Here is a 917,376-nt window from a genome sequence, read left to right as displayed (position 1 = left end):
ATACCTCCTGCACCGCTGCCGAGCAGCAGGCCCAGTGCAATCAACCCCTGTGCGCCCTGGCACAGCGCCGCCACCTTGCGCCGATCAAAGCGGTCGGCGACATGGCCGGTAATCAGGATAAACAGAATCTTCGGCATAAATTCGATCAGCCCGACCAAGCCGAGGTCGAGCACGTTGCCGGTCAGCGCATACATCTGCCAGCCGATGGCCACGGTAATCATCTGAAAGCCGCTGGCAGTGAAAACCCGGGCGAACCAGAACGCGAGAAAAGGGCGATGGTGGCGCAGCAGAAGACTGGACATGGTTGGTGTGCTGAGGCGGTTATCGGCTGCGCAGCCTAGCACGTACCTGCGCTTGTAAACGCTGAGAGCAGAAGGCTTGCGCAGCAAGTGCGGAGCTTAAAGCTGACTTGCATGGCAGTTTTTTATTCTGTTGTGAGAATGACTTGGGTAGAATCTGACTTTTAGGTCAAAAATACCTCAGCTACGCTTACTCCCAATGCCTGCGCGATCTGCGCACGGCGCATGCATTTCATCAATTTGTTCACACTGACGCCAGGCTGCTCTGGCCTTGAGGAACGGACATGTCCACTCCTGAGTTATCCCGTCGCGCCTTTCTGCAAGGCAGCGTTATCGCCGGTATCGGCATCAGCTTCGCGCCACTGGGCAGCAAGGCGTTTGCCGCCCTGTTCGAAGACAAGGTAACCGCCATGCCGCAGCCCTGGTACGACGCCAGCGGCAAGGCGGTGGCGCGTATCGATGGGGTGTCCAAAGCCTGTGGGGCCAAGGTGTTTGCCCGCGACATTCGCGCCAAGGACATGCCCGGCTGGCCGCAACAGCAAGGCCATGCCTTGTTGCTCAAGGCCACGCGCACCGAACAGCTCTATCAGGGCTTCGACCTGTCGCTGTTATCGGCCGAGTTGCAGCCGGATCGCGTGGTCACCGCCAGTGATCTGGTCAAGGATGGCATCGCCTTCCCGGATGGCCATCACCTCGATCCGCTGTTGCCAGAAGGGCAGGTGCCGATGTTTATCGGCCACCCGGTGGCGCTGCTGATCTGGAAGGATTTCGAGCGTTATCGTCAGGCCAAGAACATCCTCAAGTTCAATGACAAGGTGATCCGCTACGGTGCAACAGCGCCGGCGTTCCAGAGCGACCCTTACGGCAGCTTTCGCTTCGTGCGAGTCGGCGGCACTACGCCGTTCGACCGCGACACCTTCTCCAGCCTAAAAGACAGCATGCTGTTTCCGTTGATTCACAACCGCAAACCAGCTTGGGGTGAAGGTAAAGTCAGCGGCGATCTCACCGAGCAAGGGCTGTACCACGCCGAGCAGATGCAGCAGCAGTTGCAGAGCCCGCCGGATGACTGGCTGGTGTTCGACGAGCGTTTCAAAACCCAGTCCATCGAGCCGTGCGCGTTGGAGGCTGACAACGGCAATGGCTGGTTCGACGCCGCCACCGGCACCCTGCATTTCGTGGTCGCCACTCAGTGCCCGTTTGAAGTGGCCGAGCAGACCGCGCACATGCTCGCGCCGTCGCGTTTCGGCTTGCAGAAGCTGAACATGCACCCTGGCTACACCGTGGGTTACGGCTCCAAAGACAACAACATCTTCGTGTTCTACGCCGCCCTGGCTGCGATCTATGGCGGCGGCATGCCGGTGCGCTTGGCCAATGACCGTTATGAGCAGTTCCAGAGCGGCATCAAGCGTCACCCCTTCGACATGCACTATCAACTGGCGGTGAATAAGCAGGATCACAGCTTCCAGATATTCCGTGCGCACATGGATGTCGATGGCGGCGGGCGCGCCAACTACAGCTCCTCGGTGGCGGCGGTTGGCGCTACGGCCGCGCAGTCGATTTATTACCTGCCGCGCAGCGACCTGGCCGCCACCGCCTATTACTCGCGCGGCGTCGAGGCCGGCTCAATGCGCGGCTACGGCACGCTGCAAACCATGGCCGCCACCGAGATGATGGTGGATGAAGTGGCCGAGCGGCTGAGCATCGATGCCATCGAGTTGCGTAAGAAAAACGTGTTTCAGTCCGGCATGAAAAACACCCAGGGCGCGATCCCGGCTGGTGCGTTGCGCCTCGATGAAATTCTCGACAAGGCCGCCCAGCACGAAATCTGGAAGAACCGCGTGGCGCGTAAACAGCGCTTCGACGCCGAAGACCCAGATAACCTGTATGGCGTCGGTTTCGCCATCTGCCAGAAGGATTTCGGCACCGGTTCCGAAGCGCCGATGGCCAGCCTGGAATTCACAGCCGATGGCCGCGTCAGCCTGCGCCATATTGCCATCGACATGGGCACCGGCATGGCCACCTCGCAAGCCTTGCTGGTCGCCGATTACCTAGGCCAGCCCGCCGATGAAATCAAGACCGGTGAAACCGAATGGCCTGAGTTGGCGCTGACCACCAGCGGCAACCCTTACATCATCAGTCAGGCCGAACAGGATGCCGCACTACGCAACCCGCGCTGGGTCGGCAAGCTGGCCTCACCCTCGTCGGCAACCAACTCGTCCTACTACTCGGGGCATGCCACCCGCGAGGCGGCACGTGTGCTGTTTATCCATGGTTTGTGGCCGGCGGCCATGGCCATCTGGAGCCGTGGTGAGCATGGCGGCCTGGCTAATCCTTATGTGGTGCGGCGGGAAAATGCCCATTGGGTAGACGGCAAATTGACCGCCGATGGCATGCCGCCAATTCCGTTCAAGTTGCTGGCGCACAAGGCCCACGAGCTGGGCTTGGTAACCGGCGTCAGCGTGCACGGTTTCAACCGCTGGAGCTGGGCCGAGGGCGAGTTCGAGATCAATGGTCAGCGTGAGCGCGTGCCGCTGGATGCCCTAGCGGTGAAATACGGTGACGGTGCCGAGGCGGCGAAGAAAGCGCAGATGAGCCGTAACGGCTTCCACCTGCTCGACCGCGTCAGCATCAACTACCCGGTCACCCAACTGAACAACGCCATGGTCACCTACTACAGCCCGGTGGCCACCCTGGTCGAGATCAAGGTCAACAAGGGCAGCGGCGAGGCACGGGTGATCAACCATCACTCCTGGCTCGAATGCGGTCGGGTGATTGTCGAGGAACTGGTGTTGGGTCAGCTCGAAGGCGGCATCGCCATGGGCATTGGCCACGCATTGCTGGAGGACATGCCGCTGTACGAAGGCGGCCCTGGCGATGGCACCTGGAACTTCAACCGCTATCAATTGCCGCGTGCCAAAGACTGCGCGGTGTGGACGCAAACCGCAGAGATTCTGCCGCCGTTATCGCCCAGCGATCCGGCCAAGGGCATTGCTGAAGTGGTGATGATTCCGGTGGTCGGCGCCATCGTCAACGCCGTGGCTCACGCTACTGGCAAGCGCTTGCGCGACCTTCCTCTGACTCCGGCCCGCATCAAGGAGGCCCTCCATGGCTAAGCGCATTTTGAGCATGATCATCAACAGCCAGGCCGTCGGCCCTGTTGAGGTGCCGGACGATCTGATGATGATCGACTTCCTGCATGAACACCTGAACCTCACCGGCTCGCGTTTAGGTTGCGGCCAGGGCGTGTGTCACGCCTGCGTGGCGATCCTCGACAAAGCGGATGGCACTAGCGAGGAGGTTCGCACCTGCATCACCGGCGTGCATTTCTTCGACGGCAAGCGTGTGCGCACCATCGAGGGCCACGCCAAGCGTGATGCCCAGGGCGAGGTCAGCGAGCTCAACCCGATCCAGCAGAAATTCGTCGACAAGTTTGCCTTCCAGTGCAGCTACTGCACCCCCGGCTATGTCAACGCCGCCACCGTATTGGTGGAAAAGCTGCAACGTCAGCCGGTTAAACGCAGCGAGCTGGAGGGCGAGATCGAAGACGCCCTGGGCAAGCACATCTGCCGCTGTACCGGCTACGTGCGCTACTACAGCGCCGCGCGCGATGTGGTGGAGTCACTCGGCCTGGTCAAGGAGGGATGAACATGCGCGCATTTGTGTTGGCAGCCTTGCTGCCGCTCACGGCCTTTGCGGCGGATGAGCAACTGATCGAACGCGGCAAGTACCTGGCGCGCGCCGCCGATTGCGTGGCGTGCCACAGCATCGAAGGCGGCGCCGAGTACGCCGGCGGCCTGCCGTTGGAGTCGCCGTTCGGCACCATCTACGGCACCAATATCACCCCGGACAAAGAGCATGGCATCGGCAATTACAGCGCCGATGATTTCTACCGCGCAGTAGCCGAAGGTGAGCGTCGCGATGGCAGCAATCTCTATCCGGCGATGCCCTACACCTCCTATCACCTGCTCAAGCGTGAAGACTCCGACGCCATCTATGCCTACCTGATGAGCCTGGAGCCGATCGCCAAGCCCAGTCCGCAAACTGACCTGAGTTTCCCGTTCAATCTGCGCTTCGGCCTGAGCTTCTGGAACATGTTGTACAAGGACAGCGTGCAGCTGCAGCCGGCTGAAGGCAAAAGTGAACCCTGGCAGCGCGGTCAGTATCTGGTCGAAGTGCTGGGCCACTGTGGCGAGTGCCACACCCCGCGCAATGTCCTTGGCGCGTTGCAGCAGGACGAGCGTCTGCAGGGCGCTGTGATACTCGGTTACGAGGCCCCCAGCCTGTTGGCAGACGACCTGGCCGCGCGCGGCTGGAACCCTGAGGACCTGGCCACTTTCCTCAAATACGGCATCAGTGCCCAGGGTTCGATGTTCAACGAGATGTACCCGGTGTTTCACCACAGTACCCAGTACCTGCCGCTGGACGATCACCAGGCCATGTCCACCTACCTGCTTGGTGACCAGCCGCCAGAGCCGCGCAAGGTCGCCAGCGTGGCGCTGGACCAGCTCGGCGCGAGTGCTCAGCAGGGCCGTCAGCACTACCTGAATACCTGCGCCGGTTGCCACGGTGCGGCGGGAGAGGGCATTCCCCACGTGGCCGTGGCCATGGAGGGCAACACCACCCTGCGCCTGAACGATGCGCGCAACCTGTTACGGGTGATTGATGACGGCATCAAGGAGCAGCAGTTCACCGGCTTTGAGCGTATGCAGCCGATGCCCGGCTTCAGCGACAAGCTGGATGACGGGCAGATGCGCGACCTGCTGCATTACCTGCGGCAGACCTGGGGTGGCCAGGCAGCCGAACTGAGCCCGCAACAGGTCAGCCAGCTACGCAGCGAGAAAGGCCATTAAGAACCGTAGGGTGGGTTAGTGGCGCATGTGCACGCTGCTGAGTTCAGCAGGATGCCCGAGCGCCGCGTAACCCACCGCGACGGAGCCGAGGCAAACACCGCCGGTGGGTTACGGCGCGGCAAAATTCTGCGGTGACAACTCTACCGTGACTGCGCGCCTAACCCACCCTACGAGAAGCAAAGCCATGCAACACCTTGATCTGCAAGTCATCCGCCGCGCGCTGGAGTGGTCCCGGGCAGGGCAGCGCGTGTGGCTGTGCACGGTGCTGGGCACTTATGGCTCGGCCCCGCGCGCGCCGGGCTCGCTGTTGGCGGCCACGGCGAGTGGCGAGTGGATAGGTTCTCTGTCCGGCGGCTGCGTCGAGGATGAGTTGCTTGAGCAGTTGGTTGCCGGCACCTTTCCCGAACCTTTGTATCTGCTGCGTTATGGCGATGGTAGCGACCCGCGCTCGCAGATCAGTCTGCCCTGTGGCGGCGTGCTGGAAGTGCTGGTGGAAAATCTGCCGGCTGACTGTGAGGTACAAGCACATCTGCGTGAGCTGGAAGGCGCGCTGGCTGGTCAGCGTCGGCTGATCCGTGAAGTCGCGCTGCCGACTGGTGAGCGCCGTTTGCTGACCGATAGCGCGCAGGGGCCAAAAGTTGAACGCCAACCGCATCTGCTGCGCCTGCGCGTCGGCGCGGCCCAGCGCCTGCTGCTGGCGGGGTATTCCTCGGTGGCCCATGTCTGTGCCGAGTTTGCCCAGAGCCTGGGTTTTGAAGTGGTGCTCTGTGACCCGCGTGACGAGGTGCTGCAAGGCGTCGAGTTACCGGGGGTGGAAATCCGTCGTGAGCTACCCTCGGAAGTCATCCGTCTGGGTGGCTGCCATGCCGACACCGCCGTGGTGGCGCTGACCCATGATCCGCGTATCGACGACCTGGCGATGATTGAGGCCGTGCGCACCGAAGCCTTCTATATCGGCGTGATGGGCTCCATGGTCACCAGCGCCAAACGTTTCGAACGCCTGCGTCGGGTCGGCGGGCTGGATGATGCGGCGCTGGCGCGGATCATCGCGCCGATTGGCCTGAATCTGGGTAGCAAAACCCCTGCGGAAATCGCCCTGGCGGTATTGGCTGACATCCTGCGGGTACGTAACGGCCTGCCGCGAGACGCGCTCTAACATGCCCAAGGTGATCGCGCTGATGCTTGCCGCTGGGCGTGGCAGTCGCTTTGGCAGTGACAAGCGCGTCGCACTCATGGTGGATGGGCGCAGCCTGCTGGCAGCCAGCGTCGAACGGGCGCAGCAGGTGTTTAGCCAGGTGCATGTGCTGTTGCGCGCTGAGGATGACCCGCAAACGTTGGGCTTAGCAGCCGATTGCCAGGTCATTCGTTGCGCCGAGGCCGATCAAGGCATGGGCCACAGCCTGGCGGCCGGCATCCGCGGGCTGGCTGGGCAGGATGCCGAGGCCATTGCGGTAATGCTTGGCGATATGCCGTGGGTCAGCGCTCACAGCCTGCAGCAACTGTGCGACCAAGCGACGCCTGAGCGCATTGTTTATCCGCTGTGCGAAGGCCGGCGCGGGCACCCAGTGCTATTCGGTCGCGCCTTCTGGCCGCAGTTGCTGAACCTGACCGGCGATCAAGGCGCTCGCGAGCTGCTGCAAGCCCATGCAGCTGTCTGTCACCCTATCGTTCTGGACGATGCCGGTGTGCTGCGCGATGTTGATCGGCCTGAGGCACTGTTGGCGCGTTGAAACGCCTTGTGGCAGCCCGCCGCGCGACAATCAACCACAGCAAAACTTGCCCCGCGAGGCGCTACTCTTTAAACATGCCTTGATCCGCGTCAATGTGTTGCGCGCGGGTTTGTAGGGTCGCATTGGTCCTGTCATGGCCGCACTGAACCCCAGAACAATAATCGTACTCAAAGCTTTCCGTACCCTTAGCGGCGTGCGCGCTCGTGCGCCATGCCCCGTATTACCTGACTGAGGAAACGCCATGTTTGGATTGGAGGCACTCGATCTCGCCAGAATCCAGTTCGCATTCACCATCTCGTTCCACATTGTCTTCCCGGCCATCACCATCGGCCTGGCCAGTTACCTGGCCGTATTGGAAGGTATGTGGCTGAAAACGGGGCAAGAGGTGTACCGCGACCTGTACCACTTCTGGGCGAAGATTTTTGCGGTCAATTTCGGCATGGGCGTGGTCTCCGGGCTGGTCATGGCCTACCAATTCGGCACCAATTGGAGTGCGTTCTCCGACTTTGCCGGGGCGGTCACCGGGCCGCTGCTGACCTATGAAGTGCTCACCGCATTCTTCCTCGAAGCGGGCTTCCTCGGGGTCATGCTGTTTGGCTGGAACCGCGTCGGCCCTGGCTTGCACTTTTTTTCCACGGTGATGGTGGCGGTCGGTACGCTGATCTCAACCTTCTGGATTCTCGCCTCCAACAGCTGGATGCACACCCCGCAGGGCTTCGAAATTATCGACGGTCGGGTGATCCCGGTGGACTGGTTCGCCGTGGTGTTCAACCCCTCGTTCCCTTACCGGTTGGCGCATATGGCCACGGCGGCGTTCCTCTCCACCGCCTTCTTCGTGGGCGCCTCGGCGGCCTGGCACTTGCTACGCGGCCGTGATAACCCGGCGATTCGCAAAATGCTGTCGATGGCGATGTGGATGGCGCTGATCGTAGCGCCAATCCAGGCAGTGATCGGCGACTTCCACGGCCTGAATACGCTCAAGTATCAGCCGGCAAAAATCGCTGCGATCGAAGGCCATTGGGAAAATCATGGCGACGAACCGACGCCGCTGATCCTGTTCGGTTGGCCGGATATGGAGCGCGAAGAAACCCGCTTCAAGGTTGAAATCCCCGCGCTCGGTAGCTTGATCCTGACCCATAGCCTGGATAAGCAGGTGCCGGCGCTCAAGGAGTTTGCCAAAGAAGACCGGCCAAATTCGACCATCGTGTTCTGGACCTTCCGCATCATGGTCGGCCTCGGCATGCTGATGATCCTCACCGGGCTCTGGGGGCTATGGGCGCGCGCACGTGGCACCCTTTTCCAGTCCCGCCCGCTGCTGCATCTGGCGGTGTGGATGGGCCCATCGGGGATCATCGCGCTGCTTGCCGGTTGGTACACCACCGAAATCGGCCGCCAGCCGTGGGTGGTGTATGGCTTGATGCGTACGGCCGATGCCTCGTCCGGGCACAGCTTTGCGCAGATGAGCCTGACTCTGGTGCTATTTGTGGTGGTGTATTTCGCCCTGTTTGGTGCCGGCATCGGTTACATGCTGCGCCTGGTGCGCAAAGGTCCGGTTACCGATGAGGGCAAGGAAGTTGCCGAAGGCGGTCCTGGACAGAAGCGCACACCGTCGCGGCCACTGTCCGCGGCCGAAGAAGGCCTGGAAGACGGCCACACCGACTCGTTGGATGAGAGGAATTGAGCATGGGTATTGATCTCTCGCTGATCTGGGCTGTGATCATCGGCTTCGGGGTGATGATGTATGTGGTCATGGACGGCTTCGATCTGGGCATCGGCATCCTCTTTCCCTTCGTCAAAAGCGAAGGCGAACGCAATGTGATGATGAACACCGTGGCGCCCGTTTGGGACGGTAACGAAACCTGGCTGGTGCTGGGCGGCGCCGCGCTGTTCGGTGCCTTTCCGCTGGCTTACGCGGTGGTGCTCAGTGCGCTGTACCTACCGCTGATCTTTATGCTGTTGGGGCTGATCTTTCGCGGTGTGGCCTTTGAGTTTCGTTTCAAGGCCAAGGCCGCTAAACGGCATATCTGGGACAAAGCGTTTATCGGCGGCTCACTGACCGCGACCTTCTTCCAGGGGGTGGCGCTGGGAGCCTATATCGACGGTTTCGAGGTGGTCGATCGGGTGTACGTCGGCGGCTCGCTCGGCTGGCTCACCCCGTTCTCGCTGTTCTGCGGCCTGGCGCTGATTGCCGCTTATGCGTTGCTCGGCTGCACCTGGCTGATTATGAAAACCAACGGTCGTTTGCAGCAGCAGATGCACGATATGGCGCGGCCGCTGGTGTTCGTCCTGCTCGGCGTCACCGGCATCGTCAGCATTTGGACGCCACTGGCGCATGCCGACATCGCCGAGCGCTGGTTTAGCCTGCCGAATATCTTCTGGTTTATGCCGGTGCCCGTGCTGGTGCTGCTGTGCACCTGGGCTCTGCTGCGGGCAGTGGCGCGCAATGCCAATTACATGCCGTTCCTGCTGACATTAACGTTGATCTTCCTCGGCTATAGCGGTCTTGGCATCAGCCTGTGGCCGAATATCATCCCGCCGTCGATCAGCATCTGGGAAGCCGCCGCGCCGCCGCAGAGCCAGGGCTTTATCCTGGTCGGGGCGCTGTTCATCATTCCGTTCATTCTGATGTACACCGCCTGGAGCTATTACGTGTTTCGCGGCAAGGTGACCGAAGAAGATGGCTACCACTGAGGCTCTGTTATCGGTCAGCTGCGCGTCGGCCCTGCGGCGTTAAAAGCCGGCTCGGAAAGCCGCTTGCGGCTAACGCGCTTTAGCGCGGCCCGAAGGGCGAGTGAAGCGAGTAATGCTCATGTGCAAAGCTCTCGCCTGCTTTGACCAGCCGGAGGCTGTTACTAGCGTAGCGCCTTGCAGGACTCTAGCTCGCGAGACCTCAGGTCAGTTATGAGGGCGAAGATGAACGATGTTGAAGAGAAAAAGCCGCTGTGGCAGCGCCTCGGCTGGCTGGTAGCGATCTGGGCCGGCAGCGTGCTGGCCCTGGGCGCGGTGTCCTATCTGCTGCGCCTGTTTATGCAGGCGGCGGGCATGGGGACGCCTTAAACGCGATTTTGCGGCCTGCTGTGGGAGGCGCTTTAGCGGCGAGCCTATGAGGGCGTTTAATCGCGGCTGAAGCCCCTCCCACATGGCCGTTAAGGCGATGCTTATTTGATCGCTTTGAGCACCACAAACTTGGGTGTGGCGGCCACTTGCTCGACGCCGCGGAACAGTCGTTTCAGTTTGGCGTGGTAGCCCAGGTGGCGGTTGCCGACTATCCACAGCTCACCGCCGGTCACCAAGGCTGCGCGGGCTTGCTGGAACATGCGCCAGGCGAGGAAGTCGCCGACCACCTGCTGCTGATGGAATGGCGGGTTGCACAGCACCAAGTCCAGCGAGTCCTCTGCCTGCTCGGCCAGGCCATCTCCGGCGCGAATCTCTACCGGGCGCTCATTCAGCGCCGCACGCCAGTTTTCCTCGGCTGATTGCACGGCCATATACGACTCATCCACCAAGGTCAGTTCGGCCAGTGGGCTGCCTAAGGCGTAGGCGATGCCGAGCACGCCGTTGCCGCAGCCAAGGTCGGCTACGCGCACGCGGCTGAGGTGCTTAGGCAGGTGCGGGAGAAAGGCGCGGGTGCCGATGTCTAGGTCTTCGCGGCAGAACACATTGGCGTGGTTGAGCAGCTCGATGGCTGGTTTTTCCAAGCGGTAGCGCGTGGGGTAGGGCGATACGGGGGCGGGTTTGGCTTCAGGCGTGGCAATCAGCAGGCGGGCTTTTTTCACCGCCAATGAGGCCTGTACTGGGCCGATATATTTTTCCAACAGGTCGCCGGCTGCACGCGGCAAGTGCTTGACCATGGCAGCGGCAATTACCTGAGCACCAGGCGCGAGCTGGCCGTGCAGGCGAATCAGTTGCTCTTCCAGCAGCGCTAGAGTTTTCGGTACGCGAATCAGCACCACATCGAACGGCCCCTGGGCAACTGCGCTGGCCGGTACAAACTTCACGGCATCTGCCGACAACTGATTGCGTAACAAATTGACCTGTAGCGCCAAGTGGCCGAGGTGCGAGTCACCGCTGCTGCTGACCTGAGCATGCCCGGCCAGGCTGGCCGCCAATGCACCGAAGCTGTCATTGAGGATCAGTACGCGGCTGTCTGGCGTCAGCCCTTGTTCGTGCATCTGGTTGAGCAGGTACTCATCGGCGGCATCAAAGGCCTGCAACGGCTCGTGCGGCTGATCGGGTTGGCGAATCAGGTCGAGTTGGGCGAACGGGGTGCTGAGCAAAGGCATGAATAACTCGGGGGCGGTAGGCCGGGTGGAAGTGCGGTTGGTCGCTATTGTCGGTGCAAGCGGCGGAAAAGTCTCGGAACTGAGAGCTGGTTCAGTAAATCGCGGTTGTGCCGCGCGCCGCTTTACCGAAGAATGCCGCCCCCTTGCGGATCTGCTCAGTCGTGACTGATACCGCTGAGTCAGCAAGGTCGGCATTCAAATAATAACCAGGCCCCGAGCTTCATGCCCGGCTGCGATCTGGTAGCCATGATGGCCAGGAACACGCAGCTGCTTGGCCGTGTTCCGCCGAGCCATCCATAGCCCACACCCCTACTCAATGAGGCCTGCCCATGCAGGCTTCACGACGTTCTATTTGCAAAAGGTATGTTCATGTTCAAGTCCCTGTTGTCTTTAACCTTCATGGCGTTGTTGGTCGCGACAAGCCCGGTTCAGGCGGAAGGCAAGGCTCCAATCGTTATCAAGTTTTCCCATGTGGTGGCTGAGGACACGCCCAAGGGCAAGGGCGCGTTGCTGTTTAAAAAACTGGTGGAAGAGCGCTTGGCCGGTCAGGTCGTAGTCGAGGTCTACCCCAACTCGACGTTGTTCGGCGATGGCGATGAGATCAACGCGCTGCGCGAGGGCAAGGTGCAGATGCTGGCGCCCTCGCTGTCCAAGTTCGAGGCCTATACCAAGCAACTGCAGGTATTCGACCTGCCGTTCCTGTTCGATGATCTGGAGGCCGTCAAACGCTTCCAGAAACGTGACAAGAGCCGTGAGCTGCTGCACGCCATGTCCAGTCACGGCATCTACGGCTTGGCGTACTGGAACAACGGTATGAAGCAATTGACCGCTAACCGCGAACTGCGCAAACCCGAGGATGCCAAGGGGCTGGTGTTCCGTATTCAGCCTTCGTCGGTGCTGGAAGCGCAGTTCAGCCAGCTTGGCGCCAAGACCGTGAAAATGCCGTTCGCTGAGGCGTTCAAGGCGCTGCAAGCCGGCACCATCCAGGGCACCGAAGGCCCCTGGTCGAACATCGCCAGCCAAAAGGTCGACACGGTTCAGCCGTTTATCAACGAACTCAACCACGGTTCGTTGAGCTATATGCTGATTAGCAGCAAGACGTTCTGGGCCAGCATCCCCTACAAAACGCGCACGGATTTGGAAGCGATCATCGAAGAGGTCTCCTTCTCGGTAAACAAGGACGCCGAGGCGCTGAACAACAATGATCGTCAGCGCATCATTGCCGCCGGCAATGCCAAAGTGGTCACCCTTACGGCCGAGGAGCGTGCAGTCTGGCGCACTGCGCTGAGCCCGATGTGGAAGACCTTTGAAGCGGAGATCGGTGCCGATGTGCTGCGTGCCGCGCAGGCGGTCAATCGCCGTTAGAACCGCGATCTGCTGCGCGTCGGCCCTACAGCGTTAAAAACAGGCTCGGAATGCTCATTTACAGTCAGTAAACTCCGCTTCCTCGCCTGTTTTCGCCTTGTATGGCTCTAGCTCGCGAGATCGTGAACAGGTTATAGGGTAAAGGCCAAGAGCCCCCAGGTTTTGCCGGTGTTTGTTCGGCCGGTGTTGCGCCACACTGGGCTTGTGCAATCCGCATAGGTCCGGTGTTCGCATGACCAGTGACGACAAGTACACCCAGCAAACCCTTACCTCTATCCGGGTCTGGTCGCCCAGCCTGTTCAGCCTGCGCTGTACGCGAGATGCGAGCTTTCGCTTTCAGGCTGGGCAGTTCGCCCGGCTGGGTGTGCAGAAGGCCGATGGCTCGGTGGTCTGGCGCGCCTATTCGATGGCCTCGGCGGCCCACGATGAGTTTCTTGAATTCTTCTCCATCGTCGTGCCAGGCGGTGAGTTCACCTCCGAGCTGAGCCGGTTGCAGGTTGGCGACAGCCTGCTGGTGGAAAAGCAGGCGCTGGGCTTTCTTACCCTTGATCGCTTTGCCGATGGCCGCGACCTCTGGTTACTGGCCAGCGGCACCGGTTTGGCACCGTTTCTGTCGATCTTGCAGGGGTTAGAGGTGTGGCAGCGCTTCGCGCGCGTGGTGCTGGTGTACAGCGCACGTACAGCCAGTGAGTTGGCCTATCAGCCGTTGATTCGGGGGCTGATGCAGCAGGCGCATCTGCAGGAATACGCCGAGCGCTTTGTCTACCTGCCCCTGGTAACCCGCGAGCAGGTGCCCGGCTGTCTGCATGGGCGCATCACTACTTTGCTGGAAAGTGGCGAGCTGGAACGGGCAGCGGGTTTGAGTCTGGATCCGGCCTTTTCGCGGCTGATGATCTGCGGCAATCCGCAGATGATCGACGACACCCGCGCGCTGCTGAAGCAGTGTGGCTTACAGCTCAGTCTGACTCGTCGGCCGGGGCAGGTGGCGGTAGAGAACTACTGGTAGGGACTTATCTCAGGTAAACACTGCAAAGGCACCCGAGGGTGCCTTTGCAGTGTTTAGCGATGCTACTCCTTGGCCTGCTGAGCCTTGAGCAGGTCGCGAATTTCGCTGAGCAGCTCCTGCTCCTTAGTCGGTGCTGCGGGCGCCGCTGGGGCCGCCTCTTCTTCGCGCTTGAGTCTGTTGATCACCTTAACGCCCATAAAGATGGCGAAGGCCACAATCACAAAATCGATAATCGTCTGGATAAATTTGCCGTAGCCCACGGTTACAGCCGCGACATCGCCTTCGGCAGCTTTGAGCACAATGGCCAGGTCGGAGAAGTCCACGCCGCCAATCAGCATGCCCAGGGGTGGCATCACCACGTCACCGACGAAGGAGGAGACGATCTTGCCGAAGGCCGCGCCGATGATGATGCCCACGGCCATGTCGACCACATTGCCCTTAACTGCAAAGGCTTTGAATTCACTGATTATGCTCATGCTGCTTTCCCGGTTAGGTGAGGTTGCGCTGAGTGTAATCGAGCATGTGCGGCTTGCCAGCTACTTCTCAGGCTGGGTAATGGACCTCGGGTAGCGACTCAAAGCCCGGTTTGGCCAGCAAGTAGCCTTGAAATAGCTCCACGCCCATATCGCGCAGCGCATGCAGTTCACCGAGGCTTTCGATGCCTTCGGCAATCACTCGAATATTCAGCTTACGGCACATCTGTAAGGTCGCTTCGACCAGAATCTGGCGTACGTTGTCTTGGTCGATGTCACGAATCAGCTGCATATCCAGCTTGATCAAGTCGGGCTGGAAGTCGGCCAGTAAATTGAGGCCGGCATAGCCTGCACCGAAATCATCAATCGCCGTCATAAAGCCCTGCTTGCGGTAGGCGCGCAGGATGCCCGTGAGATGGTCGATATCCAGCACCTGCTCTTGTTCGGTGACCTCGAAGATAATCCGCTCCAGCGGGAAGTTGAAGCGAGTTGCCGCCTCCAGCGTGGCGCGGATGCAGGTTTCCGGCTTGTACACCGCGTTGGGCATAAAGTTGATCGAGACCATGGCCGGTATTTGCAGTTTGGCAGCCCACTGCAGGGCAGTAATCCGGCAGGCCTGGTCGAATGGGTAGAGATTGTCCGCGTTGAGCTTGCTCAGCAGGCTGCCGGCGGACTCACCAGCAGTACCGCGCACCAGCGCTTCGTGGGCAAATATGGTCCCGGTGTTCAGGTTGATAATGGGCTGAAAGGCCATGCTGATGGGGAACCCCAGCCCTTGGCCGTCCCGGCAAGCCGAACATCCTGATGCTGTACTCATAACCTGTTCTCGTTAGTGGTTCCGGACGCTTGGGCAAAGATAGCAGAAGCTGTCTGAGGTAGGGTTTTAAGGCTTCGCGGCAGAGCTGGCGCGACTGGGCTAGGCTCAGTGCAGGCCTGTCATGAGGATGCCGTTATGCCATTGCAACATCACCCACTGCACCGCGAGTTTCCTGAACTCAAGACGCAATTGCATGACTTGTTATCCCGTGACGGGCATTTCGCTCGCCTGGCCGAGGAGTACGAAGAGCTCGATAAGCGTATTTATGAAGCCGAAAGCGGTCGGGTGGCCATTGATGAGATGTTGCTGCTGGGCCTGAAAATGCAGCGCGTCAGCCTCAAGGACGAGCTGGCAGGCTTGCTGGGCGCCACGCCATAGCGCGATGGGCTTGATCCGGGTCAAGTATCGGCCCCGGATCAGGGGATAGTCTGCAAGCAGTGACTAGCCCAGAGGAATGCCCGCATGTATGTTGAACACCATCCGCTGATCAAGGACTTCCCCGAGTTGCGCGGCGCGCTGCATGAGCTGCGCCTCGGCGATGCCGACTTCGCCCGCCTGGCCGACACCTACGAAACCCTGGATAAGCGCATCTGCCGGATTGAGGCGGGCAGCGAATTGCTGGCTGACGATGCACTGCTTGCCCTTAAGCAGGAACGCGTTGACCTCAAGGATGACCTCGCGCGCCGGCTTAAACGTTCTGCTGGGCAGTGTTGTGGTTGCGGCAATGGCTGCAAATCGTAGGTGCGCAGGACTGTAAATATATCCAGCTATTTCGTATGATCCGGGCTCAGCGTTTATAGGAGTCCGGCATGGCCAAGGCCAAGCGCATGTATGGCTGCACCGAGTGCGGCGCTACCTTTCCCAAATGGGCCGGCCAGTGCGGCGAGTGCGGGGCCTGGAACACCCTGGTCGAAACCCTGCTCGAAGCCAACGCGGCGACCCCTAGCGGGCGTGCGGGTTGGGCGGGTGAGCAGGTGCAGATCAAGACCCTCGCCGAGGTCAGCGTCGAGGAAATGCCGCGTTTCTCCACTGCATCCAGTGAGCTGGATCGGGTGCTCGGCGGCGGCTTGGTGGATGGCTCGGTGGTGCTGATTGGCGGTGACCCCGGTATCGGCAAGTCAACCATCCTGCTGCAGACCTTGTGCAATATCGCCACGCGCTTTCCCGCGTTGTATGTCACCGGTGAAGAATCCCAGCAGCAGGTGGCCATGCGCGCGCGCCGCCTGGGCTTGCCGGAAGACAAACTCAAGGTGATGACCGAAACCTGCATCGAAAGCATCATCGCCACGGCGCGCATCGAAAAGCCCAAGGTGATGGTGATCGACTCGATCCAGACCATCTTTACCGAACAACTGCAATCAGCGCCTGGCGGCGTCGCCCAGGTGCGTGAGAGTGCGGCGCTGCTGGTGCGCTTTGCCAAACAAAGCGGCACGGCGATCTTCCTGGTTGGCCATGTGACCAAGGAAGGCGCGCTGGCTGGGCCGCGCGTGCTGGAGCATATGGTCGATACCGTACTGTATTTCGAGGGCGAGTCTGATGGTCGCCTGCGTCTGCTGCGCGCGGTAAAGAACCGTTTCGGTGCGATCAACGAACTGGGCGTGTTCGGCATGACCGACAAGGGGCTGAAAGAAGTCACTAACCCCTCGGCGATCTTCCTCACCCGCGCCCAGGAAGAGGTGCCCGGCAGTGTGGTGATGGCCACCTGGGAAGGCACCCGGCCGATGTTGGTTGAAGTGCAGGCACTGGTTGATACCAGCCATATGGGCAACCCGCGCCGAGTGACCCTAGGGCTGGATCAGAATCGTCTCGCCATGCTGCTGGCCGTGCTGCACCGGCATGGCGGCATTCCCACCTACGACCAGGACGTATTCCTCAACGTGGTCGGCGGGGTCAAGGTGCTGGAAACTGCTTCCGATCTGGCGCTGATGGCTGCCGTTATCTCTAGCTTGCGCAACAAGCCGCTGCCGCATGATCTGCTGGTGTTTGGTGAAGTGGGTTTGTCGGGTGAGATTCGCCCGGTACCAAGCGGTCAGGAGCGCTTGAGAGAGGCGGCCAAGCATGGCTTTAAACGCGCCATCGTGCCCAAGGGCAATGCGCCGAAAGATCCGCCGCCCGGTTTGCAGGTGATTGCCGTGACGCGCCTGGAGCAGGCGCTGGATGCATTGTTCGAGTAATGCTGCCACGCGCGATGAAACACGGGCGATAAAAAAGGAGGCATCGGCCTCCTTTTTCGTTACTCGTCTTCGCCGAGTGCCGCGAGTTCGCGCTCAAGCAGGCTTTCATCACCTAAATTGAGCTCCACCAGGCGGCGCAGGTGGCTGATTGAATCGAGATCGATATGCCGGCAAACAAAACCGAGCAGATCGTCCTGGGTGCGGGTCAGCACCACTTCCATCAGCACGCGAGTGTCATCGGCCAGCTGCACGCTGGCTTCAAACGGTTGATTAGGGTCACCGTTCCAGCCGCTAGGCCGCTTGATCAGCAGGCCTTTCAGCGAGACGTCATGCAGTTCGACCGTCCAGCGCCGTTCGCCTTGCACAATCTCGGTCGGTGCGTCGAAAGCGATGCGGTGAAAGCGCCGGCGCTCATTGGCTGTGTCGCTCATGCAAAGAAACTCCTACGAGGTTTTATCCACTATAGCCAAGGCTGCTGCCGAGGGTGGGCTTTTATCTGACGGGGTTGTCGATGTGCCGGGCACAAAAAACCCGCGCAGTGGCGGGTTTTTCTGTTGCAGGCGGGTGTCGCTTAGTTGCCGTATACCGGGAACGTGGCGCAAACCGCTTTCACTTGCTCGCGGATGCGCGCTTCAACCGCTTCGTCGCCCAGATTGGCGAGGATTTCGCAGATCCAGCCAGCCAGTGCGCGGCACTCGTCTTCCTTGAAGCCGCGGGTGGTCACCGCTGGGGTGCCGATGCGCAGGCCGGAGGTGACGAACGGCGAACGTGGATCGTTCGGCACACTGTTCTTGTTCACGGTGATAAAGGCGCGACCCAGGGCGGCGTCGGCGTCTTTACCGGTGATGTCTTGCTTGATCAGGCTGAGCAGGAACAGGTGGTTCTCGGTGCCGCCGGAGACCACGTCGTAACCGTTTTCAATAAACACGCTGGCCATGGCCTGGGCGTTCTTGATCACTTGCTGCTGGTAGGTCTTGAACTCAGGCTGCAGTGCCTCTTTGAAGCACACGGCTTTACCGGCAATCACGTGCTCCAGTGGGCCGCCCTGGCCGCCTGGGAAGACCGCGGAGTTGAATTTCTTCTCCAGCGCTTCGTTGGCACGGGCCAGAATCAGGCCGCCACGCGGGCCGCGCAGGGTTTTGTGGGTGGTGGTGGTCACCACGTCAGCGAACGGCACTGGGTTCGGGTAAACGCCAGCGGCAACCAGGCCAGCGACGTGGGCCATGTCGACGAACAGGTAGGCGCCAACTTTGTCAGCAATGGCGCGGAAACGCGGGAAGTCGAGGATCTGCGAGTAGGCGCTGAAACCGGCGATGATCATCTTCGGCTTGTGCTCAACGGCCAGGCGCTCAACTTCGTCATAATCGATCAGGCCGGTGACGTTGTCGATGCCGTACTGCACGGCGTTGTACATCTTGCCGGAGAAGCTGACGCTGGCGCCGTGGGTCAGGTGGCCGCCGTGGGCCAGGCTCATGCCCAGTACGGTGTCACCGGCTTCCAGCAGAGCCATGTACACGGCGCTGTTGGCTTGGCTGCCGGAGTGCGGCTGGACGTTGGCGTAGTCGGCGCCGAACAGTTCTTTGGCGCGGTCGATGGCCAGCTGTTCAACGATGTCGACGTATTCGCAACCGCCGTAGTAACGCTTGCCTGGGTAGCCTTCAGCGTACTTGTTGGTCAGTACCGAGCCTTGGGCTTCCATCACCGCTGGGCTGGTGTAGTTCTCCGAGGCGATCAGCTCGATGTGATGTTCCTGGCGCTGGGCTTCTTGCTCCATCGCGGCAAACAATTCGGCGTCATAACGGGCGATAGTCAAATCACGGCTGAACATAGCATTCCCCTGAGAAAATCAGCTGGGCGGTAGAAAGAGGGGGCGAATTCTACCTCATCCGTAATAAACAGGCATATGAAGCGTGGTCATCTGGCGGACAAGTGGGGCTCATGTGCGCAGGCGGCTTAGCTCAGCATAAACAACGCGGTGCCAGTGAACAGCGCGGTGAATTGCTGTGGCGGCATCGGCCGGCCGAGCAGGAAACCCTGCACTTCGTCGCAATCGTGGCCGCGCAGGAAGTCCAGCTGGGCCAAGGTTTCCACGCCTTCGGCGATTACCTTGAGGTTCAGGCTGTGGGCCATGGCGATGATGGCGCGGGCAATCTGGCCGTCCTGCTCGCCGTGGGGCAGGCCGTCGACAAAGCTGCGATCGATTTTCAGCACATCGATGGGGAACTGCTTGAGGTAGTTCAGCGAGCTGTAACCGGTGCCGAAGTCGTCGATGGCGATGTACACGCCAAGCTTCTTCAGGCTGCCGAGGGTTTGCATGGCGTTGGCCACGTCTTCCATCAGGATGCTTTCGGTCAGCTCCAGTTCCAGGCAGCCTGCGGGAATGCCGCTGTGCTGAAGAATCTGTGCAATCCGTTGGTGCAGGTCGCCTTCGGCAAACTGGCGGGCTGACAGATTGACGGAAATCTTTGGCACGCGAATCTTCGCCTCGTGCCATTCGGCCAGTTGCCGGCAGGCTTCACGCAGCACCCAATCACCAACCTGCACAACCAGGCCCAGCTCTTCGAGCACCGGAATAAAGTCGCTCGGTGGCACCAGGCCGCGCTGCGGGTGCTGCCAGCGCAACAGCGCCTCGGCGCCGGTTAGACGTTTGCCGTCGCCGGAGAATTGCGGCTGGTAATAGAGCTTGAACTCGCCCTGTTCAAGGGCATGGCGCAGGTCACTTTCCAGTTCCAGTCGCTGCAGGGCGCTGGCGTTCATGTCGGCCTGGTAGAACTGGAAATTATTCTTGCCGCGCTCTTTGGCGTGGTACATCGCCGTATCGGCGTTTTTCATCAGCTGGCTCAGCTCGTTGCCGTCTTGCGGGCTGAGGGCAATACCGATGCTGGCGGTGACAAAGAACTCACGGCCTTCGAGGATAAAGGGTTGTTCCAGACTGGCGAGAATCTGCTCGCCGACATGAATGGCCCGCGTCAGTGCCCCTTCGCGCTGTGGCTGGGAGTTGAGCAGCAGGGTGAACTCGTCGCCGCCCATGCGCGCCACGGTGTCGTCGCCGTCAACACAGGCGCTCAGGCGCACGGCCACTTCTTTGAGCATGCGATCGCCGGCGGCATGGCCGAGCGAGTCGTTAATCGGTTTGAAGCGGTCGAGGTCGAGGAACATCAACACCACCCACTCCTGATGCCTTTCACCGTGCTGCAAGGCGCTGTGCAAACGGTCCTGGAACAGCGTGCGGTTGGGCAGTTGGGTCAGGGCGTCGTAGTAGGCCAGGCGGTGGATGCGCTGCTCACTGGCTTTGCGTTCGCTGATGTCACTGAAGAAGCACACGTAGCTGACCAGGTCACCTTCATCATCTTTGACCGCGGTGATGCCAACCCAGGCGGGGAAGTTTTCGCCGCTTTTGCGCTTGAGCCACACTTCACCCTCCCAGCTGCCCTGCTGGTTGAGTTGCTTGATCACATAGCCCAGGTGGCTGGCCTGTTGGGTGTCGGCGGTGAGCATGCTGGGTAGCTGGTCGAGGATCTGCTTGGAGCTGTAGCCGCTGACACGGCTGAAGGCATGGTTAACCTGAACGATATAGCCGGCCGGGTCGGTGACCAGAATCGCTGCTGTGGAATGCTCGAATACCGTGGCGGCCATGCGCAGGTCTTTTTCGGCGCGGCGCTGCAAGCTGATGTCGCGGCCGACGCCGAGCAGACCTTCAAAGCGCCCGCTGTCATCCCACATGGGCACCAGGCGCAGTTCCACCGGGATTTTCTGGCCATCGGCGCGCAGGGCGTCGAACACGAACAGCTGCGGCAGGAACTGCGTGCGCAACTCTGCCAGGCGCTGTGGGTCGCCGAGGGCATTGCGCACGCGGTCGAGCAGGGCGTAGAAGCCAATCAGCTGCCGTGGGTTCGTGGCGAGGCTATGGAAGCCGTTGCGCAGTGCCCACTCACTGTCATAGCCGAGTACCTGCACCACCGAGGGGCTGACGTAGTTGAGTTGCAGGTCGCTGCCAGTCGAGAAGATCACGTCGCTGATGCTTTCTGCCAGCAGGCGATAGCGCTGCTCGCTGGTGCGCAGGGATTCGCTGTGGGTGATTTGCTCGGTGATGTCTTTGGCCACGCCGATCAAGCGGCTGACCCGGCCCTTGTCATCACGCGCCAAGGCTTGCTCGCGAATGTCGAACCAATGCCAGCTGCCGTCGCGGTGCCGCCAGCGCAGCTCGAACTGCATCAGCAAGCCATTGCCGACCACCTGCTGAATATTACGCATGCGCTGATACAGCTCGACATCATCGGGATGCAGCAGCTTTTCCCACAGGCGGTCACCGATCTGGAGCAGTTCCGCTTTGCTATAACCGAGCTGCGGGCCCAGGTGGTTGTTGCTGTACATCACCCGCTTGGCCGCGATGTCGTGCACATAGATGGTGTCGGGCACGGCCTTGACCACATCGGACCAGAACCGCTCGCGTTCGATCAGCGAGGTTTCGATACGTTTGCGATTGGTTATATCGCTGATGCTTAGCGTGACCGCTTGCAAGTCGTCGATGCTGTCCGGCATGCGCAGCAACAGCCACAAATGCCGTTCATGGCCTTGCGGCGTGCTGATCTGCCGCTCCATTTCCAATTGCCGACTGCCGGTGAGCAGGGCGTTCAGCAACTGCATGCGAAAGCCTTGAGGGCTTAGCGGACCGTTATTGAGCAGGTACTGCCAGGCTTGTGCGTTTGAGTCGACCCCGAGCAGTTGCAGGGCCACCTGGTTGGTTTCCGTCAGGCGCAAGCGCTGGCAAATCTCGGCATGGTGTTGCGGGTCGGCGTCCAGCCAACGCTGCAAGCTGTGCATCGTGCTCAGCTGTTGCTGTTGCAAATAGCGCTGCAGTTCACTCAGGTCGAGCACGCACAGGGCGGTGCCGGTGCCGTCAAAGATGTCCTGGTAACGCCGCCGGGTTTCCTGCAGTACCTGCGAGGCCTGCTGTTCTTCGGTGACGTCGCGCAGCACCCAGACAAAACCGGCGCGCTTGTTATCTTCACTGAGGTCGCTGCGGCTGATGTCATACAGGTGAGTGACGCCGTTCTGCTGGATTTCCACCAGGTCGGGGCCGAGGTCATTATGCAGGGCGGTGTCATGCAGCAGCAGCGGGTCGAGGCGCGGCAGCAGCTTGAGCAGGTGCCAGTTACGCGCCTCGCTATTGCTCAGGCCAAACATCGCCTCAGCTTGCGGGTTGAGGTATTGCAGCTGGCCATTGCTGTCGGTGACCAGCACGCGCTCTTCGATGGCGCCCAATACGCTGGCGGCTTGCTCCAGCGAGCGCCGTGAGGCGGTATTGAGTGCATGCAGGCTGCGTTGTTCGTGCAGCAGGCGAAACAGGGCGAGCAGTGTCAGCGTGGCACAGAGGATAAACAGCAGCAGCTTGCTGGCTTGTTGGGGCAGTTGCTGGGCGCGCACCTTGCGCTCGTTGAACAATGCGCGTAGCTGCCAGTCACTGCCCTTGAGTGGGGTTTGTAACATGCTCTGGTCGAGGTTTTCCGCCGTGACCGGGGGTGCAATTGAGGTGTTGGTGGCGGCGGATAGATTGCTGGCAATCACCCGCTGCACATTGCGATCTTCCAGCAACCACTGGTGCGGGCTTTGATGATGTTCATGCAGCCAGCTGCTTAGCGCCTGATTGGTCAAGCGCAGGGCCCAGAAGCCGCTGGCGGCGCTGTCAGGGTTCTGTCGCAACAACAGGTAGATGCGCCCTTTATCGTTAGCGCTGAAGGTATAGAAGAAACTTTCGCGGCCACCTCGTTGCAGCAGTTCAGCCAGGTACAGCACATCGTTAGTCGGCGTCTGGCTGTCGGCAATGATGTCACCCTGGGCATTCAGCCAGGCCACGCTGCGCAAGGTTGGAAAGACGCTGCGCAAGGTGTTTAGCAGCTCATCGCGCTCGTCTGCGCTGCGTGGGGGTAGAACATGGGGTTGCAGCAGGGCTTGGCCGGCGCTGGCCTTGAGGTCCATGTTCAGGCTCAAGTGGTTGGCCAGCTGCGAGCTGTAGGCCAGGCCCAATTGACGTTGGTTATCCAGCAGTTGCTGGGATTCTTGGCGCAGTTGCCAGATCAGCAACACCAGCATGCTCAGCACCAAGACCACCAGCGCGCCACGGGTCGGCCCGCGCATCACCTTTGCCGGAGCTGTGCCCGGGGTGTGCGCTGTGGTGGGGGGCGTAACTCTTGGCAAAGACGTGCATCCTGAGACTGGGCAGCTATGGGCGGGTGCCCGCTAGGTGCGCGATGTGGCTGGCTGGCAAAGGGCCGCTAGCATGCCATAACCGTGGCAAAGTGCCAGCGCGGCCGACGAGCGTCGTTTGCCCTGTACCGCGCATTCCGGTAGCTTTGCCGCACGCGCGCGTGCCTGTTTACGTTCAGTGCGCTGGCAGCGCCTGGCGGCTCCGTCCCCGCCGTGTGGCCTTGGGCTGCACGTATCAGTTGGCGGCTTCTTTTTCGTTCCAATCCAGAACCAAGGTTATCCATGGCTCAATACGTATACACCATGCATCGGCTCGGCAAAGTAGTGCCGCCGAAGCGGGAAATCCTCAAGAACATCTCCCTGTCGTTCTTCCCTGGCGCCAAAATCGGCGTGCTTGGCCTTAACGGTTCGGGTAAATCCACCCTGCTGAAAATCATGGCCGGTGTCGACACCGAGTTTAACGGTGAAGCGCGGCCCATGCCGGAGCTGAACATCGGCTACCTGCCGCAGGAGCCGCAGCTGGATCCGAGCAAGACCGTGCGCGAAGTGGTGGAAGAGGCGGTTAGCCATATTAAAGATGCCCAGGCGCGCCTGGATCAGGTCTACGCCGCCTACGCCGAGCCGGATGCCGACTTCGATAAGCTGGCCGCCGAGCAGGCCAAGCTCGAAGCCATCCTGCAAACCAGCGACGGTCACAACCTGGAGCGTCAACTGGAAGTCGCTGCTGATGCCCTGCGCTTGCCAGCTTGGGACGCCAAAGTTGCTGTGCTCTCCGGCGGTGAGAAGCGCCGTGTAGCGCTGTGCCGCCTGCTGCTGTCGGCCCCCGACATGCTGCTGCTGGACGAGCCGACCAACCACCTAGACGCCGATTCGGTGGCCTGGCTGGAGCACTTCCTCCATGACTTCCAGGGTACCGTGGTGGCGATTACCCACGACCGTTACTTCCTGGATAACGTTGCGGGCTGGATTCTCGAACTCGACCGCGGCGCCGGTATTCCCTACGAGGGCAACTACTCGGGTTGGCTGGAGGCTAAATCGAACCGTCTGGCGCAGGAGTCCAAGCAGCAGTCGGCTCACGAAAAGGCCATGAAGGAAGAGCTGGAGTGGGTGCGCAAAGGCGCCAAGGCTCGCCAGTCGAAATCCAAGGCACGTTTGCAGCGCTTCGAAGAAATGCAGTCGCAGGAATTCCAGAAACGCAGCGAAACCAACGAGATTTACATCCCGGTTGGCCCGCGTCTGGGCGACAAGGTCATCGACTTTGTGGGCGTCAGCAAAGGCTACGGCGACCGCGCGCTGATCGATAACCTGTCGTTCAGCATGCCTAAAGGCGCCATCGTCGGTGTGATCGGTGGTAACGGTGCCGGTAAGTCGACCCTGTTCCGCATGCTGATGGGCAAGGAGCAGCCGGATTCGGGCAGCATCGAAATCGGTGAAACCGTGCAGCTGGCTTGCGTCGATCAGAGCCGCGACGACCTCGACGGCAGCAAGAGCGTGTGGGAAGCCGTGTCCGGCGGTTCCGACATGATCAAGATTGGTAACTATGAAGTCCCGTCGCGTACCTATGTGGGGCGCTTCAACTTCAAAGGCGGCGACCAGCAGAAGTTCGTCAAGGACCTCTCCGGTGGTGAGCGCGGTCGTTTGCACCTGGCGTTGACCCTGAAAGAGGGCGCCAACGTGTTGCTGCTCGATGAGCCGTCTAACGACCTCGACGTGGAAACCCTGCGCTCGCTGGAAGAAGCCCTGCTCGACTTCCCAGGCGCTGCCATTGTGATCTCTCACGATCGTTGGTTCCTCGATCGCGTGGCAACCCACATCCTGGCGTACGAAGACGACTCGCACATCGAGTTCTTCGAAGGCAACTACACCGAGTACGAAGCGGACCGTAAAAAGCGCTTGGGCGATGCGGCTGCGCAACCGCACCGCGTGCGTTACAAGAAGCTGGCGCAGTAAGCCAGGCTGTACAACAAAACGGAGCCTTCGGGCTCCGTTTTGTTTTTCGGCATTTGCGCCGGCATTGCGGGCCTAGTAGTGATACCAGCGCAGTGTCAGCAGCAGCTCGTTTTCCGGCGTTTGCAGCTGGCTGAATTGGCGTGTGGCACTCAAGCGTAAACCGAGGTTGTCCGTGACCTCCCATTGCTGGTTCAGCGCCAAGCTACGGCGTACTTCACCTTGCAGAAAGTAGTCGCCTTTGGCCTCCACACTCAGGTTGCCCAGCGCGTTGTTCCAGATCAAACCGCTGTTGAAACCAGCGGCCGGTGCGATAAAGGCGGCGAAGTCACTGTTGTGCTCCAGGCGGGCTGTGGCCATGGCGTATGCCAACGTATCGTCGCCGAGTTGCCAAGTGCCGCCAGCACCACCGTTTATATGGCTAACCAGCTCACGCTGCTCATGTGTGCCCGGAACGCGCTCCAGGCCGCCGGCCACCTGCCAGGAAAGGGGTTGGAGTAGCCGATTGCGCGGGGTTAGTGAGCGGATGGTGGCCAGATCAAGGCGCTCTAACTGCCAGTGATTGCCTTCGTACTGACGTAGCTTGAATTGAAGGATTTCGATTTGCGCGCCCAGCGGAAAGCCCGCCAGGTTGTCATTCAGGTCGTGGTACGCCATGCGCAGGCCATATTCGGCAAAGCTGCGGTCCCCACGGCTGCCCGCACCGAGTTGCCAGGTGCGTGATTGATGGCCATTTTCAGGCAGCTCCGGGCGCGCCACTGACAGTTCACCAGGCGGGTTACGGTTGATTGCTTGCAACAGTTCGAAGCTGCGCTGGGCCTGCACGCTGTCACGTTCAGCGCCGGTGGCGTGGTAGCGCACCAAACGGTAAGCGGCATCTTGGATCAGGGCGCGGCGCTCAAGCGCTAAGCCACGGAATGCATTGTCTTGCAGCAGGTTACTGTCGTCTGCCAATGCCAGAACCCAATCTTGTTCCGTTTCGTCCAGCTGGCTGGCGCGAGCGAGCAACTCTTTTTCCCGCGAAGGGCGATAATCGATACGCTCGACCATGCCCGCTTGCTTGACGGCGCGTACGGTGTCGGTGGGAATGGCCGTTAGCGGGAACTGCGCCGTTAACGCCACGCCAGGTCGGGCTATTTCGAGCAGTTCAAGCAGGCGGAATGAGCAGTTTTCGTCAAAGAAAAAATAGTCGAAACGGACCTGCTTAAGCTCCCAGACATGCTCGATCATGCGGGCGGTTTCAGCGGGTGTCAGGTTGAGTTGGTACTCCCACAGATCGCGATTTTCCAAGCGGCTGTATTCGGCCAGCTTGGCGCGGTAGGACACCAGGGAGAACAGTCCAGGGTAGCCGCCCATCAAGCCTTTCCAGGCGTACAGCATGCTGTTGTCCATGCCCTCGATATAGGCACCAAAGTTCAAGGCATAGCTGAGCAGAGCGGTTCCGTTTGCATCGACGTCGGCCTGGTCGATCCGCAGCAAGGTATGGCCGAACATTGACGACGGGCTATTGAGGTAGGCCGCCGGAAAAATAAGTACTGCGCGATGAGGCTGAATGTCATCGAACCAGCGCTGGTATTCAGTGCAGCTCGGCTGAGGGAGGTCATCCAGTTGCAGTTGTTCACGCAGCCAGCGGGTGCGGGCCGGGAATACGCATTGGGGGTGGCTGTCACCTGCTTCGGCAGGCTGATAAAGCGCGTGTAAGGTGGCGCTGAGTTCGGCCGATGGATCGCTATCACCGTGCTCGGCCAGAAAGAATCCGCTGTCATCAACGTAGCTGCGCCAGCCACCCAGCTTGCCGGTTTCGTAATGGCCGAGAGCAATCCAGTAAGGGTCGTTGGCGAGTGCATCAAGGGCTTGCAGTGATGGCGCAGGCGCTGCGTGCAAGGGCGCGCAGGCAGCAAGTAATACACACAGTAACAAGCGTTTGGGCATAGTCATCTACTAATGGCGAGGGCAAGCGCCCAGAGCGCTCGAGGTGACGGAAGGCGGTTAAACGGTGTTGCCGGCTGCATGCAGCCGGCAGGGTGCGCGGATTAAACCGGCTGAGCGTACTTCGCCAGGCGGCTGTCACGTTTGATGACGGCCAGAGTTGCTGCGTGCATCTGCTCGCCGGTGATGTCGGCCGAGCTAAAGATTTCACTGAAATGGCTGTGGGTTACGGCCGCGAAATGCGCACGGTCTTGCTCGGCAACGCCCAGCAAGACGGCATAGGTAGTCAAGGCTTCGCCTTCACCTTTAGCCATGTCTTCGGACAGCTCGTCGAGCATGCCGTTGATCGCGAGCAGTGATTTGCCGCCGTACGTCAGGGCGCCATCGGTCGAGCAACCATTGGTGCCGGAGGTCATGCCGAATGTGGCGTTGCCCGATGTGCCGTTGGTGGTCGACGCGATGAAGTGCGAAGGCAGGCCGCGTTCGCCCTCAAACAACATATTGCCCCAACCGCAGTTTGGGCCGCCTGGTGCTTCTGCCAAGGCAGACAGGGAGGTTATGGCGAGTAGGGAACCGATCAGAATCCGTTTCATAAAGTGTGCTCTTCAAGTGAGAATGGATTTCGACCGACGGCAAACTGGCCTCACCTTGAGCATTTTGCAATGTCCGTGCGGTGTCAAGCCTGCTGTGAAAAACCACCGCTACTTGTGACGCCGTGCCGTTTGTTTTTCGTGCTGCACATGCCGCGTGTCCACTGCGCAGCTGTTTGGGGGATGCGCCGAGTAAAACCGGCGTGATGCCTTGCCAGTGCGCGACGTGCAGCGCCAGAATGGGCCATATTTTCCGCGGCAGGTGCCGCCCGTTAAGGATTTCCAATGCCAGACTCTGTCGCAGCCCATTTGCGCTTGGCTCCCGAAGCACTTACCCGTCCTTTCTCACCTGAGCAATTCAACTTCACCAATACCGAGGATCTTGAGCCCTTTCGTGGCGTATTGGGACAGGAGCGTGCCGTCGAGGCGCTGCAGTTTGGCGTGGCCATGCCGCGCCCCGGCTATAACGTATTTGTCATGGGCGAGCCCGGCACTGGGCGTTTTTCCTTTGTTAAGCGCTACCTCAAGGCTGAAGCTAAACGCCTCGAAACCCCGGCTGATCGGGTGTACGTCAATCATTTCGACGAGCCGCGCGAGCCCCGTGCGCTGGAGCTGCCCGCCGGCACCGCCGCGGAATTTCTCGCCGATATCAATGGCCTGATCGATAACCTGCTGGCGACCTTCCCGGCGGTGTTTGAACACCCCTCGTTCCAGCAGAAGAAGAACGCCATCGACCGCGACTTCAATAAACGTTACGACCAGGCGCTGGACGTGGTCGAGCGCCTGTCGCTGGAAAAAAGCGTCGCGCTCTATCGCGACAGCAGCAATATCGCCTTCACCCCGATGCTCGATGGCAAGGCGCTGGATGAGGCTGAGTTTGCCCAGTTGCCAGAAGCCGATCGTGAGCGTTTCCATGCCGATATCGCCACGCTGGAAGAGCGCCTCAACGAGGAACTGTCCAGCCTGCCGCAGTGGAAGCGCGAGTCGAGCAACCTGCTGCGTCAGCTCAATGAAGAAACCATCACCGTCGCCTTGCAGCCACTGCTAACCCCGCTGTCGCACAAATATGCGGAAAACGCCGAGGTCTGCGCCTATTTACAGGCGATGCAGGTTTACCTGTTGAAAACGGTGGTCGAGCAGTTGGTCGAGGTGGACAAGATCGATGCCCAGACCCGTAAGTTGCTCGAAGAGCAGTACTGCCCGAGCCTGGTGGTCGGCCATCACGCTCAGGGCGGCGCTCCAGTGGTGTTCGAACCGCATCCGACCTATGACAACCTGTTCGGGCGTATCGAATACAACACTGACCAGGGCGCGCTCTACACCAGTTATCGCCAGCTGCGCCCTGGTGCGCTGCACCGTGCTAATGGCGGCTTTCTAATTCTCGAAGCCGAGAAGATGCTCGGTGAGCCATTTGTTTGGGATGCGCTTAAGCGAGCCCTGCAATCGCGGCAGCTAAAGATGGAATCACCGTTAGGGGATCTTGGTCGTATCGCCACGGTGACCCTGACCCCGCAGATGATTCCGTTGCACCTGAAAGTGGTGATCATTGGCTCGCGCCAGCTGTATTACACGTTGCAGGACCTCGATCCCGACTTCCAGGAAATGTTTCGCGTACTGGCTGACTTTGATGAAGACATTCCGCTGGCCGACGACAGCCTCGAACAATTCGCCCAATTGATAAAAACCCGCACCTCGGAAGAGGGCATGGCCCCGCTGACGGCTGCCGCGGTGGCACGGGTCGCGACTTACAGTGCGCGCCTGGCCGAACATCAGGGCCGCTTGTCTGCGCGTATTGGTGATCTGTTCCAGCTGGTCAGCGAGGCCGACTTTATTCGCAGCCTGGCCGGGGATGAAGTGACCGACGCCGGGCATATCGAGCGCGCCCTGAAAGCCAAGGCCACCCGCACCGGCCGAGTGTCGGCGCGGATCATCGATGACATGTTGGCCGGGATTATCCTGATCGACACCGCCGGCGCGGCCGTGGGCAAATGCAACGGTCTGACTGTGCTGGAGGTCGGTGATTCAGCCTTTGGCGTGCCAGCGCGGATTTCCGCCACGGTCTATCCAGGCGGGAGCGGCATCGTCGATATCGAGCGTGAGGTCAACCTCGGCCAGCCGATTCACTCCAAGGGCGTGATGATCCTTACGGGTTACCTGGGTAGCCGTTATGCCCAGGAGTTCCCGCTGGAAATCTCGGCGAGTATCGCGCTGGAGCAGTCCTACGGCTATGTCGACGGTGACAGCGCCTCGCTGGGCGAGGTGTGCACGCTGATCTCGGCGCTTTCGCGTACGCCGCTCAAGCAGTGTTTCGCCATTACCGGCTCGATCAACCAGTTCGGCGAGGTGCAGGCGGTCGGTGGGGTCAACGAGAAGATTGAAGGTTTCTTCCGTTTGTGTGAAGCGCGCGGCCTGACCGGCGAGCAAGGCGCGATCATCCCGCACTCCAACGTCACCACTCTGATGTTGGATGAACGGGTGCTGCAGGCGGTGCGCGCCGGGCAGTTCCATATCTATGCGGTGCGCCAGGTCGACGAGGCACTGAGTCTGTTGGTCGGCGCGGACGCCGGCTCGCCCAATGAAAAGGGCCAGTTCCCTGCAGGCAGCGTCAATGCGCGGGTGGTTGAGCGTCTGCGCGATATCGCCGCCATGGGTATGGAGGACGACGACAAGGAGGAGCCGAAGAAGGAAGAACCGGCTGCTGCGGTCAAGGAGAAGAAGCCACGGGCGAAAAAGCCGGCGGCTGAATGACCGCGGTGCGCAGGCAATTCGCCCGGTGGTTGATCAGTCACTGAGCGAAGTGTCTGGCCGGCCGGGCCGCCTGGCTATGGCCGGCTTATCCTGGTTTCATCCACACAGTTATCCACAGCATTCGGGGATAACTGTTGGCTTCCCTCTGGCGCGTGCCCGGGTGTAGGCTGAAGGCCTGCTTCTGAGAGGGTCGTCGCCATGCCGCGCAGCCTTAATCTCACCCGTCATTGCTTGGGCCTGGATACCCGCATTGAATGCGTGGTGCTGCCGTTGGCTGGCAGCGCTGGCCTCTGGACGCTGATCTGCGCCGCGGGTATGTCTGGGGCGCAACCCTCTACGATCAAGGCGCAAGGCCCATTCCGCGGGCCGTGCGCGGCGCAAAGCATTCTTGCGGATATCGCCGAAAGCCTGCACGGCATGGGCTACGAGCTGTCCACGGATGTACCGATCTGGCGGCTGCATATTCAGGCCGAACTGCGCCGTTTGAACGCCGAGCGTGGCCACCACGTGGGTGATTTTCAGTTTCAACCAGAAACCTGAGCGGGTGTTGTTGAGCCGCCTCGCGCGTGCCTTACACCCTGAGCTAGACGGCTATGGGCTGCCGGTCTAGAGCCTGCGCAAAAAGGTTATCCACAGTTGTAGTGGTCGCGCAGCGGCTGTCATCTATTGCCACACAACGGGGTTGTCTGGGCGGGGGCGCTGGTTATACTCGCCGGCAATCTTGAACCCTGAGTGAGCCCCTATGGAACGCTTTATTGAAAATGCCATGTATGCCTCGCGCTGGCTGCTGGCACCTATCTATTTTGGTCTTTCGCTTGGCCTGCTGGCCTTGGCGCTGAAGTTCTTTCAGGAAGTTTTCCACATTCTTCCCAGTGTGTTCTCCATGGCTGAGGCCGACCTGATTTTGGTGATCCTGTCGTTGATCGACATGGCCCTTGTCGGCGGTTTGCTGGTGATGGTTATGATTTCCGGTTACGAGAATTTCGTCTCCCAGCTGGATATTGCCGAGGGCACCGAAAAACTCAGCTGGCTGGGCAAGATGGACTCCAGTTCGCTAAAAATGAAAGTAGCGGCCTCCATCGTGGCGATCTCCTCAATCCATCTGCTCAAAGTATTTATGAATGCGCAGAACATCGATGACAGCAAGCTGATGTGGTACGTGATCATTCATATGGCGTTTGTGGTTTCAGCTTTTGCCATGGGTTACCTGGATAAGCTGACCAAGCACTGATCACGCTGTTAGCGTGACCCACCGCCCGGCCGTGCATAACGGACGGGCGGTTTGCTTTCTGCCTTGCGCTCTCGATTTATTGTACAAGAATTGTATTTGTATGATTTTTTGTATAGCTTCGCTAGCCGAGGACATCGCCATGAACCTGCAAGACTTGTCGCTGTACGCCCATGCCGGGCATATCGACGCGCTCAACCTGATCTCCATTGAAGGGGGGATCTACCTGCTTGAAGCGCACATGGATGGCCGCGCCCATCCGCTCAGCGATGGCAAGGGTAAAACCCTGCACCTGCGCTCGGTCGAACATGCGCGCGATATGCTCACTGATATGCCGCCCATCCCCTTTCACCTGGTGCATGCCGTGGTGCATGACGAGATGTGCGGCATGCATGACGGCGCCCAGGACGTCCTGCGGGTGCCCATTTCCTTTAATTCTTCCTGGTAGCGATGTGACTGCTGCGGTCTCACTGTTTGCCCGTGCGCTTGCCATTATCGACGTGCAGGTCACCGGGCTTCACCCGGATAAGGACAGCATCTGGGAAGTGGCGGTGCTGCATGTGGAGGGTGGCTTAGTCGTGGCGCGGCATGTGTGGTTGCTGAAACCAGCGTGTGCCCTGCCGGCCAGGGTGTCGCACGTTTGCGGTGTATTGCCGGCAGAGCTGGCGGATCAGCCATGCTTTGCCGAGGTTGCAGTTGAGCTCGCGCGCTGCCTGGAAGGCCGTGTTGTGGTCGGACATAACCTGCGTGTTGCCCATGCATTTCTGCGTCACGGTTTCGCACGGGCGGGGCTGCGTGTGCGCTACCGGCAGTTGTGCACCTTGCAGCTCGCGCGTGCGGTCTGGCCGGATTTGCCGTGTCACAGCCTCGATGCCTTGTGCGAGGGGCAGGGCATTAGCCGGTTTTTTAAGCACCGTGCATTGCCTGACGCCGAAGCAGTTTGGCAGTTGTTGTCCACATTGCTGACGCAGGTGCAGGCAGAACGCTTGCAGCGTCAGCTGCGCAAAGCCGCCGTGCCGCGGTTTTTGACGGCCGAGCGGCTACAGGCCGTGCCTTCGCGGCCGGGGGTTTATTACTTTTACGGTGAGAATCAGGCGCTGTTGTATGTCGGCAAAAGCCGCAACCTGCACCAGCGCGTGCAGTCGCATTTTCAAAATGATCATCACAGCCGACGTAGCCTGCAGATGGCTCAGCAGGTGCGTGATATTCGCGTGCAGCCGACGGCAGGAGAGTTGGGTGCGTTGCTGCTGGAGTCCGCTGAGGTGAAGCGACTGTTGCCGTTGTACAACCGTCAGTTGCGTCGTCAGCGCGACCTGTTGACCTGGGTGCTTATACCTGGCATTGAGGGTCTGCAACCTGAGCTGCAAGCGGTGGGCTGCTCGGTTATAGGGGGCAATAGTGTTGGCTTGTTCCGCTCGCGGCGTCAGGCGCAAGCCTGGTTGCGCAGCGAGGCAAGCCGCAGCCAGCTGTGCTTGCGCGTGCTTGGTTTGGAACGGGGAAACGGCGCCTGTTTTGCTACCCAGCTCGGTGTCTGCCGGGGCGCCTGCTGCGGGCTCGAATCGCGCGAGGCCCATGATCTACGGTTGCTTGCCGCCTGTGAGCAGCTGCGCGTGGCCACTTGGCCGTGGTCGGGGCCGGTTGCTTGGGTCGAGCGAGATCTGGTGCAGGGGCTCAGCCACTGGCATGTGCTGGATCAATGGCGGCACGTGACCACGGTTGATGATCCGGCGCTGATTGGTGCCGCTCTCCAACAACCGGGCCAGGCATTCAGCCTGGATGCCTATCACATCCTGCTTAGCCATTTACGGCGCTTTCCGCAAACCGAGGTCGTTGTTTTATGAGTGCTCCCCGGCTAGCCCTGGTATTGGGTGATCAGCTGTCTTTTGACCTGCCCAGTTTGCTGGCGCTCGATCCGCAGTGCGATGCGGTATTGCTCGCTGAGGTGGCGGCGGAAACCGATTACGTGCCGCACCACCCGCAGAAGATCGCACTGATCTTCAGTGCCATGCGCCACTTTGCTGAGGCTCTGCGCAAGCGCGGCTGGCAGGTGCATTACGTCAAACTGGATGATGCGCAGAACAGCGGCTCGCTGCCAGGCGAGCTGCAGCGTTGGGCGGCGCAATTGCAGGCCGTCGAGGTGCACATCACAGAGTGCGGCGAGTGGCGCCTGGAAGATGAGTTGAAGCGCTGCGGCGTGCCGATTACCTGGCATGCCGATAGCCGGTTTATCTGCGCTCGCGGCGAGTTCGCGCGCTGGGCCGAGGGGCGCAAGCAGCTGCGCATGGAGTTCTTCTACCGCGAGATGCGCCGTAAGACCGGTCTGTTGATGAATGGCGACGGCACGCCGGTGGGGGGCGCCTGGAACTTTGATGCAGAAAACCGCAAGGCGCTGCCCAAGCAGATCAAGGCGCCGATGACGGCGCGCTTCCCGGCGGATGGCATTACCCAGGAAGTGCTGGCGCTGGTGGCCGAGCGCTTCAGTCATCACTACGGCAGCCTGGCTTCATTCGACTATCCGGTAACCCACGCTGAGGCTGAGGCGTTATGGCAGCATTTTCTCGACTTTGCCTTACCGGCTTTTGGCGACTATCAGGACGCCATGGCGGTTGGTGAGCCGTTTCTGTTTCATGCGCGGATTAGCGCGGCGCTGAACATTGGCCTGCTCGATGTGCGCCGCCTGTGTGCGGACGTCGAAGCGGCTTACTGGCGTGGGCATGTCCCTTTGAATGCTGCCGAGGGCTTTATCCGCCAGTTGCTTGGCTGGCGTGAATACGTGCGGGGCATCTACTGGATGCACATGCCCGAGTACGCCGAGCGCAATGCCTTCGGCAATACCCGGCCGCTGCCCGAGTTCTACTGGACCGGCAAAACCCGTATGAAGTGCATGAGCCAAGCCATCGGTCAGACCCTGGAGCATGCCTATGCGCACCATATCCAGCGGTTGATGGTCACCGGAAACTTTGCCCTGCTGGCGGGTATTGAGCCCAGCCAAGTCTGCGACTGGTACTTGGCGGTTTATATGGATGCGTTTGACTGGGTTGAGCTGCCCAACACCTTGGGCATGGTCATGCATGCCGATGGCGGCTACCTGGGTTCCAAGCCGTATTGCGCCAGTGGTCAGTACATCAAGCGCATGTCCAATTACTGCGGTGACTGTGCGTATAAAGTGACCGAGAGCGTTGGCGAGCAGGCCTGCCCCTTCAACGCGCTGTATTGGCACTTTCTTATGCGTCATCGCGAGCAGCTGACCGGCAACCATCGGCTAGGAATGATTTACCGCGGCCTGGATAAAATGACAGAGGCCAAACAGCAAGGGCTGTGGCAGCGCGGTGAGCAGCTGCTGGCACGGCTGGACGCCGGTGAGGCGCTGTGAAAAAGGCCGAGCTGCCGGTCAAACCTTGCCAGGTGTGTGGTTTGCCATTCGCCTGGCGTAAGAAGTGGGCGCGCTGCTGGGATGAGGTGAAGTACTGCTCTGAGCGCTGCCGGCGCAATCGCCAAGGCGCGGCAGGCGGGTAGGGCGGGCAGGCGGTTTGTGCTAGGCTGGCCGACCTTTTTTAGCCCCTAGCGGAGCCGTGCTATGTCCGAAACCAATCTCTCGACTGACGAAACCCGCGTCAGCTACGGCATCGGCCGTCAACTCGGTGGTCAGCTGCGCGACAACCCGCCGCCGGGTGTGAGCCTGGATGCCATCCTGGCCGGCTTGACCGATGCGTTCAATGGCCAGCAGAGCCGTGTGAGCGAAGACGAGATGTCGGCCAGCTTCAAGGTAATCCGCGAGATCATGCAAGCCGAAGCTGCTGCCAAGGCTGAAGCGGCCGCTGGCGCGGGCCTGGCTTTCCTCGCCGAAAACGGCAAGCGTGACGGTATCACCGTGCTGGCTTCCGGCCTGCAGTACGAGGTGTTGAGCGCGGGTACTGGCGCTATGCCGACCCGTGAAGACACCATTCGCGCTCACTACCATGGCACCCTGATTGATGGCAGCGTTTTTGACAGCTCCTATGATCGTGGTGAGCCTGCTGAATTTCCGGTCGGTGGCGTAATCGCCGGCTGGACCGAAGCTCTGCAGTTGATGAATGCCGGTAGCAAGTGGCGTTTGTACGTACCCAGCGAGCTGGCTTATGGCGAGCAAGGCGTGGGCAGCATCCCGCCGCACAGCGTGCTGGTGTTTGATGTGGAGCTGCTGGACGTTCTCTAACGTCTCAGGTGCTTTCCTTCGCGGGCATGGCCCGCTCCTACGAGGTTCCAGCAAGTCTGGTGTAGGAGCGGGCCATGCCCGCGATGCGTTTATATTCAGAGCGTCAGGGGCGCAATGCGCGGGCGTAGCAATAGAGAAATAAGTTACGCACCAGCTCCTTGAGCACCAGCGGTTCGCTGGAGTTTAGTTCGTGCAAATCCAAATCCCCCTGGTCACGCAGCTCATCCAGTGCCTCTTCTTTAATCAGCGCGCAGACTTCGCCGGTGTTGCGATTGAGAATACGTAGATACGGCTGCGGGCGGTCCAGCCAGGCATCGATCAAATAGGTCATGACTCATCTCCCTTTCAAGTGGTTAGATGAGAATAATTCTTATTATATTTATAGCAAGTGTTAATCGCGGCCTTTCGTCGCACAGAAAACGCACGGGCATAAAAAAGCCCGCCATAGGGGCGGGCTTAGTTTGTAGTTGTGCGCGTCAGTGCGTGCGGGCTACGGCAAAGCGGCTGAGCTCAATTAGCGCGTCGCGATATTCGCTAGCAGGTAGGGCGTCTAGGCAAGCAATCGCACGCTCAGCGTAATCGCGGGCTTGCTGGGCGGTGTAGTCCAGCGCGCCGGCGGCTTCCACAGCGTTACGAATGCTTTCCAGGTTCTCGATGCCGCCTTTCTGGATTGCCTGGCGCACCAGGGCAGCCTGTTCGGCAGTGCCTTCGCGCATGGTGTAGATCAGCGGCAAGGTCGGTTTGCCTTCGGCCAGGTCATCACCGACGTTCTTGCCCAAGGTGCTGGCGTCGCCGCGATAATCGAGCAGGTCATCGACCAGTTGAAAGGCCACGCCGAGGTGGTCGCCAAAAGTGCGTAAGGCTTCTGTTTGTTCGGCGGTTGCGCCGGCCAATGCCGCTGCGCTGTGGGTCGACGCCTCGAAGAGCATGGCAGTCTTGCCGCGGATGACTTCCATATAGGTTTCTTCGGTGGTGCTGGCGTCGCGGATCTTCGACAGTTGCAGCACTTCGCCTTCGGCAATTACGCGGGTGGCCTTGGAAAGGATTTTCATCACCGGCATGGAGCCCAGCTCGACCATCATTTCGAAGGAGCGCGAATAGAGGAAGTCGCCCACCAGTACGCTCGGGGCATTGCCCCACTGGGCATTGGCGGTGCTGCGGCCGCGGCGCATGTCGGACATATCGACCACGTCGTCATGCAGCAAGGTGGCGGTGTGTAAAAACTCGATGGTGGCGGCCAGTAGGCGCAGGTTGTCGCCCTCAAGGCCCAGGGCCTTGCCGCTTAACAGTACGAGTAGCGGACGCAGGCGTTTGCCGCCCGCGGAGATAATATAGTCGCCGATCTTCTCTACCAACGGTACGCGCGATACCAGTTGGGCGCGGATAATGCCGTCGACAGCGGTAAAGTCATCCGCCACCACGCTGTAGAAAGCCTGGGGTTGCATCGCTAGCACCTGCTACTCATGGGTTGCGCGGCATGCTAGGGGGCGGGGTAGGGGCTGTCAAGGCAGGTGGCTTGGCTGTTGGTGTCAGGGCCTTGCGTCATGCGGGGTGCTTGCGTACAATCGCGCACCCTGAACTTCCCCCTGGGTATTTCCCTGCCTTACGCAATTGCAAGGGTGTCCTACCGGCCCCAAGCAGCCATGCCAGCCGACACTTATTCCTATAAAGCGCTGGGTGAGCAGGATTAACGGAGATTTACCATGTACGCAGTAATTGTTACTGGTGGCAAGCAATACAAAGTCACCGAAGGCGAATTCCTCAAGATCGAAAAGCTCGAGCTGGCCACTGGCGAAGCCGTGACTTTTGATCGTGTTCTGCTGATCGGCAATGGCGATGACGTTCAAATCGGCGCTCCGGTTGTTGAAGGTGCCAAGGTTGTAGCTGAAGTGATCGCCCAAGGCCGTCACGACAAGGTCACCATCATTAAGTTCCGTCGTCGCAAGCATCACATGAAGCGTCAGGGCCACCGTCAGTGGTACACCGAGATCAAAATCACCGGTATTCAGGCTTAATTCATTAAGCGCTGATCCCTTTATAGGAGTATTGAACTCATGGCACACAAAAAAGCTGGCGGTAGTACCCGCAACGGTCGCGACTCAGAAGCTAAACGCCTTGGCGTGAAGATGTATGGCGGCCAGAAAATCATTCCTGGCAACATCATCGTGCGTCAGCGCGGTACCCAGTTCCACGCCGGTTACGGCGTAGGCATGGGTAAAGATCACACCCTCTTCGCGAAAATCGAAGGCGTGATCAAGTTTGAAGTAAAAGGCGCGTTCAACCGCCGTTACGTGAGCGTCGTTGCGGCTTAATTGCGCGACTGCTGGGAAAGCCCCGTCCTTGCGACGGGGCTTTTTTATTGGCCAGCCATCCGTGGCGGTCATTCTGCGGGCCGTTGCAAGCGGCGTGAGAAAACGCTCCAGGCGTTTTTTTGGTTTCTGTATTATTGGGGTTCTTGCCAAACTGTCCTGGGTGTTAGCGTTCGATGTGAATGCAGGCCAATTTTGCAAGAACCTAGTGTTTCTCGTTTTAGATAACCCGCCTTGTTGCGGGAGGCGTACCTATGAAATTCGTCGATGAAGTATCGATTTCTGTAAAGGCCGGTGACGGTGGCAACGGCATGATGAGCTTCCGCCGTGAGAAGTTCATCGAAAATGGTGGTCCTAACGGCGGTGATGGTGGTGACGGCGGCTCGATTTATATCGAAGCCTTTGCCAACCTCAATACCCTGGTGGATTACCGTTATACCCGCCGCTTCCAGGCGCCGAATGGCGACAAAGGCGGCAGCACCGATTGCACGGGTGCCAAGGGTGAGGATCTGATCCTGCCGGTGCCCGTCGGGACCACGATTATCGACTCGAACACCCAGGAAGTAATGGGTGATCTGGTCAAGGCGGGCCAGCGTTTGCTGGTGGCGCAAGGTGGTTGGCACGGTCTGGGTAATACCCGTTTCAAGTCCAGCACCAACCGTGCGCCGCGCCAGACGACCCCGGGTAAGCCGGGCGATGCGCGCGACCTTAAAATGGAGCTGAAGGTGCTGGCGGATGTTGGTCTGCTCGGTTTGCCGAATGCGGGCAAAAGTACCTTTATTCGTTCGGTCTCTGCGGCCAAGCCGAAGGTGGCGGACTATCCGTTTACGACCCTGATTCCGAACTTGGGTGTGGTCAGTGTCGATCGCTACAAGAGCTTTGTGGTCGCCGATATTCCGGGGCTGATCGAGGGCGCTTCCGATGGTGCCGGTCTGGGCATTCGTTTCCTCAAGCATTTGGCGCGTACCCGTTTGTTGCTGCACCTTGTTGATATGGCGCCACTGGACTTGACTGATCCTGCCGAGTCGGCAGCCACCATCGTCGATGAGCTGACCAAGTTCAGCCCGTCGCTGGCTGAGCGTGAGCGCTGGCTGGTGTTGAACAAGTCGGACCAGATACTCGAAGAAGAGCAGGAAGCGCGGATTGCCGAGATCGTTGCGCGAATTGAGTGGAAGGGCCCGGTTTATGTGGTTTCTGCCTTGGCGCGCCAGGGCACTGAACAGCTTTGTTATGACATCATGGATTTCCTTGAGGCGCGTGCTGAGCGCATCCAAGAGAACCCTGAGTTCGCGGCTGAGTTGGCTGAGTTGGATACGCGTATTGAAGATGAGGCGCGTGCTCAGTTGCAGGCGCTGGACGACAAGCGTACGTTGCGTCGTACTGGGGTCAAGGCGGTCAGTGACGTCGATGAAGACGACAGCTTCTGGGATGAAGAAGACGAAGATGATGGCCCGGAAATCATTTACGTCCGGGATTAAGCAACTACTAAACGCCGCTTAATTGCGGCGTTTTTGTAATTACAGGTCGCTGCTGGGGTTGGAAGATCATGCGTGACAAGGTAACCAGCGCGCAGCGCTGGGTCGTAAAGATTGGCAGTGCGTTGCTGACGGCTGATGGTCGCGGCCTGGATCGTACGGCTATGGCGGTGTGGGTCAAGCAAATGGTCGCGCTGCGTGAGCAGGGCGTTGAGCTGGTGCTGGTGTCTTCCGGGGCTGTGGCGGCGGGCATGAGTAAGCTGGGCTGGACGGCGCGTCCAAGTGCGATGCATGAGCTGCAGGCGGCGGCGGCCGTTGGTCAGATGGTGTTGATTCAGGCGTGGGAGTCGAGTTTTGCTGAGCATGCTCGGGGTACTGCGCAGATTCTCCTGACCCATGATGATTTGTCTGACCGCAAGCGCTACCTGAATGCGCGTAGCACGCTGCGAACGCTGGTGGATCTGGATGTGGTCCCGGTGATCAATGAGAACGACACCGTGGTCACTGATGAGATTCGTTTTGGTGACAACGACACCTTGGCGGCTCTGGTTGCGAACCTGGTAGAGGCGGATCTGTTGGTCATCCTCACCGACCGTGACGGCATGTATAACGCCGACCCGCGGCATAACCCCGATGCTGAGTTAATTTACGAGGCGCGCGCCGATGATCCTGCGTTGGATGCTGTAGCAGGTGGTGTTGGTGGCGCGCTAGGGCGCGGTGGTATGCAGACCAAGTTGCGTGCGGCGCGTTTGGCGGCGCGTTCTGGTGCGCATACCGTGATCGTCGGCGGTGCTATCGAGCAGGTCTTGGCGCGGCTTAAAGCGGGCGAGCGTCTCGGAACCTTGCTTGCGCCTGAGCGGGGCATGCTGGCTGCGCGCAAGCAGTGGTTGGCGGGGCACTTGCAAACTCGCGGCACGCTGGTGCTGGATGAGGGGGCGGTCAAGGCTCTGGCGACCGGTACAAAAAGTCTTTTGCCAGTTGGCGTTAAGTCGCTGCAGGGTAATTTTAGGCGTGGCGAGATGGTGGTGTGTGTGGCGCCGAATGGTCGCGAGGTGGCTCGCGGCTTGGCCAACTACAGTGCTCTTGAGGCGCATAAGATTATCGGTCGGTCGTCAGACGCCATCGAGAGTCTATTGGGCTATGTTGATGAGCCTGAGTTGGTGCATCGGGATAATTTGATTCTGGTCTGAGGGAATTCTGATGCGGATAGTAAAAATATTGCTTGGGGCGCTGATGGTGGTGCCCGTCTTTGCGATGGCGGAATCGATTGGTGAGGTGTCGACGGTCTTCAAGCTCATGGGGCCGAACGACAAGATTGTGGTTGAGGCGTTTGATGACCCGAAGGTGGCTGGGGTGACCTGTTATCTGTCGCGGGCTAAGACCGGTGGCGTAAAAGGTGGCTTGGGCTTGGCAGAGGACCGCGCTGAGGCGTCGATTGCTTGCCGGCAGGTCGGGCCGATCAGCTTCTTGGAAAAGCTCAAGGAGGGCGAAGAGGTCTTTCGTGAGCGCACCTCGCTGGTGTTTAAAACCATGCAGGTGGTGCGTTTCTTCGATCAAAAGCGCAACACATTGGTTTATCTGGTGTACAGCGATCGGGTGATAGAAGGCAGTCCGCAGAATGCGGTGACAGCCATCCCCATTTTGCCTTGGCCGGAAAAGCCATAAGAAAAAAGCCCGGCATTGAGTCCGGGCTTTTTATGGCTTGTCATTCGGCGCTAGCCTTTGTGTGGCTGTTTGTATGGGTTAGCTAAGTGGCGAATAGTGACTTTCAAGGCAATAAAAAACCGGCCATCAGGCCGGTTTTTCAAGAGCTGACAGCGTATTAGGCTGCTGCAGCTTCGCCGAGGGCCTTGATGTGGCCATTCAGGCGGCTCTTATGGCGCGCTGCTTTGTTCTTGTGGATGATGCCTTTATCGGCCATGCGGTCGATTACCGGCACAGCCAGGGTGTAAGCGGTTGTGGCAAGAGCGACATCTTTGGCTTCGATAGCCTTGACTACGTTCTTGATGTAAGTACGGACCATCGAGCGCTGGCTGGCGTTATGGCTACGACGCTTCTCAGCCTGTTTTGCGCGTTTTTTGGCAGAAGGTGTATTGGCCACCGTCAAGCTCCTCGAAAAAATTCTGGGGGTTACAAACAAATAAGGCCGCGAATCATGCCGATATAGGGGCGTGCTGTCAAGCCTGTTGGCTTTTCCCCGTACTGGCCTGACCAGTGGCAGACCGCTACACTCGTCGCCTTTGCGCGCCAGTGCTTGTTTGCGGAGCCGGGATATTACATGAATTTGCTCAAGTCGTTGGCCGCTGTCAGTTCCATGACCATGCTTTCGCGTGTATTGGGCTTTGTGCGCGACACCATTATTGCTCGCACCTTCGGTGCTGGCGTGGCCTCGGACGCCTTTGTGGTGGCGTTCAAGCTGCCTAATCTATTGCGCCGTATTTTTGCCGAGGGGGCTTTTTCACAGGCCTTCGTGCCTATTTTGGCGGAATACAAAACCCAGCAAGGTGAGGAGGCTGCGCGAACCTTTCTCGCTTATGTAGCGGGGTTGCTGACGCTGGTGCTGGCACTGGTCACTTGCCTCGGTATTTTGGCGGCGCCTTGGATTGTGTGGGCCTCAGCGCCAGGTTTTGCTGATGAGGTTGAGCGCTTTGAGTTGACCACTGACCTGCTGCGCGTGACGTTCCCCTACATCTTGCTGATCTCGCTATCGTCATTGGCCGGGGCGGTGCTCAATACCTGGAACCGCTTCTCGGTGCCTGCGTTTGTGCCGACCTTGCTGAATGTCAGCATGATCGTCTTCGCTTTATTTCTGACGCCGTATTTTGACCCGCCGATCATGGCGCTGGGATGGGCAGTATTGGTGGGCGGGCTGCTGCAGCTGCTATTTCAGCTGCCTCATCTACATAAGATCGGCATGTTGGTGTTGCCGCGCCTGAACCTGAAAGACACAGGCGTGTGGCGGGTGGTCAAGCAGATGGGGCCGGCGATTTTCGGGGTGTCGGTCAGCCAGATCTCGCTGATCATCAATACTGTTTTCGCGTCTTTTCTGGTCGCAGGCTCAGTGTCCTGGATGTATTACGCCGACCGCCTGATGGAGCTGCCAGCGGGTGTGCTCGGCGTTGCGCTGGGGACAATCTTGCTACCGGCTTTATCGAAAACCCACTCGGGAGCCAGTCATGAGGATTATTCCAAGCTGCTCGACTGGGGCTTGCGCCTATGTTTGGTGCTGGCGCTGCCTAGCGCGGTGGCATTAGCAATTATTTCCGAGCCACTGATCGCCTCGTTGTTTCAGTACGGCAAGTTCAGCGCGGGCGATACGCTGATGACCCAGCGTGCGCTGGTAGCGTATTCATTCGGCCTGGTTGGCATCATCCTGGTGAAAATCCTCGCTCCAGCGTTTTATGCTCAGCAGAACATCAAAACGCCCGTGCGCATTGGTCTGGTGACGTTGCTGGCAACGCAGCTCATGAATCTGTTGTTTGTCTTCGTGATTCCGCTGGCGCATGCCGGTTTGGCTTTGGCGATTGGCCTGGCTGCCTGCCTGAATGCGGCGTTGCTGTATTGGCAGTTGCGCAAGCGCGGCATGTTTACGCCGCAGCCAGGCTGGGCGTTGTTTAGCGGTAAGTTGCTGCTGGCCTTGCTGGCGATGGCGGCGGCGTTGCTGCTGACCATGCAGCAGCTGCCTACCTGGGCGGACGGCAGCATGCTCTGGCGCTTGTTGCGTTTGGGCGGCTTGGTCGGGGCGGGGTTGCTGGCTTATTTCGCCGTACTGGCACTGCTGGGTTTTCGAGTGCGTGATTTTGCCCGGCGCAGCGCGCTCTGACTGCGGCTGATTTGACGCCTGTTGTCTGCTGTCCGGTGTGCGTATAATCGCCCACTTTATGAGCAAGAAGCGCGTTATGCAGCTGGTTCGAGGCCTACACAACTTGCGGCCCCAGCATCGGGGCTGTGTCGCCACCATCGGTAATTTCGACGGCGTCCATCGTGGTCATCAGGCCATTCTGGCGCGTTTACGTGAGCGCTCCGCCGAGCTTGGGGTGCCCAGCTGCGTATTGATTTTCGAGCCGCAGCCGCGCGAGTTCTTTGCTCCCGATACGGCCCCTGCGCGACTAACACGATTGCGTGACAAGCTGGCGCTGCTGGCAGCCGAAGGTGTTGATCGAGTGCTGTGTCTGAGTTTCAACCGCCGCCTGCGCGAGCTGAGCGCCGCTGAGTTTGTGCATCGTGTGCTGGTGGAAGGCTTGGGTGTACAGCATTTAGAAGTGGGTGATGACTTTCGTTTTGGCTGTGATCGCGCTGGCGATTTCGCTTTCCTTGCTGATGCAGGTGAGCGTGAAGGCTTCAGCGTTGAGGCGGCCAGTACGGTTGAGCTGGACGGTATTCGCGTCAGCAGTACGCGTGTGCGTCAAGCCTTGGATGCGGCTGATTTCGCCCTGGCGCAACACCTGCTAGGCCGCCCCTTCCAGATCGCCGGGCGGGTGTTGCATGGGCAGAAACTGGGCCGTCAGCTGAATGCGCCGACCGCCAACGTGCAGCTCAAGCGCAAGCGAGTGCCGCTGCGCGGGGTTTATCTGGTCAGTACTGAGATCGATGGTCAGACCTGGCCAGGGGTCGCCAACATTGGTGTGCGTCCCAGTGTTGCAGGTGATGGCAGTGCCCACCTGGAAGTGCATGTGTTGGATTTTGCCGGTGATTTATATGGCCGGCGTTTGACGGTGGCTTTCCACCACAAGCTGCGCGATGAGCAGCGTTTCGCCTCGCTTGAGGCACTGAAGACGGCCATTGCTGCCGATATTGCCGCCGCCCGTGCCCATTGGCGCACTTAAATCAATTAGCGCCACCGCATACGAAGAGCCTGATATGACCGATTACAAAGCCACGTTGAACCTGCCTGATACCCAATTTCCGATGAAGGCGGGGCTGCCGCAGCGCGAGCCGCAAATTTTGCAGCGTTGGAACGAAATTGGCCTGTATCAGAAGCTGCGTGCGCAGGGCGAAGGCCGGCCGAAGTTCGTCCTGCACGACGGCCCGCCTTACGCCAACGGCAGCATTCACATCGGTCATGCGGTCAACAAGATCCTCAAAGACATCATCACCCGCTCCAAGACCCTGTCCGGTTTTGACGCGCCCTATGTGCCGGGCTGGGACTGCCATGGTCTCCCGATTGAGCACAAGGTCGAAACCACCTTTGGCAAAAACCAGCCGTCTGACCTGACTCGTGAGCGCTGCCGCACCTATGCCGGCGAGCAGATCGAAGGGCAGAAGGCTGACTTCGTGCGCCTTGGCGTGTTGGGCGATTGGGACAATCCCTACAAGACCATGGCGTTTGCCAACGAGGCGGGCGAAATCCGTGCGCTGGCCGAGATGGTCAAGCAAGGTTTTGTGTTCAAGGGGCTGAAGCCGGTCAACTGGTGTTTCGATTGCGGCTCAGCCCTGGCAGAGGCTGAGGTCGAATATCAAGACAAGAAGTCCGAAGCCATCGACGTGGCTTTTGTGGTTGAAGATGCTGACAAGCTAGCCGCCGCATTTGGTCTGGCTAGTTTGCCTAAAGCGGCCTCTATCGTGATCTGGACCACCACGCCCTGGACCATTCCGGCCAACCAGGCGCTTAACGTTCATCCTGAGTTCACGTACGCCCTTGTCGATATCGGCGATCGTTTGCTGCTGCTGGCTGAAGAATTAGTGGAAGGTTGCCTGGCCCGTTACGGCCTGCAGGGCGAAGTTATCGCGACGGCTCAAGGCGCAGCACTTGAGCTGATCCGCTTCCGCCATCCGTTTTACGAACGTTTCGCACCGGTATACCTGGCCGAGTACGTCGAATTGGGCGCTGGTACCGGCGTCGTGCATTCGGCGCCTGCGTACGGTGAGGACGACTTCCGTTCCTGCAAAGGCTACGGCATGAGCAATGACGACATTCTCAGCCCGGTGCAGAGCAATGGTGTGTATGTCAGCGATCTGCCGTTTTTTGGCGGCCAGTTTATCTGGAAGGCCAACCCGGCCATCGTTGCCAAGCTCGAAGAAGTCGGCGCGCTGCTCAAACACGAAACCATCCAGCACAGCTATATGCACTGCTGGCGGCACAAAACGCCGCTGATCTACCGCGCCACCGCGCAGTGGTTCGTTGGCATGGATAAGCAGCCCAACGAAGGCAGCACCCTGCGCGAGCGTGCGCTGGCTGCCATCGAGCAGACCGAGTTTGTTCCCGCGTGGGGCCAGGCGCGCCTGCACAGCATGATCGCCGGACGCCCCGATTGGTGCATCTCGCGTCAGCGTAACTGGGGTGTGCCGATTCCGTTCTTCCTGCACAAGGAGAGCGGTGAACTGCACCCGCGTACCACCGAACTGATGGAAGAAGTCGCTCTGCGCGTTGAGCAGCAAGGCATCGAAGCCTGGTTCAAGCTGGACGCCGCCGAGTTGCTGGGTGACGAGGCGGTGCAGTACGACAAGATCAGCGACACCTTGGATGTTTGGTTTGATTCAGGCACCACCCACTGGCACGTCATGCGCGGTTCGCATCCGATGGGGCACGACAACGGTCCACGTGCAGATTTGTACCTGGAAGGTTCTGACCAGCATCGCGGTTGGTTCCACTCCTCGCTGCTTACGGGAGCGGCGATCGACGGTCATGCGCCCTACAAAGAGCTGCTGACCCACGGTTTTGTGGTCGATGAGAACGGCCGCAAGATGTCCAAGTCGATGGGCAACGTGGTTGCGCCGCAGGAAGTAAATGACAGCCTGGGCGCCGACATTTTACGTCTATGGGTATCGTCTACCGATTACTCCGGCGAGATGGCTGTGTCCAAAGTCATCCTGCAGCGCAGCGCTGACTCTTACCGGCGTATCCGCAATACCGCACGCTTCTTGCTCTCCAATCTCAGCGGTTTCGACCCGGCGCAGCACCTGCTGCCGGTTGAAGACATGTTGGCGTTGGACCGTTGGGCCGTCGACCGCGCGCTGTTGCTACAGCGCGAAGTAGAAGAGGCCTACGGCAGCTACCGCTTCTGGAACGTTTACCAGAAAGTGCACAACTTCTGCGTGCAAGAGCTGGGCGGTTTCTACCTCGACATCATCAAAGATCGTCAGTACACCACTGCGGCGGACAGCGTGGCGCGTCGCTCCTGCCAAACGGCGCTGTTCCATATCGCCGAAGCGCTGGTGCGCTGGATTGCGCCGGTGCTGTCGTTTACCGCCGACGAGCTATGGCAGTACTTGCCGGGCGAGCGCAATGAATCGGTGATGCTCAATGGCTGGTATCAGGGCCTGAGCGAGCTACCACAGGACTTCGAACTGAGCCGCGAGTTCTGGGAGCGGGTCATGGCGGTCAAGGTCGCGGTGAACAAGGAAATGGAGAATCTGCGTGCGGCCAAAGCTATCGGCGGCAACTTGCAAGCCGAAGTGACGCTCTACGCGGAAGACAGCCTGGTCAATGATCTGAACAAGCTCGGTAACGAGTTGCGCTTTGTGCTGATCACCTCCACGGCGAGCCTAGCGCCGCTGAGCAGTGCGCCGAGTGATGCTGTAGAAACAGAGGTGTCGGGGCTCAAGTTGAAGGTGCTCAAATCCGCTCACGCCAAGTGTGCGCGCTGCTGGCATCACCGTGAGGATGTCGGCGTGAAGCCGGCGCACCCGGAAATTTGCGGCCGCTGTGTAGACAACATCGAAGGCGCGGGCGAGGTTCGTCACTATGCTTAATAACGGCACGCCTAACGCCAGCCGTTTCGGTCGCCTGGCTTGGTTGTGGCTGAGTTTGATGGTGTTTGTGCTTGATCAAGCCAGCAAGTTTTACTTCGACAATAGCCTGAGCATGTACCAGCAGATCGTGATCATCCCCGATTACTTCAGCTGGACCCTGGCCTATAACACCGGAGCTGCATTCAGCTTCTTAGCCGATGCCGCCGGCTGGCAGCGCTGGTTCTTCGCCGCGATTGCCATCGCCGTCAGCGCGGTGTTGGTGGTTTGGCTCAAGCGTCTTAAACCCAGCGAGACTTGGCTAGCAGTCGCCTTGGCGTTAGTGCTGGGCGGGGCACTGGGCAATTTGGTAGACCGCGTAGTATTTGGTCATGTGGTTGACTTCATCCTGCTGCATTGGCATCAGCAGTGGTATTTCCCCGCCTTCAACGTGGCGGACATGGCGATTACTGGCGGTGCGATCCTGCTGGCGCTGGATATGTTTAAAGGCGATAAATCCGGAGATAAAGGCCATGAGTGAACCTCTCATTCAAGAACTGCGAATTGGCCCGGACAAGCAAGTGACCCTGCATTTCGCCCTTAAGCTGGATAACGGCGATGTGGTCGACAGCACCTTCGATAAAAAGCCGGCCACTTTTAAGGTGGGTGATGGCAACTTGCTGCCAGGTTTTGAACAGGCCATTTACGGATTAAAGGCGGGTGACAAACGCAGCCTGTCGATCAGTCCGGAGCAGGGGTTTGGCCAGGGCAACCCGCAGAATATCCAGGTCATGCCGCGCAGCCAGTTTCAGGAGATGGAGCTGTCTGAAGGCCTGCTGGTGATTTTCAATGATGCTGCCAATGCTGAGCTACCCGGTGTGGTCAAAGCCTTTGACGACAGCCAGGTGACCATTGACTTCAATCACCCGCTAGCCGGCAAGGCGCTGAGCTTCGATGTGGAAATTATTGAGGTTAAAGCGCTCTGATCTGTAGTTCGCTTCGGTGGGTGCGGCTTTGGCCGCGAGGTTTTACCGTTTAGGCCTGACGGCCGGAGCCGCTAACATATTGCTCACCCGTGAATATGGCCGCGCCGTACGCTGGCCAGAACGATTCACCGCCGAGGTTTCCGCCATGCATATCAAACTCGCCAACCCTCGCGGCTTCTGCGCCGGCGTAGATCGCGCCATTGAAATCGTCAATCGCGCGTTGGAAGTCTTCGGTCCGCCGATCTATGTGCGCCACGAAGTCGTCCATAACAAATTCGTGGTCGAAGACTTGCGCTCCCGTGGTGCGGTCTTCGTTGAAGAGCTGGATCAGATTCCGGACGACGTTATCGTCATCTTCAGCGCTCACGGCGTATCCCAGGCTGTGCGTAACGAAGCAGAGCGACGCGGCTTGAAAATATTCGACGCCACCTGCCCTTTGGTGACCAAGGTGCACATGGAAGTAGTGCGTTATAGCCGGGAAGGGCGCGAATGCATCCTGATCGGCCACGAGGGCCACCCAGAAGTCGAAGGCACCATGGGCCAATACGACGCCAGTAACGGTGGCAGTATCTACTTGGTTGAGGACGAGGCGGACGTTGCTGAGTTGCAGGTGCGCAACCCCGAAGCGCTGGCTTTTGTCACCCAAACTACCCTATCGATGGATGACACCAGCAAGGTCATCGACGCCTTGCGCAATAAGTTCCCTGCTATTGGCGGGCCGCGCAAAGACGACATTTGCTACGCCACCCAGAATCGTCAGGACGCGGTCAAACAACTTGCTGCTGAGTGCGATGTGCTGCTTGTCGTCGGTAGCCCCAACAGCTCCAACTCCAACCGCCTGCGTGAGCTGGCTGAACGCATGGGTACCCCGTCCTACCTGATTGATGGGGCAGAGGATCTCAAGCGGGAGTGGTTTGCAGGCATGACCGGTATCGGCATCACCGCCGGCGCATCTGCGCCGGAAGTGTTGGTACAAGGCGTTATTCAGCAGCTCAGCGAGTGGGGCGCAACAGGCGCGCAAGAACTGCTGGGGCGGCCGGAGAACGTGACGTTTTCGATGCCCAAGGAGTTGCGGATGCTACCTGTTTCATAAGCATCCAGCGTGTTGCCTGAGTATTCGCGCGCGTCCAGCTTTATTGATAATTATTTTGTAGCTGACGTCGTGGTTAGCTGAGCAGACCGTAAAGGTTCCGGCGGCGAACGCTCGGTTAGGTTGGACCGCCTCGCCACTGGGGAGGAAGGTTGCGCCGGCTCGCCACGGTTGGTTGCTGGTGACCCTGAGTCGGCTATCAAGAGCGGCTCGCTTGATTAATACCTGTGTATTGGTTAACTCAGACGTTGTCGAACTGCCTATGCTCTCAACATATCCCACCTGCCATCCACAAGCCCAACAGTTAGCCGATGCGGGCTGTATAAGGACTTCGCGTTGCTGTGTGACCGCTTGGGCGCGGGCAAACCCGATGTCCTGACGTATTTGATGTGTTACTGATTCTAGCCGGCTTCGCTCAAGCCAAGAACTAGCAGCCGGCATAGCGGTTGAGGCCAGAATTGAAAGCACAACAAGAATGATAAGACTTTCAAGCAAACTGGTTCCATTTTCCATTTGTCACATCCATGTGCATTGCTCCAGTTATGAAGCTAGACCACTCAGCAGAAAGCGACCAGTGACCTGTCGTCAGCACCATTGGTGCGGCTGTCGCGCGTCAGGTGACAGACGTGTGCGCTGTCAATAACCTAAATGTGGGATGAATAGGAGGTACAAAGTGAAGCTTTTTCGAGGTTTTACTCTGGTGGAGCTGATGATCACCATTGCGGTTGCTGGCGTGCTTTTGGCGATCGCAGTTCCAAGCTTTACTGACTTAATAAGAAATAACCGCTCACAGGCTGCGGCTAACGAGCTGGTTTCAGCGTTTAACGCAGCGCGAGCAGAGGCAGTTAAGCGTGGTAGGCGGGTGAGTCTTTGCCCAAGTGTTAATGGGACATCTTGCTCGGGCACTGCATGGCAGTCAGGCTGGATTGTGTTTGTAGATACTGCAGCCAGTGACACGACCAGTACGGCAACTGTCGGGACTGTACTCAACCGCCGCAGCGCAATGCCGACGGGTGCCACAGCAACGGGAGGTGCAACATTTATTCGCTACTCCGGCTTGGGTTTTGCGCCTGTTCGTCAAAATATTACCGTGCAGACCTCGTCTTGCACTGGACAGAACGCCAGGCTTATTTCCTTTTCGTCGTCGGGACGTATCAATGTGCAAAAAGTTGCGTGCACCTAAGGGGGAGCTAGATGAAACATGCACAAGGTTTTTCGCTAATTGAGGTGCTGGTAACGTTGCTGATAACGTCTGTCGGCCTCTTAGGTCTTGCTGGGTTGCAGGTAAAATCACTGCAGTTTAACCATGGGGCTTATTTGCGCTCCCAGGCCAATATTCTGGCATATGACATGGCAGATCGTATGCGCCTCAATAAAGATGATGCGCGTGCAGGGCAGTACAACATCCTCATCACCGCCAACAAGCCTACAGCCTCAAATCTCGAAACCACTGATCAAAATCAATGGTTGACTTTAATTGAGAATACGCTGCCCTCCGGGGATGGATCGGTCAGCTGTGTATCTAATATCTGCACCTTGACTATTACGTGGCGGGAAGCGGGTCGGGATACGGACGACAGCTTCACCTATAAAACGCAAATCTAGGGTAAAGCTATGCGTAATTTAGAGAAAGGCTTGTCGCTGGTTGAGTTGATGGTGGCAATGGTAATCGGGCTCTTCCTAATATCCGGGGTCACTAAAGTTTTCTTGGACAGTAAGCGAACATACAGTTTCCAGCAGGCATTGGCGCGAGTTCAAGAAAACGGCCGTATGGCCATGGAGTTTATAGGGCGGGATGTCCGCATGGCGGGTTACTCAGGCTGTGCTAGTGGTGATTACTCATCGCTCACCAATACGTTAAATAACGCTACAAGCTTAAATTATGATTTTTCTCGCGGAGTTAACGGCTATGACGTGGGTGCCAGTGTGCCAGCTGCGTTGTCAGCGTTGAGTCCAGCGCCGCTGGCTAATACTGATGTGTTGATTTTAAAAGGGCCACTTGGCGATGGGGTTAAGGTTGTAAGTAATAATAATTCGGCTCAACTTTTTGCGCAGGTTACGAGCACCGATAGTGGGGCTTGTGCAGGCAATACGGATCGAATTAGTGGGATCTGTAAGGCTGATATATTGATGGTTGCTGATTGTAGTAAGGCCAGGATATTCCAGGCTGGTAATATTCAGGCTACCGGTGGAACTCCCCCTGCGTTCAATATAACCCATCCGGCTTCAGGTACTCCTGGCAATGCAATAAGCTCTTGGGGTGGCGCTAGTGCTTCCAGCTCAGAGAGCTTCGGCACAGACGCCGAAATAATCAAAATGAATACCGTGTACTACTATATTGCAACCGGTGCAGGGGGGCGGCCTTCCTTATATCAATCTATAGCGCCTAACCCAGGTGTAGAGATTCTTGAGGGTGTTGAGAATATGCAACTACTCTATGGGCGAGATACAGGTGCTGATTTAGTGCCGGATCAATATGATACAGCCACAGCTGTAAGTACAGCATCGGCCTGGGACAAAGTTGGTGCTGTTCGAGTGCAACTATTGATGCAGAGTGTGGATGATGGCGTTACTGACATTGCCCAGCCTTATAGTTTCAACGGAGCGAATGTAACTCCAGCCGATAGAAGGTTGCGTCATGTATTTGTCTCTACCATCGGAGTGAGGGCAAAAATGCCATGAATGTGTATTATAAAAAACACCACTTCGGGCAGCGTGGGGCAACCCTAATTGTCGCGTTAATTCTTTTGTTGATTTTGACTGTAATTGGTGTTGCCGGAATGCAGGACACAACGTTGCAGGAAAAAATGGTAGGCAATATGCGTGACCGCAACCTTGCCTTCCAAGCTTCGGAATCAGCCTTGCTCGGTGGCGAGAAATACCTCCAGTCAGCGGTATTGCCAGTGTTTGCAAATTCTGGGGGGCTAATCAATGAGACCTATACAAATCTACAGCCCGGCAATCCGGCTTTCTGGGATAGTTACCCGTGGTCTACCAATGCTAGGACCTACGCTACTCAGTTCAGTGAGCTGAGTGCGGCGCCACTCTATGTCATCGAAGAAATCAAAACTATGGTTGCTCCAGTCGGTGAAAGTATGAAGTTTGGCGCATTGAAAGAGATAAAAAGTTACCGTGTTACGGCCCGTGCTCAAGGTGGCACCACGGACGCGGTGGTAATTCTGCAGTCGACCTATCGTCGGCAGGGAGGTATCTAATGCTTAAATTAAATTCCGTCGCATTGGGCGCAAGCTTAGCCTTGTATGCGTCATCCCCTGCGTGGGCGTTAAATATTGCAGACGTGCCGCTGTTTCAGTCGACTACGGTAGCGCCTAATATTATGCTGCTCGTTGATAACTCCGGGAGTATGAATAATATTATTCAAGCAGATGCGGCGATGTCAGGTAGTTGGCCTAATATTACTTACAGGGTTGGTCAGGCTGATACTCTTGTAGTTGATATGACGCTTTCTAATATCCAGATTGGTACTATTAAGCAAAAAGAATGTTCTGCTGGCTTTAAGGCTATATATGATGCGGCTGGTAATAATCGAAGGTGCTATGTGTTTCCAGATCCAGTAGGGGGTGGGTCGACGCGATATACGGCAAAGTACCTTTCTTATATTTATGCAACTTACACTGGTGCTAGTAATGATCTAACTACACTGTCTGATGCGGTGTTCCCGAAGCAAGTCAGGATGGCAGTTGCTAAGGCGTCGGCAGTGTCTGTGGTCAATGCGAATCGCTCTATGCGTATTGGTCTTTCGTCATTCAATCCGCCGGTTAATGCTGATAGTGGCCCCGGTGGAAGTATTAATAGTAGTGTTGCCAGTTTATCACCTTCGTCTAGCGTCACTCAGGCTCAGGCTGACGCTAACTACTCTAGTTTGATTTCGAGTATTGATGCGCTGAGCCCAAATTCGAATACACCCTTGGCGGAATCTTATTATGAGGTTACCCGTTATTTTCGAGGGATGAGCCGCTATCAAGGAGTAGGGGCGGGAAATTATACAAGCCCTATCCAATATCGCTGCCAAAAGAATTTCGGGGTTGTTATTACGGATGGTCTGCCGACGTTTGACCGGACTTTTACGGCGGCGGATAACGATGCAGATTCCAGGCTGCCGGACTGGGACGGTGTCGGAAGTAATCAGGCTGAAGGCATTAAATATTCAGATGGTTTGGGTGTGGGTGATGGTGAGGGCAGTAGTCTTTATCTTGATGATATTTCGAAATTTGCATTCGATATTGATATGAGAAGTTCTGGTGTTGATCTCGCGGGTGTCTCTTTTAATGACTCTGCGTTTGCTAAGCAAAATATTGAAACCTTTACTGTGGGCTTCTCGACATCCAATCAGATGCTTGAAGATGCTGCCGAGCTTGGCAAGGGTAGTTATTATACTGCGAATAACGCCGCCCAGCTCAATAGCGTTCTCTCTAGCGCGCTGCAGTCCATTAAAGAGCGCACAAGTTCCGCTGCTGCTATTGCGACAAACTCTACACGCCTGGATACAGACACACTTATCTATCAGGCGAAATTCAACAGTGCCGACTGGAGCGGCGAGTTGCTAGCGTTTGGCATCAATGCTGATGGCTCGGTAGGTCCGGTAAGCTGGAGAACTGGTACCGCGGGGCTTATTCCAGCAGCGGCTTCGCGGAATATATTTACTCGTAACGCTCTGGGGGGGGCTGCTTTCCAGTGGGTTAACCTCACTTTGGCTCAGCAGGCAGAGTTGAGTGTTTCGAATGCAGCTGATGGCGTGACCGTTGTAAATTGGCTGCGCGGAGGTAGTTCGGGCGCAACACTCACAAGCGGTGAGGTGTTGCGTAGCCGGACAACAGTGCTTGGCGATATTGTGAATTCGGATCCGGTATATGTTGGTGCCCAAAATTATGGCTATACCATACCTAACGATCCCTTGGTGACGACCGAGCCTGCAGATACGTATCAGAGTTTTTTAGAAACAAAAAATAGTGCAACCAAGTTGTTGTTAGTAGGCGCTAATGACGGGATGGTACATGGTTTCAATGCTGAAACAGGTGCTGAGCTGTTTGCCTATGTGCCAACATCTTTGTTCAAGCAACGTACCACTACCCCTGGTGCCACACCAGGTTTACGCTACCTGACCAAGAATAGTTATGCTCACAAATATTATGTTGATGGTTCTATAGGTGTAGGTGACGTCTTTGACTCCAATGTTGTTAGTGGGGGATGGAAGACTTACGCCGTTGGCGGTTTAGGCGCGGGTGGGCGCGGTATATATGCGTTAAATATCACCAATCCGGCAGGTTTCTCCGCGAGTGATGTGTTGTGGGAAATTACGGCGCCCGATACGTCTACGGCTTCGAATGATTGGAATGACCTGGGTTATACCTATGGCGTGCCGGTTATTGCGCGCACCAATGACAATACGTGGGTGGCTATTTTTGGTAACGGCTACGAGAGTAATACTGGTCGGGCAGCTCTCTATGTGGTTAATGCGCTGACCGGTGCTCTTATAAAGAAAATAGTAGTGGATACAGATACCACCGCTGATGTTGATAATGGTCTTTCCACGCCTTCAGTAGTGGTTGATGCAAATCGTCAAATTACTTATGTGTATGCCGGGGATCTGAAAGGTAATCTGTGGAAGTTTGACCTGACCGGTGCTGTCGCGGCTTGGGATTCTTACAAGACTTCCGGCAATAATACTAACAAAGTAAGCGTCCCGTTATTCATCGCCAAGAATGCCTCGAATCAAGCCCAGCCTATTACATCGGGGTTGGAAATTGGCTCGCATCCTACTGACGGTGGCTTAATACTCTACTTTGGCACGGGTAAGTATTTTGAGACTACCGACAACGTAGTTGGCTCTAGCCCACAAATGCAGAGTTTCTATGGTATTTGGGATAAGCCAGTGACGGGCGCTAGTCTCAATGGTTGGGAAATCACAGCAAGGAGTGAGTTGCAGCGACAACAGATTACCTTTGAATCTGCAGATTATCGGTCGTTCAGTAATAACGCCATTAATTGGTCAACTCAGCGTGGTTGGTATATGGATCTGGCACCCCCTCCTTATAGCGCTGCTGGTGAGCGATCTGTAAGTTTGCCACTGTTGAGGGCTGGTCGAATTATTTTCACCACTCTCATTCCTTCTGCCGATCCTTGTCTTGCCGGGGGTACTAGCTGGCTGATGGAAATGGATGCGTTCACCGGAGGTAGTTTGAATTATTCTGTGCTGGACGTGAATAATGATGGTGAGTTTAATAATGCTGATAAGATTGCTTGTGGCTCAGGCCTTCTTTGTTACGCAGGAGGTAAGCGTTCACCGGAGGGGATTATCAAAACTCCGGGTATCGTTTCCGCAGGTAAGACCGAGTACAAATACTCCGGTGGCTCATCAGGTAATATTTTGGTGGTCAAGGAGAAGGGTTCACTGAAAGAGGGCAGAATGTCATGGCGACAATTACGCTGAGGCCAGCGGTGCGTGGTTTTACCTTGATTGAGTTGCTGATAGTGGTAGCTATAGTCGGAATTTTGGCTGCTATCGCTTATCCCAGTTATCAAGAGTACGTACGCAAAGGCAATCGCACTGATGCAACAACTGCGCTCTTGCAAGTGTCGCAGACGCTTGAGCGCTGCTTTACTCAGTTCAGTGCTTACAATAATGCCAACTGTTCTGTGCAAAATGCCGGGACTGTAAACTCTGCTGAACGGTTGTATACGATCGGCATCGCCAGTGCGGCTACGACTTATACTTTAACGGCTACGCCTGTTGCCGGGAGGGCGCAGGCCAGTGACGGTAAATGTGCGACATTGACACTTACTCACCTAGGGCTTAAAGGCGCTACAGGAACAGCTTCCACTGAATGCTGGAAGTAACAATATTCAGGGCCTGCTTGTCAGGTCCTGTTTCTTTGTAAGGGTGGTAGCGTGAAGGTGGTCTGCGTAGGTGGTGGCGTTATTGGCCTGCTGAGTGCTCTAAAGTTGGCAAATTCCGGAGCTAAACTCCGCATAATAGAGTGTGCTGAGGTTGGCCAGGAGTCTTCCTGGGCCGGCGGGGGCATCGTTTCCCCTCTATATCCCTGGCGCTACGATTGCGCAGTGACCGCTTTAGCGCATTGGTCGCAAGAGTTCTATCCGCGTATAGGTCAGCAACTGTTGGTGCAGACGGGAGTCGACCCTGAGGTTTGTGTCACAGGGTTGTACTGGCTTGACTTGGATGATGAGGCGCAGGCGCTGTCTTGGGCTGACCGCGAAAAGCGGCCGCTGCAGCGGATTGATAGGCGCTCTGTCCAGCGCGCAATTCCAGCACTGTCCAGGGTTTTCAAGCATGCGGTGCATCAAGCAGATGTGGCGAATGTGCGTAATCCGCGCTTGGTCAAAGCGCTGCGTGCTGCTCTGCAGCGAATGCCGAATGTCACGCTGCATGAGCAGTGTGCGGTCAGTGGTTTTATCCGCGAAGGCGGCCGTATCACGGGCGTGCGCACGGCGCAGGGTGATATGTATGCCGATCAGGTTGTGCTTGCAGCCGGAGCCTGGAGTGGCGAGCTGATGAAAACCCTCGGCGTCGAGTTGCCGGTGGTACCGGTTAAGGGGCAGATGATTCTGTACAAGTGTGCCGAAGAGTTTTTGCCTGCCATCGTCCTGGCCAAGGGGCGCTATGCGATTCCGCGGCGTGATGGCCATATCCTGATTGGCAGCACGCTTGAGCATGCTGGTTTCGACAAAACACCAACTGACGAGGCGCTGGCCAGCTTAAAAGCTTCCGCTATCGAATTGTTGCCGGCGCTGGCGGATGCCGAGGTTGTGGGGCATTGGGCGGGGCTGCGGCCTGGTTCGCCGGAGGGCATTCCGTTTATTGGGCCGGTGCCGGGGCATGAGGGTTTGTGGTTGAACTGCGGGCATTATCGCAATGGACTGGTGCTGGCGCCGGCGTCCTGCCAATTGCTGGCGGATCTGATGCTCGGGCGTGAGCCGATTGTGGACCCGACGCCTTATGCGCCGGCTGGGCGGTTGGGTTTTACTGTTTGAGTCGATGGTTTAAGGAAGGGCTTTGCGGCTAAAGCCCCGTCTTCAACTGATGCTATGTGACGCATGGCGTTAGTCTATGCCGAGCTTCTTTAGTCGATAGCGCATTGAGCGAAAGCTTAGGCCTAAACGCTGAGCGGCTGCGGTGCGGTTCCAGCGAGTTTCTTCCAGGGCCTGCATGATAAGCTTGCGCTCGATGGCTTCTAGGTAGTCTTCCAGATTATCAATCTGGGCGAGGTTGGCTTCGCCGTTCTCACTGATAGGGCTGCTGTCGGCCAGGCGCAGGTCGCTGGCGGAGATGCGATCGTCTTCGCACAGGGTGTAGGCGCGCTCAAGCATGTTCTCCAGTTCGCGTACGTTGCCCGGGAAGCGGTAGCTTTTGAGCTTCTCCAGTGCATCGTCGTCCAACTTGGCCGGGCTGAGGCCGGTGCCCTCGGCCAGGCGCTTGAGCATGATGTCGGCCAGCAGCGTAATGTCTTCGCGTCGTTCGCGTAGGGCTGGTACGCGTAACTCGATGACGTTGAGGCGGTAATAAAGATCTTGGCGGAAGCGTTCGGCGGCGACTTCTCCGGCAAGGTCTTTGTGGGTGGCGCAAAGAATGCGCACATCAACCACCAGCTCCTGCTGACCGCCGACGGCGCGCACGGCTTTTTCTTGAATTGCGCGTAGCAGTTTGACTTGCATCGGCAGCGGCAGGTCGGCTACCTCGTCGAGAAATAGAGTGCCGCCATTGGCGGCTTGGAATAACCCCTGCTTGTCCTCAATGGCGCCGGTGAAGCTGCCTTTCTTGTGGCCGAAGAACTCACTCTCCATCAGCTCGCTAGGAATGGCGCCGCAGTTGACCGGCACGAAAGGTTGTTCGCTGCGCGAGCCCTGCTCGTGGATCAAGCGGGCTACCAGTTCTTTGCCGCTACCGGATTCACCGCTGATATACACGGGGGCCTGACTGCGCGCCAGTTTGAGGATTTGTTTGCGCAGGGTCTTCATTGGCGGCGACTCGCCGAGCAGGCGGCTGTCCACCGGCAGTTCTTCGCCGTCGGCACTGCGCAGGCGCAAGGCGGCGGCGACCAGTTCGCGCAAGCGCCCGAGGTCGACGGGCTTGGTCAAAAAGTCGAATGCCCCGGCCTTCAGTGCATTGATTGCGGTGTCCAGGCTGCCGTAGGCGGTGATCATCGCAACCGGTACTTGCGGATGACGCTGCAGAATGTGCTGTACCAGCTCTAGGCCCGTGCCGTCGGGCAGGCGCATATCGGTCAGGCACAGGTCAAAGGGCTCTTTGGCCAGCCATTCTCGGGCCTCTTTGACGTTCCGTGCGCTACGAGTGTCGAGCTTCATCCGCCCCAGGGTGATCTCCAGAAGTTCACGAATATCGGGTTCGTCGTCGACGATCAAGGCTCTCTGGCGGGTCATGGTCAGCTCAGTTTTCGCGGGTGGGCGAAGGTGATGCGCAGACAACTGCCGCCACCTTCACGAAGTTTATAGTCAAGACGCGCCTGATTGCTTTCGCACAGCTCGCGGGAAATATACAAGCCTAAGCCGGTACCTTTGTTTTCTGTGGTGTAGAAGGGTTCAAACAAGTGGTGCAGTTGTTCCTCGGCGACGCCAGGGCCATCGTCCAACACCTCAAGCACGGGCAGCTCGCTGTCAGGGTCGCGGAATAGATTCAGCCAAACTTGCCCTTGTTTGTTCTTCTGCGCGCTATAGCGCAGGCCGTTTTCCACCAAGTTGCTTAATACCTGGGTGAGCTGATGGGGGTCCATTCGCGTCTGAATGCTACCGCTGCTGGTTTGTAGATGCAGGGTCTGGCCCGGTGCTGCACTGCCACGAAACTCGCTAGCAAAACGGTGCAGCCAGTATTTCAGGTCAAGCAGTTGCGGCTCGGCTTGACGGCGCCGCGAGAGCTGCAAAACGTTCTCGATGACCAGGTTCATGCGCCGTGAGTGATCCTGGATGATCTGTGCCAGGCGCAGATCTGGCCCCTCCAGATCTTCTGACTCTTGCAGCAGTTGTGCGGCGTGACTGATGGCTCCCAGTGGGTTCCGAATTTCGTGGGCGATACCTGCCGTCAGGCGGCCGAGAGAGGCGAGCTTGAGTTGCTGCGCTTGTTGGGCGATTTGTGAGATGTCGTCGAGAAAGATCAGTGTGTGTTTGTACTCGCCGCGTAGCAGGGCAATAAAGCTCGGTTGTAATACACGGCCATCGGGTGCCGCTTGCAGGCTGCTAGGGCGCAAACTTGGGTTGTGCGACCACTGCTGCATGCGCTTGATCAATTCGGGGCAGTGCGGGTCGAGGATTTTGCCCGTTAGGTCGGCATGCCCTAGCAGGTGATTGGCACCTTGGTTGGCCAGCAGTACGCGATGCAGTTCATCCAAAACCAGAATGCCTGTACGCATGCGCTGCAGGATCAGGCCGTTTAATGCCTCTAGATTGGCCACATCAGCGGCACGCTGCTCTGCAAGGCTTTCGCTGGCTTGCAGGCGTCGGGTTAGGCCTTGCACGAACAAGGCGGCAGCGAAGCACAGTGCGCCAAATGCGCCGACCTGAACGTACTGGGCTGTAGCTGCAGGGCGGCTGAGGCTAAGGAAGAAGGTGAGGTAAATCATGCCGATTGCGGCGACAGCGGCAATCAGTAGGCCGATACGCCCACGCAGCAGAATATTGCTGATAGCCACTGCGACAATCAGTAAGTTGCCTATGCCGCTTGGCGTACCGCCACCGGCATAGAACAGGCCGGCGAGTAGAATGACGTCGACCAGTGCCAGGCTGAAAATCTGCGCCAGGCGTTTGGGTCTACGTACTGTGGCGATGATCAGGACATTAAGGGCTAGATACAGCCAGCTGCCGTTGCGAAATAGCTCCGGGTTAGCCATCTCAAGTAGATCAGTGTGCAGGTTGCTGGATACCAGCAGTGCCAAGGCGAGGCCAATAATCAAACGGTACAGGTGGTAGAGGCGCAGGATTCGCCAGCTTTGCTCCCCGCTTAGGTTGAGTTCAGTGCTCACTGGGCTGCGAGCCTTGCTCTAGATGTGCCTGGCTGCAGAACCAGTGCTCGTTTCTCGCCAGAGCATGGTCGCGCGGCACATGAACGCCACATTGTTCGCAGCGCACCATCGGCGCCGCGTTGCTGATGGTGTCGTCAGTGCGGGTGGCTGTTGACCGGGTAACGCGCCGCCACAGCCAGAACGCGCCAGCAATGATGGCCAGCCAGAACAACAAGCGGAACAGACCCATAATGCCCTCTTCTTTTTGATTGGCTGGCAGTTTAGCTAAACGGCCTGTATGCGCCCAGCGTTGAGGCCGTGCGCCGGGTGCTGTTCTGCGCAGTGGTTATCAGTAGGTCGGCGCTGTATGGGTGGTGAGTGCTTTGTAGTGCTGAGTCAATAAAAAACGGGAGACCGATGGCCTCCCGCTTTATGCGCACGTCTTGCTCAATCAAACAGGCCGAAGGTCATGTAGCTGAACCACGAGCGACTGGATTGCTCTTCAGTCTCGACGCTTTTGAGCTCGTCCGGAATTTGTTCTTCGGCATCTTCGTACTGGCGAATCACGTCCTGGCTGGCGCGGGTTTCGCCCGGTGGCAGCGGGGTATCGGTTTCGATCAGGCCCAGTGTTGCCTTGGCCAGCCAGGAGCGAGTATCGGCTTCTTCTTCGCGCGGCACGAATTGGCCGTCGACCAGGCTTGGGTGGTCCGGGTAGTTGAGCTTGAGGGTTTCAAGGCTGGTGGCAGCTAGATCATCAAGGGTTAGGCGCTGGTAGGCCTCAGTCATTACCGCCAGGCCGTCGCCAACGGCTGGGGTTTCCTGGAAGTTTTCCACGACATACCGCCCGCGGTTGGCGGCTGCCACGTAGGCGTTACGGGTCAGGTAGTAGTGCGCCACATGAATTTCATAGGCGGCCAGCAGGTTACGCAGGTAAATCATGCGTTGCTTGGCGTCTGGCGCGTAGCGGCTGGTTGGATAGCGACTGGTGAGCTGAGCGAACTCGTTGTAGGAGTCGCGCGCAGCGCCCGGGTCGCGCTTGGTCATGTCCAGTGGGACGAAACGGGCGATCAGGCCACGATCCTGATCGAATGAAGTCAGGCCCTTCAGGTAATAGGCGTAGTCGACGTTAGCGTGCTGCGGGTGCAGACGGATAAAGCGGTCCGCCGCAGACTTTGCCGCTTCTGGCTCAACGCTCTTGTAGTAGGCGTAGATCAGCTCCAGCTGGGCCTGTTCGGCATAGCGTCCGAACGGGTAGCGCGACTCCAGCGCCTTGAGCTTGGCCACCGCAGCGGAGTAGCTACTATTGTCCAGGTCGGCCTGTGCCTGCTGGTAAAGTTCGGTCTCGCTCAGGTTTTCGTCGACGACCTCTTTCGATGAGCAGGCGGCGGTGAGGGCGAGGATTGCGATCAGCAGCAGGTGTTTCACTTGCATGGCGGCTTGCGTCCCTGTGACGGCGGCTGTCTTGAGCAAAGCCGTCCTGTTATGATGAGCGCCCCTGGTACCCCTGGGGCAAAGACGCCGTATTTAACCACAAGCGTGTAGCCGAAACCAAAAGCTATGCCCCCGCCGTTGCCGAGCATGCCCTCTATTAATAAGCAGATCATTGAACTGAACGCCGAGGTGCCCTATGAAATGGGCGGTCAACGCCTCGATCAAGTCGCCGCACTCCTGTTCGCTGAGCACTCGCGTTCGCGTCTGTCTGCCTGGATCAAAGAGGGTCTATTGACCGTCGATGGTGCGGTGTTGCGTCCGCGCGATATCGTCCATGGTGGATCGCTGCTGGCTCTTAAGGCCGAGCAGGAAGCCCAGGGCGAATGGATTGCCCAGGACATTGCACTCAACATCGTCTATGAAGACGAACAAATCTTGGTCATCGATAAGCCCGCGGGCCTGGTGGTGCACCCGGCTGCTGGGCATGCCGATGGCACCCTGCTTAACGCCTTGCTGCATCACGTGCCGGACATTATCAATGTGCCGCGCGCGGGTATCGTGCACCGTTTGGACAAGGACACCACCGGGTTGATGGTGGTCGCCAAGACCATTGAAGCGCAGACCCGCTTGGTCGATCAGCTGCAAAAACGCTCGGTCAGTCGCATCTACGAATGCATCGTGATCGGCGTGATCACCTCCGGCGGCAAGATTAACGCCCCGATCGGTCGCAGTTCCTCGCAGCGCCAGCGTATGGCTGTGAGCGATGGTGGTAAGCCCGCGGTGAGCCATTACCGGGTGTTGGAGCGCTACCGTTCGCATACCCATGCGCGGGTCAAGCTGGAGACCGGGCGCACTCACCAGATCCGCGTGCACATGAGCCATATTGGCTACCCGCTGGTCGGCGACCCGGTTTACGGTGGGCGCTTCCGCATTCCACCAGCGGCCAACCCGAGCATGGTGCAAAGCCTCAAGGAGTTTCCGCGTCAGGCCTTGCATGCGCGCTTCCTTGAGCTGGATCACCCGATGACCGGTGAGCGGATGAAGTGGCAGTCGCCGTTGCCGGATGACTTTGTCTGGTTGCTGACGCTGCTGCGCCAGGATCGTGAGGCTTTTATTGGGTAACAGGAATTGGGTGACAGGATGCACGACTGGCTAACGCCGCAATGGCCTGCTCCAGCAAGGGTAAGAACCTGCGTTACCACCCGCTCCGGTGGCGTGAGTCTGGCACCGTTCGATAATTGCAATCTGGGCGAGCATGTCAGTGATGACCCGCAGGCGGTTGCCAAAAACCGTCAACGGTTGGTCAGCCTGCTGGGCTGCAAGCCTGCTTGGTTGCAGCAGGTGCATGGCGTTACGGTGGTAGAGGCGAATCCGGCGTTGGTGCCTGAGGCTGACGCCAGTTGGACGAGCACACCAGGGATGGCCTGCACGGTCATGACCGCAGACTGCTTGCCTGTGCTGTTCTGTGATCGCGCCGGCACTCGTGTGGCGGCAGCGCATGCCGGTTGGCGCGGGCTGGCTGGCGGGGTGCTGGAGGCCACGCTGGATAAGTTGGCCGTGCCGGCGGATCAGGTGCTGGTCTGGCTGGGGCCGGCCATTGGTCCGCAGGCCTTCGAGGTGGGGGCAGAAGTGCGTGAGGCTTTTGTCGGCCAGCATGCGCACGCGGCGGCGGCATTTCAGCCTGGCGCTAACCCAGGCAAATTTATGGCGGATATCTACCAGCTGGCGCGGATTCGCCTGGCCGCCCGTGGTGTCGAGGCGGTCTGCGGTGGCGATTTTTGCACCGTCAATGACTCGCGCTTTTTCTCTTACCGCCGCTCGGCACAAACCGGACGCTTTGCCAGCCTGATTTGGTTGAGCAACTGATTGTCTCTATCGCGGCCAGCGGTGATGAGCCTGTGGCATCGCTTTACTGATCTCCATCAACGCCGCCTGGCTTGAAACCCGCACAATCGTCCTCATCTACTCTTTATCCGCAGGCTCTCTGTTTGGGTGCGACTCAGTGCGCCGGCCTGCCATCACCATGAGGGTTGATTGTTTATGCGTATTGATCGTTTAACCAGCAAGCTGCAGCTCGCGCTGTCCGATGCGCAATCGTTGGCCGTGGGCCTGGATCATGCGGCCATTGAGCCGCTGCACCTGATGCAGGCTTTGCTCGAGCAGCAGGGCGGCTCAATTAAGCCGCTGCTGATGCAGGTCGGATTTGATGTAAGCAACCTGCGTTTGGCCCTGGGTCAAGAGCTCGACCAGCTGGGGAAAATCCAGAACCCGTCCGGCGACGTCAATCTGTCGCAGGACTTGGCACGTCTGCTCAATCAAGCCGACCGCCTGTCGCAGCAGAAGGGTGATCAATTTATTTCCAGCGAACTGGTGCTGCTGGCCGCCATGGATGAGAGCACCAAACTGGGCAAGTTGCTGCTCGGACAGGGGGTTAGTCGCAAGGCGCTGGAGAATGCGGTCACCAACCTGCGCGGTGGTGATGCCGTCAATGACCCTAACGTTGAAGAAAATCGCCAAGCACTGGACAAGTACACCGTCGATCTGACCAAGCGCGCTGAGGAAGGCAAGCTGGACCCGGTGATTGGCCGAGATGATGAAATTCGCCGCACCATTCAGGTGTTGCAGCGTCGCACCAAGAACAACCCGGTGCTAATCGGCGAGCCGGGCGTAGGCAAGACGGCGATTGCCGAAGGCCTGGCTCAGCGCATTGTCAATGGTGAGGTACCGGATGGCCTCAAGGACAAACGCTTGCTGTCCCTGGATATGGGGTCACTGATTGCCGGAGCCAAATTTCGCGGTGAGTTCGAGGAGCGCCTGAAATCGGTACTCAATGAGCTGGGCAAGCAGGAAGGGCGGATCATCCTGTTTATTGATGAGCTGCACACCATGGTCGGCGCCGGTAAGGGTGAGGGCTCGATGGATGCCGGCAACATGCTCAAGCCATCGTTGGCGCGCGGTGAGTTGCATTGTGTCGGCGCGACCACGCTCAATGAATATCGTCAGTACATCGAAAAGGATGCGGCGCTGGAGCGGCGCTTCCAGAAGGTGCTGGTTGATGAGCCGAGCGAAGAAGACACCATTGCCATCCTGCGCGGCCTCAAGGAGCGCTATGAGGTGCACCACAAGGTGGCCATCACCGATGGTGCGATCATCGCGGCGGCCAAGTTGTCGCATCGCTACATCACGGATCGTCAGTTGCCGGACAAAGCCATCGACTTGATCGATGAGGCGGCCAGCCGCATCCGCATGGAGATCGACTCCAAGCCTGAGGTACTTGATCGTCTCGAGCGGCGCCTGATTCAGCTCAAGGTTGAGGCCCAGGCGCTGAAGAAAGAAGACGACGAGGCGGCGATCAAACGTCTGGCCAAACTCAACGAGGATATTGCGCGCTTAGAGCGCGAATACGCGGACCTGGAAGAGATCTGGAAGTCGGAAAAGGCCGAGGTGCAAGGCTCCGCACAGATTCAGCAGAAGATCGAACAGTCGCGTCAGGAGCTTGAGGCGGCGCGGCGTAAAGGCGACCTCAATCGTATGGCTGAGCTGCAGTATGGCGTTATTCCGGACTTGGAGCGCAGCCTGCAAATGGTGGATCAGCACGGCAAAAAAGAGAATCAGCTGCTGCGCAGTAAGGTCACCGAGGAAGAAATCGCCGAAGTGGTGTCGAAGTGGACCGGTATTCCGGTCAGTAAAATGCTTGAAGGTGAGCGCGACAAACTGCTGAAAATGGAAGGCTTGCTGCATCAGCGCGTCATCGGTCAGGACGAGGCCGTGGTGGCCGTAGCCAATGCCGTGCGGCGTTCGCGTGCCGGGTTGTCTGACCCGAATCGGCCCAGTGGCTCGTTCCTCTTCCTCGGCCCTACCGGGGTTGGTAAGACCGAGCTGTGCAAGGCGCTGGCCGAATTCCTCTTTGATACCGAGGAGGCGCTGGTGCGTATCGATATGTCCGAGTTTATGGAGAAACATTCCGTGGCGCGCTTGATTGGTGCGCCGCCGGGTTACGTCGGCTATGAAGAGGGCGGTTATCTGACCGAGGCCGTAAGGCGCAAGCCCTATTCCGTGATCTTGCTGGATGAGGTGGAGAAGGCGCATCCCGATGTGTTCAATGTGCTGCTGCAGGTGTTGGAAGATGGCCGTCTGACCGACAGTCATGGTCGCACCGTGGATTTCAAGAACACCGTGATCGTGATGACGTCCAACCTCGGTTCTACGCAGATTCAGGAGCTGGTGGGGGATCGTGAGGCGCAGCGTGCTGCGGTGATGGATGCGGTGGGTACGCACTTCCGCCCTGAGTTCATCAACCGTATCGACGAGGTGGTGATTTTCGAGCCGCTGGCCCGCGACCAGATTGCCGGCATTGCACAAATTCAGCTCAGTCGCCTGCGTCAGCGTCTGGCGGAGCGGGAGCTGAGTTTGGTGCTGACGGATGAGGCTTTGGATAAGTTGATTGCCGTGGGCTACGACCCGGTTTATGGCGCGCGCCCGCTCAAGCGTGCTGTGCAGCGTTGGATCGAGAACCCTTTGGCGCAGCTGATTTTAGCGGGCAAATTTGCTCCGGGCAGCAGCGTGACAGGTAGGGTTGAGGGCGATGAGATTGTTTTTGGCTAGGTGCTGGCTGCCACATTAGGGCCGCACTATAAAAACACCCCGGTTCAGCTCGCACTGACCGGGGTGTTTTTATTGCGGCGCGTTACAGGTGCTTGAGTAAGACTTCCAGCGATACCGCCTGGTCCTCGGCCAGATCAATGATATGGAAACCTGCCCAGCAGTGCTGGCCGTCTGCGCCTGGGCGACTCCATAAGCAGTCTGCGCCAAGCGTTACTTCGTACACGCCATCAATGGCCTGTTCACTGACCAGGCGACACTCCACCAGCTCGTCGGCTGCCAAGGGGGTGTCACTAAAAAGCATGAAGCCATCGGCGGAAAGGTCAACAACGCGGCCCAGGCGTTGCCCGGAGTGCACATCGAAGACTTCCAGCTGCACTTCGGCGTTGTGCCGGCTGTGCAGGCGACGTTCGTCGTCCATACGAGTTCCTTATTCTGGGGTCTCAGCCGTGCGCCCGGTAAAGCGCTGCAGCACACGGTAAATGGCGGTAAGGGCGCGGTCCACCAGCGGGGCACCCCGTTCAGGGGTGACGATGCGCGCCAGCCCTTGTTCCATCTCAGTGGCCAGCTGGGTGATTGGCTTGATTGCCACGCGTTGGCCGCTCTGATCAACAAACATGTAGTTGCGGGTGGTCGGGCTAAACCAAGACAGCTTGAGCGTGCGGACTTGGTCGCCACTGACGAACTCGAACCAGGTGCCGAACTCGATATGACCCAGCTCCTTAGCCAGTGCCAGTGCCCGCGCCGAGAGTGTTGACTCGCGCGGAGCGAGGGTCGTCAGTGCGGCGTCTTCACCGAGCATGGCAGCCAGCGGGCTTTCGGGTAGGGTCGGCTTGAGGCGGGCGGCTACCTGTGGCTGTTTGGCTTGCACGGCGTGCTGGCAGGCCACCAGATCTTGGAGCAAGCGGCGGATACCATCCTCGTGGTAGCCGCCGAGCAGCTCCAGCCCTTTGCGTAGGTCCTCAAGTAGCGGCACGCGCAGCTTTTGCAAGCGCTCGCAGTCTGCTTCATCGAGCAGGGTGCCACTCCAGGCCAGTTGTTCAGCCGCTTCGCTGGCGCGTTGCCATTCAGGGCTTTGATCGCCATTACGCAACAGTACGAACACCAGAACATCGGCCCAGGTCAGTTCGAGAAAGTTGCGAATGATGCTCGGCGGCTGGCGATTGGTGAGGCTGTTGGCGATGACGTCGACCGCGTGCTGGCGGGCGCCTAGCAGCTTATCGCGGCCTTTGGCTGCCTCCACGGCGCGGCGCTCGCGCAGTTCGACCTTGTGCCTGAGGGTGGCGACGAATTCGTTGAATTCGTCCAGCAGGCCGTCAAAGAGTTGCAGGTCACCGAAGAAGTCATGGATGACGCGCTCGACCACCCACTGCATTTTGGCCAGTAAACCGCGCTCATCGCCCTCACCGCCATACAGCACCCCGGCCTGGGCCATGGCGTTGAGCAGGCGGCGGGCAGGGTGGTGATGCTGGGTGAACAGTGCTTTGTCCTGCAGTGCCACTTTAAGGTAGGGCGTATGCAGGTGTGACAAGGTGGTCTTGCAGGTGTCAGGTAAGTTGTCGTCGTCGAGAATAAAGTCGAACAGCATGCCGACTAGGTCAATCACGTCGGCTTCCTGGTCGGAAACCTTTTGTTGGCCTGGCAGCTCGCTATGGGCCTCCAGCTGCTGCTGCAGATCCGCTTTGAGGCCTTCTACCTGCTGTGGGCGATGCAGGCGCTGCGACAGGTCATTGGCTGATTGCTGCTGCATGCGGTTGAGTGCATCCAGCAGGGCGGAGGCGCTGTAAGTGCTGGTGGCCTCGCGCGGGGTGAAGCTGGCAATGCTGCGGGTGCCGCCGAGCAGGGGAGCGTCAATGTCGCGCTGGCGGTGCTCGCCCAATAAGGTTGCCAGGTTGCCTAGCAATTCCTGCGGGTCGCTGGGAGGCGGGCCACTCAAGTCGCTGCTGCCCGGGCTGTGTCGTTGTGTCTCAACTTGCCCAGCGACGGGTGAATTTCGGTCGCTGGTGCTGCCCGCGGTCGGTGGTTCAGTCTGTGGGGTGGTAGGCGTTGACTTCGCTTGTGCCGGTGGATTGTTACGCTGCGCGGTGTATTTGAGATTAGGCAGCACGCCCGCATCAATTAGGCGCTGGTTGAGTGCTGCATAGATGTTGTCCAGGCTTTGCATCACGTGAGTATCGAACAACGTATAAAGGATGACTTTTATACGCAGCGGAAACGGGCAGGGGGTTAGGGCATCGCGAAAGGCCTGAGCAATCATTTGCGGGCCGAAGGGGTTGATGTCCTCGCCGAGCTTCTGGCCGTTATTCAGCAGCGCCAGGCGTTGCTCTAGGGCAAATAGCGGTTGTGCGCAGCGCGCCTTGACCCGGCTGACCATATTGGTGACTTGCAGGCTCTCTTCATAATCCTCGTTCTGCACCAGAGCCATGTGTTCGGCATCCAGTTCGCTGGTGCTGGGCGGCGGCATGAGTTTGCCGTCGAGGAAGTCAGAGAAGTTTTGCGCAATCTGCTGGTGGTAGCTGCGCTCTATCTGCGGGCGTTGCCTGCGGATTTCTCGCATGTTGTCGAAAAACAGGGTTTGCACCTGATTGTTTTCGGCTTTTTCGGCGCACTCAAAGAGTGTGTCGTCGACTTGAGCGAAGACACCCGTCAGGTGTTCAGCCAGTCGATTCATCACCAGTTTTCGACAACTTTGCACCAGATCGCCGAAGCGCGGCTGAATACCACGGCTGGCAAGGGTCTGCGCTGAGTTGGGTGGGTTTGGCGGTATGCCCTGGTTACTCATGGACTTTCCTGACTTAAGCCTTACGGCTGGTGCGTCCTGCAATGAATACAGACATAGGGAAGATATAGCAGCCTGTCACGCAGCTGCAAATCATTGTAGTAAAAGCAATTTAGGGGGTTGACAGGTGTGCGCGAAACCGTAAAATGGCGCGCCTCAGACACGGGAAACGAATTAAAAATCGGATCCAGTTGCTGAGAACGAGAGCAAGTAGTTCCGCGATAGCTCAGTCGGTAGAGCAAATGACTGTTAATCATTGGGTCCCAGGTTCGAGTCCTGGTCGCGGAGCCAATCTTTCATCGGGGTATAGCGCAGTCCGGTAGCGCGCCTGCTTTGGGAGCAGGATGTCGGGAGTTCGAATCCCCCTACCCCGACCATTTTTGGGTCGTTAGCTCAGTTGGTAGAGCAGTTGGCTTTTAACCAATTGGTCGTAGGTTCGAATCCCACACGACCCACCATTTCAAGCAAGCTTGAAAGTAAAAAACCCGCCTAGTGCGGGTTTTTTACTGCCTGCGATTTAATGCAAGTGCGAGATGTCTTCTCTGCGTACTGCCGGCGGGCAAGGCGTTGGCCTTGCCCGCGCGTGGCTCAATGCAGCTTCAGGCGTGGCTCGGTGCTGCGACCAATGCGGTCTCCCAGCATCATCAGCAGCGTGCGGGTCATGCCGTACAGCGCCACCTGATGCATGCGGTAGAGCGATACGTAAAACAGTCTAGCCAGCCAGCCCTCAAGCATGACACTGCCAGTCAGATTGCCCATCAGGTTGCCAACAGCCGAGAAGCTCGATAGCGAGATCAGCGAGCCGTAATCGCGGTAGCGGTATTCGGCGAGTGGCTTGCCGTCGATGCGTTGCTTCAGCGATTTGGCCAGTAGGGATGCTTGCTGATGCGCAGCTTGCGCACGCGGCGGAACGTTGCGTCCTTCGCTGCCGGGTTGCGGGCAAGCTGCGCAATCGCCGAATGCAAAAATGTTGTCATCTCGGGTGGTTTGCAGGGTTAGGCGCACCTGCAGCTGGTTGATGCGATTGCTTTCCAGTCCGTCCAGCTCCTTGAGGAAGTCGGGTGCACGAATACCTGCAGCCCAGACTTTTAGGGTTGCTGGGATAATCTGACCTTGTGCCGTATGCAGTGCCTCGCGGGTGACTTGGCTGACTGCGGCGCCGGTCAGTACGGTAACGCCGAGTTTCTCCAGCGTCTTGTGCACGGGCTGGCTGATGCGCTCCGGCAGGGCTGGCAGTACGCGCGGGCCGGCCTCGATCAGGGTAATGCGCATATTCTCCGGGCTAATTCGGTTCAGGCCGTAGGCGGCCAGTTCGTGTGCGGCATGATGCAGTTCGGCGGCCAGTTCGACGCCCGTGGCACCGGCGCCGACGATGGCCACATCAATCAGCTCGGTGGCTTCGCTTTGGCTGGCATGCGCGCGCAAGTAGTGGCTGAGCAACTGGCGATGGAAGCGCTCGGCCTGCTCGCGGGTGTCGAGAAACAGGCAGTGTTCGGCGGCGCCGGCGGTGCCGAAATCGTTCGTGGTGCTACCTACGGCAATGACCAGGCTGTCATAGCTCAGTGTGCGTGCAGGCATTAGCAACTGGCCGTCGTCATCGAAGGTGGCGCCGAGGCTGATGCATTTTTCCGCGCGATTTAGGTCGCACATCCGACCCAGCTGGAACTCGAAATGATTCCACTTAGCCTGGGCTACGTAGTTCAGTTCGTCACCGGAGGAGTTTAGCGAGCCGGCCGCCACTTCGTGCAGCAGTGGTTTCCAGATGTGGGTCAGGTTGGCATCGACCAAGGTGATCTTGGCCTGGCCGCGCTTGCCTAGAGTTCTACCCAGGCGGGTAGCAAGCTCCAGTCCGCCGGCGCCGCCGCCGACAATTATGATGGTGTGAGACATTAGATACGCTCATAAGGCTTTTAAGAAAGGGTGGCGAGTCGCAGTGGGCGAGCGCAAGGCAGCTCATAGCACCAATCGACTCAGAAGACGGCTCAGCAGGCCGAGGCCAATAACGGCAATGAATATCACCAACAGCAGTCGCCACAGCTTGAACGGCTGGCGCTCGATCTGATGTTGTGGAGCGCTTAGGTATTGCTCGACACGTTTTTGATCATCAGGGTTCAGGCGACTGGACATGCGTGCCTCGATTAAGGGCCGGTTAACAATCGACGAGACGATTGCAGGCTGAAGTGGTGGGCATTCTAGCTGCGCGGCTTACAAAGGCTCAACGCGCAGGTCATCATTCAGACGAATAATTCCCCCTTGTAGCACGCGCGCGGTAATTCCGCCGTGGCCGCGCATGGCTTGGAAGGTGCCGAGGCCAAGGCGCTCTTCGAGCCTCGCGCAGGGCTGGCACCAGCCGGTGGTTTCCAGAATTGCTTGGCCAAGACGAAAGCGCCTGCCCTTAAGGCTGAACAGGTTGATGCCGCTGATGGCGATATTGCGCCGTAGCTCAGGTGCGGTGATTGGTTGCTCAGCAGGTCGACCCATAAGGGCGCTGACCACGGCCAAATGTTCCCATTGAATCAGGGTGACTTGTCTGGCATTACGCGGGCCGGGGCGGCAGTGGTCGCCGGTAAGGCCGGCTTCGCGGCGCGCTTCGACAGCCTCTAGCTCAATCATTGCGGCCCGTGACGCCGGGCGTACGCCAATCCAGCGCACACAGCCTTGCTGCGGTACGGCCGCGAGCAGCTCATTTAGCGGGCTCACAGACTGATGCCTACATCGAACAGCACCGTGCGGCCAAGGTTGGTGCGCAGAACATCTGGCGCACCAGGATGAGCGAATAGCACGCGAGCAAACGTCGACCCGACCAGTGACAGAGAGCGCCAACCTTGCCGAAGAAACTCGGTCGGTGGGGGAAAGTGACTATTAAAGTCGGGCACGGCCCTTTTCAAGTTGACGTAAGCGAGTAAGTCCAGCTCGCCGAGGTCAAGGCCTCGCTCTTTATAGTTGTGGGCTTTCTTGCGCAGGGTTGGCGTTAGCCGCTGCTGCAGTTCGGCTGCGCCGATGCGCCGAGGTTTGGCTTCGCGTCGTACTAGCTGGCTGAGGGAGAACGCACTACGGCGTCGCTCCAGCTCGGCGCGCCATTCATCGTTCAGGCGGCGGCCCTCATCAAGGACAAAGAACACTTCAAAGCTGGCGTCGCGGAACAACACATCAGGCGGCTCATGATCTGCGGCGCTAAATTCATCTAGGCGATGACTGACATTCAAGGCTTGCAGCAGTCGCTGGCACACCCAGCGCTCGCGCTCCCACTTACGCGCGTTGGAGAGGAAGGCGTTGGCTTGTTCGGCCTGATGCGTTAGCAGGCGCAGGTAATCTGAATCATCCATGAGCTCAGCTTAGCGTGCCAGGCTGCCTGGTTGGTACTCCTTTGCGGCAGTTGCTCTCGGCTTTTTTCTGCCGAAGGGCGTGGCTGGTTGCAGCGGTTGTAGACTGCTCAGGTACGTCACAACTGCATTAGGAGTGGTTCTGGATGATTGCCGCACACTTGTTGTCGTCTACTAGCGTGCTGCTGGGTTGGCTTATCTATCTGCCGCTGCTGTGCTGGGCGATCTGGCGTGCACCCTGGGTCGAACTGTGCAGTGACCTGCGTCGCCAGCACCTGTTAGGCGGCACGGCGCTGGCGCTGTTTGTGCTGTGGTTGGTGCGCCGGGATTTCGACTCGGGGTTGTCCTATCACTTTATCGGGATGACGGCGGTCACTTTACTGCTGGATTGGCCGCTGGCCATGTTAGTGGGGCTGATTGCCCAGCTGGGTTTGCTGGCGTTGGGCCGGCAGGATCTTGCTGCTCTGGGCGTCAATGGTGTGTTGCTGGTGGTTATTCCGGTGTGGGTGACCGAGGCCTGTGCGCGTCGGGTCGAGAGAAAACAGCCGAGTAATCTGTTCGTCTACATATTCTGCAGTGGTTTTTTCGCGGCGGCGCTGGGAGCCTTGCTCTGTATCGCGGCAGCCTTCGCCCTGCTTTGGCTTGATGGTCTGTTTCCGATGCCGCCCTGGCTGGAAGATTTTATCGGCTATCTCTGGTTGGTGATTTTTCCCGAGGCGTTTATCAACGGCATGCTGGTGACAGCGTTAGTCGTGTTCTATCCCGATTGGTTGGAAACCTTTAACCGCACGCGCTATCTAGCTGCGCCCTGGAAGGATGATGATCTACCGCGCTGATGGTGCGGTCTTTCGTGCATCGATGACACTGCGTGGCTTGATTCAGATCAAAACGGGCAGATCGTTAGGTGCCATCGTTCATACTTCAATAGGGAGGGTGGGCTATGGGCGTGCATCAATGGGCAAGGCAGGTCATCGAGCAGAGTTTGCAGGGCTTTGAGGGGCCGAGCTTTGATCAGGCAGTGGCGTTGCGAGCACTGCTAAGTGCTGTGGTTGAACGCAGTCGGCGTGAGCGCAGTGCAGCTGATCTGGCCACAGAACTGCAGTTTATCGCCGACAATCTGGATGATGAGCGCGACTACAGCTTTATGCGGCCCTAGCTATCAGCAGGTCGCTGAAAGTGTAAGCAACTCCTTGCGGGCTGTTAGTGTTCGCGCGGCGGCAGCTCGCCAGAGAACAGGTCGTCTTCCAAGGGGTTGCCTGCTATCGCGTGCTCTTCCGACGCCCATGCGCCGAGGTCAATTAGTTTGCAGCGTTCACAGCAGAAGGGCCGGGTTGGGCTTTGCGGGCCCCACTCGACAGGTGCGCCACAGGTGGGGCAGGCAACTAAGGTTGGTGTGCTCATGCTTGGCCTCCGCGTAGGGTCAGGTAAAAAGCGTGGAGTCGTTCCACTTCGGTTTGCAACCAATGCAAGTCCCGGTCGTTGAGCAGTATATCGTTGGCGTGGCTAAGACGTTGTTCGCGGCTGGCTTGTGCCTTGAGGATGGCGTGGACTTGCTCGTCGCTGCTGTGATCGCGTGCCATGGTGCGCTGTATCTGCAACTGCTCAGGCGCATCGACCACCAATACTCTATGGGTCAGTTTGTGCTGACCAGACTCAATCAGCAGCGGTGACACCAGGATCGCATAGGGCGATTGCGCGCGTGCCAGGTACTGGATGATTTCCTCGCCGATCAGTGGGTGCAGTAAGGCTTCGAGCCAGCGCCGCTCTTCAGCGTCCGTAAAAATTTTGCTGCGTAGTGCGGCGCGATCAAGCTGGCCGTCCGCTTGCAACACATCGGGGCCAAAGTGCTCGACGATCTTACCCAGTGCCGGTTTGCCCGGCTCCACTACCCAGCGGGCCGCATGATCAGCATCAACCAAGTGCACGCCGAGGTCGACAAAGTGCTGAGCAACAGCGCTTTTGCCGCTGCCAATACCGCCGGTAAGGCCAAGAATCCAGGGTTTCGTCGTCAAGGTGCGCGCTCGTGTCAGTCATCTAGGAGCGCGATTGTAGTGCAGCCGCTGGGCTGCTGGCGAACGGAGGGGGTGGCGAAAAAGCTGCGTGGTGGCCCTGATACGCCAAACCCGACTTGCAGTATCTGCATGTCGGGCAGTTTTTAGATGTAGGTGTGGTGTCAGCGGAAGCCGGCAATCTGCAGATAGCTGGCGGTAATTTGCTCACCCCAGAGCAAGGCAATCCAGCCGGCAATCGCCAGGTAAGGGCCGAAAGGAATGGGCGTGCTGGGTTCAGCGTTACGCAGGCGCAGCATGAGTAGACCGAGTACAGCGCCTACCAGTGATGACAGTAATATCGTCAGCGGCAATACCTGCCAACCACCCCACGCGCCTAGCATGGCTAGCAGCTTGAAGTCGCCATAGCCCATGCCTTCCTTGCCGGTTACCAGCTTGAACAGCCAGTACACCGACCACAGGCTCAAGTAGCCGGCGATTGCGCCCCAGAGTGCATCTTCTAGGCTGGTAAACAGGCCGAAGCTATTGGCGATTAAGCCGATCCACAGTAACGGCAGCACCAGTGAGTCCGGCAGCAGCTGGTGATCAGCATCGATTAGGCTCATCGCCAGCAAACCCCAGGTCAACAGCAGCATGCCGCCGGCTTGCCAGGTAAAACCAAAGTGCCAGGCAATGTAAGCGGACAATAGTCCGCAGGTCAGCTCAACCAGTGGGTAGCGCAGGCTAATCGGTGCTTTACAGCTTGAGCATTTACCGCGCAGAAACAGATAGCTAACAACCGGGATGTTCTCCCAGGGCTTTATCTCGTGGGCGCAGTGCGGGCAGCTTGAGTTGGGCAGTACCAGGTTGAATGTTGCTGCCTGGGCTTCGACTGGTAACTCCAATATTTCACGAGCCTGTTCACGCCAGTCGCGCTGCATCATTTTCGGTAGACGATAAATCAGTACGTTGAGAAAGCTGCCAACCAATAAACCGATAAGCAGTGCGCATAAAACAAAGGCCAGCACATGGCTGGCCAGAAAATCTATTAAGGGCATGGTTTAAACAACTGCGCCAAGTTGGAAGATTGGCAGGTACATAGCAATGATCAAGCCGCCGACCAGTACGCCGAGTACCGACATGATCATTGGCTCCATCAGTGCAGTCAAGCCATCGACGGCATTGTCAACCTCGGCTTCGTAATAGCTGGCCACTTTATCCAACATCATATCCAGTGCGCCTGACTCTTCACCGATGGCCGTCATTTGGACAGCCATTGATGGGAATACAGCCGTACTGCGCATGGAGAAGTTCAACTGCATGCCGGCGCTGACATCTTGTTTTATTTTATTCACCGCGTTTTTGAATACAATGTTACCGGTTGCGCCAGCTACAGAATCTAATGCCTCTACAAGTGGAACACCAGCAGCAAAGGTAGTTGCAAGCGTCCGGGCATAGCGCGCTACGGACGATTTGTAAATTATGTCGCCGACAATTGGGGCTTTGAGAGCGGTTCGATCAATCCAGTTCCTGAATTTCTCAGAGCGTTTTTTGGCTTCACCTAACGCATAAATAGTTACGAAAATACCGACCAAAATGATAAGCCACCATTTCTGCAAGGCCTGCGAGATGCCAATTACGAACTGGGTAAATGCTGGAAGCTCTGCCCCAAAATTGGAAAATACTGTTTCGAATTGAGGCACAACTTTAATGAGCAAGATGGCAGAAACAATAACGGCGACCACAACTACTGCTATTGGATAATTCATTGCTTTCTTGATTTTTGCCTTAAGGGCTTCTGTCTTTTCTTTGTAAGTTGCAACTCGGTCTAGTAGGTTTTCAAGTGCACCAGCTTGTTCACCTGCATCTACCAAGTTACAGAACAGGTCATCAAAGTGCTCGGGCCGGGTTCTGAGGGAGGCGGCAAAACTGTTGCCTGCAGCAACATGTTGCTTTATGTCATCAACCAGTTTGCGCATGTTAGGGTTGTCAAGACCCTCGCTAATAATTTCAAAAGACTGTAGTAGCGGTACACCAGCCTTCATCATAGTGGCCATTTGTCGCGCAAACAGCGCGATGTCCATTGGTTTGATTTTTTTGCCCGCACTAAACAATGATGCGGATTTTTTGCGAACCTTGGTCGGGTTGATGCCCTGCTTGCGCAGCTGCGCCTTCACCAGGGCTGGGTTCTGGCCGCTGACTTCACCTTTTATTTTGGCGCCCTGCTTGTTGGTACCTTCCCAAGCGAAAGTGCTGGTTTTTAGTGCTTTAACGGCCATCGGTTAGTCCTTAGTCACACGGTTCACTTCAGCGAGGCTGGTCACGCCCTGCATGGCCTTCAGCAGGGCTGAGGTTCGCAGGTCATTGAAGCCGTCTTTGCGCATCTGGATGGAGATATCAATCGAGTTACCTTCTTCCATGATAATCCGTTGTAGGGCTGGCGTGTTTTTAACCACTTCATAAATTCCGACACGACCCTTGTAGCCGCCATTACAGTTTTCGCAGCCGGCCGGTTCGTAAATCTTGAAGGTGCCGATTTTGCTTTCCGGAAATCCTTCCTCAAGAAGAGTTTCTCGGGGGACTTGTATTTCTTTCTTGCAGCTGTTGCAGAGCTTGCGCGCCAAGCGCTGAGCGATGATCAGGTTGACAGAGGTTGCGATGTTAAATGAAGGTACTCCCATGTTGCGTAAGCGTGTCAGCGTCTCGGCGGCGCTGTTTGTGTGCAGGGTCGACATCACCATGTGTCCCGTTTGTGCCGCCTTTATGGCGATGGAGGCTGTGTCCAAGTCGCGAATCTCGCCAACCATGATGATGTCCGGGTCCTGGCGCAGGAATGATTTGAGGGCCGCAGTAAAGTCCATGCCCTGCTTGGGGTTGACGTTGACCTGATTGATGCCTTCCAGGTTTATTTCCACTGGGTCTTCTGCAGTGGAAATGTTCACGTCAACGGTGTTGAGGATGTTCAGTCCAGTGTAGAGCGATACGGTCTTGCCGGAACCTGTTGGGCCGGTCACGAGAATCATGCCTTGGGGTTGCTTGAGGGCGGCCATGTACAGGTCTTTTTGTGACTCTTCATAGCCCAGGGCGTCGATACCCATCTGCGCGCTGGCGGAGTCTAGAATCCGCATCACGATCTTCTCGCCCCACAGGGTTGGGCATGTGCTGACACGGAAATCGATAGATTTGCTTTTGGAGATGCGCATCTTGATACGCCCATCCTGAGGTTTGCGGCGCTCGGAAATATCCAGGCCGGCCATTACTTTCAAGCGGGCAGAGATTCGTGGCGATAGCTGTATGGGGGGGCGGGCGATTTCTTGCAGAATGCCATCGGTACGAAAGCGCACACGATAGGTTTTCTCGTAAGGCTCAAAGTGCAGGTCCGAAGAGCCTTTTTTAATCGCATCCAGCAGCATCTTATTGACGAATCGTACCACTGGCGCATCGTCAGCCGTATTGCCTTCACCGCCATCCGGGCCGTCGTCATTCACGGCCTCTACGTCAAGGCCGTCGAGGTCAATATCCCCCAAGTCATCCATGCCGCTGGAGGCTGAGTCGAAGAATTTCTCGATGGCGTCACCAAGCTTGTCATCTTCAACCAGAATGGCTTCGGTGTTCATCCCAGTGCTGAATTGAATATCAGTAACGGCTTGGTGATTGGTGGGGTCGGACACGGCAATAAAGAGTTTGTTGCCGCGACGCCACAGAGGAAGTACGCGATGCTGGCGCACAAGTTTTTCAGTCACCAGATCCTTGGGTTGGCTTTCCTTGTCGATTGAATTCAGATCAACGAACGAGACGCCAAATTGCTCAGATGCAAGCTCCGCCAGTACGCGGCTTTTGACAAGCTTGTTCTGAACCAAATAAGTGACCAGCGAGAGCTTGTTGCGTTGGGCTTGGCTTTGCGCCTGTTGGGCTGCTTTTTCATCCAGTAGCTCTGCCAGAACCATCTGGCGGGCAAGGCCGGTAAGGGATACGCTATCGTTCATTGCAGGCTCCATAACATTCATTGCCTTATAGCCTAGTTGATTGGCACGTGCCAAACGCAAAACAGGTGGGTGACAAAAAATGGCAGTTAGTGCCCGGTAGCTTTGTTGTCGCGTGTTTAGGCTGGCCTGGATCTTCCGGGATCTGGTGTTGCGGAGTTGGCATGAAGGATGCATTCGTAGAATTAGGTCGTTGACCTAATCACAACTAGGAGATGCTTTATGAAAGCTCAAATGCAAAAAGGTTTTACCCTGATCGAATTGATGATCGTTGTTGCGATTATCGGTATTTTGGCTGCGGTGGCATTGCCTGCTTATCAGGATTATACAACCCGTGCCAAGGTTTCTGAGGTGATGCTGGCTGCATCGTCGGCCAGAACAAACGTATCAGAAGCTGCTGCTACTCTGGGCCAGCTGCCACCGACTGCTAGCTTGGTGCTTGCTTCGCAGGTTTCCAAATATGTGACCGGTGTTTCATACGCTTCTACCGCCAGCCAATCCGCTGTGGTTACAGCTACTGGTGATGCCGCTACGTTAGGTGTGGCTACTAACCAAAACACAATCACATTGACTGCCACGTACGTAGCAGCTACAGGCCAGGTGACTTGGGTTTGTGGCGGCACAGTTCTGGAAAAGTATCGTCCAGCTAGCTGCAAGTAAATAAATTTGATTCCGCTGTAGGAATTCAGAATTTTAAAGCGCCTATTGTTAGGCGCTTTTTTTTGGGGGTGTTTTGTGCATGTTTCTGTGCTTGGGCGTTATTGTGTTTTGATTGCAGGCGCCATTTTTTTGTTGAGCTGGGTACTTCCCAATCACTATTATCCATGGTCTTCTGCGTATCAAGAGTTTGCAAGTTTTCTTGCGGTCGCGATTCTTGTTCTGGGCGCAATTTCTAATTGCTATATGAAGGTGCCGGCATCCTTTTTGTTTTTTGTTTTTGTCGCTTTCGTGCCTCTCGTGCAATTTGCATTTGGGCGCATTTATTTTTTTAGTAGTGCTCTGTTGTCTTTTTTATATTTGATCGGCTTTTTCTTTGCGTTAGTTGTTGGGTGTGTGTTTTTCCGCTCATCTCGGAATGGGGGGTATTTGCTGGATGTAATGGTGTGGGCCTTTATGTTGGGGGCTGTTATATCTATATGGATTGCTCTAAAGCAGTGGCTTTTGCTGTCTGGAAGTATTTGGATTGTGGATATGCCGCCCGGTGGTAGGCCGTTTGCCAACTTGGCGCAGCCGAATAACCTGGCTACATTGCTTGGTATTGGTGTGCTAGCTGTTCTTTATGCGTATGAAAAAAGTTGGTTTGGGCGTTATTCTGCGGGTATCTTGGTTTTGTTTTTACTATTCGGTGTTGCGTTGACGCAGTCCCGAACTCCATGGCTTGCGTTTATGTGTGTAGCTTTTTTTTGGTTTGTTAAAAGGAGATCTTATAAGTTTAGAGTTGGCAGTAAGGTTGTGTTTTTTTGGCTTGTTTATTACTGCGCGTGTGTCGTCGCTTTACCTTTTATCTCTAGTTTTTTGATGCTTGATAGCACCAGCTTGGCTGCGCGCGCGCAATCGTTTGAGCGGTTGGCGCTATGGTGGCAGTTTATACTTGCCATCTGGCATGGGCCTTTTTGGGGTTACGGTTGGGGTCAGGTCGGGCTCGCTCAAGTCGAAATGTCGTCTCTTTATCCTGTGCAAATGCTGACTGCTCACAGTCATAATGTCGTGCTTGATTTGATGTTGTGGAACGGGCCTGTTCTCGGTTTGATAATAGTCGTGTTCTTGTTTTTTTGGTTTTTGCGTATGGCGTTAAATGCCAGATCTCTTGAGAGTACTTTTGCTTTGTCTGTGGCGTGCTTGCTGTTAACTCATGGGATGCTTGAGTTGCCTTTGGAATATGCATATTTTCTTTTGCCTTTAGGCGTCCTGCTAGGTGGTGTTGCTGCCGAGCATCACAATAGCTATGAGATTATTTTTTCCAAAAAGATGATAAGTGTAATTTTGGTTTTATCGATGAGTTTGCTTGTTGTGATTTGGCGCGAATATCGTCTTCTTGAGGAGGATTATCGTTTGATGCGTTTTGAGTCTGCTCGCATAGGCTTTTTGAAAGCGGATCAACCTGCTCCGGATGTTTTACTTCTAACAGAGGTGCGCGAATTCTTAAGGTTTGCTAGGACTGATCCCGCAGAGAATATGTCTAAAGAACAGTTGCAGTGGATGCGGGAAGTTGCGCACAGGCCGGCCTATGCGCCAAGTTTGTTGCGTTACGCGTTATCTTTAGGCTTGAATGGTGAGCCCGAGTTGGCATCGAAACAATTACAGTTGCTGAGGGAATTGCATGGCCCTGTAGCATATGAGAATAGTTTGAGTTACTTGCGGGCCTTGGAGCCAGAGCATCCGCAGTTAGGTGCGTTGCTTAAATGATTCTTCTCAAAATATTAGTGGGCGGTTGATTGTTGGTGAGGTTTATGTGTTGACACGCATCGATAAGTCCACCGCCTTCACATCCTTGGTTAACGCGCCAATCGACACGTAGTCCACGCCAGTCTCGGCAATTGCCCGCAAGGTGGTCTCATTTATCCCGCCTGAGGCCTCAAGCTTGGCTTGACCTCGGGTGAGGGCGACGGCTTCACGCATTTCATCCAGGCTCAGCTCATCCAGCATGATGATGTCAGCACCTGCATCTAATGCCTGGCGCAGTTCTTCCAAGCTTTCCACTTCAACTTCTACCGACTTGCCGGGGGCGATCTTGTGCGCGGCGGTTACTGCTTGGGCAATGCCACCGCAGGCGGCGATGTGGTTTTCCTTTATAAGGAAGGCATCGTAGAGGCCAATGCGGTGGTTGTGGCAGCCGCCTTGGGTTACGGCGTATTTCTGCGCCAGGCGCAGACCAGGCAGGGTTTTGCGGGTGTCGAGTAGCTTGACGGCGGTGCCTTGTACAAGGTCGGCATAGTGCTGGCAGCGGGTGGCTACGGCAGAGAGCGTCTGCAGGAAATTCAGGGCGCTGCGCTCGCCGCTGAGTAGGGCGCGGGCGGGGCCTTCCAGTTCAAACAGCACCTGATTGGGTTCGGCGCGTTGGCCGTCTTGGATGTGCCAGTGCACGGCGACACGTGGGTCGAGTTGGCGAAATACCGCATCGACCCAAGCGGTGCCGCAAATTACTGCGGGTTCGCGAGTGATGACTTTGGCGTGCGCCAAACGCTCGGCCGGGATCAGCTGTGCGGTGATGTCGCCGCTGCCTATATCCTCGGCCAGTGCGCGGCGCACATTGGCCTCGATTTCGTTGGCGAGGTCGGCGAGGATGAGGTTAGGCATGGCGATGCTCCAGTCAGCAGAATGTGCCGATTATAGGGATTGATGGCTGTTTGCGCAGTGTTTGCGGCTGTTCTCTGCTGGCGGTGGGGCTATGCTGATGGAGGTTCTCCGTTAGCTGCGGGCTGCCTTAACGCATAGGGTGTTGCGTTGGTCGCGTGCAGGTAACCGTTGGGAAGCTGTAGTGCTGCATCTGTGACGCGGGTCATGTCTGGAGGAAAAGTCAGCTTGGTATGCGTGCGCGCATCCCTATAATGGCTTTACTTTTTTAAACAATTGTTGACGCCAGGCCTTTGACGTTACGGATAACGCTCAGTTGATCCCTGTGCAGATCGGTCCGCCCAAGAGGGGCAGTCTGCAGGAGACTCGCAATGAAGACTGATGCGAATGTGGTGCACCTGAGTAAGGTGAGCCCTGAGCAATCGCCCACTTCCCCGGTAGGAAGACTGCCTGTGGCGCTAACAAACGTGCGGGACAAAGCGGCGCAACAGCTGAAAAAAGCGTTGCAGGCGCTGTTTGATAATGCGGACGATACGCTGTTCGAGATGGCCGACCGTGCCACCAGCAATGCTGAGCAGAATGCTTTCTTTGAGGCGATGCGTGATCTGCGTTTGAAGCGCAAGAATATCGAACGTGGTTTTCTGCAGAAAGTTTTTGAAGCCTTCGCGACACTTAACCAATACGAAATCGGTAAACCTGCGCCTTTGGATGCGGTGTCCTTCGACACCTTGTCGTTGGTGCAGAACGATGCGCTGGAAGAGTCAGTTGCGCTGGACTCGATGGTGGCCAAGGTCGTCAGTCGTGACGGTACGGCCCTGGGCCATCTGACCACCCGTTTCAACGCCATGGTCAGCAAGAAGCTGGACGACAAAACTAACCCGATTGGCCCGACCAGCCTCTGCGAGTTTTTCTTGGATGCTTGCAGCAGCCTGGGTGTTGAGATCAAGGTCAAGCTGATCATCCTCAAGCTGTTTGAAAAGTATGTGCTCAGCGATCTCGATCAGCTGTATGCCGAGGCCAACCAAGCGTTGATCGCAGCTGGAGTGTTGCCGGAGCTCAAATCTGCCCCGGCACGGCGCAATCCTTCGCGCAGCAGCGCTCAAGCCAGTGGCGCGCGTCAAGATGCCGCGTCTGAGCTGTCGACTGAGTTTGCTGATGAAGGTGTGCAAGAAGTCTTCGGTGCCCTTCAGGAGTTACTGTCACAGGCTCGCGGTACCGCGGCTCCGCGGCGTAACCGGCCGGCGGATGCCATGCCGATCTCCAGTAATGATTTGATGCGCCTGCTTTCGCATATGCAGCAACGTGCACCCGCGCAGGTTAGCGATGACTTTGATCTGCGCGAGCAGCTTGAAGGTTTGTTGACCCGGGCCAGTGCGAAAGCGGGCAAGGCGAGGGTAGTTGGCGAGGTTGATGAGGACGTTATCAATCTCGTGTCGATGCTGTTTGAGTTCATTCTTGATGACCGCACGTTGCCGGACTCGCTCAAGGCGTTGATTGGTCGTTTGCAGATCCCGATGCTGAAAGTGGCGGTGATCGATAAAACCTTCTTCAGCCGTGGCAGCCACCCGGCTCGCCGTCTGCTCAACGAAATTGCCTCGGCAGCTCTGGGCTGGGGTGATCAGGACGACACACAGCGCGATAGCCTGTATCAGAAGATCGAGCAGGTTGTGCAGCGTCTGCTCAATGACTTTGTCGATGACCCTGCCATTTTCTCTGAGCTGCTGGCTGACTTTCTGGCCTTTACCGGTGATGAGCGGCGGCGCAGCGAGCTGCTTGAACAGCGCACCCGCGATGCTGAAGAAGGCAGCGCTAAAGCGGCCTCGGCTCGGCGTGAGGTCGAGCAGGCACTGAATCAGCGGCTGCTTGGCAAGACTTTGCCAGAGGTTGTGGTGCGCTTGCTGCAGGAAGCCTGGAGCAAGGTGCTGATGCTGACTTGCCTGAAACACGGGGTTGAGTCGAGCGAATGGCAAGCTGCGCTGGCGACCATGGATGACCTGGTCTGGAGTGTTGAACTTCACGAAGACCCAGAAGCGCGCATGCGCCTGTTGGAGATGGTGCCGGGACTGCTCAAGGCGTTACGTGAAGGCATGGCCAGTGCGGCGTTTGATCCATTCTCCACGGGAGAGTTTTTCAGCCAGCTGGAGGCTTTGCATGTGCAGGCCTTTCAGCGTTTCAAGCGCAGCCTGCCGGACGAAAATCCGCAGAGCGATACCCCTGCTCTTGTTGAAATAGACGAAGAGCAGCGCGCTGCGTTGGCCGAGGCCGGTATTGAGTTGCCATTACTGGAGCTGCCGGCTGCGGAAACGGTTGAAGAGCCCGCGATGGTCGAGGTGGTGGAGGAGATTATTCTGCTGGCTCCCGGTGAGTTGCGAGCCGCCGAACCTGAAGCCACCCTGCCAGATGATGATGAATCGCTGCTGCAGGTCGATAACCTGCGAGTCGGCAGCTGGGTTGAATTTCAGGAAGATGAAGAGCATAAGCTGCGCTGCAAGCTGGCAGCGGTAATCAAGCCGACTGGCAAGTACATCTTCGTTAACCGTACCGGTATGAAGGTGCTGGAAAAAACTCGCATGGGTCTGGCTGTGGAGTTCCGCCGCAGTGCGATTCGCCTGCTCGATGATGCGTTGCTGTTTGATCGCGCGTTGGAGTCGGTGATTGGCAACCTGCGCAAGCTCAAAGGTGCTTGATCGTTATTGATTGAGGGTCAACAAAAACGCCGCTGACGCATTGCCTCAGCGGCGTTTTTGCATCTGCTGACCTGTTGCGCCATGGCACCGTCCTTGGCCTGGGCGCGGCGCTGCACTAGAGTGACCGCTTGATCAAGGAGCCTGTATGTATCTGGACCCCATCACTGGCTGGTGCGATGGTGTTTGCCACTGCCCATCGCCAAACGTCAATCAGCGACCGTTGGGCGAAGTGTCTTTGTTGGTGATCCATAACATCAGTCTGCCGCCCGGGCAGTTTGGTACCGGCAAGGTGCAGGCCTTCTTCCAAAACCGGCTCGACGCGAATGAACATCCCTATTTCGCAAGCATCGCCAACCTGCAGGTGTCTGCACATTTTTTTATTGAGCGTGATGGCGTCATTACGCAGTTCGTCTCCTGTAATGAGCGCGCCTGGCATGCCGGGCAATCACGGTTTGATGAGCGGGAAAACTGTAATGATTTTTCCTTAGGGATTGAGCTTGAAGGAACCGATGATCTGCCGTTCACTGCACAGCAGTATGCCGCGCTGATTGAGCTGACCCAGCTACTGCAAGCGGCTTATCCAGCCATCACTCTGGAGCGCATTTGTGGGCACAGCGATATCGCGCCAGGCCGCAAGACTGACCCAGGGCCAGCCTTCAACTGGCAGGCCGTGCGCATGGCATTGCAACAAGATAGGGAGTTGACATGAGTTTTCTGGTGCTACTGCTGGCGCTATGGGTCGAGAAGTTTTCGTCCTGGCGTAAGCGCATTCAACACGACGGTCCTTGGCTGCGGTTATTGACGACACTTGAGGGCAGGCCGCAGTGGGCAGAGCGACCCTGGTTGGCGTTGGGCGTGCTCGTATTGGTGCCGCTGTTGTTGCTGGGTTTGCTTCTGCTGTTACTTAAGCCAGTGGCTTACGGCTGGCTGGCGCTGCCCGTGCACCTTTTTGTGGTGATATACAGCCTGGGGCGTGGTGATTTGCTGGCAGCACTAGGGCCGTTTCGTGACAGCTGGCGCCGTGGTGATGCGGAGGCGGCGTACCTGGTAGCCCGGCGCGATCTGGGTCTAGAGGCCGACGATGAGGCTGCATTGCTGCAGAGCGTGCAGGGGCATCTGGTGTGGCAAGCCTATCAAAGCTTTTTCGCGGTGATTTTTTGGTATGCATTGTTGGGCCCGTTGGCCGCGCTGGCCTACAGGTTGATCGCCTTGGCCAGCGAGCATGCTAGTCAGCCGGCTTTACGCGAGGCTGCAGTGCAAGTGCGTCATGGCTTCGACTGGTTGCCGGTGCGTGTGCTGGCCGCCAGCTTTGCTTTGGTGGGTAACTTTGCCGGGGTCAGCCGAGCATTGCTGCACGAGCTGCTCAGCTGGGACATCAGCGCTGCACAATTGGTGATCATCACCGCGCGGGCCGCTGGTGAAACGCCAGAACCGGTGATTGGTGAGGCCGGGGTCAGTAGCCTGGATGGGTTGTGGCAATTGCTGGTGCGAGCGGCGGTGTTTTGGTACGCGGTGTTTGCCGTATGGACCCTGCTTATCTGAGATCGTCATTCCACAACCAGGCGGCGCCACGTACGCCGCTGGAATCACCATGGCGGGCCTGCAGCAGGCGCGTGTTGACCTTGTCGGAAAACACATAGCGCGGCAGCAGTGGCATGACTTGGGAGTAGAGTGCGGTGCAGTTGGACAGGCCACCGCCCAGCACGATCACATGCGGGTCAATCAGGTTGATCACCGACGCCAGGCCGCGAGCCAGTTGGTCGCAATAGCGGTCAACGGCCTTTTGCGCGTCGGCATCGTCAGCCTCAGCGGCGCTCACCAGAGCGCTCGCATCTAGTCCAAGATTGCTACGCGCCGCCCAGCCAGGGCCGCTGAGAAAGGTCTCGATGCAGTCATCTAAACCGCAATAACAACGCCTGCTTGGGCCGTCCTCACTGCGTCGCCAAGGTAACGGGTTATGACCCCATTCCCCGGCAATAGCGTTGGGGCCGCTGAGTAGCTGCCGGTGCACGACCAGGCCGCCACCGACGCCGGTGCCGAGAATTACGCCGAAGACACTTATGGCCCCTTCACCGGCGCCATCGCAAGCCTCCGACAAGGCAAAGCAATCGGCATCATTGGCCAGGCGCACTGGGCGCTGCAGGCGCTGCTCAAGGTCGGCCTGCAGGTCCTCGCCGATCAGGCATTGGGAGTTGGCATTCTTGATCCGGCCGTGATCAGGTGAACGCGTGCCGGGTATGCCGACGCCGACGCTGCCTTGGCGGCCCAGTTCGCGCTCGCAATCTTCAACTAAGCTGGCAATCAAGGTGACGGTTTTCTGGTAATCACCCTGCGGAGTAGGGGCGCGGCGGCGCAAAATTTGTCGGCCATTATCCAGTGCAATTATTTCTACTTTGCTGCCGCCCAGATCAATGCCCAGCTTCAGTGGTGTTCGCATCATTAACCTTAAGTTACAGAGGGAGGGGTCGATAAGGGGTATATATGACGGCATGCTCGGCTGTAATTTTGTGATGCCTGTCACGTTGATCAGCCTGTATTCACCGCGTCGATGCAAAGGCCGCAGGTCGAGCAGCAAGGTACATAGCTGCCTGCGTTTGAGATTCTGCCCCGCCGTTTTGTAACCTTACACACAATAATTAGAACTGGAGACGTCTTGTGAAGACCGTGCTGTATCCGGCCATCGCGCTAATGAATCGCCTCAGCTTCGGCATGAAGTTCAGTTTGATCAGTGTGCTGTTCTTTCTGCCCATGCTGGTGACCAATTACTACTTGGTGCGTGATTCCTATCGCCAGTTAGTTAGCACGCAGGCCGCTCTTGAAAGCATTGATCTGCTTGGCGAAAGCCTGACGTTGCGACGCAATCTTGAAGATTACGTCGATCTTACCAAGGTCAACGCGATGATCGGCCAGTCCGGTCAGGCGGGGGATCTTGAGGCGCGGCTGATCAAGCTTCAAGGGGTTATAAGCGAGGCGCTGCAGGGCTTGGCCGCTGTGGTGCGTGAGCCTGAGCAGATCGAAGAATTCAACAATAAGCGTGATCAGCTGATTGCCGAGTTAGCGGCGGTACAGGCTGAGACGTCGCTGCAAGGCAAGATTGTTCTAACCGAGAAATTGCAGGGCAGTTCCCAAGTCTTTATCAAATTGGTCGCTGCTCAAGCGGGCTTGAGCAGCGACCGCCAAGGTTCTGTGCGGCAGCTGATTGAACTGGTAACGGTGGAAACGAGCAAGGTCACCGCAGCACTTAGCGAAGGCCGCTCCGTGGGTGCCTACTCGCTGGCTCAGGGCTTTCTCAATTCATCTGCCAGTACGGCATTTGATGAACTGTTGCTGGAGCTGGAAAAGCTGCATGGCGAATATGGCTTGAACTTGCAGGCGTCGCTCAACAGCAGTGCACAGGCTCGCACAGAGTTGGCCAGCCAAGCCGAGAGCAGTCTCGATACCCTGAAAACCACAGCCGTGCTGTTTGAAGACAAGGTGGTCATCGCCGACTCGCTGGATACGCCTTGGGCGCAGTTCTATGCGGACATCAGTCGCGCCATGGAGCAAACCTACCAACTCAATGATGTGGTGCTGGTCTTTCTTGAGAAGCAGCTGCAGGCGCGCTTGGAAGAGAATCGTACGCAAATGGGCTTGCTAGGTGCGGCCTTGCTGGTGGTGTTCCTGCTGATCCTATATCTCTACGGTGGCTTCTATGTGTCGATCCGCGCGACCCTGAAAAAACTTGGCCAGGTGATGAATCAGGTGGCTGCGGGCGATATGACCGTGAGTTTCAAAGCGCAGAGCCAGGATGAATTAGGCGAGCTGGGGCAGGTGTTCAATGAGACGGTGAGTAAGATTCACCAGTTGATCGAGCGTGTGGGCCAGACGGTGGTTGAGGTTGAGCGTCAGGCGGATCGCGTGCAGCAGGTTTCTGGCGAAAGTAATCAAGCGGTGGCTGGCCAGCGTGGGCAGATTGACCTGATTGCCACCGCGATGAATCAGATGTCGGCCACTGCGCAGGAGGTGGCCCACAGTGCGGCCGCTGCGGTGGGCAGTGCGCAGAGCGTGAATGATGAAACGGTCAGTGGCCGTGCGTTGGTTGAGTCCCAGGTGGGCAGCATTCAGCGTCTGGCCGGGGAAATTGATCAGTCGGTGGCGGTGATCAACAAGTTGGCCAGCGACAGCGCTTCGATCAGTCAGGTGCTGGACGTAATCAAGGGCATTGCCGAACAGACCAACTTGCTGGCGCTCAACGCGGCGATTGAGGCGGCGCGTGCCGGCGAACAAGGGCGCGGTTTTGCCGTGGTGGCCGATGAGGTGCGTAATCTGGCCAAGCGTACTCAGCAGTCCACCGAGCAAATTGAGTCGATGATCGCCACGCTGCAGAGCGGCGTCGGTGCCGCAGTCAAGGCGATGAGTTCTAGCCATAAGATGGCCGATAACACGGTCAGCGAGTCAGGCAAGGTGCAGCAGGCGCTGGAGAATATTCTCGGTGCGGTGGGCATGATCGTCGATCAGAACCAGCAGATTGCCACAGCCGCTGAAGAGCAGACTGCTGTGGCCCATGACATCGATCAGAACATCGTCGAAATCAGCCAGGCCGGTGAACGCACCGCCGAAGGTGCCAGCCAGACCGAGCAGGCCAGCCGCGAGCTGTCCGGACTGGTGGCGCGCTTGAAACAGTTGATTGGTGCGTTCCGCGTCTGATCAGTCGTTGCTCTGACTAAGCCCGCCACCATGGCGGGTTTTTTATCTGATGAAGGTCGATTGAGTTAAGCCCGCTCGGCCGCATGCGGACGCTCGGTCAGCGCGCGGCCGTGAATGATCAGCTATTGATGTTGCTGCTCAGGCAGGCCTCCAGCCAAACAGCTCGGTTGCGTTGCGGCTGCTGGCGCTGGCCAGTTGCTCGGCGCTTATACCGCGCAGTTCAGCCAGTGCGGTGCAAATGGCGGGTAGATGATCCGGGCTGTTGCGCTGGTTGGGGTGCATGGCGGGTGCCATGTCCGGTGAGTCGGTTTCCAGCACGATTGCCTCCAGTGGCAGCTGTGTCACCACCTTGCGCAGGCGCAGCGCTTGCGGCCACGTGGGTGCGCCGCCGAGGCCGAGTTTGAAACCGAGCTTGAGGTATTCGCGGGCTTCTTCATAACTGCCGGCAAAGGCGTGGATAATGCCGCCCCGTGCAGGCTTGAGGCGCTTGAGGGTGGCAATAGTGGCGGCATGGGCGCGGCGTACATGCAGCAAGGCAGGCAACTCGAACTCGATGGCCAGCTTGAGCTGTGCTTCGAACAGCTGTTGCTGCCGTTCGCGATCCAGTTGTTCCAGGAAGTAGTCCAGACCGAACTCGCCCACGGCGCATAGCTTAGGATGCCCGGCGTGGCGGGTGAGCCAGTCGCGTAGCGCCTCCACATGCGCGGGTAAGTGCTCATCGAGGTACACCGGGTGCAGGCCGAAGGCGGCGTACAGGCCGTCTTCAGCCAGTGCCAGATCCCACACGCGCTGCCAGTTAGCCTGATGCACGCCAAGCACCACCATGCGTTCGACGCCAAGATCGCGACAGCGGCCTAGCAGCGCGCCGCGATCCGCGTCGAAATCGGGGAAGTCCAAGTGGGTGTGGGTGTCGATCAGGCGCATACGCAGAGCATCGACGATTTGTCGGGGCAGCGCCAGTGAGTCAAACCCGCAGCGTTGCAGGCAGTCATACGACTACAGCAACGCTGCGGTTGGGCTTGGGCTTAGTGATGCTCGCGCGTCGCGCGGAATTTCACATCCGGCCAGCGCTCTTCCATCAACGCCAAGTTAACCCGGGTTGGCGCCAAGTAGGTGAGGTGGCCGCCGCCATCGAGGGCGAGGTTTTCCACGGCCTTGTTGGAAAATTCCTCGAGCTTCTTCTTGTCGCTGCAATCGATCCAACGCGCCGACCACACGGTAATAGGCTCGTACGCGCACTCGACCTTGTATTCCTCTTTCAGGCGACTGGCGACCACATCGAACTGCAGCACGCCGACTGCGCCGAGGATGATGTCGTTGCTGCGCTCGGGGAAGAACACCTGAGTGGCGCCTTCTTCGGCCAGCTGTTGCAAGCCCTGACGCAGCTGCTTGGATTTCAGCGGGTCTTTTAGGCGCACGCGGCGGAACAGTTCCGGAGCGAAGTGCGGGATGCCGGTAAAGCCAAGGTTTTCACCTTCGCTAAAGGTGTCGCCGATCTGGATGGTGCCGTGGTTGTGCAGACCGATGATGTCGCCAGCATAGGCTTCGACCAGCATTTCGCGCTCGCTGGAGAAGAAGGTCAGGGCGTCGCCGATACGTACGTCTTTACCGGTGCGCACGTGGCGCATCTTCATGCCCTGGCTGTATTTGCCTGAGCAGATGCGCATAAAGGCGATGCGGTCGCGGTGCTTAGGGTCCATGTTCGCCTGGATCTTGAACACGAAGCCGGTGAATTTTTCTTCTACCGGTTCCACGGTGCGCTCGTTGGCTATGCGCGCCAGCGGCTTGGGTGCCCAGTCGACCACGGCATCGAGCACATGGTCGACGCCAAAGTTGCCTAACGCGGTGCCGAAGAACACCGGGGTCAGCTGGCCGTCCAAGAACTCTTGTTGATTGAACTCATGGCAGGCGCCCTGCACCAATTCCAACTGCTCGGTGAAGCGGTCGTACTCGTCGCCCAGGTGGGCGCGGGCTTCGTCAGAGTCGAGGTGTTGGATGATCTTGGTTTCAGTGCGCTCGTGGCCGTGGCCGGCGGTGTAAACGATGATGTAATCGTCGGCCAGGTGGTACACGCCCTTGAAGTCGCGGTAGCAGCCAATCGGCCAGGTGATCGGCGCGGCCTTGATTTTCAGTACAGCTTCAATTTCATCGAGCAGTTCAATCGGGTCGCGGATGTCGCGGTCGAGCTTGTTGATAAAGCTGACAATCGGCGTATCGCGCAAGCGGCATACATCCATCAGGGCGATGGTGCGCGGCTCAACGCCTTTACCGCCGTCGAGCACCATCAGCGCACTGTCTACCGCCGTCAGAGTGCGATAGGTGTCTTCCGAGAAGTCTTCGTGGCCGGGGGTGTCGAGCAGGTTGATCATGTGATCGCGGTAAGGGAACTGCATCACCGAGGTGGTGATGGAGATACCGCGCTGCTTTTCCATTTCCATCCAGTCGGAGGTCGCATGGCGGTCAGACTTACGCGACTTCACCGTGCCGGCGATAGAAATCGCCTTGCCCATCAGCAGCAGCTTTTCGGTAATGGTGGTTTTACCGGCGTCGGGGTGAGAAATGATGGCGAACGTGCGGCGCTTGCCAACTTCGGTGGCCTGGATGGTCATTGTGCGGGAACCCATCGACTCAATAGTCGGTCTGTCAAAAATGGCGGCGATTATAACGGTAAACGCCGCTCAGCGCGGCGACCTGTAATCAGGCAGCCAAACCTCACGTTTTTCGCGTGTTGTGCAGCATTCCTGACGTTTTGTTTTGAATATAAAACGATCAATCAATAACACGACAATGAGGGTTAAAAGCACGGCATTTTTGATTGATCTCAGCTCCCCATGGCCCTAAAGTTCGCGCCCGAACGTCCATGCTGGCAACGATCCATCCGGCTCAAGTACTGACGACGAGAGACCTTCTGGTACTCGGCGACATGCCTTGGGAAGTAGGCGAACCAAAGTGGGGAAACTGATCAGACGTTCTGCTTGTGTGGGCCGCCCACCAAGCCATCCCTAAATGATGGGCAGCTGTCTGCGTGTGCAGCGTGTGCTTATCTAAACTGTTTAACTGGTTCAGCCAACTGGAGTCCGAGTATGTCGATCAAGGTCGAAGACTATTACGCCCCTGCTACGTTTCAGCGCATGAAGGCGTTCGCCGATACCCAGGAAACCCCGTTCGTGGTGATCGATACCGCGATCATCAGCAAGGCCTATGATGACCTGCGCGCCGGTTTCGATTTTGCCAGCATCTATTACGCGGTCAAAGCCAACCCGGCTGTTGAAATCATTGACCTGCTCAAAGATAAAGGCTCCAGCTTCGACATCGCTTCGATCTATGAGCTGGATAAAGTCATGGGCCGTGGCGTCACGGCTGATCGCATCAGCTATGGCAACACCATCAAAAAATCCAAGGACATTCGCTACTTCTACGAGAAGGGCGTGCGTCTGTTCTCTACCGATTCGGAAGCCGACCTGCGCAACATCGCCAAGGCGGCGCCGGGATCGAAAATCTATGTGCGTATCCTCACCGAAGGCTCGACCACCGCCGATTGGCCGTTGTCGCGCAAGTTTGGTTGCCAGACCGACATGGCTATGGATCTGCTGATTCTTGCTCGCGATTTAGGCCTGGTGCCTTATGGCATCTCCTTCCATGTGGGCTCGCAGCAGCGTGACATTTCCGTGTGGGATGCCGCCATCGCCAAGGTCAAAGTGATCTTCGAGCGTTTGAAAGAAGAAGACGGCATCACCCTCAAGCTGATCAATATGGGCGGCGGCTTCCCGGCCAACTACATCACCCGTACCAACAGCCTGGAAACCTACGCCGAGGAAATCATCCGCTTCCTCAAGGAAGACTTCGGTGATGACCTGCCGGAAATCATTCTGGAGCCGGGCCGTTCGCTGATCGCCAACGCCGGCATCTTGGTCAGTGAAGTGGTATTGGTCGCGCGCAAGTCGCGTACTGCGGTGGAGCGTTGGGTGTATGTCGATGTCGGCATGTTCAGCGGCCTGATCGAAACCATGGGTGAGGCGATTAAATTCCCCCTCTACACCGAGAAGAAGGGCGAGATGGAAGAAGTGGTGATCGCCGGTCCAACCTGCGACAGCGCCGACATCATGTACGAGAACTACAAGTACGGCCTGCCGCTCAACCTGGCCATTGGCGACCGTGTGTATTGGCTTTCTACCGGTGCCTACACCACCAGTTACAGCGCGGTGGAATTCAACGGCTTCCCGCCGCTGAAGTCGTTCTACCTGTAAGCGTTTATGCCCTACAAAAAAACCGCCAGTTGGCGGTTTTTTTGTCATTGCGTGTGCAGTCTCGGGTTCAGCGCTGGGCCAGTGCAGAGGCGCGAAGATCAGAAGCGATAGTTAGCGCTCAGTTCTAAGCTTCGCGGTGCCCCGGGGGTGATCAGGTCCACCGAGCCGTGGGCCGAAGCGTAGTACTCCTTGTTGAATACATTACGCAGGCGCAGGGCTGCGTCCCATTGTGGCTGGTTGTACAGCAACGCGGCATCGTAGGTGGTGTAGCTGGGCATGACGGTGACGTTGTCCAGAGCGGTGTAGCGCTCGTCGACGTAGTTGGCACCCATGCCTACACGCCATTGCTGGTTTAACGAGCGCACCAGCCATAGGTTGGCGCTATTTCGTGGGGTCAGGGTCGGGGTCTGGCCTTGATTGGCGACGCCATTAGTGAAGCTGGTGGACTTGCTGATTTGCGCGTCCAGGTAGGCATAGCCGGCATACACCTGCCACTTGTCGCTGAGCTGGCCGGTCAAGGTGGTCTCGAAACCATCGGTACGCTGCTCGCCGGCGAGGATCAACTGGCCGGGATTGGCCGGGTCACTGGTCTTCATGTCGGTGCGCTCGAGGCGGAACACCGATGCGGTCAGAGACAAGCGCTGATCGAGCAGGTCCCACTTGGCACCGAGCTCGTAGTTGGTGGTCTGTTCCGGCTCTAGATCCTTGTTTGAGTTGCTCAGCGGGAAGGTTTCGGCGGACGGCTGGAAGGAACGGCTCACCGACACGTAGTAGGACTGGATCTGGTCTGGCTGATAAACCAAGCCAACGCGCGGGCTCCAGGTTCTGTCGGTGCGCGCGATGTCACTATCGCTCAGAGCGTCTTGGTACTCCTGGTCGAAGACGTCGTAGCGTACGCCGAGCAGGGCTTTCCATTGTGGGGCCAATTCGATTAGGTCCTGCACGTAGAAACCGGCAGTGTCTTGAATGTTGCGGCCCTTACCGGTCTGCTGCGCTGCCTGGAATGGCACGCGTACCAGGCCGTCGCGGAACACCGGAACGCGTGCCGCATCACTCTGGCTGAAGAACGCTTGGTCCTTGTTCTGTCGGCCCAGCTCCACGCCGTACAGCAGGTTGTGCTGCATGCCGGCGATCTGCGCCTGCTGCTTCAGTTCGGTCTGGTTGAACCAGCCGTCTTCTTTGCGCTGCACGTTGCCGCGGCGCAGCTTGACCAGCAATTCGCCGTTGGCGGCGGTAACGAACCGGTTGGCATCGGTGTGTGCCAGGGTGTTATTGCGATCCAGGTCGTAATGGTAATAGCGACTGGTGTTGGACAGGCTGAAATCATCGTTGATCTGGTAATCGAGGCCCGCAGTGAAGGAAAACATTTCGCTGCGGGTGTAGTCCTGATCCGGATCGCTTGAACCGAAGCGCGTGCCTGGGTCAACGTCCACCGGGCGACCGTTCAGCGCGGGAATGCCGAAGTCGATCAGGCGCTTGTCGTACAGGTAGCTGGCACCCAGGTTGAGTTCCAGATCATCGGATAGCTTGAAGTAGGCCGAAGACGCCAATGCTTCACGCTTGAGAAAGGCGTCGTCGCGAAAGCCGTCACTGTCTTCCACTGCACCGGTGAAGCGAAAGGCCTTATCGCCCTGCTGTTGGTCGGCCCAGCCGGCGTCGAATTGGGTGCGCTTCTTGCCTTCGCTGTCTACGCTGACGCCGACTTCCTGCACCGGGGCGAAGGTTGGGCGCTTGCTCACACTGTTGATCAGGCCGCCAGAGGAGCCACGGCCGTAGAGCACGGCCGCGGGGCCCTTGATCACTTCCACGCGCTCGATATTTGACAGGTCGCGGTAATACAGCGCGTCGTCACGAATGCCGTCGATGTACTGGTCACCGATGGCGCTGAAGCCACGGATCGTGACCTGGTCACGCTGGCCGTCACCGTTGGACAGGCCGATGCCGGGCACGTTCTTCAGCACGTCTTCCAATGACTGGGCGCCCTGATCCTTGATCACGCTCTGCGGAATCACGTTGACTGTTTGCGGGATGTCGCGCAGCGGGGCGTCAATTTTCAATGCGCTTGTGCTGTGGCTGGGCTTGTAGCTGCTCTGTTGCTGTTGTCCGGTGACTACGGCTGCTGGAATCTCCAGCGCGCTGTTCGGCTCTGCATGTGCGGCTTGAGCGGCGAAGGCGGCCAGCAGCGATAGGTGGATTGGATTAAGACGTAAGACGCTCACCGGGTGACTCCAAACAGTAGGGTATTGCTAATGATAAGACTTACCATTAGCAAATGTAAATTTATTGTAAGTACCCGTTTATGTAGTTCCGGTGAGAGTGAGAACACTGTGTATTGAGTTTGCAGGTGATTAGCGCTATCAAATAGAATTGATTCTCAAAACAGGGCGGCGCATTGGGCGTTTGGCTCGTGGTTGCGCTGAGCCTCGCCATGTTCAAAAAAATCGTATTTCAACTGCACTGGCTGTTCGGTGTTACAGCCGGCCTGGTGTTGGCATTAATGGGGGTAACTGGGGCGGCCTATTCGTTCCAGGACGAATTGATGCGTGCCCTCAACCCCGATGTACTGCGGGTAGAGGTACGTGACAGCGGTGTGCTGTCGCCGGCCGTGCTGGTGCCAAAACTGGAGGCCGCCAGCCAGCAGCGGGTCATCGGCCTGTGGCTTGAGGTAGAGGGTGATCGAGCCGCGCGAGTGTTCTTCGCGCCGCCGCCGGGTGAGCGCCGTGGCCCGTCGCGCTATTTCAATGCATACAGCGGTGAGTTACTCGGTGAGCCGCGTGGGCAGGGTTTCTTCGATCTGATGCTGAAGCTGCACCGCTTTCTCGCCATGGGTGACTACGGTAAGCAGGTCACGGCTGCCAGCACCTTAATTCTGCTGTTCTTCTGCCTGTCCGGTCTGTACCTGCGCTGGCCGCGTCAGGCCAGCAGCTGGCGCGCCTGGCTGACCCTGGATTGGGCGCGCAAAGGCCGCAGTTTCAATTGGGACTTGCATGCGGTAGCCGGTACCTGGTGCCTGGCGCTCTACCTATTGGCTGCGCTGACGGGGTTGTATTGGTCGTATGACTGGTACCGCGAAGGCGCAACCACATTGCTTAGCGCTGAGCCCGGCGGCCAGCAGCGCGGTGGCAAACGCGCTCCGCCGCCGGCAGGGGAGTTGCCGTCGGTTAATTACCAGGCGGTGTGGGACGGCCTGCAGCGTGCCGCCGGTAGCCAGTTGAGCAGCTACAACCTGCGTTTCCCGACGGTGGCTGGGCAGCCGGCGACGGTGTTCTATCTGCGTGATGACGCTGCGCATGAGCGCGCGTTCAACCAGCTGGAGCTCGATCCTTTGAGCGGCGCGCCGGGCCGGCATAAACGCTACGAACAACAGGCGTTTGGCGACCAGCTGCTAACCAGCGTGTATGCCCTGCATGTGGGTAGCTACTTCGGCCTGATCGGACGCATCCTGATGATGCTGGCCAGCCTGGCAATGCCGCTGTTCGCCATCACCGGCTGGTTGCTCTACCTCGATCGCCGGCGCAAGAAGCGCGCAATGCTCAAGGCGCGTGGCGCGTTGCAGCCGAACGCGTCGCAGGACGCTGGCTGGTTGATCGGCTTTGCCAGCCAGAGCGGTTTCGCCGAGCAACTGGCCTGGCAGACTGCCGGGCAGCTGCAGGCCGCCGGCCTGGCCGTCAGTGTGCAGCCGCTGGGCAAAGTTACCGAGCCGATGTTGCGCCAGACGCACAACGCGCTGTTCGTGGTCAGCACCTTTGGCGATGGCGAGGCGCCAGACAGTGCGCGTGGCTTCGAGCGCCAGCTGCTTGGCCAGGCGCTAGGGCTGGAGCATTTGCGCTACGCCATGCTGGCCCTGGGTGACCGTCAGTATCAGCACTTCTGCGGTTTTGCTCAGCGTGTGCAGGGCTGGTTAGCCCAGCAGGGCGCACAGAGCCTGTTCGAGCCAGTGCAGGTGGACGCCGCCAATGCCGCGGCGCTGGCCAGCTGGCAGCGCCAGCTCGGCGAGCTGACCGGTGCCCAGCCGCTGCAGCAGAGTGAAAAAGCGCACGGCCTGTGGACGTTGACGCGCCGCGAGCTGCTTAACCCAGGCAGCCAGGGCGCACCGACCTATTTGCTGGGGCTGCGTGCCGAGCGCGTCTGCGAGTGGGCGGCCGGCGATATTCTTGAAGTGCCGCCACGGCATGCCGACGCCAGGGTACAGGCCTGGTTGCAGGCGCACGGGCTGGACGGCAGCCAAATAGTCAGCCTCAACGGCCTGACGCAGCCATTGCATCAGGCGCTGTGCGGCAAGCAATTGCCCGAACAGTTCAGCCATCTGGTCGGCTTGCACGCCCAGGCCGTGCTGGACGCGCTGGTGCCGTTGGCGGCGCGCGAATATTCAATCGCCTCCTTGCCCAGCGACGATGAGCTGGAGCTGATCGTGCGCCAGGAGCGGCATGCCGACGGCTCGCTGGGGCTCGGCTCCGGCTGGTTGACGGAGGGCGTGACATTGCCTGGCCAGTTGCTGGCGCGGGTGCGGCGTAACAGCAGCTTCCATGCGCCGGACGATGCACGGCCGGTGATTTTGATCGGCAATGGTACCGGCCTGGCCGGGCTGCGCAGCTTGCTCAAGGCGCGCATCGTGGCTGGGCATACGGACAACTGGCTGCTGTTCGGTGAGCGCAACGCGGCGCATGATTTCTATTGCCGAGCCGAGCTACAAAACTGGCTGGTCAACGGCGAGCTGGCCCGACTGGATCTGGCGTTTTCCCGGGATCAGGCGGCCAAGGTCTACGTACAAGATCGCTTGCGCGAGTCTGCCGAAACGCTGCGTGAGTGGCTGGCGCGTGGCGCGTCGATTTATGTCTGCGGCAGCCTCGAGGGCATGGCCGGTGGGGTCGATCAGGTGCTGCGTGAGGTGCTGGGAGCGGAAAGGGTCGAGTCGTTGATAGACGAGGGCCGCTACCGTCGCGATGTGTATTGAATCGGGCCAGGCTTCACGCCACGGCAATGCGCCACTAAGCTGGTAGGCATGAAAACGATCCTGCTCAATTGCGACATGGGTGAAAGCTTCGGCGTGTGGAGCATGGGTGATGATGCCCATGCCATGCCGCTGGTTGATCAAGCCAATCTGGCCTGCGGCTTTCACGCCTCCGACCCCTTGACCATGCAGCGCACCGTCGCCCTGGCGGTGCAGCACGGGGTGAGTATCGGCGCGCATCCAGCCTATCCTGATTTGCTCGGTTTTGGCCGCCGGCACCTGGCCTGCTCACCTGAAGAGGTGACGGCGCTGGTGCTGTATCAGCTCGGCGCGCTGGATGCTTTTTGCCGTGCGGCGGGCACTCAACTGGCTTACGTCAAACCGCATGGCGCGCTGTACAACGATTTGGTGCGTGACGATGCGCTGTTCAGCGCGGTGCTTGAGGCCTGCGCCCGTTATCGCCAGGGTTTGCCGCTGATGGTGCTGGCGCTGGCGGATAACAGCCGAGAGTTGCGCCTGGCCGACGAGGCTGATGTACCGCTGATGTTCGAAGCTTTTGCCGACCGTGCCTACCTGGCCGATGGTCAGTTGGCGCCCCGGCGCTTGAGCGGCGCAGTGCACCACGATCCGCAGCGGATTTTTCAACAAGCGTTGGCCATTGCCCAAGGCGAACCGTTTGCCGACATCGACGGCAAGCCGTTGCAGCTGCGCGCCGATAGCCTCTGTGTGCACGGCGACAACGCCGATGCTCTGGCCGTGTTGCGGCGTTTGCGAGCCGCCCTGGATACCCTGTGATTCGCTTTGAGCCGGCCGGTGCTGAAGCCCTATTGTTGGTGCTGGCCGAGCAGCCGGATGTGCATCTGCCGCAACGTATCGCCCTGCTCGCGCAACGCATCCGCGCTGAATTGGGCGATCTGTTGACTGATCTGGTCCCGGGCTGGACCAGCGTGTTGCTGCACTATGACCTGATGCGCACCGACCACCTGCAATTGGCTGAGCGGCTACAGCCGCTGCTGGAGCGTTGGCTGGCCGAGCCCTTTGTGGCGCAGCTGGGGCGTCTGCATGAAATCCCGATCTGGTATGGCGGTGAAGACCTCGCCGAAGTGGCCCAACAGTGCCGGCTCAGTGTCGCGCAGGTGATCGAGTTACATGCCGGTGCGGAGTACCGTGTTGGCGCGATTGGTTTTGCCCCAGGGTTTGCCTACCTCGGTGAGCTGGACGCGCGCCTGGCCTTGCCGCGCCGCGCGACCCCGCGCATTGCTGTGCCAGTCGGTAGCCTGGCGATTGCCGAGCGGCAGACGGCGATCTACCCCCACAGCTCCCCAGGCGGCTGGCACCTGCTCGGCCGCTGCCCATGGCTGTTATTCGACGCCGCGCAAACGCCGCCATGTCCCCTGGCGTTGGGTGATCGGGTGCGTTTTCGCCGCCTCGATGAGCGCGACTTTATCCGCGAAGGCGGTCAGTTATGAGCGGCCTGCGGGTGCTTAAGCCGGGGCCGCTGAGTCTGCTGCAGGATGCCGGGCGGCTCGGCTGGCAGCACCTCGGGGTATCGCCGGCCGGGCCGCTGGATTGGCATGGCGCGGCCTGGGCCAACCACCTGCTGAGCAATCCATGGGGTACGCCGCTGCTGGAAATCGCCCTGGGCGGTGTCGAGTTGCAGGCCGAAGTCGACACCTGGGTGGCGGTTTGCGGCGCGCAGGTGCCGCTGAGCCGGGATGATCAGCCGCAGCCGCTGTGGACGCGTCTGCCGTTGCGCAAGGGCCAGCAGCTACGCCTGGGCTTTGCCCGCAGCGGTCAGCGCGCGTATTTGGCAGTGGCCGGTGGCTTTATGGCTACGCCGGTGCTGGGCAGCGTTAGCGTGCAGGTGCGCGAAGGGTTGGGGCTGGCATTGCAAGCAGGGGATTTGCTGGCCTGCCGGGCTGCACATTTTACCCGCGCCGCCAGCGTGCCCTGGCCTTATCTGCCGGATTACGGCTGCAAACCTTTGTTGCGAGTGATCACCGGTGGCGACGCGGCGAGCTTTGGCGAAGATCAGTTGCAGGGCTTCTTCGCCCAGAGCTGGCAGCTAAGCCCGCTCTCCGACCGCATGGGCGCACGTCTGATGGGTGAGGGCCTGCAGGCGCCGGGGCGGCAGTGGTCATCAGGCGTTGGTCGCGGAGCAATTCAGGTGCCGCCGGATGGCCAGCCGATTATTCTCCAGGCGGATCATCAGACCATGGGAGGTTACCCACTGTTGGGGTGGCTGCACCCGCTCGATCAAGGGCGTTTGGCGCAGTGCCCCGCGCACCATCCGCTGCGCTTCACCCCGGTGAGCATTGGTGACGCGCAGGCTGAGCTGCGTGAGTTCTACCGCTTCTTTCGTCGTTAGAGCGACGTAGCCATGCGGATGTAGGGTGGATCGGGGCGCGTAGCTGACGTTGTTTTCATCCGCCACAAGATCGCCAGGGTGGATGGGTAAAGCGTCATCCACCCTACGAGTTAGCGGGTGCTCATGTATCTAAAGCGTTTTGGCCATACGGCTGGCCAGCAACGCCCAGCCAAACAGCAGCAGGCAGATAATCAGCATCGGCCAGCCGCGCCAGTACAGATAAGGCGTGAGCCCCTGCATCGGTTGCACCTGGCCATATAGCACGCCTTGCTCGAATTGCGGTAGCTGTTCGGTGAGCTGGCCCTGCGGGTCAATCAGTGCAGTGACGCCATTGTTGGTCGCGCGGATCATCCAGCGACCGGCCTCCAGGGCGCGCATCTGCGCCATTTGCAGGTGCTGCAGCGGGCCGATGGAGCGGCCGAACCAGGTGTCGTTGCTGATGGTCAGCAGTAAGGCGCTCTGTGCCGAAAGGCTCGCGGCGAACTCCGGGTAAACCACCTCGTAGCAGATAAACGCGGCAATCGCATGGCCCTTGGCCTGCAGCAAACTCTGCTCGGCCGAGCCGCGGGCGAAGTCCGACATTGGCAGATCGAAGAAGGCGATCAGTCCGCGCAGCACTTCTTGCAAAGGCACGTACTCACCGAAGGGCACCAGCTTCTGTTTGAGGTAGTCGCCGCTGCCCTGGCCGACCACGCTGATGCCATTGTAGTAGCGCTGCTCGCCGCGCTCGTTGCTCTGGCGAATCGGCACGCCGGTAATCAGCGCGGCATTGCGCTCGTTGGCGAAGCGATTGATCACGCCGAGGTAGCCCTGGGCGCGGTCTTTGAGTACCGGGATGGCGGTTTCCGGCCAGATGATCAGGTCGGTTGGTTTGGCGCTGAAGGTCATGTCGCGGTACAGCGCGAGCTGCGCGTTGAGCTGCTCGGGGTCCCACTTCATGTTCTGTTCGATATTGCCCTGCATGGCCGACACGCTGAGTGGTTCGCCTTGCGGCTGAGTCCAGGCGTGGCCCTTGAGGGCCAGGCCGGCGATCCATGGGGCTACTAGCAGGGCCACGCCGATGGCGAGAAACGCTTTGCGCGCACGCAGTTGCGCCAGGTTAACCAGCAGGGCTGCGCTTAGCGCCAGGACAAAGGAAATCAGCCATACCCCGCCGATTGGCGCCAGGCCCGACAGCGGCCCGTCCAACTGGCTGTAACCTGCATACAGCCAGGGGAAACCGGTCAGAAACCAGCTGCGGAAGGCTTCCTGCGCGAGCCACAGCGCGGCGAAGGCCAGGGCATCGGCGAGCGGCGCTTCAACCCGGCGCAGCCAGCGCGCCCACACCCACGCAGCCAGGGCAAACAGCAGACCGAGCCCGCCGACAAAGGCCAGGGTCAGGAAAACGGCCAGCGGTGGTGAGGCGGCGCCGTAATCGTGGATGCTCACATACACCCAGCTGGTGCCCGCGACAAACAAACCAAAGCCATAGCTCCAGCCGCGTAGCGCTGCCTGACGCGGCGTGAGGTCGCGCAGGCCGAGGTAGAACAGGGCAATCGACAGCAGCGCCAATGGCCACAGGTCGTACGGTGCCAGCGCCAATGGGGTGATGGCGCCGGCGAGTAGGGCGATCAAGTTGCCGGGCCAGCCAGGTCGGGTTATCCAGTGCATTGCATGCAGGTCCTTGGATTGGGGGTGAGCAAGGGTAAAGCGGCAGAGCGGGCGGGGGAAGTGCGGCAAGGCCGGCCACTGTTGAGGGTGGCCGGCCTGTTGATCAGTTGTTGATCGGGGTCAGGCGCAGCAAGTGGATGCGGCGGCTGTCGGCGTTGAGTACGCGAAAGCGAAACTCGCCGATTTCTGTCACCTCGTTTCGCTTGGGCAGATGGCCGAAAGCGCTCATCACCAGGCCGCCGACGGTATCGAATTCGTCATCGGAGAAGGAGGTGTCGAAGGTTTCATTGAAGCTGTCGATCGGTGTCAGTGCTTTGACCAGAAAGTCGCCACTGGGCAGCGGTTTGACGTAGCTGTCTTCTTCCACGTCGTGTTCGTCTTCGATATCGCCGACGATCTGTTCCAGCACGTCCTCGATGGTCACCAGGCCGGCGACGCCGCCGTACTCATCGATAACCACCGCCATGTGGTTATGGTTGGCGCGGAACTCGCGCAGCAGCACATTGAGGCGCTTGGACTCGGGCACGAAGGTGGCCGGGCGCAGCAGGTCCTTGATATTGAAATTGGCGTTTTCGCCCTGCAGGATCAGAGGCAATAGATCCTTGGCCAGGAGGATGCCGACTACGTCGTCGAGGCTCTCGCCAACCACCGGGTAGCGCGAGTGCGCGGCTTCAATGATCGAGGGTAGGAACTCCTTGGGCGTCTGGTTGGCCTTGATGCTCATCATCTGCGAGCGGGGCACCATAATGTCGCGAACCTGCAGGTCGGCGACTTGAATAGCGCCTTCAACGATGGCCAGTGCTTCGCTGTCGAGCAGCTTGTTCTGATGCGCTTCGCGCAGCACTTCCAACAGTTCCTTGCGGTTTTTCGGCTCATGAGCAAAAGCCTGGGTCAGTCTGTTAAACCAGGACTTTTGCTCGTTGCTCGATCGGTCTTCGCTCATGGTGGTTACTCAGGAACCTTTTGTGTGGTGTGGGGGAGTTCAGTCTTCATCGGCGTATGGGTCGGGGTGGCCCAACTCAGCCAGTAATTCTCGCTCCAGGGCTTCCATCTCTTCGGCTTCCGCGTCGAGGATGTGGTCGTAGCCGAGCAGGTGCAAGCAGCCGTGGATCACCAGATGGGCCCAGTGGGCTTCGCTGGTTTTTGCTTGTTCCTGGGCTTCACGCTCGACCACCGGTACGCAAATCACCAGGTCGCCGAGCAGCGGGATATCCAAAAACTCATCAGGCACATCCGCCGGGAAAGACAACACGTTGGTCGCGTAATCTTTCTGTCGCCAGGTGTGGTTGAGTTCGCGGCCTTCGGCTTCATCGACCAGGCGGATGGTCAGCTCGGAGTCGGCAGTGCGTTGGCGCAGGGCGATGGCACACCAGGTGCGAAATTGCGCCTCGCTCGGCAGAGTCGAGGCGTCGCTGGCAATCTGCAGGTCAAGCTCAAGCATCGCCGTTGCCCTGTGCGTCATCCAGCTTGCCGTGGATGCGGTTTTCGTAGCGCTCATAGGCTTCGACGATGCGTTGCACCAAGGGGTGGCGCACCACGTCTTTGGGTTTGAAGTGGGTAAAGCTGATACCCGGCACATCGTGCAATACGTCAATCACGTGGGTCAGGCCGCTTTTGGTGCCGCGCGGCAGGTCAACCTGGGTGATGTCACCGGTGATCACTGCCGTTGAGCCGAAGCCGATGCGGGTGAGGAACATCTTCATCTGTTCCAGGGTGGTGTTCTGGCTTTCGTCGAGAATGATAAAGCTGTTGCTCAATGTGCGACCGCGCATATAGGCCAGCGGCGCGACTTCGATCACCTGTTTCTCGATCAGCTTGGCCACCTGCTCGACGCCGAGCATCTCGTAGAGTGCGTCGTACAGCGGGCGCAGGTAGGGATCGATCTTCTGCGACAGGTCGCCGGGCAGGAAGCCGAGTTTTTCGCCGGCCTCAACCGCTGGTCGTACCAACAGGATGCGACGAATCTGTTCGCGCTCCAGGGCATCCACTGCGCAGGCCACCGCCAGGTAGGTTTTACCGGTACCGGCCGGGCCGATGCCGAAGTTGATGTCGTGATCGAGAATGGCTTTGACATAGCGCTGTTGGTTGGCGCCGCGTGGCCTGATCATGCCTTTACGCGTACGCAGGGCGATGCTGGGCTCGTTGACCGGCTGACTCAGCTCTTCAACACCGGACTCCTGTAAAAACAGGTGGACCAAGTCGGGCGACAGCTCGGTGTTTTCGGCTTCACGGTAGAGGCGGCTGAGCAGTTGCTCGGCGGCGCGAGTCTGGCCTGCGCTGCCGACCAGTTCGAACTGGTTGCCGCGGTTGCGCAGCTCAATGCCTAGACGAGCCTCGATCAGGCGCAGGTGCTCATCAAATTGGCCGCACAGGTTAGCGAAGCGGCGAGCCTCAAAGGGTTCAAGGATAAAACGAAGGGGTTCTATGGGTGTGTTCAAGGTCGTTTGATGGCCGCCAGTCGGCTGGGGTAATGGAACGAAGAATAGCGCTAGCGGCCGCGAGGGGGAAGCTCGGGCCGCGAGCAACCTGTAGGAGGCCAGCTCGCGCAGGGTGGATGACGCCTTAGCCATCCACCAACTACGCAGCCATGGTGGATGTAAAAAACGACATTCACCCTACAGCAGCGTGCCGCGCAGCGAGTTGGGCATGGCCTGGTCAATGCGCACATCAACGAACTGGCCGATCAAACGTGGATTATCGCTGCGGAAGTTGACCACGCGATTACTCTCGGTGCGGCCCTGGAGCATGCCGGGGTCCTTCTTCGAGTAGTCGTTGACCAAGATGCGCTGCACGGTGCCAGCCATGCGTCGGCTGTTTTCGGCGCCTTGCTGGGTGACACGGTGCTGGAGCAGGGCCAAGCGCTGCTTCTTCAGCTCCATCGGGGTGTCATCGGTCAGATCGGCTGCCGGGGTGCCGGGGCGTGCGCTGTAGATGAAGGAGTAGCAAAAGTCGAAACCGACATCCTCGACCAGCTTCATGGTCTGTTCGAAGTCTTTCTCGGTTTCACCGGGGAAGCCGATGATGAAGTCCGAGCTGATCAGGATGTCCGGCACCGCCGCGCGCAGTTTGCGGATGCGCGATTTATATTCCAGGGCGGTGTGGTTGCGCTTCATCGCCGCGAGAATACGGTCAGAGCCGGACTGCACCGGTAAGTGCAGGTATTTCACCAGCTCGGGAATCTCGGCATGGGCCTGAATCAACGCATCGGAGAACTCCAGCGGGTGGCTGGTGGTATAGCGAATGCGATCGACGCCTTCGATGGCCGCGACGGCGTACAGCAGCTCGGCGAAGTCGGCGAGCTGGCCGTTAGCTGTCGCGCCACGGTAACCATTGACGTTCTGCCCGAGCAGGGTGATTTCACGCACGCCGTGTTCGGCCAGGTGAATGATCTCGCTGAGGACATCGGCCATTGGCCGGCTGACTTCTTCACCGCGGGTGTAAGGCACCACGCAGAACGTGCAGTACTTGCTGCAGCCTTCCATTACTGAGACGTAGGCACTTGGGCCGTCGACGCGCGGTTCGGGCAGGCGGTCGAATTTCTCGATCTCGGGGAAGCTGATGTCGACCTGGGCGATTTTGGTGGTGCGCGCGGCGTCGATCATTTCCGGCAGGCGGTGCAGGGTTTGCGGGCCGAACACCACGTCGACATAGGGCGCGCGATCACGAATGGCCGCGCCTTCTTGGCTGGCCACACAACCACCGACACCGATCACCAGGTCCGGGTTGGCAAGCTTCAGCTCACGCCAGCGGCCGAGTTGCGAGAACACCTTGTCTTGGGCTCTTTCACGGATTGAGCAGGTGTTGAGCAGGATGATGTCGGCACCGTCCGCTTTGTCGATGACTTCCAGGGCTTGATGTTCGGCCAGCAGATCGACCATGCGCGAGCTGTCGTACTCGTTCATCTGGCAACCGTGGGTTTCGATATAAAGCTTCTTGGTCATGCGCGCTCAAAAGGGTGGTTCGAAGAACCGCGCATTATAGAGGGCGAAGGCTTGGGTTCCTAGCATTGGCTGCTGGGTGGCTATGCTATGATCCGCGCCCTTTCAATTAACCCCTCGGTACGAACTGCATAACCATGAGCAAGCGCGAACCCATCTACAAGGTGATTTTCCTCAACCAGGGTCAGGTGTACGAGATGTACGCCAAACAGATCTTTCAAAGCGATCTGTGGGGCTTTCTGGAAGTGGAGGAATTCGTCTTCGGCGAACGCACCCAGGTGGTGGTTGACCCTAGCGAAGAAAAGCTCAAGGCGCAGTTTGATGGTGTGGTGCGCAGCTTTATCCCGATGAACGCGATCGTGCGCATCGACGAAGTCGAGCGTCTCGGCACGCCGAAGATCAGTGAGGCCAAGGGAGGCGGTAATGTGATGCCGTTCCCCATGCCGATGCCGGACAAATAAGGACCTGCATACGATCTGCTACGCGTCGGCCCTGCTGCGTTAAAAACAGGCTCGGCAAGCCGCTTGCGGCAACGCGCTTTAGCGCGACCCGAAGGGCGAGTGAAACGAGTAATGCTCATGTACAACAGTACACTCTGCTTCCTCGCCTGTTTTTGCCTTGCATGGCTCTAGCTCGCGAGATCTTAAACAGCGTCTACGCGTGTTAGATGGGTTGAATCAGGGCAGCGGTGCGAACGGCGAGGTAAGGGTGTCGGCGTTCTGCAGCTCCAGCAGGTAGTTGCGGAAGATCTGCCCGAGCACCTGGCTGGCGATCTCCAGCTCATCACGCGGCATCTGTGCGGCGATCAGGTCGGCGCTGTCCATGGCTTCGTCCGAGCCGTTTACGGCCGCCATTTTCAACACGATATAGGCCTGCACCGCATTTGCCTGCACGCCTTCACCGCGAAAAAACATCATGCCCAGGCGGTACTGCGATTGTGCATGGCCTTGTAATGAGGCCTGCTCAAACCATTTCAGCGCCAGGCTGAGGTCGCGCTCGACACGTTTGCCATCGTAATAAAACTCACCCAGCTCGAACTCTGCTTGCAGGTCGCCGTTAACGGCGGCTTGCTCGCAGGCTTCAACGGCTGCGGGCAGTTCTTCGGCGGTGGTATTGAGTGAGCAGCTGCCAAGCGCGGGGATCAGCAAGGAGTTGCCGCTCGCCGAGGCGAGCAGTGGCAGCAGGAGCAACAGGCAGCCCAGGGACAGGGTGCGGCCGGTGCGTTTCATGAAAATCCATTTACCTCGGGATGCAAAGCAGGCGATGCGCCTGGCCGCCGGAACGCGGCAGCCATCACATTATGAAATAAGCCGTGGTGTTCTTACAAAGTCTTTACCGGGTTTTCTTCGGTGTAAGCAAATTTTGCGCTGCCGGGCAGGCTCAGGAGCAGCCAAGCCAGCAGTGGATAAGCCGGTGTTAGCAGAGCGTGGAACAGGTCGACCCGGCGCACTGGGCCGATAAAGCCCTGGGTGCCCACAGCCAGCCCAGCCAACAAAAACAGCCCGACCACGCCAATAGCAACCAGTAACGGTGCGCGTCTTGGCCATTGCACGGCACCGGCATAAAGAATCAGCAGCAGGGTCACCAGGTTGAGTAGCAGGCGGTAATCCTCCAGATGATTCATCTGCCGGAACAGTTCAAAGAAGGCGCACAGTCCGAGCAGGATGCGCCCCCAGTTGGCACGGCTCCACTGCCAGCCCCGGCTCAGTGCCAGCGCGGCGGCGCCTAGCAGCGGTAGGCCGAGAAAGCTGCTGGCCTGGCTCAGCCACAGGTGTGAGGTCTGCGCGCTGGGGTCGATACCAAAACGGATGACTCCTACGGCTGCGGCGGCGGCCGGTAGAAGAAAACCCAGCAGCGCGCAAAACAACGCCGGCTGATCCGCTTCGCCATAGTGCTTGCGGGCTTTGCCAATGGCGATCACGCACGCGAAGCAGGCCAGAGCCAGTACGCCGTCGGACAGCGCGGTGCTGTATTGCATCAGGCTTTCTTCAGCTCGGCGAAAGCGCGCTCGGCGGCGTCCAGGGTGATTTTCAGCTCAGCATCACCGTGGGCGATGGAGGTGAAGCCGGCTTCAAAGGCGCTCGGCGCCAGGTACACGCCGCCGTCCAGCATCAGGTGGAAGAAGCGCTTGAAGCGCTCGGCGTCGCTGGTCATCACGTCATCAAAGGTGACGATGCTGTCGGCGGCGCTGAAGTACAGGCCGAACATGCCGCCTGCCTGCGTGGTCACAAACGGGATGCCGGCGGCATCAGCGCGTTCTTGCAGGCCTTGGAGCAGGCGAGTGGTGTAGTCAGTCAGCTCGGCGTGGAAGCCCGGACGTTGGATCAAACGCAATGTGGCCAAGCCTGCGGCCATGGCCAGCGGGTTGCCCGACAGCGTGCCAGCTTGGTAAACCGGGCCGAGCGGGGCGATGCAATGCATGATTTCGCGCTTGCCGCCAAAGCAGCCAACCGGCATGCCGCCGCCGATGATTTTGCCGAAGGTGGTCAGGTCCGGGGTGACGCCGTAATAGGCTTGGGCACCGCCAAGGGCGACGCGGAAACCGGTCATCACTTCGTCGAAAATCAGCACCACGCCGTGTTTGTCGCACTGCTCGCGCAGGCCTTGCAGGTAGCCCGGTGCAGGCGGCACGCAGTTCATATTGCCGGCCACGGGCTCGACGATGATGCAGGCCACGCTGTCGCCGACTTCGCTGAGCATCTGCTCGACGGCGGCCAGGTCGTTGAATGGCAGGGTCAGGGTGTGTTTGGCGAAGTCCGCCGGAACGCCCGCCGAGCTGGGGACGCCCTGGGTCAGCAGGCCGGAGCCGGCTTTTACCAGCAGGCTGTCGGAGTGGCCGTGGTAGCAGCCTTCGAATTTGATGATGTTGTCGCGACCGGTATAGCCGCGCGCCAGGCGGATGGCGCTCATGGTCGCTTCGGTGCCGGAACTGACCATGCGCACCATGTCCATCGATGGCACCAGGCTGCACACCAGATCGGCCATCTCGGTTTCCATGGCGGTCGGCGCGCCGTAGGACAGGCCGTGCTGCAACTGGTTGCGCACCGCATCCAGCACCTCGGGGTGGCTGTGGCCAAGGATCATCGGCCCCCATGAACCGACGTAATCGACATAGCGTTTGTCGTCTTCGTCGGTAACGTAGGCGCCTTCGGCGTGCTTGAAGAACAGCGGCGTACCGCCGACGCTTTTGAAGGCACGCACCGGCGAGTTGACGCCGCCAGGGATGTGTTTTTGCGCGTCATTGAACAGGGTTTCGGAGCGGGACATGGCGGGCCTCTCAAGATTGAGTGCGGGGCGAGCCGGGTCGCCCTCAGCGCATTTAAATAGGGTTGAACAGGGCGCTAAACGCGCGGGCGCGGCGCTCGACTTCAACGGCCGAGTCGGCGCCGAACAGACCATGAACCACTGCGACCATGCTGGCGCCGTGGGCAATCAGCGCCGGTGCGTTTTCCAGGGTCACGCCGCCGATGGCGACGATGGGCAGGTTGATCCGGGCTTTTGCCGCATCGAGCAGTTCGGCATTGGCGGCAGGTGCACCTGGCTTGGTGGTGGAATTGAAGAAGCGGCCGAAGGCGACGTAGCTAACACCTTCTTTCGCCGCTGCTTCGGCCAGTTCTAGCTGGGCGTGGCAGGTGCCGCCGATGATCGCTTTGCGGCCGAGTAGCGCACGGGCGACCGACAGCGAGCCGTCTGTCTGGCCTAGGTGCAGGCCAACGCCGAGGCGCGCCGCCAGTTCGGCGTCGTCATTGATAATCAGCGCAGCGCCGTAGCGGTTGCACAGCTCACGCAGGGCTTCGGCTTCACGCAGGCGGCGGGCATCATCAGTGGATTTGTCGCGGTATTGCAGCAGTTTCGCGCCACCCTTGAGTGCGGCTTCTACATAGGGCAATAACTTGCCAGCCAGCAGTTGGCTGTCGGTGATGGCATACAGGCCATGCAGTTTCATTGGGCGCTCCAGCAGCAGACGCTCATTGGCAAAAGTCCAAGGGCAGGCGGCGCGGAATGTACTGGCCGTGGCCGGGTTGTTCGGCGTCGCGCAGGGTGCGCCAGGTGTAGTCGAGGGCGAACTGCACGGCGCTGACCAGTTCCTGGCCTAATGCCAAGCGACCGGCCAAGGTACTGGCCAAGGTGCAGCCGGAACCGTGGTAACTGCCGGGTAAGCGTTGGCAGGTAAAGGTGTGACGGCTGCCGTCGCGGCTGTACAGGCGATTGTGCACTTGGTGCTCATCACCATGGCCGCCGGTGATCAGCAGGTGGCGAATATAGGGCAAGAGTTTTTCAGCACATTCGTCGGCGCTGCCCTCGGGCAGTTCGGCCAAGATGCGCGCTTCCGGCAGATTCGGCGTGGCAATGGTCGACACGGCGAATAGGCGCTCGCGCATGGCGAAACCGACTTCGTCCTTGCCCAGTGCGCCGCCGCCACCGGCACGCAGCACGGGGTCGCAGACCAGCGGGATGCCCGGCAGGCGTTGCATGATCTCCAGCACGGTTTCGACCATTTCAACCGAGCCAAGCATGCCCAGTTTGACCGCCTCAACCGGCAGGTCGTTGATCACCGCATTGGCCTGGGCCAAGACCCAGTCGCGGTCGAGTACGCGGAAGTCGGCAACATTGACAGTGTCCTGCACGGTCAGCGCTGTCACGGTGGGAGCGGCGTGACAGCCTTGGGCGAGCAGGGCTTCGATATCGGCTTGCAGGCCGGCACCACCACTGGGGTCGTGGCCAGACAGGCACAGCACTACGGGGCGAGAAGTAGGCATTTTCATGGTGCGCGAGCTTACCACTAAACCGCCGTTTGCAGACCCTGTACTCGGCTGAAAGCCATGTAGGGGACGATCTGTCGCAGGCGTGCATGGTCTCGCATTCGAGCGCTTTTACAGGGCTCGGGGCATGCGGCCTATGCTAGAGTGCCAGCCATCCAAATACACCCTCCAGTGGCGCGCCTTAGGCGCTGCTGGCCTACTCTGGCTGAGTTACATGCACTACATTCTTCTGTGTTTCTTCATGCTGGTGCCAGGCTTGGCCGGGGCATTGGTTTTTGACGAAAATACCCGCAGCTTGCCGCTCGGAAAAGCCATGTCGGTATTCGAAGATGTGCGCGGCGATGCCAGCATTGAGGACATCACCTCACCGGCCTTGCAGGCCAGCTTCCGTCAGCACGACAAAGGGGTGTTGAACGCCGGTTACTCGCGCTCGGTGTTCTGGTTGCGCCTGGACTTGGAATACCGCCCGCATCAATCGGTGGGCGCGCAACCTTGGTTGCTGGAACTGGCGTATCCACCGCTTGATCATGTGCAGCTGTACCTGCCGGATGCGCAGGGGCGCTATCGGCTCAGTCAGCACACCGGCGACACCTTGCCGTTCTCCAGTCGCGAGATCAAACAGCACAATTACGTGTTTGAACTGAGGTTGCCACCGGCGCAGCCGCAAAGTGTTTACCTGCGCTTGGAAAGCCAGGGCTCGATTCAGGCACCACTGACCCTGTGGGCACCCAATGCCTACCTGGAAGAACAGCCAGCGCGCATTTATGTGCTGGGGATCATTTACGGCGTGCTGCTGGTGATGCTGATCTACAACCTGTTTATCTTCCTCAGCGTGCGCGACACCAGTTACCTCTACTACATCCTCTATATCGCCTCGTTCGGCTTCTATCAGTTGTCGGTTAACGGCGCGGCTATTGAATACTTCTGGCCCAACAGTCCCTGGTGGGCGAACGCGGCCACGCCTTTTCTGATTGGTGCAGCGGCGTTGTTCGGCTGTCAGTTCGCCCGCAGTTTCTTGCATACCGCCGAGCACAGCCCTTGGGTTGATCGTGCCCTATTACTGATGATGGCTTCTGGCGTGCTGGTGATGACCTTGGCGCTGACTGCCAGCTACGCGCTGTCGCTGCGTCTGGCCACTTACCTGGCGCTGGGCTTTACCGTGGTGATCTTCAGCGCCGGCATCCTGGCCTGGATGCGTGGCATGCGTGTGGCGCGCTATTTCATCATCGCCTGGACCGCCTTTCTCGCCGGCGGCATGGTTAATACCTTAATGGTGCTGGGCTACCTGCCCAATATGTTCCTGACCATGTATGCCAGTCAGATCGGCTCGGCGCTGGAAGTCGGCTTGCTGTCGCTGGCGTTGGCTGATCGCATCAATGCGATGAAGGAAGAGCGCACCCGGATTTTGCGTGAGGCCGGGCTCAAGCTCGAAGCCTTCAACCAGGAGCTGGCCAACAGTAACCGCTTGAAGGATGAGTTCCTCGCCACCGTCACCCATGAACTGCGCACGCCGATGAATGGGGTGATTGGTTCGCTGGAGCTGATGCAGATGCTCGACATCGACGGTGAGCTGGCGCATTACCAGAGGACTGCCGCCAGCTCGGCTCGCGACATGATGCGCATGGTTAATGACATCCTCGCCCTCACCGAATTGCAGGCCGGGCGCCTCTATCCGCGTCGCGAGCCTTTCAGCTTGCGCGGCTTGTTTGATGGTTTGTGCGCGCAGTTCGCGCCCCGTGCCGAGGAGAAGGGCCTGCGCTTTATCCTGGAGCTGGACGATAGCCTGCCGGATACCCTGGAAGGCGATGCCAGCAAGCTGCTGCAGAGCCTCAGTTGCCTGCTGGATAACGCCATCAAGTTCACGGTGCAGGGAGAGGTGCGGGTGCGCGTCAGCCGTGGCGGCATGGCGCGCGATATTTTGCCGTTGCGCGTCGAGGTGATCGACACCGGCGTAGGTTTCGCCGTGCCGGCCGACAGCAAACTGTACCAGCGCTTTCAGCAGCTGGATGGCTCGATGACCCGCGAATACGGTGGCCTGGGTATTGGCCTGGCGATCTGCCGGCAACTGGTTGATCTACTGGGGGGGGATCTCAGCCATGAATCCTGCCCCGGCCAGGGCAGCTGTTTTCGTCTAGAGCTGCCGTTGGCGTTGCCGGTGCAGACCAGCGCTGCTGCCGCAGCCGTCAAGCCTGTCAGTGGCCCGGCTGTGCGCCAACCAGGGCAGTGCCGGGTGTTGATCGTTGAGGACAATGCGATCAACCAGCTGGTGACGCGCGGCATGCTGCTCAAACTGGGCTATCAGGTGCGTACCGCCGACAACGGTGCTGAAGCCTTAGAGGTGCTGCGCACTGAGGCCATTGATGCGGTGCTGCTGGACTGCCAGATGCCAGTGATGGATGGTTTTGCCACCTGCCGTGCACTGCGTAACCTACCTGGTTGCCAGGGGTTGCCGGTGCTGGCGATTACCGCCCACAGCCACAGCGGTGACCGCGAGCGCTGTCTGGCGGCGGGTATGAGTGACTACCTGGCTAAGCCGGTAAAGTTTGAGCAGCTGCGCAGCCTATTGCACGACTGGGTGCTCAGTCGCGAGGCATAGCGGGCTGTTGAGGGTGGCTGTCTCACCTAGGCCTAACCGCATCCTGCGAGTGCTATTTCTTTCTGCGCGATAGGCGCCAATGAGTGGCCGATATGCCTGCCGTTGTGCCCGGAATCACTCTTTAGCCATGATCTGAATCCTGATTCACTAAGGAAGTTATGAATCAGGATTCAGGTCATGGCCTATCGCACCACCGCGCTGCGCATCGACCTCGACCACGCACTGCGTGAGCGCATCATCAACGCCGCCCTGGCGCGCGTCGCCGAAGGCGGTTTTGCATGTTTGACCATGCAAGCCTTGGCGGACGATGTGGGCATCGCGACGGGGAGCCTTTACCGCCATGTGCGCAACAAGGGCGACCTGGCCTCTGAGGTGTTTGCGCTCGCCAGTCAGCGCGAGGTTGATGCTTTAGCAGTCACCATGAAGGCTGAAGGCAGCCCGGTGCGGCGCCTGGCTGCTGGGGTTGAGCGTTTTGCGGCGCGGGCGTGGGACAGCCGCCAGTTGGCCTTCGCGTTGATTGCCGAGCCGGTTGACCCGCAAGTCGATGAACAGCGCCTGTTCTACCGTGAAGCCTATGCCGAGCTGTTCGTTGAGCTGCTGCACGAAGGTGTAGCACTTGGCGTGTTCCGCGTGCAGCAGATCAATCTGGTGGCCGCTTGCCTGGTCGGTGCCATTGCCGAAGCCCTGGTCGGTCCGTTGTCGCCGCCCGCACGTGCGGCCCGCGAAGCCGGTTATCCCGCCCCCAGCCTGATAGATGTCAGTCAGGCCCTCGTTACTTTCTGTCTACGCGCCGTGGGCGCTCAACTGCCTGAAGAGGAACCTCAGTCATGAACGCCAGTCAGCACGCTGAAACCCATGAAGTGTTTAATCAGGTGCCGTCACTGGACGGCGCCAACCAGTACCGCATCGACCTGCCGCTGCAGGAGTGGAGCAAACGTTTTGGCGCGGGTTGGGCCGAGCAGCGCTTGGATGTATATGGCGGTTTGGCCGGCGGCGAATTGATGGCGGCGGGCTTTCTCGCTAACGAAAATAAGCCGGTGTTCAAGAGCCATGATCGTTATGGCCATCGGGCTGATTTGGTGGAGTTTCACCCCGCCTATCACCAGCTGATGAGCGCCGCCATTGAACACGGCCTGCCGTCCATGCCCTGGACCGACCCGCGGGCTGGTGCGCAAGTGGCCCGCGCCGCCATGAGTTACCTGCACAGCCAGGCCGAGGCGGGCAGTGGTTGCCCGCTGACCATGACCTTCGCCAGTGTGCCGGCGCTCAAGCTGCAAGGCGATGTGGCCGAGAAGTGGTTGCCGAAAATTCTCTCCAGCCAGTACGACCCGCGCAACCTGCCGATCGAGCAGAAAACCGGCGCAACCATCGGCATGGCCATGACCGAGAAGCAGGGCGGCACCGATGTGCGCGCCAACACCACGCGCGCCTACCCGGTCGGTATGGGCGGCCCCGGTCAGACCTATGAGCTGGTCGGCCACAAGTGGTTCTGCTCGGCGCCGATGTGCGACGCCTTTCTCACCCTGGCTCATACCGAGAAAGGTCTGACCTGCTTCCTGCTGCCGCGCCACCGCCCGGACGGCACGCGCAACGAGTTCTATATCCAGCGCCTGAAAAACAAACTGGGTAACTGGTCGAATGCTTCCAGTGAGGTGGAGTTTCGCGGCGCACTGGCCTGGATGGTGGGTGAAGAAGGGCGCGGCGTGCCGACCATCATCGAGATGGTGTCGCTGACCCGCTTCGACTGCATGATCGGCTCCAGTGCGTTGATGCGTCAGGCCTTGACTCAGGCCGCGCACCATTGCGCCCATCGCCAGGTGGGCGGCCGTGTGCTCAGCGAACAACCGCTGATGCAGAACGTGCTGGCTGATTTGGCCCTGGAAAGTGAAGCGGCCCTGGCCCTGACCCTGCGCATGGGCAAGGCGCTGGATAACGCCCATGACGAGCAGGAGGACAAGTTCGCGCGGCTGGTCACTGCTGTGGGTAAATATTGGATCTGCAAGCGTGCGCCAGCGATGATCAACGAGGCCGCCGAGTGCATGGGCGGCGCCGGTTATGTCGAGGACACCATCCTGCCGCGGCTGTACCGCGAAGCGCCGGTCAACTCCACCTGGGAAGGCTCCGGCAATGTGCAGTGCCTGGATGTATTGCGTGCCCTGTCCAAAGAACCCGGCGTGCTCGATGCGCTGTTTACCGAACTGGGTGATGGCCATGGTGATGTACGCTTGAAGGCGCATATTGCCCAGCTGCAAGCGGACTTCCGCGACACCACCGATATCCAGTATCGCGCCCGTCAACTTACCGAAGACGTGGCTCTGGCGCTGCAGGCCAAGCTGTTGCTGGAAGCCGGCAATGCGGCGGTGTCCGATGCCTTTATCGCCAGCCGTCTGGGCGGTCAGGGTGGCCGGGTTTACGGCACCTTGCCGCGTGGCTTGGATGTTGAGGCGTTGCTGGCGCGCAGCACACCGCATCTGGTCTGAGGTGTACGCTCTCTAGCAAGGGCATTTAGGCGAATTGTGGTGTTCTGCTTGAACCTGAGCCCGGCCCTCTGCGCCGGGCTCTGTCATTTCTGCGTGCGGCCGGGTAAGGTGGCCGCCGATGGTTCCGCAGCGTGTTACGCGAGTGGATGAAAAGGGAACATGGTGGGTACTGCAACACGTACCGAAGCCATGGCTGCCCCCGCAACTGTAAACGGTGAGCGACGCCCCTATACCACTGGCCGCAAGGTCGGGAAGGTGGGCGAAGTGTTAAGCCGTGAGCCAGGAGACCTGCCATCGAAGCCGGGCACTGATGCCCAATCCCTCAATCCAGATCATCGCGCGGTGGGCGCGGTACAGGAATCTCTATGCACATCGAACCAGAAGTCGTTACTGGCGCCAAACTCTTCCTCAGTTATGCAACCGCCGCAGGTGCCTTAGGCCTCACGGCCAAGCTTGCCCTCGACAGCGTGCGCGATAACGGTGGCTCCGCTGCCCTAGCGCTACGCAGCCTAATCACCACCGCCTTGGTGTTCTGCTTCTTCGAAGTCTTTCCGCATCAAGCGGTTGGCGTTTCTGAGGTGCACCTGATCCTCGGTTCAACCTTGCTGCTGCTGTTTGGTGCCGGTGCCACGGCTATCGGTTTGGCGCTCGGTTTGCTGCTGCAAGGGCTGCTATTCGCTCAGTTCGACTTGCCGCAGTACGGCATGAACGTCACCACCTTGCTGGTGCCGTTGTGGGGTATCAGTCTGCTGGCCAAACGCCTTATCGCGCCCGGCACTGCTTATGTGGATCTCTCCTACAAGCAGGCGCTGGCACTGTCGACGGCTTATCAGGGCGGTATCGTCGCCTGGGTCGGCTTCTGGGCGGTCTACGGCAACGGCTTCTCCGGCGAGAACCTGGCGGCCGTGGGCAGCTTCGGCCTGGCCTATATGAGCGTGATTCTGCTTGAGCCGCTGGTCGACCTCGGCGTACTGGCTGCGGCCAAGGCGCTGTCGAGTTATAGCCGTGGGCCGTTGTTTAACGCGCGCCTGCATCAGCCGGCCTGATTGATCAGCGGCGCCGCTGCCAGATTAGCTTGCCGGTATTGCTCTCAGTGACCAGGTACTGGTCACTGAAGCGATAGTAGGCGGCAGGCTGATAATCACTGCTGCCCTGCATCTGCACTTCCAGCAGGCCGTTGTTGCTCTGCCAGCGACCGCTGTATTGCAGCTCGCCAGGGCTGTCGTAGTTCCAGTCTGCGCCGCCCGCTACGCTGCGCGTCCACTGCGAAACGCTGCCGTCATCACTCAGTTGCAAAATCATCTGGGTGGTCATGGAGGCGAAGCTGGCGCCGTCGCTGTTGATGATCTTCTCGTGCACCCAGGTGCCGATCAGCGCTGGGTCGCGTGTTGCACTGCTGCTTGGGCGGCTACTTTGCGTGGCTGCTGCAGCGCTAAGGTTTTGCCGATGGAACAGCGCCTTGCGCTCCAGGGTTGCCCCGGTAGTCGGATTGCGCGCAGCGATATGGGTGTTGAGCACGCCGTTGGCGTAGGTGGCATTCATATTGGCGATCAACTGCCCGGACTGCGGCTCGCTGATCTGTGCGCTGAGTAACTGGCCGTCAAAGCTGCCGCTGATTTGCAGGCGCAACCTCGCCCCTTCTACGTACTCCCCCGTGACCTGCTGGCCTTGGCTGCGCAGGTACATTTCGGCCGGCTGACCGTCGAGCGTTGTCAGGTAATGGCCGTCCAGGGCGTCGGCCAATAAGCATGGGGGGAGCAGGCACAACACAAGTGTGAGCAAGGCGCGGTGCATGGATCTTCCTCTAAAGGGGGGCTGACTGAAGATTAGCTGCTGTTGCTTGACCTGGGTGCCGCCCCGCGCATGCAGACTGCTGGCGAACCTACTTAGGAGTGTGTCGCCATGACCCGTGAACAGGCTTTTTGGCAAGAGTACCAACTGTCCCGCGCTCAGCGCGGCCTTGATCCAGCCGCTGAACTGCGCCATTTGGAGCGGGCGCACATCCTCGGTCAGCGCTATTTCAGCGAGCACCTGCGCAGTCACCTGTGGATGCTCGCCTGGGCCTGGCGTCAGCGCGACGTGGCCGAGGGCCTGGCGCAGCTGTTGCGCATTCCCGGTAGTATCGGTTCGCTATTGGGGGTGTTTCCTCTGGGGAATCCGGGCTCGCGGCGGGTTGGCGCGTTGACTCCGCAGCCGTTGCCTGAGGACCTGAAAGCTCTGCTCAAGTAGCCCGCAGCGGCAACGCCGCGCTATCGCATGCGCGGCGGATCAGGGCAAGATAGAGCCATTGAGATCAGCCTGGAAGGTGCCTTGTGAACCCTTGTTCCGATGACTTTATTGTCGCCAATACCGCTGAAGAAGCCGTGGACCGTCTGGCCGCCTTGCACCTGCAAGCGACTACGGCCCTTAGTCAGGCGCTCAAGCGTTACCTGAAGGAGCGCGCCAAGCCGGACGTCGCCCAGCAATGTCAGTTTCGCTACCCCGAGCTGCGCCTGATCTACCAGGGCCAGGGCGAGGTACCAGCCAGCGTGCGTGCCTATGCCAAGGTGCAAGTGCCGGGCACTTACAGCATCACCGTCACCCACCCGGCGGCGTTTCGTAAGTATCTGCTGGAGCAGTTACGTCCGTTGATGGGCGACTTCACCGTGCAGGTGGAAGTGGGCATCAGCCAGCAGAATATTCCCTACCCCTATGTGGTTGAGCAGGGCGACGAGCTGGCCGGTTCCGGGGTGACTGCTGCCGAGCTGGCGCGGGTGTTCCCCAGCACCGACCTGTCGGCCGCCACCGATGGTATTGCCGATGGCCTGTACGACTGGGAAAACACCGACCCGCTGCCGCTGGCGCTGTTTGACGCGGCGCGGGTGGACTTCTCCTTGCGTCGTCTGGTGCATTACACCGGCAGCGATTGGCGCCATGTGCAGCCGTGGATTCTGTTGACCAACTACCACCGTTACGTCGACCAGTTTATTCGCCACGGTCTGGACATGCTGGTGGGTGACTCGCGCTTCACCCGCATGGTGTTGCCCGGCAACGTAGTTATCAGTCGCGGCATGGCCGAAGGTGAGATGCAGGCGATCATCGAAACCGTGGTCTGGCACCGTTACCAGATGCCGGCTTATCACCTACAAGGTGAAAGCGAGGGCGATGGCATTACCTTGGTCAATATCGGTGTCGGCCCTTCCAACGCCAAAAACATCACCGACCACCTCGCGGTGCTGCGCCCGCATTGCTGGCTGATGATCGGCCACTGCGGCGGCCTGCGCCAATCGCAGACCATCGGCGACTACGTGCTGGCCCACGCCTATATGCGTCGTGACGGCATTCTCGACCGTGTACTGCCGCCGAATATCCCGCTGCCGGCCCTGGCCGAAGTGCAGCAGGCGCTGCAGGAAGCCGCCAGGCAGGTCACCGGCGAGCAGGGCGACGAGCTGAAAAAACGCCTGCGCACCGGCACTGTGCTGACCTACGACGACCGTAACTGGGAACTGCGCTGGGCCCAGGAACGCCCGCTGATCAACCTGTCGCGCGCCGTAGCGGTGGATATGGAAAGCGGCACCATCGCAGCCCAAGGCTATCGCCTGCGGGTGCCCTACGGCACCTTGCTCTGTGTCTCCGACAAACCGCTGCACAGCGAGATCAAGCTGCCGGGTGCGGCGGGGGCGTTCTACGAGCGCGCGGTGACCCAGCACCTACACATTGGCATCACCGCGCTCGACCTGCTGCGCAGCCAGCTCAACTCGCTGCACTCACGCAAGCTGCGCAGCTTCGACGAGCCGCCGTTCCGTTAGTCGAGGTGATTTTGTGGCCCGCCGCACAGGGTTAGGCGACTGGGCTGCGAATGGTCGCGCAGAGGGTTAGGCTGCGCGACCTGTAAATATGACAAGGAGTGTTGCATTCATGGATCGAGCCCAGGTTCTACTCGAAGGCTTGTGGGCGCCGTTCAATTTTCTTCCCCTATTCGGCTATAGCTGCCTTGGCCTGTTGCTCGGTGTGGTCGTCGGGCTGCTGTTGACCTTGCAATTGCAACGCCGAGGCTGGCTGGCGCGGAACAAGCGTTGGCATCACTGGCTGCTCAAACTGTACTTTTTGCTGTTGCCCGTTAGTGGCGCCATTCTCGGCGTGCAGGCGGGGCTGCTCTATGGTGGCCAGCAACAGGTTCAGCGCCATCTGGACAGTTATGCACCGCTGGTACAAGGCGTGGCGGATGGTGTCTGGCAGGACTTCTCCACTTACTTGCAGGCTCAAGATCAACAGATCATGACGCGCGAACTGCAGAGCACCAGTGTGCAAGCCGTACTTAATCATATGGCTGCCCAGTACCTGCAAGCGCAGCTTCTGGCCCGTGCGCCGCAGTTGGAGGAAGCCTCGTTGAGCGAGCGTATCGGCCTCAAGCTATTCGACTACTTGCAGGCGAGTTTGTTGAGCGAGGCAGTACGCGAGACGGCAGTGGAGCAGGCCAATAAATACACCAGGGTGGACCGCCAGGTGGTATTCGATGTACTCGATGCGCGGGTTGAGCAACTGTTCCAGGCAGACTTCCTGTTGGGCCTGCTCAAGCGCCAGTTGGCTCAGGTGCTCAAGCCGTTCTACCTAACGCTGCTCGTGTTGCTGGGGCTGTTGCTTGCCATGGTCGGCGCCGAATTGTGGCTGTCGCGCAGGCTGCGGCAATGGCCTCAAGGGTTCGTTGAGGCTCCAGCAGTGTCGGGGACATTGCCAGCGCAGTAGTGCTGTTCATCGCTGATTAGGCGCGCCGTATGTGTTGTGGCGCAGCGCGCTTTCCAGCCACTGGCAGAAGCTGCGGGTCAGTGGCTCGTGTTCGCTGTCGCGGTGGATCAGCCAGGCCCAGTTGGCGCCGCGAATGGTCTGTTCCACCAGCGGTTGTAATGTTCCGCTGTTACGCGCCTGCTCGGCCAGCAACTGGCTGACCAGGGCAACCCCAAGCCCCTGGCAGGCGGCATCCAGCAGCAGGCCCAGATCCGAGAAGTTCAGACCTTGGCTCTGTTGGCCGACATCCGCGCCGCCCTGGACCTGCCAGTGACTCCAGTCCATCTCCCTTTCACCGTGCAATGTCGTGCGCTCGTCTGCTGTTTGGTTCAACAAACTGGGGTGGCACGCAGGGTAGAGGCGATCTTCCAGTAATACGCGAAAGCTGCACTCGGCCTGAGCACTGAGGTCGTCGCGCACGGCGATATCGATGGTCTGGGTGGCCATGTCCGGCGTCTCATCGGTGGTCAGCAGCCACAGGTCGACCTCAGGGTGCAGGCGATGAAACTCGCCCAGGCGCGGCACCAGCCAGTGGCGGGCGAAGGCCGGCGTGGTGTTGACCACCAGTTGGTTGGGCTTGCGGTATTGCTCCAGGCGGCGGATGCCGACCGCGAGTTGCTGTAGCAGTGACTGGGTGGTGCTGAGCAGGTCATGTCCGGCGTCGGTGAGCGCCACACTGCGCCCGCTCCTGAAGAACAGCGGCTGCTCGAGAAAGCTTTCCAGGCTGCGGATCTGCTGGCTGATGGCCGACTGGGTGAGGTGCAGCTCTTCGGCGGCTTTGTGGAAACTGCCCAGACGGGCGGCGACTTCGAAGCCGCGAAGGGCGTTCAGGGGAGGCCAGTGCTTGAGCATGATTGATAAGCCCTGCTAATCAGAAGTGTGCAAAATCTATCGTTAGTCGCATGATTTTTACAGGCCTAGCATACAAGTCATCACCGCTTTTGCGGTTTTCAGTGATAACAAATTCTTAACTGAAAGGTACTTGTATGCAGCATGAAGCAGTCGTGCAGAACGCTTGGATGATGCCCGCCGAATGGGCGCCGCACGCCGCCACTTGGATGGTTTGGCCGCACAATCAGTCGCTGTGGGAGTCGACCTGGGGCGTGACCTTGGCCGAGGTGCAGGTGGATTTCGCCCGAGTGGTCAATGCCATCGCCCGCTTCGAGCCGGTGAAGCTGGTGGTCGACCCGTCGGCCATCGAACGGGCACGAGAGCTGTGCGGGGGCAATGTCGAGCTGATCGAGCTGGCCGTCAACGACAGCTGGTGCCGCGACTCCGGGCCGAGCTTTATCTGCCACCCGCAACTGGGTCTGGCTGGGGTCAGCTGGCGCTTCAACGCCTGGGGCGGCAAGTCCGATTACGACCTCGACGAAGGGCTTGCCCGACGTGTCCTCAATGGTCTCGGTCTGGAGTGCTTTGGCACCTCGTTGAGCAATGAGGGCGGCGCGATCCATGTCGATGGCGACGGCACACTGATCACCACTGAGTCGGTACTGCTAAACCCCAATCGCAATCCAGGCATGAGCAAAGCCGAGATGGAAGGTGTTTTCGCGCGCTTGCTCGGAGTGAAGAAAACCATCTGGCTGCCAGGCGACCCGGACTATGTCACCGGCGACATGACCGATGGCCACGTCGATGGCGTGTGCGCCTTCGCCAAGCCAGGTGCGCTGTTGGTCGACGCGACCCGTGAGCAGTCTTCGCTGTATGCCGAAGTGGTGCGTGAGAATCGGCGGGCGCTGGAGCTGGCCACCGACGCCCGGGGGCGCAGGTTCGAGATGCTCGAACTGTTCGAGGCCAGCGCTGCGGTGGACAGCGAGGCTGAGGTGTTCTGCGCCTCGTACACCAACTTCTACATCTGCAATGGCGCGATCATCATGCCGGCCTATGGCATCGCCGCCGACGATGAAGCGGCCGCGACCCTGCGCATGGCATTCCTGGGTCGCGAAGTGGTGCCGGTGCAGATCAATCAGCTGGCCCATGGCGGCGGCGGCGTGCATTGCATCACCCAGCAGCAGCCGGCCTGGCCGCTGCCAGGAGCGAAGTGATGAGCACGCTGACGGTTGCCACCACCCAGTTCGCCTGTAGCTGGGACCTTGAGCACAACCTCGATCAAGCCGAGCAGCTGGTACGCGAAGCGGCGGCCAAAGGAGCTCAGTTGATCCTGCTGCAGGAGCTGTTTGCCACCCCGTACTTCTGCATCGAGCAAGATCACAAACATTTGGCGCTGGCTGAGGCGTATGGCCAGAGTCGCGTGCTCAAGCGCTTTGCGGCCCTGGCCAAGGAGCTGGGCGTGGTATTGCCGCTGAGCTGGTTCGAGAAGGCCGGCAACGCCTACTTCAACTCGCTGAGCGTGGCCGATGCCGATGGCCGCCTGCTTGGCGTGTACCGCAAGACCCACATCCCCAACGCTATCGGCTATCAGGAGAAGGAGTACTTCAGCCCTGGCGACACCGGTTTCCGGGTTTGGGACACCGCCTATGGGCGCATCGGCGTAGCCATTTGCTGGGATCAGTGGTTTCCAGAAACTGCACGCTGTCTGGCGTTGCAGGGTGCCGAGGTGCTGTTGTTTCCCACTGCTATCGGCTCTGAGCCGGGCGCCGCAGCGCTGGATTCGCGTGACCACTGGCAGCTCACGCAGCGCGGCCATGCCGCCGCCAACATCCTGCCGGTGGTAGCCGCCAACCGTGTCGGCCAAGAAGTGGCCAGCACGGACCCGGCGCTGCAGATGAGCTTCTACGGTTCGTCCTTTATCACCGATCACAAGGGCCAGTTGTTGGCTGAGGCCGACCGCGACAGTAGCGGCGTATTGGTGCGCGAGCTGGATCTGGCAGTCATGCGTGAGGAGCGCCTGAGCTGGGGCATCTACCGGGATCGCCGCCCAGAAATGTATGGGCCGCTGCTGGGGCTGGATGGCAGCAACACCCATGTGCATTGGAATGATCGAGGCGTTCGGCTATGAACCTTAGCAAACCGCTGTTGCTCGCTTCTCTGGGACTTGCGTTTGGCTGCGCCCAGGCGCACGCCAAGGATGAGGCCAAGATTCTGCGTCTGTATAACTGGGCGGATTATTTCGCCGAAGACACGCTGGCCAATTTCACCGAGGAAACCGGGATCCGGGTGATCTATGACGTCATGGAGGGCAGCGAGACGCTAGAGGCCAAGATGTTGTCGGGCAATAGCGGCTACGACCTGATCTTCCCGGGTGACACCGTGGCCGAGCGTCTCATGCGCGCAGGCGCGCTACAAAAGCTGGAGTCCGAGAAGCTTGAGCACCTGGCGGATATCGAGCCAGGGCTGCGCAACCTGCAGACCCAGTATCCCTATTCGCGGCACACCACAGTGCCGTACACCTGGGGCAGCATTGGCATCACCTACAACGCAGCAGCGATCAACAAGCGTCTGGCCAATGCCCCGGTAAGCAGTCTCGACCTGCTGTTCAAACCGGAGAACGCGGCCAAGTTCGCCGATTGCGGTATTTCCATGATCGACTCACCGGACGAAGTGCTGGCCGTGGTGCTCAACTACTTAGGCCGTTCGCCTCGTAGCGCTGAGCCTGCTGACCTCAAGGCTGCCAGCGAGCTACTGGCGTCGATCAAACCCTATATTCGCAAGTTCCAGTCGCAGCCAGTTACTGATCTGGTCAATGGTGATCTGTGTCTGTCACTTGGCTACAGCGGTGATGTCACCCAGGCCCAGCGCACGGCCAGCGCTGCTGGAAAATCGATGGACTTCCAGTACCGCATCCCGCGTGAAGGCACCACGGTGTGGATGGACACCATGGCCATCCCGGCCGATGCCCGTCACCCAGAGTACGCCTACGCCTTTATCAACTTCGTGATGCGTCCGGCGAACATGGCAGCAATCAGCAACTTCACCGGTTACCCGACGTCCAGTGCCAAGGCCAGGCCGCTGGTCGATGCGGACATGCGCAACAACCCGGATATCTACGTTGATGAAGCCGCTTATGCGCGGCTAATCCCCGGCAAGGACATCCCGCAGCGCGACATGCGTGCGCGCATGCGGGCGTGGACCACTTTTAAAACCACCTCCAGTAACTGAACCACCCATTTCCGAGGGGCACGCATATGTCGACACGTCGTGATTTCATCAAACACCTGAGCCTGGGCGCGGTTGCATCTCTAGGCCTGGGTGTGAACGCCCCCCGGGTTCGTGCTGCGCTGGGCAACAGTTGGTACATGCCAGATGAGCATGGCCCGCAAGAACGGGTATTTCTGGCCTTCGCTGCTTCGGCGTCGATCTGGGATGACTGGGCCACAGCAGTGAACAACACCGTGGCCCTACTGGCCAAAACCATCGCCAAGTACCAGCCGGTAACCGTGTTGTGCCGTGCTAATCAGCTGGGGCTGGCCAAGCAGAAATGCGGTACCCGCAACGTCACGTTCCTGACCATGCCGTTGGATGACATCTGGATGCGCGACTACGGCGGTTGCTTTGTGGTCGATGGCCAGGGCGGACGCGGCCTGGTCGACTTCAACTTCAATGGTTGGGGCGGCAAGCAAGCAGCGAGCAGCGATACCCAGGTCGCCGATAGTCTCAGCTACGAAACCTATGCGACTTACATCAGCAGCATGCTCACGGGCGAGGGTGGCGGTATTGAGGTGGATGGTCACGGCACGGCAATCATGACGGAGAGCTGCTGGGTCAACAGCAACCGCAACCCGGGCATGAGCCGCGCGCAGATCGAAACCGAGCTGAAAGCCAGCCTCGGCTTAAGCAAGATCATCTGGCTGCCAGGCATCAAGGGCAAGGACATCACCGACGCTCACGTCGACTTCTATGCCCGCTTCGTCGAGCCCGGTGTGGTCATCGCCAACCTGGACAATGATCCCGCGTCCTATGATTACGCCGTGACGCGCACCCACCTAGAAATCCTCAAGGCGGCCACCGATGCCGATGGGCGCACGCTGACCGTACACACCCTGCCGCCACCCCTGAAACCGCGTAGCAACGTATACAGCAGCAACAACCCGGACTTTGCCTCCGGCTACATCAACTATCTGCCGATCAATGGTGCGGTGATCGCCCCGCAGTTCGGCGACACGGCTGCGGATAAGTACTGCAAAAATCTGCTGGCCCGGCTTTATCCGGGGCGCGCCATTGTGCAGGTCAATATCGATCCAATTGCCGGCGGCGGTGGTGGTATTCACTGTGTGACCAAGCACATGCCGCGCCTGTGATGTATTAGCTCAGGTCGGGCATTGCACGGCTGGGTAGAGGCGCAGGTGCAGAATCGGAAAGGGCCGCCCGCCGCCATCCAGTGGTGAGCGGCCTTCTACCACGAAGCCCTGGCTCAGGTAGAAGCCCAGCGCCTTGGGGTTCTGTTCATTGACGTCGACCTGGGTTGCACCGAGGCGCGTCACCGCGTTACTGAGCAGGGCGCGACCAACACCCGTGCTGTGGTCCTGTGGGTCAACGAAGAGCATCTCAACCTTGCCCTCGGCGTGGCCGAGAAAGCCGCTGATCTTGCCAGCTTCGCCACGGATGCAGCTGAGCTGAACCTGAGGGAAATACTGCTCGATCAGTAAGGGTTTGAGCAGCTGAATATCGTGCTCTTCGAGAAAATCATGGGTCGCGCGTACTGCCGCCTCCCACACTTCAAGCAGGCGCGGGAAGTCGATGGTGCTGGGTGTTTCGATCTGGTGTGGCATGTGTGGCTCATGAAGCAGTGAAAAAAGGGGCAAATCATGCGACTGATTTGCCCCTGCTGTCACTTGCTGGCGTCGAGCACCACGCGGTAGCGCGCTTTACCGGCGCGCAGGTGGTCGATGGCGTCGTTAACCTTGCTCATCGGGAAGTGCTCAACCTGCGGCAGAATCTGATGGCGGGCGCAAAATTCGAGCATGGTTGCCATGCTCGCTGGCGAGCCGACGGGCGAGCCGGACAGGGTTTTCTGCTGTGGGATCAAGCTGAACACGTGCACGGGAATGGCGCTCGGCACGATACCAACAAAATGCAGGCGGCCTTTACCTTTCAGGGTGCCGAGCAGGGCATTCCAGTCCAGGTCAGCGCTGGCGGTGACCAGCAGGAAATCCAGGCTGCCGGCAATCGCCTTCATTGCTGCGCTGTCGGTGGAGGCGACTACCTTGTGCGCGCCCAGGCTTTTGGCTTCGTCCTGCTTGCTCAGCGATGAGGTGAAGGCGGTGACATCGCAGCCCCAGGCATTGAGGAAGCGCAGCGCCAGATGGCCGAGGCCGCCAATGCCAACCACGCCGACTTTGTCGGTCGGTTTGACGTTGAATTCCAGCAGCGGGCTGAACACGGTGGAGCCGGCACAGAACAGCGGGCCAACCAATGCCGGGTCAAGGCCGTCAGGCAGCGCCACGGCCCAGGCCCAGTGGCTGCGCAGGCGGTCAGCGAAGCCACCGTTGCTACCAACAATGGTTGGTTTCACTGTGCGGCAGAGGTTGTGCGAGCCTTCCATGCAGGAGCCGCAATGCATGCAGCTGCCCTTGTACCAGCCGATACCGACGCGCTGACCGAGCTTGAGGCCGCGCGCCTGCTCACCGAGACGCACGATGGTGCCCACCACTTCATGGCCGGGAATAAAGGGGTAGCGCGCATTGCCCCATTCGTTGTCGATCATCGACTGGTCGGAGTGACAGATGCCGCAGTACTCCACGGCCACCTCAACCTCCTCGGCACCCAGCGGACCCGGGTCATAGCTGTGCGGTTCGAGGGGCGCGCCAGGGGCCTTGGCGGCCCAGCCGGTAAAGGTGTCAACGATGGATTCGGACAAACTCATGACAATAAGCCTCGGTGCGGTGAACAGGACCTGGCCAGCATAGCCCTGTCGGCCGTGAAAATGCGCCTGCATAAGCCTGGCTGATGGTTGCACGGCGGCCTCGGTTACACTGGCCACCTTGTACGGTTCACCTGGATTACCTATGCCGCGTCCGCCTCGCCCCGATTCTCCGCGCCGTCCCGCCGGCAAGCCTGCTGTGCGTCGGGTGGCTAAGGCGCCACCTGCCGAGCCGCGCTTGCTTCTGCTGAACAAGCCCTTCGACGTGCTGACCCAGTTCAACGACGAGCAGGGTCGTGCCACCCTCAAGGACTTTATCGATGTGCCCGGTGTTTATCCGGCTGGCCGCCTGGATCGTGACAGCGAAGGCCTGCTGCTGCTGACCAACGACGGCGGCCTGCAGGCGCGCATCGCCGACCCCAAGCACAAGCTGGCGAAAACCTATTGGGTGCAGGTCGAGGGCGAGCCGAGCGAAGCGCAGCTGCAGCAGCTGCGTGAGGGTGTGCAATTGAATGACGGCCCGACCTTGCCGGCTGAAGCGCGTCTGTTAGATGAGCCGCAGTTGTGGGATCGCAACCCGCCGGTACGCTTTCGCAAAAGCATCCCGACGGCCTGGCTGGAGTTGGTGATTCGTGAGGGGCGCAACCGTCAGGTGCGGCGCATGACTGCGGCGGTTGGCCTGCCGACGCTGCGCCTGGTGCGGGTGCGTATCGGCCCGTTCAGTCTGGATGATTTGCAGCCGGGGCAGTGGCGTGAATTACCGCCGCGGCTGGATTGATCAGTAGCCGGCTTTGATAACCGCGATGCCTTTATCCAACACTTCATTCCAGGCGTTGCGGGTTTCGTTGCAGTACTGCTGATCATGCTCGCCGATGGTCTGCAGCAGCGCTTGTTGCCACAGGACGTAAAGCTCAGGACGAATATCCATAGCGGCGCGGGAATGGCTGCAGCCTAGGGCGCGCAACTTGGTGTCGGGCATGCCGCGCGCATGCATCACCAAGTTGAGGATGCCCTGGCGCAAGAGCAGCTTTTGTCCGTTCATCTCGGTATTGGCGAACTTCTCGCGCACCTCAGGTGAGCTGGCGAGGAAGTGCCGGTAAAAACTGTCGAAAAAGTCTGGGCTGGCGCAGCAGCGGCCATAGCTCTGCATCACCCGGTCGGCGGTGGACATGAATACTCCTGAGAAACGGCGGAAAGCCGCATTCTAGCGCGGTTGGATGCGACTAGACGTACAGTATTCGGAGCAGGGCCGCTTTCTAGCCGTGGATGCCGCGACTCGCTTCGATAATGTAGGTGATGATCGGCTTAGCCAGGAAGGCGAACAGGCACAGGCCCAGACCGAGGAACAGGATCGCGGTGCCCATGCGGCCGGCCTTGGAGGTTTTCGCCAGGTCCCAGATGATGAAGAACATAAACACCATGAGCCCGCCGACCAGCGCGTACATCATCAGGGATTCGAACTGTTCGGTTTCCATTCGGGCCTCGTGAACCTGCAGGTGCTCGGCTGGGTGCCGACAATCGCTGTGCGGCGGCGTGTGGAATCGCGGTCGCCGTCACAGAGGGCGCGATTATACGCACCATCGGCCGCGCTGCCAGCCGACCAGGGCCAAGGTGCGGCGATCAGCCGCGCAGATGCTGCAGCGGCAACTGGGTGCTGGAGAGGATCTGCTGCAACACAAAGCTGGAGCGCACGCTGGAAACCCCTTCGATACGGGTCAGGGTGCCCAACAGCAGTTTTTGATAGTGATCCATATCTGGCACCACCACTTTGAGTTGATAGTCCGCGTCCATCCCGGTGACCAGGCAGCATTCGAGCACTTGCGGGCATTTGCGGATCTCTTCCTGAAAATGCTCGAAGCGTTCCGGGGTGTGCTTGTCCATACCGATCAGTACGTAGGCTGTCAGCGTCAATCCAAGCTGCTTGCGGTCGAGCAGGGCGACCTGGCCGAGGATATAGCCGTCGTCCTCCAGCTGTTTGACTCGGCGCGAGCAGGGCGAGGGCGACAGGCCGATGCGTTCGGCCAGGTCCTGGTTGGACAGGGTGGCGTCGCGCTGCAATTCGGCGAGGATATTCAGGTCGTACCGATCAAGTCTGTTCATCTTTGTCATGCTTTCGTTGTTTTATTGTTCTGGATGATGCGCTTATGGTGATTAATTGCGCAAGTGCTAGGTATGTCAGCAATGTTCGCAATCTTTCACTGCGCCGGCGGGCGTAAGCTTTACCTCAGTTTCAAGGCCCGGACGACACGTCCAGCTGCTTCGCCCAATCAGGCGAACGGTCGCCGCCGATCCCACCGGATCGTCACGGCCCCCGGGTCCGCACTGCCCAACCAGGCGGGCGAAGAAAAGGCGCTACCATCGCCAGAATGAAGGACACGCAAAAAAGGGAAGCCTGCAGGCTTCCCTTTTTTGTTGCCGGCTAATGGCCCTTTTGAGTGGCTGCAGTGTGGTCGGCCACGCTGCAGGGGTCGGCATGCACCAACACTTCGGCGCGCGGAAATTCACTGCGAATTGCGGCCTCTACCTGTTCACACAACCCGTGCGCCTCCAGCAGGCGCAGCTCTCCCGGCAGCTCCACATGCAGTTGTACGAACCAGTGGGTGCCGGACAGCCGCGTGCGTAAGTCATGCACACCCAACACGCCGGGCACGGCGCAGGCCAGGCTGTGCATCTGTGTGCTGATCTGTGGGTCGAGTTCTTGATCCATCAACACGGTCGCGGCTTCACGGACGATGTTGATGGCGCTCCAGAAGATATAAAACGCAATGCCGATGCCAAAGATGGCGTCCAGTTGCGGCCAGCCGTAACTGGCCAGCAGCAGCGCGAGGAGGATGCTGCTGTTGAGCAGCAGGTCCGAACGGTAGTGCAGCGAGTCGGCGCGAATCGCCGTGGAGCCGGTTAGCTTCACCACATGACCCTGAAACCGCAGCAGGGCAATGGTCACGGCCAGTGACAGCAGCATCACCGCAATACCCAACGCGGGTGCGCCAATCGGCTCGGGGTGCAGTAGACGATCGATGGCGTGGCTACCCACTAACAGGGCGCTGGCACCAATAAACAGTGCCTGGCCTAGGCCTGCAAGGGCTTCGGCTTTGCCATGGCCGTAACGGTGATCCTCGTCAGCCGGGCGCAAAGCGTAGTGCACCGCGAGCAGGTTGAGCAGCGACGCGGCGCTGTCGAGCAGTGAGTCGGTGAGCCCCGCCAGCAGGCTGACCGAGCCGCTCAGCCACCAGGCGATGGCTTTTGCTAGCACCAAACACAAGGCCACCGCGAGTGCGGCGACCGTGGCTAGTCGCATCAGTCGTGCGTGCTGAGGCAGCACATCCATGCTCTGTTACGCCGCCGGGCGCAGGCCGAAAGCGGCTAGTTGCTCGGCGCTACCGCTGTGCTGGATCAGGCGCGGGTCATCGAGCGGCAAGCTGTGGCCGGTCTGCACTTCGATCAGGGCTTTCAACTTGGCCGGATCGACATTGCCGTCGGCATCCACTACTTGCTTGAGGTCTTGCGGGTCGATCTGGGCGGTCTGGCCATCGGGCAGGTAGATTGCGCCGGTGGCGAAGTCGATGCCGAAGGCGATCAGGCCAGGGATCACGTAAAAGAGAATGCCGATGGCATTCAACCCGGCCACGAGCGGATCGATACGGCCTTCGATCTGGCCACGGCGATCCGGGAAAAATAGCGTACCGCAGGCGGTCAGCTGGGTGAGCAGGGCGGCGGCGAGAATAGCGCCGATAACGCGGTGAGGTGTACGCATTGGGCATCTCCTAAAAAGTGGCGCAACTATACCAATCCAATGATTGCAATACCGCTTCTAAACTGCGCTTACGGGGTCGGTTTACTCGCTGACGATTAGCCTGTGGGTCAACCTTTAGCGGTTATTCCCGTTGCTCATCGCGCCACCTTTTTTCTTCAGCGCGCTCGATCGTCAGCAGACTCTCAGACAGCGCGAATGCCGGGTGGGTTCGCCGCTATAATCGGCCACCCGATTGGAGCGCTCATGACTTCCCTGCCTATTGATGGTCTTTTGCCGGCGTTGTGCCAGGCCTTGGTCAGCCGTGACGAGGCGGTGCTCGAAGCGCCGCCCGGCGCAGGTAAAACCACCCGCGTACCGTTGGCCTTGCTCACGCAGCCGTGGCTGGCGGGGCAGAGCATCATCATGCTGGAGCCGCGCCGTCTGGCGGCACGCGCGGCCGCCGAGCGCTTGGCCTTTGAGTTGGGCGAAACGGTGGGGGAAACCGTCGGCTATCGCATCCGCCTGGACAGCAAGGTCGGCCCGCGCACTCGGATAGAGGTCGTGACCGAAGGCATCCTTGCCCGCCGCCTGCAGGACGATCCGGCGCTGGAAGGCGTTGGTCTGGTCATCTTCGATGAGTTTCATGAGCGCAGTTTAGACGCTGATCTGGCCCTGGCCCTGTGCCTGAATGGGCGGGCGATGTTCCGGGCGGCCGACAGTGGCGAGCTGCCGCTCAAGGTACTGCTGATGTCTGCGACCCTGCAGGGTGAACGCTTGGCCGCCTTGCTGGGCGATGCGCCGGTGCTGCGCAGTGAGGGCCGCATGTTCGCGGTGGAACAGCGTTGGGGTGCGCCGTTTCAAGTGGGTGAGTGGTTGGAGCCACGCGTGGTGCAAACGGTGCTGCAGGCGCTGGACGACGAACCGGGCAGCCTGTTGGTGTTTCTGCCGGGGCAGGCGGAAATTCGGCGGGTTAATGAGCAACTCAGTGATGCCCTGAACGGACGTCGCGACATTCTGCTGTGCCCGCTGCATGGCGAGCTGGATCTCAATGCCCAGCGTGCGGCCATCGATCCGGCGCCGGCGGGGCTGCGCAAGGTGGTACTGGCGACCAATATCGCTGAGACCAGCCTGACCATTGACGGTGTGCGTGTGGTGGTTGATGCCGGCCTGGCGCGGGTGCCGCGTTTCGACCCGAACAGCGGCATGACCCGCCTCGATACGCAGCGCATTTCACGCGCCTCGGCTACTCAGCGCGCGGGTCGCGCCGGGCGTTTGCAGCCCGGCGCCTGCTACCGGCTGTGGTCGCAGGCGCAACACGAACAGCTGGCGGCTTATGGTACGGCCGAGATGCTCCAGGCTGATCTGGCCGGGCTGGCCCTGCAGCTGGTGCGTTGGGGGGTAACTCCGGATGAGCTGGTTTGGCTTGATCCGCCACCCGCCGCGGCCTATGCCCAGGCGCTGGAGCTGCTGGCGCGGTTGGGTGCGCTGGATGTCCAGGGCACGCTGACGGCACATGGACAGGCGATGGCCGAACTACCGACTCATCCGCGCATCGCTCATCTGCTCTTGCGCGGCCACGAGTTGGGATTGGGCGAGCTGGCTTGTGATCTGGCAGCGCTGCTTGGGGAGCGCGATATTGTGCGCGGCGGCGGGGCTGATCTGCACAGTCGCTTGGCCTTACTCAACGGCGAAGTGCGTGGCGCTCGTGGCGCTCAGGGTGGAGTGCAGCGCGCGCGGCAACTGGCGCGGCAGTTTCAGGGCTACCTCAAGCGGCGCGCGGTGCTGGCGCCGGTTGCCGACCCACAACATGGCCGCTGGCTGGGCGCGCTGCTGGCCTTTGCTTACCCGGACCGGATCGCCCAGCAACGCCGTGAAGGTGGTGCGGAGTACCGTTTAGCCAATGGTCGTGCGGCGTTGTTCGCCGAGGCCGATGCCCTGATGAAACATAGCTGGTTGGTGGTGGCCGATCTCGGCAGCCGTCAAGGCCAGCGCGAGGAGCGTATCTACCTGGCCGCCGACCTTGATCCGGCGCTGTTCGATGGCGTCTTGGCCGAGCAGGTGAGCAGCTTGGAGGTGCTGGATTGGGACGAGCGTGAGGGCGCGCTGCGTGCCGAACGCCAGCGCAAGGTCGGCGAGCTGGTGCTGGCGCGTGAAGCCCTCAGCGGCTTGAGTGAGCAACAACGCAGCTGCGCCTTACTCGGCCTGGTGCGGCGCAAGGGTTTGGCGCTGCTGCCCTGGACCCCGGAGTCGCGCCAGTGGCAGGCGCGAGTGGGCCTGCTGCGCGAGCTGGATCTGGCCGCCAAGGGGGCGAGCGAGTGGCCAGATGTCAGCGACGCGGCCTTGCTGGCCAGCCTCGAACAATGGCTACAGCCTTACCTGAGCAACGTCACCCGGCTCAGTCACTTCGCCAATCTGGAGCTGAACGGTCTGTTGCAGAATTTGCTGCCCTGGCCGTTACCGCCGCGCCTGGACGAGCTGGCTCCGCGCAGCCTGCAGGTGCCGTCCGGTTCGCGCATCGGCCTGGATTACAGTGAGCAGCCGCCGGTGCTGGCGGTGCGCTTGCAGGAGTTGTTCGGTTTGGCTGATACACCGCGCATTGCCGGCGGCCGCCAAGTGCTCAAACTGCATCTACTGTCACCGGGCAGGCGTCCCGTGCAGGTGACCCAGGACCTGGCCAGCTTTTGGGCCAACACCTACCTGGATGTGAAGAAGGATCTTAAGGGTCGCTATCCCAAGCACTATTGGCCAGATGACCCATTGATCGCCGAGCCCACTGCGCGGATCAAACCGCGCAAATGAGAGGGCTTAGTGCGGTTTTTTCGGTTTTCGACAGAGGGATATGCGTAGGATTAAAATTATCAATAAAGAATATATTGAGGCATGTTTACTTCGCCACGAAGTTCAGCCAACCCTCTTGGAGAAGTGCTTTGATGTCTATGTCGAACGTTTTATTCGGCACCTCATGAGCTATGGCATAGGTTTTGTTATCTTCATCTACGTCGCCCAGACTTAAATCGATAGTGCGTTTTTCCTGCCATTCCTTATCGCTATCCTTGAGTAAAACAACTTTAGGACGCAACTTGCTGTTCTTATTCGACTCAATCACTACGCCTACCTCGCCATTTGTTAACACAACGATGGACCCCGGCGGATACACACCTATGCAGCGGATGAACTCTATCGTCAGGTCGGTGTCAAAGTGGCTATTACGACTGTTGTAAATAATTTCAAGCGCCTCCATTGAGGCGCGGCCAGTGTCATACACACGGCTACTGGTGATGGCATCGTAGGTGTCAACAATGGCTACTAGCTTGGCGTAATAAGGAATCTGGTGGGCTTGTAGCGCACGCGGGTAACCGGTGCCATCCACTCGTTCGTGATGGCTGTAGGCGACGTCAATCGTGTAATGTTCAGATGATGCGGAGGTCATCAATAAGTTGCGCCCGAAATTAGGGTGTTGCCTGACTAGGGCGCGTTCATCAGCGTCCAGCGGGCCTGGCTTATTGAGGATTTCGACAGGTATTTTTGCTTTACCAATGTCATGTAGTAGTCCAGCAAGACCAATTTTACGTATCTCGGCCTCATCATGCCCCAAATGCCGGGCGAAGGCCGCTGATAAAATACAGACGTTTAGCGAGTGTTCAGCGGTGTACTCATCTTGGTTTTTCAGCTTGGTTAGCCACACTAGCGCGTCATCATTACGCAGTAAGCTGTCGACTACGTCATCGACCGTATTACGCGCCTGATTCATATCGAGCATACGACCAATACGTAGGTCTTCCATGATGTTCTTGGCCACAGTCTTAGCTGAGCTGTAGCTGTCTCGAGCCACCTGCATTTCCTGGCCGGAGCTGATCTTGTTGATGTAGATCGTGCGCGTCTGTTCTGTGGGCTTACCAGATTGTTTCGTAGGCTTGTCTTGTATGGCGCTGGATTTGTTAACTTGAGCGCCCATTGTTCGGCTTAGCAGACCCGACTTCTCCGTCCTTGATTCGAGCGAAACATCTACTGTGTGCTCAATCCCTTCCACATACACGAATGTGCACTGTCGCTGCAGTGACTCTATTTCATCCTGACGTTGGATGATGAACCCTTGGATCAGGAAGTCAGTTTCTAACCAAGGTCTATCTAGTTCTATTACGTGCATGCCTAAGACCAGCTCATTGACCGGCACGGGTTTGCGTGTGAGGACTTTCCTTGTCCCTGTGGGGTGGCTGCTCATTTGTATTCGCGCCTATTAAATAGCAGGCCTATTTAGTGTGTGGGCCGAATGAGGCCCCTACAAGCCATTGATCAATCAGTCTAATGCAAACTGGCATTTCAGGATGATCCATGAAAGGTAGGTCTACGCGATTGTTAGAAACTAAGGTCAGCTAGAAAACGGCTATACCAACGGTCTGGTATCGTTAAATTGGATGATACGTTGGAACGGCTATGATGACTTCCTCTCTTGCGCAGTTTACGGACATGACGTTTCTACTGGCGTGACGAAGCCCGAGCCTATCTCAAGGCAGGCGCAAGTCCTCACCGGCTGCCTGCAACTCGGCATAGGCTCTATCCAGCGCATCACGCAGCGCTTCGGCGCCGGGCGCTTTACTGGAAACGATCAGTTTGAGCGGTATGCGTTGCAGCTGAATAAACGGTAACTCAGGCATGCCCAGGCGTTTGCGCGCCAGCTCCACCGGGGTTTGGTAATCGAGCAGGAAGTCGGCGCGGTGGCGTTGAAGCATTTCCAGAGCCGCGGTGTGGGTGCCCGTGCGGTGTTGTTGCACTGCCAATAACGGGTCGTCGAGCATCTGATTGATCGAGTGCCAGTAGGTGTAACCGTTGATCATGATCACCCCGCGGCCTTTGAGGTCCTCAGGTAGGCGCGGCATCAGGGTGTCACGCCGGAAATACAGGTTGAGCACGATTTCGCCCAGCTGCGTGCGGGTTTCTAAGGTGTGTTCGCGCAGTTCGGTTTTGCCTGGCGCCCCCGGCCAGATTTGTACGCTGCCATCTTGCAGTGCGTTGTACAGCCGCGCGCTGGGGTAAGAGCGTAATTCGGCGCGGTAACCGGCGTGTTCCAGCAGGCGCTTACTCAGCTGCAGGATGGCGCCTTGCGGCTGGCCTCGGCTGTCCGTGTAGGAGTAGGGCGGAAATTCGTAATAGCCGACATGCACCGAGGGACGTAGATCATCGGCGGAGGCGGCGAGGCTGTTGCTGCAGTACAGAACTGCAGCCAGTGCTAGGTACAGGAGTCTTGGCATCAAATGGGTTCGTACTGCGGCTATCTGCCGTCTTTTCGTTATAAAAATGTCACATTCGTGAGCATGGCTAATTGCCAGCAGCTTTGTCTAGAGGATTACTGAAAAAGCCTAGTCGAGGCCGACAGATGCAGGCGGTTCAGCGCTGGTAAATGGTCAGCAGATGCTAAGGGCATTGGGCCGTTACCTGGCCATCGAGGCGTGTCGCTGCTGCGCAAATGGGGTTGTTTGTGGAGGGGGCTGGTTGCTTGCGTAATAGCGGAGTGGGGCATGTGGGCAATACGAGATTTCTACGTAGGCCGGGTTACTAAGGGCTGAACTATGCTGAAGCAACAGCCCGCAATGTGCTGTGGTGCCGAGGCGCGTAACGCCTTTCGGGTAACTCAGGAGGTCGCATGAATACGGTAATAATTGCGCAACGTAGCCCCTATGCCGTTACGGTTACCGCCGGTAAGGACTACTTCTGGTGCCGTTGTGGTCGCAGCGCCTCGCAACCGTTCTGTGATGGTCAGCATAAAGGCAGTGTTTTCACCCCACTGAAATACCACGCAGAGGAGGATGCCACCCTGTACTTCTGTGGCTGCAAGCACACGCAAACACCACCTTGTTGCGATGGCAGCCATAACAGGTTGTAGTAACGGCTTTTGCAGTAACGGGGTCGAGGGCAGTTTATGTACCGCAAGGTGTTCGCCAACAAGGTATTCGACCGCAAGGTTGTGGTGATTACGGGTGGCTGTGCCGGCATCGGCCGAGCATTGGCCATACGTCTGGCGCAGGCGGGCGCGCGCCTGGTGATTTTCGACCTTGAGCAACAGGCCCTCGACAGTCTAGTGCAACACTTGGCGGATCATCACAACGCCGAAGCCTTGGGCGTTTTGTGTGATGTGGCCGATGCGGGTGCAGTTGAACGGGCGATGGCGCTGACCGTTGAACGGTTCGGCGGTATCGATGTGCTGGTTAATAACGCAGGTATTACCCATCGCAGCAGCTTTGCCGATACCGAGTTGACGGTGTTTCAGCGGATCATGGCGGTTAACTATTTTGGCGCGCTGCATTGCACCAAGGCCGCGCTACCCAGCCTGATCGCCCGCAGTGGGCAGATCATCGTACTCAGCTCGCTGTCAGGTTTTGCCCCGTTGCTCTACCGCAGCGCCTATAACGCGAGCAAGCATGCCCTGCATGGGCTGTTTGAAACCCTGCGTTATGAACTGAAGGGCTCTGGGGTCAACGTGATGCTGGTGTGCCCCGGCTTTACCGCTACGGACTTGCGTAAGAATGCTCTGGTTGGCGATGGTGCTGTGGCTGCTCAGCCGCCGTTGGCAATGGGCACGGTCGCGTCACCGCAGGATGTTGCGGAGGCTATCTACAATGGCGCGCTAAAACGCCGGCGCCTGCTGGTGTTGTCGAATGTTGACTGGCGTGCTCGCGTGTTGGCGCGGTTTTTCCCGCGGGTGTTTGAGCGTGTGCTGTTACCGCGACTGTCCGGTTTGAAGCCGCAGCGTGCAGGGCGTTCTTGATGCGCGGTGCATGGCTCGGCTTACGGCTGTAGCTGTGTGGTCCGCTGAAGGCTGCAGAGCCGGCTGTGCTAAAGGTCATGACTCAGGCCCTGGCGCAGATACAGGCCGAGGGTTGGATAGCCAAGGCCGCGCAGCGTTATCAGTCCGCCACGACTTGAGTGTCAGCGTCTTCAGGCCTTAATGCTCTTGCGGCTCGATATACACCTCGTAGACCATTTCCAGGTCCCAGAACGCCGCCTCGATCTTGTGTCCGTCCAGGTCGCGGACAAAGCAGCCGTAATAGGGTTCGCCATATTCCGCACGCGGGCCGGGTGCGCCTTCACCCTTAGCTCCGGCCTCTAATGCTGCCTGGTAGAAGTCATGCACAGCGGCTTTGTTGGGCGCGACGAAGCCAAAATGGCTGCCGTTACCAATGCTCGCGGGTTGCCCGTTGATTGGCGTTTGCACCCAGAATTCTGGGTATTCGCGGCCGTAAGCGACTGCGCCGGGATGCGCCAGTATGCGCTTGCAACCCAGGGTGGTGAGCACCTGATCGTAGAAGGCCGTGGCCTTGTCGAACTGATTGGTGCCGATGGAAATATGCGAAAGGATGCTGGGGTTGGCGTCAGCCATGGGCCTGTCCTCCTTGGATTGTTGCTGGCGTTCATTCGACGTCGGGCTGGGTGCTGCGCAGGATAAAAAGACGGAATAGCACGACACTGGAGAATAGTTGTAAAAAGCGACTGGCGCAGTCCAGCAACAGACTGGCCAGGGCGTTGTCGGCGAAGGCCGCGCTGGACTGGCTCCAGCCATCGAGCAGCCACAGCGGTAGCATGACAATCAGGATGCAACCGAGCATGGGCCAGAAATAACCGCTGCTGATCTCGAAGCTTTCATGCAGCGCCTTCAGTGGGCTGAGGCCGCGCAGTACCAGCAGGTATTCGGCAAATGCCAGCTTGACCATCAGCCATAGCCCCGGCAGCACAAATAGTGAGGCGCCGAGCAAAATCGCCAGGGTATTGAGGCTTGCCAGCAGGGCAAAACTTGGCCAGAGGCGCAGGCTGGCAGCGAGCAGATCGCGGGCGCGCGGCTGCAGGCCCTGGCTGCGTGCATCGAGAAACAGGATCAGCGCAGCGCTGTACAGCGGGTAGAACAGCAGGCCGGCGAGCAAGCGCCAGAGCGTGGCGGATTCGGCGGCTACCAGGCTGGTGACCTGCTGCAGCAACAGGCCTTCGAGCACGATCAGCGGCAAGCACAGGCGTGCAATCGCCACCAGGTTGTGGCTGAAGAAGTACCAGGAGTCACGCAGGGCGGAAAACATATTCATGGGGTAAGTCGGACTCGAACTCAGGCTCGCACTCTAGCAGGCCGTTCCCAATAACGCGCCAAACAGATCCGCACTGCTAAGCACCTCGGCATATTCATCACGCAAGTTAGCCATGGCCATGGCATGCACCTCATCGGCACTGCGCAGTTGCCCGTGATAGTCAGTTTTATCGAAGGTGTAGCAAGCATCCGCCACCACTTGGGTGATAAAGCCCAGGCAGCTGGCGCTGCGGGCGGTGGCTTCGACCGAATTCTCACTGGCCACCCCGGCTATGACCACGCGACGAATAGTACGGGCATGTAGCCAGCGCTCAAGGCCACTGTGGGTAAAGGCGTCGGTCACGTTCTTTTCGAATACCTGTTCGGTAGGCCATGGCGCCAGTGCTGGTTGGAATAGCGCGCCACGTTGCCCTGGGGCAAACACCGAGTCGGCCTGGCGTGAAATATGACGGATATGTACCACTGGCCAGCCCGCACTGCGCCAGTATTCCAGCAGCTGAGCGATGCAAACTTCGGCGCCTGGGTTGTTGCGCGGCGTGCTAACGCGCTGGATGCCTTGCTGCATATCGATGATCAGCAGTGCGGGCGTCTCGTTCGGGTGTGGATGCATTTCGACCGTCCTTGGCTGTGGGCTGGCATACTGCGCGCTGACTTTAACCTGAGGGCTTTCTGCCCGTCAGCCGCATGATGAGGATTACCGGTGAAGAAGATCGCCGTATTCGCCGATGTACAGAACCTCTATTACACCGTGCGTCAGGCCTATGGTTGTCATTTCAACTACGCCGCGCTGTGGGCCGATATCAGCCAGCATGGGCAGATTGTCGAAGCGTACGCGTATGCCATCGACCGCGGCGATCAGAAGCAGCAACAGTTTCAGCAGATCCTGCGCAACCTCGGTTTTACCGTGAAGCTCAAACCCTTTATCCAGCGCAGCGATGGCTCGGCGAAGGGCGATTGGGACGTGGGTATTACCATCGATATCATGGATGTCGCCTCGCGGGTCGATGAGGTGGTGCTGGCCTCGGGCGATGGTGACTTTGACCTGCTGCTGGAGAAAATTCGCAGCAGCCATGGGGTTGAGGCTGTCGCCTATGGTGTGCCGGGGCTGACCGCGCAATCGTTGGTGCGCGCCGCCAGCCGTTATGTACCGATTGAAGGCAGCTTGTTGCTGAGAAACTAATCAATGCTTGCAGATTCCATCGCCGTACTCGACTTTGAAACCACTGGCATGTCGCCGGCCCAGCAAGCACGCGCCACTGAAATTGGTGTGGTGATCGTCGAGGATGGTCGAATCGTCGCGCGCTACCAAAGCTTAATGAACAGCGGAGCCTGGGTGCCGCCGTTTATTGAACAGCTCACCGGTATCAGCAATGCCATGTTGCGTACGGCTCCGCCCGCTGCGCAGGTGATGCAGGAGGTGGCAGAGTTCGTCGGCGAGCGTCCGCTGCTGGCGCATAACGCCAGTTTCGACCAGAAGTTCTGGGACGCCGAATTGGCGCTGATCAGCCGTCAGCGCGTGCAGCCATTTGCTTGCTCCTTATTGTTATCGCGCCGTCTGCTGCCGCTGGCGCCTAGCCATAAACTGGGCAACCTCAACCGTTGGGCTGGTTTGCCGGACACCGGCAAGGCGCACCGGGCTTTGGCCGATGCGGAAATGGCGGCCAACTTGACCTGCTTTATGGCGACGCTGCTGCGCGAGCGCCATGGCATTGCTGAGATTTCCCACGAGTTGCTCTGCACCCTGCAGCGGGTGCCTGCAGCCAAGATGGCGCAGGCATTACAGAACCTTCGCGAGCACAACTTCAGCAGGGCTTAGAGCCTAGGTCTTTGTTCCTTAGCACCTTGTTACACCTGCGCGCCAAGCTGCGCGCACGGTTCGATTAAGCTGGCTCGGCGCTTATCCCAGCGTCTTTTCTCGGCAGAGGCAGCAAGCATGTTCGGTTTGTTTAAAAACGATCCCGCGAAGAAGTTACGCAAGCAATACAGCGCCAAGTTGGAAGAAGCCATGCAGGCTCAGCGCAGTGGCGATATCCGCAGTTACGCCACGCTGAGCGAGGAAGCGCAGGCGTTGTGGGTGCAACTGGAGCCGCTGGAACGCGACAAGGTCTGATGAGGGCGGCGGTAAAATAAAAAGGCTGCCTATGGGCAGCCTTTTGCGTTCTGGCATGACTCAGTTGTGCGCTAATTTTTGCTCAAACTGAGCAAGCATCTTCTGCGCATGAGCCACTTCCAAGGCCTCCATGGCGTTGATTGGTTTGATCGCCACAGCGCGCTTGAGGTGTTGCAGGGCTTTGGCCTGTTCATCGTCGCCGTACACATAGGTCAGGGCGTTGGCGTATTCGTAATGACCGATCGGCAGGTTGTCCTGGGCTTTGAAGCTGCGGCTGAAATACGTCTCCATATTGTCCGCACTGACGCCGTAGGTCATGCGCCCGACCATTTTGCCGACCTTGCGGATAACGCCGGCTTCATAACCGCCATATAAGGCCAGGGCGAATGGCTGCTGTGGATGTTTGGCGAGCAGCGTCTTGAGTTCATCAGGGATTTGCGAGGTATAACCGCGCTTGAGCACGACCGGCACCGACAGTTCTTCGCCCAGGCGCGCCTTGGCGTATACCCGACCGAATTGCGCCACGGTATCGGCTTGCACCAGTTCGCCGGCCTGGTCGGTGTAGCTGATCACCTCTTCCAGCAGCTTGTGCTTCTCAGCCTGGTCGGGCACCAGAAACATGGCGTAGACCACTTGGGCGAACATCGCCGGAACTTGCCCACCCACGCCCAAGGCCAGGCCTTGTTGTTTGGCCTCAGCGAAATCCCCACGAAACATCAAGCGCCACACGTCTTGCAGTTTGGCCGCGTAGACCTCGGCTTCTTCCGGTTTGCCGGTAAAGCCGGTATTGGCCATTACGGTTTTTTCCAGCGCCTGAGGGTGGCTGGTGGCCATGGTCACCACCCAGTCGGTGTCGGGGAAGGGGTAGTCGGTGCCAAATCCTCGGGTCAGTTGAGGCCAAGCCTGTCGCAGTTTATCGCCCGAATAGTCGTAGGTGCTTTGGTCGTAGGGGAAAGGTTGCCAGTTGTCGGCGGCGATTGCGCTGAAGCTGCAGGCGGCAAGTAAGGCAATAAATGTGCGGCGCATGGCGATGACCTGATTGTTGTAAGTATGCGTCGATCATAGAGGGCTGCCGCCCGCGTCCCACCCATCCAAGGATGAGTTGCGCGGCTTTTCAGTTCTGCGGCTGCGATCCCGCGCCGACCTTAAGCATGGCTGTCCTTGTGTTGGAACTGGCGGCGGTACTGGTTGGGGGACAGTTCCGTGTGCTGACGAAACAGGCGGGCGAAGAAGCTGGCATCGTCGTAACCCACCTCATAGCTGATGGTTTTGATGCTTTTGCGGGTGGCGCTGAGCAGGCCTTTGGCGGTTTCGATGCGCAGTCGCTGCAGGTAGTGCAGCGGCTTATCACCGGTGGCCGTCTGGAAGCGGCGCATAAAGTTGCGGATGCTCATGCCGTGTTCGCGGGCGACATCCTCGAAACGGAATTTGTCCGCGAAGTGGTCTTCCAGCCACTGCTGGATCTGTAGGACCGTCATGTCGTGGTGCAGCTTCTGTCCGCCAAACCCGATGCGTCCGGGGGCGTAATTGCGCTGCACTTCATAAAGGATATCGCGGGCTACGCCTTGGGCCACGTTGGCCCCGCAGAAGCGTTCGATCAAATAGATGTACAGGTCGCAGGCTGAGGTGGTGCCGCCGGCGCAATACAGGTTGTCGGCATCGGACAGGTGCTTCTCTTGGTTAAGCAACACCTTGGGGAAGCGCTCGGTGAATTCGTTGAAGAAGCGCCAGTAAGTAGTCGCTTCCTTGCCGTCGAGTAGGCCGGCCTGGGCCATCCAGAAAACCCCGGTGGCTTCACCGCAGATCGCGCTGCCGGCGGCGTGACGCTGTTTCAGCCAACTGAGCACCTGTGGATGGCGCTGGCAGAGAGCGTCGAAGTCATCCCAAAACGCCGGCAGGATGATGACGTCGGCATCCCCCAGCGCGCCATCAACCGGGATCAACACATCGCTGAAACTGCGTACGGGTTGTCCGTCCGGGCTGACCAGGAGAATCTCGAATGTCGGGGTCAGGCCCAAGCCCTGCTGCTTGCCGAAGCGCAGGCTGGCCATGTGGAAGAAGTCCTTGGCTTGCATCAGGGTGGAGGCGAACACGCCTTCGGTGGCAAGAATACTGACGCGGCGCAGCGGCGCGGATGACTGAATAGACATAGATACTGTTCTTGTTAAGGCTAAGTGGTCATGAGTTGGCTGGATCGTCTTATTTATTGGCGCTTGTGTCCAGTGTAACCAAGCGTTTGCTTGGCTAAAGTCGAGGCCACTTTTAAATCGCCCTATTCAGCAGGTGTTGCCATGATCCCCAGAACGATTTTCAGCTCCGAGCACGAGCAGTTTCGCGACAGCGTACGCAAGTTTCTTGAGCAGGAAGCCGTGCCTTTTCATGCGCAATGGGAGAAGGACGGCCACATCGATCGTGCGTTGTGGAGCAAGGCGGGAGAGGCCGGCATGCTCTGCTCGCATATCCCGGAAGAGTACGGCGGCATGGCGGCGGACTTTCTTTACAGCACCGTGGTGATTGAGGAAGTAGGTCGTCTTGGTCTCACCGGCATCGGCTTCTCCCTGCACTCCGACATCGTTGCGCCTTACATCCTGCATTACGGTTCTGAGGCGCTGAAGCTCAAGTATTTGCCCAAGCTGGTCTCCGGAGAAATGGTCACCGCCATCGCGATGACCGAGCCGGGTGCAGGCTCCGATCTGCAGGGCGTTAAAACCACTGCGGTGCTAGACGGCGACGAGTATGTGATCAACGGCTCGAAGACCTTTATCACCAACGGCTTTCTCGCTGATCTGGTAATTGTGGTGGCCAAGACTGACCCGAAAGCCGGCGCCAAGGGCACCAGCCTGTTTCTCGTCGAAGCCAATACACCAGGCTTCTCCAAAGGCAAGCGCCTGGAGAAAGTCGGCATGAAGGCGCAAGACACCTCCGAGCTGTTCTTTCAAGACGTACGCGTACCCAAGGAAAACCTGCTGGGGCAGGCTGGCATGGGCTTCGCCTACCTGATGCAGGAGCTGCCACAGGAGCGTCTGACCGTCGGTATCGGTGCCTTGTCCTCGGCCGAGGCGGCGCTGCAGTGGACGCTGGAGTACACCCGTGAGCGCAAAGCGTTCGGCAAGCCGATTGGCGATTTCCAGAACACCCGCTTCAAGCTGGCGGAAATGGCCACCGAAATTCAGATCGGCCGGGTATTTGTCGATCGCTGCCTGGAGCTGCACCTTGAGGGTAAGCTGGATGTGCCGACGGCCGCGATGCTCAAGTACTGGGGCACCGACCTGCAGTGCAAGGTGCTCGATGAGTGCGTGCAGCTGCACGGCGGCTACGGCTATATGTGGGAGTACCCGGTGGCGCGGGCCTGGGCGGATGCACGGGTGCAGCGCATTTATGCCGGTACCAACGAGATCATGAAAGAGATCATCGCGCGCTCGTTGTGATTCGCGGCTGATCAAAAAGCCCGGCTATTGCCGGGCTTTTTGTTGGGCTCTATCTGTTAGGGGGCGGGGTTGGGTTGGGTTTTATGGATGGCCTCGATTGCGCTCAATACCTCTGCGCTCAGCGTGAGTTCGCTGCTGGCCAGGTTGCTATCGAGTTGCTCCATGGTCGTCGCGCCAATGATATTGCTGGTGACAAAAGGTTGCGCAGTTACAAACGCCAAGGCCATTTGCACCGGGTCCAGGCCATGTTCGCGCGCCAGGGCGACGTAGCGTGCACAGGCGCTTTCTGTCTCCGGGTTGGTGTAGCGGGTAAAACGGCTGAACAGGCTGATGCGCGCATTAGCCGGGCGGGCGCCGTTTGCGTACTTGCCGGAAAGCATGCCGAAAGCCAGTGGTGAGTAAGCCAGCAGCCCGCATTGCTCGCGAATGGCGATTTCTGCCAGGCCCACTTCGAAACTGCGGTTAAGTAGGTTGTAGGGGTTCTGGATCGATACGCTGCGTGGCCAGCCGCGTTGCTCGGCCAGTTGCAGGAATTTCATGGTACCCCAGGGGGTTTCATTGGACAGGCCGATGTGGCGAATTTTGCCGGCTTTGACCTGCTCATCGAGCGCTTCAAGGGTTTCTTCTAACGGCGTGAAGTCGCTGTCTTGATGGTGGTAGCCGAGCTGACCGAAATAATTGGTGGGGCGCTCCGGCCAATGCAGCTGATAGAGGTCGATCCAATCGGTTTGCAGGCGTTTGAGGCTGGCATCCAGGGCTGCAGCTATGTGTTCGCGGTTGTGCTTGAGCTGGCCGCCGCGGATATAGCCGATGCCATTGCCGGGTCCGGCAATTTTGCTGGCTAGCACCCAATCGGCGCGATCACCACGCTGCTTGAAATAGTCACCAATGATCTGTTCGGTCTTGCTGTAGGTTTCGGCGCGTGGTGGTACCGGGTACATCTCGGCCGTATCGAGGAAATTTACCCCATAAGATTTGGCGCGCTCAATCTGTGCCATGCCTTCTTGAGCGTTGTTTTGCTCGCCCCAGGTCATGCTGCCAAGGCAGATGCTGCTGACCTTAATGTCTGTGCGACCAAGTCGGCGGTAATCCATTAAATGCTCCTTTTATGGTGGGGTTGCACAATCGTGTTGATATTTTTCACATAATCTGGATAATTGCGCACCTCTTTCTGCAGTGGAAGTGATGCGCCGCTTGCCGAAGAATCTTGCCGTATTACGGACGCGCTGACCCGAGCCCCCGATAGCGCCTGTTTTCGGCTGCCTTTGACTTGTCAAAGTACGCACTATTCAGTAAGATCCGCCGTCTTAATTATCAGGGCGGCCCCTGAGGCTATAAAGAATGAAAACTTTTACTGCTAAACCGGAAACAGTTCAGCGCGACTGGTTCGTCGTCGACGCTGCAGGTCAGACCCTGGGTCGTCTGGCCACCGAAATCGCGAGTCGTCTGCGTGGCAAGCACAAGCCTGAGTACACTCCGCACGTTGATACCGGTGATTACATCGTTGTCATCAATGCTGAGCAGATTCGCGTTACTGGTGCTAAGACCACTGACAAGATGTACTACTCCCACTCCGGTTTCCCGGGCGGCATCAAGTCGATCAACTTCGAAAAGCTGATCGCTAAAGCCCCTGAGCGCGTGATCGAGACCGCGGTTAAAGGCATGCTGCCTAAGAACCCGCTGGGTCGCGACATGTACCGTAAGCTGAAAGTCTATGCGGGCGCTGCACACCCACATACTGCTCAGCAGCCCCAAGAACTGAAGTTTTAACGGAATAGTTCATTATGTCGGCGACTCAAAATTACGGCACTGGCCGTCGCAAGACTTCAACCGCTCGCGTTTTCCTGCGTGCGGGTACTGGCAAAATCTCCATCAACAACCGCACTCTTGACGGTTTCTTCGGTCGCGAAACTGCCCGCATGGTAGTTCGTCAGCCGCTGGAATTGGTTGAGATGACCGAGAAGTTCGATATCTTCGTTACCGTCATCGGTGGCGGCGTAAGTGGTCAAGCTGGCGCAATCCGCCACGGTATCACCCGCGCCCTGATGGACTATGACGAGGCTCTGCGTCCTGCTCTGCGTAAAGCTGGCTTCGTGACTCGCGATGCCCGTGAAGTTGAACGTAAGAAGGTTGGTCTGCGTAAAGCGCGTAAGCGTCCGCAGTACTCCAAGCGTTAATTCGCGACCTGCGTTCAAAAAAAGCCCAGCTTCCTTTCGGAGCTGGGTTTTTTTATGGGTGCTTATTGCTGCTGCGGCATCATGCCGCATCCTTGGATGCCCTGATTTGTAAGGGGTTACGTCCGCTCTGCACGGGTAATTACCTTGTCAGTAGAGGGGGTTTTCTTTACCATTTGGCAAACTTTTTGCGCGACTCGATTTTTACCAAGTATAGGCCTGACCAACAGGCCATAAAGCTGATGGGAGACGACTGAATGAGCAATGACGGCGTGAATGCAGGCCGGCGTCGCTTTCTGGTAGCGGCCACCTCTGTGGTGGGCGCTGCAGGAGCGGTGGGTGCCGCGGTCCCGTTCGTGGGGTCCTGGTTCCCTAGTGCCAAGGCTAAAGCTGCCGGAGCACCCGTTAAGGTGAACGTCAGCAAAATTGAGCCTGGTCAGCAGATGGTTGCTGAGTGGCGGGGGCAGCCGGTGTTTATCGTGCGCCGTACCGAGGAAATTCTCAGCAACTTGGTGAAAATCGAGGGTCAGCTGGCTGACTTCGACTCCAAGGCGTCCGAGCAGCCGAGCTATGTCGATCCGAAAACCCGTTCGATCAAGCCGGAAGTGCTGCTGCTGGTAGGGCTGTGCACGCACTTGGGTTGCGCGCCGTCCTTCCGTCCAGAAGTCGCGCCTGCTGATTTGGGTGCCGAGTGGGTCGGGGGTTATTTCTGCCCGTGCCACGGTTCGCGCTATGACCTCGCTGGTCGCGTGTACAAGGCCCAGCCTGCGCCCTTGAACCTGCCGGTGCCGCCGCACACGTACGAGTCGGATGATGTGATCATCATCGGTGTGGATCAGGAGCAAGCATGATGAGTAAATTCATGGAATGGGTCGATGCACGCTTTCCCGCGACCAAGATGTGGGAAGACCATCTATCCAAGTACTACGCCCCAAAGAACTTCAACTTCTTCTACTTCTTCGGCTCGCTGGCACTGCTGGTGCTGGTTAATCAGATCGTCACTGGCGTCTGGCTGACCATGAGCTATACGCCGTCGGCGGAAGAGGCCTTTGCTTCAGTCGAATACATCATGCGTGATGTGGAGTACGGCTGGATCTTGCGCTACATGCATTCCACTGGTGCTTCGGCGTTCTTTGTTGTGGTCTATCTGCATATGTTCCGCGGTCTGCTCTACGGCTCTTACCAGAAGCCACGTGAGCTGGTGTGGATCTTCGGCATGCTGATCTACCTGATGCTGATGGCTGAGGCCTTTATGGGTTACCTGCTGCCGTGGGGGCAGATGTCGTACTGGGGTGCCCAGGTGATCATCTCGCTGTTCGGTGCCATCCCGGTGATCGGTGCGGACCTGACGCAGTGGATTCGTGGTGACTACCTGATTTCGGGTATTACCCTGAACCGTTTCTTCGCCTTGCACGTTGTCGCGCTGCCGATCGTTATTCTCGGTCTGGTGGTGCTGCACATCCTGGCGCTGCATGAAGTCGGCTCGAATAACCCTGACGGCGTTGATATCAAGAAAAAGAAAGACGAGAACGGCATCCCGCTCGACGGCATCGCTTTCCATCCGTACTACACGGTGAAAGACATCGTCGGTGTCGTGGTGTTCCTGTTTATCTTCTGCTTCGTGATCTTCTTCTTCCCGGAAATGGGTGGTTATTTCCTCGAGAAGCCTAACTTCGAAGTCGCTAACTCCTTTAAGACCCCAGAGCACATTGCCCCGGTGTGGTACTTCACGCCGTTCTACGCAATTTTGCGTGCGGTGCCGGACAAGCTGCTCGGCGTAATTGCCATGGGCGCTGCAATTGCTGTGTTGTTCGTCTTGCCTTGGCTCGATCGTAGCCCGGTTAAATCCATGCGCTACAAAGGTTGGATGAGCAAGATCTGGTTGCTGGTGTTCTGCGTATCCTTCGTGATTCTTGGTGTGTTGGGGGTTCTGGCTCCTACCCCGGGTCGTACGCTGCTGTCGCAGGTGTGTACCTTCCTGTACTTCGCGTACTTCATCCTGATGCCGTTCTACACCAGGATGGAAAAAACCAAACCGGTTCCGGAAAGGGTGACGGGCTGATGAAAAAGCTATTTGCTGCGTTTGTTATGGCTGCGTTGCCAGCCTTCGCGTTTGCCAGCGGTGCCGGTGTTCACTTGGATAAAGTGGACATCGACCTGACCGATAAAGCAGCCATGCAGGATGGTGCGCGTACGTTCGCCAACTACTGCATGGGCTGCCATAGCGCCAAGTTTCAGCGCTATGAGCGGGTGGCGGATGACTTGGGTATCCCCCATGACGTCATGCTGGACAATCTGGTGTTCAACGACGCCAAGATTGGCGAGCACATGAAAATCGGCATGCAGCCGGCCGACGCTAAAAACTGGTTCGGTGCAGCTCCGCCTGACCTAACGTTGGTGGCCCGTGTGCGAGGTAATGACTGGCTGTACACCTACTTGCGTACCTTCTATGAAGATACCGCGCGTCCATTGGGGGCCAATAACAAGGTCTTCCCGAATGTGGGTATGCCGAACGTGTTGGTCGGCCTGCAGGGGCGTCAGTACATCGGTTGTAAGCAGGTGCAGGTGGTTGAAGACGGCAAGAAGCTGTTTGATCCGCTGACCGGTACGCCGATCACGCATGAAGCGTGTGATCAGCTGGTGGTTGAGCCTAAGACGGGTCAATTGAGTGCTGAAGAGTTCGACGAGAAGATCCAGAACTTGGTGACCTTCCTGGCGTACTCGGCCAATCCGGTTAAATTGAAAAGTCAGCGCATCGGCACCTACGTTCTGCTGTATCTTGCCTTCTTCTTTGTATTCGCCTATCTGCTCAAGCGTGAATACTGGAAGGACGTGCATTAATTCTTTGCATCTCCGCTGTTGACCTGCGCGCCCCTCTGGGCGCGCAGGTCTTTCTGCTTCACATAACTTTATAAGCGAGGAGGACCGCCATGGGCGTGACCAATCGGTTGGCCTGTTACTCCGACCCCGCCGACCACTATTCCCACCGCGTACGTATTGTGCTCGCCGAGAAGGGTGTCAGCGCCGAGATCATCAGTGTCGAAAAAGGCCGTTATCCGGCCAAGCTGCTGGAGGTTAACCCCTACGCCAGCCTGCCGACATTGGTGGATCGCGATTTGGCTCTGTATGAGTCAACTGTGGTGATGGAATACCTGGATGAGCGTTACCCGCATCCGCCGCTGTTGCCGGTCTATCCGGTGGCGCGTGCCAATAGTCGTCTGCTGATTCACCGCATCCAGCGTGACTGGTGCGCGCAGGTAGATCTGATTCTAGATCCGCGTAGCAAAGAGCCAGCCCGTGTGGTGGCGCGCAAAGAGCTGCGCGAGAGCCTTACGGGCGTTTCGCCGCTATTTGCCGATAAGCCGTATTTCCTCAGTGAGGAATTGAGTCTGGTGGACTGCTGCCTGCTGCCGATTCTTTGGCGTTTACCGATTCTGGGGATAGAGTTGCCAAAGCCGGCTAAGCCGTTGCTGGACTACATGGATCGTCAGTTTGCACGTGAAGCGTTCCAGGCCAGTTTGTCGCCTGTTGAACGTGATATGCGTTAATCCGAGGAGGTCGTGATGAAGTCGAGTCGTCCTTATCTGGTTCGAGCCCTCTATGAGTGGATCGTGGACAACGACTGCACCCCGCACTTGCTGGTTAATGCCGAGTTCGCCGGTGTGCAGGTACCTACCGGGTTTGCCAGTGATGGGCAAATTGTTCTGAACGTTTCGCCGACGGCGGTGCGGCATCTGCATATGGACAACGAGGCGGTCAGCTTTGAGGGGCGCTTTGCCGGGGTTCCACAAAGCTTGTATATCCCCGCAGCTGCCGTGTTGGCGATCTATGCGCGGGAGAATGGACAAGGCATGGTATTTGAGGCGGAATCGTCGATGCTCGATGGTGACGAGATCGAAGATCCGGATGAGCAGAGCCCGCCTGATGACGAGCCTCCACGCCCGAGTGGTAGGCCCAGTTTGAAAGTGGTCAAATAAACAAAAAGGCGATCCGAGGATCGCCTTTTTGTTGTCTGTCATTCGGGTAGCTAGCTGCTTTTGAGCTTTTCCGGGTTAGTTGCTGTACTGGAACAGCTTTACCACTTTCTGCACGCCCGAGACGCTTTGCACCAGGTTGGTGGCGTGGGTGGCTTCAGCTTGCGAAACCAGGCCGAGCATAAACACTACGCCGTTCTCGGTGATCACTTTGATGCGTGAGCCCGGCACGCTGCTGTCTGCAAGCATCTGCGTCTTGATGCGGCTGGTTAGCAGTGAATCGTTGCTACGCACCAATAGCGAGGTCGGCGGCAGCACTTGCAGTTCGTTGTGCACCTTGCGGACATTATTGACCTTGCGTGCCGCCTGTTCGGCCATGCCTTTCAAGTCATTGCGCGGGGTTTGCCCGGCAAGTAGAACCACGCCGTTGTAGCTGGTGACCACGATATGCGAAGTCGGGCTGGTCAGGTCGATATGGGCGCGGGCTACGTTGGAGCTGACTTCCGGAGCAATAAACTGGTCGTCGATCTTGTTGCCGACGCTGCGGTTGCCGCAGCCGGCCAGTGCAAGGGTCAGTGCCAGGCCGGCAAGTAGCAGTGGTGAGCGGGTCATTCTTCACTCCCAAACAGTTGGTTGTCGATCAAGTCGCATAGGCAGTGGATGGCCAGCAGGTGGACCTCCTGAACGCGTGCAGTGACTTTGGAGGGCACGCGGATTTCTACGTCTTCCGGTAGCAGCAGTGACGCCATGCCGCCGCCATCGCGACCAGTAAGGGCAACTACGGTCATCTCGCGGTCGTGAGCGGCCTGGATAGCCTGGATCACGTTGGCGGAGTTACCGCTGGTAGAAATCGCCAGAAGCACGTCGCCCGGTTGGCCAAGTGCGCGAATCTGCTTGGAGAATATCTCGTTGTAGCTGTAGTCGTTGGCGATCGAGGTGATGGTCGAGCTGTCGGTGGTCAGGGCGATAGCCGGCAGGCTAGGGCGCTCGCGCTCGAAGCGATTGAGCAGCTCGGAAGAAAAGTGCTGGGCATCGCCAGCTGAGCCGCCATTGCCGCAGGTAAGGATTTTGCCCTCGTTGAGCAGGGCATTAACCATGGCCAGGCTGCCTTGCTCGATAAAGGGAATGAGCACTTCCATGGCCTGCTGTTTGGTTTCAATGCTGGCTTGGAACAAGTGGCGAATACGGGCTTGCATATCCATTGGAGATATAACCTTCAGTGTGGCGTCTGTTCAGGTATCAAAGGCGTTTTGAATCCAGTCCAGTTGCGCGGGGGCTTGGCTGTCGGCGGTTATGGCAATCACATCAAAGCGGCATGGGTACTTGGCCCAGCGTGATTCTTGTTGCAGGAAGTGCTGAGCGGCGCGGCTGAGTTTCTCACGTTTACGTGCATCTACACTTTCCGCTGCACCGCCCCAGGCGCTATGGCGCCTATAGCGAACTTCTACGAATACTACTGTATCGGCATCGAGCATGACCAGATCGAGCTCGCCGAGGCGGCAGCGCCAGTTCTGTGCCAGCAGGTGCAGGCCTTGCTGTTCGAGATGCTGCCGCGCCAACGCTTCGGCAGCATCGCCGCGTTGTTGGGTGCTGATGCGCTCGGTCAATTGATACTGTCGGGTAGTGGTTGGACCTGGCCGTCACGGAATTCAGCCCAGGGCAATTGCCGCTCGATACGCTGCATGGGGTTCATGCTGAGCGTGCCTGACAGGCCTTGCAGGCGAGTGTCGGGCAGCGCTTTCAGTTGGTTCAGGCGCGGGGCCAGTTGGTAGGCATCTGCGCCCATCGCGTAAAGGCGCCCGAGGCTGCCGGCGGCTTGCGGCCATTGCGTGGTGGCCTGCTGGCGCAGTGGGTCGTTGACGTTTAACAACCAAGGTGTTTCGCAGAACATGATGCCGTTGAGGTCGATGTACTGCGCCTGGTTGTACGTACCGGTAAACAGGTGCGAAGTGGCGTACACCGGGACATCACCAGCGTACTGAAAGGCCAGGGTCGGCTTGATCTGCTGGGCTTGTTGCGGTGTAGCGGCCAAGAAGATGAAGTCAACGTCACGACGGCGCGACGGCGCGGCAGCCACTGAGCTGCCCAGGGTGTTTTGCAGGCGCTTGCTGCGCGCTTCGCTTTGGCGCAGCTGGAATAGGTCGGCGATTTGTTGCGCGAGCTCAACGGGTTGGTCGACATGTTCGGCGGCGATCAGTGTGCCGCCCTGGGCTTGCCAGTCCTGGCGGAAGGCGGCGAGCACGCGATCGCCCCACTCGCCGGCGGGTACCAGTGCAACGGCACGACGCATGCCGTCAGCCCAGGCACGGCGAGCAACTTCACGTGCTTCATCTTCGGCGGCTAGGCCGAATTGGAACAGTTGTGCTGGGCCTTCTTGGCTGTTTTCGCTGTAGTTGAGTGCGAGCGTCGTGATGGGGAGCTGTTCACGGCTGCTCAGTTGGCTGACCAGGTTCTTCTCCAGGGGGCCAATCACCAATTGCACGCCGGCCGCCTGTGCTTGAGCGTAGAAAGCGTCCATGGAGCCGATGCGTGAGCTGTCAAAGACCTGAATGTTGGGCGGATTTTGCCCCGCTTGCTGCGCTTGATAGTGGGCCGCCAGGAATCCATCACGCAGAGCACGAGCCACGCTGGCTAACTGGCCGTCCAATGGCAATAGCAGGGCAATCTCGTTCAGCGGTTGAGTGGATAATTTCTGCAGTTCGGCCAGCGCTTGCGGTAATTGCTGGGCGGCGGGGTGTTGTGGGTTGGCGGCGAGCCAGGTGTCGATCGCTGTTTGCTGTTGTTCCAATGTGCCGGCGCTCTTGGATACGCGAGCCAGCTCCAGCCAGCCATCAAGGTCAGCGTCACCGCTTGCGTGTAGCTCGCCCATAGGTAGGCTCGAAACCAAGTCCCAGATGGCTTCTTGGTTATGGGTGGCGCTGGCGCCGTTGAGCAGTGGCGCAATAAAGACGCGTTCGCGGGCGGCGGCCAGGGTCTGCCCGGTGGCTTGCAGGGCATTGGCCCGCACCAGCTGGCTGCGTACCTGCTGTTCAACCGGCAACTCGCCGAGGCGCTCCATGCTCGGGTGATTCAGGGCTTGCAGGGCCGCTTTGGGCTTGTTGCGGCCCATATCTAGCTCTGCGCGCAGGGTGCTTGCGTAGATTTGCTGGGCCGGTTTCAGGCTTTCCAGCTGGACCTGCTCAAGAATGCTGCTGGCGCGAGCGAAGTCTTTTTGGGTATAGGCCAGGTTGGCGGCCGACAAGCGCAGTGGCGCGGCCTGCTCGGCTGGGCTTTGCGCTGCTTGCTGCAGCAGCTGTTCGATGCTGGCTTGCGGCGTGCGCGGCAACTCGCCCAGAGTTGAGGAGGGCTGGCTGGCGCAGGCTGCGATCAGGCCGGCAAGGCAGAGGATAGAAAGGGGGCGCAGTTGGGCGATCAGGCGGGTGGGCATGTGGGGCGTTCCTGATACTTGATCAAATTGAGCGTCGAATTGTACCCAAGCCCGCCGGGTGACGCGATGTCGAAGGTTGGAAACGGGCTACAATGCCCGCTTTGCTGATTTAAAGAGGCTGTGCTGTGACCACTTCCGCTGCTGCAAATGCGCCTTTGGGCAGTCTTTATGTGGTTGCTACACCTATTGGCAATCTGGATGACATCAGTGCGCGAGCGCTAACCATCCTGCGCAATGTGGCCCTGATTGCCGCAGAAGACACCCGCCATTCGGCTCGGCTGATGCAGCACTTCGGTATTGGTACGCCCTTAACTGCTTGTCACGAGCACAATGAGCGCGATCAGGGTGGGCGTTTTTTAGCGCGTATGTTGGCGGGTGACGATGTGGCGCTGATATCCGATGCCGGTACGCCGCTGATTTCGGATCCCGGCTATCACCTGGTGCGTCAGGCGCGTGCAGCCGGCATTGCGGTGGTGCCAGTGCCGGGCGCTTGTGCACTGATTGCTGCGCTCTCTGCTGCGGGCTTACCGTCGGATCGTTTTATTTTTGAAGGTTTCCTGCCAGCCAAGTCAGCTGGGCGTCGCGCGCGACTTGAGCAGGTAAAGGAAGAGCCGCGCACGCTGATCTTCTATGAGGCGCCGCACCGCATTCTCGAGTGTCTGCAGGATATGCAGGCGGTGTTTGGTGATGAGCGTCCTGCGCTGCTGGCGCGCGAGCTGACCAAAACCTTCGAGACGCTCAAAGGCATGCCGCTGGCCGAGCTGGCGGCTTGGGTAGCTTCGGACAGTAACCAGCAGCGCGGCGAATGTGTGGTGCTGGTGGCGGGGTGGCAGGCGCCGGAGGGTGAGGATGCTGTCAGTGCCGAGGCCGTGCGCGTGCTCAATCTGTTACTGGCGGAAATGCCGCTCAAACGCGCGGCAGCACTGGCGGCGGAGATAACTGGGGTGCGCAAAAACTTGCTCTATCAGGTGGCCCTGGAGCAGCAGAAAGACGTTTAAACCTTGTCCTATGGGGCGCGTGCCGTTAACCTTGCCCGCGGAGAGTCGATCGGACAGTCGCTGCCGTGTTTCGTTCTGCGAAATGCGGGGGAGGAAAGTCCGGGCTCCATAGGGCGGAGTGCCAGGTAACGCCTGGGAGGCGTGAGCCTACGGAAAGTGCCACAGAAAATAACCGCCTAAGCACTTCGGTGCCGGTAAGGGTGAAAAGGTGCGGTAAGAGCGCACCGCGCGACTGGTAACAGTTCGTGGCTAGGCAAACCCCACTCGGAGCAAGACCAAATAGGGTTCCATTGGCGTGGCCCGCGCTGGAACCGGGTAGGTTGCTAAAGGCGTGCAGTGATGTACGTCGTAGAGGAATGACTGTCCTCGACAGAACCCGGCTTACAGATCGACTCTCCACCTTCCTCATTTATCCGCTTCACTGTTTCGCCTCCTTTCTAAGACCGAAAAAATCTTACTCTTAACAAACTACTTTAACTTCGTGGTTCAACGCGCTGCATAAGCTCATTTTTGTGCCTGCTTCTTCGTGTTGTTTCTCCGTTTTGCCTCTCTCAAAGTTCGCTAAATCGCCGTTCTATAAGGGTTTTTCCCGCCAAGCGCGCCTTGACGGTGGGGGCGTGCGTTCCTATAGTGTGCGCAAGTGGTAAGAAGTGGCACGAAGTGGGTTTTTTAGGCACGGATAGCTAATAAAAAAGGGGAAGCGCAATCGTGTTTCGCGGAGCAAACGCCATCAGTCTCGACGCCAAAGGGCGACTCGCGATGCCAAGTCGGTATCGGGATGAGCTTGTGTCGCGTGCCGCTGGCCAGCTGATCGTCACGATTGATGCTATTGACCCTTGCCTCTGTGTCTATCCCCTGTCCGAGTGGGAGCTGATTGAAGCCAAACTCCGCGAGCTCGCCTCCTTTCGTGAAGAAAACCGTCGTTTGCAGCGCTTGCTGATTGGCAATGCTGTTGACCTTGAGCTGGATGCCAGTGGTCGTTTCCTGGTTCCGCCGCGTCTGCGCGAATACGCCAAGTTAGACAAGCGCGCGATGTTGGTTGGTCAGCTCAATAAATTTCAATTGTGGGATGAAGATGCCTGGAATGCTGTGGCCGATGCCGATTTGGCCGCGATCAAGCAACCGGGCGCTCTATCCGACGACCTACGTGATCTGATCCTGTGACCATAACCAGCAACTTCCGCCATATTACTGTGCTACTCGACGAGGCTGTCGAAGGGCTGGCTGTGCGCGCCGATGGTTGTTATTTGGATGGCACCTTCGGGCGCGGGGGGCATAGTCGGTTGATCCTGGAAAAGCTTGGGCCAGACGGCCGCTTGCTAGGGTTCGATAAAGATCCCCTGGCAATTGCGACGGGAAATGCGCTAGCGGCCGAAGACGGCCGCTTTGTCGTTGTACAACGCAGCTTTGCTGAGCTGGGTGATGAGCTGGCGCAGCGTGATCTGGGCGGCAAAGTCAGCGGCATTCTGCTCGATCTCGGCGTGTCTTCGCCGCAGCTGGATGATGCTGAGCGCGGCTTCAGCTTTATGCACGATGGCCCGCTGGATATGCGCATGAACCCGGATGCGGGTGTCAGCGCCGCTGAATTTATCGCCCATGCAGCGGAAGAAGAAATTGCCCGCGTGCTCAAAGAGTACGGTGAAGAGCGTTTCGCTAAGCGTATGGCGCGGGCTGTCGTGCTGCGTCGTGCTGAGCAGCCGTTTACCCGCACCGCCGACCTGGCTCAGGTGCTGACCGTGGCCAATCCGGCCTGGGAAAAAGGTAAGAATCCGGCAACGCGCGCCTTTCAAGGGCTGCGCATTTATATCAATAACGAATTAGGTGATCTGGAGAGCGGGCTCGACGCCGCCTTGGAAAGCCTAGAGGTGGGTGGTCGTCTGGTGGTAATCAGCTTCCATTCGCTGGAAGACCGTATCGTCAAACTCTTTATGCGCAAGCATGCCAAGGGTGAAAGGGACACGCTGCCGCGTGATCTGCCGATTATTCCGCAGGCCTTTGAGCCGCGCTTGAAGTTGATGGGTAAGCCCGTGTTCGCCTCTGAGGCTGAGCTTGCGGCCAATCCGCGGTCGCGCAGTGCGGTGATGCGCATTGCCGAGAAGCTTCGATGAGCGCGCTCTTCGCCAAGCCATTGCCGGGTGGCAGCATGCTGATGCTGCTGCTGTTTGTGGCTGTGTTGGCGTCTGCAATCGGTGTTTCCTACAGCGCGCATTGGAATCGTCAGCTGCTCAATGAGCTGTATGCCGAACTGAGCGTGCGCGACAAGGCGCAAGCTGAGTGGGGGCGGCTGATTCTTGAGCAGAGCACTTGGACGGCGCATAACCGCATCGAGACGCTGGCTACCGAGCGGCTGGGTATGCGCATCCCCGATGCCGCCGAAGTCCGCATGGTGGCGCCATGATCGGGCTCGAGGGCGCACTCTACCCCTGGCGCTTTCGTCTGGTGCTGTTGGTATTGGTGCTGATGGTCGGCGCGATTGCCTGGCGTATCGTTGACCTGCAAGTGTTTGATCAGCGCTTTCTGCAGGCCCATGGCGACGCTCGTAGCGTGCGGCACATCCCGATTCCGGCGCATCGCGGCTTGATCACCGACCGCAACGGCGAGCCGTTGGCTGTCAGCACGCCGGTGACCACTTTGTGGGCCAACGGCAAAGAGCTGCAGAGTGGCAAAGCCCAGTGGGCTGAGTTGGCCGCGGCGCTGGGGCAGGAACCAAAAGCCTTCAACGTGCGCTTGCAGGCCAATGCCGAGCGCGAGTTTATGTATTTGGTGCGTGGGCTGACGCCTGAGCAGGGTCAGCGCATTCTCGATTTGAAAGTGCCAGGTGTGTATGGCATCGAAGAATTTCGTCGTTTCTATCCGGCCGGTGAGGTGGCAGCCCACGTAGTGGGTTTCACCGATATCGATGATCGCGGTCGCGAGGGGATGGAGCTTGCTTTTGAAGACTGGCTGGCTGGGGTGCCCGGCAAGCGTCAGGTGCTCAAGGACCGGCGCGGGCGGCTGATCAAGGATGTGCAGGTTGCACAGAATGCCAAGGCCGGTAAGACCTTGGCCTTGTCGATTGATCTGCGCCTGCAATACCTGGCGCATCGCGAGTTGCGTAATGCGCTGATTGAGTTCGGAGCCAAGGCCGGCAGTCTGGTCATGGTTGATGTGCGCACGGGTGAAGTGCTGGCGATGGTCAATCAGCCGACCTACAACCCGAATAATCGTCGTAGCTTGCAGCCCGCGGCGATGCGTAACCGGGCAATGATCGATGTGTTCGAGCCTGGCTCGACTATGAAGCCGTTTTCCATGAGCGCTGCGCTGGAAAGTGGGCGGTGGAAGGCTACGGATACGGTTGATGTCTACCCAGGTACCCTGAAAATCGGCAAATACACCATCCGCGACGTATCGCGCAGCACTGGTCCGCTCACGCTCACCGATATTTTGATCAAGTCGAGCAACGTCGGCATGAGCAAGATCGCTTTTGATATCGGTGGGCAGTCAATTTTTGAGGTTATGCAGCAGGTCGGTCTGGGTCAGGACACTGGGCTGGGCTTCCCGGGTGAGCGCGTCGGTAACCTGCCGAACTACCGTGAGTGGCGCAAAGCCGAGACGGCCACCTTGTCTTATGGCTATGGCTTGTCAGTCACCGCTGTACAGCTTGCCCATGCCTACTCAGTACTGGCTAACAATGGCCGCAGTACGCACCTGTCACTGGCGCGCGTTGACCGTAAGCCGGATTCCGTTCAGGTCATTCCCGAGGCGATCGCAACGGTCATTCAAGGGATGTTGCAGCAGGTCATTGAAGCCCCGGGTGGGGTGTATCGCGCCAAGGTTCCGGGTTATCACGTAGCAGGCAAGAGCGGTACGGCGCGTAAGGCCTCTGTAAGCAGCCGTGGCTACAAAGACAATGCCTATCGCTCGCTGTTTGCGGGTTTTGGTCCGGTCAGTGATCCGCGTATCGCCGTTGCCATTGTTATTGATGAACCCAGCCAAGGCGGCTATTACGGCGGCCTGGTATCTGCCCCGGTGTTTGGCAAGGTCATGGCCGGTGCGCTGCGTTTGATGAACGTTGCCCCGGATAATTTGCCGCCACCTGAGCCGGTCAAGGTTGAAACCGCAGCCGTTGATCCCCTTAAAGGAGGGCGTATCTGATGCCTATGCCCCTCAGTCAATTGTTGCCTGAAGCCGCCAGCTCAACGTTGATTCGTGAATTGACCCTGGACAGTCGCAAGGTGCGTCCGGGCGACCTGTTTCTCGCCGTACCCGGTACTCAGCAAGATGGCCGTGTACATATCGCGGATGCCGTTGCGCGGGGCGCGGCGGCCGTCGCGTTTGAAGCCGAAGGCGCGGCCGAGATGACCGCCAGTAGTAGCGAACTGGTGGCGATCAAAGGGTTGGCGAGCCAGCTTTCGGCGATTGCCGGGCGCTTCTATGGCGAACCTAGCCGCGGCATGCATCTGGTCGGGATTACCGGCACCAACGGCAAAACCAGTGTCAGTCAGCTGTTAGCTCAAGCCCTTGATCTGCTGGGCGAGCGCTGCGGCATCGTCGGCACCTTAGGTAATGGTTTCTACGGCGCGCTGGAGCAAGGTCGTCACACCACGCCCGATCCGATTGGCGTACAGGCCACCCTGGCCGACATGAAGAATGCCGGTGCTCGCGCAGTCGCCATGGAAGTGTCGTCCCATGGTCTGCACCAGGGGCGCGTTTCAGCGCTTGCGTTTGACGTGGCGGTGCTGACGAACCTGTCGCGCGATCATCTGGATTACCACGGCTCGATGCAGGCCTACGCTGAGGCGAAAGCGGCACTGTTCGCTTGGTCAGGCCTGCGTTGCCGCGTGCTCAATCTGGATGATGCCTTTGGTCGTGAGCTGGCGAGTGCTGAGCACGAATCGCGCCTGATCAGCTACAGCCTCGAAGATGATCGCGCCTATCTGTATTGCCGCGATGCGCAGTTTGATGAGCAGGGCGTACGCGGCACACTGGTCACGCCGCGTGGTGAGGGCAACCTGCGCAGCGCGCTGCTCGGGCGCTTTAATCTGAGCAACCTGTTGGCTGTGGTCGGCGCGCTGCTTGGTCTGGATTACCCGCTGGACGAAATTCTTAAAGTGCTGCCACAGCTGCAAGGCCCAATTGGTCGTATGCAGCGCTTGGGTGGTGCCGCTCCTGGGCGAGCCGTGCAGCCGCTGGTGGTGGTCGACTACGCACATACTCCCGATGCGTTGGAAAAAGTCCTTGAGGCTTTGCGTCCGCACGTCAAAGGTCGCCTGCTGTGCTTGTTCGGCTGTGGCGGTGACCGGGACAGCGGTAAGCGTCCGTTGATGGCGTCCGTGGTTGAGCGTCTGGCCGATGGCGTACTGGTGACCGATGACAATCCGCGTACGGAAACCCCTGAGCAGATTTTCAGCGACATCCGTGCCGGCTTTGCTGCCCCCGCGACCGTGCAGTTCGTGCATGGCCGTGGCCAGGCTATTGCCCAGCTGATTGCCGCTGCCAATGCCGATGATGTGTTGGTGCTGGCCGGTAAGGGCCATGAGGACTATCAGGAAATCAACGGCGTGCGTCAGCCGTTTTCTGACTTGGTAGAAGCCGGCAAAGCCCTGGCTGCATGGGAGGTGGCGCATGCTTAAGGCGCTGCATTTAAGCGACGTGGCAGCCGCGCTGGGTGCGCGGGTGATCGGTGCGGATGTGGCGTTTAATGCCGTCAGCAGCGACAGTCGGGCGATTGTTGCGGGTCAGCTGTTTGTCGCCCTGACCGGTCCACGTTTCGATGGCCATGACTACCTGGTTGAAGTCGCCGACAAAGGTGCCGTGGCTGCGCTGGTCCAGCGTGAAGTGCTGAATGTTCCGCTGCCACAGTTGTTGGTGGCCGATACCCGCCTGGCCCTTGGCCAGTTGGGTGCGCTCAACCGTCAAGCGTTCAATGCGCCCGTGGTGGCCATTACCGGCTCCAGCGGCAAGACCACGGTGAAGGAAATGCTTGCCAGCATCCTGCGTGAAGGCCTGCAAGGCCCAGTGCTGGCGACGCGTGGCAACCTGAATAACGACCTCGGCGCGCCACTGACCTTATTAGCGCTGGCGCCTGAGCATGTCGCTGGCGTGATCGAACTCGGCGCCAACCATGTCGGCGAGATTGCCTACACCGTCGGCCTGACTCAGCCGCAGGTGGCCATCATCAACAATGCCGGTAACGCCCATGTTGGCGAGTTCGGCGGGCCGGAAAAAATTGTCGAAGCCAAGGGTGAAATTCTCGAAGGGCTGAGTGCTGGCGGCGTCGCCGTCCTCAACCTAGACGACAGCGCCTTTGCTATCTGGCAGCAACGTGCTCAGGGGCGCGCCATTTGCTCGTTCGCCCTGCGCAATCCGGCGGCTGACGTTTACGCCAGTGAGCTGGCGCGCGATGCCCGTGGCTGCTCGGCCTTTACTTTGCAATGTGCCAGCGGTCAGGCGCGCATTCAGCTCAACCTGCTGGGTGAGCACAATGTCGCCAATGCCCTGGCCGCCGCAGCTGCTGCCCTGGCGCTGGGGATTAAACCTGCGGCGATCAAGTCTGGGCTGGAAAGCCTGCAACCAGTTAAAGGCCGCGCCGTTGCGCAGATTGCGCCGAGCGGTCTGCGGGTGATCGACGACAGCTACAACGCCAATCCAGCTTCTGTCTGCGCCGCCATCGATATTCTCACCGGTTTCCAGGGACGACGGGTGCTGGTGCTGGGTGATATCGGTGAGCTGGGCGAGTGGGCCGAGCAGGGCCATCGCCAGGTCGGCAGCTACGCGCTCGGTAAAGTCGATGCGGTTTATGCCGTCGGCCGGCTAATGGCCCATGCGATTGAAGAATTCGGCGCAAATGGCCGGCACTTCGCCGACCAAGCCAACCTGATTGACGCGCTTCGCGCCGAGCAGGGCGACACCACCCTTCTAATTAAAGGTTCACGCAGCGCCGCGATGGAAAACGTCGTGGCCGCACTGTGTGGCACATCCGGGGAGATGCACTAATGCTGCTGCTGCTGGCGGAGTACCTGCAACAGTTCCACAAGGGTTTCGCAGTGTTTCAGTACCTGACACTGCGCGGCATCTTGGGTGTTTTGACCGCCCTGGCGCTGTCGCTGTGGCTGGGCCCGTGGATGATCCGCACCCTACAGATTCGTCAGATTGGCCAGTCGGTGCGCAATGATGGCCCGCAGTCACATCTGTCGAAGAAGGGCACGCCGACCATGGGTGGCGCGTTGATTCTCTCGGCCATTGCCATCAGCACGCTGCTTTGGGCTGACCTGTCCAATCGCTACGTGTGGACTGTGCTCACCGTGACCTTGTTGTTCGGTGCCATTGGTTGGGTCGATGACTACCGCAAGGTGATCGAGAAGAATTCTAAGGGGCTGCCGAGCCGCTGGAAGTATTTTTGGCAGTCGGTGTTCGGCCTGGGTGCCGCGCTCTTCCTCTTTATGACTGCGCAGAGCCCGGTGGAGACCACCCTGATTCTGCCGATGCTCAAGGACTTCAGCCTGGAGCTGGGCCTGGGCTTCGTGGTGTTGACCTACTTCGTGATCGTCGGTTCTAGCAACGCAGTCAACCTCACCGACGGCCTGGATGGCCTGGCGATTCTGCCTACCGTGATGGTCGGCGGCGCGCTGGGGATCTTCTGCTATCTGTCGGGCAACGTGAAGTTTGCCGAATACCTGTTTATTCCCTATGTACCGGGCGCGGGCGAGCTGATCGTGTTCTGCGCCGCCCTGGTTGGCGCAGGCCTGGGGTTCCTCTGGTTCAACACCTACCCGGCACAAGTATTTATGGGTGACGTCGGCGCACTGGCCCTCGGCGCGGCCCTGGGCACCATCGCGGTCATCGTTCGCCAGGAAGTGGTGCTGTTCATCATGGGCGGCATCTTCGTGGTGGAAACCCTGTCGGTGATCATTCAAGTCGCGTCCTTCAAGTTGACCGGTAAGCGCGTGTTCCGCATGGCGCCGATCCACCACCACTTTGAATTGAAAGGCTGGCCCGAGCCGCGCGTGATCGTGCGCTTCTGGATCATCACCGTGATTTTGGTGCTGATCGGCCTTGCCACCCTGAAACTGCGTTGAGGAACCCATGACCCTGATCGCTTCTGACCACTTCCGCATCGTTGTCGGCCTCGGCAAGAGCGGCATGTCCCTGGTGCGTTTTCTCGCACGCCAGGGCTTGTCGTTTGCCGTGGTCGATACGCGTGCCAACCCGCCGGAGCTCGCCACCTTGCGTGAGCAGTTCCCGCAGGTGGAAGTGCGTTGCGGCGAGCTGGACGTGGACTTCCTCTGCCGCGCCAGCGAACTGCTGATCAGCCCCGGCCTGGCCATCGCCACCCCGGCGTTGCAAGCGGCGGCTGCGCGCGGCGTGAAGCTGTCCGGTGATATCGACCTGTTCGCCCGCTATGCCAAGGCGCCGATCGTGGCGATCACTGGCTCCAACGCCAAGAGCACCGTGACCACCCTGGTCGGTGAGATGGCCGCAGCAGCCGGCAAGAAGGTCGCCGTCGGTGGCAACCTCGGTACCCCGGCGCTGGACTTGCTTAGTGACGAAGTCGAGTTGTATGTCATGGAACTGTCGAGCTTCCAGCTGGAAACCACCGACCAGCTCAACGCTGAAGTGGCGACCTGCCTGAATATCAGTGAAGACCATATGGATCGCTACGCCGATCTGCCGGCTTATCACCTGGCTAAGCACCGCATCTTCCGTGGCGCGCGGCAGGTGGTGGTGAACCGCGACGACGCGCTGTCGCGTCCGCTGGTGGCCGATCAACTGCCGTGCTGGTACTTCGGCCTGGGCAAGCCGGACTTCAAGCGCTTTGGTTTGATTGAGGAAAACGGCGAGAAGTGCCTGGGCTATCAGTTCGCGGCGCTGCTGCCAGTGCGCGAGTTGAAGATTCGCGGTGCGCACAACCAATCCAATGCCTTGGCCGCGCTGGCGCTGGGCCATGCTGTGGGGCTGCCGTTCGAACCCATGTTGGCAACCCTCAAGCAGTTCGCTGGTCTGCCGCACCGCTGCCAGTGGGTGGGCGAGCGCAGCGCCGTGAGTTACTACGACGACTCAAAAGCCACCAACGTCGGTGCCGCGCTGGCCGCCATCGAAGGCCTGGGTGCGGATATCAGCGGCAAGCTGGTGCTGATCGCTGGTGGCGATGGCAAGGGCGCGGACTTCTCTGCACTGCGCGCGCCGGTCGCAAAATTCTGTCGCGCCGTGGTGTTGCTGGGTCGTGATGCTGAACTGCTGGCTGACGCACTGGTCGACGCCGCGCCGTTGATCCGGGTCAAGACCCTGGAGGAGGCAGTCCAGCGTGCTGCCGAGCTGGCCGAGGCGGGCGATGCAGTGCTGCTGTCGCCGGCCTGCGCCAGCCTGGATATGTTCAAGAACTTTGAAGAGCGCGGCCGTCTGTTCGCTCAGGCTGTGGAGGGTTTGCAATGATGCTTGCCCGTCTGCTCGCCGTGCCTTCGCCGCTGCATACGCGTCGTGGTATCGACATTGATTTCCCGTTACTCGCCGGTTGCCTGGCCTTGCTGGGCTTGGGCCTAGTGATGATCACCTCGGCGTCCTCGGAAGTGGCGGCAGTGCAGACGGGCAATCCGCTGTACCACATGATTCGTCATTTGATTTATCTGGCCATCGGTATTAGTGCAGCGCTGGTCACGCTTCTGGTGCCGATGGCGCTGTGGCAGCGTTACAGCGGCATGTTGCTCTTAGCCGCAGTGGTGCTGTTGATTCTGGTGTTGTTGCCGGGTATTGGTCGTGAAGTAAACGGTGCCAAGCGCTGGATCGGCCTGGGCATTTTCAACTTGCAACCGTCCGAACTGGCCAAGCTGTTTAGCGTGATGTTTATCGCCGCCTACCTAGTGCGCCGTCAGACGGAAGTACGCGAGAAGCTCACCGGCTTTATCAAACCAATGCTGGTGCTGGGTCCAATTGCAGCCTTGCTGCTGGCCGAGCCGGACTTCGGCGCGACCGTGGTGCTGGTTGGTGCGGCCATCGCCATGTTGTTTCTGGGCGGGGTTAACCTGCTGCGTTTTATTCCGCTGGCGGCCTGCGTACTCGGTTTGGGTGTGCTGGTGATGACCAGCCAGGCCTATCGCCTGGAGCGCTTGACCAACTTTGTTGACCCCTGGGCGGATCAGTACGGCGCCGGCTACCAGCTGAGCCAGGCCTTGATCGCCTTCGGTCGTGGTGAGTGGTTCGGCGTTGGCCTGGGTAACAGCGTGCAGAAGCAGTTCTACCTGCCGGAAGCGCATACCGACTTCGTGTTTGCCGTGCTGGCCGAAGAGCTGGGCATGGTCGGCGCCCTGATCACCGTCGCCCTGTTCGTGTTCGTCAGTGTGCGTGCGCTGTATATCGGCCTGTGGGCGGAGAAGGCCAAGCAGTTTTTTTCGGCCTATGTCGCTTACGGCCTGGCGTTCCTGTGGATCGGTCAGGTGCTGATCAATATCGGCGTGAATGTCGGCCTGCTGCCGACCAAGGGCTTGACCTTGCCATTCCTCAGCTACGGTGGCAGCTCGTTGGTGATCTGCTGCGTCAGCCTGGCGTTGCTGCTGCGTATCGAGTGGGAGCGCCGCACCCAGTTAGGCAATGAAGATGTCGACTTCAAGGAATCGGACTTCTTCGAAGGCCAGCCCGCCGAGGAGGTTCAGCATGCGCGGTAATGTGTTGATCATGGCTGGCGGCACCGGCGGGCACGTATTCCCGGCGCTGGCCTGCGCCCGCGAGTTTAAAGCGCGTGGCTACAGCGTGCATTGGCTGGGTACGCCGCGCGGTATCGAGAATGAACTGGTACCGGCAGCGGGTCTGCCGCTGCACCTGATCGACGTCAGCGGATTGCGCGGCAAGGGCAAACTGTCCCTGCTGAAAGCGCCGTTCCAACTGATCAAAGCGCTGTTTCAGGCACGCAAGGTGATGCGTGAGCTGCAGCCAGTGTGCGTGCTGGGCATGGGCGGTTATGTCACCGGTCCCGGCGGCCTGGCGGCGCGGATGAATGGCGCACCGCTGATCATCCACGAGCAGAATGCCGTGGCCGGCACCGCCAACCGCAGCCTGGTGCCATTTGCCAGCCGCGTGTGCGAGGCCTTCCCGAATACCTTCGGCAACAGCGACAAGCGCCGCACCACCGGCAACCCGGTGCGTGAAGAGCTGTTCCTGGAAACCCCGCGTGATTCGCTGCGCAATCGCCAGCCGCGTTTGCTGGTACTGGGCGGCAGCCTGGGCGCCGAGCCGCTGAACAAATTGCTGCCCGAAGCCCTGGCGCTGGTGGCGGCCGAGCTGCGCCCGCAAGTCTTCCATCAGGCCGGCAAGCAACACGATGTAATTACCACTGAACGCTATAGCGCGGTTGGCGTCGAAGCGCAGGTCGCGCCGTTTATCAAGGACATGGCGCGCGCTTATGCCTGGGCCGATCTGGTGGTGTGCCGCGCAGGCGCCTTGACCGTCAGCGAGCTGGCCGCCGCCGGTCTGCCTGCGTTCCTGCTGCCGCTGCCGCACGCGATCGATGATCACCAGACCCGCAATGCCGATTATCTGGCCAGTGCCGGCGCTGCCGTCCTGCTGCCACAACGTTCCACTGACGCCGCCAAGCTGGCCGCGCAGCTGACCGAGGTTTTGATGCACCCCGAACAACTCACTCATATGGCGCAGACGGCTCGTCGTCTGGCCAAGCCCGATGCAACCTGCACCGTTGTCGATATCTGCCTGGAGGTGGCCCGTGGCTAAGTCTCCCGCCGCTGCACGTTCGGAAATTCGCCGTATGCGCCGCATTCGCCGTATCCACTTTGTTGGCATCGGTGGCGCCGGTATGTGCGGTATCGCCGAAGTGCTGCTCAACCTCGGCTACGAAGTCTCCGGCTCCGATCTCAAGGCTTCGGCCGTGACCGAGCGCCTGGAAACCTTCGGTGCGCAGATTTTCATTGGCCACCGCGCCGAAAACGCTGAGCAGGCCGATGTACTGGTGGTGTCCAGCGCGGTAAATACCAGCAACCCGGAAGTCGCCACGGCCCTGGAGCGTCGTATTCCCGTAGTACCGCGCGCCGAAATGCTCGCCGAGCTGATGCGCTATCGCCACGGCATCGCCGTTGCTGGCACCCATGGCAAGACCACCACCACCAGCCTGCTGGCCTCGGTGTTCGCCGCTGGCGGCCTGGACCCGACGTTTGTCATCGGTGGCCGCCTGAATGCGGCCGGCACCAACGCGCAGCTGGGTAGCAGCCGTTACCTGATCGCTGAAGCCGATGAGAGTGACGCCAGCTTCCTGCACCTGCAGCCGATGGTCTCTGTGGTCACCAATATCGACATGGACCACATGAGCACCTATGGCGGTGACTTCAACAAGTTGAAGAAAACCTTCATCGAGTTCCTGCACAACCTGCCGTTCTATGGCTTGGCAGTGATGTGTGTGGATGACCCGATCGTGCGCGAGATTCTGCCGCAGGTGGCGCGTCCGACTGTGACTTACGGCTTCGATGACGGCGCCGACGTGCGTGCGATCAACGTGCGTCAGCAGGGCATGCAGACCTTCTTTACGGTGCTGCGCCGTGACCGCGAGCCGCTGGAGGTGTCGGTGAACATGCCGGGCAACCACAACGTATTGAACGCCCTGGCCACCATCGCCATTGCTAGCGACGAAGGCATCAGCGATGAAGCCATCGTCCAGGGGCTGTCAGGCTTTCAGGGTGTTGGTCGACGCTTCCAGGTCTACGGCGAGCTGCCGGTGGATGGCGGTAGCGTGATGCTGGTCGACGATTACGGCCACCACCCGCGCGAAGTCGCCGCAGTGATCAAGGCCGTACGCGGCGGTTGGCCGGAGCGCCGCCTGGTGATGGTCTATCAGCCGCACCGCTTCAGCCGCACCCGCGACCTGTATGACGACTTCGTGCAAGTGCTCGGTGACGCCAATGTGTTGCTGCTGATGGAGGTCTACCCCGCCGGTGAAGAGCCGATTCCGGGTGCCGATAGCCGTCACCTGTGCCACAGCATTCGTCAGCGTGGCCAGCTCGACCCGATCTATATCGAGCGCGGCATAGAGCTGGCCCCCATCGTCAAACCGCTGCTGCGCGCGGGCGACATTCTTCTTTGCCAAGGCGCCGGTGATATCGGTGGTTTGGCTCCGCAACTGTTGCAAAGCCCTTTGTTTGCAACAGCTGGCGGCAAGTCGTCAGGGGAGTCGAAATGAGCGCCGCTAGTTTGATCTGCCAAGTCCCGGTCGGCGCGTTCGGTCGTGTGGCCGTGCTGTTCGGCGGCAAGAGCGCCGAGCGTGAAGTTTCGCTGAACTCCGGCAATGCCGTGCTGCAGGCGTTGCTGGCTGCGGGTGTGGATGCGTTCGGTATCGATGCTGGCGATGACCTGCTGCAACGCCTGACGGCCGAAAAGATCGACCGTGCGTTTATCGTGCTGCACGGCCGTGGCGGCGAAGATGGCTCGATGCAGGGCCTGCTCGAATGCGCCGGGATTCCCTACACCGGCAGCGGCATCCTGGCTTCGGCCCTGGCCATGGACAAGCTGCGCACCAAGCGTGTGTGGTTGAGCCTCGGTTTGCCGACCCCGGCCCATGCCGCGCTGGTGAGTGAAGCCGATTGCCATGCAGCAGCTGCTGAGCTGGGCTTCCCTCTATTCGTCAAACCGGCCCATGAGGGTTCGAGCATCGGCATGGCCAAGGTCACCGATGTCGAGGCTTTGATTGCTGCCTGGAAGGATGCCAGTCGCTACGACTCGCAGGTGCTGGTTGAGCAGATGATCGCCGGTCCCGAATTCACCATCGCCATGTTGCGTGGCCAGGTGCTACCGCCAATTGCCTTGGGTACGCCGCACAGCTTCTACGACTACGACGCCAAGTACCTGGCCAATGACACCCAGTACCGCATTCCGTGCGGCCTTTCGGCAGAGAAGGAAGCCGAGCTGAAAGACCTCACTGCGCGTGCCTGCGAAGCCGTCGGTACCCAGGGTTGGGCCCGGGCCGACGTGATGCAGGATGGCGATGGCAAGTTCTGGCTGCTGGAAGTCAACACCGTGCCGGGTATGACTGACCATAGCCTGGTGCCGATGGCGGCCCGTGCTGCGGGGCTGGATTTTCAACAACTGGTGTTGGCGATTCTTGCTGACAGCCTTGAGGCGCGGGGTTAAGTCATGACGGCCACTGTGCGTCACCAGCCAGGCTCTTCCCGCGCCCCCGCGCGCGGCAAGCCTGCGCAGCGCGGCGCCAGCCGTTTGGTGGCCAAGGAGCCGCTCAGCTTGCGAGTGAGTTTGCCCAAAGCCCGCCTGAATGGACTGGGTGGCTGGATCAAGCATTTGGCTTGGCCGCTGTTATTGCTCGGTTTGGGCTACGGCACCTATGAGTTGTCCTTGCGTGCGTTGCCCTATGCCGATCAGCCGATTGCCACTATCAGCGTCGAAGGTGACCTCAGTTACGTCAATCAGCAGGCCGTGCAGCAGCGTATAGCGCCTTATGCCGATGCCAGCTTCTTCAGTGTTGACCTGCTGAGCATGCGCCGTGAGCTGGAGTCGATGCCTTGGATCGCCAGCGCCCAGGTGCGCCGCGTATGGCCGGATCAATTGGTGGTGCGGCTGGAAGAACAATTGCCGATTGCTCGCTGGGGCGATGAGGCATTGCTGAACAACCAAGGCGAAGCGTTCGCGCCGCTGGAACTGGCCAATTACCCGCACCTGCCGCAGCTGTATGGCCCCAAGCGTGCGCAGCAGCAGGTGATGCAGCAATACCAGGTGATCAGTCAAATGCTGCGCCCGCTGGGGTTTTCCGTGGCGCGTCTGGAGTTGCGTGAGCGTGGTAGCTGGTTCCTCTCCACCGGGCAGGGCATCGAACTGCTACTGGGGCGTGACCATTTGGTGGAAAAAATGCGCCGCTTCACGGCCATCTATGACAAGGCCTTGAAAGCGCAACAAACGAATATCGCGCGGATCGATCTGCGTTACGCCAACGGCCTGGCCGTGGCGTGGCGTGAGCCGGTTGCGCCCACGGCGGCACCAACCGCTGCTGTGCAGTGAATCAGGAGATGACAAGGACCATGGCAAACGTGCAGAGCGGCAAGATGATCGTCGGCCTCGATATTGGCACCTCCAAGGTAGTGGCGTTGGTCGGCGAAGTGAATGCGGACGGCCAGATAGAAATTGTCGGCATCGGCACTCACCCTTCGCGTGGCCTGAAGAAGGGCGTGGTGGTGAATATCGAATCGACCGTGCAGTCAATCCAGCGCGCCGTGGAAGAGGCTCAGCTGATGGCTGGTTGCCGCATCCATTCCGCGTTTGTGGGCGTGGCCGGTAATCACATCCGCAGCCTCAATAGCCACGGCATCGTCGCCATTCGTGATCGCGAAGTCAGCCCGGCTGACCTTGAGCGCGTACTCGACGCCGCTCAGGCTGTGGCCATTCCAGCCGATCAGCGTGTGCTGCATACCCTGCCGCAGGATTACGTGATCGATAACCAAGAAGGCGTGCGCGAGCCGTTGGGTATGTCCGGCGTGCGTCTGGAAGCCAAGGTGCATGTGGTGACCTGCGCCGTGAATGCTGCGCAGAACATCGAGAAGTGTGTGCGCCGCTGCGGCCTGGAAGTTGACGACATCATTCTTGAGCAATTGGCCTCGGCGTATGCCGTATTGACCGACGATGAGAAAGAACTGGGCGTGTGTCTGGTTGATATCGGTGGCGGCACCACCGATATCTGCATCTTCACCGAAGGTGCAATTCGTCACACCGCGGTGATTCCAATTGCCGGCGACCAAGTCACCAATGACATCGCCATGGCCCTGCGTACACCAACCCAGTATGCCGAAGAGATCAAGATTCGCTATGCTTGCGCGTTGGCCAAACTGGCCGGTGCTGGCGAAACCATCAAGGTGCCGAGCGTCGGCGATCGTCCGCCACGCGATTTGTCGCGGCAGTCCTTGGCCGAAGTGGTTGAACCACGTTATGACGAGCTGTTCACCCTGATTCAGGCTGAGCTGCGGCGCAGTGGTTACGAGGATTTGATTCCGGCCGGAATCGTCCTCACTGGCGGTACAGCGAAGATGGAAGGAGCCGTCGAGCTGGCCGAAGAAATTTTTCATATGCCGGTACGCCTGGGAATGCCCCAGGGTGTCAAAGGATTGGCCGACGTCGTGCGTAACCCTATCTATTCCACAGGTGTAGGCCTGTTGCTGTACGGGCTGCAAAAGCAGGCCGACGGCATCTCCATGTCTGCACTTGGCAGCTACAACGAAGAACCCAAACAACCTGTGTTGGAACGGCTGAAACGCTGGGTCCAGGGCAATTTCTAATTTTGCAGTAGGCGTTATAACTAGAAAGTAAAGGAGAGGGAAAATGTTTGAACTCGTAGACAGCGCTCCAGCTAGTGCAGTTATCAAGGTCATCGGCGTGGGCGGCGGCGGCGGTAATGCTGTCAATCACATGGCGAAAAACAACATTGAGGGCGTTGAGTTCATCTGCGCCAACACGGATGCTCAAGCACTGAAAAATATTGGTGCACGTACCGTTCTGCAGCTAGGCACTGCAGTGACTAAAGGTCTCGGTGCGGGTGCTAACCCAGAAGTTGGCCGTCAGGCGGCTATGGAAGACCGTGAGCGTATCGCTGAAGTGCTGCAAGGCACCGATATGGTCTTTATCACCACCGGCATGGGCGGCGGTACCGGTACCGGTGCAGCTCCAGTCATCGCCCAAGTGGCCAAGGAAATGGGCATCCTCACTGTTGCGGTGGTGACCCGTCCGTTCCCGTTCGAAGGCAAGAAGCGCATGCTGATCGCCGAAGAAGGTATCCGCGCCCTGTCGGAAAGCGTCGACTCGCTGATCACCATCCCCAACGAAAAACTGCTGACCATCCTTGGTAAGGACGCCAGCCTGCTGTCGGCTTTTGCCAAGGCTGACGATGTACTGGCCGGTGCCGTGCGCGGTATCTCCGACATCATCAAGCGTCCAGGCATGATCAACGTCGACTTCGCTGACGTGAAAACAGTGATGAGCGAAATGGGCATGGCGATGATGGGCACTGGCTGCGCCAGCGGTCCGAACCGCGCCCGTGAAGCGACTGAGGCGGCGATTCGTAACCCGTTGCTGGAAGACGTCAACCTGCAAGGTGCACGCGGCATTCTGGTGAACATCACTGCCGGTCCTGACCTGTCCCTGGGTGAGTACTCCGACGTGGGTAACATCATCGAGCAGTTCGCATCCGAGCACGCCACCGTCAAGGTCGGCACCGTGATCGATCCGGACATGCGCGACGAGCTGCATGTGACCGTGGTTGCTACGGGTCTGGGTGCGCGTATCGAGAAGCCGGTCAAGGTTATCGACAATACTGTGCAAGTTTCTGCCGGCACTGGCAGCAACGCCGCTGCCCCGGCGCGCGCCGAACACAGCGTCAACTACAAGGACTACGAGCGCCCAACCGTTCAGCGTCAAAGCCACGGCGGCGCGGCTACTGCAGCGAAGCTGAATCCGCAGGATGATCTGGATTACCTGGACATCCCGGCGTTCCTGCGTCGTCAGGCCGATTGATGGAATGTATCAGGAGCATTGGGGTGATTGGTGTTCAGCAAAGGCCGGTTCTGCTATTATCGCCGGCCATTGTTGAAAACAATTCGCAACTAGCGCTATAGCGGCCAAAGCCATGATCAGACAACGCACCCTGAAGAACATTATCCGCGCCACTGGCGTAGGCCTGCATTCCGGGGAAAAGGTATACCTGACCCTGAAGCCGGCACCGGTGGACACCGGTATTGTGTTCCGTCGTACCGACTTGGACCCTGTCGTGGAAATTCCCGCGCGTGCAGGTAATGTTGGTGAAACCACCATGTCGACCACATTGGTCAATGGTGATGTCAAGGTGGACACGGTAGAGCACCTGCTTTCGGCCATGGCTGGCCTGGGCATCGATAACGCCTACGTCGAGCTCTCCGCGTCCGAAGTGCCGATCATGGATGGCAGCGCCGGACCTTTTGTATTCCTGATTCAATCCGCTGGCCTGCAAGAGCAGGAAGCCCACAAGCAGTTCATCCGTATTCTTCGCGAAGTCACTGTTGAAGAGGGCGACAAACGCGCCACCTTCGTGCCTTTCGAAGGGTTTAAGGTGACCTTCGAGATCGATTTCGATCACCCGGTCTTCCGCAATCGCACCCAGTCGGCCAGCGTGGATTTCTCCAGCACGTCTTTCGTGAAGGAAGTGAGTCGCGCACGTACGTTCGGTTTTATGCGTGATATCGAGTTCCTGCGTTCGCAGAACCTGGCGCTCGGCGGCAGCGTAGATAACGCCATCGTAGTAGATGAATTTCGGGTATTGAACGAAGACGGCCTGCGTTACGAGGACGAGTTCGTCAAACACAAGATTCTCGATGCGATCGGTGATCTTTACCTGCTGGGTAACAGCCTGATTGGCGAGTTCAAGGGCTTCAAGTCGGGGCATTCGCTGAATAATCGCCTGCTGCGCGCCCTGATCGAACAGACTGATGCGTGGGAAGTCGTAACCTTCGACGACCCTAATACTGCGCCAATCTCTTATATGCGTCCGGTTGCGGCCGTGTAACGTAATACCCTCCTTCTTTATTTTTCAAGGCCACCTTTGGGTGGCCTTTTTTTATCTACGTTATAGCGGCTGATGTGCTCAGTCGTTGGGTTTGCCATGTTTGGCCAGGCGCTCCAGGGCGGCGCGTAATTTGGGGTCGCTGATGCCATCAGCGGTCGCTTGGATGTTTTCTGCGGCGCTGCTGGAGAGGCTGATTGTGCGACCCGAAGCACGCCTTTCGGCGGTCGGAGGTTGCACCTTGAATAGGATCTTCGTTAAGGTCGCGAACTCTTCGAGTGCCTGCAGCTGTTTCAACAAGCGTTTTTGTTGATAGCGCAGGCGCGTGGCCCAATGGCCGTCGGTGATTATCAGCAGCAGGCAACCCTCGCGCCATGACGCCACATGGCAATGTTCGCGAGCAGCCGGTTGCAGCTGGCTTTCCAAGAGGTGCTGTAGGCGATCAATGCGTTGCGCTTGATTGAACAGCGCCTTCAGGGGCTTCGCTTCGCGTAACAGCGCGGCGGGAGCACGGGCCGGCAAAGGACGAAATGTCATGGCAGGACGCCTGAAAAAGTGAAGTCGCCATGGTAGCAGAATCGCTGCTGCCGGCCGTGGCTTCACCACTAGGGGAAGGCCGTGCACATTATTCTACTCAGTCGGCATCATGGTGCCGCACGCTCGCTCAGTTTAGATTTACGTTGGTTATTGCTGGCGTTACTGGTGGCGCTCGGCGCAGCGCTGGCCAGTGGTGTGGTCGTGGGTGCCTGGTGGGCGCCGGCGACGGTGAAAGTTCAGGACGATACACAGCTCAATCAGGTGATGGATCAGCAGCGTGCCGAAGTTGGCGAGGTGCGCCGTGACGCACAGCGTCAGCTGGATGCTTTCGCCGTGCATGTGGCCGAGTTGCAGGCGCGCCTGACGCGCCTGGATGCTCTGGGCGCACGCCTGACCGAGTTAGCGGAGCTGGATGCCAATGAATTCGATTTCTCGCTTAACGTGGGGCAGGGCGGTGCTGAAGATGCTCTGGGCGACGCCGCCTATGCGCCGCCGCCTTTTATGGATGAGCTCGATCGCCTGAGCTTGCGGCTGGATAGTCGCGAACAGCTGCTGGAGGTGCTGGAGCAACTGATCGGTGAACGCCAGTTGAGTGAGGGTGAATACCTGTCTGGAATGCCCGTGCGTCAAGGCTATATGTCTTCGCCGTTCGGTCGGCGGGTTCATCCGCTAACCGGGCGCAATACCCAGCATAAGGGTGTCGATTTTGCTGCTAAGCCAGGCAGTGATGTCGTGGCTGTAGCGGCTGGCGTGGTGAGCTTCTCTGGGGTCAAGTCGGGTTATGGGCATACGGTGGAGATCAGTCATGCTGACGGCTACACCACTCTTTACGCACACAATAAGAGCAATAACGTGCAGATTGGCGACCTGGTCCAGCGCGGCCAAACCATTGCCGCGGTTGGTCGCAGCGGCCGCGCCAGTGGGTACCATGTGCACTTCGAAGTTACCAAGAGTGGTCGGTTGGTCAATCCAGCCAGCTACATAGCTCGAGTGAGCGACGTCGAATAACGCCGCTTTCCTCATTAGCGTTTCCGAGTAGAATGCCCGCTTCGCACGCAGCCATAAAGGCTGCATGGATGGCTGTTCAGCCACCCTCAATCCATACGCCTGGAAGATCCTGTCGATATGTTTGCGCCTTTGTTGAAAAAACTCTTTGGAAGCAAGAACGAGCGTGAAGTCAAACGCATGCTCAAGGCGGTTCAGTCCGTCAATGCCTTCGAGGAGCAGATGCTTGCCCTCTCCGATGAGCAACTGCGTGCCAAGACGGAGGCATTCAAAGCCCGTCTGGCCAAAGGTGAAACCCTTGATGAGTTGTTGCCTGAAGCCTTTGCCGTAGCCCGCGAGGCCGGTAAGCGTGTAATGGGTATGCGCCACTTCGACGTGCAGTTGATTGGTGGTATGACCCTGCACGAAGGCAAGATCGCCGAGATGCGCACCGGTGAGGGTAAAACCCTGGTGGCAACGCTGGCGGTCTACCTCAATGCACTGTCCGGCAAGGGCGTGCATGTGGTCACGGTCAACGATTACTTGGCCCGCCGCGACGCTAACTGGATGCGTCCGCTGTATGAATTTCTCGGCCTAACGGTGGGTATCGTCACCCCGTTTATGCCGCCGGAAGAGAAGCGTGAGGCCTACGCGGCCGACATCACCTACGGCACCAACAACGAATTCGGTTTCGATTACCTGCGCGACAACATGGCGTTCAGCCTGGAAGACAAATTCCAGCGCGAGCTGAATTTCGCCGTAATCGACGAAGTTGACTCCATCCTGATCGACGAAGCGCGCACCCCGCTGATCATCTCCGGCCAGGCCGAAGACAGCTCGCGTCTCTACACCGAGATCAATAAGTTGATTCCGCGCCTCAAACTGCATGTTGAGGAAGAGGAAGGCATCGTTACTCAGGAAGGCCATTACAAGCTGGATGAGAAGGCGCGTCAGGTTGAGTTGAACGAAGCCGGCCACCAGTTTGTTGAGGAAATGCTCACCGAAGTGGGCCTGCTGGCCGAAGGCGAAAGCCTCTATTCGGCGCACAACCTGGGCCTGCTGACCCACGTTTATTCGGGTTTGCGCGCGCACAAGTTGTTCAACCGCAACGTTGAATACATCGTGCAGAAGGATCAGGTACTGCTGATTGACGAACACACGGGCCGTACCATGCCCGGCCGTCGTCTGTCTGAAGGCCTGCACCAGGCGATCGAAGCAAAAGAAGGCCTGTCTATCCAGGCTGAGAGCCAGACCCTGGCGTCGACCACGTTCCAGAACTACTTCCGCCTCTACAACAAGCTGTCCGGCATGACCGGTACAGCGGATACCGAAGCGTTTGAGTTCCATCAGATCTACGGCTTGGCGGTGATCGTGATCCCGACCAACCGTGCGCTGGCGCGTAAGGATTTCAATGACCTGGTCTACCTGACCCAGGAAGAGAAATACGCCGCCATCGTTACCGACATCAAGGAATGCATGGCCCTGGGCCGTCCGATTCTGGTGGGTACCGCCTCGATTGACAGCTCCGAGTACGTCTCACGCCTGCTCGACCAGGAAAACATTGCGCACAAGGTGCTCAATGCCAAATTCCACGAAAAAGAAGCCGAAATTATTGCTCAGGCCGGCCGCCCTGGTGCGCTGACCATCGCCACCAACATGGCCGGTCGCGGTACCGACATCGTGCTGGGGGGTAACTGGGAAGTTGAAGTGGCCAATCTGGAGCTCTCTAGCCAGGAGCAGCCTACGCCCGAGCAGATCGCGCAGATCAAGGCTGATTGGCAAAAGCGCCACCAGCAGGTGATCGAGTCAGGTGGCTTGCACGTGATTGCCTCCGAGCGCCATGAGTCGCGCCGTATCGACAACCAGCTGCGTGGTCGTTCTGGTCGCCAGGGCGATCCGGGCTCCAGCCGCTTTTACTTGTCGCTGGAAGACAACCTGATGCGCATCTTTGCCTCCGACCGGGTGAAGAACTTTATGAAGGCCCTGGGCATGCAGGCCGGTGAGGCCATTGAGCACCGCATGGTCAGTAACGCTATCGAGAAAGCCCAGCGCAAGGTTGAAGGGCGCAACTTCGATATGCGTAAGCAGCTGTTGGAATTTGACGACGTCGCCAACGAACAGCGCAAAGTGATCTATCACATGCGTAACACCCTGCTGGCGGCCGACAACATTGGCGAGACCATCGGCGAGTTCCGTCAGGAAGTACTGGATCAGACGATCAACGAACATATCGCGCCGCAGTCGCTGCCTGAGCAGTGGGATATCGCCGGTCTGGAGGAAGCGCTCTACAGCAGCTTTAATCTGCGTCTGCCGATTCAGCAGTGGCTCGATGATGACCACAAACTCTACGAAGAAACCTTGCGTGCACGGATTCTTGAAGAGCTGATCACGGCGTACAACGAGAAGGAAATCGAGGCCAGTGCCGAAGCGCTGCGCACCTTCGAGAAGCAAATTCTGCTGCGTGTACTCGACGATCTGTGGAAAGACCACCTGTCGACCATGGATCACCTGCGTCACGGTATTCACCTGCGTGGCTATGCGCAGAAAAACCCGAAGCAGGAATACAAGCGCGAGTCGTTCACCCTGTTCCAAGAACTGCTGGATTCGATCAAGCGCGACACCATCCGCGTGCTGTCGCATGTGCAAGTGCGTCGTGAAGACCCGGCTGAAGAAGAAGCCCGTCTGCGTCGTGACGCAGAAGCCATGGCTGAGCGCATGCAGTTCCAGCATGCCGATGCCTCGGCACTGCCACAGCAAACGGGCGAAGAAGACGGTGATGTGGCGGTTGCCGCTGCACCGGTGCGCACCGAACCGAAGATCGGTCGTAATGAAAGCTGCCCGTGTGGCTCCGGCAAGAAGTACAAGCACTGCCACGGTCAAGTGAACTAAGCCGACCGCTGACGACTTAAAGCGGGTTGAGCCGACAGTGAAGTTGGCTATGCTTGACCCAGCTTGAATAACGCCGCGAACGGTTTGACCGTTCGCGGCGTTTTACCATCGCAATTTGTCCCATCACCTCAAGGAGCGTTTCTATGGCTGTTGGTCTTGGCCCGTTATCTACTCTGCACCCAGTTCCAGGTTTCGAGTTGGGCATCGCTTCTGCGGGCATCAAGCGCCCTGGGCGAAAGGATGTGGTGGTGATGCGCTGTGCCGAAGGCTCCAGCATAGCGGGGGTGTTTACCCTGAATGCGTTCTGCGCTGCGCCGGTAATTTTGGCCAAAAAACGCGTGCAGGGCAGCGTGCGTTACCTGCTGACCAATACGGGCAATGCCAATGCCGGCACCGGTGAGCCGGGCCTGCAGAACGCCCAGCGCACCTGTGCGGCGCTGGCTCAATTGACCGGTGTTGATGAGAGCGCGGTGCTGCCGTTCTCCACGGGGGTGATTGGTGAGCCCTTGCCAGTCGAGAAAATTGAAGGCGCATTGCAGGCCGCCCTCGACGATTTATCCGCAGACCATTGGGCCGAAGCCGCCACCGGCATCATGACCACTGACACCTTGCCCAAGGGTGCCAGCCGCCAGTTTCAGCACGATGGTGTGACTGTCACTGTCACCGGCATCAGCAAAGGCGCCGGGATGATCCGGCCGAATATGGCGACCATGCTTGGTTATGTTGCTACCGACGCCAAAGTAACCCGTAGCGTGTTGCAGGATTTGGTGCGTGATGCGGCCAATAAGTCGTTCAATCGCATCACCATCGATGGTGATACCTCGACAAACGATTGCTGCATGCTGATCGCCACCGGCCAGGCCGCGCTGCCAGAAATCAGCGAAGCCAGTGGTGAGCTGTTCGCCAAGCTCAAGCAGGCGGTATTTGACGTGTTTATGGAGGTGGCCCAAGCCATCGTGCGGGACGGCGAGGGCGCGACCAAGTTCGTCACCGTGCAGGTCAATGGCGGAGGCACCCATCAAGAGTGCTTGGACGTCGCCTATGCTGTGGCCCACTCACCCTTGATCAAAACGGCGCTGTTTGCCTCCGACCCGAACTGGGGGCGCATCCTTGCCGCCGTCGGCTACGCCGGTGTGGCGCAATTGGACGTGAGCAAGATTGACGTGTTCCTGGGCGATGTGTGCATCGCCAGCCGCGGTTGCCGCGCTGCGAGCTACACCGAGGAGCAGGGCGCGGCGGTAATGGCCAAGGAGGAAATTGGCATTCGCATTGAACTGGGTCGCGGCAGCTGCAGCGAAACCATCTGGACCACCGACCTGTCCCACGAATACGTGAGAATCAACGCCGAATACCGCAGCTGATTCTTCTCGTGATCGTTTGACTGCTCTGCATTCCCGGTATTCATGGGCCCATGAATATCGGGAATTTGCTATTCAGAGAGTCGCCTTTTAAGGTCGTTCGACCTTCCCGCATCGAGCGCTACCCATGTCCCTCACTCTGGTTATCGGCGACAAAACCTATTCGACTTGGTCTCTGCGCGCCGCGTTGGCACTTGAGCTGACGGGCGAGCCTTATCGCGAAGTGCTGATTGCGCTCAATCGCAGTGATACCCGTGCGCGGATTCTTGAGCATTCGCCGACCGGCAAAGTACCGTTGCTAATCAGCGCAGACGGGCCCGTGTGGGATAGCCTGGCAATTGCCGAATACTTGGCCGAGTGTTTTGCTGAGGCCCATCTGTGGCCGCAAGCGCGTGCCGCCCGCGCCATGGCGCGCAGCGTGTGCGCAGAGATGCACAGCGGGTTTGTCGCTTTGCGCACGCACCTGCCCATGGACCTCAAGCGCGATCAGGCCCTGGCTGAGGTTCCTAGCGATGCTCAACTCGATATTCAGCGCATTTGCGCGCTCTGGGCCGAGTGCCGCGCAGGCTTCGGGCAAAACGGTGCCTTCTTGTTTGGTCAGCCCTGCCTGGCGGATGCCTTCTTTGCACCGGTCGCAGCGCGCCTGCGCAGTTATCAGGTGGAGTTGCCGGCAGAGGCCGCCGCTTATGTCGAGACTATCTATCAGTGGCCGGCGTTTCAGCGTTGGTATCAGGCCGCCCAGGAGGAGCATCTGGCGTGAAGCGTATTCATGTGGCAGCCGCGGTTATTCGTGGCAAAGACGGGCAAATATTGATCGCCAAACGTTGCGACGATAAACATCAGGGTGGCCTTTGGGAGTTTCCCGGAGGCAAGGTTGAGGCCGGTGAAACGGCGCAGGCCGCCTTAGCCCGCGAGCTGGAGGAGGAGTTGGGCATCCTTGTCACCACTGCGCGACCATTGATTCAGGTGCGCCACGATTACCCGGATAAACACGTGCTGTTGGATGTGTGGGACGTCTCGGCCTTTACCGGCGAGCCGCATGGCGCTGAAGGTCAGCCGTTGGCCTGGGTGAGCGCGAAGCAGATAAGTGAATATGAATTTCCGGCGGCCAATCGGCCGATTGTTGCGGCCGCGCGCTTGCCCGAGCATTACCTGATTACCCCTGAGGGCTTGAGTGGGCCGCAGCTGTTGCGCGGTATTCAGGCGGCGCTGAAAAGCGGTATTCGTTTGCTGCAACTACGCGCCCCGACGATGTTCGATGCGCAATACCGTGACATCGCGGTAGACGCCCTCGGGCTCTGTGCAGGCAAGGCGCAATTGATGCTCAAAGGTCCGCTGGAGTGGTTGGGCGACTTTCCCGCCGCGGGCTGGCACCTGACCGCCCAACAGCTGCGTGAGTTGAGCGCGGGTGGTCGACCGTTCCCAAGCGAGCGCTGGTTGGCCGCCTCGTGCCATTCGGCAGATGAATTGGCGCTGGCCGCGCAGATGGGGGTGGATTTCATCACCCTGTCGCCGGTGCAGGCCACGCAGACGCACCCTGAAGCACAGCCGCTGGGTTGGGCGCAGGTTGCCGAGTTATTGCAGGGCTTTAATCAGCCGGCCTACCTGCTGGGCGGGGTGACCCCGGCTAACGCTGAACAGGCTTGGCAGGTCGGTGCGCAAGGCGTTGCCGGTATTCGCGCGTTTTGGCCCGAGTGAGTGCTGGCGTTGGCAGGCCCTGGGCAAAGGGCGTTATAGTCGCGCCCTCAAATGGTGCGTGATAGTCGAGCGTTTAACGGTGCAAGGCATCAAAGGGTGGTTCAAAGGCTTTTGGCCGGCTCCCATGGCGGTCAGCCTGAGCGAGCGGGTGCTGAGCTGCGTGGGCGCGGTGTTAGGGCTGTTGTTCAGCGGTTGGCTATGCAGTGAGGTGCTGGGCAGTGCCAGCCCTTGGCTAATTGCCCCAATGGGCGCGTCGGCGGTGCTGCTGTTTGCCGTGCCGGCCAGCCCCCTGGCGCAGCCGTGGTCAATTCTGGGCGGCAATCTGATCTCCGCGCTGGTGGGTGTCAGCTGCGCCACCTGGCTTGGCCATGATGCCGTAGTGGGCGCTCTGGCCGGCGGCCTGGCGATTGCGGCGATGTTTGCCCTACGTTGTTTACACCCGCCGGGTGGTGCTGTGGCGCTGACGGCGGTGCTGGCAGGGCCTGAGGTGGCTGAGCTGGGTTATCACTTTGCCCTCTACCCCGTTGGGTTGAACTCGCTGGGTCTGTTATTGATTGCCCTGTTGTTCAATAACGCCTTACGCCGACAGTACCCGCACCGGCCGCTTGAGCATGGCAACGTACACAACACCCGCGATCCTATCCCGCGTGATCGCTTGGGCTTTACTCCCGCTGACCTGGATGCCGTACTGCAAGCCCGTGGTGAGCTGCTCGATATTTCCCGCGAGGACCTGGAAGAGATTCTTCTGCAGACTGAGGCGCGCGCTTATCAGCGCCGTTTTGGCGAGGTGCGCTGCGCCGATATCATGTCCCGCGATGTACAAACCCTTGCCCCGGATACAGCGCTTGTTGAAGCTCGCGCCAGCCTGCATGAGCATCGGTTAACCGCCATGCCGGTGGTCAACCCCCAGGGACAATTGCTCGGCATGCTTGGGCTGCTTGACGTGTTGCAAGCATCCACTGATGCTCGCGATGTTGAGGCTTGCATGCGCCGTCAGGTGCCAACCTGTCGCGCTGATTGGCCCGTCACCTACTTGCTGCAGATGCTCACCGATAGTGATGTGCACCGAGTGCCCGTGATTGACGAAGCGCGGCGGGTGGTAGGGCTGGTCAGCCAGTCTGATCTGCTGGCGGCGCTGTTTAGGATGTCCCTGCAGGGCTCTTCAGTGGCAACCGCAAATATGGCGGACAGCTGACGGCAAGGTCTGCGTTATTCTCTGTACTTCCCGTTGTTTGGCTGTTGAGTGTGCCCATGTCGGTAGATGCCCGTTCCCCCTCGAATATGCGCCCCAGTACGCTGCATTTGCCGCGCGGGAACTGGGCGACGGTGCTCGAATGCTTGTGCGCGCATTTTCCGGCGATTGCCCCGGCGGTGTGGCAAGCACGTATGGCCCGTGGCCGGGTTTTGGACGCCCACGGTCAGCCGATCACGCTGCAAACGGCTTATCGCGAAGGGTTAAAAGTACATTACTTTCGTGAAGTGCCAGCAGAAACGCCAATTCCCTTCGAAGAGCGCGTGCTGCATGTCGATGAGCATCTGCTGGTGGCCGATAAGCCGCATTTTCTGCCGGTGATGCCGGCTGGCGAATACGTCGAGCAGACCTTGCAGGCACGCCTGGCCAAGCGCCTGGGTAATGCCGACTTGGTGCCGCTGCACCGGATTGATCGACACACCGCGGGCCTGGTGCTGTTTTCCACCAACCGCCAGAGCCGCGGTCAGTACCAGGCGTTGTTTCGCCTGCGGCAAATGGAAAAGTGTTATGAGGCGCTGGCGCCAGCCTTGCCGCACCTGACCTTTCCACTGTTACGCACGACGCGTCTGGACGCAGCTGAGCCGTTTTTCCGCATGCAAGAGGTGACCGGTGAGGCCAACACCGAAACGCGCATCGACGTTGCCCAGCGCCTCGGTGAGCATTGGCTGTACCGGCTTTATCCTGTGACGGGCAAGAAGCACCAGTTGCGCGTGCACCTGGCCGCGCTGGGCGCGCCGATTCTCAATGACCCGTTCTACCCCCAGGTTACGGATGCCCCGGGCGTTCCGGACGATTACAGCAAGCCGCTTAAGCTGCTGGCCAAGGGGCTGAGCTTTATCGATCCGCTAACGGGTGAGCGACGCAGTTTCGAAAGCCAGCTCAGCCTGCTTTGAGGCGGTAGGGTTGTCCGCGCACGGGCTCTCGAATCACATCCGGGCGAGGGATTAATCCGCTTGCTTGGGCGCCGCCTGCCAGAGTATTTCCGCGACCTGCTGGCGCTTGGCAATCACACGTGCAGCCACGAATAGCAGGTCAGACAGGCGATTGATGTAAGCCAAGCCAACGCCGCGAATCGGCTCCACCGCATTCAGATGTTGGCAGCGGCGCTCGGCGCTGCGCGCCAGGCTGCGGCAGACGTGAGCCTGGGCGATCAAGCGTGAGCCGCCGGGGAGGATGAAATTCTCCAGCGGGCCGACTTCTTCGTTCCAGCGGTCAATAGCGCCTTCCAGGCGCTCGATTTCCGGAGCCTGCAGGGCCTGGTAATCGGGCATCGCCAGCTCACCGCCAAGATCGAACAGACGGTGCTGGCAGGGCGCAAGCACCTCAATAATCTCGGCAAGTCCTGGGTGTTGGGCTTGCTGCTCGGCCAGGTCGGCGAGCAACAGGCCAATGTGGCTGTTCAGCGTATCCACCTCGCCCATGGCATCCACGCGCGGGTGGTCCTTGGTCACGCGACGGCCATCGGCCAGGCCAGTTTCACCGGCATCGCCGGTGCGTGTGTAAATTTTCGAAAGGCGGTAGCCCATGGCTCAAAGACCTGTGTCGGGAAGGGTGGTGGCCAGCGGCAAACGCAAGGTAAAACAGGTGCCTTGACCTGCTTTTGACTGCACTTCCATCTGCCCTTTGTGGTTGTTGGTAATGATGAAGTAGGACACGGACAGGCCGAGCCCAGTGCCCTGGCCCACCTCCTTGGTGGTGAAGAACGGCTCGAAAATACGCTTGCGCACCGACTCGGGCATGCCGACGCCGTTGTCCTCGACCTGGATCTCCGCCCAGGGCGCAGCCAGGCGCACGCGCAGGGTGATCTGCCCTGGCGGCGCTGTATCGTCGCGCTGGTGGATGGCTTGGGCAGCGTTTTTCAGTAGATTGAGTAGTACCTGCTCCAGTTCGTTGGCGGTGCCGGGCACGGCAGGCAGTGCGGCTTCAAAATCGCGCAGGATGTGCAGGCTCTTAAAGTCGAAGCTTTCGGTCAGGTCGAAGTCGTTACTGGCGATCTCCACGGCCTGGTCGATGAGTGCTGGCAAGTGGCAGGGCGCCAGTTGTCGATCGCTGCGGCGACTGAAATTGAGCATGTGGCTGACGATTTTCGCCGCGCGGCTGCCAGCCTGCTGGATGCCGTCGAGCAGGCGCGGAATTTCCCGGGCATGCAGGTAGCGATCAATGGCTTCCAGGCAGATGCCAGTCTGCTCGGCCTGTTCGCGGTTTTTTTCCAGCTCCGGAGACAGGCGTCTGCGGATGTTTTGCACGTTGTGCAGGATGGCCCCCAGCGGGTTGTTGATCTCGTGTGCCATGCCGGCAGCTAGGCCGCCGACCGAGAGCATTTTTTCCGACTGCACCATCATCTCTTCCATGTTCAGGCGCTGGGTGATGTCGTCGATACGGATCACCACGCCACGCCCGCTGCCGCCCGTTAACGGGTAAAAGGTCAGGGCGAAGTGGCACGGCTGTTCATTGTTGCTTCCCCAGGTAAAGCGCTCGATCTTTTCCACCTGATGCTGCTCAACGGTGCGCTGCATTTGTGGCAGAAATTGTTTTAGCGGCGGGAAAGCGAGAAAGATCGGCTGGTTCAGCGCCTCATCCAGGCCGGTGCCGGAGAGGCTGCTGGCTTCCTGGTTCCATTGGGTGACGTAGAGCTGCTCGTCGAGGGCGATCAGTGCCGAGGGCATGGAGTCGATGATGCTGTTGAGGTACTTCTGAAAGCCGGTGAGTTTTTTCTCGATTTTGCTGCGCACCTGAACTTCGAGCTCCAACTTGCGGTTGAAGTGGCGGGTTTCTTCGGCCAGACGCTGGGCCTGGTCGAAGGCTTGCTGAGCGTCGTCGCGGGCCCGTTTGAGTTGCTGCTCGCGGGCTTCGATGCGCACCAGCATGGTGTTGAAGGCATCGGCCAGGCTGCCTATTTCATCCGCGTTACCCCGCCGCGCGCGCAGGGCGTAGTTTTCCTCGCGGGTAACCTGGCGTGAGAGCTCCTCGAGGCGGCGGATCGGGCGGGTGATCAGGCGGCGTACTTGGCGCGAGACAATCAGCCAGAGCAGTACGCTTAACGCGAGGATGACCAGGCTGGCGGTCAGGGTGCCGGTGTAGAACACCCCAGGAAGCTCACTGGAGGCCACCAGCAGCAGATGACCGGCGCTACCTGTGGCTTGCGGTAGTTCGACCAATTGGTTGATGCGGAACTCGCTGTGGCGCCAGGATTCGACGTCCTCGATACGCTGTGGCAGCTGCAGCTTGGTGCCGCGCTGCAACTGCGCCAAGTTCAGACCTTTAGCGTCATAGATCACCGCTGCACGCAGGGGCGCGTAATCATCTAGGCGTCTGAGCAGCTCTTCGGCGGCGCCGGGTGAGCTCAGCGCTTGCCTGCTCAGCGGCGGGCTGGCAATCAACCGGCCGAGGGTGTGCAGGGCTTGCGGTGCCACGCTCTCCTGAGAGATCCAGTAGGCCGCGCTGATAAATGCCAGGTTGGCCACCAGCAATACTGTGGCCAGCAATACCAGCAGGGCAGCCAGCAGCTTGCGGCCGACGGGTAGATTTTCAAGGCGCTGGCGCAGAGGCATGGAGAAGGAAGTCGGTGGTGAGCGTGCGGGCAGGTTAGGGGCTGTTGATGTTTGCGCGCAAGTGAGTAACGCCAACAGGCGCCGGGATGCGGTTCAGTGGCTGGGCAATCCGTGTGCTTGCAGGTGAGCCAGCAGTTGGCCGTGCAGAGCCTGTAAATGCGGCAGCACCAATTGGTGACGTTGTGCGGCATTGCAGGCGTAACCCAGCAGGTAGGTGATTTCTGTACGCCGGCCCTGGCTGACATCCTGATGCATGGAAGAATAGTTCGCAGCGGTGGCTAGGATCACCCGTTGCACTTCATCGTGCAGGTTCTCTGCGGCCGCACTGTGGCCACAGCAGTGCAGCAGTTCGATTAGCTCGTTGCACAGGCAGGTGATGTGAGCCGGGTGTTCAGTCAGCCCGCCATTGCGGCAGTCATGCAGCACGGTCAACGGATTGATGGCGCAATTTAATGCCAGCTTGCGCCACAGCCTGCTGGTGATATTGAGGCTCCAGTCATGGCCAATGCCGGCCTGGCGCAAGTCTTCCAGCCAGATTGGCGGCTGCAGATCAAGCGGGTCGCCGAGCCAGGTATGGCCGTGGCCGGCAAACACCACCTGGAAATCCGCCTGACGAAACGCGCCCTCAGTGCTAGAGGCAAAGATGCAGCGCGCCTGGGGCGCTGCGCGGGCGACTTCATCCTGGCTGCCCAAACCATTTTGCAGCAGGAGGATTTCGGCGCCAGGAACCAGGCGTGGCGCCAGTTGGCTCACGGCAGCGGCGGCGTCATAGGCCTTGCAGGCCAGCAGCAGGCGCTGGATTGGCTGCGGATGATCCGGAATGTGCGCGGTGATGGCGTAGTGCTGGGCCTCGCCTTGTTCAATCAGGGTCAGGCCGCCGGCGTGTTGATAGCTGCGCAAGCGGGCCTGATCGCGCAGGATCAGTTGCACTGGTAGGCCGGCCCGCGCCAGGCGCGTGGCCCACAGACTGCCAAGGCTGCCGGCACCGAGGATATGCCACATGTTGAACGTCGTTTACTACGGCAACGGCAGGCGTAGGGCTGTTACCCGGCCGCTGTTGTAGGACTCGGGCAATAGTGTTTCGGCGTGTTCAATGATCTGGTCCGGGGTACATGGCAGGCCTTTAGCGTCGAGGCCAACCAGGCTGATCGCGGCTTTAAGGCTGATAAAACCTTCGCTGGTTTTGAAGGCCTTGAGGTTTATACCTTCGTGCAGGCGTTTGAAGCTGCTTGGCGAGCATTCGTGCAAGTCGCTTAGCAGGGTGATCAGGCCGAAGTGGTTTTCGTCCAGGCGTACCAGCACATCCAGCGGCCTCACAAGCTGTTGCAGGCGGCGGGCCACGCCGCTGAGCAGCTCGTTGTAGAAGGCATCACCATGCTGCTGATGCAGCTCGTGTACGTCCTGTAGGCCGATCAACAGGTAACACAGGGCGCCGCCGCGCGATTCAACCTGGCGCAGGCTGTCGAGCATCTTCTGCTGCAGGTAACGGTTGTTGCCCAGCCCGGTGAGCGGGTCGATCAGGTTGCGCTGCTCCAGGCTGGCGATATTTTCGGTGAGTAGGCGATTTTCCTGCAGCAGGCGCTGCAGGGTGTTGCACAAGCGGTCTGCGGCGTAAACCCGCGGCACCAGTTGCTCGTTCATGGCCGCTTTGCTGATGAAGTCATCAACGCCGCTGTCGAACGCCTCCCCCAGTACATTCTCGCCTTCCTTGCCGGTGAGCAAGATGACGTAGGTGTAATGGTGGGCCATTTCATCGAACTGGCGTACCTGTACTGTCAGCTCCAGGCCATTCATCTCGGGCATCAGCCAGTCGGCCAGCAATACGCTGGCTGGGCGCTGTTCGAGCAGTTTGATGGCTTCGGCGGCGCTGCTGGCGAATCGCAGGTCCAGATAACCCGCCTGACTCAGGGCGCGCCCGATCATGGCGCTGGAGAACTTGGCGTCATCGACGACCAAAATGCTCAGGTGGGGGTTCGGCATGGGCAGGCTCGCTAGGGGGAAATCACATGGGCCCGATACTTCGCCGGGCAGTGTGTGTTGCTACCGCTATATAATGGCTGGGTTTTTTCACCGTCAAGCCAGGCGTGTCCCGTTCGTGATGCAGGGCGCGCCGTCTATCTGGAGTAAGACCATGCCCTCATTCGACGTGGTGTCCGAGTTGGACAAACATGAAGTCAGCAACGCTATCGATAATGCCGTCAAAGAGCTGGAGCGTCGTTATGACCTGCGCGGTAAAGGTAGCTTTGAGCTGAAAGAGCTGACTGTCAACCTGACAGCCGATGCGGATTTTCAGTTGGAACAGATGCTTGAGATTCTCAAGCTCAGTCTGGTCAAGCGCAAGATCGATGCGCAGTGCCTCGAATTCAAGGATGCCTATGCGTCGGGCAAAAGCGTCAAGCAGGAAGTTATTCTGCGCGAAGGCATCGAAAAAGAGCTGGCCAAGAAAATTGTTGCGCATATTAAGGACAGCAAGCTGAAAGTCCAGGCCGCTATTCAGGGCGAGCAGGTACGCGTTACCGGCAAGAAACGTGATGACCTGCAGGAGGCAATGGCCGCCCTGCGTTCCAAGGATTTCGGTATGCCGTTGCAGTACAACAACTTCCGCGATTGAGGCGTGGGGGAACCTTGCGGTTGAGCTGACGTCGCAACGGTTCACGTGCAGTAAAGCCGCCACGGTTTACCGTGGCGGTTTGTTTTTAAGCTTTAAAAGGATTAACAGATGGAATTTAACGTCGAACAAATAGTGAAAATGTCTGAAGCCTGGCTGCCTGTCGTGCTGGAGTACAGCGGCAAACTGACCCTGGCCTTGATCACGATGCTGATCGGCTGGTGGCTGATCGGCAAGCTCACCAGCAGCATTGGCCGTTTGCTCAACCTGCGTCAGGTTGATAGAGCGCTGAGCAGCTTTATCTGCAGCCTGGTCGGCATCGTGCTGAAAATTTTGCTGTTGGTCAGCGTGGCGTCGATGATCGGTGTGGAAACCACCTCCTTTATCGCGGTGATCGGTGCGGCCGGCCTGGCCATCGGCTTGGCCCTGCAAGGCAGCCTGGCGAATTTCGCGGGCGGGGTGTTGATCATGCTGTTTCGCCCATTTCGCGCCGGCGACTGGATTGAGGCGCAAGGCGTGTCGGGCAGCGTCGACAGCATTCAAATTTTCCATACCACGCTGAAAACTGCCGATAACAAAGTAGTGATCGTGCCCAACGGCAGCCTGTCGAATGGCCATATCACCAACTATTCGCGCGAGCCCAAGCGGCGTGTCGATATCAATGTGGGTATCGATTATTCGAGTGATATTAAGCAGGCGCGAGACGTGCTCTTGGCGATAGCCAAGGATCCACGCGTGCATGCTGATCCGGCTCCGGTGGTGTTTGTCACTGGGCTGGGTGACAGCGCGGTGAACCTGTCATTGCGCGTGTGGGTCGCCACATCTGATTTCTGGCCGGTAACCTTTGCCTTTACCGAGCAGACCAAGGAACGCATGGATGAAGCCGGTATTGGTATTCCATTCCCGCAGCGCGTGGTGCACCTGGTGCAGCAAAACAGTTGAGAGCGACCTAAAGCGTTCGCCGCGTTAGCGGCGAGTCGCTTCATAGAGTGTTTTGAACGTGCGGCCCATCGCCTGTTGATAATGACCTACGAGGGTTTGCCAGTCGGTCTGGTCCCAAGGTGAATGGCGCCGCAGTTGCAGCATGTCGTGCATGGCAGCTTGCTTGCTGGTAAAGCGCCGGCGGCATTTTTCCAGGTCAAGCAGTGCCACTTCGGCGGTTAGCGCCTGACCTTCGCCAGTAATGCGCACGAAGATATGTTTGATGTAGATGCAGCCGTGTTGCCAGCGGGCGGTGTGCAGGCTCGCCAGTGTTTGGGCTACTTTTTGCAGCAATTGCTGGTGCAGCGCTTCACCATATTGCTGGCGATCGTTCTCTGCATACCACTCATCAATCGGTTGAAAACCGTCGAGCGCGCGGGTCACTAACAAAGCACGCCAGCCCTGAGTGTTGTGTTCGGCGGCGCAGAAGATGATTTCCGGCACCTTGACCCCCGCTTTGCGAGCGCCCAGCAGCGCGTCTCGTTCGCGCAGCACGGTGGGGCGGCCAAAGGGGTGGAGCAGGCTGCGGTGAATATGCCCCGTCTGACGCTTGGCATAGAACAGCGTCTCGTCTTTCCAGATGCGCTGTACACCACTGTGGCCGCCACGGCGGTTGTTGGGCTCTTCGACCCACTCGCCCTGAATTTGCCACCAGCTATCGAGGCTTGCGGGGCTAAACAAGGTCTTGGCGTTACTGATTGCTACGGTCATGGTCTGCCCTTTTACTAATGTGTAAGTAGAGCAAGACTCTTGCCACTTTGTTCAATCAGGGTTGTTCAGCGGCGTTAATCGAGCCTGTTTCAGTAGCCTGTGGTCGCTCGCGTCGCCATTGCAGAATGATCAGCACAAGTGTCGGAATACCCAGTAACGCGGTAATCAGGAAGAACTGGGCGTAGCCGAATTTCTCTACCATCACGCCAGAGTACCCCCCAATCAGGCGCGGCAGCAGCAGCATGATTGAGCTGAGCAGGGCGTACTGGGTGGCGGAAAACTTCAGGTTAGTCAGGCTTGATAGGTAGGCGACGAAAGCTGCAGTCGCCAACCCGGCGCTGAAGTTGTCAGCGGAGATGGTCACGATCAGCATCTGCAGGTCTGCGCCCATGCCGGTCAACATCAGGAACAGTAGATTGGTCGCCGCCGAAGCCGCGCCACCGATAAACATGATGGGCAAAATACCGAAGCGCACGATCAGCAAGCCGCCGAAGCCGGCACCGATTAAGGTCATCACCAGGCCGAACAGCTTACTGACGCTGGCAATCTGGTCCTTGGTAAAACCCTGGTCGATATAGAACACGTTGGCCATCACGCCCATCACCGTGTCCGACATGCGGTAGGTGGCGATCAGGCCCAGCAGTAAGAAGGCCTGCCAGCGGTAACGCACGATAAAGTCATTGACCGGTGTCAGCACCGGAGCCAGGCCACGGCGACCCATAGTCGAGAGGCACAGGGCGCTGAGGATGGTGTAGAGCAGGGCGCGCAGGAATGCGCGGTCTTCCAACAGCAGGTCAAGCAGGTTGGCCTCGCCGTTGATCAGGCTGGCGAAATCGGTGTGATAAAACTGCGTGAACATGGCCGGCACTGATACCAGCAGCACAATCAGCACCAGCACCGAAGCAATCTGATGGCTAAAGCCATAGCGGGCGGCCGCCAGTTGCGTGCGCAGCGGCACATCTGGTTCGCGCATCCACAGGCTGGTCAGCAGGCCAGGTAGCATCAGCAGGGCAAACAGCAGGTAGGTGCCAGCCCAAGCGCCGTGTTGATAAAGCAAGGCGGTGGAGCCAAAGCCTTCGGCGAAATACAGTGCACCCGCAGTCGCTAGCAGGGCGGCGACGCGGTAGCCGGCCATATAGCTCGCCGCGAGTGCCGCCTGGCGAGTGTCGTCGACGATTTCTAAGCGATAGGCATCGACGGCAATGTCCTGGGTGGCCGAGGCGAAGGCCACCAGCACGGCCAGGGAGATCAGCCAGGTTAGGTGGGTTTGCGGGTCACACAGGGCCATGCCCGCCAAACCGATGGCAATCAGTATCTGCGACAGCACCAGCCAGGAGCGGCGGCGGCCCAGCTTGCCCAGCAGCGGTAAGCGCCATTGATCGAGCAGTGGCGACCATACCCATTTAAAGGCATAGGCCAGGCCGATTAAGCTGGCAAAGCCAATGGTGTCGCGCGCCACGCCGGCCTCGCGTAACCAGACCGAAAGGGTGGAGAACACCAGCATGTAGGGCAGGCCAGCGGCGAAGCCTAGAAGTAGCAGCACCAATGTTGAGGGGCTGGAGTAGGCAGCAATGGCATCACGCCAGCTTTTACGGGGCATTGAAGGGGTATCAGCCTGAGATTGACCTAATAAAGGGCGCACTCTAACCGCTGTGCTCTATAGGGCGCCAGCCATAGCGCGGCATATCCACCCGATCGTTATGGATTTGCACGCCTTCTTCGCGTAGACGGTTGCGCTGTTCTGCGCCGGACAGGCTGCCAGCGGGCAGGCTGAGGCGCCCGCTGGCGGTAATGACTCGGTGCCAGGGCAGTGTACTGCCGTCCGGCAGTTGGCTAAGGGTGCGCCCGACCCAGCGTGCGGCGCGGCCCAGGCCGGCATAAGCGGCCAGTTGCCCATAGCTCACCACGCAACCGGCCGGCACCTGTGCCAGCACCGTATAAAGCGCCGCACGCCGTTCGGCGTGGCTTGCTGTCGGCTGGCCTGGCGCGGCATGCTTGCCCCCCTGTTCTGGCTCGCTATCCGGCTCTCCCATCATGTTGCTACGTACTCTGTTGTGTTCACTGATTCTTAGCCTGTCTACACCTGTGTGGGCGGACACAGTGTGGTTGAACAATGGTGACCGCCTAAGTGGCGAGATCGTTCTACTCGATGGCGGCAAGCTGGCCCTGAAAACCCGATATGCCGGGCAGGTACTGATTGCCTGGAAGGATATCGACACCCTGCGCTCGCAGAAACCCTTGCTGATACGCCGTCAGGGCCTCGATAGCGAGCACAGCAACCAACTTGAAGCTGCGGGCAAGGGCATGGTGCGAGTCATCAATGGCAGTGTCCAGACAGTGCCCCTGGCTAGTATCACCCGCCTGGTGCCGGCACGACCGGTGCTTGAAGATCGCATCTGGGAGGGTAACTTGGATGCCAAGCTCGATATGGAGCGCAATGAAGACGAAGTCGATGAGTGGAAGCTCAAAGGCAATACGCGCATCGAGCATGGGCGTTGGCGGCATGTGCTGACCGGCGAGCTGGAGCGTGAGACCAAGAATGACAAAAAAATCGATGATAATTGGCAGCTGGAATACGATCTCGACCGCTTTCTTACCGATCATTGGTTCTGGCGCGTGGGTGTAGAGCAGCAAGAGGACGAATTCGAGCGAATCAATCGTCAGCGCATCGTAGGCACCGGACCGGGATACCGCTTCTGGGACAATGAGTTGGGTCGTTTCGACCTGGTCAGTCAGTTCAATCGCGTACGCTTCGAAACAGCCGAGGCGGACCTGGAGTTTGACACCTACTCCCTGGAGTGGGACTACAAGCGCCTGTTGTGGGGGACGCGGTTGGAGTTTTACAGCAACGCCGAACTGCAACTGCCCACGATTAAGCAAATCGACTACGCAATCGACAGTGAAATGGGTTTGCGCTACCGGCTCAATGATTGGGCGCGGCTGTCACTGTTGTATGAGTTGGATCAGGTGCGCGGGCTGGGTCAAACCACCAGCGAACGGCGTTATTTGCTGGGTATTGGTGTGGGTTGGTAGGTGCTATTGGTCAGCGCCGGCTGAACTCGTGGTGATTCTGTCGGTCAGTGCTTGCTCTGGCGTCGTGCTTACGGATAATGCCCGACCTTCCGCGAACCTGAGATAGATAAGCCCTCCTTATGTTTTCCAGAACCCTGCTGTGCCTGGCCCTCTGTGTGGCTACTACCTCCGCGCTGGCGGATACCGTTTGGTTAAAAAACGGTGACCGCTTAAGTGGCAAAATCAAGTTCTATGACGGTGGCAAGCTGCTGCTGGAAACCGACTACGGCGGTGCCATTGCCCTGGATTGGAACAAGATCGCGACTCTGGAAAGCGATCAGGAATTGCTGGTCAAGGAAAATGCAATCGTTGGGGAGCGTGCTAAATCCTTGCAGCCGGCTGAGTCAGGCAAGGTGACGTTGGCCAATGGCGAGGCACCCAAGACTATCGAGCTGGCCAGCATCCAGCAGATACTCAAGCCCAAGCCGCTGGTTGAAGACCTGGTTTGGAAGGGCAATATCGACGCGGCGCTGGATTACAAACGTGCCGAGCGAGACACCGACGATTATGACGTTGGCCTGAAAACCCAGGCGCGTCACGGGCTGTGGCGGCATCACGCCGAGGCCGAATACAACCGTGAGTTTCAGGACGATGTGGTCACGACCGACAACTGGAGCGCCGAGTACGCCCTCGATCGCTTCCTGACCGAGAAGTGGTTCTGGCAGGGGCGCTTTGAGTACAAGCGCGACATGGTCGAAGAGCTTGCGCGTCAGCGCACCGTGGGTACGGGACCTGGTTACCAGTTCTGGGACAATGAGCTGGGAGCCTTCTCTGTCACCGGTCTGCTCAACCGTACAGATTATGAATACAGCAATGGCGAGAGCGACAACTTCTATGCGGCGAGCATGAAGTGGGACTACAACCGCTACCTGATTGGCAAGCGGGTTGAACTGTTCAGCGATGGCGAAATAGGTAAGCCGCTGGCCAATGTTGCTGATTACACCCTGGATGCCGCCGTAGGGCTGCGTTACAAGGTAACCGACTGGGCCTCGTTGAATATGAAAGCCGAGAAGGACCTGGTCAGCGGTGCGGAAGGCGAGCTGGACGAAACCCGTTACAGCCTGGGTTTTGGTATCGGCTGGTAAGTTGTTTGTCACATAAAAAAGCCCCGCAAATGCGGGGCTTTTTTATGTCAGATTTCGACTCTGCGAGCTAGCGCCAGGCAAGGCGCAACGAGCAACGGGAGTAACAGCCGCAGGCTGGCCCGAAGGGTAAGCGCCAGCGAATCAATTGGGCGAGGGCGCGGAGTTTACGGGCTGTAAATGAGCAGCCCGAGCCCAATTTCAACGCAGTCTGGCCGACGCGCAGCAAGTCGATGCCGATCAGAGGCGTAGGCCGCCATCCAGTTCCAGGATCCGACCGGTGTAGTAGTCGTTTTCCAGGATATAGGCCACCGAGTGAGCGATCTCGGCTGGTTTGCCCATGCGCCGCAGCGGGATGACCGAGGTCATGCGCTCCAGTGCTTCGGGCTTCATGCTGGCGACCATCTCGGTTTCGATAAAGCCCGGTGCAACGCCGGCCACGCGAATGCCGTAACGCGCCAGTTCTTTGGCCCAAACCACGGTGTCAGCCGCTACACCGGCCTTGGCGGCGGAGTAGTTGGCTTGGCCCATATTGCCGGCACGGGAGATGGATGAGATGTTGATGATCGCGCCTTCGTTCTTCAGCTCGATCATCTTCGCCGCGACTTCACGGGTGCAGAGGAATACGCCGGTCAGGTTGACGTCGATCACCGACTGCCACTGAGCCAGGCTCAGTTTGGTGATTTCGCCGTCCTTAACCTTGATGGTCAAGCCGTCACGCAGGATGCCAGCGTTGTTAACCAGGCCATTGATCGCGCCGAAATCTTCGGCAATCTGTGCCACGGTCTGGGTCACTTGCTCTTCATTGGCCACGTTGCACAGGTAAGCGCGTGCTTCCACGCCCTGGGCTTTGCAGGCGGCAACGGCTTCGTCGAGCTTTTCCTGGTTCAGGTCGACCAGCGCCAGCTTGACGCCTTTATCCGCCAGGTATTCGGCCATGGCACGGCCCAGTCCTTGGCAGCCGCCGGTAATGATGATGACTTTGTCTTTGAGTTGCATGTGCTATCCCCTGAAGGTGTTGGGTGTAACCTTGCCGCCGCTGTAAGCAGTATTCTGCAGCGCCTGTCCGTTTGTGACGGATTCTAAGCAAGGAGTCATAAGGTGAGCGTGAAAGCCGGCAAGCATGCCCGAGAATTGCTGCTCAAGGAATACCGGGGCGTGCTCAGCACCCATTCCAAAGCCATGCCGGGCTTCCCTTTCGGATCAGTGGTGCCTTATTGCCTGGACGAGCAAGGCCACCCGCTGATCCTGATCAGCCGCATTGCTCAGCACACTCATAACCTCAAGCAAGACGCCAAGTGTTCGCTACTGGTAGGCGAGCGTGGGGCTGACGATGTGCAGGCGGTTGGCCGCCTGACGTTGCTGGCCGAAGCCCAGCTTTTGCATGACGCTGCAAAGATTGAGGCGGCGTCGCAGCGCTACTACCGCTACTTTCCCGATTCGCAAGGTCACCATCGCGTGCATGATTTTGATTTTTGGCGGCTGCAGCCGGTGCGCGGGCGCTATATCGGTGGTTTTGGTGCGATTCATTGGCTGGATCAAGTAACGCTGGGCAACCCTTTTGCCGGCGACAGTGAAATCAGCATGGTCGAGCACATGAACAGTGACCATTGCCGTGCCATCGCCCATTATGTCGCGCTGGCCGGCTTGCCTAACCACGTGCCGGCTGAGTTGGCCGGTATCGACAGCGAAGGGTTTCACCTGCGCATCGGTCAGGCGCTGTATTGGTTGGCGTTTCCAGCACCCTGTAAAACTGCGGTTGAGGTGCGCCAAGCCCTGGTGGCGTTGGCGCATGCCGAAGTTTGGCCGACCGACGGTCTGCCTTCAGCTTGAATTCAGCTCAACACCCCATACTTCTCACTTACTGGAAGCTGTTCTTCCGTTAAGGAATTTTCGATGCGTGCTTTTCTCTTTTTGTTTTTGCTGTTTCCGTTCATTGAGTTAGCCCTGTTGATTCAGGTGGGTGGTGCTATCGGTGTGCTGCCGACGCTGTTGCTGGTCATCGGCAGTGCCGTTCTTGGCAGTATTCTGCTGCGCGTAGCGGGCGTGGCCACTGCTTGGCGCGCGCGCGAAAAGCTTTCGCGCGGTGAGTTGCCTGAACAGGAAATGCTTGAGGGGCTGTTGATCGCCGTTGGTGGCGGTCTGTTGCTGTTGCCGGGTTTTATCAGCGACATCTTTGGCGTGCTCTGCCTGATTCCCTTCACCCGTCGTTTGTTGGTCAATAAGGTGCGTCTGCGCGCCGCTGAGCAAGCTATGCGTCAGCGAGCCTTCTTTGATGACCAGGCTGCCCGCTCCGGACAGACGCGCGCACAGGTGCTGGAAGGTGAGTATGAGCGCCGTGAGTAAGTGTATCGGCGCGTAATTTTCCATAAAGATTTCGCCCTCAGCCCTTGAAATCCCTCCGTGCGCCCTTATGTAGCGGTCACCGCAAGGTTTTTGTCGTTTAGACAAATCAGACTTCAGCGTTGCGCCTGGCGCAGCGCTCCCGGCCTCGCCGGATTTTGCTAACCCGCCGGTGAACACACCGGTCGAAAATAAACTATTGGGAGAGATCGACCATGAAGCTTCGTCCTCTGCATGACCGCGTCGTAATCCGTCGCAGCGAAGAAGAAAAGAAAACCGCCGGTGGCATTGTGCTGCCAGGTTCCGCTGCTGAAAAAGCCAACAGCGGTGAGATCCTCGCTGTCGGCACCGGCCGCGTGCTGGACAACGGTGAAGTTCGTGCGCTGGCCGTCAAGGTTGGTGACAAAGTGGTATTTGGCCCGTACTCGGGCAGCAACACCGTCAAAGTTGACGGCGAAGACCTGCTGGTAATGGCTGAGAACGAAATTCTCGCCGTTATCGAAGGCTGATTGCAGCGCCTCGTCGCTACGAATTCCGCTCTATTTGAACGCATTAAGGAATAACCATCATGGCTGCTAAAGAAGTTAAATTCGGCGATTCCGCCCGTAAAAAAATGCTCGTTGGCGTTAACGTTCTGGCTGACGCAGTAAAAGCGACCCTGGGCCCGAAAGGCCGCAACGTTGTGATCGAGAAGAGCTACGGCGCTCCGACCATCACCAAAGACGGCGTTTCCGTTGCCAAAGAAATCGAGCTGAAAGATCGTTTCGAGAACATGGGCGCTCAGCTGGTTAAAGACGTTGCTTCGCGCGCTAACGATGACGCAGGCGACGGCACCACCACCGCCACCGTTCTGGCTCAAGCCATCGTCAACGAAGGCCTGAAAGCCGTCGCTGCCGGCATGAACCCAATGGACCTCAAGCGCGGCATCGACAAGGCGACCATCGCCATCGTGGCCGAGCTGAAGAACCTGTCCAAGCCGTGCGCTGACACCAAGGCCATCGCTCAGGTTGGTTCGATCTCCGCCAACTCCGACACCTCCATCGGCGAAATCATTGCCGAAGCCATGGAAAAAGTCGGTAAAGAAGGCGTGATCACCGTTGAAGAAGGCTCGGGCCTGGAAAACGAACTGTCGGTTGTTGAAGGCATGCAGTTCGACCGTGGTTACCTGTCCCCGTACTTCATCAACAAGCCAGACACCATGGTTGCCGAGCTCGACGGCCCGCTGATTCTGCTGGTCGACAAGAAGATCTCCAACATCCGTGAGCTGCTGCCAGTTCTGGAAGCGGTGGCCAAATCCGGTCGTCCGCTGCTGATCGTGGCCGAAGACGTTGAAGGCGAGGCCTTGGCGACTCTGGTTGTGAACAACATGCGCGGTATCGTTAAAGTCGCTGCCGTTAAGGCGCCAGGCTTTGGTGATCGTCGCAAGGCCATGCTGCAGGACATCGCTGTTCTGACTGGCGGTACCGTTATCTCCGAAGAGATCGGCCTGAGCCTGGAAAGCGCCACCCTGGAGCACCTGGGTAACGCCAAGCGCGTGATCCTCAGCAAAGAAAACACCACCATCATCGACGGTGCTGGCGTTCAGGCTGATATCGAGTCGCGCGTACTGCAGATCCGTAAGCAGATCGAAGACACTTCGTCCGACTACGACAAAGAGAAGCTGCAAGAGCGTTTGGCCAAACTGGCTGGCGGTGTTGCCGTGATCAAAGTCGGTGCCGGTACCGAAGTTGAAATGAAAGAGAAGAAAGCCCGCGTTGACGACGCCCTGCACGCAACCCGCGCAGCCGTTGAAGAAGGCGTGGTACCTGGCGGCGGCGTGGCATTGGTGCGCGCTCTGCAGGCCATCAGCGAACTGAAAGGCGAGAACGCTGATCAAGACGTTGGTATCGCACTGCTGCGCCGTGCGGTTGAAGCACCGCTGCGTCAGATCGTTGCCAACGCTGGCGGCGAGCCAAGCGTAGTAGTCGACAAGGTCAAGCAGGGTTCGGGTAACTACGGCTTCAACGCCGCCACCGACACCTACGGCGACATGATCGAGATGGGTATTCTCGATCCGGCTAAGGTCACTCGTTCGGCGCTGCAGGCTGCTGCTTCGATCGCCAGCCTGATGATCACCACCGAAGCGATGATCGCCGAAGTGGTTGAAGACAAGCCGGCCGGTGGCGGTATGCCAGACATGGGCGGTATGGGTGGCATGGGCGGCATGATGTAAGCCAGCCCGGCCCCTAGCAGGCCGCCGCCAGGCGGCTTGTAAGCAGTAAAGAAAACCCCGTGCCTGTCACGGGGTTTTCATTTTTATCGGCTATAACAGTCCAGCGCGGCAAAGCGGTACGCCAATTGCTTTGGGTAATGCCTGCTCCCGGACTGGAGCCTGTCAATCAGCCTTGTGCGGATGATCTGCATAAGCGCTTCTTGTTATGACCTCACTTGGATGTGCTCTACCGCGCGACTTTGCCGTGCGGTTAGAAAAGTTTTGTCGGTATTGGTCGGCCACCGCTGTTTTAGATGCATGGGTCATAGGGCGCACCGCTCTGATGCGAATGGGCAATTAAGTGACCCACAAGCTGTTACCTGCGCGCGTATTAATGCGGCCCAGCCTTTGGTTTGACCAACGGTTGAACCATTGGCCAAACGGCGGTTCGAAGGCTTGCCTGCTAAATGGCTTGTTTGTGGATCAGGATGATCAGGTGTAGTGCCGACAGGCTCGGCAGTAACGACCGTTGGTCGCAAAGCGCGGCGCTACGGTTATCAATGATCTAGGTTTAGAAACAGCGTTTGGCAGCGCTATCAAGAGGTTGCAGTGATGAAGCTAGAAATCGCACGAGGTTTATTCTTAGTGACCGCGCTCAGCGTGGCCTCGCTCGCGGCGGCGGCCTGGCAGGAAGCCAGCCCCCAAGTCATCACCCTGAACGAGCAGCTGGGTTATTGCCCTTTGCCACCCCAGGCTCGAACGACCGAGGCGTTGCGTCCGGATCAAGACCTGCTATTGCTGATGTTCAGCCTGTCTCAGGGGACGGGTGCGCAAGGTTAACCCTGTTATCTGGCACTAAATATCTGAAAAAAAGCCCTGCTATGCAGGGCTTTTTTGTGGCTGACCATCCGTGGTCATTACTCTTGGGCTCAGCCGTGCGTTGACGTAGGTTTAGGTGGCGCATCGGGTTGGGCCAGCACGCTGTACACGCAGGGCAGCACGAACAGGGTAAACAGCGTACCAATCGACATACCGGTGGCGATTACCAGGCCGATGTCGAAGCGGCTCACCGCGCCCGCGCCGGTTGCCAGGATCAGTGGCACCATGCCAAACACCATCGCCGCGGTGGTCATCAATACCGGGCGCAAGCGAATTGCCGCCGCCTCTTCGACCGCCTCACGTCGCGACAAACCTTTCTCGCGGCGCAGCTGGTTGGCGAACTCGACGATCAGGATGCCGTGCTTGGTGATCAGGCCAATCAGCGTCACCAGGCCCACCTGGGTGTAGATGTTCATGCTCGACAGGCCTAAGAACAGTGGGATCAGCGCACCGCAGATTGATAGCGGCACCGTGACCATGATCACCAGCGGGTCGCGGAAGCTTTCGAACTGCGCCGCCAGCACCAGGAAGATCAGCGCCAACGCCAGGCCGAAGGTCACGTAGAGCGCGCTGCCTTCTTGCACCAGCTGGCGCGAGGCTCCGGCGAAGTCGTAGGCGTAACCCGCCGGGGCCTCCTCCTGCATGATCTGCGTAACGGTGTCGATGGCCTCACCCATGCTGACGATCGGTACGCCCTGAATGATCGCCGAGTTGAGCTGCTGGAACTGGTTGAGCTGGGTCGGGCGCGCGCGATCGCTGACCTTGACCAAGGTCGAAAGGGCCAGCATCGCGCCGCTGTCGCTCTTCACGTAGTAGCTGCTGAGCCATTGCGGGTTGTCGCGGTAAGCGCGCTCGACCTGGGCAATCACCTTGTAGCTGCGCCCTTCGATGGTGAAGCGGTTGATCTCACCTTCACCGAGCAGGCTGGCGAGGGTCAGGCCGAGATCTTCCATAGACACGCCCATCTGTGCGGCTTTCTCGCGGTCGATTTCCACCACCACTTCCGGTTTGTCGAAAGCCAAATCAACGTCGAGGAAGGCGAATTTGCCGGACTCCACCGCGCGCTTTTTGACCTTCTCGGCCACCTGCAACAGTGACTGATAGTCGTTGGGTGTGTTGATCACGAACTGAAACGGCAGGCCATCACCGGTACCTGGCAGGGACGGCAGGTTGAAGCCGAAGATTTGCAGGCCGGCGATCTGCGACAGGCGGCCTTGCACCTCCGGCAGAATTTCCATCTGGGTGCGCTCGCGCTCGTTCCACGGCGTCATTAGAAAACCGCCGATACCCGACTGCACGCCGTTGAAACCGTTGATCTGGAACGAGGAGTAGTACTCGGGGAACTCCTTGAATATCTCCACGAATTCATCGGTGTACTTGTTCAGGTATTCAAGGTTGGTGGGCTGCGGCGCATTGGCAATCATGAAGATGATGCCCTGATCTTCTTCCGGTGCCAGTTCGCTTTTGGTGAAGTTGAGCAGCACCGGAATCAAGCACATGACGATCACTGCGAACACCAGCACCACCGGACGGGTCTCCAGGGTTCCGTGCAGGGCGCGTTGATAGCGCTGTTTAAGACCGTCGAAGATCTGGTCGAGCTTGTGTGCCAAGCCCGACGGATTTTCTTCGTGGCGCAGCAGCTTGGCGCACATCATCGGCGACAGCGTCAGGGCGACGATGCCGGAGATGATCACGGCGCCGGCCAGGGTCAGGGCAAACTCTTTGAACAGAGCCCCCGTAAGGCCTTCGAGGAAGCCGATAGGCGCGTACACCGCGGCCAGGGTGATGGTCATCGAGACCACCGGCACGGCGATTTCGCGGGCGCCCTCGATGGCCGCGTCGAACGGCGTTTTGCCTTCCTCGATATGCCGGTGGATGTTCTCCACCACTACGATGGCGTCGTCCACCACCAGGCCGATGGCCAACACCATGGCCAGTAGGGTCAGCAGGTTGATCGAGTACCCCATCAGCTGCATAAAGAACAGCACGCCGATCATCGACAGCGGGATGGTGATCACCGGGATCAGCACTGAGCGGAAAGCACCGAGGAACAGGAACACCACCACGATGACGATCAACACGGCTTCGAACAGGGTTTTCACCACCTCATCAATCGAGGCCTGAATAAACAGCGTGGCGTCGTAGGCGATCGAGACCTTCAGGTTAGGCGGCAGCTGAGCATCCAGGTCGGGCATGACCTTGCGCACTTCCTTGATCACATCCAGTGGGTTAGCCCCTGGCGTGCCCTTAATGGCGATGTACACCGACGGGGTGCCATCGAAGGAGCTGATCGAGTCATAGCTTTCTGCGCCCATTTCCACCCGCGCCACATCGCGGATCAGCACACGGCTGTCGCCCACGGTCTTCAGTGGAATGGCGGCAAAGGCCTCGGCCGACTTCAGGTCGGTTTCGGCATTGATGCTGGTAACTACATACTGACCTTTCACCTCGCCGGCGGCGGATAGGAAGTTGTATTTACGCACCGCTGTATTGACGTCGTTAGCCGTAACGCCATAAGCGGCCATTTTCACCGGGTCGAGCCACAGGCGCATGGCGAACACCTGGTTACCAAGGATTTCGGCCTCGGCCATGCCGGGCAAGGTAGCCAGCTTGGGCTGGATCACCCGTGACAGGTAGTCGGTGATCTGCGGGTTGGACAGCTCGTCGCTGTAGAAGCTGATGTACATCAGCGCCGTGGAGTCAGCCGCTTCCTTGCTCAGTACCGGGTCTTCGGCGTCCTGCGGTAGTTGGTTTTTCACCTCGTTGGCTTTGGCCAGCAGTTCGGTGAATAAGCGGTCGCTATTGGCGCCGATGCGCGCATAGATCGAGATGATTGACACATTCTGTCGGCTCACCGACGTCATGTAATCGATGCCATCGGCACTGGCCAGGCTCTGCTGCAGCGGCTGGGTGATGTAACCCTGGATGGTCTCGGCATTGGCCCCGGGGTAAGCGGTGGTCACCGTGATCAGGGCATTTTCCATCTGTGGGTACTGGCGGATGGTCAGTTTGCTGAATGCCTGGAAGCCAAGCAGGATGATCAACAGACTGACCACCGTCGCCAATACCGGGCGACGGATAAACGGATCAGTAAAAGCCATAAATAAGTTCCTTACGCCAAGGGCCGATTAGTCGGTGCTTGGCTTGACCTGCGCGTTGGCGATGCTGACGTGGGCGTCGTCATCGAGCTTCAGTTGGCCGGCGCTGACCACCTGTTCGCCGGCTTGCAGCCCTTTGCTAATCACCACCTGGCCTGCACGGCGTTCGCCGGTTTCGACGAAGCGACGCTTGACCATCAGTTCGGCCTGGCCCTTGTCGTCTTTGATCACCTGGCCGTCTTCGTTTTTCTTCTCGCTGATGACGTACACCGAGTTGCCATACAGGGTGTAGGTAATGGCCGCTTCGGGTAGGACAATCACCTGCTGCTCACCGGGCAATAGTACTTCCAGATTGGCGAACATGCCGGGCAACAGCTTGTGTTCGGGGTTGACCAGCATGGCGCGCACTTGCACGTTACGCGTAGTGTCTTCGACCTTGGGATTGATCGCGACGATCTGGCCTTCGAACACTTCGTTTGGGTACGCCGCCACGCTGAAACGCACACGCTCATCGATGGCCAGCTTGGGCACCGCTTGTTCCGGCAGGAAGAAATCGACGAAGAGCTTGCTCAGGTCCTGCAGGGTGGCAATGGTGGTGCCGGAAGCAAGGTAGTCACCGACATCCACCTGGCGAATACCGATGGTGCCGGCAAAGGGCGCCACAATGCGCTTCTTCGCCAGCTGCGCTTGCAACTGCGCCACGCTGGCGTTGGCTTTTTGCAGGTTAGCGGCCAGGCGATCAAACTCGCTTTTCGAGATGCTTTGGCGTTTGACCAGGCTGCTGCCGCGCTCATATTCAACACGGGCTAAGCCCAACTCTGCCTGTGCTGTGGCGAGGATGGCCTGCTCGACATCGCTGTCCATCTGGATCAGCGGTTGCTGCACGGTCACCTGCTCACCTGAGCTGAACAGTACTCGCTGCACGGTGCCGCCGACCTCAACGGTCAGGTCCACACCCTGAAAAGCTTTCAGGGTGCCGATAGCCGGCAGACGACTCTGCCAGGGCTGCTCTGTTGCCGTTGCTGCGTCCACACTGATGGCCGGCTGCGGTGCCGAGAACATCTGAACTTGTTGGTAAATGGTGAAGCCTTTATAGGCGGCGAGGGCGAGTACTACGACGAGCACAACGCCCAGCATGATTAGCATGCGGCGGAGCAACATATTCCGGTTCCTTGGCAGTGCGAATAGAGGGCCTGGGAATAGGCAAGAGGGGCACCTTAGACCTCGCGCAGACGCCTGTCAAAGATTCGCATTTACACGAAAATGTTGTGCAAAACTTGCCGGATTGATCAAGTGCGTTTTAATGAAAATGCCAGCATTTGCTGGCATTTTTTATTGCTGATTGTTCGTTTAGGCACTCAGGCGCTGAGTCACCTCGCTGAGTTGCCCGGACAGGTTATGCAAATTCTGTCCGGCGGTTTCGGTGCGCTGCACGTTCTCTTGGTTGGCCGTGGCAATTGCGGTGATCTCGGTGAGGTTGCGCGAAATGTCTTCGGCGACCGAGGTCTGCTCTTCGGCGGCAGTGGCGATCTGCCGATTCATGTCGCGGATGGCCTCGACTGCACTGGTAATCAGTTGCAGCGTGGCCCCAGCCTCGGTGACCTGGGTCACGCCTTCTTCGCTGCGCTGCTGGCCGCTTTCGATGGCGCGCACCGCATTCACCGCACCGGTCTGCACGGTGTCGATGATTTGGTGGATTTCTGCGGTGGATTCGGCCGTACGCTGGGCCAGCGTGCGCACCTCGTCAGCCACTACAGCAAAACCGCGGCCCTGCTCGCCAGCCCTTGCAGCCTCAATGGCGGCGTTAAGTGCCAGCAGGTTGGTTTGCTCGGCAATGCCGCGAATCACTTCCAGTACTTTGCCGATGCGGCCAGTGTCGTTTTCCAGGCGGCGGATGACGTCAGAGGTGTTGCTGATCTCGCCGCGAATATCGGTGATGGTTTTGATCGTCGCCTGCATCACCGTTTCACCTTGGCGCGCTGCGCTGTCGGCATCATCGGCGGCATTGGCAGCTTCAGCGGCGTGGCGCGCCACTTCCTGGGCGGTGGCGGACATTTCATGCATCGCCGTGGCCACCTGGTCGGTGCGCGAAAACTGCTCACGAGTGCCTTGAGCCATGAGCGTGGCGATGGAGTTGAGTTCGCCACTGGCGGTGTCGAGGTCGGCGGTGCTGCGCTTCAGACGGGTAAAGGTGTCGGCCAGAAAGTCGCGCAGAATATTGGCCGCGGCGGCCAGCTTGCCGAGTTCATCCTGGCGTGTTGATTCAACGTGTTGGCCGAAATTGCCCTGGCTGAGCAAGGCGATATGTTCGATCAGCTCGCGAATAGGGTTGATAAGACTGCGGTTGACTAGCCACAGGCTGAACAAGCCAATGATTAGGGTGGCGCCGAGCATGCCCAGGGTGCCGAGCAGTATGGTGCGATCGGCTGCCGCATTGATCAGGCTCGCTTGATCAATGCTTTTTTATGTAGCTCTTCGGCCAGCTCATCCATTTGCTGGGTCGCGTTGCGGTCGATGCCTGATACGGCTTTGTCGCCGACTTTAGCGTCTGCACCGGCGGCGATAAAGGCATCACGGCCTGCGCGGTATTTGCCGCCTAGGTTCTGGTGCTCGCTGCGTAAAGCATCAATTTTGCGTTTGAGTACGGGGTCATTGCTGGCCAGTAAGCCGAGCTTGCTCAGGGTGTCCTGAACCTCGCGTTCTTGTTGCTCAAACTGGCCCCAGTATTTATCTAATTGAGCTTTGTCGCTGCCGCGCAGCAGTACGTTCTTCCATTCCTGGACCTGGGTTTTGAAGTTCAGGTTGGCGACGTCGATCAAGGTCGACTCCTCCAATGGACCTTCGAGTAACCCGCGGTAGTCCTGCATGCCTTTAGACAGGAAGCTAAAGCAGATCAGGGCTGTAACCAATATCAGCGCCAGGCTGCCGCCGAGTAAGGCGAGGATTTGCGCGCGCAAGGATTTTTGCAGAAACATGGGTGATACCCCTGGGTATGGAAGGCGGGATGCCAGTGACGCCAAACGCGCCCTAACTGCGAAGTTCCCTATCGACTGGTATCGGTTGTGCCGGGTTGCCTGGAAGCAACGGCTAGCTAAGAGTATAGATCGGCTCTGCGGCAGCGTTCTTTAGCGTGCCGCAGGCGTATTACATATTCAGAGGCGGGCGTTTAGGCCAGGCGCAGGTGGTTGTCCCACAGGCCCGCAGGCAATTGCAGGGGTTGGCTGCTGATCTGAGCGCTGCGGCAGTCGTATAGACGGCAACGGCCGACGCCGCTGCTGACGACAAAGCCGTCGGCCACCGCGCCCACCCCGGCGCAGTCAGTCAGGGGCGCATCCAGACGCAGTTCGGCGCTGTCCAGGTCCCAGATAAACACCCTGTTGCCGCGCGGTGCGGTCAGGGCCAGCAGGCGCAGGTCGCTGTGAATGGCCACGCTGGCGGTGTACTGGCTCATCAACTGGCGCTGTGCATCGGCCACCGGGAAGTGTTGAAAAGATTGACCGGGGCGCTTGATGGCCAGTAACGGCACTGCGTCGCTGGTATCGCCCATGTATTGCTGGCCGGTGACGACGCTGCCATCGCTGGCTACGGCCATATGGCGCACGCTGTTCATGCGCTCCGGCAGCTGCTCCTTGCTGATCAGGCTGCCATCACGGCGCATCAGCACCAGGCTGGACGCCATCGCGTCGAGGTTCATTTCCACCCGGCTGTCGGCTTCGGTACGAATACCGCCATTGGCCACGACCAGGGTTTCACCGTCGGGCAGCCAGAGCAGCTGGTGCGGGCCGATGCCGTGGGTCGACAGTTCGCTGCTGCGCATTAACTGCTCACCTTGCAGGCGATAGACGCCGAGTACGCCGCGGCCGGGGTCGGAGGTGTCGTTTTCTGTGGCGTACAACCATTCGCCACTCTTGTGGAACACCGCGTGGCCATAGAAGTGCCGCTGCGTCGGCGAGTTCAGGGTCTGCAGCAAGCGACCGTCGCGGGTGTCGATCAGGTAGCTTTGGGTGCTGGGGCGGCGTCCGACAAACAGCGCCATCGGTAGAAACGGATGGGCGATGACATCGTGGCAGCGCTCGCTGACGGGGGTGGCAAATACCTGGCTGCCATCGAGCCGATAGCCCACCGCAAAATGCCGGCCCGCTGCATCATTGCGCGCCGATAAGAGCAGCGGCCGGGGGCCGTTGTGCGTGAGTGTCCAGCCTCCGAAGGCGCTGGCGGCGAGGGCGGCGGTGCCCAGGCCGAGGAAGGCGCGGCGGTTCATTAATCAGTCACCATCATGGGCGTTGAAGCCCAGCTGAATACCCAGAGCTCTCGCCAGCTCGACCTCATGCAGGCGGTGCAGGGCACCCAGGCTGTCGTACAAGGCGTTTAGCTCGCTACGGCCTGCTTCGTCAGTCAGCAGTTCACCGAGTGGACGCTGAGCGGCTGCCAAGCGCTGACGGGTATCGCTGTAGGCGGCATTGATGCGTTGCTTCAGTTCGTCTTGATCGCTGCTGAGTAAGGCTTGGATGCCATCGTGTTCGGCTCCCAGCCAGATACGCTCGGCGCTGGCCAAGCTGGCCGCGAGGTTGGCCAGGCTGGCCTTGCTGCGCCAGGCCTCTGCTTGGAATGGCTGGGGCTGGCCCTTCGTCTGGCGACCCAATGGAGTGCCCAGTTTCTTTTTCAGCCCATCGAGGGCGCTGACGTGAGTGCGTAGAAGTTCTGCTACCGCCTCCGCCGCTTCGGCGTAGCGCGTGTTGGGGAAATGCTTCAGCTGTGCGGCCATGCCGTCCTCGCCCTGCCAGCTGTTCATTACATCAGCGGCAAGCACCTGTTGGTGGTCGCCGATGGCGACGATCATTGGGCAGTAGCGGGCTTTCTGTTCGGCGTTGTTGAGGTCAATCGCCGGGTCGAATAGCAGGTATTCATAGGCAGTCAGGCCTTGCACCACCACGCTAGATTTATCCAGGTCGGCCGGAGTCAGTTCGGGCTTGCTGTTGATCAGCGCCTCAACCTGGCGCGCGACCAGGTTCTTTTTGTCTGGCCAGAACTGGATCTGCCAGGCGCGGTTGCCTTCCGCCAGTGGGCCGAGCAAGGCGGGCTGCACGGCGGCCCAGGTGCTTTGTGCGCTGGCAAAAGCCAGGCGTGCGTCGGCAATGCTCTGCGTGCCAGCACAGAAGGCTTTGCTGCTCTCTGCCAGTTGCCGGTCGGCCTCATTCCAGGCGCTGTAGAGGGGGAGCAGCACGCCATCGGTGATGGCGCGGCTGACCTGCTGCTGCGGGTCTGCCGGGCTACAGGCGGCGAGCGTCAAGCTGAGCAAGGCGAGCGTGAGGGGTGAGCGGATCATTGGCGGCTCCTTTACAGCGAGTTCAGAAAAGCCAACAGCGCAGCGCGCTCATCGGCGTTGAATGTCAGTACAACCTGTTTGCTCGCTTGAGCTTCACCGCCGTGCCAGGCAATGGCCTCCAGCAGGTTGCGCGCGCGACCGTCATGCAGAAACTGGGTGTGTCCATTGACCGTCGCCGTCAAACCGATGCCCCACAGTGGCGGTGTGCGCCACTCTTGGCCGTTGGCGAGAAATTCCGGACGATTGTCGGCCAGGCCTGTGCCCATGTCATGCAGCAACAGGTCGCTATAGGGGCGAATCGCCTGATTCGCCAGCTCTGGCTCGGCGGCGTTGGTTGCGGTGGTGAACTGCGGGGTGTGACAACCCTGGCAACCCGCCCGATAGAACAGATTTTTGCCGGCGAGCACATGCGGTGTATCGGCGTCGCGGCGTGCCGGTACGCCCAGGTTACGGGTATAGAACAGTACGCTGGCAAGAATGCTGTCGCTGACTTCGAACTCACCGCCGTTGGGGGCGTTATGGCAGTCGCGCTGGAGCTCGCTGCAGTTGTCCTGGGCGACCAGCGTGCTTGTTAGGCCCATATCATTGGCGAAGGCTTCGGCATTCTGTTGGTTGAGCGTGGGCTGCCCGGCTTTCCAGCCGAAACGACCCAGCGTTGTGCGCTGCTGGGCGCGGTCCCAGACCTGATTAGCGCGCCCGGAAATGCCATCACCATTGCGGTCATCTGGGTCGGCATTGGCCAGGATGTCCGCATCGGCAATGGCTTCCAGCAGGCCAAGGCCGATCATCGGCGGGGCGATACGGGCTGAGAACAGCGTGTCGGGGTGCAGCGCGCCGTAGCCGAGTTGGCTGATGTTCAGGCTGGGTTGGCGCAGCTCGATCTCATGGCCATCGGCGAACCGTACGAGCTGTGTGCTGTAGCTGACGCGTACCTTGCCCTCAGGGCTGACGCCTGGGTTGCTCATGTCCTGCAACTGGCTGCCGTAGTGAGGTTCGGCCAGTACGCCCAGGCGCTGAATAATTGCCGCATGCTCGCTACCAGCCGGAATCGACAAACGTACCAACATCGAGGTCGCACTCTGCGCATCAGGGCCAGGTGGATGGCCGCGGCCGTCTTTGATATGGCAGTTCTGGCACGCATTGGTATTGAGCAGCGGGCCGAGGCCGTCGCGGGCCGTGGTTGTGGCCGGCGAGGTGACCCAAGGGTTGCGAAAGAAACTATTGCCGACGCTGAAATCCAGCCGGCGTGTGGGCGACAGGTTGGCCGACGGCAAGGAAAAGGCGTTCTGATCCGCCTTGCGTACGGTGGCACTGCCCGCAGACAGGGCTTCACCGGGTTCGGCCTGGGTGAAGAGAGGGGGGTTATCGCAAGCGACCAAGCTCAGGCTCAACGCCAACAGCAGCGCAATGCGATGCGGAGCAAACATGAAAGAACATCCGCAACAAGAAAACAGGCGGCTGATCTTAACAGTCTGCTCGGGTTTAAATAAGACGGATTTGCATTATCGATGGCGGTCAAAGGTCGCAGGGAGCAAAAACGCCGGCAGTGCTTTCTGACGCTGCGCAGCGTCGGTCTCGAAGGAGTGGTGGTCCGGGAGTACAGGCCACATAAATCACCGGGAGCGATTTTTGACGTTGCGTAGTAACGGTCGCGAAGGGGTGATGGGCCGGGAGAGCAGGCCACGTCAAAAATCGCCGGGAGCGATTTTTGACGTGGCGTAGTAGCGGTCTCGAAGGTGTGGCGGTTCGGGAATACAGGCCACAAAAAATCGCCGGGAGCGATTTTTGACGTTGCGTAGTAGCGGTCTCGAAGGTGTGGTGGTCCGGGAGAGCAGGCCACAAAAAATCGCCGGGAGTGATTTTTGACGTTGCGTAGTAACGGTCTCGAAGGAGTGGTGGTCCGGGATTGCAGGCCACAAAAAATCGCCGGGAGCGATTTTTGACGTTGCGTAGTAACGGTCTGAAGGTGTGGTGGTCCGGGAGTGCAGGCCACAAAAAATCGCCGGGAGCGATTTTTGACGTTGCGTAGCGACGGCCCCGAAGGGGTGGTCGCCAGGGATGGCAGGCCACAAAAAAGCCGCAGCCCTTCCAGGCATGCGGCTTTTCAGGCTGTATCGCTAGGCGCGACAGGCCGGGTGTTGCTTAGAAGCTGTGATCAGCGGTATCCGGATTCAGATCGCTGATACCCAGCTTGCCGGCAGCCTGTTCGATGGCACCGGTCTGCTTGACCAAGGCGGCGATGGCGTCACGGACGATCTGCTGACCAGCCGTATTGTCGGCGGCAATCAGTTGATCGAAGTGCTGACCCTTGTCGGCGCTGTCAACCAGGGCCTGCAGTTTGCCTTCGGTCGCTTCCAGGTCGGCTTTCAGTGTGCTGTCGGCGGCGGCGTCAACCTTGGCTACCAGGGAGGACAGGCTTGGGCCGGTCAGGGTGGTGCCGTCGACTTTCTTGTATTCGCCCAGGTAAACGTTGCGAATGCCTTTGCCGTTATAGAAGTGCGAGTTGTGCGTGTTGTCACTGAAGCAATCGTGCTCGTCTTCGGTGGAGTTGGCTTCCAGCGCGACCTTCATACGCTCGCCAGCCAATTCGCCGAGGGACAGGCTACCCATGCCGAAGAGCATCTTACGCAGGCCGTTCTCGACCGACTCGGCCTCAAGCGTGGCGCGGTAGTTGTCTGGCTTGCCAGCTTGCCACTGCACAACCATAGATTCGAGGTCGCTGACCAGCAGATCAGTGGCGGCCTTGATGAATGCACGGCGGCGTTCGTTGTTGCCACCGGTAGCGCCTTCGCCGACCACGAAATCAGTAGCAGGACGCTCGCCAGCACCTGGGTTGGTGCCGTTCAGGTCTTGGCCCCAGAGGAGAAATTCAATGGCGTGATAACCGGTAGCAACGTTGGCCTCTGAGCCGCCCAGTTCATTGAGGCTGGCCAGCAGCTCTGGGGTGATGGTGCTGACATCGAGTTTATCTTCGCCCACTTGAAGCTCGGTATTGGCGATGATGTTGGCGCTGGAACCTGGGTTGCCCAGCGCGTGCTGGTAATCCTTGGCGACATAATCGATCAGGCCTTCATCCAGCGGCCAGGCGTTCAGTTGGCCTTCCCAGTCATCCACCACGGCATTGCCGAAGCGGAATACTTCACTTTGCATGTAAGGCGCACGCGCTACTAACCAGGCTTCGCGTGCGGCTTTCAGGGTTTCATCATTGGGCGTGGCGAGCAGAGCGTCGATCGCAGCCTGCAGTTTTTTGCCAGTGCTGGCGGCGTCGCTGAAGACGGCCAGGGCCAGGTCCGCATAGTGGCTGACCACTGCCTTACCTGCCGCTTGGTCAATCTGGCCAGTGGCGACAGCCGCAGCGCTGGTGCTGCTGGCCGCGGGTGCGGCGGCTTGAGTAGCTGGCGCTTTATCTTCGCCGCAGCCGGCGAGTGAAATGGCGATGGCAAGCAGGCTGGCAGAAGCCAGGGGCATACGGAGCATGGCGAAATCCTTTACAAGTGAGGTGAAACACTCATGCGTCTGAGTGCAAAAGCCGAAACATAATGCGAAAGATTTGCATTTTGCGCAAAGGGTCTGTGCAGTTTATTTGCCCTGAGCTGTGGGCAAGATCTGCGTTGGGGCGCGCTGAGGGCGCTAAAATCCACGGCTGAAGCGCCCCAAGAACTTTTCAGGAATTGCATATGAGTCTTACCGGTATTGTCATTATTGTGGTGTTGAGCCTGCTCGCGGCCTACGCGGTGATGCTCTATAACGCGCTGGTGCGCTTGAAGCACGGCGTCAGCAAGGCCTGGTCAAATATCGACGTGATGCTTAAGCAGCGTCACGAGGAGCTGCCAAAGCTGGTGGAAACCTGCAAGCAGTACATGCAGCACGAACGCGGCACCCTAGAGGCAGTTATCGCTGCACGCCAGGCGGTGTCCACTGCCCAGACCAATGGTGATATGCGCGCGCTGGGCAAGGCCGAGACCGGCTTGCGCACCGGGCTTGGCCAGTTATTCGCATTGGCGGAAAACTACCCGCAGCTCAAAGCCAATGAGAGCTTCCAGCACCTGCAGCAGCGCATCAGCGGCCTGGAAAACGGCATTGCCGATCGCCGTGAGCTTTACAACGAAGCGGTCAACCTGAACAACGTGCGCATCGAGCAGTTCCCCGATGTGCTGATCGCCCGCGCGTTTGCCTTCAAGGAAGCGGTGCTGCTGGAGTTCAGCGAATCGGAAAAGGCCGATGTCGACCTCAAGTCGTTGTTTGGCTAGGTCATGGATATCCAAGGTCAGGTGTTTGCGCTGGCATGCAGCGTAGCGGTCAGCGCCGGCGGCGCGTGGTGGTTTTCCAGGCGTTTCTCGCAAGCACGGCATCTGCTTGATACGCCCACTTCGAAAATTCGTTCTGCCGCTCAAGGTTATGTCGAGTTCTATGGGGTGCTGCACGACAGTGCTGAGGGCGCTTTGCTCGGGCCGCTGACTAATGCCTCCTGCCTGTGGTGGCGTTACAAGATTGAGGAGTACACCTCAAGCGGCAATAAACGCAGCTGGCGCACATTGGAAAGCGGTAGCAGTGAGGCTCTGCTGCAACTTAACGACAGCACCGGAAGTTGTCTGATCGACCCGCGTGGTGCCGAGGTGCGGCCGTTAACGCGCGAGGTCTGGAAAGGCAGTTTGCGTCATCCCTTGGGTGCGGCGAAAACCGGCTGGCGTGCGCTGTTTAGCAATGACGAGCGCTACCGCTATACCGAGGAACGCTTGCATGCCGGTCAGCCACTGTATGCCATCGGTGATTTTCGCAGCAGCGGTGGCGGCCGCCAGGGCCTGGATATAGCGTCAGCCCAAGGCGCGGTGATTCGAGAGTGGAAGGGCGATTTTGGCGGCCTGCTGCAACGCTTCGACAGTGAGGGCAATGGTCAGCTTGACGAGCGGGAGTGGCAGCGCGTGCAGTTGGCCGCCAGTCTTGAGGCCGAGGACCGGCATCGCCGGCAAAGTACTCAGCCCGCACAGCATCATTTGGGCAAACCCCGCGAAGCCCAGCCTTTTATTCTTTCCTGCGCCGGCGAGGATGAGCTGGTGCGTCAGTTTTATTGGCAAGCGGCGGGTGGTGCACTGTTGTGCTTGGCTGGTGCACTGGCCACGGCCTGGCTGTTGGGTATTAATAGTTTTTAGTCAGGCAAAACGATCACCTAAAAAAGCCCGCATTTTTTGCGGGCTTTTTTATCGGCGTTAGCTGGCTAAAGCGTTGCGGGATTAGCCGCGTTATTCAGCCGTCTGGCTTGCTTGAGGTAGGTGGTCAATTCACGTGCGGGCAGTGGCTTGCTGTACAGGTAGCCCTGACCTTCGTTGCAACCTTGAGCGATGATATAGGCTTCTTGTTCGACGGTTTCTACGCCTTCGGCAATCACCTGCATGCCCAGGCTCTTACCCAGCTGAATGATGGCGCGCACGATGGTGGCATCGTCCTCGTCTTCCAGCAGGTCTTGGACGAAGCTCTTGTCGATCTTGATCTTGTCCAGCGGCAGGCTCTTCAGGTAGCTCAGCGAGGAGTAGCCAGTCCCGAAATCATCAATCGCGATCAGCGCGCCAGAACGGCGCAGGCTAAGCAAGTGTTGGGCGGCGGTGTTGATGTCTTCCATCAGGCCGGTTTCGGTGACTTCCAGCTCCAGGCTGCGCAGCGGCAGACGGTAGACCTGCATCAGGTTGTTAACCACCCGTGGCAGCTCGGCGTGGTGCAGCTGAACAGTGGAAAGGTTGACCGCCATGCGCAGGTCGCTGAAACCCTGATCATGCCATTCACGTAGTTGGCGGCAAGTCTGGTCGAGAATCCACTCGCCAATCGGGATGATGGTGCCGTTCTGTTCCGCCAGCGGAATAAATAGATCCGGCGGTACCAGGCCATGCTGTGGATGTTGCCAGCGCAGCAGCGCTTCGACGCCCACCACACTGTGGTCGCGGTAATCCACTTGCGGTTGATAGACCAGGAACAGCTGATTTAAGGCCAAGGCGTCGCGCAGGTCTTTTTCTAGTTCGCGGCGTCGGCGCATTTCGCTGTCAACGCTGGCGATATAGAACTGGTAGCGGTTGCGTGAGCGGCTCTTGGCCAGGGTCATGGTCTGTTCGGCTTTCTGCAGCAATTTCTCGGTGCTGTCACCGTCTTCCGGGAACAGGGTGATGCCGATGGTGGCGCGTAAGCGCACTTGCTGCTGATCGAGCATAAACGGATTGTCGAGGTCGTCGAGTACGCTTTGTGCCAGCTCGGCGGCTTCGTAAGGCTGCTCGATATCGGCTTGGACCAGTACGAATTGGTCACCGCCCAGGCGTGCCAGCGCGCCGAGACGACCGCTATGGCTGCGCAGGCGGTCGGACAGTGCCAGCAGCAGCTGGTCACCGGTTTGATAGCTGAACTGCTCGTTGACGCCTTTGAAATCATCCAGGCCGACGCAGAGAACCGCCACGCGGCGCTGTAGGCGGCCGGCGTCACCGAGAATTTGATCGAGTTGTTGTTGCAGTTGCTGGCGGTTAGGCAGGCCTGTGAGGAAGTCGTACTGAGCCATGCGCAGCAGACTGTTTTCGGCTTCGCGGCGCAAACTGGTATTGCGTTCGATGGAGGAGAGCAATTGGTTGGCTGTATTGATCCACAGGCCCAGTTCGTTCTTCTCATTGCCCTTGAGCATGGGCAGCTTGTGCTCGCTTGGGCGGTCCGGGTTGATGTTGGTCAGGTGCTCGATGATTTTTGACAGGGGCTTGGTCAGCAGCAAGTGGTAAACCAAATACAGCACCAGACCCATGGCCATGGCGCGCAGCACGCCGGAGATAAAGATGATCACCGAGTTGGTAACAAAGCTCTCGCCGTAGGGGGCGGTGTCGAGGGTGATGCTGAGGTCACCGTAGTATTCGCTGTAGGGCCCGCGGCCGACCAATTGGGTGGTGAAGTTTTGCTCTTTACCCAGGATAGGGTCCGTCAACCAGCGGGTTGGAATATCAACCTGCTCGCGGCTCTTCTCCGCCAGCATCGGCTCATTAGGATGACCGATGGCGGCCATGCGCACCGATTCGTGCTGGAACAGCCCCTCTATCACCTGCATGCCCATTTCCCGATCCAGGCTGTAGACCGCCTGGGTAGAGGGATCACGGAACATGCCAAGAATTCGGTGGGCGTCGTTAGCGACTGCTTGGCGTGTTTTGTACGCGTCGAAAACAATCTGCGCAAAACTCAAGACCACACCCACGATGAGGGCTGAAAGCAGCACTACGCGGAGCAACTTAAGTGACAAGCTGTTTTTGAGTTCCAGCTTCAAGTGACGGTTCCTTGTTCGAGGCCTTTGGCGTCAGACGCTACTGAGTATTGGCAAAGTCGTGCTTGCAGTCAAAGGGCCATTACTAAAGTTTGTCGAACAAAATTGTGGCGAGGCGATATGGGTAGGTGTAGCTGTTATCCCTACTGTGTCGGTACGGTGGTTGTACGGCTTGAGTACCGTTCAGCGGTTTTTGCCGGCGATGTGGGATTTCTAAGCCGAGTTTCGTCGGGTTGGCTCAGCGCGTAGCTGCATGGGGACCCACCTGCAGGGGGTGTAGCAGGTGAAGCTGAGCATGTGTGCTGCGGTATCTGTCTGTGCCGGATTTAGGTGCAAAGCCTGGACCCCTGAAACAAGAAACCCGGCGTTAGCCGGGTTTCTGTTGGGTAACGCAGGTGCTTAGGCGGCGAAGTTTTTCGCGACGAAGTCCCAGTTAACCAGGTTCCAGAACGCTTCTACGTACTTCGGGCGCACGTTGCGGTAGTCGATGTAGTAAGCATGTTCCCACACGTCGCAAGTCAGCAGCGGGGTGTCGCCGCTGGTCAGCGGGCAGCCGGCACCGATGGTGCTGGCCAGGGCCAGGGAACCGTCAGCTTTCTTCACCAGCCAACCCCAGCCGGAGCCGAAGGTGCCGATGGAAGTTTTGCTGAACTCTTCCTTGAACTTGTCGAAAGAGCCGAAGGCCGCGTTGATTGCGTCAGCCAGAGCGCCAGTCGGTTGACCGCCGGCGTTTGGCGCCAGGCAGTTCCAGTAGAAGGTGTGGTTCCAGACTTGAGCGGCGTTGTTGAAGATGCCACCCGAAGAGGTCTTGACGATCTCTTCCAGGGTTTTGCCTTCGAACTCAGTGCCAGGCACCAAGTTGTTCAGGTTCACGACATAGGTGTTGTGGTGCTTGTCGTGGTGGAATTCCAAGGTTTCCTTGGAAATATGCGGCTGCAGAGCGTCATGAGCGTAAGGCAGCGGCGGCAATTCGAAAGCCATGGTTTATCTCCTAATCAGGTCAGGTGCGGTGTGCGCGAGGCCGATCACGGGCGGCCACTTGAGCGGCGTGAGTTATCTCTCTTGCGCCGCAAGCCTTGGATCATAGCACTGGCCCTGCGCCTTAAACACGCGCCAACTGTGTGGAAAAAACACCTCAGTGCCGTGCAGGTGGGCGCATGGCATGGCCGTTTTAGAGCATGTTGGGGCTGCTCAGCAATTGCCACGCAATGCTGAACATCATCAGTGCAACACCCAGGTCGATAAACCGCCAGGTATTTGGGCGCGCCAACCAGGGTGCCAGCCAGGCGGCGCCAAGGGCCAGGCTGAGAAACCACATCAATGAAGCGCTGGCCGCACCTAACGCATAGGCGCCGGGCACCGGCTGCTGTGCGCCGAGCGAGCCAATCAGCAATACGGTATCCAAATACACATGCGGGTTGAGCAGCGTGACGGCCAGTGCTGCCAGCAAAACGGCTTTGCGCGAGCGTGGGTTGTTGTCAGTGGTTTGGGCCAACGCTTGCGGTCGGCAGGCGCGCAGCGATGCTTGAGCGCCATACCAAAGCAGAAACGCTGCGCCGCCCCAGCGCGCCACCCCCAGCAAAATTGGGTTCTGCGCCAATACGGCGGCTAGGCCGAACACACCCGCCGTCACCAGTAATGCATCACAGATCACGCAGAGCATGGCCACCGGCAGGTGATGTTCGCGGCGCAAGCTTTGCGCCAGTACGAAGGCGTTCTGCGCGCCTAGGGCGATGATCAGTCCGGCGGCGATGAGTAAACCGTTGCTATAGCTTTGCCACATCTCGATTACTCCGCACCATCGGCCAGTTGCTGCAGTACCGCCAGGGCGCGCGGGCCATCGGTGTGCGCGACAAACAGGTGGTCGTGGTAATAGCCGGCGATCACATTGCAGCTGATCCCCGCATTCGCCAGCGCTCCGGCCACCGCAGCTGTCAGGCCCACGGCCGCCAGGGCCGAATGCACTTCCAAGGTCAGCCAGGCGGCCACATAGTCGATTTTGAGTTGCAGGTGCTCGGCCTGTTGGCGCTGCAGGATCACGGTCAAACCTTCGCGCTCTTGAAAGCTGCCCAGCGGTTGCGCGCCTTGCAGCTGGGCCGCGTCGGTCAGGCTACAAAACACATAAGCACCCTCGTTTAGAACCGGGGTCATGCTGCGTATTAAGGTCGTCAGTGAGGTTTCGCCGGTCATGTGAGGGGTCCTGATTGCGGAGGAGAATGTGGCGAGTTTGTGGCGTCAGGGTATATAAGAGAAACCAATAATGGTGATCATTCATTAGGAAAACTGATTTGCTCGATTACAAATTATTGGCGGCCCTGGCGGCTGTCGTGGAGCAGGCCGGCTTCGAGCGCGCCGCTCAGGCGCTGGGATTGTCTCAGTCGGCGGTGTCGCAACGAATTAAGCTGCTGGAAGCGCGGGTAGGGCAGCCGGTGTTGGTGCGCGCGCTGCCGCCCGTGCCGACGGAAATCGGCCGGCGTTTGCTCAATCATGTGCAGCAGGTACGCCTGCTTGAGCGCGACATTCAAGCGCAGGTGCCGGGGCTGGACGAGGGCGGTCCGCCTGAGCGCCTGCGTATCGCCCTGAATGCCGACAGCCTAGCCACCTGGTGGGCGCAAGCCGTAGGCAGCTTCTGTACCGAGCAGGGTTTGCTGCTCGAGCTGGTGGTGGAAGATCAGGATGTTGGCCTTAAACGCATGCGCGCCGGTGAGGTGGCCGCCTGCGTCTGTGCCAGTGAGCGCCCAGTGGCGGGTGCGCGGGCATTGCTATTGGGCAGCATGCGTTACCGCGCCTTGGCCAGTCCGGGGTTTATTGCGCGGCACTTCCCCAGTGGAGTGACGGCGGCTGGGCTGGCTCAAGCACCGGCCATTGTCTTTGGTCCGGATGATCTCTTGCAGCATCGCTACTTGTCGGGATTGGCAGTGGAGGGCGGGTTTGCCTATCACCTGTGTCCGTCGTCCGAAGGCTTTGTGCGTTTGGCCGAGGCGGGTTTGGGGTGGGGCTTGATGCCTGAGTTACAGGTGCAGGCGGAGTTGGCGGCTGGGCGGTTGTGCGAGCTGCTGCCTGAGCGGCCGTTGGATGTTCCGCTGTATTGGCACCACTGGCGTAGCGGTGGCGAACTGCTGGGCGCGCTGACCCAGCATTTGCAGCGGTATGCGGCCACCCAGCTGGTGGCCACAACAACTTGAGCCTGTCGTAGGTGGTTTAGCTGATGTGAATAGTCGTCGAACCCGGCAATTGTTCCACGCAGCGTTCGCCCAGCAGTTTTGATGGGGTGAAATAACCGCCGGGGCCCTGGTAATTCATTAGGTGACGCACTGCCAGCAGTGCGCCATGCACGGTCACGTCATAGCCGTTGGCGGTTTCCAATTGTGCGGTTTTTACCACGCCGGCGGCATTGCGTACTTCCCCCCACAACCAGGTGCGCTGGCGGGCGCGTGTGGTTTCATTGGGACCCGTGACACGCTTTTCGACCAGGCGTTTTAACCAGTTCTGCACCACCTCCAGGCCAAACAGGGCGCGCAGCGGATCCAGCAAGCGCATGACAATCGCGGCGGCGGGCGGCATAGGCAGGTACACCTCAATGTTGTCGATGCCGGTGGAGTGATAGGCGGTGGACACATCGCCCCAGGGAATCGTCGCGGCGGGTTTTTCACCGCGGCCAAAGTTGATGGCACGGCGCTTATAGCCCATCGGCACATCAGTGATGACGCCTGCTCGACGGACTTTCCCGCCATATTTGAGACCCTCAACCGATGTTTTCGCGGTACCGGGCGACAAGCCGCTGCCTGAGTCGAAGCCCAACGCCAGGTGTGTAGCGTCGGGCAGAGCCTGATGCAGGCAGGCCGCCAGGCAGTCGCTGGGGATTACATCGAAGCCCACTCCCGGGCAGACCACGACGCCTAGGTCACGCGCGTGTTGATCACGCCGGTGCGCGGCTTCGAACACGTTGATCTCACCGGTGATGTCGACATAGTGGGTATTGCTCGCCAGGCAGGCATCGATCATCGGGGCGCTGGTGGCCGAGAACGGGCCGGCGCAGTGGGCGACCACGGCGATATCGGACAGGGCTTCTTTGGCGCGTTCTGGCTGCTGGATATCAAACACCCGGCATTCCAGCCCAAGCAGGCTACCCAGCGCGTGCACGGTGGCTGGGTTGCGCCCGGCGAGTATCGGCGTCAGGCCTTGACGTTTGGCTTCGACGGCCAGCAGGTGGCCGGTGTAACCGTTGGCTCCGTAGATCATCCAGTGGGTGGCCATCCGCAGTTCCTTTATTGTGTGGTGTGGGGGCAGCTTAGCTGTTGTGTACGTTGCTGTTGGCCAATTGCTGTGTACGTGCAGTCGTTGTTCTGGCCTGCAACGCCACAGCCAGCGGCGCTGGGCGCTGCTAGAGTGGCGTATCGATCATGCTAAACGAGAGCGGCCATGAAAATTCTGGTAACGGGGGCCAGTGGCTTTATCGGTGGACGGTTTGCCCGCTTTGCCCTGGAACAAGGTTTGAGTGTAAGGGTCAACGGCCGCCGCGCCGAAGGCGTCGAACACCTCTGCGCACGGGGGGCGGAGTTCGTTCAGGGCGATTTATCCGACCCCGAACTGGTGCAGCAGCTATGCCGGGATGTCGAGGCGGTGGTGCACTGCGCTGGCGCAGTTGGGGTATGGGGGCGTTACGAACACTTTTATCAGGCCAACGTCACGGTCACTGAGAATTTGGTCGAGGCTTGCCTCAAGCAGAACGTACGGCGGCTGGTGCACCTGTCGTCACCCTCGGTGTATTTCGATGGCCAGGCGCATATTGGCCTGCGTGAAGAGCAGCTGCCCAAGCGGTTTTCCGATCACTACGGCAAGACCAAGTTTCTCGCTGAGCAACAGGTGTTTGCGGCTCAGGAGTTTGGCCTTGAGGTGCTGGCGCTGCGTCCGCGTTTCGTCACTGGCGCCGGCGACACCAGCATCTTCCCGCGCCTGATCAATATGCAGCGCAAGGGGCGGTTGTCGATTATCGGTAACGGCCTAAATAAGGTCGACTTCACCAGCGTGCACAACCTTAATGAGGCGCTGATGAGTTGTCTGCTGGCGGCCGGCCCGGCGTTGGGGCAAGTTTACAACATCAGCAATGGCGCACCGGTGCCGCTGTGGGATGTGGTCAATTATGTATTGCGCAAACTCGACCTGCCGCCCGTGACTCGGCACCTGCCGTATGGCCTGGCCTATGGCGCGGCCGCCTTGAATGAAGGGGTGTGCAAGCTGTTACCCGGTCGCCCAGAACCCACCCTGTTTCGCTTGGGTGTGGCGGTGATGGCCAAAGATTTCTCCCTGGATATCAGCCGCGCGAAGCAGTACTTGGACTACGAGCCCAAGGCCAGCTTATGGAGCGCACTGGATGAGTTCTGCGTCTGGTGGCAGGCGCATCACCCGCGCTGATTGTTTGGCAGCGGCTTACCCCGTCATTCGTCAGCAGGTACTCAGGCGTAAACACGTTGCCCACGGTACATGCGTACCGAGGTGCTGGCGGGGCCTTGGGTGAGTTCCTCCACCAGCAACGGATGCCCGGCTTGCATGCGCGGCGCCGCGCTCGGCTGGGCGAAGGGGCGGTCGCTGTACTGGGCCAGTCGTTGTCCCAGTTGGCGGGTTTCTTCATTGCTGGAGATCAGGCAGGCGCTGAGCATGCTGTTGATCGCGTCCGGCTGGCTCATGCGAATGTCCACCATCATCTCTTCGCGCAGCCTGCGGCGCAGGCTCATCATGCAATCCAATACTTCTCTGTTCAGCTCCATGGACCTACCCCCGTTAGCTCAAATGGACTGGGCGTCATTCATTGGCAATGGGCCCATTTGTCTCGCCGCGTTTTCCGCGTGCGGATCGTGCCTGCCGCACCTGGCATCCCTGGCATGGCGCACACCTCGCCACTTGGCGATTGCAAAGCGCGTACCAGTTCACACTCTTCGGAACCGCGCGGGCTGTGGCGGGTCGATGGCCTAGGCCGTGCCCTTCGTCGGTGCGTATCGCCCCGGCTTGGCGCGACACTGAAGCGCTGCGCGCGAACCGTTATACTGCGCGGAAATTTGCTTGGAGCCTGTCGGGCTTTTCCGCAGCAGAACAGCGTTTAGTCCGACAGGCTCCTTCCCCCGCGCTCTCTTGAAGGTTGACCCATGCGTAACGATGCCCATGACGAACTCGATCACGTGCCCAGCCTGCGGGCTGAACAGCGTGATCACGATGACTATGCGACCGATCACCCGGAGCCGGCACGCGGCACCACCTATGGCCGTGCCGCCGCTACTGCGCCGGCGAAGTCAGGCGGCACCGGCCCGCTATGGGCGTTGGTTGGGGCTTTGATGATTGCCCTGGGCGGCCTCGGCTGGTGGAGTTTTCAGCAGGTCAGCCTGATGGAGCAGCAACTGGTGGCCACTCAGGAAAGCTTTGCGCGGATCAGTGAGGAAGCCGCGGGGCGGATTCAGGACATTTCCGGCAAGGTGGTGGCGACTGAATCGTCAGTAACCAGCGGCAGCGAAGCGCTGAAACTTCAGGTTAAGCAGTTAGAGAGCAAATTGGCTGAGTTGAGCAAGCTGCAGCAGGGGGCTACCGGCCAACAGGGCGAGCAGAGCAAACGTCTTGAGCAATTGGCCGCTCAGTTGAAGAGCCAGGAAGGCGGTGACGAGAAGCTTGAAGCCGTCCTCAAGAAGCTCGGCGCCGAGCAGGCGGCACTCAAGGCTGAACAGGCTACCTTGAAAAGCGCTTTGGCTGGGCAGAGTAAGGTGGATGAGAAAATCACCAACCTGAGCGGTGAAGTCGCTGCGTTGAAGAAACTGGGCAACCCCAACCAGGCCATCGCCCGCTTGGAGCAGGACCTGCTGGTGATCAAAGGTGATATGGAAAGCCGTTCTGCCGGCAGTAGCACCGCCGAATTTGATGCTTTCCGTGCACAGATGACTCGTAACATCAGCACCCTGCAGGCGCAGGTGCAGAATCTGCAACAGCAGATTGACGCCCGCTGAGTTTGTCGCGTGTCCAATAAAAAGCCCGCCAATTGGCGGGCTTTTTATTGGACGGTGACAGCTGCTGGAAGACGCTGGCGAACCATTGTAGGAGGCGCTTTCGCGGCGAGCTTTAATCGCTGTCTCGCGGCTAAAGCCCCTCCTACGACAAAGGAATGCCCAGGTTTACAGCGTTGGGTAATCGATATAGCCGACTGGGCCTGAGCCGTAGAAGGTTTCCGGGTGCGGCGTGTTCAGCTCAGCATCTTGCTGCAGGCGCGCCGGCAGGTCCGGGTTGGCGATAAATGGGATGCCGAAAGCTACCGCATCGGCTTTGCCGCTTTGCAGCCATTCGTTGGCTTGCGCCTTGGTGAAGCGCTCGTTGGCGATAAATACACCGCCAAAGGCTTCCTTCAGGCTCGGTGACAGGCTGTCGTCGGCTTCCTTTTCACGCGCGCAGATAAAGGCGATACCACGCTTGCCCAGTTCGCGGGCGACGTAGGTAAAGGTTTCGCTACGGTCTGCGTCACCCATGTCGTGGGCGTCGGCGCGGGGTGCCAGGTGCATGCCTACGCGGCCAGCGCCCCACACTTCAATCGCGGCATCGGTCACTTCCAGCATCAAACGCGCACGGTTTTCCAGGCTGCCGCCGTAGCGGTCGCTGCGCTGGTTGGTGCTGCTCTGCAAGAACTGGTCGAGCAGGTAACCGTTGGCACCGTGAATTTCCACGCCATCAAAGCCGGCGGCTTTGGCATTTTCTGCGCCCAAGCGATAGGCATCGACGATATCGGCGATTTCTTCAGTTTCCAAGGCGCGTGGAGTCACGTAGTTCTTCATCGGGCGCACCAGGCTGACATGCCCGGCCGGCTGGATAGCGCTTGGTGCAACGGGTAGCTGGCCATTTAGATAAACCGGATCGGAAATGCGCCCGACGTGCCAGAGTTGCAGAACGATCTTACTGCCAGCGGCATGCACGGCCTTGGTGATATTGCTCCAGCCGCGTACCTGCTCATCGGACCAGATGCCGGGAGTGTCCGGGTAGCCGACGCCCATCGGGGTCACGGCGGTGGCCTCGCTGATGATCAGGCCGGCGCTGGCACGTTGCACGTAATACTCGGCCATCAAGGCGTTGGGCACACGGCCTTCATCAGCGCGGGTACGGGTCAGCGGCGCCATGATGATGCGGTTGTTCAGTTCCAGGTCGCCGATCGTGATGGGATCAAAAAGCGTGGTCATAAATAAGCTTCCTATGTTGGGCTAATACGTAATGGTTTAGAGCGCTTGGCTGATGTGCTTGAGGAAGGCCTGAATGGTGTCTTCATTACGTTTGAAGAAGTGCCATTGGCCGACCTTCTGGCTGCTGATCAGTCCGGCGCGTTGCAAGGTGGCCAAGTGCGCGGAGACTGTGGATTGCGACAGCCCGGTGCGTTGGTCGATCTTGCCGGCGCAGACACCGATTTCCAGCGGGTGATCCTGGTCGGCGAAATAGACGTGTGGCTCTTTCAGCCAGTGCAGGATTTCACGTCGTACCGGATGGGCCAGTGCCTTGATCACGTCATCGATGTCGAGTTGCATGTGGGTCGTTCCGTGTTTGCTGTAACGCCATATCGCGATGGGGCGAACCTTATATCGGGTGCGGGCGATATACAGATCGTTCGTTGCGATAGTCATCATCATCTGTGCTGATGTGTAAGCTGTGGGGTATGAATTACCTCGCGCATTTACACCTTGGCGGTGACACCCGGGCTCAATTGTTGGGCAGCCTGTATGGCGACTTCGTCAAAGGGCCGCTGGCGGGGCAGTGGCCGGCGGATATCGAAGCGGCGATTCGTTTGCATCGGCGCATTGATGTCTTTACTGATAACCACCCGCTGCAATTTCAGGCGCGAGCGCGCTTTGCCGCTGAGCGGCGGCGTTGTTCCGGGATATTGCTGGATGTATTTTTTGATCACTGCCTGGCGCTGCACTGGACTGACTATGCCGCTGAACCCTTACCGGTTTTTACCGGGCGGGTTTATCAGGTGCTGAATGCTGAGCCGCGTTTGCCCGAACGTCTGGCGCTGATTGCACCACGCATGGCCGCGCAGGACTGGTTAGGCAGTTACCGTGAATTTGCCGTGCTGGAGCAGGTGCTGGCGGGCATCGACCGACGGCTGTCGCGGCCGGGGTTGTTGGCGGGCGGTATGGCTGAGCTGGAGCGGCTGTATCAACCGCTGCTGGAGGATTTCCAGCAGTTCTACCCGGAACTACAGGCGTTTGTTGCACAGGAGCAGCAAACCGCAGGTTAGGCGGCTTGACCTTGAGTTTCGGCTGTTGGCTCAGTGTTTGTTGCGCCGAAGAGCGCCTCACGGATTGACTGCTGCGCCGCACGCGCCAGTGCATTGCGATTTAAGTCAGTGCTGGCAATCGGTGTGAGCAGCTGAATCTGCACTTCACCCAGGTCGCTGCCAAGCAGGCGCAGCAGGTGTGAGAGCATGTCGTCATCGCCGATAAATGGCGCCACGCTGCAGGGCTGACCGTTACGCAGGTAACGGATCGCCACCGGTTGCAGCGCTACCCCGCAGTCGATGGCACTGCTCAGCAGGCGGCCATGGAAGGTGCGCAGGCCTAAGCCGTCGGTGGTAGTGCCTTCCGGGAAGATCAGTAGGTTGCGGCCCTGCTGCAAGTGCTTGCCGAGCTGTTGATTGAGCAGGCTGCTATCACCCGAGCCACGACGGATAAACAGGGTGCCGGCCTTGAGCGCCAGCCAGCCGGCCACCGGCCAGGTGCGTACTTCGGCCTTGGACAAAAAAGACAGCGGGGTGAGCATGCCCAGCAGTGGAATGTCGGTCCAGGACACGTGATTACTGACCCACAGCATCGGCTCGCGTGGCAGTTCGCCTTGTACCTGCAGGCGAAACGGTAGCGCCGCTGCCAGGCGCGCGAGAAACCAGCGGGTGAGGCGCTGGCGAGTGGGCATCAGGTCATGCCGGGCCAGCCGCTCGAGCAGGGTGATGCCCGCCGCCAGGAGGGCGCCGAGGCTGATCACCGCCAGCAGGCGCGCCAGGCGCAGGTACACACGCAATGTCTTCATCAAAGTCTCCTGCTGGCAAACACAAACGCCGGCACTGTCTACAGGCTGTCGGCGAGTTGTGCAACTGTGCTCAGAACCTGTTCACGATCTGCTGCGCGCCAGCCCTGCGGTGTTAGTAGCAGGCCTTCGCTCGCGAGATCGTGAGCCGGCTCTCAGACGGCGGCCTTGAAGTGCCGTGCATAGCGCGGACATAGCTCATCACGCTTAAGCAGGATAAACACGTCGGCGACCTGGAAGTCCTGATCCCAACACGGCTCACCGCAGATCTTCGCGCCCAGGCGCATATAGGCTTTGAGCAACGGTGGCATCTCAGCGATCACGTTGTTGGGTACTTCCAGGGTTGGTAGCGGCGTTTTGGGTTCGGCGCGTAGGTGTTCGGTACACAGGTAACGTTCGCGCAGGCGCTGCATGATCGCCTGGGCTTGAATACCACCGTCCTGCATGGAGATGCTGGCGCAGCCCATGAGGTAGCGATACCCACCCTGATTGAGCACCTCAGCCAGTTCGCCCCAGAGCACGGCGATGGTCGCGCCGTTGCGGTAGGCCGCATCGACGCAGGTGCGGCCGATTTCCAACACGGGCCCTTCAAGGTTCACCAGGCCGTGCAGGCTGAATTCTTCTTCGCTGTAGAAACGCCCCAGGCTGGCTGCGGCCTGGTGGTCGAGCAGGCGGGTGGTGGCGACCAATGCACCGCTGTTCATATCGCGCACGCCAATGTGCTGGCAATGAATGTCATAGTCGTCCATGTCCAGACCCAGCTCGGCACCTTTAAGTTTGGCATCGAACTCGGCGCTGAATACGCGGTAGCGCAGCGCCTGGGCTTCGCGCAGTGCGCTAGCGCCCTGTAAACGCTCGGCTTGCAGGCGACGTGCGGGGGTAGTGCGGTCGCGGATGATTGCCATCTGAGTCATGCCTGAGTCTCCGTTAGCCGGCTTTTTGCCTTGCAGCCGGTCGATCTTGTTGGGCAAGCTCAGGCTAGGTAGTGGTGGTGTCACCTCCATGAAACTTTGGTGATGCTTGTGTGACAGTGATTTTGATAACCCGATAAGGAGCCATGCATGCCCTGGCAAGAGTTGTTGAGCCCGCAAACACGTTTGCCGGTTACGGACCTTGAGGCGTGGTACGCCAGCCTGCTTGAGCGCATTGGCAATCCGACCCCGTTGCAGTTGGCGATGCTCGGTGGGCGGTTGGCCGCGACGCCGGGGCTGGCTTTTCTGGCCGGCTATCAAGGCGCGTTGCGGGCACTTTGGCCGGCTGCCCCCTGGACGTTAGGGGCGCTGTGCGTGACGGAAAACCGCAGCACGCGCCCCGCGGATATGGCTACACGAATGCATGCGCTGAGCCTTGATGGGCGCAAAGATTTCGTCACAGCCGCCGAGGCTGCCGATTGGCTGCTGGTGGCCGCCCGTGCAGAGGAACCTGACCAGCCGATACAGCTCGCCCTGGGGGTGGTGCGTAACGGTGCACCGGGCGTGCGCATCGAAACGTTGCCGGCGTTGCCACTGATGCCGGATGTTAGCCATGGCCGTCTGCACTTGCAGGGCGCGCACTGTGAGCGGTTGCCTGGCGATGGTTGGACGGCTTACGTCAAACCGTTTCGCACGCTGGAAGATACCCACGTGCTCATGGCGTTGACCGCCTGGTTGTTCGGCGTGGCGCAGGAGTCGGCCTGGCCGCAGGCGCTGCAGTTACGCCTGCTCGGTTTGCTGGCGGGTTGTGCGGAGGTGACGCGCTATAGCCCGAGCGGCGCTGAAACGCATGTGCTGTTAGCGGGTTTGTTTAGCCAGTTTGATAGCCTGCGCGATGATGTGGAGGCTGCGTTTGCGGCGGGTAAGGCGCACTGGGCGCAGCTTTGGTTGCGCGACAAAGGCCTGTTGTCGATGGCCAGTAGCGCCCGCAAGACACGTTTGCAGAAGGCTCAGGCGGTTCTTGGCATAACCCTTTGATCTATGCCTGGTGGGCCGCTTGATCCAGATCAGTAAGCGAGCCGCGGCAGGTCGTTAAGCTCGCTGGCTTTCGGATGAGAGCCTGCCATGCGACGCGAACCCATAATGCTGTTCGATAACGGCGAGCATCAATGCATGATGTTCGATGATCTGGTCAGCGGGGAGGGCGTGCAGTCCAACCAGTTTCTGATCACCGACAGCGGGCAGTCCCTGCTGCTCGATCCCGGTGGTGATTTGACCTACACACCGCTGTCGTTGGAGCTGTCCAAACACATCTCGGTGCAGGACCTGACCTATATCTTCGCTTCGCACCAAGACCCGGACATCATTGCCTCTCTGGATAAATGGTTGCTGCACACCCGCGCACGGGTTATTTGCTCGAAGCTGTGGGCGCGTTTTTTGCCGCACCTGACAGCCAACTACCTGGCCCTCAGCCATGGCATTAATACCTTCGACCGAATCATCGCGTTGCCCGATCGAGGTCAGGCCTTTCGCTTGGGTCAATGCACGCTGAAAGCGGTGCCCGCGCACTTTTTACACTCGGTGGGTAACTTCCAGCTGTATGACCCTGTGAGCAAAATCCTGTTCTCTGGCGACATGGGCGCATCCTTGGTCGACGATGCGCATCCGGTCAGCGATTTCGCCAACCATGTGCCGAATATGCTCGGGTTTCATCGGCGTTATATGGCCAGTAATAAAGTCTGTCGTTTGTGGGCCGCGATGGTTCGCGGGATGGACGTGGCGATGATCGTGCCGCAACACGGCCGGCCGTTTATGGGAGCAGAAATGATCAATGCCTTCCTTTATTGGATCGAGAACCTTGAGTGCGGCATGGATCTGATGGGGTCAGATGACTACAGCGTGCCGCGTTAAGCACGGCTGACTTATCGCGCCGGATTGTCCGTTAATGCGGCGTGTTCGGCGCTTTTTACCGTCATCTTGACCGTGCTAGGGTGCCGCCTTCGATTTCAGCAAAGGCGCTGCCATGCTCTCCTCTCTATTCCCTTCGTCGCGTCGGGTGCTGGCCTGTTTAATCGCCCTTAGCAGTGCCTGCGCGCAGGCCGAAAACTGGCCCGGTGAAGACTGGTCAAGCCAACTTGTCGCGCCGAGCACAGCGATCAGCGCGCTGGACAGTTATGCCTTCCCTGCGCGCGATGAGACTACCCGCAAAGGCGTGCGCACTGATGCCCTGTTGGTGATTCGCGACGGTCAGGTGGTGTATGAGCGCTATGCCGAGCCCACTTCAGCGGCGACGCCGCACCTAGGCTGGTCGATGGCCAAGAGCATACTCGCGACCACAATGGGCGTGGCATACGGCCAGGGGCTGTTCAAGCTGGATGCGCCGGTGGCGGATTATTACCCACCCTTCAGCGCACACCCGCAGATCAAAGTCGGTCATCTGCTCAACTGGGCCTCGGGTCTGGACTGGCAGGAAGACTATGAATACGCCCCGCTGAAGTCTTCGGTGGTGGCCATGCTTTACACCCGTGGCCGCAGCGATATGGCAGCCTTCACCGCCGCGCATACGGCTGATGCCGAACCGGGTGCGCGCTTTCGTTATTCCAGCGGCGACACCAACGTGCTGTCAGCGGCGCTCAAGGGCATGGTCGGCGAGGCGGCGTATGCCGACTACCCCTGGACGGCGCTGTTCAATCCGCTGGGCATCAAGTCTGCCGTTTGGGAAGCCGATGCCGCGGGCACCTTTGTTGGCTCTTCTTACCTGTATATGACCGCACGTGATCTGGCGCGCGTAGGCCTGCTGATGCAACGCGAGGGCCGTTGGGGTGAGCAGCAAGTGCTGCCTAAAGCCTGGGTTGAGTTCAATCGCACGCCGTTTGCCAATTACCAGCCGCAGGCGGATAAGCCCAATGAGTCTGTTCCGGGCGGGCAGTGGTGGCTCAATGTGTCTGTGGCCGGGGCGCGCAAACCGTGGCCGGATGCACCCAGCAACACCCTGGTGGCCTCAGGGCATTGGGGGCAGGGCCTGTATGTGCTGCCTGATGAAAAACTGGTGATCGTGCGTTATGCCGATGACCGTGACGGCAGTTTTGATCGCAACCATTTCCTCAAATTAGTACTCGCGGCCACAGCCACTGAGGTGCAGCCATGATTCGCCGTCGACCGTTCAGTGCGCTGCTATTGCTGATTCTGTTGTTGCTGGCTGCCTTGGGTTGGCAGAACCGGGCTCATCTGCAAGCCTTCCCCGACATCATTGGTGCTTACTCAGCCAAGGAATATTGTTCGTGCCGTTATGTGGCGAATAACCCTGCGCAGTATTGCGAGGCTTACGTGGCGCAATATGTGCCGCTATCAGGCTTTTTTGATGATGTTGCACACAGGCGCGTCACGGCGCGCGGGTTGGGCCGTACACAGAGTGCGCAGTGGTTGAACCCACGCCAAGGCTGTCAGCTGCTAGCAGAGCCGACGGTGTTGCCGCCGTCCTGAGATGGCTGTCATGGCAAGGGTTTGCAATGCATGGCAGGGCGGCTATGGTGGCGTCTTCGTATCTGACCGTGAAGTGTCATGCCTGAAGTTCTGTCTCGTGTGAGCCACCATGGCCTATAGCGTATTCCCTTGGCGACGCGGCAATGCGGTGAGCCTGCTGGTCGATGGCCCGTGTTTTTTTGCGCAGATGCTCAAGCGTATTAATGCCGCGCAACGCCATGTAGAGCTGGAACTCTATCTGTTGGAAAGCGGCGCGTGCTCTACGGTGTTGGTGGATGCCTTATGTGCTGCCGCTGAGCGTGGTGTCGCGGTGCGCTGCCTGTTTGACGGGTATGGCGGGCAGGGCTTACTGCTGCCGGATCGCCAGCGGTTAGACGCCGCAGGTATTCAGGTGAAGTGGTACAACCCGGTACGTTGGCGGCATGGCGTGCGTAACTTTCACCGTGATCATCGTAAGGTGTTGGTGGTGGACGCGCAGTTCGCCTTCGTCGGCGGTACTGGCGCTACAGATGCCTTCTGGCAGCCTGAAGAGGCCGAAAGCCGCTGGCATGAAGTCATGGTGGAAATCAGTGGCCCCTTGGTCGCGGATTGGCTGCAGTTGTTTGAGCGCCAGTGGCAGATGGACCAAGGCTGGATTGTCTGGCGGCCGCGTTTACCCCTGCGCATCAAAACTCTGTTGGCGTTGCCGGCTGTTGGGGATGGTTTGGGCCGTGTTGCCTTTGCTGATGCGGTGCAACACCGCGATATTCTCTACTCGCTGGTGCGCATGTTGCGCAGCTCCAAGCGCCGCATATGGCTGGCCACCCCTTATTTTTTACCGACGTGGCGGGTGCGCCGGGTGCTGCGCCAAGCGGCGGCACGTGGCGTAGATGTGCGCCTGCTGCTAGCCGGTAACAATACCGACCATCCGCCCATACGTTTTGCTGGGCAGCGTTATTACGCCAGCCTGCTGAAAGCCGGTGTGCAGATATTCGAATACCAGCCGCGTTTTCTGCACCTGAAGATGGTCTTGGTGGACGACTGGGTCAGCATAGGGTCGTGTAATTTCGATCACTGGAACCTGCGATTCAACCTGGACGCCAACCTGGAAGCGCTCGACCCTTCGTTTACTGCCAGCGTCGCGGCCTGCTTTGAGCGTGACTTTGCCGACAGCCAGTTGATTGATGGTAAAGCCTGGTTGGCCAGGCCTTGGTACATCCGCGTGCAGCAAAAAGTGTGGGGCGTTCTGGATCAGCTGATGTTCAAACTGCTGAATCGCCGTCGCTGAGCCACACTTTTGTCGGGTGTGGCTCGCGCAGGGCGGCGCTATGCTCGTTTGATAACATCGTTAAGGATGCTGTCGATGCGTAGTTTGCCCTGGCTCATTGTGTTGTTGTCTGTGGTGCTGAGTGGCTGCTCGAGCCCAGGGGCGTTCTTTGGTGCAACGCAGGGCGAAGCGTTTCGCCCGCACCCGCTCACTGATGGCAATCATGCGCGGGTCTACCTGTATCGTCCGCAGAGTGCATGGGCCGACCAGGAACTGGAGGCGCCCGCGCTGTTTCTCAATAACGCCCGCATTGGCAGCTTGCCGAGCAAGGCCTATATGGTCTTTGAGTTCGACACTGCGCGTTACCAGTTGGAAATGCGGCGCCCCCTCTTAGGTACGTACTGGACGCTCTTCGCCGATGGTCCGCTGGATTTCACCTTGATCAGCAGTTTCACCCTGGATGCTGAGGCCGGTGGCACCTATTACCTGCGTTATGACGAGCTGAATCCGCCTCCAGTCAATGAGCAGGCGCCTGCGCAGGGCGATGGACCGCTGCAGTTGGTTTCGCAGGAAGTCGCTCATCAAGAAATCGCCACAACCCGTGAAATTCAACCCGTCGAGCGAATTGCCGCTAGCGGCGAAACCGAGCGTATGCAACGTAGCTTCTGGCGCAAGATCGGCCAGTCGTTGGACAAGATCGGCATCTAAACGCAACGGACCAGCGCAAGGCTGGTCCGTCAGGGTGTTGAGTGCGGGGAACCCCGCGTGTTTCGTTCTTCGGGCTTAGATTAACTCCACCGCAACGGCTGTCGCTTCACCGCCGCCGATGCACAGCGAAGCTATGCCGCGCTTACCGCCGGTGTTCTTCAGTGCGTTGATCAGGGTCAGAATGATCCGCGAGCCAGTGGAACCGACTGGGTGGCCCTGGGCGCAGGCGCCGCCATAGATGTTGACCTTGGCGTGATCCAGGCCGTGCTCGCGTATGGCCAGCATGGTTACCATGGCGAAGGCTTCGTTGATTTCGAACAGGTCGACCTCGGCCTTGTTCCAGCCGGTTTTCTTCAGCAGGTTGGTGATCGAGCCAATCGGCGCGATGGTGAACTCGCTTGGGTCCTGGCTCTGGGTCGCGTGGCCGACGATTTTCGCCAGTGGCTTGAGGCCGCGTTTGGCGGCTTCTTCGGCGGTCATCAGCAGCAAGGCCGAGGCGCCGTCGGAAATCGAGCTGGCGTTGGCGGCGGTAATGCTGCCGTCCTTGCGGAAGGCTGGTTTCAGGCTGGGGATTTTCTCCAGGTTGGCGTTCAGCGGCTGTTCGTCATCCTTGACCACGACATCGCCCTTGCGGCCGCTGACGGTGATCGGGACGATTTCCGCATCCAGCGCACCGCTGGCGATGGCTGCCTGAGCGCGCTTGAGCGACTCGATGGCGTAGGCGTCCATTTCTTCGCGGGTGATGCCGTACTGGTCGGCGGTTTCCTGGGCGAAGGAGCCCATCAGGCGGCCGGTACGCGCATCTTCCAAACCGTCGAGGAACATATGGTCTTTGATCTCGCCATGGCCCATGCGCAGGCCCGTGCGGGCTTTGCTCAAGATGTAGGGCGCGTTGGACATGCTTTCCATGCCACCGGCGATCATCACGTTATTAGTGCCGGCCTTGAGCAGGTCATGGGCCAGCATCACGGCCTTCATGCCCGAGCCGCACAGCTTGTTGATGGTGGTGCAGCCAGTGGCGGCGGGCAGGCCGGCATTTAGTGAGGCTTGACGCGCCGGACCTTGCTTGAGGCCTGCTGGCAGCACGCAGCCCATGATCACTTCTTCTACATCGGCGGCGGCAATACCGGCACGCTCAACGGCCGCGCGAATCGCTGCTGCGCCTAGATCGACGGCAGCCACGCTCGACAGCTTGCCTTGGAAACCACCCATTGGCGTACGTGCGCCGCTGACGATGACGATATCGGACATTGGAAACTCCTTAATAGTGAGCCAAACAAACCCAGTGGCTAGCCGCTGATTCTACTGCGTGACTAAAAAAGCCCAAAGAGTCACGCGGAAAATCATTCTTTGGGTTGATTTGGTTGAGTGGATGGCGCTCTAGATTGGGCGCACTGAAAAATTTGTGAACTAAGGTACCGCCATGCTGAAGACTCGCCTGATTAAACCCGCCGATAACGCCCACCAAGCGCCGTTGCTGATCAAGCGTCTGCTGCTGTCTGGCATCCGCTATGAGAAAACGCGGGAAATCGTTTACCGCGATCAGCTGCGTTACAGCTATGCGACGCTTAATGAGCGTATTGCTCGGCTCGCCAACGTGTTGACTGAAGCGGGGGTCAAAGCGGGGGATACCGTGGCGGTGATGGACTGGGACAGCCACCGTTACCTTGAATGCATGTTCGCCATCCCGATGATCGGCGCGGTACTGCACACCATCAACATCCGCCTGTCGGCCGATCAGATTCTTTACACCATGAATCATGCCGACGATAAGTTCGTGCTGGTCAACAGTGAGTTTGTGCCGCTTTACAAGGGTATTGAGGGCCAACTGACCACCGTCGAGAAGACCATTCTGCTGACGGACGCCGCGGAAAAAACCGCTGACCTAGGTGGGTTGGTCGGCGAGTATGAGACCTTGCTGGCCGCTGCCAGCCCGCGTTACGACTTCCCCGATTTTGACGAGAACTCGGTCGCCACCACCTTCTACACCACCGGCACCACTGGTAATCCCAAGGGGGTGTATTTCAGTCACCGCCAGCTGGTGCTGCACACCATGGCCGAGGCCAGCGTGCTGGGCAGCCTGGACAGCATCCGCCTGTTAGGCACCAATGATGTGTATATGCCAATCACCCCGATGTTCCACGTGCACGCCTGGGGCATTCCGTATGTGGCGACCATGTTGGGGATCAAGCAGGTCTATCCGGGGCGTTATGAGCCGGATCTGCTGTGCAAGCTGATCAAGGACGAGAAGGTCACGTTCTCCCATTGTGTGCCGACCATTCTGCAGATGGTGATGAATGCACCCGGCGCCCAGGGGCAAGATTTTGCTGGGTTGAAAATGATCATCGGTGGTAGCGCGCTGACCCGTTCGCTGTATGACGCCGCCAAAGCGCGCGGGATTCAATTGACCGCCGCCTATGGCATGTCGGAAACCTGCCCATTGATCTCCTGTGCGCACATCAATGATGAAATGCTTGCGGGCAGCGAGGACGAACGCACCACCTACCGAATCAAAGCTGGCGTACCTGTACCGCTGGTGGAGGCCGCCATCATGTCCGCCGACGGCACCCTATTGCCCGCCGATGGCGAAAGTCAGGGTGAGTTAGTGTTGCGTGCGCCGTGGCTGACTCAAGGCTATTTCCGCGAGCCGGAGAAAGGTGCGGAGCTGTGGCAGCACGGTTGGTTGCACACAGGTGACGTGGCCACGATCGATGACTTCGGCTTTATCGACATTCGCGACCGCATCAAGGATGTGATCAAAACGGGCGGTGAGTGGATTTCCTCCCTAGAGCTGGAGGATTTGATCAGTCGCCACCCGGCTGTGCGCGAAGTGGCTGTGGTGGGTGTGGTCGATCCGCAATGGGGCGAGCGGCCTTTTGCTCTGCTGGTGGTGCATGAAGGACAAAGTCTGGACGCCAAAGCTCTGAAGGAACACCTCAAGCCTTTTGTCGATCAAGGCAGCATTAATAAGTGGGCGATACCGTCGCAGATTGCGCTTGTTACCGAAGTTCCCAAAACCAGTGTCGGCAAGCTGGATAAGAAACGTATTCGCCTGGATATCGTCCAGTGGCAGGCAGCCGGCAGTCCATTTTTATCCACTCTTTAAGCTTTTTTGTAACGGGTGAGGCGCAGGCCTCGCCCGATGCTGTATTGGCAGGTGAATATGCTCAGAGCCTTTTGGGTAAGGGCTTTCAGCCGATCAGATAATGTTTTTTGACTGTGTTCTGCGCGCCTGTGATGGCTGTTCTATTAGCGGCGAACAGAGTCGTTTTCAGTGACTGCTCAGTCAAACAAGCGTTTGGCTTGCTAATTGCTCGTTCCAAGCCATTCTTGGCTTTGCCGGCTGTGCTACATACGCCGAAACCTGCGAGCCAGAGTGCCTGGGGACTGCAAATCACACTTTCGAGGGATCAAGCAGACGTACCCGCTGGCTATAGTTCGCACCATCCATAACAAAAAACACATGGAGTAGCGTCGATGACAAAAATCCAAAACACCTGGCGCCTGGCAAAACTGCCACTGGCCGTCAGCCTCGCATCCACCCTCGCCGCTCCAGCTTTTGGCGTGACTTTTGATATCGGCGAGATCGAAGGGCAGTTTGACTCCTCGCTGTCGGTTGGCGCGAGCTGGTCCGTGCGTGGGGCCGACCCAGATCTGATCGGTGCCAACAATGGCGGGAAAGGTCTGTCGCAGACCACCGATGATGGCCGTTTGAATTTCAAGAAAGGCGAGACCTTCTCAAAGATTTTCAAGGGTATTCACGATCTTGAGCTGAAGTACGGTGATACCGGTGTATTTGTGCGTGGTAAGTACTGGTACGACTTTGAACTGAAGGACGAAAGCCGTCTGTTTAAAGACATCAGCGACAGTAACCGCAAAGAAGGCGCTCAAGCCTCTGGCGCACAAATTCTCGACGCCTTCGTCTATCACAACTATGCAATTGCTGACCAACCGGGTTCGGTTCGTCTGGGCAAGCAGGTTGTAAGCTGGGGCGAAAGTACCTTCATCCAGAATGGCATCAATGCGGTCAACCCAATTGATGTGTCTGCATTCCGTCGTCCAGGCGCGGAAATCAAGGAAGGCCTAATTCCGGTCAACATGTTCTATGTGGCGCAAAGCCTCACTGAAAACCTGTCGATGGAAACCTTCTATCAACTGGAATGGGACCAGACGGTCGTCGATAACTGCGGAACATTCTTCTCGCAAGTCGATGTGGCAGCAGATGGTTGTGACGATAATCTTCGTTTGCTGACTAACAATCCCACGTCTATTCGTACACTTAACAGCCTATTTCTGGGTCCAGCAGGCCTGAGCCTTGATGCTAACTCTGAGGGTAGCCTGGTTGTGCGTGGTGACGATGTAGACGCACGCGATAGCGGTCAATGGGGGCTGGCGTTCCGTTATCTCTTCGAGCCGCTGGATACCGAGTTCGGCTTGTATGCGATGAATTACCATAGCCGGGCTCCATTCTTAAGTGCGAAGGCTCCTAACCAACGCACTTATGACATTGCGAATCGCATTTTGCCGCTTAGCAGCTCAGGCGCAGCCCTTGCAATTGCCGGCAGCTCGGAATACTTCATTGAATACCCAGAAGATATTCGTCTTTATGGTTTGAGCTTCTCTACTACCTTGCCTACTGGTACGGCTTGGAGTGGTGAGATCAGCTACCGGCCTAATGCTCCTGTAGCGTTGAATACGACCGATATTCTCTTCTCTGGTGTTCGTCCGCTTGGTCCTAATAACCCTTATGCGGATGCATCTGTTTTAGAAGGCGCGCCGGGTACAACTCAGCATGGGTATAAGCGTAAAGAAGTCACTCAGTTGCAAACCACATTCGTACACTTTGTTGATCAGGTAATGGGCGCCAGCCGCCTTACCTTGATTGGTGAAGTAGGCATGACTTTTGTGGGTGGGTTGGAAAATAACAGCGAGGCACGTTACGGTCGCGATCCGGTCTTCGGCCCGGGTGAGCTGCCTAATGGTACTTGTCAAAATCTGAACCAGGTAACGCTTGCAGGTGCCGTTGGTAATACTGATTTCTCTAATGTCAGCAAGCACTGTAATGACGACGGTTTCACCACCCATAGTTCTTGGGGCTACCGTACCCGTGCTATCTGGGATTATCCGGATGTATTTGCCGGCGTGAACCTGCGCCCGAGCGTGGCATGGCAGCATGACGTAGATGGCTATTCGCCTGGTCCAGGTGCCAACTTCGAAGAAGGTCGTAAGGCTGTCAGCCTAGGGTTGGATGCCGAGTACCAGAACACCTACACCGCTAGCCTGGCTTACACCGACTTCTTTGGTGGTAAATACAGCACTTCAATTGATCGCGACTTTGTTGCGCTCAGCTTCGGCGTGAACTTCTAAGCGGACGAGATTTTTGAGGACCAATATGACTATGAAAACAACAAAAAGTCTGCTGCAAACCGGTGCGCTGACACTCTCGCTGCTGGCCAGCGGTGTGATGGCGGCCGTATCGTCGGATGAAGCTGCCAAGCTGGGTACCACGCTGACGCCAGTCGGTGCTGAAATGGCAGGTAATGCGGATGGTTCGATTCCGGCCTGGACTGGCGGTCTGCCAGCAAGCGCCGGTGCTGCTGATGCGGCCGGTTTCCTTTCGGATCCGTTCCCGAGTGAGCAGCCACTGTTTACTATCACCGCGCAGAACGTAGATCAGTACAAAGCCAACCTGACCCCAGGTCAGCTGGCGATGTTCAAGCGTTATCCGGACAGCTACAAAATGCCGGTATTCGCCACTCATCGTACGGCCACTATGCCGGACTTTGTTCTGAATGCTGCGAAGAGCAACGCCGTCAATACTAAGATGGTTGAAGGCGGTAACGGTCTGGAGAACTTTGATCAGGCCATTCCTTTCCCAATTCCGAAAGATGGTCTGGAAGCGATCTGGAACCACATCACCCGTTACCGTGGTGGTAGCGTGAAGCGTCTGGTAACCCAGGCGACTCCGCAGCCGAACGGTTCTTACAGCCTGGTTTACTTCCAGGATGAGTTCACCTTCCGGGGTGCGCTGAAGGATGCTGACACCAGCAAGCCAAGTAACGTGCTGTTCTACTTCAAGCAGCGGGTAACCGCTCCGTCGCGCCTGGCTGGTAACGTGCTGCTGGTACACGAAACCCTTAACCAGGTGAAGGAGCCGCGTTTGGCGTGGCTGTACAACGCCGGTCAGCGTCGTGTACGTCGTGCGCCGCAGGTATCGTATGACGGTCCAGGTACTGCAGCCGATGGCCTGCGTACTTCTGACAACTTCGACATGTACAACGGTGCTCCTGACCGCTACGAGTGGAAACTCAATGGCAAGAAGGACGTATACATCGCTTACAACAGCTACCGTTTGGACTCTCCAAAGCTGAAGTATGACCAGATCATCAAGGCTGGCCACATCAACCAGGATCTGACCCGTTATGAGCTGCACCGTGTATGGAATGTGACTGCAACCCTGAAGTCGGGCGAGCGTCACATCTATGCCAAGCGTGACTTCTACCTCGACGAAGATACCTGGCAAGCAGCTGTGATTGACCACTACGACGGTCGCGGTACTTTGTGGCGTGTGGCTGAAGCCCATGCTCAGTACTACTACGACAAGAAAGTGCCGTGGTACAGCGTAGAGACCCTGTATGACCTGCTGTCCGGTCGTTACCTGGCTCTGGGTATGAAGAACGAAGAGAAAAGTGCTTACGAGTTCGACTACCCCGCTAAGGAAAGCGATTACACCCCAGCGGCCCTGCGCCAGTCGGGCGTACGCTAAACCTGATTGATGCTGCATAAAGAACCGGCCCGCGAGGGCCGGTTTTTTTATGGCTGGGTATCCAATATGGTCATTTGCTTTACCGTCGCGGCGTAACGATAAAGCGTTATGCCGCGAGTTTTATGCCGACGCTAAGCAAAAAAAACGGCTGCTGGAGGATAAGCAATCATTGCTGTTTTCTACCTGAGAACCGTAAGGGCTTCAAATGCGTGCATCAAGACGCTAGGCTGCTGAGCATTGGTAGTGCCTCTGCCTGACTACTACAAGAAACCGCTTGATGAATGATTTGTCTCCAATTGCTGGCTTGGTTGCAGCGCCCAACACACTGGGCGGGCATTTCTATCGGCCGCCTTTACCCGCCAGTTATGTGCCGCGCCCCGCACTGTGTGAGCGTTTGCTGGGCGGCTTGGCGGGGCGACTGCTATTGGTCAGCGCGCCTGCCGGGTTTGGTAAAAGCTCATTGGCCATCGAGTTTTGTGAGCACTTGCCTGAGCAGTGGCAAAGTTTGTGGCTGGGTTTGAGTGCCCGCGACAGCGATCCTGGGCGCTTTCTTGAACGCTTGCTGAATGGCTTGCAGCAGTTTTTCCCAGGGGTTGGTCAAGAAGCACTGGGGTTGCTGCGGCTGCGCCAACGGCATCAACCTTTTGCATTCGAGGAGTGGCTCGATGGTCTACTCGATGAGCTGGCCCTATGCCTTAACCCGCAGCATCCGCTGTTGCTGGTGTTGGATGATTACCACTTAGCTCAAGGCGCAGTGCTTGACCGGTGTCTGCAGTTTTTTCTGAGCCACCTGCCGCCGGGTTTGGTGATGCTGGTGACCAGTCGTCAACGGCCAGACTGGCATTTGGCGCGGCTGCGGTTGTCGCGTCAGTTGCTCGAGCTACACGAGCAAGACCTACGTTTGAGCGACCGCGAGAGTACCGAGTTGCTTGCCTTGCAGGGCTCAGTGTTAACCGCTGAGGCGTTGACGGCTTTGCTGCAGCGCAGCGAAGGCTGGGTGGCAGGTTTGCGTTTGTGGTCGCTCGCTGCCAGTGAAGCGCAGGATTCAAGCGCGTTACCGGCGCAGGCCCAGCGCGGTAACGGGTTGATTCATGACTACCTGTTAGAAGAAGTGATCGAGCGGCAGCCCGTCGAGGTGCAGGCTTTTCTCTATGAGACGGCCAGTCAGGAGCGCTTCTGCGCTGAGCTGTGTGATGCCGTGCGCGATGCCCATGATAGCGGCGCGATTTTGCGCCACCTGCAGGCCCATCAGGTGTTTTTGGTGCCGCTGGATGAGCAGGGTAAATGGTTTCGCTACCATCACCTGTTTTCTGATCTGCTGCGCAGTCGCCCGCAGCCTTTAGCCATTTTGCACTTGCGCGCTTGCCGCTGGTTCAGCGGCGCGGGGCTGCTAGATGAGGCGATTGAGCAGGCGCTGCGTGCTGGACAGCCCGACGTGGCGGCGAATCTGGTGCAGAACCTTTCAGAGGAGCAGCTGCTCGCTGAGCAGAACGTCGCGACTTTGCTGCGCTGGAAAATGGATTTGCCGGACAGCTTGCTGACCAGTACCCCGCGCTTGATTCTGCTGTATGGCTGGGCATTGGCGTTGGCTTGTCAGCTGGATGCGGCCGAAGAATTGCTGCACCAGCTCGAGCGTTTTTTGCCTGCGCGTGAGCGCGCCGAGCAGGAAGGTTTACTGTCCCAATGGTTGGCCCTGAGTGGCGTGATTGCCCGCGGTCGTGGCGACAGCGCCAAGGCGCAGGCCTATTGCAGTGAAGCGTTGAGCTGCCTGCCGCTTGATCGTTATGGTCAGCGCCTGATGTGTTTATCCAGTCTGTCCAATCTGGCGATTGTGCATGGTGATCTATGGCGCGCCCGAGGGCTGAATCGTGAGGCGTTAGAGTTAGCGCAGCGCGTCGGCAATCCGTTGTTTGAAGCCTTGGCCCACTACGACCGAGCGCGGGTTCTGCAAGCCCGCGGTGAGGTGTTACGTGCGCTAGATGAAGTGCGCCAAGGGCTGCAGCGTTTGGCGAGTTTGCCCGCGCAGCGCCAATATGCGGTGCGTGGGCGGCTGACTTTATATGAAGGATATCTACTGAGTCTGCGCCTGCAACCGCAGCTGGCGCGGCAGCGGCTGCACGCCGGGATTGCGGAGGCACGTGGTTGTCGCGACATCAGTGTGCTGATCGGTTATTGCGTGCTAGCCAGCCTTGAGGGGCGCACGGGCCACTTGCCCGAAGCCTTTGCTCAGCTGGCCGAGGCCGAGCGATTGATGCATATCTGGGATATTCCGCCGATCTACTACCTGGCGATGATCACGTTAGCCAAATGTGAGTTGTGGTTGCGTCAGGATCAGCGTGAGCTGGCGAGTGTCTGGCTGAGCCGCTTGTTGGATGCCTATGGCGGCGAACAGGCCGCTGCCGCTCCGGAGTTTCACCCGCAACTGCCGTTGCATATTCAGCTACACCTGGCTACCTCCGAGCGATTACAGGGGGAGGATGAGCATGCCGAGCGGCGCCTGCGTGGGCTGATCCAGCTGGCGCAAAACGCCGGTGGGCAGCTGTTGGGTGCTATTGCGCAGATGCAACTCACTGGCTTGCTGCGTGACAGCGGGCGTGAGCGTGAAGCCCAGCTGCAGTTACGCAGTGCTTTGCAGGCGGCTGCAGGTGGTGGGTTGCTGCCGTTCCATAGCATGTTGAATCAGCAGCCGGACTGGTTGCGTGAACAATTAATGACGCAGGAATCGAGCCCTTTGACTGAGGCATTGCTGGGGTTGCTGCCACAGGCTGTGCAGGTGGTCAGTCAGGATGACTATGCCAGTGTGGTCGATGCCTTGAGCTCGCGTGAGTTGGCGGTGCTGGAGCTGATCGCTCAGGGTTGTTCCAATCAGGAAATCAGTGAGTGTTTATTTATCTCGCTGCACACGGTGAAGACCCACGCCCGGCATATCAACAGCAAGCTGGGCGTCGAGCGCCGCACACAGGCTGTCGCGCGGGCCAAGCACCTTGGCTTACTGCGCTGATTCGGTAGGCACGGAAAGATCGAGGCTGCGCGTGGGAGCCTGGCGCGGCTGCGCCTCTGCGGCCGCCAGCTTGCTCTGCACATCGCGCTGGATGCTCAGTAACACAGGCTGCAACTCGCGCATCGAGGCCTGCACTTCGCTGTAGGTGTGTTGCTGAGCCAGTTGTTCGATGCGTTGCAGCAGTGCTGCACGCACATCCGTACTGAGATGGATAAACAGCCCGGGCAGTTGCTTGCTCAGTTCGGCGCTGTAGAGCACCAGTTCCTCACGGCCGAACTGCTTGGTCAAACCAAGATAATCGAGGGCGCTGGACGTCAGCATAGCGGCTGCCGCCTTGGTTTCATGCAGGCCCTGCAAGCGTACCGGGTTGCTTTGCTCGCTTGCAGACAGCGTCATCCAAAACTCCGTGGTGAGGGTGAACAGTACAGCCTGTTGGCGCAATGAATAGCTCATCAACCCGAGTGCCTCGGCAGCATAGGGCTGTTGCACAGCGCGAAAATCAAAGTACAGGCGCATCAGCTCCTTGAGGCGAAACAAGGCTTCACGAGCTTCGTTTTGCCGTAACTCCAAGGGCGCGTAGATGTTCAGCTGCGGGCGGAAATTTTCCTCGCTGACCATGCGCTGGTAGATCGGCCCGGTGAATTCGCCGCTGCGGCGGGGCAGGGCATTGAGCTGCGTACTGTCGACCTTGTTGAGTGCGTCCAGCAGTTGCTGATAATCGGCGCTGTTCCACGGCTTGTGGATGTCAGGGATTTTCTGGCCGAGGTAGAACAGCTCGGCGGCCTGCACGGGCGACAACAGAACCAGTAAAAGGATGGCCAGCGGTAACGTGCGGCGTAGTGGTAGCGTGTGTGGCACAAGAATAGTCCCGCGAATATGACGTGGCCCAGCGTAACCAGCTCAGCGGCCGGCGTCACCCGCGCCTTGGTTGGGACGATGGCGATACAGCAGACTTTCCCATAACAACACCTAGAGGTGCTCATATGCCTGCGTCCAGTCTTCCGTTGACGCCGCCACTGGTGGCCGGCTTTGCCCGCTTGGGTTTCGGGGCTTTGCCTCTGGAACATCTCAAAGCGCGTTATGGCAACGCGGCCAGCGGTTCACGCTATATCGAACTGGATGGTTTTAACCTGCATTACCGCGATGAGGGCCGGCGCGACAAACCTGTGTTGGTATTGATCCACGGTGTGGTGGCGTCCCTGCACACCTGGGATGACTGGCTACCGGCCTTTATTGCCGATTACCGCGTCATCCGTTTCGATGTACCAGGTTTTGGTTTGACTGGCCCCGCGCGTGACGGGGTGTATTCCGCCGAGCGGATGATCAAGGTGTTTGGCTTATTGCTTGATCATCTGGGCGTGAGTAAAGCCTCTATTATCGGCAACTCCCTGGGCGGTTATATCGCCTGGAATTTTGCCTTGGCGCAGCCGCAGCGGGTGGAGAAACTGGTGCTGATCGACCCTGCGGGCTATCACATGCACAAGGTGCCCTGGATGATTGCATCTGCTGCTTTGCCAGGCGCCACAATGGCCATGCCGTTGTGGATGCCGCGTGCGTTGATCGCTCAAGGTATTAAGGAGGTCTACGGTGAACCGGCGCGGATCAAACCGGGCGTGGTGGATCGCTACAACGACCTGAGTCGGCGGCCGGGTAATCGGCGGGCAATGATGGAGATCTTCCGGGTGCTGCTCAAAGTCAATCAACAAGAGCTGCACGGAACGCCGGAACGGGTCGCGCAGATTCAGGCTCCGACCCTTTTGTTGTGGGGGGAACGTGATCGCTGGATTTCGCCTAAGCATGTGCCGCTATGGCAGCGTGATCTGCCGGGGATTCAGGTAAAAACTTACCCCGGAGTCGGGCATATCCCTATGGAGGAAATCCCGCAACAAAGCGCCGCGGATACGCTGCGCTTTTTGCAGGCTTGAAGGGCGGTGGTTTATCAATCATTGCTCTGTTGCGCTAGAACGGTAGGTAAAACCAAGGGAGCCTTAAGGCTCCCTTGGTTTTTGCGGCAATGCGGGTGTCGGGTTTAGGCGGCCTGAGTGTGCGCCGGTAGATCGAACTCATCGCGTACCTGATAAAGCAGCTCCAGGTTGTTGTGCTGCCAGGGATGGAAGCCCGCTTTGAAGAAATCGCGGTAGGTGCTGAGCAGCGGACGGAATACGCCTTGCTTGCCCCACATCCACTGAAGGCCGTCGCGCCAAACTCGCCAGTTCCACAGCAGGCCATCTTGTTTGAGCATATGGGTGAGACCGCGAGTGGTGTCGAGAATAAAGAAGAAGGTACCCATCAACATGGCTCGGCGTAGCAATGCGCGGCTGCCGCATACCTGGTTGTAGACGTCAAAGGCCACGGCCTTATGCTCCGTTTCCTCCAGCGCATGCCAACGCCACAAGCGTGCCATCGTGGGATGCGCGCCGGCCATATGCCGTGGGTCTTTGAGCAGGCCGTCGGCCATGATCGCGGTGATATGTTCCAGCGCTGCGGTGGCGGCCAATTGCCGTTGGGGTGAGAATTTTTTCTGGGTGTAACGGATCCGCGTTTGGGCGCGTTTCTCGATGCGGGTGATGTCGTAACCCAGGTCACGCAGGCGGTTGCTGTACTCCAGATGCTCGCGACTGTGGTGACCTTCTTGGCCGATAAAACCACGGATCTGCTCTTTCAGCACGGGGTCATCGATCTGGTCACGGAAGTGCCGCACCGAATCGATAAAGAAGCGTTCGCCATCGGGGAACAGCACCGACATGGCGTCGAACAGGTGGCTTTTGAAGGCATCGCCGCTGTGCCAATGACGCGGCAAAGGGTTGGGAAAATCGAAATCCATATGCCGTGGACGAATCTGCAAACCGTGCGGGGTAGTGCTGATCATGCTGACTCCTTGAGTCCGTGACTGAAGCGTGGCTTCACTATGGATTCGCCAAGCGCTTCGGCACAGGTTCACAACAGCCAATATAACGGTCATTTGTGGCCATAGTGGTGCTGTATGCCGATTATTCCGCTCTTCGAGGAACGGCGAGCGTTGTCCTTCACTGCGTTAAAGCGTTTCGCTTAGACGCTGATGTGCAACGTGACGGGCTTATGTTCGCCCAACCTTAGGCGGTGGTTGTCAGCTGCCCACGTCCCTGAATATGAGTAACGCCTGTTAAGACACCTGTGCGGACTGCTTGTGCAAGACATTTGGCACCATGGTGCACTGATGCCCTTGTCGGTGTTTGCCGAACACGGTTATCGTCACTGTCAGCAGCCATGCCTGGCCCAATAATAAGAACCCTATGAAGCCATCGTTGAACTTCTCTGCTGAACTGGTTCCTGTTGCCTATGCAGCGGCCTTGCTGGACTTGGTCGAGGAACTTGGCGTGTCGCGAACGCAGTTGTTTGCCGAGGCGCGGGTGCGGCCCGAGGTGTTGGGCAATCCCCAGGGGCGTTTGTCCTTTATCGATTTCACCCAACTGTCCAGCAGCGCCTTACGCCTGTGTGATGAACCGGCGCTGGGCCTGCTGCTGGGGCAGCGTTTGAACGTGTCAACGCACGGTATCCTCGGTTATGCGGTGCTTTCCAGCGCCAACCTGGGCAAGGCCATGCAGTTCGCCCTGAAGTATTACCGGGTGCTGGGACTGACCTACGAGCTGCAGATGGTCGAGCAGGATGAACGTGTCGAACTGCGTGCCAGTGAAACGATGCCACTGGGGCCGCTCAGTCGTTTCGCGGCTGAAGGCCTGCTTACGAGCCTCTACACCATTGCGCGTTTTCTGGTTGGGGAGCGCTTGCAGGAGGTGGACGTGGGGTTCGCTCATGCCGCGCCGCATTATGCCGAGCGCTACGAACGGATCTTTGCTGCGCCGGTGGCGTTTGACCAGCCTTACCATCGCTTGAGCATGCCGATTGCTTACCTGGAGCGGCCGATGGCGTTGGCCAACCCGGCCACGGTGCACATGTGCGAACAGCAATGCGAGGCGTTGCTGGCCAGCCTGGATGTGCAGGATGGATTGCTGACGCGTGTGCGCCGCTTGTTACTGGCTCGCCCCGGTGATTTTCCCGATCTGGCCAGCGCCGCCGATGCCTTGCACACCAGCGGCCGTAGTTTGCGCCGGCACCTATCCAGCATGGGCACCAGTTACCAGCACGTGCTTGATGAAGTGCGCAAGAGTCTGGCCCTGCAATACCTCACAACCACCCATTTACCGCTGTATGAAATTGCCTACTTGCTGGGCTTTAGTGACCCTTCCAATTTTCGCCGTGCGTTTAAGAAATGGACTGGCAAGTTACCCAGCGATTACCGCAGTGAGGAACGCCCTTGAGCGCGGTCGCGACCAGGTTGTTACCCGCGATTTAACGCCAATCAGTAGCGAGTGATTACAGGTGGGCTATATTTTGCTTCGGTTGGCGTGTTTGCCGCCAACCCACGCAAGACGACTCCTTTAATACCGTATGAAATAGGCCAACTTTATCAGCGTGCCGAGTCGTTCTGTTTGGCCGGATTTCTAGACCTTAAGCGCTCATACAGGCGCATCGACTTTAGTGACATGTACCCCGGCGCAAAATACTGACATAAACGCCCGTTAGGCTTTGTCGGATTGGCAATGTACCGATTGATCAACCCAACCCCATGTTGGTAGCGCGCACTTCAAGGCTGTTCAGCGATGCCTGGGTTCAAGATATCACGACAATATGCACTGGCGTTTCTAATAACGATAACGACGTATCAATCCTAGAGTGGAGAGTCACATGAAGCTATCCCGTAAATTGTTTATCAGTGCCGCCATGAGTGGCTTGCTCCTTGGCGGCTGTACTTCAACTATCACCAGTAAAGAACAGTTCTCAGGGTTTCTTCCCAACTACAACAATTTGCAAGAAACCACCTCGCCGAGCGGGCATAAAGTATTGCGTTGGGTCGCTCCAGGCTTTAGCCCTGATGCTTACGATACGGTCATGATCAAGGGGCTTGAACTTTATCCCGAGCCTAAGCCTAACGAACGCGTTAGCCAGCAAACCTTGCAAGAGCTGCAGGCGTTTGCCAGCAGCCGCGCTCAAAGCGTGCTCGCGCAGAAGTATCAAGTGGTTTCCAGTCTTGAGGCCGTACCCGCCGGCTCGCGGACGCTGATCATGCGTGCTGCTATCACAGGCGTTTCTGCCTCCAATGAAGGCATGCGTTGGTATGAGGTAGTGCCAGTAGCGGCTGTGTTGGGCGCCACTCAGGCAGCTACCGGCCATCGCAGTCAGGACACTGAGTTGTTTATTGAGGCTGACTTTGTTGATGCGGCCACAGGCTTACCGGTTGTGAAGGTCGTGCGTAAAGTCCTCGGCGAGACCCTTAAAAATTCCAGCCAGCCGGTGACCGCAAATAACTTCAAGGCGGCGATTACTGGCTTGACCAACGATCTGCAGGCTTTTATCAAGTAAGTAGTTCTAATTGACTCATCGTCGATTCGGGCTCTACGGCATTGGCGATGAGTGCCTTCGGCGTGGATTAAAAATCTGCTTCTTTATGGTTAGTAAGCTAAGAGCGCTTTGATAATTTAGTCGCTGCGTCTACCCATGCCGCAGTGCCTTGGCGGCAAAGGCGTTTTGCGTGTTGTCCTGCGTTTCCCCTGTGGCAACAACGTGTCGGTTAAATGCACGTGCCTAACGCCCTCCACCCATGTGCGTACGTACCTCGGCACGTACGGCTGTTCAGCCCAGCGCAACCAAAGGGGGCGTGCGGTCGATGAGACCAGCAGCCTCTTTTACCGTATTGGAGCTGCCGGGCTATTGATTGCACGTAGCCATTGGCGTCACCCTTGGCAGCCTGTTTTGGCATGTCGTCGCTGTTAGCCTTCTGGCTCAGCGTTTTAGGTTGTACATGCCGCCCGCGAGCTAACTGCCGGAGTCTGTATGCACGCTGTTCAAACCGCCTTGATCCGTGAAACCTTCCCTGTCGGGCCTTTGCAGTGCAACTGCACCATTATTGGTGATCCGCTGACCAAGAAGGCCATCGTGGTTGACCCAGGCGGCAACCCGGATTTGATCATGGCGCGTCTTGAGGCCCATGGCCTGAAGGTGGTGAGCATCATTCACACCCACGCTCACCTCGATCATTTTCTGGCATCCGGGCAGATGAAAGAGCAGACCGGCGCCACCTTGCACCTGCACAAAGAGGATCAATTTCTTTGGGATAATCTAGAAATGCAGTGCCGCATGTTCGGTGTGCCCTACACCCCGGTGCCCGCGCCTGATCAGTGGTTGGCCGATGATGAAGAACTCGCCTGCGGCTGCGGCGTGGCCATTCACACGCCGGGGCATACCCCGGGCTCCATGAGTTTCTGGTTTCCTCAGGACAAACTGCTGATTGCCGGCGACACGTTGTTTAAACGGGGTATTGGACGCACTGACTTGTGGGGGGGCGATTACGCCACTATTGAGCGTTCGATCAAGCAGCGCTTGTATCGCCTCGACGAGGACGCCACAGTGGTGACCGGCCATGGTGCCGATACTCGGTTAGGCGATGAGATGCGCGATAATCCGTTTGTCCGCGCTTAGACACTGTCGGATTTGTCATGCAAACGTGCAGCAAATGAACTTTGGCCGTGCATTTGGCTCGAAAACTTAGGTGAAAACCCGTTCCGATAAGAATTGAAAGGAAGTACGCATGAAACTGTGGCGAAATCTGGCTGTTGTTACCCTCGGTATTGGCGTGCTCGCCGGCTGTACCACCAACCCTTACACCGGTGAGCGTGAGGCGGGCAAAGCCGGCATCTACGGTGGTGTCGGTGCAGTGACCGGCGCGGTGATTGGCGCCGCCACGTCCAGCAAGAAGGACCGCGGTAAAGGTGCCTTGATTGGTGCTGCAGTTGGTGGTGCGGCAGGCGGTGGTTACGGTTATTACGTTGATACCCAGGAAGCGAAGTTGCGCCAGACCCTGCAGGGCACTGGGGTGCAGGTGCAGCGCAATGGCGATGAGCTGAAGCTGATCATGCCGGGCAATATCACCTTTGCCAGCAACTCAGCGGATATCTCCAGCGGCTTCTACCCAACACTCAACTCGCTGGTCACAGTATTCAAAGAGTTCAACAAGAACGGCGTGGATATTGTTGGCCATACCGACAGCACCGGCTCACTTGAGCTGAACCAGAATCTGTCTAATCGCCGGGCTCAGAGCGTAGCGTCTTACCTGAGTGCCAATGGTGTTCCGGCTTCGCGACTGTCTTCCTATGGCGCGGGCCCGAACCAGCCAATTGCCAGCAATAGCACTGAAGCAGGTCGCTCGCAGAACCGCCGGGTAGAAATTAACCTGCGCCCGCTGTAACCGCAGGGCTTCAAAAAAGCCGCGCATTTAATCGAATGCGCGGCTTTTTTATGCTCGTTTTTTGACTCGTACGCCTGTGCGAATCGTGACTAGACTGCTGGCATAGGTTGCAAAACCGCTGGCGCAACGGCCTGTTGGCAGCGCCAGGCATGGATGAAAACTGGAGAGCTCATGGACGACCGGCATGCAGATACCCCACGTAAACCTTGGCTGCCATTGTGGGTCACCCTGGCCTTATTCTTGGGCTTGGGGGCACTCGTTGTCTGGCAGTGGCAGGTTCTTGAGCAGCGTGAGCGTGAGCAGAGTCAGCAGCGCTTTGAGCTGGAGGCGCAGGACATTGGCCAGCGGGTGATCAGTCGCATGCAAGCCTATGAAATGGTGTTGCGTGGCGTCTCGGGGCTGATGAGCGGTAGCGATCATGTCTCCCTAGCCGAATGGGAGCGTGCTCTCGACCAGTTGCAGTTACAGGATCGCTATCCAGGCATTCTGGCTTTGGCGTGGTCCCGTTTCCTAAGCGCCGATCAGCTTGATGCTTACCTTGCGGGCCAGCAGACCCAAGGGCGAGCCGATTTCAGGCCTTTTCCAGCGGGCGCGCGTGAGCACTACCTGTTAATTGATTACATCAGCCCATTGGATTGGCGAAACCGCCGCGTGTTGGGGTTTGACATGCTCAGCGAGTCGGTGCGCCGCGCCGCTATCGAGCAAGCCATTGACGGGGGGCAGGCGATCCTCAGTGCGCCAGTTACCCTACGTCAGGAGACCGAGGCCAATGTCCAGGGAGGGGTGTTGTTATACCTGCCGGTGTACCTGCCCAGCATGCCTCAGAGTACTGCCGAAGAGCGTCGGGCTGCCCTGCTCGGCGTGGTGCATGGTGCGTTTCGCAGCAGTGATCTGATGGAGGGTATTCTCGGCGCCCAGGGCCAGCGTTTTGATGTGGCAATCAAGGATCAGCAGGCCGCGCAAAGCCTGCTGCAGAGCGCTGCAGCGCAGGGTGCTGGCTCAGCGCCCCGCTTTCAGCATGAGCTGGAGTTACCGCTGTATGGGCGTAACTGGGTACTGCAAGTGACCAGCACGGCGGTCTATGAGGCGGCGTTGCCCAGCCAGGGCAGCATCAGTTTATGGATCGGTTTGGTGGCAGCCGTGTTGCTGTCCTTATTGGTCGGTGGCTACCTGTATTTGCGAGAGCGCGAGCTGCGCGCCAATCACCAGGCTACCGATAAATTACGTGAACGTGAGGAGCGTTTTCGCCTGCTGGTCGAGCGTTTGCCCGTGGCAACCTTGCTGTGTAACGCCCAGGGGCGCATCGAGATGGCCAACCGCAGTGCGGCTGATTTGTTCGATTCAACAACGGAAGGGTTGGTGGGGGAGCGGGTCAAGCGCTTCCTACCGACCGTTGAGCAGCTGAGTGTGCTGGCCAGCGACCACGACAGCGCTGAACTGGTCAATGAATACCAGGCGCGTCGTGACCTTGGCGAAGAGATACCCGTAGCGCTGAGTTTGAGCGTGTTGGACTATTCCGCTGGGGCCAAGTACCTGATCAACCTGATTGACCTGCGCGCTCGCAGGGGGGCTGAAGAGCGTTTCCGTCTAGTGGTTGAGGCCTCGCCTAACGCCATCGTACTGGTTGATAAGCAAGGCTGTATCGCCATGGTTAACCGTCAAGCCGAACAGTTATTTGGCTATGGCCGTGAGGCCTTGTTGTCACAATCGATAAAAACTCTCTTGCCCACCGCCCTGTGGGGTAGCCATGTGCCGATGCTCCAGGGGGACCAGAGCCACCCGGAGCCGCGGCGTATGGGTAATAACCGTGAACTCTTTGGCCAGCACCGCGATGGCCAGCTTATTCCGCTGGAAGTTGGGTTTTCGCCCATTAGCAGTGGTGAAGATGCGTTGGTGCAGGCGGTGATTATCGATATCAGCGAGCGCAAGGCCGCCGAGCAACGCCTGCGCGACCAATCTGAGCAATTGATTCTGGCGAACCGGTACAAGTCGGAGTTTCTCGCCAACATGTCCCATGAGCTGCGCACACCGCTCAATAGCATCCTTATTCTCAGTGATCAGTTACGTCTGAACAGCGCCGGCAATCTGACTGAGAAACAGGCCAAACATGCCGATATCGTCCACCGTGCTGGCAGCGATCTGCTACAGCTGATCAACGATGTGCTGGATCTGGCCAAGGTCGAGTCCGGACGTATGCAACTCAAGCTCGAACCGCTGGCCATGCAAGATATTCTCGTCGAGTTGGATGCGAGTTTGCGGCCAATGGCCGAAATCAAGGGCCTGCGCCTGCACACTCAGTTGGAAGCCGGCGTGCCACGGGTGATTCACACCGACCGCATCCGCTTGCAGCAAATCCTGCGCAACTTGCTGTCCAATGCCCTCAAGTTCACCGAGCACGGTGAGGTCTGCCTGACTGTTTCTTGCGCCAGCGGTGAGCCGGAAGAGGGGCATGAATTGCTTAGCTTCAGCGTGCGTGACAGCGGTATTGGCATTGCTGCAGAGCAGCATGAGCAAATCTTTCAAGCCTTCCAGCAGATCGACGGCTCCACCAGCCGGCGCTTTGGCGGCACCGGGCTGGGGCTGGCGATTACCCGCCAATTGGTGCTGGCGATGGACGGCGAGATCAGCCTGCAGAGTGCACCCGGTGAAGGTTCCTGCTTTACCGTGCAGCTGCCCGTGCGGGTGGTGGCGCAGCCCCCGGCGGAGCCAGCAACTGAGGCGCCGCAACGCAGCGGTGAAGGCCCGGCTGTACTGATTGTCGAAGACGATGTGAATTTTGCTGCGGTGCTGGCCGACGCAGCCCATGCCCATGGCTTCGCCAGTGTGCATTGCCGCACGGGAGGGCAGGCACTCAACCTGTTGCAAAATGAGCGGTTCAGCGCGGTGATCCTGGATATTTTGTTACCGGACATCAGCGGCTGGCAGCTGTTCCGTCGTCTGCGTGGGCACGCCAACCACCGCAGCACCCCCGTGCATATCATCTCCTGCGTGCCGCAACCGGCAGACTGGAATGATGACGGCACGCGCTACCTGGTTAAACCGATTCAACGAGCGGATCTGGAACAAGTGTTTGTCGACCTGCAGCATGTCGACACACATCGGATGCAGCGCCTGTTGCTGGTCGAGGACGTTGAGGTCGAGCGCGAGCATTACCGTGAGCATCTGCATCAACTGGGTTTCGATGTGCAGGCCTGCGCGCGCGCCGATGAAGCGCAGCAGGCGTATGCCAGTGGTGAATTCAGTGCTTTGGTGATCGACCTGGATTTACCGGATCAGGACGGTTTTGAGCTGTTGGAAACGCTCAATCGCCAGCGCCCGCTGAATGGTACGCGCGTGGTGATCAATACCGGTGTTGATGTGACCCGTCAGGAGTTACAACGCTTACGCCGCTACAGCGCGGTGGTGGTGCACAAGCATGGTGAGGACATGCAGGCGTTGAGTGAGGCAGTGCAGGGCTTCCTCGGTAGCGTGCGCGCACCCTCACAGGCGGAGAACAATCGAGGCAGGAATCCGTTGGAGGGGCGGCGTGTACTGTTGGTGGATGATGATGTGCGTAATGTCTATGCCCTGACCGCGCTGCTTGACGAGGCCGGGCTAATCATCAGCTCGGCCAAAGACGGTAAGGAAGCCATCAACTGCTACGAGCGTGAGCCCTTCGACCTGATCTTGATGGACATGGCCATGCCGGTCATGGACGGCTACACCGCTACGCGGCTGCTCAAAACCGAGCACGGCTGCAGCATTCCGATCATTGCCCTGACTGCGCATGCGATGAAAGGTGATCGGGAAAAATGCATCACCGCTGGCGCCGATGACTACCTGGCCAAACCAGTCAGCCGCGAAGCCTTGCTGGAGTTACTGGTGCGCTGGCTGACGGCTGCCGACCCACATGCGAGGTCAATCGAGGAGCCAGCAGCGCCTGCGCAATAGTTTTGCCACAGCCTGCTAACCTGAACCGCAATAGGAGCCGCAAGGCGCTCGCCAGGGATAAGGGAGATGATATGGCACATGTGCAGCTGAAAATTGCACCCCGGACGCAGACGTTGTTGGTAGTGGACGACCGCCCGGAAAATTTGGAAGCCATGCAAGCGCTGTTGGAAGAAGGCGCCTGGCAACTGCGCTGTGTTAGCTCGGGCGAAGCGGCCCTGCAGTGCTTGCTGGAAGAGGATGTCGGCCTGGTGCTGCTGGATGTGCAAATGCCGCTTATGGATGGCTTCGAAGTAGCCCGACTCATGCGCGGCAATCCGCGTACCCGCTTTACCCCGATCATCTTCGTGTCCGCCATCGCGCAAACCCAGGATTCAGTACTCAAGGGCTACGCCACGGGTGCAGTGGACTTTATGCTCAAGCCGTTTGATCCCAGCGTCTTGCGCCACAAGATTCATGCCCTGCTTGAACACGAACGCCATCGCGGCGAGTTGCTACAACTGACTCAGCAACTGGATTCAGCGCGCGCCTTCAATGCATCGGTTTTGGACAACGCCGCCGAAGGTATCATGGTGGTGGGAGATGACGGCCGCATCAACTTTGCTAACCCGGCCATGGCGCGCATGCTTGAGGGCACGATCAGCGATCTGGAAGGCAGCGAAATGCTCTCCTACCTGATCACCCCCCACGTGACGTGCGAATGGCGCATGTCCGAGTTCTACCAACAGTGGCTGCGCGGGGAAGCCTATCGCTTGCATGATGCCAACCTGCGCACGTTGAGTGGCGGGCAGGTGCCGGTGGCGTTGTCCTGCTCGCCCTTGCCGCGCGTGCAGCACGCCATGGTGGTGATGGCGCTGGATATGTCAGTGGTGCGCCACCTGCATCAGCAGCTGGAGTCGCAGGCGATTACCGATGCCCTGACCGGCCTGCTCAATCGTCGTGGTTTTTACCAGGCGCTGGACGCCTCACTGTCACGCATTGAGCGCAGCGGCCAGCGCATGGCGGTGCTTTACCTCGATCTGGATGGCTTCAAGCGCATTAATGATTCACTCGGTCACGATGTTGGCGACCGCTTGCTTAAGCTGGTCGGTGAGCAGCTCAAGGCCAGCCTGCGCCCCTATGACAGCTTGGCGCGTATTGGTGGTGATGAGTTCACCGCGTTGCTCGACAGCCTGGAGCATCCCGAAGACGCCGCGCGTATCGCCGAAAAACTGATCGAGCAGGTGTCGGTGCGGCACATTCTCGACGGTGTTGAAGTAACCCTGGGTGCGAGTGTCGGCATTGCCTGCTTCCCTGAGTGCGGGCAAACCGTCGAAGGCTTGCTGCGTGCAGCGGATATGGCCATGTATGAGGCTAAACGTGCGGGTCGCCAGCAATACCGCTTCTTTTCTCCGGAAATGAATGGCCGCGCACGTTCACGGCTGATGCTCGAGGAAAGCCTGCGCAACGCCATCGAAAATGACGATTTTGTGCTGGTCTATCAACCGCAGATTTACCTCGAAAGTGGACGCTTGCGCGGCTTCGAGGCTTTGTTGCGCTGGCAGCATCGGGTCGCGGGCACTATCGCCCCCGGAGTGTTTATTCCCCTACTGGAAGAAACGCGCCTGATCAACCGCCTGGGCAGTTGGATTTTCCGTGCGGGTGTCGAGCAGTGCCGGCAGATGAGCCAACAATATGGCACCGAGCTGGTGCTCAGCTTGAATGTCAGCCCTGTGCAGTTTGGTATGCCGCAACTGGTTGAGGACTTGCGCCGGGTACTCGAAGAGCACCAGTTGAACCCGCAGCAATTGGAGGTGGAAGTCACCGAAAGTGCGCTGATGCAGGACCTGGAAGCCAGCCAGGAACAACTGCGTCAGCTGCGCAAACTGGGGGTGAAAATCGCCATCGATGACTTCGGTACCGGTTACTCGTCGTTGGCCTACCTGCGCCATTTCGAGCTGGATACGCTGAAAATCGACCGCCTGTTTATTGCCAATATGCTCGAGTCACCGCGTGATGCTGCGGTGGTCAACACTATCATCGACCTGGGCCGTAACCTGGGGCTTGAGGTGATTGCCGAAGGGGTGGAAACCATGGCCCAGCGTGATTGGTTGGCGGCGCACAACTGCGCGATCATGCAGGGCTTTTTGGTCGCGCCGGGGTTGAGCGTCGAGCAGGTCACGAGCTTCCCCGCACACCTGGATTGGCACAACCTGCCGCACATTAAAAAGCCCGCTGAGTAGGCGGGCTTGGGTTGCTAGTCTGTGCGGCGTTTCAGCGCGTAGGGAACTGTTGCTTCAACTCATCAAGCTCGGCATCTTTGTCTAACCACAGCTGATTGACCCACTGCTGAAACTGCAGGCGATAGGCGTCGTCCTGGTCGTAGTTACCGCCAATAAACTCCTCAGGAATCTGCACCTGATCGACGCGCACCACCACCTGCTCAATTCGCCCACAGAGTAAGTCCCAGAATCCGGGGGTGCCCTGCGGGTAGTAAATGGTGACATTGACCAGGCTGTGTAGCTGCTCCCCCATGGCATCCAGCACAAAAGCAATGCCGCCGGCCTTGGGTTTGAGCAGGTGTTTGAAGGGTGATTGCTGCTGCGCATGCTTAGCCGGTGACAGGCGCGTACCTTCGAGAAAGTTGAACACCGACACCGGGTTGGTCTTGTAGCGTTCGCAGGCTTTACGCGTGGTGGCCAGGTCCTGGCCGCGTTTCTCAGGGTGTTTAGCCAGGTACTCCTTGCTGAAGCGCTTCATAAAAGGAAACTCCAGCGCCCACCAGCACAAGCCAATCACCGGCACCCAGATCAACTCCTGCTTGAGGAAGAACTTGAGAAATGGGATGCGGTGATTGAACTGGTATTGCAGCACCAGAATATCGACCCAGCTCTGGTGGTTGCTGGTGACAAGGTAGGAGTGCTGTTTGTCGAGACCGTTCAGCCCGGCCACATCCCAGTGCGTGCGGCCCACCTGGTTCATCCAGAACTTGTTGGTGGAAATCCAAAACTCGGCAGTGGCATGCATGCCAAAGCGCAGCGCGCGATGCACTTTGGGGATTGGAAGCAAAAATTTGAGCAGGGCCCCGATAAACAATGGCCAGCAGCAGATCAATGTATTGAGGGCGAGCAGCAGGCCAGCAATCAGGCCGCGCAGCGGAGCAGGCAGAAAATGCAGCATGGGGGACGGGTGCCTCCAAGAAGTGGGCCTAGGCCAGGCTTATCTATGTCTGTGGTTTTCCACCACAGATCGGTCGGCGCACAGGTTAACGTGTGTGTATTGAACTGCAAACCTTTCGAAACGTTGGTTATTGCTGCATATCGCCGCTGTTAGCGTTAAATCTTCGGCGGGCCGGTATTCCCGGCCCGGATGGTATGGCTATTGCGGCAAGTTAGCGGCCTGGATTGCGGTCAGGGCGATGGTGTAGACAATATCGTCGACCAGCGCACCGCGAGACAGGTCGTTCACCGGCTTACGCAAGCCTTGCAGCATGGGCCCGACGCTGACGCAATTAGCGCTGCGTTGCACGGCCTTGTAAGTGGTGTTGCCGGTGTTGAGGTCAGGGAAGATAAACACGGTGGCGCGGCCGGCGACCGGGCTGTTGGGGGCTTTCTGCCTGCCGACGCTTTCAATCGCCGCCGCGTCGTACTGCAGCGGGCCGTCGAGCAGCAACTGTGGGGCACTGGCTTGCGCTAAGCGCGTGGCCTCACGGACTTTCTCGACTTCTTCTCCGCTGCCCGAGTCACCCGTGGAGTAGCTGAGCATGGCCACGCGCGGGACGATACCGAAGGCGCTCGCTGAAGCGGCGCTTTGCAGGGCAATTTCCGCCAACTCCACCGCTGTTGGGTCGGGGTTTACCGCGCAGTCGCCATACACCAGGACCTGGTCGGGCAGCAGCATAAAGAACACCGACGACACCAGCTTGTAGCCGGGCGCGGTTTTGATCAGCTGCAGCGCCGGGCGGATGGTGTTGGCGGTGGTGTTGATCGCCCCGGAAACCAGGCCGTCGACTTCATCCAGAGCGAGCATCATGGTGCCCAGCACCACGGTGTCTTCGAGTTGTGCGGCGGCCATCGGCGCGTTCAGGCCTTTGCCTTTGCGCAGCTCGACCATGGGCTCGACATAGCGCTCGCGGACCAGATCAGGGTCGAGAATTTCCAGGCCTTCAGGCAGTTCGATACCGTGCACGCGAGCGACCGCGTGCACGTCTTCCGGTTTAGCCAGCAGCACGCAGCGGGCAATGCCGCGTGCCTGGCAGATAGCAGCCGCTTGCACGGTGCGCGGCTCGCTGCCTTCGGGTAGAACGATGCGTTTGTTCGCCGCTTTGGCGCGTTGCACCAGCTGATAACGAAACGCCGGTGGCGACATGCGTAGCTCGCGCGGCGTACCGCAGCGGGCGAACAACCATTCGTGGTCAATATGGCTGGCGACAAAGTCGGCGACTGTTTCCGCACGTTCTTTGTCGTCGACCGGAATTTCCTTGTTCAGGCGGTTGAGATTGGTTGCGGTGTCGTAAGAGCCGGTGCTCACCGTCATCACGGGCAAACCACCCTGCAGCGCGCCACGGCACAGCTCCATGATGCGTGGGTCTGGGGCGAAGTCGCTGCACAGCAGCAGGCCGGCCAGCGGCATGCCGTTCATCGCGGCCAGGCTGGCGGCGAGGATGATGTCGTCGCGGTCGCCCGGCGTTACCACCAGAGTGCCGGGCTTGAGCAGTTGTACGGTGTTGGCCACGGCGCGGGCGCAGAGCACGATCTTGAGCATGCGCCGTTGTTCGTAATCACCGGCATTCAACACTCGCGCGCCGAGCAGGTCAGCAATGTCACGGGTGCGTGGGGCATTTAGCTCGTCTTGCCAAGGGATGCAGCCGAGTAGGCGAAAGTCATCGCTCTTGAACAGTGGCGAAAGCTCTTTTAGGCGCTCGGTGAATGCCTCGATGCCGTCTTCGCTGCGCACCTTGTTGAGTATTACCCCGAGCACCTTTTCGTCTTTGGGCCCACCGAACAGCTGGGCCTGGATTTCCACCCGGTCACACAACTCGCTAAGGTTTTCCTGCTCCGGTGCCGAGACCAGAATCACCTCGGCATCCACGCTCTTGGCCAGGTGAAAGTTGACCCGTGCGGCGTAGCTGGCCTGGCGCGTGGGCACCATGCCCTCGACAATTACCACGTCCTTACCTTCAGCCGCTTGTTGGTAGAGGCTGATGATTTCTTCCAACAGCTCATCCAGCTGGCCGTCGCCGAGCATGCGCTCGACATGCGCCAGGGCCAGCGGTTTGGGTGAGTGCAGGCCATGGGTGCGGGCGATCAGCTCACTCGAACGTTCCGGGCCCATATCGCCCTGATGCGGCTGGGCAATGGGCTTGAAGAAGCCAACCTTGAGCCCGGCACGCTCCAGGGCGCCGACCAGGCCGAGGCTGATCGACGTCAGGCCGACACCAAAACCGGTGGGGGCAATAAAAAAGGTGTGCATAGGAGCTCCGTTAGGTGTCGAGTAACGCCAAGGTTTCGAGGGCGATTTGTCGTTCTTCGTTGGTCGGCACCACCAGTACGCGCGGATGGCCGTGGGCCTGGATAGGTCCAGCCAAACCGCGCACGGTATTGGCGTTGGCCTGGCTGTCGAGCGCCAGGTTAAGCAACTTGAGATGGGCGATGGTCTTGCTGCGGATTAGTGCGGAGTTCTCGCCGATGCCGCCGGTGAAGATCAACCCGTCGAGCTGGGTCAGGGCGCAGCTCATGGCGGCCAGCGACTTGGCGAGGCGATAGCAAAACACCTCAATGGCCAGGGTCGCACCGGCGTGACCCTGCTCACGGGCCTGCTCCAGGGTGCGCATGTCGTTCGACAGTCCGGACAGGCCTAGCAAGCCGCTGTCTCTATTGAGCACAGCCTCGATCTGCTCCAGGCTCCAGCCCAGCGTCCGCGCCAGATGGCTGTGCAGATTAGGGTCGACATCGCCGCTGCGCGTGCCCATCACCACACCTTCCAACGGTGTCAGGCCCATGCTGGTGTCGCGGCTCTGGCCATCGACGATGGCGCAGGTTGAGCAACCGTTGCCCAGATGCGCGACCAGCCAGCTGCTGGCATCAAAGGCCAGCCCCGTGAGTTCGGCGGCGCGTTGGCTGACAAAGCGGTAGCTGGTGCCATGAAAACCATAACGGCGCACAGCGTGTTCGCGGTACAGCTGTTCAGGCAGAGCGTAGCGATAAGCGTGCTCGGGCAGGGTCTGGTGGAAGGCCGTGTCAAACACGGCCACCTGGGGCAGGCTTGGGAACAGCTTGATGGCGGCGTCTATACCCAGAAGGTTGGCCGGATTATGCAGTGGGGCCAAGGTGGCGGTGGCGTGGATTGCGGCGATGGACGAGTGCTCCAGCCTGCAGGCGGCGGTGAAGTGCTCGCCGCCATGCACCACGCGATGACCTATACCCTGTAGCGTGTTACCAGCGGCGGCCTGAACCAGAGGTAATACCTGGGCGAGGGCGGCGCTGTGATCGGCGTGAGGCAGCGTCAGGCTCTGTTTGTTGCCATCTTGCTGCCAATGCACCAGCGCGTCGGCGCTGCCAAGGCGCTCGGCAATACCGCTCAGGGCGAATGACGTATGGTCTTGGTTGACCAGGGCAAACTTGATCGACGAGCTGCCGCAGTTGATGACTAGAATGTTGCGTGCCGGCATTTACCGCTCCTTGTTTAACTCTTATTTCGGGCGCTGAGCGGCAGCTTCGTTTGCCGCGTGTTCAGCCGTACACCAGCCGCACGGGAAAGGTTTGCCCAGCTGCGCGCGACGTTGTTGAGCATCCAGCACCCATGCGCGGTTTTGCCAGGGTGGCTGGTGACGCAGGTGCTGGGTATGGCCGCAGGACAATACTGCCACCCAGTCGCCATGCTCATCCTGACGAAAATCAAGCAAGCGCACTAAGGCCATACAGGCCGTCCGTCTGTGTGCGGTTCGCTTTCGCGCGTGCCCTTGGGTAAACTTGCCCGCTCTTTATTTCCAAGCAAAAGGTCTCGCCCCATGCTGATCGCCGCCAATAAGGCCGTCTCCATCGACTATACCCTGACTAACGATGCCGGTGAGGTGATCGATAGTTCCGAAGGCGGCGCGCCGCTGGTTTATCTGCACGGTGCTGGCAACATCATCGGTGGTCTGGAAAAAGCCCTGCTGGGTAAGCAAGTTGGCGATGAGCTGGATGTCGCCGTTGAGCCGGAAGACGCTTACGGCGAATACAGCGCCGAACTGGTCGCCACCCTCAACCGCTCGATGTTTGAAGGTGTGGATGAGCTGGAAGTGGGCATGCAGTTCCACGCCTCCGGTCCCGACGGCGGCATGCAGATCGTGACCGTGCGTGAGCTGGACGGCGACGACGTGATCGTTGACGGCAACCACCCATTGGCCGGTCAGCGCCTGCACTTCAAAGTTAAGGTTGTTGACGTGCGTGATGCCAGCGAAGAAGAAGTTGCCCATGGCCATGTTCACGGTGAAGGTGGTCATCACCACTAAGTCTTAGTCTTATGTCATCGCCGCGAGTCGACTTATGGTCGTATCAACCGCTGGCTTGACTGCTAAGCTGCTACAGAAGAAAGGCGCCTTCATAGAGGCGCCTTTTTTGTCCGCTATGCGTAGTCCATGTGTTCTCAAGGAGTTAAACATGAGTGCCTTTCACGACCTCAACCTACGTGCCCTGGATGGCCAAGAGCTGCCACTGGCACCCTTTAAGGGGCAGGTGGTGCTGGTGGTCAATGTGGCCTCCAAGTGTGGCCTGACGCCGCAGTACGCCGCCCTGGAAAAACTCTATCAGCAATACAAAGACCAGGGGTTCAACGTGCTGGGCCTGCCGTGCAACCAGTTTGCCGAGCAAGAGCCCGACAGCGAGGAAGCGATCCGTGAGTTTTGCAGCCTCAACTACGGCGTGACCTTCCCGTTGGGCAGCAAGCTTGAGGTGAACGGCCCTGAGCGTCACCCGTTGTACCGTTTGCTTGCGGGTGAAGGCGCCGAGTTTCCCGGTGATATCACCTGGAACTTCGAGAAGTTCCTGGTTGGCCATGACGGTCGCGTGCTGGCGCGCTTCTCGCCGCGCACCACACCGGATGATCCGAGCATCATTCAGGCCATCGAAAAGGCTTTAGGTTAATAGTCTTTCACGATCTTGCGAGCTAGAGATGAACGGTGGCGAAAGCGGCCGAGGGCGCGGAGTTTACAGCTGTAAATGAGCATGACTCGTTTCACTCGCCCTTCGGGTCGCGCTGAAGCGCGTTAGCCGCAAGCGGCTTGCCGAGGCCGTTCAGCCGACGCGCAGCAGATCGTGAACAGGCCATTTGTGCCAAGGCTGCGGACTAAGCCGGTACATGGCTTGTTCGCGGCCAGGCATCGCGGCTTAATCGGCTGATCTGCCGAGGATGTCCCCGATGAGTCTGTTTCCTGCCGACACTGCCATTTCCCCCGCCAACCCCGCTGCGCTGCGCGAGCTGATCGAGAGTCGCCGTGCAGTGCGTCGTTTTACCGCCGAAACAGTGCCCGATGAGGTGGTGCGAGATTGCTTAGAACTGGCGGTTCTCGCGCCCAACTCTTGCAACCTGCAGCCCTGGAGCTTTCAGGTGATTCGCGATCCCGCGCTGCTGGCACGCTTACACCCCATCTGCATGAGCCAAAACGCCGCCAAGGCACCCCTGATCATCGCCGTGTTGGCGCGGCCTGATACCTGGAAGCAGGCCTGCCAGAACGTAATCGACTACTGGCCAGAGCCCGAAGTGCCGGCGCGGATTCGCAGCTTCTATAACAAGACCGCACCCTTTCAATACAATCAGGGGCCATTTGGCTTGCTTGGATTGTTCAAGCGTCAGTTGCTGCGCGTTGCCGCCTGGCGCAAACCACTGATGCGCGCGCCCAACAGCCGCGCGCAGATGCGCATCTGGGCGGTGAAGTCCACGGCACTGGCGGCGCAGAATCTGATGCTGGCCTTCCAGAGCCATGGCTATGCCACCTGCCCGATGGAAGGCTTCGATGAGGTGCGCCTGCGCAAGACCCTGAGCATCCCGCGCCAGGCGTTGCCGATCATGCTGCTGGCGGTGGGTAAGCAGGATGAGAAGGGCGTGTACAACCCGCGCCTGCGCTTTCCGTTGGAGCAGCACGTCACCTGGCTATAGGCTCTAGCTCGCGAGATGGTTTCGGATCTCGCGAGCTAGAGTCCTGCAAGGCGCTACGTAGTAACAGCCTCCGGCTGGTCAAAACGGCGAGGAAGCGGAGTGTACTTTTGTACATGAGCATTACTCGTTTCACTCGCCCTTCGGGTCGCGCTAAAGCGCGTTAGCCGCCAGCGGCTTGCTGAGTCTGCTTTTAACGCAGCAGGGCCGACGCGCAGCAGATCCCAGTCAGACCCTTAAAGTACGCCGGCTTTTTTCCAGGCTAAATAACTGCTCACCAGCTGTGGACCCAGTTCGCTCGGACGGGCGTCCAGCACCGGCACCTTGTTGGCAATCAGGCGTTCGTGCAGGCCGGCGCGAGCATTCAGGTAATCTAGGGTGCCGCAGTAATCCAGGGCGCTGGAAAGATCCTGCACCGGGGTGTGACGCAGGGTGTCCAGCACTTCTTCGCGCAGGCTGGCGACCAGCACGCGGTGTTGGCGGCCCAGGCGTTTAACCGCGCCGAGCAACGCCTGATCATCCTCATCACGCAGGTTGGTTACCAGCACCACCAGGGCGCGGCGACGCTGGCGACTGAGCAGGTTTTCCACGGCAGCGGTGAAATCCGCCGGTTGCTGGGTGCTGTGCAGGTCGTACAGGGCATTGAGCAGCACATTCAGCTGCGCCTGGCCTTTCACCGGGGCGAGGAAGCGGTTCTGCTCACTGGCAAAGGTCGACAGGCCCACCGCATCGCCCTGGCGCAGCGCCACATAGCTGAGCAGCAGGCAGGCGTTGAGGGCGTGATCAAAATGCGACAGCTCGCCGTCCTGGCTGCGCATGCGCCGGCCGCAGTCGAGTAGGAAGATAATCTGCTGGTCGCGCTCGTCCTGATATTCGCGGGCAATCGGTACACGTTTGCGCGCGGTGGCCTTCCAGTCGATTTGCCGCAGAGTGTCGCCGTCGCGGAATTCGCGTAACTGGTGGAATTCTTGGCCCAGGCCGCGACGTTGCTGCTGGCGCACGCCAAGCTGGCTGAGCCAGTCATCCACCGCCATTAGCTGTGCGCCGTACAGGCGGGCGAAGTCCGGATAGACGCGGGTTTCGCCGGCCAACGGCAGATAACGACGGGCGCGCCATAGGCCCATGGGGCTGGGCAGGCTGACTTCGCACTGAGGGAAATGAAAATGTCCACGCAGTAACGGGCGCACCCGGTAGCTGACCTGGGTCTGTTCACCTGGGTGCAGGTCAACCTTGAGTGGCAGGTGTTCGAAGGCCATATCGCCGGGCAGGTGGTCGAACACCTCTACCTGTAGCGCACGGTTGTAAGTGTGGTGCAGGTTCAGTCGCACGTCACTCCAGCGCCCCAGCGGCAGGTTGCCGGGCAGCTGGCGCTCGAGGCGCGGCGAGGGCACTTGGCGCAGCAGCAGGGCGTCGACCAGGGCTAAGCCAAGCAGCACCAACAGCAGGCCCCAGTAGATTGGGGTAAAGCTGCGCGGCACGGCGATGGCCAGAGCACTGCAGATGCCCAGCACAATACCGAGGGCGAATAGGCCGGCGAGCAGCGCCAGCAACGCGCGCGAGGGTTTCATGCCGTAGCGCCTTTCAATGCGTGCTTCATAGGCGCGGTGCCGGAACCTGGCTGAGCAGTTGTTGCAGCACCTGATCCACCGACAGGCCTTCGATATCCAGCTCCGGTGACAGGCGAACGCGATGGCGTAGCACGGCCAGAGCGCAGCCTTTGATGTCATCCGGCAGCACGAAATCGCCGCCGCGCAGTAGGGCGCGGGCGCGGCCGCAACGTACCAGGGCAATCGAGGCGCGCGGCCCGGCGCCGATGGCCAGGCCCGGCCAGGTGCGGGTGGCGCGGGCAATGCGCACGGCGTAGTCGAGCACCTGCTCATCAATCGGTAAGTCGCTGGCTATTTTCTGCAGCGCCAGTACGTCGCGGGCCTGCAGCAGGGTGCGCAGTGGGGTTACTTCGAGCATGTCGGCTTTGCTGGAGCGCGCCACCTGGCGGACCATGTTCAGCTCTTCGCTCTGCTCGGGGTAGTCCATGCGCAGCTTGAGCATAAAGCGGTCGAGCTCGGCTTCCGGCAGCGGGTAGGTGCCTTCCTGTTCGATCGGGTTCTGCGTGGCCAGCACCATAAAGGGCAGTGGCACGTTCAGGGCGCGGCCTTCAAGCGTCACCTGGCGCTCCTGCATGACTTCCAGCAGTGCGGCCTGAGTCTTGGCCGGGGCGCGGTTGATTTCGTCCGCCAGCAGCAGGTTGGTAAAAACCGGACCTTTGCGCAGCTTGAACTGTTCGCTCTGCAGGTCGTATACGGCGTGACCGGTGACGTCGCTGGGCATCAGGTCCGGGGTGAACTGGATGCGTGAGAACTCGCCGCCAAAACAGCGCGCCAGAGCGCGAACCAGTAGGGTCTTGCCGAGGCCGGGAACGCCTTCGACCAGTACGTGGCCGCCGGCGATCAGCGCGCTAAGCACGTCGTCAATCACCGCCGTCTGGCCGATCAGGGCTTTCTGCAACTCAGCGCGTAGCGCCTGAGCCAGCTGGCTGGCGCGTTGACGCTGAGCATTTGGATTGGCCGCAGCGGCTGCCGGGGCAGCTGGCGCTGGTGCCGCAACGGGTGCCGCGGCCGGTGTTTCGGTGGCGGTCTCGGGGGTTACGGCAGCCGGTTCGATTTCGCTTTCCGGCTGTTCGGGCGTGTTTTCGCTCATAGGGCATTCCTGAGGGTTTGCAGGTTGGCGACCTGGCGGGTGAAGTCGGCGGCGGCCAGTCGCTGCTTGGGCAACGGTCGCATGGCTTGGCTGATAACGCTGGAAGGCTGGCGGGTCAGACGGCTAAGGATCTGCCACTGCTCGGCGACCGCGAGGCTTTCGAAACCGGGGTGACGGTGGCGGGCACGGCGCTGAATGTCCTGCTGCAAGCCTTGCAGCAGGCTGTGTTGGCCGTTGTGGCGCAACAGGAAATCGGCGCTGCCACGCAGGTGTTCCTGCAGTTGTCGGCGATTGCGGCTGGCAGGCAATAGCAGCGGCCCCTGGCGCATGCCCAGGTGCCATAGGCCAAATGCCAGCAACAGCGCCAAGGCGATCAGTGCCTGCGGGAAGTGTTCGAGCAACAGGCTGAACAGGTCATCGCGGTCGGCGCGATAGAGCAGGGTGACCTGGCTGTCCTGGGTCATGTACCAGAGCAGCCAGGCGTTGTCGTACTCGCCGATGCCCTGGTTCTGCCAGATCCAGCTGTCGCTGACCACGCTGATCAAACCATCGCCATGGTAGAGCTGTAGCAGGTGGGTGGCCGCATCGCTGTTGGCCCAGGCGTGGGCACGGTTCTCGGCGTCGTAGAGGTGGAAGTCGGTATCGAAGCTGAAGTAGGCCGGCGCCTCTTCGTTTTCCAGATAGAGCTGGGTCAGCTCTGGGTAGGCGTTGTCTTCGTCTGCAGTTGCCGAAGTTTCTTCAGGCATGGACTCGGCTGATTGCTCGGCGTCGGGCTCGTTCTCGGTTGAGGCCTCTTCATCCGTTGCTTCGCTGGCGTCCTCATCGAGCTCTTCGCTCTCGTATTGCTGGATACCCAGGCTGTCGAGCAGCAGGTCGCCGCTTTTACCGTCCTCTTCATCCCACAGCCGTTCAGCGACAAACAGCAGGTGACCGCCTTTGCCGGCCCAGGCCAGCAGGCGTTCGGCCTGCTTGGGTGTCATGCGGTTGCGATCACCAAGCAGCAGCAACGTTTGCCCGACACTCGGCAGGTCTTTCATGACCTCCAGGCCGTCGGCGCGTTGCACTTTTAAGCCCTGCTTACGCAGGAAGTGTTCGGCGGCCAGGTAGGGGTTGGCCCGGGCCTCGGGGTCGGGACCGTGTTCGAGGGTTTCTTGATAGGGCGTGAGTTTACCCAGCAGGTAAATGCCGAGCAGGCCGATTACCAGCAACAGACCTGCACCGAGAAAAAACTGGATACGCCGGCTCATGCCTGCGCCCCTTGTTCGAATAACCGTCGCCAGGCATTGCATAAGCCTTGCTTGAGCGCCGCCGGCGGTAGGCGGTGGCCATAGGCAAGGTTCTGCCAGTGGCGGGTCAGGGCTTGGCTGAAGTGGCTAAGGTCTTTCTGCTGCAGTGCCTGCACCAGTTGCAGCACTTCGGCCTCGGTGTGCGCACTTTTCAGCGGCAGGCGCTGTTCATGCAGCATGCGGCTGAGCAGGGCGCGGTAGAGCAGGCCGAGGGCGGCGCGTGGTTGCTCATCCCAGAGCCGTTCAACTTCGCCAGGAATATCGGCAGGCAGGCTTTGCGGCGCCACTTCCAGGCCGAACAGCTGTTCTGGCGGTTGGTATTTACGTGCTTGTGGCAAGCGCAGACGCCCGGCAAAGGCGCTCAGCCAGTCGCGGTAGCGCCACAGCAGCCAGGCGATCAGGCTGAACAGCGCGGCCCACAGCAACACCTCGAAGAACAGCGCTACGGCATCGACACTTTTCCACAGTTCGGTGAGCTTGAAGAACTTCTCCAGCAGCTCGATCAGGGCTTTGACGTCTTCTTCGCTGGGCTCCTTGGGTTCTTCGCCGAAGCGCCAGCGGGTAACGGTTTCGCGGTGTTCAAAGGGAGGCTGATCGAGCAGTTGGCTGATGCTGTCCTGCGCTTCCAGGCTGGTCAGCGGTTGTTTGAGCAGGCGCTCGGCCTCTGGCCCCGTGAGGTCTTCAATCGGCAGCGGGCAGCTGCTGGTAGCAGCCATAGCGCTGTTTGGCATGTGCATGAGCAACAGGCCGCAGCCCAGCAGCAGGGCATAGGCCACGCCAGTCAGGCGTTGGCGCAAGCGGCGGAACACCAGCTCAATGTCCCAGGCTTCCAGGGCGGTGCGCCGGTTCAAATAGAGGGTGAAGCCGCAGGCCACATAGATCGGCTCCCAGAGGATCAGCAGCAGGACATAGATCAGGTTGGACAGGTGTTCCAGCCACAGCCACTCGCCCGTGGCAGCGTTGACCAGGCTTTCCCAAGTCCAGTTCAGCTCCATTTGCGCCGGCAGGAGCATGTAGAACAGGCTGATGCTGCCGAACCACAGCGCCATTTCCAGGTGCATGCCGACTACGGTCAGCCAGCTGGCACCGCCAGCATCACGCTGACCGAGCACCACCAGGCGCTGGTTGCGGGCCTTGCCGGCCAGGCCTTCGAGCTGCATGACGGGCAGGTCGAAGCTGCGTGTGGGGCTCAGTCGGCGCCAGGTCAGGCTGGCCAGCAGTTGCGGCTTGAGCAGGCCCGGCAGGGCTTTCAGTGCCTGCTTAAGGCTGGGTGTGGCGCCGAATAAGGCGTGCGAAAGGATATACAGCGGCAGGCGTTCATAAGCGGGTTTCAGCCACCAGAAAATCAGCAGGGCGATGCTTGGGTAATCCCACAGCAGCAGGCACAGCAGGGCAAAAATAGGCACGGTCACCAGCGCCCAGCTGGCCATCAGCAGCCCGGCGTGCTGCTTGGCCAATAACACGCCAAGGTCGACGGCCTCCCAGGCGCTACGCGGGCGGATGACTACGCTGGCATCAGTCAGGCGCATGCACACCTCGGCCGGCCAACAACAGATAGGCCAGCACCAGCAGCCAAAGCGCGCCGCCGACTGCATATTTGATCGCGGGGCTGGCCAGGCTCATGGATGACCAGTAGGCCTCGATAAACGCCGCCAGCAGCAGAAACACGATCACTCCGCCGACCAACCGCACGCTGCTACCGGCGGCGATGCGTAGCGCGTCACCGCGTGGCAGGCGGCCGGGCACCAGCAGTGCCCAGCCGAGTTTCAGGCCGGCCGCACCGGCCAGAGCAATGGCGGTCAGCTCGAACGCGCCGTGGCCAACGACGAACGACCAAAAAGTTTCGCCATAGCCGATCTGCGTCAGGTGACCGGCCACTGCGCCAATCATTAGACCGTTGAACAGCAGGAAGAACAGGCTGCCCAGACCAAACAGCAGCCCGCTGGCAAAGGTCTGAAAGGCGATGCCGATGTTGTTCATGATGTAGTAGCCGAACATCATCCAGTCATCACCGGAGTCGCGTTCGCTGAAGCGGCCGATACGCCTGGCATCGGGGTCATACATCTTTTCCATCTCGGCGACCTGGTCAGGGGCCATTACCCCGTAGACCAGATCGGGGAAGTAATACACCAAGGTGCCCATGACGAGCAGGCTGCCGAAGAACAGCAGGCAGGCGGCGACGACAAAACGCCACTCGGCGCGGACCAAGCGCGGAAAACCGGCCAGGATAAACCCCAGCAGTTGCGCCCCCAGTGGACTGCGGTGGCGATAGAACTGCTGATGGCCGCGCATGGCCAGCAGCTGCAACTGCTCGATCAGGTGGCTGCTGTAGCCCCGGCTCTGCGCCAGGGCAAGCTGCTGGCACAGGCTGCGGTAGTTGGCGGCAAAGGCTTTGCACTGCTGGCTATCGGCTTTACCACGTTCAAGGGCTTCGAGCTGGGTGCTGAAGGCTTGCCAGTCGCTCTGGTGCTGATTTTCAAACAGGCTCTGTTTCATGTCGGCCCCAACAAACCACGGGCAATACCGTGGATATGCTGTTCAGCCTGCTCGGCGGGCACCTGCAAGGGTTCGGCCAGAATACTCGCCAGTTCCTGGCGGCGTGCGCTGGACAGGCTCTGGCTGCGCTCGGCAAAGCTGAGCAGGGCGCGCTGCTCACTCAAGCTCATAGTGAACGGCGCACGCAGGGCTTCAGCTTGCGGCAGCTCGGGGGCTGTGGAGGCGTTGTCGCGATAGACTACCAGGGTGCCGGCGGCGATGTCGCCCAAGCGCTTGAACGCCGGGTGATTAAGGCAGCTGAGAATGCCCAAGGTGTAACCAAACGGCAGGATATCGACGAAACGCAGCAGGTTACGAGTTAATGAGGCGGCCCAGCCAATTGGCGTACCGTCGTCATGAATAACTCGCAGGCCCATCATCTGTTTGCCGGGTGAGCGGCCCTGGTTGAGCACTTCAAACAGCACCATGTACCACCAAGTCACGAGAAACAGCAGGATGGTGCCCAGGCCCATGCCGAACTGGCCGAGCAGCGCCAGCACGGCAAACAATGCACCGAGCAGCGCACCGCGAATCAGCAGGTCAATGCTGAATGCCAGCGCGCGCGGCACTAAACCCGCCGGGCGCAGGATTAGGTCGATGCCTTCGGGTGTTTCCACCTTATAGCGGGTATCCAGCAGCGGGCGAGAGGCGACTGAAACAGAAGTTGGCGTGGGCGACATCGGCAAACTGCGTCGGGGAAAGCCCGATGCTAGCCAGCAGCAGGCAGGGAAGCAACCGGCGCTGTCACAGAGTGAGCCGTTAACCGTATTTATTCGCAGTGAGTCCGCCTACGGGGGGGCATCAGCTCGCGAGCTGCAGGGGTTGTGCGCGTTCTGCGCAGCGCAAGCCAGGTGCTAGACTGCCTGCGCCTCAACATCAGGAGTTACTGTGACTTCCAGCCTCTTTTGGTATGACTACGAAACCACCGGGATTAACCCGCGGTGCGACCGACCGCTGCAGGTCGCCGGAATTCGCACCGATGAGCAGCTCAATGAAATCGCTGAGCCGCTGAACATCTACTGCCAGCCCAGTGACGATATTTTGCCGCATCCCGCCGCTTGCCTGGTGACCGGGATTACCCCGGGCAAGCTGGCGCAGCATGGCCTGGGTGAGGCCGAGTTTATAAGCCGTGTGCATGCTGAGCTCTCGCAGCCCGGCACATGCGGAGTCGGCTACAACAGCCTGCGTTTCGATGATGAAGTGACGCGCTATAGCCTGTACCGCAACTTCTTCGACCCCTATGCCCGTGAATGGCAGGGCGGCAATAGCCGCTGGGACCTGATCGATCTGGTACGTACGGCCTATGCATTGCGCCCGGAAGGCATCGTCTGGCCTGAAGAAGAGGGGCGGGTGACGCTCAAGCTGGAGCGCCTGACCGCTGCCAATGGCATCGAGCATGGTCAGGCGCACGATGCGTTGTCCGATGTGCGGGCCACCATCGCGTTGGCACGCTTGCTGCGCAACAAACAACGCAAACTCTATGACTACCTCTATCAGCTGCGCAGCAAACAGCGCGTGCAGGAGCAAATACGCCTGTTGCAACCCTTGGTGCATATCTCCGGGCGTTATGCCGGGGCGCGGCATTACCTGGCTGTGGTGTTGCCGCTGGCCTGGCATCCGCGTAACCGCAATGCGTTGATTGTTTGTGATCTGCAGGCCGATATCTCGCCGCTGCTCAATGAGTCTGCTGAAACATTGCGCACGCGCCTGTATACGCGCCGCGATCAATTGGCCGCGGGTGAATTGCCGGTGTCGTTGAAGTTGCTGCATATCAACCGCTGCCCGGTTGTTGCGCCGATGAATGTATTGCGTGCGGAAGATATTCAGCGTCTGCAGCTCAATGTGCCGGCTTATCAGGCGCAGGCTGAGCAATTGCGGGGTAGTCCAGGGTTGTGGCAGGACAAACTTGCGCAGGTGTATGCCGAGGAGCCGTTCGCCGCTAACCAAGACCCGGAACAGCAACTATACGATGGCTTTATGGGTGATCGTGATCGCCGGCTGTGTGAACAGGTACGACGTGCCGAGCCGCAGCGTTTGGCCGAAGCGGCCTGGCCATTTGATGATGGTCGGTTACCGGAGCTATTGTTTCGTTACCGCGCACGCAACTTTGCTGCGACATTGAGCGCTGAAGAGCAACAACGTTGGTGGGTATTTTGCCAACAGCGCTTGAGTAAGCCCGAATATGGTGCGCCGAATACGCTTGAGCAGTTCAGTCAGGCACTGGCCGCGGTACTTCCAGATGTTAGCGCGGAGCAACAAGCTATTTTGCTGGAGTGGCGTGATTATGCAGAGCAGTTACGCCAGCGTTATGCCCTATAGCTTGTATGGGTAAATACTGATGGCGCTACTGAAATCGCGCTCATAAAAAACGCCAGCATCGCTGGCGTTTTTAGTTAAAGCGGGTATTGCGTACGGCAGGTTTAACCCAGCAGGGTGGCCCAGCTTTCAACGACGTCACCGCCCCACTTGGCTTTCCACTCTTTCAGCGTTTTGTGGTTGCCACCTTTGGTTTCGATCACTTCACCGGTGTTCGGGTTCTTGTACTGCTTAACTTTACGGGCGCGCTTAGTGCCAGTAGTTTTGTTGGCGCGGATAGCTTTGCTGCCTTTGGCGTCCGGGTCGAGCATGGCAATGATGTCACGCAGCGACTTCTGGTATTCACCCATCAGCGCACGCAGTTTGCCTTCGAATTCCAGTTCTTTTTTCAGCTTGTCGTCTTGTGACATGTTTTTCAGGCGATCTTGCAGTTCTTTGATGGCTTCTTCGGTGGCGCGGTATTCGTTGATCAACGACATGTTGGGTTACCTGTATTCGGGATTGGCTATTAAGTGATAGCAATAGTAGTCAGGCACTTTTCACAAGTAAACCGCTTTATCGGTATTTTTTATGAATTGTATTGTTAAGTAACTTATTGAATGTGCGCAGTGTTGTGCATGCCTAGTTATTAGCCGTTTATGCCCGCGCGGTTTGTGCTGTTGGCGTGGTGGCACTGTTCGCTCTTGCACGCTTGCCGCGCTGGCCCGCGCTGTTTGAGTACTGCAGTTTTTCCCTGCTGTGACTAGAATGGCCGACTTTATCTGAGTGCTGGAGCCGTTGATGCGTACTTTTCGTTTGGTCATTGCCTGCCCGGATCGGGTGGGAATTGTGGCCAAGGTCAGTAACTTTCTAGCCACCTATAACGGCTGGATTACCGAGGCGAGTCATCATTCGGATAACCAAAGTGGTTGGTTCTTTATGCGCCACGAGATTCGTGCCGACTCACTGCCTTTTGATCTAGATGGCTTTCGACAGGCTTTTTCGCCTATTGCCCGTGAATTTTCCATGGAATGGCGGGTTACGGACTCAGCGCAGAAAAAACGCGTGGTATTAATGGCCAGTCGCGAATCGCATTGTCTGGCTGATTTATTACACCGTTGGCACAGCGATGAACTGGATTGCGATATTCCCTGCGTGATTTCCAATCACGATGACCTGCGCAGCATGGTTGAGTGGCACGCCATTCCGTACTTTCACGTACCGGTCAACTCGCAAGATAAGCAGCCCGCATTTGATGAAGTCGCGCGCCTGGTTAAATCCCATGCGGCGGACGTGATTGTGTTGGCGCGTTATATGCAGATTCTACCTGCGCCACTTTGCGCTGAGTTTTCGCAGCGGGTGATCAACATCCACCACAGTTTTCTGCCGTCGTTTGTTGGAGCAAAACCGTATCACCAGGCGTCGTTGCGTGGGGTCAAGTTGATTGGTGCGACCTCGCACTACGTGACCGAGGAGCTGGATGCCGGTCCAATCATCGAGCAGGACGTGGTCCGCGTCAGTCACCGCGACAGCATCGAAGAGATGGTGCGCCTGGGTAAGGATGTAGAGAAGATGGTGCTGTCGCGTGGTCTACGCTATCACTTAGAAGACCGAGTGCTGGTGCACGATAACAAGACTGTAGTGTTCGATTGAGGTGCATGCGTCGGCTCGGTTCGGCGCACGCAAAGGAGTTTACTGATGCTCAAGTCAATCAAAGTACGTGATTACATGACCCGCAATCTGGTGACTTTCCGTCCCGAAATGAACCTGTTTACGGCTATCAATCGACTGCTTGAGCACCGTATATCCGGCGCTCCAGTTGTCGATGGGCAAGGCCATTTGGTGGGCTTGTTATCGGAGGGCGATTGTTTACGTGGCATTCTTTCCGGCGCCTATTACGAGTCGGCGGGCGGTGATGTCAGTGCGTATATGACCACCGACGTTGAAGTGATCTCGCCTGAGGCGGACATCATCGAAATATCCGAGCGCTTCTTGCGCGGCCGGCGTCGGCGTTTGCCGGTGGTCGAAGACGGCCGTCTGATCGGCCAGGTCAGCCGCAGTGATGTGCTGCGTGCGGTCAAGGAATTCGCCCAGCATGATGAAGGTCGACTGGCGGTCAACTGAGCGTGAGTGCAGCTGCCGGAGGTGTTATGAACAACCCGCTTGATCGTGGTGCATCTAGTGCGCCGCCGGTACTGGGGGAGGGCTGCACGCAGCGCTATGACCCGCAGGCGCTGACTGCCGAGGACGGTACTGAGTTTGCCGGTGCCGCTGAGCTGTGGCGGCAATTGCAGCAGGATGAACAGCCGCCAACGAACAGCGAAAAGCAGAAATAAAAACGGGGCGCTCAGTGAGCGCCCCGTTTTTTCTAGCAGCTACAGCCAGGTTACGATCTTGCGAGCCAGAGTCCTGCAAGGCGCTACGTTAGTAACAGCCTCCGGCTGGTCAAAACAGGCGAGGAAGCGGAGTTTACTGTTGTAAATGAGTATTCCGAGCCTGTTTTTAACGCAGCAGGGCCGACGCGCAGCTGATCGTCTCAATTCTAAATGCGGAAGCTGTCGACCAGTTGCTTGAGGCGGCTGGCCTGTTGCTCCAGGTCACCGCAAGCACGCAGAGTGGCATTGAGGTTTTCCACGCCTTCCTGGTTGAGGGTGTTGATTTCAGTGATGTCGACGTTAAGCGATTCGATCACCGAGGTCTGCTCCTCGGTCGCAGTTGCCACCGACTGGTTCATGCCATCAATCTCGCCGATACGCTCGGTCACACTGCTCAGGCGCGAGCCGGCCTGGTTGGCGATCTCCACGCTCTCTTCGCTGTAACGCTGACTTTCAGTCATGGTGGTGACCGATTCGCGCGAGCCCACTTGCAGCTCTTCGATCATCTTTTCGATTTCTTGCGCGGATTCCTGAGTGCGGTGCGCCAGGTTGCGTACTTCGTCGGCGACCACAGCGAAACCGCGGCCGGCCTCACCGGCGCGTGCTGCTTCGATGGCGGCGTTGAGCGCGAGCAGGTTGGTCTGCTGGGAGATGCTTTTGATTACCTCAAGAATCTGGCCGATGTTCACCGTTTTGCTGTTCAGGGTTTCGATGTTGCTGCAGGAGGCGCTGATCTTGCCGGACAGCTCGTTCATCGCTTGAATGGTTTTTTCCACTACCTGGCGGCCATCTTCAGCCAGCTGGCGGGCATCAGAGGCCTGATTGGAGGCGTCGGCGGCGTTGCGCGCGATCTCCTGAGCGGCAGCGCCCAGCTCGTTGATCGCGGCGGCCACACTGTTGGTACGGCTGGCTTGTTCGTCGGAGTTGATCATCGACGAGTTGGAGGCGCCTACCACCAGTTTGGCCACTTCATTGACCTGGCTGGTGGCTGACGATACTTCGCGGATCGAGCTGTGGATGCGCTCGACGAACTGGTTGAACGCGCTGGCCAGGCGGCCGAACTCGTCGTTGGACTGAATGCTCAGGCGTTTGGTCAGGTCACCCTCGCCCTGGGCGATGTCTTCCATGGCTTTGCCCATCACGTTCAGTGGCTGCATCAACACGCCGATCAGCATGCTCAGCAGCAGCATGATCAACACCACCGCAATAATGGTGGCAATGATTGCGGAAGCGCGGAACTCGCTGAGCATGGCGTAGGCTTTGTCTTTATCGATGGACAAACCGATGTGCCAGTTAACCGAAGGCAGGCCTTTAACCGGGGTAAACGTCAGGATGCGCTGGCTACCATCGAGTTCTGTTTCGCTGAACTCGCTGCTGATACGCGGGGTGTTCTTCGGATAGACCTCACTGAGGTTCTTCATCACCAGGTCTTTTTTCGGGTGCACCAGAATCTTGCCATCCGAGCTGACTAGGAAGGCGTAACCGATGCCGTCGAAGTCCAGTGAGTTGATGATGTCGATCAGGGTTTGCAGGCTCAGGTCACCACCGACTACGCCGGTCGATTTGGCCGGGGTGGCGATGGTGATAATCAGCGCGCCGGTAGCAGCGTCAACATAAGGTTCGGTCAGTGTGGTACCGCCGGCAGCCACAGCATCGGTGTACCAAGGGCGTGTACGCGGGTCGTAGTCATCCGGCATTTTTTCATTCGGACGCATGGTGAAGCTGCCGTCGGCGCTGCCCAGGTAGGTGAAGGCAAAGCTTGAAGTCAGGGCTTTTTGTTCCAGCAGGCCGGTAAGGCCTTCTGTAGAAGGATCGCGGGCAATCGATTGCGCCGCGCTCTCTACCAGCAAAATCCGCCCGGATAGCCAGTTGGAAATATTGCTGGCTGTGACGTTGCCCATTTCGTGCAGGTAGCCTTCCAAGTCACTGCGGATAGCGTTGCGTTGCAAGTAGTCGTTATAAAGCGTGAACAGGGAGAAAGCTGCGATCACCACTAACGAGGCGGCGAGCAGAATCTTGTGACTGAACTTCAAGTTGTTGGTCATGGCTTCTTGCGTCCGGTAAGTTCTGGCATCAGTCTGGTGCTGATGTAGGGCAGTGTCTGCGCCGGCTATGCGACGATGCTGAGTATGTCGGCCTAACTGCAGTAAAGCTTTAACCAAGGAGAAGGCAAGATGGCAGAAGCTGATCAGTTTGTTGTGGGGGCCGATCTTGACGGGCTGCCGGTGGGCCAGGCGCTGAAGCTGGCCAATCGTCACGGGCTGATAGCCGGTGCGACGGGGACTGGGAAAACGGTGACCTTGCAGCGTTTGATCGAGACGTTCAGCGATGCAGGTGTGGCGGTGTTTGCCGCTGACGTCAAAGGCGACCTGTGCGGCCTTGGCGCTGCCAGTACGCCGCAAGGCAAAGTGGCTGAGCGCATCGCCAGTATGCCTTGGCTCAAACATCAGCCGACGGCTTACCCGGTGACCCTGTGGGATATTCATGGCCAGAGTGGTCACCCACTGCGCACGACACTGAGCGAAATGGGCCCGTTGCTGTTGGGCGCACTGCTTGAGTTGACCGACAGCCAGCAGGCCGCGCTGTATGCCGCATTCAAGGTGGCGGATCGCGAAGGTTTGCTGCTGCTTGATCTGAAAGACCTCAAAGCGCTGCTCGCGCACCTGAAGAGCCAGCCTGAGGTGTTGGGCGAAGACAGTGCGTTGTTCACGTCCACCTCGTCGCAGGCGCTGCTGCGCAAGCTGGCAGGCCTTGAGCAGCAGGGCGCTGATGCCTTGTTTGGTGAGCCGGCGTTGCAACTGGAAGACATCCTGCATCCCGACCGTGATGGTCGCGGACGTATTCATTTGCTCGACGCCAGCCGCTTGGTGCATGAGGCACCAAAGGTTTACGCGACTTTTCTGCTTTGGCTGTTGGCCGAGTTATTTGAGCAGTTGCCGGAGCGCGGCGATGCCGACAAGCCGCTGTTAGCGCTGTTTTTTGATGAGGCGCACCTGTTATTTGCCGGGACGCCTAAGGCCTTGCAAGAGCGCCTGGAGCAAGTGGTGCGGCTGATTCGCTCAAAGGGTGTCGGGGTGTACTTCGTTACTCAATCGCCTGGCGATTTGCCGGACGATGTATTGGCTCAGTTGGGGCTGCGTATCCAGCACGGCCTGCGCGCCTTTACCGCTAAAGAGCAGAAATCATTACGTGCAGTGGCTGATGGCTTTCGCCCGAACCCTGCAATCGACACGTTGGCGGTGTTGACTGAGCTGGGTATCGGCGAAGCACTCGTCGGTACGATGGAAGCTAAAGGCACGCCGGCCATGGTACGACGTGTCGCGATTGCGCCACCGCAGTCGCGGATCGGGCCGTTGACAGAAGCTGAGCGTGCGGCGTTGATCGCCCAGTCGCCGCTGCGCGGCCGCTACGACAAGCCAATTGATCGCGAGTCTGCTTATGAGTTGTTGACCGCTCGGGCTGAGCAAGCCGCGCAACAGGCAGAGCAAGACAAGTCGAGCACTGTCGGCAATAAGGCAGAAACACGCGGGGGTATGGCTGGCGGAGCCGGTGAGTTGTTTGGCGGCTTTGCGAGCCAGGTGATGAAAACGGCAATGCGTCAGGCGGCTAACCAGATCGGTCGGCAGCTGGTACGAGGGTTGTTGGGGTCGTTGCTCGGCGGTAAAAAGCGTTAATCGGCAGCAGCCGAGCCAGTTTTCTAAGACTGGCTCGGCTCTCGGCTTCAAACGGGTAGCCCGCATGTCGCATTGCAATGGTGCGTTCCGGGTTTAGCCAGAAGCTGCTTCCATTTTGGTTCTCAGATCTTTTTCTATTCTTTCGAGTTCTTTTTCAAACGCTTGATCAAGAAGGTTGGCCTTCTTGCGCCACGGCTTGCGCTCGGGGTCCGGTTGAGCGGCGTAGGTGAGAACTTCTCCGCCGTATACATCCTTGTAACGCTGCGCCTGGCGCTCGAGTTCGGCGCGCAGTTCGTCTTTCGTCACGTAGTTACCCATGGTCCTGAAAAGAATGTTGGCCTGAATGCAAGGCATGCTGCCTAAACACCTGATACAGCCAAACAGATTTAGCCTGCGCATTTATAAACGCTGCGAATAGTTTCAGAGACTATTGCTGTAGCGGGTTGCCCTTTACTTTGGAATTACCTGAACAATTTGTCAGGTTTGTTACAGGGCTAATTAGAGTGCGCCGGGCAATTATGGCGAAGCTGAAATAAATGTCCAGTCTGCCTAATTCACAGGCAGTAGACCGTAAGGCCGTAAAAGAGTTGCATATCACCTGCTGCAAGCATGGCTCAGCAGGCCAGCGCCGCTGCGACGCTGGGCTTGTACGTCGTAAGATCGAGCAGAGCGCTATGCGGTGCCTGATGTAAATAACGCGCTCATATCTCAGGGCGGTCTTATTGATGTGCCTATATCGGATTAATCAATGCATGTTTTCCAGTGCGCTACAGCTGGCGGTGTAGTTCTGTCTGCAGGCACTTTCAAATAAACGTTTGGCTTGATTAGGATCCAGCGCTACGCCTTGTGTACCGCGCAGGTAGAGGTTGCCGAGAATGTGTTGGGCCATTGGGTTACCGCCGGCAGCGGATTGGTTGAGGTACTTGAGCATTTGCTCAGGGTTGTTGAAGTCAGGGTTGTCGCGGCCGGTATACAGGTAAGCGAGGCTGACAGCAGCCATGGCGTGGCCTTTGTCGGCGGCGAGCTTCCACCAGTGCTCGGCTTGTTTGAGGTCTTTGGCCGGCTGGCCGACGAAGTACAGGCTGCCGAGTTGGAATTGGCTGTCGAGATCCCCGCGATTGGCTTTACTGCGCAAGTCGGCCTCTGCAGCATTTGACACGATGGGTTGGGCGGGTTGCTGAGTCGGGTTGCCGGCTTGTTGCTCGGTGGGTTTCCCGGCACAGCCGCCGAGCAACAAGGTGGCGCAGAGCAGGGCAGGCAATAAGCGGTGGGCGGGTAATGGCATGGGGTGTCCCTGAAAGAAAGCAAGTGAAGGTGCCACGCGCAGCGGCTAAACAACGGACTACCAGCGCGTAGAGGAGTTGCATTGGCTAGCGTTCATAAGCCAGGTCGTGGGTACGCAGTGCAGAATACATATCAGTTTGTCGCCTGGGGCGTTTCGCGCGCGCAGTAGAGCTGCGATTCTTGGCTGTATCGCGTACCCAAGCTTGCGAGGCACTCATGCAGATCAACTCCAACTTTGACAGTGGCAATATTGAAGTCATCGACGCCAGCAACCCGCAGCAGGTGCGACTGGCGATTCGGGCGGACCTCAATAGCGCGCATTTTCAGTGGTTCCACTTTCAGGTCAGTGGTCTGCAGCCGGGGCAGCGTTATGGCTTCAGCCTGGGCAATGCCGGCCAGTCGTCCTATAAGAACGCTTGGAGCGGCTATAACGCGGTGGCGTCCTACGACCAGGTCAATTGGTTCCGCGTGCCCAGCCGCTTTGAAAACGGTGCGCTGAACTTCGATATCGAACCGCTGCACGCGCAGATCTGGTTTGCCTACTTCGAACCCTACAGCCGTGAGCGCCATGCCCTGTTGATCGAGGATGCACAACGTTTGGCCGGTGCTGAGCTGTTTGCCTGCGGTAAGAGTATCGAAGGACGCCCGATCGAATTACTGCGCATCAGCCGTAACCCGCAGGCGCAGCGCAAGATCTGGCTGATCGCTCAGCAGCATCCTGGCGAGCATATGGCCGAATGGTTTATGCAGGGGGTGATCGAGCGCTTGCAGCAGCGCGATGACGCCGAGCTGAATGCCCTGTTGGAACAGGCTGATCTGTACTTGGTGCCGAACATGAATCCGGACGGCGCGTTCCGTGGCCATTTGCGCACCAACGTCGCCGGCCGCGACCTCAATCGCGCCTGGCAGTCGGCCAGTGAGGCAGACAGCCCTGAGGTGTATTTCGTCCAGCAGCAGATGCGTGCGGTGGGCGTTGACCTGTTTCTGGATATTCACGGCGATGAGGAAATCCCCCATGTCTTTGCCGCTGGTTGTGAAGGTAACCCAGGATTCAGCTCGCGGCTCGCCGCGCTGGATAAAGAGTTTCGCGATCAGCTAATGGCGATAGGTGCCGAGTTTCAGACCACCTTTGGTTATACCCCCGACCAGTTTGGTCAGGCCAATACCACCCTGGCCTGCAATGCCGTGGGGCTGGAGTTCGACTGCCTGGCGTTCACCATCGAAATGCCATTCAAGGACCACGACGATCGGCCCAATCCACACACGGGTTGGAATGGCGCGCGCTCAATGCAGCTGGGTAAGGATGTGCTGAGCGTGGCGGCGGCGATGGTTGGAAAACTGCGCTAATCACTTTGCATGTCGTAGGAGAAAACCCGATGCAGCTGGCCGCTCCAATCCCGATTCTGCGCAGCTTCGATGAAGCTAAAGCGCGGGCGTTCTACTGCGAGTTTTTGGGCTTCAGTGAAGACTGGTCACACCGCTTCGAGGCGGGCTTGCCGCTCTATCTGCAACTGTCCAGAGATGGCTGCGTGCTGCATCTGTCCGAACACCATGGCGATTGCTGCCCCGGTGCGGCGCTGCGCATCAGTGTCGATGATCTGGATGGGTTGCATGCCGAGTTGACGGCGCGGGCTTATGCCAATGCGCGGCCTAGCATCATCAATCAGCCCTGGGGCCGTGATATGACGGTGACCGATCCGTTTGGCAATCGACTGATTTTTACCGACATCCGCACGCCGTAGGTGCGGATAGCCTGCGCCGACCTGGCGGCCGGCGCAGTGCAGTGGGCGATTAGCCGTGATTAACCTCGATAGTAGCGTTGTGGCACGAACGGGGTCTTGGCGACTTTCATAGCGACGCGCTTGCCGCGCACCATGGCCCAGACTTCTGTATCCAGAGCGATGTGGCTGCTCTGCACATAACCCATGGCCACCGGGGCGGCGAGAGTTGGGCCGAAGCCACCGCTGCTGACAGTGCCGATTACGTTGCCGTCGGCATCGACGATTTCCGCGCCTTCACGCACCGGTACGCGCTCTTGCGGCAGCAGGCCAACCCGCTTGCTGGCAACGCCGGCTTGTTGCTGGGCGAAGATCCGTTCGGCACCTGGGAAGCCGCCAGCGCGTGCACCATCGGCGCGGCGCGGCTTGGACATGGCCCAGAGCAGGCTTGCTTCGATCGGCGTGACGCTGGTGCTCATGTCGTGGCCATACAGGCACAGACCGGCTTCCAGACGCAGTGAGTCGCGCGCGCCGAGGCCAATGGCCTCGACTTCTGTTTCGGCCAGCAGGCTGCGCGCCAGGGTCTCACAGTGTTCTGCAGGCACGGAGATCTCGTAGCCATCTTCGCCGGTGTAGCCAGAACGGCTGACGTAGCAGTCCACGCCGAGCAAGCGCACCGGAGCGAATTGCATAAAGGTCATCTGCGCGACTTCTGGGGCCAGGCGCGCCAGTACGTCAACGGCTTTCGGACCTTGCAAGGCCAAGAGTGCGCGGGCTTCGAACAGCACCTCAATCTCACACTGGCTGCCGATGTGCTTCTGCAGGTGGGCCAGGTCCTGGTCTTTGCAGCCGGCGTTGACCACCAGGAACAGGGTGTCATCGCCCAGATTGGCCACCATCAGGTCGTCGAGGATGCCGCCATTTTCGTCGGTGAACATGGCGTAACGCTGCATGCCCACAGGCAGGTCGATGATGTCCACCGGCACCAAGGTTTCCAGAGCTTTGGCGGCATTGGCGCCACGCAGGATGATCTGGCCCATGTGCGATACGTCAAACAGGCCCGCCTGCTCGCGGGTGTGCAGGTGTTCTTTCATCACGCCGAGTGGGTATTGCACCGGCATGTCATAACCGGCGAAAGGCACCATGCGGGCGCCGAGTTCGATGTGCAGGGCATGTAGCGGGGTTTTCGCCAGGGTTTCGCTGGTCATGCAATTTCTCCGTCAGGGTGCGTGCGGGGCACCGGTAATGATGTAAGGGTGTTGCGGGCTGCGCCCGACTTAGCACTCGATAATATTGACGGCCAGGCCGCCGCGGGCGGTTTCCTTGTACTTGTTGTTCATGTCTGCACCGGTCTGACGCATGGTGCGGATCACCTTATCCAGGGATACGAAATGCTGGCCGTCGCCGCGCAGGGCCATGCGTGCGGCGTTGATCGCCTTGACCGAGCCCATGGCGTTGCGTTCGATACAGGGTACCTGCACCAGCCCGCCTATGGGGTCGCAGGTCAGGCCGAGGTTGTGTTCCATGCCAATTTCGGCGGCGTTTTCTACCTGGTTGACGCTGCCACCGAGCACTTCGCACAAGGCGCCAGCGGCCATCGAGCAGGCTACGCCGACTTCACCTTGGCAGCCGACTTCGGCGCCGGAGATCGAGGCGTTTTCTTTGTAGAGAATGCCAATGGCGGCGGCGGTGAGCAGAAAGCGCACGATGCCGTCGTCGTTGGAGCTGGGGATAAAACGGCTGTAGTAATGCAACACCGCCGGCACGATACCGGCCGCGCCATTGGTGGGTGCAGTCACCACACGGCCGCCGCTGGCGTTTTCTTCGTTAACCGCCAGGGCATAGAGGTTGACCCAATCGAGCACGCTCAGGGCATCACGCAGGGCTGCTTCTGGGTGCTTGCACAGTTGCCGGTGTAGGTCTGCCGCGCGGCGTTTAACCTTGAGCCCGCCGGGCATGATGCCCTCGTTGCGGCAGCCGGCTTCGACGCAATCCTGCATCACTTGCCAGATATGCAGCAGGCGCGTGCGGGTTTCCGCTTCTGGTCGCCAGGCGGCTTCGTTAGCGAGCATCACCTGGCTGATCGACAGATTGTGCTCGGCGCAATGCGCCAGCAGTTGTTTACCGGTGGTGAAGGGGTACTGCAACGGCGTGGTGTCTTCGACGATACGATCGGCCCCTGCGGCCTGCTCATCCACCACAAAGCCGCCGCCCACCGAGTAATACTCACGCGAGCGAATCTGCAAACCGGCGGCGTCGAAGGCGCGAAAGATCATGCCGTTGGGGTGAAAGGCCAGCGGCTTGCGGATCATCGCCAGGTGTTGTTTTTCGACAAAACGGATTGGTTTTTCGCCGAGCAGATTGAGCTCGGCGTTGCTGCGGATTGCCGCTAGGCGGGCGTCGACGCTAGTGGTGTCTACCGTGTCTGGCTGCTCGCCCTCAAGCCCGAGCAGCACCGCCTTATCGCTGCCATGGCCTTTGCCGGTGGCGCCGAGGGAGCCGTACAGCTCGACCTTGATGCTCTCGGTGTTGGTGAGTAAATCGTCGCGGCGCAGGCCTTCGGCAAAGCGCAAGGCGGCGAGCATCGGGCCCACGGTGTGCGAGCTGGATGGGCCGATGCCAATCTTGAAGAGGTCAAAAACGCTAAGTGACATGCTTGCTCCGACTGCGTGTTTTGCTGCCGCCCTTGTGGGGCGGCGATGATGCGGCGCGCTGGGTAACCGCCCCGCTAGTGGCAAAAACTGCGTAGCTATCTAGTCAGCGTAGACCGGGAAGCTGGCACAGAGTGCCGCTACCTGACCACGAACGCGTTCGATCACAGCTGGGTTGTCCAGGTCGTCGAGGATGTCGCAGATCCAGCCAGCCAGTTCACGGCACTGACCTTGTTTGAAGCCACGGCTGGTGACTGCTGGGGTGCCGATGCGGATACCGGAAGTGACGAAAGGCGACTGTGGGTCGTTCGGCACGGCGTTCTTGTTCACGGTGATGTGTGCCGCGCCCAACGCGGCATCAGCAGCTTTACCCGTGAGGCCTTGCTTGATCAGGCTGACCAACATCAAGTGGTTGTCGGTGCCGCCGGAGACAACGTCATAGCCACGGGTCACGAACACCTCGGCCATGGTCTGCGCGTTGTCGATGACCTGCTGCTGATAGGCTTTGAAGCCGGGCTCCAGCGCTTCCTTGAAGCACACCGCTTTGGCGGCGATCACATGCATCAACGGGCCGCCCTGGCTGCCGGGGAATACCGCCGAGTTGAGTTTTTTCTCGATTGCTTCGTTGGCCTTGGCCAGGATCAGGCCGCCGCGTGGGCCACGCAGGGTTTTGTGGGTGGTGGTGGTGACCACATCGGCAAACGGAATTGGGTTGGGGTACAGGCCGGCGGCGACCAAGCCGGCGACGTGGGCCATGTCGACAAACAGCAGGGCGTCGATCTTGTCGGCGATTTCGCGGAAACGGGCGAAATCCAGAGTGCGCGAATAGGCGGAGAAACCGGCGACGATCATCTTCGGCTTGTGCTCAAGCGCCAGGCGCTCGACTTCGGCGTAATCGATCAGGCCTTGCTCGTCGATGCCGTATTGCACCGCGTTGTACAGCTTGCCCGAGGACGACACTTTGGCGCCGTGGGTCAGGTGGCCGCCGTGGGCCAGGCTCATGCCGAGGATGGTATCGCCAGCATTGATCAGCGCCAGGTACACCGCGCTGTTGGCGGATGAGCCGGAGTGCGGCTGCACGTTGGCATAGTCGGCACCGAACAGCTGCTTGGCGCGCTCGATGGCGAGGGCTTCGACCTTGTCCACATGCTCACAACCGCCGTAGTAACGCTTGCCTGGATAGCCTTCGGCGTACTTGTTGGTCAGGCCGCTGCCTTGCGCCTGCATGACGCGCTGGCTGCAATAGTTTTCCGAGGCGATCAGCTCGATGTGATCTTCCTGGCGCTGCTCTTCGGCGTTGATCGCGGCGAGCAGGGCGTCGTCATAACCTTGCAGTTGGTCGTGTTTGCTGAACATGCTGAGATCCCTCGATTGTTGTTTTTGGGGTGCAGCTGACCCGCCCCGGGTAGGGGTGAATCAAAATTCTGGGGTAAACAAAACCGTAGGATGGGTTGAGCGCAGCGATACCCATCATCCCGTGTGCTGCGTCCATCGCTGATGGGTTACGCGGCGCTGAAGGATGGTGTTAACGGTGCTATTGCGCTATTGCGCTATTGCGCTATTGCGCTGCTGCGCCGCTAACCCATCCTACGGTTTTTATCGCCTTAAGCGTCCTGATACGCCTCGATGGACGGGCAGGCGCAGATCAGGTTGCGGTCACCGAATACGTTGTCGACGCGGCCGACCGGAGGCCAGTACTTGCCTTCGATCAACGTGGCGGTTGGGTACACAGCCTGTTCGCGGCTGTAGCCGTGCGTCCATTCACCGACCAGTTCCAGTGCGGTGTGTGGCGCGTTTTTCAACGGGTTGTCGGTGGCGTCCAGATGACCGGCTTCCACCGCACGAATCTCTTCGCGGATGGCGATCATGGCGTCGCAGAAGCGGTCCAGTTCTTCCTTGGATTCGCTTTCGGTCGGCTCGATCATCAGCGTTCCGGCGACGGGGAAGGACATGGTCGGGGCGTGGAAGCCGAAGTCGATCAGGCGCTTGGCCACGTCGTCAACGCTGATGCCGCTGCTGTCCTTGATCGGGCGGATGTCCAGAATGCACTCGTGCGCCACCAGGCCGTTGCTGCCCGAATACAGCACAGGGTAGTGCTCTTCGAGGCGGCGGGCGATGTAGTTGGCGTTGAGAATGGCCATTTGCGAGGCGAGCTTGAGGCCTTCGCCGCCCATCATGCTGATGTACATCCAGGTGATCGGCAGGATGCTGGCGCTGCCGAACGGCGCAGCACTGACGGCACCTTCTTTGCGGGCCATGTGACCGTGGCCGGGCAGGAACGGAATCAGGTGCGCCTTGACACCAATCGGGCCAACGCCAGGACCGCCACCGCCGTGGGGGATGCAGAAGGTTTTGTGCAGGTTCAGGTGCGACACGTCGCCGCCGAACTGACCTGGGGCGCAAAGGCCGACCATGGCATTCATGTTGGCACCGTCGATGTAAACCTGGCCGCCGTTGTCATGAATGATCTGGCAGATTTCGCGGATGCCTTCCTCGAACACGCCGTGGGTCGACGGGTAGGTGATCATCAGCGCAGCCAGGCGCTCTTTGTGCTCTTCGGCCTTGGCCTTGAGGTCGGCAATATCGACGTTACCGTTGCTGTCGCAGGCGGTAACCACTACACGCATGCCGGCCATGCTGGCGGTGGCTGGGTTGGTGCCGTGGGCCGATTGCGGGATCAGGCAGATGTCGCGCTGATCGTCGCCGCGGCTCTGGTGATACGCGCGAATCGCCAGCAGGCCAGCGTATTCGCCCTGGGAACCGGCGTTCGGCTGCAAGGATATACCGTCGTAACCGGTGGCGGCGCAGAGCATGGCTTCCAGCTCTGTGGTCAGCTGGGTGTAACCCTGGCTTTGCTCGACTGGGGCGAAGGGGTGCAGGCTGCCGAATTCGGCCCAGGTCACCGGGATCATCTCGCTGGCGGCGTTGAGCTTCATGGTGCAGGAACCCAGCGGAATCATGCTGCGGTCCAGCGCCAGGTCCTTGTCGGCCAGCTTGCGCAGGTAGCGCATCAGCTCGGTTTCCGAGTGATAACGGTTGAACACCGGGTGCGCCAGGATTGCCGACTCACGCAGCAAGCCTTGTGGCAGCTGCGCGGTTACGCCAGCAGCCAGCTCAGCGAATGCGGGAACCGCCTTGCCGTCGGCGAATACCGCCAGCAGTGCTTCAACGGCGGCTTGGTCGCTGGTTTCATCCAGGGACAGGCCCAGACGCTCGCCATCGATTTCGCGCAGGTTGAGGCCGGCAGCGCGGGCCTTGCTGTGCAGCTCAGCAGTTTTGCTGCCAGTGGCCAAGCTCAGGGTGTCGAAGAAGAATTCCTGTTCAACGCTGTAGCCCAAAGCGCGTAGGCCCTTGGCCAGGATCGCGGTGAACTGGTGAGTGCGCCGGGCGATCTGGGTCAGGCCAGCCGGGCCGTGGTACACGGCGTACATGCTGGCGATGTTGGCCAGCAGTACCTGGGCGGTACAGATGTTACTGGTGGCCTTCTCGCGGCGGATATGTTGCTCGCGGGTCTGCATGGCCAGGCGCAGGGCCGGCTTGCCGAAACGGTCGATCGACATGCCGACCAAGCGGCCTGGCATATCGCGCTTGAATGCATCGCGGGTGGCGAAGTAGGCGGCGTGTGGGCCACCGAAGCCCAGCGGCACACCAAAACGCTGCGCGCTGCCCAAGGCCACATCGGCACCGAATTCGCCCGGCGGGGTGAGCAGGGTCAGGGCCAGCAGGTCAGCGGCTACGGCGACCAGCGCATTGGCGGCGTGGAAGCGCTCAACCAGTTCGCGGTAATCGAAGATGTCGCCATTGCTGGCCGGGTACTGCAGCAGTGCGCCGAAGTAAGCGCTGACATCGGTCAGGCTGGCTTCGTCGCCAATTACTACTTCAATGCCCAGCGGCTCGGCGCGGGTGCGCAGCACGTCGAGGGTCTGCGGGTGGCAATGCTGGGAAGCGAAGAAGGCGTTGCTGGCCTTGTTCTTCGACAGGCGCTTGCAGAAGGTCATGGCTTCGGCGGCGGCGGTGGCCTCGTCGAGCAAAGACGCGTTGGCGATCTGCATGCCGGTGAGGTCGGTAACCAGGGTCTGGAAGTTCAGCAAGGACTCTAGGCGACCTTGGGAGATTTCCGGCTGGTACGGGGTGTAGGCGGTGTACCAGGCTGGGTTTTCCAGCAGGTTGCGCAGGATTGGGCTCGGCGTGTGAGTGCCGTAGTAACCCTGACCAATAAAAGTGCGCAGCTGCTGGTTCTTGCCAGCGATGGTCTTGATCTTGGCCAGGGCGTCGGCTTCCGACAGGCCCGGCAGGGAGCCAAGGATGCTGGTGCCCTTGATGCTCTCGGGAATGACATTGTCGGTCAGCGCGTCGATGCTGGCGTAGCCGAGCAGTTCGAGCATGGCCGCAGTATCAGCCTCACGCGGGCCGATGTGGCGCGCGATAAATTCGTTCTGGGTGGTCAGCTTGGTCATTGCAATCTCTCAGGCGTCAGCATTGGCGTTGAGCAGGCGCTCGTAGGCGGCTTGATCGAGCAGGTCGGCTACCGCGCTGGCATTGGTCGGGCGGAAACGGAAGAACCAACCTTTACCCAGGGGGTCTTCGTTAACCAGCTCAGGGCTGGATTCTAGCTCGCCATTGACCTCGACAACCTCACCGTCTAGCGGCATGGAGATATTGCTTGCTGCTTTTACCGACTCCAGCACCGCCACTTCGGCGCCCTCGGCATAGCTCTGAGCGTCTGGCAGTTGCACGAATACCACGTCACCCAAGGCTTCCTGGGCATAGGCAGTGATGCCCACGGTGACCAGACCATCGGCATCCTGACGCAGCCATTCGTGCTCGACGGTAAAACGCAATTCGCTCATGTGAACTCCTCAAGGGTGGTGACTCGCCCTTTCTGTTGGGGGCGATGTGCTGAACGCTCGTGCTGGGCAGCGAGCAGAAGATGCAAAGACCATAGCAAGGGTGGTGCCATTGTATTTTTTATCAATAAAATCAATGGCTTATGGTTGTTGCACAATAATTGAATTGCCGGACATGTATTGATTTAGATACAGAGGTGGCGGATTAAGGGTTTCATGCACTGCGCAGCGCTCTGGTGGCGCGCTTTGGGCGCTTTCGTATCGGTATGAATACGGTGTATTTAATTCGATACGATTATCGAGGGCATTCGCTGCTCAATTCACTGGCCTTGAGGGAGGCAGGCACTGCGCGCTATTCATCGGCGCTATGCAGGCTTATTGAATTGGTGCATGTGCGGCGGCCTATGGCCCGTGGCAGAGAGGTATTCACTCTTTAGGAGGACAGAGTGAATACCTCTTTCGGGCGCTTAACCCGGAGTGGGTGGCTGGGTAGTTTGGCGGCTCAACACGAAACCCGCTTTCCAGGAGAGCCGCATGAGAACAACAACAAGACATGCCATCTTCCAGCCCAGCATCTTGGCTGTTGCCATCGCTTTAGGCTGTGTAGGGCCTGCCCAGGCTATTTCATTCAATATTGGTGAGGTCGAAGCGCAGTTCGATTCTTCTCTTTCCGTGGGTGCAAGCTGGAGCGTGCGTGGGGCCGATCCTGACTTTATCGGGACGCGCAACGGCGGCAAGGCGTCCTCGCAGACCAACGACGATGGCCGTCTGAATTTCAAGAAGGGTGAAACCTTCTCGAAGATCTTCAAAGGCGTGCATGACCTTGAGTTGAAGTACGGCGACACGGGCGTGTTTATCCGTGGCAAGTACTGGTACGACTTTGAGACCAAAGACGAAAGCCGCCTGCTGTATGACATTGATGACCACAACCGCAAAACCGCAGCGCAGGCCTCGGGCGCGGAAATTCTCGATGCCTTCGTTTATCACAACTACAACCTGGGCGGCATGCCGGGCAGTGTGCGGGCCGGTAAGCAAGTGGTCAGCTGGGGCGAGAGCACGTTTATTGGCAATTCGATCAACTCGATCAACCCTGTGGATGCCGCCGCCTTCCGCCGGCCTGGTGCGGAAATCAAAGAGGGCTTGATCCCGGTCAACATGCTCTATGTATCGCAGAGCCTGACTGACACGGTCAGCATGGAAGCGTTCTACCAGCTGGAGTGGGACCAGACGGTTATCGATAACTGCGGCACGTTCTTCGCCCCTAGCGACACGGCTGCAGATGGCTGTGAAGACCGTTTGGCCGTCGCGGGAGCTGATGTGGCGCCAGGCGTGTCGAACAATACCGGCGCTCCAGGTAACCCTATTTATATCCCGCGTGCCGGTGACCGTGACGCCCGTGATAGTGGTCAGTTTGGGGTTGCCCTGCGCTGGTTTGCCGAGTCGCTGAACGACACCGAATTCGGCCTGTATGCGATGAACTATCACAGCCGCACGCCGAGTGGCAGTTTCTTGCGCACCACGTCGCCGTCTGCGGCGGTTATTCCGGGCGCGCCGGGGGCTCGGTACTTCCTTGAGTACCCAGAAGATATCCGTCTCTATGGCGTCAGCTTCCAGACCAACGTTAATGGCACTGCGTTGTCCGGTGAGTTGAGTTATCGGCCAAATATGCCGATCTCGATCAACTCCACTGACCTGACCTTTGCTTCACTTGCATTCCCCGGTTCACCGGTATTTACCAGTGGCCATGCGCAGAATGTCGCCGGTGAAGAAATTGCCGGTTACGTACGCAAACCTGTCACCCAGGCTCAGGTCACGGCGGTGCAGTTCTTCGATCGGGTGCTCGGTGCTAGCCGCCTGACCTTGCTCGGCGAGGTCGGTTACAACCATGTCAGCGGCATCAGCGATGACCTCGGTGAGCTGCGTTTCGGTCGTGACCCGGTTTATGGCCTGGGTGAGTTGGCCAGTAATGGGACGTGTACGGCTGCGTTCAACGCCGCTAACCCGGATCAGTGCAGCGGCGATGGTTTCTTTACCAGCAGCTCTTGGGGCTACCGCCTGCGCGCCAGTGCCGATTACAGCAACGTGTTTGCTGGGGTCAACCTGACGCCGAGCATTGCCTGGTCGCATGACGTCGATGGTTATGGCCCCAACTTCAGCGAAGGAACCAAGGCTGTGAGTCTTGGCCTGAACGCTGACTACCAGAACACCTACACCGCCAGCCTCAGTTACACCGACTTCTTTGGTGGGGATTACAACACCAACGTCGACCGTGACTTTGTCGCCCTGAGCTTTGGTGTGAACTTCTGATCAACGCAGTGCAAAAGGATCCGTTCATGATGAAAAATACAAGAATCCTGCAAGCTGGCGCGCTGGTGCTGACGCTGTTAGCCAGCAGCGTGATGGCCGCAGTCTCTGAGCAAGAAGCCGCCCAGCTGGGCAGCAGCCTGACCCCGCTGGGCGCGGAAATGGCCGGCAATGCCGATGGCAGTATCCCTGCTTGGGATGGCGGCCTTTCTACCAGCGCCGGCGCAGTTGATGACAAAGGGTTTCTGGCTGACCCGTTTGCCAGCGAGCAACCCCTGTTCACCATCACCGCAGCCAATGCCGAGCAGTACCAAGACAAGCTTTCAGCCGGTCAGCTGGCCATGCTCAAACGTTACCCTGACAGTTACAAAATCCCGGTTTACCCCACGCATCGCAGCACCGCTGTACCCACAGCGATCGGGGAGGCGGCCAAGGTCAGTGCTCTGAATACCTCGCCGGTAGATGGCGGCAATGGTCTGCAGAACTTCAACGCTAGTCGTTACTACGCCTTCCCGATTCCCAAGACCGGTGTCGAGGTGATCTGGAACCACGTCACCCGCTACCGTGGCGGTAACACTCGGCGCGTGGTCACACAGGCGACGCCGCAGACCAATGGTTCTTACAGCCTGGTGAAGTTCGAGGATGAGGTGGCATTTCCGGCGGATATGCCCGACCTGGATCCGGCCAAGGGCAGCAACGTACTGCTCTACTTCAAACAGCGGGTGACGGCGCCGTCGCGTCTGGCTGGCAACGTGTTGCTGGTTCACGAGACCATTGATCAGGTCAAGGAGCCGCGTCTGGCGTGGATCTATAACGCCGGTCAGCGTCGCGTACGCCGTGCACCGCAGGTGGCTTATGACGGTCCGGGCACCGCCGCAGATGGCATGCGCACCTCAGACAACTTCGACCTGTTCTCCGGTGCGCCAGATCGTTATGACTGGCAATTGGTCGGCAAGAAGGAAATGTACATTCCCTACAACAGCTACAAGCTCGACTCGCCGTCGCTGAAATACGACGACGTGATCAAGGCTGGGCACATTAACCAGGACCTGACCCGTTACGAGCTGCACCGCGTGTGGGAAGTGGTCGCTACCTTGAAAAGTGGCGAGCGACATATCTATGCCAAGCGCCATATGTATGTCGACGAAGACAGCTGGCAGATCGCCCTCGTCGATCACTACGATGGTCGCGGCCAGCTGTGGCGTGTTGCCGAAGGCCATGCGCAGCAGTACTACAACCACCAGGTACCGGGTTACACCCTGGAGGCGCTGTATGACCTGGTGGCGGGTCGCTACCTGGCGCTGGGTATGAAGAACGAAGAAAAGTCGGCGTATAACTTTGGCTTCAAAGCCTCGGCAGCCGATTACACGCCGGCTGCGCTGCGCAGTTCGGGCGTGCGTTAAGGCATTAAGCTGCACGTGTTACTCCGTGATTGGGCGGCCTGCGGGCCGCCTTTTTTATTGCTGGCTATCACGTACTGTGATGAAGCTTTGAACGCTTAGGTGCTGAGGTTTAGCCTGCGACTATCCGGTTCTTGTAATAACAATAAAACGAGCGGACATGAACGCATCAGCGCCTTTCCCGCCGATCGTCGCAGTGTCGTCCTGCGGCAACATACAGCGCCCGCCACCGGGGCATATTCCCCGGCTGACCTTACAGCAACGTTTATTGGCTCCCGATTGCCGACTGCGCTTGCTGATCGGCCCGGCGGGCTTTGGCAAAACCGTGTTACTGGCGGATTGTGCCCGCGAGTGTCCGCTGCAGTGCGGCTTGCTCTGGCTTAATTGCGCCGGCAACGGGCTTAACGCCGACCAACTGGCTCAACAGCTGGGCAGGTTGCTTGATTACCCTGCGCAGCTGACCGCGGATGAGGTATTGCTGGCGCTGGCGCAGGAAACGCGCCAACTGTGGATCATGCTCAACGATTATCCGGTGCGCCCGGACAGCACCCTGGATGAGTACCTCAATCAACTACTCAGCGTGACTCCGGCAGGGGTGTGCTGGTGGCTGGGCAGCCGCCGGCGCCCCAACTGCAACCTGTCGCGGCTGCTGCTGGAGGGTGAGTTGCTCGAGCTGGGCGCCACCGACTTGGCATTTACTGCCGCTGAGGTCGCCGACTGGTTACACCACCTGGACCCGACTCGCAGCGCCTGGGCGCGTGAGTTGCATGAATCGACTTTGGGTTGGCCTGCGGCCTTGCGTCTACGTTTGCTGGCTGCTCAGGCCGAACCCGCTGAGGCGAATGCACCGCTCGATTGTGGTCATGATCATTTACTGGGCGAGTACGTGGCGCGTGAGGTCTTGCAAGACCTACCGGCCGAGTTGCTGCAGATGCTTTATTCCCTGGCTCAGTTACCGCGCTTTAATCCGGCGCTGTGTGATCACCTGTTCGGTGTGGGTGAAGGTGCGGATTGGTTGCGAGGATTGATTGAGCGCGGCCTGTTTATTCAGGAGGTTGAGCCCGGGAAAGGTTGGTTTGTGCTGTTTGCGCCGCTGGCCGCGCTGTTGCAACGCTTGACGGCGGGGGTGCCTTACAGCGCGTTGCATGTGCATGCGAGCCAGTGGTTTGCCAGCCAGGGTGATATCCGCGCAGCAGTGGAACATGCACTGCTGGCCGGGCAGCCGGAAGTGGCCGGCAGTTTTCTTGAGCGCTTTACCGAAGAGCAAGTGCTACAAGGGCAGGATCTGGCACTGATCCTGCGCTGGCGCAGCGAGTTGCCAGAAAGCTTGCTGTGCAGCACGCCACGCTTGATTCTGCTGAACGCCTGGGTGCTGTTGTTGGTAGGGCGCCTGGATGAAGCCGAGCTCTGTATCGACCAACTGGCGCGGTTTCAGCCGCGCAGCGATGGCGCGCGGACCCGCGAGCTGTTTGCTCATTGGCAGGCCATTCAAGGCATCATCGCCTATGGCCGGGTATGCGCGATCGGGGCGCGCAGCAACCTGCTCGAAGCCTTACAAGGCTTGCCGCAAAGCGCCTGGTCGCAGTCTTTGTTGTGCCGTTCGGCGCTGACCCTGGTGGCGATTGGTGAAGGTGATCTGGAGCTGGCGCATAAACTCAGCTTCGAGGCATTGAAGCAGGCTCGCTTGCACGACAACCCCGTCTTTGAAGCACTTCTGGAACTCGATCATGCTTTGCTGCTGGAGGCGCGGGGTGAGTTTGTGCGTGCTGAAGCGCTGTTGCAGCGCGTGCTGAACGCCAATCGCCCCGAGGTGCTACGCGGTACCCCGGTGCTGGCCAGGCTTCAGCTGCGTTTGGCGCGCGTGCAACTGCGCCAAGGGCGGCACACCGAGGCTGCCAGCGGATTGCCCGAGGGCCTTGCAAATGCCCTGGAGTGTGGCGATCCCGGCGCCTTTAACGGCTATCTCTGCCTGGCTGAACTGGCCATGGGGCAGGGCGACTTGGCCGGCGCATTTGCTCATCTGGGCAAGGCTGAGCGCCTGATGCAGCGCCAGCATGTCAGTGAAACCCTATACCGAGGCACGTTGCTACTGGCCAGTAGTCACCTGTGGGTTGCCCAAGGGCACCACGCGCGTGCGCGCATGGCGATTGGCCGGGTGTTGGGTTATGCGCAGCGGGTCAAAGCGATTCTGCCCACGCCCAACTTCCCTGAGTTGATTCCGCGCTTGCAGCTGTTGTTGCTGCAAATGGAGCTGGCGCAGGGGCGGGATGTGCGTGAGCCGTTGCTGCAACTGCGCGAGCAGGCCTTGAGCCAGGGCCGGCAGGCGCTGGTCAGTGAGCTCTATCTCGTTTACGCCGAGGCGAGCGCCGCCTGTGGCGATCAAACAGCCGCTGCGCAGGCCCGCGAGACTGGACACGCGTTGCGCCGCCGCTTGGCTTATCACTGCCTGTGGTTCAGCGTGGCTCAACCGGTTACACCCGCTGCTGCAGCGCAGCGTGCGGCGACCAATACCCTGAGCCAGCGCGAGCTGGCGGTGCTCCGGCTGATTGCTCAAGGCTGCTCGAATCAGGAGGTGGCCGAACAACTGTTTATTTCATTGCACACGGTCAAGACCCATGCCCGGCGTATCAACGGCAAGCTGGGGGTGTCGCGGCGCACCCAGGCAGTGGCCAAAGCCAAGGCGCTGGGCTTCTTCTAGTTCAATGCAGGGCTGGGCTGGCGCGCAGCAGGCTCAGGCGCTGGCTGAGTTGTAGGCGCTGCGCAATGTCGTCGCACAGCAGCAGTGCATGCTGCAAATCGAAACGCTCACCTTGCGGGCACTCCAGGTGTTGATAAATCTCGGCGCGGGCCAGGTGGTCGTGCAGATTGGGTGTGCCCAGTTGCAGCACCCGCTCGGCATCCTTAAGCGCGGCCAGATAATCGCCGTCGATTTGATGCAGTTGCCGTAGGTTGCGTGACAGGCGTTGCAGCATGCTGCGCGCGTCGCAGGTTTGCAGGTGGCTGGCGTTCAGTTCGGCAGCCGGGCCCATGTGCCGCTGCAGCAGTTCCCGGCACTCACGGGTATACAGACGGCGGCCGCTGCAGGGGTCGAGTAGATGATCGGCGCCGGGTACGCGCAATAAAAAATGCCCGGGGAAGCTCACCCCCTGCAGCGGAATCTCCAGCCGTTTGGCCAGCTCCAGGGCCAATAGGGCCAGCGACAAGGGTTGCCCGCGACGATGCAGCAATACCCGGTGCAGCAGAGCCGCCTGAGGCCGCAGTGGGCTGCTGTCGTCCTGATGGAAGTCCAGTTCGTTCAAGCGCCGCAGCAAGGCTTGCGCCAACTCAACCGGCGGCAGTGCGGGCAGGCCCTGGTTGACGTGTTGCTGCAGGCTGTTGAGTTGGCGGCAGACCTGCGCCGGTTGCAGGGTCGGGTCATGTTCGGCCGCAATCCATAGCGCCGCCTCGAACAGCGCAGGTGGGTTTTGCTCCAGGCAGGCAAGGCAGGCGGCGCGTGGGGTCATATCAATCTCCCGATGTCTCTGGCTTTGTAGTCAAGTGCCGAGGCTTCGTCCAGTGGATTGTTGTACGGGCAGCCTGCTGCAACTGACCACTGGGCGCTTGTCGGCAGCGCCACTGCCTATACTGATTGGCAAATCAGTACGGGAGCCACAGCATGTTCGCCATGATGGAAACCGCCCGGCTGGAGTCGCTGCACTTCGCCGTGGACCCGCTGAGCGGCCTGCAGGCCATTATCGCCATCCACAACAGTCGCCTGGGCCCTGCGCTGGGCGGCTGCCGTTACCTACCCTATGCGGACACTCAACGTGCTATTGAGGATGTGCTGCGCCTGGCCAAGGGCATGAGCTACAAGGCGGCGCTGGCGGGCTTAGAGCAAGGGGGCGGCAAAGCGGTGATTATCCGTCCCGCGCATATCGATAATCGTGGGGCATTGTTCGAAGCCTTCGGACGCTTTATTGAAACCCTCAACGGCCGCTACATCACCGCCATGGACAGCGGCACCTCAAGTGTCGATATGGACTGCATCGCCCAGCACACTCAACATGTCACCAGCACCACCGCCGAGGGCGACCCGTCGCCGCACACCGCCATGGGGGTGTTTGCCGGGATCCGCGCCACCGCCCTGGCGCGCCTCGGCAGCGATAACCTAGAGGGCTTGCGAGTGGCTATTCAGGGGTTAGGCAATGTGGGGTATGCCTTGGCTGAGCAGCTGCACGCCGCTGGCGCCGAGTTGCTGGTCAGTGACCTTGACGTGGGGCGTGTGCAGCTTGCGGTTGAGCAACTGGGGGCACGACCAGTGGCCAGCGAGGCATTGCTCGCCACCCCCTGCGACATTCTTGCGCCGTGTGGATTAGGCGGTGTGCTGAATGCAGCCAGCGTGGCCCATCTGCGTTGTTCGGCAGTGGCGGGGGCCGCCAACAACCAACTGGCCGGCCCAGATATCTCCGAGCGTCTGCAAGCGCGGGGGATTCTCTATGCGCCTGATTACGTAATCAATACGGGTGGGTTGATCTATGTCGCGCGCCGCCATCGTGGCGAAAGCCTGCCGGCGATCACTGCTCAGCTGAGCCAGATCAGCCGGCGGCTGACGGAAATTTTTGGTCACGCTCAAGCCGATAAACGTTCGCCAGCGCGGGTCGCCGATGCCATTGCCGAGCGCTTGTTATATGGCCTTTGAGTACTCCCAGATATGCTGCGCGTCGGCCCTGCTGCGTTAAAAGCAGGCTCAGAGTGCTCATGTACAAAAGTACACTCCGCTTCCTCGCCTATTTTTGCCTTGCATGGCTCTAGCTCGCGAGAGCTCAAATACAGTCTGAGTATGTGATGCCTACATGGCGTTATAAACACAAAACCCCAGTCATTGACTGGGGTTTTGCTAAGCGCTGTGGGTGTTACTCGGCAGCGGGCTCGCTCAGTTCACTCAACGCGTCGGGTTGATTCTTAAACGCCTTGGCGAACACATCGCGGTTCTTCGCCATGTAAATACCCAGCTCTTCACCCTGGGCTTCATTCAGCGAAGGCACGGCTTTTTGCAGCACCTCGGTAAGCAACTCGGCCAGTTCGAGCATTTTGTCATGACGGTCGGCTTCGGCTTTATCCATGAACAATCGCTCCAAATCCCGGCTGCTGCGGTACACCACTTCGACGGCCATTCATCACCTCTACGCCTTCACGCTGATAAGTTGCAATAAACTGTTTATTTGTACAGTGGTTGCGAGCATAGAGAACTCGCGAGCATTTGAACAGCGGCAATTGCTATGCCGGCTAACAACATAGCCGATTCTGTGAAGCGCGACAGCCAGGTCGGTGGCATGGCTCGCCTGTTGCAGGTGCTTTTTAGCCAGTAACAGGCTTCTCAATTGGCAGTGTTATAGATAGTGGCACGCCGTGCCGTGGTTATTTTTGATCCCTAGGAGATGTTATGGGTAAGCCAAACTGGGCTGAACTGATGCGCGAGCGCATGCATGGGCAGGCTGAGTCGCTGGGTAATCTGTTGATGGAGGCGTTTCATTACCTGGCGTTGTTCGCCATTGGGGCGGTCACCGCCTGGGCGGCGGTGATGGCTTTCTTAGGCATGCTGGAGAAGGGCCACATCACGGTCGATGACATCCTGCTGCTGTTTATCTACCTCGAATTGGCGGCCATGGTGGGGATCTATTTCAAGACCAACCACATGCCGATCCGCTTCATGATCTATGTGGCAATTACCGCGCTGACCCGCTTGATGATTTCCGACATCTCGCACAACCACAAACCCGACATGGGCGTGGTGATGGTGTCGGGGGCGATTCTGCTGTTGGCACTGGCGATTTTTGTGGTGCGCTATGCCTCCTCGCGCTTTCCCTCGGTGCAGGCTGAAGGGCCCAAGCGTAAGCGTAATGTGGCCAACGATGCGGCTGAAAAGGACGACACGCAAAGCGATGACTGAGCGCAGATCAGTCGCTTAACGGGGCAAATAACGCCTGCAGGTCGTCTTCACTGAGCTGCAATTGGTTCTGGCTGCCGCCTTCCAACACGCCGCGAGCCAGGTTGGCTTTGGCCTGTTGCAGCTGCTGGATCTTCTCTTCCACGCTGCCACGGGCGATCAGTTTGTAGACGAACACCGGTTTGTCTTGGCCGATGCGGTAGGCGCGGTCGCTGGCTTGGGCTTCGGCGGCCGGATTCCACCAGGGGTCGAAGTGGATCACCGTGTCAGCGGCGGTCAGGTTCAGGCCCGCGCCGCCGGCTTTCAGGCTGATCAGGAAGATTGGAAATTCGCCGGCCTGAAACTGCTGCACCGGGGTGCGCCGATCCTGGGTGCTGCCGGTGAGTTTGGCGTAGGGGATGTTGCGCGCTTTCAGTTCGGCTTCGATCAGCGTCAGCATCGAGGTGAACTGGGAGAACAGCAGCACGCGGCGGCCTTCGGCAAACAGCTCGTCGAGCATCTCCAGCAGGCCGCTGAGTTTGCCCGAGTCCAGGCTGGTCAGCTGGTTGTCGCCTTCCTCACCGAGCAGGCGCAAATCACAGCAGGCCTGGCGCAGGCGCAGCAGCGCTTCGAGAATCACGATCTGACTGCGGGCCAGGCCTTGGCGGGCGATCTCGTCGCGCACCTTCTTATCCATGGCCAAACGCAGGGTTTCGTAGCGGTCGCGCTGCGCGGCGCTGAGTTCGACCCAGTGGGTGATTTCGGTTTTCGGCGGCAGCTCGCTGGCCACCTGTTCCTTGGTGCGCCGCAAAATAAAAGGTTTGATCCGCCCGGTCAGGTGCGCCAAACGCAGTTCGTTGGCGTTTTTCTCAATCGGTGTGCGGTAATCGCGGGTAAAGCTTTTGCTGTCGCCCAGCCAGCCGGGCATGAGGAAGTTGAACAGCGACCACAGCTCGCCCAGGTGATTTTCCAGCGGCGTGCCGGTCAGGCACAGGCGCTGGTCGGCCTGCACTTGCCCGGCGGCGATGGCGGCTTTGCTGCGCGGGTTCTTGATGTTCTGCGCTTCATCGAGAATCAGCAGGCGGTAGCTGTAGGCATTGAGGGCCTTGAGGTCCCGCGGCAGCAGGGCGTAAGTGGTGAGGATGATGTGGTGCTCACCGATCTGTTTGAACAGCGCCCGGCGCTTGGGGCCGTGCAGCGCCAGCACCTTGAGCTGCGGAGTGAAACGCGCCGCTTCGTCCTGCCAGTTGGGGATCAGGCTGGTGGGCATGACGATCAGCGCCGGCTGCTGCAAGCGTCCGGCCTGCTGTTCGCAAAGAATATGGCCGAGGGTCTGTAGGGTTTTGCCCAGGCCCATGTCATCGGCCAGCAGGCCGCCTACACCCAATTCGGCCAGCCCCTGCATCCACGCCAGGCCTTGCAGTTGATAGGGGCGCAGTTCTGCCTGAAGACCTTCTGGCGGCTGTAATGTGGCGCTATCTAACTGCTGGAGGCGTTCGGCGAAGTCACGCATCTGGCTGCCGCCTTGCCAGCTCAGCGCGGGGCCTTGTTGCAGGTGATTAAGCCGGGCGGCGTCCAGGCGCGACAGGCGCAGGCGTTGGCTGGATTCGCCGGGCTCGCGCACAAACAGCTCGCCGAGTGTGGCCAGCAGCGGTTTCAAGCGTGACAAAGGTAGCGCCGCGCGCTTGTGGTTGTTGGGTAGGCTGACCAGCAGCACTTCATCGTCATCGCGCTTGTTCAGCGCTTCGCCGTTGAGCAGCCAGGGCGCGCGGCGGATCGCCTGCAGCAGGATTGGCAGCAAGCTGATGCGCTGACCTTCGACCTCGATGCCGAGCTCCAGGTCGAACCAGTTTTGTTCGGGGTCTTCCTCAACCTCGGCGTACCAGTCATCGACCTGGGCCAGGTTGAATTGGAAATCGGGCTGCATGCGAATCTGCCAGCCTTCTTCGCGCAGCTTTGGTAACTGCTCGCGCACAAACAGCAGCCAGGCCGCATCACTGCTTTGTTCATAGGCTTCGCCGGCGCTTTCCGGCAGCGCCTCGCTTTGCCTGAGCGACACCTGCATATGGGCGTGTTGCAGGCGCTTGCGCAGCAAGGCTTCGCCGTCGAAATCACGCACGATGCGTAGCGTGAGCCCCGGATTTTGTTTGATCAGCAGGTCTTTGCCACTTTTGCCTGAGGCCAGGTGGCCTTGGTAGTCGAAGGCCAAAGCGGCGCGGTGCTGGGTCTGTTCCTGCATGCGGCCTTTGCGCGCGTCGAAGTGCACGCGCACCAGGCTGCCGAGGCTCAACACCGGGCTTGGTTGCAAGCCTTCCAGGCGTTCTTCACGGGCTTCAGGGCTGCTGACAATTAGCGGCGAGAGGTCGACGCCTTGTTCCTGCTGGGTTTGCAGGGTGAGCAGGGCGCTGGCCACATGTTTGCAATTGAAGCCCACCGGGCAGCTGCACTTGCCGCTGACGCCCCAGCCCTGGCCGTAGTGATTGAGGGTGATGCGTTGCTGGTAGGTCTGCGCGCCTGAGCCACGACAGCTGGCCAGCAGGGTGCTGTCCTTGAGGCTGAGCAGGCGGCTGCGGCCTTGCGCGGCGTAGCCTTGGCCGCGCTGTAAGTCGCCCACGCCGAATTCCGCGCGCCAGTCTTCTTGGCGTAAATGCAGAATGTCGAGGGGCATCAGTGGCGCCCGCTGAGGGATAAGGCGAATCGTGGCATGGGCAGCTTTTCTCGAAGGCAGCCGGGGATTCTTGCACAGCCGGCGCAGGATTAGCAGGCCATCGTCGGCGCTAGGCGGGGCTAATCCGGATTAACGGCTGAACGGGCATTGGCTGCGGTTGAGCTGTGCTGAGGGGAGCGGCTGTTGCTGAGGGCTACGTCTTGGGGTTAACCCTGGCCCAGCGCGGCGCGGTATTGCCCAGGTGTGCTGCTGAAGGCCTGGCGGAAACGGTTGTTGAAGTGGCTGGCGCTGGCAAAACCGCAGGTCAGCGCCACCTCACTCAGCGGCAGGTTGCCGTGTTGCAGTAACTGCTGACCACGGCGCAAGCGCTGCGCCAGCACATAGCGATGGGGCGGCAAGCCGAAGCTGAGTTGGAACATCCGCGCAAAGTGATATTCCGACAGCGCACATAGCCCCGCCAGTTGGCCCAGGCTGAGCGGCTCGGCCAGATTAGCGTCGATAAACTCGCGCACTCTGCGGCGCAGCGTAGGCGCCAAACCGCCGGTCAGGCGCAGCCCTTCACGACGGCCGACTTGCGAGAGCAAGGCATGGCTGATCAAACCATGGGCCAGGCTGCTGCACAGCAGGCGTTCACCCGGCTCATGCCAATCCAGCTGGCTGAGCTGGCGAAAGCGTTGGGCTTGCTGCGCATCTTCGAGGAAGGTGCATTCACGCAGTTCCAGTTCGCGCGGCTCGCGATCCAGCAGATGGACGGCGGCCAGGGCGAATTGCTCCTGGCTGATGTACAGATGCGCCAGCTGGATTTCGCCGTTGATCACCCAGGCCGACTGGTGTCCGGCCGGTAGGATGCACAGCTTGTCGGGCGCGCCCTTGCTATATGGGCTTTCGCGGCGGAAGGTGCCGGTGCCGCCGGTCAGGTAACAGGACAGCGTGTGATGGCTGGGCGCTTGGTAGTCGCGGGCATCATCGCGGTTGCTCCATACGGCCGCAGCCAGCCCGTCACCCAGCTCGGCGCTGCGATGCAGCTGAGTATTGGGCGAGCTGTTTAAGCTCTGGAAAACCTGTAAATGTTCGAGTGGCGCCATACATCCTCCGTCGCGTCATGCTACGCCGGTGCTGTCCGCCTGCCAGCCCCTGCGCCAGCAAAAGCGCAAGATTGTGCAAGCCAACAAGTACGCACTGCGCCTCAAGATCTTTGCGCCCGTGCGCTGGCGAGAGCGTTTAGAGGCTTGACTCCGCGGGATTGAATTAGGTTATATGCGCTAATTCGTATATTTGAAATTACAGATATTCAGGTGTTAGCCATGACCCCTACCGAGTTGTTCAAAGCGCTGGCCGATGAGACTCGCGTGCGCATCACCCAGCAGATCGTGCGTGAGGGCGAGTTGTGCGTGTGTGAACTGACGGCAGCCCTTGAGCAAAGTCAGCCGAAAATTTCCCGTCACCTGGCGTTGCTGCGCAGCAGCGGCCTACTGCAAGACCGGCGCGCCGGGCAGTGGATTTACTACCGCTTGCACCCGCAGTTGCCAGCCTGGGCGGCGGAGATTCTGACGCAAGTGCTCAACGCCGATGGCCCGCAGTTGGCGGAGGATCAATTGCGCCTGCACAGCATGCGTGACCGCCCTGACCGAGCCTCGCTGTGCGGCTGATGCCCCGTCTTCTGGAGAACGTGCATGATCCCCGAATTGCCGAATATCGACCCCGAACTGCTGGGGCTGCCGAGCCAGGAACAACTGGCCAAACCTGCCGTGCTGCACAAACCACGGATTCTCCTGCTGTATGGCTCCAATCGGGCGCGCTCCTACAGCCGCCTGCTGACCGAGGAGGCTGCGCGACTACTTGAACAGATCGGCGCCGACACGCGCATCTTCAATCCCAGCGGCCTGCCGCTGCCGGACGACGCCCCAGAGGATCACCCCAAGGTGCAAGAGCTGCGCGAGCTGGTGCTGTGGAGCGAAGGCATGGTCTGGTGTTCGCCCGAGCGGCATGGCGCGATGACCGGGGTGTTCAAATCGCAGATCGATTGGGTGCCCCTGAGCATGGGCGCGGTGCGCCCGACCCAAGGCAAAACCCTGGCGTTGATGCAGGTCAGCGGTGGTTCGCAATCCTTCAACGCGCTGAACCAGATGCGCGTGCTGGGACGTTGGATGCGCATGTTCACCATCCCCAATCAGTCCTCGGTAGCTAAAGCTTTTCTCGAATTCGACGAAGCTGGGCGGATGAAACCGTCGGCCTATTACGACCGGGTGGTGGACGTGATGGAGGAACTGGTCAAGTTCACCCTGCTGCTGCGCGAGCAGTCGGACTACCTGGTGGATCGCTACTCCGAGCGCAAGGAGTCCGCCGAGCAGCTGAGTAAGCGGGTCAATCAGCCTTCCATCTAATCGGTAATGGTAATGAAGCGCCTCTTAGATTTTTTCAACACTCCCGCCGGCCCAGTTGGGCCATTGAGATGAACATGCTCAATACCATCGGCTTATTTGCCCTCACGGCCCTGGCCGAGATTCTCGGCTGTTACTTGCCGTACCTGTGGCTCAAACAGGGCAAAAGCATCTGGCTGTTGCTACCGGCTGCGGCGGCGCTGGCGCTGTTTGTTTGGTTGCTGACTCTGCACCCAACCGCGACTGGGCGGGTGTATGCCGCCTATGGCGGAGTGTATGTGGCGACGGCCATTGTTTGGTTGTGGCTGGTGGATGGCATTCGCCCGAGCCACTGGGATTTGCTCGGGGCCGCCGTGGCCCTGCTTGGCATGGCGATCATCATGTTCGCCCCACGTTCGCTTTAATCATTGGATGAGAACATCAGTATGGCTATCAAGGTAGGTATCAACGGCTTTGGTCGGATCGGTCGTCTGGCGCTGCGCGCGGCATGGGGCTGGCCGGAATTCGAGTTTGTGCAGATCAACGATCCGGCGGGCGATGCGGCGACCCATGCGCACCTGCTGAATTTCGACTCGGTGCATGGCCGTTGGCAGTATGCGGCGAGCAGTGAGGGCGAGTGCATCCTGATTGACGGCAAACGCATCCAGGTCACGGCCAATAAAGCCATCGCCGACACCGACTGGAGTGGCTGCGATCTGGTGATCGAGGCCAGCGGCAAGATGAAAACCGTGGCGGTGCTGCAGGGGTATCTCGATCAGGGCGTGCACCGCGTAGTGGTCAGCGCGCCGGTGAAAGAGGCGGGCGCGTTGAATGTGGTGATGGGGGTGAACCAGCAGCTGTTCGACCCGACCGTGCATCGCATCGTCACGGCGGCGTCGTGCACCACCAATTGCCTGGCGCCGGTGGTCAAGGTGATCCACGAAAACCTCGGCATCCGCCACGGTTCGATCACCACCATTCACGACCTGACCAATACCCAGAGCATTCTCGACCAGCCACACAAAGACCTGCGCCGGGCGCGGGCCAGTGGCATGAGTCTGATTCCTACCACCACAGGTTCGGCCACGGCGATTGCGGAGATCTTCCCCGAACTGCGCGGCAAGCTGAACGGCCATGCGGTACGTGTACCTTTGGCTAACGCCTCGTTGACTGACTGTGTATTTGAAGTGGAGCGGGCGACTACGGTGGAGGAGGTCAATGCTTTGCTCAAGGCCGCCGCTGACGGCCCGCTGGCTGGCATTCTTGGTTACGAGGAGCGGCCGCTGGTGTCCATCGACTATCGCACCGATCCGCGCTCATCAATTATCGATGCGCTGTCGACCATGGTGGTCAACGGCACCCAGGTGAAGCTGTATGCCTGGTACGACAACGAATGGGGCTACGCCAACCGCACGGTCGAGTTGGCGCGGATGGTCGGTGCAGCCAGCTAACACCGTTCTGTGGGAGGGGCTTTAGCCGCGACTTGGTGGAATGACTGTCGCGGCTAAAGCCCCTCCCACACCCCCTCGAACTGCCTGAACCGTAGGATGGGTTGAGCAAGGCGATACCCATCAAGCCTCGCAGCAAAACAGGAACTCCCGATGCACGCCTTATCTCGCCTCGCCCCCGACGTGCGCCAATACCTGTTGGTTACCGGCAATTACTGGGCATTTACCCTGACTGACGGCGCGCTGCGCATGTTGGTGGTGCTGCATTTTCACAGCCTCGGCTACTCGCCGCTGGCGATTGCTGGGCTGTTTCTGTTCTATGAGATTTTCGGCGTAGTCACCAATCTGCTCGGCGGCTATTTGGGCGCGAGGTTGGGGCTTAATCGCACCATGAACATCGGCCTGGGCCTGCAGGTCGCAGCTTTGCTGATGCTCACCGTGCCGGCGACTTGGTTGACCATCCCTTGGGTAATGGGTGCGCAGGCGTTGTCGGGTATCGCCAAAGACCTGAACAAGATGAGCGCCAAGAGTTCGATCAAGTTGCTGGTGCCCGGCGATCAGCAGGGCCGCTTGTACCAGTGGGTGGCGATCCTCACCGGCTCGAAGAATGCGCTCAAGGGTGTGGGCTTCTTTATGGGCGGCGCGCTGCTAGCGCTACTCGGCTTTAGCGGCGCCGTGCTGGCCATGGCTGCTGTGCTGGCGCTGGTCTGGTTGGCCAGCCTGCTGCTGTTGAAAAAGGATCTGGGCAAGGCCAAAGCCAAGCCGAAGTTCCGTGAGCTGCTGTCCAAGAGCCGGGCGATCAACCTGCTCTCGGCGGCGCGGCTGTTTTTGTTTGGCGCCCGTGATGTGTGGTTTGTCGTCGCGCTGCCGGTGTACCTGTCCAGCGTATTTGGCTGGGACGTGTGGCAGGTCGGCGGCTTTCTTGCGACCTGGGTGATTGGCTACGGCATCGTGCAGTCCTTCGCTCCAGCGCTTACCAGTAAGTTCAGCGGTAAAGCCAGCGGCCAATTGCCGGACGGACGCAGCGCGTTTGTCTGGGCGGCCGTATTGGCTGCTTTGCCAGCGACGATCGCGCTGGGGCTGCACAGTGACTTATCGGCGCAATGGGTCTTGCTCGGCGGGCTGATGCTGTTTGGCGTGCTGTTTGCGGTGAATTCTTCGTTGCACAGCTACCTGATCGTCAGCTACGCCAAGGAAGACGGCGTGTCGCTGGATGTGGGCTTTTACTACATGGCCAACGCCATGGGCCGGCTGCTCGGCACGTTGCTGTCCGGCTGGGTGTATCAGGCTTATGGCCTAGGCGCGTGTTTGTGGGTTTCCTCAGCTTTCGTGTTACTGGCTGCGCTGATTTCTATCGGATTGCCCAAGCACGGCAAGGCGCTGCCTGCCGGCTGATCAACCGCAGTTTGTTGCGCAACCACCCTCCGGCGCAGGGTAGACCGGGGCAAAGCCCCCGCCTGGGGTGCGGAAGTTGGTGGTCTGGCCCTGATACAGGCGTGCGGCCAGCCATTGTACCTGGCTGTCGTAGGCATAGGCGCGCAGGTCGAACTTGAGTGCAGGTGTTTCGCGTGCCATCACTCTCTGTCCGGGCACCACTAAGGCTTGAGCCACGTACTCCCCGGCCAAGATTTCCTGCCATACGCGCTGAGTCAGTTTGTCGCCCCGGTAGGCGGCGCGACTGCCATAGCCGGCGCAGGGTTTGAAGAACAGGCGTTTACGCTCACGCCACAGGCGTTCGGCATTGGCGGGGTCGACCACCTCGGTATGCGGGATGGCCGCCAGTAGCAGTGCTTGAGTCGCCTCAGGTACGCCCAGCTCTTGCAATTGTTGGGCATCGCTGAGCAGTGCCAGATTGCGTTTATCCGCATACAGCGCGTGAGTCTGCGGGTGAGGGGTGATTAAGGTGGCGTTGTCTAAATGGGCCTGACGCAAACTCGCATTGCTGGGCTCATCCAGGGCGAAATCGGTCAGGCGGTTGTAGACCAGATCGATGCTCAGCTCGCCATGCCAGAGCCTTCCATCACGCAGGGTCAACTCGCTGGGCGCGGCGATCACAGCCTGTAGATCATGGCGTTGGAACAGCTGCTGAAACAGTAAAAATTCCGGATACAGATACTGCTGCTCCGGGGCCTCGTCGACGATGGCGATGCTACGCAATGGCCGCTTATACCCGGCCAGCGCCCACTCCTTGTGGAACATCGCGATGATGCTGGCTTCCAGATTTTCGGCGCGCTGCGTCGTCGGCAAGAGTTGCTCGATGGCCGGACAGCATGCCCTTTGTGCCCGCGCCAGCACGGCGTTGAGCATGGCGCCGCCGGCGTTGCTGTTGATCTCGATAAGGCCGAAGCCGTCTTCGGTAACGTGAAAGTCATAACCGAAAAACACGCCCTTGGCTCCTGGATCATGTTGGGCAATGGCTGGCGAGCGTGCCAACACCCGCTCCCGATACGCCGGTAGCGCCACCACGGACTCGATGGCGCGAATCACCTCGGCCATGCGCTCAAGCTGAGCCGGTGCGATAAATACCGGGTGCGCGGCGAACAGATAAGGGCAACGCTCGCGCACCAGATCGAACAGCCCCGGCTGGCCCAGGCTCGACTCCAGGGCGTCATGCAGCGCCGCCGCATCCAGGCTGATGCAAAAGCACTGGCTGTTTAACGCTGCAATCGACGTCCCGCATAGGGTATCGCTCGCACCGGTCGAGACCGGTTGACTGTCGTTGTCGTTGCTCGGCGGCTGCTGCGGCTGGGGCATGATGGCTTCGTCTGGTTACGGAACAGGCACTAGGGTTGTACCAGCCGCCGCCCCCAGCTCCAAGGTAAAAAGGACCAAGGCAGAACGTGCGGCGAGAAGTGCGCAAGTTTATGCAAGAGATCACTCGCCCGAGCGCGCAGACTCGCCACTATCTACTGGGAGTCTGTTGATGAACCTGTCGCTCTATCTGTTGACCGTACTGATCTGGGGCACCACCTGGATCGCCCTCAAGTTGCAACTGGGCGAGGTGGCGATTGCCGCGTCCATTGCCTATCGCTTTGCCCTGGCATCCCTGGTGCTGTTTGCCCTGCTGTTGCTCAGTGGTCGTCTGCAAAAAGTTGATAAGCGTGGCCAGCTGATCTGTCTGGTGCAGGGGCTGTGCCTGTTCTGCCTGAATTTTATGTGCTTCTACACCGCCAGCCAGTGGATACCCAGCGGCTTGGTGGCGGTGATCTTCTCCACCGCAACGCTGTGGAACGCGATTAATGCGCGGGTGTTTTTCAAGCAGAAAATCGCCGCCAATGTGCTGGCCGGCGGCGCACTGGGTCTTGGCGGACTGGCGCTGCTGTTCTGGCCGGAATTGGCCGGGCAGGAGGCTAGCCATGAAACATTGTTGGGCATCGGCCTGGCGGTGCTGGGTACGCTGCTGTTCTCCGCCGGCAATATGCTTTCCAGCCTGCAACAAAAGGCCGGTCTCAAACCGCTGACCACCAACGCCTGGGGCATGCTGTACGGCGCGCTGATGCTGGTGGCGATCTGTCTGTTCAGCGGCACGCCGTTCACCTTCGAGTGGAACACCCGCTACATCGGCACTTTGCTGTACCTGGCGATTCCCGGCTCGGTGATCGGCTTTACCGCCTATCTGACCCTGGTCGGGCGCATGGGCCCGGAGCGCGCCGCCTATTGCACCGTACTGTTCCCGGTGGTGGCGCTGAATATCTCGGTGTTTGTCGAAGGCTATCAATGGACGGCCCCGGCGTTGTTCGGTCTGTTTCTGGTGATGCTGGGTAACGTGCTGGTATTTCGTAAACCCAAGGTGCTGCCGGCAGCGACTGCACTGCCCGCTAAGGCTTAACTCGGCCACTTCCATGCCGGTTCATCGAGCATGCCCTGACCCTGGATCACGGTTTGCCCCAGCTGTTTTTCCAGGACGATGGCGTTGCACTCAGGGTGCTGTTCCAGCGTGGCGATCAGCCGGCTGGCGTGGGACACCACCCATACCTGGGTGTGCTGCGAGGCGGCGATGATCAGCCTGCCAAGGGCGGGCAGCAGGTCGGGGTGCAGGCTGGTTTCCGGCTCGTTTAGCACCATCAGCGAGGGTGGCCTTGGGGTGAGCAGGGCGGCGACCAGCAGCAGATAACGCAGGGTGCCGTCCGACAGTTCGCTGGCTGATAAGGGCCGCAGCAATCCTTCTTGTTGCAACTCCACGGCAAAGCGTCCTCCGGTCTGCATATCGATGCGCAGCCGTGCGCCGGGGAAGGCATCACTGATTGCCGCATCCAGCGCAGCCGGGTCACCGATTTCGCGAATGGTCTGCAGCGCGGCCGCCAGGTCGCGACCGTCGTGGTGTAGTACCGGTGTGCGGGTGCCCAGTTGCGGGAGGCGTGCCGGGGCTTCGGCGTCGCTGCGAAAGTGATCGTAGAAGCGCCAGCGGCGGATATGTTCGCGCAGCTGAAACACTTCTGGGCAGGCCGGGTCATTGCCGATCTGATCGAACAGGCTATCGAAGAGCGGCAGGTGCTGGGCCATTACCTGCCAGCTGCGGTCTTCGCGCCTGCGTACCATCGGCCCAGCGCGATCCACCAGGAGCGAGGCGGGGCGATAGCTGGCCCCGGCCCAAATGCATTCGCGCTTGATCTGCGGGTCAAGGGCAAAGGCGGAAAGGCTCGGTTCCGGCAAACCGAGGGAAATGGCATAGCTGAAATCGTCGCCAGCAAAACCCAGGCGCAGACGCTTGGCCTCCTTGCGCGGGCCGCCTTGCACCGGTACTTCGCCGCTGAGCATGCGTCGGCTGATGGTTTCCGGCCCGGCCCAGAAGGTCGAGTCCAGCCCGCCTTCACGGGCCAGGGCGTTGACCACGCCGCCCTGGGCGGTTTCCGCCAGCAGGCGCAATGCGCGATAGAGGTTGGATTTGCCACTGCCATTGGCCCCGGTCACCAGGTTGAGCCGACCCAATGGCAGCACCAAGTTATTAATCGAGCGGTAGTTGGCAACGGCGAGGGTATGCAGCATGGCGGTCGTCCTGACAGGTTAGCGTGTAGGGTGGATGACGCTTTTTCATCCACCAGGGAGGCAGTCATGGGTGGATGGGTGAGGCGTCATCCACCCTACGGTGCGTTTAAAACAAGCCCAGCTGCCCACCAATCAGCGTGGCGAAGTCGTCGTCGACAAACGGCAGGATGGCATCGGCTACGGGTTGCAGTTGGCGGGTCAGGTAGTGGTCGTAGTCGATGGTGGCGTTGCGCGCCTCCAGCGGTTGTGGGCCTGCAGTGGTGATCACGTAGCTGATCCAGCCGCCGCGCTGGTATTGCAGCGGCCTACCGTGGGCTGCGTTGTACTCATCGGCCAGACGTGCGGCGCGCACATGCGGCGGCACGTTGCGCTCGTAGTCGTTGAGCGTGCGCCGTAAGCGCTTGCGGTACACCAGCAGCTCATCCAGTTCGCCGTTCAAGGTGCGTTCGACATAGTCACGTACGTAGCTCTGGTAAGGCTGGTTGAGGAAGATTCGCTCATACAGCTCGCGCTGGAACTGCTGGGCCAGTGGCGACCAGTCGCTACGCACGGTTTCCAGGCCTTTGTAGACCATCTCGTTGCTACCGTCAGCGCGGCTGACTAGTCCGGCGTAGCGCTTCTTGCTGCCTTCCTCGGCGCCGCGAATGGTCGGCATCAAAAAGCGCTGGTAATGGGTTTCGTATTGCAGTTCCAGGGCGCTGCTCAGGCCGTACTCGCTCTGTAGATGTTCAGCCCACCAGGCATTGACCTTGGCCACCAGAGCGCGGCCGATATGCGCCGCATCGGCCTCGTCATGCAAGCGTTGCAGCCAGACGAAGGTGGAGTCGGTGTCGCCGTAGATCACTCGGTAGCCCTCGGCCTCGATCAGGGCGCGGGTGCGGGCCATGATTTCGTGGCCGCGCAGGGTGATGGAGGAGGCCAGCCGGGTATCGAAGAAGCGGCAGCCGCTGGAGCCGAGTACGCCGTAAAAAGCATTCATGATGATTTTTAGCGCTTGCGACAGCGGCGCGTTGTGCTCGCGCTTGGCCGCCTCGCGGCTCTGCCACACACGCTCAACAATCGCCGGCAGGCAATGCTCGCTACGGGAGAAGCGCGCGCCGCGAAAGCCCGGCACTGAGTGCGCGTCGTCTGGCTGACGCAGGCCCTCGATCAGTCCCACCGGGTCGATCAGAAAGCTGCGGATGATCGACGGGTACAGGCTCTTGTAGTCGAGCACCAATACCGACTCATACAACCCCGGCTGCGACTCCATAACAAAGCCGCCAGGGCTGGCTTGCGGCGGGTTATCTCCCAGGTTCGGCGCGACAAAACCACGGCGGTGCATCAGTGGCATATACAAGTGTTCAAACGCCGCCACCGAGCCGCCGCTGCGGTCGGCGGGTAAACCGGTGACCGTGGCGCGTTCGAGCAGGAAGCTGAGAATTTCGGTTTTCTCGAACACCCGCGTCACCAACTCGCAGTCGCGCAGGTTGTAACGCGCCAGGGCGGGTTTGTCTTCGCGGAACATGCGGTCGATTTCGTCCATGCGCTGGTACGGCGTGGAGATGTCTTTGCCTTCGCCGAGCAGGGTTTGCGCGACGTTTTCCAGGCTGAACGAGGAGAAGCTCCAGGTCGCTGAACGCAGTGCCTCGATGCCGTCGATAATCAGCCGGCCCGCCGCGTCGGCGAAGAAGTGACCGTTCGCGCTGCCGTGCTCGCGCCACTGCATCTCGCTGCCGTCACGCCCCAGTCGCAGCGGGATAGCGAGGCTGCGCGCGTGCTCGTGCAGCACGCGCAGGTCAAACTGCACCACATTCCAGCCGATGATTGCATCCGGGTCATGCTGCGCCATCCACTGATTCAGGCGTTCAAGTAACTGGCCACGGCTGTCGCAGTACTCCAGTTGAAAATCCACATCCGGTGGCTGTTCCGGCGTGCGGCCGAGCATATACACGTCGCGCTGGCCGCAGCCTTCGATGGCGATGGAGTACAGCTCGCCGAAGGCATTGGTTTCGATGTCCAGCGAGGCCAGCTTGAGGGTGGGGCGGTAGTCGCTACAGGGTTTGATCTGCGCGTCCAGCAGCAGGGCCGGGTGAGTGGCATCCGGCGTGCCGGCAAACAGCACCGGCGCGGTGATAAAGCGCTCCATCAGGTAGCGCTCCGGCGGGCGCACATCGGCCTCGTACACGGTTATGCCAGCGCGGCGCAGGCGCTTGTCGAGGTCGATCAACTGGCGATGCTGCTGGCAATACAGGCCCAACACCGGGCGCAGATGAAAGTCTTTTAGCCCCAGCGGGCGCAGCTCCGCTCCGCGCTCATTGGCCAGTTGCGCTTCGACCTGAGCACGCTGCTCGGCCGGAATAAACGCCACCGAAGGCTGCAGCGGCAAGCGGATATGCCGCGGGCCATTATCGGTGGCCAGCCAGAACTCCACCTGCGTCCCGGCCGGCGTATCACGCCAGTGGCGGGTGAGGATGAAGCCCTGTTGTAAATCCACTTACTGCCTCAACTTAGTTAACAAACTTGCTGCGATCTGCTGCGCGTCGGCCCTGCTGCGTTAAAAACAGGCTCGGAATGCTCATTTACAGTCGTAAACTCCGCTTCCTCGCCTGTTTTTGCCTTGCATGGCTCTAGCTCGCGAGATCTTAAATTCACTTTGAAGGTGCAATTCTACGCGGGCTTTTGTCTGTATGCCTATCCAGTGTTTAGGCCGCTGCCCGACGGCCACATATAAAGTCAGCTTTAAGGGTAAAATGCCCGGCTTGATTGACTGCCTTGATGCCCACGCCATGTCCCTGCCCAAGCACCACCTCGAACTGCTCAGCCCTGCGCGCGATACCACCATTGCCAAGGAAGCCATCCTGCATGGCGCCGACGCTGTGTACATCGGCGGCCCCGGCTTTGGTGCGCGGCACAATGCCAGCAACAGCGTGGCGGACATTGCCGAGTTGGTGCAGTTCGCCCATCTGTTCCATGCGCGGGTGTTTGTCACCCTCAACACCATCCTGCATGAGGATGAGCTGGAGCCGGCGCGGCAGATGATCTGGCAGCTCTATGAGGCCGGCATCGATGCGCTGATCGTGCAGGACATGGGCGTGATGGAGATGGACCTGCCGCCCATCGAGATCCACGCCAGTACCCAGTGCGATATCCGCACCCTGGAAAAAGCCCGCTTCCTCGATAAGGCCGGGTTCTCCCAGCTGGTGCTGGCCCGCGAGCTCAACCTGGAAGAAATCAGCAATATCTGCAAGAACGTCGATTCGGCGGTCGAGTTCTTTATCCACGGCGCCCTGTGCGTGGCGTTCTCCGGGCAGTGCAACATCTCCCACGCGCAGAACGGCCGCAGCGCCAATCGCGGCGATTGCTCGCAGGCTTGCCGCCTGCCGTACACCCTGAAAGATGATCAGGGCCGCGTGGTGGCCTTTGATAAGCACCTGCTGTCGATGAAGGACAACAACCAGACCGACAACATGATCCATCTGGTGGATGCCGGCGTACGCTCGTTCAAGATAGAAGGGCGCTACAAAGACATGAGCTATGTGAAGAACATCACCGCCCATTACCGCCGCGAGCTGGATGCCATTCTTGAACAGCGGCCGCACCTGGCGCGCGCCGCCAGCGGCCGCACCGAGCACTTTTTCACCCCCGACACCGACAAGACCTTCCACCGTGGCAGCACTGACTACTTTGTGACTGATCGCAAGGTAGACATCGGCGCCTTCGATTCGCCGACCTTTACCGGGCTGTCTGTGGGCTATGTCGAGAAAGTCGGCAAGCGCGACCTGATTGCCGTCACCGACACGCCGCTGTCCAACGGCGATGGCCTCAACGTGCTGATCAAGCGCGAAGTGGTGGGGTTTCGCAGCAACATCTGCGAGCTGAAAAGCGAGTTTGAGGAAGACGGTGAGAAGCGCTATCGCTACCGCGTCGAGCCCAATGAAATGCCCGAAGCCATGCAGCGCGTGCGGCCGCAGCAGCCGCTCAATCGCAACCTCGACCACAACTGGCAACAGGCCCTGCAGAAGACCTCGGCCGAGCGCCGCGTCGCCGTCAGCTGGCAGGTGGCGTTGCAGGGTGATCAGTTGCACCTGAGCGTGAGCAGCGAAGAGGGCGTGGTCGCCAGCGTCAGCCTGGCTGGGCCGTTCGCCGCCGCCAAGGATGCCGAGCAGTCCCGTGAGCAGCTGGCCGACACCCTGAGCAAGCTGGGCACCACCATGTACTACAGCACCGCTGTGCAGATCGACTGGGAGGCTGTGCCGTTTATCCCCGGCTCGCAGCTCAAAGCCCTGCGCCGCGAAGCCATTGACGCGCTGACTCAGGCCCGCGTTGCCGTTCATCCACGTGGCGGGCGCAAGCCGGTCAGCGTGCCAGCGCCGGTGTACCCGGAATCGCACCTGACCTTTCTCGCCAACGTCTACAACGACAAGGCTCGCACCTTCTACAAGCGCTATGGCGTGCAGTTGATCGACGCGGCCTACGAGGCCCATGAAGAAGCCGGTGAAGTGCCGGTGATGATCACCAAGCACTGCCTGCGCTTCTCCTTCAACCTGTGCCCCAAGCAGGCAAAAGGCGTGACCGGCGTGCGCACCAAAGTCTCGGACATGCAGCTGATCCATCAGGATGAAGTGCTGACCCTGAAGTTCGACTGCAAGCCGTGCGAGATGCACATCATCGGCAAGATGAAGGGCCATATCCTCCATCAGCCACAGCCGGGCAGCGCAGCGAGCAATGCCGGCGCGGTGGGCTATATCACCCCGGAAGATTTGCTCAAGACCATCAAGCGTTAGGGCTGACAGGCACGCGTAGGATGGGTTGAGCGCAGCGATACCCATCAGGTTTTAATCAAGGCAACTGGCTGTGAATTGCCGATGGGTATCGCGTTGCTCAACCCATCCTACGGGCTGTTCACCTGGGCGTTCAGTCATGACTAATTGTTAGTCACCAAAATGAAGAAACTCCATAAGACGAACAACCTCTCTAGAAGGTCTGTTAAGTGGTGCGACAGTTTTAATAGTGGTTTTCGCCAAGCATTTTTTGCCTATGACGGATTCAGTAGCTTTCAAGAATTGATCTACAGCATCTTTTGTTGCCGAGCCATAGATGATTTTTCCAAGATTGTCACGAAGTTCGAACTTTCTATGTTCTGGAAGAAACCCAACTAGAATGCCTTCAATTTCACTTGTTTTCTCTTCAATCGATGTCGCCTCTGTGCGAGTTCGGGCACGATGAATTGCTGTGCCGTCTAGAGTGAAGTCCAAGTCTTTTTCTACTATCCGAATTGTTGCTTTGTTTGTATCTAAGTTGGAAAAAAAGTCTTTTAATGCGATCAGGGATCTGGGGTCTAAATCCTCCAGTAGAGCCTCGAAAACTGCTTCATCTTGTGCCGCGGTATCTCTCAAGATGTGTGCTGTTTTGTCGATTATGTGCGTTAGTTGTGATGTCTCTAGTTGTATTTGGTCGCTCATTTCGTCTAGCACGAATCCAAAAGAACCCCTGGCAAGGCCTGTAATCATCAGTTCTGAATGGGCTCTGAGAGGGATCTTGCCTCTTTGGCCAAGTTCGCCTAATTCATTGGTGGCAAATATTTTTCCTATTAAACTTTGGAATTGCTCTAAGGCAATCCCCGCAAACTCTGCGGCGATACCCTTCGAACCAATGACTGGCTGGCCACCAAAAAATAATGCAACGCTAGCACTGTTGTCGTTTAGGGAGTTTTCTTTAAGTTTGTCAGCTTTTTCTGTCAGTTTTTTGAGGCGATGCTCAAGCTGCATTTCACCGACAATATCATTAGAACTTTTGGCGCCTGCAAGCAGCTCTTTTATTGTGGCTATTTCTGAAGATAGGCTGTCAATGTCAAGTTTTTTAGGCATTGCTAACCTCCTCTAGGAATTGCATGGCTTTGTCATCGTTGCACTGTATAGGTACTTCGATCATACCCTTCCATAGGTATGATTCTCTTTGATGAGAAAATAGTCCAAACCAGTATCTTGTGTTGCTTACGATGTGTATTGGGTGAAGGTTTAGATCTACAAAATAAGCGTCGCAGAAATATTTTTCTTTGGATTCGTCTGGTAGGAAAAGTTCTGTATTGCTGCGGACTAAATTCTTCCACTCGTCAATGCTGCTTGTCGGCCGAAAGGCGAACGTTACTAGGTCGACATCTGCTGGTGGACGGCCTCTAGTCAGCTCTACATTTTCAACAAAACTACCATCAAGCCACTGAAATCCCTGTGTGATTCCGGTCTCTCTTAATTTTCTGCGATATTCCAATAGTCCTTTAAGTATGGTTATACGCTCTGGGGATTGAGAATAACGTACTACGAATTCAGTAATAGTGGTTCGATAAGGCGCCATGCCTGCTGGGTCAGTTGGCCCTTTCTCTGGAATAAACGGAGGTAAGACCCCTGATTGGTTTAGCTCTGGTATCACGCTATCTTCTTCCCTAAAAATCTAACAGTGATTAGATGATTTTCTATCGGGCCACTACTAGTGAGTTCCATGTGAGCATAGTGGGCCTTTAATCATAGTTATAGTTCTGTATGAGATCGTCCACTTTTTCCCATCACCCTCAAGCTCTCTTCCTTGAAAGCACGACCCACGCCAGCAGCGGGTAGCTGAAGTAATGCAGGCCAAAGATAAACAAGCCCATCGGGCCGGGTTCGTCTTTGAGCCACATCATGCCCAGCAGGGCCAGGTAGAGCAGGGCGAGGATGCCGCCATACAGGGCGATCAGGCGCCGGCGTTCGCTGGGCAATGGGCGGCGCCGATGTTGCAAGTGAAACCACAGCGCCATGCCACCGGCTACTAAAGCGGCCACCAGCAGGGTGCTGAGTACGCCGCCGAGTTTGACGAAGCTGCGCACCAGCAGGTTGAGTACGATGACCGCCACCACGCCGCCAATGGCCAGGCGGGTTGTCGAGGCGTTGTCAGTGTTGGGCGGGTTCATCGTGCGCGCTCCCGGTGATTTAAAGGCTGCGGTTGAGGCCGAAGCGTTTTTTCAGAATGCTTTCCATCAAGCGCTTAGGTACCAGGGCGGCCAGCAGCGGCATGCTACGGCTGCCGTTGCCCAGGCGGATCAGGTTAGGGCGGGACTTGCTCTGCACCGCCGCCAGCAGATTGCGGGCGAAGTGGCTGGCAGGGGTGGGGTTGTCCTGCGAGGCGTTGGCGCGGGCGCGAATGCCTTCGCGGATCGGCCACCAAGGCGAGGCTTCGTCAATCAGCAGCTCGGCCTGCTGGCTGGCGTTGGCGCCGAAGCTTGAGGCAATCGCGCCGGGCTGCACTTCCATCACCTCAATCGCAAAGGGTGCCAGCTCCAGGCGTAGGGCATCGCTCAAGGCATGCACGGCAGCCTTGGAGGCGCAGTAAGCACCGGCAAACGGGGTGACTAGAACACCTGAGACGCTGCCGATATTCACCACCAAGCCTTTGTTCTGGCGCAGCAGCGGGAACAGCGCGCGGGTAACGCCGATCAGCGAGAACACGTTGGTTTCAAACTGTTTGCGCATGGCCTCGACGCCGCCATCAAGCAGTGGCCCCATAGCGCCGTAGCCGGCGTTGTTGATCAATACGTCGAGGCCACCGATTTCGGCTTTCAGGCGTTCGGCCACTTGGCCAAGCCCCAGGCCATCGTTGACGTCCAGTTGCAGGGCGTTAAAACCGGCCTCGCTCAATGCGGCGAGATCCTCGGTTTTGCGCGCGGTGGCCCACACCTGATAACCGGCCTGCTGGAATACCTCGGCCAGGGCACGGCCAATGCCGCTGGAACATCCGGTGATCAGTACGCTGGGCTGGCTCATGCAGGGTTCCTAATTATTGTTCTGTTGAGTTCGATTAACGGCTAAAGCTGCCTTGCAGCCGCTCGGCGCGAAATTTCAGGGTACTGGCGCGATAGCCACTGCGTAGGGTTGGCAGCGGCAGGCAGGTTTGCCACTCGGCGCCTGGCTGCAAGTCACCGGGGCCGCTGTAGCGTGGGGTTTCATACAAGCGCTCGGCCAGATTGATTCTGTCGCCAGGGCGGTAGGCAGCGATTTGCCACTGCAACTCACGCAGGGCGGCTTCACTGTCGTTTTTCAGGTTCAGGGCCAGTGGGCGGTCTCCCGGGCAGCTGTCCGGGGCATAGTCGAGGCGCAGCTCTAAATGAGCCAGGTGGCGGTTCTCGCGGCTTTCTTCCCAGAGCACCCAACTGGTCACCAGGCCTAGGCCGATCAACGCGGCGAGGGAAATCGGCAGCGCCTTGCTCGGGTAGCGGATCAGCAGGATTAACCAGCTCAGTACCAGGATTGCGCCGAATAGCATGGGGAAAGATGGCCTTGATCGATAAACAAGCGTTCATCCTACACAAGGCCGGGTGGCGGGGTACATGCTTTGGATCGCCAGCCCCGGAGCAGAGGCTGGCGTTTTGCGCCTTAGCCTGCGGCGAGGCTGAGGGTTGGGGTTTCGCTACGCCCATAGACATCATCCAGGCGCTGGATGTCGTCTTCACCCAGGTAGCTGCCTGATTGCACCTCGATAATCTCCAGCGGGATTTTGCCGGGGTTGCTCAGGCGGTGCACTGCGGTCATGGGGATATAGGTGGACTGGTTTTCGGTGAGCAGGAACACCTTGTCATCGCAGGTCACCTCGGCGGTGCCGGAGACCACAATCCAGTGTTCGGCGCGGTGGTGGTGCATTTGCAAGGACAGCGTGGCACCGGGGTTGACGGTGATGTGTTTGACCTGGAAGCGACCGCCCATGTCCACCGAGTCATAGGAACCCCATGGCCGATACACCTGGCAGTGGTTCTGGGTTTCGCTGCGGCCGTCGGCGTCGAGTTGGTTGACCATGGCCTTGACGTCCTGCACGCGGTCTTTGTGCACGATCATGGTGGCGTCTTTGGTTTCCACCACCACGATGTCTTGCACGCCGATCACCGAGACCAGCTTGCCGTTGCCGTGCACCAGGCAGTTGTGGCTGTCATGGATCACCACGTCGCCGGACAGCACATTGCCGTGCTGATCTTTGGGGTGAACATCCCAGATCGATGACCAGCTGCCCACATCATTCCAGCCGGCATCCAGCGGTACCACGCAGGCGCGGCTGGTTTTTTCCATCACGGTGTAGTCGATGGAGTTGTCTGGACAGCAGGCGAAGGTGGCGGCGTCGATAGTGATCTGGTCGCCGTCAATCTGGCTGCGCTCAAGCGCCAGCAGGCAGGTGTCGTAGATGTCGGCATCGTGTTGCTTCAGCTCTTCGAGGTAACGGCTGGCGCGGAACAAAAACATGCCGCTGTTCCAGTAGTAGTCACCGCTGGCAACGAATTCGCGGGCGCGGGCTTCGTCGGGTTTTTCGACAAACTGCTGCACGCGCATGCTGCCGGTGGGCAGGGCAGGGTCGACTGCCGATTTGATATAGCCATAGCCGGTTTCCGGGCGGCTGGCGGGGATGCCGAACAGCACCATTTCGCCTTTTTCCGCCGCGCAGGTGGCTAGGGCCAGGGCTTGCTGGAACGCGCGCTGATCGGCCAGCACATGGTCGGCGGGGAGGATCAGCAGCAGTTCATCGCGACCTTCTGCGAGCAACTGCATGGCCGCCATGGCCACGGCAGGCGCGGTGTTACGACCAAAGGGTTCAAGCAGCAGGGTTTGGCTTTCCAGCTGTTGAGTTTTCAACTGCTCGCGCACGATAAAGCGGTGCTCCAGGTTGCACACCAGTACCGGCGGCTGCATGCCTTCGAAACGCAGGCGCTTGATGGTTTGCTGAAACAAGGTGTCGCTGCCGGTCAGGGCGAGAAACTGCTTGGGATACTGTTTGCGCGAAAGAGGCCAAAGACGCGAACCGCTGCCACCGGAAAGGATTACTGGAATCATGTTGTGTACTCCTAAAGCTCGTTTGGTTTGCTTGGGTAGGCGGCCAACAGGCCGGCCTGCCCGGTTACCCAGCCGGGAAAACTGGGGGTACTCCAAAACGTCTGCTCCTGCAGGCGCTGCTTCGCAGTGCCGGTCATGGCCGGCACCTGTACTTGTCTGGGTTAATCGGTTTTCGCTGGGCGCTTGACCCATACCGGTGAGAGGGCGTTGCCGCTGCCGGTAACGTAGAGGCTCACCACTTCACCGCGCGCCAGGCTGACGGGCTTGAGATCGCTGACTTTGCGCTCGCCAGCAAACAGCGCCAGGTTGACCTTGACCGGGTTGACCTCACGCTGGCCGCTGGCGTCCGGGCCTACGGCGTCGACCACGGCTTTACCGTCGGTGGTTTTCAGGCTGAGCTTGCTGTCCGTGAGGTTCTGCACCCGCAGTAGCGCCTTGCGCTTGTTGTTGAACGGGGCTTCGGCCACCAGCTTGGGCGCTTCGCCGTCCTGGCTGACCAGGGTGTAAAACTTTTCGGCCTCAAGCTTTACCGGCAGGTTGTTGCTGCCCACTTGGGCGCTGTAGCTGCCTGCTGGCATAAAGCTGAAATCACTGGAGGCCAGTGGCGCGATGTCGCTTAGCTCGGTATTACCAACGCTGAAGTTGAGTTCGCTATTACCGGCGTTGTAGCCGCGAACAAAGGTCGAGCCCTTGGGCGCGTTTGGCGCATACAGGCCGCCTTCGCCGGCTGTGGCGGAGACACTGGTGAGGCTCAGAGCGAGCGCGCAGGCATAGAACATTCCGAAGGTTGAGGTTGGTCTGTGCATGGGTAGAACTCCATTTAGGTCAATAAAACGGTCGTGCGACCGGGTAAAAACGCTGTTAAAGGCAGGCTTCAACGCCTGTCGCTGGTGACCAAACGCTGGTTGCCAGCGGGTTTTTTCAAACTACTGAGCCACTGCGCATCGAAGTCGCTGAGGTCGTTGCTCATGGGCAGATAGCGCTCGGGGAACTCCCAGATCACCAGTTGCGGTGGGGTGTTTTTGAAGTCATCGCTTTGCAGGTACTTGAGCATCGGGATCAGCGGGCCTTGGCCGTCTTCGGCGTGGTTGCTGAGGTCGCGCTGCAAGTGCTGGCGCAGGGCGCCGGCAAAATTCCACGCGGGGTTGGCGCTGTAGCTGGTGCCAACCAGCGCCACTGGCATGGCGTTGTCGCCGAACAGGCCTGCCTCCTCGCCTGCCTCCTCGGCGGCTTGGGTCTCGCGTTGGCGCAGACGGTCGGGTTGCGGCATCAGGCCGCTGAACCAGGGCTCCAAAGGCAGGAAGCGGGTGAGATCGCCTTTGTAGGGTTTAGTGGCGTTGGCCTGGGTGATAAACCGCTGTGGTTCGCCGTCCAGGGTGATGCCACGTTTGAGCGTGGTGCTCAGTTGTTGCGCGACCAGGTCCGCCCCTTGTGGCGTCCAGTGGGTGTCGGTGCGCAGGAACATGGCGCCCTTGTCCTTGCCCGCCTGCAAGGTGCTTAGCAGGTTAGGGGCGGCGATATCGGCAGCGCTCACCTCAGCGAGAAACTGCTGATAGAGGTTCTGCCGCAGCGGGCTGGTGGGGTTGTCGCCGACAAACTCCGGATATAGGCGCGCCTTGCTCGGCACGATGGCCATCAGCAGCAGTACATCGTGCTTGGCCAGCTCATCGCGAATGCCGTTGATCAGCGCCAGGTTTTCGCTGATTTGCTTAGGACCATCGACTTCTGGCTTGAACTCTTCATCGGAGTACAGCCAGCCTTGTTCGCCGATCTTTACCCCCGTGCGCCCTTCATTGAACAGCAGGTAGTCGAGGGCGGCCCAGAGGTTGGTGCCGATGTCTTTGATCGGCAGCTCTTCGTCGTAGTGCTGCTCAAAGGTTTTGGCCAGGTTGCCATCGAGCACACTGAACTCGGCAGGCGTGCGGTAGCTCACTACGCCGCGCAGGGAGGCCGCAAAGAGCAGGGCCAGGATGCCGATAAACAGGGCGACATAGAGCTTACGTAACGGACGCGTCATGGTCGGCTCCTCAGAACTGGAAGTAGAGAAAGGGTGAGTAGCTCTGCGCCGAAAGTTTCAGCACGGAGGCGCAGAACAGCAGCAGTAAGGCGCCGCGTAGCAGGTAATGGGGCAGGGCGACTGTGGCGCCGTTGGCCTGTAGGGCCAGCGATGGGTTGGCGGGTGTTGCGGGGCGCGAGCGATAGAACTGGCGCAGGCCACAGAACGCCATCACCGCATAGGCCAGCACCAAGGTGGCGACCTGCAGGTCGGTGATGCTGGCGCGGTTCAGTTCACTCAGCGCCCAGCCTTGGCTGCTGAATATCGCCGGGCTGAACATAGCGCTGTACATGCGCCAGGCCACGTCGAGGTTTTCGGCGCGGAAGATCACCCAGCCGAGCATCACCAGGAGGAAGGTAAAGGCCCATTTCAGTGGGTTGATTACCTTGGGCGCGGCGTTTACGCCGAACAGGCGCTCGATCGCGAGCCACATGCCATGCCACGCGCCCCAGATCAGGAAGGTCCAGTTAGCGCCGTGCCACAGGCCGCCCAACAACATGGTCAAAAACAGATTGCGGTAGGTGTTGAAGGTGCCACCACGGTTACCGCCCAGCGGCACGTACAGGTAGTCGCGCAGCCAGGTGGAGAGGCTGATGTGCCAGCGCCGCCAGAATTCGGTAATCGACTGGCTCATGTAAGGCTGATTGAAGTTTTCCATAAAGCGGAAACCCATCATCAAACCAAGACCGATGGCCATGTCGCTGTAACCGGAGAAGTCGAAATACAGCTGCGCGGTGTAGGCGATCATGCCCAGCCAGGCATCACCGGTGCTGGGGTTGCTCAGGGCAAAGCAGTGATCGACCAGGGGCGCCAGGCTGTCGGCGATAAACACCTTTTTCACGAAACCCTGCATAAAGCGCGTAGCGCCTTCGCTGAACTTGTCGAGGCTGTGCGTGCGGTCGGTGAACTGGTCGGCCAGGTCTTTGTAGCGAAGCACGGGGCCTGCGATCAGCTGGGGGAACAGGGCGATAAACGCGGCAAAATTAACCAGGTTTTCCGTGGGTTTGGTGTCGCCGCGGTACACGTCGATCAGGTAGCTGAGCGACTGGAATATATAGAAGGAAATGCCGATGGGCAGGATCACGTGGGTCAGCAGGAACGGCTCAAAGCCGGCGCCTTCTAGCACCTTGTTGATGTTTTCCACGCCAAAGTTGGCGTACTTGAAGTAGCCCAGGGTCGCCAGGTTGCCGACCACACCCCAGAGCACCCAGCGCTGCGCGGCTTTGGATTTAACCCCCGCCTGGTAAATGCGCAGGCCGAAGATGTAGTTCCACAGCGTGACCGCCACAAACAGCAGGAGGAAATCCACCCGCCACCAGGCGTAGAAGGCGTAGCTGCCGATCAGGATCAGCAGGTTGCGATAGCGATTACTGCTCAGGTAATACAGGCCAAGAAAGACCGGCAAGAACAAGAACAGGAACACGTTGGATGAAAAGACCATCCGTTTCTCTCCGTTGAGTGACGCGGGTCAAGGGCCAAGCCCCCCCTTTCCCCCCCACACCTGTGGACGGGTTTTGCAACATGCCCAACGAGTGGGCGAAGAGCGCGCGGTGCAGGCCGGCTCTCCTGGTTATTCAGTGCATGGTGTTTAGCTGTCGCCGGCCTTTTGCGGGCTGAACAACTGGCTGACATCGCCGCCGAGGCGGAAGGTTCGGAACGGGCCCATTTCCTGTTGCAACGCCTGGGCCTCGGCCGAGCAGGTATAGAGCACGCAATAAGGCGCCAGCCAGGCGTATTTGTTGGGTTTTTCCAGGTCGTCCATGTCCTGTTTTTCGTCAGTTTTGGCGGCGAAATCGTCCGGGTCATCCACGCCGTTCAGCACCCGTTTTGCCAAGCGTTGCAGTGCGCCTTGGTTTTCCGCACGCAGGTCGACGCCGTTGGCTTGGGCGAAGGCGGCCACCATCATCAGCGGCGGCAGGCTGTAGTTGTGATAGGCCAACGCGCGCTGACGGCGTTTGAGCTCGTTGGGCAGATAGCCCTCGGCATCGACTTGGTTGGCACCCACGCGAAACTGCGCCACCGACCAGTCGAACAGGTCGCGACGATCGGTGGCGATGGCCGTGGCCATTACCGACCAGGCGGACCAGTAGCTGTGGTTGTTGATTTTCTTCAGCGGCAGGTCGCTCCAGTCCTGCACGGTGTGCTCGGCCAGTTGGCTGAACCAGGCTTCGATCTGCTGGGCCTGTTGCGGGTAGGCCGCGAGTGGCTGCGAGGCGGAAAACTTCAGGTGCAGGTAGGACGAGGCCAGGCTGCCCAGCGCCCATTTGCGCACCGATTTACCGGTGTGGTTGTACTCGCTGCTGAGCAAGGCGTCGGCGGCGGCCCACTCGTTTAGCCACTGCAATGCGCATTCGAGCTGCGCCGGCTGGCCGTCGCGCATGTACTGCATGATTTGTTTGCTGACCCCGCGCTCCATCTCTGTGATGGCGGCGGTCTTCTCGCGGAAGGCTTTTTCCGAGTCGAGATTGAGGGTGGCGCGGGCCTTACCGGAGCCTTCGTATTTGCTGCGAAACACCAGCTTGTCGGTATAGGGCTGCGGTGTGGCCGCGCAGGCTTGTGGTTTTTTCTCGGTAAGCAGTACCGGCGCATAGTAGCCAGCCGGGGGCACCAGCTTGCTGGCGTTGGCGAGTGGTATGCACAGCGCGCTGCCGAGTAGGCAGGGGGTCAGTAACCAATGGTTGATCTTCATTGCGAATCCTTGGCCTGTTGCGCCTGGGCCACCACGGCCTTGCCCGTGTCCGGGCGTTGGCACAGGGTGGCGTCGACGCTGAGATTGGCCGGCATGTTTTCCGGGCTGTGGATTTCCAGGGCGAGCAGGTTGAGGTCGGCCCAGTCGGGGTCGTTGCGCAGTTCAAAAACGTAGCGCCCGGCGGTGTCGACGCGGTCGCTCTGTTCGAGCTTGAATTGTTCGCGGCGGCCATTGAGGTACCAAAGCGTGGCCTGGGCTTCATGCACGCTGGGGTCACTGAAGGTCAGATCGACTTGGTAATCACCACCGCGCAGGTCCACCAGTTGCCGGCCCTTGCCGTTGACCAGCACCTCGTTGCTGCCGGGCTTGAGATTGACGGTGTTGTGCAGAGCGGCGGTTTTGCCGACACAACCGTTTTCCACCAACGGGCGTGCTTGGCGGTAGAAGCTGGCCTGGGCCAGGTCATAGTGGGTGGCGAACTCCCAGATCAGCACTTTTGGCGGATTTTCGTGAAACTCCTGGCTGCTCATGTATTGCAGCAGGGCGCTGTCGAAACCGCCGCCACTGACCGCCAGGTTGAGCACTTCGGCGCCGCTGTGCTGCTGCAAAAAGCCGGCAAAGTTGTAGGCCGGGCCGCTGTTGCTGGTGCCCACCAGTGCCACCTGCGGGTCGGCTTCGTCGCCGAACAGGCTGTCGCTGTCGGCTTCACCCTGGGTGGTGGTCTCGAAGCGCGGCACATACTGGGTGGCGTAGCTGGTGCCGCAGAATTGTGCGGCGGTCTTGTGCAAGGTGCCGGCCTTGGGCAGCAGGCCGACCACCTTGCTCTCGAAGTCTTTCTTGGGGATGTCGGCGAAGCCTGGGATCTGCTCCAGGGTTTTGCTCACCAGTTCGGCGGTACGCTCGGCGCCGGCGGGGGTCCAGTGGTGGTCAGCCTGAAAGTAGTAGTCGGTCTCTACGCCTTGTTCATCAAACAGTGGCGACAGATCAGGGGTCCAGATGCCGGCTTGGCGAAAGCCCTCGATGGCCTTCAGGTAGTTCTGTTTAGCCAGCTTGAAGTCGAACTGGGCCTTTTCTGCTGCCGTGAGCTTTTCACGGTTCACCAGGCCACGGGTGGGTTGGTAGACGATCACCAGCTCCACGCCTTTGGCTTTCAGGGCATCGCGCAGCTTTTTGAACTGCCGATAGCCAGCGGGCGTGGTGCCAAAGTCGGTGCGCAGGTCATAGCGGCTACGGAATAACCAGTCGCCTTCACCCTGCACCAGGGCGGTGAAAAAACTCAGGTACTTGGTGTTGTACTGGCTTGGGTCTTGCGCTGCGGGGCACAACGGGCCGACCCGTTGTGCCTGGTATTGCGGGCTGGCCAGGACGCTGCCGGCGGCACCCAGCAGGGTGCAGGCGAGGGCCAGTTGGCGGAGTGGCAGGTGGGCTGTGATCATGTTGGCGTCCTCAATCCTGGAGTTCGGTCTGGCGTTCGACGGGGTCAATTAGCACGGCCAGATTGCGTCGCACCATCAGGTCGAGAATTTCTTCCTGTTTTTCGCCGAGGATGCCGCTGAAGCTGATACCCGTGCTCTTGGTGGGCGCGATCAGCTTCACGCGGTACAGCTCAACCGACAGCGGCGAGTCGATGGACAGTGGGCCGGAGCCGTTGGCCGCGAGGGTGCCGCCGACCACGATCATGGAAATCTTGGTGTCGAAGGGGTCCAGGGAGATGTTGCGGTCGGTGGCCGAGAGATCCTTGATGTGGCCGTATACGCCGGTGAGGGCGTTGGCCGCCGAGACGTTTTCGTACAGGCGAATGTCCACGCTGTTGCGTACCCGAATACCGTGGCGGGCGTTGTTCAGCACCTTGTTGCCCCACAGCAGGTTGTGCGAACTCTCGTACAGGGTGATGCCGTCGGCGTGGTTCTGGCTGACTTCGTTGTAGGCGATCAGATTGTTGATGCTGTTACGGTCGATGACGATGCCGGAGAGCTTGTTGTCGTAGCTCTTGTTGTTGATGATCCAGCTGTCATCCACCTCGCGGGAGATGATGATGCCGTGCTTCTTCTTGGTGCCGTGCACGGTGTTCTCGGCAATGATCAGGCCGTGGGAACGGTCGTGCGGGTCAATGCCATAGACGATGTTGTCGCGGTAGGTATTGCCTTTGATCACTACGTCGGCGGCTTCGTAGCAGTAAAAACCGTACCAGTGATCGACGAACTCGGAGTTGAGCAGCCAGCCGGTCGGCTCTTTGCGCTGCAGGCGCTTGTGCATGTTCGGGGTGTACTGGGTGATGCTGACCCCGTAGGACTTACTGGTGTTGTAACCGAGGCTGGTGACCACGCTGTCTGAGATATACAACTCGCTGCCGCCCCACGACACCAAGAACGGGCGGAACTCGTCGGGCTTGCGGAAGGTGGCCGGGCCGTTATCCGCTTCGCGCCAGGCGGTCAGGCGGGTGTCGGTGATAAACAGCTTGCCGTCGTTGACCATGAACGCGCCGCGCTCTTGCGACAGGCGCAGTTCCTCGACGTTTTTATCGACATGCAGGGTCGCATTCTGGGCGACCACGATAGGCAGGCGTGCCAGGTAAACGCCGGGCTTAACTTGGCGGAACTGGTTATCGGGCAGGCGCTTGGCGAGGTCTTGCAGGGTGACGTAGCCACCTTCGATAAAGATCGCATTGGGCATGCCCTGTTGCCGTTTGACCCACTCACGCAGGCGTTCATCGCCGCCGATAAAGTCCTTCAAGGCGTCCTGTTGCAGCATGCTGCGCACCACCACCTGACCCTTCTTACTGCGCTCGATCTTGGCTTTTACCGCCTCAGCGGTGTAGCCAGAGAGGTCGGGCAGGGTGGGTGTGTCCAGGTGCAGCGGCTCAATCGGGGCGCTGGTGACCGTGTAGGTTTTGGCCTGCTTGAGCGTTTGCGTGGGCTCGCTCTCAGCGGCTTGCACCCAAGGCGCGGCCAGTTGCAGCGCGCCGACTAGTACGCCGCTGCAGAGCAAACCGATGCCGAAGCGCTGCTTAATTTTGTCTGGCTGTTCTGTCATAGGGCTACCCTCAGAATCTCCAGATAAAGTCGACGAAGGCGCGATGCATCAGCGCGTCGGTGTCGCTGCCATAGGCCTTGCCGGGCTTGAACACGCCACCACGGAAGCGCACCAGGGCCGAACGCTCGTCCAGGTGCTCGGCCATCGAAGCTGGTAACAGGCCCTGTTTGAAGTATTTGGTCACCACCAGATCGAGTTCCTGGCCGACCTCTTTCTCGCCGGCTTGCAGCGGCGCGATGATGCCGCTGTCGCCGATGTCCTGCTGGTCGTCGACCCGCCAGAACTGGTGATAAACCAGGCTGGCGTCGTAGTCGTCGCGCAGCTGCCAAGAGGTGAACGCCGTGGCCACCTGCAGGTTGGAAAGCTCGCCGCGGAAGGCTTCGCCGAAACGGTGCATGCGCGCATTGGTACCGGTGAAGTTGGAGCGGTTGCTCTCCAGTCCGGTCTGGCGGAACTGCTCGGAGCTGTCGTCATCACCGCCGCCGCTACCACGGGCATACGCGCCACCAAGACGCCAGTTGTCATCGATGTTCCAGCGCAGGCCAAGGTCCACGGCCCAGGCGTTGACATCGACGTTGCGCGCGCCATTGGCCAGGCGCTGGTCGCCGATCACCTGTTGTTCAAGCTCATCGATATCACCGTTCAGCCAAGTGGCTTGCGCCCAGTAATTGAGCGGCATAGTCGAGCGGCGGTTGAAAAAGTCGCCGTCGGCGCTCAGGCCCAGCCAGGTGAGGTCGCCGGTGTAGCGCTTGCTCATTTCGTCTATGGCTTCGCCGGGGTTAGCCAGCTCGCCAGTGTCGCGGCTGTGGTGGGCCTTGAAGCCGAGCCAATGGCCGGGCTTCCACTGCGTCGAGATGTCGCCGAACAGGTGTTGGCGGTCTTCGTCTTCTGGGGCCAGTTCGTCGAGGTCGGTGCGGTAGTCGGAGTAACGTTCGGCGACGCCGACATGGGCTTTGAGCAGGGTGGTGTCGAAGCTCCAGCGCAACGCTTCGATGTTGGTGTCCCACCAGGTGCCGTCGTCGCTGCGCATGCGCTGGCGGCCCAGGCGCAGGTGTTCGCCGGGGTAGGCGGTCAGGCCTTTGTAGTCGACCCAAAATTCGCGCAGGGCCAGGTAGCTTTTGTCTGGCTCGCGGCCGGTGTTGCCGCCGCTGCTGCTGGCCTCGCTCTCGTTGGACTGCAGGGTGTCGGTTTCAATGATGTCGGTCGCCGTGACGGCCTGGCCCAAGGCAAAGGCGCTCCAGTTGCCGCGTTCGCCATAGACCCAGGGACGCACGTCTAGGGCGATACCGTGAACGTCGCCACCGTCACGGGTGCCGAGGTCGCGGTCGTCTTCCGACTGCGCGGTGATCTTGAGGTCGATACCGAAGTTGTCGTCGCTCATTTGCGCCGCCCAGGCGGAGGAAGCCGACAACAGGGAGACGCTCAGGCCGAGGCCGGTGGTGATCCGGTTAAGGTGCATTGAATATCCTTTTCTCATGGCAGCTGCGCCTGCATAGGCTGTTGTTCCTGCCAGGCATTGCCACGCAGTTGGCGCTCTTCGCGCAGCATGCGTTCAGCCTTGAGGCGTTCTGTTGGGGCCAGACGTTGGTTGACCTCGCTGGCCAGCTCAGTGGCCGCCGGGGTGTCTTTGGGCAGGGCCAGTTGACTGAACACATAGGCACTGGCCATGTCCGGCTGAATGCCTTTGCCCTGAGAAAACATCTGCGCCAGGGCAAAGTCGGCGTTGAGCTGGCCGCCACGGGCGGCGCTGAGCAGGTGATCCAGCGCCTGTTGCGGGTAGATGTCGCCGAGGTAGCCGCGCAGGTAAATTTGGCCGAGGAAGTAGTTGGCGCTGGGTTCGCTGGGGGCGGCTTTGCGCAGGTGTTCTTCGGCTTTGTGCGGGTTTTGTGGCAGCAGCTTGCCTTCGTAGTAGAGGCGCCCGAGCAGCAGTTCGGCGCGCGGCAGAGCGGCGGCGCGACCTTGCTTGAGGTAGCCCTGCATTTGCTCGATGTCGCCCAGCGCGGGGTAGTCGTAGAGCAGGCGTGCCAAGCTGACCCACGCGGCGGGGTAGTCCGGCGCGATGCTTTCGAGCATCTCCTGGGCGGTGTCTTCGTCGGGCTGGCCCAGTTCGGCGTCGGCGAGCACCGAGGCCACGTCATCCACCCGTTGCGCCGGCACTGCGCCGCTGCGGTAGGCGCTCATCAGGCGCTCTACCAAGGCTTGTTGTTTGTCTGCCTCGCCTTGCTTTTGGTACACGGTGGCCAGCTCGGCGTAGCAAGTGTCGGCCTCGCTAATCAGGCCTTGGCAGATATTTTCGATCTCATCCAAGTGCTGATCGTAAGTGCCTTGGGTGCGGTAAAAGAGGATTTGCGCGAGATCGGCCTGGGAATAGCCCTGCTGGCGCCAGGTCGCGATACGTTGTTGTACGTTCATATCGGGAAAGTCCTGTGGATATTGCAGATAGAGCATCACCAGCGGCAGCAAGCTGCTGGGCTCGCCAGCGCTGAAGGAGTCGTTGAGCAATTGAGCGGCTTCGCGGCGCTCGGCAGCGCTGTTGTTGGGCTTGCGTGCGAGCAACTTGCCCAGCCGGGCCTGTGCCCGTGGCGACTCATCGAGTGCCAGGCGGTAGGTCTGTTCGGCCTTGTCCACGTCAGCTGGGCTGCCGTTGGCCAATTGCAGGTCGGCCAGGCCGATCTGCGCCTCGACATAGCCCAGCTCGGCCAGTTGGCTGAAGTGCTGCTCGGCCAATTGGCTGTCGCCGCGCTTCAGCGCCTCCTTGGCCAGTTGCTGATCGGGTAGCCCGGCACAACCGGACAGCAGCGCAGCACTGAGCAACAACAGATGAGGAGATGTATTCGCCATGTCCGCGTCCTCCTTAGAAGCCAGCCGCCACGGCTTTATCGATGACCCAGTCGAGCGATGGACCGCGGTCAATCACCACTTCCACGGGCTGACCGGCGAGGGTGCTGGGTAAGGTGGCGTCCGGTTCGATTTCCGCGCGAATGTCCGAAGACAGGCCGCCCTGGTGCAGGCTGGTGCTGATGATCTTGCCGCGGCGTGGCGTGTCTTCACCGGCTACCCAGAAGTTCACACGCGTACCGGTGCGGGTCTGGGCAATGTTGCGGTAAGGGAAGCTGGCGGTGACGGTGGCCTTGCTGTCTTGCGGCACCAACTCGAAGATCACATCGCCTTTATTGGCGAACTGGCCATCGGCGACCAATTGGTTGGAGATTTTGCAGTTGCATGGGCTGGTCAGGGTGCCCTTCATCTGCTTGCCGAACAGCTCTTCGACGTTAGCCGGAGTCAGTTGCTCGTCAGCCAAGTGGCCTTTGAGCATCTCCAGCATGGTGGCGGAGAAGGAGGCAATTGGCGCGCCCTTGTCCACTACTCCGCCGGGGCCGGCCAGGCTTTGTACTGTGCCTTCACGCGGCATGGTCACCTGCATACTCGGCACATTGACCATGGCCGATTCTGCGTGGGTGACGAAGTACAGGCCGTACACCGACTTGAAAATAAAACCGAATGCCGCCAGCCCGACTAGGAAGATGCCCAGGCTGAACGTTACGGCCTTGAGGCGGCCGAAGGCGCTCATGCTGGTGCCGCCGTTGTTGTGCTTGCGCGCCTTGGTGAAATTTTCGCGCTGCAGAGTGCTGAGCAGGTCGCCGGCGCTGATCAACTCACCGCCCAGGTAAGCGCTGATCAGGTGGTGCAGGGTGGCTTGCTCGCGCGGCTTGAGGTTGTGCAGTTGGCAGCCGACACGGTTGCTGTCGACATCCACCGAACGTGCCTGGAATTCGATGTCGATGCCCAGGTTGAAGCTGTCGAGCTTGAATTGCAGGCGGCCTTTGTGAAAGTCGCCGATCTGGATCTGCTGCTTGCTGTCGATAAAGCAGAAGCCGCCCGCCGAGATATCGCTGAGCGGCATCTCGATGCGTTCACGCTGCTTGTTCAGGTAATGCAGCACCACCGGGATTTTTACCCGGGCATGTTGGCGCTGAGCTTCGGACTCGTGGGTAACATTGACGTTAACGGCTGTGTTCATGTGTGCAAATTCCTATGCAAAAGATAACCGGTGGTCACACCAGCACCATGAGTGCGGCGACGAAGATGCTGGCGGCAGAGAAAGTCATGGCCCGCGAGGACCAGGTGTTGAACCAACGCTGAAAACTCACCAGGCCGCGATCCAACTTGGTGTTCTGGCGGGTCCAGGATTGCTGGTCGAGGCGGAAGAACACGTAGATCTTCACCAGCGCACCGACGATCTGGTTGTAATAAAGAATCAGTGGGTAAGCCGGGCCGATGTGGTGGCCGCTGACGCTGAGCAGCAGGCTCAATACCAGGCGGGTCAGGCCGATCCACAGCAGGTACGCCAGCAGGAAGCCGAAGCCGTATTTGATGCTGGCGATGATCGCCACGCTCAGGCCAAGCAGGCTGGTCCACATCGACACGCGCTGGTCGAACAGCACCAGGCTGGTGAAGCCGCCCAGGCGCTTGACCCCAAGGCGCAGGGCGCGGGCGTTCTGCCGCAGGTTATTGCCGTACCAGCGAAACATCAGCTTGCGGCTGGCCTTGATAAAGCTTTTTTCTGGCGGGTGCTCGACCGTGTTGATCGCCGCATCCGGCACGTAGAAGGTGTCGTAGCCCAGGCGCATCAGGCTGTACCAGCTGGACTTGTCATCCCCGGTGAGGAACTGGAAACGGCCCAGGCGCCAGTGTTCGAGGTGGTCGCTTTCCACGTCGGCGATAAACGCCGGGTCCGTGACCACGGCAGCGCGGAACACTGACATGCGCCCGGTCATGGTCAGTACGCGCTTGCTCAGGGCCATCGAGCACATGTTGAGGTGGCGCTGGGCAAAACGCAGCTTGTGCCATTCACTCATCACATAGCCGCCGCGCACCTCGCAGAACTCATTGGTGGTGAGACCGCCGACATTGGGGAACAACTTGAACCAGGGTACGGTTTTGCGCACCACGCCTTCGCCGAGCACGGTGTCGCCGTCGATCACCGCCACTACTGCGTCGGCTGCCGGCATCTGCCGCGAGATGGCGCGAAAACCATAGGCCAGGCCGTCACGCTTGCCGGTGCCGGGAATTCGCACAAAGCTCAAGGTGACGTGCGCCGGGGGCTGCATCTGCGCCCAGAGGTTTTTCACCAGCAGCTCATCAGACAACTCGACAATGGAGCAGACCACGTTGGTCGGGTAGCCGCACTCGATCGCTTCGCGGATCACCGAGCGGTACACCTGAGCGGTGGTCAGGGCGTCGATGCGAAAACTGGTGACCAGTAAAAACACCTGGGACGGGTCGGTGTCCGTACCCAGCTTGGCGACCTTGCGCCGGTAGTGCGGGAACACCACATAGAGAAACAGCATGCCGCGTACGAAGTGCACGGCACCCATGGAATAACGCCAGATGCCCACTGCGCCGATCAACAGCAGGTAGTCGCGCGACTCGGGGTCGAACACGCTCCTGGGCAGTGCCAGCGCAAGCAGCATCAGCAGTGATACGTAGAACAGCCAGCCAGCAGCCTGGTTGAGGCCGCTTTTCAGCGTGTGCAGGTGCATAAACATATCCATCGTTTGTGCCGGGTAGACCCTGGGTCAGCACGTGGCCGCCCAGGGTGTGCGTGGGCTGTTAGCCGTTGCGCTTACCAGCAAATACCTTCGCTGCCGGCACGCGATGCGGTCGGCATAAAGCCCACCAGATCGACCACGTGTTTGCCGTGCAAGGCTTGCTGCGCCAGGGGGGCAAAGTGCATGTCGCTGTTGCCCAACACGATGATGTCGGCGTTATCCACCACCGCATCGAAATCACTGCTGAGCAGCGAAGACACGTGGGGAATCTTCGACTCGATGTACTCCTTGTTCGCCCCGTAAACGCGGGCGTACTCGACGTTGCGGTCGAAGATGCTCAGGTCGTAACCCTTGCCGATAAGCATTTCCGCCAGCTCTACCAACGGGCTTTCGCGCAGGTCATCGGTGCCCGCCTTGAAGCTCAAACCGAGCAGGGCGACTTTGCGTTTGTCGTAGCTGGCGATGATGTCGAAGGCGTTCTGCACCTGGATGCCGTTGCTGCGCATCAGCGAGCCAATCAGCGGTGCGTCGACGTCCAGAGAGCCGGCGCGGTAGGACAGGGCGCGCACGTCCTTGGGCAGGCACGAGCCGCCGAAGGCAAAACCGGGTTTCATGTAGTACTTGGACAGGTTGAGTTTGTGATCCTGGCAGATCACGTCCATCACATCGCGACCATCCACGCCGGCCGCTTTGGCGATATTGCCGATCTCGTTGGCGAAGGTGACCTTGGTGGCGTGCCACACATTGCAGGTGTACTTGATCATCTCGGCGACATCGATGTTCTTACGAATGATCGGTGCATCCAGCTCGCTGTAGATGGCTTCCAGCAAGTCGCCGGAGGCTTGATCAAACTCGCCAATCACCGTCATGGGTGGGAAATCGTAGTCCTTGATTGCCGTACTTTCACGAAGGAATTCCGGGTTGACTGCAAGCCCGAAATCGACCCCGGCCTGCTTGCCTGAGCTCTCTTGCAGAATTGGCAGTACCACATTTTTGGCGGTGCCCGGCAGCACGGTGCTGCGTACCACCACGGTGTGGCGCTCGGTTTTGTCGCGCATGGCCAGGCCAATTTCGCGGCACACGCCTTCGATGTAGTTCAGCTCCAAATCGCCGTTTTTCTTGCTCGGCGTGCCGACGCAGATAAACGACACGTCGCTGTTCAGTACGGCGTCGGCTACATCCGTGGTCCCGCGCAAATGCCCCGAGGCCAACCCCTGTTGCAGTAGCGCTTCCAGGCCTGGTTCGACGATGGGCGACTTGCCGTTGTTGATCAGGTCAATCTTGCTTGCGGATATATCCACACCAATTACATGGTGGCCGCGTGCCGATAAGCACCCCGCACAAACTGCGCCTACATAACCCAAACCGAATATGCTGATTCGCATTGTATTTACCTCGTCCATTTATTGCGCAATTGAGTAGTGGCTATTAACCACGGTTGTTCGTTAGTTCGGCACGGTTAGGTGTTCGAACTAATGCAGGCATTAAAATTAATTGGCAACTGTGAGCCGTTGCCGGCGTCGGGCTTTATAACTAGCACGCCCGTTCTATTTGGTTGCCCAGTAACACGGCAGGCTCTGGGCTAGGCTTTTACAGAGTTATTGAAGGTTCGATAGTTCCGCCTTGTGTTTATCCGTTACTTTCTATTGGCCAAGTTTCTACGCCAGACATGGGTCCGCTGTTAATGGCAGATATACTCATGCGGAAGTTGCATGAAGAAAAACATCGTGTCGCTATGAGTCTGATGCTTTTCTGATGGTTCCTACCGTTCGTCATGTTTTGTAATGAAATGAGAACTGCGTGGTAGTTGTGCGTTGATGGCACTTTGCAACTGTTGTTAGAGGGAAATCGCGCGGTGTTTATGCGTGCGTAAAAGTTCCACAGTAAAGTGCAAGCGTAATAAAGCTGACTGGTTGAGTAGTTATTGAATGAGGATGCTGAATAGCGCGGAGCGGGCCATTTCGGGGCCCGCAGAGGTGGCGGGGGGTTAATCGTGGGAGTGGTCGCGGAGGAAAACTAATGTGTCAGGTGTCGAATTTTCAGCCGAATAACGGTAACCCTCAGAGGTGAAATCCTTGAGGCCGGCTGGGTTGGTCAGACGTTCCTTGATCACATAGCGGGCCATCAGGCCGCGGGCTTTTTTTGCGTAGAAACTGATGATTTTGTACTGACCGTTCTTCTGATCCTTGAACTCGGTGTTGATCAGGCGTGCATTCAGCGCTTTGCGTTTTACCGCGCTGAAGTATTCATTGGACGCCAGGTTGAGCAATACCTCATCGCCTTGAGCCGCCAGCGCCTCATTCAACCAGCCGCTGATGCGCTCGCCCCAGAAATCGTAAAGGTTATTGCCGCGCGGGTTGGCCAGCTTGGTGCCCATTTCCAGGCGATAAGGCTGCATCAGGTCCAATGGCCGGAGTACGCCGTAGAGGCCAGAGAGCATGCGCAGGTGATCCTGAGCGAAGTCGAAGTCGGCTTCGCTGAAATCTTCGGCCTGCAACCCGGTGTATACATCGCCTTTGAACGCCAGCAGCGCCTGCTTGGCGTTGGACGGGTTGAACGGCCGCTCCCAGCTGCCGAAACGCGCGGCATTGAGGCCGGCGAGCTTGTCCGAGAGGTGCATCAATTCGGCGATTTGCGCCGGGCTGAAGTCGCGCAGTTGCTGGATAAGTTCCTGGGCGTGATCAAGGTGTTCCGGTTGGGTAAAACGCGAGGTTGCAGACGGCGTCTCGTAATCGAGGGTCTTGGCCGGGGAAATCACCATCAACATAAGCTTGCTCCTGAAAGTCTGCGGCGATTCTAGAAGCTGTGAGCCGCTGAGACTACCTATGGGGGCGATTGGTTTTGCGGCTTGACCCAGGGGCCGCCACGGGGTTGTAGTTTGCCCAGGTCGAACTCTCAAGGAGCTACCATGACCGCTTGCAACCATTCGCGCTGGGAGCCTTCCCACAACTATCGCCCGCTGGAAACCACTGCCGAGCGCCAGGCTTGGCGCGTTGCTGCGCTAACCGGGGTGACCATGCTGGTGGAGATCGTCGCCGGCTATGCCTTCAACTCCATGGCCTTGCTCGCCGATGGCTGGCACATGGCCTCGCATATGCTGGCCATCGGCCTGACCGCGTTGGCCTACCTGCTGGCAAGGCGTTATGCCAATGATCCACGTTTTGCCTTCGGTACCTGGAAGATTGAGGTGCTCGCCGGTTTTGCCAGTGCCTTGTTGCTGGTCGTGGTGGTGACGATGCTGGCGTTTGAGTCGCTGTGGCGCTTATGGCAGCCGCAAACCATTACCTTCGACATGGCCCTGTGGGTGGCGGTGATCGGCCTGTTGGTCAATCTGGCGTCTGCCTGGCTGCTGCGCGACAGCCATGATCACGCCCATGGTTCCGGTCATGATCATCAGCCCGCCGCCGCGCATGCTCATGGCGATCACGATCACGATCACGATCACGATCACGATCACGATCACGATCACGATCACGCGGCGCCGCCTGCGGGGAAGGACCTCAATCGCCACGCCGCCTTTATCCATGTGCTGGCTGATGCGCTGACCTCAGTGGCCGCCATTCTCGCGCTCGTAGGGGGCATGTGGCTGGGCTGGGACTGGCTTGATCCGCTGATGGGGGTGATTGGTGCGGTGATCATCGCGGTGTGGGCCAAGGGCCTGCTGCTCGAAACCGGCAAGGTGCTGCTCGATCGCGAGATGGACAGCCCGGTTGTTGAGCGCGTGCGCAGCGCGTTGGCCCAGGAGACGGATACCGAACTCGCGGATCTGCACCTATGGCGCGTCGGCCGGGCGCAGTTCGCTTGCATCGTCAGCGTGGTGACCCATGGCGACGGTTCTGCGGATCGCTACAAGGCGCGGCTGGCGGGGATTGCGGAGCTGGTGCATGTGACCGTGGAGGTCAATCGCTGTGCTGCTGTGCACAAGGCAGGACGGGTTTGAATGGAAAAAAACGGCCGGCTCGAAAGCCGGCTGGACTTCCGACTTTAACGATGCATGCGCAGGTCGCCAAGCGCTATTTGTCGCTCCGACAAATAAACCTGCCGATGCGTAAAAAAATGTTTTTCTGTCATCTGAATAGGAGTAATTAAAAGGCAAGACCGCCGAACCCTGCAGACAGGTGGCGGCCACTGGCCCCCACCTTTTTGCAGCCTTCTCAGCCCCGGCACTGAGGAGTCGACGGCCCCTCCGCGGCGCAGTTTTGCCCCTGCGTTGCTTGGCTACTACAAGAAGGTGACCGAGTATGGATGACCACGGACGCTCCAAGCCCACCGCCCCAACCCTGTACGCCCTCGACACCAATGTGCTGATCCACGATCCCAACGCGCTGCTGAATTTTCAGGAGCACCACGTCGCCATCCCGATGACCGTACTGGAGGAACTGGACAAGCTCAAAACCGGCAAACAGGGCGTGGCCGCCGAGTGCCGCCAGGCCATCCGTCTGATTGACAAGATCCTCGGCAGCGCCAACCCGGATGAGGTGGAACACGGCGTTGCCATCCAGCGTGACAAGAGTGGCCCGTGCGGCTTTCTCTCGATTCTTATGAGCAAGAGCGCAGCACCGGTCACCTGGCTGCCGGAAGACCTCAACGACAACAAGATCATCAACCAGCTGGTGGAGCTGAAGTCCCGTCGCCCCGGCCTTAACGTGGTACTGGTGACCAAAGACATCAACATGCGCCTGAAAGCGCGCGCCTGTGGCATCGACTCGGAGGATTACCACACCGACCAGTTGGTCGACGATGTGTCGCTGCTGTCGCAGGGTTACCACAATATGAGCGGCTCTTTTTGGGACCGCGTGAACAAGGTGGAAACCCGTCAGGATCATGGCCGCACCTGGCACCGCGTGCAGCTCACTGACAACCTGCCGGCGGTGCACGTCAACGAGTTCATCATCGACGAACAGGGTTTTGTTGGCTGGATCAAGGGCATCAAACACGGCGAACTGCTGCTTCTCGACATGCACCAAGAACCCCTGATGCACCAGGAGGCTTGGGGGCTGCGCCCACGGGATATTTACCAGTCGTTGGCGCTGTTTGCCTTGCTTGATCCGGATATTCACCTGGTCAATCTGTCCGGTGCGGCGGGCTCTGGTAAAACCATCCTGGCCCTGGCGGCGGCCATTGAGCAGACCATGGTGACCAAGCGCTACCGGCGCATCATCGCCACCCGCAGCGTGCAAGGGCTGGATCAGGAAATCGGCTTTCTGCCCGGCACCGAAGCGGAGAAGATGGAGCCCTGGCTCGGCGCAATTACCGACAACCTTGAAGCCCTGCACATGGAGGACGAAAACACCCACGGCAGCGTCGACTACATCCTGCAAAAGGTGCCGCTGCAATTTAAATCCCTCAACTATATTCGCGGGCGTAGTTTCCAGCAGAGCCTGATCCTGATCGACGAATGCCAGAACCTCACGCCGCACCAGATGAAAACCATCATCACCCGTGCCGGTAATGGCTCCAAAGTGGTGTGCCTGGGCAACCTGGCGCAGATCGATACCCCTTACCTGTCGGCCCCCAGCTCCGGGCTGACCTACCTGACGGAGCGCTTCAAAGACTTTGAGCATGGCATGCACATCACCCTGCAAGGGGTGCCGCGTTCGATCCTCGCCGAGTACGCTGAAACCCACCTGTAATCGGTCCGTCCTCGCTCACCCTGCAGGCCTTTATGGCTGCAGGGCAGGGCGTCACTACAGCCTCTCGTCTGAATCCTTTGGCATTCACAGGTGCCGAAACTTGACCCCTGGGTTTACAATCGGCCGATACCCGCCTGGAGTCTGCCCGTGTTAACCCATCTCGATTCCCAAGGCCGCGCCAATATGGTCGATGTCAGTGATAAAGCCCTGACCGTCCGTGAAGCCGTGGCCGAAGCCCTGGTGCGCATGCGCCCCGAAACCCTGCAGATGATTACCCAGGGCGATCACCCCAAAGGCGACGTGTTCGCCGTGGCGCGTATCGCCGGTATTCAGGCGGCGAAGAAAACCAGCGACCTGATTCCGCTGTGCCATCCGTTGATGCTCACCAGCGTCAAGGTCGAGCTGACGCCTGAGGGCGTGGATGCCGTGCGCATCACCGCGCGCTGCAAGCTGACTGGGCAGACCGGGGTGGAAATGGAAGCCCTGACGGCCGCCAGCGTCGCCGCGCTGACCATCTATGACATGTGCAAGGCGGTGGACCGTGGCATGGTCATTGAGACTGTGCGCTTGCTGGAAAAAGTCGGTGGCAAGAGCGGCCACTTCAAAGTCGAGAGCGACGTGGGAGAGCAGGCATGATTCGCGTGCAGTATTTCGCCCGTTACCGTGAGGCCCTGGGCTTGGATGGCGAGCAGTTGAGTGGTGAGTTCAGTAGCCTCGATGAACTGCGTCAGCATTTGCTCAGCCGCGGCGGCGTGTGGGATGTGTTAGCCGAACAGAACCTGATGTGCGCGCGCAACCAGGAGTTGTGCAGCTTGGACGAACCTTTAGCGGCCGGTGATGAAGTGGCGTTTTTCCCCACGGTGACCGGCGGTTGAGGATAAAACCGTAGGATGGGTTGAGCGCAGCGATACCCATGCAGTTAGTTGGCCCTATGGTGGGTTACGCGGCGCCCCGGTTGCGCGGTCACTTTGCCGCCTGGTTTTGCGCCGCTAACCCACCCTACGCACCTCCCATACGAGAGCATTTTCATGAGCATTCGCGTCCAGTCGCAACCCTTCGATCCGGGCCTTGAGCTCAATGGCCTGCATGCCGCTAACCTGGGCGTCGGCGCGGTGGTCAGCTTTGTCGGCTACGTGCGCGATTTCAATGAAGGCCGCGAAGTGGGCGGGATGTTCCTGGAACACTTCCCCGGCATGACCGAGAAGGCTCTGGGCAAGATCGCCGAAGAAGCAAAAACGCGCTGGCCGCTGCTGAGCATCGAGATCATCCACCGCATTGGTCGCCTGGAACCGGGCGAGCCGATTGTATTTGTCGGCACCAGCAGCGCTCACCGTCAGGCCGCGTTTGATGCCTGCAACTTCGTCATGGACTACCTGAAAACCCGCGCGCCGTTCTGGAAGAAAGAAGACACCGCCGACGGCCCGCGCTGGGTCGAAGGGCGTTGCTCCGATCAGGTTGCTGTCGAGCGCTGGAAAACCTCAAGCTGAGGGCTGCTGCGGCGTTTGACTGTCGTGTGTAGTGTCCTTGCTGCGATGCTCGCGGAAGGCCTGGGTAATGATCTGGCGCAGCTGTTCGTCGTCCCAGGGCTTGGTCAGGAAGCGGTAGATGGCGCCCTGATTGATCGCGTCGGTAACCGATTTCAGGTCGGTATAACCCGAGAGCACGATGCGCATGGTGTCGGGGTGCAGGTCCTTGACCCGGCTGAAGAACTCGGTACCGCTCATCTCCGGCATGCGCTGATCGGAGAGAATCACCTGCACGTCGTGCTTGGCCAGCAGCTCGAAGGCATCCTGGGCGCGGGTCGCCATCAGGATCTTGTATCCGTCACGGCGTAGCAGGCGGGCCAGAGAGCGCAGGATATTTTCTTCGTCATCCAGCAGCAGCAGGGTCTGCGCAGGTTCACTGCCGCTTAACTGCGGCAGGCTAGGGGTTTGGGTCAGCATGCGTTCGCGGAGAAATACCTCAAGTTCGGCGAAGGGCATCGGTTTGGCGAAGTAATAGCCCTGGAACAGGTCGCAGTGGCTCCTCTTCAGAAAGGCGAACTGTGGCTCGGTTTCCACGCCTTCGGCGATCACCTTGAGCCGCAGGTGGTGGGCCATGGAAATGATCCCCTGGGTGATGGCGGCGTCGTGCTGGTCGCTGATGATTTCCTCGACAAAGGAGCGGTCGATCTTGACCTTGTCGATGGGTAGGCGCTTGAGGTAGTTAAGGCTGGAGAAACCGGTGCCGAAGTCGTCGATGGCGATCTTCACCCCGAGGGTTTTCAGCTGATGTAGGGTGTCGATCGCCTGCTCGGCATGGTTGAGCAGCACCCCTTCGGTGATCTCCAGTTCCAGCCGCTCGGCGCTGAGTTGGTGCTTGTGCAGCACCGCCTGGATGCTCTCGACGAAGTTGCTGCGTTGGAAGTGGACCGATGAGATATTCACCGCCACTGTTGGCCCGCTCATACCTCGCTCGCAGAGTTGGTGCATCTGTCGGCAGGCGGTGTCCAGTACCCAGGCGCTGAGAGGGATGATCTGCCCGGTATCTTCGGCTATGGGGATAAACAGGGCGGGTGGAATAAAGCCTTTCTCGGGATGGTTCCAACGCAACAGGGCCTCGACTCCCACCACACGGCCGGTGCGACCGTCGATCTGCGGTTGGTAGTAGAGGTCGAACGCCTGGCTATCCAGAGCCTTCTGCAGCTCGTTACGCAGGGTCATCCGCTCGCCGACGCGCTGGTTGAGATCGTTGGTGTACCACTGGTAATTGTTACGGCCTTCCTGCTTGGCCTTGTACATGGCCAAGTCGGCCTGCTGGATCAGTTGTGTCGGCTGCGCCAGCAGGCCGTCGCTGAGGGTGATGCCAATACTGGCGGTGACGTGCAGATCTAGGCCGGCCACCCGGTAGGGCCGCGCGATGTCGCTAAGCAGGCGCTCAGCCACCTGTAGCACGTCCTCTTCGCGGGCCAGGTCCGGTAGCAGTACCAGGAATTCGTCACCACCCATGCGTGCTACGGTATCGCCTGGTCGCACCTGGGCGCAGAGGCGCCGGGCCACTTCGATCAAAATCTGGTCGCCGGAATGGTGACCGATCGAGTCGTTGATCGGCTTGAAACCGTCCAGGTCGATAAACATCACCGCCAGGCTGCGCTGGTAGCGCTGGGAAATCTGGCAGCCCTGGCGCAGGCGGTCTTCCAGCAGAGCACGGTTGGGCAGGCCGGTGAGCACATCATGGCTGGCGTTGAAGCTTAGTTCGGCCTGGTAGCGCTTTTGCTCGCTGATGTCGTTCTGTACGCCAATAAAATGGCTGACCTGGCCCTGCTCGTCGAGTACCGGAGAGATATACAGATCGTTCCAGAATGGGCTGCCATCCTTGCGGTAATTGCGCAGCACCACATGCACTTCAACCTGTTGTTTCAGGCTGTGGCGGATCAACGCCAAGGCCGGTTGATCGCGCTCGGCATCCTGTAGAAAGCGGCAATTACGCCCTAGCACCTCGGCCTCGGCGTAGCCGGTGATACGTTCAAACGCCGGATTCATGTAGATGATCGGCTGATCTTCGGCTCGAGCGTCGGTGATGATCACACCATTAAAGATGGACTCCAGGCCGCGCTGATAAAGGCGTAGTTGTTTCTCCGCCTGCTTGCGCTTACTGATATCGCGCAGCGATAACAGTTGCACCGGCTGTCCCTCCCAGTCGGTCTGCGAGCGGTGAATCTCGACGTCCAGATGCGTGCCGTCCGTCGGCAGTTGCCACTCTAGTAACTCGTCGTCGCACTCGGGCAGATCGATGTGTTGCGCCTGCAACTCTGTCAGGTTGTTCTGAAATAGCTGCTCGGCGGCGGGATTGGCGTAGCGCAGCTGGCCTTGGGCATCGACCACCAGCAGAGCGTCGCGGGTGTCGTTGAGTAGCTTGCGGAACGACAGTTCGCGGCGGGCGGCGAGCCGATGGGCTTTGTGCTTGTCCGTGACGTCGATGGCCAGAACCAGAAAGCAGGGCTGCCTATCGAACTCGAAGTCATGCACCAGTACCTCGGCGTACAGCTCATGACCGTCTTTGTGCAGGTAGGCCCAGATTCCGGCCTGCGGATCGACAACTGGGGCGTCGCGCAAGGTGGCGTTGTAATAGGCGAGAAAGCGCGTTTGCTCTTCGAGGCTGCGGATATCCAGCACGCTCATGTTCTTGAACTCGGCCTGGGAGTAGCCCAGTAGGCGGCTGGCGGCGAGGTTGGTGGCCTGGAAGCACAGGGTGTTCTTGTCGAGCACCCACATGGCTTCCGGGTTGGCTTCGAACAGCAGGCGGTAGCGGTGTTCGCTGTCGGCCAGCTCGGCACTGGCCAGGCTACGGTCGATGGCGTAGCGGATGCTGCGCCGCAGTTGGCGGTTGTCGAACTGGCCCTTGACCAGGTAATCGGCTGCGCCCAGCTCGATGGCGCTAGTATCCAGGTGAGAGTCGCCCTGGCCGGTGAGCAGGATGATGGGTTTGACCACGCCGTGCTGCAGGGCGTTGTCAATCAGCTCCAGACCGGAGTCCGCGCCCAGGCGGTAGTCCACCAGATAGAGGTCGTATTCCTGGCGCAGCACCAGCTCCAGACCCTGCTGGAAGTTGTTGCACCACTGCAGCTCGATCTGGATGTCCGGGTTCTGCCGCAGAAGGTCGCGGGTGATGATGAAGTCGTCCTCATCGTCATCGATCAGCAGCAGTTTCCAGCCTGATGCGATTCTATTCATTGCGGGTTCCGTCCATGGGCAGCTCGACGATTTCCAGCCAGTAGCGACCAAGGTTTTGTACCACCTCAAGCAGGCTGCTGAAGCTGATCGGCTTGGTGATAAAGGAGTTCACTCCTATAGCGTAGCTACGCCGGATATCTTCGTCGGCCGAAGAGGTGCTGAGGATCACCACGGGGATGCTGCGCAGGAGGCTGTCGCTCTTGATCGCCAGCAGGGCTTCGCGGCCGTCCATGCGCGGCATATTGAGGTCGAGGAGGATCAGCCCCGGTAGCGGATAGCGCGCGGGATCTTCATAGGGTGGGCGGCGCTTGAGGTAATTCATCAGCTCTTCGCCGTCATGGACGAAATGCAGGGGGTTATGGATGCGGCATTCCCTGAAAGCCTCACGGGTCATCAGGCAGTCGTCCTGATCATCGTCGGCAATCAGGATCTGCACCAGTTGGGTTGTAGTCATAGGCTGGCACTGCCTAGAGTGGGAAAAGTGACACGAAATACGCTGCCCTGGCCGACGACGCTATTGGCCGTAATGCGTGCGCCGTGGCGCTTGGCGATTTTCTTGGCGATGGCCAGGCCTATGCCGGTGCCTGCGTATGCTTCGCGACCGTGCAGGCGCTGAAAGGGGTTGAAGATGCGGTCGAGGTATTTCTCGTCGAAGCCGATGCCGTTGTCGGCGATGCATAGGGTCCAGTGCGTGACGTGCGGCGCCTCCATATAAATACGGATCAGCGGGTGGTTTCCGGGTGCCTGGAACTTCAGGGCATTGCTCAGCAGGTTTTGCAGCAACTGGCGCAACTGGCTGGGGTCGCCCAGCACCTTTGCTAGTGGCGGGTATTCGATGAGTGCCTGGCTCTGTTCGATGGCGGCTTCCATATCCCCGAGCACCTCGCCAAGCAACTGGTTGAGGTCCAAGGGCTGCAGGGGCTGGCCACGGGTATTGATCCGCGAGTAGTTGAGTAGGTCGGTAATCAGCGCCTGCATGCGCGCCGCAGCCGAGGTCATGCGCTGCAGGTAGTCGCGGCTTTCGTCATCCAGCGCCGTACTGCGGCTGGTCAGGCGCTCGGAGAAGGCCTGGATCTTGCGCAATGGTTCCTGCAGGTCGTGGGAGGCGACAAAGGCGAACTCCTGCAGCTCCTTGTTGCTGCGCTCCAGTTCGAGCAGGGTCGCCTGCAGCTCCTGCTGGGTCTGGCGGCGCTCGCTGACATCCTTGGCGATGCCGAAGATCCCGACTATTTGCGCATCGACCATGATCGGCAGATTGGTCACGTCCAGGGTCAGGGGCCTGTGTTGGCGGTCCTGCAGCTGTGTTTCATAGTGCTGGGGGGTGCCAGCGCTGGCCGCCTGCAGGTGTTCGCGGATCTGCGCCTGCTGCTCGCTGGCGATCAGAGCGGTGAAATGCTGGCCAATGATCTCGGCTTCGCTGAGCCCCAGCAGTTTCTGTCCAGCATCGTTGATGCTGAGAAAGTTGCCCTGCAGGTCGAAGGAAAATACGGGGTCTGGGTTGAAGGCGAATAACGAGCGAAAGCGTTGCTGGCTTTCTTGCAGGTGGCGACGGTCGGCCGCCCGGGCGATGCCGATGGCCGCCAGTTGGGCGGCGGTAGCCAAGTGCTGGATCTGTTCGTCGTCCGGTACCCGGGGCTGGCGGTAATAGACGCCGAAGGTGCCCAGGCCTTTGCCGTCGTGGGAAATCAGCGGGAACGACCAGCAGGCCTGGAGGCCGTGGCTCAGGGCCAGGTCGCGGTGGTCCTGCCAGAGCGGATCGCTGCGGATGTCTGCGCTGATCACCAGTTTCAGTTGGTAAGCCGCCGTGCCGCAGCTACCGCAGCTGGGCCCTATAGTCAGGCCGTCGATGGCCTGACTATAGGGCAGTGGCATGTTCGGTGCGGCCCCGGTGTGCAGATGCTGCCCACTGGCGTCGAGCAGCAAAACCGAGCATAGGGCTTCGGGTTGCTGGGCCTCGATCATCAGGCAGAGAGCCTCAAGGGTTTCGCTCAGCGGTCGGTCATTGGAGATCATGCTGAGGATATCCCGCTGGTTTTCGGTGTAGGCCTCGTTCTGAATCAGGGGGGTGATGTCATGCGCTACGGCGAAAAGGGTCTGGTCCGGAGTTGACCAGTCGACGGTCCAGTGCACATGCACGATGCATCCGTCGCGATGGCGGCAGCGATTGCGAAGCGTGTAGCTGGCGCGGGCGTGCATGCTGGCGATGATTTCCTCCTGTGTCTGCTGGCGGTCTTCGGTCAGTACTAGTTCGAACAAGGTCCGGCCGATCAGTTCCTCGGCCCGGTAGCCGAAGAGCTTTTCGCAGGATGGGCTGAGCTCATGGAAGCGGCCCTGACGGTCGATGGAGCAGAACACGTCGTGGGTGAACTGCATGATTTGCTGGTTCAGGTTCTTCGTGCGCAGTTGCAGGGCCAGGGTTTGCTGCAGGTCCTGGTTGGCGTTTTGCAGCAGCTGCGAGCGCTCGGTTGCCAGCCAAGCCAGGCGCTGGCTGAGCAGCAGGAAGAAGCTCAGGGTTAGGCCGAAGAGAAGGGTCAGGGTAGCCAGGTGTTTAGCGGCACTCAGGGCCTGAGGGTTGTTGACGTAGGCACTCAGGTGCCAGGTCTGGCCGTGGGGCAGCAGCAAGTTCTGCTGGCTCACCAGGGTGGCGTATTGGATGGGACCATCGGTTGAGTCATACAGCAGCTGATTACCTTCACTGGCGTGCACGATAAAGCCCTTTAGATCACGGTTCAGCAGGCTGTCCAGTACGCCGGCTACGTTGAGGTTGGCGACCAGCAATAACGGCGGCTGACCGGGTACACGCAACGGGCTGGCGATCAGCGTATTGCGCACGCTGGCATCGCCGTAGTCGCGGGTCTGGCCAATCTGCGGATGGTTGCCGTCGCGCACCTGCTGCAGCCAGTTGTGCTGTTCGGTATCGGCGATAAACTTCTGCAGCCAGGCGCTCTGGGTTGCAGTGCGGGCTTCAAGGCGACTCGGCTCAAGGTTGTGATCGAGCAGCGCCAGCAGCTCCAGGTTGGGGAAGTCGCGCAGGTAGCTGTGCGCTTCTTGCTGCCACAAACGGGTGGTGGGCATGCGTCCGACTGTCTGCCAGCGATCGGCCATGCGCTGCATCAGTGCCAGGTGGCTCTGCAGCTCCTGAGTCGTGGCGCTTGCGGTCTTGGCGAGTAGCAGGTCGCCCTCGCGAGTGAGGACGTTGATCGCTTGCGTGCTCAGCAGGTACCAACTGCTGCAGGCGAGCAGGGTGCCTAAGATACCGGCGCTGAGGGTGCGCGGATCGAGCAGGTCCTGTTCTTCGCGTGGGCGCAGGCTAAGCAGAATGATGCTCAGGCCGATGCACAGAACGAAGAGGTTGGCGACATGGGTCGAGTCGTACTTGAAACCCAGGCGTATGAGGCCGAGCGCCGGCCAGCTGTCGGCTAGATGCGAGAGTACGGCGAGGAGCATCAGCGCGCCGCCAATCAGCAGGGCGCAGCGCCTGGCTAGGTGTGCACCCCCGCTCAGGTACAGCGCCAGGGTGGCTAGCAGCATGCTTAAGGCCAGGCTGTTGCGCATGCGCAGAAAGCCGCTGAACCAGGACGTATCGATGTCCGCACCACCCGCCAGCAGGTTGTGCAGCAGGCTATAGAGGGTCAGCGCGACCAGTAAGGTGGCCAGCAGATTGCGCGCCGCTATGGCCTGCCGGGCTGCAGCGAGCATCAACCCGCCCATCAGCACCGACATTAGCGCACTGTCGGGCAACAGCACTACGTTGTGACGGGTTGGCTGTTCGAGCAGCAGGTAACCGATCAGGCTGATCGCGCCCATGCAGAGCATGGCGAGTGCCAGCACATGCAGATAAGCGGCGACGATCAGGTGGCGGGTGTGCATGGCTCCTCCTGAAATGGTTGGGAAAACCCGCTTGGTCCAGCGCGCATCCCTGATCAGGCAAGGGGGCTGTGTCTGGCTAGTCGCGGCACCCAGATTCATCCGGTTCGTCGAGGTCAAGCAGGATCGCGCCCTGAGCGTCGCGTCTGACCTGAGTGATGCCTGGGTATTCATTCTCCAGGCGCAGCAGTTCCTGTTCCTGCTGTTCGATGGCCGATTGCTGGCTGCGCACTTTGGCCAATAAACGTTGGTTTTCGACGCGCAGCATGTAGAGGTCGATGGCCGATTTTATTGCGATCTCGAACTCGTAGTCGTCCCAAGGCTTAGAGAGAAAGCGGTAGATTTCGGCCCGGTTGATCGCCTGCATCATCGACTGGCGATCGCCGTGTGCGCTGAGCATCATGCGGATGGCATGGGGCTGGCGCTGCTTGGCGAATTGCAGGTAGGTGATGCCGTCCAGATTGGGCATCTGGTAGTCGGAAATAATCACCGCGAACTCATGTTCGGTGAGTGCTTCCAGCGCCGCCTGGCCATCGCTGTAGCTGTGCACCTCCCAGCGATGCGGGCGCAGCACGCGTTGCAAGGCCTTGAGCATGTGCGGCTCGTCGTCCAACAGTTGGATCTTGATCATCAAGGCTCTCCGTCTGAGCTGGGTGGCACGGCTTCGGCTTTACGCACGAACAGGGTGTAGCGGCCCCCTTCGGTTTTCTCGAAGGCAATCAGTTTGTCGATCAGCAAACGGTTCAAGATTTTGCCCTCGTTGAGTAGCAGCATGCCGCTTTCCGCCTGGAGGTTGCGCGCGAGGATCATGCCTGGCTGCAGATGGCGAGTATCCAGCGCCAGGATGCTCGGGTCGGCCAGGGCCAGGTCGGGAGCCAGGGTGGTGCACAGCTCGGTAAAGCGCTCGCAGAGCTGCGGATCATAGAGCTGGCCGCTGTACTTGCGGATCAACAGCAAGGCCGCATCGCGACTCAGCCGGCGTTCCAGCACCAGGCCGCGCTGCAGCTCGATAAAGTCCACCGCCAGCTTGAGCAAACGTGAGCCCAGCGGAATGGCGTCGCCAGCCAAACGGTCGGGGAAGCCTTTGCCGTCCCAGCGCTCCTGATGGTGGCGGATTAGCAGGCCGGCGTCCTTGATCGGCTCCAGGGTCATCAGCAGGCTTTCCCCGACTATCGGGTACTGCCGGTAGCGCGCGCGCTCATTCTTGTAAAGCAGGTCGGCGGGGCGCTGCAGCAGTTGGTCGTCCCAGGTCAGCTTACCGATGTTGTAGAGGGCGGCGGCCATCGCTAGGTCATGGCTGATGGACTCGTCGAGCTGTTGCTGCTCGGCGTAGGCCTTGACCAGGGCGATAACCTGGGCATTGGTCTGCTGCTCCCTGCCCAGGCGCTGGCCTACCAGGCTGGCGAACACCTCGGTGGCGGTGACGTAGCTGCGACGCAGTTCGGCATAGGCCAGGTCGAGCATGTCGGCGGTCTGTTCGACCTCAGCGGTACGATCGCGCACGCGCTGTTCGAGGGTGGCGTTGAGCATGTGTAGGCGCTGGTTCTGCTCCAGGGTGAGCTGCTCCAGGCGCAGTCGTTCGCGTTCGGAGCGCTGGAAGGCCAGGGCTTGGCCGATGATCAGTCGCAGTTCATGGTCGTCCCAGGGCTTGCTGATATAGCGATAGATTTGCCCTTCGTTGATCGCTTTGACCGTGGTGGTCAGATCGGCGTACCCGGTCAGCAGGATGCGCAGACAGTCCGGCCAATGCTGCTGCACCTGGGCCAGCAGCGCCGCGCCGTCCATGCCCGGCATGCGCGCATCGGAAATCACCAGGTCGATAGGCTGCTCGGCGAATAGCTGCAGCGCCGCTTCGCCGCTGTTGCAGGTCAGCAGCGTGTAGGGCTCGTTGCGCAGCACCCGACGCAGGCTGTTGAGGATGTTCTCCTCGTCATCGACCAGTAGCAGGGTGGCGAGTTGCGGATTCTCGGCGGCATTCATGGCTGGGCTACGTCCGGTTGTGGCCGGACATTGGCCTGACGGATTGGCAGATTGATGCGAAAGCGCGTGCCGATATTGGGCTGGCTGTATACCTCGATGCGGCCGTTGTGTTTCTGCACGATGTTGTAGGACAGCGCCAGGCCTAGGCCCGTGCCTTTACCGACCGGTTTGGTGGTAAAGAAGGGCTCGAAGATGCGGTTGAGCAGTTTGGGCTCAATGCCCTTGCCGTTATCTTCTACTTCGATCCAGGCCCAATCGTTATCGCAGCCGGTTCGTAGGGTGATGCGGCCGAACTCGTCCATGGCGTGGGCGGCATTGACCAGCAGGTTCATCGTCACCTGGTTGATCTGCGACAGGATGCACTCAACCTCGGGCAGCTCGCCGTACTCCTTGATCACCTCGGCTTTGTATTTGAGCTCGTTGTTGACCACGTTGAGGGTGGTGTCTAGGCCCCGGTGCAGGTCGGCCGGACGGAATTCGTCTTCGTCGATATGGGAGAAGTCCTTGAGGGCGCTGATGATGCGGGTGACCCGGTCAATGCCGTCTTCCGACTCACTGATCAGGGCCGCCACATCGCCGCGAATGTAGTCGTATTCCAGTTGGCGCTTGAGTTGGCGCAGTTCATCAAGGCCGCCTGCCGTATCTACCGCATCCGCGATCTTCAACAGGTCTCGGACATAGCCGTCGAGGGTCTTGAGGTTGGAGAACACATAGCCGATGGGGTTGTTGATTTCATGGGCCACCCCGGCGGCCAGCTGGCCGATGGCCGCCATCTTCTCTGATTGCAGCAGCTGGCTATTGGCGGTTTCCAGCTTGCGCAGCAACTGGTCCTGCTCGGTCTGTTTGTTGCCCAAAGCCTTAAGTGCGACGCGCAGCTGCTCGTTGCCTTGGGCTGCCGCGCTGGTGTCATACACCATCAGACCAAAATGCGCGATCCCATCCTGGGTGGCGAAGGGGAACAACAGCGTGCTCTGCAAAGTCAGCAGGCTGGACTCGTTGCCTGCAGTCTGCAGCTGCAGCAGTGGCATTTGCAGCCAGTGGTTGTAGACATGGCGGCCCTGGTCACGGGCCAGTTCGATGCTGCGGTTGAAATCGGCCGCATTGGCTTCCGGGAAGACGTCTATCAGGGGTCGTCCGCAGGCTTGCTCGAGTGACGTGGCGCAGCGCTCGCTTACAAAGTGGTTCCAGTACTGAATCCGCAGATTATTATCCAGCACTATGATCCCGAGGTGGATATTGCCGATTAGGGCGCAGAGCAGTTGAGTCGTGAATCCTTCCATAGCAAGCTCCTTTGACGCTGTGACTGGACTCTTGGGCTAGAGTATTAGTCGAATCACTCAGGGTGGCCAGTATTCGGGCGCCATAAATATGGCGCTCGTGGCTAGGTGCTATCTACTGCGCTGTTTAGCCAGAACGTAAGGTTAGACCATGCCACATGTCGAAAGGGACAGACTGATTAGCTACCGCTTCACCTTCGCTGACGGGAAGGCGCTCGAACACGTCGTCGATCTGCAGGGGCAGGTCGCTCCCGCCGAAGCGGCAGGCTGGACTCGTCTGGACTTTCAGCAGTGTGCGCATTGCCCCTTGTCAGTCGAACAAAGCTCGGTCTGTCCCTTCGCTGCGGCCTTGCAGCAGCCGATCAGCATGCTCTCCAGCTATGCTTCCTTCGAGCCGGTGGAGGTTCTGGTGCGCTGGCGTGACCGGGAAATTAGCCAGACCACCACCTTGCAGCGCGCAGTCGGATCATTGCTTGGTGCCGTCGGCGCGGCTAGCGGTTGCCCGCATACCCGGCTACTCAAGGCTATGGCCTGTTTTCATCAGCCATTCAGCGGCAGCGACGAGACCCTATTTCGGGTATTGGGTAGCTACTTGCTGGGCCAGTACCTGCGCACGCAACATGGCCTGGCCGCAGACTGGGACCTGCAAGGGCTGCGCACGGTTTATCGCAATCTGCGGCTGGTAAACCAGGGTATGGCTCAGCGTCTGAGGTCCGCTGCCGAGCAGGACTCCAGTGTCAATGGCCTGGTCCTGCTCGATCTGTTGGCCGCCGATACTCTGTACAGCCTCGACCAGTACGACGGTCAACTCGACCGCTTCTTCTCTGAGTACCTTGAAGACGAACTGGCGGGTTAATGGGCAGAGCAGGTATCGCCATGTCGGTTGCGGCTGGCCTGCACGATCCGCTGCGCCGGTACGCGTAGTTGGCTTAGCAGGTACTCGGCAAACGCTGCGGGGTAGGGCTGCAAGGCAATTGCCTGCGCCATGCAACTGAGCCAGCTCTGACTCAGTTGCTCGCTGATTGGCCACTGTGCGTGAAAGGCCGGGATGGCAATGGCGCCATATTTCTCGCTATATAGCTTGGGCCCACCGAGCCAACCGCTGAGAAAGCACGCGAGTTTGTCGCTGGCCAGCTCCAGGCTTTCAGCATGCAGGCTGCGCAGTTTGGCCGCTTCAGGCCGCTCATCCATCAACCGGTAGAAATCTGCGACCAAACGGCGCAAACCATCGATGCCGCCTGCGGCCTGATAAGACGCGTCGGCTGTGCCATAGGTGTTGCTCATGCTATGTCCTCGAATAAACCCGGTGTAGGTCGCTTGATCCGTTGCCAACGTTTATACAGCCTCACCCAGCCTGTAGGCGCTTGCGAAACGTCCCTGGGCTTTCCCCGCAGAGTTGTTTGAACAACTTGGCAAAGGTGGCACGGTCGGCGTAGCCAACCTGGGCGGCGATCTGTTCCAGTGATTTGCTGCCGCGCAAGGCGCGCTGCGCCGCGCTGATGCGTACACGTTGCAGGTAATCGTTGGGCGTCAGTCCGGTACTGGTTTTGAAGCGCCGCAGCAACGTACGTGATGAGCAGTTAGCCTGGGCCGCCAGGCGAGGCATGTCGATGTGTTCGCCATGATGGTTGTGCAGCCACTGCAACAACGGCGCAAGCGGGCAGTTAGCGCGGGTGGGCGGCAGCAGGGGGGCGAAGCGTGACTGATTGCCGCGAGCGGTATCGAAGACCAACGCATTGGCCACCTGCTGCGCCAGTGCCTCGCCGCCATGTTGGCGGATCAGATGCAGGCACAGGTCGAGCCCTGCATGCGCCCCGCCGGAGCTGAGCAGGCGACCGTCCTCGCACACCAGCTGTTCAATCTGTAGGTTGACCAGCGGGAAGCGCTGGCGGAACTGGCTGGCCAGTACCCAGTGCGTGGTAACGCGGCGGCCGTCGAGTACCCCAGCTGCGGCCAGCAGCACGGCGCTGCTGCACAGGCTGGCAAGTTGTTGCTGCGCTGGGCGCTGCGCCAGCCAGGGTAACAGTGCGGAATTGGTGGCCAGGGTGCTGTCGATAGCGCTGCCGCTGGCAGGCAGCAGCACCACATCAGCATCCTCGGCCAGACGCAGATCGCCGTCGACCTGAATCTGCGCAAAGCCCAGGTCGACAGCCTCGCCGTCCAGGCTGACGCGGGTTAATGCAAACAGGCGCTGTGCGGCCAGACGATTGGCCAGGGTGAAGGCATCCATGGCCAGGCTCAGGCTGGAGCACACCGTTTGCGGGCAGACATACAAGGCAATCTTCAGCATGGTGTGTTCGCGGCAGACAGATTTGGCGATTATTGACACAAGAATGTCTTTTACGCCAATCGCCTGGCCGGCGCTTTAGGCCAATACTGGCTGCAATCTCCCTATTATTTAACTGCCTATCCGGAGTTCCGCCCCATGAGCCATGCCAACGCCGAACTGATCACCCGCTTCTATCAGGCCTTCCAACAGCTGGATGCAGAGACCATGGCCAGTTGCTACGCCGATGATGTGCACTTCAGTGACCCGGTGTTTACCGATTTGCGCGGTGCGGCGGCTGGGGATATGTGGCGCATGCTGTGCAGCAAAGCGCAGGATTTTTCCCTGAGCTTTGACGGCGTGACGGCGGACGACCACAGCGGCCGGGCGTGCTGGGTGGCCACCTACACCTTCAGTCAGACCGGTAACACGGTGATCAACCATATCGAGGCCAGCTTCCGCTTTCGCGATGGCCAGATCATCGAGCACCGCGATCACTTCGACTTGTGGAAGTGGGCGCGCCAGGCCTTGGGGGCTAAAGGTTTGTTGCTGGGCTGGGCGCCTTTTGTGCAAAACGCGATTCGCCAACAGGCGGGCAAAGGTTTGGCGGCGTTTCAAAAGAGTCGTTAAGCTCGCGGTCTTGTCCATTATTGGTTGATTGGCCTGATGTCCGATTCACCTGCTGAACTGACGGTTGCGCCAAACAAAGCCTGGTTTGTCTACCTGGTGCGCGCGGCCAATGGTGCCTTGTATTGCGGCATCAGCGACGACCCACACAAGCGTTTTAGCAAACATCAGAGCGGCAAAGGTGCGCGCTTCTTTCACTCAAGCCCCGCTCAGGCGCTGGTGTATATCGAAGCCTGTGCCGGCAAAGGCGATGCGCTGCGCCGTGAGCGGGCCATCAAAGGCCTGACCAAGGCTGCTAAAGAGGTGCTGGTCGCTTCCGCGCCTGTTATCGCCGTGGTTGATAACGCACCATCAGGCTGAGCGGGTAGGCCGATAGCGTCGGCGCGGTTAAGCTGCATGTCTACCCCAAAACCTTGCGGAGCCTGCCATGCACGAGTTGATCCTGCACCATTACCCGACTTCGCCCTTCGCCGAGAAGACGCGCTTGATGCTCGGTTTCAAGCAGCTCTCATGGCGCTCGGTGATGATCCCGCCGATCATGCCCAAACCCGATCTGACCGCGCTGACCGGCGGCTACCGCAAAACGCCTGTGCTGCAGATCGGCGCGGATATCTACTGCGACAGCGCGTTGATTGCCCAGCGCCTGGAAGCAGAAAAGAGCACCCCTGCACTGTTGCCAGAAGGCCAGGCATTCAACGTCGCCTCGTTTGCCCAGTGGGCCGACTCGCAGGTGTTTCTGCATGCCGTGAGCCTGGTGTTCCAGCCTGAGTCGGTCGCTGCACGTTTTGGTAAATTGCCACCTGAGATCCTCAAGACCTTTATTGCCGACCGCTCGACGTTGTTTAACGGCGGCTTGGCCACCCGTGTGCCGCTGGAAGTGGCCAAGCATCAGTGGCCGACGATCATGGCGCGCTTGCAGCAGCAGCTTGAGCGCGAACCAGGTGACTTCCTGTTTGGTGAAGCATCGCTGGCGGATATCGCCATGGCGCATTCATTGTGGTTCCTGCGCGGTACGCCGGTGACGGCGCCGCTGGTTGATGCCTACCCTGCTGTAGCCACCTGGCTGGCGCGCGTGCTGGATTTTGGCCATGGCTCGTTCAGCGACATGAGCGGGGAAGAGGCCATCAGCATTGCCCGTGATGCCACCCCGGCAGCGCTGCCGAGTGCAGCCTTGGCTGATCCGAATGGTTTTGCTGTTGGTCAGCAGGTGGCGATCTCCGCCATCGACTATGGCGTTGATGCGGTTGAAGGCGAGTTGGTGTTCTGCGGCAGCGAAGAGCTGATCCTGCGTCGCGAAGACCCGCGCGCCGGCACCGTGCATGTGCACTTCCCGCGCATGGGGTTTGCGATCAAGGCTAGTTAATCGCTTGCGTTACACAGCAAAACGCCCGGTATTGCCGGGCGTTTTGCTGTGTGGTGATGGCTCAGTTTTTCCGACGTTTTAACTGGTCGGTGAGCTGCGTTGGCAGATTGCGAATCACCAAGGTGTCGCTGCTTTCGTCGTACTCGATCTTCGAGCCCAACAGGTGTGCTTCGAAGCTGATCGACAAGCCTTCGGCACGACCGGTAAAGCGCTGAAACTGGTTGAGGGTGCGCTTGTCCGCAGGGATTTCCGGAGACAGGCCGTAATCTTTATTACGGATATGGTTGTAGAAAGCTTGGGGGCGTTCTTCGTCGATCAAGCCGGATAACTCAGTCAAGGTCATTGGCTCGCCCAGCTTGGCCTGGCTGCTGGCATAGCCGACCAGGGTCTTGGTCTTCTCGCGAGCCTTTTCTTCGGGCAGGTCTTCGCTTTCGACGAAGTCGCTGAAGGCTTTGAGCAGGGTGCGGGTTTCACCGGGGCCGTCGACGCCTTCCTGGCAGCCGATAAAGTCGCGGAAGTATTCCGAGACCTTTTTGCCGTTCTTGCCTTTGATAAACGAGATGTACTGCTTGGAGTTGGCGTTATTGCGCCACTCGGAGATGTTGATCCGCGCCGCCAGATGTAACTGGCTCAGGTCCAGGTGCTTGGCAGCGGTCACGTCCAGCGCATCATTCACTGCCACGCCTTCGCTGTGATGCAGCAGGGCAATCGCCAAGTAATCGGTCATGCCTTGCTGGTAGTGGGCGAACAACACATGGCCGCCGGTGGACAGGTTGGATTCCTCCATCAGCTTTTGCAGCTGCTCCACGGCCTGGCGGCTGAAGGCGGCGAAATCCTGACTCTCATCCAGATAAGCTTTCAACCAGCCGCTGAACGGGTAAGCGCCGGACTCTTCATGGAAGAAACCCCAGGCTTTGCCCTGTTTGGCGTTATAGCTCTCGTTAAGGTCAGCGAGCATGTTTTCGATGGCTTGCGAGGCGCCCAGCTCGGTGTCGCGGGCATGCAGCACAGCGGGCGTGCCATCGGGCTTCTTGTCGATCAGGTGGACGATGCAGTGGCGGATCGGCATGGGGTAGGTCTTCAGGTCAGTCGCAGGGCGTGTGATGGCTCCTCGGTTATTGGCGAGGCCGATACGGAGCCGATCTACAAAATGTGCACAGAGTTTACCTGAGTACGGGGCTCTCTCCATCTGTTCGCGCGCTACACGGGGCTGTTCACGCTCCTGAAACCGGCCTGTGGAATTCAATAAGCTAATGGCCAAATGCTGGCCAATTACTCTTATGTTCGTCGATAAGTTCTTATTTTCAAGAAATTTGTAGATATCAGTTCGCGAAGATGAATATCCACGTCTAGGTTATCTAGCGTCCACACGACGCAGTAAAAGGACGTATCGCGGCGGTGTCACAAGCGCTGCCGCACCTAAAAAGCTCCATATATGGATTGGAGGCAACATGCATAACAAGACTGTGAAAAGCGGTTTATTGGTCGCAAGCCTACTGGCGGCGGTCTCGGGTCAAGTGCTCGCCGAGTCGAACAAAAATAGCAGCCAACTGTTTAATGCGTTTTGGAGCCCGACGCGCTTGGGACCTTTGGAATGCCGTTTCGGCCTGCTCAATAGCACGGCCCTTGGGTTACCGCGCTGTATGCAGGCGAGTAACACCGCCATCCACCTGCAAATGTTCAAGGACATTGCCCAAGCCAACGGCGGCAACCGCGCCGCAGGTCTGCCCGGCTACCAGCGCTCGATCGATTACGTGAAATCCACCCTGGAAGGCGCCGGTTATCGGGTTGAAGTTCAGCCGTTCCCCTTCACCGCTTACTACCCACAAGGGCCAGGCGAGCTGCAAGCCTTGGCACCTACCCCGACGCAGTTCGAGTGGGAGGTGGACTTCACCTACTTGTCGCAAACTGAAGACGGTGATGTCAGTGCGCGGGTGGCTGCTGTCGATATCGCCTTGGGTGCAGGTAACCTGTCGAGCAGTGGCTGTGAAGCCGAGGACTTTGTCGATTTTCCTTCTGGCTCAATTGCCTTGCTGCAGCGCGGCACCTGTAATTTCCAACTGAAAGTGGAGAACGCCGCTGCGGCTGGTGCCTCAGGGGTAATCATCTTCAATCAGGGCAATACGGAAGACCGAAAAGGCTTGCTCAACGCCACCCTGGGCGATAGCTATGCCGGCGGCATTCCAGCCTTCTTCGCCACCTATGATGTCGGTGTTGGTTTGGCGCAAAGCGCAGAGACGCAGGTGCGCATGCTGGCCGATGTAGTGCGTGAGCGCACACAGACCTTCAACCTTATCGCTGAGAGCCGCCATGGCAATGCCAACAATGTGGTGATGGCCGGGGCTCACCTTGACTCGGTATATGAGGGTGCAGGCATCAACGACAACGCTTCAGGCAGCGCCGCGTTGCTGGAGTTGGCGTTGCAGCTGCAAAAGGTGCGGCCGAAGAACAAGCTGCGCTTCGCCTGGTGGGGTGCTGAGGAGTCGGGGCTGGTGGGTTCTACTTACTATGTCGAGCAGCTGCCCGCAGAGCAGAAGAGCAAGATCAAGGCTTACTTGAACTTCGACATGATCGCCTCGCCAAACTTCGCCTACTTCATTTATGACGGTGACGGCTCTGCGTTCGGCCTACAAGGCCCGCCCGGTTCTGCAGCCATCGAAAAACTGTTCGAGGAGTACTACAAATTGCGCGGTTTACCGTCCGAGGGTGATGAAATCACCTTCCGTTCTGATTACGCGCAGTTCTTCCAGGACGGCATCGCCTTTGGCGGGTTGTTTACGGGGGCAGAGGTACTGAAAACCCCTGAGCAGGCGAACCTTTATGGAGGTACGGCGGGGGTTGCACTTGATCCTTGCTACCACGACAGCTGCGATGATCTGAACAACATCGCGCAGCGCGCCTTGGAGATCAATGGCGATGCCATGGCCTTTGTGACCAGTTGGTTGTCGGCCTCTACGAAAGCGGTCGATGATCAAATCGAAGCCGCTAAGGCTGAGAAGAGTATGGCGCGCAGTGTGCAGCGCTACGACATCACCCACTGGGGCAAGCACTGGATCAAGTGATCAGTTGAACCCAAAACCCCGCCAGTGCTTAGCGCTGGCGGGGTTTTTTGTGGCCACGCAATCGCCTCAGGCAAGCTACGCGCCTTGCTCTTAGGCGCCGGTGCTCAGCTGGCGCTGCTTCAGGGCCTGCAACCGTTCGATCATGTAGCGCAGGTGCATATGCAGCTGGTATAGCTCGTTGGAGTAAGACAGTGGCACTTCGACCCGCGCCAGCTCGTCTTCCAGTTTTTCCAAGCGGGCGATCTCGGCGCTCAGATCGTTGGGCAGGTCGCCCTTGTACAGTTGCTGGTCAATCTCGCGCAGGTACTTGTACCAGCGATAGATACGCGCACGGATACGCCATTGGTAGATCGGGCCGATGGCTTTGAACAGCGGGAACAGCAGCACCAGTAGCGGGATGGCGAGGATGATGTAGCGGTCGGCCAGCGAGGCAATGCGAAACGGCAGGTAGCGCTGCAAAATCGGCAGGCCCTTGGCGTAGTAGTACTCGGCCTCATTCAGAATCGGCAGCGACAGCGGTGGCCGAGCCGGATAACTGCCGGCCGGGTCGAGCAGGCTGCCATTTTTCAGTACGGTTTTGGCCGCTTCCAGAATCAGTGGGGTTAGCGAGGGATGAAAACCTTCGCCGGCGGCCAGGGTGGCGACTGGGCCGAGGGTAGCGATGTCGCTGCTCGGTACGTTGTGGGCCAGGTCGAGCATGCCTTCACCAACCTGCAGCTGGCTCAAGTAGGGCAGGCGCGCCAGGTAGGCATCAATGCGGCGCAGGCCGGCCAGGTGTATTGTCGGTTCGGCGGCCAGGTGCTGCAGCAGCACATTTTCCGCCGGCCCGATGAAGAAAGCCGCGTCCAGATTGCCAGCCACCAACTCATCGGCGGCGCGGCGGCCTCCCAGTTGCTGCCACTGTGTGGGGTATTGCGCCGGTTCAATGCGATTAGCCGCGAACAAGGCGGCGGTCACCGCCTGGGTGCCGCTGCCCTGTGAGCCGATAGCCAGGCGCAGTTGCATCAGGTCAGCCAAGCGTTCGAACTTCACCTCGTTGGCTAGAAACAACCACAACGGCTCGCGGTACATCACGCCGAGCCCGAAAATCTTGTCGCGCTGTTCATCATCCAGCGTCAGTTCTTGGCCGCTCTGAACGAGAGCCAGCTCGACCTCGCCAGCTGTGAGTTTGCTCAGGTTGTCCTCTGAGCCGGAACTTGGCACGAGCTCCAGGGTGAACCCCTGCAACGCCAGCTCAGCCTGCAGGCGCACCCCCAGCGCGTGATAGCCGCCGCCTTCGCTACCGGTGGCCAGGCGCGCATGCATAGGTGGCGGCGGGGCGACGAAATAGAACAGTGCACCGACCAGGCCGGCAATGACCGGTACCAGCCACAGGTTAGTAAGGATGAGAATTTTCAGGTCATGAAAAATGCGGCGCATGGTCTGTCCTTGTAATGTCTAGGGGACAGCATAGCCGGAAGTTATTTTCTGTTTTCAATGAGCTGTAGAGGATTGTCGTATGTCGCAAGAAAGATACAAGTGTGAAAATTTCGTTGCTCGATTAATGGTGCATGGCTATCTTGCGCTTCTTAAAAAGGGGCGGTTATGCAGTATTTGGGCGCATATAAACGGATTTTTAACCATCAGGCGCGGCTGCGGGATCTGACCCTGCATGTACGGGATGAAGCTTGCGCAGACATCTTGTCGCCTATAGCTGATTTGCTAGGGCGGCGCGGCCATGAGCCATTGCGTGGGAGCTTGACGCGTTGTCTCAGCGGTTCTCGCTCTCGCTTCTTCGTCAAGACCCAGAAAATCGACAGTTTGCCCTCGCGCCTTCGCGCGAGTTTCGGTTTGCAACGATCCGATGGCGGGCAAACCTGGCTAGTTGCCGAGCTGCGTAATAGCGTCGAGGCATACCGCCGTGGCGCTCCGGTTCCTCAGGTAGCCGGTTTTGGGTACCAGCGCCGAGGGCGAGGACTTGTGCGAGAGTTTTTCCTGATCAGTGAAATGCTGGATGGTCATGTCAATGGGATGGATTGGGTGCAGGTTCCCGGTACTGACATCGAGTCTTTCCTGCTTCGTTGTTTCGATCTGTTCAGACAATTACATGAGCGAGAAATTTTTCATCTTGATCTGTGGTTGGCAAACATCATGCTCAATCCAGCTCAGCCTGAGCAGCTACGCGTCGTCGATCTGGAAAATTGCCATATCGGCATGCCTCTGCACTTTGCTGAGGCACTAGGCTTCCAGTTCGGGTTCTTCTACTTCCGCTTTGTTCGGGAATACATCAGCGAGGCGCGCTACGACGAATTGGTAAGGGCTGCTCTGGAAGCCTATGAGGGGGTCGACAAGGAGCGTTTCAATCATCTCTATGATATCGCCAAACACCAGACAACCAGCCGCAAGAAACGGCGGCGGTTGATTTTGCGGGGTGTAGTGCCAACCAAGTAGGGGCGTTTATGTGTGCCTGGGGGTAGTGGTCCGGCTGTATTGCTGGCGCAAAAAGCTGAAGCTTGTGAGCAGTGCCAGCAGCCCTAGGGCATACAATGCATCCATACCCAGGGCGAGTAACACCAGCATGCACAGCAGGGCGCTTATACCGGCTAGCCAACGCCAGATGCCGCGCAGCAACACCCAGCCGGCGGCCATGCTGAGCAGATAGATCAGCACAAAGTTGCCGTTGGCATAGCGGATCAAGTCATCCACCGTCAGGTTGAGCACGCTGGCCAAGCTGGCGCACAGGGCGCAGCTGAGTATCACCAGCAGCAGGGCGCGCGCCGGTACGCCGTGGCGGTTGCGCTGGGCCAGGCTGTCCGGCAGCTTGCCTTCGTCGGCCAGGCTCCAGATCAGCCGGGCAAAGCCCTGCATGTACACGTTCATTGAAGCGAAACAGGCCAGGTAACCGACTGTGGCGGCCAGCCTGCGGGCTTTTTCGCCGAGCAATAGATCGAGCAGGCGCGGCAACGAGGCAGCGTCCGTTTGCACGTCACCATAAGCCTGGAAGCTCAGCACCGCGACCGAGCAGGCCCAGTACACCAGCCCCGCCAGCAACACGCCGAACAGCAAGGCCAGGGGGAAGTCGCGCTCGGGGTTCTTGAACTCCTCGCCCATATGAGTAAAGGCTTCGATGCCGACGAAGCACCAGAACATTACGCCCAGCGCGGCCGGCAGCAACGGCCAGGCGCCCTCAATGGGCGGTAACAAGGGTTGGCTGTTGACAGGTAAATCGCCGACCCACCAGATCAGCGCAATGGTGCCGATAATCGCCACCGCGATAGCGCCTTGAATCAACCCGGAAGCCTTGGTCGGGCGTTGCCCAAGGAAAAACAGAGCGGCCAGAGTGGCCAGCTGAATAGCCAGCGCTTGCCCGCGACTTAGCTCGAATACTGCCTGCCAGAAGCCGCTGGCGATACTTAGCGCAGCCGGTAAACCCACGGGTAGTACGGCGAGGAACAGCCAGGCACTGAGACGCTCCATGCGTGGGCCGAATGCCCGGCCAATCAGGTGCGGTGCGCCGCCTGCATGTGGGAAGCGCCGCCCCAGTTGGGCAAAGGTAAAGGCCACCGGCAGTACCAGGGCGATCAGTAGCATCCAGGCCCATAGAGACGCCTCACCCGCCGCAGTGGCGGCTAGCGCTGGAATCACGAAAATTCCGGTGCCGAGTAGCGAGGTGCTCAGCAGGCCAATCCCTTGCAGCAGGCCCAATTCCTGGTTCAGACGACTCATGTTGTATGCTCTGGCGTTTTGCCGGCTATGGTAGGGCTCCGCCCTGCAAAGCGCCGCTGTAGAAGCGTCGGCGTTATCCGGCAAAGTGACGGAATTGGCCGTCGAATTACCTTTTTCCGAGAAAGCTCCGTGGACAAGTTCGATCAACAGATACTCGCCCTGTTGCGCGCCGATGCGCGTTTACCGGTCAGTCAGATTGCCCGTGCGGTCAACCTGTCGCGTTCGGCCGTCAGCGAGCGGATTCGCCAGCTGGAAATCAACGGTGTAATCAGCGGCTACCACGCCCAGGTCGCGATGCCTGGCGAGGCGGCGATCAAGGTCTACTTGGAGCTGTTCTATAGCGGTGGGCGCTGCGAGCACTATGTCGAGTTGATGCGCGTTTTCCCCGAAGTGCGCCGCTGCAGCGGCATCAGCGGCGAGACAGACATGTTGGTGTATATCGAAGCCCCCACGATGCAGCGCTTTAGCGAGGTGCGCGGTGAGATCGAAAATTTCCCCGGCATGCAAAAGGTGAAGACCCATATGGTGGTTAAGGATTGGACCTTTTGACTCAGCCCATCCGAATCCTGCACACCTCCGACTGGCACCTCGGCCAGCACTTTATGGGCAAGACCCGTCAGGCCGAGCACCAGGCCTTCTGCGATTGGTTGATTGAACAGGTGCGCGCGCAGGCGGTGGATGCCGTGTTGATTGCCGGCGATATCTTCGACACCGGTGCGCCGCCCAGTTATGCCCGCGAGCAGTACAACCGCTTTATCGTCGAGCTGCGCGCCACCGGTTGCGAGCTGGTGGTGCTCGGCGGTAATCACGACTCGGTGGCCATGCTCGGCGAGAGTAAAACCCTGCTGGCGCAACTCGGTACGCGGGTGATTCCCGGCGTCTGCGAGCAGCTGGATGAGCAACTGCTGGCGCTACATCGACGCGACGGATCAGTCGGCGCGCTGCTTTGCGGCATTCCCTTTATCCGCCCGCGCGATGTGCTGCTCAGTCAGGCCGGGCAGAGCGCGCAGGATAAACAGCAGTCATTGCAGCAGGCGATTCAGCAGCATTATCAAAACCTCTATGCCTTGGCCGAAACCAAGCGTGGTGAGCTGGGTGGCGAGGTGCCGATTATTGCCACCGGCCACCTGACCACCGTCGGCGCCAGCGCCAGTGATTCGGTGCGTGAGATTTATGTCGGCAGCCTGGAGGCTTTTCCCACCAGCGCCTTTCCGCCGGCGGCTTATATCGCCCTCGGGCATATCCACCGCCCACAGAGGGTCGGTGGGCTGGAGCATATTCGCTACTGCGGCTCGCCGATTGCACTGAGCTTCGATGAGGCCAAGCAGCAAAAAGAAGTGCTGCTGGTCGAGCTGGATAGCAGTGGTCTGCGCCAAATCACAGTCTTGCCAGTGCCGCGCTTTCAGCCGTTGTTGTCGTTGCGCGGCTCGCTCAAGGAGCTTGAAGTGGCAATCCAGGAGGCATCCGAACAAGGCACTGCGCAGCAACCGGTCTGGCTGGAAGTGCTTGTGGGCACCGACGATTACCTAAGCGATTTGCAGCTGCGCATAGCCGCGTTGTGCGAGGGGCTGCCAGTCGAAGTGTTGCGCATCCGCCGTGAGCGCGGCAATGCCAGCGCTAGCTTGCAAGGCCAAGCCAAAGAAACCCTGGATGAGTTGAGTGTGGAAGAGGTGTTCGCTCAACGCCTGAGCAGTGAAGTGCTGGATGAGACCGAGCAGGCCAAGCTGCTGGGGCTGTATCAGCAGGTGGTGAGTGAGCTGCGCGAGGGCGACGCATGAAAATCATCAGCCTGCGCCTGAAGAACCTCAACTCGCTGAAGGGTGAGTGGAAGATCGACTTCACGGCTGAGCCCTTCAAAGACAACGGGCTGTTCGCCATCACCGGGCCGACCGGTGCGGGTAAGACCACGTTGCTGGATGCCATCTGCCTGGCGCTGTATCACCGCACGCCACGCATGAGCACGGTATCGGCCAGTGCCAATGAGTTGATGACGCGACACACCGCCGATTGCCTGGCCGAGGTCGAGTTTGAGGTCAAGGGCGTGCGCTATCGCGCCTTCTGGAGTCAACGTCGCGCCCGCGATAAGGCCGACGGTGCGCTACAAGCGCCCAAGGTCGAGCTGGCAGCGGCTGATGGGCAGATTGTCACCGACAAGATCAACGAGAAGCTGCGCGAAACCGAGCGCCTGACTGGGTTGGATTTCGAGCGCTTTACCAAATCCATGTTGCTGGCCCAGGGCGGTTTTGCGGCGTTCCTTGAGGCCAATGCCAACCAGCGCGCCGAGCTGCTGGAAGAGCTGACTGGTACCGACATTTACGGGCAGATTTCCCAGCGGGTGTTTGAGCAGACGCGTGAGGCCAAAGTCAGCCTCGATCAGCTGCGCGCGCGCGCCGATGGCGTTGAGTTGTTGAGCGATGAGCAGCGCCAGCAGTTACAGGCTGAAGCGGCGCAGCTAAGCGAACAGGAAACAGCGCTCAGCAGCCAGCATCAGGACGGCCAGCAACAGCGCCAGCAGGTGCTTGATCTGGCTAAAGCGCTCAGTCAGCAGCAGCAGGCGCAAGCTCAGGAGCAACGGGCGCGGCAAGCCCTGTTGGAGGCTCAGCCGCAGTTGCAGGCACTGGCCGACAGCGCGCCAGCGCTCAAATTACAGCCCGTGCATCAGGCTTGGCAGCAGGCTCAGCAACAGCGTGTGCAGCGCGAGCAAGAGTTACACAGCGTTGCCGATGCTCAGCTGCAAGCCCAGCAGCAGGTGGCCGAGTATGTCTGGCAAGCCAGCCAGATCAGCCAGCAGCTGGTGGCGGTCAGGCAGACCACAATTGCCCAGCTCAGCGAACAGCAACAACGCGTGCAAGCGCAGTTGGAGCAACAGCCGCAGCGTGCTCAGTTGGGTGAGCAACTGGGCGTCTGGCGTGAGCAGTTTGCCGCGCGTAGCCAGTTGGCCATGTCGCTCGCTGAGCAATTGGCCCGGCAGCAGCAACAACAGGACGCCGGCGTACAACTGGCGCAACAACTGCAGCAGCTGCAAACACAGCTGACTGAGGCCGATGCGACCTTTGCCTCGGCGCAGCAGCTTGAGCGTGAGCAAACGGCGTTGCTGGAGCAGCTACTGGCCGGTGAATCTGAGAGCGCCTTGAATGAGCACTGGCAGCGTCTGGTCGGCCAAGGGCATGTGCTGGAGCGTCTGGAGCAGATTGCCCAGCAGCGCCAGGCGTTAGCCAAGCAAGCCGCGCAGCTGGGCAGTGACGTGCTGGAGCAAGAACAACAAAAGACTGCCCAAGACCAGGCCCTGGTCAGCCTGCGCGAGCAGTACCGCGATGTGCAGCAGCAAGTGCGCGACAAGGAAACCCTGTTGCAGCAGGAGCAGCGCATCCAAGCGTTGGAGCAATACCGCGAGCAGTTGCAGCCCGAGCAAGCCTGCCCGCTCTGTGGCTCGCTGGAACACCCGGCGATAACGGCGTATCAGGCGTTGGATAGCTCGGCGACCGCCGCCACGCTGGAGGTCAAGCGCGAGCAACTGAAGGCGCTGGGCGAGCAGGGCGAAAACTTACGCAGTGGCGTTGCGACCCTTAGCGAACGGATCGATCAGCAGCGCCAGCAGGCGCAACGTCTGGAGCAGGAGCGTGGGCAACAGGCCGAATTATGGCAACAGCAATGCGCGCTGCTTGGCCAGGACCTAGCCGATGCAGCGGCGCTGCAAGTCTGTAAGCAAAGTCATGTGCAGCAGGTGGAGCAGTTGCAACTGCGCCTGGCCCAGCTGCAGCAACACAAGCTGGCCCTCGATAGCGCACGCGCGGCGACTCAGCAGGCGGAAAAAAGCCGGCAGGCGCTGAGTAGTGAGCAGGCCTTGCTGCTGAGTAAGCAGGAGAGCAATCAGAGCCTGCAGAACGATATCGCGGCGCAGCTGCAACACCTACAGCAACAACAGCGCCAGCAGCAGGCGCAGCTGGCAGAGGTGTTGGCGCAGTTCGGTTACAGCGTGCCGGAGCAGGGCGATGACTGGCTGCGCCAGCGTGAGCAGGAGTGGGCGCAGTGGCAGCAGCAACAGCAGCAACTCCGCGAGCTTGCGCAACAGCTGCGCGATGAGCAGCACGGCCTGCTGGCCAATCAGGATGTTGCCGCGCTCTGGCAGCAACGCTTGCAGCAACAAGCCGCGCCTGCCGAGTCTGCGCTGCCAATAGCGACGGATGCAGGTGAGCGTTTGCTGACCGCTCAAGCGGGTTACGACAGCAGCGTGCAGGCGGTCAGCGCCTTGCAGGGTAAGCAGCAGACCCTTAGCGAGTTGCTGGCTCAGGCGCAAAAAAGTCTGCTTCAGCTGCAACACACTTGGCTCGAAGCACTCAACCTAAGCCCCTTTAACGATGAGACGGCCTACTTGGCGGCGCTGCTCAGTGACGAGCAGCAAACGCAATTGAGCGAGCTCAAAACGCGTCTGGAAAAAGCCCTGACCGAGGCCCACGCCTTGGCTCTGTCCAGCACGCAACAGTTGGCGCAGCTCCAGGCGCTGCCGCACAGCGCGCTGAGCCTTGAACAGCTGGATGAGCAGTTGCAGGCCTTGGCTGCGCAGTTGCGAGCGCTGACTCAACGTCAGGGCGAAGTTCGCGCCCAGCTGCAGGGCGATGACGAACGTCGCCAGGGCCAGCAAAGCCTGTTCGCGGCTATCAGCGCCAAACAGGCTGACTACGATCTTTGGCAGCAGCTCAACAGCCTGATCGGCTCAGCCGATGGCGCCAAGTACCGCAAGTTCGCCCAAGGACTGACCCTGGATCACCTGGTCTACCTGGCCAACCAGCAGCTCGCGCGCTTGCATGGCCGTTACCAGTTGGCGCGGCGCAGCAGTGGCGAGCTGGAGTTGGAGGTGATCGACACCTGGCAGGCCGACGCTGCGCGCGACACTAAAACCTTGTCGGGCGGGGAAAGCTTTCTGGTCAGCCTGGCACTGGCGCTGGCCCTGTCGGATCTGGTCAGCCATAAAACCAGCATCGATTCGCTATTCCTCGATGAAGGTTTTGGCACCCTCGACGGTGAAACCCTTGAGGTGGCCCTGGATGCTCTGGATAACCTCAATGCCAGCGGCAAGATGATTGGCGTGATCAGCCACGTCGAGGCGCTCAAGGAGCGCATCCCGGTGCAGCTGAAAGTGCATAAGGGCGTGGGCATGGGGTATAGCGGTTTAGACAAGCGCTTTGCCTTGGGAGCATGAGGTGTCTGGTCGGGCGCTGGTAGCAACGGTATGCCCGGTAATCCGCAGTTAATTAACCGCGGATTACGCCAGAGCTGATGTCTATGCCCGTGCTTTAACGCACATATTCGAAACGGGTGAACCAGTCTTCGGCCAGGTGTTCGCTGTGCGCGGCGCCGTCCAAGTAGGTGGCATAGGCAGTGTCACCATTCAGGTACAGCTTCATCCAGGCGGTGATCAGGGTTTTGAAGCGCGCGTGGCGGGTGGCATTGCCGCTATTGATCCAGTCGAGGTGCGAGGCGCTTCTGAAGGTGGTCAGCGCGCGGGTGACGCTGGTCGGCATTGACTGGTAGTAGCTGGCGACCACCGAAGGATAGGAAACGGTGTCGTTGGCGCCGGCCTGGATCAGGGTCTTGGCGCTGATGTTCGAGTAGTTGGGTGAACTGAAGCCGAGGTAGGGGGCAAGGGGGATAGCCGTTTTGATCTCAGTTTTGAGGTCGGCTGCTGCCAACAGCGCGCCACCGCCACCCATGGAAAAGCCCATGATACCCAGTTTGTCGGTGGCCACCTTACGGTAGATCGGCGAGCTGCTGCGTGCGGTTTCCCCTTTGAGCTTGCTGATGCCGGCCTTATGGGCGGTCTGCCAGCCCGGTGGTGTGCCGAATATATTTTTCGGCGTCATGGTGATGACGATATAGCCGTGGCTGCTCAGGTGGTCGGCCAGCCAGTACATTTGTTCCTTGGTGTTGCTGTAACCACCGGTCAATGTGGTGGCCGCATAACTGCTGGCGCTCAGGCCGCAAGGGTAGGACACCCGCGCAGATGAGTATCCGGTGGAACTGAGGCCGCTGGTGTAGGAGCACACCGAGTCGGCACCTGGGCTGGCAGGGGGCAACGCGGCGGTGGCCGCGCTGCTGCCCAGCAGTAAGGCAGCACACAGGGCTAAGTTGGACCTTTTGATCGATAGAGAAGGCATGGTGTCTCCAGGCGTTTTTTATTGTTGTTGGGCAGGTCCGCTAACGCACAGATTGCTGCCGGCGCTGGTGTGACCTGCCATCAAGCTAACCCCTCGATAGACCTAGGGCTTGAATGAATTGACTGTCTTTACCGAGACATTTTCGACAAAAACTTGCAGCCCGGCGCTGGGGCGAACAAGTGCCGAAGGCTGGATGCCGAGGATGGCGCGATAGGTGCGAGTGAAGTGCGCGGCATCGGCGAAGCCCGCTTCCAGCGCAGCAGAGGTGACGCTGTTACCGCAGGCGATACGCTGAGTCGAAAGAAACAGCCGATACCAAAGGCGGTAGCGGCGAATCGGTATGCCTATCTGCTCCTTAAACAGCGTGACCAGGCGTGAAGTGGAAAGCCCGACCTGCTGGGCCAGGCTGTCGACGCTGAGGTTTTCCTGGGTGCTGGTCTTTATCCGTTGCAGGGTAGCGAGAATGCGCGGGTCGCAGCGAAAGGCCGCGCGTGCGACCAGCTCGGGTGGGTTCAGCCAAGCGTCCAGTTGTTGGTACAAGACCTCGGGCCGCGCCTGGCCGTGGTTGACAGTGTCAAAGGCATTGATTAGCAGGCGCTCGTTGCTCAGGTCGCAATAGGCGGCCTGCTCCTGACGGCTGGCCAGTTGACGCAGTACGGCATGATCGAGGCCGGTGACGTCCAGGTGACAGTCCGCTACGCCCAGTCGGCCACTATCAATCGTGCCTTGCCAGCCCACCGGCAGCAGCAGGCTGCGCGAGGTGGAGTCTTGCTGCTGCGAACGGTGACGGAAACGGATATCGCCCTGCAGGCCGATCAGCAACCGCGATGCGGCGAGAGACAGCTTTGCTGGAGAATGCAAAGGGCCGAGGTAGAGGGTACGGCGCTCCCAGAGGTAGAGCCGTTGCGGCAAAGAGGCAGTCATGCTGTTAGCTTTAGCGCTGAAAAACTGCAGAGGGTAGTCGGGTTAGGCTGTGCTGCCACTCACCCATACGGGGGGAGTCATCGAGCTGCGTATAACGTCCAGTTAGTGGTGAGCAGCTGGGCCGATGCGGCTGGTGTGCGCAGGTTGGCAGGTGCATGATCGCGCTTCGTCTCGATGAGAATTACCGCATGCCCAAGCCTCCCGCCACTCCACCTTCCGCTTCCGCGCTCGGGCGTTTTCTCACCTTGGCGGGCACTGCCACGCGTATTGGCGGCAGCGTGCTGGGCCAGCGCCTGCTTCCCGGCCGTGCAGTTGACTGGCAGCCGGTGGGGGCGTTGCTCACGGATGTGCTGGGTGAAATGAAAGGCCCGGTTCTCAAGCTGGGGCAAATGGCCTCGCAATGGCAAGGTGTGCTGCCTGAGCCAGTGGCCCGTGCACTGAGTTCGCTGCAGAACCGCGTACCGGCCTTACCCTTCAGTGCGCTGCGCGGGCATCTGCAGCAGGTGTATGGCGCGGACTTGGGGCAATTCTTCCTCAGTATCGACGAGCAGCCCTTTGCGGCGGCCTCCTTAGGTCAAGTGCACCGCGCTGTGGCCTTGGACGGACGGGCGCTGGTGCTCAAGGTGCAATATCCAGGCATCGGCGAAATCTGCCAGGCCGATTTGCAGCAGCTAAAGCGTTTGTTGCCGCTGGGGCGTTTATTCCGAGCGCCGGCCGCGCAGCTTGAGGGGCTGCATCAGGAGCTGGCTGCAGTTATCACGGCTGAGCTCGACTACCCGGCGGAGATGCGCCGCTTGCAGGCATTTCGCGCGCATTTCGCCGACTGGCCAGGTTTGCGCCTGCCGCAGCCGCAGGAAGACCTCTGCCGCCCTGGCGTATTGGCACTCAGCGAGGAGCCCGGTTTACCCTTTGCCGAAGTTGCCCAGGCCAGTGCCGAAGTGCGTGAGCGGCTGGCCTTGACGCTGGTGCGCTGGCTGAGCGCCCAGGCCTTCGAGCTGGGTCTGCTGCATGCCGATCCGCATCCGGGTAATTTTGCCTACACGGTTAGCGGTGAGTTGGTGGTGTATGACTTTGGCTGTGTACAGGCCCTGTCTGCGCCGTTACTGGCGGCTTACGTGCAAACCTACAAGGCATTGCAGGCGCGTGATGGCGAGCAGTTGGAGCGGGCCTTTCAAGCACTCGGTACGCGCCAGCCGCAATCGACTATCCCCTATGGTTTTTACCGCCAGTTGCATGGTTTGCTCGGGCCGCTGGTACAGCCTGGAGTGCACTGGGATTTTGCCGCGAAGCCGTTGCATGAGCAGGTGCAAAAGCTGTTGCCGGACGTTTTCGGTGCCTTGGGTAGCCTGCAACCGGCGCCCGCGACCTTGCTGGTTAATCGCACGCTGGAGGGCCACTACTGGAACCTCAGCCGCCTTGGCGTAGCCCTGCCAGTGGCGGACTTGCTCCAGGAGCAACTGACCGCACGCTAGTGCATGGTCGTGGCGGGTACGGCTTGGCCATTCTCGATACGGGTAAGAAATACCGCACTTGAGCCCTGATGATCTGTGCGTGAAAACGCGATCTCGAACGCGCCGAGGTCGGTGTTCATGTGTTCGAGCGCGTCGAGGAAACTTTGCCGAGTAGGCTGTGCACCGGCGTTAAGCAGCGCCTGGGTAAATACCGCCGCCCCGATATAGCCCTCCAATGAGGAGTGATCAAAGCTGCCGGGGTGCATATCCGCTTGATAGGCCTGCACCAATGCACGTGAGGTGTCATGGGGTGAGGGCACAACTTGGCTGATATAAACCCCATCACCGTCTTTGCCCGCCTCACGGATAAACCCCGCCGTGCCGATAAACGAGACGCCAATAAAGCGCGTGTTGAAGTTCAACGCTTTGGCCTGCTTGATGGCTGCTGATAGTTGCCGGTATGTGCCAGCAAAGATAATCGCCTCCGGCTGCGTAGCTTGCAGCGCCCTAACAGCCCCGGCCACATCGAGTGAATTGCGCTGGATAAGGGCTTGCGCATGAATCTTCAGGTTACGTTTGAGCAGGGCGCCGTTAAGGCCGCTTTTAACTGATTCGCCGTAAGAGTCGTTTTGCATCAGGATGGCAATCTTGTTGAGTTTGAGGTCCTGAGTCATGCGCTCGACCAGGTGCTCGGTTTCGTCGATATTTGACGCGCGAATCGTGAAGACGCCAGGCTTTGTCGGGGTGCGTAGAAATTGCGCCCCGGTAATGGGGAATAAGTAGGGCACCTGTGCGCGCAGGGCCAGTGGCAGCGCTGCGCGTGAGGTGGGCGTACCTACATAGCCAAGTAACGCAAATACCTGCTGCGTGCTGAGCAGGTCGCGTGTATGAGCGGCGGTACGGCTGGGTTCGTAGCCATCGTCCAGGCTGATTAGGCTGATGCGCCGGCCGTGCACCCCGCCCTCAGCGTTGATGCGTTTGAAGTAGGCCTGTGTGCCGTTGCGCATGCTCAACCCCAGCGCCGCGGCAGGGCCACTCTGCGCATTGACCATGCCGACACGGATTTCATCCACGCTCAAGCCAGGTTCTGCGGCGACAGACAAGCCAGACGCCAACAGGCAACTGACCGCCAGGCCGCGCAGCAGATGTTGAAGTGTCATCAATAGGCTCCTTGCCATGACCGTTGGCCGTAGAGGAGCAGGGCTTGTCTGTTTTTTATGTAGGTCTGCATTAGATTCCCCAAAACACTGTAGCCAGTTGCCTATCAGAGACGGCGGTATGTACTTACTTAGGGGGATCTGATGGCTCGGGTTGGTACTTGCCTTGCTGCAGATCCTCAAAATAACGCTGGTAACGACCGCTGTCGCGATAGCGTTGCAAGCGCTTATTGAAACGATCAAGCAGCGCCGGGCTGCCTTCTAGGCTTTTGGGCAACATCAGGTAACTGAGGTTAACCAGCAGTGGTTTCGGGTGGTGGGTGATCTTGGCTTGGTCTTCAGGGCTGAAGTGGCTGCGCAGTGCGGCGTAGCCCACATTCATCTCCTGCGGGTAGAGGACTACACGTTCTTTGAGCAGTTTTTCGAAGTTTTGTTGGTCGCTGGAAACGCGCTCCATCCTCACCTTGCTCTCAGCGAGAAAGGCATCGAAATCTGGGCCGTAGCTGTATTTCAGGCCCCCGCCCAGCTTCATGCCGGTGAGGTCATCAAAAGTGTTCCAATCGAAGGGGAGGCTTTTTAGGTGAAAGAACACGAATTCTTCATTGAGCAGCGGTGCGCTGAACAGAAAATCGGCTTCTCGCTCGGTCTTGTGCATCCATACGGCGCTGGCGTCGAAACGGCCAGCAGCGGCTGCCGAGTAAGCGCGTGGCCAGGGCAGAAACTGAAAGGTGACGCGGTAGCCTTCATCGGCCAGCAGGTCGCTGATCAGATGGGCGATTACACCGTTGTGTTTCAGATCGCTAGACAGGTAGGGCGGCCAGTCGCCCACACTGATCTTTAACTCCGGCTGTTCGCTGGCGTGTACGCATATTCCAAGTAGCAAGCACGCTGCGCCGAACAGGATTTTCCACTTCATTCAACGACCTCAACTAGCCCCGCACGGGTTATGCCGGCGCGCTTGGCGACTATTAATACCATTGCCGGGGTAGCGGGTGCATCCCGTGGGATGGCAAGTCGGTTGTAGTGGCTGCGGCCAGCCACTGCCACGCATGCTTCATTAAAGCGTCACCTAGGGCGTGAAGACTGCTGCGGATTTGTTCAATCCCCATGTCTTTGCATAAGGATAGTTGCTGTGCTGCGAATTCCTACGTTGTGTGCGCTGTTTGCCTTGGCTCCGTTGGCCTGCGCGTTTGAGCTTAAACCGCTGGCGCTTTACCAGAGCGGCTTTGCCGCCGGTACTGAAATTGTCAGTGTGCAAGCCTCTAGTCTGCGAGTGATCGTATCCAATAGCGCCGAAGGGCTAGTGGATATTCTCCAATTGGATCCTGCTAAGGGGCTTCAACGTATCGCTCGGCACAGCTTGGTGGCACAAGGAGCCGGGGAAATTACCTCGGCTGCCTTTCATCCTCAGGAGGATATGTTCGCGGTCTGCGTGCGCGACAGCGATAGCCTGAAAAATGGCCGCGTCGAATTTCGTGCGGCGGCCGATGGCAAGTTGTTGAAGTCCGTCGAGATCGGTATCTGGCCGGACAGTCTGGCGTTTTCACCCACCGGCGACTTCGTCGTGGTGGCCAATGAAGGCGAAGGTTATGTACGTGATGGCGAGGGGTTTCGCAGTGGCGAGGGGTCTATCAGCGTGATTGACCTGCGCGGTGGCGTTGCAGCGGCCAAGCACAGCGTGATCCGCTTACCGGACCTGGCGGGTGTTGAAGGCGCGACCCAGAGTGAGCATCAACGCCTGTTGGAGCGGATGATCGGCGTTGAAGAGTTGAAGGTGCCGTTCGGCACCAGCCCTGAACACATTGAGCCGGAGTACGTGACCTTCAGTCCCGATGGTCGCCGCGCTTATGTCAGCCTGCAGGAGAACAATGCGATTGCCGTGATTGATGTGCAGCAAGCCAAGCTGAGCAAGGTGTTTGGCCTGGGCACGGTGCGCCATGCCGCCGATATTCTGGATGACGGCAAGTATGACCCGAGCGCCGAACTGTTTGCCTTGCGTGAGCCTGATGGCTTGGCCGTGAGCGCCGATGGCCGCTTCCTGATCAGCGCCGATGAAGGCGATAGTGACCCTAAAATTGCCAAGACCAAGGCCGGCTTGCCCAGCGGCGGTGGGCGCACCGTCAGTGTGTTTGATGCCCTGAGTGGCCAGTTACTTGGCGACACCGGCAGCCAACTGGATGACATGGCAGCCAAGGCCGGTGTTTACCCGGATGTGCGCAGCCCTAACAAGGGCAGCGAACCAGAAGGCGTGGTGAGTTTTGATGCCTTTGGCAAGCGTTTGGCGGTTGCTACCTTGGAGCGGGCGGACGCCCTGGCGCTGATTGATCTGGATCAGCCGGCGCAACCTACAGTGTTACAGGTAGTCGGGGCAGGCGTGGGTGCAGGTTCCGGCTTGCTGGCTCCAGAAGGCCTGGCCTATGTCGAGAAGGACGGTCGACACTTCCTCATCACAGGCCTGGAGAAGAGCGGCAACGTAGCGCTGTTTGAACTGGTCAAGTAATGCCGTGAACGACGGGTAGGGTGGGTTAGCCGCTACATATAACCGCAGACATGCGGCTATATCGAAGCGGCGTAACCCATCGCTTACAGCGGTAGGCGGCATGGGTATTACGAGGGGCATCCATGTTCCTCGCCCTACGGCTGTGAAGTCTGTGCAGTACGGCATCCTGCCGCTTTGTCGCTGCGCTCAGGCTAGGACCCCGTCCCATCCTACGATTTATTGCCAGCGGGCTTGGCGCCAAGCCTGTTGCTGTTCTGGCGACTGGAAGGTCCAGGCGACGAAGCGGCTTTGCTTCTGCCCCTGGGCCATTTCCACGGTTTGCACCTGCAAGGCACCCGCTTGTTTTAAGGCGGTGTAGACGCCGGGCAGGTTGCTGGCCTTGGAAATCAGGCTGCTAAACCACAGTACTTGCTGACCGACCTGCACACTCTCCTTGATCAGCGTGCTGACAAACGCCGCTTCGCCACCTTTGCACCACAGTTCCGCCGCCTGGCCACCAAAGTTCAGCACGGGCAGTTTGCGCTTGGGGTCGAGCTTGCCCAGGTTGCGCCATTTGCGTTTGCTGCCGCTGCTGGCTTCCTCGGCATTGGCGTGGAAGGGCGGGTTGCACAGAGTCAGGTCGAAGCGTTCATCGTTGTTGAGCAAGCCTTGGAAGATATGCGCGCTGTCGCGCTGCTGGCGCAGTTCGATGGCGTCACTCAAGCCCGGATTGGATTGCACGATGGCCGTGGCCGAGGCGATGGCTTCGGCGGCCGTGTCCGAGCCAAGAAAGTGCCAGTCGTATTCGCGGTTACCCAGCAGCGGGTAGATGCAGTTGGCTCCCACGCCTACATCCAAAGCGCGCACCTTGGCGCCGCGCGGAATCTCACCGGCATTGCTGGTGGCGAGCAAGTCGGCCAGGTAATGCAGGTAATCGGCGCGGCCCGGAATCGGTGGGCAGAGGTAATCCGCCGGAATGTCCCACTGCGCGATACCGTAAAACTGCTTGAGCAGTGCCCGGTTGAACACCTTGACCGCCGCCGGGTTGGCGAAATCGATGCTCTCATTGCCGTACGGATTGATGATCACGAAGGCCGCCAACTCGGGGCTGGCCTTGATCAGCGCCGGAAAGTCATAACGCCCTTGGTGGCGATTGCGTGGGTGCAATTGGCCTTTGCCGGCATCCGGTTTGGTCGCCGCAGGCTTGCTTGCGACAGGGCGCGGTGCGGTGGGTTTACGGCTTGGGCGTTTCGGCGGCAGGGACATGGCAGGCGGATCACAGGCTTGGGGCGCGAGATTTTCCCACAGCTGGGCGCAGGTTGCTTGCCGACAATCTGTAAACGCTCAGTATCAGACAGGTTAGTGGGCAATATTCAGCAGCATCGCCAGGTAATCGAAGAACACGCAGTACAGGGCAATTGGCAGCGGTAGGCCGAGCAGGGTGCCGAGTAGGTAAGTACGAAAGCGAACACCGGAAAGGGCTAGCGCGTAGTTCAGCGCCGGCACGGTTTGAAACAGCATGCGCAGGACGATGATGCTGGCCAGTGGGCGCCGATCAAGCCCGCCCAGCAGACGCTGCGCCAGGCGGTTGTCCAGCTCGCGCAGGGCGTTGCCGCCTAAGTAGCGAATGGTGATGAACGTGAAAATGCAGGACACGCAGGCCGCGACGTAGGTGGCAATACCGCCATACAGCCGGCCCAGGGCCAGCACCGAAGCGGCAAGAAACACCCAGCCGGGAATCTGGATCAGGTTGCCGAGGGCAAATAACAGGGTAAACAGCAGCAGGCCGACGACCGGGTGCATCAGGATGAGGGCTTGCAACGCCTCTAGACTGAATTGCGCGCGGATGCCCAAGGCTTCGAACAGCACGAACAAGCCCAGCAGAAACAGGATGACCAGTAACAAACGGTGCGAGCTGCGCATGGCGGTCTCGAGGGCGTAAATCAGGGGTAGTCGAGTGTGGCTTTGATCTGCGCCAGGTTGGCGGCAATCCACTGTGGGTTGATCGCGCCCCAGTTGCGAATCACATAGTGGCCAGCATTGTTGCGCTCACCGGCGTCTTGCTCGAACACGCAGTCGATATCCAGTTCGGCCAGGGCCGTTAGGGTGTCTTGAGCGGTACGCCGAGGCATGCCGGTGGCGTCCATCAGCGCTGGCACGCTGCAAGCTGCGCCGCTATCGATTAACCAGGCCACATAGAGGCGGCGGTAAAAGCTGGTTTTGGTTTTGCTGACATCCATCGCTGCTGTGCTCCTGCGTCAGTGCGGCGCGCTCTGAGCGAGCGCGCCTTCCCAGAGTGAAGGCGTTCAGCCCAGCGTGGCAATGCCAATATAGGTCGCCGCGCCAGCCATGTAGCCGATAAAGGCCAGCAGGCTGATCTTCTTCAGGTACCAGATGAAGTTGATCTTCTCCATGCCCATAGCGGCCACGCCGGCGGCCGAACCGATGATCAGGCAGCTGCCACCGGTGCCGGCGCAATAGGCGAGCATTTCCCAGAAGGTGCCGTCGACCTGGAAGTTGCTCAGCCAGGCGGCATCGCTGCCGGCCAGCGCCAAGGCTTCCGGGCTTACCAATGGATACATCTTCATGGCACCGGCCACCAGTGGCACGTTATCGACTACCGATGACAGCAGGCCGATGGCGATGTTGATGGCATACACGTCGCCCAAACCTTCGCGCAACAAAGTGGCCACTTGAGTCAAATGGCCGGCGGTGGCCAGGCTGGAGACCGCGAGCAAGATGCCGAGGAAGAACAGCACGCTGGTGGTGTCGATGCGACGCAGTACGCCGACCACCGAGAGCGGGTGCTTGTCTTCATCGTTCTTGCCACGGTGGATGATTTCGGTCACCACCCAGAGCACGCCAAGGCCGAGCAGGATGCCCATGTAGGGGGGCAGGTGGGTCACGGTCTTGAATACGGGAACAAACACCAACGCCCCGATACCGAGAATGAATACCAGGTTGCGCTCAAACGGCGTGGTTGGGTCGCGGCGCTCTTCGGCGGAAGGCTTGACCTCGGCGCGCTGGATTTCACCTTTCATAGTCACGCTGAGGATTAGCAGTGGCACCAGCATGCAGACCAAGCTTGGGATAAACAGATTGACCACGATGCCGCTGGTGGTGACCTGATTACCGATCCACAGCATGGTGGTGGTGACGTCACCAATCGGCGACCAGGCGCCGCCGGCGTTTGCCGCGATAACCACGATGCCGGCGTAGAACCAACGTTCTTTCTGATCGGAAACCAGCTTGCGCAGCAGCGAGACCATAACGATGGTGGTGGTCAGGTTATCCAGTGCGGCGGAGAGGAAGAAGGTAATCAGCGCGACGGTCCACAACAGGGTGACGCGTTTGTTGGTGCGGATGCGGTCGGTGATGACCTTGAAGCCCTCGTGGGCGTCGATCAGCTCGACGATGGTCATGGCGCCCATGAGGAAGAACAGAATCTCGGAGATTTCGCCCAGATGGTGGCGCAGTTCCGTTGTGACGTGATGGCCATTGCTGCTGGCGCCGGCAGTGCCTGAACCAATCAGCGGCAGAATAGTGTCTGCACCCAGTACCAGCAGGGTCCAGCAGATAACGGCGGTGAGAATCGCCGAGGCCGCTTTATCGATTTTCAGCGGGTGTTCGAGGGCGATACACAGGTAACCGAGGACAAAGATCAATGCCATCAACGCATACATGGTCAGACTTCCATTTGCAGGGCTTTTTTATTGAATTAGAGGTGCCGGAGGCTTTTGATGCGCAGCAGAAGATGCCTGAATTACGCAGGAATTGGCAGCGGATTTATAGCGCAGCCGCTTAGGGTGAGCGTCAATCAGCTTTTTCTGGCTACTGTGCTGAGTGCTGCCGCGCCCTGATTTCGCGGGGTTGGCTGCTTTGGCAGCGCTGCGCCGCGTGGTTATGCGACAGGGCGTCGCGCCCGCTATGACTGCATCGAGAGATTAATCGTGTGGGAGGGGCTTTAGCCGCGACGGCGCGGTGATCGTGGCTAAAGCCTCGCCCGCAAAAAACAAAGCCCGCGCCTGTGAGGGCGCGGGCTTTAGGTGTTGCTAATGGTTAAAGTGCGGCGATTTTGCCGCGCTGCTCAACCATCTTGCCCAGTGCTTGCTCAGCCTCGGCCAGCTTGGCGCGCTCTTTATCGAGCACTTCGGCTGGGGCTTTGGCGACGAAGCCTTCGTTGGCCAGTTTGCCGCCGACGCGCTTGACCTCGCCATCCAGACGGGCGATCTCTTTATCCAGGCGCGCCAGTTCGGCGTCCTTGTCGATCAGCCCGGCCATCGGCACCAGCACCTGCATGTCACCGACCAGCGCGGTGGCAGACATTGGCGCTTCTTCGCCGGCTTCGAGTACGCGTACCGACTCCAGCTTGGCCAGCTTGTTTAGCAGCGGCGCGTTGTCGGCCAGGCGGCGTAGGTCTTCCGCGCTGGCGTTCTGCAGGATGATGTCGATGCGCTTGGCCATGGAGATTTTCATCTCGCCACGGATCTGGCGCAGGCCGAGCATCAGCTGCTTGACCCACTCGATATCGCCTTCGGCAGCGGCATCGATGCGGCTCTCATTCGCTACCGGCCAGGCCTGCAGCATGATGGTCTCGCCTTGCTTTTCACCTTGGGAGACGCCGGCTTGCGCTTTGATGCGCTGCCAGATTTCTTCGGTGATAAACGGCATAAACGGATGCGCCAGGCGCAGCGCCACTTCCAGTACACGGATCAGCGTGCGGCGGGTGCCGCGCTGGCGTTCGATGGACGCGTTCTCGTCCCACAGCACCGGCTTGACCAGCTCCAGGTACCAGGCGCAGTACTCGTCCCAGATAAACTCGTACAACGCATGCGCAGCCAGATCGAAGCGGAAGGCGTCGAGCTGACGGGTCACTTCGGCTTCGGTGCGCTGCAGGGCGGAGATGATCCAGCGATCCACCGAGGACAGCTCGACTTCCTCACCGTTAACGCCAGTGTCCTGGCCGTCGGTGTTTTCCAGCACGAAGTTGGCGGCGTTCCAGATCTTGTTGCAGAAGTTGCGGTAACCCTCGACCCGGCCCATGTCGAACTTGATGTCGCGGCCGGTGGAGGCCAGCGCCAAGTTAGTGAAGCGCAGGGCGTCGGTACCGTAGGCGGCGATGCCGTCAGGGAATTCCGCTTTGGTCTGCTTGGCGATCTTCTCGGCGAGCTTGGGTTGCATCAAGCCGGTGGTGCGTTTTTCCAGCAGGGCGTCGAGAGTGATGCCGTCGACGATATCCAGCGGGTCGAGCACGTTGCCCTTGGACTTGGACATCTTCTGCCCTTGGCCGTCGCGCACCAAGCCATGCACATAGACGGTCTTGAACGGGATCTGCCCGGTCAGGTGGGTCGACAGCATGATCATCCGGGCGACCCAGAAGAAGATGATGTCGAAACCCGTCACCAGCACATCGGTGGGGTGGAAGGTTTTCAGGGCGTCAGTCTGCTCGGGCCAGCCGAGGGTGGAGAAGGTCCACAGGCCGGAGCTGAACCAGGTGTCGAGGACGTCTTCATCCTGGCGCAGGTTGGCGTCGCCGAGGTTGTGCTCAGCGCGAACTTCCGCCTCGTCACGGCCGACGTAGACATTGCCGGCATCGTCGTACCAGGCCGGAATACGGTGGCCCCACCACAGCTGACGGCTGATGCACCAGTCCTGGATGTCGCGCATCCAGGAAAAATACATGTTCTCGTACTGCTTGGGTACGAACTGGATTTCACCGCTCTCGACCACGGCGATGGCTTTCTCGGCCAGCGGCTTGGTGCTGACGTACCACTGGTCGGTCAGCCACGGTTCGATGATGGTGCCGGAGCGGTCGCCTTTCGGCACTTTCAGCGCGTGCGGTTCGATGCTTTCGAGCAAGCCGGCAGCTTCAAACGCAGCAACGATTTGCTTGCGCGCTTCAAAGCGGTCGAGCCCGGCGAACTGCGCCGGCAGGCTGCCGTCGAATGTGCTGTTGACGCTACCGTCGATGTTGAACACTTGAGCTTGCGCCAGTACCGCGGCGTTCTTGTCGAAGATGTTCAGCAGCGGCAGATTGTGGCGCTTGCCGACTTCATAGTCGTTGAAGTCGTGGGCTGGGGTGATTTTCACGCAGCCGGTGCCGAATTCGGGGTCGCAGTAGTCGTCCGCGATGATTGGGATGCGGCGGCCAACCAGCGGCAGCTCAACAAAAGTGCCGATCAGCGCTTGGTAGCGCTCGTCACTCGGATTTACCGCGACGGCGCTGTCGCCGAGCATGGTTTCCGGGCGCGTGGTGGCGACAATCAGGTAATCCTTGCCGTCGGCGGTTTTGTTGCCGTCGGCCAGCGGGTAACGCAGATTCCACAGGCTGCCTTTCTCATCGTGGTTTTCCACTTCAAGGTCGGAGATCGCGGTGTGGAACTTGGTGTCCCAGTTGACCAGGCGCTTGCCGCGGTAGATCAAGCCGTCTTTATGCAGGCGCACGAAGGCTTCTTTAACCGATTCGGACAAGCCTTCGTCCATGGTGAAGCGCTCGCGCGACCAGTCTACCGAGCTGCCCAGGCGACGAATCTGCCGGGTGATGGTGCCGCCGGACTGTTCTTTCCATTCCCAGACTTTTTCCAGGAATTTCTCGCGGCCCAGGTCGTGACGGCCGACACCTTCAGCAGCAAGCTGGCGTTCTACTACCATTTGCGTGGCGATGCCGGCGTGGTCGGTGCCCGGCTGCCACAGGGTATTGCGGCCCTGCATGCGACGGAAACGGATCAGCGCATCCATGATCGAGTTGTTGAAGCCGTGACCCATGTGCAGGCTGCCGGTGACGTTCGGCGGCGGGATCATGATGGTGTACGGCGCGCCTTTACCCTGCGGGGCGAAATAGTTGTTCGCCTCCCAGTTCTGGTACAGGGCGGTTTCAATGGCGTGCGGCTGGTAGGTCTTGTCCATGCGCGGCGGGACCCTTATGACGGCTAGACGGAAAAGCCGGCAAGTATAGCGGGGATGGCCCGTGTGACGTAAGGGCGAGCGCGCTGGGGGTGACTGGTGGGCGTTAAGCGCCCAGTGTCACGGTCGGCGCTGCGGTAACAGGCGAGGCAGGCGGGCTTCGAGGCGACGTTTCAGTTCGGCTTCGATCTGCGGCACGAAGTCATCGATCACATCCTGCAGGATGAGCTGGGCGGCGGCGCGCAGTTCGCTGTCTAGGCGGTTCAGCTCGCTGTCGCGGCTAATGCTTTGGTTGACTGTTTCGCGCAGCGTCGCCGCAGGCTTGGGCTGAGGGGCGGCAGCTAGCGGGCTGACTGACGGCGTGACGATTTCGGACAGCAGCGGGATGCTGTCCGGGTCGAGCGAGTCGATCAGCAGCGGCGGTTCGAGGTTTTCATCGCCCAGCAGTTGGCGGATCGACTCAAGGTCGTTCAGCAGTTGTGCGGGTTTTTCCGGCGGTTTTGAGCTGTCCATGATGCGTTACTAAAGTTCGACTCGTTTTGGATCATACCCGCGCTGGCGGTAGCTGCGGAAATTCTCCCGGCAAGCGGTCAGCAGGTCGGGTTCTTGGTTGACGATTTCGATCACCCGACTGAAGCGCTCCACTTGTGGTGAAAGGGTGTTGCCGAGGTTGATCAGCACACCTTGCGTGCTTGCCGGTTCTTCGTCCAGACCGATAACTACGGGAGCCTGGGCGTCGTCCTGATGCAGGTTGTGCGGTACGAAACTGTCCGTCTTGAAGCGCCACAGCCAGTCATCTAGCTCGTTGCATTGTTGCGCATCGTTGCCGCGTAGAAATACCGGGAGGCCCGCTCGCCAGGCTTTCATCGCCAACTGGCAGGCCGCTCGCAGGCGATCACCCGGAGTGGCAGTGGACAGTACGTAAAATTCGATACGCATAACGGGCTCGATTGAGAAACGCTCCGACCATAGGTTATGCATCAGGCTGAGCATGACTCGGGGCGCTACATCGCTTTGACGGCTTGACTCGTCAGTCGGGCGGCGGAGTTTACGCCTGTAGAAAATAACCAGCTAGTAAACTGGAGGCGTGTTTTGCATATTTTATGGTTCGAGCGGTGGGGCGCTGCGCGTTAAGCCGGGCAAGTTGGCCGGCTTAACGCGCAGTAATTCAGGCTAAATACTCAGGCGTTGCTGCGATCTAGCAGGTATTGCGTCAGCATCGGTACCGGGCGGCCGGTGGCGCCTTTGTCCTTGCCGCCGCTGATCCAGGCGGTGCCGGCGATATCCAGATGCGCCCAGTGGTAGTTCTTGGTGAAGCGCGAGAGGAAGCAGCCAGCGGTAATGGTGCCCGCTTTCGGCCCGCCGATATTGGCAATGTCGGCAAATGGACTATCAAGCTGCTCTTGGTATTCGTCATACAGCGGCAGCTGCCAGGCGCGGTCGTCAGCGCTCAGGCCGGCACCGAGAATCTGCTGCACCAGCTCATCGTTATTGCCCATCAGGCCGGAAACATTGCTGCCCAGGGCAACGATGCAGGCGCCGGTGAGGGTGGCGATGTCAATTACCGCTTGCGGCTTGAAACGCTCGGTATAGGTCAGGGCGTCACACAGCACCAGGCGGCCTTCGGCGTCGGTGTTGAGAATTTCCACGGTCTGCCCGCTCATGCTGGTGACGATATCGCCAGGACGTGTGGCGCCACCGCTCGGCATGTTTTCGGCGCAGGCCAGCACGCAAACCAAGTTGATCGGCAGCTGCATTTCGAGCACGGCTTTCAACGTGCCGAACACGCTGGCGGCGCCGCACATGTCGTACTTCATCTCATCCATGCCGCTGGCAGGCTTGATGCTGATGCCACCGGTGTCGAAGGTGATGCCTTTACCGACCAGGGCGTAAGGTTTTTCGGTTTTCTTGCCGCCTTGATAGTTGAGCACGATCATCCGTGGCGGTTGGTCGCTGCCCTGGGCGACGGCGAGGAAGGCGCCCATGCCGAGTTCCTTGAGCTTTTTCTCATCAAGGATGTCGACTTTGAGGTTCTTGTAGGTCTTGCCCAGCACCTTGGCTTCTTCGGCAAGAAAGCTGGGGTGGCACAGGTTTGGTGGCATATTGCCGAGGTCTTTAGTAAAGGCCATGCCGGCGGCAATCGCTTGGGCATGGGTGCTGGCGCGCTGGGCGTCAGCCAAACCGGCTTTGTCGCTGAGCAGAGTGATTTTCTTCAGAGCACCGGCTTCGGCTTTCTGGCTCTTGAAGCGATCAAAGCAGTAACCGGCGTCGGCCAGGCTTTCCACCATTAAGCGGGTTTTGCCGTAGGTGTCGCGGTTTTTGACTTGAAGGTCGTCGAGCGCCAATACCGCGTCGCTGCCGCCGAGGGGCTTCAGCGTGCTGTAAACGCTGGCGATGATTTTGCGCAATTGACGATCCGACAGTTCGTTATCTTTACCGGTACCGACCAGCAGCACGCGTTCGGCTTTGAGGTTGGACAGGTTGTGTATCAGTAGGGTCTGGCCTAGCTTGCCAGCCAGATCGCCGCGCTTAAGTAGAGCGCTTATGGCTCCTGCGCAGGCGGTGTCTATAGCAGTGGCGGTTTCACCGAGTGTGCGGCCTTCGCCGACAGGGATCACCAGCGTGGCGGTTTTTAGTGTTTCTGGGCGTGCGCTTTTAACAATAAAGTCCATTACGTGGTGTCCCCAAGACAACGAGTCGCTATTGCAGGATAATGCCGGCTCAAATTTCGAGGTTCGCCAGTTGAGCGAGCCGGCAAGCAGTGTGGCTAGTTTGAGCGTAGCCAGCTGAGCCTGACAACCCTGGAGTGTCTGGTTTGATCGTCTTCCGTTATCTGTCCCGTGAAGTGTTGTTGACCTTAAGTGCCGTGAGTGCGGTGTTGCTGGTCATTATTATGAGTGGTCGTTTTATTCGTTACCTGGCTCAGGCGGCGCAGGGGTTGCTTGATCCTGGGGTGCTGTTGCTGATCATGGCGTACCGAGTTCCGGGCTTCTTACAGCTGATCCTGCCGCTGGCGCTGTTTCTCGGCATCCTTCTGGCCTATGGCCGGATGTACCTGGACAGTGAAATGACGGTGCTTTCGGCCACCGGCATGAGCCAGCAGCGTTTGTTTGCCTACAGCTTGGCGCCAGCAACCTTAGTGGCATTACTGGCGGGCTGGTTAAGCCTGGGCTTGGCTCCGCAGGGGGTTGAGCATGTCGCGCGGATTCTCAACGAGCAAAGCGCCATGACCGAGCTGGATACCTTGGTGCCGGGGCGTTTTCAATCGATGAAAAATGGCTCGCGGGTCACCTACACCGAGGAGCTGTCCGAAGATCGGGGCGCTTTGTCTGAAGTGTTTATTTCCGAGACGCAGTTGTCGAGCAAGGGAGATAAAGAGCGCGGTATCTCTGTGTTGGTGGCTGAATCCGGTCGTCAGGAGATTCAAGCAGACGGCAGCCGCTACCTGATTCTGGAGAATGGTTACCGCTATGACGGCAATCCGGGGCAGGCCGATTATCGTGCGATTAAGTACGACACCTACGGCGTGCTGTTGCCTAAGCCGGAAGTGGCAGCCGAAGTCACAGAGCGCGAGGCGATACCGACGCGTGAGCTGATTGGTAATGACAAGCCGCGCATGCAGTCCGAACTGCAGTGGCGTCTGTCGATTCCCGTGCTGGTTTTTGTGGTGACTCTGCTGGCAGTGCCGCTGTCGCGGGTCAATCCACGCCAGGGCCGCTTTCTCAAGCTGCTGCCAGCCATTCTTCTGTATATGGCTTACCTGGCGCTGTTGATTGCTGCGCGTGGGGCGCTGGATAAAGAAAACATCCCAGCAGTGCTGGGGTTGTGGTGGGTGCATGGCTTGTTTGTGTTGATCGGGCTGTTGTTGCTGTATTGGGAGCCGCTGCGCTTGCGCTGGGCGGCCCGTCGTGTGGCGCAGGAGGTGGCCCGTGGTTAAGTTGGATCGTTATATCGGTACGCAGGTATTTGTCGCCATCCTGGCTGTGTTGGGCATCATTGTTGGTCTGGCCCTGCTGTTTGCGTTTGTCGATGAGCTGGGCGATGTCGAAGACAATTACAGTCTCCTTGATGCGTTCGGTTATGTGCTGCTGACGGCTCCGCGGCGTATCTATGAAATGCTACCGATGGCGGCCCTTATAGGTTGTTTGATTGGGTTGGGTTCGCTGGCCAGTAACAGTGAGCTGACCATCATGCGTGCCGCCGGGGTGTCGATTGGGCGCATTGTCTGGGCGGTGATGAAGCCCATGCTGGTGTTGATGTTGGTCGGCGTGCTGATCGGTGAGTACTTGGCGCCCTACAGCGAAAATCAGGCTCAGGCCAGTCGTGCCATGGCCCAGGGCGGTGGTGAAGCACAAAGCTCCAAGCGCGGATTGTGGCATCGCCAAGGGCAAGAGTATGTGCACATCAATGCCGTGCAGCCCGATGGCGTGTTGCTGGGCGTTACCCGCTATAACTTCGATGAGCAGAAGCGCATGCAGTCCGCCAGCTTTGCGCGCCGCGCCCAATATCAGGGTGATCACTGGCAGCTTGAAGACGTGGCGACCACGCATTTTCGCGAACGCAGCAGTGAGGTTATTGAGGCGGGCAGCGAGCGCTGGGATGTTGAGTTGACGCCACAGTTGCTCGGCACCGTGGTGCTGGCGCCGGATGCGCTGTCGATGACCGGGTTGTGGAACTACATCCATTACCTGGCAGAGCAGGGGCTGAATAACAGTCAATACTGGTTGTCGTTCTGGACCAAGGTACTGCAACCGCTGGTAACGGCAGCGCTGGTGTTGATGGCGATTTCCTTTATCTTCGGCCCACTGCGTTCCGTGACCTTGGGGCAACGTGTGTTTACTGGGGTGCTGGTGGGTTTTGTGTTCAAGATCAGCCAGGACCTGCTCGGGCCGTCTAGCTTGGTGTTTGGCTTTTCGCCGCTGCTGGCTGTGTTGATACCCGCTGGTTTCTGCGGGCTTGCGGGTGTCTGGTTGCTGCGCCGCGCGGGTTGAGCCAGGCGTAAAAAAGCCGGCGTGCACAGAGAGTGCTCGCCGGCTTTTTTGTGTCTGTCGATTTACTTCTTATGAATATTTTTCGGCAGTTGAATTACTTGGCTGCCTGAATAAATGTCATGCCAGCTGCGTTTTTCTTTGTCCCAAAGAATCCACAGAAAACCCAGGCCAAATAGCAGCCACGAGCCGATGGCGACCAAGAAGCGCAGCAGGGCTTGCCATAGGCTGAGGGCGGTGCCGTCGCTGTTCTGGATGCGTAATCCCCACACCTGCATGCCCAGCGTCTGGCCGTTATGGGTCCAGAATTTGGCAAAGAAACCGAACAGGCTGAGCAGCAGTAAGGTCGAGAGCAGGGGGTCGCCATCCAAAGCGCCGGCATCGGACATCTGCTTGAGCTGCGCTTGCCCATAGAAGCCCATCAGGATCAGCTTGTAGGCGAAGGTCACCACGATTAGCAGGGCAATGCACAGCAGAAAGTCATAGAACATGGCGGCGAGGCGGCGGATCAAGCCGGCGCTAGGGAATTCACCCTGCGGGCGCAGTCGATGCTTCGGCATGGCGGGCTCCTTACGTAGTCGGGCTGGCGGAGAGGTTAGCAGTGCGGGCCTAGTCTCGGCAGTGCTGACGACTTGGCATCAGGTCATACAGCTAGCAGAAAGTCGTTACGCCGCGACTTTACGCCGCCCATAAAAAAAGGCCTTGAGATTCAAGGCCTTTAGTCAATTGTATGGTGCCCCGGGGGAGACTCGAACTCCCACTTCTTTCGAAAACGGATTTTGAATCCGCCGCGTCTACCGGTTCCGCCACCGGGGCACAATGGCGGCGAAGTATAGGGATGGTATTCGGGTTGGTCAATCCGCTTGCGTGGTCAAAATTCACTATTTCCGGTAAGCTTTGCCGCCCTGCTAGACGACCCCTGCCTACCATGCGTGTTGCCGATTTTAATTTCGAGCTGCCAGATACCCTGATTGCCCGCCATCCGCTTGCCGAGCGCCGCGCGAGTCGCTTGCTGGTGCTCGATGGGCCGACTGGCGAGCTGGCTCATAAGCACTTCGGTGATCTGCTGGATTATCTGCGTCCCGGCGATCTGATGGTGTTCAACAACACCCGAGTGATTCCGGCACGGTTGTTTGGCCAGAAAGCCTCGGGCGGCAAATTAGAAATTCTGGTCGAGCGCGTGCTGGACAGTCATCGGGTGCTGGCCCATGTGCGGTCGAGCAAGTCGCCTAAGCCCGGCTCGAATATTCTTATCGACGGCGGTGGTGAGGCTGAAATGGTCGCGCGTCACGATGCGTTGTTCGAGCTGCGTTTTGCCGAAGAAGTGTTGCCGTTGCTGGCGCGCGTCGGTCATATGCCGCTGCCGCCTTATATCGACCGCCCTGACGAGCAGGCGGACCGCGAGCGTTACCAAACGGTGTACGCCGACCGTGCGGGCGCCGTGGCTGCGCCGACCGCAGGCCTGCATTTTGATCAGGCGCTGCTGGATTCCATTGCTGCAAAGGGCGTCGAGCGCGCCTTTGTCACGCTGCATGTGGGGGCCGGGACCTTTCAGCCGGTCCGGGTTGAGCGCATCGAAGATCACCATATGCACACTGAGTGGCTGGAGGTTGGCCAGGATGTGGTTGATGCGGTAGCCGCATGCCGTGCACGCGGTGGGCGGGTGGTCGCGGTCGGCACCACGAGCGTGCGCTCGCTGGAAAGTGCGGCGCGTGATGGCGTGCTCAAGGCCTTCAGTGGCGACACCGATATCTTTATTTTCCCAGGTCGGCCGCTGCATGTGGTCGATGCGCTGGTGACCAATTTTCATTTGCCAGAGTCGACCCTGCTGATGCTGGTGTCGGCGTTTGCTGGCTACCCGGAAACCATGGCGGCCTACCAGGCGGCGATTGCCGGTGAGTATCGTTTTTTCAGTTACGGTGATGCCATGTTCATCACCCGCAACCCCGCACCGCGCGGGCCAGAGGAACAGCTATGACGCGCACATGCCGCATGTCTTTCGAACTGTTGGCGACCGAAGGCAAGGCGCGCCGTGGTCGGCTGACCTTTCCCCGTGGTGTGGTGGAAACCCCGGCGTTTATGCCAGTGGGGACCTATGGCACGGTCAAAGGCATGATGCCGGACGATGTCGAGGCGATTGGCGCGCAGATAATTTTGGGTAACACCTTTCACTTGTGGCTGCGCCCCGGTACTGAAGTGATTAAGAAGCACGGCGACTTGCATGACTTTATGCAGTGGCAGGGGCCGATCCTTACTGACTCCGGTGGTTTCCAGGTGTTTAGCCTGGGTGCGATGCGCAAGATCAAGGAAGAGGGCGTGTACTTCGCTTCGCCTGTCGACGGTGCCAAAGTATTTATGGGGCCGGAAGAGTCGATGCAGGTGCAGCGTGATCTGGGCTCTGACATCGTGATGATCTTCGATGAGTGCACGCCGTACCCGGCTGAGTTCGATGTGGCCAAAAAGTCCATGGAGTTATCGCTGCGTTGGGCCAAGCGCTCGAAAGAGGCGCACGGTGAAAGCACGGCGGCGTTGTTTGGCATCGTCCAGGGCGGTATGCACGAAGAGCTGCGTCAGGTGTCCCTGGAGGGGCTGGAGCAGATCGGCTTTGACGGTTACGCGATTGGCGGGTTGTCAGTCGGTGAGCCGAAAGAAGAAATGATCAAGGTGCTCGACTACCTACCTGCACTGTTGCCGGCGGATAAGCCGCGCTACCTGATGGGCGTGGGCAAGCCTGAGGACTTGGTCGAAGGCGTGCGCCGTGGCGTGGATATGTTCGATTGCGTGATGCCGACCCGCAATGCGCGCAATGGCCACCTGTTTATCGATACCGGTGTGTTGAAAATCCGCAATGCCTTCCACAAGCAGGACAATTCGCCGCTGGATCCGACCTGCGACTGTTACACCTGCAAACATTTCTCCCGCGCCTACCTGCATCACCTGGATAAGTGTGGCGAAATGCTCGGTAGCATGCTCAATACAATCCATAACTTACGGCATTATCAGGTGCTTATGGCTGGTTTGCGTGAGGCTATTCAACAGGGTACATTGGCCGCCTTTGTCGATGCCTTCTATGCCAAACGCGGGCTGCCAACGCCGCCTCTGGATTGATTCAAAACCCTTTAAAAACCCTTACAACAGGAGTGTTACATGAGCTTTTTTATCCCCGCTGCCTTCGCTGAAGGTGCCGCACCGGCTGTCGGTCCTGCTGGTAGTGGTTTTGAATGGGTGTTTCTGGTTGGCTTTCTGGTCATCTTCTACCTGATGATCTGGCGTCCACAGGCCAAGCGTGCGAAAGAGCACAAAGGTCTGATCGGCGGCTTGCAGAAAGGTGATGAGGTGGTAACCAGCGGCGGTATCGCTGGCAAGGTGTCGAAGGTTTCCGATGACTTCGTGGTAATCGAAGTGTCTGACACTGTCGAGCTGAAGATTCAGAAAGTAGCTATTGCTGCTTCGCTGCCTAAGGGCACGCTGAAAGCGATCTAAGCCACACACCTTTACCATTCGACGGGGCGCTTAATGCGCCCCGCGTCATAACGGGCGGCGTCATGCTCAACAAATTTCCCCTCTGGAAGTACCTGCTGATTCTGGCTGTGCTAGCAATCGGTTTTCTCTATTCCGCGCCCAATCTGTACCCGGATGATCCGGCGATCCAGATCAGTGGCAACAGCTCCGCCATGCGCGTTGAGCAGGCTGACCTAGATCGCGCCAGTCGCGCACTGGAGGCGGCCGGGATCAGTGTTAAAGCCACCAGTGTGGCCAACCAGGGCCGTGCTGGCTTGCTCCGCTTGAACAGCGCTGAAGACCAGCTGCCTGCCAAAGACCTGGTGCGCAAGGCCTTGAGCGATGAGTTTGTAGTGGCGCTGAACCTGGCGCAGACCACGCCTGATTGGCTGCGTAACTTGGGCGGTAGCCCAATGAAGCTCGGTCTGGACCTGTCCGGTGGTGTGCACTTCCTGATGGAAGTGGATATGGATAAAGCCCTGGATGCACGCCGCAAGGTGTATGAGGGTGAAGTTAAGAGCCTGCTGCGTAAAGAGCGTGTGCGTTATCGCAGCCTGCCCGAGCTCAATGGCGCCATTCAGTTGGGCTTTGTTGATGAAGCGGCGCTGGAGAAGGCCCAGCAACTGATTCGCAAAGACTTCAATGATTTTGATATGACCACTGTGGAGCGTAGTGAGCTTCAGGTGCTGCGCTTGACGTTGACGCAGGCCAAGTTGGTCGAAATTCGCGAATACTCGATCAAACAGAACCTGACCACGGTGCGTAACCGAGTCAATGAGCTGGGTGTGGCCGAGCCGCTGGTGCAGCGTCAGGGTGCCAACCGCATCGTGGTTGAGTTGCCGGGCGTGCAGGACACGGCCGAAGCCAAACGTATTCTCGGTAAAACCGCCAACCTGGAGTTCCGTCTGGCTGCGGAGCCGGATGCGGCTAAGGCAGCGACTGAGAGCTTCGGCTTTCGCCAGGAAGGTCGTCCGCCAGCGCAGCTTGAGCGTGACCTGATCATCACCGGCGATCAGGTGACTGACGCTCAGGCCAGCTTCGACGAAAACGGCAGTCCACAGGTCAATATCCGTTTGGATGGCCGTGGTGGTGACCTGATGAACCGCGCGACCCGCAACAATGTCGGGCGCAGCATGGCGGTGATCTTTATCGAGCAGAAGCCGGTCACCCGCTATGTGCGTCAGGTGGTTGATGGCGTCGAGAAGGAAGTTGAGCTGCAGACCTTCATCGAAGAGAAGAAGATCATCAGCCTGGCCACCATTCAGTCGCCGCTGGGTAGTCAGTTCCGCATCACCGGCCTGGATGGTCAGGGTGAGTCGTCCGAGCTGGCTCTGCTGCTGCGTGCGGGTGGTTTGGCTGCGCCGATGTACTTCGCGGAAGAGCGCACCATTGGCCCGAGCCTGGGTGCTGACAACATTGCCAAGGGCGTGAATGCGTCGTTGTGGGCGATGCTGTTTGTGTCGTTGTTTATCATTGCCATCTACCGCGCTTTTGGCGTGCTGGCAACCGTCGCGCTGGGCCTGAACATGGTGCTGTTGCTGGCGCTGATGTCGCTGCTCAGTGCCACCCTGACTCTGCCAGGCATTGCCGGTATTGTCTTGACCATGGGTATGGCGGTGGATGCCAACGTGCTGATCTTCTCGCGTATTCGTGAAGAGATTGCCAATGGCATGTCGATTCAGCGCGCCATTCATGAGGGCTTTGATCGGGCGTACTCGGCGATTGTCGATGCCAACCTGACCACTCTGTTGGTTGGCGGCATTCTGTTTGCGATGGGTACTGGGCCGGTTAAAGGCTTCGCGGTGACGCTGTCGCTGGGCATCATCACATCGATGTTTACCGCCATTCTGGTGACGCGTTGCATGGTCAACCTGACGTGCGGCGGGCGTGACTTCAAGAAGTTGTGGATTTAAGGGGCTGTGATGAATCGTACGATCAACTTCATGGGGGTGCGCAATATTGCGTTCGCCTTCACCGTGCTGCTGACCCTGTTGTCACTCGGCAGTCTCTTCACTAAGGGGCTGAATCTCGGCTTGGACTTTACCGGTGGCACGCAAATCGAGCTGAGCTACGAGCAGCCGGCTGACCTTGGCAATATCCGCTCGCAGCTTGCAGGTGCGGGTTATGCCGATGCAGTGGTGCAGAGCTTTGGTGCGACTACTGATGTAGTGGTGCGCATGCAAGGCAATGACCCGGATTTGGGTAATAAAGTGGCCGCCGCACTGCGTCAGGCCGGTGAGCAGCTTGAGGTGAAAAAGGTCGAGTTCGTCGGCCCGCAGGTGGGTGAAGAGCTTCGCGATCAGGGTGGGCTTGGCCTGCTGTTGGCGCTGGGTGGGGTGATGCTCTATCTGGCCTTTCGCTTCCAGTGGAAGTTCGGCGTGGGGGCGATTATCTCGCTGATCCACGACGTGATTGTCACCTTGGGCATTTTGTCGTTCTTCCAGATCACCTTCGATCTGACCGTGATGGCGGCGTTGCTGGCGATCATCGGTTACTCGCTAAACGACACCATCGTGGTATTCGATCGGGTGCGTGAGAACTTCCGCGTACTGCGCAAGGCGACGTTGATCGACAACATCAACATCTCCACCACGCAAACCCTGTTGCGCACCATGGCGACCTCCATCTCCACCTTGTTGGCTATCGGTGCTCTTCTGGTATTTGCCGGTGACAACCTGTTTGCCTTCTCGGTGGCGCTGTTTGTAGGCGTGAGTGCGGGTACTTACTCGTCGATCTATATCGCTAACGTGGTGCTGGTCTGGCTCGATCTGACCGTCGATGATCTGATTCCGCCGGTGGTGGAAGAAGAGGTTGATGAGCGCCCCTGAAACTGTGGTATTCGTCGCAATTAATTGAATAAGCCGGGTAGGTGTTGAACTTGCCCGGTTTTTTTATGCTCCAAGGCAGGGAGTAAAGCGCGTTGAGCGCTAAGCAGCAGTTCTAGGAGGTCTGTATGAATAAGTCTTTGTTGGTAGGCGCAGTGTTAGGTGCGGTAGGCGTGACGGCGGGTGGAGCAGTTGCCACTTACAATGTTGTCACTGCGCCAAAATATGCTGAAGTGCTAGCCGTGAAGCCGGTTAACCAAACCATTAAGACCCCGCGTGAAGTGTGCAAGGATGTGGCGGTCACCCGTCAGGCGCCGGTCAAGGATCAGCATAAAATTGCCGGTACGGCGATTGGTGCAGTGGTTGGCGGCTTGCTGGGTAATCAGGTTGGCGGTGGTAACGGCAAGAAGTTAGCAACCGTGGCTGGTGCCGTGGGTGGCGGTTATGCTGGCAACCAGGTGCAGGGCAATATGCAGGCTAATGACACGGTGACTACCACCGAAACGCGCTGCAATACGGTGACCGACACCAGTGAGAAGCTGGTGGGTTATGACGTTAAGTACGAGTTGGACGGTAAGGTCAGTCAGGTACGTATGGCCAATGATCCGGGGCAGCGGATCCCGGTGCGTGATGGTCAGCTGGTGTTGGCTGAGTAAATATTGAGCCAATAAAAAAGCGCCCTAGGGCGCTTTTTTATTGGCTCAACTGTTAGCGCTTCAGTGAGGCTGACAGGTGGGGCTGAATAGCGGTCAGGACCGCTTTGAAGCACTTGGTGTTGCCTGCCACGATCTGGCCCTTTTCAAGGAATTCGTGGCTGCCACTGAAGTCGCTGACCAAGCCACCTGCTTCTTGAATCAGCAGTGCGCCTGCGGCCATGTCCCACTCGGACAGGCCAAACTCCCAGAATGCATCAAAGCGGCCCGTGGCAACGTAGGCCAAGTCCAGGCTTGCTGTCCCGCCTTGGCGGAGGCCGGCAGCCTGGCCCACCAAGCTGCGGAACATGCCGATGTAGTTCTCGAAGTTGTCCATTTGGCTGTCGCGGAGCGGGAACCCGGTGCCGAGCAGTGCGCCTTCCAGGCTCTTGCGATTACCCACGCGTAGGCGGCGGCCATTGAGGGCGGCGCCGCGACCACGGCTGGCGGTAAATTCTTCTTGGCGAACCGGGTCAATGATTACCGCGTGCTCAAGGCGGCCGCGATATTTGCAGGCGATGCTCACGGCGTAATGCGGAATCCCGCGGATAAAGTTAGCGCTGCCATCCAGTGCGTCGATGACCCACACATAGTCAGCGCCGTCACCGCTGCCTTCGCTCAGGCCGCTTTCTTTGCCGAAGACGCCGTGATTTGGGTACGCCTTGCGCAAGCCCTGGATGATCAGCTGCTCGGCGGAGCGATCAAGCTCGGTCACATATTCCTTGGCTTCTTTCTCGTCGACCGAGATGACGTCCAAGCGTTCGGTCGAGCGGAAGATCATTTCGCCGGCGCTACGGGCTGCGCGCAGCGCGATATTCAGCATGGGCTGCATGGATGTTCACCTGGGTCGTTAAAGAAAGCCGGCCATTCTAGCAGAAAACCCAGGCGGTTGAAGCGTAACCTGCGCCTTGCGTGGCGTAAGCTGGGTGGCTTCTGTAAGATTTGCTCCTCTGAGCCTTGTCTGTGAGTGTTTGCGTTGCTGGAAAATATTCGCGTTGTTTTAGTCGGTACCAGTCATCCTGGCAATATAGGGGGGGCGGCACGGGCTATGAAAAACATGGGGTTGGCGCAGCTGGTGCTGGTCGATCCGCAGGATTTTCCAAGCGCCGATGCGGATGCCAGGGCGTCTGGGGCCAGCGATATTCTGCAAGCGGCGCAGGTGGTTGGTACGCTTGAGGAGGCGTTGATCGGTTGCCGTCTTGTATTGGGTACCAGCGCGCGCGATCGCCATATCCCTTGGCCGATGCTCGAGCCACGCGAGTGTGGTGTCGCGGCGTGTGAGCAGGCACAGCAAGGCGCGCAGGTTGCTTTGGTGTTTGGTCGTGAGTATGCCGGCCTGACCAATGATGAACTGCAACGTTGCCATTTCCATGTGCATATTCCCTCTGATCCGGCGTTCAGCTCATTGAATTTGGCAGCAGCTGTCCAAGTGCTGGCTTATGAAGTGCGTATGGCGTGGTTGGCGGCGCAAGAGCAGCCGGCTAAACCGGTGCCGGTTGTGGAGCAGGATGAAGAGCCAGTGACAGCGGACGAGCTGGAGTCGTTTTATCGTCATCTTGAGCAGGCCTTGGTTGAGATCAGATTTCTTGATCCGGACAAGCCGCGGCATTTGATGAGTCGCTTGCGTCGTTTGTACGGGCGCAGCGCAGTGAACAATCTGGAAATGAATATCTTGCGCGGTATCTTGACGGAAACCATCAAGGCGGCGCGTGGCGAGCACCTTAGGCAGGAGAAAGCAGATGTTTGAGCGCATGCGAGAGGATATCCAAAGCGTATTTCATCGCGACCCCGCGGCGCGCAATACCCTCGAAGTGGTCACGTGCTACCCAGGTCTGCATGCGGTCTGGCTACACCGGCTTGCGCATGCGTTGTGGGGTGCCGGCTGGAAGTGGCTGGCGCGCGTAGTGTCTAATTTTGGTCGTTGGATGACGGGCATTGAGATTCATCCGGGCGCCAAAGTAGGGCGTCGATTCTTTATCGATCACGGCATGGGCATTGTGATTGGTGAAACAGCAGAGATTGGTAATGACGTCACGCTGTACCAGGGGGTAACGCTGGGGGGCACCAGCTGGAACAAGGGTAAGCGCCATCCAACCCTTGAGGATGGTGTGGTCGTGGGTGCTGGGGCTAAGGTTCTGGGGCCTTTCACGGTGGGCGCGGGTGCAAAAATTGGCTCGAACGCCGTGGTCACTAAGGCGGTCCCTGCGGGTGCGACGGCTGTTGGTATTCCGGGGCGGATTATTGCCAAGCCTGATGGGGAGCAGGAGGCCAAGCGTCAGGCGATTGCCGAAAAAATTGGCTTCGATGCCTATGGCGTCGGGCAAGACATGCCAGATCCGGTGGCGCGAGCCATTGGTCAGCTGCTCGATCACCTGCAAGCCGTGGATGCTCGTCTTGAAGGTATGTGTGGCGCTTTGAAGTCGCTGGGCAGCGACTACTGCGCCAAAGATTTGCCACAGCTGCGCGATGAGGATTTTGTGGGTGTCTGTAAAGAGCAGAGTGACAAGCCGGCTGCCTAAAGGCGGCTAGTTTGCTATGCTTCGCGCCCTCCGTTTTGGCTAATCCCGACTAAAGCGCTAGGTCTTATAGTTGACTTAAATGCTCGGGAATTGCATACTCGCGGCATATTGCGACTACGCGGTAATCCCTTATGCGACTCACCACTAAAGGCCGTTACGCCGTCACTGCCATGCTGGATTTGGCGCTGCACGCTCAGCGTGGCCCGGTGTCTCTGGCTGATATTTCCGAGCGTCAGGGTATTTCCCTGTCCTATCTGGAGCAGCTGTTTGCCAAGTTACGGCGCGGCAATCTGGTTTCCAGTGTGCGTGGGCCTGGCGGTGGTTATCAGTTGTCGCGTGACATGCAAGGCATCCAAGTGGCTGAGGTGATCGATGCGGTCAACGAGTCAGTCGATGCAACGCGCTGCCAAGGGCAGGGCGATTGCCATGCGGGCGATACTTGTCTGACCCACCATCTGTGGTGTGACCTTAGCCAGCAGATACACGAATTCCTTAGTGGCATCAGTCTTGCTGACTTGGTGACCCGCCGTGAAGTGCAGGAAGTTGCCCAGCGCCAGGATCAGCGTCGTTGCAATGGCAGGACGCCGTTCTTAGATAAAATCGAAACGTCCGCCGTCGATTGAGCGCAAGGCGCTGGCTAGCTGGTCTGATACCTGATTAGGAGAGAATTGATGAAGTTGCCGATTTACCTCGATTATTCCGCCACCACGCCGGTAGATCCGCGTGTTGCGCAAAAAATGAGCGAATGCCTGTTGGTTGACGGCAATTTCGGCAACCCGGCCTCGCGCTCCCATGTATTTGGCTGGAAGGCTGAAGAGGCGGTGGAGAATAGTCGCCGTCAGGTGGCTGAGCTGGTTAATGCCGATCCGCGTGAAATCGTCTGGACCTCTGGCGCTACCGAATCGAACAACCTCGCCATCAAAGGCATTGCCGACTTTTACAAAAGTAAAGGCAAGCATCTGATTACATCGAAGATCGAGCACAAAGCGGTACTCGATACCATGCGTCAGCTTGAGCGCGAAGGCTTTGAGGTGACGTATATTGAGCCCGGTGAAGACGGCTTGATTACGCCGGCCATGATTGAGGCGGTGCTGCGTGAAGACACTATCTTGGTGTCAGTCATGCACGTGAACAACGAAATCGGCACCATCAACGATATCGCTGCCATTGGCGAGCTGACCCGTTCGCGCGGCGTGTTTCTGCATGTTGATGCGGCGCAGTCGACTGGCAAGGTTGCGATTGATCTCGATGCGCTGAAAGTTGACCTGATGTCCTTCTCGGCGCACAAAACTTACGGCCCTAAGGGCGTCGGCGCGCTGTTTGTACGCCGCAAGCCGCGTGTGCGTCTGGAAGCCCAGACCCACGGTGGCGGCCACGAGCGTGGTATGCGTTCCGGTACCCTGGCCACTCACCAGTGCGTTGGCATGGGTGAGGCGTTCCGTATTGCCAAAGAAGAGATGGCCCAGGAAAACCAGCGCATTCTAGCGTTGCGTGATCGCTTCTTTAAGCAGGTTGATGGCTTGGAAGAGCTGTACATCAACGGCAGCATGGTTGCCCGTGTGCCGCACAACCTCAACCTGAGCTTCAACTATGTCGAAGGCGAGTCGCTGATTATGGCGCTCAAAGACTTGGCCGTTTCGTCCGGCTCGGCCTGTACCTCGGCGTCGCTGGAGCCGTCCTACGTGTTGCGTGCCCTGGGCCGCAATGACGAGCTGGCGCATAGCTCCATTCGCTTTACCTTCGGCCGCTTCACCACTGATGAAGAAGTCGATTACGCCGCGCAGAAGGTTTGCGAGGCGGTTACCAAGCTGCGCGAATTGTCGCCGCTTTGGGATATGTACAAAGACGGTGTCGACATCTCCAAGATTGAGTGGGCGGCGCACTAAGTAGTCGCCGAGCAAGAGCGACTCTCTGATGAGGAAGGAATACCAGCATGGCTTACAGTGAAAAGGTCATTGACCACTACGAGAACCCGCGCAACGTCGGCAAGATGGACGCGGAAGACCCAAGCGTAGGCACCGGCATGGTCGGTGCTCCGGCTTGCGGTGACGTGATGCGTTTGCAGATCAAGGTCAACGAGCAGGGCGTTATTGAAGACGCCAAGTTCAAGACCTATGGCTGCGGCTCGGCCATTGCCTCCAGCTCACTCGCCACCGAGTGGATGAAGGGCAAGACCCTGGACGAAGCGGAAACCATCAAAAATACCCAGCTGGCTGAAGAGCTGGCGTTGCCGCCAGTGAAAATTCACTGCTCGGTACTCGCTGAGGACGCCATCAAGGCGGCCGTACGCGATTACAAGCAGAAGAAAGGCTTGCTTTAAGGAGGTTTGTCGATGGCTATCAGCATGACCGAAGCGGCTGCGCAGCATGTGCGTCGCTCCCTTGATGGGCGTGGCAAGGGTGAGGGCATCCGCTTGGCTGTTCGCACCACTGGCTGTTCCGGCCTGGCCTATGTGCTGGAGTTTGTCGATGCAACCGTCGACGAAGATCAGGTGTTCGAGAGCCACGGCGTCAAGGTGATCATTGATCCCAAGAGTCTGGTTTATCTCGATGGCACCGAGCTGGACTTCGTTAAAGAAGGGTTGAATGAAGGTTTCAAGTTCAACAACCCCAACGTGCGCGGCGAATGTGGCTGCGGCGAAAGCTTCAACATCTGAGGCGCGTGTGGGCAGTCCTTGTCACTTTGCATTGTTTGACCTGCAGCCGAGCTTTCGTCTGGAGCCTGACGTTCTGGCCACTCGCTATCGCGAGTTGGCGCGGCACGTTCATCCCGATCGCTTCGCTGATGCGTCCGAGCGTGAGCAACGCTTGGCGTTAGAGCAATCCGCCAGCCTCAATGAAGCCTATCGCACACTGAAGAATGCACCGCAGCGCGCGCGCTACCTGTTGGCGTTGAGCGGGCCGGAGCTGCCCCTGGAAGTGACCGTGCAAGACCCGGACTTCCTGATGCAGCAAATGCAGTGGCGCGAAGAGCTGGAGGATTTGCATGAGAGTGCTGATCTGGCTGGCGTGGCGCTATTCAAGCAGCGTTTGAAAGTGGCTCAGGATGAGCTGAACGAAAGCTTTGCGGTTTGTTGGGATGATGTGTCGCGACGTGAAGAGGCCGAGCGCCTCATGCGTCGCATGCAGTTTCTCGACAAGCTTTCCCACGAGGTTCGCCAGTTGGAAGAGCGACTCGACGATTAACGCTCGTATGGCTGTTATGGCCCTACCTGATATTCATAAGCATTGATTACTCATGGCCCTACTGCAGATCGCTGAGCCCGGACAGAGCCCCCAGCCCCACCAGCGTCGGCTGGCGGTGGGGATTGATCTGGGTACCACCAATTCGCTGGTTGCTGCTGTGCGCAGCGGCCTTTCTGAGCCGCTTGCCGATGCTGCTGGTCAGGTCATCCTGCCGTCAGCGGTGCGCTACCACGCCGATCGTGTTGAGGTGGGCGAAGCCGCCAAAGCTGCCGCGTCGAGCGACCCCTTGAATACCGTGCTGTCAGTCAAGCGCCTGATGGGGCGCGGGCTGGCGGACGTCAAGCAGTTGGGCGAGCAGCTGCCTTACCGTTTTGTCGACGGCGAGTCGCATATGCCGTTTATCCAGACAGTGCAGGGTGCAAAAAGCCCGGTGGAAGTCTCGGCCGATATTCTCAAGGTGCTGCGCCAGCGTGCCGAGGCGACCCTGGGTGGCGAGCTGGTGGGTGCGGTGATTACCGTGCCAGCCTATTTCGACGACTCCCAGCGCCAGGCCACTAAAGATGCTGCGCGTCTGGCCGGGTTGAATGTCCTGCGTTTGCTTAATGAGCCAACGGCGGCGGCAGTGGCCTATGGTCTCGACCAGCATGCCGAAGGCGTGGTGGCTATTTATGACCTGGGCGGCGGTACTTTCGATATTTCCGTATTGCGCCTGACGGGTGGTGTATTCGAGGTGCTGGCCACCGGCGGCGATAGCGCGCTGGGTGGTGATGACTTCGATCATGCGATTGCCGGTTGGATTGTTCAGCAGGCTGGCGTGTCGGCGGATCTCGATCCGGGCGAGCAGCGTCTGCTGCTAGAAGCCGCGTGTGCGGCCAAAGAGGCGCTGACCAATAACGTCACGGCAACGCTCAGCTATGCCGGTTGGCAAGGGCAGCTGAGCCGTGAGCAGTTTGATGCGTTGATTGAGCCAATGCTCGCACGCAGCCTCAAGGCGTGCCGCCGCGCCGTGCGTGATGCAGGTATTGAGCTGGATGAAGTTGAAGCCGTGGTCATGGTCGGCGGTTCCACGCGCGTGCCGCGTGTGCGCCACGCAGTGGCTGAACTGTTTGCCCGCGAACCCTTGACCGATATTGACCCGGATCAGGTGGTCGCCATCGGTGCGGCGATTCAGGCTGATGCGTTGGCGGGTAACAAGCGTGACGACGGTGAAGAGTTGCTGTTGCTCGATGTGATTCCGCTGTCGCTCGGCCTGGAAACCATGGGCGGGCTGATGGAGAAGGTCATCCCGCGCAACACCACCATTCCTGTAGCGCGCGCTCAAGACTTCACCACCTATAAAGACGGCCAGACGGCCATGATGATTCATGTGCTGCAAGGTGAGCGTGAGCTGATCAGCGATTGCCGTTCGCTGGCGCGCTTCGAGTTGCGCGGTATTCCACCGATGGTGGCCGGCGCGGCGAAGATCCGCGTGACCTTCCAGGTCGATGCTGACGGCCTGCTCAGTGTAGCGGCGCGCGAATTGGCGTCGGGTGTTGAAGCAAGCATTCAGGTCAAGCCGTCGTACGGGCTGACCGATGGCGAAATTGCCAAAATGCTGCAGGACTCGTTCAGTAACGCCAGTGATGACAAGGTGGCCCGTGTGCTGCGTGAGCAGCAGGTAGATGCCAAGCGTCTACTTGAAGCTGTAGAGGCTGCGTTGCTGGTCGATGGCGAGCGCCTGCTGGACGCCGATGAGCGCCTGGCGATTGATGCGCAAATTGAGTTGTTGCGTGAGTTGATGGCGGGCAGCGATGGCCTGGCCATTGAACAGCAAACCAAACGTTTGACCCAGGTGACGGACGCCTTTGCGGCGCGTCGGCTGGATGCCACGGTCAAGGCTGCGTTGTCGGGCCGTAGTCTTAATGAGATTGGGGAATAAGCATGCCGCAGGTTATTTTTCTGCCCCACGCTGTACTGTGTCCGGAGGGCCTGGTGGTCGATGCGGCGCCAGGCACGTCTGTGCTCGAGCTGGCCCATGAGCATCACATCGAGATTGAAAGCGCTTGTGGCGGTGTTTGTGCGTGCACCACATGCCACTGCGTTATTCGTGAAGGGTTTGACTCGCTGGCCGAGGCTGATGAGCTGGAAGAAGACATGCTGGACAAAGCGTGGGGGCTGGAAGCGCAATCGCGCTTGTCCTGCCAGACGATTGTCGGCAGCGAAGACCTGACCGTCGAAATTCCAAAGTACTCGCTCAATCATGCCGCCGAAGCGCCGCACTGATTTAAGGGGTTGTTATGAGTCTTAAGTGGGCTGATGTACTGGAAATCGCCATCCAGTTGGCGGAATCCAAGCCAGATGTGGATCCGCGCTACGTAAATTTTGTCGATCTGCACAAGTGGATTCTGGCCTTGCCGGAATTCAGTGACGATCCGACGCGCGGTGGCGAGAAGGTGCTGGAGGCGGTTCAGGCGGCCTGGATCGACGAAGCAGACTGAGCCAGTCCGTGCGCTGTTAGGCAATCCCTATAAACCCGCGTATAATTCGCGGGTTTAATTTTTCGCTTTAATCACTGTTCCTGGAGTTTCACATGGCTGTTCAACGCACTTTCTCCATCATCAAGCCTGACGCTGTTGCTAAAAACGTTATCGGCGAAATCACCAGCCGTTTCGAAAAAGCCGGCCTGCGCGTCGTTGCTTCGAAGATGGTTCAGCTGTCCGACCGTGAAGCGGCTGGCTTCTACGCTGAGCACAGCGAGCGCGGCTTCTTCAAGGATCTGGTTGCTTTCATGACTTCCGGTCCAGTTATCGTTCAGGTTCTGGAAGGCGAAAACGCTGTTCTGGCTAACCGCGACCTGATGGGCGCTACCAACCCTAAAGACGCTGCTGCTGGCACCATCCGTGCTGATTTCGCCGTTTCCATCGACGAAAACGCCGTACACGGTTCTGACTCCGAAGCGTCGGCTGCTCGCGAAATCGCTTACTTCTTCGCTTCCACCGAAGTTTGCGCTCGCATTCGCTAAGCGAATTTGAGTGAGGGTGAAGCCATGATCGCATCGACCGGTAAAACCAATCTGTTGGGTCTGACCCAGGCAGAGATGGAGCAATTCTTCGAAAACATCGGGGAAAAACGTTTCCGCGCCGGTCAGATGATGAAGTGGATTCACCACTTTGGTGTCGATGATTTCGATGCCATGAGTAATGTCAGCAAGGTCTTGCGTGAAAAGCTCAAGACCTGTGCTGAAATCCGCGGCCCAGAAGTGGTCAGCGAAGATATTTCCACTGATGGCACGCGCAAGTGGGTTGTGCGAGTGGCGTCAGGCAGTTGCGTAGAAACCGTGTATATCCCCCAGGGCACGCGCGGCACCTTGTGTGTGTCGTCCCAGGCCGGCTGTGCGTTGGATTGCAGTTTCTGCTCGACCGGTAAGCAAGGTTTCAACAGCGATCTTAGCGCCGCTGAGATCATTGGCCAGGTCTGGATTGCCAATAAATCATTTGGCACTCAGCCTGCGAAAATTGATCGGGCCGTCACCAACGTGGTGATGATGGGCATGGGCGAGCCGCTGCTGAATTTCGACAATGTCGTATCCGCCATGAAAATCATGATGGACGACCTTGGCTATGGCATCTCCAAGCGCAAGGTGACACTGTCCACCTCTGGCGTGGTGCCGATGATCGATAAGCTCGGCGAGGTCATCGATGTGTCGTTGGCGTTGTCGCTGCATGCGCCCAATGATGAGTTGCGCAGCCAGCTGGTACCGATCAACAAGAAGTACCCGCTGGAAATGTTGCTGGCGGCTTGTAAGCGTTATGTCTCACGTCTCGGTGAGAAACGTGTGCTGACGATCGAGTACACCCTGCTCAAGGATGTGAACGATAAGGTTGAGCACGCTGAGGAAATGATCGCACTTCTCAAAGATGTGCCTTGCAAGATCAACCTGATTCCGTTTAATCCATTCCCCCACTCGGGGTATGAGCGGCCCAGCAATAATGCGATTCGCCGCTTCCAGGACCTGCTGCACAAAGCAGGGCACAATGTCACCGTGCGTACTACCCGTGGTGAGGACATTGATGCGGCCTGTGGCCAGTTAGTTGGCCAGGTTATGGACCGTACCCGTCGCAGTGAGCGCTATATTGCTGTGCGTGAATTGAGTAGCGAGGCCGAAACGCCGAGTTCCGCCGCCAATCAAACCTAAGGGGAGGATACCCATGAACTTGCGACCCGCTTTATTGCTGTTGGCCGCCAGTCTGTTAGCTGGTTGCGTCTCGACCGGTAATGTTGATCCGATGAAAACCGGTAAAGGTCGCGATGAGGCACGTGATGCTTACACCCAGCTGGGCATTGGCTACTTGCAGCAGGGGGCGACCGAGCGCGCCAAGGTACCGTTGAAGAAAGCTTTGGAGCTTGACTCTTCAAATGCTGACGCGCACGCCGCACTCGCGATAGTGTTCCAGATTGAAATGGAACCAAAACTGGCAGATGAGCATTTTCGCAAGGCCATATCGCAACGCAGCGGTGATGCACGATTGCTGAACAACTATGGAAGTTTTTTGTTCGAGCAGCAGCGTTATCAGGAAGCGTTGGAACGTTATACGGAGGCGTCTCAAGACAGTCTTTATCCTGAGCGATCGCGTATTTTTGAAAATCTTGGGCTGACTTCGCTACAGCTCAAGCAGCGCGATAAGGCCCGTGCCTATTTTGAGCGTTCGTTGCGTTTAAATAGCCGTCAACCACGCGCACTGATCGAAATGGCACAACTGTCCTATGACGATAAGCAATACGTACCTGCACGCGGCTATTACGACAGCTACATGTCCCTTGCGGTTGATCACGATGCCCGTAGCTTGCTGTTGGGGGTGCGCTTAGCCAAGATTTTCGAGGAGCGTGATAATGCCGCCAGCCTCGGTTTGCAGTTGAAACGACTTTATCCGGGTACCCCGGAATACCAGCAATACCTGTCGGAGCAATGATGAAAGCGGCGCAATCTGAAGTGCTAGCAGTTCCCCGTGTCAATCCGGGAGAAACTTTACGTAAGGCGCGTGAAAGTCGCGGTTGGACCGTTGCCGAGGTTGCTGCTCAGTTGAATTTGACCCCGCAACGTTTGAGTCAGGTTGAACAAGGCGCCTTCGACAAGTTACCTGGGCACACTTTCGCGCGCGGTTATGTACGGGCTTACGCCAAGCTGCTGGAAGTCGACCAGAACCGGCTGGTGCTTGAATTCGACCAATTCACCGGTAGCGACGCAGCTGGCAGCAGTGTGCATAGCCTGGGGCGAATCGAGGAACCGGTAAGCTATTCGCAACGTATTTTGCGTATGGTCAGTTTTGTCATGTTGCTGGCGCTGGCGGGCTTGAGTTTTTTCTGGTGGCAGGAGCAGGCCGAGCGTCGTGCTGAAGACCTTGCTTCGACGAGTCTTGAGCATGTTGAAGTCGATGGCGCTGATGGCACCACGCAGATTCACCCGCTGGATGAACCCGAAGACCAGGCCGTTGAAGCTGCTCAGCTGGATGCAGAAACTGCGTTGCCGCTGTTGCCCGAGGGTGCTGTTGTATTGCCAGGCTCTGTGGCTGGTGAGGCAGCAACCACGGCTGCGCCGCTCGTGCAGTCGCAAGCCTCAAATAACCTAGAAAATGTACCGGCAACGCCAGAGGCTGTAGCGCCGCAACTAGAGGCGACGCCGAGTGCTGCAGGCGCATTAGCCGTTGCGCCTGTTGAGACCGCTCCGGTGCAAGCTGGCGCGGGTGAGGCGGTTGTCAGCCTGACTTTTATTGCGGACTGTTGGACGCAGTTGACGGATGCCAATGGCAAAGTTCTGTTTAGCGGCCTCAAGCGCAAAGGCGATAACCTGCAGTTAGCCGGCAAAGCCCCCTTGGAGCTGCGCTTAGGTTATGCCCGCGGTGCACAGGTCAGCCTGAATGGGAACTCTGTCGATGTTGCGCCCTTTATCTCGGGTGAAACCGCACGTTTGAAGTTGGGTGGGCAATAACATGCATTGCGAGTCACCGATCAAGCGCCGTATCTCGCGCAAAATCTGGGTTGGTTCAGTGCCGGTGGGCGGTGATGCGCCCATCGCCGTTCAGAGCATGACCAACAGCGATACCAATGATGTGGCCGCCACAGTGGCGCAGATTCGTCGCCTGGAAGATGCGGGCGCTGACATCGTGCGTGTTTCGGTGCCGGATATGGATGCAGCCGAAGCCTTCGGTCGGATCAAGCAGCAGGTCAAGGTGCCGCTGGTCGCCGATATTCACTTCGACTACCAGATTGCTTTGCGCGTGGCTGAGCTCGGTGTTGATTGCTTGCGCATCAATCCGGGCAACATCGGTCGTGAAGATCGCGTGCGTGCCGTGGTTGAGGCTGCCCGCGACAACGGCATTCCGATACGTATCGGCGTCAATGCCGGTTCCTTGGAAAAAGACCTGCAGAAAAAGTATGGCGAGCCGACCCCAGAGGCATTGGTTGAGTCTGCGTTGCGCCATGTCGAGCATCTGGATAGGCTGAACTTCCCCGACTTCAAAGTCAGCGTAAAAGCATCCGACGTGTTTATGGCGGTTGCGGCCTATCGCTTGCTGGCCAAGCAAATCGAGCAACCCCTGCATTTAGGTATCACAGAGGCCGGTGGCTTGCGCTCCGGTACGGTTAAGTCCGCTGTGGGCCTGGGCATGCTGTTGGCTGAAGGCATCGGCGATACCATCCGGATTTCTCTAGCTGCCGACCCGGTGGAAGAAATTAAGGTTGGCTACGACATCCTTAAATCCCTGCGCCTACGTTCGCGCGGTATCAACTTCATCGCTTGCCCAAGCTGCTCGCGGCAGAACTTCGATGTAGTGAAAACCATGAACGAGTTGGAACAGCGCGTCGAAGACCTGCTGGTGCCGCTGGATGTGGCGGTGATCGGTTGTGTGGTCAACGGCCCTGGCGAAGCCAAAGAGGCGCATATCGGCCTCACTGGCGGTTCGCCCAACCTGATCTATATCGATGGCAAGCCCGCGCTCAAGCTGGGTAATGACAATCTGGTTGATGAGCTGGAAAAGCTGATCCGCCAGAAAGCAGCCGACAAGGTTGCTGCTGACGCCGCTGTGATCGTGCGCAGCTAATACTGCTAAGGAAATGAAGTGAGCAAGCCCCTGCAAGCCATTCGTGGCATGAACGATCTTTTGCCCGAGCAGACGCCGCTTTGGCGCTATTTTGAAGGCGCTGTGGCCAGCCTGCTGGATGGCTACGGTTATCGGCAGATCCGCATGCCGATCGTTGAGTTCACTGAGCTGTTTAAGCGCTCGATTGGTGAAGTCACCGATATCGTTGAAAAAGAGATGTACACCTTTGAAGACCGCAATGGTGACTCCCTGACCTTGCGCCCGGAAGGCACTGCTGCCTGCGTGCGTGCGGTGTTGGAGCACGGACTGGCTGGCGGTGGACAGACCCAGAAGTTGTGGTACATCGGGCCAATGTTCCGTCACGAGCGTCCACAGAAAGGCCGCTATCGCCAGTTTCACCAGATTGGCGTGGAGGTCTTCAATATCGATGGGCCGGATATCGATGCCGAGCTAATCGTGTTGACCTGGCGTCTTTGGGGGCTGCTGGGTATTCGTGATGCAGTAAAGCTTGAGCTCAATAGCCTGGGTACCAGCGCTGCACGTGCGGTATACCGGGATGCGCTGGTTGAGTTTCTCACCGCGCATGCCGATCAGCTGGATGAAGACAGCCGCCGCCGTATGGGCAGCAACCCGTTGCGTGTGCTTGACAGCAAATCCCCAGAAACCCAGGCCGTATTGGTTAATGCGCCGAAGCTGGCGGACTACCTGGACGAAGAGTCCCGAGTGCATTTCGAAGGGCTCAAGGCTCGTCTGGATGCGGCCGGTGTTCCATATGTGATCAACCCAAAGCTGGTGCGCGGGCTGGATTACTACAGCAAGACCGTATTCGAGTGGGTGACCGATCAACTCGGCTCTCAAGGCACTGTATGCGCCGGTGGTCGTTACGACGGTTTGGTTGAGCAGATGGGCGGCAAGCCGACGCCGGGCGTGGGTTTTGCCATGGGCATCGAACGGTTGGTGCTGTTGCTCGAAACTCTAGGTAAAGTACCGGCTGAAATCGCCCGCACGGTGGATGTTTATCTGTGTGCTTTTGGTGAGCAGGCTGAACTGGCGGCCCTGGGCTTGAGCGAGCGTTTACGCGATCAGCTGCCGAATCTGCGTTTGCAGGTGAATGCCGGCGCTGGAAGCTTCAAGAGTCAGTTCAAAAAAGCCGACAAGAGTGGTGCGTTGTACGCCTTGATTTTGGGTGAAGACGAATTGGCTCAGCAAGTGGTAGGTTGCAAGCCGCTGCGCGGTCAGGGCGAGCAACAAAGTATTGCGTGGTCGGCACTGGCCGATCATCTGGCGACCAGCGCCGTACAGGCCTGAGCGTCTGTTAAGTGGTTTAGCGAATAGGAGTGTTGGGGTGGTTTCGCGTACTGATGATGAAGAGCTGGCGGTAATCAAGGATTGGTGGCAGCAAAATGGCATGCCTTTGCTGACCGGTGTGGCGTTGGCGTTGGTGGTGGTATTTGGCTGGCAGGGCTGGCAGAAGTACCAGAGCAATCAGTCCCAGGGCGCTTCGCTGGTCTATCAGCAATTGCTGGAAGCGGCGCTGGAGCCCAGTGGCAAGCCTGACGCCAGCAAGGTCGCAGAGCTGGCTAACACGTTAAAAAATGATTTTTCCGGCACCCACTACGCTCAGTACGGCAGTCTGTTTGTAGCCAAAGTGGCGGTCGAGGCGGGCAAGCTGGATGACGCTGCTAGCGAGTTGCAGACGATTGTCGACAAGCCGGCCGATGACAATTTGGCTGAGCTGGCGCGTCAGCGCCTGGCGCGCGTTCTGGCCGCTCAGGACAAGGCAGAAGATGCTCTGAAACTCCTGGATGCTAAGGTTGCACCGGCCTTTGCCGCCAGCCGTGAAGAACTTAAGGGTGATCTGCTGGTGCAACTCGGCCGTGCCGATGATGCCCACGCGGCTTATGAAAAAGCTAAGGCTGCATTGTCTGAAGATGCCGCTGTCGGTGGCCTGCAAATGAAGCTGGATGATCTGGCAAAAGGGGATGCGTGACGTGATGCGCTGGAAGAATGCCGCACTGCTGGCCCTGGCCGTTTTGGCCGTAGGTTGCAGCAGCAATAGCAAGAAGGAACTGCCTCCGGCTGATCTGCCAAAGTTTGAGGAAGAGGTTCGCCTGCAGAAAGAGTGGAGTCGCTCGATTGGCGATGGCCAGGGTGAGTCGTTCAATATGCTGGTTCCGGCCATCGACGGTGAGCAGATCTATGCCGCCGACGTCGAAGGTCTGGTCGTGGCCATGGACCGCATGACCGGCAAGGTCATCTGGAAAGCTGATCTGGAACTGCCAGTATCCGGCGCCGTCGCCGCTGGGTATGGCCTGGTGGTAGTTGGCACGCTGAAGGGCGAAGTCGTTGCACTCGATACCGCGTCTGGTGAAGAAAAGTGGCGTGCCCGTGTAACCAGTGAAGTGCTGGCCGCGCCTGCACTCAATGGTGACGTGGTGTTGGTGCAGACTCAGGATGATCGCTTGATCGCTCTGGATATGAACACCGGTGAGCAACGCTGGATTTTCGAGAACACGCCAGCGGTACTGACCCTTCGCGGTACGAGCAGCCCAGTACTGACCAATCGTCTGGCGGTTGCCGCTCTGTCCACGGGCAAGGTGATTGCCTTGGACGCGCAGCGCGGCATACCGGTTTGGGAGCAGCGCGTAGCCATTCCGCAGGGCCGCTCCGAACTGGAGCGCGTTGTCGATATCGACGGTGGGCTGCTGCTGTCAGCGGGTACTCTGTATGCCGTGAGCTATCAGGGCCGTGTTGCGGCGATGGATTTGGAAAGCGGTCGGATTCTGTGGCAGCGTGAAGCCTCCAGCTCGGTCGGTGTGGCTCAGGGCTATGGCAGCGTCTACGTCAGCCTGGCCAGCGGTACTGTTGAAGGGATCGACGAGCGCTCAGCGTCGGCCTTGTGGAGCAACGACTCCCTGGCACGCCGCCAACTGTCGGCTCCGGAAGTGTTCTCCAGCTATATCGCGTTCGGTGACCTGGAAGGTTACCTGCACTTAGTCAGTCAGGTGGATGGTCGCTTTGTCGGCCGTACGCGTATCGACAGTGACGGCCTACGTGCCCGTCCGCTGGTCGTGGGTGACTGGCTGTATGCCTTTGGCAATAGCGGCAATTTGGTGGCAATGACCATCAAGTAATTGTTCGCTGAGGCGTTGGCGATGCTGCACAGCACTTAAGGCTGCGCCGCATCGCCAAGCCAATAAATTCTGGCCGCTGCCCCTGCAGCGGCTTTTGTATTTTCTGAAATAACCAAGTGGAGAGCCTGATGGTTCCCGTAATTGCCCTGGTGGGCCGCCCCAACGTCGGCAAGTCCACCCTGTTTAACCGCTTGACCAAGTCCCGTGACGCGATTGTCGGCGACCTGTCTGGTCTGACCCGTGATCGCCAGTACGGCGAGGCCAAGTGGCAGGGGCGAACCTACATCGTCATCGACACCGGTGGTATCTCCGGTGACGAAGAAGGCATCGACGCGAAGATGGCCGAGCAGTCGCTGCAGGCCATCGAAGAGGCCGATGCCGTGCTGTTTATGGTCGACGCGCGTGCCGGTCTGTCAGCTTCCGATCAAATGATCGGCGAGCATTTGCGTAGGCGTAACAAGCGCAGCTTTTTGGTGATCAACAAGGTCGACAACATCGACGCCGACCTTGCGCGTGCTGAGTTCTCAAGCATGGGCATGGGCGAGTCGCTGCCGATTGCCGGTGCTCACGGTCGCGGTCTCACCCAGATGCTGGAAGCCGTGCTGGGCTCCTTTCCTAAGGACGCTAATGAGCTGGCAGAGGGTGAGGAAGAGGAAGTTGTCCTTGAAGGCCAGGAAGCCAAGCGCATTCCCGGTCCAAGCGAAAAGGACGGCATCAAGCTGGCGATTATTGGCCGGCCTAACGTCGGCAAATCGACCTTGGTTAACCGCATGCTCGGTGAAGACCGGGTGATCGTGTATGACCAACCCGGCACGACTCGCGACAGTATCTATATCCCGTTCGAACGCGACGAGGAGAAGTACACCCTGATCGACACCGCTGGCGTGCGTCGTCGCGGCAAGATCTTCGAGGCGGTGGAAAAGTTCTCGGTGGTGAAAACCCTGCAGGCAATCCAGGACTCCAACGTCGTGGTGTTTGTTATGGATGCCCGCGAAGGTGTGGTCGACCACGACCTCAACCTGCTTGGCTTCGTGCTGGAAAGTGGCCGTGCTCTGGTGATCGCCCTGAACAAGTGGGACGGCATGGAGCCGAGCGAGCGTGACTACGTGAAAGTCGAGCTGCAACGCCGGCTGTTCTTCGTCGACTTCGCCGATATCCACTTTATCTCGGCGCTGCACGGCACCGGTGTGGGCAATTTGTACAAGTCGGTGCAGGCCTCGTTTAAGTCGGCGATCACCCGTTGGCCGACCAATCGCCTGACCCAAATTCTTGAAGACGCCGTGGGCGATCATGCGCCACCGATGGTCAACAACCGTCGCATCAAGCTGCGTTACGCCCACTTGGGTGGTGCTAACCCACCGTTGATCGTGATTCACGGCAACCAAGTTGATGCGGTGCCTAAGTCCTATGTCCGTTACTTGGAGAACACCTATCGGCGTGTGCTCAAACTGGTGGGTACGCCGATCCGTATCGAGTTCAAAGGTGGCGAAAACCCTTATGAGGGCAACAAAAATAGCCTCACGGATCGTCAGGTGAACAAGAAGCGGCGAATGATGACCCACCACAAGAAGGCCGAGAAAAAGCGCAAAGACAAGCGCTAAGCCTCGGCTTGAACACGCTATAAAGGCACCTTTGGGTGCCTTTTGTGTGTCTGGGGTATCGGCTATCCTGCTGCATCACTCCCAGGCTGATGAAAAACTACCTGCGTTGACAATGCTGCGTTAAAAACAGGCTCGGCAAGCCGCTTGCGGCTAACGCGCTTCAGTGCGACCCGAAAGGCGAGTGAAACAAGTAATGCTTATTTACAGCTCGTAAACTCGTGTGCGAGCCCAGTCCGCTTCCTCGCCTGTTTTTGCCTTGTCTTGCCTGCCTCGCCTGCGTTTTTCAATAGCCTGCTAGCGCTCAAACCGGATATTGCCTCGATGATCATCAGTAAGCTGCCGAATGTTGGCACCACGATTTTTACCCGTATGTCGCAGCTCGCCCTGGAAACCGGTGCGCTCAATCTGTCCCAGGGTTTTCCGGATTTCGACGGACCGCAGGCACTACGCGATGCGGTCGGTCGGCATATTGCGGCTGGGCATAATCAGTACGCCGCGATGACCGGCCTGCCCGTATTGCGTGAGCAGGTGGCGGCGAAGGTCGCGCGTAGCTATGGCCGTATGGTGAGTGCCGACAGCGAAGTCACGATCACCCCCGGTGCTACCCAGGCGATCTTCTGCGCCGTGCAGGCATTGGTTCGGCCGGGCGATGAGGTTATCGTTTTCGACCCTTGTTACGACAGCTACGAACCCGCTGTAGAACTGGCTGGCGGCCAGTGTGTACACATACCACTGGCGCTGCCGGGGTTTGTCATCGACTGGCAGCGCCTGCAGGATGCGTTGAGCGCGAAGACCCGCTTGATTATCCTCAACAGCCCACACAACCCCAGTGGCGCGTTGCTGTCAGGGGCTGAACTTGATCAGCTGGCAGCATTGATTCGTGAGCGTGATATTTACCTGATCAGTGATGAGGTTTATGAGCACCTGGTGTTCGATGGCGCTAAGCACGCCAGCATCCTTGCCCATGACGAGCTGTATCAGCGCGCTTTTGTAGTCAGCTCCTTCGGCAAAACGTACCACGTCACCGGCTGGAAAACCGGCTATGTGGTGGCCCCTCCGGCCTTGAGCGCCGAGTTGCGCAAGGTGCACCAATACGTCAGTTTCTGCGGGGTAACCCCGCTGCAATGGGCGTTGGCGGACTATATGGCCGAGCATCCTGAGCATGTCGAAGAGCTGCCAGCGTTTTACCAGGCCAAGCGTGATCTGTTCTGTGATTTGCTGGTCGGCTCACGTTTTAGCTTTAGCCGCACGGCCGGTACCTTTTTCCAGCTGGTCGATTACTCGGCTATCCGTCCTGATCTGGATGACCTCGCCATGGCCGAGTGGTTGACCCGTGAGCAGGGTGTCGCGGCGATCCCGTTGTCGGTGTTTTACCAAGCGCCACCGAAGGATCTACGTCTGGTGCGTTTCTGTTTTGCTAAGCGTGAGGAAACCCTAAGGCAGGCGGCGGAAAAATTATGCGCGATATAAGCCAGTTGGCGGATCTTGAGTTAGCCCTGATTCAAACCACGTTGGCCTGGCAGGACCCCGCGGCTAACCGTGAGCATTTCCACGCACTGTTGCAACAGGCGCGAGGTGCCGATCTGATCGTGCTGCCGGAGATGTTCAGCACGGGCTTTTCCATGGACTCCGCCGCGCTGGCCGAGCCCGAGAACGGCCCCAGCACGCAATGGCTGTTAGCCCAGGCGCAGGCATTGCAAGCGGTGGTGACTGGCAGTTTGATTATTCAGGCCGCTGACGGTACTTACCGTAATCGGCTGCTCTGGGCGCGACCGAATGGCAGCCTGGCGCACTACGACAAGCGTCATCTTTTCCGTATGGCCGGCGAGCACAAACACTACAGCGCCGGCGAGCAGCAGGTGCTACTGGAGGTGAAGGGCTGGCAGGTGCGGCCGCTGGTCTGTTACGACCTGCGCTTTCCTGTCTGGAGCCGCGATTCGCAGGCGACTGATTTGTTGCTGTATACCGCCAACTGGCCAGCGGCGCGGCGTCATCATTGGAATCGTCTACTGCCGGCGCGGGCCATCGAGAACCTGTGTTATGTGGCAGCGGTGAATCGCATTGGTGAAGACGGTAAAGGCTATGCCTACAGCGGCGATAGCCAGGTGCTGGACTTTCAGGGCGAGTTGTTGCTTGAGCCCGGCGCTGCAGATGGGGTGTTTCGGGTCGCGCTCAAGGCGGCAGAGTTGGCAGCCTACCGTCAGCGCTTCCCGGCGCATCTGGATGCCGATGTGTTTAATCTGATGGATTAATCGGCGTGGCTCATTGCTTGAGGTAGTGGTCGTAGATCGCCTGGTAGCGCCCGCTGGTCTTGAGGTGTTCGAGGCCGGCGTTGAAGTCGTCACGGATTTGCGGGTCACGAAACACTGGGCGGTAATTCTGCGGGTCCTCTTCGACGAATTGATGCAGTTGTACGGTCTTGGCTTTGAACAGTGTGGTGCGCTCCAGCAGCAGTTCGAAGTAGCGGAAGATATTTGTATCGCTGAGCACCAGGTCATAACGCGCTTTGTTCAGCCCGAGTACCTGTAATTCTTGATTATTTTGCTCGAAATACAGGCCATCTTGTTGGCTGCCAGCCAGCCACTCGGGGTAGCGCTGCACGGCGCCGGGAAAGGCCACGATGCTTAGGCCTTTGAGGTCGGCCGGGGTCTTGATCGTGAGACCACGGCCCTTAAGGCTGACGAATACGTTGTGATAAAGCACGGCCGGCTCGCCATAGTGAGCACCTGCTGCAGCAAGGTCCTGACCCAGGTCGGTCATGGCGGCATCCACTTCACCTTGGCGAAATGACAAGGGTACGCGGGCCAGCGGAAAGTACCGCGGCTCAAGGTGATGGCCGCGAAAGGCGAGGGCTTCGCCTATCACTTCCAGTTCGATGCCGCTGTCGCTTTCCGGAAAACAGAAGGGTGGAATCTTTTCACCAAAAGCCATTACTACCGTGGCGGCCAAACTGCTTGTGTTGCATGCCAATAGCAGTGAGAGAAGCCATACCCATCGTGTTAATAAACGCATGCCTAGGTGCTCCCACGATCGATTAATTGCAGTGTAGATGCCGTATGTGTGGCTGCCATGCCCATGGTCAGATAAGCACCTATGAGTGAGCGCGCGCGATGGCCACCTGCTCAGCTGCGCTGGCTTCCAACCGCAATTTTTCACTGCGTAGAAAGTCGCGTAACTGATGGAGGTCGGCAATCTTCTGCTCTACCTCGGCTAACTTGTGCGTGACTAATACCGCACCTTGCGCGCAGTCCATCTGCTGCTCGCGTCTCGCCTGGAGAATTTCGCGGATCTCGCCGAGGGAGAAACCCATGTTTTGCGCTTGTTGGATGAACGTCAGGTCCTCCAGTGCCTGCGGGTTGTAAGCGCGGTAATTATTGCCAGATCGCGTGGTATGGATCAGCCCGAGGCTTTCGTAATAGCGAAGGGTGTGACGACTGGCGCCGCTGCGTTTTTCCAACTCACCAATGCGCATGAAAATCTCGCTTGACTGTAGAGTGTGCTCAACAGTTTAGCCTGCTCGAGTCATCAATAGCTCGGGGAGATTGACCATGAATACACACTGTTTGGTAACCGGTGGCAGCGGCTTTATCGGCCAGCATCTTGTGGCGGCACTGACTCGCAAAGGCCATACCGTCACCCTGCTGATGCGCCGCCCGCACACGTTGCCTGAATTGCGTTTGCAGATCGATCACCTCGGTGGGCAAGGGGCGCTGCTATCGGCCGTGTCGGGGGATTTGGCGCAGGTGGATCTGGGCCTGGATGCCGCGGCCCTTGAGCAGGTGAGTCAAGCGGCGGTGATCTTTCATCTGGGAGCGCAGTTTGCCTGGGGGTTGCCTGCCGAACAGGCGCGCCAAGTGAATGTCGAGGGCGCCCTGGCTGTGGCCAGGTTGGCCGCGCAGCAGGGCAGTCGCCTGCTTATGGTCGGCGGCTTTATGCTGGCCAATCAGGCGCATCTGCAGTGTCTTGGTGTCGACCTCGTCACCCCGCAGAACACGGATTGGAGCGCTGTCTACCGGCGTGCAGGGGGGTATGAAGGCAGCAAGTTGGAGGCGCACTTTCGGGTTGTGGCGGCCATGCGCGAGTGGCGCGCGGAGTTGACGGTGGTGCATCCCGCCACCGTTTGTGGCCATAGCCAGAGTGGGCATATCTTGAAGGCGCAGCCTTTGGCCGGCTTGATAGGCAACCTTGCGGGGGGCCGTTTGAGTGCAATCCCTGGTTCAGCGGCGCACTGGCTGCCGTTGATTAGTGTGGATTTTCTAGCTGAATTGATGGTGGCCGCCGCATTCGATGAGCGGCAGGCCGGGCAGGAGATACTGGCGTTGGATGCACGCACGCCAAATCTGCAGGGTGTGTTGCAACTCTTGGCGCATGTGCTGGATGTGCGTGCACCAAGCCGACATTTGCCGATACCCCTTTTGCGCGTGCTGTTGAAGGTGCCTGGTGTGTCGCGGTTGTTGCGCACCGATGCCGAGTCACTGGATTTTATCCAAACCACACGTTTTGATACCGCAGCGGCTGAGGCGTTGGCGGTACGCCACGGATTGAGCTGGCCCGATATGGCGCAAACTCTACGGCTGACCGCACGTTACCTGGCGGGGGCGTCTTCAGCAGCTTAACGCTGAAGCTTGCGCCACCCCTGGCCTGATTTACCGTAAGGTCAGGGGTGGTAAGTGCATGCGGCAGGGGCGTCAGCTCATGCGTGGATAATCGGTGTAACCCTCGGCGCCGCCGCCATACAAGGTATTGCCGTCCAGTGGGTTGAGGTCGGCGCCGGCCTGGAAGCGGGCAAGTAGATCTGGGTTGGCAATATAAGGGCGGCCGTATGCCACCAGGTCAGCGAGGCCTTCGGCGATGGCCTGTTCACCGCTTTCGGCTGTTTGCCCGCCTGCGATAATCAGGGTGCCGGTATACAGATCGCGCAGTGCGCGCAGCAACGCATCAAAGCCTTCGAAGGTGCCGCCTAACCAGTCCGGACGGTTGACGTGCAAGTAGGCCAGGTTACGGCTGTTAAGTTGCTTAACCAGATAGCTGAAGGTCTCCAGCGGATTGGCATCATTAACATCGCCAAAGGTGCCCATAGGCGAAATACGAATACCGACCTTGCGGCTGTCACCCACCGTGCTCACGGCGGCATCGACTACCTGCAGTACCAGGCGCGCACGGTTCTCGACTGAGCCGCCATAAGCATCGCTGCGTTGGTTGCTGTTGGAGCAGAGGAATTGGTCCAACAGGTAGCCGTTGGCGGCATGCACTTCCACACCATCAAAACCGGCCTTGATGGAATTAGCGCTGCCCTGAGCGTAGGCCGCTACTACACCTGGCAGTTCGCTCAGTTCCAGTGCGCGCGGCTTGGCCGTGGCGGCTTTGTGATGACTGCCGTCGGCCTCGACCACATAGCACTCAGCCTTCGCCTGGATGGCGGAGGGTGCCACCGGGTCAGCGCCATTGGGCTGCAGCAGTGGGTGGGAAATGCGCCCGACATGCCAGAGTTGCAAGAAAATACGCCCGCCGGCCTCATGTACCGCTTGTGTAACGTGCTGCCAGCCGGCCACTTGCGCCTCGCTGTGGATACCTGGGGTCCAGGCGTAGCCTTGGCCCTCAGGGCAGACTTGGCTGGCTTCGCTGATGATCAAACCTGCGTTGGCGCGTTGGGCGTAGTAACTGGCATTAAGCTCCCCCGGAACATTACCAGGTAGGCTGCGTTGGCGCGTCAAAGGCGCCATCACTAAGCGGTTGGGCAAAGTTAGAGTGCCCAGTTGCAGCGGCGTGAGCAGGTGTTTGATCGTCATGAAGCCTCCATCAAGGTCGTCGAAGTGGCTGGTATGAGCCATGGCGGCTATTATGCGCGTGGCGATCTTTTTGGGAAGTACGTACGATAAGGGCTGTAACTTACTTAAAGGTAACTTGTGATGGCTGAACAGCAATCGGAAGGCGTTGAAAACAAGCGCCTGATGCAGGGTGACAAGGTCTACAGCACACCGATGGATGTCACCTTGGAGGTGATCGGTGGCAAGTGGAAGGCACTGCTGGTGTATCGCTTACTTAATGCTCCGTTGCGCTTTTCCGAATTGAAGCGGCTGGTGCCGGACATCACTGAAAAGATGCTGACCCAGCAGTTGCGCGAACTGGAGCGTGTAGGCGTACTGACTCGCACGGTGTTTGCTGAGGTGCCGCCGCGGGTGGAGTATTGCGTGACCGAGCACGGCGCCACATTACAGCCGGTGCTGGCCGCCATGTGTGAATGGGGCCGTAGTCATTGGCAGCAGCAGGGCGAATAAGGCGGGTCGGCTATTTCAGGCCGCTATCGGGTATGACCCCATAGCGGCCTGCGCCATTTAGGCGGCTTGTTCGGCCGCTTGGCCAATGGCGCGGTTCAGTGCGCTGAACAGCGCGCGAAAGCTTGCCGTGGTCAGGTTTTCGTCGATGCCGACGCCGTGTAGGGCGCGACCGCCGTTAACGCGTAGCTCGATATAGGCCGCTGCCTTAGCGTTGGTGCCCGCGCCGATGGCGTGTTCGCAGTAATCCATGATCTCCACGGCGACAGGCAAGCCGGCGACCAGCGCTTCCAGCGGGCCTTTACCGATGCCGCGCCAGTGCTGGGTTTCACCTTCGCTGACGATCTCGACGTCGACCGCGCTGGTACCGTTCTCTTCCTGCAGGCGGTGGCCTTTCAGTGCATAGGGCGTGGTGGCTTGCAGGTATTCGCTGTCGAGCAATTTGTAGATCTGCGCAGCACTCATTTCCAGGCCGAGGCGGTCGGTTTCTCGTTGCACGACTTGGCTGAACTCGATCTGCATACGGCGCGGCAGGTTAATGCCGTATTCCTGTTCGAGTAGGAAGGTGATGCCGCCTTTGCCGGACTGGCTGTTGACCCGAATCACCGCCTCGTAATCTCGGCCAATATCGGCAGGGTCAATCGGCAGGTACGGCACTTCCCAAACGGCATCGGCCTTTTGTTGGGTAAAGCCTTTACGGATCGCATCCTGGTGCGAGCCGGAGAAGGCGGTGTGCACCAAGTCACCGGCATACGGGTGACGTGGGTGCACCGGGATCTGGTTGCAGTCCTCGACCACCTTGCGCACGGCGTCGATATCGGAGAAATCCAGCTGCGGGTTCACACCTTGGGTGTAGAGGTTCAGCGCCACGGTCACCAGGCAGACGTTGCCGGTACGCTCGCCGTTGCCGAACAGGCAACCTTCAACGCGATCCGCTCCGGCCATGACCGCCAACTCGGTGGCGGCGACGCCAGTACCCCGGTCGTTGTGGGTGTGCACGCTGAGCAGCACGCTGTCGCGCTTATCGATATGGCGACCAAACCACTCGATCTGGTCGGCGTAGTTGTTCGGCGTGGCGCACTCGATGGTGGCGGGCAAGTTGAGGATCAGCGGCTGGGCCGGGGTGGGCTGGAACACCGCGATTACCGCGTTGCACACCTCGACGGCAAAGTCGGTTTCAGTGCTGCTAAACACTTCCGGAGAGTACTCAAAGCCCCACTGGGTTTCTGGCGCAGCATCGGCCAGGCGCTTGATGGTTTTGCCAGCGGCTACGGCGATGGCTTTGACGCCCGCTTTGTCCTGATTGAAGACGATTTTGCGGAAGCTCGGCGCGCAGGCGTTGTAGTAATGCACGATGGCTTTCTTCGCGCCCTTGAGCGACTCGAAGGTGCGCTCGATAAGGTCGTCGCGGGCTTGGGTCAGCACCTGGATGGTTACGTCATCGGGGATGTGGCCACCTTCGATCAGCTCGCGAACGAAGTCGAAATCGGTCTGTGAGGCGGACGGGAAACCCACTTCGATTTCCTTCAGACCCACGGCCAGCAGGCACTTGAAGAAACGCATCTTCTTCTCGGCATCCATCGGCTCGATCAGCGACTGGTTGCCATCGCGCAGGTCGGTGGATAGCCAGATAGGCGCTTTGTCGATGATCTTGTCCGGCCAGGTGCGATCCGGGATGGCAATCTGGGTGAACGGACGGTATTTGTTGGATGGATCTTTCAGCATGCTCATGAGGCAATCCTTTTAGCGCGGCGGCAATCGGCGAACCGGGCAGAATTTGAAAAATAAGGCAGGGCGTGGTTGTCAGGTATTAGCCACGCAGTCGTTGGCTGGCCAAGCAGAGTGCCGCGCCCGCTCCCGGCGGGCTAGCGGCATATCCCACACCCCTGTGGGTCTTGGCTGTTGGCGCAGCAGAATAAGGGTGTGATTAGTGTGCATGGCGTCAACCCTAACCAGCGAGGGTAAAGCGTGCAAGCATTGATAGAAAAACGCTTTCTGATTGCGTGATTGGGTTTTTTTTGGGTTTTTTTTGCGGTGATGTATCGAATATATAGCGCCGATTGCGAGCGCTTAACTGAGCAGGCTTAGCACGGCTTGAGGCCGTTGATTGGCTTGGGCAAGCACGCTTTGCGCGGCCTGCTGAATGATTTGTCGAGAAACAAGGTTTGAGGTTTCTGCAGCGAAATCAGTGTCGAGGATGCGTGAGCGGCTGGCGGCTGAATTCTCGGCAATGCTTTGCAGGTTGTTGATGGTGCTTTCCAGGCGATTTTGCAGGGCTCCCATATAGCCACGCTGACGGTCGATATAGGCCAGTGCATCATCAATGTCCATCACCGCTAGGCCAGGGGTCTTGCTGAGGTCCAGGCGGCTCAAGGCCAGCGCATCAGCACTGAATGCACTAAAGCCGATTTCTATCGTTTCGTAGGCCTCTGCTCCAATCTGGAACTGGGTGAGGGCATTTCCACCTACGCCAGTGGCGTTAAACAGTTTTGGTTCAACCAATTCGAAGCCTTGCGAGCCCGGCAGACCGGTGCCCTGATTGCGCAGTACGTTCTCGGCGGTGAATACATTGCCGCCGTCGGCATCGAAACCTCCAATGGCGCCGGTGTCGGCGTTGGTCAGGTCCAGGCTGGCGATATAGGTAGCCGCATCGGTATTGAATTTTGTCTGGAAGTCCGCCAGTCCAGTGAAGGCACCCTTGCTGGCGTTGGTCAGGGCTTGGTCCAGGGTTGAGCCACTGTTTTGCTTCAAGTAGCCCATGATGTCTTTGATGCCTGCACCCCCTGAGGTTTTAATCTCTTCATGCATATAACGGATGGCCGCATAACCACCGGAGTAACCGGCTGAGCCGCTTACATCATCGGCGTTAAATGCTGCCAAAATAGCAGCAGTATTGGTGCCGCCAGCGGTGTCTCCAGACAGGCGCTCGTCAGCCCCCTGCACAGCCTCGGCGCTGCCCTCGATAAACCAGCTGGGCAGCCCGGCAAAGTTCATGGTGCGGCCCATGACGGCATGCGCCATCTCGTGGGCAATGACCCGGTCGGTGTATTGCGGCGTACTGCCGCCGTTGGGCAGGCTTGAGGCATCGAAGTAGGCCAGGTTGACGTTGAGAACCTGATTAAAGATCTTCCCGCCAGCGCCCGAGCTGCCTGAAACAGAAGCCAGTGCTTGGCTGGATGAGTCGTTGCTAAAGGTGATTTTCAGTTCAGCACCATCCGCGCTCAGGCCGAACGCATCGGCCACTCGCTGTTCACCTTCGCTGATCCAGAAACCTTTCAGGGCATTGAGCACGGCCCTCTGGTCGAGATCGCCGAGAACCGAGAAGGTGCCTTGGTCAAATACCTTTCGCCCAGCAAAGGTCGTGGTTTCGTTTACGCGGTTGATCTCTTGCAGTAGCTGTTGGGCTTCTTGGTCCAGGGCCGTGCGCTCACTGGCTCCGTTGGAGCCGTTCATGGCCTGCAAACCGAGCGCGCGAATGCGCTGCAGGGCATCGGTGACGCTTTGCAACGCGCCTTCACCTACCTGCAGCAGCGATATGCCGTCGTTTGCATTGCGCGTAGCCACATTCAGCCCCCGCACTTGCGAGGTCAGACGGTTGGAGATTTGCAGCCCGGCGGCATCGTCCTTCGCGCTGTTGATGCGTTGTCCGGTGGACAGACGCTGCAGCGAAGTATTGAGGGCCGTGCTGTTGCTCTCCAGTTGGCGACGTGTAAATGACGACGAGATGTTGGTATTAACCGTCAGCATCTTCGTGCGTACCCACTCAACCGGACGGAAAGCCCGGCGTCACAGGCTTAGTCGGCAGACGCTGGAGAGTCTTGAAATGGTTAAGGCGAAAGCCGACGAACGGTTATGGCGTAAAAGCGCCAATAAAAATCGCCGGATCGACCCGGGCGTCGTTCAAGCTGACATTCCAGTGCAAGTGCGGACCCGTGGCGCGGCCAGTGGCGCCAACCTTGCCGAGCGCGCCACCACGCAGCAGCTCATCGCCGACTTTTACCCCGATCACCGAGAGGTGGCAGAACATGCTGATCAAGCCCTGGCCGTGATCGACAAACACGGTTTTACCGTTGAAGAAGTAATCGCCCGTCAGGATGACCTTGCCCGCAGCGGGGGCTTTGATCGGGGTGCCGCTATTGGCGGCGAAGTCCAGGCCTGAGTGCGGGTTGCGCTCCTCGCCGTTAAAGAAGCGGCGCAAACCGAAGGGGCTAGAAAGCGGCCCGTTGACCGGCTTGTCGAATAGCAGGTTACTCGGCTGGCGCGGGCTGAATTGTTGGTAGGCGCGGGTTTGTTCGGCCATCTCGCGCTCGATGCGCGCAAGGTTTTTCGCGTTCGGATTGACCTGTTGCTGGTTCTTGATAGTGATGCGCTGTTCGCTGTAATGCTTGTTGTCGACTTGGAAAGTCAGCGTCTGGCCGCCGTTGACGCTGATGTTCTGGCTGCCTGGTTTGGCGCTGAGCGGCACGCCGACAATTGCAATCCAGCGCTGTTGATCTTCTTTGATCACCAATACCGGTTTGTTCTGATAGCGCACGCTGGGCGCCGTTTCTTCTGCGCCCAGATCAACCACTGCCACGCCGCCGGGAACCGGCTTATTCAGCAGGCGGCTGATAAAGCCGTCGGCATGCGCGGGTAGGGCAAGGCAGAGGGTGATAAAGCAAATAAACAGGCGCATAGGGATACCAGTGTGTGGATGTTTAAGCGTGATGATTCTGTAGGTGTTAACCGCGCGGTCGTCTACTGAGCTGCGTTGCTGCTGTCACAGGGCGCTAGCCATCGGTCGGGCTTGCGCAGTTATAACGTGCGCCTCATCGTTGTTGCGGGTGGTTATTGGTTTGCCCGGTGTGGCCATCTTAGCGTTTCGCGCGCCGGTATTGCCCGGGTGCGACGCCGGTCGTCTGGCGAAAAGCGCGGCCGAAGTTGGCGGCGTCGCTGTAGCCCAGCAATTGAGCAATATCGCTGACTGAGTAGCGCGCATCGCTAAGCAAGCGGCACGCGAGTTGCTGTTGCTGGGCGCTGCATAGGCTGCGGAAGCTGGTGCCGTGTTCATCCAGGCGGCGGATGAGCGTTCGCGGGGACAGGGCCAGTGCGGCTGCCAGGTCAACCAACCGAGGGTGGCTGATCGGGTCGCCGAGGGTGGTGAGTTGATCGAAATGGGCCGTTAGCCAATGCTCGGCGCGGGTCAGAATATCTTTGCGGTGGCGCAGGTTATCCAGTGCTTCGCGGCAGCGCATCAACGCTGCGCGGTAGGTTTTTTCGTCATGCAGGGGGCACGGTAGACGGCGCAGCTCGGCGGGCATTTTGAAGGCCGTAGTGGTGGCGTCGAACGTGCACCTGCCACTGAAGTGCTGGGCATACAGCGGCGCATGAGGGGGAGCGGGCCAGGCAAACTGCAACGTGACCTCGCTGGCGCTATGACCCATTACCGCTTCGACATAACTGCTGGCGATTTGCATCAGCACGTCAATCAGCGGCAGTTCCAGCTCGCCCAATGGATAGCGCTGAGTGTCCACCGTAAGGCAGTACTGGTTGTGCTCCTGGCTGGCGCTGAAGCCGATGAAGGGCGCGCGTATTTGCGCAAACTGCACCAGAACATCCAGCCCTTCGCCTAAAGTCGGTGCGCTGAGCGCGGCAAAGCCGAGTGGGCCATGACTGTTGATGTTGAGCTGCTGACCGAATATCAGCCCCCAGTCACTGCGCCCAGCCAGCGCCATAACGTTGCGGAAAATCTGCAGTTGTTGCGCGGCATTGATGTAGGTGGTGGTGGCCGGCAGGGTTTCCCCCAGCCCTGTGCCCGCCAGAAGCTTGCCCGCCTGCTGCGGCCAGCGCTGTAGCAAGAGCCGGGTGTAGGTACTGGGTGTGGGCAGTTGGCTGAGTTCGTTGTTCATGGGTCGAGTATGGCGATAAATGACCAGTAATTCGTCATTAACTGCAATTTAAGTCAGCCCATCGTGACCTTAGAGTGATAAGCACAACAAGTGTCCCTGAGGACTAGTCAATGCATCAGTTCACTGTGCAGCACCCCGAGCAAGGCGAAATTATCTACCAAGACCGCAAACGCTACCTGTGGCTCGTGTCGTTGCTCTATCCCTTGATTGCCCTTAGCGGCATCGGCTTGTTCTACCTCACAGGCAATCAGTGGGTGTTCGTCGTGCCTTTGGTTATCGCCTATATCGGCATCAGCGCACTTGACTGGCTGATTGGCGAGGATCGCAATAATCCGCCCGAGGAGATCGTGCCGCAGCTGGAAGCGGATGCGTATTACCGCTGGTTACCCATCCTGACGGTACCCATGCACCTCCTGGTGCTGGTGATCTTTGCCTGGTTTATCGCCAATCACGACCTGGGCCTGCCTGCCTTTCTTATGCTGACCCTGACCGCCGGTCTGTATAGCGGCTTGGGTATCAACACCGCCCATGAGTTAGGCCACAAAAAGCCGGCATTGGAACGCTGGATGGCGCGCATCGCGTTGGCTGCGTCGGGTTATGGGCATTTCTGTGTCGAGCATAACCGTGGCCATCATCGGCATGTGGCCACCCCAGAAGACCCGGCCAGCTCGAAGATGGGCGAGAACATTTACCAATTTGCCTGGGCAGAAATACCGGCCGGCTTTCGCCGCGGCTGGGCGTGTGAAAAAGAACGGATGGAGCGCCAGGGTAAGTCGGTTTGGCACCCCAGTAACGAAGTGCTGCAATCCTATGCGCTGACCCTGGTTGTCCAGGGCGCGCTGATCGTGGCGTTCGGCTGGATCATGCTGCCGTTTCTGCTGCTGCAGAATTTCTTTGGCTGGTGGCAGCTGACCAGTGCCAATTACATCGAACACTACGGCCTGCTGCGTCAGCGCAAGCCCAATGGAGGCTATGAGCACTGCCAGCCGTGGCACAGCTGGAACGCCGACTACATCGCCTCCAACCTGCTGCTGTTTCAGTTGGAGCGCCACTCTGACCATCACGCCCATCCGACCCGACGTTATCAGAGCCTGCGCAGCTTCCCCAGCCTGCCTACGTTGCCGACCGGTTATTCCGGTATGTATGCCCTGGCGATGGTGCCTGCGCTCTGGTACCGCGTGATGGACAAGCGTTTGTTAGCGCTGCCGCATATTGCTGGCGACTTTGACAAGATCAATATCGCCCCCGGCCGACGTGCCGAACTTGAGGCGCGCTATGCAGGCGTCAGCGTCCAGCAGCCTGCAGTGCAGGAGGCGTAAATGGCCAAGTACATCTGTCCCGGCTGCGGTTATCAGTACGACGAAGTGCTCGGCGAACCTCGCGAGGGCTATGTCCCCGGCACCGCTTTTTCCGACTTGCCCGAAGGGTTTGTCTGCCCCGATTGTGCGGTGCGCGCGAAGGAGGATTTTGAGTTAGTCGAGGAGTGACAAGGTAATCGGGGCGAGGTGGTTATCTTCCACGCGCACGATCAACTCGCCCTCGCCCAACTTGGCGTGTAAGCGCTGGCCGGGGCGGGTGTCGGCTGCGTTGCGAATAGCGCGGCCGCGTTCGTCGAGCAGAATGCTATAGCCACGACCGAGGGTTGCCAGCGGGCTGACCGCATGCAGCGTGTGTACCTGGCTGTGCAGCTGCAGGTGACGCTGTTTGAGCCCTTCACGCATGCTGCGTTGCAGGCGCTCGCTGAGGGCTTGCAAGCGCTGATCAAGCAGCTTGAGGTTACGCTCCGGGTGCAGGCTGAGCAGCCGGGTCTGCAGGTGGGTCAGGCGTTCGCGGCGGTTCTTCAGCTGACGTTCAAAGGCACGGCTGAGGCGCATTTCCAAGTCATCCACGCGCTGGGCGTGCTGACGCAAGCGTTCGCCGGGATGGCGCAAGCGTCGCTGCAAGCCGTCCAGGCGCATACGCTCGCGCTCCAGGCGGTGTTGCATGCGCAGGTTCAGGCGGCGCTTAAGGTTATGCAGGCGTTGCACCAGCTCACTGCTGTCAGGCGCCAGCAGTTCAGCAGCGGCTGAGGGTGTTGGTGCACGCACGTCGGCGACAAAATCGGCGATAGAAACATCAGTTTCGTGGCCGACGGCGCTGACGATGGGCGTAATGCACGCAGCAATGGCACGGGCCACCGGCTCTTCGTTAAAGCACCAGAGGTCTTCTAGCGAGCCACCGCCACGGGCCAGGATCAGCGCATCGAAGCCTTTCGCATCGGCTATGCCAAGCGCGCGGACGATTTGCGCGGTGGCGTCGCGGCCCTGCACGGCAGTCGGGATCAGGGTCAGCTCGACCTGCGGCGCGCGACGGCGGAACACGCTGATGATGTCGCGGATTACTGCGCCAGTCGGCGAGCTAATAATGCCGATGCGTTTCGGGTGGGGCGGCAGGGCGACTTTTTGCTCGGCTGAGAACAAGCCTTCAGCGCTGAGTTTCTCCTTCAGTGCCTCGAAGGCTAGACGTAAAGCGCCATCGCCGGCCGGCTCGACCGCATCGAGAATCAGCTGGTAATCGCCGCGCCCTTCAAACAGTGAAACCTTGCCGCGCACCTTCACCGCCAGGCCATCACGCAAGGCCTGGCGCACCTTGGCGGCGTTTTGCCGGAACAACGCGCAGCGCACCTGGGCCTGGCTGTCTTTAAGGGTGAAGTAAATATGCCCGGACGCCGGCTTGGCCAGGTTGGAAATTTCCCCCTCGACCCAAATACCGCCGAATACATCCTCCAGCAGCAGGCGCGCGCGGTTGTTCAGCTGGCTGACGCTGAGCACCTCGCGGTCGAGGTTCAAGCGTTGGAAGGGGTCTTTGATCATGGTCGGCATCATACGTCCATGGCGGCATAAGCCAAAGGCAGGCCGTTGCGAAATAGCACTAAAGAAAGTTGCTTCAGGGCCGAAAGATTCGTATCAACCAGTCCGTCACTCGGTCTGGCAGCTGCACGGCTTGATCGGATAGCAGTATGGCCTTAACCGTCAACACCAACGTTGCCTCGCTTAATACTCAGCGCAACCTGAATGCCTCGTCGAAAGGCCTGGATATCTCGTTGCAACGGCTGTCCACCGGCTTTCGCATCAATAGCGCCAAGGATGATGCCGCGGGTCTGCAAATCAGCAACCGACTCACCAGCCAGATCAATGGCTTGGGCGTGGCTACGCGCAACGCCAATGACGGTATCTCGCTGGCGCAAACCGTTGAGGGCGCGTTGCAGCAGTCCACCAGCATTTTGCAGCGCATGCGCGACTTGGCCTTGCAGTCGGCAAACGGTTCTAACGGCGCCAGCGAGCGTGCCGCCCTGCAGGGTGAGGTATCGCAACTGCAGCAGGAGCTGGATCGGGTCGCGCAGACCACCAGCTTTGCCGGGCGCAAGGTGCTCGATGGCAGTTTTGGTTCGCAAACCTTTCAGGTGGGCGCCAATGCGTATGAAGGCATCAACGTGTCGATTGGTTCTGCGGCGACCGATCGTATTGGTGCACAGCGTTACGACAGCAGTGGGGCTGCGGTGGTGGGCGGCGCATTAGGTTTTGTTGAGCTAAGCACGCCGGGCGGTACGGCTGGTTATGGCGGCGCCAGCGGTACTATTGTGGGTAAATTGGGTACGGCAGACTTTACCTATGCGGCGGGTGCGGCGGGTACGGCTTCGGTGCCGGGTACTGTGGTTTCAGGGCCTGGGGCGATCATCACGAATACTGTCCCAACCACTGCCCCTGGAACAGTTAGCGGTTTGCTGGTGCGAGTCAATGGAGGGCCCTTGCTAGATCTTGGGACTTTTGATCCTGATGGCGGTGTTGGTGGTTTTAACGTTAATGTGCTTGCAGACAGGATCAATAACGCAGCGGGAGCTTTTTCTGTGACCGCCAATGGCCCAAATCAATTGCAGCTTAATGTTGCAACTAGCATCCAGTTTGAGCTGGCCCCCGGTGCAGATGCCGCCAACATTACGGCGCTGACCGGTTTTAGTGCCGGGGTGCTCGGCACTGCCGGCACCGTTGGTGCTGGCGGTGCGACTAATGCTACAAGCGCCCGCGATGTAGCACAGGCGGTTAATAGAGTCAGCGATACCACCGGTGTGAGCGCCATGGCCTACACCTCGGCGGAGTTGAGTGGGCTGGCGGCGGGGGCTGTGAGCTTTAGCCTGTATGGCAGTAATAACGCCAGCCAGGCCGAAGGCGTGCGTATCTCCGCTAATGTCGATGACGCCAGCAACCCCAGTGCTCTGATTGACGCCATTAATAAAGAAACGGGTAAAACCGGGATCGCCGCCAGCCTCGGGGATAACGGCAAGATCAAGCTGGTGAGTGAGCGTGGTGATGCGATCATGCTGGCCAGCTTCCGCAACGGTGACAGCGCGACGGCGGCCACCTTGGAGGGTTTCGAGTTCGACGACCGTGAAGGCGATGGCCTGGCGTCGCTCGGGCAGGCAACCATCAATGGCGATGGCACCGGTGGCGGGCGTGTGGACGGTATTGTGCGCTATGAGTCAGCCGATACCTTCCGCATCACGGATGTTGATACTGACCTGAGCCAGCGCTCGGGCAGTGAGTTCAGCCTGCTGGATCATGTGGCGGATATCGACATCAGCACAGCCGGTGGTGCACAGAGTGCCTTGGGCGTGCTCAATGGTGCGATCAGCAATCTGGATAGCCAGCGTGCCCAGTTGGGTGCGGTGCAAAACCGTTTGGAAAACACCATCGCCAACCTGCAAAACATCGGCGAGAACGCCTCAGCGGCGCGCAGTCGTATTCGCGATACCGACTTTGCCGCAGAGACCTCTGAGCTGACCAAAAACCAGATTTTGCAACAGGCCGGCACAGCCATTCTGGCTCAGGCTAACCAGTTGCCGCAGGCCGTGCTTAGCCTGCTGGGCTAATGGTTTAGCGGATTCGCTCCCGTTAACGAGTGTTTACCGCTTCGGTTGCCCGTGGCGGGGTTTACGCTGGTTTGTCTATTTAGGGCTGTTAAGCTGCGCGCCTTTTCCGTGAGGCCACCGTTATGAGCGAGCAGCAAGCCATCATCGTGCCGCAGATTTCCAGCTTTCCTGGCCATGAGGCGCGGGCGCGGTTGATTGTGCGTTGGCTGGTTAAGCAGGCCATCATCGAAGAACAGCTAACCACCTGCGGGCGTACCTATAAGCATATGGGCTATGGCATTGGCGAGGGTGCACGACGGGTGGTTGAACGGCCTGAGTTGCTACCGTTCGGCCAGGCCGTGCATGGCTTGGAAATCATCTATAAGCGCTGTATCTACACACCGACCGCAAATTTTCTGGAAGAGGCGGGCTGCGCGCAGTGCCGTAAGGAAGTCGGCGGGCCACTGTTCGACAGTCTGGATGAGTGGATGCCGGGGCATACGGATAACTTCACCTGCCCACGCTGTGGTCATGAAGATGACATCAACGGCTTTCTATTTTTGCAGCCCTGCGGCTTTTCCAACCTGGGTTTTATCTTCAATAACTGGGCGGATGCCGGCTTTAAGCCGAGCTTTCTCGACGAGTTTGCCGCGCGTTTGGGTTATCCGGTCTCTTCGGTGCGGGTCGATTTGTAGGGCAATACAGTCGGCTGCGAATGTTCAGGCTGGTTTAGCAATACTTTGCGTTGAGTGCAGGGGGGCGTCTGAGTATAATGGCGCGCTTCCAATTTTCCCGTCCGGGAGCCCCCGCCATGCTGCGTATCAGTCAAGAAGCTCTAACCTTCGACGACGTTCTACTTATTCCAGGTTATTCCGAAGTTCTGCCCAAAGATGTCAGCCTTAAAACGCGCTTGACCCGTGGCATTGAACTGAATATTCCGCTGCTTTCTGCTGCCATGGATACCGTGACTGAAGCCCGTTTGGCGATTGCCATGGCTCAGGAAGGCGGCATTGGCATCATCCACAAGAACATGACTGTCGAGCAGCAGGCTCTCGAGGTGCGCAAGGTTAAGCGCTACGAGTCCGGTGTGGTTAAGGACCCGATCACCATCGAGGCCGACGCCACTGTGGGTGACTTGTTCGACCTGACTCGGCAGAACAACATTTCCGGCGTACCGGTGCTGCACCATGGCGACTTGGTTGGCATCGTCACCAGCCGTGACGTGCGCTTCGAAACCAACATGAGCGCCACCGTGCGCGACGTGATGACGCCGAAAGAGCGTCTGGTCACGGTCAATGAAGGCGAAGATACCCAGGTGGTGCGCAAGCTGTTGCACAAGCACCGTATCGAGCGCGTATTGATCGTCGACGACCAGTTCCGCCTCAAAGGCATGATGACCGTTAACGACATCGAGAAAGCCAAAGCCTATCCGCTGGCCAGCAAGGATGACCAGGGTCGTCTGCGCGTTGGCGCGGCAGTGGGCACCGGTGCCGATACTGAAGAGCGCGTTACCGCCCTGGCGCATGCCGGCGTTGACGTGATCATCGTTGACACCGCCCATGGCCACTCCAAGGGTGTGATCGATCGCGTGCGCTGGGTTAAACAGAACTTCCCCGAGGTGCAGGTCATCGGTGGCAACATCGCCACCGGCGAAGCGGCCAAAGCGCTGGCTGAAGCCGGCGCTGATGCGGTCAAAGTCGGTATCGGCCCGGGCTCGATCTGCACCACGCGCATCGTCGCCGGTGTGGGTGTGCCGCAAATTTCCGCCGTGGCCAATGTGGCTGCTGCGCTGGCAGGCACCGGTATTCCGTTGATCGCCGATGGCGGCATCCGTTTCTCGGGTGATCTGTCCAAGGCCATCGTCGCCGGTGCTTCGGCCGTGATGATCGGTTCGATGTTGGCCGGTACTGAAGAAGCGCCAGGCGAAGTTGAACTGTTCCAGGGTCGCTCCTACAAGGCTTACCGCGGTATGGGTTCGCTGGGTGCGATGGCGCAGGCACAGGGCTCTTCGGATCGTTACTTCCAGGATTCCTCGGCCGGTGCCGAGAAGCTGGTGCCGGAAGGTATCGAAGGTCGCGTGCCATACAAAGGCGCGATGGCAGCCATCGTTCATCAGATGATGGGCGGCCTGCGTGCTTCCATGGGCTACACCGGTTGCGCCACGATTGAAGAGATGCGCAGCAAGCCTGAGTTTGTGCGCATTACTGGCGCAGGTATGGCTGAGTCGCATGTGCACGATGTGCAGATCACCAAGGAAGCGCCAAACTACCGCGTAGGTTGAGCCTTCAAACAATAAGTTAAGCACCCGGGGCTGTTCGATTCAGCCCCGAGTTGTTTCTGAATCACGATTGTTTCTGAATTACTTAGACGAGACTGAATCATGGCCCTCGACATTCACGCTCACCGCATCCTGATCCTCGATTTCGGTTCCCAGTACACCCAATTGATCGCCCGCCGCGTGCGCGAGATCGGTGTGTATTGTGAGCTGCACCCGTTCGACATGAGCGACGATGACATCCGTGCTTTCGCCCCGCGCGGCATCATCCTCGCCGGTGGCCCGGAGTCGGTGCATGAAGCCGACAGCCCGCGTGCGCCGCAAGCGGTGTTTGACCTCGGTGTGCCGGTTTTCGGTATCTGCTACGGCATGCAGACTATGGCCGAGCAACTGGGCGGCAAGGTTGAAGGCTCCGAGCTGCGTGAGTTCGGTTACGCCCGTGTCGATGTGGTGGGTAAAAGCCACCTGCTCGATGGCATCGAAGACCATGTCGACGCCGACGGTTTGTTCGGCCTCGACGTATGGATGAGCCACGGTGACAAGGTCACCAAACTGCCGCAGGACTTCCACATCCTGGCCAGTACTCCGAGCTGCCCGATTGCCGGCATGTACAACGACGCGCGCGGCTATTACGGCGTGCAGTTCCACCCGGAAGTGACCCACACCAAGCAGGGCGGTCGTATCCTTTCGCGCTTTATTCTCGACATCTGCCAGTGCGAAGCGCTGTGGACGCCGTCGAAAATTGCAGAAGACGCCATCGCCAACGTGCGTGCCCAAGTTGGCAGCGCCAACGTACTGCTCGGCCTGTCCGGCGGTGTCGACTCCTCAGTCGTAGCGGCCTTGCTGCACAAAGCTATTGGCGATCAACTGACCTGCGTATTTGTCGACAACGGTTTGCTGCGCTTGCACGAAGGCGAGCAGGTGATGGCCATGTTCGCCGAGAACATGGGGGTCAAAGTGATCCGCGCCAACGCCGCCGATCAGTTCCTGGATAACTTGGCTGGCGAAGCGGACCCAGAGAAGAAGCGCAAGATCATTGGTCGTACCTTTATCGACGTGTTTGATGCCGAGTCCTGCAAGCTGGACAACATCAAGTTCCTCGCTCAAGGCACTATCTACCCAGACGTGATCGAGTCGGCTGGTGCCAAGAGCGGCAAGGCTCACGTGATCAAGTCGCACCACAACGTCGGCGGCCTGCCGGAAGAAATGAACCTGAAGCTGGTCGAGCCGCTGCGCGAACTGTTTAAGGACGAAGTGCGTCGCCTGGGTCTGGAGCTCGGCCTGCCGTACGACATGGTTTACCGCCATCCATTCCCAGGTCCGGGTCTGGGCGTGCGCATCCTCGGTGAAGTGAAGAAGGAATACGCCGACCTGTTGCGTCGTGCAGACCACATCTTTATCGAAGAACTGCGCAAGGCCGACTGGTACCACAAAGTCAGCCAGGCCTTCGTGGTATTCCAGCCGGTGAAGTCGGTTGGCGTGGTGGGTGATGGCCGTCGTTACGCCTGGGTTGTGGCCCTGCGTGCGGTGGAAACCATCGACTTTATGACCGCACGTTGGGCGCACCTGCCTTACGAGCTGCTGGAAACCGTTAGCGGTCGCATCATCAATGAAATCGAAGGCATCTCCCGCGTTACCTACGACGTGTCGAGCAAGCCGCCAGCGACCATTGAGTGGGAATGATTAATCGATCAATCCGCTAAGAAAAAGCCCCGCTATTGCGGGGCTTTTTCTTGAGGAGCTCAATCAAAAACGGCAGGCACATCAATGCGACGCCAGAGCGCTTCGGCAAGACTGTATAAGGCGAAAGCTATCAAACCCAGGCCCACTAAAGAGAGCCAGAAAGCTCCGAGCGGCAAGTTGAGCAGGGCATTCAAAGCATCTTCTAAGCCGGGTGGGCTAGTGGGTTTGTAGCGAGTACCGCCGGTGAACAGCATGCCGGCCACCACGAGCAGTGCGACTCCACGGGCAATCAGCCCCGCACGGGAAATGGGGCGCACCCAGCGCATGACCTGCGCACTGGTTTGAAAGTATTTTTCGAACTTCGCTTTCCAGCCCTTGATGATGTGGGCGATGCCGACCCCAAGCGGCACTAGCGCAACCAGATAAACCAAGTAGTTAGAGTATTGCCAGCTGAGTAAGCCTGAGAGAAAGTCGCCTTCGCTGTTAGCGCTCGTTAGATCACTGTTGAGCAGCCCCAAGGTGAAAAACGTGAGTAGACCATAAGTCACGGCGCTACCGATCAGGCCTGCTCGAATGAGCAAGGCTTTGGCGTCGCGGCCATGCCCCTCGGGGTCAGTAATGGCCTGGGTTAAGCGCCACGTCACAAATGCTACAAGCCCCACCACCATGATCCAGAGCAAAATCTCGCCATAGGGTTGTGTGAGCAGATGACGAATAGCGCCTTCGGAGTCGACTGTTTTTGCGCTGCCCACTGCGGCCAGCAGGGCGAAAGCACCAATGATTAAGTAAACCACGCCGCGGGCGGCGTAGCCGCTTCGGGCGAGCCAGGCAATGTTTCGGCTCACGTGATCTGTTGCGCTGTCCGTAGTTGTGAGCATGACGTTGTCCTCGACAAGAGCGTGTTGTTGTAGACGTTTGATCTTGCGCAAGGTTTCGCGGGCGGTGCCTTCAGTATGGTCAGCATTAGTTTTTTATGGCTGCCTGATCGAGCGTGAAGCGGTAGCATGACGCAAATGCGAGATATTCCGTTTATGCCAGTGGGCGACTCGCACCGTTATTGATGAGAGCGAAATGACTTTTACTCGAAGAAGGGTGCTGGCCGGTTTGGCGGGACTTGCTGCGTTGGGCGTGGTCGGTGGTGGGGCGCGTTATTGGCTGGGGCGTACGCGTGACGCTGCGAGCCATGACTACGAGCTTATCGCCGCGCCGCTGGATGTCGAGCTGATCCCGGGGCATCTAACCCCGGCCTGGGGTTATGCCGGGCAGGTACCGGGGTTGGAGATTCGCGCGCGTCAGGGTGACTGGTTGCGGGTGCGGTTTATCAATCATCTGGACGAGCCGACCACCATTCACTGGCATGGCATCCGCTTGCCGCTGGAAATGGATGGCGTGCCCTATGTGTCGCAGCTGCCGGTATTGCCGGGTGAGTATTTCGATTACCGTTTCAAAACTGAGGACGCCGGTAACTTCTGGTACCACCCGCACCTGAGCAGCGCCGAGCAGCTCGGTCGTGGCTTGGTCGGCCCGCTGATTGTCGAGGAGCGCGAGCCCACCGGCTTTGTGCATGAGCGCACCTTGAGCCTGAAAACCTGGCACATCGACGAGCAGGGCGCCTTCACTGCATTCAGTGTGCCGCGCGAGGCGGCGCGTGAAGGTACGCGCGGGCGGCTGACCACCATCAATGGCAAGCCGGCTCCGGTGCTGGAGCTGCCAGCGGGGCAGGTGGTACGGCTGCGTGTGCTGAACCTGGATAACACGGTGACCTATAAGCTCAATCTGCCGGGCGCTGATGCGCGTTTGTATGCGCTTGACGGTCATCCGATTGAACCGCGCGCATTAGGCAAGGACTACTGGTTGGGGCCGGGTATGCGCATCGACCTGGCTGTGCGGGTGCCCCAGGCGGGTGTTGAGTTGTCCTTGCGCAATGGCCCGTTGCGCCTGGCGACGCTGAAAAGCGTGGCCAGCGCTGAGGTGGCCGGGGATTGGCCGCCGCGCATGCCGGCCAATCCGGTGGCCGAGCCTGATCTAGAGCGCGCCGAAGTGCTGCGCTTTAATTTCGAGTGGTCGGCGCGTTTGGCCAGCGCAAGTGATAACGGGCCGGCCAAGTATTGGCAGATCAACGGTCAGGCCTGGGATATCAATGACAAGACCTGCGCCGATCGACCGATTGCTAGCCTGAAGAGGGACGGCCACTACATCTTCGAGCTGCGCAATATGGCGCAGTACCTGCACCCGATTCACTTGCATGGGCTGGCATTCAAGGTGATCTCGTCCAACCGCAAGAAGATCATTCCGTATTTCACCGACACCTATCTGCTGGGCAAGAATGAGGTGGCGCGGATTGCCTTTGTCGCCGATAACCCCGGTATCTGGATGTTCCATTGCCATGTGATTGATCACATGGAAACCGGTCTGATGGCCGCGATCGAGGTAGCCTGATGCGTCGTCCGTTGATTGTTGATCGCAGCCAAGATCAGCACTTTATGCGCGAGGCGCTGGCGCTGGCTGCCGAAGGTGCCGCGCTGGGTGAAGTGCCAGTCGGCGCTGTGCTGGTGCAGGATGGGGTGATAGTCGGGCGCGGCTTCAATTGCCCGATTACCACCCATGACCCCAGCGCCCATGCCGAGATGGTGGCGATTCGCGCAGCGGCGCAAGCCGTGGACAACTACCGCCTGCCGAGTAGCACCCTGTATGTAACCCTGGAACCCTGCAGCATGTGTGCGGGTTTGATCGTGCATGCGCGGGTGCAGCGGGTGGTGTATGGCGCGACCGAGCCGAAGGCCGGTGTGGCGCTGAGCCGAGGGCAGTTTTTTAGTCAGGCGTTTCTCAATCACCAGGTGCTGATCGAGGGAGGCGTGCTGGCGGAGGAGTGTGGGGCGATACTCAGTGCCTTTTTCAAGGCGCGGCGCGAGCAGCGTTAGAGCGGCGGGGTCTGCTGAACCGGCTCGCGTTTATCGATGCCCGGCACGTGTTGGTTACTTTCGGCGATTTGTGAGCCTTCAAGCTGCGGTTGAGTGACCCAGGTGAGGATGTCGTAGTAGCGACGGATGTTGCGCACAAAGTGTACTGGCTCGCCGCCACGGGCGTAGCCATAGCGGGTTTTGCTGTACCACTGCTTCTGCGCTAACCGCGGCAAAATCTTCTGCACATCCAGCCATTTATTCGGGTCTAGGCCTTCGGCTTCGGTGAGTTTGCGGGCATCTTCCAGATGCCCGCCGCCGACGTTATAAGAGGCTAGGGCAAACCAGGTGCGGTCCGGTTCCTGAATGCTCTCTGGCAGCTGGTTTTTCACATGGACAATATATTTGGCGCCGCCCTGAATGCTCTGCTTGGGGTTTAGGCGGTCCGATACACCCATGGCTTGGGCTGTGCGCAGAGTCAGCATCATCAGGCCGCGCACGCCGGTTTTCGAGGTGGCGGTAGGCTGCCAGAGTGATTCTTGATAGCCCATGGCTGCGAGTAAACGCCAGTCGACCTGATTGGCTTGGGCGGCTTCGCGAAAGTGTTTCTCGTAGCGGGGTAGGCGTTGCTGTAAGTGCTTGGCAAAGGTGTAGGCGCCGACATAACCGAGTACATCAACGTGGCCGTAGTAGCGGTCTTTAAGTCGCTTCAGGCTGCCATTTTTGTGCGCGCGCATGATGAAGATGTTCATTTCATCAAGCAGGCTATTGTCCAGACCTGGAACGGTGGCCCAGGCCAAGTTCTGCGAGTCACCAAAGTCAAAGGCTACGCGGACATTGGAGAAATAAACTTGGTTCATCGCCAGTTCGTTGGAGTCGACCACTGTTAGGTCGATTTGCCCCTCGTCAACCATACGCAGCAGATCGACCACCTCGACCGCGGCGGACTCTTCATAGCTCAGTTCTGGCAGCTGCAGTTTGAGTTCGGCCAGTTGCTCGGCATGGCTGCTGCCTTTGAGCACCAGAATACGTTTGCCGAGCAGATCGTTGGGCCGGGTCGGGCGTTGTTGGCCGTTACGGTAGATCACCTGAGGGGTGACCTCGAGGTAGGGCAGAGAAAAACGCGCATGCTCCTGCCGGCCGTCGCTTTTTACCAGGCCGGCCGCAGCCAATGCCGGCCCATCGGGCTTGTTGAGGCTGGCGAAGAGGTCGTCGAGGTTGTCGGCGGTCTCGATTTTAAGTTCAACGCCTAGGTCATCAGCAAAGCGCTTTACCAGCTCGTATTCGAAGCCGGTCTCGCCGTTACGGTCTTGGAAATAGGTGGCTGGGCTGTTACGGGTGATCACCCGCAGTACACCCTCCGCCTTAACGCGCTCAAGTGTGCTGGGTTCTTCAGCACAGCCAGCGAGCAGCAGGAGGATTCCGATCACCAACAGCCAGCAGGCGTGGCGCACACGGAACGCAGATTGGGCAAACATTGGCGCAGTATACGCAAAGCATGGGGCGCGCCATATCTCGACAGCATCTGGCTTCTCTGCTAGCGCCGATACGCGGTTTTGCATCGCCTTCACGGGTGCCGATGGCAACGCTTTAGGCTAGAATGCACGGCCTCAAAGTACACCCCTTCCCAGAGGCTGTCCCCGATGTTGATCCTGCGCGGCGCTCCCGCCCTATCTGCTTTTCGCCACGGTAAATTGCTTGAGCAACTGACCAGCAAAGTCCCTGCTGTGACTGGGCTATATGCCGAGTTCGCGCATTTTGCTGAAGTCAGCGGCGTGCTTAACGCCGACGAAGAGCAGGTATTGGCCCGTTTGCTGAAATATGGCCCGAGTGTGCCGGTGCAGGAGCCAAGCGGTCGCCTGTTTCTGAGCATTCCACGTTTCGGCACTATTTCGCCTTGGTCAAGCAAAGCCAGCGACATCGCCCTTAATTGTGGCCTGGCCAAGATCGAGCGCCTGGAGCGCGGCATCGCCTACTACGTTGCTGGCGAGTTAAATGAGGCCGATAGCCAGGCTGTCGCCGCTCTGCTGCATGACCGCATGACTCAGCTGGTGCTGACCTCGATGGACGAGGCTGCCGGCCTGTTCCACCATGCTCCGCCCAAGCCGCTGACGGCTGTAGATATTCTGGGCGGCGGTCGCGCCGCGCTGGAAAAGGCCAATGTCGAGTTGGGTCTGGCCCTGGCAGAAGATGAAATCGACTACCTGGTGACGAGCTTCAACGGCCTGGGGCGCAACCCCCATGACATCGAATTGATGATGTTTGCTCAGGCTAACTCTGAGCATTGTCGCCACAAGATTTTCAATGCCAGCTGGGATATTGACGGCCAGAACCAGGAGAAATCCCTGTTCGGCATGATCAAAAACACCTATCAAATGCACAGCGAAGGCGTGTTGTCTGCTTATAAGGACAACGCCTCGGTGATCGTCGGCAACGTCGCCGGACGTTTCTTTCCCGATCCTGAAACCCGCCAGTACGGTGCGGTGCAGGAGCCGGTGCATATTTTGATGAAGGTGGAAACCCATAACCACCCGACCGCGATTGCGCCGTTCCCAGGTGCTGCGACCGGTTCCGGCGGTGAGATTCGTGACGAAGGTGCTACGGGTCGTGGTGCCAAGCCGAAGGCAGGCCTTACCGGCTTTACCGTGTCCAACCTGCAGATCCCGGGCTTCGAGCAGCCATGGGAAGTGCCGTATGGCAAGCCTGAACGCATCGTTACGGCGCTGGACATCATGATTGAAGGCCCGCTGGGTGGCGCGGCCTTTAACAACGAGTTCGGGCGTCCAGCATTGACTGGCTACTTCCGTACCTTCGAGCAGGCGATTCAGACACCTCACGGCGAAGAAGTGCGCGGCTATCACAAGCCGATCATGCTCGCGGGCGGCATGGGCAACATTCGCGCCGAGCACGTGCAAAAAGCCGAAATCACGGTGGGCGCCAAGCTTATCGTGCTCGGCGGTCCGGCCATGTTGATTGGTCTGGGCGGCGGTGCAGCGTCTTCAATGGCCACGGGCGCCAGCTCGGCGGATCTTGATTTTGCCTCGGTGCAGCGCGAAAACCCGGAAATGGAGCGCCGTTGTCAGGAAGTGATCGACCGTTGCTGGCAGCTGGGCGAGCACAACCCCATTGCCTTTATTCATGACGTCGGTGCTGGCGGCTTGTCCAACGCCTTCCCGGAGCTGGTCAACGATGGTGGCCGTGGCGGGCGCTTTGAATTGCGTAATGTGCCGAACGATGAGCCGGGCATGGCCCCGCATGAAATTTGGAGCAATGAATCGCAAGAGCGTTACGTCATGGCGGTGGATGCTGCCAATTTCGAACGTTTCAAGGCGATCTGTGAGCGCGAGCGTTGCCCGTTTGCAGTGGTGGGCGAAGCCACCGAAGAGCCTCACCTGACCGTGACCGACAGTCATTTCGGCAACAACGCCGTGGACATGCCGCTTAACGTGCTGTTGGGCAAAGCCCCACGTATGCACCGCTCGGCCACGCGTGAAAGCGAGCTGGGCGATGATTTCGATGCCAGCAAACTGGCTATTGATGAGGCCGTTATTCGCGTTCTGCACCACCCCGCAGTGGCCAGCAAGAGCTTCCTGATCACCATTGGTGACCGCACCATTACCGGCCTGGTGGCTCGCGATCAGATGGTCGGGCCGTGGCAGGTGCCGGTGGCCGATTGCGCGGTGACTGCGACCAGCTTTGATGTTTACACCGGTGAAGCCATGGCGATGGGCGAGCGTACCCCGCTGGCCCTGCTGGATGCCGCAGCGTCTGGGCGTATGGCCATCGGTGAAACCCTGACCAACCTGGCCGCTTCACGCATTAACGCCATCAGCGACATCAAGCTGTCCGCCAACTGGATGGCCGCGGCTGGCCACCCAGGTGAAGACGCGCGCCTGTATGACACGGTTAAAGCCGTGGGTATGGAGCTGTGCCCGGAGTTGGGTATCACTATTCCGGTGGGCAAAGACTCCATGTCGATGAAGACCCAGTGGCGCGATGAGGATGCTGATAAAAGCGTCACCTCACCGATGTCGCTGATCGTGACCGGCTTTGCTCCAGTTGCCGATATCCGCAAAACCCTGACCCCGCAACTGCGCATGGACAAGGGCGAAACAGACCTGATTCTGATCGACCTCGGGCGCGGGCAGAATCGTTTAGGGGCATCGATCCTCACTCAGGTTTACGGCAAGCTCGGCACCCAGGCGCCAGATGTGGATGACGCAGAAGACCTCAAGGCCTTCTTCGCAGTAATCCAGGGGTTGAATGCGGATGGCCATATCCTGGCTTATCACGACCGCTCCGACGGTGGCCTGTTGACCACTGCTCTGGAGATGGCTTTTGCCGGTCACTGTGGCCTCAATCTGCACCTCGATGCGTTGGCAGCTGACAGTGCTGAATTGGCCGCCGTACTGTTCAACGAAGAGTTGGGCGCGGTCATTCAGGTGCATCAAGACGCTACCCCGGAAGTGCTGGCGCAGTTCAGTGCAGCCGGTCTGGACGATTGTGTGGCCGTGATCGGTCAGCCGGTCAACAACGATGACGTAGCAATCAGCTTTAATGGTCAGCCGGTATTTTCTGGTCAGCGGCGTTTGCTGCAGCGTGAGTGGACGCAGACCAGCTACCAGATCCAGCGTTTGCGCGACAACGTTGAGTGTGCCGAGCAAGAGTTCGACAGCATCCTCGACGAGGATAATCCGGGCCTCTCGGCCAAGCTCAGCTTTGACGTCAATCAGGACATCAGTGCGCCGTATATCCGCAAGGGTGTGCGTCCGCAGATTGCTGTGCTGCGTGAGCAGGGCGTCAACGGTCAGGTGGAAATGGCCGCGGCTTTCGATCGCGCGGGTTTCAACGCGATTGACGTGCACATGAGCGACATCCTCAGTGGTCGCGTCAGCCTCGACGAGTTCAAAGGGCTGGTCGCGTGTGGCGGCTTCTCCTACGGCGACGTACTGGGCGCTGGTGAAGGCTGGGCCAAGTCGGTGCTGTTTAACAGCCGCGCCCGTGACGGTTTCCAAGCATTCTTCGAACGCAAGGACAGCTTCGCCCTTGGTGTGTGCAACGGCTGCCAGATGATGAGCAATCTGCATGAGCTGATCCCAGGCACCGAATACTGGCCGCACTTCGTGCGTAACCGCTCGGAGCAGTTTGAGGCGCGTGTGGCCATGGTCCAGGTGCAGGAATCGGCCTCGATCTTCCTGCGTGGCATGGCCGGTTCGCGCATGCCGATCGCCATCGCTCATGGTGAAGGCCATGCCGAGTTTGAGAACGAAGAAGCTTTGCTCGAAGCCGACTTGTCTGGCTGTGTGGCCATGCGCTTTATCGACAACCACGGCAAGGTCAGCGAAACCTACCCGGCCAACCCTAACGGGTCGCCGCGCGGGATCACCGGCCTGACCAGTCGCGACGGTCGCGTGACCATCATGATGCCGCACCCAGAGCGGGTATTCCGCGCTGTGCAGAACTCCTGGAAGCCAGATGATTGGCAGGAAGATGCCGGCTGGCTGCGCATGTTCCGTAACGCCCGTGTGTGGGTGGATTAACCGCGGCCGCCATGTGGCTCTTTGCTAACTCTCTCCTGCTTGCGGGAGAGGGTCCGTGAATCCGCAGGGCCCTGTTCTGCCTGAGGTGCGCCAGGTCAAACCTGGCGATACTTTGCTGCTGTGCCGCTGTGGGCGCTCGCCCCAGCTTCCTGATTGTCTTTCTGCCTGTGTTGATGCGCTTGAACTGCTGCCTGAGCGCGAGCAGTTTTTGCTGCTCTGTCGTTGCGGTTCGTCGCGGCGTCTACCTTACTGTGATGGCAGCCATAACCAGCCGGTAGCGGGCTTCAAGGCACGCTGGTGGCGATTTTGGCGGGGCCTGTAGGTCGCGGTGTGGCGGCCTGATTGCGCCAATGGGTTGAACATGGAGCCCATTGATCGGTCAGAAGATGGAAGTGTGGCGGGCTGTGCGTGCGCTTAATAAGGCAAAGTGCCATTATTGGCCGGCGTCATTTCCGAGCTGCTTTGATCAGTCTTGCCGGCGGAGGCTTCGATGTACAAGTTGTGCTTTTATGTGCCTGAAACCCATCTGGATAGCGTAAAGAACGCTGTGTTCGACGCTGGCGGAGGGCGTATCGGTCAGTATGACCAGTGCTGTTGGCAGGCGCTGGGGCAGGGGCAGTTTCGTGGCCTGCAAGGCAGTCAGCCGTTTCTCGGCGAGCCTGGGCAGGTCGAGCACGTGGCGGAATGGAAAGTTGAGATGGTGGTGGCCGACGAGCTGATTCATGACGCGGTCAAATCCATGAAGAGTCATCATCCATATGAAACGCCGGCCTTTGAGGTGTGGCGGTTGTCGGATATCCAGTTCTAACGCGCCGGCAACTAAAAAGGCACCTTATAAGGTGCCTTTTTAGTTTTCGCTATTTATAGGAAAGCTGTACTACGGCCTGATTTCGATCAGTGTGCCGTCTTTGACCAGGCTCCAGACCTCGCGCATGTCGATATTGCGCATGGCGATACAGCCTTCGGTCCAGTCCAGAGTGTGGAACATCCACTCTGGGTATTCCTCGTCCAGCGGCGTGCCGTGAACCATGATCATGCCCCCCGCCGATACACCGTTCTTGCGCGCTTGCGCCTGGTCGCGGGCGTTGGGGTAGGAGATGTGCATGGACAGGTTGTAGTTCTCGCTGGTCTTGCGCCAATCGATCCAATAAAAGCCTTCCGGGGTGCGTAGGTCGCCTTCACGTTGCTTGGCCCCTTTAGGCTGTTTGCCCAAGGAGATGCGGTAGGACTTTAGGGTGTTGCCGCGGCTGATCAAGTGCAGCTTACGTTCGGACTTAACCACCAGGACTTTATCAATGGTTTTACCGTCAAGGGTTGGTGCGGTGCTGGCGTGGCCAGTCAGGGCAGCAGTCAGGCAGAGTAGGGCGAGCAACCAGCGCATCGTAATTTCCATGGATCAAAAGGCTTTCTTGTAATGCGCGCGCAAGGCTTCGAGCGGCTCGTTGCGGACCGGGAAGTGCTGCTGCAGGCGGTCCGCGAAGTAGCATTCTAAGGTACGCCCGATGGTCGGGAAAGCCAGCTCTGACCAGGGGATGTCCTGCTCGTGAAATAGTTGGACCTCAAGGCTTTCTTCGCCGGGAGAAAAATCGAGATCGACCAGCTCTGCGCGAAATAACATATACACCTGATTAATATGCGGCAGGTCGAACAGGGTATAGAGGCTCAGGCTACGTACGCGCGCGCAGGCTTCTTCCTCCGTCTCACGGGCAGCGGCTTGCTCCAGGGTTTCGCCATTTTCCATAAAGCCGGCGGGCAGGGTCCAGTAGCCACGACGTGGTTCAATGGCGCGCCGACACAGCAGCACCTGTTCGCCCCAAACCGGCAGGCAGCCGGCAATAATCCGTGGGTTTTGATAGTGCACGGTCTGGCATTGCACGCAGACGTGGCGTACACGGTTGTCGCCTTGCGGGATGATGTGATTAATCGAGCCGCCACAATTGCTACAGAATTTCATGCCAAAGCCTCATTGCGTATGAGCTATCTTGGCCTGCGCGCAGGCTGCTCGGCAAGGAGCTGAGGTGAGGCTTATCGAGCGCCTGAATGATGGCAGTCGGCGGCGCGGGGCTTGGGCCGTGCGCTGCTTTCGTGCCATGATCGAGCGTACAAAAAGACTGAGAATTCCCATGCTGGACGAGTTGCTCCTTCGCATGCGTGGCTACAGCCCGCACATTCTGCAGATCGACAAGCGCTACCCTGAGGCCGCGGTGCTGGTGCCTATTACCCGCAGCGACGAGCCGGAAGTGGTGCTGACGTTGCGCGCCAGCGGTTTGTCCACCCACGGCGGTGAAGTGGCGTTTCCCGGTGGCCGGCGTGACCCCGAGGATGCTGATCTGGTCGAGACCGCCTTGCGCGAGGCGGAAGAAGAGATCGGTTTGCCGCCCGGCCTGGTCGAGGTGGTTGGGCCGCTCAGCACCCTGGTCTCGCGCCACGGTATTCAGGTCACGCCTTATGTTGGTCTGGTGCCGGATTTTGTCGAATACAAACCCAACGACGGCGAGATTGCGGCTGTATTTGCCGTGCCGCTGGCGTTTTTTCGCGACGACCCGCGAGAAGCCACTCACCGTATCGATTACCTCGGGCGCAGCTGGTATGTGCCAAGTTACCGTTATGGCGAATATAAAATCTGGGGGCTGACGGCGATCATGCTGGTCGAGTTGGTCAACCTGGTGTTCGACGATGTGCATATCGATATGCACCAGCCGCCCGAGCACTTTATCAAGCTCACCTGAGCTTATGAGGAAGCAGCCATGAAATACCGCCTGGGTTCGTCCCAAGTCGAGGCCCATGCCGACAGCTGGGTTGCACCCAATGCCACCTTGGTGGGCAAGGTCAAGCTGGAGCCGGGAGCCAGCGTGTGGTTTAACGCCGTGCTGCGCGGTGATAACGAGCTGATTCATATCGGCGAGAACAGCAACGTGCAAGACGGCACCGTGATGCACACCGACATGGGCTTTCCACTGAATATCGGTACCGGTGTGACCATTGGCCATAACGCCATGTTGCATGGCTGCAGCGTGGGCGATTACAGCCTGATCGGCATCAATGCGGTGATCCTCAACGGCGCGAAAATCGGTAAGTACTGCATCATCGGCGCCAACAGCCTGATCGGTGAAGGCAAGGAAATTCCCGATGGTTCTCTGGTGATGGGCTCGCCCGGCAAGGTGGTGCGCGAATTGACTGAACCGCAGAAGAAGATGCTCGAAGCCAGCGCCGCCCATTACGTGCACAACGCCCAGCGTTATGCACGCGACCTGTTGGAGCAGGACGACTGATGAGCAGTGAGCGTCCCGTTGCTTCGCCCTGCGTGCATGTCTGCGCGCTGGATGATCAGGATATGTGCATAGGCTGCCAGCGCTCGGTCGCCGAGATCACCCGCTGGGGTTTGATGGATAACACCGAGCGCCGCCAGGTGCTGCAGCGTTGCCATGAGCGGGCTAAGGCTCAGGGCATCTTGTTGTAACCCCGCGTTAACTCTATTTGTTTGAGGAAAGCCCATGCCCCGTATCGGAACCCCTTTGTCGCCGAGCGCGACCCGTGTGCTGCTGTGTGGCTCTGGTGAGCTGGGCAAGGAAGTGGTGATCGAACTGCAGCGTCTCGGTGTCGAGGTGATCGCCGTGGACCGCTACGCCAATGCCCCAGCCATGCAGGTGGCGCACCGCAGCCATGTGATCAATATGCTCGATGGCGACGCGCTGCGGGCGGTGATCGAGCTGGAGCAGCCGCATTACATCGTCCCGGAGATTGAAGCCATCGCCACCGCGACCCTGGTCGAGCTGGAGAATGAGGGCTTTACCGTGATCCCCAGTGCCCGCGCCGCGCAGCTGACCATGAACCGCGAAGGTATTCGCCGCTTGGCCGCCGAAGAGCTGGGCCTGCCGACCTCGCCTTATCAGTTTGCCGACTCCTTCGAGCAGTGCCGGGCGGCGGTCGAGAGCATCGGTTTTCCCTGCCTGATCAAGCCGATCATGAGTTCTTCGGGCAAGGGCCAGTCGGTGCTGAAAAGCCTGGATGATCTGCAAGCCGCTTGGGGTTACGCCCAGGCCGGTGGTCGCGCCGGCAAAGGGCGGGTGATCGTTGAGGGTTTTATCGATTTTGATTACGAAATCGCCTTGCTCACGGTGCGCCATAGCGGCGGCACGACCTTCTGCGCGCCGGTGGGGCATCGTCAGGTCAAAGGCGACTACCAAGAATCCTGGCAGCCGCAGCCGATGAGCGCCAAGGCTCAGGCTGAAGCCGAACGTATTGCCCTGGCGGTCACTGGCTCGCTGGGTGGGCGCGGGCTGTTTGGCGTCGAGTTGTTCGTCAAGGGCGATCAGGTCTGGTTCTGCGAAATCTCGCCGCGCCCACATGACACCGGCCTGGTCACCCTGATTTCTCAGGATCTGTCCGAGTTTGCCTTGCATGCGCGGGCGATTCTCGGCCTACCGATTCCGGCTATTCGCCAGCTTGGGCCGTCGGCTTCAGCGGTGATCCTGGTCGAGGGCGAATCGCGGCAGGTCAGCTTCGGCGGTCTCGGTGCGGCTCTAGCTGAGCCGGATACCGCGCTGCGGTTGTTCGGTAAGCCTGAAGTCAGCGGTCAACGGCGTATGGGCGTGGCGCTGGCGCGAGATGAATCATTAGAGGCTGCGCGGGCTAAGGCCACGCGTGCCGCGCAGGCGGTCAAGGTCGAGCTGTGAATGCATTGCGCGCCTATGCCTGGTGGCTAGGGCTGGCGCTGCTGGCGCCGGTTGCCTTGCCGCTGGCGCTGCGCACGCGGCGCAACACCCTGCGTTTGCCGCCTGCCGCAGGGTTGTTGAGCGGCGTGGCGGGCGCAGATTTGCCTGGCGAGCCATTGCGTCTGCTGGTCTTGGGCGAGTCGACCGTGGTGGGCGTGGGCGTCGATGAGCTGCATGCCGCGTTGGTCGGGCAGCTCGCTACTGCGTTGGCGGTGCGTTGTGGGCGGCCGGTTGCTTGGCGTGCCTGCGGTGAAAACGGTATTACCGCCGCGCAGGCTCATAAACAGCTGCTGCCGCAGGTGCTGGAGCAACCCTTTGATCTGGCGTTGCTGGTGTTCGGCGTTAACGACACCACCCGGCTGACTTCATTGTCGCGTTGGGACACGGCGCTTGGCAGCATGGCTGCGGCGTTGTCGGCGCGTGGCGCTCGGGTAGCGTTTAGCAGTGTGCCGCCGTTGCAGCACTTCAGTGCGTTGCCCGGGCTGTTGCGGTGGTTGCTGGGTATGCGTGCCGGTTTACTGGATGCGCGCTTACGCCAGTTGGCTGCGCGCCTGGGGGCAGGGCATCACGCGGTTGAGCTGGAGTTTTCCCCTGAGTACCTGGCGCGTGATGGTTATCATCCGTCAGGCCTAGGTTATCGCGTATGGGCTGAGGGGTTGGCCGTCAGCCTTGCGCCGGCGGCTCGGTGTGCGCCTTAGGCTTGGTTTGCCAGGCGCGCACGCTTTTTACCCGGTTCTCGGAAGATTGCAGAATTTCCAAGCGATAAGGGCCTATTTTCAGGCACACGGCGCTGTCGGGAATACTTTCCAGTGCCTCGGTTACCAGGCCGTTGAGGGTTTTCGGGCCATCGCAGGGCAGGTGCCAATCGAGCGCCTTATTGATTTCGCGGATATAGGCCGCGCCATCAATGACCTGGGTGCCGTCGTCCTGAGGGTGGATATCAGGGCTGCGCAGGGTGTCCTGATTGCTGAAGTCACCGACGATCTCTTCAAGAATGTCTTCCAGGGTGACGATGCCGATCACGTCGCCGTACTCGTCGACGACGATGCCGATACGGCGTTTTTGCTTCTGAAAGTTGATCAGCTGGGTCGACAGCGGCGTGCCTTCTGGCACGAAGTACGGCTCGTTGCAGGCCGCCAGTAAGGCCTCTTTATTCAGCTCATTGTGCGTTAGCAGTCGGGCAATCTGGCGCATGTGCACGATGCCTTCGATCTGATTGATATCCGTGCGAAACACAGGCAGGCGCGTGTGGGTGGTGTTGGTCAGCAGGCTGATGATGCTTTCGAGATCATCATCCAGGTTGATGCCGGTGACTTCGTTGCGCGGAATCATGATGTCATCCACCGTCACGCGCTCAAGGTCAAGAATGCCGAGCAGCATGTTCTGGCGATTTTTCGGCATGCCGGCACCGGACTCGCGTACCACGCTGCGCAGCTCTTCGGTGGACAGGCTGTCGCTGGCGCGTTGTGATGGGTCGATGCCAAGCAGGCGCAGCAACACATTGCTGATGGTGCTGGTGGCCCATACCACCGGATAGAGCAGGCGCTGCAGCAGTAGCAGCACGCGGCTGGCGGGGAAGGCCACCAGTTCCGGGCGCAGGGCGGCCAGCGTTTTGGGGGTGATTTCACCGAAAATCAGCACCACGATGGTCAGACCGGCGGTGGCGATGGCGATCCCGGCTTCGCCCCACATGTCGACAGCCAGCACGGTCGCAATAGAGGCCGCGAGAATATTGACCACGTTGTTGCCAACCAGAATGGTGCCGAGTAGGCGGTCTGGGCGGCTTAGCAAGGAGGTCACGCGCTTGGCGCCTTTATGACCTTCCTTGGCCATGTGCTTGAGGCGATAGCGGTTGAGGCTGAGCATGCCAGTCTCCGAGCTGGAGAAGAATGCCGAGCAAAGAATCAGAAAAATCAGCAGGCCAAGTAGGTAGCTGGAGTGAAGGTCATCCACGGAAGGGGTCTCAGATATGCAGAATGAATTCGCGAACCAGCTTGCTGCCGAAGTAAGCCAGCATCAGTAGGCAGAAGCCTGTCAGGGTCCAGCGAATTGCTTTATGGCCGCGCCAGCCAAGTTGATGGCGGCCCCATAGCAGAACAGCAAACACCACCCAGGCGAAGCACGAGAGTATGGTTTTGTGCGCCAGATGCTGGGCAAACAAATCGCTGATAAACAGAGCGCCGGAGAAAAGCGAGAGCGACAGCAAGACCCAGCCGGCCCAGAGAAAGCCGAACAGTAAGCTCTCCATGGTTTGCAGGGGTGGGAAGTTCTTGATCAGCCCTGAGGGGTGCTTGTTTTTCAGTTGATGGTCTTGCAGCAGAACCAGCAGCGACTGAAATACCGCAATGGTGAGCATGCCGTAGGCAATCACCGAGAGCAGAATGTGGATCAGGATGCCGGGCTCTTCATCGATCAGTTGGGTCGTTCCGCTGGGCATAAACTGCGCAAGCAATACCGTCAGTGCGCCTAAGGGGAACAGCAGCAGCAAAAGGTTCTCAACGGGTATGCGGATGCAGGCAATCAAGGTCAGGGCAATGACTGCGTAGGCGATCAGGCTGGCTGCATTAAAGAAGTCCAAAGCCAAGCCGCTTGAATGGTACATCTGCACGAACAGACTGGCGCCGTGGAAAAACAGCGCAAGAACGCCGAGTAAGGCCAGCAGGCGTTTGTCAGGGACGCTGCGCTGAGCTATGCGCAAGCCTTGGTAGGCTGTAGCGCCGGCATAAAGGCAGGCGGCGGCGAGGCTGGGTAGCAAAGGGTGCATAAATCCTTGTCAGGCAAACCCGGAAGGGCCGCAGTGTGGCATACAACGCATCCGCCACGAAAGCGTCTGGCAGTGACGGTGTCTTGGGTCTGTCGATGTTTCAGGCGCGCCACGTTGCTGGGTAAATTCTCGCCAGGCTCCGGTGCGCTCGCGATGAAACGTCAACAGATCCAATTACTCTTCGCTATAATCTGCGACCTGTTGCAAGCCCACCCTCGGCTCGGTTGAGCCTGAAAGGAACGCGCATGTTCGAAAATCTGACTGACCGCCTTTCGCAAACCCTGCGAAATGTCACTGGCAAAGCCAAGCTGAGCGAAGACAACATCAAGGACACCCTGCGTGAAGTGCGCATGGCCTTGCTTGAGGCGGACGTTGCGTTGCCGGTGGTCAAAGACTTCGTTAATAAGGTCAAAGACCGGGCAGTTGGCACTGAGGTGTCGAAAAGCCTGACCCCAGGCCAAGCGTTTGTGAAAATCGTCCGTGCTGAGCTCGAAGAGCTGATGGGCGCCGCCAACGAAGACTTGGCACTGAATGCCGTGCCGCCTGCCGTGGTGCTGATGGCAGGCCTGCAGGGTGCGGGTAAAACCACCACGGTCGGCAAGCTGGCGCGCTTCCTTAAAGAGCGCAAGAAGAAGACCGTGATGGTGGTCTCGGCTGACGTTTATCGCCCGGCGGCGATCAAGCAGCTGGAAACCCTGGCCAATGACATTGGCGTGACCTTCTTCCCCTCCGATCTTAGCCAGAAGCCGGTGGACATCGCTGAGGCGGCGATTAAGGAAGCCAAGCTCAAGTTTATTGATGTAGTGATCGTCGATACCGCCGGTCGTTTGGCCATCGATGCCGAGATGATGGCGGAGATCCAGGCGCTGCACGCGGCGATCAAGCCGGTGGAAACCCTGTTCGTGGTTGATGCCATGACCGGGCAGGACGCCGCTAATACCGCTAAGGCCTTTAATGATGCTTTGCCGCTGACCGGTGTGGTGCTAACCAAGGTCGACGGTGATGCGCGCGGTGGTGCGGCATTGTCGGTGAGGGCGATTACCGGCAAGCCGATCAAGTTTATCGGTATGGGCGAGAAGACTGAGGCGCTAGAGCCCTTCCACCCTGACCGTATCGCCTCGCGCATTCTCGGTATGGGTGATGTGCTCAGCTTGATCGAGCAGGCCGAACAAACCCTGGATCGCGAAAAAGCCGAGAAACTTACGAAGAAGCTGAAAAAGGGTAAGGGTTTCGATCTCGAAGACTTCCGTGATCAACTGCAACAGATGAAGAGCATGGGCGGCCTAGGCGGCCTGATGGACAAGCTGCCGCAGATGGGGGGCGTTAATCTGGCGCAGATGGGCGGTGCCCAGGGGGCTGCGGAAAAGCAGTTTCAGCAGATGGAGGCGATCATCAATTCGATGACGCCGCAGGAGCGTCGCGATCCGGACGTTATCAGTGGCTCACGTAAGCGCCGTATCGCTATGGGTTCTGGTACTCAGGTGCAAGACATCGGGCGTTTGATCAAGCAGCACAAACAAATGCAAAAGATGATGAAGAAATTCACGGCTAAAGGCGGTATGGCCAAGATGATGCGTGGCATGGGCGGGATGATGCCAGGCGGCATGCCGAAGATGTAAGGCATTCGCGTCGGCAGCGATGCCGGCGTAGGCTCCGCTGAAGGCGGAGATTTACAGTAAACCTGTCTTTTGCGGGAGCTGGCTGGCCAGTTTGGGCGGCAACCTCCGGCAATTCTTGGTTACACAACCCCTGGTGCCTGAAAAAGCCATTTGCAAAAGTCCGGATATTCCTTAGAATATGCGGCCTTTCGGGCACCTACGCCCGCTGTGCATTTAGATTTGCAGCACCGACTACAGGAACTATGTTCACATGCTAACGATTCGTCTTGCCCTTGGCGGCTCCAAAAAGCGCCCGTTCTACAAAATCAACGTGACCGACAGCCGTAACCCACGCGACGGTTCGCACAAAGAAGAGATCGGTTTCTTCAACCCGATCGCTCGTGGCCAGGAAGTTCGCCTGTCCGTGAAGCAAGATCGCCTGGCCCATTGGCTGAGCGTTGGCGCACAGCCTTCTGATCGTGTTGCTCAGTTGTTGAAGGACGCTGCTAAGGCTGCGGCCTGAGCATTATGAGCGCGACGCCTGCTTCTACCGATGATTTGATCGTTATCGGCAAGATCTACTCTGTACATGGCGTTCGCGGTGAGGTGAAGGTGTATTCCTTTACTGATCCTGTTGCAAACCTGTTGCAGTACAAGTCCTGGACGCTCAAGCGCGAAGGCAGTGTCAAACAGGTAGAGCTGGTCAGCGGACGCGGGAATGATAAATTTCTGGTCGCGAAGCTCAAGGGTCTTGATGATCGTGAAGAGGCGCGTCTTCTTGCCGGTTATGAGATCTGTGTGCCGCGCAACTTGTTCCCTGAGTTAGTTGACGGCGAGTACTACTGGTACCAGTTGGAAGGTCTAAAGGTTATCGACCAGGCAGGGCAGTTGCTCGGCAAGATCGATCACTTGTTAGAAACAGGTGCCAACGATGTGATGGTGGTTAAACCTTGCACCGACAGCCTGGATGATCGTGAGCGCCTGTTGCCCTATACCGAGCAATGCGTGTTGTCGATTGATCTGAGTGCTGGCGAAATGCGGGTCGACTGGGATGCGGACTTCTAAGCCTGATGCCAAATCTGCGCGTTGAAGTCATCACGCTGTTCCCGGAAATGTTTACCGCTATCAGCGATTACGGCATTACCAGCCGCGCGGTGAAACAGGGGTTGTTGCAACTAACCTGTTGGAACCCGCGAAGCTACACCACTGACCGTCACCACACTGTGGATGATCGGCCCTTTGGCGGTGGCCCCGGCATGGTGATGAAGATCAAGCCGCTTGAGGATGCTTTGCTCGATGCCAAGCACGCCGCAGGTGAAAAAGCGAAGGTGATTTACCTCTCGCCGCAAGGTCGCCCGCTGACGCAGTCAGCAGTACGTGAACTGGCAAATAGTGAGGCGTTAATCCTCATTGCTGGTCGCTACGAAGGCATTGATGAGCGCTTTATTGAGGCGCATGTCGATGAAGAATGGTCGATTGGGGACTACGTCCTGTCCGGCGGTGAGCTGCCGGCCATGGTGCTGATCGACGCGGTAACGCGCCTGTTGCCTGGTGCACTGGGTCATGCAAGTTCGGCCGAAGAGGACTCCTTTACGGATGGCCTACTCGACTGCCCGCATTACACTCGCCCGGAGGTGTATGCGGATAAACGTGTTCCTGATGTATTGCTGAGTGGCAATCATGAGCACATCCGGCGTTGGCGTTTGCAGCAGTCCCTTGGTCGGACGCACGAACGCCGCGCTGATCTTCTGGAAAGCCGCTCGCTTTCTGGAGAAGAGAACAAGCTGCTGGAGGAATACGTCCGCCAGCGGGACGATAGTTAATGTATCGATGACCGGCTAAGGCCTGTCTTAGGAGCGCAGCATGACCAACAAGATTATTCAGCAGATCGAAGCTGAGCAGATGGGCAAAGTAATCCCGACTTTCGCACCCGGTGACACTGTTGTTGTCCAGGTTAAAGTGAAAGAAGGCGACCGTCAGCGTCTGCAGGCGTTCGAAGGCGTTGTTATCGCCAAGCGTAACCGTGGTCTGAACAGTGCGTTCACTGTTCGTAAGATCTCCAACGGTGTTGGTGTTGAGCGTACTTTCCAGACCTACAGCCCGCTGGTTGATAGCTTGGCCGTTAAGCGTCGCGGTGACGTGCGTAAAGCCAAGCTTTACTACCTGCGTGACCTGTCGGGTAAAGCAGCGCGCATCAAGGAAAAACTGGGCTAAGTCTCAGCTTTCCAATAAAAAAGCAGCCTACGGGCTGCTTTTTTCGTTTCTGCGTTAGATGTTTCGCAAGTATCGTCTTGTCGTTAGTGCAGGCTGATCTTTAACGAGGCTTGCGACAGGTCAATGTCATGCAGGCTCAGGCTGCCAAAGCTCTGGCCCTGAGGTGCGCCGGCGACACGGATATTGTCGAAGCGCAGTTCGCCGATCGAGCTGGGCAGGCGCACGTTGACCGAGCCGTCAGCATTGATCACCGAGGTCAGTTTGCTGGTGTCGTACTGCACGTCCTTCATCGAGGTTTCTGCCTCAAGGCTGTTCAGTACCGGCATCACCAGTTTGCTTAGTTGACCGATGGTGCCCAGCCCGTCACCGCTGCCGGCTTGTAGAAACAGGCCCTGCAATACATCGTCCAGTCCTTGGGCGCTGACATTGCTCATTTCCATGTCGCTCAAGGGGCGTAGGCCGCTCGGCGTTTGCTCCTGGCTGATAGCGCTGGGCAGGTTGCGCGGCGCATCGGCGCTGGCGATCTGGAACGGGCTAAGCAGGGCGGCGATCAGAGTGGCGGCCAGGCGCAGGTTATTCTGCTTGCTAAGGGCCTTCCTCAGCTGGCGTTCGGTTAGCCAGCCTTGTTCGATGAGCGTCTCACCCAGGCGTTTCTGGTTGGTGAGTTGCAGTTGAATGGCAGCATCCAGCTGGCCGCGGTTAATCAGTCCCTTGTTGATCAGTACCTGACCAAGGCGTGAGTGCTGTTGGCTGGACATGGTGTGGGCCCATTGGTTGTAGTGGCGTGATGCAATCATGGGCCGCAAGTTAAGGTCTGTCACCCATCCAAGGATAGGGTGACGACCTGAAGGTTCTTTCTATGGGGTTGTTACTTGCGGGCTGCTTTGTTCCTCTTCGATTAAGGCGACCAGGGTCCAGCCTGGGCCAGGCAGCACCTCAAGGGGTTGGGTGGCGATGTGTATCCAGCCGCTTGGGTCGCAAGCGAGCAAAACAACCGCTCGGTCGCCATGCAGGTTCTGGTAGGCCTGCCAGTCAAACGTGCTGGTCAGGGTGGTGGTGCGAACCTCGGCACCTTTGCTCAGGCGGCTGGCGAATTGTGGGAAGCTCAGCGTACGGCTGCCCAAGGGGCGGCCACGCACTGCATCGCGGCTGCGGTGTTTATCGCTGCGCCGGCTCTCGGTGCCGCTCGGCAGGGTGAAGCGACGGCTGGCGGCAAAGTCATGGCGAAAGTGCATGCAGGCCAGCGCATTCAGCTCGCTGGAGGGCGACAAGGCGAGCAGGTGACCAAGGCCTACCAGGTCCAAGTGTGCTTCGGCATCTTGGGAAGTGGGGTTGCCGAAGTAAGTGGGAAGTTTCTGCATGCGCGCGGTGCTGATATTTTCCCAGCTGGAGTCGCACAGTAATACGCGGTTGCCGAGCTCTTGTAGGGCAGTGCCGAGCGCGCGAGCAATCGGGTTGGCGCCGACGATCAGAAAACCACTGGGCGCGGGTTCCGCCACTTTTAATAGTTTGGCCAGCGGGCGGGCGGTGGCGCTCTGTAGAACCACAGTGCCAATGATCACCGCAAAGGTGAGCGGTACCAGCAGTTCAGCGCCTTCATAGCCCAGTTCACCCAAGCGAATGGCGAAAATAGCCGAGACGGCTGCGGCAACAATACCGCGCGGTGAGATCCAGGCCAGCAGGGCGCGCTCACGCCAGTTAAGGCTAGAGCCGAAGGTGGACAGTGCGACATTGAGCGGGCGCGCGACGAACTGGATGATGACCAGTAGCACGAGTACCGCAGGGCCTAGGGCGAGCAGGGCGCTCAGGTCGAGCCGCGCGGCCAGCAGGATAAACAGACCGGAAATCAGCAGAACGCTGAGGTTCTCTTTGAAGTGCAGGATGTGGCGTACGTCGACGCCCTTCATATTGGCCAGCCACATGCCCATCAGGGTGACGGCGAGCAGGCCGGACTCGTGCATAACTTCGTTGGAGGCAATGAAGGCGCCCAGCACGGTGGCCAATACCGCGAGGTTATGCAGGTAGTCAGGCAGCCACTGGCGCTTTAACACCTGCCCCAGGCCCCAGCCGGCTGCGATGCCAAACACGCTGCCGCAGGCGATGACGCCGGCGAAGGTGCCTATGCCGCTGTGCCAGCCATTACCTTCACTGCTGGTGATAATGAAGCTGTACACCACAACGGCGAGTAGTGCGCCGATGGGGTCAATCACGATCCCTTCCCAGCGCAAGATGTTGGCGACGGAGGCTTTCGGTCGAACAACGCGCAGCATCGGTACGATCACTGTTGGGCCCGTAACCAGTGTCAGGGTGCCCAGCAGCAGTGCCATCTCCCAGCTAAAGCCCAGCAGATAGTGGGTGCTGACCGCAATCACGGCCCAGGTGGCCAGCGCGCCGATCGTCACCATGCGCCGGACAACGCTGCCAATCTCACGCCATTCAGATAAATGCAGGGTAAGGCTGCCCTCAAACAGGATCAGCGCCACGGCCATGGAAACCATTGGCAATAGCAGGTTGCCGAACAGTGCCTGGGGGTCAAGCCAGCCCAGCACCGGGCCGGCGAGAATGCCGGCGATGAGCAGAAACAGAATGGCCGGTAGGCGTAAGCGCCAGGCCAGCCATTGGCAGGCGAGAGAGGCTGCGCCAATGGCGGCGAAAGCCAGAAGAATGTGCTGTTCGTTCATTAAGGGTCCTTGCGAGTGGATACCTGGCCCTGCGTGGCCAAGGTGTGAAAGACTAACCCGCTTTCAACTGCCGCCATAGTCCCGCATGCCCGCCATCGACCACCCTTTGATTGATCGTTTTGTTGAAGCCCTGTGGTTGGAGAAGGGGCTTTCGGCGCACACGCGTGCGGCCTATCGCAGTGATTTGGCGCTGTTTAATGGTTGGTTGCTGGCGCGCGATGTGCAGTTGGCTGACGCCGGGCGGGAGTTGATCCTGGATCACCTGGCCTGGCGCCTGAATGATGGCTACAAGGCGCGCTCTACCGCGAGGTTGTTGTCGGGGCTGCGTGGCTTCTATCGGTTTCTCTTGCGCGAGCAGTTGATCAGCCATGATCCGACCTTGCAGGTGGATATGCCACAGCTGGGTCGGCCGCTGCCCAAGTCGCTGTCCGAGGCGGATGTAGAAGCCTTGCTGGCCGCACCGGAGTTGGACGATCCCATTGGTCTGCGTGATCGCGCCATGCTTGAGGTGTTATACGCCTGTGGTTTGCGCGTCAGTGAGTTGATCGGCTTGACCCTTGAGCAGGTCAATCTACGTCAGGGTGTCCTGCGGGTTTTTGGTAAAGGCAGCAAAGAACGCTTGGTGCCGCTGGGCGAGGAGGCGATTGCCTGGATCGAGCGTTACAGCAAGGAGGCACGCCCCTTTTTGTTGGATGGAAAGCCCAGTGATGTGCTGTTCCCCAGTATGCGAGGCGAGCAGATGAGTCGACAGGCCTTCTGGTACCGCATCAAGCATCAGGCTCGGGTGGCGGGGATTGCCAAGAGTTTGTCGCCGCATACCTTGCGGCATGCCTTTGCTACGCATTTACTTAATCACGGCGCGGATTTGCGGGTGGTGCAGATGCTGCTGGGGCACAGCAACCTTTCCACTACGCAGATTTATACCCACATTGCCCGTGCACGCTTGCAAGAACTGCATGCGCAGCACCATCCGCGTGGCTGAGGACGCCGTCTGGCCTGCCGTGGTCGGTCTGTGCGGGCTTCTATGATAGGCTGCGCCGATGTCTCATAAGATCGTCTTTGGCTAGGAGTTTGTATGCGTTTTAACCGCATTGCTGTCGCGTTGGCCCTGGGTCTGGTCAGCACCATGAGTGTTGCCGCGGATGCCGATCAGGCTATTCGAAATACCCTCAAGGCTATTGACCCTACCATGGCGGTTGAGGCTATTGCCGAAAGCCCAATGCCAGGCGTTTATCAGGTTGAGCTGGCCGGTGGTCGGCAGCTGTACACCAGTGCTGACGGCCAATTTCTGCTGCAGGGCTATCTGTTTCAGGTCAAGAATGGCAAGCCCGTGAACCTCACTGAAGCCGCCGAAAGCCGTGGTGTGGTCAAGCTTCTGGATGCCATCCCTGCCTCAGAGATGGTGGTGTTTGCGCCCAAGCAGCCGAAAACCCATATCACCGTATTTACCGACACTGATTGCGGCTATTGCCAGAAACTGCACAGCGAAGTGCCTGAGCTGAACCGCTTGGGTGTCGAGGTGCGTTACCTAGCCTTCCCGCGTCAGGGGCTGGAAAGCGAAGCGGCCAAAGAACTGTCCAATGTCTGGTGCGCGAAGGATCAGCAAGATGCCATGAACCGCGCGAAAAGCCGCCAGAGTGTGGCTGATGCGCAGTGCGACAGCCCAGTTGCCAAGCAGTTTGCCTTGGGGCAGATGATCGGTGTCAGCGGCACGCCCGCCATCGTGTTGGCCAACGGTAAGATCATTCCGGGCTATCAGCCCGCGCCGCAGCTGGCGAAAATCGCCCTGGAGTCCAAGTAGTCTAAGGCGTGCGCCTGATTGACTAATAAACAGCCGCTTCGTATGGTGCGGCTCTTTTTCTACGGCCGGGGCTTGCTCCGGCCGTTTTACGCAGTGCAGATGGGGAGTTCAGTGTGAAGCCGGTTAAAGTAGGCATCTGTGGGTTGGGTACTGTCGGTGGCGGTACGTTGAATGTACTTAAGCGTAACGCTGAGGAAATCACGCGTCGCGCCGGTCGCGGCATTGAGATTGCCCAGATCGCCATTCGCTCGCCCAAGCCGCAGTACGATACCACCGGTATTAGCATGACCAGCGATGTGTTTGAGCTGGTGAACAACCCCGAGATCGATATCGTTATCGAGCTGATCGGTGGCTACACCCTGGCCAAGGAGCTGGTGCTCAAGGCCATCGACAACGGCAAGCACGTGGTTACCGCGAACAAGGCGCTGATCGCTGTGCACGGCAATGAAATTTTCGCCAAGGCCCGCGAGAAGGGCGTGATCGTCGCCTTCGAAGCCGCTGTTGCCGGTGGCATCCCGGTGATCAAGGCGATTCGCGAAGGTCTGGCTGCCAACCGTATCAACTGGTTGGCTGGCATCATCAACGGCACCGGTAACTTTATCCTCAGCGAAATGCGCGAGAAGGGTCGCACCTTCGACGACGTGTTGGCTGAGGCGCAGGCGCTGGGTTATGCCGAAGCCGACCCGACTTTTGACGTCGAAGGCATCGATGCCGCGCACAAGCTGACCATTCTGGCGTCTATCGCCTTTGGCATTCCGCTGCAGTTCGACAAGGCCTACACCGAAGGCATCACCAAACTGACCACCGCTGACGTGAACTACGCCGAGGCGCTGGGCTATCGCATCAAGCACCTCGGTGTGGCGCGTCGTACGGACGCCGGCATCGAGCTGCGCGTACACCCGACACTGATCCCGGCGGATCGCTTGATCGCCAACGTCAACGGTGTGATGAATGCCGTGATGGTCAACGGCGACGCCGCCGGTAGCACGCTGTTCTACGGCGCTGGCGCTGGCATGGAGCCGACCGCGTCCTCGGTGATTGCTGATCTGGTTGATGTGGTGCGTGCGCTGACAGCCGACCCGACCAACCGCGTGCCGCATTTGGCCTTCCAGCCGGATTCGCTGTCCGATCACCCGATTTTGCCGATCGAGGCCTGTGAGAGCGCTTATTACCTGCGTATCCAAGCCAAGGATCATCCGGGCGTATTGGCCCAGGTGGCGAGTATTTTGTCGGCCCGCGGGATTAATATCGAGTCGATCATGCAGAAGGAAGTCGAGGAGCAGGACGGCCTGGTGCCAATGATCCTGGTCACTCATCGTGTGGTTGAAGCACAGATCAATGAGGCGATCAGCGCCCTCGAAGCGCTGACTGATGTGGTCGGCAGCGTTGTGCGTATCCGCGTCGAGCAGTTGAACTAATCCGTCGCCGGCCGCAGGTGCAGCAGGCAGCTGCGGCTTGACGCTTGAAGATTGAATCGAAGGTTTGCCCCTATGCGCTATATCAGTACACGTGGCCAGGCACCGGCCCTGAATTTCGAAGACGTGCTGCTCGCCGGCCTGGCCAGTGATGGCGGTCTGTATGTGCCGGAAAACCTGCCGCGTTTTACCCAGGAAGAAATTGCTTCGTGGGCGGGCCTGCCGTACCACGAGCTGGCCTTTCGCGTGATGCGCCCGTTTGTCACTGGCAGCATCCCGGATGCGGATTTCAAGAAAATTCTCGAAGAAACCTACGGCGTTTTTGCCCATAACGCAGTAGCCCCGCTGCGTCAGCTCAATGGCAACGAGTGGGTGCTGGAGCTGTTCCACGGTCCGACCCTGGCCTTCAAAGACTTCGCCCTGCAACTGCTCGGCCGCCTGCTCGACTACGTGCTGGCCAAGCGGAACGAGCGTGTGGTGATCATGGGTGCCACTTCCGGTGATACCGGCTCGGCGGCGATCGAAGGCTGCAAGGCTTGCGATAACGTCGATATTTTCATCATGCACCCGCACAACCGCGTGTCTGAGGTGCAGCGTCGGCAGATGACCACCATCTTCGGCGACAACATCCATAACATCGCCATCGAAGGTAACTTCGATGATTGCCAGGAGATGGTCAAGGACAGCTTCGCTGATCAGGACTTCCTCAAGGGCACCCGTTTGGTGGCGGTCAACTCGATCAACTGGGCGCGGATCATGGCCCAGATCGTTTACTACTTCCATGCAGCCCTGCAGCTGGGCGGCCCGGCGCGTTCCATCGCGTTCTCGGTGCCGACCGGTAACTTCGGCGACATCTTCGCCGGCTACCTGGCGCGCAATATGGGTCTGCCGATCAGCCAGCTGATCGTCGCCACCAACCGCAACGACATCCTGCACCGCTTTATGAGTGGCAACCAGTACGTGAAGGGCGAGCTGCACCCAACCCTGTCGCCGTCCATGGATATCATGGTTTCGTCGAACTTCGAGCGCCTGCTGTTCGATCTGCACGGTCGCAATGGCGCTGCTATTGGTCAGTTGATGGCCAACTTTAAGCAGGGTGGCGGTTTTAGCGTCGATCAGGACCGCTGGACCGAAGCGCGCAAGCTGTTCGATTCGTTGGCTGTGAACGATGCTGATACCTGCGCGACCATCGCCCAGGTGTATGCCGAGTGTGGTGAGCTGCTCGATCCGCACACCGCGATTGGTGTGCGTGCTGCGCGTGAGTGCCGCCGCAACCTGAGTACACCGATGGTGATTCTCGGTACCGCGCATCCGGTTAAGTTCCCAGAGGCCGTGGAGAAGGCGGGTGTCGGTCGGGCGCCTGCATTGCCGCCGCACCTGGCCGATCTGTTTGAGCGCGAAGAGCGCTGCACGGTATTGGCCAATGACCTGAAAGCCGTCCAGAACTTCGTGGCCGCACACGGCAATCGTGGTAAGCCGTTGTAACCCTGGCGTTTGTCGATAAAGCCGGTGCCCGCAAGGGGCCGGCTTTTTTTACGGCTATGCTCTGGATAGATTGCCTGTGTGGAGTGTGTGATGGCTGAACTCAATCAAGACTTACCGCCGCAGGTGGTGGCAGCGTTGCAGCGTGAACAGAAAATCGAAGCGGTAAAGTTGTTGCGTGAGTTAAGGGGCGTCGGGTTGAAAGAGGCCAAGGACGCCGTGGATAACTGCCCGCTTGAGCGCCAGGTAGTCGACGGCGCGGTGGTGCAGCCTGGCGGCCATGGAGTGTTTTTCTGGTTGCTGGGGTTGTTTGTGTTGGGGGTTGTAGTGGCTTGGCTGTTTGGTAAGTTCTAGCGGTAGCCTGTAACGCAGTGAGGGCATTAGGGTGACAGTGTGAAGTGGTTAATTAAGTCGGTTTTTCTACTGTGTTCTGCCTGTTCCTCAGTGAGCGCCAATGCCGCTACCTTCGAGGTTGGCTTCTATAACTATCCGCCGATGATGATTGAGCAGGGTAAAACGGGTATCTATCAGGACATATTTGATGAGCTGGGTGTGCTGATGGGGGATACCTTCAGCGTGCAGTACTACCCCTATCCACGCATCGGTCTGCTGTTTAATGGTGGGCAGCTTGATATAGAGCCAGGTGTTTACCCTGGGTGGGTGCATGGCCAGGCGACGCCGGGCGTATTCTCGGTGCCGTTTGGCAAGGTTGTTGATGTCATGGTGTTTGCGCCGGGCAAGGCTTTTCCAGTGTCTCGGCCAGAGGATTTACGTGGAAAGTCGGTGGGGCTGGTGCGCGGTTATGCGTACCCTGACCTCCGGCCGTTAATTGAGGCGGGGCAGATTGATCGGCGCAATGGATTGAATGAAGCGCAATTGCTAGAGATGCTGGCGAAGTCGCGCTTCGAGCAAATTGTGGTCAATAAGGCCATAGCTCAATACAGCCAGGCCAAGAACCCCGAGTACAGCCTCCTCGAAATTGGCGATGTGATGAGCTCTTTTGATGTGAGTATGCGGGTGCATCCGCGCCATGAAGTCTGGTTGGATAAGCTAGATGCGGCAATCCTAGAGCTCAAGCGGCGAGGCGTTATGGACAGAATTTATGCCAAGTACGCTGTTCGCCTCTAGCTAACCCTGGTTGCCCCTGCATGTACGCTTGGTGGGTGTTATCGGAGTGATTGGCTAGATGGCGCCTGCACTGCGCAGAGCTTTGATCTGTTCGAGGCTATAACCCAGTCGGCTCAATATCGGGTCATTGTGCTCACCCAGTTCGGGCCCCACCCACTCGATGCCGCCTGGGGTGTCGCTCAGTTTGGGCACGATGCCTGGCATCTTGAACGGCTTGCCGTCTGGCAGCTTAGCGCTGAGGAACATCTCGCGTGCCAGGTACTGCGGGTCGTTAAACATATCCTCAGCGCTGAAAATACGGCTTGCCGGCACCTCGGCCTGGTTCAGCGTGGCCAGTACCTGTTCAAGCGGCAGTGAGCCCACCCAGCGATCGATCACCCCGTAGAGTTCATCACGTCGCGCGTCGCGACCATCATTGCTGGCCAGGTCTGCCGCCTCGGCGAGATCGTCACGGCCGATAGCCTGCATAAAGCGCTTGAAAATGGCATCGCCGTTGGCGCCAATCTGGATGTGCTTGCCGTCGCTGCTGGTATGGATGGAGGAGGGCGTGATGCCCGGCATGATGTTGCCGCTGCGCTCGCGAATAAAGCCAAACACGTCGAACTCTGGAATCATGGATTCCATCATCGCGAAGATCGCCTCGTACAGAGCTACGTCGACCACCTGGCCGCTACCGCCGTTGACCTCGCGATGCCGCAGCGCCATCAGTGCGCCGATCACGCCCCACAACGCCGCAATTGAGTCTCCAATCGAGATACCAGTGCGCACCGGTGGGCGATCTTCGAAGCCGGTGATATAGCGCAGCCCGCCCATGGATTCGCCGACGGCGCCGAAACCTGGCTGGTCTTTCATCGGCCCGCTCTGGCCAAAACCGGAGAGGCGCACCATTACCAGCTTGGGATTTAGTGCGTGCAATACCTCCCAGCCCAGACCGAGTTTCTCCAGCACGCCGGGGCGGAAGTTCTCGATGAGGATGTCGGCCTCGCTGAGCAGCTTTTTCAGCACCTCCAGCCCGGCCTCATGCTTAAGGTTGAGGGTGATTGATTGTTTATTGCGCGCCTGCACAAACCACCACAGCGACGTTCCTTCATAAAGCTTGCGCCACTTGCGCAGCGGATCGCCACCATCCGGCGATTCTACCTTGATCACCTCCGCACCAAATTCGGCGCAGATACGTGCGGCAAAAGGGCCGGCGATCAGGGTGCCGAGTTCGATGACTTTCAGGCCTGCGAGAGGTTTGTTGATTGTGCTCATGGGGGCTTCCGTTGTGCTTGGGCTGCTCAAGGCTATTCGATTGTGGGGTGCTGCGTCATATGTCCATGAAAGCTATCGAGCAGCGCTGGCTGGGATGCTGTTGGCAGTATTGGTGGTTTAGTTGGCGGGTGGTCTGGCGTTAAACTGCGGCTACAAATGGATGCTTGATGTCAGCAAACCTGGATGGTTTATCTTCTGCATTACTCCTCCCTTCTTAACTTTTCTATCACCGCTCTTTCCGGGTTGCGTTCGCGTGCCTGATTGTTGGTGAGATGAATTCTTGAAAATATTACATGTGATAACTTGATTCATTACATGTGTGGGTCTAGGCTGCGTTTATGGAAAGCAAATCATCAGCCCATTACCAGCGTCTTTTTCGTCAGCGCCTGCGCGAGCAGGGCTTGGTGAAGAAAGAGGTTTGGATATTGCCAGAGCATGCTCCACTGCTTATGGCGTTTGAGCGGAAACTTCGCCAGCCGCAATCAGTCAAGCTGGCTTCTATGGAAAAGGAGGAGGGTATGAGCATGCCGCAGGTATGGACTGCACAGGCTTTGTACGATGCACTCTCGGCTGCCGAGCTATTCAAAGGCGGACTGGCGAGCATTGAGTTGATTCAAAGTGCTGATGCCAGCTTGCATGTCACCATGCATGAATACGGTGATCTGCCAGTGTTTATTGCAGTGTTTGGCGAGCAGATTGTGGTTGAAAGCCTGCTTTGGCCCGCCGCCGATGTGCGTGACAGTGCTGCTTTCAATGAAGAGGTGCTGCGCACCCACAAGCTGTTCCCGCTGTCCTCTATCGGCCTGGAAACTCTGCCGGACGGTCAGCCTTGCTACACCATGTTTGGTGCGCTGAGCTCGGCCTCGACCTTGACCGATGTGGTCTTCGAGATCGAATTGCTGGCCGACAACGTGATCAAGGCCACCGAAGCCTACGAAGGCTTCCTCAAGGTCGACGCTTAAGGAGAGATGCGATGAACGTCTGGAGCAAGTTGCTAACGGCGCTGCGTGGCGGCGCGAATGAAGTGGGCGAAGCCGTAGTGGATGGTCAGGCGCTGCGTATTCTCGATCAAGAGATTCGTGATGCCGACCTGGAGCTGCGCAAGTCCAAGGAAGCTTTGGCTGAAATTATGGCCAAGCAAAAATTGGCCAGTGATCGCCTGAGCAAGAGCACGGCGAAGGTCTCCGAGTACGAGCAGTACGCACTCAAGGCCTTGGATGCCGGCAATGAAGCCCTGGCTAAAGAAATTGCCGAGAAGATCGCCAATCTGGAAACCGAGCAGGCTAGCGACCACGAGCAGGCTGAGGGTTTTGCCGCCAGCGTTGCGCAGCTACGCAAGGCTGTGACCCAGGCAGAAGGGCATATCAAGCGCCTGAAGCAGCAGGTTGATACGGTTAAAGCCACTGAAAGCGTGCAGAAGGCGCAGATGGCGGTGGCGCAGCGTTACGGCGGTTCACAGGCCAAGTTGCATACCGCGGTTGAGTCGCTGGAACGCATCAAGCTCAAGCAAGCCGAGCGTGCAGCCAAGATGGAGGCCTCTGCTGAGCTGGCCGCAACCAGCGCACCGGATGATGCCTTGGATGCCAAGTTGCGTGCGGCGGGTATCGTCGCGGACAACGCCAGTGCCGACAGCGTGCTGGCGCGACTGAAGAGCCAGGCCAAGGCCTAATTTTAGCTCGCTCGCCAATAAGCCGGTGGGGCCGTTAGGTCCCGCCTAGGTTCTCTCAGGGATAGGAAAACCATGGATATCTTCCTGCAGAATGCCCTTGCGTTTCCCACGCTGATTTTCAGTTTTCTGCTGAGTCTGATGATGGTCTATTGGCTCTTCGCTGCTTTAGGCGCAGTGGAAATCGATGTGCTGGATATCGAAGGCGATTCAGCATTGGAAGGAGATGGGCTGCAAGCGGAGGGGCTTGCTGGACTTCTACTCAAGCTCGGTCTCGGCGGTGTGCCGATTACCATCGTATTGACCTTGCTGGCGATGTTCAGCTGGGTCATCAGTTATCTCATCGAATCACTGTTGCTTAGCTATCTGCCATTGGGCTGGTTGCGTTATCCCCTGGGGCTGGTGGTGGCAGTGGGGGTATTGTTTGTGGCTGTCCCTCCGGCCGCTGCGTTTTGCAAGCCGTTGCGCAAACTATTCCTAAAGTTCGAGGCACCGGCCTCGCGGTCATTTCTGGGGCAGACCGCGGTGGTTCGCAGTTCCCGCGTGACCTTGAACCATGGCGAAGCGACTTTTGAAGATGGCGGGGCGGGCCTGATTCTGAAGGTGCGGGCAGACGAATCAATGGGGTTCAAGCGCGGCGATCATGTCGTGTTGCTGGAGTATCTGGAGGCCGAAAACGCCTATCGGGTGCTCAGTGTGGAAGAGTTCCAAGGCATTTAATCAGCAATCAAAGGAGCTGAGATTTCAATGAATGACATTCTAATAATGGGCGCACTTATATTGGGTTGCGTCGTCCTTCTTGTATTTGGATTGCTGCTGCTATTCAAGGCCTTCTATATCAAGGTGCCACAAGGTACGGCGTTGATCGTCAACGACATGTCTGCCACGCCCAAGGTGCATTTCACCGGGGCCTTGGTCTACCCGGTGATCAACCTCAAGGAGTTCATGAAGATCTCCTTGATTACCCTGGAGGTTGATCGTCGCGCCAAGGATGGGTTGATCTGCAAGGACAACATGCGCGCTGACATCACGGTGGCGTTCTACTTACGGGTCAATGAAACCCAGCAGGACGTGCTCAAGGTGGCCAAGGCCATTGGCGTTGATCGCGCCTCTGACCGTGCAGCCGTCAACGAGCTGTTCAACGCCAAATTTTCCGAAGCATTGAAGACTGTTGGCAAGCAGTTCGACTTCGTCCAGCTGTTCGAAAATCGTCAGGATTTCCGTGATCGTATCGTCGAGGTGATCGGCAACGACCTCAACGGTTATGTGCTCGAAGACGTGGCCATCGACTACCTGGAACAGACCTCCAAAGCGTCGCTTGATCCGAGCAATATTCTCGATGCTCAAGGTATTCGCAAGATCACCGAGCTGACGGCTGCGCAGAACGTTATCACCAACGAACTGGAGCGTAACGAAGAGCTGGCGATCAAGAAAAAGAACGTTGAAACCCGCGAAGCCACACTGTCCCTCGAGCGCCAGGAAGCCGATGCAGTGGCGCGGCAGAAGCGCGAGATTGAAACCATTCGGGCTCGTGAGGAAGCCGAAACGCTCAAAGTGCAGGAAGAAGAGCGTTTGAAGTCCGAGCAGGCACGTATCAATACCCAGCAGGAACTGGATATCCGCGCCGAGAACCATCAGCGCGAAGTCGAAGTGGCGCAGCAGAACCGCCAACGTGCGGTAGTTATCGAGGTGGAAAAAGTCACCCGAGCCAAGGACTTGGAAATCGTCTCTCGCGAACGTGAAGTCGAACTGCAACGCATCGAGAAAGAGAAAGCCCTGGAAGTCGAACGCAAAAATATTGCCGGGGTGATCCGCGAGCGCGTGGCGGTCGAGAAAACCGTGGCCCAGGAAGAAGAGCGCATCAAGGAAGTGCGCGAAGTGTCCGAAGCGGACCGCAATAAGCAGGTCATGGTGCTCAACGCCCAGGCCGAAGCCGAGCAAGAACTGGTACGTCAGGTCAAGCAGGCTGAAGCCGACGAAACGCGCTCGCAGCACAAGGCGGTGGAAATCAACAACCTGGCCCAGGCCGAGTTGGAAGCGGCGGCCAAGCAGAGCGAGGCCATGAAGAAAATGGCTGAAGGCATCGAGGCTGAGCGCGCTGCGCCGGGTCTGGCGGATGCGCGAGTGCGTGAAGTCACTGCTGCGGCCAAGGAGAAGGAAGGTTTGGCTGAAGCCCGCGTACACGCCGAGCAACTGATCGCCGAAGCCAAGGGCGAGCAAGAAAAGGGCATGGCCGAGGCGCGAGTAACCGAAGCCAAAGCGGCAGCCAAAGAGAAAGATGGCTTGGCCGATGCGCGGGTATTGGAAGAAAACCTCGGTGCGCAGGCGCGCGGCGAAGAGCAGCTCGGCGCGGCCAAGGCCAAAGCCACCCAGGATCTGGGTATGGCCGAAGCGCATGTGTTGCTTGAGCGTTTGAATGCCGAAGCCGAAGGCCTGGGCAAGAAGTTCAGCGCACTCGATGCGCTGAGCGACAACGCCCGCCAGCACGAAGAGTTCCGCATGCAGCTGGAGAAGAACTTCGACGAAGCCATGGCTGCTATCGCCGCCAACAAGGAAATCGCCAAAGATCAGGCCGAAGTACTGTCGGCAGCGCTGTCCAAGGCGAAGATCGAGATCGTCGGCGGCGAAGGCGACTTCTTCAACTCCTTTGCCAAGTCGCTGTCAGTGGGCAAGGCCATCGAAGGTGTGGTCGGCAAGAGCCCGGTCGTGCAAGACGTACTGGCGCGTTTGCTGAATAGCCGCACCGCAGAAGTTAAGGCGCCGGTTGCAGCAGAAAGCGCAGAGGGTTAAGGCAGTCGTAGGGTGGGCTCAGCTCACCCTACGGAGGTATGTGTAACAGGCTGGGAAATAATCAGGCCGAATCACTCGCCGGTAGCCGCTCAGGGATAAATGAGGAGATTTTATGCAGTGTCCAAAATGCCAATCCGCAATGGAAAAAGTGCCAACCCAAGATGGCGTGGTTGATCGCTGTGTAGCCTGCAAAGGGCTGTGGTTTGACATGCTTGAGCACGAAGACCTCAAGGCTTACGCCAAGATGCTGGACGTGGGCTGCGACGAACAGGGTCAAGTGCACAACAAAATTGACCGAATCAGTTGCCCATCCTGCTTTGGCAGTTATTTTGATGCCGGTGAGTTTCGTGATTTGGCCTCGTTCACGCTTAGTGATTTTTTAAAGCGTTTTGCGTTAACCGCTCGTAACTAATTTCTCAGCCAATACCCAGTAGGTTTTCATCTCATGTCAGAACCAAGAGATTATTTGGAAATGTCCTTCCGTTCGATCCAGTGCTTCGCCAACGATGGCCGCCTGGATGTACAGGAGTTGAGCACGCTATTGCAGATCGCCGAGCGTGACGGGGTGATCGACGATAACGAGATTCGAGTACTGAAGAACATCATTGCCCGGATCAAACCGGAGGAGCTCGACCAGGCCATGCGCGACAAGTTGGCTGAGGTTGCGAAAAAAATCGGCGCATAACTAAGGGGCGGCGTTACTCGCTTTTACCCCTTCGGCCGGTTGCCGCCGGCCCTCGTCCCAGTCCCCGCCCAGAGCGGGGGCGTCTTTGCTTACAGACAGCGCAGATTCAGGAAGACCACGATGTCGGATGCTCCAGCCGTAGCCCAGCCACAGGACGTATTGGACAAGGCCGTCGCCGAAGGCGGTGCCTACGAGGTGCTGCACAAGCGCCTGCAGGAGCAAGGCCTACGCCTGCGCCAGACTACCGAGGCGCTGAATGATCAGCGCGTGCAGGAGTTTGGCAGCAGCCAGATGGAAGTCATCGGACGGGTGCGGATCCGCACCGAGAACAACTGCACGGCCCGCGACATTGTTCAGGTCGGCGAGTGTCTGTTGTTTGGCTACAACGTATTCCTGGGGCTGAAAAAAGAGACCCGCGTCGAGGACGTATTTTCTCTCTATCGCCTGCACGAGCAAGACGAAGGCTATGAGGCTGAAAGTGTCGCACTGGCCGACAGTTTTCTCGGCCAGAGCAGCTTCGTTAATGATTTCAACGAGCTCTACACCTACTACAAGAACACCCGTCTGCTGCAGTTGATGGTGCGTGACGGCAAGCTGCTGGCCAGCTTCCAGATCGGTGACCGCATCAGCGATATTCGCGTGTTTCGCTGGTCGATCTCGCTCGACGGCAAGGACGTGCGTTACATCGACAACCGTGGCGAACGCGATATAGCGCTGCCCGCGCCGTTCGATTTTGAATGGCAGAAGACATCCCGCGAGATGGTGGTGAACGGCCGCCATCCGCATCTGAACATTCTCGACAGCATCTTTGTCGAGACCATCGGTGGCGACCTCACGATCAAGGTCGAAAACAACACCGAAGACGGTCAGGGCGTCTACCGCGAGGCGGTGCTGGACAAGACTCAGTCCCTCGACGATGCGCAGATCGAATATGCCCGACTGGGCAGTTTGATCCTGCTTAAGGTGCTGCCGTACCGTGAAGAGCAGTGGCGTTACCTGGTATTCAACAGCCTGACCCGCAAGGTCGAGCGTATCGATGCCATCGGCCTGGCGTGCGTGCAGCTACCAGAAGACCACGGCATCATCTTCCCAGGTGGCTATTACCTGCAGAACGGTGAGTCCAAAGCTTTTGAACAGCCCATGGACGGCATGCGCTTCAAGCGTGCCGTGCGCTCACCCAATGGTGAGGACGTGCAGTACATCTTCTACCACCCGGAAGAAGGCCGTTCGGCGCTGTTTACCTACAACATGATCAATCGCCAGTTACACAGCCCGATCTTCGGCCACGGCTACGCACGCCTGGAAGACGGGCGTACGGTGATCTTCGCCGCCGAAGGCACAGAGCCAACTCGTATCCATCCCATGCAGATCTGGCAAACGCCGTTTTGCAGCGATGATTTTGCCGCTCGCCAACCCGCGCGCGGTGGCTTTTTCGGGCGCATCGGCAATGCCGAACTGGTGCGTGGCGTCTCCGACCTGCTCGGGCTTAGCCGCGAGATCGAGACGCCGGAAGTCTCGGTGCAGCGCTACACGCAGCTCTGTCAGAACACTCGCCGCCTGTTCGATATCTATCACTGGCTGGGTGATGCTCAGTGTCAGGGCATGGCGCCGTTGTTGCGCGAAATTGCCGCCACTGGCGAGCTGGTGCTCGATGAGTTCGAGAAGGTTGAGAGCATTCGTCAGCAGTCGGCCCGTGCCATGGTCGAAGCCGAGACACGGCAGCAAGCGCTGTTGTCTGGCCTGCTGATCGACAGTTGGGATGAGGTGCAGCATTTCGTTGATGCGCTCAATGCGATCAACGCTCAGCGCGGTCAACTGCTGACTATTCGTGATTACCGTTATATCGATGTGGCGCGCATCGATGCCATGGAAGCCGATCTTCTGGCCGCTCAGGACAACGTCGCCGCGGCCACCTCTAACTTCTTGGCCAGTAAAGCTGCGCTGGAACCCTATGTGCTGCAATTGGGGCTGCTCGATAGCCAGGCGCAGAAGGCTGAAACCGTTAGTCAGCTGAATGAGCCATTGCAAGCACTGCAGGCCATGGCCGGCAACCTGGACATGTTGTCCAGCCTGATGGCGTCGCTGCCCATTGATGACGCCACGCAGCGCACCGAGATTGTTGAAGCGATTTCTCAGGTCTACGCCCGGCTCAATCAGACTAAGGCCCGCGCGGAACAGCGGCGCAAGGGCTTGGGTTCGGCTGAGACCGTGGCGCAGTTTGGTGCGCAGTTCAAACTATTCAGCCAGGGCATCACCAATGCCTTGGCCATGGCGCAGGACCCGGAGCGCTGCGACGAGCAACTGTCGCGCTTGCTGGTGCAGCTCGAAGAGCTGGAGAGCCAGTTTGGTGACCACGAGCAATTTCTCGGCGACATTCTGGCCAAGCGTGAAGAGTTGCTGGAAACCTTCGAGGCGCATAAGCAAGCATTGCTCGACGAGCGTCAACGCAAGGCTCAGGGCTTGCTCGATGCCGCGCGGCGGATTCTGGAAAGCCTCGGTCGACGCACCGCGCGGCTGACCAAGCCCGACGAGCTGAATGCGTTTTTCGCCTCTGATCCGTTAATTCTCAAGCTGCGTGAACTGACTGAGCGCCTGCGCGAGCTGAAAGACAGCGTTAAAGCTGAGGATGTTGAGGCGCGCCTCAAGGCCGCCCGTGACCAGGCCGTACGCAGCCTGCGCGACAAAAGTGAGCTGTTCGAGGAAGGCGGCAACGTCATCAAGCTCGGACCGCGCCATCGCTTCAGCGTCAATACCCAGGAGCTGGACCTGACGCTGATGCCGAGGGGCGATCAGCTCTACCTGCACCTGACCGGCACTGAGTTTCTTGAACCGCTGCAGAACGCCGAGCTGGAAACGCTGCGCGACTATTGGCAGGTATCACTGGAATCCGAGTCCGCCACGCTCTACCGCGCCGAATACCTGGCCGGCGAAGTGCTGGCAGCCGTCGATGCCGGGCGCGATGGCCTCAGTATCGATCTACTCAAACAGCAATTGGCACAGCCGGAAGCGCTGGTCAAAAGCATCCGTGACTTTGCCGCGCCGCGCTACAAGGAAGGCTACGAAAAGGGCATTCACGACCACGATGCGGCATTGATTCTTAGCCAACTGCTACCGCTGCGCGACAGTGCTGGCTTGCTGCGTTATGGCGCATTGCCGCGGGGTTTCGCCAGCTTCTTTTGGGGCCATGCACAAGGCGTCGAAACGGCGGGGCAGTGGCCGCAGCGGGCGCGAACCTGCCGGCATATCCAGCAACTGTTCGGCCAGAGTCAGGGCCTGCTGCAATTGCAGGCGGAAATTACCGATGCCATGGCGGGGTTCTGTCAGCAGCAGGCGATGGAAGTCGCTCTGGCCGGTCTGGTCGAGGCGGCGGAGTACCTGGTGCACGAGCTGGCGGCCGAACGCATTGAATTCGTGTTCAGCAAGTACGGCCGCGAGCTGCTTGCCGGGTTGCAGGCGCGTTTGCAAGCCGCCCATGTGTGGGACGTTTACCAGCAGACCCTCGGGCAATTGCAGGGTCGGCCGGCGGCGCAGTGGGCGTTGGTCGACAACTGGTTGCGCGGCCTGTGTGCCGATGCACAGTTTGCTGAGCTAAGCGCTTATGTGCCGGAAGCTGTGGCCTTGAGCCTGCTGCCGGAAGGTGTGGCCAAGCGTGTCACCGAGGTGGATCTGCGCTTTAGCGTTGAAGAGTTGATGGGTGAGCACCCGCGCATAAGCGAGCGGAAGCTGGTGCTGGCCGTGGATGATTTCTTCGCTCGCCTGCGCGTGCACCGCGAACAGTTTCTGCCGGGGCTGCAGCGCTATCAGGCGTTGCGCCAGGAAGTGATTGGGCGTGAGCGTGAGGCGCTGCGCCTTAACGAGTTCAAGCCAAAACCGCTTAGCTCTTTTGTGCGCAACAAACTGATCAATGATGTCTATCTCGGGGTGATCGGCGACAACCTAGCCAAGCAAATGGGTACTGCCGGGGAGAATCGTCGCTCTGATCTGTCCGGCTTGCTGATGCTGATCTCGCCGCCGGGTTACGGTAAAACCACCTTGATGGAGTACGTGGCTCACCGCCTGGGTTTGATCTTTATGAAGATCAATGGCCCGGCGCTGGGGCACGATGTGCGCTCCCTCGATCCGGCTCAGGCGCCGGACGCCACCTCGCGTCAGGAGCTGGAAAAGCTCAACCTGGCGCTGGAGATGGGCAACAACGTGATGCTCTATCTCGACGATATTCAGCACACCCATCCGGAGTTCTTGCAGAAATTTATCTCGCTGTGTGACGGCACCCGGCGCATTGAAGGCGTATGGAAGGGGCGCACGCGCACCTACGACATGCGTGGTCGCAAGTTCTGCGTGATCATGTCGGGCAACCCTTACACCGAGTCCGGTGACGTGTTCAAGATCCCGGATATGCTGGCCAACCGTGCCGACATCTATAACCTCGGCGACACCTTGGGCGGCATGCAGGAAGCCTTTGCGCTGTCCTATATCGAGAACGGCTTGACCTCCAATCCGGTGCTGGCACCGCTGGCCACTCGCGAGATGGCGGATGTCTATCGCTTTGTCGCCAAGGCCGAAGGCAAGCCGTTTTCCAGCAACGAGTTGAGTCACAGCTACAGCGGCGCCGAGGTCAATGAGATCGTTACCACCTTGCAGCGTTTGATGCAGGTGCGTGATGTGGTGGGCCGGGTCAATCAGCAGTACATCGCCAGCGCCGCCCAGGCTGATCAGTACCGCACCGAGCCGCCGTTCAAGTTGCAGGGTAGCTACCGCAACATGAACAAGATGGCGGAGAAAATCTCTGCCGTGATGAACGAGGCCGAGGTGCTGCAACTGATCGCCGATCATTACCAGGGCGAATCACAGCTGCTCACCACGGGCGCCGAGGAAAACCTGCTCAAGCTGGCGGAATTGCGCGGCAATATGACCGACACCCAGGCCGAGCGCTGGACGCAGATCAAGCGCGACTTTATGCGTAACAAGGCTATGGGCGGCAGCGACAGCGACGTCGGCGGGCGCGTGGTCGCGCAGCTCAATGATCTGGTTGAAGGCGTACGCGGCTTGGCGCCAAACAAACCCGCTGCTGAGTCGCCTACTGTGCCTTGGGAGCAGCTGTTAGCTGGGCTTGAGAGCCTGGGCAAGCTGCGCCCGCAAGTGGAGGTGATCACGCCGGCGCAACCTGCAGTGCAAAAGCTACTGGAAAGCCTGGCTGAAAGCCTGCAGAACAGTTTTCTACCGCTGGTTAAGGCGATGGACAAGAAAATCGATATCGACCTGCGCACCCACAACCGCATGCTGGAAATCTCCGCTCAGCTGCGCGATTTAGGCGAGCAACTGGGTCACGAACAGCGCTTGGAAAGCGATACCGGCGACAGCGAAATCGAGTCGCCATGAAGGCCGGGCTGTTGCCACGGGTCCAGCTGTTGCTGGGCATTGCCGCACTGATGCTGGTGCTGCAACTGGTCAATAGCCTGAGTAGTTACAGCCTCAATGTTTGGGGCGTGATACCGCGGCGGTTTGAGTCGTTGCCGGGTATCTTTTTTGCGCCTTGGCTGCATGGTGGTTGGTTGCATCTGTTGAGTAATCTCAGCGGCCTGCTGGTACTGGGGCTGCTGGCTTTGCTGGAATCGCGGCGCGACTTTATCCAGGCCAGCCTGTTTATCATCATCGGCAGTGGTGCATTGGTTTGGCTGTTCGGCCGCCAGGGCATCCATGTTGGCGCCAGCGGTTGGCTGTTCGGGCTGTGGGCGCTGCTGCTGGCGCGGGCGTGGTTCCGCCGCAGTTGGCTTGATCTGCTGCTGGCGGTATTAGTGTTCTTTCTGCATGGAGGCTGGGTGTTCGGCCTGGTGCCGCAGAAAGGCGTCTCCTTCGAATATCATCTGGCCGGTGCGCTGTGCGGTGGGCTCTATGCCGCCTGGCGCTATAGACCGCGCTCACGACAAGGACGTTAAATGGATTTCAATCGTCTCGATCAGCAGTTGCGTGACAGCCTGGCCGATCTGCGGCTGAGCAATGAGGAGCGCGACGAGTTGCGCCAACTGGGCAGCGATTTGGGCCCGGATCAGGTGCGCTATCTGCGTAATCGCGCGTTCGCCTTGGTACGTGAGCTAGTGACCGAACCGGCCAACACGCTGGCTGCGCTGAAGTGGTTGGAACAGGTTGTTAAGACACTCGATAGCTGTGTTGCGCCGAATCGGGTGGAAGTCGCCAGTGCGCATTTCAGCCCCGGCGAAAGTTGTCGACGCAAGATTCGCGATCTTTGTCGACAGGCCCGGCAGTCGGTAGATATCTGCGTGTACACCATCTCTGACGACCAGTTGAGCAGTGAAATTCTGGCCTGCCACCAGCGCGGTATCGCAGTGCGGGTAATTACCGATAACGAAAAGCAGTTCGATATGGGCAGCGATATTGAGCGCTTGCGCAGCCAGGGTGTGCCATTACGCATCGACTCTGGGCCGTACCACATGCACCATAAATTCGCCCTGTTCGATGGCCGTTTTCTATTGAATGGCAGCTTCAACTGGACCCGTAGCGCGACCACCGGCAACGAGGAAAACCTGCTGGTAATTGACCACCCTGCGTTGTTCGCTGACTACCGTCGGGTGTTTGACGAGCTATGGGGGCGCTATGCCGATAACTGATTGCGTGGTCTGACTCGCTGGCCATGACCGGCATACCTCGTTAAGGTCACTCTAGCCCTGCTCTGTGTAGTGGGCAGTTGTACCGGCGAATGAGGGGTGAGCATGGCATTGCGTAACGCGGTTCAGTTGATCACTTATCCAGATCGCTTGGGTGGCAACCTGAGTAATCTTTACAGCTTGCTTGAGCAGCACTTAACGGATGCAGTCGGTGGCGTACATCTTCTGCCGATGTATCCGTCCAATGCCGATGGTGGCTTCTCGCCGCTGACCCATATGGAGGTCGACCCGCGCTACGGCGACTGGGCCGATGTCGAGCGGATATCTGCGCGCTTCGATCTGTGCGTTGATCTGGTGATCAGCCACATTTCGGACGAGTCGCCGGAGTTTCTCGATTTTGTCGCCAAGGGTCAGGATTCAGTGCATGCCGAGCTGTTCGTTCAGGTGGACAAGCTCGGCGAGATTGGCCTGGAAGACTTGGCCAAGATTCATATCCGCAAGGAAAAAGAGCCGTTTCGCGACGTGCTGCTGGCTAATGGCGAGACCTGCCGGGTGTGGTGCACCTTCACCGAGCGACAGATCGACCTCAACTACGAATCACCGCTAACCTACCAGCTGATGGAGCGTTACCTGGCGTTTCTCACCGCGCGTGGGGTCAAGTTGTTCCGCCTGGATGCGTTCGGTTACACCACCAAGCGCATCGGTAGCAGCGTGGCCATGGCCTGGCGCCATGGCGAGCATTACTGCCGCTTGTATGTTGATCTGAGCACGTGTCAGGCGATCATTGACTACCGCGATCCTGAAAGCGGTATCGAGCAGCAAATACGCTGCTGAGTGGGCGGATCGGTTCGGCGAGGAGCGTTTCGGGTTAGACTTACGCTCTTTCGCCCAGCCAAGAAGCCCCTCCATGGCCCTGCCGTCTACGACCTACAAAATCGAGTTGAACCTCACCGACATGGACCGCAGCGTCTATGAAAACCTGCGTTTCACCGTTGCCAAGCACCCGTCGGAAACCGAAGAGCGCCTGGCTGCCCGGCTGGTGGGTTATGCCTTGTTCTATCACGAGCACCTGGCGTTCGGTCGCGGTTTGTCGGATGTGGATGAACCAGCCCTGTGGGAAAAGAGCCTGGATGATCGCGTGCTGCATTGGATTGAGGTCGGGCAACCGGACAGCGACCGCATCACCTGGTGCTCGCGGCGCACTGAGAAGTTCAGCCTGGTGGCCTACGGCAACCTGCGCGTGTGGCAAACCAAGGCTCTCGACCCCGTTCGCAGCCTGAAAAACATCAATGTCGTCGCCCTCGACCAAGAAGCCTTGGCCCGTTTGGCGCTGGACATGCCGCGTTCGCTGAACTGGAGCGTGATGATCAGCGACGGCGAGCTGTTCGTCACCGATGAGCGCGGCCAGCATGAGTTGCCTATCGAGTGGCTGGCTGGCGAACGCTGAATGTCGCTTTTGTAGGATGGGTTGAGCCTGCGATACCCATCGCTACAGCACAGGATGGGTATCGCTGCGCTCAACCTGCGCGGCCCGACCCATCCTACGGCTCTAGGCGCGCTACTTAAGCGCCTGTGTATGCCTTGCCTTTTGTCTGTACCGGAACCCTAATGCGCATCGAAGCCCGCCCGTTACCTGCCACCTTGCCCGACCTGGGCGCTCTGCCGCCGTTGTTGACTCGTTTGTATGCCGCTCGCGGCGTGCAGTCGGCTGCCGAGCTGGATAAGGGCTTGGCGCGCTTGATTCCGTATCAGCAACTGAAGGGCATGAGCGCGGCCGTCGATTTGTTGGTGCTGGGTTTGCAACAAGGTCAGCGCATGTTGATCGTCGGCGACTTCGATGCTGACGGCGCCACCGCCAGCACAGTGGGCATGCTCGGGCTGCGCATGCTCGGCGCCGCCCATGTCGATTATCTGGTGCCTAATCGCTTTGAATACGGCTATGGCCTGACTCCCGAGATCGTCGCGGTGGCGCTTGAGCGTCAGCCGCAGCTATTGATTACCGTGGATAACGGTATCTCCAGCGTCGAAGGCGTTGCGGCGGCCAAGGCCGCTGGCCTGACTGTGGTGGTGACCGATCACCACTTGCCGGGTGCCGAGTTGCCGGCGGCGGACGCCATCGTTAATCCCAACCAGCCCGGTTGTGAATTCCCGAGCAAGGCGCTGGCCGGGGTTGGGGTGATGTTCTATGTGCTGCTGGCCCTGCGTGCGCGCTTGCGCGAGATGGGGTGGTTCAATGAACAGCGCCCTGAGCCTAACTTGGGCGAGTTACTGGATCTGGTTGCTCTGGGCAGCGTTGCCGACGTGGTGCCGCTGGATGCCAATAACCGCATTCTGGTGCATCAGGGTTTGGCGCGGATTCGTGCCGGCCGGGCGCGGCCGGGCTTGCGCGCGATTCTCGAGGTGGCGGGGCGTGATCATCGGCGTATCACCTCCACTGATCTGGGTTTTATCCTCGGCCCACGATTGAATGCGGCGGGGCGTCTGGATGACATGGCGCTGGGCATCGAATGCCTGCTCTGTGATGACGAAGCCCTGGCCCGCGACATGGCGGTGCAGCTGGATCAGCTCAATCAGGACCGCAAGGCCATTGAGCAAGGCATGCAGCGTGAGGCGCTGGCCCAGCTCAAGGATCTGCCGCTGGAAGACATGCCCTTCGGTCTGTGCCTGTTCGAGGCCGATTGGCACCAAGGCGTGATCGGCATCCTTGCCTCGCGCATGAAGGAGCGGTATCACCGCCCGACCATCGCCTTTGCCGATGCCGGCGACGGCGTGCTGAAAGGTTCGGCGCGCTCGGTTCCTGGTTTTCATATCCGTGATGCGCTGGATGCGGTGGCGGCCAAGCATCCGCAGCTGATCAGCAAATTTGGTGGGCATGCCATGGCTGCAGGGCTGTCATTGCCTGAAGCCCATTTCGCGGAGTTTGCGGCGGCCTTCGATGCCGAAGTACGTCGCCAGCTGTGTGAAGACGACTTAACCGGTCGCCTACTGTCCGATGGCGCCTTGTCCATCGAAGAGTTCCACCTGCCACTGGCCAAGGAACTGCGCAATGCCGGGCCTTGGGGGCAGCACTTTCCCGAGCCGTTGTTTCATGGCGTATTCCAGCTGGTGCAGCAACGCGTGGTCGGCGAACGGCACCTCAAGGTGGTGTTGAAAAGCGAGTGCGGTAGCGTACAGCTCGATGGCATCGCCTTTGGTGTGGACCGCGAGATCTGGCCGAACCCGACCGTGCGTTGGGTGGAGCTGGCTTACAAGCTGGACGTGAATGAGTTTCGTGGGCAGGAAAGCGTGCAGCTGTTGATTGCCCATCTTAGCCCGCGCTGATAGGTGTTAGCCCTGCGGTGAGGGCGCGGCTGAACCATCGGCCAGCGCGCGTTCGCTCAGTTCATTCCAACGCGCCAGAAACTCCGGCGGCTGGCTAACGCGTTGCGGCGTTTTGGCCAGAAACACGCCGTGGTTATTAAAGGAATACACCGGCAACAGATCGCCACGCTCACTGGCCGGGAGAATGCGCGGGTCGAGGTTGTCGAGGATCAGCGGCTGCTCGCTGGCGCTGGGGTAATAGGCCAGCACCATATGCGCCTGGTTCTGCTTGAGTGCCTTGACGAAGGTCAGACGCAGTTTCTCGCTGGGCACACCCATGCGCACCAAACTGAAGTATTTGGCGATGGCGAAATCTTCGCAGTCACCTTTGCCTAGGCTAAGTGTCTGCGCCGGCGTGGCCCAGTAATCCTCGACGCCCCAGGCTTGCTGATCGCTGACAAAACTCACCGAACGATTGATGAAGTGGTTAACCCGCTCCAGTTGCACGCGCTCGTCATCCTGGGCTGAATGGTCGAGCAGGTTGAGCCAGCTGGCCAGGCGCGTGTCGCTGAGCGCTGCTGACAAAGCACTGCGCTGGGTAGCCGGTGCATCGGCCACCAGCACTGGGCTAAACAGCCAGCAACTCGCGAGTAGGCAGCGAAGTAGGCGGTGGGCGGCAAGCGGTGTGTGTCGCAGCATGGATGGACTCCGGTGTCGGCTGTATGCATAGCCTTGACCGTTTGAGGGCGATTTATCGCGCCATCCTACCGGCGCCAAATACTGCGCTTATGTGATGCTGACCACTATTTGACAGATTCAGCGTCGGTTAACCGACGAGTAGCCGTTTTTCCCTGTTTTTGAGTCCGCTGGCAATCTTTCGAAGCACTCTGAGGCTAGGTGGCGAGAAACCTCTCTCTCTAGAATCGATCCATGTACCGGTACAACTATTTTTAGGGAGAGCGCTTGATGATTACCCGTGGATTACTTGATCAGTTGTTGAAATCCGGCCAGGACCTGTTGCAACAGAAATCCGGCGGCGGCTCCACTGGCGGTCTCGGCGGCAGCCTAGGTGGTTTGCTTGGCGGTGCAGGCCAAGGTGGTAAGGGCGGGGATCTAGGCACTCTACTCAAAGGTGCCGGTGGTGGTGCGCTCGCCGCGGGTGCTCTGGGCATGCTGCTGGGTAACAAGAGTGCGCGCAAAATGGGCGGCAAAGCCCTGACCTATGGCGGTTTGGCTGCACTCGGTGTGGTCGCTTACAAAGCCTATGGTAACTGGCAGGCGCAGCAGGCCAATGCTCCGCAGGGCGAGCCGCAAACCCTGGATCGCTTGCCGGCGCCGCAGGCCGAGCTGCACAGCCAGGCGATTCTCAAGGCGCTGGTGGGTGCAGCTAAAGCCGATGGCCATGTCGATGCACGCGAGCGACAGTTGATTGAAGGCGAGCTGGTCAAACTCACTGACGATGCCGAATTACAGCATTGGTTGCAGGCCGAGCTGAATAAACCGCTGGATCCTGCCGAAATAGCTCGCGCAGCCAGTACGCCGGAAATGGCGGCGGAAATGTATGTGGCCAGCGTGCTGATGGTGGATGAGGAGCACTTTATGGAGCGTGCGTATCTGGAAGAGCTGGCCCGTCAGCTCAAGTTGGATCCAGCGCTAAAGACCGAGCTTGAGGCTCAGGTGCGCCAGGAGCTGGTGGCGGGCTAATAGCGCGTAGCAGCCATCTGCCAAGGGTTCTGGCCGCTAGCTTGCGGCCTCCCTATAATCGGCGCCTTTCCCTCTATGGATGGACGCCCGATGCACCGCACCTACACCAATTGTCTGCTGAGCTTGGCGCTGATTGTGTTCAGCTCGATAGTCCAAGCCGCGCCTGACGTAGCGCTGACCCAGCTGCAAAGTGCGCAGGTGCTGGTGTTTCGAACCAGTACCGATCTGTTTATCCATCGTGGTGAGGGCGGGCATGCCGAGTTGGCGGCCAAGGTGCAGGCCGATCTGGGCAAGTTGCGTGCAAACCTGGCGACCTTGCAGGCGCAACCTCTGACCGAGTCCGCACGCTTGGCGATGGAGCAGCTGCCGCCGTCTCTGGCAGCCTTCGCGGCGCTGGTCGAGCAAGCGCTGGCGTATAACCCTGGTGAACCTGATCTGCCCTGGGAATTCAATTTTCAGTACAGCAAAGCCCAGCGCGAGCTGGTCGCAGCCTTCGAGGCGCTTGAGCAACAACTGCTAAAAGGCCTTGCGCAGCCCCTGCCTGCTGCCGATCTGCGGTTGCAAAGCTTGCCTGCCAAGGTGCAATACCTGGCGGCGCGCTATACCGCGCGTGCTTATGTGGGGGATATCGAGACCCTGCCGGAGCAACAGCAGCATTACCTGAACCAGGATATCGACGTGCTGGCCAAGCAGGTGGATGCCGAACTCGCCAGCCTCGCCACAGAAGTGACCGACGCGCAGCAGCAACGCTTGCAGCGAGCGTTGACGCGCTGGAAGTTTATCTACCCACGCCTGGTGGGCTACAACGACAATCTGGTGCCGCTGGTTGTCGAGCGGCATGCCGCCAAGCTCGCCGACCAGTTGCTGCGTCTGCGGGCTCAATAAGGTTTAGCGTTTGCTGGCTGCATGGAACACCGCGCAATGCTTGCCGGTATGTTTGGCGCGGTACAAGGCCCTATCAGCCAGTTCCAGCGCCTCGCTTAGGTTGCTAGTGTCTAATGGCCAGAGCGCGCCGCCAATGCTGCAGCCGACCTTAACCTGATGGTTGCCCAGGTCGATGGGCGCATTCAGCGCTCCCAGGGTGCGCTCAGCCACCAGCTGAGCTTGGGCTAACGCCTCGCCACCGGGTACCTGGAGCACCATCAAGAACTCATCGCCTCCAAGCCGTGCGACCAGATCACCTTCACGCAGGCAGCCGCGCAGGCGGATGGCCACTTCGCGCAGCACCAAATCACCTGCGGCGTGGCCAAACTGGTCATTGATGGGTTTAAAGCCGTCCAGATCTAGGTAGAACAACGCCAGGCAATTGCTATTGGCCTGGCTGCGTTGTTGTGCACGCGGCAGATAGCTTTCCAGTGCGACGCGGTTGGGTAAGCCTGTGAGTGCGTCATGATGGGCGAGATTTTCCATAACCCCCAAGGCTGTTTGGTGGCGCGTCAGGCTGTCCACCAGGTGCCGAATTGAATCGCTGAGGGTCTCGATCTCGCGGGTCCCTTTTAGCGCGGGGATCATGCTGATTTCACCGGCGCTGAGACGGTCCGCCGCTTCGGCGATCTGGCGCAATGGGCGGGTGAAATAGCCGGCCAAAAGCCAGCCGACCAGCGCAAATAATACCGCCAGGCCAATGCCCCACAGCAGAATGTAGCGCCTTGTTTCGCGCGCCGGGGCGTAGGCTTCATCTAGTTGCTGGCGAGCGATCACCGTCCAGCCCAGGCCTTTGTAGTCCATATGGCCTTGGCTCAGCGCCAGTCCCGTCAGGTACTGCTTGCCGTCCGGCCATTCCTGCACGGCCCAGAGGTCTTTGCCTTGCGTCACCTCGTTGAGTGCTGGCAGGTGCAGGCGCTGGCCGATCATCTCCTTAGGCGCGAGTAGCACGGTGCGGTCCTGGCCGATCACGAAGAACTCGACATTGCGACGCTTCTGGATCGGCTCAAGAATGGCCAGGCGCACTTCGTCCGCCCAGGACCAAGAGAGGTGCGAGGCCAGCACGCCGACCAGGCTGCCATCGGCGGCAAACACCGGCAGGCTGATGTCGACAAATTTCATCGCCTCGCCCGTTGGGTTAGGCAGCAGTTTGGCCAGTAGTACGGCTTCATGAACGTCGCCGATAAACACTTGTTTCTGCGCTTGGAGAAACACCGGGCGCTGGGCGATGCTGGCGCCTTCGAGCACGCCATCGCTGGAGGCCAGTACCGTACCTTTGACGTCGGTATAACCAATCCAGGCGATGCTGGGGAACTCGGTTTGCAAGCGGTCGAGCAGCACACGGATCTCAGTAATATCGTCCGGTTGGCTGAGTGCGCGCAGCTTGCCAATCACCTGCAACATCGCGGCGCGGTTTTGCATGTCGCGGTCCAGGCGATCAACCATCATAAATGACACTTCAGCGAGGTCCCGGCCGACTTCATCGCGGATGCGTTGGCTAGCGTCCTGGCCAATCAGGCTACCGAGCATCCAGCTCAGCCCTGCTACTAACAAGGCAATCAAAAGAGCAAAGCGGCTGCGTAGGCTACCCATGCTAAGGCAACTCCGTGGGGCTTGAGTCAGAGGCATCAAGCGGTTTCAAGAACTGAACCCAGTAAGGCTCCGGCGGATTGTTAGCAGTCTAGCTCAGCTGCGTTGCGCTCAGGCTAAGCGTCAGTGCCTCGTGGCTCTGTGGCGTTTCAATGCTTGCCGCCGGCTTGGGCAAACTCTAGAGTCCTACGCATCTGCGCGCGATCAGCATCTGGCTGGCCGGGTACGTTTAACCGAGTGGGGAATATTGTGAAGAACTGGACTGTGCGGCAACGCATCATCGCGAGCTTTTCCGTTGTGGTCGTGATTCTTTTGCTGCTCTCTGCCACGGCCTATTACCGTTTGGCCACGGTCGAGCAGGCCGCCACGCATGTGAGTACATCGGCCGCGCCGGGCATGCAGCAAGCCGGTTTGATGCGCTTGGCCTGGGCTGATCACCTTATGGAAAGCCAGCGCCTGCTGATGGTTGGCCGCGATAGCGTGGACGGGCTGAGCCTCAATGCAAGTGAGCGCAAGGCGTTTGCGGAATTGTCTCAGCGGATGGACAAAACCTGGGCGGCCTACCAGGGCACCATCAACACTGAACAGGATCGTCTTGAAGCGCAGAATTTTTTAATTAAACGTGACCAGTATTTGGCGCTGCACGCGCAGTTACTTGAGCTGATTACATCGGGGCGCGACCTTGAAGCCTCACGCCTGGGTCGGGGCGAGTTGCTGTCAGCCTGGCTGGAGGCGCGGGCCGCCCTGACTCGACTGTTCGAGCTTAACCAACAGTATGCCGAGCAATCGGTGCAGCAAATTGTGACGGATGTCGAGGTGACCAAGTTGAGCCTGGTGCTGGCCATTCTCATTGTAATGGGCGTGGCGGCGCTGAGCTCGGTGAGCCTGCAGCGGGCGATTAGCCAGCCCATTACGACGGTGGTGGATACCTTTAAGGTGCTGGGTTCAGGAGACCTTTCGGCGCGCCTGGCCATGGGCCGACGTGATGAGTTCAACGCCATCGAGGAAGGGTTCAACAGCATGGCGGACGAGCTCAAGGCTCTGGTGGCCCAAGCGCAGCGTTCGGCCGTGCAGATGACCACGTCGATCACCGAGATTGCGGCCACGTCCAGGCAGCAGCAAGCCACCGCTACGGAAACGGCCGCTACGACGACCGAAATCGGCGCCACCTCGCGTGAAATTACCGCCACCTCGCGTGATCTGGTACGCACCATGAGTGAGGTGTCCAGTACGGCCGAACACACCTCGGTGCTCGCCGGCTCTGGTCAGATGGGCCTGGCCCGCATGGAAGAGGTGATGCGTCATGTAATGGGGGCGGCTGACGTGGTGAATGCCAAGCTGGCGATCCTCAATGAGAAAGCCGGCAACATCAATCATGTGGTGACCACCATCGTTAAAGTGGCGGACCAGACCAACTTACTGTCCTTGAATGCGGCCATTGAAGCGGAAAAGGCCGGTGAGTACGGGCGTGGCTTCTCTGTAGTGGCAACCCAGGTTCGGCGTTTAGCCGACCAGACGGCTGTCGCCACCTATGACATCGAACAGATGGTGCGTGAAATCCAGTCGGCGGTGTCGGCGGGGGTTATGGGCATGGATAAATTCTCTGAAGAGGTGCGTCGCGGTAACAGTGAGATGGCCCAGGTGGGTGATCAGTTGTCGCAGATTATTCATCAGGTGCAGGCTCTGGCTCCCCGTGTACAGATGGTGGATGAGGGGATGCAAGCCCAAGCGACGGGGGCTGAACAGATTACTCAAGCCTTGGTGCAGTTGAGCGAAGCCAGCGGGCAAACGGTTGACTCGTTACGCCAAGCCGGCGCGGCCATTGATGAGTTGAATCAAGTGGCCGGTAGCCTGCGCAGCGGCGTCAGCCGATTCAAGGTCTGAGCATGAACACACCAAGTGCCGGCCAGGTATCACTCAGCCGTGAGGCTGGTGAGCTCTATTTACTGTTTAACCTGGATCAGGACCGCTACGCGCTCAATGTGCATGAAGTGGTCGAGGTGCTGCCATTACGTCGTCTGAAAGCATTTCCGCAGGCACCTGCTTGGGTCGCTGGAGGCTTCGAGTACCGCGGCGCGTCAGTGCCGGTGATTGATTTACTGATGCGTGCCTGTGGTCGCCCCGCCGTTGCGCTGATCAGTACGCGATTGGTCTTAGTGCATTACCGCCCAGCCAATCGTGTGCTCGGCCTGGTGTTGGAAAAAGCCACTGACACCCTGCGCCTGCAGGCCAGTGCCTTTCGTGATTCAGGCCTGAAACCCGGCGATGCGCAGTATCTGGGGGCGTTACAAGATTCGCCCCTCGGGCTGATTCAGTGCATTGAGGTCGCCGGCTTGCTACCCGCTGATGTGTGTGCGCTGTTGTTCCCCGCGCCGGGCGACGCCGCATGATTACTGAGGTGGAGCGTCTGCTCAAACAGCTGATCGGCCTGGAGGCTGAGTCGGTAGGGCGGGCGGTGGTAGAACGAGCCATGCGCCAGCGTATGGAGGCGCTGAGCCTTGCTACCGATACTGATTATTGGTTGCTCGTCAGCCGTTCGAGCAGCGAGCAACAGGCGTTGGTGGAAGCCGTCGTGGTGCCGGAAACCTGGTTCTTTCGTTACCCGGAGTCTTTTGTCACATTGGCCAACCTGGCGCTTAAACGTAAAGCCGCGCTGTTAGGCAGTCGTCCGCTACGGATACTGAGTCTGCCGTGTTCCAGTGGTGAGGAACCCTACTCGATTGTGATGGCATTGCTGGACGCCGGTTTCGCCCCGGCCGCGTTCCAGGTCGAAGCGTTGGACGTCAGTGCCCGAGTGGTGGAGTTGGCGCGCTTTGGGCACTACGGGCGCAATTCGTTTCGCGGCCAGGACCTGAGTTTTCGCGACCGTTATTTCGCTGCCACGGCCAGCGGTTATCAGTTGCAGGCGCGGGTGCGTGATGGGGTCAAGCTGCGCTGTGGCAACCTGCTGGACAGCCACGTGCTGGGCGGCGAAGCGCCCTTCGATTTTGTTTTCTGCCGCAATCTGCTGATTTATTTTGATCGCCCGACCCAGAACGCTGTACTGGATCGGCTGCAGGGCCTGTTGCACGAGGATGGCACTTTCTTTGTCGGCCCTGCTGAGGCCAGTTTGCTGACTCAGCGTGGCATGCGAGCCCTGGGCGCACCGCTGACCTTTGCCTTCAAACGTGCGGTTGCGCCGCCTGAATTGGCCGCAGTGGCGCCAGTAATCGCGCCAGCCCCTGTTCGGCCAGTGCCGATGCCACAACCCCCTCGCGCACGAGCGAGCATGACGCCGGCCCCCGAGTCTGTCGCGCGGCTCGACGGTGCCGCCAGTGCGTTGGCCAGAATTGCTGAGTTGGCGGATGCCGGGCGCAGTGCTGAGGCGCTGCAAGATTGCGAACGTTATCTGCTCAAGCACGGCCCTAACGCGGATACGTTCTACTGGATGGGTTTGCTCAATGACATGGCGGGGCAGGGCGATACGGCGCAGGGTTACTACCGCAAAGCGCTTTACCTGGAGCCCGAGCATGTGGCGAGCCTGGTGCACTTGGCCGCATTACTGGCGGCGCGAGGTGATCATGGCGGTGCCCAGCGGTTACAACAACGCGTAAGCCGTGCCAGCCCTTCAGGAGTGAAACGTGATGAGCGATAACCTGATGCTGGTGGAGAGCGCTGCAGTGATCGATGACTGCTGGAATCGTATCGGCGTGCAGGGCGATAAAAGCTGTGAACGCCTACGCGAGCATGTGCACTGCCGTAATTGTGAAGTGCACGCTGGCGCCGCGATTCGCCTGCTGGAGCGCTATGCGTCAGTGCAAGGTGATGTCGAGCCTGTTCTAGAAGAACAAGCCGTTGAGCGTTGTTCGCTGCTGGTATTCCGGGTTGCCGAGGAATGGTTGGCACTGGCAACGCGCGGGTTGGTTGAGGTGGTGGCGCAGATGCCGATTCATTCGTTACCCCATCAGCGTTCACGCAGCCTGCTCGGCGTGGCCAATGTGCGTGGCACCCTGGTGGCCTGTGTAGCGCTTGGCGAACTCTTGGGCATCGCAACCAGCGCGGCATCGGCAGCGGGGCCACGCGTTATTGCGCGCATGCTGATCCTGGCTGGGCAAGGCGGGCCGGTGGTGATTCCGGTCGACGAAGTGGACGGTATTCATGCCATCCCCCTGCGCAGCGTGCAGCCGGCTGTGCGCGATGGTGGCCTGGCGGTCAGCCAGTTTGCCAGTGGCGTCGTGCAGTGGCAGGGACGCAGCATTACCCAGCTCGATGATGAGCTGCTGCGTCAGGCCATCAGCAGGAGTTTTGCATGACGCCCGATCAGATGAGGGATGCCTCGCTGCTGGAACTCTACCGCATGGAAGCAGATGCCCAGGCGCAAGTGCTCGATAGCGGCCTTTTGGTGTTGGAACGCGAACCCAATCATGCGGGGCAGCTGGAAGCCTGTATGCGGGCGGCGCATTCGCTCAAGGGCGCTGCGCGCATCGTCGGTTTAGAGGACGGGGTGAAAGTTGCTCACGCCATGGAGGACTTACTGGTTGCCGCTCAGGAAGGCTTACTGCGTTTAGTGCCTGAACAGATTGATGGTTTGTTGCAGGGCACCGACCTGCTACGTCGGGTGGGTGCGCAGGTGGTGGCGGACGCTCCATCGGCTGAACGGGTTGAGCAGTTGGTGAGTCTGTTGCAGCAGCAATTGGCGGCAGCGGTCCCCGCCCTAGGATTGGCTGTATCTGCATCTGCAGACGAGCCCGCCGCGCAGGGCACGCAGATGCCAGCCCTGGAGGCTTCTGCTGAGCCTGTCGAGGAGCCACTGGATGATGGCCGTGGGCGGGTGTTGCGGGTCTCGTCCGAGCGTCTCGATCATTTATTGGACATGTCGGGTAAAGCTCTGGTCGAGTTTCAACGCATTCAACCGTTGGCTGACTCGTTGCAGCGGTTTAAACGTCAGCAGTCCTCGTTGCGACGTACCTTGGATACCTTGCGCGACGTGACCCTGGGCAGCTCGTTAGAGCCGCAGGCGCTGGCGCTGCTGGAGGAATCCAGGGCGCAACTGAATGAATGCCAGCAGCTGCTGCAGGAACATTTTGAAGCGTTTGATACGTTTGCCTGGGAGGGCGGCCTACGCAGTCGCTCGCTCTACGATGCGGCGTTGTCTTCGCGTATGCGGCCGTTGGCCGATGTGCTGGTTGGGCGTGCGCGCATGGTGCGTGACCTGGGGCGCTCTCTCGGTAAGCAGGTACGCTTGGACATCGAGGGTGAAGCTACACAAGTTGATCGCGATGTGCTCGAACGCCTGGACGCCCCCTTAACCCACTTGCTGCGCAATGCCGTTGACCACGGCATTGAGCCGCCCGAATTGCGTGTACGCAGGGGTAAGGAGCAGGAGGGCCGGCTGTTGCTGCGCGCGCGTCACCGTGCCGGCATGCTGGTGCTGGAATTGAGTGATGACGGCGCCGGGGTTGATGTGGAGCGCCTGCGCGAGGTGGTGGTGACGCGTAAGTTTGCCAGCGCCGAAACGGCGGCAAGGTTGAGTGAGGACGAGCTGCTGGCGTTTTTATTCTTGCCGGGCTTCAGTCTGCGCGACCAGGTCACCGAGGTGTCCGGGCGGGGTGTGGGGCTCGACGCGGTGCAGCACGAACTACGTCAATTGCGCGGCAGCGTGAGCCTGACGCATCGGCGTGGCGAGGGCAGTACCTTTATTCTGCAAGTGCCACTGACCCTTTCGGTGGTGCGCAGCCTGGTGGTGGAGGTTGCAGGTGAAGCCTATGCCTTCCCCCTGGCGCATATCGAGCAAATGCTGCGGGTGAGCGCAGAGGATGTTGTGCAGTTGGAGGGGCGTCAGCATTTCTGGCATGGCGATCGTCATGTCAGCCTGATCGCCGCCAGCCAGTTATTGCAGCGTCCCGAGGGGCGTACCGAAGAGGCTGGCATCCCTCTGGTGCTGATCCGTGAACGCGACAACCTCTATGGCATTGCCGTGGAGCGTTTCGTTGGCGAGCGCACACTGGTGGTCATGCCGCTTGATGCGCGGCTGGGCAAGGTCCGCGATGTCGCGGCCGGCGCCTTGCTGGATGACGGCTCACCGGTGTTGATTCTCGACGTTGAGGATTTGTTCAGCTCGATTAGCAAGCTCTTGGGCAGTGGCCATCTGGAACGGGTTGACCGGCGCAGCCAAGGTGCTCAAGAAGCCACGCGCAAGCGTGTGCTGGTGGTCGATGACTCCCTGACGGTACGTGAGCTTGAACGCAAGCTGTTGCTCAGTCGAGGCTATGACGTGGCGGTAGCCGTGGACGGCATGGATGGTTGGAATGCGCTGCGTGATGAACACTTTGATTTGCTGATAACCGACATCGACATGCCACGCATGGATGGTATCGAGCTGGTGACGCTGCTACGCCGCGATAGTCGGTTGCGCACGTTACCGGTGATGGTGGTGTCCTATAAAGATCGCGAAGAGGATCGCCGCCGGGGGCTGGATGCCGGCGCGGATTACTACCTGGCCAAGGCCAGCTTTCATGACGAAGCCCTGCTTGATGCGGTGCAGGTACTAATAGGCGAGGCACAGGGATGAGAATCGGAATAGTCAACGACATGCCGCTGGCAGTCGAGGCGTTGCGTCGTGCGTTGGCGCATGCTCCCGAACATCAGGTGGTCTGGGTGGCCGGCAGCGGCGCGCAGGCCGTGCGGCGTTGCCAGGAAGACACCCCCGATCTGCTGTTGATGGACCTGCTGATGCCTGACATGGATGGCGTTGAGGCCACTCGGCAGATCATGGCGCACACCCCCTGCGCCATCTTGATCGTTACCTCGGATGTCGAGCGCCACGTCAGCCGCGTATTTGAAGCCATGGGGCATGGCGCACTTGATGTAGTGGCGACGCCTGCGATGGGGGACGCACGGTTGCCAGAAGCCGCCGTTTTGCTGCGCAAGATTCATAACTTGGGCCTGCTGCTGGTGCCCAAAGCGGCGCCTAAAACGACCGAGCCGGCTCAGCGTGATCGCAACAGTTGTCGCCAGCGCTTGGTGGCTATTGGTGCGTCGGCGGGTGGGCCTGCTTCTTTGGTTGAGTTGCTCAAGCAGCTCCCACAGGGTTTTCCCGCCGCCGTGGTGCTGGTGCAGCACGTTGACGAGACATTTGCTGCCGGCATGGCGCAGTGGTTGGCCAGTGAGTCAACATTGCCGGTGCGCCTGGCTCGCAAAGGCGATGTGCCGCAGCCGGGGACGGTGTTACTGGCGGGCAGCAATGACCACCTGGTTCTGCAGACCAATGGCGAGTTGACCTACTGCGCCGAGCCCAGTGCGCACATTTACCGGCCCTCGATTGACGTGTTTTTTGACAGCGTGGTGGCCAATTGGGCCGGTGATTCCATTGGTGTGCTGCTCACCGGCATGGGCCGGGACGGCGCTCAGGGGCTTTTGAGCATGCGTCGTCGTGGTTTTATGACCATTGCTCAGGATCAGGCCAGTTGTGCGGTCTATGGCATGCCCAAAGCGGCAGCGCAGATTGATGCGGCCGTGGAAATATTACCCTTGGCCGATATAGGCCGACGGCTGGTGGCGTTGTTTGATTAATGGCTGCAGGGGGCTAAGTGCGCGTGGATGTTGCAGGGTCTATAACGATAATGGGCGCTAAGCCTGGAGAGAGTGGTATGCAGAGTTTTCCTCAACTTAGCGGTGGTCAGGAGGATGCACCGATATCTACTCCGTTGATGGTGTTGCTGGTAGACGACCAGGCGATGATTGGTGAGGCCGTGCGTCGGGCCTTGGCGACTGAACCAAACATTAGTTTTCACTTCTGTTCGGACCCTCTGCAGGCGGTGGCCTTGGCCGAGCAAATAAAGCCGACGGTGATTTTGCAGGACCTGGTCATGCCAGGGGTCGATGGCCTCGAACTGTTGGCCCAGTACCGCAGCCGCCGCACGCTGCAGGATGTGCCCATTATCGTGCTGTCCACCAAAGAAGACCCCAAGATCAAAAGCGCTGCATTCACCCGGGGGGCTAACGACTATCTGGTCAAATTGCCCGATGTGATTGAGCTGGTAGCGCGCATTCGTTACCACTCGCGCTCCTATCTGGCCCTGCAACAGCGTGATGAAGCGTTTCGTGCCTTACGTGAGAGCCAGCAGCAGTTGCTGGAGACCAATCTGGTGCTGCAGCGCTTGATGCGGTCTGACGGCCTCACGGGCCTGGCCAACCGTCGTCATTTTGATGATTGCTTGAACAGCGAGTGGGCGCGCGCGCTGCGTGAGCAAAGCGAGTTGTCGTTGCTGATGATTGATGTGGACTACTTCAAGGCCTTCAATGACCGCTTTGGGCACGTGGAAGGCGATGAAGCTTTGCGCCGAGTGGCAACTTGTTTGAGCGACATGTGCAGTCGCTCTTCAGACCTGGCAGCGCGTTATGGCGGCGAGGAGTTCGTCATGATCCTGCCGGGCACCTCGCGGGGCGGGGCACGCTTGTTCGCGGAGAAAGTGCGGCTTTGCGTACAGGCTTTGGCGATTCCCCATGAGCAACCCGCCCCGATGTCGACCGTCAGCATCAGCCTGGGTGTTGCCACACTTACGCCGCGTATGGACATGGAGCCGACTTGCCTGGTCGAGCTGGCTGATCGGGGCTTGTACCTGGCCAAACAGAATGGGCGTAATCAAGTGGGCATCGCGGAGCCAGATTGAGGCGCGATGCAGGGCGAATGGTCGACCGCTAGCCGCCTAGCGGTGTTCGTGGTGGGCTGCCAGCGCGGCGTTGACTGGGGTATACTCGCCGGCTTTTCTGAAACTTCGGGGCCACGGTCAGGTTGCCGTGTCCGATCAGCCGCCGTAAGGCTGGCTATCGGACCGCACCGGGCTGCTGTACACCTCTAATCGCCTGCGAGTGCCGACCATTATGGAAATCAACCCGATCCTCAACAGCATCAAGGATCTGTCCGAGCGCACCCTGACCATTCGGGGGTATCTTTGACTACGATCACAAACATGATCGTTTAGTCGAAGTAAACCGCGAGCTCGAAGATCCAAACGTCTGGAACAATCCTGAGTACGCGCAGAATCTGGGCCGCGAGCGCGCCACCCTGGCGCTGATCGTTGACACTCTGGATGACCTGCACAGCAGCCTTGCCGATTCCCGTGATCTGCTCGACATGGCCGTTGAAGAAGACGACGAAGGCGCTGTGGCTGATGTGGTCAGCGAAGTTGAGCGCCTGCGCGATATCCTCGAAAAACTCGAGTTCCGCCGCATGTTCAGCGGCGAAATGGACCCCAACAACGCCTACCTCGATATCCAAGCGGGCTCCGGCGGCACCGAAGCGCAAGATTGGGCCAACATGCTGTTGCGCATGTACCTGCGCTGGGCCGATAAGCGTGGCTTCGATGCCACCATCATGGAACTGTCCGCGGGTGAAGTGGCAGGGATCAAAGGCGCCACTCTGCATATCAAGGGTGAATACGCCTTTGGCTGGCTGCGTACCGAGATCGGCGTGCACCGCTTAGTGCGCAAGAGCCCGTTCGACTCCGGTAACCGCCGGCACACCTCGTTTACTGCGGTGTTCGTCTCGCCGGAAATCGATGACAACATCGAGATCGAGATCAACCCGTCTGACCTGCGTATCGACACCTATCGTTCATCCGGTGCCGGTGGTCAGCACGTAAACACCACAGACTCGGCGGTACGTATCACCCACGTACCGAGTAACACTGTGGTCTGCTGCCAGAACGAGCGCTCCCAGCACGCCAACAAAGACACCGCGATGAAGATGCTGCGTGCGCGGTTGTACGAGCAGGAAGTGCAAAAGCGCAACGCCGCCTCGCAAGTGCTGGAAGACTCCAAGTCAGATATTGGCTGGGGCCATCAGATTCGCTCTTACGTGCTCGATGCGTCGCGAATCAAGGATCTGCGCACCAATATTGAGCGCAGTGACTGCGACAAGGTGCTTGATGGCGACATCGATGAATATCTGGTGGCAAGCCTGAAACAAGGGCTGTAACCACCGCGTGATGGTTTTAGGCAGGTTGGCCGGTGCGCCGTTCAACCTTCAGCCGGGGCCACGCCCAACCAACGATTTACAGGACTGACGAACGACCATGAGCGACCAACAACTCGACCCGCAAGCCCTTTCCCACGAAGACCAGCAGCAGGAAGAAAACAAGCTGATTGCCCTGCGCAAAGAAAAGCTTGCTGCCATCCGTGCGCAGGGCAACGCCTTCCCCAACGATTTTCGCCGTGACAACTACTGCGCCGACCTGCAGAAACAGTACGCCGAGAAGACCAAGGAAGAGTTGGCCGAGGCTGCCATTCCAGTCAAGGTTGCCGGTCGCATCATGCTCAACCGTGGCTCGTTCATGGTTATTCAGGACATGACTGGGCGCATCCAGGTCTACGTCAACCGCAAGACCTTGTCTGAAGAAACCCTGGCCGCCGTAAAAAGCTGGGACATGGGCGACATCATCTCCGCCGTAGGCACCCTGGCCCGTTCCGGCAAGGGTGATCTGTACGTGGAAATGACCGACGTGCGTCTGCTGACCAAGTCTTTGCGTCCGCTGCCAGATAAGCACCACGGCCTGACTGACACCGAGCAGCGCTACCGTCAGCGTTATGTTGACCTGATCGTCAACGAAGACGTGCGCCAGACCTTCCGCGTACGTTCGCAAGTGATCGCGCACATCCGCAGCTTCCTGATGCAGCGTGATTTCCTTGAAGTGGAAACGCCGATGCTGCAGACCATCCCTGGCGGCGCCGCAGCCAAGCCATTCGAAACCCACCACAATGCACTGGACATGGAAATGTTCCTGCGTATCGCGCCGGAGTTGTACCTCAAGCGCCTGGTGGTTGGCGGTTTTGAGAAGGTCTTCGAAATCAACCGCAACTTCCGTAACGAAGGTGTTTCGACCCGGCACAACCCCGAGTTCACCATGCTCGAGTTCTACCAGGCCTACGCCGACTACGAAGACAACATGGACCTGACCGAGGAGCTGTTCCGTGAACTGGCCCAGCTGGTTCTGGGCAGCACCGACGTGCCTTACGGCGACAAGGTGTTCCACTTCGGTGAGCCGTTCGTGCGTCTGTCGGTGTTTGACTCGATCCTTAAGTACAACCCTGAGCTGACTGCCGATGATCTCAATGACATCGACAAAGCGCGCGCCATCGCCAAAAAGGCCGGCGCCAAGGTGCTGGGCTTTGAAGGCTTGGGCAAACTACAGGTGATGATTTTCGAGGAGCTGGTCGAGCACAAGCTGGAACAGCCACACTTCATTACCCAGTACCCGTTCGAGGTTTCGCCACTGGCGCGCCGCAACGACGACAATCCGAATGTCACCGACCGCTTCGAGCTGTTTATCGGTGGTCGCGAAATCGCCAACGCCTATTCCGAGCTCAATGACGCGGAAGATCAGGCGGAACGCTTTATGGCCCAGGTCGCCGACAAAGACGCCGGCGACGATGAAGCCATGCACTACGATGCTGACTTTGTTCGCGCGCTGGAGTACGGCATGCCGCCGACCGCTGGCGAAGGTATCGGTATCGATCGCCTGGTGATGTTGTTGACCAACTCACCGTCGATTCGTGACGTGATTCTGTTCCCACACATGCGCCCACAAGCCTGATGCTGAAAAAGCCGCCTAAGGGCGGCTTTTTATTGCCTGCCAGTGGACTATCTTTGCGATTTACTGACTAAGTCATATGTCATCGTGAATAACCGAGAGAGGATTGCCCTACTGTGACAGCCAAGCCCGCCCAAGATAGCGCCACACTGGTGGCTAATGCCGTTGCTGAGAGCGTTCAATACCAGGGTCGCAAAGCCAGCCGTCAAGGCAGTGAGCAGCGCCGTCAGGCCATTCTCGACGCGGCCATGCGCATTATCGTGCGTGAAGGCGTGCGTGCCGTGCGTCACCGTGCGGTGGCTGCCGAGGCCGAAGTGCCGTTGTCGGCGACCACCTATTACTTCAAAGACATCAACGACCTGATCACCGACACCTTCGCTCAGTTTGTCGAGCGCAGTGCGGCGCATATGGGCCAGTTTTGGAGTGGCACCGAAGGCTTGCTGCGTGAGCAAGTCAGCCGTTTGGACGGCAGCGCTGAGGCGCGTCGGCGTCTGGCCAATGAAATCGCCCGGCTGGCCGTGGAGTATGTGCGCCAGCAATTGTTGAATCGCCGCGAACACCTGTTGGCCGAACAAGCGTTTCAGCAAGAAGCGTTGCTCAACCCGCGGTTGCATGAGTTGGTACGTGCTCACCGGCAGATTTTGCTGCAAGGTGTGACGCACTTCTTCGAAGTCCTGGGCTCGCAGCAGGCGGAGCAGGATGCCAAGCTATTGACGGCGATAATTGTGCGCATGGAGTATCAAGGCCTGCTCGATGGCATCGATCATCTGGACAGCGAAGAGATGTTGGCCATGCTTAAACGCTATATGCACCTGGTACTGGGTTTGTAACCGGGTCCATCCATTTTCCAAGGAGAGCTCAATGATCGCCTGGCGTGTGCTGCTTGCCGTGTCCTTCCTGTTACTGGGCGGTTGCCTGGTTACTTTCAAGGACCCGATCCCAGCCAATGAGGCCGCTCCGATCCCCTTGCTTGGCGAGTGGTCACGCCAGAATGAGTGGGGCGAGCAAGTGTTTTTGCAGGTTACCCGTGCCGGCTCCAACGTCTACAAGGCCCGCGCCTATGTCGACAGCCTGGATAACCTCGAAAGCGTCGAAGAATATGGCTTTACTGTGGCCCATCACGGCCGCCGCTGGTACCTGTCTGCGGGTTTGCCAAAGCGCATGGGTGCCAACTTCGCCATTGCCGGCTTTGAACTGACCACCAACAATGAGCTGGTGATCTACAACCTGGACATCGACCGTGTCCTCCAGGAACTGGAACAGGGCGTGTTGGACGGCGAGGTGATTGAAGCGGCTGAAGGCGAGGGTGTGCTGATCAGCAGTCCACTTGAGCGGGTATTTGCCTACCTCGACGATCAAGCCAATTCAGATGTATTTATCGAAGTTGCGCGCTACCAGCGTGCTGGGGATTAGGCCGTAAGGATGAATACGCATACCGTGTTGGATGACTATCAGTTGATTGTGCGCGCGCTATCCGACCGGATTGTCGAGGCGCAAACGCCGATTCGCGTACTGGACGCGGTGAAGTGGGATGACTCGATTCGCAGCGAATTTCTCAAACACAAGGGTAAACAACAGCCCGCCGTTGATCGTGCCTATTACGCCAGCCGGCCACTGCCCTTTGATGCGGCAGGAAAGAAACTGGAGTTCCAGAATATCGAGCGCGACATCACCCGTCAGCTCGGCCAGTTCAACCCGGTGGGCAAGATCATGCGGCGCATGTGCCGTGAGTACCGCATGGTTATCCGCATGCTCGAAGCGCGCGGCACCGAAGACTTCGGCCTGATCAGTCAGGAACTTTACGGTGCGGCCTCCGATGCCTTCCATGCCGGCGATCCGACCTTGGCGGATCTGGGCATGATGTTTTCCGGCTTCCTCAACAACATCGACAAGCGCGGTGATCTCAAGGACGAAGCCAAAAACCTGACGGCTCAAGAGGCGGTTAGCCTGTTGCAGCACCGCTTAAACAAGGTGTTTGGCGAAGAAGAAAGCACCATTCGGGTGTTTGAGTCAGATGGCATTCTCGCTGATGCGGCCGCTGGGGCCGATTACATCAAGATCCGCGCCGATGCCATGTTCAACGAGCGTGACGTTAAGGCGCTTGAGGTGCATGAAGGGCTGGTGCATGTGGCGACCACGCTGAATGGCCAGAATCAGCCAATTTGCACCTTTCTGGCCAAGGGGCCGCCATCCTCCACCGTCACCCAGGAAGGCCTGGCGATTCTGATGGAGGTCATTACCTTCGCCTCGTACCCAACTCGCTTGCGCAAACTGACTAACCGCACCCGCGCCATTCATATGGCTGAAGAGGGCGCGGATTTCTTGCAGGTATACGACTTCTACCGTGAGCAGGGCTTTAGCCAAGAGCAGAGCTACAGCAACGCCAATCGGGTGTTCCGTGGCTCAACGCCCACCGGTTTGCCGTTCACCAAGGACCTGTCCTACCTGAAAGGCTTCATCATGGTTTACAACTACATCCAGTTGGCCGTGCGTAAAGGCAAGCTGGAGCAAATTCCGCTGTTGTTCTGCGGCAAAACCACCCTGGAAGACATGCGCACCCTGCGCCAATTGGTCGATGAAGGGCTAGTAACGCCGCCCAAGTACCTGCCACCGCAGTTCAGCGACCTCAACTCGCTGTCGGCCTGGATGTGCTTCTCCAACTTCCTCAATCACCTGAGTCTGGATCGTATCGAAGCCGACTACGCCAATATCCTCTGATGGCATGATCCCCCGTTGTAGGGCGTAGGAACGGGCCATGCCCGCGAGCCCTTTTGCCTGGGTGACCTATCGCGGTCATGGACCGCTCCTACAAAACCGAGTCTCATCCGGGCAGCTTTGCCCGCATCGCCAAGGAGCCAATATGCCCAGTCATCAACTCGACTACGAAATCCTCGGCGCCTCCGCGCAGAGCGTGGAGATCATTCTCGATCCCGGTGAAACGGTGATCGCCGAGGCCGGTGTTATGAATTACATGACTGACGGCGTGCGCTTTGAAACGCGTATGGGCGATGGCGCCGCCACAGGCGTGCTAGGCAAGCTATGGGGCATGGGTAAGCGCATGCTGACCGGCGAATCGCTGTTTATGACGCACTTCTCCAATGCCGGTAAAGCCCAGGCGCGCGTGGCCTTTGCCGCGCCTTATCCCGGCACCGTGGTGCCCATTCAGTTGGCCGAGCATGGCGGCACACTGATCTGCCAGAAGGACGCCTTTCTCTGCGCCGCTTATGGCACCGCGGTTGGTATCAGTTTTAACAAACGCCTGGGCGCAGGGTTCTTTGGCGGTGAGGGCTTTATCCTGCAAAAACTTGAAGGTGATGGCCTGGCCTTTGTGCACGCAGGCGGCACGGTGATCCGCAAAGAGTTGAACAATGAAACCCTGCGCCTCGATACCGGGTGTCTGGTGGCGTTTACTGCCGGCATCGATTACGACATTGCCCTGGCCGGTGGCCTGAAAAGCATGCTGTTTGGCGGCGAAGGTATTCTTCTGGCCACGCTCAAGGGCACCGGTACGGTGTGGGTGCAGAGCCTGCCGTTCTCGCGCCTGGCCGAGCGCATCTATGAGGCGACGTTCAAGGCCCGTGAGGAAGTGCGTGCCGGCGGCAATAAATGATGCGGCAATCTGGGTCTTTGCAGGCGTGAGGCTTTGCTGCAAGCTGCGCCGCCTGTGCTGAGCCCGCTAACTGAAAAATTCCGAGAGTCTGTTATGAGCGAAGTAAACCCCATTCCGTTAATCCTTACCGCTATCGGCAGCATCTGCGCCACGGTGGCTGTGCTCGGTTATTACGGCTACCTGCATATCGCCAAACCGGAAGATGCCTTGCTGCTGTCCGAGTTCACCATGCTCAAAACTGTGCCGGGTGAGGACTACAAAGTTTCGCTCAAACCTGCCAGCCAGGTCGCCCAGTGCATTGATGGCGTGCTGGTGATGTTTGACTTAGAGCAGAAAGGCCTGAGCGGTGTATTGGTCGACCGGCGCAAGCAGGCCGTGCGTTGCAGCGAAGGTCAGTAAACTCAACCCGATCTGCTGCGCGTCGGCCCTGCTGCGTTAAAAACAGGCTCGGTAGGCCGCTTGCGGCTAACGCGCTTTAGCGCGACCCGTAGGGCGAGTGAAACGAGTAATGCTCATTTACACCAGTAAACTCCGCTTCCTCGTCTGTTTTTGCCTTGCAGGTCTCTAGCTCGCGAGATCGTGAGCATATTCTTAGTCCTAGCCCGCCGGTTTCTCTTGCTCGCTAAGGCGCTGCAGATGCCGGCGTGACAGAGCGAGGAAGCGCGGCGTCAGGCCGATGTCTTCATACAACGGGTCGCCCTGCTCGTCGCTGGCCACCACCTTGCTGCCTTGAACGTAGGGCAGGCTGGCCTCCAGCTCATCGAGCGCCGCGCCGAGCAATTCCCCCAGCAGTTCTTCAACGTGGTGCTTGGGGTACATCTCCTGCAATGCCGCCAGGCGCGCGGCGGCTTCCAGATCGAGCCTTATCTGATAAGGCGTTGCGCTCAGCCTCCCTTGGGCATTTTCCTGCCAGTGCTGAACAAGTTCGCGAATCTTCATGATGGCCTCGTGTCTGTTCTATGCCCGCCGTTTCTTGGCGGGCTGCACAGTTAAGACTAGTGCCTGGGCCGATAAGTGCGGCCGCAGCGTCGCGCACTTGTAAGAAGTTGGCGCGCTGTGCACTCTGGAGGCAGGATCAGAGGAGGCAATAGTCATGGCAGAAATCGACGCGCGTTTGCGCGAGGACGTCCACCAGCTTGGCGAGCTACTGGGTGACACCATCAAGGTGCAGCACGGCGCCGATTTTCTTGACAAGATCGAACGTATTCGCAAGGGTGCCAAGGCTTCTCGCCGTGGTTCGGCGCAAGGTACCGAGCAACTCAGTGCAACCCTGAACGAGCTGGCGGATGACGAGTTGCTACCCGTGGCGCGGGCATTTAACCAGTTCCTCAACCTGGCCAATATTGCCGAGCAATATCACCGTGTGCGCCGCCGAGCGCCGGGTGAAGCGCAGCCATTTGAAGACAATATCCTCGCTGATCTGCTGCAGCGATTGGCCAGCCATGGGCATAAAGGTGAGGCCCTGGCCCGCCAGTTCGGCCGTTTGGATATCGAGCTGGTGCTGACCGCGCACCCCACCGAGGTGGCACGGCGCACCTTGATTCAGAAATACGATGCCATGGCCGAGCAGCTCGCGGCGGGTGACCACCGCGACCTTTCGGCGGCCGAGCGCGAGCGGGTCAAGCAGTGCCAGCAGCGCCTGATTGCCGAGGCCTGGCACACCGAAGAAATTCGCCGTAGCCGGCCCAGCCCGGTGGATGAAGCCAAATGGGGCTTTGCGGTGATCGAACATTCGCTTTGGCATGCCATTCCCAATGTGCTGCGCAAGGCCAACCAGGTGTTGCATAGCGCTACCGGGTTGCACCTGCCGCTGGATGCCGCCCCAATTCGCTTTGCCTCCTGGATGGGCGGGGACCGTGACGGCAACCCCAACGTGACTGCCCGCGTGACCCGTGAGGTGCTGCTGTTGGCGCGCTGGATGGCGGCTGATCTGTACCTGCGGGATATTGATCAGCTGGCTGCCGAACTGTCCATGCAGCAGGCCAGTGCGGCGTTGTTGGCCCGAGTGGGGGAGAGTGCCGAGCCGTACCGCAGCCTGCTCAAGCAACTGCGTGAACGTTTGCGCGCCACCCGTAGCTGGGCTCATGCCGCCTTGAGTGAAGACTTGCCGGCACCAATCGCCGTGTTACAGGACAATCGCGAGCTGTTGGAACCTCTGCAGTGTTGCTACCAGTCCCTGCATGAGTGCGGCATGGGCGTGATTGCCGACGGCCCGTTACTCGATTGTTTGCGCCGTGCCGCCACCTTCGGCTTGTTCTTGGTGCGCCTGGACGTGCGCCAGGACTCCAGCCGGCATGCTGCCGCCCTGAGTGAAATTACCGAGTACCTGGGGCTGGGGCGCTACGCCGAGTGGGATGAAGACGCACGCTTAGCGTTTTTGCTGCAAGAACTGGAAAACCGCCGGCCACTGCTACCGGGGCATTTCAAGCCCAGTGGTGAAACTGAAGAGGTGCTGGCTACCTGTCGTGAGGTGGCCCGCGCGCCTGCTGCATCCTTGGGCTCTTACGTCATTTCCATGGCTGGGGTGGCATCTGATGTGCTTGCGGTGCAACTGTTGCTCAAGGAAGCCGGACTGCAACGGCCGATTCGCGTGGTGCCGCTGTTCGAGACCTTGGCGGATCTGGATAACGCGGGGCCGGCGATCAGTCAGCTGCTCGGCTTGCACGGTTATCGCGCGCGCCTACATGGGCCGCAAGAAGTGATGATTGGTTACTCCGACTCGGCCAAAGACGCGGGCACCACGGCGGCGGCCTGGGCCCAGTACCGCGCCCAGGAAACCCTGGTGCAGGTGTGCCGCGAGCAGGACGTCGAATTGCTGCTGTTCCACGGCCGTGGCGGCACGGTGGGGCGTGGCGGTGGCCCGGCACACGCGGCGATTTTGTCGCAGCCGCCGGGTTCGGTGGCGGGGCGTTTCCGTACCACCGAACAAGGCGAAATGATTCGTTTCAAATTTGGCCTGCCGGATATCGCCGAACAGAACCTCAATCTGTACTTGGCGGCTGTGCTGGAAGCGACGCTGCTGCCGCCACCCAGCCCTGAGCCAGCTTGGCGTGAGCTGATGGATAAGCTGGCCAGTGATGGCGTCAGCGCTTACCGCGCGGTGGTGCGCGAGCATCCGCAATTCGTCGACTATTTCCGCCAGGCCACCCCAGAGCAGGAGTTGGGGCGATTACCCCTGGGCAGCCGCCCGGCCAAGCGCCGCGAAGGCGGGGTTGAGAGTCTACGGGCCATTCCGTGGATTTTTGCCTGGACCCAGACCCGCCTGATGCTGCCGGCCTGGCTGGGCTGGGAGGCGGCGCTGAACAACGCCTTGCAGCGCGGCGAAGGCGAACTGCTCGGGCAGATGCGCGCACAGTGGCCATTCTTCCGCACGCGCATCGACATGCTGGAGATGGTGTTGGCCAAGGCCGACGAGTCTATCGCTCAGCTGTATGACGAGCGTTTGGTCGAGCCGGCGCTGCAGCCACTGGGTGCGCATTTGCGCGGCCTATTGTCGCAGGCGGTGGCGGCAGTGCTGGGTTTGACTGGTCAGTCGCAGTTGCTGGCGCACAGCCCGGAGACGCTGGAGTCGATCAGCGTGCGCAACACCTACCTTGATCCGTTGCATCTGCTTCAGGCCGAGCTGCTGGCGCGCTCAAGGCTGCGGGACAATCAGGCCGACAGCCCTCTGGAACAGGCATTGTTGGTTAGCGTGGCCGGTATTGCGGCCGGTTTGCGCAACACCGGTTAATGTCCGTTCGGGGTGATTAGCGTATTCGGCGGGGTGCATGTAGTGCGTCGCCGAATCCACTACCTGGCTGAGGCAGTCATCGGTATATCCGACTTTCGGTGGCTTGTGCGCTATGGGTGCGCTGTGTATCTTGAGCGGCCTTTCGGCACTCTGGCCCCTGTTGGCAGCGCTGCTTGAACAATTCTGAGATTGGCCCCACGAGGCGAGTCCGTCGATTTTTACTTATATTTTGAGGAGCACATCGATGCGCGTGATTTTGCTGGGGGCGCCCGGTGCCGGTAAAGGTACCCAAGCTGGTTTCATCACCAAGAAATTTGGTATTCCGCAAATCTCCACCGGTGACATGCTGCGTGCTGCGGTAAAGGCCGGCACTGAGCTGGGCCTGGTTGCCAAAAGCGTCATGGACAGCGGTGGTCTGGTTTCTGATGACCTGATCATCAACCTGGTCAAAGAACGCATTGCGCAAGCCGATTGTGCCAATGGTTTCCTCTTCGATGGCTTCCCGCGCACCATTCCTCAGGCTGAAGCCTTGAAAGAAGCCGGTGTGATTATCGATAACGTGGTCGAGATCGCCGTAGACGATGAAGAAATCGTCGGCCGTATCGCCGGTCGCCGTGTGCACGAGGCCAGTGGCCGCGTTTACCACATCGTCTACAACCCGCCAAAAGTGGAAGGCAAGGACGATGCAACCGGCGAAGAGCTGGTTCAGCGTAAGGACGACACCGAGGAAACTGTGCGTCATCGCCTGTCGGTCTATCACTCGCAAACCAAGCCGCTGGTGGACTTCTACCAGAAGCTCGCGGCTGCTGAGGGCACGCCGAAGTACAGCGCCATCGCCGGTGTTGGTTCGGTCGACGAAATCACTGCCAAAGTGCTCGCTGCTCTCAGCTAAGCCTTGATGTATTCAGACAACGGCTCGCTTTTGCGGGCCGTTGTCGTTTCTGGGTCTTTATTTGTGTGGCTACGGATACGTGCTGGTCGCTCTCAAGTATGGTGGCGCGCGGCAGATTTTTTACTATCAAAGGGCGATAGCCATAGCTCTGCGGCCTGGCCGTAGCGCCTTGGCATGTTGAATCGCGCGCGTCACCACCAAGGAGAGAGGACATTCATGACCGAGAAATCCACACACCGTCTTACCTGGCTGGGCCTGGCGGTATCGATGCTGGCCGTTCCCGCCGTTTTTGCCGAGACCCCAGCGAAGCCCAAAGCGGACTGCAGCGTCGCCGAGTTCAGCATGGGCCTGCGTTTCCAGCAGCAGTCGGCGGAAATTCAGGCCTTGCAGCTGCAGGCCTACAACATCGCCACGCTGAAACTGGATGCGGCAGTGGCCGCCGCGAAAGATCCGTCGAAGCTCGCCATCGTTACCGACTTGGACGAAACCGTCATCGACAACAGCGCCTTGCTGGCGCGGGATCTGGCCAACTGCCACACTTATGACGCCTGGGACACCTGGCTGCCTTGGGAGCGCGACGGCACCCCGGCACTCATTCCTGGCGCCAAGCAGTTTCTGCAGCATGCCGACAGCCTGGGAGTGACCATTCGCTATATCTCGGATCGCGCCGACGAGCAGAAGAAATACACCCTGGCCACGCTGACTAAGCTGGGGCTGCCGCAGATCTCGGAAGAAAGCGTGTTACTGCTGGGCCCGCCCAAGGTCGAGCGCCGCGCCATTGTCAGCGCCGATCATCAGATCGTGCTGATGTTGGGCGATACCCTGCATGACTTTGATGGGCGTTTCCGCAAGACGCCACTGGCCGATCAGCGTGCCACCGTGGCCGCCGAAGCGGGTAAGTGGGGCACCGAGTGGATTGTGTTCCCCAATGCGGGCTACGGCACCTGGTCCAAGGCGCCTTTGCAAGGTTGGGACGCCAAGACCGTTATCGAACCCTGGTAAGCACGCGTTACTCAGGCAGCAGTGGGGCTCTTCGGCCCCGCTGCATGCCTAATCCTTCGAGACCGCTCGCGTGACAGGCGCGGGTAGCAGTGATTACGCTGGAAAAAAAAGCCTCAAGCCGTTCTAATGCCGGTCCATTTCGTCACCTGTCCGAATGCAATGACCACTCTCCTGGCCCTGGATACCGCCACTGAAGCCTGCTCCGTTGCCCTGCTGCATGACGGTAAGGTGCTCAGCCACTACGACGTGATTCCGCGTATGCACGCTCAGCGCCTGCTGCCGATGATCAAACAGTTGCTGGCCGATGCCGATGTGCCGCTGTCGGCGCTCGATGCGATTGCCTTTGGGCGTGGCCCAGGGGCCTTCACCGGTGTACGCATTGCCATCGGCGTGGTGCAGGGCCTGGCGTTTGCTTTGGAGCGTCCGGTGTTGCCGGTGTCCAACTTGGCGGTGCTGGCGCAGCGCAGCCTGCGTGAGCATGGTGCGCAGCAGGTGGCCGCAGCCATCGATGCACGCATGGATGAAGTCTACTGGGGCTGCTACCGGGCCGAGCAAGGCGAAATGCGTCTGGCTGGGATCGAGGCCGTATTGCCACCGGAGCGCGCCAGCCTGCCGGACAATGCCAGTGGCGACTGGTTTGCCGCCGGCACTGGCTGGGGCACCTTTGCTGCGCGTATTGGGGTCGCGATCAACGGGCAGGATGCCGCCATGCTGCCGCACGCCGAAGACCTGCTCAGTTTGGCGCGCTTTGCCTGGGCGCGTGGCGAGGCATTGGACGCCGACCTGGCGCAGCCGGTTTATCTGCGTGATCAGGTGGCCACGCCCAAGGCGCCGGTTTAATCGGACGGGCTCAGGTGCACCTTCTGTCGCGCATCCAGCCATGTGGTGCGGTGCTTGATTGCCAAGCCGAGCGAGGGAAGCTAAATTGCCATCACTTGTATCCATCGTTGGCTAAGCAAGCCGAGCAGTAACTGATGCGTATTGACGGTTTTACCTCCTCTTATTCGCCAGACCGCAGTGCCCGCCCGGGCTCTGCGGTTACGCCATTTCGCGAAGCGCAGCGCGAGATAGAGGAACGTCGTGAGCAGCCTACATCCCCCTCCAGCACCCAGGGCTTTGAACAAGTCGCCCAGGCGCGTAAGGTCGAAGCCAGTAATGCCAGCAGCGATAGCCTGCCGGCTCGTCTGCAAGACCAGCTGTACCAAGCGCCGTTAAACAACCGCGCCGCCCAGGCGCTGGCCAGCTACAGCTCAACCGCCAGTTTCGCCAGCGAGACGGATGCCCAGCAGGTGCTGGGTCTCGATCTCTACGCCTAACACGACCCTTGTGAAACGACTTTACTCGGCTATGCCGTGTGGGCATCAGCTGCGCAGTGCTCATGTACACTTCGCGCCCTCGGCTGATCTCACCCTCACGCGCTGCGTTTCTCCACGGTCTTAAATTTGATGTTGCCTTACTACCTCGGTTGCCCGTCATGGAGCGAGCCCGCCTGGCGCGGAAACTTGTATCCAGAGGGCAGTCGCAGCGCCGACTTTCTGCCGTTGTATGCCCAGGTGTTCAATGCCGTTGAGGGTAATACCACGTTCTATGCGCCACCCTCTCCTGAAACCGTGGCGCGCTGGGCCGAGCGCATGCCCGCGCACCTGCGCTTTTGCGCCAAGCTGCCGCGTGATATCAGCCATAACAGCGACCTGCGTGAGCAGCTGAGCGCCGCCGAAGATTTCCGCCGCTTGCTGGCGCCGCTGGGTAAGCGCGTGGCGCCGTTTTGGTTGCAACTGCCGGCGAGTTTTGGCCCACAACGTTTGGTCGAACTCATCAGCTTTATTGAGCCCTGGCAGGCCGGTGAGCTGGCCGTTGAGGTGCGCCATCCGGCGTTCTTTGCCAAGGGTGAGGAGGAGCGCAGCCTTAATCGTTTGCTGCATGGGCGTGGCATCGAGCGCATTTGTCTGGATTCACGGGCACTGTTCAGCTGCGTATCCACAGCGCCGGCCGTGCTGCATGCACAGGCGAAAAAGCCGCGCTTGCCGCTGCGCCCCACTGCCTTTAGTCAGGCTCCACAGTTGCGCTTTATCGGCCATCCCGAGCTGCAGGCCAATGACCCCTTTATGGCGCCCTGGCTGGACAAGGTAGCGGGCTGGATCGAGGAGGGCCGTACGCCTTACGTCTTCCTGCACACCTCGGACAACCGCCTGGCCCCGCAACTGGCGCAGCGCTTTCATCAGCAGTTGATGCGGCGTCTGCCGGGTTTGCCAGCCTTGTCACAGGTGCAAGTGGACGATCAGGTCGAGCAACTGGGCTTGCTCTGATAGGCTGCGCCGCATGACTTTCTTCCGCGTTTTTTTCATGGTTTGTGTAGTGCTCGCCGGCCTGTTGCTGGCGATCTGGCGTGGCTGGCTGGATGTGCCGCCGCGCTGGAACCCCTGGGCGGTGCTGGATATTCGCGAGACACCAAACCTGTTGACCGGCTTTTAGCTCTGGCGGCTGCAGGATGATCCGGCGTTGTGTCAGCAGACCTTGAATACCTCATCACTGCGTTTTACCCCGCAGGCCGATAGCCGTCCGGAAGTGACGTGCCCGCTGAACAACACCCTGCGCGTACACAGCGCCGGAGTTGCGTTCAGCAGCAGCTTTATCGCCAGCTGCCCGCTGGCGGCGGCCTTTGCCCTGTTCGAACAGCATGATCTGCAGCCTGCTGCCCTGGCGGTATTTGGCCAGCGCGTGGCGCGGGTCGAGCATGTGGGCAGTTTTGCCTGCCGCACCATTGCCGGCAGTCAGCGCCGCAGCCAGCATGCCTCGGCCAATGCGCTGGATATCATCAGCTTCCGTTTAGCTGATGGTCGGCGCATCAGCGTGCTGCAGGATTGGCCCAAGCAGGGCAAGAACGCCGAGTTTCTGCGCCACGTGCAGCAGGGAGCCTGTCGGCGTTTCAACACCACTTTGGGGCCGGAGTACAACGCGGCCCACCATGACCACTTTCATGTGGATATGGGGTTGTGGCGGATGTGCCGCTAAGAGCCTGGTTCGGATCTGCTGCGCGTCGGCGATACTGCGTTAGAAATGGCCTCGGCAAGCCGCTTGCGACTAACGCGCGTCAGCGCGGCCCGAAGGGCGAGTGAAACGAGTACTGCTCATTTACAACCCGTAAACTCCGCGCCCTCAGCCATTTCTGCCTTGTCTCGCTCTAGCTCGCGAGATCGGAGCACAGGTTCTGAAAGCGTCCCTACGGGCCGCTTTGACTTAACGCTGCGCCAGCAATAGATCGGCAGCCTGACCACTGTGGCCATTTGCGAATTCGAAGCGGCCGAGTTGGGCGATTTCGTCGTAGGCGCCCAGGGCAATCTTCACATCGCGCGCTTGCAGGTGAATGGCGCTGACGCCGGCCTGGCTCAGCGACTGGCTGGACTGCCGGCCCTGGGCGTCGAAGCGCAGCAGACTCAGGCGTTCGAAGATGGAGTCTTGCTTGTCGATGCGGCCATCACCGTTGTCATCGTATTTGCGCAGTTCGGCAAAGCCGTTGGCCGCGCCGTTCTGGTCGCCGAACAGCTCGCGACCATCGTCGATACGACCGTTGCCATTACGGTCGAGCGCGAGCAGGGCGTCGTCACCGGTGGGTACGCTGATCTGGTCAAGCTTTCCGTCTGCATCTAGGTCGAACCGTACTGAACGGCTCAGGCTGCTGGTGCTGAAACCGTTGCCGGCCAAGTCCAGCACCAAGGGGTCGGTTTTCTGCGGTTCGGCGTTGACCGTGACGTTCAGCTCCAGCTCACGCTGGGCGGCCAGTTCTTGAAAATCACTGGCCTGAGTGGTGACGGCAGGTGGTTCGCTGGGCGTTTCCGGCGGGCTGGCAGGTGCTTGGGCCTCGACTTCATCGAGCATCAGGGTGCGCCGCAGAATCTGATAATCCAGTGAGGCGCGCTTGCCTTCATCCAGTGTTTCACTGATCGAGCGCGTGTGAGCGGCCGATGGAGCCGCGCTAGATGGGGCAGAAATGACATCAAACATAGCGAACTCGGTGCGGCTGGAAGCTGCCGGGTCTGGCAAAATGCCGCTCAGGCAGGTTATCGGCCGCTGCGGCGGTCAATTGAGTGATTTTTGAGCACATTTTCTGATGAGTGATGAGCGGCTAATAGCCAGAATTCGTATGCAGGCGCTGGCCCCGCATCTACAGGCAGCGGCTGAAGCCTGGGCCGCACGCCTGGGTTTACCCCTGGACGGTGACAGCGAGTTTGCCCTGCAGCTAGGTGAAGGCGGCCTGCAATTGGTGGAGCTGGGGCCGCAGGCGCCAGGGCCGGTGAAAGTGGATTTTGTTGAAGGCGCTGTGGCGCATCGCCGGCTATTCGGTGGCGGCAGCGGGCAGATGATTGCCAAGGCGGTGGGCGTGCAGGCTGGGGTGCGCCCGAGTGTGCTGGATGCCACGGCAGGCCTGGGGCGCGATGCGTTCGTGTTGGCCAGCCTGGGCTGTCGCATGACCCTGATCGAGCGTCAGCCGCTGATTGCCGCGCTGCTGGAAGATGGCCTGGCGCGTGCCGCGCTGGACCGCGACGTCGCACCGATTGCCGCGCACATGCGGCTGCTGAACGGCAATGCCATCGAGCTGATGCGCGCCTGGCAAGGCGAGCCGCCGCAGGTGATTTACCTCGACCCGATGTTTCCGCACCGCGACAAGAGCGCGCTGGTGAAAAAAGAGATGCGCCTGTTCCGTCCGTTTGTTGGCGATGACCTGGATGCGCCAGCATTGCTGGAAGCGGCGCTGAACCTGGCCAGCCATCGGGTGGTGGTTAAGCGTCCGCGCAAGGCGCCGCTGATTGACGGTGCCAAGCCCGGTTATGCCCTGGAAGGTAAATCCAGCCGCTACGACATCTACCCGAAGAAGAAGCTGCAAACCGCCAGCGAGTAGCGAGTAGCGCTGGCGGCGCTTTGCGCTAGTCGGCGCGAAAGGCGCGAAGGAATACCTCAACCGCATCGCGCACATGGGCTTCGGCCTCACTGCCCTGCAGGGCGTCGCCGCAGCCGATCAGCAGGCGGAAATTGGCGCCGCCCTTGATCAAGCAGAAGAACTGATCCGCCGCACCCAGTGGGTCAGGAACGTGCAACTTGCCAGCCTGGTGGGCGCGGCGCAACAGCTCCTCCATGCCATGCAGCACGCGCTGCGGACCGGCTTCATAAAACATCCGCGAGAGCTTGGAGTCCTGCGCAGCCAGGCTCACCATCACCCGGTGCAGCTCCACCGACTCACGGCTGTTGATCAACTGATTAAAGCCACGGCCGATATTCAGCAGCACCTGCGCTACCGGTACCCCGTCGTCCAGCTCGAACAACAACTCTGGCAGTTGCTCTTCGCATTTGGATTTCACCGCTTCGGCAAACAGCTTTTCCTTGTCGGTGAAGTGGCTGTACACCGTGAGCTTGGAAACCCCGGCTTCCGCGGCAATTGCATCCATACTGCTACCGTCATAACCATTGCTGAGGAACAGGGTTTTCGCCGCTTCCAGAATGGCTTTGCGCTTGGCCAGGTCTTTTGGGCGACCGGGGCCGCTGGTTGGTAACACTTTGTTTGGCATGGGTCGTTTTTAATACTGGACTAGTGAGTTTGCTATTTTTACTATACCCGTCAGTTTAAATATTCAAAAGCCTCCACAAAGGTTCGTCATCATGTTTCGTCATGCCCTGTCTGTTGCTTTACCTGCCAGTCTTATTCTGTTGCTCGCAGCCTGCGGCAATGGCGAGCCCGCGGCAGTGGTTGTGCGCCCGGCCATGGTGGTGCAGCCACAGTTGGCGGGCGACCTGATGGATGCCTACCCCGGTGAAGTGCGTGCGCGCCTTGAGCCGGAGTTGGCCTTCCGCATCGGTGGCAAGGTGACCAAGCGTTTGGTTGATGTCGGCGCACGGGTGAAGAAGGATCAGCCTCTGGCCGAGCTGGACCCACAAGATGTGCGTTTGCAGCTGGAGGCCACCCGCGCCCAAGTGGCGGCAGCCGAGGCCAACCTGCAGTTGGTGCGCGCCGAACGCGACCGCTACAAAACCTTGCAGGCCCGCAACCTGGTCAGTCGTTCGCAGCTCGACAATGCCGAGAACCTTTATCGCTCTGGCGTGGCGCGACTCAAGCAAATCAAGGCCGAATTCAACGTGGCCAATAACCAGGCCGGTTATGCCGTACTGCGCGCCTCGCAAGATGGCTTGGTGGCGCGGCGCATGGTTGAGGTCGGGCAGGTTGTGGCCGCTGGACAAACCGTGTTTACCCTCGCCGCCGATGGCGAGCGTGAAGTGATGATCAATCTGCCGGAGCAGGCGTTCGAGCGCTTTAAAGTCGGCCAGGATGTCGCGGTCGAGCTGTGGTCGCAGCCGGACCTGCGTTTCCCTGGGCGCATTCGCGAAATGTCACCCTCGGCCGATCCGCAGTCGCGCACCTTCGCCGCTCGCGTGGCCTTTACCGAAGGCAAAGTACCGGCTGAACTGGGCCAGAGCGCCCGTGTGTTTATTGCTCACAACGGCGAAGTGCCGCTGGCCGTGCCGCTGTCGGCGCTGTCGGCTGAGAAGGATCAGCCCTACGTTTGGGTCGTCGACACCGAGACGTCCACCCTCAAACGCACCGACGTGCGCATTGGTGCTTATGGTGAGAAGACCGTGCCGATTCTCGAAGGCCTGCAGGCCAGCGATTGGGTGGTGGCCGCCGGTGGCCAGGTGCTGCGCGAAGGCCAGCAGGTGCGTCCGGTTGACCGCGACAACCGTGTTGTCCAGCTGACGGCCAAGGCCAAACCGACGGTCGAGGAGTAAGCCCGATGGATTTCAACCTATCCGCCTGGGCGCTGCGCAACCGCCAGATCGTGCTGTATCTCATGCTGCTGCTGGCTGTGGTCGGGGCTCTTTCCTATACCAAGCTGGGCCAGAGCGAAGACCCGCCCTTTACCTTCAAGGCCATGGTGGTACGCACCAACTGGCCAGGGGCGAGCGCCGAGGAAGTCGCGCGGCAGGTCACCGAGCGCATCGAAAAGAAACTGATGGAGACCGGCGACTACGACAAGATCATCTCGTTCTCGCGTCCCGGTGAATCTCAAGTCACCTTTGTTGCCCGTGACTCCATGCACTCGGCGGATATTCCCGACCTGTTCTACCAGGTGCGTAAAAAAGTCAGCGACATTCGCCACACCCTGCCGCAAGGCATTCAAGGGCCGTTCTATAACGACGAATTCGGCACCACCTTCGGCAATATCTATGCGCTGACCGGTGAGGGCTTTGACTACGCCGTACTCAAGGATTATGCCGACCGCATCCAGCTGCAGCTGCAACGCGTTAAGGATGTGGGCAAGGTTGATTTGCTCGGCCTGCAAGATGAAAAGGTCTGGATCGAGCTGTCCAACACCAAGCTGGCCACCCTTGGCCTGCCGCTTGCGGCCGTGCAGCAAGCGCTGGAAGAACAGAACGCTGTGGCCGCTGCCGGCTTCTTTGAAACCGCCTCTGACCGTGTACAACTGCGCGTGACCGGTCGTTTCGAAACGGTCGATGAGATTCGCAATTTCCCCATTCGCGTGGCTGATCGCACCTTCCGCATCGCCGATGTGGCCGAGGTTAAACGCGGTTTCAATGATCCACCCGCACCGCGCATGCGCTACATGGGCGAAGACGCCATCGGTCTGGCCGTGTCGATGAAGCCTGGTGGCGACATCCTGGTGCTGGGCCAAGCGTTGGAAGGCGAGTTTGCTCGCCTGCAGGAAACCCTGCCGGCCGGCATGCAGCTGAACAAAGTCTCGGACCAACCGGCCGCAGTAAAAACCGGCGTGGGCGAGTTCGTACGCGTGCTCACCGAAGCGGTGATCATCGTCCTGCTGGTGAGCTTCTTCTCCCTCGGCCTGCGCACCGGTCTGGTGGTGGCGCTGTCGATTCCGCTGGTGCTGGCGATGACCTTCGCCGCCATGTACTACCTGGGCATCGGCCTGCACAAAATTTCCCTCGGTGCGCTGGTGCTGGCGTTGGGGCTGATGGTGGATGACGCGATCATTGCGGTGGAGATGATGGCGATCAAAATGGAGCAGGGCTATGACCGCATCAAAGCGGCCAGTTACGCCTGGACCAGCACCGCCTTTCCGATGCTCACCGGTACGCTGATCACCGCCGCTGGCTTCCTGCCGATCGCCACTGCACAATCCGGCACTGGCGAATACACCCGCTCAATCTTTCAAGTGGTGGCCATTGCCCTGCTGGTGTCATGGATCGCCGCCGTGGTGTTTGTGCCCTACCTGGGCGCCAAGCTGCTGCCGGATCTGGCCAAACTGCACGCGGCCAAGCATGGCGGCAGCGCCGGTGGGCATGACCCTTACGGCACGCCGTTCTACCAGCGTGTGCGCAGGGCGGTGGAGTGGTGCGTGCGCCGCCGCAAAACCGTGATTTTGTTGACCATCGGTTTGTTTATCGCCTCCATTGTGCTGTTCCGCTTTGTGCCGCAGCAGTTCTTCCCCGCTTCCGGGCGACTGGAGCTGATGGTTGACCTCAAACTCAGTGAAGGCGCGTCCTTGGCCGCCACTGAAGAGCAAGCCAAACGTCTGGAACAACTGCTCAACGGCCATGAAGGCATCGACAACTACGTCGCCTATGTTGGCACTGGCTCGCCGCGCTTCTATTTGCCGCTGGACCAGCAACTGCCGGCGGCTAGCGTTGCGCAGTTCGTGGTGCTGGCCAAAAGCATCGAGGAGCGCGAGAAGATCCGCACCTGGTTGATTGAGGTGCTGCACGACGAGTTCCCGACCCTGCGTACCCGTATCTCGCGCCTGGAAAACGGCCCGCCAGTCGGCTATCCGGTGCAGTTCCGTGTCTCTGGTGAACATATCGATGAGGTGCGCCGTTTGGCGCGTCAGGTCGCCGATAAGGTGCGTGAGAACACTCATGTGAGCAACGTCCACCTGGACTGGGAAGAACCGAGCAAAGTGGTGCGCCTGAACATCGACCAAGAGCGCGCCCGCGCCCTGGGCGTCAGCACGGCTGATCTGTCGCGCTTCCTGCAAAGCTCACTGACCGGCTCGCCGGTGAGTCAGTACCGCGAAGGCAACGAGCTGATCGAGATCCTGTTGCGCGGCACCTTGAGTGAGCGCCAGGAGCTTGGTCTGCTGCCAAGCCTGGCAGTGCCCACCGACAATGGCCGCAGCGTGCCGTTGTCACAGGTCGCCACCCTGGAATATGGCTTCGAAGAAGGCATCATCTGGCACCGCAACCGCCTGCCGACTGTCACCGTGCGTGCCGATGTGTATGGCAGTGAACAACCGGCCAGCCTGGTTAAGCAGATCCTACCGACCCTCGATTCGGTCCGCGCGCAGTTGCCAGATGGCTATCAGCTGGATGTGGGCGGCACGGTGGAGGATTCCAGCCGTGGTCAGAAATCAGTGAATGCCGGCGTACCGCTGTTTATCGTGGTGGTGCTGACGCTGCTGATGCTGCAACTGAAAAGCTTCTCGCGCTCGGCCATGGTGTTCCTCACCGCGCCGCTAGGGCTGATCGGCGTGACCTTGTTCCTGCTGATCTTCCGTCAACCGTTCGGCTTTGTGGCTATGCTTGGCACCATCGCGCTGTCGGGGATGATCATGCGTAACTCGGTGATTCTGGTCGACCAGATCGAGCAGGACATCGCCTCGGGTATGGACCGCTGGCATGCGATTATCGAAGCCACCGTGCGACGCTTCCGGCCTATCGTGCTGACCGCTTTGGCGGCAGTATTGGCGATGATCCCGCTGTCGCGCAGCGTGTTCTTCGGGCCGATGGCGGTCGCGATTATGGGCGGCCTGATCGTCGCCACGGCGCTGACCCTGCTGTTCCTGCCGGCGCTGTATGCGGCGTGGTTCCGGGTCAAGGAAGTGGAGCGTCAGCCAGGCTGAATAAGTGGTTGATGATGTGAAGAAGCCAGACTTTAGGGTCTGGCTTTTTTATACCTGGCGGTTAGGGCGCAGTGGCGCCGTAATCACACGGCACGCCGGTGGCCTTGTCGGGATAAGCCAGGCGTTTGCCTGATAAACCCGGCTGATTGGCGAGGTTTTATTTTTGCGCCTGCAACGGTTGTGAGCACTGCCACCCTGTGGGAGGGGCTTTAGCCGCGAGCTTTGCTGCTTTTTATGGGGGAGGGCGCCGCTTTTGCAGTGTTCCCACTATTGGTTCCGCCCTTACGGCGGCTCACTTTTGGCAGACGCCCCAAAAGTAAGCAAAAAGTCTTGCCCCTTGCATCCGGCCCGACTTCGTCGGGTTCCCTCGCTCCATCATTGCTCCAGGGGCCCGCCGCGAAGGGCCATCCCTGGCCCATCGCGGCTCTCGCGGCATCCATGCCGCTCAACCCCTTCCGCAACGATTCCACTCGGCCTGCTGATGGGGCGTTTGGCGTCGTCTGCAAGATTTTTGGCAAGTGACAAAAAGGCCAAACCAGCGCTGCGTAGGATGGGTGGAGCGCAGCGATACCCATCAATCAACCGCATGGGTATCGCGCTGCTCAACCCATCCTACGGATGTCCGCCGAACCTGTAGGAGCGGGCTTGCCCGCGATGCTTTTGCTTCGGCTTTTCCGCTCTGCCCTCCACAAATCGCATAGGCAACACGGTCCCCGAACCCCGTCAGGAGGCCGAGTGGAGGTGCTGTGGAGAGGGGCGTTTGGCATGGATGCCAAACGAGGAACGATGGGCCATGGATGGCCCACCGTGACGACCCTCGGAACAGCACCGGAGCGAGGGAAGTTGAGCGCAGCGAAACCCGGATGCCGGGTGTGCTTTCTCTTTGGTTACTTTCTCTTTGCACAAGCAAAGAGAAAGTAACTCGGCGTAAGGCCGAAACCAGTAGTAGCAGTCAAAGGAGGTGCTGCGGGCGTTAGAGGCAGGCTGGGTATCGCTTCGCTCAATCCATCCTGCGAGTCGCGCACTGATAATGAAAACGTGACGTAGTGAACGTTTGGGTTTCCCTGCTCATACCTTTGCGGCATGATCCGGTATCGCTGATGGCTCATTGCCACGCACTGCTGGAGTCAAGGATGGCCCGTCGTAGCAAAACATCACCTTTCGAAGACCTGATCTTTATTGCTTCGCGCCTGCCTTGGTGGCTTAGCCTGCTGATCGCTTTGGCTGCCTGGCTGTATTTCCATTCCGTCGCCATTAGCCCACCGCCTACCGTCACTGATCCCAAGCAGTTTGCCTCTGCCATGACCGGGCAAGTGTGGCGAACCTTCGCCATGTTTCTGCAATACATCGTGCCAGTGGCATTTATCTTCGGTGCGATTGGCTCGGTATTCGCCCGCGGCAAGCGGCGCAAGCTGCTGGACGACGTTGCCAATGCCACACGCCCCGGCAAAACCGTTGAAGGCATCAACTGGCAGCAGTTTGAACAGCTGGTTGGCGAGGCCTTTCGCCGGCAAGGCTTTACCGTCACGGAAACCGGCGGCAATGGCCCGGACGGCGGTATTGATCTGATTCTGCACAAGGGCAGCGAAAAGCATCTGGTGCAATGCAAGCAATGGCGCGCAACCAAGGTTGGCGTTGCTGTGGTGCGTGAATTCTTCGGCCTGATCGCTGCTGAAGGTGCTGCCGGCGGCTTTGTAGTGACCTCCGGCAGCTTTACCGCAGATGCAAAGAGCTTTGCCAGTGGCCGCAATATCCGCTTGGTGGAAGGCCCAGAGCTTAAGCGCTGGATCGCCGCTTCACGTACAGCTCAAACCAAACCCTCGGCCGTTCCAGCTAGCGTCGTATCTACACAGGCAAGTGCGCCAAGTTGCCCTGTCTGTAACTCGGCTATGCAAAAGCGAGTAGCAAAGCGGGGGGGCGAATATTGGTAAAGAGTTTTTGGGGTGTTCGCAGTATCCGAAGTGCCGAGGAATGGTTCAGTTTTGAGATTTTTTAATGACATAAATAAATTCATGATTCTTCCTTGCTTCTATGTGTAATTTGACTACGAAAGCCGAATGGTGACGTGCGGTTGAGTTGGATTTTTTGGAGGGTGCAATAATTAATATGGATGGTATTAGATTTAAGGATGTATAGAGGTTTATATTTTTAATTTCTTCTCATGTGAGGTGATTTAAATGAGCTATCCAATTCAGGGGCGTCTTGATCTTCATGTCGAAAAAGAGGTTGAGATTAATGGTGTGGGTATGGGGGTTCTTACCGATGGGACCCCATATTTGACGGGTCGAGGCCTTGCTAGGTTGTGTGGTGTTGAGAGTTCAACCATTGTTCGTATGGGGGCAGAGTGGGTTGAGGATGTTCAACGTCCAAGAATAACTAAAATCAAGCAAATACTTGAGGGGCGAGGTATTTTTCTTGATTCACCATATCTGGTAGTTGACGGTGATAATTATTGGACTGGTTCAGTTTGCCTTGCAGTTCTAGAGTATTATGCTTTTGATGCTTTGCAGGGTAACAATTTAGTTGCTTCTCAGAATTACAGGGCTCTTGCTGGTCGAGGGTTTGATGATTTTGTATATACGCAGGTTGGTTATGACCCCAATAGTTTAGTACCTGCGCAGTGGAAGCAGTTTCATGATCGTGTCTCGCTTGTATATAATTCTATTCCTGCTGGTTATTTTGGTATTTTTAAAGAAATAGCGGACATGATTGTCACTTTAGGTCAGCATGGTCTGCATATTGATCATACATTTGTTCCTGATATTAGTGTGGGTATCTCTTGGGGCAAGTATTGGTCTTCTAATGATTTAGAGAATAGGTTTGGTTTTCGAATTAAATATGAACATAACTATCCTGATTATTTTCCACAGGCGATGTCGAACCCCCAGGAGCCATGGTGTTATCCGGAATCTTGTCTTGGGGAATTTCGGCGATGGTTTCGAGAAATATATATAGGTCAGGGTAAATTCGCTAATTATCTTCAGGGGCAGGCGAAGGTTCGTGCTTTGCCACCCTCCTTTGCTCAGTTGGCAATTGCGGCCTATAAAAAAGATGAGTGAGTTAAAGGGTTAATGAAAAAAATTGGGCCAGATATAAAAGAAAATTTATTCTGCCTACTTATTTTAGACGCCACTAAAAAAGCCAGACTCCAAGGTCTGGCTTTTTCACATTTATCCAACCCTTCTTACAACGCCCCAAACACCTTCTTCGCCAAACTTGTCGCCGCACCAGCTGGGTTCTCACGAATGCTGGCTTCCTGCTCGGCGATCATGGTGAACAGGCCGTCCAGCGCCTGCTCGGTTACATAGTTCTCGATATTCGCACTTTTCGCGTCGATCACGCCGAAGCTCGCGGCTTGGCCGGCGAAGCTGTTGTATTGCTTGGCCAGGCCGACCTGGTCGGTGGCTTTTTTGACGATGGGTAGGAATTGGGCGCGGATCTGTTCGCGGCTGGTTTTGTTCAGGTACTGGGTGGCAGAGTCCTGCGGGCCGGCGAGGATGCTTTTGGCGTCCTGCACGGTCATCTTCTTCACCGACTCCACCAGTAGCGCCTGGGCTTGCGGTACGGCGGCTTCGGCGGCTTTGTTCATGCTGGCTTCCAGCTGATCAACCTGCGCGCCCATACCCATCATCTTCATGGTTTTTGCGGCTTTGCCGAGGTTGCCCGGCAGTTCAATGCGTACGTCCGGGTTGTTGCTGAAGCCGCCGGGTTTGCCCAGTTGTTGCACGGCCACTTTGGCGCCTTGGGTGAGGGCGTCCTTGAGGCCGCCGCTGGCGTCGCCTTGGCTCAGGTCGGCGAGGGACAGGGCAAAGGCGCTCGTGCAAAGGGCCAGACTTGCGGTGAAGACGATGGTGCGCAACATAAGAGATTCTTCCTGCAGTTGAGTAGGTAAGGAGCTTAGCGGGGCTGTGTGAATAAACCTATGGTGCCGTGCTTAAGCCTCGCGTGTGCGCTTGTTTAGCTGCGTGCCGCCTATTGAGGAGGGCACCTTGTCTGACGCTCCAGCGTGGTTTCTGCAGCGGCCTGCTAGGCTTTGCTATGACGTTCGGCAGTGAGGTGCCCGCGAGCGCGAGTGGCGGCGTTATTGAATTCGACATGTAACGACATACGGTGAATTGAGTGATGGCCTTTTGATGTTAGGCTGCCCGCTTTAAGGGCGTTAGCTCGTTCAGAATCATATAACGGGTTGGTTGAGGATCGAAGATGGCACCAGTGATTGAGTCTTCCCGTCCGCCCAACGTTCTTTCTAATTCCGCTGTAACGCGCAAAGCGCTGCTGTTTATTTCAGCGCTGCTGCTGGTTTTGTTCGTGGTGGCGAGCGTGGCGCTGGTACATATCGCCGCGCAGCAGAATGACCAGGCGATCAAGCAAAGCCTGTTCTATGCCGAGAAAGCCATCCAGGCCCGGCAGAAATCGATTCTCGCAATTGTCAGTGATTACGCTTTCTGGGGTGAGGCTTATCGCCACCTGCATGTTCAGGTCGATACCGATTGGGCCTATACGCGGCAGAACATGGGCCCCAGCCTATTTCCCGACTTTGCCTATGAAGGTGTGTTTGTTGTCGATGCCAATAACCAAACCGCTTATGCGGTGGTGGAAGGGCAGCTGACGAACGTCGAGGCGCAGCAGTGGCTTAAGCAGGACGTCCAGGCGTTGGTCGAACAGGCCCGTGCGCAAGCAGATGATGAGGAACCGGTGGTTGGTTTCTTACAGGTGTCCGGTTGGCCTGCGCTGGTCGCCGTGGCGGCTTTTACTCCGGGAGGTGATACGCAGGTCGAGGCCACGGAGGGTGCCGCTTCGGTGCTGTTGTTCGTCGACCGTCTCGACCCGCAGAAATTGCAAGCGCTTGGCCAGGACTTCGGCATAGACGATCTGCATGTGGATGAGCGGCTGGGCGGAAACCATGACCGATCCGTATTAGCGGTGCCCACCCTCAGTGGCGAATTAATCCGTCTTAGTTGGCACCCGGCGCAACCGGGCGATCAACTGCTTTATCTGATCTTGCCGCTCCTGGGGTTAGTCGGCGCTATCGTTGCCGTTATTGCCTGGCTGATGTTGCGCCGAGCTATCGCGGCGGCACGGGAGATGGATACCAGTTATGCCTCTTTGTATTCCAGCCAGTCGGCCCTGGTCGCCAGTGAGGCGCGCTTTCGTGATGTGGCTGAAGCGGCATCGGACTGGATTTGGGAGACCGATGCACAATTGCGGCTGAAGTACTTGTCTGTTCGTTTTCAAGCGGTAACCGGGCACTCCGAACGTGCTTGGTTGGGGCGTCCGCTCAGCGAATTTGTGTTGTGCCCGGGCGGTTTGCAGGCTTGGCTGGATACACATGGTGCGCGGCCATCGGCCAAGGACAGCCTGCAATGCCAGTACGTGGCCATGGATGGGACTCAAAGAACATGCCGCTTAGTGCTGCGGCATATCGAGGGTTCTAGCGGGATTACGGGTTATCGCGGCATCGTCAGCGACATTACTCAGGAGGTGGAGGCGCGCGCACGTATTGAGCACCTGTCGTTGCATGATGCACTCACCGGGTTGCCCAACCGTATTCGTATGCAGGAATTCCTTGAGGGTAAATTGAGGGCGCTGCCGACGGCAGGCGAGCCGTTGGTGATGTTGAGTATCGACCTCGACCGGTTTAAATCGGTGAATGATTCCTTTGGCCATGAGACCGGTGATCTTGTTCTCGGTGAGGTGTCACAACGCCTGCGTTTAGTACTGCGCGACGGCGATCTGGTGGCGCGTATGGGGGGCGATGAGTTTATTTTGGTGGTCAGCGGCATATCCACCCAAGAAGAGGTGGAGCGCTTGTGCGAGCGGTTGATTACCGGTATTGAGCAACCGTTTGAAATCGACCACCACAGCATCTTTATTGGCGCCAGCATCGGCGTCGCCATGGCTCCAGCTGATGCGTGCTTGGCCGAGGATTTGCTGCGTTACGCCGATATTGCGTTGTACGAAGCCAAAGGGGCGGGGCGCAGCACTTGGTGTTTTTATGCCAGTGAGATGAATACCCGGGTAAAAGACCGGCATCAGCTCGAAAACGACCTGCGCCAGGCATTAATTAATGACGAGTTACGTCTACGGCTGCAGCCTCGTTACAGCGTTAGCGGCCAGCGCATGGTGGCGGCAGAAGCCCTGGTGCGGTGGCAACACCCACAGCGCGGGCTACTGAGCCCAGATAGTTTTATCGCCATCGCCGAAAGCACAGGGCTGATCGTGCCCCTGAGCTCCTGGGTCCTGCGCACCGCGTGTATGGAGGCCATGAGCTGGCCCGAAGCGTTGGTGGTTTCGGTCAATCTGTCGCCGGTGGAGTTCCAGCATGGTCGTCTGCTGGCAAGGGTTAAAAGTGCGCTGGAAGAAAGTGGGCTGCCGCCTTCGCGGTTGGAGCTGGAGCTCACCGAGAGCGTGATGCTTGACGATGCGGAAGGCGCTTTGGTGTTGATGCACGAGTTGAAAAGCCTGGGCGTGAGGTTGTCCATGGATGACTTCGGCACGGGTTATTCGTCCCTTAGCTACCTGCGTAGATTTCCCTTCGACGGGCTGAAGATCGACCGTAGTTTTATGGCCGATTTAGAGGGCTCATCCGACAGCCAGGCGATCATAAAGGCCATTGTTGGGCTCGGCCGGGCGTTGTCGTTGACTGTGACAGCAGAGGGCGTGGAGACCGCGGCGCAACTTGAGGTGTTGCGCCAGTGTGATTGTGATGAGGTGCAGGGCTATTTTCTGGCGCGGCCGATGGAGCCAGCGGCTTTGCATCTTTTGATGTGCCCATAAACGCACGAGGGGCTTGCCCGAGCAGCTCGTGGGTGTTTCATCTATAACCTACCAGGGCTGGGTAAAACTGCTCTCAATATTCAGGTACTGCAGTTCTGGGTTATGCGGCCGATTACAGTGGTTCTATGCCGAGAAGGTTGCGGCGCTTCAAACGATGCAGTTTTTCCTTGAACAGGAGCAGTGCGCATGATGTTGGTCCCGGTCCGTCTGTCGCAGCGATTAACGCTGGGCAGCATCCTTCTGCTACTGCTTACAGCCCTGGCGGTGTTTGCCGTGATGGCCCTGCGCGGGCAGCCTCGGGTAATGGCTGCCAGCGGTGAGCTGATTGAGCAAACGGGCAGCGCCATCGTCAGGCAACTAGCCCTGCAACTGGCTGGTATTGAAGGGGTAACCGCCAGCCTGGCGCACCTTTCCGAAGTGCTGCCGCGGGATGAGCCGCTGTACTTCAACACACTGCCTAATGTGATCGATAACCAAGGCGACAAAGCCATTGCCGGCGGCGGGGTATGGCCTGAGCCGAATGCGTTTACTGAGGGTGTGGCGCGTCGCAGTTTCTTCTGGGCACGTGGCGGTGACGGACGCCTGGCCTATTCCGATGATTACAACGCTGCCGATGGCCCCGGTTACCACAACGATGCCTGGTACACCGGCGCGCGCAACAGTGCGGCAGGTCGTTGCCTGTGGTCGGAGGCCTATCAGGATGCGGTCACGGGTGTACCGATGGTCACCTGTAGCGTGCCTTATCAGCTGGCTGGGCGCTTCGCCGGCGTCGCCACCCTGGACTTGTTGTTGGATGATCTAGCGCGCTTTCTCACCGAGCAAGGCAAGGTCACCGATGGTTATGCGTTTGCCCTCGATCAGGCGGGCAATGTGTTGCATTTCCCCGGCATGGCTGGGCAAAAAGGCGGCGCGATGATCAAGTTCGCTGATCTTGCGCAGAAGCAAAACTGGCTGAAACCGGTTCAGGCAGCGCTCGGCAACAGCCAGGCCGGGGCGATCCGTAATCTTGATCTGGAGCACGATGAACAGCTCAAGCAGGCCAGCCGGGTCAGCCTGTTTGTAATGCCTGACACGGGCTGGGTGATTGGCTTGGTTACGCCGCAGGAGCGGGTTACCGGGCTGGCGCGTGCGCTGACTTGGGACATTCTGCTGTTTTTGATCCCACTGTTGGCGGTGTTGCTGGCGTTGGCGTGGTTAGCCGGGCGCAAGCTGATTGCTCAGTTGGAAGAAACCACCGCGCAAATCGATTCTCTGGGGCGCGGTTCGGCCAGCCGTGATGTGCAGCTGAGTGTGGAGCGTGAGGACGAAATCGGGGCGTTGCGCCATGCGGTCAATCGCTATGCCGGACAGTTACGCACCATGCTCCAGCGCATTGCTGATGAGGCCGATCATTTGCAGGCTGAAGCGGCTCAGCTGGGCAGCCTGAGCAGCACCCTGGCCGGGCGCGCCGAACAACAGCGCCAGGAAAACACCCAGTTGGCGGCGGCGATTACCGAGATGTCTTCCAGTGCACAGGAAGTGGCGCAGAACACCAACGACTGCGCTACGACCGCACAAAACTCATTGTCGGTGGTGCAGCAAGGCCAACAAAAAGTGGCCTCCAACAGCGCCGCTATTCAGACGCTCTCCGCCGAAATGGCCGAAGCCGCAGCGGTCATCGGTCGGCTGGAGAAGGACAGTCAGCAGGTCGGTGCGGTGCTGGATGTGATCAAGGCGATTTCCGAACAAACCAACTTGCTCGCGTTGAATGCGGCCATTGAAGCCGCGCGAGCCGGAGAGCAGGGCCGCGGCTTTGCCGTGGTTGCCGATGAGGTGCGCACCCTGGCCGGTAGAACCCAGACGTCGGCCAATGAGATCAGCACCATGATCAGTGCGCTGCAACAGGCGTCACGCCAGGCAGTGCAGGCGATGCAGGCGGGCGAGGCGCGCACCGAGCATGCTGTGGTCGAAGCCGAAGGCGCGGCCACCGCGTTGTCCAGTACGGTGCAGAGCTTCGATGATATTTCCCAGCGGGCCCAGCAGATCGCGGTAGCCGCGCAGCAGCAAAGCCACGTGACCCAGGAAATCAACGAACTGGCCGTGCGCATTCACAGCATCAGCGAAGAAAACGCCCGCGACGCTCAGGCGCTGGATGAAGTCAGTAATGCGATGCAGGCATTGTCGTCACGCCTGATTGACCTCAGCCACAGCTAGCGGCTTAGGCGCTCTAACTCGCGGCGCACCATCTGCACGTACGCCGCGGGTTTGAGGGTATACAGCTCAGCTGCGACCCAGCTGAGCCAGCGACCCCCTAACTCTGCTTTGGCAGCCAGCAAACGCTGGGCATCGACTTGCGCGCGGGCCTGGTTGGCCTGGTGAAATTCGGCCCGCGATGGCGGGGTTGGTGCGTTGTGAGCGTTATCCATTAGGGCTGGGCCTCGCTGGTTACACCAGCTCAGCGGCCTCTTCGTTTCTATCCATGGCCACCTGGCGAATCGACAGACGAATCTCTGCCGGCAGCACGCGCTTGGCTGCACCTTCGGCCAGTTCATTCAGCAACGGGTGATGGCTGAGTTTGCCGGCCTCATCCTGACGCAGTACGCCTTGGTCTTGCAGGCTCTGGATAAAGTGGCGGAACAGGCTCTTGTCAAAGAACTCCGGGGCGTTGAGGCCATGCAGGATCGACAGGCGCTGAGCCATCACGGTGCACAGGTCTTCCAGTTCTTCAGCGCTGATGGCGTTCTGCCCGGCATTGAGCAGCAGGGCGGTGGCCATGTAGAAGCGCTGCAGGGTCTGCACGATGGCGCGGGCCAGCAGAGTCAGTAGCACGAACTCGCGTGAACTGGGCGCCGGGCGCACGTACATGTCGCCATCGAGCTTGAGTAGGTCCTGTTCGACAAAGGCGGCTAGCCACTGATCGACCACCTCGTCCAGCTCATCGAGGTTCCAGCGGATAAACAACTCGGACTGCAGGTAGGGGTAGAGCGCGCGGGTGTAACGCAGGATTTGCTCGCGGCTCATCCGTGAACTGCTCTGGAAGAAACTTGCCAGCAGCGCCGGCAGGGCGAAGATGTGCAGCACGTTGTTGCGGTAATACGTCATCAGGACGGCATTCTGCTCGTCCAGATAGAGAATCTTGCCCAGGGGGTCGGTCTGCTCGGAGAGCAGGTCCATGCCTTGTACGTATTCGATCAGCGCCTGGCCGTTGCCGTCCGGCAGGGTGGTGTGCGGCGAGTAGGGTACGCGGCGCAGCAGGGCCAGATAGAGGTCCAGCACCCGCGCCAAGGCGCGGTCATCCAAGGCCAGCTTGCTGGTGGAAAGCAACGCCAGGGCGACCAGGTTGACGGGGTTTATCGCGGCCGCCTCATTGAGGTGCTGGGCCACGCGCTCGCCGAGATTATTGGTCACCTCATTGAGCCAGGCGGGACGGAATTGGCTGCCGTAATCCTGCTCGCGCCAGTCCGGTTGCTCACTGTCGAGGAATTCGGCCAGCTTGATCGGCTCACCGAAATTGACCCAGACATGGCCGAAACGCTGCTTGAGCGCGCCGATGACTTTGAAGATGTCGAAGATCGACTCTTTCTTCTTGCTCGCCCCGCGCAGCTCGCCGAGATAGGTGCGGCCTTCGAGCACGCGTTCGTAACCGATGTACACCGGTACAAACACCACCGGCAGGCGGTTGCTGCGCAGGAAGCTGCGCATGGTGATGGCCAACATGCCGGTTTTCGGTTGCAGCATGCGTCCGGTACGCGAACGCCCGCCTTCAACGAAGTATTCGACCGGGAAGCCTTTGCTGAACAGGGTGTGCAGGTATTCGTTGAACACCGCGGTGTACAGCGGGTTACCCTTGAAAGTGCGGCGCATAAAGAACGCGCCACCGCGCCGTAGCAGGCTGCCGATTACCGGCATATTGAGGTTGATGCCGGCGGCAATGTGCGGCGGCGTCAGGCCGTTGCGAAACAGCAAATAGGACAGCAGCAGGTAGTCGATATGGCTGCGGTGGCAGGGCACATAAATCACCTCATGGCCCTGGGCGACGTCCTGCACACCTTCGATATGGTTGACCTTGATGCCGTCGTAGATCTTGTTCCAGAACCAGCTCAGCACCAGTTCGAGGAAGCGAATGGCGGTGTAGGTGTAGTCCGAGGCGATCTCGTTGCCATAGCGCAGCGCCTGGCTTTCGGCCTTCTCCAGGCTGATGTTCTCGCGTTCGGCTTCCTCAATCAGCGCCTGACGGACCTGTGGGCCGTGGATCAGGCCTTTGACCAGGTTGCGCCGGTGCGACACGTCCGGGCCGATGACAGCGGCTTTCTGGTTGCGAAAGTGCACCCGCAGGATGCGCTGAACCATGCGCAAGGTGCGCTCGTGGCCTTTGTCTTGCTCGACCAGTTCGCGCATATGAATCGGCGTGGAGAACTGCACGCGGGTCTTGCGCCCCAGGATCAGAATGCTGACCAGGCGGCGCAGGCGGCCGGTGACGGCCCAGCTGTCGGCGAACAAGAGCTTCCATGGGCTGGTTTCGCGGTCGGGCGATTGGCCCCAGAACACGCTGACCGGAATGATTTGTGCGTCGTCCACAGCATGCTGACTCAGGGCGCTGACCAGGCGTTGCAGGGTGGGCGAGATGCCGCGCTTGTCCTGGCGGCCGAGCCAGTCGGGCTCCGGTGTCAGGTAAAAGAACGCGGCGGGCTCCTGCAGATTACCCACCGATACCGGCAGTACCGGGCGTGGCAGGCCGGCTTTGCGGCACTCGGTATCGAGCACGGCCAGATCGCTCAGCGACGGCTGCTGCAGCACGTAAAACACCGGCTTGCTGCGGTCGAGCTTGAGGGTAAAGGCCGACTGATTGATGGTTTCCGAGCGCACCCAGAGGTACAGCACGCGGCGCAGGGTGCCAAAAACGAGACGGCGGAACGGAGATCGGGTCATACGGAGTCTGCAGACTTTGAAAAACGAGCATTTGCTCGGGGGGGCGTAGTGTGACGGATCGGCTGCGCGCCGGCAAAAATCTTCTGAGCCGTCAGGGCCGTCGATTAATTTTATCCGGGATGTAACGGCATGCTGATGCCTGCGTCTATTGGTTCGAGGCTGCCAGCAGGTAGCCGTGATGAATCACCAATGGAGCGTTGCCATGAACCATCTGAACACTGTAGTTGCTTCCCTCGGCGCGGTGCTGCTAAGCAGTGCGGCATTCAGCGTACATGCCACGAGCAACCCGTTTGCCGTCCAAGAGCTGAGCAGCGGTTATAGCCTGGCGTCCGGCGAGAAGTCGGCTGAGGGTGCTTGCGGTGAGGGCAAATGTGGCGGCGAGATGAAAACTGCAGGCGAAACCAAAAGCGACGCTGAGGGTAAATGCGGCGAAGGTAAATGCGGCGCCGAGAACGCCGAGTAAATGCGCCAGATAGGGCAGGGCATGCAGGCTGACGTTGTCAGCGGTGCCGGGCTGGGCTTGCGCCGCGGCCTGCTTGCGGGGTTGCAGGCGTGCAGCGCAAGCGAGCTGGACTTTCTCGAAGTGGCGCCGGAGAACTGGATCGGTGTGGGTGGGCGACTGGGTAAGCAATTGCGCGCACTGACCGAGCGTCTGCCGTTTCTCTGCCACGGCCTGTCCCTAAATCTCGGTGGTTTTGCGCCGCTGGATATTGAGCTGCTTAAGGCGATCAAGGGCTTTCTCGATCAACATGGCATCGTCGGTTATAGCGAGCATCTGTCGACCTGCGCCGACCACGCCCAGCTGTATGACCTGATGCCGCTACCGTTTTCCGAGGAAGCAGTTAAGCGTATTGCCGAGCGCGTACGCCTTGTGCAAGACGTGCTGGAGCGGCCGCTGATCATCGAGAACGTCTCGGCCTATGCACAGCTGCCGGGCGAGCTGGATGAAGCCGCGTTCGTGTGCGCAGTGCTGGAGCGGGCCGACTGCCAGCTGTTATTGGACGTGAATAACGTCTTCGTCAACAGCATCAATTTCAACTTCGATGCGCAGGCCTATATCGCCAGCATGCCCAGCGCGCGTATCGCCTATCTGCATGTGGCCGGGCATTACGATCAGGCCAGTGATCTGAAGATCGACACCCACGGCGCGCCCGTGATTGATCCGGTGTGGGCCTTGCTGGAACACACCTATGCGGTGCACGGCGTGCGTCCTACTTTGCTGGAGCGCGACTTCAACTTTCCACCGATGGCCGAGTTGTATGGTGAGGTGGTGCACATACGCCAAATGCAGCTGGCTGCCGTGCAGTCGCGCGGGTATGGCACATGAGTGACGTTGAGTGGCAGCGCGCGTTCGCCGCGCGTATCCGTCAGCCGCAGGTGCCCCTGTTAGAGGGCATTACGGCTGAGCGCATGGCGGTGTACGAAACGCTGTTTTTCAACAATATCGAGGGCTTTATCAGCGGTGCCTTCCCGGTGCTGCGTACGTTGTTTGATGCGCCACGATGGCAGCGCCTGGTGCGCAGCTTTATGGCCGAGCATCCGGCCGCATCGCCGTATTTTTTGCAGATCAGCCAGGAGTTTCTCGCTTGGCTGCAGAGTGGCTATGTCGCCGAGGCGGACGATCCGCGTTTTATCCTTGAGCTGGCGCATTACGAGTGGGTTGAGCTGGCATTGGATGTCAGTGAGGCTGAGGTGCCAAGCGAGGGGTGGTCGTCGCTGGCCTGGCCGCTGGCTTATCAGTGGCCGGTGCAGCGTATTGGGGTGACATTCCAGCCGCGCCAACCGGATGCCCAGCCCACTTGTTTGCTGGTCTGGCGTGACGGCCAGGACCAGGTGCGGTTTATGCAGCTGAGCGCGTTTTCCTATCAGCTGGCCGTGCGCTTGCAGGCGGGCGAGACCTCTAATTCAGCCCTGTACGACCTTGCCAAGCAGCATGGTTTGCCCGCGGACAAGCACTACTTCAGTAACGCCAAAAGCCTGCTGGATGACTGGCAACGCCAGGGTATCTGGCAACCCCCAATTCTGTGATGACCTGACTACGGCGCTGATAACGCCGACCTGTGGAGATGCGCATGTTGACCTTCTTTAATCGCCTCCAGGATGCCCTGGACGCTACTCGCCGCTTGGATTTTATTGGCCCCCTGCTGCTGCGCTTGTATCTGGTGCCGGTGTTCTGGATGGCCGGCACGCACAAGCTGGCGGATATCGACGCCACCGCCGCCTGGTTCGGCAATCCGGATTGGGGCCTGGGTTTGCCATTCCCCGAGCTGCTGGCCTGGGCCGCGGCCTTGACCGAGACGGGCGGCGCGTTGTTGTTGCTGTTCGGCCTGGCGGTACGCTGGATCAGCATTCCATTGATCGTGACCATGCTGGTGGCGATCTTCGCCGTGCACCTGCCGTTCGGTTGGCAGGCGATTGCCGATGCGTCGGCACCGTTTGCCAATGAGCGGGTCATGGCGTCGGTGGAGAAAGTGGCGCGTGCCCGCGAGCTGCTCAAAGAGCATGGCAATTACGACTGGCTCACCAGCAGCGGCAAGCTGGTGGTGCTGAACAATGGCATCGAGTTTGCGGCCACTTACCTGATTATGTTGGTGGCGCTGTTTTTCAGCGGAGCCGGGCGCTGGCTAAGCCTGGATTACTGGCTGAGCCGAGCATTGCGTCGCCAGTCTTGAGCCGAACACGGCCCGTCGCCGCAAGGGTGCGGGCCGCTGGTAAAGCCGCGACCTAGAGCGGTTTTTACTACTTATAGGCAAAGGAAGTAAAAAGTTCCGTTGTAATCAAATATTTATATATCAGCAACTGCCCTGAAATATCCCGCCGCCAAGATTCCCTCCAGCACGAACGAGCCCCAGCGCTCGGGTGTTTTCAACACTTAAACGTTCATTCAGAGGAATCTTCGATGATCCGTAAGCACAGCTTTCGTGGAGTAATGGCCGGCTTCGCAACCAGCGCTCTGGCCCTGGCCGTTTCCGCCCAGGCTTTCGCCGGTACTGTCAGCACTGACGGCGCCGATCTCGTGATCAAAACCAAGGGTGGCCTGGAAGTGGCCACCACCGACAAAGAATTCAGCTTCAAGCTGGGCGGCAAGCTGCAGTGGGATGCCACCAACTTTGACGGCTTGCAGGCAGCCGATCAGAACAACCCGTTCGATGACACCTTCAACACCTACATCCGTCGCGGTGAAATCGGTCTGGAAGGTGTGGCGTATAAGGACTGGGGCTGGGGTGTTCGTTTGAGCTATGACGGTTCTGCCGATGGCGCAGAGACTGCCGTTGACCGTGCTTACATCACTTACACCGGTCTCGATCTGGCCACCTTCACTGTTGGCCGTTTCGGTGTTGACTACGGCCTGGAAGGCACCACCAGCTCGTCGTGGATCACTGCCATCGAACGTCCATTTATGTATGACTTCCTCCACGGTGACGAGGATGCTCAGTTTGGTTTGAACGTTAAGCACTCTGGCGACAACTACGGCCTGATGGCCCAGGTTGCGACCTACGATGACAGCGATAACAACAACAACTACGACTCCGATGACAACGACGAACTGTTCGGTTACACCCTGCGTGCTCACTGGGCTCCTTACCTGAACGGCACTGACGTTGTTCACTTGGCCGCCAACTACCACGACAGCAGCTCGGACGATGACCGTGCGCGTGCCCGTACCCGTATGGGTATCCGCAGCGACAACGATTTCCGCCTGACCTTCGGTGATGTGCGCGTCGCAGATCAAGACAGCGAATGGTTATTGGAGTCGGGGGCTCAGTTCGGTGGCCTGCGCGGCCAGGCTGAATACTTCCAGCGCAGCATTACCGGTGAGAACCTTGTCGGTGCTGATGCCGATGTGGACATGAGCGGTTATACCGCGCAGGTTTCCTACATGTTCGGCGCCGCCCGTGGCTATAAAGGTAGCGACGGCAAGTGGGACAAGCCGACCGATATGAAAGGCACCTGGGAAGTCTTCGCTCGCTACGAAAACACCACGATCGACTCTGATGCGACCGCCATTCCAGGCAACCTGGGTCTGGCCGGTATTGTGGCGGCGGATGCCAGCGATGAGTTCGAAGCCAGCGCTGTGGTGGTGGGTGTTAACTACTTCGCCACTCCGGCGGTACGTATGAGCCTGAACTACATCGATTACCAAGTGGACAATATCGACACTACCCGTCAGGTCGGTGGCGAGAATGTGCAGGACGACGGCAAAGCCATCGTTGGCCGTCTGCAGTACGTGTTCTAAACAATATTGCTCAAACGTTGCTCCTATCTTTGAGCCCCGCCTTGTGCGGGGCTTTTTTTCGCCGGATTGTTTGTGGAGAGACAGCTGATGCACAGCGTTGTTGTGTTGCTATTGATGCTGGGGTTGAGTGCCAGCGTACTGGCCGAGAACTATCGCAACGCCAAACCGGGAGACTTGCTGCAGGTACGCCTTGAGCAATTGCACCCGACTCAGGCGGTGGTGGGCTATGACCAGATCTATTACAAACTCGGACGCTTTAGCAAAGAGCCGAACAAGCGCTTCGATGAGTACTGCGAGGCCAATGGTCAGGGCGAAAGCCGCGCGGTACCGAAGGGCGCCAATCTGCATCAGCCGGACAGTTTTAGTTGTCAGGGCGCAGTGGCTGCAAACAGCAGCGAGATGAAAACCGTGGTGGTCGGCCCCGAGGGTCAGCTGTACCTGACCGATGGTCACCACACCTTCACCACGTTGTGGGAGCAACCGGGCGGTGGGGCCCAGCTGCAGATGTGGGTTAAGGTCACCGACAACTTCAGCGACAGCGCGGATTTGACCAGCTTCTGGCAGCGCATGCAGGCCGCGCGCAAGGTCTGGCTCAAGGATAGCCAGGGGCAGGCGATCAGCCCTGAGCAGATTCCGGCGCAGCTTGGCTTGGCCAACTTGCAGGATGATCCTTACCGCGCGCTGGTGTATTTCACCCGCGAGGTGGCCTATGACAAACCACGCTCGGGCGACGTAGCTCCGGAGTTTCTTGAGTTCTACTGGGGCAATTGGCTGCGCGGCCAGCTCAAACTGAGCGAGTACGACCTGCGTGACAAAGGCGACTACCGCGACGCGATTGGCGCTGCGGCCAAGCTGATGGTCGCCTTAGCAGCCGACAGCCCGGTGGGTGACAGCGGCTTCAAGGCACGCGAGCTGGGTGGTTACACCTCTATCGATCGCAAGGAAATGGGCAAGATGGCCAGCAAGAAGTTGGCCTATATGATTGCCTTCAAAGCCACGCGCTAGTAGACGGCTGAAAAACTACCGGCCTCGGCTAGGTTTTTCACGGCCTGCCAGTAAAGCCAAGGCAGCATCAAAGCGTGCGTCTATATATAGTGCTGCCTTGCCTGACTCGCCGAGCTGCCGATGTTGCTGACCCGCTTCGATTCCATCCATGAAATTGCCGCTAGCCAGTGGGATGGTCTGCTGACTGCGGCGCAGCCGTTCTTGCGCCATGGTTTTCTGTCGGCCTTGGAAGACAGTGGCAGCGTTGGCGGGCGCACGGGTTGGCAGCCCGCCCATGCGGCGCTGCTCGGTGAGCCGGGCCAGTTGCTGGCAGCCATGCCGGGCTATATGAAAAGCCATTCCTACGGCGAGTACGTGTTTGATCACGGCTGGGCCGATGCTTGCCACCGTGCGGGTATCGACTATTACCCCAAGCTGCTCGGCGCAATTCCCTTTTCCCCGGTAACTGGCCAGCGCTTACTGGGTGCACCGCTGGCGGCCGGGCAGTTGCTCGATGAATTGACCCATAACTTGGTGGCGCAAGGCTTGTCGAGTTTGCACATCAACTTCACCACGTCGGCCGAGGATGCGCTGTTGCAGGGGCGCGAGGGCTGGTTGCAGCGCCTGGGCTGCCAGTTTCATTGGCGCAACCGCGGTTATCGGGATTTTCAGGATTTCCTCGATGCGCTCAGTTCGCGCAAGCGCAAGCAGATGCGCAAGGAGCGCGAGCAGGTGGCGGGGCAGGGCATTGAGTTTGAGTGGCGCGAAGGCCATCAACTGAGTGAGTTGGAGTGGGATTTCGTTTACCTCTGTTATGCCAACACCTACCGCGTGCGCGGCCAATCACCGTACCTGACGCGCGCCTTCTTCAGCCTGCTGGCTGAGCGCATGCCGGAGATGATTCGCGTGGTGTTCGCCCATCAGGCCGGCAGGCCGGTGGCCATGGCCTTTAGCCTGATCGGCGGCGACAGCCTGTACGGGCGCTACTGGGGTTGCCTGGCGGAGTTCGACCGGCTGCACTTCGAGACCTGTTTCTACCAGGGCATGGACTACGCCATCGCCAATGGCTTGCAACGCTTCGATGCAGGCGCCCAGGGCGAGCACAAACTGATTCGCGGCTTCGAGCCGGTTATTACCCACTCCTGGCACTACCTCTGCCACCCCGGTTTGCGCGCGGCCGTGGCGGACTTTCTTGCCGAGGAACAGCACGGCATCCGCGCTTATGCCGAACAGGCCTGCGAGTTGCTGCCGTATCGCCAGAACTGAGATTTTTCACGGCCATGGGTCGTTCCTACAGAAACCGCGTGTTGTAAGTCTATCCTCGATGTAGGAGCGGGCCATGCCCGCGAATTTCTTAAGGGGAACGCTTATGGACGAGCGTTACAGCTACAAAAAAGCGCCAGGCCACGCGGGCTTGCGTAGAGGTCGTGTTTCTCTGAGCAATACGGTCTATTTGATCACTACAACCAGCGAAAACCGCGAATCGTTGTTTACCCACTTTCCTGCGGCCTGCGCAGCCGCGCGTTGTTTTGAAGACGCCGCCTTGCTCAGAAGTAGCCGCATGCTGGCTTGGGTGTTGATGCCGGATCATGTGCACTGGTTGCTTCAGCTTGGAGAGGCCGACAACCTCGGCGATGTGGTTAGTCGGCTCAAGTCCGCCAGTTCCCGCCACAGTAATCGGACCCTGGGTAGAACGGGGCCACTCTGGTCGAAAGCTTTTCATGATCACGCCCTGCGCGAAGAGGAAGACCTGCAAGCAGTCGCCCGTTACATCGTTGCCAATCCTCTGCGTGCGGGTTTGGTCAAGCGGATCGGGGATTATCCGTTCTGGAATGCCATCTGGCTTTGATCTTGTTCCGCGCTGGTTGGCGTACCCAGAATTTTTTCGCGGGCATGGCCCGCTCCTACAGGGCATTCGCCCCGACGCGCAGTTTGTTGGGGCGGCAACTACGCTCAGGGCATATCCGCTGCTGCGCGAGGTGTGTCGTGAGTGTATTGGCCCTGCTTGATGAAATTTGGCTGCTGCCGGGCGTAGCGGTCAACCTGACCCTGGTTATAAATATGCTCGGCGCGCTGCTGCTCGGCCTCCTGGTGGGCTATGAGCGCTCTTACCATGGGCGTGCGGCGGGGATGCGTACCTATGGCATGGTGTGCATGGCGTCCTGTGCGCTGACGGTGTTGTGTATTTACCCCCAGCACTGGCTGGGTGATCACTCATTGTCCAGCGTCGACCCGACACGGGTGATTCAGGGTGTGGTGACCGGCATCGGCTTTCTCGGCGCTGGTTTGATCATGAAAGACGGCATGAGTATCAGCGGCCTGACCACGGCGGCCTCAATCTGGGCATCGTCGGCGATTGGGGTGCTGGTGGGCGTCGGCTTTTACGGTGCGGCTGTGCTGCTCAGCCTGATTTCCGCCGGGTTGATGATGTGGGGCGCCAAACTGGAAGCTCGCTTGCCGTCGCGTCCGGCGCTGGCGATTGTGCTGCGTTTTATTCCTGGTTATGTCCGCCCGCATGAGGCGCGCTTACGCGAGATCGCTCGTGAGCGCGGTTATGTCATTGCCAACGGTTCGTTTGCTGTGAGTTTTGAGCAGGGGCAGTTGGAGTGGCGCTTTGTCGCCGTCGCCGTGAAGGGGCAGCAGAGTGCGCGGATCAATGACATGGCCGATGAGCTGGCGCAGTTGGAGGGGGTGGCGAAGTTTCAAATGGCCCATGCGCGTAATTGAGTTGCGTCTGGCTGGATAGCTGACTACCCAGCCAGGCGCTGGGGTTACAGGCGTTTAGCGGCGGTGATCAACACCGGTTCACGCGGTACATTTTGATGGCCGCCAGTGTTGGCGGTGGGTACCTGGGCGATCTTGTCGACCACATCCATGCCTTTCACCACTTTGCCGAACACCGCGTAACCGAAATCACGCGAGCCGTGGTCGAGGAAGGCGTTGTCTTTGTGGTTGATAAAAAACTGGCTGGTGGCCGAGTCGCGTACCTGGGTACGGGCCATGGCCAGGGTGCCGCGCACGTTGTGCAGGCCGTTGTCGGCTTCGTTCTTGATCTGCGCCTGGGTCTCTTTCTGCTGCATGTCGGCATCGAAACCACCGCCCTGCACCATAAAACCTGGAATTACCCGGTGGAACTGAGTGCCGGCGTAGTAGCCGCTGTCCACGTAGCTGAGAAAGTTGGCGGTGCTGATCGGTGCTTTCTCGGCGTCGAGTTCGATCTCGATTTCGCCGAGGCTGGTGGTCAGCAGCACTTTCGGGTTTTCTGCAGCCAGCAAGCTGCCGGCAAACAGGATGGAGCAAGCGGCGAGGGTCAAGGTTTTGAACATACGTGGGCGTCCTTATTGTGGGTGGGCAGTGGTGGCGGCCTGTTCGACTTCGCTTAGGAAAGCCAGCAGGCTGCTGTTGAATTGGTCGGGTTGGTCCAGCGGTGTGGCGTGGCGCGAATCTTCGATTACCAGCAGGCGCGCATTGGGCAGTTCGTCAACATACGCCTGCTTCTGCGCCACCGGGGTGTAATCGCGATCTGCCGTGATCACCAGGGTCGGACAGCTGATGCGCGCCAGGCGTTCCCGCACGCCCCAGCCGATAATCGCATCCAGGCTGGCCAGGTAAGCGCGCTTGTCGTTTTGCGGCCAGCGCGCCAGGATTTTCTGCCGAAGTTCTTCCTGCTCCGGCTTGGGAAACAGCAGTTTACCCAGGGCTTTGGCAATAGTGTCTAGGCTGAGCAGGCGTGACAGGCTCCAGCGTTTGACGATCTCAATGTAGTCGCGCGGGCTTTTCGCCTTCACTTCCGGGCCACTGTTGACGATGCACAGGCTCTTCAATAGTTCGGGGCGATCTACGCCCAGCTGAAAGCCGATCATGCCGCCCATGGAGATGCCTACCAGATGCACCGGCGCAAGTTGCAGGTGCTCAATCAGTGCCGCCACATCCTCGGCAAAACCCTGAATGCTGTAGCGCTCGCGAGGTTTATCCGAACGACCGTGACCGCGTACATCAAGGGCAATTACCCGGTAATGGCGAGCCAGTTCAGGGATCTGGTATTCCCAGTCGCGGGTGCTTGAGCCGAGGCCGTGCACCAGTAACACCGGTGCACCGTGACCGTATTCTTCGTAGTGCAGTTGGCAGCCGTCGTAATCGAAAAATGACATGTACAGGTTCCTCTCAAGCGGAGGGCAGGGGAGCAGCAAAGGCTGCATGTAAAGGTGCCGCATCGAAGCGTTGGATTAACTCAACCAAAATCTGTGTGGCTGGGCCCAGCGGTTTGTCCTTGTTCGAGTACAGGTAGAACAGCGGGTTACGGCTACCACCGTGATCCAGTGGTAGGGGCTTGAGCAGGCCGTCTTTGAGTTCACGCTCGATCAAGTGGCGGGGTAACCAGGCAAAGCCCAGGCCGTTGCTGACAAAGGTGGCGGCGGTGGCCAGGCTGCCGACGGTCCAGCGCTGTTCTGCACCCAACCAGCCGACATCGCGCGGTTGTTGCCGGCCGGAGTCGCGAATGACCACCTGCATTTGGGTTTCCAGGTCCTGAAAGGTCACGACCCGCTGCAGGCGGTGCAGCGCATGGTCGGGGTGGGCTACGGCAATAAACTCCACGGTGCTCATTTCCGCACCGAGAAAACCGGGAATGTTTAGTGCGCTGATGGCCAGGTCGGCCATGCCATCTTTGAGCACTTCTTCTACGCCGGACAGCACCTCTTCGCGCAAGCGCACTCGGCAGCCGCGGCTTTGCGGCATAAAGGCGGTCAGTGCGCGCACCAAACGGGCGTTGGGGTAAGCGGCATCCACCACCAGGCGCACTTCGGCTTCCCAGCCCTGCTCCATATGGTGAGCCAGGTCTTCCAGCTGGCTGGCCTGTTTGACCAGTTGCCGCGAGCGGCGCAGCAACACGTCGCCGGCTTCGGTCAATACGGCTTTGCGCCCGTCAATGCGCAGCAGCGGTACGCCCAGCTGTTCCTGCATGCGCGCCACGGTGTAACTGACTGAGGATTGCGAGCGATGCAGGACGTCAGCAGCCTGGGCAAAGCCACCGTGGTCGACCACGGCCTGCAAGGTGCGCCATTGATCGAGGGTTACGCGGGGAGCCTTCATATTCAGTTCCTGTGCTCGCTCAAATTCCGATGTGCGATTGACCAATCAGCCAACCTAACCGGCCGCCGAATAACAACCAGCGTCGGCCGTGCTGCGTTAAAAACAGGCTCGACAAACCGCTTGCGGCTAACGCGTTTTAGCGCGGCCCGAAGGCCGAGTGAAACGAGTAATGCTCATATAGAGCTATAAACTCCGCGTTCTTGCATGTCTTACTGTTGTTTGGCCTGCCTCGCCTAGGTTTTCAACGGCCTGCTAGACTGGCCGTCTTTTGCCGGAGACTGCCCTGATGAAAAAACTGTGTTGCGCGTTGCTCGCCTGTTTGCCGCTGACCGCGATGGCCTACCCGATTGAGCTAGAAAAGCAGCTCAACGGTGCTGAAGTATCGGCCACCACCCAAGAAATCGATCACAACATGGGTGCTGTGCAGCTGTACAACTATGGTCGCCGCGATGCCAAGTGCACGGCGGTATTTCGCAACGGTCCGGAAGCGCCACGCACCCGCCAAGTCAGCCTTGTTGCAGGTGAAAGTAACAACCTGTCGATAAAATTCGGCCGCAGCATCATCAAGCTAAGGGTCCAGCTGACCTGTGAGCCGGTGTGATCAACAGCAGTGTCAGAGACTAAGCCTGGCACTGCTGTAAATCAAATTATTCGATTGGTTTGCGCAGTTATTTACGCTTTTTAATCGATTTTAGTGCTTATATTCTGTGCCCATCGACACTCATTAACGCTTCGATGGAGCACGCAATATGGCTAATGTCCTGGTAATTGAAAGCAGCGCCCGCCAACAAGGTTCGGTTTCGCGTCAGCTCACCGCGCAATTTATTGCCAACTGGTCGGCTGCCAATCCGGCCGACTCGATCAAGGTGCGCGACCTCGCGGTTGATCAGGTGCCACACCTAGACGCTAACCTGTTGGGCGGCTGGATGACCCCGGCCCTGCAGCAGAGTGAAGCGGAGCAGGCTGCTCTGGCGCTGTCCAACCGGCTGACCGACGAGTTGCTGGCCGCCGACGTGCTGGTGCTGGCCGCGCCGATGTACAACTTCACCATTCCCAGTACCCTGAAAGCCTGGCTTGACCATGTACTGCGGGCGGGTGTGACCTTCAAGTACACCGAAACCGGCCCGCAAGGGTTGCTTAGCGGCAAGCGCGCGTTCGTGCTGACCGCCCGTGGTGGCATCTACGCCGGTAGCGGCCTGGATCATCAAGAACCCTACTTACGCCAAGCACTGGCCTTCGTCGGCATCCACGATGTCAGCTTTATCCATGCCGAAGGTCTCAACCTGGGCGGTGAGTTTATGGAAAAAGGCCTGAGCGAAGCCAAGGCGCAATTGGCTCAGGCCATCTGATTCACTCGCTGTAAATAGCTCTCCTGGTGTCCGGCGCTCCTGGACGTCTCTGCCCGCTCTGCTGCTGCCGAGCGGGCTTTTTTATGCGTGCTAATTAAGGTGCCGCCTCAGGGACTTCGACTGTACGCGTGTTTAAGTGGGCAGCTGTGTCGTTTTCAGGCTGGGGTCTGAGCGCCAAGCCAGGCAAGATGCTGGGGTCTGATTGAGTTGGGTGAGTGTGATGCAACTGTCTGGGCGCGGTGTCGCGTTATCGATTATCGCCTCGGTGCTGTTTGCCCTGGTGCCGGGCTATGTGCAGCTGTTGGCGCCGCTTGACGGGATGCAGGTGTTTGCTCAGCGGGTGCTCTGGTCGCTGCCAGCGGTGTTATTGCTGGTCACCTTGTCACGGCAGTGGCCACTGGTGCTGGCGGCTTGCGCTCGGGTACGGCGTGAACCGTTGTTGCTGGCCAGCCTGCCACTGGCTGCTTTGTTGATGGGGATTCAGTGGGCGTTGTTTGTTTGGGCGCCGCTGGCTGGGCGCATGCTGGAAGTGTCGTTGGGCTACTTCCTTCTGCCATTGGCCATGGTGTTGGCCGGTCGGGTTTTTTATGGCGAGCGGTTGCGGCCGTTGCAGCGGTTGGCTGTGTTCTGCGCCTTGCTTGGGGTGGCCCATGAGCTGTGGCTGACCCAGGCTTTTTCCTGGGTGGTGATGGTGACGGTGCTCGGTTATCCGCCGTATTTCATGCTACGCCGCTGGATGCGCCTGGATGCCTTGACCGGCTTTACCTTCGAGATGCTGTTTATGGCGCCGGTGGCCATCGGGCTGGTGTTGCTGTGGGCTCCACCGCAGTTGTTCAGCCAGGCGCCGCAGTTGTGGTGGCTGCTGCCTGGGCTGGCAATACTCAGCTCCCTGGCGTTTGCCGCGATGATGGCGGCCAGCCGCCTGCTGCCGATGGGCTTGTTCGGCATTCTCAGCTATGTCGAACCGGTCCTGCTGTTTCTCGTGGCCTTGCTGTTTCTTGGCGAGCAATTCAACAGCGCGCAATGGCTGACGTATCTGCCGATCTGGCTGGCCGTGCTGCTCGTGGGTTGGGACAGTGCGCGCCTGCTGATCAAGCAGGCGCGACAGGGGTTGTAGACCTAGTGAGTCAGCCGCTACCTGGCGTGGGCAGGTGTGTTGCTGCGCTTCAGTCGAGTACGTGATCAAGGATTTCGTAGATCAATCCGCTGGCCAAAGCGACAAGCACCATGTCGGTGCCAGCCTGACGCCATTCGTAACCGTCGTAGTGGGGCAGCTTCCCTAGCAGGCGATTGTCGAGGCGTTTGGCAATACCCGGTGGCAGTGGCTTGCCGCGTGCCAGGTTTTTGCGAATACCTGGCGGTAAAGGCTGGGCGGGGGCGATTAGGTCGCGGTTGTTGCCGAGGAGGATGCGCACTTGACCAATGTCGATGCTTGGCCCGCGCAGATCGATGCGCACCTCGCTGTCATCACCGTGTTTGTTGGGTTTTTCATGTTTCGGTGCGGCGTAGGCGCTGGAGAAGCTGAGCGCGAGGCTAAGGCCGACGATTAACACGGGTACGGAGCGGGACATGGCGTGCCTCCAGATTAAATGCAGGTATGGAGGTTGGAGGCCCGCCTGGCGTTAATGTTCCTCAGGCCGCACGTTCTTTGGGCGCGAGCATGGTTTTGAGGATGGCGTTAAGCAACATGCCGTATAGCGGTACAAACAGCAGCAGGCTGACGCAGAGCTTAACGGCGTAATCGACCGTGGCGATCTCTACCCAATGCTCGGCCATAAACGGGTTGCTGCTGTTCCAGAATGCCACCGAGAAAAACGCGAAGGTGTCCAGCAAGTTGCCGAAAATGGTCGACACGGTCGGTGCCACCCACCACAGCGATAAGCTGCGCAGGCGATCGAATACCTGGATGTCGAGTACCTGCCCGAGCACGTAGGCGAGGAAGCTGGCGATGGAGATGCGCAGGACGAACTCGTTGAATGCCAGCAGGGCGCCGAAGCCGCGAAAACTGGCCTCTTGGAACAACACGGAGACGATGTACGAAATCAACAGGGCCGGCAGCATCACCTGGGCGATCACCAAGCGCGCCGTGCGTTTGCCGAGCAAGCGCACGGTCAGGTCGGTGGCCAGGAAAATAAACGGGAAACTGAACGCGCCCCAGGTGGTGTGCCAGCCGAACACGGTGATTGGCAGCTGCACAAGGTAGTTACTGGCGATGATGATCAGGATGTGAAACATCACCAACGCCACGAGCGCCAGGCGCCGGCGTTGTGAAGAAATGAGTGGCATAACAGGACCTTTTTGCTGGATGGGGTTAGGGAACCCATGCTGTTCGGGATTGAGCAGCGGCGCGCATTCTACCGGCGCAACGCGGTGCTTGAGTAGCGGGCTGACGGGAGGTGTCGATTTGCGCCAGGGTAGCGCCGTTTTAGCCCCCTGTCGGGAGGTGGCGGATTAGGCTACAGACGCCGTTAGCCAGGCCGTTCGGGCTTTTAGCCGGCAGAACCGGTAATCTATGCAGCTGATTTGCTGATTTTTGTCGAGGTATACCCGTGTTTTCCCAATTCGCCCTGCATGAACGCCTGCTTAAAGCCGTGGCTGCGCTGAATTTTGTCGAGCCCACCCCGGTGCAATTAGCGGCCATTCCGCTGGCGTTGCAAGGCAAAGACCTGCGGGTTACCGCGCAAACCGGTAGCGGCAAAACGGCGGCTTTCGTATTGCCGATGCTCAATCGCTTGCTTGGCGATGGCGCTTCTTCGCCGCGCATGAGTGTTCGCGCGATGATCCTGTTGCCGACCCGTGAGCTGGCGCAGCAAACCCTTAAGGAAGTCGAGCGGTTTGCCCAGTTCACCTTCCTCAAGGCCGGGCTGATCACCGGTGGTGAGGACTTCAAAGTACAGGCGGCCATGCTGCGCCGTGTGGACATTCTGATCGGCACGCCGGGTCGCCTTATTGAACACGCTAACGCCGGCAATCTGCTGCTCAATGAAGTTGAGGTGCTGGTGCTCGACGAAGCTGACCGCATGCTCGACATGGGGTTCACCGATGATGTGCAGCGGTTGTCCGAGCTGTGCAATGCCGACCGCCAAACCCTGCTGTTCTCCGCCACCAGTGGCGGTGCCGGTTTGCGTGAAGTGGTCGGCAAAGTGCTGAAAGAGCCTGAGCATTTGCAGGTCAACAAGGTTAACCAGCTTAATGAGGGCACCCGTCAGCAGATCATCACCGCCGACCACAACCATCATAAAGAGCGTCTGGTCGACTGGCTGCTGGCCAACGAAACCTACGAGAAGGCGATCATCTTCACCAACACCCGGGTCCAGGCTGATCGTCTATACGGCAAGTTGGTGGCCAAGGAATACAAGGTCTTCGTGCTGCACGGTGAGAAGGACCAGAAGGATCGCAAGCTGGCCATCGACCGTCTCAAGCAGGGCGCTGTAAAGATTCTGGTCGCCACCGATGTGGCGGCGCGCGGCCTGGATGTCGACGGCTTGGATCTGGTGATCAACTTCGATATGCCGCGCTCCGGCGACGAATATGTACACCGTATTGGCCGTACCGGCCGTGCGGGCGCCGAAGGTCTGGCGATCTCGCTGATCTGCCATAACGACTGGGCGCTGATGTCGAGTATCGAGCGCTACCTCAAACAGCGTTTCGAGCGCCGCAATATCAAGGACATCAAGGGCATCTATCAGGGCCCGAAAAACCTCAAGGCTTCTGGCAAAGCAGTCGGGCCGAAGAAAAAGAAAATCGATCCGAAAACAGGCAAGAAGATTGTTGCGAAAAAGCCGGCCGCCAAAGCGCCGAGCAAGCGCAACACCATCAACAAGCCCAAGGCCGATGCGCCAGCCTTGGTCAGTCAAGACGGCCTGGCTCCTTTGAAGCGCCGCGCGCCAGCCGCCGAGTAACGCGATGGGGCGTTGGCTATGCTGGCTTGCTGCGCTGTTTATTGCCGCGCAGGCCCAAGCAGCGGTGCAGAAATGTATGCAGCCTGACGGTGTAGTGCTTTACACCGATCAGCCCTGCAGCATCGCGCACAGTAACCTGGCCTTAAGTGTCAGCCATTACGCCGATTACCCACCGCTACTGCAGGGCATCGCAGCGCTCTGGCACGAGCGTCTGCAACCGCTTTTGCTGGGTGTTGAGGCGTTGCCGTTACTGGCGGCTGTCTACGGGCTGATGAGCCTGATCTGCTTTTTCGCCTACTACCGTGACAAACAGTTTGCGATTAAGGGCCTGCAACGCACGCCCGAGGCGCGCCTGCATCTATACGAGGTGTTAGGTGGCTGGCCAGGCGGTTTGCTGGCGCAACGTTTGATTCGTCACAAGAACCGAAAGTTGAGTTACCAACTGGTGTTCTGGTTGATCGTGCTGCTGCATCTGGCCCTGGCGGGACTGGTGCTGTGGCTGACGACGGCGGGTAACCCGCCGTCGTCAGGCTAAGACTTACTTCGGTACGATCAAGATTTTGCCATCGCGCTCACCGCTGGCGGCGGCCGCTACCGCTTGCTTGATCTCGCTAACGTCATAGGTAGCCGCCACACGGGTGTGTAGCTTGCCGCTGGCAATCAGCTGTACCAGCTCACCAAAGACCTTCATCTGCTCGGCCTGGCTGGCGTTCTGGAACCATTTTGCCAACCAAAAGCCGCGCAGGCTGACATCGCGGAAGACGAAGGACGATGGCGACACCTGACACGGCTGGCGGCTCATCATGCCGTAATTGACCAATACACCCCCCTCGCACAGGCTGGCTGCCAGATGATCGGTGGCTTCGCCGCCCACCGCATCGATCCCTAAACGCACGCCTGCACCCTCTGTGGCGGCGCGTACGCGCTTGGCCAGGTCTGGGCCGTCGACCAGCACCACGTCGCCACCTTCAGCCTCAACGCCTGCAACGGCCGACTCACGGCGCACCACGTTGATGGTCTTGAAACCGCGAAGCTTCGCCAGTTGGATCAGGTAGCTGCCAACGCCTGAGTTGGCGGCATTCTGAATTACCCAGTCACCGGGTTTGAGATCGACGAACTCACTGAGCATCAACGAGGCGGTGGGCGGGTTGACGGTCATCATCGCCAGTTGCTGAGGATCGGCTTCCGGCAGGGGGATGAGCTTATTGGCGGGTGCATTCAAATGGCTGACCCATGTGCCGCAACCCACAGGGAGCAACACCATTTGCCCGGCCTTCAGGTTGCCGACCTCGGCTCCTAACGCCTCGACCCGACCGACGCCCTCGTTACCGCCGATTGCGGGTAGCGGTGGCAGCATGCCGTACTCACCGGTAAGGGTGAGTACATCGGAAGGGTTGATGGGGGCGGCCAGCACTTTGACGCGCACTTGGCCTGCGCCAGGTTCCGGCAGTTTCAGCTCGACAGCGGCAATCACGTCATGAGGTTGCGGGCCGCGTTGTTGGTATTCGGCTTTAAGCATGAAGGCTCTCCAGTGTGCATGAACTAACTCGGGTGGGAGGAGTCTAGCTCTGTGCGTGCCCCAGGCGACTAATTCGGATTAATCGATCTCAGTGATACAGCGGTGCAGAGCGGGGGCATAGCCGGCTATGCTGGGTGCTGGTTCAAGTTGGGTATGGCCATGAAGTGGGTGTGGGTCTTTTTTCTCTTAGCGTGCAGCCTGGCGTCATCGGCGCAAAACTTGCGCGTCGGCTTTGGTACGCACAAGCCGCCTTATATCTTCGAGAATGAAGCTCGTGGGCTGGAGTACGACATCGTGATGAGCGCGGCACGGCGCGGCGGCATGACGCCCGAGGCGCATTATGCGCCGATGGAGCGTCTCAATCGGATGCTACGCAAAGGCCAGATCGACGTTATTGCCACCACTAATGAGCGCAGCGGTGGCGCTATCTTTTATTCGGATGTCTATATCCGCTATCAGAATGTCGCTGTGGCCTTGCGCTCAAGAAATTTGGATATTCAGCGCATCAGTGATCTGGCGCAGTTCTCGGTGAATGCTTTTCAGCGAGCACGTTTTATTCTGGGTAGCGAATACCAAGCCATGACCGAAGCCAACCCGCACTACCGCGAGGAGGCCTATCAGATTGCGCGCAATCGCATGCTCTATAGCGGGCGGGTTGAGGTGGTGGTGACGGATATGCGCATCCTGCGTTACTTCAATCGTGAGGTTTACACCCAGGTCGATGTGACGCAGCCGCTAACGCTTTATCCAATTTTTGCCGCCACAGACTACAAGCTGGGTTGCCGTGAGCAGGTCGACTGCGAACGTTTCAATCAGGGCCTGGCGGCCCTTCGCGAAAGTGGCGAGTACACCGCTATTGAACGCCGCTACGCCATGCACTGACGACCGCGCCTGACCATCAGTGCAATACCGCTTATGGGGTGGGGGCCACTGCGTCGAGGCCTTCTTGTGCGGCCAGTAGCTTTGCCGCTGCCTCCAGCGGTGTGCTGCTGACGCTGAAATCGACAATTTCGATGGCGCCCTGGCCCTGGCCGAGCAGGTGGAAGGAAAACGCCTTGCGCGCTGCCGGGTTGTCGAAGGTGAAGCTGATTTCGACAGGCTGATCACGGGTCAATAGCGGTAACGCTGGGATTGCGAGGTCTACGTTGCGGTCGTATTCCTTGGTTTTCAATTGCAGCGTGGCGCCCTGTTTATTCATGTGCAGGGCACGAATTTTAAGGGTTACCGTCGTTTGGGTGTCGGCTCCCAGGGTTAGGTACTGCGCGCCCACCAAGTTGTCTGCCCAGTCATCGCTGGCGTTGGGTTTGAGTTTGATGGGGCGTGTGTTGGCAAATTGGTAGCGTTGTTCAGCCTGGCCGTTGCTGAGGGACTGGTCGAGCAAACCTGCACGCTGGCTGATCAGGCGTGCAGGTTTGCCGCTGAAGCGGCCCAGATAGCGCGCGCTGTCAGCAATAAAGCCAGGGCTGGCGTAACGCCGGCAAATATTCTGGAAGTCGCACTCGGTCAGCGTGCCCTGGCCGTCATGCTGGCGCAGTAGGCCGTTGGTGTAGGAGATGATCTCGCGGCCAGTGGTGTAATCGCGCAGCAGCGAGCGCCCGGCAATAGTGGCCGGTACCGGGAAGGCGAAGTAGTCGAGTACCGATGCGGTCAGGTCAACGTGGCCGTAAACACCTTGCTTGCGCGCAGGCAGCTTTGCTTGCTCGGGTGCTAACAGCAGGTTAAACCCCCACGCAGAAGCAAGCCGCACGTTTTCCAGCCCGTGGGATTCGTCCGAGGTGACAATCACCAGGGTGTCTTTCATCACGCCTTGTTTGTCTAGGGCGGTGAGGAAGTCGGCGACGGCATCGTCCAGGTAGGCAATCGCGGCCAGCTTGGCATTAGGCTGGCGGTCTAGGTATGCCTGAGGTGCGGAATAGGGTTGGTGAGTGCCCACTGTCAACAGCGTGAGCATCCAGGGCTGACGCTTTTTACGCAGTTGCTGCACGTAGCCCAGGGCGCCTTCGAAGTAGGCCTTGTCGTCCATACCCCAGGGGAATTCGATATAAGGCTTATTCTTGAACCAGTCACGGCCGAGGGTCTTGTCGAAACCCATCTGCGGCATGATCTGGTCCTTGGCCATAAAGCGCAGGCCGGCCCCTTGGAGGAAATGGGTGCTGAGGCCGCGTTCACGTAATTGTGCAGGCAGGCACTGCGCGCTGCGCGCGGCGTTATTGAGCAGCTCGACGCCTTTTGGCGTGCCAGAGTCGAGCTTGTTGTAATCGCCGCAGAGCATGGCGTAGAGGCCGCGAATGGTTTGGTGGCCGTGTAATACGTAATCGGTGGTGAGCATGCCGCGCTCTGCCCACTGGCTTAGGCGTGGCATCGGATCTTGGGTATAGCTGCTGCCGATGGCCTGGCGGCTGGCTTGCAAGTAGGCGCCGGTGACACCTTCCAGGGTAATAATCAGCACGTTGCGAGCGCTGCCAGCCTGCTTAAGCAGGGGCGTACCGCTCAGGTCGAGTTGGTTTAGGCCACTGATGTCCGGTGGGCTACTGGGTTCATCCCCCGCCAGCCAGTCAGCCAGATACTGTTGCCCGCTATTGCTGCTTTCCGCCAAGAGTTTGTGGGGCAGGTTGAACTGCAGCCATTGGTCTGCTTCGCTGGGTCTGTACTGCTGACCAATGCTGTGCGCGGTAAACAGTGAGAGGGGCAACAATAGCCAGGCCGGCGAAAGTGGCGCGGCGCGGGATGGTGTTTGCCAGGTGCGCAGGCCCAAGTAGAGCGCTAGCAGCAGAGCCAAAGCTAGACCCAATAAGGGTTGACTCAAACCGCCGCCCTGGGTCGAGTGACTGATAAATTGAGCGTCACTCAGGTAATGCAAGTCAGCGGGTTCTGGCATGCGTCCCACGGCGATAACCAACTCGGCCGTGCTCAGGGTAAAGATGCCCCAGGCCAGCAGCAGGGGAAGGCTCAGCAACCAGGACCGTTGATGCAGGGCAATCAGCAACACGCTGCCGATTGCCAGGTCAGACAGGTAGCCATAAGCGTTTGACCAGCCCAGGGCATAGCGGCTGCACAGTGGCAAGATCAGTAACAATAAACTGAGGGTGAACAGGCTGCTGGAAGGGTGTCGCAGCCACTTGCAGGTAACGCGCACGGGTACTCCTGGGGCTATTGCCATTGTTCAGCAACGGCAATGCCGAATCAGCCGCAAAATGCGGGCTGACATGATTCTGAAACAAGGTTGTGCTAAGCGCCAGAGGGCGGTGCGCAAAAGGGCAAAACAACTGTGTTGGAAGAGGGGTGGTGAAAGTGGTTTATGCGCTGGCCAGCGCCTTATCATTGCGAGCAAAACGCTGCATGGCCAGAGGGGTGTTACTTTTTGCCGATGGTGATCTGCTTGGTCGTGCCATACACCTGGCCGCTGACGCCTTTGGCAATTTTCTGAATTTCCCCGCCGGATTTCAGAAAGGCTTCGATCTGGGCGTCGATCGAGGCGCTGGTTTCCACGGCTGGAGCCGGCTTGGGTTTACTGTTGGATGCTTTTACGCGCATGACGGCCATTAACCTATTTAAAAATTAATTTGGCCGCGCATGATACTCGAAATACTTGACAATTTCTTGATAAATAAAGGCCGAATGTAAATATATGCGACGAAATTATTTGATGAGTCGCTTAGGTAATTGTCCGGTATGTCAGTAAGTAATTGTTTTAAAAGCGCTCGGCAGTGGATTGCGGATGCGCGTGTCAGGTTTTCTGAGTATTTATCCGCTGGTCGAATTGCTCGTGTGCGGGTCAGGTAGATCAGTCGAGATGGCCGGTAGGCCGAGAAATCCAAGGGCGATTCGGCTAGAATGCCGGCCTGGTAATGAGGGTAGGGCATCATGGCTGTAATTGGACGAATGAATAGTTTGCAGGTCGTGAAGCACACCGACTTCGGCCTGTACCTGGACGGCGGCGCGGATGGCGAAATTTTATTGCCTAAACGCTATATCCCGAGCGATACCCCAAGTGAAGTGGAAGACTGGTTAAACGTCTTTATTTACCTGGACAGTGAAGACAAATTGATTGCCACCACTGAAACGCCAAAAGTCCAGGTGGGTGGTTTTGCCAGTTTGAAAGTTGTGGATATAAACCGGGTGGGCCTCTTCCTTAATTGGGGTTTGCCGAAAGATTTATTGCTGCCGCACTCCGAAGAAAAGCGTCCGCTGCAGGTGGGCGATTATTGTGTGGTCCACGTATTTCTCGATAAGCGCAGCAAGCGTATAACCGCGACCGCGCGCTTGGATCGTTATCTGGATATCGTGCCGGCGAATTACGTGGCGGGCCAAGAAGTTGACCTGCTGGTGGTTGAACCTACTGACATGGGTTTCAAGGCCATTATCAACGGTAAGCACTGGGGCCTGATCCATAAAAATGAGCTGTTCAAGTTCATGCGCGGCGGTATGCAGGAAAAAGGCTTTATCAAGGAAGTGCGCGCCGACGGCAAGATCAGCCTCAGCCTGCAGCCGGTTGGTCAAGAAGCGGCCAGTAGCTTGGGCGAGCAGATCTTGGCCACGTTGCGTGAGCATGGCGGCGTACTCAAGGTAAATGACAAAAGCTCGCCGGAAGAAATTGCCGGGCTGTTTCGAGTCAGTAAAGGCAACTTCAAGAAAGCCATTGGCGGTCTGTACAAGCAGGGGCGCATCGTGATCCACGAAGACCGTATCGAGTTGCCCAGCAAGTAAGCAACGTTCTATGTATACGACTCACTGCATTGCACAAGCAGTGAGTCGTATGTCTGCAATTGGTTTGGGGTGTACGCTTGAGTTGTGCGCCAGTTGGTGGGTTGCGCCATTTAAGAAGAGCTTGCCGGTGTAGCTCAGTCGGAAGAGCGGCGCACTCGTAAGCGAAAGCCGCAGATTCGACTTCTGCCTCTGCACCAGTAAAATAAAAGCTTGCTGCGATACGTGCTTTTTCGGTTTTGGCGTGTAAGCGTCCGGCCAGCACACCTACCTGATAGCGTCGTCTAAGGCGATGGTGTCACCTTAACTTAGGTGGACACCATTTTTAGCCTTTTTAAGAGGACGCTCATGCAACAAGAACGCCGTACCTATTCCAAGTCCTTCAAGGCCCAAGTCATTGCCGAGTGCGCGCAGTCCGACATCTCGATTGCCAATGTCGCCTTGACCCACAACCTCAATGCTAATCTCGTTCATAAATGGATTCGGCTGTATGCGCAGAAAAACCTGACTCTGCAAACCGCCTTTATCCCGGTCAAGACATCAGCGCCGTCGCCGGCCCATCTGACCATGCCCGCCACGATACGAATCGAGGTGCCACACCAAAAAGGCGCTGTTGTTGTCAGTTGGCCGGCAGAACATGCCGCCGCGTGTTCCGCGTTCGAGCGAGACCTGCTGCGATGATTCGCATCGACGCCATCTGGCTCGCCACCGAGCCCATGGATATGCGCGCCGGCACCGAAACCGCGTTGGCATGAGTGGTGGCAGTGTTCGGTGCGGCGAAGCCGCACTGCGTTTACCTGTTTGCCAATCGCCGCGCCGGTTAAACCCAGGTAAGCTTTACTGGCCAGGTATTCGCCATGGCTCGGAGATGGAGTTGGGGCCGAGCAACTTTAAGCTTTGGTGCTCGGTCTGCCTTGGCAATGCGTCGGGGCTAATGGTGCGATCACGTTGCTTTAAAACGTTGTAATTAGCTCCTGGCGTACTGCCGCCAATGCTCTGTCTTGGTAAAATCTACGGCATGACTTCCTCGCCCAACCTCGCTCAAATGACCTCCGAGCAACTGCGTGTACTCGCTGCGCAGTTGCTATCGCAGGTCGACACAATGGGCAAAAAAATCCACCGCGACCAAACCGTCATCGAGCAGCCCAGCCACAAAATCGCACTGCTTAAACGGCACAAGTTCGCCAAGCGCAGCGAGCAACTGAGGCCTGATCAGGGCAGCTTGCTCGACGACCTGCTTATTGCTGACATTGCGGCTATCGAGGCTGAGTTGAAGGCGCTTAACCCGGCTGCTGCGACGGCTGAACCGCGTCAACAGCCCAAGCGTGCAGCCTTGCCGCCGCAGTTTCCGCGCACCGTTATCCGTTATGAGCCAGAAAACCCCCAGTGTGCGTGCGGCTGCCAGCTTCAGCGCATCGGCGAAGACGTCAGCGAGAAGCTCGATCACACACCAGGCGTGTTCACATCAAGCATGTAATGTTTTGCAGGCTGAGGTCATGGGCGCGACCGACTTGAATAGTAGTGAGCTCCTCGCGCTGAGCTCGGTCAAGCGAAGTAACGGAAAGGTCAGCCATTTTTATACTCAGCTTTTTTCGTCTCGCTTGATTGTGCTAGGGTATGTCCAGATACTGTGCAGTACAAACGTAAGTGTAGGGACGATTAAAATCACTCCGACTAAACCTAATAGATAATTCATTTCAAGCTTTTGTGCGGCCCAAGCTATGCCTACAGAAGTGAAAAAGCCCACCATTGATACGCAAATGAATTTATAAAATGTGTGTCTCTGTAGTGGTTGAGAGAAGCTCCACTGGGTGTTGATTGTATAGGACGCCATGGTGGCGATGATAAATGCAACGCCATTTGATAATGGCGGTGAATTCAGAAATAAACCCACCATAATCCAGACGATAAATACATGTAGTGTGGTTGTAAGCAGGCCCGTAGCGCAAAAGCGGAGCACCCTTTTTTTTGTATAATTTTTGCCAGTCACCCCGCTGTTCCCCTCCTCACCCCCGTAGATATATTGAGAAAATTCTTTCATCTATCTTTTTTGCGCAACGCAAAATACCGAAAGACCGGCGATCCGGTTAAAAGCCATAAAGGATAGTTCAATTGTGCAGATGCCTTTCATGATGGAGTTGATCAAGTGGCTATGTTGTGTCAGTTGCGATTTTCGCGCTCTGTCTTTCGATTTATGGCGGTCAGCCAGTCGAAGGGCGGCAGCGATGGGGAAGACGCACCCGAAAAAGTATGCGCTTTTTTTCAAGTCCAATCCACATGCGCTTACAACTACCTCAAGTTGCTGCAAGGTATAGCGGCGTTTGTGTTCCAGAAAATCGTCGTGTCCACTCCATAGAAATTGAAATGCGGGTACGGTTATCAAAAACTGAGTTCCTTTGGGGACTTTCTCGACGTATTCCTTCAAGAGGCCAATATCATCGTCAACATGCTCAAGCACGTCCATGAGCATAACTAACTCGGCATCGATTGAGTCTACGGTTTTTCGCAGGAATATCGGTTTCTCCGCGTAGGTCTCGTCCGTTTCATGTTCATAGCTAATGTCAATGCACCATGCTTCCTTAGCTGCAGTGTTTTTAAGCAAGTATTTTGAGAAAAAACCTGAGCCTGCGCCAACATCTAGGATTCTATTAGCTGGTGTTTTGCTGAGGAATTTTTTCACGGCTTTTGCTTTTGAGTTGTAATACCAATGGTCACTAATATCATCGCCAAGAATTTCTGTTTCTTTAAGGTCCATAAGTCAGCGCTTGCCTCTATAAATTTGACGAATGATGAAGACGGGGCGTCTTTTCGACTCTATATATGTTCTGCCGAGATACTCGCCTAGTATGCCGATGCCGATTAATTGTAGTCCGCCCAAAAAAGTGACTGCGACCATGATGGAAGCGTACCCCGGAACATCAGCGCCATGAATAATGACTTTTAACGCTATAAAAATCGCGAATAGGAATGAGATTGCGGAGAACGTCAATCCGAGATATGTCCATATTTTAAGAGGGTCTGTGCTGAAGCTGGTGATCCCTTCTAGAGCAAAGTTCCAAAGCTTCCAGCCGTTAAACTTGCTTGTTCCTGCAGAGCGCTGAGGCCTAGAGTAGTTGATATAGGTTGTTTTGAAGCCTACCCATGCAAATAGCCCTTTCATAAAGCGTCTTGATTCAGGAAGTTCTTTAATTGCCTCCACTACGCACTTATCCATCAGGCGGAAGTCACCCACATTTTCCGGTATTTTCGAGCTGGTCATCTTGTTGTGGATGCGATAAAACAAGTTCGCCGAGGAGCGCTTGGCCCAAGAATCTGAATCTCTGTCGATCCTACGGCCAAGTACAACTTCATATCCCTCTCGCCATTTGGTAATCATGGCAGGGATCAGTTGTGGTGGGTCCTGTAGATCAACATCAATGGGGACAATTATTTGACCGCTGCATATTTGCAGTCCTGCCGTAAGGGCTGCTTCTTTCCCAAAGTTTCTACTAAGTTCAATTATTTGGATTCGATTGTCTATGCTCTGTAGTTCGAGCAGGCGGAGTAGTGTGTCATCGGTGCTTCCGTCGTTAATGAAGAGGATTTCGAGATCAACAAGAGGCTCCTTGTCAAATACGGTTGATATCGAATTAATAAATAAGGATACTGTTTCGGCTTCGTTAAAAACGGGTACTATTAATGATAATTTCACTGTTGTTTCTGGTGCTATACTCTGTGTCAATTCGCCGTACCCACTCTTACTCGTAGTTTTGGACGCAATATGGAGTTGTTTTTGTATTATCCCACAATCCAGATGTTCGTTTCGTTTTTTTTCTTTAGGGTCGGTAGCGGTAAAAATTTATCAAAATACTTTACTGCTTTTCCCGGTGCGGTTCTTCTCATAGGCAGCATCTGGCTCCCCGTTAGTATAGTGCGCCATCATTGAAATCGTTCGTGTTCAAGGCTTCAGCATACGCAGGATCGTCTGCTTGTCTTCCTGTCCCCCTAAAACCATCAAACAAAAGTTGTTTAGCGGCAAAGGTGTCTGTGGCGATTACTGTTCCGGCAGGGCTACAGCAGAGGCAGCCTGCAGTGGCTCAATGATTCTGGACACCCCCGATAGGGCTTTAAGCTTCGCCCTGCAATGAGGTGTTTACGTGACCAGAAGATCATTTCTTGCAGATTTTAAACTTGCAGCAGCCGGCCTGGTTCTGGATCAAGGCTATTCAATGCCCGAGATCAGAAAATCCATGGGCGTAGGTCCGGCAGCCTTACGTCGTTGGGTAGAGCAGTTGCGCAGTGAGCGTTGCGGTACAATACCATCACGCAGCAAGGCCATGACTCCTGAGCAGAAACGCATACAAAATCTAGAAGATCAGGTTCGGCGTTTGGAGTGGGAGAAGGAAGTTTTAAAAAACCGCCTCCCGGTGCTCAGCGGCCCATTGGGTTAGAAACACAACCACTACACTGGCACTTTTGGGCAGTGGTCCTCTGCTTTTTGGAGGCTAAGTCCTCGTCAAAAAAACCTGACCAGGGGAAGCTGCGGGCTCGTTAGTGGTGGTGCGTTCCGTGACCCCGTTTAGGAATGTGATTTGCCCCGAGTCCTGAATCGCCCCTGGTTTTCTAGACGCTCTCCAAGCTCTGGAAATAGCGCTTTTCAAACTCTACCGGCGACAGCTGATTGTTGAAACCATGCCGTCATTTTGGGTTGTAGAACATCTCGATGTAGTCGAACACATCGGCCCGGGCATCCTGCCTAGCGTTGTAGAATTTTCGCTTGATCTGTTCACGCTTCAGTAGCTGGAAAAGCTTTCAGCCACCGCATTGCCGTGACAGTTACCGCGCCGGCTCATGCTGCCAAGCAAGTTGTTGGCTTTCACGAAACTTTTCCAATCGCCGCTGCTGAGCTGGCTGCCTTGATCTGAGTGAATCATCATTTCCTGTTTTGGCTTACGTCGCCAAACCGCCATCAGCAATGCAACGATGGCTAGATCACTCGTCATCTGCGGCTTCATCGACCAGCCAATGACCTGCCGCGAAAACAGATCGAGCACCACTGCCAAAAACAACTAGCCCTCGTGAGTGCGGATATTAGTTATGTCTGTGACCCAAACTTTGTTGGGGTCGGTGACATTGAATTTGCGCTCCAGACGATTCGGTGAGGCGACTGGAGACTTGCCACCATAACGCCTCGGCCTTCGCCGATAACCCGTCTGCGAACGCAGCCCTTGCTGACGCATCAACCGAGCAACGCGATTCCTGCCGTACGGCTCTCCAAGCTCACGCAGATCGTCATAGACTTTTCGGTACTCGTAGACACAACCGCTTTCCAGGCAAGGGTGTTTGATCAAACCCAGTAGTCGCTGATCATCCCAGGCGCGCTCACTTCGGCTCAGCAAGCCAGGCGTAGTAACCGCTGGTATGGACTTTCAAAGTCAGGCACAGACGACGAACCGGGTAATCCACGGATAGCTATTGATGAAGGCGTACTTCAGCCGCACTCCTTGGCAAAGTACGCGTCGGCCTTTTTTAGGATGTCTCGCTCTTCAGTAACACGCTTGAGTTCGGCACGCAGGCGACGTAACTCAGCGTGCTGATCGTCCTCTTGCAGGCGTTGCTCCGCGGGCTTGCTGTAACGCTTCAGGCATATAGGCTATGTGTCGACATGCCTAAACGAGCAGCGACCTCAGCTACAGGCAGGCCTCGTTCAGTGACCTGCTTGACTGCTTCTATTTTGAATTCTTCGGGATAACGCGAGTTACTCATGGCACCTCTTAATGAGCCGTATTGTGAGGCTTGGAGGTGTCTACGAAATTAGGGGTGATTCATCTCCATTCAGCGTCTCTTATGTAGGAGGGTTCTGATGAAAAATAAGCTCTGAACGCCACGGGCTACCTATAATTCAGAAAAGTGCCGCAGGCATCGACGTTGGTTTGCGCTTCCATGTGGTGGTGGTCCCGGCTGGCCTCGCCGCGGTGCCAGTTCGAACCTTTCAGGCATTTACTACTGGCCTGAAGCAAATGGCCGACTGGCTGGGTAATCTTTGAATTACCATGGTGGCGATGAAGTCGACCGGGGTGTATCGGATTCCGGTCTACGAAATTCTGGAGACCCACGGTCTGCATGTCGTGCTGGCTAATGTACGGGGCGCCCGCGCAGTATCTGGAGGTAAACCGACGTTAATGATTCACAGTGGATTCAGCGATTGCATGCCTGTGGTTTGCTGCGTGCCAGCTTCCATCCAGATCGAGAGATCGCCGCGCTACGTAGCTATCTGCGTTTGGGAGAGCGATATCCACGAGCCGAACCGTACCGAGTGTTTGGAGTAAATCGTAGCAGTGTCTACAGCAGTGTCTACGCGACCTCGCCGGGTAAATCATCGGCGGATAGCATTGAGTCAGCTAGCCACTGAGTTTCATCTGTTGAGTCGTAGTTCAGTAGGTGCAAGAACGTTGTTAGCGGCGCTGCGGATACAAGGTGTCGCGGTGGGACGGTTCTTGGCTGGCCGCCTGATGAAACAGGCTTGGATGTTCAGCTTGCAATGCCGCAAGCATCGCTATCGCAGGGTTGAGGGTGAAAGTGCCATCGCTGCGAATGAACTAAATCGAAAGCTCACCGTGAGCGGCCCTAATCAAGTGTGGTGTGATGCGGTGATGTCACTTACATCTGGGCGGGCAATCGCTGGATCTATCGGGTGGCAGATCATGGGTCTGTATGCGTGCTGCATTGTAGGCTGGGTGCTCTCCAATCGACCGGGCTCAAGGTTCGCAGCTCGTGCTTTGCGCGTGACCTACAGCTGATGCTTCCCTCTGATTAAGGCAGTCCTTACGCCAGCATTGAGTTCCGCCAAATGCTGTGGCGCTACCAGCAGAGCATGAGTCGCCGTAGTAACTACTGGAATAACGCGTTTATGGAGCGTTTCTTCAAAGGCCTGAAAACAGAGTGGATGCAGAGCATGGCTATACCAACTAAGACCGGGCTTAGGCAGACGTGCTGCGCTACCTGACGGACTACTGCAACCATCAACGGCCACACGGCTACAATGTATACAAAACGCCAGTGGAGGCCGAATTAGTGGCCGGATGAACACTAAGCCAGTACCCGGATTTTGTTGATCACAACACTTGCACACAGGCAGGCAGAGTTAGATAATGTTGGGTCTAATCGCGCAATCGTTCTTGTAAGTAGTTCGGCGCTCCCAGTATCCTATTAACGCTATGAGAGAGGTAATGCACAAAGTCATGGCCTTTCGGCATGATGCGCCAGCCGTAATTCAAAAACTATGCTGCATTCAGCTCCTGCAATATTCATGAATGACATAATGTTTATTCGAAATCGAATACTTACACCTTAAAGGCCTAGAGATGTACTCTCTGAAAGCATTGGTTTTTGATAAGTTTTGGGAAAAAATTAAAGAGATAAACTTTCAAATAAGGCTCGCAGCTTTCTGTGGTAATTTTTTTATTGCAATTACTCTCATTGTCGGGATGGTTGGTTTTCTGACTATGGCTACAGACTTGTGGGATGGTGTAATTATCTCGCATGCTATATCCCTCGATCGGCCCGATGTATATCATGAGTGGTTCAGTGAGGCTGGGTTATTCTTCACTCCGTATATATATGATGCCATCTATATTTTCCGTGGGGCTGTTAGTTACGATCTTCTTGCTAAGTTGGTTACTGTGTTTTTTCTTATTCTATCGGCAGGTGAGGTAGTCAGGATTTCTGAAAGATATTTCAATGTGGATCGGGAAGTAAGATTTTATACGGCAATACTTTTTTACATGTCTCCTGCTTGGGTTTTGTACTATTCTAATATCTACTTGATGCACTCGCTCACTTTGTTTGTGACGCTAATATGCACTAGATATATCCTTGATCGAAAAGCGTTGGTGTTGTGTGTTCCGTTGCTTCTCTTGTCATTCCAGCAGTCTTCGAATGCGCCGCTTTCTATATCGCTCATACTTCTGGATTGCATGTTTAACCATGTAAAAATAAAAGACAGAATTATAAATATCGGCTTCATATTAATTATTGCTTTCGGTTTTTTTGCGCTTAGAAATTTGTTTCCAACTCATGGGCTTTACGAAAGCTACAACAAAATCCATCTTGAGCATATGTTTGCTGTCGGTGGTTATTTTAGGATGGTTGAGTACTTTGTGCTTCTTTATTTTCCGAGTTTTTTGGTCGCTGGCTTAGCTCTATATTTTCGCCCGGATAAAAAAGCGCTATACATGATTTTGATTATTTTGGTTGGGGTGTTGCTCAATGGTGTTGCTTATATTGCAGTAAATAAAATTCCAAGCTTTTCAGAGATCGGATTGATGCACGGTGAGTCTCTGCGGTTCACATTTACCAGCACTGTTTTTGCAGTTTTACTACTGCCTGCAATTTTGCAGCCCCTAGTGGAGGCGCCTCGTTTAAGAATCCTGGCGCTAATGGTGATATTGATGTATGCGTGTGCAATTAATATTTATGCACATGAGGGGAAGATGAAAGAGGTGCTTTTTCAGCGCGGAATGATAAATGAAATTAAAAATCTCAGTTATCTCCCCTCTTGTGCGATCAATATTAAAAGCGCAGGAGTAGGCGTGTTAACAGGTTATGAGTATGGGCACATATTTTATCGAGCCTACGGTGAGACGAATCAATTGCCGCTGGGAGATTCACAAAATCCAGTTTCAGACATTAAAGAGCTCTATAAAATATTTAATAAGGATAGTTACAGGGTAAAGTATTTCATGCCTGCTGAGGCGCCAGGGTGCGTAATAGATATGAATGTCAGTACGTCAGTTGGGGAGTGGGGCTTCGTTGAGACTTTTACTAAGTATCTCTCCGGTAGCCCCGGCTCAATTGTAAAGGTCTCGGTTTTAGGAGTTAATCCACTATAAATGTTGTCGCATTAGAAGGCTCTTTCGTAAATAGCAATTTTCTGCTGCGGGGGGCGGATGGCGACATAAGTTTAGGTTGGTGCAAGTTTGAGACTTGTGGATATAAACCGAGTGGTCCCGTTCTTAATTGGGGTTTGCCGAAAGATTTATTGCTGCCGCACTCCGAAGAAAAGCGTCCGCTGCAGGTGGGCGATTATTGTGTGGTCCACGTATTTCTCGATAAGCGCAGCAAGCGTATAACCGCGACCGCGCGCCTGGATCGTTATCTGGATATCGTGCCGGCGAATTACGTGGCGGGCCAAGAAGTTGACCTGCTGGTGGTTGAACCTACTGACATGGGTTTCAAGGCCATTATCAACGGTAAGCACTGGGGCCTGATTCATAAAAATGAGCTGTTCAAGTTCATGCGCGGCGGTATGCAGGAAAAAGGCTTTATCAAGGAAGTGCGCGCCGACGGCAAGATCAGCCTCAGCCTGCAGCCGGTTGGTCAAGAAGCGGCCAGTAGCTTGGGCGAGCAGATCTTGGCCACGTTGCGTGAGCATGGCGGCGTACTCAAGGTAAATGACAAAAGCTCGCCGGAAGAAATTGCCGGGCTGTTTCGAGTCAGCAAAGGCAACTTCAAGAAAGCCATTGGCGGTCTGTACAAGCAGGGTCGCATCGTGATCCACGAAGACCGTATCGAGTTGCCCAGCAAGTGATCACTAGTAGTCGCCTGGCTGGGGCGGCACGCTTGCATTTTTAGCCGTCTGTCAGCCGCCGCCAAACTGAGAAAATGACGCCGTTTTGCTTGGTTTGGTTTTTTGCGGTGTAGATATTCTGCCGGCATAACGCCAATCCCAAGGCGCGACGATGGATTGGGCGGGCAGACGCCAAAGGCCTTTGCCCATGTTGCGTGCCAGCGTCTCGGCATCTTGCAGGCGGTGGTCCTTGAGTTGCTTGGTATAGGCCCAGGCCGCGCCTTGTTCGACCAAGATGTAATTCACATCGCGGCCACCAACGTAGGCGCGAGCCAGCGTCCTGCCATAGCGGTCCAGCGCTTGAATATGCAAGATAAGTTGCTTCTCAAGGATTAGATCCGAAAGTACCTGCTTGGCTTCGGCACCATACGGCTGCTTTCTTTCTGGGGCGTCGATTTCTGCAAGGCGTACCCGCAGGCGCTTGTTCTCGGTGCTCAGGCAGGTGAACGTGTCCCCTTCACTGATAGAAACCGCCCTGCAACTGATTTGGTCAGCCACCACCAGGCCGGGCAAGCAGCACAGAAGCAGTAAAGCGATGCGGATAGTCATTGTGTTGGCGAGGCCCGGTATGCAAATGCAGAGCCGTTGATAGTAATGAAAAGCCGCCCGACTAAGCGGGACGGGTATCGCGAAATGAAAGAGGCGGGTACGTAAATGCTGGGTCCTGTGCTAATCCCGGTGCTGCGCTAGAGCTTGCCTTAAGGTCTAACGACGCCTTAGCTGGATCAGTGGTTGGAACCGCAGGCGTGATCCTGTTGCCAAATATTCAGGTTCGTTTCGCGCTGACGGCGCAGAGGTTGTGATGACGATAGGCAGGTATGTGGTCAGTCTGGTGGGGTTATTGCTGGTGACGCCGCTGTATGCCGAGCAGCAGGCGTCGCAGACGCTGCGGGTAATTCCGAAAACCTATGTCAGCCCCGGCGCCAGCGGCAGCATCGGCAGCTCGCAAACCAGCGAAAGCCATAACCTCTACGGCGGGCAGCACTTACCCAACGGCCTGCAGCGCCATGAGCAGGGCTACGGCAGCCAGTCGATAGAAAGTCGCGGAACGATCAAGCAAACAATCGAGTACCCCAATGGCTACCAGGTGCAGCAGTCTCCAGGACTGAGCACTGAATACTATGAGCGCCGCCGTTAGCTTAGGCCGCTACGACCAAGCCCCAGCGTAACCCCAGAAACGCGAGCAAACCCAACGGTCCGAACATCAGCGTCAGCACATAGCAAGGCAGCAGCGCCCAGTGGCTGATGCCCGCGATGGCGCCTTCGTGGCGGATATACAGCCCGACCATCAGATCAAACGCCAAGATATGCACCCAGGCTGCCAGTGCGGCCGTGGGTTGGCGCAGCAGCGAAAGTACACCTCCCAAACTGAAGAAACCTGGCTTGCCGCTACCCGGCTCAGGCCGCTGGCGCATTGCAGCGAATAGCAGCCAACTATAAACAATGGCCAGCAGTACCACGCTGAGCCCCAGTACCAGTTCATCGGTGTAGGTCCAGAATGGCAGGCAGACCAGCATCAGCCAGCCGCCCAGGGCAATCAGCGAGGTCAGTTTGAACAGGGGTTTCAATGGGGTCATGGCGTGGTCACTTGAAAATATGTGGCTTCACCATAGCGTAAACAGCCACTGTCGCCTCATTGAATCAGCGGCTGAATAGGCGCGTATCAGCTGTCGCAAGTGCCGGCTGATGCGCGGGTTTATTACTTCTTGCCCCAGAGCTGCTCCAGGCGTTGGTCACGGCCGCAGCCGTTGCGGTAGTAGTTGTAGCGCAGCGGGTTACGCAGGTAATAGTCCTGGTGGTAGTCCTCGGCTGAGTAAAAGGTGCTGGCCGCGAGGATCTCGGTCACTACCGGTGCTGGCAGGCGTCCAGATTTTTCCAGGGCGTCTTTGGAGGCTGTAGCCAGTTTCTGTTCTTCTGGGTTGCTGTAGAAAATCGCGCTGCGGTACTGCGAGCCGCGATCGCAAAACTGGGCGTTGGCGGTGATCGGGTCGATGGTCGGCCAGAAGGCTTCCAGCAGCTTGGCGTAGTTGGTTTTGCTCGGATCAAAGCGCACGCGAACGGCTTCAATATGCCCGCTATTGCCGGCGGATACTTGCTCGTAGGTGGGGTTGTCGACGTGGCCGCCGATGTAGCCTGAGGTGGTTTCAATCACTCCGGGTACCTTGTCGAAATCCGCTTCAGTGCACCAGAAGCAGCCGCCGGCAAAGATCGCCACGCCGGAATCTTCCACTGTTGGTTTGCTGACCTCTGGCTGCGGTACCTGCGCAGCTGTCGGTTCACAGGCGGCCAGCAGGCCGCCTAGGATGAGCGCAGCGCTGGCGAGTAAACGGCGGCGCCAAGCAGTATTCATAGCGTTCATGTTCAGCTCCGCAGTTCAGGTAAGGATTCGCTTGCGGCGATAAAGCGCAACGCCACGCCGTTGTTGCACCAGCGCTCACCTCGCGGTTTTGGACCGTCATCAAATACGTGTCCCTGATGCCCGCCGCAGCGGGCGCAATGGTATTCGGTGCGAGGGAAAAACAGTTTGAAGTCGCGTTTTTGCCCCATATGGCCGGCAATAGGCTGGGTAAAGCTGGGCCAGCCGGTGCCGCTTTCATACTTGTCTTGGCTGGCGAATAGCGGCAAGTAGCAGGCTGCGCAGATATAGGTGCCGTCGCGTTTTTCCTGATTCAGTGCGCTGCTACCGGGCGCTTCGGTGTCTTCTTCGAAGAGCACGGCGTAGGCGTCGGGTGTCAGCAGGTCGCGCCAGTCACGATGAGGTTTGTTCAGCGGGGTCACGCTGTTGGCGATGGCTTGTGCCAGGCTGAGCGGGGCGTGGCCGAGCAGGGGCAAGGCCGGCAATAGGGCCATGGCCTTGAGCAGGGAGCGTCTTTTCATGGCGGTGCTCTCGAGGAGGTGTGGCCAATAGACAGAGAGAGGCCCGAGTTGTTACAGGGTTGCGGACAGCGGGTCGTGGTTTTTTCGCCGCAAGTTGTAAGCAAACATAAGTCTTGAGATTAGGCGGTAGGCACACCATTGGTTGAATCGACTTCATCAGCGATTACCACGCAGTTGCGTCCAGCACTTTTGGCGCGGTACAGGCGTTGATCGGCACGTTCCAGCATGTCTTCCCAATGCTCGTCACGGCGCAGTATGGCGCCGCCGACGGACATGGTCACCGCTCCGCCTGGGCTGCGTAGGTTGTGTGCCACTTGTTGTTGCAGTTGTTGCGCGGCCGCCAATAAGCCTACACGGTCAGTGTTGGGCAGCAGGAGGAGGAATTCTTCACCGCCGAAGCGGAACAGGCGGTCTTCCTTACGCGAGGAGTTTTTGATCAGCTCGACAAAATCCACCAGCACCTGGTCGCCGGCCTGATGGCCATAGTTGTCGTTGACCCGCTTGAAATGATCGAGGTCCATGGTTAGTACGGCATAGCTATTACCGTGGCGGCGGTGGCTGGACGCCGCAATCTTCAGCTCTTCATTCATCGCCCGCCGGTTGCGTGCGCCGGTCAGCGGATCATGGATGGCCAACTGCTGCAGTTGGTCGCGCTGGCTGGTGGTGCGGTAGGCAAAAACAAAGCTGAGCACGCTGGCCATCATGCTGGTCACCAGAAATGAAACCATTTGGTAGTCGCTTTCGAACACCGCGCCAGGATTGTGCTGCCCATAAGCGACCAGGCTTACGAGTACCAGAAGGGTCGCTAACAAGGCTTTGCCTGGTGACACCATAAAAAAATTGAAGAGAATCAGTGGGTAGATCCAGAACAGGCCGTTGACCCCTAAATTGATGGCGATCAAGGTTGAGCCGGCAGAGAAAATAGTGGCCAGGTAGATGCCGGGTTTGATGGTGTCGCCCGTACGCCAGGCGTAGAGCACCGCGAGCACGGTGGACACGACAATCACCGTGTCGGCCGAGCCTACCAGGTAGTTACCGGTGGTTAGCCGGTAGACGGCATACGGGGTAACGCCAATCACGCCAAACAGGCCCATCAAGGTAATGATGGATAACTGAAAGTCGCTACGCAGGCGCCTGAGCAACCGCGATATACGCATAGTAAAAGCCACTGTTGTCATTGTTATGAGCTAAGCATGCAGAGCTTGTCTTGGCGATGGCAATAGTAAATTCGAGCAGAGTGCCGGTATGGCGTGCTATCTGCCCAATGGGCTCCGCCTACCTAGTACTAAGGTTCCAGGCGTTGTGCTGCAGTGGCCAAGCCGGGCGCGCGTGAGAATGCCACCAAGCTTTTATGGCGTTGATAGCGAGTAAGGCGTTCAGCCAACGGTTGAGGCAGGTCGTTGCATGGAACAAAGCCCAGGCGCTGGTAGAAGTCGCTTAACTGCGGGTGGCAGAACAACCAGACGGGTGTGGCGCAGTTGGCCTGGGCTGTGGTGAGTAGCTGTCGGGCCACGCCTTGGCCGCGTTGTGACGTGGCCACCAGCAAGCTGGTCAGCCAATGGCCGTGCGCGACGGGCTGTAGGCACAGCGCTGCCATTATTCCCTGTTTCTCAGCCACCCATAGCTGTGCGCCGGTCGTGGCGCGCATGGCGGAGCGTTGGCTGCGGTAGAAGGTGTCGGCCAGTGGTTTGAGCGAGGCGGGGAGTTGGCGGTAGTGCATGGTGGCTGAGTGTCTTGCGGTTATTGATGCCTGAGTGCAAGCGCGATGCTCGCCTCAGGCCAGTGTTTCAGGCGTTGATGGCGCTGCTGCCGAGTACGGTCTTCGCGCCTTGCTTGCCTTTTTTATCCAGGCGTTTTTCGCCGGCGGTTTTCAGCGGTTTTTTCTTCACTTGTTTCTTTGAGTCCATACCTTTGCTCATGACCTTCACCTCTGACAATGTCGTGGTTGAATATGCTGGAGCGGGCCATCCCCTCGCTGTGAGGCGAGGCTGGTGTTTCGAGTCTACGCCCATGCGGGGCGAATAGCTGAGGCGTTATCCAGTTATCCAGATAGCCGACTTGGGTTCGACTGGTTAACAATTCACCGGCAAAATCGGCGGCTGGCGGTGACAGCCTGAGTTTGCCGCCGCATCATGGGCTCATTACGCCGCGTGCAGCCAGGCTGCTGGGTGACTGTTGAACTCCTATGTCGAGACGTTGATGGAACAGAGGCTGATTTATGCCGGCCAGAGCGTGCCTGGACGGGTGCGTGGGCACAACGAAGATGCCCTGTTGTGCTGCCCACAGCTGAGTCTATGGGCGATTGCCGATGGCATGGGCGGGCATCAGTGCGGCGAAGTGGCCAGTGCCTTAGCGTTAGATACGCTGCAGGCAGGGTGCGCGGATGGGTTGGAACTGGCGGATGCGGTGCATGCGGCCAATCGTGAAGTGCTCGCCGTGGCGCGCACTGAAGAACACCAGGGCATGGGCACGACCCTGGTGGCGGTGCGTTTCAATGGGGCTGCGTTCAACATTGCTTGGGTGGGCGACAGCCGTGCCTATCGGGTCAGCGCCGGGCATATCGAGCGTGTAACCCACGATCACAGCTGGGTGCAGGCCATGATCGATGCTGGACAAATGAGCCCAGAGACAGCGCGCAGTCATCCGCAGCGCAATGTCATTCTGCAGTGCCTGGGCCGTGATGATCAGCCGTTGCAGGTTGGTCTGCACCACGGCGTGCTCGGTGAGCATGAATTGCTGCTGCTGTGCAGCGACGGCCTGACGGGCGAACTCGAAGACGCGCAGATTCAGCAACTGTGCAGCAGCGCTCAGACCCTTGATGAACTGGTGAACCAGCTGTTGGCGCGGGCTAACGACATGGGTGGCAAGGACAATATCTCCTGTATCGTGCTGGGGCGTGATGCCGCTGCGCCCAGCGTTGCGCGTAAGCCCCGTGGCTTGCTCAGTCGTTTATTCACCTCCCGTTAGCCTTAACCTGCCGATGCCCACTAATCCCATGACTGAACAACTGCTCGATATTCCCGGTTACCAGGTGCATGGTCGCCTCGGCACAGGCGGCATGGCCGAGGTTTACCTGGCCACCCAGGCGTCGCTGCACCGCAAGGTGGCGATCAAAGTACTGCTGAGCGCTGATGATCAAGCGTTCAGTCAGCGCTTTATCAAGGAAGGCCACATCGTGGCGTCCCTGCATCATCCCTCGATCATCACCATCTATGACATCGACCAGCTGGCCGATGGTCGCCATTACTTGGCCATGGAATTTGTGCCGGGCGGCGATCTGGCGCAGCACAAGGGCGAGGTGTTCGACTTACCGCGTGCCCTGCGGATTGTTCGTCAAGTGGCCAGTGGGCTGGCGGTTGTGCATGGCAAAGGCCTGGTACACCGTGACATCAAGCCGGCCAATATCCTCTTTCGTGGTGACGGTACGGCGGTTATTACCGACTTTGGTGTGGCCAAGGAAGTGGAGCTGGATACCGACCTGACCCAGTTCGGCATCGCTGTCGGCAGTCCTTCGTACAGCAGCCCCGAACAGGCGCAGTGTCAGGCCCTGGATGCGCGCAGTGACATTTACAGCCTGGGGGTGATTCTGTTGGAAATGCTCACTGGCAATAATCCTTATCGCGCCGCGAATTACACGCAGACGGTGATGAACCACCTGCAAATGGACGTGCCGCAGCTGCCTGCACAGTTGCAGCACTATCAATGGCTGCTTGAACGCATGCTGGCCAAAGACCCGGATGAACGTTTTGCCGATTGCAACGTGTTGCTCGCCAGTCTGGATGAGCTGACGCAGGATGACCCGGATAGCACACGTATTGCCCCCGCATTAAGCCTGGCCAAGTCTGCCAAGGGCCGCCCGCGCACTCAGTTCTGGGTTTGGCTGCTGGTGGGTCTTTTGCTCTTAGCCGGCGCCACCGGCGGCGGTTATCATTTTTATCGGCAACAACAAATCAGTGATTACCTGGCGCGTGCCGAGCTACGCCTGCAAAGCGGTAGTCTGTTGGAACCTGCGCAAGACAACGCCGACTATCTGTTTCGTCAGGTGCTAACGCTTGATGCGAACAACCCGATCGCGTTAGACGGCCTGGCCCGTGTGCTGCAAGCGCGAATCACCCAGTACTTGCAGCTGGCGGAGCAGCGTCTGGCCGATCAGCAATTGCTGCTGCCCGAAGATGACAGCGCCACCCATTACTTCCGTCAGGTTTTGGCCTGGGAGCCTGATAACTTGTTGGCTTTGGCCGGAATCAACCGGGTGGCGCAGCGCTATATCGAGCAAAGTGAAGCCGCCTACAAGCGCCGTGAGTTTGCCTTGGCGTTGGTGCTGGTGCAGCAAGGCCTTGAGGTAGAGCCCGCTAACGAGCAGTTACTGCAATTGCTCGACGGTCATGAGCAGCGAGTACGCCTGGCTCAAGCGCCACGACGCAAGCCAGCAAGCGTTCAGCCGTCAGCGCCTACGTCGGTCAACCCAGTCAAGCGGTTGTGGAACAACCTTTTTGATTAACTAACGATACTGGCGTATTGCTACCTGATTGATTGGCAGGCAGCATGCGCGCCTTGATTCCTTAGTGCGTGCGCGCAATGCCACAGGCGCGACGTGCAACAAGTTTTAACCCGGTTCACTGGCGGCTATTTAACTGACTTTGGGGTAGTGGCACAGATGCTCAGAATTCACTTCAGTGATAATCGTCAGGCGCCGATCTGGCTGGTCGACGAGCGTTTCACCATCGGTCAGGACAGCCGTAACAGTCTGGTATTGGCTGACCCCAGTATTGGTTCCTTCCACGCGGAAATTCGTCAGGATCATGGCTTCTACTACCTGACCGATGTGGGCAGCCCTGGCGGTTCATTCGTCAATGACGACCGTATCAGCACGCGTTTTCAGCTACGCGCCGGTGATCGCGTGCGCCTTGGTACGGTGGAGCTGCTGTTGGTTGACCCGGCGCGCAGCAATACCAAAGCCGAGCAGGTCGCACGCTGGTACCTGCAGGTGATTCAGGGCGAGCACGAAGGCAAGAAATTCCATATCAATGGATCGATGACCTTTGGTCGCTCGGTGAAGTGCGAGTTGTGTTTCAGCGACCAGCAGTTGTCGCGCCGCCACTGCGAGTTCTACCTCAAAGACGACGTGCTGGAGGTCAAGGACCTGGCCTCGGCCAATGGCTTGTTGGTCAACCAGCAGAAGGTCGCGACGGCCGTATTGCAGCCGGGTGATCAATTGAAAATGGGCTCGGTCAGTTTGTTGGTGATCGGCCCGAAAAGCACGGTGGCGCAAGCTGTGGACGAAGACGCCACCTTGTTTATGCGCGCCGTCGACTTGCCCAAGGCGCTCAAGCCGGCGCCTCTGTCCAGCTCGTCGAGCAACCCTGCCAACCCGCTCCGTACGGCCTCCCAGGCCAACCCCATGCATGCGGCGGCTACTGCCGCCAAGGCACCCAGTCGGCTGAACAAACCGCTGTTGGGTGTCGTGTTATTGCTGGTGACGGTGTTGATCGTGGCAGCAGTTGTGTTTATCGCTTAATCAGGGTTTTAAGCTCAGCCCGATTGGTGAGTGGGCTGACTTGATACGACAGTGCCAGGTGGCGGCTTTGGCGTTAGGCTACGCGTCTTTGCCTATCAGTCGTTGTCGGAGTCGCCGTGAAGCCATTGCTGTTGTTGTCTGCCTGTTGGCTGCTGTGTCAGCCGTTACACGTGCTGGCCTGGTCCAATCATTCGCTGGGCAGTCAGCTGGCGTTACAGGCATTACCCGAACTGCAGCGCACACTGAACTATGAGCCATTGCAGGCGTTTCTCGACGCCCAGGCGCCGGCCATTGAGCAGTTGCTGGATGAGCAGGAAACCTTTGCCCGAGCGCATTTCCCCGATTACCCCACGCGCCCCGAAGCCTTGCGTTTTAGCGCCACGGCCACGCCTGCAGATGACAGGCGCAGTGCGTTCCTTACAGCGTTGCGGGTCAATCCGCACATCCGTCTCGCCGCGTTTGTTCAGCAATTGCCGGGTCAGGCTGATGATGGTCGCGCGCGTTTGGCCGCCGAGCAGGTGTTGGTGTTTCGCAAGATTGGCCCCTGGAGCCACTGGCGTTACCTAGCTCTGCAACCGGGTGAGGCGGTGAGTGCCGTGCAGGTGCTGAGCAGTGCGGCCGATGAGCCTGACTATGGTCACGACATCAACCTGTTCAGTGACAACCCTGGCGAAGTCGGCGAGCAGTACAACTTCGGTGTGCAACCCTTTGGCGATGTGCGCTTTGAGTATTCCTCCCAGGCGCCGTTCCATATCGGTTACTACCACGAACCGGAGCTGGTGTTTCAGGCAGCACCCTATCTGCGCCGTACCTTGCCGCACTGGCGCATCTACCAGTACACCGGCTTGGCCCGGCTGGCTTTGCAAAGTGGGCATGATTACTGGGGCTACCGTTTCCTCGGTTGGGCCCTGCACTACATGCAGGACCTGACTCAGCCCTATCACGCCAAAACCGTGCCGGGCTTTGCCACGGCCGAACTGATGCTGATTGCCCTCAAAGGCGCCGCCGGTTACCCCGAAGATCGTCTGGCGGCGATTGCGCGGGTGGCAGACCGGCACACGGCCATCGAGGAGTATCAGTTAGAGCGCATGCAGCAGTTGATGGCCGAGCAGGCAGCGTCCCCGCTGCTGCAGGCTTATACGCAGAATCCGCAAGACAGCTATCCGGTTTATTCGGTGGACTACGCACAGCAGGTGGTGGCGGCCGAGTCCTATGCCAGTGCCGATGCTTTGGATGAAGTGATCGGCCAGTGGCTGGCCGGTAAACCGGCGGCAGTTCCAGGCTTTAGCGAAGGCAATCAGCTGGTTGCGGCCGAGGTAGACCCACTGCTGGAACAGGTGCTGGTAGAACTGTTCAAGCGTTTTGGGGCGCACACCCGCAACGTTGTGCAAACCACCCTCACTCAGTCTTTACCTAGCGTACCTGTGACGGCGCAGTGAACCACAGCTCGCGTCGTTGCAAGGGCGTGGCGCTGGGCAGCAGCGGGTTGCGCAATTCAATCACCTGACGCTGTGTGAGTTGCGCGCGCTGCAGGCTGGTGGCGAAATGCTGCTGGAACAAGCGCTCGAATGAGCCATCGGCAAGCGCTTTTTCCATGCCCAGGCGTACGGTTTGCGCCAGCTCCGGGCGTTTGCGTGAGAAGAAGAAATACATTGCGGCGGGGTAGTGCAGCAGTACATGTGGATCAGCAACTAACTGTTTGCCGCGAGGGTGCTCCAGCTCATCCCAGATTTCGATCACCGAGCGCGGAAAGTAATCGAAGCGCTGCGCGTGCAGCATGCGAAATAGGCTGCCGTAACTGGATGAGGTGATAACCGGCAAGCCATGGTCACGGAGGATGGCGCTGTCTGGCCAGTCATGGCCCTGGCCTGCCGTGAATGGACGCAGGTCATCGAGGGTGCGCACATCCTTGAAGAGCTCCGAGCGGCTACTGGGCAACAGAGCAATGCGCCAGCCAAACAGGCCTTTGTCCAGTGGGATACGCACCGGCAGCAGGCGCTGTTCACGCTCAATGCTGGTCATGCTCCAGACCACGTCGAGGCGTTCATTGTGTTCTAGGTTAATCAGCGCACGTTCTTGTTCCATGCTGTAGTGCGAGGGCTCCAGGCGCAGCGTGCTGCCGGCTTTATCCAACGCCAGTTGCAGCTGCGCCAGTGCATAGATGGAGCGAAACTCATCGCCATCGGCGCGCCGAGGGAAATGAATAACGCCGCTTTCATCGGCGTGAAGCAAGGGTGGCAGGCTCAGGAGCAGAAGGGCTAAAAACCAGCGCCTGGCAGTTGGCGAAAGCATGCGGGGCATTTTGATCGTGAGTCCTTTCAATGCCGGCACCAAGGGAGCTTCGCCGGATTGTGCGGCGTGCATTATGCCAGCCTCGGGCGGCTTCGTGATGCGCTAGATTGCATGCCTGCAACCTGACTAAACGTTGCTACGCAGGAATTGTCCGTAGCCACGGCTGTGCCCCAGCTCGGCAGCAAACACGTCATGCTGAAAGGCAATCCGCCCGTTGATCAGCACGGCGTCCACCGCCGCACCGCGGTTAACCATACGCTGCAAGCCGCCGAAGGCGTCCATCGGTGCCTCTTGGTAACTGGCCAGTGAGTCGTCCAGCGCGCTAGGATCGATGATCACCAGGTCGGCCCGCGCGCCTTCGTAGAGCCTGCCAGCGTCGATGTCGAACCACTCGCCCAGCTCGCCGGTCAGACGCCAAATCGCGGTTTCAATCGGCATTACCGGCTGGCCCCGTAACTCGGCATCGCGTACCAGTTTGAGCAGGCGCACCCCAAAGTTGTAGAAGGCCATATTGCGGATATGCGCGCCGGAGTCTGCAAAGCCGATCAGGGTGCTGGGCTCGCACACCAGTTTTTCCACCACTTCGGGGCGATGGTTAGCGATCAAGGTGCGCCAGCGCAGGCGCGGGCCGTGGGCCACCAGCAAATCGAGAAACAGGTCAGCAGGGTGTTCGTTGCGGGCCTTGGCCAGTTCCCCGACGCTTTTGCCGACCACGCTGGCGTCCGGGCAATCGACTATCCAAGCGTCGTCGAAGTCGCGGTGCCAGACCCTTGGTCCGAATTTCTTCTCGACGTCCTGGCGAAAGCGCAAGCGATAGGCCGGGTCTTGGAACAGTTGGCTACGCAGGTCGTGGTTAGCCAGGTGCAAGGCTGCTTGGCCTGCGGGAAATTCTTCGAAAACCACGAACTCCATGCCGTCGGCATAAGTTTCGAACGGCACCGGCAAAGTCTGCCAGCGAAAATCGGCGTTGCTCAGGCGGTTAATCCAGCGCGTCAGCGGGCCAAGCACCGGTGCCAGCCAAGGGTCGGCTTTGACATCCATCAGGGTGATCAGTGTGGTCTTCAGCGGTTTGCGCCACCAGCCGCCGATGCTGTCCCAGAGAAAGGCCAGCACATTGAGCTTGGTCACCAGATTTGGCGCGCCCTGATGAATGCGCCCACGCCTGCGCAGGATTTTGTTCAGTCGCGCGTACTCAGCCCAGGGTGCATACACCGAAGGTAGGGATTTCGAGCGTTGGCGGTCACCATCGAGCTTGTCCCAAGGGTTGGTCATGCTCGACAGGCCCAACAGTCCGGCGTCTAGCGCTTCTTCCAGCAGGTGTTCCATCTGCTGCAGCTCGTTTTCGCTGGGCCGTACTTTGGCGTCCACCGCGCGCTCAAGGCCGAGCACCGCGACGCGCAGGTCGGAATGGCCGAGGAAGGAGCAGATATTCGGCCCCAGTGGATGCTGATCAAGAAAGGCGACGAACTCGCCGGCGCTGTTCCAGCTCTTGCGCGCCTGCAGCAGCGGCAGCACATGTTCGCGTGGCACGGATTCGACGCGGGTGAACAGATCCGAGCAGTCTTCCGGGCTGGACAGCACCATGCTGATTGAGCAGCTGCCGATCATTACCGTGGTCACGCCATGGCGTACCGATTCTTTCAGCGCAGGCGCAGCAACCATCTCGGCGTCGTAATGGGTATGCATGTCGATAAAGCCGGGTGTCACCCAGCGGTTCTGCGCATCGATAACCTGGCCACAGCCGCTTTCATCCAGGGCGCTGGCACTGATACAGGCCAACTTGCCGTCACGGATGCCGAGGTGGCGCACAACACCAGGCGCGCCGCTGCCATCGAAAAACAACGCGTTATTGATCAGCACATCGAACATCGGCAGGCTCCTGAGCGAATGTAATCGGCCTGTCGAGCTTAGTCTGCTGCGCGCTGCGGCTGTGAGGGCGTAAGTGAACAAGCAGGGGCTTATTCGGCCATGGGCGTTGGCGGCTACTCTGTCATTCCGGCGTGAAGGCGTCGGCGCTCGGCGCTGATTTCCGGCATATCGGTGCGGCGCACATAGACCCGCAGCGGTTCGCTGATGTTCAGGCGGTCATCGATGTTTTGCTCCAGCAGCAGCTGCAGACGCGCGCGATCGAGGTTCATCAGTTCGCCTGCAACGGCGCGCCAGACGAATTCGCAGGTGGGGGTGATGCTCTGTTCGAGCACGTCGAGGCCAAAGGAATCTTCGGAGAACCGCACGATATAGCGCCCGATCTTGGCATTGAAACCGACAAAACCCTGTAATTGATCAGCCGCCGCACAGATGCTGGCAGAAGTGGTGCTCATGGAAACCTCGGCGATAGCAGTTAGAGGGCAAGCCTCGAAAAGACATCGATATAGGCTAAAGCGCTATGAGATGAGCACCTTGCTGTGGATCAATAAGTGGGTGCGAAACGGGCGGGATGAATATTTTGCTGGGGGTGTCACTAAGGCGAGCCATTGCGGCTCGCCGGTGGTTAGATTCAGTTTTTCTTGGTGCTGGAAAATGCGCTGATCTTGCCGAAGGGCGAGCTGTGCATATCAACCTTGACCGCCATCAGCGGCGAGTTGTTGACCCATACATCGTCGATCACGATGGTCTGCCCGAGATCGTCGTTATCGGCGGCTACCAGCAGGTAGTAGGTGCCATCTTCGGCGGCTTCACCATCCCAGCTCAGGCTGATCTGCCCGACCACTGCATCGGCATGTGAGGGCTTGTCGGCGATTACCGCACCGTAAGCATCCAGCAGCATGGCGCGCGGCTTCAGAGCGTATTTGCTGACGCCCATGCACGGCTTGTTGCACAAGGAATGTACATTAAGGGTGTAGCGCTCGCCTTTTTTCAACTGCAGGGAAAAGATCCGGTAGTTGGAGATCGAACTGCCGAAATCCAGGCGTGGCTCATCGGCACTGATCGGCCATTGTGGGGCAAGCAAGCCAGGGTTGAGTGGCAGCGGGATGGCCTGGGTGTTGTGAATGGCTTCTAGGGTGCTTTTTGCCATCGGGGTGTTACTTGCCTTGACCTCATTCTCATAGGTCTTCTGCGGGTTACTGGTGCATGCGCCGAGTAACAGGCAGGTGGCCAAAATCAGAAACTTGTGCACGGTAAAACTCCTGTGTGACAACGTCCTTGTGTACACGCTGGGCGCTGGTGGCGCGGCGGGCGGCGATTCTACCCGCTTTGTAAGGTGCGGGGAGCGGTCAATCTGCCTGTACGACGAACTGCGCACATTAATATGTGCCGCTCGTGGGCCCGCGGCGCATCCTGCGCGGCGGGCCTGGTCAGCCTTTATTTAGCCGGAAAGCCCGACATAGACGTTCTGCACGTCATCGTGCGCGTCGAGGGCTTCGAGGAAGGCTTCGACTTCTTCCAGCTGTTCTGCCGTAAGGCTGCTCACCGGATTTTTCGGGATATAGCCGATCTTCGCCGAGTTGACGCTGAAACCCTGTTCCGGCAGCGCGCGGCACACGGCATCGAGGTCGGTTGGTTCGGTGATAAACAGGGTGTTGCCATCTTCAGCTGGCTCGAAATCCTGGGCGCCGGCTTCAATCGCGGCCATTTCCGGGTCGGCATCATTCTCAGTGCTGGCCTCAATCATGCCGACGTGATCGAAATCCCAGGTTACCGAGCCGGAAGCGCCCATCTGGCCTTTGCGGAACAGCACGCGGACTTCGGCCACGGTGCGGTTGATGTTGTCGGTCAGGCACTCGATGATCACCGGCACCTGATGCGGGGCGAAGCCTTCATAGGTGGCGGAGTGGAAAGTCACGGTATCGCCCAGCAGACCTGCGCCTTTCTTGATTGCGCGGTCGAGGGTTTCCTTGGGCATCGAGGCTTTTTTCGCCTGGTGGATGGCCAGGCGCAGCTTGGGGTTGAGGTCCGGTTCGGCGCCGTTACGGGCGGCGATCATGATTTCCTTGACCAGGCGGCCGAAAATCTTACCCCTGGCATTGGCGGCGGCTTCTCTAGGTTTGGCTTTCCACTGGGCGCCCATGGCTTATCTCGTCGTTGCAGGTTGATAGGTCGGTCAGGGGGGCGATTCTAGCGCTTCGGGGCGTTTGCGGCACCTTTGTAGCTTAAATCAGGCACGTACTTAGGGTTGTTGGGGCTTGTCATGGGTGGCTGTACGGTCGATTTGCCAAGTTACTGTATGGGCTGGGCGTAGCTGCTGGCGGCTTTAATAAACGTTTGCCCGTTTAAGAGGTGCGACCATGCTGCCCAAAGATTTACTACTGGCCCTGGTGGTGATCATCGTCTGGGGCATGAATTTTGTGGTGATCAAGATCGGTTTGGATGACATGCCGCCGATGCTGTTGGGCGCGTTGCGCTTTCTCCTGGCGGCCTTTCCCGCCGTGCTGTTTATCAAGCGCCCGCAGATTCCGCTGCGCTGGCTGCTGGCTTATGGGCTGACTATTTCGCTGGGGCAGTTCGCCTTTCTATTTTCCGCGATGTCGGTTGGTATGCCTGCTGGCTTGGCCTCACTGGTGCTGCAATCGCAGGCGCTGTTTACCCTATTGTTTGCAGTGCTGTTGCTGGGCGAGCGCTTTCGGTTGGTCAACTTATTCGGGCTGTTGGTGGCCGCTGGCGGTTTGTTGCTGATTGGCGCGCAGGGTAATGGCCTGATGACGCTGGCCGGTTTTGTTTTGACGCTGTGCGCGGCCGCTATGTGGGCGCTGGGCAATATCGTTACGCGCAAACTGGGTAAGGTGAACCTGGTGGGGTTGGTGGTGTGGGGCAGTCTGGTGCCACCGCTGCCATTCTTTGCGTTGTCCTGGCTGCTGGAGGGGCCCGAGGTGATGGCGTCGGCGTTACGCGGGATCAGTCTGGATACGCTGCTGGTGTTGGCCTACCTGGCGTTCGGCGCAACGATCCTCGGCTATGGGCTGTGGAGTCGCTTGCTGTCGCGTTATCCGGCCAGCCAGGTGGCACCGTTTTCGTTGCTGGTGCCGGTCGTCGGGCTGACGTCATCGGCGCTGTTGCTCGATGAGCGCTTGAGCACCCTGCAGCTGGTGGGGGCGCTGCTGGTGATGCTCGGGCTGCTGCTGAATTTTTGCGGTGGTTGGCTGTTTGGCAGGCTGCGCGCGCGACTGGCCTGAGTATTAGCGCTTGCCCATGGAGCGGCGCGTGCCGTTAGGCGCAGGGCCAATCTTCTTTTCATGGGCAGATTTATTGCCCTTCTGATGCCAAGGTTGATCGTCCAGTTTGCCGGAGGCAGCCTTGGCGGCGCTGAACAGTGAGGAAAAGCCAGTGGCTTTAGGTGCGTTGACGGTGGCGGCCTCGTCACTGGCCGGCGCAGCGCTGTCGACAGGCTGAACGGCGAGTGTGGGTGCTGGTGTCTGAGTCATGGCGAGATCCGCGGGTGCGAGAACAAAAGGCCGGCGAGTATACCTGGCTATTGCCTGCGGCTTGCGGTTGTTGGTCAGGTGTCGTGCATGCGAGGTGCTACACGAAGACGCTGGGCCTGGGCGGCCCAGCGAGCAAGCAGGATTAATCCTGGCGGCTGGTCACTTCCAGCAGGTGATAACCGAACTGGGTCTTCACCGGGCCCTGCACCACGTTGACCGGTGCGCTGAACACCACGGCGTCAAATTCTTTGACCATTTGACCTGGGCCGAACGAGCCGAGATCACCGCCGCTGCGGCTGGACGGGCAGCTGGAGTTGTCTTTGGCGACTTGGGCGAAGTCGGCACCGCCTTCGATAGCGGTTTTCAGTTCATTGCACTTGTCTTCGCTGGCAACCAGGATGTGACGGGCAGTGGCGCGGGCCATGGGATTACTCCATTTAAAGAAGGGGGATAAATAAATACGGGGCAAAGCCTACCGGAATCAGGCGGCTATTCAAACGCCAGACGACTAACGAGCATCGTCTGGCGCGCTGTGGGGCTGGGGGTTAGCCGCGTTGCTCTTCAGCAATGCAGGCGGCTGCGGTGAATAGCACGTCGGTGGAGGAGTTCAGTGCGGTTTCCGCTGAGTCCTGCACGATGCCGATGATAAAACCGACAGCCACCACCTGCATGGCCACGTCATTGGGGATGCCAAACAGGCTGCAGGCCAGGGGGATCAGCAGCAGCGAGCCACCGGCAACTCCCGATGCGCCACAGGCGCTGATGGAGGCAAGCAGGCTGAGTAGCAAGGCTGTCGGCAAGTCGACGGCGATGCCCAGCGTGTGCACGGCGGCCAGGGTCAGCACGGTGATGGTGATCGCCGCGCCGGCCATGTTGATGGTCGCGCCCAGCGGGATCGACACCGAGTAGGTTTCCTCATGCAGGCCCAGGCGCTGGCAGAGCTGTAGGTTGACCGGGATGTTGGCGGCCGAGCTGCGGGTAAAGAACGCGGTCAGGCCGCTTTCGCGCAGGCAGGTCAGCACCAATGGGTAGGGGTTGCGGCGGGTCTTGAAGTAGACAATCGCCGGGTTACTCACCAATGCGACAAATAGCATGCAACCCACCAGTACCAGCAGCAAATGCAGGTAGTCGAGCAGGGCGGACATGCCCGACTCAGCCAAGGTGGCCGCCACCAGACCGAAGACCCCCAAGGGCGCCAGGCGAATCACCAGCTTGACGATGCTGGTGACCGCGTTGGAAAGGTCCGCGAGCATCTGCTTGCTGCTAGGGCTGGCATGGCGCAAGGCAAAGCCCAGGGCGATGGCCCAAGCCAGGATGCCGATAAAGTTGCCCTTGAGCAGCGCGTTGATCGGGTTATCCACCACATTCAGCAGCAGGGTTTTCAGTACTTCGCTGATGCCGCCAGGGGGCGACAGCTCGGCGCTGTTGCTCACCAGTGTCAGGCTGGACGGGAAGGCAAAGCTGGCGGCCACGGCAATCAGCGCGGCGCCAAAGGTGCCGACTAAGTACAGCAACAGGATGGGCTTGATGTGGGTTTGCTGGCCTTGTTGATGGTTGGCAATCGACGCCGCCACCAGTACGAATACCAGCACCGGAGCTACGGCTTTCAGCGCCGAGACAAACACCGTACCGAGGAAGCTGACACTTGCCGCGGCTTCAGGCAGGAGCAGCGCCAGGGCAATGCCGGCAACCAAGCCGATGGCAATTTGCAGCACCAGGCTGGTGCGGTTGAGCAGTTGTAGAAGGGGGTGTTGGGCAGTGGTCATGGCATGCATCTCTACTTGGCGGGCAGGCCTGCGATCTCTTCCTATTGCTCGCCGGGCTTGGAGCGCCGGGGGGCTGGATGCATGGCTGCGTTGCGCGTTATGAGGCTTTTCGCGGGGGATGAAACAAGGCCACGCTGAAAAATAGCGCGCGACTTTAGCACAGCGCCCGCTATTTACCTGCAGCGCCATGGCCACAATGGCTGTGGCTATCAACCTACAGCCGGTCGGGCTAGGCTAGGTCTCTCCAAGACAGTGAGGTCGTTATGTCCAATGAAGGTGTGAGTGACGTGGCTCTTGAGCCCCTGACGGCAGCCGAAGCGCGGGTGCTGGGCTGCCTGATTGAGAAGCAACTGACCACCCCGGAAGCCTATCCATTGACCCTCAACGCGTTGGTGCTGGCATGCAACCAGAAAACCAGCCGCGAGCCGGTGATGAACCTGACTGCAGGCCAGGTCGGGCAGGCTTTGCGCAGCCTCGAAGGGCGCGAGTTGGCCCGATTAGTTATGGGCAGCCGCGCGGACCGTTGGGAGCACCGCGCCGATAAAGGCCTGGAGCTGGTGGTCGCGCAGGTTGTACTGCTGGGTTTGTTACTGCTGCGTGGGCCGCAAACGGTTAATGAGTTACTCACGCGCAGCAGTCGCATGCATGCGTTCGAGGATGCCGAGCAGGTGCAGCACAATCTTGAGCGACTGATCAGCCGTGAACTGGCGTGCCTGCTGCCGCGTCAGACCGGGCAACGTGAGGATCGCTACATGCACGTGCTGGGTGATCCCGCCGATTTACAGGCGGCGCTGGAGGCCAAAGCCAGTGAGCCAAACCGGCCGTCGAGTAATGCGCAACAAGACAGCCGAGTTGATGCGCTGGAAGCGCGAGTGGCGGAGCTGGAGCAGCGGCTTGCGCAGTTGGAGGCGGCCTTAAACGCATAAAGCACCCCAAGGGTGCCTTATGCGAGAGGTAAAGCGGGGGTGGTGTTAGCTGGTGCGCATGCCGGGTGTGCGCTCCGCGCCCCCTTCGGCAACGCGGTTCAGACCTGTGCGGTCGGCTCCGTCTGCCGCTACGCGTATGCCCGGCGTGCGCTCGGCCCCATCTTCTGCGATGCGTAAGCGTTCTTGCAGGCGATCAGCCCCGCCTTCTGTTTGCAGGTTGCGACCCAAGCCCAGCTGGGTGTGTACGCTGCTATCCAGCATTTCGCCGAGTAATGGTTGCGGGTTGTTCTGCGGTAACGCGAAAGCGCTGGCGGACAGGCTGGTCAGGATCAGGGCGGTGAGAATTTGCTTTTTCATGTTCAGGCTCCTCGTAAGGGCGGGTCGTCAGTGAGTACGGGTCCATATTACTTACGAAAAATTGATGAAGAAGTGCAGGCTGGGCATGGTAATCATCGATGCCGTTGATAGTTGATTTTTTTCTATGTAAATCAGTTAACTAGTATTTTTTAAATTAGAAAAAAGCGTAGTTTCCTCGAGGTTTTCTGTCTTTCTATATATATCGATTAAGTTGATGTGTATGCCCATATGTTGTGGGCTTTTTTGATCACTTGGATAGCTCTGCTTGATATTTCGAACGGCTGATGCGTATTTTGTACGCTTCAGCCGTTCAACTACGGTTATTTTGCGCAAATAAGGACAACAGCAAATGAACACCCTCGACCGCACCGCCCTGGCTGAACTGCTGCGTGGTGTTGATGAAATCGAATGCGTGACTCCAGATTTGAATGGGGTGCCGCGCGGCAAGGTGATGACCGCTGAGGGGTTTCTCGAGGGGCGGCGGTTGCAGTTGGCGCGGGGGGGGTTGCTGCAATGCATGATGGGCGGCTACCCGGCCGCGCGTTTTTACGGCAGCGATGACGGTGACTTGGCGTTGAATGCCGAGCCCACTCAGATTCACCGTTTGCCTTGGGCGGATACGCCACGAGCGCTGGCTATCTGTGATGCCGATGAGCTGGATGGCCGCAGCTCTGGGTTGTCGACCCGCGGTTTACTCAAGCAGGTAATTGCACGCTATGCAGCGCACGGGTGGCAGCCGGTGGTGGCGACCGAGCTGGAGTTCTTTGTGTTTGCGCCCAACACCGATCCGCAAAGAGCATTCCAGCCACCGCAGGGGCTCGATGGTCGTCGTGAGGACGGCGGCTCGGCCTTTAGCGTGAGTTCCAACAACGGCCTGCGTCCGTTCTTCCGTGAGGTTTATCAGTGCATGGCGGCGCTGGGTTTGCCGCGCGATACCTTTATGCACGAGATGGGCGTCAGTCAGTTCGAGATCAACCTGTTGCATGGCGATCCGTTGCTGTTGGCCGACCAGACCTTTCTGTTCAAACACCTGCTCAAGGAAGTGGCGCTCAAGCATGGGCTGAGTGTGGTGTGCATGGCCAAGCCACTGGCACACACACCGGGCAGCTCCATGCATGTTCATCAGAGTGTGGTGGAACAAGGCAGTGGGCAGAATATTTTCAGCGCGGCCGATGGCCAGGCAACGCCGGCGTTTTATCAGTTTATTGCAGGGCAGCAAGCGGCCATGGCCGACTTCACGTTGTTGTTTGCTCCGCATGTGAACTCTTATCAGCGCCTTTGCCATCCTTACGCGTCGCCGAACAACGCCTGCTGGTCTGAGGATAATCGCGCAGCGGGGTTGCGTATTCCGGCCAGTGCCCCAGTGGCGCGGCGGGTCGAGAACCGCTTGCCAGGCGCTGATGCCAACCCGTATTTGGCGCTGGCGGCAAGTCTGGCAGCGGGCTTGTACGGGATGGAGCAGCGGTTGCAGCCCAGTGCGCCGATTCAGGGCGAGTTCGAAGTACCCGATGAATTGGCGCTACCCTGTACCATGCACGCCGCGATTGAGCGTCTCAAGCGCAGTGATCTGGCGTTGGAACTGTTCGGTAAAGAGTTTATCGAAGGCTACATCGCCAGCAAGACCATGGAGCTCACCAGCTTCTTTGATGAAATTACTCCGTGGGAGCGCCGTGTGCTGGCGGCCCACGCCTGAGAACCTGTCTACGATCTACTGCAAGCTGGTTTTGCGGGGCCAGCCCTAGGCTGTTACTAACGTAGTGCCTTGCCGGGCTCGAGCTCGCGAGATCGTAAACAGAATCTAACGCCTGGCCGCCGAGCATAGTTTTGGCGGCTCTCTATGGAGCCATGTGCCGTCCCATGTCTGTGATCCTTAAATCATTCAGTTCGCTGTATTTCGCCACCTTGTTGATGCTCTTGGGCTCAGGTTTATTGAGTACCTACCTCGCATTGCGTCTGGCGGAAACGGCCGATGGTCTTTGGGTCGGTGCGCTGATGGCGGCTAATTATCTGGGGCTGGTGCTGGGCGGCAAACTGGGGCATCGATTGATTGCCCGCGTCGGCCATATCCGGGCTTATGTCGCTTGTGCCGGTGTGGTGACCGCTGCCGTGCTGGGGCATGGCCTGAGCGATTGGCTACCCAGTTGGTTGTTACTGAGGGTGTTGGTGGGTTTGGGCATGATGTGCCAGTACATGGTGATCGAGAGCTGGCTCAACGAGCAGGCCGAAACCAGCCAGCGTGGGCAGGTATTTGCCGGCTATATGGGGGCTTCCTACTTAGGCTTGATCTTGGGGCAGCTCGTGCTGGTCGTGCATCCGGCGCTCAGCCTTGAGCTGCTGATGCTGGTGGCGCTGTGTTTTGCGCTGTGTTTAGTGCCTGTGGCATTGACCCGTAAGTTACACCCTGAGCCTCTGCACCCAGCACCCTTGGACATGCGCTTTTTTCTCGACCGCGTGCCACTGTCATTAACCACTATCGTGGTCGCGGGGTTATTGATCGGCTCGTTCTACGGTCTGGCGCCGCTGTATGGCACGCGGATGGGGCTGTCCACTGAGCAGATCGGCCTGTTTATGGGGTGCTGCATCATTGCTGGTCTGGTGGTGCAGTGGCCGCTGGGCTGGCTGTCTGATCGTCATGATCGGGTACGTTTGATTCGTGGTTGCGCCGCTCTGCTGGCGTTGGCAGCTTTGCCACTGGCGATCTTGCCGCAGGCCACTCTGCCGCTGTTGTTTGTGGTTGGCTTTCTGGTGTCTGCGCTGCAGTTCAGCCTGTATCCATTGGCGGTGGCGCTGGCTAATGACCATGTTGAGGCTGAGCGCAGGGTTTCGTTGACCGCCATGCTGCTGGTGACTTTTGGCGTGGGCGCCTGTATTGGCCCGCTGTTGGCGGGGGTATTGATGCGCTTCTTAGGCGCAAATATGCTTTACGCCTTCGTCTGTGTGGGCTCTTTGATCTTGGTGATACGCGTACGGCCTGAGCGCGTGACCCACCTGCACCAGGTGGATGATGCGCCGCTGCACCATATTCCGATGCCCGATAGCACCACCAGTTCGCCGCTGACAGCAGCACTCGATCCGCGTGTGGATGAGCAGGTGGTGCATGAGCAGATGCATGACAACAGCCCTGCGCCGGACGCGGGCGTTGAGTCTGCAACTGAGTCATCCGCCCAGCAAGAGATGCGCATGTGATGCCGCAGCTCAGCGTGATAATCCCCGTGCGTAATGAAGCGCAGGTGTTACCGCGCTTGCTGGACGATTTGTCTGCTTTGCGTGCTGCCGGAGCGGAGCTGATTGTGGTCGACGGCGGTAGCAGTGACGGCACCTGCGAGTTGGCATTAGGGCGAGTGGACCAACTGCTTAGGTCCGCCCCAGGCCGCGCGCTGCAGATGAACGCCGGTGCGGCGGTAGCCCGTGGCGAATACCTATGGTTCGTGCATGCCGATACGCGGGTCAGTGCCGAGTCGCTTAGTCGCTTGCAGAGTGTGCTTGGTGAGCGTCCGCTGTGGGGGCGTTTTGATGTGCGTTTGTCCGGGGGAGGGCTGGCGTTTCGGGTGATTGGTTGGATGATCAACCTGCGTTCTCGGCTTACCGGCATCGCTTCGGGTGATCAGGGGATATTTGTTACCCGGCAGGGGTTTGACGCCTTAGGTGGTTATGCGTCGATTCCGCTGATGGAGGATTTACAGCTGTGTCGGCGCTTGAGGGTGCAGGCTCGCCCGCGTTGCCTGCGCCCACCACTGTCGACCTCCAGTCGGCGCTGGGAGGAAAAAGGTATCTGGCGTACCGTGGTGCTGATGTGGTGTCTGCGTTTGGCTTATTACTGCGGTGTGAGTCCAGAAAAACTGGCTCGCCAGTACCGTCGAGGGTCGTTGCTATGAATCTTTCGATCTCACTGCACATGCTTGCACGTGCCCCCGTGGCAGGGCAGGTGAAAACGCGCCTGATTCCAGCGCTGGGGCCTCAGGGGGCCTGTGATTTACAGCAGCTGTTGCTGGAGCGTGCTTTGCAGTTACCTGCGCATGGCTTCAGTGAGCGGTTTTTATGGTTGGACGATTTGCCCAGTGCAGACCTACAGGCGTTAGCGCAGCGTCTTGGCTGGACGCTGGTCGAACAGCCGGCTGGTGATCTGGGTGAGCGTATGCGTCGTATTGCGACCCTGGGATTGGCAGAAAGCGATGCCGTAATTCTGATCGGCAATGACTGCCCTGCGATAGATGGCGACTATCTGCAGGCGGCGTGTAAAGCGCTGCAAGAACAAACGGTGGTGATCGGCCCGGCAGAAGATGGCGGTTATGTGCTGTTGGGGTTGCGCCGTATGGATGCCACTTTGTTCAGTGATATGCCATGGGGGACTGAGCGAGTTTTCAATATCACACTGAAGCGCTTACAGCAGCTGGGTTGGCCCCCGGCGCTGCTGCCCATGCTATGGGATGTAGACCGACCTGAGGACTTGCCGCGGTTGGCTGAACTGAATATCCAAATTTAGCCGGCTATATCACAGCGCTTGCTAGAAAAGACCGTCGCCATCTGCTCGCGCCTCGCGCTGTAATTGAAAGACGAAGCGCTCGACCTGGCGTTGCTCCTGGCCGCTGATACGATGAAAGCGCGCGCCTACAAAGGTAGTGTCAACCTTATCTTCGTATTGCACATGGCGTATTTCAACGGGCGTAGTCATGACGCCAAATGGAAACCGTGCTGAAAAGCTTTCATGGACTTGGCCGGCTTGCAGGCTGCTGCTGATGTCGCCAGGAAATCGTAACTTGCAACCGGTGGCAGAGATATCCAGCAACTGCCCCGGTAAAGCCGTGCGTAGCTTGTTGCCCGCGAGTTCAATCTTGATTAATTCGGCTTGCTTAAGTGGTGCGCGATAAGCACTGCGGCGCTGGTGATACAGCACCTCGGTCGGCATCGGACTGAAGTAGCAGCGCGCACCTTGATGCTCGGCAATGCGCACGTTCTGCTCACATTTCCAGGCGACCCGAACACCATCGTGGAAGGCTTCGACACTGAAGGTTTCGCCACTGATCAGGTAGCGTTCGCCGTCGCTCGGCATCAGCTCATCGAGAATCAACAGGTTTTTATCGCGATCAGCCTCGATCACGTAACTCTGGAAGCGCTGATTGCGTTCGTGGAAGGTGATGATCAGTGGGTCGTGGTCTTGTTGCAGTTGGCGCAGGTTGGCAACTATTTCCAGGGGTGCCTTAAGCACCTTGGGGGGTTGCGGGCCATCTTCCTGGCTAAAGGGGCTGGACACAGTCCGTAACTCTCCGAGCAAATGCAATGGCACTAGCATACTGGCTATATGACAGTATGTCCCCTGTGCCTTTTAAAGGTTTAGGCCTGGCTGAGCGGGCGCTGGTGGCCGATTCTAGCGGCACTGCCGCGGCTGTCATAGAGGCTGGGTGTGTCATTGCCGCGCAGAATGCCGAGCATACTGTTGGCTGAGGCCTGGCTGGAGCGGATTAATCGACCGTTGCGCAGGTTGGCTGCCTGGCAGCGTTCTAATAGAGCATTGAGCTGATCGCCACGCTCAAGCAACAGTTCGCCGTGACTGGATTGTGCTGCAAGTGCTTGCAAGCCGGCGCGGTCGGCGCTGAGGCTGAGGCCGGTGAGCAGCTGGCTGCGTTCCTTGCCGTGCTGGTCGAGTTGCGCTAACAACGGCAGTTTTTCCGTGAGAATACTCTGCAGGTGAGGCAGGTCACGGTCACTGAGGGCTTTGAATTCGGTGTCGATCAATTCAAGCAATTTCTCGGCGGTGCCGATATCGTTGCTGAACAGTTCAAGCAGGGCGGTGTCGTGCATGGCGGGCTCTTCGGGGTAACAAACGCTTCAGCACATGGCATGAAGTGTCTATTGGGCGGCCAATTACCCCAGCGTAGCCCGATGACTAGCGCTGGGATTCGAAATTAAGCAGTTTGCTGGCGACGCGCTGGCTATCAACTTGGTAGCTGCCGTCATCAATCGCCTGTTTCAGTTGGGCAACACGTTCTTTATTGACGCTAGGCTGATCGCGCAGTTTTTCACTGACTTTTTGCAGCTGTTGGGCTTCGCGGCTCAGTTGCACCGGTTCACCGCTTTTGCCGGCTTGCTGGGCCTGGGCGGCGGTGCTGGGTACGTTGCCAGGTTGTTTGTTGCCGATGGCTTCATTCTGACCACCTGCTTGTGCACTGCCGGTACGCCCCGAGTTGGCTGGCGTTGCGGCATTGTTGAGCCGGTTGATGTCGATGACCATGATGCAAAACCTCGAACAGTGTTTGGACGCTTGCCTGGTTGTCGGCCTTACCCTGGAAAACTTTAGGGCAAAAAATGTGCGCCCGATAACAGTCTAAACGCAGTGTGGGTAATCGTCAGCTCACTGAGTGCACAAAGTTAAAACAAGAATCATGCCTACATTGCCACCTCAACCTGTCCAGGCCCGACTACACGGGCCCTGATCACGCGATTGGAGCGTTGATTGCGTACGCTGATCTGCTTGCCAAGCGTGCCGTCCGACAAGGCTTCGCCTGGCATACGCACGCTGATGCCCCCGCTGCGTGCACTGATAACCACATAATCACCTTTGCGTATCGCTTCGGCTAATTGAACATGGTTCGGCGCAAGAACCTGGTCGGGTAGCAGCGAGCGCGTCAATTTTTTGCCAAGTGCCTGTCGGAGTGCCGTTAGATAGCCCTGATTGAGTAGCCCAACATCACGTTCGGCCAGCACGATATCCATTTCTGTCAGTAGATTGTCGCGTTTGAGCGGACGATTGGCGATCACCACCTCACGGTACAAACGCACTTGCCCAGGCACGAACACCGTCCACGGTGCATCCCCTTCGCAGCGTACGCGCAAGGTCACGCGACCAATGGGCTCGGCAGGGCTTTCCAAAGTGGTGGTCAGTGGTTGTGCACACAATGGCAGGCGCAGGCGAGGGTCGAGCCGATTGATTTGAACCTCATGGCGGCCAGCTATGTTGCTACGCTGTAAATAATCACTCACCGTTTGCTCAAGAAAAACTTCCCCAGCGCCGATAAGTTGTTCGGGTCGTGTGAAGTCGGCTGTTGCCATTGCGCTATAGCCGAGTGCCAGCAAAGCGGGTACAACTGCCAGCCAGTAGCGGCATTTTGCCAGTGAGCGTCGGTTAGTTGTCGTTTCAATGTTCATATGGGTTAGATAGCAAGGCGCGTGCCGCCTGCTACGCTGACAGCAATCTGTTACTCAAATAAGGAGTTTGGGTATGGCCGGTGTGATGGATTCGGTTAACCAGCGAACTCAGTTGGTTGGACAGAATCGTTTGGAGTTGCTGCTGTTTCGTCTGAACAGCAATCAGTTGTATGGCATCAACGTGTTTAAGGTGAAAGAGGTGCTGCAATGCCCGAAGCTCACCATCATGCCGAAATCCAGCCCTGTCGTGCGCGGTGTGGCCAATATCCGTGGCGGTACTATCCCGATTCTTGACTTGTCCATGGCGACTGGTAGTGCGCCGCTGGCCAATATCGACAACAGTTTTGTGATCATTACGGAATACAACACCAAGGTTCAGGGTTTTCTGGTGCAATCGGTCGAGCGCATCGTCAATATGAACTGGGAGTCGATTCATCCACCACCCAAGGGCACTGGACGTGATCACTACCTGACAGCGGTGACCCATCTGGATGACAAGATGGTCGAAATCATCGACGTCGAGAAAATTCTCGCTGAGGTGGCGCCGACATCAGAAGTCATCTCCGAAGGTATATTGGACGCCCGCACGCAAGCACGGGCAGTGAGTATGCGCGTGCTGACCTGCGATGATTCTTCTGTGGCGCGCAAACAGGTCACGCGCTGCCTGGAGACCGTTGGTGTCGAGGTGGTGGCGCTGAACGACGGACGTCAGGCGTTGGATTATCTTAAGGCCATGGTCGAGGAGGGGCGTAAGCCTGAGGAAGAGTTCCTCATGCTGATTTCCGACATCGAGATGCCTGAAATGGATGGCTATACGCTGACGGCGGAGATCCGCGCCGATCCGCGTCTGCAAAAGCTGCACATCATCCTGCATACTTCGCTCTCTGGCGTGTTTAACCAGGCCATGGTGAAGAAAGTGGGCGCAGATGATTTTCTCGCCAAGTTTCGTCCAGATGACCTGGCTGCACGGGTAGCTGAACGCATCAATATTGCGGCAGGGGACTGAGGGCTTCGCCCTCAGTGAAACATATGTCCGTCGAGGCCTCGCGAGTGTCTACAGGTAATTTGGATTTCGAGCAGTTCCGGACCTTCCTGGAAAAAACCTGCGGCATCCTGCTTGGTACTAACAAGCAGTATCTGGTTTCCAGTCGACTCAACAAGTTGATGGACCAGAACAGCATCAAGACTCTGGGTGAGTTGGTGCAGCGCATGCAGAGCCAGCCACGCAGCGGTTTGCGTGAACAGGTGGTCGATGCCATGACCACTAATGAAACACTGTGGTTTCGCGATACTTATCCGTTCGAGGTGTTGAAAAACCGCGTGCTGCCGGAGATTATCAAGGCCAGTCCGGGCCAGCGTCTGCGCATCTGGTCGGCGGCTTGCTCCTCTGGTCAGGAGCCTTATTCGCTGTCGATGACCATTGAGGAGTTCGAGAAGACCAACATCGGCCAGCTCAAGGGTGGTTTGCAGATTGTTGCCACAGATCTTTCACCGACGATGTTGGCTAACTGTAAGTCGGGTGAATACGACAGCTTGGCGATGGGGCGCGGACTTTCCCAGGAACGCTTACAGCGTTACTTCGATCCGAAAGGGCCGGGGCGCTGGGTGATCAAGCCTGCTATCCGTAGCCGCATTGAGTTTCGACCGCTGAACCTGCTCGACAGTTACGCCAGTCTGGGCAAGTTCGATGTGGTGTTCTGTCGCAATGTACTGATTTACTTCTCGGCTGAGGTGAAGAAGGACATTCTCACGCGTATTCATGCCATGTTGAAACCAGGCGGTTACTTGTTTCTAGGGGCCTCGGAGGCGCTCAATGGCCTGCCTAGCCATTACCAGATGGTGCAGTGCAGCCCAGGGATCATCTACAAGGCGAAGTAATAGTTGCCGGGTTCAAAAAAACGGGAGGCCAATGGCCTCCCGTTTTTTATTGTCGGCAATGTTGTTTCTGACCTTACAAGGCGCTGGTCTGGACGGCGGGTATGGGTGGCAGGCATTGGCTGTGCGTTCCTGGTTCAAGGTAAGGCAGCAGTATCGGCGCCATACCCTTGAGCACCTGTACAGGTAGCGCCGAGGTGAAACGGAAGTTTTCGGCAGCGCGCCCCGGGACGAACGCGGTAAGGGTGCCGTAGTGGTGTTGCCCTAGGTAAAACACAAAGGTCGCAGTGCGGTTCATTGCCCGCGAGCTGAGCACCCGGCCGCCGGCGCCAACGGTTTCGATACGGTTATCACCGGTCCCCGTTTTGCCGCCGACCTTGAGGGGCTGACCGTCAGCCTGAGTGAAGCTGCCGAGCAAGCGGCGCGCGGTGCCAGCTTCAACCACGTCGGCGAGGGCGCTGCGCAGGGCGGCCGCGACCTCGGGGGCCATGACGCGCTTGCCCACGATATGGTCGCGGACTACCAAGGTGTCGTAAGGCGTATCGGCGGCGAAATGCAGGCTGTCGATACGGGTCGCGGGTTGGCGAATACCGTCGTTCTGGATAATGCCGACCAGCTCGGCGAGTGCTGCTGGACGATCGCCGGAGCTGCCGATGGCAGTGGCCAGCGAAGGCACTAGATGGGCAAAGGGGTAGCCGAGGTTTTGCCAGCGTCGGTGAATGTCGAGGAAGGCCTCCACCTCAAGCATGATGCGAATGCGACTGTCGCGAGCGCTCTTGTGACGGCTGCGAAATAGCCAGCCGTAGACTTCCTGGCGCTCATCCTGGCTGGCGGCCACTGCGTTGCTGAAGGTGGCTTGCGGTTGCTCGATCAGGTAGCCCAGTAGCCACAGTTCAAGCGGGTGGACGCGGGCGATATAACCCTGATCCGGCAGGCTGTAGGCTCCGGGGCCGTAGCGTTTATAGAGCTCGGTTATGCGCTTATCGCTGAGCTTTTCCTGGGGCAGGTACTTACGCAGGAAGGCGGCGAAGATGGCTTCGTCCGCATGCGGCATCAGGTAGCGATGCACGGCCGCAAGCCGCACCGAGGTGTGACGCAGGCCGTTGAGAAAGGTGTCCAGGCGCTGTTGCTCGGGTTGATCTTGGTACTTGCGCCAGAAACGCAGCAAGAAGGTCTTTCCCTCTCGGTCGGCAAAATCATGCAGGTAAGCCAGGCGGCGCGGGTCCTTATCGTCACTGAGCAGTTCGGCGCTGTTACTTGGCCCCTGATAGGTGCTGTAACGCACCAGGTCACGCATTAGGCGGATAAACGGCAGGTTGAGTGATTCACGCAGGGCTACGCGCATGCTGGCAATGCGCTGATTATCTTCGCGGCGAAAGTTAGCGAAGGTGTGAATGCCGCCACCGGTGAAGAACCGCTCGCCAGGGTTGGCTGAGTATTGGCGCTCCAACGCGGCGTCGAGCATCGTCGACAAGCTCGCGTTGGGCGTGCTCTGCAAGTAACTAATAGCCCAGCGAGTCAAGTTGTCCTGAGCGTTAACGGCACGCAACTCACTGGCGCTTTGCCCGGCATGCCGCTGGTGCAGTTCGGCGATGATTTCCAGGTAAGTGGCCAGCACCCTGAGCTTGGCGGTGGAGCCCAGTTCCAGCTTGCTGCCTTCATTGATGTCGAACGGCTGATCGGTGCTGTCGGTCTGCACCCGCACCACGCTGCCGTTACTGGTGCGTTCGAAGAGGGTGAAGCTGTAGCGCACGTCGGCGGTTTTTTCCGGCGACAGCAGGCGTTCGCCAAACAGGCCGAGCTGCCCGGCAAATTCCGGGTCGGCCAATTGCTGCAGGTAGTGGCTGGCGGCTTGCTGCAGCTCGTTGTTCAGCGTGCTGGTGGCGCTCAGGTCGAGGCGATCAAGGTCATACAGCGGCATGTTGAGCATGGCTGACAGCCGCGCCCGCGAAACGCTGATGCCTTTGTTACCGTCCACCACCTGCAGGTTGGGCTCCAGGGCCCAGTCACGATAAGTGAGTGGCTGGTTTAGTGCCGCATCGCGCAGCGCTAAGTCGATCAAACCACCGCCTGCCAGCAGGCGGATATGGCTGTCGGTCAGTTCGGCCAGGTCATTGCGGCCCTGAGCCAAGTAATAAGAGGGGCGGCGCTGGGCAATCATCAGAGCTAGCACCTGACGCAAGGCCAAGCCGCGCTCCTGAGTGGTGGCTTCGGGCGAGCGAGCCGGGTCGAGCAACAGATTAACCCGGGCAAAGTCCGCGCCGAACCAGATGCGTAAGCCGTCGGCCAGGCCGTGCACTTCGCCGTGTCCGGGTGCAGCCGAGAGCGGCACGCTATTGAGGTAGTCGCGCACGATATTTTCCCGCGCAGCCAGGGTTTGCTGGCCGCCTTGGTAAGCGCGCACGCTGGCGGAAAGCATCTGCCGTAGTTTTTCTGTGGCCGAAAGCGTTAGACCGTCCGGTGAGTGGCGGTATTTTTCCAATTGGGTGGCCAGGGTGCTGCCGCCCGCCGATTGGTCCTGCATATCCAGCAGCTTGCCGACCTGAGAAATGGCCGCCATAACGAAGCGTGGCCAGTCTACCGCCGGGTTGGCCAGCGGCTGCTCGGGGTCGAGCAGTTTGCGGTTTTCGATAAACAGCAGGCTGCCGGCTACCAGCGGCGGGATGGTATTGAAACTGGGGTAGCGCTGCTGTGGATAACGGAATTCGTAGAAGGGCGTACCGCTGCAATCGCTGATGCGCAGGCCGCTCTGGATTTTCTCCGGGTAGGGTATAAACAGGCCGCGTTGGGCATAGTCGAGTAAGGCCGGGGAGAACTGCGCCTGTTGTTGCACGATAAAGTCGCGCTGACCGAGACGCTCCAGCATCAAGGGTAGGTAGGTGTAACCCTGGCGCTTATCGAAGGGGCCTTCCTTGGGGTAGATGATCGATGGGCTGGGGCCTGGCTTGACCCGGTAACTGAGGGTTTGCGCGTAGCGGCTGAGTTCCTGGGCCTGAAAGCGCGAGGTGCGCACTTCCTCGACAAGCAGTAGGCCGGCAGCGATGCACAGCAGCAGAGCGAGAAGCCAGAAGGTGACCTTCAGCTTACTGGTGCGCTTGCGCCGGTTGGGTTGCTCGCCGGCTGGCAGGGTGGTGATGTCGAGTTGCCAAGGTGCGCCCATATTCATTTAGCCTGATGTACTCATCCATAGGTTTGACAGGTTGCTGAATAACATCAGCGGGCTTGAACACTGAGCTCCTCTCAGCTGGCCACTGTTTGCAGTTTAGCCGCTGGTACATGGAGCAGGCAGGGATGGGCTTGGCAGACAGAAGTTTTTTTGTGGGTTTTTATGCGCTGGCACGTGGATTAAGTGATCAGCGGCAACACAAATGCCCGGCAACTGGCGCAGGATTGCCCTTGGCGCTGCGTGCAACTGCAGATTGCTAGAATTTTGCCGTGACGGAACAGGCGACGAGTGAGCGATGCAACGCGACCATCGGGAGCAACTCAACCTCAGCTGGCAGGCCAATGCCGATGCCTGGACGGCGGCCGTGCGCGAGCAGCGTATCGAGAGCCGCCGGCTGGTGACTGATGCGGCCATCGTTCAGGCGATTCTGGCCTTGGCCCCCACACGCGTACTGGACCTGGGCTGTGGCGAGGGCTGGTTGTGCCGTGGGCTGGTCGAGCATGGCATCGAGGCGGTTGGCGTGGATGCCTCGGCGCCGCTGATTGCCGTGGCGCAGCAGGCCGCGAGTGGTGCATCGCAGTATCGTGTGTGCGGCTATGCGGAGCTGCAGAATCAGGCACAACAGCTGGGCCGCTTTGACCTGCTGGTGTGCAATTTCGCCCTACTCGAAGAGCCCCTGGCGCCAACCTTGAATGCTCTGCATGGCTTGCTGGCTGAAGATGGCCGGCTGCTGATCCAGACCCTGCATCCTTGGCGCGCCTTCAATGACGTGGGTTACCGCGACGGTTGGCGGGTGGAAACCTTTGCCGGCTTTGGTGAGGGGTTTGCCCAGCCGATGCCCTGGTTCTTTCGCACGTTGGAGTCCTGGCTGGGGCTGTTCAGCGACACCGGTTGGCGCCTGCAATGGCTGCAGGAGCCGTTGCACCCGGAGAGCGAGCAGCCAGTGTCGCTGCTGATGCTGCTCAGTTCCGAGCGCAACTGAGAGGTCTGATCAAGCATCAATCGACGATAAACAGCCGTGCCCCGCCAGGGGTGGACGAGCGATGCGCCTCGGCCTGGTCGGCGACCTGATAGCTCATGCCCGCCGTCATCACAAAGCGCCGGCCATCTTCCAGTTCAGTGTGCAGCTCGCCTTCTAGGCATAGCAGGATGTGACCTTTGTGGCACCAGTGATCGGCCAGGTAGCCGGCGCTGTACTCGACCATTCGTACGCGCAGCGCGCCAAATACCTGGGTGCGCCAATAGGCCATGCCGGTTTCGCCCGCATGCTCGCTGCGCTCGATCTGGCTCCAGTCGGTGACGCCGAAGGGAATATCGCTGATGTTCATCTATGCAGCCCTTTGGTTTGAGTCGATTGCTCAGCGGCGCTGACGGTCTTCGGCATAACGGCGCAGTACCCATTGCCCGGCCGGGTGGGCGTGTAGCTCATCGAGAAAGGTCTGGGTCTTGTCGTCATGCCCGGCGACACCTTCCCACGGCGTGCCGGCGGGGGTGAATAACGGGGCGAACAGCGCAGCGGCACTGATATCGGCCAGTGTTAGCTGTTCACCGACCAGGTAGCGCGACGGGTCGCCATGTATGCGCGATTCGATCAGCGCCAAACCTTCAAGCAGTTCGGCTTGAGATTTAGCCACCCGCTGCGGGGTTACGCCATAGAGTTTCTGCACGCCATTGATCAGCACCGGCTTCATCAAGTCGCGTAGGCCCAGCAGTGGGCGGTAGACCTTGAGCATGGCGTGCATCACCGAGTCCCATTGTTTGATCTGGCCGTACAGCCAGCGACGCACGTGTACGCCCAGGCGGTCGAACTGCTCTTCCAGTGCCAGCACGTCGGCGCGTTGTGCGGCATCAGCCGGAAGCAGTGGGCGTTCCGGGTAGCGCTGTTCCAGATAGAGGGCGATTTGCGTGGAGTCGCCAATGATGCGGTCGCCATCCTGGAGGATAGGGAGGGTAACGATGCCGGCCAGGCGTTTGCTTTTCAGCCGGTGCAGGCCGGGGAACAGGTTGTCCACCTGAAAGTCGAGGCCCTTGTGATCCAGGTGCCAGCGAGTTTTTTCGCAGTAGTGGGAAATCGGGAACTGATAAAGCGTGCGCATGGTGGGCCCTCGACAATAGTGCGCCGAGTGTACGGGCTGTTACGCCGACTACCCAGTCGTAACCGGCAGTCCAGGCTTTCGTTGGGGGAGGGTGCGTGCGCCCAGGCCATTGCTGACCTGGGCTACGGGTTAGGGCGTGCGTTGCAGCTCGGTCTGACCGGTTGTACGGGCCAGCAAATGTTCCGGCAGGTCGAGCAGGTCATCGTCGAAGGTTTCCAGCGGCGGTGGACGCCGCTCGAAGCGCGAGCCGAGCACCAGCAGGCAAGGCGTCAGCAACAAGGTCAGCACGGTGGCGAAGGTCAGGCCGCCGGCAATCGCACTGGACAGCTGCGTCCACCACTGGGTCGAGGGTGCGCCAAAGCCCAGGCTTGGGGTGAGCAGGTCGACATTGACCCCGACCATCATAGGGATCAACCCCAGTACCGTGGTTACCGCGGTGAGCAGTACTGGGCGCAAACGCAGGCTACCGGTTTCCAGCGCAGCGGCGCGTGGCTCCAGGCCCTGACGACGCAGCTGGTTGTAGGTGTCGATCAGGATGATGTTGTTGTTCACCACAATCCCGGCCAGGGCAATCAGGCCCATACCGACCATGACGATGCCGAACGACTGGCCATTGACCAGCAAACCCATCAACACCCCAGCCGTCGACAGCACGATGGCCGAGAGCACCAGCAGTGATTGGTAGATGCTGTTGAACTGGGTCACCAGGATGATAAACATCAGGAAGATCGCCACCAGAAAGGCGGTGCCGAGGAAGGTGGCGGCTTGTTGTTGATCCGCGCCTTCGCCGGCCACTTTAATCTGCACGTTGCTCGGTGGCGTGCCCATGGCTTTAACCAGGGCTTGTTGGCGCTCCGTGAGCTGCGCACCTTCGGCCAGATCGGCTTGCAGGGTGATGGTGCGGTTACCATCGACCCGCCGCAGGGTGCCAACCTTGGGCGCCTGTTCAAGCGAAACGAAGTTGCTCAGCGGGACCTGCCCGGCCGGTGTGTTAAGGGTCAAACGACCCAGCTGATCGAGGGAGCGCCAGTTGGCGGGAAGACGCACGCGGATATCCACTTCATCAGTGGCATCTTCCGGGCGATAAGTCGCCAACTTGAGGCCATTAGTAACCATTTGTACGGCATTGCCCACGCTCAAAATGTCGGTGCCGAAGCGGGCGGCGGCTTCGCGGTCGACCTTGATCCGCCATTCGATGCCCGGCAGCGCGCGGTCGTCCTCAATGTCCTTGAAGCCGCCAATGCGCTGCATGGAGTCGCGCAGCTGGTCGACATACTGATCGGCCTGTTGCAGGTCCGGGGAGCTGATCTGCAGCTTGAATGGCTTGCCGCTGCTCGGACCTTCCTCTTGTTTGCGGAACTCCAGAATAATGCCGGGGATGTCCGCTGTACGCGCGCTCATGTCTTCAAGAATCTTGCTGGCCGAACGCCGCTCATGCCACTCGACGAATTGAAACTGCAGGGTGCCGATCACGTCCGCCCCCAGCTGACCATCTGGTTGCGCCAACGAGCGGGCATACAGTGCCTTGACTTCACTCATGCCGAGCAAGCGTTTTTCCACCTTCTGCAGCAGAACGTCCTTTTCCTGGACTGACAGGTCACCACGGGCGCGCAGCCAGATTTGGGCGCTTTCCGGCTCAGTTTCGGGGAAGAACTCCACGCCATGGTTGAAGCGCCCATAGGCGGTGTAGATCAGCGCAATCACTGCGAGCATGCCGAGCAGAGTCAGCCCTGGGCGCTTCAGTAAGGTGCCGAGCAGACGGCGATAACCGACGGCGCCGCGGCCGGGTTGAGTTGCTTGCGGCAGTGGTTGGCCGCCGGTGACCGCGCCGAGTACCGGCAGAAATACCAGCGCCATGGCCAGCGAGGCCAGCAGGCAGACAATCACCGTGGCTGGCAGGTATTTCATAAATTGGCCGACCACACCGGGCCAGAACAGCAGTGGCAAAAACACCACCAGGGTCGTGGCGGTAGAGGCGATCACCGGCCAGGCCATGCGCGTGGCGGCATTCGCCCAGGCCTGGCGTGGCGTCTGCCCTTGGTGCAAATAACGGTCAGCCAGCTCGGAGACCACGATGGCGCCGTCCACCAGCATGCCGGCGACCAAAATCAGGCTGAACAGCACGACGATATTGAGGGTGAAACCAAGCGCCCAGATCAGCAGGATGCCGGTAAGAAAAGCGCCAGGAATAGTCAGGCCGACCAGCAGCGCCGAGCGCATGCCCATGCTCGCCACCACCAGAATCAACACCAGCACAATGGCAGTCATCACGTTGTTGAGCAGGTCGCTGAGCATGCTCTGCACCTGTTGCGACTGGTCCATGATGTAGCTGACCTTGAGGCCTTCCGGCAGTAGCGGCTGCGCCTTGACCATCAGCGCTTTGACTTGCTCGATGGTGGCGATGATGTTGGCGCCACTGCGCTTGGAAACCTCCAGCACCACCGCCGGTTGGCCGTTAATGCGTGCGTAGCCGGTGGGGTCCTTGAAAGTACGGTGGATGGTGGCGACATCACCGAAGGTCACCACGCTGTTGCCCACCACCTTGATCGGCATGCTGAGGACATCTTCGAGGTCTTCGATAACGCCTGGAACCTTCAAGCTCATGCGCCCCGCGCCGCTGTCCAGGCTGCCGGCCGCGACCAGGCGGTTATTGCGGCTGATCAGGTTGAACAGTTCGTTGTAATCAATGCCGTAGCTGTCGAGCACCTGAGGATCGACGACAATTTCCAGCAGGTCTTCACGGTCGCCGCCAATTTCGACGGACAGCACCTCGGCGATGCCTTCGACGTTCTCTTTCAAACGGCGGGCGATATACACCAGCTCGGTCTCGGCAATCGGCCCGGACAGGCCAATCGACAGCACCGGGAACAGCGCCACATTGACTTCATTGACCGTGGGTTCCTCGGCTTCCTCCGGCAGTTTGCTGCGGGCGGTATCGACCTTCTCGCGCACATCGGCAAGGGCCAGTTTGGCATCGAAGCCCGCATCGAACTCCAGGGTCACCGAGGCGTGGCCTTCGTTGGCGATGGAGCGCATTTCCTTGATCCCTTCGAGGCTGCGCAGCTCCTGTTCCAGTGGTCGTACCAGAAGACGCTCGGCATCCTCCGGGCTGATGCCTTCAAGCGTGACCGAGACATAGATGATCGGGATGCTGACATCCGGGTTGGCTTCTTTGGGGATGGCAAAATACGCCGCAAGGCCGCCGAGCATCAGAAACATCAGCAACAACAGGCTGGTGCGGCTGCGATCCAGCGCCGCAGCGATCAGGCTGTGCATATCAGCTCCCCCCTTTGGCCAGCTGGCTAATCACCTGCTGACCCGGCTCGACAAAACCTTGCCCAAGGGTAATCAGCGCCACTTTGGGCGGCAGGCCGCTGACCCAGGCGCCCTGGTTGTCGACGCTGATCAGTTGCACTGGGGTGAACTCGACTCGTTGCTGCTCATTGACCCACTTGACGCCATGCCGGCCGGCTTTATCCAGGCTCAGTAATGCTGGGGAAATACGGTGGGCCAGGGATTCGCCGGTCTGAATATGCAGCGTCGCACTGGCACCGGTCAGGCGCAGAGACTTGGGGTTGTCGACCTTGACCTCGATGCGGAAGCTGCGTGAGTCAGGGTCGGCCGCCGCGGCGATAAAGTGCAATTCACCCTGTAATTCACGGCCATCGAGCAGCTCGATTTTTACCGTTTGGCCGAGCGTCAGCTGTGTCACTTCTTGTTGGGCGATCTGGGCGCTGACCTTGAGCTGGCTGATATCGACCAGGGTCAACAGACTTTGACCCGGCTGCACAAAATCACCCAGTTCGACCAAGCGCTGATCGTAGGTGCCGGCGAAGGGAGCCGTAATTTGCGTATTACTCATTTGAATGCGGGCCAGGTCCAGCTCGGCGCGTGCTTTGGCCAATTCGCTTTGCAGGCGGATTAATTCGTTGGCGGAAACCATGTTGCGTTCACGCAGGCGGACTGCCGCTTTGGCATCGGCATCGCGCTGACGCACATCGGCTTCGCCACGGGCAACCTGAGCTGGACGGTTATCGCCAGACAGGCTTAACAGCAGTTGGCCTTTTGTCACCGTGCTGCCTTTATCTTGGTCCAGGCGGGTGACACTGCCGCTGACTTGAGCACGCAGCTCGACCCGGCGCCAGGCCTCGACTTGGCCCTGTACTACATGCTGACGCTGCATGGGCTCGGCTTGCAGCCACTGGATCTCGACCTTGCTCAGCCCCGGTTCTGCTGTCTCTACATCAGCACTGGCAGTCTCTTGAGCTTTAAACAGCGAACCACTGATGAGCCACAGCACAAGCAGCAGACTGATGGCGACGGCGATCAACCAGGGACGTTTGGACAGCTGACTGAACATGAGGGTTACTCGTGGCTAAGAGGGTGAGTAAGTAGGGCGGTCGCCTGGGCACGCAGGCCGGCAATGATGAAATCAGTCACGCGGGCGAAATAGTCATCCAGGGCAATCGGCTCGGCCCAATGCGAGAAACCACCCGAGGCAATACGCGCCATCACGCCATTGACACAAGCTTCCACGCCCCACAGCAGGTTTTGGCAATCCGTCTGACTAAGGACCTGGTTGTTTAGGGTGACGCTGAGCATGTCGCCGAAAAACAGCTGGTATTGGTGTTCCATGTCGATGAATTGCTGGCGATAAGGAGCTTCCAGGCGCTCCTGAAACTCCGGACGATCGCAATGCAGGCACAGTTGCGCTTGGATCGGGTTGGCCATCATCTGTTCGAAGGCGCGGCGGATCACGCGGCGCATGGCGTCCTGCGCTGGGCTGGCGGCGTGCAGGTCGCGCAGCTCTACTAAGTTTGCCTGGCTAAGGTCGAGTACCAGGCGGGCATACAAGGCTTCCTTGCTGGGAAAGTGCTTGTACACCGTGCCTTTACCGATACCCGCAGCGATGGCCACTTCGGCAATGGTGACGCGGTCCCAGGGCTGTTCGGCAAACAGCTGCCGCGCCGCATCGAGCAGGGCGTTTTCGCGTTGTTCAAACAGCTGGTCTTGATAGCGCATAGGGATGTCTTTGGCGTTGTGACTGCTGGTCATGCTATGACCGTTGGTCACGATGAGCAAGTGCCGAGTTGTTTCAGACTGTGCGAGAGCGTGCCGCGAGGTTGCTGAACGGTGTGCGGCTCAGGACTTGGCATGTGAAACAGGGGTGGCCCAGGACTGTTATGCCAATTGTTCAAATCGAGGCGCAGGGCTAGACTGCCGTCATGAATGACTATCGTCGTGCTTGTTTGGTCTTGCTGCTGTCGCTGATTCTGCCTTTGCAGAGCCTGGCGGGCCTGTTGCAGGCGGGTGAAATTTGCCCGCCGGACTACGGCAGCCAACAGCAGATGGATTGCTGCGACGAAATGAATATGCCCGCCGGCAACCCGCCGTGCCTGGATATGCTCAAGTGCTCTACGGCTAGCTTGCCATTGCTGGATGCCCAGCGACTTAAGCTTAGCTTCCGTACACCTGACCCCAGCCCCCTCTGGCTGACGCAGACTGTGCTTCCTTCACAGCCGCTGGCTGCTCCCTGGCGCCCTCCGCGCGTCTGATTCCTGCTCCGTAATAAACGCCACCGTGCCGTTATGGCTGCACGGTGATTGTTGCATGCCCTGTATGGGCTGCGATTTCGACAGGAATCACCTTCATGTTGATGTTCAACCCCAGCCTGATATGGCTGTTCGGGGCTGTGGCGGCTGTTTTGCTCAGCTTGCCGGCGGCGGCCCTGACCCTTGATGAAGCCTTGCGCCTGGCTGAACGCGAAGCGCCTTCGCTGACGGCGCAAGCCGCACAGGTCGAGGCTGCACGTAGCTTGGCGATACCGGCAGGTGAGTTGCCCGATCCAAAATTGTTGCTAGGGCTGCAGAATGTGCCTATCGAAGGCGACAACCGCGGCCGTCTCGACGGCGAGCCGATGACGATGCAGATGATCGGCGTGATGCAGGAGGTGCCCAGCCGCGCCAAGCGTACTGCGCGTATCGAGGTGGCCGAAGCCGGCGTCAATCGTGCCACTCAGGCGCAGCGTGTGGAGCGACTCAAGGTACGCCGTGAAACAGCCTTGGCCTGGATCGAGGCGCTGGCCGTCGAGCAGAAACTAGGGCTATTCCAAGACCTTTACTCGGAAAATACCTTGCTGAGCAAAGCCGTGCGCGCGCGCATCAGTGCCGGTCGCGGGCCTGCTGCCGACAGCATCGGCCCACGCCAAGAGGCGGCGTTGCTGGCCGAGCAGGAAGATCAGTTGGTGCAGCAGCGTGTGCAGCAGCGCGCCGTCTTACGCCGCTGGATCGGCCCACGTGGTGACGAGCCGCTGACAGGGCAACTGCCGAGTTGGCCGGTGAATGCCCAGCATTATCAGCACAACCTGCAGCGCCATCCTGAGCTGGCACTGTTTGATCCGATGGCTGCTGAGGCGCAAGCCGAGATTCGCCAGGCCGTGGCCGAGAAAACCCCAGACTGGAGCTGGCAGCTGGCTTATCAGAACCGTGACGCTGCGTTTGGCGACATGCTCAGTGTGCAATTCAGCGTCGATTTGCCGTTATTTCCCGCTTCGCGGCAGAGCCCACGGATTGCCGCCAAGCAAGCACAACTGAATCAGTTGGAAGCCGAACGAGCGAATGCCGAGCGTGAGCATGCGCAGCAGCTGGCCACTGATCTGGCCGAGTATCAACGCCTTGACCGTGCACTGCGCCGCAGCCAAGACAGCCTGCTGCCTTTGGCTGAGGAGAAGGTTGCGTTGAGTCTGACTGACTACCGCTCAGGCGCGGGTGACTTGGCCAGCGTGATTGCTGCGCGGCGTGAGTTGATCGAGACCCGCCTGAAACACATCGATTTTGCCCAAGCGCGCGCGCTGACCAGCGCCCGCTTGTATTTCGCGTATGAAGGGGCTGAGCAATGAGTGCTGCAAGTGTAAAAGGCGCAGTGTTGATGAGCCTGCTGCTGGCCGTAGGTGCGGCAGGTGGTTACTGGGTCGCACAGTCGTCGATGCCCCATGGCGCTGACTCCGCGCAGATGGCGCCGCTGGCCGATAAGGGCAAGGTGCTTTATTGGTACGACCCGATGGTGCCGCAGCAGAAGTTCGATGAGCCGGGCAAGTCGCCCTTTATGGACATGCAGCTGGTGCCGCGTTATGCCGACGAGGGCGGTGACAGTGCCGCCGTCAGTATTGACCCCAGCATCACCCAGAATCTGGGCATGCGTCTGGCGCCGGTAACTCGTGGTTCTGCGGCGAGTAGCCTGGAAGTGGTTGGCAGTCTGGCCTTGAACAGCCGTGATGTGGCCGTGGTGCAGGCGCGTAGCCCCGGTTTTGTTGAGCGGGTGTATGCCCGCGCCGCCGAGGATGTGCTGGAGGCCGGCGCGCCGTTGGCCGATCTGCTGGTGCCGGCTTGGGTCAGTGCTCAGGAAGACTACCTGGCCCTGCGTAATGCGGGTGATCCTGGCCTGTTGAGCGCTGCGCGTCAGCGTATGCGTCTGGCCGGCATGCCGGCGGCGCTGATCGCTCAAGTCGAGCGCAGCGGGCGGGTGCAGGCTCTGTGGACAGTCACCAGCCCCATTGGCGGTGTGCTGCAACAACTCGATGTGCGTGAGGGTATGACCCTGGCGGCTGGGCAAACCCTGGCCACCATTAACGGTTTGCGCACGGTATGGCTGGAGGTGGCCGTGCCGGAGGCCGAGGGCAAAGGGCTGAGCACGGGCCAGCAGGTCGAGGCGCGTTTGCCGGCCTTCCCCGGTGAAGTGCTCAGCGGCAGCATTGCGGCCATTTTGCCTCAGGCCAATCTCGATAGCCGCACGCTGCGGGTACGGGTCGAGTTGGCCAATCCAGATGGTCGTTTGCGCCCTGGGTTAACGGCTCAGGTACGCCTGAGTCGCCCAGCCGAGCGTGATGCCTTGCTCGTGCCAAGCGAGGCGGTGATCCGCAGCGGTCGTCGTGCGTTGGTAATGCTGGCTGAGGATAAAGGGCGTTATCGCCCGGTGGAGGTGCGTTTGGGTGCTGAGGCCGAGGGTAAGGTCGAGGTGCTTGAAGGGCTCGCGGAGGGCCAGCAGGTGGTCGCTTCCGGGCAGTTCCTGCTGGATTCCGAGGCCAGCCTACGCGGTATTGCGGTGCAAGGCCTGGGGCAGGCCGCCGCTGAAGTGCAGTTGGAAGCAGCGCTGCACGAGGCCGAGGGGCAAATCGATGGCATCGAAGCGGAGGGCGTAATGCTCAGTCACGGGCCATTCAAAACCTTGGGCATGCCCGGCATGAGCATGCTTTTCCCGCTTGCCAACCCGGCGTTGTTAGAGGGCTTCAAAGTAGGCGACAAGGTCAAGGTCGGCGTGCGCGCCGATGACGATGGCCTGCTGATTGAACACCTCGAACACCTGCCTTCGGCCCAGCAGCAGGTGCAACCATGATTGCCGCGCTGATTCGCTGGTCGGTGGTTAACCGTTTTCTGGTGATATTAGCCACGCTGTTCGCCACGGCCTGGGGCATTTGGTCGCTGCAGAACACGCCGATCGATGCCTTGCCGGACTTGTCCGATGTGCAGGTGATTATCCGCACGCCTTTTCCGGGGCAGGCGCCGCAGATCGTCGAAAATCAGGTGACCTACCCGCTGACCACCACCATGCTCTCGGTGCCGGGGGCGAAAACCGTGCGTGGTTACTCGTTCTTCGGTGACAGCTATGTCTATGTGCTGTTCGACGACGACACCGACCTCTATTGGGCCCGCTCGCGGGTGCTGGAATACCTCAGCCAAATCCAGAGCCGCCTGCCGGCCAGTGCCAAACCCACGTTGGGCCCGGATGCCACCGGCGTCGGTTGGATCTACCAGTACGCCTTGGTCGATCGCACGGGTAAGCATGACCTGGCGCAGTTGCGTGCCCTGCAGGACTGGTTCCTCAAGTTCGAGCTGAAGACCCTGGCCAACGTCGCCGAAGTGGCCACCATCGGCGGCATGGTCAAGCAGTACCAGGTGCAACTCGACCCGATCAAACTGGCCAGTCTCGGTATCACCCAGGCCGAGGTCACGGCCGCGATTGGTCAGGCTAATCAGGAAACCGGGGGCGCGGTGCTGGAAATGGCGGAAACCGAATTTATGCTGCGCGCCTCCGGTTATCTGCAAAGTCTCAACGACTTTCGCGCCATCCCCTTGCGCCTCGATAACGGTGGCGTGCCGGTTACCCTTGGTGATGTGGCGCATATCCAGTTAGGGCCGGAAATGCGCCGTGGCATCGCCGAGCTGGATGGTGAAGGCGAAGTGGTTGGCGGCGTGGTGATTCTGCGCAGCGGCAAGAACGCGCGCAGCACCATTGCGGCGGTCAAGGCCAAGCTCGAAACGCTGAAAAGCAGCCTGCCCGAAGGCGTGGAAGTGGTGACCACCTACGACCGCAGCCAACTGATCGACCGTGCGGTGAAGAACCTCAGTTTCAAACTGATTGAGGAATTTATCGTCGTTGCCTTGGTCTGTGCGGCGTTTCTCTGGCATTTGCGTTCTTCGCTGGTGGCGATTGTGTCCTTGCCGGTCGGCGTGTTGATCGCCTTCGGCGTGATGCAGCAGCAGGGCATTAACGCCAACATCATGTCCCTCGGCGGTATCGCTATTGCGATTGGCGCCATGGTCGATGCGGCGGTGGTGATGATCGAAAACGCGCACAAGAAGATCGAGGCTTGGCGTGAGCAACATCCAGACGAGGAGCTCAAGGGCGAACAGCATTGGCGGGTGATTACCGACGCGGCGGTAGAAGTCGGCCCGGCGCTGTTCTTCTGTTTGCTGATCATCACCCTGTCGTTTATTCCGGTATTCACCCTGCAGGCTCAGGAGGGTCGCCTGTTTGGCCCACTGGCCTTTACCAAGACCTATGCCATGGCCGCCGCCGCAGGGCTGTCGGTGACCCTGGTGCCGGTGCTGATGGGCTACTGGATTCGCGGACGGATTCCCGATGAGGCACGTAACCCGCTAAACCGCTGGCTGATCCGCCTCTATCAGCCCGCCCTGGAGGCGGTGTTGCGGTGGCCCAAAGCAACGTTGGCGCTGGCGCTGTTGGTGCTGCTCAGCACGCTGTGGCCGTTGTCGCAATTGGGCGGTGAGTTTCTGCCGCCGCTGGATGAGGGTGACCTGCTGTATATGCCTTCAGCTTTACCGGGGTTGTCGGCGCAGAAGGCCGCGCAGTTGTTGCAGCAGACGGATCGGCTGATCAAAACCGTGCCGGAAGTCGCCCACGTATTTGGCAAGGCCGGCCGTGCGGAAACCGCCACCGACCCGGCGCCGCTGGAGATGTTTGAAACCACCATTCAGTTCAAACCGCGTGAGCAGTGGCGCACCGGCATGACCGCCGAGCAGTTGGTGGATGAACTGGACCGGGTGGTGCAGGTGCCGGGGCTGACCAATATCTGGATTCCGCCGATCCGCAATCGCATCGACATGCTCGCCACCGGGATCAAAAGCCCGATTGGCGTTAAGGTCGCGGGCAGCAACCTGGCGCAGATCGATGAGGCGACCCAGGCCATCGAAAAGGTCGCCAAAACAGTGCCGGGCGTCAGCTCCGCCTTGGCCGAGCGCTTGACTGGCGGGCGCTATATCGACGTCGATATCGACCGGCCAGCGGCGGCGCGTTATGGCCTGAATATCGCCGATGTGCAGGCCATCGTGGCTGGTGCGATTGGTGGTGAAAATGTCGGCGAGACCGTTGAGGGGCTGGCGCGTTTCCCCATCAGCGTGCGTTACCCCCGTGAATGGCGCGACTCACTGAGCAAGCTGGAACAACTGCCGATCTACACCCCCGCGGGCAGTCAGATCACCCTCGGTACGGTGGCGCGAATCAAAGTCAGCGATGGTCCGCCGATGCTCAAAAGCGAGAACGCGCGGCCCTCAGGGTGGGTGTATGTGGATGTGCGTGGTCGCGATCTGGCCTCGGTGGTGGCGGACTTGCGCCGCGCCATCGAGGCTCAGGTGCCGTTGCAAGCGGGTATCAGCGTCAGCTACTCAGGGCAGTTCGAGTTTCTCGAGCGGGCCAATGCGCGGCTCAAGCTGGTGGTGCCCGCGACCTTGATGATCATCTTCGTGCTGCTGTACCTGTGCTTTAGCCGCTTCAGCGAGGCGCTGTTGATCATGGCCACGCTGCCGTTTGCCCTCACCGGCGGCATCTGGTTCCTCTACCTGTTGGGTTATCACCTGTCGGTGGCCACTGGGGTCGGCTTTATCGCCTTGGCTGGGGTGGCGGCGGAGTTCGGCGTAATCATGCTGCTCTACCTGAAAAACGCCTGGGCGGAGCGCCAAGCCAGGGGGCAAGGCGGTGAGGCGGCGCTGCTTGCGGCCATTCGCGAGGGGGCGGTGCAGCGGGTGCGGCCCAAAGCCATGACCGTGGCGGTGATCATTGCCGGCCTGCTGCCGATTTTGCTCGGCGGCGGCACCGGCAGCGAGGTGATGAGCCGCATCGCCGCGCCTATGGTTGGGGGCATGCTCAGTGCGCCGTTGCTGTCGTTGTTCGTGTTGCCGGCGGCCTATCTGCTGCTGCGCAGGCGTAAGCCGCTTTGACTTAAGCCGTCTCTCGAACTGGAAGCAGGTGTCTTTGGCCGTCAGTCCGTAGGATGGGTTGAGCACAGCGATACCCATCAAGAAAATGATGGGTTACACCGCTGCGCGGCTAACCCATCCTACAACTTGCGGCTGGTTTAGCGCGCGACGCTGACCCCTTCCAGGTTGGCGAAGGAGGTGTCTTTGGCGGTCAGCAGGAAGTCGCGCATAAAAGGCGAGTCGAGCATGTCGGTGCGGATGCCGGCGTACAGGGTGGCGAACAGGCCTTTGTCGCCCAGGCGTTTGGCGGTCACGTAGCCGCGTGAGCTGTATTCATGCAGCGCCCAGTTGGGTAAGCCACACACGCCACGGCCGCTGGCCACCAGCTGCATCATCATCACGGTCAGTTCTGAGGTTCGCACCTGGGCCGGCTCAACATCGGCGGGCTCCAGAAAGCGGGTGAAGATGTCCAGACGGTCGCGTTCCACCGGGTAGGTGATCAGGGTCTCGCTGGCTAAGTCTTCGGGCTTGATGCAAGGCTTGCTTGCCAATGCATGCTGGTTGGCCACGGCGAGCATGGCTTCGTAGGTGAACAACGGCACGTAAGTGATGCCAGCCAGTTCCACCGGGTCGGACGTCACCACCAAGTCCAGATCGCCACGGGCCAAGGCTGGCAGCGGTGCGAAGGAGAAGCCTGAGGCCAGGTCCAGCTCGACTTCTGGCCAGGCGTCGCGGAACTGGTCGATGGTCGGCATCAGCCACTGGAAGCAGCTGTGGCATTCGATGGCCATGTGCAGGCGCCCAGCCGTGCCGCCGGCCAATCGGGCCAAGTCACGCTCGGCCCCGCGCAACAGGGGTAGCACCGCATCGGAGAGTTGCAGCAAACGTAGGCCAGCGCTGGTAAAGCGTACCGGTTTGGTTTTGCGCACAAACAACTGCATGCCCAAGCGTTCTTCCAGCTCCTTGAACTGGTGCGACAGCGCCGATTGGGTCAGGTGCAGGCGCTCGGCGGCATCCACCAGGCTTTCGCTTTCGCGTAGGGCGTGCAGGGTTTTCAGGTGGCGCAGTTCGAGCATGGCGGGCCTCGGGGTAGGGTGGATGACGCTTCACCCATCCACCATTGAGCTGGGTGTTCAAGTGGTGGATGAAAACAGCGTCATCCACCCTACATGAGTAAAACTATAGTTCAAGGCGAATATGTTGAGTTTGTCTCACTCTGCCTTGTTGCCGAGAATAGCTCCCATCTTGTTTATCTATGGAGCGTTTCGACATGGCCTTGTCCCATTCCCTTGGTTTTCCGCGTATTGGTCGCGACCGTGAGCTGAAAAAAGCCCTGGAGGCGCACTGGAAGGGTGAGCTGGACGAGGCAGGTTTGCAGGCTGTGGGCCGTCAGTTGCGTGCGACGCATTGGCAGCTGCAGAAGGAGGCGGGCATCGACCTGCTGCCCGTGGGCGACTTCGCTTGGTATGACCAGGTGCTGACCCACTCGCTGACCTTCGGCGTGATCCCGGAGCGCTTCCGCCCGCACAGCGGCAAACCGACTTTGGGCACCTTGTTCGGCATGGCCCGTGGCGTCAGTCAGAACACTTGCTGTGGCGGCGTCCATGCGCAACCCGCTTCTGCACAAGAGCTAACCAAGTGGTTCGACACTAACTATCACTATCTGGTCCCCGAGTTCAGCGTTGACCAGCAGTTTCAGCTGAGCTGTGAGCAGTTGTTTGACGAGGTAGCCGAGGCCCGTAGCTTGGGTCATAACGTCAAGCCGGTGATCATTGGGCCGCTGACTTATCTGTGGCTGGGTAAAGCCAAAGGCAGCGAGTTTGACCGTTTGGATTTACTTGAGCGGCTGCTGCCGGTTTACGGTGAGATCCTGCAACGCTTGGCGACTCAAGGTGTGGAGTGGGTGCAGATCGATGAGCCGATTCTGGCCCTGGATCTGCCGCAAGTCTGGAAAAACGCCTTCGAGCGCGCCTACAACATTCTCCAGCGTGAGCCGGGCAAGAAGTTGATCGCCACCTACTTCGGCGGCCTGGAAGACAATCTCGGTCTGGCTGCCAGTCTGCCGGTGGATGGCCTGCATATCGATCTGGTGCGTGCGCCTGAGCAGTTCCCGAGCATTCTCGACCGCCTGCCGGCGTACAAGGTGTTGTCGTTGGGCGTGGTCAATGGCCGCAACATCTGGCGCAATGATTTGGACAGTACGCTGGCCATCTTGCGGCAGGCTCATGAACGCCTGGGCGAACGCCTGTGGGTGGCGCCGAGCTGTTCATTGCTGCACAGTCCGGTCGACCTGGTTCGTGAAGACAAGCTGGATGATGAGCTGAAAAGCTGGCTGGCCTTCGCCGTACAGAAATGCGAAGAAGTTGCGCTGCTGACCACCGCCCTGAATGACCCGCAGAACCCCGCAGTACACACCGCTCTGGCCAAGAGCCGGGCGGTGCAGGCCAGTCGCGCGCAATCGCCGCGCATTCACAAACCCGCCGTGCAGGCCCGCTTGGCTGCCATCAGCGGCGCCGACAGTCAGCGTCAGTCGCCGTTTGTGCAGCGTATCGAGCAGCAGCGTGCGCGTTTGCAGCTGCCAGCGTTTCCCACGACCACCATTGGCTCGTTCCCGCAGACCGCGTCGATCCGCTTGGCGCGTCAGTCATTCAAGGCCGGCAAGCTGTCTGCCGCTGAATACACCGAGGCCATGCACAGCGAGATTCGCCACGCGGTGCAAGTGCAGGAAAACCTCGGCCTGGATGTGCTGGTGCATGGTGAAGCCGAGCGCAATGACATGGTCGAATACTTTGCCGAGCAGCTCGATGGCTACGCTTTTACCCGTTTTGGCTGGGTGCAGAGTTACGGTTCACGCTGCGTTAAACCGGCGGTGATCTATGGCGATCTGAGCCGTCCGCACGCCATGACCGTGGCCTGGATTGGTTACGCCCAGGCGCTCACCCAGAAGGTGATGAAGGGCATGCTGACCGGCCCGGTGACCATGCTGATGTGGTCGTTCACGCGGGACGACATTTCCCGCGAGCAGCAGGCGCAGCAGCTGGCGCTGGCGATTCGTGACGAAGTGCTGGATCTGGAAACGGCTGGCATCAAGATCATCCAGATCGATGAGGCGGCGTTCCGTGAAGGCCTGCCGCTGCGTCAGGCGCAGTGGCAGGGCTACTTGGACTGGGCCACGCAGGCGTTCCGCTTGTGCGCGTCGGGTGTGCGTGACGAAACGCAGATCCACACCCACATGTGCTACAGCGAATTCAATGATGTGATCGAGGCCATCGCGGCCATGGATGCCGACGTGATCACCATCGAAACCTCGCGCTCGGATATGGAGCTGTTGCAGGCGTTCGAGGCATTTGACTACCCCAATGACATCGGTCCGGGCGTCTACGATATTCACTCGCCACGCGTGCCGGATACGGCCGAGATGACCAAGCTGCTGCGCAAGGCCGCCCAGCGTATCCCCGTTGAACGCTTGTGGGTTAACCCGGACTGCGGCCTGAAAACCCGTGGCTGGGCGGAGACTGAAGCGGCATTGGTGAACATGGTCGCGGCGGCCCGTCAGCTGCGTACTGAGTTGGCCTAAGCGCTGTTCTGTCGCGGCTAAAGCCCCTCCCACAACAACAAGCGGGCCGTGGGAGGGGCTTTAGCCGCGACTGTCTGCATCCATACAGGTGTAGCGGCTGCAATTTTTTGTGGGTGCCAGGCAACCACTCGTCTCCCTTCATCAAACTGTCACGGTTATGTGGCAGCGCGTGCGCACAACTTTCACCACACTCGCGCCTTAATGGGGGGCTGCGTTTCGCTGTCCTGCGATGTGGTGATGTTATGCGTGTACTTATTCTTCTCGCTGCGCTGTTGTGCGGCGTGCCTGCTTTTGCAGCCCAACGTTGTGATGTGCAAGTGCCGACTGAAATGGCCGATGTTGGCGAGGTGAGCCTGGCGTACCAGAGCATCGGGCGTAACAGTGACCCGGCGTTATTGATGGTGATGGGCCTGGGTGGGCAACTGATTCACTGGCCCGATGAAGTGGTCGCGCGCTTGTGTCAGCAAGGCTTTCGCGTCATTCGCTTTGATAACCGTGATGTGGGCCTGAGCACCTGGACGCACGCGGCGCCGGCGATCAATCTGACTTACGAAGCCCTGCGTTATCGCGTCGGGCTGTCGGTGAGCGCGCCTTATGGTTTGCGTGATATGGCCGGCGATGCCTTGGGGCTGATGGATACCCTGGGCGTACGGCAGTTTCATGTGTTGGGCGCGAGCATGGGTGGGATGATTGCCCAGCATCTGGCGGACATCGCGCCAGAGCGAGTGCAGAGCCTGACCTTGATCATGACCAGCTCCGGGGCTCAAGGCTTGCCGGCGCCGAGCAATGCGTTATTGGCGTTACTGGCCAAACGTGAAGCGCCTAACCGTGCGCTGGCACTGGAGCAGCAGGCTGATTTATTGGCTGCGCTGGGCAGCCCGACTGTTACCGATGACCGCGACCTGTTGTTGCAGCAGGCTGAGCTTTCCTACGACCGTGCCTTCAACCCCGAAGGCGTGCAACGCCAACTCTTGGCGATCTTGGCTGAGCCGAGCCGAGTCGAACTGCTTAATCGTCTGCGCGTGCCGACGCTGGTGGTGCATGGTACGGCCGATCCGCTGCTGCCGGTGATGCATGGCGTGCATGTGGCGGCGCATATCAAAGGCAGTGAATTGAAGCTGATTCCGGGGTTGGCTCATCGCTTTCAGGAGGCGTTCAAAGAGCCGCTATTGGCAGCGGTCTTGCCGCACTTACAGGCGCACCGCCAGGATGGACATTGGGCGCAGTTGTAATCGAGGTCTGGAGCGGGCTCATTGGCGCAACGTGGTGAATCGTTTGCGGTATGCAATGGGTGCCAAGCCTACTCGCTGCTTGAACAGGCGGCGGAAAGAGTTACCGTCTTCGTAGCCCACTTGCAGGGTGATCTGGTCAAAAGCTGCCTGGCTGCTTTCCAGCAACAGCTTGGCTTTTTCGATGCGCAGCTCCTGCAGGTACTGCATGGGCGTCTGCTCGGTGGCGTCTTTGAAGCGGCGGATCAGGTTGCGCAGGCTCAGGCCAAACCGCTCGGCCACCTGCTCAAGCTGGATAGGGCTGTTCAGGTGGCTCTCCAGCCAGATCTGGATCTTGAGAATCTCGGCGTCGCTGTGGTTCTTTTTGAAGGTGGTGCTGGCATAGGGCGCCTGGCTGCGGGCGGCCACATCCACCAGAAGCTTCTTGGCGCATTCGGCCGCCAATTGCGGTGAGGCGAACTTGCGAATCAGGTGCAGCAACAGGTCGCTGCTGCTGGTGGAGCCGCCCGAGCACAGCAGTTGGCCGTCATCGGTCACGGTGCGTTCGGTGTGCAATTTGACCTGGGGAAAGCGCCTGGCGAACTGCTCGCTGAAAGCCCAGTGGGTGGTGGCGCTGCGGCCGTCGAGGAGCCCGGCCTGGGCAGTGACGAACGCGCCGGTGCAGAGGCTGGCGATATAGCTCCCTTGCTGATGGTGCTGGCGCAGCCACTCGATCATGCCGCTCAGCTGCGGCAGTACGCCGAGAATATTGAACATAAAGCCCGGCACCACGATCAGCTCGGTGCTGTGGATATCCGCAGCGGCCAGATCCGGTGTCAGGCGTAAACCGCCTGTGCAAGCCACCGGCAGACCATCCATCGATGCTGTTTGTAGGCGAAACAGCGGCGCGCCGTTGGCGTGCTGCCGTGCTGGCTTATCAAGCGAGTAGTGATGCAGCACGTTGGCCGTCTCGAAGAACTCCAGGGCAGCGGCCACGCTGGTGGAAGAGCACTGATTCGCCATTAACAGGGTGACATTCATTTCAGGGGGCGCTCCGAGTCATTTCCACGCCGCGAAAACTCGCATGCTATTTGGCATTTCTCGCCATGGTTGCCACTCAGGCTGCTGGGTAGCCTGTGTGCCCGGCACGATAGCAAATAATTCGAGGGAGTTACCTGCATGAAGCACGCGGCATACCGGCTGTTCAAGAAACCTTTCTTCGGGCGTTTTGTTCGCCCTTGGCGTTGGCCGGCAGAGGCCGAATCGGAGCAGTGGCAGCCTTTGCGGGTCGCCAGCGGGTCCGGTGCGACGCTCAGTGCGCTGTTGGCCAAGGCGCATGGTGAGCACGTCAAGGGCGCGGTGCTGATGTGCCATCCCATGGGCGTAGTGGCCAAAGGCTTTTGGATGAAATACGGCCACGCCGAACTGCTGCGTCAGGCCGGCTACCACGTGATGCTGTTTGACCTGAATGGTTTTGGTGAAAGCAGCTCCAGCACCATGGACTTTCATCTGGATGTGCTGGCAGCCGGGCAAGCCCTGCAGGCGGAATACCCTCAGTTAGCAGTGGCGGTGCTGGGCGCCTCGATGGGTGCGGCCATGAGTCTGTGTGCCATGACCCAGGCCGATCATCCTTTCAAGGCGGCGGTACTTGAGGCTGCTTTTCCGACCCTGCTGCACTTCTGGTCTCGCTACCCGATTCCTCGGCTGGGCATTCAACTCTCCCGTCTGGTTTACCCCGCCGGTGAGCGACGCTTGCGGCCCTTGCATGCGGCCGAGCATCTGTGTGGCAGCCCGGCGCTGTTGCTGATCTATGGCGAAGCTGATGAGTTTACCCCGGTGCGTGACGGCCAGCTGCTCTGGCAGGCACTGCGCGGCCGTACGCTGACTCGTTTCTGGCAGGTGCCCGAGGCTCGGCACACTCATGCCTATGCTGCTGAGCCGCAAGCCTATGCGCAGCAAGTCATAGGTTTTCTCGACGAACAACTAGGTGGCCAGCAGCAGGTTGCCTGAGGCCGAGCAATGGAAGAGGGGCGTTCTTATGGATTTCAATGATGTGATGGTGGCGGTACGCGATAGCGCATCGCAAAGTCTGGATATTCCAGAAAAGTGGGGGCAGGGACGGGCCACGTTCGGCGGTTTAATCGCCGCGGCGATGTTACAAAAAATGATGTCTGAGATCGGCTCTCAGCGGCCGTTGCGTTCTCTGTCGCTGTCTTTCGTCGCGCCGGTGGCACCGGGCGCGCTGGAGGTGCAGATCAAACTGCTACGCGAAGGCAAGGCGGCGAGCCAGGTGCAGGCTACGGCCATTCAGCAGGAGCAGGTGTGCGCCGTGATGCTGGCCAGCTTTGGCAGTGACCGTGATTCGGTGATTCAGGTGGAAGCTGCTGCGGCACCCGCTTTTACAGGGCCGGATGAGGTGCAGGCTTTTCCCTTTATCCCCGGCCTGACGCCGGATTTCACTCAGTACTTCGATTACCGCTATACCTTGGGCAAGATGCCCTTTATGGGCGCGCAGCAGCACGATATGGGTGGTTGGATCCGCTTACGCGAGGCCTCGCCGGCAGCGGTTTGCCTAAGCACGCTGCTGGCCCTGGTGGACGCCTGGCCGCCGGCGGTGTTCAGCTTGCTGAAAAAGCCCGCCAGTGGCAGCTCGCTGACCTGGAACCTGAGTGTGGTGCAGGTGCCACAGGACTGCAGCGGTAATGACTGGTGGCAATACCGGGCGGCGATTCAAAGTTCGGCCAACGGCTACAGCCATATCGACGCGACCCTCTGGGACAAGCACGGCCGAGCCTGCGTGATTAGTCGGCAGACGGTTAGCGTGTTTGCCTAAGCGTCTGCTCATAGATCTGTTGCGTGTTTGTCTTATTGCGTTGTAACGCACGACGGGAGTAACAGCGCTTGCGGTTACTCCCGTCGTGTTTTCTATAAGCCTCGCTCGCTAGGTTGCGAGGGGCTCTGCAACAGTGCTTAGCGGGTGCCGAGGAAGTCGCGTTTACCAATGGCCACGCCGTTGTGACGCAGGATGGCGTAGGCGGTGGTGAGGTGGAAATACAGGTTCGGCAGCACGTGATCGAGCAGGAAGGCCTGACCCTGGAAGTGAGTTTCTTTGTCGCGGCGCTTGAGGGTGATAGTGCGTGCTTCGCTGCCGTCGATCTGCGCGGCGCTCAGGCTCTGCAGGAAGGTCAGGGTCTTGGCGATACGCGCTTGCAGCTCGGCGAAGCTGGTTTCGTCGTCGGCATGGCTCGGTGCTTCAACTTCAGCCAGCAGCGCCGCGCCGGCTTTAGCGCCGTCGCAGGCGATCTGCACCTGACGGCTCAGCGGGAACATATCCGGCGCCAGGCGCGCATTGAGGAAAACGCTCTGCTCGATTTTCTTCTCTTCGGCGTGGGCGGCGGCGATGCCGAGGATGGTCGACAGGTTGGTCAGCTGACGGGTGAAGACCGGGATGGATGTTTGGTACATGGACATGAACGTCTCCAGAAACGCCGCAGCGGATTGCTCGGGCGTTATTGCGTAGAAAGGGGATGCACCAGCGGCTTAGCGGCGACCCGAGGCGGTAAGCATAGAACCTGTTGCGGAGCGCCGAGGCAGTCTTTTAGCCAATAGTAATTGGCGGCAGCTTGGTCAGTTCGACGGTCTGCGCTTTGCGCGGGGCGAGAATTTCGGCTTCGCCATCGACCACCATTTCATCGTTTTGGTTGAACACGCGGGTGGCCACGCGCACGCGAAACTTAGGCAGCTTTTCCAGAATTTCCAAGCGCACAGTCAGGGTGTCGCCGAGTTTCACCGGCGCGGTGAAGCGCATGGTCTGGCCGATATAGATGGTGCCCGGGCCAGGCAGTTCGCAGGCCACTGCGGCGCTGATCAGTGCGCCGCTGAACATGCCATGAGCGATACGCTCCTTGAACATGGTGGTGGCGGCGTATTCGGCATCCAGGTGCACCGGGTTGTGGTCGCCGGAGACTTCGGCAAATAGCTGGATGTCACGTTCGCTGACGGTCTTGCTGTAGCTGGCGGTCTGGCCGACTTCGAGTGCGTCGTAGGGCGTGTTGCTACTCTGGCTCATGGATGACTCTCTTGGCTCTGTAGGTGGCACTGGCGCGGTTGGCTGAGGGCCTGTTGCAACCAGTCGATAATGTAGGTGGTGACTTCTTCGCGATTGCTCTCATTGAGCACTTCGTGGCGCGCTTCAGGATAAATTTTAACCTGCACGTGTTGGTTGCCCGCTTCGCGCAGGGCGTCAGCGAGATTCTGCTGGCGATGGCCGTTGCTGACCGGGTCACGGGCGCCGCCGATCACCAGCAGCGGCAGGCTGCTATCGATTTGCGCCAGGTTCTCGATAGGCGTGATCTGTTGCATGCCGCCAAGCAGGTCGACCCACAGCTGGTTGCTGCAGCGGAAGCCGCACAGCGGATCGTTGACGTATTTGTCGACTTCCAGCGGGTCGCGGCTCAGCCAGTCGAAGGCCGTGCGGTTGGGTTTGAAGGCTTTATTGAATGAGCCGAATGAGGCGAATTCGAGTAGGGCGCTGTAGGCCTGCGGGCCTTGCCGCCAACGTTCGAAACGCGCCAGCAGCTGGCCAGCACGGTACAGCGCAACCGGCTGGTAATTGGAACCGGAAAGAATCGCGCCCTGCAGGCTACAGCTGTGGTGCATCAGGTAGGCCTGACCGATGTAACTGCCCATGCTGTGGCTAAGCAAGAAGATCGGCGTTTGCGGGTGGCTCTGGCGCATATGGTGATTGAGGTGGGCCAAGTCATTGACCACCAAATCCCAGCCTTGGCTATCGGCATAGTGGCCGAGTAAACCATGCTCGGCTGTTTTGCCATGCCCGCGCTGGTCATGTGCATACACCTCGAAACCTTGCGCCACCAATGCCTCAGCCAGGCGTGCATAGCGGCCACTGTGTTCGGCCATGCCGTGCGCCACCATCAGCAGGGCTTTGGGCGGCTGCTCGCTGTACCAGCGGTTTACATAGAGGGGCGCTGCATCGGTGCTATTGAGCCAGAACGCTTGGTGGAGCATGGCGAATCCCTAAAGCCTGCAGAAGCTGCGCATTGTGCACCTCGCGCGGCGCGGCGCAAAGTCCAGGGGCTGTTCTCACTTCATTCGCTGCAACGCGGCTCGCGATGAAGCAGGAACAGCCTCTAGGGGCTCAGTGATTATGCTTGCGCAGAATCTGCATGTACTCGCCGCTGCTGTGCAGGTCGCGCAGGCCCTGCTCAAAGACGGCGCTCCAGTCCGGCTCACCCGCTCTGGGAGGTATAAAGCCCACCAGCAGGGGAATCCGCTCCAGCACATGGTCGTGCCAGCTGAGTTGCCCGCGTAGCTGCGCATCGTTGACGATCAGGTGATTGCCAACGATGCGTTCGAGCAGCACCAAATTGAAGCGTCGGGCGTTCAGTTTTCGCAGGTTGCTGATGTCGTCCACGGCCTTTTCGAGGGGCAGGCCTGCATCGAGAATATGCTGCGGGTAGCCGTAACCCCGCACGATGCCTAAGGTTTGCCCGCGCAGCTCCCGCAAAGCGCTGAATTGCAGCGGATAACCGTTACGGATAAATAAACCCAGCTCGCTGTAAAAGAGTGGGCGTGAAGGGTGTAGCCCTTCCTCTTTTACTTCCTTGGGCCATAGCGCCAGAGCGCCCTGGTAGCTGCGGTTGTGCAACGCCATGCGTACCCGCGCCCATGGCATGAAGTCGATCTGTATCGGATGGCCACGCACGGCAAAAGCCCGGCGAGTTAACTCAACAATGCTGCCGCCGTCAGGCAGGTGCTCAGAGCTGTAGGGTGGGTATTCCAAAGTGGCCATGCGCAGGTGTGGTTCGGCCTGCGCCAGTTGCGCGAACAGAAACAGCAATATTGCGAGCAGAGGAGCAGTCGGCATAGAGGGCTATATAACGGAGGCGGACATCAGGTTATAGGTCGTGCGACAGGATAGTTCCACAAGGAGCGGCAAGATTCAGTGCGTCAATGACGCTGCCTGGCTATTTGCCTGCCAGGCGTTAGCTGCTACTTTCCAGCCAACTCCGCTCAGCGGATAGGATCATTTCAGGGCAAGAGGATAAAAATAATGCAGCCTGATTTCTGGAGCGACAAGCGCCCGGCCGGCGTACCCAATGACATCGACCTGGGGGCTTATAAGTCGGTGATCGAGGTGTTCGAGCGTTCGTGCAAGAAGTTCGCGGACCGGCCAGCGTTCAGCAATTTGGGCGTGACCCTGACGTATGCCGAGCTGGATCGGCTCTCGGCGGCCTTTGCCGCCTATCTGCAAAAACACACTGACCTGCAGCCGGGTGACCGCATCGCCGTGCAGATGCCCAACGTGTTGCAATATCCGATTGCAGTGTTCGGTGCGATGCGCGCCGGGCTGATTGTGGTCAACACCAACCCGTTGTACACCGCTCGCGAGATGCGCCATCAATTCAAAGACGCAGGTGTGCGCGCGCTGGTCTACCTGAATATGTTCGGCAAGCTGGTGCAGGACGTACTGGGGGACACTGAAATTGATTACCTGATCGAAGCCAAGATGGGCGACTTGCTGCCAAGCCTGAAAGGCTGGCTGGTCAACACCGTGGTGAAAAAGGTCAAGAAGATGGTGCCCGATTACCACCTGCCGCAGGCGGTGGCATTCAAAGATGCCCTCAAGCAAGGCCAGGGCCATGCACTGAAGCCGGTCAAGGTCAGTCAGGGCGATGTCGCTGTGCTGCAGTACACCGGCGGTACCACCGGCGTGGCCAAGGGCGCGATGCTGACCCACGGCAACCTGGTGGCCAACATGCTGCAGGTCGATGCCTGCCTGTCACAGCTGGGCGATGACGGCACTCCGCTGATGAAGCAGGGCCAGGAAATCATGATCGCGCCGCTGCCGCTCTACCATATCTATGCCTTCACCGCGAACTGCATGTGCATGATGGTCAACGGCAACCACAACGTGCTGATCACCAATCCGCGGGATATCCCAGGCTTCGTCAAGGAGCTGGGTAAGTGGCAGTTTTCTGCGCTGCTGGGTCTCAACACCCTGTTCGTGGCACTGATGGACCATCCCGAATTCAAGAACCTGGACTTCTCCCACTTCAAGCTGACCAACTCCGGGGGCACTGCATTGGTTAAAGCCACTGCCGAGCGTTGGCAGGCCATGACCGGTTGCCCGGTGACTGAAGGCTATGGCCTGACGGAAACCTCTCCGGTAGCCAGTACCAATGCCTACGGTAACAAGGTGCGCTTGGGCACTGTTGGCGTTCCCGTGCCGGGCACCGCGTTTAAAGTCATCGATGATGATGGCGTTGAGCAGGCGTTGGGCGAGCGCGGCGAGCTGTGCATCAAGGGCCCGCAAGTGATGAAGGGTTACTGGAACCGCGAAGAAGCCACTGCTGAGGTGCTGGATGCCGACGGTTGGTTTAAGAGCGGTGACGTGGCGGTGATCGATCCGGACGGTTTCGTGCGCATCGTCGACCGTAAAAAGGACATGATCATCGTCTCGGGCTTCAACGTATACCCCAATGAAATTGAAGATGTAGTCATGGCTCACCCGAAGGTCGCCAGTTGCGCCGTCATCGGGGTGCCGGACGAGAAGTCTGGGGAGGCCGTCAAACTCTTCGTGGTGGCTCGTGATAGCAGCCTCAATGCGGATGAGCTCAAGGCTTACTGCAAGGAAAACTTTACCGGCTACAAAGTCCCCAAGCAGATCGTTTTCCGCGACTCGCTACCGATGACGCCAGTGGGCAAGATCCTCCGTCGCGAGCTGCGCGATATTGCCTCATAAGAAGTGCTTAACCGTCGTTTCAGCAACCATCGCCCGCGCGTGAAACGTGGGCGATGGTGCGCCAGTCGGTTAGTGCAAGGCCTGTAGATGGCCTGTTTCGGTGGAATTCTACTGCGTGACCGAGCATCGCTATTCGGTCACGTTCGATACCGTTGCGGCACTTATTGGTGCTAGTCGCTGTTTGGCAAAGCTGCTACTCTCGGGCGGCTTTTTTGCGATCCACCATCTAGGGCGATCACCCTCTTGGGCCGTTGCTGCGCGACGTCAAAAACTGCTCCCTGCATCGTTTTGCCGTTAAAACCGCAAAAAAACACGCGAACTTACAATAAACAACCGTCTACGCGCGGTGAAGATCAAGCTGTTGCTGAGGAGTGGGCTTCCATGACCGAAAACTTTTGGAAGGATAAGTATCCCGTTGGGATTGCTGCCGAAATCAATCCTGACCAGTACCCGAATATTCAGGCGGTACTGAAAGAGTCCTGCCAGCGTTTCGCCGACAAGCCAGCTTTCAGCAACCTGGGTAAAACCATTACCTATGGCGAGCTGTACGAGTTGTCCGGCATCTTTGCCGCTTACTTGCAAAAAAACACTGATCTGCAGCCCGGCGACCGTATCGCTGTGCAACTGCCCAATGTGCTGCAGTACCCGGTTGTCGTCTTCGGTGCCCTGCGTGCCGGCCTGGTGGTGGTTAACACCAACCCGCTGTACACCGCGCGGGAGTTGGAGCACCAGTTTAATGATTCGGGCGCCAAGGCCCTGGTCAGCCTGGCCAACATGGCTCATCTGGTTGAGCAAGTACTGCCGAAAACCGGGATCAAGACGGTCATCATCACCGAAGTCGGTGACATGCTTTCGCCACTCAAGCGCTTGCTGGTCAACAGCGTAATCAAGCATGTGAAGAAGATGGTGCCGGCTTATAACCTGCCGCACTCGGTCAAATTCACCGCGGCGATGGCCAAAGGCCGTGGCCAGACGGTCAACAATGCCGCGCCAAGCAACGCTGAAATCGCCGTGTTGCAATACACCGGCGGCACCACCGGCGTGGCCAAGGGTGCGATGCTGACTCACCGCAACCTGATCGCCAATATGTTGCAGGTCAAGGCGCTGATGGGCGCGGAAATGAGCGAGGGCAGCGAGGTGCTGATCGCGCCATTGCCGCTGTATCACATCTACGCGTTCACCTTCCATTGCATGGCCATGATGCTGATTGGTGGGCACAACGTGCTGATCACCAACCCGCGTGATCTGCCAGCGATGACCAAGGACCTGGCCAAGTACAAGTTCACCGGTTTTGTCGGCCTTAACACGCTGTTTGTTGCCCTGTGTAACAACGAAGACTTCCGCAAGCTGGACTTTTCCACCTTAAAAGCCACGTTCTCCGGCGGCATGGCCCTGCAACTGGCCACTGCTGAGCGCTGGAAGCAGGTGACGGGTTGTTCTATCTGTGAAGGTTTCGGCATGACTGAAACCAGCCCAGTGGCGTCGGTCAATCCATTCAGCAATATCCAGATTGGCACCATCGGCATTCCGGTGCCGTCGACCATTTGCAAGGTGGTCGACGACGAAGGTGTTGAACAGCCGCTGGGTTCGATTGGCGAGTTGTGCGTTAAAGGCCCGCAAGTGATGAAAGGTTACTGGCAGCGCCAGGAAGCCACCGACGAAGTCCTCGATGCCGAGGGTTGGTTGAAGACGGGTGACATCGCGGTGATTCAGGAAGACGGCTACATGCGTATCGTCGACCGCAAGAAGGACATGATTCTGGTGTCCGGCTTCAACGTTTACCCGAACGAGCTGGAAGACGTACTCGCCACACTGCCGGGCGTGCTGCAATGCGCCGCGATTGGTGTGCCAGATGAAAAGTCAGGCGAAGCAATCAAGATTTTTGTGGTGGTCAAGCCGGGTGAAACCCTGACCAAAGAGCAGGTCATGGAGCATATGCGCGCCAATGTCACCGGTTACAAGGTGCCCAAGGCCGTCGAGTTCCGTGACGTATTGCCGACCACCAACGTGGGCAAGATTCTGCGCCGCGAGCTGCGTGACGAAGAGCTGAAGAAAATGGGCAAAAAGTAAGCCCTCGGCTGAACAAAAAACCCGCCTAGGCGGGTTTTTTTCTGCACATCTATAACCGACTGTTCAACTACGCGGGTTAAACAAGGCTGCTTGAGCCGAATCGGTGAGTGTTTAGGCGGTGCGCCAGGTGATCTCTTCGACGCCATCGGCGCTGATGCGCATCCAGCGGTCGGCCTGTTCGTCGCTTTCTTCTTCTTGCCAGCCGTTTGGGGCGCAGCGTACTTCAACATTCAGTGCGGCAAAGGCCGCTTGCGCGCAGGCCAGGTCATCGGCCCAAGGTGTGGCAGCACTTTCCAGAAGGAGGCTGTGCCATTTGCCAACAGCCTTGGGCAGCCAGGTCACCGGCACTTCGCCAGCCACGCACTTATAGGTCTGCCCTTTCTGTTGCCAGGGCGTGCAGTTGCCCAGCGCGTTGCTCAGCCATTCGCTGATGGCATTGTGGTCGGCGTCTTTCAGGTAAATCTCGATATCTGGTTGGCGCATGGTTATAGCCTCTCGATCCAGTCGTAGCGGATGGCAACAGTCACGTCGCAAGGTTCGGCAATTACGGCCGCGCGTCGTTCGGCGCTGGCGCGCCAGCCATGCGGTGTCATGGAAAGCAGGTCGGCGCGGGCCTCGCTGCTTGCCAGGTGCAGGTTAAAGGTCAGGGTTTCGCTGTGGGCCAAGCGCATACCATCGGGGATCAGCTCCAGGTGTTTCTGATCATCGTAGTCGCGCACTTCGTCATACAACTTTTGCCGTAGCTGCATCAGATGCTCACGGGTCGGGCCCATGCGCAGCAGGCCGCCGCCGGGGGCGAGCAAACGCTTGGCTTCCTCCCAGTCGAGCGGGCTGAATACGCTGGCGAGCAGCTGGCAGCTGGCGTCACTCAAGGGTACGCGGGCCATGCTCGCCACCAGCCAGTTGAGCTGGGGTGCACGTTTGCAACCGCGCTTGATCGCCTCTCGCGAAATATCCAGGGCATAGCCGTCTGCTTGTGGCAGGGCGTCGGCGAGCTGGGTGGTGTAGTACCCCTCGCCACAACCGATATCCAGCCAGCGGGATGGGTTATAGCGTGCTGCCAGCTCGGCTAGACGCCTAGCCAGCGGCGCGTAATGACCGCCGTCGAGAAAGCGTCGACGCGCCTCGACCATCGCGGCATTGTCGCCAGGGTCGCGGCTGTTCTTGTGTTGTACCGGCAATAGATTGAGGTAGCCCTGGCGCGCGCGGTCGAAGCGGTGATTGGCTGAGCAAACCACACCGTTGTCAACGACGCTCAGTGCCGCTTGGCAAATGGGACAGATCAGACTCATGCGAGCAGATTGACCAGGGTTTGATAGTAGATTTCAGTCAGCACATCCAGGTCACTGGCCAGCACGCGCTCATCGACCTGGTGAATGGTGGCATTGACCGGGCCGAGTTCGACCACCTGGGTACCCAGGGTGGCGATAAAGCGGCCATCGGAGGTGCCGCCGCTGGTCGAAGGCTTAGTCTCGCGCCCGGTGACTGTTTTGATGCTGGCAGCCACGGCATCGAGCAGTGCGCCGGGTTCGGTGAGGAACGGTAAGCCGGAGAGGGCCCAGTCCAAGTGATAGTCCAGGCCATGCTTGTCGAGGATCGCCTCAGCGCGTTGCTGTAGGCCTTCCACTGTGGATTCGGTGGAGAAGCGGAAGTTGAATACTGCTTTTAGCTCACCGGGGATGACGTTGGTCGCGCCCGTGCCGGCATTCAGGTTGGATATCTGAAAGCTGGTCGGTGGGAAGAAGGCATTGCCGTCGTCCCAGTGCTCGGCGGCCAGCTCAGCCAGGGCCGGAGCTGCTAGATGAATCGGGTTTTTAGCCAGGTGCGGATAGGCCACATGGCCTTGTTTTCCGCGTACGGTGAGGGTGCAGCCGAGCGAGCCACGGCGGCCGTTCTTGACTACGTCGCCGACCAGGGTGGTGCTCGACGGTTCGCCGACGATGCACCAGTCCAGGCGTTGACCGCGTTCGCGCAGGCGCTCGACCACCGCCTTGGTGCCATGATGGGCCGGGCCTTCTTCGTCGCTGGTGATCAGAAAAGCGATGCTGCCCTTATGATTCGGGTGCTCGGCCACAAAGCGTTCAACCGCGATGATCATCGATGCCAGGCTGCCTTTCATGTCCGCTGCGCCACGACCGCAGAGCATGCCTTGCTCATCAATCAGGGCATCGAACGGCTGGTGCTGCCAGCTCTGCACCGGGCCGGTCGGCACTACATCAGTGTGGCCGGCAAAGCACAGCACGGGGCCGTTGTCGCTGCCGTGACTGGCCCAGAAGTTGTCCACGTCCTCGATGCGCATGGGCTCGATGGTGAAACCGCAGGCGCTAAGGCGGCGCGTCATCTGCTCCTGGCAACCTTCGTCCAACGGCGTGACGGACGGACGGCGAATCAGTTCGCAGGCAAGTTCCAGCGTCGGGGAGAGGGGCGTGGCATTGGCGGTCATTGCGGCTCCGTAGCGGCGTCAGGCGGAAAGGTCGCCATCTTAAAGCAAAACGGCGGCCATTGGCCGCCGTCTGGCATTCAAGCAAACTCGTCGTCAGCTTGCCGCTGCTGCTTCCTGTGATGTTGGCTGAGGCGAGGGCAATGACGACAGCAAGGCCATAATCAGCGCCGCCAAGTAAGGGAGCGATTGCACCAGCAGCATGGCGACCCAGAACTTTACATCGGCGCTGGGCAAGCCCTGAACGATGCTGATACCCAGTGCCGCGCCCCAGAGCAGCAGCATGATGAAGACCTCTTCACGCGCCTCCGACAAAGCCACCATGATGCCGTGGTTGCTGGCCATTTTCGGCGTGCGGAAAAACGGAATAGTTTTGGTGAAGGTGCCGTACAGCACAGCCTTGGCGATGGTGTGTGACAGCGCGAGGCCTGCCACGGCGGCCTGGAACGAACGCACCAAATCCACGCCCATGGCCTTGCGGTAGAGGAACAGAATCTTGCCCAGCTTGAAGAAGAACAGCGCCAAGGGCGGGATGGCAAAGATCATCAGGGGTGGGTCGACCCGTTGCGGCACGATAATCATGGCCGCCGACCAGAGCAATGCGCCGACGGTGAAGAATATGTTCAGGCCATCAGCAATCCACGGCAGCCAGCCGGCGACAAAGTGGTAACGCTGCCCCGTCTTGAGTTCGGAGCCTTTACCCATGAACAGGCTGCGGGCGTGGCCTTTCATAATCTGAATGGCGCCGTAAGCCCAGCGGAAACGCTGCTTCTTGTAGTCGATAAAGGTGTCCGGCATCAGGCCCTGGCCGAAGCTTTGATGGGCATAGGCGGCCGAGTAGCCTTGTTCGAACACGCGCAGACCCAGTTCGGCGTCTTCGCAGATGGTCCAGTCTGCCCACTTCAACTCGTCCATCACGGTGCGACGAATCATGGTCATGGTGCCGTGCTGGATGATCGCGTCGCGGTCGTTACGGGTCACCATGCCGATATGGAAGAAACCTTTGTATTCGGCGTAGCAGAGCTTTTTGAAAATGTTCTCATTGCCGTCGCGGTAGTCTTGCGGGGACTGCACCACGGCGATCTTTGCATCACTGAAATGCGGCACCATAAACTTCAGCCAGTTTTTGTCGACGCAATAGTCGGCATCAATCACGGCCACCACTTCGGCATCTGCGGCGGTGTGCGGCAGGATGTAGTTCAGCGCGCCACCCTTGAAGCCGGCAATCGGTGCCACGTGGAAGAAACGAAAGCGCGGGCCCAACACCTTGCAGTAGGCCTCTACCGGTTCCCACACCGCAGGGTCTTTGGTGTTGTTGTCGATGATGATGACTTCGAAGTCCGGGTAGTCCAGTGCGGCAAGGGCGTCGAGGGTCTGTTTGACCATCTCCGGCGGCTCGTTGTAGCAGGGCACGTGGATTGACACTTTAGGCCGGTAGGCACTGTCGCTGTCCACCGGCACGAAAGGCCGACGTCGGCTGCGAGTCCAAGCGGTTTCGGCCAGTTCATGGGCTTCGGTGAGCAGCACGATAAACACCCCGAAAGCGCCGATGCCCAGCAGTAAGCCGACCAGGGTGCTGAACCAGGTGCTGTATTGCTGGCTGTAGTCGTAGCCGATCCACACCAAGGCCGAACCGCCGGCAAAAGCCACCACGGTGAGGAAGGTGCGCCCGCGTTGGCGCAGGGCGCTGCCGTCGATCAGCAGCAGCGCCAGGCTGAGTAGGGCTAGCACCACTGAGGCAATGGCCAGCAAACGCCATTGGGGAATGGCCACCACGGGGCCTTCAAAGGCAAATTTAGCCTGGCGTTCAAGGTTGTACACGCCCCAGTAGGCGCCTACCGAGCCTTCATCGCTGGCCTTCCATGGTTGATCGAAGGCCTCGATAACGAAGTAGTTATAGCCTTTGGCGTTCAGCGCATTGACCAGGGTGCGCAGGTAGATGGCCTGGTCGGCCTGGGAGGCATCGGCGCCGCCGCGCATGCGGCCATTGCTTGGCCAGCCTACCTCGGACAGCAACAAAGGTTTTTTCGGGAACAGCTTTTTCAGGTCTTTGGCGCGTTCAAGGACGAACTCGGTGGAGTCCTCCATTGGCACAAATTCCCAGTAAGGCAGCACGTGGGCGGCGATCAGGTCGACGTGTTGGGCTAATTCAGGGTGGTCCTGCCAGATGTGCCACTGCTCGGAGGTGGTCACCGGCACTTTGACCGCCGCACGTACGCGGTCGATGTAGGCAATCAGGTTTTCTGGGGTGACTTCACTGCGAAATAGGGCTTCGTTACCGACCACCACGCGCACCACGCTGCGTGAATCGTTGGCAATTTCGATGGCTTTGGCGATTTCTCGCTCGTTGCGTTCCAAGTCGGGGCTAATCCAGATGCCCAGGGTTACACGTAGGCCGAACTCTTCCGCCAGTAGGGGGATGGTGCTGAGTGGGCCGTCCACCGAGTAGGTGCGGATGTTGTCGGTTTGTGTGCTGAGCAATTCCAGATCTGCACGCATCTGCGCATCGCTGGGGTAAGTGTCCTGCTGTGGGTTCTGCCCCGCGCGAAAAGGCGAGAATGAAAACCCTGAGATCTGTTCTGGCCAGTCAGGTGCTGTTACCGGGCGGTTGTACAGCGCCCAGATACCGGTGAACAAGGCGGCAATCGCCAGGAACATAACCAGGTTCAGTCCAAACTTACGCGAAGGCATAGTGTGCAGGTCCAGCGAAGGGGCAATAAAACGACGGGCGTCGGGTGGCGCATGCTACGCCGCCGCTACAGGGCTGTATAGCCCGGCCTACGGGGCTTTTGCTCAGACGATAGTGGGCGCTAAAGGTTCCGTTAATGGCCTTGTGCTACTGCTGTTCGTCAGTTACAACCGATTTGCCCAACACAATGCTTGGGCGCAAGCCGCCGGCTACCTATAATGCGCGCCGCTTAGGGGTTTGAGAGGCCTGAATGCCTGTGGATGAACAACGCTTTGCTGGGATCGCTCGCCTGTATGGTCGTCAAGGTGCTGAGCGCTTAGCGGCGGCGCATGTGGCGGTGGTCGGCATCGGCGGTGTAGGTTCCTGGGCGGCGGAAGCCTTGGCACGTTCCGGGGTGGGCGAAATATCGCTGTTTGATCTGGATGATGTCTGCGTGAGCAACAGCAACCGCCAGCTGCATGCGCTGGACAGCACAGTCGGTCAGCCCAAAGTTGAAGTCATGGCGGCGCGCATTCGCGGTATCAACCCGGCTTGCGTGGTACACGCCGTGACCGACTTCGTCACCCGCGAGACCATGGCCGAGTACATCAGCGAGCAGCTGGATGCGGTGATCGATTGCATTGACAGCGTCAACGCCAAGGCCGCGCTGATCGCCTGGTGCAAACGGCGCAAGATCCAGGTGATTACCACCGGCGGGGCGGGCGGGCAGATCGACCCCACGCAGATTCAGGTAGGCGATCTGAACAAAACCTGGAATGACCCGCTGGCGGCCAAGGTGCGCTCCACCCTGCGCCGCGAATATGGCTTCTCGCGCACCCCTGGGCGTAATTACAGCGTGCCGTGCGTCTACTCCAGCGAGCAGCTGCGCTACCCCAAACCCGATGGCACGGTGTGCCAGTACAAAGGCTTTGTCGGTGAGGGCGTGAAGCTCGACTGCGCCGGCGGTTTTGGCGCGGTGATGATGGTCACTGCAACCTTTGGCATGGTGGCCGCTGCGCGCATTGTCGATAAATTGGTCGCCGGTACACGGCGCCCGTCAGAGCGATCGCCCACGGGTTGAGGGTGTTGGCTACGCTGTAAATAATGACCGGTTCAGGTCGATGTTTAGCAGGGATGCATTAGTGTTTATCCGTTGAGGTGTTTGTGTTGTCCCTGCTGCGTCTTGTTTTAAGCCGTACCCTGAGTCGCCTGCTGCCGCTTACGCTCCTGTTTGCCTGTCTGAATATCAGTGCGCAGCCTGTTGTGCGCATTGGTACGGGTGATTGGGTGCCCTATGTTGATCAGCTGCGCGCGGATGGCGGGGCGCTGGCACGGTTGATTCGCGAGATATTCACCTCTGCGGGTTATCAGGTTGAGTTCGTCTACTACCCCTGGGACCGCAACCTGCTGATGCTAGAGCAGGGGGCTTTGGATGCGGTGATGCCTTATTCCTGCTCAGCCCAGAGGAGTCGAATCAGCGATTGCAGTGATCCAGTGGTGAACGGGGAAGTAGTGTTGTTTATGCGCCGTGATCAGGGGCTGAACTGGACGCGTATCGAAGACCTTAACAAGCTCCGCATCGCCACCACCCTGGGCTATTCCTATGGTCCGCAATTCGATGCGGCGCTGCAGAGCGGGCAGTTGAACGTGCAGCAAAACGGCAAGGAAGATACAGGCTTTCGCTTATTGGAATTGGGCCGTGTGGATGTTCACCCGCAGGACCGAGCGGTGGGGTACGCCATGCTGCGAAGGATGTTTACGCCTGAGGCGCGAGCCGCTATCAGCCACCACCCACGCGTTTTGAGTACCGAACCTCTGCATCTGCTGTTCCGTAAAAACGACGTGAAGGCCGATCAGTTACGCGAGGTTTTCAATGCAGGGTTGCGCGGTTTTGCCAAGAGCGGTGAGCTGGAGCGTCTGCAGCAAGCGTTGTATACCGGCAATACGGATCAATGGTTAACCGCGCCCTGATCGGTCGCGTCCAGCAGTTGCTGCATGCGTTTAAGCACCGCTTGTAGGCCATTGCTGCGCGAGGGCGATAGGTTGCGCGCCAGGCCGAGTTGATCAAACCAGCCCGGCAGATCGAGCTGCGCCAGCTCGCTGCGGGTCAACCCATTGACCCGCACCAATAGCAGTGCGAGCAGTCCGCGCAGCAAGCGCGCATCACTGCTAGCGCGCAACTGCCATTCCTCGCCGTTACGCTCGAGCAGCAACCAGACCTGACTTTCACAGCCCGTTACTCGGTTGCTTTCACAGCGCTCGTTTTCACTGAGCGGTGCCAGCTGTTCCCCCCATTGCATCAGTAAACGCGCGCGCTGTTCCCAGCCGCTACAGGCACGGAATGCGTGCAGTGCAGTTTGGGCGTTGGCGGGCAGGCTCACTGCAGCAACTCCAGAGCCTGGTCCAGTGCGCTAAAAAAGCGCTGCAGATCGTTGGCATCGTTATACAGCCCCAGTGACACCCGAATGGCCCCGCTCAAGCCGAGGCTTTGCAGCAAGGGCATGGCGCAGTGATGCCCTGCGCGCACGGCAATGCCTTGCTCGGTGAGCAGGTGAGCGAGATCGGCAGGGTGCACGTCATCGACGACAAAGCTGGCCAGGGCCACATCAGGGCTGCCCAGCAAACGGATGCCTTGACGCAGGCGCAGGCCAGACAGCAGTTGAGCATGCAACGCGGCCTCGTGGTGGCTTACGGCGTTACTGTCGAGCCTGGCCAGATAGTCCAGGCTAGCGCCGAGGGCGATGACCGAGGCAATCGCTGGGGTGCCGGCTTCAAAACCCAGTGGCGCATCGCGGAACGTGGCAGTGTGGAAATCGGTGTGGTGCAGCATTTCGCCGCCGAACTGCCAGTGCCTGAGTTGTTGCAAGGCGCCGGCGCGGCCATACAGCAGGCCGACACCGTCCGGGCCATAAAGCTTGTGGCTGGAGCAGATATAGAAGTCGCAGCCCAGGGCTTGCAGGTCATGGCGTGCATGCACCACGCCCTGCGAGCCGTCGACCACAGTCACAGCGCCTTGAGCCTGAGCCAGTGCGAGGAGTTGATCCAATGGCTGCCAACAGCCCAGCACATTGGACAGCTGACTGACGGCCAGTAGACGGCTGCGTGGGCCAATCAGTTGCGCCGCTTGCTCCAGGTCGATCAGGCCATGGTTATCCAGCGGCAACACCACCAGCTTGAGCTGGCGGCGCAGCGCCAATTGCTGCCAGGGCAGTAGGTTGGCGTGATGCTCCAGAGCGCTGATGACGATCTCGTCGCCGGGCTGGAAACGCAACTCAAGGCCGTAAGCCAGTAAATTGAAGGCTTCGGTCGCGCTGCGGGTGAATATCAGCTGCTGTGCATCGGCTGTATTAAGCCAGCGAGCGGCTTTCTCCCGCGTCGCTTCGAAGGCACGTGTGGCCCGCTCGCCAGGTAAATGCTGAGCGCGATGTACATTGGCTACACCACCTGCGTAATAGCCATGCAGGGCATCCAGCATGGCCTGGGGCTTTTGCGCAGTGGCGGCGCTGTCGAGGTAGGTCTGGCCTTCGGCTTCAAGGGCCAGCACACCGGGAAAGTCGGCGCGCCAGGGAGAGGTCAAGGACATATGGGCCTCAAGACGACGGGGAGTGCCTAATGCAGTGGGAGGGATGTTAGTCGCGACTTTTGTTTAGTCATTCGCGGCTAAAGCCCCTCCCACTTCGGCTGACTGATACCTAGATCGTCTGATGGGTATCGCGAAGCTCAACCCATCCTACAAGACTACAAGCGCTCGGCTTGCAGTCTGTCGTCAGGCTCAGTTGTGCGCGTGCAGGGCTTCGTTCAGTTCGATGGCTGACTTGTGCGTCTTGCACTCCACGGCGCCGCTCTGCGAGTTGCGGCGGAACAGCAGGTCCGGCTGGCCAGCCAGCTCGCGGGCTTTGAGCACTTTGACCAGCTTGTTGTCAGCATCCAGTAGCGCCACCTTGGTGCCGGCGGTGAGGTACAGGCCGGATTCCACGGTGTTGCGATCGCCCAGCGGAATGCCGATGCCGGCGTTAGCGCCAATCAGGCAGCCTTCGCCCACGGAGATGACGATATTGCCGCCGCCGGACAGGGTGCCCATGGTCGAGCAACCGCCGCCCAGGTCCGAACCCTTGCCGACGAATACGCCAGCGGAGACGCGGCCTTCGATCATGCCAGGGCCTGCGGTGCCAGCGTTGAAGTTGACGAAGCCTTCGTGCATCACGGTAGTGCCTTCGCCCACGTAGGCGCCCAGACGAATACGCGCGCTGTCAGCAATACGTACGCCCGTCGGCACCACGTAGTCGGTCATTTTCGGGAACTTGTCCACCGAGAACACTTCCAGCAGCTCGCCTTTCAAGCGGGCTTCCAGCTGGCGTTCGGCCAGTTCAAGGAGGTCAACTGCGCCCTGGCTGGTCCAGGCCACGTTGGGCAGCAGTGGGAAGATGCCGGTGAGGTTCAACCCGTGCGGCTTGACCAGGCGATGCGACAGCAGGTGCAGCTTGAGGTAAGCCTCAGGGGTGCTGGTCAGCGCGCTGTCTTCGGCGATCAAGGTGACCACCAGTGGCTTCTGGCTTTCGGCCAGGCGCGTGAGCAGAGCGGATTGCGCAGCATCGACATTTTTCAGCGCTTCGGCCAGTTCGCCAGCCTGGTTGTTGCTGATCATGATGGCGTGGTTGCCGCCCTGGTAGTCGATCTTTTCCATTACCTTGGCGACCAACTCACTGCCTGGGTTGAGCAAGGGTTGGGCGTAGAAAACTTCCAGCCAGTTGCTCTGGCGGTTCTGGGTGCCGACGCCGAAGGCCAGGCTGAATAGTGTTGTGCTCATATTGTTTTCCTTACCGCAAATTCGTGTGGGCCGGCTGGTTCATACCAGTTCGGCGGCATAGCGGTCAGCTTTAAAGCCAACCAGGGTTTTGTTGCCGAGATCCAGCACTGGGCGTTTGATCATCGACGGTTGGGCGAGCATCAGTTCGATCGCCTTGTGCTGATCGAGGTCGCTTTTCTGCGACTCGTCCAGCTTGCAGAAGGTGGTGCCAGCACGGTTCAGGATGATTTCCCAGCCATGTTCATTGCACCACTTTTCCAGGTTGCCACGGTCGATGCCGCAGGCTTTGTAATCGTGAAAGGCATAGCTTACCCCGTGCTCGTCGAGCCAGGTGCGGGCTTTTTTCATGGTGTCGCAGGCTTTGATGCCAAACAGGGTGTTGCTCATGCTTGAAGGCTCTTCACAAAGTCACGGATACGTTCAGCAGCCGCCACGCATTCGGCCAGCGGAGCCACCAGTGCCATGCGTACCCGACCGGCGCCTGGGTTATTGCCGTTTACCTCACGTGACAAATACGAACCAGGCACCACGGTGACGTGTTCGCGGGCGTACAGCTCGCGGGTAAAAGTTTCGTCGTCTATCGGCGTTTTGGCCCACAGATAGAAACCACCGTCCGGACGCTGCACGTCCAATACACCGTCAAGAATCGCTAACACTGCATCGAACTTCTCGCGGTACAGGTCGCGGTTGGCTTTTACATGGGCTTCATCGTTCCAGGCGGCCACGCTGGCCAGCTGGGTTTGTACCGGCATGGCGCAACCGTGGTAGGTACGGTACAGCAAGAATGATTTCAAAATGGCGGCGTCACCGGCGACAAAGCCGGAGCGCAGGCCTGGCAGGTTGGAGCGTTTAGACAGGCTGTGGAACACCACGCAGCGCTTGAAATCATGCCGGCCCAGTTCTGCGCAGGCGCTGAGTAAGCCCGCTGGCGGGTTGCCTTCATCGAAGTACAGCTCGCTGTAGCACTCGTCGGCGGCGATCACGAAGTCGAATTTATCGGCCAGGGCGATCAGCTTTTTTAATGTCTCGACTGGGATCAGTGCCCCGGTCGGATTGCCGGGCGAGCAGAGAAACAGAATCTGGCAGCGTTGCCAGACGTCATCACTGACCGCAGCGAAATCCGGGTTGAAGCCATGTTCTTCCAGGCACGGCAGGTAGTGCGGCTGCGCACCAGCGAGAAAAGCTGCGCCTTCATAGATTTGGTAGAACGGATTTGGGCTGATCACCAGGCCCGGCTCTTGCCCGGGTGCGCTGCGCTGTACCACCGCCTGAGTAAAGGCGAACAGTGCTTCACGGGTGCCGTTGACCGGCAACACATGCTGCGCCGGGTTGAGTGTGCCGGCGGGCAGGCCAAAGCGGCGGGTGCACCAGTTACTGATGGCTTCGCGCAGTGGCGCAATGCCCAAGGTGGTGGGGTATACGGCCAGCTGGTCAAGGTTGGCGCTGAGGGCTTCGGCGACAAACGCTGGCGAACGGTGCTTCGGTTCACCAATCGACAGAGCAATCGGTGCCATGTCAGCCGGCGGCTGCACACTGCCCAGCAAGGCGCGGAGCTTTTCGAAGGGGTAAGGCTGCAACTGGGTTAAGGCGTCGTTCATTGTTTCTGTCTCAGGTCTATACGTCGCGCGCTGTCTGCGTGCGGCTTCAGGCTTGGGCGAAAGGGTTAAAAACTGATGGTGCTGGGTTCGGACAGCTGCGCCGCTTTATCGGACAGCTTGGCAATCATGGTGGCCTGCAGACGCATGCACAGCTCTGGGTCTGAAAGCTGTTGGTTCTGCGCGTCGGTGACAAAAAACACGTCTTCGACGCGCTCGCCCAGGGTGGCAATCTTGGCGTTCTGCAAGGACAGGTCAAAATCGAGGAAAATCCGCCCGATGCGCGCCAGCAAGCCTGGCCTGTCAGGGGCCGTGACTTCGATGATGGTCACCGGGCGATGGGCGTCATTGTGAATCGTCACTTGCGGTGCAAAAGCGAAGTGCTTGAGCTGCCGCGGGACTCGGCGCTGAATGATGTTGGGGTAGTCGTCGGGGTGTTTCAGCACGTCGATCAGGCCTTGGCGAATTTCTTCGATGCGGGCCGGGTTGTCACCAATCGAGCCGCCCTCACTCTCAAGCACGATGTAGGTGTCGAGGGTGAACTGGCTGGTTGAGGTGAGAATCCGCGCGTCATGGATGTTCAAGTTGAGCTGGGCCATGGCCGCCACGGTTACCGCAAAGAAATCGTGCTGATCTTCGGCGTAGATGAAGATTTGTGTGCCGCCCTCAAATTCGCGCTGGGTGGTTTCTTTGATCAGCACCAGCGGGTTGCCGTCGTTCGGGTGACGGATGATCGCCAGCGTATGCCAGGCGACATCCTCGGCGGTATGGCGTAGGAAGTAGTCGTCGCCCAGCTGCGCCCAGAGTTGCTCGGCGATGTCGGCGTCAGTGCCGCCGCGTACCAATATGTCCAGCGCTGTGCCTTGGGTCAGGCGAATCTGCTCTTCGCGGTCCAGGGGGTTTTCCAGGCCACGGTTGAGTGCCCGCTTGGTTTCGGTGTACAGCTGACGCAACAAACTGGCGCGCCATGAGTTCCACAGGCTCGGGTTGGTGGCGTTGATATCGGCCACCGTCAGCACATAGAGGTAATCCAGGTGCGTCTGATCGCCGACTAAATGGGCAAAGTCAGAGATCACCTGAGGGTCTGAGAGGTCTTTGCGTTGCGCGGTGGTCGACATCACTAAGTGGCTCTGCACCAGCCAGGCAATCAGCTTGGAGTCCCACGCGGGCAGTTGGTGACGTACGCAGAAGGCGGCCGCATCGACTGCGCCAAGTTCAGAATGATCGCCGCCACGGCCTTTGCCGATGTCGTGGTAAATGCCCGCGAGGTAGATGAGCTCGGGTTTTGGCAGTTTCTCGACCAGCTCACTGGCCAGCGGGAATTTTTCCGCGACTCCAGGCTTGCTCAATTTACGCAGGTGTTTGATCACATTCAGGGTGTGCGCATCGACCGTGTAGATATGAAAGAGGTCATGCTGCATCTGCCCGACAATCAAGCCGAACTCAGGCAGGTAGAGGCCGAGAATGCCGTAGCGGTTCATCCGCCGCAGGTTGCGGTGGATGCCTTCCTTGCATTTGAACAGCTCGATAAACAGGCTGGTATTGCGGATATCGCTGCGAAAGTCATCATCGATCAGGTGGCGGTGATCACGCAGCAGGCGAATGGTGTCGGCGCAGACGCCTTCGATTTCCGGGTGCTGGGCCATGAGCACGAATATTTCCAGGATGGCGAACGGCGTGCGCTTGAAAATACCTGGGTGGGTGGCTTCGATATAGCCGTTGCGCACCTGAAAGCGGCTGTTGAGTTGGGTCGCCTGACCGCTTTCGCCGGCCCGCAGGATCTGCTCTTCAAAGTGCTGCACGATCAGATCGCTAAGCTCAGCAATGGCCATGACCACGCGGTAGTACTTCTGCATAAAGCGTTCGATGGTGCGTTTGTTGTCGCTGCCTTCGAAACCGAGCAACGCCGCTACCTTGCTTTGATGGTCGAATAGCAGGCGGTCCTCGGCGCGTCCGGCGAGCATGTGCAGGGCGTAGCGCACCTTCCAGAGAAAATCCTGGCTGGAGGCGAGTAGGGCGTATTCGCTTTCCAGCAGAAAGCCTTGGCCGACCATGGCATGCAGGTTTAGCGTGCCGAAGTGACGACGCGCGACCCAGAGAATGGTCTGGATATCGCGCAGGCCGCCTGGCGAGCCTTTGACGTTGGGCTCCAGGTTGTATTCGGTGTCGTTGTATTTGCTGTGACGGGCGCGCTGCTCTTGGTGCTTGGCCAGGAAAAACTGCTTGCTCGGCCACATTTGCGCGGTGCTGGTGACGTCCTGCATACGCTGGCGCAAGCGTTCTGGGCCGGCGATGGTGCGGCTTTCCATCAGGTTAGTGATGACGGTCAGGTCGGCGCGGGCCTCGCTGGCGCACTCATCGACTGAACGCACGCTCTGACCCACTTCCAGGCCGATATCCCAGAGCAAGGTCAGGAAGTGCTCGATAGGTTCACGAAAGGTTTCGTGGTCGGCGTTGTCGAGCAGGATCAGTAGGTCAATGTCGGAGAAGGGATGCAGTTCACCACGGCCATAGCCGCCGACCGCCAGCAAGGCGATGTCGGCATCCTCGCTCCATGGCAGGCGCTCCCAGGCTTCGCGCAAGATTTGGTCGACGAACCAGGCGCGGTCTTCGACCAGGCGGCGGATGTCGCGGCCATTGTTGAAGCGCCCATCGAGCACGTCACGGGCGTGACGGATAGCCTTCTTGAACGCCGCAATGGGGCTGGTCTTGAGGGCCAGCTCTGCCTGGAACTGGCCGCGGTCGAACAGCTCGGGATCTACTTGCGGCATTGCGGCCTTCCTTCTTTCTATAAGGCGGATGCGGCTATGGGTCAGGCCGACGTGCGGGCGATGGTGTCATCACTGCGCAGGGTGAAGATTTCGTAGCCGTTAGCCGTTACCAGAAGGGTGTGCTCCCACTGCGCAGAAAGCTTACGGTCCTTGGTAATGGCGGTCCAGCCATCGCCCAGGGTGCGGGTTTCTGCGCGACCCTGATTGATCATTGGTTCGATGGTGAAGGTCATGCCTTCTACCAGCTCCATGCCTGTGCCAGCGCGGCCGTAGTGCAGCACTTGCGGTTCTTCGTGGAACACCGCGCCAATGCCATGGCCGCAGTATTCGCGCACCACCGAGAAACCGTTCTTCTCAGCATGCTTCTGGATCACTTCGCCAATATCGCCCAGGCGTGTGCCGGGCTTGACCAGTTCGATGCCTTTATACATGCACTCTTGGGTGATCTTGGCCAAGCGCTCAGCCCACTCAGGCACCTTGCCGACCATAAACATCTTGCTGGTATCGCCGTGGTAGCCATCCTTGATCACGGTAACGTCGATGTTGATCACGTCGCCTTCTTTTAACGGCTTGTCATTGGGGATGCCGTGGCAGACCACGTGATTGACCGACGTGCAGATAGATTTTGGGAAACCTTTGTAGTTGAGCGGGGCAGGGATGGCCTGCTGCACGTCGACAATATAGTCATGGCAGATACGGTCGAGCGCTTCGGTGGTGATGCCGGGCTTGACGTGCTCGCCAATCATTTCTAGAACTTCGGCAGCCAGGCGACCGGCTACGCGCATTTTTTCGATTTCATCGGGCGTTTTGATGGTGACGGTCATGTGCGGTTCTCGAACGCGAACAGAAAGGGCGTCATCTTAACAGCTAGAGGTTGCAGCCATAAGCGCCATGTGAGCGTGTGCCGGTCGTAGAGGCAGCATGTGTTGTGGTGGGCGTGTAGCGCGCCGCACACTTTTATGGTATAAAACGCGCCGCTTTACGGGCTGTGTGCCCGAAAGCTTAAACCCACACACGTATCGACACGGTTTCCTGGGTGCCTTGCGGCGAGTTCGCGCGGTTGGAGATCGGGATACGTGGAGGCCTAACCCGACTTATCAAGGAACTACAATGTCCCAAGTCACTATGCGCGATATGCTGAAGGCCGGTGTGCACTTCGGTCACCAGACCCGTTACTGGAACCCGAAAATGGGTAAGTACATTTTCGGCGCGCGCAACAAGATCCACATCATCAACCTTGAAAAAACCCTGCCAATGTTCAACGACGCACTGTCGTTCGTTGAGAAGCTGGCTTCGGGCAAAAACAAGATTCTGTTCGTTGGCACCAAGCGTTCCGCTGGCAAGATCGTTGCTGAAGAAGCAGCACGTTGCGGTTCGCCGTACGTCGATCATCGCTGGTTGGGCGGCATGCTGACCAACTACAAAACCATCCGTGCCTCGATCAAGCGTTTGCGTGATCTGGAAGTTCAGTCCCAGGACGGTACTTTCACCAAGCTGACCAAGAAAGAAGCCCTGATGCGCACCCGTGATCTGCAAAAGTTGGATCGCAGCCTGGGTGGTATTAAGGACATGGGCGGTCTGCCAGACGCGCTGTTCGTAATCGACGTTGACCACGAGCGCATTGCTATCACCGAAGCCAACAAGCTGGGCATCCCAGTTATCGGCATCGTTGATACCAACAGCAGCCCGGAAGGCGTTGACTACATCATCCCAGGTAACGATGACGCCATTCGCGCCATCCAGCTGTACATGGGTGCCATGGCTGATGCTGTGATCCGTGCTCGCAACAATGCAAATGGCGGCACCGACGAATTCGTCGAGCAAGCCCCTGCTGCAGAAGCGGCTGAAGGCTAAGCAAAACGCGCCTAGCGTTTGCTTAGTTCGCAAAAAGGGGGCCTGGCCCCCTTTTTGCCACCTTGAAAACCATCGTCGACGTATTAGTTGCAATTGTTCTAAGTCACAGTCGGCAGTGCGTTAAGAATTGAGCGCCCGTTCGCGGGTGGAATGGTTAAAAACCTATCCAAGAGGAATTTAGAAATGGCAGAAATTACTGCGGCGTTGGTTAAAGAACTGCGTGAGCGTACTGGCGAAGGCATGATGGATTGCAAGAAAGCCTTGACCAAGGCTGGCGGCGACATCGAAAAAGCCATCGACGACATGCGTGCTTCCGGCGCGATCAAAGCTGCCAAGAAAGCCGGTAACGTAGCTGCTGAAGGCGCAATCGCTATCAAAGAAGACGGCAAAGCTGCCGTTCTACTGGAAGTTAACTCGCAGACTGACTTCCTGGCTCTGCAAGATGACTTCAAGGCATTCGTTGCTGCCAGCGTTGAGCAAGCCTTTGCTGACAAGTTGACCGATGCTGCTCCGCTGATCGAGGCGCGTGAAGCTGATCGTCTGATTCTGGTGGGCAAAGTTGGCGAGAACGTAAATATTCGTCGTCTGGTTCGCGTTGAAGGTGATGTGGTCGGCACTTACCTGCACGGTAACAAGATCGGTGTCGCTGTTGTTCTGAAAGGCGGCTCTGTTGAGCTGGCTAAAGACATCGCCATGCACGTAGCGGCCAGCAACCCAGAGTTCCTGTTGCCTGCGGAAGTTTCCGCTGAAGCCATTGAGCGCGAGAAAGCCGTGTTCATCAGCCTCAACGAAGACAAAATCAAGGGCAAGCCGGCTGAAATCGTCGAGAAGATGGTTGCTGGTCGTATCAGCAAGTTCCTGGCTGAAGCCAGCCTGGTTGAGCAAGCCTTTGTTAAAGACCCGGAAATCAAGGTCGGTGCTTTGGCTCAGAAAGCCGGTGCTGAAATCGTTTCGTTCACCTACTTCAAGGTTGGTGAAGGCATCGAGAAGCCAGTGGACAACTTTGCTGAAGAAGTTGCTGCTCAGCTGGCTGCCAGCAAGCAGTAAGACGGTTAATAGCTGTCGCCCCGAAGAGGCTGCCCGCTAACGCGCGCGGCCTCTTTGTCAAATTGAGGGCATAGCTAAGCTGTGGGGTGTTGGGGCTTTGGCACCAATGACCCGGAGCGCTGTCGAAGCGCTCGATAAAAGCGAACCGAAGGTTTGCACAGAATTCAAACGCCGCAGGAGAGACTCGCAATGGCTCAGCAGATGAGTGGTCGTCAACCGCGCTACAAGCGCATTCTGCTCAAACTTAGCGGCGAGGCCCTGATGGGGTCGGAAGATTTCGGTATCGATCCGAAAGTGCTGGACCGTATGGCGCTGGAAGTCGGCCAGCTAGTAGGCATTGGCGTGCAGGTCGGTCTGGTGATTGGCGGTGGCAATCTGTTCCGTGGTGCTGCGCTGAGTGCAGCCGGTATGGATCGGGTAACCGGCGACCATATGGGCATGCTGGCGACCGTGATGAACGCCTTGGCCATGCGCGATGCGCTGGAACGCTCGAACATCCCCGCTATCGTGATGTCGGCCATCTCCATGGTCGGAGTGACCGATCACTACGACCGACGCAAAGCGCTGCGTCATCTGAAAACCGGTGAGGTGGTGATTTTCGCCGCTGGCACTGGCAATCCGTTCTTTACCACTGACTCAGCCGCTTGCCTGCGCGCCATCGAAATTGATGCCGACGTGGTGTTGAAGGCGACCAAGGTCGATGGTGTGTACACTGCCGATCCATTCAAGGATCCGCATGCCGAGAAATTCGATCGTCTGACGTACGATGAGGTGCTCGACCGCAAGCTGGGCGTAATGGATCTGACGGCTATCTGCCTGTGCCGTGACCATAATATGCCCCTGCGGGTTTTCAATATGAACAAGCCCGGCGCCCTACTAAACATTGTGGTGGGTGGTGCTGAAGGCACTCTGATTGAGGAAGACAAGAATGATCAATGAGATCAAAAAAGACGCCCAAGAGCGCATGCAAAAAAGCCTAGAGTCGCTGCTCAATGCGTTTAGCCGTATCCGCACAGGCCAAGCGCACCCGAGCATTTTGGGTGGCGTCATGGTGCCTTATTACGGCTCGGACACCCCGCTCAATCAGGTGGCCAACGTTACCGTTAAAGATTCGCGCACCCTGCAAGTCGTGGCGTTCGAGCGCAACATGCTGGGCGCCGTGGACAAAGCGATTCAAAGTTCGGGTCTGGGCTTTAACCCGACCAACCTGGGTGAATTGCTGCTGATCTCCATGCCAGCCCTGACTGAAGAAACCCGCAAGGGCTTCACCAAACAGGCGCGTGATGCCGCTGAAGATGGTCGTGTGGCCGTGCGCAATATCCGTCGCGATGCTCTGAGCCAGTTGAAAGACTTGGTCAAGGAAAAGGAAATAAGCGAAGACGAAGAGCGTCGTGCTGCCGATGATGTGCAGAAGCTGACTGACAAGTTCGTGGCTGAGATCGAAGTGGCGGTGAAGCAGAAAGAAGCGGATCTGATGGCCGTTTAACGGTCAGGATCTCGTCATGGAAAAGACCAAAGACGGTAGTCCGCCGGCCGTGCCACGGCATGTGGCGATCATCATGGACGGTAACAATCGCTGGGCGAAGAAGCGCTTGTTGCCGGGTGTGGCCGGCCATAAAGCCGGTGTTGATGCTGTGCGTGCGGTGATCGAGGTGTGTGCTGAGGCGGGCGTTGAAGTATTGACGCTGTTCGCCTTCTCCAGTGAAAACTGGCAGCGCCCGGCCGAAGAGGTCAGCGCGCTGATGGAGTTGTTCCTCAGTGCGCTGCGCCGCGAAGCGAAGAAACTCGACGCCAATGACATCAGTCTGCGCATCATCGGTGATCGCTCGCGCTTTCACCCTGAGTTGCAAGCCGCCATGCGTGAAGCGGAAACGCAAACCGCTGGTGATAAGCGTTTTATCTTGCAGGTCGCAGCCAATTACGGCGGCCAATGGGATATCGCCCAGGCGGCGCAGCGGCTGGCGCGGGAAGTTCAGGGCGGTCACCTAAAGGCCGAAGACATAACCCCTGAGTTGCTGCAAAGCTGTCTGGTCACCGGCGATTTGCCGTTACCAGACCTGTGTATCCGTACCGGTGGTGAACACCGCATCAGCAACTTCCTGCTCTGGCAACTGGCCTACACCGAGTTGTATTTCTCCGACCTGTTTTGGCCGGATTTCAAACACGACGCCATGCGTAAAGCCTTGGCCGATTTTGCTAGCCGTCAGCGTCGCTTTGGTAAAACCGGCGATCAGGTGACTGCTGAGGCCCGCAGCTGATGCTCAAGCAACGAATTATCACGGCTCTGGTGCTATTGCCATTCGCCCTAGGCGGCTTTTTTCTGCTCAATGGTGCGCTGTTTGCGCTGTTTATTGGTGCGGTCGTTAGCTTGGGTGCGTGGGAGTGGGCTCGTTTGGCAGGGTTTACTGCGCAGGTGCAGCGCATTGCCTATGCCGCGTCGGTAGCGGGGTTGTTGTTCGGCTTGTACCTATTGCCCGGGTTGGCGCCTTGGGTGCTGTTACTTGGGGTGGTCTGGTGGGTCGTGGCGACTTTTCTGGTTTTGGGTTATCCCGCCAGCAGCCGTTTTTGGGCGCAGGCGCCGGTCAGGTTGCTGATTGGTCTGTTGATTCTGCTGCCGGCCTGGCAAGGCTTGGTGCTGTTTAAGCAGTGGCCTGAGGCGAACTGGCTGATTCTGGCGGTGATGGTGTTGGTGTGGGGTGCCGATATTGGCGCTTACTTCAGCGGTCGACGTTTTGGTAAGCGTAAGCTGGCCCCGCAGGTCAGCCCCGGTAAAAGTTGGGAAGGGGTGTTCGGCGGTTTGTTGGTGACCTTGCTGATTTGCCTGGGCGTGGCTATTTACCGTGACTGGTCGTTTTTCAGCCTGCTGTTGGGGCTGGCCGGCACGGCCGTGGTGGTGCTGATCTCAGTGGTCGGCGACCTGACCGAAAGCATGTTCAAGCGCCAGTCAGGGGTTAAAGACAGCAGTAATCTGCTACCCGGCCATGGTGGCGTGCTCGATCGTATCGACAGCCTGACGGCGGCCATTCCTGTGTTCGCGGCGCTGTTATGGCTGGCGGGTTGGGGCGCGCTGTGAGTCACCCGCAACAGATTACCGTGCTGGGGGCGACCGGTTCGATCGGTCTGAGCACCCTCGATGTCATCGCTCGTCATCCTGAGCGCTATCAAGTCTTTGCGTTGTCCGGCTTCAGTCGCCTGGCTGAGTTGGAAGCGTTATGCATGATCTACCGCCCGCGGTTTGCTGTGGTGCCGCAGGCTCTTGAGGGTCGCCATCTGCAAGAAGGTTTGCGGGCTGCCGGGCTTGCTACTCAGGTGCTGCATGGTCCTGAAGGCTTGTGTCAGGTAGCGGCGCACCCTGAAGTGGATGCGGTGATGGCCGCTATTGTTGGGGCGGCAGGTTTGCCGCCAACCCTGGCAGCAGTCGAAGCCGGTAAGAAAGTACTCTTGGCCAATAAAGAGGCCTTGGTGATGTCGGGCGCACTGTTTATGCAGGCCGTCAGACGCAGCGGTGCGGTGCTGTTACCGATCGACAGCGAACACAATGCGATTTTCCAATGCCTGCCGGGCGACTACGCTCGAGGCCTAAAGCAGGTCGGTGTGCGGCGTATTTTGCTGACCGCATCGGGTGGACCATTTCGCGAAATGCCGCTGGAGCAGTTGCATGCGGTGACGCCTGAGCAGGCGTGTGCCCATCCCAACTGGTCGATGGGGCGCAAGATTTCGGTTGATTCGGCCAGCATGATGAACAAGGGCCTGGAGTTGATCGAGGCCTGCTGGTTATTTGATGCCACTCCTGCGCAGGTTGAAGTGGTGGTGCATCCGCAGAGCGTGATCCATTCGCTGGTGGATTATGTTGACGGTTCGGTGCTGGCGCAGCTGGGTAACCCGGACATGCGCACGCCCATCAGCCACGCCCTGGCCTGGCCGGAGCGGATCGACTCTGGTGTTGCGCCGCTGGATCTGTTCGCCATTGCCCGGCTGGATTTTCAAGCGCCGGATGAGCAGCGCTTTCCTTGTTTACGGCTGGCACGCGAGGCCGCGCAAGCTGGCGGTACTGCGCCTGCGATGTTGAATGCGGCCAATGAAGTAGCCGTTGCGGCGTTCCTTGAGCGGCGCATCCGTTTTCCCGAGATCGCGCGTATTATCGAAGACGTTCTGCATGCTGAGCCCGCCCTGGCGGTTGAAAGCCTGGATACGGTGCTGGCCGCTGATGGTCGGGCACGTAACCTTGCTGAACAATGGCTAAGTCGGCGCTGATCGCTGACGCGGAGAAGGTTGATGAGTGCGCTCTATATGTTGGTTGGCACCCTGGTTGCGCTAGGGGTTTTGGTAACCATTCACGAATACGGTCATTTCTGGGTGGCCCGCCGTTGCGGCGTTAAAGTGCTGCGGTTTTCCGTCGGCTTTGGCAGCCCGTTGCTGCGCTGGCATGACCGTCAGGGCACTGAGTTTGTAGTGGCCGCTATTCCGTTGGGTGGCTATGTAAAGATGCTGGATGAGCGCGAAGGTGACGTCCCGCCTGAGTTACTTGATCAGTCGTTCAATCGCAAGTCGGTCCAGCAGCGCATTGCCATTGTGGCGGCTGGTCCGGTGGCGAATTTCTTGCTTGCGCTGCTGTTCTTCTGGGTTGTGGCGATGCTGGGCAGCCAGCAGGTGCGCCCGGTTATCGGTGCAGTCGAGGCGGGTAGCCTGGCTGATCTCGCTGGTTTGCAGGCAGGGCAGGAGATTATTGCGGTAGATGGCGAGCCGACGACGGGGTGGGCTGCGGTCAATCTGCAACTGGTTAGCCGCTTGGGTGAGAGTGGTCGTTTGGATCTGGTGGTGCGCGAGCCTGGTTCTTCGATCGACAGTGCGCGACAGATCGCGCTGGATAACTGGTTGCGCGGTGCTGATGAGCCGGACCCTATCGCCTCCTTGGGTATTCGTCCTTGGCGTCCGGTCCTGCAGCCGGTGTTGGCGCAGCTGGACCCCGAAGGCCCAGCCTTTGCTGCGGGTTTGCAGGTCGGTGATCGCCTGCTGGCGCTCGACGGTCAGTCGCTGGCCGATTGGCAGCAGTTGGTGGATCAGGTCCGTGGTTTGCCGGGTAAAAAAGTCACCCTGTTGGTTGAGCGTCAAGGCCAGCAGTTGGATGTGCCGTTAACCTTGGCTGCGCGTGGCGAAGGCAAAGTGCTCAGCGGTTACCTGGGTGCGGGCGTCGCGGGTGGGCAATGGCCGCCTGAGATGTTGCGCGAAGTCAGCTACGGCCCTCTGGAGGCCATCGCTGTAGGTGCCAAAAATACCTGGACAATGAGCGTTCTGACCCTTAATTCCCTGAAGAAAATGCTGTTTGGCGAGCTCTCGGTAAAAAACTTGAGCGGGCCGATAACCATTGCTAAAGTGGCGGGCGCTTCTGCTGAGTCGGGGTTGAGTGATTTTCTTAAATTTCTCGCCTATCTGAGCATTAGTCTGGGGGTTCTTAATTTGCTGCCTATACCCGTGCTGGATGGCGGGCATCTGCTTTTTTATCTAGTCGAGTGGGCGCGTGGTCGTCCTCTTTCGGATCGGATACAGGGTTGGGGTATGCAGATCGGCATCAGTTTGGTGGTTGGGGTGATGTTGCTGGCCCTGATAAACGACTTGGGTCGGCTGTAACCGTCACTGAATTACGCTCTCCTTATGTGCCAAAAGTGTCGCTTAAAGCGGCAGATTTTTTATTGTCAGTTGAAATAAGAAAGGACTTCATGAAACGTCTGCTGCTACCTGCGGTGCTTGCCGCACTGATGATCACCGAAGTTCACGCCGAGTCCTTCACCATTTCCGATATCCGGGTCACTGGCCTGCAACGCGTTTCTGCGGGCAGTGTGTTCGGTGCCTTGCCCCTGAATGTGGGTGCACAAGCGGATGACCGCGCATTGGTCGAAGCCACTCGCGAGCTGTTCAAAACCGGTTTCTTTCAGGACATTCAGCTCGGACGTGAGGGCAACGTACTGGTTATTGCGGTCGTTGAACGTCCGTCGATCTCCGGTATCGAGATTGAAGGTAACAAGGCCATCAGTAGCGAAGACTTGCTCAAAGGCTTGAATCAATCCGGTCTGGCCGAAGGTGAGATTTTCCAGCGGGCAACTCTGGAGGGCGTGCGCAACGAATTGCAGCGCCAATACGTTGCTCAGGGCCGTTACTCAGCCGAAATTGAAGCTGAAGTGATTCCCCAGCCACGTAACCGTGTGGCGTTGAAGATCAATATCAATGAAGGCTCTGTTGCCGCTATCCAGCACATCAACGTGGTGGGCAACTCGGTCTTTTCTGATGAAGACCTGATCGATCTGTTCGAGTTGAAGACCACCAATTGGCTGTCGTTCTTCAAAAATGATGACAAGTACGCGCGTGAGAAACTCTCCGGCGACTTGGAGCGTCTGCGCTCCTACTACTTGGATCGCGGCTACATCAATATGGATATCAGCTCTACGCAGGTATCCATCACCCCAGACAAGAAACATGTGTATGTGACAGTCAACGTCGATGAAGGCGAGAAGTTCACTGTGCGTGAGGTCAAGCTCAGCGGTGAGCTGAAAGTGCCGGAAGAAGATGTTCGGGCGCTGTTGCTGGTGCAAGAAGGGCAGGTGTTCTCACGCAAAGTGATGACCACTACCTCCGAGCTGATCACCCGCCGTCTGGGTAACGAGGGTTATACCTTCGCCAACGTCAATGGCGTGCCAGAAGCTCATGATGATGGCACCGTATCTATTACCTTTGTGGTCGACCCGGGCAAACGTGCTTACGTTAACCGCATCAATTTCCGCGGTAACACCAAGTCTGAGGACGAAGTGCTGCGCCGTGAAATGCGCCAGATGGAAGGTGGTTGGGCGTCAACTTATCTGATCGACCAATCCAAGACCCGTCTAGAGCGCCTCGGCTACTTCAAGGAAGTAAACGTCGAAACGCCGCAGGTTCCTGGCACTGATGATCAGGTCGACGTTAATTACAGCGTTGAAGAGCAGGCGTCCGGCTCGATCACCGCAAGCGTTGGTTTTGCCCAAAACGCCGGTCTAATCCTTGGCGGTTCGATTACCCAAAACAACTTCCTCGGTACGGGTAACAAGGTCAGCGTCGGTCTGACCCGCAGCGAATACCAGAGCAACTACAACTTCGGTTTTGTTGACCCCTACTGGACGCCAGATGGTGTCAGCCTGGGTTATAACGCCTTCTTCCGTGAAACCGATTACGACGAGCTCGATACTGATGTATCCAGTTACTCGGTCGACAGCTACGGTGCTGGTGCCAGTATTGGCTACCCGATCAGCGATACGTCACGCCTAACCTATGGCCTGACCATTCAGAACGACAGTATCGGCACCGGTAATTACACGGTTGATGAGATCTACGACTTTATTGAGGAAGAGGGCGACAGCTACTTGAACGTCAAAGCCTCGATTGGTTGGTCCGAGTCGACCCTCAACCGTGGCGTGCTAGCTAATCGCGGGCACTCGCAGAGCCTGGTGTTCGAAACCACGGTGCCAGGCAGTGATTTGTCGTTCTTCAAGGTCGATTACCGCGGCCAGCTGTTCAAACCGTTGAGTGACACCTATACCTTGCGTCTGCACAGCCAGCTGGGCTTCGGCGATAGCTACGGTTCAACTTCCGAGTTACCGTTCTATGAGCATTATTACGCGGGTGGTTTTAACTCTGTCCGGGGCTTCAAGGACAGCAGTCTGGGGCCGCGCAGTACGCCAAGCGTTGCGCGCATCAACGGTGTGCCGAACTTTAATGAAGGTGCTGGCCCTGGTGATGACGGGCGTTACACAGACGACCAAGATCCGCTGCCATTTGGCGGTAACGTTCTGATTCAAGGGGGGGTTGAGCTGCTATTCCCTATGCCGTTCGTCAAGGATCAACGTTCTTTGCGCACAGCACTGTTCTGGGATGTGGGTAATGTGTTTGACACCAGCTGCGGCAAGTCTCAGGGCGATTGCGGCAGCATTGATCCGGGTAACTTGGCCAGCTCCGTGGGTGTCGGTTTAACTTGGATCACCGCACTGGGCCCGTTGAGCTTTAGTTTGGCCATGCCTCTCGTCAAACCAGACGATGCCGATACGCAGATTTTCCAGTTCTCTCTCGGTCAGACGTTCTAAGCGTCGGATTATTGAATACCAACAGTTTTTCAGGAGTTGCACCGTGCGTAAGTTGACTCAACTGGTTTTGTTAAGTGTTGCCCTGCTGGCGACTCCGGCCTTTGCCGAGATGAAAGTAGCAATATTGAACTATCAAATGGCCTTGCTTGAATCTGATGCTGCTAAGCGTTATGCCGTGGATGCCGAGAAGAAATTCGGCCCACAGCTGAGCAAGCTGAAAACCTTGGAAAGCGATGCCAAGCGTATTCAGGACCGTCTAGTCAAAGATGGCGATAAAATGCAGACCGCTGAGCGTGAGCGCCTGGAACTTGAATTCAAGCAAAAAGCCCGTGATTTCCAGTTTCAGTCCAAAGAGCTGAATGAGTCCAAAGCTGTGGCTGATCGCGAAATGCTGAAAAAACTCAAGCCGAACCTGGACAAGGCCGTGGAAGAAGTGATCAAGAGCGGTAACTTCGATCTGGTGCTGGAGCGTGGTGCGGTGATTGATGTCAAACCTCAGTTCGACATCACTCGCCAGGTTATCGAGCGTATGAATCAGCTGCGCTGATCATGAGTGCAACAGTTTTTACCCTGGGTCAGTTGGCCGAGCGTCTGGGTGCCACCTTGCGTGGCACTGCGGATAAGCCAATTACCGGCTTAGCCACACTGCAAGAGGCTGGGCCTGATCAGCTAAGCTTTTTGGCCAACGCTCAGTACCGTAAGTTTCTCCCCAGCTGCCAGGCTGGCGCGGTGTTGTTGACTGCTGGTGATGCCGACGGTTATGTCGGCAATGCGCTGGTCGTTGCTAATCCTTATCTGGCGTATGCCGAGCTCTCCCATCTGTTCGATCGCAAGCCCAAGGCTTTGCCTGGCGTGCACCCCACTGCGGTGGTGGCGGCCGATGCGCAGATTGATCCGGCTGCCAGTATTGGCGCGTATGCGGTGATCGAAAGTGAGGCGCACATTGCCGCTGGCGTAACCGTCGGTGCGCAGTGCGTTGTCGGTGCCCGTTCGGTGATCGGTGAGGGTGGTTGGTTGGCCCCGCGGGTGACGCTGTATCACGATGTGCGTATCGGTAAGCGCGTGGTCATTCAATCCGGCGCGGTCATTGGCGGTGAAGGCTTCGGCTTTGCTAATGAGAAAGGCGTTTGGCAGAAGATCGCTCAGATCGGTGGGGTGACCATTGGCGACGACGTCGAGATCGGCGCCAATACCACGGTGGATCGTGGCGCGTTGTCGGACACGCTGATCGGTAACGGCGTGAAACTGGATAACCAGATCATGATCGCGCACAACGTGCAGATCGGCGATAACACCGCTATGGCGGGTTGTGCGGGTATTTCCGGAAGCACCAAGATTGGCAAAAACTGCATGATCGCGGGCGGCGTCGGCATGGTTGGGCATATCGAGGTGTGCGACAACGTGTTCGTCACGGGTATGACCATGGTCACCCGGTCGATTACCGAACCTGGCTCTTACTCGTCGGGTACCGCCATGCAGCCAGCGGCGGAATGGCGCAAGAGCGCGGCTCGGATTCGTCAGTTGGATGACATGGCGCGACGCCTGCAGCAGTTGGAAAAGCAGCTCGCCGCCGTGACCTCGGCGCCTGACATGCCATCTGATGCCTGAGCCGGCACCTGCCGGCTTCTCTATTTTCTCTTACAGGCTTCTCTGCACATGATGGACATTAACCAGATTCGCGAATACTTGCCGCATCGCTACCCATTCCTGCTGGTGGATCGGGTGGCTGAGCTGGATCTTGAGGGCAAGCGCATTCGTGCTTTCAAGAATGTCAGCATCAATGAGCCGTTCTTCAACGGGCACTTTCCTGAGCACCCGATCATGCCTGGTGTGTTGATCATCGAGGCGATGGCCCAGGCTGCCGGTATTCTTGGCTTCAAGATGATGGATCTGAAACCGTCTGACGGCACCCTGTATTACTTTGTGGGTTCCGACAAGCTACGCTTTCGTCAACCCGTGGTGCCGGGTGATCAGTTGATTCTCGAAGCCCATTACTTGAGCAGCAAGCGCAGCATCTGGAAGTTTGCGTGTAAAGCCAGCGTCGACGGCAAGGAAGTCTGCTCGGCAGAAATTATTTGTGCGGAACGCAAACTATGAGTTTGATTGACCCTCGCGCCATCATCGACCCCAGTGCCAAGTTGGCCGACGACGTTGTCGTTGGCCCATGGTCGATAGTCGGGGCCGAAGTCGAAATTGGCGAGGGTACAGTGATCGGCCCCCATGTGATTCTCAAGGGGCCGACCCAGATCGGTAAACACAACCGCATCTATCAGTTTTCCTCGGTGGGTGAAGACACCCCCGACCTCAAGTACCAGGGCGAGGCGACTCGCCTGGTGATTGGTGACCATAACGTGATCCGTGAGGGTGTCACCATCCATCGCGGTACCGTACAGGACCGCAGTGAAACCACCCTTGGCGATCACAATCTGATCATGGCCTATGCCCATATCGGTCATGACAGCGTCATTGGTAATCACTGCATTTTGGTCAATAACACGGCGCTGGCCGGACATGTGTGGGTGGATGACTGGGCTATTTTGTCTGGTTACACCTTGGTCCATCAGTTTTGCCATATCGGTGCGCACAGCTTCTCTGGCATGGGCACGGCGATTGGTAAGGACGTTCCGGCGTTCGTCACCGTATTTGGTAATCCGGCTGAAGCGCGCAGCATGAACTTCGAAGGCATGCGCCGTCGTGGTTTTAGCAGCGATGCAATCGCCGCCTTGCGCCGTGCCTACAAGATTGTTTATCGCCAAGGGCTAACCGTAGAGCAGGCAATGGCTGAGTTGGCCGAGTCGTGCGCAGAATTCCCCGAAGTCGCAATTTTTCGCGACTCTATCCAGGCTTCCAGCCGCGGCATAACCCGATAATTTATGACTGACCTGATGCGTGTCGCGCTGGTCGCCGGCGAGGCGTCTGGCGATATTCTCGGCGCGGGCCTGATGCAGGCCCTTAAAACCCAATACCCACAGATCGAATTTATCGGCATCGGTGGCCCGCTGATGCAGGCCCAGGGGCTGAACTCCTATTTCCCGATGGAGCGCTTATCGGTGATGGGCTTGGTCGAGGTGTTGGGGCGTCTTCCCGAGTTGCTGGCGCGACGCAAGCGTCTGATCAATACCCTAATCGAGGCCAAGCCGGATGTGTTTATCGGCATCGATGCGCCGGATTTCAACCTGACCCTTGAGCTCAAGTTGCGTCAGGCCGGAATCAAAACGGTGCATTACGTCAGCCCATCCGTATGGGCCTGGCGGCAGAAGCGCGTGTTGAAGATTCGTGACGCCTGCGACTTGATGCTGACCCTGTTCCCGTTTGAGGCGCAGTTCTACCAAGACCATCAGGTACCGGTGCGGTTTGTCGGTCACCCGCTGGCCGACACCATTCCACAGCAGGCGGATCGTGCTGCGGCGCGTGAGGCGCTGAACTTAGCGCATGAGCAACCGGTGGTAGCGTTAATGCCTGGCAGTCGTGGCGGTGAAGTGTCGCGCCTGGGCAGTCTGTTTCTTGATGCGGCGGTGCGGTTGCGCACTTTGCGCCCAGGTATCCAGTTTGTCTTGCCATGCTCCAGCCCCGAACGCCGTGCACAGCTTGAGCAGATGCTAGTAGGCCGTGATTTGCCACTGACCTTGCTCAATGGTCGCTCTCATGAGGCGCTGGCTGCCTGTGATGCGGTGCTGATCGCTTCTGGTACGGCGACTCTTGAAGCCCTGCTGTACAAGCGGCCGATGGTGGTGGCTTACAAGGTTGCGCCATTAACCTACCGCATTCTCAAACGCCTAGTGACCAGTGCTTATATTTCCCTGCCGAATCTGCTGGCCGAGCGTTTGCTGGTGCCTGAAATGATCCAGGATGCGGCCACCCCCGAAGCGCTGGCGCAGTTGCTAGCACCGCTGCTGGATGGCGGTACAGTGCAAACCGAAGGCTTTGATGTGATTCATCGGGCATTACGCCGTGATGCCTCAGTGCAAGCCGCTCAGGCAGTGTTGCAGCTGGTTGGGCGCAACTGATGCAACTTGGACTGGATTTCACCTTGGTGCAGGAGCTGGTTGCCGGGGTTGATGAAGTGGGGCGTGGTCCGCTCTGCGGTGCAGTGGTGACGGCGGCGGTAATTCTTGATCCGGCGCGGCCGATTCTGGGTCTGAACGACTCAAAAAAGCTGACTGAGGCGCGCCGCGAAAAGCTCTTCGACGAGATCTGCGAGAAGGCCCTGGCTTGGTGTATTGCCCGCGCCGAGGTAGAGGAAATCGATAAGCTGAATATCCTCCACGCCACCATGCTGGCCATGCAGCGCGCGGTCGAGGGCCTGAGTGTGACGCCCAAATTAGCGCTAATTGATGGCAACCGCTGCCCTGTATTGCAGGTGCCTAGCGCCGCCGTGATCAAGGGTGATAGTCAGGTGCCGGCGATTGCTGCCGCATCAATTCTGGCCAAGGTCAGCCGCGACCGCGAGATGCAGCTGCTCGATGCGCAGTACCCTGGTTATGGCATAGCCGGACACAAGGGTTATCCGACCCCAGTGCACCTTGAAGCACTGCGTCGCCTGGGGCCGACTCCAATTCACCGGCGCTCGTTCGGCCCGGTCAAGGCGCTGTTGGAGACGTAGGATGGGCTGAGGCGCTTGCGCCGATACCCATCCTGTCGCGCGATGGGTATTGCTGCGCTCAACCTATCCTACTTGCTGTTGTTTAAACCTTGGCCCGGTACAATCCGGGCCTTATCGTTTTTGTGTTTTGTATAGGACTGCCATGACCGCCTCGTTCGTCCACCTGCGTTTGCACACCGAGTATTCCCTGGTCGACGGTCTGGTGCGGGTCAAACCATTGATCAAATCAGTGGCGGCGGCCGGTATGCCGGCGGTGGCGGTCACCGACATGAGCAATATGTGTTCGTTGGTGAAGTTCTATAAGGCGGCCATGGGCGGTGGTATCAAACCGATCTGCGGTGCCGATATCTGGTTGGCGAGTGCTGAAGAAGACGGCCCACTGAGCCGTATGACCCTGTTGGCAATGAATGCCAAGGGTTACCGCAACCTCACCGAGCTGGTTTCGCGTGGCTGGAGCGAAGGGCAGAGCAATGATCTGGTGATCATTCAGCGTGACTGGGTCAAAGCCGCAGCCGAAGGCCTAATTGCCCTGTCCGGCGCCAAGGAGGGTGAGGTGGGGCATGCCTTGCTCGGTGGTGAGTCAGCGGTGGCCGAAGCCTTGCTGCGTGAGTGGATGGCGGTGTTCCCGGAGCGTTTCTACCTGGAAGTGCAGCGCACCAATAGGGTCAACGATGAAGAGCATGTTCATGCGGCTGTAGCGTTGGCCGACAAGCTCGGCGCGCCGTTGGTGGCGACCAACGATGTACGCTTTATCAAAGAAGATGACTTTGCCGCCCACGAAACCCGTGTGTGCATCGGCGAGGGCCGCAGCCTGGATGACCCGCGTCGGTTGCGTACCTATTCCGATCAGCAATACCTAAAAACCCCTGAGGAAATGGCCGAGCTGTTCAGTGACCTGCCCGAGGCGCTGGAAAACACTATCGAAATTGCCAAGCGCTGCAATATCGAGGTGCAGCTGGGCAAGTACTTCCTGCCGGACTTCCCCGTGCCTGACGGCCTGACCATGGACGAGTACTTCCGCCAAGTCTCCTTCGAGGGGCTGGAGGAGCGTCTGGCCGTGCTTTGGCCGAAAGACACCACACCGAACTATGAAGAGAAGCGTCAGGTATACATTGATCGGTTGAATTTCGAGCTGGATATCATCATCCAGATGGGCTTTCCCGGTTACTTTCTGATCGTAATGGACTTCATCAAGTGGGCGAAGAATAACGGCGTGCCGGTGGGCCCAGGCCGTGGCTCAGGTGCCGGTTCGCTGGTGGCCTATGTGCAGAAGATCACCGACCTCGATCCGCTGGCCTATGACCTGCTGTTCGAACGTTTTCTCAATCCGGAACGGGTATCCATGCCCGACTTTGACGTCGACTTCTGCATGGACGGCCGTGACCGCGTCATCGACTACGTAGCGGAGAAATACGGCCGTAATGCGGTCAGTCAGATCATCACCTTCGGTACCATGGCGGCCAAGGCGGTGGTGCGTGACGTGGCGCGGGCGCAGGGCAAGTCCTACGGACTGGCCGATCGTTTGTCGAAGATGATCCCCTTCGAAGTCGGCATGACCCTGGAAAAAGCCTACGAGATGGAGGAGCCGCTGCGCGACTTCCTCAAGGTTGACGAAGATGCCCGGGAAATCTGGGAAATGTCGCTCAAGCTCGAAGGCATCTGCCGCGGTACCGGTAAGCATGCCGGTGGTGTGGTGATCGCGCCGACCAAACTGACAGACTTTTCGCCGATTGCCTGTGATGACGAGGGCGGTGGCCTGGTTACCCAGTTCGATAAAGATGATGTGGAATCTGCCGGTCTGGTGAAGTTCGACTTCCTCGGTCTGCGGACTCTGACGATCATCAAGTGGGCGATGGAAACCATCAACCGCGAGCAAGCCAAGCAGGGCTTGCCGGATTTGAACATCGATTTTATCCCGCTGGATGACAAGCCGACCTACCAGATGCTGCAACGTGCCGAGACCACGGCGGTGTTCCAGCTTGAATCGCGGGGCATGAAAGAGCTGATCAAAAAGCTCAAGCCGGACTGTCTGGAGGACATGATCGCCTTGGTGGCGCTGTTCCGTCCGGGTCCGTTGCAGTCGGGCATGGTGGACGACTTTATCAACCGCAAACACGGCCGCGAGCCGATTTCCTACCCGCATCAAGACTATCAATATGCGGGTTTGGAACCGGTGCTCAAACCGACTTACGGCATCATCCTGTATCAGGAACAGGTGATGCAGATTGCTCAGGTGATGGCCGGCTATACCCTCGGTGGTGCGGACATGCTGCGCCGGGCCATGGGTAAGAAAAAGCCTGAAGAAATGGCCAAGCAGCGTGGCGGTTTTATCGAGGGCTGCACGAACAACGGCATCGACGCGAACCTGTCGGGCAACATTTTCGACCTGGTGGAAAAGTTCGCCGGCTACGGCTTTAACAAGTCGCACTCAGCGGCTTATGGCCTGCTTTCGTATCAGACCGCCTGGCTTAAAGCGCACCACTCGGCGGCCTTTATGGCGGCGGTGTTGTCGGCGGACATGCACAACACCGACAAGGTCGTGACCCTGATCGAGGAGTGCCGCAGCATGAAGCTGCGCCTCGATGCGCCGGATGTGAATGTCTCCGAGTTCAAGTTCACGGTTAATAACGAAGGCTGGATTATTTATGGCCTAGGTGCGATCAAGGGGGTCGGCGAGGGGCCGGTCGAGGCGATCGTCGAGGCGCGCCAAGCAGGTCCGTTCAAGGATTTGTTCGATTTCTGTTCGCGGGTTGACCTCAAACGCATCAATAAGCGCACGCTGGAAGCGCTGATTCGCAGCGGTGCGCTGGACCGTCTCGGTCCGCACTTTCATGAAGAGCTGAAGGCCTACAAAGCCAATATCGACCGTAATCGCGCGGTGCTGCTGACGGCGATGGAAGAAGCGGTGCAGGCGGCTGAGCAGACCGCGCGCAGCCACGATAGCGGCCATATGGATCTGTTTGGCGGCGTGTTTGCTGATACCGAGGCCGATGTTTATCGCAATCACTTGCGCGCCCGTGAGCTGACGCTTAAAGAGCGTCTCAAGGGCGAGAAAGACACCCTCGGCCTGTACCTTACTGGTCACCCGATTGATGAGTACGAAGGCGAGGTACGGCGTTTTGCCCGCCAGCGTATCGTCGACCTTAAAGCGGCGCGTGGTGATCAGACCATTGCTGGGCTGGTGGTCAATCTGCGGGTGATGAAAAACAAGAAGGGCGACAAGATGGGCTTTATCACCCTTGATGATCGCTCCGGGCGCATTGAGGCTTCGTTGTTCGCTGAAGCGTTCAACAGTGCGCAAGCACTGTTGCAGACCGATGCCCTGGTGGTGGTCGAGGGCGAGGTGAGCAACGACGATTTTTCCGGCGGCCTGCGTCTGCGCGCCAAACGGGTGATGAGCCTGGAAGAGGCGCGTACCGGTCTGGCCGACAGCCTGCGTCTGAAAGTCGCCAGCAACGTCTTGCAGGGCGACCGTCTGCGTTGGCTGGCGGATTTGTGCGGCAAGCACAAAGGCGCGTGTCCGATTACCGTTGATTACAGCGGTAACGATGCCAAGGCACTGTTGCAGTTCGGCGAAGGTTGGCGAATCGAACCGGCGGACAGCCTGATTCAGGCATTGCGTGACCAGTTCGGTAAAGACAACGTCTTTTTGCACTACCGCTGATTTGCGAGGCCTAGGCTTCGCCGATTGGTCCTGATGCCCAACGGGTTCTGCATTGAAGGCTTTCGTGCAGAACCGGGTGTCGACCTGAATGCGCCTACTGCTATAAGGTAGGCGCGATAACGGATACAGCTCCCGGCCACTTGGCCGTCGACGCAAGACGGATGACTATGAACCCGAATTTTCTCGATTTCGAACAGCCGATCGCCGACCTGCAAGCCAAGATCGAAGAGCTTCGCCTGGTCGGTAACGACAACTCGTTGAACATCAATGATGAAATCGCCCGCCTGCAGGATAAGAGCAGCACCCTGACCGAAAGCATTTTCGGCAACCTGAGCAGCTGGCAGATCGCCCAGTTGGCGCGCCACCCGCGTCGCCCTTACACCCTGGATTACGTGCAACACATCTTTACCGAATTCGATGAGCTGCATGGCGACCGGCATTTCTCCGATGACGCCGCTCTGGTCGGCGGTGTTGCCCGTCTGGACGGTGAACCGGTGATGGTCATCGGCCACCAGAAAGGCCGCGAGATTCGTGAAAAAGTACGCCGTAACTTCGGCATGCCGCGCCCTGAAGGCTATCGCAAAGCCTGTCGTTTGATGGAAATGGCTGAGCGTTTCAAGATGCCGATCCTGACTTTTATCGACACGCCGGGCGCCTACCCGGGTATCGACGCTGAAGAGCGCAACCAAAGCGAAGCGATTGCCTGGAACCTAAGGGTGATGGCGCGGCTGAAGACGCCAATCATCGCCACCGTGATTGGTGAGGGTGGTTCGGGCGGCGCGTTGGCGATTGGCGTGTGTGATCAGCTCAACATGCTGCAGTACTCCACCTACTCAGTCATTTCGCCGGAAGGTTGCGCCTCGATACTGTGGAAAACTGCAGAAAAGGCGCCGGATGCTGCTGAGGCCATGGGCATTACCGCTGAACGCCTGAAAGGTTTGGGTATTGTCGATCAGGTCATTGGTGAGCCACTCGGTGGCGCACACAGCGACCCGGCTGCGGCTGCCGAGTCAGTGCGTCAGGCGTTGCGGACGCAGTTGGAAATGCTCAAGACCTTCGATACCGATACGTTGCTCAAGCGTCGTTATGACCGTTTGATGAGCTACGGCATCGCTTAGCAGGCCGTTGAAACACTACCTGCGTTGCCAATACTGCGTTAGAAGTGGCCTCAAAATGCTCATGTACAGCTCGTACACTCCGCTTTTTCGGTCGCTTCTGCCTTGTATTGGCTGCCTCGCCTACATGTTTAAACGGTCTGCAGCATGAGCCTGAGCGCCAGGCTGCTGGGATCTCTAGCGCCCTGGCGCGCAGCGCCGGCTTGGCACATCGCCTTGTCTGGCGGGCTGGATTCCACGGTGTTGTTGCATTTGCTGGCCGGCCTCGCGCAACGTGAGGCGTTGCCGCCACTTTGCGCCATTCATATTCATCACGGTCTGCAGGCTGCGGCTGATGCCTGGCCGGCACATTGCCGTGAGTTGTGTGCGGCCTTGTCCGTGCCGTTGCACATCGAGCATGTGCAGGTTGCTCCGGGTGCCAGCCTTGAACGTGCCGCACGCGATGCTCGCTACGGCGCTTTTGCAACGGCGCTGGGTGTTGATGAGGTGTTGCTGACTGCACAGCACCGTGATGATCAGGCGGAAACCTTGTTGTTTCGCTTGTTACGCGGCGCGGGGGTGCAGGGCTTATCCGCTATGCCCGCGCAGCGCGTGTTGGGGGCGGGGCAGTTGGTGCGGCCATTGCTGAATTGCTCGCGTGCCGAATTACAGGCCTATGCCACTGCCCATCGCTTGAGGTGGGTCGATGATCCGTCGAATACCGATGAGCGTTTCTCGCGCAATTATCTACGCCGTCAGGTGTTGCCTGCACTGCTCAGTCGTTGGCCGCAGGCCGGTGCCAATATGGCCCGCAGTGCTGCGTACTTGAGTGAGGCGGGGCAGTTACTCGATGAGCTGGCGCAGCAAGATCTGGCTGGCGCTGAAGTGGCGGCCGAGCTCGCCTGGTTGCCTGTGCCAAGCCTGGCGTTGCCTGCGCTGCGCGGTCTAGGTGAGGCGCGTCAGCGAAATGCGCTGCGTTACTGGCTGCGCCCGTTCACGACCATGCCCGACAGCGGGCATTGGGCCGGTTGGCAGGCGTTACGTGAGGCGGCTGCGGATGCGTCCCCCGTCTGGCGTCTGGCCGAGGGCGAATTGCGTCGTGGCGATGAACGCCTATGGTGGTTAAGCGGAGACTGGTTGCGTACGCCGCCGCGTTTGGCGCAGCCAGTGTGTGCGGAGCAGATTGTGCAACTACCCGGTAATGGCCATGTGCAGATTCGCGGCGCGCTGCCGGCGGGCAACTGGCAGCTGGCCTATCGCCAGGGCGGCGAGCAGATGCTGTTGGCAGGGCGTGGGCGGCGCGATCTGAAACGTGTGCTCAACGAACGGCGGCTGCCGACCTTTGTGCGTGATCGCTTGCCATTGTTGCTGCTGGACGGCCAAGTTATGGCATTGGCCAACCTGTCAGGTTTGCACGGTCCAGCCGATGGCCGTTGGCAATTACATTGGCAGCCGCCGACCAGCGATCAAGGTTTGAGCTGATAAGCCCTTTCCGGTAGACTACGCTCCCGTCTTACTAGTGCTTTTGTTGACTCCCTTGGGAATCGGCAGGGCTAGCTTATTGCAGTGTGTTGCAGCAAGTGGCTTGGGTACTCCTTCGCTTTCCCCGGCGGCACTGACCGCTTAAACGCAGACTTCTAGGGTTTTTCATGACGCGCTACATATTCGTCACGGGTGGTGTTGTTTCTTCCTTGGGGAAAGGCATCGCCTCGGCTTCATTGGCGGCTATCCTGGAGGCGCGGGGCCTGAAGGTCACGATGCTCAAGCTGGATCCCTACATCAACGTCGATCCGGGCACCATGAGCCCGTTCCAGCACGGTGAGGTGTTCGTCACTCACGATGGCGCTGAGACTGACCTTGATCTGGGCCACTACGAGCGGTTTATCCGCACCACGATGACCAAGAGCAACAACTTCACCACCGGTCGCGTCTACGAAGACGTGCTGCGCCGCGAGCGCCGTGGTGATTACCTGGGTGCGACCATTCAGGTCATCCCGCACATCACCGACGAAATCAAGCGCCGCATCATCAAGGGTGCGGGCGACGCTGATGTAGCCATGGTCGAGATCGGCGGCACGGTGGGTGACATCGAATCGCAGCCGTTCCTCGAAGCCATCCGCCAGTTGCGCGTGGAAGTGGGTGCCAAGCGCGCCATGCTGATGCACCTGACCTTGGTGCCGTACATCGCCACCGCTGGCGAGACTAAAACCAAGCCTACTCAGCATTCGGTTAAAGAACTGCGTTCCATCGGCCTGCAGCCGGATGTGCTGATCTGCCGCTCCGATCACCCGATCGATATCTCCTCGCGGCGCAAGATCGCGCTGTTCACCAACGTTGAAGAGCGTGCGGTGATTTCCCTGGAAGACGTCGACACCATCTATAAGATTCCGGGTGTGCTGCATGCCCAGGGCCTGGATGATTTCGTCGTTGAGCGCTTTGGCCTGGAATGCAACGGTGCCGACCTGTCCGAGTGGGACCGTGTGGTGGATGCCAAACTCAATCCGGAACACGAAGTCACCATCGCCATGGTCGGTAAGTACATGGAGCTGCTGGATGCTTATAAGTCGCTGATCGAAGCGATGAGCCATGCCGGTATCCAGAACCGCACCAAGGTCAACCTGCGCTATATCGACTCTGAAGACATCGAGAACAAAGGCACTGGCCTGCTCGAAGGCGTAGATGCCATCCTGGTTCCGGGTGGCTTCGGTCTGCGCGGTGTGGAAGGCAAGATCAAGACCGTGCAATTCGCTCGTGAGAACAAAATTCCTTACCTGGGTATCTGCCTCGGCATGCAGGTGGCTGTGATCGAATTCGCCCGCAACGTGTTGGGCTGGACGGATGCTAACTCCACTGAATTCGACACCGCCAGTCAGCATCCCGTGGTCGGTTTGATCACCGAATGGCAGGACGCTACTGGTGTGACCGAACAGCGCACCGACGCCTCCGACTTGGGCGGTACCATGCGCCTGGGTGCCCAGGATTGCCAGTTGCTCAGCGGTTCGAGCGTGCACCAGTGCTATGACAAGGATGTAATCGTCGAGCGCCATCGTCATCGCTATGAAGTGAATAACAACTTGTTGCCGCAGCTGATCGAGGCTGGCCTCAAGGTTACCGGTCGCTCCGGCGACGGTGCATTGGTTGAAGTGGTCGAGGCACCTGAACATCCATGGTTTGTGGCCTGCCAGTTCCACCCGGAGTTCACCTCCACCCCGCGTGATGGCCACCCGTTGTTCAGTGGCTTTGTCAACGCGGCTCTGGCTCAGAAGGCGCGCAACGCATGACCCAGAAGACCATCAAAGTCGGCAGCATTGAAATCGCCAACGACAAACCCTTCGTGCTGTTCGGTGGGATCAACGTTATTGAGTCCCGCGATCTGGCTATGCGCGCTTGTGAAGAGTACGTGCGTGTCACCGAGAAACTCGGTATCCCCTATGTATTCAAGGCCAGCTTCGACAAGGCTAATCGCTCGTCCGTGACCTCGTTCCGTGGCCCTGGCCTGGAAGAAGGCATGAAGGTCTTTGAAGAGATCAAAAAAACCTTCGGCGTACCGGTGATCACCGATGTGCATGAGCCTGAGCAGGCTCAGCCTGTGGCCGATGTCTGCGACATCATTCAGTTGCCGGCCTTTCTTTCACGGCAGACCGATCTGGTGGTGGCTATGGCCAAGACCGGCGCGGTGATCAACATCAAGAAAGCCCAGTTTCTCGCGCCCCAGGAAATGAAGCACATCCTGGCCAAGTGCAAAGAAGCGGGTAATGACCAGCTGATTCTTTGCGAGCGCGGCAGTTCCTTCGGGTACAACAACCTGGTGGTGGATATGCTCGGCTTCGGCATCATGAAGCAGACCAACTATCCGGTGTTTTTCGATGTGACCCATGCGTTACAAACGCCGGGCGGTCGCGCCGATTCGGCGGGTGGACGCCGTGCCCAGGTCACTGATTTGGCTAAAGCGGGCATGAGCCAAGGCCTAGCCGGCTTGTTCCTCGAAGCCCATCCGGACCCGGACAATGCCAAATGTGACGGCCCTTGTGCCCTGCGTTTGGATAAGTTGGAGCCGTTCCTCACTCAGCTCAAACAGCTGGATGATTTGATCAAGAGTTTTGCGCCGATTGAGACTGCCTGAAACGGTCATTCTCCGGTAAAGTGCGGGCTGTATACAATCTGACTAAATATTCAGTACATGTTGCGCGCCGGAGTAGCCTCCCGCGCGCAATATGAGTGCAACTCGGTACTACCCTTTTCGTCAATTTTTTGGAGTGCTACACGCAATGGCAAAGATCGTCGACATCAAAGGCCGTGAGGTTCTCGATTCCCGTGGTAACCCGACTGTGGAAGCCGATGTAATTCTCGACGGCGGCATTATGGGCAGCGCCTGCGCGCCGTCCGGTGCCTCCACCGGTTCGCGTGAAGCGCTGGAATTGCGTGATGGCGACAAGAGCCGTTACTTGGGCAAGGGCGTACTGAAAGCCGTGGCCAATATCAATGGCCCGATCCGCGATTTGCTGCTGGGTAAAGATGCCATTGACCAGAAAGCTCTGGATTTGGCGATGATTGCCCTCGACGGTACCGAGAACAAAGGCTCCCTGGGTGCCAACGCCATCCTCGCTGTGTCCTTGGCTGCTGCCAAAGCGGCTGCTCAGGCTAAAGGCGTACCGTTGTATGCACACATCGCTGACCTGAACGGCACGCCAGGCGTTTACTCGATGCCGGTACCGATGATGAACATCATCAACGGTGGTGAGCATGCCGATAACAACGTCGACATCCAAGAGTTCATGGTGCAGCCGGTTGGCGCCAAGACCTTCTCCGATGCACTGCGTATGGGCACTGAGATTTTCCACCACCTCAAAGCGGTGCTGAAGGCCCGTGGCCTGAGCACCTCGGTGGGTGATGAAGGTGGTTTCGCGCCAAACCTGGCGTCCAACGAAGACGCTCTGGCGGCTATCGCTGAAGCTGTGGCCAATGCCGGTTACACCCTGGGTGATGACGTCACCCTGGCTCTGGACTGCGCTTCCAGCGAGTTCTTCAAAGAGGGTAAGTACGACCTGGCTGGCGAAGGCAAAGTCTTCGATGCTGCAGGTTTTGCTGACTACCTGGCCGGTTTGTCCGAGCGTTACCCGATCATCTCCATCGAAGACGGTATGGATGAGTCCGACTGGGCTGGCTGGAAAATCCTCACCGACAAGATCGGCAGCAAGGTGCAGCTGGTCGGCGACGACCTGTTCGTCACCAACACCAAGATTCTCAAGCGCGGTATCGATGAGTCGATCGGCAACTCGATCCTGATCAAATTCAATCAGATCGGCACTCTGACCGAGACCCTGGAAGCCATCCAGATGGCCAAGGCGGCAGGTTACACCGCGGTGATCTCGCACCGTTCCGGTGAGACCGAAGACAGCACCATCGCCGACCTGGCTGTAGGTACTGCGGCTGGTCAGATCAAGACCGGTTCGTTGTGCCGTTCGGATCGCGTGTCCAAGTACAACCAGTTGTTGCGTATCGAAGAGCAGCTTGGTGCTAAAGCTCCGTACAAAGGCCGCGGCGAGTTCAGTGGCTAAACGCTACTGCGCTTGATACTACAGCGTTAAAAATCAGGCTTGGCATGCGCGTTTACTGCAGTAAACTTCGCCGCCCGCCTGATCTTGCCTTCTCTAGGGTCGCGATGTTTTCAGCGATCACTCAAGGCATGGTAAAAGGGGCGGCGTGAGTCGCCCCTTTTTTCGTTCGGAAGCTTTTTTGGTTATGCGCACTAATTTCTACTGGGTGTTTATCGTGCTGATTGCCGTGCTGGCAGGCTTGCAATATCGCCTGTGGGTCGGTGATGGTAGCTTGGCGCAGGTGACCCAGTTGCAGCAGCAGATCGCCGATCAACAGGGCGAAAATCAGCAGCTGCAGGAGCGCAACCGAATTCTTGAAGCGGAAGTGCTGGAACTGAAAAGCGGCATGGAAACCGTCGAAGAGCGTGCGCGGCACGAGCTGGGCATGCTTAAAGAGGGTGAAACCCTCTATCAGTTGGCTGAATGAATACCCCCGCGTTACCCCCTTTCTGGGCCTTGCTCCCGGCCGCCGGCATCGGCAGCCGCATGCGCGCCGATCGGCCCAAGCAGTATCTGCAGTTGGCCGGTAAAAGCATTATCGAACACACCCTGGCCTGCTTTCTTGAGCACCCGCAGTTGCGCGCGGTGGTGGTCAGCCTGGCGGTGGACGATCCTTATTGGCCGAGTCTTGCGTGCGCCAACGACCCGCGTATTCAGCGCGCCGCTGGTGGTGCCGAACGTGCTGACTCGGTGTTGAGTGGCCTGCTACGCCTGACCGAATTGGGCGCGCAAGAACAGGATTGGGTGCTGGTGCACGATGCCGCACGGCCCAATCTGGCGCGTAGCGACCTGGATCTGTTGCTCAGTGAACTGGCCGATGATCCGGTGGGTGGCCTGCTTGCCGTGCCTGCTCGCGATACGCTCAAGCGTGCGGGTGCTGATGGTCGGGTACGGAGCACGGTGGATCGTTCGGCCATCTGGCAGGCTTTTACTCCGCAGATGTTCCGTCTAGGTGAATTGCAGCGTGCGCTGGCTGATGCCTTGCTTGCTGGTGTGGCAATTACCGATGAAGCCTCGGCTATCGAATGGGCCGGGCAAGCGCCACGGCTGATTGAGGGGCGTTCGGATAATATTAAGGTCACTCGTCCTGAAGACCTGCTGAGTCTCAATCGACTTTGGCAGGGCCGTTCCTAGCAGGTCTCCTGCCGATATTCACTGCGCTGCGCCAACCCCTGTTTAAGAAAATCCACCAACTGCCGCACCTTGGGTGACAGGTGGCGTTGCTGCGGGTAGAGCGCCCACACGGCGGTGTCCGGCGGCTGCTGGTTATCGAGCAGCGACACCAGTGCGCCGCTGCGCAAGTGTTCCAGCACGTAGTAATCCGGCAGCTGACACAGGCCAATCCCACGCAACGCCGCTTCCAGCACCGCCTGGCCGCTGTTGCACCGCCAGTTGCCCTGTATGCGCTGCAACGTGTCGCGGCCATGCAACTGAAAGCTCCACTGATCCGAGCTGCCGATCAGGCAGTTGTGCCGGCTCAGTTCGGACAGCGAATGCGGCCGGCCATAGCGCTGCAAATAGCTCGGCGCAGCACACAGGTACATCTGCCGCGGAGCCAGGCGAGTGGCTACCAGGCGTGAGTCCTGTAAGCGACCCAGGCGTATAGCCAGGTCGAGGCCGTCATGCAGCAGGTCGAGGGCGCGGTTGCTCAGCTCAATGTCGACCCGTAGTTGAGGGTGTTGCACCATAAAATCGGTGACCAACGGCACAATAAAACGCTCGCCGTAGGCCACCGCGCAGGTCATGCGCAGCAGGCCCTTGGGCTCGCTGCCCAAGTCGCCCACGGCGCGCAGGGCTTCCTCGCGAGCATCCTGCAGGCGCTGACAATGTTGCAGAAAGGTTTGTCCTGCTTCAGTCAGCGCCACGCGGCGGGTGCTGCGGTAGAACAGGCGAGTTTGCAGGCGCTCTTCCAGGCGGGCGATCTGTCGGCTGACTTGCGATGACGACAGGCTCAGGCGTTCGGCGGCTGCCGTGAACTGGCCGCACTCGGCGACGGCGACAAATTCATCGAGGCCTTCCCAGCGGTTCATGACGGCTCCTTAAATAGGTGTTGCGGGCAGATTATCCCTGTATAGCAAGAATGTTTTGTTTTTTAGCTGATTATTCTATTCGTGGCACTGATCTACACTCTGCGCCACTGTTGAATCCGCTGGAGAGCGACCATGATCAAGTCTCGTGCTGCCGTAGCCTTTGCCCCCAATCAGCCGCTGCAAATTGTCGAAATCGACGTGGCGCCGCCCAAAGCCGGCGAAGTGTTGGTGCGTATTGTTGCCACTGGCGTCTGCCACACCGATGCCTACACCCTGTCTGGCGAAGATTCTGAGGGCGTATTTCCAGCGGTGTTGGGCCACGAAGGCGGCGGTATTGTTGAGGCTATTGGTGAGGGCGTGACCTCGGTACAGGTGGGTGACCATGTGATCCCGCTGTACACCGCCGAATGCCGAACCTGCAAATTCTGCACCTCCGGCAAGACCAACCTGTGCAGCTCGGTGCGCGCCACGCAGGGCAAGGGCGTGATGCCGGATGGCACCAGCCGCTTCTCCTACAAAGGCGAGCCGATCTATCACTACATGGGCTGCTCGACTTTCTCCGAATACACCGTGCTGCCGGAAGTGTCCCTGGCGGTCATCCCTAAAGAAGCACCGCTGGAAAAGGTCTGCCTGCTCGGTTGTGGCGTCACCACCGGCATCGGCGCCGTGCTGAATACAGCTAAAGTCGAAGAGGGTGCCACCGTGGCGATCTTCGGCCTCGGCGGCATCGGCCTAGCCGCGATAATCGGCGCGAAAATGGCCAAAGCCTCGCGCATCATCGCCATTGATATCAACCCGGCCAAGTTTGAAGTGGCCCGTGAACTGGGTGCCACCGATTTCATTAACCCGAAAGATTTCGCCAAGCCGATCCAAGAGGTCATTGTCGAGATGACCGATGGCGGTGTGGACTACTCCTTCGAGTGCATCGGCAATGTGCAATTGATGCGTGCGGCGCTGGAGTGCGCGCATAAGGGCTGGGGCGAGTCGGTGATTATCGGTGTGGCCGGTGCCGGTCAGGAAATCAGCACCCGTCCGTTCCAGCTGGTAACCGGGCGCGTCTGGCGCGGCTCGGCGTTCGGTGGGGTGAAAGGCCGTACCGAATTGCCAGGCTATGTTGAAAAGGCGCAGAAAGGCGAAATTCCGCTCGACACCTTCATTACCCACAATATGCCGCTGGAAGACATCAACAAGGCGTTTGAGCTGATGCATGAAGGCAAAAGCATCCGCACCGTTATTCACTTCTGAGGTCTGTCATGAACCTGGAAAATATTTCCTGTCAGAAGAGTGCGGGGGGGTGGCATAAACGCTACCGCCATCGTTCCACGGTGCTGGGCTGCGACATGGTGTTTGCCGTGTACCTGCCGCCGCAGGCGGAGCAGGGCGGCAAACTGCCGGTGTTGTACTGGTTGAGCGGGCTGACCTGCACCGATGAGAACTTTATGCAGAAGGCCGGCGCACACAAGCTGGCGGCCGAGCTGGGGATGATCATCGTCGCGCCGGACACCAGCCCGCGTGGCGCCGATGTGCCGGATGATCCGGATAAAGCCTGGGACTTTGGGCAGGGTGCCGGCTTTTACCTGAATGCCACCCAGGAGCCTTGGGCACGGCATTACCGCATGTACGACTATGTGGTGCAGGAGCTGCCCGCATTGATCGAGGCCAACTTCCCGGTATCCGATAAACGCGGTATCAGTGGTCATTCCATGGGCGGGCATGGCGCACTGGTGTGTGCCTTGCGTAACCCCGGGCGTTATCAGTCGCTGTCGGCGTTTGCGCCGATCAGCAATCCGAGCAATTGCCCATGGGGCGAGAAGGCTTTTTCACGCTACCTGGGGGATGAGCGTTCGCGCTGGCGCGAGTGGGATGCTTGCGCCTTGCTGGCGGAGGCCACAGAAAAGCTGCCGATCTTGGTTGATCAGGGTGATCGCGATGATTTCCTGGAAAACCAGCTCAAACCCGATGCGCTGAAAGCAGCTGCGCAGGCCGCAGGTCATCAGTTGACCCTGCGCTTGCAGCCTGGCTACGACCATAGCTATTACTTCATCGCCAGCTTTATCGATGACCATCTGCGTCATCACGCCAAGGCGCTGTTGAGCTGAGGTTGGGCTGGCGAGCGATGCTTGCTTCGCCAGCAAGCCGGCTTCTGCATGCCGCTTTCAGTTAGAATCACGCCCTGACTTTTTCAGGGCGTTGTTTTTTATGCGTATTGGCCACGGCTACGATGTGCACCGCTTTACCGAGGGTTCCTTTATTACCTTGGGTGGCGTGCAAATCCCTCATGCGTTCGGTCTGCTGGCTCACTCCGATGGCGACGTACTGCTGCATGCTTTGAGCGACGCTTTGCTCGGCGCGGCGGCGTTGGGCGATATCGGCAAACACTTCCCCGACACTGATCCGACCTTCAAGGGCGCGGACAGCCGTGTGTTGTTGCGCCATGTGCTCGGTCTGCTTCATGCCAAAGGCTGGCAGGTCGGCAATGTTGACGCCACCATCGTCGCCCAGGCGCCGAAGATGGCCCCGCATATCGACACCATGCGTGCGCGGATTGCCGAAGACCTGCAGGTGAGCCTGGATCAGGTCAACGTCAAAGCCACCACCACCGAGAAGCTCGGTTTTACCGGCCGTGAAGAAGGCATTGCGGTGCATGCTGTCGCGCTGTTGGTGAGCCGATGAACGAACTCGAACTGCTCGGCCCGCGGGCCTATGGCGAGCCCTGCGGTAGCGCGTTGCTGAAAGCGGTAGCGGAAGATTTTCAGGTCGATGAAGTGCTGGATATTCCTTTGGCCGGAGAAGGTGAACACCTCTGGCTGTGGGTAGAAAAGCGCGAGCTGAATACCGAAGAAGCCGCCAAGCGTATCGCCCGCGCTGCTGGTGTATCGTTGCGCTTGATCAGTTATGCAGGCCTCAAAGACCGGCAGGCCCTGACCCGTCAGTGGTTCAGCCTGCATCTGCCGGGCAAGGCCAATCCTGATCTAAGCGCCGCCGAAGATGCTAATTTGAGCATCCTCAAGCAGGTGCGGCATACCCGCAAACTGCAGCGCGGTGCTCATGCGGCTAATGGTTTCACCCTGCGCCTGACGCAACTGCAGGCCGATCAGGCTCTGCTGAATGAGCGTCTGACGCAGATCGCTGCCCAGGGCATCCCGAATTATTACGGCCTGCAACGTTTTGGTTTCGAAGGTGGCAATGTCGCCCATGCCCGGCATTTCGCGGCGAACAAGAGTCTGCCGGAGAAGCGCAATGTGCGTTCGCGGGTGCTCTCGGCGGCGCGCAGTTATCTATTCAATCAGGTGTTGGCTGAGCGGGTAGCCGCTGGCACTTGGAATCAGGCGTTGTTGGGCGATTTGCTGGCGTTTACTGACAGCCGCAGTTTCTTTGCTGCGGGTGAAGCCGAGTGCAGTGATCCGCGCCTGGCGATTCTCGATCTACACCCCACAGGGCCATTGTGGGGCGCAGGCGTTTCTACCGCCGCGGGTGTTGCGCAAGTGCTGGAACAGCAGATTGGCGCGCGCGAAAGCGTCTTGGTCGACTGGTTGGCAGAAGCGGACATGACACACGAGCGGCGTATTCTGCGCCTCCCCATTGGCGGGTTGACGTGGCATTATCCCGAGCCTGACATTCTGCAACTGGAATTCGTCCTGCCGGCTGGATGCTTCGCCACCGTCTTGGTGCGTGAGCTTGTCGATCTGTTGCCTGCAGGGCAGACGGACAACCCATGCGTATTCTGATTTCCAATGATGACGGCGTTGTTGCGCCAGGCTTGGCTGCGCTACATGCGGCCTTGGCCGATTATGCCGAGTGCGCGGTGATTGCACCCGATCAAGACAAGAGCGGCGCGAGCAGTTCACTGACCCTCGACCGCCCCTTGCACCCAACCACTTTGCCCAACGGTTTTATCAGCCTGAACGGCACCCCGACTGATTGCGTACACCTAGGCCTTAATGGCCTGTTGCCGCAGGTGGCGGACTTGGTGGTGTCAGGTATCAACCTGGGGGCCAATTTGGGCGATGACGTGCTGTATTCCGGCACTGTCGCGGCGGCTCTGGAAGGGCGATTTTTGGCGCGTCCGGCGTTCGCCTTCTCGTTGCTTTCGCGCCTGCCGGATAACTTGGCGACCGCCGCTTATTTTGCCCGCAAGCTGGTTGAAGCGCATGAGCAGCTCGACCTGCCGCCGCGCACCGTATTGAACGTGAATATCCCTAACCTGCCGTTGGAGCATATTCGCGGCATTCAATTGACCCGCCTCGGTCACCGTGCCCGTGCGGCGGCGCCCGTGAAAGTGGTCAACCCTCGCGGTAAAGAAGGTTACTGGATCTCGGTGGCCGGTGATGCCGAAGACGGTGGTCCTGGCACGGACTTCCATGCGGTGATGCAGGGTTACGTCTCGGTTACGCCGCTGCAGTTCGATCGCACTTTTGCGGACGGTTTAAGCAGCCTGCAACCCTGGCTGGAGGGCCTGCTGTGATCCGCCGTGAACACGATGAAATACAGCACCGCGGGATTGGTATGACCTCGCAGCGCACCCGCGAACGCCTGATCCAGCGTTTGTATGAGGAAGGGTTATCCAACGCCCATGTGCTGGAAGCTATTCGCCGAACGCCGCGCCATCTGTTTGTTGATGAGGCCCTGGCCCATCGCGCCTATGAAGACACTGCACTGCCGATCGGAAACAATCAGACCATCTCGCAGCCTTATATGGTGGCGCGCATGAGTGAGCTGCTATTGGCAGCAGGCCCATTGGACAAGGTGCTGGAAATCGGTACTGGCTCGGGCTATCAGACCGCGATTCTGGCCCAGCTGGTCGAGCGTGTGTTCAGTGTCGAACGTATTCAGAACCTGCAAGACAAAGCCAAAGAGCGGCTTGTGCAGCTTAATCTGCGCAATGTGGTGTTCCGCTGGGGCGACGGCTGGGAGGGCTGGAACGCCCTCGGGCCGTATAACGGCATTATCGTTACAGCCGCCGCAGCCAACGTGCCACAGGCGCTGCTCGATCAGCTGGCCCCGGGCGGGCGCCTGGTCATCCCGGTTGGCGCAGGGGATGTGCAGGAGCTGATGCTGATTGTTCGCGAGGAAGACGGTTTCTCTCGGCATGTACTGGATGCGGTGCGATTCGTGCCTCTGCTCAATGGGCCTTTGGCCTGATTCGATTGTTTACGGATGAACCCATGAAGAAATATTTCCTGCTCTACGCCAAAGGCATTGCCATGGGCGCTGCCGACGTGGTGCCCGGCGTGTCTGGCGGCACTGTCGCCTTTATAACCGGTATCTATGACGAACTGCTGCGCTCGATTTCCAGCGTGCCGGTGGCGCTTGGCCTGTTGTTGCGCGGGCGTATTGTTGGCGCTTGGAAAGCCGCCAATGCGACCTTTCTACTGGTGCTGCTGCTGGGCATCATGACCAGCGTGCTGAGCCTTGCGAGGCTGATCACCTACCTACTGGTCGAGCAGCCCATTCCCGTGTGGTCCTTCTTCTTCGGCCTGATTGTGGTTTCCACGCACCTGGTGGTTCGAGAGATTGAGCGCTGGAACTGGACGCGCGTTGTTAGCCTGGTGCTGGGTGCGGCATTCGCCTACTGGATTACCGTGGCGTCGCCATTGCAGTTGGGGCATGACCCGTTGAGCCTGTTTTTCGCGGGCGCTATCGCGATTTGCGCGATGATTCTTCCAGGTATTTCCGGCAGTTTTATTCTGCTGCTGTTAGGGCTGTACAGCTTTGTTCTGACGGCAGTAAAAGGCCTGGATATCAGCGTATTACTGATTTTTGCCAGCGGTTGCCTGATCGGTATTGTCAGTTTTGCCGGGTTCTTACGTTGGCTGCTGGCGCGTTGGCGCGATCTTACCCTGGCATTTCTGACTGGGCTGATGGTCGGTTCACTGAACAAGGTCTGGCCCTGGAAAGAAACTCTGACCTGGCGTACTGATAGCCATGGTGAGCAGGTGCCGCTGTTGCAAGCCAATCTCTGGCCTGCGCAGTTCGCCGAAACCAGCGGGCAGGATCCGCAGCTGCTGCTGGCCGTTGCCCTGGCGATGGCTGGCATTGCGCTGGTGCTGGGCCTGGAATGGCTGGCTGGGCGCAACCCGCAAAGCGCTGGTGATAACCCATAATTGCGGCACAATGCACGCCAGCTAAGTGTGATGAGTTTTACCCGAGGGAGATGCAGGTGAGTTTCACAGCCATTCAATTGCCGATTCGTCCCAGCAGCGCTCGTGCCCTGCTGAGTGGCCTTGTCCTGGGCGCGCTTTTGAGTGCCTGTGCGAGCCCGCCACCTGGAGGGGTGAAGGTGGTTGATCGTACTCATGGCGCAACTAACTCAACACAGCAGCGCCAGCCAGTCAGTAGTGGTCAGTATCGAGTGCAGCGTGGTGATACGCTGTATTCCATTGCATTTCGCTTCGGCTGGGACTGGAAAGCACTGGCTGCAAGCAACCGTATTGCGCCGCCTTATCTAATCCGCGTGGGGCAGATCATTCGCTTTGACGGACAGCCTGCGGGGCGTGCGCCTGTGGTGGCGACGGCGCCAGTGATTGTCACGCCGCCGCCGGGTCGGCCAAGCGTGCCTATTCAGAACAAACCCACGGCAACCCAGCCGCCAACCCCAATAAAGACCTCTCCAAGCATCACCGCGTTACCGCCGACGCAGCGTTCTGCGTCGGGTTGGTTATGGCCTTCTAATGGGCCGGTCATCGGGCGTTTTTCCTCAAACGGCAGTTTGAATAAAGGCATTGATATCGGAGGGGAATTGGGACAGCCTGTTTTAGCTGCGTCTGATGGATCAGTGGTCTACGCCGGGAGTGGTTTACGGGGCTACGGCGAATTAGTGATCATCAAACATAGCGATACCTACGTAAGTGCTTATGGTCATAACCGTAGGCTGTTGGTGCAGGAGGGGCAAAAGGTCAAAGCCGGGCAGAAAATTGCCGAGATGGGTTCCACAGGAACCGACCGGGTGAAACTTCACTTTGAAGTCCGCCGCCAAGGTAAACCTGTAGACCCTTTGCAATACCTGCCTAAGCGTTGACCTTACGCTAGCCTGTCTCCACACGTGGGAGAACGGGCTCGGGTGTGACCAGGGAGTTGGTGCGCTAGAGCTTGCTGTCGAACTCAGCAAGGAATAACAAAAATGGCTCTCAATAAAAAAGAAGCGCCGGAGTTTGACGTCGATGATGAAGTGCTCCTGATGGAGCCTGCAATTGTCCTTGACGATGATTCAGACGAAGAAGCGCAATCGCCTACTTCCCGCACTAAAGCTAAAGCGTCTACAACCAGCAGCAAACAACACAAATACATCGACTACACCCGCGCGCTCGACGCCACTCAGCTGTACCTCAATGAAATCGGCTTTTCCCCTCTACTGACTCCTGAAGAAGAAGTGTTCTTTGCGCGCTTGGCGCAAAAGGGTGACCCTGCCGGCCGTAAACGTATGATCGAAAGTAATCTGCGCCTGGTGGTGAAGATTGCTCGTCGTTACGTCAATCGAGGCTTGTCGCTGCTGGATCTGATTGAAGAAGGTAACCTCGGTTTGATTCGTGCGGTCGAAAAGTTCGATCCCGAGCGCGGTTTTCGTTTTTCGACCTATGCCACCTGGTGGATCCGCCAGACCATCGAACGGGCGATCATGAATCAGACCCGTACAATTCGTTTACCCATTCATGTGGTGAAAGAGCTCAACGTTTACCTGCGTGCTGCTCGCGAATTGACCCAGAAGCTCGACCATGAGCCCTCTGCAGAAGAAATTGCCAACCTATTGGAAAAGCCAGTGGGCGAAGTTAAACGCATGCTCGGTCTGAACGAGCGCGTGTCCTCGGTGGATGTGTCGCTGGGGCAAGATTCGGATAAAACCCTGCTCGATACTCTGACCGATGATCGCCCGACCGATCCCTGTGAGCTGTTACAGGACGATGATCTGTCGCAAAGTATTGATCAGTGGCTGGGCGAGTTGACCGATAAACAGCGTGAGGTAGTGATCCGCCGCTTTGGTTTGCGAGGTCATGAAAGCTGCACGCTGGAAGAAGTGGGTCAGGAAATTGGCCTAACCCGTGAGCGTGTTCGGCAGATCCAGGTTGAGGCGCTCAAGCGGCTGCGCGAAATACTAGAAAAGAATGGCCTATCGAGTGACTCATTGTTCCAATGACCTCCATGCAGTAACTCTTAACCCGGCTTAGGCCGGGTTTTTTGTGGTCCCTCAATCAAGCCTTTAGTTCTGCGTAGGCGCGGCTGTGCAATCGCAACAATGGTCTCGGCGGTATTTTATGAGTGCTCGTGTAAGTGATTGCTTACAGGTTGCGTAAGCGTTCGGTGTGTAACGCACTCAGAAAAATACGTTTAGTATATTTAAGCAATTGATATATATAGATATTTTTAAAATATGAATGGCAAGATTACTCCGCGTAAGCACATTTTCAGCGCTTGTTAGGCAGGCGGAAAACGCTAATATCACACCTGTGCTAACGGACAAGCACAGGTTGCTAGGACGGCAATCAGGACATCGCAAGACGCGATTCATCAGGATGATGAGCTGGGAAATACAGGGACTAGGGACAAAAGAGTGGGCGGTTAATACCGCCCCTTTTTTTGTCTGCAAAAAAGTAAAAACCCGCGCAAGGCGGGTTTTTTATTGCAGCAGGGGGAGCCGGTTACTAGCGCTCTAGATACTGCAGTTTGTCCTTAACGCCATCCCACTCTTCAGCGTCCGGCAAGGACTCTTTCTTCTCAGTGATATTCGGCCAGACTTCCGCCAGATCGGCGTTCAGCTCGATGTATTCCTGCTGATCTTCCGGTACTTCGTCTTCAGAGAAGATAGCTTGGGCAGGGCATTCAGGCTCGCAGAGTGCGCAATCAATGCACTCATCCGGGTGGATCACCAGGAAGTTCGGGCCTTCGTAGAAGCAGTCCACCGGGCAGACTTCTACGCAGTCGGTGTATTTGCATTTGACGCAGTTGTCGGTAACGACGAAGGTCATTTCTGATTCTCTCCTCGGGCGCCAGCCTGCCCCGTTCTGTGCGGGCTTTAGCAGGCTAGGTGTATTGGCCACGGCTCAGGCTTGAAGTCGGGCAGTCATAAAAATGCGCGCGATTCTAACAGTTATGTGCGCAATAGCGTTAGAAGCGTGTCTTCCATGTATATAACAGCTCCAGTGCTTTACGCGGAGTCAAATCATCTGGATTGATTTTCTGCAATTCCTCAAGCATCGGGTGCGGCAGGCTGGCAAACATGTCGCTTTGCATCGGTGCGGCTGTTCGGCCTGGCTGGGTTGCAGGCAGATCATGGGGCAGGCTAGTGGTTTCCAAGCGGGCCAGGTGTTCGCGAGCACGCACAATAACCTCGCTGGGCACGCCTGCAAGCTGCGCCACGGCGAGACCATAGCTTTGACTGGCCGGGCCGGGCAGCACGTGGTGGAGGAACACGATGCGCTCATTATGCTCGGTGGCATTCAAATGCACGTTGGCCACGATGGGTTGGCTTTCCGGCAGCACCGTCAGCTCGAAATAATGCGTGGCGAACAGCGTGTAAGCGCGCAGCTTGGCCAGCTGTTCGGCGGCGGCCCAGGCCAGCGACAGGCCGTCGAAGGTGCTGGTGCCGCGGCCGACTTCATCCATCAGCACCAAACTGTGTTCTGTAGCGTTGTGCAGGATGTTGGCGGTTTCGCTCATCTCGACCATAAAGGTCGAGCGGCCACCGGCCAGGTCGTCGCTGGAGCCGATGCGGGTAAAAATGCGGTCGACCAGTGACAGCTCACAGCTTTTTGCTGGGACGAAGCTGCCGATATGGGCGAGTAACACGATCAGTGCGGTCTGACGCATATAGGTGGATTTACCACCCATGTTCGGCCCGGTGATGATCAGCATGCGCGTGTCGTCATCGAGGTTCAGGTCGTTGGCCACAAACGGCGTAGTCAGTACCTGTTCGACGACTGGATGGCGTCCTTGGTCGATGCGCATGCAGGGCTCATCGACAAAGCGCGGGCAGTTAAGGTCAAGATTCAGGGCACGCTCACCGAGGTTGCTCAGCACGTCCAGCTCGGCCAGGGCGGCGGCGCTGTCCTGCAGTGGCCCTAGATGGCCGATCAGGCGTTCGAGCAGTTCCTCATAGAGCATCTTCTCGCGGGCCAGGGCGCGACTTTTGGCTGACAGCGCGTTGTCCTCGAACTCTTTGAGTTCGGGGGTGATAAAGCGCTCTGCGCCTTTCAAGGTCTGACGGCGGATATAGTCAGCCGGGGCGGACTCGGCCTGCTTGCTCGGCAACTCGATAAAGTAGCCGTGCACGCGGTTGTAGCCGACCTTGAGGTTGGCCAGGCCGGTGCGGGCTTTCTCGCGGGTCTCCAAATCCATCAGGTACTGGCCGGCGTTCTCGCTGAGCGATTGCAGCTCGTCCAGTTCGGCGTCGTAGCCGGTTTTCAATACGCCGCCATCGCGGATCACCGCTGGCGGATTGTCATTGATGGCGCGGGTCAGCAGCTCGGCGAGTTCCGGGTAGGTGCTGACGATGACAGCCAGGCTTTGCAGGTGCGGTGAGTCCAGGCTGCTCAGTGCCTGCTGCAGTTCGGGCAGTGCGGCGAGGGCGTCACGCAGGCGCGCCAGGTCACGCGGGCGAGCGTTACGCAGGCCGATACGGGCGAGGATGCGTTCCAAATCGCCGATTTCTTTGAGTTGGGGTTGCAGGGTCTCAAAGCGATAGCGTTCGAGCAGGCAGGCGATCGACTCCTGGCGCGCCTCCAGCACGGCGCGGTCGCGCAGTGGGCGGTTCAGCCAGCGGCTGAGCAAGCGGCTGCCCATGGCGGTCTGGCAGCGGTCGACCACCGATTGCAGGGTGTTATCGCGACCGCCGGCTAGGTTAACGTCCAGCTCCAGGTTGCGGCGGCTGGCACCATCAAGAATTACCGTGTCGTCCAGGCGCTCGTGGCGCAGGCCGCGCAGGTGCGGCAGGGCGGTGCGCTGGGTTTCCTTGGCGTAGGCCAGCAGACAGCCAGCGGCACCAATGGCCAGGCTCAGGTTCTCGCAGCCAAAACCTTTGAGGTCCTGAGTGCCGAATTGCTGGCACAGGCTTTTGTGGGCGGTGTCGCGCTCAAAGTCCCAGGGTGCACGACGTTTCGCGCCGCGACGTTTTTCCGCTGGTAAGCCCAGCGGCCAGTCATCGGGAATCAGCAGCTCAACCGGGTTTAAACGCTCCAGTTCGGCCAGCAGGTTTTCCCAACCGTTGATTTCCAGCACGCTGAAGCGACCGCTGGTGATATCCAACACCGACAGACCGAACAGGCGCTCATCCCCCAGCACCGCCGCCAGCAGGTTGTCGCGGCGCTCATCGAGCAGCGCCTCATCGCTGACGGTGCCTGGGGTGATGATGCGCACCACTTGGCGTTCGACCGGACCTTTGCTGGTGGCAGGATCACCCACTTGCTCGCAGATCACCACGGACTCGCCAAGCTTGACCAGCTTGACCAGATAGCCTTCCAGCGAGTGGTAGGGAATCCCGCACATAGGAATCGCCTGGCCGGCGGATTGGCCGCGGGCAGTCAGGGTGATATCCAGCAGCTTGGCGGCCTTTTTCGCGTCCTCGTAGAAGATCTCGTAGAAGTCGCCCATGCGGTAAAACATCAGCTGATCGGGGTGCTGATTTTTCAGCCTCCAATATTGCTGCATCATCGGCGTGTGAGAACTGAGGTCGCTTTGGCTCATCGTTTAACTGTCCGGCTGAATCGCAAAAGCGCCTAGTGTACGGTATCGACCTGGCTGGCTTTAACCCCGGAGTGCAGATGACTGTTAATGAATATGCCCTGACTGAATTGGCTGCGGAGCTGGGCGCACAACTGCTTGCCGCCAAGGCCGAGGTAACGACAGCCGAATCCTGTACCGGAGGCGGTATTGCTGAGGCGATTACTCGGATTCCCGGCAGTTCAGCCTGGTTTGAGGCCGGTTACGTCACTTACTCCAATGCACAGAAGGCCAAACAGCTGCAGGTACCTGAAACTCTGTTCGCCACTGCTGGGGCCGTGAGTCAAACCGTGGTCGAGGCCATGGTGCGTGGTGCTCAGGCCAATAGCGGAGCACGTTTTGCTGTGGCGGTGAGTGGCGTGGCTGGGCCGGATGGTGGCTCGTCAGAGAAACCGGTGGGTACTGTTTGGCTGGCCTGGGGTGACGATGAACAGTTATTCAGTGTGCGTCGTCAGTTCGCTGGAGATCGGGCCGAGGTTCGCCGACAAACGGTCGAGGCCGCACTGGCGGGCCTGTTGCGCCTGCTTGCGCAAGAAAATCCAAACGTGGGGTAGGCGGGCGACTTGCCCTGTGGAATAATACTGTCTACTTATACAGTTGTTGGTGGCCGCTAACTGGCCCTTCTTGATTACGTGAGGACTTAAATGGACGAGAATAAGAAGCGCGCCTTGGCGGCAGCCCTGGGCCAAATTGAAAAGCAATTCGGCAAAGGCGCGGTGATGCGCATGGGCGATCACGATCGTCAGGCGATCCCCGCTATCTCTACTGGCTCGCTGGGGCTGGATATTGCCCTTGGCATCGGCGGCCTGCCGAAAGGCCGCATCGTCGAAATCTACGGCCCTGAGTCCTCCGGTAAAACCACCCTGACCCTGTCGGTCATCGCAGAAGCGCAGAAGCTTGGTGCAACCTGCGCCTTCGTCGACGCTGAGCACGCGCTCGATCCTGAGTACGCTGGCAAGCTGGGTGTGAATGTTGACGACCTACTTGTTTCGCAGCCAGACACCGGTGAGCAGGCTTTGGAAATCACCGACATGCTGGTGCGCTCCAATGCTGTTGATGTGATCGTCATCGACTCCGTGGCGGCGCTGGTGCCGAAAGCGGAAATCGAAGGCGAGATGGGTGATATGCACGTCGGCTTGCAGGCTCGCTTGATGAGCCAGGCGCTGCGCAAAATCACCGGTAACATCAAAAACGCCAACTGCTTGGTGATTTTCATCAACCAGATCCGTATGAAGATCGGTGTGATGTTCGGTAGCCCGGAAACCACCACCGGTGGCAACGCGTTGAAGTTCTACGCCTCGGTGCGTTTGGACATCCGCCGTACCGGCGCGGTGAAAGAAGGCGACGAAGTGGTTGGCAGCGAAACCCGCGTCAAAGTCGTTAAGAACAAGGTAGCGCCACCTTTCCGTCAGGCCGAGTTCCAGATTCTTTATGGCAAGGGCATCTACCGCAACGGTGAGATCATCGATCTCGGTGTGCAGCTTGGTCTGTTGGAGAAGTCGGGCGCTTGGTACAGCTATCAAGGCAGCAAGATCGGCCAGGGCAAGGCCAACTCGGCCAAGTACCTGGAGGACAACCCGGAAGTGGCACGCACTGTTGAAGGGCTGATCCGTGAAAAGTTGCTGGTTACTGCCGCGCCGGTCAAAGCCAACGCTACGGCTGATGATTTGGCCGACGCAGACGCCTGATTGTCTTTATGCCCATCGTTCTAGATAACCCCGTCGCGGTGCGACGGGCGGCTATGGATCTACTCGCGCGGCGTGAGCATGGTCGCGTCGAGTTGACCCGCAAGCTACGCCGGCGTGGCGCAACAGATGAATTGATCGAAACAGCCCTCGACCGCCTGGCGCAAGAGGGTTTGTTGTCTGAGGCGCGCTATCTGGAAGCCTTTGTCAGCTATCGTGCGCGTGCCGGTTATGGACCGTTACGTATTCGTGAAGAGCTGACACAGCGTGGCCTGGCGCGTGACGACGTTGAGCAGGCGCTGCGCGACAGTGGTATCGATTGGCGAGAGCAGCTACACGCCACCTGGCAACGCAAGTTCGCCGGTGAGTTGCCGCAAGATGCACGCGAGCGTGCCCAGCAGGGGCGCTTTCTCAGCTACCGCGGCTATCCGCTGGATTTGATCGGGCGGTTGCTGCGTGGTGCGCTGGACGATTAAGTCGGCGCTTGCTGTTGCTCGGCCAACTTGCATCCGTCCCCACTGTTTTATCTCGCTATCCCCATTAGCCCTTCCTGCCTCCCGATACTGCAACAGTACGGCTGTCGTGCTTGTGTACTGCAAAGTTGGCAGCCACTAGCTGTTTGTTCGGTGGTGCGGTCGCTATTTTCTCTAGCCGTGAGCAGGCCCATGCAGGATGGCGCAGGTCAGGCGTTTTTTACCCAGTTTTGCTCCTGATTGACCAGGTCCAGCAGTTGACGCAAACGTCCGTGGTTACGGCCGCTAAAAGCAAAGACCAGACGCGTCATGTGGCAGAGCTCAGGTTCGTCCTGTTCGGATTCACAACGTGGGTGTTGTTGAAAATCGCCGTGTTTGCAGAGATCGCCAAACTCGCTGTTGAGCTGCTGCATGGCGGCCTCATTTAACGCATGGTTAAGACGAATAACGTAACGCTCCTTAAGCCAGCGGCTGGAATGGTAGTTGCGGTAGAACTGGTCGATTTCCTCGGCGGCTTCTTCGGCGCTGTGCGCCAGGCGCACCAAATGCATGTCGCTGGGCAGGATATAGCCGTTGTCTTGCAGCTGTTCGTGGATAAACGTCAGGGCACTGGTCCAGAAGGTACCGCCTGGCTGGTCGAGTAATACCACGGGTACCAGTGGGCTTTTACCTGTCTGAATCAGGGTCAGCACTTCCAGCGCTTCGTCCAAGGTGCCGAAACCTCCGGGGCAGAGCACCAGGCCGTCGGCTTCCTTGACGAAGAACAGCTTGCGCAAGAAGAAAAAGTGGAATGGCAACAGGTTGTTACTGCCGTGCACGGTGGCATTGGCACCTTGTTCGAAGGGCAAGGTGATATTGAACCCCAAACTGTTCTCCAACCCTGCGCCTTCGTGAGCGGCAGCCATGATGCCGCCTCCAGCACCGGTGATGACCATCAGGTTGTGCTTGGCCAGGGTGGCGCCGAGGTCGCGAGCCAGAGCGTATATCGGGTGGCTGCTAGGTGTGCGTGCTGAGCCGAACACGGTCACCTTACGCCGCTGCTTGAAGGGCTCCAGCGCGCTGAAGGCATGCTCCATTTCGCGCAGGGTCTGTTGCATTATTTTGGCGTCCCAGCGGCTGCGGTCTGCTTGGGCCATCCGCACAAGAGTGCTGAGCATCGCTTGATAGAGCTTGGTGTTAGGGCTGTTAATTGGCGCTGACAAGCTGCTGAGTTCTTCGACTTTCTTGTTCAGGTCGACGTCACTGATCCGAAAATGCGGGGGCACACGCTCGTCCGATTCATAAGGCATACACCGTCTCCTTCTGGTTGCAGGTCGAGGCTGGAATGCTGCCTCGGCCTTGTCCTGAGTATGGCTGGCAGTGCACGTTTGTGCGGCGCCACACCTGGGCAATAACTGCCCGTCCTGGCTCGCCTGATTAGCTGGAGGCAATGGTTGATCAGTCGAGAGGGCATCTGCGCGCGCGAGCCGATAGCGTTGGTTCGAGTTGCTCTGAGGGGTCAATACAGACTGTCGGTTACCGGCCGTACACAGCAATCAATTGAGCTGAGAGCTGCGGCGTGCGTAGGGCGCAGCGGTGTTGCGCGTGCGTTATCTGCAAATCGTGTGGGTGGTACGTCATGTCACGCCACGTTTCAGCAGGCGATAAGGCTACAGGCCACAATCTGCCTTGCTGAAACGTTCGGTGGTCACTGGCCGATTGCTTTTATATTCGCTGAACTCGTAACGCAGCGCCGCGCCGCGCACCAACAACTGACGATAACCGGCATTGCGGCACACGCTATTGGCCAGCTGTGCGCGGACTACGTCGGGGTTGCCGCGCATCTGCGCCGCATGCTCGCTGCGTACACTGAGATGGTTGACCAAGTCACTGCCGTCTACGGTGTAGCCTTGATCGAGAATGTCTTCGTTTATCGCCCGTGGTGTACCCACGCTGCTTTCGCGCGCGACATTTTCCAGGGTCTTGTTCAGTTCAAAGTCTTTCAAGCTGGCGGCATGGGCAAACAAGGGCAGGCTTAAGGCCAGGGTCAGGCTGGTCAAACGCAGCATGGGGTTCTCCAAAGTCGATTCGACTCCTCAGACCGGTGAGCACCGCTAGAGGTTCAGTGGCGCCTATCTTACTCGTCCGTTCATCGTTACGGCAGGCTCAGTCGTACGTTGTGGGTTTGGCAGGTTGGCAAATAAGCATGACGCAGCTTTGTTAGACTGCCGCGCTTATAGATTCCTGGAATAACCGATGCCGTTCTTTTTCTTTGTGCAGGCGGATTGGGTATGAGTCACGCTGTTGCGCGTTTGCGTGCGGCGCGCATTGCCCGCAGCGTCAAACCTTTTCTGGCCCGTGGCAGCCGCTCGGTGCGCTGTGATGAATGCCGTTTGGCCGTGACTCACTGCCTGTGCGCCTGGCGTCCACGTATCGAGTCAACCTCTGCGGTGTGCCTGTTGATGCATGATGTTGAGGCGCTCAAGCCGAGCAACACTGGTTGGCTGATTGCCGATGTATTGGCCGATACCTCGGCATTCGGTTGGTCACGGGTGGAGGTTGATGCAGGGTTGCCAGCGTTGCTGAGCGACCCGCAGTGGCAGCCTTATCTGGTGTTTCCCGGGGAATATGTGGCGGCCGAGCGGGTTGTCAGCGAGGTGCAGCCGGCACCTGGCAAGCGGCCGTTATTCGTGTTGCTGGATGCCACCTGGAGCGAAGCACGCAAGATGTTTCGTAAAAGCCCTTATCTCGACAGTTTGCCGGTGCTCAGCCTGCAGGCTGAGCAGCTGTCACGCTACAAGCTGCGCCGCTCCAAGCGTGACGATCACTTTTGTACCGCCGAGGTCGCAGCTTTGTGTTTGGAGCTGGCGGGTGACCAGCGCGCCGCCGATGGTTTGAATGCCTATCTGGATGTCTTTAGTCAGCACTACCTGGCCGCCAAGGCTCCGCGCGCAGTACCGCTGGATGATCCAGCGCATGATCGCCTGCGCGAGTTTCTTTAGCGGGCCCTGATGTTATGCCAGTTTTTTTGGCCACAGTTGCGCCAGCAGCATGCCGGCAAACATCAGTGCACAACCGAAGTAGCCGCGCACATCCAACGACTCGCCGAGAAGCCAGGCGCCCGCAATGGCAGCGAATACGGCCTCCAGCGAGAGGATGATGGCGGCATGGGAGGCGATGGCGTCTTTTTGCGCCACCACCTGCAGGGTAAAGCCGACGGCCACGCCAAATATCCCGCCATAGAGAATTGCCGGTCCCGCGGCAATGATCGACTGCAACTGAATTTCCTCGAAGATCACCGCGAGCACCAGGCTGATCGCCGCGCAAGCGATGAACTGCACCAGTGCTAGGCGCAGTGGGTCATGTCGACCGGCAAAGAACCCCACCAGCAACACATGCACGCCCCAGACGAAGGCACCGGCCAGTTGCAGCCAATCACCGGAGGCCACCTGAAAGCCGTCGCCAACGCTGAGCAGGAACATGCCGACCACCGCCAGGCACGCGCCTAGCCAGATGCCCAGGCCGGTCTTATGGCCGATAAACAGCCCCAGCAGCGGCACGATGATTACGTACAGCCCGGTGATAAAACCGGAGTTGGTCACACTGGTAAACAGCAGGCCTACCTGCTGCAGGTTGATCCCCAGCGCCAGTGCCAGGCCCATCAGCAATCCGCCACGCAGCAGCTGACGGTTTAGTGGGACGATTGTAGCGCTGTTGCTGCGGCCTTCTAGTAAACGCAACACCGGCAGCAGAATCAGCGCCGCCAGAGCAAAGCGCAGGCCGCTGTAGAGAAAGGGGCCAATGGAGTCCATCCCCAAGCGTTGAGCGACAAAAGATGAGCCCCAGATCATGGCGGTCACGAGCATCAACAGATCGGCGCGCAGGGCATGGCTTCGCATTTCAAACTCTCGCTGGCAAAGCTGCGAACTGTGCCGCAAAGCGTCGTACTTGACCACCCCGTCAGCGCTCGGCATGCTGGGGCGCTTTTTTGCGTTTTCAGATTTTTTTGCGCTGCAATTTTGCGACCTGCATGCGCTGCTCACCGTGCCTTGGGCAGTACCCCCTTGAGGGGTATCCATATAACAAAAACAGGATTCACCATGGCCGCATTTGAAATTCTCATTGCTGATGACCACCCCTTGTTTCGCAGCGCCCTGCAACAGGCGCTGACTCTGGGGCTGGGGCCCGATGTGCGACTGGTTGAGGCGGCCAGCATTGCCGAGCTGGAAGCCTGCCTGGTGCAGAAGACGGATTGGGATCTGGTCTTGCTCGACCTCAACATGCCGGGTGCTTACGGTTTTTCTGGCCTGGTGCTGTTGCGTGGGCAATACCCGCATATTCCGGTGGTGATGATCTCTGCCCAGGAAGATCCGGCCATCGTTGCACGCTCGCGGGAGTTTGGAGCCAGTGGCTTTATCCCCAAATCCAGCCCGCTGGAAACCATTCAACAAGCGGTGCGGTTGGTGCTCGATGGCGAGGTTTGGTGGCCGCAGCAGAGTCAGGAAGCGATTGCCTTGTCAGCCGAAGCCAAGGCGGCCAGCGCCGGCTTAGCCAGCTTGACGCCGCAGCAATTTCGCGTGCTGACCATGGTTTGTGACGGCTTGCTGAATAAACAGATTGCTTACGAGTTGAGCGTGTCTGAAGCCACGGTTAAAGCCCATGTCACGGCAATTTTTCGCAAGCTGGGTGTGCGCACACGCACTCAGGCCGCGTTGCTGTTGCAGCAGCTGGAATCGATCCCAGCGAACTGAAGTGCTTTTAGCCCAAGCTTGGCGTAGCCTGCCGGGCTTTCTTGCAGATGGTCGTGATGATGTCGCCATTCAAAGGCCAAACAGGCTTTAAACGTGTTCTCAATGCCACCGGCTATTCGCTGGCTGGTTTGCATGCGGCCTTTACCGGTGAGGCAGCCTTTCGCCAGCTGCTGTTGGTCAACCTGGTGCTTGTGCCCTTGGCCTTCTTCCTGGATGTCAGCCGTGTCGAGCGCGCGATGATGGTCGCGGTCTGTGTGCTGGCGCTGATCGTCGAGTTGCTCAACTCAGCGGTGGAGGCGGCGATTGACCGTATTTCCTTGGAGTTGCATCCGCTGTCAAAAAACGCCAAAGATATGGGCAGCGCTGCTCAGTTCACTGCGCTCTGCCTGATCGGCCTGGTGTGGGCAATTATTCTGCTGGGGTAATGCAACGTTCTCAGGCGATGGCAGGCAGGACTATTTGATCGCTGCGCGTCACGCCGGCGGTCAGCGCGCGGCACAGCTCGATAAATTCACGCATGGCGGCGGTCTGATACTTCTGTTTGTGCCAAATAAAGTAGAACTGTCGGCGCAGGTCCAGTTGTGGCGTCTCCAAGGCGACCAAGCTGCCGCGGCGAAACGCATCGCGCAGCGCCAAACGGGAAATGCAGCCAATGCCGAGACCTGACTCCACTGCACGCTTGATGGCTTCGGTGTGCTCCAGCTCAAGGCGGATATTCAAGCTGCCGGGGTGGTGACGCATCGCCTGGTCAAAGGTCAGACGAGTGCCGGAGCCTTGCTCTCTTAAGATCCACGCCTCGCGTGCCAGCTCTTCCAGGCTCGCCTCACCGCGCTGCGCCAGCGCATGCTGCGGCGCGCAAAACACCACTAACTCATCTTCGACCCAAGGCTGTACCTCGATATCTGGGTGCTGGCAGTCGCCTTCGATCATGCCCATGTCCAGCTCATAGTGGGCGATTTGCTGCACCACATAGGCGGTGTTATGCACCTGCAGTTTGACCCGGCACTCCGGGTGACGCTGCATAAAACTGCCGATCAACAGGGTGGCCAGGTAGTTGCCCACGGTCAGTGTGGCGCCGACATTCAGTGAGCCATAGCCGCTCTTGCCGCCCAGCAGGCGTTCGATTTCTTTGGCCTGGTCGAGCAGGGCGACGGCCTGAGGCAAGAGTTGCAGGCCGAGTGCGTTGAGGCACAGGCGTTTGCCGGCGCGGTCGAACAGCTGGCAATCGGACTGGCGCTCCAGTTCACTCAACGAGGTGCTGGTAGCCGATTGTGATAAGGCCAAGGATTCAGCAGCGCGCGACACGCTTTCCTGCTGAGCGACGGCGACGAAGACTTGCAGTTGTCTGAGGGTAAATCGCATATCTATATAACCGATAACCTATATCTTGATAATCAAGTTAACAGATATTGTGCCGATCATTACACTAGCTCGCAATTGCGCTCAGGCGCGCTGATGACATTACCCTCTGCGGAGCCCCGAGCATGAGCAACCTTAACGCCGAGCGCATTCTGAGCGTTCACCATTGGAACGATACGTTGTTCAGCTTTAAGTGCACCCGTGACCCAGGATTGCGCTTTGAGAATGGCCAGTTTGTGATGATCGGCCTGCAGCAGGATACGGGGCGTCCGCTGATGCGCGCCTATTCAATCGCCAGCCCTAACTGGGAAGAGCACCTGGAGTTTTTCAGCATTAAGGTGCCTGATGGTCCGCTGACCTCGCAGCTGCAACACCTTAAAGAAGGCGACGAGATCATCATCAGCAAGAAGCCCACCGGCACCTTGGTGCTGGATGACCTAAAGCCCGGAAAACACCTGTATCTGCTCAGCACGGGCACCGGCTTGGCTCCTTTTATGAGCGTGATTCAAGACCCGGAAACCTACGAGCGCTTCGAAAAGGTGATTCTGGTTCACGGCGTACGCTATGTGAACGAAGTGGCTTACCGCGAGCTCATCACCGAGCATCTGCCGCGTAATGAATTCTTCGGTGATGCATTGAAGGGCAAGTTGATTTACTACCCGACGGTGACCCGTGAGCCGTTCGAGAATCAAGGCCGTCTGACCGACCTGATGCGCAGCGGCAAGCTGTTCCAGGACATCGGCCTGCCACCGATCAACCCGCAGGATGATCGTGCGATGATCTGCGGCAGCCCAAGCATGCTCGATGAAACCAGTGAAGTGCTCAACGAGTTCGGCCTGCAGGTTTCGGCCCGTATGCGCGAGCCGGGTGACTACCTGATTGAGCGTGCCTTCGTCGAGAAGTAAGCGCTACGTCAATAAAAAGCCCGCCAATTGGCGGGCTTTTTCATATGCCTTACTCAGGCTCCAGAGCGCTATGCGCACGGTTTCCGCCTTTCTGCTTGGCCCGGTACATGGCGTTGTCGGCATGTTGCAGCAGCTGTTGTTCATCTTGAGCATGCTGCGGATACAGGGCGATACCGATGCTCGGGTAGATGGTCTGGCTCTGTCCATCGAGATCGAAGGGCTGGTTAAGGCAATGGCGGATTTTTTCGGCCACTGCGCTGGCGTGATCGGCCGAGTGGAAATCCTCCAACAGTACGACGAATTCATCACCGGCAAAGCGGGCCACCGTATCGGCCTCGCGCAGACATAGCTGGATTCGTTGGGCGACGCCTTGTAGCAGTAAATCACCGGCGGCATGGCCAAGGCTGTCGTTGACCTGCTTGAATTTGTCCAGGTCGAGGAACAGCAACGCCACTTGCGACTGCTCACGGCGCGCACGGGCCAGGGCCGTGTGCAGTCGATCGCGCAACAGCTCGCGGTTGGGCAATTGCGTGAGCTGGTCGTACTGCGCCATAAACTGTAAGCGGCTGAGCATCTGTTGACGCTCGATGGCCGTAGCCACCTGAGTTGAGACAAATTGCAGCAACTCCTGATCGCGCTCGCCGTAACGCGCCGATGCACTGCTTTGCATTACCAGCGCCCCAATGACGCCACGATGTGAATGTAGTGGCACACCCAGCCAGCTGTGCGTGGTGGTCATCTGCGTTTGGCTATCATCGCAGAGCAGCAGGGTTTTACCGCTGCGAACCACTTGCGCGCTCAGGGTGGCGGCATTTACGTGCGCATGGGTGACAGGTATCGGCGGTTGCTCAGCCGGGTAGGGATAACTCAGCTCGTCGCTCTGTTCATCGTACAGTGCCACTGAAAAATTGAGGGTCGGCAGTAACTCGCCAATGACCTGATGCACTTGCTGAAACAATCCCAGCAGGTTCTTTGCCGAGTGGGCCGCTTCGGAAATGTCATACAGGGCCGTTTGTAGGGCTTCGCTGCGCTTGCGCTCGCTAATGTCATGGGCCACGGCGATGCGCACCTGATCGTCCTCTGACCAGCGTGCGGACCAGAGAATGTGCACCGTGCTGCCATCCTTGCGTAGGTAGCGGTTCTCGAAGTGTGGTTTGTTCACGCCGGCCATTACCTCTGCGGCGGCCTGGAGGGTTTTACCGCGGTCTTCGGGGTGGACCATTTCGATCATGGCCTTGCCAATCATTTCGTCTGCGCGATAGCCGAAAATACGTTGGCAGGCCGCACTGACAAAAACGAAGCGCCCGCGTGTATCCACAACGCATATAGCGTCGAGTAGCAAGTCGACAAGGTTCTCGGTCGGCGCGTAGGTACTGGCTTTCATACACTCACAATACGATTACTGATAATAGCGATGCGCAAAAAGAATACTGGCTACTTGGCAGCATAGTCTTTGGCACCACCTTACCTGCAAGCCAGTAAACAGTGAATGCCTGTTTAGCCTGATGTGGTGCGGCTCCTTGCTGTCCGGGCTGTGTGCCGTGCAGCGGTGGCTTGTCGTTACATGGTTGAGCTAAAGCTCTGCCCGGAAACCGCTGGATGATAAATGGGCTGTACCTTATTGCCCGCGGGGTCGAGCAGGTGAAAGCTGTGCGCACCGTCGCCGTGAGCGAAAGGCCGGTCGAGCAAGGTCACGCCTTGTTCCTTGAGGTAGTGATACCAGGCGTGCAGTTCATCGATGCTGTCGACGATAAAACCGTAGTGGTCCACCGCCTGTTCACCGCTGCTGGGCACGAAGGCGCGGCCTAGGGAAAGGTTATCGTTGCCGCAGGTCAGGTAAACCAGATCCTCATTGGCGCGGTGTAGCACCTGCATGCCGAGAATATCCACGTAGAAGCGTTCGCAGGCTTCCAGGTTGGGAACCAGCAGGGCTAAGTGGCGTAAACCATTGAGGCGGCGGGGGCGTTCAAGCATCAGTAGACTCCCTATTTTGTATACATTTACTGTGTAAATATAAGACAAAACAGGGTCGAGTGTGCGGCAATTTTTGGATGGTCGCCCGCACAGGCCAGCTTGGCTTGGAATAGTAGTCAGTCGGCCAGCAGCACATCCAGCACGCAGATGCTTCCCGGCTGCGGGTAATGCCAGTGCACATCGACATCCCAGAAACGTGCGCCATAACGGCGTTCTGGCGCTGGCTTTTGATAGGCCGGGCGCGGGTCCTGGGCCAGGCATTGTTCGATCAGCTCAACCAGCGGCTCAGTCAGGCGTTGGCTGTGACTGTTGGCCTGAATCAATGCGTCGTCCTGCCAGGTGACGCTGATCAGGGCTGGGGTGCTATCGGCGATGCGGTTGTAGGCATCCGGCAGGCTGTCGGCGTAAGGCACGTAGGGTTTGATATCCAGCACCGGGGTGCCGTCGAGCAGGTCGATACCAGACAGCCAGAGTTTGCCGGGCTCGACTTTATCCAGCTTGACCACTGACTGACCGATGCCGTTGGGCCGGTGGGTGGCGCGGGTGCTGAACACGCCGACTGACTGATTGCCGCCCAAGCGCGGTGGGCGCACTTTCAAGCGTGGTTTATCTTCCAGGGCTTGGTGAAACAGGAACAGCAGCCATACATGGCTGACCTGCTCCAGGCCTTGCACTGCCTCGCCGTTATCGAAAGGGGCGATCAACTCCAATACGCCACGCGCCGCGGGTGCCAGTTGCGGCTGGCGCGGGATGGCGAATTTCTCCTTGAAGCAGGAACGAACAAAACCAATAGGTGAGACGGAGTAAGGCATGGCGGCGTGATCTGATGATAAACGCCGCCATAGTACGCGACAGCCTGCTAGAGGTGAAAACCGCCGTCGATGGGGATAATTGTCCCCGTCATATAGGCCCCGGCGGTGCTGGCCAGGCTAATTGCCAGGGCAGCCATTTCCTCTTCGCGACCCCAGCGCTTCATCGGGATCAGCGCTGTGTCTTCGGCCATGGCAGCCTCATCGGAAGCGATATGCTGGGTCATCTTGCTCGGGAAGCGCCCTGGCGCGATCACGTTGACGTTGATGTGCTGGCTGACCAGTTCGCGGGCCAGCATGCGCGACAATTGGTGCAGGGCTGCCTTGCTCGGGCCATAGGCATAGGCGTCTTCGCCATGAGAGCTGATGCCCGCCACCGAGCCGATGTTGATCACCCGCGCTGGGTTGGCCGCACTGCCGGCCTTGCGCAGCAGCGGCAGTAATTGCTGGATGCAGCTGAACACCGAGGTCACGTTGAGCTGCATGACCTTCTCCCAGCCCTTGGCTGGGTAGCTTTCCAGCGGTGCGCCCCAGGTGGTGCCGGCGTTGTTGACCAAAATATCGAGTTGGCCAGTACGGCTGCTTAGCTCGGCGGCCAATACCTGTACGCCTTCTTCACTGGCCAGATTGGCGGCTAGGCCGTGGCAAATGCCAAACGCGGAGAGTTCGGCAGCCGTTTGCGCGCAAGCCTCGCCGTCGCGGGCGCAGACATAAACCGTTGCGCCGGCTTCAACAAAGGCTTTGGCGATCATCTTGCCGATGCCGCGTGTGCCGCCGGTGACCAGGGCAGTGCGATCTTGCAGATCAAAATAGGGGTGCATGGCAAATCCTCAGGGGATGAATGCCATCAGCCTAATCGTCTGTCTGCGATGCGACAGGCACTATTGCCCTTGGAAATACGCTGCCATGCGGGACGCATGGCGCAGATGAGCTATTCGCCGCGAACGCGCAGGGTCAAACCCTTGAGGAAGTTGCGCAGGAACTGATCACCACAAGTGCGGTAGTTGCTGTGGCCGAACTTGCGGAATAGAGCACTCATCTCCGGCTTGGAAACCGGGCAGTCGACGCTGTTCATCACTTCGTGCATGTCGTCTTCTTTCAGTTCGAAAGCCACACGCAGTTTTTTCAGCACCATGTTGTTGGTGATTGGCAGCTCGAACGGCTGAGCCGGGCGGCTGTCGTCCTTGCCGCGCTTGAAGTACACCAGGCCATCGAGGAAATGTGCCATCAGCTCGTCATCGCACGCGCTGAAGCCTTCTTCATCTTCCTTCTTCAGCAGCGGGATAAGATCGGCCACCGTCACCTGTTTACCGCTCAGCTGGATGATCTCGGCCATTTTTGCATCGCTGATGTCGAGGGTGTAGCGCAGGCTGCGCAGTACGTCGTTGTTAAGCATGGGTAGATCCTGAAGAGGGCGGTGGCCTAAGGGCAACCGCTGAAAAATGATTAGAAACGTTCTTTGTCGGCCAGATAACGCCATTGGCCGGCAGGGACCTTGGCCATGGGCACACCACCGATGCGCAGGCGCTTCATCCCTAGCACCTTGAGGTCGACGCTGTTGCACATGAATACGATCTGCCCGGGCAGTGGGTTCTTCAGGGCAATGCGCAGGCGGGTTTCGTTCTGCCAGCTGACCTTGCACGGCGGCAAGGTTACGCCGTTGAAGATCAGACCCTGAGCCAGGCGTTTGAGTTGGCTGGCACTCAAGGTGCCGATGACCTCAACCACATACTCCTGCTCCAGCTTGTTCAGGTCTTCCTTGAGCTTACGTTCGATGCGCCAGTCCTGAGTCAATACATGCAGGCCATCGGCCCCTGCTTGCAGCGGTGCGCAACTGACAAGGCGGGCGAAATGGCTTTTCAGCGGGCGGATGCCGGCGCCGTCTTCCGTCCAGTGGCTGGTCGCGCCGATGTTCTCGACGGCTCGGTCTGGGTAGTGCCCGGCCGGTATGTGGAGCAGCAGCGTGACGGGTTCGGTCGGCGTCAGCTGCGCATCTGGTAGCAATTCGACACGCTGTTCGGCGACCTTGAACTGTGGCTCTTCGACCACCACACCATCGACCGTCACCCAGCCACCTTCGATATACAGCTCGGCCTCGCGACGCGAGCAGCCGATCACTTCGATCAGGCGTTTGGACAGGCGGATGGGGTCAGTCATAAAAGCGGTCATCGGCAAAAAAAGGGCGACCATTGTAACTGGCCAGGGCGCCTGTGCACGGAACATCGGGCGAACGGCGGCGATAAATCGTTTGTGCGGTGCGGATTATTCCGCGGATAGTTTGTGGGAGAGGTTGCTTGCGCATCCAGCGGGACCATGAACTTTTCGCCCACCATTAAAAAACCGCTCCGAGGAGCGGTTTCATTTACCCAGGCCGTGTTAGCCGCCCAGATAGGCGTCGCGTACCTTCGGATCATTCAGCAGTTCGTGACCGCTGCCTTGCATCACGATCCGGCCGTTTTCCAGCACATAGCCACGGTCGGCCAGCTTGAGCGCCTGGTTGGCGTTCTGCTCGACCAGGAACACCGTTACACCTTCCTTGCGCAGCTGTTCGATGATGTCGAAGATCTGCTGGATGATGATTGGGGCCAGACCCAGCGACGGCTCGTCGAGCAGCAGCAGCTTGGGTTTGCTCATCAGTGCACGGCCGATGGCGAGCATCTGCTGCTCACCGCCGGACATGGTGCCGGCGCGTTGAGCAAAGCGCTCTTTCAGGCGCGGGAACAGGTGCAGCACCTTGTCCAGTTGCTCCTGGTTGTCGGCTTTGCTGCCGAAGAAACCGCCCATCACCAGGTTTTCTTCCACGGTCAGGCGGGAGAACACCCGGCGGCCTTCCGGCACCACGGCAATACTTTTGCGCATGATGCTCGGAGTGTCTTGGCCAATCAGCTCTTCACCTTGGTAGCGAATGCTGCCACTGCTGGCCTGTGGGTTGCCGCAGAGGGTCATCAACAGGGTCGACTTGCCAGCACCGTTGGCGCCGATCAGGGTGACGATCTCACCCTGACGAACTTCGACATTCACGTCATGCAGGGCTTGGATCTTGCCGTAGAAGGTGGAAACGTTCTCGAAATACAGCATCACGCTTCCCCCAGGTAGGCTTTGATCACGTCCGGGTTGGCGCGGATCTGCTCCGGCGTACCGTCCGCCAGGGGCGTGCCCTGGTTGATCACATAGATGTGGTCGGAAATGCTCATGACTAGCTTCATGTCGTGCTCAATCAGCAGCACGGTGACATTGTGCTCATCGCGCAACACGCGGATTAGTGCCTTGAGGTCGTCGGTCTCGCGTGGGTTAAGGCCGGCGGCTGGCTCGTCGAGCATCAGGATGCTCGGGCGGGTCATCATGCAGCGGGCGATTTCCAAGCGACGTTGCTGACCGTAAGCCAGGGTGCCGGCTGTACGGTTAGCGAACTCAGTCAGGTTGACCTGATCCAGCCAAAACGCCGCGAACTCCATAGCCTCGCGCTCGCTCTTGCGAAACGCCGGGGTCTTCAACAGTCCCGCCAGGTAGTTGGTGTTGAGGTGGCGATGTTGTGCCACCAGCAGGTTTTCCACCGCCGTCATGTCCTTGAACAAACGTACGTTCTGGAACGTCCTCACCACGCCTTTGCGGGCAATCTTATGACCGGGTAGGCCTTCGATCTGCTCGCCATTGAGGCGGATGCTACCGCTGGTGGGCTGATAGAAGCCGGTCAGGCAGTTGAATACGGTGGTTTTGCCGGCGCCATTCGGGCCGATCATCGACACCACTTGTTTTTCCGCAACCTGCAGGTTCACCCCGTTAACGGCCAGCAGGCCGCCGAAGCGCATGGACAGGCCGCTTACTTCCAGAATCGAGCGGCTCATCGCTTCAGCTCCAGGTGCGGACGTTGCATAGGCAGCAGGCCCTGCGGACGCCAGATCATCATCAATACCATCAGGGCGCCGAACATAAGCATGCGGTATTCGTTGAACTCACGCGCGAGCTCCGGCAGCAGGATCATCACGATAGCTGCCAGGATGATGCCCAGCTGCGAGCCCATACCGCCCAATACGACGATGGCGAGGATGATTGCCGACTCGATAAAGGTGAACGACTGCGGGCTGACCAGACCTTGGCGTGCGGCAAAGAAGCTGCCGGCAAAACCGGCGAAGCAGGCGCCGATGGTGAACGCCGAGAGCTTGATCGCGGTAGGGTTCATACCCAAGGCGCGGCAGGCAATCTCGTCTTCACGCAGGGCTTCCCAGGCGCGGCCGATCGGCATACGCAGCAGGCGGTTGATCACGAACAGGGTCAACAGCACCAGCAGCAGGGCGATCAGGTAGAGGAAGATCACCTTGTTGATGGAGTTGTAGGCCACCCCGAAGTACTCGTGAAAGGTCTGCATGCCTTCGGCAGCCTTACGTTCGAACGACAGGCCAAACAGCGTCGGCTTGGGGATCGAGCCAATGCCATTAGGGCCGCCGGTCAGCCAGGTCATGTTGTTCAGCAGGATGCGGATGATCTCGCCGAAACCCAGGGTGACGATGGCCAGGTAGTCGCCGCGCAGGCGCAGCACCGGGAAGCCCAGGATAAAGCCGAAGAACGCCGCCATCAGGCCGGCGATGGGCAAACAGATCCAGAAGCTCAGGCCGAAGTAGAAGGACAGCAGCGCGTAGCTGTAAGCCCCGACGGCGTAGAAGGCCACGTAACCGAGGTCGAGCAGGCCCGCCAGACCGACCACGATGTTCAGGCCCAGGCCGAGCATCACGTAGATCAGGATCAGTGTGGCGATATCCACCGCACCGCGCGAGCCGAAGAACGGCCAGGCCAGGGCAACGACGATCAGGCCAAGAACGATCCAGCGCTGGGTCGAGGGCAGGGTGAAGAACTCGCTGGCTTTGCCCGGCATGCTCGGCAGTTTGGGCGCGTGGCTCCAGGCGTCGCTCAGGTGATTACGAAACAGTTGCCAGAAGAACATGGCAATCGAGCAACCGAAGATCGTCCACAGCACCGCTGGGCTGGCGCCTTGCACTTCCAGTTTGATACCGACAGTAGTGAGCTTCAGGCCGATAACCGGGTAGGCCACGGCCAGCACCAACAGGGCGCTGAAGATTGCGGTTTTGAGGTTCTTGGTAATCATACTTTTTCAACCTCCGGACGGCCGAGGATGCCGGTCGGGCGGAACAACAGCACCAGTACCAGCAGGCTGAACGCCACCACGTCCTTGTATTGGTCGCCGAAGATATCAGCGCCGAAAGCTTCGGCTACGCCCAGTAGCAGGCCGCCTAGAACGGCTCCGGGAATACTGCCGATACCGCCGAGTACCGCTGCGGTGAAGGCCTTGATCCCGGCGAGAAAGCCCAGGTGCGGGTTGATCACGCCGTATTGCATGCCCAATAGCACCGCAGCTACCGCTGCCAGGGAGGCACCAATAACGAAGGTCAGGGCGATGATGTTGTTGGTGTTGATGCCCAGCAGGTTGGCCATCTTCAGGTCTTCGGCGCAGGCGCGGCAGGCGCGACCCAGGCGTGAACGGGAGATAAACAGGGTCAGGCCGACCATGACGAAGAAGGTGACGACGAAAATCAGCACCTGCATATAGGAAATCACCACGCCATTCATGGTGCTTTCACCGAACACAAAGTTACCCGGTAGCAGGTTGGGAATCGATTTGTCCTTGGAGTCCTGAGAGAGGAGTACCAGGTTTTGCAGGAAGATCGACATACCAATGGCGGAAATCAGCGGGATCAGACGGTTACCGCCGCGCAAAGGACGGTAGGCGACGCGTTCGATACTGTAGCCATAGGCACTGGCGACAATGATGCTGGCGGAGAAGGCCGCGATCATCACGATGGGTAAACTGTCCAGGCCGTACATGGCCAGGCCGGCGACCACGATGAAGGCTACATACGAGCCAATCATGTAGACCTCGCCATGGGCGAAGTTGATCATGCCGATAATGCCGTAAACCATGGTGTAGCCGATGGCAATCAAGGCATAGGTGCTGCCAACGGTCAGACCGTTAACCAGCTGTTGCAGGTAGTGATAAAGATCAGGCATTGCCTAACTCCTGGGTTGTCACGCAATGCAGCGCTTATGGCGCAGCGTGCAACCGGAATTCTTCTAATAAACAAAACCCACTGCCAGAGCAGTGGGTTTTGGGTTCAGGCGGGAAGCTTACTTGGCTTCAGTCTTGGTGCCGTCCTGGTGCCATTCGTAAACGACGAAGCTGAAGTCTTTCAGGTCGCCCTTCTCGTCGAAGGCCAGGTTGCCAGTTGGGGTGTCGAAGCTGTTGGCACGCAGAGCGGCGGCCACTTTAGCGGTGTCGGTATCGCCAGCTTTGGTGATGCCTTCGGCGATCACTTGTACTGCGGCGTAAGCCGGGAACACGAACGGACCGCTGGAGTCTTCATTTTTGGCTTTGAACGCTTCAACCAGTGCCTGGTTGCGTGGGTCCTGGTCGAACGACTTCGGCAGGGTTACCAGCAGGCCTTCGGAAGCCGGGCCAGCGATGGCCGAGATTTCCTTGTTGCCTACGCCTTCAGGGCCCATGAACTTGGCGCTCAAGCCTTTCTCAGCCGACTGACGCAGCAGCAGGCCCAGCTCTGGGTGGTAGCCGCCGTAGTAGATGAAATCCACACCGGCTTGCTTGAGCTTGGCGATCATCGCGGAGAAGTCTTTGTCGCCGGCATTGATGCCTTCGAACATAACGACTTTAGTGCCTTTGCTTTCCAGGGTCTGCTTGACCGCGGTAGCAATGCCTTCGCCGTACTGTTGCTTGTCGTGGATCACGGCAACCGCTTTCGGCTTGACGTGGTCAGCGATGAAGTTACCGGCGGTAGGGCCTTGCAGGCTGTCCAGGCCGATGGTGCGGAACACCAGCTCGTAGCCACGCGCGGTAATGTCCGGGCTGGTGGAGGCGGCGGTAACCATCAGGATGCCTTCATCTTCGTAGATGTCGGACGCTGGCTGAGTGGAGCTGGAGCAGAGGTGGCCAACCACGAATTTCACTTCGTCGTTGACGATCTTGTTGGCAACGGCAACCGCTTGCTTTGGATCGCAGGCATCGTCATACACCACGCCTTCAAGCATTGCGCCGTTTACGCCGCCAGCCTTGTTGATCTGCTCGATAGCCATTTTGGCACCGATGAACTGCATTTCACCGTATTGCGCGACGGCGCCGGTGACGGGGCCTGCCAGGCCAATTTTGATGGTGTCAGCCGCTACCGAGTAGCTGGCAACGCCAGCCATGGCCATGGCGGCAAACAGTTTGGAAATCTGCTTAGTAGCCTTGTTCATAGTGCTCCACTCTTATTGGTTTTGATTATTGTAGTTCTGGCGGCCAAAGCTGCAGAACCGGGTTGTTTCCCCGGTCATCCCCCCGGCAACTGTACCGGTGCAGTGTAGAGCGCGGCTTTGCGGCTTGAAAAGCGGCTTGCTGGGGGCAAAACCCTGGGGTGTCGCTTTAACGTAATAAACGTATAGAAAAACGGCGTGTCTTGCGCGTTGCTGACAACGTCGCGAACTGTTGCGCGAATTTGCCAGCTGGCTGGCTGCCGTTATCATGAGCGCCGATTCGTAATCCGCCACCCACGACAGGGCAATCCATGACTGAACAACCTAGCACCCTCTATGCCAAGCTGCTTGGTGAAACTGCAGCTATTACGTGGCAAGAGCTGCAACCGACCTTCGCCCGCGGCGCCTTGCTGTTGGTAGATGGTGCCCAGGACCTGATCGACGTGGCGCAGGCCGTAGCGCAGAACGACCAGGCCAAAGTCGCCGCCTGGCTGGCCGCAGGTACCTTGAGCCGGGTGGATGACAGCCGCGCCGAAGACCTACTAAAGCGCGATCCAGAGCTGTGGGCGGTGGTGGTGGCGCCCTGGGTGCTGGCGCAGGAACGCAGTCAGGGTGCGCCGCTGCACTGATCTGGCGCGTGCACCTCGAGCCATACTGAGTAACTATGCTGGCAGCACCATGAACTGATTGCAGGAGCTGCCAGCATGTTTGAACCCGGACATTTGCATCGCGCCAATACTTTGGCCGCGGCGGAAACGCCGCTGTTCAGCGTCGATCTCTATTATGAGGTGCGCAAAGATTCGGCCGAGGGCCCTATGTTGCACATGCGTATGCAGGGCCAGGTGGACGGCAAGGCGTTTGAAGAGGTCTTCGAGCTGCATCGCGACACCGCCTACAACTTCGCCAGCGTGGCCACGCGTCTGGCACACAAACATGGCCTGCCGACCAACAACAGCCTGATCATGCGCAGCCATGCCGAGTACGACCTGATGTTCGAGGACATTCGCCGCAAGCTCGACGTGCACAGCGGTGAGCCGGTCAACCTCGATCACCTGGAAAAAGACGGCCTCTAGGTCTGTAATTTGGCTGTTAATGGGGCGCGGCGGGCTCTAGCGCCGCTAGGTTAAGATAACGGCCATCACTAAGTCGGAGTCTGCCTATGTCCACCTCCCTCCCTGCTTTGGCGTTTGCTGGTATTGGCCTGATGGGGCTGCCCATGACCCAGCGCCTGCTGGCCGCCGGCTATCCGCTGAGCGTGTGGAACCGTTCCCTTGATAAGTGCGCACCACTGCAAGCGTTGGGTGCGACGGTCGTGGCCAATCCGGCGCAGCTCTGTGATCAAGCGGATATCGTCATGCTGTGCCTGGCCACTACCGAGGTGGTGCGCGAGATAGTGTTTGGCCCTGGCGGCATTGTGGAAACAGGCAAGCCAGGCCAGTTGCTAGTGGACTTCTCCAGCCTGGAGCCGGCGGCTACCCGCGCAATGGCCGCTGAGTTGCACGCTCGTTGTGGCATGCATTGGATCGATGCCCCGGTGTCCGGCGGCACACCAGGCGCGGCCAGCGGCACATTGGCGATCATGACCGGTGGTCGGGTTGAGGATATCGAGCGGGTACGGCCGATTCTTGCGCACTTGGGGCAACGCCTGACGCGCATGGGCGATGTCGGCGCGGGCCAGGTGACCAAGGTGTGCAATCAGATGATTGTCGCCTGTAACGCACTGGTGATCGCCGAAGTGGTGGCTTTGGCTGAACAGGCCGGAGTTGATGCCAGCCTGATCGCGCCAGCGCTGGCCGGCGGTTTCGCCGATTCCAAGCCGCTGCAGATTCTCGCGCCGCAGATGGCCGAGAGCCAGTTCGAGCCAGTCAAATGGCATGTGCGCACCCTGCTCAAGGACCTTGATACGGCGGTGAAACTGTCGCAACAGATCGGTTCGGCTACGCCGCTCAGTGGCTTGGCCGCGCAGTTGATGCGCCAGCACGGCAGCCAGGGCAATCTAGAACGTGACCCGGCAACCTTGGTGCAGCTGTACCGGAAGCCAGCGCATCAAGAGCCACAGCCATGAAGGTCGCGGCCAACCTGTCGCTGCTGTTTAGCGAGTTACCGCTGATCGAGCGCGTTGTGGCCGCCGCCGCTGCGGGCTTTGATGGTGTGGAAATCCAGTTTCCCTACGAGCTGCCGGCCATTCGCCTGAAAGAGGCGCTGGACGCTGCGGGTATGCCGCTGCGCCTGATCAACTTACCGGCCGGTGATTTGATGAGTGGCGGGGCCGGTTTGGCTGCAGTGCCTGCAAGGCAGGCCGAGTTTGATGCGGCGCTGCAGCAGGCGCTGAGCTACGCCGCCCTGGTCCGGCCGGCCAAGATCAATGTGCTGGCGGGGCGTTTGGCCGAGGGGCTGAGCCGCGAGCAGGCAATGGCCTGTTTGGTCGACAATCTGCACAAGAGCGCCGAAGCCTTTCAGTTATTGGGCATTGGCGTGGTGGTGGAGGCGATTAACCCGCTGGATATGCCGGGCTTTCTGATCAACACCCCGGAGCAGCTGGATGCGTTGCTCAAGGCCGTGTCTCACCCCAATTTAGCGGTGCAGTACGACTTCTACCATATGGCACGGCAAGGCTTGGATATCCAGGCGGGTATCGCTCTGCTGGCTGGGCGTATCGGCCATGTGCAGTTTGCCGATTACCCTGGGCGCGGTGCACCGGGCACTGGCGAGTTGCAGTTCGCAGCGCTGCTGGATGCTCTACGTGACAGTGGTTATCAGGGTTGGCTGGCGGCCGAGTATCGGCCGGGCGATCCAGGCACCCAAGCCAGCTTGGGCTGGCTGAGTAAGTGGCGAGCGACCTGAGGCGCCAACCTGCAACCCGACGGCTCGGGTTGCAGGTTGCACGGGCTTACTCGGGCTTGTCTTCGGTGTACTTGTTGAGTGAGATGACCCGTGTCTTGCCGATACGGTGGCGGTAGATCTCGCGCAAGTATTTGATGGACTTTTTCACACTGTCGCGGGACAGGCGGATGTCGTTGATCGAGACGAACTTGTCCTGATCGTGGATCAGCTCGCGGTACTTCTTCTCGTACATCGGTTTGATCGCGTACCAGTTGGTGTCGAGGATCTTCGCCGGGTTCTCATATTCGTTGAGCATGGCGTCGATACGTACCTCGTCGAATTCGTCAGCCATGATGAAGTCGAGAATGGCGTTGTCCAGGCTCTCGTCGAAGCGGTGCGGGTCGCGGGCGAAGCAGCGCTTGATAAAAGCCACGATCAGGGTCAGGAAGTCGTCCGACAGGCACGGGCTTTTGGCGATCAGGGTGGTCAGCGACAGGTTGGCGGAGGCACCAATCACCAGCGCATAACGCTTTAGCGTGGTGTTGGGGAACAGGCTGTTGAGGTGGGTCTTGAGCCGGTTCAGGTCCATATAGGACAGCTTGTAGTCTTTGGGCAGCGAGACGATCGACACCACCGATGAGCAGTTCTTGAAGAAGTGCAGGTCACTGAGTTTGGCGGCGTTGAAGTCAGACTTCTTGTATTCATCCAGCGCTTCACGGTAACGCTTGGACTCGATCGGCAGCAGGCTGATGCCCTCGATGGCCTGGGTCACCTTATTGAAGTGCGGCAGGTCAATGGAGCGGAAAAACAGGTCATCGATATTCAGCCGCGACGGCTCTTTGTCCAGCACGCGGAATTTATCCAGCGTCGCGGCGCTCTGCTCCGGCACTACGGATTCGGCATAGGCGACGGCCACTGGGCCGGCCAGGCTCATAAACAAGTCGTTGGCATCCAGGCGAATGGTTTCGCCAATATCGATGCCGGCGCGGCGGAAGTAGTTCTGGTCGTAGTCGGTGGTCACCGCCTGGGCGGTGAGGATGTTGAAGATCTGCTGCGAGATGTACTGGTTGGCGTGACGCTCCATGGCGTTGACGTCGATGTTCTGGATATTGCCGTCGTCGCTCTCTTCGGCGTAGCGCATGATGTCGTTGGAGATCAGCATCATCGCGTTCCACGGGCGGATGCGGCGCATCACGCTGGCTTCACTGTTCTCTTCATTGTCGAAGTTGTAGGAGAAGTCCCACTCTTCAGCCAGGTACTTGCACAGCAGGCGCCCGGCATTGATATGCAGCGCCTCAGACATCTCGCTGCGCTGGTCGGAGATGTTCGGCAGGATGCAGATGCCGCTGGTGAAAATCGGTTCGAAGACGAAGCTGTGGTCGCGGTTTTCCGGACTTTCGTCGAAGTTTTTGGTGTCGAAGGTCTTACTCATATACGCGAATTGCTGGGCCAGACCGAACTCGGAAGCCATGCCCGAACCGGTGCCGCCGCCGGCGCTGAAGATATAGAAGTACAGGCGCGACTGGTTGGCCTTAATCCCGCAGGAGTCGATCAGGTAACTGTGGATGAACTTCCAGTCGGCATTGGTGAAGCGTTGGGTGTCCTTATTGAGGATGATCTTGGCCAGATACTGGCCGAGGATCGGCGCGTTACCGGCACCCCCGGCATGCACCTCGGACAGGTCCATGATCTTCAGCTTGCTGTAGTCGCTTAAGAAACCGCTGGTTTCACCCTTGCGCGAGAAGCGGATGCGACCTTCGATGTCTTTGTCCAGGTCGCCAAGCATCACTAGCGGCTCAATCAGAAATACCGGCTTGCTGTCCTTACTGGGTGCACGTAGCAGGTTGCTGCGAATCCAGCGCGTCGGGCGGAAATCTTGCTCAGCGACGGACTTTTCTTCGTTGTTGAATTCACTCAGGTAGAACTGCCTGGCGTTGTAGACCAGAGAGGCGACATCCAGGGCGATGTTCGAGCCGCAGCGACCGAGGCCGATCAGGCAGACGGAGGGGAAATGCTGCACCCGCCGTTCGCTGTCGTCATCCTGCGGGGCTGGGGGGAACACCAGGCTGCGCAGACCGTCGAGGTTGTCGAGGATGCGATCAATATCGCGCTCAGTGAAATACATGTATTGCTCGCCACTGCCGTCTACTCGCATGGGGGGCGGCGGCGGTGCCAGTGGCTCGAGCGGTGCGAGCAAGGTATCAGCCAGGTCGGCCAGTGTGGCTTCGGTTACGGAGGAGGGCACAGCGTCTTTTTTTGTTTTCATTAGGAGACAGTCCGGCGGCTAACGAGGGGGTTGGGCAAATGGCCACATTGCGCACAACCAGCTTGTTTGTAGCATGAAAAAAGGAAAATCTCGCTGCTTTGCTCGGGTTTACCGAGGCATTTTCGGCATTTTTTTGCAGCGTTTTGTGGGTTGCGTGCTTGCCCGGACGGCCATTACCCGGCATACACATCACCAATAGTCACTGACAGCATAGACGCAAGGCTCTAGATTGCGCCTGCACGTGCTGGATACGGCGGCTGGCCCAAGGTCAGCGACCTGCTTCGATAACAACAATTAGAGATGGATTTCATGCAGCAGTCCCTCCAAGCGACGAATGCCTGGCGCATTTTGTTCCTGCTTTTTCTCGCCAACCTGTTCAACTTCTTTGACCGCACCATCCCGGCGATCATCATCGAACCGATCCGCATGGAATGGGACCTCAGCGACCTGCAGCTGGGCTTGATTGGCACCGCGTTCACCATCGTTTATGCGATTGCCGGCATTCCGCTGGGGCGCATGGCCGATACTGGGGCGCGGCGCAAGATCATGGGCTGGGGGTTGGCGGTGTGGAGCGGACTGACCGCGGTTAACGGGCTGGCCTGGAACTTCTGGAGTTTTCTGCTGATTCGCATGGGCGTTGGTATTGGTGAGGCCAGCTATGCGCCGGCCGCTAACTCACTGATTGGCGATCTATTCCCCGCACACAAACGCGCGCGCGCCATGGGCATCTTTATGCTCGGCCTGCCGATTGGTTTGCTGCTGGCGTTCTTCACCATCGGCGCGATGGTCAAGGCTTTCGATAGCTGGCGTGCGCCGTTCTTTATTGCGGCGATACCGGGGGTGATCCTGGCGCTGTTTATGTTCTTTATCAAAGAGCCCACACGTGGCGCCGCCGAACAGGTGAAGTCGCAAACCACGCCAATCGAGAAGCCGCTGCGTAAGGTCCTGGCGATTCGCACCTTCTGGTGGTTGGTGATGGCCGGTCTGGCGTTTAACTTCGCCACCTACGCCTGTAACTCGTTCATGGTGCCGATGTTGCAGCGTTACTTCCTTATGCCGCTGGAGCAGGCGGCGATGGCCACCGGGGTAATCGTTGGCTTGACTGGCTTGGTCGGCCTGACGCTGGGCGGTTGGGTGGCGGATAAAGTCCATCAGCGCTGGCAGACTGGCCGGCTGTTGTTTGCCGCGCTGAGTATGTTGATCGCTTCGGTTGCGACAGGTTGCGCCTTACTCGCTGGGCGGGTTGAAATTGCCGTGTTTGTTGCTCTATTCAGCGTTGGCTGGCTGTTTGCCTACAACTTCTACACCTGCGTTTACACCGCCATTCAAGATGTTATCGAGCCGCGTTTGCGCGCCACGGCCATGGCGTTGTTCTTTGCCGGCTTGTACCTGCTTGGCGGCGGCCTGGGGCCATTGGCGGTGGGCATGCTGTCAGATCACTATTCCCAGGCGGCGATGCTCGCTGCAGGGGCCAGTGAAATGAATGAAACCTTTAAAGCTGTCGGTCTGCATAACGCCATGCTGCTGATTCCCGTGGCGTTACTGTTGACTATGCTGGCGCTGTTACAGGCGTCGCGCTGCTTCGTAGCCGACGCCGTGAATATGCAGCAGGGGATGCAGTTACAGCCCGCCACCTAAGCCGTTTTGTCAGGCCATCCGGCATGCGCCGGACGGCCGGGCAACCGCCAGATCCTGTGCAATACTCAGTCGCACTGCTGTCACGCAACTGCGACTGAGGACAACCACCATGGGCACTTCCCGCCTTGTGCTGGGCCACAGCAATGCGCTTGACGAACACCCCTTGAGTAACGCCTTGGCTCAGTGTCAGCTGACCTTGCAGGCGCTTGACGCGCCGGACGAATTGTCAGATGACGTGGTGCTGGTGCTGCTTGACGAACGTCTCTTGGCGCTCAGGCCGTTGCTCGATTGGCTGGATTGTGGCGCGATTCTGGTGGGCTGCATGGACCAGCCCGGCGTCTTACCCTTACCACCACACGCCAGTGTCGAGGAACTGTCGGCGCTGCTGCGTTTTGCCGGCGAGCAGTACAGCCTGCGTTATCAGACCGAACAACTGGCTGCTGCCCTGGCGGGCAAACATGACGACCTGAGTAAGTTGGTGGATGTGGGCTTGGCGTTGTCGGCCGAGCGTGACCTCGACCGTTTGCTGGAGAAAATCCTGGTCGAGGGGCGGCGCTTGTCCAACAGTGACGCCGCCTCGCTGTTTCTGGTCAGTCGCCGCCCGGACGCGCCGCCACAGCTGATCTTTAAGCTGACGCAGAATGGCACGCTCAGCCAGAACAGCTTTCAGGACCAGCGCATGCCGTTGAGCAAAGCCTCGATTGCCGGTTACGTGGCGCTGACCAGTGCGGAGTTAAATATCGAAGATGTGTATGCGATTGCGGCTGATGCGCCGTACCGCTTCAACCGCTCCTTCGACCTGCAAATGGGCTACCGCACCCTGTCGATTCTGGCGATTCCCATGCTCAATCACCGTCATGAAGTGGTCGGCGTGCTGGAGTTTATCAACCGCCAGCGCAAGGGCAGTCACCCACTTGAGCCCGAACTGATCGCCTTTGACGAAGAGGTTGCCGTGTCGTTGCGCGCCCTGGCCAGCCAGGCGGCGGTAGCGATCGAGAACCGTCAGCTGCTGGATGACATCAGTCGGCTGTTCGACGGCTTCGTTCAGGCCTCGGTGTTCGCCATCGAACAACGCGATCCCACCACCAGTGGCCATTCCTTTCGGGTTGCCGAGCTGTGCCTGACTCTGGCCAATCAGTTACCCCATGCGCCGCATGCCCGGCTGCGTGAGCAGGCGTTGAGTAACGATGGCTTGCGCGAGTTGCGCTACGCCGCCTTGCTGCATGACTTTGGCAAGGTTGGGGTGCGTGAGCATGTGTTGGTCAAAGCCAAGAAGCTGTCTGAGCCAGTGCTGGAAAACCTGCGCTATCGCGTCGCCCTGGCTCAGGAGAACCTGCACAACCAGACCCTGCGCAAGATGCTGCATGCCTACCGTCATCAGGGTGGGTTGAGTGAGGAGCGGCGCCTGCAGCTGGAGGCCGAGCTGGCTTATGAATGCGCGCGACTGGAGCGCTACCTGAATAACATCATTCAGGCCAATGAGCCGAGCATGCTCAGTGAAGGCGATTTCCAACACTTGCAGGAAGTGCAGGGCGAGCTGGTCAAGGCGCCCGGTAATTGCTTGGTCAGCCTGCTCAGTGAAGGTGAGTTCAGTGCCCTGGCGGTACGCAAGGGCAGCCTGACCACGGCTGAGCGCGAAGAGATCGAGCGCCATGTGGTGCACACCCAGCAGTTTCTCAGCCTAATACCCTGGACGCCGGATCTACAGGGCGTACCGTACATCGCCGGCGCGCACCATGAAAAACTCGACGGCAGTGGTTATCCCAAGGGGCTTAGCGGCGATGCAATTCCCTGCGCTTCACGGATCATGACCATCTGCGATATTTATGATGCATTGACGGCAGCTGATCGTCCCTACAAGCCAGCGATGCCGCTGGAGCGCGCCTTGGATATCCTCAAGAGTGAGGCCCAGAGCGGATTACTCGATGCCGAGCTGGTGCAGCTGTTTATCGACAGTCGCAGCTTTCAAGTGACAGGCGTGCCGGGTTCGCACACCACATCACCCTTTAGTCATCACGTGTGTGATTACGAGCCGTCCTGTACCCGCGAACATCCGCACAGTCATTGAGGTGGTGGGGCTATTCGCCTCTATCACTTGCTTCTAAGTGCCTGCTGATAACGGGCATCCAGGCTTTGGCTCGGGCCGGCGGCGTTCTTGTCGATATACAGATAGACCGGTTGCAGGCGCTGCAGGCGGTCGTCGATACCTGGATGCACCTTGAGAAAGCTAGTGAGCGCCGCATCGTTCTGCCGAGTGGTTCCGAGGGTCTGTAGCACGCCGGCCAAGCCATAAGGGTCGTAGCCGGCGCGGGTGGCGATTACCGCGCCCATGGCGTCAGCCTCGTATTCATCGCTACGGTCCAGGCCACGGCTGTAAAGGTCGCTGACGCTGCGAGTAAAGCGGTCGGTTAGCTCGCCGGCTTGGCTGCCGCCCTTGTCGGCGGCGCCGGCTTGCACCGCGAGGGTGGCGAGGTCCGTGAGCAGGCCGGTTTGCGCCTGCTGTTGGATGGCTTTGAGGTGATGCTGCTGCACCACATGGGCCACTTCATGGGCCAGCACACCGGCCAGCTCGGCTTCGCTGTTCATCCGGGTGAGCATGCCGCTGGTGATAAACACGTAACCACCCGGAGCGGCGTAGGCGGCTACTTGTGAGCTATCAAGTACCACAAAGCGCCAGGGCAGTTCCGGGCGTTCGCTCTGTTGCGCAACCCACAGGCCGACACGATTGACGTAGGCCTGCAGCGGCGGATTGTTCAGCACTGCAGCCTTGCTCAGCAGGATGCTGGCGGTGTTCTGGCCGATCACCCGCTCTTCATCGACGCTTTTCTGACCCATGTTGGTCAGATTCTGGCCGGCGCTGGCCAGCTTGCCCAGGTCAATGCCTTGAATCTGCATGCCTTCCAGCCCCTGGCAGGCGCTGAGACTAATGATTAGGCCGAGTAGGCTGGCGCACTTGATAAATATGGCTGTTTGCATGTCGCTCTCCTCGCGGCGTGTTAGCGGGCGTAGGGCAGGTTCTGGCGGCGCAGGCCGCCTTGCTGGGCAAAGCTGCGCGCCTCGCTTGGGCTGGCGGCAAAGGCATCTAAAGCCTGCACGCTGGGCGAGGCATTGGCGTTGCCGCTGCGCAGTTCCTCATCACTGATACCGCGGATGCCGGTGGCCACGCCGCTGGCGGGAGCGGCCTGGTTGCCGAGCTTGAGCAGGCTGCCCAGATCATTGCTGCGGCTGGCTTGCGCATCTTTGGCAAAACGCAGGCTAAGCAGTGGTAGCCAGCCGCGTTGGCCGTTTGAGGTTTGCACTTGGTACCAGCCGCCCTGACGCTCAAGGACAACAACTTGGGACTCTTTGCCAATCTGGCCGACATTGGCGGCTGAAGCACTGGGCTCGGCGCGCAGGGCGCTTTCCTGGACGGTATGCGCCTGGCGTACTTCGGCCAGCGCCGAGAAACCGTAAAAGCTGAATAGCAGCGCCGCAATGGCGCTGTAGAGGCCTTTATTCATCATGTCTCCTTCGCGGCTCAAAGAGCATTACGGCTTCGGCGCGGCCTTTTACTTGGTGTTCGCCCTGGGGCACGAAGTCCAGATCAAGCGTGCAGGCCTCACGGGTGGCGGCAGAAATCAGCAGGTGGGCGCGGCCCTTGGTCAGCCCCTCGATACGGCTGGCCAGGTTCACCGTGTCGCCTATTGCAGTGTAGTCATAGCGCTGCTTGGCGCCGACCAAGCCGACGACCGCTGGTCCTGTGTGCAGGCCGATGCCGATGTCGAAATCCGGGCAGTTGTAGTCGCGGCGAAAGGCGTCGAGGTTATCGAGCATTTCCATCGCAGCGAGGATGGCTTGATCGGCCTGCTGTGGGTTGTCCAGCGGCGCGCCCCAAAAGGCCATGATGGCGTCGCCGATAAACTTGTCGAGGGTAGCCTGGTGTTTGAACAGTACCTCCACCTGGCTGCTGAAATAGCCTTCGAGCAGGTGCACAATTTCGGTCGGTGTGTGTTGCTCGGAGAGGGTAGTAAAGCTGCGGATATCGGAGAACAGCACGGTCAGTTGGCACTCCTTGCTCGCCAGCAAAGCCTCCGGGTCGTCGCGGGCCACCAGTTGGTTGACCACCACAGGGTCCATAAAGCGGCTGAACAAGCGAATGGTGTCCTGCAATTGCTGGCGCCGACGCAGGTAGAACAGTGCCAGCGCGGCGGCTAGCAGCAGCCACAGGCAGATCAATCCCGGTAGCACGCCGAGCAGCATGCCCTGCAGGGCCAGCCAGTAGCTGCCAGTAAACAGCGCCAGGCTGCCGAGCAGGCACAGGGAAAAAGCCGCCGGCAGCTGTTCACGCAGCAGCAATGCACTCAGACCGAGCAATAACAACAGCGGGCCAAGCAACTCCAGCCAGGCGTCGACTTCATACAGCTGGTGCTTGTTGAGCAGGTTGTCGATGGCCGTCATCAGGATAAATGGCGCCGGGTAGAGAGTGTCCAGCGGGGTCGGGCGCAGATCGTGCAGGCCAGCGGCGGTGGTGCCGATAACGATGATCTTGTCCTTGAACAGCTCGGCTGCCAGTGGCTCGCCCTGGTTGCGCGCCGCCGCCAGCACGGCGGCGTAAGGCAGGCGTGGATAGGGCAGGCGGCTGGTGCCGGGCCAGTCCAGCAGCAGGCTCTGTTGCGGCGGTAAAGCGCCGGTCAGGTCATGCACGATGCGCGCAGGCAAGCTGGGCAAGCGCCAGCCGGCAAAACTGCGGTACAGCTCGTAACTCCGGCCGATACCGTCATTATCAGGGCGAAAGTTAATGCTGCCCAGGCGCCACAGCTCACTGGGAAAGGCATTGGGCAGTAGCAATAAGCCGCGCTGATCGTCTGCGCCGCGTTGTCCCGGTGCTTGCCAGGTGGAGGCGGGGTAGTCGCGCAGCAGTGGTGGCTGGCTGCCTTCATCGGCCTGTTGCACCAGGGCGGCGAGGTAGGTGGTGGCGCTGCGCTGCAGCACTTCGGCAAAGTAGCTGTCGGCGTCCGGATTGAACTGATCGGGTTCGCTGAACAGGATGTCGAAGGCTACGGCCTTGGGTTGTTGACTGAGCAGGTATTCCAGCAGCTCGGCATGCAGCGAACGCGGCCACGGCCATTTGCCGGCCTCGCTGGCCAGCACTTGCAGGCTCAGATCGTCGATATCGATGAGCAGCAGGCGAGGGTCGGGCGTTTGTTCAGCGGCGCGCTGGCGGATCAGCCAGTCGAGGTGAGCGTTGTTCAGCCCATTTAGCGCGGGCCACAGATGCAGCAGGGGAAGCAGAAGCAGCGCCAATAGGCAAAGCCCGCCAAGGCTATGACGAAACCGACGCGAGGCGGCGCGTGCAGGCACAGAAAGCTCCTGTGAGCTGGAGTGACAGAAGTATTGCTTCTGACTCTAGCAGCCCGCTGGCAGTTACTCAGGTAGACGCGGCAGAGCCTGTTCAAAGGCTTGCGAGCTAGAGCCCTGCAAGGCGCTACGCCAGTAACAGCCTCCGGCTGGTCAAAACAGGCGAGGAAACGGATGTACTGTTGTACATGAGCATTACTCGTTCCACTCGCCCTTCGGGCCGCGCTGAAGCGCGTTAGCCACAAGTGGCTTGCCGACCCTGTTTTTAACGCAGCAGGGCCGACGCGCAGCAGCCTTTTAGCCAGCAACCAGTACGCGAATAGCCTCCAGGCGCAACGCCGCCTTGTCGAGCATGGTCAGGCCTTGCTCGCGCTGCTGGCGCAGAGCATTGAGCTCGCTGTCGCGCACGCTTGGGTTGACCGCTTGCAGGGCGATCAGGCGCGCCAGTTCTTCATCGGTTTCTGCGGCCAGACGGCGTTTGGCTTCATCGACGCGGGCGTTGTGGCGCTCGGCGACTTTGCCTTCACCGGCATTGATCAACGGGTTGAGGCTGTCACGCTGAGCCTGGACGAACTTGTTGGCGCTGGCGCGTGGCACGGTTTCCAGCTGTTCATTGAGCTTCTCGAACGAGACTTTGGCGGCCAGGTCGTTGCCGTTGGCATCGAGCAGGCAACGCAGGGCGATTGGCGGCAGGTAGCGGCCCAGTTGCAACGCGCGTGGGGCCACCACTTCACTGACGTAGAGCATTTCCAGCAGCACGGTGCCGGGTTTCAGTGCCTTGTTTTTGATCAGCGCGACGCCGGTGTTGCCCATGGAGCCGGAGCGCACCAGGTCCATGCCGCCTTGCACCATGGGGTGTTCCCAGGTGAGGAACTGCATGTCTTCGCGCACCAGGGCCATGTCGCGGTCGTAGGTGATGGTCACGCCTTCGTCGTCGCCGAGCGGGAAGCTGGCATCCAGCATTTTCTCGCTGGGACGCAAAATCAGCGCGTTGTCGGAGTGGTCTTCGCTGTCGATGCCGAAGGCGTCGAACAGTTGCTCCATATAAATCGGCAGGGCGAACTGGTCATCTTGCTCGAGAATCGCCTCGACCAGTGCCTCACCTTCACCGGCGCCGCCGGAGTTGAGTTCCAGCAGGCGGTCGCGACCGGCATGCAACTCACCTTCCAGGCGTACGCGCTCGGCCTTGGCTTCGTCGACCAGCGTTTGCCACTCGCCATCGTCGCCGCTTTCCAGCAGCGGCAGCAGGCGAGTACCGAACTGCTGTTGCAGGGCGTTGCCGGTCGGGCAGGTGGCCAAGAAGGAGTTCAATGCCTGGTGATACCACTGGAACAGGCGCTCTTGCGGGCTGTTTTCCAGATACGGCACGTGCAGCTGAATACGGTGTTTCTGGCCGATCCGGTCGAGACGGCCGATACGCTGTTCGAGCAGGTCCGGGTGGGCCGGCAGGTCGAACAGTACCAGGTGGTGGGCGAACTGGAAGTTGCGACCCTCGGAGCCGATTTCCGAGCAGATCAGCACCTGGGCGCCGAATTCTTCATCGGCGAAATAGGCGGCGGCGCGGTCACGCTCAAGGATGCTCATGCCTTCGTGGAACACCGTGGCCGGAATGCCTTTGCGCACGCGCAGGGCGTCTTCCAGGTCCATGGCGGTCTCAGCGTGGGCGCAGATCACCAGTACCTTGAATTTTTTCAGCATCTTCAGGGTGTCGATCAGCCATTCGACGCGTGGGTCGAATTTCCACCAGCGCTGGTCTTCATCAGCATCACTTTGCGCTTGGTAGCTGACTTCCGGATACAGGTCGGCATGCTCACCGATGGGCAGCTCCATGTATTCGTCGGGGCTGGCCAGCGGGTAGGGGTGCAGCTCACGGTCCGGGAACCCCTGCACGGCGGCGCGGGTGTTACGGAACAGCAGGCGCCCAGTGCCGTGGCGGTCGAGCAGCTCGCGCACCAAACGCGCCGAGGCTTCGATGTCGCCGTCGCTGACTGCTGCGAGCAAGGCTTCACCGCCCGCGCCGAGGAAATCATGGATGGTCTGGTGCGCAGCAGGCGACAGGCGGCCCTGGTCGAGCAGTTCCTGCACCGCTTCGGCAATGGGTTTGTAGTTGGCGCTCTCGGCGCGGAAGGCGGCAAGATCGTGGAAACGATTGGGGTCGAGTAGGCGAAGTCGGGCGAAGTGACTGTCCTGGCCAAGTTGCTCCGGGGTGGCGGTGAGCAGCAGTACGCCGGGAATCACTTCGGCCAGCTGTTCAACCAGCGCGTACTCGCGGCTGGCATGTTCCGGGTGCCAGACCAGGTGGTGGGCTTCGTCGACCACCATTAGATCCCAGCCGGCGGCAAATAGGGCATCTTGGGCTTTTTCGTCTTCGCACAGCCATTCCAAGGCGACCAGCGCCAGCTGGCAGTCTTCGAACGGGTTACTGGCGTCGCTCTCGATAAAGCGTTCTGCGTCGAACAGCGCAACGTCCAGGTTAAAGCGCCGGCGCATCTCTACCAGCCACTGATGCTGGAGGTTCTCGGGTACTAGGATCAGCACGCGATTGGCACGGCCGGACAGTAGCTGGCGATGGATCACCAAGCCCGCTTCGATGGTTTTACCCAGGCCCACCTCGTCAGCGAGCAGCACGCGTGGGGCTATGCGGTCAGCCACTTCGCGGGCGATGTGCAATTGGTGGGCGATGGGTTGTGCGCGTACGCCGCCCAAGCCCCAGAGTGTGGATTGCAACTGGCGGCTGGTGTAGTCGAGGGTGTGATAACGCAGGGCGAACCAGGGCAGCGGGTCGATCTGCCCGGCGAACAGGCGGTCGCTGGCCAGACGGAACTGGATAAAGTTCGACAGCTGAGTTTCCGGCAGGGTGACGCTCTCATGCTGGGCATTGAGACCGTGGTAAACCAGCAGGCCATCAACGTCGTCGACTTCCTGTACGGTTAGCTTCCAGCCTTCGAAATGGGTGATTTCATCGCCCGGAGAGAAACGTACGCGAGTCAGCGGTGCACTGCGCAGGGCGTACTGGCGGGTTTCGCCGGTGGCCGGGTAGAGCACGGTGAGCATGCGGCCATCCTGCATCAGGACGGTTCCCAGCCCCAGCTCCGCTTCGCTGTCACTGATCCAGCGTTGCCCCGGTTCATACTGCGCCATGCTTGTCTCCCGCGTGAAAAAGCCGACTATGTTAACGGAACCCTGCACTAAGGCCCAAGACGCATTGCAGCGTATCGGGCACTTTGTGTATTTAGGTGGATCAAAAGTGTAGCGATACCTCGTTCAAGTCGTGGCTTGGCTGGCCGACAGCCTGACCAAAGGAGGGTTTAATACATGCTGCCGCCAATTCCTCATAGTCTGGCGCCCGTGACCGTTCAGCAGGACGTGGTAAAGCCGCGCCCAGAAATTCCTCCGGTTACGGCCACCGCTGAAAGCTCCAAGGAAAGTGGCGTCAGCCTGGATAAGCGGCACCCGCAGGAAGCCGAGGTGATGCTGCGCGAGGAGCAGCGCCGGCGTCAGCGTCGTCACGGATACAGCCCTGAGGAGCTAGCTGAAGGCGAAGTGGCCGAGGCAGACGAAGCCGTGATCAATGAACTACCGCGTCAGGGGCTTTGGGTGGATGTGGAAGTTTGAGAATTTTATCCATGGAGCTGTTTAACGACGCTTCGTTGCCGCTGCCCAACGCCGAGCTTGAATTGCATGCGCAATGGCTAGCCCCGGCAACGGCTGATCAGTGGCTGGCCGAATTGAGCGCACACACGCCCTGGCAGCAGCCGCAAGTGCACATTTACGGGCGGCAACTGCCGGTGCCGCGCCTAGTGGCCTGGTATGGCGATGCCGAGGCCAGTTATCGCTACTCAGGGTTAACCCATCAACCGTTGTCTTGGACGCCGCTTCTGGCGCAGATTCGCGCGCAGGTGGAGCAGGCGGTGGGGCAGCCACTGAATGGCGTGTTGCTCAACTGTTACCGGGATGGTCAGGATTCCATGGGCTGGCACAGTGACGATGAGGCTGAGCTGGGTGCTAACCCGCTGATCGCCTCACTCAATCTGGGCGGCACCCGGCGTTTCGACTTGCGGCGCAAGGGCGGTAACCGTATCGAACACTCGTTGCCGCTGCAGCATGGTTCATTGCTGGTCATGCGCGGGCCAACCCAGCATCATTGGCAACACCAAGTGGCGAAAACGCGCAGCCCCTGTGCGCCACGCCTGAACCTGACCTTTCGTTTGATTAAGCCAAGCCCATGAGCCAAGACGACAAGCTGATTGATTTCGCCGCCGAGCGCGACAAGCGCATCCATGACCTGCGCGATAAAAAACTCAATGAAATGCGCGATGCCTTCGAACAGGCTTTGCCGCTACCCAAAGGCAAGAAAAAACCCAAGGGCAAACCGAAAAAGTCCTGACAGTGTCAGGCTCTTTTCTATGCGTGGATCTATTGATGCGGCATAGAACAGCGCAGTTTTGATCTGGATCAATAGCCCCTGCGCGGCCCCTGTTACCGTGAAGCCATACCCACACAGGCTTCATGCAGGAGGCAAGCATGTTTATCGATGTCGTAGTTCTCGCCGGTATCGGCACCGTCGGTTTGATGGTTGCCTTCTTCGTCGGTGTTGGTTATTTCATCTGGCAGGATTCGCATAAGCGTAAGCAAGGCTGATTCTGCTGGGAAGGACCGATTCAAGGCTCGCGAGCTAGAGTCCTGCAAGGCAGAAATCGGCGAGGAAGCGGAGTTTACGAGTTGTAAATGAGCATTACTCGTTTCCCTCGCCCTTCGGGTCACGCTGAAGCGCGTTAGCCGCAAGCGGCTTGCCGAGCGGTTTCTAACGCAGCAGGGCCGACGCGCAGCAGGCTTTGAATCGGTTCGAAGGGGCACGCAAGGCAATTTGGGCGACTCAGGTCGCCCTTTTTTATGGCCGGCCATCCATGGCGGCCGGATTGTTACAGCGCTATTTACGCTGCGTGAGCATCTTCAGGGCTGCGCGGCGATTCGATGCGCAGGTAGCTGTCGAGTTTGGCTTGCTGCGCTGCGGTAGTGAACAGCCCGAGCTTGCTGCGTCGCCAGAGTATGTCGTCCGCCTGCATGGCCCATTCTTCCTGGCACAGGTAGTCGACTTCGCGGGTGTACAGGCCGCCGCCCAGGTGTTCGCCCAGATCGCTGAGGTTGCTCACACCCTTGAGCATCACCCAGCTGCGGCTGCCATAGCTGCTGGCCCAGCGCCGCGCGAGTGAGGTGGGCAGCCAGCTAAAGCGTGCGCACAGTGCTTCAACCAAAGCGCTCTGGCTCTCCAGTTGTTCTGCGCCGGGCAACAGGCTTGTTGCCGTCCAAGTGGGGCCCATCTTCGTGAAGAAAGGGGCCAGTTGCGCCAATGCTGATTCGGCGAGCTTGCGGTAAGTGGTGAGTTTGCCGCCAAACACCGAGAGCAGTGGTGCCTCGCCCGGATGGCCGGACAGCGACAAGGTGTAATCACGGGTGACGGCTGATGGGTCGTCCGATTCGTCGTCGCACAGCGGGCGCACCCCAGCGTAGGTGTGGAGGATGTCGCTGCGGCTTAATTGCTGTTTAAAGTGGGCATTAACCACATTCAACAAGTAGTCGGTTTCTTCTTCGCTGATCGCCACTTTGGCTGGGTCGCCCTGGTATTCGCGGTCTGTGGTGCCGATCAGGGTGAAGCGCTCCTGGTAGGGGATGGCAAAAACAATGCGGCGGTCTTCGTTTTGCAGGATATAGGCCTGCTCACCCTCGAACAGGCGCGGCACGACGATATGGCTGCCTTGAATCAGGCGGATGCCGTAAGGCGACTCTTGCTTCAGGTCTTCACGAATAAAGCGCGCCACCCAGGGGCCGGCAGCATTCACCAAGGCGCGGGCGCGAATCGAAAACAGGCTGCCATCGCTGCGCTCCAGATGGATATGCCACAAGCCCTTGCTGCGCCGCGCGCTGACGCAGCGGGTGCGGCTGTGCACATGCGCGCCTTGTTCGCGGGCAGCCATGGCATTGAGTACCACCAAGCGTGCGTCGTCGACCCAGCAGTCGGAATATTCGAAACCGCGGCTGATCTCGGCCTTTAGCGGGCTACCGGCGCCGAAACGCAGGCTGCGCGAGCCTGCTAGTTTCTCGCGCTTGCCCAAATGGTCGTAAAGAAAGAGACCCGCACGGATCATCCAGGCCGGCCGCAGGTGTGGGCGGTGTGGCAGGACAAAACGCATGGGTTTGACGATATGCGGGGCTTTGGTAAGCAGCACTTCACGCTCGGCCAGTGCCTCGCGTACCAGGCGGAATTCGTAGTGCTCCAGGTAGCGCAGACCGCCGTGGATCAGCTTGCTGCTGGCCGAAGAGGTGTGTTGCGCCAGGTCGTCCTTTTCACAAAGGAACACGGATAAACCTCGCCCGGACGCGTCGGCAGCAATCCCTACACCATTGATGCCGCCGCCTATCACGGCAAGGTCATAAACTTCAGCAAGTGGAATGTTGCGGGTAGGGCGAGTAGACATGGCGGCACCGAAAGTCAGTATTGAACTTTGAATGTTCACTTTCGAAAATATGCTAGTCGAATACGCATGGCTTCGCCACCCCGAAATGCGCTTTCGCGCCCAGTGGTCGTCCGGTTAAGAGGGAAGAACCTGCCTCGAATCTTGCGAGCTAGAACGAGATAGGCCATTTCTAACCCAGTATCGCCGACACGCAGCAGATACAAGGCAGGTTCGAGGGTGGCTTACACCAGGTCGAGCTGAACCTTGTGTTCTGCCAACAAGCGGTTGACTGCAGCCGAGGGGGCCGCGTCGGTGAACAGCCGGTCAACCAACGCGACCGAGCCCAGGCGCACCACGGCGTTGCGGCCGAATTTGCTGGAGTCGACGGCCAGGAACACCTGGCGTGCATTGCTGATGATGGCCTGGGAAACGCGCACTTCCTGGTAATCGAAGTCGAGCAGGCTGCCGTCTTCATCGATACCGCTGATGCCGACCAGGGCGAAATCAACTTTGAACTGCTGGATAAAGTCTACTGCCGCCTGGCCCACCACGCCGCCGTCGCTGCGCACTGTGCCGCCGGCCAGCAGCACTTCGAAGTCAGCCTTGGCGCTGAGCTGGGCGGCCACGTGCAGGTTGTTGGTGATGATCTTCAGGCCCTTGTGCCCCAGTAACTCACGGGCAATGGCTTCGGTGGTGGTGCCGATATTGATAAACAGCGACGCGTGGTCGGGGATCTGTGCGGCGATAGCGGTGGCGATGCGCTGCTTTTCATCGCGCATCAAGCCGGCGCGCATGCTGTAGGCGGTATTCTGGATGCTTGAGCTTTCACTCGCTGCACCGCCATGGGTGCGCCGCAGCAGCCCCTGCTCAGCGAGCTGATTTATGTCGCGGCGTATGGTTTGCGGGGTCACGGAAAACGCCTGGGCCAACTCGTCGATACTGACGTAGCCGCGTTCGCGGGCGAGTTCGAGAATGTCGTGTTGGCGGGGCGGCAGGGTCATGAAAGCTCCTCGGAAGTGCGCGCCATTATAGGCTGCCGTCGCGGCCATTTTGGGCTAAGGTACGCCAACTTTGTCAGATTGTTTTCACATTCGAACATGACCCCAGCCATCGATTTGCTGAAAAAGGCCAAGGCTGTGCATCAGGTGCACAGTTATCACCACGACCCCAAGGCGGCTTCCTATGGTTTGGAAGCCGCAGAAAAGCTCAATCTTGAGCCTGCTCAGGTGTTCAAGACCCTGCTGGCTGCCAGTGAGAAGGGTGAGCTGCTGGTCGCGGTGGTGCCGGTCGTCGGTACGCTCGATTTGAAAGCCTTGGCTCACGCCGCCGGGGTGAAGAAAGCCGATATGGCCGACCCCAATGCGGCGCAACGAGCCACAGGCTATCTGCTCGGAGGTATCAGCCCGCTAGGTCAGAAAAAGCGGTTGCGCACCTTTATCGATGACTCCGCGCAGCAGTTTCCCAACATCTATGTCAGTGCTGGACGGCGCGGGTTGGAAGTGCAGCTGGATGCCGCCGTGCTGGCGCACCTGACGCAGGCGTTGTTTGCGCCCATCGGTCGCGGCTAGTCGTTCAACTTTTAAACTTATAAAAACAAGGAAATCTGCATGTCTCATTACCTGCTTGCCATCGACCAGGGCACCACCAGCAGCCGGGCGATTGTCTTCAGTGCTCAGGGCTTGCCCGTGGCGCGCGCGCAGCAGGAGTTCAAGCAGTATTTCCCGCAGGATGGTTGGGTTGAACATGATGGTGAAGAGCTGTGGCTAAGCACCCTCAAGGTCTGCCGTGAGGCGCTCAAACAGAGCGGCCTGAGTGCCAGCGATGTAGCCGCTATCGGTATTACCAATCAGCGTGAAACCACCCTGGTGTGGGATGCGCAAACCGGTACGCCGATCCATCCGGCGATTGTCTGGCAGGACCGGCGCACCGCCGACTATTGCGCCGAGCTGAAAGAAGCTGGGCATGAGTCCGCTGTCGCTGCCAAGACCGGGCTGCTGATCGATCCTTATTTCTCCGCAACCAAGCTGCGCTGGATTCTGCAGAAGGTGCCCGGTGCCCGTGAGCGTGCTGAGCGCGGAGAGCTGCGTTTTGGCACCGTGGACTCGTTTCTGCTGTGGCGCCTGACCGGTGGCAAGTCGCACAAAACCGATGCCAGTAACGCCTCGCGCACCCTGCTGTTCAATATTCACACCCAACAGTGGGATGAGGAGTTGCTCAAACTGTTTGAGATTCCCGCCAGCCTGTTGCCGGAGGTGCTCGATTGCGCCGCTGATTTCGGTATCACCGAGGCCAATTTGCTTGGGGCGGCCATTCCGGTGTTAGGCATGGCCGGTGATCAGCAGGCCGCGCTAATCGGCCAGGCGTGCTTCGAACCGGGTATGGTCAAGAGTACCTACGGCACCGGCTGTTTTATGATCCAGAACACCGGCAGCACGCCGGTGATCTCGAAAAACCGTCTGCTGACCACGGTTGGCTATCGTCTGAATGGCCAGGTCACCTATGCGGTGGAAGGCAGTATTTTTGTTGCCGGCGCGGCGGTGCAGTGGCTGCGCGACGGTATCAAGCTGATTAGCCATGCCCGTGATACTGAAGCCATGGCCGAGCAGACCGGCGATGCGTGCGGGGTGTACTTGGTGCCGGCATTTACCGGCCTTGGTGCGCCGTACTGGGATCCGAAAGCTCGCGGTGCGATCTTTGGTTTAACCCGCGACACGGGGATCAAGGAAATCGTCACTGCCGGCCTGCAGTCGGTGTGTTACCAGACCCGCGACCTGCTTGAGGCCATGCGCCAGGACGGCGCGGCCGAGCCCAGTGCGTTACGGGTGGATGGCGGCATGGTGGAAAACAACTGGGTCATGCAATTTCTCGCCGATATTCTCGGCGTGCCGGTGGAGCGCCCGGAGGTCACCGAAACTACAGCACTGGGTGTGGCCTATCTGGCCGGCCTGCAAGCCGGGCTATACAAAGATATGGCGAGCATCGCCCAGCATTGGCATCGCCAGCAGCGGTTTGATCCGCGCATGGCCGACAGTCACCGCAGCAAGCTGTATGACGGTTGGTTGGATGCGGTGAACAGGGTGCGCAGCGAAGGTTGATTCTGTTGTGTAGGAGCCCGCTTGCTGGCGATCACGCAAGGCAAGCTGGCTCCTACAAGGTGGATCAGGAGCCTGCCAGCATTACCCCTTCGTATTGATTAGTCAGTTCATGCATCTGCCACAGCAGGGTTTCGGTGGTGGTGGAGATGATTGTCGGTACATAGCGCGAGTCGTTCGCGAGGTTGAAGCCGGCGCGGGTAAAGCGCCATTGTGCTTCGGCCTGGCTCAGGCCTTTGCTTATTTGTGCGGTGTTCTGGCTGGCCTGCTGCAACGCGTGCAGCGCGACATCAAACTCACTGACAGCTTGCTCGAAGCTCTGTTGCAGGTTGCTAATCGGCAAGTGCCAGCTCATGGCCAGATACAGCGCGGCAATGCGTTGGCTGAGCATGCGTTGACGCCCGCTACGGTTTATCAGGGCGGCGCTCTGGGCGCCGCTGTGGCGTTCCAATAGCAGCACCAGGTGTTCACTCTGCGCGAGCAGTTGATCGCTCAACTGCAGAACCAATAACGCTTGTTGTTTGTCCGGACGTGACAGGGCCAGCTCACGGTAACGCTGCCAGGTTTTTCCGGCGTCATCCAACGCCGCACGAATGTCCGCGGTGGGTGCGTATTCGCTGAGGGCGAGGTAGTTGCTCTCGAATTTGGCGATGCTTTGGTCGAGTTGCTGTTCGGCTTGCTCGGGGCGAACCTCGGCGCCGATCATCAAGTAGGTTTTGGCAATACGTTGGCTAAGCATGCGCTGCATGCCCGAGAGATTCATTGATTCGGCGGCGCTGATAACTGCCCAGCTGCTGGGGCTGAAAAGGCTTAGGCTAAGCAGTAGGCCAAAGAATATGGGTTTGAGCATGATGAGTCTCCTGAAAACCCGCGGCTGAGTCGCCGCGGGCATAGCGCAAAGGCCCCCTGCAGAGGCCAGGATCGTCAGTAGCTGTATTGCAACTGCACCCACAACTTATCGGTGTCCACGGCAAAGTCGTCGGCGTCGTAGCTGGCGTACTTGACCAGGCCGACCAAGCCCTTCACACCAGGGATCGGATGGGCATAGGAAAGGTCGATTTCTTCGCCGTACTGGCTGCTGCCTTTTTCGGCACGGAAGTCGTGGTACCAGGCCGCCAAGGTGCCGCCCAGCAGTGGCGCGCTGGCGCCGACGTAGGCGTCTTTGATGCCGTTGGCTGGGGTCAGCAGAAAGATGTCGGCCCAGCCCTGGAACGCATGCTTGGTCGCCAGCGGCGTTTGGAAGGCGCGGTTGCCTGGGCCCTCGTCGCCCCCCAGTACTTCGTAGCCGCCCTTGAGTGTCACGCCTTTGATGATGTAGCCGAGTTCGGCCAGGTAATAGTCGCTGTCCAGGTCCAAGGGGTTGTCGGCGTACTCGGTTTGTTGAGCGTATTCCAGCACGTAGCTCACGCCGGCGACGGCACCATTGAGGCGCACGCCAGTGGTCTTGCTCGACTGGTTGCCGGCGGCCAAGTTGTCCAGGCCTAGACGGTACTGGTAGGCGGTGGCTGTCAGCTCGGGCATGAGCACGTATTGAGCGTTGAGCAGGTGACTGTGGCCTTCGATATTGGCTGGGTTGCCCGCCGTGTCGTATTTACCATTGCCGGGGCCGAAGATGCTGTTGATGTTGTCGATATAGGCGTAGCTCAGGGTCAGTCCGCTGAGTGGCTTGAGCTGGAGCAGGGCGCCGTCGTAGGTCTGCTCGTTTTGCCGCCAGGCCACGCCACCGACGAAGCGCTGATTGTCGAGGTTGATGCGTTGGCGACCCAGCACGGCGCTGCCGTACTGATGGTCATAGCGCAGCAGGGCCTGGTTGATCTCGCTGCCATCCGGATCGGCAACCACGGAATACTCGCTCTGGCCGTTGCGGGTTTCGTTGTAGCTGGCGTCGCCAATGAGGCTGACGTTGTCGGCCTCAATCAGCGCAGAGAGGCCGTACCACTTGCCGCTCTGCACGCCCACGCGGGTGCGCAGGGTTTGCGCGTTGGCATGTTTGAGTGCGTTGTCTTGATCGACATGCTCATAGCGGTAGCGCGCATCAAGGATCGGCTTGGCCTCAGTGAAGAGGTTGCTGAAGGCTTCTTCAGCATGGGCGGCGTGACTGAGGGTGGTGCCGGCAATGGCCAGCGACAGCAGGGACAGTTTCATCGTGCGCATAGCGGTCTTCCTGTGAGCCAAAAAACGCAAAAAAAAACGCCACAGCGCCCATGCCTCAAAGGAGTGGGTGCTATGACGTCGTTGTCGGTTGAGTGGCAGACACGCCGTTGTGCTGACCGGGGAGGGTCATAGCAGGCGGCGTGCCAGAATTTATAAGCTGCTGATTTGTTAAAGTTTTATGATTTTTTAAGAGCGTTTGGCGATTAATAACCGCACCGTTGCAGCTCGCCGCGCATTCAGACAGTGCAGCTGTACCGGTGCAATCGCCGCCCGCTGTAGTGGGCGCGCGTTGTCAGGCTGCGGCATGCTTTAGATCACTACGAATAAGGAGAGTCGTTGTATGCAGCTTGAATTTCACCAGGTCGATGCCTTTGCCGCGCGGCCGTTTACGGGTAATCCGGCGATGGTTTATCGCCTGGACAAGTGGCTGGACGAGACGCTGATGCAGCAGATCGCTGGCGAACACAACTTGGCGGAAACGGCTTTCGTGGTAAAGGAAGGTGCGGTGTGGCATATCCGCTGGTTTACCCCTGAGGCTGAAGTGCCGCTCTGCGGTCACGCCACCTTGGCGTGCGCTCATGTGTTGTTTGAGTTGTATGACGAACCGGGTGACGTGATCGATTTTAGCTGCTTGTCTGGCGCGTTGCGGGTTACCCGTGCAGGCGAAAAGTTGGTGCTGGACTTCCCTGTGCGCCTGGCGGAGCCCTGCATGCTGTCGCGCGAGGTCGAGCAGGCGCTTGGCATGCCGGTTGAGGCCGTGCTGGCCTTGCCGGGGGCGGAGGGTGTTCAGGAGTTGTTGGCAATCCTGGCGTCGGAGGCCGCCGTGCGCGCCTGCCAGCCGGATCTTGCCGCGGTCGCCAAGTTGCCGGGCCTAGGCCTACTGATCAGTGCGCCGGGTGAGCGGCATGATTTTGTCTCGCGCTACTTTGCCCCGGCCATCGGCATCAATGAAGACCCGGTCACCGGCTCCACGCACTGCATCCTTACGCCTTACTGGGCGCAGCGGTTGGGCCGGTCTGAGTTAAGTGCTTTTCAGTGTTCGGCCCGCGGCGGCGAGCTGCACTGCCGGCTAGAAGACGGTCGCGTGAAGATTGCCGGCCAGGCGCTGTTGGTCGCCAGCGGCCGGCTTTTGCTGCCGTGAGCTGATTAGGTGTCGCTGCTGTAGCGGCGCACACCCGATTCGCCCAGGTTGACCTGAGCGGCAATGCTGCCCGGCGCTGGGAATACCACCAGGTGGTCGGCAGCCACTCGAATACCGACCTGCTGACCCGGCTGGTGGTCGGCGTGGCTGGGGAAAATTGACTCCAGCTGGCTGCCGGTCGGTAACTGCAGGCGGTAGAGGGTGGCTGCGCCAAGGAAGGTCTTGCCGACGATCAGTGCCTTCTGCGTACTCTCAGGGTCATACACGATGTCATCTGGGCGCAGCAGCACATCCACTGCACTGCCGGTCGGCCAGGTGTAGGCGCGGTTACCGCGAATCAGCCCCAGTTCGGTTTGCACCGAGTCGGGGGTGAGCAATTGGCCGCGGATAAAGTAGCCCTGCCCGATAAAGCTGGCGACAAAGGGCGTCAGCGGCTCGTGGTAGAGATTGAAGGGCGTGTCCCATTGCTCCAACTTGCCTTCTTTGAACACACCGACGTGATCGCTGACGGCGAAAGCCTCTTCCTGATCATGGGTGACCAGAATGGCACTGGTGCCACGCGCCTTGAGAATGTCGCGCACCTCATGGCTTAAGCGTCGGCGCAACTCGCCATCCAGGTTGGAGAAGGGTTCGTCCAGCAGCAGCAGCTGCGGTTCGGGAGCCAGTGCGCGGGCCAGGGCTACACGCTGTTGCTGGCCGCCGGACAATTCGTGCGGATAGCGCTTGCCCAAATGGCCGAGCTTGACCAGTTCAAGCAGCTCGGCGGTGGTGCGTTCACAGTTCGGCTGCTTGCGGATACCGAAACCAATGTTCTCGGCCACGCTCAGGTGCGGGAACAGCGCGTAATCCTGGAACACCATGCCGATCCGGCGTTTCTCCGGGGCCAGGGTGTAGCCGGCTTTGGAAATAACCTGTTCAGCCAGCTGAATCTCGCCCTCCAGCACCGGCTCGAAACCGGCGATGGCGCGCAGTGTGGTGGTTTTGCCGCAGCCTGAAGGGCCAAGCAGGCAGCCGATATCGCCGGCATTGAGGTGCAGATTAAGCTGCTGCACCACCTTGTGCTCGTGGTAGCCGCAGCTTAGGTCACGCAGGTTGAGCAGTGGCTGGCTCATGCGTGGTGGTACGCCGGCTCAACCAGGAATTCGAGCAGTGCCTTCTGCGCGTGCAGACGGTTCTCCGCTTGGTCCCAGGCCGCCGCGCGAGGGTCGTCGAGCAGGTCTTCGCTGATTTCTTCACCACGGTGTGCCGGCAGGCAGTGCAGAAACAATACGTCTTCGGCGGCAGCATCGAGCAGAGCGCGTGTGACTTGATAAGGCTTGAATTGGCGCATGCGCTCGGCCGCCTCTTCTTCCTGGCCCATAGACGCCCAGACGTCGGTGCTCACCAGGTGCGCACCGACGACTGCTTCGCGTGGGTCGCGCACGATCTGCACGCGCTCACCGGCCAGTGCGAGGAGCTCGGCACTCGGCTCATAGCCTTCTGGGCACGCAACACGCAGTTGGAAGTCGAATTGGATGGCCGCTTCTATATAAGAGTTGCACATGTTGTTGCCGTCACCGACCCACACCACGGTTTTGCCTTTGATGCTGCCGCGCAGTTCTTGGAAGGTCTGCATGTCAGCCAGCAACTGGCAGGGGTGCAGGTCGTCGGACAGGCCGTTGATCACCGGCACACGTGAGTTGGCAGCAAATTCGGTCAGGGTGCTGTGGGCGAAGGTACGGATCATCACGGCATCAAGCATGCGTGACATGACGATGGCGGCATCACCAATCGGCTCACCCCGGCCTAATTGAGTGTCGCGCGGCGAAAGAAAGATGGCCTGGCCACCGAGCTGGATCATGCCGGCTTCGAACGACAGGCGGGTGCGGGTCGAGGCCTTCTCGAAAATCATGCCCAGCACGCGGTTCTTCAGCGGCTCGAACAGCACGCCGCGGTTGCGCAAGTCCTTCAGCTCCATGCCGCGGCGGATCAGGCTCACCAGTTCATCTGGTGTGCAGTCCATCAGCGAGAGAAAGTGTCTTGCGCTCATCGTTAACTACCTTTTTAACAGCTAGGGCGCAGGTTCAATGGCCTTGATAAATGAAAGAAACGGCAGAACCTACGGCTGGGAGGCCGCACCATGCGACGAAACGGGGAAGGCGCGATCTTATAAGCAAACGTCGATCAGGCGCAAACTGCCTGCTGCTTTCGGGGGGGCGTGGGGTTGGGTCGAGCGCCATCTATCGGTTGACCTGATGCCGCGCAATTCACGCAGCGAACCCTGCTGGCGCAGGGGGCAACCAGCCGCCATAGTCATGCCTTTACGGTGCCGCGCGCATCGAATCAAAATAAGAGGCCCGGCCATGACCAAGACCCTCCACCACCGTGCATGCCATCTCTGCGAAGCCATCTGTGGCCTGACCATTGAAACCGAAGTGCAGGACGACGGTTCGACGCAGATTCGTTCAATCAAGGGCGATGCTCAGGATACCTTCAGCCGTGGGCATATCTGCCCCAAGGCCGTGGCGCTGCAGGATATCCAGAGCGACCCCGATCGCTTGCGTCAACCCATGCGGCGGGTTGGTAATGAATGGCAGGCTATCGACTGGGATGACGCCTTCGAGCTGGTAGCCGAACGCCTGAACGCAATTCAGGCTGAGCATGGGCAGAACGCCGTGGCGGTGTATCAGGGCAACCCGAGCGTGCATAACTATGGCCTGATGACTCACAGCAATTATTTTCTCGGCCAGCTGAAAACCCGTAACCGCTATTCCGCCACCTCAGTCGACCAGCTGCCGCACCACTTGACCAGCCACTTGATGTACGGCCATGGCCTGCTGATTCCAATTCCGGACATCGACCACACCGATTTTATGCTGATCCTAGGCGGCAACCCGCTGGCCTCCAATGGCAGCATCATGACCGTGCCTGATGTAGAGAAACGCCTGAAAGCCATTCAGAAGCGCGGTGGCAGACTGGTGGTGGTCGACCCTCGGCGCAGTGAAACGGCGGCGATTGCTGATCAGCATGTGTTCGTGCGTCCCGGGCAGGATGCTGCGCTGCTATTCGGCCTGCTCAATACCCTGTTCGAGGAAAACCTCGGCCGCAGCAGCCACCTGTTGGTAGATGGGTTGGATGAGGTGCGCCAGGCGATTGCCGGCTTTACCGCCGAAGCGATGAGCCTGCGGTGCGGTGTACCCGCGCCAACGATTCGTCAATTGGCGCGCGACTTTGCTGCCGCCGAGTCGGCCGTGTGCTATGGGCGCATGGGCGTCTCCACTCAGGCCTTCGGTACGCTGTGCCAATGGCTGGTGCAGCTGATCAACCTGGTCAGCGGTAACCTTGATCGGGTCGGTGGTGTGCTTTGTACTGAGCCGGCAGTGGATTTGGTGGCATCGACCTCGGGTGGGCACTTCAACCGCTGGCAGAGCCGCGTGTCCGGCTTGCCGGAATACGGCGGCGAGTTGCCGGTGTCGGCTCTGGCCGAGGAAATGCTCAGCGAGGGTGAAGGGCAAGTACGGGCGCTGGTGACGGTGGCGGGTAACCCCGTGCTGTCCACACCCAATGGCCGACAGCTGGAGCAAGCGTTGGAGGGGTTGGAGTTTATGCTCAGCATCGACTTCTACATTAACGAAACCACCCGCTATGCCGACCTGATTCTGCCTCCGACCGGGCCGCTGGAGCATGACCACTACGACACCACCTTCAATATGTTCGCGGTGCGCAATGTCACTCGCTTCAATGAGGCGGTGCTGAGCAAGCCGACGGGCGCGCTGCATGACTGGGAAATCTTTATTGGGCTGGCCAAAGCATTTGTCGCCAAGACTGGGGCAGAGCTCAAACCGACCATGGCGCCTGAGCAAATGATCGACATGGGGCTGCGGTTGGGTGCATATGGCGACAAGTCATCGCACAAATTGTCCCTGGCGACGCTGCGCGAGCACCCGCATGGGCTTGATCTGGGGGCGCTTAAACCTAATTTGGCAAACCGTCTGAAAACTGCCAACAAGCAGGTCCAGGCCGCGCCTGCCGTGATCATGGCCGACCTGCAACGCTTTGCCGCACAGCCGACAGCCAAGGCCGGCGAGTTGTTGCTGATCGGCCGCCGCCACGTGCGTAGCAATAACTCCTGGATGCACAATTATCATCGCCTGGTCAAAGGCAAGCCGCGCCACCAGCTGCTGATGCACCCTGCGGATCTCAGCCAGCGCGGGCTGACGGATGGCCAGTTGGTGCGCGTGCGTTCGCGGGTCGGGATGATTGAAGTGGAAGTGGCGGCCAGTGAAGACATGATGGCCGGCGTGGTCAGCCTGCCGCACGGCTGGGGGCATGCCCGCCCGGGCGTGCAGATGAGCATCGCCAGTGAGCAACCCGGGGCCAGCGCCAATGACCTGACCGATGAGCGCCAGCTCGATGCGTTGTCCGGTAATGCGGCGCTTAATGGTGTGCCGGTTGAGGTCGAGGCGGCTTAATAGCGTAGCGCAACTGACGGACGCGGCAGGGAAGGCCGAGCATTACGCTCGGCTTTTCGCTACAATGGCGCCACCGTGCCGACCCGTGAGTCGGGTAAGTTAAGTCCTGAGGTGCCCAATGGATATCATCGAAACCATCAAAGAGCAGATCGCTAACAACACCGTTCTGCTGTACATGAAAGGCTCGCCAAACGCTCCGCAGTGCGGCTTTTCCTCCAAGGCTTCACAGGTAGTGATGGCGTGTGGTGAGAAGTTCGCCTACGTCGACATCCTGCAAAACCCAGAGATCCGTGCCAACCTGCCGAAATACGCCAACTGGCCAACCTTCCCGCAACTGTGGGTTGGCGGTGAATTGGTAGGCGGCAGTGACATCCTGGCGGAAATGTTCGACAAGGGTGAGCTGCAGACCCTGATCAAAGACGCCATGCAGAAAGCTGACGCCTAATCGGCAACTGCATAAACAACAAACCCCGCCAAGTGCGGGGTTTGTTGTTTATGGCGTGAGCGTTTCTGCCTTATTCGTCCATCTGCGACTGCAGGTAATTCTGCAGGCCAACCGCTTCGAGCAAGCTGAGCTGGGTTTCCAGCCAGTCGATGTGCTCTTCTTCCGAGCAGAGAATTTCTTCAAGCAGATCGCGGCTGGCGTAGTCGCCGATGGTTTCGCAGTAAGCGATCGCCGCTTTCAGATCGACATGGGCTTTGTGCTCAATCTTCAGGTCGCACTCAAGCATTTCCTTGGTGTTCTCACCAATCAGGATCTTGCCGAGGTCTTGCAGGTTAGGCAGGCCTTCGAGGAAGAGAATGCGCTTGATCAGCTTGTCCGCATGCTTCATCTCGTCGATGGACTCGTGATACTCATGCTCGCCGAGTTTTTTCAGGCCCCAATCTTGATACATGCGCGCATGCAGGAAGTACTGGTTGATTGCGACCAGCTCGTTACCGAGGATCTTGTTCAGATGCTGGATGACTTTCTTGTCGCCTTTCATGTTCGTGTCTGCCATGCGGGGGGATTAGCCCCAAATTCTGGGCCGATGATTTTCGACTGTCAAACCTAAGTGTTTGAATTCAAAGTTAAAATTAATGCTAATGAGAGCGCTTAAGTTCTGCATCTTGGCAGTAACCCATTGAATTACAGGCATAAAAAAACCGGACGTGAAGTCCGGTTTTTTTATGCACTCGATCAGGCTGCCACAAAATTTACCGGGTAGGCCATGGCCGCTTGGCTGCTTTGCATGTCGCTCAATGTGTCGCGCACCACTTGTTTGGCCAGGCATGCGCATTTACCGCATTGGCTGGCAACACCCAGAGTGGCGCGCACATCGCGGTAGCTGCAGCAGCCTTCGTAGATGGCTTCGCGGATCTGGCCGTCAGTTACACCTTCGCAGAGACAGACATACATGATGAGGGCTCGTGGTGGGGCAATTAAGATGCATGGATACTAATGTTAATGAGAATGCTTGTCAAAGCTGTGTGTGATTGACTGATAGGCGGTGGGTATTTGCATGCTGGTTCGGTTGTTTGTTGGTGGTGTGCCAGTTACTCAGCCGAATGTGTCGAGCTCGCTCGTAGAGCGGGGAGTTGGGACAAAATTGTTAGCGCCGTGAAAGCCAAATATTACGCGGCTGTTTTGCTCTCAGGGCTCTGCGCGCCAGTGCCGGCAGGAGCGGCAAGGGTAAGCGCAAGATTGCCGCTTGTCCTTGCAAAGGCGGAAAACGCTTGCCGCTTTGCCGCAGCTCTCGACTTATTTTTTATTCAACCTGTTGAAATATAAGTAAAAATTAAAATGGCACACGCCTTGCTTATGGTCTTGCACGGAAAACAGTAACGCTAACCGGCAAAGGTTTCTGACCATGAGCATCAGTTTCGATCGGGCACTCGGCATTCATGAACAAGCACTGGGCTTTCGCACTCAGCGTGCCGAGGTGCTGGCCAACAACATCGCTAACGCCGACACGCCACATTACAAAGCGCGTGACCTGCAATTCGCGAATGTGCTGGCTGAGCAGAGCGCTAAAAGCCAGCGTGGCCCGGTTAGCCTGAACCGTACGAACAGTCAGCATATCCCTGCCGATGGTGTGATGAGCAGTGACGCTAGCCTGGCGTACCGCACGCCGATGAGCCCCTCGATTGATCAGAACACCGTTGACCTGCAGATCGAGCAGTCCAATTACGCGGAAAACTCGGTGCAGTTCCAGGCCAGTTTCACCCTGCTCAACAGCAAATTCAAAGGGCTGGTCAGCGCCCTGCGCGGCGATTAATAGGAGTCTGATGCCATGTCACTTGCCAGTGTTTTCAACATCGCCGGAATGGGAATGAGCGCCCAGAGCACTCGCCTGAACACCATTTCTAGCAACATCGCCAACGCCGAGACCGTCTCATCGAGTATTGATCAGACTTACCGCGCACGGCATCCGGTGTTCGCCACCGTGTACCAGTCGGCGCAGGAAGGTGATCGCGGCTCGCTGTTTGCTGATCAGGACAATGCCGGTGTGGGTGTACAGGTGCTAGGCGTGGTTGAGGATCAGAGCAGCCTGATGCCGCGCTATGAGCCGAACCACCCTGCGGCCGATGCCGGTGGCTACGTGTATTACCCCAATGTGAACGTGGTTGAGGAAATGGCCGACATGATTTCTGCCAGTCGGGCTTTCCAGACCAACACCGAAATGATGAACACCGCCAAGCAGATGATGCAGCGCGTATTGACCCTGGGTCAGTAAGCCACCGGATAAGGAGCGCATACCTATGAGTACTGTTGGCGATGTCAGCGGCACGGCCCTGGACCAGTACCAGATTAAAAATGAGCGCAGTACCAATAAAGACCTTGGTAAGAACGAGTTCTTGAACCTGTTGGTGGCGCAGCTGAATAACCAGAACCCGCTTGAGCCTCAGAGTAACGGCGAGTTTATCGCCCAGCTGGCGCAGTTCAGCCAAGTTGAGGGGATCGAGAAGTTGAATACCAGCATGGGCTCTCTGCTGACGGGTTATCAGTCATCCCAAGCGCTGCAGGCGTCATCGCTAGTCGGGCGCAAGGTGATCATTCCGAGTGAGAAGGCGGTGGTCGATACCAGCGAGAGCTTCAAGGCTAGCCTGGTGTTGCCGGCCAGTAGCAGCAATGTCTACGTGAATATCTATGACAAGGCCGGCTCTGCAGTGAGCCGGGTCAACCTGGGTGAGCAGGCGGCCGGTAATGTCAGCTTTATCTGGGATGGCAAGGACTCCAGCGGCAATCTGTTGCCACCCGGCACCTACAAGTTTGAGGCGCAGGCCTCTTATGCCGAAGGCACCAAAGGGCTCTACACCATGTTGCCGGCCAACGTTGACAGCGTGACCTTGGGCGGCAGCGAGTTGATGTTGAATCTGGCGGGGCTCGGCAGTGTGCCGATGTCGCAAGTACAGGTTATCGGTCAGTAACTAACAGGTTTTAGTCGCCGGCTCTCCGGCAAAGGAGTCTTCCATGGGTTTCAATATCGGTCTCAGTGGCCTGCGTGCCGCGACCAGCGACCTCAACGTGACGGGTAACAACATTGCTAACGCAGGCACGGTCGGCTTCAAACAGTCGCGTGCCGAGTTTGCCGATGTCTATTCAGCCTCCGTACTGGGGTCCGGTTCTAATTCGCAAGGCAGTGGTGTGTTGCTGGCTGACGTCTCGCAGCTGTTTAACCAAGGGAATATCAATAACACGCAGAATGGATTGGACTTGGCGATCAACGGCAATGGTTTCTTTCAGACCAGTAACAATGGTGAGGTGAGCTACACCCGTGCTGGCTACTTCGGTACCGACCGCGACGGCTTTATGGTCAATAACTTTGGCTACAAACTGCAGGGTTATTCGGTGGATGCCAACAACAACCTGCAGAATGGTGTGATCAGCGACCTGCAAATCCAGACCGCCAGTCAGGCGCCGTTGCCGACCAGCAATCTGGATCAAACCTTTAATCTAAATTCGACCAACTTGGTGCCGACTACGGTGCCATTCAATCCGGCTGACCCCACGTCCTATAACTCCTCGACGTCAACCAACATCTATGACAGTCAGGGTAACTCGCATGTGTTTACCCAGTACTTTCTCAAAACTGGACCAAACAATTGGCAGATGAATGTGTTGATCGATGGGCGCAACCCGGATGATCCGACGCTGACCACGCCATCATCGGTTCCTCTACAGTTCACCACGGCGGGTCAATTGGACGTGCCTGCGCTGATCGCATCAGCGCCCACCGGCTTTACTGTGGGCGCTGATGGCACGATTGACCTGACGACTTGGGTGCCAGCCGCGCCGGATACCTCTATTCCTCCGGTGTGGTCTGGCAATGGTGCGAATGCCAGTGCCACTGGTGTGAATATCGATCTGCGTCAGTCCACTCAGTTTGCCAGCACGTTTGCGGTCAACAGGGTGAGTCAGGATGGCTACACCACGGGTCAGTTGGCCGGCCTGGAGATTGATGATACCGGGGTAATCTTTGCCCGCTACACCAATGGTCAGTCGAATATTCAAGGGCAGGTGGTGTTGGCCAGCTTCGCCAACGTGCAGGGGCTGACCCCGGTAGGTAAGACCGCCTGGGTGCAGTCGTTCCAATCCGGCGAGCCTGTGGTCGGTACGCCGCGCAGCGGCACCCTGGGAGCTTTGCAGTCCGGCGCACTGGAAGACTCCAACGTTGAGCTATCAGATCAGTTGGTTAATCTGATCGTTGCCCAGCGTAACTACCAGGCCAACGCCAAAACCATCGAGACTGAAAGTGCGGTGACCCAGACCATTATCAACCTGCGTTGATAAGCCAGGCCGTGATAGGCAAGTACCTGTCGTAGGCGGCAAAAGTACGCCACGTCAGTATTTTAAAGGCTCCTCCTGGAGCCTTTTTTATTATTTAAAAATCATATTTATCAAGTGCTTGTGATTGTTTTTCGAATGTTGGCGCAGACCTTGCTTTATAGCCTGTATAGAGCAGCGGGCGGCAAGCCCAACTCGGAGAATGACCATGGACAAGATGCTGTACGTTTCCATGACTGGTGCCCACAACAACACCCTGGCCCAGCGTGCCCACGCCAACAACCTGGCGAATATTTCCACTAACGGCTTTCGCCGGGATTTCGAGCAAGCGCGGTCCATGCCGATTTTCGGTGACGGTTTACCGTCGCGGGTTTATGCCATGAGCGAGCGCCCCGGCACTGACTTCACGCCAGGCTCGATGCAAGAAACCGGTCGCGATCTGGATGTGGCTGTTGGTGGCAAAGGCTGGCTGGCTGTGCAGGCCCCCGATGGCAGCGAAGCCTATGTGCGTACCGCCAGTTTGAACGTCGATGCACTCGGCGTCTTGCGGACCGGCAATGGCTTGCCGGTGATGGGCAATGCCGGGCCGATTGCAGTGCCGCCCGAGCAGAAAATCGAAATCGGCAAGGATGGCACCATCAGCATCCGCGCCCTGGGCGAGGCCCCCAACGTGCTGGCCGAGGTTGACCGCCTGAAGCTGGTCAACCCGGACTTAAAGCAGATGGAGAAGGGCACCGACGGGATGATTCGCTTCAAAGGTCAAGGGCCTGTGCAGGCGGACGCCAACATGGAAGTCACCTCCGGTTTTCTTGAGTCGAGCAACGTCAACGCCGTGGAAGAGATGACCGCGATTCTCTCCCTGTCTCGCCAATTCGAATTGCAAGTGAAGATGATGCGCACCGCTGAAGACAATTCAGCGGCCATGGCGCGCGTCTTGCAAATGACCTAATTATCAGCACGCGGCGTCGTTAAACCGACGCCCGAGGAGAATCGATATGCTTCCGGCACTGTGGGTCAGCAAGACGGGTCTGTCCGCTCAGGACATGAACCTGACCACTATTTCCAACAACCTGGCCAACGTCTCGACCACTGGCTTCAAACGTGATCGCGCCGAGTTCGAGGATCTGCTGTACCAGATCCGTCGTCAGCCTGGCGGCCAGTCCAGCCAGGACAGCCAGCTGCCAACAGGTTTGCAGCTGGGTACCGGTGTGCGCGTGGTGGGTACGCAAAAGATTTTCACCGCTGGCAGCCTGCAAACCACCGAGCAGCCGCTGGATATGGCGATCAACGGCCGGGGCTTCTTTCAGGTGTTGCTGCCTGATGGCACCGTGTCTTATAGCCGTGACGGTAGCTTCCACCTCAATTCCGATGGCCAGGTGGTGACCTCTAGCGGTTATGCCCTGGAGCCGGCCATTGTGCTGCCTAACGAGGTGCGCACCTTTACCGTGGGCGAGGACGGTACCGTGTCGGTCACGACCTCCGGCAACCCGCAGCCACAGATCGTCGGCAATCTTCAGACCGCCGATTTCATCAACCCTGCGGGGCTGGAAGCGATCGGCAACAACCTGTTTCTGGAAACCGCCTCCAGCGGCGCGCCGCAAGTCGGCACCCCTGGTTTGAATGGCTTGGGTCCCACGCTGCAAAACACCTTGGAAAACTCCAACGTCAGTGTGGTTGAAGAGTTGGTCAACATGATCACTACCCAGCGCGCTTATGAAATGAACTCAAAGGTCATTTCCACCGCTGACCAGATGCTCGGCTTTATTTCACAGAATCTTTGATGAGTAAGGCTGGCTAGTCGCGTTGCGGCTGGTGCGGTCAGGGTTACAGCAAGGAATCGCTTGAACGGGTACTGGTGGATACGGATGACTCGATCCACCCCAGGCAACACATGAGGTAGTAAATATGAACCGTCTGATCATCATAAGTGCACTGCTTGGCCCGCTGGCTTTGAGCGGCTGCATGGCGCCCACGGCTAAGCCGGACGATCCTTATTTCGCCCCTGTAATGCCGCGTACACCGCTGCCCGCCGCGCAAAACAATGGTTCGATCTACCAAGCCGGCTTCGATAACGGTTTGTTTGGTGACCGTAAGGCTCATCGGGTAGGTGACATCATTACCATTACCCTGAATGAGCGGACCCAGGCCAGCAAGAACAGCAACAGCAAAATCAGCAAAGACAGTTCTGCCAATCTCGGCGTGCCTAACCTATTTGGTATGACTGTGGCGCCGAATAATCCGCTGGCCTCGCTCGGCGCGCTGGGTATGACCAATGACACCCTTGGCCTGGATGCCAGCTTCGATGCCGCGCGCTCGGCTGATGGTTCTGGCGCTGCCGGGCAGAGCAACAGCCTGACCGGTTCGATCACTGTGTCGGTCGCCGAAGTGATGCCCAATGGCATTCTGCTGGTGCGCGGTGAAAAGTGGATGACCCTCAATACCGGCGATGAGCTGGTGCGTATTGCCGGCTTGGTACGTTCTGATGACGTTGCCACCGACAACACCGTCTCTTCGACCCGCATCGCCGATGCACGCATCACCTACTCGGGGACCGGCGCCTTTGCCGATGCTTCCCAGCCGGGCTGGATGAGCCGTTTCTTTGTTAGCCCTATGTGGCCGTTTTGAGGATGGCCACCATGACGTTTAGCAAATACCTGATCGCTACAGCTGTGATGTTGTTGGCTTCGCTGGCCCAGGCCGAACGGCTCAAGGACCTGGCCAGCATCCAGGGTGTGCGCAGCAACCAATTGATCGGCTATGGCTTGGTCGTGGGCCTCAATGGCAGTGGTGACCAGACCACCCAAACGCCTTTCACCGTGCAGACGTTCAACAACATGATGGCGCAGTTCGGCATTAAGGTGCCGGCTGGTGGCAACGTGCAGCTGAAGAACGTCGCGGCTGTGTCCATTCATGCCGATCTGCCAGCGTTCGCTAAGCCGGGGCAGACCATCGACATCACGGTGTCCTCCATCGGTAACGCTAAGAGCCTGCGTGGCGGCAGTTTGCTGATGACGCCACTCAAAGGTATCGACGGTAACGTTTATGCCATTGCCCAAGGCAACTTGGTGGTGGGCGGATTTGACGCCGAAGGCGGCGACGGCTCGCGGATTACCGTCAACGTGCCATCGGCGGGTCGTATCCCTGGCGGCGCGACGGTTGAGCGGCCGGTGCCCAGTGGTTTCGATCAGGGTAACAGCCTGACCCTGAACCTTAATCGGCCGGATTTCACCACCGCCAAGAACATCGTTGATCACATCAACGAGCTGCTCGGTCCAGGCGTGGCCCAGGCCGTGGATGGTGGTTCGATTCGCGTCAGTGCGCCGCTCGATCCGGGTCAGCGGGTGGACTACTTATCGATTCTGGAAAACCTCGAAGTCGAGATCGGTCAAGCCGTAGCCAAGGTCATCATCAATTCGCGCACCGGCACCATCGTGATTGGCCAGAACGTGCGCGTGCAGCCTGCCGCTGTGACCCACGGTAGCTTGACGGTGACCATTACCGAAGATCCGATTGTCAGCCAGCCCGAAGCGCTGTCCGGCGGTCAGACGGCAGTGGTACCGCGCTCGCGGGTCAATGCCGACGAAGAGGCCAAGCCGATGTTTAAGTTCGGTCCTGGTACCACGCTGGATGAAATCGTCCGCGCGGTGAATCAAGTGGGCGCGTCGCCTTCCGACCTTATGGCCATCCTGGAGGCGCTGAAACAAGCCGGCGCTCTGCAGGCTGATCTGATCGTCATTTAAAGGGAGCGCACGCTATGGACTCTCGTCTTTCCGCCGGTTTGCTCGGCAGCAGTGGCACCACCACGCTAGACAGCGGCGCTTTCAACGACCTCAACCGCTTGCAGCAATTCAAGGTTGGCGGTGACAGCGAAAAGAACATCAAGAAAGTGGCTCAGGAATTTGAGTCACTGTTCCTGAATGAAATGCTCAAAGCCATGCGCTCTGCTAACGAAGTGTTCGCTGAAGGCAACTTCATGAACAGCAACGAGAGCAAAACCTACCAAGACATGCACGACCAACAATTGTCGGTGACCATGTCCAACCACCAGAACGGTATCGGTCTGGCCGACGTGCTGGTGCGACAGATGTCGAAAATCAAGGATGCCAGCAGTCGTCCCAACCCCTTTGCTCAGGTTGATGAGCCAGTGCCGAGTGCCCCGACTAAGCCAATGGCTCAGGTTGAGAGCAACCGTGATGACAGTTCGCTGCTCAACCAGCGGCGCCTGTCTCTGCCAGGTAAGCTGACTGACCGCTTACTGGCCGGCATCGTGCCGTCAGCAGTGGCCACCGATGGCCAGCCGTTGGCGCAGAACGACTGGATTCCTGCCAAAACCTTTGCTGCACCGGCCGATACCGCGCTGGGTTTGAATGGTATGGACGCCATTACCGGTCGGCGGATTGCGCAGCCGCCTCTGGCACCGGGTAAAGCCGCGTTTGGTTCGAAGGATGAGTTTATTGCCGCCATGTTGCCGATGGCCGAGAAGGCCGCTGACAAGATTGGCGTCGATCCGCGCTACCTGGTGGCTCAGGCCGCACTGGAAACCGGCTGGGGCAAGTCAATCATCCGTCAACAGGATGGCAGCAGCAGCCACAACCTGTTCGGCATCAAAACCCATAACACCTGGGAAGGCGACTCGGCGCGTGTACTGACCACCGAGTTCAAGGGCGGTAAGGCTGTTAAAGAGGCCGCCTCCTTTCGCGCCTATGAGTCTTACGCCCACAGTTTTGAGGATTATGTGAGTTTCCTGCAGGGCAATGGTCGTTACGAAAAAGCCCTGGCTACCACGGACAAACCTGAGCAGTTCGCCCGCGAATTGCAGAAGGCTGGCTATGCCACGGACCCGCAATACGCCCGCAAAATTGCTCAGATAGCGCGGCAGATGCAGACCTATCAAACAGTCGCGGCCGTCAGTACGCCGTCCACTAACGGATGATGAACCATGGCTGACTTACTCAATATTGGCCTGTCCGGGCTGTCGGCGAACAAAACCTCGCTGGCGGTTACCGGCCATAACATCGTCAACGTCAATACGCCGGGTTTCTCGCGCCAAGAGACCATTCAGGCCACGCGCATTCCGCAATTTAGTGGTGCCGGCTATATCGGCTCGGGCACCACGCTGGTCGATGTGCGGCGCATCTACAACGAGTTTCTCAATACTCAGGTACGCAGCAGCACGGCGCTTAACAGCGACACGCAGAGCTACTTGGGCCAGATTAATCAGCTCGACTCGCTGCTTGCGGGTAGCACTACTGGGGTAAACCCCGGGCTGCAGAAAGTATTCGCTGCGCTGCAGACCGCTGCCGAAGATCCAGCCAATATTCCCGCGCGGCAGCTGGCGTTATCCGAAGCCGAAGGCTTGGCCAAACGCTTCAACACCGTCTACGACCGCTTGTACGAGCAGAACTCGTTTATCAATAAGCAGATGTCGGCGGTTACTGATCAGATCAACCAGTTAGCTGGGTCGATTGCCGGATACAACGAGGCTATTGCCGTGGCCGCATCCAACGGCCAACAGCCTAATGACCTGCTTGATGCCCGCGAGGAAGCGGTGCGCAAGCTGTCGACCTTTATCGGTGTGACGGTCGTCACCCAGGATGACAGCAGCTACAACCTGTTTGTCGGCTCTGGTCAGCCCCTCGTGGTGGGTCGCCAGGCTTCTCGCCTAGAAGTGGTGCCGGGGCTGTCCGATCCGTTGCGCAGTGAAGTGCAGTTTGTCAGTGGCAATGCGCGTCAGGGCATTACCTCACTGATTTCCGGCGGTGAGATGGGCGGGTTGATTCGCTATCGCGAAGACGTGCTGGACACCGCGCTTAACTCGGTAGGGCGCTTGGCGCTGGCGGTCACCGATCAGGTCAATCGTCAATTGGGTCAAGGTTTGGACCTCAATGGCCAGTTTGGCAATGGCTTGTTCCGCGACCTCAATGACCCGCTGCTGATTGGCCAGCGCAGCTTGGCGCGTGTGGGTAACAGCGATACCACCGCCAACCTCAATGTGTTGATTGAAGACACCACCCAGCTGACCACCAGCGATTATGAGGTGGAGTTCACCAGTGCCACGGATTACACCGTGCGGCGCGTCAGTGACGGCACCAGCTTTGGTCCATTCGACATTACCGTGGTGCCGGCGGCGGAGTTCGACGGCGTCTCGCTGAATGTGGCCAGCGGTACCTTTGCCGCTGGCGACCGTTTTCGGGTCATGCCCACACGCAATGCCGGCGAGTATATCCGCGCCGATATGAAACGCCCGGAAGAGCTGGCCTTTGCCGCGCCGCTGAAATCGCAGACCAGCCCGGCGAATATTGGCACCGGGATGATCAGCCAGCCAACCCTGCTGACTGAAATCGACATCTATGACCCGGTTGCTCAGGCGAACCTGGAAACCAGTCTGCGCAATGCGCCGCCATTACGCATCGTCATGGGCGCAGGCGGTGGCGCCACTCAGGGTTATGACGTCGTCGATATCAACGGCAACGTCATCGATACCGGGGTGATTGTGCCTGGGCAGAACAACAAACTGACCATCACCGTACCCGCGACGGCTGGCCCGCCTGCAGTTCCGGTGCCCTTCGATTATGAAGTGGCCATCAGTGGCCGGCCACAGGGTGGCGACAATTTTTCGGTTTCCTTCAACACCAATGGGGTGTCTGATAACCGCAATGCCTTGAAGCTGATTGATCTGCAGAACCGTACGACTATTGGTATCAATCCCCTGGCTCCGGCGACTACGGGGTCAAGTTTTACCGATGCCTATGGCGACTTGGTGGAGCGGGTCGGCACCCTGACCAGCCAGGCGCGGGTCGATGGTGAGGCCACTGGGTCGATTCTCAAGCAGGCCACCAATAACCGCGATTCGGTATCGGCGGTCAACCTCGATGAAGAGGCGGCCAAACTGATTCAGTTCGAGCAATACTACCAGGCGTCGGCGCAGATCATTCAAGTTGCCCGCAGCCTGTTCGATACACTGATTAACACGTTCTGACGCGCCGTCTAGAACTTCGAGGTTAGTTTTATGGTGATGCGCATCTCTTCGATCCAGGCCTTCAATAATGGTGTCAGTGGCCTTGGGCGCAACTATGCCAACCTGATTCGCACTCAAGAGCAGATCAGCAGCGGTAACCGTATTCTTACCCCGGCCGACGATCCGGTCGCCTCGGTGCGCCTGCTGCAACTTGAACAGCAGCAAGCGGTATTGGGCCAGTACAAGGAAAACCTCACCGCGGCGAAGAACAGCCTGACCCAGGAAGAAACCACCGTGACTTCGGTGGTCAACGTGTTGCAGCGCATCCGCGAGCTGGCAGTGCAGGCAGGTGGTGGTGCGCTGTCAGGTGAAGACCGCAAATCGATCGCCAAAGAACTGAGTGAGCGTGAAGGCGAGTTGCTCAACCTGATGAACAGCCGCAACGCCCGTGGCGAATATTTGTTCAGTGGCTTTCTTGGCAAGACTGAGCCGTTTACGCGCAACCCGGATGGCACCTATTCCTACAAGGGGGATGAGGGGCAGCGTAGTCTGCAGGTCGCAGGCTCAAGCAACGTGGCGATCAACGACAACGGCAAGCGCCTATTTGAAGACGTCAGCAATGCTGACCGAGTTGTGAATGCGTTAGGCGTCAACAACCCAGCCTTACCGACACCGCCTTTGCCCGCGACTACTATCGCTGCATTACCGGCGGCTGATCAGCGCGTTTTTATGTCGCCTGGTTTGGTGCAGGACAATCAGACGTTCAACAGCAATTTCCGCACAGGAGAGCCTTACTCGCTGGCGTTTGTCAGTGGTAAGGAGTTTCGTATCTATGACAGCAGCGGGGCCGATGTAACCTCGGAAATACCGGGCGGCGGTGCGATAGACCCGCTGGCCAGTGGTGGTAACACCATCAACTTCCGCGGCATGCGCTTTCAGTTGGATGTGGTGTTGCAGCCTGGGGATAATGAGCTGGACTTGGATAACCTGCTGGCTAATACAGCCACTCCAGGGGCTCCTGGGCTCAATACCCATAGCTTCACGCTGCAATCTTCACCTACCGAGTTTGCGGTTAATCGCTCCTCGACCAACAACTCGACTGCAGTGGTTGCTCCGGCGGGTATCAGCAATCAGGCTGCTTTCGATAGCCAGTTTCCGACCTCTGGCATTGTGTTGCGCTTCACTGATGCCACCAATTATCAGGTGTTCTCACAACCTGTGGGGCCTGGTAGCCCTGCGATTGCTAGCGGTACGGCGGCAGGCCCTTATCCTTCGACTTTCAGTGTGTTCGGTGCCGACTTCACCCTGTCGGCACCCGCGGCTGCGGCCGGCGGCGACGAGTTCGGCGTGCAGCCGCAGTTTCAGGAGCAGCGCAGCATCCTCAACACCATCAGCCGCCTGCGTCAGGCGTTGGAGTCATCGCCGACTTCACCTGCGGGCAACTTGGGTGTACGCGATGAAGTAGCGATTGCCCTGACCAACCTGGATAACGGGCTGGGCAAAGTACTGGAGGTTCAAACCGAAATCGGCGCACGGCTGAACCTGATTGAGACCACTGAGATTGATAACGAGGATGTCACGCTGGTTAACAAGGCCGTGCAGGCTGATCTGCGTGAGCTGGATTACGCTGAAGCACTCTCGCGGCTCTCGTTCCAGACCATCATTCTCGAGGCTGCGCAGCAGAGCTATGTGAAGATTGCTGGGCTGAATTTGTTTAACCAGTTGCGTTAATAGGTGGTTTTATTGCTCTCGCAGTGGGGCAGTGCGGCATGTTCAATTTTGAAGGAATCGACGAAAACATGACCGATCAGGCACTGGCTTTTTCCACCAAGGCGGGAACGCTCGCACTGCTGGCTGGCCGTTTGCAAGGCGCTGTTGTATTGCCCCAGGTACTGTTTACCGTGGCGGATTGGCGACTGAATGCCGGAGCTTGTCTGGCGCGTTTGCATGAGGCGGGTTGGCCCCACATGGCCGTGCGCAGTAGCAGCGCTCGTGAGGATGGTGAGCAGGCCTCGGCAGCGGGTGAGTACGAGTCTTGTCTGAATGTCACTCACGATGAGGTCGAGGCCGCTGTCGAACGCGTGCTTGACTCCATGGGCGGTAAAGCCGCATGGCCGGATGATCAGTTTTTCGTGCAGCCGATGGTCACGGATGTGAGCCTTGCAGGTGTTGGCTTTGGGCTTGACCCAGCCACCCTGGCCCCCTATTTCGTGATTAATTACGATGAAAGTAGCGGCCTAACAGACAGCGTAACGTCGGGACGCTCCAACGAGCTCAAAACCTTTTACGCCCACCACTCTGCGACACAGGTTCCGTTGGACCTGGCCCCGGTGGTGGACGTGTTGCGAGAGTTGCAGAGCCTGTTTGGTCGGCAGGCCATCGACATCGAATTTGCCATGGATAAGCAGGGGCGGTTGTTCCTGCTCCAGGTTCGCCCCTTGGTGCTGACAGGCGAGCCGACAGATGCGCAAAGCCATGCCAAGCTGGTTCGTTTGATTCATGAGCGCATCGCCCAGGGGATTCGGCCGCAGCCTTTTTTGCATGGCGAGCGAACGGTGTTCGGCGTGATGCCGGATTGGAACCCCGCAGAGATTATTGGTGTGCGCCCTCGGCCATTGGCCTTGTCGCTGTATCGCGAGCTGGTCACCGATATGATTTGGGCCTACCAGCGCAATAATTACGGTTATCGCAACCTTCGCAGTTTCCCGTTAATGCTGCACTTCCATGGCTTGCCGTATATCGATGTGCGCGTCAGTTTCAACTCGTTCATCCCCCGCGATATTGAAGGGGCGCTAGCTGACAAGCTGGTCAATTATTACATTGAGCGCTTGCTGGCTGCGCCGAACCTGCATGACAAGATCGAGTTTGAAATCGTTTTCTCCTGCTACACATTGGACTTGCCACAACGTTTGCAAGCCTTGCAGAACGAAGGGTTTACTGAGGCAGAATGCGAGCGGTTGGCAGACAGTCTGCGCAATCTGACCAATCGTATCGTGCACAATGAAACGGGGTTGTGGCGTACGGATCGGCAAAAGCTCGATGTTCTATTGGCGCGTCGTGATGAAATACTGGGTGCGGACACCGACCCGGTCACCCGCATCTATTGGTTGCTGGAAGATTGTCGCCGCTACGGCACTCTGCCGTTTGCAGGCTTGGCACGCGCCGGATTCATTGCGGTGCAATTGCTGCGCTCGCTGGTCACTGTCGGTGTGCTCAATCAAGTCGAGTACGATGCTTTTCTCAGTGGTTTGTCCACTGTCAGCGGGCAGATGACACAGGATTTTGAGCAGCTCAATCGCACGACCTTTCTCGCTCGTTACGGGCACTTGCGTCCCGGAACCTACGACATCCTATCGCCGCGCTATGACGAAGCCCCTGACTTGTATTTTGACTGGCAGCGCATGGCTGTTGAGCCTCGCCCCGATGAGGCGCGTTTTGCCCTGTCATTGGCGCAAATGCGTGAGATCAGCCGGCTGCTAAGCGAGCATGGGTTGTCTCATGATGTGGTGGGCTTGTTCGATTTTCTTCAAGCAGGCATCGAGTTGCGTGAGTACGCCAAGTTCGTCTTCACCCGCAACCTGTCGGATGCGCTCACGCTATTTCGCGAATTGGGCCAAGACCTGGGCTTTAGTGCTGATGACATGTCTTACGCCAATATCCAAGTTATCAAAGAGCTGCATGCCGCTAGCGCCGACCCTAAAGAGTTAATTGCGGCCAGTATCGAGGAAGGGCGCCGGCGCTATGCCGAGACTTGCCAGATTGTTCTACCGCCGCTGATTACTCGGGCGGAGGATGCACTCTGTTTCCACATGCCCCAGACCGAGCCAAATTTTATTACTCAGCGTCAGATCACGGCTGCCGTAGTGGACTACCAGCAGCGTGATCGGTTGCAAGGGGCCATTGTGGTTATTCCCAGTGCCGACCCTGGATTCGATTGGATTTTTTCTCACCGCATAGCGGGCTTTATCACGGCGTACGGTGGAGCCAATTCACATATGGCTATTCGCGCCAACGAACTGGGTTTGCCGGCGGTGATCGGCGCCGGTGAGGTGCTCTATCGGAAGTGGGCGGCAGCGCAGATGCTCAGCATCGATTGTGCGAATCGTCGAGTTGAGGTGCTGCGGTGAAGACGGTGCTGGTCAGTCAGCGGGTCGACGTTTTGCCTGATCGAGGCGAGCGCCGCGATGCGCTCGATCAGCGCCTGTTGGATTGGCTGGCTGCGAGTGACCTGCTGCCTGTGCCTGTACCTAATAACCTCGAGAGATTAGCGGCGCTATGGGCGCATCTGCGTCCCTGTGCTGTGATTCTTTCTGGCGGGAATGATTTGGCTAACTACGGCGGAGATGCTCCCGAGCGTGATGCCGTGGAGCGTGCTTTATTGGCCCGTGCGCTGGCTGAGCAGATTCCGCTTTTCGCGCTATGCCGTGGCGCGCAACTGGTGCTGGATGCGTTCGGCATTCCCCTAGAACGCGTGACAGGACATGTAGGTAACCGTCATCAGGTGTCGATTAATGGCCGTACTTTTTCGGTCAATAGCTATCACCAGTGGGGGTGCCGAGAGCTCCGCGCACCCCTGCAGGTGCTGGCGCGGAGTGATGACGGTGTGGTCGAGGCTTTCACCCACGAACATCTGCCAATCATGGGAATAATGTGGCACCCGGAGCGAGAGATGCCTTTTGCCGAGCTGGACAAAACACTTCTTGCGCAATGTCTGAATAAGGAATGAGTTGTTAATGACACGTGCCATCATTCTCGCGGCAGGCCGCGGCAGCCGTATGGGCGAATTGACTACCCTCGAACCCAAATGCTTTGCTCGTCTGCATGGTCGACGCTTGCTGGATTGGCAGCTAACGGCGTTGCGTGGGGCAGGTATCGAGCAACTGGCTGTGGTGCGTGGTTACCGCGCTGAGTGCTTCGTTGAGCCGTTAACTTATTTTGAAAACCCGCGCTGGCAGCAGAGCAATATGGTGCGGACATTATTGGCCGCCGATAGCTGGCTGGCGGCGGAAGATTGCATCGTCAGTTACAGCGACATTTTTTACAGTGCGGCAACCGTTTCTGGGTTAGCGGCTGCCAAGCAAGATCTGGCGATAGCTTACGACCCACACTGGCACGCGCTGTGGTCTCAACGCTTTGACGATCCTCTTGCTGACGCCGAAAGCTTTCGTCTGGATAGCGCCGGCTATTTGGCTACTATCGGTGAGCGCTGCAGCAATGTAGCCGAGATCGAAGGGCAGTATATGGGCCTGCTGAAGTTCACCCCAACGGGCTGGGCGCAAGTGCGCGAGCTGTTGGCCGGTTACAGTGAAGCAGAGGTGGATCGGTTGGATATGACCACGCTGTTACGTCTTGGCTTGCAGGCCGATTGGCAAATTGCGGTGTCGCCCGTTCAAGGAGTATGGGGCGAAGTGGATGCGGCAGATGATTTGGCGCTCTATCACCGGCTATTTTCTGTGGCTGACCTGACTCATTAAGCTTTGGAGCGCTCACCATGCCTTTGTGTTTCCCCCGGCAAACAGTTCTTACGATTCTGAGCCGCTTTCCTCGTCCCGCTGACACGCTGGAGCAAAAGGCCCGCGAGTATTTACAGGCGATAAGTGCTCAAGAGGCGGACGCTTTATGGGAGCAGTTATGCATGAGGGTATTGCTGAGTCCCGTTTATTTGGAGGCGCTCTGGCCTGATGTCTGTGCCCAGCATCCAAACATGCAGCAGCTTGTGAAAGGTCTGCGTGAGCAGCTATGGGTGCCCGCCACTATGGCTCAGGTAGAAACCAGCAGCGCGCAATGGGTATTAGAGCAGGGGGATGCGGATCAGCCAGATACTCTGATGCATCAGCTGCTGAGCTATCTGAGTAGTGCCAACCCTGTCGGTGATTCATCGTTCGGGTTCTTGGCGCGTTACTACACGTGGCGTGATCTGGTGGTGACGCAGCTGGTGGCACCGCAACGCACCGAACTGCTCGATCGAGTATTTAGTTTATTGGACATGCAGAACAAACACTGGGGGAAACCCTACTGCGGGGGCTATGCCTATCAAGGTTATGCCCGCATCGGTCTGGCCGGTGTCAAACCGACCGAAGTACGTTTGCAGGCCTATGGCTTCACCTCGTGGCTGAAACCCGCCATGAGTGTCTTGGAAATCGGTTGTAACAACGGCTTTATGGCTATCGAGCTGGCCCGTCATGCGGGCTCAGTTGATGCTGTGGAGTACAACCCCTTTCTGGTCGAGATTGGTCGCATCACCGCAGAGGCGCTTGACCAGCGCAACGTTCACTTTGAGGTTGCAGACTTCAGCAGTTGGGCGCCTCTCAAACGCTATGACGTTGTGCTTTCCTTCGCCAATCACTGCACGATCGACGGTAATCTGTCTGTCGAGTTTGAAAGCTTTGTGGCCAAGCTTTGGCACCTTACTAATGAAGATGGCTGGTTGTTTTTCGAAAGCCACAATGTGTTCGGTCCAGGTGCTGGGACGGCAGGGGACGATGGCGATCTCGATCATAAGTTCGACATTATGGAGCGCTACTTTGAGCTGGTAGACAGCAAGATGACCAAGGCATTCGTGCCCAGTCAGGATGTCGATAAATTGTTTGTCGTGTTGCGTCGCCGCTCTCAGGTGTTGCCTGCTGTCCAGCGGCGGATGAACCTCCATGAGGCTCGCAAGCACTATAGCTATCAAGGCCAACCCTTTACCTGAGCCGCTATCGAGGTGGGCGTCTTTGCTGCTGCATCAGTTCTCGGGCAGGCTTAGCAAAGCCAAATGCTTGAGTAGCGGATGGATGACGTAATAGGTATTGCCGTCCTCCCGCTGCTGGTGCATGAGCACATCCAGTTTGCCGCTGGCCTGATAGCGACGTAGTACCTGCAACAGCAGGTCGGCGCGAATCGCCGTGTCATAACGTCGGTCTATGTCGGTACCCATGGGCGGTGCCGGATAGTGTTTTCGCGCCAGTACTGGGCCCGTATCAATGTGGGTGTCGAGGAGTATTGCGCTGGCGGCACAGGTGCGTTCCTCCAGCAGGCTGTAGTAGACCGTAGTACTGCCCCGATACTCTGGAAGCCAGCCGCTGTGTATGTGCAGCAGTGGGATACCCAGTTCGATTAGTGGGGCCTTTACGATGTGGCCACCATAGCCGGAAAAAATCACCAGGCGCGGGGCAAGGTCACGTACGGCCTCAAGAACCTCTGTTGCATTGATGTCACGGGTCGCGAGGTAAGTGCTGGGCACGCCGGTGTCGGCCAGGGTTTTGCTCAGGGGAATGCTCAGGTCCGGGAGCAGAACTCCCGACACGATCTTTGCCGGGGCGGGTGGTCCGGCTTCACTGGGCGGTGCCTCGCCAAGCACGAGGGCATGGGACGGCATCAGCTCATGCGCGGCAAGCGTTTGCACATAGGCTTGGCTGCGTGCGCTGTGGGCCGCAATTAGCACTACATCGTTTAGGTATGTCATTGAGTTATTTCTACCGCCACGGCTGCAGCAACGTCGGTCACCCACTTATGTTCGGCGTGGATTAGCCACGCCAAATGCGCGCTTTGTTCCGGGCACAGGCGTTCCTTGATGGATATTAAGGTGTCCAGGCTCTTCAGCATGCCATTGAGGAAGGGCAGCGAATTTGGCTGTGCGGCGTAGTGCAGGCATAGCGAGGCGAACTGCAGGTAAAGCTCCAGCTCTTCATATCCACTGTCGAGCACGGCTCTGAAGTCGCTGTTGTAGCTGCGATAGAGACGTTTGCTGACTTCGAAACGTTGCAGCAGGCGCTCGGCAGTGCGTCTGTTCTGCAGATTGTCGGGTGCCTCAGTAAGCAAACCAGCGAGCAGTGCTGCAGTGTGGAAGCCATTCGTTATGGCAAGGTCGGGGAGGGGTAAACCGAGGGGCTGCGGCTCTGGGAGGCAGGTCAGTGCTGCCTGCCGGCTGGCGAGCCAAGCAGGAAAGAATGCTGCACCGTGATACTCGCTATAGAAATAGGTGTTGCGCTCTTCCAGGCGGTCGCCTTGGCTGTAGGGATAGCTGACGCTGCTCATGCCGATTCTTGTGCCTGCTCAATAATATGACGTGCCAGTGCGCTGACGTCGCCTGGCTGGCTGGTGTCAATTTCCAAGTCAGCAGCCGTTGGCGCTGGAAAGGCAATATCCACGCCCACCATATCGTTCATTTCGCCGGCCAGGGCCTTGCGATAAAGGCCTTTGGTGTCGCGTTCCAATAGCGTCTGCATCGGCGGGTTAAGGTACACCTCAAAATAACGTTGGAACTGTTCCCGGTTGCGTGCGCGCAGGTCGGGGAAGATCGACAAGATGCTGCACACCACATTGATATTCTGGGCGTCGAGCCAGGCGCAAAGCTCGAAAATACGCTCGGCATTGAGCCGCCGCCCGGCCATGCTGTAATCGGCTGCTTGGGTGTCTTGGCGAAATATTCGCCGCACCTCGTCACCGTCAACCAAGACAGTGTTGGGCGCGCTGGTTTTCCACTGACTGACTATTTCTTTGCCTAGGGTGGTTTTACCGGAGCCCGATAGGCCGATCAGCCAGATGACCATTAGGCTCTTCCTGCTAGTGAGCGTGCAGCGTTGGCAATAGCCAGGGCAGCAACCTGGCCGGCGTAACCATAAAATGGGGCGAAGTAGTACTGACTGAGGCTGGCGCGCACGCTGCGCTGGGCCGTCCATAAGGCTTCGTCATCGAGCATCTCCTCTAGCCTTCCGGCCTGCTGCGCAGTGAGGTGTGGCATGTACTTGCGTAACCAGATGTCGGAGGAGTCTTCACCCATTAACGGGTCGCTCTCGGCGTTAGGCAGGTCTAGAAGCAGTACATTACGGTCGGTATAGATACCGCCGAAAGCTGAGCCACCGTAGTCACAGAGCAGGAAGTCGGCCAGCTGGAACAACTCGACGTTATCGATGTGCTCACGAATCACACAGTTGAAACGCTCGAGCTCGCGCATGCGTGCAGGCTCGTCGGTTAGGGTGATGGGGTGTGGCTTGACGATCACGTTGTAGTGCGTTTGCAGTCGGGCAATGGCGACTGCGAACAGCTCGATTGAGCTCAGCGTGCTCCAGGTAGGTAGCCACACTACCGTCTTGCGCGACGGATCGAGCTTGAGCGCGGTCAGGCTCGCAATGCGATCGAGTGGTTGGTTGAAGAAGCGGTCAAAGCGCGGGTAACCCATCTGGACTTTTAGCGTGTTCCGGCAGAACTCCAGATGTTCGGCCTGGTAGGGGCCAAAACACAGGATGCTGTCGTACTGCTGATTCCACGGTTGAAAGTTCCAGCCTGCCTTGCCATTGGCATACATGAACCTCAGGTTGCAGCGGCCGATAGATTTGGGCAGGTAAGGGGAGTCGGCGCCGCGCAGATAGTGTTGTGGAAAGCTGGAGACCAGTGTGTTGTAGCGCTCCTTGCGTGCCAGCAGCTCACGGGCATCACGCCAAGGTAAATTCCGCCGTTCGCTGGCTGCTATGACCGTATCAATATCTTGCTGGGTTTTGCCGGTGACCGCGATTTCCACACTGCCCGCTGGCAGGTGCTGCCAAACAGCGTGGTAGTGATTAAACATCTCAGGGTTATGAATCAAAAAACCAATACGATCGAGTTCGCTCGCCATGCCGTCCAATCCTGGCAATTACTGTTGGCTCATGTTACTGGAAATCCGCTGGCCGTTAAGGTGTTCTTCCGTGACGCTGCAAATCAGGCTTGCTACCCTCATCCATTCAGTAAGTGAGGCGATATATGGCATCCATTCATCCATCTGCGGACGTTCAAAGCCAGTCGATCGGCGAAGGCACTTCGGTTTGGCAGTACGTGGTGATTTTGCAGCGGGCGCGTATAGGGCGGGACTGCAATATAAATGCACACTGTTTCATCGAGAACGATGTAGTTCTGGGTGATCGGGTGACGGTGAAGTGTGGGGTCTATCTGTGGGATGGTTTGCGTGTTGCTGACGATGTGTTTATCGGCCCTAATGCCACGTTTACCAATGATCGCTTACCGCGCTCCAAGCATTACCCCGATAGCTTTGCCCAGACTGTGATTGAACAAGGCGCATCGATCGGCGCTGCTGCCGTCATTTTGCCGGGTCTTACTATTGGTAGCGGCGCTATGGTCGGTGCTGGCGCTGTCGTCACTCGTGACGTCCCACCGTGCGCACTTGTTGTAGGTAATCCTGCACGTATCGTGCGCTATCTGGATGAGTAACATGTTTCCTTTTCTTGATCTTGCTGCTCTTAATCTGCGTGATGAAACCGCGTTGACCGAGGCTTTTCAACGCGTACTCCGATCTGGTTGGTATGTTCTGGGGGCGGAGGTTTCTGCGTTTGAGGCAGAGTACGCTGTGGCGTGCGGCGTGCAACACGCCATTGGCGTCGGTAACGGCCTTGATGCGTTAACCCTGATCCTGCGCGGTTATATCCAGTTGGGGCGTTTGGTTGAGGGCGACGAAGTCATTCTGCCGGACAACAGCTTTATTGCCACTGCCTTGGCTGTTAGCGAGGCGGGGTTGACTCCAGTGCTGGTGGAGCCTGATAGCGTAACGTTCAACATAGATTCTGCCGCTGTTGAAGCGGCTATCGGTGCGCGATCCAAAGCCGTGATCGCCGTGCACCTCTATGGTCAGCTCGCCGATATGGCGAGTTTGCGGGCACTCGCTGATCGTTATGATCTTTTGCTTATCGAAGATGCGGCCCAAGCCCACGGTGCTCTTGACGCTCAGGGCCGGCCAGCCGGCTCGCTTGGCGACGCGGCGGGTTTCAGTTTTTTTCCGGTAAAAAATATTGGCGCGCTCGGCGATGCCGGAGCTTTGACCACGCACGACGATGCGCTTGCCGAGCAGGTGCGTAAGCTGCGCAGCTATGGCTCTAGCCGCAAGTACGTGCACGAGGTTCAGGGTGTCAACTCGCGGTTGGATGAGCTTCAGGCTGCATTTCTACGAGTGAAACTGCTGCGCATGGAAAGTGATGCATACGCACGCCGAAAGATAGCCACACGCTACCTCGCCGAGATCTGTAATCCACACCTGCGTTTGCCGCAAGCGCCGGCAGTTGCGAGCAGTCATGTCTGGCATCAGTTTGTGATTCGCTGCGAGCAGCGTGAAGCGCTCCAGGCTCACTTGGAACGCAGCGGTGTGCCGAGCCTCATTCACTACCCTATTCCAATTCATAAGCAGCAGGCTTACCACGGTTTCGCCAACCTAAACTTGCCGTTGTCCAGCCAGTTGGCTGGCGAAGTACTCAGTCTGCCTCTCTATCCTGGGCTTGCGGATACTTGGATCGATCGAACCATCGACGCATGCAATGCTTTCCGTGCGTGACATGGATGGGTGGTTCAAATTTTGCTATAGAACATAGAAATCGTGGTGGTCATGTTTTTTTGACACTACGGCTGCTCAAGCCCTACCGCTCTAAAGATGATCGAGAGTAGGCAGAATGGGTTCTACCAGCGTATTTGGAGCGCTTATATGTCTCTTCAGCACTGCAAGATCATCGACCTACCGATCATTGAGGATCGTCGCGGTAACCTCACGTTTATCGAGGGTGGTAACCACATTCCCTTTGATATTAAGCGTGTTTACTACCTCTACGATGTACCAGGTGGCTCCCAACGAGGCGGGCATGCGCACAAGGGCTTGCACCAGTTGCTGATCGCCATGTCGGGTAGCTTCGATATTTTGCTCGACGACGGTCGCACCAAATTCAAGTACCACCTCAATCGCTCCTACTACGGTCTCTATATCCCGCCAATGATCTGGCGGGAAATCGACAATTTCTCCAGCGGGTCTGTGTGCATGGTGCTGGCGTCTGAACACTTCAGCGAAGACGACTATTTCCGTGATTATGATCAGTTCAGTCAGGCTGCCCTTGGCAAACCGCTCGGCTAACTAAGCGCGCTGTGTCTGTACCTTCGGCATTATTTCTTTCTATTCAATTGGTTCAATCGGAGTTTTCTGTATGCCCCAGTGGAGTCATCTGCGAGATACAGCCGTCAGCGCCAAGGTGGTTCCTGTTCGCAGCGCTGCGGGCTGCATCGAGCTGATGGAACTGGCCACGGCTAGCTCATGGTCACCTCCACCACTGGAAATGGTGAACTTCTCGTTGGAGCAAAGCGTACGTCAGGCAACGCAGATTACCTTGGCGCAGTACCGTGGGCGTTTTCACGATGTGCGCCTGGTAGCCGGTATGGCGGGTATTGGCGATATCGCTCATGGTGAGTACATCTGCGACGGTGTTTATGACAACCTCGGCCGAATCAATAACGCTTGGTATGAGAAGCACGGGCTGCGCATCAACGACAGTGGCGAATGCCAGTTTTACTGTGGCAAGGGTGAGCCCTTACGCGTAGCTAATGCGATCGCTTTTTTTGGTTGGGAAAACGGCAACTATGCCCACTGGCTGAGCGAAAAACTTGGGCGTTTTTACTGGATCAATCAGGCGGTGTTGCCGGATGACACTGTTCTATTGGTAGAGGCCGGTTTACCTAGCTCGATCATGGAGTCTCTCGCGATCTTCTGGCCGCGGGAGAAAACTGTCTGTGTTGAGTTTGGGCGCGCTTGCGACGTATCGGTTCTTCATTACTTCTCCGATACCGCCGATATCTGGGAGCCGCGTGCCGGCTACGTTTACCGGGGCGATGAGTATCATATTTATCCGACGGCAATCGCCTGGATGGCCTGCTATGTGAAGTCTCGCTGTGAAGCAATTGACGGCCAGAGCAAGGCTTATCTAATTCGCCCGCCGGGTGGTAATGGTCGCACTATCGTCAATCAGCAGGAGGTGATTCGTCAGTTGCAAGCCGATGGTTTTCAGGCTTTCCAGCCGGAAATCAGCGACTTTTCTACGCAAGTTCGGAGTCTGGCGTCCTGCAACCTAGCTGTCCTGGGGTCGGGAGCCGCTGCCGCCAATGTGCTGTGGATGCCCCAAGGGGCAACCCTGGTCATGCTGATCCAGGACAATCCGCAGATGTGGTATTGGTTCTTCCACACCCTGGCAGCTGCTGTGGGCGTGCGTCTGGTTTACCACCCAGTACAGGGTTTACCTGGCACCCATACGGTCGTATTTCACTGGAGTGTTGAATTTCCGGTGAGCGAGCTGCGGCACTGGCTGGCCCAAGATGCCGTACGCCGGGAAGAGCTCTCGCAAGCGCTTCCCGAGCAGCCATTGAGCGCTGAGGCGCTGCATGGCGAGCTGGCCAATCGGCGTAAACCTGGCGTGCTGGCTTCGCTATCACCAGGTCTTGCTGCGCCAGCAACCCAGGTCGATGTCACTGTGGCCGTGATGTCCTATAACAACGCCGCGTTTATTGGTCAGACTATTGATTCGATCCTGTCTCAAGAGGGTGTTCGAGTCGAAGTGCTGGTCTATGACGACTGCTCGAAAGATAACAGTCTGGCGGTTTTGCAGGGCTACGCTGACGAGCCACGCCTGCAATACGAGGTCAACGCGCAGAACCTCGGCATGACCGGCAATTACAACAAGTGTGTGGCCGCCGGTAGTGGGCGTTATATCGTTGTTTTGGGCTCAGACGATATTCTTTATCCAGGCCACTTGAGCTCTCTAGTTGAAGCGCTTGATGCTAATCCGCAGGCCGCATTGGGCTATACGCAGTGTTACTGGATCGATGAGCAGGGCGCGCGCACTCAGTATGCTGAGCACCCTGGGCACCGGCCTCAGTCGTATTGCGGGGGGCGTGACGAGGTCATTGACCTGCTCAGTTTCGACAACTACATCACGCCTTCGGCCGTTATGTTGCGGCGCAGCGCTCTGCATTTAGTGGCTCTACCTGAAGGCGGTATTCATCGTCACGACATGCTGGCTGGTGACTGGGAGTTGTGGATTCGTCTTGGCCGCGTTGCTCCAGATTTCGTTTTCTTACGTCAACCCACTGTGGGCTATCGGGTTCACGAAGGGCAGATTTCAAAAAGCTTCTATGGCAGTGATCGGCCTCTGCGCGAGCATACCGAGATACTTGAAATAAGCCTTGCTGATGCGGCAACTCGTAATCGCATGATCGCTGCTGCGCAACCCATCTGGCAGCTTTATAGACAGCGTGTCGAAGCCTATACGCCTGAGGTGCGAGTGCCCTTGCAGGCCCGCATCGAGGCGATCCGTAACGCGCTGCTGGACAGTGCTGAGCGTGCAGAGCTGGAGTGCCAGTTCTCGATCATTCTCACCACGTATAATCGTCCTGACCTACTCAAGGATGCTTTAGGCAGCGTTGAACAGCAGAGCCTGCGCGACTTCGAAGTGATACTGGTCAACGATAATGGCGACCCTGTCGAGTCGCTCTTGGCCGGTTATGAGTTCCCGATCACCTACCTTCGTCAGGGCTCTAATCGCGGTTTGTCTGCTGCACGTAATGCTGGCTTGAAACAGGCGAGAGGACGCTACGTCGTCTACTTAGATGACGATGATATTTACCTGCCCAACCATTTGGCAGTCTTGGCTGAGGCTTTTGCGGCGCATCCACGCAGCGTGGTGTACACCGGTGTGGAGTACGTCAGTGAGCGCCTGGAGAATGGGCAGCGAATCGAGCAGGGCCGCAGTAGGCCGTTTGAGCACAACGCTTTTGACCGTGATCGCCTGTTTGTTCAGAACTACATCCCGGTCAATACCTGGGCGCACCCTCGTGACATGCTGGATGAGGTCGGGGAATTCGATACGGGACTGGCTGCATTCGAAGACTGGGACATGCTCCTGCGCCTGGCCACACGCTACCCGTTTGTGCATGTGCCAGTGGTTACCAGTGAGGTGCACACCCGCGACCAAGGGGCTGGCAGCGATCATATGCTGGGGCGGGAGCGGAAAAACTTCCCGGAACTCTATCAAACCTTGTATCGGCGTTATCTCGGCTCGGCCAGTGAGGCGCTGAAGCATGGTCGGGAAGACATGCTGCAGAGCTTGGGTGTCCTGGCTGAGGCGCGCACGGAAGAGCCGGCCCTGCAGCGATGGCTCGCCGAACGCCTGCCAACGGAAGCAGAAAACAAACTGATCAACCACTACTTGCTAGAGCATGATGGCGGACCGCTGATCGGCATTGTTGTGCTCGATACCGAGACGGATTCGTCGTTATTGATGCGAACCCTTAAGAGTCTGAGTGGTGAGCGTTGTCTCTATGCCACTTTGAAGATTGTGGTTCTAACCAGCAGCACTGTACCGGCTACATCTGCAGCCGATAAGTTGCACTTTATCCAGCTGGCGGGCGGGGAAATTGCTGAGCAATTGAACCGGGCGATCAGTGCCAGTGATTTCACGTGGTTTATGCTGGCCCGTGCGGGTGATGAGTTCACGCCGAGCGGTCTAATGGTCGCCGGCCTTGAATTGACGGCCAACCCAGACTGTCGTGCCATTTATGGTGATCAGCTGCAGCGCCTGCCCGATGGCAGTTTAGGTGGCGCGTTTCTGCCTGGCTTCAATCTTGATTTGCTGCTCAGCTTCCCGCTGGTTATGGCGCGCCACTGGCTGTTCCGTCGTGATGTCTTTCTGGCTGCTGGCGGCTTCGATGCGCAGTTCGCCGATGCGCTGGAGTTTGATCTTCTCACCCGCTTAATTGAAGCAGAGGGTTTGCTCGGGTTGGGGCATGTTGGTGAGCCGTTGTTGATTACCGACGCCCCAGCGCTTGGTGATAATTTGGATGAGCGCCGGGTGATTGAACGCCATCTGGCGCAGCGCGGTTATCAAGCCCGTGTAGTCCCCGGGCTGCCTGCGCGTTACCGTATCGACTACGGTCATTCTGCAACCCCGCTGGTATCGATTTTGATCGCTGTTGATGCGCCTTTGGCGTGCGTCCAGCGCTGTCTGGACAGCCTGCTCGAGAAGACTGCTTACCCGCATTACGAAATTCTGCTCGGAGCCCATGATGGGGCCGATGTAGAGACTCAAGCTTGGCTGCAGGGAATTGCCGCATTGGCTGATGCCAGGCTTCGCGTAGTGTCTTGCGGTGATCTTGCTCAGGTTCAGAACCGTGCAGCTGCTGAGGCGCAAGGTGACTATCTACTGCTGCTTTCTTGCGAGTCGGTGGCGGTCAGTGAGAGCTGGTTGGGCGAGCTGCTTAATCATGCACAGCGGCCTGAGGTGGGTGTTGTTGGCGGCAAACTGCTTAGCAGTGATGGGCGCATTGATCAGGCCGGTCTGCTGTTAGGGCTGCGCGGCCCTGCCGGTCGGGCCTTTGCGGGTGAGCCGATGGACAGCGCAGGGTATCTGCAGCGTCTACAGGTCGATCAGAATTACAGCGCGGTCAGTGATGCCTGTTTAATGGTGCGCGCCGACCTATACCGTCAGCTTGGTGGTCTGGACGCTGCGCTGAGCGCATATCGCGATGTCGATTTCTGCCTGCGTGTGCGAGCGGCGGGCTATCTGACCGTATGGGCTGCCCATGCCGTGCTGATGCATGAGCATGTATACCGAGAGCCCGTAGTGGCTGAGCAGGACGCTCTTTACGAGCGTCACTTAGCGGCGATAGCACGTGACCCTGCCTATAACCGCAACCTTGCTCTGAGCGGCCGGGGCTTCGACCTGGAAGCTGACGTCGGGCTGACTTGGCGGCCACTAAGCTGGCGTCCGCTGCCGGTCGTGCTGGCTCATCCAGCTGACCCATTTGGTTGCGGTAACTACCGTGTCATTAAGCCATTCTCAGCCCTCAAAGAGGCGGGAATAGTGGACGGCATGATGTCCATCGGTCTCTTGCAGGTGCCGGATCTGGAGCGTTTTGATCCGGACGTAATCGTGCTGCAACGTCAGATTGGCGATCAGCGTTTGGATGCGATGCGCCGTATACAGAAATTCTCGCGCGCGTTCACTGTGTATGAGCTGGATGATTACCTGCCCAACCTGCCGCTCAAGAGTGTGCATCGTGCACAAATGCCCAAGGACATACTCAAGTCGCTGCGCAAGGGACTGAGCTTTGTTGACCGCTTCACGGTATCTACAGCGCCATTGGCCGAGGCCTTTGCTGGGTTGCATGGCGACATTCGGGTGATTGAGAACCGTTTGCCGGTGGATTGGTGGAGCGGCTTGTCGGCTAAGCGCCGGCGAGGCGCCAAACCACGAGTTGGCTGGGCGGGTGGCGTTAGCCATACCGGCGACCTTGAGCTGATTGCTGATGTGGTCAAGGAGTTGGCTGGCGAAGTCGAATGGGTTTTTATGGGGATGTGTCCGGATAAAATCCGGCCCTATGTCCATGAGGTGCATGCTGGGGTCGGTATTGATCTTTACCCGGCAGCCTTGGCGAGCCTGGATCTTGATCTCGCGTTGGCTCCAGTTGAGCAGAACTTATTTAATGAGTGCAAAAGTAATTTGCGCCTGCTCGAGTACGGCGCCTGCGGCTTCCCGGTCGTTTGCAGTGATCTCGTCTGTTATCAGGGTGCACTGCCGGTAACCCGGGTGAAGAACCGGTTTAAGGATTGGGTCGATGCAATCCGTATGCACGTCAGCGACCCGGATGCGAGTGCCAGGGCGGGAGACGAGCTGCGCAGGCAAGTGCAGGAAGGCTGGATGCTTGAAGGTGCAAATCTTGAAGCGTGGCGCGCCTCATGGTTGCCCGATTGATGCCGACACAGTGCTAGCGAGGGTTTAGGGCAACGCTAGAACGTGTATTTGTGCATGAAGAACCGTGATATTTGCTGTCGAGATATCGTCAGGTGCCAGGTTTTTCATGATGTTGCCGCTTAAGTACTTGTTCTGTTAGTGGAAAAAAAAATAGAACGAGTTGCTAAAGCTGCTCACAAGACCGCCGATATAAAGATCGAATGCGAACTTTATGGGGCGTCTGAGCAAAGCAGGCCCGAAGCTCGCAGGCTCAGACAATCTCAGTAGCACGGTCCTTTGGAGGCAAACACCATGGCCCTTACAGTCAACACAAACGTAGCGTCACTCAACACTCAGCGTAACCTCAACAGCTCGTCCAAAGGCTTGGATACCTCGTTGCAGCGCCTGTCCACAGGCTACCGCATCAACAGTGCCAAGGATGACGCCGCGGGCTTGCAGATCTCCAACCGTCTGACCAGCCAGATCAACGGTCTTAACGTTGCGACTCGTAACTCCAACGATGGTATTTCTTTGGCGCAAACCGCTGAAGGTGCTTTGCAGCAGTCGACCGGTATACTGCAACGTATCCGTGACTTGGCCCTGCAGTCGGCTAACGGCTCGAACGGTGCTACTGAACGTGCAGCGCTGCAAGGCGAAGTGTCGCAGTTGCAGCAAGAGCTGAACCGTATTTCTGAAACCACCAGCTTCGGTGGTCGTAAGATTCTTGACGGCAGCTTTGGGTCTCAAGCTTTCCAGGTCGGTGCTAACGCTTACGAAACTATCAGTGTTTCGATCGGTTCCGCCGCTACTGATCGTATCGGCATCAACCGTTTCACCAGTGACAGTGCTGGTGCTAACGCCACTGCTTCCGGTGCAGCATTCAGCGCCACTTCGGGCAGTGCTTACAGCAGCGCTTCCTTCAACATCAACTCCAAGCTGTCTGATGGCAATGTCGCGATCTCTGGTGCGGCCAGCGGTTCTGCCAGTGAAGTAGCGCGTGCAGTCAACTCGAAGAGTGATGAAACCGGTGTGACAGCTAATGCTCGTACCGTTGCGACGTTAGGCGGCATCACTGCGTCGGGCACTGTCTCTTTCAATCTTTCTGGTCTGACCAGCAAGTCGCTTTCGACAGACGCTACCTCTGTATCAGCAGTCGTGGATGACATTACAAACCTGTCTTCCCTGGCAGATGCAATCAACCGTGAAACTGGTAAAACAGGTATCTCGGCTGTTTCCAAGGGCGACACCATTGAACTGGTTAGCTCCCGCGGTGATGCGATCGGTATCAGCAGCTACGCCGGTTCCGGTGGTGCAACTCTGCAGACCAAGAGCTTCGATGGTGCGACTGATGTTGGTACTGCTGCGACAATCGTTGTTGGTGGTGGTGCGCGTGCCGATGGTCAGGTTCAGCTTGAGGCTGCAGATGCCTTCAGCGTGAATGGCTTGACTGGTGGTCTGGGGGCTGACGGGTTCAGTGAGCTGAATTCGGTCAACACCATTGATATCAGTACGGCTACAGGCGCACAGGATGCCCTGGGTATCATCAACGGGGCGATCTCTAACATTGATAGCCAGCGGGCCCAGCTCGGTGCTGTGCAGAACCGTTTCGAGAACACCATCTCGAACCTGCAGAACATCTCCGAGAACTCCTCGGCTGCTCGTAGCCGGATTCGCGACACTGACTTTGCTGCCGAAACATCGGAACTGACCAAGAATCAGATCCTGCAGCAGGCCGGTACTGCGATCTTGGCCCAGGCTAACCAGTTGCCACAGGCTGTACTCAGCCTGCTCGGCTAAGGGTAAAAGCGCTAGACTGCGGGGGGAAGGGCTTGTCTCTTCTCCCCGTTCCCTCATTCTGAGGACATAGTTATGGACATTAGTTCTATTCAGGTTTCGTCTGCATCCACCGCTGTTGCTTCTAAAGCTGAGCGTGGGCCTGGTTCTTCTACCAAGGTTGGGGCCGATGCTGTTGAGCGTAAGCCGTCTGAGGACGTCGCAACTGGTAGTCCCGCAAAGGTTGAGAATGGCTCCGCGGCCTCTCGTGAAGAGGTTGAAGCTGCAGTTGCGACGATTCAGGACTTTGTCCAATCAGTTCGTCGTAGCCTGAATTTTTCACTCGAAGAGGGCAGTGGGCGCGTAGTGGTCAAGGTTACTGATGCTGGATCGGGTGATGTGATTCGGCAAATCCCTTCTGAAGAAGCACTGCAACTGGCAGAGAATCTTTCGGAGGTCCGTAGTTTGTTATTCAAAGCCGAAGCCTGACCTTAGGGTTGGCACGGCTTTTGACTATTAATACCTGCTTGGTGTTTTTAGTCATTATATTGGCGAGGTGAAACATGGTCGGGATTACTGGCATTGGCTCAGGGATCGATATCGACAGTATTGTCACAGCGATGGTCAATGCCGAAAGGGCACCCAAGACCAACCAGCTGGACCGTCTCGAGAAGACCACTGTTGCGCGCATCTCGGCCATGGGCTCGCTGACCAGCGCGCTGAATACCTTCAAAACCGCTGTTGATTCGCTGAATAAGACTTCCTTGTTCGAGTCGCGAACGGCGAGTTCTTCCAACACCAGTGCGCTCAAGGTTACTGCTGCAACCACTGCCCCTGCAGGCAACTACAACGTTCAGGTCAAGCAGCTGGCGACCAGCAGTAAGGTGGCGTTGCAGTCGGTCGCAGGCGGTAACACCGCTACATTCAACAGTGGCTCGTTGACTATCTCTGCGGGCAGCTCGAGCTTCGATGTCGACATTACAGCAAGTAATAACACCCTGGCTGGTATGCGCGATGCAATCAATGAAGCTGGTAAAAGCAGCGGCGTGAGTGCCACGATCATCACTGATGATTCAGGTTCGCGATTAGTGCTGAGCTCCACCAAGAGTGGTGCTGGCAATGATATTCAGGTCGTGGCCAGTGAAGACAATGTGACCACAGGGGCTAATGCGCTGACGTCTCAGGCGCTTGTGCCGACTGTCGATCCGGGCAATGCCGATGCCTTCATTAAGCCCGACTCCACCACTGGCGCTGGCGGTGTGATTACCAAGGCCCAGTCGGCCAAGTTATCCATTGATGGTCTGGACTTGGTCCGCGACACCAACCGCATTGCGGACGCTCTTGAAGGGGTAACGCTTGACCTCACGGCAGCGCAGAGCTCTACAGACTTGGCCGATGGAAAAACCATCAGTGTCACTGTTGGGGTCGATAAGAGCAGTGTGAAGAGTAACTTGCAGAAATTTGTTGACGCATACAACGCGTTGATAAGCACGACTTCTCAACTGACCGCTGTTGTTCCAGTTGATGGTGGCAATCCGGTAACGGGCCCTCTGCTCGGCGATTCATCTATACGCAATGTATTGTCCAGTTTGCGCAACGAAATGGTAAAGATGACTGGTGAGGACGGTGTGCGTGCGCTTGCTGATCTAGGCATCACCACCGAGAAGGACGGCAAGCTTAAACTGGATGACACTAAATTAACCAAGGCGCTGGAGAGCAATTTCGATCAGGTTGCCGGTTACCTTGCAGGTGACAATGGCCTGATGGGGCGCCTGTCCAAATCCGTTGGCGCATATGTAGGAACCACGGGTGTGCTTAAGCAGCGTACTGACGCGTTGCAGGTTACCAAGAAGGGTGTCGATGAGCAGCGCAAAGTATTGGCCATTCGCGTTGAGAGTTTGCAGACGCGCCTTTATGCCCAATACAACGCAATGGACTCCCTGGTTGGGCGTCTGCAGAAAACCAGTGAAAGCCTGGCCAATCAACTCGCGAGCCTGCCAGGTTTCGTGAGAAAGGATAAGTAATGAGCAAGAAGCCGATCGACACCTACAAGCAAGTCAATACTAGCCACGATGTATCGCCTTATCGCACTGTTCAGCTGTTGCTTGAGGGGGCGCTACAACGAGTAATGTTAGCCAAGCATGCGCAGGTTGAGGGGGATGCCGAGATTCGTGGCATGGCCGTTGGCAGCACTATTACCATTCTCGGCGTATTGCAGGCCAGTCTGGATAAAGAGCTTGGCGGCGAGATTGCCGAGAATTTGGATTCTCTTTACGACTATATGACGCGTCGTTTGGCGGGCGTAGCGCTCGACAGCACGCCGCGCACTTTGGATGAGGTTGAGGCGCTGCTTGAGAAAATTAAAAGTGCCTGGGACGCTATCGGTCCAGAGGTTGAGCAGGCTGTAGGAAACTGATTTCGTTGCTAAAGCTTTGCTCTGTAGCGCCGATACCCAAGGTATCCAGCAAACAGAACAGCGAGAACAACGATGAATGCTATGGCGGCTCTCAAGCAGTATCAAACCGTCAATACCCAGGCTCAGGCTGTTGAAGCCAGCCCGCATCGATTGATCCAGATGTTGATGGAAGGTGGGCTGACTCGCTTGGCTCAAGCCCGAGGCGCCATGGAGCGTAATCAAGTGGCCCTCAAAGGTGAGCTGATCAGTAAAGCCATCGGCATTATCGGCGGCCTGCGCGAAGGTTTGAATCTTGAGCAGGGCGGTGAAGTGGCTGCCAATCTAGATAGTCTTTATGAGTACATGACGTCGCGTTTGATTGACGCCAATGTGCAGAGCGAAATAGCGCCGCTAGATGAAGTGGTAGGCCTGTTGCGTAATGTAAAAGCTGGCTGGGATGCCATCGCCGAGTGATGCTGTTTCCCGCCTGAGGAATTGTTTATGAGTTCATCCGTGCAGCGTCTAGAAGAAACCGGCAGCGCTTTGCGCAGCGCCTTAGCTACTCAGAACTGGGCAGCAATTGGCGAGTTGGATCTGCAGTGCCGTCAGGCTGTTGACGAAGCCATGGTTGAGTCTGCCAGTGATGAAGAGACTCTGCGCGTGCGTATGCAGGAGCTGCTGGATCTCTATCGCGAGCTGGTTAGCGTCTGCCAGGCGGAGCAACAGCGCTTGGCTCATGAGCTGGTTCAACTGAACCAGTCGCAACAAGGGGCTAAGGTTTATCAGCTGTTTGGTTGAGCAGTGATTTTTGGTCGATGCTGTCTGGTGTCGACTTTCTGGTGTTTTCTTAGGTTTTCCCTATTTCCCCCGCTTTAAACGAACAGCCGCTAAGTTTGTTGACCAAGCTTGGTAAAAAAGCACGCCATAAAATTGACTGTTAACAGAAAATTGACTTTACTAGTGGCCAATTGCCGGCGCTGAATAGAGTTGTGGTGGGGCGGCGGGTGCATTTTCACTCCAGGATCAGTAAATATTATTATGTGGCGTGAAACCAAAATCCTCCTGATTGACGATAACAGTGAGCGCCGTCGTGACTTAGCGGTGATCCTGAGTTTTCTTGGTGAAGACCATTTAGCCTGTGACAGCCAGAGCTGGCGTGAAACTGTAGCGGCGCTTGAGTCCAGCCGTGCGGTCTTGAGCGTACTGCTGGGTGAGGTTAAAGCCAAAGGCGGCGTCCTTGAGTTGCTCAAGCAAGTGGCTGCTTGGGACGAGTTTCTGCCGGCTTTATTGATTGATGAGCAAATAGCCAGCGAGTGGCCCGAAGAGCAGCGCCGTAGTGTCTTGGCTTGCCTGGAAATGCCACTGAGCTACAACAAGCTTCTCGATTCATTCCATCGCGCCCAGGTTTACCGCGAGATGTACGATCAGGCGCGTGAACGTGGCCGTCAGCGCGAAACCAACTTGTTCCGTAGCCTGGTGGGCACCAGTCGCGCTATCCAGCAAGTACGGCAGATGATGCAACAGGTGGCCGACACCGAGGCCAGTGTGTTGATTCTGGGTGAGTCGGGCACAGGCAAGGAAGTCGTCGCGCGCAACCTTCACTACCATTCCAAGCGTCGTGAGGGGCCTTTTGTGCCGGTCAACTGTGGCGCGATTCCTGCCGAGTTGCTGGAAAGCGAGTTGTTTGGTCATGAGAAGGGCGCCTTTACTGGCGCGATTACCAGTCGCGCCGGGCGTTTCGAGCTGGCTAATGGCGGCACCCTGTTCCTCGATGAAATTGGCGACATGCCGCTGCCGATGCAGGTGAAGCTGCTGCGGGTGTTGCAAGAGCGTACGTTCGAGCGGGTTGGCAGTAACAAAACGCAGAATGCCGATGTGCGGATTATTGCCGCTACTCACAAGAACCTCGAGCAGATGATCGAGGACGGCAGCTTCCGTGAGGATTTGTATTACCGCCTCAACGTGTTCCCAATCGAAATGGCGCCGCTGCGCGAACGCATCGAAGACATTCCGTTGCTGATGAATGAATTGATCTCCCGTATGGAGTTCGAGAAGCGTGGCTCCATACGCTTCAACTCGGCTGCGATCATGTCGCTCTGCCGGCATGACTGGGCGGGTAATGTGCGTGAGCTGGCCAATTTGGTCGAGCGCATGGCGATCATGCATCCCTATGGGGTGATCGGTGTCGGCGAGTTGCCCAAGAAGTTTCGTCATGTTGATGATGAAGATGAGAGCCTTGTGGCCAGCTTGCGCGATGAGTTGGACGAGCGCGCAACCCTCATGGCTGGTTTGCCCGGCCTGGACTCTGTGGCCATGTTGCCGCCTGAGGGACTGGACCTGAAGGACTACTTGGGCAGCCTGGAGCAAGGCTTGATTCAGCAGGCGCTGGATGATGCCAATGGTGTGGTGGCGCGTGCCGCCGAGCGTTTGCGTATTCGTCGTACTACCCTGGTTGAAAAAATGCGCAAGTACGGTATGAGCCGGCGTGATGATGAGGGATTGGACGACTGAGCGCGCCCTCAGGTATTCGTCAGTGACTTGGCGCTTGCCCCCTCTAATAAAGCCGGAGATTTGACGAAGTCTCCGGCTTTATTTTTTATATCGCTGATTTTAAAAGATATTTTTTCAGGCACGGGTATTGCTACCTCTCATGCAACTGACTGTCTTATGACGGCTCGCTGCGCGAGAGAGAACCATGAACGCCAACGTCCAACGCCCTGAACATCCCGAAGACTCCACCGCACCTGTGGAGCAGGCCAGCCGCGCTGGGCTTGAACAGGCTTTTGCCTTGTTCAACCAGATGTCGACTCAGCTCAGCGCCTCTTACACCATGCTAGAAGAGCGGGTGAGTGATCTTAAGGGGCAACTGGCCTTGGTCAGCGCTCAGCGCATGCAGGAGCTCGCCGAGAAAGAACGTCTGGCTAACCGCCTGCAAAGCCTGCTGGATCTGTTGCCTGGTGGCGTCATCGTTATTGATGGTCAAGGTGTGGTGCGCGAGGCTAACCCGGTGGCGCGCAATCTGCTGGGTCAGCCCCTGGTGGGCATGCTCTGGCGTCAGGTGATCGCGCGTAACTTTGCCCCGCGCGAAGATGATGGCCACGAAATTTCCTTAAAAGATGGCCGGCGCTTGTCAATTGCCACCCGCTCATTGCATGCCGAGCCGGGCCAGTTGGTGCTGCTGACGGATCTGACAGAAACCCGGCGCTTGCAGGATCAGCTGTCTCGCCATGAGCGGTTGTCCGCTTTGGGCCGCATGGTGGCGTCCCTGGCCCACCAGATTCGTACGCCACTCTCGGCCGCGTTGCTCTATGCCAGCCACCTGACCGAGCAAGTGCTGCCCGTTGAACAGCAGCAGCGTTTTGCGGGGCGCTTGAAAGAGCGTCTGCACGAGCTGGAGCATCAAGTGCGCGACATGCTGATTTTTGCCCGTGGCGAGCTGCCGCTGCCGGATCGTTTGGCGCCCATGGCGTTGTTCGATGCACTGCGCAGCGCCGCCGAACCCCATGTGCTCGATATGCAGGTGCGCTGGCAGTGCGACAGCCGCACGGGCGAGTTGTTGTGCAACCGCGACACCCTGGTGGGCACGGTGCTCAATCTGATCGAGAACGCCATCCAAGCTGGTGGCCGTGAAGCGCGCCTGAAGATTCATCTGTATCAGCGCGGTGAAACTGTGCGGCTGTGCGTCAGCGACAACGGCCCAGGCATCGACAGCGCGACGCTGGCGCGGCTCGGCGAACCCTTCTTTACCACCAAAACCACCGGTACCGGGCTTGGCCTGGTCGTGGTCAAAGCAGTCGCCCGGGCCCATCAGGGCGATGTGCAGCTGCGTTCGCGGCCTGGGCGTGGCACGTGCGCCATTCTCACCTTGCCGCTGCTTGGTGCTACGCACCCTTTGATTCAGGAGTAACCATCCATGGCGAGCAAAATTTTATTGGTCGAAGATGACCGCGCATTGCGCGAGGCACTGGCCGATACCCTGGCGCTGGGTGGGCATGAGTATCGCGCAGTCGATTGCGCCGAAGCGGCGTTATTGGCCATTGCTGAAGAGTCCTATGGACTGGTGGTCAGTGATGTAAACATGCCCGGTATGGACGGCCACCAGTTGCTGGCACAGATTCGCCAACGCCAGCCACAACTGCCCGTGCTGCTGATGACTGCGTTTGGCGCGGTTGAGCGTGCCGTAGATGCCATGCGCCAAGGCGCAGCGGATTACTTGGTCAAGCCATTTGAGCCTAAGGCTTTGTTGAGTCTGGTGGATCGGCATGCGTTGGGGCGTGTCTCTACCGGTGAGCAGGATGGTCCGGTCGCCGAGGAGCCGGCCAGTGTACAACTGCTGGCCTTGGCCACGCGGGTGGCGCAGAGCGACTCCACGGTACTGATCACCGGCGAGTCCGGCACTGGTAAAGAGGTGCTGGCGCGTTTTATCCACCAACAGTCGCCACGCGGTAGCAAACCCTTTATTGCGATCAACTGCGCCGCCATTCCGGACAACATGCTTGAAGCCACGTTGTTTGGGCATGAGAAGGGCGCGTTTACCGGCGCTATTGCCAGTGCGCCAGGCAAGTTCGAGCTGGCCGAAGGTGGCACCATCTTGCTCGACGAAATTTCCGAAATGCCGCTCGGCTTGCAGGCCAAGCTGCTGCGCGTACTGCAGGAGCGGGAGGTTGAGCGGGTGGGCGCGCGTAAGCCGATTACCTTGGATATCCGCGTGCTGGCCACCAGCAACCGCGATTTGGCGGCAGAAGTGGCGGCGGGGCGCTTCCGTGAAGATCTTTACTATCGGTTGTCGGTTTTCCCCTTGGCCTGGCAACCGCTGCGCGAGCGTCCGGCGGACATCGTGCCATTGGCTGAGCGGCTGCTGGCCAAGTACGTGAAGAAAATGAATCACGCGCCGATCAGGCTTTCCGCCCAGGCGCAAACGAGCCTGATGAGCCACAGTTGGCCGGGTAATGTGCGTGAGCTGGATAATGCCATTCAGCGTGCGCTGATCCTGCAACAAGGGGGGTTGATTCAGCCGCAAGACCTCTGTCTGCTCGCCCCCATAGGTTCGGCGCCGATAGCACCTGCGCAACCGTTGTTGGCAGTGGTGGCCAGAAGCACGCCTGCCCCGATCGACATGTCGACTGCAGAGGCTGGTGCGCTGGGCGATGACCTACGTCGGCATGAGTTTCAGATGATTATCGATACCTTGCGGGCCGAGCGCGGACGTCGCAAGGAGGCGGCCGAGCGCCTGGGTATTAGCCCGCGCACCCTGCGTTACAAGCTGGCGCAGATGCGTGATGCTGGCATGGATGTGGAAGGTTATCTATTTGCCAGCTGAGGCAGCTGAAACCTTGTATGTATGAGTAGCCCGGATTGCATTCGGCCACAGGTTGAAATGCCGGAGCTGTAGGGTGGATGGCGCTCTTTTCATCCACCATAAGGTCGCTGTTGGTGGATGGGTGAAGCGTCATCCACCCTACGCCTGATCGCGATTGCTCGTATAGCCAGGGTGCAATCCGGGGGGATGATCCTCGACGTTTCCCCGGACTACATCCGGGCTACGACCCTAGGCTCTGAGCAGAAAAACTCTGTTCTACGGGCCTGGTCCGTTCCTGGGAATGCCTGAGAGGTCAGTCTTGCCAGGGCATAGGCGCGCCGAGCAGACGGCCCATAGCGCCATAGAACCCCAGATCTTTGAGTACGCTCAGCTCACCTTCGGTTTCCACCATTTCGGCAATCAATGGCAAATCAATGCTGTTGGTGGCGCGGAATACCGCCTCAATAAACATGCGCTTATCGCTTTCTAAATCAATGGCGCGGATGTAGGTGCCATCAAGCTTCAAGTAAGCCAGGCCTAAGTGAGTTAGGTTGCCGATCAGGCTGAAACGGCCACCAAAGTGTTGCAGGCCGAGGCTGAAGCCGGTGTCACGAATGCTCTGGCTGAGTGCTTCCAGTTCGGCGGCGGGCGGCAGGTGACGTTCGTCCACTTCCAGAGTTAGTAGGCTGGCTTGCAGGGGATGCTGCTTGAGAATATCCAAGATGCGCTTGAGCGCTTCAGTGTCACGCAGGGTGGCTGCCGACAGGCTCAATGCCAGTGGCGCTGCATGCTGACTGAGATGCGCCAGGCTGTGTTCGAGCATGGCCAGGTCAAAGCGTGCGGTCCAGCCCAGGCGTTCGATCCAGGGTAGGAAGCGACCTGCTGCAATGGCTTCGCCCTGCGGGTCCAGCAGGCGGGCCAGTACTTTGTGATGCAGCAGCTGGTTGCGGTCAGCGCATCGCGTGACCGGTTGGAAGTACAGCTGCAACTTGCGCAGGTTCAGGGCATCGTCGATCCATATCCGCCAATCATGTAGGCCCTGGCCCGGTTGGGCGTTGTAATCATCCAGGCGCACCCAGTCTCGGCTAGGGTCATTTTGTGCTTGCGCCAGGGCCTGGTCGGCGCGGCTGATAACCTGGCTGGGCTCTTCGCCGGGGCGGAAGGCGGCAATGCCCAGATGCGCCACGGGCGTACAGTCGCTGGCACCGGTCTGGCGCAGATTTTCCAGGCCGCTGTGCAGTTCACCGGCGAGCAGTTCGACTTCTTCACTGCCAATGCCCGGCACCAATAGGCTGAATTCGCCGCCACGGCTACGTGAGGCCAACCAATCTGAGCGGTCAGGTTGGTTGAGCAGTCGCTTGAGTAGCTCACCGATGGCGGCAATCAGCGCGTCGGTTTTCTGGCCGCCGAGGCGCTGGTTGAGGCCGCCGAGATCGTTGACCCGCAATAGGACCAGATAACCCTCGGCATTTTGTTCGTGGGCGGCCAGTTGATGAGTCAAGCGGATATCAAATAGGCGGCGGTTGGCCAGGCCGGTGATGCTGTCCTGGTAGGCTTCTTCACGCAGTTTCTCGCTGCGTGCGGCTTCCTCGGCGAACAAGGTTTTCAGTTTTTCCACCATCTGATTCATGGCGGTGACCACGCGCTTGAGTTCTGGGGTGCGCGGCACTGTAGGCAGGGTAAGGAATTCGCGGCGAGTAATGGCCTGAGCCTGCTGCACCATGTTGTCGAGCGGGCGCAGTTGGGTGCGCAGTAACCAGCCGCCGAGCACCGCACTGACCAAGCCGCAGAGCAGCAGCCAGAGCAAACTGCCGATGGCGCTGTCCCAGAGTTTGGCCAGGGCGAACTGCGGATTGCTCAGCACTTCGACGCGCGCGGCTTGCTCCCAGCCCCGCATGATCAGCGCATCGCCGCCTTGGGGTTGCAGGTCCACCAGCTCGCTGAACCACAGCGGAACATTTTCAGTGGTGGAGTCGCCGCTGCGTCGTTCGATGATCACTTCATCGCCGGGAATGCGCACTACGCGGATGCTGTTGAAATAACCGCTGTCAAAGATCGAGCTGACCATCAACTCGATCATCGCCGGATCGTCCGCATGCGGCGTCATCGACAGACCCAGTGCAGTCGCAGCGTCTTGCGCGTGCGAGCGCAGTTGGCTGAGCAGTTGTTCGCGTGAGCTTTCCACCCCAGCGATAAAACTGCCGGTAAAGGCCACTACCAAGAACAGGCAGATGGCGAGAAATAGTTGCTTGAGTAAAGACATAGGTTCCTCCTAGCCTTCGCCGATGGCGAAGCCCTCCGTGCGCATTTTCTTCAACAGGTCCTGCCAGCGTGAGAGCTTTTTAGAATCACTCTTTTTGCTGTTGGAACCTGGCAGATAAAGTCCTTCGGCATTGAATGCATAGACCGGCAACAGGTCACGGCGCTGCGACGCCGGTTTGATCACGTTGATCAGGTTGTCCAGGACCAGCGGCTCGGCGCTGGGGCTGGCGTAGTACGTCAGCACCATGTGCGCCTGGTTGTAGTTGAGGGCTTTGACGTAAGTGATGCGCAGCTTTTCACTGGGGATGCCGAGGCGGCGCAGGGTGAAGTATTTGGCGATGGAGTAGTCTTCGCAATCGCCTTCGCCCTTGACCAGCATCTCGATGGGCGTGGCCCAGTAATCGTTCTGTTTCCAGATTTTTATGTCGTCGGAAAAGCGGATCTGCCGATTGAAGAAGCGATTGACCTCAGTGAGCTTGTCAATTTCGCTGCTGGTGCTGCTGGCTTTGATTTGCGCCTCCCAAGCCTGAATGCGTGGCTTGGCCGCGCCGAGATTGCCGTAGCGACTTTCGGCCTTTTGCAGGATAACGCCGAAGTCCCAATTGGCGAGGGCGCTAGCCAGGCCTATCAGCAGGATGCAGGCGCCCAGCAACGCTCGGTTGAGGCGCTTGGACCATCCTTGAATAAGCTGACGGGGTGACATGTACCGCGCCTCTGCCGGGGATTGAGAAAGTCTAGGTGCTGCTGCTGTTTTTTGCCGCGCTGAATATGTCGAATATCGGTCGATGTGTTGCTTAGGGGGCGACCCGCGTTTTTTGCCTGAGGATATACAGGCTGACCAGCACCGCGCTGGTCAGCATAAAGGCTCTGGCCCAGAACAGGGGTACCAAGTAACACGAGAGGCTAATGCTTAGCCACATCAGGCTGATGGCGTAGACCTTGCCTTTAAGCGGAATGCCTTGGCCGTCGAGGTAGTCAACAATCCATGGGCCAAGCCGGCGGTGGTTGATCAACCACAGGTAGAAGCGTTTCGAGCTGCGCATAAAGCAGGCCGCGGCCAGCAACAAAAAGGGTGTGGTAGGTAATACCGGGAGAAAGATGCCAATCACACCCAGCACCACGCTCAGCCAGCCAATGGCCAGAAGTGCGTAGCGAATGGCTGGGTTGCGCTGCAGCTGGATATCACGCGCCATGGCGCGTGCTTAGTGCTGGCGAGGCTTCAGCAATGCTGGCTTTTCTTCCGGGGCATTGCACAGCAGGAACAACGCAGTCAGCAGTTCCGGGATCTGCTCGACCATGCTGTCAACCAGGTCACGGTCGCTGGCGATTTCCGAGAACTCGGGTTGATCGTCAAACAGACCGGAACCGACCATGATCGGCAGCAGCAGTTCGCTGACTTCATCTTCGGCGTCATCGAACCAAACGGCTTCGCGCAGGAACACCCCCTCCATAAAGCCGATGCACCAGCCGCGCATGTCGGAATCGTCCGGCTCATCGCCCAGGTCGAGTTCACACGGCACTTCCGGTTCATCGTCACTGGCCAGCTGACGGGCAATATGGCTTTGCAGCTGGATCAAGGTGGCCTCGATCTCTTCGCGCTCGGCATCACTGCGGTAATGCGGCGGTTCGGAGAACAGCGCATCAATCCATTCGCGCGCCGGCACTTGCTCCGGGCAGATCGACAGGGCGGTGAGGTAGCCGTGGGCGGCGATGTAGTCCAGTGCCTCATCATGCAGCTCATCGGCATCGAGGAAGGCTTGCAGGCGGGAGAGTTGCTCGGCGAAGGACATCGGGGGCTACCTTGAAGAAGTAAACGAGGCTGGATTCTAGTCTAGAGCGGCCTGAGCGGCCATAGCCGCAGGCCCTCGGTGATGAAAACGGAACAAACTCCGCCAGGGTGCGCGTGCCCATCCGGCACTTGCGTATAATGCGCGGCTTGTTTTGGAGACCTTTCATGCTCGAGCGCGCGCAACGCATCCTCAAAGACGTATTTGGCTACGACAGCTTCCGTGGCCGTCAGGGTGCGATTATTGAGCGCGTGGCCAGTGGCGGTGATGCGCTGGTGCTGATGCCCACCGGCGGCGGTAAATCGCTGTGTTTTCAAGTGCCGGCTCTGTTGCGCGAGGGTTTAGCGGTGGTGGTGTCGCCGCTGATTGCGTTGATGGACGATCAGGTCGCGACCCTCGATGAGCTAGGCGTGGCAGCCGCGGCGCTGAACTCCACGTTGAGCAATGATGAGCAGCGCGAGATCGCCGAGCGCATTCGCCGTGGCGAGATCAAGATGCTCTATCTTGCGCCTGAACGGCTGGTGCAGCCGCGTATGTTGAGCTTTCTGCAGAGCCTCGAAATCGCCCTGTTTGCCATCGACGAAGCGCATTGCGTGTCGCAGTGGGGGCATGATTTTCGTCCCGAATACTTGCAGCTGGGCCAGCTTGCCGAGCTATTCCCCAACGTCCCTCGTATTGCACTGACCGCCACGGCGGACATGCGCACCCGTGAAGAAATCGTTCAACGTCTGCATTTACAAGATGCCGAGCGTTTTCTATCGAGTTTCGACCGGCCGAACATTTTTTACCGCATCGTACCCAAAGAGCAGCCACGCAAGCAGTTGCTGAGTTTTTTGGCGGCGCGTAAAGGTGATGCAGGCATCGTTTACTGCCTGTCGCGTAAAAAGGTCGAAGAGGTCGCCGCTTTTCTCTCCGATCAGGGTTTTCCAGCCTTGCCATACCACGCCGGCCTGCCCAGTGACTTGCGCGCATTCAATCAGAAGCGCTTTCTCAATGAGGAAGGCTTGATCATGGTCGCGACGATCGCCTTCGGTATGGGCATCGACAAGCCCAACGTACGCTTTGTCGCTCACCTCGACCTGCCCAAGTCGTTAGAGGCCTATTACCAGGAGACGGGGCGCGCCGGCCGTGACGGCTTGCCTGCCGATGCCTGGATGGCCTACGGCCTGCAAGATGTAATTTTCCTCAAGCAGATGCTTAACAACTCTGAGGGTGATGAGCGGCATAAGCGCGTCGAGCAACACAAGCTCGACGCCATGCTGGCGCTGTGTGAAGAAACCCGCTGCCGGCGTCAGTCGCTGCTGGCCTACTTTGATGAAGACATGCCGCAACCTTGCGGGCACTGCGATAACTGCATGGATGGTGTGCAAACCTGGGATGCCACTGAGCCGGCCCGGCAGGCGCTGTCGGCAATTTACCGCACCGGCCAGCGCTACGGCGTGGGGCATTTGGTGGATGTGTTGCTCGGCCGCGACAACGACAAAATGCGCACCGTTGGCCATCAGCATTTGACGGTATTTGGTATTGGCAAGGCGTTTGCCGAAGGCGAGTGGCGTTCGATGTTCCGTCAATTGGTGGCGCGCGGCTTGGTCGATGTTGACCTCGAAGGCTTCGGAGGGCTGCGTTTGGCCGACAGTTGCCGACCGTTGCTCAAAGGTGAGGTCAGCCTGCAGCTTCGTCGTGATCTCAAACCGCAGCAGAGCGCCAAGGCCTCTAGCAGCGCTGCCAGTCAACTGGTGCGCGGCGAAGAGCGCGGTCAGTGGGAGGCTCTGCGAGCCTTGCGGCGCAAATTGGCCGAGGAACATGGCGTACCGCCGTATGTGATCTTCCCGGATGCCACCTTGCTGGAGATGCTGCGAAGCACGCCCAGCACCCTGGCAGAAATGGCCCAGGTCAGTGGTGTGGGCGCACGCAAGCTGGAGCGTTACGGCGAAGCGTTTCTGGCTGTGTTGGGTGCGGCAGATGATGCTCCGCGTGCGGTGGTTGACCTGCGCCACGAGCTGGTCAGTCTAGCCCGCGCCGGTATGACCCCCGTACAAATTGCCGCGCAACTCAATTGCAGCGAGAAGAATGTCTACAGCCTGCTGGCGGAAGCCATAGGCCGTCAGCAGCTGTCTCTGGAACAGGCGCTGGATGTGCCCGAGGTATTGCTCGGTGAAATTCAGGATGCGTTTCTGGATGGCGAAGGTGAGCTACCGCCGGTAGCCGCCATTAGCGAGCAATTTACGGGTCGGGTTGAGCTGGGCATTCTGCATTGCGTGCGCGCAGCCCTGCAGGCGGAATTCGAAGCCTGAGTAATGACCTTGCCCGCAATGGGTTCGGCTTGTGGCGCTGAGTGTGAGCGGCTAAGGTGATTTCAGCCATTTTGCTGCAGAGGTTACGGTGCCGCTTCCCCATGCCTGGCTTGATGATGTTCGCCCCAGCCCCTACGCCGACCAGCTCGCCTTGGGGTTTCGCCTGTTGCGTTTCTCCCGGCCGCTGGAGCAGGAATACCGTGACTACCTGAGCCACGATACCTTCGAGCTGAAGCGTATTGCCTTGAGCGTGGGCATTCTGGTGTGGCTGGCCTTTGCCGGGTTCGATTTCGTGCTGATCAAGGCGCCCGAGGTGTGGTGGATGCTGGCCATCCGCCTTGCCGTTTTATTGTTGCTGTGTCTGTTCGGCGGGCTGCTGATTCAGCGCAAGCACGTTCACCTGTTGCAGCCGTTGAGTCTGGTCAGCCTGTTGGCGCTGGGCGCGGCGGCGTCCTTTGTGGTTGGCATTGCCCACCGTGTTGATCCCAGTTACCCCTATGAGGGGTTGTTGCTGGTCTGTATGGCTGCCTACTTTCTGGCGGGTCTACGTCTGATCGAAGCGTTGTGCTGCTCCTTGCTGGTGCTGCTGGTCTACGTCTGCGTCGAACTGCTGGTGGCCAGTGTGCCGGTGCCACGGATGATCAATAACACCCTGTTTCTGCTGTTCGGCAACCTGATGGGCGCGGTGGGTTGTTACCTGCTGGAGTTCAAGTCCCGTGAGCACTTTTTAATCAGCCGGTTAATGCGTGTGCTGGCTGATCACGACAGCCTGACCGGCTTGCATAACCGTCGCAGCTTCAACCGCCAGTTCGAGCGTCTGTGGCGCCAGGCCCAGCGCGAGCAGCATTGCCTGGCGCTGCTGCTGTGTGATGTCGACCACTTCAAGGCTTACAACGACCATTACGGGCATCAGGCTGGCGACAACGTGCTGCAGCGTCTTGGCAGCCTGTTGCAGGATGCGGCGCGGCGGCCATTGGATATGGCTGTGCGCCTGGGTGGCGAAGAGTTTGCCGTGTTGCTTTATGACATCGGTGAACACGAAGCTCGGCATCACGCCGAAGCGCTGCGCCAGACCCTGCAAACGTTGAATATCGAGCATGCCGGTTCCGACACCGCGAGCATGTTAACCATGTCGATTGGTATCGCCTGCATTCAGCCCGGCGAAGGCGGTGCGCTGGCGCAGCTCTACGAGCATGCGGACCGTGCGCTCTACGAAGCCAAGGCGTTTGGCCGTAATCAGGTTGTGGCCTGAGACTCTGTTTACGATCTGCTGCGCCTGGGCCCTGCTGCATTAAAAACAGACGCTGCAGTGCGTGTGGCCGATTTTGCCGCTGCGCTTGGCGTGTGCGGTGAATGCTGGCGCGCTAGCGGCGGTGCTAGCATCGCTGAAGTTTCCTTTGAGTACAGAGCCCCATGGATCGATTGATTCAGGCCAACGGTCAACCACACTACGGCATCTTTCCCGCCGCGCCGGGGCTGGTCAATTACCGTGATTTTGATTTTCGCTCGCCCATGGGGCGCAAGCTGGGTGCGTTGGCCAAGTGGCGGCGTTTCCATCAATTTCAGTATTTCGGGTTGATCAGTGATGAGCTGATTGGCGGCTGTGCGCTGGCCAATCTCAGCCTGTTGGGCGTGGGCTTTGTCTACCTGTTTCATCCCGCTAGCGGACGGATGATTGAGCGTCAATTCAAGCTGCCGTTGGGCTTTGGCAGCCAGTTTTCGCAGACGCCCGATCAGGGTGTGTGCGAGCTGCGCAGTGGCGGCAACCTGCTGCGCCTGGAAAACAGTGCCGCATCGAAGGAAAAACGCCTGCTGGTGGAACTGGATGACGGCACCCATATCGAGGCCTGTTTCTCCGAGGCAGAGCCTGCTTTTCAACCGATGTGCATTAACACGCAGGCGGGCATCAATGGCTGGGTCTATGCGCAGAAAGTGGCGGGAGTGCGTTGTACCGGGCAGGTACGCAGCGCGCTGGGGGATTTCGATCTGACGCAGATAGGTGCATTCGCTCACCACGACTGGTCGGCCGGTTATATGCGGCCGGAAACGCACTGGAACTGGGCCTGCCTCTCTGGTCAGGCAGGTGAGCAGCGGGTCGGGCTGAACCTGTCCTGCGGGGTCAATGAAAGCAGCTTTACCGAAAACTGTTTCTGGCTAGACGGTGAACTGCTCAAGGTCGATACGGTGCGGTTTGACTTTGATCGCGATCAGCCGCTGCAGCCCTGGTTGATAAACTCCTATGACGGCCAGGTGGAGCTGCGTTTCGAGGGCCGTGGCCTGCACAAGGAACGGCTGAACGTGGGGCTGCTGGCGAGCAACTTCAAACAGATTTTCGGCCAGTTCAGCGGCGTGCTGCGCCCGACTGGCCGGCCCGAAGTGCGCATCGACAACCTGTGGGGCTTTGTCGAAGATCAGTATGTAAAGTGGTGACTAGCAGGCCGTTGAAAACTACCTGCGTTGGCAATACTGCGTTAAAAACAGGCTCGGAATGCTCATTTACACCAGTAAACTCCGCTTCCTCGCCTGTTTTTGCCTTGTCTTGCCGGCCTCGCCTACGTTTCAACGACTCGCTAGGCCTTTTGCAGGCTTGCCTCGCTAAAAGGGTTATGGTTAGCTGGCTAATAATTAGTTTTTTATAGTTAAGAGCCGTCGTCCATGTCGCATACCGATCAACACCGTTTTGCCATGCAAGTTGCCCAACTCTCACGCGCCTGGCGCGCCGAACTGGATCGTCGCCTGGTCGGCCTGGGCCTGTCCCAAGCGCGCTGGTTGGTGCTGCTGCACCTGGGGCGCTTTGCCGAATTGCCGACCCAGCGCGAATTGGCGCAGAGCGTCGGCGTTGAAGGGCCGACCCTGGCGCGCCTGCTCGACAGCCTGGAAGCCCAGGGCTTGGTGAGCCGTCAGGCAGTACCGGAAGACCGTCGCGCGAAGAAGATTGCCCTCAGCCCACAGGCCCGTCCGCTGATTGAAAAGATCGAAGCGATCTCCGCGCAACTGCGCCAGGAAGTGTTCGCCGGTATCGATGAAGATGAATTGCGCCGCTGCCAGAAGGTCCACGCCCAGGTATTGAGTAACCTGGAAAAGCGCTAATGCGTGACGACCTGCAGGCCCTGCAGCAACGCTTCGGTCCGCGTTACCCCCAGTGGCTGCTGGCGTTGCTGATGGTTGGCAGCATGGCCATGGTGCTGGCCTCTACCAGTATCAATGTCGCGTTGCCGGCAATCATGGTGGATTTCTCCATCGGCCGGCCGCTGGCGCAGTGGTTGTCCACCGGGTTTCTTGCGGCTATGACCGCCGGCTTGCTGTTGGCCGCCTGGGCTCAGGCGCGTTTTGGCGCGCGGCGTACGGCGCAATTCGGCCTGCTGCTGTTTATCCTAAGTTCACTGTTGGCGCTGGTGGCTGACGCCGCCTGGCAGCTGATCGCGCTGCGCATCGTGCAGGGCTTGTGCGCTGGGCTTGTGCAGCCGTTGGCCATGGTATTGATCTTTCGCGTATTCGCTGACGGCGGCCGCGGTATGGCATTGGGCATGTACGGCCTGGGGGTAATGCTGGCGCCGTCGCTGGGGCCTGGGATTGGCGGTTATCTGGTTGATCATTTTGGTTGGCCGTCGATCTTCTGGATGCCGCTGCCGATGTGCCTGCTGGCCCTGCTCGCGGGGCAGTGGTTGTTGCCCAGTGAGCGTGAGCGCAGCACACCGCGCCTGGATATTCCGGCGTTTGCTCTGCTCTGTGTGGCGATATTCGCCGCGTTAGGCTTTTTGGCTGAAGCGCAACGCTTTGCTTGGAATGCCCCCCGTGTCTGGTTGCCAGGTGCTGCAGCACTACTGACCGGTACCGCGTTTGTGCTGCGCAGTCGCCGCGCCGCTCACCCTTTACTACCGCTTGCCTTGTGGCGGCATGCCGGGTTTCGCAGTGCCAGTTGGGTCGCGTTGACTTTGGGGCTGGGGCTGTATGGTTCGACCTACCTCATACCGCTGTATCTGCAGACTGTCGAAGGTTTTAGCGCCGGACGTTCAGGGATGCTGTTGTTGCCGGCCGGGTTGTTGATGGGCATGGCGTCCTTTCTCGGCGGCTGGCTCAGTGATCGGTTATCTGCGGCCGTGCTGCTGAGTGCTGGTCTGCTTATTTTTGCATTGTCGGCAGCGGGGTTGGCCTGGGTCGATTCGGGTGCCTCATTCCTCGTCTTGTGTTTTTGGGCCAGCGTCGGGCGTATTGGCTTGGGGGTCCTTCTGCCAGCATTGAGCACCGGTTCGCTGGATATCCTCAGCCCCGATGAGTTGGCTCAGGGCGCGGGCGCTATCACCTTTGTGCGGCAACTGGGTGGCGCATTTGGGGTGAATTTGCTGACCTTCTTTCTGGAATGGCGACACAGCGCTGAAGGCGGCGACCAGTGGGCTGAGATGCTGGCCTTCAAACAAAGCTTCTGGCTCGTGGCGGGGGTGTTCGCTGTCACGCTATTCGCAGCGTGGGGCGTCAAGTCAGCGAGACGCTGACAGCTGCATGACAGTGTGACGGTGTTGTCATTTTCTTGACTGAAAGCCTATGCTGGTTCATACGCTGTGTTTTTGCCGAACAGCGCTGGTTTTTTGTATGCAGTTCGCCGCCCCCAAGGTCATGCCCCAGCCGGGTTAAACATGGAGCGTGCTTCCCAAGGCAACATTTGCCGTCTTTAAGAACTCTCGCAAGCGCAGGAAGCGCACGTTGTATACCTGTAGTGGCGAGGGCAGGAGGCGGATTCACCGGGAGTGTTTTTATGGCAAAGGTTCGTCAACTACTGATCGGTCTGGCTTCTGGGTCGGCCCTTTATTCGGGGCTGGTTCCAGCCCTTGGCCTGGGCGAAATCACCTTGCATTCGGCGCTCAGTCAGCCGCTGGATGCCGAAATCGAATTATTTGATGTGGGCGATCTGAGCGACGCCGATATGCGCGTGCGCCTCGCTCCAGCTGAGGTATTCAGCCGATCCGGGGTTGATCGGCTGTATTTCTTCAATGACCTGCGTTTCACTCCGTTGCTGCGTGGCGGAAAAAGTGTGATTCGCGTGGTATCTACTCAGCCGGTACGCGAGCCTTACCTGAACTTTATCGTCGAAGTGGCACGTCCCAATGGTCAGCTATACCGCGAGTACACGGTGCTGTTGGATCCCCCCAGCTCTGCGGCCTATCGTAGCCTGGCCGCGCCTGCTGGCGCAGTTGTGCAAGCCAAGTCGCGTGCAGTGCCCGTCGAGCGTGCACGCCCGGCAGTAATGCCGGCGGCGCAACAGGGTCAGCGCTACACCGTCATTAGCGGTGACAGCCTGTGGAAAATTGCTACTCGCCTGAGTGCCGCTGAAGGGCAGGTTGCCCCCCACGCACTGATGAATGACATCCATGCGTTGAACCCCCAAGCCTTTATTAATGGCGACATCAATCGCCTGCGTGCCGGTGCGCAATTGTTATTGCCCGATAGCGTCGGCTCTGTAATGGCCGAACCGGCTGCAGCGGTAGCGGACGTGCAAGTTGCGACACCTCCTGAAGTGGCAGCAGTGGCGAGTCCTGAACTGCCGACCGGTCGGGAGGCTGAGTTGTTGCTTCAGGAACAGCTTCGCGTCGAGCAAGAGCTGGCCAGCCAGACCGCAGAGACCTTGCAGTTGCAACAAAGCCTCGCGCAGCTGGGGTTGCAGGTGCAGCAGTTACAAGAGCAGATGGACGCCAGGGATCAGCAGATTGCTGGGTTGCAAGCCGAGTTGGCAGCTCGCCGTGCGAATGTTGAAGCCAACACGGCGCCTGCCCCTGTATTAAACACAGAAAAATCACCGGCTACAGGCGACACTGACAACCGTTGGCTGGCGATTATCGCCGGCCTGTTAACGCTGTTATTGGCCGGTGTGGCGGGCTTACTCTGGCGTGGCAGAAAACTGCTCAAGCCCGCACCTGTAACGGCCGCCACCGTACCTGTAGCCGTCACGCCTAAGGCGCAAAGTGTTCCGCTTATCGTCCCAGCGGACCCGGTTACCCCCGCTGTGCGTGACGTGCCGCGTAGCGGGCCAGTGTGGCCCGCAGCGGGTGAAGATGCCCTGCAAAGCGCTAATGTGTACATCGCTTATGGTCGCCTGAGCGAGGCTGCAAGCACCTTGCGCAAGGCCTGGGAGGCGCAGCCGCAACGCAGTGATATTGGTTTTCGGCTACTTGAAGTGCTGGCTTTATTGGGTGATGCCCACGGCTTTGCTGCACACGAGGCGCGGGTGCGCGCATCCGGCTTTAACCCGGCGCGTATCGACGAGCTGAAGGCACGGCACGCCGGGTTGTTCAGTGCGCCGCCCAGCAGTCTGCTTGAGGATGTGGTGCTGCAACTTGATGAAGTCGAAGAGCAGCCATTTGAGAGCGCCGCCAATGACGGTCAGCTCAATCTGGATGACATGTCCCTAGACGCTGACTGGGATCTAGTCAGCCCTTTTGCCCCGGCTACGCAGAAAAAGTCGGCGGATGAGGCCCGGAGCGATGCTGCAGCTAAACGCAAGGGTGCGGACATCTTTGACGTGTCGGGCAGTCGTGACGCGCGCAGCCCGTTTGCCGCCTCCATGCTGGTGGAGGAAACACCTCATGGCGATTGGGATGGTGACGAGTTCAATGTGGCATTGCTGGATGATCTCGATCAGCTTGCCGGCAGCCGCGATAACCTCTCCAAGCTGAACATGGCGCTGGCCTATATCGAGCAGGGCAGTTTGGACAGTGCCTGCGAAATCCTCAATGAGGTGATTAATGAGGGTGATGAACAGCAGATACAGGCGGCCCGCCAGCTGCTGGCTAAAATCGCCTGATTTAATAGGCTAACAAAAACGCCCGCGTGCCATTGGTCGCGGGCGTTTTTGTTAGCCGAAAGGGGCGAGGCGCGCGTTATCATCGATTTTTCATCAGTTATGAGCACCTCAATGCCCAGCCGCAAAGTCGAAGTAGTTATTACCTATTGCACCCAGTGCCAGTGGTTGCTGCGCGCTGCCTGGTTGGCCCAGGAGTTGTTGTCGACCTTCAGTGATGATCTATCTCGGGTCAGCCTTGAACCCGGCACTGGCGGCGTGTTTCGTATCACCTGCGATGCTGTACAGATATGGGAGCGCAAAGCCGACGGAGGTTTTCCCGAGGCCAAAGTACTCAAGCAGCGCGTGCGTGACCAAATCGATCCCGCAAGGGGTCTGGGTCATAACGACCGGCCTAATAGCTGAGCGGGGTTAACTCCTGCTGGGGCAGGGAACCTAACGGGCTTGGTTATTAAAGAGGTGCGATCATGCGGTTGTCATGCAGCAATTGGCGAAATTGTTCCAGTGGTACTGGTTTGCTGAATAGGTAGCCTTGGTAATGGTGGCAGCCTTGTTGCTGGAGAAATGCCAGCTGATCAGTCTGCTCAACCCCCTCGGCAATTATCTCCAGCCCCAAGCTGCGCGCCATGGCGACGATGGCGCGGATAATCTCGGCGTCGTTGGCATCCTGAGTAGCGTCGCGTACGAAGGACTGATCAATCTTCAATACATCCACCGGCAGACGCTTGAGGTAGGTCAGTGAGCTGTAACCGGTGCCGAAGTCATCCATGGCGAACGTCACGCCGAGGCGTTTGAGGCGATTCATTTTGGCGATGGTGTCGTCAATGTTTTGAATCACGATGCCTTCGGTGATTTCCAGCTTGAGCATCGTGGCTGGTAACTGGCTGCTGGCCAGGCTGCTTTCAACGCGTTCGACAAAGTCATGCTGGCGGAACTGCCGAGGGCTGATGTTTACGCACAGGCTGAACTGAGTGACGTCGACCAGGTGCTGTTGCAGGAGTTGGGCGCAGGCATGGCAGGCTTCGGCGAGCACCCAGCCGCCCACTTCGAGAATGAGCCCACTTTCTTCGAGAATATGAATAAACAGCGCAGGCGATTGTGTTCCCAATGTTGGGTGCATCCAGCGCAACAGCGCTTCTGCGCCAATAATCTGGTTATTGCGTGCATCCACCTGGGGTTGGAAGTACAGCTCGAACTCACCTCGGGCAAGGGCGAGGCGCAGGTCGTTTTCCATACGCAGGCGTTCGCTGGCGGCCTTTTGCATGGTATTGCGAAACAATTGGATGGTATTGCGCCCTGAATCTTTGGCGCGGTACAGGGCGATATCAGCGCGTTTCAGCAGATCGGCCGGGGTGTCGCCATGGTCAGGAATCAGGGCGATGCCGATACTCGGGGTGACTTGCAGTTGGTGGCCGTCGAGCAGCATGGGTTCAGCCAGCAGTTGGCGCAGCTTCTCGGCCACGGCACGCACGTGTTGCACGACGGTCGCGCGCTTGCCTTCGAGGCCGGAAATCAGTACGACAAATTCGTCGCCGCCCAGACGTGCCACCGTATCTTCCTGGCGCACGCTGGCTTCCAGCCGTGCAGTCACAAGCTTGAGCACGGCATCACCCACCGGGTGGCCAAGTGAGTCGTTGATATGCTTGAAGTGGTCGAGATCGATAAACAGCAAGGCGCCGCGCAGCTCGTGGCGCTTAAGTAGGGATATCTGTTGAGTCAGGCGGTCAAGCAGTAGCGCACGATTGGGCAGGTTAGTCAGTGAGTCGTGGTAAGCCAGGTGCTGCACTTGGGCCTGAGCATTTTTCAGCTCGCTGATATCACGGGCGGTGAGTAGCAGGCAGGGCGTCTTATTGAGCTCGATAGCTTCCACCGAGACCTCGACCAGTTTGACCGTGCCATCGCGGTGCTTGCCGTGCATCTCCATATGGTAGACGTGACCGTCGCGCTTCAGTTTTTCCACCATCAGCTCGCGCTCAGCGAGGTCGGCCCAAACATCGAGATCCTTGGCGCTGCGACCAATCACCTCCTCGGAGGTGTAACCGGTTAGGCGGCTAAAGCCCTCGTTGACTTCGATATAGCGTGCGCTATCACGCTCGGTGATGGTGATGGCATCTGGGCTTGAGTGGAACGCCAGCGCAAATTTCTCCTGGCTGGCTTGCAGCTCGGTCTGCGCTTTTTGTCGCTCGCTGATATCGCGGAAAGTGGTAAGGATGCAGCGCTGATTGCTGACCAACACAACACGCGATGAAACGACGCAGGTGATGATCTGGCCACTCTTATCGCGGTAGTCCGCGATCTCGTTGTCCAGTAATTGTTCGCGTTTAAGTTTCCCGGCTAGACGATTGCGTTGCTGTCTGTCGGCCCACAAATCTATGTCGGTCATTCTGCGCCCGACCACTTCTTCTGGCTGCCAGCCAAAGGTCTGACTGAAGCTTGCGTTGATTTCCAGCGTGAGGCCGTGAGGCAGAGTAGTAAGGGCGATGGGGTCGGGGCTGGCCTGAAACAGGCTGGCGAACTTGGCTTCCGAGGCGGCTAAACTCTGTTCGCGGCGAACGCGCTCGCTGATATCAATAAGAATGCCGGCCATGCGCTCTGGTTTGCCGTCGGCGTCGCGATAAAGCTTGGCGGTGCTTTCCAGGTAGTGCACCTCCTTGTTGCCATACACCGCCCGGTAGGTGACTTGGTATTCCTCGGTAAGCCCCCGTGCCAGGTTATTGAAGTGCTTACGCATGGCATGGCGATCTTCCATTGGGACAAAACTGAAGAATTTGCGGAAGTCGTCATGAAAGGGTTCCTCTGCCAAACCGTGCAACTTTGAGGCGCGGGCGGAGCCGAACAGCATGTTGCTGGGGATGTGCCAGTCCCAGGTGCCAAGGTCCGCGGAGTCCAGAGCCAGGTTAAGGCGCTCCTGGCTATCAAGTAGGGCTTGTTCCTGTTGGCGTTGCTGGGTGATGTCGCGCAGCGACAGCACCAGGCAGGGAAGGCCTTCCAGAAGTATTTCACCGCCAAATAGCTGGTTTCTGCGGATGCTGCCGTCACGGTGGTAGAGCAGGACTTCCAAGCCGCTGAGGCTATTGCTCTTGGCTGCGTCGATCATTCGCTGGCGGTCTTTTAAGCATGACCAGATGCCCATTTCGAGGGACGTACGGCCGAGGGTTTCCTCGCTGCTCCAGCCGAACTGGCGCTCGAAACCGGCATTGACCTCGAGAAAGCGGCCACTGGCCTTATCGGTTATCACCACGGCGTCGGGGCTGTAATGGAAAGCCTGAGCGAATTTTTCTTCGCTGCTGCGCAAGGCTTGTTCGCGCGATTGCTGGTTGCTGATATCGCGGATTACGCCCATTACCCGCTGCTTGCCGTCGGCGTCCTGTTGCAAGCTGCCGCTGATTTCTAGCCAATGCAGGCTGCCATCGGGCCAATAGATGCGGTGGCGGAATGCCCGGTCGGTTGGGTTGCCCGCCAACAGCCGTTCGAACAGGCGCAATACCTCAGGGCGATCCTCTTCTGGAATCAGCTCGATATAGTCGATGCGTTGTTGCAGAGGTTGCTTGGGATCCAAGCCGAACAAGGCTTGCGCCCCGCGCGACCAGCTGACTCGACCGCTTTCGATGTCCCAATACCAGGTGCCCAGTTTGGCGCCGTTGAGCGCACGCAATAAGCGCGGGGCATCGTTCCAAGTGCTTTCAAATTCGGCAGGATCGAGTGCCGGAATAAAGGGCAGGGGTGGACGGCGATCACTGGGTTTAGCCACTAACAACTCTTCCTTTACATGCGTGGGTTTCGTGGTCGTTGGCTAAGCAACTGGGCTGAGTCATGCAGAAACCTTTCTTATCGTTATGAGCCCACGTTAGCCCTTAGGCCCAGGCCTATGCAAGGTCATCACGTTGGGTATCGAGTAGGTTCATAAAGGCCCGCGCGGCATTCGACAGGGTGCGTTCGGTATGGGTGATGTAGCCCAGCTGGCGGGTTAGCTGGATGCCGGGTAACGGTAGGCGTGCCACCTGCTCATCGAGCATGGTGCGCGGCAGTACGCTCCAGGCCAGGCCAATCGACACCATCATTTTGATGGTCTCTAGGTAATTGGTGCTCATGGCGATGTTGGGGGTTAACCCCTGAGCTTCGAACAGGCGTCGCACAATATGGTGGGTAAAGGTGTTGCCGCCGGGAAATACCGCCGGATGATGAGCCACATCGACCAGGCTGACCGTGCCACTGCGGGCTAATGGGTGCTCGGGGGCGGCAACAAAATCCAGTGGGTCGTCCCAAACGGGCACGGCATGTACCGGCCTGCGGGTTTCTGGGGCCAGGGTGATGACGGCCAGTTCGGCGCGACCATGCAACACCTCCTCATAAGCCACTTCAGAATCAAGAAACTGGATGTCCAGTGCTACCTGCGGGTGGGCGCGGGTAAAGGCGCGCAGCAGCGGCGGCAAGCGGTGTAGGCCAATATGATGGCTGGTGGCCAGGGTTAAGCGACCGCTGATCTCGCCGTTCAGGTTGGTCAGCGCACGGCGCGTATCATCCAGCACATTGAGAATCTGATAGGCCCGTGGCAGCAGGGCGCGGCCGGCCTCGGTCAGGCTAACTTCACGGCCCAGGCGATCGAACAGGCGTACATTGAGCTGCTGTTCCAGGCTGGCAATACGCTTACTCACCGCAGGTTGGGTCAGGTATAGGCGTTCCGCTGCCTCAGAAAAGCTGCCGAGCTCGGCGATGGCGATAAAAGCATTCAGGGTGGCGAGGTCCATGCGGCTGGTCCTGATAGTGGTTGGGCGTTGTGCACGCTTACTTATATTCCTTTTGGGAATCCTTTGGATGAAAAATATGAATTTGAGTAATTGATCTCAAGCCCATAGGATTACCCCATAAGCCAAAGGGCTATTTGCCCAGGTATAGAAAGGGCACTTCTTAAAACGTAGGCGAGGCAGCCAGCGCAAGGCAAAAGCAGGCGAAGAAGCGGAGTTTACGTGGTGTAAATGAGCATTCTGAGTCTGCTTCTAACGCAGCGATGGCAACGCAGGTAGTTTTAGAGGTGCCTGAAAGACGCTGATGAGGGAAAGCTGATGGCCGGCAAAACGCTCTACGACAAACTCTGGGAAATGCACGAAGTGAAGCGCCGTGACGATGGTTCGTCGCTGATCTACATCGACCGTCATATCCTCCACGAAGTGACCTCGCCGCAGGCCTTTGAGGGTTTGCGTCTGGCCAGCCGTAAGCCGTGGCGCATCGATGCCAACATCGCCACCCCCGATCACAACGTACCGACCACCAAGGCCGAACGTCAGGGCGGCCTGGAAGCCATTGCCGATGAAGTGTCGCGCATTCAGGTGCAAACCCTAGACGAGAACTGCGATGCCTTCGGTATTCTCGAATTCAAGATGAATGACATTCGCCAAGGCATCGTCCACGTGGTTGGCCCGGAGCAGGGCGCTACCTTGCCGGGCATGACTGTGGTTTGCGGCGATTCGCACACCTCCACCCACGGCGCCTTCGGTGCGTTGGCCCACGGCATCGGCACCTCGGAAGTCGAGCATGTACTGGCGACCCAGTGCCTGGTGGCGAAAAAAATGAAGAACATGCAGGTGTTGGTCGAAGGCACGCTGCCGTTTGGTGTTACCGCCAAAGACATCGTGCTGGCCATCATCGGCAAGATCGGCACCGCTGGCGGTAATGGCCACGCCCTGGAGTTCGCCGGCAGCGCCATTCGTGAGCTGTCGCTGGAAGGGCGCATGACCATCTGCAACATGTCCATCGAAGCAGGTGCGCGCGTCGGCCTGGTGGCGGTGGATGAAAAAACCATCGCTTACGTTGAAGGCCGTCCGTTTTCCCCGAAAGGTGAGGATTGGACCCAGGCCGTGGCGCAGTGGCGGGATTTGGTGTCCGACGCCGATGCGGTGTTCGACACCGTGGTTGAGTTGCGCGCCGAAGACATCAAGCCGCAGGTTAGCTGGGGCACGTCGCCAGAAATGGTCTTGGCCGTCGATCAGAATGTGCCGGACCCGGCGGTTGAAAACGACCCGGTGAAGAAAGACTCGATCATTCGCGCCTTGAAGTACATGGGCCTGCAGGCTAATCAGGCGATCACTGATATCCAGCTTGATCGCGTGTTTATCGGTTCCTGCACCAACTCGCGTATCGAAGATCTTCGTGCTGCCGCTGAAGTGGCCAAAGGCCGCAAAGTGGCCGCGACCATCAAACAGGCCATGGTGGTGCCGGGCTCCGGGCTGGTTAAAGCTCAGGCTGAGTCCGAAGGGCTGGACAAAATCTTTATCGAGGCCGGTTTTGAGTGGCGTGAGCCGGGCTGCTCCATGTGCCTGGCGATGAACCCAGACAAACTCGGCAGCGGCGAGCATTGCGCCTCCACCTCCAACCGTAACTTCGAAGGCCGTCAGGGCGCTGGTGGGCGTACCCATCTGGTCAGCCCAGCCATGGCTGCCGCGGCCGCCGTGACCGGCCGTTTTATCGATGTGCGCGAATTGATCCAGGCCTGAGGACTCTACTATGAAAGCTTTTACTCAACATACCGGCCTGGTCGCTCCCTTGGATCGCGCCAACGTCGACACCGACCAGATCATCCCTAAGCAGTTCTTGAAATCGATCAAGCGCTCAGGCTTCGGCCCGAACCTGTTCGATGAGTGGCGTTATCACGATATCGGCCAGCCCAATCAGGACAACTCCAAGCGCCCGGTGAACCAGGAGTTCGTACTGAATTTCCCGCGTTATCAGGGCGCCAGCGTGCTGCTGGCGCGGGAGAACTTCGGTTGCGGCTCATCTCGTGAACATGCGCCTTGGGCGCTTGAGGAATACGGTTTTCGCGCCATCATCGCCACCAGCTTTGCCGATATTTTCTACAACAACAGCTTCAAGAACGGCCTGCTGCCGATCATCCTCAAGGAAGACGAAGTCGACGCACTGTTCCAGCAGGCCGAAGCCACTGTTGGCTACCAGCTGACTGTCGACCTGGCTGCGCAAACCGTGACCCGTGCCGATGGCGTGCAGTACAGCTTCGAGGTTGATGCGTTCCGTAAGCACTGCCTGCTCAATGGGTTGGACGATATCGGCCTGACCCTGCAGGACAGTGATGCGATCAAAACCTTTGAAACGACTTATCAGCAGCGCAGCCCTTGGCTGTTCGGCGCAATCAAGTAATACATGAGGCTAGGGTGGATGACGTTTTATTCATCCACCTTGCTTAGTTTCGGTGGATGAAAACAGCGTCAACTACGCGTCCCGATCCACCCTCCGAAAATTTGAGAGATGTGATGAGCAAGCAGATTCTGATTCTCCCCGGTGACGGTATCGGCCCAGAAATCATGGCCGAAGCGGTCAAGGTGCTGAACCTGGCCAACGACAAGTACAACCTGGGTTTCGAGCTGAGCTTCGACGACCTCGGTGGCGCGGCCATCGACCGTTACGGCGTGCCGCTGGCCGACGAAACCCTGGTCCGCGCCCAGGCTGCCGATGCCATTCTGCTCGGTGCCGTAGGCGGCCCGAAATGGGATGCGATTGATCCGGCCATTCGCCCGGAGCGCGGCCTGCTGAAAATCCGTTCGCAGCTGGGCCTGTTCGGCAACCTGCGTCCGGCAATTCTCTATCCACAACTGGCCGATGCTTCCAGCCTTAAGCGCGAAATCGTCGCTGGCTTGGACATCCTTATCGTGCGTGAGCTGACCGGCGGCATCTACTTCGGCAGCCCGCGTGAGAGCAAAGTGCTGGAAAACGGCGAGCGCATGGCCTACGACACCCTGCCGTACAGCGAGAGTGAAATCCGCCGTATCGCCCGTGTTGGTTTCGACATGGCCCGTGTGCGCGGCAAGAAGCTCTGCTCGGTAGACAAAGCCAACGTACTGGCCTCCAGCCAACTCTGGCGCGCCGTGGTCATCGAAGTGGCCAAGGACTACCCGGATGTGGAGCTCAGCCATATGTACGTCGACAACGCCGCGATGCAGTTGGTGCGTGCGCCCAAGCAGTTCGATGTAATGGTCACCGACAACATGTTTGGCGACATTCTGTCGGATGAAGCTTCCATGCTCACCGGTTCCATCGGCATGCTGCCGTCCGCATCCTTGGATGCCAATAACAAAGGCATGTACGAGCCGTGCCACGGCAGCGCGCCGGACATCGCCGGGCAGGGCATTGCCAACCCGTTGGCGACCATTCTGTCGGTGTCGATGATGCTGCGTTACAGCTTCAACCAGACCGTTGCCGCCGATGCCATCGAGCTGGCTGTGAGCAAGGTGCTGGATCAGGGCCTGCGCACCGGTGATATCCATAGCGCCGGCACGACCAAGGTCGGTACGGCAGCAATGGGTGATGCGGTAGTCGAGGCGCTGCGCAGTCTGTAACAGGCCGCTGGAAAGGTTGGCGAGGCAGCCAGCACAAGGCAAAAACAGGCGAAAAGCGGAGTTTACGAGCTGTAAATGAACATTTGAGCCTGTTTTTAACGCAGTGATGGCAACGTAGGTAGTTTTTCAGCAGCCTGGTAATCTTCCTGGCACGCCGGACGGTTCCGACGGTCAGCTTATATAGGTGTAGTGGTTATGAAACGTGTAGGTCTAGTCGGTTGGCGTGGCATGGTCGGTTCCGTGCTGATGCAGCGCATGCTGGAAGAGCAGGATTTCGACTTGATCGAGCCTGTGTTCTTCACTACCTCCAATGTCGGCGGCCAAGGCCCGGCCATTGGCAAGGAAACGGCGCCATTGAAGGACGCCTACAGCATTGACGAGCTGAAAAGCCTCGACGTGATCCTGACTTGTCAGGGTGGCGACTACACCAATGAAGTGTTCCCCAAACTGCGTGAAGCGGGCTGGCAGGGCTACTGGATTGATGCGGCCTCGTCGCTGCGTATGGAAGACAGTTCGGTCATCGTGCTTGATCCGGTTAACCGCAAGGTGATCGATCAGCAGCTGGATGCCGGCACCAAGAACTACATCGGCGGCAACTGCACCGTCAGCTTGATGCTGATGGCCTTGGGCGGTCTGTACGAAGCCGGTTTGGTCGAGTGGATGAGCGCCATGACCTATCAGGCGGCCTCGGGCGCCGGTGCGCAGAATATGCGTGAGCTGATCAAGCAAATGGGCGCGATCCACGGCTCAGTAGCGGATGAGCTGGCTGACCCGGCCAGTGCCATTCTCGACATCGATCGCAAAGTCGCCGAAGCCATGCGCGGCGATGCCTTCCCGGTCGACAACTTCGGCGTTCCGCTTGCGGGCAGTCTGATTCCTTATATCGACAAGGAGCTGCCGAACGGTCAGAGCCGTGAAGAGTGGAAGGCCCAGGCGGAAACCAACAAGATCCTCGGTCGCTTCAAAAACCCGATCCCCGTTGACGGCTTGTGCGTGCGTATCGGCGCCATGCGTTGCCACAGCCAGGCGCTGACCATCAAGCTGAACAAAGATGTGCCGCTGTCGGACATTGAAGGCCTGATCAGCCAGCACAACCCTTGGGTCAAGTTGGTGCCGAATCAGCGTGAAGCGAGTATCCGCGAGCTGGGGCCGACTGCTGTGACTGGCACCTTGAGTGTACCGGTGGGGCGTCTGCGCAAGCTCAATATGGGCTCGCAGTACCTGGGCGCGTTCACCGTTGGCGATCAGTTGTTGTGGGGCGCCGCCGAGCCGCTGCGGCGTATGCTGCGGATTCTGCTGGAGCGTTAATGACGCCGCACTGAGGTGTTTTAGCGCAGTAAAACGAGGGGCGGGTTGCTAGATGTTCGAGTTAAATCGAATGCTTAGCCGCCCGCTCCTTTGCATTTGGCAGGCTCGGCTATACAGTGCGGGGCTTATTTCGCCTGAAGCCTGGTTATGATCCGTACCTTCGATATTGCCGTAATCGGCGCCACCGGTAGCGTTGGCGAAGCCTTGGTGCAGCTGCTGGAAGAGCGCGAGTTTCCCGTGGCTAACCTGCATCTGGTGGCCAGTGGTGAGTCGGCAGGTCGATCCCTGTCCTTCAAAGGCAAGAACCTGCGTGTACGCGATGTAGAAACCTTCGACTTTACCAGCGTGCGTCTGGTGTTCTTGGCGGCTGGCAGCAAAGTGACGCAAAAATATGCGGCTCAGGCTGCGGCGGCAGGTTGTGCCGTGATTGACCTGGCCAGTGGTCTACCCGCTGCGCAAGCACCGCGGGTGATCCCTGAGGTCAACCCTGAGGTGCTGGGGAGGCTACAAGCGCCTTATCTACTGACCAGTCCAAGTGCTCCAGGTATTGCGTTGGCCGCCGTATTGGCTGCGTTGCCGGCACAGCTGACTATTCAGCGGGTGACTGTGACGGCCTGTTTGGCGGTGTCCAGTCGCGGTCGCGAAGGGGTGTCCGAGTTGGCGCGACAAACCGCTGAATTGCTCAATGGTCGCGCACTCGAACCGCAGTTGTTTGATCGTCAAATGGCCTTCAACCTGCTGGCGCAAGTCGAGCCGACAGACAGTGCAGGGCACGCTGCGCTGGAACGGCAGATCGCCAGCGAACTCAAGGAATTGTTGGCATTACCCGATTTGCAGGTTGCGGTGACTTGTATTCAGGTCCCGGTTTTTTTTGGCGACAGTCTGAGCGTTTCGCTGCAAGCCGCTTCGGCGATTGAGCTTGAGCAGGTCTATGCCAGTCTGGACGCCGCGCCCGCTTTGGAGTGGGTGGAGTTGGATGATTATCCGACTGCAGTGGGCGATGCCGTTGGTCAGGATGTGGTCTATGTTGGTCGGGTACGTGCCGGTCTGGATGATCCAGCTGAACTCAATTTGTGGATTGCGTCTGATAATGTGCGAAAAGGCGCGGCGCTAAATGCTGTGCAATTAGCCGAGTTGTTGATAAAACACTATCTGTAAAAGATACTTACCTAGAAATTTGAAGAATCTTTCGAGCTTGGCAATACTGGCTGAGTTGATTGCTGGATGGGGTTGCGTCTTCGGACGGAGCAGGCAGCAATTTTCAAGATCCTCTCGCTGGTCGAGAAAAAAAGATAAAACAAGGGATATCGCTATGGTTCGGGTTCGCAAACTGGTGCTGGCAATCGCAGCGGCTTCATCGCTGTCATCCGGTATGGCGCACGCGCTGGGGCTGGGTGAGGTGACTCTGCAGTCGGCGCTCAATCAGCCGCTGGTCGCTGAAATTGAGTTGCTGGAGGTGCGTGACCTGGCTTCCAATGAAGTTATACCGACCTTGGCGACCCCGGAAGCATTCAATAAGGCCGGCGTAGACCGTCAGTATTTTCTGACGGATCTAAAATTCACGCCGGTGCTCAAACCCAATGGTAAAAGCGTCATTCGGGTCACCTCCAACAAACCCATGCGTGAGCCGTATCTGAACTTCCTGGTGGAAGTGCTATGGCCTAATGGTCGTTTGCTGCGTGAATACACCCTGCTGCTTGATCCGCCGCTTTATACCCCGCAGAGCGTTACGCCTGCTGCCGCGCAGTTACCTGTAGCCGCATCAGCTCCTGCGCCGCGTGTACAAGCGCCTGCTCCTCGCCCAGCGCCTGCTGCGACTAAGCCAGTTTCTTCCCCGGCCGCGCCTACTGCACCAGTCGCACCGTCTGCCCCAGCAGCCAAGCCGCTGCAAGGCAATGAATACAAAACCACTGCCAACGATACGCTCTGGGAAATTGCCCAGCGTGCGAGTGCAGGCGGCAGCGTGCACCAGGCCATGCTGGCGATTCAGGATTTGAATCCGGATGCCTTCATTGGCGGCAATATCAACCGCTTGAAGAACGGTCAGGTTCTGCGTCTGCCTGATGAGCAGCAGGTTAAGAGCCGTTCCCAAGGTGAAGCGATCGCTCAAGTTGCTGAGCAAAATGCGGCGTGGCGTGAAGGTCGCAGCGTCGCTGCCAGTGCCCGTCAGTTGGATGCGACTAAGCGTACAAGCGCTGCCGCTGCTCCGGCCAAGGTCGAAACCGGCGATAGCTTGAAGCTGGTTGCCGCTGACAGCGGTAAAGCCACTGCTGGCAGTGATAAAGGTGCTGCCGACAGCAAAGCGCTGACTAACAAGCTCGCCGTGACTCAGGAAAGCCTGGACTCCAGCCGTCGCGAAAATGACGAGTTGAAAGGCCGCATGGGCGACCTGCAAAGCCAGCTCGACAAATTACAGCGCCTGATTCAGCTGAAAGACGATCAGATGGCTAAGCTGCAGGCCGATCTGGCCGCACAAAGCAAAGCGCCGATATCAGCCGCTGCACCTTCTGAGAGTCCGGTTGCCGTAGAGACACCGGCTGAGCCTGCTCAAGGGGTTACGCCACCAGCACCGGTCGTAGAACCAGCTCCAGTGGTACCAGCTGAGCCTGCGGCCACAGGTGAAACTGATTTTAATTACAGCGAAGAGCCAGCCGTACAGCCTGAGGCTGTCGCACCTGTTGCGCAGGAACCTGCCCCGGTTGCAGCGCCTGAGCCAGCTCCGGTAGCGCCCGTCGCGCCGGTTGTTGAGGCGCCAGTGGTTGCCGAGCCACAAACTGAAAGCAGCACGCTTGATGATTTGATGGCCAATCCGATGCTGTTGGGTGCCGCCGGTGGTGGGGCACTGTTGCTGTTGCTGGTTGCGCTGATGATGCTGTCGCGCCGCAATGCGCTGAAAGAAGCAGAGTTGCAGGAAAGTATGGCCGCCGATAGCGACTCTTCAGATTTGGGTGGGGGCTTCGATCTGCCTGATGACAGCTTTGCTGGCGTGGCTGATGACCTCGATGGTCAGCAAGCCGATATGCCGAATGAAGAGCGTGTCACTGCACAAACCGGTGATGCGTTGGGCGAGGCAGATATCTACATTGCTTATGGCCGCTTCCCTCAAGCTGCTGAGTTGCTGCAGGGGGCCATCAATGACGAGCCGCAGCGCAGCGATCTACGCTTGAAGCTGATGGAAGTCTATGCCGAGATGGGCGATCGGAATGGTTTCACCCGTCAGGATAATGAATTACGTGAGATTGGCGGCAGTGCCGCTGAGCTTGATCAAATCAAGGCTCGCTATCCGGCCATGGCTGTTGCGGCCAGTGCAGGTTTAGCTGCAGCGGCTACCGAAGATAGCTTTGATAGCTTCAGCTTGGATGATTTAGCGCTGGACGAGCCGAGCCCGGCCGTGGCCGCAGATGAGCAGGATGATGCATTCGACCTGAGCTTGGATGATCTCGAATCCGAGCTGGATCGTGATCTGCAGGCTGCTAGCAGCAATGCTTCTCTGGATGATCTGGACAGCCTGTCGCTCGATAGCGATCTGGATTTCAGCTCGCCGATCGAAGAGGCCGATGGCAAGGATGATGACTTGGGTTTCGACCTGAGTCTTGCTGAGAGCAGCGATAACGATCTGGATTTAAGTGGTGATTTGGCTGATTTCAGTTTGGATCTCGATTCGCCGGCACCAGCGGCTACGGCTGCTGAAGATGATTTCTTGCTCAGCCTGGATGATGAACCTCGTGTCGCTCCGGTAGCAGCCGAGCCAGAAGTTAATGCGCTGGATGAACAAGCAGATGGTGATTTTGATCTGTCTGCTGATTTCGACCTGGCCCTAAATGATGAAGCGCCTGCGCAGCCATCGAGTGATAGCTTCGCTGCTCAACTGGATGAAGTCAGTGCTGAGCTGGACATGCTGTCGATGGATGAGCCGAGCGAGCTAGCCGCTCCGGTAAACCCTGCGTCCAGCGCCGCATTGGACAATGATGATGACTTCGACTTCCTGTCGGGTACCGATGAGACGGCTACCAAGCTTGATCTGGCCCGTGCCTATATCGATATGGGCGATACCGAAGGCGCTCGCGATATTCTCGATGAAGTCGTCACCGAAGGTAATGAAGGTCAGCAACAAGAAGCCCGTGAGCTGATCGCTAAATTGGTCTGATACATGTCTGATGGTCTTACTACAACGGCAGCCGCTTCGGCTGCCGTTGGCGTTTTCAAGATAGCCCTGGGGGTTGAGTACAAAGGTTCGCGCTATCGCGGTTTTCAGCGTCAGCGTGCCGGTGTGCCTACCATTCAAGAGTCGCTGGAAAAAGCCTTGGCGAAAGTCGCCGGCGGCGTCCCCGTAACCCTGAGTTGCGCAGGGCGTACCGATGCGCTGGTGCATGCCAGTGCCCAGGTGGTGCATTTCAATACGCCGGTCGAGCGCTCCATGCATGCCTGGGTCATGGGGGCGAATATGAACCTGCCCGGTGATATCAGCGTGACCTGGGCCAAGTCGATGCCGGCGCACTTTGATGCGCGCTTCTGCGCTCAGGCGCGGCGCTATCGGTACGTGATCTATAACGACCAGATTCGCCCGGCGCATATGGCCGAGGAAGTGACCTGGAACCACCGGCCGTTGGATGTCGAGCGCATGCGCGAGGCGGCCAAAGCATTTATCGGTACCCATGATTTCAGTGCGTTCCGGGCGCGTCAGTGCCAGGCCAAGTCACCGATCAAAACCGTCCATCACCTAGAGTTGCTGCAGCATGGGCGATTTATTGTGTTGGATATCCGCGCCAATGCTTTCCTGCATCACATGGTGCGTAACCTTGCCGGCGTGCTGATGACCATTGGTGCGGGTGAGCGGCCGGTGGAGTGGGCGCAAGAGGTGCTGGAAACCCGCGTGCGACGTACCGGCGGTGTGACTGCACATCCCTATGGTTTGTATCTGGTGCAGGTCGATTACCCCGATGAATTCGACCTGCCCAAGCGTTATCTTGGCCCGCACTTTCTCTCGGGCTTGCCGGATGTGGCGGCTGACGCTTGAAAGGCTATTTTGTTAGCATCCAGCTTTACTGAATTAACTGAGGTCATCCTGTTGTCAGTCGTTCGCAGCAAGATTTGCGGCATTACCCGCGTAGAGGACGCATTGGCGGCTGTTGAGGCCGGTGCGGATGCTATTGGCTTGGTGTTTTACGCCAAGAGCCCGCGCGCGGTCACGGTGCAGCAGGCCCGTTCGATCATTAACGCCTTGCCGCCTTTTGTGACCACGGTGGGCCTGTTTGTCGATGCCAGCCGCTGCGAGCTGGGTGAAATGCTCGATGCGGTGCCGCTTGATCTGCTGCAATTTCATGGCGATGAGAGCCCGGAAAGCTGTGAGGGCTACCACCGCCCCTATATCAAAGCGCTGCGGGTAAAACCGGGCGATGACATCGCTGCGCAGGTTGCGCTCTACAAAAATGCCAGTGGCGTGCTGCTCGATACCTATGTGCCAGGCATTCCGGGTGGGACGGGTGAGGCGTTCGATTGGTCGCTGGTGCCTGAAGGCTTGAGTAAACCGATTATCCTGGCGGGTGGTTTGACGGCTGAGAACGTTGCGCAGGCTATCGCTCGGGTGCGACCTTACGCGGTTGATGTCAGTGGTGGCGTTGAAGCAGCTAAGGGCATCAAGGACGCGCAGAAGATTCGCGCGTTTATGCAGGCGGTAAGGGCTGCTTAAGGCATGCAGTGTTGATGTGACGGCGCTCCAGACTTGGCCGTCCATACCCCTGTTGCAGTTTGTTTAAACGCTGCAGGCGGTCGTTCGAGGGCGGCGGGTGTGAACGTGACGTCGTCATGGCTATGCACCGGTCCCTGAAACGGCCGCACTCATGAATTCCCCCGGGTAATGCAGGCCGCATATAGCGCAGCATGCCCGGTTAACAGCTTTGGAGAGTCGATAGCATGAGCAACTGGTTGGTAGACAAACTGATCCCCTCGATCATGCGTTCCGAGGTCAAGAAGAGTTCGGTGCCTGAAGGCCTTTGGCATAAGTGCCCGTCCTGCGACTCGGTACTGTACAAACCTGAGTTAGGCAAAACCCTGGATGTTTGCCCCAAGTGCAATCACCACATGCGTATTGATGCGCGTGCGCGGTTGGATATTTTTCTGGATGCAGAAGGGCGCGAAGAGCTGGGTGCCGAACTCGAGCCTGTTGACCGCCTGAAGTTTCGCGACAGCAAAAAATACAAAGATCGTCTCGCCGGTGCGCAGAAACAGACCGGCGAGAAGGATGCCCTGATTGCCATGCGTGGCACGTTGGAAGGCATGCCGATAGTGACCTGCGCCTTCGAGTTCTCCTTTATGGGTGGCTCGATGGGGGCGATCGTCGGTGAGCGCTTTGTTCGCGCCGCCAATGCGGCGTTGGAGCAGCGTTGCCCGTTGGTATGTTTCGCCGCATCTGGCGGCGCGCGTATGCAGGAAGCGCTGATCTCGCTGATGCAGATGGCCAAAACTTCGGCCGTGCTGGCGCGTTTGCGTGAAGAAGGTATTCCGTTTATCTCGGTATTGACCGACCCCGTGTACGGCGGCGTGTCTGCCAGCTTGGCTATGCTCGGTGATGTGATTGTCGCTGAGCCCCGTGCGCTGATCGGCTTTGCCGGCCCGCGTGTGATTGAGCAGACCGTGCGCGAGAAGCTGCCGGAAGGCTTTCAGCGCAGCGAGTTCCTGCTGGAGCATGGCGCCATCGACTTGATCGTTCATCGTGCTGAGCTGCGTCCGCGCCTAGCGCGCTTGTTGGCGCAGTTGATGGGGCTGCCATCGCCTGTAGCATTACCGGCTACTGCATGACCGAGCGCACCCTTACCGATTGGCTGAGCTATCTGGAGCAGCTGCATCCCAGTGCCATTGATATGGGCTTGGAGCGTTCCCGAGTAGTGTTGCAGCGCCTTGGTCTTACTAAACTGGCGCCACGGGTGATTACCGTCACCGGGACCAATGGTAAGGGTTCGACTTGTGCTTTTATGGCCTCACTGCTGCAAGGGCAGGGGCTCAAGGTTGGTGTTTACAGCTCACCACACCTGCTGCGTTACAACGAGCGAGTGCAGATCGCTGGCGTTGAAGCCACTGATGCCATGCTCTGTGAAGCCTTTGCCGTGGTCGAAGCTGCCCGCGGTGAAACCTCGTTAACCTATTTCGAAATGGGTACCCTGGCGGCGTTTTGGCTGTTTCAGCAGGCGGGTTTGGATGCGCTGGTGCTAGAGGTTGGCCTGGGTGGTCGGCTGGATGCGGTGAACTTGCTGGATGCTGACGTTGCTGTGGTTACCAGCATCGGTATTGACCATGTTGACTGGCTAGGCGATAGCCGTGAGTCGGTCGCATTCGAGAAAGCGGGAATCTTCCGCGAGGGCAAGCCTGCCTTGTGTGGTGATCTGGAGCCGCCGCAGCCACTACTTGATCGAGTGGCGTTGCTGGATGCCCCGTTTTTTCTACGAGGCCGCGACTACGACCTGAGCATTACTGCGCAGGACTGGTCTTGGTACGGTCTTGATTGTCAGGGGGGCGTATTGCGCTTGGCGCAGTTACCCCTGCTCGACTTGCCCATGGAAAATGCAGCTTTGGCCTTGCAGGCTTATGCCGTCATGCAGTTGCCTTGGCAGCCTGAGGCGATCACGCAGGCATTGCAGCAGACCCGGATGATTGGGCGCCTAGACCGCAGAAAATTTAAATGGCGGGGCAAGTCACTCACGCTGCTGCTCGATGTTGGGCATAATCCCCATGCAGCTGAGTATCTCGCGCAGCGTCTGGCCAGTCGTGCGCTGCCAGGCAAGCGTCTGGCGGTGTTCGGTATGCTTGCTGACAAGGATCTGCCTGGCGTCGTGGCACCCTTGCTCGGTGAAGTGGACTGCTGGGCTGTGACGACATTGCCAACCAGTCGTACCCGTACAGCAGCCGAGTTGCAGGCGCACTTACACCACTGTGGGGCGCACGTAACAGCCCATGACACGGTACAAGCGGCGCTTGAAGCGCAGTGTGAGCAGGCTTCGGATGGGGATGAAGTGCTGTTGTTTGGATCTTTCTATTGCGTGGCCGAGGCCCTGGATTGGCTGGCCCGTCAAGCCAATGAGGGCGTGCAGGATGGCTTTGCTGGATAAAGGGTTGAAGCAGCGCATGGTCGGTGCGTTGGTGTTGTTGGCGCTGGCGGTCATTTTTCTGCCCATGCTGCTCTCGCGTGAAGATGAGTCGCAGCGGGTTCAGGTTGATGCCCCCGCGATGCCAGTAGCGCCTGAGATGCCGGATATCGAGCTGCAACCTGTGGTGGTTCCAGAGCCACAATTGCTGCCGGACGAGCCGGTTGAGGCTGACGCTGTGCAGCCACTGGAATCGATCGAAACGGCCGCAGTGGAAACGCCAGCTGTAGCGCCTGTACCGGCGGCTCCAGTCGCGCCACCAGCAACCCCTAGTAAACTGGATGCCAACAGCCTACCGATCAGTTGGTCGGTGCAGCTGGCGAGCTTGTCCAGTGGTGATGGGGCGCAAAAGCTGCAAAAAACATTGCGCACGCAGGGCTATAACGCCTACATCCGCAGTGTTGATGGCATGAATCGGGTGTTTGTCGGGCCGTTGATTGAGCGTGCCGAGGCTGATCGTTTACGTGATCAGCTCAATCGTCAGCACAAACTCAACGGTTTTGTGGTGCGCTTTCAACCTGAGGCCGGCTAATCGTCTGGCTGCGCAGCCTGGCCAAGCCTGATCTTCAACCAGGTAGGTCAGGCATTTCAGCGGTTGGCGAATCCTTTGCTTACGCCCTGCACAGGTGCTCTGCTAAAATGCAGCGCCTTTCTCGTCGGTAACCTGCATCGTGGCATTCACCTGGGTCGATTGGGCGATTATCGCCGTTGTCGCCGTTTCAAGTCTGATCAGTCTGAGCCGTGGCTTCGTCAAGGAAGCCCTATCCCTGCTTACATGGATCATTGCTGGCGTGGTCGCCTGGATGTTTGGCGGCGCCCTTTCGCAGCACTTGGTGGGTTTTATCGAAACGCCCTCGGCGCGCGTCATTGCAGGTTGCGCGATTCTGTTTGTAGTCACGCTATTGGTCGGAGCCTTAATCAATTACCTGATTGGTGAGTTGATCCGCGTTACCGGGCTGTCGGGTACTGATCGTTTTCTTGGCATGGTCTTCGGCGCGGCGCGCGGGGGCCTGTTGGTTGTAGTGCTGGTTGGGCTCATTAGCCTGGCCCCGGTTCAGCAAGACAGCTGGTGGCAACAGTCAGCTCTACTGCCGCATTTTCTAATGGTTGCCGATTGGTCGAAAAATCTGATCCTCGGGCTGTCCAGTGAGTGGCTTGCCAGCGGCATAAGCGCGCCGGCGGAATTACCGTTCAAAGAGGCGCTGCTGCAGCCTAAACTGCCGTAGTGCATACAGAATTATCTCGTTCCATTGCGTAGGGGTTGCGTCACATGTGCGGCATTGTCGGTATCGTCGGTAAATCGAACGTCAATCAGGCGCTGTATGACGGGCTGACCGTCCTCCAGCACCGCGGCCAGGATGCTGCCGGTATTGTCACCAGCCATGATGGCCGCTTGTTCCTGCGCAAAGACAACGGCCTGGTCCGTGACGTCTTTCAGCAGCGTCACATGCAGCGCCTGGTCGGCCATATGGGCATTGGCCACGTGCGCTACCCGACTGCGGGAAGTTCCAGCTCCGCTGAAGCGCAGCCGTTCTATGTCAACTCGCCTTACGGCATCACCCTGGCGCACAACGGCAACTTGACCAACGTCGAGCAGCTGGCCAAGGAGATCTACGAGTCAGACCTGCGCCACGTCAACACCAATTCCGATTCGGAGGTGCTGCTCAACGTGTTTGCCCACGAATTGGCGCAGCGCGGTAAATTGCAGCCGACCGAGGAAGATGTATTCGCCGCCGTGACGGACGTGCACGAGCGTTGCGTGGGTGGTTATGCGGTGGTGGCGATGATCACCGGTTACGGCATTGTCGGCTTCCGCGATCCTAATGGCATCCGGCCCATCGTCTTCGGTCAGCGTCATACCGACGAAGGCGTGGAATACATGATCGCCTCGGAAAGTGTTTCTCTGGACGTGCTCGGTTTCACTCTGATTCGTGACCTGGCTCCAGGCGAAGCGGTGTACATCACCGAAGACGGCAAGCTCTACACCCGCCAGTGCGCGAGCAACCCTAAGTACGCACCGTGCATCTTCGAGCATGTCTATCTGGCGCGCCCGGATTCGATCATGGATGGCATTTCGGTGTACAAGGCGCGCTTGCGCATGGGCGAGAAGCTCGCCGACAAGATCCTGCGTGAACGCCCGGAGCATGACATCGACGTGGTCATCCCAATTCCAGATACCAGCCGTACGGCAGCGCTGGAGCTGGCCAATCACCTGGGTGTGAAGTTCCGCGAAGGCTTCGTCAAGAATCGCTATATCGGCCGTACGTTCATCATGCCGGGCCAGGCGGCCCGCAAGAAATCCGTACGCCAGAAGCTCAACGCTATTGAGCTGGAGTTCCGCGGCAAGAACGTGATGCTGGTGGACGACTCCATTGTGCGTGGCACCACCTGTAAGCAGATCATTCAGATGGCCCGTGAGGCGGGGGCGAAGAACGTGTATTTCTGCTCGGCCGCCCCAGCTGTGCGCTACCCGAATGTGTACGGTATCGACATGCCCAGCGCCCATGAGCTGATCGCTCACGGCCGCACCACCGAGGAAGTCTGCGAGCTGATCGGTGCCGACTGGCTGGTCTACCAGGACCTGTCGGATCTCATCGAAGCGGTCAGTGGCAGCAAGAAGATCAAGATCGATAACTTCGACTGCGCGGTGTTTGATGGCAAGTACGTCACCGGCGATGTCGACGAGGCTTACCTGAACAAGATCGAGCAGGCGCGTAATGACCTCTCGAAGGTCAAATCCCAGGCTGTCAGTGCGATTATCGACCTGTACAACAACTAAGTTGCGCACAGCCCGTTACGGCGGGCTGGTTGAGGGGATTGGCAATGACGATTGAATGGCAAGCCGGACGTCTGGACAGCGATCTCGACGGCGTCGGTTTTGACACCCTGGCGGTGCGCGCTGGGCAGCACCGTTCACCGGAAGGCGAACACAGTGAGGCGATCTACCCGACCTCCAGCTATGTATTTCGCACCGCAGCCGATGCGGCTGCACGCTTTGCTGGCGAGGTGCCGGGCAACGTTTACTCGCGTTACACCAACCCGACTGTGCGTGCCTTTGAGGAGCGCATCGCGGCCTTGGAAGGTGCCGAACAGGCGGTCGCGACTTCATCGGGTATGTCAGCCATTCTGGCCATGGTCATGAGCCTGTGCAGCGCAGGCGACCATGTGTTGGTGTCACGCAGCGTATTTGGTTCAACCATCAGCCTGTTTGAAAAGTACCTCAAACGTTTCGGTGTTGAAGTCGATTATGTGCCGCTGGCGGATCTCGACGGCTGGGCCGCTGCATTCAAAGCCAACACCAAGCTGCTGTTTGTCGAGTCGCCGTCCAACCCACTGGCAGAGCTGGTGGATATTGCTGCTTTGGCGGACATCGCCCACAGCAAGGGTGCATTGCTGGCGGTGGATAACTGCTTCTGTACGCCGGCGTTGCAGCAACCGCTGAAAATGGGCGCCGATATTGTTATGCACTCGGCGACCAAGTACATCGACGGCCAGGGCCGTAGCATGGGCGGCGTCGTGGCGGGCAAGGCCGAATTGATGAAAGAAGTGGTGGGCTTTCTGCGCACCGCTGGGCCGACGCTGAGCCCGTTTAATGCGTGGATTTTCCTCAAAGGTTTGGAAACCCTGCGCATTCGCATGCAGGCGCACTGCAACAGCTCGCTGCAACTGGCGCAGTGGTTGGAGCAGCAGCCGGGCATCGAGCGCGTGCATTACGCCGGTTTACCCAGCCACCCGCAGCATGAATTGGCCAAGCGGCAACAGAGTGCGTTCGGCGCGGTGGTCAGCTTCGAGGTCAAAGGTGGCAAAGAAGCCGCGTGGCGCTTTATTGATGCCACGCGGGTGATTTCCATCACCACCAACCTCGGCGACACCAAAACCACCATCGCCCATCCGGCGACCACCTCCCATGGTCGTTTGAGCCCTGCTGAGCGGGCCAATGCCGGTATTCGCGACAATTTGATCCGTGTGGCGGTTGGCCTGGAAGACCTGGCCGATTTGCAGGCGGATCTGGCCCGCGGTCTGGCAGCGCTCTAAGCGTTGCGCCTCAGCTGGCGGGTCTTTAATGGCCCGCCAGGCTGCTTCATTTCTCCCCAACGTGTCGTCTATTGCCTCGCCTTATCCATAGGTGCACCTGGCTGTGGGCAAACCTTTGATTAGGGGGGGCAAGAAACATGACCCGTTTCAAAGTTTGTGGGCGCGCGGACGCTAGCATCCACCGCCAAGCGCTGCGCCTGACAGCGTGAAAATAATAAATCGACGCCTGACAAGGGTGCCTGCGTATGGATCATCCACAGCCTTTGGCGGCGCTGGCCACTGGTGTGCAGCGTGAAAGTCTTTTGCAACTGCTGGCGCGCAGTGAGCGCTTTGCCCTGACCTTAGTGCTGGCCCCGGCCGGCTCGGGAAAGTCGACACTGCTGCAACACTGGCGCGCTCGATGCGAGGCGGCGGTGGTGCATTACCCGCTGCAAGCGCGCGACAACGATCCGTTGTGCTTTTTCCGGCGCTTGGCTGAGATCATTCGTGCCCAGGTGGGTGACTTTGATACGTCCTGGTTCAACCCGCTAGCGGTGGCTACTGGCCTGTCGCCGCAGCTGCTCGGCGATCTGCTCAGCGATGCCTTGGCGCGTATCGAGCAACCCCTGTTTATCGTGCTGGACGACTTTCAGTGGATCGATTGCCCGAGCATTCTTGAGGTGATAACCAGCTTGCTGGAGCAGTTGCCGGCCAATGTGCGACTGATTCTGGCTAGCCGTAATCACCCAGGTTTTTCCTTGAGCCAGCTCAAACTGGAAAATCGCTTGCTGTGTATTGATCAGCACGATCTACGCCTGTCGCCCGCCCAGGTGCAGCAACTTAACGCGCACCTGGGTGGGCATGCCCTGAGTGATGCCTACGTGGGCAGCCTGCTGGGTATGACCGAAGGTTGGGTGGCCGGCGTGAAGATTGCCTTACTCGCGTATGCCCGCTTCGGCACCCAGGCGCTGGAGCGATTTGACGGCAGCCAGCCGGAAATCGTCGATTATTTTGGTCATGTGGTGCTGCGCCAGTTGCCGCCGGACCTGCGTGAATTTTTACTCTGCAGTGGCCTGTTCGAACGCTTCGACGGCGCGCTGTGCGATTACGTCATGCAGCGCACGGGTTCGGCGTTGTTGCTGGAAGAGCTGGCCGAGCGACAGTTGTTTTTGTTGCCTGTGGAGCACCAGCCAGGCTGGTTCCGTTTCCATGCGTTGTTGCAGGATTTTCTCTATCGCCGCCTGCTCGTCGAGGAATATGCGCGCCTGGATCAGCTGCACAGCCGCGCAGCCGATTATTACCTGGGGTTGGGTGAGCATGAGCAGGCGTTGCAGCATGCCCAGCGCTGCAACGAACAAACGGTTTTTCTCGACATGCTTGAGGGCAGTTGTGCGAGTTGGGTGCGCAATGGGCAGTTCGGCGACATCCTGCGCTGGCTGGAACCGTTGCCCGAAGCGCTGCTGTCGGCCCGACCCAAGTTGCTCGGTTGGTTGATCGCGGCGCTGTCATTGTCACGCCGTTTCCATCAAGCGCATTACTACCTGGAGTTACTCGACAGCTTGGGTTGCGGCGTGCCTGGGGCGAACCTGGAACCGGCCACTCGGCAGTTTCTTGCGCTGCTGTTGGGGCTATTCGAGCAGGACAAGGACTTTGACCCGCCACCCGCCTGGCGTGAGTTACTTGAGCCAGGCCAGGATCTGGAAATCCGCGCCTGCACCCTGGCGGTGATTGCCTATCAACATTTGCTGGCCTCGCGCTTACAAGAAGCTATCCGCTGCGCCAGTGAATCCAAGCAGTTGCTGGCGCAATGTGGGTACAGTTTTCTGGAGAGCTACACCGATCTGACTATTGCGCTCTGCCATCGCAATGCCGGGCGCGCCACCCACGCGCGCAAAGAGGTGTGCAGCGATTACCAGCGCACCGATAAAGCGGCCCCAGCCTGGGTAAACCGAGCCACGGCCATGGTGGTGGTGCTGTATGAGCAGAATCAGTTAGTCGAGGCGCAGCAGCTGTGTGACGAACTGATGGCGATGGTTAACTCATCCTCGGCCACCGAGGCGATTGCCACGGTCTATATCACCCTCTCGCGGCTGTTGCATCGACAGCAACAGACGGCACGCGCCAGCCGCTTGCTCGACCAATTGTCGTGCATTCTGCAGTTGGGTAACTACGCGCGTTTTGTCAGTCAGGTGGCCCAGGAAAGCATGCGTCAGGCCTTGCTCAGCGGTACGAGCGCGGCCATGGACGCCGTGGCGCAGCGCTATGATTTAGCGGCGCGGCTCCAGGCGGGGGAGTGGGCGGTTGTGCGTGCCTATGACGAGAACTGGGAGCGTGTGGGCTTGGCCTGTGTGTACTGGCTGCGCGCCCGTGGCGCCCTGGCCCAGGCGGAGCGCATTCTCAAGGTGCTGGCGGCCTCATTGCGGCCAAGTGAGATGCGCGCGCGGTTGTTGATCGTCGAGGCCAATCGCCTGGTGCTGGCGGCTCCTGCGCAGACTAAGGGCCAGCAGTTGGCGGCCTTGAGCGGCCTGGTCGAGGTCTATGGCATCGTTAATATCAACCGCTCGGTATTCGATGAGGCGCCGGGTTTTGCCGCAGGCGTACTGGACCTGGCGCAGTCTGGGCTACTGGTCGTGCCGGACAAATACCGTGAGCATTACGGCGAATTTCTCCAGGGTATCCAGGCTACGCCGCCGGTCGATGCGCTGGCCAGCAGCCTGCTCACCGGGCGTGAAGTGGAGGTGTTCGAGTGCCTGCTCAGCGGCCTGTCGAACACTCAGATTAGCGCCAAGACCGGCATCGCCTTGTCCACCACTAAATGGCACCTGAAAAACATCTACTCCAAGCTCAACGTCTCCAGTCGCACCGAGGCGATTCTTGCCGTCCGGCCGCGCGCCTCGCTTAACTGAACGCTCACCTGCCCAGACACCAATAGGCACCAGCCCCTCCGCAGGAAGGGGGCGCTGGGCCATACCCGTCGATAGGCTTGATCCTGCGCTGCTATGTCAGTAGCCGCCTTGTCCGTACAACAATAAGAACGGGAGAAATAGCCATGTCGGTATGGGTCACTTGGCCAGCGTTAACCAAGCTGGGAACGCTGGGCGTAGTCTCAGGATTACTGGTGCTGGCGGTAGAGCGTCAGTCATTGTTTGAGAACAACCTTTTTGATGTCGAAAATTACGCGGGCTACAACGCCAACATCACCTGTGATGCGCGCAGCCAGGCAGCGCGTACCGAGGACGGTACCTGCAATATTCTCAGTAATCCGGCCGAGGGCTCGGTGTATCGGCGCTTCGGTCGTAACGTCAACCCGGCAGTGACTCGGGGTGAAACCAGTACCTTGTTGACGCCCAACCCACGCGAGGTGAGTAACAGCCTGATGGCGCGTGAGGAATTCAAACCCGCGGCCAGCCTCAACTTTATCGCCGCTGCCTGGATTCAATTTATGGTGCACGATTGGTTCGACCACGGCCCGAATGCCGATGCCGATCCGATCCAGTTTCCGCTACCGCCAGGCGATGTGCTGGGCAGCGGTAACATGTCGGTCAAGCGCACCCAGCCTGACCCGAGCCGCAGCAGCAGTGACGCCGGCAAGCCGCAAACCTACCGTAACCACAACACCCACTGGTGGGATGGCTCGCAGCTGTATGGCAGCAGCAAGGAAACCAACGACAAGGTGCGTTCTTTTGTCGACGGCAAGCTCAAGGTCAATGCCAACGGCACCTTGCCCACCGAGCTGCTCAGCGGCAAACCCGTCACCGGTTTCAACGAAAACTGGTGGGTGGGCTTGAGCATGCTGCATCAGCTGTTCACCCTTGAGCACAACGCCATTGCCAGCAAACTCAAGCAGAAATACCCGGCGCAGAGTGACCAGTGGCTGTACGACCGGGCGCGCCTGATTAACGCGGCGTTGATGGCCAAGATCCATACCGTGGAATGGACCCCGGCAGTGATCGCCAACCCGATTACCGAGCGCGCCATGTATTCCAACTGGTGGGGCTTAATCGGTCAGGGCGGCCCGCGTGATGACTTCCAGGCGGAAGTACGCATGCTGCAGGCAGACTTGGCTAAGTCCGACTCTTTCGTTAAACGCATTCTCGGTTTCGACCCGAATGTGGCCCCAGGTGTCGGCAACAGCGCCATCGATCACGCCCTGACGGGCATCGTTGGCTCCACTGCGCCGAACAACTACGGTGTGCCGTTCACCCTCACCGAAGAGTTTGTCTCGGTGTACCGCATGCACCCACTGATGCGTGACAACGTGCAGGTGTATGACATCGGCTCCAATCAGGTCTCGCGCACCATTGCACTGCAAAATACCCGTGACCGCGACGCTGAGAACCTGCTCAACGACGAACGCCCGGAGCGCCTGTGGTATTCCTTCGGTATCACCAATCCAGGTTCGTTGACGCTGCACAACTACCCCAACTTCCTGCGTAACCTGTCGATGCCATTGGTAGGCGATATCGACTTGGCGGCCATCGACGTGCTGCGTGACCGTGAACGTGGCGTGCCGCGCTATAACGAGTTCCGCCGGCAGATCGGCCTCAATCCAATCACCAAGTTCGAGGACCTGACTAAGGATGCGGCCACCTTGGCCGAGCTCAAGCGTCTGTACAGCAACGACATCGAGAAAATCGACACCCTGGTCGGCCAATTGGCGGAAACGGTGCGCCCAGATGGCTTTGCTTTCGGTGAGACAGCGTTCCAGATTTTCATCATGAACGCCTCACGCCGGCTGATGGCTGACCGTTTCTATACCAAGGACTATCGCCCTGAGGTGTACACCCAGGAAGGTATCGATTGGGTTGAACACACGACCATGGTCGATGTATTGCGTCGGCATAACCCGCAGTTGCAGAGCAGTTTGGTTGGTGTGGAAAACGCCTTCAAACCCTGGGGCCTGAACATCCCGGCGGATTACGAAAGCTGGCCGGCGGCCAACAAGCAGGAAAACCTCTGGGTTAACGGCGCGTTACGCACCCAGTACGCCGCCGACCGGCTGCCAGTTTTGCAGCCAGTGAATATTGGCGGACTGATCAGCTCGATCCTGTGGAGCAAGGTGAAAACCCGCAGCGACGTGGCGCCGGCTGGTTACGAGAAACCCATTCATCCCCATGGGGTGATGGCCAAGGTCAAGTTTGTTGCCGTGCCGAACAACCCCTTCAGCGGCCTGTTCCAAGGCTCAGACAGTGGCTTGCTGCGCTTATCAGTAACCGGTGATCCGGCTGATCGAGGTTTTGCCCCTGGCTTGGCGTGGAAAGCCTTTGTCGATGGCAAACCGTCGGAAAACGTCTCGGCGCTCTATACCTTGAGCGGGCAGGGCGCGAACCATAACTTCTTCGCCAACGAGTTATCGCAATACGTGGTGCCGGAAGTTAACGACACCTTGGGCACGACCATCTTGTTCTCGGCGGTGAGCATGAAACCGACATTGCTGCTGCTTAACGACCTGGCCGAAGTCAGCCAGAACGGTGCGGTGGTGGCCAAGCCCAAGGCGCCGACGCAGATCTACTTCGTGCCGCGAAGTGAGCTGCGTAACCGCTTTGCCAGCACGGCCCATGATTTCCGCAACGATCTGCTGACCTTGAATGCAGGCACCAAGGTCTATGACGTTTACGCTACGGCGATGGAGATCAAAACCTCAATCATCCCCTCGATCAGTCGTTACTATGCTGCTCAGCGCCGCAACAGCGCGGTGAAGATCGGCGAGATGGAGCTGACCTCGGCGTTTATCGCCTCAGCCTTCGGTGACAACGGGGTGTTCTTCAAGCATCAGCGTAACGAAGATAAGTAAGCGCTAGTCGCCGTAATAAAAAAAGGCCTCGGTATTTACCGAGGCCTTTTTGTTTGCCAATGCGCTATTCGCGCAGATCGACGGCCCCAGGTTCTGCCTTGTCAAACAGCTGCACCGGATCACGTGGCAATATGCCGGGGCGATAGTCCTCGCGCACATCACCGAGCACACGGATATCGCTGTATTTCTTCCCGGACAACGCTGCCATACCGGCCGCGTCGCGGATAACCGTCGGGCGCAGGAAGACCATCAGGTTGCGTTTGATCCGCGTCTCTTTAGTGGAGCGGAACAACCGGCCGAGCAGGGGTAGGTCACCCAGCAGCGGCACCTTGGAATCAGCTTGGGTGACGTCATCCTGAATCAGCCCGCCCAATACGATGACCTGGCCGTTCTCGGCGAGAATGGTGCTTTTGATCGAGCGCTTGTTGGTGATCAGGTCGACCGCATTTACGCCCTGGCTGGTGGGCGCGATCGAGGAGATTTCCTGCTCGATTTCCAGGCGCAGGCTGGCGCCATCGTTGATATGCGGGGTGACTTTCAGGGTCACGCCGATGTCCTGGCGCTCAATGGTGGTGAAGGGGTTGTCGGCTCCTGAGGCACTGGTGGTAAAGGAGCCGGTCTGGAAGGGCACGTTTTGCCCGACCAGGATTTCCGCTTTCTGGTGATCGAGGGTCAGCAGGCTCGGCGTCGACAGCAGGTTGCTTTTACTGTTGGCTGACAATGCAGTGATCAGCACGCCGAAACTGTCGGTACCCAAGCCGATGATTGCACCGTCCGGAAGGTTGCCCAGGGTGTTGTTGTCGGTGTCATTGCCGCTGTCCTGGATGGCTTGCAGGACTCGGCCCACTGACAGCCCGGTGCCGCTGAAGTTGGTACCGCCCAGGCCGCCGCTGCCGCCGCGGGCATCTACGGCCCATTGCACGCCCAGCGCGTCACTGATATCGCCGGAGACTTCGACAATGGCGGCCTCGACCATGACCTGAGCGCGCGGTACGTCGAGCTGGCGCACGATGTCTTCCAGGGTGGCCACCACATCCGGTTCAGCCAGCAACACCAGGGCGTTGAGGCTTTCATCGGCGCGAATCAGGATGGTTTGCGGTTTGCCAGTGGTTTCCCCGGCCGCTTCCGGTTTGAGCTTCTCGGAAATTTCCCCCAGGGTTTCTGCCAGGCTTTTGGCATCGCCATGGCGCAGGCGAATCACTCGGGTATTGGCCGAGCGGCTGGTGGGCGTGTCCAGTGATTGCGCCAGGGCTACCAGTTTGGCCCGTGCGGCGGGTGGGCCGAGCAAAATCAGGCGGTTGGTACGGCCGTCGGCAATCACTTGGGTGCCGGATGCGCCTTTGGCTTGGCCGCGGTCCACGGCGCTGCGCAGCACTTCGGCGGTGTCCATCACCCAGGCATGTTGCAAGTTGAGCACGCTGTAGTCGTTCTGACCTTTCTGGTCGAGCTGACGCAGCAGGTCTTCGATGCGTTCGATATTGGCCGTGCGGTCGCTGATGATGATCGCGTTAGCGCTGCTAATTGCCGCCAGGTGACCGTACTGCGGCACCAATGGGCGAATCAGCGGAATCAGCTCGGTGGCTGAGCCGTGCTGTACTTGAATCAGCCGGGTTTCCAAGCGATCCGGCGCGCTGCGGCCCGCATCTGCGTCGGACTTGGCCTCGGCGTTAGGCACGATGCGCGCCTGGTCACCCTGGGTGATCACGCTGAAACCGTGGGTGGCCATCACCGAGAGGAACAGCTGATAGACCTCGCTCAAGGTCAGTGGGCTGTTAGACACCACGTTGACCTGGCCCTTGACCCGCGGATCGACAACAAAGGTTTGCCCGCTGATCTGCGCGACTTGGTCGATAAACTCACGGATATCGGCCCCTTTGAGGTTGATGGTCCAGCTTTCTTCTTGCTGGCTGGCGCTCGGTGTGACGGCTGTAACAGCTGCACTCAGTGGTAATGAGCTGCAGGCCAATCCGGCGGCCAGCAGGGCGATGGTAACGCGCGAGAGAGTCGGGGTCATCGTGTCAGTTGTCTTCCGTGGGCTGTTCGGTGGGTTCTGCGCCGCTGGGTAGGCTGTCTGAGGCCTGCATTTGCTCACGCAGGGCGTCCATGCGCTCGCGCAGTTGGCTCAGGTCATCGGACTCCATCTCGCTGAGCTGCTCAAGGGGGTCGGCCATGATTTCCTGGGTATTGCTTTGCACGTTGCCGGCGGTCGAGCTATTGAGCGGAAAACTGAGGCTCTCACGGCGGCCATTGCGCAGCAGCTCAACGCGGTCCGCTGCGACCGAGTGCAAGCGCACGCCGCTGCTGATTTCACTGTCGATGCTGTAACGCTGCGCGGTGCTGCCTTCGCTGCGAATAATCGCGGTGGAGCGAGCAGGATCGGCGTGCACGAAACTGCCGAGCAGGGTCAGGCGCAGGTTGGTGCTGGGCGCGGGGCCGTCGCTGGTTGCGTTGTGGGTGCCGAATAAGTGGCCGATTTCGAGGCTATGCACGGCCACAGCGGCTTCGTTGCTCGTGTTATCGCTCGCCGCCGCGGGTGAACGCAGCAACCGCAGCCAATCGGCGCTTTGCCATGCCAGGCTGGCGCTCATGGCAGTCACAAGCACAAGCCCCATTAGGGTCGCGATATGGCTCTGCAGCCAGCGTTGAATAGCCGAAAAGGGCAAGGTGCGTCACTCCAGAACTTATTATTATGTGGCCTACTATGTGGCGTGGATCGCGCGCTGATCATAGACACTTGGCAAGCATTTGGCAGCCCCCCGTTGGGGTAGTGTGTCGGTCAGCTCAATGTGCTAAAGATAGCGTGCTGTTTTCGCTCTACTGCGAGCAACATACAACAATTAATTCACAGAACCTTTGATTTTGAGCCTTCGCTTTCCAGCCGTGGGTGCTGTGTCGGGTTACTGTGCTTAAGGCCTGTTACGAATGAACGCGCTGCTTATAGATGTGCCAGTACGGCGATTACCATTCAGTTTTGCCCGGCGCCATGGCGTGGTCCTGCTGGTGGTGGAGGGCGTGCCTGGCCTGGCCTACCGTCCTGGCGCTGAACTGGTGGCGCTGGCCGAGGCGCAACGCTTCGTCGGTGCGCAGTTACCGCTGCATGCCTTGTCACTTGAGGCCTTCGAGCAAGCACTGGGCAAGGCTTACCAGCATGACTCGGCGTCCATGCAGCTGGCTGAGGACATTGGCGGTAGCCTGGATCTGGCCGCTCTGGCCGAGCAGGTACCTGAAACCGAGGACCTGCTGGAACAGGAAGACGACGCGCCGATCATTCGTTTGATCAATGCCATCCTGGGCGAAGCGATCAAGGAAAACGCCTCGGATATCCACCTAGAAACCTTCGAAAAACGCCTGGTCGTGCGCTTTCGCGTCGACGGTATTCTGCGTGAGGTGCTGGAGCCCAAGCGCGAGCTGGCAGCTCTGCTGGTGTCGCGGATCAAGGTCATGGCGCGGCTGGATATTGCCGAAAAGCGTATCCCCCAGGATGGACGAATTTCCCTGAAAGTCGGCGGTCGTGAGGTGGACGTGCGGGTTTCCACACTGCCGTCGGCCAATGGCGAGCGGGTGGTGCTGCGTTTGCTCGACAAGCAAGCCGGCCGCCTCAACCTGCAGCACCTGGGCATGAGCGCGCGCGATCGCGACCTGATGGAAGCCACTGTGCGCAAGCCCCACGGCATTCTGCTGGTCACCGGGCCCACTGGTTCGGGCAAGACCACCACGCTGTACGCCAGCCTGGTCAGCCTGAATGACCGCACACGCAATATCCTTACCGTCGAAGACCCGATCGAATATCACCTCGAAGGTATTGGTCAGACCCAGGTTAATGCCAAGGTGGATATGACCTTTGCCCGCGGCCTGCGCGCCATCCTGCGTCAGGACCCGGATGTGGTAATGGTCGGTGAGATTCGCGACAAGGAAACCGCCGAAATCGCTGTGCAGGCCTCGTTGACTGGTCACCTGGTGCTCTCGACCTTGCACACCAACAGTGCCATCGGCGCGATCACCCGCCTGGTGGACATGGGCATCGAGCCGTTTCTGTTGTCGTCGTCCTTGCTCGGTGTACTGGCTCAGCGCCTGGTGCGGGTGCTCTGTCCGCATTGCAAAGAGGCTTATCAAGCTGATGAAGCCGAGTGCAAATTGCTTGGCGTGCCATTTGCGCCGCCGCCGACCCTGTATCACGCCCGTGGCTGCGCCGAGTGTCACCAGCAAGGCTATCGCGGCCGTACCGGCATTTATGAGTTGGTGGTGTTTGACGATCACCTGCGCACCCTGATTCACAACGCTGCCTCCGAACAAGACATGACCCGCCACGCTCGCAGTCTGGGCCCGAGCATCCGGGAGGATGGCCGGCGCAAGGTGCTGGAAGGGGCGACCACGGTCGAGGAAGTGCTGCGCGTGACGCGAGAAGAATAATGGCGGCCTTCGAATACCTTGCTCTCGACGGCAACGGACGCCAGCAGAAAGGCGTGCTGGAAGCCGATAGCGCCCGCCAGGTGCGGCAAATACTGCGCGAGCGACAACTGGCACCACTCGACGTTAAGGCCACCCGCACCCGGGAAAACGTCAGCGGTGCGGGGCATTTCAGCTTCGCACGGGGTATTTCAGCCCGTGATCTGGCACTGATTACCCGCCAATTGGCAACCTTGGTGCAGGCGGCGCTGCCGATTGAGGAGTCCTTGCGCGCAGCTGCTGCGCAGGCCAGCTCACCGCGTATCCAAAGTATGTTGCTGGCGGTGCGGGCGCGGGTGCTCGAAGGCCATGACCTGGCCAGCAGCCTGAAAGAATTTCCTTCGGCGTTTCCCGAGCTGTACCGCGCCACCGTAGCGGCGGGTGAACATGCCGGCCATCTGGGTCCGGTGCTGGAACAGTTGGCCGACTACACCGAGCAACGCCAGCAGTCACGACAGAAAATCCAGTTGGCGCTGCTCTATCCGCTGATTCTGATGTGCGCCTCGTTACTGATCGTCGGCTTTCTACTTGGCTATGTGGTGCCGGATGTGGTGCGGGTGTTTATCGACTCCGGGCAAACCCTGCCGGCGCTGACCCGTGGCCTGATTGCTCTGAGTGATTGGGTCAAGGGGTGGGGCTGGCTGGCGGTGATTGTGGTGATATTGGGTGTGTTCGCCCTGCGCTGGTCGTTGCGTGATGATGGCGTCAAGGCGCGCTGGCACGGCTTTTTGCTGCGTATCCCGTTGGTGGGGCGTTTGATCCGCGCCACCGATTGCGCCCGCTTTGCTTCGACCCTGGCTATTTTGACTCGCAGCGGCGTGCCGTTGGTTGAAGCCCTGGGCATTGGTGCGCAGGTGATCGCCAACCGAGTGATTCGCGCCGACGTGGTGATCGCCGCGCAAAAGGTTCGCGAAGGCGGCAGCTTGACGCGTGCACTGGAAGCCAGCGGCCAGTTTCCGCCGATGATGCTGCACATGATCGCCAGCGGCGAGCGCTCGGGTGAGCTGGACCAGATGCTGGCGCGCACCGCGCGCAATCAGGAAAACGACCTGGGTGCGCAGGTGGCCTTGCTGGTCGGGCTGTTCGAACCGTTTATGTTGGTATTTATGGGCGCAGTGGTGCTGGTGATCGTACTGGCTATCCTGCTGCCGATTCTGTCTCTCAATCAGTTGGTGGGGTAAGCAAGTGAACAAGCGGCAATCCGGTTTTACGCTGATCGAAATCATGGTGGTGGTGGTGATCCTCGGCATTCTTGCCGCGCTGGTCGTTCCGCAGGTGATGAGCCGGCCCGATCAGGCCAAGGTCACCGTGGCCAAGGGTGATATCAAGGCCGTGGCGGCTGCGCTGGACATGTACAAATTGGACAACCACGCCTACCCGAGCACCCAGCAGGGCCTGGAAGCGCTGGTGAAAAAGCCCTCGGGTAACCCGCAGCCGAAGAACTGGAACCGCGATGGCTACCTCAAGCGTATGCCGGTCGATCCGTGGGGCAATGCCTATCAGTATCTGTCACCGGGTACCAAGGGCGCGCTTGATCTCTATTCGCTGGGCGCTGATGGCAAGGAAGGTGGCAGCGATCAGGATGCTGATATCGGTAACTGGGACCTCTGACTCGTATGCGCCAGCATGTGAATCAGGCCAAGGGTTTCACCCTGATCGAACTGCTGGTGGTGCTGGTTATTCTCGGCAGCCTGATCGGTATTGCGGTGCTTAGCGTGGGCATCGCCGGTCCCGGACGCGAGCTGCATAACGAAGCCGAACGGCTGGCCGGACTGATTGGCGTGCTGGCCGAGGAGGCCGTGCTGGATAACCAGGAGTACGGTCTGTTGCTCAGTCGCGAGGCCTATCAAGTGCTGCGTTATGACTCTACAAAGCAGGCTTGGCAGGCGCTGAGCAACAAGCCGCACCAGCTGCCCGCGTGGGCGCAGTTGAGTGTTGAGCTGGAAGGTACGGCGCTCGAATTACCGGCCGCTGAGGGTGAGGAACCATCCAAGACCACCCTGGTGCCGCAGTTGTTGCTGCTTTCAAGTGGGGAGATCAGTCCGTTTCGCCTGCTCCTGGGCGAGCGGCGCGCCGATGGTTTGCGCCTGCAGCTGGTCAGCGATGGTTTCCAGTTGCCGAAGGTCGAGAGCGAGCAACCGGCAGGGCGCAGACAATGAAGCGCAGCGCTGGCTTCACGCTGTTGGAGGTTTTGGTGGCTTTGGCGATTTTCGCCATGGTCGCCGCCAGTGTGTTGACCGCCACCGCGCGTAGCTTGCAAACCGCCGCCCGCTTAGAAGACAAAACCCTGGCAATGTGGATCGCCGATAACCGCCTGACTGAACTGCAACTGGCGCCGAGCCCCGTGGCTGATGGCCATGAGCAGGGCGAGCTGGACTTCGCCGGGCGACGATGGCAATGGCAGAGCGAAGTGCAAGCCACCAGTGAGCCTGATATGCGCCGCGTCACCCTCTGGGTCGCTCTTTCAGAGCCGGGGCGGTTGGCTGGAGATGTGCGTGAACGGGCAGTAGTGAGCTTGAATGGTTTTCTCGGGGTGATGCAATGAAAGCCGTGCGCGGTTTTACTCTGCTTGAACTGCTGATTGCCATCGCTATTTTTGCCCTGCTGGGTCTGGGTACTTACCGCATGCTCGACAGCGTGCTGCAGACCGATAAGGTCACCCGCGCTCACGAAATGCAGTTGCGCGAGCTGGTGCGCGCCATGGCGGCTTTTGAACGTGACCTGTTGCAAGTGCAGGCACGCGCCACGCGTGATGCGTTTGGTGATCCGCGTGCGGCTTTGCTCGGTGAGGCACTGGACAGTCCCAGCATAGAATTGACCCGCAATGGCTGGCGCAATCCTTTGGGGCAGCCGCGCTCTAGCCTGCAGCGGGTGCGCTGGCAACTCAGTGGCGAGCAATGGCAGCGCCAATACTGGACAGTGCTGGATCAGGCCCAGGACAGTGAGCTGCAAGTGCAACAGGCGTTGGATGGGGTGACGCGGCTGCAGCTGCGTTACCGTGATCAGGAAGGGGCCTGGCATGACAGCTGGCCGCCAGCCGAAAAGAATCCGGCCGATGCGTTGCTCGCTTTGCCGCAAGCCGTCGAACTGATTATTGAACATCGCCGTTACGGTGAACTGCGTCGCCTACTGCGCCTACCCGAAGGCGTGCCTGAGCGTTTGCAACAAGCCCCTGAACAGAATCCTGAAGACCCCAGTGATCCGGGTGATGACACTGCCCAGGAGCCTCGCTCATGAACCGGCAGCGCGGCATGGCGCTGATCACGGTGCTGTTAGTGGTGGCGGTGGTCACGGTAGTCAGCGCCGGGATTATCGCTCGTCAACAACTGTCGATTCGCAGCAGTGCCAATCAGCTGCATGTACGCCAGGCTTGGCATTACGCCCTAGGCGGCGAAACACTGGCTAAAGCCATTTTGCAGCGCGACTTGCGTGAGGGTGATCCACGTGCGTCGGTGGATCACCCGGGTGAGGCTTGGGCCAAAGCTCGTGCGCCCTTTACCCTGGATGAGGGCGGCGCCTTGCGGGTGCAGATCACCGATCTGACCGCACGTTTCAACCTCAACAGCCTGCTGCGCCAGGGCCAGCCCAACGAAGCGGCCGTGGCGCAATTTCGCCGTTTGTTGCTGGGGTTGCAGATCGAAGCACCCTACGCTGAACGCCTGCTCGATTGGCTGGATGCCGACGATCAGCCCAGCGGCGGTTACGGTGCCGAAGACAACCAATACCTGCTGGCCCAGCCGGCCTATCGTGCCGGTAACCGAGAGTTGAAAGACGTCTCCGAGCTGCGTCTGTTGCTGGAAATGACCGAAGCGGATTACCAGCGTCTGTCGCCCTTTGTCAGTGCTTTGCCGGCGGATGCCACGCTTAACGTCAACACCGCCAGCGCGCGGGTGCTGGCCAGCGTGGCCGACGGCCTGCCGCTTAGCACCGCCCAGGGGCTGGTCGCCGCGCGGGGCAGTGAGGGTTATCGTGACCTCCCCAGTTTTACCGCGCAGCTCGGCGGCCTGCAGGTGCAGAGCCAGGGTTTGGGTGTTGGTAGTCAGTATTTTCAGGTGCTCAGCGAAGTCACTGTCGGTGAGCGCCGTCAGGTTTTACGCAGTACCTTGCAGCGTGCCAGCGACGGCAAGGTGTATGTGCTAGCCCGTGATTTAGGGCAGGGCGGTATGCCGCCAGTGCCTGTTGAGGAAGTCGATCCATGAGTCAGAGCTATGTGTTTTTGCCGCCCGCGGCCTGTGTTGGTGCGCAAGCGGATCTACCCGTACAGCAGGTTGCCAGCGGCGTAACCGAAACCCTGGCATTCAGCGCTGCGCAGGCACAGCTGAGTGGCAGTTGGACCTTGGTCCTACCGGTCGAAGCGGTAACAGCCTGCGCGGTCAACTTGCCGACGCGCAAAACCCGTTGGTTACGTCAGGCCCTGCCATTCGCGGTGGAAGAGTTACTGGCCGAGGAGGTTGAGCTGATGCACCTGGCCTTGGGCGAGGAGTTGGCCGATGGTCGGCACCGGGTATTTGCCGTGCGCCGTAGTTGGCTGAGCGCCTGGTTGGCCTTGTGCACCACGCCCCCTCAGACGATTGCCGTCGATGCTGATCTGCTGCCAGGCCCTGGCACCGCACTCTTGGCGCTGCACGGCCGCTGGTTGCTGGGCGGTGAAACCATCACACGCATGGCGCTGACCGCAACGGACTGGCCGCAACTGAGTGCACTGTGCGCGCACCCGCACATTGCCTGGTGTGACCCTCAACATTCGGTTGCGCAGCCTGTGGACGAACGCCGCGCAGTGGTCGAGCCGTTCGCCTGGCTGGCCCAGCAGCCGCTGCGTAATAACCTGGCGCAAGGTGAGTTCGCGGTGCAGAGCAGTGGTGGTCAATGGCAACGCTGGCGGCCTTTACTGGGGTTGGTGGGCATGTGGCTGGTGTTGCAATGGGGCTTCAATCTGGCGCAGGGCTGGCACCTGCAGCGTCAGGCGGATGAGTACGCCGTTGCCAGTGCCGCGTTGTACCAAGAGCTGTTCCCGCAGGACAGCAAGCTGGTCAACCTGCGAGCACAGTTTGACCAGCACCTACAGGCTGGCGCGGGCGGTGGGCAGACACGTTTGCTTGGCTTGCTCGCTCAGGTCAGTGGTGCGCTGACGGCTGAAGGCGGGCAGGTACAGATCAGCCAGGTGGATTTTAGTGAGACGCGTGGTGACCTGGCCATGCAAGTCCAGGCTGCGGGTTTTGCCGAGCTGGAGCGTTTGCGTGAACGATTGCAGGAAAGTGGGCTGGCGGTGCAGTTGGGCTCGGCCAGTCGCGAGGCTGCAGGCGTCAGTGCACGTGTGGTAATCGGAGGATGAGCATGAGTCAGGCAAGCAAAGGCTTTACGGCCCAATTGGAAAACTCGCTGCTACTGCAACGCTGGCGAACACTGGCCCCGCGTGAGCAGCTGTCGCTGGCCAGTCTGGGCGGTTTTTTGTTGCTGGTGCTGCTGTACCTAGCACTCTGGCAGCCGGCGCAGCAGCGTTTGCTGGCAGCACGTGCGGCGTTCGAAACGCAGCGTGAACTCAATGCCTACCTGCATAGCCAGGCCCCGTTGGCGCGCAACCTGGCCAGCACTCCGCAGAGCCGCGTCGAGCCGGCGCGGCTGCAAGGGTTGGTCACGGCCAGTGCTACGACCCAGGGTCTGACCATTGAACGTCTGGATAGCGACGGGGAGGGTGTGCTGCAGGTCAGTGTGCAGGCCGCGCCTTTTGCCCAGCTGTTGCGTTGGTTCGCCGCTTTGCAGGAGCAGGGCGTGCAGATTGCCGAGGCAGGCCTGGATCGCAGTGGTGACAATCAGGTGGCGGCACGGTTGAGCCTGAGGGTTGCTCAATAATCGTTTACGTCAGCTGCATTACCGTGCGTGACCGCGCACTTGGGCACTGGATGGGCGCATCGACTTTTCTTATTTTTAGAAAAACTTGAAGCAGGGTATTGACTTAGGTGCGCCCCTTGCGTAAATTTCGCGCCTCGCAAGCAGCGGGTGATTAGCTCAGCTGGGAGAGCAGCTGCCTTACAAGCAGCGGGTCGGCGGTTCGATCCCGTCATCACCCACCACTCTTGTGAAACCGGACGAAAGTCCACCGACGCGCAGCGGTAGTTCAGTCGGTTAGAATACCGGCCTGTCACGCCGGGGGTCGCGGGTTCGAGTCCCGTCCGCTGCGCCATATTTTCCATATCGAGCTTGCTCGATGTGAGGTTGAAAAGCTGATTTAGCTGATCATCCCGATGAAGCAAGAGTTGTACGGACGCAAGTCCACCGACACGCAGCGGTAGTTCAGTCGGTTAGAATACCGGCCTGTCACGCCGGGGGTCGCGGGTTCGAGTCCCGTCCGCTGCGCCATATACGAAACCCTCAGGTAGCAATACCTGAGGGTTTTTTATTGCCTGCAAGAAACTGTCATCGTGCGTTCATCTTCCTCCCTTAGCTTGATTGGCATGCTCTTTGTTAGCGCAATGGGCACACGCCACGATATTGGTTGGGAGGAATATGCAATGGATGACTATCAAGAAGAACTGCTGGAAGAGCGTAGCGTTGAGCTCGATCTACCCGAGTGGAACGAGGATGCGACCGAGCTTTAATCGGCTCTGCGTTGCTCGCGGCGATACTCTCCTGGGGTTTGCTGGTTCCAGCGTTTAAACGCGCGCTGGAAGGCTTCTGCTGAAGCGAAGCCGAGTAGATAAGCGATTTCGCCGAATGCCAGTTCGGTGTCACGGATATAGGCCATCGCCAGGTCACGGCGAGTGTCGTTGAGAATGCTGCGAAACTGCGTGCCTTCCTCGGCTAGCTTGCGCCGTAGTGTCCAGGCAGGCAATTGCAGGCGTGCCGCGACCTCTGTCAGATCCGGCTCACGGCCATGCAGCAGGGGTCCGAGCAGTTGAGCAATGCGTTCGCGCAGGTTGCGTGTACGGGTTAGTTGCGTCAGTTCCTGCTCACAGATTTCTAATAGATGCCGCCAGGTGCTCGGGCAATGCTCGGGGTTGCGCATGTTCAGGCTGTGCTGATCCAGGCGCAGCTGATTGTGCGGGCTGGCAAACTCCACCGGGCAGGCGAACAGCGCGGCGTACTGTGCGGCGTAGATGGGTGCCTGGAATTCGATCTGAACTTTCTCCACCGGCAACGGCTGTTGCGCCAGTTTGCGTAGCTGTTGCGCCCAGCTGGCCAGTACCGAATCCACTACAAAGCGGTTGTAGGCGTTGTACGGACTGATCGAATAAAAGCGCAGCCAGGCTCCGCGGTTGTCCTCATGCAGGCTGGACTGGCCGCGATAATTGCTGGCATACAGCGGTTCGAAGCGAATCAGTGCGCGCGCCGCCTCGCGCACTGTTGGTGCTTGTGCGGCCGTCACGCCGGCTAAGCCCAGTTGGCTCAGGCGGCCAGTCTGGCCCATCAGTAAGCCCAACCCCGGTTCGTCGCATTGCTGGATAGCGGCATGGCCCAGGCGCATATAACGTGGGATCGACAGTCGTGCGCGCGGTTCGGCCAGGCGTGCGGCATCCAGCCCATAGCTGTTGAGCAGTGGAAGTGGATCTTGGGCGCAGCGGCGCATGGCATCAGCCAGGCTGTCGACAAAGCTGACCGACAAATCGCCGAGTTTGACCCGGGTGTTTTTGACCATTGAGGACCCTGCGTTTTGTGCCTGGAACGGCTCTGTGGGTGGGCTTCGTGCCGGACCTCAGGGTAGGTGGGTGTTTAGGCTTTGCCAAGAGACGATGTTATTTACAGTCAGTAAGTTGTCACTTTAGGTCATTGAGGCCTTCACCCAGGCTCTTTATCGTCTAGACCATATCGACTGCGGCCCATTAAGAGATCGCAGCATTTTCCGTGAAATGCCAACGCCCGATGTGGAGACTTCCATGACTGCTCATTACCCAAACCTGCTGGCCCCTCTTGATCTGGGCTTCACCACCCTGAAAAACCGCACCTTGATGGGCTCCATGCACACCGGTCTGGAAGAAAAGCCGGGCGGCTTCGAGCGCATGGCGGCCTATTTTGCCGAGCGTGCCCGCGGCGGTGTTGGCTTGATGGTCACCGGCGGCATTGGCCCGAACGACGAAGGCGGCGTGTACTCCGGTGCGGCCAAACTGACCACCGTCGAGGAAGCCGAGAAGCACAAGATCGTCACCAAAGCGGTGCACGAGGCGGACGGCAAGATCTGCATGCAGATCCTTCACGCTGGTCGTTATGCTTACAGCCCGAAATCGGTAGCACCGAGCGCCATTCAGGCGCCGATCAACCCGTTCAAGCCACGCGAGCTGGACGAGGAAGGCATCGAGAAGCAGATTCAGGACTTCATTAATTGCTCGTTGCTGGCTCAGCAGGCTGAGTACGATGGTGTCGAGATCATGGGGTCGGAAGGCTACTTCATTAACCAGTTCCTTGCCGCCCATACCAACCACCGCACCGACCGCTGGGGTGGCAGTTACGAGAACCGCATGCGCCTGCCGGTGGAGATCGTTCGTCGCGTGCGTGAAGCCGTGGGGCCGAATTTCATCATCATCTATCGCCTGTCGATGCTCGACCTGGTGGAGGGCGGCAGCACCTGGGATGAGATCGTCCTGCTGGCCAAGGCCATCGAGAAGGCCGGCGCGACCATCATCAACACCGGCATCGGCTGGCACGAAGCGCGTATCCCGACCATCGCCACCAAGGTGCCGCGTGCAGCCTTTACCAAGGTCACTGCCAAACTCAAAGGCGAGGTCAGCATTCCGCTGATCACCACTAACCGCATCAACACCCCGGAAGTGGCTGAGCAAGTGCTGGCCGAAGGCGACGCCGACATGGTCTCCATGGCCCGTCCGTTCCTCGCCGACCCGGAGTTCGTCAACAAGGCCGCTGAAGGCCGTAGCGATGAAATCAACACCTGCATTGGCTGTAACCAGGCTTGCCTGGACCACACCTTCGGCGGCAAGTTGACCAGCTGTTTGGTCAACCCACGCGCCTGCCATGAGACCGAGCTGAACTACATCGCCACCACCGCGGTGAAGAAGATTGCAGTGGTCGGTGCCGGCCCTGCGGGGTTGTCCGCTGCCACCGTGGCTGCCGAGCGTGGCCACAGCGTGACCCTGTTCGATTCGGCCAGCGAAATCGGCGGCCAGTTCAACGTGGCCAAGCGCGTGCCGGGCAAGGAAGAGTTTTTTGAAACCCTGCGCTACTTCAAGCGCAAGCTGGAAACCACAGGTGTTGACCTGCGTCTGAACACTCGCGTGTCGGTTGATGATCTGGCCAAGGGCGGTTTTGACGAAATCATCCTGGCCACCGGTATTGCTCCGCGTACTCCGGCCATTCCGGGAATCGAGCATGCCAAGGTGATCAGCTATCTGGATGCCATCCTGCAGCGTAAGCCGGTCGGCCAGACGGTCGCGGTGATTGGTGCCGGCGGTATTGGCTTCGACGTCTCGGAATTCATCATTCACCAGGGTGTCGCCACCAGTCAGGACCGTGAAGCGTTCTGGCACGAGTGGGGCATCGACGCCAACCTGGAAGCTCGCGGCGGCGTGGCGGGAATTAAAGCCGAGGTGCATGCACCGGCGCGCCAGGTCTTCCTGTTGCAGCGTAAGAAGACCAAGGTGGGTGATGGTCTGGGCAAAACCACCGGCTGGATCCACCGCACTGGGCTGAAGAACAAGAACGTGCAGATGCTCAATTCGGTTGAGTACCTCAAGGTCGATGACGCGGGCTTGCATATCAGCATTGCCGGCGGTGAGCCGCAGGTATTGCCGGTCGATACGGTGATTGTCTGCGCCGGGCAAGATCCGCTGCGCGAGTTGCAGGATGGACTGGTCGCCGCCGGGCAAAACGTGCACCTGATCGGTGGCGCCGATGTGGCCAGTGAGCTGGACGCCAAACGCGCGATCAATCAGGGTTCGCGCCTCGCCGCCGAACTCTGACCGACAAACGCCCCGCCTCGTGCGGGGCGTTTTGCATGTGCTCATAACAATAAGGAAATGCTCATGTCCAGTAACGCCCAGCTTCAACCGGCAGCGGCCGCCACGCTTGCGCAGTGGCATGGCCTGATGCAGAAAAACGACCTGCGCGCTTTGCCTGAATTGCTCCATCCGCAGGCGGTATTCCGCTCCCCCATGGCGTATAACCCCTATGTCGGCGCGCCCATGGTTTCGCTGATTCTCAATACCGTGAGTCAGGTGTTTGTCGACTTTGCCTACCACCGCGAGTTGGCCACAGCCGATGGTCTCAACGTGGTGCTGGAATTCAGCGCCAAGGTGGGCGCGCGCGAGCTCAAGGGTATCGACATGATCCGCTTCGACGAGGCCGGCAAGATCGTGGAGTTCGAGGTGATGATTCGGCCCATGAGTGGCTTGCAAGCCTTGGGTGAGGAGATGGGGCGCAGGCTGGCGCCTTTTCTGGCGGCGGCGAAAAGCTGAGGCGTTGCACCAAACCCATCACAGTTTTGCCCTGTTGGTCCGTTTTTACGGTTCACCGGCAGGGCGACTGCCAACCCAGTCACATTGCTGGGCTTGGTTTTTCCCCTAGACTTGCCTGAACAAGGGTATAGCGCCTGAAACAGAGGCCTTGCTTAACCCGTCAGAATGTTGGCGATCTTGCTGATTGCGCCAGTTGTTGCGCAGTATAAGCAAGCGCGTCACGCGCTGAGCGGAACGCCCCGTTTAGCCTAGAGGAAAGCCGATGAGCATGCAGAACAAGCCGCAGATGGTTGAGGCCGTACTGTTCTTCAGTGAACGCGGCGGCATCTGCAAGCAAATGTTTTTCCCTGAATTCGAGGCTTTGCTTGACGGCGTGGTAAATATGCCGGAATTCGCCGATCAACAGATGCGTGTGGCTTACGTGCTGATCAACCCGCGCTTGATGATTAAGGCGCTGGTGTTTTTCTACCTGGATTTTGATGAGAAGGGCGCACCGGACTCCGGCTGGAACATCCCATTGCAGGCGTTGGCTGAGCGCGCCGGACGGGGGCCTGATCTGGGAGCGGGACCGATTCGCTTGGCTTGCCGCAGCCAGTGCCCGGTATCCTGGCACCAGATGCACCTCTGGGACCCTGGCTTAACGCCAGGTAATAACGACCTAGCGCTGCTGCGCGATGTGGTTAAACGCAACAGCCTTGGCTTATTGGCCGAAGATGAAAATGCGCAGGCTGTTGCGCTAGAGCGCTTGCAAATGGCCTCTGAAGACAAATGGTACGCGCCTGACCCTGCTCAGGATGAGGCGGCCAAAGCCACTGAAAAACTTGACCAAGAACAGCGACTGAAAGCGGCCCAGTTAATCAAGCAGCAGCGGTTACGCATTAGCAGCCTGACTCAGCAGCACGAGGAAGAACTGGCTAAATTCAAATTGGCCAGTGAAGAGCAAAACAAGAACCTGCAGGCGCAAATTCATGGCCTGCATCAGGCGTTGCGGCAGCAAGAAGAGCACAACAGTGCGCTGAAGGCTCAGCTCGCGGCGCAGGCGGCAAACTTCCAAACGTCCCGTGAAAAGATGACCGAGCAGCTGCGTGCACTGCAGCACGATGGCCGCAGTGAGAGCGACAGCCTACGTGCGCAATACGAAGACGAGATGCAGGCTAAGATCGCTTCGGCAGTGGCTGAATACAAAGAGCAGATCGCCATTCGCGACGTCGAGTTGGCCTATCGTGGTGAGCAGGACACTCAGGCCTTGCAGGAAATCAATCGCCTCAAGCGGGCGTACGCGGATTTGGCCAGCCAGGGTGGCGATCAGATTCTCGAGCGGTTGGCCAAACTTGGGGTGGTTTTTGTGGTGTATCACCCGGGTGCCGGGCACCTGACCATTCCTTTGCAGGATATAGCTACTTACCAAGACAACCCGTTGGCTTATGTGGCCGCCAAGTGTTTTGTCAGCGAAGAGCAGTATCGCAAGTGGCTGGCGCATTATCAGAAGCCCAGTTGCGAAGCGGCGCTCCCCAGTGGTGAGCGCTGCGCCATCCCCATCGACCGTATCGATACGCCCAGTCGTTTTGCTCTCGGTGAGTCCAATTGCTGTGCGCGGCATAAGGCCAGTAGCCGTTTGCGCACCGTTAGTTAACCTTGCCTGTAATCCTGCCTGACTGGGCTCCACGTGCGCCTTTACAGCCGTTGCAGCTGGCTTGGTCGGTCGCAGCTGGCGTCGAGCTGGCGATATTGCGTCTGGATCTGCTTGATCCGCTGATCAGTGGTAATAAATGGTTCAAACTCTCCGAGCACCTGCGCGCAGCAGAGGCCTGCGCCGCTACTGGCGTAATCAGCCTGGGCGGTGCCCACTCTAACCATCTGCATGCGCTGGCAGCTGCTGGTAAACGCTTTGGCTTTAACACGGTTGGCCTGCTGCGTGGGCATCCCCAGCAGACGCCAACGGTGCGTGATCTCCACGCCTTCGGCATGCAATTGCACTGGTTGGGGTATGCGGGCTATCGGGCGCGGCATACCGCGGACTTTTGGCTGCCCTGGCGGACGCAGTATCCGGGTATTTATACCGTACCGGAGGGCGGTGGCGGACTATTGGGGGCGTTGGGGTGTATAGGGCTGGTGCGACAGGTTCGTGAGCAATTGCCTGGTCTAGGCTGGGCCGATTATGACGCCTGGTGGCTGGCTGCGGGTACGGGCACCACGCTGGCCGGTGTGCTGTTGGGTGAGGCCGCTGAGCATCCGGTGCACGCCGCGCTGGCCGTACCGATTGATCATGGTGTCGAGCAGCAGGTGCAGGCGATTGTGCAGGATGCTGATAGACCCGTTGGCGGCTACCAGTTACATGCTGCCAGCCGCGGTGGCTTTGCCAAGGTAGATGCCGAGTTGCTGAGCTTTATGCAGGTAACGGAAGCGGCAAGCGGTGTACCGCTCGAGCCGCTGTATACCGCTAAGGCGTTAATGGCGTTGCGCCAGCAGGTCGAGGCCGGTTACTTTGCTCGCGGCAGTCGTCTGGTGTTTGTCCATACGGGTGGTTTGCAGGGCCGGGCAGCGGCGTTGCTGCAGCACACTTCGGCATAACGCGGCTACACTGAATTTCACCAGCGGAGCCTGGATATTCCATGAGCGAACCCCTTAATCCCGAGCAGTTACGCAGCCTGACGCCCCTCAACGTGCTGTCCGAGCAACAGTGGCGTGAGTTGCGTGTGCAGCTGGTCCCACAACCCTTGTTGGTGGGGCAGCTACTGTTTAGGCCTGGGGATCAGGCGCGCCTAACCTACTACCTGTTGGCGGGGGAGTTGCTACTGCAATCGGTCGATGGCCAGGAGCAGCGTTTGCAAGCCGGCAGTGAAGCCAGCTGTCATCCGTTGTCACCGAGTTTGCCGCGCCTGCATGAGGTACGGGCGCTGACCGATGCCAGCGTGCTGGTGCTGGACACGGCGACTCTCAATCGTCTGTTGACGTGGCGCCTGGCCTATCAGGATTTGCTGCTGGAGCTGGGGCAAAACCATGCTGAGGTCGAGTGGCTTGAGCGTTTGCTGGAGAACCCACTGTTTGCCAAGGTGCCACCGTCGAATGTGCGCGCCATGCTAGAGCGCCTGCAGCGCATTGAGTTGGTTGCGGGCAGTACTGTGCTGCAGGAAGGTGATGTTGGCGACAGTTGCTACTTCCTCAAAAGTGGTCGGGCCGAAGTGATTCGTGGTGCTGGCAGCGCCCAGCAGGTGTTGGCTGAGTTGGAGATTGGCGCGTGCTTTGGCGAGGAGGCTTTGCTGGCGGATAGCCCGCGTAATGCCACGGTGACCATGCTGGAAGAGGGGGTGGTGCTGCGTCTGGATCGCCAGGACTTCTTTGCTTTACTGAAAGCGCCGGTGGTGAACGAGGTCTCGCTTGGCGAAGCGTCGCGGTTGCTGGCGGCGGGGGCGCAATGGCTGGATGTGCGCCTGCAAGAAGAATACGAGCGTGCACATGCTTTGCAGTCACTCAATATGCCGCTGCAGTTACTGCGTTTGAAGGCACGGCTGCTGGATACCACGCGCACCTACTTGTGTTATTGCGACAGCGGCAAACGCAGCGCCAGTGCGGTGTTTTTGCTCTCACAGTTGGGCTACAGCGCTTACGCTTTGCGTGATGGTGTGGATGCCTTGCCGGCGGTGCAGCGTGATGCGCTGTTGTGTGAAAGTGGCTCGGGTTATCTGGCGCGCTCGGGTGGTCGTACCGAACGCAGTCGCTGAAGGGCTCACGGCTGGTGGTTTAGGTTGCGCGCTAGGCGGTGGGTTGCATCGGCCAGCCATCATTCACCAGAAACACCCGCTCGGCTTCCAGCCAGCAGTGTTGTGGGCTTTCAATAAAACGTACGAGTAACTGCGCATTGGCATCGCTTGGCAGTGCTGCGAGCCATGTTTGGAATTGCTCGTGCGACCATAATTGCTCCCCTTCTATACGTGCAGGCGCGAGCCAGGCTTGTCGCGGTAAGGGCTGCCAGTGACCTTGGTGCTGAGTGGTAAAGCTTGTCCAGTCTGCGCGGTGCAGCCAGCGCCCCCGTAGGTGGGCAGGGTTTGTGCCTGACGCTGCACGGTAGGATTGTTGCCAGGGGTAGAAGAGGTAGCCAGCCAGCCACAGTGCGGCCTGAGGTTGTGCAATGTCGTGTGCATGGAGTGCCGGTTGTGCCTCTAGACGAGCTGACAAAGGCAGTTGATGTTCGCCGAGGTGCGCCAGTTTGATATCCAAACGGTCGTGGCTGCCTGGGCCGAGCCAGTGTGACAGCTCGCTGCCGCTGCAATGCGGTTGGCCCAGGTACAGCTTTATGGCCAGCTCTAAGTGATGGACCCCTTCTTCATCACGCAGCAGCATGTCCAGCTCGCCAAGCGTGTGACCCTGTTGCCGGATGGGCACGTTGGCAGCCAGTACCTCGATGCCAGGCGCAGCATGCAGGGCAAACTGCCAGAGCCGTTCGTAGTAAAGCCCCAGGCGGCGCACCGAGCGCTGACTCAGCCATTGCTGCAGGGTGTGGCTGTCGGCGTCCAGACTGAGCAGCCAGTCGGCCAGCGTATCGGGTTGCCGCTGCCAACTGCTGGCGTTGAGTGGGTGCCGCTGTGGCCAGGGCGTTTGTGCCAGCAGGGGCGGTGATAGCAGCGTCCACGCCAAGTCGCGCACTGCAGGTTGGTGCAGATGTGCAAGTAAGTCGGCGAGCGATGGGAAAGGCATCATGCTGCGAGCATAGCGCTTAACGGCCGCGTTATGGCCTGGCGGTTTGCTGCTGCCGCCAGCTTTCGCCCATAATCCGAGCCATTAGATTCAGAGCCTGGCGGGAGCCCCATGGAGCAATTTCGTAATATCGGCATCATCGGTCGGCTGGGCAGTACCCAGGTTCTCGACACCATTCGCCGGCTGAAGAAGTTTCTGCTCGCTCATCACCTGCATGTGATTCTCGAAGACACCATTGCCGAAGTGCTGCCCGGTCATGGCCTGCAAACGTCCTCACGCAAAATTCTCGGTGAAATCTGCGATCTGGTGATCGTGGTGGGTGGTGATGGCAGCATGCTCGGCGCGGCCCGTGCCCTGGCGCGGCATAAAGTACCGGTGTTGGGGGTCAACCGTGGCAGCCTGGGCTTTCTTACCGATATTCGCCCCGATGAGCTGGAGGTAAAGGTTGCGCAGGTGCTTGAAGGGCATTACCTGACGGAGAACCGCTTCCTGCTTGAAGCCGAAGTGCGCCGCAATGGCGAGGCTATTGGCCAGGGCGATGCACTTAACGATGTCGTGCTGCACCCTGGCAAGTCGACCAAAATGATCGAGTTCGAGCTGTATATCGACGGCCAGTTTGTCTGCAGCCAGAAAGCGGATGGCTTGATTATCGCCACACCAACCGGATCGACTGCTTACGCCTTGTCCGCTGGCGGGCCGATCATGCACCCCAAGCTGGATGCCATCGTCATCGTGCCGATGTACCCGCATACGCTGTCCAGTCGCCCGATTGTGGTGGATGCCAACAGCGAGCTGAAAATCGTTGTCTCCAAGGATCTACAGATTTATCCGCTGGTGTCCTGTGATGGGCAGAATCACTTCACGTGTGCACCTGGGGACACCATCACCGTGGCCAAGCGGCCGCAGAAGCTGCGTCTGATTCACCCGCTGGATCATAATTTCTTCGAGGTCTGCCGCAACAAGCTCGGCTGGGGCAGTCGACTCGGTGGGGGTAACTAATGCACCTCGACCCCGCTCGTGGTTACGACCTGATCGGTGACATCCACGGTTGTGCGAAAACGCTGGAGCGATTGCTCAGTACCTTGGGCTACCGCCAGCAGGCCGGTGTATGGCGGCACCCTCAGCGGATGGTGATTTTTCTCGGTGATCTGGTCGACCGTGGTCCGCGCATTCGTGAAGCCTTGCATCTGGTGCGCGACATGGTCGTGGCCGGTCAAGCGCTGTGCATCATGGGTAACCATGAGTTCAATGCCCTGGGCTGGAGTACGCCTGCGGCCCCCGGCAGTGGTCGGCAATTTGTACGTGAGCACACGCCGCGGCACGCCAAACTGATTAAGGAAACCCTGGAGCAGTTCGATGCCTACCCAGATGAGTGGCGCGAATTTCTCGGTTGGTTCTATGAATTACCGCTGTTTATCGATGCTGAGCGTTTTCGTGTGGTGCATGCCTGTTGGGACGACAGCCTGATCGAACCGCTGCGCGCACAGTTTGCCGATGGCTGTATTGATGAACATTTTCTGCAAGCGGCGGCGGTACATGGCAGTTTTGCCAATACTGCGCTGGACCGACTGTTGCGCGGCACTGACATGCGTCTGCCGCACGGCATGACCTTGACGAGTGATGATGGCTTTACCCGCGCACATTTTCGCACCAAATTCTGGGAAGAAGACCCGCAAACCTACGGCGATATTGTGTTCCAGCCCGATGCTTTGCCGGCGCTGGCGGCGCAGATGCCGCTCAGTGAGTCGCAGAAGACCGAGTTGCTCAAGTACCGGGCCGATCAGCCGCTGCTGTTTGTCGGCCACTACTGGCGCAGCGGCAAACCCGCGCCGATTCGCAACAACTTGGCGTGCTTGGATTACAGCGCCGTACTCAATGGCAAATTAGTCGCCTATCGCCTTGATCAGGAAACACGCCTAGAGGCCAACAAGTTTGTTTGGGTCGATGTTGATCGCCCGGAGGCGCGACCATGACAGCAGTAGCGGCAATGCGCTTACCCGAACAGATCGACCTGAGTGGCTTCATCACGTTATTGCAACGTTTGCAGGTGCCACACCGGGTGGCGGAAGAAGCGGGCGAGCAGGTGGTCTGGGTGCCCGAAGAGCAATGGGCTGAACAGGTGCGTGCACTTTATGCACGTTATCCGCAGGGCGATGCTGCAGTGCCGCCGGCTGAGTCAGCTGAGCCCCTGCGCGATGGCGTGCTGGTGCAGTTACGGCGTAGCCCGCTGACCGCTGCCATGTTGTTGCTGACCTTGATTGTTTTTACCGTCACCGGCGCTGGAGAAAACTTTGCGGCGATTCGCTGGCTGAGTTTCGTCGACTTCCGTATCGAGGGGGAGCGCTTTTACCTGAATTATGTGGACGCCACCCTCGCCAGCGGCCAGTGGTGGCGGCTGATCACGCCGATGTTGATTCATTTCGGCTGGCTGCATCTGGCGATGAACAGCCTTTGGTACTGGGAGCTGGGGCGGCGTATTGAGTTTCGCCAAGGCGGTGTCGGTCTGCTGGGGTTGAGTCTGTTGTTCGGTCTGGCGTCGAACATCGCGCAGTATTGGTGGGCGGGGCCCTCGCTGTTTGGCGGGCTGTCCGGTGTGCTCTATGGCTTGCTCGGGCATTGTTGGATCTTCCAACGCTTGGCCCCTAACAGGGCTTATCAGCTACCGCCTGGCGTGCTGGTAATGATGCTGGCCTGGCTGGTGATCTGTATGACCGGCATCTTCGAGTTGCTGCAATTCGGCGCGATTGCCAATGCGGCGCATGTCGGCGGCCTGCTGGTAGGTTGCCTGACAGGGCTGCTGGGTGGTGCGCTGGCGCGTCGGCAACGCAGTTAGTTCTTCTACAGGCTGGTAAACTGCCACTTTGCATTTGGAGGCGTCATGTCGTCTTTTCTTCAAGCGATTGAAAACATCACCCCTGAGATTTATCAGAGCCTCAAACTGGCTGTAGAAATCGGCAAATGGCCGGACGGCCGCAAACTGACTCTGGAGCAAAAGGAGCTGACCCTGCAGGCCCTGATTGCCTGGGAGGTTCAGAACTTACCGGAAGAAGAGCGCATCGGTTATATGGGCCCGCAGGAATGCAGCTCTAAGTCCGCGCCGGTGCCCAATCTGTTGTTCAAATCCTCGGATACCCTGCACTGATGAGTGAGATAGCTCGTGGTGCCCTGAGTAAAATGGCGGTGCAGCTGGAAGCGCCGGTGCAGTACAGCTTTCGCTTAGGTGATGAACTGCTGCCGGTGAATCCACTGATTGGCAAGACCCTGCGCCTGGAGTTCCTCGGCGCCATCCATTGCAGCCATTGCGGGCGCAAGACCAAGAGCAGCTACAGCCAGGGCTATTGCTACCCCTGTATGCAGAAGCTGGCGCAGTGCGATATCTGCATCATGAGCCCCGAGCGTTGCCATTATGAGGCCGGCACTTGCCGCGAGCCGAGCTGGGGCGAACAGTTCTGCATGACCGATCACGTGGTTTACCTGGCCAACTCCAGTGGGGTCAAGGTCGGTATTACTCGCGCTACGCAGATCCCCACGCGCTGGATCGACCAAGGTGCAACCCAAGCGTTACCTATTGCGCGGGTGGCTACCCGTCAACAATCGGGCTTTGTCGAAGACTTGCTGCGCAGCCAGGTGGCGGATAAAACCAACTGGCGCGCGCTGCTCAAAGGTGATGCAGCACCGGTGGATCTCGTAGCGGTTCGCGAGCAGCTATTTACCAGTTGCAGCAGCGGGCTGACCGAGCTGCAGCAGCGCTTTGGCATCCAAGCCATTCAGCCGCTGAACGACCAGGCTGTGGTGCAAATTACCTACCCGATTGACGCCTACCCGGCGAAGATCAACAGCTTCAACCTGGACAAGAATCCGCTGGCCGAGGGCACACTGCTGGGCATCAAGGGTCAGTACCTGATGTTCGACACCGGCGTGATCAATATCCGCAAATACACTGCTTATCAGCTGGCCGTCCACGAACTGGCCGTCTGACTGACATCTACGCAAACCCGGCGCGAGCGCGCCGCAGATAAAGGGCCACAAGCCATGCGCACTGAACAGCCGAAGATGATTTACCTCAAGGATTACCAGGTTCCGGATTATCTGATCGATGAAACACACCTGACCTTCGAGTTGTTCGATGACCACACCTTGGTACACGCGCAGTTAGTGATGCGGCGCAACCCGGCGGCGGGCAGTGGTCTGCCGCCATTGGTGCTGGACGGTCAACAGTTAGAACTGCTGAGCCTGGCGCTGGATGACCGCGCATTGTCCGCCGGTGATTATCAACTGGACGATAGCCATCTGACCGTGCAGCCGAGCACCGCCAGCTTTGTTATCGACAGCAGCGTGCGCATCCACCCCGAGAGCAATACCGCGCTGGAGGGCTTGTATAAATCCAGCGGCATGTTCTGCACCCAGTGCGAGGCCGAGGGCTTTCGCAAAATTACCTACTACCTCGACCGCCCGGATGTGATGAGTAAGTTCACCACCACCCTGAGCGCGGCCCAGCATGACTATCCGGTGCTGCTGTCTAACGGCAACCCGATTGCCAGCGGTAGCGAGGGTGATGGCCGTCATTGGGCGACCTGGGAAGACCCCTTTATGAAGCCGGCGTACCTGTTTGCGCTGGTGGCCGGTGATCTCTGGTGTGTTGAAGACAGCTTTACCACCATGAACCAGCGTGACGTGGCGTTGCGCATTTATGTCGAGCCGGAAAACATCGACAAGTGCCAGCACGCCATGGACAGCCTGAAGAAGTCGATGAAGTGGGACGAGGAGGTGTACGGCCGCGAGTACGACCTGGACATCTTTATGATCGTCGCGGTCAACGACTTCAATATGGGTGCCATGGAGAACAAAGGCCTCAACATCTTCAACTCCAGTTGCGTGCTGGCCAAGGCCGAGACCGCCACTGACGCTGCTCACCAGCGCGTTGAAGCCGTGGTGGCTCACGAGTATTTCCATAACTGGTCGGGCAACCGTGTGACCTGCCGCGACTGGTTCCAGCTATCGCTGAAAGAAGGCTTCACCGTGTTCCGCGACGCCGAGTTCAGCGCCGATATGCATTCGCGCACGGTCAAGCGGATTGAGGATGTGGCCTACCTGCGTACCCACCAGTTCGCCGAAGATGCAGGCCCCATGGCCCATCCGGTGCGCCCTGATGCCTTTATGGAAATTTCCAACTTCTACACCCTGACGGTGTATGAGAAAGGCTCGGAAGTGGTGCGCATGATTCGCACCTTGGTCGGTGCCGAAGGTTTCCGCAAAGGCAGCGACCTGTACTTCGGGCGCCATGATGGTCAGGCCGTGACCTGTGACGATTTTATCCGTGCGATGGAAGAGGCCAACGGCATCGACCTGACTCAGTTCAAACGTTGGTACAGTCAGGCGGGTACGCCACGTCTTGAAGTCAGTGAAAGCTATGACGCTGCGGCCAATAGCTATCGCCTGCAATTTCGCCAAAGCTGCCCAGCCACTCCGGAGCAGGCGCAAAAGCAACCCTTTGTTATTCCTGTTGAGTTGGCGTTGCTCGATGCGCAGGGCATGGAGTTACCACTGCAGTTGGTGGGTGAAGATACCGCTGTGCAAGGCGCGCGCGTAGTGCAGGTGACCGAGGCTGAGCAGGCTTTCACCTTTATCAACCTGGCCGAAAAACCACTGCCCTCATTGCTGCGCGGCTTTTCAGCGCCGATCAAACTGAGCTTTCCCTACAGCCGTGATCAGCTGATGTTTCTCATGCAGCATGACAGTGATGGGTTTAACCGCTGGGAAGCGGGGCAGCAGCTGTCGGTGCAGGTGTTGCAGGACCTGATCGGCCAACATCAGCGCGGTGAGGCGCTGGTGCTCGATCAGCGTCTGGTTGATGCCTGCCGAACTCTGCTGGCAGATGATTCGCTGGATCAGGCCATGGTGGCTGAGATGCTCTCGCTGCCGGGTGAGGCGTATCTGACGGAAATCAGCTCCGTGGCGGACGTGGAGGCCATTCACGCCGCTCGTGAGTTTGCTCGTAAACAGCTGTCGCAAGCCTTGTTCGATCTGCTATGGCAGCGTTACCAGAGCAATCGTGAGGTTTCTCGTACGAGCGCTTATGTGGCCGAGGCTGAACACTTTGCCCGACGCAGCCTGCAAAATATCGCGCTGTCTTACCTGATGCTGAGCGGCAAAGCCGAGGTGTTGGCCGCTTGCTTGGAGCAGTTCGAGGACGCTGACAACATGACTGAGCGCTTGGCGGCTCTCGCCGTGTTGGTCAACTCGCCGTTTGAGGTCGAGAAGGCTGCGGCGCTGACCAGCTTCGCCGAGTTCTTCAAAGACAACCCCTTGGTTATGGATCAGTGGTTCAGCGTGCAAGCCGCTTGCGCCTTGCCGGGTGCGTTGCAGCGCGTTGAGCAATTGATGCAGCACCCCGCATTTACCTTGAAAAATCCGAATAAGGTGCGCGCCTTGATCGGCGCATTTGCTGGGCAGAACCTACAAGGCTTCCATCAGGCGGATGGCAGTGGTTATCGCTTCCTGGCGGATCAGGTGATCACTTTGAATGCCCTCAACCCGCAGATCGCCTCGCGTCTGTTGGCGCCGCTAACCCGCTGGGGCAAATATGGCCCAGCTCGTCAGGCGCAGATGAAGTGCGAACTGCAGCGGATTCTGGCCTCGGGTGAGTTATCCAGTGATGTCTATGAAGTCGTCAGCAAGAGCCTGGCGGGTTAATCACGACGCAGTAACAGTTGGCAGAAACCGTTCCCCTCTGTGGGGCGTTACTAGGTGGGGGTGTTGATCTGGGTGATTAACACTAAAGATCGCATCTACGGGCCTATGCGCAAGGCATAGGCTTCCAGCTGTTCCGTTTGAGTCTATCGAGTTGCGAAAAGTGTTACCCGGCTGTGTCGGGTAACACTTTTTTGTTACTTGGGTGGCTGAAAGCGCAGTGCTTGCGGTTGTAATTGAGATTTATGGCTTGACCTTATCAAGGTTCTTTGAACGGCTTGAGCGCTCTATTTCGCGGGTAGTGGCGGATCACGCCAGATGGTAGGACAAAAAAAGAAAAACCGTCACTGCATGCCGTCATCTGCGCGCTGAATGAGTGGTCATAAAATGGCTTTTAAGTTCTGTGTGCGGCGGTTGTGAGCTTTTTATACGATCGTTTGAATTGGCACCATGGTTGCAGGTGCTGAACAGATTTGACCTTTCAAGGCACATGCCAAGCCGTAGGGGCGCGTGAGCGCGTTGGGAGATTACTTCCAATCAACATTAAGGCCGTCATCAGTATGGCCATAACATGCCCCAGTGGTTGGGGTACTAAAAGATGATCTGTCCACGGAGTAACGGTTCGATGGAAATTAAGTCCCGCAAGCCTGTATTGCGTTTCGCACCTGCTAAGGCAGGTTTTGCCTTTGTCGGCATTCTTCCCCTGCTTATGGCTGCACATGCCCAGGCGGTTGAATTCAGCTTCGCCGACAATGAAATCAGCGGCTCCATCGACACCACTGTTTCTTACGGTCAGCTTTGGCGTGTGCAAGGGCAGGATAAGACCAACAACGATATCAATACCAATGACGGTAATCGCAATTTTGATACTGGCTTGGTCTCTGAAGTATTCAAAGCCACTACTGACCTGGAAGTGACGTACCAAAACTACGGTGCCTTCGTGCGTGGTACCGCGTTTTATGACACCCAGATCATGGACAAACGCAGCGATTATTACGACACCAGTCTGGCTTATCAGCCGAGCCAGAATGTACCGAAAGATGACAGCTTTACGCGCGGCACCCGGCACACAGCGGGGCGTAACGCAGAAATCCTCGATGCTTATGTTTACGGTAACTGGGATATTGGCGATATGCCTGTAGGCGCTCGCTTCGGTAAACAGGTGTTTAACTGGGGTGAGGGGCTGTTCTATCGCGGGGGTATTAATACTACAAACCCGGTAGATGCCGGTAAGTTCCGCCTGCCAGGGGCTGAAGTTAAAGAAGTATTGGTTCCAGTTGAAGCGCTCAGCTTTAACGTCGGTTTGACTGACAATCTTTCCATGGATGCGTTCTATCAGTTCAACTGGAAAGAGTCGGCTATTGATCCGGTTGGCACCTATTTCTCTGAAACTGATTTATTTGGCGAAGGTGGTAATACTGCCTATAACGATTTTGCTGGAACCGCTTTGGCGCCGGCGATTTCTGGTTATAACTCGTTGGCCGCTGGTGGTTTCGGTGCTGGCCCACTTGCGACTGCACGCGCGGCGGGAATATACCAAAATGGGGTTAACTCATCGTTTGGCGATATTCTTAAAGTTGCCGATGTAAGCAGTGATTTGAATGCGAAAAATGATGGGCAGTATGGGCTTTCATTTAAATACATTGTCGAGGAATTAAATTCGACAGAGTTTGGCGCGTACTTAGTTAATTATCATGCGAAAGAGCCGACCATTTATGCTGATTTAAATGGTTATCAAGGTGTTGATGTGGGCGCGCTGTCAAATGCACTGGGGGCTGCGGCGGCTGGTGGTTTGGCTACAGTCGATATTTTAGGCTCCACTCGGGCCAAGCGTGAGTATGCTGAAGACATTCGCATGTATGGATTCAGCTTCAATACCACGCTGAATAAAACGTCGGTCTTTGGTGAGTTGTCTTACCGCCCGAATCTTCCAGTAGGGATCGCTGCCACAAACGATTTGCTTGGGGATTTGGTTTTGCAGGGCGCAAAACTTGCGGATAACTCAGGCACGCTTCCGGGCGCAGGCACGGCGCTTATCTCCGGTCAGCAGATTTCGCGTGATGGCTCCGTCAGTAACTCGCGTCGAGTTGAGGCGTTTAATACATCCATTGGTGCGATCCATAGCTTTGGCAATGTCCTGAGTTTCGATTCGCTGTTTGGTGTTGCCGAACTTGCTTCGGAGCATCTGCGTGGCGACAGCTTGAAGTACAGCGCTACCAATGGTGAGCGTTGCATCGCAGGTCGTGCCAATACGTCCTATTCGACCGACGCCGCTATGGCCAAGCAAGATTGTGCATCGGCGGATGCTTATGGTTATACGTTGGTGCTGTCTGGTACTTGGAATGATGTATATGCCGGTGTAAACCTGTCGCCATTTACAGTGTTCAAACACGACTTCCAGGGTAACTCGCACCAGACCGGTAACTTTATTGAAGATCGCAAGGCCTACACCTTAGGTCTGCGTGCCAGCTACCAGAACAGCCTTGAAGCTGAAATTCAGTACACCGAGTTTATGGGGGGCGGTCAAAGTAACTCGGGTCGCGACCGCGATAATGTCGGTGTAAACGTCAAATATTCCTTCTAAATACAACTAGAAAACACCGAGTGCCTGTGGGCGCTCGGTCGATGACTTATTACGGAGAATCAAGATGCTGAACAAGCACACGCTGATTGGTGCCGCCATTGCGTTGGCACTGTCCGCTGGTAGCGCGCTCGCCGCAGTTTCACCTGCTGAGGTGGCCAAATTGGGCGCAAGCCTCACCCCGTTTGGTGCCGAGAAAGCCGGTAACGCCGCCGGCACCATCCCTGAGTGGACCGGTGGCATCACTCAGGTACCTGCTGCCTACAAAACGCCAGGCCAGCACCACGTTGACCCCTTTGCGGATGACAAGCCGCTGTTCACCATCACCAAGGCCAACCTGGAACAGTACAAGGACAACCTGACCCCAGGTCAGATTGCGATGTTCAACACCTACCCCAACAGTTACCAGATGCCGGTTTACCAGACCCGTCGCTCCGGTTCCGCGCCAAAGTGGGTGTATGACAACACTCTCAAAAACGCCAGCACGGCCAAACTGCTCGATGGTGGCAACGGTTTCTCCGAGGCTTACGGCGGCATTCCGTTTCCGATTCCGCAAAATGGCGTAGAAGCGCTGTGGAACCACATTGCTCGCTACCGCGGCACCTACATCGTGCGTCGCGCCTCGGAAGTGGCCGTGCAACGTAACGGCAGCTATTCGCTGGTGACCTCGCAACAGGAAGCCATGTTCAAGTTCTACAACCCGAAAGGGACTGCAGCTGACCTGAACAACATCATGTTTTACTACTTGTCCTTCACCAAGAGCCCGGCGCGTCTGGCCGGTGGTGCGGTGCTGGTACACGAAACCCTGGATCAGGTTAAAGAGCCGCGTCAGGCCTGGGGTTACAACGCCGGTCAGCGTCGCGTACGTCGTGCGCCGAACCTGGCATACGACACCCCAATCGCTGCCGCTGACGGCCTGCGCACTGCAGACGACACCGACATGATCAACGGCTCGCCAGATCGTTATGACTGGAAGCTGGTCGGTAAGAAAGAAATCTATATTCCTTACAACAGCTACAAAGTCACCAGCCCAGACGTCAAGTACAAGGACCTGCTGCAAGTCGGTCACTTGAACCCAGCGTTTACGCGCAATGAGCTGCACCGTGTGTGGGTGGTCGAGGGCACGCTGAAGTCGGGTTCGCGTCACATCTACTCCAAGCGCACCCTGTTCCTTGACGAGGACAGCTGGCAAGCAGCAGTGGTTGATCAGTACGACGGCCGCGGTGAATTGTGGCGCGTGTCGATTGCCTACCTGAAAAACTACTACGAGCTTCCGACCACCTGGTCTGCACTGGACAGCTTCCATGACTTGCAGGCGCGCCGTTATCACGTGCAGAACTTGGATAACGAAGAGCCAAGCACCATTGACTTCAGTCAGGCCGTGCCGGACGACGGTTACTTCAAGCCTGCAGCGCTGCGTCGCCGCGGTACGCGTTAATCGGCGTGTGGGTTGAGCAAAAGGCCGCTAATGTTGTAGCGGCCTTTTGCTATTTGTTAGTCGAACAGGGCATGGTAAGCAGTCGGGTTTAACAAAACATAACGTCGCGCCGATTGTCAGGCCTTTTGAAAGCTCAGTAGGATAGGCGCACTGCTATGAAGGGTAGTGCTACCTAATAAGAATAAGGGGGAAGGTATATGAGTGAGCCCGTCATGCGGCGCACCCAGGCCGATCGTGTTGTGGGTTTGTCCCGCGCACCGGCGCTCCGCGTCCACTCACCGATAGCCAAAGCGCTGTCGCTGTGCAGTGTGCTGTCCGTGCTGATGTTTACCAGCGCACCACTGCAGGCTGCCAGTGATGACGTCAGTCAATACTCGGTCGTCTCTGCCAGAGCTCAGCAAAGTCTGTTGCTGGACGTCGCCAGCCTAGGTAAGCGCGTGGTCACCGTCGGTGCGCGCGGGCATATCCTGTACTCCGATGACAATGGCGCCAGCTGGGTTCAGGCCAAGGTGCCGACTAAGCAGATGCTGACAGCTGTATTTTTTATCGACGATAGCCATGGCTGGGCGGTCGGGCACGATGCGCAAATTCTTGCCAGTACTGATGGCGGTGCGACCTGGGTCAAGCAGTTCGAAGACCTAGAGCGTGAAGAAGGGGCTCCGTTCCTTGATGTCTGGTTTAAAGATCGCAATAACGGTTATGTAGTGGGTGCCTATGGTGCTCTGCTGGAAACCACTGATGGTGGTGCCAATTGGACCGATATCAGTGACCGTATGGGCAATGAAGATCTTTATCACCTCAACGCCATCGTCGAGGTCAAAGACTCCGGCCTGTTTGCCGTCGGCGAACAGGGCGTGATGTTCCGCTCTCCAGACTGGGGGCAAACCTGGGAAACCATAAAGGGCCCTTATGAGGGTTCGCTGTTCGGCGCATTGGGCACTGATGAAGCCGGAGCGTTACTGGTTTACGGCCTGCGTGGACATTTGTTCCGCTCGGCTGACTTTGGTACGACGTGGCAAGCAATCACGCTAAATACCGCCAACAATGGCCCCCTCGAGTTCGGTTTGGCGGATGGTAATCGTTTGGCTGATGGCTCTATTGTGGTTGTTGGGCATGGCGGTACTGTGCTCAAGAGCACCGATAATGGCCGCAACTTCAGTGTGACCAATCGTGCCGACCGGCTATCGCTGGCAGGCGTTGCAGCAATGGAAAACGGCAATCTGATTCTGGTAGGGCAGGGTGGTGTTCACGCTGCTGCGCCTACTGGCGCCGATCTGGGCCAACAATAATAAGCCGGGAGCCTTTGCATGAGTAAGCATCAACAACAACCTGCCTCCTTTCTGGAACGGTTGATTTTCAATAATCGTCCGGCTGTGATTCTGCTGTGCCTGTTGATCAGTCTGTTTCTGTTCTTCCAGGCGGCGCAAGTGCGTCCGCAGACCAGCTTCGAGAAGATGATTCCGCTGGGGCACCCCTATATCCAGAAGATGCTCGAGCACCGCAATGACCTGGCAAACCTGGGTAACACCGTGCGTATCTCGGTGGAAGCGGTAGATGGCGACATCTTCAGCAAGGAGTACATGGAAACGCTGCGTCAGATCAATGACGAGGCCTTCTACATTCCGGGTGTTGACCGTTCAGGCCTGAAGTCACTGTGGAGCCCCAGCGTGCGCTGGACCGAAGTGACTGAAGAAGGTTTTGCCGGCGGCGAAGTCATTCCGCAAACCTACGACGGTTCCTCTGAAAGCCTGGAAGAATTGCGCAGCAACATTCTCAAGTCCGGGCAAATTGGCCGATTGGTCGCCAACAACTTCAAGTCGAGCATCGTCGACTTGCCGTTGCTGGAAACCTATGCCGACCCTAATGACATGAGTAAGCAGATCCCTCTCGATTACCAGAAGTTCTCCCATGAACTTGAAGAGAAGATCCGCGACAAGTACCAGGCGCAGAACCCTAACGTTAAAATTCACATCATCGGTTTCGCTAAGAAAGTCGGGGATCTGATTGATGGCTTGATTGGCGTGGCGCTGTTCTTTGCCGTGGCAATCGGCATCACCTTTGTGCTCTTGCTGTGGTTCACCCACTGCTTCAAAAGCACCTTGGCGGTGGTTCTTGCCACGTTGATTGCGGTGGTGTGGCAGTTGGGTTTGCTGCATACCCTCGGTTTCGGACTTGACCCTTACTCGATGCTGGTGCCGTTCCTGGTCTTCGCCATTGGTATTTCTCACGGCGTGCAAAAGATCAACGGCATCGCCATGGCTTCGGGTGAAGCGACCGATTCGTTGTCAGCCGCACGTATGGCGTTCCGTCAGCTGTTTATTCCAGGCTTGGTGGCGCTGCTGTCGGATGCGGTGGGCTTTATCACCTTGTTGCTGATCGACATCGGTGTGATCCGCGAGCTGGCTATCGGCGCATCCATGGGTGTGGCGGTGATCATTCTGACCAACCTGATTCTGCTGCCCGTGATGATTTCCTACGTCGGCATCAGCAAGAAGGCGGTGAGGATCAGCCGTGAAGAGGCTGAAAAAGAGCATCCGTTCTGGCGCTTTATCTCCAACTGCGCACACCCGATGGTGGCTCCTATTTCCGTGGTTGTGGCAATTGTCGCGCTGGCGGGTGGGGTCTGGTACGGGCAGAACCTGAAGATCGGTGACCTTGATCAAGGCGCGCCAGAGCTGCATCCGGACTCGCGCTACAACCTGGACAACGATTTCGTCATCCGAAATTACTCCACCAGCTCCGATGTACTGGTGATCATGGTCAAGACAGCGGCAGAAGGCTGCTCGACGTATCCGACTCTGTCGGCCATGGATGAGTTGATGTGGAAGATGGAGAACACCGAAGGCGTACAGTCGGCCATTTCCATGGTCACGGTCTCGCGTCAGGTGATCAAAGGCATGAACGAGGGCAACCTGAAATGGGAAGCCCTGTCGCGCAATCAGGACATGCTGAACAACTCCATTGCCCGGGCCGATGGTCTGTACAACGGTGATTGCTCGGTTGCTCCGGTGCTGATCTTCCTCTCCGACCATAAAGCTGAAACGCTAACGCGTGCGGTTAAAGTCGCTGAAGATTTTGCCAAAGAGAACAACACGGACGGTTTGGAGTTCATCCTTGCAGCCGGTAATGCGGGCATTGAGGCGGCCACCAACGAGGTGATCGCGGCGTCTGAAACCACCATGTTGATCGCGGTGTATGCGGCCGTGAGCATCATGTGCTTGCTGACCTTCCGTTCGCTGGCGGCCACTCTCTGCGTGATCTTGCCGTTGGTCCTGACCTCGGTGTTGGGTAACGCCCTGATGGCCTATATGGGTATCGGTGTGAAGGTAGCCACGCTGCCGGTAATCGCCTTGGGTGTAGGTATTGGTGTCGACTACGGCATTTATATCTACAGCCGTTTGGAGACTTACCTGCGTCAGGGCCTGTCGTTGCAGGATGCCTACTACGAGACCCTCAAGTCGACGGGTAAAGCGGTGCTGTTTACCGGTATCTGTTTGGCGATTGGCGTGGCAACGTGGATCTTCTCGGCGATCAAGTTCCAGGCTGATATGGGCTTGATGCTGACCTTTATGTTCCTGTGGAACATGATTGGTGCGATCTGGCTGCTGCCTGCCCTGGCACGCTTCCTGATCAACCCAGAGAAGTTGCGCAACAAGGCCTGAGCCTAATACGCAGTCGCAACACTAAAAACCGCGGCCCTGGGCCGCGGTTTTTTATTGCCTGTTTATCCGTGGTGGGCCGAGCGTCCATGTTCACGCTTGAGGCATACACACTTGAGGCAGTGCTAGGGCGGATTGGCGTATTCAGCATGTGGCGTTATGCCGGCCATGCGTGATGCCGATTATTGCCGTTTGATGAGGCGTGAGGCTGCGCTTGGGTGCTGAGGTTCACGTCTGTGTGTGCCGCACGCTTACCCTGTTGGCGTTAAGCCAATGCGCCTGGTGAGCGTGGGCGTACACATGATTTGCGTCTGCTAGGCCTTGCCGGTGCTGTTCTTAGCGCGGATACAGCGGAGGCAGCGCGCTGGTGTCGATGTTGGCGCTGCCCTCAAGGTCTTCTACGGCGGGCAGGCTGCGAATAGCCAGCCAGAGGTTACGACCTTGCCAGTGCTGGCCACTTTCGCTGTAGAGCGCGCCGTTGAGGCCATCAAGCGCCTCCGACAGTGGAGTAAAGCGCGCGGCCATGTCGGCCAAGGTTTCTGGTTGCTGGCGGGCCCAGGCATCCAGCGCGTGGCGGGTGGCCTGCGAGTCATTGGCCAAGCAACTGCGCTTGAGGTCGTCGAGCAAGTTACGCGGGCTGGGGCCTGTTTGCTGGTTGGGCGTTACGGCAGGCTGACGACGTGCACGCCACCAGAGAGTGAAACCGAGCAGGGTGGTCAGGCTCAGTAGCCCAGTGCTCAACTGCCAGGGCCACAGCGCTGAGGTAGATATTGCGATGGAGTCAGGTCGCTCTGCTTCCACGGGTAGGGTATCCAGCGCGGGATTGGCCGCTACCTGCAGGTCGCGTGCTGGCAGGCTGCTGCGTTCCAGTTGGTCGGTCTTGGTGTTCCACCACAACACCTCGACTGCAGGCAGAACGATCAAACCTTCGCGATTGGCCACCAAGGCTTCGCGTTCTTCACGGCTGCCGATCAGGCCGTTGTCGCTGGCCTGATTGGTTAATTGCGGTTGGTCGGGATAGCGACGCAGGCCACTGACCTGGGTTGCAGGCAAAGGCGGAAGCTGTGCGCTGGCAAGACCTTGCACCTCGAGTAGCAGGCTGCGGGTCAGCGAGTCACCGACGCGGGCATCTTCGGGTTGAGGGCTCCACACCTCACTTAGAGTCAGCGCTTGCGCGGGCAGCCAGGGTGCATCGGCTGGATAGCTGGCCGGCTTGGCTTTTACTGTCAGCGGGATTTCCGGGGACCTGACGCGCACGACCTTGCCGGGTCGTGGGCCGAACGGGTTATAGGCATTGCTGCTGGAGCGATCAACCGCCGTGGCGGTAAAAGCTTGTGCCGGGATCAGCAACTCACCACTTTCCTGAGGGAAGATCGCATAGCGCAACTCGATCACACCATGGCGCACGCCATTGATGTCTTTTTCGTAAGTACGTGGTTCGCCCAGGGCCTCCACCCGCGCCTGGGGCATATCCAGCGGGGTCAGGCTGCTGTCGTCGTAAAGCGAAACAGAGTGGTAAATGCGCAGCGTCAGTACGGTTTGCGCCTGCACATAGACGCTCTCCTGATCCAGGCTGGCGTCGATAAACACCGGAGCCAGGCGGCTGTCAGCAGCGCTGTTGCCCTGCTGTACGTGCAGGGTGATGGGCGCGCTTTGTAGCTGGCCCAGGCTCAGTGGTGGTATCACCACGTAACCGCTGTGCTTGGGTTGCAGGGTGACAATCCAGCGGGTGCTGGCTTGGGCGCCATTGCTGCCGGTGGTCAGGCGATTGACCTGGCGGGTGCCGAGCACCTCGAACAGATCGTTGAGCGGCAGCAGGTCAGGCTTGCCAAACAGTGTGGCGTCATCCGATTCCAGGGTCAGCTCAACGCTCTCACCGGCATCCAGGCGGGTGCGGTCGACGCTGGCGGTCAGGCTTTGCGCGCTGACGTTCAGGGCCAGCAGGCCAAGCAAAAGGGTACAGAGCAGTCGACTCATTGCAGTTGTTCCTGGCGCTGTTGTTGTTCCAGCCTGAATTTACGCCGCAGCAATTCGCCTGGATCGTCAGGGATCTGCCGCAGCCATTGTTCCAATGCCTGGCGTCGTTCGCCGTCAAGGGCCGGCTCGGCGCTGGCGACCTGTTCTTCACCGCTGTTGTCGTCTTCTTCTGGTTGCGACAGCGATGGCTCCGCGTCTTTGTCGGCGCCGGGTTGCGTGGGCTTTTCACCCTCGTCTTCAGGCGCCGATGGCTTGGCCGGCGATTGCTCGGTCTGCTGCTGGGCTTTTGGATCGGGCTGCCCGGCTTGTGGCGGGCTGCTGGGCTGATTCTGCTGCTCATTCGGTTCTTGCGCGCTATCGCTTTGGTCCTGCTGTTGCTGCTGTTGCTGGTTCTGGCGTAGCAACTCTTCGATTAGGGCTTTGTTTTTTTGCGCCTGAGCCAGCTCAGGCTGTATCTCGAGCGCCTGAGTGTAGGCCTCTATGGCCGCTTCCAACTCATTACTCTGCGCCAGTGCGTTGCCACGGTTGTAGTGGTCGCTGGCGCTTTCGCCGTTGCCGAAGCGTTCGGCGGCCGCAGCGTAATCTCCGGCTTGGTAGAGGGCTTGACCTTGCCAGCGCGGATCGTTGAAACGTTGCGCAGCTTCTGCCGGTTGTTGTGCCTCAAGCAGGCGTTGGCCTTGTTGATCGGCGCGTAACCAGAGGTCTTCGAAACTGAAGGCGTAGCTGTTTTGCGGCAAGCCCAGTAGTAGCAGCGGCAAACACAGCAGCCAGCCGCGCCGCGCCGCGCAGGCCGCGAGTAACAGCAGCGGCAGCAACAGCCAGTGGCTCTGGTCGGCCCAGGCTTGTAGGCGAGTCAGCTCGCCATCGCGGCGCAGCTGCTGTGGCGCATCCAGCAGACCCAGGGTGCGCAGGTCACGCTCGTCCAGCGTCACGCCCTGATACTGGCCGCCGAGCTCATTGGCAAAGCGCTTCATACCATTGCTGTCCAGGCGCGGTAGCAGAATGGTGCCTTGGGCGTCCTTGAGGAATGAGCCGTCTTCCTGAATGATCGGCGCACCTTGGGTGCTGCCGATGCCGAGAATACGCAGGCGTTCGCCACGGCGGCCGAGGTTTTGGCTGATGGCCTGACGCTCCGTTTCACTCAGGCTGCTGGTCAGTAGCAGCAGGCGACCGTTGCCCTGGCCGCCCTGCTCGAGCAGTTGCAGGGCTTTGGCTACGGCCAGGTCGGCGCGCTTGCCAGGTTCGGGCATGATCCCCGGGTTCAACGCGTCGAGCAGGTTGCGACTGGTGGCCAGGTCGTCGGACAGGGGCACCAAGGTGTGCGCGCTGCCGGCATACACGACGATGGCCGTTTGTGCATCCTGGCGTGCGTCTAACAGGTCGAGCAGCTTGCGCTTGGCCTGTGCCAGACGGTTGGGTGAGGCGTCACTGGCGAGCATGTCAGAGGTCAGTTCCAGCATCACCACCAACGGATCAGCCGGTTTGGGGTTGTGCTGTTCAATGCGTTGCCAGCTTGGGCCCAGCAGCGCCAGTACAGCAAGTAGCCAGGCTAGGCCCAGGGCCAGCCAGGGCAAGCGGCTGTTCTGCCCGCGTGTGGTGGTCAATAGCGCTGCCTGGAAGGCCGCTGGTAGCAAAAGCTGCCAGCGCCCGGCGCGTTTTTCCCGGTGCCAGAGTTGCCACAACAGCACACCCAGCAGCGGTATCAGTAACAACCAGAAAGGTCGCTGCCAGTGTGGCCAGAGGTTCGCCAGGTCGCTCATGGCTGTTTCCCCTGTCGTCGTGTCAGTGGGTTGCGCCAGCGTGGCTGCAGGGTTGGCCAGAGTGTTTGGCCGGCGGGTAACAGGCTGAGCAGCAGCGCGAGGCCCAGTGGCCAGGGATACAGTGGCAAGGTTGGGCGCGCCAGGGTTGGTTTTTGCGCCACCGGCTCCAGCCGGTCGAGGGTGGCTTCGATCGCTTGCAGCTCTTCGCTGTCGCGGGCGCGGAAGTATTCGCCGCCGGTGGCTTCGGCAATTGCACGCAGGCTCGGCTCGTCCAGTTCGATACCGGGGTTGAAGCCGAGCATGCCGAGCACGCCGCCTTGTTCGGGGTCGGCACCGATGCCGATAGGGTAAATGGTGATGCCTTCTTCGGCGGCCAAGCGTGCGGCGGTCAACGGCTCGATTTCACCACCGTTGTTGGCGCCGTCGGTGACCAGTACCAGCACGCGGCTCTGCGCCGGGCGTTCGCGCAGGCGTTTGACTGCCAGGCCAATGGCATCGCCGATGGCGGTTTGGGGCCCGGCAATATTCTTTTGCGCCTCATCCAGCCAGGTGTGCACGGTCTGCCGGTCAAAGGTCAACGGTGACTGCAGGTAAGCGCGACTGCCGAATAAAATAAGGCCGACTCGGTCACCCTGGCGACCGTCGATAAAGTCGCCGAGCAGATGTTTGACCAGGGTCAGGCGGCTGACTTCCTGGTCTTCCCAAGTCATGTCTGCGTAATCCATGGAGCCGGACACATCCACGGCCAGCAACAGGTCGCGGCCGCTGGCGGGCAAGGGGAGCGGTTCACCGAGCCATTGCGGGCGGGCGCAGGCCAGCAGCAGCAATAACCAAACCAGTGCAAACGGCGCTTGTTGGCGCAAGGTTGGCAGGCGTACGCGCGCTCGTCGCCCGCTTAGCCCTTCGAGTTCCGCCAGAAAGCTGATTTTCAGCGCCGCCTCGCCGCTGTCCGCTGCAGGCAACCAGGTTCGCAGCAACCAGGGCAGGGGCGCGAGGAGAAAGACCCAGGGCCAGGCAAACTCAAACATGTTTGCGAATCCAGATCGACACTGCCTGGTTGAGGCCGGCAATGGCTTTGTCATCCAGGTTGCAATGGGGCCGATAGGCCCCTTCGACCAGAATCATCCACCGGGTCAGGCCGGCAGCTGGGCAGCGGCTGTCGAGAAAGGCCAGCCAGGCACGGCTGCTGAGCACGTGACTGTGGCTTTGCGGGTAACGCTCGCGACACAGGCGTTTGAGGATGGCGTTGAGTTGTTGCAGCCAAGGACCGGCATCGACACCGTTATAGGGCTTGCTCAAGTTTTCAAGCTCGTTCAGTGCTGCCAGACGCAGCGGGTCGAGTAGCGCATCGTTCGCGGCGCCGGTGGCTTTGCGCGGCAGGCGTTTGAGCAAGGTGAAGCCACCCCACAGCAGCAATGGCAACAACAGAGCGAGCAACCACCAGCCCGGCGCCGGCGGCCACCAGCTGATGGCCGGTGGGGCGATCAGAGGTTCGAGTTGATCCAGCGGGTTCACGGGGTTTTCCTCGGGCGCTGGGCGTTTAGATGTTCGCGTAACTGTTCAATCATTTCACTCTGGGTGTTCAAGGCCAGCAGCGGCACACCGAGCTTCTGCGCCAGGCGCTGCCAGCGGGACTGGCGTGCATCGGCGAGGTTGCGATACGCCTGGCGCAGCTCGGCGTCCTGGGTGTCCAGCTCCAGCTGTGCGCCCCGCTCGGTAAAACGCAGCAGGCCGGCATTGGGCAGTTCGTGGTCGAGGGGGTCCGAAAGCGGCAGCAGCAGCAGGTCGGTGTGTCGAGCGAGCAGTTGCAACTGTTGTTCGCTGCTGTCGTTGAGTGTGCGCTCATCGCACAGCACCACCACCAGGCTACCGGGTCGTAACACTTCGCGGGCACGGCGCAAGGCCAGGCCGAAGCTGTCGCGTTCACCTTGGCTGTCGCAACTCAGTGCCTGGTTGGCTTTGGCCAGACGACTGAGCAGCTGCAGCAGGCTTTGCTTGCTGCGCCGCGGTTTGACTTCGTGGTGCTCAACGTCGCCGAATACCAGACCGCCGATGCGGTCGTTATGGCCCAGTGCGGCCCAGCCGATCAGGCTGGCAGCCTGGGCCGCGAGCACCGACTTGAACATCAGCCCAGAGCCGAAGAACAGCCGCTTGCTTTGCTCAACCATGATGTAGATCGGTCGCTCGCGCTCTTCATGGAACAACTTGGTGTGCGGCTCCTGGGTGCGCGCGGTGACGCGCCAATCGATGGTGCGCACATCGTCACCGGGCTGATAAACCCGCACTTGATCAAAGTCCACGCCGCGTCCACGCAGCTTGGAGTGGTGCAGGCCGATCAGTGGGCTGCGCTGCGCGGGGGTAGAAAACAATTGAACCTCACGCACACGGTGGCGCATCTCGATCAGTTCACCGAGGCTGACGCGAATGCCGGGTTGCGTGGGTTGATCATGCATGGTGCTTAAGCGACCGCCACAACGTCGAGGATACGCTGCACCACACGGTCCTGGTCGATGCCAGCGGCTTCGGCCTCAAACGACAGAATGATGCGGTGACGCAGCACGTCGAACAGCACCGCCTGGATGTCTTCGGGGCTGACGAAATCACGCCCAGCCAACCAAGCATGCGCCCGTGAGCAACGATCCAGCGCAATCGAGCCGCGCGGGCTGGCGCCATAGGCGATCCACTCGGCCAGTTCCGGGTCGAACTTGGCCGGAGTGCGCGAGGCCATCACCAGTTGCACCAAGTACTCCTCCACCGCATCAGCCATGTACAGGCCGAGAATCTCTTGGCGTGCGGCGAAGATGGCTTGCTGGCTGACCAGCTGCTCGGGCTTGGTTTCGCCATTGAGCGCTTCACCACGGGCCTGGGCGAGGATCTTGCGTTCCACGCTGGCGTCGGGGAAGCCGATCTTCACGTGCATCAGAAAGCGGTCGAGCTGGGCTTCGGGCAGCGGGTAGGTGCCTTCCTGCTCAATCGGGTTTTGCGTGGCCATCACCAGAAACAAGGGTGACAGGTGATAAGTACTGCGCCCGACGCTGACCTGTCGCTCGGCCATGGCCTCAAGCAGTGCGGATTGCACCTTGGCCGGCGCACGGTTGATCTCGTCCGCCAATACCAAGTTGTGGAAGATCGGCCCCTGCTGAAATACGAAGCTGCCGGTTTCCGGGCGATAGATTTCAGTGCCGGTAATATCGGCTGGCAGCAGGTCAGGGGTGAACTGAATACGGTGGAACTCAGCCTCGATACCTTCGGCCAGTTCCTTGATCGCCTTGGTCTTGGCGAGCCCAGGTGCGCCCTCAACCAGCATGTGACCATCGGCGAGCAAGGCAATCAGCAGCCTTTCGATGAGTTTTTCCTGGCCAAGGATCTGACTTGAAAGAAAATGTCGCAGCGCGACAAGCGCTTCACGGTGTTCCATCGTTAAGCTCATCCAGCAAATGTGACCAGCGGGTCGTGAGACTCGCCAGAGTTAAGTGGCAGCCACTTTAATGCAATCGCTGCCTCCTAGACTAACGTTGAACAACAAGGTTGTGGCGAAGGTCATTCTCGCGACTGCCCCCGAGTCGAATCACCAGCCAAACGGAGCACACCCATGGCGTTCTTTACGGCGGCCAGCAAAGCCGATTTTCAGCATCACCTGCAAACGGCGCTGGCGCAGCACGTCAGCGAACAGGCTTTGCCACAAGTAGCCCTGTTCGCCGAGCAATTCTTCGGCATTATCGCCCTTGAGGAGCTGACCCAACGGCGCCTCTCTGATCTGGTCGGCTGCACTTTGTCGTCCTGGCGGGTGTTGGAGCGTTTTGACGCGGCCAAACCCGAAGTGCGGGTATTTAACCCTGATTACGAAAAACACGGCTGGCAGTCCACTCACTCCGCTGTGGAGATTTTGCACAGCGACATCCCGTTTCTGGTCGACTCGGTACGCATGGAGCTGAACCGTCGCGGTTACAGCATTCACACCCTGCAGAACAGCGTGTTCAGTGTGCGCCGCAACAAGAACGGTGAACTGCAGGAAATCTTGAGCAAAGGTGCTCAGGGCGCTGATGTGCAGCAAGAAGCGCTGATGTTTCTGGAAATTGACCGCTGTTCCAGCGCTGGTGAGCTGAAAGTTCTAGAGAAAGCCCTGCAGGAAGTGTTCAGCGATGTGCGCCTGAGTGTGGCGGACTTCCAGCCCATGAAAGCCAAGGCCAAAGAACTGCGTGCCTGGCTGGATAAGGCCAAGCTCAAAGTGGAAGGCGCCGAGCTGGAAGAGGTCAAGGTGTTCATGAGCTGGTTGCTCGATGACCACTTCACCTTCCTCGGTTATGAAGAGTTCACCGTCGCCGACAGTGCCGATGGCGGCACTATTGTCTATGACGAAAAGTCCCTGTTGGGCCTGTCCAAAAGCCTGCGCACAGGCCTGAAGGCCGATGACACGCATATCGAGGCCGAGGCTGTTAGTTACCTGCGTAGCACACAGCTGCTGTCTTTCGCCAAGGCCGCCGTACCCAGCCGCGTGCACCGACCGGCGTACCCAGATTTGGTGTCGATCCGCGAGCTGGACGCCAAGGGCAATGTCATCAAGGAATGCCGCTTCATGGGGCTGTACACCTCAGCGGTGTATGCCGAAAGCGTGTGGAACATTCCTTATATCCGCCGCAAGGTGGCGGTGATCGAGCAACGCTCAGGCTTCGATAGCAGTGCGCACTTGGGCAAGGAGCTGGCCCAAGTACTGGAAGTTTTGCCGCGTGATGATTTGTTTCAGACCCCGGTGGACGAGCTGTTCAGCACTGCCCTGGCTATTGTGCAGATCCAAGAACGCAACAAGATCCGCGTGTTCGTGCGCCGCGACCCTTACGGGCGCTTCTGCTACTGCCTGGCTTATGTACCGCGCGATGTTTATTCCACCGAAACCCGCATGAAGATCCAGCAGGTGCTGATGGATCGTTTGCAGGGTATCGATTGCGAGTTCTGGACGTTCTTCTCGGAGTCGGTGCTGGCACGGGTGCAGTTTATCCTCAAGGTTGACCCGAAAAATCGCGTGCAGATCGACCCCGTACGCCTGGAAAAAGAAGTGATCCAGGCGTGCCGTTCGTGGAAGGATGATTTCACCAGTTTAATGGTGGAAAGCTTCGGTGAGGCCCAAGGCACCGAAGTGCTGAGCGAGTTTCCTGCTGGTTTCCCCGCCGGTTACCGTGAGCGTTTTGCCCCGCACTCGGCGGTAGTCGACATGCAACACTTGCTCAGCCTGAATACTAAGCGCCAGTTGGTGATGAGCTTCTACCAGCCGCTGACTCAGGGCGAGCAGCAATTGCATTGCAAGCTGTATCACGCGGACACGCCGTTGCCGTTGTCGGACGTGCTGCCGATTCTGGAAAACCTCGGCTTGCGCGTTTTGGGTGAGTTCCCATACAAGCTGCGACGCGCCGATGGCCGTGAGTTCTGGATTCACGACTTTGCCTTTACTTACGCTGAAGGTCTGAATGTCGACATTCAGCAGCTCAACGACACTCTGCAGGACGCCTTCGTCAATATCGTCGGCAGCGCGGCAGAGAATGACGGTTTCAACCGCCTGGTATTGATGGCGGCCATGCCGTGGCGCGATGTGGCATTGCTGCGTGCCTACGCGCGCTACCTCAAGCAGATTCGCCTGGGTTTTGACTTGAGCTATATCGCCAGCACCCTGGTCAACCACGCCGACATCGCCAAGGAACTGGTGCGCCTGTTCAAGACGCGTTTCTATCTAGCGCGTAAGCTCACCGCTGATGACCTGGAAGATAAACAGCAGAAACTTGAGCAAGCGATTCTTTCGGCGCTGGACAACGTCGCCGTGCTCAACGAAGACCGTATCCTGCGTCGCTACCTCGACCTGATCAAAGCCACTCTGCGCACTAACTTCTACCAGGCCGATGCCAGTGGCGCACCGAAGAGTTACTTCAGCTTCAAACTCAACCCGCGGGCGATTCCGGACATTCCGCGGCCGACGCCGAAGTTTGAAATCTTCGTCTATTCACCGCGGGTTGAAGGCGTGCACCTGCGCTTTGGCGATGTTGCCCGTGGCGGTCTGCGTTGGTCGGACCGCGAGGAAGACTTCCGTACCGAAGTGTTGGGCCTGGTCAAAGCGCAACAGGTGAAAAACGCGGTGATTGTGCCGATGGGCGCCAAGGGCGGCTTTATCCCACGCCGCTTGCCGCTCGGCGGTTCGCGCGATGAGGTGCTGGCTGAAGGCATTGCCTGCTACCGCATCTTTATCAGCGGTCTGCTGGATATCACCGATAACCTTAAAGAAGGTGCCGTGGTGCCGCCGCCAAGCGTGGTGCGTCACGACGGTGATGACCCGTATCTGGTGGTGGCTGCCGACAAAGGCACTGCAACCTTCTCCGACATTGCCAATGGCATTGCTGCTGATTATGGCTTCTGGTTGGACGATGCCTTTGCTTCGGGTGGCTCGGCCGGTTACGACCATAAAGGCATGGGCATCACGGCCAAAGGCGGCTGGGTCTCGGTGCAGCGGCATTTCCGTGAGCGCGGCATCGACGTACAAAAAGATGACGTGACGGTGATTGGTATCGGCGACATGGCCGGTGACGTATTCGGTAACGGCCTATTGCTGTCCAAGAGCTTGCAGTTGGTCGCCGCGTTTAACCACATGCACATTTTTATCGACCCGACGCCGGACGCTGCCAAGAGCTTTGTCGAGCGTCAGCGGCTGTTCGATTTACCGCGTTCAAGCTGGGCTGACTATGACGCTAAGCTGATCTCAGCTGGCGGCGGGATCTTCCTGCGCAGCGCCAAAAGCATCGCCATCAGCCCGCAGATGAAAGAGCGTTTCGATATCAGTGCTGACAAGCTGGCGCCGACCGAGCTGCTCAATGCCTTGCTCAAGGCGCCGGTGGATTTACTGTGGAACGGCGGTATCGGCACTTACGTCAAATCCAGCAAAGAAAGCCATGCCGATGCCGGCGATAAAGCCAACGATATTCTGCGGGTCGACGGCCGCGAACTGCGCGCCAAGGTGGTAGGTGAGGGCGGTAACCTCGGCATGACCCAGCTGGGCCGCGTCGAGTACGGCCTCAATGGTGGCAAGAGCAACACCGACTTTATCGATAACGCGGGTGGCGTGGACTGTTCTGACCACGAAGTGAATATCAAGATTCTGCTCGGTGAAATCGTCAGCGCTGGCGACATGACCGGCAAGCAGCGCAACAAGCTGCTGGTGGAAATGACCGATGCGGTCGGCGGCTTGGTGTTGGGCAACAACTACAAGCAAACCCAGGCGCTGTCGCTGGCCGAGCGCCGTGCCCGCGAGCGGGTGGGTGAGTACAAACGTCTGATGTCGGCGTTGGAAGCGGCTGGCAAGCTGGATCGCGGTTTGGAATTCTTGCCCACCGATGACGAGCTCAATGAACGGGCAGCCAAAGGGCAGGGTTTAACCCGGCCTGAGCTGGCAGTGCTGATTTCCTATAGCAAGATCGACTTGAAAGAATCCTTGCTCAAATCGCAGGTGCCCGATGATGAGTACCTGGCGCGTGAAATGGAAACGGCCTTCCCGCCGCTGCTGGCGACGAAGTTCGGCGAACAGATGCGTCGTCACCGCCTCAAGCGTGAAATTGTCAGCACGCAGATCGCCAATGATCTGGTCAACCACATGGGCATCACCTTTGTGCAGCGCCTGAAGGAATCCACGGGCATGAGCGCGGCGAATGTCGCTGGGGCTTATGTGATTGTGCGTGACCTGTTCCGTTTGCCGCACTGGTGGCAGCAGATCGAAGCGCTGGATTACCAGGTGCCAGCAGAGCTGCAACTGCATCTGATGGATGAGTTGATGCGCCTGGGCCGTCGGGCTACTCGCTGGTTCTTGCGCAACCGCCGTAGTGACCTTGATGCAGCGCGCGATGTGGCGCATTTTGCGCCGCGTGTTGAAGCGCTGGCCCTGCGTCTGGACGAGCTGCTCGAAGGCCCGGCCCGTGAACAATGGTTGGCACGCTTCCAGGCCTATGTCGAAGCCGGCGTGCCGGAGGTACTGGCCCGTGTTGTTGCAGGCACCAGCCATCTGTACACCTTGCTGCCGATCATCGAGGCGTCGGACGTCACCGCCCAAGAGCCTGACCGGGTGGCGGCGGCGTACTTTGCCATTGGCGGCTCCCTGGAGTTGTCCTGGTATCTGCAGCAGATCACCAGCCTGCCGGTGGAAAACAACTGGCAAGCGCTGGCCCGTGAAGCCTTCCGCGATGACTTGGATTGGCAGCAGCGCGCCATCACGGTGTCGGTGTTGCAGATGGCCGAAGGTCCTGCGGATATCGAGGAGCGTGTCGGCGTGTGGCTGGATCAGCACCGTCGTTTGGTGGATCGCTGGAAGCTCATGCTCGGTGAGCTGCGCGCCGCCACAGCAACCGATTACGCCATGTACGCCGTGGCTAACCGTGAGCTGATGGACCTGGCGCAAAGCGCATAAGGGTAAACGCGCAGGCTTTGGCCTGCGCGGTTTATGAGCCAATAAAAAGCCCCGCTTAGTGCGGGGCTTTTTATTGGCTCATGTCTGGCGTCAGCATAGACACAACTGCTCTAGATCTTGCGAGCTACAGTCCTGCAAGGCAAAGGCAGGCGAGTAAGCGGAGTGTACTTTTGTACATGAGCATTACTCGTCTGTTTTTAACGTAGCAGGGCGGACGCGCAGCAGATCGTTGACTGCCCTAACCCTAGTCGTCGAAGTCCATCCAGCCGCCCATCTCTTTCCACCGATTGACGATGCCGCAGAACAGCTCGGCAGTCTTTTCAGTGTCGTAACGGGCCGAGTGGGCTTCTTTGCCATCGAAATCGATCCCGGCGGCCTGGCAAGCTTTGGCTAACACGGTCTGGCCATAGGCGAGGCCGGCCAGGGTCGCGGTATCAAAACTGGAGAAGGGATGGAACGGGTTGCGCTTGATGCCAGTACGCACCACGGCCGCATTGAGAAAGCCCAAGTCGAAACTGCTGTTATGGCCGACCAGGATTGCTCGTTTGCAGCCGTTGGCTTTTAGTGATTTGCGCAGACCACGGAAAATCTCCGTCAGCGCGTGCTCCTCAGTAACGGCCATGCGCAAGGGGTGATCGAGCTTGATGCCGGTAAAATCCAGCGCCGCTTGCTCGATATTCGCACCTACGAACGGCTCGACACGGAAGAACTGGGTGTGCTCCGGATAGAGGAAACCACCTTCGTCCATGCCGATGGTGGTGGCAGCAATTTCCAGCAGCGCGTCGGTAGCGCTATTGAAGCCACCGGTTTCCACATCCACGACTACCGGCAGGTAGCCACGAAAACGCGCGGCCATCGGGTGGCGTGGGCCAGAATGGCTGTTGCCCTCAGATTCGTCGTCGTACAGGTCTTCACTCACGCGTGCTTCTCCAGCAGACGCCAGCGCAGGGTTTCACCGGCGCGCAGCGGGATAACGGTTTGATCGCCCAGCGGCAAGCTGGCCGGTGCGGTCCAGTCTTCACGCACCAGGGTGATGCTGTCGCTGTTGCGCGGCAGGCCGTAGAAGTCCGGGCCGTTGAGGCTGGCGAAGGCTTCTAGTTTGTCCAGCGCGTTGCGCTGCTCGAAGGCTTCGGCATACAGCTCGATGGCGGCATAGGCGGTGTAACAGCCGGCGCAGCCGCAGGCTGCTTCCTTGGCGTGCTTGGCGTGCGGTGCCGAGTCTGTACCGAGGAAGAACTTGGCGTTGCCGCTGGTGGCCGCATCCAGCAGCGCGTCCTGATGGGTATTGCGCTTGAGGACTGGTAAGCAAAAGAGGTGCGGGCGAATGCCGCCAACCAGCATGTGGTTGCGGTTGTACAGCAGATGGTGGGCGGTGATGGTCGCGCCAACGTTGGCCGAGGCGCTTTGCACGAACTCCACCGCATCGCGGGTGGTGATGTGCTCGAAGACCACTTTCAGGGTTGGAAAGCGCTCGACCACACGGCTTAAATGCTCGCCGATAAAGACTTTCTCGCGGTCGAATATATCGACCTCGTTGCGCGTTACTTCGCCATGCACCAGCAACGGCATGCCCACTTCGGCCATGGTTTCAAGCACCGGAAAAATCTTGTCGATGCTGGTTACGCCGGAATCAGAGTTAGTGGTTGCGCCGGCCGGATAGAGCTTGGCTGCATGCACGAAGCCTGAGGCCTTGGCGGTGCGAATAGCGTCCGGCTCGGTCAAGTCCGTGAGGTACAGCACCATCAGGGGTTCAAAGCGACTGCCGGCTGGGCGGGCGCTAAGAATACGCTGACGGTAGGCGTCGGCTTCACTGGCATTGCGCACGGGCGGCACCAGGTTGGGCATGATGATGGCGCGGCCGAAGGTACGGGCTACATCGGCGACGGTGTGCGGCAGTACGCCACCGTCACGCAGGTGGATGTGCCAGTCGTCGGGACGCAGCAGGGTAAGGCGGTCAGTCATGGAAGCTTCCAGGCGGGCAAAACGTGGCGAGAATGCTACCGGAAAAGCCCCGTTGCAGCACGCTGAAAGCGGCGCTTACCGGTAAAGCGGTAAACCTGCTGCAGGCTCGACGTGCGCTGGCGATACGTGTGAGCAGTTACAGGTTGTGCTCAAGTTTTCCGCGAAGGCACCGATAGCCACAGGGTAAGCCGTATTCCCTGGAGCCTGTCGTGCGACTCACCCCATTCGCCATGCTTTGCCTGCTGGCAAGCCAGCCTGCTCTTGCTATCAGTTTCCAGACGCGTCTGGAGAAGATCGAGTGGAAGGTAGACGGCGATCAATTTGAGTGCCGTCTGTCGCAGCCCGTCACCGATTTCGGATCCGGGGTGTTTGTGCGCCGTGCCGGCGAGCAGGTCACCTTCAGTCTCGAAGCCCGCGAGCGTTGGCTGGGTGCTGGCAATGCCACGCTGTTGGCGGCGGCGGCGCCCTGGCAGCCGGGGCGAGGTGATATCAACCTGGGCTCGGTCAGCGTTGTGCCCGCCGAGGTGCTGTTTAACAGTTCCCAGGAGCAGGGCGCGCGCTTGCTGACGGGGTTGCTTGAAGGCCGCAGCCCAGTGGTGCGGCATCGCGCGGCAATGGGCGGTGATGCGGTTGAGGTGCGTCTGCTGCCCGCTAAGTTCCATAAGGCCTACAACGATTATTTGGACTGCACGGCCAAGCTGCTGCCGGTGAACTTTGATCAAATACGTAAAAGCCAGGTCGGCTTTCCGGGGGGCGGGGTGGACCTTGAGCCGCTGGCCCAGGCTAAGCTGGAGATCATCTTGAACTTCCTCAAGGCAGACCCCAGCGTCAACCGTATTCAGCTTGACGGGCATGCTGACAACAGCGGCAATCGTCTGACCAATCGCGATCTGTCACGCCGCCGGGCTTTGGCCGTAATGGAATACCTCAAAGCGAGCGGGATTGCGCCTGAGCAGATCACCATGCGTTTTCATGGTGAGCGTTACCCGGTTGCGCCGAATAATAATGAAGCGAATCGGGCGAAGAATCGTCGGGTGACCATCCTCCTTGATCGCGTGCCTGAGGCCGCTGTGCCACCTGCGCCAGCAGCGGCGCCGACTGACCCTGCGGCCACGTCCTAGCAACAGTGATTGCACGGTTGTTCAACAATTTAACCGTCGCTTGGTCGTCACAAGCTGTCGCGCCTCTGTAAATAAGGCGACGCGACCAGTAGAATCACGGGTTTCCCGCACAACCCCGTGGAGTTGATGGCATGGCCGACGTAAACAAGGTAGTCCTGGCATATTCCGGTGGCCTGGACACTTCCGTGATCCTCAAGTGGCTGCAAGACACCTATAACTGCGAAGTGGTGACCTTCACCGCAGACCTCGGCCAGGGGGAGGAAGTCGAGCCGGCTCGCGCCAAGGCGAAGGCCATGGGCGTTAAAGAAATCTACATCGATGACCTGCGCGAAGAGTTCGTGCGTGATTTCGTTTTCCCGATGTTCCGCGCCAACACTATTTATGAAGGCGAGTACCTCCTCGGCACTTCGATCGCTCGTCCGCTGATCGCCAAGCGCTTGATCGAAATTGCCAACGAAACCGGCGCTGACGCTATCTCCCATGGCGCGACCGGTAAGGGTAACGACCAAGTGCGTTTCGAGCTGGGTGCCTATGCACTGAAGCCGGGTGTGAAAGTGATTGCGCCATGGCGTGAATGGGATTTGATGTCCCGTGAAAAGCTGATGGATTACGCAGAGAAGCACGCCATCCCGATCGAGCGTCATGGCAAGAAAAAGTCGCCGTACTCCATGGATGCCAACTTGCTGCACATCTCCTATGAAGGTGGCGTGCTGGAAGACACCTGGACCGAGCACGAAGAAGACATGTGGCGTTGGACCACCTCGCCAGAGAACGCACCCAACACCCCAACCTACATTGAGCTGACCTACCGCGGCGGCGACATCGTTGCGATTGACGGCGTTGAGATGAGCCCGGCTACCGTACTGGCTGAGTTGAACCGCATCGGCGGGGCCAACGGTATTGGCCGCCTGGATATGGTCGAGAACCGCTACGTGGGCATGAAAGCCCGTGGCTGCTACGAAACCCCGGGTGGCACCATTATGCTCAAGGGTCACCGCGCCATGGAGTCGATCACCCTGGACCGCGAAGTCGCCCACCTGAAAGACGAGCTGATGCCGAAATATGCCAGCCTGATCTACAACGGTTTCTGGTGGAGCCCAGAGCGTCTGATGCTGCAACAGATGATCGATGCATCCCAGGCCAACGTGAACGGCGTGGTACGCATGAAGCTGTACAAGGGCAACATGATCGTCACCGGGCGTAAGTCCGATGATTCCCTGTTCGATGCCAATATCGCCACCTTTGAAGAAGACGGCGGTGCTTACAATCAGCAGGACGCTGCAGGCTTTATCAAGCTCAACGCCCTGCGCCTGCGCATTGCCGCCGGCAAAGGCCGCAAGATGCTCTGATAGACTTGAGCACCTGAGCCTGACCAAACCCCGGCCATAAGCCGGGGTTTGCATTTATAAGCCCGGTATCGCGGGCAATGATGAGGAGATACCTGATGAGACTGCTGCACACCATGCTGCGCGTCGGCGATATGGATAAATCCATCGCGTTCTACACCGAAGTGCTGGGCATGACCCTGCTGCGTCGCAAGGACTACCCCGAGGGGCAGTTCACCCTGGCGTTCGTCGGCTACGGCGATGAGGCGCATAACAGCGTGATTGAGCTGACCCATAACTGGGGCGTAGAGAGTTACGACTTGGGCAGCGGCTATGGCCATATCGCTCTGGAAGTGGCTGATGTGTACAAAGCCTGCGAAGACATCCGTGCCCGCGGCGGCAAGATCACCCGTGAGCCAGGGCCGATGAAGCATGGCAGTAGCATCCTGGCGTTTGTAGAAGACCCGGACGGCTACAAGATCGAGCTGTTATCGCCTTCGCGTAAGGACTGATCAACCTGCTGTGGGTCGCTCAGTAGGCCTCTGTCGGCGAGTCAGCATGTCAAATCGCTAGATTGCGGTGATTGAGGGGCTCTATTTTGGAGTCGCGCACGCCCCATGCGGGCGACTGACTGCATCGTTCAATACCTGGCGTCGACTCGTAGCTTTAACCCATAGGGTAGGGCTACAGCTACTGGATTGTCAGCATTTAGCCTACGGGCACGAAACCGGGTTGCGCTTGGCGGGCAGGCACCTCGGCGTCCCTAAAAATGTCCTGCTGTGCGCCGAGCTAGAGGCGTGGGGTTAAGCATGCATGGCACTCACTGCTTTCCCAAGCCAGGCGGCGCCGTTTACCTGTCGAGCTAACCGATTGTGAATAGGCCAACAGGTGTTGCCAGGCTACCTGTGGGCTGACGGCTCACGTCGATTGTTGTGGCTATATCCACTAACTAGCTGCGCGTTCCGCAAGCTCCAGAGGGTGAGCTGTATATCCATATTGGTTTGATGAAGTGTGCTTGAGCACTGTCTGAATAGTTGATTTTTCGTATTAGTAACTTCAATTATTAAATACCAAGCCTTTAATTCTTCTGTCAGGTATTTACTAACGGATACTTGATGTCGGCTGCATATCAAATTTATGAATAAATGATTTTATTTTAATGACCCTGTAGTCATTTATGCCCTGTTTTGGCGCGCGCGTTGAAATGCACAGCCATTGCAATGAAAGAAAGTCGTCAGAAGTTGGCCATGAGGTGTGAGCTGGTTTGCATAATGCTTTGCTGGCAAGTAGTTGAAAGCCTGCAGTGGTGTTGCTGGTCTGGTGGTTTTGCAAGTTGGAAGTTTCTTGTTAAGGCCTTATCTAGAGCGGTTGAGGCTCGATAGAGTGTGGGGTTGTAAAGAAACTCTTTGTCCCTTTTGTGTATGACATTTCCGCGAAGTTGGTAATGCCGTATTGACTCTACCCTTAGGGGGAGAGTTTAGATTTGCCGTCCGCAGCGAAGTGCTTGTTTAGCGTTGCGATACGACGAAATTCTGCAAATGGACAAATAAGGAGTTGCATATGAATAACCCCGTCGAACTGAATGAAGTTATCGTTAGTGCCCGTGAAATATTAGCGCAACTGCTGGCGATTGATGCCGCGGATATAGCGCCTGATAGTAGCTTGGTTGAGGATTTGTCCGCCGATTCTTTGGATATTGTCGATCTGAGTTTTCAGCTTGGTCGACTCTATGGCTGTACCTTGCCGAAAACCAGCGTGCTTGAGCATGCGGTAACCGTTTGCGGGAGCCTGGATGCATTTGTCCTTGAAGGCGGGCTGACCGAAGCGGGCAAGGCACTCTTGGAGGAGAGCCTGAGCGTCTACGCGTCGAACCAGTTACGGGTCGGCATGAAGCCTGCGGATGTGTTTGCTGTGACTACTGTGCGTAACTGGGCAGAGCAGTGCCGTGGTGTCTTCAACTACTTGCCTGCCGTGTGCCCCGAGTGCGGCGGGGAACATGCTGAGTTGAATGAGCGTCAGCAGGTGGTGTGTTCTTCTTGTAGCGCCCGGGTTACGCCGGTGGACGGTGACGAAATCTCCCAGCGTCTGGTGGAGAAATTTGTTGCGACCCATCTGTCGGCAGTCGCCTAGGGGGCGGTATGCGGGCGCGCGAAGTTTATGTCACCGGCTACGGTCTGGTGGCCCCCACCGTATTGGATGCACAGAGTCTGTTCCAGCGCATATGCGAGAAGCGTTCTTGCGTACGTGAGCATCCACTATTTGTCGAGCTTGGTTTTCCCAACGCGGCGGCCGGCTTTATCGACGATCAGCAGTGGCAACAGTTGCGTGCAGGGTTTGATGAGAACCCGAGCGCTCAACCACGTCAGACGGTGTTGGCCGAGTACGTAGCGAAACAAGCCTTGCAGCATGCAGGATTACAGCCTGAGGCCTTCAGTCAGGTTGCCAGCGGCCTGTTTTTGGGGGCAAACAAGTACTGCGCCAACAGTCAGGACCTTGATCTGGCTTGTATGTGTTTGGACGAGCGCGGCAGCCTTGATCTGGATCGCTTTCTACAGCGTCAGGAAAGGGTAGAGCATCCGTTTGCTCGCCGCGTTGACCAGCAAACCTTACATCTTGCTAAGCGGCTAGGCATTCGCGATCACATTTCCACCCATTCGGATGCCTGTGCCGCCGGTACTGTGGCCATTGGTAGTGCCTATCGGGCTATCGAGCGCGGCGAAATCGACCTGGCTATCTGTGGTGCGGTCGAGCTGATGGCTAACGAGTTGCCCTATTACATGTTCAACAGCCTAGGGGCTTTGTGCCAGAAGGCCGATGTGCCGGCGCAGCAGCAGAGTCGACCGTTTATGCGTGATCGCAGCGGCTTCGTGCTGAGTGAGGGCGCGGCTTTAATCATCCTCGAATCGAAACAGCATGCCGAGCGCCGTAACGCTAAACCGCTGGGGCGCGTGCTCGGTTATGCCAACTTTTGCGAGTCGGAGAAAATGACTTCAAGCAGTCGCGACGGCAGCAAGTACGAACACTGCATGGAAGCGGCCATCGAAGACGCCGGTCTGCTGCGCTACGCCATACAGCATGTGAACACTCACGGTACCTCAACGCAGGTCAATGACAGTTGCGAGGCCCATGCGCTGAAACGCTTGTTCGGTGATCTGTTGGACGGCATGACGCTGAGCGCCAACAAATCTGCGCTGGGTCACTCCCTGGCTGGAAGCGGCGCCATCGAAGCGGTGCTGTCGCTGATCAGTCTGCGTGATGGGGTGTTGCTACCGACCCTGAACTACGACGCGCAAGGCGCTGAGTTTCCCGAACTGCGCTTCCTTAGCGAGCCACTCAAGCAGTCGATCAACATCGTGCTGTCCAACTCGTTCGGCTTCGGTGGCGTAAACAGCTCCATCGTATTGGGGAGGGCATGAGCATGAATGGCTCACATGCACGTCAGGTTTATCTGGTCGACCTCGCGCTGCTCAATGCGGCCGGCAGCTCTCCAAGCGATCTATATGCAGCTGCTCAGCCGGCGCAAGCGCCTACTTTCAAGTTGGACCGGTTGGCGCGGCCTATTGCCACTCCGCGTTTGGCCATCGACTTGTTCGATCGCAAGATCCAACGCAGTGTTGAAGCTCAGGGCCTGCGTTTGCTGCACTGTGCTGCGCGTCTGGCGCCTGCATTGCGCGACTTGCAACTGCCTGCGGAGCGGGTTGCCCTCACTGCGGCAATTCCTGAGGTCGATGCGCCGAGCCCTTGCTGGGACGCAGTAGAGGCCATTCGCGAGCAACCACACAAACTGCTCGGCCAGCTGTTTGCCAATACGCCACCGCTGCACGCGTTGACCCTACTCAACAGCAGTGTGATGGCTTATGTCGCAGAAGGCCTGCGCTGCAATGGGCCGATGGCGGGTTACTGCTCGCAGAGCAATGCCGGCATCGACGCTTTTATCGAGGCTGTAACCATGCTTGCTGAGGCGCGTGCAGACGCTGCGTTGGTGGTCAGCAGTAGCCCGAACATCACCCCTGCGTTGTACCTGCGTGAAGGGACGTCTTATCCCGATGGCACTGACGCTGACATTTATGGGGAGGGGGCGGCAGCTGTGCTGTTGGCCACTGTTGCGCCGCTCACCGCGCCGCTGGTCATTCGTGTCGCGGGCTGGGGGCGGGCTTACAGCGCCCGCGTCGAACGTGCTGCGGCTTTGGCCGAGCGGGTACTAGAGCAGGCCTTAAGTACTGAGCGGGTCAACTTGAGCGATGTCGAGTTGTTGGTCGCTGATGAGCGAGACCCGATTCTGCGTGAGTTGTTCGCGCCAGCCGCCACCCCACGCAGCAGTCGTGACCTCACAGGTGATCTTGGCGCCAGTGCGCTGTTGACCGATATCGCCTATGCAATTGGCGACTCACGCCATGAGCACGAGCCTCGCTCGCGTTATGTCTTGCTGATGACGCGCAGTCGCGCAGGGCACTGCGGCGCGCTACTGCTGGAAATCGCAAAGATGGAGAAGGGCGCATGAGTGCGAGACGAGTAGTGATCACCGGTATGGGCGCGGTGACCGGTTTTGGTTTCGAGTGGCAGTCCATGTGGATGCAGATGCTCGATGGTGCGCATTGCATCCGTCCTTGGCAGCCCGAGGAAATAACCGATGGCAGTTTTCCGGTGCGCTATGCCGCAGCGGTAGATATGGGCCTGCTGCCAGCGTATTTGCAGGAACACCCTGCCTGGCGGTTGCCGCTGGAGAAGCGTAGCCGTTATGGCTGGGTTGCAGCCACTCAGGCGTTCAGTGACAGCGGGTTGCAAGCGGAGCAGCTGCGTGATGCAGCTGTTCTGTGCGCCTCTGGTGCGCCGCAGCACATGCTGGCGGATATGCAGCTAGCCCTGGCGGATGAGGCACACGCAGGTGCTGATTGGCGGCACCTGATGCAGCGTGCTGTTGAGGTGCAGGTGCAAGGTTCGCTGCGCCAGAGCAACGACCGCCTGGCCCAGGTAATCGCCGACGATCTCGGGTGTGAGGGGCCAGTGATTAATATCAGCAGCGCTTGTGCGGGTGCGGCCCAGGCCATTGGCAATGCGTTCCAAATGATCAGGCGCGGCGAAGTCGAGATTGCCTTAGCCGGTGGTGCCGACTCGGTGCTCAATCTGGACACCATGGGCGCGCTTTATTTGCTCGGCGCGGCCAGCAGCGAACAACGCTGGGGCAAAGATTTGTGCCGGCCTTTTGATCGTGACCGCAGCGGCCTGGTGGCCGGCGAGGGCGGTGGTTTTATCGTGCTCGAGACGCTCGAGCGGGCATTGGCACGGGGGGCGAAGCCCTACGCGGAAATTATCGGCTTCGGTAGCAGCCTCGATGCCTATAAGGTCACCGCGCCCGATCCGCAGGGGCGTGGGGCCGCTTTCGCCATGCAGGCTGCGCTGCGCGATGCTGGCGTGGAGCCTGAGCAGGTGGACATGATCAACGCCCACGGTACGTCCACGCCGCTCAACGATGCGACCGAGACCTTGGCGATCAAGAACGTGTTCTCCCGTGGCGACCACTACCAGCAGCTAGCGGTCAGCGCCAATAAATCGCAGTTTGGCCATTTAATCGCGGCGGCTGGTGCCCCGGAAATGATGCTCACGGCACTGGCTTGCCGCGACGATCGAATCACCCCTACGGTCAACTTGCACCATCCCGATAACGGATGCGATCTGCAGTATTGCGCGCAGCAGGCGGTCAGCCGTCGGGTCGATCTGGCCTTGAGCAACTCATTCGGCTTCGGTGGTTTGAACACCTCGCTGGTCGTGCGCAAATACCGGGAGGTTCTGTGATGCGTTTGGATAATTCAATCAGTATTGCCGGCACGGGTTGTGTGCTGCCCAGTGGCTTGGGTGTTGATGCGCTCTGGCAGGCCGCCCGCGATGGGCGTAGCGCCATAGGTCCGTTGCGCTCTGCGCATTTTCACAGTCGGCGCGTGGTTGCCTTTGGGCATGTCGCCGACGAGGTGCATCAACAATGTCGCAAGGAGGTGGCGGCGAACCTGCAGCGTTATTGCCCGCCATCGGTGATCTGGGGCGTCAATGCAGTACAGCAGGCCTTGGACGAGGCCGGGCTGGAACCACGCAAGGACCGTCTGCGTTATGGCTTGTACTGCTGCCAGGGCGGCTATACCCACCCCTCGCTCGACTCTTATGCGGAGTTGCTGCATGAGTGCAACGGCAATAATGGTTTGGATATCTGCCGGCTGGCACGCAGGGTCTTGCAGGAGCGGGCGTTGGACCCCTTTCTGGTGCTCAAGAGTCTGAGTAATGGGCTGCTCGGCATCGTCAGCCTAGTCAACAAATTCGAGTGCGAGTGCAACGCTTATATGCAAGGCGTGGCCGGTAATCTGGCGGCCCTGCAGGAGGCCAGTGCGGCCTTGCAAAGCTACCGCATTGATGTGGCCGTGGTGGTTGGCGCAGGCAGCGAACTGGATGGTTTGGCCCTCTCAGCTTTGGCTCAGGCGGGTGTTATCAGCTCTAACGGCAGCAGCGCGTTCCGCCCCTTCGATCGAGAGGGCAGCGGTGGTATTGCCGGTGAGGGCGCTGCGGCGTTGGTGTTGCGGCGCAGCGAAGACTTGTGGGGGGCGCAGCAGATTTGCCTGACTGGGCTATCGGCGCATGCCGAGCTTGGCAAGTTGAGACTGCCCAACAAACCGGTCGATCTGCTGCTGTGCGGCGGTACGGCGATACCCGAGCAAGACCGCCAGTTGAGCGAAACCCTGGCTGCCATACAAACCTCGCACGTCTCCAGCGGCCAACCGCTGACCGGCATTCTTAGTGGCGCACCCAGTCTGGTGGATTTGATTCTGGCCTGCCGCGCGCTGCAGGACCAATGCGTGCCGCCGATTGCCGGCTTGCGCCAACCAATCAACGAGGATCTGCCGTTTGCCATGGGTGCCAGCCGCCCGGCGCGACTGCAGCGGTGCGCCATCGTTAACCGCGACGACAACGGTTTCAGCGCTTGTTACCAGCTCGAGCAGCGAGAAGCACGGACCTTAGGCGCGGACACGGCACAGTTTTCTCAACCGACCCTGCAATCTTGATTCATGCAAAGGATGTGGCACAGATGGATTATCGCGATTACGTAAGACCTAAATACGTTGAGTTGATGCAGGCCCTTGGTCTGGAGAAAGAATTCCACCGAGCCCGCGGCAGCAAGCTGTACTACCGCGACGCGCAGGGTGCCGAGGTGGCCGTGACCGACTTTTTGGGTGGCTATGGGGCGGCCTTATTCGGTCACAACGATCCACAGTTCGTTGATGCGGTCTGCGATATGTTGCGCGCTGATGTGCCGTTTAATGCGCAGATGTCGGTGCGCAGCGCCGCCGGTGAACTGGCGCATCAATTGAGCGATGCGCTGAATGGCGAGCTGAACAACAGCGAGCGCTATATCTCGACCTTCTCCAACAGTGGTGCCGAGTCGGTGGAAATCGCCGTCAAGCACGCTGAGTACCGTCGACAGAAGAACCTGCAGCAGCAATTCGACGAGGTGGATTTTGCCCTAGCGCAGCTGCTGGCAAGCGACAAAGCCTATGCTGAGCTGGACCTCGATGAGCTGGATTTGCCATCAGGGTTGCTCCCAAGCAATCAGTCCTATGGCACGTTACGCCAGCTGGTAGAAGCGCTGCGTCAACACAACTTGGAGCTGTTGCACAGCGAACCGGTGTTTATCGCCATGCGCCGCAGTTTCCACGGCAAGCTGGTCAATTCCGTACAGCTGACCCATGGCCGGCAGTATCGCCAACCCTTCGCGCGCTTCGGTTTACAGGTGGAGTTTCTCGATCCGCAGCAGCCGGAGCAGCTGCAAGAGATGAAGGTGCGTTACCGCCGCGATTGGCTGAGCCTGGAGTGGCAGGGCGAGGGCGTTCAGCTGCGTCGTCAACCATTCAGCGCCATCACCGGTTTTCTGCTTGAGCCGATTCAGGGCGAGGGCGGTATCAATGAGTTTCCCGCCGAGTTTTATCTGGCGGTACGGCGTTTCTGCAACGAGCAGCAGTGCCCGTTGATCATCGACGAGGTGCAGTCGGGTTTCGGCCGCGCCGGCACCCTGTTGGCTAGCAGTCAGTTCAAGCTGCAGGGCGATTATTACTGCCTGTCCAAGGCATTGGGCGGCAGCCTGACCAAGATTGCTGCGACCCTGATCCGCGCTAGCCATTACGACCCCGATTTCAGCTATATCCACAGTTCCACCTTCGCCGAGGACGATGTGTCTTGCCGAGTCGCGTCTTTGGCGCTGCAGCGCTTGCTGGCTGAAGACGGCGCAATGCTCAAGGACGTGCAGAAAAAAGGTGAGTACCTAAAAGCCTCGCTGGTCGAGTTGCAGCAGGCCTACCCGGACGTGGTCGCCGATGTGCGCGGCCGTGGTTTACTGCTTGGTTTCGAGCTGCACGACGTTACCGGTAGCAGTTCCTTGGTGCAGGCATCGGCGCAGTACAACGACGCGCTGGGCTACATCATCGCGGGGTATTTGCTGCAGCACGAGCAGCTGCGGGTTGCACCGTCTGGCAGCAATGCCAATGTGATCCGCCTGGAGCCGCCTGCGTGCATCACCTTCGCCGAAATTGACGGCCTGATAGCGTCCCTGCAGAAGGTCTGCGAAATGCTCCGCCGCCGTGATGCTTTCCCGTTGGTGGCTGGTGTGTGCGCCGACCTGATTCCCGAGGTGGGTGAGCGTGAGGGGAACTTCCAGGAACAAGTCAGTGCGCCAAAGCCTGACTCGGCCGTGCCGGTGGTGGCGCGGGTGGCCTTTATCAACCACCTGATTGATGCCGACATGTTTAGCGATGTCGATCCATCTTTGGCCGCTCTTAGCGCGGAACAGAAGCGAGTGTTTATCCAACGCATGGCTCCCGAACGACGCTCGGCGCCTATAGGCCCGGTGCTGATCCGTTCACGTCTGGGCACAGCGGTGGAGTTCACTTTGTATCCGCTGTGCATGGACTCCAACGCCATGGCCGAGTACATCGCCAGCGGCGATCTGGCCACCATCCGTGAGGAAATCACCAACCGTATCCGCGATGCGCGGGCTGATGGCTATAGCGTTGCTGGCCTGGGCATGTACACCTCAATCGTCACCAACAACTGCCAGGCACTGGCGGTGCCGGATATGGCGCTGACCTCCGGCAATGCCCTGACCATCGGCATGGGTCTGGAAGCCATTGAGCAGGGCTGCGTCAAGCAGGGGCTCGATATGGCCGAGGAAACCGCGGCGGTGGTCGGCGCGGCCGGCAATATTGCCTCCACTTACGCTTCGCTGCTCTCGGAGAAGGTTGATCATCTGATCCTGATCGGCAGCGGTCGCGACGGCTCGACCCGGCGTCTGGAGAAAACCGCTCAGTTGATCTACGCGGATGCCGCCAAGGCCATTCGCAATGACAACTTTGCTCAGGATCGCCTGGCGACACGCTTGCAGCAGCTGCCGGGGGTTAGCGAGCTGATCGCGCAACACGGCGATAGCAACGATCTGGGCCAGCGTTTGTTCCGCCATGTTGGCGAGCAGGCCGGGGAAAACGCCTTTATCACCGTCAGCAATGATCTGCAGGTGCTTAAGCGGGCACGCATCGTGCTCTGCGCGGCCAATGCGCCGGAGGCATTCTTGGGCGCCGACCATTTCGCCGAGAACGCGGTGATCTGCGATATCGCTGTACCGCTGAACGTTGACCAAGCGCTGCCTGAGCAGCGCGCCGATGTGCTCTATATGCATGGCGGCATTGTGCAGACCCCGCTGGGCGATGGTCTGGCGCCGAATGTGCGGGCTTACCTGAAGCAAGATCAGCTGTATGCCTGCATGGCCGAGTCGGTGCTGATGGGGCTATCGGGAATGAAGCAGCACTACTCCTACGGCGACATCAGTCGTGAGCAGGTTCAGCAGATTCGCGCCATCGCCGCGACACACGGCTTCGGCCTGGCCCAGTTCAAAACCGCGAATTCGCTCTAAGGAGACCCGCATGCACGACAAAGTAGCAGTGGTCACAGGCGGCAGCCGTGGGATTGGCAAGGCCATTGTCAAGACATTGGCCGGAGCGGGTTATGCCGTGGCTTTCAACTATGTGCGTGATGAGGCCGCAGCCGCGGCCTTGCGCGAAGAAATCGAGCAGCAGGGTGGCCAGTGCCTGGCCCTGCATTGCGATATCAGTGCACCGCAGAGCATCGCGGCCTTTTTCGAACAGATCGAGGGGGCGTTCGGCCGTATCGATCTGTTGGTCAATAACGCAGGGGTAACCCGTGATGGTCTGCTGGCCACTCTGTCGCTGGAGGACATCACTCAGGTCATCCAGACCAATTTGATCGGCACCTTGCTCTGCTGTCAGCAGGTGGTGCCTTGCATGATGCGCCAGCGCAGCGGTTGCATCGTCAATATCAGCTCGGTTGCGGCGCAAAAACCGGGCAAGGGGCAGAGCAACTACGCGGCGGCCAAAGGCGGAGTCGAAGCGCTCACCCGTGCGCTGGCCGTCGAGCTGGCGCCGCGCAATATCCGGGTCAACGCGGTGGCGCCCGGCATCGTCAACACCGAGATGAGCAAGGCACTGATCGGCAGCTTGGAGCAGGACATTCAATCTCGCCTGCTGATTAAGCGCTATGCCGAGCCCGAAGAAATAGCTGAGGCGGTGTTGTTTATTGCCGAGCGTGCCCACTACCTGACCGGTGAAGTGTTGCCGGTCAACGGCGGATTGAAAATGCCATGAGCCAGCCACGTACCATTCTTATTACCGGTGCCGCCAAAGGCATTGGTCGCGCCGTGGCCGAGAGTTTCGCCGGTGACGCCGGCAATCGCCTGGTGTTGTTGGACCTCGACCTGGCCGAGTTGCAGCGTTGGGTGGCGGACCATCAGGCCAAGGCCAGTATCGAAACCCATGGCGCCGACATTTCCGATTTACCGGGAATGCGCAGCCTGTTCAACGACCTGGCTAAGCAGCATGGCTATATCGATGTGCTGGTTAATAGCGCGGGTATCTGCAACGAGAACGAGCCGGAAGACTTGGACAACTGGCACAAGGTGATAGGGGTCAACCTGCATGGCACCTTCTATGTCACCTCTTTGTGTCTGCCGCTATTGCCGAAGCAGGGGCGGATTATCAATATTGCCTCGATCCTTGGTCGGGCTGGCAAGGTGCGCAACACGGCGTATTGCGCCTCTAAGCACGCCATGGTGGGCATGACCAAAGCCTTGGCCCTGGATCTGGCGCCCCGTCAGATTACGGTCAACGCAATACTGCCGGCTTGGGTTGATACCCCTATGTTGCAGCATGAACTGGCCGTGCAGGCCGGTATTGCCGGTATCAGTCAGGAGCAAATCCTGCGCAACGCCAAACGCAAATTACCCCTGCGCCGTTTTATCGAGAGCGAAGAGGTGGCTGCGTTGGTGCGTTACCTAGCCAGCCCGGAAGCGGGCGCTATCACTGCTCAGAGTCTGGTGGTCGATGGCGGTGTCGGGTTGGGGATGTAGGTATGTCGAATCGATTCCTTAAACCTGGCCTGTGCGCTGGCTTGGCCTTGTTGACGGTGGATGCGGCTCACGCCGACCTCACGCCTGCCTATTGGGATGCAGAGGTCGGCGTGGCCAGCGCCGTACGCCTACATGGCGACGACCGTGTTACGCAGAAGGCGTTGTACTTCAAGGCCAATCTGGAGGACAGCTGGGACAGCGGTTACTACAAGGCCAGAGGTCGGGTGCGCTATGACGCTCGTTATGAAGGTAATCAGCCTTATAGCGATGAGGCTCGCGATGATTACCGTACTAGCGCTGATTGGCGGCACCTGTACTGGGGGCACTACCTAGGTGATGGCGAGTTGACTGTCGGTTGGCAGCAGGTGGTTTGGGGACGTGCCGATGAGCTGCGGGTACTGGATCAAGTCAACCCGCTGGACTACCGCGAGGGTGTGACTGCACTGCTTGAGGACAGTCGTATCGCGTTGCCCATGGTGCGCTTTACCCGCCCGCTCGGTGAGTGGGAGCTTGAAGGCCTGCTGATCACCGACTTCGAGGAGAACCGCGCGCCGGCACCCGGCAGCGAGTTCGACTCGGTGCTCTTTGGCAAGCCAGATCCGAGTTACTTCGTGATTGATTCGACTCCTGATTATGCCGGAGATGACGGCTTTTCCTATGGTTTGAGCGCCAATGGCCGCATGGGTGAAGTGGACGTCAGTGTGGTCGCCCTAAATGCGCGACAGCAGGACCCGGTGTATGCCGTCGAAGGCCTAGCCGACGATGGTCGGTTACGCCTTGAACGCCAGCACCCGCGCTACACGATGGGCGGCGCCGGCCTTGCGGTGGACGCCGGTTACAGCATCGTGGTGCGTAGCGAACTGGCTTATTTCGATGATTGGCGGGTGACCAACCCGACCCGCAGTCAGGGCGCCGATAAGACGCGCATGGTCAAGGCGCTGCTGGGCGTCGACTACCTGCTTCGCGACTGGATGCTTTCGTTGCAGTGGCAAGAGCAGCAGGTGCTCGACTGGCAGGCCGGCATGCTGCAAGACCGGCGTGACCATCTGTTTACCGTTTCTGCCGAGGGCACGCACTTCCAGGATCAACTGAAGAGCCGTCTGGTTATGGCGTTTACCCCGCCATTGCGTGACGACGTTCTGTTGCAAGGCATTTTCACTTACAAACCAGTCGATTGGCTGAAGTTAGGCCTAGAAGTAGACCTGTTTTTTGGCAAGTCCGACCGCTCGTTCGGTGCCTATGACCAGCGCGATCAACTGCGTCTTTCCGCCGGATATTTGTTTTGAACCTAAGAGCCGGCCGCGATCCGTACCGCTCTTCATCCACCCGTGCATCACGCACAAGGAGATTGATATGTTGAGGATGTTTAAAGGCCTGACAGCCGCCGTGGTGATTCTGGCAGGAGGCGCGGCCAGTGCCGCCGAAAGCCTGAATGCTGACGAGATCATTCGCATGACTAGGGACCGTAATGACGGCCACAGTTTTCTGTCCGAAGTGTCGCTAATTCTGCATGACAAAAAGGGCAATACGCGGGTCAGGGATTTCACCTATCTGCAGAAGGATTATGCCGATAGCGACAAATTCAGCATGTTCTTTACCACTCCCAACGACGTGCGCGGCGTGGCGTTTCACATCGAAAACCCCCATGAAGCGCAAGGCAGCGAAGACAGTCAATGGATGTATCTGCCGGTAAGCCGTCAGACCCGGCGAATTTCTACCACCGACAAACGTGGTTCTTTTATGGGCAGCGACTACTCCTACGCTGACCTGGACAAGATCCGGGTAAATGACTATCAGCAGACTCTGCTGGGTGAAGAGCAGGTGCTCGGCCGCGACTGCTATGTGCTGGAGCGCGTGCCAGCCTCACCAGAGGTACTGACCAAGACCGGTTACAACAAACTCAAAATCTGGATCGATAAGCAGAATTTCCTAGTGATGCGTCAGGATTTCTTCGACGTGAAGGGGGTGAATATCAAGCAGATGCGCACCAAGCAAGTCGCCACCGTGGACAAGATCGACAGCATCATGCTCAGCGAAACCGAGCACTTTATCGATGGCACTCGTTCGGAAATGCGCTTTAAACAGCTGCAGTACAACCTGGAACTGGACGACCGACTGTTCACCCAGACGGCTATCCGACGCGGCCTGAAATCCGGCGATGTACCCAAATTCGCTGTTTCCTCCCTATAAGTTCCGGTAAAGGCGACCATGGAAAGATATCTGGCTTTTATCGAACGCTACGCGCGTTCGATTATCGTGCTGCTGGTGGCGATCACCGCGTACTTCACCTATGCATTGGGTTCGTTGACTTCCGACACCAACCCCTACTTGCTTAAGGAAACCCACCCAGCGCGCAAGACCATCATCGATTTGCAAGGTGAGTTCACCGGCACATTCGACTCGGTGATGGTGGCGCTGCATAACCCGCAAGGGGTGTTCAACCAAACATCGCTGAACGCGCTGTACACGCTGTCTCAGTCGGTGCGTCTGGTGGTGCTCAGCAATGAGGACGATGCCCTTGAATTGCAGCGAATCGTAGCTGAGCACGCTGAGGATGAGGTGGCCACTGAGTTACTCGCGACGATAATCCCCGAGGGGCTGTCGCAGAACGACTATCGGCCACTGCAGTCGTTGCAACAGCATGCCCGGGAGCAGAGCTGGGACTCGCAGCAGGTACAGTTCCTGTCCTTCTTGACTGAACGGGTTAATCCCATTCGGGAAATGGCCTCGATGGGGGATCTGGAAAATATCGTTCTCACTGATGAGGGCGAGCTGCTGATTCATAAAACCCTACGCGCCAAGGATATGGATCCGGCCGAGGTGGAAGCCGAGATCATGGGTAACGAGCTTATGCTCGATGGCGTGGTGTCGCGTGACAAGAACGTCGCCTTGTTGGTGGCGGAGCTAGGCACCAAGCAGGATGATGCGATTGCCCAGCTGCGCGCCTATCAGATTTTCCGCGACATGGTGGCCGCTTATCAGGCAGAGCATCCGGAGTTCACCGATGAGGTGTTTATCGCGGGCATGCCGATCTTTATCGGCGCGCAACAGGAGATCATTGATCACGACCTAGGGCTGCTGTTCCCAGTGGTGTTTCTGCTGATTATGGCGCTGCTACTAGTGTTCTTCCGCAAGCCGCTGGGCGTGATGCTGCCGCTGCTCAACATCCTCTTCTGCACCCTCTGGACCCTGGGGCTGATGGCGCTTCTGGAAGTGCCCATCGACCTGCTGACCAGCGTGTTACCGGTGTTTCTGTTCACCATCTGCTGTTCGGACGCGGTGCATATCATGTCTGAGTACTACGAGCAGACGCGCGCCGGGAAAAGTTCTCGCGAGGCCAATCGGGAGACCATGCGGCTGATGGTGATGCCGGTGGTGCTTACGACTGTGACCACCATTGCCACCTTCCTGCTTTCCACCGTTACCAACATTGTCAGTATTCGTAACTTCGGCATGTTTATGTCCATCGGTTTGGGCGTTGCATTGCTGATTTCCCTGTTGTTGATCCCCGCCTGGATCGCGCTGTTTGGTCGTGACGCCAAGCAGCAGGTCGGCACAGCGCACAAAGACGCGCTGATTTCTCGGTTGCTGGTTGGTTTGTGCGCCTGGTTGATTGCGCGGCGCAAGGCGGCTCTGCTGGTGTTGGTGCCGCTGATGTTAGTGATGACAGGGCTGACCTTCCTCGTGCAAATCGAGGACTCCGGTATTGCCTACTTCAAAGAAGACAACCCGTTCCGCATCTCCGATGAGTTCGTTAACGCTCATGTGGCGGGCACCGCGCCGGGCTGGATTGCCATCGATAGCAAGACCCCGCGTGGCGTGCTGGACACCGAGGTGGTGCAGTTTATCGATAAGCTCGATCGCTTCCTGAAGGAGCAACCGGATGTCAGCTATGGCTATTCGCTAGCGACCTATATCAAGCGCATGAACTTGGTGCTCAACGATATGGACCCGAGCTATTTGCGGGTCCCAAGGGCACAAGAGCAGGTCACGGTAAAGAATGAGGACGGTTCGGTAGAGAGTTTCGATGTCGAAGGCAATGCGCTGATCGAGCAACACGTCATGCTCTTCGAGAATGGCGGTGGTTCGGATTTGACCAACGTGCTCAACGCCGATTACTCGAAAGCGCTGGTGCTTTACACCATGACTTCGTCGGTGGCCAGCGACTATCAGAGCCTGCTCAATCGTCTGGATGCCTGGCTGGCGGTGAATAAACCCGCCAACTTGGAGATCACCCATGCTGGCACGCCGGTGATCTGGACTGGGGTTTTGCAGGAAATCACTCGGGGTCAGATACTCAGCTTCACCCTGGCCGTATTGGCAGTCACCCTGATGATGATGCTTTGGCTAAGGTCGTTGCGTTTGGGGCTGCTGGGCATGTTCACCCTGTTGACCACCTCGGTCAGCCTCTATGCCTGCATGTTCCTATTTGAGATCGAGCTGAATATAGGCACCGCTTTGGTCACTTTCCTGGTGGTAGGGGTGGTCGACTACGCGGTGCACTTGATCTCGCGGATCAAGTTGTTCGTGCAGCGCGGCATGCATATTGATGCGGCAATACTCGAGGCGATGCACAGCGTAGGGCGTTCTACCGTGATCAACGTGGTGATCTTCTCGGTCGGTTTCCTGGCGCTGCTGTTTTCCGACTACAAACCGATCATCGACCTAGGCGGTCTGGTGGCGTTAGCGCTGTTTATCAGCGGCGTGATGACCATCCTGGTGGTGACGCTGATCTCGCCGTGGTTCTTCGCCAAGGTGGTGCCGGTAACGCAAGAGAGCTATCCGAGTGCTGCTGAGCTGGCGGTTTAGGTCTACTCCAGTACTAAAGCCCACTGCAGATGCAGTGGGCTTTTTTAGCATCGTTAGCAGGTGGCCTAGCTCTGTAATTCTGGATGATTTTTTTTTGTTTGATCGCTGTTCTGAGCGAGATGGCATTCCTCTTTTGCACCGTTGAGGTTTTGTTCGAAGTCCGCCAGACCTTCGTAAAGTTGCTGCATTGCATCGATCTGGGTGAGCAGCTCATTTTTCTTTCTGGCGATTTCATGTTGCGCCAAGTCCCAAGGGAAATCCAAACCGTTGTAACCCTGCAGAATGTCTTGCAGTTCTTTCAGTTTGAAACCGAGTTGTTGGGCACACTTGATAAAACGCAGTACATCGACGCTTTCTTGCCGATAGACGCGATACTTACCTTCGCGTTGAGGCGGCGGGAGCAGGCCTATTTCTTCATAGTGACGAATGCTTTTGATCGTGGCCCCTGAGAGCTTGGCGGCTTGTCCTATATACATAAATTCCATCTTCCTTCAGGAGTTAATCAGGGCTAATACAGGGCTAGCGCTGTTTCGCAATAGTCGAGGTAGGGCCGTGTGTGCGCTGAGCCCTCCGCGATTACTTGGTTAATTCGATTGCAAAGGCTGTGCCTGAGGGGCGTTGGGGTGGCCAGTCTAGGCCAAGCAACGGCTTGTGCGGCACACTGGTAGTGTGCGCTAGATGATCAATGGGCTAGGTAGCCATTGTTTCAGCGCGGGCTGGACTTAGTTTGCAGCACTTACGTCGTGACAAGAGCCAATGGGGTGCCATCCTAGGCAACGGTCGCCCTGAGATAACCAATCCGCGTTCCGGGGCGCGAAAGGGCCTAGAACACGGGGTTGCCGCAGCGTTGCCGGACAAGGCTGCGCATAAGTGTCACTAAAAGTCGAAATCGTATTCGGACAATTGCCTGCTCAGACGGCGTTCGTCCAAGAGGTTATCGATGATGCGGCGCTTGGTCAGGTTGGTCTTGGCAACCTCTACCGGTGCTTCCGCATCATCGGCGTCTTCAGCCACAAAATCTTCGTCGAGCTCAAGTTCTTCTTTATCAGTGCTCATCAGTTCCGCTCCAGGCTACAAGGGCCATTTGCGCACCTTATAGCGGCAAAACCTGGGCGGGTAAAAAAGTTTTTTTCAATCGATTCATTGAGGGACTGAATAGCGGCTCAATCGTCGGAGGTTTTCTGTTTGTATTCACACAGGTCTTCGATGCGGCAGCTGCCACAACGCGGCTTGCGCGCCTGGCAGACGTAACGGCCATGCAGGATCAGCCAGTGGTGTGAATCGAGGAGAAATTGCTTGGGCACAAACTTCATCAGTTTGTTTTCTACTTCCACAACATTCTTGCCGGGCGCTATACCGGTGCGGTTGCTGACGCGAAAGATATGCGTGTCCACCGCCATGGCCAGCTGGCGAAATGCGGTGTTGAGCACCACGTTAGCGGTCTTGCGGCCCACCCCCGGCAAGGCTTCCAGCTCCTCGCGGGTTTCTGGCACTTGGCTGTTATGGCGCTCAATCAGCAAACGGCAGGTTTCAATCACGTTTTTGGCTTTGCTGTTGTACAGGCCGATGGTCTTGATGTATTCGCTCAGGCCGGCCACGCCTAGGGCATAGATGGCTTCTGGCGTGTTGGCCACGGGGTAGAGTTTGGCAGTGGCTTTGTTGACGCTGACGTCAGTGGCTTGAGCCGAGAGCGTCACCGCAATCAGCAACTCGAAGGGGGTACTGTAAGCCAGTTCGGTTTTCGGCTCGGGGTTGTCTTCATGCAGGCGGCGGAAGATTTCCAGACGCTTGGCAGCGTTCACTCGATCACTCCGGTCACGCGCACGCGGCGGCTCTGTGCAGGTGTAGCCACGTGCTGGGCCTTGGCCCGTTCAGCCAACACCTCGTCCACGCGGTTTTTGCAGGCAATCAACAAGCCCAACACGATAAACGCGCCTGGCGGCAGGATGGCCAGCAGAAAGCCTTTGTATTCGGGGATCAGCGTGAGCTGCCAGTTGGCGGCGATGGGGCCGAACAGCAGATGCATATTGGCAAACACCGCACCGGTGCCGAGCAGCTCGCGCAACGCGCCGATCATCACCAGCACGGCACCAAAGCCCAAGCCCATCATCAAGCCGTCGTAGGCTGCGCGCGCCGGATCGGTTTTCGCCGCGAAGCCATCGGCGCGGCCGAGGATCACGCAGTTGGTGGTAATCAGTGGGATAAAAATCCCGAGTATCTGGTACAGCTCGTAGGTGAAGGCCTGCATCAGCAGCTCGATGCAGGTGGTCAGTGCGGCAATGATCATCACAAAGGCCGGTAAGCGCACAGCGGTGTTGACCACGCCGCGCACCAAGGAAACCGCAGCGCCGGAGCAGATCAATACCACGGCGCTGGCCAGTGACAAACCCAGCGCATTGACCGCCGAGTTGCTCACCCCCAGCAGTGGGCAGAGGCCGAGCAATTGCACCAGGGCCGGGTTGTTTTTCCACAGCCCGTTGACTGTGATTTCGCGGTAGCTGGGACTAGCCATTGGACTTCACCTGGGCTGCGAACAGCTGTTGCTTGTGGGCGTCGAAATACTGCAGGGCTTTGTGTACCGCCTTGACCACTGCGCGCGGGGTGATGGTCGCGCCGGCAAACTGGTCGAACTCACCGCGATCCTTCTTCACCGCCCAGCCGTCGCCGCTGGGCGCAGCCAGCGATTTACCTTCGAAGCTGCGAATCCAGGCGCTCTTGGCCAGTTCGATCTTGTCGCCCAGGCCGGGAGTTTCTCGATGGTTAAGCACGCGTACGCCGGCCAGACGGCCATCGGCTTGAATGCCGATCAGCAACTGGATCGCACCGCTGTAACCGTCTGGCGCAGTGGCGCGCAGAATAATGGCGCTGGGCTTGCCGTCTTTCAGGGCGATATAGGCGGCTTGTGGCGATTTGCTGCCCAGCAGCGGGTCGTGCAACTCGATGCTGTTATCCAGCAAATGATTGTCGTAGCTGCCCCGTGGCAGGATTTCGCTGAGGGCGCGCACTTGAGCGTCACGCTCGGCGGTGGCAATACGTTCGGCGGTGACGTGATGCAGGGTGGCCACCAAACCTACGGTAGCAATGGCGAACAGGCCCAGTACCAGGCTGTTCTTCAGCATCGAGCGGCTAATTTCAGGCAGGGCCACGGTCACTCTCCCAACTTGAAGCCGCGAGTCGGCTTACGGTGGCCGTAAGTCCGCGGGCGCGTGTAGTAGTCGATGGTGGGGGCGGCGAGGTTCATCAGCAGCACGGCGAAGGCAACCGCATCTGGGTAGCCGCCCCAGGCGCGAATTACATAGACGAGCACACCGACGCCGATTCCGAAAATAAGGCGGCCAAGGTTGCTGGTGGCACCGCTAACGGGGTCGGTGACGATAAAAAAGGCCCCCAGCATGGTTGCACCGGTGAGCAGGTGAAACAGTGGCGAACCGTGCGAATCCGAGCCCGAGCCATTCCAGAACACCAGGCTCATCACCGCCAGGGCGGCGAGCATGCCGACGGGGGCATGCCAGGTGAATAAGCGTTTATGCAGCAGGTACAGACCGCCGGCAAGGAAGGCCAGGTTGACCGCTTCACTGCCTGCGCCGCCAAAACGGCCGAATGCCGGGCTCTGCGCCCATAGCTCGTCGATGGTCAGGCTTTTGTTGATCTTCAATGCGTCCAATGCAGTGGCCTGGGCCCAGCCGTCCGGCAGATGGGCGATGCCGAGAATCTGCTGTAAGCCTTCGAGCATTCCCACGCTGTGTGACGCTGGCCAGGAGGTCATCTCCACTGGGAAGGACACCAGTACCACTACATAGCCGAGCATGGCCGGGTTGAAAGGGTTCTGGCCAAGACCACCATACAATTGCTTGCCCAATATCACGGCAAAACCAGTGGCCACCAGGGTTAGCCACCACGGTGAGTAAGGCGGCAACGCCAGGGCCAGCAGCACGGCGGTGACCAGTACGCTGTAATCCTTGAGGAAGAAAACCACTGGGCGTTTGCGCAGCGCCAGGATGGCGGCCTCGAAACCCAGGGCGCATGCGCTGGCCCACAGCAGGTTGATCAAAGTGCCGATACCAAACAGCCAGGTCATGGCCAAAATGCCCGGTACAGCCGCCAGCAGCACGTGCAGCATCACTTGCTGAGTGCGGTTGTTGCCCTTGGCATGGGGCGAGGTGATGCGGGGCAGGACCATTGACGCTCCGGTTGAACAGTCTGTTGTAGGGCAGGTTAGGCGCTGTGCGACTTAACCCGCCGGCTGGTCGTTAAAACCAGTGGTTATGGCAGCCACGCTGCCTTCGCTGGGTTACGCCTGCGGCTAACCCAGCCTACGAATCTATGCGCTCTGGTGCTCCGCCAGTTGCTGTTCGGCATCGGCCAAGCGTTGGCGGGCCGCTGTCAGTGCATCCGCTGCGCTGCTGTCGTCACGCTCCAGCTTGCGCAGGTCGGCGCGGGCGAAGGCGACTTCGGTTTTCAGTGCGCGGGTGGCCTCGTCAATCGGCTTTTTGTCTGTGCGTACCAGTTCCGACGCAGGCTTGTTGGACGCAGCCTCGGCGTCATGCAGGGCTTGCTCGGCCTGGGCCAATGCTGCGCGCAACGCGTTGAGTGTCGCCTCGTCGCTTTCGGCTTTTTCGGCTTTCTTCAGTTCTGCACGTTTCATGGCCAATTCGATTTTGGCTTTTTTCAGCGGATCGACGGCGCTGGCTTCTGTGGGTTTAGCGGGGGCGAATGGGGCTTCGGCTTGCAAACTGGCGAGCAGCTTTTCTGCGGCTTCTAGCTGAGTGCGCAGTTGCTGCAGCTCGGCCTGCTGCTCGCTGGTGGGTTCTTCAAACTTTTCCAGCTTGCGCAGTTGCGCACGGAGCATGGCGGCGTCGATTTTGGTTTTCTTCAATGCGCCATCGTCCGCAGCGGGTGCGGCGGCAGCCACCGGTGTTGGCGGGTTGGCGGCCATGGCGGCGTCCAGTGCTTGCTGCGCGGTTACTGCGGCGCTGCGCAACTCGTCAACCTGGGCTTGCAGCTCAGGCGTGGCATGCGCGGCCAGCTGCTTTTCGGCTTTTCTCAGGGCGACTTGGGCCATGCTGGCTTCGATCTTGAGCTTCTTCTGCTCATCAGTTGGGCCTGCAGGTTTCGCGGCGGCTGCCGCGTCGCCGGACTCAGCGGCTGCAGCCTGGGCGGCCTTGGCTGCGGCGGCTTTGGCGGCGCGAACCTGGCGATCGGCTTCCTTCTGCTCTTCGGCGCGGCGCAGGCGCTCCTGACGCAGTTCGAAACGCTGCTTGGATTGTTCGGCCTTAAGCTGTTTCTGCTCCAGGTCGCGAATCTCGCCCTTGGCCGCGCGGTAGTACTGCACCAGTGGAATGCTGGAAGGGCAGACATAAGCGCAGGCGCCGCATTCAATGCAGTCAAACAGATTGTGCGCTTTAAGCTGCTCGTGCTCCTGGCCGATGGCGAAGAAGTGCAGCTGCTGCGGCAACAGGCTGGCAGGGCAGGCTTCGGCGCACTCACCGCAACGAATGCACGGCATGGCAGGCGGCGGCGCGGGTAGTTCGGCGTCGGTAGCGGCCAATAGGCAGTTGGTGGTTTTGATCAGCGGCACGGCGAAATCGGGCAGGGTAAAGCCCATCATCGGGCCGCCCATGATCAGGCGGTTGAGTTTGCCTTGATCCAGGCCAGCAAACGCCAGTAGCTCGCTCACGGGTGTGCCCAGCAACACCTCGACGTTCATCGGCTGCGCCAGCGCTTCGCCGGTGAGGGTGGTGATGCGCGAGATCAGCGGCTTACCGTGGACCACGGCGTCGTGAATCGCCACGCAGGTACCGACGTTCTGGCAGAGCATGCCGATATCAGCCGGTAAGCCGCCGGAGGGTACTTCCACGCCGGTGAGAATCTGGATCAGCTGTTTCTCGCCGCCTGAGGGGTATTTGGTCGGGAACACTTTGAGCTGATAGCGGTGCCCATCGAGTGCGGCGCGCACGGCAGCGACGGCTTCGGGTTTGTTGTCTTCGATGCCGATCAGCACGTCTTGTGGCTGAATCAGCTGCACCAGGATGTCGATACCCGAGATCAGCGCGCTCGCACGCTCGCGCATTAATACGTCATCGGCGGTGATATAGGGCTCGCACTCGGTGCCGTTGATGATCAGGGTGTGGATTTTTTGCGTCGGCCGCGCGTTGAGTTTGACCGCTGTGGGAAAGCCTGCCCCGCCCATACCGCTGATGCCGGCCTGGCGAATCAGCTCAGCCAGGAGACTGTTGTCGAGGTGCTGATAGTCCGGGCAAGGCGTGAGTGCGCACCACTCGTCTAAGCCGTCGCTGTCGATGACGATAGCGGGGGCGAGCATGCCGGATACATGGGGGTAAGGCTGTGGGCCGATAAAACTCACGGTACCGGAGGTCGGTGCGTGCAGCGGCACGCTGACAAAACCATTGGCCGCGGCGATCAATTGGCCTTTCAGTACGCGCTCACCCACGGTCACTACCGGCTCGGCCGGTGCGCCAATGTGTTGATTGAGCGGCAGGGTCAACTGTTTGGGCAGTAGTGCTGGCTGAATCGGCGTGCGGTTGGACAGCGCTTTGCATTCGGCGGGGTGAATGCCGCCCGGGATGTTCCAGATTTTCAAAGCGTCAGCATGGTTCAGGTCGCTCATGCGGCTTGCCCCCGGTCGCTGGCAATCAGTTGGCCAGGTGCCAGGGGTTTTTCCCACTTCCAGCTTTGTACCGTACTACCGACCTCAAGCATGTCGATGCAGTCCACTGGGCAGGGCTCTACGCACAGGTCGCAGCCGGTGCATTCGCTGACGATTACCGTGTGCATCTGCTTGGCCGCGCCGACGATGGCGTCCACTGGGCAGGCCTGGATGCATTTGGTGCAGCCGATGCATTCGGCTTCGCGAATGTAGGCAACCATCTGCGGCTTCTCGCCTTCCACAGCGTCCAGCGGTTCGGCTTCTACATCGAGCAAATCAGCCAGCGCTTGAATGGTCGACTCACCGCCAGGCGGGCACTTGTTGATCTTGTCGCCGCCGGCAATCGCTTCGGCGTAGGGCTTGCAGCCGGGGTAGCCGCATTGGCCGCATTGGGTTTGCGGCAGCAGGGCGTTGATCTGTTCGGCAATCGGGTTGCCTTCGACCTTGAAACGTATGGCCGCGAAACCGAGGATGGCGCCGGCTACCAGGCACAGGGCGAGCAGCGCGAGAACAGCGATCAGCACCAGGCTCATAGCTTGATCAGCCCGCTAAAGCCCATAAACGCCAGGGACATCAGCCCGGCGGTGATCATGCCGATGGCAGCACCCTGGAAGGACTTGGGTACGTCAGCGATGGCAATGCGTTCACGCATGGCGGCGAACAGCACCAGTACTAGCGAGAAACCCAGGCCGGCGGCAAAGCCGGTGGCGGTGGCGGTAATAAAAGTGAACTCGGCCTTGTTGGCGTTAAGCAGGGCCACACCAAGCACGATGCAGTTGGTGGTAATCAGCGGCAGGAAGATACCCAGTACGCGATAGAGCAGCGGGCTGGTCTTGTTGACCACCATTTCGGTGAACTGCACCACCACGGCAATCACCAGAATAAAGCTGATGGTGCGCAGGTATTCGATATCCAGCGGCTTGAGCACGTACTGCTGCACCAGGTAGCTGCACATGGCGGCCAGGGTCAGCACGAAGGTGGTGGCCAGCGACAGGCCAATGGCCGTTTCGATTTTCTTCGAAACGCCCATAAACGGGCATAGGCCAAGAAACTGGACCAACACGAAGTTGTTAACCAGGATGGCGCTGACCATGATCAAGGCGAGTTCGGTCATTGCAGGTTCCGTTAATGGACGGGCAAAGGCCGCAGGAAAAGGGTGCTTATTATCGGTAAGCCGATGCGGCCATACAAGCCGGATCAGCGTTCCTGAGGTGTTGGCATAAGGCTAGCGCAGCCAGAGCGCCTGGCTGCGCTGATCCTTCGTAGCGGTTTACTTAACCCGCTGGCCCGGTTTGGCACCACTGTCGGGGCTAAGCAGGTAGATTTCTTCGCCGCCAGGGCCTGCCGCCAACACCATGCCCTCGCTGATGCCGAACTTCATCTTGCGCGCCGCCAGGTTGGCCACGTACAGGGTCAGGCGGCCTTCCAGCTTGCTTGGGTCCGGGTAGGCGCTCTTGATGCCGCTGAACACGTTGCGCTTGGCGTCGCCGATATCCAGGGTCAGGCGCAGCAGTTTGTCGGCCCCTTCAACGAATTCGCATTTCTCGATCAGGGCGATGCGCAGGTCAACCGCTGCAAAGGCGTCGAAAGCGATCTCGCTGGCCAGTGGATCTTTAACCAGCTCGCCATTGCCTTGAGCGGCAGGTGCCGCTTCGCTGGCCGCTAGGTCTTCTTTGGACGCTTCGATCATGGCCTCGATTTTCGCTGGTTCGATACGGGTGAGCAGGGCGTTGAACGGGTTGAGCTGATGGTCGGCCAGCAGGTACTTATGATCGTCCCAGGTCAGGGGCGCGACATTGAGGAAGGCTTCGGCGTCTTTGGCCAGCTGCGGCAGGACAGGCTTCAAGAAAATCACCAGCTGGCGGAACAGGTTCACGCCCAGTGCGCAGATGGCCTGTACCTCAGCTTCTTTGCCTGGCTGCTTATTCAGCGACCACGGTGCTTTGTCAGCGATCCAGGCGTTGGCACGATCGGCCAGTGCCATGATTTCGCGCATGGCGCGGGCAAAGTCACGGCTCTCATAGGCTTCGGCGATAGCCGGTGTGGCCGCATCAAAGGCTTCGGTCAGCTCGGGTGCAATGTTGCCAGCCAGCAGCAGACCATTGTTGCCTTTGTGGATAAAGCCGGCGCAGCGGCTGGCGATATTGACCACCTTACCGACCAGGTCTGAGTTGACCTTCTGCACGAAGTCTTCCAGGTTCAGATCAAGGTCGTCCACGCCACGGCCCAGCTTGGCTGCGTAGTAATAGCGCAGGTATTCGGGGTTGAGGTGGTCCAGGTAGGTACGCGCCTTGATAAAGGTGCCGCGCGACTTGGACATCTTCTGGCCGTTAACCGTCAGGTAACCGTGCACGCACACTGCGGTTGGCTTGCGGTAGCCCGCGCCTTCGAGCATGGCGGGCCAGAACAGGGCGTGGAAATTGACGATGTCTTTACCAATAAAGTGGTACAGCTCGGCGCTCGACTCTTTGCCCCAGAACGCATCGAAATCCAGTTCGGGCGTACGCGCGCAGAGGTTTTTGAAGCTGGCCATGTAGCCGATCGGTGCATCCAGCCAAACGTAGAAGTATTTGCCTGGCTCGTCGGGTATTTCAAAACCGAAATAAGGCGCATCGCGGCTGATGTCCCATTCTTGCAGGCCGGAATCTAACCACTCGGCGATTTTGTTGGCGACCGCGTCTTGCAGTGCACCGCCACGCGTCCAGCTTTTCAGCATGGCGTCGAAGTCGGGCAGCTTAAAGAAGAAGTGCTTGGAATCACGCAGCTCAGGTACAGCACCGGAGATCGCCGAGCGTGGGTTCTTCAGCTCGGTGGGCTCGTAGGTAGCGCCGCACTTCTCACAGTTGTCGCCGTACTGGTCTTCGGCTGCGCATTTCGGGCAAGTGCCTTTGATGAAACGGTCAGCGAGGAACATGCCTTTTTCGGGATCGAAATATTGGGTCACCGAGCGGGTGGCGATATGCCCGGCATCACGCAGCTTCAGGTAGATGGCCGCAGACAGTTCGCGGTTTTCATCCGAATGGGTCGAATGATAGTTATCGAAGTTCACCCCGAAGTCGGCAAAGTCGGCGGTGTGTTCAGCCTGCACATTGGCAATCAGCTGTTCGGGGGTAATGCCTTCTTTTTCCGCGCGCAGCATGATCGCCGAGCCATGCGCATCGTCGGCGCAGACGTAGATGGCTTGGTTGCCACGCAGTTTCTGGAAGCGCACCCACATGTCGGTCTGGATGTATTCGAGCATATGGCCAAGGTGGATCGAACCATTGGCATAGGGCAGGGCGCTGGTAACAAGAATCTTGCGGGCTTCGCTCATGGGAATCGGCTGCACTGGTAACTCAGGGAAGCCGGCAACTATATAGCGCCAGCGGATATTTTTCATCCTTGCGCCAGTAACCCTTAGGCGGCTTTAAGTGCTGCGAAGGTCGATCAGGAGCCGTCGCGCTGATTCAACTGCCGCCCTGAGGTAACATGCTTGCCTGCTTTACTCAGCCTTTCGGAGCTTTCCATGAGTGTCGTTACCCGCGCAGCGGTCGAAGCCGCCTTGTCCCAATACACTGATCCGCATCTAAATCAGGACCCGGTCAGCGCCGGTTGCGTGCGTGAGGTGGATATTCAAGGTGGCCAGGTCACAGTGCGTTTGCAGCTGGGTTACGCCGCGGGGCTGTTTAAAACCGGTTGGGCGCAGATGCTGCAGATGGCGCTGGAGAACCTTGAGGGCGTTGAGCGTGCTCAGGTGCAGGTCGACTGTGTGATCGAGGCGCACAAGGCGCAGGAACAGATCCCGGCCTTGGCCAATGTGAAAAATGTGATTGCGGTGGCCTCGGGCAAGGGTGGTGTGGGTAAATCTACCACCGCGGCCAACCTGGCGCTGGCGCTGGCGCGCGAGGGGGCCAAGGTCGGCATTCTCGATGCTGATATCTACGGGCCGAGCCAGGGCATTATGTTTGGCATCCCTGATGGTACGCGGCCAGAGGTGAAGGATCAGAAGTGGTTTGTGCCGCTCAAGGCCCATGGTGTGGAAGTGATGTCCATGGCCTTTCTCACCGATGAGAATACGCCTGTGGTGTGGCGCGGGCCGATGGTTTCCGGTGCGCTGCTGCAGCTGATTACCCAGACCGCCTGGGATGACCTGGATTACCTGGTGGTGGACATGCCGCCGGGTACGGGTGATATCCAGCTGACGCTGGCGCAGAAGGTGCCAGTGGCCGGTGCGGTAATCGTTACCACGCCGCAGGATCTGGCTCTGTTGGATGCCAGAAAAGGCGTGGAGATGTTCCGCAAGGTCAATATCCCGGTGCTGGGGGTGGTGGAAAATATGGCTGTGCACATCTGCTCGAATTGCGGTCATGCCGAGCATCTGTTCGGCGAGGGCGGTGGCGAGAAACTGGCGGCGCAGTTTGGTGTTGATCTGCTGGCCTCATTGCCGCTGTCGATGGCCATTCGTATGCAGTCAGACGGCGGCAAGCCGACTACCATTGCTGATCCAGAAAGCCAGATTGCGATGATTTACCAAGAGACTGCACGCACTGTAGGCGCACGAATTGCTCAAGGTGCAGCTCATCAGGCCATGCCGAATATCGAAATCAGCGAAGACTGAATGACCAAGGGCGCATGTAAATGCGCCCTTGGTGTGCCAATAAAATCAGCGCCCACAAAAAAGCCCCGCACTTGGCGGGGCTTTTTATCAAGCGGGTTAGTGCAGGTTATACAACCTGAACTTCCTCAGCTTGCATGCCTTTCTGACCGCGGGTAGCGACGAAAGTCACTGCCTGGCCTTCTTTCAGGCTCTTGAAGCCATCGCTCTGGATAGCTTTGAAGTGTACGAACAGGTCGTCACCAGACTGAGGAGTGATAAAGCCGTAGCCTTTCTCATCGTTGAACCACTTAACGGTGCCATTTTGACGATTCGACATGTTATGTCTCCTAACAAATTTATTAACAGCCCTGGAAAAGCCCAGGCCGGGACTGAGTGCAACGAGTACTAGGAGTCGGACGATGTTTGGATCGAAATCTAGGCATCATGTAGCGATTCGCGGTGACACATGCAGACAGTGGGCGACACATTACTTGATTTTCGCGCTAAGCGCGAATGCTCTGTGCATCTTTATGTTATTTACCGACAGCTCGCAGGTTTGCCGGTTTGTGCCCGCTACGCGTGTAAGAGCCTTTGAACCCTGTGGCCTGCACCGGTAAGATGCGCTCACTTTTTCATCGTCTCGTCTACTCAGCAGGAAACCCGCCATGAGCATCAAATCGGATAAGTGGATTCGCCGCATGGCCCAAGAGCACGGCATGATCGAGCCTTTCGTTGAGCGCCAGGTGCGCACCGAAGGCGCAGAGCGACTGATCTCTTACGGTGTCTCCAGCTATGGCTACGACGTGCGCTGTGCTGATGAATTTAAGGTCTTCACCAATATCCACTCGGTCACCGTCGACCCGAAGAACTTCGATGAGAAGAGCTTTGTGGATGTCAAAGGCCCGGTCTGCATTATTCCGCCGAACTCCTTCGCCCTGGCGCGCACCGTGGAATTTTTCCGTATTCCTCGTGATGTGTTGACCATCTGTCTGGGTAAAAGCACCTACGCGCGCTGCGGCATCATCGTTAACGTCACCCCGCTGGAGCCTGAGTGGGAAGGTCATGTGACCCTGGAGTTTTCCAACACCACCACCTTGCCGGCGAAGATTTATGCCAATGAAGGCGTGGCGCAGATGTTGTTCCTGCAGTCTGATGAGGCCTGTGAAGTGTCCTACAAGGATCGCGGCGGCAAGTATCAGGGGCAGCTGGGTGTGACTCTGCCAAGGGCCTGATCACCGCCAGACCGAAAAAGCCGAGCTATGCTCGGCTTTTTCGTTTCTCACAATAGCGGCTCAGGCAGTTTGCATGGCCCCGCTTGTGTTGCCATGCGCGGCTGGCTCAAGGGGCTATTTGTCTGAGGTGACGATTAGGCGTCGAAACACCGGCCTGCGCAGCCACCTGGGGTGGCTGCGAAATAACAAATGCAGGTGTTTATTCGCCCGTCGGCGAGACGGGTACGGGATTGGATGTCGGCGTGTCGATCCATTGCCAGAACAACTTGTAGCCTACGGCCAGCAGCACCGGGCCGATGAACAGGCCGATGATGCCGCCACTGACCATGCCGCCCAGCGCGCCTATCAGTACCACTGGCATCGGCACATCCACGCCGCGGCCAAGCAGCATGGGCTTGAGTACGTTATCAGCTAGGCCGGCGACGAAGGTGTAGAGGGCAAAGATGATACTGGCCATGGAGGCGCCTTCAGTGAAGAAAACAAAGGCGATGACCGGCAGGGTAATCAACGTAGCCGGCAGTTGCATGATCCCCAGGAGCAAGATTGCGATGGCTAGCAAGCCGGCTCCGGGAATCCCCATGACGACGAACCCAACACCGATCAGCAGCATCTGGATAAAAGCGATGCCGATCACGCCTTGGGCCACCGCGCGAATGGTGGCGGTGCACAGGTCAATCAGTTTATCGCTACGCTGCGGATCGAAAACCCGCGCCGCAATACGCTTGGCGCTGCGGTGCCCCGTCTCGCCGTAGGCCATGATGATGCCCGCCGTCATCAGTGCAGCAATGAACACCAGCATGCCAACGCCTATTCCAGCGATCTTACTCAGCAGCCCCAGGGTGACGTATTTGAGCTGTGGCGCCAGGTGCTGAAGAACGCCCGTCAGGTTGGTGGCAGCCTGCGCCCAAGCGTCATGCAGTGGCTGGCCAATCAATGGCCACTGAGAAACTGCGTCGGGTAATGGGGGGATGCGTACGGCGCCTGATTTCACGCTGGTTATGACAGTCTCCACCGATTCAGTCAGTGAGGTGCCCAGTAGATAAATGGGGATCATCAGGATGGCAATAGTCAAGACCACGATCAGCGTGGCGGCGCGGCTATCGCTGCGGCCCAGGTGTATTTTGAGCAGGTTGTGCAGCGGATAAAGGGTGACGGCGAGTATCAGCGACCAGATCATCAGGCTGAGGAACGGGCTGAACACTTCGAAACACGCCACGATCAACGCGGCGACCAGGCCCGCACGGATTAGGGTATCAAGCAGCGTGCGAGTGGATATCTGTTCCGCAGTGGGTGGCGGCGTCATGCGGTTTTCCTGTGTGGGGTGGTGATATCAGGCCGGCCCAAGCACCAGGCACGCTCGTTGAAAAGCCTAGCCTGTGCGTGGGCTGCAACTCGCGGCATGGATATCGATACGTGGTAAGCCGAGCGTTGTTGTCAGGGTGCCAGCGGTAGCTCGCGTTTATGTCGGGTGGCATCAAAGGCGCGCACGATAATGGTATAGGCCTCTTCACGTACTGCCAGGCCGTGCAGGAAGGCATCAATTTCGCTGTAGCTGACGCCGTGAGCCTCTTCGTCCGGCTTGCCGGGGCGCAGTTCTTCCAGGTCGGCAGTGGGCACCTTGAATACCAGGCTTTCTGGGGCTCCTAAGTAATTGGCGATGGCGCGTACTTGGCCCTTGACCAGGCCGGACAGCGGGGCGAGATCGCAGGCGCCATCACCGAACTTGGTGAAAAAGCCCATTACCGCTTCTGCCGCGTGGTCGGTGCCGATCACCAGGCCGTTGTTGGCGTTAGCGATGGCGAACTGGGCGACCATGCGAATACGCGCCTTGATATTGCCGGTGACGAAGTCGCGACGGGTATCGCTGAGCTTCTGCAGATGAGTCACTTGCTCGCCGAGGCCCGTCACGCTGCCTGCGATATTCACCGTATCTTCTTCATCGGCACGAATAAATTTCAGCGAATCCTGCGCGTCTTGTTCGTCGTGCTGAGTGCCGTGAGGCAGGCGCACGGCGATAAAGCGATAAGCGTTATCGCCGGTGTCTCTGCGCAATTCTTCCACTGATAACTGGGCCAGGCGGCCTGCGGTGAGGGAGTCGACGCCGCCACTGATGCCTAGCACAAGCACTTTAAGCCCCGAGTTCTGTAGGCACTGCTTGATAAAAGCCTTGCGTCGTTCAACTTCGGTTACCAAAGCATCGTCGTCAGCAAAGGGGGGCACCACGTCGAGTGCGGCGGCAATTTCGGCTTGGCGGTTGCTCATTTCAACGTCCTCACAGGGAGCAGAACACAAGGCTTATGCGGGCGCTGGGCAGAAATACCCGGCGATCCGGCATCAAGCGTTAGCACAAGGCACAAAGCTTACGTTGAACTGCCTGCAAAGTGCACGCTAGAGCTGCATGCGCAGGCTACGAAAGGCGCGGTACGTAGACACAAAGAACGTACAAGGTCATTTCGCAGCAGGCTATGCACTGGCAGTTGGTCGCTGTGGTGAGCTAAATCGCAGGCAAAAGAAAGGGCGCTATAAAGCGCCCTAAAGTGATGATCTATGGAGTAAGTCCACTTACTCAGAGCAGTGGGTTAAGCATTGGTTCAGCGTCTGCCGACGAACGGTCGCTTAGCGTTTACTTATCTGGCATTAGCAGCAGGCGTTTGCTGCCGTAGGCTTTGTCGAGGTTTCGCGACTGGAAGGGGAATGTCATGTACTGCCCCTTGAGCCAGGCATCGATACCGTCTGCGTAGTGCTTGCTGGCGGGATTGCCAGACTGCCCTGAGCTGTTGAGGCCAATCAGCGGTTCCTCGCGGCCGAAATCGACGACGATGCGCATGGCGGGAATCAGCCAGGTATCGAAGTCCTGCCCCCATTGATAAGCAGCTACGTTGAGCGTGCCGTGGTCGCCGCCGGCTGGGTAGGGGCCGCGGTCAAGGTAGCCCTTGATGGCATTGATACTGGTGCGCTGGCTGGGGCTCATATATTGCGCCAGCTGGCTGGTCTCGGTGGTCCAGTTATAAGTGTGCAGCTTGCCCCACTGCCAGGCGCTGCGCTCGCTGCCCAGCTTGCTTTCCAGAAGCGTGATGGCGCCGGCGAGGCTGCGCGCGAGGATGGCGGGTTTGTCTTCACGCTGCGCGGTGCGGCGGTCATTCCAGAATGGACTGTCATCACGGCCTAGCAAATGATCCGCTTGAGCGGAATAAGAGCTGTTGGCGGTTTCTACAAGAGCCTTCCAGGCGGGCGTGCTGTCCGGGCCGAGTTCGTCGAGGAAGGTCTCGCGCGCACTCTGATAGAGAAAGGCGCTGTAAAGGGCTGCGTCGGTGGAGGTGGCGGCCATTTTGCCGTCGAATTTCATCAGTCGGCTGTAGGTTTCGCGTGCCTTGATGCCTTCGGCTGTTGGTAGTGCATCGATGGCCGCTTTCAGGGGGGCAGCCATGCCGGGTGCGCTGAACATGCTCTGCAGCTTGGCGACGAAGGGCGAGGTTTGGTCGTACTGCATCGCAATCATGCTCTGGCTATCATGCTTGCCAGTAGCGGCCAGTTCGGCAATGCGCTCGGCACGCTCGGGGTAGAACCAGGAGTTGGACAGCTGCATGCCATAGCCGCGCGGTACGGTGCGGTGGTTGGCGGTACCCAGCCAGCCTTGCGGCGGATCCTGGTCGTAGGGGTGCAGCATTGGGTCGGCGAAGCCGTCCCACTCGTACTGGCTGTCCCAGCCGGGTGAGGGCATCAACCCCAGGCCCGCACGGCGATTAGGGAAGCGCCCGGTGACTTGCCAGCCGATATGCTGCGCATCGGCGAACACAATATTCAGCGGCATGGCGCGCACCTCGCGCGTGGCCTCGAAGGCTTGTTCGACCGATTGGGCGCGGGACAGGTTGAAGAAGGCATCCAGGGTCTGGTCTGCTTCGAACTGTGTGGTTTTCAGTGCCAGGCCGAAACCGCTGCCAATCTGCAGTGGTTGTAGCATGTGCTTACGCTCACCCAGCACTGAGTTCAACAATGGGCCGTGGCGGGTTTCGTAGAGGGTTTCGCGGATTGGCCGCTGACCCTTGATAAAGAAGGTTTCCTGGCGCTCTTGGGCGTTGAGCCATTTGCCGTCGGCCAGGTACTGCAGGCGATTGCCTTGGCGCCTGGTCTTCTCCAGAAACAGGTCTTGGTTATCACCCATGACCATGGTCATGCCCCAGCCGAGCTTGCCATTGAACCCCGCGACAATAGCCGGCACGCCGGCAATGGACACGCCGGCTGCCTGGTATTTCGGCGAGCGGATCTGCACGAAATTCCACACCGACGGCATCGACAACGGGAGGTGGGTGTCGTTCGCCAGCAGGCTTTTGCCGCTGCGCGTGCGCTGGGGGGCGAAGGCCCAGTTATTGGACGCCGCCACGCCGAGCATGTGGGCGTCGGCAAATTGGCTGACGGCCGCGCTGACCTCGCTCAAACCGGCCAGTTGGCCGTTCAGGTCGAGCCCGCTGAGCTTGGCGGCTTCTTCGAGTGGCAGTGGCTCGTCGGGGTAGGTTGGCAACAGCCAGGCGAGTTGTTCGCTGCCAACCTTCTGCGCCAGCACCAGGGATGCGATTTCCTCTTGCAGATTCACCGCCAAACCAAAATTAAGTAGGCAGAATACCAGCGCCGAGTCTTCGGCTTTCCAGTACGCAGGGCGATAGCCGGACTCGGCCAGGTCCATCGGCAGTTTGTCGCGGTAACGGAATAGGTAAGCGTTAACCCCACGTGCGTAAACTTCGAAGAAGCGTTTGATCCGCGGTGAGGCGTTGCTATAGAGCACCTCGGCGCTTTTTTTCAGGTTGACCGCGCGCATGAAGCGGTCCATTTCCAACACGCCGGGGCCGGCCATTTCGGCCAGACGCCCCTCGGCCATCAAGCGCAAGCCGACCATCTGGCTCAGGCGGTCACTGGCATGCACATAGCCCAGCGCAAACAGGGCGTCATGAAAAGTAGTGGTCTCGATCAGTGGCATGCCCAGAGGGTTGCGCCGGATTACCACGCTTTGCGCCAGGCCTTTTACCCGGACGATGCCCTGGTCTGGGGGTACGCTGTCGCTGTAGCGACTGTTCAAGAATGATTGGCAGCCGCTGAGCGCTACGACAGCCGTCAGTATGGCGGCGAGACTGAGGTGGGCCATGGGGCGTAACGCACGCGCTAACATTCAGCAGGCTCCTTGCGGACGATAGAGAGGGTCGAGTTGGGTGTGCGCACTGTATGGCAAGTGCGTGGGTACTAGAGTGGATGTACTACGTTAGCCAGCTGCTATGCGCCTGACAAGGCGCATAGCAGGCAAATCATGCGCTTTGGCGTGCTGCTGGCAGCGCTTCGTCGAGCAGCCAGCGCGCCGCTGCACGGGCTGCCGCCTTGTGCTGCAGTTCCAAGGCACTAAAGTGCTGCTCATGCTGGCGGCGTACACTTTTCTCCAGGGCCTTCCACTCGGCGTGGGTCGGCACTTGGGCGGTTGCCGCAAACAGCTGATGAAAAACCTCACAGCGCGGATCCTGACTGAGGGTGCTGTCGTAGTTATCCAACAACACTTTGATCCGAATCGCCCCCTCGATCAGCGGTAACTGGCCCTCGAGTAAACTGCTGGCGAGGATGCGCAGATCGCCGCCGATGCGCTCGCGCTGTGTGTTGAGCGCCTCGGCTTGTGCTTTTTCCTTGGCCCAAATGCGCCGCCAAAGTTGCAGGGCATACAACCCCAGTGCGGCAATCGTTATGACGCTCAGGGTCAGCGCGAGCAACGTAAGGTTATTCATTGCAGGCTTAGGCGCCGTGGCATTTTTTGAATTTCTTCTGGCTGCCGCAAGGGCAAGGATCGTTGCGACCAACGTCTTTCAGTGCGTTACGTGCCGGTTCTTGGTGGCCATGATTGCAATCCGGGCCATGGACGTGGCCATGCTCATGGTTGTGATCGTGGCTGTGAGAATGGTCGTGGTCATGATTGCAGTCAGGGCCGTGGACGTGTTCTTGCTGGGTCATGCGAATTACTCCGGGATGTAGTCGCCGGGAATTATCTCGCCATTGCGCGACATGTGCACGCTCCGTCCGAACAACCAGCCGGTTTTCACCGCGCCTTGAAGTCGATAAGGGATAGGTTCGTCGGGTTTATCCAGCGCTTTTACGATTTGGCGCAGGTGTCGCCAGAGATTGGTGCGTACCGGAACGTTGAAGCTGTGATGGCCGTAAGCCGGCACGGTGAAGGATGTGCTCGATTCACCCTCCGCCAGCTTTACCTGGTTCAGGTGCACCACGTAGTCCAGCCCACGTATGGGCAGGCTGAAGCTGTTGGGGTTATCGATGCGAAAGCGCAAGGTGAAATGCTGCTCTAGCAGTTTGGCTTTAACCACATCGACTTTGACCAAGCGAACCTCGGGGTCTTTAAAGTCGTCTGATGTCCATGAGGAACAACCACCAAGGCCAAAGACAAGGCCAGAAAACATCAATAGGCTGAGAATTCTTATCGTTTGCGCCTGATAAAACATTGCATACTCCGAATGACGTATCAGTGTAACAAGCAAGTGCTTGGCTGCAACCTGTTGTGACGGTAAAAAAACCTGCGCCATACTGAACAACGAATAGGACAGGAGTATGACCATGGCTCGCTACGAAATTGCCTTCAGTGCGCAGTTGTTGCCAGGTGCCCAGCTGGAGTTGGTGAAGGCTAATCTGGCCAAGCTGTTTCAGGCCGATGAACAACGTTTGGCGTTGCTGTTCTCTGGCAGGCGCATCGTAATTAAAAGCAACTTAGACGCGGCCGGGGCAGAGAAGTACCGTGCAACGTTGGAGCGCGCTGGTGCTTTGGCGCAGGTGACCTGCATTGAGGATGAGGTCGAGGAAATTGAGTTGACCGCTCCGCCTGCGGTGGCTCCAGCCCCAGCTGTGACGGCAGCTTCCACTTCGCCGGCCGCCAACACACCTGCGGCGCGCTTGCAGGTTGCGCCGCGTGATGAATACATGGCTGCGTTTGCTGAAGTGGATGCCCCGGATTTTGGCATTGCGCCGTTGGGGGATGACGTACAGGATGAGCAGCCACAGATGGCGGTCCCGGTGTTGGACTTGTCGCAGTTCAGTCTGGCTCCACCCGGCAGCGACATGGGTGAGGCGAAAAAAGCTCCAGCCGGACCGCCGCCTGATATTTCTCATCTGAAATTACAGGACTAGCCAGTTGCTTGTTGCGCCCTGTGCGGGTTCACGCTCAAACGTCAAAAATAGCCTGCACAGCATTTCTTGAACTTAAGCCCACTGGCACAGGGGCAAGGTTCATTGCGACTAAGCTTCAGCTCGACAGTCGGATCAATGAAATACCAATGCTCGTTATTGCACACGAATGCCGAGCGTTCACGGTGGCTATGCTCACCGGTGTGGTCACGCCAGCGTGCGGTAAAGGTGATATAGGCGTGCTGCGGTTCTCCCTCAATCAGCTGCGCCTGCTCGACTTCAAGCCCAAGCCAGGTACTGCCCAGACTCCAGGCCTGTATGGCATCTTGGTCGAGACCGGCCTGTTGGGCCGGTAGTGTGCTGCGCACCAAATAATCGATCAGTGCCAGTGCATAAGCACTATAGCGTGAGCGCATCAATGCTTCGGCGCTGGGTGCTGGCGTGCCTGTGTGGTAGCGGCCGCAACACAGGGTTAGCAACAGATCGCTGCCGCAGGGGCAGATTTGGCTGCTCATGGGCTTACCACCAGTACTTGCCGTAATTTTCCGGGTTGGCCCAAAATTTGGCATTCAACCAATCGGGTACTTGCTTGTAGTCGAGCAGGTCATATGTAAATAGGTTGAGCGTCTGCTCCTCGCGTTGGAAGGACTCACTGGCTTGAAGAGCCAGGGCAAAGAAATCGGTTTCTTGCCAGTCACAGGCCTGCAGGTCGACCAGTACGGCCATACGGCTGGCATTCAGGTTGCGAATGCCACCGAGTAATTCCAGCCCAGCGCGCTTGGGCAGGTGCTCCAGGCAATCAACGATAAGTGCTAGATCGAAACGCTGCGCGGCCACCTCGCTGGATAGTGTTCCAGCTTCTGCGTGAACGATGTGACAGCTTGGGTGGGCCTGGATAAAGGCATCAATAGCCGGTAGATCGCGGCTTCCGACCACGAGTAAGCGTTTTGGGGTGTAGCGAGCTAGCAGTGCTGCAAGGGCTTGCTGGGGCGTTCGGGGGGATAGTGTTACAGGCATGACGACTCCTCGCTCAAGTGCGCAAAGACTAACGTGCAGCAGCAGTGAGGCCTAGCGTGGATTGTGCTACTAATGTGTTTGCAGATTATCTGGCATATTTAGTTGCTGGCGTCTTTACTTCGTCAGTATCGGGTTTACACCGATTTACCAATAGGAGACGTATATATGAGCATCACCAGGAAAGCATTACCCCTGATTGTCGCGACTAGCTTTTTGACCGGTTGTGCCGGGTTGCAGAAAACGGATTGGCCAACCTGTGCCGCGATTGGCGGTGTGGGCGGTGCTGCTCTGGGCGCTATTGAAAGCTCTACATGGGCCGGTGGCGGCGCTGTAGTGGGTGCCGGTATGGCAGCTGCGTATTGCTGGGTGCATGGCGCCAGCGATGAGCAGGTTGTTATGGTTGAAGAAGTGGTTGAAGAAGTTGTTGTGGCTGAACCAGCCGAAGCGGTACGTGTGGAGCTGGACGTTAAGTTCGACTTCGACAAGGCTCAGGTCAAACCAGAAAGCTATGGTGATATTAAAAACCTGGCTGACTTCCTGACCCAATACCCGCAAACCACCACAGTGGTTGAAGGTCACACTGACTCCGTTGGCGGTGATGCTTACAACCAAACCCTGTCCGAGCGTCGTGCTAATGCGGTGCGTGACGTGCTGGTTAACCAGTACGGCGTAGGCAGTGATCGTGTTAACGCTGTAGGTTATGGCGAATCTCGCCCAGTTGCCGACAACGCTAGCGCTGATGGCCGTGCCGTCAACCGTCGCGTAGAAGCTGAAGTAGAAGCGCGTCCTTGATCGCCTGACTCCAGGCTTTCTGTAGAAAACAAGCCAGGCCCATTAGGGTCTGGCTTGTGCAGCTCGAAGGGTAGGTCTTTACTCCTAAGTTACCGGCAGTAGCCGGCATTACAGGAGATTTCTACCATGAGAGTTAGATCCATGATGGGGATAGCCCCCATTCTCTTGGTCAGCAGTGTTCTTTCAGGTTGCGTCACAACTTCCAGTACGGGAGATGCGCCACTCAACCAAGGGAACTGGCCCCTGTGCAGTGCAATTGGCGGTCTGACCGGTGCAGGTCTGGGCGCAATCGAAAGTTCTACGTGGGCAGCAGGCGGAGCCGTAGCCGGTGCGGTTATTGGTACGCTGATTTGTTATGCCCAGGATGGTGATGAAGACGATGATGGTGTGTTTGATCGTCGTGACCGTTGCCCAGGAACCCCTCCCAATACACCGGTTCAGCATAATGGCTGTCCGATTAAAGAATATGCCAGTGCGCCTGCCGTTGTAGAGCCCATGGAAGTAGTGGACTCAGTTCGGGTAGAGCTGGATGTGAAATTCGACTTCAATAAATCCGATGTAAAAGAAGGCAGTCAGGCGGATATCAAAAGCCTTGCCGACTTTATGAAGCAATACCCACAAACCAGCACCACTGTTGAAGGGCACACCGACGCTATAGGCAGTGATGCCTATAACCAGGGGTTGTCTGAGCGGCGCGCCAATGCGGTGCGTGATGTGCTGGTCAATCAGCATGGTATCGACAGCAGTAGGGTCTCATCTGTTGGCTATGGTGAGTCGCGGCCGGTCGCTGATAATGACAGTGAGTCTGGGCGGGCTATCAATCGCCGTGTTGAAGCGGAGGTCGAGGCGCAGCCATAACTGATGTGACGTGCTGACAGGCCGTTGCGAACCCATGAGCTGGTTCGCAACGGCCTGTCAGCAAGCGAGCCGCTTCATCCAGTAAAAACTGTGAAGGTATTCGTCCTTCATGGTTTTTACTGGTCTTCTGGCAGCACACCCCCAAAGCAGATAAGGTGCAGCGAAATAAAAACTGCTGGGGGCGGGTATGAAGTTATTTCTGACTGTGGGTAAAGTGCTGACGGCATTGTTCTGGGGCGTCGTGCTGGCAAACCTGCTGCAGCCTTTCGCACAACCTTTTACGCTGCTGCTGAATGCGGCGGGCGTCTTCATCCTGCTGGTTCATGCGTTGGAATTATGGCTCTTTGACAAGCGCATTGCGGCGAGCGCCCAACCGGCTCAGACGCGGATTCAAATCCTGCTGTTTGGGGTTTTTCAGCTGCTGGGTATGCCCGCCGAGGGCACTGTGACGGCTCCAGAGCAACCTTTGGAAGCCCTGCAGTTGGAGGCTGAAAATGCGTAATTGGTTAGCCCTTGCCGCGCTCTTTAGCCCTCTCGTATTGGCCGAAGCAGTGATCGAAGTTGAGTCCAACGCGTTTATGCGTCTGCCGAGCAACACCAGTGTGTTGTTGCTTGATCGGCTGGACATTGCCGATCACGGCACGCTCCTGATTCCATCTGGATTGACCGAAATTCGCGTAGCGCAATTACGTTTGGGTCGTGACGCGCGCCTGGCGATTGCACCCAGTGATCAGGAATTACGCCTCGAAGTGGCTGCCGCCGAGATTGCCAGTGGTGCGCAGATCACTGCGCGTGGCGCTCGGGGCAGCTATGAAACCCCCGCCTTGCCGGGTCGCGACCTGAGCGTTCGTTTGCAAGTTGTAACCCTGGAAAGTCTGACATTTGATGTGCGCGGCGGTCACGGCGCGCCGGGTTATACAGGTATTGCCGGTGCAGATGGCAAGCCAGGTGGTTGCACTTGGGGCGAAGCCAGTCGTGGTCATGACGGTTTCGATGGCGGTGACGGCCAGCCTGGCGCTGCAGGTGGGCAGGTGCGCCTAGAAGTACCGCAAGCTGTTTTGGTGGAACAGTTAACCGTGCGCGTGGATGGCGGCAGTGGTGGTCAACCGGGTGCGCCGGGGGCGGGCGGTCAAGGTGGCGTGAGTAAGGGATGCTGGTTGTACAGCACTGACGGCGCACGTGATGGCAAGCCCGGACAGGCAGGCCGTGCGGGCGAATCAGGCCCGGCTGGTGCGTTAAATCTTGTGCAGTTCTGAGTAGTAAGCGCTGCCTTGCGGCAGCGCTTACCTGCGTAGCATTAGAACGAAGGGCGAGCGCCTGCGATTGCGACTACCAGCAAACCCAGTAACAGGTTGATGCCGACCAACCGACGAATACGTCCAAGAACAGCGCCGCCGTTCGGCCAATCCTCTGCAACCACCGCGCGGCGCAATTCGGGTAGCTGCAGTAGCTGAATGCGCAGAAACAGCGCCAGCATGGCGACATACAGCCCGATCATGATGTGCACATAGCGCGGCGCGGCTTCGAAGCCGCTAAAGCGCAGGTGCAACATGCCCACGCCAGTAATCGGCAACACAATCACGGCAGCCCATACCCAGTAGAAAAAACGCGGAAATACGGCCAGCCAGAGTTTCAAGCGGGCAGGTGCTTCCAGTGCGGTGACTGCTGCAGGGCGTAACACCATCCACGCGAAGAACATGCCGCCTACCCAGACCAGGGCGGCGAGCAGGTGCAAGCTGTAGACGAAGGCATAAGGGGTCATGCGGCACTCCTATTGGTTAAGAACCTATTTACGATCTGCTGCGCGTCGGTCCTGCTGCGTTTTTCGCTTGTTTCTGCCTGCATGGCTCTAGCTCGCGAGATCGTAAACAGGTCCTAAGCGGTTCAGCGCTGGATCAATTAGCGCGCTATGATAGCCGTCGATTACAAACACTGAAAATTTATCCAGCCTTTTCGCGTCAAGATCCCATGCTCAGTACTGAACTCAAGTCCCAGATCCAGGGCGCGTATTCCCGTTTCCTCGAAGCCAAGTCGCTCAAGCCGCGTTATGGCCAGCGCTTGATGATTGCTGAAATCGCCAAGGTGCTGGGCGCGATCAGTACCGACGAAGAAGGTCGGCGCGTGGGCGAACCGGCAGTGGTGGCGGTTGAAGCCGGCACCGGTACCGGCAAGACAGTGGCCTATAGCCTGGCTGCGATCCCCACGGCCAAAGCAGCCGGCAAGCGTCTGGTAATCGCTACAGCTACCGTGGCCCTGCAAGAGCAGATCGTGCATAAGGATCTGCCGGATCTGATGCGCAACAGCGGCTTGAACTTCAGCTTCGCACTGGCCAAGGGGCGCGGTCGTTATCTGTGCCTGTCCAAGCTGGATGTCTTGTTGCAGGAAGGTCAAGCGCAAAGCGCCACCGCCCAGTTGTTCGAAGAAGAAGGCTTCAAGATCGATGTGGATGAGCAGAGTCAGAAGCTCTTCACGGTGATGATCGAAAAGCTCGCCGGCAATAAGTGGGACGGCGATCGCGACAGTTGGCCGGAAGAGTTGGAAGACGCGCGCTGGTCGCAATTGACCACCGACCATAGCCAATGCACCAGCCGTCACTGCCCGAATTTTCAGCAATGCGCCTTCTATAAAGCACGCGAAGGCATGGGCAAGGTCGATGTCATCGTCACCAACCATGACATGGTCCTCGCTGACCTGGCCCTGGGTGGCGGCGCGGTGCTGCCGGACCCGCGCGATACCCTGTATGTGTTCGACGAAGGCCATCACCTGCCGGACAAAGCCATCGGCCATTTCGCCCACTTCACCCGACTGCGTTCGACGGCCGATTGGTTGGAGCAGACGGCCAAAAACCTCACCAAACTATTGGCCCAGCACCCGCTGCCCGGCGACTTGGGACGCTTGATTGAGCAAGTGCCAGAGCTGGCGCGTGAGATCAAAACCCAGCAGCAGTTCATGTTCGCCGCCTGCGAACAGGTGGCTGACTTCAAGCCGGGCGAAGACATGCAGGGGCGCGAGCGACCCCGTCATCGCTTTGTTGGCGGCGTGGTGCCGGCGCATTTGATTGAGCTGGGCGTGGAGCTGAAGAAGGGTTTCTCCAAGTTGACCGAGCTGTTCACCGGCGTGGCCGAGCAGCTCAAAGAAGCCATGGATGGTGAGGCCACTGTTGGTATCGCCAGCCATCAGGCCGAAGAATGGTATCCGCTGTTCGGTAGCTTGTTAGCGCGCGCTCAGGGTAGTTGGGAGCTGTGGCTGGCGTTTACCGCTGAAGATCCTGAGGAAAGCCCGCCGATGGCACGCTGGTTGACCCTGGCTGACAGTGGTGCACTGTTCGATATCGAGGTCAACGCCAGTCCAATTCTGGCTGCTGAAACACTGCGGCGTAATCTGTGGAATGTCGCCTATGGCGCGTTAGTGACGTCGGCGACCCTAACCGCACTGGGCACGTTTGATCGCTACCGCATGCGCGCAGGGCTGCCGAAAGTGGCGGTCACCACTGTGGTGCCGAGTCCGTTCCATCATGCCGATGCCGGTGTATTGCGAGTGCCTAACCTGAATGCTGATCCGCGTGATGCTGTTGCGCATACGGCGGCGATTATTCGTGATCTACCTGGTTTGGTTGAAGGTTCGCGCGGCACCCTGGTGCTGTTCTCCTCGCGCAAGCAGATGCAGGATGTGTTTGAGGGGCTGGAGCGCGATTGGCGCAAGCGAGTGTTTATTCAGGGCAACCTGTCCAAGCAGGAAACGCTGAACAAACACAAGGCGCGGGTCGATAGCGGAGAGGAAAGCGTGCTGTTTGGCCTGGCCAGTTTTGCCGAGGGAGTCGACCTGCCGGGGGCTTACTGTGAGCATGTGGTGATTGCCAAGATTCCCTTTGCCGTGCCGGACGATCCGGTAGAAGCGGCGCTGGCCGAATGGATCGAAGCGCGCGGCGGTAATCCGTTTATGGAGATTGCCGTACCGGATGCCTCGCTGCGTCTGGTGCAGGCCTGTGGACGGTTGCTGCGTACCGAGGCCGATCGCGGCACTATTACTCTGCTGGACCGGCGGGTGGTCACCCAGCGCTACGGAAAATCGATCCTCAATGCTTTACCGCCGTTCCGTCGTGAGATCAGCTAGCAGGCCGCTAAAAATACTAAGTGAAGTTGTCGAGGCCCATTAACCTCGGCGTTCTCACTGTTCCCTAAGCCCGCCCGTCGGTATTGGGCAACTTGCCGCGCTGTATTCGTTCCAAGTGGCGCGTGCACAATACGTTGGTCGTTATCAACGTCTGAATTTTGCTCTGGGCGGTGTTGCCCAAAGCGACCGAAACAATGGGGGAGTGTGGTTCGTGAAGGTGAAACGCAGGCTGCAAGCGGGTGTTCTGTTATCAGCACTACTGGGTTATGGCAGCGCCGCGGTGGCATCAGAGCCGCAGGAGTTATTTAACTTCGTACGGCCACTAGACGCGGTACAGGTCACGACGCAGGACGCCGAGTTGCCCAATCGCATCGGCGAGCCAACGCCACAGGGCGAAGTGCTGCGTCGGGTGACCTTCTATCCCGCCGCGCAGCCGAGCCTGCGGCTGACTCCGCAAAGCGGCAGTTGGGATTGGTCGCAGCAAACTCTGGTCAGCCTGCGTGTACAAAACGCTATGGATTGGGCGTTGACCTTGGATGTGCAGATTGAAAGTAGCGATGGCCAGCGACTCAACACCCGAATCGCCTTGCCTGCCGGTCCTGCGCAAACCCTGTTGATTCCTTTGCAAGCGGCTTCGCCCCGCGATCAGGGTATGCGTGCCGGCGTGCCGATGCCTTGGACGCACAAAGGCCAGCGGTTGCTGCTGGCCGATACGGTCAGCGGCGCGCTGGACGTGAGTAAGGTCAGTGCCGTCACCCTGTCCATGCCCGAACCGAAAGCGGCGCAACATATTCTGATCAGCCAGTTTGGCGTGACCGGCGAGCAGCTTTCGGCAGCAGCCTATGCCGGTATCGTCGACCGTTACGGCCAGTACGCGCGTGCCGACTGGCCGGGCAAGGTCAAGACTGATGAGCAGTTGCAACAAGCCGTGATCCAGGAGCAAAAACAACTGCATGGTTGGTTGGCCGAGCGCCCGGCGCAGGATAAATTTTCCGGCTGGACCGGTGGCATGCCGTTTGAGGCGAGCGGTTTTTTCCGTACTGAGAAACGTGATGGTCGCTGGTTTCTGGTTACGCCTGAAGGGCATCCGTTCTACTCGCTGGGCGTCAACGCAGTAACCGCGCAGCAGAGCGCCACCTATGTTGAGGGGCGCGAGGCGATGTTTGCCGATCTGCCGCAGCCGGGTGACGCGCTGGCGACCTATTTCGGTCAGTCTGATAGCCGTAGCGACACCGGTGCCAATCAGGGGCGCACGTTTGCCAGTGGACGCTGGTTTGATTTCTACAAGGCCAACGTGCAGCGCAGTTATGGTCAAGCTGACCCTGCTGCCTGGCGCATTCTCAGCCAGGACCGCCTGCAAGCCTGGGGTTTCAACACCCTAGGCAATTGGAGCGAGCCTGCGTTTGGTGGTGACACGCGCATGCCGTTCAGTATTCCACTGTCGATTCAAGGTGATTACGCCACCATCAGCACTGGCGTTGACTGGTGGGGCGCGATGCCTGATCCATTCGATCCGCGGTTTGCCATGGCCACCGAGCGCGCGGTGGCGATTGCCTCGCGTGATCACCGTGACAATCCCTGGTTGCTTGGTTATTTCGCCGACAATGAGCTGGCCTGGGCGGGCCCTGCGGATGACCCCAATGGGCGTTACGCCCTGGGGTACGCCACCTTGCGTTTGAGTACCGATGTGCCGGCCAAGCGGGCTTTTCTCAAGTTGCTGCGCGACAAATACCGTAACCAGAATGGCTTGTCGCGAGCCTGGGGGATTGAGCTACCGGCTTGGGAGTTGATGGAAGATCCAGGCTTCCAAGCGCCGTTGCCCAGTGCTGAGTTTCCGGCCATCGAGAAGGACATGCAGGCATTCTTGCGCCTCTATGCCGAGACTTATTTCAAAACCATCGCCGATTCGCTTGACTGGCACGCGCCCAACCACCTGCTGTTGGGTGGCCGGTTTGCCAGCAGCATTCCGGAGGCGGTGAATGCCTGTGCGAGTTTCTGTGATGTGCTGAGCTTCAATTTCTACACCCGCGAACCGCAGCATGGTTATGACTTTGCCGCACTGCGCCAGCTGGACAAGCCGCTGATGATCACCGAGTTCCACTTCGGCTCGCGGGACCGTGGACCGTTCTGGGGCGGTGTGGCTGAGGTCTACAAAGAAGAAGAGCGCGGACCGGCCTATGCGCATTTTCTGGCCAAGGCCCTGGAAGAGCCGCAGATCGTTGGCGTGCACTGGTTCCAATACCTTGATCAACCCGTCACTGGCCGTTTGTTGGATGGTGAGAACGGTCATCTCGGCCTGGTCGGCATCACCGACCGGCCGTGGGACAGCTTCGTCAAAGCCGTGCGCAAAGCCAACTTGGATGTGCCAAAAGTTGTACTTAAGGCAGAGGCCCCTGCGCCCGTCACCGCAACTCCGTGAGGGCCTATTCGCGCGGCTGATAGTGGTGCTGCAAGCCTTGAGTCGGGTTCACCGCGGGCAGCAGAGCTGAAACAATCGGCCGAATACTGGGCCCAGTCGTATTAGAGGAGCAGGGTGTGCAGATACAGGGTTACTTTGATCTCAAATTCGAAGCATTGAGAGACGCGTTTGCGGCGTTGTTTGATGAACCGCAGGAACGCGGCATGGCGCTGTGCGTGCAGGTTGGTGGCGAAACCGTGGTGGACCTGTGGGCCGGCGTGGCTGACAAGGAGGGTCAGCAGGCTTGGCACAGCGACACCATCCTCAATCTGTTCTCATGCACCAAGACTTTTACAGCGGTCACCGCTCTTCAGCTGGTGGGTGAAGGCAAGCTTGAGCTGGATGCACCGGTGGCGCGCTACTGGCCGGAGTTCGCTGCGGCCGGCAAGGACAAGATCACCCTGCGTCATTTGCTCAGCCATCAAGCCGGTCTGCCTGCCTTGCGCCAGATGTTGCCAGCCGAGGCCCTGTATGACTGGCAGGCCATGACCACGGCGCTGGCCGCTGAACAGCCCTGGTGGGCTTTGGGTGATGGCCATGGTTATGCGCCTATCACTTACGGTTGGCTAGTGGGTGAAGTGTTGCGCCGTGTCGAAGGGTGCGGGCCGGGCGAATCTATCGTCGCGCGCACAGCCAAGCCGCTGGGGCTGGACTTTCATGTTGGCCTGGCCGATGAAGAGTTCGACCGGGTGGCGATCATCTCCCGTGGCAAGGGTAACTTCGGCGACGCGGCAGCCCAGCGCCTGCTCAAAACCATGATGAGTGAGCCAGCGGCCATGAGTACCCGGGCTTTCACCAACCCACCATCGATCATGACCAGTACCAACAAGCCTGAATGGCGGCGCATGCAGCAGCCGGCGGCTAACGGGCATGGCAACGCGCGCAGCCTGGCAGGTTTTTATAGCGGCTTGCTGGACGGCCAACTGCTGGAGAGCGAGTTGCTGGCCGAGTTGACCCGTGAACATGCGGTGGGCGAGGACAAGACGCTGCTGACCCGTACCCGTTTCGGTTTGGGGTGCATGCTTGACCAGCCTGAGGTCGCCAACGCCACCTATGGCATGGGGCCGCGTGCTTTTGGTCATCCTGGTGCCGGCGGTTCCATTGGTTTTGCCGACCCGGAACGGGATGTGGCCTTCGGGTTTGTCACCAACAACCTAGGACCGTTCGTCTTGATGGACCCTCGTGCGCAGAAACTTGCGCGTCTATTGGCTGATTGTTTATAGCCAGCTCAGCTAAACTGCTGCGCAACATGGCGTGGCCCGCTTACCCAGTGGGCCACTGACCGGCTTCTTTTGCTTATTACGATGTGGATTCCCGATGCTCGCCAACAAAACTCTCGCCATCGTCCTGTGTGTACTGATTAGCGGTTGCAGTGCTTTCGAAAAATACACAAAGCCTGCGCCGAAAGTGGTCGCCATGCCGCCCCCGGAAGTGACTCAGGCTTGGTTGGATGTGTATGAGCCGAAGGTGCGTGAAGCGATTAAAGGCACCCATTTTGAGTTTGAGCGCCGTGAAAACCTGTTGGTGGTGACCGCTCCGGTGCAAGGCTCGTTCAACCCGGACCGCCCCCACATGATGCTGCCGACAACCCTGGGGCCATTGAGCCGCATGGCCAAGCTGCTGGAAAGCGATGAAAGCATCGGCGTGTTGATCCTTGGCCACGCTGACAGCAGCGGCGAAGTGAATGCCAACCGTGAGCTGAGCCAACAGCGCGCCCGCGCCTTTACCTCGATTTTTCGCCTGAGCGGTCTCAAACAAAACCGTTTGATGGTCAAAGGCCTGGGTTCTGATATGCCACGTGCGGCCAACGACAGCCAACAAGGTCGTGCACTCAACCGTCGGGTAGAAATACTCCTGACCTCAAAGCCTACCCTGAACGCCCTGATCGCCAAGTACAGCCAGCCGGCGCCGGCGCCCGCCACTGTTGTGGCTGCTGCCAAGCCTGCGGATGGCAAGGGTACAAAAACCGTCGCTAAGATCGATAAGCCCGCCAGCAGCCAATAAACGGTTGTACAGCGGCGTGTTGCCGCAGATCAAGCCAGGTAGAGCGCTCGCAGGTATGCTGAGCAATAGGTGATCGAGAGGACTTAGCGATGACACAAACCCTGGCTGATATGCGCCGTGATTACACCCGTGATGGCTTGAGCGAGGCCCACGCGCCGGCTGAGCCTTTTGCGTTATTCGAGCAATGGTTTGCCGATGCGGTGAAGACCGAGCAACTGCCGGTCGAGCCCAATGCCATGACCCTGGCGACTGTCGATGCTGAGGGTCGTCCGCATTGTCGAGTGCTGCTGCTTAAAGGCTTAGATGCTCGCGGCTTCACCTTCTTCAGCAACTATGACAGCGCCAAAGGCCAACACCTGGCCGCCAACCCCTTTGCCGCCATGACCTTTTTCTGGCCCAGCCTGGAGCGTCAGGTGCGTATCGAGGGGCGGGTTGAGCGCGTCAGTGCCGAGGAGTGCGATGCCTACTTCCAGGTACGTCCGCTGGGCAGTCGCTTGGGCGCCTGGGCTTCTCCACAAAGCCGGGTGATCGCTGATCGCGCCGAACTGGAAGGCCTGCTGGCCGAAACTGAGCAACGCTTTCTGGATCGTGCGCCGCATTGCCCGCCGCACTGGGGGGGTTATCGTCTGCTACCAGAGCGCATTGAGTTCTGGCAGGGCCGTTCCAGTCGCCTGCATGATCGCCTCAATTTCCGTCTGCAAGGCTCTACCTGGCTGCGTGAGCGCCTGGCGCCCTGAGCATGCTTTAGTCGCCGGAGTATTGCGCTGCGGCTTGCTCCAACCAGGCCGGTAGGGCGCTGCGCTTGATGCCGGCAGCCTGCGCTTCGGCCAAGCGAACGAGCATATAGCTGCGCTTGGCCGCTGAGTCTCCGGCCAGTGACAGCGCCAGGTCGCGGTCCATCCAGCGCTTGATCCGCACATACAGCCACCAGTGGAAATACAGCCCAGCCACACCGGTGATGGCGACAATAAAGTAATCCATAAATCCTCCAAACCAAGCCTCAGCTTAGGCTGACTGGCTACGCTGACTGAACGCGGCGAAGTGTCGCGCCATCGCCGAGAAGTGCTGCGCGGGTAAGATTTTGCTGCATATTGGCGGGTGACAGCTGAGTGGTGCAGGCGTTCTAATGACCATCTGCCTAACTGGAGAAATAATCATGCGTAAATCCTTTTTGTTGGCTGCTTCTTTTGCCGCGCTGGCCCTATTAGGTGGTTGCGCCTCCAGTCTGACTGGCGACACCTATTCGCGTGACGAAGCGCGCACCGTGCAAACCGTACGCATGGGCACCATTGAGTCGCTACGACCGGTGAAAATTGAAGGCACCAAAACTCCGATCGGTGCGGGTGCTGGTGCCGTTATCGGCGGTGTGGCGGGTAGCGGTGTCGGTGGCGGGCGCGGCAGTGCGGTCGCGGCGGTGATCGGTGCGGTGGCCGGTGGCTTGTTGGGCGCGATGACCGAGGAAGGTCTGACCCGTACCCAGGGCGTAGAAATTACCGTGTTGGAAGATGACGGCAGCATGCGCGCATACGTGCAGGCCGTTGAAGAAAACCAGATTTTCCGTGTCGGCGAGCGCGTACGCATCATGACTGTAAATGGCACCAGTCGCGTCGCTCACTGAGTGCTTAGACAGCCGGATCAGTCCTGACTGATCCGGCTTTTTATTGTCTTTTTTCTAGAAAAACCAGATTGTTACCCGCGTTTGAAGGGCTTTTCAGGCAAGCTCGCGCTCCGGAGCGTGTTTAGTAATAGTTCTATCCATGACGACTGGGCGATAGTTATGGATAATCGCGCACGCTTTTGTGTCGACGGGCTTTCATCGCCTCGCGGTGCAATACTTTCGTGTGAGTTGTCGCGCGGGTGAACGCCTATGGTTTGTCATCCGTCAGCAGTTAGGGAGTCAGCTGGGTGCGTGTGCGTGTCTGGTTCGTATTAAGGGGTTTTTTATGACGCTTGCGCTGATCATCGCCTTGCCATTTCTCGGCATACTTCTGCCTTTGCTGGCTGAGCGGCTAGGGCGCTCGGCCTGTGCAGTGGCAGCCGGGTTGGCGCCACTGGCGGCCTTGGTCCTGCTGCTTTCGCAACAGTCGGCGGTGTTCGCTGGCGAGCTGCTTAAGGTCAAGCTGGACTGGTTGCCAGCCCTGGGCTTGAACCTCAGCCTGCGCCTTGATGGTCTGGGCTTTCTGTTTGCGCTGCTGATTCTCGGCATCGGCTTACTGGTCATAATTTACGCGCGCTATTACCTGTCGAAGAAAGAGCCGATGGGGCGCTTCTTTGCTTTTCTGCTGCTGTTTATGGGCGCCATGCTCGGTGTGGTGCTCTCAGAAAACCTGCTGCTGATGCTGATGTTCTGGGAACTGACCAGCCTGTCGTCATTCCTGCTGATCGGTTTTTGGGGTGAGCGTTCGGATGCGCGTAAAGGCGCGCGCATGGCCCTCGCCGTAACCGGCGGTGGCGGCTTGGCACTGTTTGCCGGGATTTTGCTCATCGGTCATATCGCCGGCAGTTTCGAGTTATCCCAAGTATTGGCCGCGGGTTACGCCATTCGTGCCCATGAGCTGTACCCGTTGGCGCTGATTTTGGTGTTGCTGGGGGTGTTCACCAAGTCGGCGCAGTTTCCATTCCATTTCTGGTTGCCCCATGCAATGGCGGCACCAACGCCGGTATCGGCTTATCTGCACTCGGCGACCATGGTCAAGGCCGGGGTATTTCTGCTGGCGCGGCTGTACCCGGCGTTGGCCGGTTCGGAGTGGTGGTTCTATCTGGTCAGCATCACCGGCTTGGTGACCTTGCTGGTCGGCGCCGGGATGGCGCTGTTTCAGCATGACCTCAAGGGTCTGCTGGCTTATTCGACTATCAGCCACCTGGGGTTGATCACGCTGCTATTCGGCCTGGATACGCGATTGGCTGCTGTGGCTGCGGTGTTCCATATCATCAACCACGCCACTTTCAAGGCGTCGCTGTTTATGGCCGCCGGGATCATCGATCACGAAACCGGCAGCCGCGATATGCGGCGTATCAACGGAATGTGGAAGTACATGCCGCATACGGCCGTATTGGCGATGGTCGCCGCCTCGGCGATGGCCGGGGTGCCATTGCTCAATGGCTTCCTGAGCAAGGAAATGTTCTTCAGTGAAACCCTCAATCAACACCTGCTGGGTAGCTTTAACTGGGTGATCCCGGCGGCGGCGACCTTGGCTGGGGTGTTCTCTGTGGCCTATTCGCTGCGCTTTATCCACGACGTGTTCTTTAACGGTGAGCCGATCAACTTGCCGCACTACCCGCCACATGAACCGCCGCGCTATATGAAAGTGCCGGTGGAGATTCTGGTATTTCTCTGCCTGCTGGTGGGGATTGTGCCGGCCTACACCGTGGCGCCACTGTTGGCGGCGGCGGCCTCGGCAACCCTGGGCGGCGAGCTGCCAAGCTACAGCCTGGCGATATGGCATGGCTTAAACATGGCGTTGCTGATGAGCTTTATCGCCCTGTTTGGTGGGATTTTGGTCTATGTATTTCGTCAGCCCTTATTTCGCTGGTATGCCGGGCTGCCGAGCGTGGATGCCAAATTACTGTTCGAGAGCGGTGTGCTGATTCTGATCAAGGCCTGCACGGCCGTGACCCGCTGGCTGGAGAATGCTTCGCTGCAGCGTTACCTGGCGTTGCTGCTGGCGGCTGCACTTCTGGTCGTTACGCAGGGGTTAAGCTCGTTGCCGCAGATCAACGGGTCGCTGGCCATGACGCGAATCGACGGCATCACCGCCCTGGGTTTGGGCATGATGGCGTTGGCCGCGCTGGTAACGGTGGTTTTCCACCGCCAGCGCTTGGTCTCATTGCTGATGCTCAGCGTGGTCGGGTTGATGGTGGCGCTGACGTTCGCTCGCTACTCAGCGCCCGACCTGGCCCTAACCCAGCTGTCAGTAGAAGTGGTGACCATCGTCTTACTGATGCTTGCGCTGTTCTTTCTGCCAGCGCATACCAACATTGAATCCAGCAGCCTGCGTGGCCTGCGTGACTTCACCCTGGCGGTGGGCAGCGGGGTGATGGTGGCGATGTTGGTGTTTGCGGTGCTGACGCGGCCATATGACAGCATTTCCGCGTTCTTCCTGGATAACAGCGTACCGGGTGGCGGCGGCACTAACGTGGTCAATGTGATTCTGGTGGACTTCCGTGGCTTCGATACCATGGGCGAGGTCACCGTGTTGGCGATTGCTGCGGTCGGCATCTTTGCGTTGCTCGACGGCTTGCGCCTGTTCCAACCCAAAGTCGATGCACAGGGCCGTAACTGGGCCCGTGACCGTCATCCGCTGATCCTCGCCACCCTGTCGCGCGTGCTGTTGCCGATGGCGTTGCTGGTTTCGGTGTTTATCTTCCTGCGCGGCCACAACCTACCCGGCGGCGGCTTTATCGCGGGCCTGGTCACGGCCGTGGCGTTGATCCTGCAATACGTCGCCAGCGGTGTGCAGTGGACGCAATCGCGGCTGCCGCTCAACTACCAAGGCATGGCGGGGCTCGGCGTATTGATTGCGGGCTTAACCGGGGTTGGCAGCTGGTTGTTTGATCGACCGTTCCTGACTTCGGCTTTCGGCCATTTCGACATTCCGCTGATCGGTGAAATCGAGCTGGCGACCGCCATGCTGTTTGACCTCGGCGTGTACCTGACGGTGGTCGGCGCGACCCTGCTGATTCTCGCCAACCTGGGCAAGCTGACCCAGGAAAAAGCTGTTCAAGAGGTGCTCTGAAATGGAAGCCATATTTGCTGCGACCCTGGGCATCCTCACCGCCAGTGGTGTGTACCTGTTGCTGCGGGCACGCACGTTCCCAGTGGTGTTGGGGCTGACCTTGATTTCCTATGCGGTCAACCTGTTCCTGTTTGCCATGGGCCGCTTGCAGAGCGGTGTGGTGACGGTGATCGGCGAGGGCGCTGAATACGCGGACCCGCTGCCGCAAGCGCTGGTGCTGACTGCCATCGTCATCGGTTTTGCCATGACCGCCTTTGTGGTGGTGCTGGCGCTGCGTAGCGTTGGCGAAACCCAGACTGATCATGTTGACGGCCAGGAGCCTGTGCAATGAATCATGGCTTGATCTTGCCCATCCTGTTGCCAATGTTTGCTGGCAGCCTGTTGCTGCTGGGGGCTGGCTTGAGCATGCGGTTCAAGCGCTGCGTGTCGCTGTTGGCTACCTTGTCACTGTTACCGCTGAGCGGCTACTTGCTGTGGCTGGCTGACCACGATGTGCTGCAGGTGTATGCCGCCGGTAATTGGGCCGCGCCCTTCGGCATCATCTTGTTATTGGATCGTCTCAGCGCTTTGTTGCTAGTGGTCACTGCAGTGCTGGGCAGCTTTGCCTTGCTGTATGCGGTGCGCGGCGATGATGAGCGCGGGCAGAGTTTTCACGCGTTATTCCAGTTCCAGCTGATGGGCATCAATGGCGCCTTTCTGACGGGTGATCTGTTCAACCTGTTTGTGTTCTTTGAAATCCTTTTGATCGCGTCCTACTCGCTGCTGCTGCATGGCGGTGGGGTCGAGCGGGTGCGCGCGGGGCTGCATTATGTGGTGCTGAACCTGGTCGGTTCGGCGTTCTTCCTGCTCGCCGTGGGCGTGTTGTATGGCATCACCGGCACCCTGAATATGGCTGATATGGCCATCCGGGTAGCTGCCGCGGGGCCTGATGATGCGGCACTGTTGGGCGCTGCCGGCCTACTGTTGTTGGTGGTGTTCGGCCTCAAGGCCGCATTTATGCCGCTGTATTTCTGGTTGCCTAAGGCCTATGCCTCGGCCAATGCGCCGGTCGCTGCGCTGTTTGCGGTGATGACCAAGGTCGGGCTGTATTCGATCATTCGCGTGTACACGCTGATCTTTGGTGATGATGCCGGCACATTGGCCAATATGGCCAACGACTGGCTCTGGCCGATTGCCCTGCTGACCCTGGCGCTTGGGGTGATCGGTGCGCTGGCGGCGGTCAGCTTGCAAGGGCTGTTGGCCTATCTGGTGGTGGTGTCTGTGGGCACGTTGCTCGCCGGTATTGCCATCGGCACCGAACAAGCCTTGGCCGCGGCCCTGTATTACTTGGTGCACAGCACGTGGGTGGCCGGTGGTTTGTTCTTGCTGGCTGATCTGATTGCCCGCCAGCGCGGCGCCAAGCAGGCGTTGTTGGTGCAGGGGCCGGCGCTGCAGAACCCGCACGTGCTCAGTGCGCTGTTCTTTTTTAGCGCGATTGCGGTGGCGGGTTTACCGCCGCTCTCCGGGTTTATCGGCAAGCTGCTGTTGCTGCGTTCACTGGAGCCGGGGCTGCAAGCGTTGCTGTTATGGCCAGTCGTGCTGGGCGGTAGCCTGCTGACTCTAATTGCCCTGAGTCGCGCCGGTAGCATGTTGTTCTGGCGAGTGGGTTTGAGCCAACTGGACAGCGCCGAACTGGATTACGGTCGGCTGTTGGCCTGCACAGGGCTGCTCGCGCTCAGCTTGGTATTGATGCTGTTCGCCGCGCCGCTGTTGAGTTATGTCGAGGCTACGGCCAGCCAGTTGCATGACCTGGCGCTGTACCGGCAGATCATCGAATCGGGAGCTGTACGATGAAAGCACGTCGCTGGTTACCCCATCCACTGCTGAGTGTGTGCTTGCTGCTGGTATGGCTGCTGTTGATGAATGACTTGAGTCTTGGTCACTTCTTGCTCGGTGCGCTGCTTGGTTGGACCATTCCGTTGCTGACCCAGGTGTTCTGGATCAACCCACCGAAAGTCGATAAACCGTTCAAGCTGTGTCTGTTTCTGCTGCGTATTCTGGGCGATATCGTCATGGCCAATCTGCAGGTGGCCAAGCTGATTCTCGGCCCAACCGCCAAGCTGCGCCCTGCGTTTGTGGAAATACCGCTGTTGCTGGAGGATGAGTTGGCCCTGACCATGCTCACCAGCATCATTTCTCTGACCCCGGGCACGGTTTCCGCCGACCTCAGCGATGACCGCAAGACCCTGCTGGTGCATGGCCTCGATGTGCCAGACGCCGAAGCCTTGGTGGCGGAAATCAAGCAACGCTACGAAGCACCCTTGCTGGAGGTATTCACATGCTCGCCTACGTGATTCCGCTGTGCCTGGTGATTATCGGCATTGCCCTGGTACTAACCATGGCGCGCCTGATCATCGGCCCGGACCTGCCTGACCGTATCCTGGCGCTGGACACCCTGTATATCAACGCGATTGCCATCCTCGTGCTGCTCGGTGTGTGGTTGGGCTCAGACCTGTATTTTGAAGCGGCCCTGCTGATTGCAGTGATGGGCTTTATCGGCACTGTGGCGGTGACTAAGTATTTGCTGCGCGGCGACATCATCGAGTAAGAACGTTCTACGGAGACTGCTGTATGAATACTTGGATCGAAGCCTTGGTGGCGCTGTTTCTGCTAATCGGCAGTCTATTCGCCTTGGTGGGCGCGATTGGCCTATATCGCCTGCCTGATTTTTTTATGCGCCTGCATGGCCCGACCAAAGCCAGCACCTTGGGTGTGGGCGGCATGGTGATTGCCTCGCTGATTTACTTCAGCTTTAGCGGTAAGGGCATCAGCCTGCATGAACTGCTGATCGCCTTGTTTCTGTTTATCACCGCGCCGGTCAGCGCCCATATGTTGGCCAAAGCGGCCATGCAGCAAAAGCTCCATATCAACCAGAACACTCGCGGCAAGCCTTGGGAGCAATAAGCCTGACGCGGCTCTGCTGCGCGTCGGTGAACGCTAATCTCGACTCGGCCATCCTGCTTCGTTCGACCTCCGGCCACCCTGCATGTGTGCGTGTCTTCGGTGTGTTGGTCTGCCGAGGACTGTCTTAAGTCACGTAGGTTGTCTCGCGTTAAGGCGAGATCCTAAACCGGCTGTAAAGCCCGCCCACACAATTCGCGGCCCTGACTGTATCTGTCGGCGCCGCGCCAGCCTCTCTACACTGCAGCCTTTAGTTAGGGGCTTTGGTATGCGTGAGCAGGGAAGGGGTATCGCGGTGATCTGCCTGGTGATCGCCATGGCGTTGTGGGGCAGTTCCTTTATCGCGCTGAAACTGGCTTTTGCCGAGTTGCCGCCGCTGTGGGTGATTTTCGGCCGTATGGCCCTCGGCAGCCTGGTGTTTGTGCTGGCCTGGCGCTGGCGCGGACAGATGCAGTACCGCGCCGGTGACTGGAAGTACCTGCTGGGCCTGGCCGCGTGCGAGCCTTGTCTGTATTTCCTCTTCGAAGCCCTGGCGCTGCAGCACACCAGCGCCGCGCAGGCTGGCATGGTCACGGCGTTGCTGCCGCTGCTGGTCGCAGTCGGCGCGTTTATCTTCCTGCGTGAGCGGGTTAACCGAACCACGTTGAGTGGATTTCTCCTCGCCCTGATCGGCGCCATCTGGCTGAGCCTGGCCGGCAGTGCCGATGAGCATGCCAGCAACCCCATCCTCGGTAACTTCTATGAGCTGCTCGCGATGCTCTGCGCCATGGGGTACACCCTGCTGCTCAAGCATCTGTCAGCGCGTTATTCGCCTTTTCTGCTGACCGCCATGGTGGCGTTTGTCGGTACGCTGTTCTTCCTGCCGTTGGCCTACGTGAGTGCTCCGCTGCCTGTCAGCATCAGCCCCATGGGCATGGGCGCGGTGGCCTACCTTGGGGTCGTGGTGACGGTTGGCGCTTATGGTTTATACAACTTCGGCGTGAGCCGCTTACCCGCCAGCCAAGCGTCAGGTTTTACCAACCTGATTCCGGTGTTCACCCTGCTGTTCGCCATACTGCTTTTAGGCGAAAGCCTGAATGGCATGCAAATGCTGGCCGCGGCATTGGTGTTTGCCGGTGTGCTGCTGAGCCAATGGCGCGGCAGTGCGCATGTGCCGGTTGGTGTGCTGGATTGAGAAGGAGAGAGCGATGAACGATGCACGACAGTGGGCATGTGAGGCGATTCGCGTCATCGAGGCGGATTTTCAGCGCAGCGCCGATACCCACCTGATCCCCCTGGCGTTGCCAGGATTGCCGGGGGTCGAGCTGTACTTCAAGGATGAGTCCAGTCATCCCACCGGCAGCCTCAAGCATCGCCTGGCGCGATCGCTGTTTCTCTATGCGCTGTGCAACGGCTGGCTCAAACCTGGCGCGCCGGTGGTCGAGGCGTCCAGCGGCTCCACGGCAATTTCCGAAGCCTATTTTGCCCGCCTGCTGGGGTTGCCGTTTATTGCGGTGATGCCGGCCAGCACCTCGAAGGAGAAGATTGCGCAGATCGCTTTCTACGGCGGACAGAGCCATCTGGTGAACGACCCAACGCAGATCTACGCCGAATCCGAGCGCTTGGCGCGTGAGACCGGTGGGCATTTTATGGATCAGTTCACCTACGCCGAACGCGCCACCGACTGGCGTGCCAACAACAATATCGCCGAGTCGATCTTTCAGCAGCTGCGCAGCGAGCTCTTTCCCGAGCCGAGCTGGCTGGTGTCCAGCCCTGGCACCGGCGGCACTTTAGCAACGCTGGGGCGCTATGTGCGTTATCGGCGGCATAACACCCGCGTGCTCTGCGCTGATGCCGAGCGTTCGGTGTTCTTCGATTACTACCGCACGGGCGATGCCAGCCTGACCCTGGACTGCGGTTCGCGTATTGAGGGCATTGGCCGCCCGCGTGTCGAGGCGTCCTTTTTACCTACGGTGATCGACGCCATGTGCAAGGTGCCCGATGCCTTGTCTTTGGCGGCGATGCATTATCTGGCGCAGCGTTTGGGTCGCAAAGTGGGCGGCTCCAGCGGGACCAATCTGATCGGCGCGTTGCTGGTGGCGCAGCGCATGGTGGCGGCGGGCGAGTCCGGCTCGGTGGTGGCGATTCTCTGCGATGGCGGCGAGCGTTATGCCGACACTTACTACAACCCTGACTGGCTCAGCAGCCAGGGTTTCAAGCTGGCTGGGTTAATCGCCGCGGTGGCCGATTGTGCGGAGCGCGGCGTCGCGCTGCCGGGTGACTTGCCCACGGCAGGGCTATAGATGGACAACCTGCGGATTCGTCAGGCGACGGCTGACGATATCGACAATCTCTGTGTGCTGATTTTCGAGCACGGGCCGAATCCTTGGAATCACCTGCCTTCTGTAGAGGTGACGGCCCATCTCCAGCAGATTGCCGATGGTTCAGTGTCGGCATTGCTGGCCGAGAGGGGCAGCGAACTGCTGGGGTTTATCAGCTATCAACATTCGCGGCATTTTGCCCGCTACCAGCCGCCGGCGCGCTGCGGTCAAGAGCACGCCTATATCTGCGAGGCGGTCACCCATCGTGCGGTGGCCGGGCAGGGCCTGGGCTCCCGTTTGCTCAAGCAGGTGGTTGCCGCGTTAGCCGAGCAGGGCGTGAGCGATATCTATATCGATCGTCACGAAGAGAACGCCGCCTCTGCCGGGATGATGCGTAAGGCCGGCTTTGTCGAGATTGAAACCTACGCTGACCCCGAACGCCGCTCCAATGGCTCGCGGCGCACCACGGTCTGTTGTCTGCGTCTGCACGTGTAGTCGGGCGCTCGCGCTCCTCTGGGCAAGCCGTGCTGGTCTAGAGTCACTGCTGTAGGTGGGCGTACACCGCGCCCCGAATGCAGCAGGAGAAATGCCATGGGAATTGTGCGCAGCTGCTTGCACATGCTGCTGTGGTCGGTCGTTGGGCTGAGTGAGGCAGCCCTGGCTACCGATGATGCGGCGGGGTCGAAGGACCATCCGTTGCTGTCACGCTACCCGAACTCGCATATCGTCGAGTACGAGCAGAATTACAACGCCGCGCAGTTCGCCACAGGCACCCTGAACGGCCTGCCACAGCGCCAGAGCGTGGAAGGCGATGCCACGCAGATTCGCTACTACCACAACGCGGTAGACAGCCAACCGAGCCCGTTGCAGCTGCTGCGCAACTACCAGAACGCGATCAAATCGATCGGCGGCGAAGTGATTTACGAACGCCTTCCCCAGGACGGTGATGGCGGTGAAACCACGTTGAAGGTCACGACCGGCGGTAAAGAGGTGTGGGTGCGCCTCGAGCCTGAGATTTTTAGCGCACCGACCCAGAGCTACAAGCTGGTGATCGTCGAAGTGGCAGCCATGCAGCAGGTGGTCAGTGCTAATCAGTTGCTCGATGAACTCAACCGTAACGGCTTTATCGCCCTGTATATCAACTTCGACATCGGTAAAGCCGAGCTCAAGGCCGATGGCCAGGCCACGGTGGCGGAGATTGTCAGCATGCTGAAAGCCGCGCCGGCTCTGCGCCTGGCCATCGAAGGCCATACCGACAGCCAGGGTCAGGCCGAGGCCAACAAGCTCTTGTCCGAGCAGCGTGCACAGAGTGTGATGAGCGCCATCGTCATCGCTGGTATTGAAGCGCAGCGGCTGACGGCTGCAGGTTTTGGCCAGGAACGGCCGGTGGCGGACAACCGCAGTGAGGAAGGGCGGGCGAAGAATCGTCGGGTCGAGCTGGTTAAGTTGTAAGCCCGCGCGCTGCCTGGGTTGCAGGCAGCGCGCGGGCTTCTTAGAGCAAGTTGTTAAATGGGTTCAGCAATACCGAGCATGTCGCGAATCAGCGCTTCGGCCACGCGAATGCCATCGACCCCAGCAGAGAGAATGCCGCCGGCGTACCCTGCGCCTTCACCGGCCGGGTACAGGCCGCGCACGTTCAGGCTCTGCATATCGGCGCCACGGGTGATGCGCAGTGGCGAGGACGTGCGGGTTTCGATGCCGGTGAGCACCGCGTCGTGCAGGTCGAAGCCTTTGATCTGCTTGCCGAAGGCTGGCAGCGCTTCGCGGATGGCTTCGATGGCAAAGTCCGGCAGCGCCAGGGCCAGGTCGCCCAGTTTGATCCCCGGTTTGTAGGATGGCTCGACACTGCCCAGTGCGGTCGATGGCGTGCCGGCGATAAAGTCGCCAACCAGCTGCCCCGGCGCTTCGTAAGTGCTGCCGCCGAGCAGGTAAGCCTGAGACTCCAGCTGTTCTTGCAGCTCAACCCCAGCCAGCGGGCCGCCAGGGTAGTCCTGCTCCGGCGTAATGCCGACGACGATGCCGGCGTTGGCATTACGCTCATTACGCGAATACTGGCTCATGCCGTTGGTGACCACGCGGTTCGGTTCCGAGGTGGCAGCAACCACGGTGCCGCCTGGGCACATGCAGAAGCTGTAGACCGAGCGACCGTTCTTGGCGTGGTGAACCAGTTTGTAATCCGCAGCGCCGAGCTTGGGGTGGCCGGCGTATTTACCCAGGCGCGCACGGTCGATTAGGCCTTGCGGGTGTTCGATACGAAAGCCCACCGAGAACGGCTTGGCTTCCATAAACACCTCGCGCTTGTGCAGCATGCGGAAGGTGTCGCGCGAGCTGTGGCCTAACGCGAGGATCACCTGGCGGCTGTGAATCTGCTCGCCGCTATCGAGCACCACGCCGGTCAGTTGACCGTCTTCGATCAGCACATCGCTGACGCGCTGTTGAAAACGTACTTCGCCGCCCAGCGCTTTGATTTCTTCGCGCATGGTCGCCACCACGCCAGTCAGGCGGAAGGTGCCGATATGCGGTTTGCTGACATAGAGAATTTCGTCTGGCGCGCCGGCTTTGACGAACTCATGCAGCACTTTGCGGCCGATGTGTTTGGGGTCTTTGATCTGGCTGTAGAGTTTGCCGTCAGAGAAGGTGCCGGCACCGCCTTCGCCGAACTGCACGTTGGACTCGGGGTTGAGCACGTTTTTGCGCCACAGGCCCCAGGTGTCTTTGGTGCGCTGGCGCACTTCGGTGCCGCGCTCCAGCACGATCGGGCGCAAACCGGCCTGGGCCAGAATCAAGGCGGCGAAAATTCCGCAGGGGCCGAAACCGACCACCAGGGGGCGTTCTTCAAGCGGCTCGGTGGTATGCCCGGCGGGCTTGTAGTCGGTGTCGGGGGAAGGGCCGATATGCCGGTCATCGCTGAATTTTTCCAGCAGCGCCGCCTCATCGCGCAGGCTGCAGTCGATGGTGTAGATAAAGTGCATTTCGCTGGATTTTTTGCGCGCATCATAGCTGCGCTTGAACAGGCTGAAGTCGAGCAGCGCGTCATCGGTAATGCCTAAGCGCTGAATGATGGCCGGGCGTAAAGCCTCGTCAGGATGATCGAGCGGCAGTTTGAGTTCGGTGATGCGTAGCATGGGACGGTCCACTATCAGGGCCGGAGGCAACCCGGCAGCTTTTAAAAGGCGGCGATTATACCTGCGATTGCAGGGCCTGCACCGCCCGGTGGTCATAGTGTCCACCTGCTATTAAAAGGCAGCTCAGCGGCTACCGCAGCTCTGGTTTCACCCAAGCCAGCATCACATCGAGCATGCGGTTGGCAAACGCCCACTCGTTGTCATACCAGGCCAAGACTTTGACCAGATCCCCTTGCACGCGGGTGTGGTTGAGGTCGACCACACACGACACCGGGTAGCCATTGAAATCACTGGACACCAGCGGAAGCTCGTTGCATTCCATCACGCCCGCAGGCATCCGCGCAGCACCTTGTTGCAAGGCGGTGTTGATTGCTTCTCGGCTGGTCGGCCGCTCGCAGGTAAAGGTCAGGTCAACCAGCGATACGTTCGGTGTGGGTACGCGCACCGACAGCCCATCCAGGCGGCCGGCCAACTCAGGCAATACCAGGCCGATGGTCTTGGCGGCACCGGTGCTGGTGGGGATCATCGACAGTGCAGCGGCGCGGGCGCGATACAAATCACTGTGGGTTTTATCCAGCAGGTTTTGGTCATTGGTGTAGGAGTGGATGGTGTTGAGCAGCCCTTGGCGAATACCGACCGCTTCGTGCAGCACCTTGGCCAGTGGCGCCAGGCAGTTGGTGGTGCAGGATGCATTGGAGACGATCTGCTGATCGCCTAGCAGCTCGTGGTTAACGCCATACACCACGGTCAGATCGGCACTGTCCAGCGGGTGAGACAGCAACACTCGCGGCGCGCCTGCACTGAGATGCTGTTCAACCTCGGCACGCTTTTTCAGATTACCGGAACACTCCAGTACCAAATCCACGGCGTGCTGACGCCACGGCAGTTTACTCACCTCAGGTTCACGCAGCAGTTGGATGGCCTGGCCATTCACCTGCAGCATGTTTTCGGCCAGGCTGATCTGCCCATTGAAACGGCCGAAGGTGGAATCGAAGCGGGTGAGGTGGGCGAGGGTACTTTGTTCGCCGAGGTCATTAATGGCGGTGAGCTGGATATGCTCCTGGAGCCCGCGTTCGAACAACGCGCGGACCAGGCAGCGGCCGATACGACCATATCCATTGATGGCAATGCGCAGCATAACGATATCCCTTTGGCTGACTTCCCTTTCAGCTTAGGCCAATCGTTTATAGAGCGGGCTGATCTATCTCAGTTTTCTGCGCTGGTGTGTTTAGCCATATGTCTAATCGTTGCGCGCACCGCCAAGGAAAGCGCAACCACGCAATACTTCACCATTGACGCGCAGTTCGGCGCTCAGGTGCTGCACTGCGCCACTCATGTTGTCCACACAGCGCTGCCTGGCAACCCACAACTCCACACGTTGGCCGTTGGCTTCGCTACTCAGGCTCAGGCGACCTTCCGGCAGTTGTTCCTCCAGATACGGCAACGCCTGCGGCTCCTGGCCGACACGGTTGAGAATCATGCCCTGATTACTTACGGCAATATCCCAGTCAGGCTCGTGACCGTTGGCGCGCAAAACGGTGCGGGCGAAATTGATATCCGTACAGGCATGGCCTTTAGGCTGCACGCGATACACCTGAGAGGGTACAAACTGGCCATCAATACCTGCTTGGGCATTGGCTTGTAGTTGGCCGCGCATATCGACATAAAGGGTGTTGTGACCATCCGCGAACAAGCTATTGGCATCACTGCTCAGCCCGACTGCGCCATCTTCCTTAAGGATAAATTGACGTTGTTCGTGGCAAGGCTGAAAGAGCAATTGACCTGCGCTCAGGTTGAGCTCGCCCTGCATGCGCGTCAGCTCAACCTTGGGCTCGACAGGCTTGTCGGTGAACACTTGGCAACTGGCGAGTAATGGCAATACAGCAAAGCAAAAAGGACGGCTAAAACGCATCGTGGCACTCCTGATAAGTGCCGCACACGTTACCGAGGCAGTAGGGTGACCACAAGGGCGATTCAAACGGGCGCCAAGCGATGCTGCCTTTAAGTTAGGCGCGCTGCTCACGGAAGAGGAAATATCGAATTGCCGTTGCTCCGAGCAGCACAATCGCCCATACGGTTGATGCATTAAATGCTGCGCCTGCAGGACGCCAAAGGCTATCCAATGCGTAAATATTGACAGGCCAAGCGAACAGAGCGCTGGCCAACGCCGCAAGTACAGCGAGTGACCACGTCCAGCGATTAAATGCGCGGATACGATCGGAGGAGACGCGTTTCGGTTTCAGCTTTACAAAAGCAAGCGCCGTGATGGTCATAGGGAGACAAATAAAAATAGCGAAGATAATCATCGTGCTGTGCCTAACGATTAAGCTAAGGGGCGGGCTTTAGCCTGTCCCAGTGAGCGCCTTGTTAGGCGCGTACTAAACTGAGTGTCCATTTCCCGAAGAGCCACATAACTATAAGCCACACTACAATGACAAAGGCCGCAGCAGAATAGCTGACAGGTTTGGTTGATGCTTGTTGTGCTTGCGCCCGAGCGGACTCTATTACTTCAGGTGGTGTGAGACGTACGACTAAGGCTAAACCCATAGGAATCAGAATGAGATCGTCCAGATATCCAATTATTGGAATGAAGTCTGGAATCAGATCAATGGGGCTGAGCGCATAGGCTGCAACGATAAGCGCCAAAGTCCTGACGAGAATGGGCGTGCGTGGATCACGAGCTGCGAAATAAACAGTGAGAGTGTGCTTTTTGAGCTGCTTGGCTTGCGTTTTGAGTGTGTTTAGCATGCCGATAAGCGCCTAACGTTTAAGCTAATAGGCTGGCTTAGCCAGTCCCAGTGAGCGAAGCGAACGATTTGAACCACTTGTTAGGTTTATTCGTCATCGAATATTAGCCATGAATGACAGATAGTTTCATGATTTTTTGCTATGAAGAAAACTTCTAATTCTTTCGCGTCGAACACACGATGTAGCCAGTGTTCTGGAATAGGGCCGCGGACTACGTGGTACTCAAGCCCATACTTTACGAGCGGTTGTGACTTAAGAATGTGAGAGTTCAAAAGGATACTCTCGCCTTGTTTTAAGTTCCAAAGTTTATTCAGAGTTTCGCTGTCCGTGACTGTGTCTTCTGCAACAGTTATTAGAGCATTAGATAAAAGCTTTTTCTGAAGACGCGCACTTCTAGCCATGAATGAACCTAACGATTAAGCTAAGGTGCTGGCTTTAGCCAGTCCCAGTGAGCGAAGCGAACGATTTGAGCGCCTTGTTAGAGACCGCTTACACGGTGCCTGAAAGTAGGGCAATTTGAAGATCTTCGAGTTCATCAAGTGCACCGCTAATAATTTCGAAAATTTCGAGATGATCACCATTACCCATATTTATGAAATATAAGCGCCTTTTTGCGTCTCTTCCAAGTGTGACACTGCCGTAGTATTCGGTTTGGCTTGCTGGCGAGCGTGGGGGGTAGTGAGATTTCGATGTTTAACTGTATTTGCCAGATCAGCTAGAACGCAAATGTATTTTGAGTTGCTGACATATTTTTTAATTTCTTTTGATCTGGACGGATGTTGAGTTTTCAGCCAATCTTTTTCGTTCCACATATAAACCAGCAAGGTTTTAATTTGAGACCTTAGCTGTGATTCGGATGTAAGGTAGTGGCCCCAATTAACGACTCGGCTCCAAAGATCTAATGTTTCAGACCAGTTTGAATCTTCATCTTTTGAGTCGATTAATGTCATGGGGTGGGCTCTAACGTTTGGTTAAGGGGCGGGCTTTAGCCCGTCCCAGAGAGCGTAGCGAACGATTTGAACCACTTGTTAGGCGTTGATATTTAACATGCTTTACATATTCGAACGTATCCAAACGCAAGCCGTATAGTTGCTATGAATAACAACTACGCGTGAGTAGCTTTCATCAAAGAGACATGTACAATTTCCGCCACCAATTTTTGAAAAAATACCCGCCAAAACTGCTGGTTTCTGTAGCTTAGTGCCAACTCCGTCCTTGTCCTGGCCGATAATTCCTTTTCCAAAGAAAATGTTAATGGGTTTTTCAGAAAACCCTTCAATCAGCGAGTCGAGGCGATCGATGCGTAGGGTGCCGTCACTATTTTGTAAATTTGTATATTCGGCAGACTGTTGCCAATCGTTTGGTAATTTTTTTAGCAATGCTATATAGGGCGCTGCAGACGGATCAGTTGGAGTATCAGCGTCTTGAGGATAGCGCAAGTCGTAAGCGCGCCATGTTCAGGTGTGCATGAACGCGACTACGTAGCCATAGAAGAAAAGATATACCCCGAGTCGGGTTTATCGAATTTTCAGGCTCGTCAGATATATCAAATAGCCGAGATTCGAAATGGATCACCAAATGCATGTTGTGGGCTCTAACGTTTGGTTAAGGGGCGGGCTTTAGCCCGTCCCAGTGAGCGCAGCGAACGGTTTGAACCACTTGTTAGGCGCTTGCGCCATGCTTCCATATTAACCAAAAGCTTGAGCCAGAGAGAGCCCCGATAGGCAGCATCACTGCAAAATCGCTAGCATGGGGACCACTTGGTAATCGTAAACATACCGTTATTAGGATTGCTGTAATTACCCCTGAAATAATCGCAGACCACCAGCGAACAAGTTGGTAGTGTTGGAAAATTAAAAATAGTGGTACACCAAAAATAAGTGTGGCCATAAAAGAAAATGGATAGAAAACAAAAGATAGGCCAAGCACGCTGACAATATCAGTATTTATGACGCCTCCCATGATCGGCGTCAGAACGGCACCCGCTATAGCAGGGAATATTGACGCACCCAAAAAACTGACAATCGCTAAGTTAAAGCTATTCATGGTGGTGGCCGCATTCAGTTGTGCCTAACGTTTGGTTAAGGGGCGGGCTTTAGCCCGTCCCAGTGAGCGAAGCGAACGATTTGAACCAATTGTTATGAGGCAGCGCCGCGACTTAGTAAGAAGTAAGCCAAAAGCCAGATCGGACCGATAAGACCACATAGCGTTGCGCATATACCCTCAAGAATTGAGAAGTATTTAGCTGTTTTGTTACCGCTTGAGAACTCATATTCCCAGTTTTCCCGGTATTTTTTACTGAATATGAATAACCAGAAGCCGAATATATATCCGATAAGCTCAATGCCATCAGCTATTGCCATTTTCGCGTACTTGCTCCAGTTACATAACGCTGAGATTATCGACGCCTATTGGCCGCGTACTACAGCGACTTGTTATGAGTCGTAATCATCGCCGGCCACGTTTTTTTTTGCGAGTGGGAAGGGTGAAATAGTAGACAGTTAGAGCAATTAATAGGAGAAGCCCCATCACTAAAGCAACTGTGAACCAGCCGCACCCATCTACACACTCCCGCTCCATTCCAAACAGCTTGAGAAAGCCGCGCAAAACCACGGTGAACAGATTGTCCATTACTAGATCCAATGCGCTAGCAGTCTCAATTTTTGGCACTCAATTACCTTCCCTGTACTCATAACGCTTGGTTAAGGGGCGGGCTTTAGCCCGTCCCAGTGAGCGGAGCGAACGGTTTGAACCAGTTGTTAGAGTGAATTTCACTTGCTTAGCTTGCTGGTAAGCCAAACACAAAAGCAACCCGTAACCGCCAGGATTGAGCCAAAAATCAGTTGGATAATGCCCCAAATTCCTTCGGTTATTGCCTTGTCCGGTGCGTGGTTTTCGGCGTAGATGTTAAATATAAGAAAAGCAGACCAAGGAATAACTGCTGCTAGAAAATATGCCAAATATCTATTGTTAAAATATGAGCAAGCTACGCCAATCATTCCGGTACCGACAAAGGCAAGAGCGCTAATGAACAGGATTTCCACGGAAATGGGGATTCTCTCTAACGTTTGGTTAAGGGGCGGGCTTTAGCCCGTCCCAGAGAGCGAAGCGAACGGTTTGAACCAATTGTTATATTTCTAGCAGCCATCAAGAGATTTTTCTACCTTTACTCTCTGAGGCTGCTCATTAATATCTATGGTGATTATTGCGTTTTGAGTAATGCAGAAATTTAAAATAACTGGAAGTCTACATCTGTTCTCATTACATGCGCCATTGTGTTTGGTTACAAATTCAACCACGCTTGTAAAGCCGTTATCTGTCATGATGTTATTATTAAGTAATGCCTCTAGAGCAGTGTAATTAAAATTACCATCTGAATTTGTGAAAAGGTCTATTGCTATTCGATTGCGGTGATTAACTTCGGCAAATAAATAATAAATTAATCCTGCGGAAGCTATTAGTAGGGTTATCAGAGCGCTAACAAATTTTAGAAGGCGCTTATTTCTCACGTGATCACCGTGGAATATAACGTTTGGTTAAGGGGCGGGCTTTAGCCCGTCCCAGAGAGCGCAGCGAACGATTTGAACCAGTTGTTAGGTACGTGCCGCATAGTGCCGCATACCAATTAATATTTTTCTTCAAGTTTTATAGCTCACGTAAAACAGTTTCTTGGATTCTGGTTCAAGTAGAATTACTTTTGCTGCTGTTGCTCGGCGGTTATGAGTGATTACAGACTGGAACATGATCTGCATGCGTGAAGAGTTTGCGAGTTCTGGAGATGGAAAGCATTCGCTACCTTCATGGTGCGCCCACATAGCAGCACTTTCTACGGCCTCTGCGAATAGGGCATTTTCTTCTGGACCCTGCCGCCAATTCTCTTGAAGTGACTTTTCGTAAATATTAAATTGTTCCAACTGGATGCAGTAGAAATCCGTGTGGTCACCTGTGAAGCTTCTCGTTGAAACTGAAGATTCAATGACTTTCCAGTTCTGATTATTATCGATGCCAGCCCAGTTGAGAACGAAGACTGCATCGTTTTTGTTCAGGGGGCTACTTGGAGTGAAGCGAGAGAACAGGAGCAGCCACAAGGCAATAAGCAAGATTGCGCCTAGAGTCAGTGCACCAATGATCTGCAAAGATATTCGAAGCGCCTTCATTTTTCTCTCTGTACCTAACGATTAAGCTAAGGGGCTGGCTTTAGCCAGTCCCAGCGAGTGAAACGAGCGATTTGAGCGCCTTGTTAGCGGCGATGTACTAAGGCCTTAAAGATACATCCCAAACATTTTCAGCTCCTGCCAAATGATCGTTGAGACGGTCGCTGATGTGATTTGAAGACCAGACAGCTGCGCGCTCTAAACCAATACATTGCTCTTTTGATGCAGGAGTTTCTTGATCGTGTATGTATAGTGAATATTTCCCTGTAATCGGGTCTTTCTTAAAGCGGGTTACTTCCTGTTGAAGCGGCTCAGGGATTTTCTTGATTTCACACAGAAGCTCCCATGTTGGCTCCTTTAGCGCTTGTCTCATGACCCAAAGCCGCCAAAGCACTCCTGACGATATTATTTCCTCTAGCGTTGCATCTGGGTTGAAGCAGTTAAAAAATGCAAGCTCGGGATCTTTGAGTGATAAGGCGTAAGCATGAGCGCCTGTAACTAACTTGATTCTGAATACCTTCCCTGTTTTCCAGCGCATATCAATGCTCCCTGCTTGAGCCGCTAACGTTTGGTTAAGGGGCGGGCTTTAGCCCGTCCCAGTGAGCGAAGCGAACGGTTTGAACCAATTGTTATAGGAATTCACCGCGCACTCTATTTTGTGCGGTAATGGTTGTAGATATCTTTAGCCTTAGAGTAAAAATAAAAGGCCAAGTAGCAGAAAGCTACAATAGCTATTAATGGCCCCATCACATTTATTCCAGTCATATAAGTTGTATAAATTGCGATAAGGATGATCAGGGTCACGTAACTGGTGAATGTTTTGTTTTTTGCAGAAATAATTAATGGCGCTACTGATAGAGCAATTATGTGGATTAAAATTGTGGTGATGATTTCTAAAATTAATTCAGTTGGAATTGTGTCGGTTTGTGCTTGGGTGATTAAAATAATAGCTTGGTACGAATAATAATTTAAAGCCGACACAATAGCTGTGCTGATGAAAAGGATTGGTGCGTATTTTTTAATTGCGCTGTACATAGCGGCAGAATGATTCCTATAACGTTTTGGTTAAGGGGCGGGCTTTAGCCCGTCCCAGAGAGCGCAGCGAACGATTTGAACCAATTGTTAGACGCTAGGATGTACGCATAATTTAAAGCACCGCATTCCTGCTTGTAACGCGTTACGCGGTGAACCTGGCGAAACGCAATAAATTTAATGTTTACGGTTTAACTGAACAGATGCGGTTTTGCCTGTGCCCCGTTAGTGGCGGCGATGGTTCAGTAGACACAAATTTCGAACATTTGTGAAGCCTAAAGCATTGGAGCGTTGCAACGGTTAAACGCGGTATAAAAACAGACTTTCAAAATGCAATTGGCTAACGTTTGGTTAAGGGGCGGGCTTTAGCCCGTCCCAGAGAGCGAAGCGAACGGTTTGAACCACTTGTTAGGCTGAGGCGTGAACGGTTAATTTGAGGCTACTCATAGGATGCCACACCAATATAAAGGTCAAAATCTTTTCTTTCTTGCTCAGTAGCTAACCGCTCTCTCGACACTCTAAGAGTGTATGCACCCTTTGCATGGCCTTTATCAATTACCATCCAATCAAAGACGTCTTCTGGATCAAATCCCAATCGTTGGCCTATTTGGTGCCACTTTTCGAAGCCATCGGGAATTTCAAAAAATATTCCTGAAAGTAAATTCGTATCTGGATGGTACAAAACATCGGACAACCACAAATAAAAAATATGATCCATACCTTCCTGTTCGGATTTTTCTGGATCACGAAAACTTAGCTTTGCCATATAGGTAGACTCGCCCCCTATTTTGACCATTTCAATGAAGCGATTAATTGTATCTGAGCATTGTCGATGAGCTTTATCGATCTCTTTATCGCTCTTACGGATATGTCGGAATATGGGTTCCATTGAGCCTTTGCCTAACGTTTGGTTAAGGGGCGGGCTTTAGCCCGTCCCAGTGAGCGAAGCGAACGATTTGAACCAATTGTTAGCCGTCATACCAGTTCGCTGAGAATGGAACGTTATCCATAAGCTCCCAGTTAATTTGAGGATCTCTTTGTCTATATTTTGTCGAGTACGTAAGTGCTCTTATTGCGGTATGGGTGTCCACCGTACAAGCTAGGGGAACTCTAAACGGATCTCCACCCATCTCGATATTTCGATACTCATCACAGGAACTACCATCGTACGGAACCATACGGCCGTCGTAGTGCCAGTCTAAGAAATATTGATTGGGCCCCACATACTCAACAGAAAGAGAAAGTATTTCATCTCCACCATCTAGGTGGAGTTGTCCGTTGCCATATGTCGACCAGCAGGAAAGAATGGGCTCATCGAAGAACAGGCTAAAATCGACATCATGCGCGTCAAGCTCTTTGATCTCTGTGTTGGTGGCGGCAAAGATGATTTTCATTTGATGGCTAACGATTAAGCTAAGGGGCGGCGGAGCGCCGTCCCAGCGAACGAAGTGAGCGCTTTGAGCGCATAGTTATATGCAACGCTGAATGAATTATTTTGCATAATATTTTTTGCGCCACTCAAGGTACTCAAGATCACGAGAGTCTGAGTTATTTAGCTCAATGCAATAATAAGAAAGCAAAGCTATTTCGAAGGGGGTCTCGTGCCAAATCATTTCTGCAATTTCTCGCATGTTTAAGCGCTGAAGCAACCTGTGATAAAAGGCATTGACAATTTTATTGGAGTGCGATTCGCTTTGGAGGAATACAGCGCTTAGGTGTGTTGCGGTTTCCTCTAGCAAGTATGGTATGTCGCACTCGATTAGAGTCTCACTCTGTTCTTTGTTGTTAAGTAATAATTCAATTGATGAGTGAAATATAGCTTGAGCAATGGACTTTGGGGTTGTTGTTGTAATTACAATGTCGCCCTTGCTCTCAAGCCCTAGAAGGGTCTCAAGAATTTTCTCTATGTGTTTTTCGTAATTCATTGGGCGGCTGCTCGTTGCATATAACGTTTGGTTAAGGGGCGGGCTTTAGCCCGTCCCAGTGAGCGCAGCGAACGATTTGAACCATTTGTTATGGGGCAACTAGTTGGCCATTCGCATCGAAAGTGTAAGTGCGAAGCTTTTCATCAGTGATAAATCTAATTATTTCATCTTTAGAATTCTTGAGAACAAACCTGCATTCGCTGTCATCTGTTATTTCAATTGTTTGGTGGCGTTCGGTGTAAGGGATCTCGTACTCTAATCCTTTAAGCTCTAAAAAGTAGCCGTTTATATCAATGTAATTCCCATGAAGCAAAAAGGTGCCATGGGCAGAATTTGTTTCAGTGTTAATTTCACCATACCCCATGCTCGTTAAGTCGAATAAAGTGGTAATTATATTTCCGGCGGAGTCGTAAAAATTTTCGAGTCTAAGAGTATAGTGAAGGCTTTCTTCGCCCTCAGGTATCATGGTCTTCGATTGAGCCACGGCTTCATTAGTTAGATGAGGAAGCCATTTTCCTTGCTGAGGGTGGGGCATAAGGATATGCATGTTTATGTGTATGGTTTTTACTGTTCCTTCTTCATCCTTTTCTGTGCTTGGCCTGAGTTCGTATATTTCAATTGGCTTAAGCCCAGGGAAAGTTTCGGCAGCATCAGCATGTTTTTTCGCTGGAGCAGTGTACCCAGTTGCCGAGAAAAATTTCCCTTTAGATATCTCCGGCAAGTCCGGTAACGCGCCTCCAAGTTTTTGAAGGTCTGCGCGTCCTACTTTTTTATTTTGAATAGTATAGTCTTTCGCTTCTCCCATAGATTGGCCACTATCGCTTAATGAGTGGACATCTACTTGGTAGAGAGTTTTTGAAAATTCCCCCCGAATTTTATTGTCATGAGAAACATCGCCATTAGTCATCAAATGCTCAGCTATGCATGAAAATATTTCATAAGCTGTGCCTGCTTTATTTGGGGAATGTCCAAATATCTCGTTAAAGATTTTATCTATAGGCGACACGTTAACTCCTTTGCCCCATAACGTTTGGCTAAGGGGCGGGCTTTAGCCCGTCCCAGTGAGCGCAGCGAGCGATTTTAGCCATATGTTAGGCCTGGCCTGCGTTGCGCGGTAGTGCGACCAACACAAAGCGAAAAGGCTGACACAGCTGAGCTCAACCTCTTACGCGGTAAATTTAATGTTTTGCTGTCTACCATCGTACTTCCATGTGTTTACAGCGGCCTATGCGGTTTGAAAACGACGCGGTGTTACGGGTGAAGCGGTGCATTAAGTAAAGAGTACCGGAGGTGCCTAACGATCAGGTTAAGGGGCTGGCTTTAGCCAGTCCCAGAGAGCGAAGCGAACGATTTGAACCGCTTGTTAGGCTTACGCAATTGTTAGCTCCTCCACGGAGTCGACTGTGACACTACTGCACTGTAGCGAACCACCCAAACCCCAGATGGATTCGATATCAACGGAGATAACAGGTGCTCCATTAAGCTTAACGTCGGTAAATGTGATTGAATTTATAACGTTTTGATGATTGAACTCTGAAAGCGAAAGATCAGAAACGCCTTTGAATATGAAGTTAACTAATACGCTTTTAACAATTGCCAGTTCATATTCAGCAGTTCCAGCGCCAACCTCAGCGTACTGCCGCACATGAACGGTTAACTTGGCAACGGAAACGCCTACTTCTAGCGGCAATGCCCGCGATAGAGCAAAAGAAATGATCTCGGCATCATGAAACGAGGGCCAGAACCCCAGTACGGCCAATACTTTCTCGAATCCTTCGATGTGTTTGGTGATTTCCATAAAGGCCTAACGTTTGGTTAAGGGGCGGGCTTTAGCCCGTCCCAGTGAGCGAAGCGAGCGATTTGAACCACTTGTTAGGCATGTGCTAGCGGCTAGCGCTGAACCCAGCTTGGCACTTGCTGACTACCACCATGCAGGACAACAGCGGGCACTCGATCTGAGTCGAAGACCGCGCCAGCGACAAAGTTGGAGAGATGGTAGGCCGTATGGGTGAGATAGCTTGTTACCAACTGATGGTAGCGCTCCAATCTCTCGGTATGGGGTGGGAAATCAGCCATATGCTCGATTGCTCTTGCTACGAAGATCGGGATTTGATCAAAGCTCTCGCTAAGAAAGAGCCCCGTGATGTTGTTGACGTAGCAGACCAAAGGATAAGAAGTGCTGTTGCGCCTAAAGGCATGCTCAGGAACAGCAGAAGCACTATTCAACACGGTATGGAAATGCCGGACGACTTCCATGCTTGATTCGAATGTCCCGGTTGCAGCTGTCATTGCGACTTTCCCAAAATGTCTAACGTTTGGTTAAGGGGCGGGCTTTAGCCCGTCCCAGTGAGCGCAGCGAACGATTTGAACCACTTGTTAGGAGGCGTTACCACGGAGCCGCCCTGGCTTTTGCAATAGTAAGTTGTCATGTTTGTGATTGCGGCACTCATCTAGAAAAACTTCAACAAGAGCTTCAGTTTCTGGAAAGTTTATGAATAAATTTTCACTTAGCTCGTAGTATTCTTCATAGTCCACGTACTGGTTTGATACAGGAAACGACAAATACCTTTTATCAGACTCCACATCGTTACCTAACGAGTATCGTTTTAATTTGTTGGTATAGATGTCCTCAAATCTCATAAGCCACCTAACGTTTGGTTAAGGGGCCGGCTTTAGCCGGTCCCAGTGAGCGAAGCGAACGGTTTGAACCACTTGTTAGGCAGCGCCAAAAGAAGTGGTTCTACATACAAGTGAATACTCTAGTTCTTCATGCAT

Annotated in this window: 817 protein-coding genes, 7 tRNA genes, 1 other RNA gene, 17 pseudogenes and 1 riboswitch (1 of these 843 only partly in view); of the genes and pseudogenes, 503 read left to right on the top strand and 339 right to left on the bottom strand. The window is 58.6% G+C overall.

Going from position 1 to position 917,376, the window contains the following annotated elements; all coding sequences use genetic code 11:
- Positions 1–302 carry the beginning of an MFS transporter gene (locus D8779_RS04180; RefSeq protein WP_136663197.1) on the bottom strand. 937 nt of this gene lie to the left of the window's left edge, so the window shows 302 of its 1,239 coding nt (coding positions 1–302); its start codon is at positions 300–302; the stop codon falls past the left edge of the window.
- Positions 303–583: 281 nt separating this feature from the next.
- On the opposite strand from D8779_RS04180, the gene D8779_RS04175 reads away from it, so the two are divergent.
- The 8 genes from D8779_RS04175 to D8779_RS04140 all read left to right on the top strand — a co-directional run bounded on the left by D8779_RS04175 (position 584) and on the right by D8779_RS04140 (position 9,936).
- Positions 584–3,412 carry a xanthine dehydrogenase family protein molybdopterin-binding subunit gene (locus D8779_RS04175; protein WP_136663196.1) on the top strand — a complete coding sequence of 943 codons (2,829 nt, stop codon included), beginning with the start codon at positions 584–586 and terminating at the stop codon, positions 3,410–3,412.
- Entirely contained in the window at positions 3,405–3,944 is a 540-nt protein-coding gene (locus tag D8779_RS04170) for a (2Fe-2S)-binding protein (protein WP_136663195.1), read from the top strand. The genes D8779_RS04175 and D8779_RS04170 overlap by 8 nt, the downstream gene beginning before the upstream one ends.
- Positions 3,945–3,946: 2 nt before the next feature.
- Complete coding sequence (locus D8779_RS04165) at positions 3,947–5,149, top strand: cytochrome c (protein ID WP_136663194.1); 1,203 nt, start codon at positions 3,947–3,949, stop codon at positions 5,147–5,149.
- Positions 5,150–5,333: 184 nt separating this feature from the next.
- Positions 5,334–6,305: an XdhC family protein gene (locus D8779_RS04160; protein ID WP_136663193.1), complete on the top strand. Its 972-nt coding sequence runs from the start codon at positions 5,334–5,336 to the stop codon at positions 6,303–6,305.
- Between the two features lies 1 nt (position 6,306).
- Positions 6,307–6,879, top strand: a complete 573-nt coding sequence (locus D8779_RS04155) for a nucleotidyltransferase family protein (protein ID WP_136663192.1) — start codon at positions 6,307–6,309, stop codon at positions 6,877–6,879.
- Positions 6,880–7,120: 241 nt separating this feature from the next.
- Positions 7,121–8,560, top strand: a complete 1,440-nt coding sequence (locus tag D8779_RS04150) for a cytochrome ubiquinol oxidase subunit I (RefSeq protein ID WP_136663191.1) — start codon at positions 7,121–7,123, stop codon at positions 8,558–8,560.
- A 2-nt stretch (positions 8,561–8,562) separates the two neighbouring features.
- Positions 8,563–9,570: a cytochrome d ubiquinol oxidase subunit II gene (gene cydB / locus D8779_RS04145; RefSeq protein WP_136663190.1), complete on the top strand. Its 1,008-nt coding sequence runs from the start codon at positions 8,563–8,565 to the stop codon at positions 9,568–9,570.
- Between the two features lie 222 nt (positions 9,571–9,792).
- Positions 9,793–9,936 carry a DUF2474 domain-containing protein gene (locus tag D8779_RS04140; RefSeq protein ID WP_090249480.1) on the top strand — a complete coding sequence of 48 codons (144 nt, stop codon included), beginning with the start codon at positions 9,793–9,795 and terminating at the stop codon, positions 9,934–9,936.
- A 101-nt stretch (positions 9,937–10,037) separates the two neighbouring features.
- Here D8779_RS04140 and D8779_RS04135 read toward each other — a convergent pair whose 3' ends face one another.
- Positions 10,038–11,162, bottom strand: coding sequence for a methyltransferase (locus D8779_RS04135; protein ID WP_136663189.1), 1,125 nt, complete (start codon positions 11,160–11,162; stop codon positions 10,038–10,040).
- A gap of 369 nt (positions 11,163–11,531) precedes the next feature.
- On the opposite strand from D8779_RS04135, the gene D8779_RS04130 reads away from it, so the two are divergent.
- Positions 11,532–12,527 (top strand): DctP family TRAP transporter solute-binding subunit, encoded by a 996-nt coding sequence (locus D8779_RS04130; RefSeq protein ID WP_136663188.1) that lies wholly within the window; start codon positions 11,532–11,534, stop codon positions 12,525–12,527.
- Positions 12,528–12,759: 232 nt separating this feature from the next.
- On the top strand, positions 12,760–13,533 hold the full coding sequence (locus D8779_RS04125; protein ID WP_136663187.1) for a ferredoxin--NADP reductase: 774 nt from the start codon (positions 12,760–12,762) through the stop codon (positions 13,531–13,533).
- Between the two features lie 62 nt (positions 13,534–13,595).
- Here the strand turns inward: D8779_RS04125 and mscL are convergent, their stop codons facing one another.
- Complete coding sequence (gene mscL, locus D8779_RS04120) at positions 13,596–14,009, bottom strand: large-conductance mechanosensitive channel protein MscL (protein WP_136663186.1); 414 nt, start codon at positions 14,007–14,009, stop codon at positions 13,596–13,598.
- 67 nt (positions 14,010–14,076) lie between these two features.
- Positions 14,077–14,823, bottom strand: a complete 747-nt coding sequence (locus tag D8779_RS04115; RefSeq protein ID WP_136663185.1) for an EAL domain-containing protein — start codon at positions 14,821–14,823, stop codon at positions 14,077–14,079.
- 135 nt (positions 14,824–14,958) lie between these two features.
- Between D8779_RS04115 and D8779_RS04110 the strand changes: the two genes are divergently transcribed.
- From D8779_RS04110 to radA, 3 genes are all read left to right on the top strand, one after another.
- Positions 14,959–15,201: an HP1242/YdcH family protein gene (locus tag D8779_RS04110; protein WP_136663184.1), complete on the top strand. Its 243-nt coding sequence runs from the start codon at positions 14,959–14,961 to the stop codon at positions 15,199–15,201.
- An 84-nt stretch (positions 15,202–15,285) separates the two neighbouring features.
- Entirely contained in the window at positions 15,286–15,564 is a 279-nt protein-coding gene (locus D8779_RS04105; protein ID WP_136663183.1) for an HP1242/YdcH family protein, read from the top strand.
- Between the two features lie 68 nt (positions 15,565–15,632).
- Positions 15,633–16,997 (top strand): DNA repair protein RadA, encoded by a 1,365-nt coding sequence (gene radA / locus D8779_RS04100; RefSeq protein ID WP_136663182.1) that lies wholly within the window; start codon positions 15,633–15,635, stop codon positions 16,995–16,997.
- Positions 16,998–17,056: 59 nt separating this feature from the next.
- Here radA and D8779_RS04095 read toward each other — a convergent pair whose 3' ends face one another.
- From D8779_RS04095 to D8779_RS04085, 3 genes are all read right to left on the bottom strand, one after another.
- Entirely contained in the window at positions 17,057–17,428 is a 372-nt protein-coding gene (locus D8779_RS04095) for a PilZ domain-containing protein (RefSeq protein ID WP_136663181.1), read from the bottom strand.
- Between the two features lie 140 nt (positions 17,429–17,568).
- Positions 17,569–18,825 (bottom strand): serine hydroxymethyltransferase, encoded by a 1,257-nt coding sequence (gene glyA / locus D8779_RS04090; RefSeq protein WP_136663180.1) that lies wholly within the window; start codon positions 18,823–18,825, stop codon positions 17,569–17,571.
- Between the two features lie 125 nt (positions 18,826–18,950).
- Positions 18,951–23,135 carry a sensor domain-containing protein gene (locus tag D8779_RS04085; protein WP_136663179.1) on the bottom strand — a complete coding sequence of 1,395 codons (4,185 nt, stop codon included), beginning with the start codon at positions 23,133–23,135 and terminating at the stop codon, positions 18,951–18,953.
- 351 nt (positions 23,136–23,486) lie between these two features.
- On the opposite strand from D8779_RS04085, the gene ettA reads away from it, so the two are divergent.
- The gene (gene ettA, locus D8779_RS04080; protein WP_136663178.1) at positions 23,487–25,154 is read left to right on the top strand and encodes an energy-dependent translational throttle protein EttA; all 1,668 of its coding nucleotides are present in this window, start codon (positions 23,487–23,489) and stop codon (positions 25,152–25,154) included.
- A gap of 72 nt (positions 25,155–25,226) precedes the next feature.
- Here the strand turns inward: ettA and D8779_RS04075 are convergent, their stop codons facing one another.
- Entirely contained in the window at positions 25,227–27,083 is a 1,857-nt protein-coding gene (locus D8779_RS04075) for an Lnb N-terminal periplasmic domain-containing protein (protein WP_136663177.1), read from the bottom strand.
- Between the two features lie 101 nt (positions 27,084–27,184).
- Positions 27,185–27,673, bottom strand: a complete 489-nt coding sequence (locus D8779_RS04070; protein ID WP_136663176.1) for a DUF3015 domain-containing protein — start codon at positions 27,671–27,673, stop codon at positions 27,185–27,187.
- Between the two features lie 282 nt (positions 27,674–27,955).
- On the opposite strand from D8779_RS04070, the gene D8779_RS04065 reads away from it, so the two are divergent.
- The 8 genes from D8779_RS04065 to D8779_RS04030 all read left to right on the top strand — a co-directional run bounded on the left by D8779_RS04065 (position 27,956) and on the right by D8779_RS04030 (position 35,841).
- Positions 27,956–30,418 (top strand): Lon protease family protein, encoded by a 2,463-nt coding sequence (locus tag D8779_RS04065; RefSeq protein WP_136663175.1) that lies wholly within the window; start codon positions 27,956–27,958, stop codon positions 30,416–30,418.
- A 198-nt stretch (positions 30,419–30,616) separates the two neighbouring features.
- Positions 30,617–30,958, top strand: a complete 342-nt coding sequence (locus tag D8779_RS04060) for a PA4575 family protein (RefSeq protein WP_136663174.1) — start codon at positions 30,617–30,619, stop codon at positions 30,956–30,958.
- Between the two features lie 202 nt (positions 30,959–31,160).
- Entirely contained in the window at positions 31,161–31,649 is a 489-nt protein-coding gene (locus tag D8779_RS04055; protein ID WP_136663173.1) for a TIGR00645 family protein, read from the top strand.
- A gap of 139 nt (positions 31,650–31,788) precedes the next feature.
- Complete coding sequence (locus tag D8779_RS04050) at positions 31,789–32,094, top strand: DUF6482 family protein (protein ID WP_136663172.1); 306 nt, start codon at positions 31,789–31,791, stop codon at positions 32,092–32,094.
- A gap of 4 nt (positions 32,095–32,098) precedes the next feature.
- On the top strand, positions 32,099–33,487 hold the full coding sequence (locus tag D8779_RS04045) for a 3'-5' exonuclease family protein (RefSeq protein ID WP_240789675.1): 1,389 nt from the start codon (positions 32,099–32,101) through the stop codon (positions 33,485–33,487).
- A complete protein-coding gene (locus D8779_RS04040; RefSeq protein ID WP_136663170.1) occupies positions 33,484–35,019 on the top strand; it encodes a cryptochrome/photolyase family protein in 1,536 nt (511 codons plus the stop codon). Before D8779_RS04045 ends, D8779_RS04040 begins: the two co-directional genes overlap by 4 nt.
- The gene (locus D8779_RS04035; RefSeq protein WP_136663169.1) at positions 35,016–35,162 is read left to right on the top strand and encodes a DUF2256 domain-containing protein; all 147 of its coding nucleotides are present in this window, start codon (positions 35,016–35,018) and stop codon (positions 35,160–35,162) included. The genes D8779_RS04040 and D8779_RS04035 overlap by 4 nt, the downstream gene beginning before the upstream one ends.
- A 61-nt stretch (positions 35,163–35,223) precedes the next feature.
- A complete protein-coding gene (locus D8779_RS04030) occupies positions 35,224–35,841 on the top strand; it encodes a BamJ family beta-barrel-assembly machinery protein (RefSeq protein WP_136663168.1) in 618 nt (205 codons plus the stop codon).
- A 103-nt stretch (positions 35,842–35,944) separates the two neighbouring features.
- Here the strand turns inward: D8779_RS04030 and D8779_RS04025 are convergent, their stop codons facing one another.
- Together D8779_RS04025 and D8779_RS04020 are read right to left on the bottom strand one after the other, a co-directional pair.
- On the bottom strand, positions 35,945–36,172 hold the full coding sequence (locus tag D8779_RS04025) for a PA4570 family protein (RefSeq protein ID WP_136663167.1): 228 nt from the start codon (positions 36,170–36,172) through the stop codon (positions 35,945–35,947).
- A 145-nt stretch (positions 36,173–36,317) separates the two neighbouring features.
- Positions 36,318–37,286 (bottom strand): polyprenyl synthetase family protein, encoded by a 969-nt coding sequence (locus tag D8779_RS04020; protein ID WP_136663166.1) that lies wholly within the window; start codon positions 37,284–37,286, stop codon positions 36,318–36,320.
- 258 nt (positions 37,287–37,544) lie between these two features.
- Between D8779_RS04020 and rplU the strand changes: the two genes are divergently transcribed.
- From rplU to D8779_RS03990, 5 genes are all read left to right on the top strand, one after another.
- Positions 37,545–37,856, top strand: coding sequence for a 50S ribosomal protein L21 (gene rplU / locus D8779_RS04010; RefSeq protein WP_090240099.1), 312 nt, complete (start codon positions 37,545–37,547; stop codon positions 37,854–37,856).
- A 39-nt stretch (positions 37,857–37,895) separates the two neighbouring features.
- Positions 37,896–38,153, top strand: a complete 258-nt coding sequence (rpmA, locus tag D8779_RS04005; RefSeq protein WP_003176049.1) for a 50S ribosomal protein L27 — start codon at positions 37,896–37,898, stop codon at positions 38,151–38,153.
- A 251-nt stretch (positions 38,154–38,404) separates the two neighbouring features.
- Positions 38,405–39,628, top strand: coding sequence for an Obg family GTPase CgtA (gene cgtA / locus D8779_RS04000; RefSeq protein WP_136663164.1), 1,224 nt, complete (start codon positions 38,405–38,407; stop codon positions 39,626–39,628).
- 68 nt (positions 39,629–39,696) lie between these two features.
- Entirely contained in the window at positions 39,697–40,815 is a 1,119-nt protein-coding gene (proB, locus tag D8779_RS03995; protein ID WP_136663163.1) for a glutamate 5-kinase, read from the top strand.
- Between the two features lie 10 nt (positions 40,816–40,825).
- Positions 40,826–41,290: a CreA family protein gene (locus D8779_RS03990; RefSeq protein WP_136663162.1), complete on the top strand. Its 465-nt coding sequence runs from the start codon at positions 40,826–40,828 to the stop codon at positions 41,288–41,290.
- Between the two features lie 157 nt (positions 41,291–41,447).
- Here D8779_RS03990 and rpsT read toward each other — a convergent pair whose 3' ends face one another.
- Positions 41,448–41,726, bottom strand: a complete 279-nt coding sequence (rpsT, locus tag D8779_RS03985) for a 30S ribosomal protein S20 (RefSeq protein WP_136663161.1) — start codon at positions 41,724–41,726, stop codon at positions 41,448–41,450.
- Between the two features lie 177 nt (positions 41,727–41,903).
- On the opposite strand from rpsT, the gene murJ reads away from it, so the two are divergent.
- The 6 genes from murJ (at position 41,904) to ispH (ending at position 49,372) form a co-directional block, all read left to right on the top strand.
- Positions 41,904–43,448, top strand: a complete 1,545-nt coding sequence (murJ, locus tag D8779_RS03980) for a murein biosynthesis integral membrane protein MurJ (RefSeq protein WP_136663160.1) — start codon at positions 41,904–41,906, stop codon at positions 43,446–43,448.
- Positions 43,449–43,524: 76 nt separating this feature from the next.
- Positions 43,525–44,451, top strand: a complete 927-nt coding sequence (ribF, locus tag D8779_RS03975) for a bifunctional riboflavin kinase/FAD synthetase (RefSeq protein ID WP_136663159.1) — start codon at positions 43,525–43,527, stop codon at positions 44,449–44,451.
- 34 nt (positions 44,452–44,485) lie between these two features.
- Positions 44,486–47,317, top strand: a complete 2,832-nt coding sequence (ileS, locus tag D8779_RS03970) for an isoleucine--tRNA ligase (RefSeq protein WP_136663158.1) — start codon at positions 44,486–44,488, stop codon at positions 47,315–47,317.
- Entirely contained in the window at positions 47,310–47,834 is a 525-nt protein-coding gene (gene lspA / locus D8779_RS03965) for a signal peptidase II (RefSeq protein ID WP_136663157.1), read from the top strand. Before ileS ends, lspA begins: the two co-directional genes overlap by 8 nt.
- Positions 47,827–48,279 carry an FKBP-type peptidyl-prolyl cis-trans isomerase gene (fkpB, locus tag D8779_RS03960; RefSeq protein WP_136663156.1) on the top strand — a complete coding sequence of 151 codons (453 nt, stop codon included), beginning with the start codon at positions 47,827–47,829 and terminating at the stop codon, positions 48,277–48,279. Before lspA ends, fkpB begins: the two co-directional genes overlap by 8 nt.
- Positions 48,280–48,424: 145 nt before the next feature.
- Positions 48,425–49,372 (top strand): 4-hydroxy-3-methylbut-2-enyl diphosphate reductase, encoded by a 948-nt coding sequence (gene ispH, locus D8779_RS03955; protein WP_136663155.1) that lies wholly within the window; start codon positions 48,425–48,427, stop codon positions 49,370–49,372.
- On the opposite strand, the gene D8779_RS21015 is transcribed toward ispH, so the two are convergent.
- A complete protein-coding gene (locus D8779_RS21015; protein WP_420875593.1) occupies positions 49,367–49,810 on the bottom strand; it encodes a GspH/FimT family protein in 444 nt (147 codons plus the stop codon). The two genes, ispH and D8779_RS21015, sit on opposite strands and share 6 nt — an antisense overlap.
- Before the next feature lie 232 nt (positions 49,811–50,042).
- Between D8779_RS21015 and D8779_RS03945 the strand changes: the two genes are divergently transcribed.
- From D8779_RS03945 to thiO, 7 genes are read left to right on the top strand one after another with little or no spacing between them, the layout of a single operon-like run.
- A complete protein-coding gene (locus tag D8779_RS03945) occupies positions 50,043–50,552 on the top strand; it encodes a GspH/FimT family pseudopilin (RefSeq protein WP_167492522.1) in 510 nt (169 codons plus the stop codon).
- An 11-nt stretch (positions 50,553–50,563) separates the two neighbouring features.
- Positions 50,564–50,974 carry a type IV pilus modification protein PilV gene (pilV, locus tag D8779_RS03940; protein WP_090381616.1) on the top strand — a complete coding sequence of 137 codons (411 nt, stop codon included), beginning with the start codon at positions 50,564–50,566 and terminating at the stop codon, positions 50,972–50,974.
- A gap of 9 nt (positions 50,975–50,983) precedes the next feature.
- Positions 50,984–52,051, top strand: coding sequence for a PilW family protein (locus D8779_RS03935; RefSeq protein ID WP_136663152.1), 1,068 nt, complete (start codon positions 50,984–50,986; stop codon positions 52,049–52,051).
- Complete coding sequence (locus D8779_RS03930; RefSeq protein WP_136663151.1) at positions 52,048–52,584, top strand: pilus assembly PilX family protein; 537 nt, start codon at positions 52,048–52,050, stop codon at positions 52,582–52,584. Before D8779_RS03935 ends, D8779_RS03930 begins: the two co-directional genes overlap by 4 nt.
- Positions 52,584–55,820 (top strand): pilus assembly protein, encoded by a 3,237-nt coding sequence (locus tag D8779_RS03925; protein WP_136663150.1) that lies wholly within the window; start codon positions 52,584–52,586, stop codon positions 55,818–55,820. The genes D8779_RS03930 and D8779_RS03925 overlap by 1 nt, the downstream gene beginning before the upstream one ends.
- Positions 55,802–56,227, top strand: a complete 426-nt coding sequence (locus D8779_RS20905; RefSeq protein WP_136663149.1) for a type IV pilin protein — start codon at positions 55,802–55,804, stop codon at positions 56,225–56,227. Before D8779_RS03925 ends, D8779_RS20905 begins: the two co-directional genes overlap by 19 nt.
- 51 nt (positions 56,228–56,278) lie before the next feature.
- Positions 56,279–57,379, top strand: a complete 1,101-nt coding sequence (gene thiO / locus D8779_RS03915) for a glycine oxidase ThiO (protein WP_136663148.1) — start codon at positions 56,279–56,281, stop codon at positions 57,377–57,379.
- A 69-nt stretch (positions 57,380–57,448) separates the two neighbouring features.
- Here thiO and D8779_RS03910 read toward each other — a convergent pair whose 3' ends face one another.
- The 4 genes from D8779_RS03910 to D8779_RS03895 form a co-directional block, all read right to left on the bottom strand.
- A complete protein-coding gene (locus tag D8779_RS03910) occupies positions 57,449–58,786 on the bottom strand; it encodes a sigma-54-dependent transcriptional regulator (RefSeq protein ID WP_136663147.1) in 1,338 nt (445 codons plus the stop codon).
- Positions 58,787–58,788: 2 nt separating this feature from the next.
- Positions 58,789–60,378, bottom strand: a complete 1,590-nt coding sequence (locus D8779_RS03905) for a sensor histidine kinase (protein WP_136663146.1) — start codon at positions 60,376–60,378, stop codon at positions 58,789–58,791.
- Entirely contained in the window at positions 60,368–60,607 is a 240-nt protein-coding gene (locus D8779_RS03900; protein ID WP_136663145.1) for a PP0621 family protein, read from the bottom strand. The genes D8779_RS03905 and D8779_RS03900 overlap by 11 nt, the downstream gene beginning before the upstream one ends.
- Positions 60,608–60,804: 197 nt before the next feature.
- Positions 60,805–61,788, bottom strand: a complete 984-nt coding sequence (locus tag D8779_RS03895; protein WP_136663144.1) for an outer membrane protein assembly factor BamD — start codon at positions 61,786–61,788, stop codon at positions 60,805–60,807.
- 147 nt (positions 61,789–61,935) lie between these two features.
- On the opposite strand from D8779_RS03895, the gene rluD reads away from it, so the two are divergent.
- From rluD to clpB, 3 genes are all read left to right on the top strand, one after another.
- Complete coding sequence (rluD, locus tag D8779_RS03890) at positions 61,936–62,910, top strand: 23S rRNA pseudouridine(1911/1915/1917) synthase RluD (RefSeq protein WP_136663143.1); 975 nt, start codon at positions 61,936–61,938, stop codon at positions 62,908–62,910.
- A gap of 18 nt (positions 62,911–62,928) precedes the next feature.
- Positions 62,929–63,654 (top strand): peptidoglycan editing factor PgeF, encoded by a 726-nt coding sequence (gene pgeF / locus D8779_RS03885; RefSeq protein ID WP_136663142.1) that lies wholly within the window; start codon positions 62,929–62,931, stop codon positions 63,652–63,654.
- Positions 63,655–63,828: 174 nt separating this feature from the next.
- Entirely contained in the window at positions 63,829–66,393 is a 2,565-nt protein-coding gene (clpB, locus tag D8779_RS03880; protein WP_136663141.1) for an ATP-dependent chaperone ClpB, read from the top strand.
- Between the two features lie 82 nt (positions 66,394–66,475).
- Here the strand turns inward: clpB and D8779_RS03875 are convergent, their stop codons facing one another.
- Together D8779_RS03875 and D8779_RS03870 are read right to left on the bottom strand one after the other, a co-directional pair.
- Positions 66,476–66,811 (bottom strand): PilZ domain-containing protein, encoded by a 336-nt coding sequence (locus D8779_RS03875; RefSeq protein ID WP_136663140.1) that lies wholly within the window; start codon positions 66,809–66,811, stop codon positions 66,476–66,478.
- Between the two features lie 9 nt (positions 66,812–66,820).
- Positions 66,821–69,172, bottom strand: a complete 2,352-nt coding sequence (locus D8779_RS03870) for a DUF1631 domain-containing protein (protein ID WP_136663139.1) — start codon at positions 69,170–69,172, stop codon at positions 66,821–66,823.
- Positions 69,173–69,384: 212 nt separating this feature from the next.
- Here D8779_RS03870 and D8779_RS03865 point away from each other — a divergent pair.
- From D8779_RS03865 to D8779_RS03855, 3 genes are all read left to right on the top strand, one after another.
- Positions 69,385–69,460 (top strand) — tRNA-Asn (locus D8779_RS03865).
- A 9-nt stretch (positions 69,461–69,469) separates the two neighbouring features.
- Positions 69,470–69,546 (top strand) — tRNA-Pro (locus D8779_RS03860).
- Between the two features lie 5 nt (positions 69,547–69,551).
- Positions 69,552–69,627: transfer RNA gene (locus D8779_RS03855), tRNA-Lys, on the top strand.
- Positions 69,628–69,757: 130 nt separating this feature from the next.
- Here D8779_RS03855 and D8779_RS03850 read toward each other — a convergent pair.
- From D8779_RS03850 to D8779_RS03835, 4 genes are all read right to left on the bottom strand, one after another.
- The gene (locus D8779_RS03850) at positions 69,758–71,059 is read right to left on the bottom strand and encodes an NAD(P)/FAD-dependent oxidoreductase (protein ID WP_136663138.1); all 1,302 of its coding nucleotides are present in this window, start codon (positions 71,057–71,059) and stop codon (positions 69,758–69,760) included.
- Positions 71,060–71,122: 63 nt separating this feature from the next.
- A complete protein-coding gene (locus D8779_RS03845; protein WP_136663137.1) occupies positions 71,123–71,296 on the bottom strand; it encodes a DUF3094 family protein in 174 nt (57 codons plus the stop codon).
- Between the two features lie 78 nt (positions 71,297–71,374).
- Positions 71,375–71,869 (bottom strand): MOSC domain-containing protein, encoded by a 495-nt coding sequence (locus tag D8779_RS03840; protein ID WP_136663136.1) that lies wholly within the window; start codon positions 71,867–71,869, stop codon positions 71,375–71,377.
- Positions 71,866–72,495, bottom strand: coding sequence for a DUF1780 domain-containing protein (locus tag D8779_RS03835; protein ID WP_136663135.1), 630 nt, complete (start codon positions 72,493–72,495; stop codon positions 71,866–71,868). Before D8779_RS03835 ends, D8779_RS03840 begins: the two co-directional genes overlap by 4 nt.
- A gap of 143 nt (positions 72,496–72,638) precedes the next feature.
- Here D8779_RS03835 and D8779_RS03830 point away from each other — a divergent pair, with 143 nt between their 5' ends.
- Positions 72,639–73,328, top strand: coding sequence for an energy-coupling factor ABC transporter permease (locus tag D8779_RS03830; protein WP_136663134.1), 690 nt, complete (start codon positions 72,639–72,641; stop codon positions 73,326–73,328).
- Between the two features lie 104 nt (positions 73,329–73,432).
- Entirely contained in the window at positions 73,433–73,648 is a 216-nt protein-coding gene (locus tag D8779_RS03825) for a hypothetical protein (RefSeq protein WP_136663133.1), read from the top strand.
- A 44-nt stretch (positions 73,649–73,692) separates the two neighbouring features.
- Here the strand turns inward: D8779_RS03825 and yacG are convergent, their stop codons facing one another.
- From yacG to pilB, 5 genes are all read right to left on the bottom strand, one after another.
- Entirely contained in the window at positions 73,693–73,893 is a 201-nt protein-coding gene (yacG, locus tag D8779_RS03820) for a DNA gyrase inhibitor YacG (RefSeq protein ID WP_136663132.1), read from the bottom strand.
- A complete protein-coding gene (coaE, locus tag D8779_RS03815; protein WP_136663131.1) occupies positions 73,890–74,504 on the bottom strand; it encodes a dephospho-CoA kinase in 615 nt (204 codons plus the stop codon). Before coaE ends, yacG begins: the two co-directional genes overlap by 4 nt.
- A 161-nt stretch (positions 74,505–74,665) precedes the next feature.
- Positions 74,666–75,538, bottom strand: coding sequence for a prepilin peptidase (locus D8779_RS03810; RefSeq protein ID WP_136663130.1), 873 nt, complete (start codon positions 75,536–75,538; stop codon positions 74,666–74,668).
- 3 nt (positions 75,539–75,541) lie between these two features.
- On the bottom strand, positions 75,542–76,759 hold the full coding sequence (locus tag D8779_RS03805) for a type II secretion system F family protein (protein ID WP_136663129.1): 1,218 nt from the start codon (positions 76,757–76,759) through the stop codon (positions 75,542–75,544).
- A gap of 3 nt (positions 76,760–76,762) precedes the next feature.
- Entirely contained in the window at positions 76,763–78,466 is a 1,704-nt protein-coding gene (pilB, locus tag D8779_RS03800; RefSeq protein WP_136663128.1) for a type IV-A pilus assembly ATPase PilB, read from the bottom strand.
- Between the two features lie 219 nt (positions 78,467–78,685).
- Between pilB and D8779_RS03795 the strand changes: the two genes are divergently transcribed.
- Both D8779_RS03795 and D8779_RS03790 read left to right on the top strand, forming a co-directional pair.
- Complete coding sequence (locus D8779_RS03795; protein WP_136663127.1) at positions 78,686–79,123, top strand: pilin; 438 nt, start codon at positions 78,686–78,688, stop codon at positions 79,121–79,123.
- A 75-nt stretch (positions 79,124–79,198) separates the two neighbouring features.
- Positions 79,199–80,869 (top strand): PglL family O-oligosaccharyltransferase, encoded by a 1,671-nt coding sequence (locus D8779_RS03790; RefSeq protein WP_136663126.1) that lies wholly within the window; start codon positions 79,199–79,201, stop codon positions 80,867–80,869.
- Positions 80,870–80,911: 42 nt separating this feature from the next.
- Here the strand turns inward: D8779_RS03790 and nadC are convergent, their stop codons facing one another.
- Entirely contained in the window at positions 80,912–81,760 is an 849-nt protein-coding gene (gene nadC, locus D8779_RS03785) for a carboxylating nicotinate-nucleotide diphosphorylase (protein WP_136663125.1), read from the bottom strand.
- A gap of 368 nt (positions 81,761–82,128) precedes the next feature.
- Between nadC and D8779_RS03780 the strand changes: the two genes are divergently transcribed.
- From D8779_RS03780 to ampE, 3 genes are all read left to right on the top strand, one after another.
- Complete coding sequence (locus tag D8779_RS03780) at positions 82,129–84,444, top strand: DUF1631 domain-containing protein (RefSeq protein ID WP_136663124.1); 2,316 nt, start codon at positions 82,129–82,131, stop codon at positions 84,442–84,444.
- Between the two features lie 145 nt (positions 84,445–84,589).
- Positions 84,590–85,153 carry a 1,6-anhydro-N-acetylmuramyl-L-alanine amidase AmpD gene (gene ampD / locus D8779_RS03775; RefSeq protein ID WP_136663123.1) on the top strand — a complete coding sequence of 188 codons (564 nt, stop codon included), beginning with the start codon at positions 84,590–84,592 and terminating at the stop codon, positions 85,151–85,153.
- Positions 85,150–85,986 (top strand): regulatory signaling modulator protein AmpE, encoded by an 837-nt coding sequence (gene ampE / locus D8779_RS03770; RefSeq protein WP_136663122.1) that lies wholly within the window; start codon positions 85,150–85,152, stop codon positions 85,984–85,986. Before ampD ends, ampE begins: the two co-directional genes overlap by 4 nt.
- Here ampE and D8779_RS03765 read toward each other — a convergent pair.
- The gene (locus D8779_RS03765; RefSeq protein ID WP_136663121.1) at positions 85,979–86,881 is read right to left on the bottom strand and encodes an ROK family protein; all 903 of its coding nucleotides are present in this window, start codon (positions 86,879–86,881) and stop codon (positions 85,979–85,981) included. The two genes, ampE and D8779_RS03765, sit on opposite strands and share 8 nt — an antisense overlap.
- Positions 86,882–87,132: 251 nt before the next feature.
- Here D8779_RS03765 and D8779_RS21010 point away from each other — a divergent pair.
- Positions 87,133–88,272, top strand: a pseudogene (locus tag D8779_RS21010) (HAMP domain-containing protein); the annotation flags it as partial.
- A gap of 144 nt (positions 88,273–88,416) precedes the next feature.
- A complete protein-coding gene (locus D8779_RS21005; protein WP_405121173.1) occupies positions 88,417–89,130 on the top strand; it encodes a methyl-accepting chemotaxis protein in 714 nt (237 codons plus the stop codon).
- A 138-nt stretch (positions 89,131–89,268) separates the two neighbouring features.
- Here the strand turns inward: D8779_RS21005 and D8779_RS03755 are convergent, their stop codons facing one another.
- Together D8779_RS03755 and D8779_RS03750 are read right to left on the bottom strand one after the other, a co-directional pair.
- Positions 89,269–90,054: a TatD family hydrolase gene (locus D8779_RS03755; protein WP_136663119.1), complete on the bottom strand. Its 786-nt coding sequence runs from the start codon at positions 90,052–90,054 to the stop codon at positions 89,269–89,271.
- 101 nt (positions 90,055–90,155) lie between these two features.
- Positions 90,156–91,739, bottom strand: coding sequence for a peptide chain release factor 3 (locus D8779_RS03750; RefSeq protein ID WP_136663118.1), 1,584 nt, complete (start codon positions 91,737–91,739; stop codon positions 90,156–90,158).
- A gap of 474 nt (positions 91,740–92,213) precedes the next feature.
- On the opposite strand from D8779_RS03750, the gene D8779_RS03745 reads away from it, so the two are divergent.
- Positions 92,214–93,377 carry a type III PLP-dependent enzyme gene (locus D8779_RS03745; protein WP_136663117.1) on the top strand — a complete coding sequence of 388 codons (1,164 nt, stop codon included), beginning with the start codon at positions 92,214–92,216 and terminating at the stop codon, positions 93,375–93,377.
- 98 nt (positions 93,378–93,475) lie between these two features.
- On the opposite strand, the gene D8779_RS03740 is transcribed toward D8779_RS03745, so the two are convergent.
- Entirely contained in the window at positions 93,476–95,596 is a 2,121-nt protein-coding gene (locus D8779_RS03740; protein ID WP_136663116.1) for a TonB-dependent receptor, read from the bottom strand.
- 209 nt (positions 95,597–95,805) lie between these two features.
- Between D8779_RS03740 and D8779_RS03735 the strand changes: the two genes are divergently transcribed.
- The 4 genes from D8779_RS03735 to D8779_RS03720 are packed head-to-tail and all read left to right on the top strand — an operon-like array spanning position 95,806 to position 100,696.
- Complete coding sequence (locus tag D8779_RS03735) at positions 95,806–98,331, top strand: PepSY domain-containing protein (RefSeq protein WP_136663115.1); 2,526 nt, start codon at positions 95,806–95,808, stop codon at positions 98,329–98,331.
- 48 nt (positions 98,332–98,379) lie between these two features.
- A complete protein-coding gene (locus D8779_RS03730) occupies positions 98,380–99,123 on the top strand; it encodes a 5-oxoprolinase subunit PxpA (RefSeq protein ID WP_136663114.1) in 744 nt (247 codons plus the stop codon).
- Entirely contained in the window at positions 99,120–99,797 is a 678-nt protein-coding gene (pxpB, locus tag D8779_RS03725; RefSeq protein ID WP_136663113.1) for a 5-oxoprolinase subunit PxpB, read from the top strand. The genes D8779_RS03730 and pxpB overlap by 4 nt, the downstream gene beginning before the upstream one ends.
- The gene (locus D8779_RS03720) at positions 99,794–100,696 is read left to right on the top strand and encodes a 5-oxoprolinase subunit C family protein (protein WP_136663112.1); all 903 of its coding nucleotides are present in this window, start codon (positions 99,794–99,796) and stop codon (positions 100,694–100,696) included. Before pxpB ends, D8779_RS03720 begins: the two co-directional genes overlap by 4 nt.
- Before the next feature lie 129 nt (positions 100,697–100,825).
- Here D8779_RS03720 and lnt read toward each other — a convergent pair whose 3' ends face one another.
- From lnt to miaB, 5 genes are all read right to left on the bottom strand, one after another.
- Complete coding sequence (gene lnt, locus D8779_RS03715) at positions 100,826–102,346, bottom strand: apolipoprotein N-acyltransferase (protein ID WP_136663111.1); 1,521 nt, start codon at positions 102,344–102,346, stop codon at positions 100,826–100,828.
- Positions 102,347–102,449: 103 nt separating this feature from the next.
- Positions 102,450–103,289: an HlyC/CorC family transporter gene (locus D8779_RS03710; RefSeq protein WP_136663110.1), complete on the bottom strand. Its 840-nt coding sequence runs from the start codon at positions 103,287–103,289 to the stop codon at positions 102,450–102,452.
- A 39-nt stretch (positions 103,290–103,328) separates the two neighbouring features.
- Positions 103,329–103,787: an rRNA maturation RNase YbeY gene (gene ybeY / locus D8779_RS03705; RefSeq protein WP_136663109.1), complete on the bottom strand. Its 459-nt coding sequence runs from the start codon at positions 103,785–103,787 to the stop codon at positions 103,329–103,331.
- Positions 103,780–104,784 (bottom strand): PhoH family protein, encoded by a 1,005-nt coding sequence (locus D8779_RS03700; RefSeq protein ID WP_136663108.1) that lies wholly within the window; start codon positions 104,782–104,784, stop codon positions 103,780–103,782. The genes ybeY and D8779_RS03700 overlap by 8 nt, the downstream gene beginning before the upstream one ends.
- Before the next feature lie 177 nt (positions 104,785–104,961).
- The gene (gene miaB / locus D8779_RS03695) at positions 104,962–106,287 is read right to left on the bottom strand and encodes a tRNA (N6-isopentenyl adenosine(37)-C2)-methylthiotransferase MiaB (RefSeq protein ID WP_136663107.1); all 1,326 of its coding nucleotides are present in this window, start codon (positions 106,285–106,287) and stop codon (positions 104,962–104,964) included.
- A gap of 134 nt (positions 106,288–106,421) precedes the next feature.
- Between miaB and D8779_RS03690 the strand changes: the two genes are divergently transcribed.
- Positions 106,422–106,745 (top strand): DUF1820 family protein, encoded by a 324-nt coding sequence (locus tag D8779_RS03690; RefSeq protein WP_090239972.1) that lies wholly within the window; start codon positions 106,422–106,424, stop codon positions 106,743–106,745.
- Positions 106,746–106,961: 216 nt separating this feature from the next.
- On the opposite strand, the gene D8779_RS03685 is transcribed toward D8779_RS03690, so the two are convergent.
- The 5 genes from D8779_RS03685 to D8779_RS03665 form a co-directional block, all read right to left on the bottom strand.
- Complete coding sequence (locus D8779_RS03685; RefSeq protein ID WP_136663106.1) at positions 106,962–107,513, bottom strand: tetratricopeptide repeat protein; 552 nt, start codon at positions 107,511–107,513, stop codon at positions 106,962–106,964.
- 92 nt (positions 107,514–107,605) lie between these two features.
- On the bottom strand, positions 107,606–108,262 hold the full coding sequence (locus D8779_RS03680; RefSeq protein WP_136663105.1) for a DUF6962 family protein: 657 nt from the start codon (positions 108,260–108,262) through the stop codon (positions 107,606–107,608).
- Positions 108,262–109,551, bottom strand: coding sequence for a glutamate-1-semialdehyde 2,1-aminomutase (gene hemL / locus D8779_RS03675; protein ID WP_136663104.1), 1,290 nt, complete (start codon positions 109,549–109,551; stop codon positions 108,262–108,264). The genes D8779_RS03680 and hemL overlap by 1 nt, the downstream gene beginning before the upstream one ends.
- A gap of 52 nt (positions 109,552–109,603) precedes the next feature.
- Positions 109,604–110,230, bottom strand: a complete 627-nt coding sequence (thiE, locus tag D8779_RS03670; RefSeq protein WP_136663103.1) for a thiamine phosphate synthase — start codon at positions 110,228–110,230, stop codon at positions 109,604–109,606.
- Between the two features lie 22 nt (positions 110,231–110,252).
- The gene (locus D8779_RS03665; RefSeq protein WP_136663102.1) at positions 110,253–111,050 is read right to left on the bottom strand and encodes a hydroxymethylpyrimidine/phosphomethylpyrimidine kinase; all 798 of its coding nucleotides are present in this window, start codon (positions 111,048–111,050) and stop codon (positions 110,253–110,255) included.
- A gap of 211 nt (positions 111,051–111,261) precedes the next feature.
- Here D8779_RS03665 and D8779_RS03660 point away from each other — a divergent pair, with 211 nt between their 5' ends.
- The 4 genes from D8779_RS03660 to D8779_RS03645 all read left to right on the top strand — a co-directional run bounded on the left by D8779_RS03660 (position 111,262) and on the right by D8779_RS03645 (position 117,169).
- Positions 111,262–113,643: a hybrid sensor histidine kinase/response regulator gene (locus tag D8779_RS03660; RefSeq protein ID WP_136663101.1), complete on the top strand. Its 2,382-nt coding sequence runs from the start codon at positions 111,262–111,264 to the stop codon at positions 113,641–113,643.
- A 177-nt stretch (positions 113,644–113,820) separates the two neighbouring features.
- Positions 113,821–114,474, top strand: coding sequence for a TetR/AcrR family transcriptional regulator (locus D8779_RS03655; RefSeq protein ID WP_136663100.1), 654 nt, complete (start codon positions 113,821–113,823; stop codon positions 114,472–114,474).
- Positions 114,471–116,123 (top strand): acyl-CoA dehydrogenase family protein, encoded by a 1,653-nt coding sequence (locus D8779_RS03650; protein ID WP_136663099.1) that lies wholly within the window; start codon positions 114,471–114,473, stop codon positions 116,121–116,123. The genes D8779_RS03655 and D8779_RS03650 overlap by 4 nt, the downstream gene beginning before the upstream one ends.
- A 102-nt stretch (positions 116,124–116,225) precedes the next feature.
- Positions 116,226–116,433, top strand: a riboswitch (cobalamin riboswitch).
- Positions 116,434–116,488: 55 nt separating this feature from the next.
- On the top strand, positions 116,489–117,169 hold the full coding sequence (locus D8779_RS03645) for an energy-coupling factor ABC transporter permease (RefSeq protein ID WP_136663098.1): 681 nt from the start codon (positions 116,489–116,491) through the stop codon (positions 117,167–117,169).
- Between the two features lie 4 nt (positions 117,170–117,173).
- On the opposite strand, the gene D8779_RS03640 is transcribed toward D8779_RS03645, so the two are convergent.
- Positions 117,174–117,917: a hypothetical protein gene (locus D8779_RS03640; RefSeq protein WP_136663097.1), complete on the bottom strand. Its 744-nt coding sequence runs from the start codon at positions 117,915–117,917 to the stop codon at positions 117,174–117,176.
- 108 nt (positions 117,918–118,025) lie between these two features.
- Between D8779_RS03640 and D8779_RS03635 the strand changes: the two genes are divergently transcribed.
- The 3 genes from D8779_RS03635 (at position 118,026) to D8779_RS03625 (ending at position 120,848) form a co-directional block, all read left to right on the top strand.
- On the top strand, positions 118,026–118,352 hold the full coding sequence (locus D8779_RS03635) for a DUF3703 domain-containing protein (RefSeq protein ID WP_136663096.1): 327 nt from the start codon (positions 118,026–118,028) through the stop codon (positions 118,350–118,352).
- An 83-nt stretch (positions 118,353–118,435) separates the two neighbouring features.
- Positions 118,436–119,911 carry an AMP nucleosidase gene (gene amn / locus D8779_RS03630; RefSeq protein WP_136663095.1) on the top strand — a complete coding sequence of 492 codons (1,476 nt, stop codon included), beginning with the start codon at positions 118,436–118,438 and terminating at the stop codon, positions 119,909–119,911.
- A gap of 109 nt (positions 119,912–120,020) precedes the next feature.
- Positions 120,021–120,848, top strand: coding sequence for a hypothetical protein (locus D8779_RS03625; RefSeq protein WP_136663094.1), 828 nt, complete (start codon positions 120,021–120,023; stop codon positions 120,846–120,848).
- A gap of 6 nt (positions 120,849–120,854) precedes the next feature.
- On the opposite strand, the gene D8779_RS03620 is transcribed toward D8779_RS03625, so the two are convergent.
- Positions 120,855–121,739, bottom strand: a complete 885-nt coding sequence (locus D8779_RS03620) for a LysR substrate-binding domain-containing protein (protein ID WP_136663093.1) — start codon at positions 121,737–121,739, stop codon at positions 120,855–120,857.
- Between the two features lie 134 nt (positions 121,740–121,873).
- Between D8779_RS03620 and D8779_RS03615 the strand changes: the two genes are divergently transcribed.
- From D8779_RS03615 to D8779_RS03600, 4 genes are read left to right on the top strand one after another with little or no spacing between them, the layout of a single operon-like run.
- Entirely contained in the window at positions 121,874–122,932 is a 1,059-nt protein-coding gene (locus D8779_RS03615) for an agmatine deiminase family protein (protein ID WP_136663092.1), read from the top strand.
- Positions 122,932–123,846, top strand: coding sequence for an N-carbamoylputrescine amidase (gene aguB, locus D8779_RS03610; protein WP_136663091.1), 915 nt, complete (start codon positions 122,932–122,934; stop codon positions 123,844–123,846). The genes D8779_RS03615 and aguB overlap by 1 nt, the downstream gene beginning before the upstream one ends.
- Positions 123,843–124,946: an extracellular solute-binding protein gene (locus D8779_RS03605; protein ID WP_136663090.1), complete on the top strand. Its 1,104-nt coding sequence runs from the start codon at positions 123,843–123,845 to the stop codon at positions 124,944–124,946. Before aguB ends, D8779_RS03605 begins: the two co-directional genes overlap by 4 nt.
- Before the next feature lie 26 nt (positions 124,947–124,972).
- The gene (locus D8779_RS03600) at positions 124,973–126,085 is read left to right on the top strand and encodes an agmatine deiminase family protein (RefSeq protein WP_136663089.1); all 1,113 of its coding nucleotides are present in this window, start codon (positions 124,973–124,975) and stop codon (positions 126,083–126,085) included.
- 9 nt (positions 126,086–126,094) lie between these two features.
- On the opposite strand, the gene D8779_RS03595 is transcribed toward D8779_RS03600, so the two are convergent.
- Both D8779_RS03595 and ahr read right to left on the bottom strand, forming a co-directional pair.
- Complete coding sequence (locus tag D8779_RS03595) at positions 126,095–126,556, bottom strand: GNAT family N-acetyltransferase (protein ID WP_136663088.1); 462 nt, start codon at positions 126,554–126,556, stop codon at positions 126,095–126,097.
- 59 nt (positions 126,557–126,615) lie between these two features.
- Positions 126,616–127,650 carry an NADPH-dependent aldehyde reductase Ahr gene (ahr, locus tag D8779_RS03590; protein WP_136663087.1) on the bottom strand — a complete coding sequence of 345 codons (1,035 nt, stop codon included), beginning with the start codon at positions 127,648–127,650 and terminating at the stop codon, positions 126,616–126,618.
- A 205-nt stretch (positions 127,651–127,855) separates the two neighbouring features.
- Here ahr and D8779_RS03585 point away from each other — a divergent pair, with 205 nt between their 5' ends.
- Positions 127,856–128,425, top strand: a complete 570-nt coding sequence (locus D8779_RS03585; RefSeq protein WP_167492560.1) for a pseudouridine synthase — start codon at positions 127,856–127,858, stop codon at positions 128,423–128,425.
- Here D8779_RS03585 and D8779_RS03580 read toward each other — a convergent pair whose 3' ends face one another.
- The 5 genes from D8779_RS03580 to D8779_RS03560 all read right to left on the bottom strand — a co-directional run bounded on the left by D8779_RS03580 (position 128,426) and on the right by D8779_RS03560 (position 131,401).
- Entirely contained in the window at positions 128,426–128,818 is a 393-nt protein-coding gene (locus D8779_RS03580; RefSeq protein ID WP_136663085.1) for a globin, read from the bottom strand.
- An 85-nt stretch (positions 128,819–128,903) separates the two neighbouring features.
- Positions 128,904–129,122, bottom strand: a complete 219-nt coding sequence (locus D8779_RS03575) for a DUF2788 domain-containing protein (RefSeq protein ID WP_136663084.1) — start codon at positions 129,120–129,122, stop codon at positions 128,904–128,906.
- Positions 129,123–129,267: 145 nt separating this feature from the next.
- Positions 129,268–129,747, bottom strand: coding sequence for an Lrp/AsnC family transcriptional regulator (locus tag D8779_RS03570; RefSeq protein WP_090249188.1), 480 nt, complete (start codon positions 129,745–129,747; stop codon positions 129,268–129,270).
- A 319-nt stretch (positions 129,748–130,066) separates the two neighbouring features.
- On the bottom strand, positions 130,067–130,975 hold the full coding sequence (locus D8779_RS03565; protein ID WP_136663083.1) for a cation diffusion facilitator family transporter: 909 nt from the start codon (positions 130,973–130,975) through the stop codon (positions 130,067–130,069).
- 6 nt (positions 130,976–130,981) lie between these two features.
- Positions 130,982–131,401, bottom strand: coding sequence for a polyribonucleotide nucleotidyltransferase (locus D8779_RS03560; RefSeq protein WP_136663082.1), 420 nt, complete (start codon positions 131,399–131,401; stop codon positions 130,982–130,984).
- A 243-nt stretch (positions 131,402–131,644) separates the two neighbouring features.
- Here D8779_RS03560 and hrpB point away from each other — a divergent pair, with 243 nt between their 5' ends.
- Complete coding sequence (gene hrpB / locus D8779_RS03555; RefSeq protein WP_136663081.1) at positions 131,645–134,179, top strand: ATP-dependent helicase HrpB; 2,535 nt, start codon at positions 131,645–131,647, stop codon at positions 134,177–134,179.
- 85 nt (positions 134,180–134,264) lie between these two features.
- Here hrpB and D8779_RS03550 read toward each other — a convergent pair whose 3' ends face one another.
- Both D8779_RS03550 and D8779_RS03545 read right to left on the bottom strand, forming a co-directional pair.
- Positions 134,265–135,602: a cyclic di-GMP phosphodiesterase gene (locus D8779_RS03550; protein WP_136663080.1), complete on the bottom strand. Its 1,338-nt coding sequence runs from the start codon at positions 135,600–135,602 to the stop codon at positions 134,265–134,267.
- A 283-nt stretch (positions 135,603–135,885) separates the two neighbouring features.
- The gene (locus tag D8779_RS03545; protein WP_136663079.1) at positions 135,886–136,629 is read right to left on the bottom strand and encodes a substrate-binding periplasmic protein; all 744 of its coding nucleotides are present in this window, start codon (positions 136,627–136,629) and stop codon (positions 135,886–135,888) included.
- Between the two features lie 392 nt (positions 136,630–137,021).
- On the opposite strand from D8779_RS03545, the gene D8779_RS03540 reads away from it, so the two are divergent.
- Both D8779_RS03540 and D8779_RS03535 read left to right on the top strand, forming a co-directional pair.
- Positions 137,022–137,261: a CDGSH iron-sulfur domain-containing protein gene (locus D8779_RS03540; protein WP_136663078.1), complete on the top strand. Its 240-nt coding sequence runs from the start codon at positions 137,022–137,024 to the stop codon at positions 137,259–137,261.
- Positions 137,262–137,297: 36 nt separating this feature from the next.
- Positions 137,298–138,143 carry an SDR family oxidoreductase gene (locus tag D8779_RS03535; RefSeq protein WP_136663077.1) on the top strand — a complete coding sequence of 282 codons (846 nt, stop codon included), beginning with the start codon at positions 137,298–137,300 and terminating at the stop codon, positions 138,141–138,143.
- Positions 138,144–138,320: 177 nt separating this feature from the next.
- Here D8779_RS03535 and D8779_RS03530 read toward each other — a convergent pair whose 3' ends face one another.
- From D8779_RS03530 to D8779_RS03520, 3 genes are read right to left on the bottom strand one after another with little or no spacing between them, the layout of a single operon-like run.
- Entirely contained in the window at positions 138,321–138,755 is a 435-nt protein-coding gene (locus D8779_RS03530) for a VOC family protein (protein ID WP_136663076.1), read from the bottom strand.
- A gap of 31 nt (positions 138,756–138,786) precedes the next feature.
- Positions 138,787–139,449, bottom strand: a complete 663-nt coding sequence (locus tag D8779_RS03525) for a hypothetical protein (RefSeq protein WP_136663075.1) — start codon at positions 139,447–139,449, stop codon at positions 138,787–138,789.
- 33 nt (positions 139,450–139,482) lie between these two features.
- On the bottom strand, positions 139,483–140,058 hold the full coding sequence (locus tag D8779_RS03520; RefSeq protein ID WP_136663074.1) for a cysteine hydrolase family protein: 576 nt from the start codon (positions 140,056–140,058) through the stop codon (positions 139,483–139,485).
- A gap of 90 nt (positions 140,059–140,148) precedes the next feature.
- On the opposite strand from D8779_RS03520, the gene D8779_RS03515 reads away from it, so the two are divergent.
- From D8779_RS03515 to D8779_RS03505, 3 genes are all read left to right on the top strand, one after another.
- On the top strand, positions 140,149–140,628 hold the full coding sequence (locus D8779_RS03515) for an NYN domain-containing protein (RefSeq protein WP_136663073.1): 480 nt from the start codon (positions 140,149–140,151) through the stop codon (positions 140,626–140,628).
- Positions 140,629–140,631: 3 nt separating this feature from the next.
- A complete protein-coding gene (locus D8779_RS03510; RefSeq protein ID WP_136663072.1) occupies positions 140,632–141,264 on the top strand; it encodes a 3'-5' exonuclease in 633 nt (210 codons plus the stop codon).
- 117 nt (positions 141,265–141,381) lie between these two features.
- On the top strand, positions 141,382–141,558 hold the full coding sequence (locus D8779_RS03505; RefSeq protein ID WP_136663071.1) for a DUF6435 family protein: 177 nt from the start codon (positions 141,382–141,384) through the stop codon (positions 141,556–141,558).
- Positions 141,559–141,618: 60 nt separating this feature from the next.
- On the opposite strand, the gene D8779_RS03500 is transcribed toward D8779_RS03505, so the two are convergent.
- Together D8779_RS03500 and D8779_RS03495 are read right to left on the bottom strand one after the other, a co-directional pair.
- Entirely contained in the window at positions 141,619–142,584 is a 966-nt protein-coding gene (locus D8779_RS03500) for a hypothetical protein (RefSeq protein WP_136663070.1), read from the bottom strand.
- A 119-nt stretch (positions 142,585–142,703) separates the two neighbouring features.
- Positions 142,704–143,609: a GlxA family transcriptional regulator gene (locus tag D8779_RS03495; RefSeq protein ID WP_205895807.1), complete on the bottom strand. Its 906-nt coding sequence runs from the start codon at positions 143,607–143,609 to the stop codon at positions 142,704–142,706.
- 240 nt (positions 143,610–143,849) lie between these two features.
- Here D8779_RS03495 and D8779_RS03490 point away from each other — a divergent pair, with 240 nt between their 5' ends.
- Entirely contained in the window at positions 143,850–144,986 is a 1,137-nt protein-coding gene (locus D8779_RS03490) for an acyl-CoA dehydrogenase family protein (RefSeq protein ID WP_136663068.1), read from the top strand.
- A gap of 56 nt (positions 144,987–145,042) precedes the next feature.
- Here D8779_RS03490 and D8779_RS03485 read toward each other — a convergent pair whose 3' ends face one another.
- A complete protein-coding gene (locus D8779_RS03485; RefSeq protein ID WP_136663067.1) occupies positions 145,043–146,080 on the bottom strand; it encodes an NADP(H)-dependent aldo-keto reductase in 1,038 nt (345 codons plus the stop codon).
- 247 nt (positions 146,081–146,327) lie between these two features.
- Between D8779_RS03485 and rplM the strand changes: the two genes are divergently transcribed.
- From rplM to D8779_RS03450, 7 genes are all read left to right on the top strand, one after another.
- Positions 146,328–146,756 (top strand): 50S ribosomal protein L13, encoded by a 429-nt coding sequence (gene rplM / locus D8779_RS03480; protein ID WP_095146675.1) that lies wholly within the window; start codon positions 146,328–146,330, stop codon positions 146,754–146,756.
- A 14-nt stretch (positions 146,757–146,770) separates the two neighbouring features.
- The gene (rpsI, locus tag D8779_RS03475; RefSeq protein ID WP_136663066.1) at positions 146,771–147,163 is read left to right on the top strand and encodes a 30S ribosomal protein S9; all 393 of its coding nucleotides are present in this window, start codon (positions 146,771–146,773) and stop codon (positions 147,161–147,163) included.
- Positions 147,164–147,417: 254 nt separating this feature from the next.
- On the top strand, positions 147,418–148,011 hold the full coding sequence (petA, locus tag D8779_RS03470) for a ubiquinol-cytochrome c reductase iron-sulfur subunit (RefSeq protein ID WP_136663065.1): 594 nt from the start codon (positions 147,418–147,420) through the stop codon (positions 148,009–148,011).
- Positions 148,011–149,222 (top strand): cytochrome b, encoded by a 1,212-nt coding sequence (locus D8779_RS03465; RefSeq protein WP_136663064.1) that lies wholly within the window; start codon positions 148,011–148,013, stop codon positions 149,220–149,222. The genes petA and D8779_RS03465 overlap by 1 nt, the downstream gene beginning before the upstream one ends.
- A complete protein-coding gene (locus tag D8779_RS03460; RefSeq protein WP_136663063.1) occupies positions 149,222–150,001 on the top strand; it encodes a cytochrome c1 in 780 nt (259 codons plus the stop codon). The genes D8779_RS03465 and D8779_RS03460 overlap by 1 nt, the downstream gene beginning before the upstream one ends.
- Before the next feature lie 89 nt (positions 150,002–150,090).
- Positions 150,091–150,708: a glutathione S-transferase N-terminal domain-containing protein gene (locus tag D8779_RS03455; protein ID WP_136663062.1), complete on the top strand. Its 618-nt coding sequence runs from the start codon at positions 150,091–150,093 to the stop codon at positions 150,706–150,708.
- Between the two features lie 15 nt (positions 150,709–150,723).
- A complete protein-coding gene (locus D8779_RS03450; RefSeq protein WP_136663061.1) occupies positions 150,724–151,137 on the top strand; it encodes a ClpXP protease specificity-enhancing factor in 414 nt (137 codons plus the stop codon).
- A gap of 75 nt (positions 151,138–151,212) precedes the next feature.
- Here D8779_RS03450 and D8779_RS03445 read toward each other — a convergent pair whose 3' ends face one another.
- Genes D8779_RS03445 through D8779_RS03430 form a run of 4 tightly spaced genes read right to left on the bottom strand, consistent with a single transcriptional unit; the run spans position 151,213 to position 154,549 of the window.
- Positions 151,213–151,746, bottom strand: coding sequence for a BON domain-containing protein (locus tag D8779_RS03445; RefSeq protein WP_136663060.1), 534 nt, complete (start codon positions 151,744–151,746; stop codon positions 151,213–151,215).
- Positions 151,743–152,336, bottom strand: a complete 594-nt coding sequence (locus tag D8779_RS03440; protein WP_136663059.1) for a phosphoheptose isomerase — start codon at positions 152,334–152,336, stop codon at positions 151,743–151,745. Before D8779_RS03440 ends, D8779_RS03445 begins: the two co-directional genes overlap by 4 nt.
- Before the next feature lie 30 nt (positions 152,337–152,366).
- Positions 152,367–152,741, bottom strand: coding sequence for a YraN family protein (locus tag D8779_RS03435; protein ID WP_136663058.1), 375 nt, complete (start codon positions 152,739–152,741; stop codon positions 152,367–152,369).
- On the bottom strand, positions 152,738–154,549 hold the full coding sequence (locus D8779_RS03430; protein WP_136664419.1) for a penicillin-binding protein activator: 1,812 nt from the start codon (positions 154,547–154,549) through the stop codon (positions 152,738–152,740). Before D8779_RS03430 ends, D8779_RS03435 begins: the two co-directional genes overlap by 4 nt.
- Positions 154,550–154,716: 167 nt before the next feature.
- On the opposite strand from D8779_RS03430, the gene rsmI reads away from it, so the two are divergent.
- From rsmI to lpxC, 18 genes are all read left to right on the top strand, one after another.
- Positions 154,717–155,559, top strand: a complete 843-nt coding sequence (gene rsmI, locus D8779_RS03425; RefSeq protein WP_167492559.1) for a 16S rRNA (cytidine(1402)-2'-O)-methyltransferase — start codon at positions 154,717–154,719, stop codon at positions 155,557–155,559.
- A 41-nt stretch (positions 155,560–155,600) separates the two neighbouring features.
- Positions 155,601–155,959, top strand: an RNA gene (gene rnpB / locus D8779_RS03420) — RNase P RNA component class A.
- Between the two features lie 308 nt (positions 155,960–156,267).
- Entirely contained in the window at positions 156,268–156,723 is a 456-nt protein-coding gene (gene mraZ / locus D8779_RS03415; protein WP_136663056.1) for a division/cell wall cluster transcriptional repressor MraZ, read from the top strand.
- The gene (rsmH, locus tag D8779_RS03410; protein ID WP_136663055.1) at positions 156,720–157,667 is read left to right on the top strand and encodes a 16S rRNA (cytosine(1402)-N(4))-methyltransferase RsmH; all 948 of its coding nucleotides are present in this window, start codon (positions 156,720–156,722) and stop codon (positions 157,665–157,667) included. Before mraZ ends, rsmH begins: the two co-directional genes overlap by 4 nt.
- The gene (gene ftsL, locus D8779_RS03405) at positions 157,664–157,957 is read left to right on the top strand and encodes a cell division protein FtsL (protein ID WP_136663054.1); all 294 of its coding nucleotides are present in this window, start codon (positions 157,664–157,666) and stop codon (positions 157,955–157,957) included. Before rsmH ends, ftsL begins: the two co-directional genes overlap by 4 nt.
- Positions 157,954–159,693 (top strand): peptidoglycan D,D-transpeptidase FtsI family protein, encoded by a 1,740-nt coding sequence (locus D8779_RS03400; protein WP_136663053.1) that lies wholly within the window; start codon positions 157,954–157,956, stop codon positions 159,691–159,693. Before ftsL ends, D8779_RS03400 begins: the two co-directional genes overlap by 4 nt.
- Positions 159,693–161,171: a UDP-N-acetylmuramoyl-L-alanyl-D-glutamate--2,6-diaminopimelate ligase gene (locus D8779_RS03395; RefSeq protein WP_136663052.1), complete on the top strand. Its 1,479-nt coding sequence runs from the start codon at positions 159,693–159,695 to the stop codon at positions 161,169–161,171. The genes D8779_RS03400 and D8779_RS03395 overlap by 1 nt, the downstream gene beginning before the upstream one ends.
- Positions 161,164–162,534 carry a UDP-N-acetylmuramoyl-tripeptide--D-alanyl-D-alanine ligase gene (locus D8779_RS03390; protein WP_136663051.1) on the top strand — a complete coding sequence of 457 codons (1,371 nt, stop codon included), beginning with the start codon at positions 161,164–161,166 and terminating at the stop codon, positions 162,532–162,534. Before D8779_RS03395 ends, D8779_RS03390 begins: the two co-directional genes overlap by 8 nt.
- Complete coding sequence (gene mraY, locus D8779_RS03385; protein WP_136663050.1) at positions 162,534–163,616, top strand: phospho-N-acetylmuramoyl-pentapeptide-transferase; 1,083 nt, start codon at positions 162,534–162,536, stop codon at positions 163,614–163,616. The genes D8779_RS03390 and mraY overlap by 1 nt, the downstream gene beginning before the upstream one ends.
- A 7-nt stretch (positions 163,617–163,623) precedes the next feature.
- Positions 163,624–164,970 (top strand): UDP-N-acetylmuramoyl-L-alanine--D-glutamate ligase, encoded by a 1,347-nt coding sequence (gene murD, locus D8779_RS03380; protein WP_136663049.1) that lies wholly within the window; start codon positions 163,624–163,626, stop codon positions 164,968–164,970.
- On the top strand, positions 164,970–166,196 hold the full coding sequence (gene ftsW, locus D8779_RS03375) for a putative lipid II flippase FtsW (protein ID WP_136664418.1): 1,227 nt from the start codon (positions 164,970–164,972) through the stop codon (positions 166,194–166,196). The genes murD and ftsW overlap by 1 nt, the downstream gene beginning before the upstream one ends.
- Positions 166,186–167,256, top strand: coding sequence for an undecaprenyldiphospho-muramoylpentapeptide beta-N-acetylglucosaminyltransferase (murG, locus tag D8779_RS03370; RefSeq protein ID WP_136663048.1), 1,071 nt, complete (start codon positions 166,186–166,188; stop codon positions 167,254–167,256). The genes ftsW and murG overlap by 11 nt, the downstream gene beginning before the upstream one ends.
- Positions 167,257–167,290: 34 nt before the next feature.
- Positions 167,291–168,712, top strand: a complete 1,422-nt coding sequence (murC, locus tag D8779_RS03365) for a UDP-N-acetylmuramate--L-alanine ligase (RefSeq protein WP_240789710.1) — start codon at positions 167,291–167,293, stop codon at positions 168,710–168,712.
- Positions 168,709–169,659, top strand: a complete 951-nt coding sequence (locus D8779_RS03360) for a D-alanine--D-alanine ligase (protein ID WP_136663046.1) — start codon at positions 168,709–168,711, stop codon at positions 169,657–169,659. Before murC ends, D8779_RS03360 begins: the two co-directional genes overlap by 4 nt.
- Before the next feature lie 3 nt (positions 169,660–169,662).
- Positions 169,663–170,538, top strand: a complete 876-nt coding sequence (locus D8779_RS03355; protein WP_136663045.1) for a cell division protein FtsQ/DivIB — start codon at positions 169,663–169,665, stop codon at positions 170,536–170,538.
- A 20-nt stretch (positions 170,539–170,558) separates the two neighbouring features.
- The gene (gene ftsA / locus D8779_RS03350) at positions 170,559–171,806 is read left to right on the top strand and encodes a cell division protein FtsA (protein ID WP_136663044.1); all 1,248 of its coding nucleotides are present in this window, start codon (positions 170,559–170,561) and stop codon (positions 171,804–171,806) included.
- A gap of 43 nt (positions 171,807–171,849) precedes the next feature.
- Positions 171,850–173,037 (top strand): cell division protein FtsZ, encoded by a 1,188-nt coding sequence (gene ftsZ / locus D8779_RS03345; RefSeq protein ID WP_136663043.1) that lies wholly within the window; start codon positions 171,850–171,852, stop codon positions 173,035–173,037.
- A gap of 112 nt (positions 173,038–173,149) precedes the next feature.
- Positions 173,150–174,061 (top strand): UDP-3-O-acyl-N-acetylglucosamine deacetylase, encoded by a 912-nt coding sequence (gene lpxC / locus D8779_RS03340; protein ID WP_136663042.1) that lies wholly within the window; start codon positions 173,150–173,152, stop codon positions 174,059–174,061.
- Positions 174,062–174,139: 78 nt separating this feature from the next.
- On the opposite strand, the gene D8779_RS03335 is transcribed toward lpxC, so the two are convergent.
- Positions 174,140–174,595, bottom strand: a complete 456-nt coding sequence (locus tag D8779_RS03335; RefSeq protein ID WP_136663041.1) for a DUF721 domain-containing protein — start codon at positions 174,593–174,595, stop codon at positions 174,140–174,142.
- A gap of 81 nt (positions 174,596–174,676) precedes the next feature.
- On the opposite strand from D8779_RS03335, the gene D8779_RS03330 reads away from it, so the two are divergent.
- The 7 genes from D8779_RS03330 (at position 174,677) to D8779_RS03300 (ending at position 183,669) form a co-directional block, all read left to right on the top strand.
- Positions 174,677–175,603 carry a M23 family metallopeptidase gene (locus D8779_RS03330; protein ID WP_136663040.1) on the top strand — a complete coding sequence of 309 codons (927 nt, stop codon included), beginning with the start codon at positions 174,677–174,679 and terminating at the stop codon, positions 175,601–175,603.
- 117 nt (positions 175,604–175,720) lie between these two features.
- Entirely contained in the window at positions 175,721–178,468 is a 2,748-nt protein-coding gene (secA, locus tag D8779_RS03325) for a preprotein translocase subunit SecA (RefSeq protein WP_136663039.1), read from the top strand.
- A 143-nt stretch (positions 178,469–178,611) separates the two neighbouring features.
- Entirely contained in the window at positions 178,612–179,829 is a 1,218-nt protein-coding gene (gene argJ, locus D8779_RS03320; protein WP_136663038.1) for a bifunctional glutamate N-acetyltransferase/amino-acid acetyltransferase ArgJ, read from the top strand.
- 124 nt (positions 179,830–179,953) lie between these two features.
- Positions 179,954–180,586, top strand: coding sequence for a glutathione S-transferase family protein (locus D8779_RS03315; protein WP_136663037.1), 633 nt, complete (start codon positions 179,954–179,956; stop codon positions 180,584–180,586).
- Positions 180,583–181,524, top strand: a complete 942-nt coding sequence (locus D8779_RS03310) for a Nudix family hydrolase (RefSeq protein WP_136663036.1) — start codon at positions 180,583–180,585, stop codon at positions 181,522–181,524. Before D8779_RS03315 ends, D8779_RS03310 begins: the two co-directional genes overlap by 4 nt.
- A complete protein-coding gene (locus tag D8779_RS03305; protein WP_205895779.1) occupies positions 181,481–182,719 on the top strand; it encodes an HPP family protein in 1,239 nt (412 codons plus the stop codon). The genes D8779_RS03310 and D8779_RS03305 overlap by 44 nt, the downstream gene beginning before the upstream one ends.
- Before the next feature lie 56 nt (positions 182,720–182,775).
- Entirely contained in the window at positions 182,776–183,669 is an 894-nt protein-coding gene (locus tag D8779_RS03300) for a pseudouridine synthase (protein ID WP_136663035.1), read from the top strand.
- Positions 183,670–183,720: 51 nt separating this feature from the next.
- On the opposite strand, the gene D8779_RS03295 is transcribed toward D8779_RS03300, so the two are convergent.
- From D8779_RS03295 to D8779_RS03280, 4 genes are all read right to left on the bottom strand, one after another.
- On the bottom strand, positions 183,721–184,302 hold the full coding sequence (locus tag D8779_RS03295; protein WP_136663034.1) for a cob(I)yrinic acid a,c-diamide adenosyltransferase: 582 nt from the start codon (positions 184,300–184,302) through the stop codon (positions 183,721–183,723).
- Positions 184,303–184,305: 3 nt separating this feature from the next.
- Positions 184,306–186,327: a sensor histidine kinase gene (locus D8779_RS03290; protein WP_136663033.1), complete on the bottom strand. Its 2,022-nt coding sequence runs from the start codon at positions 186,325–186,327 to the stop codon at positions 184,306–184,308.
- Between the two features lie 93 nt (positions 186,328–186,420).
- Positions 186,421–187,329, bottom strand: coding sequence for a putative 2-dehydropantoate 2-reductase (locus D8779_RS03285; protein ID WP_136663032.1), 909 nt, complete (start codon positions 187,327–187,329; stop codon positions 186,421–186,423).
- Between the two features lie 15 nt (positions 187,330–187,344).
- Positions 187,345–188,307, bottom strand: a complete 963-nt coding sequence (locus tag D8779_RS03280) for a GGDEF domain-containing response regulator (protein WP_136663031.1) — start codon at positions 188,305–188,307, stop codon at positions 187,345–187,347.
- 151 nt (positions 188,308–188,458) lie between these two features.
- Between D8779_RS03280 and D8779_RS03275 the strand changes: the two genes are divergently transcribed.
- Together D8779_RS03275 and D8779_RS03270 are read left to right on the top strand one after the other, a co-directional pair.
- Entirely contained in the window at positions 188,459–188,938 is a 480-nt protein-coding gene (locus D8779_RS03275; protein ID WP_136663030.1) for a YajQ family cyclic di-GMP-binding protein, read from the top strand.
- Between the two features lie 108 nt (positions 188,939–189,046).
- A complete protein-coding gene (locus D8779_RS03270; protein WP_136663029.1) occupies positions 189,047–189,877 on the top strand; it encodes a mechanosensitive ion channel family protein in 831 nt (276 codons plus the stop codon).
- 24 nt (positions 189,878–189,901) lie between these two features.
- Here the strand turns inward: D8779_RS03270 and D8779_RS03265 are convergent, their stop codons facing one another.
- The 3 genes from D8779_RS03265 to D8779_RS03255 are packed head-to-tail and all read right to left on the bottom strand — an operon-like array spanning position 189,902 to position 192,660.
- Positions 189,902–190,627, bottom strand: a complete 726-nt coding sequence (locus tag D8779_RS03265; protein ID WP_136663028.1) for a lipopolysaccharide kinase InaA family protein — start codon at positions 190,625–190,627, stop codon at positions 189,902–189,904.
- A gap of 55 nt (positions 190,628–190,682) precedes the next feature.
- Positions 190,683–192,227, bottom strand: a complete 1,545-nt coding sequence (locus D8779_RS03260) for an AmpG family muropeptide MFS transporter (protein WP_136663027.1) — start codon at positions 192,225–192,227, stop codon at positions 190,683–190,685.
- 43 nt (positions 192,228–192,270) lie between these two features.
- On the bottom strand, positions 192,271–192,660 hold the full coding sequence (locus D8779_RS03255; protein ID WP_136663026.1) for an MGMT family protein: 390 nt from the start codon (positions 192,658–192,660) through the stop codon (positions 192,271–192,273).
- A 1-nt stretch (position 192,661) separates the two neighbouring features.
- On the opposite strand from D8779_RS03255, the gene D8779_RS03250 reads away from it, so the two are divergent.
- Positions 192,662–193,660, top strand: a complete 999-nt coding sequence (locus tag D8779_RS03250) for a DUF481 domain-containing protein (RefSeq protein ID WP_136663025.1) — start codon at positions 192,662–192,664, stop codon at positions 193,658–193,660.
- Between the two features lie 119 nt (positions 193,661–193,779).
- Positions 193,780–194,784, top strand: a complete 1,005-nt coding sequence (locus D8779_RS03245; RefSeq protein WP_136663024.1) for a DUF481 domain-containing protein — start codon at positions 193,780–193,782, stop codon at positions 194,782–194,784.
- A gap of 237 nt (positions 194,785–195,021) precedes the next feature.
- Here D8779_RS03245 and D8779_RS03240 read toward each other — a convergent pair whose 3' ends face one another.
- Positions 195,022–195,780 (bottom strand): SDR family oxidoreductase, encoded by a 759-nt coding sequence (locus tag D8779_RS03240; protein ID WP_136663023.1) that lies wholly within the window; start codon positions 195,778–195,780, stop codon positions 195,022–195,024.
- Positions 195,781–195,882: 102 nt separating this feature from the next.
- Here D8779_RS03240 and D8779_RS03235 point away from each other — a divergent pair, with 102 nt between their 5' ends.
- The 5 genes from D8779_RS03235 (at position 195,883) to D8779_RS03215 (ending at position 200,155) form a co-directional block, all read left to right on the top strand.
- Positions 195,883–196,614, top strand: a complete 732-nt coding sequence (locus D8779_RS03235; protein WP_136663022.1) for a HugZ family pyridoxamine 5'-phosphate oxidase — start codon at positions 195,883–195,885, stop codon at positions 196,612–196,614.
- 63 nt (positions 196,615–196,677) lie between these two features.
- A complete protein-coding gene (locus D8779_RS03230; protein WP_136663021.1) occupies positions 196,678–197,127 on the top strand; it encodes an FxsA family protein in 450 nt (149 codons plus the stop codon).
- 212 nt (positions 197,128–197,339) lie between these two features.
- Positions 197,340–197,633 (top strand): co-chaperone GroES, encoded by a 294-nt coding sequence (locus tag D8779_RS03225; RefSeq protein WP_019827816.1) that lies wholly within the window; start codon positions 197,340–197,342, stop codon positions 197,631–197,633.
- A gap of 59 nt (positions 197,634–197,692) precedes the next feature.
- Entirely contained in the window at positions 197,693–199,336 is a 1,644-nt protein-coding gene (gene groL, locus D8779_RS03220) for a chaperonin GroEL (RefSeq protein ID WP_090239774.1), read from the top strand.
- A gap of 591 nt (positions 199,337–199,927) precedes the next feature.
- The gene (locus D8779_RS03215; protein ID WP_136663020.1) at positions 199,928–200,155 is read left to right on the top strand and encodes a hypothetical protein; all 228 of its coding nucleotides are present in this window, start codon (positions 199,928–199,930) and stop codon (positions 200,153–200,155) included.
- Positions 200,156–200,244: 89 nt separating this feature from the next.
- Here the strand turns inward: D8779_RS03215 and D8779_RS03210 are convergent, their stop codons facing one another.
- The 7 genes and pseudogenes from D8779_RS03210 to D8779_RS03180 form a co-directional block, all read right to left on the bottom strand.
- The gene (locus D8779_RS03210; protein ID WP_136663019.1) at positions 200,245–203,295 is read right to left on the bottom strand and encodes a multidrug efflux RND transporter permease subunit; all 3,051 of its coding nucleotides are present in this window, start codon (positions 203,293–203,295) and stop codon (positions 200,245–200,247) included.
- A gap of 27 nt (positions 203,296–203,322) precedes the next feature.
- Complete coding sequence (locus tag D8779_RS03205) at positions 203,323–204,453, bottom strand: efflux RND transporter periplasmic adaptor subunit (protein WP_136663018.1); 1,131 nt, start codon at positions 204,451–204,453, stop codon at positions 203,323–203,325.
- A 189-nt stretch (positions 204,454–204,642) separates the two neighbouring features.
- A pseudogene (locus D8779_RS03200) lies at positions 204,643–206,267 on the bottom strand (methyl-accepting chemotaxis protein).
- 191 nt (positions 206,268–206,458) lie between these two features.
- Positions 206,459–207,553: a DUF1513 domain-containing protein gene (locus D8779_RS03195; RefSeq protein ID WP_136663017.1), complete on the bottom strand. Its 1,095-nt coding sequence runs from the start codon at positions 207,551–207,553 to the stop codon at positions 206,459–206,461.
- Positions 207,554–207,556: 3 nt separating this feature from the next.
- A complete protein-coding gene (locus D8779_RS03190; RefSeq protein WP_136663016.1) occupies positions 207,557–208,618 on the bottom strand; it encodes an imelysin family protein in 1,062 nt (353 codons plus the stop codon).
- An 11-nt stretch (positions 208,619–208,629) separates the two neighbouring features.
- Complete coding sequence (locus D8779_RS03185) at positions 208,630–210,045, bottom strand: di-heme oxidoreductase family protein (RefSeq protein WP_136663015.1); 1,416 nt, start codon at positions 210,043–210,045, stop codon at positions 208,630–208,632.
- 715 nt (positions 210,046–210,760) lie between these two features.
- Positions 210,761–212,095: an imelysin family protein gene (locus tag D8779_RS03180; protein WP_136663014.1), complete on the bottom strand. Its 1,335-nt coding sequence runs from the start codon at positions 212,093–212,095 to the stop codon at positions 210,761–210,763.
- A 200-nt stretch (positions 212,096–212,295) separates the two neighbouring features.
- Here D8779_RS03180 and D8779_RS03175 point away from each other — a divergent pair, with 200 nt between their 5' ends.
- Together D8779_RS03175 and D8779_RS03170 are read left to right on the top strand one after the other, a co-directional pair.
- Entirely contained in the window at positions 212,296–212,868 is a 573-nt protein-coding gene (locus D8779_RS03175; RefSeq protein ID WP_136663013.1) for a LemA family protein, read from the top strand.
- Positions 212,869–212,871: 3 nt separating this feature from the next.
- Positions 212,872–213,768, top strand: coding sequence for a GIDE domain-containing protein (locus D8779_RS03170; protein ID WP_136663012.1), 897 nt, complete (start codon positions 212,872–212,874; stop codon positions 213,766–213,768).
- 65 nt (positions 213,769–213,833) lie between these two features.
- On the opposite strand, the gene D8779_RS03165 is transcribed toward D8779_RS03170, so the two are convergent.
- The 4 genes from D8779_RS03165 to D8779_RS03150 all read right to left on the bottom strand — a co-directional run bounded on the left by D8779_RS03165 (position 213,834) and on the right by D8779_RS03150 (position 218,084).
- On the bottom strand, positions 213,834–215,897 hold the full coding sequence (locus D8779_RS03165; protein ID WP_136663011.1) for a putative bifunctional diguanylate cyclase/phosphodiesterase: 2,064 nt from the start codon (positions 215,895–215,897) through the stop codon (positions 213,834–213,836).
- A 396-nt stretch (positions 215,898–216,293) separates the two neighbouring features.
- Positions 216,294–216,875 carry a superoxide dismutase gene (locus tag D8779_RS03160; protein WP_090239738.1) on the bottom strand — a complete coding sequence of 194 codons (582 nt, stop codon included), beginning with the start codon at positions 216,873–216,875 and terminating at the stop codon, positions 216,294–216,296.
- Between the two features lie 190 nt (positions 216,876–217,065).
- On the bottom strand, positions 217,066–217,677 hold the full coding sequence (locus D8779_RS03155) for a LysE/ArgO family amino acid transporter (RefSeq protein WP_136663010.1): 612 nt from the start codon (positions 217,675–217,677) through the stop codon (positions 217,066–217,068).
- Positions 217,678–217,682: 5 nt separating this feature from the next.
- Positions 217,683–218,084, bottom strand: coding sequence for an ACT domain-containing protein (locus D8779_RS03150; protein ID WP_136663009.1), 402 nt, complete (start codon positions 218,082–218,084; stop codon positions 217,683–217,685).
- A 98-nt stretch (positions 218,085–218,182) separates the two neighbouring features.
- Between D8779_RS03150 and D8779_RS03145 the strand changes: the two genes are divergently transcribed.
- Positions 218,183–219,079 carry a LysR family transcriptional regulator ArgP gene (locus D8779_RS03145; RefSeq protein ID WP_136663008.1) on the top strand — a complete coding sequence of 299 codons (897 nt, stop codon included), beginning with the start codon at positions 218,183–218,185 and terminating at the stop codon, positions 219,077–219,079.
- 16 nt (positions 219,080–219,095) lie between these two features.
- Here D8779_RS03145 and D8779_RS03140 read toward each other — a convergent pair whose 3' ends face one another.
- Positions 219,096–220,151 (bottom strand): saccharopine dehydrogenase family protein, encoded by a 1,056-nt coding sequence (locus tag D8779_RS03140; RefSeq protein WP_136663007.1) that lies wholly within the window; start codon positions 220,149–220,151, stop codon positions 219,096–219,098.
- A gap of 165 nt (positions 220,152–220,316) precedes the next feature.
- Between D8779_RS03140 and D8779_RS03135 the strand changes: the two genes are divergently transcribed.
- Complete coding sequence (locus D8779_RS03135) at positions 220,317–221,309, top strand: NAD-dependent epimerase/dehydratase family protein (RefSeq protein WP_136663006.1); 993 nt, start codon at positions 220,317–220,319, stop codon at positions 221,307–221,309.
- A gap of 41 nt (positions 221,310–221,350) precedes the next feature.
- Here D8779_RS03135 and D8779_RS03130 read toward each other — a convergent pair whose 3' ends face one another.
- Positions 221,351–221,662 carry a hypothetical protein gene (locus tag D8779_RS03130; protein ID WP_136663005.1) on the bottom strand — a complete coding sequence of 104 codons (312 nt, stop codon included), beginning with the start codon at positions 221,660–221,662 and terminating at the stop codon, positions 221,351–221,353.
- A 375-nt stretch (positions 221,663–222,037) separates the two neighbouring features.
- Between D8779_RS03130 and D8779_RS03125 the strand changes: the two genes are divergently transcribed.
- Entirely contained in the window at positions 222,038–222,883 is an 846-nt protein-coding gene (locus D8779_RS03125) for an ATPase (protein ID WP_136663004.1), read from the top strand.
- A gap of 165 nt (positions 222,884–223,048) precedes the next feature.
- Here D8779_RS03125 and D8779_RS03120 read toward each other — a convergent pair whose 3' ends face one another.
- Together D8779_RS03120 and D8779_RS03115 are read right to left on the bottom strand one after the other, a co-directional pair.
- Positions 223,049–224,098 (bottom strand): alkene reductase, encoded by a 1,050-nt coding sequence (locus tag D8779_RS03120; protein ID WP_136663003.1) that lies wholly within the window; start codon positions 224,096–224,098, stop codon positions 223,049–223,051.
- A gap of 36 nt (positions 224,099–224,134) precedes the next feature.
- Positions 224,135–224,437 (bottom strand): ArsR/SmtB family transcription factor, encoded by a 303-nt coding sequence (locus D8779_RS03115; protein WP_136663002.1) that lies wholly within the window; start codon positions 224,435–224,437, stop codon positions 224,135–224,137.
- 128 nt (positions 224,438–224,565) lie between these two features.
- On the opposite strand from D8779_RS03115, the gene D8779_RS03110 reads away from it, so the two are divergent.
- Positions 224,566–225,150, top strand: coding sequence for an acyl carrier protein phosphodiesterase (locus D8779_RS03110; RefSeq protein ID WP_136663001.1), 585 nt, complete (start codon positions 224,566–224,568; stop codon positions 225,148–225,150).
- Here the strand turns inward: D8779_RS03110 and D8779_RS03105 are convergent.
- Positions 225,147–225,935, bottom strand: a complete 789-nt coding sequence (locus tag D8779_RS03105; protein WP_136663000.1) for a lysophospholipid acyltransferase family protein — start codon at positions 225,933–225,935, stop codon at positions 225,147–225,149. The genes D8779_RS03110 and D8779_RS03105 overlap by 4 nt on opposite strands.
- Positions 225,936–226,087: 152 nt before the next feature.
- The gene (olsB, locus tag D8779_RS03100) at positions 226,088–226,846 is read right to left on the bottom strand and encodes an L-ornithine N(alpha)-acyltransferase (protein WP_136662999.1); all 759 of its coding nucleotides are present in this window, start codon (positions 226,844–226,846) and stop codon (positions 226,088–226,090) included.
- Positions 226,847–226,993: 147 nt separating this feature from the next.
- On the opposite strand from olsB, the gene D8779_RS03095 reads away from it, so the two are divergent.
- From D8779_RS03095 to D8779_RS03070, 6 genes are all read left to right on the top strand, one after another.
- Positions 226,994–227,881, top strand: coding sequence for an acyl-CoA dehydrogenase (locus tag D8779_RS03095; protein ID WP_136662998.1), 888 nt, complete (start codon positions 226,994–226,996; stop codon positions 227,879–227,881).
- Positions 227,882–227,968: 87 nt separating this feature from the next.
- Positions 227,969–228,754 carry an oxygen-binding di-iron domain-containing protein gene (locus D8779_RS03090; RefSeq protein WP_136662997.1) on the top strand — a complete coding sequence of 262 codons (786 nt, stop codon included), beginning with the start codon at positions 227,969–227,971 and terminating at the stop codon, positions 228,752–228,754.
- A gap of 112 nt (positions 228,755–228,866) precedes the next feature.
- Positions 228,867–229,991, top strand: coding sequence for a serine hydrolase domain-containing protein (locus D8779_RS03085; protein ID WP_136662996.1), 1,125 nt, complete (start codon positions 228,867–228,869; stop codon positions 229,989–229,991).
- On the top strand, positions 229,988–230,326 hold the full coding sequence (locus tag D8779_RS03080; protein WP_136662995.1) for an amidase: 339 nt from the start codon (positions 229,988–229,990) through the stop codon (positions 230,324–230,326). The genes D8779_RS03085 and D8779_RS03080 overlap by 4 nt, the downstream gene beginning before the upstream one ends.
- A gap of 109 nt (positions 230,327–230,435) precedes the next feature.
- Entirely contained in the window at positions 230,436–231,593 is a 1,158-nt protein-coding gene (locus D8779_RS03075; protein WP_136662994.1) for a phospholipase D-like domain-containing protein, read from the top strand.
- Positions 231,594–231,668: 75 nt separating this feature from the next.
- Complete coding sequence (locus D8779_RS03070) at positions 231,669–232,280, top strand: DUF2846 domain-containing protein (protein WP_136662993.1); 612 nt, start codon at positions 231,669–231,671, stop codon at positions 232,278–232,280.
- A gap of 75 nt (positions 232,281–232,355) precedes the next feature.
- On the opposite strand, the gene D8779_RS03065 is transcribed toward D8779_RS03070, so the two are convergent.
- On the bottom strand, positions 232,356–233,531 hold the full coding sequence (locus tag D8779_RS03065; RefSeq protein ID WP_136662992.1) for a thiolase family protein: 1,176 nt from the start codon (positions 233,529–233,531) through the stop codon (positions 232,356–232,358).
- A 172-nt stretch (positions 233,532–233,703) separates the two neighbouring features.
- On the opposite strand from D8779_RS03065, the gene D8779_RS03060 reads away from it, so the two are divergent.
- The 4 genes from D8779_RS03060 (at position 233,704) to D8779_RS03045 (ending at position 242,047) form a co-directional block, all read left to right on the top strand.
- Entirely contained in the window at positions 233,704–235,386 is a 1,683-nt protein-coding gene (locus tag D8779_RS03060) for a fatty acid--CoA ligase (RefSeq protein WP_136662991.1), read from the top strand.
- Between the two features lie 371 nt (positions 235,387–235,757).
- Positions 235,758–237,647 (top strand): DUF1302 domain-containing protein, encoded by a 1,890-nt coding sequence (locus D8779_RS03055; RefSeq protein WP_136662990.1) that lies wholly within the window; start codon positions 235,758–235,760, stop codon positions 237,645–237,647.
- Between the two features lie 31 nt (positions 237,648–237,678).
- Positions 237,679–239,046 carry a DUF1329 domain-containing protein gene (locus D8779_RS03050; protein WP_136662989.1) on the top strand — a complete coding sequence of 456 codons (1,368 nt, stop codon included), beginning with the start codon at positions 237,679–237,681 and terminating at the stop codon, positions 239,044–239,046.
- 277 nt (positions 239,047–239,323) lie between these two features.
- A complete protein-coding gene (locus tag D8779_RS03045; RefSeq protein WP_136662988.1) occupies positions 239,324–242,047 on the top strand; it encodes a winged helix-turn-helix domain-containing protein in 2,724 nt (907 codons plus the stop codon).
- On the opposite strand, the gene D8779_RS03040 is transcribed toward D8779_RS03045, so the two are convergent.
- Positions 242,036–242,905 carry a hypothetical protein gene (locus tag D8779_RS03040; protein ID WP_136662987.1) on the bottom strand — a complete coding sequence of 290 codons (870 nt, stop codon included), beginning with the start codon at positions 242,903–242,905 and terminating at the stop codon, positions 242,036–242,038. The two genes, D8779_RS03045 and D8779_RS03040, sit on opposite strands and share 12 nt — an antisense overlap.
- A gap of 125 nt (positions 242,906–243,030) precedes the next feature.
- Between D8779_RS03040 and D8779_RS03035 the strand changes: the two genes are divergently transcribed.
- A complete protein-coding gene (locus tag D8779_RS03035; RefSeq protein ID WP_136662986.1) occupies positions 243,031–243,972 on the top strand; it encodes an alpha/beta fold hydrolase in 942 nt (313 codons plus the stop codon).
- A gap of 104 nt (positions 243,973–244,076) precedes the next feature.
- Here the strand turns inward: D8779_RS03035 and D8779_RS03030 are convergent, their stop codons facing one another.
- Positions 244,077–244,916 carry a metal-dependent hydrolase gene (locus D8779_RS03030; RefSeq protein ID WP_136662985.1) on the bottom strand — a complete coding sequence of 280 codons (840 nt, stop codon included), beginning with the start codon at positions 244,914–244,916 and terminating at the stop codon, positions 244,077–244,079.
- 403 nt (positions 244,917–245,319) lie between these two features.
- Here D8779_RS03030 and D8779_RS03025 point away from each other — a divergent pair, with 403 nt between their 5' ends.
- From D8779_RS03025 to D8779_RS03000, 6 genes are all read left to right on the top strand, one after another.
- The gene (locus D8779_RS03025; RefSeq protein ID WP_136662984.1) at positions 245,320–246,345 is read left to right on the top strand and encodes an AraC family transcriptional regulator; all 1,026 of its coding nucleotides are present in this window, start codon (positions 245,320–245,322) and stop codon (positions 246,343–246,345) included.
- 427 nt (positions 246,346–246,772) lie between these two features.
- Positions 246,773–247,447, top strand: a complete 675-nt coding sequence (locus D8779_RS03020; RefSeq protein ID WP_136662983.1) for a DUF3313 domain-containing protein — start codon at positions 246,773–246,775, stop codon at positions 247,445–247,447.
- A gap of 471 nt (positions 247,448–247,918) precedes the next feature.
- Positions 247,919–248,563: an MBL fold metallo-hydrolase gene (locus tag D8779_RS03015; protein WP_136662982.1), complete on the top strand. Its 645-nt coding sequence runs from the start codon at positions 247,919–247,921 to the stop codon at positions 248,561–248,563.
- 109 nt (positions 248,564–248,672) lie between these two features.
- A complete protein-coding gene (locus tag D8779_RS03010; protein WP_136662981.1) occupies positions 248,673–249,329 on the top strand; it encodes a YiaD family glycine zipper/OmpA-like lipoprotein in 657 nt (218 codons plus the stop codon).
- Positions 249,330–249,500: 171 nt separating this feature from the next.
- Positions 249,501–253,259, top strand: a complete 3,759-nt coding sequence (locus tag D8779_RS03005) for a response regulator (protein WP_136662980.1) — start codon at positions 249,501–249,503, stop codon at positions 253,257–253,259.
- A 71-nt stretch (positions 253,260–253,330) separates the two neighbouring features.
- The gene (locus D8779_RS03000; RefSeq protein WP_136662979.1) at positions 253,331–255,478 is read left to right on the top strand and encodes a putative bifunctional diguanylate cyclase/phosphodiesterase; all 2,148 of its coding nucleotides are present in this window, start codon (positions 253,331–253,333) and stop codon (positions 255,476–255,478) included.
- A 31-nt stretch (positions 255,479–255,509) separates the two neighbouring features.
- Here D8779_RS03000 and D8779_RS02995 read toward each other — a convergent pair whose 3' ends face one another.
- The 4 genes and pseudogenes from D8779_RS02995 to D8779_RS02980 all read right to left on the bottom strand — a co-directional run bounded on the left by D8779_RS02995 (position 255,510) and on the right by D8779_RS02980 (position 260,276).
- Positions 255,510–256,415 carry an acyltransferase gene (locus tag D8779_RS02995; RefSeq protein ID WP_136662978.1) on the bottom strand — a complete coding sequence of 302 codons (906 nt, stop codon included), beginning with the start codon at positions 256,413–256,415 and terminating at the stop codon, positions 255,510–255,512.
- 198 nt (positions 256,416–256,613) lie between these two features.
- Positions 256,614–258,707 (bottom strand): phosphate acetyltransferase, encoded by a 2,094-nt coding sequence (pta, locus tag D8779_RS02990; protein WP_136662977.1) that lies wholly within the window; start codon positions 258,705–258,707, stop codon positions 256,614–256,616.
- Positions 258,708–258,717: 10 nt separating this feature from the next.
- Positions 258,718–259,905, bottom strand: a complete 1,188-nt coding sequence (locus tag D8779_RS02985) for an acetate kinase (RefSeq protein WP_136662976.1) — start codon at positions 259,903–259,905, stop codon at positions 258,718–258,720.
- Between the two features lie 21 nt (positions 259,906–259,926).
- Positions 259,927–260,276 (bottom strand): annotated as a pseudogene (locus D8779_RS02980) (DUF3565 domain-containing protein).
- Between D8779_RS02980 and D8779_RS02975 the strand changes: the two are divergent.
- From D8779_RS02975 to D8779_RS02965, 3 genes are all read left to right on the top strand, one after another.
- Positions 260,245–260,730, top strand: coding sequence for an FKBP-type peptidyl-prolyl cis-trans isomerase (locus tag D8779_RS02975; RefSeq protein ID WP_136662974.1), 486 nt, complete (start codon positions 260,245–260,247; stop codon positions 260,728–260,730). The pseudogene D8779_RS02980 and the gene D8779_RS02975 sit on opposite strands and share 32 nt — an antisense overlap.
- A 148-nt stretch (positions 260,731–260,878) precedes the next feature.
- A complete protein-coding gene (locus D8779_RS02970; protein ID WP_136662973.1) occupies positions 260,879–261,361 on the top strand; it encodes a glutathione peroxidase in 483 nt (160 codons plus the stop codon).
- 274 nt (positions 261,362–261,635) lie between these two features.
- A complete protein-coding gene (locus tag D8779_RS02965) occupies positions 261,636–262,373 on the top strand; it encodes a nitroreductase family protein (protein WP_136662972.1) in 738 nt (245 codons plus the stop codon).
- A gap of 233 nt (positions 262,374–262,606) precedes the next feature.
- On the opposite strand, the gene D8779_RS02960 is transcribed toward D8779_RS02965, so the two are convergent.
- Genes D8779_RS02960 through D8779_RS02935 form a run of 6 tightly spaced genes read right to left on the bottom strand, consistent with a single transcriptional unit; the run spans position 262,607 to position 269,568 of the window.
- A complete protein-coding gene (locus D8779_RS02960) occupies positions 262,607–263,938 on the bottom strand; it encodes a DUF58 domain-containing protein (protein WP_136662971.1) in 1,332 nt (443 codons plus the stop codon).
- Positions 263,939–263,963: 25 nt separating this feature from the next.
- The gene (locus D8779_RS02955; RefSeq protein WP_205895778.1) at positions 263,964–265,067 is read right to left on the bottom strand and encodes an AAA family ATPase; all 1,104 of its coding nucleotides are present in this window, start codon (positions 265,065–265,067) and stop codon (positions 263,964–263,966) included.
- On the bottom strand, positions 265,064–266,314 hold the full coding sequence (locus D8779_RS02950) for a DUF4350 domain-containing protein (protein ID WP_136662970.1): 1,251 nt from the start codon (positions 266,312–266,314) through the stop codon (positions 265,064–265,066). The genes D8779_RS02955 and D8779_RS02950 overlap by 4 nt, the downstream gene beginning before the upstream one ends.
- Positions 266,311–267,882 (bottom strand): DUF4129 domain-containing protein, encoded by a 1,572-nt coding sequence (locus tag D8779_RS02945; RefSeq protein ID WP_136662969.1) that lies wholly within the window; start codon positions 267,880–267,882, stop codon positions 266,311–266,313. The genes D8779_RS02950 and D8779_RS02945 overlap by 4 nt, the downstream gene beginning before the upstream one ends.
- Positions 267,869–268,849, bottom strand: a complete 981-nt coding sequence (locus D8779_RS02940; RefSeq protein WP_136662968.1) for a stage II sporulation protein M — start codon at positions 268,847–268,849, stop codon at positions 267,869–267,871. Before D8779_RS02940 ends, D8779_RS02945 begins: the two co-directional genes overlap by 14 nt.
- Positions 268,846–269,568: an RDD family protein gene (locus tag D8779_RS02935; protein ID WP_136662967.1), complete on the bottom strand. Its 723-nt coding sequence runs from the start codon at positions 269,566–269,568 to the stop codon at positions 268,846–268,848. Before D8779_RS02935 ends, D8779_RS02940 begins: the two co-directional genes overlap by 4 nt.
- A gap of 208 nt (positions 269,569–269,776) precedes the next feature.
- Here D8779_RS02935 and sbcB point away from each other — a divergent pair, with 208 nt between their 5' ends.
- The gene (gene sbcB / locus D8779_RS02930; RefSeq protein WP_136662966.1) at positions 269,777–271,207 is read left to right on the top strand and encodes an exodeoxyribonuclease I; all 1,431 of its coding nucleotides are present in this window, start codon (positions 269,777–269,779) and stop codon (positions 271,205–271,207) included.
- Between the two features lie 101 nt (positions 271,208–271,308).
- Here the strand turns inward: sbcB and mvaT are convergent, their stop codons facing one another.
- Positions 271,309–271,683, bottom strand: coding sequence for a histone-like nucleoid-structuring protein MvaT (gene mvaT, locus D8779_RS02925; RefSeq protein WP_136662965.1), 375 nt, complete (start codon positions 271,681–271,683; stop codon positions 271,309–271,311).
- A 301-nt stretch (positions 271,684–271,984) separates the two neighbouring features.
- Here mvaT and purU point away from each other — a divergent pair, with 301 nt between their 5' ends.
- The 3 genes from purU to D8779_RS02910 are packed head-to-tail and all read left to right on the top strand — an operon-like array spanning position 271,985 to position 273,519.
- Positions 271,985–272,836 carry a formyltetrahydrofolate deformylase gene (gene purU / locus D8779_RS02920; protein WP_136662964.1) on the top strand — a complete coding sequence of 284 codons (852 nt, stop codon included), beginning with the start codon at positions 271,985–271,987 and terminating at the stop codon, positions 272,834–272,836.
- A gap of 45 nt (positions 272,837–272,881) precedes the next feature.
- A complete protein-coding gene (locus D8779_RS02915) occupies positions 272,882–273,307 on the top strand; it encodes a CBS domain-containing protein (protein ID WP_136662963.1) in 426 nt (141 codons plus the stop codon).
- A gap of 26 nt (positions 273,308–273,333) precedes the next feature.
- On the top strand, positions 273,334–273,519 hold the full coding sequence (locus D8779_RS02910; protein WP_136662962.1) for a hypothetical protein: 186 nt from the start codon (positions 273,334–273,336) through the stop codon (positions 273,517–273,519).
- 206 nt (positions 273,520–273,725) lie between these two features.
- On the opposite strand, the gene D8779_RS02905 is transcribed toward D8779_RS02910, so the two are convergent.
- Positions 273,726–275,603 carry a methyl-accepting chemotaxis protein gene (locus tag D8779_RS02905; protein ID WP_136662961.1) on the bottom strand — a complete coding sequence of 626 codons (1,878 nt, stop codon included), beginning with the start codon at positions 275,601–275,603 and terminating at the stop codon, positions 273,726–273,728.
- A 129-nt stretch (positions 275,604–275,732) separates the two neighbouring features.
- Here D8779_RS02905 and D8779_RS02900 point away from each other — a divergent pair, with 129 nt between their 5' ends.
- Positions 275,733–277,232 carry a helicase HerA-like domain-containing protein gene (locus tag D8779_RS02900; protein ID WP_136662960.1) on the top strand — a complete coding sequence of 500 codons (1,500 nt, stop codon included), beginning with the start codon at positions 275,733–275,735 and terminating at the stop codon, positions 277,230–277,232.
- Positions 277,233–277,325: 93 nt separating this feature from the next.
- Here D8779_RS02900 and D8779_RS02895 read toward each other — a convergent pair whose 3' ends face one another.
- The gene (locus D8779_RS02895) at positions 277,326–277,538 is read right to left on the bottom strand and encodes a hypothetical protein (protein ID WP_136664415.1); all 213 of its coding nucleotides are present in this window, start codon (positions 277,536–277,538) and stop codon (positions 277,326–277,328) included.
- A gap of 439 nt (positions 277,539–277,977) precedes the next feature.
- Entirely contained in the window at positions 277,978–278,517 is a 540-nt protein-coding gene (locus tag D8779_RS02890; protein ID WP_136662959.1) for a tetratricopeptide repeat protein, read from the bottom strand.
- Between the two features lie 215 nt (positions 278,518–278,732).
- On the opposite strand from D8779_RS02890, the gene D8779_RS02885 reads away from it, so the two are divergent.
- Together D8779_RS02885 and D8779_RS02880 are read left to right on the top strand one after the other, a co-directional pair.
- Complete coding sequence (locus tag D8779_RS02885; RefSeq protein WP_136662958.1) at positions 278,733–279,863, top strand: M14 family metallopeptidase; 1,131 nt, start codon at positions 278,733–278,735, stop codon at positions 279,861–279,863.
- Between the two features lie 29 nt (positions 279,864–279,892).
- Entirely contained in the window at positions 279,893–280,258 is a 366-nt protein-coding gene (locus D8779_RS02880; RefSeq protein ID WP_136662957.1) for a glyoxalase superfamily protein, read from the top strand.
- A gap of 59 nt (positions 280,259–280,317) precedes the next feature.
- Here the strand turns inward: D8779_RS02880 and gcvT are convergent, their stop codons facing one another.
- The 5 genes from gcvT to gcvH form a co-directional block, all read right to left on the bottom strand.
- On the bottom strand, positions 280,318–281,442 hold the full coding sequence (gcvT, locus tag D8779_RS02875) for a glycine cleavage system aminomethyltransferase GcvT (RefSeq protein ID WP_136662956.1): 1,125 nt from the start codon (positions 281,440–281,442) through the stop codon (positions 280,318–280,320).
- A gap of 69 nt (positions 281,443–281,511) precedes the next feature.
- Entirely contained in the window at positions 281,512–282,888 is a 1,377-nt protein-coding gene (locus D8779_RS02870) for an L-serine ammonia-lyase (RefSeq protein ID WP_136662955.1), read from the bottom strand.
- A gap of 99 nt (positions 282,889–282,987) precedes the next feature.
- A complete protein-coding gene (glyA, locus tag D8779_RS02865) occupies positions 282,988–284,241 on the bottom strand; it encodes a serine hydroxymethyltransferase (RefSeq protein WP_136662954.1) in 1,254 nt (417 codons plus the stop codon).
- Positions 284,242–284,489: 248 nt separating this feature from the next.
- Entirely contained in the window at positions 284,490–287,342 is a 2,853-nt protein-coding gene (gene gcvP / locus D8779_RS02860) for an aminomethyl-transferring glycine dehydrogenase (protein WP_136662953.1), read from the bottom strand.
- 9 nt (positions 287,343–287,351) lie between these two features.
- Entirely contained in the window at positions 287,352–287,735 is a 384-nt protein-coding gene (gene gcvH, locus D8779_RS02855; RefSeq protein WP_136662952.1) for a glycine cleavage system protein GcvH, read from the bottom strand.
- A 531-nt stretch (positions 287,736–288,266) separates the two neighbouring features.
- Between gcvH and D8779_RS02850 the strand changes: the two genes are divergently transcribed.
- The 4 genes and pseudogenes from D8779_RS02850 to D8779_RS21000 form a co-directional block, all read left to right on the top strand.
- A complete protein-coding gene (locus D8779_RS02850; RefSeq protein ID WP_136662951.1) occupies positions 288,267–290,039 on the top strand; it encodes a DUF1302 domain-containing protein in 1,773 nt (590 codons plus the stop codon).
- 29 nt (positions 290,040–290,068) lie between these two features.
- Complete coding sequence (locus D8779_RS02845; RefSeq protein WP_136662950.1) at positions 290,069–291,439, top strand: DUF1329 domain-containing protein; 1,371 nt, start codon at positions 290,069–290,071, stop codon at positions 291,437–291,439.
- Positions 291,440–291,596: 157 nt separating this feature from the next.
- Positions 291,597–293,825 (top strand): annotated as a pseudogene (locus D8779_RS02840) (winged helix-turn-helix domain-containing protein); the annotation flags it as partial.
- Positions 293,826–293,942: 117 nt separating this feature from the next.
- Positions 293,943–294,134 (top strand): annotated as a pseudogene (locus D8779_RS21000) (response regulator transcription factor); the annotation flags it as partial.
- 1 nt (position 294,135) lies between these two features.
- Here the strand turns inward: D8779_RS21000 and D8779_RS02835 are convergent.
- Entirely contained in the window at positions 294,136–294,939 is an 804-nt protein-coding gene (locus D8779_RS02835) for a SirB1 family protein (RefSeq protein ID WP_136662948.1), read from the bottom strand.
- Between the two features lie 152 nt (positions 294,940–295,091).
- Here D8779_RS02835 and D8779_RS02830 point away from each other — a divergent pair, with 152 nt between their 5' ends.
- On the top strand, positions 295,092–296,114 hold the full coding sequence (locus tag D8779_RS02830) for a Leu/Phe/Val dehydrogenase (protein WP_136662947.1): 1,023 nt from the start codon (positions 295,092–295,094) through the stop codon (positions 296,112–296,114).
- A gap of 214 nt (positions 296,115–296,328) precedes the next feature.
- On the opposite strand, the gene D8779_RS02825 is transcribed toward D8779_RS02830, so the two are convergent.
- On the bottom strand, positions 296,329–296,589 hold the full coding sequence (locus D8779_RS02825; RefSeq protein ID WP_136662946.1) for a YebG family protein: 261 nt from the start codon (positions 296,587–296,589) through the stop codon (positions 296,329–296,331).
- Positions 296,590–296,858: 269 nt separating this feature from the next.
- Here D8779_RS02825 and D8779_RS02820 point away from each other — a divergent pair, with 269 nt between their 5' ends.
- Positions 296,859–297,365, top strand: a complete 507-nt coding sequence (locus D8779_RS02820; RefSeq protein WP_136662945.1) for a phosphate-starvation-inducible protein PsiE — start codon at positions 296,859–296,861, stop codon at positions 297,363–297,365.
- Positions 297,366–297,372: 7 nt separating this feature from the next.
- Here D8779_RS02820 and D8779_RS02815 read toward each other — a convergent pair whose 3' ends face one another.
- Together D8779_RS02815 and D8779_RS02810 are read right to left on the bottom strand one after the other, a co-directional pair.
- On the bottom strand, positions 297,373–300,009 hold the full coding sequence (locus D8779_RS02815; protein WP_136662944.1) for a DEAD/DEAH box helicase: 2,637 nt from the start codon (positions 300,007–300,009) through the stop codon (positions 297,373–297,375).
- 206 nt (positions 300,010–300,215) lie between these two features.
- On the bottom strand, positions 300,216–301,094 hold the full coding sequence (locus D8779_RS02810) for a helix-turn-helix domain-containing protein (protein ID WP_136662943.1): 879 nt from the start codon (positions 301,092–301,094) through the stop codon (positions 300,216–300,218).
- A 219-nt stretch (positions 301,095–301,313) separates the two neighbouring features.
- Here D8779_RS02810 and D8779_RS02805 point away from each other — a divergent pair, with 219 nt between their 5' ends.
- The 5 genes from D8779_RS02805 (at position 301,314) to arsJ (ending at position 305,212) form a co-directional block, all read left to right on the top strand.
- Positions 301,314–301,658: a metalloregulator ArsR/SmtB family transcription factor gene (locus D8779_RS02805; RefSeq protein ID WP_136662942.1), complete on the top strand. Its 345-nt coding sequence runs from the start codon at positions 301,314–301,316 to the stop codon at positions 301,656–301,658.
- A gap of 24 nt (positions 301,659–301,682) precedes the next feature.
- Positions 301,683–302,393 carry an arsenical resistance protein ArsH gene (gene arsH, locus D8779_RS02800; protein WP_136662941.1) on the top strand — a complete coding sequence of 237 codons (711 nt, stop codon included), beginning with the start codon at positions 301,683–301,685 and terminating at the stop codon, positions 302,391–302,393.
- A 68-nt stretch (positions 302,394–302,461) separates the two neighbouring features.
- Complete coding sequence (locus tag D8779_RS02795; protein WP_205895777.1) at positions 302,462–302,794, top strand: YnfA family protein; 333 nt, start codon at positions 302,462–302,464, stop codon at positions 302,792–302,794.
- A 21-nt stretch (positions 302,795–302,815) separates the two neighbouring features.
- On the top strand, positions 302,816–303,820 hold the full coding sequence (locus D8779_RS02790; RefSeq protein WP_136662939.1) for an ArsJ-associated glyceraldehyde-3-phosphate dehydrogenase: 1,005 nt from the start codon (positions 302,816–302,818) through the stop codon (positions 303,818–303,820).
- A gap of 150 nt (positions 303,821–303,970) precedes the next feature.
- Positions 303,971–305,212, top strand: coding sequence for an organoarsenical effux MFS transporter ArsJ (gene arsJ / locus D8779_RS02785; protein WP_136662938.1), 1,242 nt, complete (start codon positions 303,971–303,973; stop codon positions 305,210–305,212).
- On the opposite strand, the gene D8779_RS02780 is transcribed toward arsJ, so the two are convergent.
- Entirely contained in the window at positions 305,213–306,571 is a 1,359-nt protein-coding gene (locus D8779_RS02780; protein ID WP_240789674.1) for a hypothetical protein, read from the bottom strand. It lies immediately after the preceding gene.
- A 169-nt stretch (positions 306,572–306,740) separates the two neighbouring features.
- Between D8779_RS02780 and D8779_RS02775 the strand changes: the two genes are divergently transcribed.
- Positions 306,741–307,646, top strand: coding sequence for a DMT family transporter (locus D8779_RS02775; protein ID WP_136662937.1), 906 nt, complete (start codon positions 306,741–306,743; stop codon positions 307,644–307,646).
- Here the strand turns inward: D8779_RS02775 and D8779_RS02770 are convergent.
- Complete coding sequence (locus D8779_RS02770; protein WP_136662936.1) at positions 307,643–308,803, bottom strand: AAA family ATPase; 1,161 nt, start codon at positions 308,801–308,803, stop codon at positions 307,643–307,645. The two genes, D8779_RS02775 and D8779_RS02770, sit on opposite strands and share 4 nt — an antisense overlap.
- Before the next feature lie 106 nt (positions 308,804–308,909).
- The gene (locus D8779_RS02765) at positions 308,910–311,279 is read right to left on the bottom strand and encodes a DNA polymerase II (protein ID WP_136662935.1); all 2,370 of its coding nucleotides are present in this window, start codon (positions 311,277–311,279) and stop codon (positions 308,910–308,912) included.
- A 292-nt stretch (positions 311,280–311,571) separates the two neighbouring features.
- Between D8779_RS02765 and D8779_RS02760 the strand changes: the two genes are divergently transcribed.
- Positions 311,572–313,569, top strand: a complete 1,998-nt coding sequence (locus D8779_RS02760) for a peptidase U32 family protein (RefSeq protein WP_136662934.1) — start codon at positions 311,572–311,574, stop codon at positions 313,567–313,569.
- Positions 313,570–313,716: 147 nt separating this feature from the next.
- On the opposite strand, the gene D8779_RS02755 is transcribed toward D8779_RS02760, so the two are convergent.
- From D8779_RS02755 to yaaA, 19 genes are all read right to left on the bottom strand, one after another.
- A complete protein-coding gene (locus tag D8779_RS02755) occupies positions 313,717–314,652 on the bottom strand; it encodes a hypothetical protein (protein WP_136662933.1) in 936 nt (311 codons plus the stop codon).
- Entirely contained in the window at positions 314,645–315,211 is a 567-nt protein-coding gene (locus D8779_RS20995) for a DUF6932 family protein (RefSeq protein ID WP_136662932.1), read from the bottom strand. Before D8779_RS20995 ends, D8779_RS02755 begins: the two co-directional genes overlap by 8 nt.
- A 139-nt stretch (positions 315,212–315,350) precedes the next feature.
- The gene (locus D8779_RS02745) at positions 315,351–315,728 is read right to left on the bottom strand and encodes a hypothetical protein (RefSeq protein ID WP_136662931.1); all 378 of its coding nucleotides are present in this window, start codon (positions 315,726–315,728) and stop codon (positions 315,351–315,353) included.
- A 19-nt stretch (positions 315,729–315,747) separates the two neighbouring features.
- Positions 315,748–316,578 carry an SDR family oxidoreductase gene (locus tag D8779_RS02740; protein ID WP_136662930.1) on the bottom strand — a complete coding sequence of 277 codons (831 nt, stop codon included), beginning with the start codon at positions 316,576–316,578 and terminating at the stop codon, positions 315,748–315,750.
- A 34-nt stretch (positions 316,579–316,612) separates the two neighbouring features.
- Positions 316,613–317,077, bottom strand: a complete 465-nt coding sequence (locus tag D8779_RS02735) for a multidrug transporter (RefSeq protein WP_136662929.1) — start codon at positions 317,075–317,077, stop codon at positions 316,613–316,615.
- 110 nt (positions 317,078–317,187) lie between these two features.
- Positions 317,188–318,627, bottom strand: coding sequence for a mannose-1-phosphate guanylyltransferase/mannose-6-phosphate isomerase (locus D8779_RS02730; protein ID WP_136662928.1), 1,440 nt, complete (start codon positions 318,625–318,627; stop codon positions 317,188–317,190).
- Positions 318,628–318,638: 11 nt separating this feature from the next.
- Positions 318,639–318,764 carry a hypothetical protein gene (locus D8779_RS20900; RefSeq protein WP_276605879.1) on the bottom strand — a complete coding sequence of 42 codons (126 nt, stop codon included), beginning with the start codon at positions 318,762–318,764 and terminating at the stop codon, positions 318,639–318,641.
- A 24-nt stretch (positions 318,765–318,788) separates the two neighbouring features.
- Positions 318,789–319,433, bottom strand: coding sequence for an alginate O-acetyltransferase AlgF (locus D8779_RS02725; protein ID WP_136662927.1), 645 nt, complete (start codon positions 319,431–319,433; stop codon positions 318,789–318,791).
- A 68-nt stretch (positions 319,434–319,501) separates the two neighbouring features.
- The gene (locus D8779_RS02720; RefSeq protein WP_136662926.1) at positions 319,502–320,644 is read right to left on the bottom strand and encodes an alginate O-acetyltransferase; all 1,143 of its coding nucleotides are present in this window, start codon (positions 320,642–320,644) and stop codon (positions 319,502–319,504) included.
- Between the two features lie 10 nt (positions 320,645–320,654).
- Entirely contained in the window at positions 320,655–322,124 is a 1,470-nt protein-coding gene (locus D8779_RS02715; RefSeq protein WP_136662925.1) for an MBOAT family O-acyltransferase, read from the bottom strand.
- A gap of 147 nt (positions 322,125–322,271) precedes the next feature.
- The gene (locus tag D8779_RS02710) at positions 322,272–323,372 is read right to left on the bottom strand and encodes a mannuronate-specific alginate lyase (RefSeq protein WP_136662924.1); all 1,101 of its coding nucleotides are present in this window, start codon (positions 323,370–323,372) and stop codon (positions 322,272–322,274) included.
- On the bottom strand, positions 323,369–324,808 hold the full coding sequence (locus tag D8779_RS02705) for an alginate O-acetyltransferase (protein WP_136662923.1): 1,440 nt from the start codon (positions 324,806–324,808) through the stop codon (positions 323,369–323,371). The genes D8779_RS02710 and D8779_RS02705 overlap by 4 nt, the downstream gene beginning before the upstream one ends.
- A 10-nt stretch (positions 324,809–324,818) precedes the next feature.
- Complete coding sequence (gene algG / locus D8779_RS02700; RefSeq protein ID WP_136662922.1) at positions 324,819–326,405, bottom strand: mannuronan 5-epimerase AlgG; 1,587 nt, start codon at positions 326,403–326,405, stop codon at positions 324,819–324,821.
- Between the two features lie 10 nt (positions 326,406–326,415).
- Positions 326,416–327,864, bottom strand: a complete 1,449-nt coding sequence (locus D8779_RS02695) for an alginate export family protein (RefSeq protein WP_136662921.1) — start codon at positions 327,862–327,864, stop codon at positions 326,416–326,418.
- Positions 327,865–327,878: 14 nt separating this feature from the next.
- A complete protein-coding gene (gene algK, locus D8779_RS02690; protein WP_136662920.1) occupies positions 327,879–329,246 on the bottom strand; it encodes an alginate biosynthesis TPR repeat lipoprotein AlgK in 1,368 nt (455 codons plus the stop codon).
- Positions 329,247–329,259: 13 nt separating this feature from the next.
- On the bottom strand, positions 329,260–330,426 hold the full coding sequence (locus tag D8779_RS02685) for an alginate biosynthesis protein Alg44 (protein ID WP_136662919.1): 1,167 nt from the start codon (positions 330,424–330,426) through the stop codon (positions 329,260–329,262).
- A gap of 34 nt (positions 330,427–330,460) precedes the next feature.
- The gene (alg8, locus tag D8779_RS02680) at positions 330,461–331,948 is read right to left on the bottom strand and encodes a mannuronan synthase (RefSeq protein WP_136662918.1); all 1,488 of its coding nucleotides are present in this window, start codon (positions 331,946–331,948) and stop codon (positions 330,461–330,463) included.
- An 83-nt stretch (positions 331,949–332,031) separates the two neighbouring features.
- A complete protein-coding gene (locus D8779_RS02675) occupies positions 332,032–333,342 on the bottom strand; it encodes a nucleotide sugar dehydrogenase (protein WP_136662917.1) in 1,311 nt (436 codons plus the stop codon).
- Positions 333,343–333,944: 602 nt separating this feature from the next.
- Positions 333,945–334,724, bottom strand: coding sequence for a peroxide stress protein YaaA (yaaA, locus tag D8779_RS02670; RefSeq protein WP_136662916.1), 780 nt, complete (start codon positions 334,722–334,724; stop codon positions 333,945–333,947).
- Between the two features lie 141 nt (positions 334,725–334,865).
- On the opposite strand from yaaA, the gene dmeF reads away from it, so the two are divergent.
- From dmeF to moaE, 5 genes are all read left to right on the top strand, one after another.
- Entirely contained in the window at positions 334,866–335,897 is a 1,032-nt protein-coding gene (gene dmeF / locus D8779_RS02665) for a CDF family Co(II)/Ni(II) efflux transporter DmeF (protein ID WP_136662915.1), read from the top strand.
- A 301-nt stretch (positions 335,898–336,198) separates the two neighbouring features.
- Positions 336,199–337,590 carry a PhoH family protein gene (locus tag D8779_RS02660; RefSeq protein ID WP_136662914.1) on the top strand — a complete coding sequence of 464 codons (1,392 nt, stop codon included), beginning with the start codon at positions 336,199–336,201 and terminating at the stop codon, positions 337,588–337,590.
- Positions 337,591–337,737: 147 nt separating this feature from the next.
- The gene (gene moaC, locus D8779_RS02655) at positions 337,738–338,226 is read left to right on the top strand and encodes a cyclic pyranopterin monophosphate synthase MoaC (protein WP_136662913.1); all 489 of its coding nucleotides are present in this window, start codon (positions 337,738–337,740) and stop codon (positions 338,224–338,226) included.
- A complete protein-coding gene (locus D8779_RS02650; protein ID WP_136662912.1) occupies positions 338,223–338,465 on the top strand; it encodes a MoaD/ThiS family protein in 243 nt (80 codons plus the stop codon). The genes moaC and D8779_RS02650 overlap by 4 nt, the downstream gene beginning before the upstream one ends.
- A gap of 153 nt (positions 338,466–338,618) precedes the next feature.
- A complete protein-coding gene (gene moaE, locus D8779_RS02645) occupies positions 338,619–339,077 on the top strand; it encodes a molybdopterin synthase catalytic subunit MoaE (protein ID WP_136662911.1) in 459 nt (152 codons plus the stop codon).
- Here the strand turns inward: moaE and D8779_RS02640 are convergent.
- The 7 genes and pseudogenes from D8779_RS02640 to D8779_RS20990 all read right to left on the bottom strand — a co-directional run.
- Positions 339,069–342,302 (bottom strand): EAL domain-containing protein, encoded by a 3,234-nt coding sequence (locus D8779_RS02640; protein WP_136662910.1) that lies wholly within the window; start codon positions 342,300–342,302, stop codon positions 339,069–339,071. The two genes, moaE and D8779_RS02640, sit on opposite strands and share 9 nt — an antisense overlap.
- Positions 342,295–342,756, bottom strand: a complete 462-nt coding sequence (locus tag D8779_RS02635; RefSeq protein ID WP_136662909.1) for a response regulator — start codon at positions 342,754–342,756, stop codon at positions 342,295–342,297. Before D8779_RS02635 ends, D8779_RS02640 begins: the two co-directional genes overlap by 8 nt.
- Positions 342,753–346,172: a PAS domain S-box protein gene (locus tag D8779_RS20740; protein ID WP_240789673.1), complete on the bottom strand. Its 3,420-nt coding sequence runs from the start codon at positions 346,170–346,172 to the stop codon at positions 342,753–342,755. The genes D8779_RS02635 and D8779_RS20740 overlap by 4 nt, the downstream gene beginning before the upstream one ends.
- A gap of 76 nt (positions 346,173–346,248) precedes the next feature.
- Positions 346,249–346,800 (bottom strand): response regulator, encoded by a 552-nt coding sequence (locus tag D8779_RS02620; protein WP_167492521.1) that lies wholly within the window; start codon positions 346,798–346,800, stop codon positions 346,249–346,251.
- The gene (gene nosR, locus D8779_RS02615) at positions 346,800–348,149 is read right to left on the bottom strand and encodes a response regulator c-di-GMP phosphodiesterase, NosR family (protein WP_136662907.1); all 1,350 of its coding nucleotides are present in this window, start codon (positions 348,147–348,149) and stop codon (positions 346,800–346,802) included. Before nosR ends, D8779_RS02620 begins: the two co-directional genes overlap by 1 nt.
- Positions 348,146–349,066 (bottom strand): ATP-binding protein, encoded by a 921-nt coding sequence (locus D8779_RS02610; protein ID WP_420875592.1) that lies wholly within the window; start codon positions 349,064–349,066, stop codon positions 348,146–348,148. Before D8779_RS02610 ends, nosR begins: the two co-directional genes overlap by 4 nt.
- A 141-nt stretch (positions 349,067–349,207) precedes the next feature.
- A pseudogene (locus D8779_RS20990) lies at positions 349,208–349,429 on the bottom strand (PAS domain-containing protein); the annotation flags it as partial.
- 148 nt (positions 349,430–349,577) lie between these two features.
- Between D8779_RS20990 and D8779_RS02605 the strand changes: the two are divergent.
- On the top strand, positions 349,578–350,282 hold the full coding sequence (locus D8779_RS02605) for a DUF6901 family protein (RefSeq protein ID WP_136662905.1): 705 nt from the start codon (positions 349,578–349,580) through the stop codon (positions 350,280–350,282).
- Here the strand turns inward: D8779_RS02605 and D8779_RS02600 are convergent.
- Positions 350,279–350,710, bottom strand: coding sequence for a group II truncated hemoglobin (locus D8779_RS02600; RefSeq protein WP_136662904.1), 432 nt, complete (start codon positions 350,708–350,710; stop codon positions 350,279–350,281). The two genes, D8779_RS02605 and D8779_RS02600, sit on opposite strands and share 4 nt — an antisense overlap.
- Before the next feature lie 61 nt (positions 350,711–350,771).
- Positions 350,772–351,716 (bottom strand): GlxA family transcriptional regulator, encoded by a 945-nt coding sequence (locus D8779_RS02595; RefSeq protein ID WP_136662903.1) that lies wholly within the window; start codon positions 351,714–351,716, stop codon positions 350,772–350,774.
- A 135-nt stretch (positions 351,717–351,851) separates the two neighbouring features.
- Here D8779_RS02595 and D8779_RS02590 point away from each other — a divergent pair, with 135 nt between their 5' ends.
- The 3 genes from D8779_RS02590 (at position 351,852) to D8779_RS02580 (ending at position 353,682) form a co-directional block, all read left to right on the top strand.
- Positions 351,852–352,322: a nuclear transport factor 2 family protein gene (locus tag D8779_RS02590; RefSeq protein ID WP_136662902.1), complete on the top strand. Its 471-nt coding sequence runs from the start codon at positions 351,852–351,854 to the stop codon at positions 352,320–352,322.
- A 36-nt stretch (positions 352,323–352,358) separates the two neighbouring features.
- Positions 352,359–352,679, top strand: coding sequence for a GIY-YIG nuclease family protein (locus tag D8779_RS02585; RefSeq protein WP_136662901.1), 321 nt, complete (start codon positions 352,359–352,361; stop codon positions 352,677–352,679).
- A 67-nt stretch (positions 352,680–352,746) separates the two neighbouring features.
- Positions 352,747–353,682 carry a glutathione S-transferase family protein gene (locus D8779_RS02580; protein WP_136662900.1) on the top strand — a complete coding sequence of 312 codons (936 nt, stop codon included), beginning with the start codon at positions 352,747–352,749 and terminating at the stop codon, positions 353,680–353,682.
- Between the two features lie 61 nt (positions 353,683–353,743).
- On the opposite strand, the gene yejK is transcribed toward D8779_RS02580, so the two are convergent.
- Positions 353,744–354,751, bottom strand: coding sequence for a nucleoid-associated protein YejK (yejK, locus tag D8779_RS02575; protein ID WP_136662899.1), 1,008 nt, complete (start codon positions 354,749–354,751; stop codon positions 353,744–353,746).
- Between the two features lie 382 nt (positions 354,752–355,133).
- Here yejK and D8779_RS02570 point away from each other — a divergent pair, with 382 nt between their 5' ends.
- The gene (locus tag D8779_RS02570; RefSeq protein ID WP_136662898.1) at positions 355,134–356,744 is read left to right on the top strand and encodes a M28 family metallopeptidase; all 1,611 of its coding nucleotides are present in this window, start codon (positions 355,134–355,136) and stop codon (positions 356,742–356,744) included.
- Positions 356,745–356,834: 90 nt separating this feature from the next.
- Here D8779_RS02570 and D8779_RS02565 read toward each other — a convergent pair whose 3' ends face one another.
- Positions 356,835–358,163, bottom strand: a complete 1,329-nt coding sequence (locus D8779_RS02565) for a TAXI family TRAP transporter solute-binding subunit (protein ID WP_136662897.1) — start codon at positions 358,161–358,163, stop codon at positions 356,835–356,837.
- A gap of 165 nt (positions 358,164–358,328) precedes the next feature.
- On the opposite strand from D8779_RS02565, the gene D8779_RS02560 reads away from it, so the two are divergent.
- Positions 358,329–359,174 (top strand): lipopolysaccharide kinase InaA family protein, encoded by an 846-nt coding sequence (locus D8779_RS02560; protein ID WP_136662896.1) that lies wholly within the window; start codon positions 358,329–358,331, stop codon positions 359,172–359,174.
- 6 nt (positions 359,175–359,180) lie between these two features.
- On the opposite strand, the gene yjeH is transcribed toward D8779_RS02560, so the two are convergent.
- Positions 359,181–360,449 carry an L-methionine/branched-chain amino acid transporter gene (gene yjeH, locus D8779_RS02555; protein ID WP_136662895.1) on the bottom strand — a complete coding sequence of 423 codons (1,269 nt, stop codon included), beginning with the start codon at positions 360,447–360,449 and terminating at the stop codon, positions 359,181–359,183.
- 129 nt (positions 360,450–360,578) lie between these two features.
- Here yjeH and D8779_RS02550 point away from each other — a divergent pair, with 129 nt between their 5' ends.
- From D8779_RS02550 to D8779_RS02540, 3 genes are read left to right on the top strand one after another with little or no spacing between them, the layout of a single operon-like run.
- A complete protein-coding gene (locus tag D8779_RS02550; protein ID WP_136662894.1) occupies positions 360,579–360,998 on the top strand; it encodes an Lrp/AsnC family transcriptional regulator in 420 nt (139 codons plus the stop codon).
- A gap of 8 nt (positions 360,999–361,006) precedes the next feature.
- Positions 361,007–362,227 carry an exonuclease subunit SbcD gene (gene sbcD / locus D8779_RS02545; RefSeq protein WP_136664412.1) on the top strand — a complete coding sequence of 407 codons (1,221 nt, stop codon included), beginning with the start codon at positions 361,007–361,009 and terminating at the stop codon, positions 362,225–362,227.
- Positions 362,224–365,649, top strand: a complete 3,426-nt coding sequence (locus D8779_RS02540) for an AAA family ATPase (RefSeq protein ID WP_136662893.1) — start codon at positions 362,224–362,226, stop codon at positions 365,647–365,649. The genes sbcD and D8779_RS02540 overlap by 4 nt, the downstream gene beginning before the upstream one ends.
- A gap of 94 nt (positions 365,650–365,743) precedes the next feature.
- Here D8779_RS02540 and D8779_RS02535 read toward each other — a convergent pair whose 3' ends face one another.
- A complete protein-coding gene (locus D8779_RS02535) occupies positions 365,744–366,604 on the bottom strand; it encodes a poly(ethylene terephthalate) hydrolase family protein (RefSeq protein WP_136662892.1) in 861 nt (286 codons plus the stop codon).
- Positions 366,605–366,706: 102 nt separating this feature from the next.
- The gene (locus tag D8779_RS02530) at positions 366,707–367,528 is read right to left on the bottom strand and encodes a helix-turn-helix domain-containing protein (RefSeq protein ID WP_136662891.1); all 822 of its coding nucleotides are present in this window, start codon (positions 367,526–367,528) and stop codon (positions 366,707–366,709) included.
- Between the two features lie 155 nt (positions 367,529–367,683).
- On the opposite strand from D8779_RS02530, the gene D8779_RS02525 reads away from it, so the two are divergent.
- Positions 367,684–369,000 carry an ABC1 kinase family protein gene (locus D8779_RS02525; protein ID WP_240789672.1) on the top strand — a complete coding sequence of 439 codons (1,317 nt, stop codon included), beginning with the start codon at positions 367,684–367,686 and terminating at the stop codon, positions 368,998–369,000.
- Here D8779_RS02525 and D8779_RS02520 read toward each other — a convergent pair.
- Together D8779_RS02520 and D8779_RS02515 are read right to left on the bottom strand one after the other, a co-directional pair.
- On the bottom strand, positions 368,997–370,139 hold the full coding sequence (locus tag D8779_RS02520) for an ABC transporter substrate-binding protein (RefSeq protein ID WP_167492520.1): 1,143 nt from the start codon (positions 370,137–370,139) through the stop codon (positions 368,997–368,999). The two genes, D8779_RS02525 and D8779_RS02520, sit on opposite strands and share 4 nt — an antisense overlap.
- 124 nt (positions 370,140–370,263) lie before the next feature.
- Positions 370,264–371,052: a substrate-binding periplasmic protein gene (locus tag D8779_RS02515; protein WP_136662889.1), complete on the bottom strand. Its 789-nt coding sequence runs from the start codon at positions 371,050–371,052 to the stop codon at positions 370,264–370,266.
- Positions 371,053–371,268: 216 nt separating this feature from the next.
- Here D8779_RS02515 and D8779_RS02510 point away from each other — a divergent pair, with 216 nt between their 5' ends.
- Complete coding sequence (locus tag D8779_RS02510) at positions 371,269–372,636, top strand: choice-of-anchor I domain-containing protein (protein ID WP_136662888.1); 1,368 nt, start codon at positions 371,269–371,271, stop codon at positions 372,634–372,636.
- Between the two features lie 216 nt (positions 372,637–372,852).
- Here D8779_RS02510 and rlmF read toward each other — a convergent pair whose 3' ends face one another.
- The 8 genes from rlmF to D8779_RS02470 all read right to left on the bottom strand — a co-directional run bounded on the left by rlmF (position 372,853) and on the right by D8779_RS02470 (position 382,190).
- On the bottom strand, positions 372,853–373,881 hold the full coding sequence (gene rlmF / locus D8779_RS02505) for a 23S rRNA (adenine(1618)-N(6))-methyltransferase RlmF (RefSeq protein WP_136662887.1): 1,029 nt from the start codon (positions 373,879–373,881) through the stop codon (positions 372,853–372,855).
- A gap of 93 nt (positions 373,882–373,974) precedes the next feature.
- Positions 373,975–374,538, bottom strand: coding sequence for a VTT domain-containing protein (locus D8779_RS02500; RefSeq protein WP_136662886.1), 564 nt, complete (start codon positions 374,536–374,538; stop codon positions 373,975–373,977).
- Positions 374,539–374,558: 20 nt separating this feature from the next.
- Positions 374,559–374,855: a winged helix-turn-helix domain-containing protein gene (locus tag D8779_RS02495; RefSeq protein ID WP_136662885.1), complete on the bottom strand. Its 297-nt coding sequence runs from the start codon at positions 374,853–374,855 to the stop codon at positions 374,559–374,561.
- Positions 374,856–374,921: 66 nt separating this feature from the next.
- Positions 374,922–376,298 (bottom strand): sodium:proton antiporter NhaD, encoded by a 1,377-nt coding sequence (nhaD, locus tag D8779_RS02490; RefSeq protein WP_136662884.1) that lies wholly within the window; start codon positions 376,296–376,298, stop codon positions 374,922–374,924.
- A 376-nt stretch (positions 376,299–376,674) separates the two neighbouring features.
- On the bottom strand, positions 376,675–379,521 hold the full coding sequence (locus D8779_RS02485; RefSeq protein ID WP_136662883.1) for a valine--tRNA ligase: 2,847 nt from the start codon (positions 379,519–379,521) through the stop codon (positions 376,675–376,677).
- A 117-nt stretch (positions 379,522–379,638) separates the two neighbouring features.
- The gene (locus D8779_RS02480) at positions 379,639–380,031 is read right to left on the bottom strand and encodes a DNA polymerase III subunit chi (protein ID WP_136662882.1); all 393 of its coding nucleotides are present in this window, start codon (positions 380,029–380,031) and stop codon (positions 379,639–379,641) included.
- Between the two features lie 9 nt (positions 380,032–380,040).
- A complete protein-coding gene (locus D8779_RS02475) occupies positions 380,041–380,457 on the bottom strand; it encodes a DNA polymerase III subunit chi (RefSeq protein WP_136662881.1) in 417 nt (138 codons plus the stop codon).
- 242 nt (positions 380,458–380,699) lie between these two features.
- A complete protein-coding gene (locus D8779_RS02470) occupies positions 380,700–382,190 on the bottom strand; it encodes a leucyl aminopeptidase (protein WP_136662880.1) in 1,491 nt (496 codons plus the stop codon).
- Between the two features lie 143 nt (positions 382,191–382,333).
- Between D8779_RS02470 and lptF the strand changes: the two genes are divergently transcribed.
- Positions 382,334–383,455, top strand: a complete 1,122-nt coding sequence (lptF, locus tag D8779_RS02465; protein WP_136662879.1) for an LPS export ABC transporter permease LptF — start codon at positions 382,334–382,336, stop codon at positions 383,453–383,455.
- On the top strand, positions 383,448–384,509 hold the full coding sequence (lptG, locus tag D8779_RS02460) for an LPS export ABC transporter permease LptG (RefSeq protein ID WP_136662878.1): 1,062 nt from the start codon (positions 383,448–383,450) through the stop codon (positions 384,507–384,509). The genes lptF and lptG overlap by 8 nt, the downstream gene beginning before the upstream one ends.
- A 62-nt stretch (positions 384,510–384,571) precedes the next feature.
- On the opposite strand, the gene D8779_RS02455 is transcribed toward lptG, so the two are convergent.
- Entirely contained in the window at positions 384,572–385,066 is a 495-nt protein-coding gene (locus tag D8779_RS02455; RefSeq protein WP_136662877.1) for an RDD family protein, read from the bottom strand.
- Positions 385,067–385,237: 171 nt separating this feature from the next.
- Positions 385,238–385,322, bottom strand: a tRNA-Leu gene (locus D8779_RS02450).
- A 112-nt stretch (positions 385,323–385,434) separates the two neighbouring features.
- Between D8779_RS02450 and queA the strand changes: the two genes are divergently transcribed.
- From queA to D8779_RS02420, 6 genes are all read left to right on the top strand, one after another.
- Positions 385,435–386,484, top strand: coding sequence for a tRNA preQ1(34) S-adenosylmethionine ribosyltransferase-isomerase QueA (queA, locus tag D8779_RS02445; protein WP_136662876.1), 1,050 nt, complete (start codon positions 385,435–385,437; stop codon positions 386,482–386,484).
- A gap of 14 nt (positions 386,485–386,498) precedes the next feature.
- Positions 386,499–387,614 (top strand): tRNA guanosine(34) transglycosylase Tgt, encoded by a 1,116-nt coding sequence (gene tgt / locus D8779_RS02440; protein WP_167492558.1) that lies wholly within the window; start codon positions 386,499–386,501, stop codon positions 387,612–387,614.
- A gap of 39 nt (positions 387,615–387,653) precedes the next feature.
- The gene (gene yajC, locus D8779_RS02435; protein ID WP_136662874.1) at positions 387,654–387,989 is read left to right on the top strand and encodes a preprotein translocase subunit YajC; all 336 of its coding nucleotides are present in this window, start codon (positions 387,654–387,656) and stop codon (positions 387,987–387,989) included.
- 62 nt (positions 387,990–388,051) lie between these two features.
- On the top strand, positions 388,052–389,920 hold the full coding sequence (gene secD, locus D8779_RS02430) for a protein translocase subunit SecD (RefSeq protein WP_136662873.1): 1,869 nt from the start codon (positions 388,052–388,054) through the stop codon (positions 389,918–389,920).
- Positions 389,921–389,929: 9 nt separating this feature from the next.
- Positions 389,930–390,835: a protein translocase subunit SecF gene (secF, locus tag D8779_RS02425; protein ID WP_136662872.1), complete on the top strand. Its 906-nt coding sequence runs from the start codon at positions 389,930–389,932 to the stop codon at positions 390,833–390,835.
- Between the two features lie 125 nt (positions 390,836–390,960).
- Positions 390,961–391,488 carry a glycine zipper 2TM domain-containing protein gene (locus D8779_RS02420; protein WP_136662871.1) on the top strand — a complete coding sequence of 176 codons (528 nt, stop codon included), beginning with the start codon at positions 390,961–390,963 and terminating at the stop codon, positions 391,486–391,488.
- 52 nt (positions 391,489–391,540) lie between these two features.
- On the opposite strand, the gene suhB is transcribed toward D8779_RS02420, so the two are convergent.
- A complete protein-coding gene (suhB, locus tag D8779_RS02415; RefSeq protein ID WP_136662870.1) occupies positions 391,541–392,356 on the bottom strand; it encodes a type III secretion system regulator SuhB in 816 nt (271 codons plus the stop codon).
- A 144-nt stretch (positions 392,357–392,500) separates the two neighbouring features.
- On the opposite strand from suhB, the gene trmJ reads away from it, so the two are divergent.
- The 21 genes from trmJ (at position 392,501) to D8779_RS02310 (ending at position 411,291) form a co-directional block, all read left to right on the top strand.
- Positions 392,501–393,271, top strand: coding sequence for a tRNA (cytosine(32)/uridine(32)-2'-O)-methyltransferase TrmJ (gene trmJ / locus D8779_RS02410; protein ID WP_205895805.1), 771 nt, complete (start codon positions 392,501–392,503; stop codon positions 393,269–393,271).
- Complete coding sequence (gene cysE, locus D8779_RS02405; RefSeq protein ID WP_136662868.1) at positions 393,264–394,043, top strand: serine O-acetyltransferase; 780 nt, start codon at positions 393,264–393,266, stop codon at positions 394,041–394,043. Before trmJ ends, cysE begins: the two co-directional genes overlap by 8 nt.
- Positions 394,044–394,174: 131 nt before the next feature.
- A complete protein-coding gene (gene iscR, locus D8779_RS02400) occupies positions 394,175–394,666 on the top strand; it encodes a Fe-S cluster assembly transcriptional regulator IscR (RefSeq protein ID WP_136662867.1) in 492 nt (163 codons plus the stop codon).
- A gap of 48 nt (positions 394,667–394,714) precedes the next feature.
- Positions 394,715–395,929 (top strand): IscS subfamily cysteine desulfurase, encoded by a 1,215-nt coding sequence (locus D8779_RS02395; RefSeq protein ID WP_136662866.1) that lies wholly within the window; start codon positions 394,715–394,717, stop codon positions 395,927–395,929.
- Positions 395,930–395,976: 47 nt separating this feature from the next.
- Positions 395,977–396,363, top strand: a complete 387-nt coding sequence (gene iscU / locus D8779_RS02390; protein WP_090239371.1) for a Fe-S cluster assembly scaffold IscU — start codon at positions 395,977–395,979, stop codon at positions 396,361–396,363.
- Positions 396,364–396,375: 12 nt separating this feature from the next.
- Positions 396,376–396,699, top strand: coding sequence for an iron-sulfur cluster assembly protein IscA (iscA, locus tag D8779_RS02385; RefSeq protein ID WP_136662865.1), 324 nt, complete (start codon positions 396,376–396,378; stop codon positions 396,697–396,699).
- Between the two features lie 7 nt (positions 396,700–396,706).
- Positions 396,707–397,228: a co-chaperone HscB gene (hscB, locus tag D8779_RS02380; protein ID WP_136662864.1), complete on the top strand. Its 522-nt coding sequence runs from the start codon at positions 396,707–396,709 to the stop codon at positions 397,226–397,228.
- Between the two features lie 52 nt (positions 397,229–397,280).
- Positions 397,281–399,146, top strand: coding sequence for a Fe-S protein assembly chaperone HscA (gene hscA / locus D8779_RS02375; protein ID WP_136662863.1), 1,866 nt, complete (start codon positions 397,281–397,283; stop codon positions 399,144–399,146).
- A gap of 2 nt (positions 399,147–399,148) precedes the next feature.
- Positions 399,149–399,490, top strand: coding sequence for an ISC system 2Fe-2S type ferredoxin (gene fdx / locus D8779_RS02370; protein WP_136662862.1), 342 nt, complete (start codon positions 399,149–399,151; stop codon positions 399,488–399,490).
- A gap of 14 nt (positions 399,491–399,504) precedes the next feature.
- Positions 399,505–399,705, top strand: coding sequence for a Fe-S cluster assembly protein IscX (gene iscX, locus D8779_RS02365; RefSeq protein ID WP_136662861.1), 201 nt, complete (start codon positions 399,505–399,507; stop codon positions 399,703–399,705).
- A gap of 92 nt (positions 399,706–399,797) precedes the next feature.
- Positions 399,798–400,229: a nucleoside-diphosphate kinase gene (gene ndk, locus D8779_RS02360; protein ID WP_136662860.1), complete on the top strand. Its 432-nt coding sequence runs from the start codon at positions 399,798–399,800 to the stop codon at positions 400,227–400,229.
- Positions 400,230–400,253: 24 nt separating this feature from the next.
- Positions 400,254–401,402 (top strand): dual-specificity RNA methyltransferase RlmN, encoded by a 1,149-nt coding sequence (gene rlmN, locus D8779_RS02355; RefSeq protein ID WP_136662859.1) that lies wholly within the window; start codon positions 400,254–400,256, stop codon positions 401,400–401,402.
- Positions 401,403–401,415: 13 nt separating this feature from the next.
- Entirely contained in the window at positions 401,416–402,177 is a 762-nt protein-coding gene (gene pilW, locus D8779_RS02350; protein WP_136662858.1) for a type IV pilus biogenesis/stability protein PilW, read from the top strand.
- Entirely contained in the window at positions 402,177–403,193 is a 1,017-nt protein-coding gene (locus tag D8779_RS02345; RefSeq protein WP_136662857.1) for a RodZ domain-containing protein, read from the top strand. The genes pilW and D8779_RS02345 overlap by 1 nt, the downstream gene beginning before the upstream one ends.
- A gap of 1 nt (position 403,194) precedes the next feature.
- Positions 403,195–404,304, top strand: coding sequence for a flavodoxin-dependent (E)-4-hydroxy-3-methylbut-2-enyl-diphosphate synthase (gene ispG / locus D8779_RS02340; RefSeq protein WP_136662856.1), 1,110 nt, complete (start codon positions 403,195–403,197; stop codon positions 404,302–404,304).
- Positions 404,305–404,322: 18 nt separating this feature from the next.
- Entirely contained in the window at positions 404,323–405,612 is a 1,290-nt protein-coding gene (hisS, locus tag D8779_RS02335; protein WP_136662855.1) for a histidine--tRNA ligase, read from the top strand.
- A 100-nt stretch (positions 405,613–405,712) separates the two neighbouring features.
- Complete coding sequence (locus D8779_RS02330) at positions 405,713–406,294, top strand: tetratricopeptide repeat protein (protein WP_240789709.1); 582 nt, start codon at positions 405,713–405,715, stop codon at positions 406,292–406,294.
- Positions 406,287–407,438: an outer membrane protein assembly factor BamB gene (bamB, locus tag D8779_RS02325; RefSeq protein ID WP_136664410.1), complete on the top strand. Its 1,152-nt coding sequence runs from the start codon at positions 406,287–406,289 to the stop codon at positions 407,436–407,438. The genes D8779_RS02330 and bamB overlap by 8 nt, the downstream gene beginning before the upstream one ends.
- A 128-nt stretch (positions 407,439–407,566) precedes the next feature.
- Complete coding sequence (gene der, locus D8779_RS02320; RefSeq protein ID WP_136662853.1) at positions 407,567–409,039, top strand: ribosome biogenesis GTPase Der; 1,473 nt, start codon at positions 407,567–407,569, stop codon at positions 409,037–409,039.
- Positions 409,040–409,360: 321 nt separating this feature from the next.
- The gene (locus D8779_RS02315) at positions 409,361–410,509 is read left to right on the top strand and encodes a pyridoxal phosphate-dependent aminotransferase (protein WP_136662852.1); all 1,149 of its coding nucleotides are present in this window, start codon (positions 409,361–409,363) and stop codon (positions 410,507–410,509) included.
- Entirely contained in the window at positions 410,497–411,291 is a 795-nt protein-coding gene (locus D8779_RS02310) for an amidohydrolase (RefSeq protein ID WP_136662851.1), read from the top strand. Before D8779_RS02315 ends, D8779_RS02310 begins: the two co-directional genes overlap by 13 nt.
- A 10-nt stretch (positions 411,292–411,301) precedes the next feature.
- On the opposite strand, the gene D8779_RS02305 is transcribed toward D8779_RS02310, so the two are convergent.
- Positions 411,302–411,970, bottom strand: coding sequence for a substrate-binding periplasmic protein (locus D8779_RS02305; protein ID WP_205895776.1), 669 nt, complete (start codon positions 411,968–411,970; stop codon positions 411,302–411,304).
- A 160-nt stretch (positions 411,971–412,130) separates the two neighbouring features.
- Positions 412,131–412,511: a MerR family transcriptional regulator gene (locus tag D8779_RS02300; RefSeq protein ID WP_136662849.1), complete on the bottom strand. Its 381-nt coding sequence runs from the start codon at positions 412,509–412,511 to the stop codon at positions 412,131–412,133.
- A gap of 76 nt (positions 412,512–412,587) precedes the next feature.
- On the opposite strand from D8779_RS02300, the gene D8779_RS02295 reads away from it, so the two are divergent.
- On the top strand, positions 412,588–413,655 hold the full coding sequence (locus D8779_RS02295; RefSeq protein WP_136662848.1) for an SDR family oxidoreductase: 1,068 nt from the start codon (positions 412,588–412,590) through the stop codon (positions 413,653–413,655).
- A 72-nt stretch (positions 413,656–413,727) separates the two neighbouring features.
- Here D8779_RS02295 and D8779_RS02290 read toward each other — a convergent pair whose 3' ends face one another.
- Positions 413,728–414,828 carry an alkene reductase gene (locus D8779_RS02290; protein ID WP_136662847.1) on the bottom strand — a complete coding sequence of 367 codons (1,101 nt, stop codon included), beginning with the start codon at positions 414,826–414,828 and terminating at the stop codon, positions 413,728–413,730.
- 120 nt (positions 414,829–414,948) lie between these two features.
- Here D8779_RS02290 and D8779_RS02285 point away from each other — a divergent pair, with 120 nt between their 5' ends.
- The gene (locus D8779_RS02285) at positions 414,949–415,317 is read left to right on the top strand and encodes a winged helix-turn-helix transcriptional regulator (RefSeq protein WP_276605878.1); all 369 of its coding nucleotides are present in this window, start codon (positions 414,949–414,951) and stop codon (positions 415,315–415,317) included.
- A 57-nt stretch (positions 415,318–415,374) separates the two neighbouring features.
- Here the strand turns inward: D8779_RS02285 and leuA are convergent, their stop codons facing one another.
- From leuA to D8779_RS02265, 4 genes are all read right to left on the bottom strand, one after another.
- Positions 415,375–417,045, bottom strand: a complete 1,671-nt coding sequence (gene leuA, locus D8779_RS02280) for a 2-isopropylmalate synthase (RefSeq protein WP_136662846.1) — start codon at positions 417,043–417,045, stop codon at positions 415,375–415,377.
- Between the two features lie 339 nt (positions 417,046–417,384).
- Entirely contained in the window at positions 417,385–419,061 is a 1,677-nt protein-coding gene (locus D8779_RS02275) for a flagellinolysin (protein WP_136662845.1), read from the bottom strand.
- 103 nt (positions 419,062–419,164) lie between these two features.
- Positions 419,165–419,989, bottom strand: a complete 825-nt coding sequence (locus tag D8779_RS02270; RefSeq protein WP_136662844.1) for a peptidoglycan DD-metalloendopeptidase family protein — start codon at positions 419,987–419,989, stop codon at positions 419,165–419,167.
- Positions 419,990–420,167: 178 nt separating this feature from the next.
- Entirely contained in the window at positions 420,168–421,202 is a 1,035-nt protein-coding gene (locus tag D8779_RS02265) for an AraC family transcriptional regulator (protein ID WP_136662843.1), read from the bottom strand.
- A gap of 110 nt (positions 421,203–421,312) precedes the next feature.
- Here D8779_RS02265 and D8779_RS02260 point away from each other — a divergent pair, with 110 nt between their 5' ends.
- Positions 421,313–422,521: an alkane 1-monooxygenase gene (locus D8779_RS02260; RefSeq protein ID WP_136662842.1), complete on the top strand. Its 1,209-nt coding sequence runs from the start codon at positions 421,313–421,315 to the stop codon at positions 422,519–422,521.
- Positions 422,522–422,689, top strand: a complete 168-nt coding sequence (locus D8779_RS02255; RefSeq protein WP_136662841.1) for a rubredoxin — start codon at positions 422,522–422,524, stop codon at positions 422,687–422,689. It begins immediately after the preceding gene.
- Here D8779_RS02255 and xseA read toward each other — a convergent pair.
- Positions 422,675–424,054, bottom strand: coding sequence for an exodeoxyribonuclease VII large subunit (gene xseA / locus D8779_RS02250; protein ID WP_136662840.1), 1,380 nt, complete (start codon positions 424,052–424,054; stop codon positions 422,675–422,677). The genes D8779_RS02255 and xseA overlap by 15 nt on opposite strands.
- 146 nt (positions 424,055–424,200) lie before the next feature.
- Between xseA and D8779_RS20895 the strand changes: the two genes are divergently transcribed.
- From D8779_RS20895 to guaA, 4 genes are all read left to right on the top strand, one after another.
- Entirely contained in the window at positions 424,201–426,108 is a 1,908-nt protein-coding gene (locus tag D8779_RS20895) for a flagellin N-terminal helical domain-containing protein (protein ID WP_136662839.1), read from the top strand.
- A 122-nt stretch (positions 426,109–426,230) separates the two neighbouring features.
- On the top strand, positions 426,231–426,782 hold the full coding sequence (locus D8779_RS02240; protein ID WP_136662838.1) for a sugar ABC transporter ATPase: 552 nt from the start codon (positions 426,231–426,233) through the stop codon (positions 426,780–426,782).
- A 116-nt stretch (positions 426,783–426,898) separates the two neighbouring features.
- A complete protein-coding gene (guaB, locus tag D8779_RS02235) occupies positions 426,899–428,368 on the top strand; it encodes an IMP dehydrogenase (protein ID WP_136662837.1) in 1,470 nt (489 codons plus the stop codon).
- A 99-nt stretch (positions 428,369–428,467) separates the two neighbouring features.
- Positions 428,468–430,045 (top strand): glutamine-hydrolyzing GMP synthase, encoded by a 1,578-nt coding sequence (guaA, locus tag D8779_RS02230; RefSeq protein WP_136662836.1) that lies wholly within the window; start codon positions 428,468–428,470, stop codon positions 430,043–430,045.
- A 59-nt stretch (positions 430,046–430,104) separates the two neighbouring features.
- Here the strand turns inward: guaA and D8779_RS02225 are convergent, their stop codons facing one another.
- Entirely contained in the window at positions 430,105–430,923 is an 819-nt protein-coding gene (locus tag D8779_RS02225; protein ID WP_136664408.1) for a DUF1206 domain-containing protein, read from the bottom strand.
- A gap of 193 nt (positions 430,924–431,116) precedes the next feature.
- On the opposite strand from D8779_RS02225, the gene D8779_RS02220 reads away from it, so the two are divergent.
- Together D8779_RS02220 and tadA are read left to right on the top strand one after the other, a co-directional pair.
- Positions 431,117–432,484 (top strand): multicopper oxidase family protein, encoded by a 1,368-nt coding sequence (locus tag D8779_RS02220; RefSeq protein ID WP_136662835.1) that lies wholly within the window; start codon positions 431,117–431,119, stop codon positions 432,482–432,484.
- Entirely contained in the window at positions 432,484–432,966 is a 483-nt protein-coding gene (gene tadA, locus D8779_RS02215) for a tRNA adenosine(34) deaminase TadA (protein WP_136662834.1), read from the top strand. The genes D8779_RS02220 and tadA overlap by 1 nt, the downstream gene beginning before the upstream one ends.
- Here tadA and mltF read toward each other — a convergent pair.
- Positions 432,963–434,423, bottom strand: coding sequence for a membrane-bound lytic murein transglycosylase MltF (gene mltF, locus D8779_RS02210; protein ID WP_136662833.1), 1,461 nt, complete (start codon positions 434,421–434,423; stop codon positions 432,963–432,965). The two genes, tadA and mltF, sit on opposite strands and share 4 nt — an antisense overlap.
- Before the next feature lie 165 nt (positions 434,424–434,588).
- On the opposite strand from mltF, the gene purL reads away from it, so the two are divergent.
- From purL to D8779_RS02195, 3 genes are all read left to right on the top strand, one after another.
- Entirely contained in the window at positions 434,589–438,485 is a 3,897-nt protein-coding gene (gene purL, locus D8779_RS02205; RefSeq protein ID WP_136662832.1) for a phosphoribosylformylglycinamidine synthase, read from the top strand.
- Positions 438,486–438,540: 55 nt separating this feature from the next.
- On the top strand, positions 438,541–438,807 hold the full coding sequence (locus tag D8779_RS20960; RefSeq protein ID WP_136662831.1) for a CDGSH iron-sulfur domain-containing protein: 267 nt from the start codon (positions 438,541–438,543) through the stop codon (positions 438,805–438,807).
- A gap of 168 nt (positions 438,808–438,975) precedes the next feature.
- Positions 438,976–439,293, top strand: a complete 318-nt coding sequence (locus D8779_RS02195) for a YqfO family protein (RefSeq protein WP_136662830.1) — start codon at positions 438,976–438,978, stop codon at positions 439,291–439,293.
- Positions 439,294–439,362: 69 nt separating this feature from the next.
- Here the strand turns inward: D8779_RS02195 and D8779_RS02190 are convergent, their stop codons facing one another.
- Both D8779_RS02190 and D8779_RS02185 read right to left on the bottom strand, forming a co-directional pair.
- Positions 439,363–439,866 carry a L,D-transpeptidase family protein gene (locus D8779_RS02190; RefSeq protein WP_136662829.1) on the bottom strand — a complete coding sequence of 168 codons (504 nt, stop codon included), beginning with the start codon at positions 439,864–439,866 and terminating at the stop codon, positions 439,363–439,365.
- Between the two features lie 15 nt (positions 439,867–439,881).
- Positions 439,882–440,439 carry an NUDIX hydrolase gene (locus D8779_RS02185; protein WP_136662828.1) on the bottom strand — a complete coding sequence of 186 codons (558 nt, stop codon included), beginning with the start codon at positions 440,437–440,439 and terminating at the stop codon, positions 439,882–439,884.
- A gap of 169 nt (positions 440,440–440,608) precedes the next feature.
- Between D8779_RS02185 and D8779_RS02180 the strand changes: the two genes are divergently transcribed.
- Genes D8779_RS02180 through D8779_RS02160 form a run of 5 tightly spaced genes read left to right on the top strand, consistent with a single transcriptional unit; the run spans position 440,609 to position 443,898 of the window.
- A complete protein-coding gene (locus D8779_RS02180) occupies positions 440,609–441,214 on the top strand; it encodes a CoA pyrophosphatase (RefSeq protein ID WP_136662827.1) in 606 nt (201 codons plus the stop codon).
- An 18-nt stretch (positions 441,215–441,232) separates the two neighbouring features.
- A complete protein-coding gene (locus tag D8779_RS02175; RefSeq protein ID WP_136662826.1) occupies positions 441,233–441,757 on the top strand; it encodes a gamma carbonic anhydrase family protein in 525 nt (174 codons plus the stop codon).
- Complete coding sequence (locus D8779_RS02170) at positions 441,757–441,945, top strand: DUF1289 domain-containing protein (protein WP_136662825.1); 189 nt, start codon at positions 441,757–441,759, stop codon at positions 441,943–441,945. The genes D8779_RS02175 and D8779_RS02170 overlap by 1 nt, the downstream gene beginning before the upstream one ends.
- 34 nt (positions 441,946–441,979) lie before the next feature.
- Complete coding sequence (gene purT / locus D8779_RS02165; RefSeq protein WP_136662824.1) at positions 441,980–443,161, top strand: formate-dependent phosphoribosylglycinamide formyltransferase; 1,182 nt, start codon at positions 441,980–441,982, stop codon at positions 443,159–443,161.
- Positions 443,158–443,898 (top strand): SGNH/GDSL hydrolase family protein, encoded by a 741-nt coding sequence (locus D8779_RS02160; RefSeq protein ID WP_240789671.1) that lies wholly within the window; start codon positions 443,158–443,160, stop codon positions 443,896–443,898. The genes purT and D8779_RS02160 overlap by 4 nt, the downstream gene beginning before the upstream one ends.
- Here the strand turns inward: D8779_RS02160 and D8779_RS02155 are convergent.
- Together D8779_RS02155 and D8779_RS02150 are read right to left on the bottom strand one after the other, a co-directional pair.
- Positions 443,864–445,153 (bottom strand): HlyC/CorC family transporter, encoded by a 1,290-nt coding sequence (locus tag D8779_RS02155; protein ID WP_136662823.1) that lies wholly within the window; start codon positions 445,151–445,153, stop codon positions 443,864–443,866. The two genes, D8779_RS02160 and D8779_RS02155, sit on opposite strands and share 35 nt — an antisense overlap.
- 10 nt (positions 445,154–445,163) lie before the next feature.
- Positions 445,164–445,964 (bottom strand): cytochrome C assembly family protein, encoded by an 801-nt coding sequence (locus D8779_RS02150; protein ID WP_136662822.1) that lies wholly within the window; start codon positions 445,962–445,964, stop codon positions 445,164–445,166.
- Between the two features lie 245 nt (positions 445,965–446,209).
- Here D8779_RS02150 and ffh point away from each other — a divergent pair, with 245 nt between their 5' ends.
- From ffh to rplS, 5 genes are all read left to right on the top strand, one after another.
- Complete coding sequence (ffh, locus tag D8779_RS02145) at positions 446,210–447,583, top strand: signal recognition particle protein (protein ID WP_136662821.1); 1,374 nt, start codon at positions 446,210–446,212, stop codon at positions 447,581–447,583.
- 250 nt (positions 447,584–447,833) lie between these two features.
- Positions 447,834–448,085, top strand: a complete 252-nt coding sequence (gene rpsP, locus D8779_RS02140; RefSeq protein WP_090239277.1) for a 30S ribosomal protein S16 — start codon at positions 447,834–447,836, stop codon at positions 448,083–448,085.
- A gap of 5 nt (positions 448,086–448,090) precedes the next feature.
- Complete coding sequence (gene rimM / locus D8779_RS02135) at positions 448,091–448,627, top strand: ribosome maturation factor RimM (protein WP_136662820.1); 537 nt, start codon at positions 448,091–448,093, stop codon at positions 448,625–448,627.
- 5 nt (positions 448,628–448,632) lie between these two features.
- A complete protein-coding gene (trmD, locus tag D8779_RS02130; RefSeq protein ID WP_136662819.1) occupies positions 448,633–449,385 on the top strand; it encodes a tRNA (guanosine(37)-N1)-methyltransferase TrmD in 753 nt (250 codons plus the stop codon).
- A 40-nt stretch (positions 449,386–449,425) separates the two neighbouring features.
- Positions 449,426–449,776: a 50S ribosomal protein L19 gene (rplS, locus tag D8779_RS02125; RefSeq protein ID WP_136662818.1), complete on the top strand. Its 351-nt coding sequence runs from the start codon at positions 449,426–449,428 to the stop codon at positions 449,774–449,776.
- An 83-nt stretch (positions 449,777–449,859) separates the two neighbouring features.
- Here the strand turns inward: rplS and D8779_RS02120 are convergent, their stop codons facing one another.
- Both D8779_RS02120 and D8779_RS02115 read right to left on the bottom strand, forming a co-directional pair.
- Entirely contained in the window at positions 449,860–450,534 is a 675-nt protein-coding gene (locus D8779_RS02120) for a cyclic di-GMP-binding domain-containing protein, MshE-related (RefSeq protein ID WP_136662817.1), read from the bottom strand.
- 99 nt (positions 450,535–450,633) lie between these two features.
- A complete protein-coding gene (locus D8779_RS02115) occupies positions 450,634–452,457 on the bottom strand; it encodes a cation:proton antiporter (protein ID WP_136662816.1) in 1,824 nt (607 codons plus the stop codon).
- An 85-nt stretch (positions 452,458–452,542) separates the two neighbouring features.
- Between D8779_RS02115 and xerD the strand changes: the two genes are divergently transcribed.
- From xerD to D8779_RS02085, 6 genes are all read left to right on the top strand, one after another.
- Entirely contained in the window at positions 452,543–453,439 is an 897-nt protein-coding gene (xerD, locus tag D8779_RS02110) for a site-specific tyrosine recombinase XerD (protein WP_136662815.1), read from the top strand.
- A 93-nt stretch (positions 453,440–453,532) separates the two neighbouring features.
- On the top strand, positions 453,533–454,258 hold the full coding sequence (dsbC, locus tag D8779_RS02105; protein WP_136662814.1) for a bifunctional protein-disulfide isomerase/oxidoreductase DsbC: 726 nt from the start codon (positions 453,533–453,535) through the stop codon (positions 454,256–454,258).
- A gap of 113 nt (positions 454,259–454,371) precedes the next feature.
- The gene (locus D8779_RS02100) at positions 454,372–455,676 is read left to right on the top strand and encodes a homoserine dehydrogenase (protein WP_136662813.1); all 1,305 of its coding nucleotides are present in this window, start codon (positions 454,372–454,374) and stop codon (positions 455,674–455,676) included.
- A 72-nt stretch (positions 455,677–455,748) separates the two neighbouring features.
- Positions 455,749–457,158, top strand: a complete 1,410-nt coding sequence (gene thrC, locus D8779_RS02095) for a threonine synthase (protein ID WP_136662812.1) — start codon at positions 455,749–455,751, stop codon at positions 457,156–457,158.
- Between the two features lie 90 nt (positions 457,159–457,248).
- A complete protein-coding gene (locus D8779_RS02090) occupies positions 457,249–457,509 on the top strand; it encodes a ribosomal protein L7/L12 (RefSeq protein WP_136662811.1) in 261 nt (86 codons plus the stop codon).
- Between the two features lie 90 nt (positions 457,510–457,599).
- Positions 457,600–458,283 (top strand): substrate-binding periplasmic protein, encoded by a 684-nt coding sequence (locus D8779_RS02085; protein ID WP_136662810.1) that lies wholly within the window; start codon positions 457,600–457,602, stop codon positions 458,281–458,283.
- Between the two features lie 54 nt (positions 458,284–458,337).
- Here D8779_RS02085 and D8779_RS02080 read toward each other — a convergent pair whose 3' ends face one another.
- Positions 458,338–459,537 (bottom strand): CaiB/BaiF CoA transferase family protein, encoded by a 1,200-nt coding sequence (locus D8779_RS02080; protein WP_136662809.1) that lies wholly within the window; start codon positions 459,535–459,537, stop codon positions 458,338–458,340.
- Positions 459,538–459,875: 338 nt separating this feature from the next.
- Here D8779_RS02080 and bacA point away from each other — a divergent pair, with 338 nt between their 5' ends.
- The 12 genes from bacA to recJ all read left to right on the top strand — a co-directional run bounded on the left by bacA (position 459,876) and on the right by recJ (position 474,622).
- Positions 459,876–460,499, top strand: a complete 624-nt coding sequence (gene bacA, locus D8779_RS02075; protein ID WP_136662808.1) for a biofilm formation regulator BacA — start codon at positions 459,876–459,878, stop codon at positions 460,497–460,499.
- An 11-nt stretch (positions 460,500–460,510) separates the two neighbouring features.
- Positions 460,511–461,206 carry a PspA/IM30 family protein gene (locus tag D8779_RS02070; protein WP_136662807.1) on the top strand — a complete coding sequence of 232 codons (696 nt, stop codon included), beginning with the start codon at positions 460,511–460,513 and terminating at the stop codon, positions 461,204–461,206.
- A gap of 72 nt (positions 461,207–461,278) precedes the next feature.
- On the top strand, positions 461,279–461,923 hold the full coding sequence (locus D8779_RS02065) for an OB-fold-containig protein (protein WP_136662806.1): 645 nt from the start codon (positions 461,279–461,281) through the stop codon (positions 461,921–461,923).
- A 27-nt stretch (positions 461,924–461,950) separates the two neighbouring features.
- Positions 461,951–463,993, top strand: a complete 2,043-nt coding sequence (locus tag D8779_RS02060; RefSeq protein ID WP_136662805.1) for a flotillin family protein — start codon at positions 461,951–461,953, stop codon at positions 463,991–463,993.
- A 112-nt stretch (positions 463,994–464,105) separates the two neighbouring features.
- Complete coding sequence (locus D8779_RS02055) at positions 464,106–464,405, top strand: TFIIB-type zinc ribbon-containing protein (RefSeq protein ID WP_136662804.1); 300 nt, start codon at positions 464,106–464,108, stop codon at positions 464,403–464,405.
- 33 nt (positions 464,406–464,438) lie between these two features.
- Positions 464,439–464,678 carry a hypothetical protein gene (locus D8779_RS02050; protein ID WP_136662803.1) on the top strand — a complete coding sequence of 80 codons (240 nt, stop codon included), beginning with the start codon at positions 464,439–464,441 and terminating at the stop codon, positions 464,676–464,678.
- Positions 464,679–464,798: 120 nt separating this feature from the next.
- Positions 464,799–470,057, top strand: a complete 5,259-nt coding sequence (locus D8779_RS02045) for a DNA repair ATPase (protein WP_136662802.1) — start codon at positions 464,799–464,801, stop codon at positions 470,055–470,057.
- Positions 470,054–470,614 (top strand): rhomboid family intramembrane serine protease, encoded by a 561-nt coding sequence (locus D8779_RS02040; protein WP_136662801.1) that lies wholly within the window; start codon positions 470,054–470,056, stop codon positions 470,612–470,614. The genes D8779_RS02045 and D8779_RS02040 overlap by 4 nt, the downstream gene beginning before the upstream one ends.
- Positions 470,615–471,304: a phospholipase D-like domain-containing protein gene (locus D8779_RS02035; RefSeq protein WP_136662800.1), complete on the top strand. Its 690-nt coding sequence runs from the start codon at positions 470,615–470,617 to the stop codon at positions 471,302–471,304. It abuts the gene before it with no gap.
- A 102-nt stretch (positions 471,305–471,406) separates the two neighbouring features.
- Positions 471,407–472,135 carry an alpha-amylase family glycosyl hydrolase gene (locus D8779_RS02030; RefSeq protein ID WP_240789670.1) on the top strand — a complete coding sequence of 243 codons (729 nt, stop codon included), beginning with the start codon at positions 471,407–471,409 and terminating at the stop codon, positions 472,133–472,135.
- Positions 472,136–472,208: 73 nt separating this feature from the next.
- Positions 472,209–472,748 carry a YaeQ family protein gene (locus D8779_RS02025; RefSeq protein ID WP_136662799.1) on the top strand — a complete coding sequence of 180 codons (540 nt, stop codon included), beginning with the start codon at positions 472,209–472,211 and terminating at the stop codon, positions 472,746–472,748.
- A gap of 161 nt (positions 472,749–472,909) precedes the next feature.
- Positions 472,910–474,622 carry a single-stranded-DNA-specific exonuclease RecJ gene (gene recJ / locus D8779_RS02020; protein WP_136662798.1) on the top strand — a complete coding sequence of 571 codons (1,713 nt, stop codon included), beginning with the start codon at positions 472,910–472,912 and terminating at the stop codon, positions 474,620–474,622.
- A 6-nt stretch (positions 474,623–474,628) separates the two neighbouring features.
- On the opposite strand, the gene D8779_RS02015 is transcribed toward recJ, so the two are convergent.
- Positions 474,629–475,300, bottom strand: coding sequence for a transglutaminase-like cysteine peptidase (locus D8779_RS02015; protein WP_136662797.1), 672 nt, complete (start codon positions 475,298–475,300; stop codon positions 474,629–474,631).
- 267 nt (positions 475,301–475,567) lie between these two features.
- Here D8779_RS02015 and D8779_RS02010 point away from each other — a divergent pair, with 267 nt between their 5' ends.
- Positions 475,568–476,305, top strand: coding sequence for a tellurite resistance TerB family protein (locus D8779_RS02010; protein WP_136662796.1), 738 nt, complete (start codon positions 475,568–475,570; stop codon positions 476,303–476,305).
- Between the two features lie 90 nt (positions 476,306–476,395).
- Entirely contained in the window at positions 476,396–477,190 is a 795-nt protein-coding gene (locus tag D8779_RS02005; RefSeq protein WP_136662795.1) for a hypothetical protein, read from the top strand.
- 3 nt (positions 477,191–477,193) lie between these two features.
- Here the strand turns inward: D8779_RS02005 and D8779_RS02000 are convergent, their stop codons facing one another.
- Positions 477,194–478,822 (bottom strand): sensor domain-containing diguanylate cyclase, encoded by a 1,629-nt coding sequence (locus tag D8779_RS02000; RefSeq protein WP_136662794.1) that lies wholly within the window; start codon positions 478,820–478,822, stop codon positions 477,194–477,196.
- A gap of 246 nt (positions 478,823–479,068) precedes the next feature.
- Here D8779_RS02000 and D8779_RS01995 point away from each other — a divergent pair, with 246 nt between their 5' ends.
- From D8779_RS01995 to D8779_RS01930, 14 genes are all read left to right on the top strand, one after another.
- Positions 479,069–480,703 (top strand): methyl-accepting chemotaxis protein, encoded by a 1,635-nt coding sequence (locus D8779_RS01995; RefSeq protein ID WP_136662793.1) that lies wholly within the window; start codon positions 479,069–479,071, stop codon positions 480,701–480,703.
- 2 nt (positions 480,704–480,705) lie between these two features.
- Positions 480,706–481,209: a chemotaxis protein CheW gene (locus tag D8779_RS01990; protein ID WP_136662792.1), complete on the top strand. Its 504-nt coding sequence runs from the start codon at positions 480,706–480,708 to the stop codon at positions 481,207–481,209.
- Positions 481,206–482,453 carry a CheR family methyltransferase gene (locus D8779_RS01985; RefSeq protein WP_136662791.1) on the top strand — a complete coding sequence of 416 codons (1,248 nt, stop codon included), beginning with the start codon at positions 481,206–481,208 and terminating at the stop codon, positions 482,451–482,453. The genes D8779_RS01990 and D8779_RS01985 overlap by 4 nt, the downstream gene beginning before the upstream one ends.
- Entirely contained in the window at positions 482,443–483,111 is a 669-nt protein-coding gene (locus D8779_RS01980) for a chemotaxis protein CheW (protein ID WP_136662790.1), read from the top strand. The genes D8779_RS01985 and D8779_RS01980 overlap by 11 nt, the downstream gene beginning before the upstream one ends.
- The gene (locus tag D8779_RS01975; RefSeq protein WP_136662789.1) at positions 483,108–485,369 is read left to right on the top strand and encodes a hybrid sensor histidine kinase/response regulator; all 2,262 of its coding nucleotides are present in this window, start codon (positions 483,108–483,110) and stop codon (positions 485,367–485,369) included. Before D8779_RS01980 ends, D8779_RS01975 begins: the two co-directional genes overlap by 4 nt.
- Positions 485,366–486,370: a chemotaxis response regulator protein-glutamate methylesterase gene (gene cheB, locus D8779_RS01970; RefSeq protein ID WP_136662788.1), complete on the top strand. Its 1,005-nt coding sequence runs from the start codon at positions 485,366–485,368 to the stop codon at positions 486,368–486,370. The genes D8779_RS01975 and cheB overlap by 4 nt, the downstream gene beginning before the upstream one ends.
- A gap of 77 nt (positions 486,371–486,447) precedes the next feature.
- Entirely contained in the window at positions 486,448–487,470 is a 1,023-nt protein-coding gene (locus D8779_RS01965) for a diguanylate cyclase (protein WP_240789669.1), read from the top strand.
- Between the two features lie 211 nt (positions 487,471–487,681).
- Positions 487,682–488,777 (top strand): peptide chain release factor 2 gene (prfB, locus tag D8779_RS01960; protein ID WP_136662787.1). Its coding sequence is split into 2 segments (ribosomal slippage): positions 487,682–487,753 and positions 487,755–488,777, totalling 1,095 coding nucleotides; the frame shifts between segments, so codons are not numbered across the junction.
- Between the two features lie 97 nt (positions 488,778–488,874).
- Positions 488,875–490,392, top strand: a complete 1,518-nt coding sequence (lysS, locus tag D8779_RS01955) for a lysine--tRNA ligase (protein WP_136662786.1) — start codon at positions 488,875–488,877, stop codon at positions 490,390–490,392.
- Between the two features lie 113 nt (positions 490,393–490,505).
- Positions 490,506–491,219 carry a TetR/AcrR family transcriptional regulator gene (locus tag D8779_RS01950; RefSeq protein WP_136662785.1) on the top strand — a complete coding sequence of 238 codons (714 nt, stop codon included), beginning with the start codon at positions 490,506–490,508 and terminating at the stop codon, positions 491,217–491,219.
- Positions 491,220–491,250: 31 nt separating this feature from the next.
- Complete coding sequence (locus D8779_RS01945) at positions 491,251–491,802, top strand: hypothetical protein (RefSeq protein WP_136662784.1); 552 nt, start codon at positions 491,251–491,253, stop codon at positions 491,800–491,802.
- 9 nt (positions 491,803–491,811) lie between these two features.
- Positions 491,812–493,107 (top strand): flavohemoglobin expression-modulating QEGLA motif protein, encoded by a 1,296-nt coding sequence (locus D8779_RS01940; RefSeq protein WP_205895775.1) that lies wholly within the window; start codon positions 491,812–491,814, stop codon positions 493,105–493,107.
- A gap of 142 nt (positions 493,108–493,249) precedes the next feature.
- Positions 493,250–493,999, top strand: a complete 750-nt coding sequence (locus tag D8779_RS01935; RefSeq protein WP_136662783.1) for a TIGR00266 family protein — start codon at positions 493,250–493,252, stop codon at positions 493,997–493,999.
- Between the two features lie 93 nt (positions 494,000–494,092).
- Complete coding sequence (locus D8779_RS01930) at positions 494,093–494,398, top strand: PA3694 family proteiin (protein ID WP_136662782.1); 306 nt, start codon at positions 494,093–494,095, stop codon at positions 494,396–494,398.
- 198 nt (positions 494,399–494,596) lie between these two features.
- Here D8779_RS01930 and D8779_RS01925 read toward each other — a convergent pair whose 3' ends face one another.
- Positions 494,597–494,938, bottom strand: coding sequence for a pilin assembly protein (locus D8779_RS01925; RefSeq protein WP_136662781.1), 342 nt, complete (start codon positions 494,936–494,938; stop codon positions 494,597–494,599).
- 154 nt (positions 494,939–495,092) lie between these two features.
- Between D8779_RS01925 and ppc the strand changes: the two genes are divergently transcribed.
- The 7 genes and pseudogenes from ppc (at position 495,093) to D8779_RS01890 (ending at position 502,635) form a co-directional block, all read left to right on the top strand.
- Positions 495,093–497,729: a phosphoenolpyruvate carboxylase gene (ppc, locus tag D8779_RS01920; protein ID WP_136662780.1), complete on the top strand. Its 2,637-nt coding sequence runs from the start codon at positions 495,093–495,095 to the stop codon at positions 497,727–497,729.
- A gap of 244 nt (positions 497,730–497,973) precedes the next feature.
- The gene (gene adk, locus D8779_RS01915) at positions 497,974–498,621 is read left to right on the top strand and encodes an adenylate kinase (RefSeq protein WP_136662779.1); all 648 of its coding nucleotides are present in this window, start codon (positions 497,974–497,976) and stop codon (positions 498,619–498,621) included.
- 216 nt (positions 498,622–498,837) lie between these two features.
- Positions 498,838–499,623, top strand: coding sequence for a 5'-nucleotidase, lipoprotein e(P4) family (locus D8779_RS01910; RefSeq protein WP_136662778.1), 786 nt, complete (start codon positions 498,838–498,840; stop codon positions 499,621–499,623).
- Positions 499,624–499,782: 159 nt separating this feature from the next.
- Positions 499,783–500,463, top strand: coding sequence for a tRNA (adenosine(37)-N6)-threonylcarbamoyltransferase complex dimerization subunit type 1 TsaB (gene tsaB, locus D8779_RS01905; protein ID WP_136662777.1), 681 nt, complete (start codon positions 499,783–499,785; stop codon positions 500,461–500,463).
- 134 nt (positions 500,464–500,597) lie between these two features.
- Complete coding sequence (locus D8779_RS01900; protein ID WP_136662776.1) at positions 500,598–500,939, top strand: hypothetical protein; 342 nt, start codon at positions 500,598–500,600, stop codon at positions 500,937–500,939.
- Between the two features lie 129 nt (positions 500,940–501,068).
- Positions 501,069–501,929: a DUF72 domain-containing protein gene (locus D8779_RS01895; RefSeq protein ID WP_136662775.1), complete on the top strand. Its 861-nt coding sequence runs from the start codon at positions 501,069–501,071 to the stop codon at positions 501,927–501,929.
- Between the two features lie 13 nt (positions 501,930–501,942).
- A pseudogene (locus D8779_RS01890) lies at positions 501,943–502,635 on the top strand (extensin-like domain-containing protein).
- A gap of 225 nt (positions 502,636–502,860) precedes the next feature.
- On the opposite strand, the gene D8779_RS01885 reads toward D8779_RS01890, so the two are convergent.
- On the bottom strand, positions 502,861–503,625 hold the full coding sequence (locus D8779_RS01885) for a hypothetical protein (protein ID WP_240789668.1): 765 nt from the start codon (positions 503,623–503,625) through the stop codon (positions 502,861–502,863).
- A gap of 106 nt (positions 503,626–503,731) precedes the next feature.
- Here D8779_RS01885 and D8779_RS01880 point away from each other — a divergent pair, with 106 nt between their 5' ends.
- Entirely contained in the window at positions 503,732–504,520 is a 789-nt protein-coding gene (locus tag D8779_RS01880; RefSeq protein WP_136662774.1) for a class I SAM-dependent methyltransferase, read from the top strand.
- Positions 504,521–504,545: 25 nt separating this feature from the next.
- Here D8779_RS01880 and D8779_RS01875 read toward each other — a convergent pair whose 3' ends face one another.
- Positions 504,546–505,184, bottom strand: coding sequence for a TetR/AcrR family transcriptional regulator (locus D8779_RS01875; protein WP_136662773.1), 639 nt, complete (start codon positions 505,182–505,184; stop codon positions 504,546–504,548).
- Between the two features lie 91 nt (positions 505,185–505,275).
- Between D8779_RS01875 and D8779_RS01870 the strand changes: the two genes are divergently transcribed.
- The 4 genes and pseudogenes from D8779_RS01870 (at position 505,276) to D8779_RS01855 (ending at position 512,542) form a co-directional block, all read left to right on the top strand.
- The gene (locus D8779_RS01870) at positions 505,276–506,397 is read left to right on the top strand and encodes an efflux RND transporter periplasmic adaptor subunit (protein WP_136662772.1); all 1,122 of its coding nucleotides are present in this window, start codon (positions 505,276–505,278) and stop codon (positions 506,395–506,397) included.
- Positions 506,398–506,402: 5 nt separating this feature from the next.
- Positions 506,403–509,483, top strand: a complete 3,081-nt coding sequence (locus D8779_RS01865) for an efflux RND transporter permease subunit (RefSeq protein WP_136662771.1) — start codon at positions 506,403–506,405, stop codon at positions 509,481–509,483.
- Positions 509,484–510,616: 1,133 nt separating this feature from the next.
- Positions 510,617–511,469, top strand: a pseudogene (locus D8779_RS01860) (restriction endonuclease).
- 191 nt (positions 511,470–511,660) lie between these two features.
- Entirely contained in the window at positions 511,661–512,542 is an 882-nt protein-coding gene (locus D8779_RS01855; protein WP_136662770.1) for a BstA C-terminal domain-containing protein, read from the top strand.
- Positions 512,543–512,667: 125 nt separating this feature from the next.
- Here D8779_RS01855 and D8779_RS01850 read toward each other — a convergent pair whose 3' ends face one another.
- Positions 512,668–513,345 (bottom strand): DUF4197 domain-containing protein, encoded by a 678-nt coding sequence (locus tag D8779_RS01850; protein ID WP_136662769.1) that lies wholly within the window; start codon positions 513,343–513,345, stop codon positions 512,668–512,670.
- A 341-nt stretch (positions 513,346–513,686) separates the two neighbouring features.
- Between D8779_RS01850 and D8779_RS01845 the strand changes: the two genes are divergently transcribed.
- The 3 genes and pseudogenes from D8779_RS01845 to D8779_RS20980 all read left to right on the top strand — a co-directional run bounded on the left by D8779_RS01845 (position 513,687) and on the right by D8779_RS20980 (position 518,453).
- On the top strand, positions 513,687–516,260 hold the full coding sequence (locus D8779_RS01845) for a bifunctional diguanylate cyclase/phosphodiesterase (RefSeq protein WP_136662768.1): 2,574 nt from the start codon (positions 513,687–513,689) through the stop codon (positions 516,258–516,260).
- Between the two features lie 186 nt (positions 516,261–516,446).
- Positions 516,447–517,337, top strand: a pseudogene (locus D8779_RS20985) (cache domain-containing protein); the annotation flags it as partial.
- Complete coding sequence (locus D8779_RS20980) at positions 517,323–518,453, top strand: methyl-accepting chemotaxis protein (RefSeq protein WP_405121159.1); 1,131 nt, start codon at positions 517,323–517,325, stop codon at positions 518,451–518,453. The pseudogene D8779_RS20985 and the gene D8779_RS20980, both read left to right, overlap by 15 nt.
- On the opposite strand, the gene D8779_RS01835 is transcribed toward D8779_RS20980, so the two are convergent.
- Together D8779_RS01835 and plsB are read right to left on the bottom strand one after the other, a co-directional pair.
- Positions 518,450–518,665 (bottom strand): hypothetical protein, encoded by a 216-nt coding sequence (locus D8779_RS01835; protein ID WP_136662767.1) that lies wholly within the window; start codon positions 518,663–518,665, stop codon positions 518,450–518,452. The two genes, D8779_RS20980 and D8779_RS01835, sit on opposite strands and share 4 nt — an antisense overlap.
- 19 nt (positions 518,666–518,684) lie before the next feature.
- Positions 518,685–521,168, bottom strand: a complete 2,484-nt coding sequence (gene plsB, locus D8779_RS01830; protein WP_136662766.1) for a glycerol-3-phosphate 1-O-acyltransferase PlsB — start codon at positions 521,166–521,168, stop codon at positions 518,685–518,687.
- A 202-nt stretch (positions 521,169–521,370) separates the two neighbouring features.
- On the opposite strand from plsB, the gene D8779_RS01825 reads away from it, so the two are divergent.
- The 9 genes from D8779_RS01825 (at position 521,371) to D8779_RS01785 (ending at position 529,116) form a co-directional block, all read left to right on the top strand.
- Entirely contained in the window at positions 521,371–521,631 is a 261-nt protein-coding gene (locus D8779_RS01825; protein WP_136662765.1) for an HvfA family oxazolone/thioamide-modified RiPP metallophore, read from the top strand.
- Between the two features lie 21 nt (positions 521,632–521,652).
- Positions 521,653–522,495, top strand: coding sequence for an HvfB family MNIO-type RiPP peptide maturase (locus D8779_RS01820; protein ID WP_136662764.1), 843 nt, complete (start codon positions 521,653–521,655; stop codon positions 522,493–522,495).
- A complete protein-coding gene (locus D8779_RS01815) occupies positions 522,492–523,196 on the top strand; it encodes an HvfC family RiPP maturation protein (RefSeq protein ID WP_136662763.1) in 705 nt (234 codons plus the stop codon). The genes D8779_RS01820 and D8779_RS01815 overlap by 4 nt, the downstream gene beginning before the upstream one ends.
- Positions 523,197–523,240: 44 nt before the next feature.
- Positions 523,241–523,840, top strand: a complete 600-nt coding sequence (locus D8779_RS01810) for an HvfX family Cu-binding RiPP maturation protein (RefSeq protein ID WP_136662762.1) — start codon at positions 523,241–523,243, stop codon at positions 523,838–523,840.
- Between the two features lie 227 nt (positions 523,841–524,067).
- Positions 524,068–525,405: an OprO/OprP family phosphate-selective porin gene (locus tag D8779_RS01805; protein WP_136662761.1), complete on the top strand. Its 1,338-nt coding sequence runs from the start codon at positions 524,068–524,070 to the stop codon at positions 525,403–525,405.
- 87 nt (positions 525,406–525,492) lie between these two features.
- Complete coding sequence (locus tag D8779_RS01800) at positions 525,493–526,410, top strand: ParB/Srx family N-terminal domain-containing protein (RefSeq protein ID WP_136662760.1); 918 nt, start codon at positions 525,493–525,495, stop codon at positions 526,408–526,410.
- Between the two features lie 120 nt (positions 526,411–526,530).
- Complete coding sequence (locus D8779_RS01795; RefSeq protein WP_205895773.1) at positions 526,531–527,655, top strand: GNAT family N-acetyltransferase; 1,125 nt, start codon at positions 526,531–526,533, stop codon at positions 527,653–527,655.
- Between the two features lie 103 nt (positions 527,656–527,758).
- A complete protein-coding gene (locus tag D8779_RS01790) occupies positions 527,759–528,238 on the top strand; it encodes an REP-associated tyrosine transposase (RefSeq protein ID WP_136662758.1) in 480 nt (159 codons plus the stop codon).
- 137 nt (positions 528,239–528,375) lie between these two features.
- Positions 528,376–529,116, top strand: coding sequence for an MgtC/SapB family protein (locus D8779_RS01785; protein ID WP_205895772.1), 741 nt, complete (start codon positions 528,376–528,378; stop codon positions 529,114–529,116).
- A 44-nt stretch (positions 529,117–529,160) separates the two neighbouring features.
- On the opposite strand, the gene D8779_RS01780 is transcribed toward D8779_RS01785, so the two are convergent.
- From D8779_RS01780 to D8779_RS01770, 3 genes are read right to left on the bottom strand one after another with little or no spacing between them, the layout of a single operon-like run.
- Complete coding sequence (locus D8779_RS01780; RefSeq protein ID WP_136662756.1) at positions 529,161–529,715, bottom strand: peptidylprolyl isomerase; 555 nt, start codon at positions 529,713–529,715, stop codon at positions 529,161–529,163.
- 12 nt (positions 529,716–529,727) lie between these two features.
- On the bottom strand, positions 529,728–530,540 hold the full coding sequence (locus tag D8779_RS01775) for an alpha/beta fold hydrolase (protein WP_136662755.1): 813 nt from the start codon (positions 530,538–530,540) through the stop codon (positions 529,728–529,730).
- A 13-nt stretch (positions 530,541–530,553) separates the two neighbouring features.
- Positions 530,554–531,480: a PA3225 family LysR-type transcriptional regulator gene (locus tag D8779_RS01770; RefSeq protein WP_136662754.1), complete on the bottom strand. Its 927-nt coding sequence runs from the start codon at positions 531,478–531,480 to the stop codon at positions 530,554–530,556.
- 283 nt (positions 531,481–531,763) lie between these two features.
- Here D8779_RS01770 and D8779_RS20975 point away from each other — a divergent pair.
- The 3 genes and pseudogenes from D8779_RS20975 to rarD form a co-directional block, all read left to right on the top strand.
- Positions 531,764–531,874: pseudogene (locus tag D8779_RS20975) on the top strand (3-phosphoglycerate kinase); the annotation flags it as partial.
- A gap of 355 nt (positions 531,875–532,229) precedes the next feature.
- On the top strand, positions 532,230–532,829 hold the full coding sequence (locus D8779_RS01760; RefSeq protein WP_136662752.1) for an FMN-dependent NADH-azoreductase: 600 nt from the start codon (positions 532,230–532,232) through the stop codon (positions 532,827–532,829).
- A gap of 220 nt (positions 532,830–533,049) precedes the next feature.
- Positions 533,050–533,946 (top strand): EamA family transporter RarD, encoded by an 897-nt coding sequence (gene rarD, locus D8779_RS01755; protein WP_136662751.1) that lies wholly within the window; start codon positions 533,050–533,052, stop codon positions 533,944–533,946.
- Positions 533,947–533,995: 49 nt separating this feature from the next.
- Here the strand turns inward: rarD and D8779_RS01750 are convergent, their stop codons facing one another.
- On the bottom strand, positions 533,996–534,400 hold the full coding sequence (locus D8779_RS01750) for an anti-virulence regulator CigR family protein (RefSeq protein ID WP_136662750.1): 405 nt from the start codon (positions 534,398–534,400) through the stop codon (positions 533,996–533,998).
- Positions 534,401–534,461: 61 nt separating this feature from the next.
- Positions 534,462–535,115, bottom strand: a complete 654-nt coding sequence (locus D8779_RS01745; RefSeq protein WP_136662749.1) for a 7-cyano-7-deazaguanine/7-aminomethyl-7-deazaguanine transporter — start codon at positions 535,113–535,115, stop codon at positions 534,462–534,464.
- 263 nt (positions 535,116–535,378) lie between these two features.
- Between D8779_RS01745 and D8779_RS01740 the strand changes: the two genes are divergently transcribed.
- Both D8779_RS01740 and D8779_RS20725 read left to right on the top strand, forming a co-directional pair.
- Entirely contained in the window at positions 535,379–536,731 is a 1,353-nt protein-coding gene (locus D8779_RS01740; protein WP_136662748.1) for a DEAD/DEAH box helicase, read from the top strand.
- Between the two features lie 244 nt (positions 536,732–536,975).
- A pseudogene (locus D8779_RS20725) lies at positions 536,976–537,266 on the top strand (DUF1294 domain-containing protein); the annotation flags it as partial.
- Between the two features lie 3 nt (positions 537,267–537,269).
- Here D8779_RS20725 and D8779_RS01730 read toward each other — a convergent pair.
- On the bottom strand, positions 537,270–538,250 hold the full coding sequence (locus D8779_RS01730; protein ID WP_136662746.1) for a zinc-dependent alcohol dehydrogenase family protein: 981 nt from the start codon (positions 538,248–538,250) through the stop codon (positions 537,270–537,272).
- A 159-nt stretch (positions 538,251–538,409) separates the two neighbouring features.
- Between D8779_RS01730 and D8779_RS01725 the strand changes: the two genes are divergently transcribed.
- Complete coding sequence (locus tag D8779_RS01725) at positions 538,410–539,132, top strand: substrate-binding periplasmic protein (protein ID WP_136662745.1); 723 nt, start codon at positions 538,410–538,412, stop codon at positions 539,130–539,132.
- Positions 539,133–539,163: 31 nt separating this feature from the next.
- On the opposite strand, the gene D8779_RS01720 is transcribed toward D8779_RS01725, so the two are convergent.
- Together D8779_RS01720 and D8779_RS01715 are read right to left on the bottom strand one after the other, a co-directional pair.
- Positions 539,164–541,386, bottom strand: coding sequence for an LTA synthase family protein (locus tag D8779_RS01720; protein ID WP_240789667.1), 2,223 nt, complete (start codon positions 541,384–541,386; stop codon positions 539,164–539,166).
- Positions 541,387–541,604: 218 nt separating this feature from the next.
- Positions 541,605–541,793, bottom strand: a complete 189-nt coding sequence (locus D8779_RS01715) for a hypothetical protein (RefSeq protein WP_205895771.1) — start codon at positions 541,791–541,793, stop codon at positions 541,605–541,607.
- A 321-nt stretch (positions 541,794–542,114) separates the two neighbouring features.
- Here D8779_RS01715 and D8779_RS01710 point away from each other — a divergent pair, with 321 nt between their 5' ends.
- The 3 genes and pseudogenes from D8779_RS01710 to D8779_RS01700 form a co-directional block, all read left to right on the top strand.
- Positions 542,115–542,957 carry a CvfB family protein gene (locus D8779_RS01710; RefSeq protein ID WP_136662742.1) on the top strand — a complete coding sequence of 281 codons (843 nt, stop codon included), beginning with the start codon at positions 542,115–542,117 and terminating at the stop codon, positions 542,955–542,957.
- A gap of 345 nt (positions 542,958–543,302) precedes the next feature.
- Positions 543,303–543,635 carry an IS66-like element accessory protein TnpA gene (gene tnpA / locus D8779_RS01705; protein WP_136662741.1) on the top strand — a complete coding sequence of 111 codons (333 nt, stop codon included), beginning with the start codon at positions 543,303–543,305 and terminating at the stop codon, positions 543,633–543,635.
- Positions 543,636–543,972: 337 nt separating this feature from the next.
- Positions 543,973–544,419, top strand: a pseudogene (locus D8779_RS01700) (IS66 family transposase); the annotation flags it as partial.
- A gap of 117 nt (positions 544,420–544,536) precedes the next feature.
- On the opposite strand, the gene D8779_RS01695 reads toward D8779_RS01700, so the two are convergent.
- Genes D8779_RS01695 through D8779_RS01685 form a run of 3 tightly spaced genes read right to left on the bottom strand, consistent with a single transcriptional unit; the run spans position 544,537 to position 546,645 of the window.
- Positions 544,537–544,995 (bottom strand): GtrA family protein, encoded by a 459-nt coding sequence (locus tag D8779_RS01695; RefSeq protein WP_136662740.1) that lies wholly within the window; start codon positions 544,993–544,995, stop codon positions 544,537–544,539.
- Complete coding sequence (locus D8779_RS01690; RefSeq protein WP_136662739.1) at positions 544,996–545,709, bottom strand: class I SAM-dependent methyltransferase; 714 nt, start codon at positions 545,707–545,709, stop codon at positions 544,996–544,998. It lies immediately after the preceding gene.
- A gap of 3 nt (positions 545,710–545,712) precedes the next feature.
- The gene (locus D8779_RS01685; RefSeq protein WP_240789666.1) at positions 545,713–546,645 is read right to left on the bottom strand and encodes a glycosyltransferase family 2 protein; all 933 of its coding nucleotides are present in this window, start codon (positions 546,643–546,645) and stop codon (positions 545,713–545,715) included.
- Positions 546,646–547,090: 445 nt separating this feature from the next.
- Between D8779_RS01685 and D8779_RS01680 the strand changes: the two are divergent.
- Positions 547,091–547,372, top strand: a pseudogene (locus tag D8779_RS01680) (transposase); the annotation flags it as partial.
- Between the two features lie 184 nt (positions 547,373–547,556).
- Here D8779_RS01680 and D8779_RS01675 read toward each other — a convergent pair.
- Positions 547,557–548,699, bottom strand: a pseudogene (locus tag D8779_RS01675) (IS3 family transposase).
- Between the two features lie 104 nt (positions 548,700–548,803).
- On the opposite strand from D8779_RS01675, the pseudogene D8779_RS21220 reads away from it, so the two are divergent.
- The 3 genes and pseudogenes from D8779_RS21220 to D8779_RS01660 form a co-directional block, all read left to right on the top strand.
- Positions 548,804–549,228, top strand: a pseudogene (locus D8779_RS21220) (IS110 family transposase); the annotation flags it as partial.
- A 1,069-nt stretch (positions 549,229–550,297) separates the two neighbouring features.
- Positions 550,298–551,824, top strand: a complete 1,527-nt coding sequence (locus D8779_RS01665; RefSeq protein WP_136662736.1) for a hypothetical protein — start codon at positions 550,298–550,300, stop codon at positions 551,822–551,824.
- Positions 551,825–551,905: 81 nt separating this feature from the next.
- Positions 551,906–552,522 (top strand): annotated as a pseudogene (locus D8779_RS01660) (CvfB family protein); the annotation flags it as partial.
- Positions 552,523–552,573: 51 nt separating this feature from the next.
- On the opposite strand, the gene D8779_RS01655 reads toward D8779_RS01660, so the two are convergent.
- Positions 552,574–553,074, bottom strand: coding sequence for a thermonuclease family protein (locus tag D8779_RS01655; RefSeq protein WP_240789665.1), 501 nt, complete (start codon positions 553,072–553,074; stop codon positions 552,574–552,576).
- Between the two features lie 289 nt (positions 553,075–553,363).
- On the opposite strand from D8779_RS01655, the gene D8779_RS01650 reads away from it, so the two are divergent.
- Positions 553,364–553,699, top strand: a complete 336-nt coding sequence (locus D8779_RS01650) for a hypothetical protein (protein ID WP_136662734.1) — start codon at positions 553,364–553,366, stop codon at positions 553,697–553,699.
- A 1-nt stretch (position 553,700) separates the two neighbouring features.
- Here D8779_RS01650 and D8779_RS01645 read toward each other — a convergent pair whose 3' ends face one another.
- The 6 genes from D8779_RS01645 to D8779_RS20890 all read right to left on the bottom strand — a co-directional run bounded on the left by D8779_RS01645 (position 553,701) and on the right by D8779_RS20890 (position 557,357).
- Entirely contained in the window at positions 553,701–554,138 is a 438-nt protein-coding gene (locus tag D8779_RS01645) for an ABA4-like family protein (RefSeq protein WP_136662733.1), read from the bottom strand.
- A gap of 122 nt (positions 554,139–554,260) precedes the next feature.
- Positions 554,261–554,920 (bottom strand): peptide-methionine (S)-S-oxide reductase MsrA, encoded by a 660-nt coding sequence (msrA, locus tag D8779_RS01640; RefSeq protein WP_240789664.1) that lies wholly within the window; start codon positions 554,918–554,920, stop codon positions 554,261–554,263.
- 2 nt (positions 554,921–554,922) lie between these two features.
- Positions 554,923–555,438, bottom strand: a complete 516-nt coding sequence (gene msrB, locus D8779_RS01635; protein WP_136662732.1) for a peptide-methionine (R)-S-oxide reductase MsrB — start codon at positions 555,436–555,438, stop codon at positions 554,923–554,925.
- A 119-nt stretch (positions 555,439–555,557) separates the two neighbouring features.
- Positions 555,558–556,595 (bottom strand): GGDEF domain-containing protein, encoded by a 1,038-nt coding sequence (locus D8779_RS01630; protein WP_136662731.1) that lies wholly within the window; start codon positions 556,593–556,595, stop codon positions 555,558–555,560.
- Between the two features lie 128 nt (positions 556,596–556,723).
- Positions 556,724–557,158: a GNAT family N-acetyltransferase gene (locus D8779_RS01625; protein ID WP_136662730.1), complete on the bottom strand. Its 435-nt coding sequence runs from the start codon at positions 557,156–557,158 to the stop codon at positions 556,724–556,726.
- A 67-nt stretch (positions 557,159–557,225) separates the two neighbouring features.
- A complete protein-coding gene (locus D8779_RS20890) occupies positions 557,226–557,357 on the bottom strand; it encodes a hypothetical protein (protein WP_276605877.1) in 132 nt (43 codons plus the stop codon).
- 280 nt (positions 557,358–557,637) lie between these two features.
- Here D8779_RS20890 and D8779_RS01620 point away from each other — a divergent pair, with 280 nt between their 5' ends.
- The 4 genes from D8779_RS01620 to D8779_RS01605 all read left to right on the top strand — a co-directional run bounded on the left by D8779_RS01620 (position 557,638) and on the right by D8779_RS01605 (position 562,395).
- Positions 557,638–558,405, top strand: a complete 768-nt coding sequence (locus tag D8779_RS01620; protein WP_136662729.1) for a PP2C family protein-serine/threonine phosphatase — start codon at positions 557,638–557,640, stop codon at positions 558,403–558,405.
- A 28-nt stretch (positions 558,406–558,433) separates the two neighbouring features.
- A complete protein-coding gene (locus D8779_RS01615; protein ID WP_136662728.1) occupies positions 558,434–559,939 on the top strand; it encodes a serine/threonine-protein kinase in 1,506 nt (501 codons plus the stop codon).
- Between the two features lie 156 nt (positions 559,940–560,095).
- Positions 560,096–560,956, top strand: a complete 861-nt coding sequence (locus tag D8779_RS01610) for an FHA domain-containing protein (protein WP_136662727.1) — start codon at positions 560,096–560,098, stop codon at positions 560,954–560,956.
- 116 nt (positions 560,957–561,072) lie between these two features.
- On the top strand, positions 561,073–562,395 hold the full coding sequence (locus tag D8779_RS01605; RefSeq protein ID WP_136662726.1) for a phospholipase C/P1 nuclease family protein: 1,323 nt from the start codon (positions 561,073–561,075) through the stop codon (positions 562,393–562,395).
- Here D8779_RS01605 and D8779_RS01600 read toward each other — a convergent pair.
- The 5 genes from D8779_RS01600 to D8779_RS01580 all read right to left on the bottom strand — a co-directional run bounded on the left by D8779_RS01600 (position 562,370) and on the right by D8779_RS01580 (position 567,257).
- Positions 562,370–563,257: a hypothetical protein gene (locus tag D8779_RS01600; protein WP_205895770.1), complete on the bottom strand. Its 888-nt coding sequence runs from the start codon at positions 563,255–563,257 to the stop codon at positions 562,370–562,372. The genes D8779_RS01605 and D8779_RS01600 overlap by 26 nt on opposite strands.
- 117 nt (positions 563,258–563,374) lie before the next feature.
- Positions 563,375–565,117 (bottom strand): N-acyl-D-amino-acid deacylase family protein, encoded by a 1,743-nt coding sequence (locus D8779_RS01595; RefSeq protein ID WP_240789663.1) that lies wholly within the window; start codon positions 565,115–565,117, stop codon positions 563,375–563,377.
- A 113-nt stretch (positions 565,118–565,230) separates the two neighbouring features.
- Positions 565,231–565,569 (bottom strand): DUF2025 family protein, encoded by a 339-nt coding sequence (locus D8779_RS01590; protein ID WP_136662725.1) that lies wholly within the window; start codon positions 565,567–565,569, stop codon positions 565,231–565,233.
- A gap of 176 nt (positions 565,570–565,745) precedes the next feature.
- Positions 565,746–566,366 (bottom strand): hypothetical protein, encoded by a 621-nt coding sequence (locus D8779_RS01585; RefSeq protein WP_240789662.1) that lies wholly within the window; start codon positions 566,364–566,366, stop codon positions 565,746–565,748.
- Between the two features lie 189 nt (positions 566,367–566,555).
- The gene (locus D8779_RS01580) at positions 566,556–567,257 is read right to left on the bottom strand and encodes a YebC/PmpR family DNA-binding transcriptional regulator (protein ID WP_136662724.1); all 702 of its coding nucleotides are present in this window, start codon (positions 567,255–567,257) and stop codon (positions 566,556–566,558) included.
- A 217-nt stretch (positions 567,258–567,474) separates the two neighbouring features.
- Here D8779_RS01580 and D8779_RS01575 point away from each other — a divergent pair, with 217 nt between their 5' ends.
- Positions 567,475–568,359: an EamA family transporter gene (locus tag D8779_RS01575; protein WP_136662723.1), complete on the top strand. Its 885-nt coding sequence runs from the start codon at positions 567,475–567,477 to the stop codon at positions 568,357–568,359.
- Positions 568,360–568,362: 3 nt separating this feature from the next.
- Here the strand turns inward: D8779_RS01575 and D8779_RS01570 are convergent, their stop codons facing one another.
- The 3 genes from D8779_RS01570 to sstT all read right to left on the bottom strand — a co-directional run bounded on the left by D8779_RS01570 (position 568,363) and on the right by sstT (position 570,374).
- Positions 568,363–568,608 carry a hypothetical protein gene (locus D8779_RS01570; protein WP_136662722.1) on the bottom strand — a complete coding sequence of 82 codons (246 nt, stop codon included), beginning with the start codon at positions 568,606–568,608 and terminating at the stop codon, positions 568,363–568,365.
- 142 nt (positions 568,609–568,750) lie between these two features.
- The gene (locus D8779_RS01565) at positions 568,751–569,032 is read right to left on the bottom strand and encodes a peptidylprolyl isomerase (protein ID WP_136662721.1); all 282 of its coding nucleotides are present in this window, start codon (positions 569,030–569,032) and stop codon (positions 568,751–568,753) included.
- 121 nt (positions 569,033–569,153) lie between these two features.
- Complete coding sequence (sstT, locus tag D8779_RS01560; protein WP_136662720.1) at positions 569,154–570,374, bottom strand: serine/threonine transporter SstT; 1,221 nt, start codon at positions 570,372–570,374, stop codon at positions 569,154–569,156.
- 263 nt (positions 570,375–570,637) lie between these two features.
- On the opposite strand from sstT, the gene D8779_RS01555 reads away from it, so the two are divergent.
- Positions 570,638–571,300: a YceH family protein gene (locus D8779_RS01555; RefSeq protein ID WP_136662719.1), complete on the top strand. Its 663-nt coding sequence runs from the start codon at positions 570,638–570,640 to the stop codon at positions 571,298–571,300.
- 45 nt (positions 571,301–571,345) lie between these two features.
- Here the strand turns inward: D8779_RS01555 and D8779_RS01550 are convergent, their stop codons facing one another.
- Positions 571,346–571,657, bottom strand: a complete 312-nt coding sequence (locus tag D8779_RS01550; RefSeq protein ID WP_136662718.1) for a phage infection protein — start codon at positions 571,655–571,657, stop codon at positions 571,346–571,348.
- Positions 571,658–572,108: 451 nt separating this feature from the next.
- Here D8779_RS01550 and D8779_RS01545 point away from each other — a divergent pair, with 451 nt between their 5' ends.
- The 4 genes from D8779_RS01545 (at position 572,109) to D8779_RS01530 (ending at position 576,140) form a co-directional block, all read left to right on the top strand.
- Positions 572,109–573,350: a glutamine synthetase family protein gene (locus D8779_RS01545; RefSeq protein WP_167492556.1), complete on the top strand. Its 1,242-nt coding sequence runs from the start codon at positions 572,109–572,111 to the stop codon at positions 573,348–573,350.
- Between the two features lie 164 nt (positions 573,351–573,514).
- Positions 573,515–574,843 carry an MFS transporter gene (locus D8779_RS01540; protein ID WP_136662716.1) on the top strand — a complete coding sequence of 443 codons (1,329 nt, stop codon included), beginning with the start codon at positions 573,515–573,517 and terminating at the stop codon, positions 574,841–574,843.
- On the top strand, positions 574,843–575,532 hold the full coding sequence (locus D8779_RS01535) for a TIGR04283 family arsenosugar biosynthesis glycosyltransferase (protein ID WP_136662715.1): 690 nt from the start codon (positions 574,843–574,845) through the stop codon (positions 575,530–575,532). Before D8779_RS01540 ends, D8779_RS01535 begins: the two co-directional genes overlap by 1 nt.
- Positions 575,529–576,140 carry a TIGR04282 family arsenosugar biosynthesis glycosyltransferase gene (locus tag D8779_RS01530; protein WP_136662714.1) on the top strand — a complete coding sequence of 204 codons (612 nt, stop codon included), beginning with the start codon at positions 575,529–575,531 and terminating at the stop codon, positions 576,138–576,140. Before D8779_RS01535 ends, D8779_RS01530 begins: the two co-directional genes overlap by 4 nt.
- A 21-nt stretch (positions 576,141–576,161) precedes the next feature.
- Here the strand turns inward: D8779_RS01530 and D8779_RS01525 are convergent, their stop codons facing one another.
- The 4 genes from D8779_RS01525 to flgA form a co-directional block, all read right to left on the bottom strand.
- Positions 576,162–576,908: a flagellar brake protein gene (locus D8779_RS01525; protein WP_136662713.1), complete on the bottom strand. Its 747-nt coding sequence runs from the start codon at positions 576,906–576,908 to the stop codon at positions 576,162–576,164.
- 80 nt (positions 576,909–576,988) lie between these two features.
- Positions 576,989–577,456: a flagella synthesis protein FlgN gene (locus D8779_RS01520; protein WP_136662712.1), complete on the bottom strand. Its 468-nt coding sequence runs from the start codon at positions 577,454–577,456 to the stop codon at positions 576,989–576,991.
- An 85-nt stretch (positions 577,457–577,541) separates the two neighbouring features.
- Positions 577,542–577,886, bottom strand: coding sequence for a flagellar biosynthesis anti-sigma factor FlgM (gene flgM, locus D8779_RS01515; protein WP_136662711.1), 345 nt, complete (start codon positions 577,884–577,886; stop codon positions 577,542–577,544).
- A 155-nt stretch (positions 577,887–578,041) separates the two neighbouring features.
- Positions 578,042–578,800 carry a flagellar basal body P-ring formation chaperone FlgA gene (gene flgA, locus D8779_RS01510; RefSeq protein WP_136662710.1) on the bottom strand — a complete coding sequence of 253 codons (759 nt, stop codon included), beginning with the start codon at positions 578,798–578,800 and terminating at the stop codon, positions 578,042–578,044.
- Positions 578,801–578,873: 73 nt separating this feature from the next.
- On the opposite strand from flgA, the gene D8779_RS01505 reads away from it, so the two are divergent.
- Entirely contained in the window at positions 578,874–579,806 is a 933-nt protein-coding gene (locus D8779_RS01505; protein ID WP_136662709.1) for a chemotaxis protein CheV, read from the top strand.
- A 44-nt stretch (positions 579,807–579,850) separates the two neighbouring features.
- A complete protein-coding gene (cheR, locus tag D8779_RS01500) occupies positions 579,851–580,678 on the top strand; it encodes a protein-glutamate O-methyltransferase CheR (protein ID WP_136662708.1) in 828 nt (275 codons plus the stop codon).
- 73 nt (positions 580,679–580,751) lie between these two features.
- On the opposite strand, the gene D8779_RS01495 is transcribed toward cheR, so the two are convergent.
- Positions 580,752–583,835 carry a transglycosylase domain-containing protein gene (locus D8779_RS01495; protein WP_136662707.1) on the bottom strand — a complete coding sequence of 1,028 codons (3,084 nt, stop codon included), beginning with the start codon at positions 583,833–583,835 and terminating at the stop codon, positions 580,752–580,754.
- A 301-nt stretch (positions 583,836–584,136) separates the two neighbouring features.
- Between D8779_RS01495 and D8779_RS01490 the strand changes: the two genes are divergently transcribed.
- A complete protein-coding gene (locus D8779_RS01490; RefSeq protein WP_136662706.1) occupies positions 584,137–584,823 on the top strand; it encodes a class I SAM-dependent methyltransferase in 687 nt (228 codons plus the stop codon).
- 16 nt (positions 584,824–584,839) lie between these two features.
- Here the strand turns inward: D8779_RS01490 and D8779_RS01485 are convergent, their stop codons facing one another.
- From D8779_RS01485 to D8779_RS01465, 5 genes are all read right to left on the bottom strand, one after another.
- A complete protein-coding gene (locus tag D8779_RS01485; RefSeq protein WP_136662705.1) occupies positions 584,840–585,169 on the bottom strand; it encodes a DHCW motif cupin fold protein in 330 nt (109 codons plus the stop codon).
- Between the two features lie 30 nt (positions 585,170–585,199).
- Positions 585,200–585,937, bottom strand: coding sequence for a glutathione S-transferase family protein (locus D8779_RS01480; protein ID WP_136662704.1), 738 nt, complete (start codon positions 585,935–585,937; stop codon positions 585,200–585,202).
- 129 nt (positions 585,938–586,066) lie between these two features.
- Positions 586,067–589,213 carry an efflux RND transporter permease subunit gene (locus tag D8779_RS01475; RefSeq protein ID WP_136662703.1) on the bottom strand — a complete coding sequence of 1,049 codons (3,147 nt, stop codon included), beginning with the start codon at positions 589,211–589,213 and terminating at the stop codon, positions 586,067–586,069.
- Position 589,214: 1 nt separating this feature from the next.
- Entirely contained in the window at positions 589,215–590,297 is a 1,083-nt protein-coding gene (locus D8779_RS01470; protein WP_136662702.1) for an efflux RND transporter periplasmic adaptor subunit, read from the bottom strand.
- A gap of 5 nt (positions 590,298–590,302) precedes the next feature.
- Positions 590,303–590,992, bottom strand: coding sequence for a TetR/AcrR family transcriptional regulator (locus tag D8779_RS01465; protein WP_240789660.1), 690 nt, complete (start codon positions 590,990–590,992; stop codon positions 590,303–590,305).
- 170 nt (positions 590,993–591,162) lie between these two features.
- Between D8779_RS01465 and D8779_RS01460 the strand changes: the two genes are divergently transcribed.
- The 4 genes from D8779_RS01460 (at position 591,163) to D8779_RS01445 (ending at position 597,450) form a co-directional block, all read left to right on the top strand.
- Complete coding sequence (locus D8779_RS01460; RefSeq protein ID WP_136662701.1) at positions 591,163–591,492, top strand: hypothetical protein; 330 nt, start codon at positions 591,163–591,165, stop codon at positions 591,490–591,492.
- Between the two features lie 101 nt (positions 591,493–591,593).
- On the top strand, positions 591,594–592,835 hold the full coding sequence (locus D8779_RS01455) for a TolC family protein (protein WP_420875591.1): 1,242 nt from the start codon (positions 591,594–591,596) through the stop codon (positions 592,833–592,835).
- Positions 592,832–594,328 carry an efflux RND transporter periplasmic adaptor subunit gene (locus D8779_RS01450; protein ID WP_136662699.1) on the top strand — a complete coding sequence of 499 codons (1,497 nt, stop codon included), beginning with the start codon at positions 592,832–592,834 and terminating at the stop codon, positions 594,326–594,328. Before D8779_RS01455 ends, D8779_RS01450 begins: the two co-directional genes overlap by 4 nt.
- A complete protein-coding gene (locus D8779_RS01445) occupies positions 594,325–597,450 on the top strand; it encodes an efflux RND transporter permease subunit (protein ID WP_136662698.1) in 3,126 nt (1,041 codons plus the stop codon). The genes D8779_RS01450 and D8779_RS01445 overlap by 4 nt, the downstream gene beginning before the upstream one ends.
- Positions 597,451–597,587: 137 nt before the next feature.
- Here D8779_RS01445 and metR read toward each other — a convergent pair whose 3' ends face one another.
- A complete protein-coding gene (gene metR / locus D8779_RS01440) occupies positions 597,588–598,505 on the bottom strand; it encodes a transcriptional regulator MetR (RefSeq protein WP_136662697.1) in 918 nt (305 codons plus the stop codon).
- 194 nt (positions 598,506–598,699) lie between these two features.
- Here metR and metE point away from each other — a divergent pair, with 194 nt between their 5' ends.
- Together metE and D8779_RS01430 are read left to right on the top strand one after the other, a co-directional pair.
- Positions 598,700–601,006 (top strand): 5-methyltetrahydropteroyltriglutamate--homocysteine S-methyltransferase, encoded by a 2,307-nt coding sequence (gene metE, locus D8779_RS01435; RefSeq protein WP_136662696.1) that lies wholly within the window; start codon positions 598,700–598,702, stop codon positions 601,004–601,006.
- 242 nt (positions 601,007–601,248) lie between these two features.
- Positions 601,249–602,238, top strand: coding sequence for an alpha/beta fold hydrolase (locus D8779_RS01430; protein WP_136662695.1), 990 nt, complete (start codon positions 601,249–601,251; stop codon positions 602,236–602,238).
- A gap of 18 nt (positions 602,239–602,256) precedes the next feature.
- On the opposite strand, the gene D8779_RS01425 is transcribed toward D8779_RS01430, so the two are convergent.
- Positions 602,257–603,255, bottom strand: coding sequence for a GlxA family transcriptional regulator (locus D8779_RS01425; protein WP_136662694.1), 999 nt, complete (start codon positions 603,253–603,255; stop codon positions 602,257–602,259).
- 138 nt (positions 603,256–603,393) lie between these two features.
- Between D8779_RS01425 and D8779_RS01420 the strand changes: the two genes are divergently transcribed.
- Both D8779_RS01420 and D8779_RS01415 read left to right on the top strand, forming a co-directional pair.
- Positions 603,394–604,224, top strand: coding sequence for an alpha/beta hydrolase family protein (locus D8779_RS01420; protein ID WP_136662693.1), 831 nt, complete (start codon positions 603,394–603,396; stop codon positions 604,222–604,224).
- A 28-nt stretch (positions 604,225–604,252) separates the two neighbouring features.
- On the top strand, positions 604,253–605,047 hold the full coding sequence (locus D8779_RS01415; protein ID WP_136662692.1) for an acyl-CoA thioesterase: 795 nt from the start codon (positions 604,253–604,255) through the stop codon (positions 605,045–605,047).
- Positions 605,048–605,184: 137 nt separating this feature from the next.
- On the opposite strand, the gene D8779_RS01410 is transcribed toward D8779_RS01415, so the two are convergent.
- The 4 genes from D8779_RS01410 to D8779_RS01395 all read right to left on the bottom strand — a co-directional run bounded on the left by D8779_RS01410 (position 605,185) and on the right by D8779_RS01395 (position 608,101).
- Positions 605,185–605,685: a DUF1993 domain-containing protein gene (locus tag D8779_RS01410; RefSeq protein ID WP_136662691.1), complete on the bottom strand. Its 501-nt coding sequence runs from the start codon at positions 605,683–605,685 to the stop codon at positions 605,185–605,187.
- Positions 605,686–605,812: 127 nt separating this feature from the next.
- Positions 605,813–606,283: a MaoC family dehydratase gene (locus tag D8779_RS01405; protein WP_136662690.1), complete on the bottom strand. Its 471-nt coding sequence runs from the start codon at positions 606,281–606,283 to the stop codon at positions 605,813–605,815.
- Positions 606,280–607,242, bottom strand: a complete 963-nt coding sequence (locus D8779_RS01400) for an alpha/beta hydrolase (RefSeq protein ID WP_136662689.1) — start codon at positions 607,240–607,242, stop codon at positions 606,280–606,282. The genes D8779_RS01405 and D8779_RS01400 overlap by 4 nt, the downstream gene beginning before the upstream one ends.
- A gap of 130 nt (positions 607,243–607,372) precedes the next feature.
- The gene (locus tag D8779_RS01395; RefSeq protein WP_136662688.1) at positions 607,373–608,101 is read right to left on the bottom strand and encodes a substrate-binding periplasmic protein; all 729 of its coding nucleotides are present in this window, start codon (positions 608,099–608,101) and stop codon (positions 607,373–607,375) included.
- A 186-nt stretch (positions 608,102–608,287) separates the two neighbouring features.
- Here D8779_RS01395 and fadD2 point away from each other — a divergent pair, with 186 nt between their 5' ends.
- Positions 608,288–609,979 (top strand): long-chain-fatty-acid--CoA ligase FadD2, encoded by a 1,692-nt coding sequence (gene fadD2 / locus D8779_RS01390; RefSeq protein WP_136662687.1) that lies wholly within the window; start codon positions 608,288–608,290, stop codon positions 609,977–609,979.
- A 381-nt stretch (positions 609,980–610,360) separates the two neighbouring features.
- Positions 610,361–612,049 (top strand): long-chain-fatty-acid--CoA ligase FadD1, encoded by a 1,689-nt coding sequence (gene fadD1 / locus D8779_RS01385; RefSeq protein ID WP_136662686.1) that lies wholly within the window; start codon positions 610,361–610,363, stop codon positions 612,047–612,049.
- Between the two features lie 111 nt (positions 612,050–612,160).
- On the opposite strand, the gene D8779_RS01380 is transcribed toward fadD1, so the two are convergent.
- The 4 genes from D8779_RS01380 to D8779_RS01365 form a co-directional block, all read right to left on the bottom strand.
- The gene (locus tag D8779_RS01380) at positions 612,161–612,532 is read right to left on the bottom strand and encodes a hypothetical protein (protein WP_136662685.1); all 372 of its coding nucleotides are present in this window, start codon (positions 612,530–612,532) and stop codon (positions 612,161–612,163) included.
- Positions 612,533–612,534: 2 nt separating this feature from the next.
- Positions 612,535–613,341 carry a putative RNA methyltransferase gene (locus D8779_RS01375; RefSeq protein WP_136662684.1) on the bottom strand — a complete coding sequence of 269 codons (807 nt, stop codon included), beginning with the start codon at positions 613,339–613,341 and terminating at the stop codon, positions 612,535–612,537.
- A complete protein-coding gene (gene dapE / locus D8779_RS01370; RefSeq protein ID WP_136662683.1) occupies positions 613,338–614,492 on the bottom strand; it encodes a succinyl-diaminopimelate desuccinylase in 1,155 nt (384 codons plus the stop codon). Before dapE ends, D8779_RS01375 begins: the two co-directional genes overlap by 4 nt.
- A 93-nt stretch (positions 614,493–614,585) precedes the next feature.
- The gene (locus tag D8779_RS01365; protein ID WP_136662682.1) at positions 614,586–617,180 is read right to left on the bottom strand and encodes a glycosyltransferase; all 2,595 of its coding nucleotides are present in this window, start codon (positions 617,178–617,180) and stop codon (positions 614,586–614,588) included.
- 248 nt (positions 617,181–617,428) lie between these two features.
- On the opposite strand from D8779_RS01365, the gene tcdA reads away from it, so the two are divergent.
- Positions 617,429–618,238 (top strand): tRNA cyclic N6-threonylcarbamoyladenosine(37) synthase TcdA, encoded by an 810-nt coding sequence (tcdA, locus tag D8779_RS01360; RefSeq protein WP_136662681.1) that lies wholly within the window; start codon positions 617,429–617,431, stop codon positions 618,236–618,238.
- Positions 618,239–618,324: 86 nt separating this feature from the next.
- The gene (locus tag D8779_RS01355; RefSeq protein ID WP_240789659.1) at positions 618,325–619,128 is read left to right on the top strand and encodes a substrate-binding periplasmic protein; all 804 of its coding nucleotides are present in this window, start codon (positions 618,325–618,327) and stop codon (positions 619,126–619,128) included.
- Here D8779_RS01355 and D8779_RS01350 read toward each other — a convergent pair.
- From D8779_RS01350 to map, 7 genes are all read right to left on the bottom strand, one after another.
- Complete coding sequence (locus tag D8779_RS01350) at positions 619,107–619,538, bottom strand: SufE family protein (RefSeq protein WP_136662680.1); 432 nt, start codon at positions 619,536–619,538, stop codon at positions 619,107–619,109. The two genes, D8779_RS01355 and D8779_RS01350, sit on opposite strands and share 22 nt — an antisense overlap.
- Positions 619,535–620,740: an aminotransferase class V-fold PLP-dependent enzyme gene (locus D8779_RS01345; protein WP_136662679.1), complete on the bottom strand. Its 1,206-nt coding sequence runs from the start codon at positions 620,738–620,740 to the stop codon at positions 619,535–619,537. Before D8779_RS01345 ends, D8779_RS01350 begins: the two co-directional genes overlap by 4 nt.
- Positions 620,741–620,929: 189 nt before the next feature.
- The gene (gene dapD / locus D8779_RS01340; RefSeq protein ID WP_136662678.1) at positions 620,930–621,964 is read right to left on the bottom strand and encodes a 2,3,4,5-tetrahydropyridine-2,6-dicarboxylate N-succinyltransferase; all 1,035 of its coding nucleotides are present in this window, start codon (positions 621,962–621,964) and stop codon (positions 620,930–620,932) included.
- Positions 621,965–622,003: 39 nt separating this feature from the next.
- Positions 622,004–622,351, bottom strand: a complete 348-nt coding sequence (locus D8779_RS01335; protein ID WP_136662677.1) for an ArsC family reductase — start codon at positions 622,349–622,351, stop codon at positions 622,004–622,006.
- On the bottom strand, positions 622,348–623,562 hold the full coding sequence (dapC, locus tag D8779_RS01330) for a succinyldiaminopimelate transaminase (protein ID WP_136662676.1): 1,215 nt from the start codon (positions 623,560–623,562) through the stop codon (positions 622,348–622,350). Before dapC ends, D8779_RS01335 begins: the two co-directional genes overlap by 4 nt.
- 65 nt (positions 623,563–623,627) lie before the next feature.
- Positions 623,628–626,330, bottom strand: coding sequence for a [protein-PII] uridylyltransferase (locus D8779_RS01325; RefSeq protein ID WP_136662675.1), 2,703 nt, complete (start codon positions 626,328–626,330; stop codon positions 623,628–623,630).
- A gap of 41 nt (positions 626,331–626,371) precedes the next feature.
- Positions 626,372–627,154 (bottom strand): type I methionyl aminopeptidase, encoded by a 783-nt coding sequence (map, locus tag D8779_RS01320; RefSeq protein WP_136662674.1) that lies wholly within the window; start codon positions 627,152–627,154, stop codon positions 626,372–626,374.
- Positions 627,155–627,440: 286 nt separating this feature from the next.
- Here map and rpsB point away from each other — a divergent pair, with 286 nt between their 5' ends.
- The 23 genes from rpsB (at position 627,441) to ispD (ending at position 653,428) form a co-directional block, all read left to right on the top strand.
- On the top strand, positions 627,441–628,184 hold the full coding sequence (gene rpsB, locus D8779_RS01315) for a 30S ribosomal protein S2 (RefSeq protein WP_136662673.1): 744 nt from the start codon (positions 627,441–627,443) through the stop codon (positions 628,182–628,184).
- Positions 628,185–628,367: 183 nt separating this feature from the next.
- On the top strand, positions 628,368–629,231 hold the full coding sequence (tsf, locus tag D8779_RS01310) for a translation elongation factor Ts (RefSeq protein ID WP_136662672.1): 864 nt from the start codon (positions 628,368–628,370) through the stop codon (positions 629,229–629,231).
- 189 nt (positions 629,232–629,420) lie between these two features.
- A complete protein-coding gene (gene pyrH, locus D8779_RS01305; protein WP_136662671.1) occupies positions 629,421–630,170 on the top strand; it encodes a UMP kinase in 750 nt (249 codons plus the stop codon).
- Positions 630,160–630,717, top strand: coding sequence for a ribosome recycling factor (frr, locus tag D8779_RS01300; protein ID WP_136662670.1), 558 nt, complete (start codon positions 630,160–630,162; stop codon positions 630,715–630,717). The genes pyrH and frr overlap by 11 nt, the downstream gene beginning before the upstream one ends.
- A 16-nt stretch (positions 630,718–630,733) precedes the next feature.
- On the top strand, positions 630,734–631,489 hold the full coding sequence (gene uppS / locus D8779_RS01295; RefSeq protein ID WP_136662669.1) for a polyprenyl diphosphate synthase: 756 nt from the start codon (positions 630,734–630,736) through the stop codon (positions 631,487–631,489).
- Positions 631,489–632,304, top strand: coding sequence for a phosphatidate cytidylyltransferase (locus D8779_RS01290; protein WP_136662668.1), 816 nt, complete (start codon positions 631,489–631,491; stop codon positions 632,302–632,304). Before uppS ends, D8779_RS01290 begins: the two co-directional genes overlap by 1 nt.
- Positions 632,301–633,485: a 1-deoxy-D-xylulose-5-phosphate reductoisomerase gene (ispC, locus tag D8779_RS01285; protein ID WP_136662667.1), complete on the top strand. Its 1,185-nt coding sequence runs from the start codon at positions 632,301–632,303 to the stop codon at positions 633,483–633,485. Before D8779_RS01290 ends, ispC begins: the two co-directional genes overlap by 4 nt.
- Before the next feature lie 21 nt (positions 633,486–633,506).
- Positions 633,507–634,859, top strand: coding sequence for a sigma E protease regulator RseP (rseP, locus tag D8779_RS01280; protein WP_136662666.1), 1,353 nt, complete (start codon positions 633,507–633,509; stop codon positions 634,857–634,859).
- An 89-nt stretch (positions 634,860–634,948) separates the two neighbouring features.
- Positions 634,949–637,336 carry an outer membrane protein assembly factor BamA gene (gene bamA / locus D8779_RS01275; protein ID WP_136662665.1) on the top strand — a complete coding sequence of 796 codons (2,388 nt, stop codon included), beginning with the start codon at positions 634,949–634,951 and terminating at the stop codon, positions 637,334–637,336.
- A 43-nt stretch (positions 637,337–637,379) separates the two neighbouring features.
- Positions 637,380–637,883, top strand: a complete 504-nt coding sequence (locus tag D8779_RS01270) for an OmpH/Skp family outer membrane protein (RefSeq protein ID WP_136662664.1) — start codon at positions 637,380–637,382, stop codon at positions 637,881–637,883.
- A 2-nt stretch (positions 637,884–637,885) separates the two neighbouring features.
- Positions 637,886–638,944 carry a UDP-3-O-(3-hydroxymyristoyl)glucosamine N-acyltransferase gene (gene lpxD / locus D8779_RS01265; protein WP_420875576.1) on the top strand — a complete coding sequence of 353 codons (1,059 nt, stop codon included), beginning with the start codon at positions 637,886–637,888 and terminating at the stop codon, positions 638,942–638,944.
- Positions 638,945–638,992: 48 nt separating this feature from the next.
- Positions 638,993–639,433 carry a 3-hydroxyacyl-ACP dehydratase FabZ gene (fabZ, locus tag D8779_RS01260; RefSeq protein WP_136662662.1) on the top strand — a complete coding sequence of 147 codons (441 nt, stop codon included), beginning with the start codon at positions 638,993–638,995 and terminating at the stop codon, positions 639,431–639,433.
- Positions 639,430–640,206 (top strand): acyl-ACP--UDP-N-acetylglucosamine O-acyltransferase, encoded by a 777-nt coding sequence (gene lpxA, locus D8779_RS01255; protein WP_136662661.1) that lies wholly within the window; start codon positions 639,430–639,432, stop codon positions 640,204–640,206. Before fabZ ends, lpxA begins: the two co-directional genes overlap by 4 nt.
- Positions 640,207–640,209: 3 nt before the next feature.
- Positions 640,210–641,343 carry a lipid-A-disaccharide synthase gene (lpxB, locus tag D8779_RS01250; RefSeq protein WP_136662660.1) on the top strand — a complete coding sequence of 378 codons (1,134 nt, stop codon included), beginning with the start codon at positions 640,210–640,212 and terminating at the stop codon, positions 641,341–641,343.
- Entirely contained in the window at positions 641,343–641,939 is a 597-nt protein-coding gene (gene rnhB, locus D8779_RS01245) for a ribonuclease HII (RefSeq protein WP_136662659.1), read from the top strand. Before lpxB ends, rnhB begins: the two co-directional genes overlap by 1 nt.
- 142 nt (positions 641,940–642,081) lie before the next feature.
- A complete protein-coding gene (gene dnaE / locus D8779_RS01240; protein WP_136662658.1) occupies positions 642,082–645,603 on the top strand; it encodes a DNA polymerase III subunit alpha in 3,522 nt (1,173 codons plus the stop codon).
- A gap of 167 nt (positions 645,604–645,770) precedes the next feature.
- Complete coding sequence (locus D8779_RS01235; RefSeq protein WP_136662657.1) at positions 645,771–646,721, top strand: acetyl-CoA carboxylase carboxyltransferase subunit alpha; 951 nt, start codon at positions 645,771–645,773, stop codon at positions 646,719–646,721.
- A 144-nt stretch (positions 646,722–646,865) separates the two neighbouring features.
- Positions 646,866–648,179 carry a tRNA lysidine(34) synthetase TilS gene (gene tilS, locus D8779_RS01230; protein WP_136662656.1) on the top strand — a complete coding sequence of 438 codons (1,314 nt, stop codon included), beginning with the start codon at positions 646,866–646,868 and terminating at the stop codon, positions 648,177–648,179.
- A gap of 167 nt (positions 648,180–648,346) precedes the next feature.
- The gene (locus D8779_RS01225) at positions 648,347–649,978 is read left to right on the top strand and encodes a CTP synthase (protein WP_136662655.1); all 1,632 of its coding nucleotides are present in this window, start codon (positions 648,347–648,349) and stop codon (positions 649,976–649,978) included.
- Positions 649,975–650,820 carry a 3-deoxy-8-phosphooctulonate synthase gene (gene kdsA, locus D8779_RS01220; protein WP_136662654.1) on the top strand — a complete coding sequence of 282 codons (846 nt, stop codon included), beginning with the start codon at positions 649,975–649,977 and terminating at the stop codon, positions 650,818–650,820. The genes D8779_RS01225 and kdsA overlap by 4 nt, the downstream gene beginning before the upstream one ends.
- A gap of 145 nt (positions 650,821–650,965) precedes the next feature.
- The gene (gene eno / locus D8779_RS01215; RefSeq protein WP_136662653.1) at positions 650,966–652,255 is read left to right on the top strand and encodes a phosphopyruvate hydratase; all 1,290 of its coding nucleotides are present in this window, start codon (positions 650,966–650,968) and stop codon (positions 652,253–652,255) included.
- A gap of 184 nt (positions 652,256–652,439) precedes the next feature.
- Complete coding sequence (gene ftsB, locus D8779_RS01210; RefSeq protein WP_136662652.1) at positions 652,440–652,721, top strand: cell division protein FtsB; 282 nt, start codon at positions 652,440–652,442, stop codon at positions 652,719–652,721.
- Positions 652,718–653,428, top strand: a complete 711-nt coding sequence (gene ispD, locus D8779_RS01205) for a 2-C-methyl-D-erythritol 4-phosphate cytidylyltransferase (RefSeq protein ID WP_136662651.1) — start codon at positions 652,718–652,720, stop codon at positions 653,426–653,428. Before ftsB ends, ispD begins: the two co-directional genes overlap by 4 nt.
- Here ispD and D8779_RS01200 read toward each other — a convergent pair.
- Positions 653,425–654,324: a LysR family transcriptional regulator gene (locus tag D8779_RS01200; RefSeq protein WP_136662650.1), complete on the bottom strand. Its 900-nt coding sequence runs from the start codon at positions 654,322–654,324 to the stop codon at positions 653,425–653,427. The genes ispD and D8779_RS01200 overlap by 4 nt on opposite strands.
- Positions 654,325–654,456: 132 nt before the next feature.
- Between D8779_RS01200 and D8779_RS01195 the strand changes: the two genes are divergently transcribed.
- The 9 genes from D8779_RS01195 (at position 654,457) to rpoS (ending at position 662,455) form a co-directional block, all read left to right on the top strand.
- A complete protein-coding gene (locus D8779_RS01195; protein ID WP_136662649.1) occupies positions 654,457–655,569 on the top strand; it encodes an S-(hydroxymethyl)glutathione dehydrogenase/class III alcohol dehydrogenase in 1,113 nt (370 codons plus the stop codon).
- Positions 655,570–655,577: 8 nt separating this feature from the next.
- Positions 655,578–656,423 carry an S-formylglutathione hydrolase gene (gene fghA / locus D8779_RS01190; RefSeq protein WP_136662648.1) on the top strand — a complete coding sequence of 282 codons (846 nt, stop codon included), beginning with the start codon at positions 655,578–655,580 and terminating at the stop codon, positions 656,421–656,423.
- Positions 656,424–656,523: 100 nt separating this feature from the next.
- Positions 656,524–656,997: a 2-C-methyl-D-erythritol 2,4-cyclodiphosphate synthase gene (gene ispF, locus D8779_RS01185; protein ID WP_136662647.1), complete on the top strand. Its 474-nt coding sequence runs from the start codon at positions 656,524–656,526 to the stop codon at positions 656,995–656,997.
- Positions 656,994–658,052, top strand: a complete 1,059-nt coding sequence (gene truD / locus D8779_RS01180) for a tRNA pseudouridine(13) synthase TruD (protein WP_136662646.1) — start codon at positions 656,994–656,996, stop codon at positions 658,050–658,052. The genes ispF and truD overlap by 4 nt, the downstream gene beginning before the upstream one ends.
- Complete coding sequence (gene surE, locus D8779_RS01175) at positions 658,040–658,789, top strand: 5'/3'-nucleotidase SurE (protein WP_136662645.1); 750 nt, start codon at positions 658,040–658,042, stop codon at positions 658,787–658,789. The genes truD and surE overlap by 13 nt, the downstream gene beginning before the upstream one ends.
- A gap of 41 nt (positions 658,790–658,830) precedes the next feature.
- Entirely contained in the window at positions 658,831–659,466 is a 636-nt protein-coding gene (locus tag D8779_RS01170) for a protein-L-isoaspartate(D-aspartate) O-methyltransferase (RefSeq protein ID WP_167492555.1), read from the top strand.
- Between the two features lie 23 nt (positions 659,467–659,489).
- The gene (locus D8779_RS01165; protein ID WP_136662644.1) at positions 659,490–660,428 is read left to right on the top strand and encodes a polyprenyl-phosphate transporter; all 939 of its coding nucleotides are present in this window, start codon (positions 659,490–659,492) and stop codon (positions 660,426–660,428) included.
- A 56-nt stretch (positions 660,429–660,484) separates the two neighbouring features.
- On the top strand, positions 660,485–661,342 hold the full coding sequence (locus D8779_RS01160) for a peptidoglycan DD-metalloendopeptidase family protein (protein WP_240789658.1): 858 nt from the start codon (positions 660,485–660,487) through the stop codon (positions 661,340–661,342).
- 102 nt (positions 661,343–661,444) lie between these two features.
- Entirely contained in the window at positions 661,445–662,455 is a 1,011-nt protein-coding gene (gene rpoS, locus D8779_RS01155; RefSeq protein ID WP_136662642.1) for an RNA polymerase sigma factor RpoS, read from the top strand.
- Between the two features lie 505 nt (positions 662,456–662,960).
- On the opposite strand, the gene fdxA is transcribed toward rpoS, so the two are convergent.
- On the bottom strand, positions 662,961–663,284 hold the full coding sequence (gene fdxA / locus D8779_RS01150) for a ferredoxin FdxA (protein ID WP_090248347.1): 324 nt from the start codon (positions 663,282–663,284) through the stop codon (positions 662,961–662,963).
- 139 nt (positions 663,285–663,423) lie between these two features.
- On the bottom strand, positions 663,424–665,997 hold the full coding sequence (gene mutS / locus D8779_RS01145; RefSeq protein WP_136662641.1) for a DNA mismatch repair protein MutS: 2,574 nt from the start codon (positions 665,995–665,997) through the stop codon (positions 663,424–663,426).
- Between the two features lie 77 nt (positions 665,998–666,074).
- Here mutS and D8779_RS01140 point away from each other — a divergent pair, with 77 nt between their 5' ends.
- The 3 genes from D8779_RS01140 to recX all read left to right on the top strand — a co-directional run bounded on the left by D8779_RS01140 (position 666,075) and on the right by recX (position 668,194).
- The gene (locus D8779_RS01140; protein ID WP_136662640.1) at positions 666,075–666,587 is read left to right on the top strand and encodes a CinA family protein; all 513 of its coding nucleotides are present in this window, start codon (positions 666,075–666,077) and stop codon (positions 666,585–666,587) included.
- Positions 666,588–666,677: 90 nt separating this feature from the next.
- Complete coding sequence (recA, locus tag D8779_RS01135) at positions 666,678–667,721, top strand: recombinase RecA (RefSeq protein ID WP_136662639.1); 1,044 nt, start codon at positions 666,678–666,680, stop codon at positions 667,719–667,721.
- An 8-nt stretch (positions 667,722–667,729) separates the two neighbouring features.
- Positions 667,730–668,194 carry a recombination regulator RecX gene (gene recX / locus D8779_RS01130; RefSeq protein WP_136662638.1) on the top strand — a complete coding sequence of 155 codons (465 nt, stop codon included), beginning with the start codon at positions 667,730–667,732 and terminating at the stop codon, positions 668,192–668,194.
- A gap of 206 nt (positions 668,195–668,400) precedes the next feature.
- On the opposite strand, the gene D8779_RS01125 is transcribed toward recX, so the two are convergent.
- Positions 668,401–669,480: an LOG family protein gene (locus tag D8779_RS01125; protein ID WP_136662637.1), complete on the bottom strand. Its 1,080-nt coding sequence runs from the start codon at positions 669,478–669,480 to the stop codon at positions 668,401–668,403.
- A gap of 360 nt (positions 669,481–669,840) precedes the next feature.
- Positions 669,841–670,239, bottom strand: coding sequence for a quorum-sensing-regulated virulence factor family protein (locus D8779_RS01120; protein WP_136662636.1), 399 nt, complete (start codon positions 670,237–670,239; stop codon positions 669,841–669,843).
- Positions 670,240–670,461: 222 nt separating this feature from the next.
- On the opposite strand from D8779_RS01120, the gene D8779_RS01115 reads away from it, so the two are divergent.
- On the top strand, positions 670,462–671,172 hold the full coding sequence (locus D8779_RS01115) for a tRNA-uridine aminocarboxypropyltransferase (protein WP_136662635.1): 711 nt from the start codon (positions 670,462–670,464) through the stop codon (positions 671,170–671,172).
- A gap of 12 nt (positions 671,173–671,184) precedes the next feature.
- Here D8779_RS01115 and D8779_RS01110 read toward each other — a convergent pair whose 3' ends face one another.
- Positions 671,185–672,069 (bottom strand): DMT family transporter, encoded by an 885-nt coding sequence (locus tag D8779_RS01110; RefSeq protein WP_136662634.1) that lies wholly within the window; start codon positions 672,067–672,069, stop codon positions 671,185–671,187.
- Between the two features lie 201 nt (positions 672,070–672,270).
- Here D8779_RS01110 and erdR point away from each other — a divergent pair, with 201 nt between their 5' ends.
- Positions 672,271–672,921 carry a response regulator transcription factor ErdR gene (gene erdR, locus D8779_RS01105; protein WP_136662633.1) on the top strand — a complete coding sequence of 217 codons (651 nt, stop codon included), beginning with the start codon at positions 672,271–672,273 and terminating at the stop codon, positions 672,919–672,921.
- Between the two features lie 53 nt (positions 672,922–672,974).
- The gene (locus D8779_RS01100) at positions 672,975–673,346 is read left to right on the top strand and encodes a diacylglycerol kinase (RefSeq protein WP_205895802.1); all 372 of its coding nucleotides are present in this window, start codon (positions 672,975–672,977) and stop codon (positions 673,344–673,346) included.
- A 10-nt stretch (positions 673,347–673,356) separates the two neighbouring features.
- Here D8779_RS01100 and D8779_RS01095 read toward each other — a convergent pair whose 3' ends face one another.
- Positions 673,357–674,283 carry a LysR family transcriptional regulator gene (locus tag D8779_RS01095; protein ID WP_136662631.1) on the bottom strand — a complete coding sequence of 309 codons (927 nt, stop codon included), beginning with the start codon at positions 674,281–674,283 and terminating at the stop codon, positions 673,357–673,359.
- Positions 674,284–674,405: 122 nt separating this feature from the next.
- Between D8779_RS01095 and fpr the strand changes: the two genes are divergently transcribed.
- Positions 674,406–675,185, top strand: a complete 780-nt coding sequence (gene fpr, locus D8779_RS01090) for a ferredoxin-NADP reductase (RefSeq protein ID WP_136662630.1) — start codon at positions 674,406–674,408, stop codon at positions 675,183–675,185.
- Positions 675,186–675,234: 49 nt separating this feature from the next.
- Here fpr and D8779_RS01085 read toward each other — a convergent pair whose 3' ends face one another.
- From D8779_RS01085 to D8779_RS01035, 11 genes are all read right to left on the bottom strand, one after another.
- The gene (locus D8779_RS01085) at positions 675,235–676,569 is read right to left on the bottom strand and encodes a GGDEF domain-containing protein (protein ID WP_136662629.1); all 1,335 of its coding nucleotides are present in this window, start codon (positions 676,567–676,569) and stop codon (positions 675,235–675,237) included.
- Positions 676,570–676,745: 176 nt separating this feature from the next.
- A complete protein-coding gene (locus D8779_RS01080; RefSeq protein WP_136662628.1) occupies positions 676,746–677,159 on the bottom strand; it encodes a VOC family protein in 414 nt (137 codons plus the stop codon).
- A 116-nt stretch (positions 677,160–677,275) separates the two neighbouring features.
- Positions 677,276–677,971, bottom strand: a complete 696-nt coding sequence (tsaA, locus tag D8779_RS01075; protein ID WP_136662627.1) for a tRNA (N6-threonylcarbamoyladenosine(37)-N6)-methyltransferase TrmO — start codon at positions 677,969–677,971, stop codon at positions 677,276–677,278.
- A 47-nt stretch (positions 677,972–678,018) separates the two neighbouring features.
- A complete protein-coding gene (locus tag D8779_RS01070) occupies positions 678,019–678,789 on the bottom strand; it encodes an SDR family oxidoreductase (protein ID WP_136662626.1) in 771 nt (256 codons plus the stop codon).
- Between the two features lie 110 nt (positions 678,790–678,899).
- A complete protein-coding gene (locus D8779_RS01065) occupies positions 678,900–679,364 on the bottom strand; it encodes a YehS family protein (RefSeq protein ID WP_136662625.1) in 465 nt (154 codons plus the stop codon).
- 50 nt (positions 679,365–679,414) lie between these two features.
- Entirely contained in the window at positions 679,415–680,125 is a 711-nt protein-coding gene (locus D8779_RS01060) for an rRNA pseudouridine synthase (RefSeq protein WP_136662624.1), read from the bottom strand.
- Between the two features lie 219 nt (positions 680,126–680,344).
- Positions 680,345–681,046, bottom strand: a complete 702-nt coding sequence (locus D8779_RS01055; RefSeq protein ID WP_136662623.1) for an ABC transporter ATP-binding protein — start codon at positions 681,044–681,046, stop codon at positions 680,345–680,347.
- Positions 681,046–681,813, bottom strand: coding sequence for a high-affinity branched-chain amino acid ABC transporter ATP-binding protein LivG (livG, locus tag D8779_RS01050; protein ID WP_136662622.1), 768 nt, complete (start codon positions 681,811–681,813; stop codon positions 681,046–681,048). Before livG ends, D8779_RS01055 begins: the two co-directional genes overlap by 1 nt.
- A complete protein-coding gene (locus D8779_RS01045) occupies positions 681,810–683,066 on the bottom strand; it encodes a high-affinity branched-chain amino acid ABC transporter permease LivM (RefSeq protein ID WP_136664396.1) in 1,257 nt (418 codons plus the stop codon). Before D8779_RS01045 ends, livG begins: the two co-directional genes overlap by 4 nt.
- On the bottom strand, positions 683,066–683,989 hold the full coding sequence (livH, locus tag D8779_RS01040; RefSeq protein WP_136662621.1) for a high-affinity branched-chain amino acid ABC transporter permease LivH: 924 nt from the start codon (positions 683,987–683,989) through the stop codon (positions 683,066–683,068). Before livH ends, D8779_RS01045 begins: the two co-directional genes overlap by 1 nt.
- 117 nt (positions 683,990–684,106) lie before the next feature.
- Positions 684,107–685,228, bottom strand: a complete 1,122-nt coding sequence (locus tag D8779_RS01035; protein ID WP_136662620.1) for a branched-chain amino acid ABC transporter substrate-binding protein — start codon at positions 685,226–685,228, stop codon at positions 684,107–684,109.
- A 308-nt stretch (positions 685,229–685,536) separates the two neighbouring features.
- On the opposite strand from D8779_RS01035, the gene D8779_RS01030 reads away from it, so the two are divergent.
- The 4 genes from D8779_RS01030 (at position 685,537) to D8779_RS01015 (ending at position 688,069) form a co-directional block, all read left to right on the top strand.
- The gene (locus D8779_RS01030) at positions 685,537–685,854 is read left to right on the top strand and encodes a DUF2288 domain-containing protein (protein ID WP_136662619.1); all 318 of its coding nucleotides are present in this window, start codon (positions 685,537–685,539) and stop codon (positions 685,852–685,854) included.
- A 75-nt stretch (positions 685,855–685,929) separates the two neighbouring features.
- Positions 685,930–686,298 carry a DUF5064 family protein gene (locus D8779_RS01025; protein ID WP_136662618.1) on the top strand — a complete coding sequence of 123 codons (369 nt, stop codon included), beginning with the start codon at positions 685,930–685,932 and terminating at the stop codon, positions 686,296–686,298.
- 86 nt (positions 686,299–686,384) lie between these two features.
- A complete protein-coding gene (locus tag D8779_RS01020) occupies positions 686,385–687,290 on the top strand; it encodes an NAD(P)-dependent oxidoreductase (RefSeq protein ID WP_136662617.1) in 906 nt (301 codons plus the stop codon).
- Positions 687,287–688,069, top strand: coding sequence for a hydroxypyruvate isomerase family protein (locus tag D8779_RS01015; RefSeq protein ID WP_136662616.1), 783 nt, complete (start codon positions 687,287–687,289; stop codon positions 688,067–688,069). Before D8779_RS01020 ends, D8779_RS01015 begins: the two co-directional genes overlap by 4 nt.
- Before the next feature lie 46 nt (positions 688,070–688,115).
- On the opposite strand, the gene D8779_RS01010 is transcribed toward D8779_RS01015, so the two are convergent.
- Positions 688,116–690,314, bottom strand: coding sequence for a hypothetical protein (locus tag D8779_RS01010; RefSeq protein WP_136662615.1), 2,199 nt, complete (start codon positions 690,312–690,314; stop codon positions 688,116–688,118).
- A gap of 309 nt (positions 690,315–690,623) precedes the next feature.
- Between D8779_RS01010 and D8779_RS01005 the strand changes: the two genes are divergently transcribed.
- Entirely contained in the window at positions 690,624–691,952 is a 1,329-nt protein-coding gene (locus tag D8779_RS01005) for a spinster family MFS transporter (RefSeq protein WP_136662614.1), read from the top strand.
- Positions 691,953–692,061: 109 nt separating this feature from the next.
- The gene (locus D8779_RS01000) at positions 692,062–694,020 is read left to right on the top strand and encodes an HD family phosphohydrolase (RefSeq protein ID WP_136662613.1); all 1,959 of its coding nucleotides are present in this window, start codon (positions 692,062–692,064) and stop codon (positions 694,018–694,020) included.
- A gap of 23 nt (positions 694,021–694,043) precedes the next feature.
- Here the strand turns inward: D8779_RS01000 and D8779_RS00995 are convergent, their stop codons facing one another.
- The 4 genes from D8779_RS00995 to rapA form a co-directional block, all read right to left on the bottom strand.
- Positions 694,044–694,928, bottom strand: a complete 885-nt coding sequence (locus D8779_RS00995) for a M48 family metalloprotease (protein ID WP_136662612.1) — start codon at positions 694,926–694,928, stop codon at positions 694,044–694,046.
- A gap of 20 nt (positions 694,929–694,948) precedes the next feature.
- Entirely contained in the window at positions 694,949–695,452 is a 504-nt protein-coding gene (locus D8779_RS00990) for an SH3 domain-containing protein (protein ID WP_167492519.1), read from the bottom strand.
- Positions 695,445–697,292 (bottom strand): adenylate/guanylate cyclase domain-containing protein, encoded by a 1,848-nt coding sequence (locus tag D8779_RS00985; RefSeq protein ID WP_136662610.1) that lies wholly within the window; start codon positions 697,290–697,292, stop codon positions 695,445–695,447. The genes D8779_RS00990 and D8779_RS00985 overlap by 8 nt, the downstream gene beginning before the upstream one ends.
- 294 nt (positions 697,293–697,586) lie before the next feature.
- Positions 697,587–700,430: an RNA polymerase-associated protein RapA gene (gene rapA, locus D8779_RS00980; protein WP_136662609.1), complete on the bottom strand. Its 2,844-nt coding sequence runs from the start codon at positions 700,428–700,430 to the stop codon at positions 697,587–697,589.
- 174 nt (positions 700,431–700,604) lie between these two features.
- Here rapA and D8779_RS00975 point away from each other — a divergent pair, with 174 nt between their 5' ends.
- The 4 genes from D8779_RS00975 to ccoM all read left to right on the top strand — a co-directional run bounded on the left by D8779_RS00975 (position 700,605) and on the right by ccoM (position 701,930).
- Positions 700,605–700,904, top strand: coding sequence for an aspartate-semialdehyde dehydrogenase (locus D8779_RS00975; RefSeq protein ID WP_136662608.1), 300 nt, complete (start codon positions 700,605–700,607; stop codon positions 700,902–700,904).
- Between the two features lie 11 nt (positions 700,905–700,915).
- Positions 700,916–701,518, top strand: a complete 603-nt coding sequence (locus tag D8779_RS00970; protein WP_136662607.1) for an alpha-ketoglutarate-dependent dioxygenase AlkB family protein — start codon at positions 700,916–700,918, stop codon at positions 701,516–701,518.
- Positions 701,515–701,676 (top strand): hypothetical protein, encoded by a 162-nt coding sequence (locus D8779_RS20530; protein ID WP_167492518.1) that lies wholly within the window; start codon positions 701,515–701,517, stop codon positions 701,674–701,676. The genes D8779_RS00970 and D8779_RS20530 overlap by 4 nt, the downstream gene beginning before the upstream one ends.
- 137 nt (positions 701,677–701,813) lie before the next feature.
- The gene (gene ccoM / locus D8779_RS20885; protein WP_276605876.1) at positions 701,814–701,930 is read left to right on the top strand and encodes a cytochrome c oxidase subunit CcoM; all 117 of its coding nucleotides are present in this window, start codon (positions 701,814–701,816) and stop codon (positions 701,928–701,930) included.
- Positions 701,931–702,223: 293 nt separating this feature from the next.
- Here ccoM and glpD read toward each other — a convergent pair whose 3' ends face one another.
- Entirely contained in the window at positions 702,224–703,765 is a 1,542-nt protein-coding gene (glpD, locus tag D8779_RS00965) for a glycerol-3-phosphate dehydrogenase (protein ID WP_136662606.1), read from the bottom strand.
- Between the two features lie 221 nt (positions 703,766–703,986).
- Positions 703,987–704,745: a DeoR family transcriptional regulator gene (locus tag D8779_RS00960; RefSeq protein ID WP_136662605.1), complete on the bottom strand. Its 759-nt coding sequence runs from the start codon at positions 704,743–704,745 to the stop codon at positions 703,987–703,989.
- Positions 704,746–704,841: 96 nt separating this feature from the next.
- Here D8779_RS00960 and ybaK point away from each other — a divergent pair, with 96 nt between their 5' ends.
- Positions 704,842–705,312, top strand: coding sequence for a Cys-tRNA(Pro) deacylase (ybaK, locus tag D8779_RS00955; protein WP_136662604.1), 471 nt, complete (start codon positions 704,842–704,844; stop codon positions 705,310–705,312).
- Positions 705,313–705,351: 39 nt separating this feature from the next.
- Positions 705,352–706,839 (top strand): glycerol kinase GlpK, encoded by a 1,488-nt coding sequence (gene glpK, locus D8779_RS00950; RefSeq protein ID WP_136662603.1) that lies wholly within the window; start codon positions 705,352–705,354, stop codon positions 706,837–706,839.
- A 64-nt stretch (positions 706,840–706,903) separates the two neighbouring features.
- Here the strand turns inward: glpK and D8779_RS00945 are convergent, their stop codons facing one another.
- Both D8779_RS00945 and D8779_RS00940 read right to left on the bottom strand, forming a co-directional pair.
- Positions 706,904–707,686 (bottom strand): type IV pili methyl-accepting chemotaxis transducer N-terminal domain-containing protein, encoded by a 783-nt coding sequence (locus tag D8779_RS00945; RefSeq protein ID WP_136662602.1) that lies wholly within the window; start codon positions 707,684–707,686, stop codon positions 706,904–706,906.
- 74 nt (positions 707,687–707,760) lie between these two features.
- A complete protein-coding gene (locus D8779_RS00940; RefSeq protein ID WP_136662601.1) occupies positions 707,761–708,990 on the bottom strand; it encodes a hypothetical protein in 1,230 nt (409 codons plus the stop codon).
- 340 nt (positions 708,991–709,330) lie between these two features.
- On the opposite strand from D8779_RS00940, the gene D8779_RS00935 reads away from it, so the two are divergent.
- Positions 709,331–710,131: a PhzF family phenazine biosynthesis protein gene (locus D8779_RS00935; protein ID WP_136662600.1), complete on the top strand. Its 801-nt coding sequence runs from the start codon at positions 709,331–709,333 to the stop codon at positions 710,129–710,131.
- A 5-nt stretch (positions 710,132–710,136) separates the two neighbouring features.
- On the opposite strand, the gene D8779_RS00930 is transcribed toward D8779_RS00935, so the two are convergent.
- Positions 710,137–711,243: an ABC transporter ATP-binding protein gene (locus tag D8779_RS00930; RefSeq protein WP_136662599.1), complete on the bottom strand. Its 1,107-nt coding sequence runs from the start codon at positions 711,241–711,243 to the stop codon at positions 710,137–710,139.
- The gene (gene argF / locus D8779_RS00925) at positions 711,240–712,160 is read right to left on the bottom strand and encodes an ornithine carbamoyltransferase (protein WP_136662598.1); all 921 of its coding nucleotides are present in this window, start codon (positions 712,158–712,160) and stop codon (positions 711,240–711,242) included. Before argF ends, D8779_RS00930 begins: the two co-directional genes overlap by 4 nt.
- A gap of 313 nt (positions 712,161–712,473) precedes the next feature.
- On the opposite strand from argF, the gene D8779_RS00920 reads away from it, so the two are divergent.
- Complete coding sequence (locus D8779_RS00920) at positions 712,474–714,582, top strand: molybdopterin oxidoreductase family protein (protein WP_136662597.1); 2,109 nt, start codon at positions 712,474–712,476, stop codon at positions 714,580–714,582.
- Positions 714,583–714,700: 118 nt separating this feature from the next.
- Positions 714,701–715,027, top strand: coding sequence for a Grx4 family monothiol glutaredoxin (gene grxD / locus D8779_RS00915; protein WP_136662596.1), 327 nt, complete (start codon positions 714,701–714,703; stop codon positions 715,025–715,027).
- A 70-nt stretch (positions 715,028–715,097) separates the two neighbouring features.
- Here the strand turns inward: grxD and bfr are convergent, their stop codons facing one another.
- Together bfr and D8779_RS00905 are read right to left on the bottom strand one after the other, a co-directional pair.
- Positions 715,098–715,568 (bottom strand): bacterioferritin, encoded by a 471-nt coding sequence (bfr, locus tag D8779_RS00910; RefSeq protein ID WP_136662595.1) that lies wholly within the window; start codon positions 715,566–715,568, stop codon positions 715,098–715,100.
- Between the two features lie 194 nt (positions 715,569–715,762).
- On the bottom strand, positions 715,763–715,981 hold the full coding sequence (locus D8779_RS00905) for a bacterioferritin-associated ferredoxin (protein ID WP_136662594.1): 219 nt from the start codon (positions 715,979–715,981) through the stop codon (positions 715,763–715,765).
- Positions 715,982–716,432: 451 nt separating this feature from the next.
- On the opposite strand from D8779_RS00905, the gene flgB reads away from it, so the two are divergent.
- The 15 genes from flgB to D8779_RS00830 all read left to right on the top strand — a co-directional run bounded on the left by flgB (position 716,433) and on the right by D8779_RS00830 (position 733,002).
- Entirely contained in the window at positions 716,433–716,840 is a 408-nt protein-coding gene (flgB, locus tag D8779_RS00900) for a flagellar basal body rod protein FlgB (RefSeq protein WP_136662593.1), read from the top strand.
- A gap of 15 nt (positions 716,841–716,855) precedes the next feature.
- Entirely contained in the window at positions 716,856–717,299 is a 444-nt protein-coding gene (gene flgC, locus D8779_RS00895; RefSeq protein WP_136662592.1) for a flagellar basal body rod protein FlgC, read from the top strand.
- 25 nt (positions 717,300–717,324) lie between these two features.
- The gene (flgD, locus tag D8779_RS00890; protein WP_136662591.1) at positions 717,325–717,993 is read left to right on the top strand and encodes a flagellar hook assembly protein FlgD; all 669 of its coding nucleotides are present in this window, start codon (positions 717,325–717,327) and stop codon (positions 717,991–717,993) included.
- A gap of 43 nt (positions 717,994–718,036) precedes the next feature.
- Positions 718,037–719,353: a flagellar hook protein FlgE gene (gene flgE / locus D8779_RS00885; RefSeq protein WP_136662590.1), complete on the top strand. Its 1,317-nt coding sequence runs from the start codon at positions 718,037–718,039 to the stop codon at positions 719,351–719,353.
- A gap of 205 nt (positions 719,354–719,558) precedes the next feature.
- Complete coding sequence (locus D8779_RS00880; protein ID WP_136662589.1) at positions 719,559–720,299, top strand: flagellar basal body rod protein FlgF; 741 nt, start codon at positions 719,559–719,561, stop codon at positions 720,297–720,299.
- Between the two features lie 46 nt (positions 720,300–720,345).
- Positions 720,346–721,131 (top strand): flagellar basal-body rod protein FlgG, encoded by a 786-nt coding sequence (flgG, locus tag D8779_RS00875; RefSeq protein ID WP_136662588.1) that lies wholly within the window; start codon positions 720,346–720,348, stop codon positions 721,129–721,131.
- A 124-nt stretch (positions 721,132–721,255) separates the two neighbouring features.
- Positions 721,256–721,975 carry a flagellar basal body L-ring protein FlgH gene (gene flgH / locus D8779_RS00870; RefSeq protein ID WP_136662587.1) on the top strand — a complete coding sequence of 240 codons (720 nt, stop codon included), beginning with the start codon at positions 721,256–721,258 and terminating at the stop codon, positions 721,973–721,975.
- Positions 721,976–721,986: 11 nt separating this feature from the next.
- Complete coding sequence (locus D8779_RS00865) at positions 721,987–723,090, top strand: flagellar basal body P-ring protein FlgI (protein ID WP_136662586.1); 1,104 nt, start codon at positions 721,987–721,989, stop codon at positions 723,088–723,090.
- A gap of 14 nt (positions 723,091–723,104) precedes the next feature.
- Complete coding sequence (gene flgJ / locus D8779_RS00860; protein ID WP_136662585.1) at positions 723,105–724,283, top strand: flagellar assembly peptidoglycan hydrolase FlgJ; 1,179 nt, start codon at positions 723,105–723,107, stop codon at positions 724,281–724,283.
- A 6-nt stretch (positions 724,284–724,289) separates the two neighbouring features.
- Positions 724,290–726,329 carry a flagellar hook-associated protein FlgK gene (gene flgK, locus D8779_RS00855; protein WP_136662584.1) on the top strand — a complete coding sequence of 680 codons (2,040 nt, stop codon included), beginning with the start codon at positions 724,290–724,292 and terminating at the stop codon, positions 726,327–726,329.
- A 30-nt stretch (positions 726,330–726,359) separates the two neighbouring features.
- A complete protein-coding gene (locus D8779_RS00850) occupies positions 726,360–728,039 on the top strand; it encodes a flagellar hook-associated protein 3 (RefSeq protein ID WP_136662583.1) in 1,680 nt (559 codons plus the stop codon).
- Between the two features lie 38 nt (positions 728,040–728,077).
- Positions 728,078–730,435, top strand: coding sequence for a PEP/pyruvate-binding domain-containing protein (locus tag D8779_RS00845; RefSeq protein ID WP_240789657.1), 2,358 nt, complete (start codon positions 728,078–728,080; stop codon positions 730,433–730,435).
- Positions 730,432–731,034 (top strand): gamma-glutamyl-gamma-aminobutyrate hydrolase family protein, encoded by a 603-nt coding sequence (locus tag D8779_RS00840; protein WP_136662582.1) that lies wholly within the window; start codon positions 730,432–730,434, stop codon positions 731,032–731,034. The genes D8779_RS00845 and D8779_RS00840 overlap by 4 nt, the downstream gene beginning before the upstream one ends.
- Before the next feature lie 7 nt (positions 731,035–731,041).
- Positions 731,042–731,782, top strand: a complete 741-nt coding sequence (locus D8779_RS00835) for a phosphocholine cytidylyltransferase family protein (RefSeq protein ID WP_136662581.1) — start codon at positions 731,042–731,044, stop codon at positions 731,780–731,782.
- Positions 731,783–731,799: 17 nt separating this feature from the next.
- Positions 731,800–733,002 carry a class I SAM-dependent methyltransferase gene (locus tag D8779_RS00830; protein WP_136662580.1) on the top strand — a complete coding sequence of 401 codons (1,203 nt, stop codon included), beginning with the start codon at positions 731,800–731,802 and terminating at the stop codon, positions 733,000–733,002.
- Positions 733,003–733,035: 33 nt separating this feature from the next.
- Here the strand turns inward: D8779_RS00830 and D8779_RS00825 are convergent, their stop codons facing one another.
- Genes D8779_RS00825 through D8779_RS00810 form a run of 4 tightly spaced genes read right to left on the bottom strand, consistent with a single transcriptional unit; the run spans position 733,036 to position 735,906 of the window.
- Positions 733,036–733,755, bottom strand: coding sequence for a formyltransferase family protein (locus D8779_RS00825; protein WP_136662579.1), 720 nt, complete (start codon positions 733,753–733,755; stop codon positions 733,036–733,038).
- Positions 733,752–734,327 carry a hypothetical protein gene (locus D8779_RS00820; protein WP_136662578.1) on the bottom strand — a complete coding sequence of 192 codons (576 nt, stop codon included), beginning with the start codon at positions 734,325–734,327 and terminating at the stop codon, positions 733,752–733,754. Before D8779_RS00820 ends, D8779_RS00825 begins: the two co-directional genes overlap by 4 nt.
- Complete coding sequence (locus D8779_RS00815) at positions 734,324–734,842, bottom strand: adenylyl-sulfate kinase (protein ID WP_136662577.1); 519 nt, start codon at positions 734,840–734,842, stop codon at positions 734,324–734,326. Before D8779_RS00815 ends, D8779_RS00820 begins: the two co-directional genes overlap by 4 nt.
- Complete coding sequence (locus D8779_RS00810; protein WP_136662576.1) at positions 734,842–735,906, bottom strand: CDP-glycerol glycerophosphotransferase family protein; 1,065 nt, start codon at positions 735,904–735,906, stop codon at positions 734,842–734,844. The genes D8779_RS00815 and D8779_RS00810 overlap by 1 nt, the downstream gene beginning before the upstream one ends.
- 125 nt (positions 735,907–736,031) lie before the next feature.
- Here D8779_RS00810 and D8779_RS00805 point away from each other — a divergent pair, with 125 nt between their 5' ends.
- The 13 genes from D8779_RS00805 (at position 736,032) to D8779_RS00745 (ending at position 753,303) form a co-directional block, all read left to right on the top strand.
- The gene (locus tag D8779_RS00805; protein WP_136662575.1) at positions 736,032–736,496 is read left to right on the top strand and encodes an acyltransferase; all 465 of its coding nucleotides are present in this window, start codon (positions 736,032–736,034) and stop codon (positions 736,494–736,496) included.
- Between the two features lies 1 nt (position 736,497).
- A complete protein-coding gene (locus tag D8779_RS00800; RefSeq protein ID WP_205895768.1) occupies positions 736,498–737,607 on the top strand; it encodes a DegT/DnrJ/EryC1/StrS family aminotransferase in 1,110 nt (369 codons plus the stop codon).
- 147 nt (positions 737,608–737,754) lie between these two features.
- Positions 737,755–738,174 carry a sugar 3,4-ketoisomerase gene (locus tag D8779_RS00795; RefSeq protein WP_136662573.1) on the top strand — a complete coding sequence of 140 codons (420 nt, stop codon included), beginning with the start codon at positions 737,755–737,757 and terminating at the stop codon, positions 738,172–738,174.
- A 70-nt stretch (positions 738,175–738,244) separates the two neighbouring features.
- Entirely contained in the window at positions 738,245–743,836 is a 5,592-nt protein-coding gene (locus D8779_RS00790) for a glycosyltransferase (RefSeq protein WP_136662572.1), read from the top strand.
- Between the two features lie 291 nt (positions 743,837–744,127).
- Positions 744,128–745,612, top strand: coding sequence for a flagellin (locus D8779_RS00785; protein WP_136662571.1), 1,485 nt, complete (start codon positions 744,128–744,130; stop codon positions 745,610–745,612).
- Positions 745,613–745,684: 72 nt separating this feature from the next.
- A complete protein-coding gene (locus D8779_RS00780; RefSeq protein WP_136662570.1) occupies positions 745,685–746,077 on the top strand; it encodes a flagellar protein FlaG in 393 nt (130 codons plus the stop codon).
- A gap of 74 nt (positions 746,078–746,151) precedes the next feature.
- Entirely contained in the window at positions 746,152–747,612 is a 1,461-nt protein-coding gene (gene fliD, locus D8779_RS00775; protein ID WP_136662569.1) for a flagellar filament capping protein FliD, read from the top strand.
- Entirely contained in the window at positions 747,612–748,004 is a 393-nt protein-coding gene (gene fliS / locus D8779_RS00770) for a flagellar export chaperone FliS (protein WP_136662568.1), read from the top strand. The genes fliD and fliS (D8779_RS00770) overlap by 1 nt, the downstream gene beginning before the upstream one ends.
- A 72-nt stretch (positions 748,005–748,076) precedes the next feature.
- Positions 748,077–748,457, top strand: coding sequence for a flagellar export chaperone FliS (fliS, locus tag D8779_RS00765; protein ID WP_136662567.1), 381 nt, complete (start codon positions 748,077–748,079; stop codon positions 748,455–748,457).
- 27 nt (positions 748,458–748,484) lie between these two features.
- Positions 748,485–748,781 carry a flagellar protein FliT gene (gene fliT, locus D8779_RS00760; protein WP_136662566.1) on the top strand — a complete coding sequence of 99 codons (297 nt, stop codon included), beginning with the start codon at positions 748,485–748,487 and terminating at the stop codon, positions 748,779–748,781.
- A gap of 240 nt (positions 748,782–749,021) precedes the next feature.
- Positions 749,022–750,494 (top strand): sigma-54 dependent transcriptional regulator, encoded by a 1,473-nt coding sequence (locus D8779_RS00755; RefSeq protein WP_136662565.1) that lies wholly within the window; start codon positions 749,022–749,024, stop codon positions 750,492–750,494.
- 184 nt (positions 750,495–750,678) lie between these two features.
- Positions 750,679–751,890: a sensor histidine kinase gene (locus D8779_RS00750; protein WP_136662564.1), complete on the top strand. Its 1,212-nt coding sequence runs from the start codon at positions 750,679–750,681 to the stop codon at positions 751,888–751,890.
- Positions 751,891–751,896: 6 nt separating this feature from the next.
- On the top strand, positions 751,897–753,303 hold the full coding sequence (locus tag D8779_RS00745; RefSeq protein WP_136662563.1) for a sigma-54-dependent transcriptional regulator: 1,407 nt from the start codon (positions 751,897–751,899) through the stop codon (positions 753,301–753,303).
- 292 nt (positions 753,304–753,595) lie between these two features.
- Here the strand turns inward: D8779_RS00745 and lapD are convergent, their stop codons facing one another.
- The 4 genes from lapD to D8779_RS00725 all read right to left on the bottom strand — a co-directional run bounded on the left by lapD (position 753,596) and on the right by D8779_RS00725 (position 757,334).
- Positions 753,596–755,545: a cyclic di-GMP receptor LapD gene (gene lapD, locus D8779_RS00740; protein WP_136662562.1), complete on the bottom strand. Its 1,950-nt coding sequence runs from the start codon at positions 755,543–755,545 to the stop codon at positions 753,596–753,598.
- Between the two features lie 9 nt (positions 755,546–755,554).
- Positions 755,555–756,247, bottom strand: a complete 693-nt coding sequence (gene lapG, locus D8779_RS00735; RefSeq protein ID WP_136662561.1) for a cysteine protease LapG — start codon at positions 756,245–756,247, stop codon at positions 755,555–755,557.
- Between the two features lie 91 nt (positions 756,248–756,338).
- Positions 756,339–756,737 (bottom strand): YbaN family protein, encoded by a 399-nt coding sequence (locus D8779_RS00730; protein ID WP_136662560.1) that lies wholly within the window; start codon positions 756,735–756,737, stop codon positions 756,339–756,341.
- Between the two features lie 9 nt (positions 756,738–756,746).
- Positions 756,747–757,334: a UPF0149 family protein gene (locus D8779_RS00725; RefSeq protein WP_136662559.1), complete on the bottom strand. Its 588-nt coding sequence runs from the start codon at positions 757,332–757,334 to the stop codon at positions 756,747–756,749.
- Between the two features lie 164 nt (positions 757,335–757,498).
- Here D8779_RS00725 and recQ point away from each other — a divergent pair, with 164 nt between their 5' ends.
- From recQ to D8779_RS00685, 7 genes are all read left to right on the top strand, one after another.
- The gene (gene recQ, locus D8779_RS00720) at positions 757,499–759,625 is read left to right on the top strand and encodes a DNA helicase RecQ (RefSeq protein WP_136662558.1); all 2,127 of its coding nucleotides are present in this window, start codon (positions 757,499–757,501) and stop codon (positions 759,623–759,625) included.
- Between the two features lie 88 nt (positions 759,626–759,713).
- Entirely contained in the window at positions 759,714–760,877 is a 1,164-nt protein-coding gene (locus D8779_RS00715; RefSeq protein WP_136662557.1) for a GGDEF domain-containing protein, read from the top strand.
- Positions 760,878–761,038: 161 nt separating this feature from the next.
- On the top strand, positions 761,039–762,055 hold the full coding sequence (locus D8779_RS00710) for a DUF2804 domain-containing protein (RefSeq protein WP_136662556.1): 1,017 nt from the start codon (positions 761,039–761,041) through the stop codon (positions 762,053–762,055).
- Positions 762,056–762,280: 225 nt separating this feature from the next.
- Positions 762,281–762,715 carry a MarR family transcriptional regulator gene (locus D8779_RS00700; protein WP_090248226.1) on the top strand — a complete coding sequence of 145 codons (435 nt, stop codon included), beginning with the start codon at positions 762,281–762,283 and terminating at the stop codon, positions 762,713–762,715.
- Positions 762,715–764,118 carry a DHA2 family efflux MFS transporter permease subunit gene (locus tag D8779_RS00695; RefSeq protein WP_136662554.1) on the top strand — a complete coding sequence of 468 codons (1,404 nt, stop codon included), beginning with the start codon at positions 762,715–762,717 and terminating at the stop codon, positions 764,116–764,118. Before D8779_RS00700 ends, D8779_RS00695 begins: the two co-directional genes overlap by 1 nt.
- Positions 764,119–764,378: 260 nt before the next feature.
- Positions 764,379–766,421 carry a motility hub landmark protein FimV gene (locus tag D8779_RS00690; RefSeq protein WP_205895767.1) on the top strand — a complete coding sequence of 681 codons (2,043 nt, stop codon included), beginning with the start codon at positions 764,379–764,381 and terminating at the stop codon, positions 766,419–766,421.
- Between the two features lie 111 nt (positions 766,422–766,532).
- Positions 766,533–766,823, top strand: coding sequence for an Rdx family protein (locus D8779_RS00685; protein WP_136662553.1), 291 nt, complete (start codon positions 766,533–766,535; stop codon positions 766,821–766,823).
- 46 nt (positions 766,824–766,869) lie between these two features.
- Here the strand turns inward: D8779_RS00685 and D8779_RS00680 are convergent, their stop codons facing one another.
- Positions 766,870–770,169 (bottom strand): bifunctional diguanylate cyclase/phosphodiesterase, encoded by a 3,300-nt coding sequence (locus D8779_RS00680; RefSeq protein ID WP_136662552.1) that lies wholly within the window; start codon positions 770,167–770,169, stop codon positions 766,870–766,872.
- 115 nt (positions 770,170–770,284) lie between these two features.
- Positions 770,285–771,166 carry a LysR family transcriptional regulator gene (locus tag D8779_RS00675; RefSeq protein WP_136662551.1) on the bottom strand — a complete coding sequence of 294 codons (882 nt, stop codon included), beginning with the start codon at positions 771,164–771,166 and terminating at the stop codon, positions 770,285–770,287.
- A gap of 315 nt (positions 771,167–771,481) precedes the next feature.
- Between D8779_RS00675 and leuC the strand changes: the two genes are divergently transcribed.
- From leuC to D8779_RS00595, 16 genes are all read left to right on the top strand, one after another.
- On the top strand, positions 771,482–772,909 hold the full coding sequence (gene leuC / locus D8779_RS00670; protein WP_136662550.1) for a 3-isopropylmalate dehydratase large subunit: 1,428 nt from the start codon (positions 771,482–771,484) through the stop codon (positions 772,907–772,909).
- Between the two features lie 10 nt (positions 772,910–772,919).
- The gene (leuD, locus tag D8779_RS00665) at positions 772,920–773,567 is read left to right on the top strand and encodes a 3-isopropylmalate dehydratase small subunit (protein ID WP_136662549.1); all 648 of its coding nucleotides are present in this window, start codon (positions 772,920–772,922) and stop codon (positions 773,565–773,567) included.
- A 113-nt stretch (positions 773,568–773,680) separates the two neighbouring features.
- Entirely contained in the window at positions 773,681–774,763 is a 1,083-nt protein-coding gene (gene leuB / locus D8779_RS00660; RefSeq protein ID WP_136662548.1) for a 3-isopropylmalate dehydrogenase, read from the top strand.
- 195 nt (positions 774,764–774,958) lie between these two features.
- Positions 774,959–776,071: an aspartate-semialdehyde dehydrogenase gene (gene asd, locus D8779_RS00655; RefSeq protein ID WP_136662547.1), complete on the top strand. Its 1,113-nt coding sequence runs from the start codon at positions 774,959–774,961 to the stop codon at positions 776,069–776,071.
- Positions 776,072–776,218: 147 nt separating this feature from the next.
- On the top strand, positions 776,219–777,229 hold the full coding sequence (locus D8779_RS00650) for an aspartate-semialdehyde dehydrogenase (RefSeq protein WP_136662546.1): 1,011 nt from the start codon (positions 776,219–776,221) through the stop codon (positions 777,227–777,229).
- Between the two features lie 154 nt (positions 777,230–777,383).
- On the top strand, positions 777,384–780,218 hold the full coding sequence (locus D8779_RS00645; protein ID WP_136662545.1) for a motility hub landmark protein FimV: 2,835 nt from the start codon (positions 777,384–777,386) through the stop codon (positions 780,216–780,218).
- Positions 780,219–780,221: 3 nt separating this feature from the next.
- A complete protein-coding gene (gene truA / locus D8779_RS00640; protein ID WP_136662544.1) occupies positions 780,222–781,088 on the top strand; it encodes a tRNA pseudouridine(38-40) synthase TruA in 867 nt (288 codons plus the stop codon).
- 51 nt (positions 781,089–781,139) lie between these two features.
- Positions 781,140–781,760, top strand: coding sequence for a phosphoribosylanthranilate isomerase (locus D8779_RS00635; RefSeq protein WP_136662543.1), 621 nt, complete (start codon positions 781,140–781,142; stop codon positions 781,758–781,760).
- Positions 781,761–781,984: 224 nt separating this feature from the next.
- Positions 781,985–782,869, top strand: coding sequence for an acetyl-CoA carboxylase, carboxyltransferase subunit beta (gene accD, locus D8779_RS00630; protein ID WP_136662542.1), 885 nt, complete (start codon positions 781,985–781,987; stop codon positions 782,867–782,869).
- The gene (gene folC / locus D8779_RS00625; RefSeq protein WP_136662541.1) at positions 782,866–784,173 is read left to right on the top strand and encodes a bifunctional tetrahydrofolate synthase/dihydrofolate synthase; all 1,308 of its coding nucleotides are present in this window, start codon (positions 782,866–782,868) and stop codon (positions 784,171–784,173) included. The genes accD and folC overlap by 4 nt, the downstream gene beginning before the upstream one ends.
- Positions 784,157–784,741 carry an SPOR domain-containing protein gene (locus D8779_RS00620; protein WP_136662540.1) on the top strand — a complete coding sequence of 195 codons (585 nt, stop codon included), beginning with the start codon at positions 784,157–784,159 and terminating at the stop codon, positions 784,739–784,741. Before folC ends, D8779_RS00620 begins: the two co-directional genes overlap by 17 nt.
- Before the next feature lie 139 nt (positions 784,742–784,880).
- On the top strand, positions 784,881–785,435 hold the full coding sequence (locus tag D8779_RS00615; RefSeq protein WP_136662539.1) for a CvpA family protein: 555 nt from the start codon (positions 784,881–784,883) through the stop codon (positions 785,433–785,435).
- A gap of 44 nt (positions 785,436–785,479) precedes the next feature.
- A complete protein-coding gene (gene purF / locus D8779_RS00610; RefSeq protein WP_136662538.1) occupies positions 785,480–786,988 on the top strand; it encodes an amidophosphoribosyltransferase in 1,509 nt (502 codons plus the stop codon).
- Positions 786,989–787,032: 44 nt separating this feature from the next.
- Complete coding sequence (locus D8779_RS00605; RefSeq protein WP_136662537.1) at positions 787,033–788,244, top strand: O-succinylhomoserine sulfhydrylase; 1,212 nt, start codon at positions 787,033–787,035, stop codon at positions 788,242–788,244.
- A 245-nt stretch (positions 788,245–788,489) separates the two neighbouring features.
- Positions 788,490–791,129, top strand: coding sequence for a winged helix-turn-helix domain-containing protein (locus tag D8779_RS00600; protein ID WP_136662536.1), 2,640 nt, complete (start codon positions 788,490–788,492; stop codon positions 791,127–791,129).
- Between the two features lie 143 nt (positions 791,130–791,272).
- Positions 791,273–794,017 (top strand): peroxidase family protein, encoded by a 2,745-nt coding sequence (locus D8779_RS00595; protein ID WP_136662535.1) that lies wholly within the window; start codon positions 791,273–791,275, stop codon positions 794,015–794,017.
- Positions 794,018–794,081: 64 nt separating this feature from the next.
- On the opposite strand, the gene gspD is transcribed toward D8779_RS00595, so the two are convergent.
- Both gspD and D8779_RS00585 read right to left on the bottom strand, forming a co-directional pair.
- The gene (gene gspD, locus D8779_RS00590) at positions 794,082–796,031 is read right to left on the bottom strand and encodes a type II secretion system secretin GspD (RefSeq protein ID WP_136662534.1); all 1,950 of its coding nucleotides are present in this window, start codon (positions 796,029–796,031) and stop codon (positions 794,082–794,084) included.
- Between the two features lie 4 nt (positions 796,032–796,035).
- Positions 796,036–796,629: a type II secretion system protein N gene (locus tag D8779_RS00585; RefSeq protein ID WP_136662533.1), complete on the bottom strand. Its 594-nt coding sequence runs from the start codon at positions 796,627–796,629 to the stop codon at positions 796,036–796,038.
- A 310-nt stretch (positions 796,630–796,939) separates the two neighbouring features.
- On the opposite strand from D8779_RS00585, the gene gspE reads away from it, so the two are divergent.
- The 13 genes from gspE (at position 796,940) to D8779_RS20525 (ending at position 805,059) form a co-directional block, all read left to right on the top strand.
- On the top strand, positions 796,940–798,427 hold the full coding sequence (gene gspE / locus D8779_RS00580; protein ID WP_136662532.1) for a type II secretion system ATPase GspE: 1,488 nt from the start codon (positions 796,940–796,942) through the stop codon (positions 798,425–798,427).
- Complete coding sequence (gene xcpS, locus D8779_RS00575) at positions 798,427–799,644, top strand: GspF family T2SS innner membrane protein variant XcpS (protein ID WP_136662531.1); 1,218 nt, start codon at positions 798,427–798,429, stop codon at positions 799,642–799,644. The genes gspE and xcpS overlap by 1 nt, the downstream gene beginning before the upstream one ends.
- Positions 799,645–799,648: 4 nt before the next feature.
- On the top strand, positions 799,649–800,074 hold the full coding sequence (gene gspG, locus D8779_RS00570; RefSeq protein ID WP_136662530.1) for a type II secretion system major pseudopilin GspG: 426 nt from the start codon (positions 799,649–799,651) through the stop codon (positions 800,072–800,074).
- A gap of 5 nt (positions 800,075–800,079) precedes the next feature.
- Complete coding sequence (gene gspH / locus D8779_RS00565) at positions 800,080–800,622, top strand: type II secretion system minor pseudopilin GspH (protein ID WP_136662529.1); 543 nt, start codon at positions 800,080–800,082, stop codon at positions 800,620–800,622.
- Positions 800,619–801,008, top strand: a complete 390-nt coding sequence (gene gspI / locus D8779_RS00560) for a type II secretion system minor pseudopilin GspI (protein ID WP_136662528.1) — start codon at positions 800,619–800,621, stop codon at positions 801,006–801,008. Before gspH ends, gspI begins: the two co-directional genes overlap by 4 nt.
- Complete coding sequence (gene gspJ / locus D8779_RS00555; protein ID WP_136662527.1) at positions 801,005–801,700, top strand: type II secretion system minor pseudopilin GspJ; 696 nt, start codon at positions 801,005–801,007, stop codon at positions 801,698–801,700. The genes gspI and gspJ overlap by 4 nt, the downstream gene beginning before the upstream one ends.
- Positions 801,697–802,662 (top strand): type II secretion system minor pseudopilin GspK, encoded by a 966-nt coding sequence (gene gspK / locus D8779_RS00550; protein WP_136662526.1) that lies wholly within the window; start codon positions 801,697–801,699, stop codon positions 802,660–802,662. Before gspJ ends, gspK begins: the two co-directional genes overlap by 4 nt.
- Complete coding sequence (gene gspL / locus D8779_RS00545) at positions 802,659–803,795, top strand: type II secretion system protein GspL (protein WP_136662525.1); 1,137 nt, start codon at positions 802,659–802,661, stop codon at positions 803,793–803,795. The genes gspK and gspL overlap by 4 nt, the downstream gene beginning before the upstream one ends.
- A 2-nt stretch (positions 803,796–803,797) precedes the next feature.
- Positions 803,798–804,313: a type II secretion system protein M gene (locus D8779_RS00540; RefSeq protein ID WP_338109850.1), complete on the top strand. Its 516-nt coding sequence runs from the start codon at positions 803,798–803,800 to the stop codon at positions 804,311–804,313.
- A gap of 145 nt (positions 804,314–804,458) precedes the next feature.
- Positions 804,459–804,534: transfer RNA gene (locus D8779_RS00535), tRNA-Val, on the top strand.
- 33 nt (positions 804,535–804,567) lie between these two features.
- Positions 804,568–804,644, top strand: a tRNA-Asp gene (locus D8779_RS00530).
- A gap of 99 nt (positions 804,645–804,743) precedes the next feature.
- Positions 804,744–804,820 (top strand) — tRNA-Asp (locus D8779_RS00525).
- Positions 804,821–804,882: 62 nt separating this feature from the next.
- Positions 804,883–805,059 carry a hypothetical protein gene (locus D8779_RS20525; protein WP_167492515.1) on the top strand — a complete coding sequence of 59 codons (177 nt, stop codon included), beginning with the start codon at positions 804,883–804,885 and terminating at the stop codon, positions 805,057–805,059.
- On the opposite strand, the gene D8779_RS00520 is transcribed toward D8779_RS20525, so the two are convergent.
- Entirely contained in the window at positions 805,056–806,096 is a 1,041-nt protein-coding gene (locus tag D8779_RS00520) for an AraC family transcriptional regulator (protein WP_136662523.1), read from the bottom strand. The genes D8779_RS20525 and D8779_RS00520 overlap by 4 nt on opposite strands.
- 238 nt (positions 806,097–806,334) lie before the next feature.
- Here D8779_RS00520 and D8779_RS00515 point away from each other — a divergent pair, with 238 nt between their 5' ends.
- From D8779_RS00515 to D8779_RS00495, 5 genes are all read left to right on the top strand, one after another.
- A complete protein-coding gene (locus tag D8779_RS00515) occupies positions 806,335–808,368 on the top strand; it encodes an NADPH-dependent 2,4-dienoyl-CoA reductase (RefSeq protein ID WP_136662522.1) in 2,034 nt (677 codons plus the stop codon).
- A 63-nt stretch (positions 808,369–808,431) separates the two neighbouring features.
- Positions 808,432–808,863: a nuclear transport factor 2 family protein gene (locus D8779_RS00510; RefSeq protein ID WP_136662521.1), complete on the top strand. Its 432-nt coding sequence runs from the start codon at positions 808,432–808,434 to the stop codon at positions 808,861–808,863.
- 262 nt (positions 808,864–809,125) lie between these two features.
- Positions 809,126–810,496, top strand: a complete 1,371-nt coding sequence (locus D8779_RS00505) for a coiled-coil domain-containing protein (RefSeq protein ID WP_136662520.1) — start codon at positions 809,126–809,128, stop codon at positions 810,494–810,496.
- Positions 810,497–810,498: 2 nt separating this feature from the next.
- Positions 810,499–811,434 carry a 1-aminocyclopropane-1-carboxylate deaminase/D-cysteine desulfhydrase gene (locus tag D8779_RS00500; RefSeq protein WP_136662519.1) on the top strand — a complete coding sequence of 312 codons (936 nt, stop codon included), beginning with the start codon at positions 810,499–810,501 and terminating at the stop codon, positions 811,432–811,434.
- Between the two features lie 41 nt (positions 811,435–811,475).
- Complete coding sequence (locus tag D8779_RS00495; RefSeq protein ID WP_136662518.1) at positions 811,476–812,585, top strand: cyclic nucleotide-binding domain-containing protein; 1,110 nt, start codon at positions 811,476–811,478, stop codon at positions 812,583–812,585.
- 31 nt (positions 812,586–812,616) lie between these two features.
- Here the strand turns inward: D8779_RS00495 and D8779_RS00490 are convergent, their stop codons facing one another.
- The gene (locus tag D8779_RS00490) at positions 812,617–813,561 is read right to left on the bottom strand and encodes a DUF1853 family protein (RefSeq protein ID WP_136662517.1); all 945 of its coding nucleotides are present in this window, start codon (positions 813,559–813,561) and stop codon (positions 812,617–812,619) included.
- A 108-nt stretch (positions 813,562–813,669) separates the two neighbouring features.
- Between D8779_RS00490 and D8779_RS00485 the strand changes: the two genes are divergently transcribed.
- The 10 genes from D8779_RS00485 to D8779_RS00440 all read left to right on the top strand — a co-directional run bounded on the left by D8779_RS00485 (position 813,670) and on the right by D8779_RS00440 (position 827,929).
- Entirely contained in the window at positions 813,670–814,557 is an 888-nt protein-coding gene (locus D8779_RS00485) for an NAD(+) kinase (protein ID WP_136662516.1), read from the top strand.
- Positions 814,557–815,531, top strand: a complete 975-nt coding sequence (locus D8779_RS00480) for a metallophosphoesterase (RefSeq protein WP_136662515.1) — start codon at positions 814,557–814,559, stop codon at positions 815,529–815,531. The genes D8779_RS00485 and D8779_RS00480 overlap by 1 nt, the downstream gene beginning before the upstream one ends.
- Positions 815,528–816,391, top strand: a complete 864-nt coding sequence (locus tag D8779_RS00475) for a rhomboid family intramembrane serine protease (protein WP_136662514.1) — start codon at positions 815,528–815,530, stop codon at positions 816,389–816,391. Before D8779_RS00480 ends, D8779_RS00475 begins: the two co-directional genes overlap by 4 nt.
- 45 nt (positions 816,392–816,436) lie before the next feature.
- Entirely contained in the window at positions 816,437–816,700 is a 264-nt protein-coding gene (locus tag D8779_RS00470; protein WP_136662513.1) for a YeaC family protein, read from the top strand.
- Entirely contained in the window at positions 816,700–817,536 is an 837-nt protein-coding gene (locus D8779_RS00465) for a DUF2797 domain-containing protein (RefSeq protein WP_136662512.1), read from the top strand. The genes D8779_RS00470 and D8779_RS00465 overlap by 1 nt, the downstream gene beginning before the upstream one ends.
- 54 nt (positions 817,537–817,590) lie before the next feature.
- On the top strand, positions 817,591–820,251 hold the full coding sequence (pepN, locus tag D8779_RS00460; RefSeq protein WP_136662511.1) for an aminopeptidase N: 2,661 nt from the start codon (positions 817,591–817,593) through the stop codon (positions 820,249–820,251).
- Between the two features lie 622 nt (positions 820,252–820,873).
- Positions 820,874–822,832, top strand: a complete 1,959-nt coding sequence (locus tag D8779_RS00455; RefSeq protein WP_136662510.1) for a DUF1302 domain-containing protein — start codon at positions 820,874–820,876, stop codon at positions 822,830–822,832.
- A 64-nt stretch (positions 822,833–822,896) separates the two neighbouring features.
- Positions 822,897–824,267 (top strand): DUF1329 domain-containing protein, encoded by a 1,371-nt coding sequence (locus D8779_RS00450; protein ID WP_136662509.1) that lies wholly within the window; start codon positions 822,897–822,899, stop codon positions 824,265–824,267.
- A gap of 197 nt (positions 824,268–824,464) precedes the next feature.
- The gene (locus D8779_RS00445; protein ID WP_167492516.1) at positions 824,465–825,556 is read left to right on the top strand and encodes a WD40/YVTN/BNR-like repeat-containing protein; all 1,092 of its coding nucleotides are present in this window, start codon (positions 824,465–824,467) and stop codon (positions 825,554–825,556) included.
- An 18-nt stretch (positions 825,557–825,574) separates the two neighbouring features.
- Positions 825,575–827,929 (top strand): efflux RND transporter permease subunit, encoded by a 2,355-nt coding sequence (locus tag D8779_RS00440; RefSeq protein ID WP_136662508.1) that lies wholly within the window; start codon positions 825,575–825,577, stop codon positions 827,927–827,929.
- Between the two features lie 333 nt (positions 827,930–828,262).
- Here the strand turns inward: D8779_RS00440 and D8779_RS00435 are convergent, their stop codons facing one another.
- The 6 genes from D8779_RS00435 to D8779_RS00410 are packed head-to-tail and all read right to left on the bottom strand — an operon-like array spanning position 828,263 to position 835,081.
- Entirely contained in the window at positions 828,263–829,903 is a 1,641-nt protein-coding gene (locus D8779_RS00435; protein ID WP_136662507.1) for a BatD family protein, read from the bottom strand.
- Positions 829,900–831,663 (bottom strand): VWA domain-containing protein, encoded by a 1,764-nt coding sequence (locus D8779_RS00430; protein WP_420875575.1) that lies wholly within the window; start codon positions 831,661–831,663, stop codon positions 829,900–829,902. Before D8779_RS00430 ends, D8779_RS00435 begins: the two co-directional genes overlap by 4 nt.
- Positions 831,660–832,691, bottom strand: coding sequence for a vWA domain-containing protein (locus D8779_RS00425; RefSeq protein ID WP_136662506.1), 1,032 nt, complete (start codon positions 832,689–832,691; stop codon positions 831,660–831,662). Before D8779_RS00425 ends, D8779_RS00430 begins: the two co-directional genes overlap by 4 nt.
- Entirely contained in the window at positions 832,684–833,178 is a 495-nt protein-coding gene (locus tag D8779_RS00420; RefSeq protein WP_136662505.1) for a DUF4381 domain-containing protein, read from the bottom strand. Before D8779_RS00420 ends, D8779_RS00425 begins: the two co-directional genes overlap by 8 nt.
- On the bottom strand, positions 833,175–834,116 hold the full coding sequence (locus tag D8779_RS00415; protein WP_136662504.1) for a DUF58 domain-containing protein: 942 nt from the start codon (positions 834,114–834,116) through the stop codon (positions 833,175–833,177). The genes D8779_RS00420 and D8779_RS00415 overlap by 4 nt, the downstream gene beginning before the upstream one ends.
- 5 nt (positions 834,117–834,121) lie before the next feature.
- Complete coding sequence (locus D8779_RS00410; protein WP_136662503.1) at positions 834,122–835,081, bottom strand: AAA family ATPase; 960 nt, start codon at positions 835,079–835,081, stop codon at positions 834,122–834,124.
- A 174-nt stretch (positions 835,082–835,255) separates the two neighbouring features.
- On the opposite strand from D8779_RS00410, the gene D8779_RS00405 reads away from it, so the two are divergent.
- Positions 835,256–840,097, top strand: coding sequence for an NAD-glutamate dehydrogenase (locus tag D8779_RS00405; RefSeq protein WP_136662502.1), 4,842 nt, complete (start codon positions 835,256–835,258; stop codon positions 840,095–840,097).
- Between the two features lie 244 nt (positions 840,098–840,341).
- On the opposite strand, the gene rnt is transcribed toward D8779_RS00405, so the two are convergent.
- Both rnt and pyrC read right to left on the bottom strand, forming a co-directional pair.
- A complete protein-coding gene (gene rnt, locus D8779_RS00400; protein WP_136662501.1) occupies positions 840,342–841,016 on the bottom strand; it encodes a ribonuclease T in 675 nt (224 codons plus the stop codon).
- Positions 841,013–842,059, bottom strand: a complete 1,047-nt coding sequence (pyrC, locus tag D8779_RS00395; RefSeq protein WP_136662500.1) for a dihydroorotase — start codon at positions 842,057–842,059, stop codon at positions 841,013–841,015. Before pyrC ends, rnt begins: the two co-directional genes overlap by 4 nt.
- Positions 842,060–842,289: 230 nt before the next feature.
- Between pyrC and D8779_RS00390 the strand changes: the two genes are divergently transcribed.
- The 14 genes from D8779_RS00390 to D8779_RS00325 all read left to right on the top strand — a co-directional run bounded on the left by D8779_RS00390 (position 842,290) and on the right by D8779_RS00325 (position 860,763).
- Positions 842,290–843,180, top strand: a complete 891-nt coding sequence (locus D8779_RS00390) for a flagellar protein MotY (RefSeq protein WP_136664391.1) — start codon at positions 842,290–842,292, stop codon at positions 843,178–843,180.
- 131 nt (positions 843,181–843,311) lie between these two features.
- Positions 843,312–844,529, top strand: coding sequence for an argininosuccinate synthase (locus tag D8779_RS00385; protein ID WP_136662499.1), 1,218 nt, complete (start codon positions 843,312–843,314; stop codon positions 844,527–844,529).
- A 95-nt stretch (positions 844,530–844,624) separates the two neighbouring features.
- The gene (gene gloA, locus D8779_RS00380) at positions 844,625–845,017 is read left to right on the top strand and encodes a lactoylglutathione lyase (RefSeq protein WP_136662498.1); all 393 of its coding nucleotides are present in this window, start codon (positions 844,625–844,627) and stop codon (positions 845,015–845,017) included.
- Between the two features lie 1,048 nt (positions 845,018–846,065).
- Positions 846,066–846,635, top strand: a complete 570-nt coding sequence (locus D8779_RS00375) for an acyl carrier protein (protein ID WP_136662497.1) — start codon at positions 846,066–846,068, stop codon at positions 846,633–846,635.
- Positions 846,636–846,643: 8 nt separating this feature from the next.
- Complete coding sequence (locus D8779_RS00370) at positions 846,644–847,921, top strand: beta-ketoacyl-[acyl-carrier-protein] synthase family protein (protein WP_136662496.1); 1,278 nt, start codon at positions 846,644–846,646, stop codon at positions 847,919–847,921.
- A 2-nt stretch (positions 847,922–847,923) separates the two neighbouring features.
- The gene (locus tag D8779_RS00365; protein ID WP_136662495.1) at positions 847,924–849,006 is read left to right on the top strand and encodes a beta-ketoacyl synthase; all 1,083 of its coding nucleotides are present in this window, start codon (positions 847,924–847,926) and stop codon (positions 849,004–849,006) included.
- Positions 849,003–850,298, top strand: a complete 1,296-nt coding sequence (locus D8779_RS00360; RefSeq protein WP_136662494.1) for a beta-ketoacyl-[acyl-carrier-protein] synthase family protein — start codon at positions 849,003–849,005, stop codon at positions 850,296–850,298. The genes D8779_RS00365 and D8779_RS00360 overlap by 4 nt, the downstream gene beginning before the upstream one ends.
- Positions 850,299–850,303: 5 nt before the next feature.
- Complete coding sequence (locus D8779_RS00355; RefSeq protein WP_205895798.1) at positions 850,304–851,551, top strand: beta-ketoacyl synthase N-terminal-like domain-containing protein; 1,248 nt, start codon at positions 850,304–850,306, stop codon at positions 851,549–851,551.
- Positions 851,552–851,574: 23 nt separating this feature from the next.
- The gene (locus D8779_RS00350; RefSeq protein WP_136662492.1) at positions 851,575–854,445 is read left to right on the top strand and encodes an aminotransferase class III-fold pyridoxal phosphate-dependent enzyme; all 2,871 of its coding nucleotides are present in this window, start codon (positions 851,575–851,577) and stop codon (positions 854,443–854,445) included.
- Between the two features lie 10 nt (positions 854,446–854,455).
- Entirely contained in the window at positions 854,456–855,193 is a 738-nt protein-coding gene (locus D8779_RS00345) for a 3-oxoacyl-ACP reductase family protein (RefSeq protein WP_136662491.1), read from the top strand.
- Positions 855,190–855,954, top strand: coding sequence for an SDR family NAD(P)-dependent oxidoreductase (locus D8779_RS00340; protein WP_136662490.1), 765 nt, complete (start codon positions 855,190–855,192; stop codon positions 855,952–855,954). Before D8779_RS00345 ends, D8779_RS00340 begins: the two co-directional genes overlap by 4 nt.
- 2 nt (positions 855,955–855,956) lie before the next feature.
- Positions 855,957–857,240 (top strand): DUF1302 family protein, encoded by a 1,284-nt coding sequence (locus tag D8779_RS00335; RefSeq protein WP_136662489.1) that lies wholly within the window; start codon positions 855,957–855,959, stop codon positions 857,238–857,240.
- A gap of 67 nt (positions 857,241–857,307) precedes the next feature.
- On the top strand, positions 857,308–858,144 hold the full coding sequence (locus D8779_RS00330) for an outer membrane lipoprotein-sorting protein (RefSeq protein ID WP_136662488.1): 837 nt from the start codon (positions 857,308–857,310) through the stop codon (positions 858,142–858,144).
- Positions 858,145–858,162: 18 nt separating this feature from the next.
- Complete coding sequence (locus D8779_RS00325; protein ID WP_136662487.1) at positions 858,163–860,763, top strand: efflux RND transporter permease subunit; 2,601 nt, start codon at positions 858,163–858,165, stop codon at positions 860,761–860,763.
- 65 nt (positions 860,764–860,828) lie between these two features.
- Here the strand turns inward: D8779_RS00325 and D8779_RS00320 are convergent, their stop codons facing one another.
- The 10 genes from D8779_RS00320 to metG form a co-directional block, all read right to left on the bottom strand.
- A complete protein-coding gene (locus D8779_RS00320; protein WP_136662486.1) occupies positions 860,829–861,239 on the bottom strand; it encodes a MerR family transcriptional regulator in 411 nt (136 codons plus the stop codon).
- Between the two features lie 400 nt (positions 861,240–861,639).
- Positions 861,640–861,819: a PA3496 family putative envelope integrity protein gene (locus tag D8779_RS00315; protein ID WP_136662485.1), complete on the bottom strand. Its 180-nt coding sequence runs from the start codon at positions 861,817–861,819 to the stop codon at positions 861,640–861,642.
- 107 nt (positions 861,820–861,926) lie between these two features.
- Positions 861,927–862,565 carry an endonuclease III gene (gene nth / locus D8779_RS00310; protein ID WP_136662484.1) on the bottom strand — a complete coding sequence of 213 codons (639 nt, stop codon included), beginning with the start codon at positions 862,563–862,565 and terminating at the stop codon, positions 861,927–861,929.
- The gene (locus D8779_RS00305; RefSeq protein WP_136662483.1) at positions 862,562–863,275 is read right to left on the bottom strand and encodes an electron transport complex subunit E; all 714 of its coding nucleotides are present in this window, start codon (positions 863,273–863,275) and stop codon (positions 862,562–862,564) included. Before D8779_RS00305 ends, nth begins: the two co-directional genes overlap by 4 nt.
- Positions 863,268–863,882 carry an electron transport complex subunit RsxG gene (gene rsxG, locus D8779_RS00300; RefSeq protein ID WP_205895797.1) on the bottom strand — a complete coding sequence of 205 codons (615 nt, stop codon included), beginning with the start codon at positions 863,880–863,882 and terminating at the stop codon, positions 863,268–863,270. Before rsxG ends, D8779_RS00305 begins: the two co-directional genes overlap by 8 nt.
- A 29-nt stretch (positions 863,883–863,911) precedes the next feature.
- Positions 863,912–864,943 carry an RnfABCDGE type electron transport complex subunit D gene (locus D8779_RS00295; protein WP_136662481.1) on the bottom strand — a complete coding sequence of 344 codons (1,032 nt, stop codon included), beginning with the start codon at positions 864,941–864,943 and terminating at the stop codon, positions 863,912–863,914.
- Between the two features lie 141 nt (positions 864,944–865,084).
- A complete protein-coding gene (rsxC, locus tag D8779_RS00290) occupies positions 865,085–867,391 on the bottom strand; it encodes an electron transport complex subunit RsxC (RefSeq protein ID WP_136662480.1) in 2,307 nt (768 codons plus the stop codon).
- Entirely contained in the window at positions 867,388–867,963 is a 576-nt protein-coding gene (rsxB, locus tag D8779_RS00285; RefSeq protein WP_136662479.1) for an electron transport complex subunit RsxB, read from the bottom strand. Before rsxB ends, rsxC begins: the two co-directional genes overlap by 4 nt.
- Positions 867,960–868,544, bottom strand: coding sequence for an electron transport complex subunit RsxA (gene rsxA, locus D8779_RS00280; protein WP_136662478.1), 585 nt, complete (start codon positions 868,542–868,544; stop codon positions 867,960–867,962). The genes rsxB and rsxA overlap by 4 nt, the downstream gene beginning before the upstream one ends.
- 156 nt (positions 868,545–868,700) lie before the next feature.
- Positions 868,701–870,743 carry a methionine--tRNA ligase gene (gene metG, locus D8779_RS00275; RefSeq protein WP_136664390.1) on the bottom strand — a complete coding sequence of 681 codons (2,043 nt, stop codon included), beginning with the start codon at positions 870,741–870,743 and terminating at the stop codon, positions 868,701–868,703.
- Positions 870,744–870,935: 192 nt separating this feature from the next.
- Here metG and apbC point away from each other — a divergent pair, with 192 nt between their 5' ends.
- On the top strand, positions 870,936–872,027 hold the full coding sequence (gene apbC / locus D8779_RS00270; protein WP_136662477.1) for an iron-sulfur cluster carrier protein ApbC: 1,092 nt from the start codon (positions 870,936–870,938) through the stop codon (positions 872,025–872,027).
- Positions 872,028–872,133: 106 nt separating this feature from the next.
- Here apbC and D8779_RS00265 read toward each other — a convergent pair whose 3' ends face one another.
- Complete coding sequence (locus D8779_RS00265; RefSeq protein WP_090242762.1) at positions 872,134–872,343, bottom strand: cold-shock protein; 210 nt, start codon at positions 872,341–872,343, stop codon at positions 872,134–872,136.
- 328 nt (positions 872,344–872,671) lie between these two features.
- Between D8779_RS00265 and dcd the strand changes: the two genes are divergently transcribed.
- The gene (dcd, locus tag D8779_RS00260) at positions 872,672–873,238 is read left to right on the top strand and encodes a dCTP deaminase (RefSeq protein WP_136662476.1); all 567 of its coding nucleotides are present in this window, start codon (positions 872,672–872,674) and stop codon (positions 873,236–873,238) included.
- A gap of 199 nt (positions 873,239–873,437) precedes the next feature.
- Here dcd and D8779_RS00255 read toward each other — a convergent pair whose 3' ends face one another.
- The 6 genes from D8779_RS00255 to D8779_RS00230 all read right to left on the bottom strand — a co-directional run bounded on the left by D8779_RS00255 (position 873,438) and on the right by D8779_RS00230 (position 879,723).
- A complete protein-coding gene (locus D8779_RS00255) occupies positions 873,438–874,541 on the bottom strand; it encodes an AI-2E family transporter (RefSeq protein WP_136662475.1) in 1,104 nt (367 codons plus the stop codon).
- Between the two features lie 131 nt (positions 874,542–874,672).
- Complete coding sequence (gene nadE / locus D8779_RS00250) at positions 874,673–875,500, bottom strand: ammonia-dependent NAD(+) synthetase (protein ID WP_136662474.1); 828 nt, start codon at positions 875,498–875,500, stop codon at positions 874,673–874,675.
- A 361-nt stretch (positions 875,501–875,861) separates the two neighbouring features.
- A complete protein-coding gene (locus tag D8779_RS00245) occupies positions 875,862–878,375 on the bottom strand; it encodes a penicillin acylase family protein (RefSeq protein ID WP_420875590.1) in 2,514 nt (837 codons plus the stop codon).
- Between the two features lie 157 nt (positions 878,376–878,532).
- A complete protein-coding gene (locus tag D8779_RS00240; protein ID WP_136662472.1) occupies positions 878,533–878,997 on the bottom strand; it encodes a DUF2489 domain-containing protein in 465 nt (154 codons plus the stop codon).
- A 7-nt stretch (positions 878,998–879,004) separates the two neighbouring features.
- Positions 879,005–879,220, bottom strand: a complete 216-nt coding sequence (locus D8779_RS00235; protein WP_136662471.1) for an SEC-C metal-binding domain-containing protein — start codon at positions 879,218–879,220, stop codon at positions 879,005–879,007.
- A 5-nt stretch (positions 879,221–879,225) separates the two neighbouring features.
- The gene (locus D8779_RS00230) at positions 879,226–879,723 is read right to left on the bottom strand and encodes an LEA/WHy family protein (protein ID WP_136664389.1); all 498 of its coding nucleotides are present in this window, start codon (positions 879,721–879,723) and stop codon (positions 879,226–879,228) included.
- 112 nt (positions 879,724–879,835) lie between these two features.
- Between D8779_RS00230 and D8779_RS00225 the strand changes: the two genes are divergently transcribed.
- Positions 879,836–880,402 carry a hypothetical protein gene (locus tag D8779_RS00225; RefSeq protein ID WP_136662470.1) on the top strand — a complete coding sequence of 189 codons (567 nt, stop codon included), beginning with the start codon at positions 879,836–879,838 and terminating at the stop codon, positions 880,400–880,402.
- A 41-nt stretch (positions 880,403–880,443) separates the two neighbouring features.
- Here the strand turns inward: D8779_RS00225 and D8779_RS00220 are convergent, their stop codons facing one another.
- Together D8779_RS00220 and D8779_RS00215 are read right to left on the bottom strand one after the other, a co-directional pair.
- A complete protein-coding gene (locus D8779_RS00220) occupies positions 880,444–880,914 on the bottom strand; it encodes a YchJ family protein (RefSeq protein WP_136662469.1) in 471 nt (156 codons plus the stop codon).
- Between the two features lie 4 nt (positions 880,915–880,918).
- Complete coding sequence (locus D8779_RS00215) at positions 880,919–881,416, bottom strand: DUF6231 family protein (RefSeq protein WP_136662468.1); 498 nt, start codon at positions 881,414–881,416, stop codon at positions 880,919–880,921.
- A gap of 438 nt (positions 881,417–881,854) precedes the next feature.
- Here D8779_RS00215 and D8779_RS20720 point away from each other — a divergent pair.
- The 4 genes and pseudogenes from D8779_RS20720 to D8779_RS00195 form a co-directional block, all read left to right on the top strand.
- Positions 881,855–882,208 (top strand): annotated as a pseudogene (locus D8779_RS20720) (OmpA family protein); the annotation flags it as partial.
- Positions 882,209–882,334: 126 nt separating this feature from the next.
- A complete protein-coding gene (locus tag D8779_RS00205) occupies positions 882,335–883,066 on the top strand; it encodes a PA1041 family peptidoglycan-binding anchor lipoprotein (RefSeq protein WP_136662466.1) in 732 nt (243 codons plus the stop codon).
- A 187-nt stretch (positions 883,067–883,253) separates the two neighbouring features.
- Positions 883,254–883,568 carry a DUF1145 domain-containing protein gene (locus D8779_RS00200; RefSeq protein ID WP_136662465.1) on the top strand — a complete coding sequence of 105 codons (315 nt, stop codon included), beginning with the start codon at positions 883,254–883,256 and terminating at the stop codon, positions 883,566–883,568.
- The gene (locus D8779_RS00195) at positions 883,561–884,322 is read left to right on the top strand and encodes a collagen-like protein (RefSeq protein ID WP_136662464.1); all 762 of its coding nucleotides are present in this window, start codon (positions 883,561–883,563) and stop codon (positions 884,320–884,322) included. The genes D8779_RS00200 and D8779_RS00195 overlap by 8 nt, the downstream gene beginning before the upstream one ends.
- A 41-nt stretch (positions 884,323–884,363) precedes the next feature.
- Here D8779_RS00195 and D8779_RS00190 read toward each other — a convergent pair whose 3' ends face one another.
- Positions 884,364–884,828 (bottom strand): CopD family protein, encoded by a 465-nt coding sequence (locus tag D8779_RS00190; protein ID WP_136662463.1) that lies wholly within the window; start codon positions 884,826–884,828, stop codon positions 884,364–884,366.
- Positions 884,829–885,034: 206 nt separating this feature from the next.
- Here D8779_RS00190 and dinG point away from each other — a divergent pair, with 206 nt between their 5' ends.
- The 5 genes from dinG (at position 885,035) to pdxH (ending at position 892,378) form a co-directional block, all read left to right on the top strand.
- Positions 885,035–887,179, top strand: coding sequence for an ATP-dependent DNA helicase DinG (gene dinG / locus D8779_RS00185; RefSeq protein WP_136662462.1), 2,145 nt, complete (start codon positions 885,035–885,037; stop codon positions 887,177–887,179).
- Between the two features lie 217 nt (positions 887,180–887,396).
- Positions 887,397–889,598, top strand: a complete 2,202-nt coding sequence (locus tag D8779_RS00180; RefSeq protein WP_420875589.1) for a beta-agarase — start codon at positions 887,397–887,399, stop codon at positions 889,596–889,598.
- A gap of 116 nt (positions 889,599–889,714) precedes the next feature.
- Complete coding sequence (locus D8779_RS00175; protein WP_136662461.1) at positions 889,715–890,860, top strand: serine hydrolase domain-containing protein; 1,146 nt, start codon at positions 889,715–889,717, stop codon at positions 890,858–890,860.
- Positions 890,861–890,954: 94 nt separating this feature from the next.
- Positions 890,955–891,641, top strand: a complete 687-nt coding sequence (locus D8779_RS00170) for an OmpA family protein (protein ID WP_136662460.1) — start codon at positions 890,955–890,957, stop codon at positions 891,639–891,641.
- Between the two features lie 89 nt (positions 891,642–891,730).
- Positions 891,731–892,378, top strand: coding sequence for a pyridoxamine 5'-phosphate oxidase (gene pdxH, locus D8779_RS00165; protein ID WP_136662459.1), 648 nt, complete (start codon positions 891,731–891,733; stop codon positions 892,376–892,378).
- A gap of 7 nt (positions 892,379–892,385) precedes the next feature.
- Here pdxH and D8779_RS00160 read toward each other — a convergent pair whose 3' ends face one another.
- On the bottom strand, positions 892,386–892,622 hold the full coding sequence (locus tag D8779_RS00160; RefSeq protein ID WP_136662458.1) for a hypothetical protein: 237 nt from the start codon (positions 892,620–892,622) through the stop codon (positions 892,386–892,388).
- A 175-nt stretch (positions 892,623–892,797) separates the two neighbouring features.
- Here D8779_RS00160 and D8779_RS00155 point away from each other — a divergent pair, with 175 nt between their 5' ends.
- The 11 genes from D8779_RS00155 (at position 892,798) to D8779_RS00105 (ending at position 903,069) form a co-directional block, all read left to right on the top strand.
- Complete coding sequence (locus tag D8779_RS00155; protein WP_136662457.1) at positions 892,798–893,259, top strand: outer membrane lipoprotein; 462 nt, start codon at positions 892,798–892,800, stop codon at positions 893,257–893,259.
- A gap of 325 nt (positions 893,260–893,584) precedes the next feature.
- Complete coding sequence (locus tag D8779_RS00150; RefSeq protein WP_136662456.1) at positions 893,585–896,377, top strand: monovalent cation/H+ antiporter subunit A; 2,793 nt, start codon at positions 893,585–893,587, stop codon at positions 896,375–896,377.
- A gap of 1 nt (position 896,378) precedes the next feature.
- Positions 896,379–896,708: a Na+/H+ antiporter subunit C gene (locus tag D8779_RS00145; protein WP_136662455.1), complete on the top strand. Its 330-nt coding sequence runs from the start codon at positions 896,379–896,381 to the stop codon at positions 896,706–896,708.
- Positions 896,705–898,210 carry a monovalent cation/H+ antiporter subunit D gene (locus D8779_RS00140; protein WP_136662454.1) on the top strand — a complete coding sequence of 502 codons (1,506 nt, stop codon included), beginning with the start codon at positions 896,705–896,707 and terminating at the stop codon, positions 898,208–898,210. Before D8779_RS00145 ends, D8779_RS00140 begins: the two co-directional genes overlap by 4 nt.
- The gene (locus D8779_RS00135) at positions 898,207–898,710 is read left to right on the top strand and encodes a Na+/H+ antiporter subunit E (RefSeq protein WP_136662453.1); all 504 of its coding nucleotides are present in this window, start codon (positions 898,207–898,209) and stop codon (positions 898,708–898,710) included. The genes D8779_RS00140 and D8779_RS00135 overlap by 4 nt, the downstream gene beginning before the upstream one ends.
- Positions 898,695–898,964: a K+/H+ antiporter subunit F gene (locus D8779_RS00130; protein ID WP_136662452.1), complete on the top strand. Its 270-nt coding sequence runs from the start codon at positions 898,695–898,697 to the stop codon at positions 898,962–898,964. The genes D8779_RS00135 and D8779_RS00130 overlap by 16 nt, the downstream gene beginning before the upstream one ends.
- 23 nt (positions 898,965–898,987) lie before the next feature.
- Positions 898,988–899,320 carry a Na+/H+ antiporter subunit G gene (locus D8779_RS00125; protein WP_136662451.1) on the top strand — a complete coding sequence of 111 codons (333 nt, stop codon included), beginning with the start codon at positions 898,988–898,990 and terminating at the stop codon, positions 899,318–899,320.
- A 265-nt stretch (positions 899,321–899,585) separates the two neighbouring features.
- The gene (locus tag D8779_RS00120; protein ID WP_136662450.1) at positions 899,586–900,491 is read left to right on the top strand and encodes a DMT family transporter; all 906 of its coding nucleotides are present in this window, start codon (positions 899,586–899,588) and stop codon (positions 900,489–900,491) included.
- A gap of 13 nt (positions 900,492–900,504) precedes the next feature.
- Positions 900,505–901,599: a PLP-dependent cysteine synthase family protein gene (locus D8779_RS00115; protein ID WP_136662449.1), complete on the top strand. Its 1,095-nt coding sequence runs from the start codon at positions 900,505–900,507 to the stop codon at positions 901,597–901,599.
- On the top strand, positions 901,600–902,112 hold the full coding sequence (locus D8779_RS00110; protein ID WP_136662448.1) for a GNAT family N-acetyltransferase: 513 nt from the start codon (positions 901,600–901,602) through the stop codon (positions 902,110–902,112). It begins immediately after the preceding gene.
- A gap of 96 nt (positions 902,113–902,208) precedes the next feature.
- The gene (locus D8779_RS00105; protein ID WP_136662447.1) at positions 902,209–903,069 is read left to right on the top strand and encodes an OmpA family protein; all 861 of its coding nucleotides are present in this window, start codon (positions 902,209–902,211) and stop codon (positions 903,067–903,069) included.
- Between the two features lie 53 nt (positions 903,070–903,122).
- Here D8779_RS00105 and D8779_RS00100 read toward each other — a convergent pair whose 3' ends face one another.
- The 20 genes from D8779_RS00100 to D8779_RS00005 all read right to left on the bottom strand — a co-directional run bounded on the left by D8779_RS00100 (position 903,123) and on the right by D8779_RS00005 (position 916,890).
- Positions 903,123–904,742 carry an NAD(P)/FAD-dependent oxidoreductase gene (locus D8779_RS00100; RefSeq protein ID WP_136662446.1) on the bottom strand — a complete coding sequence of 540 codons (1,620 nt, stop codon included), beginning with the start codon at positions 904,740–904,742 and terminating at the stop codon, positions 903,123–903,125.
- A 130-nt stretch (positions 904,743–904,872) separates the two neighbouring features.
- Positions 904,873–905,880 carry a type I glyceraldehyde-3-phosphate dehydrogenase gene (gap, locus tag D8779_RS00095; protein WP_136662445.1) on the bottom strand — a complete coding sequence of 336 codons (1,008 nt, stop codon included), beginning with the start codon at positions 905,878–905,880 and terminating at the stop codon, positions 904,873–904,875.
- Positions 905,881–905,982: 102 nt separating this feature from the next.
- Positions 905,983–906,654: a COG3650 family protein gene (locus D8779_RS00090; RefSeq protein WP_136662444.1), complete on the bottom strand. Its 672-nt coding sequence runs from the start codon at positions 906,652–906,654 to the stop codon at positions 905,983–905,985.
- A gap of 94 nt (positions 906,655–906,748) precedes the next feature.
- The gene (locus D8779_RS00085) at positions 906,749–907,048 is read right to left on the bottom strand and encodes a hypothetical protein (protein WP_136662443.1); all 300 of its coding nucleotides are present in this window, start codon (positions 907,046–907,048) and stop codon (positions 906,749–906,751) included.
- A gap of 61 nt (positions 907,049–907,109) precedes the next feature.
- Positions 907,110–907,490, bottom strand: a complete 381-nt coding sequence (locus D8779_RS00080; protein WP_136662442.1) for a YkvA family protein — start codon at positions 907,488–907,490, stop codon at positions 907,110–907,112.
- Positions 907,491–908,080: 590 nt separating this feature from the next.
- Positions 908,081–908,440: a hypothetical protein gene (locus D8779_RS00075; protein WP_136662441.1), complete on the bottom strand. Its 360-nt coding sequence runs from the start codon at positions 908,438–908,440 to the stop codon at positions 908,081–908,083.
- Between the two features lie 102 nt (positions 908,441–908,542).
- The gene (locus D8779_RS00070) at positions 908,543–908,929 is read right to left on the bottom strand and encodes a hypothetical protein (RefSeq protein WP_136662440.1); all 387 of its coding nucleotides are present in this window, start codon (positions 908,927–908,929) and stop codon (positions 908,543–908,545) included.
- Between the two features lie 223 nt (positions 908,930–909,152).
- Positions 909,153–909,536, bottom strand: coding sequence for a YdiU family protein (locus D8779_RS00065; protein ID WP_136662439.1), 384 nt, complete (start codon positions 909,534–909,536; stop codon positions 909,153–909,155).
- Between the two features lie 402 nt (positions 909,537–909,938).
- Positions 909,939–910,121: a hypothetical protein gene (locus D8779_RS00060; RefSeq protein ID WP_136662438.1), complete on the bottom strand. Its 183-nt coding sequence runs from the start codon at positions 910,119–910,121 to the stop codon at positions 909,939–909,941.
- Positions 910,122–910,261: 140 nt separating this feature from the next.
- Positions 910,262–910,534 (bottom strand): hypothetical protein, encoded by a 273-nt coding sequence (locus D8779_RS00055; RefSeq protein WP_136662437.1) that lies wholly within the window; start codon positions 910,532–910,534, stop codon positions 910,262–910,264.
- Between the two features lie 93 nt (positions 910,535–910,627).
- On the bottom strand, positions 910,628–910,999 hold the full coding sequence (locus D8779_RS00050) for a hypothetical protein (protein WP_136662436.1): 372 nt from the start codon (positions 910,997–910,999) through the stop codon (positions 910,628–910,630).
- A 129-nt stretch (positions 911,000–911,128) separates the two neighbouring features.
- The gene (locus D8779_RS00045; RefSeq protein WP_136662435.1) at positions 911,129–911,647 is read right to left on the bottom strand and encodes a hypothetical protein; all 519 of its coding nucleotides are present in this window, start codon (positions 911,645–911,647) and stop codon (positions 911,129–911,131) included.
- Between the two features lie 97 nt (positions 911,648–911,744).
- Positions 911,745–912,182, bottom strand: a complete 438-nt coding sequence (locus D8779_RS00040) for an Imm26 family immunity protein (protein ID WP_136662434.1) — start codon at positions 912,180–912,182, stop codon at positions 911,745–911,747.
- 113 nt (positions 912,183–912,295) lie between these two features.
- Entirely contained in the window at positions 912,296–912,679 is a 384-nt protein-coding gene (locus D8779_RS00035; protein WP_136662433.1) for a hypothetical protein, read from the bottom strand.
- 436 nt (positions 912,680–913,115) lie between these two features.
- The gene (locus D8779_RS00030; RefSeq protein ID WP_136662432.1) at positions 913,116–913,565 is read right to left on the bottom strand and encodes a DUF2314 domain-containing protein; all 450 of its coding nucleotides are present in this window, start codon (positions 913,563–913,565) and stop codon (positions 913,116–913,118) included.
- 79 nt (positions 913,566–913,644) lie between these two features.
- The gene (locus tag D8779_RS00025; protein WP_136662431.1) at positions 913,645–914,070 is read right to left on the bottom strand and encodes a hypothetical protein; all 426 of its coding nucleotides are present in this window, start codon (positions 914,068–914,070) and stop codon (positions 913,645–913,647) included.
- 96 nt (positions 914,071–914,166) lie between these two features.
- Positions 914,167–914,601 carry a hypothetical protein gene (locus tag D8779_RS00020; protein ID WP_136662430.1) on the bottom strand — a complete coding sequence of 145 codons (435 nt, stop codon included), beginning with the start codon at positions 914,599–914,601 and terminating at the stop codon, positions 914,167–914,169.
- Positions 914,602–914,689: 88 nt separating this feature from the next.
- Complete coding sequence (locus D8779_RS00015) at positions 914,690–915,607, bottom strand: hypothetical protein (RefSeq protein ID WP_136662429.1); 918 nt, start codon at positions 915,605–915,607, stop codon at positions 914,690–914,692.
- A 363-nt stretch (positions 915,608–915,970) separates the two neighbouring features.
- Positions 915,971–916,399 (bottom strand): Imm50 family immunity protein, encoded by a 429-nt coding sequence (locus D8779_RS00010; RefSeq protein WP_136662428.1) that lies wholly within the window; start codon positions 916,397–916,399, stop codon positions 915,971–915,973.
- Between the two features lie 92 nt (positions 916,400–916,491).
- Entirely contained in the window at positions 916,492–916,890 is a 399-nt protein-coding gene (locus tag D8779_RS00005) for a hypothetical protein (RefSeq protein WP_136662427.1), read from the bottom strand.
- Positions 916,891–917,376 lie beyond the last annotated feature (486 nt).

Origin of the sequence: Pseudomonas leptonychotis, from assembly GCF_004920405.1 — a bacterium.
Lineage (GTDB): Bacteria > Pseudomonadota > Gammaproteobacteria > Pseudomonadales > Pseudomonadaceae > Aquipseudomonas > Aquipseudomonas leptonychotis.
This window is presented reverse-complemented; position numbering and strand designations above follow the sequence as displayed.

Excerpts from the sequence above, each read along its gene's own strand:
- D8779_RS04175 (WP_136663196.1), top strand. The coding sequence starts at position 584 with ATGTCCACTCCTGAGTTATCCCGTCGCGCCTTTCTGCAAGGCAGCGTT.
- D8779_RS04170 (WP_136663195.1), top strand. The coding sequence starts at position 3,405 with ATGGCTAAGCGCATTTTGAGCATGATCATCAACAGCCAGGCCGTCGGC.
- D8779_RS04165 (WP_136663194.1), top strand. The coding sequence starts at position 3,947 with ATGCGCGCATTTGTGTTGGCAGCCTTGCTGCCGCTCACGGCCTTTGCG.
- D8779_RS04160 (WP_136663193.1), top strand. The coding sequence starts at position 5,334 with ATGCAACACCTTGATCTGCAAGTCATCCGCCGCGCGCTGGAGTGGTCC.
- D8779_RS04155 (WP_136663192.1), top strand. The coding sequence starts at position 6,307 with ATGCCCAAGGTGATCGCGCTGATGCTTGCCGCTGGGCGTGGCAGTCGC.
- D8779_RS04150 (WP_136663191.1), top strand. The coding sequence starts at position 7,121 with ATGTTTGGATTGGAGGCACTCGATCTCGCCAGAATCCAGTTCGCATTC.
- cydB (WP_136663190.1), top strand. The coding sequence starts at position 8,563 with ATGGGTATTGATCTCTCGCTGATCTGGGCTGTGATCATCGGCTTCGGG.
- D8779_RS04140 (WP_090249480.1), top strand. The coding sequence starts at position 9,793 with ATGAACGATGTTGAAGAGAAAAAGCCGCTGTGGCAGCGCCTCGGCTGG.
- D8779_RS04135 (WP_136663189.1), bottom strand. The coding sequence starts at position 11,162 with ATGCCTTTGCTCAGCACCCCGTTCGCCCAACTCGACCTGATTCGCCAA.
- D8779_RS04130 (WP_136663188.1), top strand. The coding sequence starts at position 11,532 with ATGTTCAAGTCCCTGTTGTCTTTAACCTTCATGGCGTTGTTGGTCGCG.
- D8779_RS04125 (WP_136663187.1), top strand. The coding sequence starts at position 12,760 with ATGACCAGTGACGACAAGTACACCCAGCAAACCCTTACCTCTATCCGG.
- mscL (WP_136663186.1), bottom strand. The coding sequence starts at position 14,009 with ATGAGCATAATCAGTGAATTCAAAGCCTTTGCAGTTAAGGGCAATGTG.
- D8779_RS04115 (WP_136663185.1), bottom strand. The coding sequence starts at position 14,823 with ATGAGTACAGCATCAGGATGTTCGGCTTGCCGGGACGGCCAAGGGCTG.
- D8779_RS04110 (WP_136663184.1), top strand. The coding sequence starts at position 14,959 with ATGCCATTGCAACATCACCCACTGCACCGCGAGTTTCCTGAACTCAAG.
- D8779_RS04105 (WP_136663183.1), top strand. The coding sequence starts at position 15,286 with ATGTATGTTGAACACCATCCGCTGATCAAGGACTTCCCCGAGTTGCGC.
- radA (WP_136663182.1), top strand. The coding sequence starts at position 15,633 with ATGGCCAAGGCCAAGCGCATGTATGGCTGCACCGAGTGCGGCGCTACC.
- D8779_RS04095 (WP_136663181.1), bottom strand. The coding sequence starts at position 17,428 with ATGAGCGACACAGCCAATGAGCGCCGGCGCTTTCACCGCATCGCTTTC.
- glyA (WP_136663180.1), bottom strand. The coding sequence starts at position 18,825 with ATGTTCAGCCGTGATTTGACTATCGCCCGTTATGACGCCGAATTGTTT.
- D8779_RS04085 (WP_136663179.1), bottom strand. The coding sequence starts at position 23,135 with ATGCGCGGGCCGACCCGTGGCGCGCTGGTGGTCTTGGTGCTGAGCATG.
- ettA (WP_136663178.1), top strand. The coding sequence starts at position 23,487 with ATGGCTCAATACGTATACACCATGCATCGGCTCGGCAAAGTAGTGCCG.
- D8779_RS04075 (WP_136663177.1), bottom strand. The coding sequence starts at position 27,083 with ATGCCCAAACGCTTGTTACTGTGTGTATTACTTGCTGCCTGCGCGCCC.
- D8779_RS04070 (WP_136663176.1), bottom strand. The coding sequence starts at position 27,673 with ATGAAACGGATTCTGATCGGTTCCCTACTCGCCATAACCTCCCTGTCT.
- D8779_RS04065 (WP_136663175.1), top strand. The coding sequence starts at position 27,956 with ATGCCAGACTCTGTCGCAGCCCATTTGCGCTTGGCTCCCGAAGCACTT.
- D8779_RS04060 (WP_136663174.1), top strand. The coding sequence starts at position 30,617 with ATGCCGCGCAGCCTTAATCTCACCCGTCATTGCTTGGGCCTGGATACC.
- D8779_RS04055 (WP_136663173.1), top strand. The coding sequence starts at position 31,161 with ATGGAACGCTTTATTGAAAATGCCATGTATGCCTCGCGCTGGCTGCTG.
- D8779_RS04050 (WP_136663172.1), top strand. The coding sequence starts at position 31,789 with ATGAACCTGCAAGACTTGTCGCTGTACGCCCATGCCGGGCATATCGAC.
- D8779_RS04040 (WP_136663170.1), top strand. The coding sequence starts at position 33,484 with ATGAGTGCTCCCCGGCTAGCCCTGGTATTGGGTGATCAGCTGTCTTTT.
- D8779_RS04030 (WP_136663168.1), top strand. The coding sequence starts at position 35,224 with ATGTCCGAAACCAATCTCTCGACTGACGAAACCCGCGTCAGCTACGGC.
- D8779_RS04025 (WP_136663167.1), bottom strand. The coding sequence starts at position 36,172 with ATGACCTATTTGATCGATGCCTGGCTGGACCGCCCGCAGCCGTATCTA.
- D8779_RS04020 (WP_136663166.1), bottom strand. The coding sequence starts at position 37,286 with ATGCAACCCCAGGCTTTCTACAGCGTGGTGGCGGATGACTTTACCGCT.
- rplU (WP_090240099.1), top strand. The coding sequence starts at position 37,545 with ATGTACGCAGTAATTGTTACTGGTGGCAAGCAATACAAAGTCACCGAA.
- rpmA (WP_003176049.1), top strand. The coding sequence starts at position 37,896 with ATGGCACACAAAAAAGCTGGCGGTAGTACCCGCAACGGTCGCGACTCA.
- cgtA (WP_136663164.1), top strand. The coding sequence starts at position 38,405 with ATGAAATTCGTCGATGAAGTATCGATTTCTGTAAAGGCCGGTGACGGT.
- proB (WP_136663163.1), top strand. The coding sequence starts at position 39,697 with ATGCGTGACAAGGTAACCAGCGCGCAGCGCTGGGTCGTAAAGATTGGC.
- D8779_RS03990 (WP_136663162.1), top strand. The coding sequence starts at position 40,826 with ATGCGGATAGTAAAAATATTGCTTGGGGCGCTGATGGTGGTGCCCGTC.
- murJ (WP_136663160.1), top strand. The coding sequence starts at position 41,904 with ATGAATTTGCTCAAGTCGTTGGCCGCTGTCAGTTCCATGACCATGCTT.
- ribF (WP_136663159.1), top strand. The coding sequence starts at position 43,525 with ATGCAGCTGGTTCGAGGCCTACACAACTTGCGGCCCCAGCATCGGGGC.
- ileS (WP_136663158.1), top strand. The coding sequence starts at position 44,486 with ATGACCGATTACAAAGCCACGTTGAACCTGCCTGATACCCAATTTCCG.
- lspA (WP_136663157.1), top strand. The coding sequence starts at position 47,310 with ATGCTTAATAACGGCACGCCTAACGCCAGCCGTTTCGGTCGCCTGGCT.
- fkpB (WP_136663156.1), top strand. The coding sequence starts at position 47,827 with ATGAGTGAACCTCTCATTCAAGAACTGCGAATTGGCCCGGACAAGCAA.
- ispH (WP_136663155.1), top strand. The coding sequence starts at position 48,425 with ATGCATATCAAACTCGCCAACCCTCGCGGCTTCTGCGCCGGCGTAGAT.
- D8779_RS21015 (WP_420875593.1), bottom strand. The coding sequence starts at position 49,810 with ATGCCGGCTGCTAGTTCTTGGCTTGAGCGAAGCCGGCTAGAATCAGTA.
- pilV (WP_090381616.1), top strand. The coding sequence starts at position 50,564 with ATGAAACATGCACAAGGTTTTTCGCTAATTGAGGTGCTGGTAACGTTG.
- D8779_RS03935 (WP_136663152.1), top strand. The coding sequence starts at position 50,984 with ATGCGTAATTTAGAGAAAGGCTTGTCGCTGGTTGAGTTGATGGTGGCA.
- D8779_RS03930 (WP_136663151.1), top strand. The coding sequence starts at position 52,048 with ATGAATGTGTATTATAAAAAACACCACTTCGGGCAGCGTGGGGCAACC.
- D8779_RS03925 (WP_136663150.1), top strand. The coding sequence starts at position 52,584 with ATGCTTAAATTAAATTCCGTCGCATTGGGCGCAAGCTTAGCCTTGTAT.
- D8779_RS20905 (WP_136663149.1), top strand. The coding sequence starts at position 55,802 with ATGGCGACAATTACGCTGAGGCCAGCGGTGCGTGGTTTTACCTTGATT.
- D8779_RS03910 (WP_136663147.1), bottom strand. The coding sequence starts at position 58,786 with ATGACCCGCCAGAGAGCCTTGATCGTCGACGACGAACCCGATATTCGT.
- D8779_RS03900 (WP_136663145.1), bottom strand. The coding sequence starts at position 60,607 with ATGGGTCTGTTCCGCTTGTTGTTCTGGCTGGCCATCATTGCTGGCGCG.
- D8779_RS03895 (WP_136663144.1), bottom strand. The coding sequence starts at position 61,788 with ATGCAAGTGAAACACCTGCTGCTGATCGCAATCCTCGCCCTCACCGCC.
- rluD (WP_136663143.1), top strand. The coding sequence starts at position 61,936 with ATGCCCTCTATTAATAAGCAGATCATTGAACTGAACGCCGAGGTGCCC.
- pgeF (WP_136663142.1), top strand. The coding sequence starts at position 62,929 with ATGCACGACTGGCTAACGCCGCAATGGCCTGCTCCAGCAAGGGTAAGA.
- clpB (WP_136663141.1), top strand. The coding sequence starts at position 63,829 with ATGCGTATTGATCGTTTAACCAGCAAGCTGCAGCTCGCGCTGTCCGAT.
- D8779_RS03875 (WP_136663140.1), bottom strand. The coding sequence starts at position 66,811 with ATGGACGACGAACGTCGCCTGCACAGCCGGCACAACGCCGAAGTGCAG.
- D8779_RS03870 (WP_136663139.1), bottom strand. The coding sequence starts at position 69,172 with ATGAGTAACCAGGGCATACCGCCAAACCCACCCAACTCAGCGCAGACC.
- D8779_RS03850 (WP_136663138.1), bottom strand. The coding sequence starts at position 71,059 with ATGTCTCACACCATCATAATTGTCGGCGGCGGCGCCGGCGGACTGGAG.
- D8779_RS03845 (WP_136663137.1), bottom strand. The coding sequence starts at position 71,296 with ATGTCCAGTCGCCTGAACCCTGATGATCAAAAACGTGTCGAGCAATAC.
- D8779_RS03835 (WP_136663135.1), bottom strand. The coding sequence starts at position 72,495 with ATGGATGATTCAGATTACCTGCGCCTGCTAACGCATCAGGCCGAACAA.
- D8779_RS03830 (WP_136663134.1), top strand. The coding sequence starts at position 72,639 with ATGATTGCCGCACACTTGTTGTCGTCTACTAGCGTGCTGCTGGGTTGG.
- D8779_RS03825 (WP_136663133.1), top strand. The coding sequence starts at position 73,433 with ATGGGCGTGCATCAATGGGCAAGGCAGGTCATCGAGCAGAGTTTGCAG.
- yacG (WP_136663132.1), bottom strand. The coding sequence starts at position 73,893 with ATGAGCACACCAACCTTAGTTGCCTGCCCCACCTGTGGCGCACCTGTC.
- D8779_RS03810 (WP_136663130.1), bottom strand. The coding sequence starts at position 75,538 with ATGCCCTTAATAGATTTTCTGGCCAGCCATGTGCTGGCCTTTGTTTTA.
- D8779_RS03805 (WP_136663129.1), bottom strand. The coding sequence starts at position 76,759 with ATGGCCGTTAAAGCACTAAAAACCAGCACTTTCGCTTGGGAAGGTACC.
- pilB (WP_136663128.1), bottom strand. The coding sequence starts at position 78,466 with ATGAACGATAGCGTATCCCTTACCGGCCTTGCCCGCCAGATGGTTCTG.
- D8779_RS03795 (WP_136663127.1), top strand. The coding sequence starts at position 78,686 with ATGAAAGCTCAAATGCAAAAAGGTTTTACCCTGATCGAATTGATGATC.
- nadC (WP_136663125.1), bottom strand. The coding sequence starts at position 81,760 with ATGCCTAACCTCATCCTCGCCGACCTCGCCAACGAAATCGAGGCCAAT.
- D8779_RS03780 (WP_136663124.1), top strand. The coding sequence starts at position 82,129 with ATGAAGACTGATGCGAATGTGGTGCACCTGAGTAAGGTGAGCCCTGAG.
- ampD (WP_136663123.1), top strand. The coding sequence starts at position 84,590 with ATGTATCTGGACCCCATCACTGGCTGGTGCGATGGTGTTTGCCACTGC.
- ampE (WP_136663122.1), top strand. The coding sequence starts at position 85,150 with ATGAGTTTTCTGGTGCTACTGCTGGCGCTATGGGTCGAGAAGTTTTCG.
- D8779_RS03765 (WP_136663121.1), bottom strand. The coding sequence starts at position 86,881 with ATGCGAACACCACTGAAGCTGGGCATTGATCTGGGCGGCAGCAAAGTA.
- D8779_RS21005 (WP_405121173.1), top strand. The coding sequence starts at position 88,417 with ATGAATCAGATGTCGGCCACTGCGCAGGAGGTGGCCCACAGTGCGGCC.
- D8779_RS03755 (WP_136663119.1), bottom strand. The coding sequence starts at position 90,054 with ATGCGCCTGATCGACACCCACACCCACTTGGACTTCCCCGATTTCGAC.
- D8779_RS03750 (WP_136663118.1), bottom strand. The coding sequence starts at position 91,739 with ATGACCATCCAGGCCACCGAAGTTGGCAAGCGCCGCACGTTCGCCATC.
- D8779_RS03745 (WP_136663117.1), top strand. The coding sequence starts at position 92,214 with ATGTCGATCAAGGTCGAAGACTATTACGCCCCTGCTACGTTTCAGCGC.
- D8779_RS03735 (WP_136663115.1), top strand. The coding sequence starts at position 95,806 with ATGTTCAAAAAAATCGTATTTCAACTGCACTGGCTGTTCGGTGTTACA.
- D8779_RS03730 (WP_136663114.1), top strand. The coding sequence starts at position 98,380 with ATGAAAACGATCCTGCTCAATTGCGACATGGGTGAAAGCTTCGGCGTG.
- D8779_RS03720 (WP_136663112.1), top strand. The coding sequence starts at position 99,794 with ATGAGCGGCCTGCGGGTGCTTAAGCCGGGGCCGCTGAGTCTGCTGCAG.
- lnt (WP_136663111.1), bottom strand. The coding sequence starts at position 102,346 with ATGCACTGGATAACCCGACCTGGCTGGCCCGGCAACTTGATCGCCCTA.
- D8779_RS03710 (WP_136663110.1), bottom strand. The coding sequence starts at position 103,289 with ATGAGCGAAGACCGATCGAGCAACGAGCAAAAGTCCTGGTTTAACAGA.
- ybeY (WP_136663109.1), bottom strand. The coding sequence starts at position 103,787 with ATGCTTGAGCTTGACCTGCAGATTGCCAGCGACGCCTCGACTCTGCCG.
- miaB (WP_136663107.1), bottom strand. The coding sequence starts at position 106,287 with ATGACCAAGAAGCTTTATATCGAAACCCACGGTTGCCAGATGAACGAG.
- D8779_RS03690 (WP_090239972.1), top strand. The coding sequence starts at position 106,422 with ATGAGCAAGCGCGAACCCATCTACAAGGTGATTTTCCTCAACCAGGGT.
- D8779_RS03685 (WP_136663106.1), bottom strand. The coding sequence starts at position 107,513 with ATGAAACGCACCGGCCGCACCCTGTCCCTGGGCTGCCTGTTGCTCCTG.
- D8779_RS03680 (WP_136663105.1), bottom strand. The coding sequence starts at position 108,262 with ATGCAATACAGCACCGCGCTGTCCGACGGCGTACTGGCTCTGGCCTGC.
- hemL (WP_136663104.1), bottom strand. The coding sequence starts at position 109,551 with ATGTCCCGCTCCGAAACCCTGTTCAATGACGCGCAAAAACACATCCCT.
- thiE (WP_136663103.1), bottom strand. The coding sequence starts at position 110,230 with ATGAAACTGCATGGCCTGTATGCCATCACCGACAGCCAACTGCTGGCT.
- D8779_RS03665 (WP_136663102.1), bottom strand. The coding sequence starts at position 111,050 with ATGAAAATGCCTACTTCTCGCCCCGTAGTGCTGTGCCTGTCTGGCCAC.
- D8779_RS03660 (WP_136663101.1), top strand. The coding sequence starts at position 111,262 with ATGCACTACATTCTTCTGTGTTTCTTCATGCTGGTGCCAGGCTTGGCC.
- D8779_RS03655 (WP_136663100.1), top strand. The coding sequence starts at position 113,821 with ATGGCCTATCGCACCACCGCGCTGCGCATCGACCTCGACCACGCACTG.
- D8779_RS03650 (WP_136663099.1), top strand. The coding sequence starts at position 114,471 with ATGAACGCCAGTCAGCACGCTGAAACCCATGAAGTGTTTAATCAGGTG.
- D8779_RS03645 (WP_136663098.1), top strand. The coding sequence starts at position 116,489 with ATGCACATCGAACCAGAAGTCGTTACTGGCGCCAAACTCTTCCTCAGT.
- D8779_RS03640 (WP_136663097.1), bottom strand. The coding sequence starts at position 117,917 with ATGCACCGCGCCTTGCTCACACTTGTGTTGTGCCTGCTCCCCCCATGC.
- D8779_RS03635 (WP_136663096.1), top strand. The coding sequence starts at position 118,026 with ATGACCCGTGAACAGGCTTTTTGGCAAGAGTACCAACTGTCCCGCGCT.
- D8779_RS03625 (WP_136663094.1), top strand. The coding sequence starts at position 120,021 with ATGGATCGAGCCCAGGTTCTACTCGAAGGCTTGTGGGCGCCGTTCAAT.
- D8779_RS03620 (WP_136663093.1), bottom strand. The coding sequence starts at position 121,739 with ATGCTCAAGCACTGGCCTCCCCTGAACGCCCTTCGCGGCTTCGAAGTC.
- D8779_RS03615 (WP_136663092.1), top strand. The coding sequence starts at position 121,874 with ATGCAGCATGAAGCAGTCGTGCAGAACGCTTGGATGATGCCCGCCGAA.
- aguB (WP_136663091.1), top strand. The coding sequence starts at position 122,932 with ATGAGCACGCTGACGGTTGCCACCACCCAGTTCGCCTGTAGCTGGGAC.
- D8779_RS03605 (WP_136663090.1), top strand. The coding sequence starts at position 123,843 with ATGAACCTTAGCAAACCGCTGTTGCTCGCTTCTCTGGGACTTGCGTTT.
- D8779_RS03600 (WP_136663089.1), top strand. The coding sequence starts at position 124,973 with ATGTCGACACGTCGTGATTTCATCAAACACCTGAGCCTGGGCGCGGTT.
- D8779_RS03595 (WP_136663088.1), bottom strand. The coding sequence starts at position 126,556 with ATGCCACACCAGATCGAAACACCCAGCACCATCGACTTCCCGCGCCTG.
- ahr (WP_136663087.1), bottom strand. The coding sequence starts at position 127,650 with ATGAGTTTGTCCGAATCCATCGTTGACACCTTTACCGGCTGGGCCGCC.
- D8779_RS03580 (WP_136663085.1), bottom strand. The coding sequence starts at position 128,818 with ATGTCCACCGCCGACCGGGTGATGCAGAGCTATGGCCGCTGCTGCGCC.
- D8779_RS03575 (WP_136663084.1), bottom strand. The coding sequence starts at position 129,122 with ATGGAAACCGAACAGTTCGAATCCCTGATGATGTACGCGCTGGTCGGC.
- D8779_RS03570 (WP_090249188.1), bottom strand. The coding sequence starts at position 129,747 with ATGAACAGACTTGATCGGTACGACCTGAATATCCTCGCCGAATTGCAG.
- D8779_RS03565 (WP_136663083.1), bottom strand. The coding sequence starts at position 130,975 with ATGGATGTGCTGCCTCAGCACGCACGACTGATGCGACTAGCCACGGTC.
- D8779_RS03560 (WP_136663082.1), bottom strand. The coding sequence starts at position 131,401 with ATGCGTACACCTCACCGCGTTATCGGCGCTATTCTCGCCGCCGCCCTG.
- hrpB (WP_136663081.1), top strand. The coding sequence starts at position 131,645 with ATGACTTCCCTGCCTATTGATGGTCTTTTGCCGGCGTTGTGCCAGGCC.
- D8779_RS03550 (WP_136663080.1), bottom strand. The coding sequence starts at position 135,602 with ATGAGCAGCCACCCCACAGGGACAAGGAAAGTCCTCACACGCAAACCC.
- D8779_RS03545 (WP_136663079.1), bottom strand. The coding sequence starts at position 136,629 with ATGCCAAGACTCCTGTACCTAGCACTGGCTGCAGTTCTGTACTGCAGC.
- D8779_RS03540 (WP_136663078.1), top strand. The coding sequence starts at position 137,022 with ATGAATACGGTAATAATTGCGCAACGTAGCCCCTATGCCGTTACGGTT.
- D8779_RS03535 (WP_136663077.1), top strand. The coding sequence starts at position 137,298 with ATGTACCGCAAGGTGTTCGCCAACAAGGTATTCGACCGCAAGGTTGTG.
- D8779_RS03530 (WP_136663076.1), bottom strand. The coding sequence starts at position 138,755 with ATGGCTGACGCCAACCCCAGCATCCTTTCGCATATTTCCATCGGCACC.
- D8779_RS03525 (WP_136663075.1), bottom strand. The coding sequence starts at position 139,449 with ATGAATATGTTTTCCGCCCTGCGTGACTCCTGGTACTTCTTCAGCCAC.
- D8779_RS03520 (WP_136663074.1), bottom strand. The coding sequence starts at position 140,058 with ATGCATCCACACCCGAACGAGACGCCCGCACTGCTGATCATCGATATG.
- D8779_RS03510 (WP_136663072.1), top strand. The coding sequence starts at position 140,632 with ATGCTTGCAGATTCCATCGCCGTACTCGACTTTGAAACCACTGGCATG.
- D8779_RS03505 (WP_136663071.1), top strand. The coding sequence starts at position 141,382 with ATGTTCGGTTTGTTTAAAAACGATCCCGCGAAGAAGTTACGCAAGCAA.
- D8779_RS03500 (WP_136663070.1), bottom strand. The coding sequence starts at position 142,584 with ATGCGCCGCACATTTATTGCCTTACTTGCCGCCTGCAGCTTCAGCGCA.
- D8779_RS03495 (WP_205895807.1), bottom strand. The coding sequence starts at position 143,609 with ATGGCCAGCCTGCGCTTCGGCAAGCAGCAGGGCTTGGGCCTGACCCCG.
- D8779_RS03490 (WP_136663068.1), top strand. The coding sequence starts at position 143,850 with ATGATCCCCAGAACGATTTTCAGCTCCGAGCACGAGCAGTTTCGCGAC.
- D8779_RS03485 (WP_136663067.1), bottom strand. The coding sequence starts at position 146,080 with ATGGATTACCGCCGACTTGGTCGCACAGACATTAAGGTCAGCAGCATC.
- rplM (WP_095146675.1), top strand. The coding sequence starts at position 146,328 with ATGAAAACTTTTACTGCTAAACCGGAAACAGTTCAGCGCGACTGGTTC.
- rpsI (WP_136663066.1), top strand. The coding sequence starts at position 146,771 with ATGTCGGCGACTCAAAATTACGGCACTGGCCGTCGCAAGACTTCAACC.
- petA (WP_136663065.1), top strand. The coding sequence starts at position 147,418 with ATGAGCAATGACGGCGTGAATGCAGGCCGGCGTCGCTTTCTGGTAGCG.
- D8779_RS03465 (WP_136663064.1), top strand. The coding sequence starts at position 148,011 with ATGAGTAAATTCATGGAATGGGTCGATGCACGCTTTCCCGCGACCAAG.
- D8779_RS03460 (WP_136663063.1), top strand. The coding sequence starts at position 149,222 with ATGAAAAAGCTATTTGCTGCGTTTGTTATGGCTGCGTTGCCAGCCTTC.
- D8779_RS03455 (WP_136663062.1), top strand. The coding sequence starts at position 150,091 with ATGGGCGTGACCAATCGGTTGGCCTGTTACTCCGACCCCGCCGACCAC.
- D8779_RS03450 (WP_136663061.1), top strand. The coding sequence starts at position 150,724 with ATGAAGTCGAGTCGTCCTTATCTGGTTCGAGCCCTCTATGAGTGGATC.
- D8779_RS03445 (WP_136663060.1), bottom strand. The coding sequence starts at position 151,746 with ATGACCCGCTCACCACTGCTACTTGCCGGCCTGGCACTGACCCTTGCA.
- D8779_RS03440 (WP_136663059.1), bottom strand. The coding sequence starts at position 152,336 with ATGGATATGCAAGCCCGTATTCGCCACTTGTTCCAAGCCAGCATTGAA.
- ftsL (WP_136663054.1), top strand. The coding sequence starts at position 157,664 with ATGAGCGCGCTCTTCGCCAAGCCATTGCCGGGTGGCAGCATGCTGATG.
- D8779_RS03400 (WP_136663053.1), top strand. The coding sequence starts at position 157,954 with ATGATCGGGCTCGAGGGCGCACTCTACCCCTGGCGCTTTCGTCTGGTG.
- D8779_RS03395 (WP_136663052.1), top strand. The coding sequence starts at position 159,693 with ATGCCTATGCCCCTCAGTCAATTGTTGCCTGAAGCCGCCAGCTCAACG.
- D8779_RS03390 (WP_136663051.1), top strand. The coding sequence starts at position 161,164 with ATGCTTAAGGCGCTGCATTTAAGCGACGTGGCAGCCGCGCTGGGTGCG.
- mraY (WP_136663050.1), top strand. The coding sequence starts at position 162,534 with ATGCTGCTGCTGCTGGCGGAGTACCTGCAACAGTTCCACAAGGGTTTC.
- murD (WP_136663049.1), top strand. The coding sequence starts at position 163,624 with ATGACCCTGATCGCTTCTGACCACTTCCGCATCGTTGTCGGCCTCGGC.
- ftsW (WP_136664418.1), top strand. The coding sequence starts at position 164,970 with ATGCTTGCCCGTCTGCTCGCCGTGCCTTCGCCGCTGCATACGCGTCGT.
- murG (WP_136663048.1), top strand. The coding sequence starts at position 166,186 with ATGCGCGGTAATGTGTTGATCATGGCTGGCGGCACCGGCGGGCACGTA.
- murC (WP_240789710.1), top strand. The coding sequence starts at position 167,291 with ATGCGCCGCATTCGCCGTATCCACTTTGTTGGCATCGGTGGCGCCGGT.
- D8779_RS03360 (WP_136663046.1), top strand. The coding sequence starts at position 168,709 with ATGAGCGCCGCTAGTTTGATCTGCCAAGTCCCGGTCGGCGCGTTCGGT.
- D8779_RS03355 (WP_136663045.1), top strand. The coding sequence starts at position 169,663 with ATGACGGCCACTGTGCGTCACCAGCCAGGCTCTTCCCGCGCCCCCGCG.
- ftsA (WP_136663044.1), top strand. The coding sequence starts at position 170,559 with ATGGCAAACGTGCAGAGCGGCAAGATGATCGTCGGCCTCGATATTGGC.
- ftsZ (WP_136663043.1), top strand. The coding sequence starts at position 171,850 with ATGTTTGAACTCGTAGACAGCGCTCCAGCTAGTGCAGTTATCAAGGTC.
- lpxC (WP_136663042.1), top strand. The coding sequence starts at position 173,150 with ATGATCAGACAACGCACCCTGAAGAACATTATCCGCGCCACTGGCGTA.
- D8779_RS03335 (WP_136663041.1), bottom strand. The coding sequence starts at position 174,595 with ATGACATTTCGTCCTTTGCCGGCCCGTGCTCCCGCCGCGCTGTTACGC.
- secA (WP_136663039.1), top strand. The coding sequence starts at position 175,721 with ATGTTTGCGCCTTTGTTGAAAAAACTCTTTGGAAGCAAGAACGAGCGT.
- argJ (WP_136663038.1), top strand. The coding sequence starts at position 178,612 with ATGGCTGTTGGTCTTGGCCCGTTATCTACTCTGCACCCAGTTCCAGGT.
- D8779_RS03315 (WP_136663037.1), top strand. The coding sequence starts at position 179,954 with ATGTCCCTCACTCTGGTTATCGGCGACAAAACCTATTCGACTTGGTCT.
- D8779_RS03300 (WP_136663035.1), top strand. The coding sequence starts at position 182,776 with ATGTCGGTAGATGCCCGTTCCCCCTCGAATATGCGCCCCAGTACGCTG.
- D8779_RS03295 (WP_136663034.1), bottom strand. The coding sequence starts at position 184,302 with ATGGGCTACCGCCTTTCGAAAATTTACACACGCACCGGCGATGCCGGT.
- D8779_RS03290 (WP_136663033.1), bottom strand. The coding sequence starts at position 186,327 with ATGCCTCTGCGCCAGCGCCTTGAAAATCTACCCGTCGGCCGCAAGCTG.
- D8779_RS03285 (WP_136663032.1), bottom strand. The coding sequence starts at position 187,329 with ATGTGGCATATCCTCGGTGCCGGCAGCCTTGGCAGTCTGTGGGCCACG.
- D8779_RS03280 (WP_136663031.1), bottom strand. The coding sequence starts at position 188,307 with ATGCCGAACCCCCACCTGAGCATTTTGGTCGTCGATGACGCCAAGTTC.
- D8779_RS03275 (WP_136663030.1), top strand. The coding sequence starts at position 188,459 with ATGCCCTCATTCGACGTGGTGTCCGAGTTGGACAAACATGAAGTCAGC.
- D8779_RS03270 (WP_136663029.1), top strand. The coding sequence starts at position 189,047 with ATGGAATTTAACGTCGAACAAATAGTGAAAATGTCTGAAGCCTGGCTG.
- D8779_RS03265 (WP_136663028.1), bottom strand. The coding sequence starts at position 190,627 with ATGACCGTAGCAATCAGTAACGCCAAGACCTTGTTTAGCCCCGCAAGC.
- D8779_RS03260 (WP_136663027.1), bottom strand. The coding sequence starts at position 192,227 with ATGCCCCGTAAAAGCTGGCGTGATGCCATTGCTGCCTACTCCAGCCCC.
- D8779_RS03255 (WP_136663026.1), bottom strand. The coding sequence starts at position 192,660 with ATGGGAGAGCCGGATAGCGAGCCAGAACAGGGGGGCAAGCATGCCGCG.
- D8779_RS03250 (WP_136663025.1), top strand. The coding sequence starts at position 192,662 with ATGTTGCTACGTACTCTGTTGTGTTCACTGATTCTTAGCCTGTCTACA.
- D8779_RS03245 (WP_136663024.1), top strand. The coding sequence starts at position 193,780 with ATGTTTTCCAGAACCCTGCTGTGCCTGGCCCTCTGTGTGGCTACTACC.
- D8779_RS03240 (WP_136663023.1), bottom strand. The coding sequence starts at position 195,780 with ATGCAACTCAAAGACAAAGTCATCATCATTACCGGCGGCTGCCAAGGA.
- D8779_RS03230 (WP_136663021.1), top strand. The coding sequence starts at position 196,678 with ATGCGTGCTTTTCTCTTTTTGTTTTTGCTGTTTCCGTTCATTGAGTTA.
- D8779_RS03225 (WP_019827816.1), top strand. The coding sequence starts at position 197,340 with ATGAAGCTTCGTCCTCTGCATGACCGCGTCGTAATCCGTCGCAGCGAA.
- groL (WP_090239774.1), top strand. The coding sequence starts at position 197,693 with ATGGCTGCTAAAGAAGTTAAATTCGGCGATTCCGCCCGTAAAAAAATG.
- D8779_RS03215 (WP_136663020.1), top strand. The coding sequence starts at position 199,928 with ATGAAGCTAGAAATCGCACGAGGTTTATTCTTAGTGACCGCGCTCAGC.
- D8779_RS03210 (WP_136663019.1), bottom strand. The coding sequence starts at position 203,295 with ATGGCTTTTACTGATCCGTTTATCCGTCGCCCGGTATTGGCGACGGTG.
- D8779_RS03205 (WP_136663018.1), bottom strand. The coding sequence starts at position 204,453 with ATGTTGCTCCGCCGCATGCTAATCATGCTGGGCGTTGTGCTCGTCGTA.
- D8779_RS03195 (WP_136663017.1), bottom strand. The coding sequence starts at position 207,553 with ATGAACCGCCGCGCCTTCCTCGGCCTGGGCACCGCCGCCCTCGCCGCC.
- D8779_RS03190 (WP_136663016.1), bottom strand. The coding sequence starts at position 208,618 with ATGATCCGCTCACCCCTCACGCTCGCCTTGCTCAGCTTGACGCTCGCC.
- D8779_RS03185 (WP_136663015.1), bottom strand. The coding sequence starts at position 210,045 with ATGTTTGCTCCGCATCGCATTGCGCTGCTGTTGGCGTTGAGCCTGAGC.
- D8779_RS03180 (WP_136663014.1), bottom strand. The coding sequence starts at position 212,095 with ATGCTCCGTATGCCCCTGGCTTCTGCCAGCCTGCTTGCCATCGCCATT.
- D8779_RS03175 (WP_136663013.1), top strand. The coding sequence starts at position 212,296 with ATGAGTCTTACCGGTATTGTCATTATTGTGGTGTTGAGCCTGCTCGCG.
- D8779_RS03170 (WP_136663012.1), top strand. The coding sequence starts at position 212,872 with ATGGATATCCAAGGTCAGGTGTTTGCGCTGGCATGCAGCGTAGCGGTC.
- D8779_RS03160 (WP_090239738.1), bottom strand. The coding sequence starts at position 216,875 with ATGGCTTTCGAATTGCCGCCGCTGCCTTACGCTCATGACGCTCTGCAG.
- D8779_RS03155 (WP_136663010.1), bottom strand. The coding sequence starts at position 217,677 with ATGTGGCAAAGCTATAGCAACGGTTTACTCATCGCCGCCGGACTGATC.
- D8779_RS03150 (WP_136663009.1), bottom strand. The coding sequence starts at position 218,084 with ATGACCGGCGAAACCTCACTGACGACCTTAATACGCAGCATGACCCCG.
- D8779_RS03140 (WP_136663007.1), bottom strand. The coding sequence starts at position 220,151 with ATGGCCACCCACTGGATGATCTACGGAGCCAACGGTTACACCGGCCAC.
- D8779_RS03135 (WP_136663006.1), top strand. The coding sequence starts at position 220,317 with ATGAAAATTCTGGTAACGGGGGCCAGTGGCTTTATCGGTGGACGGTTT.
- D8779_RS03130 (WP_136663005.1), bottom strand. The coding sequence starts at position 221,662 with ATGGAGCTGAACAGAGAAGTATTGGATTGCATGATGAGCCTGCGCCGC.
- D8779_RS03125 (WP_136663004.1), top strand. The coding sequence starts at position 222,038 with ATGCGTAACGATGCCCATGACGAACTCGATCACGTGCCCAGCCTGCGG.
- D8779_RS03120 (WP_136663003.1), bottom strand. The coding sequence starts at position 224,098 with ATGACCACGCTTTTTGATCCCATCACGATCGGCGACCTGGAACTGAAC.
- D8779_RS03115 (WP_136663002.1), bottom strand. The coding sequence starts at position 224,437 with ATGCAACTCGACATCGATGACGTGATCAAGGCACTGGCCCATCCGGTA.
- D8779_RS03110 (WP_136663001.1), top strand. The coding sequence starts at position 224,566 with ATGAATTACCTCGCGCATTTACACCTTGGCGGTGACACCCGGGCTCAA.
- D8779_RS03105 (WP_136663000.1), bottom strand. The coding sequence starts at position 225,935 with ATGAAGACATTGCGTGTGTACCTGCGCCTGGCGCGCCTGCTGGCGGTG.
- olsB (WP_136662999.1), bottom strand. The coding sequence starts at position 226,846 with ATGACTCAGATGGCAATCATCCGCGACCGCACTACCCCCGCACGTCGC.
- D8779_RS03095 (WP_136662998.1), top strand. The coding sequence starts at position 226,994 with ATGCCCTGGCAAGAGTTGTTGAGCCCGCAAACACGTTTGCCGGTTACG.
- D8779_RS03090 (WP_136662997.1), top strand. The coding sequence starts at position 227,969 with ATGCGACGCGAACCCATAATGCTGTTCGATAACGGCGAGCATCAATGC.
- D8779_RS03085 (WP_136662996.1), top strand. The coding sequence starts at position 228,867 with ATGCTCTCCTCTCTATTCCCTTCGTCGCGTCGGGTGCTGGCCTGTTTA.
- D8779_RS03080 (WP_136662995.1), top strand. The coding sequence starts at position 229,988 with ATGATTCGCCGTCGACCGTTCAGTGCGCTGCTATTGCTGATTCTGTTG.
- D8779_RS03075 (WP_136662994.1), top strand. The coding sequence starts at position 230,436 with ATGGCCTATAGCGTATTCCCTTGGCGACGCGGCAATGCGGTGAGCCTG.
- D8779_RS03070 (WP_136662993.1), top strand. The coding sequence starts at position 231,669 with ATGCGTAGTTTGCCCTGGCTCATTGTGTTGTTGTCTGTGGTGCTGAGT.
- D8779_RS03065 (WP_136662992.1), bottom strand. The coding sequence starts at position 233,531 with ATGTCCGATATCGTCATCGTCAGCGGCGCACGTACGCCAATGGGTGGT.
- D8779_RS03060 (WP_136662991.1), top strand. The coding sequence starts at position 233,704 with ATGCTGAAGACTCGCCTGATTAAACCCGCCGATAACGCCCACCAAGCG.
- D8779_RS03055 (WP_136662990.1), top strand. The coding sequence starts at position 235,758 with ATGACAAAAATCCAAAACACCTGGCGCCTGGCAAAACTGCCACTGGCC.
- D8779_RS03050 (WP_136662989.1), top strand. The coding sequence starts at position 237,679 with ATGAAAACAACAAAAAGTCTGCTGCAAACCGGTGCGCTGACACTCTCG.
- D8779_RS03045 (WP_136662988.1), top strand. The coding sequence starts at position 239,324 with ATGAATGATTTGTCTCCAATTGCTGGCTTGGTTGCAGCGCCCAACACA.
- D8779_RS03035 (WP_136662986.1), top strand. The coding sequence starts at position 243,031 with ATGCCTGCGTCCAGTCTTCCGTTGACGCCGCCACTGGTGGCCGGCTTT.
- D8779_RS03030 (WP_136662985.1), bottom strand. The coding sequence starts at position 244,916 with ATGATCAGCACTACCCCGCACGGTTTGCAGATTCGTCCACGGCATATG.
- D8779_RS03025 (WP_136662984.1), top strand. The coding sequence starts at position 245,320 with ATGAAGCCATCGTTGAACTTCTCTGCTGAACTGGTTCCTGTTGCCTAT.
- D8779_RS03020 (WP_136662983.1), top strand. The coding sequence starts at position 246,773 with ATGAAGCTATCCCGTAAATTGTTTATCAGTGCCGCCATGAGTGGCTTG.
- D8779_RS03015 (WP_136662982.1), top strand. The coding sequence starts at position 247,919 with ATGCACGCTGTTCAAACCGCCTTGATCCGTGAAACCTTCCCTGTCGGG.
- D8779_RS03010 (WP_136662981.1), top strand. The coding sequence starts at position 248,673 with ATGAAACTGTGGCGAAATCTGGCTGTTGTTACCCTCGGTATTGGCGTG.
- D8779_RS03005 (WP_136662980.1), top strand. The coding sequence starts at position 249,501 with ATGGACGACCGGCATGCAGATACCCCACGTAAACCTTGGCTGCCATTG.
- D8779_RS03000 (WP_136662979.1), top strand. The coding sequence starts at position 253,331 with ATGGCACATGTGCAGCTGAAAATTGCACCCCGGACGCAGACGTTGTTG.
- D8779_RS02995 (WP_136662978.1), bottom strand. The coding sequence starts at position 256,415 with ATGCTGCATTTTCTGCCTGCTCCGCTGCGCGGCCTGATTGCTGGCCTG.
- pta (WP_136662977.1), bottom strand. The coding sequence starts at position 258,707 with ATGCACACCTTTTTTATTGCCCCCACCGGTTTTGGTGTCGGCCTGACG.
- D8779_RS02985 (WP_136662976.1), bottom strand. The coding sequence starts at position 259,905 with ATGCCGGCACGCAACATTCTAGTCATCAACTGCGGCAGCTCGTCGATC.
- D8779_RS02975 (WP_136662974.1), top strand. The coding sequence starts at position 260,245 with ATGCTGATCGCCGCCAATAAGGCCGTCTCCATCGACTATACCCTGACT.
- D8779_RS02970 (WP_136662973.1), top strand. The coding sequence starts at position 260,879 with ATGAGTGCCTTTCACGACCTCAACCTACGTGCCCTGGATGGCCAAGAG.
- D8779_RS02965 (WP_136662972.1), top strand. The coding sequence starts at position 261,636 with ATGAGTCTGTTTCCTGCCGACACTGCCATTTCCCCCGCCAACCCCGCT.
- D8779_RS02960 (WP_136662971.1), bottom strand. The coding sequence starts at position 263,938 with ATGAAACCCTCGCGCGCGTTGCTGGCGCTGCTCGCCGGCCTATTCGCC.
- D8779_RS02955 (WP_205895778.1), bottom strand. The coding sequence starts at position 265,067 with ATGAGCGAAAACACGCCCGAACAGCCGGAAAGCGAAATCGAACCGGCT.
- D8779_RS02950 (WP_136662970.1), bottom strand. The coding sequence starts at position 266,314 with ATGAGCCGGCGTATCCAGTTTTTTCTCGGTGCAGGTCTGTTGCTGGTA.
- D8779_RS02945 (WP_136662969.1), bottom strand. The coding sequence starts at position 267,882 with ATGCGCCTGACTGATGCCAGCGTAGTCATCCGCCCGCGTAGCGCCTGG.
- D8779_RS02940 (WP_136662968.1), bottom strand. The coding sequence starts at position 268,849 with ATGAAACAGAGCCTGTTTGAAAATCAGCACCAGAGCGACTGGCAAGCC.
- D8779_RS02935 (WP_136662967.1), bottom strand. The coding sequence starts at position 269,568 with ATGTCGCCCACGCCAACTTCTGTTTCAGTCGCCTCTCGCCCGCTGCTG.
- mvaT (WP_136662965.1), bottom strand. The coding sequence starts at position 271,683 with ATGTCGTTGATCAACGAATACCGCGCCACCGAAGAAGCCATCAAAGAA.
- purU (WP_136662964.1), top strand. The coding sequence starts at position 271,985 with ATGCGTACTTTTCGTTTGGTCATTGCCTGCCCGGATCGGGTGGGAATT.
- D8779_RS02915 (WP_136662963.1), top strand. The coding sequence starts at position 272,882 with ATGCTCAAGTCAATCAAAGTACGTGATTACATGACCCGCAATCTGGTG.
- D8779_RS02910 (WP_136662962.1), top strand. The coding sequence starts at position 273,334 with ATGAACAACCCGCTTGATCGTGGTGCATCTAGTGCGCCGCCGGTACTG.
- D8779_RS02905 (WP_136662961.1), bottom strand. The coding sequence starts at position 275,603 with ATGACCAACAACTTGAAGTTCAGTCACAAGATTCTGCTCGCCGCCTCG.
- D8779_RS02900 (WP_136662960.1), top strand. The coding sequence starts at position 275,733 with ATGGCAGAAGCTGATCAGTTTGTTGTGGGGGCCGATCTTGACGGGCTG.
- D8779_RS02890 (WP_136662959.1), bottom strand. The coding sequence starts at position 278,517 with ATGCCATTACCCGCCCACCGCTTATTGCCTGCCCTGCTCTGCGCCACC.
- D8779_RS02885 (WP_136662958.1), top strand. The coding sequence starts at position 278,733 with ATGCAGATCAACTCCAACTTTGACAGTGGCAATATTGAAGTCATCGAC.
- D8779_RS02880 (WP_136662957.1), top strand. The coding sequence starts at position 279,893 with ATGCAGCTGGCCGCTCCAATCCCGATTCTGCGCAGCTTCGATGAAGCT.
- gcvT (WP_136662956.1), bottom strand. The coding sequence starts at position 281,442 with ATGACCAGCGAAACCCTGGCGAAAACCCCGCTACATGCCCTGCACATC.
- D8779_RS02870 (WP_136662955.1), bottom strand. The coding sequence starts at position 282,888 with ATGTCACTTAGCGTTTTTGACCTCTTCAAGATTGGCATCGGCCCATCC.
- glyA (WP_136662954.1), bottom strand. The coding sequence starts at position 284,241 with ATGTTCAGCAAACACGACCAACTGCAAGGTTATGACGACGCCCTGCTC.
- gcvP (WP_136662953.1), bottom strand. The coding sequence starts at position 287,342 with ATGACCAAGCTGACCACCCAGAACGAATTTATCGCGCGCCACATCGGC.
- gcvH (WP_136662952.1), bottom strand. The coding sequence starts at position 287,735 with ATGAGCGAATTGCGTTTTACCGTCGAGCACGAATGGCTGCGTCAGGAT.
- D8779_RS02850 (WP_136662951.1), top strand. The coding sequence starts at position 288,267 with ATGAGAACAACAACAAGACATGCCATCTTCCAGCCCAGCATCTTGGCT.
- D8779_RS02845 (WP_136662950.1), top strand. The coding sequence starts at position 290,069 with ATGAAAAATACAAGAATCCTGCAAGCTGGCGCGCTGGTGCTGACGCTG.
- D8779_RS02835 (WP_136662948.1), bottom strand. The coding sequence starts at position 294,939 with ATGACCCCACGCGCCGCCTGCCTTGCCTGCCTGGAGCAAAACCCACCT.
- D8779_RS02830 (WP_136662947.1), top strand. The coding sequence starts at position 295,092 with ATGTTCGCCATGATGGAAACCGCCCGGCTGGAGTCGCTGCACTTCGCC.
- D8779_RS02825 (WP_136662946.1), bottom strand. The coding sequence starts at position 296,589 with ATGGCCGTCGAAGTGGTGTACCGCAGCAGCCGGGATTTGGAGCGATTG.
- D8779_RS02820 (WP_136662945.1), top strand. The coding sequence starts at position 296,859 with ATGGGTAAGCCAAACTGGGCTGAACTGATGCGCGAGCGCATGCATGGG.
- D8779_RS02815 (WP_136662944.1), bottom strand. The coding sequence starts at position 300,009 with ATGCCCCTCGACATTCTGCATTTACGCCAAGAAGACTGGCGCGCGGAA.
- D8779_RS02810 (WP_136662943.1), bottom strand. The coding sequence starts at position 301,094 with ATGGCGCCACTCGAACATTTACAGGTTTTCCAGAGCTTAAACAGCTCG.
- D8779_RS02805 (WP_136662942.1), top strand. The coding sequence starts at position 301,314 with ATGACCCCTACCGAGTTGTTCAAAGCGCTGGCCGATGAGACTCGCGTG.
- arsH (WP_136662941.1), top strand. The coding sequence starts at position 301,683 with ATGATCCCCGAATTGCCGAATATCGACCCCGAACTGCTGGGGCTGCCG.
- D8779_RS02795 (WP_205895777.1), top strand. The coding sequence starts at position 302,462 with ATGAACATGCTCAATACCATCGGCTTATTTGCCCTCACGGCCCTGGCC.
- D8779_RS02790 (WP_136662939.1), top strand. The coding sequence starts at position 302,816 with ATGGCTATCAAGGTAGGTATCAACGGCTTTGGTCGGATCGGTCGTCTG.
- arsJ (WP_136662938.1), top strand. The coding sequence starts at position 303,971 with ATGCACGCCTTATCTCGCCTCGCCCCCGACGTGCGCCAATACCTGTTG.
- D8779_RS02780 (WP_240789674.1), bottom strand. The coding sequence starts at position 306,571 with ATGCCCCAGCCGCAGCAGCCGCCGAGCAACGACAACGACAGTCAACCG.
- D8779_RS02775 (WP_136662937.1), top strand. The coding sequence starts at position 306,741 with ATGAACCTGTCGCTCTATCTGTTGACCGTACTGATCTGGGGCACCACC.
- D8779_RS02770 (WP_136662936.1), bottom strand. The coding sequence starts at position 308,803 with ATGCTGCATACCCTCGCCGTTGCCAACTACCGCTCGATTAATAACTTG.
- D8779_RS02760 (WP_136662934.1), top strand. The coding sequence starts at position 311,572 with ATGTCCCTGCCCAAGCACCACCTCGAACTGCTCAGCCCTGCGCGCGAT.
- D8779_RS02755 (WP_136662933.1), bottom strand. The coding sequence starts at position 314,652 with ATGCCTAAAAAACTTGACATTGACAGCCTATCTTCAGAAATAGCCACA.
- D8779_RS02745 (WP_136662931.1), bottom strand. The coding sequence starts at position 315,728 with ATGAACCCGCCCAACACTGACAACGCCTCGACAACCCGCCTGGCCATT.
- D8779_RS02740 (WP_136662930.1), bottom strand. The coding sequence starts at position 316,578 with ATGAGCCAGCCCAGCGTACTGATCACCGGATGTTCCAGCGGCATTGGC.
- D8779_RS02735 (WP_136662929.1), bottom strand. The coding sequence starts at position 317,077 with ATGCTATTCGGCGCAATCCTGGTACTGAGCTGGTTAATCCTGCTGATC.
- D8779_RS02730 (WP_136662928.1), bottom strand. The coding sequence starts at position 318,627 with ATGATTCCAGTAATCCTTTCCGGTGGCAGCGGTTCGCGTCTTTGGCCT.
- D8779_RS20900 (WP_276605879.1), bottom strand. The coding sequence starts at position 318,764 with ATGACCGGCACTGCGAAGCAGCGCCTGCAGGAGCAGACGTTTTGGAGT.
- D8779_RS02725 (WP_136662927.1), bottom strand. The coding sequence starts at position 319,433 with ATGCACAGACCAACCTCAACCTTCGGAATGTTCTATGCCTGCGCGCTC.
- D8779_RS02720 (WP_136662926.1), bottom strand. The coding sequence starts at position 320,644 with ATGACGCGTCCGTTACGTAAGCTCTATGTCGCCCTGTTTATCGGCATC.
- D8779_RS02715 (WP_136662925.1), bottom strand. The coding sequence starts at position 322,124 with ATGGTCTTTTCATCCAACGTGTTCCTGTTCTTGTTCTTGCCGGTCTTT.
- D8779_RS02710 (WP_136662924.1), bottom strand. The coding sequence starts at position 323,372 with ATGAAGATCAACCATTGGTTACTGACCCCCTGCCTACTCGGCAGCGCG.
- D8779_RS02705 (WP_136662923.1), bottom strand. The coding sequence starts at position 324,808 with ATGATCACAGCCCACCTGCCACTCCGCCAACTGGCCCTCGCCTGCACC.
- algG (WP_136662922.1), bottom strand. The coding sequence starts at position 326,405 with ATGACAGAACAGCCAGACAAAATTAAGCAGCGCTTCGGCATCGGTTTG.
- D8779_RS02695 (WP_136662921.1), bottom strand. The coding sequence starts at position 327,864 with ATGCACCTTAACCGGATCACCACCGGCCTCGGCCTGAGCGTCTCCCTG.
- algK (WP_136662920.1), bottom strand. The coding sequence starts at position 329,246 with ATGGCGAATACATCTCCTCATCTGTTGTTGCTCAGTGCTGCGCTGCTG.
- D8779_RS02685 (WP_136662919.1), bottom strand. The coding sequence starts at position 330,426 with ATGAACACAGCCGTTAACGTCAATGTTACCCACGAGTCCGAAGCTCAG.
- alg8 (WP_136662918.1), bottom strand. The coding sequence starts at position 331,948 with ATGCACCTGCACACGCTGAAAAGCGGCCTCAACCAGGCTGCTGGCTGG.
- D8779_RS02675 (WP_136662917.1), bottom strand. The coding sequence starts at position 333,342 with ATGCGAATCAGCATATTCGGTTTGGGTTATGTAGGCGCAGTTTGTGCG.
- yaaA (WP_136662916.1), bottom strand. The coding sequence starts at position 334,724 with ATGTTGATGGTGATTTCCCCGGCCAAGACCCTCGATTACGAGACGCCG.
- dmeF (WP_136662915.1), top strand. The coding sequence starts at position 334,866 with ATGACCGCTTGCAACCATTCGCGCTGGGAGCCTTCCCACAACTATCGC.
- D8779_RS02660 (WP_136662914.1), top strand. The coding sequence starts at position 336,199 with ATGGATGACCACGGACGCTCCAAGCCCACCGCCCCAACCCTGTACGCC.
- D8779_RS02650 (WP_136662912.1), top strand. The coding sequence starts at position 338,223 with ATGATTCGCGTGCAGTATTTCGCCCGTTACCGTGAGGCCCTGGGCTTG.
- moaE (WP_136662911.1), top strand. The coding sequence starts at position 338,619 with ATGAGCATTCGCGTCCAGTCGCAACCCTTCGATCCGGGCCTTGAGCTC.
- D8779_RS02640 (WP_136662910.1), bottom strand. The coding sequence starts at position 342,302 with ATGAATAGAATCGCATCAGGCTGGAAACTGCTGCTGATCGATGACGAT.
- D8779_RS02635 (WP_136662909.1), bottom strand. The coding sequence starts at position 342,756 with ATGACTACAACCCAACTGGTGCAGATCCTGATTGCCGACGATGATCAG.
- D8779_RS20740 (WP_240789673.1), bottom strand. The coding sequence starts at position 346,172 with ATGCACACCCGCCACCTGATCGTCGCCGCTTATCTGCATGTGCTGGCA.
- D8779_RS02620 (WP_167492521.1), bottom strand. The coding sequence starts at position 346,800 with ATGATCAAGATCCAACTGTTGGACGACGAGCCGCACATGCTCAAGGCC.
- nosR (WP_136662907.1), bottom strand. The coding sequence starts at position 348,149 with ATGAATGCCGCCGAGAATCCGCAACTCGCCACCCTGCTACTGGTCGAT.
- D8779_RS02610 (WP_420875592.1), bottom strand. The coding sequence starts at position 349,066 with ATGGTGTATGACACCAGCGCGGCAGCCCAAGGCAACGAGCAGCTGCGC.
- D8779_RS02605 (WP_136662905.1), top strand. The coding sequence starts at position 349,578 with ATGCCACATGTCGAAAGGGACAGACTGATTAGCTACCGCTTCACCTTC.
- D8779_RS02600 (WP_136662904.1), bottom strand. The coding sequence starts at position 350,710 with ATGAGCAACACCTATGGCACAGCCGACGCGTCTTATCAGGCCGCAGGC.
- D8779_RS02595 (WP_136662903.1), bottom strand. The coding sequence starts at position 351,716 with ATGCTGAAGATTGCCTTGTATGTCTGCCCGCAAACGGTGTGCTCCAGC.
- D8779_RS02590 (WP_136662902.1), top strand. The coding sequence starts at position 351,852 with ATGAGCCATGCCAACGCCGAACTGATCACCCGCTTCTATCAGGCCTTC.
- D8779_RS02585 (WP_136662901.1), top strand. The coding sequence starts at position 352,359 with ATGTCCGATTCACCTGCTGAACTGACGGTTGCGCCAAACAAAGCCTGG.
- D8779_RS02580 (WP_136662900.1), top strand. The coding sequence starts at position 352,747 with ATGCACGAGTTGATCCTGCACCATTACCCGACTTCGCCCTTCGCCGAG.
- yejK (WP_136662899.1), bottom strand. The coding sequence starts at position 354,751 with ATGCCGATCCGCCACTGCATCGTCCACCTGATCGACAAGAAGCCCGAT.
- D8779_RS02570 (WP_136662898.1), top strand. The coding sequence starts at position 355,134 with ATGCATAACAAGACTGTGAAAAGCGGTTTATTGGTCGCAAGCCTACTG.
- D8779_RS02565 (WP_136662897.1), bottom strand. The coding sequence starts at position 358,163 with ATGCGCCGCATTTTTCATGACCTGAAAATTCTCATCCTTACTAACCTG.
- D8779_RS02560 (WP_136662896.1), top strand. The coding sequence starts at position 358,329 with ATGCAGTATTTGGGCGCATATAAACGGATTTTTAACCATCAGGCGCGG.
- yjeH (WP_136662895.1), bottom strand. The coding sequence starts at position 360,449 with ATGAGTCGTCTGAACCAGGAATTGGGCCTGCTGCAAGGGATTGGCCTG.
- D8779_RS02540 (WP_136662893.1), top strand. The coding sequence starts at position 362,224 with ATGAAAATCATCAGCCTGCGCCTGAAGAACCTCAACTCGCTGAAGGGT.
- D8779_RS02535 (WP_136662892.1), bottom strand. The coding sequence starts at position 366,604 with ATGCCTTCTCTATCGATCAAAAGGTCCAACTTAGCCCTGTGTGCTGCC.
- D8779_RS02530 (WP_136662891.1), bottom strand. The coding sequence starts at position 367,528 with ATGACTGCCTCTTTGCCGCAACGGCTCTACCTCTGGGAGCGCCGTACC.
- D8779_RS02525 (WP_240789672.1), top strand. The coding sequence starts at position 367,684 with ATGATCGCGCTTCGTCTCGATGAGAATTACCGCATGCCCAAGCCTCCC.
- D8779_RS02520 (WP_167492520.1), bottom strand. The coding sequence starts at position 370,139 with ATGACACTTCAACATCTGCTGCGCGGCCTGGCGGTCAGTTGCCTGTTG.
- D8779_RS02515 (WP_136662889.1), bottom strand. The coding sequence starts at position 371,052 with ATGAAGTGGAAAATCCTGTTCGGCGCAGCGTGCTTGCTACTTGGAATA.
- rlmF (WP_136662887.1), bottom strand. The coding sequence starts at position 373,881 with ATGTCCCTGCCGCCGAAACGCCCAAGCCGTAAACCCACCGCACCGCGC.
- D8779_RS02500 (WP_136662886.1), bottom strand. The coding sequence starts at position 374,538 with ATGCGCAGCTCGCACCGTTTGTTACTGGTCATCCTGTTTCTGCTGGGC.
- D8779_RS02495 (WP_136662885.1), bottom strand. The coding sequence starts at position 374,855 with ATGGATGTCAGCAAAACCAAAACCAGCTTTTACCGCCGCCTCTATGTG.
- nhaD (WP_136662884.1), bottom strand. The coding sequence starts at position 376,298 with ATGTATGCGTTGATGGCATTGATCTTTGTCCTCGGTTACCTGTGTATC.
- D8779_RS02485 (WP_136662883.1), bottom strand. The coding sequence starts at position 379,521 with ATGGACAAGACCTACCAGCCGCACGCCATTGAAACCGCCCTGTACCAG.
- D8779_RS02480 (WP_136662882.1), bottom strand. The coding sequence starts at position 380,031 with ATGGACAGCTCAAAACCGCCGGAAAAACCCGCACAACTGCTGAACGAC.
- D8779_RS02475 (WP_136662881.1), bottom strand. The coding sequence starts at position 380,457 with ATGCGTATCGAATTTTACGTACTGTCCACTGCCACTCCGGGTGATCGC.
- D8779_RS02470 (WP_136662880.1), bottom strand. The coding sequence starts at position 382,190 with ATGGACTTTATTGTTAAAAGCGCACGCCCAGAAACACTAAAAACCGCC.
- D8779_RS02455 (WP_136662877.1), bottom strand. The coding sequence starts at position 385,066 with ATGCCGAAGCATCGACTGCGCCCGCAGGGTGAATTCCCTAGCGCCGGC.
- queA (WP_136662876.1), top strand. The coding sequence starts at position 385,435 with ATGCGTGTTGCCGATTTTAATTTCGAGCTGCCAGATACCCTGATTGCC.
- tgt (WP_167492558.1), top strand. The coding sequence starts at position 386,499 with ATGTCTTTCGAACTGTTGGCGACCGAAGGCAAGGCGCGCCGTGGTCGG.
- yajC (WP_136662874.1), top strand. The coding sequence starts at position 387,654 with ATGAGCTTTTTTATCCCCGCTGCCTTCGCTGAAGGTGCCGCACCGGCT.
- secD (WP_136662873.1), top strand. The coding sequence starts at position 388,052 with ATGCTCAACAAATTTCCCCTCTGGAAGTACCTGCTGATTCTGGCTGTG.
- secF (WP_136662872.1), top strand. The coding sequence starts at position 389,930 with ATGAATCGTACGATCAACTTCATGGGGGTGCGCAATATTGCGTTCGCC.
- D8779_RS02420 (WP_136662871.1), top strand. The coding sequence starts at position 390,961 with ATGAATAAGTCTTTGTTGGTAGGCGCAGTGTTAGGTGCGGTAGGCGTG.
- suhB (WP_136662870.1), bottom strand. The coding sequence starts at position 392,356 with ATGCAGCCCATGCTGAATATCGCGCTGCGCGCAGCCCGTAGCGCCGGC.
- cysE (WP_136662868.1), top strand. The coding sequence starts at position 393,264 with ATGTTTGAGCGCATGCGAGAGGATATCCAAAGCGTATTTCATCGCGAC.
- iscR (WP_136662867.1), top strand. The coding sequence starts at position 394,175 with ATGCGACTCACCACTAAAGGCCGTTACGCCGTCACTGCCATGCTGGAT.
- D8779_RS02395 (WP_136662866.1), top strand. The coding sequence starts at position 394,715 with ATGAAGTTGCCGATTTACCTCGATTATTCCGCCACCACGCCGGTAGAT.
- iscU (WP_090239371.1), top strand. The coding sequence starts at position 395,977 with ATGGCTTACAGTGAAAAGGTCATTGACCACTACGAGAACCCGCGCAAC.
- iscA (WP_136662865.1), top strand. The coding sequence starts at position 396,376 with ATGGCTATCAGCATGACCGAAGCGGCTGCGCAGCATGTGCGTCGCTCC.
- hscA (WP_136662863.1), top strand. The coding sequence starts at position 397,281 with ATGGCCCTACTGCAGATCGCTGAGCCCGGACAGAGCCCCCAGCCCCAC.
- fdx (WP_136662862.1), top strand. The coding sequence starts at position 399,149 with ATGCCGCAGGTTATTTTTCTGCCCCACGCTGTACTGTGTCCGGAGGGC.
- iscX (WP_136662861.1), top strand. The coding sequence starts at position 399,505 with ATGAGTCTTAAGTGGGCTGATGTACTGGAAATCGCCATCCAGTTGGCG.
- ndk (WP_136662860.1), top strand. The coding sequence starts at position 399,798 with ATGGCTGTTCAACGCACTTTCTCCATCATCAAGCCTGACGCTGTTGCT.
- rlmN (WP_136662859.1), top strand. The coding sequence starts at position 400,254 with ATGATCGCATCGACCGGTAAAACCAATCTGTTGGGTCTGACCCAGGCA.
- pilW (WP_136662858.1), top strand. The coding sequence starts at position 401,416 with ATGAACTTGCGACCCGCTTTATTGCTGTTGGCCGCCAGTCTGTTAGCT.
- D8779_RS02345 (WP_136662857.1), top strand. The coding sequence starts at position 402,177 with ATGAAAGCGGCGCAATCTGAAGTGCTAGCAGTTCCCCGTGTCAATCCG.
- ispG (WP_136662856.1), top strand. The coding sequence starts at position 403,195 with ATGCATTGCGAGTCACCGATCAAGCGCCGTATCTCGCGCAAAATCTGG.
- D8779_RS02330 (WP_240789709.1), top strand. The coding sequence starts at position 405,713 with ATGCCTTTGCTGACCGGTGTGGCGTTGGCGTTGGTGGTGGTATTTGGC.
- bamB (WP_136664410.1), top strand. The coding sequence starts at position 406,287 with ATGCGTGACGTGATGCGCTGGAAGAATGCCGCACTGCTGGCCCTGGCC.
- der (WP_136662853.1), top strand. The coding sequence starts at position 407,567 with ATGGTTCCCGTAATTGCCCTGGTGGGCCGCCCCAACGTCGGCAAGTCC.
- D8779_RS02315 (WP_136662852.1), top strand. The coding sequence starts at position 409,361 with ATGATCATCAGTAAGCTGCCGAATGTTGGCACCACGATTTTTACCCGT.
- D8779_RS02310 (WP_136662851.1), top strand. The coding sequence starts at position 410,497 with ATGCGCGATATAAGCCAGTTGGCGGATCTTGAGTTAGCCCTGATTCAA.
- D8779_RS02305 (WP_205895776.1), bottom strand. The coding sequence starts at position 411,970 with ATGGCTTTTGGTGAAAAGATTCCACCCTTCTGTTTTCCGGAAAGCGAC.
- D8779_RS02300 (WP_136662849.1), bottom strand. The coding sequence starts at position 412,511 with ATGCGCATTGGTGAGTTGGAAAAACGCAGCGGCGCCAGTCGTCACACC.
- D8779_RS02295 (WP_136662848.1), top strand. The coding sequence starts at position 412,588 with ATGAATACACACTGTTTGGTAACCGGTGGCAGCGGCTTTATCGGCCAG.
- D8779_RS02290 (WP_136662847.1), bottom strand. The coding sequence starts at position 414,828 with ATGACGATCAAACACCTGCTCACGCCGCTGCAACTGGGCACTCTAACT.
- D8779_RS02285 (WP_276605878.1), top strand. The coding sequence starts at position 414,949 with ATGGCTGAACAGCAATCGGAAGGCGTTGAAAACAAGCGCCTGATGCAG.
- leuA (WP_136662846.1), bottom strand. The coding sequence starts at position 417,045 with ATGAGCATGCTGAAAGATCCATCCAACAAATACCGTCCGTTCACCCAG.
- D8779_RS02275 (WP_136662845.1), bottom strand. The coding sequence starts at position 419,061 with ATGCTGACGGTTAATACCAACATCTCGTCGTCATTTACACGTCGCCAA.
- D8779_RS02270 (WP_136662844.1), bottom strand. The coding sequence starts at position 419,989 with ATGCGCCTGTTTATTTGCTTTATCACCCTCTGCCTTGCCCTACCCGCG.
- D8779_RS02265 (WP_136662843.1), bottom strand. The coding sequence starts at position 421,202 with ATGAACAACGAACTCAGCCAACTGCCCACACCCAGTACCTACACCCGG.
- D8779_RS02260 (WP_136662842.1), top strand. The coding sequence starts at position 421,313 with ATGCATCAGTTCACTGTGCAGCACCCCGAGCAAGGCGAAATTATCTAC.
- D8779_RS02255 (WP_136662841.1), top strand. The coding sequence starts at position 422,522 with ATGGCCAAGTACATCTGTCCCGGCTGCGGTTATCAGTACGACGAAGTG.
- xseA (WP_136662840.1), bottom strand. The coding sequence starts at position 424,054 with ATGATCAAAGACCCCTTCCAACGCTTGAACCTCGACCGCGAGGTGCTC.
- D8779_RS20895 (WP_136662839.1), top strand. The coding sequence starts at position 424,201 with ATGGCCTTAACCGTCAACACCAACGTTGCCTCGCTTAATACTCAGCGC.
- D8779_RS02240 (WP_136662838.1), top strand. The coding sequence starts at position 426,231 with ATGAGCGAGCAGCAAGCCATCATCGTGCCGCAGATTTCCAGCTTTCCT.
- guaB (WP_136662837.1), top strand. The coding sequence starts at position 426,899 with ATGCTGCGTATCAGTCAAGAAGCTCTAACCTTCGACGACGTTCTACTT.
- guaA (WP_136662836.1), top strand. The coding sequence starts at position 428,468 with ATGGCCCTCGACATTCACGCTCACCGCATCCTGATCCTCGATTTCGGT.
- D8779_RS02225 (WP_136664408.1), bottom strand. The coding sequence starts at position 430,923 with ATGCTCACAACTACGGACAGCGCAACAGATCACGTGAGCCGAAACATT.
- D8779_RS02220 (WP_136662835.1), top strand. The coding sequence starts at position 431,117 with ATGACTTTTACTCGAAGAAGGGTGCTGGCCGGTTTGGCGGGACTTGCT.
- tadA (WP_136662834.1), top strand. The coding sequence starts at position 432,484 with ATGCGTCGTCCGTTGATTGTTGATCGCAGCCAAGATCAGCACTTTATG.
- mltF (WP_136662833.1), bottom strand. The coding sequence starts at position 434,423 with ATGTTTGCCCAATCTGCGTTCCGTGTGCGCCACGCCTGCTGGCTGTTG.
- purL (WP_136662832.1), top strand. The coding sequence starts at position 434,589 with ATGTTGATCCTGCGCGGCGCTCCCGCCCTATCTGCTTTTCGCCACGGT.
- D8779_RS02195 (WP_136662830.1), top strand. The coding sequence starts at position 438,976 with ATGTACAAGTTGTGCTTTTATGTGCCTGAAACCCATCTGGATAGCGTA.
- D8779_RS02190 (WP_136662829.1), bottom strand. The coding sequence starts at position 439,866 with ATGCGCTGGTTGCTCGCCCTACTCTGCCTGACTGCTGCCCTGACTGGC.
- D8779_RS02185 (WP_136662828.1), bottom strand. The coding sequence starts at position 440,439 with ATGAAATTCTGTAGCAATTGTGGCGGCTCGATTAATCACATCATCCCG.
- D8779_RS02180 (WP_136662827.1), top strand. The coding sequence starts at position 440,609 with ATGCTGGACGAGTTGCTCCTTCGCATGCGTGGCTACAGCCCGCACATT.
- D8779_RS02175 (WP_136662826.1), top strand. The coding sequence starts at position 441,233 with ATGAAATACCGCCTGGGTTCGTCCCAAGTCGAGGCCCATGCCGACAGC.
- D8779_RS02170 (WP_136662825.1), top strand. The coding sequence starts at position 441,757 with ATGAGCAGTGAGCGTCCCGTTGCTTCGCCCTGCGTGCATGTCTGCGCG.
- purT (WP_136662824.1), top strand. The coding sequence starts at position 441,980 with ATGCCCCGTATCGGAACCCCTTTGTCGCCGAGCGCGACCCGTGTGCTG.
- D8779_RS02150 (WP_136662822.1), bottom strand. The coding sequence starts at position 445,964 with ATGCACCCTTTGCTACCCAGCCTCGCCGCCGCCTGCCTTTATGCCGGC.
- ffh (WP_136662821.1), top strand. The coding sequence starts at position 446,210 with ATGTTCGAAAATCTGACTGACCGCCTTTCGCAAACCCTGCGAAATGTC.
- rpsP (WP_090239277.1), top strand. The coding sequence starts at position 447,834 with ATGCTAACGATTCGTCTTGCCCTTGGCGGCTCCAAAAAGCGCCCGTTC.
- rimM (WP_136662820.1), top strand. The coding sequence starts at position 448,091 with ATGAGCGCGACGCCTGCTTCTACCGATGATTTGATCGTTATCGGCAAG.
- trmD (WP_136662819.1), top strand. The coding sequence starts at position 448,633 with ATGCCAAATCTGCGCGTTGAAGTCATCACGCTGTTCCCGGAAATGTTT.
- rplS (WP_136662818.1), top strand. The coding sequence starts at position 449,426 with ATGACCAACAAGATTATTCAGCAGATCGAAGCTGAGCAGATGGGCAAA.
- D8779_RS02120 (WP_136662817.1), bottom strand. The coding sequence starts at position 450,534 with ATGTCCAGCCAACAGCACTCACGCCTTGGTCAGGTACTGATCAACAAG.
- D8779_RS02115 (WP_136662816.1), bottom strand. The coding sequence starts at position 452,457 with ATGAACGAACAGCACATTCTTCTGGCTTTCGCCGCCATTGGCGCAGCC.
- xerD (WP_136662815.1), top strand. The coding sequence starts at position 452,543 with ATGCCCGCCATCGACCACCCTTTGATTGATCGTTTTGTTGAAGCCCTG.
- dsbC (WP_136662814.1), top strand. The coding sequence starts at position 453,533 with ATGCGTTTTAACCGCATTGCTGTCGCGTTGGCCCTGGGTCTGGTCAGC.
- thrC (WP_136662812.1), top strand. The coding sequence starts at position 455,749 with ATGCGCTATATCAGTACACGTGGCCAGGCACCGGCCCTGAATTTCGAA.
- D8779_RS02090 (WP_136662811.1), top strand. The coding sequence starts at position 457,249 with ATGGCTGAACTCAATCAAGACTTACCGCCGCAGGTGGTGGCAGCGTTG.
- D8779_RS02080 (WP_136662809.1), bottom strand. The coding sequence starts at position 459,537 with ATGAGCACAATCAACAAACCTCTCGCAGGCCTGAAAGTCATCGAACTC.
- bacA (WP_136662808.1), top strand. The coding sequence starts at position 459,876 with ATGGAAAGCAAATCATCAGCCCATTACCAGCGTCTTTTTCGTCAGCGC.
- D8779_RS02070 (WP_136662807.1), top strand. The coding sequence starts at position 460,511 with ATGAACGTCTGGAGCAAGTTGCTAACGGCGCTGCGTGGCGGCGCGAAT.
- D8779_RS02065 (WP_136662806.1), top strand. The coding sequence starts at position 461,279 with ATGGATATCTTCCTGCAGAATGCCCTTGCGTTTCCCACGCTGATTTTC.
- D8779_RS02060 (WP_136662805.1), top strand. The coding sequence starts at position 461,951 with ATGAATGACATTCTAATAATGGGCGCACTTATATTGGGTTGCGTCGTC.
- D8779_RS02055 (WP_136662804.1), top strand. The coding sequence starts at position 464,106 with ATGCAGTGTCCAAAATGCCAATCCGCAATGGAAAAAGTGCCAACCCAA.
- D8779_RS02050 (WP_136662803.1), top strand. The coding sequence starts at position 464,439 with ATGTCAGAACCAAGAGATTATTTGGAAATGTCCTTCCGTTCGATCCAG.
- D8779_RS02045 (WP_136662802.1), top strand. The coding sequence starts at position 464,799 with ATGTCGGATGCTCCAGCCGTAGCCCAGCCACAGGACGTATTGGACAAG.
- D8779_RS02040 (WP_136662801.1), top strand. The coding sequence starts at position 470,054 with ATGAAGGCCGGGCTGTTGCCACGGGTCCAGCTGTTGCTGGGCATTGCC.
- D8779_RS02035 (WP_136662800.1), top strand. The coding sequence starts at position 470,615 with ATGGATTTCAATCGTCTCGATCAGCAGTTGCGTGACAGCCTGGCCGAT.
- D8779_RS02030 (WP_240789670.1), top strand. The coding sequence starts at position 471,407 with ATGGCATTGCGTAACGCGGTTCAGTTGATCACTTATCCAGATCGCTTG.
- D8779_RS02025 (WP_136662799.1), top strand. The coding sequence starts at position 472,209 with ATGGCCCTGCCGTCTACGACCTACAAAATCGAGTTGAACCTCACCGAC.
- recJ (WP_136662798.1), top strand. The coding sequence starts at position 472,910 with ATGCGCATCGAAGCCCGCCCGTTACCTGCCACCTTGCCCGACCTGGGC.
- D8779_RS02015 (WP_136662797.1), bottom strand. The coding sequence starts at position 475,300 with ATGCTGCGACACACACCGCTTGCCGCCCACCGCCTACTTCGCTGCCTA.
- D8779_RS02010 (WP_136662796.1), top strand. The coding sequence starts at position 475,568 with ATGATTACCCGTGGATTACTTGATCAGTTGTTGAAATCCGGCCAGGAC.
- D8779_RS02005 (WP_136662795.1), top strand. The coding sequence starts at position 476,396 with ATGCACCGCACCTACACCAATTGTCTGCTGAGCTTGGCGCTGATTGTG.
- D8779_RS02000 (WP_136662794.1), bottom strand. The coding sequence starts at position 478,822 with ATGGGTAGCCTACGCAGCCGCTTTGCTCTTTTGATTGCCTTGTTAGTA.
- D8779_RS01990 (WP_136662792.1), top strand. The coding sequence starts at position 480,706 with ATGAACACACCAAGTGCCGGCCAGGTATCACTCAGCCGTGAGGCTGGT.
- D8779_RS01985 (WP_136662791.1), top strand. The coding sequence starts at position 481,206 with ATGATTACTGAGGTGGAGCGTCTGCTCAAACAGCTGATCGGCCTGGAG.
- D8779_RS01980 (WP_136662790.1), top strand. The coding sequence starts at position 482,443 with ATGAGCGATAACCTGATGCTGGTGGAGAGCGCTGCAGTGATCGATGAC.
- D8779_RS01975 (WP_136662789.1), top strand. The coding sequence starts at position 483,108 with ATGACGCCCGATCAGATGAGGGATGCCTCGCTGCTGGAACTCTACCGC.
- cheB (WP_136662788.1), top strand. The coding sequence starts at position 485,366 with ATGAGAATCGGAATAGTCAACGACATGCCGCTGGCAGTCGAGGCGTTG.
- D8779_RS01965 (WP_240789669.1), top strand. The coding sequence starts at position 486,448 with ATGCAGAGTTTTCCTCAACTTAGCGGTGGTCAGGAGGATGCACCGATA.
- lysS (WP_136662786.1), top strand. The coding sequence starts at position 488,875 with ATGAGCGACCAACAACTCGACCCGCAAGCCCTTTCCCACGAAGACCAG.
- D8779_RS01945 (WP_136662784.1), top strand. The coding sequence starts at position 491,251 with ATGATCGCCTGGCGTGTGCTGCTTGCCGTGTCCTTCCTGTTACTGGGC.
- D8779_RS01940 (WP_205895775.1), top strand. The coding sequence starts at position 491,812 with ATGAATACGCATACCGTGTTGGATGACTATCAGTTGATTGTGCGCGCG.
- D8779_RS01935 (WP_136662783.1), top strand. The coding sequence starts at position 493,250 with ATGCCCAGTCATCAACTCGACTACGAAATCCTCGGCGCCTCCGCGCAG.
- D8779_RS01930 (WP_136662782.1), top strand. The coding sequence starts at position 494,093 with ATGAGCGAAGTAAACCCCATTCCGTTAATCCTTACCGCTATCGGCAGC.
- D8779_RS01925 (WP_136662781.1), bottom strand. The coding sequence starts at position 494,938 with ATGAAGATTCGCGAACTTGTTCAGCACTGGCAGGAAAATGCCCAAGGG.
- ppc (WP_136662780.1), top strand. The coding sequence starts at position 495,093 with ATGGCAGAAATCGACGCGCGTTTGCGCGAGGACGTCCACCAGCTTGGC.
- adk (WP_136662779.1), top strand. The coding sequence starts at position 497,974 with ATGCGCGTGATTTTGCTGGGGGCGCCCGGTGCCGGTAAAGGTACCCAA.
- D8779_RS01910 (WP_136662778.1), top strand. The coding sequence starts at position 498,838 with ATGACCGAGAAATCCACACACCGTCTTACCTGGCTGGGCCTGGCGGTA.
- tsaB (WP_136662777.1), top strand. The coding sequence starts at position 499,783 with ATGACCACTCTCCTGGCCCTGGATACCGCCACTGAAGCCTGCTCCGTT.
- D8779_RS01900 (WP_136662776.1), top strand. The coding sequence starts at position 500,598 with ATGCGTATTGACGGTTTTACCTCCTCTTATTCGCCAGACCGCAGTGCC.
- D8779_RS01895 (WP_136662775.1), top strand. The coding sequence starts at position 501,069 with ATGTTGCCTTACTACCTCGGTTGCCCGTCATGGAGCGAGCCCGCCTGG.
- D8779_RS01885 (WP_240789668.1), bottom strand. The coding sequence starts at position 503,625 with ATGTTTGATGTCATTTCTGCCCCATCTAGCGCGGCTCCATCGGCCGCT.
- D8779_RS01880 (WP_136662774.1), top strand. The coding sequence starts at position 503,732 with ATGAGTGATGAGCGGCTAATAGCCAGAATTCGTATGCAGGCGCTGGCC.
- D8779_RS01875 (WP_136662773.1), bottom strand. The coding sequence starts at position 505,184 with ATGCCAAACAAAGTGTTACCAACCAGCGGCCCCGGTCGCCCAAAAGAC.
- D8779_RS01870 (WP_136662772.1), top strand. The coding sequence starts at position 505,276 with ATGTTTCGTCATGCCCTGTCTGTTGCTTTACCTGCCAGTCTTATTCTG.
- D8779_RS01865 (WP_136662771.1), top strand. The coding sequence starts at position 506,403 with ATGGATTTCAACCTATCCGCCTGGGCGCTGCGCAACCGCCAGATCGTG.
- D8779_RS01855 (WP_136662770.1), top strand. The coding sequence starts at position 511,661 with ATGAGCTATCCAATTCAGGGGCGTCTTGATCTTCATGTCGAAAAAGAG.
- D8779_RS01850 (WP_136662769.1), bottom strand. The coding sequence starts at position 513,345 with ATGTTGCGCACCATCGTCTTCACCGCAAGTCTGGCCCTTTGCACGAGC.
- D8779_RS01845 (WP_136662768.1), top strand. The coding sequence starts at position 513,687 with ATGGCACCAGTGATTGAGTCTTCCCGTCCGCCCAACGTTCTTTCTAAT.
- D8779_RS20980 (WP_405121159.1), top strand. The coding sequence starts at position 517,323 with ATGCCTGACACGGGCTGGGTGATTGGCTTGGTTACGCCGCAGGAGCGG.
- D8779_RS01835 (WP_136662767.1), bottom strand. The coding sequence starts at position 518,665 with ATGGATAACGCTCACAACGCACCAACCCCGCCATCGCGGGCCGAATTT.
- plsB (WP_136662766.1), bottom strand. The coding sequence starts at position 521,168 with ATGACCCGATCTCCGTTCCGCCGTCTCGTTTTTGGCACCCTGCGCCGC.
- D8779_RS01825 (WP_136662765.1), top strand. The coding sequence starts at position 521,371 with ATGAACCATCTGAACACTGTAGTTGCTTCCCTCGGCGCGGTGCTGCTA.
- D8779_RS01820 (WP_136662764.1), top strand. The coding sequence starts at position 521,653 with ATGCAGGCTGACGTTGTCAGCGGTGCCGGGCTGGGCTTGCGCCGCGGC.
- D8779_RS01815 (WP_136662763.1), top strand. The coding sequence starts at position 522,492 with ATGAGTGACGTTGAGTGGCAGCGCGCGTTCGCCGCGCGTATCCGTCAG.
- D8779_RS01810 (WP_136662762.1), top strand. The coding sequence starts at position 523,241 with ATGTTGACCTTCTTTAATCGCCTCCAGGATGCCCTGGACGCTACTCGC.
- D8779_RS01805 (WP_136662761.1), top strand. The coding sequence starts at position 524,068 with ATGATCCGTAAGCACAGCTTTCGTGGAGTAATGGCCGGCTTCGCAACC.
- D8779_RS01800 (WP_136662760.1), top strand. The coding sequence starts at position 525,493 with ATGCACAGCGTTGTTGTGTTGCTATTGATGCTGGGGTTGAGTGCCAGC.
- D8779_RS01795 (WP_205895773.1), top strand. The coding sequence starts at position 526,531 with ATGTTGCTGACCCGCTTCGATTCCATCCATGAAATTGCCGCTAGCCAG.
- D8779_RS01790 (WP_136662758.1), top strand. The coding sequence starts at position 527,759 with ATGGACGAGCGTTACAGCTACAAAAAAGCGCCAGGCCACGCGGGCTTG.
- D8779_RS01780 (WP_136662756.1), bottom strand. The coding sequence starts at position 529,715 with ATGTTCAAAACCTTGACCCTCGCCGCTTGCTCCATCCTGTTTGCCGGC.
- D8779_RS01775 (WP_136662755.1), bottom strand. The coding sequence starts at position 530,540 with ATGTCATTTTTCGATTACGACGGCTGCCAACTGCACTACGAAGAATAC.
- D8779_RS01770 (WP_136662754.1), bottom strand. The coding sequence starts at position 531,480 with ATGAAGGCTCCCCGCGTAACCCTCGATCAATGGCGCACCTTGCAGGCC.
- D8779_RS01760 (WP_136662752.1), top strand. The coding sequence starts at position 532,230 with ATGGCTAATGTCCTGGTAATTGAAAGCAGCGCCCGCCAACAAGGTTCG.
- rarD (WP_136662751.1), top strand. The coding sequence starts at position 533,050 with ATGCAACTGTCTGGGCGCGGTGTCGCGTTATCGATTATCGCCTCGGTG.
- D8779_RS01750 (WP_136662750.1), bottom strand. The coding sequence starts at position 534,400 with ATGTCCCGCTCCGTACCCGTGTTAATCGTCGGCCTTAGCCTCGCGCTC.
- D8779_RS01745 (WP_136662749.1), bottom strand. The coding sequence starts at position 535,115 with ATGCCACTCATTTCTTCACAACGCCGGCGCCTGGCGCTCGTGGCGTTG.
- D8779_RS01730 (WP_136662746.1), bottom strand. The coding sequence starts at position 538,250 with ATGCTTAAAGCCGAATACCAACAACGCGGCCCGCAACCTCATGACGTG.
- D8779_RS01725 (WP_136662745.1), top strand. The coding sequence starts at position 538,410 with ATGAAGTGGGTGTGGGTCTTTTTTCTCTTAGCGTGCAGCCTGGCGTCA.
- D8779_RS01715 (WP_205895771.1), bottom strand. The coding sequence starts at position 541,793 with ATGGCCGTCATGCGCGTAAAAGCATCCAACAGTAAACCCAAGCCGGCT.
- D8779_RS01710 (WP_136662742.1), top strand. The coding sequence starts at position 542,115 with ATGGCTGTAATTGGACGAATGAATAGTTTGCAGGTCGTGAAGCACACC.
- tnpA (WP_136662741.1), top strand. The coding sequence starts at position 543,303 with ATGCAACAAGAACGCCGTACCTATTCCAAGTCCTTCAAGGCCCAAGTC.
- D8779_RS01695 (WP_136662740.1), bottom strand. The coding sequence starts at position 544,995 with ATGAAAGAATTTTCTCAATATATCTACGGGGGTGAGGAGGGGAACAGC.
- D8779_RS01690 (WP_136662739.1), bottom strand. The coding sequence starts at position 545,709 with ATGGACCTTAAAGAAACAGAAATTCTTGGCGATGATATTAGTGACCAT.
- D8779_RS01665 (WP_136662736.1), top strand. The coding sequence starts at position 550,298 with ATGTACTCTCTGAAAGCATTGGTTTTTGATAAGTTTTGGGAAAAAATT.
- D8779_RS01650 (WP_136662734.1), top strand. The coding sequence starts at position 553,364 with ATGACGATAGGCAGGTATGTGGTCAGTCTGGTGGGGTTATTGCTGGTG.
- D8779_RS01645 (WP_136662733.1), bottom strand. The coding sequence starts at position 554,138 with ATGACCCCATTGAAACCCCTGTTCAAACTGACCTCGCTGATTGCCCTG.
- msrA (WP_240789664.1), bottom strand. The coding sequence starts at position 554,920 with ATGAACGCTATGAATACTGCTTGGCGCCGCCGTTTACTCGCCAGCGCT.
- msrB (WP_136662732.1), bottom strand. The coding sequence starts at position 555,438 with ATGAAAAGACGCTCCCTGCTCAAGGCCATGGCCCTATTGCCGGCCTTG.
- D8779_RS01630 (WP_136662731.1), bottom strand. The coding sequence starts at position 556,595 with ATGCGTATATCGCGGTTGCTCAGGCGCCTGCGTAGCGACTTTCAGTTA.
- D8779_RS01625 (WP_136662730.1), bottom strand. The coding sequence starts at position 557,158 with ATGCACTACCGCCAACTCCCCGCCTCGCTCAAACCACTGGCCGACACC.
- D8779_RS20890 (WP_276605877.1), bottom strand. The coding sequence starts at position 557,357 with ATGAGCAAAGGTATGGACTCAAAGAAACAAGTGAAGAAAAAACCGCTG.
- D8779_RS01620 (WP_136662729.1), top strand. The coding sequence starts at position 557,638 with ATGGAACAGAGGCTGATTTATGCCGGCCAGAGCGTGCCTGGACGGGTG.
- D8779_RS01615 (WP_136662728.1), top strand. The coding sequence starts at position 558,434 with ATGACTGAACAACTGCTCGATATTCCCGGTTACCAGGTGCATGGTCGC.
- D8779_RS01610 (WP_136662727.1), top strand. The coding sequence starts at position 560,096 with ATGCTCAGAATTCACTTCAGTGATAATCGTCAGGCGCCGATCTGGCTG.
- D8779_RS01600 (WP_205895770.1), bottom strand. The coding sequence starts at position 563,257 with ATGCCCCGCATGCTTTCGCCAACTGCCAGGCGCTGGTTTTTAGCCCTT.
- D8779_RS01595 (WP_240789663.1), bottom strand. The coding sequence starts at position 565,117 with ATGTTCGATGTGCTGATCAATAACGCGTTGTTTTTCGATGGCAGCGGC.
- D8779_RS01590 (WP_136662725.1), bottom strand. The coding sequence starts at position 565,569 with ATGAGCACCACTTCTGCCAGCATCTGTGCGGCGGCTGATCAATTACAG.
- D8779_RS01580 (WP_136662724.1), bottom strand. The coding sequence starts at position 567,257 with ATGGGCGCCCAGTGGAAAGCCAAACCTAGAGAAGCCGCCGCCAATGCC.
- D8779_RS01575 (WP_136662723.1), top strand. The coding sequence starts at position 567,475 with ATGCTGCCCAAAGATTTACTACTGGCCCTGGTGGTGATCATCGTCTGG.
- D8779_RS01570 (WP_136662722.1), bottom strand. The coding sequence starts at position 568,608 with ATGACTCAGACACCAGCACCCACACTCGCCGTTCAGCCTGTCGACAGC.
- D8779_RS01565 (WP_136662721.1), bottom strand. The coding sequence starts at position 569,032 with ATGGCCCGCGCCACTGCCCGTCACATCCTGGTTGCCAGCGAAGACAAG.
- sstT (WP_136662720.1), bottom strand. The coding sequence starts at position 570,374 with ATGACCACTGCCCAACACCCCCTTCTACAACTGCTCAACCGCACCAGC.
- D8779_RS01555 (WP_136662719.1), top strand. The coding sequence starts at position 570,638 with ATGTCCAATGAAGGTGTGAGTGACGTGGCTCTTGAGCCCCTGACGGCA.
- D8779_RS01550 (WP_136662718.1), bottom strand. The coding sequence starts at position 571,657 with ATGAAAAAGCAAATTCTCACCGCCCTGATCCTGACCAGCCTGTCCGCC.
- D8779_RS01545 (WP_167492556.1), top strand. The coding sequence starts at position 572,109 with ATGACCGCTGAGGGGTTTCTCGAGGGGCGGCGGTTGCAGTTGGCGCGG.
- D8779_RS01540 (WP_136662716.1), top strand. The coding sequence starts at position 573,515 with ATGTCTGTGATCCTTAAATCATTCAGTTCGCTGTATTTCGCCACCTTG.
- D8779_RS01535 (WP_136662715.1), top strand. The coding sequence starts at position 574,843 with ATGCCGCAGCTCAGCGTGATAATCCCCGTGCGTAATGAAGCGCAGGTG.
- D8779_RS01530 (WP_136662714.1), top strand. The coding sequence starts at position 575,529 with ATGAATCTTTCGATCTCACTGCACATGCTTGCACGTGCCCCCGTGGCA.
- D8779_RS01520 (WP_136662712.1), bottom strand. The coding sequence starts at position 577,456 with ATGCACGACACCGCCCTGCTTGAACTGTTCAGCAACGATATCGGCACC.
- flgM (WP_136662711.1), bottom strand. The coding sequence starts at position 577,886 with ATGGTCATCGACATCAACCGGCTCAACAATGCCGCAACGCCAGCCAAC.
- flgA (WP_136662710.1), bottom strand. The coding sequence starts at position 578,800 with ATGAACATTGAAACGACAACTAACCGACGCTCACTGGCAAAATGCCGC.
- D8779_RS01505 (WP_136662709.1), top strand. The coding sequence starts at position 578,874 with ATGGCCGGTGTGATGGATTCGGTTAACCAGCGAACTCAGTTGGTTGGA.
- D8779_RS01495 (WP_136662707.1), bottom strand. The coding sequence starts at position 583,835 with ATGGGCGCACCTTGGCAACTCGACATCACCACCCTGCCAGCCGGCGAG.
- D8779_RS01490 (WP_136662706.1), top strand. The coding sequence starts at position 584,137 with ATGCAACGCGACCATCGGGAGCAACTCAACCTCAGCTGGCAGGCCAAT.
- D8779_RS01485 (WP_136662705.1), bottom strand. The coding sequence starts at position 585,169 with ATGAACATCAGCGATATTCCCTTCGGCGTCACCGACTGGAGCCAGATC.
- D8779_RS01480 (WP_136662704.1), bottom strand. The coding sequence starts at position 585,937 with ATGCGCACGCTTTATCAGTTCCCGATTTCCCACTACTGCGAAAAAACT.
- D8779_RS01475 (WP_136662703.1), bottom strand. The coding sequence starts at position 589,213 with ATGCACAGCCTGATCGCTGCGGCGCTGGATCGCAGCCGCACCAGCCTG.
- D8779_RS01470 (WP_136662702.1), bottom strand. The coding sequence starts at position 590,297 with ATGTTCAGTCAGCTGTCCAAACGTCCCTGGTTGATCGCCGTCGCCATC.
- D8779_RS01465 (WP_240789660.1), bottom strand. The coding sequence starts at position 590,992 with ATGACCAGCAGTCACAACGCCAAAGACATCCCTATGCGCTATCAAGAC.
- D8779_RS01460 (WP_136662701.1), top strand. The coding sequence starts at position 591,163 with ATGAATGACTATCGTCGTGCTTGTTTGGTCTTGCTGCTGTCGCTGATT.
- D8779_RS01455 (WP_420875591.1), top strand. The coding sequence starts at position 591,594 with ATGTTCAACCCCAGCCTGATATGGCTGTTCGGGGCTGTGGCGGCTGTT.
- D8779_RS01450 (WP_136662699.1), top strand. The coding sequence starts at position 592,832 with ATGAGTGCTGCAAGTGTAAAAGGCGCAGTGTTGATGAGCCTGCTGCTG.
- D8779_RS01445 (WP_136662698.1), top strand. The coding sequence starts at position 594,325 with ATGATTGCCGCGCTGATTCGCTGGTCGGTGGTTAACCGTTTTCTGGTG.
- metR (WP_136662697.1), bottom strand. The coding sequence starts at position 598,505 with ATGCTCGAACTGCGCCACCTGAAAACCCTGCACGCCCTACGCGAAAGC.
- metE (WP_136662696.1), top strand. The coding sequence starts at position 598,700 with ATGGCCTTGTCCCATTCCCTTGGTTTTCCGCGTATTGGTCGCGACCGT.
- D8779_RS01430 (WP_136662695.1), top strand. The coding sequence starts at position 601,249 with ATGCGTGTACTTATTCTTCTCGCTGCGCTGTTGTGCGGCGTGCCTGCT.
- D8779_RS01425 (WP_136662694.1), bottom strand. The coding sequence starts at position 603,255 with ATGAATGTCACCCTGTTAATGGCGAATCAGTGCTCTTCCACCAGCGTG.
- D8779_RS01420 (WP_136662693.1), top strand. The coding sequence starts at position 603,394 with ATGAAGCACGCGGCATACCGGCTGTTCAAGAAACCTTTCTTCGGGCGT.
- D8779_RS01415 (WP_136662692.1), top strand. The coding sequence starts at position 604,253 with ATGGATTTCAATGATGTGATGGTGGCGGTACGCGATAGCGCATCGCAA.
- D8779_RS01410 (WP_136662691.1), bottom strand. The coding sequence starts at position 605,685 with ATGTCCATGTACCAAACATCCATCCCGGTCTTCACCCGTCAGCTGACC.
- D8779_RS01405 (WP_136662690.1), bottom strand. The coding sequence starts at position 606,283 with ATGAGCCAGAGTAGCAACACGCCCTACGACGCACTCGAAGTCGGCCAG.
- D8779_RS01400 (WP_136662689.1), bottom strand. The coding sequence starts at position 607,242 with ATGCTCCACCAAGCGTTCTGGCTCAATAGCACCGATGCAGCGCCCCTC.
- D8779_RS01395 (WP_136662688.1), bottom strand. The coding sequence starts at position 608,101 with ATGCCGACTGCTCCTCTGCTCGCAATATTGCTGTTTCTGTTCGCGCAA.
- fadD2 (WP_136662687.1), top strand. The coding sequence starts at position 608,288 with ATGCAGCCTGATTTCTGGAGCGACAAGCGCCCGGCCGGCGTACCCAAT.
- fadD1 (WP_136662686.1), top strand. The coding sequence starts at position 610,361 with ATGACCGAAAACTTTTGGAAGGATAAGTATCCCGTTGGGATTGCTGCC.
- D8779_RS01380 (WP_136662685.1), bottom strand. The coding sequence starts at position 612,532 with ATGCGCCAACCAGATATCGAGATTTACCTGAAAGACGCCGACCACAAT.
- D8779_RS01375 (WP_136662684.1), bottom strand. The coding sequence starts at position 613,341 with ATGAGTCTGATCTGTCCCATTTGCCAAGCGGCACTGAGCGTCGTTGAC.
- dapE (WP_136662683.1), bottom strand. The coding sequence starts at position 614,492 with ATGACCGCCAATGCCACGCCCCTCTCCCCGACGCTGGAACTTGCCTGC.
- D8779_RS01365 (WP_136662682.1), bottom strand. The coding sequence starts at position 617,180 with ATGCCTTCGCGTAAGTTTGGACTGAACCTGGTTATGTTCCTGGCGATT.
- tcdA (WP_136662681.1), top strand. The coding sequence starts at position 617,429 with ATGCCTGTGGATGAACAACGCTTTGCTGGGATCGCTCGCCTGTATGGT.
- D8779_RS01345 (WP_136662679.1), bottom strand. The coding sequence starts at position 620,740 with ATGTCCTTGACCTCTCCCTGGCGCGCCGACTTTCCCGGTGTGCTGGCC.
- dapD (WP_136662678.1), bottom strand. The coding sequence starts at position 621,964 with ATGAGCACAACACTATTCAGCCTGGCCTTCGGCGTCGGCACCCAGAAC.
- D8779_RS01335 (WP_136662677.1), bottom strand. The coding sequence starts at position 622,351 with ATGAGCAACACCCTGTTTGGCATCAAAGCCTGCGACACCATGAAAAAA.
- dapC (WP_136662676.1), bottom strand. The coding sequence starts at position 623,562 with ATGAACGACGCCTTAACCCAGTTGCAGCCTTACCCCTTCGAAAAGCTC.
- D8779_RS01325 (WP_136662675.1), bottom strand. The coding sequence starts at position 626,330 with ATGCCGCAAGTAGATCCCGAGCTGTTCGACCGCGGCCAGTTCCAGGCA.
- map (WP_136662674.1), bottom strand. The coding sequence starts at position 627,154 with ATGACCGTCACCATCAAAACGCCCGATGAAATCGAAAAAATGCGCGTA.
- rpsB (WP_136662673.1), top strand. The coding sequence starts at position 627,441 with ATGTCCCAAGTCACTATGCGCGATATGCTGAAGGCCGGTGTGCACTTC.
- tsf (WP_136662672.1), top strand. The coding sequence starts at position 628,368 with ATGGCAGAAATTACTGCGGCGTTGGTTAAAGAACTGCGTGAGCGTACT.
- pyrH (WP_136662671.1), top strand. The coding sequence starts at position 629,421 with ATGGCTCAGCAGATGAGTGGTCGTCAACCGCGCTACAAGCGCATTCTG.
- frr (WP_136662670.1), top strand. The coding sequence starts at position 630,160 with ATGATCAATGAGATCAAAAAAGACGCCCAAGAGCGCATGCAAAAAAGC.
- uppS (WP_136662669.1), top strand. The coding sequence starts at position 630,734 with ATGGAAAAGACCAAAGACGGTAGTCCGCCGGCCGTGCCACGGCATGTG.
- D8779_RS01290 (WP_136662668.1), top strand. The coding sequence starts at position 631,489 with ATGCTCAAGCAACGAATTATCACGGCTCTGGTGCTATTGCCATTCGCC.
- rseP (WP_136662666.1), top strand. The coding sequence starts at position 633,507 with ATGAGTGCGCTCTATATGTTGGTTGGCACCCTGGTTGCGCTAGGGGTT.
- bamA (WP_136662665.1), top strand. The coding sequence starts at position 634,949 with ATGAAACGTCTGCTGCTACCTGCGGTGCTTGCCGCACTGATGATCACC.
- lpxD (WP_420875576.1), top strand. The coding sequence starts at position 637,886 with ATGAGTGCAACAGTTTTTACCCTGGGTCAGTTGGCCGAGCGTCTGGGT.
- fabZ (WP_136662662.1), top strand. The coding sequence starts at position 638,993 with ATGATGGACATTAACCAGATTCGCGAATACTTGCCGCATCGCTACCCA.
- lpxA (WP_136662661.1), top strand. The coding sequence starts at position 639,430 with ATGAGTTTGATTGACCCTCGCGCCATCATCGACCCCAGTGCCAAGTTG.
- lpxB (WP_136662660.1), top strand. The coding sequence starts at position 640,210 with ATGACTGACCTGATGCGTGTCGCGCTGGTCGCCGGCGAGGCGTCTGGC.
- rnhB (WP_136662659.1), top strand. The coding sequence starts at position 641,343 with ATGCAACTTGGACTGGATTTCACCTTGGTGCAGGAGCTGGTTGCCGGG.
- dnaE (WP_136662658.1), top strand. The coding sequence starts at position 642,082 with ATGACCGCCTCGTTCGTCCACCTGCGTTTGCACACCGAGTATTCCCTG.
- D8779_RS01235 (WP_136662657.1), top strand. The coding sequence starts at position 645,771 with ATGAACCCGAATTTTCTCGATTTCGAACAGCCGATCGCCGACCTGCAA.
- tilS (WP_136662656.1), top strand. The coding sequence starts at position 646,866 with ATGAGCCTGAGCGCCAGGCTGCTGGGATCTCTAGCGCCCTGGCGCGCA.
- D8779_RS01225 (WP_136662655.1), top strand. The coding sequence starts at position 648,347 with ATGACGCGCTACATATTCGTCACGGGTGGTGTTGTTTCTTCCTTGGGG.
- kdsA (WP_136662654.1), top strand. The coding sequence starts at position 649,975 with ATGACCCAGAAGACCATCAAAGTCGGCAGCATTGAAATCGCCAACGAC.
- eno (WP_136662653.1), top strand. The coding sequence starts at position 650,966 with ATGGCAAAGATCGTCGACATCAAAGGCCGTGAGGTTCTCGATTCCCGT.
- ftsB (WP_136662652.1), top strand. The coding sequence starts at position 652,440 with ATGCGCACTAATTTCTACTGGGTGTTTATCGTGCTGATTGCCGTGCTG.
- ispD (WP_136662651.1), top strand. The coding sequence starts at position 652,718 with ATGAATACCCCCGCGTTACCCCCTTTCTGGGCCTTGCTCCCGGCCGCC.
- D8779_RS01200 (WP_136662650.1), bottom strand. The coding sequence starts at position 654,324 with ATGAACCGCTGGGAAGGCCTCGATGAATTTGTCGCCGTCGCCGAGTGC.
- D8779_RS01195 (WP_136662649.1), top strand. The coding sequence starts at position 654,457 with ATGATCAAGTCTCGTGCTGCCGTAGCCTTTGCCCCCAATCAGCCGCTG.
- fghA (WP_136662648.1), top strand. The coding sequence starts at position 655,578 with ATGAACCTGGAAAATATTTCCTGTCAGAAGAGTGCGGGGGGGTGGCAT.
- ispF (WP_136662647.1), top strand. The coding sequence starts at position 656,524 with ATGCGTATTGGCCACGGCTACGATGTGCACCGCTTTACCGAGGGTTCC.
- truD (WP_136662646.1), top strand. The coding sequence starts at position 656,994 with ATGAACGAACTCGAACTGCTCGGCCCGCGGGCCTATGGCGAGCCCTGC.
- surE (WP_136662645.1), top strand. The coding sequence starts at position 658,040 with ATGCGTATTCTGATTTCCAATGATGACGGCGTTGTTGCGCCAGGCTTG.
- D8779_RS01170 (WP_167492555.1), top strand. The coding sequence starts at position 658,831 with ATGACCTCGCAGCGCACCCGCGAACGCCTGATCCAGCGTTTGTATGAG.
- D8779_RS01165 (WP_136662644.1), top strand. The coding sequence starts at position 659,490 with ATGAAGAAATATTTCCTGCTCTACGCCAAAGGCATTGCCATGGGCGCT.
- rpoS (WP_136662642.1), top strand. The coding sequence starts at position 661,445 with ATGGCTCTCAATAAAAAAGAAGCGCCGGAGTTTGACGTCGATGATGAA.
- fdxA (WP_090248347.1), bottom strand. The coding sequence starts at position 663,284 with ATGACCTTCGTCGTTACCGACAACTGCGTCAAATGCAAATACACCGAC.
- mutS (WP_136662641.1), bottom strand. The coding sequence starts at position 665,997 with ATGAGCCAAAGCGACCTCAGTTCTCACACGCCGATGATGCAGCAATAT.
- D8779_RS01140 (WP_136662640.1), top strand. The coding sequence starts at position 666,075 with ATGACTGTTAATGAATATGCCCTGACTGAATTGGCTGCGGAGCTGGGC.
- recA (WP_136662639.1), top strand. The coding sequence starts at position 666,678 with ATGGACGAGAATAAGAAGCGCGCCTTGGCGGCAGCCCTGGGCCAAATT.
- recX (WP_136662638.1), top strand. The coding sequence starts at position 667,730 with ATGCCCATCGTTCTAGATAACCCCGTCGCGGTGCGACGGGCGGCTATG.
- D8779_RS01125 (WP_136662637.1), bottom strand. The coding sequence starts at position 669,480 with ATGCCTTATGAATCGGACGAGCGTGTGCCCCCGCATTTTCGGATCAGT.
- D8779_RS01120 (WP_136662636.1), bottom strand. The coding sequence starts at position 670,239 with ATGCTGCGTTTGACCAGCCTGACCCTGGCCTTAAGCCTGCCCTTGTTT.
- D8779_RS01115 (WP_136662635.1), top strand. The coding sequence starts at position 670,462 with ATGAGTCACGCTGTTGCGCGTTTGCGTGCGGCGCGCATTGCCCGCAGC.
- D8779_RS01110 (WP_136662634.1), bottom strand. The coding sequence starts at position 672,069 with ATGCGAAGCCATGCCCTGCGCGCCGATCTGTTGATGCTCGTGACCGCC.
- erdR (WP_136662633.1), top strand. The coding sequence starts at position 672,271 with ATGGCCGCATTTGAAATTCTCATTGCTGATGACCACCCCTTGTTTCGC.
- D8779_RS01095 (WP_136662631.1), bottom strand. The coding sequence starts at position 674,283 with ATGCGATTTACCCTCAGACAACTGCAAGTCTTCGTCGCCGTCGCTCAG.
- fpr (WP_136662630.1), top strand. The coding sequence starts at position 674,406 with ATGAGCAACCTTAACGCCGAGCGCATTCTGAGCGTTCACCATTGGAAC.
- D8779_RS01085 (WP_136662629.1), bottom strand. The coding sequence starts at position 676,569 with ATGAAAGCCAGTACCTACGCGCCGACCGAGAACCTTGTCGACTTGCTA.
- D8779_RS01080 (WP_136662628.1), bottom strand. The coding sequence starts at position 677,159 with ATGCTTGAACGCCCCCGCCGCCTCAATGGTTTACGCCACTTAGCCCTG.
- tsaA (WP_136662627.1), bottom strand. The coding sequence starts at position 677,971 with ATGCCTTACTCCGTCTCACCTATTGGTTTTGTTCGTTCCTGCTTCAAG.
- D8779_RS01070 (WP_136662626.1), bottom strand. The coding sequence starts at position 678,789 with ATGCACCCCTATTTTGATCTGCAAGATCGCACTGCCCTGGTCACCGGC.
- D8779_RS01065 (WP_136662625.1), bottom strand. The coding sequence starts at position 679,364 with ATGCTTAACAACGACGTACTGCGCAGCCTGCGCTACACCCTCGACATC.
- D8779_RS01060 (WP_136662624.1), bottom strand. The coding sequence starts at position 680,125 with ATGACTGACCCCATCCGCCTGTCCAAACGCCTGATCGAAGTGATCGGC.
- D8779_RS01055 (WP_136662623.1), bottom strand. The coding sequence starts at position 681,046 with ATGCTGTATTTCGAGAACGTTTCCACCTTCTACGGCAAGATCCAAGCC.
- livG (WP_136662622.1), bottom strand. The coding sequence starts at position 681,813 with ATGAGCCGCTCGATTCTGGAAGTAAGCGGCCTGTCCATGCGCTTCGGC.
- livH (WP_136662621.1), bottom strand. The coding sequence starts at position 683,989 with ATGCCTGATCTTTATCACTACCTGCAACAGCTGGTTAACGGTCTGACC.
- D8779_RS01035 (WP_136662620.1), bottom strand. The coding sequence starts at position 685,228 with ATGAACAAGGCTACTAAGCAGATTTCCAAACTGTTTGCCGCCATGGCC.
- D8779_RS01030 (WP_136662619.1), top strand. The coding sequence starts at position 685,537 with ATGACTGAACAACCTAGCACCCTCTATGCCAAGCTGCTTGGTGAAACT.
- D8779_RS01025 (WP_136662618.1), top strand. The coding sequence starts at position 685,930 with ATGTTTGAACCCGGACATTTGCATCGCGCCAATACTTTGGCCGCGGCG.
- D8779_RS01020 (WP_136662617.1), top strand. The coding sequence starts at position 686,385 with ATGTCCACCTCCCTCCCTGCTTTGGCGTTTGCTGGTATTGGCCTGATG.
- D8779_RS01015 (WP_136662616.1), top strand. The coding sequence starts at position 687,287 with ATGAAGGTCGCGGCCAACCTGTCGCTGCTGTTTAGCGAGTTACCGCTG.
- D8779_RS01010 (WP_136662615.1), bottom strand. The coding sequence starts at position 690,314 with ATGAAAACAAAAAAAGACGCTGTGCCCTCCTCCGTAACCGAAGCCACA.
- D8779_RS01005 (WP_136662614.1), top strand. The coding sequence starts at position 690,624 with ATGCAGCAGTCCCTCCAAGCGACGAATGCCTGGCGCATTTTGTTCCTG.
- D8779_RS01000 (WP_136662613.1), top strand. The coding sequence starts at position 692,062 with ATGGGCACTTCCCGCCTTGTGCTGGGCCACAGCAATGCGCTTGACGAA.
- D8779_RS00995 (WP_136662612.1), bottom strand. The coding sequence starts at position 694,928 with ATGCAAACAGCCATATTTATCAAGTGCGCCAGCCTACTCGGCCTAATC.
- D8779_RS00990 (WP_167492519.1), bottom strand. The coding sequence starts at position 695,452 with ATGAATAAAGGCCTCTACAGCGCCATTGCGGCGCTGCTATTCAGCTTT.
- rapA (WP_136662609.1), bottom strand. The coding sequence starts at position 700,430 with ATGGCGCAGTATGAACCGGGGCAACGCTGGATCAGTGACAGCGAAGCG.
- D8779_RS00975 (WP_136662608.1), top strand. The coding sequence starts at position 700,605 with ATGCTGCCGCCAATTCCTCATAGTCTGGCGCCCGTGACCGTTCAGCAG.
- D8779_RS00970 (WP_136662607.1), top strand. The coding sequence starts at position 700,916 with ATGGAGCTGTTTAACGACGCTTCGTTGCCGCTGCCCAACGCCGAGCTT.
- D8779_RS20530 (WP_167492518.1), top strand. The coding sequence starts at position 701,515 with ATGAGCCAAGACGACAAGCTGATTGATTTCGCCGCCGAGCGCGACAAG.
- ccoM (WP_276605876.1), top strand. The coding sequence starts at position 701,814 with ATGTTTATCGATGTCGTAGTTCTCGCCGGTATCGGCACCGTCGGTTTG.
- glpD (WP_136662606.1), bottom strand. The coding sequence starts at position 703,765 with ATGTCTACTCGCCCTACCCGCAACATTCCACTTGCTGAAGTTTATGAC.
- D8779_RS00960 (WP_136662605.1), bottom strand. The coding sequence starts at position 704,745 with ATGACCCTGCCGCCCCGCCAACACGACATTCTCGAACTCGCCCGCGAA.
- ybaK (WP_136662604.1), top strand. The coding sequence starts at position 704,842 with ATGACCCCAGCCATCGATTTGCTGAAAAAGGCCAAGGCTGTGCATCAG.
- glpK (WP_136662603.1), top strand. The coding sequence starts at position 705,352 with ATGTCTCATTACCTGCTTGCCATCGACCAGGGCACCACCAGCAGCCGG.
- D8779_RS00945 (WP_136662602.1), bottom strand. The coding sequence starts at position 707,686 with ATGCTCAAACCCATATTCTTTGGCCTACTGCTTAGCCTAAGCCTTTTC.
- D8779_RS00940 (WP_136662601.1), bottom strand. The coding sequence starts at position 708,990 with ATGCGCACGATGAAACTGTCCCTGCTGTCGCTGGCCATTGCCGGCACC.
- D8779_RS00935 (WP_136662600.1), top strand. The coding sequence starts at position 709,331 with ATGCAGCTTGAATTTCACCAGGTCGATGCCTTTGCCGCGCGGCCGTTT.
- D8779_RS00930 (WP_136662599.1), bottom strand. The coding sequence starts at position 711,243 with ATGAGCCAGCCACTGCTCAACCTGCGTGACCTAAGCTGCGGCTACCAC.
- argF (WP_136662598.1), bottom strand. The coding sequence starts at position 712,160 with ATGAGCGCAAGACACTTTCTCTCGCTGATGGACTGCACACCAGATGAA.
- D8779_RS00920 (WP_136662597.1), top strand. The coding sequence starts at position 712,474 with ATGACCAAGACCCTCCACCACCGTGCATGCCATCTCTGCGAAGCCATC.
- grxD (WP_136662596.1), top strand. The coding sequence starts at position 714,701 with ATGGATATCATCGAAACCATCAAAGAGCAGATCGCTAACAACACCGTT.
- bfr (WP_136662595.1), bottom strand. The coding sequence starts at position 715,568 with ATGAAAGGCGACAAGAAAGTCATCCAGCATCTGAACAAGATCCTCGGT.
- D8779_RS00905 (WP_136662594.1), bottom strand. The coding sequence starts at position 715,981 with ATGTATGTCTGTCTCTGCGAAGGTGTAACTGACGGCCAGATCCGCGAA.
- flgB (WP_136662593.1), top strand. The coding sequence starts at position 716,433 with ATGAGCATCAGTTTCGATCGGGCACTCGGCATTCATGAACAAGCACTG.
- flgC (WP_136662592.1), top strand. The coding sequence starts at position 716,856 with ATGTCACTTGCCAGTGTTTTCAACATCGCCGGAATGGGAATGAGCGCC.
- flgD (WP_136662591.1), top strand. The coding sequence starts at position 717,325 with ATGAGTACTGTTGGCGATGTCAGCGGCACGGCCCTGGACCAGTACCAG.
- flgE (WP_136662590.1), top strand. The coding sequence starts at position 718,037 with ATGGGTTTCAATATCGGTCTCAGTGGCCTGCGTGCCGCGACCAGCGAC.
- D8779_RS00880 (WP_136662589.1), top strand. The coding sequence starts at position 719,559 with ATGGACAAGATGCTGTACGTTTCCATGACTGGTGCCCACAACAACACC.
- flgG (WP_136662588.1), top strand. The coding sequence starts at position 720,346 with ATGCTTCCGGCACTGTGGGTCAGCAAGACGGGTCTGTCCGCTCAGGAC.
- flgH (WP_136662587.1), top strand. The coding sequence starts at position 721,256 with ATGAACCGTCTGATCATCATAAGTGCACTGCTTGGCCCGCTGGCTTTG.
- D8779_RS00865 (WP_136662586.1), top strand. The coding sequence starts at position 721,987 with ATGACGTTTAGCAAATACCTGATCGCTACAGCTGTGATGTTGTTGGCT.
- flgJ (WP_136662585.1), top strand. The coding sequence starts at position 723,105 with ATGGACTCTCGTCTTTCCGCCGGTTTGCTCGGCAGCAGTGGCACCACC.
- flgK (WP_136662584.1), top strand. The coding sequence starts at position 724,290 with ATGGCTGACTTACTCAATATTGGCCTGTCCGGGCTGTCGGCGAACAAA.
- D8779_RS00850 (WP_136662583.1), top strand. The coding sequence starts at position 726,360 with ATGGTGATGCGCATCTCTTCGATCCAGGCCTTCAATAATGGTGTCAGT.
- D8779_RS00845 (WP_240789657.1), top strand. The coding sequence starts at position 728,078 with ATGTTCAATTTTGAAGGAATCGACGAAAACATGACCGATCAGGCACTG.
- D8779_RS00835 (WP_136662581.1), top strand. The coding sequence starts at position 731,042 with ATGACACGTGCCATCATTCTCGCGGCAGGCCGCGGCAGCCGTATGGGC.
- D8779_RS00830 (WP_136662580.1), top strand. The coding sequence starts at position 731,800 with ATGCCTTTGTGTTTCCCCCGGCAAACAGTTCTTACGATTCTGAGCCGC.
- D8779_RS00825 (WP_136662579.1), bottom strand. The coding sequence starts at position 733,755 with ATGACATACCTAAACGATGTAGTGCTAATTGCGGCCCACAGCGCACGC.
- D8779_RS00820 (WP_136662578.1), bottom strand. The coding sequence starts at position 734,327 with ATGAGCAGCGTCAGCTATCCCTACAGCCAAGGCGACCGCCTGGAAGAG.
- D8779_RS00815 (WP_136662577.1), bottom strand. The coding sequence starts at position 734,842 with ATGGTCATCTGGCTGATCGGCCTATCGGGCTCCGGTAAAACCACCCTA.
- D8779_RS00810 (WP_136662576.1), bottom strand. The coding sequence starts at position 735,906 with ATGGCGAGCGAACTCGATCGTATTGGTTTTTTGATTCATAACCCTGAG.
- D8779_RS00805 (WP_136662575.1), top strand. The coding sequence starts at position 736,032 with ATGGCATCCATTCATCCATCTGCGGACGTTCAAAGCCAGTCGATCGGC.
- D8779_RS00800 (WP_205895768.1), top strand. The coding sequence starts at position 736,498 with ATGTTTCCTTTTCTTGATCTTGCTGCTCTTAATCTGCGTGATGAAACC.
- D8779_RS00795 (WP_136662573.1), top strand. The coding sequence starts at position 737,755 with ATGTCTCTTCAGCACTGCAAGATCATCGACCTACCGATCATTGAGGAT.
- D8779_RS00790 (WP_136662572.1), top strand. The coding sequence starts at position 738,245 with ATGCCCCAGTGGAGTCATCTGCGAGATACAGCCGTCAGCGCCAAGGTG.
- D8779_RS00785 (WP_136662571.1), top strand. The coding sequence starts at position 744,128 with ATGGCCCTTACAGTCAACACAAACGTAGCGTCACTCAACACTCAGCGT.
- D8779_RS00780 (WP_136662570.1), top strand. The coding sequence starts at position 745,685 with ATGGACATTAGTTCTATTCAGGTTTCGTCTGCATCCACCGCTGTTGCT.
- fliD (WP_136662569.1), top strand. The coding sequence starts at position 746,152 with ATGGTCGGGATTACTGGCATTGGCTCAGGGATCGATATCGACAGTATT.
- fliS (WP_136662568.1), top strand. The coding sequence starts at position 747,612 with ATGAGCAAGAAGCCGATCGACACCTACAAGCAAGTCAATACTAGCCAC.
- fliS (WP_136662567.1), top strand. The coding sequence starts at position 748,077 with ATGAATGCTATGGCGGCTCTCAAGCAGTATCAAACCGTCAATACCCAG.
- fliT (WP_136662566.1), top strand. The coding sequence starts at position 748,485 with ATGAGTTCATCCGTGCAGCGTCTAGAAGAAACCGGCAGCGCTTTGCGC.
- D8779_RS00755 (WP_136662565.1), top strand. The coding sequence starts at position 749,022 with ATGTGGCGTGAAACCAAAATCCTCCTGATTGACGATAACAGTGAGCGC.
- D8779_RS00750 (WP_136662564.1), top strand. The coding sequence starts at position 750,679 with ATGAACGCCAACGTCCAACGCCCTGAACATCCCGAAGACTCCACCGCA.
- D8779_RS00745 (WP_136662563.1), top strand. The coding sequence starts at position 751,897 with ATGGCGAGCAAAATTTTATTGGTCGAAGATGACCGCGCATTGCGCGAG.
- lapD (WP_136662562.1), bottom strand. The coding sequence starts at position 755,545 with ATGTCTTTACTCAAGCAACTATTTCTCGCCATCTGCCTGTTCTTGGTA.
- lapG (WP_136662561.1), bottom strand. The coding sequence starts at position 756,247 with ATGTCACCCCGTCAGCTTATTCAAGGATGGTCCAAGCGCCTCAACCGA.
- D8779_RS00730 (WP_136662560.1), bottom strand. The coding sequence starts at position 756,737 with ATGGCGCGTGATATCCAGCTGCAGCGCAACCCAGCCATTCGCTACGCA.
- D8779_RS00725 (WP_136662559.1), bottom strand. The coding sequence starts at position 757,334 with ATGTCCTTCGCCGAGCAACTCTCCCGCCTGCAAGCCTTCCTCGATGCC.
- recQ (WP_136662558.1), top strand. The coding sequence starts at position 757,499 with ATGCTCGAGCGCGCGCAACGCATCCTCAAAGACGTATTTGGCTACGAC.
- D8779_RS00710 (WP_136662556.1), top strand. The coding sequence starts at position 761,039 with ATGGATCGATTGATTCAGGCCAACGGTCAACCACACTACGGCATCTTT.
- D8779_RS00700 (WP_090248226.1), top strand. The coding sequence starts at position 762,281 with ATGTCGCATACCGATCAACACCGTTTTGCCATGCAAGTTGCCCAACTC.
- D8779_RS00695 (WP_136662554.1), top strand. The coding sequence starts at position 762,715 with ATGCGTGACGACCTGCAGGCCCTGCAGCAACGCTTCGGTCCGCGTTAC.
- D8779_RS00690 (WP_205895767.1), top strand. The coding sequence starts at position 764,379 with ATGGCAAAGGTTCGTCAACTACTGATCGGTCTGGCTTCTGGGTCGGCC.
- D8779_RS00685 (WP_136662553.1), top strand. The coding sequence starts at position 766,533 with ATGCCCAGCCGCAAAGTCGAAGTAGTTATTACCTATTGCACCCAGTGC.
- D8779_RS00675 (WP_136662551.1), bottom strand. The coding sequence starts at position 771,166 with ATGGACCTCGCCACCCTGAATGCTTTTATCGCCATCGCCGAGCTCGGC.
- leuC (WP_136662550.1), top strand. The coding sequence starts at position 771,482 with ATGGCCGGCAAAACGCTCTACGACAAACTCTGGGAAATGCACGAAGTG.
- leuD (WP_136662549.1), top strand. The coding sequence starts at position 772,920 with ATGAAAGCTTTTACTCAACATACCGGCCTGGTCGCTCCCTTGGATCGC.
- leuB (WP_136662548.1), top strand. The coding sequence starts at position 773,681 with ATGAGCAAGCAGATTCTGATTCTCCCCGGTGACGGTATCGGCCCAGAA.
- asd (WP_136662547.1), top strand. The coding sequence starts at position 774,959 with ATGAAACGTGTAGGTCTAGTCGGTTGGCGTGGCATGGTCGGTTCCGTG.
- D8779_RS00650 (WP_136662546.1), top strand. The coding sequence starts at position 776,219 with ATGATCCGTACCTTCGATATTGCCGTAATCGGCGCCACCGGTAGCGTT.
- D8779_RS00645 (WP_136662545.1), top strand. The coding sequence starts at position 777,384 with ATGGTTCGGGTTCGCAAACTGGTGCTGGCAATCGCAGCGGCTTCATCG.
- truA (WP_136662544.1), top strand. The coding sequence starts at position 780,222 with ATGTCTGATGGTCTTACTACAACGGCAGCCGCTTCGGCTGCCGTTGGC.
- accD (WP_136662542.1), top strand. The coding sequence starts at position 781,985 with ATGAGCAACTGGTTGGTAGACAAACTGATCCCCTCGATCATGCGTTCC.
- folC (WP_136662541.1), top strand. The coding sequence starts at position 782,866 with ATGACCGAGCGCACCCTTACCGATTGGCTGAGCTATCTGGAGCAGCTG.
- D8779_RS00620 (WP_136662540.1), top strand. The coding sequence starts at position 784,157 with ATGGCTTTGCTGGATAAAGGGTTGAAGCAGCGCATGGTCGGTGCGTTG.
- purF (WP_136662538.1), top strand. The coding sequence starts at position 785,480 with ATGTGCGGCATTGTCGGTATCGTCGGTAAATCGAACGTCAATCAGGCG.
- D8779_RS00605 (WP_136662537.1), top strand. The coding sequence starts at position 787,033 with ATGACGATTGAATGGCAAGCCGGACGTCTGGACAGCGATCTCGACGGC.
- D8779_RS00600 (WP_136662536.1), top strand. The coding sequence starts at position 788,490 with ATGGATCATCCACAGCCTTTGGCGGCGCTGGCCACTGGTGTGCAGCGT.
- D8779_RS00595 (WP_136662535.1), top strand. The coding sequence starts at position 791,273 with ATGTCGGTATGGGTCACTTGGCCAGCGTTAACCAAGCTGGGAACGCTG.
- gspD (WP_136662534.1), bottom strand. The coding sequence starts at position 796,031 with ATGACCCCGACTCTCTCGCGCGTTACCATCGCCCTGCTGGCCGCCGGA.
- D8779_RS00585 (WP_136662533.1), bottom strand. The coding sequence starts at position 796,629 with ATGGGGCTTGTGCTTGTGACTGCCATGAGCGCCAGCCTGGCATGGCAA.
- gspE (WP_136662532.1), top strand. The coding sequence starts at position 796,940 with ATGAACGCGCTGCTTATAGATGTGCCAGTACGGCGATTACCATTCAGT.
- xcpS (WP_136662531.1), top strand. The coding sequence starts at position 798,427 with ATGGCGGCCTTCGAATACCTTGCTCTCGACGGCAACGGACGCCAGCAG.
- gspH (WP_136662529.1), top strand. The coding sequence starts at position 800,080 with ATGCGCCAGCATGTGAATCAGGCCAAGGGTTTCACCCTGATCGAACTG.
- gspI (WP_136662528.1), top strand. The coding sequence starts at position 800,619 with ATGAAGCGCAGCGCTGGCTTCACGCTGTTGGAGGTTTTGGTGGCTTTG.
- gspJ (WP_136662527.1), top strand. The coding sequence starts at position 801,005 with ATGAAAGCCGTGCGCGGTTTTACTCTGCTTGAACTGCTGATTGCCATC.
- gspK (WP_136662526.1), top strand. The coding sequence starts at position 801,697 with ATGAACCGGCAGCGCGGCATGGCGCTGATCACGGTGCTGTTAGTGGTG.
- gspL (WP_136662525.1), top strand. The coding sequence starts at position 802,659 with ATGAGTCAGAGCTATGTGTTTTTGCCGCCCGCGGCCTGTGTTGGTGCG.
- D8779_RS00540 (WP_338109850.1), top strand. The coding sequence starts at position 803,798 with ATGAGTCAGGCAAGCAAAGGCTTTACGGCCCAATTGGAAAACTCGCTG.
- D8779_RS00520 (WP_136662523.1), bottom strand. The coding sequence starts at position 806,096 with ATGGTCAAAAACACCCGGGTCAAACTCGGCGATTTGTCGGTCAGCTTT.
- D8779_RS00515 (WP_136662522.1), top strand. The coding sequence starts at position 806,335 with ATGACTGCTCATTACCCAAACCTGCTGGCCCCTCTTGATCTGGGCTTC.
- D8779_RS00510 (WP_136662521.1), top strand. The coding sequence starts at position 808,432 with ATGTCCAGTAACGCCCAGCTTCAACCGGCAGCGGCCGCCACGCTTGCG.
- D8779_RS00505 (WP_136662520.1), top strand. The coding sequence starts at position 809,126 with ATGAGCATGCAGAACAAGCCGCAGATGGTTGAGGCCGTACTGTTCTTC.
- D8779_RS00495 (WP_136662518.1), top strand. The coding sequence starts at position 811,476 with ATGAGCGAACCCCTTAATCCCGAGCAGTTACGCAGCCTGACGCCCCTC.
- D8779_RS00490 (WP_136662517.1), bottom strand. The coding sequence starts at position 813,561 with ATGATGCCTTTCCCATCGCTCGCCGACTTACTTGCACATCTGCACCAA.
- D8779_RS00485 (WP_136662516.1), top strand. The coding sequence starts at position 813,670 with ATGGAGCAATTTCGTAATATCGGCATCATCGGTCGGCTGGGCAGTACC.
- D8779_RS00480 (WP_136662515.1), top strand. The coding sequence starts at position 814,557 with ATGCACCTCGACCCCGCTCGTGGTTACGACCTGATCGGTGACATCCAC.
- D8779_RS00475 (WP_136662514.1), top strand. The coding sequence starts at position 815,528 with ATGACAGCAGTAGCGGCAATGCGCTTACCCGAACAGATCGACCTGAGT.
- D8779_RS00470 (WP_136662513.1), top strand. The coding sequence starts at position 816,437 with ATGTCGTCTTTTCTTCAAGCGATTGAAAACATCACCCCTGAGATTTAT.
- D8779_RS00465 (WP_136662512.1), top strand. The coding sequence starts at position 816,700 with ATGAGTGAGATAGCTCGTGGTGCCCTGAGTAAAATGGCGGTGCAGCTG.
- pepN (WP_136662511.1), top strand. The coding sequence starts at position 817,591 with ATGCGCACTGAACAGCCGAAGATGATTTACCTCAAGGATTACCAGGTT.
- D8779_RS00455 (WP_136662510.1), top strand. The coding sequence starts at position 820,874 with ATGGAAATTAAGTCCCGCAAGCCTGTATTGCGTTTCGCACCTGCTAAG.
- D8779_RS00450 (WP_136662509.1), top strand. The coding sequence starts at position 822,897 with ATGCTGAACAAGCACACGCTGATTGGTGCCGCCATTGCGTTGGCACTG.
- D8779_RS00445 (WP_167492516.1), top strand. The coding sequence starts at position 824,465 with ATGAGTGAGCCCGTCATGCGGCGCACCCAGGCCGATCGTGTTGTGGGT.
- D8779_RS00440 (WP_136662508.1), top strand. The coding sequence starts at position 825,575 with ATGAGTAAGCATCAACAACAACCTGCCTCCTTTCTGGAACGGTTGATT.
- D8779_RS00435 (WP_136662507.1), bottom strand. The coding sequence starts at position 829,903 with ATGAGTCGACTGCTCTGTACCCTTTTGCTTGGCCTGCTGGCCCTGAAC.
- D8779_RS00430 (WP_420875575.1), bottom strand. The coding sequence starts at position 831,663 with ATGAGCGACCTGGCGAACCTCTGGCCACACTGGCAGCGACCTTTCTGG.
- D8779_RS00425 (WP_136662506.1), bottom strand. The coding sequence starts at position 832,691 with ATGTTTGAGTTTGCCTGGCCCTGGGTCTTTCTCCTCGCGCCCCTGCCC.
- D8779_RS00415 (WP_136662504.1), bottom strand. The coding sequence starts at position 834,116 with ATGCATGATCAACCCACGCAACCCGGCATTCGCGTCAGCCTCGGTGAA.
- D8779_RS00410 (WP_136662503.1), bottom strand. The coding sequence starts at position 835,081 with ATGGAACACCGTGAAGCGCTTGTCGCGCTGCGACATTTTCTTTCAAGT.
- D8779_RS00405 (WP_136662502.1), top strand. The coding sequence starts at position 835,256 with ATGGCGTTCTTTACGGCGGCCAGCAAAGCCGATTTTCAGCATCACCTG.
- pyrC (WP_136662500.1), bottom strand. The coding sequence starts at position 842,059 with ATGACTGACCGCCTTACCCTGCTGCGTCCCGACGACTGGCACATCCAC.
- D8779_RS00390 (WP_136664391.1), top strand. The coding sequence starts at position 842,290 with ATGCTTTGCCTGCTGGCAAGCCAGCCTGCTCTTGCTATCAGTTTCCAG.
- D8779_RS00385 (WP_136662499.1), top strand. The coding sequence starts at position 843,312 with ATGGCCGACGTAAACAAGGTAGTCCTGGCATATTCCGGTGGCCTGGAC.
- gloA (WP_136662498.1), top strand. The coding sequence starts at position 844,625 with ATGAGACTGCTGCACACCATGCTGCGCGTCGGCGATATGGATAAATCC.
- D8779_RS00375 (WP_136662497.1), top strand. The coding sequence starts at position 846,066 with ATGAATAACCCCGTCGAACTGAATGAAGTTATCGTTAGTGCCCGTGAA.
- D8779_RS00370 (WP_136662496.1), top strand. The coding sequence starts at position 846,644 with ATGCGGGCGCGCGAAGTTTATGTCACCGGCTACGGTCTGGTGGCCCCC.
- D8779_RS00365 (WP_136662495.1), top strand. The coding sequence starts at position 847,924 with ATGAATGGCTCACATGCACGTCAGGTTTATCTGGTCGACCTCGCGCTG.
- D8779_RS00360 (WP_136662494.1), top strand. The coding sequence starts at position 849,003 with ATGAGTGCGAGACGAGTAGTGATCACCGGTATGGGCGCGGTGACCGGT.
- D8779_RS00350 (WP_136662492.1), top strand. The coding sequence starts at position 851,575 with ATGGATTATCGCGATTACGTAAGACCTAAATACGTTGAGTTGATGCAG.
- D8779_RS00345 (WP_136662491.1), top strand. The coding sequence starts at position 854,456 with ATGCACGACAAAGTAGCAGTGGTCACAGGCGGCAGCCGTGGGATTGGC.
- D8779_RS00340 (WP_136662490.1), top strand. The coding sequence starts at position 855,190 with ATGAGCCAGCCACGTACCATTCTTATTACCGGTGCCGCCAAAGGCATT.
- D8779_RS00335 (WP_136662489.1), top strand. The coding sequence starts at position 855,957 with ATGTCGAATCGATTCCTTAAACCTGGCCTGTGCGCTGGCTTGGCCTTG.
- D8779_RS00330 (WP_136662488.1), top strand. The coding sequence starts at position 857,308 with ATGTTGAGGATGTTTAAAGGCCTGACAGCCGCCGTGGTGATTCTGGCA.
- D8779_RS00325 (WP_136662487.1), top strand. The coding sequence starts at position 858,163 with ATGGAAAGATATCTGGCTTTTATCGAACGCTACGCGCGTTCGATTATC.
- D8779_RS00320 (WP_136662486.1), bottom strand. The coding sequence starts at position 861,239 with ATGTATATAGGACAAGCCGCCAAGCTCTCAGGGGCCACGATCAAAAGC.
- D8779_RS00315 (WP_136662485.1), bottom strand. The coding sequence starts at position 861,819 with ATGAGCACTGATAAAGAAGAACTTGAGCTCGACGAAGATTTTGTGGCT.
- D8779_RS00305 (WP_136662483.1), bottom strand. The coding sequence starts at position 863,275 with ATGGCTAGTCCCAGCTACCGCGAAATCACAGTCAACGGGCTGTGGAAA.
- rsxG (WP_205895797.1), bottom strand. The coding sequence starts at position 863,882 with ATGCTGAAGAACAGCCTGGTACTGGGCCTGTTCGCCATTGCTACCGTA.
- D8779_RS00295 (WP_136662481.1), bottom strand. The coding sequence starts at position 864,943 with ATGGTCCTGCCCCGCATCACCTCGCCCCATGCCAAGGGCAACAACCGC.
- rsxC (WP_136662480.1), bottom strand. The coding sequence starts at position 867,391 with ATGAGCGACCTGAACCATGCTGACGCTTTGAAAATCTGGAACATCCCG.
- rsxB (WP_136662479.1), bottom strand. The coding sequence starts at position 867,963 with ATGAGCCTGGTGCTGATCGCTGTTCTCGCGCTGCTCGCCCTGTGCCTG.
- rsxA (WP_136662478.1), bottom strand. The coding sequence starts at position 868,544 with ATGACCGAACTCGCCTTGATCATGGTCAGCGCCATCCTGGTTAACAAC.
- metG (WP_136664390.1), bottom strand. The coding sequence starts at position 870,743 with ATGAGCGAAGCCCGCAAGATTCTTGTTACCAGCGCCCTGCCCTATGCC.
- apbC (WP_136662477.1), top strand. The coding sequence starts at position 870,936 with ATGAGTGTCGTTACCCGCGCAGCGGTCGAAGCCGCCTTGTCCCAATAC.
- D8779_RS00265 (WP_090242762.1), bottom strand. The coding sequence starts at position 872,343 with ATGTCGAATCGTCAAAATGGCACCGTTAAGTGGTTCAACGATGAGAAA.
- dcd (WP_136662476.1), top strand. The coding sequence starts at position 872,672 with ATGAGCATCAAATCGGATAAGTGGATTCGCCGCATGGCCCAAGAGCAC.
- D8779_RS00255 (WP_136662475.1), bottom strand. The coding sequence starts at position 874,541 with ATGACGCCGCCACCCACTGCGGAACAGATATCCACTCGCACGCTGCTT.
- nadE (WP_136662474.1), bottom strand. The coding sequence starts at position 875,500 with ATGAGCAACCGCCAAGCCGAAATTGCCGCCGCACTCGACGTGGTGCCC.
- D8779_RS00245 (WP_420875590.1), bottom strand. The coding sequence starts at position 878,375 with ATGGCCCACCTCAGTCTCGCCGCCATACTGACGGCTGTCGTAGCGCTC.
- D8779_RS00240 (WP_136662472.1), bottom strand. The coding sequence starts at position 878,997 with ATGAATAACCTTACGTTGCTCGCGCTGACCCTGAGCGTCATAACGATT.
- D8779_RS00235 (WP_136662471.1), bottom strand. The coding sequence starts at position 879,220 with ATGACCCAGCAAGAACACGTCCACGGCCCTGACTGCAATCATGACCAC.
- D8779_RS00230 (WP_136664389.1), bottom strand. The coding sequence starts at position 879,723 with ATGTTTTATCAGGCGCAAACGATAAGAATTCTCAGCCTATTGATGTTT.
- D8779_RS00225 (WP_136662470.1), top strand. The coding sequence starts at position 879,836 with ATGGCTCGCTACGAAATTGCCTTCAGTGCGCAGTTGTTGCCAGGTGCC.
- D8779_RS00220 (WP_136662469.1), bottom strand. The coding sequence starts at position 880,914 with ATGAGCAGCCAAATCTGCCCCTGCGGCAGCGATCTGTTGCTAACCCTG.
- D8779_RS00215 (WP_136662468.1), bottom strand. The coding sequence starts at position 881,416 with ATGCCTGTAACACTATCCCCCCGAACGCCCCAGCAAGCCCTTGCAGCA.
- D8779_RS00205 (WP_136662466.1), top strand. The coding sequence starts at position 882,335 with ATGAGAGTTAGATCCATGATGGGGATAGCCCCCATTCTCTTGGTCAGC.
- D8779_RS00200 (WP_136662465.1), top strand. The coding sequence starts at position 883,254 with ATGAAGTTATTTCTGACTGTGGGTAAAGTGCTGACGGCATTGTTCTGG.
- D8779_RS00195 (WP_136662464.1), top strand. The coding sequence starts at position 883,561 with ATGCGTAATTGGTTAGCCCTTGCCGCGCTCTTTAGCCCTCTCGTATTG.
- D8779_RS00190 (WP_136662463.1), bottom strand. The coding sequence starts at position 884,828 with ATGACCCCTTATGCCTTCGTCTACAGCTTGCACCTGCTCGCCGCCCTG.
- dinG (WP_136662462.1), top strand. The coding sequence starts at position 885,035 with ATGCTCAGTACTGAACTCAAGTCCCAGATCCAGGGCGCGTATTCCCGT.
- D8779_RS00170 (WP_136662460.1), top strand. The coding sequence starts at position 890,955 with ATGCTCGCCAACAAAACTCTCGCCATCGTCCTGTGTGTACTGATTAGC.
- pdxH (WP_136662459.1), top strand. The coding sequence starts at position 891,731 with ATGACACAAACCCTGGCTGATATGCGCCGTGATTACACCCGTGATGGC.
- D8779_RS00160 (WP_136662458.1), bottom strand. The coding sequence starts at position 892,622 with ATGGATTACTTTATTGTCGCCATCACCGGTGTGGCTGGGCTGTATTTC.
- D8779_RS00155 (WP_136662457.1), top strand. The coding sequence starts at position 892,798 with ATGCGTAAATCCTTTTTGTTGGCTGCTTCTTTTGCCGCGCTGGCCCTA.
- D8779_RS00150 (WP_136662456.1), top strand. The coding sequence starts at position 893,585 with ATGACGCTTGCGCTGATCATCGCCTTGCCATTTCTCGGCATACTTCTG.
- D8779_RS00145 (WP_136662455.1), top strand. The coding sequence starts at position 896,379 with ATGGAAGCCATATTTGCTGCGACCCTGGGCATCCTCACCGCCAGTGGT.
- D8779_RS00140 (WP_136662454.1), top strand. The coding sequence starts at position 896,705 with ATGAATCATGGCTTGATCTTGCCCATCCTGTTGCCAATGTTTGCTGGC.
- D8779_RS00135 (WP_136662453.1), top strand. The coding sequence starts at position 898,207 with ATGAAAGCACGTCGCTGGTTACCCCATCCACTGCTGAGTGTGTGCTTG.
- D8779_RS00130 (WP_136662452.1), top strand. The coding sequence starts at position 898,695 with ATGCTCGCCTACGTGATTCCGCTGTGCCTGGTGATTATCGGCATTGCC.
- D8779_RS00125 (WP_136662451.1), top strand. The coding sequence starts at position 898,988 with ATGAATACTTGGATCGAAGCCTTGGTGGCGCTGTTTCTGCTAATCGGC.
- D8779_RS00120 (WP_136662450.1), top strand. The coding sequence starts at position 899,586 with ATGCGTGAGCAGGGAAGGGGTATCGCGGTGATCTGCCTGGTGATCGCC.
- D8779_RS00115 (WP_136662449.1), top strand. The coding sequence starts at position 900,505 with ATGAACGATGCACGACAGTGGGCATGTGAGGCGATTCGCGTCATCGAG.
- D8779_RS00110 (WP_136662448.1), top strand. The coding sequence starts at position 901,600 with ATGGACAACCTGCGGATTCGTCAGGCGACGGCTGACGATATCGACAAT.
- D8779_RS00105 (WP_136662447.1), top strand. The coding sequence starts at position 902,209 with ATGGGAATTGTGCGCAGCTGCTTGCACATGCTGCTGTGGTCGGTCGTT.
- D8779_RS00100 (WP_136662446.1), bottom strand. The coding sequence starts at position 904,742 with ATGCTACGCATCACCGAACTCAAACTGCCGCTCGATCATCCTGACGAG.
- gap (WP_136662445.1), bottom strand. The coding sequence starts at position 905,880 with ATGCTGCGCATTGCCATCAATGGATATGGTCGTATCGGCCGCTGCCTG.
- D8779_RS00090 (WP_136662444.1), bottom strand. The coding sequence starts at position 906,654 with ATGCGTTTTAGCCGTCCTTTTTGCTTTGCTGTATTGCCATTACTCGCC.
- D8779_RS00085 (WP_136662443.1), bottom strand. The coding sequence starts at position 907,048 with ATGATTATCTTCGCTATTTTTATTTGTCTCCCTATGACCATCACGGCG.
- D8779_RS00080 (WP_136662442.1), bottom strand. The coding sequence starts at position 907,490 with ATGCTAAACACACTCAAAACGCAAGCCAAGCAGCTCAAAAAGCACACT.
- D8779_RS00075 (WP_136662441.1), bottom strand. The coding sequence starts at position 908,440 with ATGACATTAATCGACTCAAAAGATGAAGATTCAAACTGGTCTGAAACA.
- D8779_RS00065 (WP_136662439.1), bottom strand. The coding sequence starts at position 909,536 with ATGAATAGCTTTAACTTAGCGATTGTCAGTTTTTTGGGTGCGTCAATA.
- D8779_RS00060 (WP_136662438.1), bottom strand. The coding sequence starts at position 910,121 with ATGGACAATCTGTTCACCGTGGTTTTGCGCGGCTTTCTCAAGCTGTTT.
- D8779_RS00045 (WP_136662435.1), bottom strand. The coding sequence starts at position 911,647 with ATGAAGGCGCTTCGAATATCTTTGCAGATCATTGGTGCACTGACTCTA.
- D8779_RS00040 (WP_136662434.1), bottom strand. The coding sequence starts at position 912,182 with ATGCGCTGGAAAACAGGGAAGGTATTCAGAATCAAGTTAGTTACAGGC.
- D8779_RS00035 (WP_136662433.1), bottom strand. The coding sequence starts at position 912,679 with ATGTACAGCGCAATTAAAAAATACGCACCAATCCTTTTCATCAGCACA.
- D8779_RS00030 (WP_136662432.1), bottom strand. The coding sequence starts at position 913,565 with ATGGAACCCATATTCCGACATATCCGTAAGAGCGATAAAGAGATCGAT.
- D8779_RS00025 (WP_136662431.1), bottom strand. The coding sequence starts at position 914,070 with ATGAAAATCATCTTTGCCGCCACCAACACAGAGATCAAAGAGCTTGAC.
- D8779_RS00020 (WP_136662430.1), bottom strand. The coding sequence starts at position 914,601 with ATGAATTACGAAAAACACATAGAGAAAATTCTTGAGACCCTTCTAGGG.
- D8779_RS00010 (WP_136662428.1), bottom strand. The coding sequence starts at position 916,399 with ATGGAAATCACCAAACACATCGAAGGATTCGAGAAAGTATTGGCCGTA.
- D8779_RS00005 (WP_136662427.1), bottom strand. The coding sequence starts at position 916,890 with ATGACAGCTGCAACCGGGACATTCGAATCAAGCATGGAAGTCGTCCGG.